821 protein-coding genes, 3 tRNA genes, 1 pseudogene and 3 riboswitches (2 of these 828 cut by a window edge) are annotated in these 904,673 nt (G+C 64.7%); of the genes and pseudogenes, 431 read left to right on the top strand and 394 right to left on the bottom strand.

Annotation, left to right across the window (positions count from 1 at the left end):
- Together AC6H0W_RS00550 and AC6H0W_RS00555 are read left to right on the top strand one after the other, a co-directional pair.
- Nucleotides 1-773, top strand: the 3' portion of a protein-coding gene (locus AC6H0W_RS00550; protein ID WP_497575156.1) for a sulfite reductase subunit alpha. 580 nt of this gene lie to the left of the window's left edge; only the last 773 of its 1,353 coding nucleotides appear in the window; the start codon falls outside the window, past its left edge; the stop codon is at nt 771-773.
- Between the two features lie 25 nt (nt 774-798).
- Entirely contained in the window at nt 799-1,179 is a 381-nt protein-coding gene (locus AC6H0W_RS00555; protein WP_497575157.1) for a DUF6746 family protein, read from the top strand.
- A gap of 6 nt (nt 1,180-1,185) precedes the next feature.
- Here AC6H0W_RS00555 and AC6H0W_RS00560 read toward each other — a convergent pair whose 3' ends face one another.
- Nucleotides 1,186-2,589 (bottom strand): sigma-54-dependent transcriptional regulator, encoded by a 1,404-nt coding sequence (locus AC6H0W_RS00560; RefSeq protein ID WP_497575158.1) that lies wholly within the window; start codon nt 2,587-2,589, stop codon nt 1,186-1,188.
- The gene (locus tag AC6H0W_RS00565; protein WP_497575159.1) at nt 2,582-4,030 is read right to left on the bottom strand and encodes a sensor histidine kinase; all 1,449 of its coding nucleotides are present in this window, start codon (nt 4,028-4,030) and stop codon (nt 2,582-2,584) included. Before AC6H0W_RS00565 ends, AC6H0W_RS00560 begins: the two co-directional genes overlap by 8 nt.
- Nucleotides 4,031-4,227: 197 nt before the next feature.
- Here AC6H0W_RS00565 and AC6H0W_RS00570 point away from each other — a divergent pair, with 197 nt between their 5' ends.
- Entirely contained in the window at nt 4,228-4,608 is a 381-nt protein-coding gene (locus tag AC6H0W_RS00570) for a DUF4168 domain-containing protein (protein WP_497575160.1), read from the top strand.
- Between the two features lie 74 nt (nt 4,609-4,682).
- The gene (locus AC6H0W_RS00575) at nt 4,683-5,792 is read left to right on the top strand and encodes an SLC13 family permease (protein ID WP_497575161.1); all 1,110 of its coding nucleotides are present in this window, start codon (nt 4,683-4,685) and stop codon (nt 5,790-5,792) included.
- A gap of 73 nt (nt 5,793-5,865) precedes the next feature.
- Here the strand turns inward: AC6H0W_RS00575 and AC6H0W_RS00580 are convergent, their stop codons facing one another.
- The 3 genes from AC6H0W_RS00580 to AC6H0W_RS00590 all read right to left on the bottom strand — a co-directional run bounded on the left by AC6H0W_RS00580 (nt 5,866) and on the right by AC6H0W_RS00590 (nt 7,374).
- A complete protein-coding gene (locus AC6H0W_RS00580) occupies nt 5,866-6,126 on the bottom strand; it encodes a hypothetical protein (RefSeq protein ID WP_497575162.1) in 261 nt (86 codons plus the stop codon).
- 2 nt (nt 6,127-6,128) lie between these two features.
- Nucleotides 6,129-6,740, bottom strand: a complete 612-nt coding sequence (rpsD, locus tag AC6H0W_RS00585) for a 30S ribosomal protein S4 (protein ID WP_497575163.1) — start codon at nt 6,738-6,740, stop codon at nt 6,129-6,131.
- Nucleotides 6,741-6,909: 169 nt separating this feature from the next.
- A complete protein-coding gene (locus AC6H0W_RS00590) occupies nt 6,910-7,374 on the bottom strand; it encodes a c-type cytochrome (RefSeq protein ID WP_497575164.1) in 465 nt (154 codons plus the stop codon).
- A gap of 316 nt (nt 7,375-7,690) precedes the next feature.
- Here AC6H0W_RS00590 and AC6H0W_RS00595 point away from each other — a divergent pair, with 316 nt between their 5' ends.
- Nucleotides 7,691-7,984 (top strand): copper-binding protein, encoded by a 294-nt coding sequence (locus AC6H0W_RS00595; protein WP_497575165.1) that lies wholly within the window; start codon nt 7,691-7,693, stop codon nt 7,982-7,984.
- A 16-nt stretch (nt 7,985-8,000) separates the two neighbouring features.
- On the opposite strand, the gene cls (AC6H0W_RS00600) is transcribed toward AC6H0W_RS00595, so the two are convergent.
- The 4 genes from cls (AC6H0W_RS00600) to AC6H0W_RS00615 form a co-directional block, all read right to left on the bottom strand.
- Nucleotides 8,001-9,428 (bottom strand): cardiolipin synthase, encoded by a 1,428-nt coding sequence (gene cls, locus AC6H0W_RS00600; RefSeq protein ID WP_497575166.1) that lies wholly within the window; start codon nt 9,426-9,428, stop codon nt 8,001-8,003.
- A gap of 144 nt (nt 9,429-9,572) precedes the next feature.
- Nucleotides 9,573-10,019, bottom strand: a complete 447-nt coding sequence (locus tag AC6H0W_RS00605; protein ID WP_497575167.1) for a DUF411 domain-containing protein — start codon at nt 10,017-10,019, stop codon at nt 9,573-9,575.
- A gap of 33 nt (nt 10,020-10,052) precedes the next feature.
- Complete coding sequence (locus AC6H0W_RS00610; RefSeq protein WP_497575168.1) at nt 10,053-11,444, bottom strand: heavy metal sensor histidine kinase; 1,392 nt, start codon at nt 11,442-11,444, stop codon at nt 10,053-10,055.
- A complete protein-coding gene (locus AC6H0W_RS00615) occupies nt 11,441-12,121 on the bottom strand; it encodes a heavy metal response regulator transcription factor (RefSeq protein ID WP_497575169.1) in 681 nt (226 codons plus the stop codon). Before AC6H0W_RS00615 ends, AC6H0W_RS00610 begins: the two co-directional genes overlap by 4 nt.
- A gap of 139 nt (nt 12,122-12,260) precedes the next feature.
- Here AC6H0W_RS00615 and AC6H0W_RS00620 point away from each other — a divergent pair, with 139 nt between their 5' ends.
- From AC6H0W_RS00620 to AC6H0W_RS00640, 5 genes are read left to right on the top strand one after another with little or no spacing between them, the layout of a single operon-like run.
- Nucleotides 12,261-12,587, top strand: coding sequence for a hypothetical protein (locus tag AC6H0W_RS00620; protein ID WP_497575170.1), 327 nt, complete (start codon nt 12,261-12,263; stop codon nt 12,585-12,587).
- Between the two features lie 25 nt (nt 12,588-12,612).
- Complete coding sequence (locus AC6H0W_RS00625) at nt 12,613-13,860, top strand: TolC family protein (RefSeq protein WP_497575171.1); 1,248 nt, start codon at nt 12,613-12,615, stop codon at nt 13,858-13,860.
- Nucleotides 13,857-15,248, top strand: a complete 1,392-nt coding sequence (locus AC6H0W_RS00630; RefSeq protein ID WP_497576173.1) for a multicopper oxidase family protein — start codon at nt 13,857-13,859, stop codon at nt 15,246-15,248. Before AC6H0W_RS00625 ends, AC6H0W_RS00630 begins: the two co-directional genes overlap by 4 nt.
- 16 nt (nt 15,249-15,264) lie before the next feature.
- Nucleotides 15,265-15,780: a cupredoxin domain-containing protein gene (locus tag AC6H0W_RS00635; protein ID WP_497575172.1), complete on the top strand. Its 516-nt coding sequence runs from the start codon at nt 15,265-15,267 to the stop codon at nt 15,778-15,780.
- Nucleotides 15,781-15,794: 14 nt separating this feature from the next.
- Nucleotides 15,795-16,175: a copper-binding protein gene (locus AC6H0W_RS00640; RefSeq protein ID WP_497575173.1), complete on the top strand. Its 381-nt coding sequence runs from the start codon at nt 15,795-15,797 to the stop codon at nt 16,173-16,175.
- A gap of 3 nt (nt 16,176-16,178) precedes the next feature.
- Here AC6H0W_RS00640 and AC6H0W_RS00645 read toward each other — a convergent pair whose 3' ends face one another.
- Nucleotides 16,179-19,484, bottom strand: a complete 3,306-nt coding sequence (locus tag AC6H0W_RS00645; RefSeq protein WP_497575174.1) for a transglutaminase family protein — start codon at nt 19,482-19,484, stop codon at nt 16,179-16,181.
- Between the two features lie 284 nt (nt 19,485-19,768).
- Between AC6H0W_RS00645 and AC6H0W_RS00650 the strand changes: the two genes are divergently transcribed.
- The gene (locus AC6H0W_RS00650; protein WP_497575175.1) at nt 19,769-20,233 is read left to right on the top strand and encodes a hypothetical protein; all 465 of its coding nucleotides are present in this window, start codon (nt 19,769-19,771) and stop codon (nt 20,231-20,233) included.
- 37 nt (nt 20,234-20,270) lie between these two features.
- On the opposite strand, the gene cueR is transcribed toward AC6H0W_RS00650, so the two are convergent.
- From cueR to gcvA, 5 genes are all read right to left on the bottom strand, one after another.
- Nucleotides 20,271-20,672, bottom strand: a complete 402-nt coding sequence (cueR, locus tag AC6H0W_RS00655) for a Cu(I)-responsive transcriptional regulator (RefSeq protein WP_497575176.1) — start codon at nt 20,670-20,672, stop codon at nt 20,271-20,273.
- Nucleotides 20,673-20,766: 94 nt separating this feature from the next.
- Nucleotides 20,767-23,220: a heavy metal translocating P-type ATPase gene (locus tag AC6H0W_RS00660; RefSeq protein ID WP_497575177.1), complete on the bottom strand. Its 2,454-nt coding sequence runs from the start codon at nt 23,218-23,220 to the stop codon at nt 20,767-20,769.
- On the bottom strand, nt 23,220-23,429 hold the full coding sequence (locus AC6H0W_RS00665; protein ID WP_497575178.1) for a heavy-metal-associated domain-containing protein: 210 nt from the start codon (nt 23,427-23,429) through the stop codon (nt 23,220-23,222). The genes AC6H0W_RS00660 and AC6H0W_RS00665 overlap by 1 nt, the downstream gene beginning before the upstream one ends.
- Before the next feature lie 1,020 nt (nt 23,430-24,449).
- The gene (locus tag AC6H0W_RS00670) at nt 24,450-25,148 is read right to left on the bottom strand and encodes a protein-L-isoaspartate(D-aspartate) O-methyltransferase (protein ID WP_497575179.1); all 699 of its coding nucleotides are present in this window, start codon (nt 25,146-25,148) and stop codon (nt 24,450-24,452) included.
- Between the two features lie 72 nt (nt 25,149-25,220).
- Complete coding sequence (gene gcvA / locus AC6H0W_RS00675; RefSeq protein ID WP_497575180.1) at nt 25,221-26,219, bottom strand: transcriptional regulator GcvA; 999 nt, start codon at nt 26,217-26,219, stop codon at nt 25,221-25,223.
- 109 nt (nt 26,220-26,328) lie between these two features.
- On the opposite strand from gcvA, the gene AC6H0W_RS00680 reads away from it, so the two are divergent.
- A complete protein-coding gene (locus AC6H0W_RS00680; protein ID WP_497575181.1) occupies nt 26,329-26,484 on the top strand; it encodes an RSP_7527 family protein in 156 nt (51 codons plus the stop codon).
- 301 nt (nt 26,485-26,785) lie between these two features.
- Here the strand turns inward: AC6H0W_RS00680 and AC6H0W_RS00685 are convergent, their stop codons facing one another.
- Together AC6H0W_RS00685 and AC6H0W_RS00690 are read right to left on the bottom strand one after the other, a co-directional pair.
- The gene (locus tag AC6H0W_RS00685) at nt 26,786-27,847 is read right to left on the bottom strand and encodes a redoxin family protein (protein ID WP_497575182.1); all 1,062 of its coding nucleotides are present in this window, start codon (nt 27,845-27,847) and stop codon (nt 26,786-26,788) included.
- Nucleotides 27,848-27,883: 36 nt separating this feature from the next.
- Entirely contained in the window at nt 27,884-30,010 is a 2,127-nt protein-coding gene (locus AC6H0W_RS00690; protein WP_497575183.1) for a YgiQ family radical SAM protein, read from the bottom strand.
- 333 nt (nt 30,011-30,343) lie between these two features.
- On the opposite strand from AC6H0W_RS00690, the gene AC6H0W_RS00695 reads away from it, so the two are divergent.
- Both AC6H0W_RS00695 and AC6H0W_RS00700 read left to right on the top strand, forming a co-directional pair.
- Nucleotides 30,344-31,984: a methyl-accepting chemotaxis protein gene (locus tag AC6H0W_RS00695; RefSeq protein ID WP_497575184.1), complete on the top strand. Its 1,641-nt coding sequence runs from the start codon at nt 30,344-30,346 to the stop codon at nt 31,982-31,984.
- 144 nt (nt 31,985-32,128) lie between these two features.
- Nucleotides 32,129-33,178, top strand: coding sequence for an HD-GYP domain-containing protein (locus AC6H0W_RS00700; protein ID WP_497575185.1), 1,050 nt, complete (start codon nt 32,129-32,131; stop codon nt 33,176-33,178).
- A gap of 18 nt (nt 33,179-33,196) precedes the next feature.
- Here AC6H0W_RS00700 and AC6H0W_RS00705 read toward each other — a convergent pair whose 3' ends face one another.
- Nucleotides 33,197-36,286, bottom strand: coding sequence for an efflux RND transporter permease subunit (locus AC6H0W_RS00705; protein WP_497575186.1), 3,090 nt, complete (start codon nt 36,284-36,286; stop codon nt 33,197-33,199).
- Nucleotides 36,283-37,275: an efflux RND transporter periplasmic adaptor subunit gene (locus AC6H0W_RS00710; RefSeq protein WP_497575187.1), complete on the bottom strand. Its 993-nt coding sequence runs from the start codon at nt 37,273-37,275 to the stop codon at nt 36,283-36,285. The genes AC6H0W_RS00705 and AC6H0W_RS00710 overlap by 4 nt, the downstream gene beginning before the upstream one ends.
- 268 nt (nt 37,276-37,543) lie before the next feature.
- On the opposite strand from AC6H0W_RS00710, the gene AC6H0W_RS00715 reads away from it, so the two are divergent.
- On the top strand, nt 37,544-39,199 hold the full coding sequence (locus tag AC6H0W_RS00715; protein ID WP_497575188.1) for a methyl-accepting chemotaxis protein: 1,656 nt from the start codon (nt 37,544-37,546) through the stop codon (nt 39,197-39,199).
- A gap of 26 nt (nt 39,200-39,225) precedes the next feature.
- Here AC6H0W_RS00715 and AC6H0W_RS00720 read toward each other — a convergent pair whose 3' ends face one another.
- Nucleotides 39,226-40,431, bottom strand: coding sequence for a TraB/GumN family protein (locus AC6H0W_RS00720; protein WP_497575189.1), 1,206 nt, complete (start codon nt 40,429-40,431; stop codon nt 39,226-39,228).
- Between the two features lie 98 nt (nt 40,432-40,529).
- Nucleotides 40,530-42,176 carry a methyl-accepting chemotaxis protein gene (locus tag AC6H0W_RS00725; RefSeq protein ID WP_497575190.1) on the bottom strand — a complete coding sequence of 549 codons (1,647 nt, stop codon included), beginning with the start codon at nt 42,174-42,176 and terminating at the stop codon, nt 40,530-40,532.
- A gap of 733 nt (nt 42,177-42,909) precedes the next feature.
- Between AC6H0W_RS00725 and AC6H0W_RS00730 the strand changes: the two genes are divergently transcribed.
- From AC6H0W_RS00730 to AC6H0W_RS00745, 4 genes are all read left to right on the top strand, one after another.
- Nucleotides 42,910-44,463: an Nramp family divalent metal transporter gene (locus AC6H0W_RS00730; protein WP_497575191.1), complete on the top strand. Its 1,554-nt coding sequence runs from the start codon at nt 42,910-42,912 to the stop codon at nt 44,461-44,463.
- Nucleotides 44,464-44,618: 155 nt separating this feature from the next.
- Complete coding sequence (locus tag AC6H0W_RS00735) at nt 44,619-45,248, top strand: DUF502 domain-containing protein (protein WP_497575192.1); 630 nt, start codon at nt 44,619-44,621, stop codon at nt 45,246-45,248.
- On the top strand, nt 45,245-45,763 hold the full coding sequence (locus AC6H0W_RS00740) for a thioesterase family protein (RefSeq protein WP_497575193.1): 519 nt from the start codon (nt 45,245-45,247) through the stop codon (nt 45,761-45,763). The genes AC6H0W_RS00735 and AC6H0W_RS00740 overlap by 4 nt, the downstream gene beginning before the upstream one ends.
- A gap of 71 nt (nt 45,764-45,834) precedes the next feature.
- Nucleotides 45,835-47,463 (top strand): methyl-accepting chemotaxis protein, encoded by a 1,629-nt coding sequence (locus AC6H0W_RS00745; protein ID WP_497575194.1) that lies wholly within the window; start codon nt 45,835-45,837, stop codon nt 47,461-47,463.
- Here the strand turns inward: AC6H0W_RS00745 and AC6H0W_RS00750 are convergent, their stop codons facing one another.
- Nucleotides 47,464-50,127, bottom strand: a complete 2,664-nt coding sequence (locus AC6H0W_RS00750; RefSeq protein ID WP_497575195.1) for a chemotaxis protein CheW — start codon at nt 50,125-50,127, stop codon at nt 47,464-47,466.
- 273 nt (nt 50,128-50,400) lie between these two features.
- On the opposite strand from AC6H0W_RS00750, the gene AC6H0W_RS00755 reads away from it, so the two are divergent.
- From AC6H0W_RS00755 to AC6H0W_RS00765, 3 genes are read left to right on the top strand one after another with little or no spacing between them, the layout of a single operon-like run.
- On the top strand, nt 50,401-51,189 hold the full coding sequence (locus tag AC6H0W_RS00755; RefSeq protein ID WP_497575196.1) for a (Fe-S)-binding protein: 789 nt from the start codon (nt 50,401-50,403) through the stop codon (nt 51,187-51,189).
- Complete coding sequence (locus AC6H0W_RS00760; protein ID WP_497575197.1) at nt 51,189-52,595, top strand: LutB/LldF family L-lactate oxidation iron-sulfur protein; 1,407 nt, start codon at nt 51,189-51,191, stop codon at nt 52,593-52,595. Before AC6H0W_RS00755 ends, AC6H0W_RS00760 begins: the two co-directional genes overlap by 1 nt.
- Nucleotides 52,592-53,218, top strand: a complete 627-nt coding sequence (locus tag AC6H0W_RS00765; RefSeq protein ID WP_497575198.1) for a LutC/YkgG family protein — start codon at nt 52,592-52,594, stop codon at nt 53,216-53,218. Before AC6H0W_RS00760 ends, AC6H0W_RS00765 begins: the two co-directional genes overlap by 4 nt.
- Nucleotides 53,219-53,333: 115 nt before the next feature.
- On the opposite strand, the gene AC6H0W_RS00770 is transcribed toward AC6H0W_RS00765, so the two are convergent.
- Nucleotides 53,334-53,492 carry a DUF3309 family protein gene (locus AC6H0W_RS00770; RefSeq protein ID WP_497575199.1) on the bottom strand — a complete coding sequence of 53 codons (159 nt, stop codon included), beginning with the start codon at nt 53,490-53,492 and terminating at the stop codon, nt 53,334-53,336.
- 476 nt (nt 53,493-53,968) lie between these two features.
- Nucleotides 53,969-54,174: riboswitch (cobalamin riboswitch) on the top strand.
- A gap of 97 nt (nt 54,175-54,271) precedes the next feature.
- Here AC6H0W_RS00770 and AC6H0W_RS00775 point away from each other — a divergent pair.
- The 4 genes from AC6H0W_RS00775 (at nt 54,272) to AC6H0W_RS00790 (ending at nt 56,497) form a co-directional block, all read left to right on the top strand.
- Nucleotides 54,272-55,027, top strand: coding sequence for an acyl-CoA thioesterase (locus tag AC6H0W_RS00775; RefSeq protein WP_497575200.1), 756 nt, complete (start codon nt 54,272-54,274; stop codon nt 55,025-55,027).
- 293 nt (nt 55,028-55,320) lie between these two features.
- On the top strand, nt 55,321-55,458 hold the full coding sequence (locus AC6H0W_RS00780) for an entericidin A/B family lipoprotein (protein ID WP_497575201.1): 138 nt from the start codon (nt 55,321-55,323) through the stop codon (nt 55,456-55,458).
- Nucleotides 55,459-55,654: 196 nt separating this feature from the next.
- The gene (locus tag AC6H0W_RS00785) at nt 55,655-55,969 is read left to right on the top strand and encodes a hypothetical protein (RefSeq protein WP_497575202.1); all 315 of its coding nucleotides are present in this window, start codon (nt 55,655-55,657) and stop codon (nt 55,967-55,969) included.
- Nucleotides 55,970-56,167: 198 nt separating this feature from the next.
- Complete coding sequence (locus AC6H0W_RS00790; RefSeq protein ID WP_497575203.1) at nt 56,168-56,497, top strand: hypothetical protein; 330 nt, start codon at nt 56,168-56,170, stop codon at nt 56,495-56,497.
- Here AC6H0W_RS00790 and AC6H0W_RS00795 read toward each other — a convergent pair.
- Together AC6H0W_RS00795 and AC6H0W_RS00800 are read right to left on the bottom strand one after the other, a co-directional pair.
- The gene (locus AC6H0W_RS00795) at nt 56,484-57,083 is read right to left on the bottom strand and encodes an acyl carrier protein phosphodiesterase (protein WP_497575204.1); all 600 of its coding nucleotides are present in this window, start codon (nt 57,081-57,083) and stop codon (nt 56,484-56,486) included. The genes AC6H0W_RS00790 and AC6H0W_RS00795 overlap by 14 nt on opposite strands.
- Nucleotides 57,084-57,097: 14 nt before the next feature.
- The gene (locus tag AC6H0W_RS00800) at nt 57,098-57,688 is read right to left on the bottom strand and encodes a DNA-3-methyladenine glycosylase I (protein WP_497575205.1); all 591 of its coding nucleotides are present in this window, start codon (nt 57,686-57,688) and stop codon (nt 57,098-57,100) included.
- Nucleotides 57,689-57,825: 137 nt separating this feature from the next.
- Here AC6H0W_RS00800 and AC6H0W_RS00805 point away from each other — a divergent pair, with 137 nt between their 5' ends.
- The 3 genes from AC6H0W_RS00805 to opgC all read left to right on the top strand — a co-directional run bounded on the left by AC6H0W_RS00805 (nt 57,826) and on the right by opgC (nt 60,554).
- Nucleotides 57,826-58,935 carry a YeeE/YedE family protein gene (locus tag AC6H0W_RS00805; RefSeq protein ID WP_497575206.1) on the top strand — a complete coding sequence of 370 codons (1,110 nt, stop codon included), beginning with the start codon at nt 57,826-57,828 and terminating at the stop codon, nt 58,933-58,935.
- A gap of 89 nt (nt 58,936-59,024) precedes the next feature.
- Nucleotides 59,025-59,100, top strand: a tRNA-Lys gene (locus tag AC6H0W_RS00810).
- 338 nt (nt 59,101-59,438) lie between these two features.
- Entirely contained in the window at nt 59,439-60,554 is a 1,116-nt protein-coding gene (gene opgC / locus AC6H0W_RS00815; RefSeq protein ID WP_497575207.1) for an OpgC domain-containing protein, read from the top strand.
- 36 nt (nt 60,555-60,590) lie between these two features.
- Here the strand turns inward: opgC and AC6H0W_RS00820 are convergent.
- Nucleotides 60,591-61,271, bottom strand: a pseudogene (locus tag AC6H0W_RS00820) (GDSL-type esterase/lipase family protein); the annotation flags it as partial.
- A gap of 151 nt (nt 61,272-61,422) precedes the next feature.
- On the opposite strand from AC6H0W_RS00820, the gene thiL reads away from it, so the two are divergent.
- From thiL to ilvA, 11 genes are all read left to right on the top strand, one after another.
- Nucleotides 61,423-62,373 (top strand): thiamine-phosphate kinase, encoded by a 951-nt coding sequence (gene thiL / locus AC6H0W_RS00825; protein ID WP_497575208.1) that lies wholly within the window; start codon nt 61,423-61,425, stop codon nt 62,371-62,373.
- A gap of 2 nt (nt 62,374-62,375) precedes the next feature.
- Nucleotides 62,376-62,855 (top strand): phosphatidylglycerophosphatase A family protein, encoded by a 480-nt coding sequence (locus tag AC6H0W_RS00830; RefSeq protein WP_497575209.1) that lies wholly within the window; start codon nt 62,376-62,378, stop codon nt 62,853-62,855.
- The gene (gene pncC, locus AC6H0W_RS00835) at nt 62,852-63,361 is read left to right on the top strand and encodes a nicotinamide-nucleotide amidase (protein ID WP_497575210.1); all 510 of its coding nucleotides are present in this window, start codon (nt 62,852-62,854) and stop codon (nt 63,359-63,361) included. The genes AC6H0W_RS00830 and pncC overlap by 4 nt, the downstream gene beginning before the upstream one ends.
- Nucleotides 63,362-63,419: 58 nt before the next feature.
- On the top strand, nt 63,420-64,451 hold the full coding sequence (recA, locus tag AC6H0W_RS00840; RefSeq protein WP_497575211.1) for a recombinase RecA: 1,032 nt from the start codon (nt 63,420-63,422) through the stop codon (nt 64,449-64,451).
- Entirely contained in the window at nt 64,451-64,906 is a 456-nt protein-coding gene (gene recX / locus AC6H0W_RS00845) for a recombination regulator RecX (protein ID WP_497575212.1), read from the top strand. Before recA ends, recX begins: the two co-directional genes overlap by 1 nt.
- A complete protein-coding gene (gene lptB, locus AC6H0W_RS00850; protein WP_497575213.1) occupies nt 64,893-65,615 on the top strand; it encodes an LPS export ABC transporter ATP-binding protein in 723 nt (240 codons plus the stop codon). The genes recX and lptB overlap by 14 nt, the downstream gene beginning before the upstream one ends.
- Before the next feature lie 17 nt (nt 65,616-65,632).
- Entirely contained in the window at nt 65,633-67,102 is a 1,470-nt protein-coding gene (locus AC6H0W_RS00855) for an RNA polymerase factor sigma-54 (RefSeq protein ID WP_497575214.1), read from the top strand.
- Between the two features lie 24 nt (nt 67,103-67,126).
- Nucleotides 67,127-67,456 carry a ribosome hibernation-promoting factor, HPF/YfiA family gene (gene hpf, locus AC6H0W_RS00860; protein ID WP_497575215.1) on the top strand — a complete coding sequence of 110 codons (330 nt, stop codon included), beginning with the start codon at nt 67,127-67,129 and terminating at the stop codon, nt 67,454-67,456.
- 145 nt (nt 67,457-67,601) lie between these two features.
- Nucleotides 67,602-68,087: a PTS IIA-like nitrogen regulatory protein PtsN gene (ptsN, locus tag AC6H0W_RS00865; protein WP_497575216.1), complete on the top strand. Its 486-nt coding sequence runs from the start codon at nt 67,602-67,604 to the stop codon at nt 68,085-68,087.
- Nucleotides 68,056-69,006, top strand: coding sequence for an HPr(Ser) kinase/phosphatase (hprK, locus tag AC6H0W_RS00870; RefSeq protein ID WP_497575217.1), 951 nt, complete (start codon nt 68,056-68,058; stop codon nt 69,004-69,006). Before ptsN ends, hprK begins: the two co-directional genes overlap by 32 nt.
- A gap of 77 nt (nt 69,007-69,083) precedes the next feature.
- Entirely contained in the window at nt 69,084-70,601 is a 1,518-nt protein-coding gene (gene ilvA, locus AC6H0W_RS00875; RefSeq protein ID WP_497575218.1) for a threonine ammonia-lyase, biosynthetic, read from the top strand.
- A 7-nt stretch (nt 70,602-70,608) separates the two neighbouring features.
- Here ilvA and AC6H0W_RS00880 read toward each other — a convergent pair whose 3' ends face one another.
- Complete coding sequence (locus AC6H0W_RS00880; protein ID WP_497575219.1) at nt 70,609-71,211, bottom strand: 5-formyltetrahydrofolate cyclo-ligase; 603 nt, start codon at nt 71,209-71,211, stop codon at nt 70,609-70,611.
- Between the two features lie 47 nt (nt 71,212-71,258).
- Here AC6H0W_RS00880 and AC6H0W_RS00885 point away from each other — a divergent pair, with 47 nt between their 5' ends.
- From AC6H0W_RS00885 to AC6H0W_RS00895, 3 genes are read left to right on the top strand one after another with little or no spacing between them, the layout of a single operon-like run.
- Nucleotides 71,259-73,181 (top strand): lytic transglycosylase domain-containing protein, encoded by a 1,923-nt coding sequence (locus tag AC6H0W_RS00885; RefSeq protein WP_497575220.1) that lies wholly within the window; start codon nt 71,259-71,261, stop codon nt 73,179-73,181.
- Between the two features lie 9 nt (nt 73,182-73,190).
- Complete coding sequence (locus AC6H0W_RS00890) at nt 73,191-74,108, top strand: complex I NDUFA9 subunit family protein (RefSeq protein ID WP_497575221.1); 918 nt, start codon at nt 73,191-73,193, stop codon at nt 74,106-74,108.
- Nucleotides 74,108-75,190: a tRNA nucleotidyltransferase/poly(A) polymerase-related protein gene (locus AC6H0W_RS00895; protein ID WP_497575222.1), complete on the top strand. Its 1,083-nt coding sequence runs from the start codon at nt 74,108-74,110 to the stop codon at nt 75,188-75,190. Before AC6H0W_RS00890 ends, AC6H0W_RS00895 begins: the two co-directional genes overlap by 1 nt.
- A 3-nt stretch (nt 75,191-75,193) precedes the next feature.
- Here AC6H0W_RS00895 and AC6H0W_RS00900 read toward each other — a convergent pair whose 3' ends face one another.
- Nucleotides 75,194-75,391 carry a DUF2905 domain-containing protein gene (locus AC6H0W_RS00900; protein WP_497575223.1) on the bottom strand — a complete coding sequence of 66 codons (198 nt, stop codon included), beginning with the start codon at nt 75,389-75,391 and terminating at the stop codon, nt 75,194-75,196.
- 49 nt (nt 75,392-75,440) lie between these two features.
- Between AC6H0W_RS00900 and AC6H0W_RS00905 the strand changes: the two genes are divergently transcribed.
- The 6 genes from AC6H0W_RS00905 (at nt 75,441) to AC6H0W_RS00930 (ending at nt 83,514) form a co-directional block, all read left to right on the top strand.
- The gene (locus tag AC6H0W_RS00905) at nt 75,441-76,061 is read left to right on the top strand and encodes a glutathione S-transferase family protein (protein ID WP_497575224.1); all 621 of its coding nucleotides are present in this window, start codon (nt 75,441-75,443) and stop codon (nt 76,059-76,061) included.
- A gap of 1 nt (nt 76,062) precedes the next feature.
- The gene (locus tag AC6H0W_RS00910; RefSeq protein WP_497575225.1) at nt 76,063-76,875 is read left to right on the top strand and encodes an alpha/beta hydrolase; all 813 of its coding nucleotides are present in this window, start codon (nt 76,063-76,065) and stop codon (nt 76,873-76,875) included.
- A complete protein-coding gene (locus tag AC6H0W_RS00915; RefSeq protein WP_497575226.1) occupies nt 76,872-77,627 on the top strand; it encodes a pteridine reductase in 756 nt (251 codons plus the stop codon). The genes AC6H0W_RS00910 and AC6H0W_RS00915 overlap by 4 nt, the downstream gene beginning before the upstream one ends.
- 18 nt (nt 77,628-77,645) lie before the next feature.
- The gene (gene ttcA / locus AC6H0W_RS00920) at nt 77,646-78,593 is read left to right on the top strand and encodes a tRNA 2-thiocytidine(32) synthetase TtcA (protein WP_497576174.1); all 948 of its coding nucleotides are present in this window, start codon (nt 77,646-77,648) and stop codon (nt 78,591-78,593) included.
- Nucleotides 78,594-78,655: 62 nt separating this feature from the next.
- The gene (locus tag AC6H0W_RS00925) at nt 78,656-79,480 is read left to right on the top strand and encodes an FHA domain-containing protein (RefSeq protein WP_497575227.1); all 825 of its coding nucleotides are present in this window, start codon (nt 78,656-78,658) and stop codon (nt 79,478-79,480) included.
- Between the two features lie 146 nt (nt 79,481-79,626).
- Entirely contained in the window at nt 79,627-83,514 is a 3,888-nt protein-coding gene (locus AC6H0W_RS00930; protein ID WP_497575228.1) for a DUF3683 domain-containing protein, read from the top strand.
- A 19-nt stretch (nt 83,515-83,533) separates the two neighbouring features.
- On the opposite strand, the gene AC6H0W_RS00935 is transcribed toward AC6H0W_RS00930, so the two are convergent.
- Nucleotides 83,534-84,163 carry a hypothetical protein gene (locus tag AC6H0W_RS00935; protein ID WP_497575229.1) on the bottom strand — a complete coding sequence of 210 codons (630 nt, stop codon included), beginning with the start codon at nt 84,161-84,163 and terminating at the stop codon, nt 83,534-83,536.
- Nucleotides 84,141-84,788 carry an orotate phosphoribosyltransferase gene (gene pyrE / locus AC6H0W_RS00940; protein ID WP_497575230.1) on the bottom strand — a complete coding sequence of 216 codons (648 nt, stop codon included), beginning with the start codon at nt 84,786-84,788 and terminating at the stop codon, nt 84,141-84,143. The genes AC6H0W_RS00935 and pyrE overlap by 23 nt, the downstream gene beginning before the upstream one ends.
- A gap of 30 nt (nt 84,789-84,818) precedes the next feature.
- Between pyrE and AC6H0W_RS00945 the strand changes: the two genes are divergently transcribed.
- Nucleotides 84,819-85,601, top strand: a complete 783-nt coding sequence (locus tag AC6H0W_RS00945; RefSeq protein WP_497575231.1) for an exodeoxyribonuclease III — start codon at nt 84,819-84,821, stop codon at nt 85,599-85,601.
- Between the two features lie 90 nt (nt 85,602-85,691).
- Here the strand turns inward: AC6H0W_RS00945 and AC6H0W_RS00950 are convergent, their stop codons facing one another.
- On the bottom strand, nt 85,692-86,762 hold the full coding sequence (locus tag AC6H0W_RS00950; protein ID WP_497575232.1) for a hypothetical protein: 1,071 nt from the start codon (nt 86,760-86,762) through the stop codon (nt 85,692-85,694).
- 373 nt (nt 86,763-87,135) lie between these two features.
- On the opposite strand from AC6H0W_RS00950, the gene AC6H0W_RS00955 reads away from it, so the two are divergent.
- Together AC6H0W_RS00955 and AC6H0W_RS00960 are read left to right on the top strand one after the other, a co-directional pair.
- Nucleotides 87,136-87,687 (top strand): hypoxanthine-guanine phosphoribosyltransferase, encoded by a 552-nt coding sequence (locus AC6H0W_RS00955; protein WP_497575233.1) that lies wholly within the window; start codon nt 87,136-87,138, stop codon nt 87,685-87,687.
- A 23-nt stretch (nt 87,688-87,710) separates the two neighbouring features.
- Entirely contained in the window at nt 87,711-88,055 is a 345-nt protein-coding gene (locus tag AC6H0W_RS00960; RefSeq protein ID WP_497575234.1) for a DUF1840 domain-containing protein, read from the top strand.
- Between the two features lie 77 nt (nt 88,056-88,132).
- On the opposite strand, the gene AC6H0W_RS00965 is transcribed toward AC6H0W_RS00960, so the two are convergent.
- Entirely contained in the window at nt 88,133-88,435 is a 303-nt protein-coding gene (locus AC6H0W_RS00965) for a putative quinol monooxygenase (protein WP_497575235.1), read from the bottom strand.
- Nucleotides 88,436-88,519: 84 nt separating this feature from the next.
- Here AC6H0W_RS00965 and AC6H0W_RS00970 point away from each other — a divergent pair, with 84 nt between their 5' ends.
- Complete coding sequence (locus AC6H0W_RS00970) at nt 88,520-88,939, top strand: VOC family protein (RefSeq protein WP_497575236.1); 420 nt, start codon at nt 88,520-88,522, stop codon at nt 88,937-88,939.
- 9 nt (nt 88,940-88,948) lie between these two features.
- On the opposite strand, the gene AC6H0W_RS00975 is transcribed toward AC6H0W_RS00970, so the two are convergent.
- On the bottom strand, nt 88,949-89,719 hold the full coding sequence (locus tag AC6H0W_RS00975) for an EAL domain-containing protein (protein WP_497575237.1): 771 nt from the start codon (nt 89,717-89,719) through the stop codon (nt 88,949-88,951).
- A gap of 142 nt (nt 89,720-89,861) precedes the next feature.
- On the opposite strand from AC6H0W_RS00975, the gene AC6H0W_RS00980 reads away from it, so the two are divergent.
- Together AC6H0W_RS00980 and AC6H0W_RS00985 are read left to right on the top strand one after the other, a co-directional pair.
- Nucleotides 89,862-90,050: a hypothetical protein gene (locus AC6H0W_RS00980; RefSeq protein ID WP_497575238.1), complete on the top strand. Its 189-nt coding sequence runs from the start codon at nt 89,862-89,864 to the stop codon at nt 90,048-90,050.
- Nucleotides 90,034-90,744 (top strand): N-acetylmuramoyl-L-alanine amidase family protein, encoded by a 711-nt coding sequence (locus AC6H0W_RS00985; RefSeq protein WP_497575239.1) that lies wholly within the window; start codon nt 90,034-90,036, stop codon nt 90,742-90,744. The genes AC6H0W_RS00980 and AC6H0W_RS00985 overlap by 17 nt, the downstream gene beginning before the upstream one ends.
- Here the strand turns inward: AC6H0W_RS00985 and murB are convergent.
- Together murB and AC6H0W_RS00995 are read right to left on the bottom strand one after the other, a co-directional pair.
- Nucleotides 90,731-91,759 carry a UDP-N-acetylmuramate dehydrogenase gene (gene murB, locus AC6H0W_RS00990; protein ID WP_497576175.1) on the bottom strand — a complete coding sequence of 343 codons (1,029 nt, stop codon included), beginning with the start codon at nt 91,757-91,759 and terminating at the stop codon, nt 90,731-90,733. The two genes, AC6H0W_RS00985 and murB, sit on opposite strands and share 14 nt — an antisense overlap.
- A 4-nt stretch (nt 91,760-91,763) precedes the next feature.
- Nucleotides 91,764-92,225, bottom strand: coding sequence for a PACE efflux transporter (locus tag AC6H0W_RS00995; protein WP_497575240.1), 462 nt, complete (start codon nt 92,223-92,225; stop codon nt 91,764-91,766).
- A 312-nt stretch (nt 92,226-92,537) separates the two neighbouring features.
- On the opposite strand from AC6H0W_RS00995, the gene AC6H0W_RS01000 reads away from it, so the two are divergent.
- The 9 genes from AC6H0W_RS01000 (at nt 92,538) to AC6H0W_RS01040 (ending at nt 102,642) form a co-directional block, all read left to right on the top strand.
- Nucleotides 92,538-93,809, top strand: coding sequence for an MFS transporter (locus AC6H0W_RS01000; protein ID WP_497575241.1), 1,272 nt, complete (start codon nt 92,538-92,540; stop codon nt 93,807-93,809).
- 75 nt (nt 93,810-93,884) lie between these two features.
- Complete coding sequence (locus tag AC6H0W_RS01005; protein ID WP_497575242.1) at nt 93,885-95,477, top strand: sigma-54-dependent Fis family transcriptional regulator; 1,593 nt, start codon at nt 93,885-93,887, stop codon at nt 95,475-95,477.
- A gap of 192 nt (nt 95,478-95,669) precedes the next feature.
- Complete coding sequence (locus AC6H0W_RS01010) at nt 95,670-96,224, top strand: OsmC family protein (protein ID WP_497575243.1); 555 nt, start codon at nt 95,670-95,672, stop codon at nt 96,222-96,224.
- A gap of 50 nt (nt 96,225-96,274) precedes the next feature.
- A complete protein-coding gene (locus tag AC6H0W_RS01015; RefSeq protein WP_497575244.1) occupies nt 96,275-97,414 on the top strand; it encodes an acyl-CoA dehydrogenase family protein in 1,140 nt (379 codons plus the stop codon).
- On the top strand, nt 97,411-98,748 hold the full coding sequence (locus AC6H0W_RS01020) for an FAD-dependent oxidoreductase (protein ID WP_497575245.1): 1,338 nt from the start codon (nt 97,411-97,413) through the stop codon (nt 98,746-98,748). Before AC6H0W_RS01015 ends, AC6H0W_RS01020 begins: the two co-directional genes overlap by 4 nt.
- A gap of 25 nt (nt 98,749-98,773) precedes the next feature.
- Complete coding sequence (locus AC6H0W_RS01025) at nt 98,774-100,105, top strand: CmpA/NrtA family ABC transporter substrate-binding protein (RefSeq protein ID WP_497575246.1); 1,332 nt, start codon at nt 98,774-98,776, stop codon at nt 100,103-100,105.
- Nucleotides 100,106-100,180: 75 nt separating this feature from the next.
- Entirely contained in the window at nt 100,181-101,029 is an 849-nt protein-coding gene (locus AC6H0W_RS01030; protein ID WP_497575247.1) for a sulfurtransferase, read from the top strand.
- Between the two features lie 134 nt (nt 101,030-101,163).
- Entirely contained in the window at nt 101,164-102,021 is an 858-nt protein-coding gene (locus AC6H0W_RS01035) for a sulfurtransferase (protein ID WP_497575248.1), read from the top strand.
- 24 nt (nt 102,022-102,045) lie between these two features.
- Nucleotides 102,046-102,642 (top strand): 2-hydroxychromene-2-carboxylate isomerase, encoded by a 597-nt coding sequence (locus AC6H0W_RS01040; RefSeq protein ID WP_497575249.1) that lies wholly within the window; start codon nt 102,046-102,048, stop codon nt 102,640-102,642.
- A gap of 1,189 nt (nt 102,643-103,831) precedes the next feature.
- On the opposite strand, the gene AC6H0W_RS01045 is transcribed toward AC6H0W_RS01040, so the two are convergent.
- The 8 genes from AC6H0W_RS01045 to alc form a co-directional block, all read right to left on the bottom strand.
- Nucleotides 103,832-104,305: a DinB family protein gene (locus AC6H0W_RS01045; protein ID WP_497575250.1), complete on the bottom strand. Its 474-nt coding sequence runs from the start codon at nt 104,303-104,305 to the stop codon at nt 103,832-103,834.
- 36 nt (nt 104,306-104,341) lie between these two features.
- The gene (locus AC6H0W_RS01050; protein WP_497575251.1) at nt 104,342-105,079 is read right to left on the bottom strand and encodes a GntR family transcriptional regulator; all 738 of its coding nucleotides are present in this window, start codon (nt 105,077-105,079) and stop codon (nt 104,342-104,344) included.
- 81 nt (nt 105,080-105,160) lie between these two features.
- Nucleotides 105,161-106,135, bottom strand: coding sequence for an ABC transporter ATP-binding protein (locus AC6H0W_RS01055; protein WP_497575252.1), 975 nt, complete (start codon nt 106,133-106,135; stop codon nt 105,161-105,163).
- Complete coding sequence (locus AC6H0W_RS01060; protein WP_497575253.1) at nt 106,132-107,160, bottom strand: ABC transporter ATP-binding protein; 1,029 nt, start codon at nt 107,158-107,160, stop codon at nt 106,132-106,134. The genes AC6H0W_RS01055 and AC6H0W_RS01060 overlap by 4 nt, the downstream gene beginning before the upstream one ends.
- Before the next feature lie 5 nt (nt 107,161-107,165).
- Nucleotides 107,166-108,074: an ABC transporter permease gene (locus tag AC6H0W_RS01065; protein ID WP_497575254.1), complete on the bottom strand. Its 909-nt coding sequence runs from the start codon at nt 108,072-108,074 to the stop codon at nt 107,166-107,168.
- A 3-nt stretch (nt 108,075-108,077) separates the two neighbouring features.
- Nucleotides 108,078-109,031 (bottom strand): ABC transporter permease, encoded by a 954-nt coding sequence (locus tag AC6H0W_RS01070; RefSeq protein ID WP_497575255.1) that lies wholly within the window; start codon nt 109,029-109,031, stop codon nt 108,078-108,080.
- A gap of 60 nt (nt 109,032-109,091) precedes the next feature.
- A complete protein-coding gene (locus AC6H0W_RS01075; protein WP_497575256.1) occupies nt 109,092-110,729 on the bottom strand; it encodes an ABC transporter substrate-binding protein in 1,638 nt (545 codons plus the stop codon).
- Nucleotides 110,730-111,066: 337 nt separating this feature from the next.
- Nucleotides 111,067-112,116, bottom strand: coding sequence for an allantoicase (gene alc, locus AC6H0W_RS01080; RefSeq protein WP_497575257.1), 1,050 nt, complete (start codon nt 112,114-112,116; stop codon nt 111,067-111,069).
- A gap of 196 nt (nt 112,117-112,312) precedes the next feature.
- Between alc and AC6H0W_RS01085 the strand changes: the two genes are divergently transcribed.
- From AC6H0W_RS01085 to AC6H0W_RS01100, 4 genes are all read left to right on the top strand, one after another.
- A complete protein-coding gene (locus AC6H0W_RS01085) occupies nt 112,313-113,050 on the top strand; it encodes an aspartate/glutamate racemase family protein (protein ID WP_497575258.1) in 738 nt (245 codons plus the stop codon).
- Nucleotides 113,051-113,240: 190 nt separating this feature from the next.
- Complete coding sequence (locus tag AC6H0W_RS01090; protein WP_497575259.1) at nt 113,241-114,602, top strand: NCS1 family transporter; 1,362 nt, start codon at nt 113,241-113,243, stop codon at nt 114,600-114,602.
- Nucleotides 114,603-114,663: 61 nt separating this feature from the next.
- Nucleotides 114,664-115,632: an allantoinase PuuE gene (gene puuE / locus AC6H0W_RS01095; protein WP_497575260.1), complete on the top strand. Its 969-nt coding sequence runs from the start codon at nt 114,664-114,666 to the stop codon at nt 115,630-115,632.
- Complete coding sequence (locus AC6H0W_RS01100; RefSeq protein ID WP_497575261.1) at nt 115,629-116,144, top strand: ureidoglycolate lyase; 516 nt, start codon at nt 115,629-115,631, stop codon at nt 116,142-116,144. Before puuE ends, AC6H0W_RS01100 begins: the two co-directional genes overlap by 4 nt.
- 10 nt (nt 116,145-116,154) lie before the next feature.
- Here the strand turns inward: AC6H0W_RS01100 and AC6H0W_RS01105 are convergent, their stop codons facing one another.
- Nucleotides 116,155-116,619, bottom strand: a complete 465-nt coding sequence (locus AC6H0W_RS01105) for a nuclear transport factor 2 family protein (protein WP_497575262.1) — start codon at nt 116,617-116,619, stop codon at nt 116,155-116,157.
- Nucleotides 116,620-116,638: 19 nt separating this feature from the next.
- Complete coding sequence (locus tag AC6H0W_RS01110; RefSeq protein WP_497575263.1) at nt 116,639-117,376, bottom strand: SDR family oxidoreductase; 738 nt, start codon at nt 117,374-117,376, stop codon at nt 116,639-116,641.
- Between the two features lie 188 nt (nt 117,377-117,564).
- On the opposite strand from AC6H0W_RS01110, the gene AC6H0W_RS01115 reads away from it, so the two are divergent.
- A complete protein-coding gene (locus AC6H0W_RS01115; protein WP_497575264.1) occupies nt 117,565-118,488 on the top strand; it encodes an AraC family transcriptional regulator in 924 nt (307 codons plus the stop codon).
- 97 nt (nt 118,489-118,585) lie between these two features.
- Here AC6H0W_RS01115 and cynS read toward each other — a convergent pair whose 3' ends face one another.
- The 5 genes from cynS to AC6H0W_RS01140 are packed head-to-tail and all read right to left on the bottom strand — an operon-like array spanning nt 118,586 to nt 122,929.
- Nucleotides 118,586-119,065 carry a cyanase gene (gene cynS, locus AC6H0W_RS01120; protein WP_497575265.1) on the bottom strand — a complete coding sequence of 160 codons (480 nt, stop codon included), beginning with the start codon at nt 119,063-119,065 and terminating at the stop codon, nt 118,586-118,588.
- 25 nt (nt 119,066-119,090) lie between these two features.
- Nucleotides 119,091-119,996: an ABC transporter ATP-binding protein gene (locus tag AC6H0W_RS01125; protein ID WP_497575266.1), complete on the bottom strand. Its 906-nt coding sequence runs from the start codon at nt 119,994-119,996 to the stop codon at nt 119,091-119,093.
- A gap of 5 nt (nt 119,997-120,001) precedes the next feature.
- Complete coding sequence (gene ntrB, locus AC6H0W_RS01130) at nt 120,002-120,844, bottom strand: nitrate ABC transporter permease (protein ID WP_497575267.1); 843 nt, start codon at nt 120,842-120,844, stop codon at nt 120,002-120,004.
- 3 nt (nt 120,845-120,847) lie between these two features.
- Nucleotides 120,848-122,212 (bottom strand): CmpA/NrtA family ABC transporter substrate-binding protein, encoded by a 1,365-nt coding sequence (locus tag AC6H0W_RS01135; RefSeq protein WP_497575268.1) that lies wholly within the window; start codon nt 122,210-122,212, stop codon nt 120,848-120,850.
- 33 nt (nt 122,213-122,245) lie between these two features.
- Nucleotides 122,246-122,929, bottom strand: a complete 684-nt coding sequence (locus AC6H0W_RS01140; protein ID WP_497575269.1) for a DJ-1/PfpI family protein — start codon at nt 122,927-122,929, stop codon at nt 122,246-122,248.
- A 662-nt stretch (nt 122,930-123,591) separates the two neighbouring features.
- On the opposite strand from AC6H0W_RS01140, the gene AC6H0W_RS01145 reads away from it, so the two are divergent.
- Entirely contained in the window at nt 123,592-124,275 is a 684-nt protein-coding gene (locus AC6H0W_RS01145; protein ID WP_497575270.1) for an alpha/beta hydrolase, read from the top strand.
- A gap of 124 nt (nt 124,276-124,399) precedes the next feature.
- Nucleotides 124,400-125,101 carry a flagellar brake protein gene (locus tag AC6H0W_RS01150; protein ID WP_497575271.1) on the top strand — a complete coding sequence of 234 codons (702 nt, stop codon included), beginning with the start codon at nt 124,400-124,402 and terminating at the stop codon, nt 125,099-125,101.
- A 4-nt stretch (nt 125,102-125,105) separates the two neighbouring features.
- Here AC6H0W_RS01150 and AC6H0W_RS01155 read toward each other — a convergent pair whose 3' ends face one another.
- The 5 genes from AC6H0W_RS01155 to AC6H0W_RS01175 form a co-directional block, all read right to left on the bottom strand.
- Complete coding sequence (locus AC6H0W_RS01155; RefSeq protein ID WP_497575272.1) at nt 125,106-125,738, bottom strand: response regulator; 633 nt, start codon at nt 125,736-125,738, stop codon at nt 125,106-125,108.
- On the bottom strand, nt 125,735-126,913 hold the full coding sequence (locus tag AC6H0W_RS01160) for a PAS domain-containing sensor histidine kinase (RefSeq protein WP_497575273.1): 1,179 nt from the start codon (nt 126,911-126,913) through the stop codon (nt 125,735-125,737). The genes AC6H0W_RS01155 and AC6H0W_RS01160 overlap by 4 nt, the downstream gene beginning before the upstream one ends.
- 175 nt (nt 126,914-127,088) lie before the next feature.
- The gene (locus AC6H0W_RS01165; protein ID WP_497575274.1) at nt 127,089-128,357 is read right to left on the bottom strand and encodes a cyclic di-GMP phosphodiesterase; all 1,269 of its coding nucleotides are present in this window, start codon (nt 128,355-128,357) and stop codon (nt 127,089-127,091) included.
- Between the two features lie 40 nt (nt 128,358-128,397).
- Complete coding sequence (locus AC6H0W_RS01170; RefSeq protein ID WP_497575275.1) at nt 128,398-128,913, bottom strand: retropepsin-like aspartic protease family protein; 516 nt, start codon at nt 128,911-128,913, stop codon at nt 128,398-128,400.
- Between the two features lie 74 nt (nt 128,914-128,987).
- Entirely contained in the window at nt 128,988-130,607 is a 1,620-nt protein-coding gene (locus AC6H0W_RS01175; protein WP_497575276.1) for a peptide chain release factor 3, read from the bottom strand.
- A 206-nt stretch (nt 130,608-130,813) separates the two neighbouring features.
- On the opposite strand from AC6H0W_RS01175, the gene pxpB reads away from it, so the two are divergent.
- The 3 genes from pxpB to AC6H0W_RS01190 are packed head-to-tail and all read left to right on the top strand — an operon-like array spanning nt 130,814 to nt 133,326.
- Nucleotides 130,814-131,542, top strand: coding sequence for a 5-oxoprolinase subunit PxpB (gene pxpB, locus AC6H0W_RS01180; RefSeq protein WP_497575277.1), 729 nt, complete (start codon nt 130,814-130,816; stop codon nt 131,540-131,542).
- The gene (locus tag AC6H0W_RS01185; protein ID WP_497575278.1) at nt 131,539-132,528 is read left to right on the top strand and encodes a 5-oxoprolinase subunit C family protein; all 990 of its coding nucleotides are present in this window, start codon (nt 131,539-131,541) and stop codon (nt 132,526-132,528) included. Before pxpB ends, AC6H0W_RS01185 begins: the two co-directional genes overlap by 4 nt.
- A gap of 24 nt (nt 132,529-132,552) precedes the next feature.
- Nucleotides 132,553-133,326 (top strand): LamB/YcsF family protein, encoded by a 774-nt coding sequence (locus AC6H0W_RS01190; RefSeq protein WP_497575279.1) that lies wholly within the window; start codon nt 132,553-132,555, stop codon nt 133,324-133,326.
- Nucleotides 133,327-133,430: 104 nt separating this feature from the next.
- On the opposite strand, the gene AC6H0W_RS01195 is transcribed toward AC6H0W_RS01190, so the two are convergent.
- Nucleotides 133,431-133,649, bottom strand: coding sequence for a YMGG-like glycine zipper-containing protein (locus tag AC6H0W_RS01195; RefSeq protein ID WP_497575280.1), 219 nt, complete (start codon nt 133,647-133,649; stop codon nt 133,431-133,433).
- A 176-nt stretch (nt 133,650-133,825) separates the two neighbouring features.
- Here AC6H0W_RS01195 and AC6H0W_RS01200 point away from each other — a divergent pair, with 176 nt between their 5' ends.
- Entirely contained in the window at nt 133,826-135,040 is a 1,215-nt protein-coding gene (locus AC6H0W_RS01200) for an exo-beta-N-acetylmuramidase NamZ family protein (RefSeq protein WP_497575281.1), read from the top strand.
- Nucleotides 135,041-135,954: 914 nt separating this feature from the next.
- On the opposite strand, the gene AC6H0W_RS01205 is transcribed toward AC6H0W_RS01200, so the two are convergent.
- From AC6H0W_RS01205 to AC6H0W_RS01220, 4 genes are all read right to left on the bottom strand, one after another.
- Nucleotides 135,955-136,395 (bottom strand): PaaI family thioesterase, encoded by a 441-nt coding sequence (locus AC6H0W_RS01205; protein ID WP_497575282.1) that lies wholly within the window; start codon nt 136,393-136,395, stop codon nt 135,955-135,957.
- A gap of 40 nt (nt 136,396-136,435) precedes the next feature.
- Nucleotides 136,436-137,398, bottom strand: coding sequence for a nucleoside recognition domain-containing protein (locus tag AC6H0W_RS01210; RefSeq protein WP_497575283.1), 963 nt, complete (start codon nt 137,396-137,398; stop codon nt 136,436-136,438).
- 86 nt (nt 137,399-137,484) lie between these two features.
- A complete protein-coding gene (eco, locus tag AC6H0W_RS01215; RefSeq protein WP_497575284.1) occupies nt 137,485-137,964 on the bottom strand; it encodes a serine protease inhibitor ecotin in 480 nt (159 codons plus the stop codon).
- Between the two features lie 31 nt (nt 137,965-137,995).
- Nucleotides 137,996-138,577 carry an LOG family protein gene (locus AC6H0W_RS01220; RefSeq protein ID WP_497575285.1) on the bottom strand — a complete coding sequence of 194 codons (582 nt, stop codon included), beginning with the start codon at nt 138,575-138,577 and terminating at the stop codon, nt 137,996-137,998.
- Nucleotides 138,578-138,747: 170 nt separating this feature from the next.
- Here AC6H0W_RS01220 and selD point away from each other — a divergent pair, with 170 nt between their 5' ends.
- Together selD and AC6H0W_RS01230 are read left to right on the top strand one after the other, a co-directional pair.
- The gene (gene selD / locus AC6H0W_RS01225; protein ID WP_497575286.1) at nt 138,748-139,788 is read left to right on the top strand and encodes a selenide, water dikinase SelD; all 1,041 of its coding nucleotides are present in this window, start codon (nt 138,748-138,750) and stop codon (nt 139,786-139,788) included.
- A gap of 125 nt (nt 139,789-139,913) precedes the next feature.
- Nucleotides 139,914-141,131 carry an MFS transporter gene (locus AC6H0W_RS01230; RefSeq protein ID WP_497575287.1) on the top strand — a complete coding sequence of 406 codons (1,218 nt, stop codon included), beginning with the start codon at nt 139,914-139,916 and terminating at the stop codon, nt 141,129-141,131.
- 16 nt (nt 141,132-141,147) lie between these two features.
- On the opposite strand, the gene AC6H0W_RS01235 is transcribed toward AC6H0W_RS01230, so the two are convergent.
- From AC6H0W_RS01235 to trxA, 3 genes are all read right to left on the bottom strand, one after another.
- Nucleotides 141,148-141,735, bottom strand: a complete 588-nt coding sequence (locus AC6H0W_RS01235) for a putative pterin-binding protein (RefSeq protein ID WP_497575288.1) — start codon at nt 141,733-141,735, stop codon at nt 141,148-141,150.
- Between the two features lie 66 nt (nt 141,736-141,801).
- The gene (locus tag AC6H0W_RS01240; RefSeq protein ID WP_497575289.1) at nt 141,802-142,239 is read right to left on the bottom strand and encodes a cupin domain-containing protein; all 438 of its coding nucleotides are present in this window, start codon (nt 142,237-142,239) and stop codon (nt 141,802-141,804) included.
- Nucleotides 142,240-142,534: 295 nt separating this feature from the next.
- Nucleotides 142,535-142,900 (bottom strand): thioredoxin, encoded by a 366-nt coding sequence (gene trxA, locus AC6H0W_RS01245; RefSeq protein WP_497575290.1) that lies wholly within the window; start codon nt 142,898-142,900, stop codon nt 142,535-142,537.
- Between the two features lie 80 nt (nt 142,901-142,980).
- Between trxA and AC6H0W_RS01250 the strand changes: the two genes are divergently transcribed.
- Nucleotides 142,981-143,523 carry a DUF924 family protein gene (locus AC6H0W_RS01250; protein ID WP_497575291.1) on the top strand — a complete coding sequence of 181 codons (543 nt, stop codon included), beginning with the start codon at nt 142,981-142,983 and terminating at the stop codon, nt 143,521-143,523.
- A complete protein-coding gene (locus AC6H0W_RS01255; protein ID WP_497575292.1) occupies nt 143,523-143,900 on the top strand; it encodes a cupin domain-containing protein in 378 nt (125 codons plus the stop codon). Before AC6H0W_RS01250 ends, AC6H0W_RS01255 begins: the two co-directional genes overlap by 1 nt.
- A 99-nt stretch (nt 143,901-143,999) precedes the next feature.
- Here AC6H0W_RS01255 and AC6H0W_RS01260 read toward each other — a convergent pair whose 3' ends face one another.
- Nucleotides 144,000-145,202, bottom strand: a complete 1,203-nt coding sequence (locus tag AC6H0W_RS01260) for an ammonium transporter (RefSeq protein ID WP_497575293.1) — start codon at nt 145,200-145,202, stop codon at nt 144,000-144,002.
- A gap of 482 nt (nt 145,203-145,684) precedes the next feature.
- Between AC6H0W_RS01260 and AC6H0W_RS01265 the strand changes: the two genes are divergently transcribed.
- From AC6H0W_RS01265 to AC6H0W_RS01280, 4 genes are read left to right on the top strand one after another with little or no spacing between them, the layout of a single operon-like run.
- Nucleotides 145,685-147,766, top strand: a complete 2,082-nt coding sequence (locus AC6H0W_RS01265; RefSeq protein ID WP_497575294.1) for a DUF1631 family protein — start codon at nt 145,685-145,687, stop codon at nt 147,764-147,766.
- Nucleotides 147,763-148,698 carry an HDOD domain-containing protein gene (locus AC6H0W_RS01270; RefSeq protein WP_497575295.1) on the top strand — a complete coding sequence of 312 codons (936 nt, stop codon included), beginning with the start codon at nt 147,763-147,765 and terminating at the stop codon, nt 148,696-148,698. Before AC6H0W_RS01265 ends, AC6H0W_RS01270 begins: the two co-directional genes overlap by 4 nt.
- 57 nt (nt 148,699-148,755) lie before the next feature.
- A complete protein-coding gene (locus AC6H0W_RS01275; RefSeq protein WP_497575296.1) occupies nt 148,756-150,177 on the top strand; it encodes an alanine/glycine:cation symporter family protein in 1,422 nt (473 codons plus the stop codon).
- A gap of 19 nt (nt 150,178-150,196) precedes the next feature.
- A complete protein-coding gene (locus AC6H0W_RS01280; RefSeq protein WP_497575297.1) occupies nt 150,197-150,946 on the top strand; it encodes a DUF4197 domain-containing protein in 750 nt (249 codons plus the stop codon).
- Here AC6H0W_RS01280 and AC6H0W_RS01285 read toward each other — a convergent pair.
- Together AC6H0W_RS01285 and blaOXA are read right to left on the bottom strand one after the other, a co-directional pair.
- Nucleotides 150,943-151,173: a hypothetical protein gene (locus tag AC6H0W_RS01285; RefSeq protein ID WP_497575298.1), complete on the bottom strand. Its 231-nt coding sequence runs from the start codon at nt 151,171-151,173 to the stop codon at nt 150,943-150,945. The genes AC6H0W_RS01280 and AC6H0W_RS01285 overlap by 4 nt on opposite strands.
- A gap of 59 nt (nt 151,174-151,232) precedes the next feature.
- Nucleotides 151,233-152,045, bottom strand: coding sequence for a class D beta-lactamase (blaOXA, locus tag AC6H0W_RS01290; protein ID WP_497576176.1), 813 nt, complete (start codon nt 152,043-152,045; stop codon nt 151,233-151,235).
- A gap of 151 nt (nt 152,046-152,196) precedes the next feature.
- Here blaOXA and AC6H0W_RS01295 point away from each other — a divergent pair, with 151 nt between their 5' ends.
- The 3 genes from AC6H0W_RS01295 (at nt 152,197) to AC6H0W_RS01305 (ending at nt 154,947) form a co-directional block, all read left to right on the top strand.
- Nucleotides 152,197-153,342, top strand: coding sequence for a formyltransferase family protein (locus AC6H0W_RS01295; RefSeq protein ID WP_497575299.1), 1,146 nt, complete (start codon nt 152,197-152,199; stop codon nt 153,340-153,342).
- Between the two features lie 205 nt (nt 153,343-153,547).
- A complete protein-coding gene (locus AC6H0W_RS01300; RefSeq protein WP_497575300.1) occupies nt 153,548-154,693 on the top strand; it encodes a WD40/YVTN/BNR-like repeat-containing protein in 1,146 nt (381 codons plus the stop codon).
- Nucleotides 154,690-154,947, top strand: a complete 258-nt coding sequence (locus AC6H0W_RS01305; protein ID WP_497575301.1) for a MoaD/ThiS family protein — start codon at nt 154,690-154,692, stop codon at nt 154,945-154,947. The genes AC6H0W_RS01300 and AC6H0W_RS01305 overlap by 4 nt, the downstream gene beginning before the upstream one ends.
- A gap of 10 nt (nt 154,948-154,957) precedes the next feature.
- On the opposite strand, the gene AC6H0W_RS01310 is transcribed toward AC6H0W_RS01305, so the two are convergent.
- The 4 genes from AC6H0W_RS01310 to AC6H0W_RS01325 form a co-directional block, all read right to left on the bottom strand.
- Nucleotides 154,958-155,464, bottom strand: coding sequence for a hypothetical protein (locus AC6H0W_RS01310; protein WP_497575302.1), 507 nt, complete (start codon nt 155,462-155,464; stop codon nt 154,958-154,960).
- A gap of 142 nt (nt 155,465-155,606) precedes the next feature.
- Nucleotides 155,607-156,104, bottom strand: a complete 498-nt coding sequence (locus AC6H0W_RS01315) for a DUF2059 domain-containing protein (RefSeq protein WP_497575303.1) — start codon at nt 156,102-156,104, stop codon at nt 155,607-155,609.
- 277 nt (nt 156,105-156,381) lie between these two features.
- On the bottom strand, nt 156,382-156,957 hold the full coding sequence (locus AC6H0W_RS01320) for an MOSC domain-containing protein (RefSeq protein WP_497575304.1): 576 nt from the start codon (nt 156,955-156,957) through the stop codon (nt 156,382-156,384).
- Nucleotides 156,954-157,247: a hypothetical protein gene (locus tag AC6H0W_RS01325; protein WP_497575305.1), complete on the bottom strand. Its 294-nt coding sequence runs from the start codon at nt 157,245-157,247 to the stop codon at nt 156,954-156,956. Before AC6H0W_RS01325 ends, AC6H0W_RS01320 begins: the two co-directional genes overlap by 4 nt.
- 134 nt (nt 157,248-157,381) lie before the next feature.
- On the opposite strand from AC6H0W_RS01325, the gene AC6H0W_RS01330 reads away from it, so the two are divergent.
- Both AC6H0W_RS01330 and AC6H0W_RS01335 read left to right on the top strand, forming a co-directional pair.
- Nucleotides 157,382-158,476, top strand: a complete 1,095-nt coding sequence (locus tag AC6H0W_RS01330) for an META domain-containing protein (RefSeq protein ID WP_497575306.1) — start codon at nt 157,382-157,384, stop codon at nt 158,474-158,476.
- Between the two features lie 40 nt (nt 158,477-158,516).
- Entirely contained in the window at nt 158,517-159,521 is a 1,005-nt protein-coding gene (locus tag AC6H0W_RS01335) for an NAD(P)/FAD-dependent oxidoreductase (protein ID WP_497575307.1), read from the top strand.
- Nucleotides 159,522-159,525: 4 nt separating this feature from the next.
- Here the strand turns inward: AC6H0W_RS01335 and AC6H0W_RS01340 are convergent, their stop codons facing one another.
- From AC6H0W_RS01340 to AC6H0W_RS01390, 11 genes are all read right to left on the bottom strand, one after another.
- Complete coding sequence (locus tag AC6H0W_RS01340) at nt 159,526-160,605, bottom strand: hypothetical protein (RefSeq protein ID WP_497575308.1); 1,080 nt, start codon at nt 160,603-160,605, stop codon at nt 159,526-159,528.
- A 245-nt stretch (nt 160,606-160,850) separates the two neighbouring features.
- Complete coding sequence (locus AC6H0W_RS01345; protein ID WP_497575309.1) at nt 160,851-162,314, bottom strand: glutamate synthase subunit beta; 1,464 nt, start codon at nt 162,312-162,314, stop codon at nt 160,851-160,853.
- Nucleotides 162,315-162,317: 3 nt separating this feature from the next.
- Nucleotides 162,318-166,988, bottom strand: coding sequence for a glutamate synthase large subunit (gltB, locus tag AC6H0W_RS01350; protein WP_497575310.1), 4,671 nt, complete (start codon nt 166,986-166,988; stop codon nt 162,318-162,320).
- A gap of 268 nt (nt 166,989-167,256) precedes the next feature.
- Complete coding sequence (locus tag AC6H0W_RS01355; RefSeq protein ID WP_497575311.1) at nt 167,257-168,381, bottom strand: deoxyguanosinetriphosphate triphosphohydrolase; 1,125 nt, start codon at nt 168,379-168,381, stop codon at nt 167,257-167,259.
- Nucleotides 168,378-169,460 (bottom strand): 3-dehydroquinate synthase, encoded by a 1,083-nt coding sequence (gene aroB / locus AC6H0W_RS01360; protein ID WP_497575312.1) that lies wholly within the window; start codon nt 169,458-169,460, stop codon nt 168,378-168,380. The genes AC6H0W_RS01355 and aroB overlap by 4 nt, the downstream gene beginning before the upstream one ends.
- Nucleotides 169,432-169,986, bottom strand: coding sequence for a shikimate kinase (locus AC6H0W_RS01365; RefSeq protein WP_497576177.1), 555 nt, complete (start codon nt 169,984-169,986; stop codon nt 169,432-169,434). Before AC6H0W_RS01365 ends, aroB begins: the two co-directional genes overlap by 29 nt.
- A gap of 44 nt (nt 169,987-170,030) precedes the next feature.
- Nucleotides 170,031-172,160 (bottom strand): type IV pilus secretin PilQ, encoded by a 2,130-nt coding sequence (locus tag AC6H0W_RS01370; protein ID WP_497575313.1) that lies wholly within the window; start codon nt 172,158-172,160, stop codon nt 170,031-170,033.
- 10 nt (nt 172,161-172,170) lie between these two features.
- The gene (locus AC6H0W_RS01375) at nt 172,171-172,677 is read right to left on the bottom strand and encodes a pilus assembly protein PilP (RefSeq protein ID WP_497575314.1); all 507 of its coding nucleotides are present in this window, start codon (nt 172,675-172,677) and stop codon (nt 172,171-172,173) included.
- 5 nt (nt 172,678-172,682) lie between these two features.
- Nucleotides 172,683-173,333 (bottom strand): type IV pilus inner membrane component PilO, encoded by a 651-nt coding sequence (locus AC6H0W_RS01380; RefSeq protein ID WP_497575315.1) that lies wholly within the window; start codon nt 173,331-173,333, stop codon nt 172,683-172,685.
- Nucleotides 173,334-173,335: 2 nt separating this feature from the next.
- Complete coding sequence (locus AC6H0W_RS01385) at nt 173,336-173,908, bottom strand: PilN domain-containing protein (protein WP_497575316.1); 573 nt, start codon at nt 173,906-173,908, stop codon at nt 173,336-173,338.
- Nucleotides 173,905-174,981, bottom strand: coding sequence for a pilus assembly protein PilM (locus tag AC6H0W_RS01390; RefSeq protein ID WP_497575317.1), 1,077 nt, complete (start codon nt 174,979-174,981; stop codon nt 173,905-173,907). The genes AC6H0W_RS01385 and AC6H0W_RS01390 overlap by 4 nt, the downstream gene beginning before the upstream one ends.
- A 188-nt stretch (nt 174,982-175,169) precedes the next feature.
- Between AC6H0W_RS01390 and AC6H0W_RS01395 the strand changes: the two genes are divergently transcribed.
- The gene (locus tag AC6H0W_RS01395; RefSeq protein ID WP_497575318.1) at nt 175,170-177,566 is read left to right on the top strand and encodes a penicillin-binding protein 1A; all 2,397 of its coding nucleotides are present in this window, start codon (nt 175,170-175,172) and stop codon (nt 177,564-177,566) included.
- Nucleotides 177,567-177,573: 7 nt separating this feature from the next.
- On the opposite strand, the gene cyaY is transcribed toward AC6H0W_RS01395, so the two are convergent.
- Nucleotides 177,574-177,900 (bottom strand): iron donor protein CyaY, encoded by a 327-nt coding sequence (gene cyaY / locus AC6H0W_RS01400; RefSeq protein ID WP_497575319.1) that lies wholly within the window; start codon nt 177,898-177,900, stop codon nt 177,574-177,576.
- Between the two features lie 48 nt (nt 177,901-177,948).
- Between cyaY and lptM the strand changes: the two genes are divergently transcribed.
- Together lptM and lysA are read left to right on the top strand one after the other, a co-directional pair.
- Nucleotides 177,949-178,104: an LPS translocon maturation chaperone LptM gene (gene lptM / locus AC6H0W_RS01405; RefSeq protein ID WP_497575320.1), complete on the top strand. Its 156-nt coding sequence runs from the start codon at nt 177,949-177,951 to the stop codon at nt 178,102-178,104.
- The gene (gene lysA, locus AC6H0W_RS01410; RefSeq protein WP_497575321.1) at nt 178,101-179,366 is read left to right on the top strand and encodes a diaminopimelate decarboxylase; all 1,266 of its coding nucleotides are present in this window, start codon (nt 178,101-178,103) and stop codon (nt 179,364-179,366) included. Before lptM ends, lysA begins: the two co-directional genes overlap by 4 nt.
- Here the strand turns inward: lysA and rfbD are convergent.
- Genes rfbD through rfbB form a run of 4 tightly spaced genes read right to left on the bottom strand, consistent with a single transcriptional unit; the run spans nt 179,363 to nt 182,755 of the window.
- Nucleotides 179,363-180,259: a dTDP-4-dehydrorhamnose reductase gene (gene rfbD / locus AC6H0W_RS01415; RefSeq protein ID WP_497575322.1), complete on the bottom strand. Its 897-nt coding sequence runs from the start codon at nt 180,257-180,259 to the stop codon at nt 179,363-179,365. The two genes, lysA and rfbD, sit on opposite strands and share 4 nt — an antisense overlap.
- Entirely contained in the window at nt 180,256-180,801 is a 546-nt protein-coding gene (gene rfbC / locus AC6H0W_RS01420) for a dTDP-4-dehydrorhamnose 3,5-epimerase (protein ID WP_497575323.1), read from the bottom strand. Before rfbC ends, rfbD begins: the two co-directional genes overlap by 4 nt.
- Nucleotides 180,801-181,685, bottom strand: a complete 885-nt coding sequence (rfbA, locus tag AC6H0W_RS01425) for a glucose-1-phosphate thymidylyltransferase RfbA (protein WP_497575324.1) — start codon at nt 181,683-181,685, stop codon at nt 180,801-180,803. Before rfbA ends, rfbC begins: the two co-directional genes overlap by 1 nt.
- A complete protein-coding gene (rfbB, locus tag AC6H0W_RS01430; protein ID WP_497575325.1) occupies nt 181,682-182,755 on the bottom strand; it encodes a dTDP-glucose 4,6-dehydratase in 1,074 nt (357 codons plus the stop codon). The genes rfbA and rfbB overlap by 4 nt, the downstream gene beginning before the upstream one ends.
- Nucleotides 182,756-182,867: 112 nt before the next feature.
- Between rfbB and dacB the strand changes: the two genes are divergently transcribed.
- Nucleotides 182,868-184,292 (top strand): D-alanyl-D-alanine carboxypeptidase/D-alanyl-D-alanine endopeptidase, encoded by a 1,425-nt coding sequence (dacB, locus tag AC6H0W_RS01435; RefSeq protein ID WP_497575326.1) that lies wholly within the window; start codon nt 182,868-182,870, stop codon nt 184,290-184,292.
- A gap of 120 nt (nt 184,293-184,412) precedes the next feature.
- Complete coding sequence (locus AC6H0W_RS01440) at nt 184,413-184,619, top strand: DUF3185 family protein (protein WP_497575327.1); 207 nt, start codon at nt 184,413-184,415, stop codon at nt 184,617-184,619.
- Nucleotides 184,620-185,212: 593 nt separating this feature from the next.
- Here the strand turns inward: AC6H0W_RS01440 and AC6H0W_RS01445 are convergent.
- The 8 genes from AC6H0W_RS01445 to AC6H0W_RS01480 form a co-directional block, all read right to left on the bottom strand.
- Nucleotides 185,213-185,404, bottom strand: a complete 192-nt coding sequence (locus AC6H0W_RS01445; protein ID WP_497575328.1) for a YqaE/Pmp3 family membrane protein — start codon at nt 185,402-185,404, stop codon at nt 185,213-185,215.
- 170 nt (nt 185,405-185,574) lie between these two features.
- On the bottom strand, nt 185,575-186,003 hold the full coding sequence (locus AC6H0W_RS01450; RefSeq protein WP_497575329.1) for a DUF4870 family protein: 429 nt from the start codon (nt 186,001-186,003) through the stop codon (nt 185,575-185,577).
- The gene (ubiD, locus tag AC6H0W_RS01455; RefSeq protein WP_497575330.1) at nt 186,000-187,481 is read right to left on the bottom strand and encodes a 4-hydroxy-3-polyprenylbenzoate decarboxylase; all 1,482 of its coding nucleotides are present in this window, start codon (nt 187,479-187,481) and stop codon (nt 186,000-186,002) included. Before ubiD ends, AC6H0W_RS01450 begins: the two co-directional genes overlap by 4 nt.
- 66 nt (nt 187,482-187,547) lie before the next feature.
- A complete protein-coding gene (pyrF, locus tag AC6H0W_RS01460) occupies nt 187,548-188,360 on the bottom strand; it encodes an orotidine-5'-phosphate decarboxylase (protein WP_497575331.1) in 813 nt (270 codons plus the stop codon).
- A gap of 81 nt (nt 188,361-188,441) precedes the next feature.
- A complete protein-coding gene (gene ubiA / locus AC6H0W_RS01465) occupies nt 188,442-189,323 on the bottom strand; it encodes a 4-hydroxybenzoate octaprenyltransferase (protein WP_497575332.1) in 882 nt (293 codons plus the stop codon).
- Nucleotides 189,320-189,877: a chorismate--pyruvate lyase family protein gene (locus tag AC6H0W_RS01470; protein WP_497575333.1), complete on the bottom strand. Its 558-nt coding sequence runs from the start codon at nt 189,875-189,877 to the stop codon at nt 189,320-189,322. The genes ubiA and AC6H0W_RS01470 overlap by 4 nt, the downstream gene beginning before the upstream one ends.
- Before the next feature lie 66 nt (nt 189,878-189,943).
- Entirely contained in the window at nt 189,944-192,001 is a 2,058-nt protein-coding gene (recG, locus tag AC6H0W_RS01475; RefSeq protein WP_497575334.1) for an ATP-dependent DNA helicase RecG, read from the bottom strand.
- A gap of 20 nt (nt 192,002-192,021) precedes the next feature.
- Entirely contained in the window at nt 192,022-192,402 is a 381-nt protein-coding gene (locus AC6H0W_RS01480) for a RidA family protein (RefSeq protein ID WP_497575335.1), read from the bottom strand.
- Nucleotides 192,403-192,456: 54 nt separating this feature from the next.
- Between AC6H0W_RS01480 and AC6H0W_RS01485 the strand changes: the two genes are divergently transcribed.
- Entirely contained in the window at nt 192,457-192,786 is a 330-nt protein-coding gene (locus AC6H0W_RS01485) for a hypothetical protein (RefSeq protein WP_497575336.1), read from the top strand.
- A 19-nt stretch (nt 192,787-192,805) separates the two neighbouring features.
- On the opposite strand, the gene fliW is transcribed toward AC6H0W_RS01485, so the two are convergent.
- The 3 genes from fliW to AC6H0W_RS01500 are packed head-to-tail and all read right to left on the bottom strand — an operon-like array spanning nt 192,806 to nt 194,593.
- Entirely contained in the window at nt 192,806-193,246 is a 441-nt protein-coding gene (gene fliW / locus AC6H0W_RS01490) for a flagellar assembly protein FliW (protein WP_497575337.1), read from the bottom strand.
- A gap of 44 nt (nt 193,247-193,290) precedes the next feature.
- Nucleotides 193,291-194,124, bottom strand: coding sequence for an SPOR domain-containing protein (locus AC6H0W_RS01495; RefSeq protein ID WP_497575338.1), 834 nt, complete (start codon nt 194,122-194,124; stop codon nt 193,291-193,293).
- Nucleotides 194,108-194,593 carry a DUF2802 domain-containing protein gene (locus tag AC6H0W_RS01500; RefSeq protein WP_497575339.1) on the bottom strand — a complete coding sequence of 162 codons (486 nt, stop codon included), beginning with the start codon at nt 194,591-194,593 and terminating at the stop codon, nt 194,108-194,110. Before AC6H0W_RS01500 ends, AC6H0W_RS01495 begins: the two co-directional genes overlap by 17 nt.
- Nucleotides 194,594-194,796: 203 nt before the next feature.
- On the opposite strand from AC6H0W_RS01500, the gene cutA reads away from it, so the two are divergent.
- Together cutA and dsbD are read left to right on the top strand one after the other, a co-directional pair.
- The gene (gene cutA / locus AC6H0W_RS01505) at nt 194,797-195,135 is read left to right on the top strand and encodes a divalent-cation tolerance protein CutA (protein WP_497575340.1); all 339 of its coding nucleotides are present in this window, start codon (nt 194,797-194,799) and stop codon (nt 195,133-195,135) included.
- Between the two features lie 35 nt (nt 195,136-195,170).
- The gene (dsbD, locus tag AC6H0W_RS01510) at nt 195,171-197,006 is read left to right on the top strand and encodes a protein-disulfide reductase DsbD (protein WP_497575341.1); all 1,836 of its coding nucleotides are present in this window, start codon (nt 195,171-195,173) and stop codon (nt 197,004-197,006) included.
- Between the two features lie 27 nt (nt 197,007-197,033).
- Here the strand turns inward: dsbD and AC6H0W_RS01515 are convergent, their stop codons facing one another.
- Nucleotides 197,034-197,660 carry a pentapeptide repeat-containing protein gene (locus AC6H0W_RS01515; protein WP_497575342.1) on the bottom strand — a complete coding sequence of 209 codons (627 nt, stop codon included), beginning with the start codon at nt 197,658-197,660 and terminating at the stop codon, nt 197,034-197,036.
- A gap of 239 nt (nt 197,661-197,899) precedes the next feature.
- Between AC6H0W_RS01515 and AC6H0W_RS01520 the strand changes: the two genes are divergently transcribed.
- The 3 genes from AC6H0W_RS01520 to AC6H0W_RS01530 are packed head-to-tail and all read left to right on the top strand — an operon-like array spanning nt 197,900 to nt 200,715.
- On the top strand, nt 197,900-198,259 hold the full coding sequence (locus tag AC6H0W_RS01520) for a helix-turn-helix transcriptional regulator (RefSeq protein WP_497575343.1): 360 nt from the start codon (nt 197,900-197,902) through the stop codon (nt 198,257-198,259).
- Nucleotides 198,256-199,374 (top strand): carboxynorspermidine decarboxylase, encoded by a 1,119-nt coding sequence (locus AC6H0W_RS01525; RefSeq protein WP_497575344.1) that lies wholly within the window; start codon nt 198,256-198,258, stop codon nt 199,372-199,374. The genes AC6H0W_RS01520 and AC6H0W_RS01525 overlap by 4 nt, the downstream gene beginning before the upstream one ends.
- Nucleotides 199,375-199,410: 36 nt before the next feature.
- Nucleotides 199,411-200,715 (top strand): saccharopine dehydrogenase family protein, encoded by a 1,305-nt coding sequence (locus AC6H0W_RS01530; RefSeq protein WP_497575345.1) that lies wholly within the window; start codon nt 199,411-199,413, stop codon nt 200,713-200,715.
- Nucleotides 200,716-200,780: 65 nt separating this feature from the next.
- On the opposite strand, the gene AC6H0W_RS01535 is transcribed toward AC6H0W_RS01530, so the two are convergent.
- On the bottom strand, nt 200,781-201,470 hold the full coding sequence (locus AC6H0W_RS01535) for a VIT1/CCC1 transporter family protein (RefSeq protein ID WP_497575346.1): 690 nt from the start codon (nt 201,468-201,470) through the stop codon (nt 200,781-200,783).
- Nucleotides 201,471-201,489: 19 nt separating this feature from the next.
- Nucleotides 201,490-201,750, bottom strand: coding sequence for a KTSC domain-containing protein (locus AC6H0W_RS01540; RefSeq protein WP_497575347.1), 261 nt, complete (start codon nt 201,748-201,750; stop codon nt 201,490-201,492).
- Between the two features lie 207 nt (nt 201,751-201,957).
- Here AC6H0W_RS01540 and AC6H0W_RS01545 point away from each other — a divergent pair, with 207 nt between their 5' ends.
- Nucleotides 201,958-202,986, top strand: a complete 1,029-nt coding sequence (locus AC6H0W_RS01545; RefSeq protein WP_497575348.1) for a hypothetical protein — start codon at nt 201,958-201,960, stop codon at nt 202,984-202,986.
- Nucleotides 202,987-203,048: 62 nt separating this feature from the next.
- On the opposite strand, the gene AC6H0W_RS01550 is transcribed toward AC6H0W_RS01545, so the two are convergent.
- The 7 genes from AC6H0W_RS01550 to AC6H0W_RS01580 form a co-directional block, all read right to left on the bottom strand.
- Entirely contained in the window at nt 203,049-203,489 is a 441-nt protein-coding gene (locus AC6H0W_RS01550) for a YtoQ family protein (protein ID WP_497575349.1), read from the bottom strand.
- 101 nt (nt 203,490-203,590) lie between these two features.
- On the bottom strand, nt 203,591-208,135 hold the full coding sequence (locus AC6H0W_RS01555; protein WP_497575350.1) for an EAL domain-containing protein: 4,545 nt from the start codon (nt 208,133-208,135) through the stop codon (nt 203,591-203,593).
- 197 nt (nt 208,136-208,332) lie between these two features.
- On the bottom strand, nt 208,333-208,737 hold the full coding sequence (locus AC6H0W_RS01560) for a YchJ family protein (RefSeq protein ID WP_497575351.1): 405 nt from the start codon (nt 208,735-208,737) through the stop codon (nt 208,333-208,335).
- 78 nt (nt 208,738-208,815) lie between these two features.
- Complete coding sequence (locus AC6H0W_RS01565; RefSeq protein ID WP_497575352.1) at nt 208,816-210,528, bottom strand: diguanylate cyclase domain-containing protein; 1,713 nt, start codon at nt 210,526-210,528, stop codon at nt 208,816-208,818.
- Nucleotides 210,525-211,514: an extracellular solute-binding protein gene (locus AC6H0W_RS01570; RefSeq protein ID WP_497575353.1), complete on the bottom strand. Its 990-nt coding sequence runs from the start codon at nt 211,512-211,514 to the stop codon at nt 210,525-210,527. Before AC6H0W_RS01570 ends, AC6H0W_RS01565 begins: the two co-directional genes overlap by 4 nt.
- A gap of 149 nt (nt 211,515-211,663) precedes the next feature.
- A complete protein-coding gene (locus AC6H0W_RS01575) occupies nt 211,664-212,371 on the bottom strand; it encodes a flagellar brake protein (RefSeq protein ID WP_497575354.1) in 708 nt (235 codons plus the stop codon).
- An 83-nt stretch (nt 212,372-212,454) separates the two neighbouring features.
- Entirely contained in the window at nt 212,455-212,637 is a 183-nt protein-coding gene (locus tag AC6H0W_RS01580) for a PLDc N-terminal domain-containing protein (RefSeq protein WP_497575355.1), read from the bottom strand.
- 177 nt (nt 212,638-212,814) lie between these two features.
- Between AC6H0W_RS01580 and AC6H0W_RS01585 the strand changes: the two genes are divergently transcribed.
- From AC6H0W_RS01585 to AC6H0W_RS01645, 13 genes are all read left to right on the top strand, one after another.
- Nucleotides 212,815-214,305, top strand: coding sequence for a DUF1538 domain-containing protein (locus tag AC6H0W_RS01585; RefSeq protein WP_497575356.1), 1,491 nt, complete (start codon nt 212,815-212,817; stop codon nt 214,303-214,305).
- The gene (locus AC6H0W_RS01590; RefSeq protein ID WP_497575357.1) at nt 214,302-214,649 is read left to right on the top strand and encodes a P-II family nitrogen regulator; all 348 of its coding nucleotides are present in this window, start codon (nt 214,302-214,304) and stop codon (nt 214,647-214,649) included. The genes AC6H0W_RS01585 and AC6H0W_RS01590 overlap by 4 nt, the downstream gene beginning before the upstream one ends.
- A gap of 23 nt (nt 214,650-214,672) precedes the next feature.
- Nucleotides 214,673-215,062: a CBS domain-containing protein gene (locus AC6H0W_RS01595; protein ID WP_497575358.1), complete on the top strand. Its 390-nt coding sequence runs from the start codon at nt 214,673-214,675 to the stop codon at nt 215,060-215,062.
- A gap of 74 nt (nt 215,063-215,136) precedes the next feature.
- Complete coding sequence (ccmA, locus tag AC6H0W_RS01600; RefSeq protein ID WP_497575359.1) at nt 215,137-215,763, top strand: cytochrome c biogenesis heme-transporting ATPase CcmA; 627 nt, start codon at nt 215,137-215,139, stop codon at nt 215,761-215,763.
- Nucleotides 215,760-216,434 carry a heme exporter protein CcmB gene (ccmB, locus tag AC6H0W_RS01605; protein WP_497575360.1) on the top strand — a complete coding sequence of 225 codons (675 nt, stop codon included), beginning with the start codon at nt 215,760-215,762 and terminating at the stop codon, nt 216,432-216,434. The genes ccmA and ccmB overlap by 4 nt, the downstream gene beginning before the upstream one ends.
- A 13-nt stretch (nt 216,435-216,447) precedes the next feature.
- The gene (ccmC, locus tag AC6H0W_RS01610) at nt 216,448-217,221 is read left to right on the top strand and encodes a heme ABC transporter permease CcmC (RefSeq protein WP_497575361.1); all 774 of its coding nucleotides are present in this window, start codon (nt 216,448-216,450) and stop codon (nt 217,219-217,221) included.
- Complete coding sequence (ccmD, locus tag AC6H0W_RS01615) at nt 217,218-217,433, top strand: heme exporter protein CcmD (protein ID WP_497575362.1); 216 nt, start codon at nt 217,218-217,220, stop codon at nt 217,431-217,433. Before ccmC ends, ccmD begins: the two co-directional genes overlap by 4 nt.
- The gene (gene ccmE / locus AC6H0W_RS01620) at nt 217,430-217,882 is read left to right on the top strand and encodes a cytochrome c maturation protein CcmE (RefSeq protein WP_497575363.1); all 453 of its coding nucleotides are present in this window, start codon (nt 217,430-217,432) and stop codon (nt 217,880-217,882) included. The genes ccmD and ccmE overlap by 4 nt, the downstream gene beginning before the upstream one ends.
- Nucleotides 217,879-219,861 carry a heme lyase CcmF/NrfE family subunit gene (locus tag AC6H0W_RS01625; protein ID WP_497575364.1) on the top strand — a complete coding sequence of 661 codons (1,983 nt, stop codon included), beginning with the start codon at nt 217,879-217,881 and terminating at the stop codon, nt 219,859-219,861. Before ccmE ends, AC6H0W_RS01625 begins: the two co-directional genes overlap by 4 nt.
- The gene (locus tag AC6H0W_RS01630; RefSeq protein WP_497576178.1) at nt 219,861-220,394 is read left to right on the top strand and encodes a DsbE family thiol:disulfide interchange protein; all 534 of its coding nucleotides are present in this window, start codon (nt 219,861-219,863) and stop codon (nt 220,392-220,394) included. The genes AC6H0W_RS01625 and AC6H0W_RS01630 overlap by 1 nt, the downstream gene beginning before the upstream one ends.
- Before the next feature lie 4 nt (nt 220,395-220,398).
- Nucleotides 220,399-220,896 (top strand): cytochrome c-type biogenesis protein, encoded by a 498-nt coding sequence (locus AC6H0W_RS01635; RefSeq protein WP_497575365.1) that lies wholly within the window; start codon nt 220,399-220,401, stop codon nt 220,894-220,896.
- On the top strand, nt 220,893-222,122 hold the full coding sequence (gene ccmI / locus AC6H0W_RS01640) for a c-type cytochrome biogenesis protein CcmI (protein WP_497575366.1): 1,230 nt from the start codon (nt 220,893-220,895) through the stop codon (nt 222,120-222,122). Before AC6H0W_RS01635 ends, ccmI begins: the two co-directional genes overlap by 4 nt.
- A gap of 29 nt (nt 222,123-222,151) precedes the next feature.
- Nucleotides 222,152-222,541: a hypothetical protein gene (locus AC6H0W_RS01645; RefSeq protein ID WP_497575367.1), complete on the top strand. Its 390-nt coding sequence runs from the start codon at nt 222,152-222,154 to the stop codon at nt 222,539-222,541.
- A 3-nt stretch (nt 222,542-222,544) separates the two neighbouring features.
- Here the strand turns inward: AC6H0W_RS01645 and alr are convergent, their stop codons facing one another.
- Together alr and AC6H0W_RS01655 are read right to left on the bottom strand one after the other, a co-directional pair.
- Entirely contained in the window at nt 222,545-223,603 is a 1,059-nt protein-coding gene (gene alr / locus AC6H0W_RS01650) for an alanine racemase (protein WP_497575368.1), read from the bottom strand.
- A gap of 63 nt (nt 223,604-223,666) precedes the next feature.
- Nucleotides 223,667-224,476: an alpha/beta fold hydrolase gene (locus tag AC6H0W_RS01655; protein WP_497575369.1), complete on the bottom strand. Its 810-nt coding sequence runs from the start codon at nt 224,474-224,476 to the stop codon at nt 223,667-223,669.
- Between the two features lie 336 nt (nt 224,477-224,812).
- Between AC6H0W_RS01655 and AC6H0W_RS01660 the strand changes: the two genes are divergently transcribed.
- A complete protein-coding gene (locus AC6H0W_RS01660; RefSeq protein WP_497575370.1) occupies nt 224,813-225,091 on the top strand; it encodes an HU family DNA-binding protein in 279 nt (92 codons plus the stop codon).
- 76 nt (nt 225,092-225,167) lie between these two features.
- Here AC6H0W_RS01660 and nusB read toward each other — a convergent pair whose 3' ends face one another.
- From nusB to AC6H0W_RS01730, 14 genes are all read right to left on the bottom strand, one after another.
- Nucleotides 225,168-225,617: a transcription antitermination factor NusB gene (nusB, locus tag AC6H0W_RS01665; RefSeq protein ID WP_497575371.1), complete on the bottom strand. Its 450-nt coding sequence runs from the start codon at nt 225,615-225,617 to the stop codon at nt 225,168-225,170.
- Nucleotides 225,614-226,084: a 6,7-dimethyl-8-ribityllumazine synthase gene (gene ribH, locus AC6H0W_RS01670; RefSeq protein WP_497575372.1), complete on the bottom strand. Its 471-nt coding sequence runs from the start codon at nt 226,082-226,084 to the stop codon at nt 225,614-225,616. The genes nusB and ribH overlap by 4 nt, the downstream gene beginning before the upstream one ends.
- Nucleotides 226,085-226,105: 21 nt before the next feature.
- On the bottom strand, nt 226,106-227,194 hold the full coding sequence (gene ribBA / locus AC6H0W_RS01675; protein WP_497575373.1) for a bifunctional 3,4-dihydroxy-2-butanone-4-phosphate synthase/GTP cyclohydrolase II: 1,089 nt from the start codon (nt 227,192-227,194) through the stop codon (nt 226,106-226,108).
- Nucleotides 227,191-227,796, bottom strand: coding sequence for a riboflavin synthase (locus tag AC6H0W_RS01680; RefSeq protein ID WP_497575374.1), 606 nt, complete (start codon nt 227,794-227,796; stop codon nt 227,191-227,193). The genes ribBA and AC6H0W_RS01680 overlap by 4 nt, the downstream gene beginning before the upstream one ends.
- Before the next feature lie 95 nt (nt 227,797-227,891).
- A complete protein-coding gene (locus AC6H0W_RS01685) occupies nt 227,892-228,470 on the bottom strand; it encodes a HupE/UreJ family protein (protein WP_497575375.1) in 579 nt (192 codons plus the stop codon).
- Nucleotides 228,471-228,592: 122 nt separating this feature from the next.
- A complete protein-coding gene (ureG, locus tag AC6H0W_RS01690) occupies nt 228,593-229,222 on the bottom strand; it encodes an urease accessory protein UreG (RefSeq protein ID WP_497575376.1) in 630 nt (209 codons plus the stop codon).
- On the bottom strand, nt 229,219-229,899 hold the full coding sequence (locus AC6H0W_RS01695) for an urease accessory protein UreF (RefSeq protein ID WP_497575377.1): 681 nt from the start codon (nt 229,897-229,899) through the stop codon (nt 229,219-229,221). Before AC6H0W_RS01695 ends, ureG begins: the two co-directional genes overlap by 4 nt.
- 1,035 nt (nt 229,900-230,934) lie before the next feature.
- Nucleotides 230,935-231,411: an urease accessory protein UreE gene (ureE, locus tag AC6H0W_RS01700; RefSeq protein ID WP_497575378.1), complete on the bottom strand. Its 477-nt coding sequence runs from the start codon at nt 231,409-231,411 to the stop codon at nt 230,935-230,937.
- Nucleotides 231,412-231,529: 118 nt separating this feature from the next.
- Nucleotides 231,530-233,575 carry an urease subunit alpha gene (gene ureC, locus AC6H0W_RS01705; RefSeq protein ID WP_497575379.1) on the bottom strand — a complete coding sequence of 682 codons (2,046 nt, stop codon included), beginning with the start codon at nt 233,573-233,575 and terminating at the stop codon, nt 231,530-231,532.
- 13 nt (nt 233,576-233,588) lie between these two features.
- Nucleotides 233,589-233,891 (bottom strand): urease subunit gamma, encoded by a 303-nt coding sequence (gene ureA, locus AC6H0W_RS01710; protein ID WP_497575380.1) that lies wholly within the window; start codon nt 233,889-233,891, stop codon nt 233,589-233,591.
- A 27-nt stretch (nt 233,892-233,918) separates the two neighbouring features.
- Nucleotides 233,919-234,752 carry an urease accessory protein UreD gene (locus AC6H0W_RS01715; protein WP_497575381.1) on the bottom strand — a complete coding sequence of 278 codons (834 nt, stop codon included), beginning with the start codon at nt 234,750-234,752 and terminating at the stop codon, nt 233,919-233,921.
- A 253-nt stretch (nt 234,753-235,005) separates the two neighbouring features.
- A complete protein-coding gene (locus AC6H0W_RS01720; RefSeq protein WP_497575382.1) occupies nt 235,006-235,269 on the bottom strand; it encodes a hypothetical protein in 264 nt (87 codons plus the stop codon).
- A 161-nt stretch (nt 235,270-235,430) separates the two neighbouring features.
- Nucleotides 235,431-236,285: a DUF4824 family protein gene (locus AC6H0W_RS01725; RefSeq protein WP_497575383.1), complete on the bottom strand. Its 855-nt coding sequence runs from the start codon at nt 236,283-236,285 to the stop codon at nt 235,431-235,433.
- The gene (locus AC6H0W_RS01730; protein WP_497575384.1) at nt 236,282-237,352 is read right to left on the bottom strand and encodes a DUF2157 domain-containing protein; all 1,071 of its coding nucleotides are present in this window, start codon (nt 237,350-237,352) and stop codon (nt 236,282-236,284) included. Before AC6H0W_RS01730 ends, AC6H0W_RS01725 begins: the two co-directional genes overlap by 4 nt.
- Nucleotides 237,353-237,615: 263 nt before the next feature.
- Here AC6H0W_RS01730 and AC6H0W_RS01735 point away from each other — a divergent pair, with 263 nt between their 5' ends.
- From AC6H0W_RS01735 to AC6H0W_RS01745, 3 genes are all read left to right on the top strand, one after another.
- Nucleotides 237,616-238,464, top strand: a complete 849-nt coding sequence (locus tag AC6H0W_RS01735; protein WP_497575385.1) for a DNA ligase — start codon at nt 237,616-237,618, stop codon at nt 238,462-238,464.
- Nucleotides 238,465-238,640: 176 nt separating this feature from the next.
- Nucleotides 238,641-239,396, top strand: a complete 756-nt coding sequence (locus tag AC6H0W_RS01740; RefSeq protein WP_497575386.1) for an SEL1-like repeat protein — start codon at nt 238,641-238,643, stop codon at nt 239,394-239,396.
- 292 nt (nt 239,397-239,688) lie between these two features.
- Nucleotides 239,689-240,372 (top strand): GntR family transcriptional regulator, encoded by a 684-nt coding sequence (locus AC6H0W_RS01745; protein WP_497575387.1) that lies wholly within the window; start codon nt 239,689-239,691, stop codon nt 240,370-240,372.
- Nucleotides 240,373-240,428: 56 nt separating this feature from the next.
- Here the strand turns inward: AC6H0W_RS01745 and AC6H0W_RS01750 are convergent, their stop codons facing one another.
- From AC6H0W_RS01750 to urtA, 8 genes are all read right to left on the bottom strand, one after another.
- Nucleotides 240,429-240,605, bottom strand: a complete 177-nt coding sequence (locus tag AC6H0W_RS01750; protein ID WP_497575388.1) for a hypothetical protein — start codon at nt 240,603-240,605, stop codon at nt 240,429-240,431.
- A gap of 11 nt (nt 240,606-240,616) precedes the next feature.
- Entirely contained in the window at nt 240,617-242,251 is a 1,635-nt protein-coding gene (locus AC6H0W_RS01755) for an L-lactate permease (protein WP_497575389.1), read from the bottom strand.
- Nucleotides 242,252-242,281: 30 nt separating this feature from the next.
- Nucleotides 242,282-243,880: a gamma-glutamyltransferase gene (ggt, locus tag AC6H0W_RS01760; protein WP_497575390.1), complete on the bottom strand. Its 1,599-nt coding sequence runs from the start codon at nt 243,878-243,880 to the stop codon at nt 242,282-242,284.
- A gap of 404 nt (nt 243,881-244,284) precedes the next feature.
- Nucleotides 244,285-244,977, bottom strand: coding sequence for an urea ABC transporter ATP-binding subunit UrtE (gene urtE, locus AC6H0W_RS01765; RefSeq protein WP_497575391.1), 693 nt, complete (start codon nt 244,975-244,977; stop codon nt 244,285-244,287).
- 165 nt (nt 244,978-245,142) lie between these two features.
- On the bottom strand, nt 245,143-245,991 hold the full coding sequence (gene urtD, locus AC6H0W_RS01770; protein ID WP_497576179.1) for an urea ABC transporter ATP-binding protein UrtD: 849 nt from the start codon (nt 245,989-245,991) through the stop codon (nt 245,143-245,145).
- Nucleotides 245,992-245,993: 2 nt separating this feature from the next.
- Nucleotides 245,994-247,214, bottom strand: coding sequence for an urea ABC transporter permease subunit UrtC (urtC, locus tag AC6H0W_RS01775; protein WP_497575392.1), 1,221 nt, complete (start codon nt 247,212-247,214; stop codon nt 245,994-245,996).
- Nucleotides 247,215-247,369: 155 nt separating this feature from the next.
- Nucleotides 247,370-248,986, bottom strand: coding sequence for an urea ABC transporter permease subunit UrtB (gene urtB, locus AC6H0W_RS01780; RefSeq protein WP_497575393.1), 1,617 nt, complete (start codon nt 248,984-248,986; stop codon nt 247,370-247,372).
- A gap of 69 nt (nt 248,987-249,055) precedes the next feature.
- The gene (gene urtA / locus AC6H0W_RS01785) at nt 249,056-250,309 is read right to left on the bottom strand and encodes an urea ABC transporter substrate-binding protein (RefSeq protein ID WP_497575394.1); all 1,254 of its coding nucleotides are present in this window, start codon (nt 250,307-250,309) and stop codon (nt 249,056-249,058) included.
- A gap of 476 nt (nt 250,310-250,785) precedes the next feature.
- On the opposite strand from urtA, the gene AC6H0W_RS01790 reads away from it, so the two are divergent.
- Nucleotides 250,786-251,244, top strand: a complete 459-nt coding sequence (locus AC6H0W_RS01790) for a hemerythrin domain-containing protein (RefSeq protein WP_497575395.1) — start codon at nt 250,786-250,788, stop codon at nt 251,242-251,244.
- Between the two features lie 123 nt (nt 251,245-251,367).
- On the opposite strand, the gene AC6H0W_RS01795 is transcribed toward AC6H0W_RS01790, so the two are convergent.
- The 14 genes from AC6H0W_RS01795 to AC6H0W_RS01860 all read right to left on the bottom strand — a co-directional run bounded on the left by AC6H0W_RS01795 (nt 251,368) and on the right by AC6H0W_RS01860 (nt 269,210).
- Entirely contained in the window at nt 251,368-253,236 is a 1,869-nt protein-coding gene (locus AC6H0W_RS01795; protein WP_497575396.1) for an ABC transporter ATP-binding protein, read from the bottom strand.
- 381 nt (nt 253,237-253,617) lie between these two features.
- Nucleotides 253,618-254,046, bottom strand: coding sequence for a DUF3293 domain-containing protein (locus AC6H0W_RS01800; protein ID WP_497575397.1), 429 nt, complete (start codon nt 254,044-254,046; stop codon nt 253,618-253,620).
- A gap of 271 nt (nt 254,047-254,317) precedes the next feature.
- Nucleotides 254,318-255,055 carry a hypothetical protein gene (locus AC6H0W_RS01805; protein WP_497575398.1) on the bottom strand — a complete coding sequence of 246 codons (738 nt, stop codon included), beginning with the start codon at nt 255,053-255,055 and terminating at the stop codon, nt 254,318-254,320.
- A 138-nt stretch (nt 255,056-255,193) separates the two neighbouring features.
- Nucleotides 255,194-255,730 (bottom strand): hypothetical protein, encoded by a 537-nt coding sequence (locus AC6H0W_RS01810; RefSeq protein WP_497575399.1) that lies wholly within the window; start codon nt 255,728-255,730, stop codon nt 255,194-255,196.
- Between the two features lie 358 nt (nt 255,731-256,088).
- Nucleotides 256,089-257,276: a DUF8462 domain-containing protein gene (locus tag AC6H0W_RS01815; RefSeq protein WP_497575400.1), complete on the bottom strand. Its 1,188-nt coding sequence runs from the start codon at nt 257,274-257,276 to the stop codon at nt 256,089-256,091.
- A gap of 80 nt (nt 257,277-257,356) precedes the next feature.
- A complete protein-coding gene (locus AC6H0W_RS01820) occupies nt 257,357-258,286 on the bottom strand; it encodes a response regulator (RefSeq protein ID WP_497575401.1) in 930 nt (309 codons plus the stop codon).
- Nucleotides 258,273-261,707, bottom strand: coding sequence for an ATP-binding protein (locus tag AC6H0W_RS01825; protein WP_497575402.1), 3,435 nt, complete (start codon nt 261,705-261,707; stop codon nt 258,273-258,275). The genes AC6H0W_RS01820 and AC6H0W_RS01825 overlap by 14 nt, the downstream gene beginning before the upstream one ends.
- Nucleotides 261,708-261,798: 91 nt before the next feature.
- Nucleotides 261,799-262,812: a cytochrome d ubiquinol oxidase subunit II gene (locus AC6H0W_RS01830; RefSeq protein ID WP_497575403.1), complete on the bottom strand. Its 1,014-nt coding sequence runs from the start codon at nt 262,810-262,812 to the stop codon at nt 261,799-261,801.
- A complete protein-coding gene (locus AC6H0W_RS01835; protein WP_497575404.1) occupies nt 262,812-264,149 on the bottom strand; it encodes a cytochrome ubiquinol oxidase subunit I in 1,338 nt (445 codons plus the stop codon). Before AC6H0W_RS01835 ends, AC6H0W_RS01830 begins: the two co-directional genes overlap by 1 nt.
- Before the next feature lie 2 nt (nt 264,150-264,151).
- Complete coding sequence (locus AC6H0W_RS01840; RefSeq protein WP_497575405.1) at nt 264,152-264,742, bottom strand: GbsR/MarR family transcriptional regulator; 591 nt, start codon at nt 264,740-264,742, stop codon at nt 264,152-264,154.
- Nucleotides 264,743-264,841: 99 nt separating this feature from the next.
- Complete coding sequence (locus AC6H0W_RS01845) at nt 264,842-266,104, bottom strand: DUF5924 family protein (RefSeq protein ID WP_497575406.1); 1,263 nt, start codon at nt 266,102-266,104, stop codon at nt 264,842-264,844.
- Nucleotides 266,101-266,940, bottom strand: coding sequence for a Rossmann-like and DUF2520 domain-containing protein (locus AC6H0W_RS01850; RefSeq protein WP_497575407.1), 840 nt, complete (start codon nt 266,938-266,940; stop codon nt 266,101-266,103). Before AC6H0W_RS01850 ends, AC6H0W_RS01845 begins: the two co-directional genes overlap by 4 nt.
- A 9-nt stretch (nt 266,941-266,949) precedes the next feature.
- A complete protein-coding gene (locus tag AC6H0W_RS01855) occupies nt 266,950-267,732 on the bottom strand; it encodes a 3-oxoacyl-ACP reductase (RefSeq protein ID WP_497575408.1) in 783 nt (260 codons plus the stop codon).
- A gap of 74 nt (nt 267,733-267,806) precedes the next feature.
- Nucleotides 267,807-269,210, bottom strand: coding sequence for an exonuclease domain-containing protein (locus AC6H0W_RS01860; RefSeq protein ID WP_497575409.1), 1,404 nt, complete (start codon nt 269,208-269,210; stop codon nt 267,807-267,809).
- A 102-nt stretch (nt 269,211-269,312) separates the two neighbouring features.
- On the opposite strand from AC6H0W_RS01860, the gene AC6H0W_RS01865 reads away from it, so the two are divergent.
- The 3 genes from AC6H0W_RS01865 (at nt 269,313) to AC6H0W_RS01875 (ending at nt 271,883) form a co-directional block, all read left to right on the top strand.
- Entirely contained in the window at nt 269,313-270,494 is a 1,182-nt protein-coding gene (locus AC6H0W_RS01865) for an MFS transporter (RefSeq protein ID WP_497575410.1), read from the top strand.
- Nucleotides 270,495-270,574: 80 nt separating this feature from the next.
- Nucleotides 270,575-271,018, top strand: coding sequence for a carboxymuconolactone decarboxylase family protein (locus tag AC6H0W_RS01870; RefSeq protein WP_497575411.1), 444 nt, complete (start codon nt 270,575-270,577; stop codon nt 271,016-271,018).
- Nucleotide 271,019: 1 nt separating this feature from the next.
- A complete protein-coding gene (locus AC6H0W_RS01875) occupies nt 271,020-271,883 on the top strand; it encodes a sigma-70 family RNA polymerase sigma factor (RefSeq protein WP_497575412.1) in 864 nt (287 codons plus the stop codon).
- A gap of 9 nt (nt 271,884-271,892) precedes the next feature.
- Here the strand turns inward: AC6H0W_RS01875 and AC6H0W_RS01880 are convergent, their stop codons facing one another.
- Nucleotides 271,893-272,972 carry a CobW family GTP-binding protein gene (locus AC6H0W_RS01880; RefSeq protein ID WP_497575413.1) on the bottom strand — a complete coding sequence of 360 codons (1,080 nt, stop codon included), beginning with the start codon at nt 272,970-272,972 and terminating at the stop codon, nt 271,893-271,895.
- Nucleotides 272,973-273,014: 42 nt separating this feature from the next.
- On the bottom strand, nt 273,015-273,455 hold the full coding sequence (gene dksA, locus AC6H0W_RS01885; RefSeq protein ID WP_497575414.1) for an RNA polymerase-binding protein DksA: 441 nt from the start codon (nt 273,453-273,455) through the stop codon (nt 273,015-273,017).
- Nucleotides 273,456-273,628: 173 nt separating this feature from the next.
- Here dksA (AC6H0W_RS01885) and AC6H0W_RS01890 point away from each other — a divergent pair, with 173 nt between their 5' ends.
- Nucleotides 273,629-274,099, top strand: a complete 471-nt coding sequence (locus tag AC6H0W_RS01890) for a transcriptional repressor (protein ID WP_497575415.1) — start codon at nt 273,629-273,631, stop codon at nt 274,097-274,099.
- 69 nt (nt 274,100-274,168) lie between these two features.
- Here AC6H0W_RS01890 and AC6H0W_RS01895 read toward each other — a convergent pair whose 3' ends face one another.
- The gene (locus AC6H0W_RS01895) at nt 274,169-275,110 is read right to left on the bottom strand and encodes an MBL fold metallo-hydrolase (protein ID WP_497575416.1); all 942 of its coding nucleotides are present in this window, start codon (nt 275,108-275,110) and stop codon (nt 274,169-274,171) included.
- Nucleotides 275,111-275,305: 195 nt separating this feature from the next.
- On the opposite strand from AC6H0W_RS01895, the gene AC6H0W_RS01900 reads away from it, so the two are divergent.
- Complete coding sequence (locus AC6H0W_RS01900; RefSeq protein ID WP_497575417.1) at nt 275,306-275,638, top strand: thiol-disulfide oxidoreductase DCC family protein; 333 nt, start codon at nt 275,306-275,308, stop codon at nt 275,636-275,638.
- A gap of 24 nt (nt 275,639-275,662) precedes the next feature.
- Here AC6H0W_RS01900 and AC6H0W_RS01905 read toward each other — a convergent pair whose 3' ends face one another.
- The 8 genes from AC6H0W_RS01905 to AC6H0W_RS01940 form a co-directional block, all read right to left on the bottom strand.
- Entirely contained in the window at nt 275,663-276,109 is a 447-nt protein-coding gene (locus tag AC6H0W_RS01905) for a YaiI/YqxD family protein (protein WP_497575418.1), read from the bottom strand.
- Nucleotides 276,109-276,324: a cysteine-rich CWC family protein gene (locus AC6H0W_RS01910; RefSeq protein WP_497575419.1), complete on the bottom strand. Its 216-nt coding sequence runs from the start codon at nt 276,322-276,324 to the stop codon at nt 276,109-276,111. Before AC6H0W_RS01910 ends, AC6H0W_RS01905 begins: the two co-directional genes overlap by 1 nt.
- Before the next feature lie 19 nt (nt 276,325-276,343).
- Nucleotides 276,344-277,462 (bottom strand): ribonucleotide-diphosphate reductase subunit beta, encoded by a 1,119-nt coding sequence (locus tag AC6H0W_RS01915; protein ID WP_497575420.1) that lies wholly within the window; start codon nt 277,460-277,462, stop codon nt 276,344-276,346.
- 68 nt (nt 277,463-277,530) lie between these two features.
- The gene (locus AC6H0W_RS01920; protein WP_497575421.1) at nt 277,531-280,311 is read right to left on the bottom strand and encodes a ribonucleoside-diphosphate reductase subunit alpha; all 2,781 of its coding nucleotides are present in this window, start codon (nt 280,309-280,311) and stop codon (nt 277,531-277,533) included.
- A gap of 146 nt (nt 280,312-280,457) precedes the next feature.
- Nucleotides 280,458-280,665: riboswitch (cobalamin riboswitch) on the bottom strand.
- Between the two features lie 70 nt (nt 280,666-280,735).
- Entirely contained in the window at nt 280,736-282,955 is a 2,220-nt protein-coding gene (locus AC6H0W_RS01925; protein WP_497575422.1) for a RelA/SpoT family protein, read from the bottom strand.
- Nucleotides 282,956-283,073: 118 nt separating this feature from the next.
- Nucleotides 283,074-283,289 (bottom strand): DNA-directed RNA polymerase subunit omega, encoded by a 216-nt coding sequence (rpoZ, locus tag AC6H0W_RS01930; protein WP_497575423.1) that lies wholly within the window; start codon nt 283,287-283,289, stop codon nt 283,074-283,076.
- Nucleotides 283,290-283,292: 3 nt separating this feature from the next.
- Nucleotides 283,293-283,907 (bottom strand): guanylate kinase, encoded by a 615-nt coding sequence (gmk, locus tag AC6H0W_RS01935; protein ID WP_497575424.1) that lies wholly within the window; start codon nt 283,905-283,907, stop codon nt 283,293-283,295.
- A 16-nt stretch (nt 283,908-283,923) separates the two neighbouring features.
- Nucleotides 283,924-284,790: a YicC/YloC family endoribonuclease gene (locus AC6H0W_RS01940; RefSeq protein ID WP_497575425.1), complete on the bottom strand. Its 867-nt coding sequence runs from the start codon at nt 284,788-284,790 to the stop codon at nt 283,924-283,926.
- Nucleotides 284,791-284,884: 94 nt separating this feature from the next.
- On the opposite strand from AC6H0W_RS01940, the gene AC6H0W_RS01945 reads away from it, so the two are divergent.
- The 5 genes from AC6H0W_RS01945 to hemW all read left to right on the top strand — a co-directional run bounded on the left by AC6H0W_RS01945 (nt 284,885) and on the right by hemW (nt 289,377).
- Nucleotides 284,885-285,832 carry a serine/threonine protein kinase gene (locus tag AC6H0W_RS01945; RefSeq protein ID WP_497575426.1) on the top strand — a complete coding sequence of 316 codons (948 nt, stop codon included), beginning with the start codon at nt 284,885-284,887 and terminating at the stop codon, nt 285,830-285,832.
- Between the two features lie 10 nt (nt 285,833-285,842).
- The gene (locus AC6H0W_RS01950; RefSeq protein ID WP_497575427.1) at nt 285,843-286,754 is read left to right on the top strand and encodes a PP2C family protein-serine/threonine phosphatase; all 912 of its coding nucleotides are present in this window, start codon (nt 285,843-285,845) and stop codon (nt 286,752-286,754) included.
- An 86-nt stretch (nt 286,755-286,840) separates the two neighbouring features.
- The gene (gene rph, locus AC6H0W_RS01955; RefSeq protein WP_497575428.1) at nt 286,841-287,560 is read left to right on the top strand and encodes a ribonuclease PH; all 720 of its coding nucleotides are present in this window, start codon (nt 286,841-286,843) and stop codon (nt 287,558-287,560) included.
- 6 nt (nt 287,561-287,566) lie between these two features.
- Complete coding sequence (rdgB, locus tag AC6H0W_RS01960; protein ID WP_497575429.1) at nt 287,567-288,163, top strand: RdgB/HAM1 family non-canonical purine NTP pyrophosphatase; 597 nt, start codon at nt 287,567-287,569, stop codon at nt 288,161-288,163.
- Nucleotides 288,160-289,377: a radical SAM family heme chaperone HemW gene (gene hemW / locus AC6H0W_RS01965; protein WP_497575430.1), complete on the top strand. Its 1,218-nt coding sequence runs from the start codon at nt 288,160-288,162 to the stop codon at nt 289,375-289,377. The genes rdgB and hemW overlap by 4 nt, the downstream gene beginning before the upstream one ends.
- Nucleotides 289,378-289,433: 56 nt before the next feature.
- On the opposite strand, the gene sppA is transcribed toward hemW, so the two are convergent.
- The 4 genes from sppA to thiS all read right to left on the bottom strand — a co-directional run bounded on the left by sppA (nt 289,434) and on the right by thiS (nt 293,109).
- Nucleotides 289,434-291,254, bottom strand: a complete 1,821-nt coding sequence (gene sppA / locus AC6H0W_RS01970; protein WP_497575431.1) for a signal peptide peptidase SppA — start codon at nt 291,252-291,254, stop codon at nt 289,434-289,436.
- A gap of 24 nt (nt 291,255-291,278) precedes the next feature.
- Nucleotides 291,279-291,998: a tRNA (guanosine(46)-N7)-methyltransferase TrmB gene (gene trmB, locus AC6H0W_RS01975; RefSeq protein ID WP_497575432.1), complete on the bottom strand. Its 720-nt coding sequence runs from the start codon at nt 291,996-291,998 to the stop codon at nt 291,279-291,281.
- A gap of 72 nt (nt 291,999-292,070) precedes the next feature.
- Nucleotides 292,071-292,856: a thiazole synthase gene (locus tag AC6H0W_RS01980; RefSeq protein WP_497575433.1), complete on the bottom strand. Its 786-nt coding sequence runs from the start codon at nt 292,854-292,856 to the stop codon at nt 292,071-292,073.
- Nucleotides 292,857-292,905: 49 nt separating this feature from the next.
- A complete protein-coding gene (gene thiS, locus AC6H0W_RS01985; protein WP_497575434.1) occupies nt 292,906-293,109 on the bottom strand; it encodes a sulfur carrier protein ThiS in 204 nt (67 codons plus the stop codon).
- 178 nt (nt 293,110-293,287) lie between these two features.
- On the opposite strand from thiS, the gene AC6H0W_RS01990 reads away from it, so the two are divergent.
- A tRNA-Gly gene (locus AC6H0W_RS01990) sits at nt 293,288-293,361 on the top strand.
- Between the two features lie 168 nt (nt 293,362-293,529).
- On the opposite strand, the gene AC6H0W_RS01995 is transcribed toward AC6H0W_RS01990, so the two are convergent.
- Nucleotides 293,530-294,216 carry an MgtC/SapB family protein gene (locus AC6H0W_RS01995; protein WP_497575435.1) on the bottom strand — a complete coding sequence of 229 codons (687 nt, stop codon included), beginning with the start codon at nt 294,214-294,216 and terminating at the stop codon, nt 293,530-293,532.
- A gap of 73 nt (nt 294,217-294,289) precedes the next feature.
- Between AC6H0W_RS01995 and AC6H0W_RS02000 the strand changes: the two genes are divergently transcribed.
- Nucleotides 294,290-294,553, top strand: a complete 264-nt coding sequence (locus AC6H0W_RS02000) for a hypothetical protein (protein WP_497575436.1) — start codon at nt 294,290-294,292, stop codon at nt 294,551-294,553.
- Between the two features lie 332 nt (nt 294,554-294,885).
- Here AC6H0W_RS02000 and AC6H0W_RS02005 read toward each other — a convergent pair whose 3' ends face one another.
- The 3 genes from AC6H0W_RS02005 to AC6H0W_RS02015 form a co-directional block, all read right to left on the bottom strand.
- Nucleotides 294,886-297,846, bottom strand: a complete 2,961-nt coding sequence (locus AC6H0W_RS02005) for a hybrid sensor histidine kinase/response regulator (RefSeq protein ID WP_497575437.1) — start codon at nt 297,844-297,846, stop codon at nt 294,886-294,888.
- Between the two features lie 61 nt (nt 297,847-297,907).
- Entirely contained in the window at nt 297,908-298,195 is a 288-nt protein-coding gene (locus AC6H0W_RS02010) for a hypothetical protein (RefSeq protein ID WP_497575438.1), read from the bottom strand.
- 164 nt (nt 298,196-298,359) lie between these two features.
- Complete coding sequence (locus AC6H0W_RS02015) at nt 298,360-299,760, bottom strand: sigma-54-dependent transcriptional regulator (RefSeq protein ID WP_497575439.1); 1,401 nt, start codon at nt 299,758-299,760, stop codon at nt 298,360-298,362.
- A gap of 746 nt (nt 299,761-300,506) precedes the next feature.
- Here AC6H0W_RS02015 and AC6H0W_RS02020 point away from each other — a divergent pair.
- Nucleotides 300,507-301,475, top strand: coding sequence for a glucokinase (locus AC6H0W_RS02020; protein WP_497575440.1), 969 nt, complete (start codon nt 300,507-300,509; stop codon nt 301,473-301,475).
- A gap of 242 nt (nt 301,476-301,717) precedes the next feature.
- Here the strand turns inward: AC6H0W_RS02020 and AC6H0W_RS02025 are convergent, their stop codons facing one another.
- Nucleotides 301,718-302,239 carry a hypothetical protein gene (locus AC6H0W_RS02025; protein WP_497575441.1) on the bottom strand — a complete coding sequence of 174 codons (522 nt, stop codon included), beginning with the start codon at nt 302,237-302,239 and terminating at the stop codon, nt 301,718-301,720.
- A 388-nt stretch (nt 302,240-302,627) separates the two neighbouring features.
- Between AC6H0W_RS02025 and rpoN the strand changes: the two genes are divergently transcribed.
- From rpoN to AC6H0W_RS02040, 3 genes are read left to right on the top strand one after another with little or no spacing between them, the layout of a single operon-like run.
- On the top strand, nt 302,628-303,998 hold the full coding sequence (rpoN, locus tag AC6H0W_RS02030) for an RNA polymerase factor sigma-54 (protein WP_497575442.1): 1,371 nt from the start codon (nt 302,628-302,630) through the stop codon (nt 303,996-303,998).
- 35 nt (nt 303,999-304,033) lie between these two features.
- Entirely contained in the window at nt 304,034-304,588 is a 555-nt protein-coding gene (locus AC6H0W_RS02035; RefSeq protein ID WP_497575443.1) for a hypothetical protein, read from the top strand.
- Nucleotides 304,585-305,733 carry a glycosyltransferase gene (locus tag AC6H0W_RS02040; RefSeq protein WP_497575444.1) on the top strand — a complete coding sequence of 383 codons (1,149 nt, stop codon included), beginning with the start codon at nt 304,585-304,587 and terminating at the stop codon, nt 305,731-305,733. The genes AC6H0W_RS02035 and AC6H0W_RS02040 overlap by 4 nt, the downstream gene beginning before the upstream one ends.
- Before the next feature lie 98 nt (nt 305,734-305,831).
- Here the strand turns inward: AC6H0W_RS02040 and AC6H0W_RS02045 are convergent, their stop codons facing one another.
- Entirely contained in the window at nt 305,832-306,005 is a 174-nt protein-coding gene (locus AC6H0W_RS02045) for a DUF1328 domain-containing protein (RefSeq protein WP_497575445.1), read from the bottom strand.
- A gap of 120 nt (nt 306,006-306,125) precedes the next feature.
- Nucleotides 306,126-306,533 (bottom strand): BON domain-containing protein, encoded by a 408-nt coding sequence (locus AC6H0W_RS02050; protein WP_497575446.1) that lies wholly within the window; start codon nt 306,531-306,533, stop codon nt 306,126-306,128.
- A gap of 205 nt (nt 306,534-306,738) precedes the next feature.
- On the opposite strand from AC6H0W_RS02050, the gene AC6H0W_RS02055 reads away from it, so the two are divergent.
- Together AC6H0W_RS02055 and AC6H0W_RS02060 are read left to right on the top strand one after the other, a co-directional pair.
- On the top strand, nt 306,739-307,860 hold the full coding sequence (locus AC6H0W_RS02055) for an AI-2E family transporter (protein ID WP_497575447.1): 1,122 nt from the start codon (nt 306,739-306,741) through the stop codon (nt 307,858-307,860).
- Complete coding sequence (locus tag AC6H0W_RS02060) at nt 307,857-311,165, top strand: DUF748 domain-containing protein (RefSeq protein ID WP_497575448.1); 3,309 nt, start codon at nt 307,857-307,859, stop codon at nt 311,163-311,165. Before AC6H0W_RS02055 ends, AC6H0W_RS02060 begins: the two co-directional genes overlap by 4 nt.
- A 7-nt stretch (nt 311,166-311,172) precedes the next feature.
- Here the strand turns inward: AC6H0W_RS02060 and AC6H0W_RS02065 are convergent, their stop codons facing one another.
- From AC6H0W_RS02065 to AC6H0W_RS02080, 4 genes are all read right to left on the bottom strand, one after another.
- Nucleotides 311,173-312,528, bottom strand: a complete 1,356-nt coding sequence (locus tag AC6H0W_RS02065; RefSeq protein WP_497575449.1) for a phospholipase D-like domain-containing protein — start codon at nt 312,526-312,528, stop codon at nt 311,173-311,175.
- 31 nt (nt 312,529-312,559) lie between these two features.
- Nucleotides 312,560-312,883 (bottom strand): BON domain-containing protein, encoded by a 324-nt coding sequence (locus AC6H0W_RS02070; RefSeq protein ID WP_497575450.1) that lies wholly within the window; start codon nt 312,881-312,883, stop codon nt 312,560-312,562.
- Nucleotides 312,884-313,092: 209 nt separating this feature from the next.
- Nucleotides 313,093-313,254, bottom strand: a complete 162-nt coding sequence (locus tag AC6H0W_RS02075) for a DUF1328 domain-containing protein (RefSeq protein WP_497575451.1) — start codon at nt 313,252-313,254, stop codon at nt 313,093-313,095.
- A gap of 131 nt (nt 313,255-313,385) precedes the next feature.
- Nucleotides 313,386-313,838, bottom strand: a complete 453-nt coding sequence (locus tag AC6H0W_RS02080; RefSeq protein ID WP_497575452.1) for a CBS domain-containing protein — start codon at nt 313,836-313,838, stop codon at nt 313,386-313,388.
- Between the two features lie 528 nt (nt 313,839-314,366).
- Between AC6H0W_RS02080 and AC6H0W_RS02085 the strand changes: the two genes are divergently transcribed.
- A complete protein-coding gene (locus tag AC6H0W_RS02085; protein ID WP_497575453.1) occupies nt 314,367-314,954 on the top strand; it encodes a hemerythrin domain-containing protein in 588 nt (195 codons plus the stop codon).
- Between the two features lie 130 nt (nt 314,955-315,084).
- Nucleotides 315,085-315,534, top strand: coding sequence for a hypothetical protein (locus AC6H0W_RS02090; RefSeq protein WP_497575454.1), 450 nt, complete (start codon nt 315,085-315,087; stop codon nt 315,532-315,534).
- Nucleotides 315,535-315,571: 37 nt separating this feature from the next.
- Here AC6H0W_RS02090 and AC6H0W_RS02095 read toward each other — a convergent pair whose 3' ends face one another.
- From AC6H0W_RS02095 to AC6H0W_RS02110, 4 genes are all read right to left on the bottom strand, one after another.
- Nucleotides 315,572-316,441, bottom strand: coding sequence for an SDR family oxidoreductase (locus AC6H0W_RS02095; protein WP_497575455.1), 870 nt, complete (start codon nt 316,439-316,441; stop codon nt 315,572-315,574).
- Complete coding sequence (locus AC6H0W_RS02100; protein WP_497575456.1) at nt 316,438-316,704, bottom strand: hypothetical protein; 267 nt, start codon at nt 316,702-316,704, stop codon at nt 316,438-316,440. Before AC6H0W_RS02100 ends, AC6H0W_RS02095 begins: the two co-directional genes overlap by 4 nt.
- Before the next feature lie 92 nt (nt 316,705-316,796).
- Nucleotides 316,797-318,521 carry a hypothetical protein gene (locus tag AC6H0W_RS02105; protein WP_497575457.1) on the bottom strand — a complete coding sequence of 575 codons (1,725 nt, stop codon included), beginning with the start codon at nt 318,519-318,521 and terminating at the stop codon, nt 316,797-316,799.
- Between the two features lie 153 nt (nt 318,522-318,674).
- A complete protein-coding gene (locus AC6H0W_RS02110; protein WP_497575458.1) occupies nt 318,675-319,025 on the bottom strand; it encodes a hypothetical protein in 351 nt (116 codons plus the stop codon).
- A gap of 165 nt (nt 319,026-319,190) precedes the next feature.
- On the opposite strand from AC6H0W_RS02110, the gene AC6H0W_RS02115 reads away from it, so the two are divergent.
- The gene (locus tag AC6H0W_RS02115) at nt 319,191-319,568 is read left to right on the top strand and encodes a hypothetical protein (RefSeq protein ID WP_497575459.1); all 378 of its coding nucleotides are present in this window, start codon (nt 319,191-319,193) and stop codon (nt 319,566-319,568) included.
- 141 nt (nt 319,569-319,709) lie between these two features.
- The gene (locus AC6H0W_RS02120; RefSeq protein WP_497575460.1) at nt 319,710-320,504 is read left to right on the top strand and encodes an SAM-dependent methyltransferase; all 795 of its coding nucleotides are present in this window, start codon (nt 319,710-319,712) and stop codon (nt 320,502-320,504) included.
- A gap of 40 nt (nt 320,505-320,544) precedes the next feature.
- Here AC6H0W_RS02120 and AC6H0W_RS02125 read toward each other — a convergent pair whose 3' ends face one another.
- Entirely contained in the window at nt 320,545-321,756 is a 1,212-nt protein-coding gene (locus AC6H0W_RS02125) for an MFS transporter (protein ID WP_497575461.1), read from the bottom strand.
- Between the two features lie 178 nt (nt 321,757-321,934).
- Here AC6H0W_RS02125 and AC6H0W_RS02130 point away from each other — a divergent pair, with 178 nt between their 5' ends.
- Genes AC6H0W_RS02130 through AC6H0W_RS02145 form a run of 4 tightly spaced genes read left to right on the top strand, consistent with a single transcriptional unit; the run spans nt 321,935 to nt 328,623 of the window.
- Nucleotides 321,935-323,908 carry a TonB-dependent receptor domain-containing protein gene (locus AC6H0W_RS02130; protein WP_497575462.1) on the top strand — a complete coding sequence of 658 codons (1,974 nt, stop codon included), beginning with the start codon at nt 321,935-321,937 and terminating at the stop codon, nt 323,906-323,908.
- On the top strand, nt 323,908-327,819 hold the full coding sequence (cobN, locus tag AC6H0W_RS02135; protein ID WP_497575463.1) for a cobaltochelatase subunit CobN: 3,912 nt from the start codon (nt 323,908-323,910) through the stop codon (nt 327,817-327,819). The genes AC6H0W_RS02130 and cobN overlap by 1 nt, the downstream gene beginning before the upstream one ends.
- Nucleotide 327,820: 1 nt before the next feature.
- A complete protein-coding gene (locus tag AC6H0W_RS02140) occupies nt 327,821-328,321 on the top strand; it encodes a MotA/TolQ/ExbB proton channel family protein (RefSeq protein ID WP_497575464.1) in 501 nt (166 codons plus the stop codon).
- The gene (locus AC6H0W_RS02145) at nt 328,321-328,623 is read left to right on the top strand and encodes a DUF2149 domain-containing protein (protein ID WP_497575465.1); all 303 of its coding nucleotides are present in this window, start codon (nt 328,321-328,323) and stop codon (nt 328,621-328,623) included. Before AC6H0W_RS02140 ends, AC6H0W_RS02145 begins: the two co-directional genes overlap by 1 nt.
- Nucleotides 328,624-328,695: 72 nt before the next feature.
- On the opposite strand, the gene AC6H0W_RS02150 is transcribed toward AC6H0W_RS02145, so the two are convergent.
- Together AC6H0W_RS02150 and AC6H0W_RS02155 are read right to left on the bottom strand one after the other, a co-directional pair.
- On the bottom strand, nt 328,696-329,688 hold the full coding sequence (locus AC6H0W_RS02150; RefSeq protein ID WP_497575466.1) for an MBL fold metallo-hydrolase: 993 nt from the start codon (nt 329,686-329,688) through the stop codon (nt 328,696-328,698).
- 296 nt (nt 329,689-329,984) lie between these two features.
- Nucleotides 329,985-330,485 (bottom strand): flavin reductase family protein, encoded by a 501-nt coding sequence (locus AC6H0W_RS02155; protein ID WP_497575467.1) that lies wholly within the window; start codon nt 330,483-330,485, stop codon nt 329,985-329,987.
- 102 nt (nt 330,486-330,587) lie between these two features.
- Between AC6H0W_RS02155 and mutY the strand changes: the two genes are divergently transcribed.
- The gene (gene mutY, locus AC6H0W_RS02160; RefSeq protein ID WP_497575468.1) at nt 330,588-331,658 is read left to right on the top strand and encodes an A/G-specific adenine glycosylase; all 1,071 of its coding nucleotides are present in this window, start codon (nt 330,588-330,590) and stop codon (nt 331,656-331,658) included.
- Between the two features lie 120 nt (nt 331,659-331,778).
- Here the strand turns inward: mutY and AC6H0W_RS02165 are convergent, their stop codons facing one another.
- From AC6H0W_RS02165 to AC6H0W_RS02175, 3 genes are all read right to left on the bottom strand, one after another.
- Nucleotides 331,779-332,375: an LON peptidase substrate-binding domain-containing protein gene (locus tag AC6H0W_RS02165; RefSeq protein WP_497575469.1), complete on the bottom strand. Its 597-nt coding sequence runs from the start codon at nt 332,373-332,375 to the stop codon at nt 331,779-331,781.
- The gene (locus AC6H0W_RS02170; protein ID WP_497575470.1) at nt 332,372-332,995 is read right to left on the bottom strand and encodes a flavin prenyltransferase UbiX; all 624 of its coding nucleotides are present in this window, start codon (nt 332,993-332,995) and stop codon (nt 332,372-332,374) included. Before AC6H0W_RS02170 ends, AC6H0W_RS02165 begins: the two co-directional genes overlap by 4 nt.
- 101 nt (nt 332,996-333,096) lie before the next feature.
- Nucleotides 333,097-333,921, bottom strand: coding sequence for an ABC transporter substrate-binding protein (locus AC6H0W_RS02175; protein ID WP_497575471.1), 825 nt, complete (start codon nt 333,919-333,921; stop codon nt 333,097-333,099).
- Between the two features lie 157 nt (nt 333,922-334,078).
- Here AC6H0W_RS02175 and AC6H0W_RS02180 point away from each other — a divergent pair, with 157 nt between their 5' ends.
- Entirely contained in the window at nt 334,079-335,218 is a 1,140-nt protein-coding gene (locus AC6H0W_RS02180; RefSeq protein ID WP_497575472.1) for a substrate-binding domain-containing protein, read from the top strand.
- Here the strand turns inward: AC6H0W_RS02180 and modC are convergent.
- From modC to AC6H0W_RS02200, 4 genes are read right to left on the bottom strand one after another with little or no spacing between them, the layout of a single operon-like run.
- Entirely contained in the window at nt 335,193-336,263 is a 1,071-nt protein-coding gene (gene modC / locus AC6H0W_RS02185; RefSeq protein ID WP_497575473.1) for a molybdenum ABC transporter ATP-binding protein, read from the bottom strand. The genes AC6H0W_RS02180 and modC overlap by 26 nt on opposite strands.
- A complete protein-coding gene (gene modB / locus AC6H0W_RS02190) occupies nt 336,260-336,946 on the bottom strand; it encodes a molybdate ABC transporter permease subunit (protein WP_497575474.1) in 687 nt (228 codons plus the stop codon). Before modB ends, modC begins: the two co-directional genes overlap by 4 nt.
- A 9-nt stretch (nt 336,947-336,955) precedes the next feature.
- Nucleotides 336,956-337,705 carry a molybdate ABC transporter substrate-binding protein gene (gene modA / locus AC6H0W_RS02195; RefSeq protein WP_497575475.1) on the bottom strand — a complete coding sequence of 250 codons (750 nt, stop codon included), beginning with the start codon at nt 337,703-337,705 and terminating at the stop codon, nt 336,956-336,958.
- Between the two features lie 40 nt (nt 337,706-337,745).
- Entirely contained in the window at nt 337,746-338,567 is an 822-nt protein-coding gene (locus AC6H0W_RS02200; protein ID WP_497575476.1) for a TOBE domain-containing protein, read from the bottom strand.
- Between the two features lie 145 nt (nt 338,568-338,712).
- Between AC6H0W_RS02200 and AC6H0W_RS02205 the strand changes: the two genes are divergently transcribed.
- Nucleotides 338,713-339,147, top strand: coding sequence for a TOBE domain-containing protein (locus AC6H0W_RS02205; protein WP_497575477.1), 435 nt, complete (start codon nt 338,713-338,715; stop codon nt 339,145-339,147).
- 12 nt (nt 339,148-339,159) lie between these two features.
- Here the strand turns inward: AC6H0W_RS02205 and AC6H0W_RS02210 are convergent, their stop codons facing one another.
- Together AC6H0W_RS02210 and AC6H0W_RS02215 are read right to left on the bottom strand one after the other, a co-directional pair.
- On the bottom strand, nt 339,160-340,452 hold the full coding sequence (locus AC6H0W_RS02210; RefSeq protein ID WP_497575478.1) for a nucleoside recognition domain-containing protein: 1,293 nt from the start codon (nt 340,450-340,452) through the stop codon (nt 339,160-339,162).
- Nucleotides 340,453-340,611: 159 nt separating this feature from the next.
- On the bottom strand, nt 340,612-341,205 hold the full coding sequence (locus AC6H0W_RS02215) for a CBS domain-containing protein (protein ID WP_497575479.1): 594 nt from the start codon (nt 341,203-341,205) through the stop codon (nt 340,612-340,614).
- Nucleotides 341,206-341,411: 206 nt separating this feature from the next.
- Here AC6H0W_RS02215 and AC6H0W_RS02220 point away from each other — a divergent pair, with 206 nt between their 5' ends.
- Nucleotides 341,412-343,067 carry an ATP-binding domain-containing protein gene (locus AC6H0W_RS02220; RefSeq protein WP_497575480.1) on the top strand — a complete coding sequence of 552 codons (1,656 nt, stop codon included), beginning with the start codon at nt 341,412-341,414 and terminating at the stop codon, nt 343,065-343,067.
- A gap of 132 nt (nt 343,068-343,199) precedes the next feature.
- Here the strand turns inward: AC6H0W_RS02220 and AC6H0W_RS02225 are convergent, their stop codons facing one another.
- Together AC6H0W_RS02225 and AC6H0W_RS02230 are read right to left on the bottom strand one after the other, a co-directional pair.
- Complete coding sequence (locus tag AC6H0W_RS02225; protein WP_497575481.1) at nt 343,200-343,661, bottom strand: ProQ/FINO family protein; 462 nt, start codon at nt 343,659-343,661, stop codon at nt 343,200-343,202.
- 72 nt (nt 343,662-343,733) lie between these two features.
- Nucleotides 343,734-344,813: a substrate-binding domain-containing protein gene (locus tag AC6H0W_RS02230; RefSeq protein WP_497575482.1), complete on the bottom strand. Its 1,080-nt coding sequence runs from the start codon at nt 344,811-344,813 to the stop codon at nt 343,734-343,736.
- Between the two features lie 167 nt (nt 344,814-344,980).
- Between AC6H0W_RS02230 and AC6H0W_RS02235 the strand changes: the two genes are divergently transcribed.
- Genes AC6H0W_RS02235 through AC6H0W_RS02255 form a run of 5 tightly spaced genes read left to right on the top strand, consistent with a single transcriptional unit; the run spans nt 344,981 to nt 351,032 of the window.
- Nucleotides 344,981-345,463, top strand: coding sequence for a formate dehydrogenase subunit gamma (locus AC6H0W_RS02235; protein ID WP_497575483.1), 483 nt, complete (start codon nt 344,981-344,983; stop codon nt 345,461-345,463).
- A complete protein-coding gene (locus AC6H0W_RS02240) occupies nt 345,460-347,016 on the top strand; it encodes a formate dehydrogenase beta subunit (RefSeq protein ID WP_497575484.1) in 1,557 nt (518 codons plus the stop codon). The genes AC6H0W_RS02235 and AC6H0W_RS02240 overlap by 4 nt, the downstream gene beginning before the upstream one ends.
- A gap of 13 nt (nt 347,017-347,029) precedes the next feature.
- The gene (fdhF, locus tag AC6H0W_RS02245) at nt 347,030-349,885 is read left to right on the top strand and encodes a formate dehydrogenase subunit alpha (RefSeq protein WP_497575485.1); all 2,856 of its coding nucleotides are present in this window, start codon (nt 347,030-347,032) and stop codon (nt 349,883-349,885) included.
- On the top strand, nt 349,882-350,736 hold the full coding sequence (gene fdhD / locus AC6H0W_RS02250; RefSeq protein WP_497575486.1) for a formate dehydrogenase accessory sulfurtransferase FdhD: 855 nt from the start codon (nt 349,882-349,884) through the stop codon (nt 350,734-350,736). Before fdhF ends, fdhD begins: the two co-directional genes overlap by 4 nt.
- Nucleotides 350,733-351,032 (top strand): formate dehydrogenase subunit delta, encoded by a 300-nt coding sequence (locus tag AC6H0W_RS02255; RefSeq protein ID WP_497575487.1) that lies wholly within the window; start codon nt 350,733-350,735, stop codon nt 351,030-351,032. The genes fdhD and AC6H0W_RS02255 overlap by 4 nt, the downstream gene beginning before the upstream one ends.
- A gap of 988 nt (nt 351,033-352,020) precedes the next feature.
- On the opposite strand, the gene AC6H0W_RS02260 is transcribed toward AC6H0W_RS02255, so the two are convergent.
- The 5 genes from AC6H0W_RS02260 to AC6H0W_RS02280 all read right to left on the bottom strand — a co-directional run bounded on the left by AC6H0W_RS02260 (nt 352,021) and on the right by AC6H0W_RS02280 (nt 358,598).
- Entirely contained in the window at nt 352,021-354,486 is a 2,466-nt protein-coding gene (locus AC6H0W_RS02260; RefSeq protein WP_497575488.1) for a TIR domain-containing protein, read from the bottom strand.
- A 546-nt stretch (nt 354,487-355,032) separates the two neighbouring features.
- Nucleotides 355,033-355,797, bottom strand: a complete 765-nt coding sequence (locus tag AC6H0W_RS02265; protein ID WP_497575489.1) for an ABC transporter ATP-binding protein — start codon at nt 355,795-355,797, stop codon at nt 355,033-355,035.
- Nucleotides 355,794-356,795 carry a FecCD family ABC transporter permease gene (locus AC6H0W_RS02270; protein ID WP_497575490.1) on the bottom strand — a complete coding sequence of 334 codons (1,002 nt, stop codon included), beginning with the start codon at nt 356,793-356,795 and terminating at the stop codon, nt 355,794-355,796. The genes AC6H0W_RS02265 and AC6H0W_RS02270 overlap by 4 nt, the downstream gene beginning before the upstream one ends.
- Nucleotides 356,795-357,847 carry an iron ABC transporter substrate-binding protein gene (locus AC6H0W_RS02275; protein WP_497575491.1) on the bottom strand — a complete coding sequence of 351 codons (1,053 nt, stop codon included), beginning with the start codon at nt 357,845-357,847 and terminating at the stop codon, nt 356,795-356,797. The genes AC6H0W_RS02270 and AC6H0W_RS02275 overlap by 1 nt, the downstream gene beginning before the upstream one ends.
- Complete coding sequence (locus AC6H0W_RS02280) at nt 357,828-358,598, bottom strand: molybdate ABC transporter substrate-binding protein (RefSeq protein WP_497575492.1); 771 nt, start codon at nt 358,596-358,598, stop codon at nt 357,828-357,830. Before AC6H0W_RS02280 ends, AC6H0W_RS02275 begins: the two co-directional genes overlap by 20 nt.
- A gap of 244 nt (nt 358,599-358,842) precedes the next feature.
- Here AC6H0W_RS02280 and AC6H0W_RS02285 point away from each other — a divergent pair, with 244 nt between their 5' ends.
- From AC6H0W_RS02285 to AC6H0W_RS02305, 5 genes are all read left to right on the top strand, one after another.
- Nucleotides 358,843-359,862 (top strand): sulfate ABC transporter substrate-binding protein, encoded by a 1,020-nt coding sequence (locus AC6H0W_RS02285; RefSeq protein ID WP_497575493.1) that lies wholly within the window; start codon nt 358,843-358,845, stop codon nt 359,860-359,862.
- Between the two features lie 56 nt (nt 359,863-359,918).
- Nucleotides 359,919-360,749 (top strand): sulfate ABC transporter permease subunit CysT, encoded by an 831-nt coding sequence (gene cysT / locus AC6H0W_RS02290; RefSeq protein ID WP_497575494.1) that lies wholly within the window; start codon nt 359,919-359,921, stop codon nt 360,747-360,749.
- Between the two features lie 10 nt (nt 360,750-360,759).
- Entirely contained in the window at nt 360,760-361,677 is a 918-nt protein-coding gene (gene cysW / locus AC6H0W_RS02295) for a sulfate ABC transporter permease subunit CysW (protein WP_497575495.1), read from the top strand.
- Between the two features lie 28 nt (nt 361,678-361,705).
- Nucleotides 361,706-362,788: a sulfate/molybdate ABC transporter ATP-binding protein gene (locus tag AC6H0W_RS02300; RefSeq protein WP_497575496.1), complete on the top strand. Its 1,083-nt coding sequence runs from the start codon at nt 361,706-361,708 to the stop codon at nt 362,786-362,788.
- 160 nt (nt 362,789-362,948) lie between these two features.
- Nucleotides 362,949-363,884 carry a CysB family HTH-type transcriptional regulator gene (locus AC6H0W_RS02305; protein WP_497575497.1) on the top strand — a complete coding sequence of 312 codons (936 nt, stop codon included), beginning with the start codon at nt 362,949-362,951 and terminating at the stop codon, nt 363,882-363,884.
- A gap of 2 nt (nt 363,885-363,886) precedes the next feature.
- On the opposite strand, the gene AC6H0W_RS02310 is transcribed toward AC6H0W_RS02305, so the two are convergent.
- From AC6H0W_RS02310 to AC6H0W_RS02320, 3 genes are all read right to left on the bottom strand, one after another.
- Nucleotides 363,887-364,360 carry an HPP family protein gene (locus AC6H0W_RS02310; RefSeq protein ID WP_497575498.1) on the bottom strand — a complete coding sequence of 158 codons (474 nt, stop codon included), beginning with the start codon at nt 364,358-364,360 and terminating at the stop codon, nt 363,887-363,889.
- Nucleotides 364,361-364,365: 5 nt separating this feature from the next.
- Complete coding sequence (locus tag AC6H0W_RS02315; protein ID WP_497575499.1) at nt 364,366-365,571, bottom strand: NAD-dependent formate dehydrogenase; 1,206 nt, start codon at nt 365,569-365,571, stop codon at nt 364,366-364,368.
- 166 nt (nt 365,572-365,737) lie between these two features.
- On the bottom strand, nt 365,738-366,649 hold the full coding sequence (locus AC6H0W_RS02320) for a LysR family transcriptional regulator (protein WP_497575500.1): 912 nt from the start codon (nt 366,647-366,649) through the stop codon (nt 365,738-365,740).
- A gap of 337 nt (nt 366,650-366,986) precedes the next feature.
- Between AC6H0W_RS02320 and AC6H0W_RS02325 the strand changes: the two genes are divergently transcribed.
- Both AC6H0W_RS02325 and AC6H0W_RS02330 read left to right on the top strand, forming a co-directional pair.
- Nucleotides 366,987-367,586 carry an RBBP9/YdeN family alpha/beta hydrolase gene (locus tag AC6H0W_RS02325; RefSeq protein ID WP_497575501.1) on the top strand — a complete coding sequence of 200 codons (600 nt, stop codon included), beginning with the start codon at nt 366,987-366,989 and terminating at the stop codon, nt 367,584-367,586.
- Nucleotides 367,583-368,236 (top strand): peroxiredoxin, encoded by a 654-nt coding sequence (locus tag AC6H0W_RS02330; RefSeq protein ID WP_497575502.1) that lies wholly within the window; start codon nt 367,583-367,585, stop codon nt 368,234-368,236. The genes AC6H0W_RS02325 and AC6H0W_RS02330 overlap by 4 nt, the downstream gene beginning before the upstream one ends.
- 66 nt (nt 368,237-368,302) lie before the next feature.
- Here AC6H0W_RS02330 and AC6H0W_RS02335 read toward each other — a convergent pair whose 3' ends face one another.
- Both AC6H0W_RS02335 and AC6H0W_RS02340 read right to left on the bottom strand, forming a co-directional pair.
- A complete protein-coding gene (locus AC6H0W_RS02335) occupies nt 368,303-369,916 on the bottom strand; it encodes a PQQ-dependent sugar dehydrogenase (protein WP_497575503.1) in 1,614 nt (537 codons plus the stop codon).
- 159 nt (nt 369,917-370,075) lie between these two features.
- Complete coding sequence (locus tag AC6H0W_RS02340) at nt 370,076-370,390, bottom strand: DMT family transporter (protein WP_497575504.1); 315 nt, start codon at nt 370,388-370,390, stop codon at nt 370,076-370,078.
- A 266-nt stretch (nt 370,391-370,656) separates the two neighbouring features.
- Here AC6H0W_RS02340 and AC6H0W_RS02345 point away from each other — a divergent pair, with 266 nt between their 5' ends.
- On the top strand, nt 370,657-370,971 hold the full coding sequence (locus AC6H0W_RS02345; protein WP_497575505.1) for a c-type cytochrome: 315 nt from the start codon (nt 370,657-370,659) through the stop codon (nt 370,969-370,971).
- A gap of 17 nt (nt 370,972-370,988) precedes the next feature.
- Nucleotides 370,989-372,269 (top strand): FCSD flavin-binding domain-containing protein, encoded by a 1,281-nt coding sequence (locus AC6H0W_RS02350; RefSeq protein ID WP_497575506.1) that lies wholly within the window; start codon nt 370,989-370,991, stop codon nt 372,267-372,269.
- An 80-nt stretch (nt 372,270-372,349) separates the two neighbouring features.
- Here the strand turns inward: AC6H0W_RS02350 and AC6H0W_RS02355 are convergent, their stop codons facing one another.
- The 7 genes from AC6H0W_RS02355 to AC6H0W_RS02385 all read right to left on the bottom strand — a co-directional run bounded on the left by AC6H0W_RS02355 (nt 372,350) and on the right by AC6H0W_RS02385 (nt 379,365).
- Complete coding sequence (locus AC6H0W_RS02355; RefSeq protein WP_497575507.1) at nt 372,350-372,925, bottom strand: cytochrome b; 576 nt, start codon at nt 372,923-372,925, stop codon at nt 372,350-372,352.
- 142 nt (nt 372,926-373,067) lie between these two features.
- A complete protein-coding gene (gene cysW, locus AC6H0W_RS02360) occupies nt 373,068-373,904 on the bottom strand; it encodes a sulfate ABC transporter permease subunit CysW (protein ID WP_497575508.1) in 837 nt (278 codons plus the stop codon).
- Nucleotides 373,901-374,758 (bottom strand): sulfate ABC transporter permease subunit CysT, encoded by an 858-nt coding sequence (gene cysT, locus AC6H0W_RS02365; protein ID WP_497575509.1) that lies wholly within the window; start codon nt 374,756-374,758, stop codon nt 373,901-373,903. Before cysT (AC6H0W_RS02365) ends, cysW (AC6H0W_RS02360) begins: the two co-directional genes overlap by 4 nt.
- A gap of 159 nt (nt 374,759-374,917) precedes the next feature.
- Entirely contained in the window at nt 374,918-375,934 is a 1,017-nt protein-coding gene (gene cysP, locus AC6H0W_RS02370; RefSeq protein ID WP_497575510.1) for a thiosulfate ABC transporter substrate-binding protein CysP, read from the bottom strand.
- A 173-nt stretch (nt 375,935-376,107) separates the two neighbouring features.
- Complete coding sequence (gene pmrG / locus AC6H0W_RS02375) at nt 376,108-376,803, bottom strand: lipopolysaccharide core heptose(II)-phosphate phosphatase PmrG (protein ID WP_497575511.1); 696 nt, start codon at nt 376,801-376,803, stop codon at nt 376,108-376,110.
- Between the two features lie 157 nt (nt 376,804-376,960).
- Nucleotides 376,961-377,947 (bottom strand): methyltransferase, encoded by a 987-nt coding sequence (locus tag AC6H0W_RS02380; RefSeq protein WP_497575512.1) that lies wholly within the window; start codon nt 377,945-377,947, stop codon nt 376,961-376,963.
- Nucleotides 377,944-379,365 carry an iron-containing redox enzyme family protein gene (locus AC6H0W_RS02385; protein WP_497575513.1) on the bottom strand — a complete coding sequence of 474 codons (1,422 nt, stop codon included), beginning with the start codon at nt 379,363-379,365 and terminating at the stop codon, nt 377,944-377,946. Before AC6H0W_RS02385 ends, AC6H0W_RS02380 begins: the two co-directional genes overlap by 4 nt.
- A gap of 449 nt (nt 379,366-379,814) precedes the next feature.
- On the opposite strand from AC6H0W_RS02385, the gene chrA reads away from it, so the two are divergent.
- Nucleotides 379,815-381,176 (top strand): chromate efflux transporter, encoded by a 1,362-nt coding sequence (gene chrA, locus AC6H0W_RS02390; protein WP_497575514.1) that lies wholly within the window; start codon nt 379,815-379,817, stop codon nt 381,174-381,176.
- A 126-nt stretch (nt 381,177-381,302) separates the two neighbouring features.
- Here chrA and AC6H0W_RS02395 read toward each other — a convergent pair whose 3' ends face one another.
- A complete protein-coding gene (locus AC6H0W_RS02395; protein WP_497575515.1) occupies nt 381,303-382,373 on the bottom strand; it encodes a hypothetical protein in 1,071 nt (356 codons plus the stop codon).
- 525 nt (nt 382,374-382,898) lie between these two features.
- Between AC6H0W_RS02395 and trhP the strand changes: the two genes are divergently transcribed.
- Together trhP and AC6H0W_RS02405 are read left to right on the top strand one after the other, a co-directional pair.
- On the top strand, nt 382,899-384,293 hold the full coding sequence (gene trhP / locus AC6H0W_RS02400; protein ID WP_497575516.1) for a prephenate-dependent tRNA uridine(34) hydroxylase TrhP: 1,395 nt from the start codon (nt 382,899-382,901) through the stop codon (nt 384,291-384,293).
- A gap of 334 nt (nt 384,294-384,627) precedes the next feature.
- A complete protein-coding gene (locus tag AC6H0W_RS02405; RefSeq protein WP_497575517.1) occupies nt 384,628-384,936 on the top strand; it encodes a hypothetical protein in 309 nt (102 codons plus the stop codon).
- Between the two features lie 428 nt (nt 384,937-385,364).
- Here the strand turns inward: AC6H0W_RS02405 and AC6H0W_RS02410 are convergent, their stop codons facing one another.
- A complete protein-coding gene (locus AC6H0W_RS02410) occupies nt 385,365-385,991 on the bottom strand; it encodes a DUF2753 family protein (protein WP_497575518.1) in 627 nt (208 codons plus the stop codon).
- Nucleotides 385,992-386,137: 146 nt separating this feature from the next.
- Here AC6H0W_RS02410 and trmA point away from each other — a divergent pair, with 146 nt between their 5' ends.
- Both trmA and AC6H0W_RS02420 read left to right on the top strand, forming a co-directional pair.
- Nucleotides 386,138-387,244, top strand: a complete 1,107-nt coding sequence (trmA, locus tag AC6H0W_RS02415; protein ID WP_497575519.1) for a tRNA (uridine(54)-C5)-methyltransferase TrmA — start codon at nt 386,138-386,140, stop codon at nt 387,242-387,244.
- A 1-nt stretch (nt 387,245) separates the two neighbouring features.
- Nucleotides 387,246-387,734 (top strand): GNAT family N-acetyltransferase, encoded by a 489-nt coding sequence (locus tag AC6H0W_RS02420; RefSeq protein ID WP_497575520.1) that lies wholly within the window; start codon nt 387,246-387,248, stop codon nt 387,732-387,734.
- 4 nt (nt 387,735-387,738) lie between these two features.
- On the opposite strand, the gene AC6H0W_RS02425 is transcribed toward AC6H0W_RS02420, so the two are convergent.
- Nucleotides 387,739-388,323: a PIN domain-containing protein gene (locus tag AC6H0W_RS02425; protein WP_497575521.1), complete on the bottom strand. Its 585-nt coding sequence runs from the start codon at nt 388,321-388,323 to the stop codon at nt 387,739-387,741.
- Nucleotides 388,323-388,790, bottom strand: a complete 468-nt coding sequence (locus AC6H0W_RS02430; protein WP_497575522.1) for an excisionase family DNA-binding protein — start codon at nt 388,788-388,790, stop codon at nt 388,323-388,325. The genes AC6H0W_RS02425 and AC6H0W_RS02430 overlap by 1 nt, the downstream gene beginning before the upstream one ends.
- A gap of 200 nt (nt 388,791-388,990) precedes the next feature.
- Here AC6H0W_RS02430 and AC6H0W_RS02435 point away from each other — a divergent pair, with 200 nt between their 5' ends.
- The 7 genes from AC6H0W_RS02435 to metW all read left to right on the top strand — a co-directional run bounded on the left by AC6H0W_RS02435 (nt 388,991) and on the right by metW (nt 396,388).
- Nucleotides 388,991-390,616 (top strand): ABC-F family ATPase, encoded by a 1,626-nt coding sequence (locus tag AC6H0W_RS02435; protein WP_497575523.1) that lies wholly within the window; start codon nt 388,991-388,993, stop codon nt 390,614-390,616.
- 118 nt (nt 390,617-390,734) lie between these two features.
- Nucleotides 390,735-391,115 carry a PTS sugar transporter subunit IIA gene (locus AC6H0W_RS02440; protein ID WP_497575524.1) on the top strand — a complete coding sequence of 127 codons (381 nt, stop codon included), beginning with the start codon at nt 390,735-390,737 and terminating at the stop codon, nt 391,113-391,115.
- Between the two features lie 13 nt (nt 391,116-391,128).
- The gene (locus AC6H0W_RS02445; RefSeq protein WP_497575525.1) at nt 391,129-391,398 is read left to right on the top strand and encodes an HPr family phosphocarrier protein; all 270 of its coding nucleotides are present in this window, start codon (nt 391,129-391,131) and stop codon (nt 391,396-391,398) included.
- Nucleotides 391,399-391,404: 6 nt separating this feature from the next.
- Nucleotides 391,405-393,141: a phosphoenolpyruvate--protein phosphotransferase gene (gene ptsP / locus AC6H0W_RS02450; protein ID WP_497575526.1), complete on the top strand. Its 1,737-nt coding sequence runs from the start codon at nt 391,405-391,407 to the stop codon at nt 393,139-393,141.
- 278 nt (nt 393,142-393,419) lie between these two features.
- Nucleotides 393,420-393,755, top strand: coding sequence for a hypothetical protein (locus tag AC6H0W_RS02455; RefSeq protein WP_497575527.1), 336 nt, complete (start codon nt 393,420-393,422; stop codon nt 393,753-393,755).
- Nucleotides 393,756-394,649: 894 nt separating this feature from the next.
- Nucleotides 394,650-395,777 carry a homoserine O-succinyltransferase MetX gene (gene metX / locus AC6H0W_RS02460; RefSeq protein ID WP_497575528.1) on the top strand — a complete coding sequence of 376 codons (1,128 nt, stop codon included), beginning with the start codon at nt 394,650-394,652 and terminating at the stop codon, nt 395,775-395,777.
- Nucleotides 395,774-396,388, top strand: coding sequence for a methionine biosynthesis protein MetW (gene metW / locus AC6H0W_RS02465; protein WP_497575529.1), 615 nt, complete (start codon nt 395,774-395,776; stop codon nt 396,386-396,388). Before metX ends, metW begins: the two co-directional genes overlap by 4 nt.
- On the opposite strand, the gene AC6H0W_RS02470 is transcribed toward metW, so the two are convergent.
- Nucleotides 396,364-396,690 (bottom strand): hypothetical protein, encoded by a 327-nt coding sequence (locus AC6H0W_RS02470; RefSeq protein WP_497575530.1) that lies wholly within the window; start codon nt 396,688-396,690, stop codon nt 396,364-396,366. The genes metW and AC6H0W_RS02470 overlap by 25 nt on opposite strands.
- 210 nt (nt 396,691-396,900) lie before the next feature.
- Here AC6H0W_RS02470 and AC6H0W_RS02475 point away from each other — a divergent pair, with 210 nt between their 5' ends.
- The 6 genes from AC6H0W_RS02475 (at nt 396,901) to AC6H0W_RS02500 (ending at nt 403,815) form a co-directional block, all read left to right on the top strand.
- A complete protein-coding gene (locus AC6H0W_RS02475; protein WP_497575531.1) occupies nt 396,901-399,036 on the top strand; it encodes a putative bifunctional diguanylate cyclase/phosphodiesterase in 2,136 nt (711 codons plus the stop codon).
- 62 nt (nt 399,037-399,098) lie between these two features.
- The gene (locus AC6H0W_RS02480; protein WP_497575532.1) at nt 399,099-400,415 is read left to right on the top strand and encodes an AmpG family muropeptide MFS transporter; all 1,317 of its coding nucleotides are present in this window, start codon (nt 399,099-399,101) and stop codon (nt 400,413-400,415) included.
- On the top strand, nt 400,412-401,143 hold the full coding sequence (locus tag AC6H0W_RS02485) for a uracil-DNA glycosylase family protein (RefSeq protein ID WP_497575533.1): 732 nt from the start codon (nt 400,412-400,414) through the stop codon (nt 401,141-401,143). The genes AC6H0W_RS02480 and AC6H0W_RS02485 overlap by 4 nt, the downstream gene beginning before the upstream one ends.
- Before the next feature lie 52 nt (nt 401,144-401,195).
- Nucleotides 401,196-401,879, top strand: coding sequence for a carbonate dehydratase (gene can / locus AC6H0W_RS02490; RefSeq protein ID WP_497575534.1), 684 nt, complete (start codon nt 401,196-401,198; stop codon nt 401,877-401,879).
- On the top strand, nt 401,879-402,787 hold the full coding sequence (locus AC6H0W_RS02495) for an ROK family protein (protein ID WP_497575535.1): 909 nt from the start codon (nt 401,879-401,881) through the stop codon (nt 402,785-402,787). The genes can and AC6H0W_RS02495 overlap by 1 nt, the downstream gene beginning before the upstream one ends.
- Nucleotides 402,784-403,815 (top strand): sensor domain-containing diguanylate cyclase, encoded by a 1,032-nt coding sequence (locus tag AC6H0W_RS02500; protein ID WP_497575536.1) that lies wholly within the window; start codon nt 402,784-402,786, stop codon nt 403,813-403,815. The genes AC6H0W_RS02495 and AC6H0W_RS02500 overlap by 4 nt, the downstream gene beginning before the upstream one ends.
- Here the strand turns inward: AC6H0W_RS02500 and AC6H0W_RS02505 are convergent.
- The 14 genes from AC6H0W_RS02505 to rpmH form a co-directional block, all read right to left on the bottom strand.
- On the bottom strand, nt 403,812-405,998 hold the full coding sequence (locus tag AC6H0W_RS02505) for a primosomal protein N' (protein ID WP_497575537.1): 2,187 nt from the start codon (nt 405,996-405,998) through the stop codon (nt 403,812-403,814). The two genes, AC6H0W_RS02500 and AC6H0W_RS02505, sit on opposite strands and share 4 nt — an antisense overlap.
- A gap of 355 nt (nt 405,999-406,353) precedes the next feature.
- On the bottom strand, nt 406,354-407,424 hold the full coding sequence (gene hemE, locus AC6H0W_RS02510) for a uroporphyrinogen decarboxylase (protein ID WP_497575538.1): 1,071 nt from the start codon (nt 407,422-407,424) through the stop codon (nt 406,354-406,356).
- 105 nt (nt 407,425-407,529) lie between these two features.
- Nucleotides 407,530-408,987, bottom strand: coding sequence for a TrkH family potassium uptake protein (locus AC6H0W_RS02515; protein WP_497575539.1), 1,458 nt, complete (start codon nt 408,985-408,987; stop codon nt 407,530-407,532).
- A 9-nt stretch (nt 408,988-408,996) separates the two neighbouring features.
- Nucleotides 408,997-410,397 carry a Trk system potassium transporter TrkA gene (trkA, locus tag AC6H0W_RS02520; protein WP_497575540.1) on the bottom strand — a complete coding sequence of 467 codons (1,401 nt, stop codon included), beginning with the start codon at nt 410,395-410,397 and terminating at the stop codon, nt 408,997-408,999.
- 82 nt (nt 410,398-410,479) lie between these two features.
- Nucleotides 410,480-411,724 (bottom strand): sigma-54-dependent transcriptional regulator, encoded by a 1,245-nt coding sequence (locus AC6H0W_RS02525; protein WP_497575541.1) that lies wholly within the window; start codon nt 411,722-411,724, stop codon nt 410,480-410,482.
- A 9-nt stretch (nt 411,725-411,733) separates the two neighbouring features.
- Nucleotides 411,734-413,872 (bottom strand): sensor histidine kinase, encoded by a 2,139-nt coding sequence (locus tag AC6H0W_RS02530; protein ID WP_497575542.1) that lies wholly within the window; start codon nt 413,870-413,872, stop codon nt 411,734-411,736.
- Nucleotides 413,869-414,462, bottom strand: coding sequence for a DUF4390 domain-containing protein (locus tag AC6H0W_RS02535; protein ID WP_497575543.1), 594 nt, complete (start codon nt 414,460-414,462; stop codon nt 413,869-413,871). The genes AC6H0W_RS02530 and AC6H0W_RS02535 overlap by 4 nt, the downstream gene beginning before the upstream one ends.
- Nucleotides 414,422-415,672, bottom strand: a complete 1,251-nt coding sequence (gene rsmB / locus AC6H0W_RS02540) for a 16S rRNA (cytosine(967)-C(5))-methyltransferase RsmB (RefSeq protein ID WP_497576180.1) — start codon at nt 415,670-415,672, stop codon at nt 414,422-414,424. Before rsmB ends, AC6H0W_RS02535 begins: the two co-directional genes overlap by 41 nt.
- Nucleotides 415,673-415,780: 108 nt before the next feature.
- Nucleotides 415,781-416,551: a sulfite exporter TauE/SafE family protein gene (locus tag AC6H0W_RS02545; RefSeq protein ID WP_497575544.1), complete on the bottom strand. Its 771-nt coding sequence runs from the start codon at nt 416,549-416,551 to the stop codon at nt 415,781-415,783.
- Between the two features lie 37 nt (nt 416,552-416,588).
- A complete protein-coding gene (mnmE, locus tag AC6H0W_RS02550) occupies nt 416,589-417,950 on the bottom strand; it encodes a tRNA uridine-5-carboxymethylaminomethyl(34) synthesis GTPase MnmE (protein ID WP_497575545.1) in 1,362 nt (453 codons plus the stop codon).
- A gap of 45 nt (nt 417,951-417,995) precedes the next feature.
- Nucleotides 417,996-419,672 (bottom strand): membrane protein insertase YidC, encoded by a 1,677-nt coding sequence (gene yidC / locus AC6H0W_RS02555; protein ID WP_497575546.1) that lies wholly within the window; start codon nt 419,670-419,672, stop codon nt 417,996-417,998.
- 5 nt (nt 419,673-419,677) lie between these two features.
- A complete protein-coding gene (gene yidD / locus AC6H0W_RS02560; protein WP_497576181.1) occupies nt 419,678-419,908 on the bottom strand; it encodes a membrane protein insertion efficiency factor YidD in 231 nt (76 codons plus the stop codon).
- Complete coding sequence (rnpA, locus tag AC6H0W_RS02565) at nt 419,908-420,309, bottom strand: ribonuclease P protein component (protein WP_497575547.1); 402 nt, start codon at nt 420,307-420,309, stop codon at nt 419,908-419,910. Before rnpA ends, yidD begins: the two co-directional genes overlap by 1 nt.
- Nucleotides 420,269-420,403, bottom strand: a complete 135-nt coding sequence (gene rpmH / locus AC6H0W_RS02570; RefSeq protein ID WP_002926183.1) for a 50S ribosomal protein L34 — start codon at nt 420,401-420,403, stop codon at nt 420,269-420,271. The genes rnpA and rpmH overlap by 41 nt, the downstream gene beginning before the upstream one ends.
- A gap of 291 nt (nt 420,404-420,694) precedes the next feature.
- Here rpmH and dnaA point away from each other — a divergent pair, with 291 nt between their 5' ends.
- The 5 genes from dnaA (at nt 420,695) to AC6H0W_RS02595 (ending at nt 427,687) form a co-directional block, all read left to right on the top strand.
- Nucleotides 420,695-422,113, top strand: a complete 1,419-nt coding sequence (gene dnaA / locus AC6H0W_RS02575) for a chromosomal replication initiator protein DnaA (protein ID WP_497575548.1) — start codon at nt 420,695-420,697, stop codon at nt 422,111-422,113.
- A gap of 69 nt (nt 422,114-422,182) precedes the next feature.
- On the top strand, nt 422,183-423,289 hold the full coding sequence (dnaN, locus tag AC6H0W_RS02580) for a DNA polymerase III subunit beta (protein WP_497575549.1): 1,107 nt from the start codon (nt 422,183-422,185) through the stop codon (nt 423,287-423,289).
- 159 nt (nt 423,290-423,448) lie between these two features.
- A complete protein-coding gene (gene gyrB / locus AC6H0W_RS02585; protein ID WP_497575550.1) occupies nt 423,449-425,932 on the top strand; it encodes a DNA topoisomerase (ATP-hydrolyzing) subunit B in 2,484 nt (827 codons plus the stop codon).
- Between the two features lie 284 nt (nt 425,933-426,216).
- A complete protein-coding gene (locus AC6H0W_RS02590) occupies nt 426,217-426,552 on the top strand; it encodes a hypothetical protein (RefSeq protein WP_497575551.1) in 336 nt (111 codons plus the stop codon).
- A gap of 244 nt (nt 426,553-426,796) precedes the next feature.
- A complete protein-coding gene (locus AC6H0W_RS02595) occupies nt 426,797-427,687 on the top strand; it encodes a DMT family transporter (RefSeq protein ID WP_497575552.1) in 891 nt (296 codons plus the stop codon).
- Nucleotides 427,688-427,959: 272 nt separating this feature from the next.
- On the opposite strand, the gene AC6H0W_RS02600 is transcribed toward AC6H0W_RS02595, so the two are convergent.
- The 3 genes from AC6H0W_RS02600 to AC6H0W_RS02610 form a co-directional block, all read right to left on the bottom strand.
- Nucleotides 427,960-429,933: a TonB-dependent receptor domain-containing protein gene (locus tag AC6H0W_RS02600; RefSeq protein ID WP_497575553.1), complete on the bottom strand. Its 1,974-nt coding sequence runs from the start codon at nt 429,931-429,933 to the stop codon at nt 427,960-427,962.
- 78 nt (nt 429,934-430,011) lie between these two features.
- Entirely contained in the window at nt 430,012-431,358 is a 1,347-nt protein-coding gene (locus AC6H0W_RS02605) for a histidine kinase sensor domain-containing protein (protein WP_497575554.1), read from the bottom strand.
- The gene (locus AC6H0W_RS02610) at nt 431,355-432,050 is read right to left on the bottom strand and encodes a response regulator transcription factor (protein WP_497575555.1); all 696 of its coding nucleotides are present in this window, start codon (nt 432,048-432,050) and stop codon (nt 431,355-431,357) included. Before AC6H0W_RS02610 ends, AC6H0W_RS02605 begins: the two co-directional genes overlap by 4 nt.
- 238 nt (nt 432,051-432,288) lie before the next feature.
- On the opposite strand from AC6H0W_RS02610, the gene AC6H0W_RS02615 reads away from it, so the two are divergent.
- Genes AC6H0W_RS02615 through AC6H0W_RS02625 form a run of 3 tightly spaced genes read left to right on the top strand, consistent with a single transcriptional unit; the run spans nt 432,289 to nt 435,751 of the window.
- On the top strand, nt 432,289-434,448 hold the full coding sequence (locus tag AC6H0W_RS02615) for a TonB-dependent receptor (protein WP_497575556.1): 2,160 nt from the start codon (nt 432,289-432,291) through the stop codon (nt 434,446-434,448).
- Entirely contained in the window at nt 434,448-435,599 is a 1,152-nt protein-coding gene (locus AC6H0W_RS02620; protein ID WP_497575557.1) for a PepSY-associated TM helix domain-containing protein, read from the top strand. Before AC6H0W_RS02615 ends, AC6H0W_RS02620 begins: the two co-directional genes overlap by 1 nt.
- On the top strand, nt 435,596-435,751 hold the full coding sequence (locus AC6H0W_RS02625) for a hypothetical protein (protein ID WP_497575558.1): 156 nt from the start codon (nt 435,596-435,598) through the stop codon (nt 435,749-435,751). The genes AC6H0W_RS02620 and AC6H0W_RS02625 overlap by 4 nt, the downstream gene beginning before the upstream one ends.
- On the opposite strand, the gene AC6H0W_RS02630 is transcribed toward AC6H0W_RS02625, so the two are convergent.
- Nucleotides 435,752-436,612: an HDOD domain-containing protein gene (locus tag AC6H0W_RS02630; protein ID WP_497575559.1), complete on the bottom strand. Its 861-nt coding sequence runs from the start codon at nt 436,610-436,612 to the stop codon at nt 435,752-435,754.
- A gap of 159 nt (nt 436,613-436,771) precedes the next feature.
- Between AC6H0W_RS02630 and AC6H0W_RS02635 the strand changes: the two genes are divergently transcribed.
- Both AC6H0W_RS02635 and alkB read left to right on the top strand, forming a co-directional pair.
- Complete coding sequence (locus AC6H0W_RS02635; RefSeq protein WP_497575560.1) at nt 436,772-437,974, top strand: tetratricopeptide repeat protein; 1,203 nt, start codon at nt 436,772-436,774, stop codon at nt 437,972-437,974.
- Nucleotides 437,971-438,618, top strand: a complete 648-nt coding sequence (gene alkB, locus AC6H0W_RS02640) for a DNA oxidative demethylase AlkB (protein ID WP_497575561.1) — start codon at nt 437,971-437,973, stop codon at nt 438,616-438,618. Before AC6H0W_RS02635 ends, alkB begins: the two co-directional genes overlap by 4 nt.
- A gap of 9 nt (nt 438,619-438,627) precedes the next feature.
- Here the strand turns inward: alkB and AC6H0W_RS02645 are convergent, their stop codons facing one another.
- From AC6H0W_RS02645 to AC6H0W_RS02655, 3 genes are read right to left on the bottom strand one after another with little or no spacing between them, the layout of a single operon-like run.
- Nucleotides 438,628-438,927: a hypothetical protein gene (locus tag AC6H0W_RS02645; RefSeq protein WP_497575562.1), complete on the bottom strand. Its 300-nt coding sequence runs from the start codon at nt 438,925-438,927 to the stop codon at nt 438,628-438,630.
- Complete coding sequence (locus AC6H0W_RS02650; RefSeq protein WP_497575563.1) at nt 438,924-439,397, bottom strand: hypothetical protein; 474 nt, start codon at nt 439,395-439,397, stop codon at nt 438,924-438,926. The genes AC6H0W_RS02645 and AC6H0W_RS02650 overlap by 4 nt, the downstream gene beginning before the upstream one ends.
- Nucleotides 439,398-439,405: 8 nt before the next feature.
- Complete coding sequence (locus tag AC6H0W_RS02655; RefSeq protein WP_497575564.1) at nt 439,406-439,705, bottom strand: ElaB/YgaM/YqjD family protein; 300 nt, start codon at nt 439,703-439,705, stop codon at nt 439,406-439,408.
- Between the two features lie 347 nt (nt 439,706-440,052).
- On the opposite strand from AC6H0W_RS02655, the gene AC6H0W_RS02660 reads away from it, so the two are divergent.
- Nucleotides 440,053-441,024, top strand: coding sequence for a succinylglutamate desuccinylase/aspartoacylase family protein (locus tag AC6H0W_RS02660; RefSeq protein WP_497576182.1), 972 nt, complete (start codon nt 440,053-440,055; stop codon nt 441,022-441,024).
- A gap of 67 nt (nt 441,025-441,091) precedes the next feature.
- Nucleotides 441,092-442,279 carry an acyl-CoA dehydrogenase gene (locus AC6H0W_RS02665; protein WP_497575565.1) on the top strand — a complete coding sequence of 396 codons (1,188 nt, stop codon included), beginning with the start codon at nt 441,092-441,094 and terminating at the stop codon, nt 442,277-442,279.
- Between the two features lie 15 nt (nt 442,280-442,294).
- On the opposite strand, the gene AC6H0W_RS02670 is transcribed toward AC6H0W_RS02665, so the two are convergent.
- Nucleotides 442,295-443,269: a recombination-associated protein RdgC gene (locus AC6H0W_RS02670; protein ID WP_497575566.1), complete on the bottom strand. Its 975-nt coding sequence runs from the start codon at nt 443,267-443,269 to the stop codon at nt 442,295-442,297.
- 51 nt (nt 443,270-443,320) lie between these two features.
- The gene (locus tag AC6H0W_RS02675; RefSeq protein ID WP_497575567.1) at nt 443,321-443,788 is read right to left on the bottom strand and encodes an SRPBCC family protein; all 468 of its coding nucleotides are present in this window, start codon (nt 443,786-443,788) and stop codon (nt 443,321-443,323) included.
- A gap of 339 nt (nt 443,789-444,127) precedes the next feature.
- On the opposite strand from AC6H0W_RS02675, the gene AC6H0W_RS02680 reads away from it, so the two are divergent.
- The 8 genes from AC6H0W_RS02680 to ahpF all read left to right on the top strand — a co-directional run bounded on the left by AC6H0W_RS02680 (nt 444,128) and on the right by ahpF (nt 451,699).
- Nucleotides 444,128-444,841, top strand: coding sequence for a pseudouridine synthase (locus tag AC6H0W_RS02680; protein WP_497575568.1), 714 nt, complete (start codon nt 444,128-444,130; stop codon nt 444,839-444,841).
- Between the two features lie 238 nt (nt 444,842-445,079).
- Entirely contained in the window at nt 445,080-446,240 is a 1,161-nt protein-coding gene (gene earP / locus AC6H0W_RS02685; RefSeq protein WP_497575569.1) for an elongation factor P maturation arginine rhamnosyltransferase EarP, read from the top strand.
- Nucleotides 446,241-446,320: 80 nt separating this feature from the next.
- Nucleotides 446,321-446,878 (top strand): elongation factor P, encoded by a 558-nt coding sequence (efp, locus tag AC6H0W_RS02690; protein WP_497575570.1) that lies wholly within the window; start codon nt 446,321-446,323, stop codon nt 446,876-446,878.
- Nucleotides 446,879-447,058: 180 nt separating this feature from the next.
- A complete protein-coding gene (locus AC6H0W_RS02695; RefSeq protein WP_497575571.1) occupies nt 447,059-447,433 on the top strand; it encodes a hypothetical protein in 375 nt (124 codons plus the stop codon).
- A 29-nt stretch (nt 447,434-447,462) separates the two neighbouring features.
- Nucleotides 447,463-448,065, top strand: a complete 603-nt coding sequence (locus AC6H0W_RS02700) for a YcjF family protein (protein WP_497575572.1) — start codon at nt 447,463-447,465, stop codon at nt 448,063-448,065.
- A gap of 90 nt (nt 448,066-448,155) precedes the next feature.
- Entirely contained in the window at nt 448,156-449,085 is a 930-nt protein-coding gene (locus AC6H0W_RS02705; protein WP_497575573.1) for a histone deacetylase family protein, read from the top strand.
- Nucleotides 449,086-449,396: 311 nt separating this feature from the next.
- The gene (gene ahpC / locus AC6H0W_RS02710; protein WP_497575574.1) at nt 449,397-449,960 is read left to right on the top strand and encodes an alkyl hydroperoxide reductase subunit C; all 564 of its coding nucleotides are present in this window, start codon (nt 449,397-449,399) and stop codon (nt 449,958-449,960) included.
- Between the two features lie 143 nt (nt 449,961-450,103).
- Nucleotides 450,104-451,699 carry an alkyl hydroperoxide reductase subunit F gene (gene ahpF, locus AC6H0W_RS02715; protein ID WP_497576183.1) on the top strand — a complete coding sequence of 532 codons (1,596 nt, stop codon included), beginning with the start codon at nt 450,104-450,106 and terminating at the stop codon, nt 451,697-451,699.
- A 59-nt stretch (nt 451,700-451,758) separates the two neighbouring features.
- Here ahpF and AC6H0W_RS02720 read toward each other — a convergent pair whose 3' ends face one another.
- Genes AC6H0W_RS02720 through AC6H0W_RS02760 form a run of 9 tightly spaced genes read right to left on the bottom strand, consistent with a single transcriptional unit; the run spans nt 451,759 to nt 458,778 of the window.
- Nucleotides 451,759-453,465 carry a complex I subunit 5 family protein gene (locus AC6H0W_RS02720; protein ID WP_497575575.1) on the bottom strand — a complete coding sequence of 569 codons (1,707 nt, stop codon included), beginning with the start codon at nt 453,463-453,465 and terminating at the stop codon, nt 451,759-451,761.
- Nucleotides 453,462-454,961, bottom strand: a complete 1,500-nt coding sequence (locus AC6H0W_RS02725; protein ID WP_497575576.1) for a complex I subunit 5 family protein — start codon at nt 454,959-454,961, stop codon at nt 453,462-453,464. The genes AC6H0W_RS02720 and AC6H0W_RS02725 overlap by 4 nt, the downstream gene beginning before the upstream one ends.
- Nucleotides 454,958-456,415, bottom strand: a complete 1,458-nt coding sequence (locus AC6H0W_RS02730; protein ID WP_497575577.1) for a complex I subunit 5 family protein — start codon at nt 456,413-456,415, stop codon at nt 454,958-454,960. Before AC6H0W_RS02730 ends, AC6H0W_RS02725 begins: the two co-directional genes overlap by 4 nt.
- Nucleotides 456,412-456,708, bottom strand: coding sequence for an NADH-quinone oxidoreductase subunit K (locus AC6H0W_RS02735; RefSeq protein ID WP_497575578.1), 297 nt, complete (start codon nt 456,706-456,708; stop codon nt 456,412-456,414). The genes AC6H0W_RS02730 and AC6H0W_RS02735 overlap by 4 nt, the downstream gene beginning before the upstream one ends.
- A complete protein-coding gene (locus AC6H0W_RS02740; protein ID WP_497575579.1) occupies nt 456,705-457,376 on the bottom strand; it encodes a Na(+)/H(+) antiporter subunit B in 672 nt (223 codons plus the stop codon). Before AC6H0W_RS02740 ends, AC6H0W_RS02735 begins: the two co-directional genes overlap by 4 nt.
- Nucleotides 457,376-457,651 (bottom strand): Na(+)/H(+) antiporter subunit B, encoded by a 276-nt coding sequence (locus AC6H0W_RS02745; RefSeq protein ID WP_497575580.1) that lies wholly within the window; start codon nt 457,649-457,651, stop codon nt 457,376-457,378. The genes AC6H0W_RS02740 and AC6H0W_RS02745 overlap by 1 nt, the downstream gene beginning before the upstream one ends.
- Nucleotides 457,651-457,971, bottom strand: a complete 321-nt coding sequence (gene mnhG, locus AC6H0W_RS02750; RefSeq protein WP_497575581.1) for a monovalent cation/H(+) antiporter subunit G — start codon at nt 457,969-457,971, stop codon at nt 457,651-457,653. The genes AC6H0W_RS02745 and mnhG overlap by 1 nt, the downstream gene beginning before the upstream one ends.
- Nucleotides 457,958-458,257, bottom strand: a complete 300-nt coding sequence (locus AC6H0W_RS02755) for an MrpF/PhaF family protein (protein WP_497575582.1) — start codon at nt 458,255-458,257, stop codon at nt 457,958-457,960. The genes mnhG and AC6H0W_RS02755 overlap by 14 nt, the downstream gene beginning before the upstream one ends.
- On the bottom strand, nt 458,254-458,778 hold the full coding sequence (locus AC6H0W_RS02760) for a Na+/H+ antiporter subunit E (protein WP_497575583.1): 525 nt from the start codon (nt 458,776-458,778) through the stop codon (nt 458,254-458,256). The genes AC6H0W_RS02755 and AC6H0W_RS02760 overlap by 4 nt, the downstream gene beginning before the upstream one ends.
- Before the next feature lie 314 nt (nt 458,779-459,092).
- On the opposite strand from AC6H0W_RS02760, the gene AC6H0W_RS02765 reads away from it, so the two are divergent.
- From AC6H0W_RS02765 to nikR, 4 genes are read left to right on the top strand one after another with little or no spacing between them, the layout of a single operon-like run.
- A complete protein-coding gene (locus AC6H0W_RS02765) occupies nt 459,093-461,114 on the top strand; it encodes a TonB-dependent receptor (protein WP_497575584.1) in 2,022 nt (673 codons plus the stop codon).
- Nucleotides 461,115-461,128: 14 nt separating this feature from the next.
- Nucleotides 461,129-461,851: a DUF4198 domain-containing protein gene (locus AC6H0W_RS02770; protein ID WP_497575585.1), complete on the top strand. Its 723-nt coding sequence runs from the start codon at nt 461,129-461,131 to the stop codon at nt 461,849-461,851.
- A complete protein-coding gene (locus AC6H0W_RS02775) occupies nt 461,848-462,315 on the top strand; it encodes an Ig-like domain-containing protein (RefSeq protein WP_497575586.1) in 468 nt (155 codons plus the stop codon). Before AC6H0W_RS02770 ends, AC6H0W_RS02775 begins: the two co-directional genes overlap by 4 nt.
- A 34-nt stretch (nt 462,316-462,349) precedes the next feature.
- On the top strand, nt 462,350-462,835 hold the full coding sequence (nikR, locus tag AC6H0W_RS02780) for a nickel-responsive transcriptional regulator NikR (RefSeq protein WP_497575587.1): 486 nt from the start codon (nt 462,350-462,352) through the stop codon (nt 462,833-462,835).
- Nucleotides 462,836-463,816: 981 nt separating this feature from the next.
- Here nikR and AC6H0W_RS02785 read toward each other — a convergent pair.
- The 7 genes from AC6H0W_RS02785 to AC6H0W_RS02815 form a co-directional block, all read right to left on the bottom strand.
- Nucleotides 463,817-464,779 (bottom strand): PA2778 family cysteine peptidase, encoded by a 963-nt coding sequence (locus AC6H0W_RS02785; protein WP_497575588.1) that lies wholly within the window; start codon nt 464,777-464,779, stop codon nt 463,817-463,819.
- A gap of 1 nt (nt 464,780) precedes the next feature.
- Nucleotides 464,781-465,176 carry a PA2779 family protein gene (locus AC6H0W_RS02790; RefSeq protein ID WP_497575589.1) on the bottom strand — a complete coding sequence of 132 codons (396 nt, stop codon included), beginning with the start codon at nt 465,174-465,176 and terminating at the stop codon, nt 464,781-464,783.
- Nucleotides 465,177-465,313: 137 nt separating this feature from the next.
- Nucleotides 465,314-465,706: a VOC family protein gene (locus tag AC6H0W_RS02795; RefSeq protein WP_497575590.1), complete on the bottom strand. Its 393-nt coding sequence runs from the start codon at nt 465,704-465,706 to the stop codon at nt 465,314-465,316.
- Between the two features lie 74 nt (nt 465,707-465,780).
- Complete coding sequence (locus AC6H0W_RS02800; protein WP_497575591.1) at nt 465,781-466,629, bottom strand: aldo/keto reductase; 849 nt, start codon at nt 466,627-466,629, stop codon at nt 465,781-465,783.
- A 239-nt stretch (nt 466,630-466,868) separates the two neighbouring features.
- Nucleotides 466,869-467,333, bottom strand: a complete 465-nt coding sequence (locus AC6H0W_RS02805) for a hypothetical protein (protein WP_497575592.1) — start codon at nt 467,331-467,333, stop codon at nt 466,869-466,871.
- Between the two features lie 5 nt (nt 467,334-467,338).
- The gene (locus tag AC6H0W_RS02810) at nt 467,339-467,656 is read right to left on the bottom strand and encodes a hypothetical protein (RefSeq protein ID WP_497575593.1); all 318 of its coding nucleotides are present in this window, start codon (nt 467,654-467,656) and stop codon (nt 467,339-467,341) included.
- Nucleotides 467,657-467,816: 160 nt separating this feature from the next.
- Entirely contained in the window at nt 467,817-468,275 is a 459-nt protein-coding gene (locus tag AC6H0W_RS02815) for a PH domain-containing protein (protein ID WP_497575594.1), read from the bottom strand.
- A gap of 172 nt (nt 468,276-468,447) precedes the next feature.
- Between AC6H0W_RS02815 and AC6H0W_RS02820 the strand changes: the two genes are divergently transcribed.
- The 3 genes from AC6H0W_RS02820 to AC6H0W_RS02830 are packed head-to-tail and all read left to right on the top strand — an operon-like array spanning nt 468,448 to nt 473,601.
- Entirely contained in the window at nt 468,448-471,249 is a 2,802-nt protein-coding gene (locus AC6H0W_RS02820; RefSeq protein WP_497575595.1) for a sensor domain-containing protein, read from the top strand.
- Between the two features lie 5 nt (nt 471,250-471,254).
- Nucleotides 471,255-472,043 (top strand): CbbQ/NirQ/NorQ/GpvN family protein, encoded by a 789-nt coding sequence (locus AC6H0W_RS02825; protein WP_497575596.1) that lies wholly within the window; start codon nt 471,255-471,257, stop codon nt 472,041-472,043.
- 7 nt (nt 472,044-472,050) lie between these two features.
- Nucleotides 472,051-473,601: a nitric oxide reductase activation protein NorD gene (locus tag AC6H0W_RS02830; RefSeq protein ID WP_497575597.1), complete on the top strand. Its 1,551-nt coding sequence runs from the start codon at nt 472,051-472,053 to the stop codon at nt 473,599-473,601.
- Nucleotides 473,602-473,759: 158 nt separating this feature from the next.
- On the opposite strand, the gene AC6H0W_RS02835 is transcribed toward AC6H0W_RS02830, so the two are convergent.
- The 4 genes from AC6H0W_RS02835 to AC6H0W_RS02850 form a co-directional block, all read right to left on the bottom strand.
- Nucleotides 473,760-473,885: a hypothetical protein gene (locus tag AC6H0W_RS02835; protein ID WP_497575598.1), complete on the bottom strand. Its 126-nt coding sequence runs from the start codon at nt 473,883-473,885 to the stop codon at nt 473,760-473,762.
- 327 nt (nt 473,886-474,212) lie between these two features.
- Complete coding sequence (locus tag AC6H0W_RS02840; RefSeq protein ID WP_497575599.1) at nt 474,213-475,613, bottom strand: efflux transporter outer membrane subunit; 1,401 nt, start codon at nt 475,611-475,613, stop codon at nt 474,213-474,215.
- A complete protein-coding gene (locus tag AC6H0W_RS02845; protein ID WP_497575600.1) occupies nt 475,610-478,762 on the bottom strand; it encodes an efflux RND transporter permease subunit in 3,153 nt (1,050 codons plus the stop codon). Before AC6H0W_RS02845 ends, AC6H0W_RS02840 begins: the two co-directional genes overlap by 4 nt.
- Nucleotides 478,763-478,772: 10 nt before the next feature.
- Nucleotides 478,773-479,930, bottom strand: a complete 1,158-nt coding sequence (locus AC6H0W_RS02850) for an efflux RND transporter periplasmic adaptor subunit (RefSeq protein ID WP_497575601.1) — start codon at nt 479,928-479,930, stop codon at nt 478,773-478,775.
- A gap of 108 nt (nt 479,931-480,038) precedes the next feature.
- Here AC6H0W_RS02850 and AC6H0W_RS02855 point away from each other — a divergent pair, with 108 nt between their 5' ends.
- The 8 genes from AC6H0W_RS02855 (at nt 480,039) to AC6H0W_RS02890 (ending at nt 487,463) form a co-directional block, all read left to right on the top strand.
- The gene (locus AC6H0W_RS02855; RefSeq protein ID WP_497575602.1) at nt 480,039-480,644 is read left to right on the top strand and encodes a TetR/AcrR family transcriptional regulator; all 606 of its coding nucleotides are present in this window, start codon (nt 480,039-480,041) and stop codon (nt 480,642-480,644) included.
- A 305-nt stretch (nt 480,645-480,949) separates the two neighbouring features.
- Nucleotides 480,950-481,660: a DUF481 domain-containing protein gene (locus tag AC6H0W_RS02860; RefSeq protein WP_497575603.1), complete on the top strand. Its 711-nt coding sequence runs from the start codon at nt 480,950-480,952 to the stop codon at nt 481,658-481,660.
- Nucleotides 481,661-481,901: 241 nt separating this feature from the next.
- The gene (locus tag AC6H0W_RS02865) at nt 481,902-483,533 is read left to right on the top strand and encodes an AAA family ATPase (RefSeq protein WP_497575604.1); all 1,632 of its coding nucleotides are present in this window, start codon (nt 481,902-481,904) and stop codon (nt 483,531-483,533) included.
- Between the two features lie 316 nt (nt 483,534-483,849).
- Nucleotides 483,850-484,548, top strand: a complete 699-nt coding sequence (locus AC6H0W_RS02870; protein ID WP_497575605.1) for a FadR/GntR family transcriptional regulator — start codon at nt 483,850-483,852, stop codon at nt 484,546-484,548.
- A gap of 10 nt (nt 484,549-484,558) precedes the next feature.
- The gene (locus AC6H0W_RS02875; RefSeq protein ID WP_497575606.1) at nt 484,559-485,353 is read left to right on the top strand and encodes a transporter substrate-binding domain-containing protein; all 795 of its coding nucleotides are present in this window, start codon (nt 484,559-484,561) and stop codon (nt 485,351-485,353) included.
- 73 nt (nt 485,354-485,426) lie between these two features.
- Entirely contained in the window at nt 485,427-486,095 is a 669-nt protein-coding gene (locus AC6H0W_RS02880; protein WP_497575607.1) for an amino acid ABC transporter permease, read from the top strand.
- Nucleotides 486,095-486,748: an amino acid ABC transporter permease gene (locus AC6H0W_RS02885; RefSeq protein WP_497575608.1), complete on the top strand. Its 654-nt coding sequence runs from the start codon at nt 486,095-486,097 to the stop codon at nt 486,746-486,748. Before AC6H0W_RS02880 ends, AC6H0W_RS02885 begins: the two co-directional genes overlap by 1 nt.
- Nucleotides 486,735-487,463, top strand: a complete 729-nt coding sequence (locus AC6H0W_RS02890; RefSeq protein ID WP_497575609.1) for an amino acid ABC transporter ATP-binding protein — start codon at nt 486,735-486,737, stop codon at nt 487,461-487,463. Before AC6H0W_RS02885 ends, AC6H0W_RS02890 begins: the two co-directional genes overlap by 14 nt.
- 22 nt (nt 487,464-487,485) lie before the next feature.
- Here the strand turns inward: AC6H0W_RS02890 and AC6H0W_RS02895 are convergent, their stop codons facing one another.
- Nucleotides 487,486-487,854 carry a thiol-disulfide oxidoreductase DCC family protein gene (locus AC6H0W_RS02895; protein WP_497575610.1) on the bottom strand — a complete coding sequence of 123 codons (369 nt, stop codon included), beginning with the start codon at nt 487,852-487,854 and terminating at the stop codon, nt 487,486-487,488.
- Between the two features lie 75 nt (nt 487,855-487,929).
- Here AC6H0W_RS02895 and AC6H0W_RS02900 point away from each other — a divergent pair, with 75 nt between their 5' ends.
- A complete protein-coding gene (locus tag AC6H0W_RS02900; RefSeq protein WP_497575611.1) occupies nt 487,930-488,358 on the top strand; it encodes a GFA family protein in 429 nt (142 codons plus the stop codon).
- Between the two features lie 61 nt (nt 488,359-488,419).
- Here AC6H0W_RS02900 and AC6H0W_RS02905 read toward each other — a convergent pair whose 3' ends face one another.
- Nucleotides 488,420-488,944, bottom strand: a complete 525-nt coding sequence (locus AC6H0W_RS02905) for a hypothetical protein (RefSeq protein ID WP_497575612.1) — start codon at nt 488,942-488,944, stop codon at nt 488,420-488,422.
- Between the two features lie 184 nt (nt 488,945-489,128).
- Between AC6H0W_RS02905 and uvrA the strand changes: the two genes are divergently transcribed.
- Both uvrA and AC6H0W_RS02915 read left to right on the top strand, forming a co-directional pair.
- Nucleotides 489,129-494,696, top strand: coding sequence for an excinuclease ABC subunit UvrA (gene uvrA, locus AC6H0W_RS02910; RefSeq protein ID WP_497575613.1), 5,568 nt, complete (start codon nt 489,129-489,131; stop codon nt 494,694-494,696).
- A complete protein-coding gene (locus AC6H0W_RS02915) occupies nt 494,693-495,382 on the top strand; it encodes a cytochrome b/b6 domain-containing protein (RefSeq protein ID WP_497575614.1) in 690 nt (229 codons plus the stop codon). The genes uvrA and AC6H0W_RS02915 overlap by 4 nt, the downstream gene beginning before the upstream one ends.
- A gap of 63 nt (nt 495,383-495,445) precedes the next feature.
- Here the strand turns inward: AC6H0W_RS02915 and AC6H0W_RS02920 are convergent, their stop codons facing one another.
- On the bottom strand, nt 495,446-495,916 hold the full coding sequence (locus AC6H0W_RS02920) for a c-type cytochrome (RefSeq protein ID WP_497575615.1): 471 nt from the start codon (nt 495,914-495,916) through the stop codon (nt 495,446-495,448).
- A 178-nt stretch (nt 495,917-496,094) separates the two neighbouring features.
- On the bottom strand, nt 496,095-497,573 hold the full coding sequence (locus AC6H0W_RS02925) for a DegQ family serine endoprotease (protein ID WP_497575616.1): 1,479 nt from the start codon (nt 497,571-497,573) through the stop codon (nt 496,095-496,097).
- Nucleotides 497,574-497,756: 183 nt separating this feature from the next.
- Between AC6H0W_RS02925 and AC6H0W_RS02930 the strand changes: the two genes are divergently transcribed.
- Together AC6H0W_RS02930 and AC6H0W_RS02935 are read left to right on the top strand one after the other, a co-directional pair.
- Nucleotides 497,757-498,698, top strand: coding sequence for a LysR substrate-binding domain-containing protein (locus tag AC6H0W_RS02930; RefSeq protein WP_497575617.1), 942 nt, complete (start codon nt 497,757-497,759; stop codon nt 498,696-498,698).
- Between the two features lie 125 nt (nt 498,699-498,823).
- On the top strand, nt 498,824-499,297 hold the full coding sequence (locus AC6H0W_RS02935; RefSeq protein ID WP_497575618.1) for a Dps family protein: 474 nt from the start codon (nt 498,824-498,826) through the stop codon (nt 499,295-499,297).
- A 76-nt stretch (nt 499,298-499,373) separates the two neighbouring features.
- On the opposite strand, the gene AC6H0W_RS02940 is transcribed toward AC6H0W_RS02935, so the two are convergent.
- The 4 genes from AC6H0W_RS02940 to AC6H0W_RS02955 all read right to left on the bottom strand — a co-directional run bounded on the left by AC6H0W_RS02940 (nt 499,374) and on the right by AC6H0W_RS02955 (nt 504,664).
- Nucleotides 499,374-501,920, bottom strand: coding sequence for a DNA topoisomerase III (locus AC6H0W_RS02940; protein WP_497575619.1), 2,547 nt, complete (start codon nt 501,918-501,920; stop codon nt 499,374-499,376).
- 128 nt (nt 501,921-502,048) lie between these two features.
- The gene (locus AC6H0W_RS02945) at nt 502,049-502,513 is read right to left on the bottom strand and encodes a Smg family protein (RefSeq protein WP_497575620.1); all 465 of its coding nucleotides are present in this window, start codon (nt 502,511-502,513) and stop codon (nt 502,049-502,051) included.
- A gap of 16 nt (nt 502,514-502,529) precedes the next feature.
- Nucleotides 502,530-503,615, bottom strand: coding sequence for a DNA-processing protein DprA (gene dprA, locus AC6H0W_RS02950; protein ID WP_497575621.1), 1,086 nt, complete (start codon nt 503,613-503,615; stop codon nt 502,530-502,532).
- Nucleotides 503,615-504,664, bottom strand: a complete 1,050-nt coding sequence (locus AC6H0W_RS02955; protein ID WP_497575622.1) for a LysM peptidoglycan-binding domain-containing protein — start codon at nt 504,662-504,664, stop codon at nt 503,615-503,617. Before AC6H0W_RS02955 ends, dprA begins: the two co-directional genes overlap by 1 nt.
- A gap of 166 nt (nt 504,665-504,830) precedes the next feature.
- On the opposite strand from AC6H0W_RS02955, the gene def (AC6H0W_RS02960) reads away from it, so the two are divergent.
- From def (AC6H0W_RS02960) to AC6H0W_RS02980, 5 genes are all read left to right on the top strand, one after another.
- The gene (def, locus tag AC6H0W_RS02960) at nt 504,831-505,334 is read left to right on the top strand and encodes a peptide deformylase (RefSeq protein WP_497575623.1); all 504 of its coding nucleotides are present in this window, start codon (nt 504,831-504,833) and stop codon (nt 505,332-505,334) included.
- Nucleotides 505,334-506,281, top strand: a complete 948-nt coding sequence (fmt, locus tag AC6H0W_RS02965) for a methionyl-tRNA formyltransferase (RefSeq protein ID WP_497575624.1) — start codon at nt 505,334-505,336, stop codon at nt 506,279-506,281. The genes def (AC6H0W_RS02960) and fmt overlap by 1 nt, the downstream gene beginning before the upstream one ends.
- A gap of 58 nt (nt 506,282-506,339) precedes the next feature.
- The gene (gene htpX, locus AC6H0W_RS02970) at nt 506,340-507,176 is read left to right on the top strand and encodes a zinc metalloprotease HtpX (RefSeq protein ID WP_497575625.1); all 837 of its coding nucleotides are present in this window, start codon (nt 506,340-506,342) and stop codon (nt 507,174-507,176) included.
- A gap of 197 nt (nt 507,177-507,373) precedes the next feature.
- On the top strand, nt 507,374-507,901 hold the full coding sequence (gene mobB / locus AC6H0W_RS02975; RefSeq protein WP_497575626.1) for a molybdopterin-guanine dinucleotide biosynthesis protein B: 528 nt from the start codon (nt 507,374-507,376) through the stop codon (nt 507,899-507,901).
- A gap of 46 nt (nt 507,902-507,947) precedes the next feature.
- Nucleotides 507,948-508,652 (top strand): Rieske (2Fe-2S) protein, encoded by a 705-nt coding sequence (locus AC6H0W_RS02980; RefSeq protein ID WP_497575627.1) that lies wholly within the window; start codon nt 507,948-507,950, stop codon nt 508,650-508,652.
- Between the two features lie 11 nt (nt 508,653-508,663).
- Here AC6H0W_RS02980 and AC6H0W_RS02985 read toward each other — a convergent pair whose 3' ends face one another.
- Nucleotides 508,664-509,329, bottom strand: a complete 666-nt coding sequence (locus AC6H0W_RS02985; RefSeq protein WP_497575628.1) for an ankyrin repeat domain-containing protein — start codon at nt 509,327-509,329, stop codon at nt 508,664-508,666.
- A 98-nt stretch (nt 509,330-509,427) separates the two neighbouring features.
- Between AC6H0W_RS02985 and apbC the strand changes: the two genes are divergently transcribed.
- The 11 genes from apbC to AC6H0W_RS03040 all read left to right on the top strand — a co-directional run bounded on the left by apbC (nt 509,428) and on the right by AC6H0W_RS03040 (nt 520,199).
- Nucleotides 509,428-510,519, top strand: a complete 1,092-nt coding sequence (apbC, locus tag AC6H0W_RS02990; protein WP_497575629.1) for an iron-sulfur cluster carrier protein ApbC — start codon at nt 509,428-509,430, stop codon at nt 510,517-510,519.
- Nucleotides 510,520-510,854: 335 nt separating this feature from the next.
- On the top strand, nt 510,855-511,427 hold the full coding sequence (locus tag AC6H0W_RS02995; protein ID WP_497575630.1) for a DUF3305 domain-containing protein: 573 nt from the start codon (nt 510,855-510,857) through the stop codon (nt 511,425-511,427).
- The gene (locus AC6H0W_RS03000; RefSeq protein ID WP_497575631.1) at nt 511,424-512,080 is read left to right on the top strand and encodes a DUF3306 domain-containing protein; all 657 of its coding nucleotides are present in this window, start codon (nt 511,424-511,426) and stop codon (nt 512,078-512,080) included. The genes AC6H0W_RS02995 and AC6H0W_RS03000 overlap by 4 nt, the downstream gene beginning before the upstream one ends.
- A complete protein-coding gene (locus tag AC6H0W_RS03005; RefSeq protein ID WP_497575632.1) occupies nt 512,077-513,804 on the top strand; it encodes a 4Fe-4S binding protein in 1,728 nt (575 codons plus the stop codon). Before AC6H0W_RS03000 ends, AC6H0W_RS03005 begins: the two co-directional genes overlap by 4 nt.
- A gap of 9 nt (nt 513,805-513,813) precedes the next feature.
- Nucleotides 513,814-514,422, top strand: a complete 609-nt coding sequence (locus AC6H0W_RS03010) for a TorD/DmsD family molecular chaperone (RefSeq protein ID WP_497575633.1) — start codon at nt 513,814-513,816, stop codon at nt 514,420-514,422.
- Nucleotides 514,423-514,483: 61 nt separating this feature from the next.
- Nucleotides 514,484-514,693, top strand: coding sequence for a hypothetical protein (locus tag AC6H0W_RS03015; protein WP_497575634.1), 210 nt, complete (start codon nt 514,484-514,486; stop codon nt 514,691-514,693).
- A 48-nt stretch (nt 514,694-514,741) separates the two neighbouring features.
- Nucleotides 514,742-517,621, top strand: coding sequence for a formate dehydrogenase subunit alpha (locus tag AC6H0W_RS03020; RefSeq protein WP_497575635.1), 2,880 nt, complete (start codon nt 514,742-514,744; stop codon nt 517,619-517,621).
- Between the two features lie 27 nt (nt 517,622-517,648).
- Entirely contained in the window at nt 517,649-518,236 is a 588-nt protein-coding gene (gene fdh3B, locus AC6H0W_RS03025) for a formate dehydrogenase FDH3 subunit beta (RefSeq protein WP_497575636.1), read from the top strand.
- A 68-nt stretch (nt 518,237-518,304) separates the two neighbouring features.
- The gene (locus tag AC6H0W_RS03030; protein ID WP_497575637.1) at nt 518,305-518,496 is read left to right on the top strand and encodes a hypothetical protein; all 192 of its coding nucleotides are present in this window, start codon (nt 518,305-518,307) and stop codon (nt 518,494-518,496) included.
- 11 nt (nt 518,497-518,507) lie between these two features.
- The gene (locus AC6H0W_RS03035; RefSeq protein ID WP_497575638.1) at nt 518,508-519,590 is read left to right on the top strand and encodes a formate dehydrogenase subunit gamma; all 1,083 of its coding nucleotides are present in this window, start codon (nt 518,508-518,510) and stop codon (nt 519,588-519,590) included.
- 93 nt (nt 519,591-519,683) lie between these two features.
- A complete protein-coding gene (locus AC6H0W_RS03040) occupies nt 519,684-520,199 on the top strand; it encodes a DUF6505 family protein (RefSeq protein WP_497575639.1) in 516 nt (171 codons plus the stop codon).
- A gap of 15 nt (nt 520,200-520,214) precedes the next feature.
- Here AC6H0W_RS03040 and mobA read toward each other — a convergent pair whose 3' ends face one another.
- The 3 genes from mobA to AC6H0W_RS03055 are packed head-to-tail and all read right to left on the bottom strand — an operon-like array spanning nt 520,215 to nt 522,850.
- Nucleotides 520,215-520,802, bottom strand: coding sequence for a molybdenum cofactor guanylyltransferase MobA (mobA, locus tag AC6H0W_RS03045; protein ID WP_497575640.1), 588 nt, complete (start codon nt 520,800-520,802; stop codon nt 520,215-520,217).
- Complete coding sequence (locus AC6H0W_RS03050; RefSeq protein WP_497575641.1) at nt 520,799-521,629, bottom strand: formate dehydrogenase accessory sulfurtransferase FdhD; 831 nt, start codon at nt 521,627-521,629, stop codon at nt 520,799-520,801. Before AC6H0W_RS03050 ends, mobA begins: the two co-directional genes overlap by 4 nt.
- Before the next feature lie 36 nt (nt 521,630-521,665).
- The gene (locus tag AC6H0W_RS03055) at nt 521,666-522,850 is read right to left on the bottom strand and encodes an MFS transporter (RefSeq protein ID WP_497575642.1); all 1,185 of its coding nucleotides are present in this window, start codon (nt 522,848-522,850) and stop codon (nt 521,666-521,668) included.
- Nucleotides 522,851-522,993: 143 nt separating this feature from the next.
- Between AC6H0W_RS03055 and tpx the strand changes: the two genes are divergently transcribed.
- The 6 genes from tpx (at nt 522,994) to AC6H0W_RS03085 (ending at nt 529,693) form a co-directional block, all read left to right on the top strand.
- Entirely contained in the window at nt 522,994-523,494 is a 501-nt protein-coding gene (tpx, locus tag AC6H0W_RS03060) for a thiol peroxidase (RefSeq protein WP_497575643.1), read from the top strand.
- Between the two features lie 130 nt (nt 523,495-523,624).
- Nucleotides 523,625-524,629: an adenosine deaminase gene (locus AC6H0W_RS03065; RefSeq protein WP_497575644.1), complete on the top strand. Its 1,005-nt coding sequence runs from the start codon at nt 523,625-523,627 to the stop codon at nt 524,627-524,629.
- A 90-nt stretch (nt 524,630-524,719) separates the two neighbouring features.
- A complete protein-coding gene (locus tag AC6H0W_RS03070) occupies nt 524,720-525,808 on the top strand; it encodes an efflux RND transporter periplasmic adaptor subunit (RefSeq protein WP_497575645.1) in 1,089 nt (362 codons plus the stop codon).
- Nucleotides 525,805-528,909 carry an efflux RND transporter permease subunit gene (locus tag AC6H0W_RS03075; protein WP_497575646.1) on the top strand — a complete coding sequence of 1,035 codons (3,105 nt, stop codon included), beginning with the start codon at nt 525,805-525,807 and terminating at the stop codon, nt 528,907-528,909. The genes AC6H0W_RS03070 and AC6H0W_RS03075 overlap by 4 nt, the downstream gene beginning before the upstream one ends.
- A 17-nt stretch (nt 528,910-528,926) precedes the next feature.
- Complete coding sequence (locus tag AC6H0W_RS03080) at nt 528,927-529,337, top strand: hypothetical protein (protein ID WP_497575647.1); 411 nt, start codon at nt 528,927-528,929, stop codon at nt 529,335-529,337.
- An 80-nt stretch (nt 529,338-529,417) separates the two neighbouring features.
- Complete coding sequence (locus AC6H0W_RS03085; RefSeq protein ID WP_497575648.1) at nt 529,418-529,693, top strand: RnfH family protein; 276 nt, start codon at nt 529,418-529,420, stop codon at nt 529,691-529,693.
- A gap of 18 nt (nt 529,694-529,711) precedes the next feature.
- On the opposite strand, the gene AC6H0W_RS03090 is transcribed toward AC6H0W_RS03085, so the two are convergent.
- The 11 genes from AC6H0W_RS03090 to AC6H0W_RS03140 all read right to left on the bottom strand — a co-directional run bounded on the left by AC6H0W_RS03090 (nt 529,712) and on the right by AC6H0W_RS03140 (nt 539,727).
- On the bottom strand, nt 529,712-530,026 hold the full coding sequence (locus tag AC6H0W_RS03090) for a DUF971 domain-containing protein (protein ID WP_497575649.1): 315 nt from the start codon (nt 530,024-530,026) through the stop codon (nt 529,712-529,714).
- Nucleotides 530,023-530,895, bottom strand: a complete 873-nt coding sequence (locus tag AC6H0W_RS03095) for an ABC transporter ATP-binding protein (protein ID WP_497575650.1) — start codon at nt 530,893-530,895, stop codon at nt 530,023-530,025. The genes AC6H0W_RS03090 and AC6H0W_RS03095 overlap by 4 nt, the downstream gene beginning before the upstream one ends.
- Nucleotides 530,892-531,827 (bottom strand): ABC transporter permease, encoded by a 936-nt coding sequence (locus tag AC6H0W_RS03100; RefSeq protein ID WP_497575651.1) that lies wholly within the window; start codon nt 531,825-531,827, stop codon nt 530,892-530,894. The genes AC6H0W_RS03095 and AC6H0W_RS03100 overlap by 4 nt, the downstream gene beginning before the upstream one ends.
- A 3-nt stretch (nt 531,828-531,830) precedes the next feature.
- Nucleotides 531,831-533,267: an ABC transporter substrate-binding protein gene (locus AC6H0W_RS03105; protein WP_497575652.1), complete on the bottom strand. Its 1,437-nt coding sequence runs from the start codon at nt 533,265-533,267 to the stop codon at nt 531,831-531,833.
- 91 nt (nt 533,268-533,358) lie between these two features.
- On the bottom strand, nt 533,359-533,694 hold the full coding sequence (fdxA, locus tag AC6H0W_RS03110; protein WP_497575653.1) for a ferredoxin FdxA: 336 nt from the start codon (nt 533,692-533,694) through the stop codon (nt 533,359-533,361).
- Nucleotides 533,695-533,703: 9 nt separating this feature from the next.
- Nucleotides 533,704-534,651: a HEAT repeat domain-containing protein gene (locus AC6H0W_RS03115; protein WP_497575654.1), complete on the bottom strand. Its 948-nt coding sequence runs from the start codon at nt 534,649-534,651 to the stop codon at nt 533,704-533,706.
- 10 nt (nt 534,652-534,661) lie between these two features.
- Entirely contained in the window at nt 534,662-534,895 is a 234-nt protein-coding gene (locus AC6H0W_RS03120; RefSeq protein WP_497575655.1) for a 4Fe-4S dicluster domain-containing protein, read from the bottom strand.
- Nucleotides 534,896-534,922: 27 nt separating this feature from the next.
- Nucleotides 534,923-536,653: a fumarate reductase/succinate dehydrogenase flavoprotein subunit gene (locus AC6H0W_RS03125; RefSeq protein ID WP_497575656.1), complete on the bottom strand. Its 1,731-nt coding sequence runs from the start codon at nt 536,651-536,653 to the stop codon at nt 534,923-534,925.
- Nucleotides 536,654-536,745: 92 nt separating this feature from the next.
- Nucleotides 536,746-537,525, bottom strand: a complete 780-nt coding sequence (locus AC6H0W_RS03130) for a GntR family transcriptional regulator (RefSeq protein WP_497575657.1) — start codon at nt 537,523-537,525, stop codon at nt 536,746-536,748.
- A 211-nt stretch (nt 537,526-537,736) separates the two neighbouring features.
- Nucleotides 537,737-538,507: a TSUP family transporter gene (locus tag AC6H0W_RS03135; protein WP_497575658.1), complete on the bottom strand. Its 771-nt coding sequence runs from the start codon at nt 538,505-538,507 to the stop codon at nt 537,737-537,739.
- A gap of 218 nt (nt 538,508-538,725) precedes the next feature.
- On the bottom strand, nt 538,726-539,727 hold the full coding sequence (locus tag AC6H0W_RS03140; protein ID WP_497575659.1) for a YeiH family protein: 1,002 nt from the start codon (nt 539,725-539,727) through the stop codon (nt 538,726-538,728).
- A gap of 99 nt (nt 539,728-539,826) precedes the next feature.
- Here AC6H0W_RS03140 and AC6H0W_RS03145 point away from each other — a divergent pair, with 99 nt between their 5' ends.
- From AC6H0W_RS03145 to AC6H0W_RS03175, 7 genes are all read left to right on the top strand, one after another.
- Nucleotides 539,827-540,717 carry a LysR family transcriptional regulator gene (locus tag AC6H0W_RS03145; protein WP_497575660.1) on the top strand — a complete coding sequence of 297 codons (891 nt, stop codon included), beginning with the start codon at nt 539,827-539,829 and terminating at the stop codon, nt 540,715-540,717.
- Between the two features lie 3 nt (nt 540,718-540,720).
- A complete protein-coding gene (locus AC6H0W_RS03150; protein ID WP_497575661.1) occupies nt 540,721-541,344 on the top strand; it encodes a pyridoxamine 5'-phosphate oxidase family protein in 624 nt (207 codons plus the stop codon).
- A 72-nt stretch (nt 541,345-541,416) separates the two neighbouring features.
- Nucleotides 541,417-541,707, top strand: a complete 291-nt coding sequence (locus AC6H0W_RS03155) for a hypothetical protein (RefSeq protein ID WP_497575662.1) — start codon at nt 541,417-541,419, stop codon at nt 541,705-541,707.
- A 238-nt stretch (nt 541,708-541,945) separates the two neighbouring features.
- Nucleotides 541,946-543,859 (top strand): tRNA uridine-5-carboxymethylaminomethyl(34) synthesis enzyme MnmG, encoded by a 1,914-nt coding sequence (mnmG, locus tag AC6H0W_RS03160; protein ID WP_497575663.1) that lies wholly within the window; start codon nt 541,946-541,948, stop codon nt 543,857-543,859.
- Nucleotides 543,856-544,482: a 16S rRNA (guanine(527)-N(7))-methyltransferase RsmG gene (gene rsmG, locus AC6H0W_RS03165; protein WP_497575664.1), complete on the top strand. Its 627-nt coding sequence runs from the start codon at nt 543,856-543,858 to the stop codon at nt 544,480-544,482. Before mnmG ends, rsmG begins: the two co-directional genes overlap by 4 nt.
- A complete protein-coding gene (locus tag AC6H0W_RS03170; RefSeq protein ID WP_497575665.1) occupies nt 544,482-545,252 on the top strand; it encodes a ParA family protein in 771 nt (256 codons plus the stop codon). The genes rsmG and AC6H0W_RS03170 overlap by 1 nt, the downstream gene beginning before the upstream one ends.
- 31 nt (nt 545,253-545,283) lie before the next feature.
- Complete coding sequence (locus AC6H0W_RS03175) at nt 545,284-546,129, top strand: ParB/RepB/Spo0J family partition protein (protein WP_497575666.1); 846 nt, start codon at nt 545,284-545,286, stop codon at nt 546,127-546,129.
- Nucleotides 546,130-546,134: 5 nt separating this feature from the next.
- Here AC6H0W_RS03175 and AC6H0W_RS03180 read toward each other — a convergent pair whose 3' ends face one another.
- Nucleotides 546,135-547,457, bottom strand: a complete 1,323-nt coding sequence (locus AC6H0W_RS03180; RefSeq protein WP_497575667.1) for an MFS transporter — start codon at nt 547,455-547,457, stop codon at nt 546,135-546,137.
- A 219-nt stretch (nt 547,458-547,676) separates the two neighbouring features.
- Between AC6H0W_RS03180 and AC6H0W_RS03185 the strand changes: the two genes are divergently transcribed.
- From AC6H0W_RS03185 to AC6H0W_RS03225, 9 genes are read left to right on the top strand one after another with little or no spacing between them, the layout of a single operon-like run.
- On the top strand, nt 547,677-548,018 hold the full coding sequence (locus AC6H0W_RS03185; protein WP_497575668.1) for an ATP synthase subunit I: 342 nt from the start codon (nt 547,677-547,679) through the stop codon (nt 548,016-548,018).
- 2 nt (nt 548,019-548,020) lie between these two features.
- The gene (gene atpB / locus AC6H0W_RS03190) at nt 548,021-548,875 is read left to right on the top strand and encodes a F0F1 ATP synthase subunit A (RefSeq protein WP_497575669.1); all 855 of its coding nucleotides are present in this window, start codon (nt 548,021-548,023) and stop codon (nt 548,873-548,875) included.
- A 47-nt stretch (nt 548,876-548,922) separates the two neighbouring features.
- Entirely contained in the window at nt 548,923-549,168 is a 246-nt protein-coding gene (gene atpE, locus AC6H0W_RS03195; protein WP_497575670.1) for a F0F1 ATP synthase subunit C, read from the top strand.
- Between the two features lie 36 nt (nt 549,169-549,204).
- Nucleotides 549,205-549,678, top strand: a complete 474-nt coding sequence (locus AC6H0W_RS03200; protein WP_497575671.1) for a F0F1 ATP synthase subunit B — start codon at nt 549,205-549,207, stop codon at nt 549,676-549,678.
- Between the two features lie 3 nt (nt 549,679-549,681).
- Nucleotides 549,682-550,218 carry a F0F1 ATP synthase subunit delta gene (locus tag AC6H0W_RS03205; protein WP_497575672.1) on the top strand — a complete coding sequence of 179 codons (537 nt, stop codon included), beginning with the start codon at nt 549,682-549,684 and terminating at the stop codon, nt 550,216-550,218.
- Nucleotides 550,219-550,231: 13 nt separating this feature from the next.
- The gene (gene atpA / locus AC6H0W_RS03210; protein ID WP_497575673.1) at nt 550,232-551,770 is read left to right on the top strand and encodes a F0F1 ATP synthase subunit alpha; all 1,539 of its coding nucleotides are present in this window, start codon (nt 550,232-550,234) and stop codon (nt 551,768-551,770) included.
- Between the two features lie 20 nt (nt 551,771-551,790).
- Entirely contained in the window at nt 551,791-552,660 is an 870-nt protein-coding gene (gene atpG / locus AC6H0W_RS03215) for a F0F1 ATP synthase subunit gamma (protein ID WP_497575674.1), read from the top strand.
- A gap of 27 nt (nt 552,661-552,687) precedes the next feature.
- Nucleotides 552,688-554,085: a F0F1 ATP synthase subunit beta gene (gene atpD / locus AC6H0W_RS03220; RefSeq protein WP_497575675.1), complete on the top strand. Its 1,398-nt coding sequence runs from the start codon at nt 552,688-552,690 to the stop codon at nt 554,083-554,085.
- 53 nt (nt 554,086-554,138) lie between these two features.
- The gene (locus AC6H0W_RS03225) at nt 554,139-554,564 is read left to right on the top strand and encodes a F0F1 ATP synthase subunit epsilon (protein ID WP_497575676.1); all 426 of its coding nucleotides are present in this window, start codon (nt 554,139-554,141) and stop codon (nt 554,562-554,564) included.
- A 73-nt stretch (nt 554,565-554,637) separates the two neighbouring features.
- Here the strand turns inward: AC6H0W_RS03225 and AC6H0W_RS03230 are convergent, their stop codons facing one another.
- The 7 genes from AC6H0W_RS03230 to AC6H0W_RS03260 form a co-directional block, all read right to left on the bottom strand.
- Nucleotides 554,638-555,252: a ubiquinone biosynthesis accessory factor UbiJ gene (locus AC6H0W_RS03230; RefSeq protein ID WP_497575677.1), complete on the bottom strand. Its 615-nt coding sequence runs from the start codon at nt 555,250-555,252 to the stop codon at nt 554,638-554,640.
- Between the two features lie 32 nt (nt 555,253-555,284).
- Nucleotides 555,285-556,139 (bottom strand): Tim44 domain-containing protein, encoded by an 855-nt coding sequence (locus tag AC6H0W_RS03235; protein ID WP_497575678.1) that lies wholly within the window; start codon nt 556,137-556,139, stop codon nt 555,285-555,287.
- A gap of 71 nt (nt 556,140-556,210) precedes the next feature.
- Nucleotides 556,211-556,948 carry a bifunctional demethylmenaquinone methyltransferase/2-methoxy-6-polyprenyl-1,4-benzoquinol methylase UbiE gene (ubiE, locus tag AC6H0W_RS03240; protein ID WP_497575679.1) on the bottom strand — a complete coding sequence of 246 codons (738 nt, stop codon included), beginning with the start codon at nt 556,946-556,948 and terminating at the stop codon, nt 556,211-556,213.
- Between the two features lie 4 nt (nt 556,949-556,952).
- The gene (locus tag AC6H0W_RS03245; RefSeq protein ID WP_497576184.1) at nt 556,953-557,414 is read right to left on the bottom strand and encodes a gamma-butyrobetaine hydroxylase family protein; all 462 of its coding nucleotides are present in this window, start codon (nt 557,412-557,414) and stop codon (nt 556,953-556,955) included.
- Between the two features lie 72 nt (nt 557,415-557,486).
- A complete protein-coding gene (locus AC6H0W_RS03250; protein ID WP_497575680.1) occupies nt 557,487-558,212 on the bottom strand; it encodes a SapC family protein in 726 nt (241 codons plus the stop codon).
- A 34-nt stretch (nt 558,213-558,246) separates the two neighbouring features.
- On the bottom strand, nt 558,247-559,911 hold the full coding sequence (locus AC6H0W_RS03255; protein WP_497575681.1) for a ShlB/FhaC/HecB family hemolysin secretion/activation protein: 1,665 nt from the start codon (nt 559,909-559,911) through the stop codon (nt 558,247-558,249).
- 2 nt (nt 559,912-559,913) lie between these two features.
- Nucleotides 559,914-578,237, bottom strand: coding sequence for a leukotoxin LktA family filamentous adhesin (locus tag AC6H0W_RS03260; RefSeq protein ID WP_497575682.1), 18,324 nt, complete (start codon nt 578,235-578,237; stop codon nt 559,914-559,916).
- Between the two features lie 475 nt (nt 578,238-578,712).
- On the opposite strand from AC6H0W_RS03260, the gene phoB reads away from it, so the two are divergent.
- Nucleotides 578,713-579,414 (top strand): phosphate regulon transcriptional regulator PhoB, encoded by a 702-nt coding sequence (gene phoB / locus AC6H0W_RS03265; RefSeq protein WP_497575683.1) that lies wholly within the window; start codon nt 578,713-578,715, stop codon nt 579,412-579,414.
- A gap of 66 nt (nt 579,415-579,480) precedes the next feature.
- Complete coding sequence (gene phoR, locus AC6H0W_RS03270; protein ID WP_497575684.1) at nt 579,481-580,788, top strand: phosphate regulon sensor histidine kinase PhoR; 1,308 nt, start codon at nt 579,481-579,483, stop codon at nt 580,786-580,788.
- Here the strand turns inward: phoR and AC6H0W_RS03275 are convergent.
- The 7 genes from AC6H0W_RS03275 to gatC are packed head-to-tail and all read right to left on the bottom strand — an operon-like array spanning nt 580,778 to nt 587,504.
- Nucleotides 580,778-582,382: a cyclic-di-GMP receptor FimW-related protein gene (locus AC6H0W_RS03275; protein ID WP_497575685.1), complete on the bottom strand. Its 1,605-nt coding sequence runs from the start codon at nt 582,380-582,382 to the stop codon at nt 580,778-580,780. The two genes, phoR and AC6H0W_RS03275, sit on opposite strands and share 11 nt — an antisense overlap.
- A 22-nt stretch (nt 582,383-582,404) precedes the next feature.
- Nucleotides 582,405-582,812, bottom strand: a complete 408-nt coding sequence (locus tag AC6H0W_RS03280) for an HIT family protein (protein WP_497575686.1) — start codon at nt 582,810-582,812, stop codon at nt 582,405-582,407.
- Nucleotides 582,813-582,869: 57 nt separating this feature from the next.
- Nucleotides 582,870-583,670, bottom strand: a complete 801-nt coding sequence (locus AC6H0W_RS03285; RefSeq protein WP_497575687.1) for a class II glutamine amidotransferase — start codon at nt 583,668-583,670, stop codon at nt 582,870-582,872.
- A 25-nt stretch (nt 583,671-583,695) separates the two neighbouring features.
- Nucleotides 583,696-584,235, bottom strand: coding sequence for a DUF3617 domain-containing protein (locus AC6H0W_RS03290; RefSeq protein WP_497575688.1), 540 nt, complete (start codon nt 584,233-584,235; stop codon nt 583,696-583,698).
- 14 nt (nt 584,236-584,249) lie between these two features.
- Nucleotides 584,250-585,707 carry an Asp-tRNA(Asn)/Glu-tRNA(Gln) amidotransferase subunit GatB gene (gatB, locus tag AC6H0W_RS03295; protein WP_497575689.1) on the bottom strand — a complete coding sequence of 486 codons (1,458 nt, stop codon included), beginning with the start codon at nt 585,705-585,707 and terminating at the stop codon, nt 584,250-584,252.
- A gap of 14 nt (nt 585,708-585,721) precedes the next feature.
- Nucleotides 585,722-587,185, bottom strand: a complete 1,464-nt coding sequence (gene gatA / locus AC6H0W_RS03300; RefSeq protein ID WP_497575690.1) for an Asp-tRNA(Asn)/Glu-tRNA(Gln) amidotransferase subunit GatA — start codon at nt 587,183-587,185, stop codon at nt 585,722-585,724.
- 31 nt (nt 587,186-587,216) lie between these two features.
- The gene (gene gatC, locus AC6H0W_RS03305; RefSeq protein ID WP_497575691.1) at nt 587,217-587,504 is read right to left on the bottom strand and encodes an Asp-tRNA(Asn)/Glu-tRNA(Gln) amidotransferase subunit GatC; all 288 of its coding nucleotides are present in this window, start codon (nt 587,502-587,504) and stop codon (nt 587,217-587,219) included.
- A 134-nt stretch (nt 587,505-587,638) separates the two neighbouring features.
- Between gatC and AC6H0W_RS03310 the strand changes: the two genes are divergently transcribed.
- The 12 genes from AC6H0W_RS03310 to AC6H0W_RS03365 all read left to right on the top strand — a co-directional run bounded on the left by AC6H0W_RS03310 (nt 587,639) and on the right by AC6H0W_RS03365 (nt 599,048).
- Nucleotides 587,639-588,682, top strand: a complete 1,044-nt coding sequence (locus tag AC6H0W_RS03310; RefSeq protein WP_497575692.1) for a rod shape-determining protein — start codon at nt 587,639-587,641, stop codon at nt 588,680-588,682.
- 56 nt (nt 588,683-588,738) lie between these two features.
- Nucleotides 588,739-589,644, top strand: a complete 906-nt coding sequence (gene mreC, locus AC6H0W_RS03315; RefSeq protein WP_497575693.1) for a rod shape-determining protein MreC — start codon at nt 588,739-588,741, stop codon at nt 589,642-589,644.
- A gap of 1 nt (nt 589,645) precedes the next feature.
- The gene (gene mreD, locus AC6H0W_RS03320) at nt 589,646-590,167 is read left to right on the top strand and encodes a rod shape-determining protein MreD (RefSeq protein WP_497575694.1); all 522 of its coding nucleotides are present in this window, start codon (nt 589,646-589,648) and stop codon (nt 590,165-590,167) included.
- Between the two features lie 45 nt (nt 590,168-590,212).
- Nucleotides 590,213-592,111, top strand: a complete 1,899-nt coding sequence (gene mrdA, locus AC6H0W_RS03325) for a penicillin-binding protein 2 (protein WP_497575695.1) — start codon at nt 590,213-590,215, stop codon at nt 592,109-592,111.
- A complete protein-coding gene (gene rodA / locus AC6H0W_RS03330) occupies nt 592,108-593,247 on the top strand; it encodes a rod shape-determining protein RodA (protein WP_497575696.1) in 1,140 nt (379 codons plus the stop codon). The genes mrdA and rodA overlap by 4 nt, the downstream gene beginning before the upstream one ends.
- 7 nt (nt 593,248-593,254) lie before the next feature.
- A complete protein-coding gene (locus tag AC6H0W_RS03335) occupies nt 593,255-594,283 on the top strand; it encodes a septal ring lytic transglycosylase RlpA family protein (RefSeq protein ID WP_497575697.1) in 1,029 nt (342 codons plus the stop codon).
- Between the two features lie 103 nt (nt 594,284-594,386).
- Nucleotides 594,387-595,514 (top strand): D-alanyl-D-alanine carboxypeptidase family protein, encoded by a 1,128-nt coding sequence (locus AC6H0W_RS03340; RefSeq protein WP_497575698.1) that lies wholly within the window; start codon nt 594,387-594,389, stop codon nt 595,512-595,514.
- 10 nt (nt 595,515-595,524) lie between these two features.
- Nucleotides 595,525-596,379 carry a D-amino acid aminotransferase gene (locus AC6H0W_RS03345; protein ID WP_497575699.1) on the top strand — a complete coding sequence of 285 codons (855 nt, stop codon included), beginning with the start codon at nt 595,525-595,527 and terminating at the stop codon, nt 596,377-596,379.
- Entirely contained in the window at nt 596,376-596,648 is a 273-nt protein-coding gene (locus AC6H0W_RS03350; protein WP_497575700.1) for a YbeD family protein, read from the top strand. The genes AC6H0W_RS03345 and AC6H0W_RS03350 overlap by 4 nt, the downstream gene beginning before the upstream one ends.
- On the top strand, nt 596,645-597,280 hold the full coding sequence (lipB, locus tag AC6H0W_RS03355; RefSeq protein WP_497575701.1) for a lipoyl(octanoyl) transferase LipB: 636 nt from the start codon (nt 596,645-596,647) through the stop codon (nt 597,278-597,280). Before AC6H0W_RS03350 ends, lipB begins: the two co-directional genes overlap by 4 nt.
- A 79-nt stretch (nt 597,281-597,359) precedes the next feature.
- Nucleotides 597,360-598,307, top strand: coding sequence for a lipoyl synthase (lipA, locus tag AC6H0W_RS03360; protein ID WP_497575702.1), 948 nt, complete (start codon nt 597,360-597,362; stop codon nt 598,305-598,307).
- Between the two features lie 18 nt (nt 598,308-598,325).
- On the top strand, nt 598,326-599,048 hold the full coding sequence (locus AC6H0W_RS03365; protein WP_497575703.1) for an SIMPL domain-containing protein: 723 nt from the start codon (nt 598,326-598,328) through the stop codon (nt 599,046-599,048).
- Between the two features lie 50 nt (nt 599,049-599,098).
- On the opposite strand, the gene dksA (AC6H0W_RS03370) is transcribed toward AC6H0W_RS03365, so the two are convergent.
- Nucleotides 599,099-599,530, bottom strand: a complete 432-nt coding sequence (gene dksA / locus AC6H0W_RS03370) for an RNA polymerase-binding protein DksA (RefSeq protein WP_497575704.1) — start codon at nt 599,528-599,530, stop codon at nt 599,099-599,101.
- Between the two features lie 195 nt (nt 599,531-599,725).
- Here dksA (AC6H0W_RS03370) and AC6H0W_RS03375 point away from each other — a divergent pair, with 195 nt between their 5' ends.
- Entirely contained in the window at nt 599,726-601,714 is a 1,989-nt protein-coding gene (locus AC6H0W_RS03375) for a UvrD-helicase domain-containing protein (protein WP_497575705.1), read from the top strand.
- Between the two features lie 55 nt (nt 601,715-601,769).
- Here AC6H0W_RS03375 and AC6H0W_RS03380 read toward each other — a convergent pair whose 3' ends face one another.
- A complete protein-coding gene (locus AC6H0W_RS03380; protein ID WP_497575706.1) occupies nt 601,770-602,219 on the bottom strand; it encodes a c-type cytochrome in 450 nt (149 codons plus the stop codon).
- Between the two features lie 134 nt (nt 602,220-602,353).
- Between AC6H0W_RS03380 and AC6H0W_RS03385 the strand changes: the two genes are divergently transcribed.
- Nucleotides 602,354-602,430, top strand: a tRNA-Arg gene (locus AC6H0W_RS03385).
- A gap of 78 nt (nt 602,431-602,508) precedes the next feature.
- Here AC6H0W_RS03385 and AC6H0W_RS03390 read toward each other — a convergent pair.
- The 3 genes from AC6H0W_RS03390 to AC6H0W_RS03400 are packed head-to-tail and all read right to left on the bottom strand — an operon-like array spanning nt 602,509 to nt 605,449.
- Complete coding sequence (locus AC6H0W_RS03390; RefSeq protein ID WP_497575707.1) at nt 602,509-603,282, bottom strand: 2-keto-4-pentenoate hydratase; 774 nt, start codon at nt 603,280-603,282, stop codon at nt 602,509-602,511.
- On the bottom strand, nt 603,279-604,718 hold the full coding sequence (gene hydA, locus AC6H0W_RS03395) for a dihydropyrimidinase (protein ID WP_497575708.1): 1,440 nt from the start codon (nt 604,716-604,718) through the stop codon (nt 603,279-603,281). The genes AC6H0W_RS03390 and hydA overlap by 4 nt, the downstream gene beginning before the upstream one ends.
- Entirely contained in the window at nt 604,718-605,449 is a 732-nt protein-coding gene (locus AC6H0W_RS03400) for a maleate cis-trans isomerase family protein (RefSeq protein WP_497575709.1), read from the bottom strand. Before AC6H0W_RS03400 ends, hydA begins: the two co-directional genes overlap by 1 nt.
- 563 nt (nt 605,450-606,012) lie before the next feature.
- Here AC6H0W_RS03400 and AC6H0W_RS03405 point away from each other — a divergent pair.
- The 5 genes from AC6H0W_RS03405 (at nt 606,013) to AC6H0W_RS03425 (ending at nt 611,354) form a co-directional block, all read left to right on the top strand.
- Nucleotides 606,013-607,065 (top strand): TRAP transporter substrate-binding protein, encoded by a 1,053-nt coding sequence (locus tag AC6H0W_RS03405; protein WP_497575710.1) that lies wholly within the window; start codon nt 606,013-606,015, stop codon nt 607,063-607,065.
- Between the two features lie 58 nt (nt 607,066-607,123).
- Entirely contained in the window at nt 607,124-607,723 is a 600-nt protein-coding gene (locus AC6H0W_RS03410) for a TRAP transporter small permease subunit (protein ID WP_497575711.1), read from the top strand.
- Nucleotides 607,720-609,030, top strand: coding sequence for a TRAP transporter large permease (locus tag AC6H0W_RS03415; protein WP_497575712.1), 1,311 nt, complete (start codon nt 607,720-607,722; stop codon nt 609,028-609,030). Before AC6H0W_RS03410 ends, AC6H0W_RS03415 begins: the two co-directional genes overlap by 4 nt.
- Nucleotides 609,027-610,505: an amidohydrolase family protein gene (locus tag AC6H0W_RS03420; protein WP_497575713.1), complete on the top strand. Its 1,479-nt coding sequence runs from the start codon at nt 609,027-609,029 to the stop codon at nt 610,503-610,505. The genes AC6H0W_RS03415 and AC6H0W_RS03420 overlap by 4 nt, the downstream gene beginning before the upstream one ends.
- Before the next feature lie 84 nt (nt 610,506-610,589).
- The gene (locus tag AC6H0W_RS03425; RefSeq protein WP_497575714.1) at nt 610,590-611,354 is read left to right on the top strand and encodes a hypothetical protein; all 765 of its coding nucleotides are present in this window, start codon (nt 610,590-610,592) and stop codon (nt 611,352-611,354) included.
- Between the two features lie 9 nt (nt 611,355-611,363).
- Here the strand turns inward: AC6H0W_RS03425 and AC6H0W_RS03430 are convergent, their stop codons facing one another.
- Together AC6H0W_RS03430 and AC6H0W_RS03435 are read right to left on the bottom strand one after the other, a co-directional pair.
- Complete coding sequence (locus AC6H0W_RS03430) at nt 611,364-612,047, bottom strand: GntR family transcriptional regulator (protein WP_497575715.1); 684 nt, start codon at nt 612,045-612,047, stop codon at nt 611,364-611,366.
- 36 nt (nt 612,048-612,083) lie between these two features.
- Nucleotides 612,084-612,380: a hypothetical protein gene (locus tag AC6H0W_RS03435; protein WP_497575716.1), complete on the bottom strand. Its 297-nt coding sequence runs from the start codon at nt 612,378-612,380 to the stop codon at nt 612,084-612,086.
- Nucleotides 612,381-612,530: 150 nt separating this feature from the next.
- Here AC6H0W_RS03435 and AC6H0W_RS03440 point away from each other — a divergent pair, with 150 nt between their 5' ends.
- The 9 genes from AC6H0W_RS03440 (at nt 612,531) to ilvD (AC6H0W_RS03480) (ending at nt 621,702) form a co-directional block, all read left to right on the top strand.
- Nucleotides 612,531-613,532 (top strand): TRAP transporter substrate-binding protein, encoded by a 1,002-nt coding sequence (locus AC6H0W_RS03440; RefSeq protein WP_497575717.1) that lies wholly within the window; start codon nt 612,531-612,533, stop codon nt 613,530-613,532.
- A gap of 119 nt (nt 613,533-613,651) precedes the next feature.
- Nucleotides 613,652-614,101 carry a TRAP transporter small permease gene (locus tag AC6H0W_RS03445; RefSeq protein ID WP_497575718.1) on the top strand — a complete coding sequence of 150 codons (450 nt, stop codon included), beginning with the start codon at nt 613,652-613,654 and terminating at the stop codon, nt 614,099-614,101.
- A complete protein-coding gene (locus tag AC6H0W_RS03450; RefSeq protein WP_497575719.1) occupies nt 614,098-615,378 on the top strand; it encodes a TRAP transporter large permease in 1,281 nt (426 codons plus the stop codon). Before AC6H0W_RS03445 ends, AC6H0W_RS03450 begins: the two co-directional genes overlap by 4 nt.
- 10 nt (nt 615,379-615,388) lie before the next feature.
- On the top strand, nt 615,389-616,741 hold the full coding sequence (locus tag AC6H0W_RS03455) for an amidohydrolase family protein (RefSeq protein ID WP_497575720.1): 1,353 nt from the start codon (nt 615,389-615,391) through the stop codon (nt 616,739-616,741).
- A gap of 16 nt (nt 616,742-616,757) precedes the next feature.
- The gene (locus AC6H0W_RS03460; RefSeq protein ID WP_497575721.1) at nt 616,758-617,501 is read left to right on the top strand and encodes an aspartate/glutamate racemase family protein; all 744 of its coding nucleotides are present in this window, start codon (nt 616,758-616,760) and stop codon (nt 617,499-617,501) included.
- A 2-nt stretch (nt 617,502-617,503) separates the two neighbouring features.
- Nucleotides 617,504-617,920 (top strand): DUF3830 family protein, encoded by a 417-nt coding sequence (locus tag AC6H0W_RS03465; RefSeq protein WP_497575722.1) that lies wholly within the window; start codon nt 617,504-617,506, stop codon nt 617,918-617,920.
- 89 nt (nt 617,921-618,009) lie between these two features.
- Nucleotides 618,010-619,254, top strand: coding sequence for a zinc metallochaperone GTPase ZigA (gene zigA, locus AC6H0W_RS03470; RefSeq protein WP_497575723.1), 1,245 nt, complete (start codon nt 618,010-618,012; stop codon nt 619,252-619,254).
- 187 nt (nt 619,255-619,441) lie between these two features.
- Nucleotides 619,442-619,870 (top strand): FKBP-type peptidyl-prolyl cis-trans isomerase, encoded by a 429-nt coding sequence (locus tag AC6H0W_RS03475; RefSeq protein WP_497575724.1) that lies wholly within the window; start codon nt 619,442-619,444, stop codon nt 619,868-619,870.
- A gap of 155 nt (nt 619,871-620,025) precedes the next feature.
- Complete coding sequence (ilvD, locus tag AC6H0W_RS03480; protein WP_497575725.1) at nt 620,026-621,702, top strand: dihydroxy-acid dehydratase; 1,677 nt, start codon at nt 620,026-620,028, stop codon at nt 621,700-621,702.
- A gap of 966 nt (nt 621,703-622,668) precedes the next feature.
- Here the strand turns inward: ilvD (AC6H0W_RS03480) and ltaE are convergent.
- The 6 genes from ltaE to AC6H0W_RS03510 all read right to left on the bottom strand — a co-directional run bounded on the left by ltaE (nt 622,669) and on the right by AC6H0W_RS03510 (nt 629,151).
- Nucleotides 622,669-623,748, bottom strand: coding sequence for a low-specificity L-threonine aldolase (ltaE, locus tag AC6H0W_RS03485; protein WP_497575726.1), 1,080 nt, complete (start codon nt 623,746-623,748; stop codon nt 622,669-622,671).
- Nucleotides 623,749-624,123: 375 nt separating this feature from the next.
- On the bottom strand, nt 624,124-624,897 hold the full coding sequence (locus tag AC6H0W_RS03490; protein ID WP_497575727.1) for an enoyl-CoA hydratase/isomerase family protein: 774 nt from the start codon (nt 624,895-624,897) through the stop codon (nt 624,124-624,126).
- A 49-nt stretch (nt 624,898-624,946) separates the two neighbouring features.
- A complete protein-coding gene (locus tag AC6H0W_RS03495) occupies nt 624,947-626,230 on the bottom strand; it encodes a TRAP transporter large permease (protein ID WP_497575728.1) in 1,284 nt (427 codons plus the stop codon).
- Nucleotides 626,227-626,751 carry a TRAP transporter small permease gene (locus AC6H0W_RS03500; RefSeq protein ID WP_497575729.1) on the bottom strand — a complete coding sequence of 175 codons (525 nt, stop codon included), beginning with the start codon at nt 626,749-626,751 and terminating at the stop codon, nt 626,227-626,229. The genes AC6H0W_RS03495 and AC6H0W_RS03500 overlap by 4 nt, the downstream gene beginning before the upstream one ends.
- Nucleotides 626,752-626,831: 80 nt before the next feature.
- Nucleotides 626,832-627,824: a TRAP transporter substrate-binding protein gene (locus AC6H0W_RS03505; RefSeq protein WP_497575730.1), complete on the bottom strand. Its 993-nt coding sequence runs from the start codon at nt 627,822-627,824 to the stop codon at nt 626,832-626,834.
- 88 nt (nt 627,825-627,912) lie between these two features.
- Nucleotides 627,913-629,151 (bottom strand): pyridoxal-phosphate-dependent aminotransferase family protein, encoded by a 1,239-nt coding sequence (locus AC6H0W_RS03510; RefSeq protein ID WP_497575731.1) that lies wholly within the window; start codon nt 629,149-629,151, stop codon nt 627,913-627,915.
- Nucleotides 629,152-629,278: 127 nt separating this feature from the next.
- Here AC6H0W_RS03510 and AC6H0W_RS03515 point away from each other — a divergent pair, with 127 nt between their 5' ends.
- From AC6H0W_RS03515 to AC6H0W_RS03560, 10 genes are all read left to right on the top strand, one after another.
- Nucleotides 629,279-629,971, top strand: coding sequence for a GntR family transcriptional regulator (locus AC6H0W_RS03515; RefSeq protein ID WP_497575732.1), 693 nt, complete (start codon nt 629,279-629,281; stop codon nt 629,969-629,971).
- On the top strand, nt 629,968-633,009 hold the full coding sequence (locus tag AC6H0W_RS03520; protein ID WP_497575733.1) for an FAD-binding and (Fe-S)-binding domain-containing protein: 3,042 nt from the start codon (nt 629,968-629,970) through the stop codon (nt 633,007-633,009). The genes AC6H0W_RS03515 and AC6H0W_RS03520 overlap by 4 nt, the downstream gene beginning before the upstream one ends.
- A gap of 82 nt (nt 633,010-633,091) precedes the next feature.
- Nucleotides 633,092-634,609: a malonate--CoA ligase gene (locus tag AC6H0W_RS03525; RefSeq protein ID WP_497575734.1), complete on the top strand. Its 1,518-nt coding sequence runs from the start codon at nt 633,092-633,094 to the stop codon at nt 634,607-634,609.
- A 94-nt stretch (nt 634,610-634,703) separates the two neighbouring features.
- A complete protein-coding gene (locus AC6H0W_RS03530; protein WP_497575735.1) occupies nt 634,704-635,468 on the top strand; it encodes a 2-keto-4-pentenoate hydratase in 765 nt (254 codons plus the stop codon).
- Nucleotides 635,469-635,583: 115 nt separating this feature from the next.
- Complete coding sequence (gene def / locus AC6H0W_RS03535) at nt 635,584-636,108, top strand: peptide deformylase (protein WP_497575736.1); 525 nt, start codon at nt 635,584-635,586, stop codon at nt 636,106-636,108.
- Between the two features lie 237 nt (nt 636,109-636,345).
- On the top strand, nt 636,346-636,678 hold the full coding sequence (locus tag AC6H0W_RS03540) for a hypothetical protein (protein ID WP_497575737.1): 333 nt from the start codon (nt 636,346-636,348) through the stop codon (nt 636,676-636,678).
- A gap of 260 nt (nt 636,679-636,938) precedes the next feature.
- Nucleotides 636,939-637,640 (top strand): ABC transporter permease, encoded by a 702-nt coding sequence (locus AC6H0W_RS03545; RefSeq protein ID WP_497575738.1) that lies wholly within the window; start codon nt 636,939-636,941, stop codon nt 637,638-637,640.
- Nucleotides 637,633-638,361, top strand: coding sequence for an ABC transporter ATP-binding protein (locus AC6H0W_RS03550; protein ID WP_497575739.1), 729 nt, complete (start codon nt 637,633-637,635; stop codon nt 638,359-638,361). The genes AC6H0W_RS03545 and AC6H0W_RS03550 overlap by 8 nt, the downstream gene beginning before the upstream one ends.
- On the top strand, nt 638,343-639,467 hold the full coding sequence (locus AC6H0W_RS03555; RefSeq protein ID WP_497575740.1) for a putative sulfate/molybdate transporter: 1,125 nt from the start codon (nt 638,343-638,345) through the stop codon (nt 639,465-639,467). Before AC6H0W_RS03550 ends, AC6H0W_RS03555 begins: the two co-directional genes overlap by 19 nt.
- Nucleotides 639,468-639,537: 70 nt before the next feature.
- Complete coding sequence (locus tag AC6H0W_RS03560) at nt 639,538-640,398, top strand: alpha/beta hydrolase (RefSeq protein WP_497575741.1); 861 nt, start codon at nt 639,538-639,540, stop codon at nt 640,396-640,398.
- Nucleotides 640,399-640,404: 6 nt separating this feature from the next.
- Here the strand turns inward: AC6H0W_RS03560 and AC6H0W_RS03565 are convergent, their stop codons facing one another.
- Together AC6H0W_RS03565 and AC6H0W_RS03570 are read right to left on the bottom strand one after the other, a co-directional pair.
- The gene (locus tag AC6H0W_RS03565; RefSeq protein WP_497575742.1) at nt 640,405-641,172 is read right to left on the bottom strand and encodes a nuclease-related domain-containing protein; all 768 of its coding nucleotides are present in this window, start codon (nt 641,170-641,172) and stop codon (nt 640,405-640,407) included.
- A 143-nt stretch (nt 641,173-641,315) separates the two neighbouring features.
- Nucleotides 641,316-642,533, bottom strand: a complete 1,218-nt coding sequence (locus tag AC6H0W_RS03570; protein WP_497575743.1) for an MFS transporter — start codon at nt 642,531-642,533, stop codon at nt 641,316-641,318.
- Between the two features lie 182 nt (nt 642,534-642,715).
- Here AC6H0W_RS03570 and AC6H0W_RS03575 point away from each other — a divergent pair, with 182 nt between their 5' ends.
- From AC6H0W_RS03575 to AC6H0W_RS03610, 8 genes are all read left to right on the top strand, one after another.
- On the top strand, nt 642,716-643,219 hold the full coding sequence (locus AC6H0W_RS03575) for a sigma-70 family RNA polymerase sigma factor (RefSeq protein WP_497575744.1): 504 nt from the start codon (nt 642,716-642,718) through the stop codon (nt 643,217-643,219).
- A 115-nt stretch (nt 643,220-643,334) separates the two neighbouring features.
- A complete protein-coding gene (locus AC6H0W_RS03580; RefSeq protein WP_497575745.1) occupies nt 643,335-644,336 on the top strand; it encodes a FecR family protein in 1,002 nt (333 codons plus the stop codon).
- Between the two features lie 119 nt (nt 644,337-644,455).
- Entirely contained in the window at nt 644,456-646,762 is a 2,307-nt protein-coding gene (locus tag AC6H0W_RS03585; RefSeq protein ID WP_497575746.1) for a TonB-dependent receptor, read from the top strand.
- Between the two features lie 12 nt (nt 646,763-646,774).
- Nucleotides 646,775-647,938 carry a PepSY-associated TM helix domain-containing protein gene (locus AC6H0W_RS03590; protein ID WP_497575747.1) on the top strand — a complete coding sequence of 388 codons (1,164 nt, stop codon included), beginning with the start codon at nt 646,775-646,777 and terminating at the stop codon, nt 647,936-647,938.
- Nucleotides 647,935-648,120: a hypothetical protein gene (locus AC6H0W_RS03595; RefSeq protein ID WP_497575748.1), complete on the top strand. Its 186-nt coding sequence runs from the start codon at nt 647,935-647,937 to the stop codon at nt 648,118-648,120. Before AC6H0W_RS03590 ends, AC6H0W_RS03595 begins: the two co-directional genes overlap by 4 nt.
- A 45-nt stretch (nt 648,121-648,165) precedes the next feature.
- Nucleotides 648,166-649,182 carry an NADPH-dependent aldehyde reductase Ahr gene (ahr, locus tag AC6H0W_RS03600; RefSeq protein ID WP_497575749.1) on the top strand — a complete coding sequence of 339 codons (1,017 nt, stop codon included), beginning with the start codon at nt 648,166-648,168 and terminating at the stop codon, nt 649,180-649,182.
- A 73-nt stretch (nt 649,183-649,255) separates the two neighbouring features.
- Nucleotides 649,256-650,671 (top strand): multicopper oxidase family protein, encoded by a 1,416-nt coding sequence (locus AC6H0W_RS03605; protein ID WP_497575750.1) that lies wholly within the window; start codon nt 649,256-649,258, stop codon nt 650,669-650,671.
- A gap of 152 nt (nt 650,672-650,823) precedes the next feature.
- Complete coding sequence (locus tag AC6H0W_RS03610; RefSeq protein WP_497575751.1) at nt 650,824-651,369, top strand: hypothetical protein; 546 nt, start codon at nt 650,824-650,826, stop codon at nt 651,367-651,369.
- A 58-nt stretch (nt 651,370-651,427) separates the two neighbouring features.
- On the opposite strand, the gene AC6H0W_RS03615 is transcribed toward AC6H0W_RS03610, so the two are convergent.
- From AC6H0W_RS03615 to pgaA, 13 genes are all read right to left on the bottom strand, one after another.
- Nucleotides 651,428-653,479 carry a TonB-dependent receptor gene (locus tag AC6H0W_RS03615; RefSeq protein ID WP_497575752.1) on the bottom strand — a complete coding sequence of 684 codons (2,052 nt, stop codon included), beginning with the start codon at nt 653,477-653,479 and terminating at the stop codon, nt 651,428-651,430.
- A gap of 34 nt (nt 653,480-653,513) precedes the next feature.
- Complete coding sequence (locus tag AC6H0W_RS03620) at nt 653,514-654,656, bottom strand: acetyltransferase domain-containing protein (RefSeq protein WP_497575753.1); 1,143 nt, start codon at nt 654,654-654,656, stop codon at nt 653,514-653,516.
- 272 nt (nt 654,657-654,928) lie between these two features.
- Nucleotides 654,929-656,254 carry a TRAP transporter large permease gene (locus AC6H0W_RS03625; RefSeq protein ID WP_497575754.1) on the bottom strand — a complete coding sequence of 442 codons (1,326 nt, stop codon included), beginning with the start codon at nt 656,252-656,254 and terminating at the stop codon, nt 654,929-654,931.
- Nucleotides 656,251-656,784: a TRAP transporter small permease subunit gene (locus AC6H0W_RS03630; protein WP_497575755.1), complete on the bottom strand. Its 534-nt coding sequence runs from the start codon at nt 656,782-656,784 to the stop codon at nt 656,251-656,253. Before AC6H0W_RS03630 ends, AC6H0W_RS03625 begins: the two co-directional genes overlap by 4 nt.
- A 16-nt stretch (nt 656,785-656,800) precedes the next feature.
- The gene (locus tag AC6H0W_RS03635) at nt 656,801-657,883 is read right to left on the bottom strand and encodes a TRAP transporter substrate-binding protein (RefSeq protein ID WP_497575756.1); all 1,083 of its coding nucleotides are present in this window, start codon (nt 657,881-657,883) and stop codon (nt 656,801-656,803) included.
- 562 nt (nt 657,884-658,445) lie between these two features.
- Nucleotides 658,446-659,129, bottom strand: coding sequence for a gamma-glutamyl-gamma-aminobutyrate hydrolase family protein (locus tag AC6H0W_RS03640; RefSeq protein ID WP_497575757.1), 684 nt, complete (start codon nt 659,127-659,129; stop codon nt 658,446-658,448).
- A complete protein-coding gene (locus tag AC6H0W_RS03645; protein WP_497575758.1) occupies nt 659,114-660,124 on the bottom strand; it encodes an amidoligase family protein in 1,011 nt (336 codons plus the stop codon). Before AC6H0W_RS03645 ends, AC6H0W_RS03640 begins: the two co-directional genes overlap by 16 nt.
- The gene (gene ggt, locus AC6H0W_RS03650; RefSeq protein WP_497575759.1) at nt 660,121-661,881 is read right to left on the bottom strand and encodes a gamma-glutamyltransferase; all 1,761 of its coding nucleotides are present in this window, start codon (nt 661,879-661,881) and stop codon (nt 660,121-660,123) included. Before ggt (AC6H0W_RS03650) ends, AC6H0W_RS03645 begins: the two co-directional genes overlap by 4 nt.
- On the bottom strand, nt 661,878-662,759 hold the full coding sequence (htpX, locus tag AC6H0W_RS03655) for a protease HtpX (protein WP_497575760.1): 882 nt from the start codon (nt 662,757-662,759) through the stop codon (nt 661,878-661,880). The genes ggt (AC6H0W_RS03650) and htpX (AC6H0W_RS03655) overlap by 4 nt, the downstream gene beginning before the upstream one ends.
- Nucleotides 662,760-662,929: 170 nt before the next feature.
- Nucleotides 662,930-663,409, bottom strand: coding sequence for a poly-beta-1,6-N-acetyl-D-glucosamine biosynthesis protein PgaD (pgaD, locus tag AC6H0W_RS03660; RefSeq protein ID WP_497575761.1), 480 nt, complete (start codon nt 663,407-663,409; stop codon nt 662,930-662,932).
- Complete coding sequence (gene pgaC / locus AC6H0W_RS03665) at nt 663,406-664,749, bottom strand: poly-beta-1,6-N-acetyl-D-glucosamine synthase (protein ID WP_497575762.1); 1,344 nt, start codon at nt 664,747-664,749, stop codon at nt 663,406-663,408. Before pgaC ends, pgaD begins: the two co-directional genes overlap by 4 nt.
- A complete protein-coding gene (pgaB, locus tag AC6H0W_RS03670; RefSeq protein WP_497575763.1) occupies nt 664,746-666,749 on the bottom strand; it encodes a poly-beta-1,6-N-acetyl-D-glucosamine N-deacetylase PgaB in 2,004 nt (667 codons plus the stop codon). The genes pgaC and pgaB overlap by 4 nt, the downstream gene beginning before the upstream one ends.
- 8 nt (nt 666,750-666,757) lie before the next feature.
- The gene (gene pgaA / locus AC6H0W_RS03675) at nt 666,758-669,178 is read right to left on the bottom strand and encodes a poly-beta-1,6 N-acetyl-D-glucosamine export porin PgaA (protein ID WP_497575764.1); all 2,421 of its coding nucleotides are present in this window, start codon (nt 669,176-669,178) and stop codon (nt 666,758-666,760) included.
- 404 nt (nt 669,179-669,582) lie between these two features.
- Between pgaA and AC6H0W_RS03680 the strand changes: the two genes are divergently transcribed.
- On the top strand, nt 669,583-670,389 hold the full coding sequence (locus AC6H0W_RS03680; RefSeq protein ID WP_497575765.1) for an amidohydrolase family protein: 807 nt from the start codon (nt 669,583-669,585) through the stop codon (nt 670,387-670,389).
- Here AC6H0W_RS03680 and AC6H0W_RS03685 read toward each other — a convergent pair.
- Nucleotides 670,373-670,843, bottom strand: coding sequence for a FixH family protein (locus tag AC6H0W_RS03685; RefSeq protein WP_497575766.1), 471 nt, complete (start codon nt 670,841-670,843; stop codon nt 670,373-670,375). The genes AC6H0W_RS03680 and AC6H0W_RS03685 overlap by 17 nt on opposite strands.
- A 176-nt stretch (nt 670,844-671,019) precedes the next feature.
- On the opposite strand from AC6H0W_RS03685, the gene AC6H0W_RS03690 reads away from it, so the two are divergent.
- Nucleotides 671,020-672,567: a bifunctional aminoglycoside phosphotransferase/ATP-binding protein gene (locus AC6H0W_RS03690; protein WP_497575767.1), complete on the top strand. Its 1,548-nt coding sequence runs from the start codon at nt 671,020-671,022 to the stop codon at nt 672,565-672,567.
- A 217-nt stretch (nt 672,568-672,784) separates the two neighbouring features.
- Here the strand turns inward: AC6H0W_RS03690 and AC6H0W_RS03695 are convergent, their stop codons facing one another.
- Both AC6H0W_RS03695 and AC6H0W_RS03700 read right to left on the bottom strand, forming a co-directional pair.
- On the bottom strand, nt 672,785-673,486 hold the full coding sequence (locus tag AC6H0W_RS03695) for a DUF6683 family protein (RefSeq protein WP_497575768.1): 702 nt from the start codon (nt 673,484-673,486) through the stop codon (nt 672,785-672,787).
- A gap of 71 nt (nt 673,487-673,557) precedes the next feature.
- A complete protein-coding gene (locus AC6H0W_RS03700; RefSeq protein WP_497575769.1) occupies nt 673,558-674,307 on the bottom strand; it encodes an SDR family NAD(P)-dependent oxidoreductase in 750 nt (249 codons plus the stop codon).
- A 216-nt stretch (nt 674,308-674,523) separates the two neighbouring features.
- On the opposite strand from AC6H0W_RS03700, the gene AC6H0W_RS03705 reads away from it, so the two are divergent.
- The 4 genes from AC6H0W_RS03705 (at nt 674,524) to AC6H0W_RS03720 (ending at nt 679,145) form a co-directional block, all read left to right on the top strand.
- Entirely contained in the window at nt 674,524-675,771 is a 1,248-nt protein-coding gene (locus AC6H0W_RS03705) for an Eco57I restriction-modification methylase domain-containing protein (RefSeq protein ID WP_497575770.1), read from the top strand.
- 68 nt (nt 675,772-675,839) lie between these two features.
- On the top strand, nt 675,840-677,135 hold the full coding sequence (gene gshA, locus AC6H0W_RS03710; RefSeq protein WP_497575771.1) for a glutamate--cysteine ligase: 1,296 nt from the start codon (nt 675,840-675,842) through the stop codon (nt 677,133-677,135).
- A 1-nt stretch (nt 677,136) separates the two neighbouring features.
- Nucleotides 677,137-678,084: a glutathione synthase gene (gene gshB, locus AC6H0W_RS03715; RefSeq protein WP_497575772.1), complete on the top strand. Its 948-nt coding sequence runs from the start codon at nt 677,137-677,139 to the stop codon at nt 678,082-678,084.
- Nucleotides 678,081-679,145: an FAD:protein FMN transferase gene (locus AC6H0W_RS03720; RefSeq protein WP_497575773.1), complete on the top strand. Its 1,065-nt coding sequence runs from the start codon at nt 678,081-678,083 to the stop codon at nt 679,143-679,145. Before gshB ends, AC6H0W_RS03720 begins: the two co-directional genes overlap by 4 nt.
- Nucleotides 679,146-679,151: 6 nt before the next feature.
- Here AC6H0W_RS03720 and AC6H0W_RS03725 read toward each other — a convergent pair whose 3' ends face one another.
- Nucleotides 679,152-679,781, bottom strand: a complete 630-nt coding sequence (locus AC6H0W_RS03725) for a hypothetical protein (RefSeq protein WP_497575774.1) — start codon at nt 679,779-679,781, stop codon at nt 679,152-679,154.
- 111 nt (nt 679,782-679,892) lie between these two features.
- On the opposite strand from AC6H0W_RS03725, the gene AC6H0W_RS03730 reads away from it, so the two are divergent.
- Together AC6H0W_RS03730 and thrH are read left to right on the top strand one after the other, a co-directional pair.
- A complete protein-coding gene (locus tag AC6H0W_RS03730) occupies nt 679,893-681,827 on the top strand; it encodes an ATP-binding cassette domain-containing protein (protein WP_497575775.1) in 1,935 nt (644 codons plus the stop codon).
- An 88-nt stretch (nt 681,828-681,915) separates the two neighbouring features.
- Nucleotides 681,916-682,527, top strand: coding sequence for a bifunctional phosphoserine phosphatase/homoserine phosphotransferase ThrH (gene thrH / locus AC6H0W_RS03735; protein ID WP_497575776.1), 612 nt, complete (start codon nt 681,916-681,918; stop codon nt 682,525-682,527).
- 149 nt (nt 682,528-682,676) lie between these two features.
- Here the strand turns inward: thrH and AC6H0W_RS03740 are convergent, their stop codons facing one another.
- The 3 genes from AC6H0W_RS03740 to glnK form a co-directional block, all read right to left on the bottom strand.
- Complete coding sequence (locus AC6H0W_RS03740; RefSeq protein WP_497575777.1) at nt 682,677-683,354, bottom strand: TorF family putative porin; 678 nt, start codon at nt 683,352-683,354, stop codon at nt 682,677-682,679.
- 285 nt (nt 683,355-683,639) lie between these two features.
- On the bottom strand, nt 683,640-684,998 hold the full coding sequence (locus AC6H0W_RS03745; protein ID WP_497575778.1) for an ammonium transporter: 1,359 nt from the start codon (nt 684,996-684,998) through the stop codon (nt 683,640-683,642).
- A gap of 18 nt (nt 684,999-685,016) precedes the next feature.
- Nucleotides 685,017-685,355 (bottom strand): P-II family nitrogen regulator, encoded by a 339-nt coding sequence (glnK, locus tag AC6H0W_RS03750; RefSeq protein ID WP_497576185.1) that lies wholly within the window; start codon nt 685,353-685,355, stop codon nt 685,017-685,019.
- A 302-nt stretch (nt 685,356-685,657) separates the two neighbouring features.
- Between glnK and AC6H0W_RS03755 the strand changes: the two genes are divergently transcribed.
- Together AC6H0W_RS03755 and AC6H0W_RS03760 are read left to right on the top strand one after the other, a co-directional pair.
- The gene (locus AC6H0W_RS03755; protein ID WP_497575779.1) at nt 685,658-685,915 is read left to right on the top strand and encodes an accessory factor UbiK family protein; all 258 of its coding nucleotides are present in this window, start codon (nt 685,658-685,660) and stop codon (nt 685,913-685,915) included.
- A 28-nt stretch (nt 685,916-685,943) separates the two neighbouring features.
- Nucleotides 685,944-686,411 (top strand): DsrE family protein, encoded by a 468-nt coding sequence (locus AC6H0W_RS03760; RefSeq protein ID WP_497575780.1) that lies wholly within the window; start codon nt 685,944-685,946, stop codon nt 686,409-686,411.
- Nucleotides 686,412-686,430: 19 nt separating this feature from the next.
- On the opposite strand, the gene AC6H0W_RS03765 is transcribed toward AC6H0W_RS03760, so the two are convergent.
- The 5 genes from AC6H0W_RS03765 to AC6H0W_RS03785 all read right to left on the bottom strand — a co-directional run bounded on the left by AC6H0W_RS03765 (nt 686,431) and on the right by AC6H0W_RS03785 (nt 691,657).
- Complete coding sequence (locus AC6H0W_RS03765; protein WP_497575781.1) at nt 686,431-687,123, bottom strand: TetR/AcrR family transcriptional regulator; 693 nt, start codon at nt 687,121-687,123, stop codon at nt 686,431-686,433.
- 34 nt (nt 687,124-687,157) lie between these two features.
- The gene (gene ggt / locus AC6H0W_RS03770; protein WP_497575782.1) at nt 687,158-688,768 is read right to left on the bottom strand and encodes a gamma-glutamyltransferase; all 1,611 of its coding nucleotides are present in this window, start codon (nt 688,766-688,768) and stop codon (nt 687,158-687,160) included.
- Nucleotides 688,769-688,796: 28 nt separating this feature from the next.
- A complete protein-coding gene (locus AC6H0W_RS03775) occupies nt 688,797-690,077 on the bottom strand; it encodes a TRAP transporter large permease (protein WP_497575783.1) in 1,281 nt (426 codons plus the stop codon).
- 4 nt (nt 690,078-690,081) lie between these two features.
- A complete protein-coding gene (locus tag AC6H0W_RS03780) occupies nt 690,082-690,585 on the bottom strand; it encodes a TRAP transporter small permease (protein WP_497575784.1) in 504 nt (167 codons plus the stop codon).
- A gap of 61 nt (nt 690,586-690,646) precedes the next feature.
- The gene (locus AC6H0W_RS03785; protein WP_497575785.1) at nt 690,647-691,657 is read right to left on the bottom strand and encodes a TRAP transporter substrate-binding protein; all 1,011 of its coding nucleotides are present in this window, start codon (nt 691,655-691,657) and stop codon (nt 690,647-690,649) included.
- A 286-nt stretch (nt 691,658-691,943) separates the two neighbouring features.
- Between AC6H0W_RS03785 and AC6H0W_RS03790 the strand changes: the two genes are divergently transcribed.
- Together AC6H0W_RS03790 and AC6H0W_RS03795 are read left to right on the top strand one after the other, a co-directional pair.
- Nucleotides 691,944-693,443 (top strand): YifB family Mg chelatase-like AAA ATPase, encoded by a 1,500-nt coding sequence (locus tag AC6H0W_RS03790; protein WP_497575786.1) that lies wholly within the window; start codon nt 691,944-691,946, stop codon nt 693,441-693,443.
- A gap of 84 nt (nt 693,444-693,527) precedes the next feature.
- On the top strand, nt 693,528-694,709 hold the full coding sequence (locus tag AC6H0W_RS03795) for a multidrug effflux MFS transporter (RefSeq protein ID WP_497575787.1): 1,182 nt from the start codon (nt 693,528-693,530) through the stop codon (nt 694,707-694,709).
- Nucleotides 694,710-694,772: 63 nt separating this feature from the next.
- Here the strand turns inward: AC6H0W_RS03795 and AC6H0W_RS03800 are convergent, their stop codons facing one another.
- The 4 genes from AC6H0W_RS03800 to phnD all read right to left on the bottom strand — a co-directional run bounded on the left by AC6H0W_RS03800 (nt 694,773) and on the right by phnD (nt 698,879).
- Nucleotides 694,773-695,165 (bottom strand): rhodanese-like domain-containing protein, encoded by a 393-nt coding sequence (locus AC6H0W_RS03800; RefSeq protein ID WP_497575788.1) that lies wholly within the window; start codon nt 695,163-695,165, stop codon nt 694,773-694,775.
- A gap of 87 nt (nt 695,166-695,252) precedes the next feature.
- Nucleotides 695,253-697,046 carry a PhnE/PtxC family ABC transporter permease gene (locus AC6H0W_RS03805; RefSeq protein WP_497575789.1) on the bottom strand — a complete coding sequence of 598 codons (1,794 nt, stop codon included), beginning with the start codon at nt 697,044-697,046 and terminating at the stop codon, nt 695,253-695,255.
- Nucleotides 697,043-697,831 carry a phosphonate ABC transporter ATP-binding protein gene (locus AC6H0W_RS03810; protein WP_497575790.1) on the bottom strand — a complete coding sequence of 263 codons (789 nt, stop codon included), beginning with the start codon at nt 697,829-697,831 and terminating at the stop codon, nt 697,043-697,045. Before AC6H0W_RS03810 ends, AC6H0W_RS03805 begins: the two co-directional genes overlap by 4 nt.
- A 130-nt stretch (nt 697,832-697,961) precedes the next feature.
- The gene (phnD, locus tag AC6H0W_RS03815) at nt 697,962-698,879 is read right to left on the bottom strand and encodes a phosphate/phosphite/phosphonate ABC transporter substrate-binding protein (RefSeq protein ID WP_497575791.1); all 918 of its coding nucleotides are present in this window, start codon (nt 698,877-698,879) and stop codon (nt 697,962-697,964) included.
- Nucleotides 698,880-699,146: 267 nt separating this feature from the next.
- Between phnD and pdxH the strand changes: the two genes are divergently transcribed.
- From pdxH to AC6H0W_RS03840, 5 genes are all read left to right on the top strand, one after another.
- Nucleotides 699,147-699,791, top strand: a complete 645-nt coding sequence (gene pdxH, locus AC6H0W_RS03820; RefSeq protein WP_497575792.1) for a pyridoxamine 5'-phosphate oxidase — start codon at nt 699,147-699,149, stop codon at nt 699,789-699,791.
- A gap of 50 nt (nt 699,792-699,841) precedes the next feature.
- Nucleotides 699,842-700,450 carry a hypothetical protein gene (locus AC6H0W_RS03825; RefSeq protein ID WP_497575793.1) on the top strand — a complete coding sequence of 203 codons (609 nt, stop codon included), beginning with the start codon at nt 699,842-699,844 and terminating at the stop codon, nt 700,448-700,450.
- 66 nt (nt 700,451-700,516) lie between these two features.
- Nucleotides 700,517-700,601, top strand: a riboswitch (S-adenosyl-L-homocysteine riboswitch).
- 76 nt (nt 700,602-700,677) lie between these two features.
- Nucleotides 700,678-704,397, top strand: a complete 3,720-nt coding sequence (gene metH, locus AC6H0W_RS03830) for a methionine synthase (RefSeq protein ID WP_497575794.1) — start codon at nt 700,678-700,680, stop codon at nt 704,395-704,397.
- Nucleotides 704,398-704,895: 498 nt separating this feature from the next.
- The gene (locus AC6H0W_RS03835; RefSeq protein WP_497575795.1) at nt 704,896-705,807 is read left to right on the top strand and encodes an AbiTii domain-containing protein; all 912 of its coding nucleotides are present in this window, start codon (nt 704,896-704,898) and stop codon (nt 705,805-705,807) included.
- An 84-nt stretch (nt 705,808-705,891) separates the two neighbouring features.
- The gene (locus AC6H0W_RS03840; protein WP_497575796.1) at nt 705,892-706,962 is read left to right on the top strand and encodes a hypothetical protein; all 1,071 of its coding nucleotides are present in this window, start codon (nt 705,892-705,894) and stop codon (nt 706,960-706,962) included.
- 236 nt (nt 706,963-707,198) lie between these two features.
- On the opposite strand, the gene AC6H0W_RS03845 is transcribed toward AC6H0W_RS03840, so the two are convergent.
- A complete protein-coding gene (locus AC6H0W_RS03845) occupies nt 707,199-707,954 on the bottom strand; it encodes an REP-associated tyrosine transposase (protein WP_497575797.1) in 756 nt (251 codons plus the stop codon).
- Between AC6H0W_RS03845 and AC6H0W_RS03850 the strand changes: the two genes are divergently transcribed.
- From AC6H0W_RS03850 to AC6H0W_RS03875, 6 genes are all read left to right on the top strand, one after another.
- Nucleotides 707,945-708,760 (top strand): methyltransferase domain-containing protein, encoded by an 816-nt coding sequence (locus AC6H0W_RS03850; protein ID WP_497575798.1) that lies wholly within the window; start codon nt 707,945-707,947, stop codon nt 708,758-708,760. The two genes, AC6H0W_RS03845 and AC6H0W_RS03850, sit on opposite strands and share 10 nt — an antisense overlap.
- Before the next feature lie 38 nt (nt 708,761-708,798).
- Complete coding sequence (locus AC6H0W_RS03855; protein WP_497575799.1) at nt 708,799-709,506, top strand: class I SAM-dependent methyltransferase; 708 nt, start codon at nt 708,799-708,801, stop codon at nt 709,504-709,506.
- A 106-nt stretch (nt 709,507-709,612) separates the two neighbouring features.
- On the top strand, nt 709,613-712,405 hold the full coding sequence (locus AC6H0W_RS03860) for an autotransporter family protein (RefSeq protein WP_497575800.1): 2,793 nt from the start codon (nt 709,613-709,615) through the stop codon (nt 712,403-712,405).
- Nucleotides 712,406-712,415: 10 nt separating this feature from the next.
- A complete protein-coding gene (locus AC6H0W_RS03865; RefSeq protein ID WP_497575801.1) occupies nt 712,416-713,273 on the top strand; it encodes an alpha/beta hydrolase in 858 nt (285 codons plus the stop codon).
- A gap of 102 nt (nt 713,274-713,375) precedes the next feature.
- The gene (locus AC6H0W_RS03870; protein WP_497575802.1) at nt 713,376-713,759 is read left to right on the top strand and encodes a VOC family protein; all 384 of its coding nucleotides are present in this window, start codon (nt 713,376-713,378) and stop codon (nt 713,757-713,759) included.
- A 9-nt stretch (nt 713,760-713,768) separates the two neighbouring features.
- Nucleotides 713,769-714,287 (top strand): DUF7482 domain-containing protein, encoded by a 519-nt coding sequence (locus tag AC6H0W_RS03875; RefSeq protein WP_497575803.1) that lies wholly within the window; start codon nt 713,769-713,771, stop codon nt 714,285-714,287.
- A gap of 305 nt (nt 714,288-714,592) precedes the next feature.
- On the opposite strand, the gene AC6H0W_RS03880 is transcribed toward AC6H0W_RS03875, so the two are convergent.
- The 3 genes from AC6H0W_RS03880 to AC6H0W_RS03890 all read right to left on the bottom strand — a co-directional run bounded on the left by AC6H0W_RS03880 (nt 714,593) and on the right by AC6H0W_RS03890 (nt 719,537).
- Complete coding sequence (locus tag AC6H0W_RS03880) at nt 714,593-715,093, bottom strand: phosphate-starvation-inducible PsiE family protein (RefSeq protein ID WP_497575804.1); 501 nt, start codon at nt 715,091-715,093, stop codon at nt 714,593-714,595.
- Between the two features lie 192 nt (nt 715,094-715,285).
- On the bottom strand, nt 715,286-717,979 hold the full coding sequence (locus AC6H0W_RS03885) for an EAL domain-containing protein (protein ID WP_497575805.1): 2,694 nt from the start codon (nt 717,977-717,979) through the stop codon (nt 715,286-715,288).
- A gap of 88 nt (nt 717,980-718,067) precedes the next feature.
- Nucleotides 718,068-719,537: an aminotransferase-like domain-containing protein gene (locus tag AC6H0W_RS03890; RefSeq protein ID WP_497575806.1), complete on the bottom strand. Its 1,470-nt coding sequence runs from the start codon at nt 719,535-719,537 to the stop codon at nt 718,068-718,070.
- Nucleotides 719,538-719,949: 412 nt separating this feature from the next.
- Between AC6H0W_RS03890 and cls (AC6H0W_RS03895) the strand changes: the two genes are divergently transcribed.
- The 4 genes from cls (AC6H0W_RS03895) (at nt 719,950) to AC6H0W_RS03910 (ending at nt 722,914) form a co-directional block, all read left to right on the top strand.
- Nucleotides 719,950-721,422, top strand: a complete 1,473-nt coding sequence (cls, locus tag AC6H0W_RS03895) for a cardiolipin synthase (RefSeq protein WP_497575807.1) — start codon at nt 719,950-719,952, stop codon at nt 721,420-721,422.
- Nucleotides 721,423-721,573: 151 nt separating this feature from the next.
- On the top strand, nt 721,574-721,999 hold the full coding sequence (locus AC6H0W_RS03900) for a GFA family protein (protein ID WP_497575808.1): 426 nt from the start codon (nt 721,574-721,576) through the stop codon (nt 721,997-721,999).
- Between the two features lie 17 nt (nt 722,000-722,016).
- A complete protein-coding gene (locus tag AC6H0W_RS03905) occupies nt 722,017-722,553 on the top strand; it encodes a DUF2127 domain-containing protein (RefSeq protein ID WP_497575809.1) in 537 nt (178 codons plus the stop codon).
- A 31-nt stretch (nt 722,554-722,584) separates the two neighbouring features.
- Nucleotides 722,585-722,914 (top strand): GlpM family protein, encoded by a 330-nt coding sequence (locus tag AC6H0W_RS03910; protein WP_497575810.1) that lies wholly within the window; start codon nt 722,585-722,587, stop codon nt 722,912-722,914.
- A gap of 91 nt (nt 722,915-723,005) precedes the next feature.
- Here AC6H0W_RS03910 and AC6H0W_RS03915 read toward each other — a convergent pair whose 3' ends face one another.
- Both AC6H0W_RS03915 and AC6H0W_RS03920 read right to left on the bottom strand, forming a co-directional pair.
- The gene (locus tag AC6H0W_RS03915; protein ID WP_497575811.1) at nt 723,006-724,334 is read right to left on the bottom strand and encodes an MATE family efflux transporter; all 1,329 of its coding nucleotides are present in this window, start codon (nt 724,332-724,334) and stop codon (nt 723,006-723,008) included.
- Between the two features lie 36 nt (nt 724,335-724,370).
- Nucleotides 724,371-725,018 (bottom strand): DUF1294 domain-containing protein, encoded by a 648-nt coding sequence (locus tag AC6H0W_RS03920; RefSeq protein WP_497575812.1) that lies wholly within the window; start codon nt 725,016-725,018, stop codon nt 724,371-724,373.
- A gap of 194 nt (nt 725,019-725,212) precedes the next feature.
- Here AC6H0W_RS03920 and AC6H0W_RS03925 point away from each other — a divergent pair, with 194 nt between their 5' ends.
- The gene (locus AC6H0W_RS03925; protein ID WP_497575813.1) at nt 725,213-725,563 is read left to right on the top strand and encodes a DUF2200 domain-containing protein; all 351 of its coding nucleotides are present in this window, start codon (nt 725,213-725,215) and stop codon (nt 725,561-725,563) included.
- 79 nt (nt 725,564-725,642) lie between these two features.
- Entirely contained in the window at nt 725,643-726,638 is a 996-nt protein-coding gene (locus AC6H0W_RS03930; protein ID WP_497575814.1) for a lipid A deacylase LpxR family protein, read from the top strand.
- Between the two features lie 193 nt (nt 726,639-726,831).
- Here AC6H0W_RS03930 and AC6H0W_RS03935 read toward each other — a convergent pair whose 3' ends face one another.
- From AC6H0W_RS03935 to AC6H0W_RS03965, 7 genes are all read right to left on the bottom strand, one after another.
- Complete coding sequence (locus tag AC6H0W_RS03935; protein ID WP_497575815.1) at nt 726,832-727,596, bottom strand: DUF6498-containing protein; 765 nt, start codon at nt 727,594-727,596, stop codon at nt 726,832-726,834.
- A gap of 13 nt (nt 727,597-727,609) precedes the next feature.
- Nucleotides 727,610-728,875 (bottom strand): uracil-xanthine permease family protein, encoded by a 1,266-nt coding sequence (locus AC6H0W_RS03940; RefSeq protein WP_497575816.1) that lies wholly within the window; start codon nt 728,873-728,875, stop codon nt 727,610-727,612.
- 112 nt (nt 728,876-728,987) lie between these two features.
- Nucleotides 728,988-729,620: a uracil phosphoribosyltransferase gene (gene upp / locus AC6H0W_RS03945; protein WP_497575817.1), complete on the bottom strand. Its 633-nt coding sequence runs from the start codon at nt 729,618-729,620 to the stop codon at nt 728,988-728,990.
- A gap of 83 nt (nt 729,621-729,703) precedes the next feature.
- A complete protein-coding gene (locus AC6H0W_RS03950; protein ID WP_497575818.1) occupies nt 729,704-732,034 on the bottom strand; it encodes a putative bifunctional diguanylate cyclase/phosphodiesterase in 2,331 nt (776 codons plus the stop codon).
- Between the two features lie 52 nt (nt 732,035-732,086).
- Complete coding sequence (locus AC6H0W_RS03955; RefSeq protein WP_497575819.1) at nt 732,087-732,683, bottom strand: methylamine utilization protein; 597 nt, start codon at nt 732,681-732,683, stop codon at nt 732,087-732,089.
- 8 nt (nt 732,684-732,691) lie between these two features.
- Nucleotides 732,692-733,579 carry a DUF4394 domain-containing protein gene (locus tag AC6H0W_RS03960; protein ID WP_497575820.1) on the bottom strand — a complete coding sequence of 296 codons (888 nt, stop codon included), beginning with the start codon at nt 733,577-733,579 and terminating at the stop codon, nt 732,692-732,694.
- 316 nt (nt 733,580-733,895) lie between these two features.
- Nucleotides 733,896-737,246: a VPA1262 family protein gene (locus tag AC6H0W_RS03965; protein WP_497575821.1), complete on the bottom strand. Its 3,351-nt coding sequence runs from the start codon at nt 737,244-737,246 to the stop codon at nt 733,896-733,898.
- A gap of 336 nt (nt 737,247-737,582) precedes the next feature.
- Here AC6H0W_RS03965 and recC point away from each other — a divergent pair, with 336 nt between their 5' ends.
- The 6 genes from recC (at nt 737,583) to AC6H0W_RS03995 (ending at nt 751,679) form a co-directional block, all read left to right on the top strand.
- On the top strand, nt 737,583-741,050 hold the full coding sequence (recC, locus tag AC6H0W_RS03970) for an exodeoxyribonuclease V subunit gamma (protein WP_497575822.1): 3,468 nt from the start codon (nt 737,583-737,585) through the stop codon (nt 741,048-741,050).
- Nucleotides 741,047-744,664, top strand: a complete 3,618-nt coding sequence (gene recB / locus AC6H0W_RS03975; protein WP_497575823.1) for an exodeoxyribonuclease V subunit beta — start codon at nt 741,047-741,049, stop codon at nt 744,662-744,664. The genes recC and recB overlap by 4 nt, the downstream gene beginning before the upstream one ends.
- Nucleotides 744,661-746,646 carry an exodeoxyribonuclease V subunit alpha gene (gene recD / locus AC6H0W_RS03980; RefSeq protein WP_497575824.1) on the top strand — a complete coding sequence of 662 codons (1,986 nt, stop codon included), beginning with the start codon at nt 744,661-744,663 and terminating at the stop codon, nt 746,644-746,646. Before recB ends, recD begins: the two co-directional genes overlap by 4 nt.
- A gap of 1,093 nt (nt 746,647-747,739) precedes the next feature.
- Nucleotides 747,740-749,017, top strand: a complete 1,278-nt coding sequence (locus AC6H0W_RS03985) for an aspartate aminotransferase family protein (protein ID WP_497575825.1) — start codon at nt 747,740-747,742, stop codon at nt 749,015-749,017.
- Complete coding sequence (doeA, locus tag AC6H0W_RS03990) at nt 749,014-750,306, top strand: ectoine hydrolase (RefSeq protein ID WP_497575826.1); 1,293 nt, start codon at nt 749,014-749,016, stop codon at nt 750,304-750,306. Before AC6H0W_RS03985 ends, doeA begins: the two co-directional genes overlap by 4 nt.
- 2 nt (nt 750,307-750,308) lie before the next feature.
- The gene (locus tag AC6H0W_RS03995; protein ID WP_497575827.1) at nt 750,309-751,679 is read left to right on the top strand and encodes an NAD-dependent succinate-semialdehyde dehydrogenase; all 1,371 of its coding nucleotides are present in this window, start codon (nt 750,309-750,311) and stop codon (nt 751,677-751,679) included.
- 9 nt (nt 751,680-751,688) lie between these two features.
- On the opposite strand, the gene AC6H0W_RS04000 is transcribed toward AC6H0W_RS03995, so the two are convergent.
- The 10 genes from AC6H0W_RS04000 to AC6H0W_RS04045 all read right to left on the bottom strand — a co-directional run bounded on the left by AC6H0W_RS04000 (nt 751,689) and on the right by AC6H0W_RS04045 (nt 763,195).
- Nucleotides 751,689-752,186 carry a PH domain-containing protein gene (locus AC6H0W_RS04000; RefSeq protein WP_497575828.1) on the bottom strand — a complete coding sequence of 166 codons (498 nt, stop codon included), beginning with the start codon at nt 752,184-752,186 and terminating at the stop codon, nt 751,689-751,691.
- 161 nt (nt 752,187-752,347) lie between these two features.
- A complete protein-coding gene (locus AC6H0W_RS04005) occupies nt 752,348-752,965 on the bottom strand; it encodes a DsbA family oxidoreductase (RefSeq protein ID WP_497575829.1) in 618 nt (205 codons plus the stop codon).
- Nucleotides 752,966-753,115: 150 nt separating this feature from the next.
- A complete protein-coding gene (locus AC6H0W_RS04010; RefSeq protein ID WP_497575830.1) occupies nt 753,116-754,132 on the bottom strand; it encodes a patatin-like phospholipase family protein in 1,017 nt (338 codons plus the stop codon).
- 97 nt (nt 754,133-754,229) lie between these two features.
- Nucleotides 754,230-755,729, bottom strand: a complete 1,500-nt coding sequence (locus tag AC6H0W_RS04015; protein WP_497575831.1) for an AMP nucleosidase — start codon at nt 755,727-755,729, stop codon at nt 754,230-754,232.
- A gap of 94 nt (nt 755,730-755,823) precedes the next feature.
- A complete protein-coding gene (locus AC6H0W_RS04020; protein WP_497575832.1) occupies nt 755,824-756,207 on the bottom strand; it encodes a hypothetical protein in 384 nt (127 codons plus the stop codon).
- 54 nt (nt 756,208-756,261) lie between these two features.
- Nucleotides 756,262-758,418 carry a hypothetical protein gene (locus AC6H0W_RS04025; protein WP_497575833.1) on the bottom strand — a complete coding sequence of 719 codons (2,157 nt, stop codon included), beginning with the start codon at nt 758,416-758,418 and terminating at the stop codon, nt 756,262-756,264.
- A gap of 91 nt (nt 758,419-758,509) precedes the next feature.
- Nucleotides 758,510-759,370 (bottom strand): glutathione-dependent disulfide-bond oxidoreductase, encoded by an 861-nt coding sequence (gene yghU, locus AC6H0W_RS04030; protein ID WP_497575834.1) that lies wholly within the window; start codon nt 759,368-759,370, stop codon nt 758,510-758,512.
- A 53-nt stretch (nt 759,371-759,423) separates the two neighbouring features.
- Nucleotides 759,424-760,470, bottom strand: coding sequence for a type I glyceraldehyde-3-phosphate dehydrogenase (locus AC6H0W_RS04035; RefSeq protein ID WP_497575835.1), 1,047 nt, complete (start codon nt 760,468-760,470; stop codon nt 759,424-759,426).
- A 134-nt stretch (nt 760,471-760,604) separates the two neighbouring features.
- Nucleotides 760,605-761,786: an acetate/propionate family kinase gene (locus AC6H0W_RS04040; protein WP_497575836.1), complete on the bottom strand. Its 1,182-nt coding sequence runs from the start codon at nt 761,784-761,786 to the stop codon at nt 760,605-760,607.
- Nucleotides 761,783-763,195 carry a bifunctional enoyl-CoA hydratase/phosphate acetyltransferase gene (locus AC6H0W_RS04045; RefSeq protein ID WP_497575837.1) on the bottom strand — a complete coding sequence of 471 codons (1,413 nt, stop codon included), beginning with the start codon at nt 763,193-763,195 and terminating at the stop codon, nt 761,783-761,785. Before AC6H0W_RS04045 ends, AC6H0W_RS04040 begins: the two co-directional genes overlap by 4 nt.
- Before the next feature lie 205 nt (nt 763,196-763,400).
- Here AC6H0W_RS04045 and glmU point away from each other — a divergent pair, with 205 nt between their 5' ends.
- The 4 genes from glmU to AC6H0W_RS04065 all read left to right on the top strand — a co-directional run bounded on the left by glmU (nt 763,401) and on the right by AC6H0W_RS04065 (nt 768,879).
- Nucleotides 763,401-764,759, top strand: coding sequence for a bifunctional UDP-N-acetylglucosamine diphosphorylase/glucosamine-1-phosphate N-acetyltransferase GlmU (gene glmU / locus AC6H0W_RS04050; protein WP_497576186.1), 1,359 nt, complete (start codon nt 763,401-763,403; stop codon nt 764,757-764,759).
- Between the two features lie 16 nt (nt 764,760-764,775).
- Nucleotides 764,776-766,596, top strand: coding sequence for a glutamine--fructose-6-phosphate transaminase (isomerizing) (gene glmS, locus AC6H0W_RS04055; RefSeq protein ID WP_497575838.1), 1,821 nt, complete (start codon nt 764,776-764,778; stop codon nt 766,594-766,596).
- A gap of 239 nt (nt 766,597-766,835) precedes the next feature.
- On the top strand, nt 766,836-767,429 hold the full coding sequence (locus AC6H0W_RS04060) for an exopolysaccharide biosynthesis protein (protein WP_497575839.1): 594 nt from the start codon (nt 766,836-766,838) through the stop codon (nt 767,427-767,429).
- Nucleotides 767,430-767,499: 70 nt separating this feature from the next.
- Nucleotides 767,500-768,879 (top strand): 3'-5' exonuclease family protein, encoded by a 1,380-nt coding sequence (locus tag AC6H0W_RS04065; RefSeq protein ID WP_497575840.1) that lies wholly within the window; start codon nt 767,500-767,502, stop codon nt 768,877-768,879.
- Nucleotides 768,880-768,900: 21 nt separating this feature from the next.
- Here AC6H0W_RS04065 and AC6H0W_RS04070 read toward each other — a convergent pair whose 3' ends face one another.
- Together AC6H0W_RS04070 and AC6H0W_RS04075 are read right to left on the bottom strand one after the other, a co-directional pair.
- A complete protein-coding gene (locus AC6H0W_RS04070; protein WP_497575841.1) occupies nt 768,901-769,758 on the bottom strand; it encodes a universal stress protein in 858 nt (285 codons plus the stop codon).
- Between the two features lie 11 nt (nt 769,759-769,769).
- Complete coding sequence (locus AC6H0W_RS04075; RefSeq protein WP_497575842.1) at nt 769,770-771,251, bottom strand: SulP family inorganic anion transporter; 1,482 nt, start codon at nt 771,249-771,251, stop codon at nt 769,770-769,772.
- A 330-nt stretch (nt 771,252-771,581) separates the two neighbouring features.
- Here AC6H0W_RS04075 and AC6H0W_RS04080 point away from each other — a divergent pair, with 330 nt between their 5' ends.
- Complete coding sequence (locus tag AC6H0W_RS04080; RefSeq protein WP_497575843.1) at nt 771,582-772,997, top strand: DHA2 family efflux MFS transporter permease subunit; 1,416 nt, start codon at nt 771,582-771,584, stop codon at nt 772,995-772,997.
- 134 nt (nt 772,998-773,131) lie between these two features.
- Here AC6H0W_RS04080 and AC6H0W_RS04085 read toward each other — a convergent pair whose 3' ends face one another.
- Nucleotides 773,132-774,139: a hypothetical protein gene (locus AC6H0W_RS04085; RefSeq protein WP_497575844.1), complete on the bottom strand. Its 1,008-nt coding sequence runs from the start codon at nt 774,137-774,139 to the stop codon at nt 773,132-773,134.
- Between the two features lie 588 nt (nt 774,140-774,727).
- Between AC6H0W_RS04085 and AC6H0W_RS04090 the strand changes: the two genes are divergently transcribed.
- From AC6H0W_RS04090 to AC6H0W_RS04115, 6 genes are all read left to right on the top strand, one after another.
- Complete coding sequence (locus AC6H0W_RS04090) at nt 774,728-775,009, top strand: BON domain-containing protein (RefSeq protein ID WP_497575845.1); 282 nt, start codon at nt 774,728-774,730, stop codon at nt 775,007-775,009.
- A gap of 109 nt (nt 775,010-775,118) precedes the next feature.
- Entirely contained in the window at nt 775,119-777,020 is a 1,902-nt protein-coding gene (locus AC6H0W_RS04095) for a secretin GspD/PilQ domain-containing protein (RefSeq protein ID WP_497575846.1), read from the top strand.
- A 288-nt stretch (nt 777,021-777,308) separates the two neighbouring features.
- Nucleotides 777,309-778,673 (top strand): peptidoglycan DD-metalloendopeptidase family protein, encoded by a 1,365-nt coding sequence (locus AC6H0W_RS04100; RefSeq protein ID WP_497575847.1) that lies wholly within the window; start codon nt 777,309-777,311, stop codon nt 778,671-778,673.
- Nucleotides 778,674-778,853: 180 nt separating this feature from the next.
- Nucleotides 778,854-779,456, top strand: coding sequence for a flavin reductase family protein (locus AC6H0W_RS04105; RefSeq protein WP_497575848.1), 603 nt, complete (start codon nt 778,854-778,856; stop codon nt 779,454-779,456).
- A 311-nt stretch (nt 779,457-779,767) separates the two neighbouring features.
- Nucleotides 779,768-780,412, top strand: a complete 645-nt coding sequence (locus AC6H0W_RS04110; RefSeq protein ID WP_497575849.1) for a PRC-barrel domain-containing protein — start codon at nt 779,768-779,770, stop codon at nt 780,410-780,412.
- Nucleotides 780,413-780,680: 268 nt separating this feature from the next.
- Nucleotides 780,681-781,367: an extensin-like domain-containing protein gene (locus tag AC6H0W_RS04115; protein WP_497575850.1), complete on the top strand. Its 687-nt coding sequence runs from the start codon at nt 780,681-780,683 to the stop codon at nt 781,365-781,367.
- Nucleotides 781,368-781,379: 12 nt separating this feature from the next.
- Here AC6H0W_RS04115 and AC6H0W_RS04120 read toward each other — a convergent pair whose 3' ends face one another.
- Both AC6H0W_RS04120 and AC6H0W_RS04125 read right to left on the bottom strand, forming a co-directional pair.
- Nucleotides 781,380-782,027 carry a cytochrome c oxidase assembly protein gene (locus AC6H0W_RS04120; RefSeq protein ID WP_497575851.1) on the bottom strand — a complete coding sequence of 216 codons (648 nt, stop codon included), beginning with the start codon at nt 782,025-782,027 and terminating at the stop codon, nt 781,380-781,382.
- Nucleotides 782,024-782,629, bottom strand: a complete 606-nt coding sequence (locus AC6H0W_RS04125) for an SCO family protein (RefSeq protein ID WP_497575852.1) — start codon at nt 782,627-782,629, stop codon at nt 782,024-782,026. The genes AC6H0W_RS04120 and AC6H0W_RS04125 overlap by 4 nt, the downstream gene beginning before the upstream one ends.
- 301 nt (nt 782,630-782,930) lie before the next feature.
- On the opposite strand from AC6H0W_RS04125, the gene AC6H0W_RS04130 reads away from it, so the two are divergent.
- Nucleotides 782,931-784,814 (top strand): bifunctional diguanylate cyclase/phosphodiesterase, encoded by a 1,884-nt coding sequence (locus AC6H0W_RS04130; protein ID WP_497575853.1) that lies wholly within the window; start codon nt 782,931-782,933, stop codon nt 784,812-784,814.
- A 235-nt stretch (nt 784,815-785,049) separates the two neighbouring features.
- Nucleotides 785,050-786,246, top strand: a complete 1,197-nt coding sequence (gene hmpA, locus AC6H0W_RS04135; RefSeq protein ID WP_497575854.1) for an NO-inducible flavohemoprotein — start codon at nt 785,050-785,052, stop codon at nt 786,244-786,246.
- 21 nt (nt 786,247-786,267) lie between these two features.
- Here the strand turns inward: hmpA and AC6H0W_RS04140 are convergent, their stop codons facing one another.
- A complete protein-coding gene (locus AC6H0W_RS04140; protein ID WP_497575855.1) occupies nt 786,268-788,265 on the bottom strand; it encodes an alkaline phosphatase D family protein in 1,998 nt (665 codons plus the stop codon).
- Nucleotides 788,266-788,459: 194 nt separating this feature from the next.
- Here AC6H0W_RS04140 and AC6H0W_RS04145 point away from each other — a divergent pair, with 194 nt between their 5' ends.
- Nucleotides 788,460-789,947 carry a DUF4118 domain-containing protein gene (locus AC6H0W_RS04145; RefSeq protein WP_497575856.1) on the top strand — a complete coding sequence of 496 codons (1,488 nt, stop codon included), beginning with the start codon at nt 788,460-788,462 and terminating at the stop codon, nt 789,945-789,947.
- Nucleotides 789,944-790,639 carry a response regulator gene (locus AC6H0W_RS04150; RefSeq protein ID WP_497575857.1) on the top strand — a complete coding sequence of 232 codons (696 nt, stop codon included), beginning with the start codon at nt 789,944-789,946 and terminating at the stop codon, nt 790,637-790,639. Before AC6H0W_RS04145 ends, AC6H0W_RS04150 begins: the two co-directional genes overlap by 4 nt.
- Nucleotides 790,640-791,161: 522 nt before the next feature.
- Here the strand turns inward: AC6H0W_RS04150 and AC6H0W_RS04155 are convergent.
- A complete protein-coding gene (locus AC6H0W_RS04155) occupies nt 791,162-792,613 on the bottom strand; it encodes a TrkH family potassium uptake protein (RefSeq protein ID WP_497575858.1) in 1,452 nt (483 codons plus the stop codon).
- On the bottom strand, nt 792,610-794,013 hold the full coding sequence (trkA, locus tag AC6H0W_RS04160; RefSeq protein WP_497575859.1) for a Trk system potassium transporter TrkA: 1,404 nt from the start codon (nt 794,011-794,013) through the stop codon (nt 792,610-792,612). Before trkA (AC6H0W_RS04160) ends, AC6H0W_RS04155 begins: the two co-directional genes overlap by 4 nt.
- A 524-nt stretch (nt 794,014-794,537) precedes the next feature.
- Here trkA (AC6H0W_RS04160) and AC6H0W_RS04165 point away from each other — a divergent pair.
- The 3 genes from AC6H0W_RS04165 to gdhA all read left to right on the top strand — a co-directional run bounded on the left by AC6H0W_RS04165 (nt 794,538) and on the right by gdhA (nt 797,390).
- Nucleotides 794,538-795,425 (top strand): hypothetical protein, encoded by an 888-nt coding sequence (locus AC6H0W_RS04165; RefSeq protein ID WP_497575860.1) that lies wholly within the window; start codon nt 794,538-794,540, stop codon nt 795,423-795,425.
- Nucleotides 795,426-795,486: 61 nt separating this feature from the next.
- Nucleotides 795,487-796,047, top strand: coding sequence for a hypothetical protein (locus tag AC6H0W_RS04170; RefSeq protein WP_497575861.1), 561 nt, complete (start codon nt 795,487-795,489; stop codon nt 796,045-796,047).
- The gene (gene gdhA / locus AC6H0W_RS04175) at nt 796,044-797,390 is read left to right on the top strand and encodes an NADP-specific glutamate dehydrogenase (RefSeq protein WP_497575862.1); all 1,347 of its coding nucleotides are present in this window, start codon (nt 796,044-796,046) and stop codon (nt 797,388-797,390) included. The genes AC6H0W_RS04170 and gdhA overlap by 4 nt, the downstream gene beginning before the upstream one ends.
- 12 nt (nt 797,391-797,402) lie before the next feature.
- Here gdhA and AC6H0W_RS04180 read toward each other — a convergent pair whose 3' ends face one another.
- The 3 genes from AC6H0W_RS04180 to AC6H0W_RS04190 all read right to left on the bottom strand — a co-directional run bounded on the left by AC6H0W_RS04180 (nt 797,403) and on the right by AC6H0W_RS04190 (nt 799,427).
- Nucleotides 797,403-797,978 (bottom strand): nucleotidyltransferase family protein, encoded by a 576-nt coding sequence (locus tag AC6H0W_RS04180; RefSeq protein WP_497575863.1) that lies wholly within the window; start codon nt 797,976-797,978, stop codon nt 797,403-797,405.
- A gap of 178 nt (nt 797,979-798,156) precedes the next feature.
- Nucleotides 798,157-799,125 carry a helix-turn-helix transcriptional regulator gene (locus tag AC6H0W_RS04185; protein ID WP_497575864.1) on the bottom strand — a complete coding sequence of 323 codons (969 nt, stop codon included), beginning with the start codon at nt 799,123-799,125 and terminating at the stop codon, nt 798,157-798,159.
- Between the two features lie 29 nt (nt 799,126-799,154).
- The gene (locus AC6H0W_RS04190; RefSeq protein WP_497575865.1) at nt 799,155-799,427 is read right to left on the bottom strand and encodes a hypothetical protein; all 273 of its coding nucleotides are present in this window, start codon (nt 799,425-799,427) and stop codon (nt 799,155-799,157) included.
- A gap of 408 nt (nt 799,428-799,835) precedes the next feature.
- Here AC6H0W_RS04190 and AC6H0W_RS04195 point away from each other — a divergent pair, with 408 nt between their 5' ends.
- The 4 genes from AC6H0W_RS04195 (at nt 799,836) to AC6H0W_RS04210 (ending at nt 804,561) form a co-directional block, all read left to right on the top strand.
- Nucleotides 799,836-801,014, top strand: a complete 1,179-nt coding sequence (locus tag AC6H0W_RS04195; protein ID WP_497575866.1) for an ABC transporter substrate-binding protein — start codon at nt 799,836-799,838, stop codon at nt 801,012-801,014.
- A gap of 123 nt (nt 801,015-801,137) precedes the next feature.
- The gene (locus AC6H0W_RS04200; RefSeq protein WP_497575867.1) at nt 801,138-802,013 is read left to right on the top strand and encodes a branched-chain amino acid ABC transporter permease; all 876 of its coding nucleotides are present in this window, start codon (nt 801,138-801,140) and stop codon (nt 802,011-802,013) included.
- The gene (locus tag AC6H0W_RS04205) at nt 802,010-803,836 is read left to right on the top strand and encodes a branched-chain amino acid ABC transporter ATP-binding protein/permease (RefSeq protein WP_497575868.1); all 1,827 of its coding nucleotides are present in this window, start codon (nt 802,010-802,012) and stop codon (nt 803,834-803,836) included. Before AC6H0W_RS04200 ends, AC6H0W_RS04205 begins: the two co-directional genes overlap by 4 nt.
- Nucleotides 803,833-804,561: an ABC transporter ATP-binding protein gene (locus AC6H0W_RS04210; RefSeq protein ID WP_497575869.1), complete on the top strand. Its 729-nt coding sequence runs from the start codon at nt 803,833-803,835 to the stop codon at nt 804,559-804,561. The genes AC6H0W_RS04205 and AC6H0W_RS04210 overlap by 4 nt, the downstream gene beginning before the upstream one ends.
- Nucleotides 804,562-804,602: 41 nt before the next feature.
- Here AC6H0W_RS04210 and AC6H0W_RS04215 read toward each other — a convergent pair whose 3' ends face one another.
- Both AC6H0W_RS04215 and AC6H0W_RS04220 read right to left on the bottom strand, forming a co-directional pair.
- Entirely contained in the window at nt 804,603-805,373 is a 771-nt protein-coding gene (locus AC6H0W_RS04215) for a creatininase family protein (protein ID WP_497575870.1), read from the bottom strand.
- Nucleotides 805,374-805,427: 54 nt separating this feature from the next.
- Nucleotides 805,428-806,189, bottom strand: coding sequence for an SDR family NAD(P)-dependent oxidoreductase (locus AC6H0W_RS04220; RefSeq protein WP_497575871.1), 762 nt, complete (start codon nt 806,187-806,189; stop codon nt 805,428-805,430).
- 212 nt (nt 806,190-806,401) lie between these two features.
- On the opposite strand from AC6H0W_RS04220, the gene AC6H0W_RS04225 reads away from it, so the two are divergent.
- Genes AC6H0W_RS04225 through AC6H0W_RS04235 form a run of 3 tightly spaced genes read left to right on the top strand, consistent with a single transcriptional unit; the run spans nt 806,402 to nt 808,619 of the window.
- A complete protein-coding gene (locus AC6H0W_RS04225) occupies nt 806,402-806,839 on the top strand; it encodes a hypothetical protein (protein WP_497575872.1) in 438 nt (145 codons plus the stop codon).
- 10 nt (nt 806,840-806,849) lie between these two features.
- Nucleotides 806,850-807,794 carry a polysaccharide deacetylase family protein gene (locus tag AC6H0W_RS04230; protein WP_497575873.1) on the top strand — a complete coding sequence of 315 codons (945 nt, stop codon included), beginning with the start codon at nt 806,850-806,852 and terminating at the stop codon, nt 807,792-807,794.
- A 48-nt stretch (nt 807,795-807,842) separates the two neighbouring features.
- The gene (locus AC6H0W_RS04235) at nt 807,843-808,619 is read left to right on the top strand and encodes a GntR family transcriptional regulator (protein ID WP_497575874.1); all 777 of its coding nucleotides are present in this window, start codon (nt 807,843-807,845) and stop codon (nt 808,617-808,619) included.
- Between the two features lie 14 nt (nt 808,620-808,633).
- Here AC6H0W_RS04235 and AC6H0W_RS04240 read toward each other — a convergent pair whose 3' ends face one another.
- Nucleotides 808,634-809,185 (bottom strand): hemerythrin domain-containing protein, encoded by a 552-nt coding sequence (locus AC6H0W_RS04240; protein ID WP_497575875.1) that lies wholly within the window; start codon nt 809,183-809,185, stop codon nt 808,634-808,636.
- A gap of 202 nt (nt 809,186-809,387) precedes the next feature.
- Between AC6H0W_RS04240 and mdcA the strand changes: the two genes are divergently transcribed.
- The 10 genes from mdcA to AC6H0W_RS04290 all read left to right on the top strand — a co-directional run bounded on the left by mdcA (nt 809,388) and on the right by AC6H0W_RS04290 (nt 818,671).
- Nucleotides 809,388-811,070 (top strand): malonate decarboxylase subunit alpha, encoded by a 1,683-nt coding sequence (gene mdcA / locus AC6H0W_RS04245; protein WP_497575876.1) that lies wholly within the window; start codon nt 809,388-809,390, stop codon nt 811,068-811,070.
- A 7-nt stretch (nt 811,071-811,077) separates the two neighbouring features.
- Entirely contained in the window at nt 811,078-811,392 is a 315-nt protein-coding gene (gene mdcC / locus AC6H0W_RS04250; RefSeq protein ID WP_497575877.1) for a malonate decarboxylase acyl carrier protein, read from the top strand.
- A complete protein-coding gene (locus tag AC6H0W_RS04255; RefSeq protein ID WP_497575878.1) occupies nt 811,389-812,285 on the top strand; it encodes a biotin-independent malonate decarboxylase subunit beta in 897 nt (298 codons plus the stop codon). Before mdcC ends, AC6H0W_RS04255 begins: the two co-directional genes overlap by 4 nt.
- Nucleotides 812,282-813,007, top strand: a complete 726-nt coding sequence (locus AC6H0W_RS04260; protein ID WP_497575879.1) for a biotin-independent malonate decarboxylase subunit gamma — start codon at nt 812,282-812,284, stop codon at nt 813,005-813,007. The genes AC6H0W_RS04255 and AC6H0W_RS04260 overlap by 4 nt, the downstream gene beginning before the upstream one ends.
- 1 nt (nt 813,008) lies before the next feature.
- Nucleotides 813,009-813,887: a triphosphoribosyl-dephospho-CoA synthase MdcB gene (gene mdcB, locus AC6H0W_RS04265; protein WP_497575880.1), complete on the top strand. Its 879-nt coding sequence runs from the start codon at nt 813,009-813,011 to the stop codon at nt 813,885-813,887.
- Entirely contained in the window at nt 813,878-814,810 is a 933-nt protein-coding gene (gene mdcH, locus AC6H0W_RS04270; RefSeq protein ID WP_497575881.1) for a malonate decarboxylase subunit epsilon, read from the top strand. Before mdcB ends, mdcH begins: the two co-directional genes overlap by 10 nt.
- Before the next feature lie 177 nt (nt 814,811-814,987).
- On the top strand, nt 814,988-815,953 hold the full coding sequence (locus AC6H0W_RS04275; protein ID WP_497575882.1) for a Bug family tripartite tricarboxylate transporter substrate binding protein: 966 nt from the start codon (nt 814,988-814,990) through the stop codon (nt 815,951-815,953).
- 58 nt (nt 815,954-816,011) lie between these two features.
- Complete coding sequence (locus AC6H0W_RS04280) at nt 816,012-816,512, top strand: tripartite tricarboxylate transporter TctB family protein (RefSeq protein ID WP_497575883.1); 501 nt, start codon at nt 816,012-816,014, stop codon at nt 816,510-816,512.
- Between the two features lie 46 nt (nt 816,513-816,558).
- Nucleotides 816,559-818,070, top strand: a complete 1,512-nt coding sequence (locus AC6H0W_RS04285; protein WP_497575884.1) for a tripartite tricarboxylate transporter permease — start codon at nt 816,559-816,561, stop codon at nt 818,068-818,070.
- Between the two features lie 10 nt (nt 818,071-818,080).
- Nucleotides 818,081-818,671, top strand: coding sequence for a cysteine dioxygenase family protein (locus AC6H0W_RS04290; protein ID WP_497575885.1), 591 nt, complete (start codon nt 818,081-818,083; stop codon nt 818,669-818,671).
- A gap of 13 nt (nt 818,672-818,684) precedes the next feature.
- Here the strand turns inward: AC6H0W_RS04290 and AC6H0W_RS04295 are convergent, their stop codons facing one another.
- On the bottom strand, nt 818,685-819,404 hold the full coding sequence (locus AC6H0W_RS04295; RefSeq protein WP_497575886.1) for a GntR family transcriptional regulator: 720 nt from the start codon (nt 819,402-819,404) through the stop codon (nt 818,685-818,687).
- A 248-nt stretch (nt 819,405-819,652) separates the two neighbouring features.
- Here AC6H0W_RS04295 and dctP point away from each other — a divergent pair, with 248 nt between their 5' ends.
- The 6 genes from dctP (at nt 819,653) to AC6H0W_RS04325 (ending at nt 826,628) form a co-directional block, all read left to right on the top strand.
- A complete protein-coding gene (gene dctP, locus AC6H0W_RS04300; protein WP_497575887.1) occupies nt 819,653-820,741 on the top strand; it encodes a TRAP transporter substrate-binding protein DctP in 1,089 nt (362 codons plus the stop codon).
- A gap of 97 nt (nt 820,742-820,838) precedes the next feature.
- Nucleotides 820,839-821,357, top strand: a complete 519-nt coding sequence (locus AC6H0W_RS04305) for a TRAP transporter small permease subunit (protein ID WP_497575888.1) — start codon at nt 820,839-820,841, stop codon at nt 821,355-821,357.
- Nucleotides 821,357-822,676: a TRAP transporter large permease gene (locus AC6H0W_RS04310; RefSeq protein WP_497575889.1), complete on the top strand. Its 1,320-nt coding sequence runs from the start codon at nt 821,357-821,359 to the stop codon at nt 822,674-822,676. The genes AC6H0W_RS04305 and AC6H0W_RS04310 overlap by 1 nt, the downstream gene beginning before the upstream one ends.
- A 12-nt stretch (nt 822,677-822,688) precedes the next feature.
- Nucleotides 822,689-824,038, top strand: coding sequence for an FAD-dependent oxidoreductase (locus AC6H0W_RS04315; protein ID WP_497575890.1), 1,350 nt, complete (start codon nt 822,689-822,691; stop codon nt 824,036-824,038).
- 53 nt (nt 824,039-824,091) lie between these two features.
- Nucleotides 824,092-825,783, top strand: coding sequence for a dihydroxy-acid dehydratase (gene ilvD, locus AC6H0W_RS04320; protein WP_497575891.1), 1,692 nt, complete (start codon nt 824,092-824,094; stop codon nt 825,781-825,783).
- Nucleotides 825,780-826,628 carry an isocitrate lyase/PEP mutase family protein gene (locus tag AC6H0W_RS04325; protein ID WP_497575892.1) on the top strand — a complete coding sequence of 283 codons (849 nt, stop codon included), beginning with the start codon at nt 825,780-825,782 and terminating at the stop codon, nt 826,626-826,628. The genes ilvD (AC6H0W_RS04320) and AC6H0W_RS04325 overlap by 4 nt, the downstream gene beginning before the upstream one ends.
- Nucleotides 826,629-826,728: 100 nt before the next feature.
- Here AC6H0W_RS04325 and AC6H0W_RS04330 read toward each other — a convergent pair whose 3' ends face one another.
- The 3 genes from AC6H0W_RS04330 to AC6H0W_RS04340 form a co-directional block, all read right to left on the bottom strand.
- Nucleotides 826,729-827,073 carry a VOC family protein gene (locus tag AC6H0W_RS04330; protein ID WP_497575893.1) on the bottom strand — a complete coding sequence of 115 codons (345 nt, stop codon included), beginning with the start codon at nt 827,071-827,073 and terminating at the stop codon, nt 826,729-826,731.
- Between the two features lie 170 nt (nt 827,074-827,243).
- Complete coding sequence (locus AC6H0W_RS04335) at nt 827,244-827,951, bottom strand: hypothetical protein (RefSeq protein ID WP_497575894.1); 708 nt, start codon at nt 827,949-827,951, stop codon at nt 827,244-827,246.
- Between the two features lie 2,080 nt (nt 827,952-830,031).
- Complete coding sequence (locus tag AC6H0W_RS04340; protein WP_497575895.1) at nt 830,032-830,727, bottom strand: GntR family transcriptional regulator; 696 nt, start codon at nt 830,725-830,727, stop codon at nt 830,032-830,034.
- A gap of 111 nt (nt 830,728-830,838) precedes the next feature.
- Here AC6H0W_RS04340 and AC6H0W_RS04345 point away from each other — a divergent pair, with 111 nt between their 5' ends.
- The 8 genes from AC6H0W_RS04345 to AC6H0W_RS04380 all read left to right on the top strand — a co-directional run bounded on the left by AC6H0W_RS04345 (nt 830,839) and on the right by AC6H0W_RS04380 (nt 839,636).
- The gene (locus AC6H0W_RS04345; RefSeq protein WP_497575896.1) at nt 830,839-831,549 is read left to right on the top strand and encodes an alpha/beta fold hydrolase; all 711 of its coding nucleotides are present in this window, start codon (nt 830,839-830,841) and stop codon (nt 831,547-831,549) included.
- Nucleotides 831,550-831,557: 8 nt separating this feature from the next.
- A complete protein-coding gene (locus AC6H0W_RS04350) occupies nt 831,558-832,802 on the top strand; it encodes an iron-containing alcohol dehydrogenase (RefSeq protein WP_497575897.1) in 1,245 nt (414 codons plus the stop codon).
- A gap of 231 nt (nt 832,803-833,033) precedes the next feature.
- Nucleotides 833,034-833,840: a sterol desaturase family protein gene (locus AC6H0W_RS04355; RefSeq protein WP_497575898.1), complete on the top strand. Its 807-nt coding sequence runs from the start codon at nt 833,034-833,036 to the stop codon at nt 833,838-833,840.
- 246 nt (nt 833,841-834,086) lie between these two features.
- Nucleotides 834,087-834,674, top strand: a complete 588-nt coding sequence (locus tag AC6H0W_RS04360; protein WP_497575899.1) for a mechanosensitive ion channel domain-containing protein — start codon at nt 834,087-834,089, stop codon at nt 834,672-834,674.
- A gap of 89 nt (nt 834,675-834,763) precedes the next feature.
- Nucleotides 834,764-835,171 (top strand): hypothetical protein, encoded by a 408-nt coding sequence (locus tag AC6H0W_RS04365; protein ID WP_497575900.1) that lies wholly within the window; start codon nt 834,764-834,766, stop codon nt 835,169-835,171.
- Between the two features lie 18 nt (nt 835,172-835,189).
- Nucleotides 835,190-835,579, top strand: a complete 390-nt coding sequence (locus AC6H0W_RS04370; protein ID WP_497575901.1) for a hypothetical protein — start codon at nt 835,190-835,192, stop codon at nt 835,577-835,579.
- Between the two features lie 477 nt (nt 835,580-836,056).
- Nucleotides 836,057-836,662, top strand: coding sequence for a response regulator transcription factor (locus tag AC6H0W_RS04375; RefSeq protein WP_497575902.1), 606 nt, complete (start codon nt 836,057-836,059; stop codon nt 836,660-836,662).
- A 139-nt stretch (nt 836,663-836,801) separates the two neighbouring features.
- Complete coding sequence (locus tag AC6H0W_RS04380; RefSeq protein WP_497575903.1) at nt 836,802-839,636, top strand: ATP-binding protein; 2,835 nt, start codon at nt 836,802-836,804, stop codon at nt 839,634-839,636.
- A gap of 3 nt (nt 839,637-839,639) precedes the next feature.
- Here AC6H0W_RS04380 and AC6H0W_RS04385 read toward each other — a convergent pair whose 3' ends face one another.
- Complete coding sequence (locus tag AC6H0W_RS04385; protein ID WP_497575904.1) at nt 839,640-841,520, bottom strand: hybrid sensor histidine kinase/response regulator; 1,881 nt, start codon at nt 841,518-841,520, stop codon at nt 839,640-839,642.
- A gap of 142 nt (nt 841,521-841,662) precedes the next feature.
- On the opposite strand from AC6H0W_RS04385, the gene AC6H0W_RS04390 reads away from it, so the two are divergent.
- The 12 genes from AC6H0W_RS04390 to AC6H0W_RS04445 are packed head-to-tail and all read left to right on the top strand — an operon-like array spanning nt 841,663 to nt 855,011.
- Nucleotides 841,663-842,904 (top strand): methyl-accepting chemotaxis protein, encoded by a 1,242-nt coding sequence (locus tag AC6H0W_RS04390; protein ID WP_497575905.1) that lies wholly within the window; start codon nt 841,663-841,665, stop codon nt 842,902-842,904.
- A gap of 8 nt (nt 842,905-842,912) precedes the next feature.
- Nucleotides 842,913-843,281 (top strand): response regulator, encoded by a 369-nt coding sequence (locus AC6H0W_RS04395; protein ID WP_497575906.1) that lies wholly within the window; start codon nt 842,913-842,915, stop codon nt 843,279-843,281.
- A gap of 17 nt (nt 843,282-843,298) precedes the next feature.
- Nucleotides 843,299-843,604 carry an STAS domain-containing protein gene (locus AC6H0W_RS04400; protein WP_497575907.1) on the top strand — a complete coding sequence of 102 codons (306 nt, stop codon included), beginning with the start codon at nt 843,299-843,301 and terminating at the stop codon, nt 843,602-843,604.
- Entirely contained in the window at nt 843,601-845,799 is a 2,199-nt protein-coding gene (locus AC6H0W_RS04405; protein WP_497575908.1) for a chemotaxis protein CheA, read from the top strand. Before AC6H0W_RS04400 ends, AC6H0W_RS04405 begins: the two co-directional genes overlap by 4 nt.
- Nucleotides 845,796-846,389 carry a chemotaxis protein CheW gene (locus AC6H0W_RS04410; RefSeq protein WP_497575909.1) on the top strand — a complete coding sequence of 198 codons (594 nt, stop codon included), beginning with the start codon at nt 845,796-845,798 and terminating at the stop codon, nt 846,387-846,389. Before AC6H0W_RS04405 ends, AC6H0W_RS04410 begins: the two co-directional genes overlap by 4 nt.
- Before the next feature lie 3 nt (nt 846,390-846,392).
- Nucleotides 846,393-848,018, top strand: a complete 1,626-nt coding sequence (locus AC6H0W_RS04415) for a methyl-accepting chemotaxis protein (RefSeq protein WP_497575910.1) — start codon at nt 846,393-846,395, stop codon at nt 848,016-848,018.
- A 6-nt stretch (nt 848,019-848,024) separates the two neighbouring features.
- A complete protein-coding gene (locus AC6H0W_RS04420) occupies nt 848,025-848,573 on the top strand; it encodes a chemotaxis protein CheW (protein ID WP_497575911.1) in 549 nt (182 codons plus the stop codon).
- Between the two features lie 7 nt (nt 848,574-848,580).
- Nucleotides 848,581-849,387, top strand: coding sequence for a CheR family methyltransferase (locus AC6H0W_RS04425; RefSeq protein ID WP_497576187.1), 807 nt, complete (start codon nt 848,581-848,583; stop codon nt 849,385-849,387).
- On the top strand, nt 849,374-849,937 hold the full coding sequence (locus AC6H0W_RS04430; RefSeq protein WP_497575912.1) for a chemotaxis protein CheD: 564 nt from the start codon (nt 849,374-849,376) through the stop codon (nt 849,935-849,937). Before AC6H0W_RS04425 ends, AC6H0W_RS04430 begins: the two co-directional genes overlap by 14 nt.
- The gene (locus AC6H0W_RS04435) at nt 849,934-851,013 is read left to right on the top strand and encodes a protein-glutamate methylesterase/protein-glutamine glutaminase (RefSeq protein WP_497575913.1); all 1,080 of its coding nucleotides are present in this window, start codon (nt 849,934-849,936) and stop codon (nt 851,011-851,013) included. The genes AC6H0W_RS04430 and AC6H0W_RS04435 overlap by 4 nt, the downstream gene beginning before the upstream one ends.
- A complete protein-coding gene (locus AC6H0W_RS04440) occupies nt 851,010-853,163 on the top strand; it encodes an EAL domain-containing protein (RefSeq protein ID WP_497575914.1) in 2,154 nt (717 codons plus the stop codon). The genes AC6H0W_RS04435 and AC6H0W_RS04440 overlap by 4 nt, the downstream gene beginning before the upstream one ends.
- 15 nt (nt 853,164-853,178) lie before the next feature.
- Nucleotides 853,179-855,011, top strand: coding sequence for a hypothetical protein (locus AC6H0W_RS04445; protein WP_497575915.1), 1,833 nt, complete (start codon nt 853,179-853,181; stop codon nt 855,009-855,011).
- Nucleotides 855,012-855,039: 28 nt separating this feature from the next.
- Here the strand turns inward: AC6H0W_RS04445 and soxR are convergent, their stop codons facing one another.
- Together soxR and AC6H0W_RS04455 are read right to left on the bottom strand one after the other, a co-directional pair.
- On the bottom strand, nt 855,040-855,501 hold the full coding sequence (gene soxR / locus AC6H0W_RS04450; RefSeq protein ID WP_497575916.1) for a redox-sensitive transcriptional activator SoxR: 462 nt from the start codon (nt 855,499-855,501) through the stop codon (nt 855,040-855,042).
- 83 nt (nt 855,502-855,584) lie between these two features.
- Nucleotides 855,585-856,145 carry a TetR/AcrR family transcriptional regulator gene (locus tag AC6H0W_RS04455; protein WP_497575917.1) on the bottom strand — a complete coding sequence of 187 codons (561 nt, stop codon included), beginning with the start codon at nt 856,143-856,145 and terminating at the stop codon, nt 855,585-855,587.
- 192 nt (nt 856,146-856,337) lie between these two features.
- Here AC6H0W_RS04455 and AC6H0W_RS04460 point away from each other — a divergent pair, with 192 nt between their 5' ends.
- The 3 genes from AC6H0W_RS04460 to AC6H0W_RS04470 are packed head-to-tail and all read left to right on the top strand — an operon-like array spanning nt 856,338 to nt 862,089.
- The gene (locus tag AC6H0W_RS04460) at nt 856,338-857,480 is read left to right on the top strand and encodes an efflux RND transporter periplasmic adaptor subunit (protein WP_497575918.1); all 1,143 of its coding nucleotides are present in this window, start codon (nt 856,338-856,340) and stop codon (nt 857,478-857,480) included.
- A gap of 35 nt (nt 857,481-857,515) precedes the next feature.
- Nucleotides 857,516-860,656, top strand: coding sequence for a multidrug efflux RND transporter permease subunit (locus tag AC6H0W_RS04465; protein WP_497575919.1), 3,141 nt, complete (start codon nt 857,516-857,518; stop codon nt 860,654-860,656).
- Between the two features lie 5 nt (nt 860,657-860,661).
- Nucleotides 860,662-862,089, top strand: coding sequence for an efflux transporter outer membrane subunit (locus tag AC6H0W_RS04470; RefSeq protein WP_497575920.1), 1,428 nt, complete (start codon nt 860,662-860,664; stop codon nt 862,087-862,089).
- Between the two features lie 24 nt (nt 862,090-862,113).
- Here the strand turns inward: AC6H0W_RS04470 and AC6H0W_RS04475 are convergent, their stop codons facing one another.
- Nucleotides 862,114-863,196, bottom strand: a complete 1,083-nt coding sequence (locus AC6H0W_RS04475; RefSeq protein ID WP_497575921.1) for a metal-dependent hydrolase — start codon at nt 863,194-863,196, stop codon at nt 862,114-862,116.
- 284 nt (nt 863,197-863,480) lie between these two features.
- Here AC6H0W_RS04475 and AC6H0W_RS04480 point away from each other — a divergent pair, with 284 nt between their 5' ends.
- A complete protein-coding gene (locus tag AC6H0W_RS04480; RefSeq protein WP_497575922.1) occupies nt 863,481-863,627 on the top strand; it encodes a hypothetical protein in 147 nt (48 codons plus the stop codon).
- A gap of 70 nt (nt 863,628-863,697) precedes the next feature.
- Here the strand turns inward: AC6H0W_RS04480 and AC6H0W_RS04485 are convergent, their stop codons facing one another.
- From AC6H0W_RS04485 to AC6H0W_RS04540, 12 genes are all read right to left on the bottom strand, one after another.
- Nucleotides 863,698-864,729 (bottom strand): XdhC family protein, encoded by a 1,032-nt coding sequence (locus tag AC6H0W_RS04485; RefSeq protein WP_497575923.1) that lies wholly within the window; start codon nt 864,727-864,729, stop codon nt 863,698-863,700.
- Nucleotides 864,722-865,972, bottom strand: coding sequence for a YlbE family protein (locus AC6H0W_RS04490; protein ID WP_497575924.1), 1,251 nt, complete (start codon nt 865,970-865,972; stop codon nt 864,722-864,724). Before AC6H0W_RS04490 ends, AC6H0W_RS04485 begins: the two co-directional genes overlap by 8 nt.
- A gap of 1 nt (nt 865,973) precedes the next feature.
- A complete protein-coding gene (locus AC6H0W_RS04495; protein WP_497575925.1) occupies nt 865,974-866,741 on the bottom strand; it encodes an ABC transporter ATP-binding protein in 768 nt (255 codons plus the stop codon).
- Nucleotides 866,734-867,507, bottom strand: a complete 774-nt coding sequence (locus tag AC6H0W_RS04500; protein ID WP_497575926.1) for an ABC transporter ATP-binding protein — start codon at nt 867,505-867,507, stop codon at nt 866,734-866,736. Before AC6H0W_RS04500 ends, AC6H0W_RS04495 begins: the two co-directional genes overlap by 8 nt.
- Complete coding sequence (locus AC6H0W_RS04505; RefSeq protein ID WP_497575927.1) at nt 867,504-868,598, bottom strand: branched-chain amino acid ABC transporter permease; 1,095 nt, start codon at nt 868,596-868,598, stop codon at nt 867,504-867,506. The genes AC6H0W_RS04500 and AC6H0W_RS04505 overlap by 4 nt, the downstream gene beginning before the upstream one ends.
- Nucleotides 868,595-869,455 carry a branched-chain amino acid ABC transporter permease gene (locus AC6H0W_RS04510; RefSeq protein WP_497575928.1) on the bottom strand — a complete coding sequence of 287 codons (861 nt, stop codon included), beginning with the start codon at nt 869,453-869,455 and terminating at the stop codon, nt 868,595-868,597. Before AC6H0W_RS04510 ends, AC6H0W_RS04505 begins: the two co-directional genes overlap by 4 nt.
- Nucleotides 869,456-869,528: 73 nt before the next feature.
- Nucleotides 869,529-870,722, bottom strand: a complete 1,194-nt coding sequence (locus AC6H0W_RS04515) for an amino acid ABC transporter substrate-binding protein (protein WP_497575929.1) — start codon at nt 870,720-870,722, stop codon at nt 869,529-869,531.
- Between the two features lie 66 nt (nt 870,723-870,788).
- Nucleotides 870,789-871,445 carry an SRPBCC family protein gene (locus tag AC6H0W_RS04520; protein WP_497575930.1) on the bottom strand — a complete coding sequence of 219 codons (657 nt, stop codon included), beginning with the start codon at nt 871,443-871,445 and terminating at the stop codon, nt 870,789-870,791.
- Nucleotide 871,446: 1 nt separating this feature from the next.
- Complete coding sequence (locus tag AC6H0W_RS04525) at nt 871,447-871,947, bottom strand: (2Fe-2S)-binding protein (protein ID WP_497575931.1); 501 nt, start codon at nt 871,945-871,947, stop codon at nt 871,447-871,449.
- Nucleotides 871,944-872,762: an FAD binding domain-containing protein gene (locus AC6H0W_RS04530; protein ID WP_497575932.1), complete on the bottom strand. Its 819-nt coding sequence runs from the start codon at nt 872,760-872,762 to the stop codon at nt 871,944-871,946. Before AC6H0W_RS04530 ends, AC6H0W_RS04525 begins: the two co-directional genes overlap by 4 nt.
- Nucleotides 872,759-875,128 (bottom strand): xanthine dehydrogenase family protein molybdopterin-binding subunit, encoded by a 2,370-nt coding sequence (locus tag AC6H0W_RS04535; protein WP_497575933.1) that lies wholly within the window; start codon nt 875,126-875,128, stop codon nt 872,759-872,761. The genes AC6H0W_RS04530 and AC6H0W_RS04535 overlap by 4 nt, the downstream gene beginning before the upstream one ends.
- Nucleotides 875,125-876,405, bottom strand: a complete 1,281-nt coding sequence (locus tag AC6H0W_RS04540; protein WP_497575934.1) for an amidohydrolase/deacetylase family metallohydrolase — start codon at nt 876,403-876,405, stop codon at nt 875,125-875,127. The genes AC6H0W_RS04535 and AC6H0W_RS04540 overlap by 4 nt, the downstream gene beginning before the upstream one ends.
- Nucleotides 876,406-876,722: 317 nt before the next feature.
- On the opposite strand from AC6H0W_RS04540, the gene AC6H0W_RS04545 reads away from it, so the two are divergent.
- From AC6H0W_RS04545 to AC6H0W_RS04665, 25 genes are all read left to right on the top strand, one after another.
- Nucleotides 876,723-877,232: a MarR family winged helix-turn-helix transcriptional regulator gene (locus tag AC6H0W_RS04545; RefSeq protein ID WP_497575935.1), complete on the top strand. Its 510-nt coding sequence runs from the start codon at nt 876,723-876,725 to the stop codon at nt 877,230-877,232.
- 275 nt (nt 877,233-877,507) lie between these two features.
- Entirely contained in the window at nt 877,508-879,466 is a 1,959-nt protein-coding gene (locus AC6H0W_RS04550) for a TonB-dependent receptor domain-containing protein (RefSeq protein WP_497575936.1), read from the top strand.
- Between the two features lie 62 nt (nt 879,467-879,528).
- Nucleotides 879,529-879,876: a DUF3649 domain-containing protein gene (locus tag AC6H0W_RS04555; RefSeq protein ID WP_497575937.1), complete on the top strand. Its 348-nt coding sequence runs from the start codon at nt 879,529-879,531 to the stop codon at nt 879,874-879,876.
- Nucleotides 879,873-881,558 (top strand): PepSY-associated TM helix domain-containing protein, encoded by a 1,686-nt coding sequence (locus AC6H0W_RS04560; RefSeq protein ID WP_497575938.1) that lies wholly within the window; start codon nt 879,873-879,875, stop codon nt 881,556-881,558. The genes AC6H0W_RS04555 and AC6H0W_RS04560 overlap by 4 nt, the downstream gene beginning before the upstream one ends.
- A complete protein-coding gene (locus tag AC6H0W_RS04565) occupies nt 881,555-881,896 on the top strand; it encodes a DUF3325 family protein (RefSeq protein ID WP_497575939.1) in 342 nt (113 codons plus the stop codon). The genes AC6H0W_RS04560 and AC6H0W_RS04565 overlap by 4 nt, the downstream gene beginning before the upstream one ends.
- 34 nt (nt 881,897-881,930) lie before the next feature.
- Nucleotides 881,931-882,617 carry a response regulator transcription factor gene (locus tag AC6H0W_RS04570; protein ID WP_497575940.1) on the top strand — a complete coding sequence of 229 codons (687 nt, stop codon included), beginning with the start codon at nt 881,931-881,933 and terminating at the stop codon, nt 882,615-882,617.
- The gene (locus AC6H0W_RS04575; protein ID WP_497575941.1) at nt 882,614-883,939 is read left to right on the top strand and encodes a sensor histidine kinase; all 1,326 of its coding nucleotides are present in this window, start codon (nt 882,614-882,616) and stop codon (nt 883,937-883,939) included. The genes AC6H0W_RS04570 and AC6H0W_RS04575 overlap by 4 nt, the downstream gene beginning before the upstream one ends.
- Nucleotides 883,940-884,000: 61 nt before the next feature.
- On the top strand, nt 884,001-884,342 hold the full coding sequence (locus tag AC6H0W_RS04580; protein WP_497575942.1) for an ArsR/SmtB family transcription factor: 342 nt from the start codon (nt 884,001-884,003) through the stop codon (nt 884,340-884,342).
- 56 nt (nt 884,343-884,398) lie between these two features.
- Entirely contained in the window at nt 884,399-884,896 is a 498-nt protein-coding gene (locus tag AC6H0W_RS04585; protein ID WP_497575943.1) for an arsenate reductase ArsC, read from the top strand.
- 7 nt (nt 884,897-884,903) lie between these two features.
- Nucleotides 884,904-885,959 (top strand): ACR3 family arsenite efflux transporter, encoded by a 1,056-nt coding sequence (arsB, locus tag AC6H0W_RS04590; RefSeq protein WP_497575944.1) that lies wholly within the window; start codon nt 884,904-884,906, stop codon nt 885,957-885,959.
- Entirely contained in the window at nt 885,956-886,378 is a 423-nt protein-coding gene (gene arsC / locus AC6H0W_RS04595; RefSeq protein WP_497575945.1) for an arsenate reductase (glutaredoxin), read from the top strand. The genes arsB and arsC overlap by 4 nt, the downstream gene beginning before the upstream one ends.
- Complete coding sequence (gene arsH, locus AC6H0W_RS04600; RefSeq protein WP_497575946.1) at nt 886,371-887,093, top strand: arsenical resistance protein ArsH; 723 nt, start codon at nt 886,371-886,373, stop codon at nt 887,091-887,093. The genes arsC and arsH overlap by 8 nt, the downstream gene beginning before the upstream one ends.
- A gap of 167 nt (nt 887,094-887,260) precedes the next feature.
- On the top strand, nt 887,261-888,535 hold the full coding sequence (locus AC6H0W_RS04605; RefSeq protein WP_497576188.1) for a Fic family protein: 1,275 nt from the start codon (nt 887,261-887,263) through the stop codon (nt 888,533-888,535).
- A 7-nt stretch (nt 888,536-888,542) separates the two neighbouring features.
- Entirely contained in the window at nt 888,543-889,961 is a 1,419-nt protein-coding gene (locus tag AC6H0W_RS04610; RefSeq protein WP_497575947.1) for an aminotransferase-like domain-containing protein, read from the top strand.
- A 91-nt stretch (nt 889,962-890,052) separates the two neighbouring features.
- Entirely contained in the window at nt 890,053-891,441 is a 1,389-nt protein-coding gene (gene ccoG / locus AC6H0W_RS04615; RefSeq protein WP_497575948.1) for a cytochrome c oxidase accessory protein CcoG, read from the top strand.
- Between the two features lie 126 nt (nt 891,442-891,567).
- Nucleotides 891,568-892,341 carry an SDR family oxidoreductase gene (locus AC6H0W_RS04620; protein WP_497575949.1) on the top strand — a complete coding sequence of 258 codons (774 nt, stop codon included), beginning with the start codon at nt 891,568-891,570 and terminating at the stop codon, nt 892,339-892,341.
- Nucleotides 892,342-892,362: 21 nt separating this feature from the next.
- Nucleotides 892,363-892,611: a hypothetical protein gene (locus AC6H0W_RS04625; RefSeq protein ID WP_497575950.1), complete on the top strand. Its 249-nt coding sequence runs from the start codon at nt 892,363-892,365 to the stop codon at nt 892,609-892,611.
- A gap of 6 nt (nt 892,612-892,617) precedes the next feature.
- Nucleotides 892,618-893,523, top strand: a complete 906-nt coding sequence (locus AC6H0W_RS04630) for a LysR family transcriptional regulator (protein ID WP_497575951.1) — start codon at nt 892,618-892,620, stop codon at nt 893,521-893,523.
- A gap of 91 nt (nt 893,524-893,614) precedes the next feature.
- Nucleotides 893,615-894,082 (top strand): bacterioferritin, encoded by a 468-nt coding sequence (gene bfr / locus AC6H0W_RS04635; protein ID WP_497575952.1) that lies wholly within the window; start codon nt 893,615-893,617, stop codon nt 894,080-894,082.
- Nucleotides 894,083-894,899: 817 nt separating this feature from the next.
- Nucleotides 894,900-898,166, top strand: a complete 3,267-nt coding sequence (locus tag AC6H0W_RS04640) for a bifunctional diguanylate cyclase/phosphodiesterase (protein ID WP_497575953.1) — start codon at nt 894,900-894,902, stop codon at nt 898,164-898,166.
- Nucleotides 898,167-898,772: 606 nt separating this feature from the next.
- Nucleotides 898,773-900,119, top strand: coding sequence for an FAD-dependent oxidoreductase (locus tag AC6H0W_RS04645; RefSeq protein ID WP_497575954.1), 1,347 nt, complete (start codon nt 898,773-898,775; stop codon nt 900,117-900,119).
- 70 nt (nt 900,120-900,189) lie between these two features.
- Nucleotides 900,190-900,882, top strand: coding sequence for a GntR family transcriptional regulator (locus tag AC6H0W_RS04650; RefSeq protein ID WP_497575955.1), 693 nt, complete (start codon nt 900,190-900,192; stop codon nt 900,880-900,882).
- Nucleotides 900,883-900,897: 15 nt separating this feature from the next.
- On the top strand, nt 900,898-901,893 hold the full coding sequence (locus AC6H0W_RS04655) for a TRAP transporter substrate-binding protein (protein ID WP_497575956.1): 996 nt from the start codon (nt 900,898-900,900) through the stop codon (nt 901,891-901,893).
- A gap of 88 nt (nt 901,894-901,981) precedes the next feature.
- Complete coding sequence (locus AC6H0W_RS04660) at nt 901,982-902,440, top strand: TRAP transporter small permease (protein ID WP_497575958.1); 459 nt, start codon at nt 901,982-901,984, stop codon at nt 902,438-902,440.
- Complete coding sequence (locus AC6H0W_RS04665) at nt 902,437-903,717, top strand: TRAP transporter large permease (RefSeq protein WP_497575959.1); 1,281 nt, start codon at nt 902,437-902,439, stop codon at nt 903,715-903,717. Before AC6H0W_RS04660 ends, AC6H0W_RS04665 begins: the two co-directional genes overlap by 4 nt.
- Nucleotides 903,718-903,836: 119 nt before the next feature.
- Here AC6H0W_RS04665 and AC6H0W_RS04670 read toward each other — a convergent pair whose 3' ends face one another.
- Nucleotides 903,837-904,673: the 3' portion of a LysR family transcriptional regulator gene (locus tag AC6H0W_RS04670; protein WP_497575960.1), read on the bottom strand. It continues 69 nt past the right edge of the window; the window shows 837 of its 906 coding nt (coding positions 70-906); the start codon falls outside the window, past its right edge; the stop codon is at nt 903,837-903,839.

Here is a 904,673-nt window from a genome sequence, read left to right on the forward strand (position 1 = left end):
AACCAGCGCCCTCCACCGAGACAAACGGCAGCTGGCGCATTCGTGCGCGACGCCTTCTCAACCCCGGCAGCGTCGGTGCAGCCGCCGTGCATGTCGAGCTGGAGCCGATTGGCAATCCAGCGCGATGGGAAGCCGGTGACCTGCTGCAACTGCTGCCGCCCGGCAACGACGACCGGCCGCGCAGCTATTCGATTGCCTCACTGCCGCAAGACGGCGCGGTGCACTTGCTGGTGCGTGCGGTATTCGACGCCGAAGGCCGACCCGGCCTGATGTCTGCACTGCTGTGTGGCGAAGCGCCAGTGGGCACGGTCCTGCGTGGCCGCACACGGCCACATGTCAACTTCAGGTTGGGCGACAACGCCGCTCGTCCGCTGATCCTGATCGGCAACGGCACCGGCCTGGCCGGGTTGCTGGCGCATCTGCGCTGGCGTGCTCGGGCGGGCGACGGCCGTAACTGGCTGCTGTTCGGCGAACGCAATGCGGCGAACGACGCCTTTCACTATGAAGAACTGCAAGAGTTCGAACGACGCGGCCTGCTGGCGCGCTGCGACCGCGTGTACTCACGCGACGGCGCTGGCGAATACGTGCAGCACCGGCTTGTACGCGCCGCCGACACGCTGCGCGACTGGGTGCACGGCGGCGCGGCGATTTACGTCTGCGGCAACGCCGTGGGCATGGGCCCGGCGGTGCACAAAACACTGCAAGACATTCTCGGCGAGGCACGCCTTGCCCAACTCACCCGCGACGGGCGCTACCGCCGCGACCTGTATTGACCACCTTTTCACCACGGAGCCTTCCATGAAGAAGACCTTCAGCCTGCTCGCGCTTGCCGCGGCAGCCACCTTCTCCACCGCCACCTTCGCCCAGTCGCCGAATGACCGCGTGGCCCACTACCAGGGGAAGCAAGCCTCCGACCTGGCCGAAGCCGTAGTCAACCTGCGTGAAGCCAACGCACGTCTGGCCGAATTGCTGGGCGGCGAGGTTGGCGAGTACGATATCCACGACATTCACAGCCTGTCGTACACGCTCGAGGAATCACTGGCGGCGATCCGCAAGGAGCTGGCCGATCTGCAGGGCGACGTGGAGTCGATGCACTTCTACAGCGAAGGCCTGAACCGCGAAGAGGTCATTCAGTATGGCAACGCCTACCTGGACGGCATCAAGGCCTTCGTTCAGTAAGGCGCCTCAGTCACCTTCGGCCGGCTCGTCGTCGAGCCAGCGATACAGGGTGCGCCGCCCGATGCCCAGCAAGGCTGCGGCACGGCGGCGGTTGCCACCCACTTCATCGAGCACGCGGCGCACGTAGCGCTTCTGCACCTCTTCCAGCGTGGGCAGCACGTTGCCGTCGAGCAGGCCCCCGTCCCCCCGCGCAGTGGCCGGGCCGGTGGCCGCGGCGGCGGCCTCGGGCTTGAGCAAGCGCTCGGGCAGGTGCTCGGGCTCGACCTTTTCGCCCGAGCAGAAGGCCACCGCGCGCTCCACCGCGTTCTGCAATTCACGCACGTTGCCCGGGAACGAGTAGCCGCGCAGCGCGGCCAGCGCGGCGGCCTCGAAACCTCGCGCCGGGCGACCTTGCTCGGCGGCAAAACGCACCAGAAAGCGCTGCGCCAGCAGCTCGACATCTTCCTCGCGCTCGCGCAGCGGCGGTACCGCCAGCGCGAAGGTTTCGAGGCGGTAGTAGAGATCTTCACGAAAGGCGCCATCGGCCACGCGCTGCGCCAGATCGCGGTGTGTCGCGGCGACGATGCGCACATCCACCTGCTCTTCGGTGTCCTGACCGACCGGGCGGATCGAGCCGTCTTGCAGCGCGCGCAGCATCTTGGCCTGCAAGGCCAGCGGCATTTCGCCGATCTCGTCGAGCAGCAAGGTGCCGCCATGGGCCTGTTGCAGCAGGCCGCGACGGGCATTGCGCGCACCGGTGAAGGCGCCCGAGGCATGGCCGAAGAATTCACTTTCCATCAGTTCCTGCGGCACGCCGGCGCAGTTCACCGCGAGAAACGGGCCGTCGGCGCGGTCGCTCTCGGCGTGGATGGCGCGCGCCACCAGCTCTTTGCCAGTACCGCTCTCGCCATTGACCAGCACCGGCCCTTGCGCCCGCGCAACCACGCGAATCTGGTCGAACAGGGTGCGCATGGCAGCGCTGCGACCGAACAGGCCATGAAAAGATTCGGCCGCGCCGCTGATGCGCCGGAAGCGCGTCACCTCGTCGCGCAATTGGCGCGTTTCGAGCACCCGATCCACGCAGATCAGGAAGTGATCGAGATCGAGCGGCTTGGTCAGGAAGTCATCGGCACCCGCCTGCAAGGCCTCGACGGCCTGCGGTACGCTGCCGAACGCCGTCACCACGATGATCGCGGGCCGCTTGCCGTCCGGTTGCGCGACCAGCTCACGCACCAGCTCCATGCCATGCCCGTCAGGCAGGCGCAGGTCGGTCACGACGAGATCGGGAAGGCGCTCGGCCAGACCGTCGCGGGCATCGCTCAAGGTGCTGACCGCCTCGACGCGGCGGCCGGAAGCTTCGAGTTCGTCCACCACCAGACGCTGCAGGGCCGGGTCGTCCTCAACCACCAGAATGCGCGCGCGCTCAGACATTTTTGGCCTCCACGGCATTCAGTACGAACTCGAAACGCGCCCCGCCCAGCGGCGAGCCGGAAATGCGCACCTCAGCGCCATGCTCACGCGCAATGCGCTGCACGATGGCCAGACCAAGGCCAGTGCCCTCACCCGGCAGCCGCGTGGTGTGGAAAGGCTCGAACACCTGAGCACGCTCGGCCGGCGGGATGCCCGGCCCGTTGTCATCCACCTGCAGCACCACCTTGCCCCCCTCACACACCCAAGCCAACTCGACCCGGCCGTCCGGGCACGCCTGACGCGCATTGCGCAGCAGATTGACCATGGCCAGCTCCAAGCCCAGCGCGTCGCCCTGCACGGTGGCGGGCGGCCCCTCGCGCAGTTCGGCCGCAACGCCCTCGCCGGCCGCTAGCACGTAGACCCGGCTGATCAGCGACGGCACATCGATACGTTCGTGCCCGCTGCCAGCGCCGCGCGCATAGGCCAGCAGCTGCTGCACGATCGACGTCATGCGCGCAGCCTGTTCGCGTATCTCGCCCAGCTCACGCACCTCTTCATCACTGCGTGCGGCGCGCTGCAAGCGGCGGGCACGGCCGTCGACGACCGACAGCGGCGCGCCCAACTCATGGGCCACGCCGGCCGAAAGCTGGCCCAGCGCCGCCAGCGTTTCGCTGCGGCGCAGTTGCGCCTCGATGCGGGCGTGCTCCTCGCGCTGCTCGGCCTCGCGCGCCTCCGCACGCGCAATGGCATCCAGCATGCCGTTGATGCGCCGCGAGAGCTGGCGCAACTCACGCGGCCCGCTCTCGTCGGCACGGTGAGCCAGTTCGCCGTCCTCCACGCGTCGCACGCTGCCCAGCAGATCCTCCAGTGGCCGGCCGATGGCACGGCGGTGGCTGAAGCTCAGCACCCCGAACACCAGCACCGCCGCGAGCCCGAATCCGCTCCAGGTGCGCCGCTTGAGCGTTTTGAGTTCGGCCTCCATGTCGCTACGCAAACGCGTGACCTGCAGCAAGCCATCGGGCTGACCACCGGCATCGAACAAGGGAAGGAAGAAGGAATAGACGTTCTCGCCACGAATGGTCGAGTACTGCTCGAACTGGCCTTCAAGCGAGAGTTTCAGCGCATCACCGGCCTGCGCACGGGTAGGGCTGCCGGCGCCGAAACCGAGAATGCGGCGCCCCTCCGCATCGAACAGGTAAGCGCCATACACCTCGGTCATGCCGAACACCGAAGCCAGGCTGGATTGCAGTTGCTCGAAATCGTTGCGGGCCAGCGCCTGCATGACCGGGAAATGCACGGCGCGCGCCACCAGTTGCAAGTCGCGCTGCATGCGTGTCTCGATGAACTGCCCCAGCACCGCCAGAGACACCGCCAGAACCAGGGCGAGGATGGCCAGCAATGGTGCGACGACCTGCAGCGCGAGCACGGTTCGCAAGCTGCTCAGAAAGGCGGGCGGGCGCATGGAATGGCACCTTGTTCAATTGGCACATGCGCCAAAATGACACACTCCCACGTACCAGGTCAAATATTGGCGCGGCCCACCAAGGACCGGGAAGACTGCCTCAACGCATTGTTTTTATGGGATTTCATTAAAAATTCTGAAAACTGGCACGATGTTCGCAACGGTTTGGCTGCAGTCTCACTATTGGAGAAATGACCATGAAAAAACTTACTCCGCTTCTCGCCAGCCTGATGCTCGCCTTCGGAATGTCCTCGGTCGCTGTCGCGCAATCCGCGCCGACCCAGCAGACCGCACCTCCGACGCAGGCACAGCCGCAGTCGGCCGACTTTACTGACCAAGATGTGGAGAAGTTCGCCGAAGTCCAGCCGACCATCGAGACGATTCGCGCCGAATACTCCGAGCGCCTGCTCGACGTGAATGACCCGGAAGAAGCCGCCAAGCTTCAGACCGAAGCCGTGCAGGAAATGGTGAACACGGTGAACGAGATCGGCCTTGAGGTCGAAACCTACAACGGTATTGCGATCGCATTGCAGTCGGATCCCGAACTGCGCATGCGAGTCGAGTCGATGATGAACTGATCCTCCCCATCGACTGACCCGAGGGGGCTGTTCTGGCCCTCCCTGCGGGCGATGGACACGGCACAATACGCGCCATGTCCATCGCCCGTTTTTTTCTGAGCCGCCTTGTCGCCGACCGCTTGTTGCTGGTCTTGCTGGGCGGTTTCGTCATTCTGCTGCTGACCGCGCCGCAACGCGCGACAGCGCTGCACGCGCTGGTCGATTGGCGCACCATCGCCGCGCTGGCGGGTTTGCTGGTGTTGTCACGCGGCCTTGAGAACAGCGGTTTTCTGGCGCGCGCCGGGCACGCACTGCTGACGCAGGCCCACGGCGAACGCCGCCTGGCGGCCTCGCTGGTGCTGTTCTCGGCGGCTCTTTCGGCCGTGGTCACCAATGACGTGGCGCTGTTCATCGTGGTGCCGCTCACTGTCGGCCTGAGTCGCGTGGCGAGCTTGCCTGTGGGGCGACTCGTCATCTTCGAGGCGCTGGCCGTCAATGCCGGCTCCACCGCAAGCCCGATCGGCAACCCGCAAAACCTCTTCCTGTGGCAATCCTCAGACACCGGCTTCGTGGAGTTCACGCTGGCCATGCTGCCTCTGGCGGCGGCCCTGCTGCTGCTGATTCTGATGTTGATTCCGCTCGGCTTCCTGGCCCAACGTATCGAAATCGCCGACACGGCCCCGGCGGCGCCGATAGACCGTCGTTTGATGGGGCTGTCGCTCGCGCTGTATCCGGTATTTCTCATCGCGGCGGAATCAGGCTACACCGTGTGGGCCGCGGCGGCCGTGATCGCGCTGTACCTGTGCGTCGCCCGCCAGGTCGTGCGCGAGGTGGATTGGCTTCTGCTGTTGGTATTCGTGCTGATGTTCATCGACCTCGGACTGCTTGCCGGCTTGCCTTGGGTGGCAGCCCGCGTGCCGGAGCTGCTGGAACTTCCAGGCGGTCTGATGACCACTGGCGCACTGCTGTCGCAGTTCATCTCCAACGTACCGGCGACGATCTTTCTCGCCAACTTCACGGACGATTGGCGGACGTTGGCGTGGGCGGTCGCCGTAGGCGGCTTCGGCACCGCCATCGGATCGCTCGCCAGCCTGATCGCGCTGCGCCTGTCACGCCAGTCAGGCCTGTGGCGGGAGTTTCACCTGTGGTCCATGCCTGTGCTGGTACTGGCTTTCTGCATTGCACAGTGGCTACCGGGCCGCTAACACCCGCACCAAAAGAATATGCCCCACACGAACGAGCCGCGTGAGGCATTCCTGCCATGTCCAACGGAACGATTCAGGAGGGCAAAGCCCCCTTCGGCACGCACGGCATGTCCGCACACAGCGAACGGTAGCCATCCCACTCCGCACACATTTCGCGGGCGCAGGCACGCACCTCGTCAGCCAAGCGCGCATCGGCGGCGATGACTTCAAGGTGCTTGACCACCGCGTCGGCCACCACCGGCGAGCGGCGGGCCGGGAAGCGCGACATCAGTTGCATGACCGCTGCCAGCGCAAGCTCGGGGCGGGCCTCGTAGCGCAGTGCGTCGGAAGCCATGCTTACATCCTCACCGCGTAGTATTCGACGACGTGCTGCACTTCAATGGGGAACGGAACCTCGTCGTGGTGGGGCACACGCGTGATGCTGGCGCTGACGGCCGCGGCGTCGAAGTTGATCCACTCGGGGCGCGCGAGCTCCGGCGTGGCAATGGTCTCGACGGTGGCGGGAATGCGGCGGCCTTTCTCGGTCAGCGTGATGACGTCGCCCGGTTTCACGCGGATCGACGGGATATTCACGGACTTGCCGTTGAGCAGCACATGACGGTGGCTCACCAGCTGGCGTGCGGCGATGCCGGTGGGCGCAAAGCCGGCACGGAACACGGCATTGTCGAGGCGGCGCTCGAGCAATTCGAGCAGCTTCTCGCCGGTCGGCGCGTTGGAATTCTTGGCTTCGGTGAACAGCTTGCGGATCTGGCCTTCGCTCACACCGTAGTTGAAGCGCAGCTTCTGTTTTTCCATCAAACGCAGCGCGAAGTCGGAGCGACGGCGGTTCTTCTGGCCGTGCTGACCCGGCGGGTAATCGCGGTTTTCCGTGGATTTGCGCGACAGCCCCGGCAGGGTAGTGCCCAGCGCGCGCATGACTTTGAGGCGGGGACCGGTAATACGAGCCACATTCTTCTCCTGTACATACCCGGCCGGATCAGGACGCGGCCGTCGGTTGAATCAACAGAAGATGATAGTTATTCGTATTTGTAAACGCAAATCATTCTTGATTGATAGCGTTATTGACCTAATGCCTAATGTGGCGTGGCGCCATTGCCCGGCAACAGGGAATCAGCCCTCAGCGCGGAGCGCGCTGAGCCAGCATGCGTGTGCGGGCCTCGGCAACTTCGGCGGGCCATTTGCTCTGGATGTAGGCGAGCACTGCGCGGATCTCGTCACTGGAGAGAATCTCGCCGAAGGCGGGCATGTCGCTCTGATAACCCGGCGGCGCCAGAGGGGGCACCATGCCGTCGTGGATCATGGCGAAGAGGTCTTCGTCGGAATGGTGCCAGGTGTGCCCACTGGCATCGTGAGGGGGAGCAGGCAAACGCCCGTCGGCACGGCGCTGACGCCAGTTTTCCTGTCCTTCCAGGTTGGCGCCGTGGCACACCGCGCAATGCTCGAGATACACCTCGGCGCCGATTGCCAGCTTGGGCATGTTGGTGGGGTCGATGCCCTCCTCCGGCCATGGCTGACCGCAGCCCGCCAGCATGAGCGAGCACGAAGCGGCGAAGGCATACATCGATAGGGGCGACCGGGTCATTTCATCCTGGGGCTGGAATGAGTAACGACAACTGAAGACAACTGCGAAACAGGTACGACTCAGACTCGCTTGACGTTCCGGCACGCCACGCCGTGCTACGGCTGCAATCGCCTCGGAAGCGATCAGGTCGAAACATTAACTCTTTTTGCAAGCATGCGTCACAGAGTACCGCAGCGCCAGAAAAATTCCCTGCCCGTTTCAACGGCGCTCACGGCGGAAGCGCGCATCCCCTGCAAGGATGCGAAACAGCACGGCATGGAACGCTCCGCAGCCAGCGCGGTCGAGTGCAGACAAGCCTTCAGCTACCAGAACGACCATGCATACGCTGCTCCTGCTGCTCGCACTCGCCCTGCTCCCGGGTTTCGCATCCGCCGAAACGGCGCTCCCGCCCGTGCACGCCGAGGTTCATCAGGTGGATCGATCGGCGGGCACGCTGACCTTGCGCCTCAAGCGCGTCCCGAACCTCGATCTGCCGCCAATGACCATGGTGCTGCATGTCGCCGACCCGGCAATGCTCAAGGGGCTGGCTCCGGAGGACAAGCTCAACGTCACCATCGACAAGGTGGGCAGCGATTACACCGTGATGTCGCTCGAGCGGGCCCGCGATTAGCAGCGCCAACCCGTGCCTACAGCACCGGCGCGGTGAGATAGGCCGCGCGTGAGGCGGCCCGGAACCACCACGGCTTGTCCACCACTTCCTCCAGGCTCATGCTGCGCGAACGGGCGAAATCCTGTTCGAACATGGTCTCCATCTCGTCGGCGAACGCCTGCTGCATCACCCACGCGGTGATCTCGAAATTCAGGCGGAACGAACGATTGTCGAGATTCACCGTGCCTACCGCCGAGGCCTTGTCATCCACCAGCATGGTCTTGCCGTGCAGAAAGCCTTCCTGGTAGCGGTGAATCTGCACGCCGGCTTCCAGCAGCGGAGCCACCAGCGCATACGCCGCAAAATAGGTCAGCAGGTTGTCGGGGCGCTCGGGAATCAGCACGCGTACATCCACGCCGCGCAGCGCGGCGAGCTTGAGTGCCCCCAGCACGCCCTCGTCGGGCACGAAGTACGGGCTGGAAATCCACAAGCGCTCGGTGGCCGAGTGGATGGCGTGCTGCACCATCAGGCTGGCCGTCTCGAAACGGTCGGCCGGGCCACTCGGCAGCACCAGCACGGGCACGCCGCCGCCCTCGGCGGCGCGCGGCGTCCAGTCCAGATCGAGAATCTCCTCCGTGGCCCAATGCCAGTCCTCCACGAACGACAACTGCAGGCACAAGGTCGCCGGGCCGGTCATGCGCAGATGCGTATCGCGCCATGCGCCGTAGCGGTCGTCATGCCCGAGGTATTCGTCGCCCACGTTGGCGCCGCCCACCCAGCCGGTGCGCCCGTCCACCACCACTACCTTGCGATGGTTGCGGAAGTTGAGCTGCAGGCGGTTGCCCGAGCCGCGCGTGGAATGGAAGCGGCTGACATGCACGCCGGCTGCGCTCATTTCCGACAGGTATGAGTTGGGCAGGCGATAACTGCCGATCTCGTCATACAGGAAATGCACGCGCACGCCCTCTTGCGCCTTGCGCATCAGCAGCGCCTGCAATTCACGCCCAAGGGTGTCGTTGCGCACGATGTAGAACTGCACCAGCACGCTCTCGCGTGCGGCTTCGATGCCTTCGAAGATGCTGCGGAAGGTGTCCTCGCCGTCGATCAGCAGCTCCACCTCGTTGCCGGTGAGCATCGGCATCTTGGCCAGTCGCTCGATGGCCTCGACCTTGCGGTCGTCCGCCGGCAGCGCCACGTGAAAGGGCTGCGTCAGGGCCATGCGGTCCTGCAATTCGGTGAACAGTTCGGTGTCTTCCTCACGGCGACCGATCACGTAGCCCTGAAAACGGCTGCGACCGAACACCCAGTAAGTGGGCACCGCGACCACCGGGAAGGTATTGAGGGACACGATCCACGCCACCGAGCCGGGCGCGGTGCGGGTGGACATCAAGGCGTCGAGCGAAGAGAAGAAGCCCACGACGTGCGCCAGTGCCACCGCCGCAAAAATGCTGCGGCGCCTGCGCACTGCGATCCATCGTCCGAGCTTCCTGAACACCCTTCAACCTCCGCACCGAATCACCTGAACAAGCCCGCCCAGCGTGGCCGCCCGGGGCATGGTACCGCGACGAATTGCCACTACAGGCAACCCGTACCCTCCCCACCCAAGGACTCAGTGAGTCGCGAACACCGCCGCATTCCCTTGCTCGTCGAAACTGATCACCTGGAAGCGCTCGACGGGGTCGGGCCCCTCCATCCCGGGAGAACCAAGCGGCATGCCCGGCGCCGAGATGCCGACCAGCCGAGGCCTCTCGGTGAGCAGGCGGCGCACGTCCGCTGCCGGTACGTGTCCCTCGACCACATACCCGCCGACCAGCGCGGTATGGCACGAACCCAACGCGCGCGGAACGCCTGCCTCGCTCTTGACGAGGTCCATATGCTTCGTAGCAATCTCACGCACCTGAAAACCACTTTCGCGCAGATGGTCGGCCCACTTGCCGCAGCAGCCGCAACCGGGATCCTTGTACATCACCACTTCGTCGCTGGCTGCGACCGGAGCCGCAAACAGGGTCAGGGCGCAAATCCCGGCGAGAATATCGGAGGCGTTGAAACGAAACATAGCTGGTCTCCCATGAGTGTGTTACAGACCGATTTACTCGCTCGTCAGTGCTCGCAGGCATGGCAAATGCAGCGTGAAGCACGTGATACCGTCCTGTGAGCTCACCGTGACGCGCCCTCTGTGCGCGTGGGCGATGGAACGCGTGATCGCCAGCCCCAGACCAGCCCCCTCGCCATGGCGGGCGCGTTCGCCCTCGATGCGATGGAAGCGTTCGAACAGTCTGCCCGCACGTTCGGGTGGGATGGTCTCACCGGTGTTGAAGACCGACAAGCTCACCTCCTCTACACCCGCCTCGATCAGGATGTCCACGCAGCTTCCGCGTCGCGCATGGCGCAGGGCATTGGACAGCAGGTTGGACAGCGCACGGCGCAGCATCAGCCGGTCGCCGGCCACCGTCGCGGCCCCACCGAGGCGGATCGTCACACCCTGCTCCTCGGCCAGCGCCTCGTAGAACTCGGCCAGCGCAGCCGCTTCGTCCTCCAGCGCCACCGCCTCGGCAGCGCGTGGCAGGCGGCCGTCGTCGGCCTTGGCGAGGAACAGCATGTCACCGATCATGCGTGCCATGCGCTCGAATTCCTCCAGATTGGAGTGCAAGGTGTCGCGGTATTCGTCGGCGCTGCGCGCACGCGACAAAGCCACTTCGGTGGCCGTCATCAGGTTGGATACCGGCGTGCGCAACTCATGGGCAATGTCGGCCGAATAGGTGTCGAGCCGGCGAAAGGCCGCTTCGAGGCGGTCGAGCATGCCGTTGAAGGCCTCGACCAGCTCCTGCATTTCGGCCGGGGCATCCTCGCGCAGCAGGCGTTCGCCCAGGCGCTCGGCCGACAGGCTGCGCGCCGTTGCGGTGACGCTCCGCAGCGGTGCCAGCCCGCGCCGCGCCGCAAACCACGCCAGCCCCGCCGCCAGCAGCGCCACCAGTGAGATGCCGGCCCACAGACGCGAGCGCACGGCATCCAGGAAGTGGCTGTGGTGCGTGATGTCGAGCGCCACATCGATGCGGATGCTGCGCGGCACCTCCAGCGGCAGTTCCAGCGTCGCCGCGCGACCGATGAACTCGCGCTCGTTCAGTGTCCACTTGCGCAGCTGTCCGGGCTCCGCAACATCGTCCGGGAAAATTTCACCGCGCACTGCATGCAGCACCCGGCCAGCGGCGTCGGTGACCACCAGCGCCACCATCGCATGCCCGCCGAAGAGGTCGTCGATGCGCCCGCCGAGGGCGTCGAACTGCGCCTCCGACGCCGTGTGCGCCAGCAGGTTGCTGACCACCGTGAGCTGCGCGCCCAGATCGTGCTCATCCAGTTCGTCGAAGTGGCTTGCCACCGCACGCTCGATGATCATGCCGGCCACCAGCAGCACGCCGGCCGCGAACACCGCGAAAATCAGCGCCAGTCGGGCCGTCAGCGATAGCGGGCGGCGCACGCTCATGCTTCCTCGTCCGCTTCCAGCACATAGCCCATGCCGCGCACGGTGCGGATCAGCTTGGGCTCGAAGGGGTCATCCACCTTGGCGCGCAGGCGCCGCACCGCGACCTCGATGACGTTGGTGTCGCTGTCGAAATTCATGTCCCACACCTGCGAGGCGATCAGCGAGCGCGGCAGCACCTCGCCCTGGCGGCGCAGCAGCAGCTCCAGCAGTGCGAATTCCTTGGCGGTGAGGTCGATGCGCTGGCCCGCGCGCAGCACGCGCCGGCGCAGCAGGTCCAGTTCCAGATCGGCCGCACGCAGCACGTCGGGCTCCTTGCTGCGCCCGCGCCGCAGCAGGGTGCGCACGCGCGCCAGCAGCTCGGAGAAGGCGAAGGGCTTGACCAGATAGTCGTCGGCACCCAGTTCCAGCCCGCGCACGCGGTCCTCGACCTGGTCGCGCGCGGTCAGGAACAGCACCGGCGTCTCGCGCCCGCCGCGCCGCAGTGTCTCCAGCACGCCCCAGCCGTCGAGCCGCGGCAGCATCACGTCGAGCACGATCAGGTCGTAGTCGCCACTGGTGGCCAGATGCAGGCCGTCAAGCCCGTCGCGCGCCAGATCGACGACGAAGCCCGCCTCCGCCAGCCCCTGGCGCAGGTAGTCACCGGTCTTGGGTTCGTCCTCGACGATCAGGATCTTCATGCGGCCATTCTGCCAGCGTGCCCGCAACCGCCACCAAGATTACGAACTTGTAATCCGCGCGTCAGGCTGTTGACCGCGGTCGCCGCACATCATCGAGAGCGTAAGGACGAAGCCTCGTCCGCCAACCGGGAGACCGATGATGAACACGCTCCGCCCGCTCCACATCTTCGCCCTTGCCGCCGCCTTGCTGCCGCCGCTTGGCGCACTGGCTTCCTCGCACGACGCTCAGGACCACTCCGCCCATCATCCGCCGGCCGCCGAGGCACCCGCTGCCCAGCCGGCTCCGGAACAGGGCTGTCCGATGATGTCCGGTGGCATGAAGCACGACATGCACGGCGACATGGACAAGCACGGGGCAATGCCGATGCAGCACCAGATGATGCAGATGCGTATCGAGGCCCTGGAAAAGCGCGTCGACATGCTGCAGATGATGCTGCAGATGCACGGCGGCATGCACCACCGCTGAGGCAACCCTGAAGGAGGACGAGCCCTTGCCCATCCCGATCCGACCCATCGCGCTGGCCGCAGCGCTGATCGCAGGGGCGGCGATTGCCGCCCCGCCCCAACCGGGCGTGACCTGGCCCGAACACGACCCCGCACTCGGCGAGCGCGACTGGCGCGAAGCCAATGACACCGTCGGCCGCTTCGAGCGTGGCCACATCGACCTGCTGCGCTGGGAAGCCGCCAATTTACCCGAAGCGGTCGAGGCCACCGACACCCGTCCGCAACTGGGCACCGGCGCCGCCGTGCGCGCCGCCTTCGCGCAGCGCCCGACGCTGTTTGCCACCAGCGGCATGAGCGCACAGGAACGCGCGCTGGCTGACGTCGCTGCCGTGGAGCTGGCGCGCGAGGTGCAACAGGCGTGGGTCAGCGCCGTCGCCGCGCAGGCCGCGCTGCGTCACGCCGAGCGCGAGTTCGAGGCCGCCAGCGTGGCCGACGAGCTGGCCGCGCGCATGACCGCCGCCGGCAACTGGGGACGCGACCGGCTGGTGGGCAAGCGCCTTGATCTGGCCGACGCCGCGATTGCGCTGACGCAAGCGCGTCATGCCGCCTTCGCGGCGCGCGAGGCGCTGGTGCGCGTGGCCGGTCTGTCCGGCGAGGCAGCGACCTTCTCGCTGCCGGACGCGCTGGCGCCCTTGCCGCCGCTGCGGCCCGCAGACGGCATCGAAGCCGCCGCCGAGCGCGCCAGCCCACAACTGGCGGTACTCACCGCCGAGGCCGCGCGTGCCGAAGCCGGTCTGCCGCAGGGCGACCGCGCACGCTGGCAGGCCGCCTCGCAGGCGGCGCTGCCGGACGCCGACGCGGCCACCCTGCCCGCTGCCGCGCCCTACATCGACCTGCGCCGCACGCCGCTGTCGCACGACGTACAACGCGCCGTGCGCAGCCGCGCCGACGCGGCACTGATGCGCGTGCGCGTGGGCTCACAGGCGCGCGAGGCCTGGCACGGCTACGCCGCCGCCCACGAGGTCGCCCACGTCCTGACCGCGCGCGTGCTGCCGCTCGCCGCCGAGCGCGAGGACGACATGCTGCTGCGCTACAACGGCATGCTGAAAAGCACCTGGGACCTGATCGACGCCACGGGCGAGCGCGTTGCCGCCGAGACCGCCGCGCTGCAGGCGCAGCGCGATTTCTGGCTCGCCCACATCAACCTGCAGGCCGTGCTGGCCGGGGCCGAACACGTCGGCGGCGGCAGCGGGGTTGCACGCAGCACTCGCGGCGGCGCCGCAGGAGGTCACTGATGGATCGCAGGAAGTTCTTCGGCCACGCCGCATTCGGCGCGGTGGCCGCCACGGCGGTCAGCAAGGCTGCACTGGCAGGGCTGCCCGAGCCGGTCATCCAGACCTCGGCCGCCACCGCACCGCCGCGCATGCCGGACACCGGCCGCCCCTACAACCCGGTGGTGACGCTCAACGGCTGGACCGCGCCGTGGCGCATGAACGCCGGCGTCAAGGAATTCCACCTGGTCGCCGAGCCGGTCGAGCGCGAGATCGCGCCGGGCATGGTGGCGCGCCTGTGGGGCTACAACGGTCAGAGCCCCGGCCCGACCATCGAGGTGGTGGAAGGCGACCGCGTGCGCATCTTCGTCACCAACAAGCTGCCCGAGGCGACCTCCATCCACTGGCACGGCCAGCGCCTGCCCAACGGCATGGACGGCGTGGTGGGGCTCAACCAGAAGTCGATTCCGGTGGGCAAGACCTATGTCTATGAGTTCGTCGCGCGCCGCCCCGGCACCTTCATGTACCACCCGCACGCCGACGAGATGGTGCAGATGGCGATGGGCATGATGGGCTTCTGGGTCACGCATCCGAAGGAAGCCCACCCGGCGATCAGCGAGGTCGACCGCGACTTCTGCTTTCTGCTGAACGCCTACGACATCGACCCCGGCAGCGTGGTACCGAAGATCAACACCATGACCGACTTCAACCTGTGGACCTTCAACAGTCGCGCCTTCCCCGGCATCGACTCGATGAACGTGCGCCACGGCGACCGCGTACGCATCCGCGTCGGTAACCTGACCATGACCAACCACCCGGTGCACATCCACGGTCATGAGTTCGAGGTCACCGGCACCGACGGCGGCCCCACGCCGCCGGGTTCGCGCTGGCCGGAGGTCACGGTGGACATCGCCGTGGGCCAGATGCGGCAGATGGAATTCATCGCCGACGAGGAAGGCGACTGGGCTTTCCACTGCCACAAGAGCCACCACACCATGAACCCCATGGGCCACGACGTGCCGACCATGATCGGCATCGACCACCGCGGCCTGGTCGGCCGGCTGCAGAAGCTGTCGCCCGACTACATGGTAATGGGCGAGCGGGGCATGGCCGACATGAAGGACATGGAGATGCTGATTCCCGAGCAGACCCTGCCGATGATGGCCGGCCACGGCCCGCATGGCCCCATCGGCATGGGCGGCATGTTCACCATGCTCAAGGTGCGCCATGACCAGCCGCACGGGGACTACTCCGACCCGGGCTGGTACGCGCAACCGGCCGGCACCCAGGCCTTCGAATGGACCGGCCCGCTCGCCGAGCCCGCACGTTTCGCGGCGGACCGTCCGGACGCCCCCAAGGTCGAGATGGACGTGCGCAAGCCGCAGGGCGGCCCGGGCCATCACCAACACTGAAGCATAGGAGACACCCATGCAGAGAACACCCCTGATCGCCCTGATCGCCGCGCTGGCTGTGAGCGGCGCCGCCCATGCCCACGGCGAGCGTCATCACGCGAAGCCGGCCGGCCCGGTCGTCAAGGAACAGACGGCCTGGGGCATCGCCGCCGAGGCCGGGGACGCCACCCGCACGCTGGAGGTGGTGATGAGCGACGACATGCGCTTCACCCCCGGCAAAGTCAGCTTCAAGGAGGGTGAAACCGTACACATCGTCGTCAGGAACGCCGGTCAGGTCATGCACGAACTGGTCATCGGCGACCCCGCATCGCTGGTCGAGCACGCCGAGATGATGGTCAGGTTCCCCAAAATGGAACACGACGAACCCTGGATGGCCCACGTACCGCCGGGCGAGACCGCCGAGATCGTGTGGACCTTCAACCGCGCAGGCGAATTCGAGTTCGCCTGCCTGCTGCCGGGTCACTACCAGGCCGGCATGCTGGCCAGCGTGGCAGTCCAGGCCAAGGCCGACAGCGCGCACCATCGTCACTGAACAGGAGTCAGCCCATGCACCCGATCCACCGTATCAGCCTTGCCTGTGTCATCGGGCTGGCGCTGGCCAGCCCCAGCCTGGCCCACAATCACAGCGCAGGCCACGGACATGCTCACGGCCCCGCAAGCGAGGCCGCCACACCGTCCCCCGCCAAGGCAGCTCACGCCGAGCTGCCCCTGGTGGATGCCGAAGTACGCCGCGTGGACACGCGCAACAACAAATTGTCGCTACGCCACCAGCATATCCCTAACCTCGACATGCCGCCGATGACCATGGTCTTCGAGGTGGCTGACCCGGTCCTGCTTGAAGGCCTCAGCAACGGCGACAAGGTGAGCGTCACGGTGGATGAGATCAACGGTAAGTACACCGTGCTGAGCCTCAAAGTGCGGCAATAGCCATCAAGGTTGCCAGCGCAAGTCCAGCGTGAACGGGAAGCTCGGGTTGAGCGGCTCGGCGGCGACTTCCATCGGGCCCGGCGTGTGGCCATGCGGCCAGAAGCGCGCAAAGCGCCGCGCCTCGGCCTCGTTGGCATTGACCGGGAAGGTGCTGTAATTGCGCCCGCCGGGATGCGACACGTGATACGTGCAGCCACCGATGGCTTTGCCCGACCACGTATCGACGATGTCGAAGGTCAGCGGCGCATGCACGCCGATGGTCGGGTGCAGGCCCGACGGCGGCGCCCACGCCCGGAAGCGCACGCCAGCCACGTATTCGCCATGCGTGCCGGTGGGATGCAGCGGCACCGGGCGGCCGTTGCAGGCCACCACGTGGCGGCCGTCGGTGAGCCCGCGCACGCGGATCTGCAGGCGCTCGACCGATGAATCCACATAGCGCGCCGTACCGCCGCCGCTCATCTCCTCGCCCAGCACGTTCCACGGCTCGATGGCCTGGCGCAATTCCAGTTCGATGCCCTCATAGACCACCGTGCCATAGCGCGGAAAGCGGAATTCGATGAAAGGTTCGAACCACGCCTCGTCGAAGGCGTAGCCGGCCTGCTGCAGGTCACGCGCAACGTCGCGGATGTCCTGCGCCACGAAGTGCGGCAGCATCCAGCGGTCGTGCAGTTGCGTGCCCCACTGCACCAGCTTGCCGCGCCACGGCTCGTTCCAGAAACGCGCCACCAGTGCCCGCAGCAACACCATCTGGCACAGGTTCATCTGCGCATGCGGGGGCATCTCGAAGGCGCGGAACTCCACCAGGCCGAGGCGCCCGGTGGGGCCATCCGGGGAATACAGCTTGTCGATGGAGAATTCGGCACGGTGGGTGTTGCCGGTGAGGTCCACCAGCAGGTTGCGCAGCAGACGGTCGACCAGCCACGGGCGCTTGCTCTCTTCCGCGTCAGGCAAGACCTGATCCATCTGCTGGAAGGCAATGGCCAACTCGTACAGGTTGTCGTCGCGCGCCTCATCCACACGCGGCGCCTGACTGGTCGGCCCGATGAAAGTGCCCGAGAACAGGTAGGACAGCGCGGGGTGGTTCTGCCAATACGTGATCAGGCTCTTGAGCACGTCGGGGCGGCGCAGCCACGGGCTGTCGGACGGTGTGGCGCCGCCGAGCGTGACGTGGTTGCCACCACCCGTGCCGGTGTGGCGGCCGTCGAGCATGAATTTTTCGGTGCCCAGACGCGACTGCCGCGCCTCTTCGTACAACACCCAGGTGTTGTCGACCAGTTCGCGCCAGCTCGATGACGGGTGCACGTTGACCTCGATCACGCCGGGGTCCGGCGTTACCGCCAGCAGGCGCACGCGTGGGTCGCGCGGCGGTGTGTAGCCTTCGAGTTGCAGCGGCATTTTCAGCGCGGCGGCGGTGTCTTCGACCGCTGCGACCAGGGCCAGGTAGTCCTCCAGACGCGTCACCGGCGGCAGGAAGACATTCAGGCGGCCCTTGCGCGCCTCGACGCACAGCGCGGTGTGGATGACGTCGCGCGCGGCGGGGTCGTCCGCCGGGGGCGCCGCGGGCGTGCCCTTGCGGTTGGCGGGCGTGCCGAGCTCGCCACGCGGCGCGAAGGGGTCCACCGGAAAATCCGGCTCCATGTCTTCAGGCAACACCCACGGCAGCGAGTTGAGCGGCAGTCGCAAGCCGGCCGGCGAATCGCCCGGCACCAGATACAGCTGCTCGCGGCGCAGCGGCCAGCGGCTGGAGCGCCATGCGCTGGGCGCGGGCGCATCGGCCTGCGCCGGCTCCTCGGGCTTGAGCGGCAGCACGAAGGCCACGGGCTCGCCCAGGCCGTGTTCGAGTTGGCGCGCGAGGCGGCGGCGCTCGTCATACTCCTTCAGCTTGGCCGTGCGCGGGTCGAAGTTGGCCGGAAGGCTTTGTTCCTCATGCAAGGCTACCCACACGTCTTCGTAGGCGGTGATGATGTAGCCCGGATGCACGCCCATCCGTTCGGCCAGTGCAGCGCAAAAGCGCTGTGCGGCGTGCGCATCGAAGCCGTAATCGACCTCTTCGCTGGCGATCAGCGCGGTGTCGCGCCAGATCGGCGTGCCGTCGGGGCGCCAATAGATGCCCAGCGCCCAGCGCGGCAACGGCTCGCCCGGATACCACTTGCCCTGCCCGATATGCAGCATGCCACCGGGCGCGAAGCGCTGCATCAGGCGCAGCGTGAGCTGGCCGGCGAGCTCGCGCTTCTTGGGCGACAACGCGGTGAAGTTCCACTCGGCGCCGTCCATGTCGTCGATCGACACGAAGGTCGGCTCGCCGCCATGGGTGAGACGCACGTCGCGCTCGGTCAGCTCCGCATCCACCTGCTCGCCCAGCGCGTTGATGGCCTGCCACTGCGCCTCGGTGTAGGGCTTGGTGACGCGTGGGTCTTCATGGATGCGCGTCACCGACATCTCGAAGCCGAACTCGCTCTCGGCCTCGCCCACGAACGAGCCGATCACCGGCGCGGCGCTTTGCGGCAACGCCGTGCACGCCAGCGGAATGTGGCCCTCGCCGGCCAGCAGGCCGGAGGTGGGGTCGAGCCCGATCCAGCCGGCGCCGGGCAGATAGACCTCGGCCCAGGCGTGCAGATCGGTGAAATCCTTGTCGGTACCGCTGGGGCCATCCAGCGCCTCGAGGTCGGCCTTGAGCTGGATCAGGTAGCCCGACACGAAGCGCGCAGCCAACCCCAAATGCCGCACGATCTGCACCAGCAGCCAGCCGGTGTCACGGCACGAGCCGCAGGCGCGCTGCAGCGTTTCCTCGGGCGTCTGCACGCCTGGCTCCATGCGCACCAGATACGAGATGTCGCCCTGCAGACGGCGATTCAGGTTGACCAGCAGATCGAGCGTGGTGATGCCCGGCGTCATCTCCTCGCGCTTCACGCGCTCCATCCACTCGGTCAGCAACGGGCCGGCCGGCTCGGGGCGCAGATACGGCGCCAGCTCGAACTGCAGTTGCTCGACGTACTTGAACGGAAAGTGCTGGGCGTATTCCTCGACGAAGAAGTCGAAGGGGTTGATCACCGTCATGTCGGCGATCAGATCCACCGTGAAGGCCAGCTCGGTCACCGGCTCAGGGAAAACGAATCGGCCGATGTAGTTGCCGTAAGGGTCTTGCTGCCAGTTGATGAAATGCTTTTCGGGCTCGACCGTCAACGAATACGACAGGATCGGCGTGCGCGCATGCGGCGCGGGCCGAAGCCGGACCTCTTGGGGCGAGAGCACGACGTGCCGGTCATAGCGATAGGACGTGCGGTGATGCAGGGCGACTCGAATGGCCATTGAGGCAGTCCTTGCAACGTCAGCGGGCAGACCCGACAACGGGGTTCAGGAGGTGAAGCGCGCGCGACCGATACATCCGCCGCATCCGGGGCAGTATCTGCGGCACACCATGTCCCGTCAATGCGCGATGTTGCGCAGCAGCAAGCATGGCGGGTGACGAAACCGCGAGAGGTCACGCCCGCTCATCTGCCTGGCGGTTGACGTTCATCAAGGTGGCGCCCTGAATGAAGCGTAGATTGAGGGCGTTGCAGCGGGCGACATGCCCGCCGGCGAGGAGACGAATGATGAGATTCCATCGGGTGAAGGAAGTCCTGGACTGGGCCACCGCCCTGCATGCGCGGCTCGCCGCGCGCTACCGCACGCTGGCCCACGGCGCAACGGATGAACGCCTGCGCATGGCGCTGCTGTACCTCGCCGAACACGAACATGAAATGCAGGCGGCCCTGGCGCGCTACCTGGCCGATGACGCAGCCCACCGCAACGTGCTCGACACCTGGTTCAGCGACACCGTGGAATTTCCCCGCGCAGAAGAAATCGAGCACGGCATTCAGGTCGGCCCGGCCACCACCACGGCGGACTTGCTCGGCGCCGCACTTGGCATTCACCGCGCACTCGAGGCGGTGTACCGAACACGCCGCGAGACCGCCCCTATCGACGACGAGCGTGAATTGTTCGCGGCCTTGGTTTTGCTGCATGAAACCGAATCGCAGCGGCTGGCGCGCGACATGGCGCGGCTGGAGACGCTCTGACGCCTGAAAATCCGCCAGGTCACTGCATTCGCACAGCTCAAGGCAGCCGCGCCGCCCCCTCCAAGCCGCCCAGAATCGGGCAGTCCGGCCGTGCATCGCCATGGCAGCAGTCCGCCAGCTGACGCAAGGTGTCGGCCATCTCCTGCAGCGCGGCGATGCGCGCCTCAAGCGTGGCGATGTGCCCCAGCGCGATGCGCTTCACGTCACCGCTGGCACGGCGCTTGTCACGCCACAAAGCCAGCAACTCCCGGATCGACTCGATGCTGAAGCCCAGATCTCGCGCGCGGCGGATGAAACGCAGCACGTGTACGTCGTCATCACCGTAGCGACGGTAGTCACCATCGCTGCGCCGCGCGGGCGGGATCAGGCCGATGGATTCGTAGTAGCGAATCATCTTGGCGGACACGCCGGAAGCCACGGCGGCTTTGCCGATGTTCATGGGTTTCGTCTCCTGCTAACGTCAGCGATTGAATCTGGGTCGCGGGTGACTTTTACTCGACTGCCCGCAATACCCAGCCTGACCAAGCCAGCGTTCAAACCGCAACCACCCTCAAACGCAAAGCGTTGCTCAGCACGAACACGCTCGACAACGACATGGCGGCGGCGGCAAAGATCGGCGACAACAGCAGCCCCCACAGCGGGTAAAACACACCTGCCGCGAGCGGAATCAGCGCCGCGTTGTAGGCGAAGGCCCAGAACAGATTCTGGCGGATGTTGCGCATCGTCGCGCGCGACAAGGCGACGGCACGCGGCACGCCAGACAGATCGCCCGACATCAGCACCACGTCGGCGCTCTCGATGGCCACGTCGGTGCCGCTGCCGATGGCAATGCCGACATCCGCTGCGGCCAGCGCCGGTGCATCGTTGATGCCATCGCCGACGAACACCACACGCCGCCCCGCCTCGCCCCGCAGGCGCTGCAAGGCCTCGACCTTGCCTTCGGGCAACACCTCGGCCACCACCTCGTCGATGCCGACCTGACGCGCGATGGCGTGGGCGGTTTGAGCGTTGTCGCCCGTGATCATCGCCACCTTGAGCCCCATGCCGTGCAGCGCGCGCACGGCTTCGAGCGCACCGTCCTTGAGCGTGTCGGCCACCGCGATGATCGCGGCCAGCCGGCCATCGATGGCGGCATACAGCGGGGTCTTGCCGTCGTCGCCGAAGCGCGTCGCCTCGGCGGCGAACACTGCCACATCCAGCCCCAACCGCCGCATCATGCGATCGGCACCAACCTCCACCCGGCGCCCCGCCACCTGCGCACGCACACCGTGGCCGGCATCGGCCTCGAACTGCTCGGCCGGCAACACATCCACGCCGGACTCGCGCGCGGCAGCCATGAGCGCCTCGGCAATCGGATGCTCCGACGCCCACTCGGCCGACACCACCAGTTGCAACACTTCGTGGCGCACAAAGCCGTCGGCGGTCACCAGATCCGTGAGTCGCGGCTTGCCGAGTGTGAGCGTGCCGGTTTTATCAAAAGCCACCACTTCGGCGCGCGAGGCCGTCTGCAATGCGTCCCCCTGGCGGAACAGCACGCCCATGGCCGCAGCACGGCCGGTTGCCACCATGATCGACGTGGGCGTAGCCAGGCCCATGGCGCACGGGCACGCCACGATCAGCACGGCCACCGCATTCACCAGCGCAAAGCTCAGCGCGGCTTCATCACCCAACAGCAGCCACACGACGAAGGTCAGCAGCGCCACGCCCATCACCACCGGCACGAACACCATGGTGACCTTGTCGACCAGCGCCTGGATCGGCAGCTTGGCGCCTTGCGCACGCTCGACCATGCGGATGATGTTCGCCAAAACGGTGTCGGCACCCACACGCGTGGCGCGGAAGGCAAACGCACCACGCGTGTTGAGCGTGCCGCCCACCACCTCGTCGCCGTTGCGTTTTTCCACCGGCACCGGCTCGCCGCTGATCATCGATTCATCGACGAAGGACGTGCCTTCGATGACGTCACCATCCACCGCTACCTTCTCGCCCGGCCGCACTTCAAGCACGTCGCCCACCACCACCTGGGCAATCGGCAACTCGACCACGGCCCCGTCGCGCCGCACGCGCGCCGTGCGCGGCTGAATGCGCATCAACTGCCGAATGGCGTCCGACGTACGGCCACGCGCGCGCGCCTCCAGCCAACGCCCCACCAAAATCAGCGTGACGATCACGGCCGCGGCTTCGAAATAGATGTTGGCCGTGCCCTCCGGCAGCACGCCCGGCGCAATCAGCGCCACCAACGAATACGCCCATGCTGCGCTAGTACCCAGGGCCACCAGCGCATTCATGTCGGGCGCCCCGCGCAGCAGCGCCGGCACACCCTTGCGGAAGAAGCGCAGGCCCGGCCCGAACAGCACGGCCGTGGTCAGCACTGCCTGAATCCAGCCATTGGCAGTCGCGCCGATGGTGGCGAGCACCCATTCACGCATGCCATGGAAAAGGTGCGAGCCCATTTCCAGCATGAACACCGGCAAGGTCAGCACCACGGCAATCCACACGGCTCGCTGCAGATCACGCAACTCGTCGCCGGCCGCGGTCTCGCGCGCGCCGTCACCGCCCTCCTGAGCGAGCCGCGCCTGAAAACCCGCACGCGTCACCGCCGCCACCAGCGCCGCCGCATCGACCCCGCCCGCCGTTTGCACCTGAGCGCGCCGTGATGCCAGATTCACGCTCGCATCCAGCACGCCCGGCACGCGCTTGAGCACCTTCTCCACCCGCCCGACGCAGGCCGCGCAGCTCATGCCCTCGATGTCGAGCATGGTCTCGTCTCGCAGCACCGCATAGCCGGCTTTCTCGACGGCCCCTGCCAAGTCGGCCGTGCTCACATTCGGCGCCGCCACGACCGCAGCCGTGCCAGCCGCCAGATTCACACTGGCACTCGAAACCCCTTCCAGCCTGAGCAAGGCCTTTTCCACATGCGCCACGCACGAAGCGCAATTCATGCCGCCCACGTGCAGCGTGCGCTCGACACCGTCGTGTTCGCTCATCATTCGCTCTCGCTCAAGACTGTGGCCGCATAGCCTGCGTCCTCAATGGCCCGGATGACCTCCCGCGCCTCCAGATCCGCCTGCACACACAACGTACCGGCCGCCTGATCGACCTCGACGAGCGCTTCGTCATCGAGATTGGTCACCGCTGCGATGATGCGACGCACGCAACTCCCACAAGAGATTCCCTCGACCTTGAAGTGCAACATGGCTGTGTTCCGGTTGGATGACTGACAGGCATAGCTTCCACCTTCCAACAATGGGAAGGTCAAGCCACAAATGCAAGGGGTAGTGCAGCGCCGATGACCTTCCCGAAGGCACCGACGGACATCGGACGGCCGCACCCGCCGCTTATTCGGCGCGTGGCGCAATTTGTCAGGCGTTGAGCTTCTGCCTTGAGTCCGGCCCTGCTCGTTCGCTTGCTGCCGGTGCGGTGAGTTCAATACTAGCCGGCAGCATAAGGCTGGCAAGCCCTCCCCGAGCACCTCAGGCTCAGCGACCCAGGGAGATAGAACACATGACTTCCGTTGAGGCAGGGGCGCTCTCAATTCGCGCTGCGCCTCTCCCCGTCATTGCGAGCGCAGCGCGGCAATCTAGTGACTGTGCAATATGGAAAGGCTGCGAGATTGCCGCGTCGCTGCGCTCCTCGCAATGACGGTAGAACCGGTGTGCCCTCGGCACAAACGGCACTCCAACTCCAAGCACCCCGAGCAATCCAATCAAGAAAACGTGCCGCACCGCGCGCACCCATCCTCCCCTCAGAAGCGCCGAGCGCAGGGGGATTTCGACGGAGTTGTCCGGTCCTGCTGTCCGAGCGAAGCGAGTTCAGGACCGGCCGGCGAAATCCCACGGAGCGAGGGAACCCCGAAGGGGCGCGGATGCGGGGCACGTTTCTTTGCCTTCTTTCTTGTCGTGCAACAAGAAAGAAGGTCGCCCGCCGGGGCGAGTCCCGGCCGGTCAAGGCCAACACAACGAACTCACCCCAAAACAACGCACAGCGATAACACCAAAGAAGCCGAGCGCTGGAGCCCGCGCCAAGATGCCGCAAGCCGCAAGCCGCAAGCCGCAAGCCGCAAGCCAAAAATGAAAATGCGTGCCACGCGCGCTCATAGCCGTCATGGCGACAGTTGAGGCTAAGGCTTCGCGGATTCGCTACCGAAACCGCCCTCACCCGAAAACAGAACGCCCCCCCACGCCCAGCTTGCATCGCAGCGCTAACGCCGCACCGCTCACGAATGCAGTTCCGATGATTCCACGCCCTCCATCGGCCCGAAGCCGACGGGCAGAATGTTCTGCACGGCGATGCGCCCGGTCACGTCACGCGTAACCAGCATCAGCATCTGCTCGCCTTCCAAGCCAGCCGGAATCACCATGCGACCGCCCGGTTTGAGCTGGGTCAGCAACATCGGCGGGATCATCTCGGGTGCCGCTGTCACCAGGATGCGGTCATACGGCGCGTGACGCGGCAGTCCGGTCGCGCCGTTGCCGAAGATCACCTCGACATTGGCACAGCCAGTCGACGACAGGCGCTCTTGCGCCTGGGCGGCGAGTTCTTCGACGAACTCCATCGAAAACACCTGCTTCGCAAGCTTCGACACGATGGCCGCGTGGTAGCCCAGGCCGGTGCCGATCTCCAGCACCGTGTGGTGCGACTCGACCTGCAGCAGGTCGGTCATGGCTGCGATGATCAGCGGGTTGGAAATGGTCTTGTCGAAGCCGATCGAAAGCGGTCGCACCTGATATGCATAGGGCTGCAACTCGAGCGGCACGAAGGCGTGGCGCGGGGTGGCGCGCATGGCTGCGAGAACGCGGTCGTCGAAGGCGCTGTGGCCGAGCTGCTCGGACATCAGAAAGGCGCCGAGGGATATCTCGGCAAGCATGGCCTCGTTGAGGGCATCGAAGGGATTGGTCTGCGTCATGCGGTTCATTCTCGAATTCGGCCCGCCGGCAAGCGGGCATGACATGCCCTTACCCTGCCTGATTCGCGGCCATGAGACAACTCAGCGGACAGCATCCTCATGCTGGCTGGCTTCGGCAAATGCCGGGGTCGGACGCGTGGCCGCCTCTTCAATGAGCCATTCGCGGAAAGCCTGCACCTGCGGCTCGTCGGACACGGACTCGGGCGAGACGATGTAGTAGGCAAAGCCGCAGCGGATGGAGACGTCGAAGGGGGCGATGAGGCGCCCTGCGGCAATTTCGCCCTCGACCAGCTGGCGCGCCAGCAGCGCCACGCCCAGGCCGTCGATGGCCGCCGAGATGGCCAGGCCCGAGTCCGAGAAATGCGGCCCGGCCACACGCACGCCGGTCACTTTGGCGGCCCGCAACCACGCCTCCCAACGTGGGCGCAGCGCCGGGTCGGGGATGGTTTCGTCGTGGATCAGCGAGAAATGGCGCAGGTCTTCGAGCCTGGCCAGCGGAATGCGCCGGCGCAGCAACGCAGGGCTGCACACGGCGGTGTATTCGGGCTCGAACAGGCGGTCGACCCGCACGCCGCGATACTCGCCGCGGCCGTAGCGAATCCACACCTGCGGAATGTCGCGGTCGCGGCCGCGGCGGCCGGCGTCGCGATCATTGGTGCGTGAGGTACGGCTGTCGTCGATGGCGCGGATGGAGCCGCGCATGTACAGCTCGACGTTGGGCTCACGATCGTTGAACTGGTGCAGGCGCGGCATGAGCCAGCGCGCCGCGAACGAAGGCGGCGCCACCACGCGCAGGCGCGCACCCGGCTTGAGGCGGCGCACTTGCCCCACGGCTTCGGCAAAGGATTCCAGCCCCTGGCGCACGCCGGGCAACAGGGCTTCGCCTTCGGGCGTCAATTCGAGCGCGCGGGTGAGTCGCCGGAAAAGCTCGACCTCGAGAAAGTCCTCCAGACCACGAATCTGGTGGCTGACGGCCGTCGGCGTGACCGACAACTCTTCGGCGGCGAACTTGAAACTCAGGTGGCGGGCAGCGGCCTCGAAGGTGCGAAGCGCATTCAGCGGTGGCAGGCGGTCTGGCATACGGATGAATTCAACTCATGTGTTGAGTGACAATACATCGTTTGTTGCGTCGCGTCATGCTTTGTACATTTCATACCGTGCTTACACGATGAGCCTCAGGAGAGAAAAAATGTACGACGAAAACATCGACGTGACCCGAATCGTTGCCGCTGCGCACCGGATGCGCAACCAGATCATTGCGGACATGCTCCGCTCTGCCATCACCAAGGTTCGCGACGCGATCCGCCACGCTGCCCCCGGCCTCAAGCATACCCACGCGGCCTGAAGCAGCGGCTTTACTGAACTTACTGCCGGCGCCCGATTTCTCCTCCTCCTTCGTCGGGCGACGGTTTGCAAGTCACAGGTTTTCCCCGCCTGTGAATGTCGTCCCTGCCTTACCCCGGCCTCGCGCGATCAATGGCTTGCTCTTGCGCGATTCGCCGGGGTGATTTTTTTGCATGTGTCCCCGAATTCGAACGATCTCGCTCCGCAGCATGCATGAGCCGAGCATGAAGGCGCGCCTGCTGCCATGAACGCGCCCCGCAAACATACATCCACTACCGACCGCCCCGGCGTAAAGGCCTCGCTCAGCGCGTGACCTTGGGCTGCGCCGACAGACGTTGCACGGCTGCCGGAATATCCGCGTCCGGCCCCAGCACCTCAACCAGGCGCCCCTCGACACTGATCAACGCCACGCTCGGCACGTCGCGCACACCGAAGGCCGCGAAAAGCGCGCCCCCTTCGTCGAGCACCAGCGGCGTGCTCAGCTTGTTCTCGACACCGTAGTCGCGCAGTTCGTCTGCGGTGGTCCACAGATCAGACGCGACCGTGGTCCAGAGCACATCACCCTGTGCATTCAGGGCATCCACCTGCTTGCGCACGCGCTCGCAGGCCTGCGCCGTTTCCGGACGACGCTCGGCCACATACCACTCGCACCACGCCGCCGTGAAGACCACGCCACGCGGCTTGGCGGCACGGGCCGATCCCAGGCGGATGCGCATGCCGTCGAGCGTTTTCAACTCGACACCGCTGACGTCCTCTCCCGGCGCGAAGACCTTCACCTCGGGCAACTCGGACACTTCGCCCGAGCCCCCGGCCACCGACTGCGCGATGGCCTGCTCAAGTGCGGCGTGCAGCGCATCGTCGTCCAGATGGCCGACATGCATGATCCGGCCATCGCGCCCCACCACCACGTGTTGCGGCGTCACGCGCAGGTTCAGGGCGCGCGCCAGCCGGCCGTCGTCGATGACGACGGGCATGCTCATCTTCAATTTCTCGCGAAAACGCTTCACCGCCGCGAGGTCATCGTTGAAGCCGGTGTTGAGCGCGACGACTTCCAGATCCTTGCCCAACTTGGCGTGAATGGCGTTGAAATCCGGCATTTGCGCCAGGCAGGGCGCACACCAGGTGGCCCAGAACTTGAGATACACCGGACGCTTGCCGCGGAAGGCACTGATGTCGATGGCCTCGCCATCAATGGTTTTCAGTGCGATGGCCGGCAAGCGCTTTCCGATCAAGCCTGCACCCGCGGTCACCGCCCTGCGCTCGCCCTCCTGCGCGTAATCCGTTGCCTCCGCCTCGGCAAAAACCGTGGTGGAGGCCGCCAAGGCAATCAAGCCGGCACACAGCAGTTGGACAGGGCCTCTCATGGCAACTCCTTCTGGCGAAATTCGGAACGAGCCGCCTCAGCCCGGCTTGCGGGCACCCGGCCGCTGCCCGGTTCTGCGCGCGCCGTTGGGGCGGGCAGCCGGCTTCCCGGACTGCGGTCGGGATGAACTTTTGTCTTTCGGGTTGCGCGGTGCCGGCGTGGTCAGCGGCCGAGCCCCCACCGGCTGGTGATGCGGCACGAGCTGGTCCGGCCGGTTGCCGATGAGGTCAGCGCGGCCCATGGCCTTGAGGCCTTCGCGAATCAGCGGCCAGTTGTCGGGGTCGTGCCAGCGCAGCAGCGCCTTGTGGAACTTGCGCGTCTTGCCGGCGCGGGCGGTCTCCACTGTTTCGGAATCCGCCGTGACCTTGCGCAGCGGGTTCTTGCGCGAGTGGTACATGGTGGTGGCCATGGCCATTGGCGTGGGCATGAAGGTCTGCACCTGATCCGGGCGGAAGCCGTTTTCCTTCAGCCACAGGGCCAGGTTGAGCATGTCTTCGTCGGTACTGCCGGGGTGCGCGGCGATGAAGTACGGGACCAGATGCTGCTTCTTGCCGGCCTCGGCCGAGTACTTGTCGAACAGCTTGCGGAAGGCCTCGTAGCTGCCGATGCCCGGCTTCATCATTTTGGAGAGCGTGGCTTCTTCGGTGTGCTCGGGCGCGATCTTGAGCAGGCCGCTGACGTGGTGCGTCACCAGCTCTTTCACGTACTCGGGCGAGCGCACAGCCAGGTCGTAACGCAGGCCGGAGCCAATGGTCACACGCTTCACGCCAGGAATCGCCCGCGCCTTGCGGTACAGCGAGATCAGCGGCGCGTGGTCGGTGTTGAGGTTTTCGCAGATGCCCGGATACACACACGACAGGCGGCGACACGACTGCTCGATCTTCTCGTCCTTGCAGGCCATGCGATACATGTTGGCGGTGGGGCCGCCCATGTCGCTGATGTGCCCCTTGAAGTCGGGGATCTTGTCGCGGATCTCCTCGATCTCGTTGAGGATGGACTCTTCCGAGCGGCTCTGGATGATGCGCCCCTCGTGCTCGGTGATCGAGCAAAAGGTACAGCCGCCGAAACAGCCGCGCATGATGTTGATCGAGAACTTGATCATGTCCCACGCCGGAATGCGCGCCTTGCCGTAGGCCGGGTGCGGTGCGCGGGCGTACGGCAGGCCGTAGACGAAATCCATCTCGGGCGTGGTCAGCGGAATCGGCGGCGGGTTGAGCCACACATCGCGCCGGCCCGGCCCCTCGCCGTGCGCCTGCACCATGGCGCGGGCGTTGCCGGGGTTGGACTCGAGGTGGAACACGCGCGAGGCGTGGGCATACATCACCGGATCGGCGGTCACCTGCTCGTACGACGGCAGGCGGATGACGCTCTTCGCGCGCGCGGCACGGCGCGTGGCCACACGCTCGGCCAGCGGCACGATGCGCACCGGCTGCGCCACTGCGCTGCTGCCGCTGTCGGTGGCGCAGGAGGCACCGCTCTTGGGCTCCGGCTCCATCGCGTAGGGGTCGGCGTGCGGCTCGATGCGGCCCGGCCGGTCGAGCGCCAGCGAATCGACTTCCGCCCAGTCATCGCTCGGCAACCAGCCCGGCTTGACCATGAAGGCGGTGCCGCGCAGGTCGCGGATGTCGGCGATGGCGTCGCCGGCGTCGAGCCGGTGTGCCAGATCGACCAACGCGCGCTCGGCGTTGCCGAAAATCAGCAGGTCGGCCTTGGAATCAGGCAGCACCGAACGGCGCACCTTGTCCGACCAGTAGTCGTAATGCGCGATGCGGCGCAGCGAGGCCTCGATGCTGCCGATGACGATGTTGGCGTCCGGAAAGGCTTCGCGCGCGCGCTGCGCATACACCGTGACGGCGCGGTCGGGCCGCTTGCCGGGCTCGGCGTTGGGCGTGTACGCATCATCCGAGCGGATCTTGCGGTCGGCGGTGTAGCGGTTGACCATCGAATCCATGTTGCCGGCGGTCAGCCCGAAGAACAGCCGCGGCTTGCCCAGTGCGCGAAAAGGCTCGGCGCTGGTCCAGTCCGGCTGGCTGATGATGCCGACGCGGAAGCCATGCGCCTCCAGCATGCGCCCGACCAGCGCCATGCCGAAGCTCGGGTGATCCAGGTAGGCGTCGCCGGTGACCACGATGACGTCGCACTGATCCCAGCCAAGGGCGTTCATCTCCTTGCGCGACATCGGCAAAAAGGGCGCGGGCCGGGATGGCGGACGAGCGCGCGAGTGGATCGGCGCCGGAGGACTGCGGTCGGGAAGCACGGGAGAGCCTGCTGCGAAGTTCAAGGCCGTGATTCTACGCGGGTTTTCCATCTCACGCCGACTCGCCCGCCACCGGACGCAGAACATAGGCACGCAATCGACACCAACTGTTGACGCGCATCAAATCGTCGCGTTCGAAACAGCGGAATGATCGCGCCGTGAATCACCCTGACTCCAAAAAGTCCAATTACACCAATATGTTGCGGACCAACTCGATCAATCTGCAACGGGGAGACAGTCATGCGCATCAACCAACCGTGCTCGGATGTGGAAACCCTCGTTCCGGATGGTCGTTTCATCTACAGTCGAACGGACACCTCCGGACGTATCGTCGCGGCCAACGACCTCTTCGTCGAACTGTCCGGATTCAAGCGCGAGGAGCTGATCGGCCAGCCCCACAATGTGGTGCGCCACCCCGACATGCCGCCCGAAGCCTTCGCTGATCTGTGGGCCCAGCTCCGCCGTGGAGAGCCGTGGAGCGGTTTCGTCAAGAATCGGCGCAAGGACGGGGGCTATTACTGGGTGCATGCTTTCACTTCGCCGGTACGCGAGAACGGCGAGGTCGTCGCCTATGAATCCGTGCGGCGCACCCCCTCGCGCGAAGTCGTACGTTCGGTGTCGGAAGGCTACGCGCGCATGCGCAAGCGCCGCGGTTTCACGGTAGAGCGCGGCCGCATCGTGCGCACCGGCCTGCGCGGTGCCCTCGGGGGCATGTCGCTGGCCGCGCGCCTGCAACTTACCCTCACCCTGATCGCCCTGCTGATGCTGGCACTGTTTCTTGAAGGCATTCGCGAGACCGGCGGCAGCATGCTGATGCAAGGGCTGCTGGTCGGCACGTTTGCGCTGGGGTGTATGGCCTTGGGCAGCCTGTCGCTGCTTACGCTGCCGCGCGCCTTGCGCGATCTGCGCACGCTACGCGAGTCGATGCTGGCAACGCAGCGTGACGGCGACCTGCGACGCGTGGTGTTCAATCCGCGGCGCGATGAGATCGGGCAAATTTCGGACGCTTACAATGCCTTGATGGCTAACCTGCAGGCCATTCTGATCAACGTGCAGGGCGCAGCCCGCGACACGCATGCGCAGTCGGGCTCGGTATCCGACTCCATCGGCGACCTTTCCCGCAACGCCGAACACGCCAGCGAGGCTGCGTCATCCACCGCTGCAGCGGTACAGCAGGTGACCGTGGCCATCAACGAAGTGGCCAACAACGTACGCGAAGCCTCCGCTTCGGCGCGCAAGAGCTCGCAGGACGCCAGCGACGGCATCACCACCGCCGAGCGTGCCGCCGCGCAGATTCGCGCGTTGGCCAGCAGCGTGCGCGAGACCACGCAGACGATGGAGCAGCTGTCGGTGTCTTCCAACGAGATCGGCAAGATCGCCGCGGTCATTTCCGACATCGCGGGACAAACCAACCTGCTCGCGCTCAACGCCGCCATCGAAGCGGCCCGCGCCGGCGAACAGGGGCGGGGCTTCGCCGTGGTGGCCGACGAAGTTCGCAAACTGGCAGAGCGGACGGGACAATCCACCACCGAAATCAGCCGCATCATCGACAGTCTGGCGTCGGAGACGCGCACCGCTGTGGAAGCGGTAGACCGCGGTCAGGCACAAGTCGAGCTCAGCGTGGATGAGGTCATGGCCACCGCAAATGCTCTGGCCGAAATCAAGGCTTCAGCCCAGCACACGCTGCACCTGATAGACGGCATTGAAACCGCCACACGCGAACAAGCCGCCGCCGCCAACGAAATTGCGTTGAACGTCGAGCGTATCGCCCAGCGGTCGGAAGAGAGTGCCGACGTGGCGCAGCACATTTCGCTGTCGTCGGCGGCACTGGCACACGTCGCGGCGAGCCTGAACGGCAACCTGGCGCGCGTGTGCGTGTAACATCCGGGCACCTTAGACAATCACTCTGCTCCGCCCCCCGCTCCACCCGGCGGGGCAGAGCCGCCCCCCTGCCCGGGGCAAGACAGAAGCAGCATGCTATTACCACTCATTCAGTCAGGCACGCTACCTGGGCGTCTGTCGCACATGCACCTGCACTTGCTGGAAACCATGCCCGACGTCGACGGCGTCGCGTGCGCGCTGTATGACGGCAAGCCCGACTCGCTCAGAACGCTCGTCACCAACACACGTAGCCACACGGTGCTCCCGCACAGTGAGCGCCCGCTGAGCAACAGTCGGGCACTTCACGCTTTGGTCGGTCGAGGCGCATCCAGCGCGCTGGACGAACTTGATGCCGAAATCCGTTCGGACGCGCGCCACTCGGCCTGGCTGACGGAACAGGGCTACAAGTCCTCTTTCGCCGTACCGGTGTGCGACGAGCGCGAGCTGCTTGGCTTCGTGTTCTTCGACTCGCTGCGCAATGCCGCATTCACGCCAGCCCTGCAACGCGACCTGGTGCATTGCACTGCACGGATCGGCGTGATGATCTCGGCCGAGTTGGCCGCTGTGCGCACGATTCTTGAATCGGCCCACCTCGTGCGGCAACTCACCGAAATGCGCGACTTCGAGACCGGCTTGCACCTCGAGCGCATCGGCCACTATGCAAAGCTTGTGGCCCGAAACATGGCAGCGAAATACGCGCTGAGCGATCAATACATTGAACAACTCGCGCTATACGCCCCGCTCCACGATATCGGCAAGATCGGCATTCCCGATCACATCCTGCTCAAACCAGGCCCGTTCGAGCCGGAAGAGCGAGCCATCATGAACACGCACGTGGGCAAAGGGGTCGAGATCATCGACCGCATTCTCCAACACCAAGGCTCCACCCGGTTTCCGGACGCCGCCATGCTGCGCAACATCGTGTATTGCCACCACGAACTGCTAGACGGTTCGGGCTATCCGCGCGGGCTGACAGGCGCGAGCATTCCGCTGGAGGCGCGCATCGTCACGGTGGCGGACATTTTCGACGCGCTGACAGCCGCCCGCCCCTATCGGACGCCCTGGACGGCCGAACGGGCCATGGCCGAGATCAACCTCATGGCCGCTGACGGAAAGCTTGACCCCGACTGCACAGCGGCACTGGAGGCCGGACTCGACGAAGCTCGCCAGATTCTTGCCAGCTCCCCGGACTGAGCGCTCACGCGTGGGTGATCAATGCCCCACGGCTCCCCGGCGCGTCATCGCCAAACGATAAATCAGCGGAATCGCGAACAGCGTGAGGATGGTCGAGAAGCCCAGCCCCCACACGATGCTGGCCGCCACCGGCCCCCATACCAGCGATTTCCCGCCCAGCCCGACCGCCAGCGAGAAGAGCCCGCCGATGGTGGTGATGGAGGTGATCAGAACCGGCACCACGCGGCGGCGCGCGGCATAGATGGCGGCATGCTGCACGCTCATGCCCGAAGTGCGCCGTTCATTCGCGGCATCGATCAGCACGATGGCGGCATTCACCGAAATGCCCGTCAGGGCGATCACGCCGTACAGGGTGTACAGCGACAGCGGGTTGCCCGACACCAGCAGGCCCAGCACCACCCCGGTAAAGGCCAGCGGCACCGTCACGAGGATCATCAGCGGCTGCCAGTAGCTGCGGAACTGTGTGGCGAGAATCAGGTAGATCAGCCCGATGCCGAACAGGAACAGCTTCGCCATCGCATCCAGGCTCTCCTGGATGTCATCGAGCTCGCCCGAGAAATCGAGCGCCACATTCGGGTAGCGCGGCTGCAATTCGGCCCAGGCCGCCTTGAGCCGGTTGTTGGCCTGCAGGGTGTCGAGCTGCTCGCGGTCGATCTCGGCTTCGACGGTGATCGCGCGCTTGAACTGGTAATGACGGATGTAGCCCTTGGACACTTGCAGTTGAGCATCCACCAGTTCCCCCAACTGCACGCTGCGGCCATCGCCCAAGGGCACCGGGCGCTGCAGGATCTCGGTGACGTCGAGCAGCACTTCCGGCCGAGCGCGCACGATGACCTCCATCTTCTCGCCCTGGTCGCGCGTCACGCCCACCACCTCACCCTCGCCGTACAGACGCAGCAGACGTGACACGTCGCCGGCCGGCACGCCGGCTCGAGCGAGCTTCTCGCGGTTGGGGATCAAACGCAATTCGTTGCGGCCCGCCACATCGTCGTCGATGACATCCCGCGTGCCGGGGATGTTGCGCACCTCGGCCAGCAGCGCATCGGCAGCCGAGCGCAGTTCGTCGTAGTCGTCGCCCTTGATCTTCACGCTGATGGGCTTGGAGGTCGGCGGCCCGCCCTTGAGCTCGAGAAACGCCCATTCGCCCTCGCCGCCCAGCGCCATCACCTCGTCACGCAGGCGCTCGATGATGGCGGCGGCATCGTCCATGTCGCCGTATGCCGGCTCCAGCGAAACGATGATCTGGCCGTAGTGGTCGCCGTACAACGGCTCGGTGTCGGTGAACTTCAGGCCGGCCGAAGCCACCACCCCGCGCAACTCGTCCGGGCCGAGGCGTCGGCGCACCACTTCGGCCGCGCGCTCGGCTTGCGCCAGCGTGCGCTCGAGCGACACTCCGGGCTGCATGTCGACGTGGATGTAGAACAGTCGCACCGAATCGAATGCGAAAAACTGCATCTTCACCACACCACTGGCCACCGCACCCACGGCAGCGAATACCGTCAGCAACACCACCGCCAGCGCGGCCCTGGGGCGGCGCATCACGCCCACCAGCAGACGCGAATATTTCAGGCGCACGACGTGCGTGAAGCGCTCGCGCATGCGCTGCGCGCGGCTCGGCTTGCGTTTGAAATCGGGGCTCACCGCCAGGATGTGCGCCGGCAGAATCCAGAACGCCTCGAACAGGCTGATCAGCAACGCCACCGTGACCACGAACGGCACGACGAACATGAAGTCACCGAGAATTCCCGGTAGCAGCATCAGCGGCAAAAAGGCGGCCATGGTGGTCAGCACTGAGGACAGGACCGGCGCCCCCACTTCCATCAGGCCGCCCATCACCGCATCCAGCGTCGCCTCGCCGCGCTGCAAGCGGTAATAGATGGCCTCGACCACCACCACGGCGTCGTCGACCACCATGCCGAGCACGATGACCACGCCCAGCAGCACGGTGAGGTTGAGCGTGGAACCAACACCATCGACCACCAGAAAGGCACCGGCGAGCGAGAACGGAATGCCGATGGCCACCAGCAGTGCAATGCGGCTGCCCAGAAACAACCAGCACATGCCCAGCACCGCGAAGAAGCCCAGCAGCGCGTTGGATTCCATGATGCCGATGGCGCTGCGCGTCTGGTAGGTCTGGTCATCCACCATCGCCACCTGCAAGCCCTGACCGTACAGCAGCGGATTGCGCTCTTCGGCGTAGGCCTTCAGCCGCGCGACCAGATCAAGCGTGTTGGAGCCGGCCTGCTTGGTGATCGACAGCAGGATGGCGGGATGACCGTTGTAGGCCACCAGTTGCGCAGTGCGGTCGTGACCGCGCGCCACGCGCCCGATCTCGCCCAGCGCCACGCGCCCCTCGGGCGTGACGATGGCCGCATCGGCCAGCACCTGCGGGTCCGTGGTCTTGCCTTCCATGCGCACCAGCCACTCGCCGCCATGCACGCGGATGCGCCCGCCCAGGGTATTGCGGAACCAGCCCGACACCCCATCGGCCACCTGGATGGGCGACAGGCCGGCGGCAGCCACCCGTTCGGGGTCGAAGTCGACGTGCAGCTCGGGCTCGTCCAGCCCCAGCGCCAGCACCTGATCGACCCCGGCGAGTTGCTCGAGGTCTTTCTTCATGGCGAAGGCGGCGCGGCGCAGCGTCTCGCCGCCAGCCGGCGCGTACACGGCGAGCATTGCGGTGGGAAAGCCGTTGGACGAGGTGATCTCGAGCACCGCCGGGTCGGTGGCGTCGAAGGGCAGCTCGTCCGATGCCTTGTTCTGGATCTCGCGGCGCAGGTCGTTGATGCGGCGATCGAACTGGCGCTCGCCGATGTCCTCGAAGCGCACCAGAATCGACGACACGCCTTCGCGGCTCGACGACGAAACGAACTTGATGTCCTTCACCTGCGCCAGCGCGTCTTCGAGCGGGCCGGTGAGCTCTCGCTCGACATCCTCGGCCGAGGCGCCCGGCAAGGCGGTGGTGATGTTGACCCAGTTGAAGTTGATCTCCGGGTCTTGCGCGCGCGGCATGGTCAGATAGCTGAACAGCCCACCCAGAACAACCAATGCAAACGTGATGTTGGCGAGCGGATGATTGGTGATCAAGCGCTCGAACACGCCCCTCACGGTTTGTCTCCGGCGGCCTCACGCGGCGGCAGGTCAAGACTGAAGCGGCCCTCATCGACCAGTTGAACATCCGTCGGCAAGTCCACCGCCACCGGACGGCCCAACTGTGCCTGCGGCAGCGCTTCGAACACCGGGCGCCCCTCGCGCACCAGCCACACCCCGAGTTTTCCGCTGCGTTGCTGCACCCATGCCGGCGGCAGGTGCGGCACCGGGCTGGTCCAGCGCAGCTCGCCCGCCAGACCCGGCGGCAGTTCAGCCTGCGCAGAGAAGATCACCTCACGCGCTTGGCCAGCAGCCGAAACCAAAGGGGAGACGCGCACCAGCTCAAGCTCGGCTTCGACATCGCCCGCCACCAGCCGCCACGCGCGTGCAGCGCGCAAACCTTCGATCTGCGCAGCCGGCACGCGGGCCCGCAGCTCGATGCCATCGCTGGCGGCGAACACCAACAGCACCGTGCCCGGCGCCGCCAGATCACCCACACTGGCCGGACGATCACGCACGGTGCCGTCGAACGGCGCGCGGATGACGGTGCGTGCCAGTTGCAGACGCGCAGCTTCAAGGCTCTGGCGCGCGGCGGCCAATTCGCTTTTCAGCACGGCCACTTCGGTCTGACGTATGCGCAGGCCGTCCGCACTGATGAAACCACGCTCGGCCAAGGTTTCGGATTGCTCCAACTGTGCCTCGGCAAGCTTCACGCGGTTGCCGATCAGATCGACCTGCGCACGCGTTCGCTCCACCTCCACCCGATAGCTCGCGTCATCCAGCCGCGCCAACTCTGCGCCACGCGCCACGCGCTCACCCACGCGCACCGGCAGCGCCTTGATACGCGCCGAGACTTCGGCGGATATACGCGCTTCGTCAGTCGCCATGACTTCCGCCGGCGCACGGAATTCAGGGTAAATCGCCACTTCGGAAAGGGGGCGGGCCGTCCAGCCTTGAGCGAACAGCAGTGAGGGCGAAAGCAGGCACAGAACGAGCAGGATTCTCATGGGGCGTCTTGGCAGTGACGGCGCGTAGGCGGGTCGCCCACCGGATGCGGGCAACGACTGGCGCGATTCTCCGCCGACGCGCAATACGCGTCCAGCTTGGCGCAAAGCCGCAAGATCGGCATTTACGGAGCAGGCGCATTTCGCTGACTCACCAAAAACTATGCAAATAGTCTCAAGTACCTACTGACAAAGTCGTTATCCGTACCAGAATGATTCCAGAAGCATCGAAAAACGCTCCCCACAAAAGCGGGCCGCCCAGGAGACCATCATGCGCATCAACCAGCCGTGCACCACCGTCGAAACGCCGGTACCCGATGGACGCTTCATATACAGCCGAACGGACACCTCGGGCCGCATCGTCGCCGCCAACGACCTGTTCGTGGAACTCTCGGGCTTCAGCCGCGAAGAGCTCATCGGCCAGCCACACAACCTAGTCCGCCATCCCGACATGCCGCCCGAGGCATTCGCCGACTTGTGGGGCAACCTCAAGAACGGCAACCCGTGGAGCGGCTACGTCAAGAACCGCCGCAAGGATGGTGGCTACTACTGGGTGCATGCATTCACGTCGCCCGTGCGGGAGAACGGACAGGTGGTGGCCTACGAATCGGTACGCCGGCAAGCGCCGCGCGAGGTCATCACGGCAGTGGATGCAGGCTACAAACGCATGCGCAAAGGCAAGGGGCATACCGTCGAGCGCGGCCGCATCGTGCGCAGCGGCTTGCTCGGTCGCCTGGGCGGCATTTCGCTGGGCACGCGCCTGCAGTTCATGCTGGGCTTGGTCGCGGTTTTACTGTTGGCGCTATTCGTTGAAGCGCTGGACGGCGCGGGGGGTGCGACTCACGAAGCATCGCAAGTCGAGATGTGGAATCTATCGATTCAGTTCGGGCTTGCGGTGACTGTGCTCGCTTGGGTGGCCCTGCGAACGGTGCCGACCATACTGCGGGATCTGAACGCGCTGAAGGAAACCATGGAGCACACACAGCGCGATGGCGATCTTCGCCGGGTCATTCGCAGCGCCCGCCGTGACGAGATCGGGCAGATGGCCGACGCCTATAACGCGATGATGGCCAACCTTCAGGCCGTCCTGATCAACGTGCAAAGCGCCGCGCGCGACACGCAGGAACAGTCCGAAACCGTCGCTCAGGCCAGCGAACGGCTTTCGCTGGGTGCCAATTCGGCAAGCGAGGCGGCCTCTTCGACTGCCGCAGCGGTCGAGGAGGTTACAGTGGCCATCAACGAGGTGGCGACCAACGTCAAGGAAGCAGCCGAAGCCGCCCGCCAGAGTTCGCGCGACGCCGACGCAGGCATCAGCAAGGCGGAAGAAGCCGCAGCGCAGATTCGCTCGTTGGCGACCAACGTGCGCGAGACCACGCACACCATGGAACAGCTTGCACATTCATCGGCCGAGATCGGCAAGATCGTTTCGGTGATTTCCGACATTGCCGGTCAGACCAACCTGCTCGCGCTGAACGCCGCCATCGAGGCCGCCCGTGCAGGCGAATCGGGGCGGGGCTTCGCGGTGGTGGCCGATGAAGTGCGCAAGCTCGCCGAGCGTACCAGCCAGTCCACGACGGAAATCACCGCCATCATCGACACCCTGCGCGGCGAAACCGCCAGCGCGGTGGCGGCCGTCACCAAAGGCGAAGAACAGGTGGAAATCAGCGTGCAAGAGGTCATGGCCATGGCCGAAGCGCTGACCGCCATCAAAGGGTCAGCGGAGCAGAGCCTGACACTGATCGACGGCATCGCGCTGGCTACGCAGGAACAATCCGGCGCAGCCAATGAAATCTCGCGCAATGTGGAGCAGATCGCCCAGAAATCGGAAGAAAGCGCCGGCTCGCTGGCGCACATCGCGCAGTCGTCGGGCACCTTGGCCAAAGTAGTGACCGAGCTGACCGAAAACCTTTCACGCGTGCGGGTGTGAGCCCGGCATGACCGCCTCGGCGGCGTTCAACCGCCACCGAGCAGGCGACCGAAGATGCGTGCCCCGGCCACATAGGTACCGATGGCCGACCCCAGCGTGGTGAACAGAAACACCAGCAGCACACGCGACACGCGGTTTTGCCACCAGCCTTTCCAGTGCATGACATCACGCCGCAAGGTGGCGAAGTCCCCCACTTGCGGTTTGCGCAGCCAGATTTCGGTGGCGGCCGTGACGAAACCGATGCCGATGGTGGGGTTGAGCGAGGTCAGCGGGGCGCCCACGGCAGCAGCGAGAATGGTCAGCGGATGGCCGAGCGCGATGATGCCGCCCAAAGCCGCGAGCCCACCATTGATGAGCACCCAGTCGACCACCATCTGCATGCCGATTTCGGTGTTGCGCGTGAAGCCGACGATGAAGCCGATCAGAATCACCGCCACGATCACCCACGGCACGACCTTCGGCCAGCGTGCGCGCGGCGGCGCCTGCTCGAGTTCGCCGATGATGGCCTCGGGCGTCGGCTCGGTCTCCGCGAGATGGCGTTCGATGCCGGCCAAGTGCCCCGCCCCCACCACCGCCAACACACGCCCGCCTTCACGCTCGGCCGCCAGACGGCGCAAGTGAGCGGCCATGTAGCGATCACGCTCGGCGATCACCGGCCGATACAGCGCCTCGGATTGCTCGGCGAATTCGCTGAAGGTCGATTCGAGCATGTCGCCCTCTTTCAGGCGCTCGATCTCCGACTCCTCGACCTTGTCGCGTGACAGCACGCTCGCCAGCAAGCCGCCGATCAGCTCGGTACGACGCCACCACGGAATCGAGGCATACGTACGGCGCAGCGTGAGGCCGATGTCGCGGTCGATCAATGCCAGCGGCAGACCCTGATCCAGCGCGCCATCGATGGCCGCGCGGAGCTCAGCACCGGGCTCGATGCCGTACTGCTCGGCAATCCGCATCTGGTAGGCGCCCAGCGCAAGACTGGCGGCCACCATGGAAACCTGGCGATTCTTGATGACGCTGAACAGATCAAGGCGCCCCATGGCGTCGGGATCGAACATCGCGCGCTGTCGGCTCTCGCACAGCTCCACCGCGACGACATCGAACGCACCACTGCCGATCAGCTCCTGGACGGCACGTACGCTGGCGGGGGAGACGTGCGCGGTGCCGAGCACCACGATCTCAACGTCGCCGATGTGGACGATGCGATGCGGCTCGGAGGCGAGGATTTCTTGCATGACGGGCTGAGTCTCATCTGCGCGGCGGAATCGCGCTCAAGCGCGCCATGCTATCAGAGCCGGGCCGGGCTCGACGCAGCAAAGGAGACCCGCCCGGATCACACGCGGAAGCGCCCCACCAGCGTGCGCAACGTCGCCGCGAGGTTCTCGAGGTGATGCGCCGCATCCGAAGTCTCGCGCACCGCTTCGCTGTTGTGCTCAGCCATTTGCGCAATGCTCTCGACGTTACGCGCGATATCGTTGCTCGCGGCCGTCTGCTCTTTCACCGATGAGGTGATTTCACCCACGCCCTCCGATGCCCGCTCGACCGCGTGCGTGGCTTCGGCCAGCAACGAAACCACTTTTCCGACGCGCTCCTGACTGGATGCCAACGACTTCAGGCCTTGATCAATGCTTCTCTCGACGCCTTCCGACTGCTCGCCGAGCGTGCGCGTCACCACATCGATCTCGTTGGCCGCTGCGCCCGATTTCTCCGCCAGCTTGCGCACTTCGTCGGCCACCACGGCGAAGCCGCGGCCATGCTCGCCGGCCCGCGCGGCCTCGATGGCGGCGTTCAGCGCCAGCAGGTTGGTTTGGTCGGCCATGTCCTTGACCTGCTTGGTCATGTTGGTGATGGCCTGGCTGCTGCGCACGAATTCATCCACCGAACTGGCGATGTCCTTCACCGCGTTCTCGACCCGTGCCACTTCATTCAACAACTCGTTAAGGCTCTGGTTGCTGTTCGAGGTGAGCTGCATGCTCTCGCGCGACAGCTTGAGCACTTCTTCCGCGCCTTGCGCCACCGACGAAATCGACACCGTGATCTGCTCGACCGCAGCGGCAGTTGAGGAAGCCGCCTCGCTTTGCGCCTGCGAGCCCGTGGCCACGCCCGAAGCCGTCGCCGACAACTGCGTCGAAGCGGAAGAAACCTGGTCAGAGCACTCCGACACTTGCCGAATCAGCTTCTGCAGGTTGTCCATGAAATTGTTGAAGTGGCGAGCCAGCTCGCCGATTTCATCACTGCGCCCATTGGGCAGGCGCTTGGTGAGGTCGCCATTGCCGCTGGCCAGCTCCGCCAGCGTGCGGCTGACTTCGCGCAGCGGCGTTGCGATGGTACCCGGCAGGAAAGCGCCGAAAACGATACACAAGGCAATGCCTGCGAGCGACACGCCGATCAGCGTCATGCGTGCGCTTGCATACGCCTGATCGGCGTCAACCCGGTATTCACTCAGGCGCGCCTCAAGGCGCCCCTGCTCACCGTCGAGCACACTGCGCATGGCATTGAACTCGGGCTCACCTTTGTAAACAGACATCGCCATTGCCGCCAGGGCATCGGACTGGGTGCCGTTGCGCATGGTTTCGATGACATTGAGAGACGTCTCTTCCCACACTTTCGCCAGCTTCAGAAACTCGGCATGTGCGGCTCGTGCCTGATCATCGTCCATCAACTGGACATACGCCTTCACACCGTCGTATGTCTGATCAAGGTTGAGGCGGTGATCGCTTTCGAAGGTGTTGAAGAAATCCGAGCCGCCCTCGACCGACAGCACGCTGCGCTCCGCCACGAGCGCCTGCTGCAAATCGCGGTCGGCATTGAGCAGATTGCCCTGCGCCTGGATGTAGCGTTGAGAAAGATCATCCACCTGGTCGCTCAACATGGCCAGGCGCGTAACACCAATGATGCTGATCGCGATCAGCATCACCGTGATCAAGCCGAGTGGCACCAATAACTTGACGCGCACCGGCGCGTTATTGACGACGTTCATGTGTGTCTCCCCTGCATTTTTATGGATTACCTACTGCCAAACAGCAGGCCGGAGCATCGGGACTGCTCGGATACCTGCGTTACGACAAAACGGCGTTGAACTTAAACCAAAAAGGCCGTGAATCGCGGGTAAAGCGTCGCCTTCGTGAAGGAATGCCATTAGCTCAGAATATAAACTAGATTTATCTACTCATAATCTGTCCTTTTAAAACAAGGACTTTCATGCACACAGAAGGAACTTTTATGGTTCAATGCGACCCATTGGCTGAATCACGTCGCCAAAACCAGAGCCCGACTCGGGTGCCGTCTTCGCCGTAAATCTGCACGGCCCAGGCCCGCCACGAGTTCAAAACGATTGTTGGTTCGCACCACCCACCCGGTGGGGGTGAACCTTCTGCAGCCGGGGCAATGTGACACCTCCTCCGGGTTTCACAGGCTGCAGTAGAAGCGGGTGGCAACACCACCTGCGCATCGCCGGGAGGCGACAGCGCACCGGGTCTCCCGGAGCAACTACTGTCCTCGACCGCTGAAACGCTTCATACCCGCCTTCGAGCGGGTTGTCGGGTTTCAAGGGTCAGAGTCCAGGGTTACTGAAAAAACATAAAAATGATTTCCCGTGTCACGTCACGCGGGAAGCACGCGGAAGAACTTAATCAACGGCGCACCCTCAGGGACGCCAGATTCTGTGCCCGGCCGGGCGACCGGTCAGGCATTGACGCAAGGAGAGTCATCCAATGTCATCCAACAATCATACCGGCGCGATCGACGCCGGCGCCCAAGGCGGCAGCGCCGCTTCGGGCAACGTCGGCGGCAAGATCGTCAACATCCCGGAAATCGAGAAAATCGAACTGCCGGACATGGCCCCGCTGAGCATGTTCAAGCACTTCGGCCCCGGCATGCTGCTGATGATGACCGGTATCGGTACCAGTCACCTCGTCACGGCTCCGGTTGCCGGCGCCACCTTCAGCTATGCGCTGATGTGGTCCGTTCTGCTGGCCTTCGTCATCAAGTATTACGGCTTCCAGATGTCGTTCCGCTTCACGAACGCCACCGGCAAGTCGGTGATGGACGCCATGTGCACCACCAAGGGCAAATGGGCCATCTGGTACGTGCTGGTGATCACCATTGCGCAGTGCGCAATCGGCCAGGCTTCGCGCGTCGTCGCGGCTGCGGCGGTGATGTACTTCCTGTTCACCGAGCATCTCGGCTGGGGCTTCGCCCTGTGGCAATACGGCATCTTCGTCGGCATCACGAGCTGCGCTCTGGTGCTGTCTGGCCAGTACAAGGCTTTGGAAGGCGCGACCAAGATCCTCGTGATTGCACTCGTGGCCACCACGCTCATCGTGTTCTTCTGGAACCCGCCGAGCATTGACGTGTACAAGTTCTTCGTCGCACCGCATCCGGAATTCGGCTACATGCCGCCGGGCTCGCTGCTGTTCCTCGCCGCATTCCTCGGCCTGCTGCCGACCGGCATGGACGTGGCACTGCAGTCGTCCGAGTGGGGCAAGGCCAAGAAAGCCGGCATGCCGCTGCTGCGCAAGACGCTGGAAGCCAATGGCGTTGCAGGCAAGTTCGACTCCTTCAACCCGCGCAAAGAAGACCTGACGGTTCACATGGACCGTCTGAGCCCGCACGTGCAGGAATACTGCCGCCGCTGGTTCAAGATCGGCAACATCGACTTCGCACTGGGTCACTGGGTGTCGTTCGGTATCGCCTCCATCTTCATGATGCTGGCCGCCATGTACCTGTACCCGACCGAAGTCAAGGGCGCCGCCGTCATGGGCACCCTGGCACGCATGTTCACCGAGTCTGTCGGCCCCGGCATGATGTACGTGTTCATCATCGGTGCGTTCGCTGCGTGCTACTCGACCGCCATCAACTACTTCGATGGCTGGCCGCGTGTCGTCGGTGCTTGCTGCCGCAACCTGTTCCAGAAGACTGCCAACCTTTCCGGCATTGAAGATCCGAGCCCGGAGGCCAAGAAGTCGATGGCCTCGGAGTACAACATCTGGCGCCTGACCATGATGTACTCGCTGATCGGCTCTTCGGTCATCATCTACGGCTTCGAGCGCCCGGTCATGCTGGTGCTGATCGCTTCGGCCATGACCTTGCTGTTCTCGCCGGTGATCTTCTACTACGTCTACAAGTTCTGCCTGGACGTCATTCAGAAGACCGACAAGGTGTACTACCCGAGCAGCCTGGTCCGCGCTGCCACCGTGATCACGCTGGTTCTGTTCACGCTGGCTACCGGCCTGGCGCTGTACTCGCAGCTCGCAAAGTTCCTCTGATGTACCGCTAACCGTCTGGCGGGCTTGGCCCCGCCACGGACTCAGCCCCGGAGCAGTGCTCCGGGGCTTTTTTTTGCATCTCCGGTGCGGCCAAAGTCCTGAATGTGTTAAACAATCAGCGTTCGAACAGCTGCTCACCCACGACAAGGACAGCCATGGGCGTCATCACCCGCAACATCCTGACCGGCTTGATCACCCTCCTGCCGATCACGCTGACGATCTACGTGCTCTACTGGCTGGGCAGCTCAGCCGAGCATCTGCTGGGCGCCCAGCTCATGCAGTTGCTGCCGGAAGGTATCTACCGCCCTGGCTTGGGCGTGATCATCGGGCTGGCGCTGTGCTTCGTCGTCGGCATGCTGATGCAGACCTATGTAGTGCGGCGGCTCTTCGAATACAGCGAGTCATTGGTACTCAAACTGCCGGTGATCCGCAGTGTGTATCCGACCATTCGCGACTTTTTCGAGTACTTCTCGCCGATGCGCAAGAAGGATTTCAGTCAGGTGGTGGCCGTGCGCTTGCCCGAGAATGGTCTGGAAGTGATCGGGCTGGTGACCCAAGCCGATCATGACCGCCTGCCGCAAGGTTTCGGCTACGGCGAGGACGAGCGAGTGCTGGTTTACTTGCCGATGAGCTACATGATCGGTGGCTACACCGCACTGGTACCGCGTGGCAACGTGCGCGAACTGGACATCCCGATGGACGAGGCCATGCGCTTCATTCTGACGGCCGGTGTTACCGGCGTGACCCACAATCGCAAAGCAGATTCATTGCAGGATCACCCGTGACGCACGCGGCAAGCCCAACCGAACCACTCGACCACTTTCCGGCCGAACCCCTGCTGACCGCCGACGGCGAAGTGCTGGACGAGTGGCTGGACCACAACGGCCACATGAACGTGGCCTACTACCTGCTGATCTTCGATCGCGCGACCGACTGCTTCCACGCGTTGCTCGGCAAGAACGCGGAGTACATCCGCCGTACGCAATGCTCCACCTTCGCACTCGAAATGCATCTCACCTATCAGCGTGAGTTGCTGCCGCGCGCACCCTATCTGGTACGCACCCGGCTCATAGACGCCGACCACAAGCGTCTCCACATGCTGCATCGCATGTATCACGCGACTGAAGGCTGGCTGGCGGCCACCAACGAATCGATCAGCATGCACATCGACATGCAGGCGCGCCGATCAACGCCTTTTCCCGACGACATCCTCACCCGCGTGGAAAGGCTGCGCACCGCGCAATCCGCCCTTCCGCCGGACGAACATGCCGGGCGACGCGTAGGCATCCGCAGAAAATAACCCTAAAGCCAGCGGTCTGCCCGCCGTTAAATCACAAACGGCAGACTCGCCGCATCAATGAGAGCAGGACCATGAATACTTTCGACAATCTCGGCATGCGTGCCAAGCTGTTCCTATTTGCGAGCCTGACCAGTGGCGTTTTGCTGCTCGCCATCGTCTTCACGCTGTTCGAGGTGCGGCAGATCGGCTTCGAAACTCGAGCCATTGCCGACGAGGCCCTGCCGGGCGTCGAGGCTGCCGCAGGCCTGAGCCAATTGCGTCTGCGCTATCGTGTGCGTAGCCTCGAATTCCTCTTGCCCGATGACGCTGCCGCCGCAACCCGCATCGAGAATGATCTCGACAATCTGTACGGCACCCTCAACCAGGCCTTCAGCAACTACCGCGCCTTAGCCAATTCGCCCGAGGAGCAGAGCATGCTTGAGGTCGCGGTGGCCGCCGCAGAGCGGTACCACCAGGCCGTCGGCCAAGCTCGGCAACTGGTACGCACTGGCGACATGGAAGGCGCCCAGCAACTGCGCCGCACGGTTTGGGTGCAGGAAGCCAACGCCGTGCGCGACGCCATCGACGCCCTCGTCAAGCAGAACAAGGATGAAGCAGAGGCCGCAGCCTTGAGGGCCGAAGAGGAAGTCGCCCTTGCCTTCAACTGGGGCATCACCGCCACCGTGGTTGCCATTTTGCTGACCATCGTGCTCACGCTGCTCATCGCTGCACGAATTGGCGGCCGGCTGCGCGACACGGTCTTGGCGGTTGAGCAGATTGCCAACGGGAACCTGCAAGCACCGCTGCCGAGCAGCAGCCGCGACGAGATCGGCGCGCTGATCCATGCAGTCGGCACCATGCAGAAATCGCTGCGCCAGACCATCTCGCTGACACGCGACAGCGCACATCAGGTCGCCACATCGGCCAAGGAACTCAAACGCAGCGCCTCCGAAGTACAGGCCAGCACCGCCGCACAAAGCAGCGCTGCGGCCGCCATCGCTGCCAACGTCGAAGAGCTCACGGTATCCATTTCGCACGTGGCCGAACGCACCGGCGACGCCAGCGGCCTCGCCACCGACTCGGACCGTCAGGCACGCAACGGTCGTGAAACCATGGGGCGTCTGGTCGACAACATGAAGCAGGTCGATAGCGTCGTCGGACAGGCGGCCCATCAGATCGCCAGCCTCGAAGCGCAATCCGAGAAGATTTCCCGTATCGTTGCGGTGATTCGTGAAATCGCCGAGCAGACCAACCTGCTCGCCTTGAATGCGGCCATCGAAGCCGCTCGCGCCGGCGAAGCAGGCCGTGGCTTCGCCGTGGTGGCAGACGAGGTGCGCAAGCTTTCCGAGCGCACGGCTCAGTCGACGCAGGAAATCGCCAGCATGGTGGAAGAGGTACAAGGCTCGACGCGCGAAGCGGTGGCAGGTATCGAACGTGGCGTCAGTGCGGTGCAGGCCAGCAGCGAAGAGGCTGGGCGTGCCAGCGACATCATCGGCAAGCTGCAAGGCATCGCACAGGAAGTTGCAGTCATCGTGTCGGAGCTGGATTCCGCCTTGCGTGAGCAATCAATGGCGTCGGCCGAAGTGGCTCGCCGCATCGAGGAGATTGCCCAGCAAGCTGAAGAAACCAACAGCACCATGGAGCAATCGGCCGAGAGCGCGGACGCGCTGGATGCCACCGCCGACCGCATGACCGGCGTGGTCCAGCGCTTCCAGGTCTGATCAGGCCACGGCTCTGGGCAAGGGCGGCAGAATGGCGACTTCGCCGCTGCCGCCCTGATCCTCCCGCTGGTTGGCAGCGGCGGCGGCCAAACGGCGCATGATCGCCTCCAGTGACAGCACTACCAGAATATCCGTGCCCGGATTCGCAGGGTCGGGCCGCACCAGACTCTCCGTCAACGACGTGCCTGACTGCCCCAGCAGCGGCGGCACCGGGTCGATCCGACCCACCGGAATTTCCGGGATATCTCCCAGTTCATCCACCAGGATTGCAAAGCGCACATCCTGATCAGGCATGCCGAGCACCACGAGCTGCCCGTTGCCCTTCAGCCCTGCTTTGCCCGGCAACAGGGGCGTGAGATCGAACACGCTGATGGGCTGCCCCTGATACATGGTGCAGCCACGCACCCACGGCGGCATGCCTGGCACCGGCGTGATGGTGCAGCGGTCAGCCGCTTCCACCACATGCGTGGCCTTCACCCCGTACCAGCTGCCGCCGATGTAGAAGGTGGCAATCTCCAGCGCGTCTTCCGCCCCCGCCGGCCGGGTCATGTACTGACCCGAGGCATTGCGCTGGTCATCGCGGCTGCCCGCCTGAGCCAGGCTGTCGGACAAGGGCACCAACACCAAGGCCACCACCTCGTTACGGTAGGCGTCGTTGGCACTCTTGTATTCGCGGTAACCCGACGACATGCGCGAACCCACTGCGTAGTAGCGCCCGTTGTACTCCACGACGTTCGCGCAGGATTCCCCCGCCGGCAGGTCGAAGAAGGCGCGGCCGATGTTCAACCGCGAGCCGATCGGCAGCGTCTCATCCGTGGTGGCCACGATGCGACCGTCACGCTCTGCGAACACGGCAATCGCACCATCCACGATGCGCCCCTCTTCGGTACGCGGCAGCGCATCACGCAGCATGGCCTCGAACTGCGGAGTCGAGTCGAAGACGATCGCAATACCACCGACCGGCTCGGCCGCAGCATCCGGCGCGCGGATCGCAGAGGTGTACACGTAGGTGGACTGGCCTGCATACAGCGGCGACGGTGCAAAGTCCGACACGCAGTAGCTCTGAGTGTCGGGCAGCGACAGCGTCTCGCGCACCCAGTCCGCGTGCAGCGTTTCGCCGATCATGTCGGCATAGGCCGGGTTCGACACCGCAACGATGCGCGCCTTGGCATCGAACACCAGCAGGTTCGAGTACACGGTGTACAAGCCATTGATGGTGCGCAGGATGCCGGTGAGCTTCTCACGCTCGGCCGGCTCGTGCGCCCGCCCTTCTGCCAGCGACTCACGGAAGGCACTGGTCAGCGCCCACCAACGGCAATCGTTGGCGCGCTCGTAGAGGTTGCGGTCCATGATGTCCATCGCCAGCGCAGCCTGTGCCGAGCAGTCGTACAGTACCGACGACACCACCGTGTCGTACAGGTTGGTGGTCGATTCGCTGAAGACATTGCGCGTTCGCACGCCGGTGCTGCCGATTTCCCACAGCAACACCTTGGCAAACGAGCCATTCAAGGCGTGCGCATCGCGCGTCAGCCATAGCGTGCCGTTCCACACTGCACGGTTGAGTTCATGTTGAATGCTGGTGGCTCGCAGCGGAATGTCCCGCAAGGCTTGCGAGAACAGCGTGGTGGTCTCGAGCACGCCCTGACGCAGGTGCTCGGGCACCGCCTCGAGTTCGTGTGCCACCGCCATCTCGAAAGCGTGATTGAGCGGCGCCAACGCGTGCCCCACCCAGCCCGGCCCTTCGTAGCCTTGGTAACCCTGCGAAGCACGCGTCGTCGCAAGATACTCGCGCCCGGCAAAGCGCACGATGCTGGCTTCGTCGCTTTCGCAACGCTCAAGCCTGGCACCGATCGGAAACTGGTACGGGTCGCTGCTGGAGATCACGCGATCGTCGTCGTCCAGCAGGGTGACGACGGTCCAGTCGTCTTCGGCCAGCAAACCCTCGAAGATGCGCTCGCACTCGTCGTGGAAGCGGAAGCACAGGCACAACACCCCGACCGGATGCGAGCCATCCGCCGACATGACCCGGTAGGCATAGATCAGCGGCGAGGCCTCACCCGGCACCAGGTCGGACTTGCGGAAGACCTCGACATACGCCTCGGAGGTTGTCAGCGCCTGCTTGATCAGGGCGTCCGACGACTCCGTGACGGCGTTGCCGCGATCGAGTTGCGCCAGTACCTTGCCATCGGTGCCGAGCAGGATGATGTTGTGATACACCGAGTACTTCTTGACGTATTCGTCGAAGCGCTCGACCAGCGCTGCGATGCGCGCGCGGTCGCGGGCCACGTGGGCATCCCGCTCGACATCTTCGGCAAACGCGCACACGTCTTCGTCGGTGGCCAGAAAGCCGATGTCGGCAGTGCGTTCGAACAGATTGCGCACCAGAATATCGATGGCCACGCGCGCGTCCGAGCCCAGACTGCGCACCGCCTTCTTGCGCAATTCACGCGCGAGTTGATCGAGCAATTCTGCCGCCAGATCGTTGAAATCCGAGCGCATGCCAGTGATATCGGTGCCCGCGCAGAGCAGTTGCCCGAGCAGCGTGAGGTTGTCGTACACCGATTGGATTTCGCGCAATTTGCGCTGATCTTCATGCAGACCACTCATGAAGCGGGTGAGGTAGGCCAGATCGGCCGCTGAACGTTCCGTTTGACGTTTTTTCATGGTCTTTCTCCCTGCGGACGCCGTTGTCCGCCTTCGCCGGGGCAACCCTGCCTGCGGCCTTCAACCTGGGTTCAGCAAGGTGCATGCCTACGCGCATGGCCCCGGAACCTGCACCCCACGCCGATTGCCGTCCCGATTAAGTGCATCCCCCTATTCTCGAGCACCATTTCGGTGCATCCATGCGGGCGTTGCGGTGCGGAAAATCACGGATTCGCCGAGCACCCGGCCTTGCTACACTGACCGCCAACGCAACCGCCTTCCCGGAGACCCTTCATGTCCGCCACCCCTGCCCCGCGTCCGCGCGTCGGGCTGTTTGCTACCTGTCTGATGAATGTCTTCCGCCCCAACGTCGGCTTTGCCTCGGTAAAGCTGCTCGAAGAGGCTGGCTGCGTCGTCGACGTGCCTGAGGCCCAGACCTGTTGCGGCCAACCCGGCTACAACAGCGGTGATTTCGATGCCGCCCGCGCTCTGGCAAAGCAGGTCATCACCACCTTCGAAGGCTTCGATTACGTGGTCGGCCCGTCCGGTTCGTGCATGGCCACCATCCGCCACGACTACCCTGCTCTGTTCGCCGAAGACGCCGAGTGGAAACCGCGCGCCGAAGCGCTGGCTGCGAAGAGTTTTGAACTGATGTCCTTCCTGCATGACGTGCTCGGCGCCACGCTGCCCGAAGGCGTGCGCTTTGCGCACAGCGCCACGTATCACGACTCCTGTTCGGGCCTGCGCAGTCTGGGCGTCAAAGGCCAGCCACGCGCCTTGCTCGCCAAGATCGAAGGCCTCGCGCTGCGCGAGATGGCCGACACCGAGGTGTGCTGTGGCTTCGGCGGCACGTTTTGCGTCAAATACCCCGAGATCTCGACCAAGATGGTCGACGACAAGATCCGCAACGCGCTCGACACCGGCGCCGAGGTGCTGCTTGGCGGCGACCTCGGCTGCCTGATGAACATCGCCGGCCGCCTGCGCCGCATCAACGCTCCGATGCGCGTCTTCCACACCGCCGAGGTGCTGGCCGGCATGGCCAGCGGCCGCGGCATCGCAGGTGACGGCAAGGAGATCGACTGATGGAAATCCGCTCCCGCGAATTCCCCAAGCGCGCCGTCTTTGCCATTCACGACGCCAACCTGCAGCAGGCTCTGAACCGTGCGCGTGATGGCTTCATCGGCACCCGTGCGGCACGCGCGGCTGAACTGCCCGAGTTCGAGCAGTTGCGTGAAGAGGCCAAGAACCTCAAGAACCACATTCTCGAAAACCTCGACCATTACCTGGAGAAATACGAGGCAGCGGTCACCGCTGCAGGCGGCCATGTGCACTGGGCACGTGACGCCGCCGAGGCACGACGCATCATCCTCGACATCTGCAAGCGCCGTGAAGCCAAGACGGTGTGCAAGGGCAAGTCGATGGTGTCGGAAGAGATCGGCCTCAACGAGGCGCTGATCGACAACGGCATGGAGGTGGTCGAAACCGATCTGGGCGAATACATCATCCAGCTCGCCGGCGAGCCACCCTCGCACATCATTGCTCCGGCCGTGCACAAGACCAAGAAGCAGATCACCGAGCTCTTCGCGGCCTCGCACAACCTGCCGCCCAAGGACACCGTGCCCGACCTCGTCAACGAGGCGCGCGACATCCTGCGCAGCAAGTTCTTCCAGGCCGACATCGGCATCACCGGCGGCAACTTCATCATTGCCGAAACGGGCTCGTCGCTGATCGTTACCAACGAAGGCAACGGCGACCTCACGCAAACGCTCGGCAAGGTGCACATCGTCACCACCGGCATCGAGAAGGTCGTGCCCACGCTCGACGACGCGACGCTGCTGCTGCGCCTGCTGGCGCGCAGCGCCACCGGCCAGGAGACCGAGAGCTACACCACGCTGTCTACCGGCCCGCGCCGCCCGGAAGACATCGACGGCCCCGAGGAATACCACGTGGTGCTGGTCGACAACGGTCGCTCCAAGATGCTGGCCGGCAAGTTCCGCGAGATGCTGCGCTGCATCCGCTGCGGCGCGTGCATGAACCACTGCCCGGTGTATGGCTCGGTCGGTGGTCATGCCTACGGCTGGGTGTATCCCGGCCCGATGGGCTCGGTGCTCACCCCGCTCATCAAGGGCCTCGACAATTCCTACGACCTGCCCAACGCCTGCACCCTCAACGGTCGCTGCGGCTCGGTGTGCCCGGTCAAGATCCCGCTACCCGACCTGTTGCGCGAGCTGCGCCACCAGCAACATCAGCGCCAGATTTCGCCGCCAATGCAGCGCAACGCGCTGAAGCTGTGGCGCTTTGCCGCAACGCGCCCCAAGCTTTATCACTTCGGCGAACGCATCGCAGCGCGTCTGCTGGCCCTCACCGGCAAGCACGACCGCATCCAGAGCCTGCCCATGGCCGGCGGCTGGACGGATTCACGCGATCTGCCTGCACCGCCGGGCAAGACCTTCATTGATCAATGGAAAGCCCGCAGGGGGCAAAAATGACCGCTCGTGAAGCCATCCTGGGCTCGATCCACAGTGCACTCGGCCGGGGCCCGCTGGACGCCATGCAGCGCGCCACGCTCGACGCTCGCGTCCCGACCCACACCCGCCCCGCGCAAGACGAAGACCCCGTCGAGCGCTTCGTACGAAAGTTCGAAAGCCGTGCCGGCACCGTGGTGCGCGTCGCCGGCCGCAACGACGTAACGGCAGCCGTCGAGGCCTACCGAGCGGAGCACGAGCTGGGCAAAAAAGCCGCTGTCGGTGGCGCCTTGCGCGACCTCCGATGGCCAGCTGACTGGCAGGTCCATCACGGCGCCGCCGGCATCGAAGAAGCCCTCTCGGTGACCACCTGCTTCAGCGCCGTCGCCGAAACGGGCAGCCTGATCTTCGCTTCCGGACCGGACAACCCGATCACTCACAACTTCGTGCCAGACGACCACATCGTGGTGCTGGAACGAAGTCAGATCGTGGATTACTTCGAAGACACCTGGACGCTGCTGCGCCAGCGCGGTATGCCGCGTGCCACCAACATCGTCTCCGGGCCTTCACGCACGGCCGACGTCGAGCAGACCATTCAGCTCGGTGCGCACGGACCGCGGCGGGTGCACGTCATTCTGCTTGGCTAGAAGCGGCGGTCTCTTCCGCCATGAACGACAAAGGGCGCAGCGTTTTCCGCTGCGCCCTTTGTGCTTCCGGGCTGCATGCCGATGAATTCGGCATGCAGCCCGCTCAAAGCATCGCTTATATCTTCCCGAGCAACAGCAGGATCAGGATGACCACCACGACCAAGCCGAGGCCACCACTCGGGCCATAGCCCCAACCACGGCTATGCGGCCATGCCGGCAGGGCGCCGAGCAGCATGAGGATGAGGATGATCAGAAGAAGAGTGCCTATGGACATTTTGGGTCTCCAGAGTGAATTTCTTGGCGGCATCCGAGCCGCGGAATTTTCCGAGAGACATGGATAGCGACTCCGTGGGTGCAGGCGTTATCGATGGCAATCGGCACTGACTTGCTACGGATTCACGATGACACAAGGACGCTATTACATGTGCAAGTCGACTCGCCGGACGGGTATGCAAATGTGTCTTCGCCCGAACTTCGGCTGACACGTAAAACGCCCCTGATGCGCTCCGCAGCAGCAGGCGTACCCGCAACGCAGACTTCGCCGAAAGCCCAATAATTCCGGGCTTTTCCTCGTCCACACGACCCCACCTGCATGCCAAATGCCGCCACGCCACGCGTCGCTCCTTTTCCCTCCACGACCGAGGGCCTTGTCACCAACGCAGACAAAGTTAGGAACTTCCGGCTGCAACATCGCGCTGGAATACCCTCCAGCGACAAGCATCGGGCAAGCACTCGCGCGGCAGGACCGGATATCATTCACTCATTCCGAGGTTGCCCGCCGCTCACGCCGGGCATGAAAAGGGAATCCGGGAACAGGCCAGGCGCCTGCAAGCCGGAACTGCCCCCGCAACTGTATTCGGCGAATCGTGCGCCACGCAGCCACTGGTGTATTCCGGGAAGGCGGCGGACGATCAAGACCCGAGAGTCAGGAGACCTGCCCGGAACACTCTTCAATAACGTTCGGGCGGGGTGCCCCTGGCGAGAAGGCTGCGTTGTCACGTTTACGGGCGACGCGCGTTCCGTTTACGACTCCGCTTTTAACCGGAGCCGTTCATGCCTTCTCCTTTGACCCTGTCGCTGACCGATCTCGTGCTGCCGGACCAGTGCAATCATCACGGCACGCTGTTTGGCGGTGCGGCCCTGTCGATGCTCGACAAGTTCGCCTTCATCCTGGGCAGCAAGGCTTTGCGCGGCCCCTTGGTGACGGCATCGCTGCGGGAGTTGCAATTTCACGCTCCGGTGCCAGCAGGCAGTCTGACGGAATGCGTCGGGCACGTTACACGCGTCGGCGAGCGTTCGGTGACGGTGGATGCCCAGCTATTCGCTGAAGATCTGTTGAGCGGGGGACGCGTTTTGTGCCTGTCAGGCCAAGCCGTGATGGTCAGCAAAATCGCCCCGAACCCCGCGCCACCGGTGAAGCCGCAGCAAGACGGCTGCGTGCGCGTTGCCGAGGTGGTCTTTCCAGGCCACACCACGCATCGCGGCATCCTCCACGGCGGCCCGGCGATGGATTGGCTGGCGAAAGCCGGCTTTGCTGCGGCAACACGGCATGCACGTTGCGGTATCGTCATGGCCGCCAGCGAACGACTTGATTTTCTCGCCCCAGCCCACGCAGGCGAAGTCGTGGAGGTCGATGCGCGCGTCGTCAAAACCGGCCGCAGTTCCCTCACTGTCGAGGCACAAATGCATGCGGAAAAACCGGAAACCGGGGAACGACGTCACTGCACCTCTGCCAGCCTCGTTTTCGTTGCGATTGACGAGCAAGGCCGTTCAGTGCCGCTTCAGAACCAGTCCGCTGCTGCGCAGTGAAACGCCAGCGGATTGCGCACGCCGGGCTAGCGCGCCATCGGCCGCGAACTTACAACCTCGAACATTTTGACGACCTTCCAGAACCTCGTATCAGTCGCAGGTTTACTGGCCGCCACCGTGTCGCGGGTGCGACAGGGGTCTAGCGTGGCAACGCGCCACTCACTATAGTCAAACCATCCGACACAGCTGGGGAAAGTGCTTGTCGGCGGTGGCTACCGGTTGTCTCGGGTGGCCGCGTATTCTTCCCCAGGCATTCCAATCGATCGGGCTGCATAGCCCCAAAAGGAGAGATCATGAAGAACAAAACCTGGAAGCTCGTGCTGGCCATGCTGGCTGCTGCATTCGTTGTCGGTGGCTGCAACACCATCGAGGGGGCCGGCAAGGATCTCGAACGCGGCGGTGAAAAGATCCAGAAAGAAGCTCGCAAGTAACCAGGTCAGGCGCGGCACGCAATCTTCCTGCACATAACTCGCCGCACACCCTGCATTCAGGCCCGTGACTCTTCAACGAGCACGGGCCTGAAACATTAAGCAATCAGGCTTTACAGCGCGGACACTTTGCCGAGCCTACTCTTGCCGTCGTCGCCGCACGGCATTGGGCCATGCGCTTCGTATAGGAGGCTTTCGAATGGCCTTTCAACTAAGCACCCTGATTGCCCCGCTCCTGCTGGGCGGAACGCTGATTGCCACGTCTTTGCCCGCACTGGCAGATCACGACCATCGCCGCTACGGCTCACCCAAAGTGGAATACCACTATCACGACCACCGCGGCGGCAAGCACCACTACAACCGCGGCAAGCCCAAACATGTGAAGAAGCACCACAAGCATCACAAATCCGTGCGCGTGGTCGAACATCACCATTATCACTCTCCGCCGCGAGCGCGTTACTACGAACCGGGCGTGGTGGTGACCGTACCGCCGATCATCTTCAAGCTGAATTGATCGGGCCTCGCACCGCGTAAAACCAATAAAATTCACGCGGGAAATGAAAGTGACCCGGCCTTCTCAGGCCGGGTCACTTTCATTTCAACGACGAAACATTCCGTAGCGAGCTCTTACAGCCACGAAACGTGGGCTCCCCTACTGTTCACGACTGGGCAGGCGGCATTCGGCTGCTTTGGCCCGCCAAGGGAGGCTCTCATGAAAGCGATCGATTTTCGCCAAATGTTCGTGCCGCTTTTGCTCGGTGGTTCGCTGCTCGTTGCGTCGTTGCCGGTCATGGCCGAGCGCGGGCAAGGGCATGATGCGCCGCACCGCGACACGCAGCATTACGACCAACGCAAGAACAGTCACCATTACCATCGCAGCACGCCGTACTCGGGCAAGCACGATCATCAGCTGTCATACGGCGTCGTGCACCGGTATTACTTCCCGCCTGCTCCGATGTATGCCCCCCCGCCACGGATCGTGCATTACTACGAACCCGCGGTAGTGGTTCAATCGATGCAGAGCCCGCTCAGCCCTCGCTGAGCGCCCGATTGCGTTGGTGCTCTTCCGCAAAGCGGCGAGCGGCCGGCATGAAGTCGGCAAAGTCCGCTTCGAACCCATCGTATTCTTGAAACAGCACTGATCCGGCCCCGGCGAGCAGCCCGGGCCGGCTTAGCCGTTGCGACATCCGATCAAGCGCGTAGGCGATTGAGTCGGGTTCGCGATACGACGCCAGCCAGTCATCGGCAGTCATCCACGGCAGTATTCTCAGCAGGCGGGGCGGCAGTATCGCTCGGTGCTCCCCCAACAGCCGGTAGGCCTGCGCCGTGAATTCCTCCAGCACGATCTCTTCGAACTGCGGCCAGCGAAGGGCCAGAAAATGATCGAAAACCATATCGACGATGATGCCTGCGGCGCGCCTGCGCTCGGCTGGCACACGCTCGCAGGCGCGCCGAAACGCCGGATGCGTGTCGGCGAATGAGTCGATCGCCCGGTGCAGACGCACGCCTTCAGCGACAGGCTGAGGCAAGCCCGCCGGAAGCGGCCCTTTGACGAAATCGCCAATCAGGCCACCGAGACGGTCTGCCGTTGAATCACCCGCAAGCCATGCATGCGCCAGAAAGTTCACCGAGCGTCTCCCCCTTAATTAGCCTGACGCGCCAGCTTCGCCACTTCGGCGTGACGGAAGCAGCTCACCATGTGGTCGTTCACCATGCCCGTAGCCTGCATGTGGGCGTAACAGATCGTCGAGCCTACAAACTTGAAACCGCGCGCCTTGAGTGCTTTCGACATGGCATCGGACTCCGCGGTCATGGCGGGCACCTGCGACGAGACTTCCCATTGGTTCTGCCGCGGCTCGCCACCGACGAAGCTCCATAACAACTCGACCGGGTCCTCCCCGGCATCGCGTATCGCCAGCCAGCTTCGGGCATTCAGGATGGCCGCATCAACCTTGGCGCGGTTGCGGATGATGCCCGCATCGGAAAGCAGAGCAGCCTTCTTGGCGTCGTCGTAGCGTGCGATGCGCTCGGGGTCGAAGTTGTCGAAAACCTTGCGGTAATGCTCACGCTTGCGCAGCACCGTGATCCACGAAAGCCCTGCCTGCATTCCTTCGAGCAGCAAGAATTCGAACATCGTTCGCTCGTCGCGTACGGGCGCCCCCCACTCTGTATCGTGGTAAGCCAAGTACAGCGGATCGCTTCCAGGCCAACTGCAACGGACGATCTCGGGCATCGGGCGTACTCCATGAGGGACGGACGAAGCTCATTATCCGCCCGCACACACGGCAACGCGAAGCCCGCGCGTCCGGCACAGGTGCAAGCGAATGCACTAGAATTGCCCCCTTCGCTTTGCCATTCGGCGCCTTCATCATGCTCGACGAACCCATCGTTGCCGCCTCCACCATTGCATGGCTGGCCTTCGCCCTCGGGGTGATCTTCGGATACGCCGGCAACCGCTCGAATTTCTGCACCATGGGGGCGGTGTCCGATGTCGTGAACATGGGTGACTGGACACGCATGCGCATGTGGGCGCTGGCCGTCGGCGTGGCCATTCTGGGCACTAGCGCGCTGCAGCTTGGCGGGCTGTTCAATACCGACGATTCGATCTACACCGGCGGCCAGGTGATCTGGTTCTCCAACATTCTCGGCGGCGCACTGTTCGGCATCGGCATGACGCTCGCCTCCGGCTGCGGCTCCAAGACGCTGATCCGGATTGGCGGGGGCAACCTCAAATCGCTTGTCGTTTTCGTGTTTCTGGGCATTTCGGCATACATGACCATGCGCGGCCTGTTCGGTGTCTGGCGCACGCAGTACCTCGACACGGTCTCGTTCGAATTGACCACCATGCAGGATCTGCCTTCGATCCTGGCCGGCACGGGGATCGCGCGCGAGACGGCATTGCTGGCTCTGACCGCCCTGCTTGGCGGCGGTCTGCTGGTGTTTGCATTGATCAGCCGCGAATCCCGACAGATCGACATGCTGCTTGGCGCAGCCGTGATCGGGGCCGTGTGCGTGGCTGGGTGGTACTTGACGGCACACATCGGCTACGTCGATGAACACCCGCGCACCCTTGAGCGGGCCTTCATCGGCACCAACAGCGGCAGCGCCGAATCCTTCACCTTCGTCGCACCGATCGCCTACACGCTTGAGCTGTTCATGCTGTGGAGCGACACCAGCCGCATCTTCACCTTCGGCATCGCCGGCGTGCTGGGAGTGATCGCCGGCTCTACTCTGTATGCGGTCACGTCGGGCAGCTTCCGGCTTGAGTCCTTTCAGCAAACGGGCGATCTCGTGCGCCACATCGTCGGAGCCATCCTGATGGGCTTCGGCGGCGTCACAGCCTATGGTTGCACCATCGGCCAAGGCATCACGGGCTTTTCAACACTGGCCTTAGGCTCGATTCTGACCACTGCAGCCATCATAGCCGGGGCAGCAGTCACCATGAAGGTGCAGTACTGGCTGATGATGCGCGAAGCCTGAAGATCGTCCACATGCATATCGGGTTATTTCACGCAGGTGCTTGACGCCCCTGCGGGGCTTTGGAATAATCGCGGTCTTTCAGCAGTACCGGGTTGTTAGCTCAGTTGGTAGAGCAGCGGACTTTTAATCCGTAGGTCGCAGGTTCGAATCCTGCACAACCCACCAAGATTCATGCAAAACGCCAGCCCTTCCGGGCTGGCGTTTTGCATTCTTGGAAACAATATTTGCAGGAACGGAAGAAAACCCGGGCCGATCCATTTGCACAAGACACGACCGCTTCCCAGCGACTGGGGCGCCCTTGGCGCAAAAATGCTCCAAGAATACCGAAAAGCCCTTAAACCGTTCGTTACACCCCAAGGCGCACCCCACCGGGACGAACGACGAAAATAAGGTATCAAGGCGGTGCGCACATCTTTGCATTGGTTGCGCCTCACCTGACAAGGCTGCACTTGATGCAAACAAGCCTTCCAAGGCTGAGCACTGCTGCTTTCCGGAATCAAAAAATGACAAGACTTGCCGGACTCGACGCACTACGCGGGCTGATGCTCGTACTAATGACCGTCTCGCACATTCCGACTTCCATCGGAAGCGCGTTGGGTCAGCCTTTCGGCTACGTCTCGGCAGCCGAGGGCTTCGTTCTGCTGTCCGGCTTCTTCGCGGGGATGGTGTTTTCGCGCAAGCTCGAACGCCACGGCGCTCCCGCCATGCGCACCGCACTGCAACGTCGCGCGGGGCAAATTTACCTGTGCCACATCGGCCTGCTGATGTTCCTGTTCACGATCATTGCCGCGATGGGGCTGCTGCTCGACCAGCCCGCCATCACCAACCTGCTCGGCTACTACTTCGATCAGCCCGCGCATGCCATGGCAGGCGGCCTGCTTCTGGTGCATCGCCCCCCGCTGCTCGACATCCTTCCGATGTATACGGTGTTTCTGATCATCACGCCGCTGCTGCTCACCTACGGCGCACGGGGTGGCTGGCCAGCCATTCTCACGCTGAGCGGCGCGCTTTGGCTCGGCGCCCAGTTCGGACTGGGCGGGTTGGTGTATGAAGGCCTGAGCACGCTGCTCAACATCCCGGTCCCGCTCAATGCCACCGGCGCGTTTGCCTTGCCGGCGTGGCAACTGCTGTGGGTGGGCGGCCTGTGGCTGGGCGCACGCCACATGGACGAAGACAGCCCGCTGAAACGCGTTCCCACCGGCGTGCTGACGGCCGCCGTGCTGTTCGTGGTGGTGACCTTCGCGTGGCGCCACCTCGTGGGCCAGACTCCCCTGCCCGACTGGCCTGCAGCCAACCATCTGTTCGACAAATGGCAGCTTGGCCCACTGCGCATGCTGAACGTGATTGCCATGGCCATCGTGCTGGCGCATTACGGCTCTGCGCTCATGCGGACATTGCCCTCGATGCGCCATCTCGAAACGCTGGGGTCGGCGTCGCTGCAGGTTTTCTGTGCACACCTGGTGCTCACCTTCCTTGCTCTGGCGCTACTGGGCGACGGTGGGCAGCCCCTGTGGCTTGAGCTCATCGTGCTGGGCGGCTCGCTGCTGGTGCTCTATCGCATCGCCCTCGCCAACGTCTCCCGCCGACCGGCCCCCGCCACCAGAGGGCAACTGGCGTAAGCGCTCTTCGATCACCTCCTCCCAAAGAGCGTAGCCCTCGGCACCGAGATGCAGCTCATCTTCGGCATAGAGCTCTCGGCGCGGCATGCCGTCGGCGCCCAACATCGCATCGTGCAATTCGATGTACTCCACGTCCTGACGGGTGGCGATCCATGATGACACCGCCGTGTTGGCCTGACGGAACTTGTCTTCCAGCGTCCACCGGCTTGGACTCGGCTTGATGGACACCCAGGCGATCGACACGCCAGGCAAGGCAGTGCTCACCCGATCAACGAACAGCCGAAAGGCTTCGAGGATGTTAGCCGCGGGAATGCCCGCTGCGACGTCATTCTCGCCGGCATACACGACAATGCGTCCGGGCTGATAGCGCACGGCCAGCCGGTCTGCGTACAAGGCCAGATCCGCCATGCGCGAGCCGGCGATGCCACGCTGGATGATGACCGGATATTCGCTGAACTCGCCGCGCAAATCCGGCCAGAAGGCGATTGACGAACTCCCCACGAAAAGCACGCCGCCGGGCGGCGGCATCGCTCTGCTGTCGGCCGCGTCGAAGGCCGCAAAGGCGCGCTGCATGTATGTCGCCATGGCAGGCAGCACCTGGTTTGGCGGAGTGATCGGCCCGATAAGCGCAGGCGAACCCTGCGCCAAGCCGGCGGGGATGCCCGCGCCGAGCATCAACAGCACCACCACCCCACGAAGCACAAACACCCTGACCATGAACACCTCTCTCACCGCAGGAAACCGTGCTGCGAACACACTGACATGGCTTGGTGCGCCGGGCAAGGCGCCGCAGCCCGTTTGCTATACTCGGTCGCTGCCCACAGGCAACCATACCCTCCCCTCGAAACCTCCGCCCGCCCTGCTCACCGTGCCCTCAGAATTCGACCTGATCCGCCAGTATTTCACTCGCCCCGGCCGCCATACCGACCTCGGCGTGGGGGACGACGCGGCGTTGTTTGCTCCCGCGCCGGGCATGCAACTGGCGGTCTCGACCGACATGCTGGTATCGGGCACGCATTTTCTGGCCGATACCAACCCGGAAGACCTCGGCTGGAAAACCCTCGCGGTGAACGTTTCCGACATCGCGGCGATGGGCGGTCAACCTCGCTGGGCCTTGCTTTCGCTCGCGCTGCCTGGCGCCGACGAGACCTGGATCGCCGCCTTCGCTCGCGGACTGTTCGACTGCGCAGACACCTTCGGAGTCGATCTAATCGGGGGCGACACCACCCGCGGCCCACTCAACCTTAGCGTCACGATTTTTGGCGAAGTTCCCTCGGGACAGGCTGTGACGCGTAGCCGCGCGCAAGCGGGTGACGATATATGGGTCAGCGGGCAACCCGGTCGCGCCTCACTCGGCCTCGCACACCTGCAAGAGCACATCACGCTGCCTCCCGCCTCCGCCGCCGAATGCATCGCTGCCTTGCAGCGGCCGCAGCCGCGCGTGGCGGCAGGCCTTGCGCTGCGCGGCATGGCAAGCGCCATGCTGGATGTTTCCGACGGCCTTGCGGGCGACTTGAAGCACATCCTGGAGCAATCCGGCCTGGGGGCGGACATCGCGGCAGCGCTCTTGCCAGTCGCCGCGCTTGAGGCACTCGGTGCCGATGCAGCATCCGCCCGCGCAAGCTGCCTTTCGGGCGGCGACGACTATGAGCTTTTATTTACGGCGCCGGCGCAGCGCCGCGACGACATCCAGCGCATCTCGGCCGAACTCGGGCTGCAGATGCATCGCATCGGCCACACCACCCCCACCCTCGGCCTGCGCATCGTCGAAGCAGACGGTCGCATCGGCAGCGCGGGCGGCTACGACCACTTCGCCTGATCATGCGACCTGACCTGCGCTTTCTGCTCGCCCACCCCTCTCATTTCATCGCGCTCGGCTTCGGCTCGGGGCTCGCCCCGAAAGCCCCAGGCACCTTCGGGACGCTACTCGGCTGGCTGCTCTTCCCGGCGTTGTCGTGGAGCATGTCCGACGGCGTGTTGCTCGGAATGCTGGTAGTGCTTTTCATCGGCGGCGTGCTGGCGGCGGACCGCGCCGGCCGCGCGCTGGGCGTACCCGACCACGGCTCCATCGTCTGGGACGAAATGGTCGCCATCTGGCTGGTGCTGGTGTTCACACCCGACACTTTCTTGTGGCAGGCCGTGGCGGTTGCGCTGTTCCGCTTCTTCGACATCGTCAAGCCGCCACCCGTGCGCAACGTGGAAGCGGCCTTCAAGGGCGGCTTCGGCGTGATGATCGACGACATCGTGGCCGCTGCCTACGCGCTGCTGGTTCTGGCCGTGCTGGTAAGGTTGTTCGGATGAGCGAACACGACACCACCCTGGAGGCACTTGCGCGCTCAACGGGCACCTGGCTGAGCAAGCGGGGCTGGATGCTGAGCACCGCCGAATCGTGCACCGGCGGCTGGATCTCCACCGTCGTCACCGACATCGCCGGCAGCTCTGCCTGGTTCGAGCGCGGCTTCGTGACCTATTCGAACGACGCCAAGCACGACATGCTGGGCGTGCAGGCAGCCACGCTTGCCCGTCACGGCGCGGTCAGCGAAGCCACCGTGCGCGAAATGGCGGCAGGCGCCTTGAAGGCCAGCCGCGCTCAGGTTGCGCTGGCGGTCTCCGGCGTGGCGGGCCCCGGAGGCGGCAGCGCCGACAAACCTGTGGGCACCGTTTGTTTCGCCTGGGCCACCGCGAACGGCGTCGTCAGCGAGACACTTCACCTCAATGGCGACCGCCACGCCGTGCGCCTACAGACGGTGCGGCATGCGCTGAGCCAGCTCCCCGACCGTGCAGAGGGGCTCATCCGTAACGGCTGAACCCGCGCACATGCAATCTCTGTGCCATAATTTCCAACACTTTACGCAAGGACACGATATGGACGACAACAAGGCCAAGGCCCTCGCTGCGGCACTCCAGCAGATCGAGCGTCAGTTCGGCAAGGGTTCGATCATGCGCATGGGCGACGACAGCGCCGAGCGCGACATCCAGACCGTTTCCACCGGCTCGCTCGGGCTCGACATCGCCCTCGGCCTGGGTGGCCTGCCGCGTGGTCGCGTGGTCGAAATCTACGGACCGGAATCTTCCGGCAAAACCACGCTGACCCTGCAGGTCATCGCCGAAATGCAGAAGCTCGGCGGCACCGCGGCCTTCATCGATGCCGAACACGCATTGGATGTCGGGTACGCAGAGAAGCTGGGCGTGACCATCCCCGACCTGCTGATCTCGCAGCCGGACACCGGCGAACAAGCGCTGGAAATCGCCGACATGCTGGTGCGCTCGGGCGGCGTCGACATCGTCGTCATCGATTCGGTCGCCGCACTCACGCCCAAGGCCGAAATCGAGGGTGAAATGGGCGACCAGCTCCCCGGCCTGCAGGCCCGTCTGATGAGCCAGGCGCTGCGCAAACTCACCGCCAACATCAAGCGCACCAACACGCTGGTGATCTTCATCAACCAGATCCGCATGAAGATCGGCGTGATGTTCGGCAACCCCGAAACCACCACCGGCGGGAATGCGCTCAAGTTCTACTCCAGCGTGCGCCTGGACATCCGCCGCACCGGCGCCATCAAGCGCGGCGACGAGGTCGTGGGCTCGGAAACGCGCGTCAAGGTCGTCAAGAACAAGGTGGCGCCGCCGTTCCGCGAAGCGCACTTCGATATCCTCTACGGCGAAGGCATTTCGCGCGAAGGCGAAATCATCGATCTGGGCGTGGATCAGAAGTTCGTCGACAAATCCGGCTCTTGGTACGCCTACAACGGCGACAAGATCGGCCAGGGCAAAGACAATGTGCGTGAGTTCCTGCGCTCCAACCCCGCACTGGCCCGCGAAATCGAGAACAAGGTTCGCGTCGCGGTCGGCCTGAAGGAAATGGCGGTCGGCGAGGCCCCTGCACCGAAGGACGCCTGATGTCCGAGCAGACGGACAGGCTGCGTCAGAAGGCCCTCCGTCTGCTCGCAATGCGCGACCACTCGCGCGTTGAACTGGCACGCAAACTGGCTCCGCTCGGCACCCCGGAAGAAGTCGAAGTCACGCTGGACCGCATGGCCGAACTGGGGCTGCAGTCTGACCGACGCTATGCCGAAGCCTGGGTGCGAGGCAAGGCCTCACGTTTCGGCACGTCACGGCTCAAGCAGGAGTTGGCGCGCCGCGGCGTGGATGCCGACACCGTGGCCGATGTACTGAACGAGGGCGAACTGAGCAGCGACATCGACCGCGCGCGCGCCATCTGGACGTCGAAATTCGGCACCCCGGCTACCGACCGCAAGGAGTGGGCGCGTCAGGCCCGCTTCCTTCAAGGTCGCGGCTTTTCCAGCGAAATCATCACCAAGTTGCTCAAAGAGGTTCCGCATGAGTCTTCTTGAAGTATCGGGGCTCCGCAAACGCTACAAATCACGCGAAGTCGTGCGCGACGTCGCGCTCGAAGTCGCCGCCGGCGAGGTCGTCGGCCTGCTCGGCCCGAACGGGGCAGGCAAGACCACCTGCTTCTACATGATCGTCGGTTTGGTTGGCTGCGACGCCGGCGCCATCAAGCTTGATGGCGCCGACCTGACGCATCAGCCGATTCACGCCCGCGCACGCATGGGCATGTCGTATCTGCCGCAGGAAATGAGCGTATTCCGCCGACTCAGCGTGGCCGACAACATTCGCGCCGTGCTCGAGCTGCAGGGGCTGGACAAGCCCGCCGTCGACCGCCGCCTGGCCGAACTGCTCGAAGAGCTGGGCATCTCCCATCTGGCAGACAGCATGGCCGTGGCCCTGTCCGGCGGCGAGCGCCGGCGCTGTGAAATCGCCCGCGCCTTGGCAACCGACCCGCGCCTCATCCTGCTCGACGAGCCTTTTGCCGGTGTCGACCCGATTGCCGTTCTGGATATCCAGAAGATCATCCGCTACCTCAAGGAGCGCGGCATCGGCGTTCTCATCACCGACCACAACGTACGCGAAACCCTGGGCATCTGCGATCACGCCTACATCCTCAGCGACGGCACCGTGCTGGCCGGCGGCAAGCCCGCTGAGATAATCGACGATGCGCGCGTGCGTCAGGTCTATCTAGGGGAGCATTTCCGGCTGTAAGCGAAGCCGACCGCGTCATGAAACAATCCCTCCAGCTCAAGCTCTCGCAGTCACTCACACTGACGCCGCAGTTGCAGCAGTCGATCAAACTGCTGCAACTGTCGACCATCGAGCTGAATCAGGAGATCGAGCGCTTTCTCGCCGAGAACCCTCTGCTCGAACGCGAGGACGGCGACGACGCACCGCCGCCACCGCGCAACGAATCCTCATCATCCGAAAGCTCGAACTCCGGCGACAACAATTCGCCCGAGGGTGAAAGCGCGCACGAACGCGAGCGCGAGCGCGAGTCCGACACCGTCAGCAGCGAAATGCCGGACTTCCCGGATTCCGGCGACTGGGGCTCGGGCAGCGGCAGCCCGCGCAGCCGCGACGACGAAGATGACCGTGACTTCCAGGACATCCAGGCGGCCTCCACCAGCCTGCGTGACCACCTGAACCAGCAGATCAGTCTATCCCCGATGAGCGACCGCGACCGGCTGCTGGCGCGCTTCATCATCGAAGCCCTCGACGACGACGGCTATCTGCACCAATCGCTTGAGGAGCTCATCGAAGTCATCCCGGAAGACTTCGAGATCGAGCTCGACGACCTGCAGATCGCCCTCAATCAGGTCCAGAGCCTGGAGCCCGCCGGCATTGCCGCACGCACTCCGTCGGAGTGCCTCGCGCTGCAACTGCGTGCTCAGCCGGCCAACGCCGTGCGCGATCTGGCGCTGGTGATCGTGCGTGAGCACCTCGAACTGCTGGCCGAACGCAATTTCGTGCGCATCCGCCGCGCCACCGGCTGCAGCGAGGACGCGCTGCGCGATGCCCACGCGCTGATCTGCAGCCTGGATCCACGGCCCGGCCTGCAATATGGCGCCGACGACACCGGCTACATCGTGCCCGACGTGGTGGTGCGCAAGGTGCGCGGCCGCTGGAGCGCCAGCCTCAACGGCGAGGCGATGCCCAAACTACGCGTCAATCAGCTCTACGCCAGCATCCTCCAGCAGAACCGCGGCTCGGGCGGCGCCCTGACCGGACAGCTGCAGGAAGCACGCTGGCTGATCAAGAACGTGCAGCAACGCTTCGACACCATTTTGCGGGTATCTCAGGCAATCGTTGACCAGCAGCGTCAGTTCTTCGAATATGGAGACGTGGCGATGAGGCCGCTGACATTGCGCGAGATTGCGGACGAGCTCGAATTGCACGAATCGACGATTTCCCGCGTAACGACACAGAAGTACATGGCCACTCCGCGTGGCGTGTTTGAACTCAAGTACTTCTTTGGCAGTCACGTCTCTACCGACACAGGCGGGGCCGCCTCTTCAACGGCCATCCGCGCCCTGATACGCCAACTTGTGGAGGCCGAAGACAAGAAGAAGCCGCTTTCGGATTCGCGCATCACGGAATTGCTCGGGCAGCAGGGCATCGTCGTGGCCCGCCGCACGATTGCAAAGTATCGCGAGTCACTGAATATCCCACCCGTCAGTCAACGCAAGTCGATCTGACAACACACGACGCGAGGAGCGATCATGAACCTGAACATTACCGGACATCACGTCGACGTCACCCCGGCCATCCGCGAACACGTTACGGGCAAGATTGACCGCGTGATCCGACACTTCGACAACGTCACCAGCATCAATGTGATCCTCTCGGTGGAGAAACTGGTTCAGAAGGCCGAAGTCACCCTGCACGTGCGCGGCAAGGATCTGTTCGTCGAAGCGGAAGACGCCGATCTGTACGCGGCCATCGACGCCATGACCGATAAACTCGATCGCCAGGTCATCAAGTACAAGCAGAAAAACCTCGAACACGGTCACGATTCGCTGAAGCACCAGGCGACCGTCGAAGAGGAATGATTCGTCGCTGCATTGCACAATAGTTCCTGCATTTCCTGCGGGGAGTGTTTATAATCGGCCCCTTCATCCGGTGCCCGGCGCACTCCCCCGCAATCCACGCCTATCCGCTCATCATCGCTCGCGGTGACCAGCGGCAATCCCCGAAATGAGTCTGATCGCCGAACTCCTACCTACCGAAAACGTCGTCATCGACCTCGAAGCCAGTAGCAAGAAGCGCGTATTCGAGCAGGCCGGCCTGCTGTTCGAAAACCACCAAGGCATCGGTCGCAGTGACGTCTTCGACAGCCTGTTTTCGCGTGAGCGCCTGGGTTCCACCGGCCTCGGCCAAGGCATCGCGATTCCTCACGGTCGCATCAAGGGCCTGAAGAAAGCGGCTGGCGCATTCATCCGCCTGTCGGCTCCGGTGCAGTTCGATGCCCCCGATGGCCGCCCGGTGAACATGTTGTTCGTGCTGCTCGTGCCGGAACAGTGCAACGAGCACCACCTGCAACTGCTGTCCGAGCTTGCGCAGATGTTCAGTGATTCGGATTTCCGCGATCAACTGCTGAATGCACCCGACAGCAACACCATCCATGCACTCTTCTCCGGCTGGGAACCACATGCGGCAGATCAGCGTCGCGCAGCTGTTTGAGTTTCATCGCGAAGCACTGCAACTCACCCACGCCGTCGGCGCGCTGGATCGCGCCATTGCGCTGACCGAAGCCGGCAGCTGGGCCGCCGATCTGGTCGGCCACCTCAACCTGATCCACCCCGAACGCCTGCACGTCATCGGTAGCGCCGAACAAACCTGGGCGCGCAAGCAGCCGCTTGACCGCATCACCCAGCATTTCCAAGACATCGTGACGGCCCGCCCGCCCGCAATCATCGTGGCGGACGGCTGTGAGTTGCCGTCGTTGATTCACAAGCTGTGCAAAGCACATGACGTGGCTTTGTTCACCACCCCGGCGCCCTCGGCGCGCGTCATCGACGTGTTGCGCAGCTATCTGGCGCGCACGCTGGCCGAGCGCGTTTCGCTGCACGGCGTGTTCATGGACGTGCTGGGCATCGGCGTGCTGATCACCGGCGATTCGGGTACCGGCAAATCCGAACTGGCGCTCGAACTCATCACGCGCGGCCACGGGCTCGTAGCCGATGACATCACCGAGTTCTCGCGCATCGCGCCCTCCGTGATCGAAGGCCGCTGCCCTGATTTGCTGCAGGATTTTCTCGAAGTGCGCGGCCTGGGGATTCTCAACATCCGCACCATCTTTGGCGAAACCGCCGCGCGCCGTAAAATGCGCCTGCGCCTGATCGTGCATCTAGAGCGCCGCATCCCCGGCCAGGAAGACCCCGACCGGCTGCCCCTGCACCTCGAAACGCACGATGTACTCGGCGCACCCGTTCCACGCAGCGTGCTGCCAGTGGCGGCAGGCCGCAACCTTGCAGTTCTGCTGGAAGCGGCCGTGCGCTCGACCATCCTCAAGCTGCGCGGCATCGACGCCACCGAAGAATTCATCCAGCGTCATCAATTGCTGATGCTGCGCGAGCCCGGAGCTAGCGGCGCTGACTGACCGCACCGGCTTGCCGCCCGCCCGTCGCGACTGCTACGCTCGTCGGCTTCGCGTCTCACGCCCATACACTGCCGCCCATGAAAAACCCGCCGGACTATCTTGAGAAGATCCTCAACGCGCACGTGTATGACGTGGCCGAGGAAACCCCGCTGGAGCTCGCCGCAAACCTGTCGGCGCGCATCGGCAACCAGGTGTTCCTCAAGCGCGAAGACATGCAGCCGGTGTTCAGCTTCAAGATCCGCGGCGCCTACAACAAGATGGCCAACCTCTCGCCTGCGGCGCTCAAACGCGGCGTGATCTGCGCCTCGGCAGGCAACCACGCCCAGGGCGTGGCGATGTCGGCCGCGAAGCTTGGGGCCCGCGCGGTGATCGTCATGCCGACGTCCACGCCACAGATCAAGATTGATGCGGTGCAGGCGCGCGGCGGTGAAGTGGTGCTCGAAGGGGACTCCTTCACCGAAGCGTTTGCCCACGCCAAACAGCTCGAAAAGCAAGAACGCCTGACCTTCGTGCACCCGTTTGACGACCCCGACGTGATCGCCGGCCAGGGCACCATCGGCATGGAAATCCTGCGCACCCACCCAAAACCGATCCACGCGATTTTCTGCTGTGTCGGCGGCGGCGGGCTGATCTCGGGCGTGGCGGCGTACGTGAAGCGACTGCGCCCTGACACACTGATCATCGGCGTCGAGGCCGAAGACTCCGAGGCCATGACCAAATCGCTGGCGGCGGGCAAACGCATCGAGCTCGACCAGGTCGGTCTGTTTGCCGACGGAGCAGCAGTGAAGCTCGTCGGCGCCGAGACCTTCCGCCTGTGCCAGGAGTACGTCGATGAAATGATCGTGGTCGACAACGACGCGATCTGCGCTGCCATCAAGGATGTCTTCGAAGACACCCGCTCCATCCTCGAACCGGCCGGAGCCCTCGCTTTAGCCGGAGCCAAGGAATACGCCAAGCGTCACAAGCTGCGCGACAAGACGCTGGTGGCCATCGCCTCGGGCGCCAACATGAACTTCGACCGCCTGCGCTTCGTGGCCGAGCGCGCCGAGGTGGGCGAACAGCGCGAAGCCATTCTGGCGGTGACCATCCCCGAGAAACCGGGCTCTTTCCGCAAGTTCTGCAGCCTGCTCGGCAAGCGCAACATCACCGAATTCAACTACCGCTACGACGACGCCTCGCGTGCGCACATCTTCGTCGGCATCAACGTGCACAATCGCGCCGAAGCCGGCCGCATCATCGACATGCTGGCACGCCACGAACTGCCCGCCATCGACCTCACCGACGACGAAATGGCCAAGAGCCACATCCGCTACATGGTGGGTGGGCGCGCGCCGCAGGCCGACAACGAGCAGTTGTACCGTTTCGTTTTCCCGGAGCGCCCGGGGGCGTTGATGAATTTCCTCACGCAACTGCGCTCGGACTGGAACATCAGCCTGTTCCACTATCGCAACCATGGCGCCGACTTCGGCCGCGTGCTGGTCGGCATGCAGGTGCCGCCGGAAGACAAGACCGCTTTCGAGGAATTCCTGCAGCGCCTGGGCTACGACTACACCGACGAAACGGCAAACCCGGCCTACCGCTTGTTCCTCGGTTGAACGCCGCTCAGGCGCACTCCGCAGCCGGCGGGCGGAACACGCCGGCCTCAGTCACCAGCCATTCCATGGCCCGGTCATGCGCCTGCGGCAACACGCTGTCGACGCGGCCAAGTTCGAAGCCGACACCAACGGCGCACACCGGCAGAGCCGCCAGCGTGCGATCGAAATACCCTCCGCCGTAGCCAAGCCGGAAGCCGTTTTCATCGAAAGCGTTGAGCGGGACCAGCACCACGTCGGGAGTGATCTCGTCGCCTGCCGGCGGATGCGGGATGCCGTGCCGATCGGGCACCAATTCCATTCCGGGCACCCAAGGGCGGAACGTCAGCGGCGCTTCGCGGTCCAGCACCACGGGCAAGGCAGCACGACGGGCCGCATCACCGGCCAGCCAGCCCGCCACAAAGTGGCGCAGGTCCGGCTCCGCACGGAACGGCCAGCAGAAGCCCAGTCGCACGGGCGCAAGCTGCTGCAGCAAGTGCGCGAGGTGGCCCTCCAGGCGATGCGTCAAGGCATTGCGCGCAGTCACCGTGAGTGCTTCGCGTGCGCTCAGGGCGCTGCTGCGCAGAGCCCTGCGGCGCGTTACGATGTCATCTGCGGAAGGCGGTTCAGTCATGTGCATGCCCGCGCCTCTGACCACACTCCGGTAGCTCACCCAAATACATGAAATTCATCCTCATCAGCCTGCTCCTTCTGTCCGTCTGCGGCACTTCCAATGCGCAGGCGCTGCCGGGCGACAGCCGCATTCTAGCGGCGCGCGAAGCCCTGCGAACCGGCGACCGCGACACCCTCGAACGCCTCGCCAATCTGCCTGACCTGCAGCATCCGGTCGATCATTACGTCGAATATTGGTTGCTGCTCAACAAACTGGCCCGCCCCGACCCGGCACCCGAGGGCGAGCTCGTGGCTTACCTGGTGAGCTATCCCGACACGGTGCCTGCCATGCGCCTGCGCGCGCAATGGCTGCGGCGGCTCGCCAAGGATGAGGACTGGTCCAGCTACCTACGTATCTTCGCCGACCACCACGACCGCGACGAAGAGCTGCGCTGCCTTGCATGGCATGCGCGCTATCGCTTGGGCGACACCACGGTGTTCAACGATCTGGCCGAGGCCTTCAAGACCGAGACGCAAAGCCATCTTGCCTGCGACGAGGTGTTCCAGGCAGCGGTGGCCGCACGCGAGATCGATGAAGACACCATCTGGTGGCGCTTTCGCCGCCAGGTGGACAGCCGCATGCCGGAGACGGCACGCAAGACCCTGCAGTGGATCAACGTCGATACGCGCAGCTACGGCCAGGCGCTGTCGAACCCCGAGAACTACTTCGACAGTCTGCCGGCCGACTTCGCCAAAACGCGCGCCAACCGCGAGCTGGCGTTGGCCGCGCTGGTGCGCATCGCCCGCAGCGACGCGCCGCTGGCACATGTGCGTCTTCTACGCCGCGCAAATGACTTCACGGCCGAAGAACGCTCCTGGATATATGCCGTGCTGGGGCACATGGGCATCCTCTCGCGCTTGCCGCTGGCCAACGAGTGGTATGCCGAGGCCGGCGATGCACCGTTAAGCGTCGTGCAGCGCGACTGGCGCGTGCGCGCAGCCCTGCGTGCCGAGAACTGGCCGCTGGTCGAACAGACCATCGACCGCCTGCCGGTCGCCGAACAGAACATCGCCGAGTGGATCTACTGGCGCGCCCGCGCCCGCGTCGCACAAGGCGACCCCGCCACGGCCGAGCAGCTGTACCAGCAGATCGCGGACGGACACGGCTTTTACCCGATGCTGGCCGCCGAAGAGCTGGGCCGCTCGTTTGCGCCGCCGCGAAAAGCCGAAGCCGTAAGAGCAGCAGACAAGACCCGCGCTGCGAGCGATCCGGGCATCCGGGCAGCGCTGACCTTCTACCGCCTCGGGCTGGACACCGAAGGTGTGCGCGAATGGATTCAAGCCATGCGCGGCAAGGATCGTGAATTCATCGTTGCCGCCGCACACCTGGCCCTCAAAAATGGCCTGCTAGATCGGGCCATCAACTCGGCCGAACTCGCCGACCCTGGGACCAACTTCGAGATCCGCTTCCTCACGCCGTTCCGCGACGTAATCGAGCCGCAGGCACTCAAGCAGCAGGTCGATCTGGCCTGGATCTACGGCCTGATGCGCCAGGAAAGCCGCTTCAACATCCCGGCACGCTCGGGCGCCGGCGCGCGTGGATTGATGCAGGTGATGCCAGAAACCGGGCGGCTGGTGGCCGGCCAGATCGGCCTCAAGGGCTACAACCCGGGCATGCTCAACGACCCGCACACCAACGTGTTGCTCGGCACGAGCTACATGCGCATGATCCTCGACAACCTTGACCAACATCTGGTGCTCGCCTCCACCGGCTACAACGCCGGGCCGACCCGTGCGCAGCGTTGGCGCGGCGAACGGCCGATCGAAGGGGCGATTTACGTCGCCACCATCCCCATCGACGAAACCCGCGACTACGTGCAGAAAGTGATGGTGAACAAGGTCATCTACTCGGCCATGTTCGAAGGCCGTCCGCAGTCACTGCAGGCGCGCCTGGGCATCATTCCGCCCGCCTCCGTCGCAAACGATCGCTGAGGGCATGCCATGGACACGCGACGCATCCTGATCACCGGCGGCACCGGCTTCATCGGCAGCGCCGTAGCGCGGCGCCTGGCCGGGCCGGACACGCAGCTGGTGATTCCGACGCGCGATGCGGCACGCGCACGCCACCTCGCGAGCCTCCCCGGCGTGGATATCGTCAGCGCCGACATCCACGACCCGCAGGCCCTCGCTCGACTCGCCGAGGGCACGCATGTGGCCATCAACCTCGTCGGCGTGCTGCATTCGAAATCCGGCGACCCGTGGGGCCCTGACTTCGAACGTGCCCACGTGGCCTTGCCGCGCTCGCTGGCCGCAGCCTGCCACCACGCCGGCACTGCGCGGCTGATCCACATCAGCGCGCTCGGTGCCGACCGTTACGGCCCCTCCGAATACCAGCGCTCGAAGGCTGCGGGGGAAGCGGCCATCCACGATGGCGGCACGCCGCCGGAATGGACCATATTGCGGCCGTCCGTGGTGTTCGGGCCGGGCGACAGTTTCCTCAACCTGTTCGCGCAGTTGCTGCGCTTCATTCCCGTGCTGCCGCTAGCCGGGGCGCACACCCGCTTCCAGCCGGTGTTCGTCGAAGACGTGGCGCAAGTCATCGCCCACTGCCTCAACGCACCGGGTTCAGCCGGTCAGACCTTCGAGCTTGCCGGCCCCACGGTCTATACGCTGGGCGAACTGGTGCGCTACGTATGCAGCGTCACCCACCGCAAACGGCTGATCTTCCCGCTGCCCGAGCCGCTGGCGATGCTGCAGGGGATGGCCATGGAACTGCTGCCCAAGCCGCCGATAAGCCGCGACAACGTGCGTTCGCTCAGGCGCGACAACGTCGCCTCCGGCCCGCCGCTGCCATTCGGCATGACGCCGACCGCACTCGAAGACGTGGCCCCCGCTTACCTGAAAGGCACTACAAGCTGATGCAGACCTACGTTGTCGGTGGCGCGGTGCGCGACACCTTGCTCGGCTTGCCGGTACGCGACCACGACTGGGTCGTCGTCGGCGCCACGCCCGAAGAAATGGTGGCTGCGGGCTTCCGCCCGGTGGGCAAGGATTTCCCGGTATTCCTGCATCCGAAGACGCACGAGGAGTACGCGCTGGCGCGCACCGAGCGCAAGACCGCACCGGGCTACAAGGGTTTTGCCTTTCACGCCTCGCCGGACGTCACGCTCGAAGAAGACCTGCTGCGCCGTGACCTCACCATCAACGCCATGGCGCGCGACGAATCAGGCGAGATCACCGACCCCTTCAACGGCCGTGACGATCTTGCCGCGCGCGTGCTTCGCCACGTCAGCCCGGCCTTTGCCGAAGACCCGCTGCGCATCCTGCGCGTGGCGCGTTTTGCCGCGCGCTTCCATGAATTCAGCGTGGCCCCCGAAACCATGGCATTGATGCGCGACATCGTGGCTGCCGGCGAAGTCGAACATCTGGTGGCCGAGCGCGTGTGGCAGGAAATCGCCCGCGGGCTGATGGAAGGCCACCCGCAGCGCATGTTCGCGGTGCTGCACGACAGCGGTGCGCTGGCTCGCCTCGCATCCGAGCTCACCGACCTGCCGCCGGAAGACAAATCGACAAGCCGCACCGCCCTGCAACGCGCCGTCGAACGCAGCGCCACGCTGGAGCAGCGCTGGGCTGTCACGCTGCATCGCCTCGACACTGACACCGCGCGGGCGCTCTCCGAACGCCTCAAGGCGCCCAACGAAGCGCGCGATCTGGCAGTGATGCTGACGCGCGAGCGGGCGGCCTTGGCACACCACGGCAATGCTGAAGAAATGCTCGACACGCTCACGCGCTGCGACGCGCTGCGGCGCCCCGAGCGCTTCACGGCTTTGCTCGAAGCGGCAGGCGATTGCGATGCACGCTTCGACCCGGCCCCCTGGCACGAGGCCTTTGCCGCAGCGACCGGTGTGGATGCCGGCGCCATCGCCAAAGCCTGCACCGACAAGAGCGAGATCCCGCAGCGCGTGCGCGCCGCTCGCGTGGCCGCGATCAGCCGCGCATGAGACTCAGATCGACCAGAGAATCAGCATGGCAACGCCCGACAGCAATACCGTGCTGGTGAAGGGAAAATGGTAGGGTTTGCCGCGGAACTTGATGTGGATGTCACCGGGCAGATGACCCAGGCGCAGATGACGCGCAAGCGTTGCGCGAAAGAGGCCCGTGACCAGCACGATGACCAGAATGACGATCAACCATTTGAGCATGCGGCATTAGACTCTGAAGCCTGCAACTGCGCAAACCCGCCAAGAAGCCATGATTACCCTGCACACCTGGAGCACCCCGAACGGCCGCAAGATCTCGATTGCGCTCGAAGAGTTGGGCCTGCCGTATGCCGTGAAGGCCGTGAACATCACGCGCGACGAGCAGTTCGAACCGGACTTCCTGGCCATCAGCCCGAACAACAAGATTCCCGCGCTGGTCGACAGCGACGGCCCGAACGGCGCCCCCATTGCACTGTTCGAGTCCGGCGCGATCCTCATCTACCTCGCCGAGAAAACCGGCAGGCTGCTGCCCGGCGAGCCGCGCGGTCGCTACGAGGCCCTGCAGTGGCTGATGATGCAGATGGGCTCGGTCGGGCCGATGCTCGGTCAGACGCACCACTTCCTGCGCTTCGCCCCCGAAGACGTGCCCTACGCACGCAAGCGCTACTCGGCCGAAACGCGGCGCATCTATGGCGTGCTCGACACCCACCTGGCACAGCATGAATGGCTCGCCGCCGGGCAGTACAGCATCGCTGACATCGCCACCTTCCCCTGGATTGCTCGCCACGAATGGCAGCAGATCGAGCTCGCCGACTTCCCCAACGTCAAGCGCTGGTACGACATCATCGCCGCACGCCCGGCAGTGGTCCGCGGCATGAACGTGCCCGCCTGACATGGCCCAGAAGCGGCACCTTGAGTACATCGAACGGCAACCTGCGGGTGCAACGCATGCCGTGCCGTTGCTGTTCGTGCATGGGGCCTACACCGGCGCCTGGTGCTGGGATGAACACTTTTTGCCGTTCTTCGCGCGCCATGGCTACGCCGCGCACGCGGTGTCGCTGTCAGGGCATGGCGGCAGCGACGGCCGTGAGGTGCTCGACAGCCTGAAGCTGGACGACTACGTGGCCGACGTAGCGGAAGCCATCCGCCGCCTGCCGACACCGCCGGTGCTGATCGGCCACTCGATGGGCGGTCTGGTGGTGCAGAAATACCTCGAGCAAGCCGCCGTGCCCGCCGCCGCCCTGCTGTGTTCCGTGCCACCGCACGGGCTTGCACCATCCGCCATGCAGATGATGTGGCAAGACCCCAGCCTGCTGCAGACGCTCAACGCCATCCTCACCGGCAGTCAGCCCTCGCGCGCACGGCTGCGCGACGCACTCTTCAACCAGCCGCCCGACAACGCCCGACTGGCGCGCTATGCCCGACACTTCCAGCCCGAGTCGATGCGCGCGCTGTGGGACATGACCGCCTTCAACCTGCCGCAACTGCACCGCATGCACCGCGTGCCGCTGCTCATTCTGGGCGCTGCGCAAGATCGCCTGATCCTCCCCGCCGACGTCGTCGCCACCGGGGTTGCGCTTGGCCAGCCCGCCGAAATCCTGCCCGAGCTGGGCCACGCCGTGATGCTGGAACGCGGCTGGGAGGCGGTAGCCACGCGTATCCTGTCGTGGCTCGAGACCCTGCCCTTGCATGGAGACGCTGCATGAACGAAGCCCCCGTGATGCTCGTGACCGGCGCCGCACGCCGCGTCGGTGCCGCCGTTGCACGCAGTCTGCACGGCGCGGGCGCGCGCATCGTGCTGCACTACCGCAGCGCGGCCGACGAGGCCGAAGCGCTGACACGTGAATTCAACGCAATGCGAGCCGACTCGGCTGCCTGCGTGCGGGGCGATCTGGCCCGCGACGGCGAGCCGGCCTGCATCGCCGCCGATGCATTGGCCTGTTTCGGCCGCCTGGACGGGCTGGTGAACAACGCTTCGAGCTTTTTCCCGACCGCGCTCGGCAGCATCGACGAAGCCGCGTGGAGCGAGTTGATCGGCTCCAATCTGAAAGGTCCGCTATTTCTCACGCAGGCACTCGCCCCGGCGCTGCGCGCAGCCGGCGGTGCCATCGTCAATATCGTCGACATCCATGCCGAACGGCCCTTTCGCGGCTACCTGGTGTATTGCGCCGCCAAGGCCGGCCTGCTGGGCCTGACCCGCGCACTGGCGGTCGAACTGGCGCCGCAGGTGCGCGTGAACGGCGTCTCGCCCGGCCCCATCGCCTGGCCCGAAGACGGCCAGTACGCCCCCGAAGAGCGCAGCGCGATCATCGCCGACACGCTGTTGCAACGTCAGGGCAGCCCCGAGGACATCGCCGTTGCCGTGCGTTTCCTGATGCTCGACGCGCCGTACGTAACAGGCCAGATCCTGGCTGTAGACGGCGGGCGCAGCGCGCACCTGGCAACCCCCGGCGTATAATCCTCCCCTGATGGAGGAATTGCAGTGAATGCACCGGAAAGCGCCCTCGGCGCTGACGAGAACCGATTCTCGAACACCTTTCTGCGATTGAAGAAAAAGCTCGAACGCGGCGTGGGCGAAGCCATTGCCGACTTCGACATGATCCGCGACGGCGACACCGTGATGGTGTGCCTGTCGGGCGGCAAGGATTCCTACACCCTGCTGTCGTGCCTGCTGGCACTGCGCGAACGCGCGCCGGTCGACTTCCGCATCATCGCGATGAACCTCGACCAGAAGCAGCCCGGCTTCCCGGCCCACATCCTGCCCGCCTGGTGCGAGTCGATCGGCGTCGAGTACCGCATCGTCACCGAAGACACCTACTCCATCGTCAAAGAGAAGATTCCCGAGGGCAAGACCACCTGCTCGCTATGTTCACGCCTGCGCCGCGGCATCATCTACCGCACGGCGCGCGAGCTGGGCGCCACCAAGATCGCGCTGGGCCACCACCGCGATGACATCCTCGAAACCTTCTTCCTCAACCTGTTCTTCGGCGGGCACATCAAGGCAATGCCGCCCAAGCTGGTGAGCGACGATGGCGAGCACGTGGTGATCCGCCCGCTAGCCTATTGCACCGAGGCCGACATCGCCCGTTTTGCGCGCACCATGGCCTACCCGATCATCCCGTGCAATCTGTGCGGCTCGCAGGAGAACGCCCAGCGCCGCCAGATCAAGGCCATGCTGCAAGGCTGGTCGCGCGAGCATCCGGGGCGCATCGAATCCATCTTCACTGCCATGCGTCAGGTCGTGCCGTCGCACCTCATGGACGCCGATCTGTTCGATTTCCGCGGGCTCACGCAAGACACCGTGGTGGCGGAAGGCGACACCGCCTTCGATCCGCCCGAACTGCCGCGCTCACCTCTCGGAGGCATCCAGATCGTGTCCGATCTGGCTCAGCCTGCCGACCGCCCGCAATCCGATTGCAGCTGAAATCACATTCGATCATCATCACCGCCACCCGGCTCGCGTGACTCCTTCGATACGGACTTCACATGGCATCCTGCATTCTCATGGCCCAGCTCCTCGGCGGCCCGCCCCTCAGCGCATCGATGAGTGCGGATGCCCGCCATGCCATCGAACGCGCCCATCACCGCATGACGCTGGCCCTTGAAGCACACGGCGGCAAGCTGCAGGGGCCTTCGGGCGACGACATGTATGCGTTGTTCCCCAGCTCGGACGCGGCAGCGTTGGCCGCCTGCGAGATGATCGAACGGGTGTATCAGTTGCCGCCCGCGCACGGCACCCGCTTCGGCGCACGCGCGGCCATCGACTGCGCCTCCGAAGACACCCCACGTCACGACATCAACAGGCTCGCCGAGCATGCCCGCCCGGCCGAAACGCTGGTCAGCGCCAGCGCCGCAGCCCTGCTCACCTCTTCCACCCGCCAGTTCGCGCGTGCCAGCTCAGTGCAGGATGCACTGCTGGGCAGCGACTTGGTCACGCTGCTGCGGCACACCGCCCTGGCCGGTTCGGCTGGCAGTGACGCCCGTCAGGCCCCCCGCCTGCGGGTGCGCCATCAGGGCCATACGCTGTATGTGGATGCCAAGCACCCCAGCCTGATGCTCGGGCGCGAGCCCGACAACGATCTGGTGCTGGACGATCCGCGCGCCTCGCGCCGCCATGCACGCATCGATTTCCGCAACAACCGCTTCTCGCTGGTGGATCACAGCAGCAACGGCTCGTGGGTTGCCGCCGGTGGCGGCAAGCCGATCTTCATCAAGGGCGAAGAGGCAGAACTGCCGCTACAAGGCCGCATCGGCCTGGGCGCACCGTCACTTGACGGCGACGGCAGCGCCGTAGAGTTCGAAGTGCACTGAACCCTGCGCGCGCGCCACGCTCAAACCCCGACTTTTCGTATTTCAAATCAATACCCTGCAAGCTACATGGCTTTGTTAACGGGGTTTGATGCAGCGCAGTACGATACAATTCACACCCAGCATCACCGCTTCACACGGCACACACCATGACTCAGCGCCTGCGCGAAATCCCCTACAACTACACCTCGTTCTCCGACCGCGAGATTGTCATCCGCCTGCTCGGGGCCGAAGCGTGGGATAACCTCGCCAGCCTGCGCGCCGAACGCATCACCGGTCGTTCCGCGCGCATGTTGTACGAAGTGCTGGGCGATATCTGGGTGGTGCAACGCAACCCTTACCTGCAGGACGACCTGCTCGCCAGCCGTGAACGCCGCGAAGCGCTGGTGGGCGCCATGCATCACCGCCTGCGCGAAGTCGAAAAGCGCCGTCTCGAAACCGCCGCCGAAGACCCCGAGCGCTCCGCCCGCGTGGCCATGCTGGTGAAGGCGGCCGAAACGGCCGTCAGCCACTTCGCGCGTTTCTTCGATGAAACCGGCGAACTGCGCAAACGCGTCGAAAAAGTGCTGCTGCGCCACACCCGCCGCGACAACATCTGCTTCGACGGCCACTCGCGCGTCTCGCACGTCACCGATGCCACCGACTGGCGCGTGGAATACCCCTTCGTGGTGCTCTGCCCCGACACCGAAGAGGAAATGGCGCCGCTGGTGCGCGACTGCATCGAACTGGGCCTGACCATCATTCCGCGCGGAGGCGGCACCGGCTACACCGGCGGCGCCATTCCGCTCGACGCCCGCTCGGTGGTCATCAACACCGAGAAGCTCATCGACATCGGTCCGGTCGAAGAGGTCTCGTTGCCGGGCCTCGCCCAGCCGGTGGCCACCATCCGCACCGGCGCCGGCGTGGTGACCGAGCGCGTGGCTGAAGCGGCCACGCTGTCCGGCCGCGTGTTCGCCGTCGACCCGACCTCCGCCAGCGCCTCCTGTATCGGCGGCAACATCGCGATGAACGCCGGCGGCAAGAAGGCCGTGCTGTGGGGCACTGCGCTGGACAACCTGGCGTGGTGGAAGATGGTCACGCCCGATGGCGACTGGCTCGAGGTCGAACGCCTCAACCACAACCTGGGCAAGATCCACGAGCAGGAAACCGTCGAGTTCCGCCTGCGCCGCTTCGATGCGAACGGGCGCAAGCAGTTGTCGGAAGAAATCATCTCCATGCCCGGCGCGGGTTGCCGCAAGACCGGCCTGGGCAAGGACGTCACCGACAAATTCCTCGGCGGTGTGCCGGGCGTGCAGAAGGAAGGCACCGACGGCCTGATCGTGGCGGCGCGTTGGGTGCTGCACAAGATGCCGCCGCACACGCGCACGGTGTGTCTGGAATTCTTCGGCCAGGTGCGCGAAGCCGTGCCGGCCATCGTCGAGATCACCGACTACTTCAAGCCCGGTGGCGCCGGCCATGCCGCAGGCGTGCAGCTCGCCGGCCTCGAGCACCTCGACGAGCGCTACGTGAAGGCCGTTGGCTACGCCACCAAGGCCAAGCGCCACGGCCGGCCCAAGATGGTGCTGGTGGGTGACATCGTCGGCCACGACGAGGCCGCCGTGATGACGGCCGCCTCGGAAGTCGTGCGCATGTGCAACGCGCGCGCCGCCGAAGGCTTCATTGCCGCCTCGGACGAACAGCGCAAACGCTTCTGGCTCGACCGCGCCCGCACCGCGGCCATCTCGAAACACACCAACGCCTTCAAGATCAACGAAGACGTGGTGATTCCGCTCGACCGCATGGGCGACTACTGCGACGGCATCGAGCGCATCAACATCGAGCTGTCCACGCGCAGCAAGCTCACGCTGTGCGACGCGCTGAGCGAATTCATCGCCGGTGAATTGCCGCTCAACGTGGGCGATGCGGACCTCGACAAGAACGAGCTGATCGGCGACTGTCGTCAGGCCGCGCTCGACACCCTGGCCGAGATACGCGCGCGCTGGCAGTGGCTGCTCGACAACCTCGACACGCCGTTGGCCGAGGCCGAGCCGGCGCTGTCGGGGCTGGGCATTCACGCCAGCGAGTTCACCAACCGTGCCGCCAACCCGGTGCTCTTCCACCGCCTGCAGGATTACTCCATCCGCATTTCGTGGAAGACCGAACTCAAGCCGCGTCTCGATCACATCTTCGACGGGGCCGTGTGCGCGCCGGTGCGCGAACGCATCGAGGCCATTCACCGCGAAGTGCTGCGCGGGCGCGTCTTCGTGGCGCTCCACATGCACGCCGGTGACGGCAACGTGCACACCAACATCCCGGTGAACTCCGACCACTACGAGATGCTCACCACCGCCAATCTGACGGTGGATCGCATCATGGCGCTGGCGCGCTCGCTCGACGGCGTGATCTCGGGCGAGCACGGCATCGGCATCACCAAGCTCGACTACCTCACCGACGAAGAGATGGCGAGCTTCTGGGCCTACAAGCAGAAGGTCGACCCGGAAGGCCGCTTCAACCGCGGCAAGCTGATGCGCAACGACAACTTCCGCGCCAACCTCGATCTGGCCTACACGCCCAGCTTCAGCCTGATGGGGCATGAATCGCTGATCATGGAGCAGACCGAGATCGGCGACATCGCACGCGACATCAAGGATTGCCTGCGCTGCGGCAAGTGCAAACCGGTGTGCTCCACCCACGTGCCGCGCGCCAACCTGATGTACAGCCCGCGCAACAAGATCCTCAGCACCTCGCTGCTGATCGAGGCCATCCTGTACGAAGAGCAGACGCGTCGCGGCGTGTCGCTGGCGCACTGGGCCGAGTTCGAGGACGTGGGCGACCACTGCACCGTCTGCCACAAGTGCGAAAAGCCCTGCCCGGTCGACATCGACTTCGGCGACGTGTCGATCAAGATGCGCAACCTGCTGCGCAAGCAGGGCAAGAAGTCGTTCAATCCCGGCACCAAGGCCGCCATGGCCTTCCTCACCGCCAAGGATCCAGCGACCATCAAGCTCATCCGCAAGGGCATGATGGACTGGGGCTACAAGGCGCAGCGGCTTGGCCATCGCATCGGAAAATCGCTGGGGCTGATCCAGGGCCAGGTGAAGCGCCCGCCCGCCACGCTGGGCAAGGCGTCGATTCCGGCGCAGGTGATCCACTTCATCAACAAGCCCATGCCCGGCAACCTGCCCAAGCGCACCAGCCGCGCCTTGCTCGACATCGAAGACGACAAGGTCATCCCGGTGATCCGCAATCCGCAGGTCAAGCGCGACGAATCCGAGGCGGTGTTCTACTTCCCGGGCTGCGGCTCCGAGCGCCTGTTCAGCCAGGTGGGCCTGGCCACGCAGGCCATGCTGTACCACGTCGGCGCCACCACGGTGCTGCCGCCGGGCTACCTGTGCTGCGGCTATCCGCAGACTTCGGCCGGCTTCGAGGACAAGGGCCAGCAGATCACCACCGACAACCGCGTGCTGTTCCACCGCGTCGCCAACACGCTGAACTACCTCGACATCAAGACCGTGATCGTGTCCTGTGGCACCTGCATGGATCAGTTGATGAAGTACCAGTTCGAGCGCATCTTCCCCGGCTGTCGCCTGCTCGACATCCACGAGTACCTGCTCGAGAAGGGCGTGAAGCTCGACGGCATCGAAGGCACGCGCTACATGTACCACGAGCCCTGCCACACGCCGATGAAGCAGTATCAGGGCATCAAGGTGGCCAACGAGCTGATGGGCACGCGCGTCGATCTGAACGACCGCTGCTGCGGTGAATCGGGCACTTTGGCCGCCTCGCGGGCGGACATCTCCACTCAGGTGCGTTTCCGCAAGCAGGAAGAGATCGAAAAGGGCGCGGCCGCCTTGCGTGTCGATGCCCCGCAAGCACCGGTCAAGGTGCTCACCTCCTGCCCGAGCTGCCTGCAGGGTCTGTCACGCTACTCGGACGACGGCAAGATCGAGGCCGACTACATCGTGGTGGAGATTGCCAAGCATCTGCTCGGCGAGGAATGGATGCCGGAATACGTGCAGCGCGCCAATCAGGGCGGTATCGAGCGCGTGCTGCTGTAAACGCAAGCCGGGCGATGGCTCAGCGCGCGCTGCGCTCGGCCATCAGCTCGGCAAAGCGTTTGCGGTCGGCCGCATAGCGCGCCTGCACCGCTTCGCGCTCATTCACCTTGCTCTGCAGCAGCCGACGATAGGTGGCGCGCTCGTTGTCGATGTCGGTGCGTGCCATGCGGTGGCGTTGCGTGATCTGGTCCGGTGACAACGAGGCAATGAGCTGTTCGAGCTTGCTCTCTTCGTCGTCGAGTTCGGCCAGGCGCTTGCGGATGTCGCCGATGACGCTATCGACGTCTTCAAGCGACTGCATTTCGCGTTCGTCGATTTCCTGTGCGCTGCGGTAGGTCTGCAGCAGTGCGGTGTCCTGTCGACGTTGATGTTCGCGCTCCGAGGCTTCACGCGCAGCGCGCCGCCGCTCGGCATCTTCCTGAACCCTTTCTTCAGGGGTGAGCGGCGCGGCCACCACGCGCAACACCGTGCCGCGCGGCGAGATCTCGCGGTACTCGCGCCCGTAACAGGCCTGAGGCAGCAGATCGCCGCAGATGGACTGCCCGCTCTTGCCTTGGCAGCAGAAGATGTTGCCTTTGTTGGCGCTTGCCCAGGTGGGCAGCGCCAGAGCAAGAGCGATGAATGCTTTAGGCAGCCACGTCGACACCATAACGATCCCGATAGGCCTGCACGGCCTCAAGGTTGGCGACCAGATCGGCACTGCCTGCAAGATAGCCGATCAGGTCTTCCAGCGTCGCCACTGCCACCACGGGCATGCCGTAGGTGGCACTGACTTCCTGTACAGCAGACTGATGGGTGCTGCCGCGCTCCATGCGATCGAGCGCAATGACCACGCCCGACGCCTCGGCACCGGCGGCGCGGATGATGTTGACCGATTCGCGCACGGACGTGCCGGCGGAAATCACGTCATCCAGAATCATCACCCGGCCGGCCAGCGGTGCGCCAACCAGCGTACCGCCTTCGCCATGATCCTTGGCTTCCTTGCGGTTGAAGGCAAACGGCATGTTCACGCCCTGCTCCGCCAGACGGATGGCCACGCCGGCAACCAGTGGAATACCCTTGTACGCCGGGCCGAACAGCATGTCGCACGGCACACCGGACTCGATGATGGCGCGCGCATAGAAACCGCACAATTCACGGAAGGATTCGCCATCGTTGAACAGGCCGGCGTTGAAGAAATACGGCGAGTCTCGCCCGGCCTTCGTCACGAAGGAACCAAAACGCAGCACGCCCTTGTCGCAAGCGAGTGCAATGAAATCGCGGCTAAAATCCATGTCCTGCCAATCCGGGAAATAATTCGAAGCATGTTACGCGTCATCACAGCCAACCTCAACGGCATCCGATCGGCTCAACGCAAGGGCTTTTTCGACTGGCTGCCGGCCCAGAACGCAGACTTCGTGTGCCTGCAGGAGCTCAAGGCGCAAGCCCCTGACATGAGCCCCGAGATGCTCACGCCAAATGGATATTACGGCCACTTCCACTATGCCGAGAAGAAGGGCTACAGCGGCGTGGGGATTTATTCACGGCGCAAGCCCGATCAAGTCATCGAAGGCCTCGGCGTACCCGAGATCGACGCCGAGGGGCGTTACCTCGAAGTGGTGCAGGGCAACCTCTCCGTCATCTCGGTGTATGTGCCGTCGGGCTCCAGCGGGGACGTGCGCCAGGAGGCCAAGTTCGCCTTCATGGAGAAGTTCTTCGCCCACCTCGAGCAACTGGCGCGCTGCGGCCGTGAAGTGGTGCTGTGCGGCGACTGGAACATCGCGCACAAAGAGATTGATCTGAAGAACTGGCGCTCGAACCAGAAGAACTCCGGCTTTCTGCCCGAAGAGCGTGCCTGGCTGAGTCGCGTGCTTGATGAGCTGGGCTGGGTCGACGTGTATCGCCGGCTGCATCCCGAAACCACCGGCGACGCCTACACGTGGTGGTCCAATCGCGGGCAGGCCTGGGCCAACAACGTGGGTTGGCGGCTCGACTACCAGCTCACCACGCCGGGCATTGCCGCCAGCGTGAAGACTGCGGCCATCTACAAGGCCGAACGCTTTTCAGACCACGCTCCGCTGAGCATCGATTACGACTGGCCGACCTGAACCCCAGGCCGCAGCCCGCAGCCGCACTGGCCGTAAACGAAAAAACGCCGCACCCGAGGGTGCGGCGTTTTCATTGAAGCGGAAAACCGATCAGGCGGCTTTCTTGCGGTTGGCTTCGAGCCAGCCGTCCACCGTGGCGACGATTTCGTCGACAGCGGCGTTCTTCATGCCTTTCTGAGCAGCCAGCAGCTGCACGACGCGGTCAACACGCTCGATGTTGGTGGCGCCAGCGGCCAGAGCACGAGCGGCCGACGACGGGCTGCCCAGCGACTGAGCGGCGTCAGCGTACTTCTGGAACGGCACGAGGTCGTCGCGGTTGGCGCCCAGAGCGACGCAAACGTCCATCACCCACTCGTAGATGGCGCGCGAGGCTTCGATATCGCCATGCACGGCTTCCTTGATCGGGCGAACGCCGTCTTTAAGCACGCAACGGTAGTTACCGGCGAGCAGCATGGCCCACTTGGCCAGCGGCACGTAGATCGACTCGTTGGCCTTGAGCTTGACCGGCAGTTCCAGCTTCTCGCCGTTGTAGTCCAAACGGGCAGCGGTGATGTCGGCGTCCAGGTCGCGGACGATCTGGGTGTGGGCGTCGTTCTCGAACGGAGCGCACTTGAAGTTCGTCGGCAGACGCACTTGCAGCACGTTGACCTTCTCTTCGGGCGGACGGAAAGCCTGGGGATCCGGGCTGCACAGGGTCATCAGCTTGGGATCGATGACGTCCCACACGGTGGCGTCGGCGAAGCAGTCACGCAGCAGGTTGGCGTCGATGCCCGGGATACGAGCGATGAACGGCAGCGGCGGCATGTTCATGATCGACATGCACGGCACGCCGGCCTTGGCGATCTCACCCAGCAGCTCACGCACGCCCGGCGAACGGTACTGCGGCTCTTGCATGGCCAGACCGACCAGGTCGTACTCGGACGGGTTGATGGCGCTCGGCACGTCGGCAGAGATCTTGCCCGGCAGCTTCTTCGAATCGATTTCGACGAGGCCTTCGCGACCACGCATCGGCATGCGCACGATGGAGCCTTCGGCGTTGATCAGCTCGGCTTCGGCCGGCAGGCAGACCAGCTTGACCGAGTGACCGGCCATGGCCATTTTGACCGCCAGCAGGGAACCGTACGAGGCTCCAAGGATCAGTACGTTGTACTTCTTGCTCATGAGAAAAGCACTCCTCTAAGGTTACAAACGAAAATCACAAAAAAACGTCGCCAGCGTGCGAATGCACGCTGGCTGAATTCGGTGGTCCGGTTCGGGCTCACGGCGCGGGATGGTGGCCGGGGCCGCACGAACAGGGCGCAATGTGCAGGAAGACTGTGCTCTTGTTGAACACCTTGGCAATTCCTGCGCCCCGCAAAACAGTGGGTTTGTGAGGCATGGTACTTATATTTTACGAAGCGGCCAAGGGGGGCGATTATATCGCAATGTGATCAAATGTCACGGGCCCGCCACAGCCTGCGCGAAAGCCATGCGGCGTGCGGGCTGCAACCGGCCTCAGGTAGAATTCGCGGCACCGCATGAAGGAGCCGTCCCGATGGATCTCGACGAAATCCGGCGCATCCGCGCCGAAGCGGATTGCCTCGTCACGCCCGAAGCCATCGACGCCGCCATTGATCGACTTGCCGGCGAAATCACGCAGCAGCTCGCCGACGCCAACCCCATCGTCTTCGTCGTCATGAACGGCGGCGTGATTTTCTCGGGGCGCCTGCTCCCCAAGCTGCCCTTTCCGCTCGAAACCAGCTACCTGCACGCCACCCGTTACGGCGACCGCATCCGCGGCGAGCAACTCGAATGGCGCGCCCAACCCGCCCAAAGCGTGCGCGGGCGCAGCGTATTGGTGCTCGATGACATTCTCGACGAAGGTCGCACGCTGCACGCCATCCTCAACCATCTGCGCGCCGACGGCGCTGCGCAGGTGTACTCTGCAGTGCTGGTGCACAAGCAGCACGAACGCAAAGCCGTACCCGGCCTGCGCGCCGACTTCACCGGCGTGGATGTCGCAGACCGCTTCCTGTTCGGCTGCGGAATGGACTACAAGGGCTACTGGCGCAACGCGCCGGGCATCTACGCCGTTCGCGGCCTCTGAAACACAGCAACACGGAGAACCCCATGGTCGTCACGTTCAAATCCCGCGCCGGAGCCGACGTCATCATGCTCGGCGACAGCGCCCGGCAACTGCTCAAACTCCTCGGCAAAGACCCGGACGAAAAGAAAGGCATCGTCACCGTAGAACAGCTCCCCGCGGCCATCGAAAGCCTGCAACGCGCCATCGATACCGACCGCGAACGCGCCCGCCAGAAAGAGCAGGCCGAAGCCCAGAAGGATGACGACGATGAGGCCGACGTCCCCAAAGGCATGGCTGCCGCCGTCAACTTCCACCAACGCGGCTGGCCCCTGCTCGAGTTGATGACGCAAGCGCAGCGCGACGGCGTACCCGTCACCTGGGGCACCTGACGCGCTACGCACGCCAAGCAAAAGGCCGCCTTACGGCGGCCTTTGTCATTGCACAGCGGTCAATCCCCACGCTGCGACTAACGCGCCGGATTCATCTCGATCACGTCCGCACGCAGCACCGACTGCTCCACCACCAGATCGGCAATCTGCGGGCGACTGCGCAGATAGTGATCCGTCTGCTTATGCACCTGCAGCGCATCCGGGCTGCGATAGATCTCGTACAGATAGAACGTGTTCGGCTCTTCCTTGGCCTCCAGCACGTCGAACACCAGGCAATCGGCCTCCGTCTCCACCGACGCCTTGGCGTTCGGCAGCATCGCCGCCAGATACGCCTCGCGCGCGCCTTCCTTGATCACGTTCTTCACAACGATGCAGTACATCCGACCTCCTCGGTTTGGCTTCAACGGTTGTCGCTGGCACCATAACAAAGCACCCGAACCCAAGCAAAACTAGAGGAACCCACCATGGCGAACCGCCCCGCTCCGTTCAACGGCCTGCGACACTTGGCACTGGTCGTGCCCAACCTTGAGGAATGCGAGCGTTTCTACACCGAAATCATCGGCATGCAGATCCTGCGCCGCGCCAGCCCCAACCTGGTCTATCTCACCCTCGGCAACGACAACCTCTCGCTCGGCCGCAGCCGCCAGGGCGAACGCACCGGCGTGCAATACCTCGACCACTTCGGCTTCATCGTCGACACGCTGGATCAACTGCAGGACTGGTACGAATTCATGCTCGAAGCCGGCGTAAACGTACTCGACACCCCGCACGACCACGGTGACGGCGCCCGCAGCTTCCACTGCACCGACCCCGCCGGCAACGTCATCCAGCCCATTTACCACCCGGCGATTTCGGGGCAACGGTTTTCGGGGCCAGGGGAATAAACCCGCCAATCAGCCCTGCATCACCCCTGCCGCGACTTCGGGCAGTGCCTCGAAGGCCGGGCGGGCGAAGTAGTAGCCCTGGAAGAGCTCCACGCCGAGGTCGCGCAGGGTGAAGAATTCCTCTTTGCGTTCGATTCCTTCGGCAATCACTCGAACACCCAGGTCGTTGCACATCTGCATGATGCCGTGGGCGATGGCGCGGCGGACCTTGTCTTTGTCGATGTCGCGGATGAGGCCCATGTCGAGCTTGACGATGTCGGGCTGGAAGTCGGCAAGCAGGCCGAGGCCGGCGTAGCCGGCGCCGAAGTCGTCGATGGCGGTGCCGAAACCGCGCTCGTGGTAATGCTGGAGGATGTGGCGCAGGTGGCCTTTGTCTTCAACGCGTTCGTCTTCGGTGACTTCGAAGATGATGCGCTCAGCCGGGAAGTTCCATTCTCGGGCAGCTTCGAGGGTGGTGCGGATGCACAGCTCGGGGCGATACACCGCGTTGGGCATGAAGTTGATGCTGAGTCGCGCCTGCATGCCGAGTCGGGCCGCCAACTGGATGGCCTTTACTCGGCAAGACTGGTCGAAGCGGTAACGGTTGGCTTCGGTGACGTGTTTGAACACGTGAGCAGCGCCCTCTCCCGCCGGGCCGCGCGCGAGCGCCTCGTAGGCAAAGACCTCTTTTCGGGTGACATCCACGATGGGCTGGAACGCCATCGAAAACTCGAAACCGAGGTCGGCTCCGTGCAGGCATTCGGAGCAGCCCAGGGGGCGAAAATCGACGGGTTTCTGCATCAAGCGTCCTCAGAGCATTCGGATGGCCCGCCGGAGAACGAGCAGGAACCATTACAACCAAACTGACTCTGCGCAGCAAGCGCCCGAACATGCGACATGTGGCGCATGATACGGCCGGCCCAACAACGATGCAGGTGTCAGCATGACCACCAAGAAAAAATTCCGGGTCTTCATCGACGACGTGAAGATTCGCCACACCAGCCATTGGGACGAGGACTTCATGAGCCGTGAGGAGCTCGAAGCCCTGCACGCCAAGCCCAAGGGCGATGCCGAGGACAAGCCCGACGAGGACGATGAGGCGGCGGACGATGACGATGCGCGCAAGGATTGAATTGCGCGGACTGTGGTTGGCCTTGAGTGCCTGCGTGTCGGGTGCGGTTGCGGCGGCGGATGTGCCTTTGGTGGCGGTGGATGTCGGCCACACGGTGCAGGCGCCGGGCGCCATTTCGGCGCGCGGGCGTCCCGAGCTCGACTTCAATCATGATCTGGCGCGGGCGGTGACGGCGGCGCTGGAGCAACGTGGGCTGCGCACCGTGCTGGTGAACGCGGACGGGCAGATCGAATCGCTCGAAGCCCGCCCGGCCAGCGTGCCGGAGGCGGATTTCTTTCTGTCGATCCACCACGATTCGGTGAATGTCGTCGAGCTCGAAGAATGGGAATGGATGGGCACGCCGCAGACGTATTCAGACCGCTGGGCCGGGCATTCGATGTTCGTATCCACCCGCAACCCCGATCTTGCCACCAGTGTGCGTTGCGGGCGCGCCATCGGGGCGCGGCTGCAGCGTGCGGGCTTCGTGCCGACGGAGAAAAACGCGCGCAGCCGCGACTACATTGACGCCGAGCACGCGGTGCATCAGTTCGACAATCTGATCGTGCTGTACCGCGCGCAGCAACCGGCGCTGCTGTTCGAGGGCGGTGTGATCAAGCACCGTGATGAAGAGCTGCTGCTGCGCGACCCCCAACGTCAGGCGCGCATGGCGGCGGAGATTGCCACCGGGCTGGCGGCCTGTCTCACGACGCGCTGACGAAAATCGGCTCGGGCTCCAGCTCGACGCCGAAGCGTGCGGCGACATCGGCACGAATGGCTTCGGCGATGCGGCGCACGTCGTCGCCATTAGCGCCGCCGCGATTGACCAGCACCAGCGCCTGGCGCTCGTAACTGCCCACCGGGCCCAGATCACGCCCCTTCCAGCCACTGCGCTCGATCAGCCAACCGGCCGCCAGCTTGCTGCGGCCGTCGGGCTGCGCGTAGTGCGGCAGGCCGGGGTGCTCGGCCAGCAGGCCCTGCAAAGTGGGCTGATCCACCACCGGATTCTTGAAGAAGCTGCCGGCATTGCCCAGCGTGGCGGGGTCGGGCAGCTTGCGTTGGCGAATGGCAATGACGGCATCGGAGATGTCCATGGCCGTCGGCTCGGTCACGCCGCGCGCAGCAAGTTCAGCCGCCACGTCGGCGTAACCGGTGACGGGCTGCCAGCGCTTGGGCAGGCGGAAGGTCACGGCGGTGATCAGCCAGCGCCCGACCTCCTCTTGTTTGAACACGCTGTCGCGGTAGCCGAAGCGGCACTCGGCTGCGTCGAAACGTCGCGTGCAGCCATCGACCAGCGACACGGCCTCGAGGTGGTCGAAACGCGCCTCCAGCTCGATGCCGTAGGCGCCGATGTTCTGGATGGGCGCAGCACCTACGGTGCCGGGAATCAGCGAGAGATTTTCGAGCCCGGGCCAACCCTGCGCCAGCGTCCAGCGCACGAAGTCGTGCCAACGCTCACCGGCGCCGGCGCGCACAAACACGTGCGATTCGTCTTCGCCCACCCGCTCGCGCCCCGGCAGCGCCACGTGCAGCACCCAGCCGGGGAAGTCGCCCTGCAGCACCACGTTACTGCCACCGCCGAGCACCAGCCGCGGACGGCTCGCCCAGTCCGGCTGCTGCACCAGCCAGGCCACTTGCTCGGAAGATTCGATCACCGCCAGCCGCGCTGCGCGGGCTGTGAGGCCGAGCGTGTTGAGTGCGGTCAGGTCGGCGTCCGGCACGATGCGCGGCATGAGCTCATTCACCGCCGGAAACCTCCGTCTGCTTGATCGGGAAGATGCGGTCATACGCCAGGTTGAACACGAAAGCGTAAGCCACGTACGACAGCGCCAGCCCGATGTCGGCGATCAGCGCGGTGAGCCAGTCCATGCCGGTCCACCACATGATCACCGGCAGCGACAGCGTGAGCAGCCCGGTCTCGAAGCCGATGGCGTGCAGCACGCGCAGGCGCACCGGGCGCTGGTCGGCCTGCCGGCCCGAAAAGCGCCCGTCGAAGTAGTCGAATACGGTGTTGTAGCACCCGTTCCAGACGGCGGCGATGAGCGCGATGATGGCCAGCAGGCCGATGGACTCCACCAGCGGCATGCCGCTCAGCCACACGAACGGCGGCGTGATCAGGATCAGCCCGCCCAGCTCGAAGAGCAGCACCTGACGGATACGATCGGGAAGCGAGCGGAGAGCGGGGCGGGTTTTGTTCACTGCAGCACGAATTTATAATGAGGTCGCTCGCGCTTGGTTGCGCGGCACCTTCGCTTGCGCCACGGGCACCGCCCGGGCGCTTCTCACGCGCCGCCATCGGAGACCCCGGGGCGGCCCGAACAACCGGCGACCGGCTGGTTCAAGGCGACAGCGCATAGTCTCATGTGCAATGCGGAAAAACGCCCGCCGCAGCGGCCTGCGTTACCGTGTTGCAACTTCCGGGAAGAGGATCAGTCCTCTCAGGAGACCGCGCTTTGACCTGCGAGCCCGCCGGGTCAGCGCGACCGCCATGGTAAATGAGATTACGCCCACATGCTTCCTCAGCTTCTCCCCATCAGCTCCCTCATGCTCGGCACGGCTTTGCTGCTGCTCGGCAACGGCCTGCTGTCCACCCTGATCGCGCTGCGCGGCAGCATCGAAGGCTTCAGCGACCAGATGTTGGGCCTGATGGGTTCAGCGTATTTCGTGGGTTTTCTGCTGGGCACGTACATCGTGCCGCCGATGATCCGGCGCATCGGCCACATCCGCGCCTTCGCCTATTTCGCGGCCACCATCGCGGCGGTGATCCTGCTGCATTCGCTGATCGTTAACGAGTGGGTGTGGCTGCTGCTGCGCCTGATCATAGGCGTGGTGCTGGTGGGTTTCTACACCGTCATCGAGAGCTGGCTGAACAGCCGCAGCGAGCCGGCCACGCGCGGGCTGGTGTTCGCCACCTACATGATGGTCAACCTGTCGGCTCTGGCGGCAGCGCAGCAATTGCTGCACTTCTCGTCGCCCGACAGTTTCGTGCTGTTCTCCATTGCGGCGGTGATGGTGTGCCTGTCGGTGCTGCCGCTGGTGTCTACCCGCCAGCCGCAGCCGGTGGTGCATGACGTGCCGCGCCTCACGGTGCGCCTGATGTGGAAAGCCGCGCCGACGGCGGTGGTGGCTGCCGTGGCCTCGGGCCTGGCGATGGGCGCGTTCTGGAGCCTCGCACCGCTGTATGCCGCGCGGCTCGATTACGACGCCGGTGGCGTGGCCATGCTGATGACCGCCACCATTCTCGGCGGCGCACTGCTGCAACTGCCGCTGGGCCGCCTGTCCGACCGTGGCGACCGGCGTTATGCGCTGGTGCTGGCGGCCAGCGGCGCAGCCGTGGGCGGTGTGCTGATGGCGCTGTTCGGCTCGTCGATGTACGTGCTGATGGCCTCGGCCTTCCTGTTTGGCGGCATGGCCTTTGCACTGTACCCGATCACCATCGCCCACCTGGTCGACCATCTGCCGCAGGAGCAGATCCTGTCGGGCAACGCCGGCATGTTGCTGCTGCACGGCCTTGGCGCCATCGCCGGCCCGACCATTGCCGGGGGCCTGATGGCGCTGGTGGGTGCGCCGGCCCTGCCGCTGTATTTCGCTGCGGTGCTGGCGCCGTTGGCGCTGTACGTGCTGCTCACCTCGCGCGGCCATCGCGACGTCATCGTCGAAGAGCCTGCGCAGTTCGTGCCGATGGTGCGCACCGCCGCCACTGCGGTGGAAATGGCAGCCGCCGTCGAAGAGCACCGTCTGGACACCAGCGCCGACGACCCCGCCCCCGAGCCGGCACGCTGAAGCCCGCGCGCCAGCCACCTTGGCGCGACACTTGCTTGTTTTCCGGCGACCCCTCGCTGCCGGAAAACAAGCCTCATGACACACCCTGCACCCACCGAATCCACCGACGGCCCGCTGTCCGCGTTCTGGCGCGAACAGGAGATGCTGCTTCTGCAGCAGGTCATCGGCCTGATCGGAAAGAGCCTGTCGCCCGACGTGGTGCTGCGCGAGATGCTGCACCTGCTGTCGGAGCTGCTCGGCCTGAACCGCGGCCGCATCGTGCTGCGCGACGACGGCACCGACACCTGCAGCATCCGCTACGCCTACGGCCTCACACGCGACGAAAGCGCGCGCGGGCGCTACCGCCTGGGGGAAGGCGTGACCGGCACCGTGCTGGCGCGCGAGCATCTGGTGATCGTGCAAGACATCGACCGCGAAGAGCTTTTTCTGGCGCGCGCGGTGAAACGCGACAAATTGCCCGCCGGCCCGGTGTCATTCATCGCGCTGCCGGTGCGCATCGAGCAAAAAACCGTCGGTGTGCTGGCCTGCCACCGCATCCGCACGCGCAACCGCAGCATTGCCGACGACGTTTCGATGCTGCGCATTCTGACCACGCTCACCGGCCAGTTGCTGTCGCTGCAATCAATGATGGCGGCGCGCACGCGCGAGTTGCAGCAGCAGAACGACATGCTCACGCGCGCCCTGCGCTCGGGCAACGCGCGCTACGGCATCGTCGGCACCTCGCCCGCGTTGCTGCGTGCCATTGCCGAGCTGGAGCAGGTCTCCGACACCACCGCCAGCGTGCTGCTGCTGGGCGAATCGGGCACCGGCAAAGAGGTGTTCGCGCGTGCGCTGCATCTGGCCAGCCCGCGCCGCGACCAGCCTTTCATCCGCGTGAACTGCGCGGCGATTCCCGAGACCCTGTTCGAATCCGAGCTGTTCGGCTTCGACCGCGGCGCCTTCACCGGCGCCACCGGCACGCGCGAAGGCCTGTTCGAGCAGGCCGACGGCGGCACCTTGTTTCTCGACGAAGTCGGCGAGTTGCCACTGACCCTGCAGGGCAAGCTGCTGCGCACCTTGCAGGAGGGCACCATCACCCGGCTGGGCGGCAAGCGCGAGTTGAAGGTGGACGTGCGCGTGGTCACCGCCACCAACCGCAATCTGGAGCACGAAGTGGCGCGCGGGCAGTTTCGGCAGGATCTGTTCTACCGCCTCAACGTCATCCCCATCCGCCTGCCCTCGCTGGCCGAGCGTGAGGACGACGTGCGCGCGCTGGCGCTGCACTTTCTCAACCGCGCCAATCAGGCCAACCAGCGCAACGTGAACTTCACCACCGACGCCTACGACCGCCTCGAACGCCACCCTTGGCCGGGCAACATCCGCGAGCTCGCCAACCTGATCGAGCGCGTGGTGCTACTGACTGATCGCAGCACGGTCGATGCCGCCACGCTGGAGCGCTTCCTGCCGGCGGCGCGACCGGCTCCGAGCGTGGAGGCCGCGCCAGCCACCCACCACGAGGACGGCCTGGTGCGGCCTTATCTGCCAGCGCAATCGCACTCGGTGAATGCCTTGCGTGAAGCCGTGGCGCGCTGCGGCGGCAACAAATCGCGCGCCGCGCAGATGCTTGGCCTGACGGCCCGGCAGTTCAACTACCGATGGAAAAAGAGCGGGCTGGACGAGCGCGGCTGACCCAGCCTACACAGTGTCAACAATGTAGACATTGTGTAGGCTGGGCAGGAATGAAGTGGCGCCACACGACAGGCAAATTATTTTCAATAAATCATAGACTTACTGATCATTTTAATTTCTGGCACAGCACTTGCGAATTGAGCTTCGAGCCGGCGACGAACGCCGACCTTCAAGACCAATCAGGAGAGTGCAGTGACCACCGCCACCGAAACCCCGACCACCGTCAAAACCTGGCTGCGCCCGATCGACCGCGACGGGCTGATGAAATTTGCCGAGATGGGCCGCAACGACCCGTCGCGCCGCGGCACCAACAAGATCCACACCGTCACCGAAGGCCAGTACCGCACGCTGAGCTACACCGGCCGCAACGATGCCGTGGTGGTCGACGAACCGCTGCACCTGTTCGGCCAGGACACCGCGCCGGCACCGGGCGAGATCGTGCTGTCCGGGCTGGGCGGCTGCCTCGCGGTGGGCATCATCGCCGTGTCCACCTGGAAGCAGGTCAAGCTCAGCAAACTCGAAATCTTCCTCGAAGGCGACATCGGCAACCCGGCCGCGTGGGGTGCCGGCGGTGCCGAAATGCGCCCCGCCCAGATGGGCTTTCAGGATATACGCGTGAAGGTGCTGATCGAGGGCGACGCCCCGCGCGAAGTGCTCGACGAGATCGTGCAGCACGCCAACTTCTACTCGCCGGTGGCCAACACCATGCGCAACCCGATCCCGTTCAGCATCGCCCTCGCCGACTGAGGCGCCCTGCCCGCGCCCCGACAGGCGCGGGCTCTTCGGAGGAACCCGACATGAATCTCGCCGAGGCCCACGCGAATCTGGTTACCCCGCCAGCGGGCAACGCGCTGGTGAGCGCCGTCGAGGCCGTGGCCGACGACGTGGTCGCGAAGGCGGCCAACCGCATCGACCACGAAGGCTACTACCCGCTGGCCGAGATGCACGCGCTGGCGCAGGCCGGCGCCTTCGGCGCGCATCTGGACCGCAACGGCACGGATGTGGGCAGCGCCATCGATGCCATGCGCGCCATCAGCCGGCGCTGCGGCTCCACCGGCTTTCTGGCCTGGTGCCACGACGTGTGCGGCTTGTACATGGAGCAATCCGGCAACCCGGCGCTGACCGGTCAGGTGCTGACCGACCACACGGCGGGCCTCACCTTTGGCGGCACGGCGCTGTCGAACCCCATGAAGTCCTTCGCCGGCATCGAGAGCATGCTGCTCAAGGCCGAGAAAGTGGCCGGCGGCTACCGCGTGTCGGGCGCACTGCCTTGGGTCAGCCACATCGCGCCGGGCCAGTACTGCGGCGCGATTGCGCGCGTCAGCAAGGCCGACGGCAGCCGCTCGCACGAAATCATGTTCCTGCTGCGCTTCACCGACGACGTGGTGCTGCGCCAGTGCCCGGAGTTTTCCGGCATGGAAGGCACCAGCACCTGGGGTGTGCGGCTGGACAACTATTTCGTCGGCGAGGAAAACCTCATCGCCGACCCGGCGCAGCCCTTCATCGCGCGCATTCGCGGCGCGTTCATCCTGCTCCAGTGCGGCATGGCGATGGGCGTGGTGCAAGGCGCCATCGACTCCATGCTCGAAGTCGAGCCGCTGCTCGGCCACGTGAACAAGTTTTTGCACGACCGACCGGACGAGCTGCAAGCGGAGTACGACGAACTTGGCAAACGCATCTTCAAGCTCGCGCAGACGCCGTATGACGGCAGCACCGATTACATCCTCGATGTGCTCGACGCCCGCGCCTCGGGCGCCGAGTTGTCGCTGCGCGCCACGCAGTCGGCCTTGCTGCATCAGGGCGCGCGCGGCTACCTGATGGAATCGGCCCCGCAGCGGCGCATCCGCGAGGCGCACTTCGTGGCCATCGTGACGCCCGCCATCAAGCATCTGCGCTGGGAGATGGACCGCCTGTCGCGTCAGGAGATGCCGGCATGAGCGCCCCCTGGAAGCAATTCATCTGCCGCGCCTGCGGCCTGATCTACGACGAAGAGCAGGGCGACGCCGACAGCGGCCTCGCTCCCGGCACGCGCTTCGAGGACATCCCCGACGACTGGGTGTGTCCGCTGTGCGGCGTCATCAAGGCCGATTTCGAGCCTTATGAGCCGATCACCTGCCTGCCCGCCAGCGGCGCGGCGCCGAAAGTCTCGCGCGAGGCCGGCGTGGTGGTGGTGGGTGGCGGGCACGCCGGCTGGGCGGTGGCGGAGGCCATTCGCGCGCTCGACGCCGAGGTGCCGATCACGCTGGTCAGCGCCTGCGCAGCCGACCGCTATCACAAGCCCGAACTGTCGATTGCGCTGTCGCGCGGCGCCACGCCCGAAGCGCTGGTGCGGGAGGCCGGCCAAGCCGCCGCGCAGCGCCTCAACGTGCGGCTGCTGTGCGACACCTTTGCCACGGGCCTGTCGCCCAACCTGCACAAGCTGCGCACCACACGCGGCACCCTGCCCTTCACCAAACTGGTGCTGGCGCAGGGCGCACGCCCGGCGCTGCCGCCGGTTTTGCCGGCAAAACTGTGCTGGCGCGTGAATGACCTCGCGGGCTGGACGGGGCTGCAGGCGAAGCTCGCCGGCACGCATCGCCACGTGGTCATCGTCGGCGCCGGCATGGTCGGCTGCGAACTGGCGGAAGATTTCATTCACGCCGGCCATCAGGTGACGCTGCTCGACATGGCCGAAGAGCCGCTGGCAGCCCTGCTGCCGCGGAGGGCCGCACGGCGCCTGCATGCGCACTTCGACGCTCTCGGCGTGCGTTTCATCGGTGGGAGCGGCGTGATTTCAGTCGCCGCCAGCGCAGATGGCACACGCAGGTTGGAGCTCGCCAGCGGCGAGACATTGACCTGCGACGAAGTGGTGGCCGCCACGGGCCTCGCCACCGAATCGCGCATCGCGCGCGGCGCTGGTCTGGCCTTCGAGCGCGGCATCGTGGTGTGCCCGGAAACCCTGCAAACCAGCGCGCCGGACGTATTCGCGCTGGGCGATTGCATCAGCGTGGCCGGCGCACCGTGCCGCTTCATCGAGCCCATTGCGCGCCAGGCCGCAACCATCGCGCGCGCCATTACCGGCCGGGCGTTCGAGGCCTATCAGCACGACGCGCCGGTGATTCGCCTCAAGACGCGCTCGATGCCGCTGGTGATCCACGGCCAGCCGTGCAGCGACCTCGAATGGCAGACGGTGACCGACGACGGCGATTACCTCTTCATGCAGCAACTGCACGACGGCGCCCCCGTCGTCCATCTTGAACTCGGCACGCCACCCGCGCGCCGGGCGGCCTGACCCAAACCTTCCAGCGGAGAACCCCATGGCAGCTTTCGACGACCCGTTTCACAGCAAACCCCTGAACCGCTGCTCATGCGGGCAACACGCCAGCCAGGCCGAACACGAGGCGGCGCTGCCGTCGGGCGAAGACAGCGCCATGAGCCGCGCGGTGGAATCCGCCGTGGTGCGCGCGCTGTTCCCGGACGACGTGATGCGCCGCCGCTTCCTGCGCAGCGTGGGCGCGGGCACGGCGTTGGCGGCCATCTCGCAGTTCCTGCCGATGGGGGCGCTCACCGCCATGGCGATGGAAACCGGGCCGCTGGAAAAGAGCACGCTCAACATCGGCTTCCTGCCCATCACCTGCGCCACGCCCATCGTCGCGGCCGACCCGTTGGGCTTCTACGAGAAGCAGGGCCTGAAGGTGAATCTGATGCGCACGGCCGGCTGGGCCGTGGTGCGCGACAAGACCATCGCCGGCGAATTCGACGCCGCCCACATGCTCTCGCCGATGCCGCTGGCGATCAGCATGGGGCTGGGTTCCGACCCGGTGCCGATGGTGATGCCGGCCATCGAGAACGTGAACGGCAACGCCATCACGCTGGCCATGAAGCACAAGGACAAGACCGACCCGAAAGACTGGAAGGGCTTCCGCTTCGCCATCCCGTTCGACTACTCGATGCACAATTTCCTGCTGCGTCACTACCTCGCCGAACACGGGCTCGACCCCGACCGCGACGTGCAATTGCGCGTGATGCCGCCGCCCGACATGATCGCCAACCTGCGCTCGGGCAACATCGACGGCTTCATCGTCGCCGAGCCGTTCAACCAGCGCGCGGTGTTCGACGGCGTAGGCTTCATCCACAAGCTCACCAGCGAGATCTGGGATCGCCATCCGTGCTGCGCTTTCGTGTCCACCGGCAAGTTCGCGCAGGAGATGCCCAACACCTTCTCGGCACTGTTCCGCGCCATCGTCACCTCGACGCTGCACTGCTCGCAGATGGAAAACCGCAAGGCCGTGGCCGACGCCATCGCCGGCCCCAACTACCTCAACCAGCCCAACACCGTGCTCGAGCAGGTGCTGCTGGGCCGCTTCGCAGACGGCCTGGGCAACATTCGCAACGAACCCACGCGCATCGACTTCGACCCCTTCCCGTGGCAGTCGATGGCGGTGTGGATGCTCACGCAGATGAAGCGCTGGGGCTACGTGAAGGGCGACATCAACTACACGCAGATCGCTGAACAGGTCTTCCTCGCCACCGATGCGCGCAAGCGCATGGCCGAGCTGGGCTTCGAAGCGCCAGCCGACAACTACAAGACCCACACCATCATGGGCAAGGTGTTCGACCCTGCCAAACCCGAAACCGCCCTGAGCTGACGGGCTTCTGCGCGGGCGCCGCACTACCCCGGCGGCGCCCGCTTCCATGCTTCACCCTGACTGAGGACGCGCATCATGACCAAGACCCTGGTAACGCCCGCCGAACTCGCCGCCATGAGCGACGTGGTGATCATCGACACCCGCTCCCCCGAGGCTTATGCCGCCGGCCACATTCCCGGCGCCGTGAACCTGCATGACATCTTCACCTTCCTCGCCACCTCCGATTCGGCCGGCATTCAGGAAATGACCGCAAAGTTCGCTGCCGCTTTCGGTGCCGCCGGCCTCGACGGCAAGAAGACCGCCGTGCTGTACGAACAATCCATGAACAGCGGCTTCGGCCAGTCGTGCCGCGGCTTCTTCCTGCTGACCTTCCTCGGCTACCCCAAGGCCGCCGTGCTGCACGGCGGCATGGCTGCCTGGAGCGCCGCCGGCCTGCCGACCACCACCGACGTACCCTCGCCCACCCCGGCCGAATTCCCGGTCGATCCGACTGCCGCCAGCGTGCTGCTCACCAAGGACGACGTGCTGGCCGCGCTGCAAGACCCGTCCATCGCGCTGCTGGACGTGCGCGACGTGGATGAGTGGATCGCCGATTCGTCGTCGCCCTACGGCAAGGATTTCTGCCCGCGCAAGGGCCGCATCCCCGGCGCCAAGTGGGTGGAGTGGTACCGCCTGATGAAGCCCTCGGCCGACGGCCCTGTAATCAAGGCGCCGGCCGAAGTGCTGGCTGAACTGGCCACCGTGGGCATCGGCAAGGACATGCCGGTGTACATCTACTGCTTCAAGGGCGCGCGTGCGTCCAACAGCTTTCTGGCACTGAAACAGGCCGGCGTGAAAGACGTGCGCATCTACTTCGGCTCGTGGAACGAATGGTCGCGCGACCCCGAACTGCCCATCGAAGAAGGCCTGCCGTACGCGGCCTGAGCCGACGCGACGGGGGCTTGTCGCGCCCCCGTCGGTCACCCGCACACGGTAGAGTGGAACGGGTATTGCTTGCCATCGAGCGTCCGGCCGGAGCCCTTCCGGCCACGCCCAACCCGAACCCAGGAAGCCGTTTCATGACCACACCGTTGCTCAGCCCCGCCGACCTGGCCGAACTCATCTCCCGCGATGAGGCCGTGCTGCTTGATGCCCGGCCGCCTGCCGCGTATGCCGCCGGCCATCTGCCCGGCGCCATCAACGTGCCGCAGATCTTCGACTACATGGCCTCATCCGACGCCGACGGCCTGCACGACATGGCACAACAATTCGCCGCACTCTTCGGCGCCGCCGGGCTCGACGGCTGCAAGACCGCCGTGGTGTATGAGCAATCCATGACCGCCGGCCTCGGCCGCTCGTGTCGTGGCTACTTCCTGCTGTGCGCGCTGGGCTACCCAAAGGCCGCCGTGCTGCATGGCGGCCTTGCCGCCTGGAGCGCAGCCGGCCATGCGCTGAGCACCGAGGTGCCGGAGCCGACGCCGGCAGAGTTTCCGCTCGACCTGACTGCCGCTTCGGCCATCGTCGGCAAAGACGAAATCCTCGCTGCCCTCGACGACCCGTCCTTGACGATTCTCGACGTGCGCGACGTCGCCGAGTGGATCGGCGAATCATCATCCCCCGCCGACAAGAACTTCTGCCCGCGCAAGGGCCGCATCCCCGGCGCCCGATGGCTGGAGTGGTATCGCCTGATGAAGCCCTCGCCCGAAGGCCCGGTGATCAAGGCGCCCGGCGAAGTGCTGGCCGAACTCGCCACCGTCGGCATCACGCGTGACACCCCGGTGTACCTGTATTGCTTCAAGGGCTCGCGCGCCTCCAACAGCTTCCTCGCGCTCAAGCAGGCCGGCGTGAAGGATGTGCGCATCTACCTCGGCTCATGGAACGAGTGGTCCCGCGACCCCGCCCTGCCCATCGAGGAAGGCCCGCCCTACTCCGCCTGACCCACAGCCCAATCCGAGACCACGATGACCATCACCATCGACTACTTCTACACCCCGATCTCCGGCTACGCCTACCTCGGCGAGCCACGCCTGCGCGACATCGCCAAGACGGCCGGCGCGACACTGCGCTATCGCCCGATGGACATCGTGCGCGTCTTCGCCGCCACCGACACCGTGCCGCCGTTCAAGCAATCCGACGCACGCCTGAGCTACCGCCGCGAAGACCTCGCACGCAAGGCCCGCATGCTCGGCCTGCCGATCAACGTCGCGCCGCGCCACTGGCCCACCAACGCCGCGCTGGCCAGCCGCGTCATCGCCGCCATCGCCCTCGAAGGCAACGACCCCGGCGCAGCTTCGTTCGCGCTGCTGTCGGCAGTGTGGGCCGACGAACTCGACATCGCCCAACCCGACCACATCACCCACGCGCTGAGCCGCGCAGGCCTCGACGCCACGACGCTGCTCGCCGCCGCCGAAGCCCCGGAAGCCGCCGCTGCCGTCGCCGGCAACACCGAAGCCGCCATCGCCGCCCGCGTCTTCGGCTCACCGACCTACGTGGTGGAGGATGAACGCTTCTGGGGGCAAGACAGGCTGGATGATCTGGCGAGGCGCCTAGGGGTTTGAGGCGCAGCGCCTCGGGTCGCCCCTAGCTCGCCGACGCGGCAATCTCGCAGCATGCGCAATCAGATTGCCGCGCTACGCCCGCAATGACCGTCCGTAGGGCGTCAATACGCGCAGCGCATTGCGCCAAATGAGGCGCGCCAGAGTCACATCCGGCGCAATGCCTTTCAGTTATTGCGCCCTACGAGAGCTAGCTCGCACATGACGTTGTGCGCATAGTCACGGCGATCGCTGCGCACAACCGTTCGTTGGCCGGGATTTCGCCCCGGCGGGCGACCTTCTTTCTTGCTGCGCGGCAAGAAAGTGGGCAAAGAAACGCGCCCTCCAGAATGTCAATGCCATTTTCGTAGGGCGGATTAGCGCAGCGTAATCCGCCGGATGTTCGGTCAATACGGCGCAATGCGTTTCGCTTATTACGCCCTACGGTCAGGTTAGTCGGCGCTGAGCTTATTCCCGTCATTGCGAGCGTAGCGCGGCAATCTAGTGACTCTGCCACCTGCACGCGCTGCGAGATTGCCGCGTCGCTACGCTCCTCGCAATGACGGTAGAGCGGGTGTGCCCTAGGCACCTCTGCGCTTCCGAATGGCACTACGAACAAACCCAAAGCCCAACCCAACTACCCAAAAAAAACGTGCCGCACCGCGCGCACCAATCCTCCCCTCAGCAGCGCCGAGCGCAGGGGGATTTCGACGGAGTTGTCCGGTCCTGCTGTCCGAGCGACAGCGAGTTCAGGACCGGCCGGCGAAATCCCACGGAGCGAGGGAACCCCGACAGGGGCGCGGATGCGGGGCACCTTTCTTTGCCTACTTTCTTGGGGTGAACCAAGAAAGTAGGTCGCCCGCCGGGGCGAGTCCCGGCCGGTCGAGACCAACACAACGAACTCACCCCAAAACAGCCCAAAACAACAACACCAAAGAAACAAAGCGCGGAAACCTGCGCCCGGATGCCGGATGCCGGATGCCGGATGCCGGATGCCGGATGCCGGATGCCGGATGCCGGATGCCGGATGCCGAAAATGAAAACCGGAACCAGCCTTCACCACATCTTTCGCACCCCCCCGGCTCAACACCTCAAACAATGCACGCCGCCGATCCGGCAACCGACGCCGCCCGCCCCCTCGGCAGACCGACAGACGGCAATGCTCCCTGCGCAGCCACGGCATCAGAGATCGCAGGAGCAATGCCCCGCCCCGTCACCCGTCCCGCAAAAACACCGGCAAATCCATCGTCGGCGGCTTCACACCGAAGTCGTACAGCATGTCGGCGATGTAGCCACGGTGATAGGTACGGTGATTGAAAACGTGCAGCAGGATGTCCCCGCCCCGCATGGCCCCGGCCGTGCCATCGACGAAGCGGAAATCCACCACGCGTTCGAGCGCTTCGTCACTCTGCAGATCGGCATGCTGGATGTACCAGGCGTCCAGCTCCTGCTGCATGCGATGCAGCGCCTCGAACGGCGGTACGGGGTCGAAGTTGCGGGTGGTGAAGCCGTGATCGCGGTGCTCGAGGTGGGCCTTCCAGATCAGATCGATGGCGCAGATGTGCGCCAGCACACCGTTGATGCCCTGCGGGCGGCCGGGGCTGGGCTCGACCAGTTGCGAGGGCGGAAGTGCGCTCAGGCTGTCGTACAGGCGCATATTGGCCCAGGCAGAGTGGCGGGCCAGCATTTGCAACGTGCGAGCACACGACATGCGGCAGGCCTGTCAGCTGTTGAGCATGGCTTCGAACACCGACTCGATGTCGAAATGCTCGCCCTCGTCGCCATTGAGCTTGAGCGACTGCTCCACGTGCTGCAGATGCAACACCAGTTGCTTGCGGGCGCCCTCGACGTCGCCGTGGCGAATGCATTCGACGATGTCGTGATGCTCATGGTCCATGCAGGCCTTGGCATCGGGCGAATCGTAGAGCCAGATGATGAGGCTGCTCAGCGCCACCAGCCGGCGCGTGATGTCGTAAAACAGGCTGTTGCCGGTGAGCTCGGCGAGCAGCAGGTGGAAGTCGCCGGTGAGACGCGTCAGGGCGTCCTGGTCGTGCTCGGCGCGCGCCTGCGTTTCGAGCTTGAGGTGCTCGTCCAGACGCGCCAGCGCTTCGGCCGTGGTGCCGCGCGCAAGCTGCTCGATGATGGCGGTTTCGATGGCGCGGCGGGCGGCGAAGACCTCGGTGGTCTCGCGTGTGCTGGGGCTGGCCACGTAGGCGCCGTGGTTGGGCTTGAGCGTGATGATGCGGTCTTGCGCGAGGCGGCAGAAGACTTCGCGCAGACGCGTGCGGCTGACGCCGAAGACGCGGCACAGGCGCTCTTCCGACAGCTTGGTGCCGGGCGGCAGCTTGCGGTGCGCGATGGCATCGAAGGTGAGGTCGTAGATGCGCTGGTTGTCGATCACTGGTCGCGTGGTGGCGGGTTTCGGTGTTGCTGCTTTTCGGGCCGTTCGGGTGGCAGGCATGATGTGCTTCAGGGCTGAGATGCGTTCATTTTCGTGGCCTGAACGTGCCACGTAAACAACTATTGTCGACAACCGTGTCGATCACGCCTCGGCCGGGGTCAGCAGACAACGCACGAAACGCTCGTCGGCCGCATACGGCGCGGGCAGCGGCGCCAGGCAGGCATCGTGGCGATGCGGGCAACGCGGCGCGAAGGCGCATTCCTCGATGCGCCGGTTGAGCTGCGGCGGCGCGCCGGGAATGGCCGTCAGCCGCTCGCTGCGATCCATGCCCGGATGCACGGTGGCCGCCAGCAGGCCTTGCGTGTAGGGGTGCCACGGCGTGCGCATGACGGCGTCGATGGCACCCTGCTCGATGACGCGGCCGGCGTACATCACCGCCGTGCGGTCGGCGATCTCGATGGCCACGCCCACGTCGTGGGTGACGAAAATCATGCTCATGCCCATCTCGCGCTGCAGCTCGCGCAGCAGCAGCAGCACCTGGATCTGCACGGTGGCGTCGAGCGCGGTGGTGGGCTCGTCGGCCAGCAGCACCTTGGGCTTGCACGACAGCGCCAGTGCGATCATGGCGCGTTGGCGCATGCCGCCGCTCATCTCGTGCGGGTAGGCATCGAGACGCTTCTTGGCGGACGGAATCTGCACACGCTCGAGCATCTCCAGTGCGCGCGCCTGGGCGTCGGCCTGACTGCAGCCCTCATGGCGGCGCACTGCCTCACAGATCTGCTGGCCGATGGTGAACACCGGGTCGAAGGCCAGCATCGGCTCCTGGAACACCATCGCCACGGTCTTGCCGCGAAAGCGCGACAGCGCGGCGTTGTTCATGGCCAGCACGTCTTCGCCGGCCACGCGGATACTGCCTTCGATGCGTGTCTTGTGCGACGGGTGCAGGCGCATCAGCGATTTCATGGTCACGCTCTTGCCGCAGCCGGATTCGCCCAGCAGCGCCAGGGTTTCGCCCGCGGCGAGGTCGAGATTCACGCCATTGACGGCGTAGATCGGGCCTTCCTCGCTGCGAAAGGTCACGCTCAGATCGCGTACTTCCACCATGGGCTGGCTCATGCGGCGACCTCCTTGAGTGCGATGACGCGGCTGTGGCCGGAGGCCGGGTCGAGCATGTGACAGGCGGCGGAATGCTCGCCCGCCACCATCTGCAACTGCGGCTCGGCGTTGGCGCAGAGCGCCTCGGCATGCGGGCAGCGCGGGTGGAAACGGCAACCCGACGGCGGCGCGATGGGGTTGGGCGGGTCGCCCTCCAGCACGGCGCGCGTGCGGCGCTCCCCCGGCGTTTGCGCCGGCAGCGAATCGAGCAGCGCCTGCGTGTAGGGGTGCTGCGGGTTGGCATACAGCTGCTCGACCGGGCCGCATTCCACCACCTGGCCGAGGTACATCACCATCACCTCGTCGCTGATGTACTGCACCACGTTGAGGTCGTGCGAGATGAACAGGTAGGTCAGGTCGAACTCGCGCTTGAGGTCGGCCAGCAGGTTGAGCACCTGCGCCTGCACCGACTTGTCGAGCGCCGACACGGCTTCGTCGAGAATCACGATCTCGGGCTGGATGGCCAGCGCACGGGCAATGTTCACGCGCTGGCGCTGGCCGCCTGAAAGCTCGTGCGGGTAGCGGCGCACGTAGATGTCGGGGTTCAAGCCGACGCGGGCGAGCAGGTCACGCGCCAGCGCACGGGCCTGTTTCTGCGATTTGCCGTGCAGTTGCGGGCCGAAGGCGATGCTGTCTTCGATGGTCAGGCGCGGGTTGAGCGAGGCGTAGGAATCCTGGAACACCATCTGCATGTGCTTGCGCAGCTCGGACAGCGGGCGGCGCCCGACGTGGCGGCCGTATTCCTGCCCGCGAATGCGGATGCGGCCCTCGTCCGGATCGATCAGGTGCATCAGCAGGCGCGCGGTGGTGGATTTGCCGCAGCCCGACTCGCCGACGATGCCGAGCGTGCGGCCGCGATGCACGTCGAAGCTCACGCCTTCGACGGCGCGCACCCATTGCTGCGGGCGGCCGAAGAAGTCGCGGCTGGCGGGAAAGTGCTTTTTCAGGTCCTGGACCTGCAACAGAGGGACGTTGTTTTCGCTCATGGGGCTCACCGCTTGATGTCCATGGCGCCGCGCAACCCGTCCGACAACAGGTTGAAGCACAGCGAGGTGATGAAGATCATCAGACCCGGCAGCACGGAGATCCACGGCTGCAGGTAGATGGACTGACGCAGGGTGTTGAGCATCAAGCCCCACTCGGGCACCGGCGGCTTCACGCCAAGGCCCAGAAAGCTCAGGCCGGCGGCGAGAATCATGCACACCGACACCAGGCTGGTGGCGTAAATGAACACCGGCCCCAGCACGTTGCCCAGCACATGCACGCGGATCAGCGTGAGTGAGCCGGCGCCGGAAGCGCGCGCGGCATCGACGAAATCGAGGTTGCGCACCGAGGTGGTGATGCTCTCGGCCACGCGCGCAATCGGCGGAATGAACACCAGCGTCAGCGAGATCATGGCGTTCATGAAGCCGGCCCCCAGCGCGCCGGAGATCGCGATGGCCAACAACACCGCCGGGAAGGCGAAGAACACGTCGGTGGTGCGCATGATCAAGGTGTTGGCCCAGCCGCCGAAGAAGCCGGCGGTGATGCCCATGGTGGTGCCGATGATGAAGGCCACGAACACCGGCAAGAGGCCCATCAGAAGGCTCATGCGCCCGCCGTGCATCAGGCGCGAGAGCATGTCGCGGCCCAGTTCGTCGGTGCCCAGCCAATGGCCCGGCGTGCCGATCGGCAAGAGGCGCATGGACGTGGTGCCATCGGTGGGGTCGTAAGGTGCCAGCCAGGGCGCACACAGCGCGAGCGCGATGAGGGCCAGCAGCACGCCGGCACAGCTCATCGAAACCTTGTCGCGCCGCAGGCGCAGCCACACGGTGGTCCAGTAGCCGCGCGAACTGACCGGCACGCTGAGCGGATCGGGTACGGCCGTGGCCGTCATGCCGGCAGAGGTGGTAGTGGTCATGGCTCAGTTCCTCCGGATGCGGGGGTCAAGCATGGTCTGCAGCACATCGACCAGCAGGTTCAGCGCCACGAAGAACATCGCCAGCACCAGGATGATTCCCTGCAGCAGCGGGATGTCGCGCTGGAAAATCGCCGTGTTGAGCAGGAAACCGGTGCCCGGCCACGAGAACACCGTCTCGACCAGGATCGAGCCGCCCAGCAGGTAGCCGAACTGCAGGCCCATGACCGACAGCACCGTGGGCGCAGCGTTTTTCGCGACGTGGCGGGCCACTGCCAGCGCGCCGAGGCCGCGTGCCTGCAGCGCGCTGACGAACTCCGAGCCGAGAATTTCAGACACCGTGGCGCGCACCGTGCGCGTGACGATGCCCATCGGAATGAAGCACATCGTGACGGCCGGCAGCACCAGAAACTGGATGTGCGCCCAGTCCCACTTCCACTCGCCGGAGCCGTGGGCACCAGCACCCATCGACGGCAGCCAGTCGAGCTGCACCGAGAAAATGATCACCAGCACCAGACCCAGCCAGTAGTGCGGAATCGACACACCGGTGACCGCCACGCCGGTGGCAAGCTTGTCCACCCACGTGCCGTTGTAGAAAGCCGCCAGCGTGCCAAGCAGAATGCCGCCGCCGAAACCGAGCACGGCTGCGGCAAACGCCAGCACCAAGGTGTTGCTGAGCGCCAGACCGATGTCGCCCATCACCGGCCGGCCGGTGGCCACCGACAAGCCCAGGTCGCCTTGCACGGCACGCTGTATCCACGAGCCGAACTGCACGATCAGCGGGCGATCCATGCCGTAGGCTTCCTTGATGGCCACCACCACCTCGGCCGGGGCGTCGGCGGGGATGACCGCCGAGAGCGGGTCGCCGGGCGCCAGATGCACCAGTGAAAAGCACACTGCCGCAACGGCCAGTGCAATCGGAATCGCATACAGGATGCGTTTGAAGATGAAGGCGAACATCGCGAGCCTCGGGCGAGCGTGAGCGGAGCGGCGGGGCACGAGGCCCCGCCGCGCGGGCGCTTACTTCATGAAGGCGGGCGTCAGGTCCTGGAACCAGCTCTTGGCCTGCACGAAGCCCTGCACGTTGGGGCTCATGGCACGCGGCCCGACGTCATGCGCCACGAACAGGAAGGGCGCGTCTTCCACCACCACCTCGTGCAAACGGGTGTAGGTCTTGAGGCTCTCTTCCGGCGTGAAGCTCATCTGCAACTCGCCGATCAGCTTGTCGACCTCGGGGTTGTTGTAATAGCCCCAGTTGAGCGAAGTCGGCGGTGCGCTCTTGCTGTCGAGGAAGCGGATCATCGCGGCGAAGGGGTCGTGCGATGCAAAGGTGATGTTGGTGGCGTGCGCGCCCAGCGAAGCCGGGTCTTTCGCGCCCTGGCGCCAGTTGTTGAACAGCGTCTCCCACACCAGCACCTCGAACTCGATCTCGATTCCGACGTTCTTGAGCTGCTGCTGGATCAGCTCGTTCATAGGCAGCGGCTGCATCTGGCCCGAGCCGGAGGCCGAGATCAGCACCTTGGCGCGCAGCGGCTTGCCCGGGCCGTAGCCGGCATCAGCCAGCAGCTTCTTGGCCGCTTCCGGGTCGTGACGGATCTCGAAGGCGGGTTTGCCGAAGGCCGGGTCATCCGGCAGCAGCAAGCCCTTGGCCGCCACCATGTTGCCGCCCAGCAGTTGCTTGATAGCTTCGCGATCCACCGCCAGGTTGGCGGCCTGACGCACGCGCTTGTCGAGCCACGGCGAGCCCTCTGCAAAGCTGAACTGCCACGGCCACAGGTGCGGATAGCCGTTGCGGGTGATGGCGAAGCCGCGCTTCTCGAGCATCGGCAGCATGTCCGGCGGCGGGTTCTCGACCCAGTCCACCTGACGCGACAGCAGCGCGTTGGCACGCGTGTTGGCTTCGGGGATCGGCACCAGCACGATGCGCTCGGCCTTGGGCTTGCGCTTGGCGTCCCAGTACTCGGTGTTGGGAATGAGCACGGCACGCTCGCGCGGGGTCAGGCTTTCGAGCTTGAAGGGGCCGGTGCCCGAGGGCTGCTTCTCGAAAGCGTTCCAGTCACGACCGAGCTTTTCCCACTGCGCCGGACTGGAGAAGAACATGAACGGAAGCTGGTTGATCAGCATCGCGTTGGGGGTCTTGGTGGTGATCTCGACGGTGTAGTCGTCGATCTTGCGGATGCTGTCGTAGGCCGGCAGGCGGGCCACGACCTGAGCGGCCTGCTTGGCGTCGAACTGCGGTGACTTGTTGTCGAAGACCTTCTGGAAGTTGAACACCACGGCATCGGCGTTGAAGGCCGAGCCATCGTGGAACTTCACGCCCTCGCGCAGCTTGAAGGTCCATTTCTTCGGGTCTTCCTTCGACACGCTCCACTCGGTTGCCAGCTGCGGCACCGGCGGCGCGGTGCGGTCGGCGCTCGACAGATCCCAGCTCACCAGTGCGTCGTACAGCGTCATGCCGGTGAAGCGCACGCCTTCGAAGCCGGAGTTCGGCGCGCCGGAGGTCAACGGAATATCCGAGGCCGTCATGCCGATGCGGATGGTGCCCTGTGCATGAGCGGCGGTGGCCGGCAGCAGGGCGATAAGTGCGGCAGTCGCCAGTGCGCGGGTCAGGGTGCGGGGCGAGAACGAACGGAACGGGCGGGGCATGTGGCGCTTCACGGTGATCTCCTTTGAGAAGGGTGTCACCGTCTAAAGCATGCGCTGTGCCAGTTGTCGAAAATCAGGCGATGCAAAGTTTATACAAGCCTGTATCGAACCTGCAGGGCTGCCGTTTCGAGGCCAATACGCTGTTCGCTCATGGGAACGTGCTGCGTGCGATGAATGCCCTCCGGAGGCTTTGCGGCATGCACCAGATGAGTGTGTGCGCCAATGCAATCCGCACATTTATGGAGCATTTTTATCGACATCATCTGAAAATAAACACGATGTTTGCCGACAAAAATAGATTGGTTTGTATCGAGAAAAGCGGGAGCCACGCCCCCGCTCGCACCACAACTCAAACCGCCTCGGGGCGCCCCCACAACCGCAGGCGCGACACCCCGCCATCCGGGAAGATATTCAGGCGGATGTGGGTGATCGGGCCCAGCGCAGCCAGCTCGGACTCGAATCGATGCACTGCGTCCATGCTCAGCTTCTGCTCGGGCAGCAGCGTTTCCCAGAAGATCGACTGCGTGGTGATGGACGCGTCGGTTCCGCCCTGGGCGTAGGCCGCCTGGATCGAGCAGCGATCGGGGTAATTGCCCTTGAAGTACGCGGTATCCACCTCGATGGCGCGAACCGTGCCGGGAGCAGCGAGTTCGATCACGCACCAGTCGTTGCCGGGCTCGCGCCGACGGCGCGTTTCCCAGCCATCACCCATGTTCATGCCGCGTCCGGGCAGCAACAGCGCGCTGCCCGACGAGCCGAAACTGGCGTCGTTCCACGCCACGGCACGGCCACCGTTCTGCAGCGCGATGAGGTCGACCAGCTCGTCCGGGTTGGCCGGCGCCACCAGGCGCGCGCTGGGTCGGCCATACACGCGCAGGCGGGCAACGCCGCCGTCGGGGTAGATGCGCACGCGCAGATGGCTCCAGCTCTCGTTACTGGTGCTTTCGAGCAGATGGTGGCTGTCGGGACCGAGGGCCGTGGCCGGCAGCACTTCGGTCCACTCCGCAGCCTGCAAGGCATCGAGCTCGTCCGAGTCGCAGCGGCAGGCTTCGATCGAAACGGCTTGCGGGTGGTTGCCCTTGAAGTGGCTGGTGTCCACGTCAAACCCGCGGATGACGCCGGCCACGCCAAGCTTAACCAAGGCATGGTCATGCCCGGCCACGCGCTTGCGCCGGGTTTCCCAGCCGTCCATCCATTTGCCGTTGGTGTCGAATTTGCCAGGCACGAATTGTGCTGGAGCCGGATCGAGCATGCGCTCGAGCGGACCGAAGAATTCGTCCGACGCCCACAACGCGCGCGCGCCCAGCCGAAGATTGGCAAGGTCGGTTGCACGCGCGGCCCATGCGGGCAGTTCTGCGGGTGCTGCGAAGACCGGGGCGCCGGGGATCATGCTGGCCATGAATTTATCCTCAAGTTTTTGTGTGCGAATTCGATTGTAATCGTATGCGATATTTATGCATAAAAATCAATATACTTTTCTGTATTACCCGGCTTCATGAAATGTTTTTATGCCGAATTTCGCGATCTTGCACTAGCATCCAACAAACAGCTGTATCGGATTTAACTGTTATTTTGTCTACTAAATGGTGATGAATATGCACATCCGCGTGATCAACCCCAACACCACGGCGTCCATGACCGAAACGATGGCGGCCTCGGCCGCGCGGGTCGCCGCGGCCGGCACGCGAATCAGCGCCACCCAGCCCGAATCGGGCCCGGTGTCGATCGAGGGCCATTTCGACGAAGCGATTGCCGCCGTCGGCGTGCTGGAAGAGGTGCGGCGCGGCAAGCGTGAGGGCGTCGACGCCTACATCATCGCCTGCTTCGGCGACCCGGGGCTGCTGGCGGCACGCGAACTCACCGCCGCGCCAGTGATCGGCATCGCCGAGGCGGCGTTTCATCTGGCAACGCTCATCAGCACGCGCTTCTCGGTGGTGACCACGCTGGGACGCTCGGTGATCATCGCCGAACACCTGCTGCAGTCATATGGCTTCGCGCATCACTGCCGCAAGGTGCGCGCAGCCGAGATTCCGGTGCTGGACCTGGAAGAGAACAGCGGTGCAGCCTTCGAGCGCATCGTCGAGGAGTGCCTGCGCGCCAAGGCCGAAGACAACATCGGCGCCATCGTGCTCGGCTGCGGCGGCATGGCCGACCTGACCGAGCGCATCTCCGACGCGGTGGGTTTGCCGGTCATCGAGGGGGTGAGCGCAGCGGTCAAGCTTGCCGAATCGCTCGTCAGCCTGCGTCTGGGCACCAGCAAGCACGGCGACCTGGCCTTTCCCCGCGCCAAGACATTCACCGGCCAGTTCGGGCACTGGGGCAGCGACACCTGAACGACGCGCAAGCGACCGGCCGGGCCTCGCAGGCGAGGCCGCTGTCGCGCTGTGGATGGCGAAGTGAATCGGATGGACATGTGGCCCTTGCCGTGCGGCAGGGGCCGTGCAGAAGAACTCGGAGTGTGCGGTACGAAAAAGAACACATAACCATCCGGGCGACAGACCCGGTCATCGGAGGAGACGGGTCATGAGCGTCAATCAGGCATTGGAGCAACAGACGGCAGGCGATGTCGCGGGCGGCAAGGCGATCGGCGAAGAATCGCTGGCGCCGCAGCAGGTCCGCATCATGGACAAGTGGTCGTATCTGCTGGCGTGGTTCGGCGGATGCGTGTCGATCGGCACCTTCGCGATGGGGTCGAGCATTGTCGGCACGCTCAACCTGTTGCAGGCCACCGTCGCCATCGCCATCGGCTGCTTCGTCATCGGCGTGGCACTGGCGGTCAACGGCGCCGCCGGCCACAAATACGGCATTCCCTTCATGGTTCAGGCACGCAGCGCATTCGGCTTTGCCGGAACGCGCTTTCCCGGCCTGGTGCGCGCGGTGCCGGCCATCGTCTGGTACGGTTTCCAGAGCTGGATCGGCGCGGGGGCGCTGAATGCGGTGTCGGCCACGCTGTTCGGCTTCGACAATCTGGTGTTCTACTTCGTCGTCTTCCAGTTCGTGCAGATCGCCTTGTCGGTGCTTGGGTTTCAGGGCATCAAATGGCTGGAGAACATCGGCAGCGGCTTCATCCTGCTGGCGCTCACCTACATGTTCTTCAGCGTGATCAACAAGTACGGCGACGAGATCACCACCAATCTGGTCAACATCGAAGGCACCTGGGGCCTGCCGTTCTGGGGTGCGACGATGCTGTTCCTCGGCATCTACAGCACCATGATGCTCAACGTCAGCGACTATTCGCGCGAGTTGCACCACAACGTACGCCCTCGCCTGCTGACCACCATCTACGCCATGTCCATCCTGCCCTGCACGCTGTTCATGGGCCTGATCGGGCTGATGGTGTCGGGCGCCACGGGCGTCGCCGACCCCATCAAGGTCTTCGCCAGCGCCGTCGACAACACCCCGCTGCTGCTGATCACGCTGCTGTTCATCGCCTTCGCGCAGGTCACCACCAACGTGCTGAACAACGTCGTGCCGCCCACCTACATCCTGATGGATGTCTTCAAGCTGAAATTCCGCACGGCGGCGATCATCGTTGGCCTGCTGGCTTTCTGCACCTTCCCGTGGGAACTGGTGAAAGACGAGTCCGCCGCCGGACTGCAGATGTTCGTGCAGACCTACTCAGCCTTCCTCGGGCCGATCTTCGCCGTGCTGGTGGTGGATTACTACATCCTCCGCCGCCGCACGCTGACGCTGTCCAAGCTGTATGACGAGAACGGGCCGTACCGCGGCATCAACTACGCCGGCATCATCGCTTCGCTGGTCGGCGCGGCCGTGGCGCTGAGCTTCTCCGCGGTGTCGTGGTACGCCAGCCTGATTCCGGCCGGCCTGACCTATTACCTGCTGATGAAGAACTGGTCGGCGAGCCGTCGCTTCCTCGAGAATTGAGCATTGAAACCTGCCCGCTCCGGGAAACCGGGGCGGGCCGCAGCAACACGGAACAAGCACGATGACCCCAGAAGAGATCTACCCGCGCGACCTGATCGGCTACGGCCGCAACCCGCCCTTCGCCGACTGGCCGGGCGGCGCGCGCGTGGCCGTGCAGTTCGTGCTCAACTATGAAGAGGGCGGCGAGAACTGCGTGTTGCACGGCGATGCCGGCAGTGAGCAGTTCCTGTCCGAACTGTTCAACCCGCCGGCCTACCCGGAGCGCCACCTGAGCATGGAGTCGATTTACGAATACGGCTCGCGCGCCGGCGTGTGGCGCATCCTGCGCGAGTTCGAAAAGCGCGGTCTGCCGCTGACGATCTTCGGCGTGGGCATGGCCATGCAGCGTCACCCCGAGGTGACCGCCGCCTTCGTCGAGCTGGGACACGAGATCGCCGGCCACGGCTGGCGCTGGATCCACTATCAGAACGTGCCCGAAGAGCTTGAGCGCGAGCACCTGAAGCTCGCCGTCGAAGCCATCACGCGCATGACCGGTGCCGCGCCGCTGGGCTGGTACACCGGCCGCGATTCGCCCAACACGCGCCGGCTGGTGGCCGACCACGGCGGCTTTGTGTACGACTCCGATTACTACGGCGACGATCTGCCGTTCTGGACCACCGTCACCAAGAGCGACGGCAGCGTGGCGCCGCACCTCATCGTGCCCTACACGCTGGACACCAACGACATGCGCTTCGCCATGCCGCAAGGCTTCCAGAACGGAGAGGCCTTCTTCGAATACCTGCGCGACGCCTTTGACGTGCTGTATGCCGAGGGCGACGAACGCCCGGCGATGATGAGCGTGGGCCTGCACTGCCGCCTCATCGGCCGCCCCGGGCGCTTCCGCGCGCTGCAGCGCTTTCTCGACCACATCGAGCAGCACGACCGTGTCTGGGTCAGCCGCCGCATCGATATCGCGCGCCACTGGATGGAACGCCATCCGTGGCAAGCTGGCGCCTCTGCCTCCACCCCGCTTTCCGGAATTGCCCGATGAACGCCCCCGACCAACCGCTGATCCTCACCGTCCGTCCGCTCACGCGCGAAGCCTTCGCGCCTTTCGGCGACGTCATCGAAGTCAGCGACGCCGTGAAGCACTACCCCATCAATGCCGGCAACACCATGCGCTATCACGACCTCGCCAAGGTCGACGTGGGCACCGACGGCCGCGCCATCATCAGCATCTTCCGCGGCGAGCCGCGCGAACTGCCCTTCCGCATCACCATGATGGAGCGCCACCCACTGGGCTCGCAGGCCTTCGTGCCGATGTCCGGCCGACCGTATCTGGTGGTGGTCGCCGCGCCGTCCGAAACGCCCAGGGCGGATGCGCTGCACGCTTTCCTCGCCAGTGCAGAGCAGGGCGTGAACTACGCCACCGGCGTATGGCATCACCCGCTGCTGGCGCTCGATGGCGTGAGCGACTTCCTCATCGTCGACCGCGCCGGCCCCGGCCACAACTGCGACGAGGTGGACCTTGATCGTGAGGCGGTGATCCTGCCGCTGGAGTAATCCCCGCCGCTCACTGCATCAGCTGTTGCAACGCCCAGGTGTCGAGAAAAGCCGTGACGTGCGTGATGCGTCCGTCGGCCAGTTGCAGATGCCAGGCGTACTGGTTGGTGTAGGCGCTGCCGTCGTGCGCCGTGGCCGTGCCGTCCCACATCACCACCACGTGATCGCCTTGCGCAAGGATGTGGCGCACCTGCGGCACGATGGGCGTCGCCAGACGCTCGGTGATCGGGCGCACCGCCTGATCCATGAATGCCGCACGGCCACGATAGGTGCCGGACGACGGGCTGGTGCCGGCAACGGTCCACTCCGCATCGTCGGCCAGCAGATCGAACAGGCTGCCGCGCCCGGCCTTCCAGTTGTCGAAGGCCTCGGTCACCAGCGCGGTGTTGCGCGCCTCTTCGCTCTCGGCAGAAAACGCAGCGACAGGCAGCGCCAGAGCGACGCACAGCGCTGCGACGGAAATCAATCGGTTCATCAACATGATTTTCCCCAAGTCAGTACGGGCCGGCGGTGGGGCGCACGATGACCTCGCTCACGTCCACGTCCTCTGGCTGCTCGATGGCATAGGCAATGGCGCGGGCGATGGCGTCCGGCTCAATGGCCACCTTGCGGAAAGCCTGCATGGCCTCGCGCGCGGCCGGGTCGGAAATGGAATCGGCAAGCTCGGAGGTGACGACACCGGGGCTGATCACCGTCACGCGGATGCGGTCGGTCTCCTGGCGCAAGCCGTCGGAGATGGCGCGCACCGCGAACTTGGTGGCGCAATACACCGCTGCCGAAGGCACCACGCTGTGCCCGCCGATGGACGACACATTGATCACCTGACCGCTGCCGCGTGCCTGCATGCCCGGCAGCACTGCCGCGATGCCGTGCAGCACACCGCGGATGTTCACGTCGATCATGCGGTTCCACTCATCGACCTTGAGTGCATCAAGCGCGGAAAGCGGCATCACCCCCGCGTTGTTGACGATGACGTCGACCGGCCCGAAGTGCTGCTTGGCAAACGCCACGAACTGCTGCATGTCGTCGAGCTGCGTCACGTCCAGCGTGCGATAGGCACTGTGCAGCCCTTGGCCGCGCAGTTCGGTGTCGAGCGCCGCAAGACGCTCGCCGCGTCGGGCACCGAGCACCACTCGATGCCCGGCCGCCGCCAGACGTCGCGCCACGGCCTCGCCGATGCCGCTGCTGGCACCGGTCACCAGCACTACTTTGGGTTTGCTTGAAGTCGTCATGCGGGTCTCCTGAATCAATGCTTCAGCGCACGCGGCAGGGTGCCGCGCCAGAACCCACAGACTAAGAAACCTGCGAACGGATGCTAAGACCGGATCATCTTGAATGCTTGCCTGATTCTATTGAGGCGGATTGAACGGGGCGCACAATGTGCTTTCATCTAGCCTGATCCTGCACGGAGGACGAATTCATGCACGAGTCTCAGAGCCTTGCCGCCGCACGTCAGGCGCGCATGATCGCGCGCCTGAAACAGCTCGCACCTGAAGAGGGCTACACGCGCTCGTTACTCGACGACGTGACCTTCATGCGCGCCAACCGCGCGCTGGAGAGCACCCCCGCGCTGTACGAGCCGAGCATCGTCATCGTGGTGCAAGGGCGCAAGAGCGGCCTGCACGGCGGCAAGCGCTACGTGTATGACGCCCGGCACTATCTGGCGCTGTCCGTGCCCCTGCCCTTCAGCATCGAAACCGAGGCCAGCGAAACGGAACCTTTGCTCGGGCTGGCGCTGCGCATCGACCCGACCATGACGGCCGAACTCGCCGTGGACATGGCGCCCGACCACCACGCCCGCCCGGTCACGCTGTACGCCACGGCGCTGGACGAGCGCCTCGAAGACGCCGCTGCACGTCTGCTCGACGCCCTGAGCGTGCCCGAAGAGGCGCGCCTGCTGGGGCCGGCCATCTGCCGCGAGATCACCTACCGCGTGCTTACCGGCGAACAGGGCGGCAACCTGCGCGCGGCGCTGCAGCAAGGCGGGCACTTCGGGCGCATCGCGCGCGTGCTGCGCCACATCCACGGCGACTATGCGCGCAGCATCGACGTGCCCGGCCTTGCCTCAGCGGCCGGCATGAGCGTTGCGGTGTTCCATCAGCATTTCAAGGCCATCACCACCACCTCGCCGCTGCAATACGTCAAGGCCATCCGCCTGCATCAGGCACGTCTGATGATGATCCGCAACGGCACTAGCGCAGCGCAGGCCAGTGCTCAGGTCGGCTACGAGAGCCCGTCGCAGTTCAGCCGTGAATTCCGCCGCATGTTCGGGCGCACCCCGACCGACGAGGTGCGCCACCTGAAGGCACTGCTGCGGCTGGCCGAGCCGGTGCAGCGCATGTGACGCGCGGGCACGCTGCGCAAAACAACGGCCACGCGGTTGCCCGCGTGGCCGTTTTCCATGCAGCCGCCCCGACGGCAGCCGACAACAGGAAAAGGGATCAGTACTGCTTGTAGGCCAGGTACTTGCCCGACATGACGATCTGCACGCGGTCGCCGTTGGGGTCGGGCAGGCGCGACAAGTCCATCTTGAAGTCGATGGCGGACATGATGCCGTCGCCGAATTCTTCGTGGATCAGTTCCTTGAAGGTGGTGCCATACACGCTGACCAGCTCGTAAAAGCGGTAGATCAGCGGGTCGGTCGGCACGGCGGTGGGCAGCGAGCCTTTGTACGGAACGACGCACAGCAGGGCGATGGCGGCGTCCGGCAGGTCGAGGATCTCGGCCGCCTTCTTGGCCTGCTCTTCGCTCATCTGCATCTGGCCGAGCAGCGCGGCAGTGGTCCATTCCTTGGACTGGCCGATGTGCTTGGCGATTTCGGCCCAGCTCAGCTTCTTCTGGATGCGTTGGGCGACGACCATTTCGGTGACGTCGTTGCGGGTCATGTACTTGGTGGTGGTGGGGATGTCGCTCAGGTTCATGGTGATTCTCCTCGTTGGGCGGGGGTCAGACTGCGCGTGCCTTGGCGGCTGGTGCGCGGGAAAACTGCGTGGGCAGCTCGACCACCTCGGCGCTCTGATCGAGGCCGGGGCGGACAATAGGGGGGTTCTTCGGATCGTGGGCAACCATGCCGTCGCCGGCGTAATCCTTGGAGCGATTCACCAGGAAATCGACCAGGTGATTGCGGATGCGGTAGTACTGCGGATCGTGGTGCATGGTGCTGCGCGTGCGTTCGCGCGGCATGGTCACTTCCACCACTTCGGCGATGCGGGCGAACGGCCCGTTGCTCATCAGCAGGATCTTGTCGGCAAGCAGGATGGCCTCATCGACGTCGTGCGTGATCATGAACACGGTCTGCTGCGTGGCCTGCACGATGGAGAGCAGCTCGTCCTGGATGGTGCCGCGCGTGAGCGCGTCGAGCGCGCCGAAGGGCTCGTCGAGCAGCAGCATCTTGGGCTGGATGGCGAAGGCGCGGGCGATGCCCACACGCTGCTTCATGCCGCCCGAAAGCTCGGCGGGCTTCTTGTGCAGCGCGGCGCCCAGCCCGACCATTTCCAGGTACTTCGTGCTGTGCTCGGTGATCTGCTTCGAGCTCCAGCCCGGCCAGCGCGAACGCACGCCGAACTCGACGTTCTTGAGAGTGGAAAGCCACGGCAGCAGGGCATGGCCCTGAAACACCACGCCGCGGTCGAGCGACGGGCCGGAGATCTCGCGCCCGTCCATGATGACCACGCCGTCGCTGGCTTCATCGAGCCCGGCCAGCACATTGAGGATGGTGGTCTTGCCGCAGCCGGAGTGGCCGATGATGCAGGCGAACTCGCCCTTCTCGATGCCGAAGTGGATGTTCTCGAACACCGTGACGCCGGGAAACTTCTTGGCGAGGCCTTCGATCTTGAGGAATGGCTGGCTCATATTGATTACTCCCTGTACGTGACGGCGCGAGCCAGGCGCGCCAGCGTGAGGTCGAGCAACATGCCGATCAGGCCGATGAACAAAATGGCGCTGATGATGTTGGCGATGGAAAGGTTGTTCCACTCGTTCCACACGAAGTAGCCGATGCCGGTGCCGCCGACGAGCATCTCGGCCGCGACGATGACGAGCCACGCAATGCCCACCGAGATGCGCATGCCGGTCATGATGGTCGGCGCGGCGGCCGGCAGGATCACCTGGAAGGCGGTGCGCAGGCGGCTCACCTCCAGCGTGCGGGCGACGTTGACCCAGTCCTTGCGCACCGAGGCCACGCCAAAGGCGGTGTTGATCAGCATCGGCCACAGCGAACACACGAAGATCACGAAGATTGCCGAGATGTCGGAATCCTTGATGGTGTAGAGCGCCAGCGGCATCCACGCCAGCGGCGAGATGGGCTTGAGGATCTGGATGAAGGGGTCGAGCGCCTTGTACACCAGCGGCGACATGCCGATGACGAAGCCCAGCGGCACGGCCAGCAACGCCGCCAGCCCGAAGCCGATCGCCACGCGTGCCACCGAATGCGCGAGCTGGATGCCGATGCCCTTGTCGTTGGTGCCGTTGTCGTAGAACGGGTCGGAGACGTGACCCCACATTTTTGCCGCGACCTCGCCCGGCCCCGGCATGGCCGACTGCCCACCAGTGGCCGCAGCCGCACCGATCAGCGCGGCGTACTCGGGGTCCACCGTCACCTCACCGGCAGTCTTCATCGTGGCCAGATGCCACAGCCCGAGGAAGATGCCGAGAAACACCACGGACAGGAACGGCGCGAGCCAGGGACGTGCTGCTTTCATTGCTCAGCCTCTCTTGATTGCGAAGGAGTCGACGTATTCGGCCGGTTTGCTCGGGTCGAAAGGCTTGCCCATGACCGAGAAGGTCTTGCTGGTCGAAGCCGGCGGCTCCATGCCGACTTCCTTCATGAGCTTGGTGGCGTCGGTGGCGAGGAACACTTCCTTGGCCACCTTGGCGTAGTCGACGTCGCCCTTGATCTGGCCCCAGCGCTTCATCTGCGTGAGGATCCACACCGCGAAGGACTCGTACGGGAAGGGATCGAAGTCGATGCGGTTGGGGTCTTTGACGACATTGCCCAGGCCGTCGGCGTAGGTGCCGGTAAGAACCTGCTCGACCACCGTCACCGGCTGGTTGAGGTAGTTGGTGGGGGCGATGGCCGCGGCGATTTCCTTGCGGTTCTCGGGTTTTCGGGCGTAGGCCGTGGCGTCGATGATGGCTTTGAGCAGCGCCTGATAGGTGTTCGGCATTTCGGTGACGAACTTCTTGCTGGCGGCAAAGGCGCAGCACGGGTGGCCGTCCCAGATTTCCTTCGACAGCAGGTGGATGAAGCCCACGCCGTCATACACCGCACGCTGGTTGACCGGGTCGGGGGCGAGGAAGCCGTCGATGTTGCCGGCGCGCAGGTTGGCCACCATCTCCGGCGGCGGCACCGAGCGGATGGTCACGTCACGATCCGGGTCGATGCCGTGCTCGGCCAGGTAATAGCGCAGCAGGTAGTTGTGCATCGAATAGTCGAACGGCACGGCAAAGCGGAAGCCCTTCCAGTCTTTCGGGTCGCGCTTGTCCTTGTGCGCCATCGACAGCGTGATGGCCTGACCGTTGATGTTCTCCACCGCCGGCATGGTCCAGGGAATCGCGTTGGAGCCCACGCCCATCGAGATCGCCAGCGGCATCGGCGACAGCATGTGCGCCGCGTCGTATTCGCCCGCCAGCGACTTGTCACGCACCACCGCCCAGCCGGCCGTCTTCACCACTTCCACATCCAGGCCGTACTTGGCGTAGTAGCCCAGCGGATGCGCCATGATGATCGGCGTGGCGCAGGTGATGGGGATGAAGCCCACCGAAAGCTTGGTCTTCTCCAGCGCGCCGCCGCCAGCCGCGAAAGCCTCTTTCGCCATGGCCATCGGAAAGATGCTGGAAATGGCCGCCAGCGCCGTGCCGCTACCCACCGCGCGCAGGAACTTGCGACGCAGCTCGTCCTGCGGGAACAGCGCCTTCATCACCGCCGTCTCGACCACGCGCTCCTGCATCTCGCGCGCTTCGATGGAGACGGCGTGATCGTGCTCCGACTGGCTGTTGTGGCGGCCACAGCTGCAGCCACCGCGGTGCAGGCGCACATTCGGGTCGAACGGGTTACGGTAGGCGGACATTTGCTGACTCCTTCGTTGGGTTCAGTCCTGGGTTCAAGCAGAAGCGAGACGCGCGGCCGCCGTTGGCCCCGCGTACTCGATGTCATGTTCGTACAGCTCATACGCGCGGTGGTACTCCATGATTCGCGCCACCTCATGGATGAAGCCCTCGTCGTAGCCCGCCCGGCGCAGCAGGTGAAAACCCATCTCCATGCCGGAGCAGATACCGCCAGCGGTGACGATTCGCCCGGCATCGACCACGCGTGCGCGGCTGATGCGGCAGGCCGGCGCAATCTCGGCCAGGCGGTCGATTGGCGTCTTGCCCATGTGCGAGGCTTCGAGGCGGTCGGGTTCCTTGCGGTTGGTGGCCGTCAGGCCGTCGAGCAGCCCCATCGCGCCGTAGATCCACGAGCCGGTGCACACGCTGGTGATCAGGCAGTGCTCGGGCAACGCGTGAATGAAGTGATGCAGGTTGGTGTTGTGCATTTCCTGGCGCGTGCCGAAGCCACCGGGAATCAAAAAGGCATCCATCGCCGGCCGGTCGGCAAAGGAGTAGTTGGGCAGCACGGTGATGCCGGCCTGGGTGGCCACCGGGCGCATGCTCTCGGCAATCAGGAAGACGTCCAGCTCGGGGTCGAGCCGCCGCGCAACGGACAACACGCCGACAGGGGCGGCGTAGTCGACGATCTCGGCGTCTTTGAAGACATACACTCCGAGTCGGAATCCGGCCTTCTTCATGCAGCGCCCCATGTGGGTGGTAGACGCCTTGCATCTTCCGCGCCTGCCTGCGGCGCCGGTATCACGGGTGTAGTGATTGTCTTGTAGTGCTGGCACTACACGAGGGGTGCGGGAGTGCTGCGGCTCGTTCATGCAGAGCGAGGTGTGCTGCGGGTTTGCGGGGGGCGGGGGTGTTTTTTTGCTTGGGGGGTGTTTAGGGGGAGTTCGTAATGATTGGCCTTGACCGGCCGGGACTCGCCCCGGCGGGCGACCTTCTTTCTTGCTGCGCGGCAAGAAAGTAGGCAAAGAAACGCGCCCTCTTCACCGCCCCTTCGGGGTCCCTTCGCTCCGAGCACTCACGGCGGCCCGCCCTGCAAACTCGCGTTTCGCCCAAACAAAAAAGCCGGACATCCCCGCCGTGAGCACTCTACGCTCAGCGGCTCAGAAGGGATGGGTAACCACGACGTGCGGTGGGGCAGCAACTTCTGTAGTTGGCGCTGAGGTTATTTCCGTCATTGCGAGCGAAGCGCGGCAATCCAGTGACTGTGCAATCTGGAAAGGTTGCGAGATTGCCGCGTCGCTGCGCTCCTCGCAATGACCGGAATGAGGCAGTACGCGAACTCACCCCGGCCCCGCACCGCCCCTCTGCCCCACCACCCCGAACCCGCGCTAGAATCGCCGCCATGTTTACTCAGTCACTCATGGGCCGCCTCACCTTCGCGCATGCGAATCCCACCAAGCCGCCGCTGGGCCCCGGCCGCTCTCATATCGGAGTCGCGGAAGAGCGCGACTACGTGCTGTACGTGCCGCCCGGCCTCGATGCTTCGAAGCCGGTGCCGCTGATGGTGTTCTTCCACGGCGCCGGCGGCTTCCCTGAAAAAATCCTGCCCTTCGTCGAAGAGCACGCCGACCGGCACGGCTTCATCGTGCTGGCGCCGCATTCGATGCTGCCCACCTGGGATCTGGTGATCGGCGGTAACGGGCCGGACCTCGAACGGCTGGAGAAAGGGCTGGCCATCGTCGCCGACCACTTCCGCCTCGACCCCGCGCGCGTGGCTTTCACCGGCTTTTCCGACGGCGCCAGCTACGCGCTGTCGATCGGCGTCACCAACGGCGACATCGCCACGCACGTCATCGCCTTCTCGGGCGGCTTCATGTCGATCTTCATGCAGGAAGGCGCGCCGAAGATCTTCATTGCCCACGGCACCATCGACGAGCAACTGCCCATCGACACCAGCGGCCGCTCGAACGCCGCCAAACTGAAGGCTGCAGGCTACGACGTGCGCTTCGTCGAATTCGACGGCCTGCACATCATTCACCCACCGGTGGTTGCCCAGGCCGTGAGCTTCTTCACAGGCACGGACTGAACGTGCCACGAAACGGGCGCGAAAGCGGATTCCTCCGCTGACAATCGCGCCCGCTTCGTGGAAGAATGCCCTCCGCATGCTGACGCGGGTTGTCCCGTTGGTTCGATGATTCCACAGGTGGTACATGGCTAACGAAGCAGCCCGGGATGGCGAGAGTTTGCGCGAGGAAGAACGCCCGCTGGAATCCATTCCGCTGGGCATCGGCGATGCCATTCATCTGCAGTCCCAACGCGACGGCGACCCGGTGCGTCACACCGTGCGTCTCATCGGCCACCTGCGTGGCAAGGGGCTGATCGTCACCACCCCGACGGTGGACGGCAAGGTGCTGATGATCCGCGACGGGCAGAACTACGTGGTACGCCTGTTTGCCGGCCGCAGTGCCTATGCGTTCTCGACCACCGTCTTCAAGGTCGCCAACGTTCCCTACCCACACCTGCATCTGACCTGGCCAAGCCACGTGAAGGGGCTCACGGTGCGCAAGGGCGCGCGCGCCAAGGTCAGCCTGATTGCCTCCATCACCTGCGCCGACGACACGGCGCGCTCGGGCCTGGTCGAAGACCTCAGCGTAGGCGGCTGTTCGCTCACCTCGCGCGAGGCACTGGGCATGGTCGGTGATGTCGTGCGGCTCAAGTTCCGCGTGCTGCTCGGCGGGCTGGAGCAATACTTCGATCTGGCCGGCACGCTGCGCAGCATCACTCCCACCCTGGAAGACGCAACGCCACGCATCGTGCACGGCCTGGCCTTCAACGAGGTCTCGCCCCAGGACACCATGGGGCTGACCGCCTGCGTCTATCACACGCTGTTCGAAGAATCCGAACGCGCCTGAGCCGCTAGCCGAGCAGATCGTGACGCGCGGCGTAGGTCACCAGTTCGGCCACGCTGCGCACCCCGAGCTTTTCGAAGATGCGCGCGCGGTAGGTGGAGATGGTGTTCCCCGACAGCGACAGCTGCTGGGCGATTTCCGACACCGAACGCCCGCGCGCCATGAGCGTGAACACCTGATGCTCGCGGTCGGACAGTTGCTCGTGCGGTGGTTTGCCCTCGCCTTCGCGCACGGTGCGCGCCAGCAGCTCGGCAATCGATGGCGTGATGAACACCCCGCCGTCTGCCACCTTGTGAATGGCCGCCAGCAGCTCTTCCGGCGCGCAGCCCTTGTTGAGATAGGCCCCGGCGCCGCCGCGAATAGCGCGCACCGCGAACTGCGACTCCGGGTACACCGACAGCATCACCACGCCCACCTGCGGGAATTCGCTGCGCAGGGTCTTGAGCACGTCGAGGCCGTCGCGGTCTCCCAGTGCCACGTCGAGCACCACCACCTGCGGCGCGCGACTGCGCAACTCGCGCAAGGCCATGGGCCCGTCGGCCGCCTCGCGGATGTCGCCGATGCGCTCGGCGCCGGTGAGGATCTGGATCAAACCGCGCCGGATGATCATGTGGTCATCGACGATCAGCAGCGAAATCATCTCGGCCGCCCCCGTGCCAGTACACCCGCCAGACGCAGCCGCACCGTGGTGCCGCGCCCCGGCGCGCTGTCGATGGCAAGATCGCCGCCGATGGCATGCGCGCGCTCGCGCATGCCGAGCATGCCGAAACTGGTGGGCGCCGTCGGCAGCATCATGCCGCGTCCGTCGTCCGACACCGTGATGAGCAGATCACGCTCTTCGGCCTTGACTGTCATCACCACGCGCCGCGCGGCCGCATGGCGCTGCGCGTTGGTCAGCACCTCCTGCACGATGCGATAGATGGCAATCTCGGCGTCGCGCCCGAGGCGCACCCGCTCGACCTCTTCCGGGCATTCGAACGCACACAGCAAGCCGCCGCGCGCCTGTATCTCGTCCATCAGGCACTCCAGCGCCGCCCACAAGCCGAGGTGGTCGAGCACGCCGGGGCGCAGGTCATTGAGGATACGCCGCACCGAATCGATGGCGTTCTTGCCGATCTCCAGCGCGGCATCCACATGGTGGCGCAGCATCTCGTGCTCGCCGAGCCGCGAGCGCAGGAAGTTGAGTTCGAGCTGGATGGCGGTGAGTGAAGCGCCCAGATCGTCGTGAATGTCGCGCGCGATGTGGCTGCGTTCGCTCTCGCGCACGCTGTTCATGTGGGCCGACAGGCGCCGCAGGTTTTCGTGGGTTTGCTGCAGTTGCTGGTTGGCGGTGGACAGCTCGGCGGTGCGCTCGGCCACGCGGCGCTCCAGCTCGGCCTGCGCCGCATGCAGTGCCGCCTCGGTGCGCTTGCGCTCGGTAATGTCGGTGTAGGTCACCACGGCGCCCACCACGCGCTCGCCGTCGCGAATCGGATACGAGGCGTATTCGGCCGGAAACGACGAGCCATCGCGCCGCCACAGCACTTCGTCCTCCACCCTCACGCCCTGCCCTTGCTGGAAGGCCTTGAAGATACGGCAGTCATGCACCGGCATGAGCCTGCTATCTGCGTGCGAATGATGGATCAGGTAATGCATGTTTCGGCCGAGCACTTCGTCGGCGCTGTAGCCGAGCATCGCGGCTCCGGTGCCGTTGATGAAGATGCAACGCCCGCGCAGGTCGATGCCGTAGATGCCCTCGCCGGCCGATTCGAGCAACATTTCGAGCTGCCGGCGCCAGGCGGCGTGATTGGAAAGGTGGTGGAGGTCTGCGAACATCGGCCTGCTTCTGGGATGGATGCAGGCAGTTAGCAAGAAGGATTCCTGTTGCGCACCGCGTCTCGCAATGCCGTGTCAGCAGCGGCTCGACACTGGTTGCAGCGCTGAGGCAGCCGCGCATGCGCCGCCGGCAACAGGCTGCGCCGCACCAACTCGGTGCATCAATGGCCGGGGATCAAACCGCCTCTTTCGAGGCTGCCAACCACACGTCGTGCAGGTCGTCGAATTTCCAGTCGGCAGGGTTTTCACTGCCAATCACCCGCTCTTTGCAATGACGGCTGGAAAGGTCCAGCGTCTCGGGCGGAATGCGGCTGTTCGAGCGGGTGGAGTAGAACACCCGCACACGCGGCTCGAGCAGCGAGCGCTTGCCTTGCTCGAGCACGATGGCCAGCCGACCGGAGGTCAAGCGCACCAGCGAGCCGGCAGGGTAGATACCTACACAGCGCACGAACGCGTGAAACAGGCGCTCGTCGAAATGCCCCTTCCATTCGCTCATGCGGCGAATCGACTCGGCCGGATCCCAGCCTGCCTTGTACGGGCGGTTCGAAGTGATGGCGTCGTATACGTCGCAGATGGCGCCCATGCGCGCAATTTCGGAAATCTCGCAACCGCTCTGACGATGCGGATAACCGTTGCCATCCACATGCTCGTGATGGTGCAGGCACACATCGAGCACCCAGGCATCGTCCTCGCCCGCTTCGCGCAGCAACTCGTGACCGCGCTCGGGATGCTGGCGCATCACGGCGTACTCGGCGTCGGTGAGCTTACCGGGCTTGTTGAGCACTTCCAAAGGCATCACCGCCTTGCCGAGGTCGTGCAACAAGCCGGCGCGTCCGGCCTGCTTGACCTGTTCCTCGTCGAAGCCAAGCTCCCGCGCCAGCGCGATCATCAGCGCGCAGACGGCCACCGAATGCATGTAGGAATATTCATCCTGTCGCTTCAGGCGCACCAGACTCACCAGCGCCCCGCGGTGGCGCATGACCGAATCGGATATCTGATTGACCAGCTCGGCCGCCGCCTTGGTGTTAACGGCCTTGCCCATGCGCGCTTCCGAGAACATGGCCACCACCGCTTGCTTTGCCCGCGCGCACACCAGTACAGCGTGCGCCATCTCCTCGCTCATTGGAACCTGCGACTCTGTCGGCTCGGGGGGCTGAGGCACGTACGCGTTCGGCACGATGCCACGCTCGATGTCGTCCAGCGGCGTGGGTTTGGGGGCCACCGGCGGCAACGGGGCAACGTCCTTGCCACGCGAAGTGTCGATCCACACCTCGCGAATCTTGGCTTCGCGGAATTTGGCGATATCGGCCGCGTCGCTGAGCAGGAAAGAGGATCGCCAGAACGGATGCGACGTCCAGTGCGCACAGATTTCATGCACGTACATGCCCGGCTCGAGGCGCTCGATCGGGATGCGCTTCAGCGCCTTGCGTGTGTCACCGGACATGCTCAAGCCTGCAGTGGAGGGGCATCTGCCACACCCGGCCTCAAGGCGTGTGTGGCTTCAGGATCAGCGTATCACCGCGCTGCGTGAATTCAAGATGCTTTAGGACACTCATGCCAAGTAGTACTTCGTCATCACGAAATCCAGGGTTGAGATGACTCTGCACGTTGCGTACACGGAAGGGTCCGAGGCCGAGTTCGTCGATGACGGTAGTGCGCACGGTGACGGCACCGTTGGCGGTCATGACACGCGCTGGCGCGCCGGGTGACAAGCCCAGTTCAGGCCCGAGGTGAGCCGGCACCGACACTTGCGAAGCGCCGGTATCGACCAGAAAGGTGACGGCCTTGCCGTTGATAAAGCCGGGCGCGATGTAATGCCCGGCGCGGTTGCGCTTGAGCACCAGTTCGGCTTCGCCGGATTGCAGCGACAGGTTTCGATTGGGGTTCCAGCTGCGCTCCAGATAACCATCGAAGGCCATCCACAGAATGCCCAGCAGCGCCAGACTGGCCAGCAGGAACATGCCTCGCCCGAGGCGGCGGGTGGTGCGTGTTTCATCCATGTGCGTCTGACCTGCGATGGCCCTTCACGTTCAGCCGCGCGGCATGCTGCAGGCACACCCTGCGCCAAATGCCCTTACAGCACCTCGCCGTGCTCGCGCGTGGCGTGGAAAGCCACCTTCGGCCACTTCTCGCGCGTCACGTCGAGGTTGTAGCGGCTGCTGGCGAGATACACCGGGTTGCCGTCGATATCCTTGCCCAGGCGCATGATCTGTTCGCGCTCGAAGTTGCGGCGCGTGACTTCGTCGGGGAAAGTCAGCCAGCGCGCGGTGTAGATCTCGGCCGATTCGAAGATCGCATCGACCTTGTATTCGTCCTTCAGGCGCTGCTCCACCACCTCGAACTGCAGCTGGCCGACCGCGCCCAGCAGCAGGTTGCCGCCCTCCTGCTCGAACACCTGGATGGCGCCCTCCTCTCCCAGCTCTTTCAGACCCTTTTCGAGCTGCTTGGATTTGAGCGGGTCGCGCAGGCGCGCCACGCGGAACATCTCCGGCGAGAAGTAGGGAATGCCGCGGAAGCCGATGTTCTCGCCCTCGGTCAGCGTGTCGCCGATCTGCAGCTGGCCGTGGTTGTGGATCCCGATGATGTCACCGGCCACGCCGTCTTCCTTCAACACGCGCTCGTTGGCCATGAAGGTCAGCGCGTTGGCGAGCTTCATGTCGCGCCCGGCGCGCACGTGCTTGACCTTCATGCCCGAGCTGTAACGGCCCGAACAGATGCGGAAGAAGGCAATGCGGTCACGGTGGCGCGGGTCCATGTTGGCCTGGATCTTGAACACGAAACCCGAGAACGGCGCCTCGGCCGGCTCGACCATGCGCGTCTCGGCCCCGCTCACGCCCGCCACACGCGGCTGCGGCGGCGGCGCCCAGTCGAGCAGCGCCTGCAGGATCTCCTGCACGCCGAAGTTGTTGATACCCGAGCCGAAGAACACCGGCGTCTGCTTGCCGGCCAGAAAAGCCTCCAGCGAAAACGGGTTGGATGCGCCCTGCAGCAGGTCGACGTCATCACGCAGCTGACCGACTTCCATCGGAAATTCTGCGTCCAGACGCGGGTTGTCGAGGCCTTCGATGACCTCGGCCTCGCTGCGCTTTTCCTCGCCCGGCACGAAACGCAGCAGCTTGTTGGTGAGCAGGTGATATACCCCGCCGAAGCGTTTGCCCATGCCCAGCGGCCAGGTGATCGGCGCGCACTCGATGTTGAGCACCTCCTCGATCTCGGACAGCAGATCGAAGGGCTCCTTCACCTCGCGGTCGAGCTTGTTGATGAAGGTGATGATCGGCGTATTGCGCAGCCGGCACACTTCCAGCAGCTTGATGGTCTGCGCCTCAACGCCGTTACCGGCGTCGATCACCATCACCGCCGCATCCACGGCGGTCAGCACGCGGTAGGTGTCTTCGGAGAAGTCCTGGTGGCCCGGCGTATCCAGCAGGTTGATGGTGTGCCCTTCGTACTCGAACTGCATCACCGAGCTGGTCACCGAAATGCCGCGCTGCTTCTCCACCTCCATCCAGTCGGAGGTGGCGTGGCGTGCGCTCTTGCGCGCCTTCACCGTGCCGGCCAACTGGATCGCGCCGCCGAACAGCAGCAGCTTCTCGGTCAGCGTGGTCTTGCCCGCATCGGGGTGGGAAATGATGCCGAAGGTACGACGCTTCTTGACGTCTTCGACGAGTTCGGGCGGAAACGGAGTGGCGGACATGCGGACCTGCACAAAAAGTGAGCCGCCCGAGGGATGGCCTCGGGCGGCGAAGGCGCAATTCTATCAAGCAATTGCGTGTGGCTCACGCTGCAGCAGGGAAGAACGCAGGTCGCGATGAGCGAAGCGAATTGCGACGCCCGCACCAACTGCGGCCACCGTAACTTGCGATTCGGCGCACTAAACCGCATTCCGGTAGATTCGCCAACATGACTCCCCGCTTCCTCGATCTCGGCGACCGCGCCATCACCATCGAATTCGGCGACGCCATCGACCCGGCCTTGCTGGCGCGCGTGGCCGCACTCGACCACGCCTGCATGCAGGCTGCGTTTGCAGGCGTCGTCGAGACAGTGCCGACCTTTCGCTCGCTGACCGTGATCTTCGACCCACTCGTGACGTCACGCAGCAGGCTGATCCCCGCGCTGCAAGGCTTGCTCGCGGACAGCGGCGCAAGCACCACCGCGCGATCGCGCCGCTGGCGACTGCCGGCGTGCTACGAAGGGACTTTCGGCCCCGATCTGCTCGAAGTGGCGCAGCGCTGCAGCATGAGCACACAGGCCTTGGTGGAGGCGCACACCCGCAGCGAATACGTGGTCTACATGCTCGGCTTCCTGCCGGGCTTCCCCTTCATGGGCGATGTCGCTGCCTCCCTGCAACTGCCGCGCCGGCCCGAGCCGCGCGTGAAGGTGCCGGCCGGCAGTGTCGCCATCGCCAATGGCCTCACCGCCATCTACCCGTGGGAGAGCCCCGGCGGCTGGCATCTTCTGGCGAACTGCCCGGTGCCCTTGTTCAACGCGCAAAGCCGCTCGCCGTCGCTGCTCGCAGCGGGCGACCGCGTGTGCTTCGAGGCCGTCGATGCTGCCGAGCATGCACGCATCGCACGCGCCCTCGCCGAGGGCGAGCTGAGCCCGCAGGCCTTCATGGTGCAACAGGCATGAGCGCCGCGCTGGTCATCACCTCGCCCGGCACGGCCGCGTCGATTCAGGACGCGGGCCGCTTCGGCCATCGCCGTATCGGCGTGCCGTGGTCAGGCACGCTGGCGCCGGACCTGCTGGCCATCGCCAACCGGCTGGTGGGCAACCCCGACGGCACGCCCGGCATCGAATGTTTTTCCGGTGGGCAACTGTTTTCGGCGGCCCACGGCGCCGTGCGCATTGCGGTGGCCGGTGATGTGGAACTGGAAATCGAATCCGCCCACACCCTGCGCCATGTTGCCGCCTGGCAGAGCCACCGCCTGCTGCCCGGCGAAGCCTTGCGTCTGCGTGCGGTGCGGGGTGGCCGGGTAGCCGCGGTCGGCTTGGCAGGCATCGACGTGCCGCAGGTGCTCGGCAGTGCCTCGGCGCACGCGCGCTCGGGCTTGGGCGGCGGCTGGCTCAAGGCGGGTGATCGCATTGCCTGCGACCTCGCCGAGCCCGCCCCCGAGATGCGGCTGGCGGCTCCGCCGCGCCGCTCAACGGCGCCCATCCGCGTCATGGCGGGGCCGCAGCTCGACCACTTCGACGCGGCCGCGTGGGCGCTGTTTCTGGATTCCGAATACCGCATCGGCGCAGCGGCCGACCGCATGGGCATGCGGCTCGAAGGGCCGACGCTGCGGCATCGCGACGCACGCAGCACGGACATCGTGTCCGACGCCATCGTGCCCGGCGCCATTCAGGTGCCCGGCCACGGCCAGCCCATCGTTCTGCTGGCCGACGCGCAAACCGCCGGCGGCTACCCGAAGATCGCCACCGTCATCTCGGCCGACCTGCCGCGACTGGCCACCCGCGAACCGGGCGAAACCGTGCGCTTTACGTGTATCGACTCCGGCACTGGCGAGGCGGCTGCACGGGCGGCACACGCGGCTCTGCAGACTCGGTTGGCAGGCCTGCGTCGGCTCACCGCCGAGGGGATCGACCTCGCCGCGCTATATCCGGAAAATGACTGAAATCACCACGCAGCAGGACATCCGATGCAACTCAACCTGAACGCTGACCTCGGTGAATCCTTCGGCGCCTGGAAGATGGGCGACGACCCGACGATGCTGACCATCGTGAACAGCGCCAGCATCGCCTGCGGCTTTCACGCCGGTGATCCGCAAGTCATGCGGCGCACGCTGCACGCCGCCAGGCGCAACAAGGTGAGCGTTGGCGCGCACCCGGCCTTCCCCGATCTGCAGGGCTTCGGGCGCCGGGCCATGCACATCGCGCCCGACGAGTTGCAAGCCATCGTGCTGTACCAGCTGGGCGCCCTGGCCGGCATGGCACGCGTCGAGGGCTTGCCGATGACACACGTCAAACCGCACGGCGCACTCAGCAACATGGCCAGCGAAGACGCCGGCATGGCGCTCAATGTGGTCAAGGCGGTGAAGGCATTTGACCCGGAACTGATCCTGCTTGCCCCGGCCGGCTCGCAACTCGACACGGCCGGGCGCAGCCTTGGCCTGCGTGTGGCGGGCGAAGTGTTTGCCGACCGCAGTTACACCGATGACGGCCACCTCATACCGCGCAGCCAGCCCGGTGCGGTGCTGGCGAACCCGGCCGAATGTGTGGCGCATGTGCTGCGCATGCTCGACGCCGGCGCCATCGTCTCGCGCAGCGGCAAGAAGCTGGACGTGGCTTTTCACAGCGTGTGTGTGCACGGCGACAGCGCACATGGCGTGGAGACCGCACACGCCGTGCGCGACGCACTCGAAAAGGCCGGCTGTCAGTTGGTGCCTCTGCCCGAGCTGCAAACCCTGCGCTGACCGGGGCACACAAAAAAACAACGCGGCACATGTGCCGCGTTGTCGGGGGCGCGCCATCAAGGCGCGAGAGGAGGGAGTTCAGAAGTCAGATGGCGAGGCGTCGCTTACTTGCCGACCTGGTCACCGATCACGCCGCCGATTGCAGCGCCACCCACGGTACCCAGCACACCGCCACCGGTTACGACCGCGCCGGCCACGCCGCCAACGCCGGCACCTACAGCGGCGCTACGTTCGCGCTTGGACAGACCGTCCCACGTGGAACAACCCGTTGCGAAGAAAACCAGCGCAACCATCGGAATCAGGGATTTCATTTTCTTATGCATGACGTTCTCCTCGTCGGAATACGCCCTAATCGTAGGCCAAGGGCTCGCGGAATTTGCAACCCGCAGCGCATGAACTGTTTCAAGGCGTAGCAAGACGCGCGGCAACGCCTTGTGGCTGCAGCTCGCGCTAAGATGCGCCCTTCACCCTTGCCTTTGCTGCAGGCGCCGATCACACCATGAAACATTTCCTAAAAACCGGCCTCGACCGCCTGCTCACCGACGCCGCGCTGCGCGCACCGCTGGCCGGCCGTCGCGTCGCGCTGCTGGCGCACCCTGCTTCCGTCACCCCCGACCTGACCCACGCCCTGGATGCCCTCGCCGCCCTGCCCGACATCCATCTGACCGCCGCCTTCGGCCCGCAACACGGCCTGCGCGGCGACAAGCAGGACAACATGGTCGAATCCGACGATTTCATCGACCCGCGCCTGGGCATCCCGGTATTCAGCCTGTACGGCGAAGTACGCCGCCCCACGGCGCACATGATGGACAGCTTCGATGTCGTGCTGATCGATCTGCAGGATCTGGGCTGCCGCATCTACACCTTCATCACCACGCTGCGTTACATGCTCGAAGAGGCTGCAAGACTCGGCAAGAGCGTGTGGGTGCTCGACCGCCCCAATCCCGCCGGCCGGCCCACCGAAGGCCTGACCCTGCGCGAAGGCTGGGAGAGTTTCGTCGGCGCCGGCCCGATGCCGATGCGCCACGGCCTGACCATGGCCGAACTGGCGCGCTGGTTTGTCGCCCACCTGCAACTCGACGTCGAGCTGCAGGTGATCGAGATGCACGGCTGGCAGCCCGACAACGCACCCGGTTACGGCTGGCCGCTCGACGAACGCAGCTGGATCAACCCAAGCCCCAACGCGCCAAACCTGTCGATGGCGCGCTGCTACGCCGGCACCGTGATGCTTGAGGGTGCAACGCTGTCCGAAGGCCGCGGCACCACGCGGCCGCTGGAGTTGTTCGGCGCACCCGACATCGACGCCGAGGCCGTCATCGCCCGCATGCACGCGCTCGCCCCCGAGTGGCTCACAGGCTGCACGCTGCGCCCGTGCTGGTTCGAACCCACCTTCCACAAGCACGCCGGTACGCTGTGCAGCGGCGTGCAGATCCATGTCGACCTGCCGGGCTACGATCACGCCACCTTCCGCCCATGGCGCATCCAGGCACTGGCCTTCAAGGCCATCCGCCAGCTCATGCCGGATTACCCGCTGTGGCGCGACTTTCCGTACGAGTATGAACACGACCGCCTGGCCATCGACCTCATCAACGGCAGTCCGCTGCTGCGTGAGTGGGTCGACGACCCGAATTCCTCACCCGCCGATCTTGACCGACTGGCAAGCGCCGACGAGCGCGCTTGGGCGGAGGCGCGGGAGCCGTTCCTGCTGTATTGAGGGCTCGGGTGCTGAATGGGAGGCCTTGGTCCAAGGGCGCTCGCATGAACTGCTCGCTGCCTGACGGCTTTCGTGCTCACGCAGTTGGGGTTGGCTCGTTGTTTTGCTGAGAGTTCGTTTTATTGGCCTTGACCGGCCGGGATTTCGCCCCGGCGGGCGACCTTCTTTCTTGCTGCGCGGCAAGAAAGTAGGCAAAGAAACGCGCCCTCCTCACCGCCCCTACGGGGTCCCTTCGCTTCGAGCACTCACGACGGCCGGCCTTGCGAACTCGCGTTCCGCTCAAACAGCAAGGCCGGAAAGCCCCGCCGTGAGCGCTCTACGCTCAGCGGTTCAGAAGGGATGGGTAATCACGACGTGCGTTGGGGCAGAAGCCTTTTCTGTTGGCGCTGCGCCTCTACCCGTCATTGCGAGCGCAGCGCGGCAATCTGGTGACTGTGCAATATGTAAAGGCGGCGAGATTGCCGCGTCGCTGCGCTCCTCGCAATGACGGTAGAACGGTTGGGCCCCCGTCACCTCTGCGCTTCGGAAGGGGACTGCGAACGACCCCAGAGCCCAACCCGCCCACTCAAAAAAACGTGCCGCACCGCGCGCACCCATCCTCCCCTCAGAAGCGCCGAGCGCAGGGGGATTTCGACGGGGTAGTCCGGTCCTGCTGTCCGAGCGACAGCGAGTTCAGGACCGGCCGGCGAAATCCCACGGAGCGAGGGAACCCCGAAGGGGCGCGGATGCGGGGCACGTTTCTTTGCCTTCTTTCTTGTCGTGAAACAAGAAAGAAGGTCGCCCGCCGGGGCGAGTCCCGGCCGGTCGAGGCCACCCTACGAACTCACCCCAAAACAACGCATAGCGATACCACCAAAGAAACCGAGCGCTGGAGCCTGCACCAAAGTGCCGGATGCCGGATGCCGCCACCAGAATCACCCCTTCGGCCAAAGAATCATCTCGGTACACCGAAACAAGGCAATCCGACGCCCTGTGGCCTCGTCGAACACCTCGGCATCCCATACCTGCGTGGTACGCCCGGCATGCACCGGCCGTGCTTCGCTGCGGATGGCGCCCTCGCGGACGGTGCCGAGGAAATTGCTCTTGAGTTCGATGGTGGTGAAACCCGAGGCGCCCTCAGGCAAATGCGCGATGGTGCCGAAACCGCAGCTGGTGTCGGCCAGCGCGATCACCGTCGCCGCATGCAGATAGCCATTGCTGGCCATCAGCTCTGGACGCACCGCCAGCCGCGCCTTCACCAGACCGGCTTCGAGGTGCGTGAATTCGATGGCGAAGTGACCCGGCAGGTGAGTGCCCTGCGCACGCTGCTGCAGGGTTTCGAGGCTCATACCGGGGGCGAGTTGAGGGGTGCTCATGCGTCGTGACTCCGAAGTGAGAACACCCCAGAGTCTACCGTCAGCCCTGCGTCGGGGCCTCACGCAATCGGCGATCGATGATCGGCAGGCGCGCCAGCACCGCGATGACCAGCAATGCAAACGCTACGCGCGCCCACAAGATGCCGGACAAATCCGCGCCGAGCAGCACGATCAGCAGTGTGTCTTCGATGACGCTGTGGCACAGGCCGAGAAAGCCCATGGTGAGGAACATGTCGCGGCGGCTGAGGATGCCGCTCTTGGCTTCGCGGATGAGCAGACCGGCGCCGAAGCTCAGACCCAGCGTGAAGCCGATCACCGTGATGTGGCCGGCCTCGCGGCTGATGCCGATCAAGCGCAGCACCGGCGCCAGCAGCGCGTGAATCCAGCGCTCGACGCCGATAGCGCGCAGCAGCTTGAGCGACAGCATCAGCGCGGCAATCACCACGAAGATCAGCGCCAGCATCTGCAACTGAGCCAGCCCCCACGCCAGCAGACTGTCGTCCATCGGGCCGGCCGGCTGCCACAGCAAGCGTGCGGGTTCCTGCAAGGTGGCGGTGCTGCTGTACATCAGGTTGAGCAATGCGCCGAGCACCAGCGCGCCGCCCAGGCGAATGGCCAGCGTCGAGCGCCACGACACGCCGGCCGCCTTGGCCACGGCCCCTTCGACCGGCAACGAGTGCGCAATCAGGATCATGGTGCCGAGCACCGTGACCTGCGCCACGCTGAGCCCGAGTTGCGGCGCAACGTCGAAGAACACCACCATGCCGGTGTAGATGTTCACCAGCATGGCCGCGGCCCACACGATGGCGATCTCGTCGGGCAGGCCGACCAGACTCATCACGGGTGAAAGCGCGGCCGCCACCCAGGAGGTGGCGCCGAACAGATCGAGCGCCTTGACCACGACGAGCGCCGGCACCATGACCTTGAGCAACGTGTAATACACGCTGAAAAGATCGGCGCAAAAGCCTTTCACGCCCGCCCCGTTGTGACTGCCGCCTGCCATTGCCGCCTCGAATGCAAAGGGCGCAATTGTACGCGCGCCAAGCGGCCCCACCATACGGGTCAGCCGCAGCGCGCGTCACCACCACCTCAACGGCGCGGTGCGGGCACGCTTTCGGGCGTGGCGGACCACAGCCGATAACGCACTTCGATGTCCTTGGGGGCGTACACCACCACCGGCAGCTTGCTGTTGTAGCGCACCAGCAGCGGCTCGCCGCCGGCCGGAACAAAGGCCTGCCGATTGCTGCCCGGCGGGCAAGCCATCATGGTGCTGATGCCGGGACCGACCTGCTCGAGCCGGTAATAGCTGTAGCCCCAGCCCTGCACGGTCTTCTCTTGCCACACGCCGCCCAGGCTGTGGTGATTGCAGTCGATCTCCATGGTCTTGCCGGCGATCAGCTCGACCTTGAATGCAGCCTCATCGGAGCGCTCGGGCAATTCGATCACATGACGACTGTAGCCTTCGGTGGCCGGCGGAAAAGGCTCGAAGGCCGAGCCGGGAGTTGCGCAGGCGTTGAGCCCGAGACTCAAGGCCGCCACCGCCAGAGCGGTTTGCACGGGGATGTTCATGAGGGTTCTCCTGCGTGACTGAATCACTACTTCAGACTTCGCCGCGCCCCAGCCAGCGATTGACGTTGGGTGGCTGCCAGGTGGCAAAGCGATCGAGCAGCGCGCCGGCATCGTCCGCCACCTGCAGCACGTCACGCACGCTGGGCGCCAGCAGGGCTTCGTCACGCGCGTGGTCGAGGAAGGCCAGCAGCTTGTCGTAATAGCCATCGACGTTGAGGATGCCGCACGGTTTGCGGTGCATGCCGAGCTGCGCCCAGGTCCAGATCTCGAACAGCTCTTCGAAGGTGCCGATGCCGCCGGGCAGTGCCACGAAACCGTCGGAGCGATCGGCCATGGTCATCTTGCGCTGGTGCATCGACTGGGTGACCACCAGTTCGGTCAAACCGGGGTGGGCCAGTTCTTTCTTCATGAGCGTTTCGGGGATCACGCCGGTGACCTCGCCACCGGCTTCCAGCACGGCGTCGGCCACCGCGCCCATCAGACCCACCGAGGCGCCGCCATACACTAGGCGCAGCCCGCGCTCCGCCAGCGCATGGCCCAGCGCACGCGCACCGGCCACATATACGTCGCGGCGGCCCGGGGCCGACCCGCAATACACACAAATGCTCTGCATCCTTCCTCCTCATTGACGCGCCGTGCGGCGGGCATCGCGCCACACGGCAGCTTGATCTTGCCTCACATCGGCAGCCGGGCGAAGTCGTAATCACATGCAGCGGTTTGCGGCGCGGGAATGCGCGCGCTAGCATCGCCGCTTCGCCTCAGGCCCCTGCGAGCAATACGCCCATGACCGACATTCGATTGACCCAGTTTTCTCACGGCGGTGGCTGCGGCTGCAAGATCGCGCCGGCCGTCCTGTCGCGCATGCTCGCAGCGATGCCGCCGGGGCTGGTGCCGCCCGACTTGCTGGTGGGCACCGAACACTCGGACGACGCAGCGGTGTACCGCCTGAACGACCAGCAGGCAATCGTCGCCACCACCGACTTCTTCACGCCGATCGTCGACGACCCTTTCGACTTCGGCCGCATCGCCGCCACCAACGCGCTGTCTGACGTATACGCCATGGGCGCGCAGCCGATCATGGCGCTGGCAATCGTCGGCATGCCGATCGACAAGCTGCCGCCTGAGGTCATCGGCCGCATCCTCGAGGGCGGCGCCAGCGTGTGCCGCGAAGCCGGCATTCCGGTGGCCGGCGGGCATTCCATCGACGTGCTTGAGCCCATTTACGGGCTGGTCGGGCTCGGCGTGGTCGCGCCGGCCGAGCTCAAGCGCAACTCGGATGCACAGGCCGGTGACGTGTTGATTCTGACCAAACCCCTGGGCATCGGCGTGCTGTCGGCTGGCGTCAAGAAAGCCGTACTGAGCGACGACGACTACGCCGAAATGGTGCGCTGGACCACCACGCTTAACCGCGTCGGCGCCGCGCTGGCCAAGCTGCCCGGCGTGCATGCGATGACCGATGTCACCGGCTTCGGGCTGGCCGGCCACCTGCTGGAAATCTGCCGCGGCTCGAAACTGACCGCGCACCTTCAGGCCGAGCGCCTGCCCTTCATCGACGCCGCGTTGGCGCTGGCGAAAACGGGCGTTGCCACCGGCGCCTCCGGCCGCAATCTGGCGAGTTATGGCGAAGCGCTGGAATTGCCGGGCGACGCGCCGGCATGGCTGAGTACCCTGCTGAGCGACCCGCAGACCAGCGGCGGGCTGTTGATCGCCTGCGCGCCCTCGGCGGCCGACGAAGTGTGCGCACTGATACGCGAAACCCAGGGCAACGAAGGCTGGGTGATCGGCGAACTGAGCACCGGTGAAGCCGGCATCACGCTGGCGTGATCCGAGCCGATTGAAACGCGGCTGAGGCGCGGCTGACGCGCGCTTGCACGAAGCGCACCAGATTTCAGTTATCGCATGGCCGAATGCGGGAACACTGGCGCATCCCGCATTCACCGGCGCCCATCATGTTCCGCTCCATTGCCCGCCCCGACCTGCTCGTCATCACGCTGGCCGCAGCCGGCATCCTGATGGTGACGATGGGCACGCGTCAGTCGCTCGGCCTGTACGTCAGCCCGCTCAACACCAGCACGGGGCTGGGCATCGCCAGCATCAGCCTGGCGCTCGCGGTGGGGCAGTTTGCCTGGGGCGCCATCCAGCCACTCGCCGGCGCGGCGGCCGACCGCTGGGGGCCAGGGCCGGTGCTGGTGGCTTCACTGCTGCTGTTGGCGCTGGGCGCGGCGATCACGCCCTTCATGGATTCCACCCTCGGGCTGATTTTCTCGCTCGGGCTGGTGCTGGCCATCGGTTCAGGCACCGGAAGCTTTTCGGTGCTGATCGGCGCGGCGGCGCAACGCCTGCCGGCCGAAGCACGCGGCACGGCCTCGGGCGTGATCAACGCCGGCGGCTCGTTCGGCCAGTTCGTGTTCGCACCGCTGCTGCAAAAACTCATTCAGTTGATGGGGTGGATGGGCTCACTGTGGGCGATGGCGCTGATGACGCTGGCGGCGCTGCCACTGGTGCGCAAGCTCACACGAGCCCCGAAGCTGCCCGCCGGCACTGGCGACAAGGGGGCCGATCTGGGCGTGATGGCGGCCGTCGGCCAGGCAGTGCGCGACCGCAGTTACGCCTTGCTGAACCTGGGGTTTTTCACCTGCGGCTTCCACATTGCCTTTCTGGTCACGCACCTGCCCACCGAGGTGGACCTGTGCGGTCTGCCGCCGACGGTGGCGAGTTGGTCACTGGCCATCATCGGCCTCGCCAACATCTTCGGCAGCCTGTATGCCGGCAGCTGCGTGTCGCGTTATCGCAGCAAGTACGTGCTGAGCTGGATGTACGCCTCGCGCGCGCTGCTGATCGCGCTGTACCTGATGGCGCCGCAGACGCCGCTGACCTTCTATCTCTTCGCCGCCGGGCTGGGCTTCACCTGGTTGGCGACCGTACCGCCCACGGCCGCCATCGTCGGCAAGCTGTTCGGCGTGCGGCACATGGGCACGCTGTTCGGGCTGACGCTGCTGTCACACCAGTTGGGAGGCTTTCTCGGTGCATGGCTGGGCGGGCTGGCGGTGGTGGCCAAAGGCGACTTCAGCTGGATGTGGTACGCCGACATGGCGCTGGCGGCGTTCGCGGCGCTTGTGAACCTGCCGATCCGCGAAGCGCCAATGGCGCGTACGGCGGGCGCCTGAGCACCCGCCCCAGGGCTCACACCTTGGCCAGCGCCACGTCGATGTGATACAGCCCCCAAGGGCATTGGGCAAAGCGTTCGGCGAGCGACTTATCCATCATGCCCGGCACGCCGGCGGGGTCGTACACCGCCCACAACGGCCCCACTCCGCCCATCGCCAGCGGCACACCATCAAGGTGTGTAGCGATGATGAAACGCTGCTGGCGCGCCTCTTCCAGCGTGATCTGGGCGCCATAGCCATCGATGGCACGCAACACCAGCTCGGCGTCGTGCACACCCACGCCGGCCGCCTTGAGCACGGTGGTCAGCAGGGGGCCGGTGACGCGGTGCGGCTTGCCGTCGTACTCGACAATGGGCTCGATGGTCACCGCCGGCAACACCGCCAGCGACGCAAAGTCGAAGCTGTGGGCCTGGCTGAACTCGATGCCGTGTTTGACCATGAGTTGATCCAGCTCCGTGCGCGGGCCACGGTTGCCGCCGGAGAATGCCCCGCTGACCGTCAGCAGCACCTGACCGGAGCGCGTCGAAGCCGTTGCCGCGGGCGTGACAAATGGCGCCACGACAAGGCCTGCAGCCGCCGTGGCGATGAAGGTACGTCTTTGCATGTTTCCACTTCCAGATCTTTGGTTTTTGTCGCGGCCACGCCAGGGGCGCGGCCGGCCTGCTGCGTTCTACTTTCGCTCGGCGAGGGGTAGCCCGCCGATGCCGGCATAGAAGACGACGATTTCGGCGGTCGTGTCGCCGTCGTTGCGCCCGTAATGCCATTTATCCACGAGTTCGATGATGGTATCGCCCTCCTTCATTTCCAGTACTGCCCCCGCTTCGGAGATCACGGTGAGCTGGCCTTGCAGCAACACGCCGGCGTTGATCACGGGATGTTTGTGCAGCGGCAGGGCCGCCCCCGGCGGAATACGGATGCGCAGGATGCTGATCTCCGGCCGGGCGCGCGGGTAGTTCGGCAGATCGCTGCCATCCCAGCTTTGCGTGCTGCGGGCAAGCACCGTGGCTTCGATCTGCGGCGCGCCGTAACCTTCGCCTTGCGCGCAAGCCGCACCCGCCACCAGCAACGCTGACGCCCACAGGCTGCGCAGGCTCGCTGCAGTCTTCATCCACGGTCTCCGATGTGCTTTTGTGGCCCGGCCGAGGCAGCGCTTTCACGCGGCAGACAGCGGCCTGAAACACGCTCTTCCACTCGCGAAAAAGGGATCGAAAAGCGTTGGCGAAGCATACGACAAGCGCGACCCGGAGTTGGTAGTTCTACGTACGAAAGCGGCACTTTTCGACAAACCGAAAGGGGTCGGCCATGCACGAACCCGACCGGCAAAAGCAAACCGCCCGTCGCAAGCGAACGGGCGGTCAGAGGATTTGGGTGGAGCGGCGTTCAGGGCGCGGCCCCGGTGGGGATCAGCCTTGCTTCTCGGCTTCCACTTCAGCGCGCACCTTGTCCATGTCGAGTTCGCGCACGCCGGCGATGACACGGTCGAGCGCGCTGGCCGGCAGCGCCCCCGATTGACGGAATACCATGACGCCATCGCGAATGGCCGCAATGGTGGGAATCGAGCGCACCTGGAAGGCCGCCGCAAGCTCACGCTGGGCTTCGGTATCGATCTTGCCGAATACTACGTCGGGGTGTTGCTCCGAGCTGGCTTCGAAGGTCGGCGCGAAGCTGCGGCAAGGGCCACACCACTCGGCCCAGAAGTCGAGCAGCACGATGCCACCGGCCCCAACGATGTCGTTGAAATTCTCGGCAGTGATTTCGCGAGTCGCCATGTGGGTCTCCTTGTGCATGTGCGGAACCAAAAAATACGCGTTCACAGTCAGACTGTCACCCCACAAGGATGTATCCGACCATGACTTCTTCAGACGATATTCTCGATTACTGGTTTCAACAACTCGAACCACGCGATTGGTGGCGCAAGAGCGAGCATCTGGACCGGCAGCTCGAACAACGCTTCGGCGCCACACTGGAGGCTGCCCGACGAGGTGAGCTGTTCGCGTGGCGCGACACCCCGCGAGGACGACTTGCCGAAATCATCGTGCTCGACCAATTCTCGCGGCAGATCCACCGCGACACGCCGGAAGCCTTTGCCGCCGATGCCATGGCACTGGTGCTGGCTCAAGAGGCCGTGCGCTGCGGCGCTGACCGTGACCTGCACGGCCCCGAAAAGGCCTTCCTGTACATGCCCTACATGCACAGCGAATCGGCCGAGATGCAAGCCATCGCAGTGCAACTCTTCGACCAGCCGGGCTTGGAAGACAACCTCAAGTTCGCGCACGCCCACAAGGACATCATCGACCGCTTCGGGCGTTACCCGCATCGCAACCGCATTCTCGGCCGCAGCAGCTCAGCGGAGGAAGAAGCCTTCTTGCTGCAACCGGGCTCGAGCTTCTGATGACCGCGCGCATCCGGCACGACGACGGCAGCGAATACTTCTTTCGCGAGGGCTGCCACATCGCCGAATGGTGGAACGTGCCCGACGACCCCGCCACATCGGTGGCGCGAGCGCGTGTGGCACCGGGCGTGAGCACGCGCTGGCACCGCTTGCACGAAGTGACCGAGCGCTACGTCATCCTGTCCGGTAGCGGCCGCGTCGAACTGGGCACGGGGGACGCGCGCCTGAGCGAAATCGTGACCGCCGGCAGCGTTGTCTTCATACCGCCTGGCGTACCGCAACGCATCACCAACCTCGCCGGCGAAGATCTGGTGCTGCTGGCGATATGCACGCCGCGCTTCACGCCCGAGTGCTACGAGGATGTCGAAGACAGGTAGTCCGCCTGACCTGCGCACGGTGCAACGCTCGCCCGGGTAAAAAAGGAAAACGGCCGCAGAGCAAGCTCCACGGCCGTTGCAAGCATTCAAGCGGATGCCTCAGAAACTGGTTTCGCGCTCCGGCGTGGCCGACACCTTGTGGATCGACAGATCCGCGCCGTGGAATTCCTCTTCCTGACTCAAGCGCAACCCCACCACGGCCTTGATCATGCCGTACACCAGCAGACCGCCACCGAACGCGAACGCGATACCGGCCAGCGAGCCGATGAGTTGTGACATGAAGCTTACGCCTCCAAGACCACCCAGCGCCTGACTGCCGAAGATGCCGGCAGCGATGCCGCCCCAGGCACCACACAGGCCGTGCAGCGGCCACACACCGAGTACGTCGTCGATCTTCCAGCGGTTCTGCGTCAGTGTAAAAAGCTTCACGAAAAGGAAGCCGGCGACCAGACCGATGACCAATGCACCAATCGGGTGCACGATGTCCGAACCCGCGCAAATCGCCACCAGACCGGCCAGCGGGCCGTTGTGTACGAAGCCCGGGTCGTTGCGGCCCGCCAGCAATGCCGCCAGCGTGCCGCCTACCATGGCCATCACCGAGTTCACCGCCACCAGACCGCTGATGCCTTCGACCGTCTGCGCGCTCATGACGTTGAAGCCGAACCAACCCACCGTGAGGATCCACGCGCCCAGCGCCAGAAACGGAATGCTGGAAGGCGGATGCGCCGCGATGCCGCCGGTCTTGTTGTAGCGGCCATGACGCGCGCCCAGCAACAGCACCGCCGCCAGCGCGATCCAGCCACCCACGGCGTGCACCACGACACTGCCGGCAAAGTCATGGAAACTCGCGCCGAATGTCGCTTCGAGCCACGCCTGGAAGCCGAAATTGCCGTTCCAGACGGTGCCTTCGAACAACGGATAGACCAGCCCCACCAGCAGCGCAGTAGCGGCCAACTGAGGATAAAAACGCGCGCGTTCGGCAATACCGCCGGACACGATGGCGGGAATCGCCGCCGCGAAGGTCAGCAGAAAGAAGAACTTCACGAGGTCGTAACCGCTCTTGTCGGTCAACGCCTCGGCACTGGCAAAGAAGTCGATGCCGTACGACACGGCATAACCGACGAAGAAGTACGCAATGGCCGATACGCAGAAGTCGACGAGGATCTTCACCAGCGCATTCACTTGATTCTTCTTGCGCACGGTGCCGACTTCGAGGAAGGCGAAGCCTGCGTGCATGGCAAGCACCATGATGGCGCCCAGCAGCACAAACAGTACGTCGGCCGATGTCTGGAACTGTTCCATGAGGAAACTCCAATGAGTTCAGTGGGGTGGCGAGCAATTAGCACTTCGCGTGCCAGCGATTCGCCCCCATATGGATCAATCACTTGCGCGCGATGACGGTGCATTTGACACAAAACGCGCATCAAAGAAGTGCAAAAGGAATACAGAGCGCCTCACATCGGTGCATAGCGCACAGCCATAGGGCGTAATCGCCTCATCGCGGTGCGCACGCTCTTGCCGTGCTGCTGGCAGCACTCGCCGCGGCCACGTCACGCGACGGCGCAACGGCCCTGCACGAGCCACCGACACATCCGGAAACTCTTGATTAAAAAGCCGTATTACGAAATGCGGGATGATCAGCGCCTAGACTCAAGCCGCCCCTCGCGCTTGCTCCTCATCCGCCCGTCGGGCCGACCGGAGGCGTGCATCAGCGGGCCTTTCGGCTTGTACCATTTCCACACGGGCGCTCACTGCAACCGTGAATCAGATTTGTGGAGCCCATCGTGAGCATCGCCTCGAATGTGACGACACCTCCGCCGCACGCCCCCCGCAACACGCCACATGCCGGCGCGCTGGCCGAGTGCAGCCGGCTTCTGCGTCAGCATTGCGCGCGCGCCATGCACGCTGCGCATGCCACGCTGGTAGTCGAGATCGATTCACGCTGGCGCACGACCTACGACGCCTCGGAATCCGAAACCCTGCGTGAAGTGCTGCGTGCCCTGGTCCATTCCAGTGACACGCTGCCGCACGAATTCACGCGCGCGCTCGACCGTTTGACCAGCCACACGGCGCTGCCCCCGGAAGTCAGCCGCACGCACCGCGCGCAGCATTTTGCGGATGTGGTGCTCTCGCTGGTCGACGACGTGGTGTTCTCGGAATCGCTGCTGATCGACAACCTTGCTCGCCAATTGCACAACGCCTGCGAAACCGAGTTGCGAGAGCTGATGCCGCGCATCGACGCCCTGCTCGGCTCCGAGGGCGAGCCCACGCCGGCATTCAACCCGATCGCCCCCGAACGGGTGGCCGAGGCGCTCAAGGAGGCCTGCTGGTCCATCGACTGCGGGCTGGCCGCGCGGCAGGCACTGCTGGGCATCGTGGCCGAGCGCATCGCCACGGCCCTGCCCGCAGCCTACCGCGCCATCAACACTTATCTGATCGAGCGCAAGGTGCTGCCTCGCGCGCGCCAGAGCCCGCGCCACCCCGACTCCGGCAAGCACGCGCTGGCGCGCCCGACCTCCGAGGCCGCCTCGCTGTTGCGCCGCCTGGTGAGCGACGAAATCGCGCCGGCCGTCGCCGCGCCGCGCGCGCATGCCGCCAACGACGAAGTCATCGACGCGCTGACGCGCCTGCAACACGGGCAGCGCGATTTCAATCTGCGCGGGCAGTCCTTCAACATCGAAGCGCACACCGACGAGACGATGAACATCATCCGGGCACTGCTCGATGCCGGTGTGAATCGACAGGTGGCCAAGCTGGACGGCGCGATAATCGACATCGTGGCAACCCTGTTCGATTTCATCTTTGACGACGATCGCGTGCCGCCGCTCATGAAAGGCTTGATCGGGCGCTTGCAACTGCCCGTGCTCAAGCTGGCGCTGGCCGATCACGCCTTCTTTTCCGAACGCAAGCACCCGGCACGGCGCCTCATCAACACCCTGGCGCAGGCCTCATCGACCTGGGACGGGGCATTCGACACCGAATCAAGCCTGTATCTGCTTGCTGAACCGCTGGTGGAGCATATCCAGGACTCCGGCGTCACCGACAGCCAGGCCTTCGAGACCAGCCTCGCCGCACTCGACGCATTCCTGAACGAGCAGGAGCGCCTGGCCGACGAGCGCGCCAGGGCACTCACCGATCAGCTCACCGAACGCGAGATCAGCGAAATCGCGCGCAGCGTGGGTGCTGGCGCGGTCGCACCGCATCTGGCCGATGAATCGCTGCCCGCAGTCATCCGCAGCCTGCTCGGCACGCACTGGGCAAGCGTGCTGGCCAATGCCGCACGCGATGGCGGGGAAAACGGCGACGCCTGGATTCGGGCACATGCCGCCATGGAAGAGCTGGTCTGGAGCATCCAGCCCAAGACCACGGCCAAGGAACGTCAGCGGCTGGTGCGTTTGCTGCCCAGCCTCATCGAGCACCTCAAGCGCGGCCTGGAATCCGTCGGCATGCGCGACGCCGAGCGTCATCGATTCTTCTCCGAGCTGGTCAAACTGCATGCACAGGCGGTCAAGAGCGGCATGCAGCACGCATCCGACCCGGCTGCCCCCGCAGGCGCAGCCGCGCCTTCGGCGCCCGAGCTCCTGCCCGATGACGGGCTGGACCAGCTCAAACGCGGCGATTGGATCGAAATGCAGTTGGAAGCGGGGCCCCCGCACGTCGTGCGCCTGACCTGGATCAGCCCGGCCGGCACGATGTTCCTGTTTGCCAATCGGCAGGGCGTTCGTGGGCTGGCGCTGACGCGTGGCGAACTGGCGCGCAAGTTCGAATCCGGCGAGGCCCTGTTGATCGACGACGAGCCGCTGATGGACCGCCTGGTCGCCGACGTACTTGACCACTACCAACCCGCTGAAGGCAACGCACCATGACCCCCGTTGCACACACCCGCCCGCAGCACGAAGTCGTTCGCGACATCCGCAGCTTTCTGGTAGCGGCCGATGCGCTGCCGAGCCCGCAAGGCACGGCCCTGCAAATCGTGGAACTGGCGCGCAGGCCGGAATCGTCTCTCGAAGACATCGTGAACATTGTCAAGACCGATCCCGCCCTGGCGGGCTTCGTGTTACGCGCCGCCTCGTCGGCGCGCTTTCACGCCATGCGCGGCACCGCCAACGTGCAGACCGCCGTGCAGCGGCTGGGGCTCAATGCCGTGCGCAGTCATGCGCTGGTGCTGTCACTACTCTCGCAATCGGCGCGGCTGCGCTGCGAGGGCTTCAACTATCACCACTTCTGGGTCAGCTCGCTGCACACCGGCATCCTCACCGAAGCCTTTGCGCTGGCGGCCCACAACCAGTCCGCGGACGACACCTTCTCGCTCGGGCTGCTCTCCAACATCGGCATGCTGGCTTTCGCCACCGCCGAGCCCGACGAGTACGCGCGACTGCTTGCCTTCGCACGAGCCGCTCGCTCCGACATCGAGGCGCTCGAACGCGAAGTCTTTGGCTTCGATCATCACGAACTCACTGCCGTGCTACTGGTGGACTGGCAGTTGCCAACCTCCACCGCCGACATCGTTTACTGGCAACACGACCCGGAGGGCGGTGGCTTCGCTCCAGGCTCCACGCCGTATGTGCTCACCTGCGCCCTGCGTCTGGCGCGCAGTCTGAGCAGCCACGTGCTCGACCCGGCCAGCGTGGCCGACCACGTCGCGATGGCGCATCTGCGTGCCGCGATTCTCGGGTTGAACGCCAGCGACACGCAGGAGGTGCTGTCAGAATCGATGGTCGCGCTGAGCGAATGGACCCACCTCGTAGGCCTGCCCATGCCGCCCATCGACGCCAGTCGCCTCAACGTGCTGGACTGAGCCGGAGCGCAATGGCGTTATGCTTGCGCAATGAAGACCGTATAACGGAGCGCCGGCATGACCGCCATCATCGACTTCCTCAACGATATCTTCTGGGGCTACGTGCTCATCTACGGCCTGCTCGCCGTGGGTGTGTTCTTCACGTTTCGCCTGGGTTTTCTGCAGATCCGGCATTTCTCGGAAATCCTGCGATCCATCACCCATTCACGTGAGCACGATGCTGGCGGCATCACCCCGTTTCAGGCGCTGTGCACCAGCCTGGCCTCTCGCGTGGGCACCGGCAACCTCGCCGGCGTGGCTGTGGCGATCGCTCTCGGCGGGCCCGGCGCAATCTTCTGGATGTGGGTGGTGGCGGTGCTCGGCATGGCTACCGCCTACGCCGAAAGCACGCTGGCGCAGCTCTACAAGGTGCGCGGTCACAGTGCCGACGGCCTGTATCGCGGCGGCCCGGCGTTCTACATTTCGAAGGGGCTGAAGGCGCCATGGCTGGCGGCACTGTTTTCGCTGTGCCTGATTCTGGCGTTCGGCCTGGTGTTCAACGCCGTTCAGGCCAACTCCATCGCAGATGCCATGGAGGGCGCCTTCGGCGTGCCCAAGCTCGGGGTCGGCGTCGTCGTGGCCGTGCTCGCCGGCATCGTGATTTTCGGCGGCATCCGCAAGATCGCCCGCGTGGCACAGGTGGTCGTGCCGATCATGGCGGCGCTGTATCTGCTGATGGCGCTGGTCATTCTCGTCATGCACATTTCCGAGGTGCCGGCTGCATTGGCACTGATCATAAAAAGCGCCTTCGGCTTCGAACAGGCTTTCGGCGGGGTGGCCGGCGCCATGCTCAACGGCATCAAGCGCGGGCTCTTCTCCAACGAGGCCGGCATGGGCTCGGCGCCCAACATCGCCGCGGTCGCCACGCCTCAACCGCACCACCCGTCATCACAAGGTTTCGTGCAGGCCCTGGGCGTGTTCATCGATACGCTGCTGATCTGCACCGCCACGGCGGTGGTAATCCTGCTGTCGGGGGTATTCACTCCGGGCAGCGAACTCACCGGCATCGCGTTGACGCAGGCCGCCGTGGAATCGCAAATCGGCGTCTTCGGGCGCTACTTCATCGCCATCGCCATCTTCTTCTTTGCCTTTACGTCGATCATCGGCAACTACTCCTACGCAGAAAACGCCCTCGCCTACCTGAAGCTCGACAACCTGGCGGGCATCACCGCGCTGCGCTGCGGGGTGCTGGCCATGGTGCTGTGGGGCGCCTGGGAGGCCGTCACCACGGTGTTCAACGCCGCCGACGCGGCGATGGGGCTGATGGCCACCATCAACCTCATCGCCATCGTGCTGCTGTCCAAGCTGGTGGCCAAGCTCACACGCGATTACTTTGCCCAGAAGGCCGCGGGACGCCGTCCGGAGTTCAATGCCGACGACTACCCCGAACTGGCCGACCAGATCGATGCTTCGATCTGGCGTGCGCGCAAATCCCAATGACCCCGCTGCGGAGAAAGCCTTGAACACCCGAAACCTGTTTTGTCTGGCAGCCGCGCTGAGCCTCCTGGCGGGCAGTGCACATGCCACCGACTGGGGCGGCAAGCTGAAGAGCATCATCCAGTCGCCCGCGGGTGCGCAAAGCGCGAGGACGGCTGGCCTGAGCGAAGCAGAAATGACCAGCGGCCTGAAGGAGGCGCTGGCGGTGGGCACGGAGCGCGCCATCAAGGGCCTGGCACGCCCGGGCGGCTATCTGAACGACCCGGCCGTGCGCATCCCCTTGCCTCCGACCTTGCAACACGCCGAGAAGACGCTGCGCATGCTCGGCCAAGGCAAATCCGTGGATGAATTCATCACCACGGTAAATGGCGCAGCCGAAGCGGCCGTGCCGCAGGGCGCGGCCATCGTTGGCGACGCCATTCGCGCCATGAGCATCGCCGACGCGCAAAAGCTGCTCAGCGGCCCGGACGACGCCGCCACCCAATACTTTCGTGAGAAGACCTGGAGCAAACTCTCCGCCGCCCTGCAACCCATCGTGCAAAACGCCACGGCACGCGCCGGTGTGACCAATGCCTACAAGAGCATGGTGAGCCGCGCCGGGCCGGCCGCCGGGCTGCTCGGCAGTTCGGCCGACCTGGACAGCTACGTCACCAGCAAGACGCTGGAAGGCTTGTTCGTGAAGCTCGCAGATGAAGAGCGCGCCATCCGCCAAAACCCCGTGGCACGTAGCACCGACCTGCTGAAAAAGGTGTTCGGCGCCGCAGCGCGTTAATTCGCCGGGCGCGGTTCGGGGCGGCTGACCGGGTCGCCGGGCCTGCCCGGCTGAGTGCAGTTGAGGTCGCGGTACGGCCCTCGGGCATGCACCCAGCCCGGCCCGGGGCGCGTCTGGGCACACACTTCAACACCGTTGTTCTTGCTGCGCCACTTGTGCCACGGCGCAGGTTGGGCGAGCGCAGGCAGCGCAAGAAGCAGCAGGCCGCCCACCAGCAGCGTTGCCATGACCTTTTTTCGCGCAGCGTGTTGCATCACCGACGCCTCACCGCTTGGGCTGATGTGCGTCACGGCGCGACGGCCTGGGCCGACACCGACGGCAACATGCCGAGTTGTTGCAAGGCAGCCCGCCCGATCTCGATGCGTTTGGGTGCATCCGCGATGGACTGCATGTCCATGTTGAGGGCAAAGGCATAGACGTCATCGTGCTTGCGGATCCAGCCCACCCACCAGCCAATGCCGACACCGCCGGGGTCGCTCCAGCCGGTCTTGCCGTACAACGCCCAGCCCGGACCTTGCTCGATGCGCGCGATTTCCCGCACGCTGCGTTGCGCGGCGGGCGAGACGGGCAATTGCCCTTTCGCCAGACGCGCAAGAAACCGCGTCTGCTCCAGTGCGCTGATCTGCAGCGGGCCATCCAGCCAGAAGCGATCGATCACCGAGCCGATCTCGGCATTGCCGTATTCCAGCCGGGCCACCTCGTTGCGCATGGCTTCCAGCCCGATGCGGCGCGCCAGTTCCTGATACACCGGAACACTCGACACCGGAAAGCCTTCGCGCAGGCTCAGGTCTTTCTCCCACGCGGGAAAGCGCTGCGGTTTGCCGCCGTAGGGCAGCACTTCATCGACATCGCGCACGGCACCGCGCGTGAGCCCGATCAGCGCATTGGCGATCTTGAAGGTGGAGGCCGGCACGTAACGGACTTTGGCGCGCGCCTCGTCATGCCCGATCAGCCTATCCGCCTTGACTTCGTAGGCCACAAAGGTGCCCCGCACACCGGCATCGGAGAACAAGGCAGCGATGCCCGTGTGTTCCTCCCACTGGGCAGCAGCCGCCCCGCACGACCATGCCGCCAGACACGCCAGAAACCACTTTTGCACCATATGCTTCTCCGCAAAAACCGCGACGAACTCACCGCCCGAACGCGGTAACATCGGCCCACTCGATTCGGCGCCATTTTCACATGCGCGCCCATCGCAGCGGAACCTTCTGCACCACGCTGCGGCATCCAAAGGCAAAGAGGAGAAACTCATGAAGTGCACCGTGATCGGCTCGCGTTATTTCGGCGCCGCCGTGCTGGCCAACCTGCTCGAAGACGGCATGCAAGTCGTGCGCGTGGTGGCCCCGGCCACCGATGATCGGCTTGCCATCGCGGCCACCGAGGCCGGCATTCCGCTGTCGATCCTGGCCAGCCCGCGCACCGTGCCGGGCAGCGATCTGCACGAAGACTGCGATGTGATCATCGCGGCCCACACCCACGCCTTCGTCACCAAGGAAGCACTGGCGCGCGCACGCATCGGCGCCTTCGGCTATCACCCGTCGCTGCTGCCGCGTCACCGCGGCATCGCCGCCGTGGAATGGACGCTGCTCGAAGGCGACCCGATCGCCGGCGGCTCGATCTACCACCTGGACGACGGCTGGGACGCCGGCGCCATCGCCGCGCAGGACTGGTGCTTCGTGCAAAAAGGCGAAGGCCCGCGCGAACTGTGGGAGCGCGCCCTCGCCCCGCTCGGCCTCAAGCTCATCCGCCAGGTCGTCCAGCACGCGGCCGAACACGGCACGCTGCCCGCCATGCCGCAGGACGAGCGCTTTGCCACGCGTGCGCCGATGATCAAGCGCACCGTCAAACTGGTGGAGCAGGATCACCCGCTCACCACCTCGCTGGTGGTCACCGTGGTGGGCCCGGACAAGCCCGGCATCGTGCGCAAGATCTCCGACTGCGCGCAGTCGGTGGCGGTGAACTGGGCGGACAGCCACATGACCAACGTCGCCGGTCAATTCGCCGGCATCGTGCACCTGCAGGTCGCACCGGAAGACGCCGACGCTGTCACTGAAACATTGAAGAAGCTCGAAGCCGACGGCCTGCGCGTAACCATCGCGCGCAGCGACGCGCGCCCCGTGCCGGCCGGCCGCCGTGCCGTGAAGCTCGAACTCGCCGGCCCCGACCGCCCCGGCATCGTGCGCCGTCTGTCCACCGTGCTGGCCGAACGCGGCATCAGCATCGAGAACCTCGACACCGAGATCGTCGGAGAAGGCAGCGACCCGCACGTCTTCAAGGTGCACGCCTTGCTGGTGGTGCCGCAAAGCCTGCCGGACGCCACGCTGCGCGAATTGCTCGACAGCCTCGGCAACGAACTGACGCTGGACATCGCGCTGGATACAGCCGAAATCGCCTGACGCACGAGCGAATCTGGCATCTTGAAGGGGGCGGCAACGCCCCCTTCGCACGTGCGTACCCCGGAAAATCTTCGTTGGGTGGGTAAGGTGCAGCCACTGGACTACGCTGAACCAAACGGCTGCGCTGTCGAAATCTGCCGTGCCTGTTCGACTAGCGAGCACAGACGGGTCATTCCGGCCCGCCCTGAACAAAAAGGGGCGCAGCGTGACGACAAGCCAAGGCAACACCCTCGTGCTGGTGGCCACCCGCAAGGGGGCCTGGATCTTTCATGGCGACCGCGAACGGCGCCACTGGCGCGCCGACGAGCCGCACTTTCTCGGCCACATCATCAATCATCTGGTGCTCGATCCGCGCGACGGCCGCACGCTGCTGGCCGCCGCCAGCACCGGCCACCTCGGCCCGACCATCTTCCGTTCAACCGATCTGGGCGCCACGTGGACCGAGGCAAAGCGCCCACCCGCCTTTGCCCTTGCCAACGACGGCAGCGGACGTGCGGTGAGCCAGACCTTCTGGCTCACGCCCTGTCATGCCAACGAGCCCGGCGCCTGGTATGCCGGCACCTCGCCGCAGGGGCTGTTCCGCTCGGAAGACGGCGGCGACACCTGGGCGCCGTTTTCGGTCATCAACGAGAGCCGGGACTACCGGCGCTGGATGGGCACGGTGCAGGACGGCACACCGGACGGGCCCAAGCTGCATTCGATTCTCGTCGATCCGCGCGACCCGCAGCACCTGTACTTCGCCATGTCAGGCGGCGGCGTGCACGAATCCACCGACGGTGGAAAGAGCTTTGCCCCGCTGCTCGACGGCCTGGATGTGGTCGAGGGTTTCGACCCCGCCGACCCCACGTTTCACGACCCGCACTGCCTGCGCATGTGTCCAAGCAACCCGGATCGCATCTATCAGCAGAACCACTGTGGCATCTACCGGCTCGACCGCCCGGCGTCGCGGTGGCAGCGCATCGGACGCAACATGCCGGCCGATGTGGGCGACATCGGCTTTCCGATGGTAGTGCACCCGCGTGGTGCCGACACCGCCTGGGTCTTTCCGATGGACGGCCGCGACGTATGGCCGCGTACCAGCCCGGCGGGGCAGCCGGCGGTGTATGCCACACGTGACGCCGGTGCCAGCTGGCAACGCTGCGACAGCGGCCTGCCGACCGGGCAGGCATGGTGGACGGTGAAGCGGCAAGCCATGTGTGCCGACACGCACGACAGCGTCGGACTGTATTTCGGCACCACCGGCGGGCAATTGTGGATGAGCCGCAATGAAGGCGCCGAGTGGCAGTGCATCACGCGCGACCTGCCGGAAATCTACGCGCTGGAAGCGGCCGAAGTGGATACGCGCGAATGAACGTGCTGATTCCGACGCCGTTGCAGTCCTACACCGGTGCGGCCAAGGTGGAAGCCGACGGGGTAACGTTGAACGCGCTGCTCGACGACCTCGAGCGTCGCTACCCGGGGATCCGCTTCCGCGTGGTGAACGAGCAGATGCGCACGCGGCCGCACATGCGCATCTTCGTGAATGGCGTATCGGAATTCGATCTGCAGCGTGCCCTGGGCGACAACGACGAAGTCGTCATCGTGCAGGCCTTGAGTGGCGGCTAGCCGCCGTGCCTCAGCCGACCAGGGGCGCGAGCGTGTCGCGGAAGCGCTGGGCGCGCTCCCGGCCGACCGCACTTTCCAGCATCGAAGCCAGCTTCTGACACTCTTCGATGAACTGTTCGCGGTCTTTCACGCGCTCGACACGCTCGCAGAACATGTCGCCATCGGGTCCGAGAAAATCGACCAGCATCTGCACCGCCGCACGCTTGGCACTTGCAAGGTCTGCCACCGACTGCCCCGCAGGCGACACGGCAGGCTCGCTGTGCAGGGTGGCAGGTGCCGCTGCGGCGCTGGACGGCGCAGCATCCCCCAAGGCGGCAATCAGACCACCCGAGGCCAGGCTTTCAAGGTATCCGCGCGCCTCATCCGGCGCCGGATGAAACGCCAGCAAATCCCCCACCGAGCGCCGCCCATCCACCATGATCAACATGGCGCGCAGCCTTGCCGATACGTTGCGGGCGCGCGTCGCGATCTCTTCCTGACCGAGCGCGGTCTTGGCATAAACGGTTGTCGCATCCACAGGCTCTCCCCCCTTTGCACCGCTTTTTTTGGCCCATGCTGCGCCAAGCTGGTGCATGCGGCAAGTTGTGGATTTTGCTAGGGGGCGCCGCGAGTGCGGCAAATGCACGCCCAGAGCCGAACATCGCCGGCTCGCATGGCATTCAACGCAGCGGGTAGCCCTCTCGCGCCAGCCTGTCACTGACGCGTCGTTGCACCTCGGGAGCCACGGACTTGCCCCATTGCTGACCGGCGGCCAGGCTCTCATTCATCAGCTGCGGCATGACGCGAACGGCCTTCTGACCAATTTCCGTGCCGTAGAAGCGCAGCAATTCCTTGATCTCGGCCGCACTGAAATTGCGGTGGTACACCGGAACCATCAACGTCGCCATGCCCGGCAGCCTCTCGGCCATCACCGCATTGACCTCCTCCACCAGCGTGTCGAGCACATGCTGCGGGATGTCCGGCCGAGCCTGGCGCAAGACCTTGGTCATCTCCACGATGATGGCACCGCCCATCTGCTGGCCGATCGCCATCGCCCCTGATACGTGCAGAAGTCGCTCGATGTCGGCGCGCTTCTGTGCGCTCAGCTCCTCGGCATGACTGCCCGCACTGAACAACAGGCACGCGGAAAACAACGCAGCGGATAGGCCCTTGCGCATCTACATCCTCTCGATCGATAACGGGCGCCGGATGCGCCCAACAGGCTTTCCCGACACCGGACGGTGCTCAGGGTGAAGGCGCGTGCGGCAGCAACGACAACGTAGGCCACGCGCGGCCGCAATCTTAACCGTTCCGGGTAAGCGCGCATACGGTGGACCGCGTTCGATCTGAGGCAAAAGGCACCGACGATGACGGCGCCAGCGTGAATCTTCCCGCTCCAGCTGTGAGCCCGCATAGGCCCATGAGCGCTTTGCTCGACCCCGTTGAAACCCGCGCTCAGAAAAGCGATTGCTGCGCCACCGGCGCCTGCACGACACAGCGCACTTCGTCCCCCACGCGGATTCGCCCACCCTGCAGCACTCGGGCATTCACCCCGCCATGCCCGCGCATGGCGTTGAAACCTCCGGGGCCAAGCGTCTCTTCCATGCGCGAACAAGGGTCGCAGGTACCGGTGATCTCGAGCACCGTCTCGCCCAACTGCAGCACCAGCGGCCGATCTTTGAACAGGCTGCGGGCAGCGAGCAGATTGAGCCCTGAGATGACGAGATTGCGGCGCAGCTCACTCGCCTGCACCGATTCGCGCCCGGCGAGTGCGGCGATCACTGGCAGGTGCTCGGCCTGAATCAGCGATACCTGCCGCTTGCTGCCCCCCGGCCGGCTCGGCGCGGCAAAGGAGGCGCGGTCACCATCCAGGCCACGTTCAGCCAGCGCCAGCGCTTCGGTCACCGATTGCACTGGCGCCATGCGTGCCGGCCGCAGCAGGATGGCTTCGACGCGACCGGCCCGCGGGAAGCGGCAGGCCAGGTTGCGCATGGAAGGCTCATCCAGGTCGATATCCTCGCTGGTGCTCATGCTGCGCCGCCCTCGGAATCATCGTCAGACACCTTCGGATTACGCGCCTCGCGACGCTGCACGAAGAAGCGATACACGCCGATTCCCAGAAAGCCGACCGTGAACACCCAGCCCAGGAAATGCGTGGTGCGCGCCAGGGCTTCGAGTTCGGGCTTGCCGACAAGCAGCATCGGAATGAGCCACACGAGCAGCACGAAGCCGGCCAATGCGAGCTTGGCGGAGAACGTCCAGTCGGAGCGCAGCGCGATCTCGTGAATGCGTTCGTTACGTTTGAAGCGCGGTCGTATCATCGGCGTACAGGAGAATGACTATCGGAGCGACGAGGCCGCATCTTACCGCCGGGGGTCACCCAGTCAAAGGCGAGGCGGGCACGCGTCATGATTCGACACTCGACAATGCGGCTTCGCGCCGCGGGGAGCCAAGAATGCAGAACATCTTGCGAGGGCTGCTGGCAGCATCGACGGCGTGCTTCATCTACTCGGCGCAGGCTGATCAACGCGTGGTCGGCTCGTATGTGGGGATCTTGCCATGCGCAGACTGCCCGGGCATCGAAATGCGTCTCGACCTGTTCGAAGACGGTGTCTTCTACGAGCGCAGCGCCTATCAAGAGCGCGATGCACGTTTTGACAGCATCGGCCGCTGGACACTGCACGACAACGTGCTCGAGCTGCGCTACCAACCAGACCAGCGCCGCATGCTGCGCCCTGACGACGGCTGGCTGACCCTGCTCGACACCGAAGGCCGGCCGATCGAATCAACGCTCAACTACACGCTGTACCGCTCGTCTCGACTCAGCCCCATCGAGCCCGTCACCACGCTCGAAGGCCACTTCACCTACTTTGCCGACAGCGCCACCCTCGAGGACTGCGCCACCGGCCGGCGCATGCCGGTGGCCATGGAGGGTGACTACCTGCGTCTCGAAAAGGCTGCCACGCCGTCCGGCTCGACCCTGGATCGGCCTCTTCCGGTGACCGTGAAGGCGCGCATCGTCGATCGCGTCAACATGGAAGGGCCAGCCCGTCCGACCGTGATCGTTGAACGCGTCACGCAATCCGGCAGCCCGGTGAGCTGCAAACCAGCCAGCGCGACCGCCGAGACCACGCCGCATGCGGACCATGGCGTTGCTGCGCGTGATGCTACAAACCCCGGCACCGTCCAGGCGCCGCCTTCACCGACGCTCGCCGACACGCACTGGCGCCTCGAGCGCTTGGGCGACGCTGTAGTAACGGCTCGGAGTGACGAGCGTGCGCCGTTCATCACCTTCACCCCCGGCGAGGCCAGCCGCATCAGCGGTTCCACCGGCTGCAACCGCCTCACCGGCAGCGTCGAGCTGGCTGGCGACTCGATGGCATTGCGCAGGATCGCCACCACCAGAATGGCCTGCCTCGACGACCAGGGCGTTGAACAGCGATTCCTGTCAGCACTTGAACGCGTATGCAACTGGCGCATCGACGCCAGCCGTCTCGAACTGCATGATGCACAAGGTGTTCTGGTAGCGCGCTTCAAAGCCGTACCCTGACCGCTCGCTCACGCCGACTCATACTCAGGAGAATCAAGCCATGAACCCTGCCCAGAAGCCGCTCGCGATCATCGGCGCAGGCATCGCGGGACTGTCTTGCGCGGCGCGCTTGCTTGCGGCCGGCCATGCCGTCGAGTTGCTCGACCAAGGGCCCGCACCGGGCGGACGCGTAGCGACCCAGGTGCTGCATGACTGGCAGTGCGATCACGGCGCGCAGTACTTCACCGCGCGAGACCCGGCATTTCTCACCGCCGTGCAGGAATGGCGTGGCGCTGGCGTGGTGGCCGAGTGGCATCCTCGCTTGATTGCCGTGGAGGCAGAAGGTGCTGCTCAGATCGCTCAGGATGCGCTGCGGCTGGTCGGCACGCCCCGCATGTCCGCCTTGAGCGACTATCTTGCCGCCGGCCTGCCGGTGCGTTACGAGACCTGCGTGACTGCGCTGGGTCGCGAAGACGACCACTGGATCTTTGACACAGAAGACGGCGTGCTCGATCAATCGTATTCCGGCGTAATCCTCACGCTTCCCGCACCGCGAGCGTGCGCACTGCTGGTGGAGGCCTCACCGGGCCTCGCAGACCTTGCCGCGCAAACCCCGATGCGTGGCACATGGGCGCTGATGGCGCGCTATTTCGAGGACCCCGAACTGAACTTCGATGCCGCTTTCGTCAATCACGGGGCACTGAGTTGGGTCGCACGCGATTCGTCCAAACCCGGCCGGCCGCCGGGCCACGTGTGGCTCGCCCACGCCCCGGCCGCAGACGACATCGGGGGCGAATCGGAGGAAGAGATGCGCGAAGTGGCGGAAGCCATGATCGAAGAATTCAGCCAACTCGGTGCGCCGCGCCCGGATGAATATACCCTGCACCGTTGGTGCCATGCGGGCAGCCTGGAGCCGGCCAATATCGGCTCGGTGTGGGACCCGGATGACCGCATCGGGCTGGCCGGGGACTGGTTGATGGGCGGGCGTGTGGAAGGTGCCTGGCTGAGCGGCAGACAACTGGCCGACGCCATCATCGCCTCACACCCTGTCGAGCCGCCCTACTGAGCACTCACGACTGGAATTCGACGCCATAACGTGACTTGAGCATGTCCCGCAGGTACTGCAGCACGTCCGGCGACACGGAATCCATCGAGCTTCGGATACGGCGCAACTCGTCTCCATGCAAGACCGGATACTGACCAAGCGCTTCACGCGCGGCCAGATGAAAAGAGGCGTCGTGCACCATCGCGTTCAGGGCGGCCCGAATCTCTGTGCGTGTCTTCGCCGCCAGGGCATTGTGCATCCACAGCGTTGCGCGGGCATCCTGCACCAACGGCACGACCACCTTGAAGGCCTCCCACGAAGGGCCCGATGGCGGGCGGCCGTGCAGGCGCTGATACAGCTCCGGCGCGGTGATGAGGCCCGGCACAGCCGGATCGCGTATCGACTGCCCTCGCTCGTCGATGAATCCGATGGCATACAAGGGGATCACGCGGCGCAGACGCACCAGCGGCTCGAAGCGTGAAAGATAAACCGGCGTGGCCTGGGTGTTGATGCTCAACTCACCACGCTCGAACGCAGCCAGCGTCTCGCCCCGCCCACCGAACCCCGACACGGGGCTGTAATCGAGCCCGAGCATGTCGAGAGCCACCAGCGATTCGAGCTGCCCCACCGGGTCATTGATACCCTTGGTCAGCCGCCCCTTGAATTTCCCGATTTCATGCGGCGCGCCTACGCCCATCTGCGTGGGGATCACGGTCACGTGTCCCATCGGCGAGGCGAGCACCGGCTCCAATTCGGCCTGCTTCATCTGCAGCCCCCGCAGGCCGAGCACGGCCCGCAGGTTCAGATGACCTGAAGCGGCAAGCAGAACCACCTCGCCTTTCCGCGCTCGTTCGACGAATGCATTCGCGCCGAGACTGCCCCCCGCCCCTGGCAGGTTCTCCACCAGCACATCGGGCTTGCCTGGCAGATGCCGTCCAAGATGCGCCGCTACCAGACGCGCGAAGATGTCCGTGCCGCCTTCCGGCGAAAACGGAACGACGATGCGTACGGGCGTGATCTGAGCATTGCTGGCCGAAACCGGCAGTGCGAGGCCTGCACCGAACAGTGCAAGAGCGGTGCACAACAATCGTCGGACGGCACGCATGCAGTCGTCTCCAGCAGTCGCTTCGTGCCTGCATTTATCCACGCATTCGGCATTCATGCAACCGTAGCACCAAAAACAAAACGGACCCTTCCGGGTCCGTTTTCAGACAGCATCTGCCGCTCGACAGGGCAACAGGCTTATACGCCTTGCACGTTCGCTGACAACCGCTCAGCCCCACGACCGTCACACAAGCGCAGGCCATGGCCCGCGCTCCAGACACTCCCCGCCCTTGGGCGATTCGCCGTTCAGCGAGGCAGTACGCTTTCACCCATCAGGAATTCGTCGACGGCACGGGCAGCCTGACGACCTTCGCGAATCGCCCACACCACCAGACTCTGACCACGGCGTACGTCACCCGCAGCGAACACCTTGTCGACGTTGGTCGCATAGCAGCCTTCACCGTCGGTGGTCGCGCTGGCATTGCCACGCTTGTCCTTGGTGACGCCGAAGGCATCTAGCAGACCGCCGACCGGATGGACGAAGCCCATCGCGAACAGCACGAGGTCAGCCTTGAGCTCGAACTCCGAACCCGGCACTTCGACCATGCGACCGTCCTTGAACTCGATACGGCAGGCGCGCAGGCCGGTGACCTTGCCGTCCTTGCCGATGAACTCCTTGGTGGCAACAGCGAAATCACGCTCGCAGCCTTCCTCATGCGAGGACGAGGTGCGCAACTTGACCGGCCAGTACGGCCAGGTCAGCTCACGGTCTTCCTGCTCGGGCGGCATCGGCATCAGTTCGAATTGCGTCACCGAAGCAGCGCCGTGGCGGTTGGAGGTGCCGACACAGTCCGAACCGGTATCGCCGCCGCCGATGACCACAACGTGTTTGCCCTTCGCGGAGATCGGGTTGGCCGGGCCACCACCGACTTCCTTGTTCTGCGGCACGAGGAATTCCATCGCGAAATGCACGCCAGAGAGCTCACGCCCCGGCACCGGCAGATCACGCGGCACTTCCGAGCCACCGGCGAGAATCACGGCGTCGAAATCCTTCTTGAGCTGATCGCCGCTGATGACTTCGGTGGCATCGTTGTTGATGCCGGCCGGCACGGCCTTGTCGCCCACGATGACGCCGGTGCGGAAAGTCACGCCCTCGGCTTCCATCTGCTCGACACGACGGTCGATCAGATGCTTTTCCATCTTGAAGTCGGGAATGCCGTAGCGCAGCAGACCACCCACGGCATTGCTCTTTTCGAACACGGTCACGTCATGACCTGCACGCGCGAGCTGCTGCGCAGCGGCCATGCCGGCCGGGCCGGAGCCGACCACGGCAACTTTCTTGCCGGTCTTGACGCTCGGCGGCAACGGCTTGACCCAGCCCTCTTCCCACGCCTTGTCGATGATGGCGTGCTCGATGGACTTGATGCCCACCGCGTCGTCGTTGATGTGCAGCGTGCACGCGGCTTCGCACGGAGCCGGGCAGATGCGGCCGGTGAACTCCGGGAAGTTGTTGGTCGAGTGCAGCACGGCAATGGCTTCACGCCACTGATTGCGGAACACCAGATCATTCCAGTCGGGAATGATGTTGTTCACGGGACAGCCGTTGTTGCAGAACGGAATGCCGCAGTCCATGCAGCGCGCACCCTGAATCGCCGCTTCTTTGTCATCCAGACGCAAAACGAACTCGCGATAGTTCTTCAGGCGCTCCGGCACCGGCGCATAGGCCTCGGACAGACGCTCGTACTCAAGAAATCCGGTTGGCTTGCCCATTTGTTATGCGGCCTCCAGTTGCTTCTGACGCTCGGCGATTTCGCCCAGCGCACGACGATATTCATTCGGCATGACCTTGACGAACTTCGTCCGGTAATCATCCCAGCTGTCGAGAATCTGCTTCGCACGCGGGCTGTCGGTGAAACGCAGATGGCGCTCGATGAGGCCCTTGAGGATCAGCTCGTCACCCATGCTCAGGTGATCGATCTCGACCCGGCCGTGCGATTCGAGTTCATCGCCGGATTCGGAGCCCTTGCGCGCTTCGATCTCTTCGGGCAACGGCTCGAGTGCCACCTGTGCCATGTTGCAACGCGTCTCGAAATCGCCCATCTCGTCCAGCACGTAGGCGACACCGCCCGACATGCCCGCGGCGAAGTTGCGGCCCGTGGCGCCCAGCACAACGATGGTGCCGCCGGTCATGTATTCGCAGCCGTGGTCACCCACGCCCTCGACCACTGCCGTGGCGCCGGAGTTACGCACCGCGAAACGCTCGCCGCCCACGCCGGCGAAATACACCTCGCCTTCAGTAGCGCCGTACAGCACGGTGTTGCCGACGATGATGTTCTCGGCCGTCGTGCCGCGGAACTCACCCACCGGGCGCACGATGATGCGACCACCCGACAGGCCCTTGCCAACGTAGTCGTTGCCTTCGCCGTTGAGCTCGAAGGTCACGCCACGCGTGAGGAAGGCGCCGAAACTCTGGCCGGCCGTGCCGGTGAGCTTGACGTGAATGGTGTCGGTCGGCAGACCTTCGTGGCCGTACTTCTCGGCCACGCGGCCGGACAGCATGGCGCCGACGGTGCGGTTCACGTTCTTCACCGGCAGATCAATGTTCACACGCTCGCCACGCTCGAGCGCCGGCTTTGCCAGCTCGATGAGTTTGTTGTCGAGCGCCTTCTCGAGGCCGTGATCCTGCTTTTCGGTGTGCAGCACAGCCACGCCATCGGCCACCGCGGGGCGGTAGAAGATGCGGCTGTAATCCAGACCACGCGCTTTCCAGTGCGACAAGCCCGGCTTCATGTCGAGCAGATCGGCACGGCCGATGAGGTCGTCGAACTTGCGCACGCCAAGCTGCGCCATGATCTCGCGCACTTCCTGGGCCACGAAGAAGAAGTAGTTCACCACGTGCTCGGGCTGGCCGGAGAACTTCTGGCGCAGCACCGGATCCTGCGTGGCCACGCCCACCGGGCAGGTGTTGAGGTGGCACTTGCGCATCATGATGCAGCCCTCGACCACCAGCGGAGCGGTCGAGAAACCGAATTCGTCGGCACCCAGCAGCGCGCCGATGACGACGTCTCGGCCGGTCTTCATCTGGCCGTCGACCTGCAGACGGATGCGGCTGCGCAAGCCGTTGAGCACCAGCGTCTGCTGCGTTTCGGCCAAGCCCAGTTCCCACGGCGAACCGGCGTGCTTGATCGACGACAGCGGCGATGCGCCCGTGCCCCCATCGTGGCCGGCGATGACGATGTGGTCGGCCTTGGCCTTGGCAACACCGGCGGCAATCGTGCCGACACCGATCTCGGACACCAGCTTCACCGACACGTCGGCCTTAGAGTTGGCGTTCTTCAGATCATGGATGAGCTGCGCCAGATCTTCGATCGAGTAGATGTCATGGTGCGGCGGGGGCGAAATCAGGCCCACGCCCGGCACCGAATGACGCAGCGCGCCGATGTATTCGGACACCTTGTGACCCGGCAACTGGCCGCCTTCGCCCGGCTTGGCGCCCTGCGCCATCTTGATCTGGATCTGATCAGCATTCACCAGATACTCGGTGGTGACGCCGAAGCGGCCTGAAGCGACCTGCTTGATCGACGAACGCAGGCTGTCACCGGCTGCAAGCGGAATGTCACGCTCGACGCGCGACTCACCGATCACCTTGGCGAGGCTGGTGGCCTGCGTGATGGGCTTGAAGCGCGCCACGTCTTCGCCGCCTTCACCGGTGTTCGACTTGCCGCCGATACGGTTCATGGCGATGGCGAGGGTGGAATGCGCCTCGGTCGAGATCGAGCCGAGCGACATCGCACCGGTGGCGAAGCGCTTGACGATTTCCTTGGCCGGTTCGATCTCGTCGAGCGGGATGGGCTGCGCACAACCACGCAGCTCAAACAGACCGCGCAGCGTCATGTGACGCTGGCTCTGGTCGTTGATGATCGCCGCGTATTCCTTGTACGTCTCGTACTTGTCGGTGCGCGTGGCGTGCTGCAGCTTGGCAATGGCGTCGGGCGTCCACATGTGCTCTTCGCCGCGGATACGGAAAGCGTATTCGCCGCCGGCATCGAGCATATTGGCGAGCACCGGATCATTGCTGAAGGCCTTGCGATGCAGGCGGATGGTCTCTTCCATCACCTCGAACACACCGATGCCTTCGACCTGGCTGGTGGTGCCGGTGAAGTACTTGTCGATGAAGCTCTGCTTGAGACCGATGGCTTCGAAAATCTGCGCGCCGGTGTAGGACATGTAGGTCGAGATGCCCATCTTGGACATGACCTTCATCAGCCCCTTGCCGATGGCCTTCACGAAATGGGCGATCGCCTTGTCGCCGGCTTCGCCTTCGCCGAAGAGCTGCTGCAACGTCTCCATGGCGAGGTACGGGTGCACCGCCTCGGCGCCGTACCCCGCGAGTACGGCGAAGTGATGCACTTCGCGCGCGGTGCCGGTTTCGACGATCAGGCCGGCGCGCGTGCGCAGACCCTTGGTGACCAGATGCTGATGGATCGCCGACAGCGCCAGCAACGCCGGAATGGCGACGTTATCGCGATCAACGCGGCGGTCCGACACGATCAGGATATTGCAGCCGCGCTGCACGGCATCTTCGGCTTCGAAGCACAGCGAGGCCAGACGCGCCTCGACGCCTTCGTTGCCCCACTCGACCGGGTAGCAGATGTCGAGCTCGAACGAGCGGAACTTGTTGTGCGTATAGCGCGAGATGTTGCGGATCTTGGCCATCGCGTCGAAGTCGAGCACGGGCTGGCTGACTTCAAGACGGAACGGGGGGTTGATCTCGTTGATCTCGAGCAGGTTCGGCTTGGGACCTACGAAGGACACCAGCGACATCACCAGTTGCTCGCGGATCGGGTCGATCGGCGGGTTGGTGACCTGCGCGAAGAGCTGCCGGAAGTAGTTGTACAGCGGCTTCTCTCTGGACGACAGCACCGCCAGCGGCGAGTCGTTGCCCATCGAGCCGCTGCCCTCTTCACCAGCCTTGCCCATCGGCTCGAGGATGAACTTGATGTCTTCCTGGGTGTAGCCGAAGACCTGCTGACGGTCGAGCAACTCGACCTTGCTGCTCGGCGGCTGCACGCCCTCCGGCAGGGTCAGACCGTCGAGCTTGATGTTGATGCGCGACAGCCAGTCGCCATACGGCCGAGCATTGGCGAGCGATTCTTTCAACTCGTTGTCGTCGATGATGCGGCCTTGTTCCATATCGATCAGGAACATCTTGCCCGGCTGCAGACGCCATTTCTTGACGATCTTGCTCTCGGGAATCGGCAGCACGCCGGATTCGGAGGCCATCACGACGAGGTCGTCATCGGTGACCAGATAGCGTGCCGGACGCAAGCCGTTACGGTCGAGCGTGGCGCCGATCTGGCGACCATCGGTGAAAGCCACCGCAGCCGGGCCGTCCCACGGCTCCATCATGGCGGCGTGGTATTCGTAGAAGTTGCGGCGCTTCTCTTCCATGTGCGTGTGCGACTCCCAAGCTTCGGGAATCATCATCATCATGGCCTGGGCAAGCGAATAGCCGCTCATCACGAGCAGTTCGAGCGCGTTGTCGAAGGCGGCAGAGTCGGACTGGCCGGGGTAGATCAGCGGCCAGATCTTGTCGAGATCGGCGCCGAGCAGCGGCGAGGAGACGCCCTTCTCACGCGCGCGCATCCAGTTGTAGTTGCCACGCAGCGTGTTGATCTCGCCGTTGTGCGCGATGTAGCGGAACGGGTGGGCGAGGCTCCACTGCGGGAAGGTGTTGGTCGAAAAACGCTGGTGCACCAGCGCCAGCGCCGACACGGCGCGCGGATCAACGAGGTCGGTGTAGTACTGACCGACTTGATCGGCCAACAGCAGACCTTTGTAGTTCACAGTCGTAGCCGACATCGACACGAAATAGAACTCTTTGCCGTGCTGCAGGCTGAGGTTGCGAATGGCGTTGGCGGCGCGGCGACGCGCGATGTAAAGCTTGCGCTCCAGCGCTTCCGGCACCATCACGTCGTCACCACGGCCGACGAAGATCTGGCGGATCATCGGCTCTTGCGCACGCACGGTCGGCGACATCGGCATTTCGGGATCGGTCGGCACATCGCGCCAGCCCAGCACGACCTGGCCTTCGGCGCGCACGGCGCGCTCGATCTCGCCCTCACAGGCCAGACGCGAAGCACGCTCTTTCGGCAGGAACACCATGCCCACACCGTACTCGCCCGAAATGGGCAGGGTCACGCCCTGCTTCGCCATCTCTTCGCGATACAGCTGGTCGGGAATCTGGATCAGGATGCCGGCACCGTCACCCTGCAGGGGGTCTGCGCCCACCGCACCGCGGTGGTCGAGATTCTTGAGGATCTCAAGGCCTTGCAACACGATCTCGTGAGTTCGCTTGCCCTTGATGTGAGCGACAAAGCCGACGCCGCAAGCGTCGTGCTCGTTGGCGGGATCGTACAGGCCCTGCTTGTGGGGGACATCCATCACGTGAATCCTTTAAACGACTAGGTCACCGGCTTTGCCGGGATCAAACGGGCGGCGCGCTGCTCATGCTTCGCCGCACTCAGCACCGCGTTCACGGGGCGCATAAAAACGGCCAGTGTTCTGGCGCCCGGCCTGAGACGACCTGAAGCGCGGACACGGGCCGGAATGGTACTTTAGCGGGTTGGAGACTATACCCCTATCGCCCCCCTGATTCAAGGGCCGGGTTAGCTCTGCAGGCGTCTTGGGCAGACGCCTAATCCATTACGAATCAATGGATTTCGCCGACCGCGAAGAGGCGTCTATGCTCGCGGATGGCGTAGCGGTCGGTCATGCCGGCGATGTAGTCGGCGATGGCGCGGGGCTTGTCCTCGCGCGCACGCTGCTGATACTGCGGTGGCAGCAGACGCGGGTCGGACATGAAGGCGGAGAAGAGGTCGTTGATGATGCGGCGCGCCTTGTCGGTCATGCGCAGCACCTGATAGTGCCAATACAGATTCTCGCGCAGGAAGCGTTTGAGCTCCTGCAGGGTGGCAGCCATTTCGGACGAATAGGCCACCATCCGGCCCGCTTGGCGCACATCTTCCAGGCTTTGCACGCCGGCTGCCGCGATGTTGGCGCGCGTGGTTGCAATCAGATCGATGACCGTATCGTTGATCATGCGCCGAATGGTCTCGTGGATCAGCTTGCGTCCGGTGAGCCCCGGCCAGGCAGCCTCGACCACGCGGCGGCGCTCGGCGAACAAGGCAATGCTCTCGAGCTGCTCCAGCGTGATCAGCCCGGAACGCAGGCCGTCATCGACGTCATGGTTGTTGTAGGCCACTTCATCGGCAAGATTTGTGAGCTGCGCTTCGAGCGAAGGCTGCGTGCCCTCCAGAAACCGCCTGCCGACATCGCCCAGCCGCTCGGCATTCGGGCGCGAGCAATGCTTGAGGATGCCCTCGCGGGTTTCAAACGTGAGGTTCAGGCCGGCGAACGCCGCGTAATGCTCTTCAAGCTCATCGACCGTGCGCAGCGACTGCAGGTTGTGCTCGAAACCGCCGTAGGGCTTCATGCACTCGTTCAGCGCGTCCTGGCCAGCGTGGCCAAACGGCGTATGGCCGAGGTCATGCGCCAGCGCGATGGCTTCGGCAAGATCTTCGTTCAGCGACAGTGCACGCGCGATGTTGCGCGTGATCTGAGCGACTTCAATGCTGTGCGTGAGCCGCGTGCGAAACAGGTCGCCCTCGTGATTGACGAACACCTGCGTCTTGTACTCGAGCCGGCGAAACGCCGTGGAGTGGATGATGCGGTCGCGATCACGCTGAAATTCGTTGCGCTCCGACGGCCCCGGCTCGGCATGACGCCGCCCCGCCGAATTCGTCTCGCAGACGGCCCAGGCTGCCAGCACACTCATGCGCAGCAACTCTCGATGGCCGCCGTGATTTCGGCTATCGGCGCATCGCCGCGAATCACGGCCTTGCCGATGCGTTCCATGAGAATCAAGCGCAGCTTGCCTTCTTCGACCTTCTTGTCATTGGCCATCAAGTCGAGATAGCGCGACACCGGCATGTCCGGCCCCTGCACCGGCAACCTGGCACGCTCGAACAAGCCCACGATGCGCGGGATTTCGGCCGCCGGCAGCATGCCCAGACGCTGCGAAAGCGTAGCGGCCATCACGGTTCCGGCCGCCACACCCTCACCATGCAACCACTCGCCGTAGCCGAGACCGGTCTCGATGGCATGCCCGAAGGTATGACCGAGGTTCAGCAAGGCCCGCTCGCCCTGCTCGGTTTCGTCAGCCGCGACCACTTCTGCCTTGTTCATGCACGACCGCTCAATGGCATGCGCCAATGCCTCGGGCTCACGTGCGAGCAAGCGCTCGATGTTGGCCTCGAGCCACTCGAAAAATTCGGGGTCGCGAATGAGGCCGTACTTGATGATCTCGGCCAGACCGGCCGACAATTCACGATCGGCCAGCGTGTTCAGGCTGTCGATGTCTGCCAGCACCAGACGCGGCTGGTAGAAGGCCCCGATCATGTTCTTGCCAAGGGGATGATTGATCGCCGTCTTGCCGCCCACGGACGAATCGACCTGCGCCAGCAAGGTGGTCGGAATCTGGATGAAGGGCATGCCGCGTTGGTAGGTTGCCGCGGCAAAGCCACCCATGTCACCGACCACCCCACCACCCAAGGCGATAAGGGTGGTCGAGCGCTCGCAGCGGGCGTTGAGCAAGGCGTCGAACACGAGGTTGAGCGTGGCCCAGTCCTTGTGCGCTTCGCCGTCCGGCAGGACGACCTGCTCGACTCGTACGCCGGCACCTTCGAGCGTTGCGCGCAAACGAGCCAGATACAGCGGCGCCACGACATCGTTGGTCACGACGAACGCGCGTTTGGTCTTCAGGTGCGGGGTGATCAAATCGGCCTGATCGAGCAGCCCGCGACCGATGTGTATGGGGTAGGCCCGGTTACCCAGGGCGACATTGAGAGTGCGCATTTTTCTGCTTGAAGAGTTCGATCGCGGCCTCGAGCTGCCGCACCATTCCCGCCGGGCTGCCGCGATTGCCATCGATGACGATGTCTGCAACCTCGCGGTAAAGCGGGTCGCGCTCACGGTAGAGGGTTTCGATGCGTTCGCGCGGGTTAGGCACCTGCAGCAGCGGCCTGCTACGGTCGTGCCGCGTACGTTCCCACAACACCCGAGGCGGAACATTCAGGTAAACAACGATACCACGCCGCTGCAGCGCCAATCGGTTCTCGGCCGCCAGCACCACACCGCCACCAGTGCCAAGCACTGTCCCGCCGCGCTCAAGCAGCTCTTCAATCAACTGGCTTTCGCGGCGCCGGAATCCGGCCTCCCCCTCGATCTCGAAGACCGTTGCGATCTTCACGCCAGTGCGCGCCTCAAGCTCATGATCGCAATCAATGAACTCAAGGCCGTGCCGCTTCGCGTAATCGCGCCCGACCGTACTTTTACCCGCCCCCATCATCCCGATCAGGACGACAGGCTCCTCATATGCAATCACTCAGTCATTCCGCGCTGAACCGGATTTCGTCTTATACCTGATCAACGCAAGGTGAGCGACTCTGTCACGATGCGCGGAGTAATGAACACCAAGAGTTCGGTGCGATTGGAAACTCGCGCCGTGTTGCGGAAAAGCGCTCCAACCACGGGGATTTCCCCAAGGAGAGGCACACGGTTGATGCTTGTCGTCTCTTCCTCTTCGTAGATGCCACCAATCACCACTGTGCCACCGTTGTCCACCAACACCTCCGTCTGAACATTCTGGGTCAGGATCGGCGGAACGTTATTTACTGCATTGGCGAAGTCAGGGCGGTCCTTGTTCACCATCACACTCAGTTGAACACGGCCATCAGGTGTGATTTGAGGCGTCACCCGCAGGCTCAATACGGCTTTTTTGAAGGACACATTGGTGGCACCAGAACTGGTGGACTCTTGGTACGGAACTTCCGTACCTTGTTCAATCACCGCTTCCTTCTGATTGCCCGTCAAAACGCGCGGGCTGGAGATCACCCTGCCCCGTGAATCCGTCTCAAGCGCAGAAAGCTCAAGGTTCAGGAATCTAGTTGCAGAGGAGTTGAACAGCGCCATATTCAAGACCGAAAAGTTAGCCACAGGACTAGTTCCCCCAGTGGAGCCACCCTCTCCAGTCAGTTGACCGTTTTGCCACTGCCCTGGGCGCAGACCGCCCCTGCCTCTAATATCGTCACGGGTGCGGGTGCGAGTATCCCCAAAACTCATGCGCACCCCTAAGTCCCGCGTGAACCCTTTGTTCGCCTCAACGATCCTAGCCTCAATCAATACTTGGCGCGGCGGAACATCGATCTCCTGAATCAACCGGCGCAGCGCATCCAATCGGGACGGCACGTCCGTAACAAACACCTTGTTGCTACGAGCATCGACCACAACACTGCCGCGCTTGGAAAGGACGGTTTGATCCTTGCTCTTCAGGAAGTCAAAAATCTCCTGGCCGCTGTGATAATTGATCTGGAAGCTTTCCGTCACCAGAGGCTCCAGGTCGCCACGCTGAGCAAGCACTTCCAGTTGCTGACGCTCCCGCGCTGCCAGTTCGGTAGTCGGCGCGATCCAGATCACGTTACCGTTCCGACGTTTATCAAGGCCCTTGGCCTGCAAAATAATGTCGAGAGCTTGGTCCCAAGGCACGTCGTTCAAACGCAGCGTGAGATTGCCCGACACGGAGTCACTGGTCACGATATTGAAATCGGTGAAGTCGGCGATGACCTGCAATACCGAGCGAATCTCGACATCCTGGAAGTTCAGCGACAGTTTCTCACCTGCGAACTGCTCTCGCCCGCCGCCTTGTACCAGTCGATTCGGATCTTCGACGAGCCTGCGTACCTCGAGCACGAATTGGTTGTCGGTCTGATACGCACTGTGCTCCCAGAGGCCATTCGGCGTGACCACGATACGCGCGGTGTCACCCTGCATCTGTGCCTGCATCCGAGTAATCGGCGTGCCAAAATCCGTCACGTCGGAGCGACGTTGAAGATGCTCCGGCAAGGAGGTACGTGCGAATTCGACGATGAGGTTGCTGCCTTGCTGAACCACGTTGATGCCGGTATCCGGGCTGGACAACTGCACCACCACGCGACCTTCGCCATTCTCACCACGGCGGAAGACAACGTCGTGGACGCTCTTTCCCGCATATTGACCCTTCGAGGTCGCGGTGAAGTTCGCCAATGCCTGCTGAGGAGCGTCGCCGCTTGATGCGGTCGTGTTCGACGAAGGGGCGACCGCAATCACCAGATCCCCGTTCTCAAGCCGCGCTTCGTACTCGGGGAGTCGCGAAACGTTCAGCACCATGCGCGTACGCGAACCCGACTCGACAATATTGACACTGCGGACATCGCCACGGTTGATCACTTGCTGCACACGCCCCAAGCCGTTACGGGTTTCCGGAAAGTCGAACGCAAGGCGAGCAGGGTTGGAAATACTGAAGCTCTGAGGCAGTTCTGTCAGCGGCTCGGCAAAACTCAACCGCAACAGCAAGGTGCCGCCCAACTCCCCCACCTGAAAATCGCGGATCTGATTTCCGGCAGGCTGGGCAGCCGAGGCAGCAGGAGCCGTTTGCGCATAGGCACCGGACTGGAACAGCAGCGGCAGCACCATTACGCCCACTGCCCCGAACAGCGCCATCATGTTTTCGCGTTTCATCGTATTGCTCCTAGCGCTCTTGCAGCAGCAGACGGCTGGTTCGCTCGACCCAGTCGCCGTTCATGTCTTCAACGATTTCGGTAAGTGTCACCTCGGAATCGGTGACCTTCGTGATCATGCCGTGATCCTGGCCGATGTAATTGCCGACGGCCACTTGATGCACACGTCCCGACACGCCGATCAAGGCGTGCGAGCGATTGTTCTGGATCAAGGCACCGACCATGTGCAGCGACTCGAGCGGATACGCCTCAAGCGGCTCGCGCGGACGCGACATGTCCGGACCATCGCCGGAGCGCGCCTTCAGTTCCAGGCGAATGCGCGAGGCGCTGAAAGGCTCGACGGCATTGCCTTGGTCATAATTCACCACAGGGAATGGCTTGATCTCGGGCAGGGGCTTGATACGCCCCACCATCGTGGCGGCTTCGTTCGTCATCCACATCCGCAGATCGTCGCCCTCTTCGGCGCAGCCGCTGAGCATCAGGCCCAGCATCACAACAGGCAGCAGTGTTTTCTTCATCTTGATCACCGCCTCGGCTTCTGTTGCGCGCGCTTCGCGGCAAGCTCGTTATCGTCGAGATAGCGATAGGTCGTTGCCCGTGCCTTGAAGCTCAGGCTTCCATCTCGACCGCGTTCGAGGTTCATGTCACTCAAGGTGACAATACGCGGCATGCGGGCAACATCCGCGACGAACTCGCCGAGATCGTGGTATGAACCGATGATGTTCACGTTGATCGGCAGCTCCGCGTGGAAGTCGCGCACGACCTCGGTGCCCGGGCGGAACAACTCGAACAGCAGGCCACGCCCGAGGCCAGCCTGGTTGATGTCGGCGAGCAACTGGTCCATTTCCGCCTTGTTCGGCAACTGACGCAGCAAGGCACTGAACTGACGATCGGTCTCTTCAAGCTGACGCCGGTACGCCGCAAGGTTTACAGCCTGACGCTTCTTCTGCTGCCACTCGGTACGCAGCTGCTGCTCCTGCGCTCGTCGCTGCTCGAGAGCCAGCGCCTGATCTTTCCAGTCGAACCACCAGATTGCTGCAACCGTGGCCACCAACAACGCCACGAACACGGTGACGCGCGGCACCGTGGGCCACACGCCGGGGTCATTCGGATCGAGGCCCTTGAAATCGTCCAGAAAGCGATTCAGGTCCAGCTTCTTTGCGCCGAATGCCATGATCAATTCGCTCCCGCGGTCGTTTCAGCCACGGGCGGCTGAACCAGGCCAACACTCAGCGTGAACTCGCTGAGCCTGCGCCCCTCGCTATTGACCGACTTCACTTCGATCAGCACCGGGTCCGCCAAGGTAGGGGATTCGGCCAGACTGCGCATCAGATGCGACACACGAGCGTTCGACTGCGCGTGCCCGTTGATGGTGATCCGGTTACCGACCTGCCGCAGGGAGCGCAGATACACGCCGTCGGGAATGCGCGCAACCAGGTCATTGAACATGTACACCGGCTGCACGCGATTACCCTGCAGCGTCTCGATGACTTGCTTACGGGCAATCAGCGCGTCGATCTGCGCCCGTAGGCCGGCAATTTCCTTGATTTCGGCATCCAGACTGCGAATCTCGGCCTGCAGCAGGCTATTGCGCGACTCCTGGTGCTCGATCTTGCCGGCCATGTACATGTGGCCGGCAAAGCCGATGCCCGCACCGAGCGCAACCATCAGCGCGGATACCGTATAGAACTGGCGCCGCCTTTCCCGTCGGATCAGTTCGCGATACGGAAGCAGGTTGATGCGAATCATGACGCGACCCTCCGCAGGGCAAGGCCACAGGCGACCATCAACGCGGGGGCATCCGTCGCCAGACCCTTGGCTCGGACCTTCGAGGACACGGACATGCCGGCGAGGGGATTGGCGACGGTCGTCGGCACCTGTGTGCGTCCGCTCACGACATCGGCCAGATTGGGCATGATGGCGCAACCACCCGCAAGCACGATGTGGTCCACTTCGTTGAACTGCGTTGAAGTGAAGAAGAACTGCAATGCACGGGACACCTCCAGCGCAACCGAGTCCATGAAAGGCCTCCGCAGATCACGCTCGCACTCGGGCGGCAACTCACCGGAGCGTTTCGCCGCCTCTGCCTCTTCCGGCGTCATGCCGAACTGGCGGGCAATGTCTTGCGTCAAGCGCGCGCCGCCGATGGCCTGCTCGCGTGAGTAGATCTGGACGCCGTCACGCATGACTGACATCTGCAAGCTGTTGGCGCCGATATCGGCGAGGGCGATCGTGCGCCCTTTCATGCCGCCGGGCAGTTGCGAACCGACGAGACTGAACGCAGCCTCGACCGCCAGCGACTCAATGTCCATGATGACCGCCTTGAGCCCGGCCGACTCGGCGACCGCCACACGGTCTTCGACCTTCTCCTTGCGGGATGCCGCAACAAAGACCTCAATGTCGTCCGGGCTCGCAGGGGACGGGCCAAGCACCTGGAAGTCGAGATTGACCTCGTCAAGCGGAAATGGAATGTACTGATTGGCCTCGGACTCCACGTGAAACTCCATTTCGTGCTCACGCAGGCCTTGGGGCAGATAGATTTTCTTGGTGATGACCGACGCGGCGGGAAGCGCCATGGCCACGTTGCGCGTGGCCGCCCCCATGCGTCTGAAGCCTCGCTGCACGGCGTCCGCCACACCATCGAGGTCTATGATATTGCCGTCCTGAACGGCATCTTTTGGCAGGAGCTCCACCGCGTAACCTTCTACGCGATATCCGGATGAAGCATCACCGGATATCTCGATCATCTTTATCGATGACGAGGAAATATCCAGACCGGCAAGTTGTTGCGCCCGCGAACTGAACAGATTGATCTGTTTCACCAAGAAATCCTTAAAATTCCTTACATTAGGCGCACTACCTAATCTAGTGTTTCAAATGCTATCAACAAGTTTCAGGATGTGTAAAGAAAAACCCCCCTCGACGTCAACACCAACTGCAACATTTTCGTCAACTGGTACCCGCCTCTGCCGCCCCGTATAATTCTGGCTGACTCTCTCTGACCATCTTCATGCGCTGGTTTCTCTATCTGCTGGCTGCGGCATTCGCAGGCATCATACTCGCGGCCGCAACGCTCGGTACCGTCGTCGTTTTCGCCTGGCCCAAACTGCCCGATCTCGAAGCACTGACCGACTATCGTCCGCGCATTCCGCTGCGGGTGTTCTCGTCGGACGGCCATCTTCTTGGTGAATTCGGCGAAGAACGGCGCGCCGTCGTCGATATCGAAGATGTTCCGCCCATGCTCAAGCAGGCCATCCTCGCGGCTGAGGACGAGCGCTTCTACGAGCACCTCGGCGTCGACCCCATCGGGATTGCACGCGCCGCATTGGCAAACCTTTCGTCCGGCGGACGCGGCCAGGGCGCGTCGACCATCACCATGCAGGTAGCGCGCAACTTCTACCTCTCGCGAGAGAAGACCTACAACCGTAAGTTGTACGAAATCCTGCTGGCATTCAAGATCGAAAAGAGCGTCAGCAAGGACAAAATTCTCGAGCTGTACATAAATCAGATCTTCCTCGGCCATCGCGCATATGGCTTTGTCGCGGCTGCCCGCACCTATTTCGACAAATCACTCGACGAACTGTCGCTTGCGGAAGCGGCCATGCTGGCCGGCCTGCCCAAGGCTCCTTCAGCGTACAACCCGCTGACCAACCTTCATCGCGCCACCATCCGCCAGCAGTACGTGCTAGGCCGCATGCTTGATGCGGGATTCATCGATCAAGCCGCTTACGACACTGCACGCGAAACCCCGATCAAGGTCGGCTCCCCTCGCGCCTCGCGCCGCGAAAACAGTGGCGATTACATTTCCGAGATGGCGCGGCAGATCGCCGTCGAGCAGTTCGGCGAAGACGCTTATCAAATGGGTCTGCGCATCATCACCACGGTCCGGCTGGACGAGCAGCTCGCAGCCCAGAAGGCCCTGCGCAACGGGGTGCTCGCATTTGATCGCCGTCGCGGCTATCGGGGGCCGGAAGCCTTCGCCGACCTGACCGGCATCCAGGATTCGGACGACGCCAAGCTCGCCGAGGTGCTGCTTGAACACCGCGACTATTCCGAGATGCTCGCCGCCGTGGTGCTATCGGCATCACCGGAAGAAGTGCGCGTGTTCCGCAACGGCGAGATCATCTCGATCAAAGGCAAGGGGCTGGCATTCGTGACCCCGATGCTGGATCAGCGCGCGCCGCAAACCCGTCGCATCCGGCGCGGCGCCATCGTGCGCCTCCACCCGGCAGAGAATTCGAGTTGGGAAATCCTGCAGCTTCCCGAAGTCGAATCGGCACTTATCTCGATCGACGCCCACACGGGTGCCGTGCGTGCACTCGGCGGCGGTTTTGACTTCAACCGCAGCAAATTCAACCACGTCACGCAGGCTTACCGTCAGCCCGGCTCGAGCTTCAAGCCCTTCATTTTCTCGGCGGCCTTGGAAAAAGGCTATTCGCCAGCCACTTACGAGCTCGACGAGCCCTTGTTCTTCCCGGCCGACATCACGGGCAGCAAAGCTTGGGAACCGAAGAACTACGACGACAAATTCGACGGACCGATGACCTTGCGCACCGCGCTTGCACGCTCCAAGAACATGGTTTCGATCCGTATCCTGCAGGCCATCACACCACGCTACGCACAGGATTACATCGGTCGCTTCGGCTTTGAGCCTGCTCGCCACCCGGCATACCTGACCATGGCTTTGGGCGCCGGCTCGGTAACGCCGTGGCAACTGGCTGCCGGGTACGCGGTGTTTGCCAATGGCGGCTTCCGTGTCGAACCGTACATCATCCAGGAAATCACGGACGCCAATGGGCGTACGCTGGCGCGCTTCGAGCCCCCTATCGCGGGCCGCAATGCGCCGCGCGTGCTTGACCCGCGCAACGCCTGGCTGGTCGACTCCATGCTGCAGGACGTCGTGCAGCGGGGCACGGCGCAACGCGTCAAATCACTGGGGCGGAACGATCTGGCGGGCAAGACCGGCACCACTAATGATTATGTGGACGCCTGGTTCGCCGGGTACAACCCGGACGTGGTCGCCATCAGCTGGATGGGTTACGGGCAGCCGCGCAACCTGGGTCGCGGTGAAACCGGGGGCCGTGCCGCGCTGCCGATCTGGATGGAATACATGAAGGTTGCCCTGAAGGACATGCCGGACAGACCGCGCGTGCGTCCGCAGGGCCTGAGTCCGATCCAGCACCCGGGCAGCGCGGTAACCGACTACTACTATTCCGAGAACCCGCCGCCCCAACCCCCGCCGCCGCCGCCCACGGAAGACGGCAATCCGTTCCTGCGTTACTTCATGGACGACCAATCGTGGGGCACCACGCCGCCAGACGAAGCGCCGGCGTCAGACCGTGCTGCGCCGGTTGAACAGCGGGCCCCGGTTTCAGTGCGCGACATCCGCCCACCGCCGCCACGATGAGTTGCGGTCAGACGGGGCGTACAGTCACCGTCTGACCGGACTGCTCGGATACCACGCGCGACAAGGTCGCATAGAGCTCCGCGCCGTCCCGGCCTGCGACCCACTGCCCCGCGTCGCGCGGGGCGAAATGGAAGCCACCGGACTTGGCCGCCACCCAGATTTCCTTCGCAGCCACATGGCGGTTGATGACCACCTTGCTGCCATTTTCGAATTCCACTTCAAGCACGCCACCGGGCATCGTTTCGATGTCCATCTCGGCTCCGCATGCCTCCAGTGCAGCTTCTATGCGCTGTATCTCCGCATCGGCCAGATCGGAGAATGTCGATTCATCCATGATTGTTCCTTCTGCTAGCATTGCCGTTTTTCAGGCGACCCTTTCAAAATGCGCCCCTACTTCGTCAGCCTTCTTCTTGGCGCAGCCTTGCTTCTGAGCGGTTGCGGAATCAAGGGCAGTCTTTACATGCCCGACGTACCGTCTGCCGATCCCGCGCCTCAACAGGCCCCGGATGATACCAAGGCCCCTGCGAACCCCACATGAACGATTCAGCCTTCCCCACTTCCACATTGCAACGTCAGCAAACCGGCCTCGCGCTTGAAGCGGTGAGTCTGCGCGACATCGCGGAGCGCTTCGGCACCCCCACGTACGTGTATTCGCTGGCCGAAATCAAACGCGCCTTCGCCGCCTGGACCGACGCCCTGAGAGGGCGCAATGCCATGGTGTGCTACGCCGTGAAAGCCAACTCCAACCTCGGCGTGCTGTCCGCATTCGCACGCTTGGGGGCCGGCTTTGACATCGTTTCGGGGGGCGAGCTGTCTCGCGTGCTGGCTGCAGGCGGAGACGCCGGCAAGGTGGTGTTCTCGGGCGTTGGCAAGACGGCCGCCGAGATGCGCCAGGCCCTGGAGGCCGGCATCCACTGCTTCAACATCGAGTCACCTTCGGAGGTCGCACGCCTTGATGCGATTGCCGGGGAGCTCGGTGTGCGCGCGCCGGTGGCGCTGCGCGTGAACCCCGACGTCGACCCCAAGACGCACCCCTACATTTCCACCGGCCTGAAGAACAACAAGTTCGGCATCGGCTTCGAAGACGCCCCGGTGCTATACCGCGATGCGGCCAGCCGCAAGAACCTGCGCGTCACCGGCATCGCCTGCCACATCGGCTCGCAACTGCTCGATCCGATGCCGATGGCCGAAGCCACTGCGAAGGTGCTGGGCATGGTCGACCGCCTTGCCGCGGAAGGCATCGTGTTCGATCACATCGACCTGGGTGGCGGCGTGGGCATTCGCTATCAGGACGAAACGCCTCCCACCGTGGCCGAGTACCTTGCCCCGATCCTTGCGCAACTCGAAGGCCGCCGTGAATCGATTCACTTCGAGCCTGGTCGCTCGCTGATCGGCAACGCCGGCCTGCTGCTCACACGCGTCGAATATCTCAAGCACGGAGAAACCAAGAACTTCGCCGTAGTCGATGCCGCGATGAACGACCTGGCGCGCCCGGCGCTGTACGACGCCTGGCACGACGTGGTGGAGGTCGCCCCGCAGAGCACAGCACAGACCTACGAGGTGGTCGGCCCGATCTGCGAAAGCGGCGATTTTCTCGCGCATGACCGGCCGTTGGCGATTACCGAAGGGGCTTTGCTGGCCATACTGTCAGCCGGGGCCTACGGCATGACCATGAGCTCGAACTACAACACCCGTCCGCGTTGTGCGGAAGTCATGGTCGACGGCAACGCCGTGCATCTGATCCGTGCGCGCGAAACCGTCGAGTCGCTGTTCGCGCAGGAAAAGCGCCTGCCCGCTTAAGACCGCTCGCGCATCTCGTCGAGGCAGCGCGCCAGCGCGTCGTGCCAGTGCGGCAGGCGGATGCCGAAACGCTGTTCGAAGGCCGTGCAATCCAGCCTGGAATTGCGCGGCCTTTGCGCCTCGGTCGGCCACTCTTCGGTGGCAATGGCCTGTACCTCCGTCACGCGCAGATCGAACTCCGGCAGACGCATGCGCGCTTCGGTGAAGATGGTGCGGGCGAAGCCGCACCATGAGGTTTCGCCGGCCGAAGCTAGGTGATACAGGCCCGAGGCAAAGACTCCCTTGCTACGCTCGGCCTGGCTCAACCGCACCGCATGTGCGGTGGCGTCTGCCAGATTACGCGCCCAGGTGGGTGAGCCAATCTGGTCATCCACCACACGCAGTTGCTCACGCTCGGCGCCGAGCCGTAGCATGCTGCGCACGAAGTTGCCTCCACGAGCCGCAAACACCCAGGCCGTGCGCAGTATCAGGTAATCGCATTCGCTGGCGATGATGGCCCGCTCGCCCGCCAGCTTGCTGCGGCCGTACGCGCTGACGGGAGCCACTTCGGCTTCCTCGTTGCGCGCGGTGTCGCCGTTGCCGTCGAACACGTAGTCGGTGGAGTAATGCACCAGCAGGGCACCGCAATCCCGTGCGATGCCGGCAAGCTCGCCGGGCGCTTCGGCATTGATGCGGTGCGCCGTCGCCCGCTCGCTCTCGGCGCGATCCACTGCGGTGTAGGCCGCTGCATTGACGATCACGTCGGGCGCCAGGTTACGCAGCGACTCGACCAATTCGGGCTGCGCCAGATCGCAACCGGCGCGGTCCAACGCAATCACCTCACCCAGCGGCATAAGACTGCGCACCAGCTCGAAACCGACCTGCCCGCGGGCACCGGTCACCACCATCCTCACGGGAACACCTCGCATTCATTTAGCGGCAACCCCGCCTGATCTTTCGCCGACAACACAGGCCCGCCTTCGAACGGCCAGTCCACACCCACCGCAGGGTCGTTCCACATCAAGCAACGCTCGTGCTCGGGCGCGTAATAGCGGGTGGTCTTGTACAGAAAATCCGCCGACTCGCTGAGCACCACGAAACCGTGGGCGAAACCTTCGGGCACCCACATCTGGAGATTGTTCTCTTCCGACAGCTCTGCGCCCGTCCACTGGCCGAAGGTCGCAGAGCTGCGACGCAAATCCACCGCCACATCGAATACGCGCCCACGCGTGACGCGTACCAGCTTGCCCTGCGCTTCCCTGATCTGATAATGCAGGCCGCGCAGCACACCGCGGCCAGAGCGTGAATGGTTGTCCTGCACGAACTCCTGGCGCAGCCCGGTCGCGTTTTCGAACGCCCGCGCGTTGAAGCTTTCCATGAAAAACCCGCGGCTATCACCGAACACCCGCGGCTCAAGGATCAGCACACCGGGCAAACCCGTTTCAATCACATGCATCAAAACACTCTCTCTTCCAGCAATCGCAGCAGGTAAACCCCATAGCCACTCTTGGCAAGCGGCCTGGCCAGCTCCCTGACGGCCGTGTCATCAATCCAGCCCGCACGCCACGCCACCTCCTCCGGACAAGCGACCTTGAGGCCTTGGCGCTTTTCGATGGTGTGGATGAATTGCCCGGCTTCCAGCAGGCTCTCGTGCGTGCCGGTGTCCAGCCAGGCATGCCCGCGCCCCATGCGTTGTACGTCGAGTTCGCCCCACTCGAGGTAGGTTCGATTCACGTCGGTGATCTCGAGTTCGCCACGCGGGCTGGGCTTGAGCTGCCGGGCCACGTCCACCACGCGCTCGTCGTAAAAATACAGGCCGGTCACGGCATAGCGACTCTTGGGCTGCGCTGGCTTTTCTTCCAGGCTGATGGCTCGCCCATCGGCATCGAATTCCACCACCCCGTAGCGTTCCGGATCTTGCACCGGATAGGCGAAGACCGTCGCCCCGCTCGAACGCTGCGCAGCGGCGCGCAAGTCGTCCGCCAACTCGTGGCCGTAAAACAGGTTGTCGCCCAGCACCAAGGCGGACGGCCCGCCCGCCAGAAAGTCCTCACCGATCAGGAAAGCCTGTGCGAGGCCATCGGGGCTCGCTTGTACGGCATACGACAGGTTCAACCCCCAGCGCCGCCCGTCGCCCAGCAGTTGCTCGAAGCGAGGCGTGTCCTGCGGCGTGGAGATGATCAGGATGTCCCGAATGCCCGCCAGCATCAGCGTGGTCAGGGGGTAATAGATCATCGGCTTGTCGTACACCGGCAGCAGTTGCTTGGACACGGCGAGGGTGGCCGGATGAAGCCGGGTGCCGGAGCCCCCGGCCAGGATGATGCCGCGGCGTGTCCTCATGCCTGCTCCTGTTGGCGCTCAGCGTAGTTTTGGGCAATCCACTCGCGGTAGGCGCCGCTCTGAACATCGGCCACCCAGGCCTGATGTTCGAGATACCACTGCAAGGTCTTGCGGATGCCGGTCTCGAAGGTTTCGGCCGGTCGCCAACCGAGCTCACGCTCGATCTTGCGTGCATCGATGGCATAGCGCCGGTCATGGCCCGGGCGATCGGTCACGAAGCTCACCAGCCGATCGTACGGGCCGGCTGCGTCGGGGCGCAGTTCATTGAGCAGCGTACACAGCGTCTCGACGATCTCGCGGTTGGGCTTCTCGTTCCAGCCACCGACGTTGTACACCTCGCCCACTCGGCCACGCGCCAGCACCTCACGAATGGCCGAGCAGTGGTCACCCACGTACAGCCAGTCGCGCACGTTCAGGCCATCGCCGTAGATCGGCAACGGCTTGCCAGCCAGCGCGTTGGCAATCATCAGCGGAATCAGTTTTTCGGGAAACTGGAATGGCCCGTAATTGTTCGAGCAGTTGGTGGTCAGCACCGGCAGGCCGTAGGTGTGATGCCAAGCGCGCACCAGGTGATCGGACGCGGCCTTGCTGGCCGAATACGGGCTGTTGGGCGCATAAGGCGTGGTTTCGGTGAAGGCCGGATCATGCGGGCCGAGCGAGCCATACACCTCGTCGGTGGACACGTGCAGAAAGCGGAAGCGCTCGTGCTCTTCGCCCTGCAAGCCCGACCAATAGGCGCGCGCCGCCTCGAGCAGCGTGAAGGTGCCCTCGACGTTCGTACGCACGAACGCTGCAGGGCCGTGGATCGAGCGATCGACATGGCTCTCGGCGGCGAAATGCACGATGGCCCGCGGGCGGTGTTCGGCCAGCAACCGGTCGAGCAATGCCCGCTCGCAGATATCGCCGTGCACGAACACATGCCGCGCATCGCCCTGCAGCGCAGCCAGATTGGCCAGGTTGCCGGCATAGGTCAGCGCATCAAGGTTGAGCACAGGCTCGTCATTGGTAGCGAGCCACTCGATGACGAAGTTCGCACCGATGAACCCCGCCCCCCCGGTTACCAGAATCATGCCGCCTTCCCGTTCAGTCCGGCGCCCGCTTTGCACCGGCGCCCAAAGGCAGCATTGTAGCGCGGACGTAATTCGGCAAAGATGGGCAGCCCACCTCTTGCCCACCGGAAACATGAAGCCGCTGCTCACTCTCCTTCTTCTGCTGGCGACCGTGCCTTTCGCGGTGTTTGCAGGCCCGCTACCCCCATCGGTGTCACAAGCGCTGCAACAGGCGGGAGTTCCCGAAAGCGGCGTCGCGGTATGGGTGCAGGGCGTGGAGGACGAAGCTCCCCGCGTGGCCTTCAATGCCGAGCGTGCGATGAACCCGGCCTCGGTGATGAAGCTCGTCACCGCCTTCGCGGCGCTGGATCGCCTTGGCACCGGCTTCACGTGGAAGACGCGTGTAACGACCGACGGCGAACTGCGCGGTGGTCGGCTCGACGGAAACCTCGCGATCATCGGCAGCGGCGACCCGCTGCTCGACGTTGGTCGCATGTGGAAGCTGCTGGCGCGGGTGCGCGCTTCCGGCATCACGCACATCGCAGGCGACATCGTGCTCGACGGCTCGGCCTTGCGGCTCCCCGCGCACGACCCGGCCGCCTTCGACGGCCGCCCGCTGCGCCCTTACAACAGCGGCCCCAATGGCTTGCTGCTGAACTTCAACACCGTGCAAATCCACCTCACGCCCGCGCTTGCGGCAGGCGCGCCCATTGCGGTTGCCGCTGTTCCGGCGCTGGACGGGCTGCTCATCGACAATCGCTTGGTCACCACGGCGGGGCGCTGCGGCACCTGGTTCCGCGATCTCGACGCAGCCCTCTCGCTGACCGAGCACGGGCCCACGCTGACGCTGCTCGGCTCCATGCCCGCCGACTGCGGCCCGCGTGACTGGAGCGTATCGCCCTATACGTCGCACGACTTCGCCGCCGCGCTGGTGGCCTGGCTGTGGCGAGAATCCGGCGCCACGCTGGGCGGCAAGGTGCGCTGGGGGGCTGCACCGCAAGGCGCCGTCCCGCTGTTCGAGAACATCTCACCGCCGCTGGCCGATGCCGTGCGTGAAATGAACAAATGGTCGAGCAACGTCATCGCCCAGCAACTCCTCGCCACCCTCGCGCTGGAGCAAAGCGACAGCCTCGACATGCTCGCAGCCGGCGCCCGCATCGCAGGCGACAGCCTTGCTGCAGCCGGCATTCCCACTCAAGGCTTGGTCATCGACAACGGCTCCGGCCTGTCACGCACTTCGGCCATCCGCGCCGACGCTTTGGGCGAGCTTCTGATTCAAGCCTGGAAACGCCCGTGGATGCCCGAGTTCATGTCATCCCTGTCGCTCGCCGGCGTGGACGGCACCGCGCGCCGCCGCCTCTCCGACAGCCCCGCCAACGGCCAGGCCCACATCAAGACCGGCACGCTCAACGGCGTGCGCGCAATGGCCGGCTACGTGCTGGACCGGAACGGCCAACGGCAGGCCGTGGTGATGATGGTGAACGACGCCAAGGCGCCGCTCAGCGAGGCTGCGCAGGACGCGCTGATTCAATGGGCGTGGAGCGGAGCACGGCCGTAACTGACAGGGCAGCGCGTGTTGCAGGCGCCTCATGCCACGGGCAAGATGATTCATGCCTGCGGCACACGCCGAAGGTTTCAAAGACGCAGAAACTCTTGAACCCACACAAGGGAGTGTGAAATGGCAGGCAATAAAATACTGGGGCTGGTCTTGCTGGTGGTCGGACTGATTCTGCTGTTCTTTGCGTATCAATCCTCACAGAGTCTGGGCGACCAGGTCTCCGAAGCCATCACGGGCCGATTCACCGAATCCACGACGCTGTACATGCTGCTTGGCGCAGCCGCCACGGCTGCAGGCGCCGGCCTGCTGTTCTTTGGGCGGCGCTGAGCAGCGATGATACGGGACGCGGATCGCTCCCCTGCGTGACAACCCGAAAACTCGGGGCATCTTCGGCGAAGCCCCAACGGACACCGGTTTGGTCGCATGGATTCTCGTGCAAACGCGCCGCCATCCGATGCAGAACACATACCCGCACAGCGCGCAGTGCCGTCATAGGAAAGAGCGTAGCGACGCGGCAATCTCGCAGCACATGCCAGTGGCAACGTCACGAGATTGCCGCGCTACGCTCGCAATGACGGGTAGAGGCGTAGCGCCGACTACAAAAGCCGCTGCCTCAATGCACGTCGTGGTTACCCATCCCTTCTGAGCCGCTGAGCGCAGAGTGCTCACGGCGGGGCCTTCCGGCCTTGCTGTTTGAGCGGAACGCGAGTTTGCAAGGCCGGCCGCCGGGAGTGCTCGAAGCGAAGGGACCCCGAAGGGGCGGTGAGGAGGGCGCGTTTCTTTGCTTCCTTTCTTGCCGCGCAGCAAGAAAGAAGGTCGCCTGCCGGGGCGAAATCCCGGCCGATCAAAGCAGGTAAAACCAACCACCTGACCGAAAGGCGCCGAATATCAGTCAGCCAACACAGGCCAAGCCACCAACGTCAACGCGACGACATCGCGCGCTCGATCTTCTTGTCGGTCTTGTACTGACTCAAGGCATACACCGACCAGATGGCGGCAGGAATCCAGCCGATGATGGTGATCTGAAGGATCAGGCAGATGATCCCGGCAAACGGGCGGCCGATGGTGAAAAACTGGAGCCACGGCAGAAGAAGGGCCAGCAGCAAACGCATGTACGTCTCCTCGAACGGGTAAAAGCAGCTCGCGCTGCGGAACGCCTGAATTATCGCCCTTCCGACAATAGAAAAGGCTGCAAAACGTTACGCCAAGGGCGTTAACGAAAACCGGGGGCCTCGCCCCCGATTGCACATTGCCTGCTGATGGAGCCCGGAGGGCTTTCGCTTCAAAAGCGCGAGGCAGGCATCGGCAGCGTCTCGCCCTGCCCCAGCACCCACCAACCGCGAGCGATGCGATACATCACCCACAGACTTGCAGCGAGGAAGATCACGATGGCGAGCGGGATACCGATCACGGTGAAGATCAGCACCCAGCCACCCACAAACCACAGCAGGGCGAACCAGAAGGTACGGATCTGCCAGCGGAAGTGGCTTTCCAGCCAGGTGCCGCGCGCAGAGGCCTGCTTGTAGTAGTTCAGCACAACCGCGGCAATCGACGGCAAGGTGCCCAGAAAGCTGCCCAGGATGGTGGCCGAACCGAGTATCGCCGTGAGCAGCGCAAAAGCATGCAGGCCATAGACGACGTGCGTGATCAGTCGCAGGTTGTCGATGTCCATGGCGGGGCCGGGGCCGCGCGGTTGCAAGTCTTGATTCATAGTCCCAGTTCGCTCCACACTGCGTCTACGCGCGCCTTCACCGACGCGTCCATGACAATCGGACGCCCCCACTCGCGGTTGGTTTCACCGGCCCACTTGTTGGTGGCGTCGATGCCCATCTTGCTGCCCAGCCCCGCCACCGGGCTGGCGAAGTCGAGATAGTCGATGGGGGTGTTGTCGACCAGGGTGGTGTCGCGCGTAGCATCCACTCGGGTGGTCATGGCCCAGATGACTTCCTTCCAGTCGCGGATATCCACATCCTCATCCACCACGATGATGAACTTGGTGTACATGAACTGGCGCAGGAAACTCCATATGCCGAACATCACGCGCTTGGCGTGGCCGGGGTACTGCTTGCGGATGCTGACCACGGCCAGACGGTACGAGCAGCCTTCGGGCGGCAGGTAGAAGTCGACGATTTCGGTGAACTGGCGCTGCAGCAGCGGCACGAACACCTCGTTCAGCGCCACGCCGAGCATGGCCGGCTCGTCGGGCGGCTTGCCGGTGTAGGTGGAGTGGTAGATCGGGTCTTTCCGCATGGTGATGCGGTTGATGGTGAACACCGGGAAGTCCGAAATCTCGTTGTAGTAGCCGGTGTGATCGCCGTACGGGCCTTCCGGCGCCATGTCGTCGGGGTGGATCACGCCTTCCAACACGATCTCCGCGGACGCGGGCACCTGCAAGTCGGACTCCATGCACTGCACCAGCTCGGTCTTGGAGCCGCGCAGCAGGCCGGCGAACTGATATTCCGATAGCGAATCCGGCACCGGGGTGACGGCGCCGAGGATGGTCGCCGGGTCGCAGCCAAGCACCACCGCCACCGGGAAGGGCTCGCCCGGATGAGCCAACTGATGGTCACGAAAATCCAGCGCGCCGCCACGATGTGCCAGCCAGCGCATGATGACGCGGTTCTTGCCGATGACCTGCTGGCGATAGATGCCCAGGTTCTGGCGCTTCTTGCCCGGCCCGCGCGTCACCACCAGGCCCCAGGTGATCAGCGGCGCAGCGTCTTCCGGCCAGCAGTGCTGAATCGGCAGGCGGGCCAGATCGACCTCGTCGCCCTCCCACACCACTTGCTGGCACGGCGCCGAGCGCACGACCTTGGGCGCCATGTTGAGCACCTGCTTGAACACCGGCAGCTTGTCCCACGCGTCCTTCAGGCCCTTGGGCGGCTCGGGCTCCTTCAGGAAGGCAAGCAGCTTGCCGACTTCGCGCAGCGAGCTCTGCCAGTCGCCCGACTCGCCCATGCCGTAGGCCACGCGTTGCGGCGTGCCGAACAGGTTGGCGAGCACCGGGATGGCTTGCGGCACGCCCTGGGTCACGGGGCGCTCGAACAGCAGCGCCGGGCCGCCGGCACGCAGCACGCGGTCGGCGATCTCGGTCATTTCGAGATGAGTGTCCACCGGCACGGAGATGCGCTTGAGTTCGCCCATCTCTTCGAGGCGGGCAATGAAGTCGCGGAGGTCGTCGTATTTCATTGGCGGGGCCGAGAGAAAGTGGTTGGCACAGGACGCGGCGGCAGCAGCCACCGCGCCGGGCATGCCTTAACGGCAGCGATTGATGGCGGTGCGGGTGGCCTGCGCGGCAAAACGCGCCGCGGCAGCGAAATCTTCACCTTCGCCGGCATACAGAATGGCGCGCGACGAATTGATCATCAGCCCCGTACCCTCGCGGCTGCGCCCGGCCGCCACGGTGGCGGCAATGTCGCCGCCCTGTGCGCCGATGCCGGGCACCAGCAGCGGCATGTCGCCGGTCAGCGTGCGCACGCGGGCGATTTCTTCGGGGAAGGTGGCGCCCACCACCAGGCCGAGATTGCCGCTGGCGTTCCATTCGTTGGCGGCAAGGCGGGCAACGTGCTCGAAAAGCTTCTCGCCACCGACATCGAGAAACTGCAGATCGCTGCCGCCGGCATTCGACGTGCGGCACAGCAGGATCACGCCCTTGTCGGCGTATTCCAGATAGGGCTCGACCGAATCGCGCCCCATGTAGGGATTCACCGTCACCGCGTCGGCACGGTAGCGCTCGAAGGCCTCGCGGGCGTACTGCGTGGCGGTGCTGCCGATGTCGCCGCGCTTGGAGTCGAGCACCACCGGAATGCCCGGGTGCTTGTCGTGAATGTGACGGATCAGGTCTTCGAGCTGATCTTCGGCGCGCTCGGCGGCGAAATAGGCAATCTGCGGCTTGAAGCAGCACACCAGATCGGCCGTGGCATCGACGATGTCGCGGCAGAAGCGAAAGATCGCGTCGGGCTCATCACGCAGATGCGCCGGAATGCGCTTGATGTCGGGGTCGAGGCCAACGCACAGCAGGCTGTCGCGACGCTGCCAGCGCTCGGCAAGAGCGGTCATGAAATGCATGGGGAAATCCTTTTGTCCGGCCCGAATGATACGCGCCCTGCCCCGGCACGGGCAGGTGCGCGCTCGGGCGGCGGCACGCCGTCAGCGGAACAGGGTGTCGAAGACGATGCCGGCAAACACCGTGGCGCCAAACCAGTTGTTGTGCAGGAAAGCGCTGAAGCAGTTGGCGCGCTCGCGCGTCCTGATCATGCCGTAATGCGTCCACGCCACGCCGGCGGCGCCGAGCACGCTGACGAAGAAGAACAGCGGCCCGAGGCCCGCCATCCACCCGGCGATTGCCAGCGTCAGCAGCGTCAAGCCGTAGCACGCCATCACCGCCACCACGTCGAAGCGGCCGAAGGTGATCGCCGCGCTCTTGATGCCGATCTTCAGATCGTCCGGCCGGTCGACCATGGCGTACTCAGTGTCGTAGGCCACCGCCCAGAAGACGTTCGCCAGCAACAACACCCAGGCCACGCACGGCACCTCGCCCTGGATCGCCGCATACGCCATCGGGATGCCGAAACCGAAGGCAATGCCCAGATACGCCTGCGGGATCGCCAGAAAACGCTTGGTGAAAGGGTAGGTGGCAGCCAGCAGCACCGCCGGAATCGACAGCGCAATCACCAGCCCGTCGAGAAACAGCACCAGAAACAGCGCCGAAAAAGCCAGTATGGCCGCCACGCACAGCGCCTCCTTGGGCGCCACGTGGCCGGTCACGATGGGGCGGTCCACCGTGCGCTCGACATGACCATCGAAATCGCGGTCGGCGAAGTCGTTGATGACGCAACCGGCCGAGCGCATCAGCACGGTGCCGGCCAGAAAGATCAGCAGCACATGCCACGGCGGAAATCCGTCCGCCGCCAGCCACAGCCCCCACAGCGTCGGCCACAGCAGCAACAGGATGCCGATGGGGCGGTGCAGGCGCGTGAGCCGGAAGTAATGCGGCAGGCGTTCGGAAAGGTCGAAGCGGGAATCGGTCATGCAGGCAACTTGAGAATATCCGGTAGAAAGATTTCGGTGACCAGCAACGCCCGGCCACGCAGCCGAAAGACCGAGCGACGCCCCCAAAGTTCGAGCGGCGGCTCGTGCGCGCCAATGGCGGCCAGGGCCGCGCGCTGTCGTGCATCGCGCACATCCAGCCGGGCGCAGGTCAATTCACCACGCTCGATGCGCGGGTTGGCAAACAGCAATTCGCCCAGCGGCCGCGAGCCGATGCGCGCAAACAGTCTCGAACCGGCACGCACCGTGGCCAGCGGCATCACCGAGCGCGCGTACACCACCGGCACACCGTCGGCGTGCAACAGCACCTCACGCACGCGGGCCGAGTCGCCCGGCTTCAAGCCCAGCAGCGGAGCCTCGTCCGGCAACACCCGGCCCATGCCCTGGCGCAGCACGCTCACCGCAAAATCATCGCAACGCGCCCGCAGACGCGCCGTCAGCGAGCCCGCATCGCCCAGCCAGCCCTTCATGCCGGCGGGCAGCAAAGCGGGCAGCAGGTGATTTCGCCAGCGGTCGGAGGGAATTCGGGAGCTCATGAAGGCACGCAGTCGGGTCGGCGCACATCTTAACCGATGCGTCATGACACTCCGACCCGGCGCCCCTCAGGCGCGCAGCAAACCCTCGCGCCCGCCCAGCCAGCGCTCCATCAAGCGGTCGGCCGCAGCAGGTGTCTGCGCAAGCATGTGCTCGGCCGCGGCACGGGCCGGCTCCACCAGATCTGCGTCGAGCTCGAGGTCGGCATGACGCAGCAGCGGCACGCCGCTCTGGCGGGCACCGACGAATTCGCCGGGGCCGCGAATGCGCAGGTCTTCGCGCGCGATGGCGAAGCCGTCGGTGTATTCATAGATCACCTTCAGGCGCGCACGTGCGGTCTCCGACAAGGGCTGCTCGGTGGAGAACAGCAGCACGCACACCGACTCCGCCGTGCCGCGCCCCACTCGCCCGCGCAACTGATGCAACTGCGCCAGACCGAAGCGCTCGGCGTGCTCGATCACCATCAGGCTGGAGTTGGGCACGTCCACACCCACCTCGATCACCGTGGTGGCCACCAGCACGTCCAGCTCACCGGCGGCAAAGGCCTGCATGGTGGCGGACTTCTCGGCCGACTTGAGGCGGCCATGCGCCAGGCCCACACGCAAATCGGGCAACTCTTCGGTGAGGCGTTCGAAGGTGTCCTGAGCGGTCTGCAACTGCAGCGCCTCGGATTCTTCGATCAGCGGGCACACCCAGTAGGCTTGCCGACCTTCGGCGCAGGCGTCGGCCACCCGGGCGATGACTTCGTCGCGACGCGCATCCGACACCAGCTTGGTCAGCACCGGCGTACGGCCCGGCGGCAACTCGTCGAGCACCGACACGTCGAGGTCGGCGTAATGCGTCATCGCCAGCGTGCGCGGGATGGGCGTGGCCGACATCATCAGCATGTGCGGGTTGAGGCCACCAGCGGCCTTCTCGCGCAACGCCAGACGCTGGCGCACGCCGAAGCGATGCTGCTCGTCCACCACCGCCAACCCCAGGCGCGGCATGGCCACCGGATCTTCGATCAGCGCGTGGGTGCCGACGGCCAGCATGCTCTCGCCCGCGGCCAGTCGCGCCAGCGCGGCTTCACGTTCTTTCTTGGGCCGGCTGCCAGCCAGCCACTCGACCTCCAGCCCGAGCGGCTCGAGCCAGCCGGCGAGCTTCAGGTAATGCTGCTCGGCAAGGATTTCGGTGGGCGCCATCAATGCGGCCTGGAAGCCGTTCTCGACGGCCTGCAGCATGGCCATGGCGGCGACGATGGTCTTGCCACTGCCCACGTCGCCCTGCAGCAGGCGCTGCATCGGGTGCGGGGTGGCGAGGTCGCGCGCAATCTCGCCCACCGCGCGGCGCTGCGCGCCGGTCAGCGCGAACGGCAGCGCCTCCGTGAGCTTGCGCGTGAGGTCGAGGCGCGCTTTGAGCGCCGGGGCGCGTTTTTCGCGGCGCGCGTTGTAGGCGCGGCGCAGCGAGATCTGCTGCACCAGCAGTTCTTCGAACTTGATGCGCCGCCATGCGGGATGGTCATGCGCCTCCAACGCCGCGATGGACACCGACGGCGCCGGCCGGTGGAGCGCCTCAAGCGCCGCCGAAAAGCTCGGCAAACGCAATTCGCGCAGCACCTCGGCGGGAAGCAGCTCGCGCTCGGCATGCGCGTCGAGCGCGCGCGCCACCAGCTTGCGCAGCGCCGACTGCGCCAAGCCCGCGGTGGTGGGGTACACCGGCGTCAGCGCCTCGGGCAGGGCCTCGCCGGCATCAACGGCGCGAACGCGCGGGTGCACCATCTCGGCGCCGAAAAACCCTTGGCGCAGTTCGCCGAACAGGCGCACGCGGCGGCCTTCGGCCATCTGCTTTTTCTGCGAGGGGTAGAAATTGAGCCAGCGCGCGGCCAGCTCGCCGCTGTCGTCGCGCACGCGTGCCACCAGTTGGCGGCGCGGGCGCAGCATCACTTCACACGAAGTGACCTCCCCTTCGACCTGCACCGCCACGCCTTCACGCGCACTGCGAATCGCCACCACGCGGGTTTCGTCTTCGTAACGCAGCGGCAGGTGCAGCAGCAGATCCTGCTGGCGATGGATGTCAAGCTTGGCGAGGCGTTTGGCCAGCGCGTCGCCCGACTTCGCGGCGGAGGCGCTCGGGCGGGCGCTCATGCGGGATGCGGCGGCGGTGCTTAGTCAAGCACCAGAATGGCGTCGGCCTCGACCACGGCGCCCTTGGGCAATTCCTTGACGCCGACCGCGGCACGCGCCGGATAGGGCTGGTCGAAATAGCGCGCCATGATCTCATTGACCTTGGCGAAGTTGCCCAGATCGGTGAGGTAGATGGTCAGGCGCACGGCCTTGGCCAGCGAGCCACCGGATGCCTCGGCCACGGCCTTGAGGTTTTCGAACACGCGCACCGTCTGCGCTTCGAAACCATCCACGAGCTGCATGGTTTCGGGGTCGAGCCCGATCTGGCCGGACATATACACGGTGTTGCCGGCGCGCACGGCCTGCGAGTAGGTGCCGATGGCAGCCGGGGCGGCGGGGGTGGAAATGATGCTACGGCTCATGTTCGGTATCCTTGAAGGTCCTCAGACAAGCGCGGATTGTACCCGGACGTGCCGATGAACCCGATGATCGAAAAGCTGGAAAAACTGCTCGGTGGGCCGCGCGACGGCGCCTTGCTGCGGCTGTCGCTGGGCAATGCCTGGCTGGCCGACAACGCCGCGCAGGCGGCGGAACACTTTCGCGCCGCGCTGAGCTTTGACGCCACCTATTCGGCGGCATGGAAAGGCCTTGGCAAGGCACTCGAGCAATGCGGCGAAAATGCCGCGGCGCTGAACGCTTACCGCGACGGCATTGCCGCCGCCGCACAACGTGGCGACCGCCAGGCCGAGAAAGAAATGAGCGTGTTCGCGCGCCGCATCGAAAAGCGCCTGGGCGAGGTGCCCTGAAGCCTTGCCCGGTCTGTGCTTACACCGAGCGCAGCGTCACTTCGCAATCGACGCGGCTGAGCACCTTCTGCAAACCGCGGCGGCTGGCCAGATTGAGGATCAGCGGCGCCATGAAGTTGGCACGCAGGCCGGCACCCTCGGGCACGCCCTCGCTGTCGTCGCGGCGCAGGATCACCAGCGTGGCGACATGCGCCGGGTCGTCGAGCTGGATTTCGGCCGACTCCTCATCGGTCAGTTGCAGTTCATAATGCACCGACACCCTGGACGGATCCGTCACCGAAAAAAGCACGTCCGGCGAATCCACCGACAGCAACATGAACAGATCGCTCGCGGCCTCGCCCTCGTCGTGCAGCAAGGCGAAGCGCTTGAGGTTCTCGAACCCCGTCAGGCCGGACGGAAATTCGATGATTTTGTCGTCCGCGGCTTCGACGGTGCCGAGCACCGGGCTGTCGATGATCATGCTGATTTCTCCTCGTTCAATGCATTGAAACGGTGACGGCGCACTCAGCGCACGCTGACGATGACAGCCTCTTTGAGCGCTTCGCCGGATGCCGTACGCACCTCGGCCAGCGCCCTCTCTGCCTCTCCACGACTCGCAAACGGCCCCAGCTCGGCACGGCCATGGACCGCGACCTGCCGACCCGCGCCGGCAAGACTTGCACGCAGGCGCTCGGCGTTGTCCGCATCGGAAAACACCCCGGCCTGCACCCACCAGCTTCCGTTTGCCTGCACCAGCAAGCCTTTTGCGCCGCTTTCGATGGCGCTGCGCGCTGCATCACGCGTGGCGAAGGGGCCGATCAGCACACGATGCATGATGCGCCCCGCGTAGCCAAGCGGAGCCGCCGCGTGCAACTGCCCCTTGGCCACCGGCAAGGGGCCGAAGTCGCCAAGCTGCAGCATGTGCGATGCGCTCGCGGGAGGTGACGCGGCAGCAGGCTTTTTGGCGGCGGGCGCAGGGGCCGGCTTGGGCGCCGGCGCGGATTTAGTCGGCGGAGGTGTGATCGGCTGTTCATCCGAGGGCGGGGGCGAGGCCGGTTCGGGCTGCGCCACCGCTTGATCGGGCGCGGGTTCGGCGAACGTCTCATTGCCAGCTTCCGGCACGGCAATGGCCGTGTCCGCCGGGGCGGGCTCCACCGGGATCGGCTCGGCCAACCCCGGCCGCTGCACCGGCTGCGGTGCCTCGACCACCGGCGGCACAGGCATTTCGGCCTGCTCTTGCTCGCCACCCGACAACACGACAAACAACAACACGACCAGCAGCAGGCCGGCAACGCCCGCGCGTATCAAGGCACCACGCGCACTCTGCGCCGGTTTGAACATCTCAGGGCCGCTGCGCATCGTCACTCCCTTGGCGTTCGCTCATCGAACGCACCAGCTCGGCTTCCGCCACGGAAATGCCGCAGCGCTCGGCAATGGCCTCGACGTCCAGACCGCGCCGCGCGCACACCAGTGCTTCGTTGTACTCGGGGGAAATGCCTTGCGCGGCGCTGATCGACTCGATCTGCTCGCGCAGCGCATCCAGGCTTTGTGACAGGGTGGAAATCGTGGTGCGCTGCTGCTGCACTTCTTCGCGCAAGGCATCCACCTCGCCACGCCAAGCGCTGTTGTCGAGCGCCGTCTCGAAGGCCGGGGCGGACGCTGCGGCAGGCATGGCCTGAGCCGGCTGCGACAGTGACGGCGGCTCGGGTTCGTCGGCGTCGTATCCATCGTAAAAACTCATGCCGGCGCGCAGAATGCGGGCGCGGTTGAGCTGAAGCAGCATGTAGACGAACAGCGCGCCGATGACGATCCACAGTAGTACACGCACACCTGTTCTCCTTGCGACGACTTCCGGCGGCAGGCCGGAACAGCGGTTGGCGCGGGGGATGCGCGGATGATCTGCTGCGCACGACGCCTCGGCAGCGGACGGCCGGATCACGGGATGATAATGGCCCGTTTGCTGCACGACAATGCCGCGCCGCCGCATTTCCCTGATAATGGCGGCCGATTCCGAGCCTCGCGGAGCGACTCATGTCCGAAGTTGTGGTTGTTCTCACCAACGCCCCCGATGAAGCAACCGCGCGCGCACTTGCCCGCGCTCTGGTTGAAGCCGGCGTGGCCGCGTGCGTCAATGCGCTGGCGCCGTGCCGCTCGGTGTATCACTGGAATGGCCACGTGGAAGAGGGCGAGGAATTTCCGTTGATCATCAAGACCACGCGCAGCCGCTACGCCGAGGTGCAACGCCTGATCGTCGAGGCGCACCCGTTTGACGTGCCCGAGATCATCGCGCTGCCGGTCGAAGCCGGACTGCCCGCCTATCTCGCGTGGGTGGTGGCCGAAACCTCCGACGAGAACCGGGCATCGCAATGAAGGTCACACGCCCGCAGCCCACCACGAGAATGTTCATGCCGCGCTTGTTCGCCCTGCTCGCCCTGCTGGCCGCCTTCGTCGCCACCCCGGCTCTGGCCGACCCCGTGCCGCCGGAGCAAGCCTTTCCGCTGAGCGCGCGTGCGCTCAGCGCCGACACCGTCGAGCTGCGCTTCGACACGCGCAAAGCCTACTACCTGTATGACGACAAGCTGGGCTTCACCTCGCTCACCGAAGGCGTCACGCTTGGCACACCCGAGATCCCGCCCGGCCAGACCTACAAGGACGAATTCTTCGGCGACACCGAGATTCACCGCGGGCGCCTGAACATCCTGCTGCCGATCAATGCACCGGCCGACACCGCATCCGTCGAGATCGAGGTGAAGAGTCAGGGCTGCTGGGACGGCGGCATCTGCTACCCGCCCGAGACCCGCACGGTGCGCGTCGAACTCGGCGACGCCACAGCCGGCCAAGCCGGCGGCCTGCTGGATCGTGCGCTGAGCCCGGCCACCCCGGCTCCGCAAGCGTCTGGCGACCCCGCGCCCACGGCGACGGCCACGAGCGCCACCAGCGGTGACGAAAGTGGCCGCGTCGCACGCCTGCTGCGCGAGGCCAGCCTGCCTTTGGTGCTGGCAAGTTTCTTCGGCTTCGGTCTGCTGCTGGCCCTCACGCCGTGCACCTTCCCGATGATCCCGATTCTGTCCGGCATCATCGTCGGGCAAGGCGAACAAGTCAGCCACGCGCGCGCCGGCGTGCTGTCGCTGGCCTACGTGCTGGGCATGGCCGTGACGTATGCGCTGGCCGGCGTCGCGGCCGGGCTGTCCGGCACCATGCTGTCGGCCGCGCTGCAGAACGTCTGGGTGCTGGGCGCATTCGCCGCGGTGTTCGTGGTGCTGGCGCTGTCGATGTTCGGCTTTTTCGAACTGCAATTACCCACGGCCTTGCAAAGCAAACTCACTGCATCCGCCAACCAGCGCAAGGGCGGGCGTTTGGGGAGCGTGGCGCTGATGGGGGCGCTGTCGGCGGTGATCGTCGGCCCCTGCGTGGCCGCACCGCTGGCCGGCGCCCTGCTCTACATCGCCCAGACCGGCGATGCCGTGCTGGGCGGCGCGGCACTGTTCCTGATGGCGCTGGGCATGGGCGTGCCGCTGATCGCCATCGGCGTCGGCACTCGCTCGCTGTTGCCCAAGGTCGGGCCGTGGATGGAGGGCGTGAAGAAGGCCTTCGGCGTGATGCTGCTGGCCGTGGCGCTGTGGCTGATCTCTCCGGTCATCCCGGCAGCTGCGAACATGTTGGGCTGGGCGTTGTTGCTGTTGTTCTCAGGCATCTTCCTGCACGCGCTCGATCCGCTGCCCGCACAGGCCGGCGGCTGGCGCCGCTTCTGGAAAGGGGCTGGTGTGGCACTGCTGTTGGCGGGTGCTGCGATGCTGATCGGCCTGCTGGCCGGCTCGCGCGACCCGCTGCAACCGCTGTCGGTGCTGCGTGGCGGCGTGGCGCAGGCCGCGGTGAATGCGCCGCAGTTCGAGCGCGTGAGCAGCGTGGCCGAACTCGAGGCGCGTCTCGCTGCGGCGAACCGTCCGGTGATGCTCGATTTCTACGCCGACTGGTGCGTGTCGTGCAAGGAAATGGAGCGCTTCACCTTCAGCAACGCTGCGGTGGCCGAACGCATGGGCCAGATGCTGCTGCTCAAGGCCGATGTCACCGCCAACAACGCCGACGACAAGGCGCTGCTGGCCCGCTTCAACCTCTTCGGCCCGCCGGGGATCGTGTTCTTCGACCCTTCAGGTCAGGAGATCGACGGTCTGCGTGTGGTCGGCTTCATGCGTGCCGAGCCCTTCGGCAGCATCCTCGACCGCGCGCTGCGCGGCGGCTGAGGCCCTGCCCGACCACCGGCCACCCGCTTACGGGCAGCCGATGCAGCCTGCGGTCTGCGCGTTCAGGAAGTTGGCCTGATCCAGGTTGGCGTCGGTCAGGTCCGCGTCTGTCAGATCGGCCCGCGACAGGTTCGCTCCGCGCAGGTCGGCCCCCTTCAACGAAGCACCACGCAATTGCGCGGCACGCAAGTTGGCGCGGCTCAGGTCGGCGTTGTCGAGGTTCGCCGCGCCCAAGCGTGCGTTCGGTAGGTCCGCATTGGCCATTCTTGCACCAGTCAGCGTGGCCTCGGTGAAATTGGCATTCTGCAGGATGGCGTTTTCGAGATTGGCGTCCGTCAGGTCGGCCCGGCTGAAGTTGGCGCCGCGGCCGTTGATGCGGCGCAGCGAGGCCTCCACCAGCGTGGCATCGGTCAGCACGGCATTCGACAGATTGGCTTCGTTGAGGGTCGCGCCGGTGAGATTGACCCCCGCCAGACGCGAACGCGTGAACTGCGAGTTGGCCAGATTCACGCCGGGCAGATCGGCGCCATTCAGGTTCATGTTCACGCAGAAGGTGCCGCGGCGGATGTTGCAGCCGTCGACAGTGGTCGTGCTCTGCGCGAACACGGCAGTCGAGGCAAGCAAGGCAAACAGGGCGGCGGTCTTGTGCAGCATGGGTTGGCTATCCGTTCGTGACTGAAGCGGGTTGGACGTCGAGGCGCAAAAATAGTTGATTTCGCCGCTTGGGCCAACCGCAAGCCGCGAAAGTTCGCCGCATTCGGCACGCAGAAGCACACTCATCGCATGCCGTGCGCCTGGGCCGGGCCCGTTTTCATGACACTTTTAATGCACTTTGATCCATATGGCTTTTAAGCCATAATCCAGCCCTTGTTTTGTACCGAAAGGTTCGCCGCATGGGAAAGAAGCACGCCGCCGGCACGTCGCCGCGCCCTGCCACAACGCCCTCATTGCCGCTGGATGCCGGCATGCAGCACGCCAGCCTGAAGCAGCTGCGCAAGCGCGCAGGCCTCACGCAGGATGACCTGGCCACCACGCTGGATGTGGGGCAGGACACTATTTCTCGGCTGGAAAAGCGCAGCGACCTGCTGCTGTCCACCTTGCGTCACTACGTCGAGAGCATCGGCGGTGAGCTTACGCTGGTGGCGAGCTTCCCTGACCAGCCCCCGATGATCATCGACCATCTCGGCGAAACCACGCCGCAGCCCGAAAAACTCGCCCGCAAGCGCGCGGTAACGGCCCACGGCGAACCATGACGATTCCGATGCACGACACCCTCCCCACCCCGTACTACCTCATCGACAAAGCTGCCCTGCTGCGCAACCTGCGCATCATGGATACCGTGCGCGAGCGCTCCGGCGCCAAGGTGCTGCTGGCGCTCAAATGCTTCGCCACCTGGTCGGTATTCGACCTGATGCGCGAGCACATGGACGGCACGACCTCCTCCTCGCTGTATGAGGTGAAGCTGGGCCAGCAGAAGTTCGGCGGCGAGACGCACGCCTACAGCGTGGCCTTTGCCGACCACGAGATCGCCGAGGTCGTCGCGCACTGCGACAAGATCATCTTCAACTCCATCAACCAGCTTGAGCGCTTCGCCGCGCAGGCCGGCGGCAAGCCGGTGGGCCTGCGCCTGAACCCCGGCATCAGTCATGCGGGCTTCGACCTGGCCGACCCCGCGCGCCCCTTCAGCCGGCTGGGCGAGGCCGACCCGGCGCGCATCCGCGCAGTACTCGACCGCATCAGCGGCGTGATGATCCACAACAACTGCGAGAACCGTGATTTCGCGCGCTTCGACGCCCTGCTGGGCGAGGTCGAGCAACGCTACGGCGACATCCTGCAGCGGCTGGATTGGGTGAGTCTGGGTGGCGGCATCAGCTTTACCGCGGCCGATTACCCGCTGGAGGCCTTCTGCGAACGCCTGCGCAGCTTTGCCCAGCGCTGGGGCGTGCAGGTGTATCTGGAGCCCGGGGAAGCCACCGTGCGCCACACCACCACGCTGGAAGTGAGCGTGCTCGACACCGGCTTCAACGGCAAGCAACTGGCGGTGGTGGACAGCTCCACCGAGGCCCACATGCTCGACCTGCTGATCTACCGCGAGACCGCGCCCATCGGCGCCAACCAGGGCGAGCACGTGTATCAGATCTGCGGCAAGACCTGTCTGGCCGGCGACATCTTCGGCGAGGCGCGTTTCGAGCGCCCGCTGCAGGTCGGCGACCGCATCTCCATCGGCGATGCCGGCGGCTACACGATGGTCAAGAAGAACTGGTTCAACGGCGTGCATATGCCGTCCATCGCCATCCGTGAAACGGACGGCAGCGTGCGCCTGGTGCGCGACTTTTCATACGAAGACTACGTGGGCAGCCTGTCCTGAACGCAGGCGGCACAGCCGGATGAGGAGAAACAGACAATGAAGCGCAATGTCCTGATCATCGGTGCGGGTGGCGTGGGCCAGGTGGTGGCCCACAAGTGCGCGCAAAACAACGCCGCGCTGGGCGACATCCACATCGCCTCGCGCACGCTGGCCAAATGCCACGCCATCATCGAATCGGTGCGCGACAAGGACAGCCTGCAAGAGCCCGGCCGGCTGCAGGCCCACGCGCTGGACGCGATGGACGTGGAAGCCACCAAGGCGCTGATTCGCCGCACGGACAGCCAGATCGTCATCAACGTCGGCGCGCCCTTCGTGAACATGTCGGTGCTGCAGGCGTGCATCGAGACTGGCGCGGCCTACCTCGACACGGCCATCCACGAAGACCCCGCCAAGGTCTGCGAGACGCCGCCGTGGTATGCCAATTACGAGTGGAAACGCCGCGAAGCCTGTCGCCAGGCCGGCGTCACCGCCGTGCTGGGGGTGGGCTTCGACCCCGGCGTGGTGAATGCCTACGCGCGCTACGCGGTGGACCACTGCTTCGACCGCGTGGATTCCATCGACATCGTCGACATCAACGCCGGCAGCCACGGCCGCTACTTCGCCACCAATTTCGACCCCGAGACCAACTTCCGCGAATTCACCTCCACCGTGTGGTCGTGGGAGAACAGCGCCTGGAAAGCCAACGCCATGTTCGAGCGGCGCCAGGACTGGGACATGCCGGTGACCGGCAAGGCCACCTGCTACCTCACCGGCCACGACGAACTTCATTCGCTGTCGCAGAACCTCGGCGTGCCCGACATCCGCTTCTGGATGAGCTTCGGCGAGCACTATATCAACGTGTTCACGGTACTGAAGAATCTCGGCTTGCTGTCCGAGCAACCGGTGCGCACGGCGCGCGGCCAAACCGTGGTGCCGCTGGAAGTGGTCAAGGCCGTACTGCCCGACCCGGCCTCGCTCGCGGCCGATTACACCGGCAACACTTTCATCGGCGACGTCATCCGCGGCCACAAGGCCGGCAAAGCCGAAGAAGTGCTGATCTACAACGTCTGCGACCACGCCGCCTGCTTCGAAGAAGTCGGCAGCCAGGCCATCTCCTACACCGCCGGCGTGCCCGTCGTGGCCGCGGCCCTGCTGATTGCCGACGGCACCTGGGACACCCGCGCCATGGCCAACGTCGAAGACCTCGACCCGCGCCCCTTCGTCGCGCGCATGAACCGCATGGGGCTGGTGACGCGTATTCGTGACGCCAAGGGAGATCGCTTGCTCGACCCGGCGCTGCCGGCCACGCGCAAGGCGCCGACCACGACACAGGCCAACGCGGAAAGCGAAGAAACGAGCTGATTCAGGCCTCAGGAGCACCGGTATCGCGCTCGCCCCGCTCAAGCTCGTAGCGGGCCGCGGCGGTCTCAGGCGACCACATCGAACATCGAGCCGATGGCGGTGGTAGCCGCCATGGCCAGACCGCCCCAGAACACCACGCGCGCCACCGATGCGAACGCAGGGGCACCGCCTGCTCGCGCTGCGAGCCAGCCGAGTGCAGCCAGAAAGGTCAGCGAGGCGCCGGACAAGCCCCACATCAGGGCAGACTCCGGCAGCACCACCACCATGGCCAAAGGCAAGGCTGCCCCTGCTGCGAAACTTGCGGCAGAGGCCAGAGCCGCCTGCACCGGGCGCGCCGCCAGCGCATCGGAAATACCCAACTCATCGCGCGCATGCGCACCCAAGGCATCGTGCGCCATCAACTGCGTGGCCACCTGCTCGGCAAGCGCGCGGTCGAGCCCGCGGCCCATGTAGATCAGGGTGAGTTCCTCGTGCTCGTGAGGGGCGTCTTCGGCCAGCTCGCGGCGTTCGCGCGCGAGGTCTGCGCGCTCGGTGTCAGCCTGCGAGCTGACCGACACATACTCGCCTGCCGCCATCGACATGGCCCCCGCCACCAGCGCCGCAAGTCCCGCTACCAGAATGGTGTGAGTGCCCGCGCCGGACGCGGCCACCCCCAACACCAGACTGGCAGTGGAGACGATGCCGTCATTGGCTCCGAGCACCGCGGCGCGAAGCCAGCCGGTGTGCTGCGTGCGGTGACGTTCGCGATGTCCCATCGAATGGCCCTGCCCGCCTCTAGTTGCCGAACAAATCGTCCAGCGGATTTTTCCGCTTGCCTTGGTTGGCCGAGACGCGCCGGCCGGCGAACTCCTCTTCGACATTGTCGCGGTAGTAACTCCAGGCCGACGACGAGCTGGCCAGACGGCGCCAGACCTCTTCGCCGACATTGGCGTAATCGATGAAGACAGCGCCTTCGAGTTCGACCCGCAGCGTTCGCGTGCGGGAGTCGTACCCCACTGCGCGCAACTTGCCCGACTGGATGCGCTTCATGTCCATGGCCCTCTCCTTCACGCTCATTCTAGGCGCTTCGCCGAAGGCAAGACGGATCAGCCAAAAACCGTCTTTAAAACAATCACATAAATCCTGTGAAGAATTAACTAATCCGAGACAGTCTGCGGCTGACGACAGATCCGCACCACCGCATACTCGCGACCGAAATGCTCACGCGGCGTGATGCATTTCGTTCCCATCAAGGAGACAAGCGTGAACATGATTCGCAGCATTGCAGTCGCCATCGTGGTTATGAGCCTCACCGCCTGCGCGGCGGTGACCAGTACCGATGAGGTCAAGAAACCGACCGCGCAACGCTCCGGCTTCATGGGACTGGCCGTAGCCGACGACATCACGGTAGAGCGCGAAGCACCGTTCAAGGGGGCGCAGAAAGTCGCCATCGGCTCCTTCAAGGTCGGCTTCGTGCATGGCAAGATCGAGGCTCGCAAGGCCGGCGGCGGGCTGTTCGGCGGCTTTGGCGGCAACGCAACGGCCGGCATGAAGCTCACCGGTGTGGATGAGGCGCAGATGCAGGCAATCACCGATGCGGCCTATGCCGACTTCGTCACACGCATCACGCAGGCGGGCTACACGATCATCGACCGCAAGGAGCTCAAGGCCCATCCCGATTTCGCCAAGGCCAAGCCGGAAGAGTCGCCGCAACGCAAGAAGGCTTCGTTCTTCGGCGACCAGACCGAAATCACGACGTTTTCACCGACCAGTCACGGTGATCTCTACTGGTTTCTGGGCGAATCCGACAAGACCGGTGGCTTCGGCTTCGCGAACGCCTCGACCGCAGCCATGACGCAGTACGGCAAGACCGGCATCAAGGTGCTGTCGGTGTATTACGTGATCGACTTCGCCGGCTCCGACGGCTACGGCGGCCAGTTCCGCAACACTGCCGCGGTGGAGGTCGGGCAGGCGCTGACACTGGCCCCCGGTGGCGGCATCTCGCTGTTCGGCGGCGATGGCATGTTGGCGTCGAACCATTTCAGCAGCATCAAGCTGGGCCAGCCGATGTATGCCGAGGAACCGTTCGGCAAGGTCATCCAGACCACCTCGGACGCCTCCAAAGGTGCCGAAGTGGCAATCAACGTGATTCGCTCGATCGGCGGCATCGGCACCAATCAACGCCGTGACTTCGAGGTACAGGCCGACGCGGAGCGCTACGGCGCACTGAGCCAGGACCTGATCGACAAGGCCAACGGCCGCCTGGTCGAGCGCATGGCCAACCTGCGCTGACATACCCCTGCATCGAGCAGCAAAAAAAGCCCGCTGCTAAGCGGGCTTTTTTTGCAACGCGCTCAGCCTCGCAGCACGTAGGCCAGAATATCCACCACCTGCTCGGTGGTGGTGGCCCACGCTTGGGCTGCGGCGTCGACTTCCTTCAACGGGTGAATGATGTCTTCGGCATGCAGCGTGACGTACGGCTTGCCGAGCGCGGCACAGTAACCCGCGTCAAAGGCGGCGTTCCACTGCTTGTATTTATCCCCGAAGCGCACCACCACCATATCGGCCTTCTCGATGAGGTTGCGGGTGCGGATGGAATTGACCAGGGATGACTTGTGATCTCGCCAGTAACCGGTGCTCTCGGGGCCAAGCGAATCGCCCGCGGCGTCGCTGGCGTCGTGGTCGGTGACAGCCGAGGTAAAGGTGACGTCGAGGCCGCGCGCGAGGGCGCCGCGACGGATCTCGTCGCGCCAATCGGTGTGGATCTCGCCGGAAAGGTAAACAACGAAGGACATGCTTTTCTCCAGTGCACTGCAGCCGTCGGGACGCCTGCGAAGGGCGCCAAGACTAACAAAGCACGGAGGTGGGCACAAACGCGGGCATCGGAACCAGCGCCTCAATGCCCGGAGCGGAACGTGTTGCGGAGGAATTCGGCGCAGGTTTTACCGTCCATGGGGCGCGCGTACAGATAGCCCTGCCCGGCATCGCAGAACATCGCGCGCAAGTGTTCGGCCTGCCCTTCGGTCTCGATGCCCTCGGCCAGCACGTCCAGCCCGAGGCTGCGCGCCAGGCCGACGATGGCCTGCACGATGGCGGCGCTCTCGCGGTCTTCGGGCAGACCGCGCGTGAAGGACTGGTCCACCTTGAGCCGATCGAGCGGGAACTGCTTGAGATAGCTCAGGCTGGAGTAGCCGGTGCCGAAATCGTCGATGGCGAGTTTCACGCCGAGGCGGTCGAGCGCATCGAGCTTGTCACGCACTTCGTCCACCCCACGCATCACCACGCTTTCAGTCACTTCGATTTCCAGCTTTTCAGGCGGCAAGCCGGTGGATTCAAGCACGCGCGACACGGCGGCGACGAAGTCGTTCTGGCGAAACTGCAGGGCTGACACGTTAACCGCCATGGTGCCTTCGACCAGCCCTGCGGCAAGCCATTCGGCGTGCTGACGGCAGGCGGTTTCCATCGCCCATGCTCCAATCGGCATGATCAAGCCGCTGTCCTCCGCAATCGGGATGAACTGCGCGGGCGACACCAAACCCCGCTGCGGGTGCTGCCAACGCATCAGCGCCTCCAACCCCACGACCTTGCCGTTGATCAGATTGAGCTGCGGCTGATAGGCAAGAAAGAGTTCGCCACGCTCCAGTGCATGACGCAGATCCCCCTCGAGCAGCATGCGCTCGTGGGCGCGGGCGTTCATTTCGGTGGAGTAGAACTGATAGCGGCCCCGCCCCTGGTCTTTGGCGGCATACATGGCCACATCGGCATTGCGCAGCAAGCTCTCGACCTCGCGCCCGTTGTCGGGGTAGCACACGATGCCGATACTGGCGCCAAGCACCACTTCCGTGCCTTGCAACTCATAGGGTTCGAGCACTGCCGCAATGAGTTTTTCGGCCACGCGCGCGGCATCTTCGTCACCGTCAATCTCGGGCAACACCACCAGAAACTCGTCGCCGCCCTGGCGGCTGACGGTGTCGGAGGCACGCACCGCGCCGCGCAACCGCCGCGCGACCTCTTGCAGGATCATGTCGCCGCCGTCGTGGCCGAAGACGTCATTCACGTTCTTGAAACGGTCCAGGTCCATGAACATCAGCGCGAGGCGCTTGCCGCTGCGCTCTGCCTGTGCCAACGCCATGTTCAGGCGGTCGGTCAGCAAGAGGCGGTTGGGCAGGCCGGTGAGCGCGTCGTGCTGCACCATGTAGGTGAGGCGCTCGTTGGCGCGCGCACGCTCGATCGCGGTGTTGAGCGTATTGGCAATGCTCTGCACGAAGCTGATGTCGTCCTGCGAAAAGCGCTCGCTGGAACGCGAGTACGCGCTGAGGATGCCCAGCGGCTTGTCCGGGCGTCCAATCGGCGAATCGATGCCGCTGACGATGCCGTGCATTGCCAGCATGCCCGACTCGGCAAACCGCCCCTCCTGCCGGAAGTCGTCGATGATCACCGGCCCCTGCGCCGCCACCACGAAACTGGCATGCGTGCAGCCCATGCCCGCTTGCACATGGCGCCCCAGCCACTCGGGAGCCCATCCAACGCCGGCGCGCACCTCGAAGGCTTCGTCTTCGGCCGCCAGGAGCAGGCGCCCGAATTCCACGCCCAGCCCCTCGGCAACGGCCGAAGCCGCGGCCTGAAAAACCTCGTCGAGTTCGCTATCCGACAGGGCCAGACGGCCCAGCGTCGCCACCAGCACTTGCTGTCTCGCGCGTGCGCTGAGCGCCAGTTCATCGCGCTTCTGGGCGGTGATGTCCTGCACCGTGCCGAGCATGCTGATGGGTTGCTCGAGTTCATTGCGGTGCGGTACGGCCACTACCTTGACGAAACGCCCCTCGCCGTCGGGGTGGGTGAATTGCAGTTCGCAATCCTGCGCCTGACCGGTCTCCTGCGCATGGGCAAACGCAGTGGCCAGCATCGCCCGGCTGGCTTCGTCGTACAACGCGTCGTTCTCGGCCAGATCACGCGGTGGCCCGAGCGCGGGATCACGCCCGAAGATATCGAACACCTGCGGCGACCAATAGAACGAGCCCTTGGCCAGATCGTATTCCCAATCGCCGATGTGGCCGATGCGCTGAGCGGTGTCCAGACGTTCGACCGTGCGTTTGAGGTCGTCGATGTCAGTGCACGTGCCGAACCATTTGATGGTCTTGCCGGTCTCGTCGCGCAGCGGCAAGGCCCTCCCGAGCATCCAGTGATACACCCCGTCGTGGCGACGCAGGCGGTATTCGATCTCGTACGGCTCACCGGTTTCGATGGCCTGCTGCCACTGCCGGGCGGCACGCTCGCGATCCGCCGGATGAAACTGCCCGTTCCAGCCGAAGCCCATGCTTTGCTCCAGCGTGAGCCCGGTGAAGGCCATCCAGTGGCGGTTGAAATAGATGTGCTGGCCGTCGGGCAAGGTCACCCAGACGATTTGCGGCGTGGCCTCGGCCAGCGTGCGGAATTCGGCTTCGCTGGCTCTCAGTGCCTCTTCGGCCTGTTTGCGCTCGCTCAGGTCGACATCGATGCAGAACAACTCGACCTCGCGCCCCGGCATGCGCACCGCGGCGTGTGACGAAAATACCGTCACCCGCGAGCCGTCCTTGCGCATCAGCGACAACTCGCCCGCCGGAATGACTTCGCCGGTTTGCCCCATGCGGCGCATGGCCTCCCGCACTTCACCGGCCGCCTCGGGAGGAATGATCAGATCGAAAAGGCTTTTCCCTATCGCCTCTTCGGCGCTGTAGCCGTACAGTTTTTCCGAGGCACGGTTCCAGTAGCGCGTGGTGCCATCCATTGCATAGCCCTGCACGGCCACCGAGGGCACGTTCTGCAACAGCACCCGGAAACGCTCTTCACTTTCGCGCAGCGCCTCTTCAGCATGCCGGCTTTCGGTCACGTCTTCGATGGTGGTGACGATGTGGTCGAGCGCCCCGTCGGGCTTGCGCACGGCCTTGACGTCGAGACTGCCGATGAAGACGCTGCCGTCCTTGCGCACGAAGCGCTTTTCAAACGCAAAGCTGTCCAGCTCACCACGCCGCATGCAGGCGAATTCGCTCTGACCACGCTCTGCATCTTCAGGCAGGCCAAGGCTGTCCCAGTTGTGGCGCGCCAGCTCGGCGGTGCTGTAGCCGAACATCGCACACAGATGGTCGTTGAAGCGCAGCCAGCGCTGACTGCCGGCCGATGTAATGGCCATGCCCACGAACGGCAGATCGTAGAAGTGCTTCAGCAGGCGGTCGGCCTGCAACGCCAGTTGCATGCGCTGGGTGGCACGCTGTTGGCGGAACATCTGCACCACCACAAGTATGACGAAGATCACGCCGAGCAAGGCCACGCCAGCCGTCCACCACGCTGTGACCCAGGCCGGGCGCAAGGCCTCATCGCTGTCGATCTTGGCAATCACGCGCCAGCCCGTGCCATTCACCGGACTCCAGGCCGCCATCACGCTTTTGCCTCGATAGTCCGTACCGATCACGGTGCCCGCTGCCTCCGCCGCCAACGCCGCTGAGGCAGCGCGCTGCGGATCATCCAGTGAAAGGCGCAGAGACATGGCCTCGGCATCGCCATGGCGCAGAGGGTTGAGGAACAGCACGAACTCGCCCTCGGCACGCACCAGCAAGGCCTCGCCGGATACGCCCGGCAGGGGCCAGGAACGAATCAGCGGAAACAGGAAATGGCCGGGATCGGAACGCAAAATCACCGTCCCCACAGGTTCCCCGGTACGTTCTGCGTGCAACGGCACAGCGAATGACAGATGCAAGCCTTCAGCGTCGCGGTGCACGTCGCCCATGATCGGCCTGCGGGCCTGCATGGCCGCGGAGATCAATTCGCGGTAACGGCCATCCAGCTCGAAGGACTTCCCCGCCGCAACCATCGGCCTGCCGGCCGCATCCAGCACCGCCACCGCGTCGTAGGCGAAGACCTTCTGCAGCGCGGCCAGACGCTCGATGACGGCCTCGCGCTCGGGCGAAGCACCGTCGCGCTGCAATTCGATGACTTGTCGAATGAAGCCGCGACTGGCCGCCAGCGTCGCAGCATCGCCATGCCGCTCGGCCAGCCAGCCCTCGATCTGCTGGGCCGTCGAGCCGGCAATCGCCTGCAAGCTGTCAGTCGTATCCTGTTCGGCCTGCCGGGCATTGAGGGAAAACACCGCAAAACTGAGCAGCGGCACAGCCAGCGCGATCAACACGAGGGTGATCGCCAACTGACCGGGGTCAGTGATGGCGGGGTCATCCAGAGCGCCCTCGACGGCACCCTCCACCACCTCTCGCCGAGAACGGATCAGGCCATACAGCAAAGCGCTGCTGAACATGACGAAGGCAATGCCCTTGGCGATCTCGAGGCGGCTGTGCAAAACCGGATCGGCGACGGCGATTTCGAGCACGGTGCCCGAGGCAACGATCCACAACACCGCGAACGCGGCGTAGAGCATGGCGATGGTGGCAGGCGCGAAGCGCGGAATCACACGCACGTGATCACCCCTCCGGCAGCCTTGCGGCAGCATGCGCAGAGCTCGCTCCGTGCCGCCCGGCTCGTATGGTCAGCAGCTGCGCCATGTCCTCCGCTCTCTCGACGTGCGTTCGCTCAAAGACCCCGACAATCCGGTCAGCATACTGTATCGGCAACCCTGTAAGCCAGAGGGTTATCCACTATGCAGGGTGAACTAATTCATCCCGAGTGCTGATCGCCATCAACGTAGAACCAGCGCCCGCCTTCTTGCACGAATCGACTGGTCTCGTGCATGCGCTGAGCGCGGCCGCCAACACGGCATCGAGCCACGAATTCCACCTCGGCAGCATGCTCACCAGTCACCGCGTGTCGCTTGACCTCGAGACCGATCCACACCGCTTTGGGCCCGGCATCAAGCTCCAGCGAGGGCGGGCGCGTGTCGGCATGCCAGGTCGCCAGCAGATAGTCCTCCCGTCCCAGCGCAAAAGCGCTGTAGCGCGAACGCATCAACGCTTCGGCATCGGGAGCGGGCTCACCGGCGTGATAGCGACCGCAGCACTGCGCAAGCGACAAGGCTCGGCCGCAGGGGCAGGTGGTCGTGCTGATGGCGTTGCGTTTGCCCATCAGCCCCTCTCTCGGCGGTCTGGACAAGCCGACACGCCGCGCCAAAGCGGAACAGAAACTCGATTGATCATGCAGAACCTACGCCTTGGCAAATGCAACGGTGTCCCGACCGGCCTCTTTGGCCTGATACATGGCTCGATCGGCGTGGCGGGACAAGGCATCCACCTCTTCCCCATGGTCAGGAAACAGGGCGATGCCGATGGAGGCCGTGATAGTGGCAGCATGCCCACCAAGATCAAAGGGCTCGCGCAGCGCCTCACGGATCTTGTCGGCCACGGCGGCGGCATCTTCGGGCTGCTGCACTTCGCGCAGCAACACCACGAACTCGTCACCGCCCAGACGCGCCACCGTATCGGACTCACGCACGCAGGCCGTGAGGCGGCGGGCCACGTCCTGCAGCAATATGTCCCCGGCCTCATGGCCGAGCTGATCGTTGATGGGCTTGAAGTGATCCAGATCGATGAAGAACAAGCCGAGGCGGTCGCCCGAGCGCCTTGCGGCGGAAATTTCCTGTGCTACCCGGTCGGCGAACAACGAGCGATTGGGCAAGCCGGTCAGGGGGTCATGACTGGCAAGATGCGCCAATTCGCTGCGACTTCGCTCCAGCTCCTCGAACTGGCCGGTGATCTCCAGCCGCTGGCGCTCGAAACGACGCGCCAGTTCACCGATTTCGTCCTGCCGCTCGACGGGCAACTGGACTTGGCGTCGCCCGTTATCAAACGGGGCTAACGCGCGCTGAAGCATCTTGATCGGACGCGTCACGGCGCGCGCCATGACGATCGCCACCAGCACGCAGGCCAGACATAGAGCCAGCACCAGTCGCAGCACCACCGCTGCGAGGTGATCGGCCTGCCCCGTCGCTGCGGAATACGGCATCGAGACGCCCAGCGTGAAGCTCGACTCGTCGCTCGAAATATTGATGACTTGCCGCCGCAGAAATGCCACCAGCAAGGGCTTTTCGGCATGCTCACCGGTGCGCGCTTCGGTCACCAGGTCGCCGGCTCCCGCGCCGGATCGGAACAGCGCTTTGGTCTCGGGAAATTCATCTTGCACCAAGTAACGCCGGCCGCGCTCGAAGCCGAAGCTACGGGCAGCATCTGGGTGGATCAGGTAATCGCCGCGGTGGTTGGCGAAGTACAGGCGAAAATGCCCCGGCAGGTCTGCCGAAAGCAGCGTAAACAAGCCTTTCAGGTCGATGTTCAGGACCACCACGCCAAGTGCAGCCCCCGCGCGGTCCATCACCGGAATGGCCAGCACGGCGACCGGCTGCCCGGCCTGCATGACCGAACCCTCTTCCTGATGCGTGGTGATGCGTGACAGCCATGTGTGACCGGCGGGCAATCGCAGCGTCTCGTACACGTAAGGATGATGGCCTTTCTCACGCAGGGCGTCGCCCTCGATGCGGCGCACGCCAACGTCGCTGCGCTCGACGCGGACTCTCTCCAAGCCATGCTCTGCCGCACTGATCAGCCGCAGCTGGAAGTAGGCCGGGTTGGCCTGCATCAGCAAACGGTAGAACTCCGCCACCTGGTCGAGCGCCACGGCATCGCCGCGCAAGGCGGCGCGCACGGCCGGCTGATTGGCCATGACGAGCAAAGTGCGGCTGATTTCCTCGCGCGAAAGCGCCACGCGTCGCGCAATCAGATGCGTGGTATTGAGCAACTGGCTCTCGGCCGCCGCGACCATTGCCGCGCGACTTTCGATATAGCCGTAATAGCCGGTGACTCCGGCGGCCACCACACCGACCACCGCCAGCAATATGGCGAGCTTGTGCGCGATACCAAGTCTCATGGCTGCAACACCCGCTCAAGACGGTCGCCCGACATTACCTTGCGCCAGAGGCGGGTACGGCGTTCGACATCCTCGACCGGGCGTAGCCACAGCAGCCGCGCCTCGTCAGTCGCCTCGGCGGCATGCATGACGGTGTTGGCCAGCCCGTGGCGCGTGGTCAGCGCATCCGAAGCCTGCTGCCCAAGCATGTGCTCGATCCAGGCATGCGCCAACGCCGGCTGTTGCGCCGCCCGCGTCACCACCCAGCAGTCCAGCCAGGCCAGCGCCCCTTCGCGCGGCAGCACGTAGCCGACATCGGCACCCGCCTCGCGCAACATGTGCAGTTGCTGCGTGCCGTAGTTGGCAAACATCAACGCGGCCCCGTGGCGCATGAAACGCTCGACCGAATCGTCCGGCAAGGTGTAGAAGCTCAGCACGTTGCGTCGCAGGTCGATCAAGATGGCCGCGGCCGAGGCCCAATCGCCCTCTTGCAGCGCAAACGGATCGGGCACGTCGAGCATCTGCGCAGCCAGCACGAAATTATGGGAACCGCCGTTGTATGCGAGCACCTTGCCGCGCCAACGCGCGTCCCACAGCGCGGCAATGCTGTCGGGCGATTCGGTGATCTGCTTGCGATCGTAGATCAAACCCATCGCCGACCAGGCATACGGCACGGCATGTGGCCGGCCCTGCCACATTACACCGGGCAAGGCGTCGAGATCGCGAAAGGCCGGAAGCTGCCGAGCCCGCGCGGGCACGGCATCCAGGTTGATCGGTGCGACGAGGTCACGCGCAAGATAACGCTGCAATTCGGCGGTATTGACCGCAAACACATCGAAAGATGCGCCCTCATCCAACGCGATGCGTTGCCACAACGCGTCGTCGGAATCGATGAAGCTGATCTCCACGCGCACGCCGTGACGCTTCTCGAACGCGGCGACCACGTCCGGGTCGGCGTACCCCGGCCACGCCAGCACACGGAGCACATCCGCGGAGAGTGCGAACAATGGCAGACATAGCAGACTGGCCAGGGCCGAATGCCTTACGTACCGCCAGAACCTGCCTCCACCGTGCGCCACAAGAGCCTCCCGCACCTATAGATTGCCATGTCAGTTTATCGCTGCATGGCTGGCTTGAAAGGGCAGAGGAAGCGAATTCAGGTGATGGTTCGTGGATTTTCTATCATTTGCTGGTAAATCAGGCTGCGCAGAATCATGCGCTCGTGCGCAGGAAGGTCGCGAAACTCGACACCGTACTGCAAGACGTCTTCGTCGCCGCAGACGTTGAGGATCGATGCGTCGGTGGCGATTTCGCTGATCACGTCGTGCAGCTCGACCTTGAAGGCCACGCGCACGCTGTCGCCCACTTGCCCGAGATCGGATTGCCCGATCAACAAGGCACCGGTGGCGCTGATGTTGCCAAGCCGCACCGCGGCTGCTTCACCGTCGGCAGTACTGGCGACGGCATCGATCGCCACGCGCACCCGCGTGGATTTGCGGATGATGCTGCCGTCGATGCGGTCGGGGAAGGTCAGATGCATGTAGTCGAGCGGACGCCTACACACGTTGAGCACCGTGCATTTGAAGGCAAATGCACAGTTGCGCGAAAAAGCCTGCACGACGACGACTTCGTTTTCGATGAACTCGGCACGCACGCCACGCGGCGCAGGCACGGTGACGATCAAGCTCGACCCTGGCACATAGCCCACCACCCGCGAGATGTGTCGCGCTTTATCGGGATGAGTCGGGCAATGTATCTGCAGCCGATCACCCGGCTGGAGATACATGTCGGCAAAGGTGTACGCCGCAGGCGTATCCGACCCATCCGCCACGGCGGGGTCGTCAGGGGGCAAGGTTTGCGTCATTTAAAACGAGCTCGATACGAGAATGGCATGCCATTCCCGATTATCCATGATGATGGCGTTGCGGGCACCGCCCGCAACGCGAACTAATTGCCCTTGGGCCCAAGCAACAGCCAAAGAATAAAGCCCAACAACGGCATGAACAGCAGGATCAGGATCCAAAGCAGCTTGGGCAACGGCCCGGCGCTGCTTTTTGCCACCTTGACGATGGCCCAGATGACGACGATCAGCCAGATCAGGCCGAGGATTCCGCCCACTTCGATTCCCATGGCTTACTCCGAGCATATGCAGGAAGCCGCATGGTAACCGGGCGCCCCGGTTGATGCATGTCAATAGCGGCCAACATGGCGCGTGTATGATCCTTCACGCATCTGTTTCGATCCCCAGGCCGGCCATCTTCATGGGCACGTTCGCATGACCACCGCCTCAGCCACCCGCTCTACGACGTGAACGAACTCATCGCCCAGATCCGCGATTCACTGCGCAATCTGCTGCCCATCGTGGCGGTCGTGGCGTTCTTCCAGCTCGCGGTCATCCAGGAAATTCCCGACGGCCTGCCCGAGATCGCCTTCGGCATGGTGCTGGTTGTGTTCGGTCTGGCGCTGTTCCTGCAGGGGCTGGAGCTGAGCATCTTCCCGGTAGCGCGCAATCTCTCCAACGAGTTCGCACGCAAGGGCTCGCTGCCACTGCTGATCTGCTTCGGTTTCTGCCTGGGCTTTGCGGCGGTGATCGCCGAGCCGGCGCTGATCGCCGTGGCACAGCAGGCGCAGGACGTTTCGGGCGGGCGCATCCACGCGCTCACGCTGCGTGTGCTCGTCGCCACTTCGGTGGGCGCGGTGGTGGCGCTGGGGGTGATGCGCACCCTGCTCGGACACAACGTGCACATGTACATGATCGTCGGCTACCTTGCGGTGGTAACGGTGACCTTCTTCGCGCCGCCCGAGATCATCGGCCTGGGCTATGACTCGGGCGGCGTCACCACCAACGTCATCACCGCCCCGCTGATCGTGTCGCTGGGCGTCGGCCTGGCCGCTTCGCTGCGTGGCCGCAACGCGCTGATGCATGGCTTCGGCCTGCTCGGCATGGTAGTGCTGATGCCGATGGTCGCCGTGCAGCTCTATGGCATTTACGTCTACAGCTTTGCCGACAGCGCCGCGCAGGTGTCGACGGCCGTGATCGCACAGGCGGCCTCCGGCGCCGAGGACAGCCCGATCCTCACCGTGGCCTTCGAGATCGCTCGCATGTTTCTCGACGTGCTGCCCATCGTGGCGGTGATCGTCGGCTTCCAGTACCTCGTCATCCAGCGCCACATCACCCACGTGAAGCGCGCCATGGCGGGCTTCGTGATGGTCGTGGCGGGCCTGTACGCCTTCGTGGTCGGGCTCAAGCTCGGGCTGTTTCCCATCGGAGACCGCATGGCCGTGCAGCTTGCCGGCTTCGACACCATGCTGTTCGTGTACCTGTTCGCATTTGCCACCGGCTTGGCCGCCACACTGGCCGAACCAGCGCTGATCGCCATCGGCGAACAGGCCGAGAGCGCCGCACGCGGCCGCCTGAAAGCCACGCACGTGCGGCTCATCGCCGCCACCGGCGTGGCGCTGGGCATCACCGTGGGCGCGCACCGCATCATCGTCGGCGACGACTTTCACCTGTATTTCATCGGCGTGGTGGCCTTGCTGATCCTCACCACGCTGCTCGCGCCCAAGTACATCGTGGCACTGTCCTACGATGTAGGGGGCGCCGGAAGTACGGCGGTGAACGTGCCGCTGGTGACCGCGCTGGGCATGGGGCTGGCCTCGCAGATCGACGGGCGCAGCACGCTCATCGACGGCTTTGGTCTGGTCGCCTTCGCCACCATCGTGCCGGTGGTGACGGTGATGCTGTACTCAATCATCGCGGAGCGCATCGTCCGCACTCAGGAAGGAGGGGAATCGTGAAGTTTTCGGCACTCGTCGCAATCCTCGCGGAAGAGCTCGAGGAACAGGCCATCGACGTGGCCAAGGCATCCGGCGCCGGGGGGGTCACCATCCTCTCTGCGCGCGGCATCGGCGCACAGGAAAAGAAAACCTTTCTGGGCCTGACCTATGAGGGTGGCCAATCGGTGCTGCTGTTCGTGCTGGAGAAAAAACTGTCGCTCACCGTAATGAAGAACATCACGCGCGAGCTGAACCTCAAGACCACCAGCAACGGCGTGCTGTTCACCATTCCGTTGGAGCACATCGCCGGCATCGACACCGGCCAGATCACGCTGTTCGAAGAGAAGATCAAGGACGAAATCTGAGGCCCACGGCCCGAGGAGGAAACATGCTGGTCAAGGACATCATGGTGAAGGAGGTCGTCACGATCTCCGCGCTGGCCACCATCCGTGACGCCATGCGCGTCATGAAGCAGAAGAAACTCAAGGCGCTGGTAGTGCTCAAGCGCCACCCACACGACGCCTTCGGCATCATCACGTACAACAACATCCTCAAGGCCATCGTGGCCGAAGAGGGCGACATCGACCTGCTCAATGTGTACGACATCTGCGCCAAACCGGCGCTGACCATCTCGCGCGAGCTCGACATCAAACACGCTGCGCGCATGATGGTGAACTTCGACATCCGCCGCATTCTGGTCACGGCCGACAACGAGCTGGCCGGCATCGTCACCATGACCGACATCGTCGGCGCCATGCTCGACAGTGCCGACTCCTGAGCCGCCCCATCGTGCGCAGTACAAGGCATGTAAGTTTCCCCTGAATCAGGGCGCCTATGGTTCAATTGCGCCCCATGCTCGCCGCCACTGATCTCGCCTGTCTGAAGGGAGACCGCCTGCTGTTCAGAGGGCTCGGCCTCACTCTCGAGGCCGGCAGCATGCTGCGTGTGGCCGGCCCCAATGGCTATGGCAAGACCAGCCTGCTGCGCATCCTGTGCGGTCTGGCGCAGCCCGAATACGGCGCCGTCAGCTGGCGCGGCCACGACATCCGCCACGTGCGCGACGACTTTCACACCGAACTGCTCTACCTGGGCCACGCACCAGCCCTGAACGACCTGCTCACGCCGCTCGAGAACCTGCGTTTCACCTGTGCTGCCGTCGGCGACGCCGTCAGCGAAGCCGCCTGCACGGATGCGCTCACACGTATCGGCCTGGGCGCGCAACTCGACCTGCCGGCCAAGGTACTGTCGCAAGGCCAACGCCGCCGCGTCGGGCTGGCCCGTCTGTTTCTCTCTGCGCAACGCCCTCTGTGGGTGCTCGACGAGCCCTTCACGGCGCTCGACGTGGCCGCCGTGGCGGATCTGGCCGCCACGCTGGAAGCGCATTGCGGCAACGGTGGCGTGGTGGTGCTGACCACCCATCAGGACGCCCCGTTTGCACGCCCGCCCGCAGTGCTCGACCTTGCCGAGGTAGCCGCGTGAGCAGTCCGGGCGCATTCACTGCCGTGCTGCGGCGCGATCTGATGCTGGCGTGGCGCAGCCGGGCCGATGTCCTTGTTACACTTGCGTTCTTTGTGGTGGTGGTGTGCCTGTTCCCCTTCGGTGTCGGGGCAGAAACCAACCAGCTGCGGGCCATCGGCCCTGGCGTGCTGTGGGTGGCCGCCCTGCTCTCGACGCTGCTTTCGTTGCACCGCCTGTTCGCGCAGGACCACGCCGACGGCACGCTGGAGCAGTTGCTGCTCTCACCGGAGCCGGCCGCGCTGTGGGTCAGCGCCAAGATCGTCGCGCACTGGATCGTCACCGGCTTGCCGCTGGTCATCGTGGCGCCGCTGCTCGCGCTGCTGTTCGACGTGGAGCAGGAGGCCCTCGGCGTGCTGACCCTGTCGCTGGCACTGGGCACGCCGATTCTGGCCTTGCTCGGCGCCATCGGCGCGGCGCTCACGCTCGGGCTTCGTGGTGGAGGCGTGTTGCTGGCGCTGCTGGTGCTGCCGCTTTACGTGCCGGTGCTGATCTTCGGCGCCGGCTCGGTGGATGCGCTGCTCGGCGGTGTCGGCGCGAATGCCCACCTGTTGCTGCTCGGCGGGGGCCTGCTGGGCGCACTTGCGCTGGCGCCGTTCGCATGCGCGGCTGCACTGAGGATTGCTGTGGAATGAAGATGGGGCCGGAATGAGTAACCTCGACAACAAGGATCTGCGCGGCAAAAGCCTGATGCGCTTCGCCTCGCCGCAAGTGTTCTACCCGGTGGCCGGCACGGTGGCGCCGTGGTTCGCCGGCATCGCGGCTGTGCTGACAGTAGTCGGCCTGTATGTGGGCTTTTTCGTCGCCCCCACGGACGCGACGCAAGGCGACGTTTATCGGGTGATCTTCATCCATGTTCCCGCTGCATGGATGTCGATGATGGTGTATCTGCTGATGGCCTTCTGGTCAGCAGTCGGACTGGTCATGAACACACGACTGTCGTTCATGATGGCGCGCGCACTGGCGCCCACCGGCGCGCTGTTCTGTTTTCTCGCGCTGTGGACCGGCGCCCTGTGGGGCAAGCCCACCTGGGGCACCTACTGGGTATGGGATGCGCGCCTCACCTCGCAGTTGCTGCTGCTGTTCCTGTACCTCGGCTACATGGCACTGACCGAAGCCATCGAGGATTCACGCCGGGCGGATCGTGCCGGCGCCATCATCGCGCTGGTCGGCGCGGTGAACGTGCCGATCATCTATTTCTCGGTGCAGTGGTGGAACACCCTGCACCAGGGCGCGTCGGTGAGCCTGACGCGCGCGCCCTCGATGGCCACCACCATGCTCACCGGCATGCTGATCATGGCCTTCGCGGCGTGGGCCTACACCATCGCCGCCGCCCTGTGGCGCGTGCGCCCGATCATCCTCGAGCGCGAGCGCCACACCGACTGGGTCGGGGCCGAACTCGAAACGCAGGGGGGCAAATGATGCAATGGGCGTCATGGAGCGCGTTCTGGGACATGGGCGGCGCGGCCGTTTTCGTGTGGGGCAGCTACGGTGTAACCGCATTTTTCATCGCGCTGGAACTGTTTCTGCTGTTCCGCCGTCGTAGCGACACCGCGCGCCGGCTGCTCAAGCTGCGCCGCGCGGCACCGCCGGGCCGAGTGATGCCCGGCGCGAACGAGGAGACTGTTCAATGAAACCCCGCAGCAAGCGCCTGCTACTGCTCGGCGGCGCCGTATCCCTTCTGGTCGGGGCGGTTGCGCTCGTCCTGACCGCCTTTCAGGAAAACATGGTGTTCTTCCACACACCGAGCGATGTCGCCGCAGGCAAAGCGCCCCATGGGCGCACGTTCCGCGTCGGAGGCATGGTCGAAGAGGGCTCCATCCTGCGCCAGGCGGATGGACTGACCGTGAGCTTCGCCATCACCGACATGGCGCAGACCATTCCCGTGACCTACCGGGGCACGCTGCCCGACCTGTTCCAGGAAGGCAAAGGCGCCGTGGTCCAGGGGTCGATCGGAGAAGACGGCTTGTTCCGCGCCTCCGAGGTGCTCGCCAAACACGACGAAAACTACATGCCAGTCGAGGCGCAATACGCGCTTGACGCGGCTCAGATCAAGAAGGCCGCGGAGAGCGTCGAGCAATGATTGCCGAACTGGGGCACTTCGCCCTGATCCTCGCACTGGTGCTGTCGCTGGTGCAGGCTACGGTGCCGATGATCGGCGCCCACCGCAACCGCATCGCACTGATGGGCGTGGCCCGCCCGGCCGCACACGGGCAATTCATCTTTCTGGTCATTGCTTACCTCTGTCTGACCTGGGCCTTCATCCAGAGTGATTTCTCGGTTCGGCTCGCGGCCGGCAACTCCCACACCGACACGCCGCTGATCTACAAGATCACCGGCGTATGGGGCAACCACGAAGGCTCGCTGCTGCTGTGGGCCCTGTCACTGTCGGGCTGGACGATGGCCGTCACGCTGTTCAGCCGCCATCTTCCCGAAGCCTTCATGGCGCGCGTGGTCGGCGTTCTGGGCTGGATCAGTGCCGGCTTCGTTTCCTTCACGCTGTTCACCTCCAACCCCTTCGAGCGCCTGCTGCCGGCCGCCGCAGAGGGCCGTGACCTGAATCCGCTGCTGCAGGATCCGGGCATGATCATTCACCCGCCGCTGCTCTACATGGGCTATGTGGGTCTGTCGGTGGCGTTCGCCTTTGCCATTGCGGCGCTGCTCACCGGCCGGCTCGACGTGGCCTGGGCGCGCTGGTCACGCCCGTGGACCACCATCGCCTGGGTGTTCCTCACCGCCGGCATCGCACTCGGCTCAGGCTGGGCGTATTACGAACTCGGCTGGGGCGGCTGGTGGTTCTGGGACCCGGTCGAAAACGCTTCATTCATGCCGTGGCTGCTCGCCACCGCACTGATCCACTCGCTGGCCGTGACCGAAAAGCGCGGCGCCTTCCGCAGCTGGACCGTGTTGCTCGCCATCAGCGCCTTCTCGCTGTCGCTGCTGGGCACCTTCCTCGTGCGCTCGGGCGTAATCACCTCGGTGCATGCCTTTGCCACCGACCCCGCACGCGGCCTGTACATCCTCGGCCTGCTGGTGTTCGTCATCGGCGTGTCGCTGGTGCTCTTTGCATGGCGTGCGCCCAAGCTCTCGGGCGGCGGGAGTTTCGAGCTGGTGTCACGCGAATCCGCACTGCTGGGCAATAACGTGCTGCTGGCCGTGGCGTGCAGCGCGGTGCTGCTGGGCACGCTGTATCCGCTGTTCCTCGACGCGCTCAACATGGGCAAGATTTCGGTCGGCCCGCCGTACTTCGAAATGACCTTCGTGCCGCTTATGACGCCCGTCGTAATCCTCATGATGATCGGCCCATTCGTGCGCTGGAAGGGCGACGACGAAGGTCGCATCGGTCGCATCCTGTGGCTGAGCGCGCTGGCCAGCGTGGTGATCGGCGGCGCACTGGCACTATTCATCGATCACGTCACCTGGCGCACCGTGCTGGGCCTGTCACTCGCCGCCTGGGTGGTGCTCACCAGCATCCAGCTGCTCAAGCGCCGCTTGGGCGAACGCCCCGGCACACCGCTAAGCCACCGCCTGCGTGGCATTCCGGCGGCGTGGTGGGGCATGTGGACGGCGCACCTGGGCATCGGCGTGTTCATCATCGGCGTGACCATGGTGGGCAGCCTCGACCAGGATCTCGACGTCAAGATGCGCGAAGGCCAGACGGCTCAACTCGCCGGCTACACCTTCACTTTCAAGGGTGCCTTCGAGCATGACGGCCCCAACTACGACGCCGACCGCGCCATCATCGAAGTCACCCGCGGTGACCGCATGATCGCCACGCTGACCCCCGAAAAACGCCTGTACCGCGCGCAAGGCATGCCGATGACCGAAGCCTCGATCGACGTCGGCCCGCTCCGCGACGTGTATGTGTCGCTCGGCGATCAGGTCGAATCCGGCGCGTGGATCGTCAGCCTGCACTACCGGCCGTTCATCAGCTGGATCTGGCTGGGCTGCATCCTGATGATCCTGGGCGGGCTGTTTGCCGCCATGGACCGGCGTTATCGCAAACTCGCCGAGCGCGACGCCGCAGACCCCTCGTCGGTGGCAGCACAGGCAGGCGCATGATGAAGACGAAATTCCTTGTTCCGCTGGGCCTCTTTCTGCTGCTTGCCGGCTTTCTCGCCTACGGGCTGACGCTCAATCCGAGCGAAATCCCCTCGCCGCTGGTCGGCAAGCCCGCCCCCGAATTCACCGCGCCCAAGCTCGACACCCCCGAGCAGAACTTCAACCTGACTGACATGCGCGGCCAGGTGTTTCTGCTCAATGTATGGGCGTCGTGGTGCGTATCCTGCCGTCAGGAGCATCCGCTGCTGGTGCAGCTTGCCCGTCAAGGTATCGTGCCGGTCGTCGGCCTGAACTACAAGGACGAACGCAAGGCCGCCATCGACTGGCTGCGCGACGGTGGCAATCCCTACGCCATCAACGTCGTCGATGCTGACGGACGCATCGGCATCGAGTACGGCGTGTATGGCACGCCGGAAACCTTCCTCATCGACAAGCAGGGCGTGATTCGCTACAAGCACATCGGCCCGCTGCACCCTGGCGTGCTGCGCGACGTGCTGCTGCCGAAAATCGCGGAGCTCTCCCGTGCCGGCTGACCGCATGCGCAAACTGCTCGCCGCCGCAGCCCTCGTCCTCTCGGGCAGCCTCTTCGCGGCCGGTGAAGCCACGATGGTGGCCGACGACCCAGTGCTCGAGGCGCGCGTCATCAACCTGTCGCGCACGCTGCGTTGCCTCGTGTGCCAGAACGAGACCATTGCCGCATCACGCGCGCCGCTGGCCATCGACCTGCGCAACCAGGTGCGCGAGCAGCTCGCTTCGGGCAAGAGCGAAGATGAAGTCGTCGACTTTCTGGTAAGCCGCTACGGCGACTTCGTGCTGTACACGCCTCCCTTCCGCGCCAGCACCCTCCTGCTGTGGCTCGGTCCCGGTACGCTGGGCATCGTCGGTATTGCCTGGCTGGCTTTCCGGCTGCGCCGCCGCGCGGCCAACGCCAGCGCACCCGAGTTAACCGAAGCCGAGCGCGCCCAGGCGCGCAAGCTGCTCGGCGACGAGCCCCAAGAATCCGCCCCTGAATCGCCCCCGGAGTCCCGTACGTGATCGAGTTCACCCTTCTGTCCGCCCTGCTCGTGGCCGGCGCCTTGCTGCTGCTCGTGCCGCCCCTGCTGGGTCGCGGCGCGCGCAGCCGTGCGCACCATGCCCGACGCGCCCAGGCCGAAGTCGCGCTCGGCGTACTGCGCGAGCAACTGGCTGACTTGAAGGCCGAACACGCCACCGGACGCATCGATGACGCCAGCTTCGAGCGCACACGCAGCGAAATCGAACAGCGCGCCCTGGAAGAAGGCCAGGTGGTCGAAGACGGCACCGATCAGCGCCCGTCCAAAGCCTGGGCGCTGGGGCTGGTGTTGGCCGTGCCGTTGATCGCCATGGGCATCTACGGTGCCATCGGCGAGCCGGCCGCACTCGACCCCGCCACCCATGTCGCACAACAGCCCGATCCGCAAGATGTCACGCCCGAGCAGTTCGCTTTGCTGGTTGCCCAGTTGGCCGAACGGCTCGACAACGACCCCTCCGACGCCACCGGCTGGGTCATGCTCGCCCGCTCGTACATGATGCTCGGCGACATGGACACAGCCGCCCAGACCTGGGCACGACTGCGTGATCGCGCACCGGATACGCCTGAAGTGCTGACGGAATGGGCCGATCTGCTGGTGGCAGCGCAGCAAGGTGACTTCGAGGGCGAGCCCCTGCGCCTGATCGAACGCTCACTGGAGCTCGAGCCCACCCATTTCAAGGCGCTCGCGCTGGCAGGCGCTGCCGCTTTCGAGCGCAGCGATTACCCCACTGCCTCAGCGTACTGGGAGCGCATTCTCGACGAAGTACCGAAAGACGATCCGGCTTACACCTCAGTGGTGAACAGCATCAACGAAGCGCGTAGCCGTGCGGGCATGGAGTTGCTCGAAGCCCCCGCAGCACCCGAGGCCGCCAGCCCGCTCACTGTCCAGGGCACGGTCAAGCTGGCAGAAGGCGTTGTGGATGGCGAAATGCCCGCAAAAGCGACCGTTTTCATCTTCGCTCGCGCGCCCGAGGGCGGCATGCCGTTCGCGGCCATCCGGCTGCCCGCATCGTCGTTGCCTGCAACTTTCGACTTCAGCGACGCTCAACGCATGAGTGACGCCCCCCTGCCCGAAGAAGTCGTGATCGCAGCGCGCATCTCGATGAAAGGCGACGCCGCGCCGCAACCCGGCGACATCGAAAGCCTGACGCTGCGTGTCCCGCCCGGCGCAGCCGGAGTAGAGTTGCTCATTGACCGCGTCCGCGAATGAAACGCGGGGTAGCCCAAAGGAGACCACTCATGAAACGCTTTTCGCTCACCGCTCTCGCCGCCCTCTCGTTGGGCCTTGGCCTGTCTGCCAACGCGCAGGAGCCGGCCGTGGTATTGACCTGTGGCGGCGTCGGCCTGGAAGAGTCCGTCCCGATGCGCCAGGCGCAAAGCACCCACGCACTGGTCATCGTCTTCTCCACCGATCAAGGTGGCTATGTTTCGGGGGTACGCACCCGCATCGAGCCCAAGGGCTCGCAGGCTGTAGCCCAGCACGAGCAGTGCGGCCCGATAGCGCAAGTGGATGTAGCCAAGGCCGGTGAGTACCGTGTACAGGCAGAGCTCGACGGGGTCACCCGTGAGCAGACCGTGCGGCTGTCGCCGCGCGGCGGTGCCAACATGGTGCTGCGCTGGCCTGAGTAAGCCTCAGCCGGCGTACTCGAAGCGCACGCGCTTCACGTTGCACAGCACTTCGTAGGCAATGGTGCCGGCCCCTTCGGCCACCCGATTGACCGGCACCTGCGCGCCCCACAGCTCGACCTGACTGCCCGGTCCGGCGTGGGGAATGCCACTGAGATCGACCGTCAGCATGTCCATCGATACGCGCCCGACCAGGCGCGTCATCACCCCGTCGACCGCCACGGGCGTGCCATCCGGCGCGCTACGCGGGTAACCGTCGGCATAGCCCATCGCCACCAGTCCCACACGCATTGGCCCCTCCGCGCGGAAACGCGCGCCGTAGCCGAGCGCTGCGCCGGCAGGCAATTCGCGCACGGACAGGATGCCGCTTTCCAGCGTCATCACCGCACGCAAATCGTTCGGGGCGCCCGGCATCGGGTCGGCGCCGTACAGCAGAATGCCGGCACGCCCCCAATCCGCATGAGCCGTCGGCCATGCGAGGATGCCCGCCGAATTGGACACGCTTCGCGGCCCCGGCAAGCCGGCTATCGCGTCCTCGAAACAGCTCACCTGCGCCGAGGTCGTCATCACATCGGGCTCGTCGGCACGTGCCAGGTGCGTCATGAATGTGATGTTGCCCACCTTGCCGCTCGCCTTCAGGCGCTGCCACACCGCGGTCACCTCGCCCGGCTCGAAACCGGCACGGTTCATCCCGCTGTTGATCTTCAGCCACGCGTCGACGGGCTTGGGCAAGTCCACTTCGTCGAACATGTCGAGTTGCCCGGCGTGATGCACCACCGGCCACAGATCGAAAGCCGCCGCGCACAGCAGTTCGTCAGCCGAGAACACCCCTTCGAGCAGCACGATGGGCTGCGTGATGCCGGCATCACGCAGCACCATCGCCTCATCGAGAAAAGCCACTGCAAAGCTGTCGGCGTCGGCCAATGCGCGGGCGCACTGCACGGCACCGTGGCCATAGGCGTTGGCCTTGATCACAGCAAGGGTGTGCGCGCCATGACGGCCGCGAGCCAAACGGTAGTTGTGACGCAAGGCGTCAAGGTCGATGAGGGCACGTGCGGGACGCATCTGGGGGGCTCCGGTTGCTGGCGCTACTGTGCCACAGGCGCCGCGTTGGCGGCTGGCGCGCGCTTAGCCTTCCGCAAGAAAGGCGATCATCGCCTCGTAGGCCTGCGGCCCCCCGCCCAACAGCGTGTGGTGAGCGCCCGGCACCACCACAAAGCGTGCATCACGAATGCCCTCGGCAAGATTGCGTGCGAGCTCCGCCGGCGCCTGGCCGTCGTGCTCGCCGGCAATCACCAAGGTGGGGGCTTCGATGCGGTCGAGCCGGTCGAAACAATCGTGCTGCGCACGTGCCGCCAGCTGACGCCGCTTGCCCGCTTCCAGCGCCGCGTCGTCGGCGCGCCGTGCGGCCAGAATCATGCGCTCGCGGATCAAGCGCGCGGCCTCCTTCGGGTTGGCCACCTGCCATTCGGGGGTGAAGCGCGTATCCATCACTTCCAGCCCGCGCCGTGCCCGGGTTTCGGCATCGAGGTCGAGGAATTCGTGAATCGGATACGACGAGCCACCTGCCCCGCCGGAGGTCGTCCCGGCCAGCACCAGCTTGCGCACCTTGGCTGGATGACGAATCGCCAGTTCCTGCGCCACCATGCCGCCAAACGAGAAACCCACCACGTGCGCCGACTCGATCCCGAGCGCATCAAGAATGCCCGCAGCGTCCGCGGCGTAATCGGCCATGCTGTATTCGCACGCAGGCTTGTCCGTCTGGCCCATGCCGCGCTGGTCGAACAGGATCACTTCGAAACGCTTTGCCAGGGGCCCGTCGAGCGGGTTCGGACGGTCGCGCAGATCCCAACCGGTACCTCCCAGAAACAGCACTGGTTCGCCACTGCCGCGACGCTCCAACGCGAAGTCGAGACCGTTTGATCGAATAGTCAACATTACCTACCCCGAGGATTCAATTCGTCAGGCCGGCATGGTAGCAAGCCTGCCCCGTCCCGGCGCCCTCCGGGTTGTCGCAAACGGGCTGCAAACCCGCGCTGTTACGAAAAAAGAGCTTGTATGATGTGACCGCCTTGTGCAGACTGTCCCTGCCTGAATTTCAGTCGCGCGAGATAGCTCCGCGCTGGGTTCGCAGGGAGGCGCGCGGGGCGCTGGTGCTCAATCGGTAACGGCTGTCTCACGGCCACTCCGAACCTCACCGGGGGCTCACCGCGCATTGCCGGAATCCCGGCGGGATAACGGTTTTAAATACTTAAACTCTGATCGAGGAAAAGCATGAATAAAGGTGAATTTGTCGAAGCTCTGGCTGACCGTCTGGAAGTTTCCCGCGCTCAGGCCGATCGTACCCTGTCCGCCGTGCTGGATCTGATCACCGAGAGCGTGGCGAAGGGCGAGAAAGTGGCCTTCACGGGCTTCGGTTCCTTCGAAGTGTCCTCGCGTGCTGCACGCACCGGCCGCAACCCGCAGACCGGCGCCACCATCAAGATCGCTGCCTCCAAAGTGCCGAAGTTCTCGGCCGGCGCTTCGCTGAAGTCCGCCGTCAACGGCAAGTAATTTCGCCGTACCGATCAGCAAAAAGGCCCTGCCATCCGGCAGGGCCTTTTTGTTGTGCTCCAGTCTCGAAGGCGTGTCAGCCTTCGCGTGCCTTGCGCGCGGCCTCCACTTCCACGGAACGGATCTGCGCCGCCAGACGGTCGAGCACGCCGTTCACGAAGCGGTGACCATCGGTGCCGCCGTATTCCTTGGCCATTTCGATGGCTTCGTTGATGACCACGCGGTAAGGCGTTTCGATGTCGTTCTTCAGCTCGTAGGTGGCGATCAGCAGAATCGCGTGTTCGACCGGCGACAGCTCTTCGACACCGCGGTGAATGAAGGGGGCGAAGGCCTCGCGCAGCTCGGCCACGTCGTCCACCGTGCCTCGCAGCACGCGGCGGAAGAACGTGAAATCCGCCTTGTCGAAACCACTCACACTCGACACGTGATCTTCGATCATGGGGACCGAGTTGCCGGACAGCAGCCACTGATACACCCCTTGCAGCGCGAATTCGCGCGCGCGCCGACGCGCTGCCTTGCCGCTCATTTCAGCCCCTTGAGCAAGCGCACCATCTCGATGGCGGCACGGGCGCAGTCTTCGCCCTTATCGCGCATGCGCGCCAGCGCCTGATCGTCGTCTTCGGTGGTGAGCACGCCGTTGGCAATCGGCATGCCGGTGTCGAGGCCGACACGGTTGATGCCGGCAGCCATTTCATTCGACACGATCTCGAAGTGGTAGGTCTCGCCGCGAATCACCGCGCCCAACGCCACCAGCGCATCGAAGCGGCCGCTCTTGGCCATGGTCTGCAGCACCAGCGGAATTTCGAGCGCGCCCGGCACGGTGACGATCTGCATGTGCTCCGACTTGACGCCAAGCTTGATCAGCTCGGCACTGCAGGCAGACAGCAGGCCTTCGCACACGTCCTGGTTGAAGCGGCTCATGACGATGCCGACGCGCAGACCTTGGCCGTCGAGGTTGATTGCGGTTTCGGGGATGTTGTGGAAGCGGGACATGGTCTTTCCGTATGAGGCGGCTCAGTCGTGATCGACGAAACCGGTAATTTCGAGGCCGAAACCGGCCATGCTCGGGATTTTCTGCGGGTTGGCCATCAGGCGCATGCGCCCCACGCCCAGATCACGCAGAATCTGCGCGCCCACGCCGAACAGGCGCGGATCCCAGCGCACCGCCGGGCGTTGCTCGCCCTGCAGGCCGGCCAGCAGATCGCGACCGGTCTGGGCGCGGTACAGCATCACCACCACACCGGCCGGCTCGGCGGCGATGCGGCGCAGGGCGTCGTTGATCGGGAAGCTGTGCTGACCGCTCTGCGGGTCGAGAAAGTCCACCACCGAGATCGGCTCGTGCACACGCACCAGCGTGTCACGATCGGCGCGGATTTCGCCGTGCGTCAGCGCAAAATGCACATCGCCCGAGGTGCGGTCTTCGAATGCCGACAAACGGAACGTGCCCTGCGGCGTGACCACTTCCTTCTCGGTCACGCGGGTGACCAGCGATTCGTTGGCGGCGCGGTATTCGATCAGATCACGGATGGTGCCGATCTTCAGGCCATGTTCCTGCGCGAACGGAATGAGGTCCGGCAGGCGCGCCATGGTGCCGTCGTCTTTGAGGATCTCGCAGATCACCGCGGCGGGCTCCAGCCCGGCGAGCTGGGCCAGATCGCAGCCGGCTTCGGTGTGGCCGGCGCGGATCAGCACGCCGCCCGGCTGCGCGCGCAGCGGGAAGATGTGGCCCGGCTGCACGATGTCGTCGGGGCGTGCGGCGCGCGCCACGGCGGCCTGCACGGTGCGGGCGCGGTCGTGCGCCGAAATGCCGGTGGTCACACCGGTGGCGGCTTCGATCGAGGCGGTGAAGGCCGTGCCGTGCGGCGTGCGGTTGTTGCGCACCATCTGCTCCAGCCCGAGCTGGCGGCAGCGCTCATCGGTCAGCGTCAGGCACACCAGACCACGGCAGTGCTTGACCATGAAGTTCATGGTCTCGGGCGTGATGAACTCGGCCGCGATGACCACGTCACCTTCGTTCTCGCGGTCTTCCTCGTCAACGAGGATGACCATGCGCCCCTGGCGGATGTCTTCGATGATTTCGGTGATGGGGGCGAGTTCGCTCATGCCGAGGTCTCCATGCGCCAGGCCTGCATGCGCTCGACGTAGCGTGCGATCAGGTCGATTTCCAGATTCACTTGGCTGCCTGCCTTGAGGTGTTTGAGGTTGGTCACCGCCACGGTGTGCGGGATCAGGTTGATCGAAAAGTCGGCGCCATCCACGCGGTTCACCGTCAGGCTCACACCATTCACGGTCACCGAACCCTTGCGCGCAATGTAGCCGGCAATCGCCTGCGGCGCGCGGATCACCAGCTCGTGGCTCTCGCCAACAGGCTCGAAGCGCAGCACCTCGCCCACGCCATCGACGTGGCCGGTCACCAGATGGCCGCCCAGCCGGTCGGCCAGACGCAGCGCCTTTTCCAGATTGACCTCGTTGCCCACGGCATCCAGCCCGACGGTGCAGTTGAGCGTCTCGCGCGACACGTCGAAACTCATGCGGCTGCCGTCAAAAGCCACCACGGTGAGGCATACACCGCTGTTGGCGATGCTGTCGCCGATGATGACGTCAGACAGGTCAAGCTCGGGGGCATCGACCACCAGACGCACGCCATCTGCGAGCGGGGTGAGTTCGACGATACGGCCTTGGGCGGCCACGATTCCGGAAAACATGGGATGGGTTCGATCAGGACGAAGGCGCGATTGTAAGCGAAAACAGGGCGTTGGCCGAGTGCCAACGCCCTGTTTTGCCGATCAGAAGCGGTGAATCAGGCCGCCATGAAGAACGCCCCGGCCACTGCAATCAGGCCGCCCAGCGCACGGCGCACCACGCCCGGCTTGCCGTCTTCCGGCATGTTGCGCGCCAGCGCGTAGCCTGCGGCGTGCAGCGCAGCGGTGGCCACCGCAAAGCCGATCGCGAAGGTCAGCAGCGAGCCATGGCCCATCTCGGCGAAGTGAGCATAGCCGTGGAACAGCGCAAAGGCTGCCACCAGACCCCCGGCGACGGCCAGCGGCAGGCGCACCACGAAGGCGACCAGCAGGCCCAGCACCAGCACCGAGAGCGCAATGCCGCCTTCCACCGCCGGCAGCCCGACGCCCAGCGCGCCCAGACCGGCTCCGACCAGCATCGTCACCACGAACACCAGCGGCAGCACCCAGCGCGCCGTGCCCTTCTCGCGCGCGGCCAGCAGGCCGACCGCCAGCATGGCAAGCAGGTGATCCAGGCCCGTCACGGGGTGGGCGATACCGGAAAAGAAGCTGGCCGATTCGTGACCGCCGTGGCCAGGGTGAGCAAGCGCAGCGCCGGCGAACAGCGCCAGCGGAAGTGCGGAAAGGAGTCGTTTCATGGTCGGGTTCCTCGTCGGTTGATACGGTTTTTTCTTCGTAGGTCGCGTTGAGCCGAAGGCGAAATGCGACAGCAGGGGTTGTTTCGGGCGCTGGCGTCGCAATTCGCTACGCTCATCGCGACCTACACATGTCCAGGCGCCACCAGCAGGCCCTGGCGCTCGATGAAGTCGATGATCTCGGCCAGCCCCTGCCCGGTTTTCTGGTTGGAGAAGATGAAGGGGCGCTCGCCGCGCATCTTTTTCGCGTCGCGGTCCATCACCTCCAGCGAGGCGCCCACCAGCGGCGCGAGGTCGATCTTGTTGATCACCAGCAGATCGCTCTTGGTGATGCCGGGCCCGCCCTTGCGCGGGATTTTGTCGCCGGCCGACACGTCGATGACGTAGATCGTCAGGTCCGAGAGCTCGGGCGAAAAGGTCGCCGCCAGGTTGTCGCCGCCCGACTCGACGAAGATGATCTCCAGCCCCGGAAAACGGCGGTTGAGACGATCCACCGCTTCGAGGTTGATCGACGCATCTTCGCGAATCGCCGTGTGCGGGCAGCCGCCGGTCTCGACGCCGATGATGCGGTCGGCCGCCAGCGCCTCGTTGCGCACCAGAAACTGGGCATCTTCCGCGGTGTAGATGTCGTTGGTGACGACAGCAATGTTGTACTTGTCGCGCAACGCGCAGCACAGCGCCAGCGTGAGCGCGGTCTTGCCGGAGCCGACCGGGCCGCCGATGCCGACGCGCAGTGCCTGGGTAGGTGTAGTCATGATCTGAACAGCCTCGTGTATTGCGTTTCATGCCGGCTGCTTGCAATGGCAAGGCCGGGGTTGAAGTTGCTCCATGCGCATTCGGGCAGCGCAATCGCCGCCTCCGCCAGAGCGGGAATCCGTTCGCCCAGCCCGCTCAGCAGGCGCTGCCCGGCGCTTTGGCCCAGCGGCACGGCTTTCACCGCCGCCATCACCTGATTCTCCAGCCATGCCCACAGATACGCGGCGATGGCCTGATCCACCGGCACCTGCCACGCCGCCGCAGCAGCCGTCCAGGCCGTCGGGAAGGCCGGCTCATCCACCGCCAGCAGCCGCTCACGCCAGCCCGGCAACGCCGCGAAGGCGTCGAGATCGCCCAGCAGGCGCACCAGCGAATAGCCCATCTGCACGGTCTCGGCGCGCAGTTCCATGGTTTCACGGCTGGCGTTGAAATCGGCATTGAGCTCGGCCACACGGGCCTCGTCGCCGTCCGCCCAGGCCTGCATCAGCGCGGCCGCCAGCGGCGCCTCGAAGCGCGCCAGATTATGCGTCAGCGCGTCACCGATCCACGTTGCGGCACCTGCTTCGTTGTTCACCGTGCCGCACTCGACGGCCCACTCCAGACCTTGCGAGTAGGTGTAGGCGCCGACCGGCAGGGTCGGGCTGGTGAGTTGCAAAAGGCGGATGAGGGGGAGCATCAGCGGCGCTCCTTGTGCTCGTGTCGCTCGCACGACGCTTGATGGCTCGCAACGTGCCTCGACCGGCCGGGATTTCGCCCCGGCAGGCGACCTACTTTCTTGTCGTGCAACAAGAAAGTAGGCAAAGAAATGCACCCTCCTCGCCGCCCCTTCGGGGTTCCTTCGCTACGAGCACTCTCGGCGGCCGGCCTTGCAAACTCGCTACGCTCAAACAGCAAGGCCGGACACCCCCGCCGTGAGCGCCCTTCGCTCAGCGGCTCAGAAGGGGGGAGGCCCTCCAGAATGGCAGTGCCATTCCTGTAGGGCGGATTAGCGCAGCGTAATCCGCCGGATGGTCGGCCAACACAGCGCAATGCACTGCGCGTGTCCCTCCCTACGGTTGGGCTGGCACCCTCGTCCCCTCTGGCTCGCCGAGTGGAGGGTGGTTTCGCCGGGGCAGTCCGGTCCTGCTGTTTGAGCGCAGCGAGTTCAGGACCGGCCGGTGAAACCACCCGGAGCGAGGGCACCGCCGAAGGCAGCGAGACAGCGGGGCACGTTTCTTTGCTTCCTTTCTTGGCGTGCACCAAGAAAGGAAGTCGCCCGCCGGGGCGAGTCCCGGCCGGTCGAGGCATGACAAATCGACTCGCGTTGAGAACGCCCATACGGCGCAATGCGCTGCGCTTATTGCGCCCTACGGTTGGGCGCGCGTGCCATCCGGAAAGGCTGCGAGATTGCCGCGTCGCTGCGCTCCTCGCAATGACGGTGTTTGCGGTGCCGGTGCCGGAAGCGTTAGTGTTGGGGACGTTAGCGGCACAACGAGCCACATCCGCACGCCCACTTTTACCCGTCATTGCGAGCGAAGCGCGGCAATCCAGTGAGTTGGCCACTTGCACATGCGGCAAGATCAATGGATTGCTGCCCCCCTCGCGACAACGATGCTCACCGATTTGCATCGGCAAAGCCGAGTCACCCCCACGCAGCGGCCACGCGCGACCACCCGACCGGCAAACACCGGCCAGGCGAAGCGTCGGAAGGCGGTCACGCACAAACATCAACTCAGGCACTCATCATGTGAATGCGCGCCCCGCTGCCGTCACCGGGGTGCTGGTGGCCGTGGGCGTAGGCGCCGGCCTCGGGTTCGAAGGGGGCGGAAACGGCACGCACGTCGGCGCCAAGGCCCACCAGCATGCCTTCGAGCACGTGGTCGGCCTGGATGCGCAGCCAACCGTCGCCGATCTCCACGGCCACGTGGCGGTTGCCCAGATGGTAGGCCGCGCGGGCCAGGGCGAAGGCGCCGTCGCAGCGCGCTTCGAGCAGGTCTTCGGGGGCCGAGACGACTTCGACGATGCGGCCGTCTTTGGCCTTGAGCTTCTGACCGCCGCGCAGCACGGTGCCGCGCTCGAGGAACAGGCCAACCTCTTCGCCGCTGGCAAGCTTGGCGCGCAGGCGGCTCTTGGTGCGGTAGCCGAAGTCGAGTTCGAGCTTTTCGGTGGCGGGCTCGGAGCCGTCGTAGAGCGATTCGAGTAACAACATCAAAACACCTTCAAAAGTCGGTCATTGCGAGGAGCACAGCGACGAAGCAATCTCGCCTTTGCGTCAGTGAAGAGATTGCTTCGCTACGCTCGCAGTGACGGGTCTGCATCTTCGGGCCTCAGAACAGGTAGTAACGCTGCGCCAACGGCAGCACCTCGGCCGGCTCGCAGGTGAGCAGTTCGCCGTCAGCGCGCACCACATAGGTTTCCGGGTCCACGTCGATCTGCGGCGTGGCGCCGTTGTGCACCATGTCGCTCTTCTGCACCTTGCGGCAGCCGCCGGCGGCAATCAAGGGCTTCTGCAGGCCCAGCGCAGCAACGGCCGGGTTGTTCAGCGCGGCCTGCGAGACGAAGGTGACCGAGGTCTTCAGCGCCTTGCCGTAGCTGCCGAACATCGGGCGGTAGTGCACCGGCTGCGGCGTGGGAATCGACGCGTTCGGGTCGCCCATGGCCGCCGCAGCGATCATGCCGCCTTTGAGGATCATGCTCGGCTTGGTGCCGAAGAAGGCCGGGCGCCACAGCACCAGATCGGCCAGCTTGCCGACCTCGATGGAGCCGACGGTGTGGGCGATGCCGTGCGTGATGGCGGGGTTGATGGTGTATTTGGCGATATAGCGCTTGATGCGGAAGTTGTCGGCGCCGGGGCGCTCGCCATCCTCGGCCAGCGCGCCGCGCTGCAGCTTCATCTTGTGCGCGGTCTGCCAGGTGCGCGTGACGACTTCGCCAACGCGACCCATGGCCTGCGAGTCGGACGACATCATCGAGAACACGCCGGTGTCGTGCAGGATGTCTTCGGCGGCAATCGTCTCGCGACGGATGCGGCTCTCGGCAAAGGCCACGTCCTCGGCAATGGCGGGGTCAAGGTGGTGGCACACCATGAGCATGTCGAGGTGCTCGTCGATGGTGTTCACCGTGTAGGGCCGTGTCGGGTTGGTGGAAGACGGCAGCACGTTGGGCAGGCTCACCGCCTTGATGATGTCCGGCGCGTGGCCCCCGCCGGCACCTTCGGTGTGGAAGGTGTGGATGGTGCGGCCCTTGAAGGCGTCGATGGTGGCTTCGACGAAACCCGATTCGTTCAGCGTGTCGGTGTGGATGGCCACCTGGATGTCCATCTCGTCGGCCACCGTCAGGCAGTTATCGATGGCCGCCGGCGTGGTGCCCCAGTCTTCGTGCAGCTTGAGGCCGATCACGCCGGCCTCGACCTGCTCGCGCAACGGCTCGGGCAGGCTGGCGTTGCCCTTGCCAAAGAAGCCGAGGTTCATCGGAAAGGCCTCGGCCGCTTCGAGCATGCGGTGGATGTACCACGGGCCCGAGGTGCAGGTGGTGGCCAGCGTGCCGGTGGCCGGCCCGGTGCCGCCGCCCAGCATGGTGGTGACGCCACTCATCAGCGCCTCTTCGATCTGCTGCGGGCAGATCCAGTGGATGTGGCTGTCGATGCCGCCGGCGGTGAGGATCATGCCCTCACCCGCGATCACTTCGGTGCCGGCACCCACGGGAATGGTCACGCCGGGCTGAATGTCCGGGTTGCCGGCCTTGCCGATGGCCGAGATGCGGCCGTCTTTCAGACCGACGTCGGCCTTCACGATGCCAACCACGGCATCCACGATGAGCGCGTTGGTGATGACGGTGTCGGCCACTTCGCTCGCCACGCGCTGGCTCTGGCCCATGCCGTCGCGAATGACCTTGCCGCCGCCGAACTTCACTTCGTCACCGTAGATGGTGAAATCCTTCTCCACCTCGATCCACAACTCGGTGTCGCCCAGGCGTAGGCGGTCGCCGGTGGTGGGGCCGAACATCTCGGCGTAGGCGCGGCGCGAAATGCGGGCGTTGGAGGTTTTCGCGGGCGACGGGTTTGCCGCACCCAGCGGCCCCATCACGTCGCCGGCAAAGCCATACACCTTGCGATCTCCCGCCAGCGCCACCAGCTCCACCGTGCGCGACTGGCCCGGCTCGAAGCGCACCGCCGTGCCGGCCGCGATGTTCAGGCGGAAGCCCTTCGCGGCCGCGCGGTCGAACTCCAGCGCTTTGTTGGTTTCGGCAAAGTGGTAGTGCGAGCCCACCTGCACCGGGCGGTCGCCGGTGTTGGTGACTTTCAGCGTGATCGTCTCGCGGCCGGCGTTGAGCTCGATGTCGCCGTCCAGCGTTTTCATTTCACCGGGGATCATCTCTGCCGCCCTCTTAAATTATGGGGTTATGCACGGTGACGAGCTTCGTCCCGTCCGGGAAGGTGGCTTCCACCTGAATCTCTGGAATCATCTCGGCCACGCCGTCCATGACCTGATCGCGCGACAGGATGGTGGTGCCGAAGTGCATCAGATCGGCCACCGTGCGGCCGTCGCGTGCGCCCTCGAAGATGGCGCAGGTGATCAGCGCCACTGCCTCGGGGTAGTTCAGCTTCACGCCACGCGCCAAACGCCGCTCGGCCACCAGGCCGGCGGTGAAGATCAGCAGCTTGTCCTTCTCGCGGGGGGTCAGTTCCATTCGATCCTCCAGGGGCAGCGCCCCGGTTCAGGTGTTCCAGATACGCGGCGTGGCCGCCGGCTGGCCGGTCAGCACCGGCCGCACAGCCGCCCACAGGCGCGCAAACCATTCACGCCCCGGCTCGCAGGCCGGGCCCATCCAGCGCGCCACCAGCACGCCGGGCAACAAGGTCACCGCGCCGTCGCCCACCGCGGGAGCAATCTCGCGGCAGGCATCGCGCAGCGCTTCATCCACCTCGGGGCCGATCAGCCACAGCGTGCCGCTCACCGGCTGGCCGCCCAGCCCCACCGGCGAATCGAGCAGCGCGCCGCCGCCTTGCACATGGCCGCGCTCCAGCCACACCGGGCGGCCGTCCATGACGATGCGCGTGTGCGTGCCGAAGTGGCCCTGCGTGAAGCGCTCGCCCGAGCCGGTGCGGCCGAAGCACGTCATTTCGGCGCCGATGAAACGCGTGCCGGTTTCAAGTTCGATGCGCGTGCTCAGACTGCCTTCGGCGCCGTCGAACACGATGGATTCCTGCGGCAGCCATTCACAGATGCCGCCGGCAGCGACCTGCACGGTCTGCGCCATGGCAGCCGCCCGCCCGCCGCTGCGATACCACTTGCCCGCGCCCGGCGTGGTCAGCAACGCATGCGCGTCGGGGCCGACCTCGACAGCGATGTCCAGCGAATCACCTCCGACGATGCCGGCCGGCGGGTGCAGCATGATGGCGTGGCAAACGCCGTCGCCTTCCGGGTACAGCGGCTTCTGGATGCGCAGCGGGCCGTAGTGGCGGTTGCGCACCAGCACGGTGCGGCCACCCCGGCGTTCAAACGCCAGGGCGAGCGTGGCCCGCCACCCGGCCGCACCCGGATGGGTCACGGCGCCGGCGGAGAGGAGCTCGCAGGGGGGTGAAACCGCATTCATGCGCGAATACTAGCCAGAGGCGTGCCAGAACGGCACGTGGATGATTCAAGCATATGAAATCAAATGAATTTAAAAACGCACTCATTGCACCGGAAAACCATTCGAGGCGCGACTCTGCGCCTCAGTCGGCTCTCACGCCCCGAATCGGGGCAAAGCTATTCCATACGGGAGCATGCGCACCATTTCCGGGCGCAAACGCCCCGAAGTCTCAACGCTCGGCCAGACAATCCGCGCAGAACACCACGGTCACGTCCAGCGCGAGTCGATCGGGCTCCAGCGCGACGCCGCATTCGCAGCAGGTGCCGAACCGGCCGGTATTGATGCGATCGCGGGTAGCCAGCAGGCGACGACGGCGCAGTTGCATGCGCTCCAAGTTTGACGGATCGGGCTTTGCAGTGTCGGCAATCGACGCATCGAGTGCGGCAATTTCACCGTCGATGCGTGCATGAAAGAGTTGGGGCTGTTGTGTCATGGCGCTGCTCCCGCGGATGAACCGCATCGATAAAGCGTGGTTGGGCACTCCCTTCGTGCAGCCCCCCGACGCGCAGCCTGCCCGGGCAACCCCGGCGTCGGGGCCAACTGTTGTAACACGTTCGCCCGCCCCACTCCCGCCGTGGCCAAAATACTTCTCGCTCACTTGGCGGGCGCCGCGCCCTTCACGGCGCGCAACCACGGCTCCAGCCGCTTGCCGAAGGCCATCTCGGCCGCAAACGCTGGCACCTTGTCCGGCGTGGTGGGATACACATAGCCCGCCGACTCGAACACCTCACGGTAGGCAAACGGCACATGCACAAGGCCTACATGCATGCGGCGGATGAAGCCGTGCGGCCCCTTTACGTCACGCACGTAGCCCATGGGCGCAATATCGGCGCGCACGATGGCGTAGCGGTTGCGGTCCGGGTAGCTCGCGCGCAGCTCGGCCTGCTTGAGGCCCGCATCCACGGCAAACAGGCGGCTGCGCTGGTCTTCGGTCTTGAGGTATTCCCGCGCCCGCGCTGCGCGCTGGGCGAATTCCTTGTTGTCGGGGTCGAGTGCCGGCAGGCCGATTTCGCGCTCGGCCTGTGCCTCCAGGCGTGCGCGGTGCGCCTGGTAAGCCGGGCCGTCGAATTCCAGCACCAGAAACACTTCGCGGCTGTCATCGCGCGATGCACGCGCGGCGCCCGGCTCGGGTGGCGGGGCAAAGCCCAGCGCCTGCATCTTGGCCCGATCAAGCCAAGCTGGCGTGGTGCCACCGTCGGCCCAGCGCCAGGCATCGTAGGCCCACTCGGGGTCTTCGTACCCCACGGCGCGCCACTCCAGCGCCAGCGCGAGGCCGCTGTTTTCGTCACCGGGGCGGCTATCCACGCGCAGCTCGCGCTGGCTCAGTGCCAGCACGCTATCAGGCTCGCCCGAGCGGTTCCACCACACGCCGCCCAGCGCCACGGCGTTGGTCAGCACGACCAGGCCCAGCCCGGCCAGCAAGGTGATTCTGCGAGAAGGCAGCTTCATTGCGCCCCCTCCGCGCTCTGCGCGCCGCGCAGGCGTTTCACCACCAGCAGCGCCAGCACAGACAACAAACCCAGCACCAGGAAAAACAGGTATTTGGGCATTACATCCCACCACCAGTCGAAAAGCTTGGTGTACAGAAAGATCACGAAGAACACGATGCCGCTGTTCACCACCTCGGGCCAGTGCATGCGCAGCCCCAGCCAGATGGCACCGGCGCTGAGCGCGAAGCCGGCAATCTGATACACCGCCTCCACCGTGCCGGGCGACCACGGCAAGTAACTGCTGGCGCCCCAGTTGGACAGCACCAGCACCGGCAACATCAGCGACAACATACCCATCAGGCGATACGTGGGCGGGAAGGTTTCGCGCCCGTGGTGGCTTACCCACTGCGGCAAGGCCAGCAGCGCAAAGGCCAGCGGAATGAAGTTTTCCGGGCGGTAGCCGAAGTGAATCCAATACACCCCGCTCCAGGTGCCCACGCGTGCTGCCACATAGGCCACGATGCACAGCAGGCCAGCCGCCAGCATCAGGCGCAGGTCGCAACAGTAGGCCAGCAACAGCGCCAGTGCCGCCCACGGCAGTAACGCCTTGTCGCTGGGCGTGATGTTGAAGATCTGCCCCAGCATCACGGTGTTGAGCACAAAGCAGGCAAAGGCGGCGAGTGCCGCCAGCTTGGTGAAGTAGCCGCTGCGGTCACGCGCATCCACCCACAGCGTCAGCGCAAAACTGCCCAGCGACGCCGTAACGAGTATCGCCACCTGCGCCACCTCGGGCAGCAAACCCCAGAAGCGGTAGAACAAGAAGAACACGCTGGCCGCAAACGCCAGCGCGCCCAGCAGCGACGCCACGCGCATGCCCCACGACAACTGCTGCGAGCGCATGTCGGCATCCACGTCGAAGTCCGCCACGTAGCCCGCCAGCAGCGCATCGTGGTGCGCCCGCAGCGCCGCCTGCTGCTCGGCCGGCAAAACCAGCACGCCCTCGGCCTGCAAACGATTCAGCTCCGTACGAAACGCCCGGATGTCGTTGGTGCGGCCCTGTGCGGCAACGCGATTCGATTCATTCATCCAGCGTAAAGGCATGCCGGCCATGCCACGGGAAGCAACAGCTGGCGATCATGAGCTTCATTGACGATGGGTTCAAGCTCGCGACCATGGCGTACCGACTCACGGGCACCACCCCCGCCAACCGGCCTCAGATCACCCATCTCCATCGCCCCATCAAAGGCCACCCAGCCCCCCAAAATCAAGTCTCTTGAAATCAATCATGCGGCATATACCAAATGGATTTAAGCTACAACCATTTGGCGCGCACCTCCCGGAGCCCCTGCATGTTCATTCGCCACGCGCTGCGCTTCGCCCTGCTTGCCTGGCTTGCCCTGCTGGTCGCCTGCGAATCGGCAGAGGCTGGCTTAAAGCCAATGCCCGCCGGCCGCTATCACGAGGGCATCGACCCCAGCCAGTACTGGGTCAGCGAAAAGTACGACGGCGTGCGTGCGCGCTGGAATGGCGAGACCCTCACCCTGCGCGGCGGCGGCACCATCGCCGCGCCCGCGTGGTTCACCGCCCCGCTGCCGCCCGGCAAGCTAGATGGCGAATTGTGGATGGGCCGCGGCACCTTCGACCGCCTCTCCGGCCTCGTGCGCCGCAACGCGCCCGACGACCCCGCCTGGCACGACGTGCGCTACATGGTGTTCGACTTGCCCGGCACGCCCGGCACCTTCACCACCCGCGTCGAGCGCATCCGCCACATCGTCGCCACCCGTAACGCCCCGTGGCTCAAAGCCGCCGCACAGCGCCGCGTCGCCAACCACGCCGAACTGCAGCAATGGTTCGACGAAGTCGTGAAGGGCGGGGGCGAAGGCCTGATGCTCCACCACGCCGACGCCTACTGGACCGCCAGCCGCAACACCGCCCTGCTCAAATACACGCCCTGGCTCGACGACGAAGCCCGCGTCGTCGCCCACCTCCCCGGCAAAGGCCGACTGCAAGGCATGACCGGCTCCCTGCTGGTCGAAGCCGCCGACGGCCGCCGCTTCCGCCTCGGCAGCGGCCTCACCGACGCCCAGCGCCGCGAGCCGCCAGCAGTGGGCACGCTGGTGACGTATCGGTACCGCGAGCTCACGCCCAAGGGGATGCCGCGGTTTCCGGTGTTTTTGCGGGTGAGGGAGTTGCCGTAAGCGCCTCACCGCCTGTAATCCGCCGCATGCTCATCTCAAGAACTGCCACTTCACCGCAACAATGTCACGTAAGCAGCACCAATGAGCCGCCAAGGGCTTGAGCCGAGCACGTAGCATGAAGTAATAATTTCCTCTTCGCCGCTTCACGAGAAGCGAATAGATCAAGGGCAAAGAACATGCGGATCTCGATACTTTCCTTGGCTGCACTCGTGTTGCTGAGCGCGCATCCAGTGATGGCGCAAGACAACAAGCCCGCACCCACCGGTAACCGCTGGCTGGACGAATGCAATGGCGGCATGGCCGCAAGCTGCACCAATTACGCCATCTCGCTCGGCCAGAAGAAAGACTATCAAGGGGCGTTGAAGTACTCCGAGAAGGCCTGCCAGATGGGCAGCAAAGCTGGCTGCACCAATGCTGAAAACTACGCGAGCTACCGGCAAGCCGTCGCATCGCAAGTGACATCCAAGTCCAGCGCAGCCGAGCTGCAGAGCGCGTGCAGCAAGGGCAATGGACACGCCTGCTCGATCCACGCCTACAACAAGGGCGTGGCAAAGAACTGGGGCGAAGCCATCACGTACGCCCAAAAGGGCTGCCAACTGGGCGACAAGACCGCCTGCACCAATCTCGAGAAGTTCAACCGCAACAAAGCGCTCGATGACGAACAGGCGCAGCGTCAGGCTCAAGCCCAGGCTCAGCAACAGCAGCAAGCACAACAACAAAAGCGCTCGACGGACTACACCATCCCCGAGAGCGCCTATTCCGACGCCGACGTCAGCGGAAGGCGCAGCAACCATCGCAACAGCACCGGCGGCTATGTCGGCTCGGGCAGCGGCGGTGGCAGCGCCTACAAGCCGCCCCAGCAGGTGTGCACCGAGCGCTATACGTCGGGTAGCGGCAGCAACTCCGGTCAGCGCATCGTCACTTGTCGTTGAGACACTCGGCCGCATCGGCAGGAGTTCTTAGACCCTCAAGGAAGCATGCAAAAGGTGAACTCATGCGCTCGCGGCCCGTACAAAATGCCAAGGCGCAGTTCAGCGAGTTTGTGGATGCCTGCCTGTCTGAAGGCCCGCAGATGGTCTGACTAGCGACGCCCTATGAGCGAGTTATCCTGTACTCCGCAGATCAAGCACGCATTGCGCACTCTCCCGCTTGACCGCCTTCCCGGTGCATCGTAGCGTTCGCCCATTCCACGATGACCCGCGCCGCGCACGAAGGAGAATTCTGTTGACCGAAGCCAACGCCAATGAGGGCGAATCACAGGCGCAGACGGCGCACAGGATCGTGGAAGAGATGATCGTGACGCTGCAGTTGCCGCCCGGCAGCCGCGTGTCGGAGCAGCAACTTTCGGCGCAGTTGGGCATCGGGCGCACGCCGGTGCGGGAGGCGCTGCAGCGCCTGGCTTATGAGCGCACAATTCGCATTCAGCCGCGCTCGGGCGTGGTGGTATCGGATGTGGATGTGTCGGCGCAGTTCAAGCTGATCGAGGTGCGCCGCGAGATCGAGCGCATTCTGGTGTCGCGCTCGGCACGCTTGGCCAGCCCGCATGTGCGGCGAAAGTTTCTGGAGCTGGCCGGGCGCTTTGATGTGGCGGCGCAAGAGAACGACGAGAAGGTCTTCATCGTTTCGGACAGCGCATTCAACCGCCTGCTGGCCGAGACGGCGGACAACGAATACGCCTCTGCCGCCATGGCGCCCATGCAGGCGCAGACGCGGCGGCTTTGGTATCTCTACTTTCAGCATTACGGCGACGTGAGCACGGTGGCGCGCTTGCATGCGGCCATTGCGCGGGCCGTGGCCTCGGGCAAGGAAGACAAGGCGCGCGAGGCCTCGGACGCGCTGATCGACTATGTCGAGGACTACACCTACAAAACGGTGGAAGCCCTGCGCCAGGCAAAAAAGCCCGCCTGACGGATCAGGCGGGCAAAGTCACGCGAAGGACACTGCAAGTGCTTCGGTGAGCGTGGTCAGTTGTCGCGGCGCAAGACCTTCATGATGGGTGTCACCAGCATGCCTGCGGTGAAGAGCACGAAGCCAGTCATCACCAGCGCCTCTCCGCCGTTCTGCAGCCCGATATAGATCATTGGCACGGCCAGCAAGGCCGCGGCACCCGCGATGATCAGCCAGATGGTTTCCTTGGTCATGTCGGTTCTCCTCAGGCGACGAACAGCACGACGATGCCGATGATCAGCGACACCATCACGAACAGCGGAATGGTCACTCGCAGCACCTCGCCCTCACGGCCGAGAATGCCAGCGGTGGTGGTGCCGAGCAGCACGTTGCCCGGGGCAATCATGTTGCCGGCGGCAGCGCCTGCCGTTTGCGCGCCCAGAATGGCGGCGCTCATCAGGCCGGTGGCCTCAGCGGTGGAGAGTTGGAACGTACCGAACAACAGGTTGGAGGCGAGGTTTGAGGTGGTCATGAACGAGCCCAGGCCGCCCACCAGCGGTGCCAGGAAGCCGTAGCCGGTGCCGGTGGCCGCAGCGACACCTTCCGCCAACACGCCCACAGCCCCCGAGCCGGCCATGATGTTGGACATTGCGATGAGCGCAATGACCGCAATCGTGGAGGGGATGGCCTTGTCGATGGTATTGCTGACGATCCGCCCTACGGCCCCATCCCCCATGCGGCCCATGCTGGCGAAAGCGGCATAGCCGATCAACGCGGCCAACAACAGGAACGTACCCGCGTGCGTGAAAGGCGCCATTGAAAGCGTGGTTGCCGCCCGCTCGAAGCCCATGCCGGTGACCGTGGCGGGGAAACTCACCCCGAAAGAGAAGGTGCCCAGCGCCGCTTTGACGGGGGCGATCAACAGTACGCCGAAGGTCACCACCAGCAGGGCATAGTAGGGAATGAACGCCTGGTTGAGCGTCATCTCACGCCCTTCTGCATGAGCCACACCCGGCGCTGCCGAAGCCACCGAGGCCGTAGAACCGACCCCGCGCCCTTCACGCACCGATTGCTCGAAGATGTGGCTATCTGCCGGTTTGGCCTCGCGGTAACGCGGCAACCGTGCGAGGGCAAACAGGGCGATGAAGGCGACGGTCGAGGCGATGAAGCCATTGAGCGTGTCGTTCCATTGCGACAGCGCCAGCGTGAGGCCACCTTGCAGGCCGGACATCACGATGATCACCGGCAGGCCGTTGCGGATGCCGCGCCAGCGGTCATACAGCCAGCACACCAGGAAACCGCCGAGCAGGTTCAGCACCCAGATGAAGATGGCGGCATACAGCGCCGTCTGCATGGCCAGGGTGGCGTCCATCTCGGTGACTTGCTTGAGGCCCAGCCATGCCACTGCCAACGTACCGAAGGTGTTGTTCCACGCGTGACCGATCAGCGGGATGATGACCGCGTACAGCGGGCGCACGCCGATGCCCACCAGCAACGGAGCACACACGGCAATCGGCACGCCGAAGCCCGTCACCCCCTGCAGGAAGGACGCAAACGCCCAACCGAAGGCCAGCACCTGAATCAACGGGTCCGGCATGATGCGTGTGATGCCGCGACGCAGCGGCTCGAAGGCTCCGCCTTCGTGCGTGACCTCGTAGATCAGGATCGACGCCCACACCACGTACAGCACGGTCACCGCACTCCACGTGCCCTTCACGCTCTCGTAACCGATCACATCCATCGGCGTATCAAAGAAGAAGATGGCCATGCCGACGGCCGCCAGCCACGACACCGGCCCGGCTTCCGCCGCACCCCACTTGCGGCCGAGCATGAGCAGCAGCAACAGCGCCAGCGGCAGGAAGGCGATGATCCAGTTGGTCAATGAAACGTTCATTTCCATGATGTTCTCCAGATAGGTGCGCCCGCCGGCTTACCAGCCGACAGCGATGCCTTCACCACGCGGGTCTGCGGCGCCGGACAACACGCCGTTGCGATGGTCGATCTCGATGGCTGCGGCGTGGCCCATGAAGTCGCTCCACTCTTCGGTGATCTCGACTTGATGGCCGCGCGCGCGTAGCGAGGCGAACACCTCTTCACCGAAGCGGTTTTCCACGCGCAGCGCGCGCGTCGCGTCGCCCCACGTACGGCCGTACAGCCAGCGCGGGTTGTCGACCGTGGTCTGCACGTCGTGGTTGAAGTCGACGTAGCGCGTGACGATGGCAGTGCTGGTCTGCGGCTGGCCTTCGCCGCCCATCGTTCCGTACACCAGCTGGGGCTTGCCCTCGCGAAAGAGCATGCCGGGCATCAGGGTATGGAAGCAGCGCTTGCCGGGCTCAAGGCTGTTCACGTGGTCGCCGTCGAGCGAGAAGAATGAGCCGCGGTTGGTAAGCAAAATGCCGGTGTCGCCCGCGACGAATCCCGAGCCGAACTCGTGGTACAGACTCTGGATGACCGATGCTGCGTTGCCGTCTTTGTCCACCACTACGGTGCAGGTTGTGTCTTGCCCCATCGGCTCGGGTTCATGATCGATGGTGTGCTCGAAGCTGATTTCGCGCGCCAGTTCGGCGGCATAAGGCTTGGACAGCAGGCGTTCGAGCGGAATGTCTGAGAAATCCGGGTCGGTCAGGTAGCGATCACGGTCACGGAATGCCAGCTTGGTAGCCTCCACCAACAAGTGGATGTAGGCCGCACGGTCGTTCTTCAGCGCCGCGACGTCGAAGTTTTCGAGAATGTTCAGGATCATCAGGTGCGCAAAGCCCTGACTGTTCGGCGGGTGCTGGTAGCAGGTGTAGCCACGGTAGGTGGTGGCAATGGGCTCGCTCCAGATGCTTTGGCAGTCGACCAGGTCGCTGGCCTTCCAGTCGCCGCCAGCGGCGGTAACGGCCCGCAGGATTTCCTCGGCCACCGGGCCCTCATAGAAACCGGCACGGCCATGCTTGCCGATGGCTTCCATGGTCTCAGCCATGCCGGGGAAGCGCATGATCTGGCCGATGTCGGGCACACGGTCGTCAGGCATGAAAGCACGCTTGGTGGCCTCGTAACGGCCCAGCACTTGCGCGGTGTCACGCGTGAAACGCACCTGCCCGGCCGACACCGGGTAGCCATCACGCGCATACGCAATCGCCTGGTCCAGACACTGCCGCAGCGGCAAACGGCCGAAGCGCTCGTGCGCCTTGCACCACGCATCCACGGTGGCCGGCACGGTGATTGCCGCGTGCGGTCCACGGCGCGGAATCTCGTTCAAGCCAAGGCTGCGATAACGCTCGCGCGTGGCACCGGATACTGCGCGCCCCGAGCCGTTGAGCGCGTGCTGCTTGTTCTCCTTGGCATCGTGAATCAGCCAGAACGAGTCCCCACCCATGCCGCTCATGTGCGGATAGACGATACCCAGCGTGGCATTCACAGCAATTGCCGCATCCACCGCGCTGCCGCCCTCCTGCAGCACGCGCAGGCCGGCAAGGGATGCAAAGTAATGCGGGGATGCCACCATTCCACCGGTTGCCATCGCGACCGGACGCGTCGTTTTCATCGTTTGTCTCCACTCCAGGTTGAAATACTCTAAGCCAATCTGACATATCAGATTGGCTATAGGCATGGCAGTTTAGGAGTGGAAACGGTGATGTCAATGCATCAGGAACGGAGCCGCACCGAAATTCCATGTTCGCGCAACGGACGATTCGGAGAGAGAAATGCGCCGGAAATCCGCTGCCAGAGCGGGTTTTACTTGGTTGATGAAATGCACCAAATTGAGGCGTAAATGCACCTATCAAATTTTTCTATTTGCGGCAGAACTTGGGGGAGGAAGCGTCTCGGCATAGGGTGGAGCAGCCAGCGGTAGGTATGACACCGAAGCGACGTGAAGCCGTAAACGAAAAACCGGGCTGATGAATCAGCCCGGCTGGGTGCGCATTGCAGGATATCTTCGAGCCGCCCCTACACCGCCAACTCCTCCCTCACCCCATCCGCATCCATATCCTCACCCGCCCCGCGCATGACGATTTCGCCGCGCTCCATGAGCAGGTAGTGGTCGGACAGGTCACGCGCGAAGTCGTAGTACTGCTCGACCAGCAGGATGGCCATTTCGCCGGATTCGGCGAGGGTACGGATGGCGTTGCCGATGTCCTTGATGATGGAGGGCTGGATGCCTTCGGTGGGCTCATCCAGGATGAGCAGCTTGGGGCCGAACGCCAGGGCGCGGCCGATGGCGAGTTGCTGTTGCTGGCCGCCGGAGAGGTCGCCGCCGCGGCGGTGCATCATCTGCTTGAGCACCGGGAACATGTCGAACACGCGCTGCGGGATCTTGGTGCTGCCGGGGCAGGTAGCGAGGCCCATGAGCAGGTTTTCTTCCACCGTGAGGCGGGGGAAGATTTCGCGGCCTTGCGGCACGTAGCCTATGCCGGCGGACACGCGCTTGTGCGACGGCGCCTTGGTGATGTCGGCGCCGTTGAGGCTGATGCTGCCTTGTGACGAGGGCACCAGGCCCATGAGCGTTTTGAGCAAGGTGGTTTTGCCCACGCCGTTGCGGCCCAACAAAGTGGTGACTTTACCCACTGGCACTTCAAACGACAGGCCGCGCAGGATGTGGCTGCCGCCGTAGTACTGGTGAAGGTTTTCGACTTTCAGCATTTCAGGGTTCCCGAGGAAAGCGCCGAGAGGTTTTCGATACCAGCGCTGCGACACGTTGCGTTGGTTGCGCGAATGGGCGCTGCGAGATTGCTTTGGCGCTGCGCTTCTCGCGATGAGGGGCGGAGGGGCGCCATCGCTGCAACCGAGGCGGGGCAGGCAAGCATGTCAGCGGCCCAGATAGACTTCGATCACGCGTTCATCCGCCTGCACTTGCGACAGCGGGCCTTCGGCCAGCACCGAGCCTTCGCACAGCACGGTGACTTTGCCGCCAAGGGCTTCGACGAAGCTCATGTCGTGCTCCACCACCACCAGCGAGTGCTGGCCCGCGAGGCTGACGAAGAGCTCGGCGGTGCGTTCGGTTTCGTCGTCGGTCATGCCGGCCACGGGCTCGTCGAGCAGCAGCAGCTTGGGCTCCTGCATGAGCAGCATGCCGATTTCCAGCCACTGTTTTTGCCCGTGCGACAGCAGGCCGGCCACGCGGTCGGCGGCGTCGTTAAGGCGGATGCGCTTGAGCGTGTCGGCGATGCGGTCGCGCTGCTCGTCACTCAGGCGGGCGAACAGCGCGCGGCGCACGCGCTTATCGGTTTTCATGGCGAGTTCGAGGTTTTCGAACACCGTGAGCTGCTCGAACACCGTGGGCTTCTGGAACTTGCGGCCGATGCCCATGTGGGCGATCTGCGGCTCGGTCATCTTGGTGAGGTCGATGGTCTGGCCGAAGTAGGCCTTGCCGGAGTCGGGCCGCGTCTTGCCGGTGATGACGTCCATCATGGTGGTCTTGCCGGCGCCGTTGGGGCCGATGATGCAGCGCAGCTCGCCGGCATCCACGGCCAGCGACAGCTTGTTGAGCGCGCGGAAGCCGTCGAACGACACGGTGATGTCTTCCAGATACAGGATGACGTTGTGCGACAGATCCAGCTCGCCCGGCTTGACCACGTGTCTGGACGGGGCGCCGCGGTGGCTCGGGGCTTCTGCGCCGGAATCGCTCTCGCGCACAAAGGTGTTGGTGGACGTCATGCTCATGCCCCTTTTGCTGCCACGTGGTTGCCCGAGGTGCCCTGCGGCCCTATTTGCTCGACTTCTTCCGGGTGCGCCTTGAGCGGCGAGCCGCTGGCGCCCGGCGCTGCCGGCGTGGGGGCCGGCTTTTCGCCACGCTTGAAGAGCTTGCGCACCAGCCCGACGATGCCCTGCGGCATGAACAGCGTGACGGCAATGAACAGGAAGCCCAGCACAAACGGCCAGTATTCCGGGAAGCTCACGGTGAACCAGGTCTTGGCGAAGTTCACCACGCCCGCGCCCACCACCGCACCGATCAGCGTACCGCGCCCACCCACGGCCACCCATACGGCGATCTCGATGGAGTTGGCCGGGCTCATTTCGCTCGGGTTGATGATGCCCACCTGCGGCACGTACAGCGCACCGGCCAGGCCACACAGCACTGCAGACAGCGTCCAGATGAAGAGCTTGTAGTGCAGCGGGTTGTAGCCGATGAACATCACGCGGCTTTCGGCGTCGCGAATTGCCGCCAGTACGCGGCCCAGGCGCGAGGTCACCAGATAGCGGCCGAGCAGCAGGCAGCCGATGAGCAGCAGCGCCGACAGCGCGAACAGCACCGTGCGCGTCTCCGGCGCGGTGATGGAATGACCCAGCACGGTGCGGAAATCGGTGAAGCCGTTGTTGCCACCAAAGCCGGTTTCGTTGCGGAAGTACAGCAGCATGGCGGCGTAGGTGAGCGCCTGCGTGATGATCGAGAAATACACGCCCTTGATGCGCGAGCGGAAAGCGAACCAGCCAAAGATGAAGGCCACCACGCCCGGCACGGCCATCACCAGAAACAGCGCCCACAAGAAGCTGTCGGTGCCGGCCCAGTACCACGGCAGCTCGTTCCAGCCCAGAAAGCTCATGAAGGCCGGCAGCTCGGCACCCTGCGCAGCGGCCGATTCGCGCATCAGATACATGCCGAAGGCGTAGCCGCCGAGTGCGAAGAACATGCCGTGGCCCAACGACAGAATGCCGGCGTAACCCCAGATCAAGTCCATCGCCACGGCCACCACCATGTAGCACAGGATCTTGCCGAACAGGCTCACCCAGAAGGCCGACAGATGCAGCGCGTGGTCAGCAGGCAGCGCCAGGTGGGCCACCGGCACCCACACGAAGGCGAGCAGTGCGAACACGGCCAAAGCAATACGCGCCGAGGCGGGCATTGAAGCAATCAATCTGAAACTCAGCGGGGTACGCATGAAGATTCCCTTTTCATTTCAAGCACGGTTCCGGCTCGTGAAGACGCCGTCGCGAGCGGCGTGAGGTCGGCGCGAGAAGCGCAGCCGTACATGGGTACGGCGAGCATCACAGGGGCGAGATCGCGCTGCGCAGTAGGCGTATTCATGGGCCGGCCTCAGTTGTCTACAAAGCGGCCCTTGAGGGCAAAGATGCCCTGCGGACGCTTCTGGATGAACATGATGATGAAGACCAGCACCAGAATCTTGGCGATGACCGCGCCGGTCCAGCCCTCCAGCACCTTCGAGAAAATGCCCAGGCCGAAGGCCGCCGACACCGCGCCGGCCAACTGCCCGACACCGCCCAGCACCACGACCATGAAGGAATCGACGATGTAGCCCTGCCCCATGGCCGGGCCGACGTTGGCGATCTGCGACAGCGCGAGGCCGCCCAGGCCAGCCACGCCGGCACCGATGGCGAAGGCCATCATGTCCACCCGCCCGGTGGGCACGCCCACGCAGCCAGCCATCGGGCGGTTTTGCGTGACGGCGCGCACGAACATGCCCAGGCGCGTCTTCTGCATCATGGCCCACAGCAACACCAGCACAAACACCGAGAAACCCAGGATCCAGATGCGGTTCCACGGCAGCGACAGGCCGGCGAACACTTCGACACTGCCGGCCATCCACGACGGGTTGGCGAGCTCGAGGTTTTGCGGGCCGAAGGTGACGCGTGCAAGCTGAATGAGCACCAGCGACAGGCCCCATGTGGCCAGCAGCGATTCGAGCGGGCGGCCGTACAGGAAGCGCAGTACGGTGCGCTCCATGACGATGCCCACGGCCGCAGCCACGAAGAAGGCCACCGGAATCGCCGCCAGCACGTAGTAATCGAAGTACTCCGGGAAGTGCATGCGGAACAGGTTCTGCACCACGAAGGTGGCGTAGGCGCCCACCATCAGCAGCTCGCCATGCGCCATGTTGATGACGCCCATCACGCCGAAAGTGATGGCCAGCCCCAATGCGGCCAACAGCAGGATGGAGCCCAGCGACAAGCCCGAAAACACCATGCCGACGTTTTGCGCGATGGCCACGCGGCGCTCGATGGATTTGATGGAGTCGGCTGCCGCGGCGCGCACGCTGGCGTCGGCCTCTTGCCAGTTGCCGGCGTCGTCCCGCGCCACAAGCGGTGCAAGCAGCGTCAGCACCGCACGCGATGTAGAGCTGCCCAGCGCCTCGGCTGCGGCACGGCGCTCGGCCGGGTCGGCCGAGGCCAGCTGCACGCGCGCCATGGCCTGAATGACCAGATCGCGCACGGCGTCGCTTTCTTCGTTCTCGATGACACGCCCGAACAGCGGCAACAAGGCCTCGGAGGCGTTATCCACTAGGGTGCGGGCGGCGGCGAGGCGTTCGGCCTCGCTGCCGGATTCAAGGGTGAGGCCCGCCTTGGCTGTCGCCACGGCGCGGCGCAGGCGGTTGTTCAGGCGCAGCATGCTCACGTCGTCGGCCGAGGCGTCGAGCACTTCGCCGCTGCCCACGTCGATCACGCTGGTGTCGCGCACGAACACTGCGCGCCCGTCGAGGCTGCCGAACGTGCCGTCCTCGATGGCGGTCACGACTTCGGCGCCGGCATCACCACCGATGGCCAGCGCTTCGATGGCAGTGGTGCGGGTCGCGAAATCGCTCGACCCGAGGCCTTCGAGCACTTCGGGCAACAAGTTGGCATAGGCTGGCGCGGTGACTAGCGCACACGCCAGCACGAGCCGCCGCAACAACGGGCTCAACAGCGTACGGAACATGATGTAGACCTCTGAAAAAACTAAAGCCGCCGGGGGCGGCGGCTTGCGCAACCCCCGGCGATGCGGCCCTTACAGACCTTGCTTGCTCTCGTTGCCCGGCAGGAACGGGCTCCACGGCTGAGCGCGGATGGGCTTGTCCGTCTGCCACACCACGTCGAACTGGCCGTCTTCACGCACTTCGCCGATCAGCACCGGCTTGTGCAAGTGGTGGTTGGTCTTGTCCATGGTGAGGGTGAAGCCCGACGGTGCCTTGAAGGTCTGGCCGCCCATGGCTGCAATGACCTTGTCGGTGTCGGTGGTGCCGGCTTTCTCGACGGCTTGCTTCCACATGTGGATGCCGACGTAGGTGGCTTCCATCGGGTCGTTGGTGACCACGGTGTCGGCGTTGGGCACGTTGTTCTTCTTGGCCCACTCGCGGTACTTGCTGATGAAGGCCTTGTTCTCGGCGTTCTCGACCGACATGAAGTAGTTCCAGGCGGCGAGGTGGCCGAGCAGCGGCTTGGTATCGACACCGCGCAGCTCTTCTTCACCCACCGAGAACGCCACCACCGGCACGTCCGTCGCCTTCAGGCCGGCGTTGCCCAGCTCACGGTAGAACGGCACGTTGGAGTCGCCGTTGATGGTCGAAATCACCGCCGTCTTGCCACCCGCCGAGAACTTCTTGATGTTGGCGATGATGGTCTGGTAATCGCTATGACCGAACGGGGTGTACTCCTCCATGATGTCCTCGTCCTTCACCCCTTTGCTCTTCAGGAAGGCACGCAGAATCTTGTTGGTGGTACGCGGATAGACATAGTCCGTACCCAGCAGCACGAAGCGCTTGGCGCCGCCGCCCTCGGCGCTCATCAGGTACTCGGTGGCCGGAATCGCCTGCTGGTTGGGCGCCGCACCCGTGTAGAACACGTTCTTCTCAAGCTCTTCACCCTCGTACTGCACCGGGTAGAACAGCAGGCTGTTGAGCTCCTTGAACACCGGCAGCACCGACTTGCGGCTCACCGACGTCCAGCAGCCGAACACCACCGAAACCTTGTCCTGCGTGATCAGCTGACGCGCACGCTCGGCAAACAGCGGCCAGTTGGAGGCCGGGTCCACCACCACCGGCTCGAGCTTCTTGCCCAGCACGCCACCACTGGCGTTGATCTCTTCGATGGTCATCAGCGCCACGTTACGCAGCGCGGTCTCGGAGATCGCCATCGTGCCCGACAGCGAATGCAGGATGCCGACCTTGATGGTGTCGGCGGCGGACGCAGCCATCGGCAGGCCAATGGCCGCGATGGAAGCTGACAGTACGAGTGACTTGATGAAGGTACGGCGGTTTTGCATGACGGGCTCCGAGAGGGTAAGTGCGGAAATCGCGTGTTGCAGTGCGATGCCAGAGTAGGCCCGGGCCGATGCAGCAGGAATACGCAACATGGCGTAGGTGGGGTGCACGAGGGTTGGGTGATCGGCCAACCACCTCAAGAATCCAGAGCGCCCTGTCGGTGGACAGAGAGCCCCGTCACTTGGAGACAACCTCCCCAGCCTCGACGCCATTTAGACAGCCCTTACGATTTGTCATGACTCGCGCCCGGCAAAGTCACTAGGATCAAAAGCTTCGGCCTCTGGTGAGGCCGACTTTCTTGAATGAAGCGAAGCCATCCGCTTCACGACAAACCGGTTTCGATGCGTGCAGGAAGGTGGCGGCAGGAATGCTCGCCTCCGAAGTCCGTTGCGGCGGCAAGCCTGTCACTACAGCAGCTTCAGGCATCGAGCATCAACCCAGGGCCCGGTTTTCGCGGGCCGTCACAGAGGAGAGGTACATGGCCAAGACCATCTACGAAGCACTGCGGGAAAGTCACGACGTTCAACGCGCACTCTGTAAGCGGCTGGTGGAGCTCACGCCGGAAAGCGGCGAGCGCGAGAAGACCTTGCGTGAGCTGCGCATCGAGCTGGGCGCGCATGCCGCGGCCGAAGAGCGCTTTCTGTACGCGCCGATCCTGATGGACGACATGGGCCTGAATTCGTCGCGCCACGCGCTGGCCGAGCATCATGAGATCGATGAGTGCATCGAAGACATCTACGATGCGGACTACGAGGGCGGCAGCTGGCTGGCCAAGGCCAAGCAGCTTGCGCATCAGGTGGAGCACCACCTGGAAGAGGAAGAAACCAAGTTCTTCCAGGTGTCGGGCAAGATTCTTTCCGATGCGCAGAAGACCGAACTCGCCAAGCAATACGAGGCCGATTACCACCGCATGAAAGAGAAGCTGTCGAAGTCTTGATGGCGGTTGGATGAAAGGCCGTACTTCCCGTTCGAGGAAGGACGGCCTTTCACGTTGTACCCGCTTGGGGCGCATTCACGCAGCCGTCGATGCGCCCCTTTCACATCCGTGCGCGCTGAGCCTTCAGACGCGCGCCTCGCTCGGCGTGTCGGTATCGGCCTCTTCACCCAGAAAGCCGCCGCTCTGGTGCTCCCACAGCCGGGCGTATAGCCCACCATGCTCCAGCAGACTGCGGTGGTCGCCCTCTTCCACGATGCGGCCGTGGTCGAGCACGATGAGGCGGTCCATGGCGGCGATGGTGGACAGGCGGTGGGCGATGGCGACCACCGTCTTGCCTTCCATCAGGCGGTACAGGCTGCCCTGGATGGCGGCTTCCACTTCCGAATCAAGCGCGCTGGTGGCTTCATCCAATAGCAGGATGGGCGCGTCTTTCAACATCACGCGGGCAATGGCGATGCGCTGACGCTGGCCGCCGGACAGCTTCACGCCGCGCTCACCCACGTGGGCGTCGTAGCCGCGACGACCTTGCGGGTCGGTCAGGGTGAGGATGAAGTCATGCGCCTCGGCACGCTTGGCGGCGGCAATCATCTCGTCGTCGGTGGCGTCGGGGCGGCCATACAGAATGTTGTCGCGCACCGAGCGGTGCAGCAGCGAGGTGTCCTGCGTCACCATGCCGATGTGCTCGCGCAGGCTCACCTGCGTGACGTCCGCGATGTTCTGCCCGTCGATCAGCACCCGCCCCTGCTCCAGGTCATAAAAGCGCAGCAGCAGATTCACGATGGTCGACTTGCCCGCCCCCGAGCGCCCCACCAGGCCAATCTTCTCGCCCGGGCGGATGGTGAGCACCAAATCGTCGATGATGGGCTTGGCCTCCGGCCCTGCGCCGTAGGCAAAGCGCACCTTGTCGAAGCGCACCTCGCCCTGCTCCACCACCAGCGGCTTGGCGTCGGGTTTGTCGAGCACGCGGCGCGGCAGCGACAAGGTGTTGATGCCGTCCTGCACCGTGCCCACCTGCTCGAAGAGCTGCGCCATCTCCCACATGATCCAGTGCGACATGCCGTTCAGGCGCAGCGCCATGGCGCCCGCCGCGGCCAGCGCGCCGACGCCGACTTCACCCTGCGTCCACAGCCACAGCGCCACGCCGGTGATGCCCATGATCAGCGTCATCGACAGCACGTGGTTGACGATCTCGATGCCCGACACCAAGCGCATCTGGGCGTGCACGGTGGTCATGAATTCCTTCATCGCGCCGCGCGCGTAGCCGGCCTCGCGGCCGGCGTGCGAGAAGAGTTTGACGGTGGCGATGTTGGTGTAGGCGTCGGTGATGCGGCCGGTCATCAGCGAGCGGGCATCGGCCTGGGCGCGCGACACCTTGCCAAGCTTGGGCACGAACAACCACAGCGCGCACAGGTACAAGCCCAGCCAGACCATGAAAGGCACCACCAGCCACAGGTCGAAGCCGCCCACCACGAAAATCATGGTGACGAAGTAGATCGTCACGAACACCAGGATGTCGGTGAGGATCAGCACCGTGTCGCGCACCGCGAGCGCGGTCTGCATGACCTTGGCCGACACACGGCCGGCGAATTCATCCTGATAGAAGCTCATGCTCTGCTCGAGCATCATGCGGTGGAAATTCCAGCGCAGCCGCATCGGGAAGTTGCCCGCCAGCACCTGATGCTTGATCGTGGTCTGCAGCGCCACCACAGCGATGCTGGCGACAATGATGCCGCCCAGAATCGCCAGCGTGCCGCCCTCTTCGGCCCACAGATTGGCCGGGTCGACCGTGGCCAGCCAATCCACCACCTTGCCGAGCATGGCAAACAACACGGCCTCGAACGCGCCGATGGCCGCCGTCAGCAGGGTCAGGCCCAGCACGAAGGGCCGCAGCCCCTTGGTGCCCGCCCACAAAAAGGCAAAAAAGCCCTTGGGCGCAGGCGCAGGCGTGGAATCGGGATAGGGGTCGACGCGGTTTTCGAAGAAGCGGAACAAGGTGGGGTCCAGACGAATGACAGCACTACAGTTTGCCGCCTGGACGGAAGAAAACCTACCGCCGGCAGCAACAAAATGCGGGATCCTCTCGGACAGGTGCCGGCGGCGGATGTTCCATCTGGTGCGGCGGTTGGCGCCTGCGACGGCTTACAAGCCGTGTGCTGGCTGAACGGCTCGAGATTGCCGCGCTGCGCTCGCAATGACAGCGTTTGAGGTGGCTGCCGACGGTTGGCTGCGTCGGCTTGGGACGCCCGCCTGAAAACAGGATGCTGCGACTACCCGGCTGTCACCAATGGCCCGAGGGCACCCCAGCCTGTCATTGCGAGGAGCGCAGCGACGCCGCAATCTCGCCTTTCGCTGCGTACATCACGCAAGGTCCGACTACCGCAGCAAAACCAACTTCGGAACCGCATCCTCGCCGCACACCACCACGGCATTCTGCCGGTGACGCCGCCCCAGCGCCTCGACGATGGCCTGCGGGCAGCCCAGGGCGAGAAAGCCCGGCTCGTCCGTCCAGCGCCCGGTCGGGTCCACACCGCGCGCCGTCAGCACCAACGGCGCAAAGCGCTCCAGCTCAGCGCCCAAGGCCGTGGTGCGCGTGATGTTGTCGGCCGCGCCAAGCAACTGGCCGTGCGGGTTGCAGGCAGTGATGAAGGCTGCGGACGGCATCGCCTTCTCGGCCATCAGCGCAGCCAGTTCGGCACTGTGCTGGCCGATGCGCAGCACGAATGGCGCCTCCGGCCGCACGTGGTATTCGGCCGCCTCGTAGGCGGCAATCATCTGCGCCGGCACGGCGCTCTGGGTGGTCATGTCGATCACTTCACCGGAAAGTCGAAGAAGGTTTGCGGGTGTGGCTCGTCGCGCAGCGTGTAATGCCACCACTCTTAAGGCAGATTATTGAAACCGTGGCGGTCCATCAAGGCGGCGAACCACGCACGGTTGTGCCGCACATGCGCCGGCATGTAGGGGTTGGCGGTGTGCGACAGCTAATAGCAAGGGTGGCGCGCAATAAGCAACGCGCATTGCGCCGAATTTTCACCGCGCCGAAGCCGGGCACCCCATCTGGCGCAGTGCCTTTCAGTTATTTCGCTCTATGCGAGCTACCGCCTCTACTCCATGCGAAGTAATCGAAGAGCAAGCGGGAACCACCAAAGTGAGCAGCAAACTGTTCGATCAGGGTTTGACAGAACGCATAAGTGCTCCATGAATGGATATCTCCCATAGATGGCTGTGTTATGGGAAGCGCCATAGAAAGACACTCGTTCAACCTGCCAAGAGTTTGACTGTCAAGTGCGCAATTAGCTCGAAGAACAAGGGACTCAGAAAGTCTTGGCGAGGAAAAGTCGTGAGCACTAAGCCATTTAACAAAGAGATCGACCAGCTTGTGTTGATGTGCGAAGGACAGTGCAGCCCCCTGCTCGCTTTTCCAATCATGCTGAAGCGAACGAGCAAGCGAGCTATGCCAGCCCATGAAGCCCTCGTCAGTTTCCAGTTGCTGCTCCAACCGATGGAAATCAAGTTGGTTGCATATGCGCTGTGCCCATCGGTGATAGATCTTGCTCGGCGGGTTCGACCACCCCCTGTAGGCCCGGAAGGTGTTTCCGCTAACGCCGTAGTTGGAGGCCTGTCGCTCAAAATGGATGACCCCAATCTTTGCGCGCAAACGTGGAATTGCATGTGCGAATGCGGCGCCTTGCTCTAAAGAGAAGTAGTCAGATATTGAATGCATGGCGAGGGGTTCCTTTTTGGCCCGCGCAGGGCGCAATAAGTAAAGCGCATTGCGCCAAAATTTCGCCTCGCCGGCACCCCGGCTACTCATCCGGCGCAATGCCTTTCAGTTATTGCGCCCTATGCGGGCTTAATGCCTTGCTAAGGGGCAACCGAAACGTAGTGTAGGTTGTCCTGCGGGGGCCGCTTCTTTTACGGCCGGAGTGAACTTGAGCAACTTGTTATGAGCTTACGCTCGTTCACCTTTCAACTTTTTACTAGACAAATCCTCCTTAAGGAGAACCGCTAGTTCTGAGTGCTTTTTCCAACACTCAGGCATGTGTTCACCTGCTTTCTTATCACGCTCAACCTCCCATTCTTTCCTCTTTTGAAGTCGCCATTTCTTGTCATGATCTTCTTCAAATTTTGGAATAAACTCTTCTGGCGGCGGAGGCAACTCATCCACCATGAGAGAGATTGAACTTCTTACTCCTTTAAATGCTTTCCGAATTTCTTCTGTTGAATGAAGCCTGAGCTTAATTTCTAGCTTGTAGAATTTCTCTAGTTGATCCTCAGTGTCTCGCCCCTTGTTACGAATAAGGCGGTCACTTATATGAAGAACCTCTTCGTAGAGCGTTGAAAGATCATTTAGCTCTTTTTCAAGAAGTCGCCTAACGTCAGCCTGATTTTGTCGGTCACGTTCATTTTTTGAGGAAATAATTGCATTTAGAAGCATAGCGCCACCAGCAATGAGTGCCCCCAAGACCGTTCCAATTATTGTTTCCATCTACTCAGCACTCACTTAAGCACATAACGTTTGGTTAAGGGGCGGGCTTTAGCCCGTCCCAATGAGCGAAGCGAGCGGTTTGAACCACCTGTTAGGGTTTCCCACCAGTTTCGTGAGGAAAGGCTGATGCCGGTTTGGTACTCAACCCGCGTAGGGCGCAATAAGCAACGCGCATTGCGCCGAATTTTCACCGCGCCGGCACCCGGACACCTCATCCGGCGCAATGCCTTTCAGTTATTGCGCCCTACGCGGGCTGGCAGAAACAGCGCCGCAGACCGCTATAAGGACAAGACAAAGATAGGTCTTCATGAAATGAAAATGTCGTTTTCGGCAGTATCTCAAAGGCTCGCTCACTGCATCAACGTATGGCAAATGGCCCCATTTCGCGCAACATGAATTCATCAAACAGCGGAACGGTGAACGCGATCATTCCGTAGTCGGGGCTGAAGATCATGCCCTTCTTGATCAGGCTGTCGCGCGTCGGGCCGAGCGCCGTGGGTTTGCGCCCAAGCTGACCCGCCACATCCGCACTACGGTGCACGCCCGAACCCAGTGAGGCCAATGAATGCATGTAATCCCGCTCCAGCGGAGTCGTGCGCTCGTAGCGAACCCGGAAAAACGATTGGTCGAGTTTGCGCACCGCCTCGACGGTTGCTGACGCCGCGTCTTCCTCCTGGATGACGTCGCCTGACGCCAGATTCCAGGCGCTGTACCCCCACTCCTGCAGAAAGTAAGGGTAGCCGCGTGTCTGCTCGAAGATGATGCGCAAGGCGTCGTCATTGATATGCGCCCCTTCGTCTGCAACCGGCTCACGAATCGCCCGCCAAGCTTCAGGCTCCTCGATGGCATCCAGTCGCACGAACTCGAACAGGCGTTCGGCATAGCTTTTTGCCTCGCCAGCCTGCCCTGCCAGCTGAGGGAGACCAGCCCCGAAGAACACCAGCGGCAGGCCATCCTGATGCACGGCATGGAGCGCCCGGATCAGGGCGGCCAACTCGGTCTTTCCTACGTACTGCAGTTCATCGAGCAAAATTGCGACCGGCCGGCCGGCATCGCGTGCAGCCTCTCCAAGCGCAACCAGCACATCTCGCAAATCTGATTCGAGATCGCCGCTGTCTCCCAATCCCGCCTCGGGCTCGACGCCCAAAGTCAGGTCAACACCGCCTGCCGAGATCGTGACCGGCCCAATGAAGCTGCGCAGCACGCGCAGACCGCGCTTCACGCCTCCAATGGCTTTCTCCACCCGATCAAGCTGCAGCAGCAGGCGTCGCAGCATCGGAATCAGCAAGACCTTGAGCTGAACGCCGTCTGCGGCTTCTTCCATTGCCGCTTCGTATCCGATGCGGGAAGCGCTTTTTCGCAGCTCGTTCAGCACCACGGTTTTGCCCACCCCACGCAGCCCAAGAAGCATCAACGACTTGGCGTGACGTCCTCGTTGCACGCGCTGAAGAGCAAGCTCACCCATAGCGAGAACTTCAGCCCTCCCGGCGAGTTCCGGAGGGGATACGCCCGCTCCGGGGTTAAACGGGTTGCGATTGGGGTCCATTGCGACGACTCGCTTATAAAGTTATTGGCAGTTATATACATAACCACACATAACTTCAAATATCTGGCTACGACAAGCCCCTACCCCTGCAACCTCTGCATCGCCATCCCCGCCGCCGCCGTGCGGGTCTCCACGCCAAGCTTCTCGAAGACATGCTCCAGATGCTTGTGCACGGTGCGCGGGCTGGTGCCGAGGATGTCGCCGATGTCGCGGTTGGTTTTGCCGCGGATGACCCATTGCAGCACTTCGGCTTCGCGGGCGGTGAGGCCGAAGGCGGCCATGAGGGTTTCGACGGCGCTGGCGTCGTTTTCTTCACGCAGCACGACGAGCCATTCGCCGTCACCGTCGTCGTCACTCTGGTCGTGGAAAGAGCCGAGCAGGCGCTTTTCGCCGTCGGCGGCGATCAGCGGGGGAACTTCGCGGCGCTCGGCGCTGGCACGGCGGGCGGCGGTGAGCCAATCGGCCAGGCGGGCGGGGCATTCTTCGTTTTCGGGGTCGAACCATTCGCGCAGCAGCTTGCGCGCGAGGGGCGTTTGCCACACCAGGCGGCTGTCGCGCGTGCGCACGGCGACGGTGGCCTGGCCGAAGGCGTCGAGTGCGGTGCGGGCCTGCTTCATCTCACGGGCGTTGAGCACGTGGGCGGCGATGCGGGCGATGACCTCGGCCGGGCGGATGGGCTTGGTGACGTAGTCGGCGCCGCCGGCCGCGAAGGCGGCGACGACGTGCTCGGTCTCGGTGAGGCCGGTCATGAAGATCAGCGGAATGGCGCGGGTGGCGAAGTCGGCCTTGAGGCGGCGGGCGACTTCGAAGCCGTCCATGCCGGGCATCATGGCGTCGAGCAGCACCACGTCGGGCAGGCTCTGGCGGGCACGGGCGATGGCGGCCTCGCCGCTGGTGGCGACCAGCACGGTGTAGCCGATTTCGTCGAGCGCGTCGTGCAGCAGCGCGAGGTTGTCGGGCACATCGTCGACGATGAGCACGATGCCTTGCGTGGCGTCATTCCCGATCATCGGCATCCTCCATGTTGGCTGCGTCGTCGCGCAGCATGTCGCGCAGGGCGTCGAAGCGGAAGGCCCGCGCCATTTCACGCGCCACACGCACGAAGGCGGCGCACTCGGGCTCGGTGTTTTCGATTTCGGCCAGACGCGTGAGGATACCGCGCAGGTAGCCAAGCTCGATCACCGCATCAAGCTCGCGCCGCGCGGCGGCCGAGGGCAGCTTCAACGGCTCGTTTGCGCTGCTGGCTGCAACAGCCGGCGGCGGCGCGGCGGGCGCTTCGGCGCACACCCATTCAAGCTCCAGGCGGCGGCCGATCCAGTCGAGCACGTCTTCGACGCGGATGGGTTTGAGCATGAAGTCTTCGGGGCCGATGCCGACGTCGTTCTCCAAGTTCTTGTCGAAGGCGTTGGCCGAGATGATGGCGGCGGGCACGTCGCGATGTTCGCCGGCGCGCAGGCGGCGCAGGGTTTCCCAGCCGTCGATGCCGCCCATGGCCAGATCCATGAACACCAGATGCGGGCGCACGCTGGCGATGCACTCCAGGCATTCCTCGCCCGAGGCGGCCTGCGCCACCTCGAAGCCGAGCGGCTCGAGCACCGACAGCAGCAGCTCGCGGTCGACGCGCTCGTTATCCACCACCAGCACGCGGCGGCGCACGCCCTTGTAGCCCACGCGGCGCACACGCGGCACGGCCTCTTCGGCCTGCCGGCCGTGCAGTTGCGGCAGGAACAGGCGCACGCGGAAGGTGCTGCCGCGCCCCGGCGTGCTTTCCACCGTCAGCTCGCCGCCCATCAGGTCGGTGAGCATGCGGCTGATGGTGAGGCCGAGGCCGGTGCCGGCGGTGGCGCCGGCGCGTGCCGAGCGGCCGCGCTCGAAGGGCTCGAACACGCGTGCCAGCTCTTCGGCCTCGATGCCGGGGCCGGAATCCTCGACCTCCACCGTGGCCATCTCGTGACGCCACGCCAGACGCACGCGCACCGAGCCGCGCGCGGTGAATTTCACGGCGTTGCCGATGATGTTGATGAGGATCTGGCGCAGGCGCTTTTCGTCGGCGCGCACCACCTCGGGCAGGTTGCCCACAGGCTCGTATTCGAAGCGCAGGCCCTTGTCGCGCGCCTGCAGCTCGAACATGCCGACGATCTGCTGCATGAAGGCCGGGAAGGCCAGCGGGCGCGGCTCCAGCGTGAGCTTGCCGCCCTCGATACGGGCGATGTCCAGCGTGCCTTCGATGAGCGACAGGAGGTGGTCGCCACTCTTGCGGATCACCGTCACGGCCTGCCGGCGGTTGGGCGGGATGGCCTCGTCACCGTCGAGAATCTGCGCGTAGCCGAGGATGCTGTTGAGCGGCGTGCGCAGCTCGTGGCTGATGGCGGTCAGATAACGGCTTTTGGCCGAGTTGGCCTGCTCGGCCACACGGCGCGCGTTCTGCAGTTGCTCGTCGGTGCGCTTGTGCGATTCGATCTCGTGCACCAGCAATTGCGTCTGGCGGTTGGATTCCTCCTGCGCCACGTGGCGGCTCTTGTGCGTCAGCACCATCCACCACGCGCCAGTGCCGCTGACGATGAGCAGCGCCACGAAGACCTTGAGGAAAGCGCCATCCAGCACCGTGGCGGCTTCGGGCCCGAGCGCCTGCACCTCGTGGTAGTAGATCAGCCCGAGCAGCAGCAACAGCAGGCTCACCACCCCGGCGGTGAGCAGCAGGTAATGCCCCAGGCCGGCGTCGAGATACGGCAACAGCTTCGAGGGCAGGCTGCGCTTGAGCAGCGCCGACCACTGCGCCGAAATGCGCGCGTGCGGCTTGCACAGATCGCCACAGCGCGCGTCCAGCGTGCAGCACAGCGAGCAGATGGTGCCGCGGTAGGCCGGGCAGTAGCTGGTGTCTTCGACCTCGAAATGCTCGCCGCACACCGTGCATTTGCGCTGCCCCAGCACCGGCGGCTCGGGCGGGCGGGCAAGGTAGTAGCGCCCCTTGGTCCACCACGCGATGAGCGGCGAAACCACCAGCGCCGTGAGCATGGCCACGAACGGCGCAAAGGCCTGCAGCCCCTCACCGAACAAGCCAACGAAGGTGGCAATCGACAAGGCCGAGGCAATCAACATGGCGCCGACGCCCACCGGGTTGATGTCGTACAGGTGGCTGCGCTTGAATTCGATGCCCTTGGGCGACCAACCCATGGGTTTGTTGATGACCAGATCCGCCGCCACCGCGACGATCCACGAGATCGCCACGTTGGAATACAGCCCCAGCACCTGACCCAGCGCCTGGAAGACGTTCATCTCCATCAGCAGCAGCGCGATCAGCACGTTGAACACCACCCACACCACGCGGCCAGGGTGGCTGTGGGTGAGGCGCGAGAAGAAGTTGGACCACGCCAGCGAGCCGGCGTAGGCGTTGGTGACGTTGATCTTGAGCTGCGAGACGATGACGAACAGCGCGGTGACGCCCACCGCCCACGCCGCCGAATCGAACACCAGGCCGAAGCCCAGCAGGTACATCTGGTTGGGGTCGACCGCGCGCTCCACCGACATACCCTGCTCCAGCAGCATCCACGCCAGCAGCGCGCCGCCGAGCATCTTGATGACGCCCATCACCACCCAGCCCGGTCCGCCCAGCACCACGCCGGCCAGCCAACGGTGCTTGTTGGCCTCGGTGCGCTCGGGCATGAAGCGCAGGTAGTCGGCCTGCTCGCCCATCTGCGTGATCAGCGCGATGCCCACCGTCATGGCCGCACCAAACAGGTGCCAGTTGAAGCCGCCATCGCCCCCCGCTGCGCCGGGGTATTGCCACAGGCCGGCGAGCACCGAGGCGTCCTGGTTGAACACGTACACGAAGGGCAGGGCCAGCAGGAACAGCCAGATCGGCTGGGTGAAGGTCTGGATGCGGCTGATGACGGTGATGCCGTGCGTCACCAGCGGAATCACTACCAGCGCACAGATCAGGTAGCCCCACGCCGGAGGAATGCCGAAGGCAAGCTCCAGCGCGTAGGCCATGATGGCCGCTTCGAGCGCGAACAGGATGAAGGTGAAACAGGCGTACACCAGCGACGAAATGGTCGAGCCGATGTAGCCGAAACCCGAGCCGCGCGTGAGCAGATCCATATCCACGCCATGGCGCGCGGCGTACAGGCTGATGGGCAGGCCGACCAGGAAGATGATCAGCCCGATGGCCAGAATGGCCCAGAAACTGTTGATGAAGCCGTAGCCCACCAGCATGGTGGCACCGACGGCTTCGAGCACGAGAAACGAGGCCGAACCGAACGCCGTGTTGCCCACGCGCAATGCCGACCAGCGGCGGAAGCTGCGCGGCGTGAAACGCAGCGCGTAGTCTTCCATGGTCTCGTTGGCGACCCAGTGGTTGTAGTCGCGCCGAACCTTGACGACGCGTTGTACCGGGTCGGTGGCGGGGGGCGTTGCGGCGGAGGGTTCAGACATCGGCATCCGGCGCTGCAAGGCGCCCGCGAAAGTTCACCGACGGATCATAGCAACCACCGTGCCGGACGGGGGCGCACCCCCGTCCGCAGTCTTACGTATAAGTGAGCTCGCGCGTCTTGCCCCAGAACACGCGGTAGGCATACACCGTGTAGCCGAGGATCGTCGGCAGCACCACCGCCGCGCCGATCAGCACCACCCACAGCGCCTGCGGATGTGCGGCGGCGTCCCAGATGGTCATCTCGTCAATGATGACGTCGGGGAACACGCTGTAGGTCAGGCCGTAGAACGAGATCATGAAGATGCCCACGGTGGACACGAACGGCACCCAGCAGTAGCGATCATTGCCCTCGCGCTGGCGCGCGCTCAGGCGCGGCAGGCCGATGGCCAGCACCAAGAAAAGCGCCAGCGTGGCCAGCGGCAGGGGCAGCAACAGCAGGAACTCCGGCATGGTGAACCACTTGGCTGCAATGCTCGCGCTGACCATCGGCGTGACGATGGACACCGCGCCGACGCACACCATTGCACCGATCAGGCAACGCTGCGCCCAACGCCCGGCATCAAGCTGCAAGCCCGTTTCGCTCTTCATCACCAGCCAGGTGGCGCCCAGCAGCGCATACGCCGCCGACAATCCGAAGCCGACCAGAAACGCGAAGGCCCACGCCGCCAGACCCGGCTCGAAACTGGTCAGATAGCGCCCCAGCATCACGCCCTGGGCCATCGACGCCATCCACGAGCCGGCGGCAAAGGCGTGGTTCCACATCTCCTTGTGCTGCGCCCGCGCCTTGACGCGGAAGTCGAAGGCCACGCCACGCAAGATCAACCCGATCAGCAAGAAGGCCACCGGCAGGTACAAGGCGCCGAGAATGATGCCGTGCGCCACCGGAAAGGCCACCAGCAACAAGCCCACGCCCAGCACCAGCCAGGTTTCGTTGGCATCCCAGAAGGGGCCGATGGAGGCGATCATCATGTCCTTGTCGGCATCGCTGCCGGCGAACGGCACCAGCATGCCCACGCCCAGGTCGTAGCCATCGAGTACCACGTAGATCAGCAGCGCCACCGCCATCAGGCCGGCAAAGATCACGGGCAACCAGAACGTCTCATCCATCATGCTTCTCCTGCTTCGGGTTGCGGTGCGACCGGCATGCGGGCGTCGGCCTTGCGCGCGAGGTGGAACACCACGGTCACGTAGGCCACGAGCAGCGCTACATAGGTGGTCAGATACATCATCAGCGAGGTCATGATCATGCCGCCGGTGACATCGCCGGCCGCGTCGGCGGTTTTCAGCACGCCGTGCACCAACCACGGCTGACGGCCGATTTCGGTGACGTACCAGCCGGCCAGCGTGGCGACCCAACCGGAGAACGTCATGCCCACCAGCAGCCGCGCCGTGAAGGGGCTGAAGCGCCCGCGCCACAAGTGATAGGCGGCGAGCCACGACACCAGCAGCATCAACATGCCCACGCCGACCATCACGCGGAAGCTCCAGAACACCTTGGCCACCGGCGGATGCACGCCTTCGAATTCATTCAGGCCGCGCAACTCGCCATCAAGCTCATGGGTGAGGATCAGGCTGGCCAGCTTCGGAATGCCGATGGCGAAATCGTTGCGGCGCTCGGCATCGTTGGGCAGCGCGAAGAGCAGCAGCGGCGCGCCACGCTCGGTCTCCCAGATGCCCTCGATGGCGGCGACCTTCTCGGGCTGATACTTGAGGGTGTTGAGGCCGTGCATGTCGCCCAGCAGGATCTGGCCCGGAATCAGCACGGCGGCGGCGATGACGGCGGTACGCAGCGCCTTCATCACGGCCGGCACGCGGTCGCCACGCAACCAGCGGTATGCGGAAATCCCCGCCACCAGGAACGACGCCGTCAGGCCCGAGGCCACCAGCATGTGGGCGATGCGGTACGGCATCGACGGGTTGAAGATGGCTTCCCACCAACTGGTGATGAAGGCTTGCCCGTCGATCATCTCGAAGCCGGCCGGGGTTTGCATCCACGAGTTCAACACCAGAATCCAGAACGCCGAGGCCGTGGTGCCGAGCGCCACCAGCAACGTGGCGATCGTGTGCATGCGGTCCGACACGCGCTTGCGCCCGAACAGCATGATCCCGAGGAAGGTCGCCTCCAGGAAGAACGCAGTCAGCACCTCGTAGGCCAGCAGCGGCCCGGCGATGTTGCCGACGGTATTCATGTAGCCCGGCCAGTTGGTGCCGAACTGGAAGCTCATGGTGATGCCACTGACCACGCCCATTGCGAAGGTCAGCGCGAAGATCTTCACCCAGAAGGCGTAGGCGTCCATCCACGACTCGTCGCGGGTGGCGTTGAAGCGCAGCTTGAAGAACAGCAGCATCCAGCCCAGCGCGATGGTGATGGTGGGGAACAGGATGTGGAACGAGATGTTGGCGGCAAACTGAATGCGTGCCAGCGTGATCGGATCGAAATCCATCGTTAAGCCTCCGATTCGGGCGGCACGGCATCACCCGCCGCCCCTTTGCCGCCCCGACGCTTGAAGCCCTGAGTCAGTTGCAGCACTTTCTGAACCTGATTACCCAGAGTCATCAAACGGCGCAAGGTTGCATCGTCCATGTTCTGGATTTCGTGAAACCAGCGCATCAGCATTTCGATGAGCTCGTACATCTCGCGCATGCGCGCCTGCGCATGGCGGTCGGACTCGGAGGTGGGCGTCTCCACCATGGCGTCGCGCAGCATGGTCAGCGTGGGGTCGATCTCGCGTCGCGTGCGCTCCTCGGCAAGCGTGCGGAAGATCGCCCACACGTCGTCGGGGGTGGAGAAATATTCGCGCCGGTCACCCGGCACATGCTGCAGCCGCACCAGCCGCCAGGCCGACAGCTCTTTCAGGCCGATGCTGACATTGGAGCGCGAGAAGCCGAGCGCCTCGGCGATTTGATCCGCGTTGAGCGGGCTGTCACTGACGAACAGCAGGGCGTAGATCTGCCCGACGGTGCGGTTGATGCCCCAACGACTGCCCATCTCCCCGAAGTGGAGTACGAAGGACTGGACGAACGGTGACGTGTTCACTTGTTTTCCAATTTTCAGTAATTCTTGAAACTTGGAAAATGCTACGCCGCGATCTGATCCAGGTCAACGCGATTCGGACAGGAGCATGGCTGCGAGCCTTTACCCGAGAGCTTCGGGCGGAGACTCGCTTTGCGGCGTCGTCGGGAGCGCCGGCGCAGGAAGCGGCAGAGGGCCGGTAGAGGGTTGAGCCGGCTCGGGTTTGGGCAAGGTTTGCGGCAAGGCGTCTGACGGCTCTTGCGAAGCGGAACCGGGCACGGCCTCTGATGGATCTTCGCGCAGACTTTCATCCGCCTCGGCCGCTGACTGCGGCACCACCGCGCCCTCCACCACCTCGAAGCGCAGGCGCCCGATCAACTGCCCGGCCTCGGTCACCACCTCGATGCGCCAGCGGCCGGCAGCGTCAGCTCCGAAGTGCTGCTTGTGGGTCCAGGCGCGATAGCCCTGCTCGCGCCCGCCACGAATATCGAGCGGGATGCGGTCGGTCTCGACGCCATTGAGCGACCACACGTGATAAATGCGTTCCTGGAGGCCCAACGGGGCATTGATGGCCGTGTAGGCGTAGAGACCCCGCTGCTGCAACTGCGCGACGCTGACCCGACGCACCGGAGTCTGCGGCGCACGATTCTCTCGGTCGACCTCCAGCGACACCTGCATGTCGGCCAGCCGCAACGTCGAAGGCGGCACCCACGAACGGCCATACCACCCGACCACCCCGAGCGTGCCGATCAACACGACCAGCAGCGCCCCGCGCAAGTAGCTGGGCGCCTTGATCGCCACCGCCAGGCTGGGGAAAGACAGCACTACCGCCGCCAGCAGCGCGTACATGTAGCTGTGCGAGGTCGGCACGTGCAGGATGATCGGCAGCACCGTCAGCAGCACCACGAACAGCGCCAGCGTGTGATAGCCCAGATACAGCCAACGGCGCGGCGCCAGCCACTTGTAGTAGATGGGGTCGATCACCGAGACAAAGGCCGCGAAGATCAAGGCGCCGGTAAACAGCGCCTGAGGGCTGTTCCAGACCGTCGAGATGGCCAGGAAGGGGAGCGCGAAAAACAGGCTTTCCTGGTGAATCAACTGCGTGGCGTAGCGCAGCACCGGCCCCGGTAAACGGAAGCGGAAGCGCACGTCGAGCCAGTGCTGAAACACGTTCTCCATCACCAGCCACAGCCAGCTCACCAACATCACGAGCGCGATCACGCGGGCGAATTCTTCCTGCCGGTCAACGAGCAGGAAGCTCGCCACACCTGACAGGAAACCGAAGATGGCGATGATGCCGCGGTGCCGCCGCAACAACACGGCGAGCCGCAGCATGCGCGTCTTCCATTTCCGGACTACCGGGCGTTTGTGCTGCGCAGCGCTCACGGCTTGCGCTCGGCAGCCAGACGGAAAGCCAACCGCGTGAGCGCCGCGTAGGCCTCGCCGCTGTCGGCGTTCCAGGCACTCACGGCGGCGTTCTGCAGCGCCACCACCTCGCGGTCGCCGCGCGCCGCGGGGCCGGTGAGCGCATCGCGCGCACCCAGCGCGACGACGTTTTCCAGCGCCCCGCGCGAGATCGCCGCCAGCATGCGGTCGGCCACGTCCGGCGGCACCCCCGAATCGACATACGCCTTGCGCGCAACGTCGAGAATCACCACCAGGAAGTTCGAGGCGAACACCGAGCCGGCGTGATACAGCGGTTTCTTGGAGCCATCGAGCGCGAAACACTCGGCGCCGATGGCGGCAAACAAGGCGTGAAGCTCGGCCGCCAACGTGGCTTCGCCCTCGATCCCGCAGGGCGTGCCTACAAACCGCCCGGCCGCCAGCGCCGGGTCGGCAAAGCTCATCACCGGATGCACGCTGGCCACCCGCGCACCGCACTCCGACAGCGGCGCCAGCACCGTCGAGGGCGTGAAACCGGACAAATGGAACACGCCGTCACCGGCACGCACGCATCCGCTCTCAGCCAGCGCAGCCGCCGCCGAGGCGATGTCGCGGTCGGGCACGCCGAGCATCCACAAAGCGGCCGGCTGCATGGCGGACACATCCGCCGCCGCACGCCCCTGCCCGATGAAACCGACCGCGTCGTGCGCACTGGCGGGCGAGCGCGTGCGCACATCGCCGATGATGCACGCCCCGGCGTCCGCCCACAGTTTGGCGAGCGTGCGCGCGGCACGGCCACAGCCGACGATGTTGAGTACCGGGCGATGCATCTGCGACATGAGCGAACCTCAGTTCTTCACCAGCCCGCCATCCACCACCAGATTCTGCCCGGTGACGGCGCGCGACCACGGCGAGGCGAAGAACAGCACGGCGTCGGCGAACTCTTGCGGCGTGGTGACGCGGCGCAGCGGCGTGCTGGCGGCGATCAGGTCGAACACGGCTTCGGGTGTGGCCGCCGATGCATCGGTGGTGCGCAGCAAGCCGCCGGACACCATGTTCACGGTGATGCCGTCGGGACCCAGATCCTGCGAAAGCGTGCGCGTGAGCGACAGCAGCGCGGCCTTGGCGGCGGTGTAGTCGTGGTACGGCACCACCGGGTTCTGGAACAGGTTGGTGCCGATGTTGATGACGCGGCCAAAGCCCGCCTCGCGCATGCCGGGCAGCGCGACTTGCGTGGTATTGAGTGCGCCGCGCACGACGCCCTCCATCTGCTGCTCGACACTCTCCCAACGCAGTGCATCGGCGTGTTCGCGGGCGTCGCCGTTGAAGCTGAAATCCGGCAAGGCGTTGTTGACGATGGTGGTGACGGGCGCGCCGAAATGCGTCTGCGCGCGATCGAACATCGCCTGCACGGTGGCCGGGTCGCACACATCGGCCTGCGCGGCAAAGGCGTGTTCGGGGAATTCCTCGACCAACGCCACGGCGCGTTGCTCGCTGGTCAGGTAATTGATGACCACGCGCGCGCCTTCACGCAGAAAGGCGCGGCTGATGTGTTCACCGAGGCCACGTGCGCCACCGGTAACGAGCACGAGTTGGTCTGCCAGCGCGAGAGACGGGTGCTTGGCCTGCATGCGGATTTCCCTCAAGACAATCGGTCACGAAGCGCGATGAAAACACAGCCCGGCACGCCGGCTCAAACGCGGATTCACACCGTTGCAATCTTCTCTTCGCTGCCGGGCTGAGCCAGCCAGCGCTGCAGCAGCCGGTAGATATCCAGCGCAAAGCTGCGCGCCGGCAGGTCGGCCAGCAGTGCGGCGAGTGACTCCGCGCTGTCGGCGCTACCCAGAAGGCACCACTGATCGAACACCTGATGCGTCACCGCGCCGGTGTGGGCGGAGCGCTCGGTCGCCACGACGGGGCCACTCCACGGCCACGGCTTGAGGCCGAGCGGCGCCAGCGCGCCAAGCAGGCGTTCGTCGTGGGCCTCGGGCGTCTCGCGGTCAGCGCACACGCCGGCGCACTGGTTGGCGCGTCGCGCCGAACATGCGCCGACACCGGCCGGCTCGAACCCCAGCCGGCGCGGGCACAGGCCATACGCGGCGATCAGCTCACGCAGCACGGAATCGGCCTCTTTCTTGCCGCGGAAGGTGCCGAACAGGCCGTCCCACCCGGCCGGGTCGGTGCCGTCGAGTTTCACGCGCTGCAACTGCGGCGCGCTGCGGCGCCGCAGCGTCACGCGGAATGCACACGCCGCCTCACCCGCCGCCGGCACGCGGTTGTGGCGCGGGCGATGGGCCTGCACCAACTCAAGCTCACGCAGGCTGGCGGCCAGATCGCCAGCCATTTCGATCCACTCCAGCCGGCGCACGGCGCGCGCCAGATCACCTTCCTTGCCCTTGCGTTCGAAGGCCGCGAAATGCTCCATCACGCGGGCGCGCAGGCTGACGCTGCGGCCGACGAACAGCACTTCGTCTTCGTCGCCGTAAAACACGTAGACGCCGGGGCCATCGGGCAGGCCTTCGAGAATGCCGGCCGGCAGCTTGGGCGGGCGCGCGGCAAATTTCATGGCCTTGCCCCACGCCGCTTCAAGCACCTCGGCAGAAAAGGTCTTGCCCGCGAGCTGCAAGAACTGCCACAGCACGTCTGCATCGCCCATGGCGCGGTGGCGCGCGTCGCACACGAAGCCGTGGCGTTCGATCAAGGCATCCAGCCCATGGCGGTGATGCTGCGGCTGCAGCGCGCGAGAGAGCTTGACGGTGCACATCACCGGCGCATCGAAGTCGATGCCCAGGCGGCCGAATTCGTTGAGCACGAAGCCGTAATCGAAGCGCGCGTTGTGCGCCACGAACACCGCCCCGTCGAGCAGCTTCTGCATGCGCGGCGCCAAGGCCTCGAAGGCCGGCGCATCGGCCACCATGGCATCGGTGATGCCGATGAGTTGCTGGATGAATTCGGGAATCGGGCGACCCGGATTGACCAGCGTCTCCCAGCGCTCGACGATCTCGCCGCATTCAACGCGAATCGCCGCGATTTCGGTGATGCGGTCAGAAACCGGGTTGGCGCCGGTGGTTTCGAGGTCGATCAGGACGAACGTATCGGGAATGGGCACTGGCAGACCATGGCTGTGGGCAGGGTGAACGGCATGATGGTGTTTTATGCGCCGTCAGGCTCTAATTCTACGGTTCGTCTTCTGGCACACCAAGGCTCACTCATGACCGCCCCGCGCAGCACCTGGACACCCGTGTTTCTTCTGTCGGCCTCGCAGGCTCTGTTCTTCTGCGTGGTGTCCATCGTGTTCACGGTCAGCGCACTGGCCGGCGTGTGGCTCGCGCCCACGCCTGCACTGGCCACGCTGCCGCTGGCACTGGCCGGCGCGGCCACAATGTTGGCAGCGCTCAATGCGGTGCGGGGCTTTGCGCGCTTCGGGCGGCAGAAGGTGTTCATCTTCGGCGCAGTCTGTGGTGTGAGCAGCGGTCTTCTGTCGGCTTGGGCGCTGTACTCCATGAGCTTCGTGGCGTTCTGCCTCACCACAGCGCTGTTCGGCGTGTTTCAGGGCATCGCGCAGTATTACCGCCTGGCCGCGGCCGACGTGGCGCCCAGCGAGGCCGACCGGCCGCGCGCCATCTCGTGGGTGGTGGCCGGCGGGCTGGCCGCGGCCTTCGTCGGCCCTTACCTCGGGGCCTTCGCACGCGATCTGACGCCGACGCCGTTCATGGGTTCGTATTTGATTGCCGCCTGCGTGGGCGTGCTGGCCGTGCTAGTGCTGACGCAATGGCGCGAGCCCGCCGCAGTGCGCGTACCGCCGCTGCCGGCGTGGAAGCCGGCGCTCGACGAGATTGCCGGCTCGGCGGCCGTCAAGCGCGGCATCGCCTTCTGCGCCTGTGGCTTCGCCATGATGGTGCTGGTGATGAACGCCGCGCCGCTGGCCATCGTCGGCTGCGGCCTGTCGCTGGGCGTGGCGGCCAGCGCCATACAGTGGCATCTGGTAGGCATGTTCGCGCCGTCATTCTTCACCGGCGGGCTGATTGCGCGCTTCGGCGCGCAGCGCGTGGCGCTGACCGGCTGCGGCATCGGGCTGGCGGGCTGCGCAGTGGCCACCGCGGGCGAGACGGTCACGCTGTTTCACGCGGCCATGATCGCTGTCGGCATCGGCTGGAATTTCGCCTACATCGGCGGCTCCGCGCTGCTGGTGCAAAGCACCACGCTCACCAACCGCGCGCGCATCCTGAGCTTCAACGAAACCCTCACCTTCGGTGCCGTCACGCTGGCAACGCTGCTCTCGGGCTTCGCACAGGCTTCGCTCGGTTGGGCGGGCGTTGGCATGGTAGGCGGCAGCATTTTGCTGATCGCGTTGGTGGCGTTCTTCGCTCTCGGGGGAAAAAAGCCGGCGTGATTCGCCGGGCGATGTCACATTCGCGAGGGCTCGCTCGTCCTTGCCGTGAAGTCCCTTATAACTGCCAATGGAGCCTCACGATGCAAGCCCGACTCGACCCCTACAAAGCTGCCCCTGAATCCATGCGCGCGATGTTCGCGCTCGAGGAACACGTGCGTGACTGCGGGCTGGAATACAGCCTGATTGAACTGGTGAAAACGCGCGCCTCGCAAATCAACGGCTGCGCCTTCTGCGTGCACATGCACACGCGTGACGCCCGCGCGGCCGGCGAAACCGAAGAGCGCCTGTACCTGCTGTCGGCGTGGCGCGAGTCGCCGCTGTACACCGAACGCGAGCGCGCCGCGCTGGAATGGACCGAATCGCTCACGCTGCTGGCCGACACGCACGCACCGGACGAGGCCTACAGTGCGCTGGAAGCACAATTCAACCCGACCGAACGCGTAAAGCTCACGCTGCTGATCACCACCATCAACGCGTGGAACCGTTTTGCCGTCGGCTTCCGCTCGATTCACCCGACGCGCTGACATGGACCCGGCCGCCAGCTTCCTACCCCTGCGCCGCCGCCTAGTGCGCATTGCCTACCGCATGCTCGGCTCGATGGCCGAGGCGGAAGACGTAGTGCAGGACGCATGGCTGCGCTGGGCCGACACCGACCACGCCACGGTGCGCGACGCCGAAGGATTTCTGGTGCGCATCGTCACGCGCCTGTGCCTGGACGTGCTGAAGTCCGCACGTGTGTCCCGCGCCGACTACATCGGCCCGTGGCTGCCCGAGCCGTTCTTCGATCCCGAAGACGACGACACCGCAGACGCCATGCCGGCGCTGATGATCGCGCTGGAACGCCTGTCGCCGTTGGAGCGCGCGGCCTTTTTGCTGCACGACGTGTTCGGTGCGAGTTTCGACGAGGTGGCCGCCGCCATCGGGCGCGACGCAGCGGCCTGCCGTCAACTTGCGCATCGCGCACGTCAGCATGTGCGCGCCGACCGGCCGCGTTTCAAGGTGCCGGCCGATGACGCCGCGAGAATCTCCGAAGCCTTCTTCCAGGCATCCCGCAGCGGCGACCATGCAACGCTGCAGGCTCTGCTCGCGCAGGACGCGGTGTTTCACTCGGACGGCGGCGGCAAGGTGCGCGCCGCCTTGCGCCCCATACTCGGGCGCGACAAGGTGACGCGCCTGATGTGCGGGTTGGCGCGCAAAACCGGCCATGTGCGTCCGCCGGTGCTGTGGCGCGGCACCCTCGACGGCCTGCCGACCCTGATCACGCTGGAGGCCGGCGGCGTACTGCAGACCACGTCACTGGCCATCGAGAACGACTGCATCGTGGAGATCTACGTGGTGCGCAACCCGGACAAGCTCACCCGCCTGCGCGCGCAGCTTGGGCTGGGATAAGGCCAGCGCTCAACCTTCGAGCGGAGCCTGTCCGGTGAAACTGCCCAGCATCTGCACGATGTCCTCGCGCGGCAGCTTGCGGCCGATGAAAACGAGGCGGCTGCGCCGGTCGGCATACGGCCCATCTTCGGGCCACGCCGCCAGCGACGACGGCGGATACACCGCGTGCTGCACGCATTGCACCACGCGCGGCTGCGGGTCGCCCGCCACGTTGAGCAGGCCTTTGACACGCAGGATGCGCTCGCCGCAGGCGTGCAGCAGCAAGCCCAGCCCGTCGGAAAAACCCAGCCAGTCGAGGGGCTCGTCGAAGGTGAGCACGAAGCTCGACACGTCGCTGTCGTGCTGGGGCGCCACCGAAGCACGCGCGCCCGCCGGCGCATAACTCAGCCGCGTGCGCTGTGCCTGCTGGCGCACCGCCTCCACGCCCAGCCATGCGGCCACATCCGGCGACTTTTTCGCGGGGTCGTACAGGCCACACCCGGCCAGCGCGTCTTGCGGCGCCTGGCCGTTGAACACCTCGATCTGCTGCGCACCGGGGTTGAGCTGCGCCAGACGCTCGGCCAACACGGCACGTTGTTCGCTGCTGGCCAGATCGCATTTGGTAAGCAGCAGGCGGTCGGCCATGGCAACCTGACGTACGGCTTCACGCTCGCTGTCGAGCTGGGATTGGGCGTGCGTGACATCGACCGCCGTGATCACGCCGTCGCATTGGAAGCGCTCGGCGATGAAAGGCTCTTCCATCAGCGTATGCACCACCGGCGCGGGGTCGGCAAGACCGGTGGTCTCGATCAGCACGCGTTGCAAGGCGCCGATTTCACGCCGTGCAGCGCGTTGGAACAAGCCCTTGAGCGCACGCACGAGGTCGCCCTGCACGCTGCAGCAGATGCAGCCCCCGTCGAGCACCACCAAAGTCTCGTCGATCTTCTCGACCAGATGATGATCCACCGCGACCGCACCGAACTCGTTGATGAGCACGGCCGTGTCCGCCAGCGCGGGCGTGCCGAGCAGGTGGTTGAGCACGGTGGTTTTGCCCGCGCCGAGAAAGCCCGTCAGGACGACAACCGGGATGCGGCGCGAGGCGGATTGCATGGCGTAAAACGCAACGGACGGCGTGACGCCGTCCGTGTGCGATCAGGCCTTCTTGGAGACGCGTTCGAGCGCCTCGTGACGCTCCTGTGCTTCCAGGCACAGCGAGGCGGTCGGGCGGGCAAGCAGACGCGGGACGCCGATGGGCTCGCCGGTTTCGTCGCACCAGCCATAGCTGCCGTCGTCGATGCGGCGCAGCGATTGCTCGATTTTCTTGAGCAGCTTGCGCTCACGATCACGCACGCGCAGTTCCAGCGCGTGCTCTTCTTCGACCGTGGCGCGGTCGGTCCAGTCGGCGGCAACTTCACTTTCCTGCTGCAGGTGCTGGGTGGTCTCGCGCGCGGCGTCCACCAGGGCCTGACGCTCAGACTGCAGCAAGGCACGGAAATACTCGAGTTGCGCCTCGGACATGTAGTCGTCTTCGGGCGCGGCAAGCAGTTCTTCCTTAGTCAGCTTGCGAACGGCGTCATTCTGGATCGCATTCATCTTCACTTTCCCTTCGTGCGTGTCCGGCACATGCCGGACGGCTGCTAGAAACCTGTCGGCGAAGGACAATACACGAAGCGGGCGGGGTGTGCACCCCTGATGGCAGGGGGTGGGACACCGCAGGCGTTGGGACTATCATGTGCACCTGCGGCCTGCCGCGCCCGGACAAATCAATGAACCAACACGACCACACCGATTCCTGCTGCGAAGAACTCACACTCGACGACGCGGCCGAGCGCTGTCGTGCGCGCGGAGCGAGCCTGACGCCGATCCGCCGTGCGGTACTGGGCTTGCTGTTGGATGAGCCGGGCGGCATCAAGGCTTACGACCTGCTCGACCGCATGAAGAAGGTGCACCATTCGGCAACCCCGCCCACGGTGTATCGCGCGCTCGACTTCCTGATCGAACAGGGGCTTGCCCACCGCATCGCGCGCACCAACCAGTTCGTGGCCTGTCATCACGACGGGCACGACAAGGCCGTGCTTTTCCTGGTGTGCCCCGACTGCGGCACCATCACCGAGCTGCATGACGACACCGCCTTGGCGGGCTTGATGAAGGGCCTCAAGACCGCCGGCCATACGCTGGCCAGCCCCGAGATCGAACTCAGCGCGGTGTGCGGCGCCTGCGCCGCACGCAAGGCTTGATCGCCACAGGCTCAGCCACCTCGTTAGGCCCGCTGCTTACCTCAGGTTGCACTTTCCGCGCGGCGCCACTCACTTGAGCGATGACTGCTCCATCTGGATGAACACGTTGTAGGCATTCAGCCGGTTGGCCTCGCGGAAGGCCGGCATCTTCTCCCAGGCGCTCCAGTCGATGTCGGCGTAGGCCTCATCGAAGGATTTCATCTCCTCCACGGCTTTGCCCAGCTCGGTGCGCAGGTAGCGCAGATAGTCGCGCGTCATCACCAGATCGGCCTGCGGGTTTTTCGACACCGGGCCATGGCCGGGCACGAGAATCTTCGCGTCGATGGCAATCAGGCGGTCGAGCGCTTCGAGCCAGCGGCGCGTGTTGGCATTGCCCACGAAAGGCACGCGACCGCGGAACAGCAAGTCGCCGGCAAACACCACTTCATCCTCGACCACCTGCAGCACGATGTCGTCGGGCGCGTGGGTGGGGCCGACGTAGATCACGCGGAAGTGCACTCCGCCCAGCGCGAACTCGGCCCCCTCGTCGCCGAGCCAGCGGTCGGCCGGGGTCGGCACGGTGTTTTCATCCACGAAGGGGAAGAGGTCGGCACGCCGCTGCGCCAAGCGTGCTTGGGCGTCATCCGAGCCCAGCACGGCCTCGCCGGCATGGTGGGCCCAGATCTCGATGCCGCGCTTCTTGAAGGCCTGCAAGCCGTAGTAATGATCGGCGTGGTAGTGGCTGACGATGACCCGCACGATGGGTTTATCGGTGACCTTGGCGATCTCTTCGATGAGCTGCTCGCCCAGCACCGGCGTACCGAGTGCGTCGAGCACCACCACGCCTTCATCGGTGACGACAAAGCCGGCATTGGACATGAAGCCCTCGTTGGCAGCAGAGGCCATACCGGCTTTGCCCAACACGTACCACGTGTGCGGTGCGACCTGCACAGGGTTCATGTCGATGGCGTACACCAGCGGTGAAGCGGCGCACAGCACGGCGGCGAGCACACGCGAGACGAAGCGGGTCATGAGGGTGTCTCCGAAGATTATTGTTATATGGTCATATGCTAAATCTCGACTGCCATGGTGTCGAGCCGTCACGTCTCTGGCCACCCGCCTTGAAATTCCGCAAATGCCGTCATCTATAGTGAGGGTAGCCGATGCGCGTTGAGGCGTGCTTTGGTCACCACTTCGTTCCAACCCTACCCTGCGAAGGAGAATTCAATGAGCCCTGCGAAAACTCCGCTGACAGTCGTGTACGACAGCAGCAATCTGTCCAGCAAGATCGAAGTCACCAAACTCAAGGCCAAGGACAAAAACGCATTGATGACGCAGGTGGATATCTCCGCCGGGGGCAAGGCCGAAGACTACGGCTGCAGCACTGACGCGGTGAGGAAGGCCATCCACGTGCAAGACGCAGACGGCAAGGTGTTCGCGGGCATTCAAGCCATTGAGGCCATGCATGATGCGGTCGGGCTCGATGGCTACTTCCGCTTTTGCCGCACGCCGGGGCTGACCTCCGGCCCGTCGGGTTTCTTCAAGGCCAAAGCCGCCTGAGCGTCTCTGGCACTGCAGCGGGCTTCACGAGGCCTGCTGCAGCAAGCGGTCGAGCTGGTTAGCGAATTTCTGGCGGTCCGGCAGGCCGAAGGCCGGCGGCCCGCCCGTCTGCACGCCCGTGCTGCGCAGGGTGTCCATGAAATTGCGCAGATCCAGCAACTCGCGGATGTTCTCCTTGCCGTAGCGCTCGCCGCGCGGACTCAGCGCAATCGCGCCTTTTTCGACAATTTCGGCGGCCAGCGGAATGTCCGCCGTCACCACCAGATCACCCGCCACCGCCCGCTCGGCGATCCAGCCATCGGCAACATCGAAACCGCCCGGCACCTGCACCGCGCGGATGTTGGGCGCGGCCGGCACACGCAGCATCTGGTTGGCTACCAGCGTGAGTTCGCGCCCGGTGCGCTGCGCCGCACGGAAGAGGATTTCCTTCACCACCACCGGGCAGGCGTCTGCATCGACCCAGATATGCATCAGGCGGCCTCGTGCCGGGCTGCGCACACAGCGCAGATGCACGCCGTGCCGCGCACCTCATCCGGCAGGCTGTCGATCAGCTCGAAGGGAATGCGCGCCGCGGTGCACCAGCACGCGACGTCAAAGCTGCCGCTGTTGGCCGGCCCGCAGTCGTTCGGGCCGCCACACAGCGGGCAGTCACTCGCCGGAATGGGAATGGGAATCGGGGCGTTCATGCCCCGAGAGCTTACCCGATCAATCCCACGCCAGCGTGCCGCCGGTCTGGTACTCCGTGACGCGTGTCTCGAAGAAGTTCTTCTCTTTCTTCAGATCGATCATCTCGCTCATCCACGGGAAGGGGTTGTCGGCCCCCGGATAGACCTCGTCCACGCCGATCTGACGGCAGCGGCGGTTGGCCACGAAGCGCAGGTACTCCTTGAACATCGGCGCGTTCAGCCCGAGCACACCGCGCGGCATGGTGTCTTCAGCGTAGCGGTATTCCAGCGCCACGCCCTTCATGATCAGACCACGGATTTCCTCGCGGAATTCGGCCGTCCACAGGTGGGGGTTTTCCTGCTTGATGGTGTTGATCAGGTCGACGCCGAAATTGCAGTGCAGTGACTCGTCACGCAGGATGTACTGGTACTGCTCGGCCGCGCCGGTCATCTTGTTCTGGCGGCCCAGCGCAAGGATCTGCACGAAGCCGACATAGAAGAAAATGCCTTCCATGATGCACGCGAAGACGATCAGCGAGCGCAGCAGTTGCTGATCGGCCTCGGGCGTGCCGGTCTGGAAGTTGGGGTCGGTCAGCGTGTCGATGAACGGAATCAGGAATTCGTCTTTGGCACGGATACTGTCGACCTCGTGATAGGCGTTGAAAATCTCGCCTTCGTCCAGCCCCAGCGACTCCACGATGTACTGGTAGGCGTGGGTGTGGATGGCCTCTTCAAAGGCTTGGCGCAGCAGGTACTGGCGGCACTCGGGCGCGGTGATGTGGCGGTAGGTGCCGAGCACGATGTTGTTGGCCGCCAGCGAATCGGCGGTGACGAAGAAGCCGAGGTTGCGCTTGACGATCAGGCGCTCGTCGGCGGACAGCGCGTTCGGGTCTTTCCACTGCGCGATGTCGCGCTGCATGGAAACCTCTTGCGGCATCCAGTGGTTGGCGCAGCCTGCCAGATACTTCTCCCACGCCCAGTGGTACTTGAACGGCACGAGCTGGTTCACGTCGGTGGCGCCGTTGATGGCGCGCTTGTCGGAGGCCCGCACGCGCTGGCTTTCGGCTGCGGCAGCCGTCGCCTGCGTGTTGGAAGAGGCCGGTTTAGGGGTTTGCGGAGCGGCAGGCGCGGCGGCGATGTTGTCGTCGAAATCGAGCATGTGAATTCCTTGTATTAGGAGCGATGACCCGCAGCGGCAGCATTGGCTGCCGCTGCGGGCACGCGGATTTACTGGCAGGCCTCGCAATCGGGGTCGTCGATGGCGCAGAACTTCGGCTCACCGGCCTGCGCCGTGGCCACGGCCGCGACGGTAGCGGCCACGGCGTTCAGCTCACCGCCGCTGCCGGTGGACTTCTCGGCCGAGGTGGCGCCCAGCGAGCGCAGGTAGTAGGTGGTTTTCAGGCCGCGGTTCCACGCCAGCATGTAGGTGTCGTGCAGCTTCTTGCCCGAGGCTCCGGCCACGTAGATGTTCAGCGACTGGGCCTGGTCGATCCACTTCTGACGACGCGCCGCGGCTTCCACCAGCCATGCCGGGTCAAGCTCGAAGGCGGTGGCGTAGAGGCGCTTGATGTCGTCGGGAATGCGGTCGATTTTGGCCAGCACGCCGTCGTAGTACTTGAGGTCGGAGATCATCACCTCGTCCCACAGGCCGCGCGCCTTGAGCTCGGCCACCAACGACTCGTTCACCACGGTGAATTCGCCCGACAGGTTCGACTTCACGTACAGGTTGCGGTACTCCGGCTCAATGCTGGCCGACACGCCGACGATGTTGGCGATGGTCGCCGTAGGCGCGATGGCGATGCAGTTGGAGTTGCGCATGCCGTGTTGCGCGATGCGCGCACGCAGGCCGTCCCAATCCAGCGTGCTGGAGCGATCCAGCTCGACCGGCACGCCGCGCTCGCGCTCGAGCAGATCGACGGTGTCGAGCGGCAGGATGCCGCGGTCCCACAGACTGCCGCGGAAGGTCGAATACGTGCCGCGCTCGCGCGCCAGCTCGTTCGAAGCGCTATAGGCCTGGTAGGCAATGGCCTCCATGGCGCGGTCGGCGAACTCCACCGCTTCCTGCGAAGCGTAGGCCATGCCGAGTTTGTGCAGGCAATCCTGGAAACCCATGATGCCCATGCCGACGGGGCGGTGACGCAGGTTGGAGTTGCGCGCCTTGCCGACCGCGTAGAAGTTGATGTCGATGACGTTGTCGAGCATGCGCATCGCCGTCTTCACGGTGCGCGCCAGCTTCTCCTGGTCGAGCTGGCCGTCCTTCAAGTGAGCCAGCATGTTCACCGAGCCGAGGTTGCACACGGCGATCTCGGTGTCGGAGGTGTTGAGGGTGATCTCGGTGCACAGGTTGGAGCTATGCACCACGCCCACGTGCTGCTGCGGCGAGCGCAGGTTGCACGGGTCCTTGAAGGTGATCCACGGGTGGCCGGTCTCGAACAGCATCGACAGCATGCGGCGCCACAGTTGCACCGCCGAAAGACGCTTGAACAGACGGATTTCGCCGGCGTCGGCCTTCTTCTCGTAGGCCACGTAGGCCGCTTCGAATTTCTCGCCGAACAGGTCGTGCAGATCGGGCGTGTCGGCCGGCGAGAACAGCGTCCATTCGCCGTCTTCGCGCACGCGCTTCATGAACAGGTCGGGAATCCAGTGCGCGGTGTTCATGTCGTGGGTACGACGGCGGTCGTCCCCGGTGTTCTTGCGCAGGTCGAGGAATTCCTCGATGTCGAGGTGCCAGGTTTCGAGATAACCGCACACCGCGCCCTTGCGCTTGCCGCCCTGGTTCACCGCCACGGCGGTGTCGTTCACCACCTTGAGGAAGGGGATCACGCCCTGGCTCTTGCCGTTGGTGCCCTTGATGCGGCTGCCCAGCGAGCGCACCGGCGTCCAGTCGTTGCCCAGACCGCCGGCAAACTTCTGCAGCATGGCGTTTTCCTTGATGGCCTGGAAGATGCCGTCGAGGTCATCCGACACGGTGGTGAGATAGCACGACGACAGCTGCGAGTGCATGGTGCCGGCGTTGAACAGCGTTGGCGTGGAGCTCATGAAGTCGAAGCGCGACAGCACTTCGTAGAACTCGATGGCGCGCGTTTCACGGTCGATCTCGTTGATCGCCAGACCCATCGCGACGCGCATGAAGAAGCACTGCGGCAGCTCGATGCGGCGCTCGTCGATGTGCAGGAAGTAGCGGTCGTACAGCGTCTGCAGGCCGAGGTAGCCGAACTGCAGATCGCGCGAAGCGTCCAGCGCAGCCGAAATGCGCGCCAGATCGAACTGCGCCAGTCGCGGATCAAGCAAGCCCGCCTCAATGCCGATCTTCACGTACGCCGGGAAGGCATCGGCGTAACGCGCGGCCATGTCGCCCTGAGCCACTTCCTCGCCCAGCACTTCGAGGCGGATCTGGTGCAGTTGCAGGCGCGCAGTAACGTAGTTGTAGCCCGGCTCGCGCTCGATCAGCGCGCGCGCGGCCAGCACCAGCGCCTTGTGCACTTCGCCCAGCGGAATGCCGTCATACAGGTCGCGCATGGCGGCATCCACCACCGGCGCAGCAGCGACATCGGCCAGACCAGTGCAAGCCGCCTCCACGATGTCGACCAGCCGCGCACGCTCCAGCGGTTCACGCCGGCCGTCCACCTCAACATGCAATTCCGGCGCACTGCGCGGCGCTTCGGCCGCACGCTCGGCGGCGCGCTTCTCGCGGTACAGCACATAGGCGCGCGCCACTTCCTGCTCGCCGCCGCGCATCAATGCCAGCTCGACCTGATCCTGAATGTCTTCGATGTGAATGGTGCCGCCCTCGGGCTTGCGGCGCGCCAGCGCGGCCACCACCACCTCGGTGAGCTTGCCGACGACGTCACGCACGCGCGCCGATTCGGCGCCCTGCTGGCCTTTCACGGCCAGGAAGGCCTTGGTCATGGCAACGGCAATCTTGCCGGGATGGAAGTCGACCACCGAACCATTGCGGCGGATGACCTTGAACGGGGGCAGGGAGAGATCTAGCTGAGGGCGGTCCATGAGAGCTCCTGGGAACGTGCGCGGGGAGCTCCGGACAGTCGTGCGCAGACACCCGACCCGACGGCCCGGCTCACGACAAACGGAAAGACAAGTGAAATGGTGGAAACCATGCCTCTCGCCAGGGGCACCCCGCCCCGATTGCGTTAAAGGAAATTGGCAGCACGGCAGGTCTCCTGACTTCCGGGTCCTGATCTGTCGCCGGCCTTCCCGGGGTGCACCGAAATGCAGGGCCCAGTGGCATGGGGAGGCGACAGACTCGCCGGTTACAGTTGCGGGGGCAGTTCCGGAATTGAACCGGATTCCCTTTTCATGCCCGGTCGTGAAACGCGGGCAACCGTGAAGCTGGATTGGATTCTGGTGGGTGGCGGGTAGTAGGTCAAGTGCTTTTACACACTACCCCTAGTAGGTCGTCTGCGAAAACCTACTACATGCTGCGACCAAAGCTGCCGTCGCTGCGGATGCGCCCGATGCGCATCACTTCCGGCACGCGGCGCACCGAACGCATCACAGAGGCAAGCTGCATGCGGTCGTGCACCTGGATGGTGAGGTTGAGGGCGATGTACACGCCCTGCTCGTTGTCCATGGTGACGTTCTGGATGTTGCAGTTCTCTTCCGCGATGGCGCTGGCAACGCGCGCCAGCACGCCACGCCCTTCGCGCGTGATGACCTTGAGTGTGACCTCGAAGGCGCGCTCGTGCGCGGGCTCCCACTCGACATCCACCCAGCGCCCGCGATCGCCGCGCACCTTGGCCACGGCCGTGCAGTCGTGGCGGTGCACTTCCAGGCCCTTGCCTTTGCGGATGACGCCGATGATGGGGTCTCCCGGGATCGGCTGGCAGCAGCTGCCGAACTGCACAGCAAGGCCCTCGCTGCCGCTGATGTGGATCGGCGACATGGACTTGGGCTTGATGACGTCCGGCCGACCGGATTCCTGCTCCTGCGCCTGCACCAGACGGCGCGCCACGATCACCGGCAGGCGCTTGCCCAGACCGATCTCGGAGAACACCTCTTTCTTGCTCTTCACGCCGCGATCTTTCAGGAAGCGGTCCCACGCGAAGGTGCTGATCTGCCCCAGCGCCAGACCATGCGGGCGCAGCGCCTGATTGAGCAGACGCTCGCCCAGCGACACGGACTCTTCGTTCTGCGCGTTCTTGAGGAAGTGGCGAATCTGCGCACGCGCCTTGCCGGTGCGCACATACGACAGCCACGCCGGGTTGGGGTTGGCGTGGGCGGCGGTAATGATCTCGACCTGATCGCCGTTGCGCAGCTCGGTGCGCAGCGGCATCAGGTCGGCGTTGATGCGGCAGGCCACGCAGCGGTTGCCGATGTCGGTGTGCACCGCATAGGCAAAATCGACCGGCGTGGAGCCGCGCGGCATCGACAGGATCTTGCCCTGCGGCGTGAATACATAGACCTCGCTGGGGAACAGGTCGATCTTGACGTGCTCGAGGAACTCCGTGGCCTCGGCGGAGGTGTGCTGCAGTTCGAGCAGCGACTGCACCCAGTTGTGGGTGCGCTGCTCGAGCTCGGTGAGGGTCTTCTCGTCGTCCTTGTACAGCCAGTGCGAGGCCACGCCGGCGTCGGCGATGTGGTGCATCTCGGCCGTGCGCACCTGAATCTCGATCGGCGTGCCGAAGGGGCCGATCAGCGTGGTGTGCAGCGACTGGTAGCCGTTCGCCTTGGGAATGGCGATGTAATCCTTGAACTTGCCCGGCACCGGCTTGTAGAGCGAATGCAGCGCGCCGATGGCGACGTAGCACGTCGGCACGTCGGGCACGATGACGCGGAAGCCGTAGATGTCGAGCACCTGCGAGAACGACAGGCTCTTCTCGACCATCTTGCGGTAGATCGAGAACAGGTTCTTTTCGCGGCCGAAGATGTCGGCGGCGATGCCCCACTGCGGCAGGCGCTCTTCAAGCGCCTTGAGCACCTTGCCCACCACCTCGCGACGGTTGCCGCGGGCGGCCTTGACGGCGCGCGACAGCACGGCGAAACGCAGCGGGTACTTGTGCTCGAACGACAACTCCTGCAACTCGCGGTAAAGCGTGTTGAGGCCCAGGCGGTTGGCGATGGGCGCGTAGATGTCGAGCGTTTCGGTGGCGATGCGGCGACGCTTGTCGGGGCGCACGTGATCGAGCGTGCGCATGTTGTGCAGGCGGTCGGCCAGCTTGATCAGGATCACCCGCAAGTCGTTGGCCATGGCCAGCAGCATCTTGCGGAAATTTTCGGCCTGCGCTTCCTTGCGCGAGCGGAATTCGACCTTGTCGAGCTTGGAAAGCCCGTCCACCAACTCGGCGGAGACCTTGCCGAAACGCTCGGAGATCTCCTGCTTGGAAATGTGGGTGTCCTCCATGACGTCATGGAGGAGCGCGGCGATCAGCGCCTGCGAGTCGAGGCGCCAGTCGGCAATGATGTCGGCAACGGCAACCGGGTGCGAGATATACGGGTCGCCACTGCTGCGGAATTGCCCGTGATGGGCGTCGGCCGAGAAGTGGTAGGCGGTCTCGATGAGACCGATGTCCTCAGGCTTGAGATAGACCTCGAGCTTGGCCTTGAGGCGACCGAAGTCGAGCGACAGCACGCTCGAAGTTGGCGGGCTGAAGGGCTCTTTGGGTGGGGAGTTGGTGTCGGTCGCAATCGCCATGCTGGCTAGCCCTCCGACACCGGCGCCGGGCATGCACACGCCTCCGGCAGTTCGCTCCGGAAGCGCACTCTACAAGCCGTCAGTGCACGCCCTTTCTTCAAACGCCCTCCCCGGCAGTTCAGGCCTGGCCGCGGTTCAGCACCTCAAGCCCGACCTTGCCGTCCGCGATTTCGCGCAGCGCGACAACCGTGGGCTTTTCCTTGCCGTACTTCTCGGCCTCGATCATCGGCGTGGCGCCCACCGTGAGCTGGCGCGCACGGTACGTGGCAGCCAGCGTGAGCTGGAAGCGGTTCGGAATCAGCTTAAGACAATCTTCAACGGTAATGCGGGCCATGGCTCAATCCTGCTCAAGAAATTCAAGGTAATGCGAATGCCGCGCACGCTGCCGCGAATAACGCAGCCGCGAGGCGCGGACGATTGCCACGAGGTCGCCGATGGCGTCCTCCAGCACGTCATTCAGTATAACGTAGTCAAACTCCCCCACATGGCGCATCTCGCCGCGAGCGCCCAGCAAACGGCGCGAAATCACGTCATCGCTGTCAGTACCACGCCCGCGCAGACGCTGCTCCAGCACCTCGAACGATGGCGGCAGCACGAACACCCCCACCGCCTCGGGAAAGCTCTTGCGCACCTGCTGCGCGCCCTGCCAGTCGATCTCCAGCAGGATATCGCTGTCGGCTTCGATCTGCTCGCGAATCCAGACCTTCGAGGTGCCGTAATAATTGCCGTGCACTTCGGCCCATTCCAGAAACTCGCCGCGATCGCGCAGGCTTCGGAAGGTGTCGATATCGACGAAGTGGTAATGGCGACCGTTCTCTTCGCCCTCGCGCGGCGCGCGAGTGGTGTAGGAGACGGACAGCCGTACCTGCGAGTCGCGCGTCAACAAACCGCCGACCAGCGTCGTCTTGCCCGCGCCCGAAGGGGCCGTGATGATGATCAGTGTGCCTGCCATGCGCTGTCTCCCGGCCTCATTCGATGTTCTGGACCTGCTCGCGCATCTGCTCGATCAGCACTTTCATTTCCATCGCGATGCTGCTGATGTCGCCGGCCGCGGATTTGGACGCCAGCGTGTTGGCCTCGCGGTTGAGTTCCTGCATCAGGAAGTCGAGCCGCTTGCCGGCCTGACCGCCGGTATCGAGGATGCGCTCGACCTCGTCGAGGTGGGCCACGAGACGATTGAGTTCTTCATCCACATCCACGCGCTGCGCGAACACCGCGACTTCCTGACGAATGCGATCCTCATCCAGCGCCGCCACCGCATCGCGTAGGCGCGCCGTCAGACGCGCCTGATAATCGGCCACCACTTCGGGAATGCGCGGCTGGGCGCGCGCCACCAGCGCACGCAGGCCATCGACCCGCTCGCGGATCATGCCGGCGAGCTTCTCGCCCTCGCGTGCGCGGCTGGCGATGAAGTCGTCCAAGGCCTTGGTGAGCAACTCGGCCACTTGCGGGCGCAGGCTCTCGGGCTCGACACGGTCTTCGGCCAGCATGCCCGGCCAACGCAGCACCTCGGCCACGGAAAGGCCGGCGGCTTCGGGCATGCGGGTGCGCACGGCAGCTTCGGCGTGACGAAGTTGTTCAAGCAGTGCGGAATTCAGCGCGAGATGCGGGACACCGCCGCCGTCCACCTGCAAACTGAAGCGACATTCGACCTTGCCACGCGACAGGCGGGCAGACATCGTCTCGCGCAACAGCGGCTCGAACAGCCTCAACTCGTCGCCCACACGGAACACGAGATCGAGAAAACGCGAGTTCACGCTGCGCAACTCAAGATGCAGACTCGCACGGCCCACTTCGGATTGCTGGACGGCAAAGCCTGTCATGCTACAAATCATTGGTCATTTCTCCGGAAAGTCGGTGCGATCCATTACACTCCCCCGACGACGCGCCCACCGGGCCCAGAACTGACGCCGCGGACAACCCCGACACATGTCGACCCTAGCGAACGCCGCTCTTCCTGCCGGATTCCAGATCGACCATTACCGCATCGAGCGTCAGCTCTCGCACGGCGGTTTTTCCATCGTGTATCTGGCGCGCGATGCCGCCAACACGCCGGTGGCCATCAAGGAATACCTGCCCAATTCGCTGGCGCTGCGCAAGGAAGGCGAAACCGCGCCCCTCATTGCGGCGTCGCATCAGGCGGCCTTCCGCTACGGCATGAAGTGCTTCTTCGAAGAAGGCCGCTCGCTCGCCAAGCTGATGCACCCCAACGTGATCCGCGTGCTGAACTTCTTCCGCACCAACGGCACGGTGTACATGGTGATGGAATTCGAGAAGGGCCGCACCCTCAACGAGTATATCCAGAAACACCGCGGCAAAGTGCCGGAGCGCTTCATCCGCGCGGTGTTCAGCCGTACCCTCAACGGCCTGCGCGAAGTGCATTCGCACAAGATGCTGCACCTCGACATCAAGCCTTCGAACATCTATCTGCGCACCAACGGCACGCCGGTGCTGCTCGACTTCGGCGCGGCGCGTCAGACGCTGGCTTCCGAGCAGCCCATGCTCAAACCGATGTACACGCCGGGCTTCGCCTCGCCCGAGCAATACACCGACCGCGCCGGACTGGGTCCGTGGAGCGATCTCTACAGTGTAGGCGCCAGCATGTACGCCTGCGTGATCGGCACCGCCCCGCCACGCGCCGACGAACGCGTGCAGATCGAAACCATGATGCCGCTGGCCGAACGACGCCCTGCGGGCTACTCGCCCGAGCTGCTCGAAACCATCGACTGGTGCCTGCAACTCGACCCGCTGAAGCGGCCGCAAAGCGCCTATTCGCTGCAGAAGGCCGTGATGCGCCGTGAAGAGGGCGACGCGCTGCCGCCGGGCCTTTTCGCCGACGCCGGCAGCCGGCTGAAATCCTTCATCCAGCGCGGCTGAGGGCTCGGTCGTGAAGTTCACCATCTTCCAGGACAGCCGCGTAGGTCAGCGCAAGAACAACCAGGACCGCATCGCCTATTCGTATTCACGCGAGGCGCTGCTGATGCTGGTGGCCGACGGCATGGGCGGACACCTGCACGGCGAGATCGCGGCGCAGATCGCCACCGAGATCATCGTCGCTGCCTTCCAGCGCGAGGCACGTCCGCGCCTGGACGATCCGACGCGCTTCCTGCGCAGCGCCATCGACAACGCCCACAGCGCGATTCTCGACTACGCTTTCGACAAGTACCTGCCCGAGGCGCCGCGCACCACCATCGTGGCTTGCGTGGTGCAGCAGGGCTCGGCCTGGTGGGCACACGCCGGCGATTCACGACTGTACGTGCTGCGCGGCGGACAGATCATCGAGCAGACACGCGATCATTCGCGCGTGCAGATGCTGCTCGACCAGGGGCTGATCACGCCCGAGGAGGCCACCCGCCACCCCGAGCGCAACCGCATCTACAGCTGTCTGGGCGGTGACCACACGCCGCAGGTCGAGCTCGCGCCAAGGCTCACGCTGTGGGAAGAGGACGTCATCGCGCTGTGCTCGGACGGTGTCTGGGGCCCGCTCGGCGATCAAGGCATGGTCGACGGCCTGGCCGACGGTGACGTCATGCAACGTGTGCCGGCCCTGCTCGACCGCGCCGAGCAACTTGCCGGCCCGGTATGCGACAACCTTTCCATCGTCGCTGCGCGCTGGCATGGCGGCGGGGCGGGTGCCAACGAGGCCATCGAAACCGAGATGCTGGCACCAGACCACTTCACCACGCACATGGACAGCTTCGACACCAGCACGCTGACCGCCAGCGACACCGAGTTCAGCGACGACGACATCGAACGCGCCATCAGCGAGATCAACTCGACCATCCGCAAGTTCAAGTAGGGCGCGTTCTCCTTTACCATGGCGGTCACGCCGCTGCGGGCAGCACGCTCCGCCGGCGCTCTTGCGAACACGCTCAGGAAATCCCCATGCGACACGACCAGCGACGCCCGGACCAGCTCCGTCCGGTGCGCATCACCCGCCATTTCACCCGTCACGCCGAAGGCTCGGTACTCGTCGAATTCGGCGACACGCGCGTGCTGTGCACGGCCAGCGTCGAAGAATCCGTGCCGGGCTTTTTGCGCGGCAAGGGCCAGGGCTGGCTGACCGCGGAATACGGCATGCTGCCGCGTTCCACCCATACGCGCAGCGGGCGTGAAGCCGCGCGCGGCAAGCAAAGCGGGCGCACGCAGGAAATCCAGCGCTTGATCGGCCGCAGCCTGCGCGCGGTGGTCGACCTCGAGGCGCTCGGCGAGCGCCAGATCATCATTGACTGCGACGTGTTGCAGGCCGACGGCGGCACGCGCACGGCCTCGGTCACCGGCGCCTGCGTGGCGGTGTGCGACGCCCTCAACGGGCTGGTGGCCTCCGGCCTGCTGGCGAAGAGCCCGCTGCGCGACATGGTGGCCGCCATTTCGGTGGGCATCGTGAACGGTCAGCCGGTGCTCGACCTCGACTACGTCGAAGACTCCGACTGCGACACCGACATGAACGTGGTGATGACCGGCTCGGGCGGCATGATCGAAGTGCAGGGCACGGCCGAAGGCGCGCCGTTCTCGCGCGCCGAGCTCGACGCCCTGCTGGCGCTGGCCGAGGGCGGCATTGCCGAGCTGGTCGAAGCGCAGAAGATCGCCCTCGCACAGGAGTAAGCCGCCGTGATCGAGCGCCTCGTTCTCGCCAGCAACAACGCCAAGAAAGCGGCGGAACTCGATGCGCTGCTCGCACCGCTGGGCATCGAAGTGATCTCGCAGGGCTCGCTCGGCATCCCCGAAGCCGAAGAGCCCTACGCCACCTTCGTCGAAAACGCGCTCACCAAGGCGCGCCACGCTGCGGCGCACTCCGGGCTGCCGGCGATTGCCGACGATTCCGGCCTGTGCGTGGCGGCACTGGGCGGCGCACCCGGCGTGCTGTCGGCGCGCTTTGCCGGCGAGCCCAAGTCGGACGAGCGCAACAACGCGCTGCTGCTCGAACGCCTGGCCGGCGTCGAAGATCGGCGCGCACACTTCTACTCGGCCATCGTGCTGGTACGTCACGCCGACGACCCGCAGCCGCTGATTGCCGACGGCGAATGGCACGGCGTCATCCTCGAGGCCGCACGCGGCGCGGCCGGCTTCGGTTACGACCCGCTGTTCTACGTGCCCGAGCTCGAGCAAACCGCCGCGGAGCTCGAACCCAAGCTCAAGAACCTGCTGAGCCATCGTGGCGCGGCCATGCGCCACCTGCTCGACCGGCTGGAGCGCTACGGCACGTGACACACCCCGTGCATCGCCTGGCGGTGCAGCCCCCCCCCCGCCCGCTCGTCACCGACGCACCGGGCCCGGCCACCCCGCCGCCGTTGTCGCTCTACGTGCATTACCCGTGGTGCGTGCGCAAATGCCCGTACTGCGACTTCAACTCGCACACGCTGCACGACGGCGCCGACCCGGTCGCGCTGGAGCAGGCCTACATCGACGCGCTGATTGCCGATCTTGCCAATGCCGCAAGCGGCGTTGCAGGACGCACGATCCACACCGTGTTCTTCGGCGGCGGCACGCCCAGCCTGATGACGCCGCACAGCCTGGGCCGCGTCATCGACGCCATCGCGCAGCACACCGCGCTGGCATCCGACGCCGAAATCACGCTCGAGGCCAACCCCGGCACCTTCGAGATGGAACGCTTTCGCGGCTTTCGCGCCGCCGGCGCCAACCGCCTGTCGATCGGCATCCAGAGTTTCGACAATGCCCAGCTTGCATCGCTGGACCGCATTCATGACAGCAGCGAGGCGCAGCGCGCCATCGGCATTGCGCTGGAGCACTTCGAGCGGGTGAATCTCGACCTGATGTACGCACTTCCCAGCCAGACGCTCGAAGCCGCACTGGCCGATCTGGAAACAGCGCTGTCTTTCGGCACTGAGCATCTGTCGTGCTACCACCTGACGCTCGAGCCCAACACACCGTTCTTCCAGCAGCCCCCGAAGCTGCCCGACGACGACACGGCGGCCGACATGCAGGAGGCCATCGAAGCGCGGCTGGCGCACGCCGGCTTCGAAAACTACGAAACCTCGGCCTTCGCCCGCCCCGGCGCGCGTAGCCGCCACAACCTCGCCTACTGGACGTTTGCCGACTACCTCGGCATCGGTGCCGGCGCGCACGGCAAGCTTTCAACCGCGGAAGGCATCGTGCGCGAAATGCGCCACAAGCACCCGCAGCGCTACCTCGAAGCGGCCGCATCGGGCCGTTTCGTGCAGGACACGCGCGCCGTGTCGCGCGCGGAGTTGCCCTTCGAGTTCATGATGAATGCGCTGCGCCTGACCGGCGGGGTGACGGCGGAATCCTTCGAGGCACGCACCGGCCTCGCGCTGGCCAGCATCGAGCCGCAACTGGCCGAAGCACGCCGGCTCGGCCTGCTGGAAGACGACGCGCAAATGCTGCGACCCACCTTGCGCGGGCAGCGCTTTCTCAACGAGTTGCTGGAAATCTTTCTGTAGGCCGGCACGAGCGCAGCGCCTGATCTGCGCGCTGCGCTCGCAATTCGGCTACGGCCTTACGGCCCCTCGCACAGGCAATGCACGTAGATGTGGCGCGGATCATTCCACGTCAGCAGGGCCTGTGCCTCGCGCTGCAACGACGCGAAGAGCCCCCCGAAACCACCGCTGGGCGCAGGCTGCGTCTCGGCCGAAACGAATTCGCTGACGCTGCGCATCAGTCGCTCGCGCGGCGAAGCAGCCGGCTCCGGCCACACCACCGCATAGTCTTCCAGCCCGGCGCGGCGCGCAGCGGCAGCCACCGCGCCGTGCAGGCCACCCAGCTCATCGACCAACCCCAGCTTCTGCGCGGCCTCGCCCAGCCACACGCGGCCGCCAGCCACAGCATCCACGTCCTTAACAGACATGCCGCGCCCTTCTGAAACCGTCTGCAGGAAGCGGCGGTAGCCGAATTCGAGCGATTGCTGCATCACGTCCTCCGCCTGCGGCGAGAGCGGACGGCGCGGATCAGGCACGCCGGCCAGCGGCCCGGTGGCGACGCCATCGACGCTCACGCCCAGACGCTCGAGCGGTGCGGAGAACTCGGGGTATAGCGCGAAGATGCCGATGGAGCCGGTGAGCGTGAGCGGATGGGCGTGGATTTCGTCGGCTCCGGTGGCGATCCAGTAGCCGCCGGACGCGGCTGTGGAGCTCATCGAGGCGATCACCGGCTTGCCGGCACGGCGCGTGATTTCAAGCTCGCGGCGCACCTGCTCGGAGGCCCAGGCGCTGCCGCCGGGGCTGTCGATGCGCACCACGATGGCGCGCACCGAGGGGTCGTCACGGGTTTCGCGGATCAGGCGGGCGAAGGTGTCGCCGCCCACAGTACCGGGCGTGCCGGCGCCGTCCATGATGGCGCCCTGCGCCACCAGCACCGCCACGCGGTCGGACGCTTCGCTTTGCGGCTGCGTGGCGAGGTAGCGCGACACGCTCACCGCACGGCCACCGAAACGCCGCTCCACCAGCCCGAAGCGCTCGGTCAGCGTGGCGCGCCATTCGTCGGCCGTGCTGAGACGGTCGACCAGGCCGGCATCCAGCGCGGCACGCGCGGGGCTGCCGCCGGCCGTGCGCAGATGGTCATTGAAATGACGCACCCAGCCAGTCAGAGCGGCCGGGCCGAGCTTGCGGCTGGCCAGGATGTCGTTGCCGAGCGCACCCCATACGCCGTTGAGCAGGTCACGCGTGTTTTCGCGGCTCTCGTCCGACATGTAGTTGCGGATGAAGGGCTCGCCGAAGGATTTGTATTCGCCGACGCGGAACAGGTGGATCTTGATGCCGAGCGATTCCAGCGCCTTGCCAAAATAGCTCGAATAGCTCGCCAGACCGCGCAGCAGCAGGAAGCCGTCGGGCGACAGGTGCACCTCTTCGGCCACGCTGGCGAGATAGTACTGGCCTTCGGTGAAGCGCTCGCCGCGCGCCAGCACCGGCTTGCCGGCATCGCGGAAGGCCTGGATCTCGGCACGCAGCTCGGACAGGCGCGCCACGCCGCCACCATCGAGATCATCGGTTTCGATGACCAGCGCGGCAATGCGCTCATCCTCGCGTGCCGCGCGCACGGCGGCGAGCAGGTCGCGCAGCGCGGTCTGCGCCGGGGTATCGCTGCCGGGGCCGATCAGATCGAGCGGTGAGCCCACGCGCGTCTGTTCGACCAGCGCGCCGGCCGGCCGCAACACCAGCACCGAGCCGTCTTCGATACCCGGCGAAGGCGACCACCAGGCAATACCGATGGCCACCAGCACAACGATGAGGATCAGGTTGAGCAACACGCGACGCAGGCCGTCGATGGCTCGAAAGAAGAAGCGGAACACACCGCCGATGAAGCGGAATACGGCCTTGATCACCTTGTCGACCCCTCGCGTGCGGCGTCAGCGACGCCGAAACAGCAAATCCCACACTCCGTGGCCGAGCTTCAGGCCACGATTCTCGAACTTCGTCACCGGGCGCCATTCAGGCCGCTCGGCATAGCCCTCCGCGGTGTTGGCGAGCAAAGGCTCGCCCGACAGCACTTCGAGCATCCACTCGGCGTATTCCTGCCAGTCGGTGGCGCAGTGCAGGTAGCCGCCCGGCGCCAGCCGCGAGGCGATCAAGGCCACGAACTCGGGCTGGATGATGCGCCGCTTGTGGTGGCGCTTCTTGTGCCACGGGTCGGGAAAATACACATGCACGCCGGCCAGCGAGCCGGGGCGGATCATGTCGCGCAGCACCTCCACCGCATCGTGCTGGCATACGCGCAGATTGTCGAGGCCGTTTTCGGCGATGAGCTTGCACAGGTTGCCAACGCCGGGGCCGTGCACCTCCATCGCGAGGTAGTCATTCTCGGGGTGGGCGCCGGCGATGTGGGCGGTGGTTTCGCCCATGCCGAAGCCGATTTCGACGATCTTCGGCGCGGCACGCCCGAACACCGCATCGAGATCGGTCTCGGCGATGCGATAGGGCATGCCGACCTTGGGCAGCATGTCGTCCAGCGCGCGCTGCTGCGCCACCGTCATGCGGCCCTGACGCAGCACGAAGCTGCGGATGCTGCGGCTGGAAAAGCGCGCTTCCGGGTCTTCGGGCAGCGGCGCGCGTTTGGGCGTTTCGTTCATCGGGAAGTCCGGGCGGTGAATGCAAAAACGGGCCCACGCGGGCCCGTCGCTGTTACGTGCGCGGCGACCGGCTCAGGAGCCGATCAGGCCGCTGGTCGGCGAGCTCGGGTCGGCCGAATACAGCTTGCGCGGCATGCGGCCCGACAGATACGCCAGACGACCGGCCTCGATGCCGAGCTTCATGGCACGTGCCATGGTCACCGGCTGCTTGGCCAGCGCGATGGCGGTGTTCATCAACACGCCGTCGCAACCCAGTTCCATCGCAATCGCCGCATCCGACGCGGTGCCGACACCGGCGTCGACGATCACCGGCACCTTGCTCTGGTCGATGATCAGACGCAGGTTCCACGGGTTGAGGATGCCCATGCCCGAGCCGATCAGCGAAGCCAGCGGCATGATGGCGGCGCAGCCGATGTCTTCGAGCATGCGCGCCTGAATGGGGTCGTCCGAGCAATACACCATCACGTCGAAACCATCTTTCACCAGCACTTCGGCGGCTTTCAGGGTTTCCGGCATGTTCGGGAACAGCGTGGTGGGGTCGCCCAGCACTTCGAGCTTCACCAGCGCATGGCCGTCGAGCAACTCGCGCGCCAGGCGCAGCGTGCGCACCGCGTCGTCGGCGGTATAGCAGCCAGCGGTGTTCGGCAGGATGGTGAATTTCTCGGGCGGCAGCACCTCGAGCAGGTTGGGCTCGCCGGGGTTCTGGCCGATGTTGGTGCGACGGATCGCGACGGTGACGATTTCGGAGCCGCTGGCGTCGATGGCTTCGCGCGTCTCGGCGAAATCCTTGTATTTACCGGTGCCGACGAGCAGGCGCGAGCCATAGGACTTGCCGGCGATGACGAGGGAGTCGTTCATTCTGGAGGAAACCTTGAAGGAAATTCGGAAACGCAGGGGCCCGCAGTGCTCAACCGCCGCCGACGGCGACGACGATCTCGAGGCGGTCGCCCACGTTCAGCACGGTTTCGGCGTGACGCCCTTTCGGGACGATCTCACCGTTGCGCTCGACTGCAACACGCTTGCCTGCCAACGCGCGCTGCTCGAGCAGCGCGAGCACGGTCAGACCGTCGCGGTGTTCTTCGGGCTCGCCGTTGATGATGACTTCAGCCATGGCAATAGATGTGCAGGTGCTTGAGAAAGCGACAATTCTACCACGCGCCGGATTGGCAAATCCAAACCTCCGCCACGCGCCACAACGCCCGGCCAGCACCTCGGGCACCGTCACCGAGCCGGTACAGCGATGAACAATTTGGCGGCGCCCAAGCGGTGACGTAGAATCGCGCCCTGTTGCGGGTGTAGTTCAATGGTAGAACGGCAGCTTCCCAAGCTGCATACGTGGGTTCGATTCCCATCACCCGCTCCAGCCCTCCTTTCCGGGCCTGCCGGCCTGTACCCACTCCGCTCGGAAGCTCGCGCTCAAGGTCTCGGCGCCCAGGCTCCACACGCTCCAAATTTCATGCGGCATCCAGACTCCGGGAGGATGGCATGCGCCTTCGCGTCGCCCGCCACCCGAGCGGGCTGAACAGGAAGCTCAGACCGGCTTGTCGCCCCCTTCAGGCACGCGCGGGGGCTTGCGTTGGGGCGAAACCGCCGGGGGGTCGCTGGCGGGGAAGCTCTCTTCCATCGCTTCGTCCAGCAGATCCTCTTCGTGCTGCTCTTGGCGCTTCTTGCGATCCAGGTCGGTAACTGGCGGCTTTTCACTCATGGGTTTGTTCATGGAGCTCTCCTCCTCGTCGTCGGCGAACGCTTTGTCCGCCAGGGGCGCGCCTTGCGGCGCCATGCGGTGCAGCAGCGACAGTACGCACCACGTCAATACGCTGGCCAGCAGTGCCGTGCCGAAATGGCCCAGGCCGGCCGCAATGCCGGTGATCGAAGTCATCCAGATGCCGGCTGCGGTCGTCAGCCCGCTGATATCGCTCTCGGATTGACGCTTGAGGATGGCGCCGGCCCCCAGAAAGCCGATACCCGTCACCAGACCTTGAATGACCCGCGAGACCCCGTCGGGGCCGATATCTGCTTCGAGCGCAGCGATGACTGCGAGACCGGAGCCGGCCGCCACGATGATGTGTGTGCGCAAGCCGGCCGCCTTGCCCATGCGCTCGCGCTCATAACCGATCAATGCGCCACAGGCGATGGCGAACAGCAGCCGCAGCGTGGCGCGGGCCACATCGTATCCGTCGCTGAAACCACCCGAAAGTTCGCGCATCAGGAAATCCATGGCATCACCTCAGCACGTTGATCGCGCTCGCAATGTACGACTTAAAAGGGCGCCCTTGACGGGCGCCCACGAGATGAAACAAATTTTCCGCCGCCGTCACGCCAGCAAGGCGGAACGGGTCAGAACCGGCCCGGTTGCCGATAAACATGCATTTCGTTCGCCCACACTCCACTGCTCATCGACGGCCAATGATCCTTGTGGAACCCGGCGCATTCTTCAAGCGCTCGGCTTCGACGTCGAGACGGAAGCCGTGACGATTGACGTCGAGCGCCAAAGCCTACCGCGCGATGGCGGGCGGACGTATCGCGCTCATCCGGGCACCATGGTGCCCGGATGAGCCGGCGTGGCTGAAAGCTTCACTGCCCTCGCCGAGCCAGCGCTCGGGGGCAGACCATAGCCGGGGTCTCCACCCATGCTTCTGAAGGCGCTGATTTCGTGTATCGGCTCGATCTCCTCGCGACAGGGAGAGAAATGTGGATAGCTCGTTCTCACGATGTGCTCCTCATGATCTCGTCTGATCACTGCTCCGGGCGTGCCGCGCGGAAGGCCTGGCCCCTCAGCGGCCTGCCCGCAATCCACATACCCAACCTTACCGGCCGGGCAGAGGGAGGCGATTTGACGAGGGGCAGGCTTTACAGACACGTGCAGTTCTTCCCGCTGCCTGGAGGATCAGCGGCGCGAGCCGGGAGCTGGTGGGAGCGGCGGCGAGGCGGCGCTCTGACGATGCAGCCCGAGCACATCAAGCAGCACATCCACCAAGCGACCTTCCTCCACGGGCTTGCCCAGACGGGCCTCAAAGCCGGCGGACAGAAAGCGCTCTTCAGCAAGGTGCGTGAAGGCCGTGCAGGCCACCGCCGGAATGCCCTTGCGCCGGTTCGACCTGCGCAGCTGACGCAGCACCTCGAAACCACTGCGACCTGGCATCGCGATGTCCAAGAGCAATACGGAAGGCACGGGGTCGGGCGTATCGCCCTCCCACCACTCCATCAGCGATTTACCGGTTTCGAACTCCAGCACCAGCGCGCCCGCGTGAAGCAGCATCAGCCGGATCACCTCGCGGGCGTTCTGCTCATCATCCGCCAGCAACACGGTAACGCCCTCCAGCGGCCGGCCGGCCGGGCGCTCCAGCTCGTTCGCAGGGCGCGCCGCCACGTCCCCGGTCGCCTGTGGAAGAAGCACGTGGAAGCTCGACCCTTGATGCGCGCCACTGCTGCTGGCGCTCACGCTGCCGCCGTGCAACTCGACCAGATTGCGCACCAGCGCCAAGCCGATCCCCAGCCCGAGATAGTTTCGCGTCATCGAGGTGTCGGCCTGACTGAAGCGGTCGAAGACGTGCGGCAGGAAGTCGGGCTCGATGCCGACCCCGGTGTCCGTGACGCTGAGCGCAATCTGGTCACCGTTGGAGGACAACCTGAGCTCGACAACGCCATGCTCGGGGGTGAATTTGATGGCGTTCGAAAGCAGGTTGCTGACCACTTGCTGCAGGCGATCAAAGTCGCCATCCACCGGCATGGCGGACTCGGGGTAATCGAACTGCAGCGCAATGTTCTTGACCCTGGCGAGGTCGCGCGACACATCGATGGCACCCGCCACCACCTCGGCCAGATTGAGACGATAGCGGTTGAGCTCAAGCTTGCCGCTGATGATGCGCGAGGTATCGAGCAAATCATCGATGAGGCGCGTCTGATGATCGACGTTGCGCTTGATGGCCGCCGCGGCACTGCTCACCAGCATCGGCTCCGGCTCGCTGGCGCCGGCCAACAACTGACTCCAGCCCTTGAGCGCATTGAGCGGGGAGCGCAATTCATGCGAGACGATGGCGAGAAACTCGTCCTTCGCGCGGTTGGCGCGCTCGGCCTCACCGCGCAGGCGATGCTCGACCACCAACAACTGCTCCAGCTTGACCTGGGCACGCTTGCGATCGGTGATGTCGGTGGCCACCCCGACCACGCCGAAGATGTTGCCGTTCTCCTCTCGCAGCGGCGACTTGGTGACCAGATAGGTACGCGTCACGCCTCCCACGGTGCGTCTTTCCTCGGCGGTGGCCGGCTGACCGTTTTCCAGAACGCGGCGGTCATTCGCCACGGACTGGCGGGTTTCCGGCGTATCGCCCAGCACTTCGTCCTCGCGACAGCCGATCACGCGGTCACGACTCAAGCCCATCAAGGCCAGGGCCGCCGAGTTGACCATGATGATGCGGCCATCACGGTTCTTGGCCATGATCAGTTCCGGCGTGGTCGCGGCGATGGTGCCGAGCAACTCGGTACTCTCGCGCAGCACGGTAAGCGTCTGATTAAGCGTCCGCGTGCGCTCGGCGACGCGTTTATCCAGAGCTGCAAAGGCTTCGCGCTCTGCGTGCCACCGAGCCCGAGCCACGCTTGCATCGCGCAGCACCAACACCCCGCCGGCAAGCCGCTCTCGGCCGCGAATCGGCATCGAGGCCACCTCGACGGCGCGCAGGCTGCCGTCGCGACGGCGCAAAGCGGGTTCTCCATCCAGCTCCTGGGCCAATCCCTCTTCCAGGGCCTTATGCCATTGGGAACCGAGGGGAGCGCCGCTCCCCTCATCCACCAACGTCAATATTTCGCTCAGGTCATGCCCGACCGCATCTTTCGCATCACGCTGCAGCAGTTCTTCGGCCGCGGGATTGAGCAAGCTGACCCGCCCCTCGTCGTTGAGGGTGATCACCGCATCGCCGATGCTCGACAACGTGGCTTCCAGCCATTGGCGCTGGGTCGCTTCGCTGCGTTCAGCCAGGGAGCGCCGGTGGTTCATTTCGTCGAGCCGGCCCGAGGTCCACAGGATGAGGACAACACTCGCGGCAATCCCCACCACCGTGAGCGCACCGGCGCTCTCAACACTTTCGAACCAGCCCGCCCGCACCCCTGAGAGCTGCACCCAGGCCGCGAGCAACGGCAAGCAGATAGCCAGCGGCACGAGCCGCCGCACAATCATCGCCCCGGGGGAATCGTGCTCCAGCACCTGCAACAGACGGGAGGACGGCCGCGTCAGCATCAGACCGAAGCTGGTGGCCAGCAGCCCAAAAGCCACCGGCAGCGCCATGCCCAAGGATGGCACGGCGAGGTCCAGACGCAACAGCCGGAAGGTCATGCCGACCAGCGCCACCAGTGCCACACCCCCCAACATGGCCGCCAGGTACTGCGCCCATTCCCAGGCCCGTTTGCCCGGCAGGGTGGCCAGCAAGATCGACACCGCCATCAGCACGTAGCAAGAAGCCGCGCCGATCGACGTGGGAGGCCAATCCAGCCATTGCAAGCGCTGCACCAACTCGAGACTGTGGGCTGAAACCCACCCCTCTTCGAGTGCGATGCCCGGCACCGCCACGAGCAGTATCAGCAAGACACACCCGCGTACCGGCCAACGCAGGCGGTAGGCCTGCGGCCCCTCGAGCATGCGCAACGATGCCGCGGCCGCCAACAACACGACCACGCCAGTGGGCATGATCGGCCGCGAATTGGTGCCGAGGGTGGCCAAGGCCGGAATGCCGGCCAGCCAACCAGCCACCGCGGCGAGCGCCAGCAAGGCGACCACGGCACTGGCAGCCGTTGCACCACAGCGCAAACGCGATGGCCACAGATTGACGCGGTGGGCGGGCGAAGCAGGTGGCACGCCGAGGATCAACGCCGACCCTCGGCATCAAGGTTCGCATCACCTGTGGACTCGGGCGTCCTCAGCGTGAAAAAAAGCGGCTCAGCAACACGCCAGCCCCGACCGCGATGGCCACCGAGGCAATCGGATGATCGCGAATGCAGTCCCGCACCTCTTCTGTCCACTGCTGCTGGTGCTCGTTGATCTGTTTGCCCAGCTTCTGGCCGCGGGCTCCGGTCTCGCGCAGGGCCGAGGAGGCGCCACGTCGGGCACGCTCCGCGGCGTCGCGGGCGCTGGCAGAGAGATGCTCCAGTCTGGCGGCCCCCTCGTCGGCGGCTTCGGCAATACGCTTTGCGGCACTCGTACTCATGGTGTTGATCTCCATCGTTGAATTGCTCGGCACCTGCGTGCCACGGTCGGCATGAGCGGAATACTTCACCGGCAGCCCACATCTGGCTGCAAGCGTCGTGCCCGCTGCTCTGCCGCTGCACGTCGGTCGCCGTGCATGCAAACCTTGCGCAGTGGCGGTAAGCCTTACATGCCACGGCCACCCGCCCCTGCCTCTTCATGCATGGCGTACGCCTCGGCGTCGTCCGGCTCCTTTTGCGTGTTGTACACCGCCAAGCGGTTGTAAAGCGTCTTCAGGCTGATGCCGAGCATCTCGGCCGCCTTGCGCTTGACGTTGCCGCATTCCTGCAAAGTCGCCTCCAGCACGCGACGATTGACCTCTTCCAGTGGCGTGCCGATGCGGATGGTCAGCACTGGGCTGTGCGCCGCCTTGAGGAAGGTTTCCGGTGCAAGGTCGGCTTCGATGACCTCGTCCGCGAGAATGAAGGCGCGATGCACGTAGTTTTTCAACTCGCGCACGTTGCCCGGCCAGGTGTGCGCATACAGCGACGCAATGGCCTCGGGCGTGAAGCGCTTGGACGTGCCTTCCTGCTCGTTGAGCTGCTCCAGAAAGTGCTCTGCCAGCAGTTCGATGTCGGTGCCGCGTTCGCGCAGCGGCGGCAGGTGCACCGGGAAGACATTGAGGCGGTGGTACAGATCCTCGCGCATGCGCCCTTCGGTGACGGCACGCTCGGGCGAACGGTTGGTGGCGGCAATCAGCCGAACATCGGTGGCGATCGGGTCGTTCGTGCCCACGCGCATGAAGCTCTTGGTTTCGAGCACGCGCAACAGCTTGACCTGCAGATCGGGGCGCATCTCGGTGACTTCATCGAGAAACAGCGTGCCGCGGTTGGCTCGTTCGAAGAAGCCCTGGTGCTGACGGTCGGCGCCTGTGAAGCTGCCCTTTTCGTGCCCGAACAGCTCGCTCTCGACCAGTTGCGGCGACACCGCCCCGCAATTGAGCGGCAGAAAGGACTGGCGGCGGCGCCGGCTCAACTCGTGAATGGTCTGCGCCGCAACCTCCTTGCCGGTGCCGCTCTCGCCGACCAGCAGCACCGAGGCCGAGGTGGGTGCGACGCGGGCGATCTGGTCGTACACGCGGCGCATCGCCGGCGAGTTGCCCAGCACATGGCCGAAGCGACCCAGCCGCAGCAACTCGTTGCGCAGTTCGCCAATCTCCTCACGGAGGTGCTCGGCTTTGGGCACACGTTGCAGGATGCCACGCAGACGCTCGACGTCCACTGGCTTCACGAGGTAGTCGGTAGCCCCTTGGCGCAGGGCGTCGATAGCGCTCTCGACCGTGGCGTAGCCGGTGACGACGACCAACTCCGGGGCACTGGGGCCTTCGAACTCACTCAGTAACTCGATGCCCAGCCCATCGGGCAGCATCAAGTCGGTGAGCACCAGTTCGGGCCGCGAACGGGTGAGCTGGATGCGCGCAGAACGAAGCGAAGTGGCTGTGCTTACGGTGTACCCCAGCCCGGTGATGAACTCGCTCATCCATTCGATGGCTTCGAGGTCATCGTCGATCAGAAGTACCTGCGGCATTCAATTCTCCAGACATATTCTTTGGCAAAAACCATGTCTGAATCTTAGACAAGCAATCCGGCGGCCCAAGGAGGCACTTTGTAATATTTTCCATTACATTTTTATGTCCAACCTAAAGCGCGTACGAAATGCACAAGGCGTTTGCCAGCGCTCTCCGGCACACCTGGATTTTCATTTGTCCTTCACGTAACAAGCCCTTCTCCGCTCGTGCTGCAGCCCCCCGCACTCAGGGCGCGGCCAGCGCCATTCCTTTCATGAACTGTCGCCCGCCCCGGGAGCGAAACCGCGCTTTTTCCATGCGCTGACCGCCGATTTCACGGCGCACTGACCGATGCGCCTTGTCCAGCACAAACCCGAAAACCTTGAATACGTGCCGGCCTGCACATCGAGAGGCTTTATGAGCTGAGCACGCTGCGGATCGACGCGCCTGTTTGCAATGCATGCACTCGCGTCGGCTTGTCACCTCGCAAGGCCGGCCGACGACACCTCAAAGGGGGCTTGTGACAAGCACTCACATTTGAAGAAGGATCGGACGGCGCGTGGCTCAGTCACACAGATGTGCCACTCAAGAGATGGCCGGAGCTCCCGAGTGCTCCGCTCCCGCAATGCCGGGGCATCTTTCCAGCCCTGCCGCGCGTATCGCTTTGGCATTTTCGAGGCTGGGAGCGTTTATTGCTCATTGGGGGTGGCCCATCACGGGCCCGCACTGGGCGGGCGTCGGATGAAGGGAGAACAAGGAGAAAAATATGATCCTGTGCGGTGACATCGGTGCCACCAAAAGTCTGCTCGGACTGGCCGAGAAAATGGATGACGGCTTTCGCATCGGATTCGTGCAACGTTACGAAAACCGGGACTGGCCGAACTTTGAAGATTTGATCGACGACTTTCTGAATGCGGCCGGCGCCGCCACTGGTCGCGCCATGCAGCTCGAGGCCGCCGGCTTCGGCGTTGCCGGGCCGAAGGGGCCGACCGGCGTGCGCATGACCAACCTGGACTGGCATCTCAGTTCAGCCTCGCTCAAGGCCGTGCTCGGAGGGGCTCCGGTGTGCCTGCTCAACGACTTCGAAGCCAATGCACACGGCATTGACGATCTCGCCCCCGATGGTTTGCTGACCCTGCAGCGCGGCAAGGACGACCCGGATTTTCCGCAACTTGTGATCGGTGCGGGCTCGGGCCTGGGCGTGGCCTACCGCGTGCGCACAGACGACGGCGCCAAGGTGGTTGCAGGTGAAGGCGGGCACATCGGATTTTCGCCGCGTTCCACACGTCAGGCTGGACTCTGGCTACACCTGCAGGAACACCTCGGACGCGTCAGTGCCGAGCACGTGATCTCGGGCCCGGGTCTGGTACGCGCCTATGAATGGATGAAGCGCGGGCGCGCGGCGGACGATCTGGACGGCGAAGCCGTTTGGGAGCGCGCGCAGGCTGGCGAGGGTGACGCCCGCAAGGCGCTGTCGATTTTCCTGGATGCGTTCGGCGCAGTTGCCGGCGACCATGCACTGAGCGTGCTGGCCCGCGGGGGCGTGTTCGTCACCGGCAGCGTGGCATCGCGTCTGCTGCAGAACTCAGCGGCGCCTTTCCTTGCCGCTTTTCGTGACAAGGGGCCTCACAGCCGCCTCGCTGCCACTCTCCCCATCTATCTCGTCACCGACCGGCATCTGCCGATGCTCGGGGCCGCCCGGGCTGCGTGGAATCACGCCGCAGCGGGAAACTGACCGGGCAGCCCGCAGCCCGCGCGTGCAATGCGACGCGGGCCGCCTCCTCATGGTTGGCCGTAGTCAAAAGCCTGCGTATTGACTGCGTCGTCTCGCGGCGTGAAGGCAACGCGCCCCGACCATCGGCCGATGCCATCACGACAGGAGGCCAGAGCCGGCAGTCGGCGCCCGACAACGCTCCAAACGAGGATCGGGAAGCGCGGCGCCGGATTCATGGCGGCGCCAGCGCCTCTCCGACCTCGTCAGCCGAGCACGGCCACGCCGATGCGCGGGTGCATCAGGGAGGCGTGCACGACACCGGCCCGCTTCGACGCATCCGGCAGACTGACTTCGGATTCGCTGCCGGAAAGCGACGAACCGGGCCCGGGGTTGGCTTCATCGGGGGCAGTGCCGCTGTCCGGCGCGGCGGTGCCGGCATCCGGCCCAGTACCGCTGCCCGCATCGGGCGATGCCGCGGGGGGCGGAGCGGTTTCGGCAGTGCCCGGCGCTGTGCCTTCGGGCATGGCCCCTGACGGTGCCGACGAATCGGCGCCGGCCGGCGGCGTATTGGAGGGGGCTGCACCGCTGGGGCCGCCTGCCGGGCTGTCGGTCGGGGGAGTGGGCGGCGGCATGGCACCTGCCGGCGGAGCGGACGGGCTGGACGGGGGCGCAGGCATGTTTTCCGGTTGCGAGGCGGCGGGCTCGTCCGCCGAGCGATCGCAAGCCACCAGCAAGCCACTCATGGCCAACAAGGCGGCCACATGACGCAGTCGTATCGGTTTCATGGTTGTTCCTCCATAGCGCGGGAGCTTGCGGGCTGCATGCTCCCCCAGATGATCGATACCGCGCCGCGTCAGGCACGGCTGCATGCATCGATGCAAAGGCCCCCAGCATTCTTCGTGCCCGCTCTTTCCCGTGCCAGCCTGACGCCTGAATGTCAGCAGTCACAGGGCACATCGAAGCCCTCGCTCGCTCGCCGCGAACAACCCCGTAAACAAGAACTTCTTACTGAGCGAATGTAAAAGGTGCCGGTTCTACAACGCCTGCGCGGCCCTGCATCCCTCTGATCACGGGAATTCGCGTGGTGGCACGAAGCTTGCGAAAGTGCCTGACTCGCGGCTTCGATGCCGCCATCAACGCCATGCACACCCAAGCTGAAGAAAAGGAGATGTCATGAGCCTCGGAATGGAGATGCGCTTACGCCAACACTTGGCGATAACGCCTCAGATCCGTCAAGCCTTGCGACTCCTGCAGCTGTCTTCTCAGGAATTCACGCAGGAAATCGAGCAAGCCGCGATCAGCAACCCTTTTCTCGAAGAGAACCCGGACGCCCCCGCGCCTGCTGCGCCCACTCCGCCGGCACCGCCGCCATCTGCGGAAATCGCCCCCGTACCCGGTTACGACGGCGGGCGCAGCAGCGGTGACGACACCGACTGGACGGAGTGGACCGAATCCCACGTATCGCTGCGCGAGCATCTGCGCAGTCAGTTAACGATGTCGCCGATGAGCGACCGCGAGCGTGTGCTGACGCACATGATCATCGACGAGTTGAGCGACGCCGGTTACCTCACCACACCGCTGGAAGAACTGGTCGAGCTCATCCCGCCCGAAGACGGCGTCGATGCATGCGAACTGAGCGCCGCCCTCAAGCTGGTGCAGCAGCTCGACCCCGTAGGCATCGCAGCGCGTTCGTTGCAGGAATGCCTGCAACTGCAACTGCACGCACTGCCGCCCGACACGCCGGCGCTGGAACTGGCGCTGCAACTCACCGAAACGCATTTCGAGCTGCTGGCGCGGCGCGAATTCATCCGCCTGCAGCACCAACTAGGCTGCAGCGAGGCCGACCTCCACAGCGCGCGCGCGCTCATCCGCTCGCTCGAACCGCGGCCGGGACGCAGCTTCGCGCCCGACGACACGCGTTACGTGGTGCCCGACATCATCGTCGGCGAACAGCAAGGGCGCTGGGTGGCCACACTCAATCCGGCCGTGCAGCCACGCCTGCGCATCAACCGCGCCTACGCCGACATTGCCGCCGAACGTAACGGCGACGCTTCGTTCTCGCGCCTGCTGCAGGAAGCACGCTGGCTGCTGCGCAACGTCGAGCAGCGCTTCTCCACCATCCAGCGCGTAGCCGACGCCATCGTGGCGCGCCAGCGGCTGTTCTTCATGTACGGCGAGGCGGCGATGAAGCCGATGGCGCTGAAGGACATCTCCGGCGAACTGGGCCTGCACGAATCCACCGTATGCCGCGTCACCAACGGCAAATACATGGCCACGCCGCAGGGACTGTTCGAGTTCAAGTACTTCTTCTCGCGCCAGCTCGCCACCGACGACGGCGGCAGCTGCTCGGCCACCGCCATCCGTGCGCTGATGAAAGAGCTGATCGCCGCCGAAGATCCGCGCACGCCGTTGTCGGACGCCCGACTGGCTCATCTGCTGGCCGAGCAAGGTCTGAAACTGGCTCGACGCACCGTCACCAAATACCGCACGTTGATGCGCGTACCCAGCGTCGAGTTGCGACGCGTAGCGGGGCGCGCAGCCTGATACCTCATTGCGATTCACCTCGGGAGAGACTCACCATGCAAACCATCATCGCCGCGCATTTCGCCGACATGACGCACCTGCACGAGGCCACCGCAGGTCTGGCTGCCCAGGGGGTGGCAAGCCAGGATTACGCCACGTACTACCTCAACCCGCCGGGCCAGCAAGGCCTCTACCGGCTCGGCCGCAATGCCGCCGGGCAAAGCGATGCGCTGGACGCCGCACGCAACGCCTCGGCAGAAGTGGATGCCAGCCGCGCTGCACGCGCCGAAGCCGGCACACCCGACACTGAAGTCGGTGCACTCGCCGCCACCAGCGTCAGTGCGTACGTCGGCGCGCTTACCGAAGCCATGTGGGGCACGCTGGCGCCCGATCACGCCCGCCAAGGGCCGCACGAGGTCGCCCGTGGCGGCCCCACCGTCGCCGTGCGCGTGGACGACACCTCCGACGAGGCGACGGTGGTGAGCATCCTCAAACGCTGCAAGGCACGGCAGATTGACCGCACGCACGGTCACTGGCAGGACGGCCACTGGGCGGACGTCGATCCGCAAGCACCCGGTACGCGGCTGCTCGGTGCCGGGGGTGCACGATGAGCGCCGCCGCCCTGCACATCGCCGACGTCGGCCCGTTCTCGACCGCCAGCGTCGGCGCGCGCCGTTACCTGCAGGAGAAGCGCCTGTGGATGCAGGCGCAGCCCGACTACCATCATTCGCTGGTACTGCCGTGCCGCACCGAAGCCGACGAACTCGATGACGAAGTCGTCGAGCTGCCCGGCCTGCCATTGCCCTTCTCGCGCAGCGGGCGCGTGCCGCTTGGAACCGGTGGTGCCTACCGCACCTTGCTGGAACTGCAGCCGGACATCATCGAAACCGCCGACAACTGGCAACTGGCCTGGGGAGCGCTCGATGCCGGGCAGGAGCTTGGCGTGCCGGTGGTGCACTTCTGCCACAACGATTTCTCGCGCTCCGCCAACCGTATGGGTGGTCAAACCGCCGAGAAACTGGCCGAGGTGTACGCGCGCAATCTGTACACCCGCTTCGACCACGTATTGGCTCCCAGCCAATACCTGGCCGATCGCCTGATCGAGTTGGGCGTGCCGCACGCCCAACATCAGACACTGGGCGTGGATACCATCACGTTTCACCCATCGTCCGCCAGCAAGGGCTGGCGCCTGCGACTAGGGGCCGGGCCGGGTGAACGCCTGCTGGTGTTCGCCGGCCGCTTCGCGACCGAGAAGAATCTGCCCACCTTGTACGCCATGCTCGACCAGCTCGGCCCCGGCTACAAGCTGATTCTGGTGGGCAACGGCACACGCATGCCGGAACACCCGGCCGTGCAGGTGGTGCCGTATTTCGCCGACAGCAGCCGGCTGGCGGCGGTGATCGCCAGTTGCGATGTGTTCGTGCACGCTGGCACGGAGGAAACATCCGGCATCGCCGCGCTGGAGGCCATGGCGTGTGGCGTGCCAGTGGTGGCCGCGCAGGCCGGCGCGCTGGCCGAGGTGGTGGACAGCAACGTGGGCAGCAGCGTGCCGGCGGAAAATCTCGACGCCCTCGCCGAAGGCATGGCCCAGGCCGTGCGCCGGCTGTGTGCCGACGATCTGCAAGCGCTGCGCGATGCCGCCCGACTGCGGGCCGAAGACTACGACTGGGCGCGCATTCTGCCCAACTTGGCCGCGCGCTACTCCGCCCTTGGTCACCACGTCATCGAGCCTTTGACGGTTGCCCAGATGCCCTGAGCAACCGCGGCGGGCAAGCTGATTTCTTGTCGGGCAGGAAGCACTCCCGCCCGATTCACAGAAAATTCGCGTGCCCTGCCAAGGGCTGAGGCGTGGCCCTACGCGAACAAGGCTCCCAGCGCGAGGGCCGTGAGCAGCATCAGCACGAACATGGTGAAGGCAATGAAGAACAACACCCGGGCAATGCGCGAGGCCGCCCCCGCAAGACGGGTGAAGCCGAATACGCCGGCAATCACCGAAATAATGAAGAACACCACTGCCCAGTGAAGCATGCATCCTCCCGCGCGCCCCCTTCTGCAGGGGGAAGCGTTTGATCTGTAATAAATGCAATGCGCCGGCAAACGCTACCGGCGCATTGTTCTTTGCTCAGCGCCCACAGGGCGCTTCAGGTCTTATTTAGCCGGACCGTGGGTAAGTGAGCTGCGCACTTCACGCACACCGTCGATGCCTTTAGCCGCTTGCACGGCGGCCTGCTCTTCCGCTGCCGACTCTACCCGGCCCTGCAGGTGCACCACGCCGTCACGCACTTCGACCTCGATGTTGCGGGCCTTGGTCTGATCATTGCCAATCAGCGCCGTCTTGACGCGCGTTTCAAGCAACTGATCGCCCGCGCGTTCGCGCACGCCGCGCTCCTCGCCCTTGTCGTCCTTGCGGTCGTACATGCGCTCGTCCACCTTGCGCTGCTCTTCCGAGGGTTGATCACGACGATGTTGGTCTGTCTGCGCATGCACTGCCGGAATCATCAGGGCGGCACATGCCAGAGCACCCACCGCGCCGACTGCAAATCTGCTCTTCTTCATGGGGCAATCCTCCTTCAAGCCCGCGTCGTGATGCGGGTCGTGTCGAGCCGCCGAACGACGGCTCCTGTGCACACGCAGCAAACGGCATACCTGCAAGGCACGCTGCTTGCAGCGTGACGCCGCGATTCAATCTGGAAACCTCGTTCATGCCCGCTTTCGCACCATCCGCCCCGCCCCGCACCACCCCGTCGCAGCGGCGGCCGGCATGAGCAAGCACCCTTCGCTGCAACCCCGCCGCCATCGCCCGCGCGCACTTGGCCCGGCCAGTTCGGGCGTGGCAGCCGACGCCCGGCGTGCGGATCGATCCATCGTCATCGCCGCCACGGTGATCCTGCTGGCCGGCTTCGCGCTGTTGATGTGGGCGATTGCCGACGTGGTGTTGCTGATCTTCTCCGGGGTGCTGCTGGCCGTGTTCCTGCGCGGCATCAGCGACACCTTGCGCGATGCCAGCGGCCTGCCCGACCGCCTGGCGCTGGCGACGGTGGTACTGACGGTGGTGACGCTGCTGGGCCTGTCGGCGCTGTTCCTGGGTGCCGAAATCGCCAGCCAGTTCGAGCAACTGGGCCCGCGCATGGCGGAGGCATGGGAGAAGCTGCTCGAGAAAGTGCGCGAATACGAATGGGGCGCCAGCCTGCTGTCCGAGCGCAATCTGCGCCTGATGATGCCGGAAGACCAGGAATGGCGTGCCCATCTGGGCGGCCTGTTCTCCACCACGCTCGGCGCGTTGGCCGGCTTGCTCATCACCGGCTTCATCGGCCTGTACGGCGCAGCCGACCCGCACGTGTATCGGCGCGGGCTGCTGGCGCTTTTCCCGCACGCGCGGCGCGAGCGCGTCGGCGGCATCCTCGACGACCTCAACCTCACCCTGCGCTGGTGGCTGATCGGCACCTTCGTGAAGATGACGGCGGTGGGTCTGGCCGTCGGCCTGGGCTTGTGGATGCTCGACATTCCGCTGGCCATGGCACTCGGGCTGATCGCCTTCATGCTCGACTTCATTCCTTACGTGGGCCCGGTGCTGGCGGCCCTGCCGGCACTGCTGGTGGGCATGGCCCTGGGGCCGGAGGCCGCGCTGCACGTGGCGCTGCTGTACCTCGCGGTGCAAACCGCCGAGAGCTACATCCTGTCGCCGCTGATCGACCAGCGCAGCGTGCATCTTCCGCCGGCCCTCACACTTGCCTCACAAGTGCTGCTGGGCGCCCTGCTGGGAGCCTTGGGTGTGGTGTTCGCGACACCCATCGTCGCCTCGGGTATGGTTCTATTGCGCACACTGTATGTAGAAGACGAGCCCGCTCCCGAAGAGCCGGACGCGGAGGAGCATGACCCATGAACGTCCTCGGTGACACCCCCGCCACACCCCCGCTGAAGCGGCGCTCCGTTCGTATTGCCCTGGCTGCGGGCGGGGTGCTGCTGGTGTATGCGCTGGTCGGTTTCGCCGTGCTGCCGTGGCTGGCGCAACGCCAGTTGCCGCCAATCGTGGCTGAGCAATTCGGGCTCGAACTCGACGCCGAAGCGCTGCGCTTCAATCCCTTCACGCTGCGCAGCGAAGCGCGCCAAGTGAGCCTGAGCCTGCCCGACGGCACGCGCCTCTTCAGCGCCGACCGCCTCGAAGCCAACCTCGAATGGATCGGTCTGTTCACCCGGCGCTGGACTCTCGCCGCCATCGAGATCGAACGCCCCCACCTCGAACTGCTGCGCGAAACCGATGGCCGCTTCGTGCTGCCGCAATTGCGCACACAGGACGAGCCCGCAGCGCCCGCCGAGGGCGAAGAATCAGCGCTGCCCGGGTTACGCCTGGTGCGCTTCGCGCTGACCGACGGGCGTGTCACGGTGCGCACGCGCGACGACGAATACGCACCCGTCACCATCACCGGCATTGCGCTGGAGGGCAGCGAACTCGCCACCGGCACCGACGACGCGGCCGGCAGTTATCGCCTGGGGCTCGAACTGCCGGGCGGCGGCACGCTGGTGGCACAGGGCAGTCTGGCCACAGCCGCGCGCAGCAGCGAAGGCAGCATCGCACTGGCCGACGCCGACGTGAATGGCGTGTGGCCGCTGGTCGCGCGCGACTGGACCATCGCACCACCGCAAGGGCGCCTGTCGGCCAGCGCCGAGTACCGCGCCGCACCGCTGGATGACGGCTTCGACCTGACGCTGGAGCAACTCGCGCTCGGCGCCGAGGGCCTGCATGTCGCGCGCCCCGACAGCAAGACGGCCATGCTCGCATTGCAGGAAGGCTCGACTCGCGGCGGGCGCTTTTCGCTTGCCGAGCGTCAATTGCTGCTGCCCGAACTGCAACTGCGCGAAGGCGAGTTGAGCCTGCAAGTGGATGCCGAAGGGCAGCTCGACTGGGCCGCGCTGCGCCGCGATGATGACGCGCCGCAGGAAGACGAAGACAGCGCTCCGTGGCGCATCGAACTGCCCGACGCGCGCCTCGAGGCGCTGGTGCTGCACTACCGCGAACTCGCAGACGAGCAACGCCGGCTCGACGTGGCACGCGTGGATGCGCACGGCAGTCTGTACATCGATACCGGCGAAGGCGGCGTGCGTCTCGAGGGGCTGGGCGCCACCCTGGCGACACCGCGTTTTGCCGGCGGCGACGCGAGCCCGCTGACGGTCGAGCGCATCGCCCTCGAAGATGGCCGTATCGACACCGCGCGTCGCGCGCTCGAAGCCGAGCGCCTGATGCTGTCGGGCAGCCGCGCCGACCTCACCATCACCCCCGACGGCACGCTGCAACTGCCCGGCGGGCTGGTGCCGCAAGCCGCTCAGGAAGGGCGACCGACCGCCAGCGCCGATGCGGCGGATGAACCCTGGTCGTATGCCCTCGGGCAGCTCGTCATCGAAAACGTGCAGCTCGGTCTGGATGATCAGCGCGCGGCCACCCCGGTCAAGCTGCAAGCCAGGGGTGGCCTGCTGCTGAGCAAGGTGGCAAGCGGGGGCGACGCGCCGATGGGCCTCGAAGCGCAATTCGATCTTGCCTCCGGCGGGCGACTGCGCCTCGACGGGCAAGCCGCGCAGGACGGCAGCACGCTGCAGGCGCGGCTGCGCGTGGACGGCGTCGAGCTTTCGCCGGCACGGGCGCTGGTCGAAGCCCACACCACGCTGCGCCTGGTCAGCGGCAAGCTCGGCGGCGACCTGAAGCTGCATTACGACCGTGCCGGCTCGCCGCAGATGCAGGCTGAGGGCCGCACGCGCGTGGATGACATCCGCTTCGAGGTGGCCGAAAGCGGCGAATCGCTGTTCGCCGCGCGCTCGGTAACGGCCGACGGAGCGCTGCAGCTGGGGCCGGACCGCCTCGCGCTGTCGTCGGTGGTGCTCGACCACCCCGAGGCGCGGCTGCAAGTGAATGCCGACCGCCAGTTCAACCTTGCCCAGATCGCCCGCGAGCGGGAAGCCACCGCGCCCGAGAGCCCGTCCGACCCCGACGCACGCTTTCCGCTGCGCATCGAGAAAATCGAATTCCGCGAGGCCAACGTCGACTTCAGCGACGAAAGCCTGATCCTGCCGTTTTCGACGCAGATCACGCGCCTCAACGGCGCACTGCACGGCGTGGACAACTCCGAACATGGCGAGGCGGTGATCGACGCGCGCGGCTTCATCGAGCCGCATGGCGAAGCCCGCGCAGAAGGCCGCCTGCGCCCCTTCGACCTCAACCAGTTAACCGACGTGAGCGTGAATTTCGACAACGTCGAGATGTCCAGCCTGTCGCCCTACAGCGCCACCTTCGCCGGCCGCAAGATCGCGCGCGGGCGACTGTGGCTGGCCGTGCGCTATCGCGTGTTCGACGAGCAGCTCGACGGCAGCAACGCCGTGACGCTGGAAGAATTCGAACTGGGTGAGCGCGTGGATTCCCCCGGCGCCATGGACTTGCCGCTGGAGCTGGCGCTGGCGCTGCTGCGCGACCCCTCCGGACGCGTGCATCTTGAAGTGCCAGTGCGCGGTGATGTCAGCGATGCGCGCTTCGAGTACGGTGCAGTGGTGCGTTCGGCCATCGGCAACGTGCTCACGCGCGCGGTCACGGCACCCTTCCGCCTGCTTGCCGGGCTGGTCGGCGGGGGCGACGACGACAGCCTGCAGGACATCGGCTTCGAAGCCGGCAGCGACCGCCTGGCGCCACCCCAGCAAGAGAAGCTTCAGCGCCTCGCCGAAGCCCTGCAACAGCGTCCGCAACTACGCCTCACGCTACAAGGCACCTATGTTCCCGAGGGCGACGACCGCGCGCTGCGCACGCAGGCGCTGCGTGGCGACATCTCGCAGAGCACCGGCACCTCGGCCGAGGGCGGCTCAATCGGCCAGCTCGATTTCAGCAACGGCGCAATCCGCCGCGCGGTAGCCGACCGCTACGAGCGCCTGACCGGCCCGAATGCCTTGAGTGAATTCCGCAGGGAGTTTGCGCGCGGGCCGGACGCCGGCAATGAAACCGCACTGCACCGCGCCTTGTTCGACCGACTGCTGCAGAACCAACCGCTGGCGGCCGACGGGCTGAAGCAACTCGCCGAACGCCGCAGCGAAGCCGTGCAGGGCTATCTGACGGAGCACGGTATCGAAGCTTCACGCCTCGAAGTACGGCCGCCCGAGCGCGCCTCGGGCAAAGACGCCGCCGGCGTGAAGCTGGAAGTCAAAACCAACTGAGACCGGCTTAAAGCAGGTATTCCCAGCGCCGCGCAAACCATTCGAGGAAGCGCGGGCGCAGGCCGCGGCGCTTCCACTCGTTGAGCTGCACCTCTTCCGAGGCCTCGACGTCGCGCTTGAACAGGTCTTCCATTTCGCGCGCGAACGTGGCATCGAGCACCAGCACATCGGCCTCGTAGTTGTGCACGAAGCTGCGCCAGTCGAGGTTGGTCGAGCCCACGCTGGACCACACCCCGTCGATCACTGCCGTCTTGGCGTGCAGCAGCGCATCATGGCGCTCGAAAATGCGCACACCGGCGTCCATCAGATCGTCGTAATGCGAGCGCCCGGCATGGAAGGGCGCCCAGAAATCGCTGAAACCGGGCAGCGCCAGGCGCACGTCCACGCCGCGCCGCGCGGCATCGATGAGCGCCTCCACGACGCGTTCGTCCGGCACGAAATAGGCGTAGGTCAGCCAGGCGCGTTCGCTGGCGTTCTCCAGCGCCGACAGCAGCGCCACGTAAAGTTCGCTGCGGCCCTCGGTGGGGTCGGCGGTGACCACGCGCATGGCCATGTCGCCTGCGCGCTCGGGCGGCGGACCGCTGCGCGCCTCTTGCGCCGGCTCACAGGCCTGATCCGTCCAGGTTTCATCGAACAGGCTCTGGAAACCCGCCACGATGGGGCCGCGCACCTCGACGTGGGTGTCGCGCCAACCTTCTTCGGGGTCATCCGATTTGCGCTGGCTGCCGAAGGAGCCGGCACTATAGACGCCGCTGATGTTGATGCCGCCGGTGAAGGCCACTTCGGTGTCCACCACCAGAATCTTGCGATGGTCGCGGTTGTTGATGGTCAGATCCGGGTTGCCCTTCACTTCGAGCGGGTTCACCGGGTTGAACTCGCACACCGCGGCGCCCAGCGCGCGCAGCTTGTCGAAGTATTCGTCCGGGGTATTCATGGAGCCGACGCTGTCGTACATCACGCGCACGGCAACGCCGTCGGGACGGCGCTTTTCGACGACTTCGAGCAGTCGCTCGCCGGAGCCTTCGGGTTCGAGGATATAGGACTGCAGATCGATGCTGCGACGCGCCTTGGCCATGGCGTCGAACATCGCATCCTTGGTGCGCGGGCCGTCGATCAGCAGGTGGGCGTCGTTGCCCAGCACCAGCGGCGCGGCCACGACTTGGTCAACTTGCGCCAGATGGAGTTCGAGCAAGCCCTGCCCGCCGGCTGCGCGGTCGATCTGCTCGACTTTCTTCTGCGCTTGCGGCGCGGGGATGGGGCCACGCTCATCTTCCACCCGCAGTTCGAGCAACTGCGGTACGGCCGGTTTGGGCGGCACCTCACCGGCCGGCTCCATCACGCAGCCGGCCAGCAGGGCGCACACACTCAGGCCACCGAGGCCTGTGAGGCTTCGGTCAATTGTTCGACTTGATCCGTATGTCATTGCGAATGGACTTCACCCCTTTCACTTCGCGAGTAAGCGCCTCGGCCCGACGGGATTCGGCAGCCGTGCCGACGAACCCGCTGAGCTGCACCACGCCCTGATAGGTTTCGACATTCACGTCGCGGGCGCGAACGTCGCGATCTTCCGCAAGTTTAGCCTTTACGCGGGTGGTGATGCTGGCGTCGTCGATGTATTCGCCAGCCGACTGGCGCTTGGAGGAAGGGGCGCAAGCGGCCGCCAGGGGCAGGATCGCGACCGCGGCAGCGGCGCGCAGCATGGAGCGTCGGTTCATCATTTTTGGGTACTCCTCTAGGGTGGATAGTCGATCACTGCCGGCCTGCCGACGCTCGTCGGCGGGCCGGCCATCCAGCCTGGATGTACATCCGTCGCACATCCGGGCTGCTCCCGCGCGGGCGACCGCAACCGCGCGGAAATCACAAACGGCCCGAACGCATCGGGCCGACTTGAACATGCAGCAGCGGCGCCACAAGGGCGCACGCCCCGCTACCCCTGCACCAACCCGAGAACGAGCGATGCGAGGAAGATCACGACGAAGATGTAGAACAGGATCTTGGCGATCCCGGCAGCACCGGAGGCGATGCCACCGAAGCCGAACAGCGCTGCGACGAGTGCGATGACGAGAAACACTACTGAGTAGTACAGCATGGTCATGCTCCTGTGGTTGTGGGGGTCGGCTACGGCACCTGGCCAGCAATCGGCGTGCCCGCAGCAACCCCAGCCCCGCACGCGACCGGCCGGGCCGGCGAAGGCGTGACGGGGCAGGTGGATGGATCGGCTCAGTTGCGGCCGGACGGGCTGGGCGAGGCGGCAGCCTCGCCCGAGCGGGCGGCAATGCCGCGCAGGGCATGACCGGCCGTGTGTTCGTCCTCGCTGTTGACGAGGTCGGCAAGCGCAAGGATGCCGACCAGCTTCTTGTCGTGGTCGAGCACCACCAGCCTGTGCAGCTGGATGTCGCCCATGTTTCCGGCGACGTCGTCGAGGTCGTCGTCCTCGAAGCAGTACTTCACCTCGCGGCTCATCACCTCGCTTACCGGCGCGTTGGCCGACTTGCCGGCAGCAACGCCACGAATGGCAATGTCGCGGTCGGTGACCATTCCCACCAGGCGGTCGTTCTGGCCGACCGGCAGGGAGCCGAGATCGCAATCGGCCATCATGCGGGCGGCCTCGTGCAGGGGTTGTTCGGGATTGACCAGCTTGACGTCCCTGGTCATGGCTTCACGGACTTGCATGGTTTTCCTCCTGATGTATGCGGCGGACGGCGCCCGCCCACCAGCCCGGCTGCAAGCCGCATTCCCGTGCGTGCTGGGCACACCACTTGCGGGAGTACCCACCCGACCGTCAAGGAGAACACCATGCGCACACGAACCACTTACGGTGCACCCCACGCACCCGCGGGCCATCAGCCGATACCGCGCCCCGGTCCGAACCCCGATCCGGCGCCCGTGCCCGATCCGCGACCCGACCCGAGCCCCTCCAACCCGCCTTTGCAGGATCCGTTCGACCCGGAGACCGACGCGCCGCCCCCCACCCGGCATACGGCCCGCAGCGCGCATGGGCGAACGCATCGGATCGGACACAGACGGTGCGCGCCGCAAACGCGTATTTCTTACGTCAGCGGTGTAAATCCTTCCGGCCCAAATACCGCATCAGCAGGCTAGGTGAGGCTGCAGACCCGGCACGTTCCTTGCGGTCACGACTGTGCAGCTGCGGTTAGCTGCGACACGTGTCATTCCGACGCACAGCCGAAAGGAGACGACATGAATACAGCGCACAGCACCGACGCCCTCGAACACCTGCACAACGGGCACGAGGCCCTGCACGACCTGCTGGTCAGCGCGCGCATGGCCGACTATACGGCGGCCGGCAGCAGCATCCCGGCGCGCCTGCCGGAGGATGATCTGGCCCTGCGTGCGGCCTTGCCCGAACTGCGCCGTCGTCTGACGCGCATCACCCGCATGGAGAGCGAGGTTTTCTACCCCGCCCTGCTGAAGGCCGGCGCCGACGAAGCGTGCATCGGACACGCCCGCACCGGCCACGAAATTCTGTATCGATTGCTCGAGCGTGCTGAAAAGCTGGCCCGCTCCGCCCCCGACGTGGATGACGGCGAAGCGCCCAACGGTCACTTCCGAGGCGCCTTCGACAGCTTGGCAGATCACCTGCTGCAGCACATCACGCAGGTCAAGGACACCCTTTTTCCGATGGCGCACGAACTGGACCTCGATATTCAGGCACTGGGCGAGCGCATGCGCGAACAGTTGGCGACGGTGAATGCTCCGGCGGGCCGCCACACCCGCGACGGTCGTCTGGATGTCGGCAGCGCCGAAGACCACGACCCCAACCTGTAACACGTGCCTGCACCCCTGCGTTGCCGCTCATGAAGCAGGCTCGGCAGCGGGGCGCCGGGTGGGCCGTGCCTTCGGCCTGGAACGCCACTTGCTGTCTCGACCGGCGTCGCATCCGCACAGAAGGCAATCCATGCGCAAGAAACGCCTCTACGGCCTTGAAAACCTGTGGCTGCAGAACGGCTACGAAATCCTCGATGGTGAGCCGCACCCGCTCGACCCGGATGGCCTGAGCCGTGCCGTGGCGCTGGAGTTGTGCCACGCACGCCATCTGCTTTCAGCGGACGGCATCCGCTACCTGCGTCAGTTCATCGCACTCGCCCCGGCACAGCTTGATCGCCTGCTCGGTCTCGAAACGGGCACCGTACAGACATGCGAGTGCGGCACCACCCGGCTGCCCGAAACCGGCTCGATGCAGTTGCGCTGCGAGGTACTGAAAGCGCTCGGCGAGCAGCATCGGGTCGAAGCCCAGACACTCGCGCCCGCAAACAAACTGGTGTTTGCACTCCGTGAAGCGGGCTGGCGATGTACCGAACGTGCGGAAGTACCGGCGCTGCTGCAGGCTGCACCACTCGCTTCGTGAAGCCCGCGGCTGTCACGGCGAGGGCGTCATGGCGCCCTCAGCCGTTGATGATTTCGCCGCCGTTGGGATGCAGCACCTGCCCGGTCATGTAACTGGCGCCGGCGCTGGCGAGGAATACGAAGCTCGGCGCAATCTCGTCGGGCTGGCCGGGTCGATCGCCCAGTGGCTGGCCTTCACCGAAATGTGCCACCGTCTCGGCATCGAACGACGCGGGAATCAGCGGCGTCCATACCGGCCCCGGTGCCACGCCATTGACGCGAATGCCGTCGCCTGCCACCGATTGCGCGAGCGAACGCGTGAACGCCACGATGGCGCCCTTGGTGGCGGCGTAGTCGATGAGCTTGGCGCTGCCGCGATAGGCCGTCACCGACGTGGTGTTGATGATGCAACTGCCCGCCTTGAGGTGCGGCAGGGCATGCCGGCACAGGTCGATCATGCCAATGATGTTGGTGCGGAAAGTGCGCTCGACCTGCGCGCGGCTGACCTCCGTCAGGCTGTCCTGCGGATGCTGCTCGGCAGCGTTGTTCACCAGCACGTCCAGCCCGCCGAGTTCGCCCACGGTAGCCTCCACCAGTTCCTTCGTGAACGCCTCGTCCCCGATGTCGCCGGAAAGCAACATGCAGCGTCGGCCTGCGGCCTCCACCTGCGCACGCGTGTGCTCGGCGTCTTCGTGCTCATCCAGATAGGCGATCACCACATCGGCCCCTTCTTTGGCGAAGGCGATCGCCACCGCGCGGCCGATGCCGCTGTCGCCGCCGGTAATCAGCGCGATCTTGCCGGTCAGCTTGCCGCTGCCGACATAGCCACGCATTTCGTCGCGCGGCGGCGGGTTCATCTGGCTCTCGTGGCCGGGCTGACGATCCTGGTGCTGAGGCGGCGGGCTGCGGTCGTGGGTCGATTCACTCATTGCGAGGCCTCCGTATCGCGCGGGACACGGCGCGCATGCTGGCGGGCGCAGCGCCGGCTCGCCGACGCCCCCATCACCAGACCCAGCGCGACGCCTGCACCGAGTGCCAGCCACGGGTGAGCACTCACGCAGCAGCGGCCGGCGGCCAGCAGCATGGCCAGACAATCGGCCGGAGCGCCGCACACGGGCCGGGCTGGATCGCTGGAATGGTTGACCAAGCCGGGCTGCACGTCGGCGCTGTTATCGGGAAGCTCTTGTGTCATGACGGTCTCCTTCAACTGGATGCCTGCCTGCGCAACGTGCAAGCCCCGTTCCCGCATCCACCCCCGACGTCGCCGCCTGCAGCGTGCAGGTCTTACACGTCGCAGGGGGAAGGTTCAGTCGCGTCGGCTTGAGGCTCGTGGCCTGCCGCCCGTTCGGCCAGCGCCGCAAGCGGCAGGCGCAGGTCGTCGGGCCGGTGCGCGAGTGCATGCCGCAATTCGTCGAGCAGCCGGGCAAACTCGAATAGCGCGACGAAACCGGCCGTGCCGGCCGCAGGCGGCAACACGGCGTAGTACGCCTCGAGCAGATTACGGACGCTGCGCTGCTGCCATGCCCGCAAGGTGCCCGAGCACGCCGCGGCCTGCTCCGGCCACTGCTGACGGGCATGCATGTCGACGACGCGCGCGGCGTGATCGAGCGAGCGCAGCACGCTCGCCACATCGCGCAAGGGCACATGCTTTTCGCGCCGCGCAGCGACCTCGCAGAACGCCTCGCTCTCGAAGTCCATGAGCACCTGCCCGTCGCCCAGCAGCAGCACCTGGGCAAGCTGCAGATCCGCATGATGGCGCGTCTTGCTCAGGCCCTGCGGGTCGAGGTCGAGCCCGGCGAGCACATCCCCCAGCGGCGTGCGTGCGGCCAGCACGGCATCCGCCAAGGCCCCGGTCTGACCGCTCAGCATCGCCCGACCGCCCTGCAGACGGTCAAGAACATCCGCCAGATCAGCCATCACCTGGGCACGCCAGCGCGTGGCGTCTTCGTGCGTGATCGGCTGCGGGCTGAAGGCCGCATCGTTGGCGTCACACGCCAGTGCAGTGTGGAGTTCGCCAAGACGCCGCCCGAGGGCCGTCATGTGCGACTGGTACCTGTGCTCCGCTTCATCCTCGACCGCATCACCGCGAAAATGCCGCTCGGGGTCGCAGCGCCGCACCAGATGGGCCAAGGTGTACTCCCAGGCGTTGCCGCGCTGTTCGAACGAAGGCCGGGCCAGCAGGAGCGCGGCACGCGTCCCCGCCGCATCGACATAGTCAGCCGCCCCGACGACCCCGATGTGCTCCGCAAAGCCGGCACGCTCCAGAAAGTGTCCGAGCTCGGCTTCCGGATTGACACCTGCCTGCAGGCACCGGTAGCCCTTGAGATGCAGGCTGTCGCCGAAGAACACGCCAGTGTTGCGTCGCTCCCGCTCGGGCAGCCGCGCCGCATGCGTGACGGCCTGCATCAGCGCGGCGCGATCAACCTTCGCGTCGAAACACACGCGGCCGCTCCCCAACGGCAAGGCCTCACCATCGGCCATGGCCAGCAGCAGAGCGCGGCAGAAGCCGGGGTCGGCAAAGGCGTCGTACAACACCCCGACACGCGCCCGTTCGCGCACATGCGCCAGTGCATGTGCGCCGACATGCTCGGCGGGAAGGTCACCGTGCTCCGCCCACACCACCGCCAGCGGCAGGAAGCAGCGCTGTGGCTCACCTTCGGGAAGGTGCACGTCGAGCACTGTGAGCAACCAGCTCCCCAGCGCGGTACGCCACTCCTGCTCTTCACGCACCTCGACCCCGATTGCGGTGTGACTCACATCACCCAGCCAGCGACGCGCGCGCAGGTACGGAAGCAACACTTCGCTCTGCAACTGGCTACGGCACAAGCGCGGAGCAGCTCGCTCGTGTTCGTTCAGAAAGGCGCTCCAGCCATCGGCCAACATCAGCGTCGGGAGGGAAGCCAAGGTCACGGGCGCGGTCTGCCGCTCGGGCGACAACGCCTGCCAACCGAGCTCGTGACCGGTACCGGGCGTACCCGGCGCCACACGAAGGGCGTATGAAATATCCATGTCATCTCCCTGGAAATTGTCTGCAACTCGCCACCGCAAAGCCGGATCGATCCGGGCACACCTCGCGCCCTGCGAGACCCTCGCGGCGTGCGCCGCGCCTCATGCGGAAACCGTGCAAAGCGTGCACGGCAATGTAAAAAACGCCCGTTGGCGTCAGCTCGCGCGCCCCTGGTTGCACCCTTTGCACTTCACCAGTCGACCATTGCGGGCGAGGTCGAAACAGCGCAATGCGACGTCGCTCTCGAGCACTTCGACGACCGGCTCCGACACCTCGCCGAGCGCGGCCGGCCCACCGCAACACTCGAGAAAACGCTGCGCCGCGGCCGGGGAGCGAAATACCGTGCTGCGCCCCTCTCCATCACGCAAAACGCCACCATGCAGCGACAAGGTCATGCAGTCGTCGCCGCAGTCCCCAACCCGGTGCAGGCCGACTTCATCAACCTGCCCGTGCACGGCCGCCACCGTGAGCTCAAGCCAGGTGGGCATGCGTTCGTGCGAGTTCATAGGGTTTGCTCCTGCCTGTCGGCACGCGTGGGGAAACGGTGAGCCCGTTTTCGGCTCTGCCCTCCTCCAAAGCAAGTTCGAGGCCTATCGGCGGAGACATGACGAATGCTTGGTACGATGCCGTCTCAGCGGCGTGACGCCGAACAATGCGGGAACCCTCATCACATGCGCTCGAACCGAACACTCCGCCTGCTGGCAGCCTGCGCTCTGGCCTTGGCAGGTGGCTGCGCCAGCGTCGCGACGCCGGACGCTACACCGGCACCGACCGACTTCTTCAAGCACACGGGCGCCCGCCAGTGCGAGACGCCATCGTTCAGCGCGGCTCGCCTGCAGGCCGAAGTAGCGGCGTTGAAGCAAGCCGGCATCGGCGTATCCAAGGCGCAATGCGGCACGGACGGCAATGTGTACCCCGCCGTATGCGGCGGCAGCACGGGTGATGTATGGGTACTGACGGTGGCGCCCGAGTCAGCCCCCGGCATGTTGTCGCGGGGATATCGCGCCCTGGATCCGAAGCTGCCGATCGCCACTCAGGCGTGCCGTTGATCCGGCTGCTGCGGAACCAAGCCGCGTGGAAGCCATCATTGGCATTGGCGGCGTGACGTTGTCAGCCAGGTTCACGCCCCCATGACAAACGAACCACCCCGATCGAACGACCCCAACTTTCGGAGAACCACGATGAGATTCATGAGTAAATCCATTGCCGCCGCGACCCTCGGCGCGTTTGCCATCGGCGGTTCCGCCTGGGCACAGACCGGCAACACCATCGAGCCCTACAAACCTTCCGTGGGCCAGGCCGGCAAGGATGTGGTGTGGGTGCCGACAGGTGACAGCCTGGTGGCGCAGATGCTCGACATGGCCGAACTGCGCGAAGGCGATCGGCTGGTGGACCTCGGCTCAGGCGATGGCCGTACGGTGATCGCCGCTGCCCGCCGTGGCATTCCGGCGCGCGGCATCGAGTACAACGGTGATCTCGTCAAACTCTCGAAGGAAGCCGCCAAGGAAGCCGGCGTCACCAATCTGGCCACCTTCGAAGAAGGCGACATCTTCGAATCGGATTTCTCCGAAGCCACCGTCGTCACGCTGTTCCTGCTGCCGTCGCTGAACCTGCGCCTGCGTCCCATCCTGCTCGACATGCCGCCGGGCACGCGCGTGTTGTCCAACTCTTTCCACATGGATGATTGGCAATCCGACGACATGGTCGAGATCGAAGGTGACTGCAGCAGCTGGTGCCGTGCCTACAAATGGGTGGTGCCGGCCAAGGTCGAAGGCAACTGGAAGGTGAGTGGTCAGCCGCTTGAGCTCAAGCAGACCTTCCAGATGCTGGAAGGTACGCTGGGCAATACGACCATCAGCGATGCACGCCTGAACGGCGCGCAGATCATGTTCACCGCCGGCCGCGACAAATACGTGGGCCAGGTCGATGGCAACACCATCAAGGGCACCATCAACGGCAAGACGGCGTGGACGGCTTCGCGCTAAGCCGGGCAGCCGGCACGGCGATGACGCCGTGCCGGCACCTTCACACTGCGCGCTGACGACGCGCGATCAATGCCGCGAAGACCACGCCGATCAACGGCAGGGCCACTGCTGGCAACATGAACACGGCCGTGTAGCCGTAGCCGTCCACCAGCAAGGCATTGAGCGAAACCCCCGCGGCCTGCCCCAGGAACAGCGACGAAGCGAACAAGGCCACCGCCGTGCCGCGATGCTCCGGCACCATCTGCGTGGCATTGAGCTGGAAGGTGTTGTGCAGCATGTAGAAGCCGATGCCGGCGAGCCATGCCGCGGCCATGGCACCGATCCAGTTCGGCGTGAAGATCAGCAGCGCAAACGCCAGCCCCAGCGATACCCCGCCCGACGCCGCCAGGCCGCGCTCACCCAAACGCCCGACGAAATGGCGCGCGAATACCGCGTAGGCCAGTCCGCCCGCGCCAAACATGCCCATCAGCGCGCCGGCCTGCGTCAGTGACAGGCCGAAGCGGTCGTGCAGATAGGTCGGCACAAAGGTCAAACCACCGAACACCAGCGCGCCTTCCAGACACACGCCGAGCAGAATCAACCGCGCCCAGCCCACCCTGCCCACCGCCACGAAACGTTGGATGAAGCTGAAATTGCGCGTGGAATCGGGCACCGCTGCATCGATGCCCGGCCGGCGCCACACCTCGCGCACCAGCAGCACGCCGGCCAGCGCGAACACCGCCAGCATGAACCAGAAGGCGCCACGCCAGCCGGTCAGATCGGCAAACAGTCCGCCGAACAACTGGCCGCCGATGACACCGAAAATCTGCCCGATGAGGAAATAGGCCAGCACCGGCTGGCGGCGCTCGTACGGCACGTTGTCGGCAATCCACGCCATCGCCAGCGGTATGGCCGCGGCACAGGTCATGCCGCTCATCGCACGGAACAGCACCAGCCACGAGAAGTCAGTGGCCAGCGCCGAGCCGAGCACCCCGACGGTGCTTGCCAGCACCGCCCAGGCAATCACGCGGTACTTGCCGAAACGGTCGCCCAGCGGGCCGTACAGCAACTGGAAGAAGCCATACGCAAGCGCGAACAGTGACACCGCATGCGCCGCCTGCCCGGCGCTCACCAGAAATTCGTCCATCAACTGCGGCAGCAGCGGGTCGGCAATACGTGCCGCGCCGCTGCTGGCGAAAGCGGCGAGCGAGAGCAGTGCAATGCGGCGAATCAAGTCGCTGTCGTGGCCAGCGGCGGCAGAAGGGGTGTGCATCACCCGAGCGTAGCGCACTTTGGGCGATGGAATGCATACCGTGCCTCCCGCGCGGCACGCACCCGGCGACAACATTTTGCTGCGCAATGTTGCAATGTTATAACATTTTACTTTCTGTTCGATCTGCACTCAGCTCGAACCACCGCCAAGCAACATCCAGACGATCAAGGTAAAACCGATGAAAAACCGAAACATTGCCCGCGCCTGCCTGAGCGCAGTGGCCGTCTTGGGGGTCGGCCATGCGTCGGCGCAGACCAGCCATGCTGCGGCGCAACCGAACGCACCGCAGCACGTCGCCAGCCTGCCCTCGGTGGTGGTCACCGCCACCACCGGCGAACGCAGCGAGGCCGACGCACCCGCCAGCGTGGCGGTGATCGACGGCAATGGGCTGCGCAAACGGCCGGTGAATGATCTGGCCGATGCAGTGCGCAATGCGGTCGGCCTCAACATCGACGACGTGGGCCTCGGCCGCCGCGGCATCTCGATTCGCGGCATGAGCTCGGAACACACGCTGATGCTGGTGGACGGCCAGCGCATCAACTCGTCGGCCGGCGCCATCGCCCACTCGGACTTCGAACTCGGCTGGGTGCCCACCGAAGCGCTGGAGCGTGTCGAAATCGTGCGCGGGCCGATGTCCTCGCTGTACGGCTCCGAGGCGCTGGGCGGGGTGGTGAACATGATCACGCGCTCGTCCACCGACCGCTGGCGCGGGTCGCTCAGCTCACAGATCATGGTCAGCGACCACGGTCTGGGCGGCGATCAGCACAAGACCGGCTTTTACCTCGGCGGCCCGCTGGTGCCGGGTACGCTGGGCCTGAATGCGTGGGGCGAATACCGCCATCGCGATGCGCTGCGCTCGGCCGACAACCCCGACCTCACCGCGCTCGACAAGCAGCGCGCACGCATGGGGCACATCGGCCTGACACTGACGCCCGACGCACGACAACGCATCGACGCATCGGTGACCGCTGGCGACGAGGATCAGGAAGGCGTACGCGGCGGCCCCCCACGTCCGCTATACACGGCCGAAAACGAGGTGCAGCGCCGCCGCTATGCCTTGTCGCACTCCGGCGACTGGGATTGGGGCACCAGCCAGTTGCGCCTGTACCGCAGCACGCTCGACCGCATCACACGACGCAGCGACGGCGCCGACGCAACCGGCCCCAACCGCTTCACCGACACCGTGCTCGATGGCCGCGTCGGCTTCTCCGCCGGCGCAGCGCACCGCATCACATTGGGCGCCGAAACCCGTCGCGAACGCCTCGAAGACCCCAGCTTCACCCGCTCCGGCAAACAGAACCAGACCCATTACGCGCTGTTCGCACAGGACGAAATCGTGCTTGGCGAACAGTGGGAGCTGGTGCTGGGCGGGCGCTTCGACCACCACGAAGACTTCGGTTGGGAGGCCAGCCCGCGTGCCTACGTGTTGTTCCACGCCAGCGAGGAGCTGATCATCAAGGGTGGCGGGGGCCGCGGCTTCAAGGCCCCCACACTCAAACAGCTTTCGCCGGAGTTCGAATCGCGCGCGGCCATCGGCGGGCGCGGCATCGTGCGCGGCAACCCCGACCTCGAGCCGGAAACCAACCGCTCGCTGGAACTGGGCGCCACCTTTAACCGCGGCACCTTGTCGACCAGCGCCACGCTGTTCCGCAACGACGTGCGCAACCTCATCGAAACCGTGCGCCGGCCGGTGTGCGACGTGCCGCCGCTGATCTGCCTCGACTACGAGAACATTGCGCGCGTGCGCCTGCAGGGACTGGAGCTGACCGCCGGGCTCGACCTCACGCACAAGTGGCGCCTCGAGACCAACTACACCTACCTCGACGCGCGCGACATCGGCAATGACGAACGCCTCGCCGACCGCTCGCGCCATCGCGCCAACGTCGGCCTTGCGTGGGCCGCCAGCGACCGTTTCACCACCCGCGTGCAGGCCGAGTACACCAGCTCGCAGTACCGTTCGGCCACACTGCGCGACCGCCCCGGCTACACCCAACTGCACTGGTATGCCGACTACGCGGTGGGCAAACACTTGAGCCTGCAGGCTGGCATCGAGAACCTCACCGACAAGCGCCTCGCCAACGACGACGCCGCGCTGTACGGCCGTGCGGACGAAGGGCGCCGCTACTTCGCCGGCCTGACGGCGAGCTTCTGATGCGCGGGGCAAATGTATTGCGGCTGCTGGGCGGCGCGCTGCTCGGCAGCCTGTGGCTGTCGGCGCAGGCCGCGCCGGTGGTGCAGGTGCTGCACAACAGCTTCGTGTCGGCCGAGAAATTCCAGCGCCTGCTGCCCTTGGCCAGTGAAGCCGGCGTGCGCCTCGAGCATCTGAATGTCGAGCGCGCGTCCCCGACCGACATACGCGCTGCCACCTCCGGTGCCGCGCTGCTGGTGATCGACGGCCCGCGCCCGAGTGACCGCGAGCTTGTCGAACGGCGCGTGGAGGAAGCCGAAGCCGACACCACGCGGCCACGCCTGACGCTCGGCGGCGGGCGCCCGCTGTGGCACAACATTCCGCCACAATACGGTGGCGTGCTGGCCACGCACTACGCCGCGGGCGGTGAACAAGGTTTTCGCCGTTTTTTTGCGCTGGCGCGCGCGCTAAGCGACGGCACCCAGCCCGACCCCGCGCTGCTCGAAGCCGTGCAGCGCCTGCCCGCCACCGGCTTCTACCACCCGCAGGCGCCGCAGGTGTTCACCACGCTCGACGCCTATCTGGCGTGGTACGCCAGCCGCCCCGATGCCCCACCCGGCACCGGCCGCGTGGCCTTTCTGACGCATCCGGGCAACGTCGCCGACCTGCTGACACGCGACATCGACGAGTTGATCGCACGCAGCGAAGCCGCCGGCATGACGCCGGTGGTGTTCTGGCTCGACAGCGCCGCAGCCGATGGTCTGGTCGGCGCGCTGCAAGGCGGCAACATCGACGCACTGGTCAATCTCACCCACATGCAGAACGGCGCGGCGCGCAGCCGCGACTTCCTCGCGCTCGACGTGCCGGTGATCCAGTCCCTGCGCTTTCGCGAAGGCGAAGCCGCCGACTGGCCCGATGCGGTGAGCGGCGTTGCCGCGCGTACAACGGCGGTGTTCCTCGCCGGGCCGGAGGGCTGGGGCGTGAGCGATCCGACGGTGCTGTCGGCCGCCACCAACGGCGTCGAAGACCTGCTGCCGGAACAAGCCGACGCGCTGATCGGCAAGCTGCAGCACCTCGTCGCGCTGCGCCACACGCCGCCTGCCGAGAAGAAGCTGGCGCTGATGTTCTGGAACTACCCCGCTGGCGAAAAGAACCTGGGCGCGTCGAACCTCAACGTGCCGCGCAGCATCGTGTCGATCCAGTCGGCGCTGGCGGCAGAGGGCTACGACGTCAGCACGCCGGTGAGCGAGGACGAAGTCATCACCACCGGCCAGCGCCTGCTCGGTGCGCTGTACGGCAGCGTCAGCCTGGACGAGCTGCTTGCCGCAAACCTGGCCGGGCTGCTGCCGGTGGTCGAGTATCAGCGCTGGCTGGCCGGCCTGCCGGCAAAGCGTCGTGCCCAACTGCGCGAGCTCGGCCCGGCCGCGCGCCACCACGCGGTGCGTCAGATCGACGGCCGCGCGTATTTCGTCATCCCGCGCTGGCAGCTCGGCAAGCTGGTGGTGATGCCGCAAATGCCGCGCAGCGGGAACGGCCATGGCAGCTATCACGATACCGCCGCTGCACCCGATCACCTCTACATGGCGGCCTATCTCTACCTGCGCGGCCAGCAGAACAGCCACGCGCTGATCCACCTCGGCACCCACGGCACGCAGGAATGGCTGCCCGGCAAGGATCGCGGCCTGTCCGCACACGATTACCCGTGGCTGGCAGTGGGCGATGTGCCGGTGTTCTACCCCTACATCCAGGACAACGTGGGCGAGGCCATCCAGGCCAAGCGGCGCGGCCGTGCCGTCACGGTCAGCCACCAGACGCCGCCCTTCGCACCCGCCGGGCTGTACGACCAATTGCGCGACATCCATCACCTGATCCACGAGTACGAGCAGCTCGACGAAGGCATGGTGCGCGAGCGCGTCGCAGGTGACATTCGCGAAGCGGCCATTGCCGCTGATCTGCACGCCGATCTGGGCTGGAGTGCCGAACAGGCCGAGGCGGGTTTCGCAGGCTTCCTGCAGGCCGTGCACGATCAACTGCACGAGCTTGCCCGCGTGGCCATGCCGCTGGGGCTGCACAGCTTTGGCGTAGCGGCGGATGAGGGCCACCGCATCAGTACCATCGTGCAGCAACTGGGCGAGCCCTTCTACGCCACCCTCGGCGTCGAGGAGGAAGAGCTGTTCGTGGCCGATTTCAGCACGCTGCAAGACAATCCGGCCTACCAGGCTGTACAGCACATGCTGGATGAGGAAGCCGCGAAAACCTTACCGACAGCCGTTGCCGCCTTCACCGAACGCGCCCGTGAGCTGGACCGCCGCCTGCGCGACACACGGGAAAACGAAGCCCTGCTGGCGGGGCTGGCCGGGCGTTTCGTGCAGCCCGGCTCGGGCGGCGACCCGGTGCGCAACCCCGAAGTGGAGAGCGGTCGCAATCTGTACGCCTTCGAAGCCGACAAGATCCCGGCGCGTGCAGCCTACGAATCAGCCGCCACCGCCTGGGCACAACTGGTGGAAGCCTTTCGCGCAGAGAACGACGGCGCATGGCCTGCGAAGATCGCCTTCAGCCTGTGGTCGTCGGAAGCGATTCGCCACCTCGGTGTAACCGAGGCACAAGTGCTGCACGCACTGGGCCTGCGCCCGGTGTGGGATGCCGGCGGCCGCGTGACCGAACTGGAGATCATCCCTGCCGCCGAACTCGGCCGCCCGCGCACCGACGCAGTAGTACAGGTGACGGGCGTGTACCGCGACCAGTTCGACCACTTCATGCGCCTGCTCGACGACGCGCTGGCCCGTCTGGCTGAACTGGACGAAGCCGACAACCTCATCGCCACCAACAATCGCCGCATCGCCCAAACGCTTGAGCAGAGCGGGATGGCGCCGGACGAGGCGGCGGCCACGGCGCGCCTGCGCATCTTCAGCAATGCCCCCGGCGAATACGGCACAGGCGTACCCGACCTCGCCCTCGCCTCGACCGAATGGGAAGACGATGCCGTGCTCGGCCAGCAATTCCTGCAAAGCAGCCGCCATGCCTACGGCGGCGGGCAATGGGGCGAGGCCGCTGGTGAGGCCAACCTGCTGGCCGAGCAACTGCGCGGCACGCAGGTGGCGATCATGTCGCGCTCGTCCAACGTACATGGCGTGCTGTCCACCGACCACCCCTTCGAATTCCTCGGTGGGCTGTCGGCGGCCGTCCGCCATCTGGACGGCAAGGCGCCACAGCTGTTGATCTCCGATCTGCGCAGCCGCGAGGTGAAGACCACCGGGCTGGCGCGCTTTCTCTCGGACGAATTGCGCGCGCGCTACCTCAACCCGCAGTGGATCGGCGCCATGCAGCAAGAGGGCTACGCCGGCACGCTGGAGGTGCTGAACGTCACCAACAACCTGTTCGGCTGGCAAGCAGTGGACGCCTCCACGGTGCGCGACGACCAGTGGCAGGCGCTGTTCGACACCTACGTGAACGACACGCGCGAGCTCGGCACCAACGAGTGGTTCGAGCAGCACAACCCCACCGCGCAGGCGCAGATGCTCGAGCGCATGGCCGAAGCCATCCGCAAGGACTACTGGGACGCCTCCGAGGAAACCCGCCGCGCGCTGGTCGAGCGCTGGCAGCAACTGGAGGACGAGTTCGACGTCGATACCGGCGCCGCGCTCACGCGCCAGTTCATCGCCGACATGGCGCAGGGCTTTGGCCTGAGCGCCGCGCCCGCGCCGGAAGCCGCTTCGCCCGCCGACTCCGCGGAAGCACCCGAGTCACCGGAATCCGCAACCACCGCCACTCAGGCGCTGGAAAGCGTGCAAGGCCAGGTGCTCGAAGCCGTCGACACCGTCCCCCCCGACGACCGCCAGCAGCGCTGGGTGCTTGCCCTGATGCTGCTGCTGATCTCCGCTGGCGCGCTGTGGCAAGCCGCCGGCCACCGTCTGAAACCCCGTAACCGAGACTGAAATGACTGCCTTTTCCGCAATCGAAACCCTGCTGTACGACGTATCGCGCGTGTTCCTCGCGCCGGTAATGCTGCTGATTGCCGCCGCGCTGGCCTACGCGCTGATCATGCTCGGCGCATTCGCCGTCGAAGCCTGGCAGCGCCGCAGCGGCAAGCACCCGCGCGCACTGCATGCCTACGCCCACGCCGCCGGCCGCATCGAGGCCAGCGATGATCTGGAACTGTGGATCCTGCGCCGGCTGGAGTGGCTGCGCATCGTGTCGCGCACTGCGCCGATGCTGGGCCTGATCGCCACCATGATCCCGATGGGGCCGGCGCTGCTGGCGCTCGGCAGTGGTGACGCGGGTGAAGTCGGCCGCAACATGGTGGCGGCGTTTTCGGCGGTGATTCTGGCGCTGCTCGCCGCCAGCATCTGCTATTTCATTCTCACTGTGCGCCGTCGCTGGCTGCTGCAGGACCTGCGCGAGATCGAACGCGCCCGCCCGCTGGCCGAGGCCGCCTGATGCGCTTTCTGAACGAGGAAGACACCGACCCGATGCTGTCGGTGGTGAATCTGATCGACGTATTCCTGGTGATCATCGGCGTGCTGATGATCGTCATCGCCCAGAACCCACTCAACCCCTTCTCCCAGGAGAAAGTAGTGGTGATCGAGAACCCCGGCGAGGCCGACATGCGCATCACCATCAAGGAAGGGCAAGAACTCACGCGCTACGAATCGAGCGGCGAGATGGGCGAAGGCCAGGGCGCGCGCGCCGGCGTCACCTACCGGCTGGACGACGGGCGCATGATCTACGTGCCGGAATGACGCCACGCCCATGCGAAATTGAAGCCCCGCCGGAGCCACATTCGGGCTCCGGCGGGCCTCGGAAGCGAATGCTTACGGCCGCTCCATTTCACCCTTGATGACACGCGCACTGGTCTCCAGCGTCTCTTCGCCGCCCAGATCGGGGTAGCGCTCTTTCATCGCCGCGATCAGTTCATCGGCGGTTTCGGCGCGGCCTGCTTCTTCTTCGAAGGTGCGCAGGTAGTTGGCGGTGAATTCGACGGCTTCGACGCCCTCCTCGCTGCCCGGCGCCATGCGCCCCGGCACGACCACGTCCGGCTCCAGCGCAATGATCTGGGCCAGCATGGCGAGCCAGTGCTGGCGCGCCACCGTGGTGGGCGTATCGGCAATCCACACGTGCTCGCCGCTCACCACCGGGATGCCGCCAGCCACGGTACGGATCGACGGAATCCACACCACCGTGCGATCGGGCGTGGGGCCATCCAGGCCGAACACTTTCAGCTCCTGCCCTTCGAGCATCAGCGTGTCGCCCTCGAGCACTTCCGGCACCATCAGGTCCGCCGGGGCGTTCTCCGCCAGTTGCGGGCCCCATACCTCGAGCTGGCTGTCCTTGGTGGCTTCGATGGTCTCCACCGTCTGCGCAGTGGCGACGATGCGCGCGTCGGGGAATTCATTACGCAGCGTGTCGAGGCCGAAGTAGTACTCCGGCTCACTGTGGCTGATGTAGATGGTGGTCAGACGCTTGCCCGAAGCCTGCACACGCTCGGCCAACTGGCGTGCATCGGCAGAAGAGAACTGCGCGTCGATCAGCACTGCCTCTTCCTCGCCGCTGACGATCACCGACGAGACCCCGAAGATGGCTTCGTCGCCTGCCCTGAACACCTCAACCTCCAGCGCCTGGGCAACAGGTGTCTGCGCACCGGGCGCTTCGGCCGCAGGCGCTGCCGGCGCTGCCGGCGCGGCAGGCGCGGCAGGCGGCGGAGGCGCTTCGACCTGATTGCTCGTCTCCGGCGAGTCCGAACATCCGGCGAGTGTCAAAAGCGATGCAAGTACCGCCGCACTGCACAGCAATTGGGGCTTACGCATGGGCAAATTCTCCTCTGTGAGTCGCCGGCTCAGGCACCAAGGCGTCGGCAATGCCGCCGTGGGCGCCGAGCGCGGCTCCGTGAAATGGCGTTGGCCTAGTCCGACGCGACACCGGCGCACAAGTTCGCACGCATCGCAGACGAAGCGAAACGGGCGGGCCATCCGCGCGGGGGATTTGAGGAGAACGAAGGCACTTGCGCAACGGCGAAAGCGCCACGGAAAGCGCCCCTCAGGAAGGGGCGCAGAGGGTCATTCAACGGGCAGGCACACCGGGCAGGCGCCCGCTTGATGCGCCGTCAGGGCGCCAGGCGCTGGTAGGAACCGCCCCAGTAGAGCAGCGGCGGGCGGGCCTCGTCGCGGTCGAAACGCACCACTTCGGAGACGAACAGCACGTGATCACCGCCGGGGTGACGCATCGTGTTGCGGCACTCGAAGCGCGCGCAGCAGCCACGCAGCAGCGGCACGCCGTACAGACCTTCGTCGAATTCGAGCCCGGCGAATTTGTCATCCGAGCGCGAGGCGAAGAGGTTGGAAATCTCGTCCTGGTCGGCAGCCAGCACGTTCACCGCGTAGTATTCGCAGGATTCGAAAATCGGCACTGACGGCAGATTGGACGACAGGCTCCACACGATCAGCGGCGGGTCGAGCGAGACTGAGTTGAACGAGTTGACGGTCAGCCCGATCGGCTGGCCATCGGGCGAGCGGGTGGTCACCACGGTGATGCCGGTGGCAAACATGCCCAGGGCGTCGCGAAACTCGCGGGTGAAGGATGCGTGTGAAATCGGGGTTTGGGACATGTTGAAGACCGGTCGGAGATCGGAAGAGGTACGCAGACCGGTGGGCAAAATCAAAGGTTCCGCGATTATCCCCGCGTTGTGCGCTGCGGTCGAGGACGGCCGGTGAAACTGCTCGGGCCCGCATTTGCCGAACGCCTGCTGCAATGGCACGCGCAGCATGGCCGCCACGACCTGCCATGGCAGGCCACGCGCGACCCCTATCGCGTGTGGTTGTCGGAAATCATGCTGCAGCAGACCCGCGTGGAAACGGTGATTCCGTACTACGCGCGCTTTCTGGCGCGTTTCCCCGACATCGCCAGTCTGGCCGCTGCGCCGGTGGATGACGTGCTCACGCTGTGGAGCGGGCTGGGCTACTACGCCCGCGCACGCAATCTGCACAAAGCAGCACAGGCGGTCGTCGAACAGCACGACGGGCGCTTTCCGCAGTGCGCAATCGACATCGCCACGCTGCCGGGCGTCGGCCGCTCGACAGCGTCCGCGATTGCCAGCTTCTGCTTCGGCGAGCGCGCGGCAATTCTCGACGGAAACGTCAAACGCGTACTGTGCCGGGTGTTCGGCATTGACGGTTTTCCCGGCGAGCGCGCAGTCGAAGAACGCCTGTGGGCACTGGCCGACACGCTGATGCCGGCCGAGCATGGCGGCGATTACATCCAGGCGCAGATGGATCTGGGGGCCACGCTGTGCACGCGCCCCCGCCCGGCCTGTGTGCGCTGCCCGCTGGCCACCGACTGCGTGGCACTGGCCACCGGACGCGTCGGCGAGCTGCCCCAACCCCGCCCGAAGAAAGCCATTCCCCAGCGTCACGTGAGCGTTGCGGTGATCGTGCAAGGCGGCCACGTGCTGATGGAACGCCGCCCACCCACCGGCATCTGGGGCGGCCTGCTGGCACTGCCGGAGATCCCCGAAGGCGAGCGCCCCGCCGACTGGCTGCAGCGCCGTTTCAGCACACGCGCCGAATCAAGCAGCCCGCTCGGCACGGTGCGCCACGTGTTCTCGCATTTCCGTCTGGACATCGCGCCGACGCTGCTGCGTATGGCCGGTGACGCCCCCCGTGCAGCCGAACCCGGCCTCGAATGGCTCGCCCTCATCGCCCTCGACCAGGCCGGCCTGCCCGCACCGGTGCGACGCATTCTGGATGCCGTGGCTCAGCCGGATTTGCTCGATCAGGTTTGAGTCAGGGCGCTGCGCCCCCGACCTGTCATTGCGAGGCGCGCATCAACGAAGCAATCTCGTGAGTCAGCCACTCGCACGCGCAGCCAAAGCGGGCAGCGTGGCAGCCGAGGCCAAAGACCATCAATCCGGCTTCAGCCCCTGCTGCGACAGATAGCGCTGGATGATCTGCAAGCGGTCGATCGGCAGTTCCAGCTCGAGCAGCGCCTGACGTGCGCGCAGCGGAATCGGCAACACGCCGGCCAGCCGCATGCCGACCCAATCGGCGTCATCGAAGGCGTGCGGCGGCGGAAAATGCTCTTCGCCCAGGTCGTTCATGATGGCGCGCAGCACCGACAACAAGATGGCCTGCTCGGGCGGCACGGCCTGTGCCGGCCGTTCGGCCAGCCATTGCACCTCGGCGATCAGCAAACCGTTGGGGCCGACCTCGGTGTCGACGATGCGGTAACGCCGCTCGCCCATCACCGACACATGCATCAGCCCCGCCTGGGGGATGTCGCACGATACGATGCGCGCGCTGGTGCCGGTGGCATGCGGATGCGCGGGCGCGCCGACCTCTTTGCCTTCGGCGATCAGATTCACGCCAAACACCGACTCTTCGCGCAGGCATTGCGACACCAGATCGACGTAGCGCGCCTCGAACACCCGCAGCGGCAGCAAGCCACCGGGGAACAGCACAGTCTGCAGCGGAAAGAGCGGGAGCCGTGTGCGCTCGATCATTCGCCCGCCTCGGCGCCCCAGCGCTGCATCAGCGTGTGCGGCACGCCCAACTGGTCGAGCACCCGCGCGACGACGAAATCCACCATGTCATCGACGCTTTGCGGGTGTGTGTAAAAGCCCGGATTGGGCGGCAGAATCACCACGCCCAGGCGGGCCAGCTTGAGCATGTTCTCGAGATGGATAGCCGAAAACGGCGTCTCGCGCGGCACCAGCACGAGCTTGCGGCCTTCCTTGATGGCCACGTCGGCGGCACGCTCGATGAGGTTCTGCGACAGCCCGGCGGCAATCGCTGCCAGCGTGCCCATGGTGCACGGGCACACCACCATGGCGTCGGCCGGGTTGGAGCCCGAGGCCAGCGGCGCAAACCATTCCTCACGCCCGAACACGCGCAATTGCCCCGGTGCAGTCTTGAAACGTGCCGACAGCGCCGCTTCGACTTCAGCCGGGCGTGACGGCAGATCAAGATCCATCTCTTGCCGCGCGACGATCTGCGCCACCTGCGAATACAACAGCCACACTGTTGTGCCGGCACCCAGCAGGGTTTCGACCAGTCGCATGCCGTAGGGCATGCCGGAAGCTCCGGTGAAGGCAACGGCAACGGTGCGGGGCGGCGTAGTCATGGGCGGACGAACAGGCTGCGAAGGGATGCCGATGACTGTAGCACGAGCCCGCAAACGACAACGGGGCGCCCGCAGGCGCCCCGTTGTCGTGAATGCCGCGATTACTTGTCGGCGTTCGGGAAGAACAGTTGCTCGCCACCGATCTGGTAGGCGGCGATGGCTTTCTGGCCTTCGGCCGACACCAGCCAGTCGATGAACTTCTGGCCTTCGGCCTTCTTCACGTGAGCGTGCTTCTCCGGGTTCACCAGAATCACGCCGTATTGGTTGAAGAGCTTGTTGTCGCCTTCCACCAGCACTGCCAGATCGCCACGGTTCTTGAAGTTCAGCCAGGTGCCGCGGTCGGACATGATGTATGCGCCGGACGAGGCTGCAATGTTCAGCGCCGGGCCCATGCCGCAACCGCATTCCTTGTAGTTGCTGCCGGTTTCAACGCCAGCCTGCTTCCAGAAACGCAGTTCGGCCGAATGGGTGCCGCTCTTGTCACCGCGCGAGACGAACTCGGCGTTGGAGCTGGAAATTTTCTTCAGTGCCGCGACGATGTCCTTGCCCGCCACACCAGCCGGGTCGGCTTTCGGGCCGATCAGCACGAAGTCGTTGTACATCACCGGGTAGCGCTTGACGCCGAACCCCTCGGCAACGAATTTCTCTTCGGCAACCATGTCATGCACGAACACCACGTCGGCGTCGCCACGGCGGCCGGTTTCCAGCGCCTGACCGGTGCCTTGAGCAACCACGCGCACATCGATGCCGCTGGCCTTCTTGAACTCCGGCAGGATGTAACCGAACAGGCCGGATTGCTCGGTCGAAGTCGTCGAGGCGACTACAATAGACTGGGCATGCGCGGCGCCGACGGTGAAGGCTGCCACGGCAAAAACGGCGCAAGCTTGGCGCATCGACGCCGAAATGGAACGGATGTACGGTTTCATGGGGACTCCTTGAGATGCATTCGGCCGCAATCGCGGCGGTTGATCCGACCGGTTTCACGAGGTCGGGAACGCGGCAAAGGTCCGCCTGCATCGACGCCCCATGGCCGGGTTGGGCGTAATCTAGTGATCGCCACTTCATAGGGCAATATGAACACGTATGCATAGGGTGCAACTCAATTACACGCTCGCAGATCAGCGTGGCTCTTCACTCATTCGCAACCCACTGCTTGATCTTCTGCACGCCGTCGAAGACAACGGCTCGATCTCGGCCGCAGCCCGTCAGCTCGGCTACTCCTACCGTCACGTGTGGGGCGAGCTCAAACGCTGGGAAGTCGAACTCGAACACGCGCTGATCATCTGGGAGAAGGGTCAAGCCGCACGCCTGACCGAGTTCGGCACCAAGTTGCTGTGGGCCGAGCGCCAAGCGCAGGCGCGCCTGCAGGCGCAGATCGAGGGACTGCGCGCCGACCTCGAACGCGCCTTCGCCATCGCATTCGACGAGTCCACCCACGTACTGAGCTTCTACGCCAGCCACGACGATGCGCTGACCGCGCTGCGCGAGCAGGCACGCGGCGACAACCTGCACCTCGACATCCGCTTCACCGGCAGTGTCGATGCCATCCGCGCGCTGAACGAGGGGCGCTGCATGCTGGCCGGCTTCCACACGCGCATCCAGCCGCCACGCGGATCGCTCGCTTTCCGCACCTACAAGCCGATGTTCAAGCCCGGCCAGCACAAGATCATCGGCTTCGCGCGACGCTCGCAGGGGCTCATCGTGGCACCGGGCAACCCGCTCAAGCTGACCGGTCTCAAGAGTCTGGCGAACGGGCAGGTAAAGCTGGCCAACCGCGCGCTGGGTGCCGGCACGCGGTTGCTGCTTGATGAGCTACTGAACGAAGAGGGCATCGACCCGCAAAGCATCAAGGGCTACGACAGCGCCGAGCCGTCCCACGCTGCGGTGGCGCAAGCCGTGGCGGCCGGTCAGGCCGATGTAGGCATGGGCATCGAAGCCGCCGCGCATGCCCGCGGCCTCGACTTCATCCCGATCATCGAAGAGCAATACCACCTGGCGTGCCTGAAATCGGCACTCGACGAGCCGGGTGTGCTGGCCCTGCGCACGCTGCTGCAAACCGCCGAATGGCAGCGCTCGCTGGGGCGGTTGGCGGGTTACACGCCGGATCACTGCGGAGAAGTGCTGGCCTTGAGCCGCGTGCTGCCGTGGTGGAACTACCGCACCAAGAAGCACGCCGGCAAGGCCGGTGCGCGCTCACTCAACCAAGCAGCGCCACCGATTTGACCTGCGCCCACACGGCGCCCCCGGCCACCAGCCCAAGCTGGTCGCAAGAGCGCCGTGTGATGCCGGCCAACAGCGGCACCCCGCCGGCGTCGAGCCGCAACAGCACATGCGCGGGGTTGCCGACCGGCACGATGGCCGAGACCACCACCGGCAGCAGGTTGTTGATACTGGTGCCTTCCGAACGCGTGAGCGTCAGGCTCACGTCGCGCGCAAGAATACGCACCCGCACCGGCTCGCCCACCGCCTGACGGCAGCGCGCCACCAGCAGCGAGCCACCAGCGAACTCCAGCCGCGACAGGTGGTAAGCATCATCGTGCGCGCCCACCGTGGTCTCGATCATCACCCCGGTTTCGGGCGTCATGGCCAGCGGCAGATCCGTGCGCGCCAGCATCTCGCCCAGCGGCCCTGAAGCCAGCGCCTTTCCTTGTTCGAGCAGCACCATGTGGTCCGCCAGGCGAATCACTTCGTCGTGCGCATGGCTGACGTACAGCATCGGAATGTCGAGCTGATCACGCAGGCGCTCCAGATACGGCAGGATCTCGTGCTTGCGTGCGGCATCCAGCGCCGACAGCGGCTCGTCGAGCAGCAGCAGGCGGGGGCTGGTGAGCAGTGCGCGCGCCAACCCGACGCGCTGGCGCTCACCACCGGAAAGCTGATCGGGGTGGCGATCCAGCAGGTGCCCAAGGTCAAGCAGCGCCACCATTTCATCCCAGCCGATGCGCCGCTGCGACGGGTCGATGCGGCTCAGGCCGTATTGCATGTTCTTGCGCGCCGTCAGGTGCGGAAAGAGGTTGGCCTCCTGAAACACGTAGCCGATGCTGCGCTGATGCGTCGGCACGAAGTGCTTGCCGTCCTGCCACACCTCGCCGTCGAAATCGACGTGACCACCATCGATCCGCTCCAGCCCGGCGATGCAGCGCAGCACCGTGGTCTTGCCGGCACCGGAGCGCCCGAACAGCGCCGTAACGCCGCGTGAGGGCAGCTTCAGGTCGACATCCAGCGTGAAGTTGCCGCGATCTACGTTGAAACGTGCAGAAATCGTCACGACGCCACCCCCACCACCTTGAAGCGTTTGTTGATGGCATACACCGCCAGCAGCAGCGAGAACGACATCACCACCAGCACCAGCGCAAGGCTGTGTGCGGCCGCGAAATCCATCGATTCCACATGGTTGTAGATGGCGATGGAAGCCACCTGAGTGCGGCCGGGAATATTGCCGCCGAGCATGATGATCACGCCGAACTCACCCAGCGTATGCGCAAACGACAGCACCGAAGCCGTGAGAAAGCCACGCCGCGCCAGCGGCAGGGAAATCGTCAGGAAACGGTCGAGCGGGCGCGCACGCAGTGTTGCAGCGGCCTCCAGCACACGCGTGCCGGTGGCCTGAAAGGCGTTCTGCAGCGGCTGCACCACGAAGGGCAGCGAATAGATCATCGAACCGATCACCAGGCCAGCGAAGCTGAAGGCCAGATGCCCGATGCCGATGTCTTCCAGAAAACTGCCGATGGCACCCCGCGGCCCGAGCAACAGCAGCAGGTAGAACCCCACCACCGTCGGCGGCAGCACCAGCGGCAGTGACACCAGTGCCTCGACGAAGGTCTTGCAGCGGGATTTCGTGTGCGCGAGCCACCACGCGAGCGGAACGCACAGCACGATGAGGATGGCCGTGCTGATCACCGCCAGTTTCAGCGTGATCCACAGCGCGGTGAGGTCTTGCGGTGAAAGCATGCAACAGCCTTATTCGAAACCGTAACCCGCTGCCTCAATGACCTTGCGCGCCTCGGGGCCGCGCAGCCATTCCAGGAATGCCGCGGCAGCCGCCACATCGTCGGCGCGTTTGAGCACCACGGCCGCCTGAGCGATGGGCGTGTATTCAGCAGCCGGCGGAATCCAGTGTGAGCCCGGAATACCGGCTTCGGTCTTGACCTGCGCCAGCGCGACGAAACCCAGGTCAGCCGCGCCACTGGCGATCTGGCTGTGGGTCTGGCCGATCGACTGCCCGCGCACGATCTTGCGCGCACCGTCGAGCGTATCGAACACGCCACGCTTGCGCATCACTTCTTCCGCCGCCACACCGTACGGTGCCACTTTCGGGTCGGCGATGGCGAGGTGACGGAAGCTGTTGCTCGCAAGCACCTTGCCTTCCGCATCCACCACGCCTTCACGGGCGCTCCACAACACCGGCACACCGTAGGCGTACACGAAACGTGTGCCCTTAACGGTCAGCCCCTCGGTTTCCAGCCGCTCGGGACGCGCGGCATCAGCCGACAGGAACACGTCGAACGGCGCGCCATTGACGATCTGCGTGTAGAACGCGCCGGACGCACCGGAACTGATGACCAGATCGTTACCCGAGGCCTTCTTGTACAACGGGGCCAGCGTCTGCAGCGTGCCGTAGAAGTTGGCGGCCACCGCCACCTTCACTTCGGCCGCCCACGCGGGCACGACAACCAGCAGCGCAAGCCCCGCCAAGCACTTCTTCAACATGTGATTCTCCTTGCAGGAACAGATGAATGCCTTGCGGCAGTCAGTCGTAGGTGGCCAGCATCACGCTGGATGCCTTGAAGATGGCGCACGCCCGCTTGCCGGGAACGAGGCCGAGGGATTCCGTGCTGTCATGCGTCAGCACGGCCGCCAGACTGCGGCCCGAAGGCAGCGTCAGCGTCACTTCGTCATTCACCGAGCCGTGATGCACTTCGGTGATTTCGCCCCACAACTGGTTGCGCGCCGTGACACGCAACTCGGGGTCGGTGGAGATCAGCACCGAGGGCGCCTTGACGAAGGCGAACACCTCGCGGCCAATCGCCAGATCGAGGTTCTCGGCACTGGTGCGGGTGATGATGGCCGCCAGTTCGGTGTCACCGTCGATGCGCAGGCGCACTTCGAAGTCCACCTCGCCATCTCGCAGCGCCACGACCGGGCCGGAGAACTGGTTGCGCGCACTGCTGCGCATCTTCATGCGATGCATCAGGCGGCGAAAGCCTTCCACGTCGATCGGCGCATCCTGCCCGAGCCGCTCGCCCACACGTTCGAGCGCGGCCTGGGTTTCGATCTCCAGCGCGCGATACAAGGCCACCACACGCCGGCCGTATTCGGTCAGCGCCGTGCCGCCGCCCTGCCGCCCGCCCGATACGCGCATCACCAGGGCCTCGGGGGCGAGGTTGTTCATGGTATCGATGGCATCCCAGGCGGCCTTGTACGACAAGGGCACCGCCTTGGCCGCTTGGTTGATCGAGCCCAGTCGATCAATGGCCTCGAGCAGGCGGATGCGGGTATCGGAGTACGCAAAGCCGGCTTCGGCCTCGATGGATACACGGCTGAGGATGCGATCCGAAGTACGCTGATTCATGTATGTGTAGTGGCCTGTTTATAAATACGGGCTGATTTCAGCCATACTTTCGATTTCAAGGCGGTGCATGATGAATCGCACCGCCATTTTTTTATTTAGTTGACTATATAACGCAGTCTGCTCGAAAGACAAGGGATCTTCATTCATGACCGGAATCAGTGCACGCAACGTGCTGCCCGCACGCATCGTGTCGATGCACGACGACGGCACCACCTCTCAGCTCGAGCTGGCCCTTCCGGGGGACGAACGCCTCATCGCCACCGTCGCGCGCGCCAGCACCAGTGAGCTCGGGCTGCGCACCGGAAGCGAGGTGCTGGCAATGGTGAAAGCGCCGTGGCTGACGATAGCCGCGGGCAGTGGAGTGCATGCCTTGTCGTCACCCAATCAGTTGATCGGCGAGGTCACGCAGATCGTGGCAGGCAAAGTGAATGCCGAACTGTGGCTGCGCACGCGCGGCGGCAACGCGCTGGTGGCCGTGCTGCCGCGCGACACCGTGGCGGAATGCGCATTGATGGTAGGCGACACGGCCACCGCCATCATCAGCCCTTCGGACGTGGTGATCGGCGTACGCGGCGGCTGAGCCGCCACGCCTTTACAAGAACAGGAAGCTGCAGATCACCACGGCGGCAATCACCGCCACTACGTCGGCCGTCAGCGCGGCGGCCAGCGCGTGGCGGATGCGCCGGATCTGCACCGCGCCGAAATACACCGCCAGCACGTAGAAGGTGGTTTCGGTGGAGCCCTGCAGCGTCGTCACCAGCATGCCGACGTAGCTGTCGGGCCCGATATTCGGGTCGTTGATGATCGACGCCATGATGCCGTAGGCCCCTGAGCCGGACAGCGGGCGCAACAAGGCCATCGGCAGCGCCTCGGCCGGCAGGCCGAACTTGCCGGTGATGGCGCCCAGCGTCGTGACCATGTAGTCCATCGCCCCGCTGGCGCGGAACATGCCCACGGCTACCAGAATCGCCACCAGATACGGGATGATGCGCAGCGCCACCTGGAAGCCGTCCTTGGCGCCTTCGACGAACACCTCGTAGATGCGCACGCCGCGAAAGACGCCAAACAACAAGAAGCCCACCATCAGCCCCGGCACGATCCATGGCGAGATCGCACGGCCATACACGATGGTGAGCGGAATCAGCGCGAAAAGCCCGGCAAACGCCACAATCGACACCCACGCCGGATACGCCCCGCCATCGTCGGGCAACTGCTCCTTGGCCTCTTCGGTGACCCACGGGCGGTCGAGCGGCGCAGCATTCGGGTCGAGCGGCCCGACCGGGAAGAAGCGCTTGTAGAACCACACGGCCGTGATCGCGGCAATCGTCGAGCAAAGCGTGGCAAACAGGGTGGTGGGCAGAATCGCCGCCGGGTCCATCGAGCCCGCGGCAGCGCGGATGGCGATCACGCCGGTGGGCAGCAAGGTGACGCCCGAGGTGTTGATGGCGAGAAACAGCGCCATCGAGTTGGTAGCCGTACCGGGTCGCGTGTTGAGCTTGTCGAGCTCCTGCATGGCACGGATGCCGAAGGGCGTGGCGGCGTTACCAAGGCCCAGCGCATTGGCCGACATGTTGAGGATCATCGCGCCCATGGCCGGGTGGTTGGGCGGCACTTCTGGGAACAGCCGCGTCATCAGCGGCCGGATGATCTTGGCGATGATGATCAGCAGGCCGCCCGCCTCGGCCACCTTCATCAGGCCGAGAAACAGCGTCATCACGCCGACCAACCCCAGCGCCAGCTCCACCGCGCCGCTGGCCGACTGGATCATGCCGGTGGACAGCGCCTCCATCGGCGACGGCGTACCCTCGACCGGCACGTGCGAAAGCTCGCGCCAGGCTGCAGCCGCGAACGCGACCAGGACAATGCCGAGGAAAATGCCGTTCACCGCAGAGCCTCCGGGCGAAGGATTCGCGGAAGGGCTGCGGAGATGTACGGGGTGATCAAGGTACGGCGACTCCTGCGGTGCGGGGCGACAGACGGCAAACAGCCGCCATCAGATCATGTCACCCCGCGTCACACAAGCCGCGGGCGGTAACGCCGGGCTTCAGGCGTTGACCAAGGTCTCTTCGATTTCCGCAAAGGTACGCGCAGCGGTCATCGGCACCACCGGCAAGCCGAGCTTGCGCGACAGGTCGGCCGCGGAGAACACGCCGCACACCTGGGGCGCGCCGGCAGCATCACTGCGCATCACCAGCGCATGCTGGCGGCCATGCGCGCGCATGGTCTCGACCACGTCACCGACGCGGGCAGACTTCAACTCGGAGACGTTGATGGCCTCGACCTCGTCGGCCGGCGTCATGATGTCCTGCACGCGCACCTCGTCATGGCGGATGCCGCGATCACGCACGATCTGCATCGGCTTCTCGCCGAGGATGTCGTTGCTGGTGATGAGCCCCACCACGAAGCCGGCGTGATCGACCACGAACAGCATGCGCACGCGGCGTTCGAGCATACGCTCGTGTGCGGCATCGACCGTCTCGTCGGCATGCACGGTGGCAGCCGCCACACGCGTCAGATCGGTCATTGCGCTCAGCGCCGGCTCAGCCAGCATCTGCTCGAGCGGCTGCGTTACGGGTTGCTCGACGAGACGAGCCTTGTCGGCCAGCGCCGTTGCGGAAATCACATGAAAACGAGCCATAGCAATACCTCCTGTTCGGGCTGCGGCCAGACGGTCACCGGGTTGCCGCAGCGGCAGCACCTCACGCTTGTCGCCGGACCGTCAGTTTCACTATGGTCCCGCACTGCAACATGCGCAAGCAGCGGTAAACCCTGATGCAAGCGCGTCACGCATGGCCTTGAACGCTTGGCGTACCATGCACATTTTGCCACCCACCCGGCCTCGTCATGCCTCGCATTCACCCCGAAGGATGGCGCCAGATTCCCGCCAGCGGAGCGCTGGCGCGCAAGCTCGAAACCCTTGCCGAGCTGGAAGAGGGGCTGCCTGACGGCTTCACCGTGTTCCACGGCATCCACTGGACGCGCGCCGAACACGAGCACCTGCTGTTCGGCTCGGTGGATTTCGCGGTCGTTGGCCCCTCGGGCCGCGTGCTGCTGATCGAACAAGTGGCCGGCTTTCTCGACGAAACGCCCGAAGGGCTGGTCAAGCGCCACATTCGCACACGGCGCAACATCAGCGTTGAACTGGCACGCACCACCGAACATCTGCGCACCCGCCTCAAGGCCAGCCTCGACGGCATGGAGCCCGAGCTCGACCTGCTGCTGTACTGCCCCGATTTTCACGTGCGCGACCCCGGCAGTGCCGGCATCGACCCCAGCCGCATCGTCGATGCCAACCGGCGCGAACAACTGGTACCCAAACTGCAGGCCTTGCTCACGCGCGACGAGACCGTGGCCGACGAACCGGCCGTGCTGGGCCGCATCACGCGCTTTTTCGCCGACGAGCTCGAACTCGCACCCGACACCAGCGCCTTGGTCGGGCAGGCTACTACGCTGTACACACGGCTGGCCGGCGGCCTCGCCGAGTGGGGTCGGCGCATCGAAATGCAGCCGCACCGTTTGCGCGTCACCGGCACCGCCGGCAGTGGCAAGACGCAACTCGCGCTGGCCGTGCTGAACGACGCCGTGGACACCGGGCGGCGCGCGCTGTACGTGTGCTACAACCGCCCGCTGGCCGATCACATCTCGCGCATTGCCCCGCCCGGCAACGACGTCACCACCTACCACCAGTTGTGCGACCGCATGCTGAGTGCCGCCGGCAAGCGCCCGAGCTTTGGCGGGCGCGATGCCTTCAAGCGGCTGGAACGCGATTTCGCGGCGCTCGACGTGGCCGCTCAGTACGACGAACTGATCGTCGATGAAGGTCAGGACTTCACCGAAGAATGGCGCGACGCGCTGCTGCGCCTGCTGACGCCCGAGGGCCGCGCCTGGTGGCTCGAAGACCCGATGCAGAACCTGTACGACCGCCCGGAAGTAGATCTGCCGGGCTGGGTGCGGCTCACCAGCGAGCGCAACTTCCGCAGCCCCTCGGACATCGTCAGCCTGCTCAACCGCAAGCTCTCGGCCGAACGCCCGATGGAGGCCGGCAGCCCACTGGCGGGCTCGGAAGTAGAGATTTCGCTGTGGAACACTGAAGAAGAAATGATGGAGCGCACCCGCCGCGCCATCACGCGCGCCATCGGGCTGGGGTTCAAGCGTGAGCACATCGCGCTGATCACCTTCCGCGGGCGCGAGCATTCACGCTTCACGGGGCTGGAGCGCCTCGGCCAACATACCCTGCGCGCCTCCACCGGCCGCTACGACCTGCTCGGCTCACCGGAATACACGGCGGGTGATTTCCTGATCGATTCGGTGCACCGCTTCAAGGGCCAGGCCGCACCCTGCGTGATTCTCACCGAGATCGACTTCGCCACGCTGGACGTGCGCAACCAGCGCAAACTCTTCGTCGGCGCCACGCGTGCGGGGATGAAATTGATGCTGGTGATGTCGCAGCGGGCCGCGCAAATGCTGGAACTGACCGCCAGCGAAGGCCCGATAACGTAGGTCGGGGTGATTGCCGCGAATTGCGAGGCTACCGGCACCTCAGGCGCCGTCGCATTTCGCCTCTGAAGGCCCCTCACCGACGCCGGTCATCCGACGTAGGGCGCAATAAGCGAAGCGCATTGCGCCGGATGTTCAGCGCTTGGAAAACTTCCCGACCAGCTGATTGAGCCGTTCAGCCTTGCGCTGTTCGGCCTGCTCTGCGCGTTCGCGCTCTTGCTGCTCCTTCTGCTCGTCGCGCTTGCGCTTGGCCGCGGCGGCAAAACGCTCTTTCAGCGTCTGGGCAGCGTGGCTGCGGTGCTCTTCGGTAATCTCGCCATCCGCCTTGCCATCGAGGTCGAAACGCTCGGTGGCCTTCTCGACGGCCTTCAGATAGCGCGTGGACGACACGTGCATGCGCATCGCTGTACGTACCGTCTTGCGGTCGAACTCGGGGAAGCGCGCATGAATGGCCTTGTCGATGCCAAGCGCCAGCGGCTTGCAGTCGCGAAAGGTCGGCGACACCTCTTGCAGGCGGCGCAGCACTTCACGCGGTTCGATGCTGACTTTCTGAGCGGTGGGCTCTGCAGACGTGTCTTGGGGGCTCTCGGATGCCATCAACGGAAAAAGCGGGTTCGGATGGGCGGCAATGATCGCACGAATCCACGCAGCAGACTCATCCGATGGCGATCATTGTGACGCCATCACCTCATCCAACGTCATCACCGTGCCGGTGCCGGTGCCGTCGTAGCCGGGCAGGCCCGATACCGCGGCACGGAATTTCTCGCCCTGCATGATCTCGATCATCTGGCGGATCGACGGCGATTTGAGCGCCGAGGCATTACAGGCAAAGAAATAACGCTCGCGCGCGAGCGGAATGAAATCGAGCTTGAAGCGCGCCGCCGCCGTCTGCACCCCCAACCCGACATCGGCCATACCGCTGGCGATGTAGGCCGCCACCGCCGCGTGGGTGAGTTCAGCATTCTGAAAGCCGCGAATGCGGCCGGGGTCGATGCCGCGGCTCTCGAGCAGCAAATCCAGCAGGATGCGCGTGCCCGAGCGCGGCTGGCGGTTCACGAAGCGCACGTCGTCGCGCGTGAGGTCTTCTAGGCTCTGGATGTTCTTGGGGTTGCCCGGCAGCACGAACAGCCCTTGCTTGCGCTCGGCCAGGAAGATCAGGCGGTGCTTTCGCGGCTTGAGCCACTTGCGATAAAGGTTCCACGCCTCGGCCTCGAACTCGCCCAGCGGCACATGGAAGCTCGCCAGATCGCAGTCACCGCCGCGCACCAGCGACGCCACCGAGTCGAGGCTGCCGCGGTATTTGAGATCGACCGGAATATTGTCGGCCACCAGAAAGTTGCGCAGCGTCTCCACCGCAAAGCCGTGGCTGGCGTTGATGCGCAGGATGCGCTCTTTCTGCTCGATGTTCTCCAGCAGCTCGGCTTCGAGCTCCGAGGCGAGGCTGTCGAGGGTCGGTGCCAGACGGGCCGCGATGCGCTTGTCGGCCCACAGCAGCTTCTTGCCTAGCGCCGTCAGCACGGTACCCCGGCCACGCTCCTTGCTGACCAGCGGCGAGCCGAATACGTCTTCTGCCGCACGCAGCAAACCCCAGCCGTGGCGATACGAAACCTTCAGATTGGCGCAGGCCTGCTCGATCTGGCCCACCTCGTCCACCGCCGACAACAGAGCCAACAGGCCGGGCAAGGCAACCTGCACATCGCCATCCCGCGAAACCTGCCACGTCGGTTTGATCGTCACGCTGATCTTCATGTGCAAATCATCTCATATTGAGAGGTTTTTTTTCGTCTGCTAGCGTACCGATACGCAAGCATGGGCTGAATGTCGACTCATATGTTTTAAGTTGCATATGTGAAAAAGCAGCGGCGAAACCAGCTTATTCGAAAACGAACGCGTTTCAAGTTTTTCAGAGGACGAAGATGAACACCGCAAGCTCGACCTGGGACCGCGACAAGGTCCAGAGCATCATCACCGCGCTCAAGGACATGCCCGGCGCACTGATGCCCATCCTGCACGGCATCCAGGACGAAATCGGCTATGTGCCGGAAGAAGCCGTGCCGCTCATGGCAGAGGCCCTGAACCTGTCGCGCGCCGAAGTACACGGCACGCTGACGTTCTACCACCACTTCCGCACCACCCCGCCGGGCCGTCATCGCGTCGAGATCTGCCGCGCAGAAGCCTGCCAGGCCATGGGCGCCAACGCGCTCATCAAACACGCCAAGCAAACCCTGGGCGTCGACTTCCACGAAACCACCGCCGACGGGGCCATCTCGCTCGACCAAGTGTTCTGTCTGGGCAACTGCGCCTGTTCGCCCTCGATCATGGTCGACGGCGAGCTAATCGCCGAGGTCTCCACGGAATCCTTCGACGCCATCGTCGATTCGCTGAGGACCAAGCAATGACCGTTACCGTTTACGTTTCCCGCGACTCCACCGCCATCTCCAAGGGCGCCGACAAGGTCGCCCGCGCCATCGCCTTCGAGGCTGCCAAACGTGGCGCCACCATCAATCTCGTGCGCAACGGCTCGCGCGGCATGTTCTGGCTCGAGCCGCTGGTTGAAGTCAGCACGCCGCAAGGCCGCGTGGCCTACGGCCCGGTCAAGCCCGAAGACGTCGCCGAGCTGTTCGAAGGCAACTTCCTGTACGGCGGCCAGCACCACCTGTCGCTCGGCCTGACCGAAGAAATCCCGTACTTCGCCAAACAGCAGCGCCTGACTTTCGCCCGCGTCGGCATCACCGACCCGGTGTCGCTCGACGACTACATCGCCCACGACGGCTACCGTGGTCTGGCCAACGCGCTGAAGATGAGCGGCAAGGACATCGTCGAAGAAGTCGCCACCTCGGGCCTGCGCGGCCGCGGCGGTGCAGCCTTCCCGACCGGCATCAAGTGGCGCACCGTGCTGGGCGCCCAGGCCGATCAGAAATACATCGTCTGCAATGCTGACGAAGGCGACTCGGGCACGTTCTCCGACCGCATGATCATGGAAGGCGACCCCTTCGTGCTGATCGAAGGCATGACCATCGCCGGTCTCGCCGTGGGCGCGACCATGGGCTACATCTACCTGCGCTCCGAGTACCCTTACGCGGAAGTCGCGCTGAACGAAGCCATCGAAGTGGCCAACAAACGCGGCTACCTCGGTGAAGACATCCTCGGCTCCGGCAAGACCTTCCACCTCGAAGTGCGTCGCGGCGCCGGTGCCTACATCTGCGGCGAAGAAACCTCGCTGCTCGAGAGCCTCGAAGGCAAACGCGGCATGGTGCGCTTCAAGCCGCCCCTGCCCGCCCTCGAAGGTCTGTTCGGCAAGCCCACCGTCGTCAACAACGTCATCTCGCTGGCCAGCGTGCCGGTGATTCTCGACAAGGGCGGCGCCAACTACCAGGAATACGGCGTCGGTCGCTCGCGCGGCACGCTGCCGTTCCAGCTCGCCGGCAACATCAAATACGGCGGTCTGGTGGAAGTCGGCTTCGGCATGACCATCCGCGAAATGCTGTACGACTTCGGCGGCGGCTCGGCCACTGGCCGCCCGATTCGCGCCGTGCAGATCGGCGGCCCGCTCGGCGCCTATGTGCCCGAATCCAACTTCGATCTGCCGCTCGACTACGAAGCCCTCGCCGCCAAGGATGCAATGCTTGGTCACGGTGGTTTCGTGGTGTTCGACGACACCGTCGACATGGCCGAAATGGCCCGTTTCGCGATGGAGTTCTGCGCACTCGAATCCTGCGGCAAATGCACCCCCTGCCGTATCGGCTCGACGCGCGGCGTCGAAGTCATCGACAAGATCGTCGAAGGCAAGGACCGTCCCAAGCAAGTCATCCTGCTGCGCGAGCTCTGCGACACCATGCTCGGCGGCTCTCTGTGTGCACTTGGCGGCATGGCGCCGTTCCCGGTTCTGAGTGCGCTCAATCATTTCCCCGCGGATTTCGGCATCGCCGAACCCGCAGGCAAAGCAGCCTGACCAGGAGGCCAACATGATCTACCAACTCAACGACATCGATTACGGCACCCCCGCCAGCGTCTCCGAGACTCTCGTGACGCTGACCATCGACGGCGTGTCGATTTCCGTGCCTCAAGGCACCTCGGTCATGCGCGCAGCAGCCGAAGCCGGCATCAACATTCCGAAGCTGTGCGCCACCGACAGCCTCGAGCCGTTCGGTTCGTGCCGTCTGTGCCTCGTCGAAATCGCCGGCCGTCGCGGCACGCCCGCCTCGTGTACCACTCCGGTGGACGAAGGCATGGTCGTCAACACGCAGACCCCGAAGCTGGCCGACATGCGCCGCAACGTGATGGAGCTGTACATCTCCGATCACCCGCTCGACTGCCTGACCTGCTCGGCCAACGGCAACTGCGAACTGCAAGACATGGCCGGTACCGTAGGCCTGCGCGAAGTGCGCTACGGCTACGATGGTGAGAACCACCTGAACGACACCAAAGACGAGTCCAACCCGTACTTCTCGTACGACCCGTCCAAGTGCATCGTCTGCAACCGCTGCGTGCGTGCTTGCGAGGAAACCCAGGGCACCTTCGCGCTGACCGTGGATAGCCGCGGCTTCGCCTCGCGCATCTCGCCGTCACAGTTCGATTCGTTCATGGATTCCGAGTGCGTGTCCTGCGGCGCCTGCGTGCAGGCCTGCCCGACCGCCACGCTGATGGAAAAATCGGTCATCGAGCTCGGCCAGGCCGAGCACGCCGTGATCACCACCTGCGCCTACTGCGGCGTTGGCTGCTCGTTCAAGGCAGAGGTCAAGGGCGAGACCGTGGTGCGCATGGTTCCGGACAAGAACGGCAAGGCCAACATGGGCCACTCGTGCGTCAAGGGCCGCTTCGCCTGGGGCTACGCCACCCACGCCGACCGCATCACCAAGCCGATGATCCGCAAGAAGATCACCGATCCGTGGCAGGAAGTGTCGTGGGAAGAAGCCATGACCTACGCCGCTTCCGAAATGAAGCGCATCCAGGCCAAATACGGCCGTGGCGCCGTCGGCGGCATCACCTCGTCGCGCTGCACCAATGAAGAAGCCTACCTCGTGCAGAAACTGGTGCGTACGGCCTTCGGCAACAACAACGTCGATACCTGCGCCCGCGTCTGCCACTCGCCCACCGGCTACGGCCTGAAGGTCACCATGGGTGAATCGGCCGGCACGCAGACCTTCGAATCGGTCATGCACTCCGACGTGATCTTCGTCATCGGTGCCAACCCGACCGACGGTCACCCGGTGTTCGGCTCGATGATGAAGCGCCGCCTGCGCGCTGGCGCCAAGCTGATCGTTGCCGACCCGCGTCAGATCGATCTGGTGAAGTCCGCCCACATCAAGGCCGACTACCACCTCAAGCTGCGCCCGGGCACCAACGTCGCGCTGGTCACGTCGATGGCCCACGTCATCGTCACCGAAGGCCTGCTCAACGAATCCTTCATCGAAGAGCGTTGCGACCTCGAGTCCTACGAGACCTGGAAGCGCTTCGCTGCACGTGAAGAAAACAGCCCGGAAGCCATGGAATCGGTTACCGGTGTTCCCGCCCAGCTGATCCGTGAATCGGCCCGCCTGTTCGCCACCGGCGGCAACGCGGCCATCTACTACGGCCTCGGCGTCACCGAGCACGCTCAGGGTTCGACCACCGTCATCGGTATCGCCAACCTCGCCATGGCCACCGGCAACATCGGTCGCAAGGGCGTCGGTGTGAACCCGCTGCGCGGTCAGAACAACGTGCAGGGCTCGTGCGACATGGGCTCGTTCCCGCACGAACTGCCGGGCTATCGTCACGTTTCCGACAGCGTCGCACGTGCTGAATTCGAAGCCGTGTGGGGCGTTCCGCTCGACGGCGAGCCGGGTCTGCGCATTCCCAACATGTTCGACGCTGCCCTCGACGGCACCTACAAGGGCATGTACGTGGAAGGCGAGGACATCGTTCAGTCCGATCCGAACACCCAGCACACCACGGCCGCTCTGGAGCAGCTCGAGTGCCTGATCGTGCAGGATCTGTTCCTGAACGAAACCGCCAAGTACGCGCACATCTTCTTCCCGGGCGCGTCCTTCCTCGAGAAAGACGGCACCTTCACCAACGCCGAACGCCGCATCTCGCGCGTCACGAAGGTCATGACCCCGCTGGCCGGCTACGCCGACTGGGAAGTCACGCAGATGTTCTCGAACGCGCTGGGCTACCCGATGAACTACAGCCACGCGTCCGAAATCATGGACGAGATCGCTGCCCTGACGCCGACCTTCCACAACGTGTCGTTCAAGCGCATCGAAGAGCTGGGCTCCATCCAGTGGCCGTGCAACGCCGACGCACCGGAAGGTACGCCGACCATGCACATCGACCAGTTCGTGATCGGCAAGGGCAAGTTCGCCCCGACGCGTTACGTCGCCACCGACGAGAAGGTGACGCAGCGCTTCCCGCTGATCCTGACCACCGGCCGCATCCTGTCGCAGTACAACGTCGGTGCGCAGACTCGCCGTACCCACAACTCCATGTGGCACAGCGAAGACCGTCTGGAAATCCACCCGCACGACGCCGAAGATCGCGGCATCAAGACGGGCGACTGGGTCGGCGTACAAAGCCGTGCGGGCGAAACCGTGCTGCGCGCAGTGATCACCGACAAGGTGCAGCCGGGCGTGGTCTACACCACGTTCCACTTCCCCGAGTCGGGCGCCAACGTCATCACCACCGACAACTCGGACTGGGCCACCAACTGCCCCGAGTACAAGGTCACTGCGGTGCAGGTCATGCCGGTATCGCAGCCGTCGGAATGGCAGAAGGGCTTCCAGCGCTTCACCGAAGAGCAGCTTGCGCTGCTCGATGAAGCCCGCGAGCCCAGCGCGCAATGACCATCTGCGCTGCACCGGCTCGGGAAACCGGGCCGGTGCAAACCTGGAGCACCTGTAGCGTCGATCGCTGGAAAGGTGGCAACACCACCACCAGCATCGACAAGGTGGCCGAGGAAGTCCCGGTCGCGCTGGTGTTCAACGGCATCTCCCACGCGGTGATGCTGGCGACGCCGGCCGACCTGGAAGACTTCGCGCTGGGCTTCAGCCTGTCCGAAGGCATCCTGCACGATCGCAGCGAGCTCTACGACATTGAAGTCGCGCAGGTCGGAAACGGCATCCAGGTGGACATGCAGATCGCCACCGAACGCTTCGTATTGCTGAAAGAGCGCCGTCGCAACCTGACCGGGCGTACCGGTTGTGGGCTGTGCGGTGTCGAAACGCTCGAACAGGCCGTGCGCCACCCCGCGCCGGTCTCGGTCGAGTTGAATGTGCGCAGTGAAGCGGTGCATCGCGCCATGGCTGCCCTCTCCGGCGGTCAGGCCCTGAACCAGCTGACCGGCGCCGTTCACGCCGCCGCCTGGGCTCAGCCCGACGGCAGTGTGTCGCTGGTACGTGAGGACGTCGGTCGCCACAACGCGCTCGACAAGCTGCTTGGCGCCATGGCCAGCGCAGGCATCGATCACGACAAGGGTTTCGTCGTCATCACCAGCCGCGCCAGCTACGAGATCGTGCAAAAAGCCGCCACCCGCGGCATCGGCATGGTCGCCGCCATCTCCGCACCAACCGGCCTGGCCATTCGCATCGCAGACGAAGCAGGTGTAACGCTACTGGGATTCACAAGGGGAGAAGGGCACGTCGTCTATGCCCACCCGGAACGACTTATCGCTACGCATTCAGGAACCTCCGCATGAGCACGAACCACTACGCAACGCTGATCAAGATGGCCAACCAGATCGGCTCCTTCTTCGAGCCCGAAGTCGCCATCGAAGTGGCCGCCGACGACACCGCCGGCCACATCAAACGCTTCTGGGACCCCCGCATGCGCAAGCAGCTCATCGGGTACATCGACGAGCACGGCGACACCGAGCTGCTGCCGGTCGTCGCCACCGCCCTCAAGCGCAACCGCAACGCCCTGCTGGGCGGCAAGCAAGAGATCCACGAAGAAGAACGCTGGGTCGGCCCCCCGGGGGCCGGCGACGCGGGCTGAAAAGCTGTGTGATCGAGCAAAAGAAAGCCGGCGGAAACGCCGGCTTTTTCGTTCACGTCTGCGTGCGGTTCAGACCGAATAGGCCGCATGACAACCACCGTCAGGACCCGGCTGTGTGGTAATTACAGTCGTCACATGTACGAGTTCCTCAAGTCCAGCACCTTCTATGCTTGCTAGCTAGCTGCGCGACCACCGTCGCTGTCACTCATATTCAGGCACGGTTGGAGCGCGTCGCTGCTGGCAACCACGGCGTCGCAAAACTCGGGGGCTTAGGCACCTTTGAACTGCGAATCAACCATGGGTAGGGCCTACCACGCAGCGCGGTCCGGTAGTCATCATCTTGCTGTGCGATGGTGACTAATCGTCGCAGTCACTGCGACATCGAGAAGGCCAAGGCCTGTCGCCGCACTTTGGACGGGTTGAACCATTAGAAACTTTCAGCCGTAATGAAAGCGCCGATTAACTCAAGATGCGTGGCTCCAAGCAGTGATGAAAGACGATGGCGACGCCCCCCTTTTTTGCCGTCCGTGTGCTAAGTGTTACTGCACGAGACCGCAATCTCCCCCAACTCACACGCGATGTCGGCATGCTCGAAAGAGAGCTAGCGAACCCGTGAGAGCCACAGAAGATTGTAAATCCGAGATCTGACCCCAAAAATTCTTTGACCCTAAGAACGCTTCTGCGAAAAGTACCTGCACCACTACAATAATGAGCACCCGCATCCGGGACGGATGATCGAAGGGAGAACGCTTGCTCAAATGTTCGAAGCGGGCACTACTGACCAACCCGACGATATGATTCCGGACGCTACCGCTCGGGGCCGGTGTAAGGTGAATACTTGACCAGTAGTGCGCACCGCCTTGACCTTGAACTTTGCCGTGTTGCACACACGCGCCTTGTTGGTTTCCATTAACACCTCCATCTGCGTCTTATTCTGAGGCGCAAAAGTGTCTAGAAAACCTGGAGGGATTCAAGGTATTTTGAATTGTCACATCCTAGACATCGAGTCGAGTCGCTCATTCAGCCGTAGCAACGCTGATGGAATGAGCCCCTTGAGCTCTGTCCTGACTAACCGATCAGCTAGTTCACGCTTCCCGTCCATCGCCAACAACATCGCTTTGAAGCGCACAAACGTGCGATAGCTTTGTGCGTTTGGCGCGATGTTGTGTTCTAACGCCGTAACCGCTTCGCGCAACTTTTCCGCATTTGTGAAACGAACCGCCAAGTCAGCCTTTGTCAGAAGCGGGTAATCTATCTTTGGATGGCGAATGATCGCATCTTCGATCAATCGCATGCTCTCCTCCTCATCCTCATCGTAATAAGCTACGATCCGCGCCCTCATGGAATCTGTCATTTCACGTGCGCGCTCAGAGGAGTCGATCGCCAACCTCTCAATTATTCCCTCTAGAGTTTTGCGGTTAGATTCGCTACGCGGCTTCATAATCAAGCAGGCGAAATAGTTATTTGCATTAATCGGGTTTGATGGGCGATTTTCGTAATTTTCCCTAGCAAGTTCTAACGCCTTTTCATACTCATCGCTTTGCATGTAAACCAACACGAGCTCCCCTACAACGCGCGGGTCCTTTCTTCCGGCATTGCGCTGTAGCACTCTCGTTAGATTCTCTTCCGCCCTCGCATAGTCACCCGACAATCGATAATAGAATCCATAAAGGAAGGATCTGTCGGGATCGTGGACTTTGCGAACCTCATCGAAAAACCGCGATGATTTTAGTCTGGCTAAGGATTGGCATTGAATGAATCGAACATGATTCACGGTATTGATGTGGAGGTATCGCTCTCTAGCAAGCACCCGATCTGCTAGCTCTACTGAATCTGAGTAGTTTCGCTCTTCGTCGTAAATTCGTTTAATGGTTTTTACAAATACAGACGGGAGCAGCATGTCTTCAGGAAGTTCGTTTCCCGCCCTGAGCGCCTCTTGCGCCGAAAACAGATAGTCAGAAACATCGTGACCATCATCGTCATACTGCTCAACGAAGCGACTTACATGGCGTTTAATGGACTCCTCAAACTCTACTGGGACGCCAAATCTGTTTCTACTGACATAATCGCGTATGACTTCGTTCACACGAATATAGTCAGAAGATGTGCCTAAACGCTCACACACTGAAGAGGCAAGCAAAGAATTCAATGCTGACGCATATTCGGCCTCAGGGACAATGTCAAAAAGGACGTCGTAGCTAAGAAATTCAAATCGACTGAGGAGGTAAATCAGGTCGCGCTCAGTTTTACGATCTTGATACCGTTCTAGAACGATTTGGGCTTTATCAGAAGCGTACTGTTGAATTGTGTGCGAGTTCCTCTTGGCCTGGAACAAACCGTCGTCTTTTATCATGTCGACAGCAAACAGAACCTGTTCCGGCAAGCCCGTAAGTAGGTCTGAAAAGAACGCTAATTCCTCTCTAGGAAGATCCAGCGATTCGAAGCGAGCGTATCGGTTCAGCAAACCGTTACGCTCGGGCATGTCCATTTCCCTTACTGCAACGGCAAAAACCGAGGGATTGGTTCGGTTTAGCGACGCTTTAGGCCTGAACTGACTTGCAATGCAGAACGCAAGATGTGAGTGGGGTCTAAGATAGTCCAGCAACTCCGAGAACCAATCCACCAGATCGCCCGTTCCTTGAATAAGCACGCCATGATCTTCAATCAGTATCCTCTCACGCTCTCTCACGATCACAGAAGCGGCACTCTTTGCCAAACCTACCTTCTCGGATACTTCTAGTCTCGCTAATGAAGGAAGATCATCGTCAAGAAATCCCAAATCCGCGATTTTAATTAGGAAATCTTCAATGTTGTCTAGTGGAGCTAGCGTAATTTGAGGGAATTCGTACGAATCTCGAACAATAGAGGATTTTTTTACTGCTTTTTGCAATAAGGTTTTTCTGCCTATTGAAGGTAGTCCGGAAGCAATCAGAGCTACTGGGGTATCCCGATTGAAGTCGTCAAGGCGCTCCTCGATTTGCTCTATTAGGTCGTTTCGGCCAACGAATATTTCGCGGCGCTCGCGGAGTCGAGGATGACTCTGCCAAGAAAGTTCGAGGAGTCGAGCATTTATTTTTCGAGCTGCGATTGTGGGTTTAAAAATAGGTTGAATATTCAACGACTCGCGCATCCATTCTGGAATGCGCTCATCGTCATGACGCACATTTCTGTCGATGATAATGGGGTATATCCGTTGGATTTGCCCTGCGTCAAATCGCGTTTTTGCACTTGCAAGCTCTTCTCTAACCCATCTTGACTCCAAAGCAGCAGATGAGATGAATATTACGAATAGTGTGCTTTCGTCTAGTCCATGAGAGATCTCAGCGGCAGTCTGCATGCCAGCCTCAAAAGTTTCTTCGTCAAATACTTTAACCTCTGTCCTAATTCGTTCAGCGATTTGGCGAACATAGGATTGTTTGTCGCGAGAGCTGTGTGATAGAAAGCATTTGATCAAGACATTCTCCAAAATCGAGTTCTTTTTCGTAAGGCAGCGGTGAGATGGAATCTATTCTCCGGCTGGATTAGACCCGCTTATGTTAGTTAATTTTTTGCTTGATTTTAGATCTTGATCTAATACCGGTTCAGAATTTTTCTTCTTATGCCGTCAGGCGCAGTTCTGTAGAGCACCGACGCGACAATGCGATTTGAGCTTGTGCCGCCTTCCTCCGCAGCTTCAGCAACGATCTGCGCGCTCACGATATTCATCGTCAATTCCCTTAAGCAATCATCTCCAGTTCATCCAGCTTCGATTCCGGCTTCATCAACGCACCATCCCCTTAGACCGAAAACACGCTCTTCTGTCTAGCCTCCCACCCGTATACATCACTTACGCCTTTCGGGATGGTGACTTGGAGTCGTTGTGACAGCGTGCTAGTGAAATTCATCTCCGAACTCACGGCTGCGTCTTGTCTTCACAAGAATATGCCGTTTTGCTGCTCGTTTCCACGGCAGCACAATCCACATCAATCGTCGGCATGCGCTAGCCTTCACGTGCAGGTGCTCACTCCGCCACAAAGAACGCCCTCTCATGCGCCGCATCCCGCAGCGCGGCGACCTCCGTCCCATACATTCCCGCCAACGCTTCAGCCGTCAGCACCTCTGCCGCCACTCCATCCGCCAGCACCCGCCCGTTGCGCATCAGCATGGCGTGGTCGGCGTAGCGCAGCGCGTGGTTGGGGTCGTGGGTGGTGAAGATTACGCCGAGGCCCTCGCTGGCGAGGCGGCGCATTTCGCGCAGGACGCGGCCCTGGTTGCCGAAGTCGAGGCTGGCGGTGGGTTCGTCGAGGAGGATGAGAGCCGGCTCTTGCGCGAGGGCGCGGGCGATGAGGGCGAGTTGGCGTTCGCCGCCGGAGACGCGGTGCAGGGGCTGGTCGGCGAGGTGCGCGACGCCCATGCGGGTGAGGCAAGCGTCGGCCACTTCGCGGTCGTGACGCGACGGCGGTGACCACAAACGGCCGTGGGCGGTGCGGCCGAGCAGGACGATCTCGCGCACCGAGAAGCCGAAGGTGGAGGATGCGTGCTGCGGCACGTAGGCCATGCGGCGGGCACGGTGGGTGACGCTGAGTTGCGCCAGCGGCACGTCGTCCAGCCGCACTTCGCCGCTCAATGGCTCGATGAGGCCGAGCAGGGTTTTGAGCAAGGTGCTCTTGCCGCAGCCGTTGGGGCCGAGCAGGGCGACGACCTCGCCGGGGCGGATGGCGAAGTCGAAGCCGGCGCCGACCACGCGGCGGCCGTAGCCGATGGACAGCGCGTGCGCGGCGATCATGCCCAGCTCCGGTGCGCGTGGCGTAGCAGCCAGATGAAGAAGGGCGTGCCGATCACGGCGGTGAGCAGGCCGAGCGGGATTTCCACCGGCGCCATGGTGCGCGCCAAGGTGTCGATGAGCAGCAGGAAGCCGCCACCCAGCACGGCGCTGGCGGGCAGCAAGCGGCTGAACGACGGGCCGACCAGAAAGCGTGCGATGTGCGGCACCACCAGCCCCACCCAGCCAACCACACCGGCCAGCGCCACGCCGGCGGCGGTGACCAGCGTGGCCGCAGCCACCAGCACGATGCGCAGCCGCGTGGTGGGCGCGCCCAAGGCACGGGCTTCCTCTTCGGGGAGCGACATCACATCGATGCGGTGGCGCAGCAGCATGAGCAGCGCGCCGCCGGCCAGCACCGGCCACAGCAGCGCGGCCAGATCGCCCGCCGTGGTGCCGGCCAGGCTGCCGAGCAGCCAGAAGGTGATGGCGGGCAACTGGTTGTAGGGGTCGGCCAGATATTTGACCAGCCCGATGCCGGCACCGAGCAGCGAGCCGATGACCACGCCAGCCAGAATCAACACCAGCACCGGGTCACCCTGGCGCAGCGAACTGCCCACGGCATACACCACGCCCACGGCCAGCAGGCCGCCGGCAAAGGCTGCGGCCTGGATGCCGAACACGCCGAACGAGAAGAAGATGCCCAGCACCGCACCAAGCGCGGCCCCCGCGGACGCACCGAGAATGTCGGGCGACACCAGCGGATTGCGGAACAAGCCCTGGAACGTGGCGCCGGCCACGGCCAGCCCGGCGCCCACCGACAACGCCGCGATGATGCGCGGGCCGCGGATCTGCAACAGCACGGTTTCCGCGGTGCCGGGCGGCACGTCGTCGGGGCGGGTGAGCCAGTCGCTCACGGCCTGAAGGATGTCGCCGGCGCCCAGCCCGTAACGGCCCACCGACAACGCCACCACCACGCCCAGCGCCAGCACACCCCACGCCGCGAGCGCGCCGCCGCGCATCAGCCGCGCCCTTCGAGCACGGCGGCGATCTGCGCCTCACTGGGCTCGACCTGATAGAACAGCGTGTAGAACTCGCGCGTGAGCGCGGCCAGGTCTTCGGGGAAACGCTCGGGATGCACCTTCTGGCCAAGCCAGAACAGCCCCGGCAGGCGATTGACGCTGGGCGGGAAATCCACCCAGCCGAAGGGCAACTTGGGTGACAGATGCACGCGGCCGTTGCGCACCGCACTGACGCCGGCCCACACCGAGTCACGCCGCACGGCTGCAGCGAAGTCACGGTCGATGGTGATGATGACTTCAGGGTCCCACCACAGCACTTCTTCCAGCGGCACGTTGGCGAGCCCGCCGGGCATGCGCATGCCGAAATGCGTGAAGCCCATGAAGTCCAGCGCTTCGACGTTGATCGAGCCGGACAGCCCGGTCTCCAGCCCGCGCGGGCCGCGGGCGTAATACACGCGGGGGCGTTCGCTGGCGCCGGCAAGGCGTTCGCGCACGGTGGCCATGGCACGCTCAGCCCACGTGGCGAGTTGCTCGGCGCGTTGTTCGCGGCCGGTCAGACGGCCCAGAGCACGGTAGGTGTCGGGAATGGCTTCGAGGCGGCCATCGAACAGCGCATAGGGGATGCCGGTCTGGCGTTGCACGCGTTCGGCCAGGTCGATGTAGGTGCCGCGTACCGAACCGGAGTCGATGATGAGGTCGGGCTTCAGCGCCAGCACGCTCTCAAGGTTGGCCGTGCCGCCCCGGCCGGTGAGGCGCCCCACTTCCGGCCGCTCGCCAATGCCGGGCAGCAGGTAGGCCAGCTCCTCGGCACGGTTGGCACGCGGCCAGCCGGCGAGCAGGTCGGGGGCCAGCGTGTACAGCAGAATGGCGGCCGGGCCGCCGGCCGGAAACACCAGGCGCACCGGGCCCTTGCGTGTCACCGTGCGGCGCGCGCCATCCAGCACCTCGACGGGCGCAGCCAGGCACCACGGCGCAAGCGCTGCCGCGCCCAGGCCCGCCAGCACGCGGCGGCGAGCCGGGCTCAACGGCCGATCAAATGGCTCCGAAACCATGACGCTTGAACACCTCCTGTGCCTCCGGCGACAGGATGTATTCTGCCAGCGCCGTGGCGGCGGCAGGCGCGCCATCGCGCACCGTCATGCCGTAGGCCGCACCCACTGCCAGCTCGGCCGGAATCTCGACGATGCGCAGCTTGGGCGACTCTTGCTGCGCGGCGACGGCATTGGTGCAGTAGGTCAGGAAGACATCGGCCTTGCCCTCGTCCATCACCCACGCGTAGGGGTTGCGGCCTTCCGGCGCCTTGGCCGAATCCGGCCCGCCAGTGAGCTTGAGCGCCTTGGCGTCGAGCGCCTTGAAGGCACCCGCGCGCACCTTGTCGGCTTTCTCGAACAGCGCCCAGGCGTAATCACCGGAGGGGTCGGCCTTGGGTGTGGAGGCACCCAGCTTGATGGCCGGGTCGAGCATGGCGTCCAGCAAGCTGGCGCTGTCGGCCTTAACGGCGGCCTGCGTGAGTGCGCACAGGTTGTTGCGCGTGAACACCACCGGCTCCGCCCAACCGCCGGCCTTGGCGAGCTGCGCCGGGTGCGAGGTGTTGGCCGAGGCGAACACCTGCGCCGGCTCACCCTTTTCGATGCGCTCGCGCAGCAGACCCGAAGGACCGAAGGTGCCGGCCACGGCTTGGCCGGTCTTGGCGGTGTAGTTCTTCGAGACCTCGGTGAGTACGGCGCGCAGGCTGCCCGCGGCGTACAGGCTGACGTCGGACGATTGCGCCAATGCGGCACCGGAATACGCACAGACAGCCATCGCGCAGCTCAGATATTTAAGGTTCATGGGAGTCGGCCCCGAGGAAGATGAAGTCTGGATGCTAGGCAGAGCTGTGCATACCAACCATAAGGACAACTACGAAATGAAGTGATTTGCATAGCGCGGCGGCTAATCACTTTTTGTGCATAGCTAGCGAGTTTTGCTTGGTTCCTAACTTTATAACCGGAACTTACAGTTCTCCCCACACGAAATGCTTTCAATCGCATATCACTTGGAGAACATCATGGCAGCACCTCGCTTCCGCACCCTGATCACCGCAGCACTGGCCGCCGCAACCTTGGGCACCGCCGCGCTGGCCAGCGCACAGACCATCCTCAACGTGTCGTACGACCCGACGCGTGAGTTCTATCGCGAATTCAACGCCTCGTTCCAAAAGGTCTGGCAGGAGAAGAAAGGCAGCTCGCCGACCATCCGCCAGTCGCATGGCGGCTCGGGCAGCCAGTCCAACTCGGTCATCAACGGCCTCGACGCCGACGTGGTGACGCTGGCGCTGGCCTATGACATCGACGTGCTGCACGACAAGGGCGAGTTGATTCCGAGAGACTGGCAGGCGCGCCTGCCGAAGAACAGCTCGCCCTACACCTCCACCATCGTGCTGCTAGTGCGCAAGGGCAACCCCAAGAACATCAAAGATTGGGACGACCTCGCGCGTGACGGCGTGCAGGTGATCACGCCCAACCCGAAGACCTCCGGCGGTGCGCGCTGGAACTACCTGGCAGCGTGGGGCTACGCGCTGGAGAAGTACGGCTCCGAAGAGAAAGCCTACGACTTCGTGAAGCAGATCTTCAAGAACGTGCCGGTGCTTGATCCGGGTGCGCGTGGCGCCACCAACACCTTCGTTCAGCGCAAGCTCGGCGACGTGTTCATCGCCTGGGAGAACGAAGCCATTCTGTCGGTCGAGCAACTCGGCAAGGACGGCGAATTCGAGCTGGTCGTGCCCTCGACCTCGATCCTCACCGAGCCGCCGGTAACCATCGTCGACAAGAACGTCGACCGCAAAGGCACCCGTGAAGTCGCGCAGGCCTACCTCGAGCATCTGTATTCGGAAGAAGCCCAGCGTCTGGCCGGCAAGCACTACTACCGCCCGACCAACGAGAAGATCGCAGCCGAGTTTGCCGACCAGTTCCCGAAGGTGAAGCTATTCACCATCGATGATGTGTTCGGTGGCTGGCGCACCGCCCAGCAGAAGCACTTCAACGACGGCGGCGTGTTCGACCGCATCCTGCGCGAAATCAACAAGTAATCCGCTGAACCGACCGGGCGGCCCCACGAGGGCCGCTTCGGCGTTGGAGTCTTTCGATGGCCATTGCACTACGACAACACAGCGTGCTCCCCGGCTTCGGCATCACCATGGGGCTGACGCTGTTCTATCTCGGCCTGCTGCTGGTGGTTCCGGTGGCGGCGCTGCTTCTCTACACGGCCAGCATGAGCTGGGATGATTTCTGGCGCGCGGTCAGCGACCGGCAGGTGGTGGCTTCGTACAAGCTGTCGTTCGGCGCCTCGTTCGTGGCGGCACTGATCAATCTGGTGTTCGGTGCGCTGGTGGCGTGGGTGCTGGTGCGCTACCGCTTTCCGGGCAAGAAGATCGTCGATGCGCTGGTCGACCTGCCGTTCGCCATGCCCACGGCGGTGGCCGGCATTGCGCTGGTGACGCTGTATGCGCCCACCGGCTGGGTCGGGCAATACCTGACGGTGTTCGGCGTGCAGATTGCCTACACCTGGCTGGGCGTGGTGGTGGCGCTGACCTACATCGGCCTGCCCTTCGTGGTGCGCACGGTGCAGCCGGTGCTCGAAGACATCGACAAGGAAGTCGAAGAGGCCTCGGCCATCATGGGCGCGAGCCGCCTCACCACGCTGCGCCGCGTGATCATCCCCACGCTGCTGCCGGCACTGCTCACCGGTTTTGCGCTGGCCTTTGCGCGCGCGGTGGGCGAATACGGCTCGGTGATCTTCATCTCCGGCAACCTGCCCTTCCGCACCGAAATCACCCCGCTGCTGATCGTCGCCAAGGCCGAGCAGTTCGACTACCACGGCGCCGCGGCCATCGGCTCGGTGATGCTCATCGCCGCCTTCCTGCTTCTGCTGCTGATCAACAGCCTGCAGTGGTGGGCGTCGCGCCGCAGCCGCTGAGAGGAACCCCATGAGTATCGTGATTTCCGAAAACCCCTTCGACGACCGCACACAGCTGGGCGCGACCAACCCGCAGCCCTACGTGCCGGCGTGGCGCAAGGCCACTGAAGAGCCGGCCTGGGTGCGCCGCGTGCTGATCGGCGTGGCACTGAGCTTTCTGGCGTTGTTTCTGGTGCTGCCGCTGTCGGTGGTGCTGTGGAGCGCGTTCGAACAGGGCCTGAGAGTGTGGGCCGATGCCATCACCGAGGCTGACGCGGCGGCGTCCATCCGCCTGACGCTGCTGGTGGTGGCCATCGTGGTGCCGATCAACGTGGTGTTCGGCGTAGTGGCGGCATGGGCGATTGCCAAGTTCGAGTTTCGCGGCAAGTCCTTCCTGATCACCATGATCGACATGCCGTTCGCCATCTCGCCGGTGGTGGTCGGCCTGATCTTCGTGATCCTGCTCGGCTCGCAGGGCTGGCTCGGGCCGGCGCTGGCCGAACACGGCATCCGCATCATCTTTGCGGTGCCGGCCATCATCATCGTCATTGCCTTCGGCACCATGCCCTTCGTGGCGCGCGAGCTGATTCCGCTGATGCAGCAACAAGGCAAGGACGAAGAGGAATCTTCCCTGACGCTGGGCGCCAACGGCTGGCAGACCTTCTGGCGCGTGACGCTGCCCAACATCAAATGGGGCCTGCTGTACGGCGTGATTCTGTGCAACGCCCGCGCCATGGGTGAATTCGGCGCGGTAGCGGTGGTGTCTGGCCGTATCCGCGGTGAGACCAACACCATGCCGCTGCACATCGAGGTGCTCTATAACGAGTATCTCTACACCGCCGCCTTTGCCGTGTCGTCGCTGCTGGCCGCACTCGCCATCGTCACCATCGTGCTCAAGAGCCTGATCGAGTGGCGGGACGAGAAGCAGGGCCGCAAGCACGTCGCGTAAAATACCGAATCCTCAAGGAAAACAAGCAATGAGCATCCTGATCGAGAATGTGAACAAGCGCTTCGGCGATTTCGTGGCGGTCGACAACGTCAATCTGGCGCTGGCCGAAGGCGAGCTGACCGCGCTGCTGGGCCCCTCGGGCTCGGGCAAGACCACGCTACTGCGCATCATCGCCGGCCTGGAGCAACCCGATTCCGGCCGCATCCATTTCCACGGCGAAGACACCACCGACGTGCATGTCAGCCACCGCGGCGTGGGCTTCGTGTTTCAGCATTACGCGCTGTTCAAGCACATGAGCGTGTTCGACAACGTGGCCTACGGCCTCACCGTGCGCCCGCGCCGCTTCCGCCCCGACAAGGAAGAGATCAAGCGCCGCGTCATGAAACTGCTCGAACTGGTGCAGCTCGACTGGACGGCGCATCGCCTGCCCTCGCAGCTGTCGGGCGGCCAACGTCAACGCATTGCGCTGGCGCGCGCACTGGCGGTCGAGCCCAAAGTGCTGCTGCTCGACGAGCCCTTCGGCGCGCTGGATGCGAAGGTGCGCACAGAGCTGCGCCGCTGGCTGCGCCGCCTGCACGACGAGATTCACGTCACCAGCGTGTTCGTCACGCACGACCAGGAAGAAGCGCTGGAAGTCTCCGACCGCGTGGTGGTCATGAACAAGGGCAAGGTCGAGCAGGAAGGCTCGCCGGAAGAGGTGTACGATCACCCGGCCAACCCCTTCGTGTACAAGTTTCTCGGCAACGTGAACCTGTTCCACGCGCGTGTGAAAGACGGCCAGGCACGCATCGGCGAGCTCACGCTGCCGGTGCCCGAGCACGGCGAGCAGCGCGAGGGCGAAGGCTTTGCCTACGTGCGCCCGCACGAGATCGAGATTCTGCCCAACGGCGATTCGGGCGGCCTGCCGGCGGTGATCGAACTGGTGTCGGTGGTCGGCCCCACGGTGCGCCTGGAATTGCGCGTCGAAGGCGGCGAAGACCTGGTGCATGCCGAAGTGCCTAAGGAGCAGTTCCGCAGCCTCGGGCTGGTACAGGGCGGCGGCACGTGGATTCGCCCGCTGCGCACCCGCGTGTTTCTAGAGTCCGAGACGCTGCCGGGCATCGAGCGCTGACGACCGCCAGCCAGAAGCCAAAGAAAAAGCGCGGGTGCTCCACCTGCGCTTTTTTGTTTTTGTTCTAACGAAAGCAGTTTTTATACGTTTTAAAGCATTAAACCGCGGCGCATTATTCGATTTCGTGCAAACAAGGCACTGATTACGCAGGTTTAACGCTATGAACTTCCAGCAGCTTCGCATCGTCCGCGAAACCGCGCGCCGCAACTTCAACCTCACCGAAGTCGCCAACGCGCTGTACACCGCCCAGTCCGGCGTCTCCAAGCACATCAAGGATCTCGAGGACGAAATGGGCGTGGAACTGTTCGTGCGCCGCGGCAAGCGCCTGCTCGGCCTCACCGAGCCCGGCAAAGAGCTGCTGCCGATCGTCGAGCGCATCCTGCTCGACACGCAGAACATCAAGCGTCTGGGCGATCACTTCGCACAGCGCGACCAAGGCCAGTTGGCCATCGCCACCACCCACACGCAGGCACGCTACGCGCTGCCGCAGGTGGTCACGCGCTTCAAGCAGGAATTCCCCAAGGTGCATCTCGAGCTGCACCAGGGCGGGCCGGACGAAATCGTCGCCATGCTGCGCTCGGGTGAGGCCGACATCGGCGTGGCCACCGAAGCGCTCGGCGCCGAGGAAGACCTCGTGGCCTTCCCCTTCTACCAATGGCATCACGCCATCATCGTGCCCGACGGCCACTCGCTCACCCAGGCCGGCCCGCTCACGCTGCAGGCGCTGGCCGAGTGGCCGCTCATCACCTACCACGAGGGCTACACCGGGCGCTCGCGCGTGGATGCCGCCTTTGCCGCCGCCGGGCTGGCGCCCAACATCGTCATCACCGCACTCGACGCCGACGTGATCAAGTCCTACGTGGAGCTGGGGCTGGGTGTCGGCATCATCGCCGCGATGGCCTTCCACCCCGTGCGCGACGCCGGGCTGACGCTGATCGAGGCGCCCGAACTGTTCGAGCGCAACACCACGCTGATCGCCCTGCGCCGCGGCCATTACCTGCGCGACTACACGTACCGTTTTCTCGAATACTGCAGCGCGGAGCTGGCCGCCCCGCGCGTGAAGGATGCGCTGTTCCCGCGCGCGCTCGACGCCTGAGCTCACACGCGTACAAGCCGTTCGGAGAGCCAGCGATGTCCGCGCGCCAGCAGCACCAGCGCGCAGACACCGACCAGCGTCGGGAACAGCAAAAATTCCCAGCCCGGCTGAGCCAGGCCAATGATGATCGGGTTACTTCCCGCCGGCGGATGCACGGTTTTTGTCAGCGTCATCACGACGAAGGCCAGCGCCCCGGCAATCGCAATGGCCACCCACATCGGCAACGGCAGGTACAGACACAGCAGGCCCACCAGCGACGACAGGACATGCCCGCCAATCACGTTGCGTGGGGCGGAAAACGGGCTGGCGGGATGCCCGAACAGCAGCACGCAACTGGCCCCGAACGAGCCGAGCACCAGCGGAATTCCGCTCCAGTGCCCCAACCCGGCCACAATCAACAGCGCCATGAGAACGCCAAGGCCGGCGACAACTGCGCCGGCCCAGACGTTTGGCGCGAGCTTGGAAAGCTGCGCCATGTTGCTTACTTGTTGGCCTTGTACTTGGCGGCCTCGGCAGAGCCACCCGTAGCGTTACCGTCGCTGTAGGAGTGGGCGCCGACACCGGCCAGCTTGCCACCCTGAACGATCAGGTATTCGTCACGGATCGGACGGCCTTCGAAGTAGCACTCGAGGATTTCACGCGTGCCGGCGGCATAACGCGCCTGAGCCGACAGGCTGGTGCCCGAGATGTGCGGCGTCATGGCGTTGTGCGGCATGTGACGCCACGGATGGTCGTTGGGTGCCGGCTGCGGGAACCACACGTCACCGGCGTAGCCTGCGAGCTGACCGTTTTCCAGCGCTTCGACGATGGCGTCGCGGTCGCACAGCTTGCCGCGTGCGGTGTTGATCAGGTAGGCGCCGCGCTTGAAGTGCTTGAGCGACTCGCGGTTCACCATGTGCTCGGTTTCCGGGTGCAGCGGGCAGTTGAGCGTGACCACGTCGCACACCTTGGAGAGGCTTTCGAGCGTGCTGTGATAGGTCAGACCCAGCTCTTTCTCGACCGCTTCCGGCAGGCGGTGGCGATCCATGTAGTGCAGCTTGGTGCCGAACGGGTGCATCAGGCGCAGCACGCGCAGGCCGATGCGGCCGGCGGCGACGGTGCCGATGTTCATGGCTTCGACGTCATACGAGCGCGACACGCAGTCGGCGATGTTCCAGCCGCCTTTGAGCACCCAGTTGTGCGACGGCACGAAGTTGCGCACCAGCATCAGGATGGACATCACCACGTGCTCGGCCACGGCGTTGCTGTTGCAGTACGTGACTTCGGCCACGGTGATGTTGCGCTTGTTGGCGGCCTGAAGGTCGGTGTGATCGGAGCCGATACCGGCGGTCACGATCATCTTCAGCTTCGGTGCCTTGGCCATGCGCTCTTCGGTCATGTACGCCGGCCAGAACGGCTGCGAGATGACGATCTCGGCATCATGCAGTTCGCGGTCGAGAATGCTGTCTGCGCCGTCCTTGCTGGAAGTCACCACCAGTTCATGGCCGAGCGACTTGAGCCACTTGCGCAGGCCCAGCGCGCCCGACACCGAGCCGAGCAATTCACCGGGTTGGAAGTCGATGGCCTTGGGCGTCGGCAGGGTCTGGCCGTCGGGATACACCTCGGGTTGCGGGCAATCGTCGCGGGCGTACTTCGGGGGGTAACCGGTAACGGGGTCGTCGTACAGAACTACGATGATTTTTGCCATTTCTACACACTCCTTCGATTGAATTCGGGCGGGCACTGCCGCGTGCCGTATGGCAGCGAGGCAGTGCCGGAGGCGGCGGATGTGTCCGCTGCCTTCAATTCATCTTGGGAGTGATGGCGGTTGTGCGGCCAATCGTTTGATCTGACCTGCTGATCGGGTTGGCTTATCAAACCGCCAGCAAGGCATCGACCCGCGCCTGCAGGTCAAGCTCGCGAAATACGCTCACTGCGGCGTCGATGAGCGGGGTGCGGGGCTCACGCCGCATCAGCACCAGGCCGATCTCGCGGTGCAGTTCGGGGCGGATCGGAAGGGCGGTGAGTTCCTCGCGCATTTCGACCATGCACAAAGCGCTGTGTGGCACCACGCTGTACAAACCGGCGCACCGCACATGGGCGTAGATCGCCATCATCGAATCGGTTTCCACACGCGGCACGATTTCCAGACCGTGTCGCGCGAATGCGGCATCCACGCCGTGCCGGCACTGCATGTCGGAGGTCAGCAGGCACAGCGGCAGCTTCGCTACATCCTTCCAGCCGATGTGCGAACCACGCGGCATGTTGCAGCCGTCGCGCCCGATCAGCACGTAGCGCTCGCGGAACATGGGCACCGCCACCACCTCTTGCGGCAATTCATGCTCGAGATAGAGCAGACCCGCGTCGAGCTCGAAATTGGCCACGCGTCGGCACACGTCGGCAGCGGACAGGGTGCGCACCTGATAGCGCATGTTGGGGAAGCGTTCGAGGCAGGCGTCGGTCATCAGCGGCACCAAGGGCACCGTGGTGGGAATGGCGCCAAGGCGCAGCACGCCCACCGGGCCGTCGCCGCTTTGAGTGGCCGCCTGACGCAGCCCTTCGCAATCGGCCACCACGCGCCGGGCCCACGCCAGCACCCGTTCTCCATCCGGCGTGAAGCCTTCGAAGCGCCGCCCACGTCGCACGATCGACATGCCCAGCTCACGCTCGATGCTGCGTATCGCGCCGGACAGCGCTGGCTGGGAGACATTGCACGCCTCAGCCGCGCGACCGAAATGGCGCTCGCGCGAGAGCATGACGAGGTAGCCGAGTTGCCGGATGAACATGAACAATCCTCCACTGATCTTTCGCGAACCCAACGGTGCAAGCCCCGCCCAGCGCCCGGAAAGACGACTTTCATCAAACGCCGTGCAAGGACCGCGAAACCGCTTCACGAAGCTGCAGCAATCAACGCGCCCGGCAAGTGCTTGTATTCACGGGCAGGGCGGATGCCAACACCGCACCAACAATAAATCATACTTTGATATAAATGGCGCGATTTGCCTTCTTCGTCACGCAGACGGCAGCAACGCAGAGAAGCTGACAAGCAAGTCAGATTTACTTGGTTCGAGGGCGTGCACAGGGGCCGGAGACTGGGCACCTCGAACCATTTTCGGCACGGCTATGGCAACCACACTCATCGTTCCGGGGCTGCACGGCAGCGGGCCGGATCACTGGCAGACGTGGCTCGAGGCGCGCATTCCCCGGGCACGCCGTGTGCTGCAGGACGATTGGGCCACGCCCGACCTGCCGCGCTGGGCGGCGCAGGTGGAAAAGGTCATTGAGGCTTCGTCCGGGCGCATCGTCATTGTGGCGCACAGCTTCGGCTGCCTGGCCGCCAGCGTGGCCTGCGCCGCCCACCGCGACCGCATTGCCGGCGCGCTGCTGGTGGCGCCGGCCGACCCGGCGAAGTTCGGCGTGGGCAAGCTGCTGCCGGCCGAGCATCTGGGCTATCCGTGCGTGGTGGTGGCCAGCCGCAACGATCCGTGGGTGGCGTTGTCCACGGCACGAGCCTGGGCTGGCCGCTGGGGCTGCCGTTTCGTCGATGCCGGCGAAAAGGGTCACATCAATGCCGAGAGCGGTTTCGGCGCGTGGTTTGAAGGGCACGCGCTGTGGGCACAACTGGTTGCAGCGGATGCCCGCCCGATCCGCCCCTTCCTGCGCAGCGGCTCACCGTCTGCGCAGCCGTTTTCTGCAGTACGCATAAAGGAGGAACACGCATGAGCATCCATCTTGGCGATATCGCCCCCGATTTCGAGCAGGATTCCACCGAAGGCACCATCCGCTTTCACGAGTGGCTGGGTGACAGCTGGGCCGTGCTGTTTTCGCACCCGGCCGATTTCACGCCGGTCTGCACCACCGAGCTGGGCCAGACGGCCAAGCTGCGCGACGAGTTCAAGCGCCGCGGCGTGAAGGCCATCGCACTGTCGGTGGATCCGGTGGAATCGCACCGCAACTGGATCGGCGACATCAACGACACTCAGGGCACCGAGGTCAACTTCCCGATCATCGCGGATGCCGACCGCAAGGTGTCGCAGCTGTATGACTTCATCCACCCCAACGCCAGCGCCACGCTGACGGTGCGCTCCTTGCTGATCATCGACCCTGCCAAGAAGGTGCGCCTGATCATCACCTACCCGGCCAGCACCGGCCGCAATTTCGACGAGATCCTGCGCGTCATCGATTCGCTGCAACTCACCGACAACCACGCCGCCGCCACGCCGGCCAACTGGAAGCCGGGTGACGATGTGGTGATCGTGCCGTCACTGAAAGACGAAGACGAGATTAAGCGCCGCTTCCCGAAAGGCTACAAGGCGCTGCGCCCGTATCTGCGCCTGACGCCCGACCCGCGCGGCGGCGTCACCGGGCGCTGAGCACGCCACGGCACATGCAGCAAATGAAAAGCGCCCGGCGCATGCCGGGCGCTTTTTTCGTGCTGCTCAGTCGGCGGGTTGTGCCGGCACCAAGCGCAGCAGGCGCGCATTTTCACCGTCGGTGAGCACGTGGATCGAACCATCCGGTGCCACCTTTACGTCACGGATGCGCTCATCCAACTCGCCCAGCATGCGCTGCTCGCCGACGATGCGGCCGTTGTCACGCAGCACGCGGCGCACCTCGCGCGACACCAGCGCCGGCACCAGCAGATCTCCCTGCCAACCTTCAAACAGATCGCCGTCGTAAATCGCCAGCCCGGAGGGTGCAATGGAGGGCGTCCATTCAAATTCCGGAGGGGCGTAGCCGTCGAGCGCGCGGAACGGCGTGACGTGGGCGAAGGAGTAATCAATGCCGCCGGTGACCCACGGCCAGCCGTAGTTCTGCCCGGCGTGGATGCGGTTGAGCTCGTCGCCGCCACGCGGGCCGTGCTCGCTCACCAGCAATTGACCGTTGGACGGGTCGAACGCAATACCCTGCGGGTTGCGGTGGCCGAAGCTGTAGATCTCCGGCGCAGCATCGGCTCGATTCACGAAAGGGTTGTCGTCCGGCACCTGGCCATCGCGGTGCAGGCGCACCAGCGTGCCCAGATGGGTGGCGAGGTTCTGCGCCTCTTCACGCCACACGTTGCCGTCACCCACCGTCAGCACCAGCGTGCCATCGGGCAGAAAGGCCAGCCGGCCACCGTTGTTGCCGTTGCTGGCCTTGGGCGTGCCGTCGAAGAGAATGCGCACGTCGCTCAGCCGGTCGCCGTCGAGCCGCGTGCGCAGCAGCCGCGTGCCGTTGGCCTCGGCCGTGCCGTAGCTGGTAGTGAAATACAGCAGCGCGTTACTGGCGAAATCCGGGTCGACGGCCACTTCCATGAAACCGGTCATGCCGCCGGGGTGATACACGGGGGGCAGCCCGGATGTGTCGATCTCCGACACCGCGCCGTCGGCCCCGAGCGCCAGCACGCGCCCGGCCATTTCGGTCACCAGCCGTCGCCCGTCCGGCAAGAAGGCCACCGACCACGGCCGCGTCAGCCCTTCGGCCACGGTTTCCACGCTGTAGCGGGCGGGGTCTATGGCCGGCACCGGCTCCGCCTTGCCCGGCGCCGTGAGCACGAAGGACACCGCCGGCACAGCCAGCAACGCCACCCCGGCACCCAACCACACGCCGTTACCACCGCCGCGCAACGCGCCATGCGGCGGCGCGAGCCGCGCGAACACGAGGGCGCCCACGATGCCGGTAAGGCTCATCAAGGCCAGACCGCCCATTCCGCGCGTGGCTGATACCAGAGCCGGCATGGGCGTCACCTGCCCCAGAGCGGCAAATGCGGCCCACATTCCCGAAACCGCCAGCACGCTCGAGACCAGCGCACGCGCGCTCAGGCTGCGCCCTCGCATCAACAGATGCGCAAGCAGCAACGCCGGAATCAAGCCCCCCGCAGCGATGCCGGTCATCACCGGGCCGAAACGCGCGAGGTCCTCCAGCGTGACCGCCAGCCGCATCCCCCAAGACACCGGCAGGCCCGGCAAGATCAGCCCTGCGAAATTCACCTGCGACTGCACCAGCGTGGCCACCACGCCGGTCGCCAGCACGGCGGCCAGTAACGCCACCCCGATCCGGATCACGGCACTCATCGACACCCCTCGCTCATTCACGCACCCACGGCCCTGCCGGCCGGGCGTCCGTTCCAAGACAGCCTGTACGCGGCCATGTTCAATGCATGTGGTGCCGCAGCCCTGCCGAATGCACCCGGCCTCACGGCCGGATGCGAGCCTCTCAGCGCTGCGCGAAGCTCACGACGACAGCTTCATCAGCACGATGCCACTGACGATCAGCGCCGCCGCCAGCAACCGCAAGCCGTTGACCGGCTCACCCAGCACGAGGATGCCCACGCTGAATGCACCGACCGCACCGATGCCGGTCCAGATCGTATAAGCCGTACCCAAGGGAAGTGATTTCATCGACATCGCCAGCAGCACGAAGCTCGCGACCATGGTCACGAGCGTGACCACCGCGGGGCCGGGCCGGCTGAAGCCATCTGAAAGCTTCATCGAATACGCCCACACCACCTCCAGCACACCGGCAAACAACAACAGCATCCAGGCCATTTTGGCTCTCCTTTGCAAAGAGCCGGGCCGTCCCGGAATGTTGCCCACGGTGGGAGGGGTCGTCCCCTGGCGGCTACTTTACCCCACCCCGCTACAGGGGTGAAGCCCGGCCGTATCCGCCCGACGCCACTCACCCACAACGCATATCACCAAGAGTGCTATGTATCAAAGCATTACTTCGTTCCACGCATAAGCGGACCCACCTAGCATCGCGCACTGGACTCCCGTGCCGGAGCCGCTCGATTTCACCCAAGGAGCTTCAACCGATGAATGCAAACACGCACGCTTTCCGTGCCGTGCTGAGCGCCGCGCTGCTGCTTGGCGGCAGTGCCGCGCTGGCCGCCGAAGACCTGCAGGCGCGCGCCTGGGCCGCCACCTGCGCCGCCTGTCATGGCACCACCGGCAACGCCAACACCGGCATTCCGCCGATCGCCGGGCAGGATGCCCAACGCCTGTACACCGCACTGAAAGAGTTCAAGGAAGACAAGCGCGCGGCCACTGTGATGCACCAGCACGCCAAGGGCTACACCGACGACGAACTCCAGCGCCTGGCGAACCACTTCGCCCGCCAGAAACCCTGACCGGAGGCCATGGAATCATGAGCGCTTTCAATCGCCGCACCTTCCTCAAGGCCTCGGCCGCCACCGCAGCACTGTCGCTGACCGCCTGCGCCAGCACCTATTCCGGCAAGCCCAAGGGCCGCGTCGTCGTCATCGGCGGCGGCTTCGGTGGCGCCACGGCTGCCAAGTACATCCGCCTGTGGGCGCCGCAGATCGAAGTCGTGCTGGTCGAGCCCAACCCGGCTTTCATCTCGTGCCCGCTGAGCAACCTGGTGCTGGGCGGCACGCGCAGCATCGAAGACCTCACCACTTCGTACGACCAATTGCAGAAACGCCACGGCGTGAAGCTGGTGCGCGACTACGCCATTGCCATCGACCCGGACAAACGCGTGGTGCGCCTGCAGAACGGCGACCCGCTGAGCTACGACCGTCTGGTGGTGTCGCCCGGCATCGAGTTTCTGTTCGACAGCGTGCCCGGCCTGGGCTCGCCGCAAGCGCGCGAGACGGTGCTGCACGCCTGGAAAGCCGGCCCGCAGACCGTTGCCCTGCGCCGCCAGCTCGAAGCCATGCCCGACGGCGGCGTGTATGCGCTGCACATCCCCAAGGCACCGTACCGCTGCCCGCCGGGGCCCTACGAGCGTGCCGCGCAGGTGGCCTTCTACTTCAAGCAGCACAAGCCGAAGTCGAAGATTCTGGTGCTCGACGCCAACCCCGACATCACCTCCAAGAAGGGCCTGTTCCTGAAGGCCTGGACCGAGCGCTACCCCGGCCTGATCGAGTACGTGCCCAACAGCACGCTGGTCAATGTGGACGCCGGCAACCGCAGGCTGCAGTTTGAATTCGGTGACGACGTGCGCGCCGACGTGCTCAACGTGGTGCCGCCGCAGCGCGCCGGCAACATCGCCAAGCAGGCCGGCCTGATCACCGCCAACGACCGCTGGTGCGAGGTCGATTGGCTCACCACCGAGTCGATTGCCGCCAAGGGCATCCACGTGCTCGGCGATGCTACGCTGTCGGCCCCCGCCATGCCGAAGTCAGGCTTCATGGCCAACAGCCACGCCAAGATCGCTGCCGAGGCCATCACTGCCGCGCTCACCGGCCGCGAACCCAACCCGCATCCGATCATCGCCAACACCTGCTACAGCTTCGTATCCGACACCGATGTGGTGCACGTCGCCTCGGTGCATAAGTACGACGCCGAGAAGAAAACGCTGGTGGCCGTGCAAGGCGCCGGCGGCCTGTCTGCCGCCGCCAATGCACTGGAAGGGCGTTACGCGGATTCGTGGGCGAAGAACATCTGGGCCGACGCCCTGCTGTAATACTTCACGCCCCGTAATGCAAAACGGGACGGCCATGCCGTCCCGTTTTTTTGCGGCCGGGGAAAATCGCCCGGATGCCATCAAAGCATGCGCGGCAAGACGTCAGCGTCGCGACCCTTGTCAAAGAAACGGTGCTTCAACACACCGGCAAGGTGCAGCACCAGCAGCGCCAGCAAGGTGTAGGCCGAGAGCTCATGCAGCTCCTTGAAGATCTCGAAGGCACTGTCGTTCTTGCCGATCAGTTCGGGCAGCTTGTCGATGAAGAAGAAGGGCACGCCGCTGCTCTGCGTGTAGCTGCTCGACATCAGGTAACCGAACATCGGCACCAGCAAGGTCAACAGGATCAGCAGGCGGTGCGTGGCGTGCGACAGCGCGCGCTCCCACCCTGCCAACGCCATCGGCGCATGCGGCAACACGGCGCGGCTGCGCCAGCGGATCACCAGATGCACCAGCGCAACCAACCACACCAGCACGCCGAACTGCTTATGGTTGGGGTAGAACAGCGCGAACGTGGATTCCGGTGCGTCGTCCGGCAAGCCGGCCATGTACCAGCCCGACCAGATCAGTCCGATGATCAGCACGGCGCGCAGCCAGTGCAGCAACCTTAGCGAGAGCGGGTATTTCACCGCCGGGCCGGTGTAGGGGATGGACGTCATGGCTGTTGCGTTCCTTTGCGGGGTGCAAAACAACATTCGAAGGGCGCACATTCTTGCCGCAGCGCCCACGCCACTCAATTAGGGAAAACCATCCAAAGCGCTGCTGTGAAGCCCCGCCTTCTCATTCCATTTATCCGGCCGGTCACGCCTCGCGCGCAATCGGCGCAAGCTCCTCGCGCTGCTGCGCACGCCATTCCATGAAACTCTTGAGCACCAGCGTGACCAGCGCCATGCACGCCAGCAGCGCAGCGGCCGTGAAGGCAGCAGCGGTCTTGTAGTCGTTGTTGAGCTGGTCCACCAGCAACGGCAGGGTGAGGGTCTGGTTCATGATGGTGCCGGACACCACCGCCACCGCGCCGAATTCGCCCACCGCGCGGGCGTTGGTGAGCACAACGCCGTTGAGCAGCGCCCACTTGATGTTGGGGAGCGTGATGCGGGTGAAGATCTGCCAGCCGTTGGCGCCCAGCGTGAGGGCGGCGTATTCCTCGTCGCTGCCCTGCGTCTGCATCAGCGGAATGAGCACACGCGCCACGTAGGGCGAGGTGACGAAGATGGTCACCAGCACGATGCCGGGCCAAGCGAAAATCACCTGCAGCCCCTGCTGCGACAGCCAGCCGCCGACGGCGCTTTCGACGCTGTACACCACCAGGTAGCACAGGCCCGCCACCACCGGCGACACCGCGTAGGGAATCTCGACCAGCGTGATGAGCAGCTTGCGCCCGCGGAAATCGTAGTGCGTGACGCACCACGCCAGCAGGATGCCGAACACCAGATTGATCGGCACAGTCAGCACCGCCGCCAGCAGTGTGAGACTGATGGCGTGCTGCATGTAGCGCTCATTCAGGTTGGAAACCAGCAGATCCCACCCGCCCGACAGCGCCTGCGCGAAGATGAGTGCCAGCGGCAACACCAGCAGCACCACGGCGGCAGCGATTCCGAGGCCGATCAACAGCCATTGATGCCAACGTGTCGGTTTCATCGCGCCACCTTCTGCCACGGGAACATGCGCCCTTGCACCACCTGCAGCCCGAACAGCAACAGCAGCGAGGCAAGCAGGATGACCGACGCAATGGCCGACGCCGCCGGGTATTCGAATTCCTGCAGACGCACGAAGATCATCAGCGACGACACCTCGGTGCGGAACGGCATGTTGCCGGCGATCATGATCACCGCGCCGAATTCACCCAGGCTGCGGATGAACGCCTGCGACGTGCCGGTGATCATCGCCGGCACGATGGTGGGCAGCGTGATGCGCCAGAAAGTCTGGAACTCGCTGGCGCCGAGCGTGCGCGAAGCCTCTTCGCACTCCACGTCCACGTCTTGCAGCACCGGCTGCACGGTGCGCACCACAAAGGGCAGGCTGGTGAACATCATGGCGATCAGCAGGCCCGGAAAGTCGTAGGCAATGCGAATGCCGAACGGCGCGAAGAATTGCCCGAGCCAGCCACCCGGCGCGAACAGCACGGCCAGCGTGAGGCCAGCCACCGCGGTGGGCAATGCAAACGGCAGATCCACCAGGGCATCGAGCAGGCGCCGGCCGGGGAAACGATAGCGCGCAATGATCCACGCCAGCAGCAGGCCGACCAGTGCCGCGCCGATGGACGCATAGAACGCCCCCAGCAAAGTCACGCGGTAACTCGCCACCACGCGCGGGTCGGTGATGGCGCGCCAGTACTGCGCCAGACTCATGTCCGACACGTAGATGAACAGCGCCGAGATCGGGAACAGGATGATCAGCGAGATGTACAGCGTGCTGAAACCGAAACTCAGCCCGAAGCCCGGCATGACCGGGTTCTGCAGAAAGAACCAGCGGCGCCGGGTGGGAGGAGCCACGGACGGCGAAACGGAAGAACTCGAAGAAGGCATCGGGGAGTAAGGCGGAACGGGCAAAACCGTAAGCTTAAGCCGTGCAGGCGCTCAGGCGCACTGCACGGCCTCAATCAGGTACGCGGTCAAACACGCGGCCGCGTCGTGTGCGGCCGCTTCAGGGGCTCAGCGACGCTTGGCGAGGATCTCGTCCAGCGTGGCGCCCGAGGCGAAGTGCTTGGCCGTGATATCGGCCCACGAGCCGAGCACGTCGTTGGGGTTGATCAGGCGCGTTTTCTGGAACTGCTTCTCGGTCGCCTTGACCACTTCCGGGTGATGCACGCGGTAGTTGAAGGTGGTCAGCAGCTGCTGGATGTCCTTGGTGTATTGGTATTCCAGGTAAGCCGTGGCGAGCTTGCGCGTGCCTTTTTCTTCGACCACGCGGTCCACCACCGCCACAGGGAATTCGGCCAGCACGCTCACCGGCGGAATGACGATCTCGAATTCGTGCGACTTGAATTCGTCGCCGTTGGCGATGTTAATCACTTCCGATTCGAAGGTCAGCAGCGCATCGCCCTGGCCGTTCTGCGCGAAGGCCACGGTGGCGCCACGGCCGCCGGTGGGGAAGTTCTCGACGTTGTGCAGGATCTTGCCGACAAATTCGCGAATCTTGGCTTCATCGCCGTTGAATTTCTCGTTGGCGTACAGCCACGCGCCAAGGTAGCTGTAGCGCGCATTGCCCGAGGTTTTCGGGTTGGGGAACACCAGCTTCACATCGGAGCGGGCCAGATCTTCCCAGGTCTTGATGTTCTTCGGGTTGCCCTTGCGCACCAGGAAGCCGATGGTGCTGTAGTAGGGCGAGGCGTTGTTGGGCAGGCGAGCCTGCCAATCCTTGGCGACGAAACCGCGGTCGGCCAGGATGTTCACGTCGGTCACCTGGTTGAAGGTGACGGTGTCGACCTTCTTGCCCTGAAGAATGTCCTGCGCCTGACGCGAGCTGCCGGCAAACGACTGGTCGATCTGCAGCGTCTCGCCGGTCTCTTTCTTCCAGTGCTCGACGAATTTCGGGTTGATGGCGGCGAACAGCTCACGAGCGATGTCGTACGAAGCGTTGAGCAGCGGCGGGTTGCTCTGCGCGGAAACGTTGGCGGAGCCCAGCACGGTGAGGCCCAGTGCAGCACTCAGGACAAGCTTTTTCAACATGGTCTTCGGTTCCTTGTGAATCAGTAGAACAAGTCAGGAAGTCGAAGCCAGGTACCTCTACGGCCCATCTCTACCTCGACGATGGGACGGAGTTTGCCGCAGTCTTAGTTCAAAACAACAAACATATAGCGATTTGTTATGCCTTTTTGGTTATAAAGGCTCAATGCATTGCTTCACTGCCCCAGCGCGGCATCCCAATCTTCAATGTCCAGAAAGCCCAACAACTCGGGCGTCTCGCCGCTGCTTCGGGCCGACAGGAACAGCGCCGTGCCGTAGTCGGGGGTGTCGTCGCCATAGCCGAGTTCGATCTGCAGCGCCTGCATGCAGCCACTGTGGGTGACCAGCACGAGGTTGCGCTCGGCGGCCTTGCGCTGCGTCACGCTGTCGAGCATTGCGTCATCGCAGTCGTACAGCCAGTCTTGCCCCTCCTCGACACGCTTGAACACCACTTGCGCGGTCTGCACGGTGCGCGTGAGCGGACTGTTGGAGATTTCGGCGTTATGCAGGCCCAACTGCTCGAAGCGCGCACCCAGTGCGTCGCCTTGCGGCACGGCGCGCGCGGTGATGCCGCCTTCTTCGCCGTCCAGGCACGGTGCATCGACGCGGTCGCAGCGCTCCAGGTGGCGCAACAGCACGATCACTTCGCCGTCTTCCCAGGCGCTCATCAACTCGGCCACGGTGACGGCCTTTTTGTTCTTCGACAGATCATCCACCGCCGGCGGCTGGGCCAGGATCACGCCACCGTAAATCACCATGGCTGCGGGAAGCAGCCACACGGCCTTGCGGCACCACGCGGCCATGCGCCGGCGACGCGAAAGGCCAAGGTTCGTCGAGGTAGTTGGGGAAGGGTTGCGGGGCTCGTCGTGCACGTGCTCATCCTTTGTCCAGGTTGCCGCCACCCCGCACACGCGGGGGCGTGACGCCGCCCGGTCGTGCCTGAAGCCGACCGGGCGATCTTGCGCAGGATGAAAGCGCGGAGTTACACCGGCGTTACGGCGCCGGCGCAGGAAGCGTCACGCGCGCCCGTCAGGCACGCGTGCGGGGGCGGGTGACTTTCAGCAGGACTGCAGCGATGCGTTCAACGCCGGCATAGGTGGAGCCTTCCAGCTCTTCGCCGAACACGTCGGGGTCGAGCTCGCGGTATTCCCACTCCATGCCGCGCAGCGCCAGGCGTTCGTGCAGGGCGGCGGCGAATGGGTCGTCGGCACCGGGCATGGCCACGCCGGTGTACAGCAGCAGGCTGCCGCCCGGCGCCAGACGCGGCACGGCCGCATCGACGATGGCCAGCGACAGGCCCGCGCCCAGCTCGCCCCCGCCATGGCGATAACCGCGCGCCTCGGGGTCGAGCATGTACGGCGGGTTGGCCACGATCAGGTCGAACTGGCCCGCCACCTCGTTCATCAGGTCGCTGTAGCGCAAGCCGACATTGCCGGCGCCGGCAAACACCGCATTCACGCTGGCCAGACGCAGCGCACCGAGGTTGATGTCGGTGCCGGTCACCTCGGCCGTCGGGCTCAGGCGGGCGATGGTGAGCGCGCCGGGGCCGGCACCGCAACCGATGTCGAGCGCACGCCGCACCGGGTCGCCACGCTGCTGCAGATGCGCCTCGATGGCGGCGGCAAAGCGGTAGCTGTCCGGGCCGAAGAACACCGCGTCGGCCTGTTTGGTGGGGTAGGCCGAGTGCAGCAGCAGGCTGTCGGCCAGGGTCGACACGCGCACCGTGCTGCGCCAGCCGCCTACGCAGGGCATCACTACCGCCGCATTGCGCAGCGCCTCGAACACCTCGGGCGGCAGCAGATCGGAGGCAAACGGGCGGCTCCAGCCAAAGGCGTCGCGCAGATCGGCACGTGCCGACGCCGGGCGGTTCAACACACGCTGGTGGGTAGCGGGCGTGGGCGTGACGAAGCGGTAGTCGGCGTGCCGCAACGTGGCCAGCAAACCGAGCAGCGCCGGAGCGGCGTACGAGAAAGCGGCGCCCTCGGGCGCCTGGATTGCGGGGTCACGCATATTCATGGCCGAGCCACTCCCAGTGTGTCGCTGAACATTCGGGTTGCAAACAGCCCGGCCGCCGTGTGGTGGCGGCTGGGCGACATCATGCGCGGCAAGGTGTCGAGCAGCCCGCCGCAATCCATGACCTCGGCCAGCCGCGCAGCCAGCTCGGGGTCGTCTTCGGCCGCTGCCTGCACGGCGCGGTCATCCGCCTCGGCCCGGGCGCGCCGCAGGCGCTCGGTCTGACGGAAGCTGCGGCGCGGCGCGGAGGCGGCATTGGCTGCATCACCGGCAATCCAGTCTTCCAGCACCTGCACCTCGTACGGCGAAAACACGCCGAACATCTCGGCGCGCTCTCCGCAGATCAATTGCCAGAAGCGGCTCTGCTCTGGCGACTCGCCTCGCCTGACCCAGCCGTGCTGCTGAAGCGCGGCCAGAAACCCCGGCATGTCTTCGTCATCGCCCAGCCACTCGCTGACGCTGCGCCCACCGATGCGGCAGTAGTCGGAATGCACCCAACGCCCCACCGCGCTCTTGGCGCGCAGCACGCGCAGCAACTCGCGCTCGAGGTCGAAGCTGGCGATCACCGATTCGGTGCTGGCGCCGAGGTCGTTCAGCCGGTAGCCCATGCGCACACGCTGCAGAAAGGCCTCGCGCCCGGCACCGCTCGGGGCAATGTCCATCACCGCCTGCGCCGCCTTGTGCGCATGGCCGGTGGCGGCGTTGTCGATGGTCACGTGCAGGGTGAAGTAGTAGGGATCGATGCCCAGCTCGTCGAGCTCGTAGGCGGTGATCAGCAAATGCAGCGGCAATTGCTCGTAGCCCAGGTTGAAGCCGATCACCTCGGGCAGAAATTCGTCGGCATGGTGCGCCAGACAAAGCTGGATGGCGCCCTGCATGTATTCGGCATCAGTACGCCCCTGCGCCCAGTCGTCGCAGCCCACGCCAGCCAGCAGCTTGCGGTACAGCACCACATGGTTGAGGTCGGCACTGCCGTCGCCCAACTCCTCGAGGTAGGTGCGGATCAACGGCAGGTAATCGGCATCGCGCCACCGGCGCAGCAAGCCGTACAGCCAGGCGCCATCCACCAGCTTGGTGGGCGCCACGCCGCGCAGAAAATGCAGCGCATGGCTGCGGCATGAAAAGTAGCGACGTGGACCACCGGCCTTGCGCGTCGCCACATACGCCCGATACGCCTCGCCCACCTCGACAAGCCGCCGGCTCATCCATTCCGGCGTGGGCACGCCGTCGGCAGGCAGCTTGTCTTCGCAGTGCTCGGCCTCGCGCAAGCGCGCAGTCAAAAAAAGCCGCGCATGCGGCAGGGCGGCTTCACGCTGGCGCTCGTCCAGCAGGCGGACGTACAAAGATTGAGCCGCGCCGGACGCACTGGCCGGGCGGTCGAGAAGGGAATCGGTGTTGTGGTACGGATCGCGAAACATCATGACGGCAGACTCGACTTCAACCACAGGGAGTCAGGTTTTCATGAATTACGCATGCGCACGGCGCGCGGGTGTTACGCAGTGTGTCGGCGCCAGCGCGGCCTTTTTAACCATCAGCGCACCGGTCAATTTCCGTGCCTGTGCCGTTCCGGGGGGTCACCAGCCAATTTGGAAAAATGTTCCGTATCGTGCACCTCACCTAAGCACTCTCGTTACACCGACCTAAGCAACGAATCGAAACGGCTCATGCGCCTTCCGGTCGATCCACCCACGCCTTTTCATGCAGCGGCGTTGCGGTTCAACAGTGAAAGCTGAGGCGGTGGAATACGTTGAACACATGCAACCAGCGCCGACGCCGTGCGCGGATGACCTGACCGCCCCATCCTGCAACAATCGCAACACGCCCACGGCAAGCTTGTGGGTGGCACGGCTCCAACTCAACGATGATGGCGATGACCCCTATTCCCAACCCCGACAATTCCGCCCGGCCACCCGGCCCGCCCGCTCCTCCGAGCTTCTGCGAGGCCTTTCTGTGGTGGCTCAAGCTCGGCTTCATCAGCTTCGGCGGGCCGGCAGGGCAGATTTCGATGATGCATCAGGAGCTGGTCGAGAAACGCCGCTGGATCTCAGAGCGGCGCTTTCTGCATGCGCTGAACTACTGCATGGTGCTGCCCGGCCCCGAGGCGCAGCAGCTCGCCATCTACATCGGCTGGCTGCTGCACCGCACGTGGGGCGGCATCGTGGCGGGGGTGCTGTTCGTGCTGCCGTCGCTGTTCATTCTGGCGGGGCTCACCTGGGTGTATCTGGCCTATGGCGACGTGCCGCTGGTGCAGGGCCTGTTTGCCGGCATCAAGCCGGCGGTGGTGGCCATCGTGTTGTTCGCGGCGTGGCGCATTGGCGCGCGAGCGCTCAAGAACGAGGTGATGTGGGCCATTGCAGCGCTGTCGTTCGTCGCCATCTTCGTGTTCCGCGTGCCCTTTCCGCTCATTGTGGTGGGCGCTGCTCTGCTCGGCATGGCCGGCGGCAAATGGCTGCCCGCCAAGTTCGCGGTGGGCGGCGGCCACGGCGCGGCCGACAAGACTTGGGGCGCCGCCGTGATCGACGACGCCACGCGCCTGCCACACACTCTGTTCAACAAGGCTTATCTGGCCAAGCTGCTGGCTGCCGGGCTGGCGCTGTGGGGCATCGCCATGTGGCTGATGCCGGCCGGCACGCTGAGCGACATCGGCGTGTTCTTCAGCAAGGCCGCCATGGTTACCTTCGGCGGCGCCTACGCCGTGCTGCCCTACGTGTATCAGGGCGGCGTGGATACCTACGGCTGGCTTACCGGCGCGCAGATGATCGACGGCCTCGCATTGGGCGAATCCACCCCCGGCCCGCTGATCATGATCGTCGCCTTCGTCGGCTTCGTCGGCGCCTGGACACACCAGATCTTCGGCTCCGAAAACCTCTTCCTCGCCGGCTTCGTCGGCGCCAGCGTAGCCACCTTCTTCACCTTCCTGCCGTCCTTCCTTTTCATTTTGGCGGGCGGGCCACTGATGGAATCCACACACGGCGATCTGAAATTCACCGCGCCGCTCTCCGCCATCACGGCGGCCGTAGTGGGCGTAATCCTCAACCTCGCACTGTTCTTCGCATGGCACGTGCTGTGGCCGCGCGCCTCAGCGGAAGCGCCCTTTGCGGGCGGTTTCGAGGTCTTCCCTGCGGTGGTGGCTGTTGCTGCCTTCATAGCGCTGTGGAAGTTCAAGCAGGACATCCTGTGGGTGTTGGGGGTTTGTGCGGTGGTGGGGTTGGGGTGGGGATTACTTCACTAGAGCGCACACAAGACAAGGTCAGGTGAGCTTTGCCACTTTGTCACCTATGCATGCTGGACTTGGCCATAGTTTCGAAGACAAGAATGAGGGACCGATCCACAACAACTTCATCGCGCTATAGAAATTTCATGATTTAACAGATTTGATAAGGCTGCCTATTTTTTCAACCCCATCAAACGTCGACGGAACATTTCCATCTTCAGAGACTATTGAAGAAAATATTATCCTCTCGAATTTTTCTAAAGACCCAGAATCATTTTTTTTCATATTAGCTGAGTACTCAGAATAATGCTGTATGAATCTACACAACGTCTTTCTCAATTCGATTTGCAGAATTTGCGATTTCACAGATCTGTAACTTGAAAGAAGAACTTTAAAATAATAAACAGAAATTGCAATAAAAGAGATTACTGGAATCAGAGAAATTAGAAAAACTTCTTTAATAGTTTGAATTTCTCTAAAATTAAAGTAAATAAATGCCAACTCAGCCAAAATGGGCAAAAAAACAAGAATTGAGACAACTCTTAGCCAGAATAGTATAGATTCTTTTTCTTTATTTTTATCTTGAGAAAGCTCATCAAATCCTTGATATAAACCAACGAAATTAAATGCGGTTTTGTACTTTTCCAATGAAACCTTTAATTTATCAGCCGCAGCTTCTTTCTCGCTTAAAATACGCTCCCAGTCACTTTCTAATCTTTCCGCTCTTTCTACAACAGACCCCAAATTCTTAACGCTTAAAATCTCCTGACTATTTGCTATATTCTTAAATATAGAAATAGGCATATCGTAAATAGCATACTCAATATCACATTTTGCATTCGGCTCGAATTGATTTATATTTTTTAGAATGAACTGCCTTGCCAGTTCAAATTCTCTCGAAAGTTCATTTTTCGTCGAGAGGTACATTTCAAGAAGAAGCCTGAAGCAGATCGAACAAATGTCATCTAAGAGATGCTTTGTGTAATCCCTTTGATCCTCTGAAATTCTGCTTATAAAAGCTTTTCCAATCCAGTCGATAGTAAGCTCACATGACTCGTCCCACCTCCGTGGGTTCGACTCAATTGAACTCACAACCAGTCGAATGAAATTATTTCGGCTTTTCTCAAAATCACTTTCTGGCGACATAGATTCAATTACTTTTTTGAAACTTGAAAGCGCCGTTTTATTATGATCATATTCAAAAAAAGTTGTCATTTATATGATTGTGGTATTACCACTCTCCAAATTAGAAACTCGCTTAAAAATACGAATTCACGAACCTGCGTAAAATGCATTAAGCAAAGGGAATTCGCTAAAACAGGCACACAATCGACGGAATAAGCGGCGTCAATCGCCTCTACGAAGCGGCTCACTCGGACGAAACAGCGATATTTTCGATTCAAGCACAAATGCATTAATCACTGCGCGATTCATGGCATCCGTATTGTGACTTTCTGACCGTTCAGCCGCACATCCTTAGCCAGCGTAGGGCGCAATAACCGAAGGGCATTGCGCCGAATGGGCCACTCATCCGGCGGATTACGCTGCGCTAATCCGCCCTACGGAAAGACTTACGCTGACGATGCAGCAACACTTTCGATTCAAGCACAAATGCATGGACTTCCGAACAAACCATGGCATCCGCATGTGTGACTTTCTGACCATTCGGCGGCACATCCCCAAGCCACCTTCCGCCTTCCGGTAGAATCACGCCCCTCTCCCCGCCCCACCGAGTACCCCATGCCTTCCCGCCACAACCCCGAATTGCTCGCCCCCGCCGGCTCGCTCGACATGATGCGCACGGCCTTTGCCTATGGCGCCGACGCCGTGTATGCGGGCCAGCCGCGTTACTCGCTGCGCGTGCGCAACAACAGCTTCGACAAGCTGGAGGCGCTGGCGACGGGTATCAACGAGGCGCATGCGCTGGGCAAGGCGTTTCATTTGGTGGCGAACATCAGCCCGCACAACAGCAAGGTGCGCACGTATTTGCGTGACATGGAGGATGTGATTGCGCTGGGGCCGGACGCGCTGATCATGGCGGACCCGGGGTTGATCATGATGACGCGCGAGCGCTGGCCGGACATGCCGATTCACCTTTCGGTGCAGGCCAACACCACCAATTACGCGAGCGTGCGCTTCTGGCAGTCGATGGGTGTGAAACGCATCATCCTGTCGCGCGAGCTGTCGCTCGACGAGGTGGCGGAGATTCGGCAGGAATGCCCGGACATGGAGCTGGAGGTGTTCGTGCACGGCGCGCTGTGCATTGCGTATTCGGGCCGCTGTCTGCTGTCGGGCTATTTCAACCACCGCGACCCCAACCAGGGCAGTTGCACCAACTCGTGCCGCTGGGATTACCGCATGCACGAGGGCACGGAGAACGGCGCGGGCGATGTGGTGGCGAGCAACGCGGCGCCCATCGGCAACCCAAAGGATGCCGGCGCGGTGGGCACGGCGACGCGGCCGATGGCCAATACCGTGGCGCTGGGCGGCGGGCCGCGCCACATCGGCGGCAGCAAGACCTGGCTGCTGGAAGAGGGCACGCGCCCCGGCGAGCTGATGCCCATTGAGGAAGACGAACACGGCACCTACATCCTCAACTCCAAGGATCTCCGCGCCATCGAGCACATTGGCCGGCTGGTGGAGATCGGCGTGGATTCGCTGAAGATCGAGGGCCGCACCAAGAGCCCGTATTACGTGGCGCGTGCCGCGCAAAGCTACCGCCGCGCGATTGACGATGCAGTGGGCGGCCGGCCCTTCGACCCGAGCCTGCTTGGCGCACTCGAAGGCCTGGCCAACCGTGGCTACACCGACGGCTTCTACCAGCGCCACAGCACGCCCGACCACCAGAACTACCTGCGCGGCCACTCGGAATCCGGTCGCAGCCTGCTGGTGGGCGAGGTCACTGGCTTTGACGCAGCGCGCGGCATGGCGGAAATGCAGGTGAAGAACGGCTTCGGGCTGGGCGACCGGCTGGAGTTCGTAACGCCGGCCGGCAACTTCGAAGTGGTGGCCGAGCGCATCGAGAACGCCGCAGGCGAGACACAAGAGCGCATCCCCGGCAGCGGGCGCACGGTGTGGGTGCCGCTGCCCGAAGGCGCGCCGCAGGGCGAGTGCTTTGTGGCGCGCTTCGTGTAAGCGCCGCTAGGCGATCCAAGGCCTGCGCACATAGCCGCTCACCAGAATTACTTCGTCGCTGAGCTTCCCGCAATGACGGGTGATCAGGCGGTGGAGCGGCTGAATACCGCGTTGCGCGTGTCTGATCTGCATGCCGCTGCAAGGTGAATAGGCGCGATTTCCTACAAAAATGCGTTCAGGAACCCTGATTCCCCACGTCTGTCCCGTTGGGGTCGGCAGCCGTTAGAGCCACCGTCAGGACGGGGAAAAACCTCGCACTTCGAAACTTCGCAAGACTCGCTTGCGCCGCACTCTCAATTCCGCGGCATGGCCCTTGCGCAACTAAGAGGTACGCATGAAGAAATTGATTATCGCCACCACGCTTTCGCTCGGCGCCACCATGGCCCACGCCAGCCCCGGCGTGATGTTCGGCCTGAACTACAACGCCAGCCAGGGCGTCGGCCTTTCGGTCAACCTGCTGTCGTCGGACCGCCAGGACCGCTTCGTCGGCACGATCGGCACCAGCTACTACCCGCGCACCAACCGCTTCGGCGTGGATGTGGGCGCCGGCCACACCTTCAAAGACGGCGCAGCCACCGTCAGCTACGACTTCATCAACAACTCGCCGAAGTTTGGTGTCGGTTACGTGGATACCAAGCGATAAGCTTCGAGAGGCACTGCCGGCAAAGCGCGTAAGCGCACGGTCGGCAGCGGGCTGAAGGCGCAAGCGCCACCGCTCGATAGTGCGCCACAGGGCAATTGCCTTGTGGCGCGCTTTTTGTTCACGGGCCTGGGTTCTTGAAGACGCAGCGTATCGTTGCTCGCCGCTGACGTTTCATTAGCAAAACAGCGGTGTTGCTGACCACCCGCGCTGCGAGATTGCCGCGTCGCTACGCTCCTCGCAATGACGGTAGAACGGTTGTGCCGTCGTCACGGCTTGGTCATCGCCTCAGCGGCGTGTTTGCGCTTGGAGCGCATCGGCTGGCGCAGCACATTTACCCGTCATTGCGAGCGAAGCGCGGCAATCTGGTGAGCTTGCTGCCTGCACATGCGATGAGATCGCCGCGAACCGCGATGACGGCTGCAGAGCAATCAGGCTTTGCGCGGGAGGGATGAATCCGAGGTCGAGCCATCCGGGGCGTGTTCACCACGCTCCTGTCTGGCCGAGGGGGCGGGCTTGCCCGCGTCGCTGCGGGCGGAGATGGCATCGAGCTCGGCAGAGCCGCCGCGCTGGCGACGGCGCTCGCAGTTGGTGAGCGTGGAGGCGGCCTCGAAACTCGGCGGCGGCTGGTGGAAGACGCGCTGCTGCGGTTGCAGCAGCGGCCCGAGCACGCGGTCGACTTCGGGCAAGGCGCCGTAGGCACGATGCGCGCGGGTGACCGCCGCGAGCACTTCCTGCAGGTGGTCATTGGCGGCGTCATGCAGCGCAACGGGCGTGGTGACGTCCGCACACAGGGCACGCAGGTGGTCGTGCATGTCGAGCAACGTGCGGCAGGCGTCGCCAATGCGGTCGCTGCCAAGCTGGGCTTCGGCCAGGTTCAGCGCGCTGAAAACGCGCGCGGCCAGCGCATGGCTGGCACTGATCCACGCCGTGGGGCGCTGCACGGCGTACTCAAGTGCGCGTGCGTGGGCATGGACGGCAGCGGGCAGATCACCTTTCTGAAAGTGGTCGCAGCCTGCTTGGGTGAAGGATTTCCAGAAGTCCGGTGTCGGAGTCATGTGACGTCACTCGACGTTTAATGAGAATGATTCTACGCTCTGTGGGCCGGTGAGCGAAAGAGCGCCCCACTCGAAACGGGGCGCTACGCCGGTGCACCTGCGGTGCTGTACAGTCTTGCCCTTCGCACCAAACCCGGCACCTGCCCATGTCTGCCCCTGCCTCCGAAAGCCCCATTCAGCACCTTTCCTACGACGACCAGTTGGCCCTCAAGCTGCAGCGCTTCAAGGCCGACTTTGCGCCGCTGGGGCTGCCGGAGCCGGCGGTGTTTCGCTCGACACCCACGGAATACCGCCTGCGCGCGGAGTTTCGCCTGTGGCACCACGACGGGCGCGTGGATTACGCCATGTTCGACGCGGCCAACCCCAAGCAGCCGGTGCTGCTGGAGGACTTCCCGGCCGCGGCAGCGCCCATCCGCGCCGCCATGCCGCGCCTGCGCGATGCCTTGATTGCCAATGACACGCTGCGCCGCCGCATCTTTCAGGTGGAATTTCTCGCCACGCTGTCGGGCGAACTGCTGATCAGTCTGGTGTACCACCGCAAGCTCGACGAAGCGTGGGAAGCCGAGGCGCGCCCGCTGGCCACCCGGCTGAACGCGCAGATCATCGGCCGCAGCAAGGGCCAGAAAGTGGTGCTGGAGCGCGACTGGCTGCTCGAAGAGCTTGAAGTGGATGGCCTGCGCCTGCGCTACCAACAGATCGAAGGCAGCTTCACCCAACCCAACGGCGGCGTGAACCAGCAGATGCTCGGCTGGGCGCGCGCGCAGTGTGCCGAGGCTGGTGGCGATCTGCTGGAGCTGTATTGCGGCAACGGCAACTTCACCTTCGCGCTGGCACCGCTGTTCGAGCGCGTGCTGGCCACCGAGCTGTCGAAATCCTCGGTGCGCGCCGCGCTGTACAACAGCGAAGCCAACGCCACGCACAACATCACGCTGGTGCGCATGTCGAGCGAAGAGCTGAGCGACGCGCTGGCCGGTGGCCGCGAATACCGCCGCCTGCAGGGCATCGACCTGGCCTCGTACCGTTTCTCGACGCTGTTCGTAGACCCGCCGCGCAGCGGGCTGGACCCGGCCACGCTAGCCCTGGCGGCGCAGTTCGACCGCGTGCTGTACATCTCATGCAACCCGACCACCCTGCGCGACAACGCCGAGGCACTGAGCGCCACGCACGAGATCGCCGCCTCGGCTGCCTTCGACCAGTTCCCCTTTACTCACCACCTGGAATGCGGCCTGCTACTGACACGGCGGGCAGCCTGACATGAACGAGGCCGTGCGCATCGTCGCCACCGATCTGGCCGACCCGGCGCATGCCACAGCCTTCGTGGCGCTGCTCGACGCCTACGCACGCGACCCGATGGGCGGCGGCACCGGCCTACCCGAGGCCGTGCGCACGGCGCTGCCGCAACGGCTCGCTGGGCGCACGGGCTTCGTGTCGTTTCTGGCCTTCGCGGGGGACGAGGCCGTGGGCCTGATCAACTGCTTCGAAGGCTTCTCCACCTTCGCCGCGCAGCCCCTGCTGAACGTGCACGACATCGCCGTGCTGCCGTCGCACCGCCGTCGCGGCATCGCCCGCGCTCTGCTCGCCGCGGCCGAAGACGCTGCCCGCCAGCGGGGCTGCTGCAAGCTCACGCTGGAGGTGCTGTCGAGCAACCACGCGGCCATGACGGCCTACGCACAGCACGGCTTCGCGCCGTACGAGCTGGACCCGGCGGCGGGGCAGGCGGTGTTTTTGCAGAAGTGGTTGTAGCGGGTCAGATCAAGTCGCGCACTTCGCGCAGACGCTCCGCAACCAAAGTGAGTTCGACTCTGGCGAACGCGTCGGCAAACTCATCAGGCGTCATTGCGGGGCCGCGCAAACGGGCGCGCATCCTCTTCAGCGCACTGATCGTTTGATAGGGACTCAAGTCCCATTGGCATACGATGAAACGGTCGGGGTGAATGGCTTCGACGCCGAAGTCCGCAAGAACGTCCTGCGGGAAGTCCTTGAGGTTGCGCGTGACGATGCAATCGGCGTGGCCTGCTATTGCAGCAGCCAACACGTGCCGATCGTTCGCATCGGGCAATGCCAAACCCGGCAACAACTGTGCGATCACACGCTCGGAAACCTCCCAGTCGGGGACCGCTGCCCGCATGGCATCTCGGCGCCGCCGGAGCTTGTCATCGGCCAGATCGGGGCGACTGCGCTTTACGGAGCGCATCCATTCATCCTCGATGCGCTCCGACCATTTGGCAGCAAACAGCTCTGCTGTCGCGAGAGACATCAAAACATCGGAATGCAGATTCCCATGCAGTACGCACGCATCCAGGACTGCCGTGTAGCGTGCGACCCCGGCCATCAGTCGTTCAAACCCAGCTCGTGATTGAGTTCGGCGAGGTCTTGCAGCGCTTGCTCTTGCTGCTCACGCATGCGCTTGCGGTACTCGATCAGACTGGAGAACTCGATTCGCCGGTGTGTGCCGACCATGCGGAAGGGAAGTCGGCCAGCTTCGATCTCCTTGATCACGAAGGGGCGTGAAACATTCAGGAAGTTGGCCGCTTCAACCGTGGTCAATTCCTGATCCATCGGCATCACGGTCACCGCCTTACCTTCACTCAACGCTGCGAAGAGTTGCCCGATGAGGCGGAGCGCTGTCGGGGGCACCTCAACGGGTGGCTGGCCGTCGTCGTCACACACCAAGCTGATGCTGACCGCCTTCGAGCGATCCAGCGCCTCGACGATGCATTGCTGCGCCAATCGCGCCATTTCCATGTCCCGCGGGGTCACAGGGGGCGGGACTTTTCCCTGAACCGCATCGGTTTTCATGTCGCTCTCCTCAATGTCTGATTCCCATGGAACATGGGGCTCTAACAGTCGAATTAAACGCAATAAGTGCAATAAATGCAACATCTGTGATGTGTGAAGACCGATCCGATGGGGCCTCCCATGGGCACCGCTCATGGCGTTAAAGGCCCTGCCTGAGCTATAATTCCGCCCTTTCTTTTGCTTCAAAAACAGGATCTTCCGTGCTCGTTGCAGCCAACATCACCATGCAGTTCGGGGCCAAGCCCCTTTTCGAGAACGTCTCCGTCAAATTCGGCGAGGGCAACCGTTACGGCCTGATCGGCGCCAACGGGGCGGGCAAGTCGACGTTCATGAAGATTCTGTGCGGCGTGCTCGAGCCGTCCGGCGGCAACGTGTCGAAGGAGCCGATGGAGCGCATGGCCTACCTGCGTCAGGATCAGTTCGCGTATGAAGACAAGCGCGTGCTGGACGTGGTGATGATGGGTCACGAAGAGCTGTGGGCGGCCATCCAGGAGCGCGACGCGATCTACGCCAACCCGGAAGCCACGGAAGACGAGTACATGCGCGCCGCCGAGCTGGAAGGCAAGGTCGGCGAGTACGACGGCTACACGGCCGAGGCGCGCGCCGGCGAGCTGCTGCTGGGCGTTGGCATCGGCACCGACCTGCACAACGGCCCGATGAGCGAAGTGGCGCCGGGCTGGAAGCTGCGCGTGCTGCTGTGCCAGGCGCTGTTCGCCAACCCGGACATCCTGCTGCTCGACGAACCCACCAACAACCTCGACATCAACACCATCCGTTGGCTCGAAGACGTGCTGAACAACCGGGACTGCACGATGGTGATCATTTCGCACGACCGCCACTTCCTGAACCAGGTGTGCACGCACATGGCCGACCTGGACTACGGCACCATCACCATCTACGCCGGCAACTACGACGACTACATGGAAGCCTCGGTGATGGCACGCCAGCGCCAGTCGGCCGCCAACGCCCGCGCCAAAGAGAAAATCGCCGACCTGCAGGACTTCGTGCGCCGCTTCTCGGCCAACAAGTCCAAGGCCAAGCAGGCCACCAGCCGCCTCAAGCTGATCGACAAGCTCAAGCCGGAAGACGTGAAGCCGTCGAGCCGTCAGTACCCGTTCATCCGCTTCGAGTACGACGACAAAGACAAACTGCACCGTCTGGCCTGCGAGATCGAAAACGTCAGCTTCGCGTACGACGGCATGGATGCGCCGCTGATCAAGAACCTGACGATGCCCATCGAGGCGGGCGAGAAGATCGCCATCATCGGTGAGAACGGCGTGGGCAAAACGACGCTGCTCAAGCTGCTGCTGGGTGAGCTGACGCCGCAGAAGGGCACCATCAAGTGGGCCGAGAAGGCCAAGCCCGGCTACTACGCACAGGATCACTCGGCCGACTTCGCCGAAGACGTAAACCTGACCGACTGGATTGCCGAGTACTCGCGCATCACGGCGGCCGCCACCGGCGAAGACAACGAAACCCTGATGCGCGGCACGCTGGGCCGGCTGCTGTTCTCGGGCGACGACGTCAAGAAGTCGGTGAAGGTGATCTCCGGTGGCGAACAAGGCCGCATGCTGTTCGGCAAGCTGATGCTGTCGCGCCCCAACGTGCTGGTGATGGACGAACCCACCAACCACCTCGACATGGAATCGATCGAGTCGCTCAACACCTCGCTCGACAAATTCGCCGGCACCTTCATCTTCGTTTCGCATGACCGCGAATTCGTGTCGTCGCTGGCCACGCGCATCATCGAGATCAAGCTCGATCGCACCATCATCGATTACCGCGGCACCTACGAGGAATACCTGTCGAGCCAGGGGCTGGATTGATTTTTTCACGGCAGGCGCACGCTACAGCGCAGCACCTGCCGGATTGAGCAGCGTTCAGGCCAACCTGTGAGCGTTGCCTACGCGCTAGAATCCGCTCACTCCCGTCCGGAAACTGCACATGATCGGCATCCTTCTGGTTACGCATGGCACGCTCGGCGAATCGCTGGTGCAGTGCGTGAGCCACGTGCTCAACAAGCGCCCACCGCAACTGGCGCAACTCGGCGTGAGCGGGCAGGACGACCCGCTCGATCTGCTTCCCACCGCACAACGCATGCTCGAATGGGTCGATTCCGGCCAGGGCGTGCTGGTGCTCACCGACATCTTCGGTGCCACCCCCTCCAACATCGCCATCAAACTGCTCAAACCGGGCTACGTGGAAGGCATCGCCGGGGTCAACCTGCCGATGCTGCTGCGCAGCCTCACCTACCGTGAACGCGACATGAAAACGCTGATCCAGCGCGCCATCAGTGGCGGCTGTGACGGCGTGCTGCACATCTGACGAGAAACCTCCGATGCCACGCAAAGAACTCGAAATCATCAACAAACTCGGCCTGCATGCACGCGCTTCGGCCAAGCTCACGCAAACCGCCAGCCGCTTCCAGAGCGAGGTGTGGATGGAGCGCAACGGCCGCCGCGTGAACGCCAAGAGCATCATGGGCGTGATGATGCTGGCCGCCGCCAAGGGCACCAGCGTCATCGTGGAAACCGAAGGTGCGGACGCCGACGAGGCGCTGCACAGCATCGAAGAGCTCATCGCCGACCGCTTCGGCGAAGAGGAGTAAACGCGCATGACCTTCACCGTCCACGGTCTGCCGGTCTCGCAAGGCATCGCCATCGGCCATGCCCACCTCGTCTCGCGCGCACTGCTTGAAGTGAATCACTACCACGTGGCCGAAAAGCACGTGGATGACGAGGTGAAGCGGCTGGACGATTCCGTGGCGGCGGTGAAGAAAGAGCTCAACGCGCTCAAGCTCAAGGCAACATCCTCAAGCTCGCAGGCGCATGGCGAAGTCGGCGCCTTCGTAGACCTGCAGCTCATCATGCTGGCCGACCCGCTGCTGGTGGACGCTGCGCGCACCGTCATCCAGGAGCGCCGCTGCAACGCCGAATGGGCGATGGTGCAGCAGATGGACCACCTGGTGGCGCAGTTCGAGCAGATCGAAGACGCCTACCTGCGCGAGCGCAAGGCCGACGTGGTGCAGGTGGTCGAGCGCGTGGTGAAGGATCTGGTGGGCCACCCCGGCCACCTCCCGCCCAAGCGCCGCGACGGCCTGGGCACCATCATCGTGGCGCACGACCTGTCGCCGGCCGACACTATCGGCTTTCGCGACCACAACATCGCCGGCTTCCTGACCGACATCGGCGGCCCCACCAGCCACACCGCCATCGTGGCGCGCACGCTGTCCATCCCGGCCGTGGTCGGCCTGCACCGCATCCGCGATCTGGTCGAAGAGAATGAGCTGATCATCATCGACGGCACGCTGGGCATAGTCATCGTCGACCCCGACGAGTCCATCGTCGAAGAGTACCGCCTGCGCCGCACCGAACTTGAGGTGAAGCGCTCGCGCCTCAAGCTGCTGCGCGACACGCCGTCCAACACGCTGGACGGCGTGAACATCTCTCTGCTGGCCAACATCGAAGGCCCCGGCGACGTGGCGCAGATCAAGTCGGTGAACGCCGACGGCGTCGGGCTGTACCGCACCGAATTCCTCTTCATGGGCCGCGAAGACCTGCCCGGCGAAGACGAGCAGTTCGAGGCCTACCGCAGCGTGGTCAAGGCACTGGCCGGCAAGCCGGTGACCATCCGCACCTTCGACATCGGCGCCGACAAGATGCTGTCGTTCGGCCAGCAACGCGAAGAACCCAACCCGGCGCTGGGCCTGCGCGCGGTGCGCTTCTCGCTGTCCGAGCCGCAGATGTTCCGCACGCAACTGCGCGCCCTGCTCCGCGCCTCGGCCTACGGCCGCCTGCGCATCATGATCCCGATGATCTCGCACGTGCAGGAGCTCGAGCAGGCGCTGGTCATGCTGGCGCTGGCACGCGAAGAGCTCAAGGCCAACAAGCAGAAGTTCGACGAAAACCTGCAGATCGGCGCCATGATCGAAGTGCCCGCCGCCGCGCTGGCCATCGGCATGTTCAAGAAGCGCGTGTCCTTCCTGTCGCTGGGCACCAACGATTTGATCCAATACACCCTGGCCATCGACCGCGCCGACGACGCGGTGGTGCACCTGTACGACCCGCTGCACCCGGCCGTGCTCAAACTCATCTCGGGCACCATCCAGGCCGGCGCACGCTTCGGCATGTCGGTGTCGGTGTGTGGCGAAATGGCCGGCGATTTCAAATACACCCGCCTGCTACTGGGCATGGGCCTGCGCGAGTTCTCGATGCACCCGGCCAACGTGCTGGAGATCAAGCAGCAACTGCTGCATGCCGATTACTCGGAGCTTGCGCCGCGCGTGCAGCGCATCCTGCGCATGGACGAGCCGGCGCGGGTGCATGAGGCCGTGTTGAAGCTGGCGGGTTGAGGCTGACGGGCGGGCAGCTTCGCTAGGCGTTGGCCGTGCAGCCAGCCACTTTTTAAGAACCGCTCTCAGTTGTGCGGCGGAGAGTTCATTGTGCTGGCCTTGACCGGCCGGGATTTCGCCCCGGCGGGCGACCTTCTTTCTTGTAGTGCAACAAGAAAGAAGGCAAAGAAGTGCACCCTCTTCATCGCCCCTTCGGGGTCCCCTCGCTTCGAGCACTCCCGGCGGCCGGCCTTGCAAACTCGCGTTCCGCTCAAACAGCAAGGCCGGAAGGCCCCGCCGTGAGCACTCTGCGCTCAGCGGCTCAGAAGGGGGATGCCCTCCAGACTGGCCGCGCCGCGGATTACAACCAGTCCCATATGATTGCCCACACACTGCCTCGAGACTCGAACATGTATCTGACAATATTTTTTCTTGGGGTCCTCTTAATGATTTCAGGCGGCATTCTCAAGTTCGTTGTCGAAAGAGATTTTTTGTCAGATGTCGGCCGCCGCCTCGACTACATCTCTTTCCAAGAAGAGATGAAAAAAAGCAAATTCAACTCCAAACACAAAACAGCGAAATCGCTAGTGGCGCTCGGACTGTTAGCAGCCCTTGTTGGGGCTTTCAACTTATAGGCAAGAACAGGCCAGTACGCCGCAATGCGCTTGTACCCGTCATTGCGAGCGCAGCGCGGCAATCTACTGACAGTGCAATCTGCAAACGCTGCGAGATTGCCTCGTCGCTGCGCTCCTCGCAATGACGGTAGAGCGGTTGTGCCTTAGGCACCTCTGCGCTGCCAAATGGCACTGAGAACGAACCCAAAACCCAACTAACCTACTCAAAGAAAACGGGCCGCTCCGCGCGCACCCATCCTCCCCTCAGAAGCGCCGAGCGCAGGGGGATTTCACCGGGGAAGTCCGGTCCTGCTGTCCGAGCGAAGCGAGTTCAGGACCGGCCGGCGAAATCCCCCGGAGCGAGGGAACCCCGAAGGGGCGCGGATGCGGGGCACGTTTCTTTGCCTACTTTCTTGGGGTGTACCAAGAAAGAAGGTCGCCCGCCGGGGCGAGTCCCGGCCAGTCAAGACCTACACAACGAACTCATCGCAACACCTTCTAGAGCCGAAAGGCCCAGAACAGCAGCGAGGACGCAGCGGCAAGCGCAAGCTCAGCCTTGCGAACAACGCCAATCAAGAAACCGAAAGCCCCCCACACGCACCCCAACCCCAATCAAAACAAACACCAAACCACCCCAGAAATTGACTTTCCGCCCCCGCCGGGATAACTTCGCGGCCTATCAGCGCTGATTTGAGCTACAGCTTGCGGGCGCTTAATAAATACGGCTAAAGCGAGGGCGACCCTGTCCGCGTTCGAGCCGACAGGGTTTTTTGTTTTTGTCGCCCGGCGGTTTCAAGACAAAACAGCCCTCTGGATGAAGTGCAGTCACATGCCACATCCGAGGAACGTGTGAAGCCGGCACCGCTGCCACCTGCGCAGCGGTTTGCATGGGGGACAAACTTGATTTCAGACACCATGGTCCAGCCTCAATCGGTCGGTATCGTCACCCCGCAGCGGGCGGTTTTCGATGAACCGCTGCAGCTCAAAAGCGGCGCAGTGCTGCCGGCCTACGAACTCGTCTATGAAACCTACGGCGAACTCAACGCCGACCGCAGCAATGCCGTGCTGGTGTGTCATGCGCTGTCGGGTTCGCATCACGTAGCCGGCCAGTACGCCGACGATCCCGGCAACATCGGCTGGTGGGACAACTTGGTGGGGCCGGGCAAACCGCTCGATACGCGGCACTTCTTCGTGATTGGCGTGAACAACCTGGGCGGCTGTTTCGGCAGCACCGGGCCGGCGTCGATCAACCCCGCCACAGGGCGCCATTGGGGCGCGGATTTCCCGTTCATCACGGTGGAAGACTGGGTCACCACGCAGGCGCGGCTGGCCGATCATCTGGGCATCGAGCGCTTTGCCGCCATAGTGGGTGGCAGCCTGGGTGGCATGCAGGCCATTTCGTGGGCGCTGCAATACCCCGAGCGCGTGGCCAACGTGGCAGCCATTGCCTCGGCGCCAAAGCTCACGGCGCAGAACATCGCTTTCAACGAGGTGGCGCGTCAGGCCATCCTGACCGACCCGGACTTCCACGGCGGGCATTTCTACGAGCACGCCACGGTGCCGGCGCGCGGGCTGCGGCTGGCGCGCATGATCGGCCACATCACGTATCTGTCGGATGATTCGCTGGCCGAGAAATTCGGCCGCAGCCTGCGCCATGGCAAGGCCATCTACAGCTACGACGTGGAATTCGAGATCGAGTCCTACCTGCGCTATCAGGGCGACAAGTTCTCGAAGGTGTTCGATGCCAACACCTATCTGCTGACCACCAAGGCGCTCGACTACTTCGACCCGGCCTTCGACCACGGCGGCAATCTGGCAGCGGCGATGGCCAGCAGCACGGCGGACTTTCTGGTGGTGTCGTTTTCCACCGACTGGCGTTTCTCGCCGGAGCGCTCGCGCGAGATCGTCTATTCGCTGCTGCACAACGGGCGCAACGTGAGCTATGCCGAGATCGAGAGCGGCGCCGGCCACGACGCCTTCCTGCTCGACGACGCGCACTACCACGCGGTGCTGCGCAGCTATTTCGAACGGATGCGCAAATGAGCCCGACCATTCGCTACGACTACGACGTGATCAGCGCCTGGATCGCTCCGGGCGAAAAGGTGCTGGATCTGGGCTGCGGCGATGGCAGCCTGCTGCGTCACCTGATGAACCTGCGCAGCGTGCAGGGCTACGGCGTGGAGAACGACCCGACCAATCTGGTGGCGTGCCTCGACAACGGCATCAACGTGATCCAGAGCGACCTCGAGAAGGGCCTGGCCGGCTTCGAGGACGGCTTTTTCGACCACGTCATCATGAGCCTGTCGCTGCAGACCATCCACAACACCGAGGGCATTCTCGACGAGATGCTGCGCGTGGGGCACGAGGCGGTGGTGAGCTTTCCGAACTTCGGCCATCGCAGCCACCGCGAGAGCATCGCCAAGGGGCGCATGCCGGTGTCCGAGAGCCTGCCGCACCAGTGGTTCAACACGCCCAACGTGCGCTTCTTCACGATTGCCGATTTCGATGCGCTGTGCGCACGGCGCGGCATCGTGGTGCATGAATGCGTGGCTTTCGACGACGGCGTACGGGTCGAAGACGACCCAAATCTGAATGCCACCGTGGCGGTGTATCGGCTGGGGCGCGCGGCTCAGGCGAGCGCGCGCACCTCGTAAGCGGCGACATCGACGAAAAGCGCTTCCGCCTCACGCACCTGCAGCGCCGCCACCGCGTAGCGGGTGCGCCACGGCGAGGCCTTGGCAAAGGCTTGGGCACCGCCCGCACGCGCCACACCCAGCAGCAGATCGCCCGACAATAGCTTGCCCATGGGGTTGGAAGGCTCGCAGCCGGCGGCTTCGAAACCGTCCGCCAGCCAGGCGCGCGCCTCGTCGGCGCTGAGCGCCGCAAGATCCTTCTCGCCCACCTGCAACTCGAAGCTCTGTCCGTCTCCGAACGACACCACCACTTTGCGCACCATCGCCTTGCACCTGCTTTTGCTTCGGGAGGGCGGATTGTCGGCCGCAGCGCGTGCGGGAGCAAGTGTGCACATCAACACGAATACCTGCGGCAAAAGCTTGTATTCAATACACATGACGACGAAAATCGCGGGCTACGCCCAAGCCCATGCAACAGACATGGGCAAGCCCGCACCGCATGCAGCGGTTCACGGCTTCCCCAGGAGCAACGCATGCACCGAGTTCCGGCCGGCCCCGATCACGCACCCGCAGACGGCATGACGCTGACGGGCGCGGCTGCGCGCATCGTTTCCGACCACCTGGAATGGCTGCATGCGCCGGTGATCCTCGGCAGCTGGACGCACGATCTGCGCAGCGGCGAACTGACGTGGTCCGAGGCCTTCCGCGAGCTCATGGGCATCCCGCCCGACGAAGCACCGAGCTTCGAGGGCTTCATCGACCGCGTGGATGTCGACTACCGCAACAGCGTGCTCAGCGTGTTGCAGCAATTGTGCGAAACCGGCGGCAGCGCGAGTTTCGGCTTTTGCATCACGCGCCTCGGCGAGCACGCCTGTTTCGAAGCACACATGACGGTGGACCTGGACGACAGTGACCACCCCACGCTGTCGCACGGCAGCATTCGCGATGTCACCGAACGCGACCGCAGTGCCGACGCCATGCGCCGCCGCAGCGCTTACCTCAATGCCATTCTCGACCAACTGCCGCAGGCCATCAGCGTCTTCGACGAGAAGCTGCGCCTGCAATGCTGGAACGCCCGCTACGCCGAAGTGATCGGCGTGCCGCGCGAGATGCTGCATTCGGGCGCGCGCTTCGAAGACATCTACCGCGTGCCGGCCGAGCGCGGCGACTTCGGCCCGGGCGAACCAGCCGATCTGGTCGAGCAACGGCGCAGTCTGGCGCTGCATTTCGAGCCGCTGCTGTTCGAGCGCACGCGGCCCGACGGGCGCACGCTGCTGATCGCACGCGAGCCGCTGTACCTCGACGGCCGCATTGCCGGCCTGGTCACGACTTACACCGACATCACCGAGCGCAAGCTGATCGAGGCCGAAATCCGGCACCTCGCGCATCACGACGCCCTCACCGGGCTGGCCAACCGCAGCCTGCTCGATGCACGCCTGCAGCAGTCCATCGCCGATGCGCGCCGCAGCGGCAAGAGCCTGGCGGTGCTGTTCATCGATCTCGACCGCTTCAAGACCATCAACGATTCGCTGGGCCACCACGTGGGCGACGAACTTCTGATGCAGGTGGCCGAGCGGCTGCGCGCCGAAGTGCGCGAGTCCGACACCGTGGCACGCCTGGGCGGCGACGAATTCGTCATCGTGCTGCAAGGCGTGGGCGGCGCCAGCGATGCCGCGCGCGTCACCGAAGGCATTCTCGCCGCGCTGTCGGCCCCCTACGTGGTGGGCGGCGTGGAGTTGCACGCCACGCCGTCGATCGGCATCAGCCTGTTCCCCGACGATGCAGGCGATGCCAATACGCTGCTGCGCAATGCCGACACGGCCATGTATCACGCCAAGGCCGAAGGGCGCGCCAATTACCAGTTCTTCACCGAAGGGCTGAACCAGAGCACCACCATGCGCCTGGAGCTGGAAAACAGCCTGCGGCGTGCCATCGGGCGCAAGGAATTCGAGCTGTGGTACCAGCCGCTGCACGACGCACGCGGCGCCACCTTGAGCGGCTTCGAGGCGCTGGTGCGTTGGCGTCGCGACGACAACCTGCTGGTGATGCCCGACAGTTTCATCCCCATTGCCGAAGACACCGGCATGATCGTCGAGCTTGGCCAGTGGGTGCTGCGCGAAGCCTGTCATCAAGCCAAGCGTTGGTCCGACCTGGGGGCCATGCGCCCGCGCGTGTCGGTAAACCTGTCGGCACGCCAACTGCGCGACGCGCGCTTTGCCGATCTGGTGGCCGAGATCCTCGCCGAAACCGGGCTGGAGCCCTCCATGCTCGAGCTCGAGATCACCGAAAGCTCGGTCATGGACCGTCCCGACGAGGCCGTAACGCTGCTCTACAAGCTCAAGGCATTGGGCGTGAGCATCGCCATCGATGACTTCGGCACGGGCTATTCGTCGCTGTCCTACCTGAAGATGTTCCCGCTCGACCGCCTCAAGATCGACAGCTCCTTCGTGTGCGACATCCACAACGACCCGAATGATTCGGCCATCGTTTCCGCTGCCGTGTCACTGGCGCACAACCTCGGTCTGCCGGTGGTCGCCGAGGGCGTGGAGACTGCGGCGCAGGCCCAGCATCTGGCGCGCCTCGGGTGCGACGAACTGCAGGGCTATCATTTCAACCGCCCCATGCCGGCCAACGAAGCCGATTGCCTGCTGCGCGGGCTGAACGCCTGAGCCCCACTCCACCGCATCTGCAATAATCCGGGTCTGGCCCTCAACCCTCAGACGGAACCCGCGTGCCCGAAACCGAACGCCCGAGCTGGCGCCAAGCCTTGCTCAACCGCCGCATGCTGGTGTGCATCTTCACCGGCTTCAGTTCCGGCCTGCCGCTGTTCCTGCTGTTTTCCCTGCTGCCCGCGTGGCTCAAGACCGAGGGCCTGAGCCTGAAGGTGATCGGCGCCTTCGCGCTGATCCAGTTCCCCTACACCTGGAAGTTTCTGTGGGCACCGCTGCTCGACCGCTACGGCATCCTGCCGTGGCTGGGCCGGCGGCGCAGCTGGATGCTGGTGTCGCAGATCGGCCTGCTCTGCTCGATCGCCTGGCTCGGCCAGTTGTCGCCGGTGGATAACCTGCAATTGGTGGTCATCCTGACCACGCTGCTGGCCTTTCTGTCGGCCACTCAGGACATCGCGCTGGACGCCTTCCGGCGGGAAATCCTGCCCGACGCCGAGCTGGGTCTGGGCAACGCCATGCACGTCAATGCCTACCGCATCGCAGGCTTCGTGCCGGGCTCGCTGGCGCTGATTCTGGCCGACCACCTGCCGTGGTCGCAGGTCTTCCTGATCACCGCGCTGTTCATGGTGCCCGGCCTGCTGATGACCCTCTCGGTGAAAGAGCCGAAGGCATCGGTACAGGCGCCACGCACGCTGCGCGCGGCGGTGGTCGAACCCTTCAAGGAATTCTTCGGCCGCCACGGCGTGAAGTCGGCACTGCTGGTGCTGGTGTTCATCTTTCTCTACAAGGTCGGCGATTCGCTGGCCTCGGCACTGGCCACACCGTTCTACCTCGACATGGGCTTCAGCATGTCTGAGATCGGCGTGGTGGCCAAGAATGCCGGGCTGTGGCCGATGATCATCGGCGTGCTGCTGGGCGGGCTGTGGATGCTCAAGCTCGGCATCAACCGCGCGCTGTGGGTGTTCGGCGTGGCCCAGGTGGTGTCTACCGCCGGCTTCGTGTGGCTGGCGTGGATGGGGCCGGGGGATTCCGACGCCGGCCGGCTGGCCGCACTGGCCGTGGTGATTTCCTTTGAAGCGCTGGGCTCGGGCCTGGGTACGGCGGCCTTCGTGGCCTTCATCTCGCGCACCACCAACCCGGCCTACACGGCCACCCAGTTCGCGCTGTTCACCAGCCTGATGGCCGTGCCGCGCACCTTCATCAACGCCACCTCGGGCTGGTTGGTGGAGCACATGGGCTGGATGGATTTCTTCGCGCTGTGCGTAGTCATCGCCATTCCGGGCATGCTGCTGCTCTTCAAGGTGGCCCCGTGGAACGGCGAGCAGCAAGCCATCGACGACATGCCGGCGCGCGCCGGCGAAAAACAGGCATCACCATGACCCCTTCCGATACTGCCCGCGCGGCCATCAATGCCGCACGCACGCTTTCCGACACCCTCGCGCCGATGCGCTTCGCACCGCCGGTGAGTCACGCCTACGATCCGCTGACCTACGCCTGGCCGGTGCATGAGGCCTACCTGACGCGCTTTGCCGCCACGCACAAACGCGTGGTGTTTCTGGGCATGAACCCCGGCCCCTTCGGCATGGCGCAAACCGGCGTGCCCTTCGGCGAGATCGAAATCGTGCGCGACTGGCTGGGCCTGTCAGGCACGGTGAGCAAACCGCCGGTCGAAAACCCCAAGCGCCCGGTCGAGGGCTTCGCATGCACGCGCTCGGAAGTCTCCGGCCGCCGCCTGTGGGGGCTGTTCCGCGAGCGCTTCGGCAGCGCCGAAGCCTTTGCGCAGGAGCACTTCGTGGCCAATTACTGCCCGCTGGCCTTCTTCGACGGCGGCCGCAACCTCACGCCCGACAAGCTGCCGGTGGCCGAATCCGGCCCGCTGATGGCCGCTTGTGATGAGCACCTGCGCGCCCTCATCGACGCCTTGCAACCAGAATGGGTGGTGGGCGTGGGTGCCTGGGCCGAACAACGCGCCGCACAGGCGCTGGCCGGGCGGAACTTACGTATCGGTCGCGTGCTCCATCCCAGCCCGGCCAGCCCGGCCGCCAACCGTGGTTGGTCGCCGGCCGCCACTCGACAGTTGGTCGATTTAGGCATCTGGCCGGCCTGAGCCGTTTCCGCCACGTTAAAATTCACCGCAGACTCACAGCAGGCAGACCACCGTGACCGAAATCGAAAACCTCTTCGAAAACAACCGCGCCTGGGCGGCTCGCCGCCTGCAGGAAGACCCCGACTTCTTCTCGCGCCTGGCGCGCCAGCAATCGCCCGAATATCTGTGGATCGGGTGCTCCGACAGCCGCGTGCCGGCCAACCAGATCATCGATCTGGACCCGGGCGAAGTCTTCGTACACCGCAACGTGGCCAACGTGGTGGGCCACACCGATCTCAACGCGCTGTCAGTGATCCAGTTCGCTGTCGACGTGCTCAAGGTCAAGCATGTGCTGATCGTCGGGCACTACGGTTGCGGCGGCGTCGCGGCCGCACTGCACAACCGCAGCATGGGCCTGATCGATAACTGGCTGCGCAACGTGCAGGACGTGCGCGACCGCAACATCATCCTGCTCGATTCGCTCACCGCCGACCGCGACCGCCAGAACCGCCTGTGCGAACTCAACGTGATGCAGCAGGTGGTCAACGTGAGCAGCACCACGGTGATGCGCGAAGCCTGGGCGCGCGGCCAGAACGTCACGCTGCACGGCTGGTGCTATTCGCTGGAGGACGGTTTGGTGCGCGATCTGGGCATGAGCTCGCGCAGCGGCGACGAGGCCTACCGCAACTTCCACGACAGCACGCGCAAGATGCTGGGCAGCAAAACCACGTTGGCGGATAGCTTCCAGGCCCGCTGATGCGCATCGGCGTCGATCTCGGGGGCACCAAGATCGAGCTCGTCGCCTTCGACCCTGCCGGCCGCGCCCTGTATCGCGAACGGGTGGCCACGCCGGCAGGCGATTACGCCGCCACGCTCGATGTCATCGCCACGCTGGTGATGCGCTGCGAAGCCGCTACCGGGCTGCGTGGCAGCGTCGGCGTCGGCACGCCGGGTTCGCTGTCTCCCGCCGACGGCCGCATCCGCAACGCCAACTCCACCTGCCTCAACGGTCATACGCTGGATCGTGACCTCTCCGAGCGACTGCAGCGCCCGGTGCGCATCGCCAACGACGCCAACTGCTTTGCCATCTCGGAAGCCACCGATGGGGCTGGAGCCGGTGCGCGCTCGGTGTTCGGCGTGATTCTGGGCACCGGAGTGGGTGGTGGCATCGTCATCAACGGGCAATTGTTGATCGGTGCCAACGGGATCGGTGGTGAATGGGGGCACACCCCTTTGCCGCTGCCAGGGCCAGACGACCTGCCGCTACCGGCCTGTTACTGCGGTCGCTCTGGCTGCCTGGAAACCTATCTGTCCGGCCCCGGCATGGCGGCCGAGCATGCGCGACGCACGGGTGTCTTGATGGATGCATCCGGCATTTCGGCAAACGCGGAGCGCGGGGATGCGTGCAGCGAAGCCACGATGGCGCGCTACGAAACCCGCCTGGCTCGTTCATTGGCAGGCATCATCAACGTACTCGACCCCGAGGTGATCGTGCTGGGCGGAGGCCTGTCGCACATCGCGCGTCTGTACCGCACCGTCCCCCGACTGTGGGGCGAGCATGTGTTCTCCGATGTTGTTTCCACCCGGCTCGTGCCGGCCGTGCATGGCGACGCCTCGGGCGTGCGCGGCGCGGCCTGGCTATGGCCTTTACCGGCGCAGTCATGAAATCCATCAACGATCCGCAACGCATCGCCGCCCTGCACGCTTACGGCATTCTAGACACTCCACGCGAGGCCAGTTTCGACGCATTGACACGCATCGCTGCCTACGTTTGCGGCGCCCCGATCGCCGTCATCAACTTCATCGACCAAGACCGCCAGTGGTTCAAGTCGGAGATTGGCCTGGGGGTGCAGCAAACCCCTCTGGACACCTCGATCTGTGCCCACGTGATCCTGCAGCCGGGCTTGTGCGTGGTGCCGGACACCCGCCAAGACCCACGCTTCATCGAGAACCCATTGGTACAAGAGGAGCCGAATCTTCGCTTCTATGCCGGCGCCGTGCTGGAGAATGAAGAGGGCAACACGCTGGGCACGCTATGCGTGCTTGATCATGCCCCACGGCACGAAGGCCTGACCCCGGAGCAGGGCGAGATCCTGCTGGCTTTGGCCGGGCAGGTCATGCAATTGCTCAAGCTCTATCGCCAGAACCGCCAGCAGGCCGAGATGCTTGCAGAGATCGACGCCGCCCGCCGCCAGATGGCACATCTGGCCTCGACCGATGCACTCACGGGGCTGGCCAATCGGCGCTCGTTCAGCGAACGGCTGTTGCAGGAAATCGCGCAACTCTCGCGCAGCGGACGACGCAGTTGTTTGATCCTGGCCGACCTTGATCACTTCAAACAGATCAACGACGAACACGGCCACAACAGCGGCGACGAAGCGCTGACGGTTTTCGCAGCCGCCTGTAAAAGCGTTTTCCGCGCAGCGGACGTGATTGGTCGTTGGGGCGGCGAGGAGTTCGTCATGTTGCTTCCCGATACCACCGTGGACGACGCGCTAAGCGTCACACAGCGTCTGCACGATGCGCTGGCACGTACGCCGATCAACGGCAATGGCACGTCATTTCGCCTGTCGGTCAGTCTCGGCCTTGTGGAAATGGACGGGTCGCGCAGCATGGACGCCTTGCTGCATGATGCCGATGAGGCGCTCTACGCTGCCAAAGAGCGCGGGCGCGCCCGCACGGTGACCGCTTAAACCTCCAGCGGGTCGATGTCGAGCTGCCAGCGCAGGGTGCGCGGTGCGCGCAGCCTGCGTAGCTGATTGAGCCATGCCGCCACGAAGCCCTGCAACACGCCGCGCTGATCCGCCTCGATGAGCAATTGCGCACGCTCACGGCGCGCCAGACGCGTCATGCGCATCGGCACGGCATCGAACACGCGTAGGCCTTCGGGCGCCATGTCTTGCGCGATCTCGCGTGCCTCCGCCAGGAAGTTCAGCGCCGCCTCCAGCTCGGGCGCGTCGGCTCGTAGCATCACTTGGTAGCTGAATGGCGGGAAGCCGGCCATGCGGCGCTCTTCGAGCTCGCGTGCGGCAAAGCCGTCGAAGTCGTGGCGTGCCAGATGGCGGTACAGCGGATGCTCGGGGAATTCGGTCTGGATCAGCACTTCACCCGCCAGATGCGCCCGCCCGGCGCGGCCACCCACCTGCATGAGTTGCTGGAACAGACGCTCGGGAGCACGGAAATCGGCGGCATGCAGCGACGAATCCGCGCCGATCACACCCACCAGCGTCAGCTTGGGGAAATCATGCCCCTTGGCCATCATCTGCGTGCCTACCAGGATGTCGGCCTCACCGCTGGCAATGCGTGCCAGCAGGGCTTCCCACTGCGGCCGCGTGCGCGCCGCATCGCGATCCACACGCAACACCCTGGCCTGCGGAAACAAGGCGTTCAGGCGCTCTTCGATGCGCTGCGTGCCGCGCCCGAAGGGCTGGATATCCTGGTTGCCGCAGCTCGGGCAGGCTGGAGGGATCGGCGTCTCGGTGCCGCAATGGTGACAGCGCATGCGCCGGTCGGTGAGGTGCACCACCAGCTTGGCCGAGCAATGCGGGCAACCGCTGACCCAGCCGCAGGACGTGCACGACAGCACCGGCGCGTAACCACGCCGGTTGAGAAACACCAGACTCTGCTCGCCGCGCTCCAGACGCTGCGCGATGGCGCTGCGCAAGGGCGGGCTGAGTCCTTCGTCAAGGCGGATGTTGCGCGTATCGACGTAACGCACGGTGGGCATGGCCGCCGACACCGCGCGTGCATCCAGCCGCAATGGGCGATAACGGCCCAGACGCGCGTGCTGCCAGGTTTCCAGCGACGGCGTGGCCGAACCGAGCACGATGGGAACACCGCGGTCATGCGCTCGCCACACGGCCACGTCCCGCGCCGAATAACGCACGCCTTCTTGCTGCTTGTATGAAGCGTCGTGTTCTTCGTCGAGCAGGATCAGGCCTAATCTGGGCAGTGGCGTGAACACCGACAGCCGCGTACCCAGCACGATGTCGGCGCGGCCCTCCATGGCCTGCACGAAACCGCGCGAGCGCGCCCCATCGGCCTGCGCCGAATGCAGGCTGACGATGTTGGCGTAGGGAAAACGCGACGCGACGCGCTCTTCCAGCTGCGGCGTGAGCGCAATCTCGGGCACCAGCATCAACACCTGCCGCCCGGCCGCCAGCACGCGTTCGGTGAGCCGCAGATAGACCTCGGTCTTGCCGCTGCCGGTAACCCCTTGCAGCAGCCAACTGCCGAATGCTTCGAGCTGGGCACCCACCGCATCGATGGCAGCCTGCTGATCGGCCGTGGGCTGGGGAGCAGACGAGATGGTGTGCGGCGGATGAGGCGCGGGCGTGGCCTCCAGCCAGCCGCGTCGCATGGCATCCGCCACGGCGCCGCCCTCGGGGTGGGCCCGCGCCACGCTGCGCCGCATCGGCCCGAGTGGCAGCAGAGCCTCCAGCAAGGATCTGGCACGCGAGGCCCGACCACCGCCTTGCAGCGTATCCCGGCCTGCCGCAGACACCGCGACGAAAGGGTCATCCGCGTCGGAATCGACCGCATCGGATCGACGCAGCCCCGGCGGCAAGGCCAGTGCGATCACTTCGCCCAGGGGCTCGTGGTAATAACGCGCCACGAAACCCGCCAGGGCCAGCCAGTCGGCGGGCAACGGCGGAATCTCGTGCAGCACCCGCGTGACCGGCTTCAAACGCGCCGGGTCGACTTCGGCGACGGGCACCACGGCGACAATGACGCCGTTCTTTTCGGAATTACCGAACGGCACACGCACACACCGGCCGATGTCGCCTGTGGATATGTTTTCACACGCGTAATCAAACAGTTGCGGGATCGGAACGGCAATCGCAACACGTGCGGCAAGCGGCTCCGACTGAGTCATTTGACTGCATTTCCTTTACTAAACAATGCTTTGAAGCATAAAGCTGAGTGTGAAGATTGAAAAATTCGCTAAGACCTTGCTCTTCAACCCTTAGAGCCGTTGTCCACAAAATCTGTGGATAACTTTGTGCGAAACCAGGGAAGAACCCTGCCAATGTGGCGGAACTACGGCCTTTCTGTCACATTGCCTTAACAATGCGCAACATAAAAACCGTTTAAAATCATTGCCTTAATAACTCGATCGAAAAAGGACACATTCCTGCCAAACAACTGCTCACGCACACCTGAACGTGTGCATAAGTCAAGCATCAATTCACTCTTTTTTCGAGTTTCCGACCTGCGGTCGATCCTTCGGATCAGCCTTGTGCACGCAAGCTGCGACTGTGCTCATGCACGGTATCCACCAGCACCGAGACCGACTCCGGCGGCGTGAATTGCGAGATGCCATGGCCGAGGTTGAACACGTGGCCGGCATGCGGCCCGTAGGCGTCCAGCACGCGCCGAGCTTCGTTGGCCACCACCTCGGGCGGCGCGAACAGCACGTTCGGGTCGATGTTGCCCTGCAGCGCGACGCGATCCCCCACCAGCTTGCGGGCACGACCGATGTCCATCGTCCAGTCGAGGCCGACCGCATCGCAACCGATGTCGGCGATGCTCTCGATCCACAGACCACCACCTTTGGTAAACACGATGCTCGGCACCCGCTCGCCGTCGCGCTCGCGCGTGAGGCCGGCCACCACGCGACGCAGGTAGGCCAGCGAGAACTCCTGATACGCCGCTTCGGACAGCACACCGCCCCACGAATCGAACACCATCACGGCCTGCGCGCCGGCCTCGATCTGGGCATTCAGGTAGGCCACCACTGCGTCGGCGGTGACGGACAGGATGTGATGCATCAGATCCGGCCGGCTGTAGGCCAGGCTCTTGACCTTGCGATAGTCCGACGATCCTTGCCCCTCGACCATGTAGCAGGCCAGCGTCCACGGGCTGCCGGAGAAGCCGATCAGCGGTACCGAGCCATCCAGCGCACGGCGAATCTCCGAAACCGCATCCATGACGTAGCGCAACTCCACGTTGGGGTCGGGGGCGGTGAGGTTGCGGATCTCCCACTCCTCGCGCAACGGGCGCTCGAAGCGCGGGCCTTCGCCTTCCGCGAAGTACAGGCCGAGGCCCATGGCGTCGGGCACGGTGAGGATGTCGGAAAACAGGATGGCGGCGTCGAGCTTGTAGCGCGCCAGCGGCTGCAAGGTGACTTCGCAGGCCAGATTCTTGTTCTTGCACAGGTCGAGAAAGCTGCCCGCACGGCGACGTGTTTCGCAGTATTCCGGCAGGTAGCGGCCGGCTTGGCGCATCAGCCAGACGGGTGTGTACTCGGTGGGCTGGCGCAGCAGCGCGCGGAGGAAGGTGTCGTTGCGAAGACGGCTCACGGGTCGGTCCTTTGGGGCCGCGAACAACGCGGCCGGATGCGGTCGTAAAGGCCGGATTATCCCGGTTTTACGCGCCGCTGCCGACCCTTGCGAGTCTCTAGCGCCTCAGCGGCGCCAGAACACCGGTGTGAGCACCACCAGCAAGGTGAGCAGTTCCAGCCGCCCGAGGATCATCGCGAACGACAGCACCCACATCTGCAATTCGTTGAGCCCGGCGTAATTGGTGGCCGGGCCGACGAGCGCCAGACCGGGGCCGGTGTTGTTGATGCAGGCCACGACGGCCGAGAAAGCAGTGATGTAGTCGGCCCCCAGCGCAGTCATGATCAAGGTCAGCGTGACGATGGACACCATGTACAGAAAGCTGAACGCCAGCACCGCGTGCAGGATGTTCTCCGACACCCGTTGGTGGCCCAGCCGCACCGGATACACGGCATTCGGATGCAGCGAACGCACGATCTCGCGGTAGGCCTGCTTGTACAGGATGATGGCGCGCATCATCTTGATACCGCCACCGGTCGAGCCCGAGCATGCGATGAAGCTGCCCAGGAACAGCAGCCACAACTGCAGGAAGCCCGGCCACATGGTGAAGTCGTGCGTCACCAGACCCAGCGAGGTCGATATCGACACCACCTGGAAAGCCACCTGCCGCAGCGTGGTGGCCAGATCGGCCGAACTGTCGAAGTACATCAGATAGGCCGTCATCATCACGATGCTGGTCGTCAGCGCCATGAAGTAGAACGGAATCTCGGGGTCATTGAGGTACGGTCGCGGCGTGCGGCGCACCAGTGCGAGGTAATGCGTGGCGTAGTTGAGGCCGGCGAGCAGCGCGAAACCGATGACCACCAGTTCGATCGGCAGGCTCTGGAAGTAGCCGATGGATTCGTCCTTGCTCGAAAAACCACCCAGCCCCGCCACCGAGAACGCATGAATGACCGCATCCCACGGCTCCATGCCCACCGCCCACAGGCTGATGCCGCAGGCCACGGTGAGCAACACGTAGGTCATCCACAAGCCCTTGGCCGTTTCGGCGATGCGCGGAGTCAGACTGGACTCCTTCATCGGCGTCGGCACCTCGGCCTTGAACAACTGCCGGCCCCCGATGCCCAGCAGCGGCAGGATGGCCACCACCAGCACGATCACGCCCATGCCGCCGATCCAGTGCATGAAGGTGCGCCACAGGTTGATCGCCACCGGCAGCTCGTCCACCTTGTAGAGGATGGTCGCACCGGTAGCAGTCAGACCCGACACGGCCTCGAAGAAGGCTTTGGTAACGCCGATATCCGGCATGAAGCCGTACAGGGGCATGGCGCCGAAGATCGGCAGGATCAGCCAGGTCAGCACCACCAGCAGAAAGCCGTCGCTCGGCCGCAAGTCGCGCTTCTTGCCGCGACTGAAGTACCAGACCAGCGCGCCCGTCACGAAGGTGATGAGCATCGAACGATCAAAAGCCTGGACGGCGCCGTCGGCATGCAGATGTGAGACGGTCAGCGGCACGCTCATCAGCAGGCCAAAGATCATGATGATCAGGCCGAGCGCGTTGAAGACGGGAAAGTAGCTGCGCATGTACCGGGGCTACAGGAAGGTGAACCCGACCTGGAACAGCTTCTCGACCTGCCGCACCAGCTTCTTGTGCGTGCAGAAGACAATGACGTGATCGTCCTGCTCGATCACCGTGTCATGGTGCGGCATGATCACTTCGCGGCGGATCACCCGCTCGTCGCGCATCTCATTGCGGACGATGGCCCCGATGGTGACCCCGCGCGGCAGCGGAATGGCTTCGATGGGCTTGCCCACCACCTTGGACTCGGCCGCCGAACCGTGCGCAACGATCTCAAGCGCCTCGGCTGCCCCGCGCCGCAGACTGTGTACCGCCACCACATCGCCGCGCCGCACGTGGGCGAGCAGCGAACCGATGGAAATCTGCGCCGGAGACACGGCGATATCGATGGGCCCACCCTGCACCAGATCGACGTAGCTCTTGCGGTTGATGAGCGCCAGCGTGCGGCGCGCGCCCATGCGCTTGGCGAGCGAGGCCGACATGATGTTGTCTTCCTCGTCGTTGGTGAGCGCCACGAACAGGTCGATCTCGTCGATGCCCTCGTTCTCGAGCAACTTCTCGTCGGTGGAGTCGCCCTTGAGCACCAAGGTGCGGTCGAGCTGGATGGCCAGCATTTCGGTACGGCGTTTGCTGACGTCGAGCAGCTTGACGTTGTAATCCTGCTCGATCGAGCGCGCCAGACGGAAGCCGATGTTGCCACCGCCTGCGATCATGATGCGCCGCATCGGCTGATCGCTGCGGCGCAGCTCGCGCATGACCTGGCGGATATGCACCGTGGCCGCCAGGCAGAACACTTCATCGCCCGGCACGATGATGCTGTCACCTTCCGGGATCAGCGCCTCGCCGTTGCGGTAGATCGCCGCAATGCGCACCTCGATGTTGGGCAGGTGGTACTTGAGCGCCTTCAACGGATGACCGACCAGCGGCCCGCCCTCGAAGGCACGCACGCCGATCAGGCTAAGCGTGCCTTCGGCGAACTCCAGTACCTGCAGCGCCTCGGGGAAGGAAATCAGGCGCTTGATGTAGTCGGTGACGATCTGCTCGGGGCAGATCGAGAAGTCGACCGCGAAATTCTCGGTCGACAGCAGTTCCGGGTAATCCACGAACTCGCCCGAGCGCAGGCGGGCGATGCGGGTAGGCAGATTGAACAGCGTGCGTGCCACCTTGCACGCGCACAGGTTGCTCTCGTCGGACTGGGTGACGGCGATCAGCAGATCTGCGTCATCGGCACCGGCATCGGCCAGAACCGAAGGGGAGGCACCATTGCCGCAGACGGTTCGGACCTCGAAACGGTCACGCAGAGAATCCAGCAGTTCGGCGTTGGAATCGACCAACGTGATGTCATTGGCTTCGGATACGAGGTTCTCGGCCACCGAGGTACCGACCTGACCCGCGCCCAGGATGATGATCTTCACTCGCGAACCAACCTTGTCCGGAAAGCGCGGATTGTACGCCTGCGTTGGAGCTCATGACACGGAGCACGCAGTGCCATGAGAATCAGTTCTCGGCGTTCTTGCGGCCGGGTTGCAGGCCGAGTTGCTTGAGCTTGCGATACAGGTGCGTGCGCTCCAGACCGCATTTCTCGGCGATGCGCGTCATGTTGTTGCCTTCGGCGCGCAGGTAGTGCTCGAAATACAGCCGCTCGAAGGCTTCGCGTGCCTCCCTGAGCGGCTGATCGAAGGATATGGAATGCACGCTGTCGGCCGGAGCCGGCAGTACGCGGCGCACGTCGGCCAGGCTGATTTCTTCATCCAGCGTACCCAGCGCCAGCGACTTCACTGCAGCCCGCAGTTCGCCAAAGCCGCCCGGCCAGGGGTGGGTGCGCAGCGCGTTGAGGGCGGCCGTGGAGAACACCCGTCGCGGCACTTCGCCCGCCTCGACAAGATGCACCAGCAACTGCGAGGCCAGCTCGGGCACATCGTCCTGCACGTCGGAAATGGTCGGCGGTACCAGTGTGACTTCGAACAGGCGCGTCACCAGACGCTCTTCCCACCCGTCAGCCGTCAGAGCCTCGGGGCCCGACTCGGCCGCCACCACCACATGCAGATTGAAGCGGTCGAGCCGCTCCAGCGCAAAGGCGAGATTCTTTTGCTGAGTGCGCGTGAGCTTGCACGGCTCACCGACATACACCACACCGCCGCTGCAGTTCTGCAGCTGCGTGAGGTCGATGGGATGGCTTACGGTAGCGAAATCGAGCCACGGAGAGCCGCTGGGCTTGAGGCTGCGGGCAGCCAGCTCGGCCAGACTGCCGGCCCCGGCACGCAAGGCAAGCACGCGCGATTTGTCAGCGATCTGCTGCAGCCGCTTGCGCAGCTCGCGCAGCGGGGCCGAGCGGGGAAAAGCCGCCAGCGTCAGGGGTGCGGGCTGGCCGTTGGCGCTGGGGCGCTGCAAGCCGCGTTTGACGGCGGTCAGCAGCTTCTGCAGCGCGATGGGCTTTTCGAGGTAATCGATGGCGCCGATACGCGTGGCCTCGACCGCGGTGTCGATGGTGCCGTGGCCCGACATCATCACCACCGGCATGGTCAGCTGCCCCCCGGCCGCCCACTCCTTGAGCAGTGTGATGCCGTCGGTGTCGGGCATCCAGATGTCGAGCAGCACGAGGTCGGGCCGTTTGGCATTGCGTGCCGCGCGTGCCGCACCGGCGTTCTCGGCCAAAACGATGTCATGCCCCTCGTCGCTGAGGATTTCAGAGAGAAGCTCGCGGATGCCGACTTCGTCGTCGACGATGAGAATGTTCGCCATCTGTACTCTTTACCACGTTTCTGCGTTGTGTTCAGGAACCACTTCACGGGCGACCGGAATCTTCACCGTCACCACCGCTCCACCACTCGCGCCGTTCGAAAGCTGAACTTCGCCTCCATGTTCATCGACGATCTTCTTCATGATCGCCAATCCCAGACCCGTGCCCCGCTCCTTGGTCGTGAAGTACGGCTCGAAGGGCCGATTCAACACTTCAATCGGGAAGCCCGGCCCGTTGTCGCTCCACACCAGTTCGATGCGCTCGCCCACCATGCGGGTGGTGACGCGAACTTCCGCCTGATCAATGCCGCTCAGCGCGTCTTCCGAATTCTGGAACAGATTATGAATGATCTGCCGGATCTGCGCCGGGTCTCCTCTGGCATGCGGAATCTCCGGGGAAAACTCGCAGCGCACCTTGAGCGGCGAGCTCTCGTACAAGCCCAACACCTCGCTGATCAGCGCATGCAGGTTGAGCGACACCAGCCCGGGGCTTTGCGGACGCGCGTAATCCCGGAAGGCATTGACGAGGTTCTTCATGGCCTCGACCTGATTGACGATGGTACGCGTGGCACGTTGCAGTATTGCCTGCCCGTCGTCATCCAGCCGGCTCTCGAGCTTGTAGGCCAGACGCTCGGCCGACAGCTGGATGGGGGTCAGCGGGTTCTTGATCTCATGCGCCAGACGCCGCGCCACTTCGCCCCACGCGGCGGTGCGCTGGGCACGCACCAGCTCGGAAATGTCATCGAACACCACCACCATGCCGCCGCCGCTCGACTTGGGCAGCCGGGCGCCGTGGATGCGCAGCGTCTGCGGCTCATGGCCACTGCGCACGATCTCGACCTGCTCGTGCCATTCCGCCTGGTTACGCGCGAAACCGTCGAACAGAGCGTCACGGAAAGCATGCTGACGCGGCCACTCGGCGAGCGGAATGTCCTCGAAGCCTTCGAGCTCATCTCCGAGGATGTCCACCGCGCCGTGGTTGGACGCACGCAGGTGGCCGTCCTCGCCGAACGCCAGCACACCGGCAGAAAGGTTGGCGAGCACGCTCTCGAGATAGATGCGTGCCGTTTCGACCGCATGGCGGCTCTTCTCGGCCTGACCGCGCGCCTCTTCGAGCTGACGCGTCATCTGGTTGAAGGACTGCGTCAGCACGCCCAGCTCGTCGCGTGCCGGCAGCGCGCGGCGTGGGCTGAAATCACCCTGGGCGACGGCCCGCGTGCCCTCGGCCAGAATCAGCAATGGCGCCACCAGACGGCGGGTCAACACGAAGGCCACCGCAATGGCGCCCAGCAAGGCAAGGAACAAGGTCAGGGTCAGCGTGAGCAGGTAAATCTGGCTCAAGCCGTCGCGCCCGATTACGATCTGCTGGTAATCACGGTGCGCTTCCTGCACCGCCTCGACGTTGCGCGTCAGCGCGGTCGGAACCGGCTCGGTGAGCTGCAGGAAGTAGGACTCGCCGAAGGCATTTCGGTCTTGCACCGGCACGACGACACGAATCATCAGGCTGCCATCGTCACGCGTTTCCACCTGCGCATAACGGCGGATCTGACGTGCCTGCCGCAGCTGGAACGCTGTCGGTAGATCAGGCAGAAAACTCTCCACACCGCTGCCCACGGTGGTGATCACCTGCCCGGTAGGGCTTAGCAAAGTGAGGGTTGCAATGCCGGTGCGCTCGCGTAGCGCATTGAGTCGGATGGACGACATGCTGACGTTACCGTCGATCTCCAGCGCAACGTCGCGTCCACGCTCCACCACCTGACTGACCAGGTGATCGAGCGCCGTCTGACCGAGCACGATGCCGCCATCCAACGCCCGCTCGACGCGCACGTCAAACCAGGCATCAATGCTGCGCACCACGAAAAACACTGACACGGCATACAGAATCAACCCCGGTACCAAGGCCATCAGGGCGAACATCAGCATCAATCGGTATTTGATGCGGGACCCGAAACTGCGCGCCCGGTATTCGCGCCACAGCCGCACCAATTGCACCATCACCACCGACGCCAGCACGACAGCGGCAACAGCATTGATCACCAGAAGCTGGGGAAAAAGCCCACCCAGCCGATCCAGATTGGCGCTGACGGAAGCCAGCAGGAACAACGACCCGGCGGCGATCGCAGAGATGATGATGATGCCAAGGCGCTTCATTCGGCGCCCTCGCCGCTGAAGTCCCAGCGTACCCAATCGGTAGCCAGACTCCACTCCCGCCCGCCGCTCGCCGTCACCGTGAGGGGCGGCGGAAGCAGTTCGGTCTGGTGGCGCATGCGTAATTCGGCGTGGTAGTTCACGTTCTCGGACAGCGCGGAGTGGGGCATGACATACCAATTGCGCACGCGTGTCATGGCGCGCAGGGCGCCGTCGAGCGAATCGAAGGTGCGATGCAGCCCGCCGACGGAAAGGCGGTAGCTTCGCGTGATGGCATGGTAGGTCAGTCGGTACTGCAGCTTGCGATCGACGACTACGCGGTCGAACCAGTACCAACGCGGCTGTTCGACTTGAAGTTCGACACTGAAATACAGCGACACTCCGCGCTGCAGAGCGTCGACCAGCCGGGGATTCAATTCGAAGTCGAAGTCAGCATTAATGACATAGCCATCTTCGGTGGCAATCATCGCGGCCGAGCGCACGCTTGCATTGGCGTGTGCCAACAGCGGTGCGCACGCCAGAACCCATGCCAGCAGCCACACGCGCCAGACCTCAGACAGCCTTGCGAAGCAGCGCATAATAGAAGCCGTCATGCTCGGCATTCGGCAAGAGTTGTAGATCCATCCGACCATGCAGCGGCAGCCTTTGCGCATCAGGGTGGCGGTCGCAGAAACCTGCGACTTGGGCAGCGTTCTCGTCTTCGAAGACCGAGCAGGTTGCGTACAACATTGTGCCACCTGGGGCGAGGCTTGGCCAAAGCGCGTCGAGAATCTCCCGCTGTTGTGCGGCAAACCCGGCGATGTCTTCATCACGACGGTGCCACTTTATGTCCGGGTGACGGCGGGCCACGCCGGATGCGCTGCAGGGAACATCGGCCAGAATCCGATCGAACGGTCGTCCGTTCCACCATTTCTCGGGGTGGCGGGCATCCCCACACACCGTGTCGGCCTGCAAGCCGAGACGTTCGAGGTTGGCTCGTACTCCCGCCAGACGCTTTCGATCCACGTCCAAGGCCGTCATGTGTACTGCGGCGCGCTCCAGGATATGCGCGGTTTTGCCACCCGGTGCGGCGCATGCATCGAGCACACGCTCCCCGTCTCGCGCGTCGAGCAGAATGGCAGCCTGCTGGGCACCTGCATCCTGCACGGATACGCGCCCACCGGAGAATCCCGGCAGATCCGATACCGCCATCGGTCGCTCGAGCTGTATGCCGTCTTCAGCGATTTCTCGCGCGGCAATGCCAGCTTGGCGCAACAGTCCGAGATAATCATCACGCCCAGCCAACCTGCGATTCACACGTAGGCTCATCGGCGGGTGCATATTGCCGGCCTCCAGTGCAGCCACGTAGTCGTCGGGCTCGCTGTGCTTCAAGCGTGCCAACCACCAGTCGGGGTGCTGCAGGCGGACGTGAGCCTCCCGCCTCATGGCAACCTGAAACTCGGCTTGGCGTCGCAGGTAGTTACGCAACACGCCATTCACGACGCCTTTCAAGCCCGGCGCGAAGGATGCAACAGCCTCAACGGCCTGATCGACGACCACATGGGACTGCTCTGGCCGCTCACTCAAACGGTGAATGGCGATGAGCAGCACGGCATGCACTTCATCCGGAAGCGGCTTCGTAAGCAGCCGATCAAGAACGAAGTCACCCACGCCGTAGGCCCGCAAGGTCGACCATGCGAGGTCACGTACGGCGCCTCGCGTGGCCGCTGGCCATGCCGGATTGGCGGCGAGCTTGCCTTCCCATGCTTCGGTAAGGTTGCGACCCTCAAGCACTGCAGTCACCAAATCTCCAGCCTCACACATGGAATAGGCCATGCTATCCGGTGCAAGCCTCACGGCTTTACTGCGGTTGGGAGGTCGATGTTGTTTATTTTGAGTAGTTGAGTGTTTCACGTGAAACCAGATGCGGAGTCATCCGCGTACAAGATCAAGCGCCATCTTCAAAATGAGCGCGATCACGACAAAGAGAAAAATCTTACGTACGAACGCTGCGCCGTGCTTGATCGCGAGCCCTGAGCCCAGGATGGCGCCAACCAGGTTGCAGCCTGCCATCAGCAAACCAAGCTTCCAGAACAGCTCCACACTGCCTGCGAAGAACGCCAGCGCGGCGAAGTTAGTGGCGACATTCAAGACCTTGGCAGTTGCCGAAGCGTGCAGAAAATCGAGCGCTACGAACCTTACCAACAGAAAGATCAGAAAGCTTCCCGTGCCTGGACCAAAGAAGCCATCGTAGAACCCAATCGCCAAGGCAATGCCTACCGTGGCATAAACATCGCGGCGACCAAGCACCGAAGCACTTTCACCGGTACCGAAGTCCTTCTTCGCGAAGGTGTACGCCGCCACCAGCACCAACAACACCAGGATCAACGGTCTCAGATACTCCGCAGGCATCCAGGTAACTGCACGCGCTCCAAACCATGCGCCGGCAAGCGCAGCAACGGCGCCGGGAAGAGCGATCTTCCACGGAATACGCACGCGACGCGAGTACTGGATGGCCGCGCTGGTCGTGCCAACGATGCTGGCGATCTTGTTGGTGCCAAACAGTGTTGCTGGGGTTGCCGAGGGAAACGCAGAAAACAACGCTGGGATCTGGACCAAACCCCCACCACCCACCACAGCATCCACGAACCCAGCCATGAAGGCCGCGACCCCAAGGAGCAAGACGAGGCTATTCAACTCCATGCTTACACCCGCTGCGCGTGTTTCACGTGAAACACGACTACTTCCCGATGCAGAAGCGAGAGAAGATCACACCCAACAAGTCATCCGGTGTGAACTCGCCCGTGATCTCAGCCAAGGCATCGTGGGCCAGTCGCAACTCTTCTGCAAACAGGTCCAGAGATTCGCCAAGGGATTGAGCCGTGTCGATGTGCGAGGCGGCACTGCGCAGTGCATCAAGGTGACGCTCGCGCGCCATGAACACATCTTCGCCAGATTGATGCCAGCCCGCGACGCGCAGCAACTCCTGCCGAAACAACTCGACCCCTTCGCCGCTTCGGGCCGACAACCAGATCACCGGCCCGGACTCCCGAGCTTCGCGCCCGGGTTGACCACCGGAGAGGTCAATCTTGTTGATCACGCGAATGCGCGGCAGCGAAGCCGGCGCACACGTCGACACCTCGCTGTCGCCGGAAGAATGCCCGTCGTCTGACAGCAACACCAGCACATCGGCGTTGGCAATCTCGCGCCAACTGCGCTCAACACCGATGCGCTCAACAGGATCATCCGATTCACGCAGTCCCGCGGTATCGATGATGTGCAGCGGCACGCCTTCGATCTGTATGGTCTCGCGCAACACGTCACGCGTTGTCCCTGCGATGTCGGTGACGATGGCTCGCTCGTCGCCAGCCAATGCGTTCAACAGACTGGACTTTCCGACGTTCGGACGCCCGGCGAGAACAACGCGCAAGCCATCGCGCAGCAGGGCCCCCTGACGGGCGGTGCTCAATACCCCCGCCAGATGACCGCGGATCGATTCAAGGCGTTCGAAAGCGCGCGCACGCTGGAGAAAGTCGATCTCCTCTTCCGGGAAATCCAGCGTCGCCTCGACGAGCATGCGCAGGTCGATCAGCTCATCACGCAAGGAGCCGATACGTCGCGAAAATTCGCCGCCGAGCGAGCGCACCGCAGAACGCGCAGCCTGCTCCGTCGACGCCTCGATCAGATCGGCCACCGCCTCGGCCTGCGCAAGGTCCATGCGCCCGTTGAGGAATGCGCGCCGCGAGAACTCGCCCGGCTCGGCCATGCGCGCGCCCAACTCGAGGCAGCGCGCCAGCATTAAGCGCATGACCACCGGGCCGCCGTGCCCCTGGAGTTCGAGCACGTCCTCACCGGTGAACGAGTTGGGCGCCGGAAAATACAGCAGCAGGCCTTCGTCCAGCACACTGCCGTCGGCCGCGCGAAAGCGCGTGAAACGCGCGCGGCGCGGCTCAGGCACCGCGCCACACAATGATTCTGCGAAAGAGAGAAGATTCCGCCCGGAGACCCGGACTACACCGATACCCCCACGGCCGGGGGCGGTAGCAACTGCGGCGATGACATCGCCATAGTCGCGGGAAGGCTGATCAAGCTGCGTATCCATCACCTTCCCGCTCCATGCGGCGGCGCCGGCTGGCGCTGCCCGGCATCAGACCGGCTTGCCGGCCTTCTTGTTGGCTTCGATCATGCGCGTGATCTGCCACTGCTGCGCGATCGACAGGATGTTGTTCACCACCCAGTACAGCACCAGACCGGACGGGAACCACAGGAACATGACGGTGAACACGAAGGGCAGCGCCATCATGACCTTGGCCTGGATCGGGTCAGGCGGGGCCGGGTTGAGCTTCATCTGGATGAACATCGATGCGCCCATCAGAACCGGCAGGATGAAATACGGATCCTTGTCGGACAAATCGGTAATCCAGCCCAGCCACGGCGCGTGACGCATCTCGACGCTGCCCAGCAGCACCCAGTACAACGCGATGAAGACCGGAATCTGCACCAGGATCGGCAGGCAGCCGCCCAGCGGATTGATCTTCTCGTTGCGGTACATGGCCATGACCTCCTGCTGCATCTTCGGCTTGTCATGACCGTACAACTCTTTGATGCGCTGCATGCGCGGGCCCAGCACGCGCATCTTGGCCATCGACTTGTAGCTCGTAGCCGAAAGCGGGAAGAACACCAGCTTGATGGCAACCGTCACCAGAATGATCGCCCAACCCCAGTTTCCGGTCAGGTCATGGAACCACGACAGCACCCAGAACAGCGGCGCCGCGATGACCGTCAGCCAACCATAGTCGACCACCAGACCCAGACCTTCAGCGATGCCGTCGAGGTGGTCCTGCTCCTGCGGGCCGGCGTATAGACTGGTCGACACCGAGCCGGTTTCCTGCGGCGCGATGGCGGCCACCGGCATGATCACCCCGGCGGTGTATTGATCCGGGCCGACCTTGCGCATGTAGTTCTCGCGCTGCGCGCCCTGCGCGGGCAGCCAGGCCGCCACGAAGTAATGCTGCACCATGGCCAGCCAGCCATCGGTGGAGCGAGGCACGAATTTGGCCTTGCCGTCGTCGATGTCTTCGAACTGCACCTTCTGGAACTTGGATTCGGTGGTGTACACCGCCGGGCCGGTAAAGGTACTGACACCGAACACTTCCACCGCTTCGGCCGGACGACCGTCACGCGCGAACTGGAAGTAGGCATGCGCCGACAGCGGGCTTTCGCTGCGGTTGGTGATCTCGTAGCTGACGTCGATGACGTAGCTGCCGCGGCGGAAGGTCATCACCTTGGTAACCTCCGCAGCGCCGCCTTCCTGCGCGCGCAGACGCAGCACCAGCGTGTCCTGACCATCGGCCAGCACCTGATCGCCTTCCGGCAGCGCAAACAGCGTACGGTGGTTCGGCAGGCCTTCACCGATCAGACCGCCCTGGGCCGAGTAGGTGTGGCGCATGCCGTCGTCAAACAGCACGAAGTTGCGCGAGCGGTCGTCGCCCGAAGCAGCGTGCTGCTTGAGCTCCATGCGCACGATCTGACCACCCTGGGCGGAAATCTCGGCCTTCACCATGTCGGTTTCGACGATTACGCGGCGCTGCGAAAGATTCTCGCTGGGCGCGGTGGCTTGCGGCACGGCCGTTGGGTCTGCGCTCTGCGACAGATCCGCACTGGGCGTGGGAATCGCACCGTCCGCAGCCGGCGCACCGGGCGCCACCTGCGCAGTGGGTTGGGTGCCTTCCACCGCGCCACGCTGATCGGACTGCCACGAGTCCCACAGCATGACCAGGGCAAAGGAAAGAAGAAGAAAGGCTATAAGGCGGCGCTGATCCATCGGATTTAGTCTTGGCTGTGCGAAGGTTTGGAGACGGGATCATACCCGCCCGGATGGAAGGGGTGGCATCGACCGAGCCTGCGCAGGGTCATCCACGTGCCACGCAGGGCGCCATGCGTCTCGATGGCTTCACGGGCATACTCGGAACACGTCGGGTAGAAACGGCAGTTGCTCCCGAGCAGCGGGCTGATCAGATAGCGGTACGCAGCAATGAGGCCGATCAGCAACCGGGTCATCATCTTGGCAGGCGTTCCAGCAAACGGACCACGTCTTCGTTGAGCATGCGCCGCGTCGCGGTATCGACCGGGGCCGAAAGACGCATCACGATGTCCACCGGCGGCAAGTCTGCACGGCGCTTGCGAAACTGCTCGCGCACGATGCGCTTGACCAGGTTGCGCACGCTAGCCCGCTTGGCCAAGCGCTTGGCAACCACCACGCCAAGCCGCGCTTCGGACGTTTCGTTGGGCCGGTAATGCAGCATCAGGTAGCGCCCTTTGAGCGCACGCCGAAAAGCAAAAACGGATGAATACTCATCCGTTTTTCGCAGTCTGCAGACGCCGGGGAAACCTTGTCCGGCGTCTGGTGTGTCAATCACCTCAGACGGCGAGACGGTGACGACCCTTGGCGCGGCGGGCACGGATCACCGCGCGGCCACCACGGGTCTTCATGCGGACCAGAAAGCCATGGGTGCGCTTGCGGCGGACGACGGAGGGCTGATAAGTGCGTTTCATTTTGGTTCTGCCGGTTTTGGGTCAAACGCGGTATTTGATTCGATAGAGCCATGTTTGTCAAGCACATTTTTTGGCCCATGCTGTGGATAAGTCTGGCCTCACAGGGGTAGAATCCACAGGTCGTACCCCGAAGCCGCGCCGGCCCTTGTGCTTTGACTTGCCGGCCTCATCCGCAGAGGGGAATTCCAGCATGCCTGGCGTATGGTGGCACGATCCGGCAGCGCCGCTGCGCTTTCCGGACTGAGCCCCTGCTTTGCATGGAACCAAGCAAGAGCCCAGACCGTTTATTCCGTGACCCAAGATTTCTGGTCCTTCTGCCTGTCCCGACTCGAGAGCGAACTGCCACCGCAGCAGTTCAGCACCTGGATCAAGGCACTCAAGGCAGACGGCGACCACGCCGCTGACACGCCCTCGCTGCGCCTGTTCGCACCCAACCGCTTCGTGCTGCAATGGGTTCGCGAGCGCTACCTGCGCCGCATCGGTGAGTTGGGCGAAGAGTTCCACGGCGAGCCCATCGACCTGCAACTGGTATTGCCTGCGAACGGTGCAGCCGCCGCTGCGCCGCCGGGGGCCAACGGTTCGGCCCGGTCGGCAAGCGCCCCTGCTTCGCCTGTTGCCCCTGAGCAGCCTCCCATCGCCACCCCGGCAGCCGAAGCACCGCGCCGTCGCGTGGCCGAGTCCGGCTACGACAAGACGCGCCTGAACGGCGACTTCAGTTTCGACAACCTCGTCACCGGCCGCGCCAACGACCTTGCGCGCGCTGCCGCCATGCAGGTGGCCGAGAACCCCGGCACCGGTTACAACCCGCTGTTCATCTACGGTGGCGTCGGCCTCGGCAAGACCCACTTGGTACACGCCATCGGAAACTCGGTGTACCGCAACAACCCGGCGGCGGTGATCCGCTACGTACACGCCGAGGATTACTACGCCGACGTGGTGCGCGCCTATCAGCAACAGAGCTTCGAGCAGTTCAAGCTGTATTACCGCTCGCTCGACCTGCTGATCATCGACGATATCCAGTTCTTCAACCGCAAGACGCGCACGCAGGAAGAGTTCTTCCATGCGTTCAACGCGCTGACCGAGGCGAAGAAGCAGATCATCATCACCTGCGACACCTACCCCAAGGACATCCAGGGGCTGGAAGACCGCCTGATCTCGCGCTTCGACTGGGGCCTGACGGTACAGATCGAGCCGCCCGAGCTCGAAATGCGCGTGGCCATCCTGAAGAAGAAAGCCGAGGCGCTGCGTGCGCAGATCTGCGACGACGTGGCCTTCCTGATCGCCAAGAACCTACGCTCCAACGTGCGCGAGCTCGAAGGCGCGCTGAACAAGGTCGTCGCCTACGCCAACTTCCAGAATCAGCCGATCACGCTGGAGCTGGCCAAGGCCGCGCTGAAAGACCTGCTCAACGCGCATAACCGCCAGCTCACCATCGAGCACATCCAGAAGACGGTGTCCGACTTCTACAAGATCAAGGTGGCCGACATGCACTCGCGCAAGCGTACCCGTGTCATCGCGCGGCCGCGTCAGGTGGCAATGTGGCTGGCCAAGGAACTCACGCCGATGTCGCTGCCGGCCATCGGCGAAGCCTTCGGCGGGCGCGATCACACCACGGTGTTACACGCCTGTCGCACCATTACCGAGCTGCGTCTCGGCGACCCGCAGTTGAATCATGATGTACACGTTCTGACCCAGGTACTTCGGGGATGAGTGCCAAACCAGCCCGCACCCGGCAAGACGCCGGAAAGATCAACAATCAAGACGGACGAATCTGACGCCATGCATCTGCTCACCACCACGCGCGACGCGCTGCTCGCCCCGCTTCAGTCGGTGTCGAACATTGTCGAAAAACGCCACACGCTGCCCATTCTGTCGAACGTGCTGATCGAGAAGCGCGGCGAGCAGCTCACCATGCTCGCCACCGACATCGAGATCCAGATCCGCACCACCACCGCCGGCGACCTCGGCGGTGAAGACGCCAACCTCACCGTGTCCGCGCGCAAGCTGCAGGACATCCTGCGTGCGCTGCCCGACGGCACCGACGTGAATCTCACGCTCGACGACAAGCGCCTGACGGTGAAGGCCGGCAAGAGCCGCTTCGCGCTGCAGACACTGCCCGCCGCCGACTACCCGCGCATGAACCCGCCCGAAGAGGGTGGCGCGCGCTTCTCGGTGTCGCAGAAGGCCTTCAAGCGTCAGCTCGCGCAGGTGGCCTACTCGATGGCCCAGCAGGACATCCGCTACTACCTCAACGGCCTGCTGCTGATCGTCGATGGCAACGAGCTGCGCATGGTCGCCACCGACGGTCACCGCCTGGCCTTTGCATCGAGTCCGATCGAATCCACGCTCGAGCGCACCGAAGTGATCCTGCCGCGCAAGACCGTCACCGAGCTGTCGCGCCAACTGGCCGACACCGACGACGTGCTGGAAATCGTCTTCGCCGGCAACCAGGCGCAGTTCCGCTTCGGCCCAACCGAGCTGGTGTCCAAGCTCATCGACGGCAAGTTCCCCGATTACGAGCGCGTGATTCCGCAGAATCACCCCAAACTCGTCACCTTCGACCGCGCACCGCTGCTGTCGGCCCTGCAGCGCGTGGCCATTCTCACCAACGAGAAATTCCGCGGCGTGCGCCTGGTGATCAGTGACGGCGTATTGCGCATCAGCAGCTCCAACACCGAGCAGGAAGAGGCCGTCGAAGAAATCGAAATCGATTTCCACGGCGAAGGTGCCGACATCGGCTTCAACGTCAGCTACCTGCTCGATGTGCTCGGCAATGTCTCCAGCGACACCATCGAATGGCGCTTCAACGACGGCAACTCGTCGGCTCTGCTGACGCTGCCGGGCGACGAAAGCTTCAAGTATGTCGTGATGCCGATGCGCATTTGATCGTGTCCGCCGGGCAACCGGCGGCACATCGCCCCTCCCGTTCAAAGGGAGGTCGAGGGGGGATGGGGTGCATCAAGCGGCTTGCATGGCGCGGCACCCCGATCCCACCTTCCCCGTAAGGGAAGGAATCCTGCTCTTTAGGAATTACCAGAGAAAACCATGTCCGAATTCCAGAACCGTCCGATCAACGAAGACTACGACGAATCCAGCATCCAGCAGCTCGAAGGGCTGGAGGCCGTGCGCAAGCGCCCCGGCATGTACATCGGCGACACGTCCGATGGCACGGGCCTGCACCACATGGTCTTCGAAGTGGTCGATAACGCCATCGACGAGGCTCTGGCCGGGCATTGTGACGACATCACCGTCACCATCCACGCCGACAACTCCATCTCCGTCACCGACAACGGCCGCGGCATTCCGGTCGGCGTGAAGATGGACGACAAGAACGAGCCCAAGCGCTCGGCCGCTGAAATCGTCATGTGCGTGCTGCACGCCGGCGGCAAGTTCAACCAGAACAGCTACAAGGTGTCCGGCGGCCTGCACGGCGTCGGCGTGTCGTGCGTCAACGCGTTGTCCAAATGGCTGCGCCTGTCGATCCGCCGCGACGGCAAGAAGCACCTGCTCGAATTCCACCGCGGCGTGCCGCAGGATCGCGTCATCGAAGTGGTCGACGGCGTCGAGACCAGCCCCATGCGCGTGGTCGGCGAGACCACCAAGCGCGGCACCGAAGTGCACTTCCTGGCCGACGAAGAGATCTTCGGCGACATCGAATTCCACTACGAAATCCTCGCCAAGCGTCTGCGCGAGCTGTCTTTCCTGAACAACGGCGTAGCCATCCGCCTGGTCGACCAGCGCAACGGCAAAGAAGAAAACTTCGCCTTCGCCGGCGGCGTGAAGGGCTTCGTCGAGTTCATCAACCGCAGCAAAAGCGTGCTGCACCCCGGCATCTTCCATGCCGAAGGCACCACCATGATCCCGACGCCCACCGGCGAGGCCGAGCTGTCGGTGGAAGTGGCCATGCAGTGGAACGACTCCTACGCCGAGCAGGTGCTGTGCTTCACCAACAACATCCCGCAAGCGGATGGCGGCACCCACCTCACCGGCCTGCGCGCAGCGATGACGCGCATCATGAACAAGTACATCGAAGAACACGAAATCGCCAAGAAGGCCAAAGTCGACATCTCCGGCGACGACATGCGCGAGGGCCTGGCCTGCGTGCTGTCGGTGAAAATGCCCGACCCCAAGTTCGCCAGCCAGACCAAGATGAAGCTGGTTTCGAGCGAAGCCCGCCCGGCAGTGGAAGAAGTGGTGGCCAACAAGCTGGCTGACTTCCTGCTCGAAAACCCCATCGACGCCCGTACCATCTGCGGCAAGATCGTCGAAGCCGCGCGTGCGCGCGACGCCGCCCGCAAGGCGCGCGAAATGACCCGCCGCAAGGGCCTGCTGGATGGCGTCGGCCTGCCCGGCAAGCTCGCCGACTGCCAGGAGAAAGACCCCGCGCAGTGCGAAATCTACCTGGTCGAGGGTGACTCCGCCGGCGGCTCCGCCAAGCAGGGCCGCGACCGCAAGTTCCAGGCCATCCTGCCGCTCAAGGGCAAGATCCTCAACGTCGAAAAGGCCCGCTTCGACAAGCTGCTGCAGAGCCAGGAGATCGCCACCATGATCACCGCGCTCGGCACCGGCATCGGCAAGGACGACTACAAGCCCGAGAAGCTGCGTTACCACCGCATCATCATCATGACCGACGCCGACGTCGACGGCGCCCACATCCGCACGCTGCTGCTGACCTTCTTCTACCGTCAGATGCCCGAGCTGGTCGAGCGCGGCCACATCTACATCGCCCAGCCGCCGCTTTACAAGATCAAGCACGGCAAGACCGAGCACTACATCAAGGACGACAACGAGCTCAACCAGCACTTGCTCAAGCTCGCCCTCGACAACGCCTCACTGCTGCCGCGCAGCGATGCCACCCCGATCGTCGACGAAGCCCTCGCCGGCCTCGCCCGCAGCTACCTGCTGGCCGAAGCCGTCATCAACCGCCTCGCCGCCTATATCGACCCGGCCGTGCTGCACGCCATGCTCGCGCGCAACGTCGCCGTCAGCCTCGAATCCGAAGAGGCTGCCAAGGCCTCGGCAGCCGCCATCGCCCCGCACGTGTCGGACGACATCCGCGTCTTCGCCGAATACGACGAAGAACGCGAAACCTGGCGTCTGGCCATCGAGCGCATGTACCACGGTAACCGCCGCGTCACCGCCATCGAGGAAGACTTCCTGCTCTCGGGCGACTACCGCAGCATCCGCACCGCCTCGGAATCCATCGCCGACCTCATCGGCTCCGGCGCCGAAATCCGCCGCGGCGAGAAGAGCCAGCCCGTCACCCGCTTCGCCGACGCCATCCGCTGGCTGCTGAACGAAGTCGAGCGCAACCTCAGCAAGCAGCGCTACAAGGGTCTGGGCGAAATGAACCCCGAGCAGTTGTGGGAAACCACCATGGACCCCGCCGTGCGCCGCCTGCTGCGCGTGCAGATCGAAGACGCCATCTCGGCCGACGAGATCTTCACCACCCTCATGGGCGACAACGTCGAACCACGCCGCGCCTTCATCGAAGGTAATGCGGTGTATGCACGCAACATCGACGTTTGAGCGACATGCATCGCTCAAGTAGCCGCTGAGTCCAGCGGCTACGCCTCACTAAAACGCCTGGAGTCTCCAGGCGTTTTTTTTCACTAAGGGGTGCCTGATCTGTGTCACACGGCGAGGCCATTCAGCACCTAACCTCGCGCGGACACGCTTCATCTGAGGCACGCCGGTTTCAACCGAGCCACTCCTGAAGCTCACCGGCGAAACAGCAACTCACGTCTAATGGCTCTGGCGTAGGGGGACGGGGCACCGGTAGAGTCCACCGTGCATTCAACACATCGCCGCCCATGAAGCTCGCCGCCATCGCCGCCGTTAGCCTGATGACCCTCGCCAGTTGCGGCAGCAACTCCCCAACCGATGTGGCTGTCGCTGAACTCTCCGCACATCCCCACGCCTACGACGGCAAGACCGTACGCGCCCGCGGCATGGTCCGCAGCTTCAATCAGCCGCTGCACTACTGGCTCGAAGATGAGCGGGTAAATCGCATCGGATTGAGCCCGAACGAACTGATCTCGCCCCACCTGGACCGCGAAGTGAGCATCGTCGGCACATTCAGCTTCAGCCGTGAACGCGGGCGTCGCATCGAGATCACGCGCATTGAGCCGTTCGACGCCGTCCGCTGACGGTGAGCTCGGCTGCCGCAGCCTCTTCTCGGGCTCGCTATGCTGAACAGCATCACCCCGCACGCCGTTTGAAGGCACCGCAGCGAATACGCTGTGCGCCGCCAGGGCAGCTCACGCAAATTCAGGTCCGTCAGGCGCAAGCAGCTTTCAGGCGTTCAAAAGGGCCGTGCAAGGCAGAATGCGTGCTTCTCGTGATCGCTCGTTTTGCATGTAAACGGTCGCGATTCACCCACCGGAGCATGCTTTGTCACTCGCCGATCAAGACCAAGACGGTCTCTCTACCCACACCAAAGGCCTGCTCGCGGCCGGGGTGGTGGTGCTGTGCTGGTCGGGCTTCAACATCGTTTCGCGCGCTGGCACGACCGGATCGCTGACGCCATACGACATTGCCGCGCTGCGCTTCGGGGTGTCGGGTCTGCTGGCGCTGCCGTTCTTTCTGCGCATGGTGCCGTTGGCGCAGTACCCACGCTATTTCGTGCTGGCCATGCTGGCCGGGGTGAGCTACTCGGTGCTGGCCTACGTGGGGTTCTCCTATGCGCCCACGGCGCATGCCGGGGTATTCATCAACGGCGGCATTCCGTTCTGGACGGTGATCATCATCGCGGCGACGACCGGCTTCCAGCTGTCCGGCCGCAGTTTCCTCCCCCTCGCCTTCAGTGCCGCCGGCCTGCTGTTGATTGCCGGGCGTAGCCTGACCGACGTAGGCGCATCCAGCGTGTGGATCGGTGATGTGCTGTTTCTCAGCGCCGCGCTGGTGTGGGCCGTCTTCGGAGTGTTGGCGCGGCGTTGGCAGGTGCCGCCAAGCAGCGCCATCGCGGGCATCGCAGTGTTTTCATTGCTGACGTACATGCCGGTGTATCTGCTGTGGTTGCCGCAGAACATCACCATGGCACCGACCAACGAGATTCTGTTGCAGGCTGGATACCAAGGGGTGGTTGCGGCGTTGGTGGCCGGCGCGATGTACACCTATGCCTGTCAGACCATCGGCGTGTATCGCGCCTCGATGACGCTGGCCATCGTGCCGGGCGCATCGGCACTCGGCGCGTGGTTGCTGCTGGATGAGCCGCTCACGGTGATGGTGGTGGCCGGGCTGGTGCTGGTGTCGCTTGGCGCGATGTTGTCGGCCCGACGGTGATCGACCGAGTCGGCCGCATACCTGGCACGCACCTGCCGGAAACCTGCAAATGCGGCTTTCATTTCACAGTAACCGAGCCGCCTTAGATTCACTCCTTGACCAACCCTGGAGCGAATCGCCCATGCAGAGCATCTGCGCGCACTGCTACCGCAAGCTGGAGCGACGACGCAAACATGCCGGCGCGTTCTTGTGCGGCCACTGTGAATCGCGCTGGCAGGGCGGGTTGACGGCGCCGGGTCCCGATCGACGCGGCGGCCCTCTCCGCCCGGCACTCAGAAGCGGTACGCCACGCTGACTCTCAGCTCGCGACCGGCCTCTTTCGACCCCACGATGCCTTCGTAACCCGGAATGCCCTCGAAGTTTTCGTTGGTGGCATGGTCAAGGTAGTTCTTGTCGAGAAGGTTCTTGACCGTAAGCGACAGGCTCAGATCGCGCAGATTGGCCGGACTCCAGCGCGCATACACGTCATGCACCGCGTAGCCCGGCTTGTCGATCGTACCGACCCCGGTACGCAAGCCATCCAGACCGCGCACGAAACGCCCCTGCCAACCCAACTGCATGCCGCTGAGCATCGTGTAATCGGCATGCAGCGTGAGACTGTCACCGATGCTGGTGCCGAGGCCGTTGTGCTCGTAGACGTTCAGGCGCTCGCCATCCAGGCGCGAATCGTTGTGATGAAAGCTCGCGCCGACCGCCAATTGCGTCCATTGATAGGCGGCGTTGAGCACATACCCGCGTGAGCGCACATCCCCGACGTTGACGTACAGCCGCGGGTTGCCGATCGGGTCGGAGATGGCATCGGCAATCACCGTGCGGTAGGCCTTCGCCCCCAGCGTCAGCCCGCCGCGCTGGAAATCGAGGCCGATCTCGGTGCTGCGCGCTTTCTCGGAATCCAGATCGGGCGCATTGGAGAAGCCGTCGAGCTTGAAGGCGTCACGAATCTCCACGCCTCGCAGCGCACGCGTATGGCCGGCAAACAAGGTCAGCTCAGGCGTGGCTGCAAAGCTCAGATTGGCGTTGGGGCTGAAGCCGCTGTCGGAAAAATTCTGGCCGTCGCCGTCCTTGAGTCCGTAGCGGTCGTAGCGCACCCCCAGGCCCAGGTTCAGCCGCGAACTGAGATCGATGCTGTCCTGAACGTACAAGCCGGTGACCGTGCCGCGCTCTTTCCTTTCCGACGGATCGCCCGCCGGCCCCGCGAGAACACGATCGCGCCGATGATCAACACCGTAAGTCAGTTTGTGCGAGCCGATACGGCTGGTGTTGCGCAGGTCGAAACCCACCGAATTGACTGCACCGTTGTACACGCCCCAGCGGTCGAAAACGTCCTGCTCCAACGAGATTTCGGTGTGATACAGCGTGGCGTCGATATCCACGAGGTTGTTGTCCGCCGGGCGCCAGGCGTAGTTCGCCGTCCACGTTTCGCGCACGCTCTCGAGCGGATAAGCCAGGTTGAAACTGCTCGGCACCCACTGCGGACGGTGTGTGCGCACGCCGCGATCTTCGCGACGCTCGTAGCTCAGACGCAGAGTCTGATCGTCGGTGAGCTGACCCACGAGCTTGAGAAAGCCCAGATCCTGGCGTGAGCGTGTGGTGGGCACGGTGTCGCCGCCGCCATCCTTGTAGTCATTACGATCCTGATGCGTGGCCGAAACCATCGCCGACCACTGATTGCCGAGCCGGCCAAAGACGTTGGAACTGAGCTTGAAACCCTCGCCATTGCTGAAATAGGTGGCCTTCAACAGTGCCCCGATGCGTTCATCGGGGCGCAGCAGATCGGTCGGATCCTTGGTGACGAAGCGCACGACGCCCCCGAGCGCCCCCGGCCCGCCCAACGCGTCGCCAGCGCCGGATTGCACCGTCACCCGCTTGATCAGCTCCGGCTCGATGCTGATGCGACCGGTGTGGTGAAAGACCTGACCGGCCTGCACCGCGCCATCGATGGAAACGTTGAACAGGGTGTCTTCGACACCGCGCACATATACCTTCTGGGCAACGCCGTGGCCCCCGCCAACGGACACCTCGGGCTGGCCCGAGAACACGTCTTCAAGGTCGGTCGCCTGATAGCGTTCGAGTTCATCGGCCTGCGCCACCCCCACGACATTGCGCCCGCTCTGAGCCACCACATTCACGGTGGCGAGTTGCTTCGCCTCGTCGGACGTGTCAGCCGCCAGCGAATGCGACAAAGGGGCCAGTCCTGCCACGGCAAGAGCGACGACCAGTGGGCGGGGCGAAAACAGAGCGTGCATGAATTCCTCTCGGTCAGGTAACAAATTGAGAAAGATTCTCATTACATGGCCGGTACGGAACGAGCGCTTTTACATCTGTTACGCAGTTTCTGCTGAACGCAACGGGAGTTTCATCGTCATGCGCAATCCACCTTCCGGGCGGTTCGTCGCCACGATGCTGCCCCCCACAGCGCCCAACTGGCGGCGGGCCAGCGCGAGGCCCAGGCCGAAACCGTTGCGCTCCCCGGCTTGCTCGGGCACCCGGAAGAACGGCTCGAAGATTCGCTCCAACAGTGCCGCAGGCACTCCCGGCCCCTGGTCTTCAACAGTGATGATGAAGCCATCCGCCACTTCTTCCAGCCGAAGCCTCACGCCGCCGCCGACGGGTGTGTGAGCCAAGGCGTTTCGAATCACGTTTTCCAGCGCTTGAGCAAGCAGACGGTGGTCCGAAGCTTGTGCGGTGGCCTCGTCCGGAAGCTCGGCCATCACCTGCCGGTCGGGGTATTCGAAACGCGCGTCCTCAAGCAGGCTGTCGAGCAAGGAAGTGAGATCGACGGATTCGTCGCGCACCTGCGGCGTTTCGTTCTCCAGCCAACTCAGGGTCAGTGCGTCTTCCACCAAGCGCCGCATGGCCAAACTGTCGTCGCGAATGCGCGTGAGCAGAGCATCTTCGCCTTGCTGCTGCATGGCCAGCTCGGTAGCCATCTCGATGCGCGTCAGCGGTGTCCGCAATTCGTGAGAGAGGTCAGCCAGACGCTGCCGTTGCGAGGCAATCAATTGCGCAGTGCGCTGGGCCATGTCATCAAAAGCCCTGGCCACGCGCGACAACTCATCGCGCGCCGCGCCATCGGAAGCGCGCACATCATAGTGTCCGGCACTGAAGGCATGCGCTGCGTGTTCCAATCGGCTCAGAGGGCGCATCAACTGGCGATAGAGCCAGATGCACACCGCCAGCAGCAGCAACGACGGCAACACTAGGTGAATCGTCAGCCGCAGCGCGGTCCACCCGGCACCCGGCCGCATGCGCTGTGGCAACTGGATCAGGAAGCGCGTGCGGCCATCCGAGAACGCGACCTCCATGATCGGGTTTTCGGCAAAGTACAGGTGAATCTTCCACGCCACATCTCGCCCCAGCACAAAGCCTTGCTCGAAGCGGTCCGTGAGTACACTACCCGCCACGGGATGCGCCTCGGCCCGCACGATGGCTGCCCAGGTCTGCTCACGCGCCTGCAACTCAGTCAGCCAACGCTCAAGCGCTTGTTCGTCCCCTGCCGCGAGCAGGGCTTCAGCCTGAGCGCCGTATTGCAGCAACGCGCGCTGGTGCTCGGGCGCAATGTGGCTCATCACCTCCTCGGTGTGCGTGGCGACATGCGTGATCCCCCAGAACAGGGCCACCGTACCGACAGCCACCGTCATCCAAAGCCGCCAGAAAAGAGGACGCTTCATTCGAAAACGTAGCCGCGACCGTGCACCGTGCTCAGTCGATCGAGACGCATGCCAGCCTCCGTCAGCCTCCTGCGGATGCGACTGATGTGCATGTCGAGACTGCGGTCATACCGGCTGAAGTTGCGCTCCAGCACGGCGCGATACAAATACGGCTTGGTCAGTGCCTCGCCCCGATGCGTGACCAGATGCCAGAGCAGGCGAAACTGCAAGGGCGTGAGTTGGACAACCCGCCCGCTGACACTGACCCGCTGCGGAGCACGCTCAAGCTGAAGTTCATCCAGCTGCAACAAGGCAGGCTGTGCCACCGGCGCCACGCTGATCTGCGTACGACGCAATACCGCATCAATGCGCAACTGCAGCTCGATGAGGTTGAACGGCTTTGACAGGTAGTCATCTGCGCCGTGGCGTAAACCACGGATCCGTTCTTCTTCAGCCCCGCAGGCGGTCAACATGATCACCGGCGTTTGACGACACAGCCGCAGGCGGCGCAGCACATCGAAACCGCTGGTGTCCGGCAAGCGCACATCGAGCAACACGAGGGCAAAGTCTTCCTGCAGGGCACGCTGCAGCCCGACTTCACCGCAATTCGCGGTCTCGGCACACAGACCGTGTTGGATCAACAAACTGCGTAACTGATCAAGCAGCGTCGGATCATCTTCCACGATCAGGATTCGGGGGGAGCGGGGCAGCACGCAATGAGCTCAGCTTGAATCGACAGAGCCGCATAATAACGCGAACAGTTATCATTTACTAAATAACTGATGCGATAAGTCGACACTCCGGGGCACGGCCTGATCCCTCCCCGAACCCCTTGCTATACTGCTTATCTATTGCGAATCATTATTATTATCGTATTTATTCTTTGCTCATGTCCGGGAGATTGTCTTGATGCGCCCCTATTCATTCCCACTGCGCGGACTCCGCCCGAGCGTGTTTGCCATCACCCTCGCTCTGAGTCATGCGGTCCTGGCTCAGTCGCCTCAAGAAGTCAGTAGCGACGCGCCTGCCGTGCTGGACACCGTTACGGTAGGCGCCAGTGCCGATGCCTCGGCCGAGGGGCTACCGGCCCCCTATGCGGGCGGTCAGGTGGCGCGTGGCGGACGCGTCGGTTTGCTCGGCAACCGGGACACCATGGAAACACCGTTCAATGCCAACGCCTACACCAGCGAACTGATACAGGATCAGCAGGCGCGCAACGTGTCGGACGTGATGCAGAACGATGCCTCCGTGCGCACCGCGCGCGGCTTCGGCAACTTCCAGGAGCTGTACGTCATCCGCGGTTTCCCGGTGTTCTCCGACGACATGTCGTACAACGGCCTGTACGGACTGCTGCCACGTCAGTACGTGGCCACCGAACTGCTCGAGCGCGTTGAAGTGCTGCGTGGTGCGAATGCTTTCATCAACGGTGCCGCACCCGGCGGCAGCGGTATCGGCGGCTCGGTCAATCTGCTGCCCAAACGCGCGCCAAACGAGCCGCTGACGCGCCTCACCACGGGTATCGAGAGTGGTGGCCAAGGCTATGTGGCGGCCGACGTCGGCCGACGCTTCGGGCCCGACGACGCCAACGGGATCCGAATCAACGTTGCGCGCCGCGATGGCAATACAGCCATCGACGACGAGAAACGACGACTTGATGTGGTCGCCATCGGCCTCGATCACCGCGGCGCCAACTATCGCCTGTCCGCTGACATCGGCTATCAGGATCACGATATCGACCAACCTCGCCCGAGCGTCACCCCGACCGGTCGTGCGCCCAAAGCGCCGGATGCCGACAGCAACTTTGCCCAACCGTGGACGTACTCCAAAGAGCGACAGACCTTCGCCACCTTCCGCGGCGAATTCGATCTGAATGACGACGTGACCACATGGGCAGCCGCCGGCATGCGCCGCGGCGACGAAAAGAACCGGCTCTCCAACCCCCGAGCTGCGCCAGACGGAACCACGACGGCCAATCGCTTCGACAACGTCCGTGAAGATGATGTTCGCACTGGTGAAGTCGGCATACGCGGCCGCCTGACGACGGGCAGCGTCTCGCATCAATGGGTAGCATCCGCCAACGTCTTCAGCATGAGCTCGCGAAATGCCTATGCAAGCTCCGCGGGCGGCACCGTCGTCAGCGACCTGTATGACCCGATCGATGTCGTCCCGATGCCTGTCACCACGTCCTTCGGTGGATCGATGTCTTCGCCCCACGTTACCGAACGCATCAACACCCGCAGCGTTGCCATTGCCGACACCCTCGGATTCATGGACGACCGCCTGCTCATCACGCTTGGTGCCCGTCACCAGACCTTGATCGCGCGTGGTTACAACTACACCAGCGGGGCAAGAACCTCGAAATACGACGAATCCAAAGTCACGCCAATGGCTGCGGTGCTGTTCAAGCTCAACCCGCAGGTTTCGCTCTACGCGAACTACGCTGAAGCCTTGGTCAAAGGTGACATTGCCCCGGCCACCAGTAACTCGCTGCCAGTGACAAACGCCGGTGAAGTCTTCGCACCGTACGTCTCCAAACAAAAGGAAGTCGGCGCCAAATACGATGGTGGCCGCATTGGTGGCAGCCTTGCGTACTTCACCACCGACAGACCGTTCTCCAAAATTGAAAACCTTGTCTTTTCCCAAGACGGCGAGCAACGCAACCAAGGCCTGGAACTCACCATGTATGGCCAAGCCACCGAACGCTTGCGCGTACTCGGTGGCGTGACACTGCTCGATGCCAAACTGCGCAAGACCGCCGGCGGCGCCCAAGACGGCAATGACGCCGTCGGCATCCCGGATCTCCAGGCCAACCTCGGCCTTGAGTGGGACGTGCCCGGTGCCCCCGGCCTGACCCTGACCGGCCGCGCCATCCACACCTCCAGCCAGTACATCAACGCCGACAATGCTCACAGCATCCCGGCATGGACACGCTTCGATGTCGGCGCACGCTACATCACCGACATCGGCGGACAGGTCATGACGCTGCGCGCGCGCATCGACAACCTCACCAACCGTGATTACTGGGCCTCGGCAGGCGGCTTTCCGGGTGCGAACTATCTCGTGCTGGGCGCTCCGCGCACCGTCAGTCTCACCGCGAGCTTCGACTTCTGATGGAGGCGGTCACCCTGCGTCGCTGGAGTTGGGTGCACAAGTGGTCGAGCCTGGTGTGCACCGTGTTCATGCTGTTGCTGTGCCTCACCGGGCTGCCGTTGATCTTTTCGCACGAGATCGACCACCTGACCGGTGCGGAAGTGGAAATGCCGCAGTTGGCCGATGGCTCATCGCAGGCCGCCATCGACGACGTGGTCGCCGCCGCAACGGCACATCACCCCGGCCTGGTGCCGCTGTACCTGTTTGCCGGAGACGACGAGCCCGATCTGTGGCTGGCCAAGCTCGACACGCGCGTGGATACCGACGAGCGCCTCGCCCGCTTCGCCTACGTCGATGGACGCACGGCCGAAGTGCTGGGCGAGCCGAACTTCGGCGAAGGCTTCATGAGCTTCATGTATCGCCTGCATGTCGACATGTACGCCGGGCTGCCGGGCAAGCTGTTTCTGGGCGCAATGGGCCTGCTGCTGATCGTTGCGCTGGTGTCCGGCGCGGTGTTGTACGCCCCGTTCATGCGGCGTCTCGACTTCGGCACGGTACGCACGCAACGCCGGCAAACGCGCTGGCTGGACCTGCACAACCTGATCGGCATCGTGACGCTGGTGTGGGCGCTGGTGGTGGGCTTCACGGGGGTGGTGAACACCTGGGCCGACCTCATCCTGCAAGCCTGGCAGCGCGACCAGATCGCCATTCTGCAATCGGGCAACGCCCAGACGCTGATGCCACCTGACTCGCGCATCGCCCCGGCCGCCGACGGCAGCCTGCAGAGCGCACTCACGCGCGTGCTTGCTGCAGCGCCCGGCATGGAAGTGGACATGATCGCCTTCCCCGGAACCCTGCGCGCCACACCGGAGCACTACGCCATGATGCTGCGCGGTGACACGCCGCTGACCTCACGCATGACACGTGCGCTGCTGGTGGACATCGAACGCGGAGAAGTGCTCGAAGCCTCGGCACGCCCGTGGTACGTCACCGCCTTCATGCTGTCCGAGCCGCTGCACTTCGGCGATTACGGCGGATTGCCGTTGAAGATCCTGTGGGCCCTGCTCGATCTGCTGACCATCATCGTCCTGGGCAGCGGGCTGTACCTGTGGTGGAAGAAACACGCCACACGAAACACCGAGGCCGCATTTTCGAACCGGGTGCGCGCATGAAGACACTCTGGTTGTGGCCCGCGGTCCTCGGAGCCCTGACGGCGGCAGGCCTTGTCATCGGCTTGGTGTTCGACGGCATCGGCGATGTGGCGGCGTGGGTCGGGCTGGGCGCCCCGGTGGCCGTGGCGGCCTGGTTCAGCCTGCGCCGCTGATCAGTTGGCGTACTCGCGCTTGAGCTCGGCCAGACGTTCCTCAATGCGCGGGGCGAGTGCCAGCAAAGGCTCACCGAGCACGCGTTCCGTGCCGTCGTCTGCCCACTCCATGCTGCCGCCTGCGAGCACGTTGGCGGCATACACCACCTCCTGCAGGTTGCGCGGTGCATCCAGCATGGGCTCACGTGGCTGGTCATGGTCACGTACCGAGACAACCACATGCTCGGGCAACTGCAGCGCATGCAGCAAGGATTCACCGATGCTCTCGTGCCACTGCACGATGAGATGGCGCACGGTGTCGGGCCGCTCGCGAAGCTCTTCATATTGAGCCGCACGGTAGAGCATGTAAAACGCACCCAGATCATGGACGAGGCCGGCAAACATGGCCTCCTCCGCTTGCACTCGTGGTGCCAGCTCGCGCGCCAGCACCTCGGCCGCGGCAGCGGCGTGCAGGGAATGCAGCCACAACTGGCGCGACAGATCCTTGAAGCGCACCAGCTCTTTCGCGCGTACGAGCTGGTTCATGGCGATGGTCAGTGCCACGTTGCGCACTGCATTGATGCCCAGACGCTTGATGGCCCCGGAGACTTCCGCCACCGGGCGGTTGGCCCCTTCGGCAGCGGAGTTGGCCTGATGCATCAGGCGGGCGCAGATGAGTGGTTCGGTGGTGATCAGACCGACGATTCGATCGACTGAAACATCGGGGTCGCGCAAGGCGTCGCGCAGCTTCAGTACCGCATCGAATGCGGTCGGAAACACGATGTCATCACCGGAAATTTCATTGGCGATGTCTTCCAGCATCTTGAAGCGTTGCTGCTTCAAGGCATCGCCTTTCTTGTCGGGATGACTGGCCGTGCTCATGTTCGCTTCCGTATAGAGAATCTGAGGCAATTCTATGCGATGCCTCCATTGCGCGGCGCAGCAAATCACCTCGAAAACGCCACTATTCCACCACCGGGCTTGCTTCGATCCGGCCCGCTGCAGCATGCTGCACGACGCCATGTCTTTCAGGACGATTCGATGACCGACACCCTCGAACGCGCCCGGGAATACTTTCTTGCCGGTATTGCCGACTACGAATCCGGGCGTCTGCAGCAAGCCTGTGCCAACTTCGACGCAGCTCTGGAGCTCGCGCCAGGGCGGCCATCGGTGTTGGGCAACCTCGGCATCACGCTGTTCAAGCTCGGCAACTGGCCGCGCGCCATTGAAGTGCTGCAAAAAGCGCTCGATGCCGATCCGGCGCATCACGAAGCACGCGTCTGCCTCGGCTTGTCGCACGAATGCCTCGGCAACTGGGAAGCCGCCGCAGAGGCGCTGGAACGGGGTCTGGTGGAATTCGACGGTGGTGCCTCCGCATGGCTCGCCCTGGGGCGTTCGCTCGGCCGCACAGGGCGCCTGCCGGATGCATTGCTGGCGCTCGATCGCGCCTTGGCGGAAGAAGAATATCTGGCAGAGGCGTGGAGCGTGCGAGGCAACGTGCTGCGAGACCTCGGCCGGCTTGAAGAAGCGGCTGAAAGCTTCCGGCGAGCCATCGATGGGGGTGCTGACCCGGACCTGCATCAGTATTACCTTGCCGCGGCCAGCGGAAAAACGCTTGCGGCACCCCCGCGCGTGTTCGTCGAATCACTCTTCGACGAATACTCCAGTGATTTCGATCATCACCTGGTGGAACAACTCGGCTACCGCGGTCATGAACGCCTGTTGCAGCCCCTCATCCAAGCCGGTCGGCGATATCGGCGCGTGCTCGACCTCGGCTGTGGCACCGGCCTGTGTGGCGAGCTGATTGCCCCGCACGCCGAGGCATTGGATGGCGTTGATCTTTCCGCAGCCATGCTTGAACAAGCCCGCAAGCGCGGCGCGTACCGCACGCTGGCGCACGACGATCTGACGGGCTTCCTGCGCGCGCAAGAGCAACCCGCCGACTTGGTGATTGCCGCCGATGTGTTCATCTACGTTGGCGATCTAGCCGAAACCTTCTCGCACGTAAAACGCATCCTCGCTCCCGACGGAGTGTTCGCCTTCACACTCGAGCGTGCAACCAGCGACCACAGCTTCGTACTGTTGCCAACGCTGCGCTATGCGCACTCGGAAACCTACATCCGGCAACTTGCCGGGCAGCATGGCTTCGTCGTCGAGGACATCGTCACCGCTGGGCTGAGAGCTGATCAAGCCCAGACATTGCCCGCGCTGTACGTGTATCTGAAACACGCTGGCTCGACATGAGCAACCTGGGCCTGTTCGACGACATCCCCGCCGAGCCCATATGGTTCGCTGAGGGCGCAGTGCTGTTGCCGGGCTTCGCCGCACGGCATGCCAAAGCGCTGCTGCAAGCGATCACCCATGTCACTGCACAGGCACCGTTTCGCCACATGCACACACCCGGTGGCCACCGCATGTCGGTGGCCATGAGCAACTGCGGGGCTCTCGGCTGGGTCACCGACGCGTCGGGTTACCGTTATTCATCCATTGATCCACTGGGCGGCAAACACTGGCCGCCCATGCCCGGCGTATTCGAACACCTGGCGCGCGATGCGGCTGCCCAGGCGGGATTCACGCAGTTCGTGCCCGACGCGTGCCTGATCAACCGCTACGAACCAGGCGCGCGCATGTCGCTGCATCAAGATCGCAACGAACGCGACTTGCGCTGGCCGATCGTTTCGGTGTCGCTCGGATTGCCGGCCGTATTCCTGTTCGGCGGGCGTGAACGAAGCGAGCCCACTCAACGAGTGGGCTTGAATCATGGGGATGTGGTGGTGTGGGGCGGTGGCGAGCGACTACATCATCACGGTGTGCTGCCGCTGAAACAGGGAGTACATCCGCAAACGGGTGAGTGCCGACTCAACCTGACCTTCCGTCGAGCCGGTTGATTCTAAAGCTTATTCTAAGTCAGTGTAGTTCGCACCGAAAGCTTGCCACGCCAGTTGGAAAAGCGGAATGAGCTTGATCACGGTCAGGCCCAGACCGCCGCCGGAGCGAATGCCCCGCCAATGTGGGCGCAGACGGTCAAACATGAAACCGGTCGCAAAACCACCGATCAACAGCTTCGGCGTACCAAAGCACTTGTAAACATCATCCCCGAAAGCATGAATGTCGCGGCGAAGGCGCAGTTGTCGAAGGGCCACGTCCTCGCTGCGGGCCGACACTTCACGAATCAGCTTGAGGTGTGCAGAGATCATGATTCTCCTCCTGCCGCATCCGGGCCATCACTACCGCTCAAACGCGCCAGCAAGCGACGACTTTCGATGAATCGCAGATGCTGCTTCAAGCGACGAACACCAAAGAAACATCCCACTGCCACGCCGAAAAGCGTGATCGAGGCGAGCAAGGCGGCAAGCGCAGGGTCCAACCCGGCGTGCACGATCAGCGACAGTACGATCGCCCCGACAAGAAACAGCAGCGCCCCTGCAACCACGAAGCCTGCCGTCACCGCCAGAATGACGATCAACAGCAGCGACGAGGCAAACAAACGGCTTTCGGCGCCCAACAGACGGGCGCCTTCAGCCACCCAACCGGCGAACTCATCACGGAGTTCGCCGAGCCGGGCTATCAGCTCGCGTTCGGACGGCGCTCCGTCAGGAGCGGAAGCGGCCGGGGGCGGAAGCCCGGGCTGCTCCGGACCGACGGGATCGTGATCGGCGCGATCCATCCGGCCGATCAGCGACGACGATTGAGCGCGGAGAAGATGCTGCCAGCGACGAATGCAATACCCAGCGACGTCAGCGGGTTCTCTCGCACGTACTCGGTCACCTTGCCGACGAGCTCTTGGCTCTGCGAGCAGGCGTATTCCTTGCCTTCACGCACTCGCTCACGAGCCACTTTGGCTTCGCTGCGTACGCGCTCTTCGGCAGTACCCAGATTCTCGGCGGCCTTGTCGACGACCTCATGAAGCTTGCCGGCGACTTGATCTACGGTGCCATGTACGTTTTCAGCTTGTTTCTTGGTGGTGGTGGGCATTTCGAGCTACCTCCGAGTTGTTTGCGAAACATCCGCAGAAAAGGTTTGGACTGGAACTTCAAGCCCAGAATACCGAGATCATGGAATCATGCCTAACTGCTGTGTTGCATACTATGTCTTCACCAAATGCTCGTGATTCAAACGAAATCCGGCAGCATGGCGTCCAGCGTACGACTCTGAAGGGCTTTGGTGCAATCAAGCCGACAGACGCCTGATTGCGGCGCGGGCCGGGCAAATCCGCAGCACGGCAGCGTGCGGCCACCATCGCATCATTGCGTCACCTTCAGTATGGCTCCCTGCACAGCTGTGATGTGCAACAAAACTACATCCGGTAACAACACTTGGATATGACTTCGCCAGCCACATATCACCTGCAGCTAACCGATTTCGAGCTCAAGGCTCACCGCTTCAGCGGCGTTCATTCCGGCCCCCGCTTGATCATACTCGGCGCAGTTCACGGTAACGAGGTCTGCGGTAGCGTTGCCATCGAGCAAATACTCAGCGCCCTTAACGCCAACGATCTGATGATTCGCAAAGGGCACCTCACGCTCGTGCCCGTGACCAACCCGCTGGCGTGGCATCAACGCACACGCGAGGGTCAACGCAACCTCAACCGCAAGTTGCAGCCCACCGATCATCCGGCGGAATTCGAAGACCATATTGCCAACTGGCTGTGCCCGCTGTTGGCGAATCACGATGTGTTGCTAGACCTGCATTCGTTTCATACGCCGGGCGAACCCTTCGTGATGCTGGGCCCCGATGACAACGACGGCGAGCTCGAGCCCTTTGCACACTCGCAAAAAGAGCACGCCTTTGCACGACATCTGGGCATTCAACGCTTCGTGGACGGGTGGCTCGACACCTACGCGCGCGGCGTTGAGCGTCGCAAGGCAACGGATGCAGGTGGCGACCCAGGCTACGGCATCGGCACAACCGAATACATGCGTACTCAAGGAGGCTACGGCGTCACCGTGGAATGCGGCCAGCATGACGACCCTGCTGCCATCGCGGTGGCCCGCCACTGCATCCTCAACACCTTGGCATTCTTCGGCATGATCGATGAACCGATGCCTCGGGAAGTGCGCAGACCTCAACACATCCGCATGGTCGATGTGGTCGATTTATCGAACGAAGACGACACATTCTCGCGTGATTGGCACAGTTTCGACGCGGTTAGTCGAGGGGAAGTCATTGGACACCGAGCCGACGGAACCTCTGTGTTGGCCAAGCGAGACGGCTTCATCCTGTTCCCCAACCCGGCTGCCGCAGTTGGACGCGAATGGTTTTATCTGGCCGAAAGCATGGATCGCAGTGCGTGATTTCCGTGGCTTGACGCTGCCTTGAGCCAGCGTGATCCTGCGCATTCCACCGCACAGGAGCTCGACCATGGCCACCCAACGTGCCATCTTCGATGGCGATGACCCGCTTCGGCTCGAAGATCAACTCGACGAGACCGAACGCATGGTCCGCGACGCCGCCGAGACCTACTGCCAGGAAAAGCTTCTGCCACGGGTACAGCAGGCGTTCCGGCTAGAGCGCTGCGACCGCGAGATCTTCAGCGAAATGGGTGAGTTGGGGTTGCTCGGCGCCACCATCCCTGAAGAATTCGGTGGTTCCGGCCTCGGTTACGTCGCCTACGGGTTGATTGCGCGTGAAGTCGAACGCGTCGACTCCGGCTTCCGGTCGATGATGAGTGTGCAATCGTCGCTAGTCACGCTGCCGATTCACCGCTTCGGTTCCGACGCCCTCAAGCACAGATATCTTCCGAAACTGGCCAGCGGGGAATGGATCGGCTGCTTCGGCCTGACCGAACCCGATCACGGCTCAGACCCCTCCAGCATGGTCACCCGCGCCCGCCGCACCGACGGAGGGTGGCTGCTCTCGGGGGCCAAGACCTGGATCACCAATAGCCCGATTGCCGATGTATTCGTGGTGTGGGCCAAGGATGACGACAACGACATCCGCGGCTTCGTGCTTGAAAAAGGCTGGAAAGGCCTCTCGGCACCCGTGCTCCACGGCAAGATGGGGCTGCGCACGTCTGTCACCGGCGAAATCGTGCTGGATGAAGTTTTTTGCCCGGATGAAAACGTTTTAGCAGACGTTCGCGGCTTGAAAGGCCCATTTACCTGCTTGAACTCTGCGCGCTACGGGATCGCTTGGGGTGCTCTCGGCGCCGCCGAGACGTGCTACCGCACGGCGCGCGAATACGTCCTGGAACGTCACCAGTTCGGCCGCCCACTGGCGGCCAATCAACTGGTTCAGAAAAAACTCGCCGACATGCTCACCGAAATCAGCCTCGGTTTGCAGGCTTGCCTGCGGCTCGGCCGCATGCGCGAGCAAGGCACGGCCAGCGTCGAACTGACATCGATGATGAAACGCAATTCGTGCGGCAAAGCGCTGGAGATCGCACGTACGGCACGAGACATGCTCGGCGGCAACGGCATCTCGGACGAATACCCGGTGATCCGCCACATGCTCAACCTGGAAGTCGTGAACACCTACGAAGGGACGCACGACATCCATGCCTTGATTCTGGGCCGGGCAATCACCGGCATACAGGCGTTCAGCGCCTGAATACCGCGTGCTAGATCAAGCAGCCACTTCCCACGGCGGGACACCGGAGGAGCCGGGCTGACTCGTGTTCGCCTCACCCGAGGGCTGATCCGCTTCGAGCTCGCCACCCAAGGCACCCATCAGTTCGGGCAGCAGGCGTGCGAGTTCGCCCGTCATCAGCGCAAACGAGGCATCAAACATTGCCTGTGCATCTTCAGCGCCTGATTCCTCGACCTTTTCCTTCACCACATCCAGGAAATCGACACGCTTGATCTCGAGCTTGTCAGTCAGCACGAAACTGATGCGGTCATCAAAGGTGAGTGCCAGACGCGTGGGCATCTTGCCGGCTGCCAGATGGCCACGGATTTCTTCGCCATCCAGTACGTGATTGACGTAGCGCACCACGGCCTTGCTTTCAGTGATCGAGCGCAGCTCGCAATCAAGGTCGATGCTGAAGCCAGTCGGCGCTTCACCGCCGGCCAACCAATCGGCCATGGCTGAGCCGGGCGAGCGCTCGGTGCGCACCAGTGCCAACGGCAGGGCATCGAGCGAATCGCGCAATGCACCCAGCACGTCTTCAGCACGCGTCTGACTCGGCGCATCGATGCCCATCCAGCCGTTCACCGGGTCGATCCATGCATACACCTTTCTGCGGCGCGTGAAGGCCCGCGGCAGAAACTCTTGCAGGATCTGCTCGCGCAGCTCCTTCATCTGCTTACGCCCCGGCTTGTAACCCTGCTCTGCCGCGATATGCTCGGCGCGCTCTTCGGCTTCCTGCTTGACCACGGCAGAGGGCAACAGGCGCTGCTCGAAACCCAGCGCAATCAACCAATGCGTGCCTACCCTGTGCACCAGAACGTCGTCACCGCACGGGGCGACCCAGCCGCGGCTTTCCTGATCCTGGCTACCGCAGGGCTGAAAACGGCGACGGGCGAGTTGTTCCTGCAAGACGTCGGCGTCGATGTTCCACGGCGCCGGCAGGCGATAAAGCTGAAGGTTCCTGAACCACATGGGGAGAATTCCGCGAATTGAAAACACCCGCCGTCTGGCGGGTGGTTGATGTTACTGCATCCGGCCGGCGGCAACGATCTCGCGGATCACTCGCACGGTATCGATATCCGACTGCTCATAGGCCGATTTCACCAGATCGGCGTACATCGTGTTGCCATCTTCGCTGTCTGCCTGCGTAGTGCGATAGATGAAGCGCAACACCAACTGGCTGACCACGGGCTCTTCGATGCGGATGGTGAGTGTACCGCCTGCATGCTGATCAGTCTGCTCGGCCTCGAACACCACCGAGTCCATCGGCGCCAAGGTGACCCGGTCACGAATCCGCAACTGGCCGAAATCCAGTTCGCGCCGAACACCATCGTCGAAGCGTTCGATCACCGTACACGCTTCAAGCCCTGGCAGGAATGGTGACGGATTTTCCACCCTGCAAAGCAAACCGAACCACAGTTGTTCCCGGGTCAGATCCTCGATCAGAGGGTTATCCGGGTCATTGACGATTACAAGGTGTTCGAACTTCAAGCTGACACTCCAGAGCAGACGCTGTTCAGTCTAACAGGCTGTCGTGGGTGTGTTGTTTGCGGTTTTCCGGCTGCCAACATGCTTCAACTGTCTTGTTGTTAACAATCTTCTTTTAAAAACAATAGTAATAATGGTGTACGACGTGTTTCTGTGGATAACAGGTTTTTATCCATTTAAATCATGGCTTTGAACATCTTGTAAACCCGTTAGCAAACGGTGGCCCTGCTGTGTGGGGATTGTGGCCCGATTCCCGCCCTCTCACATTTCGTGCACTTGTCCACATCCCGCGCACAGCGGATACAGAAGTTATTAAAGCCGTGCCGCGATAAACTGCGCGCCATGAAACTTGAACGCATCCTGCAGTCCCAGGGTTTCGGCAGCCGACGTGAGTGCCGATCCATCATCCGTGCCGGTCTGGTCGAGATCCAAGGTGAAGTCGTCGAAGACCCTTTTGCCGAGATCGATACCGACGGGCTCGAGTTCGTCGTGGATGGCGAAGTGTGGCCGTGGCATGAGCACGTGTATCTGATGCTGCACAAGCCGTTGGACTACGAATGCTCGCGTCAGCCCCAGCACCACCGATCGATTTTCGAGTTGCTGCCGCCGCAGTTTGCGCTGCGCAACGTGCAGCCGGTCGGGCGTCTGGATGTGGACACCACCGGCCTGCTGTTGATGTCCGACGATGGTCAGTTCATCCACACTTGGAGTTCCGGCAAGAAACGCATTCCCAAGCTTTACCACGTCGGTTTGCGGCATGCGGTCAATGATGAGTTGCTGCAAGCCTTGCGTGACGGCGTGCAGTTGCATGATGAGCCTGCTCCGATTCAAGCCTACCGCTGTGATGCAACGGGAGAGTCGAGCATCGATCTGGTGGTTACCGAAGGCAAGTACCACCAGGTTCGACGCATGATCGGTGCGGCGGGCAATCGCGTTGAGACCCTGCATCGCTCGGCGGTGGGTGGGCTGCAGTTGCCGGACGATCTGGTGGCGGGCGACTGGCGGTGGATGAGCGCTGCGGATTTTGCCGAATTGGCCCGGTTCGATACCGATTGAGGTGCGCACGCTCATCTTTCGTGCATGAAATGGGGAGCGAACGCACTGTTTTGCGGCGTTTTCCAGTCTGTGGACAATTCTGTTGACTTCCTTACGCGCGAAGGGTCGAAGAATCCCGTTTTTGGTGCGGCGAGATTGAAAGTATTACTTTCGGTGCGTATTTCAGAATTCGGTGATGCCGTGAAATCCCAATCAGGATAAGGGTTTCAGAGGTCACATCGAATGGATCGGAACCTTCATGACGACGCTGGGTCACCGGCCTGCTGATCGCTGGAGCATCTTCTGCCGGGTTGTGGATAACTTCGGGGATATCGGCGTCTGTTGGCGTCTTGCGCGGTCTCTTGCATCGCACCATGGCCGTCATGTGACGTTGTGGGTCGATGAGCTCGCAGCGTTGCAGCGACTTCATCCGGCTACATCGACCGAGCTTGGTGCGCAGCAACTTGAAGGGGTCATGGTGCGGCGTTGGCAAGCGCCTTTCCACAGCGTGGCCAACGACGATGTGGTGATTGAGGCCTTCGCGTGCGAGCTGCCTGAAGAAGCCCTGCTGGCCATGGCCAGCCGCGCGGCAGCGCCGGTGTGGATCAATCTCGAATACCTCAGCGCGGAATCGTGGGTCGAGGCATGTCACCGAATGCCGTCTCCGCACCCTCGCCTGCCTCTCCAGCGCCACTTCTTCTTCCCCGGTTTCACTCCGGCCACGGGTGGCTTGCTGCGCGAGCCATCGCTTCTGGCGCTGCGTGATGATTTTCTGCATGAGGTTGCGGACAAGCGCCGCATGTTGAGCGAGCTCCTGGGGCACGAGTTACCTCCTGACGCCCTCTGCATTTCACTGTTCAGCTACGAGCAACCGGGGTTGAGCCACCTTCTGCGTGCATGGTCTGGCAGTGATCGGCCAGTGGTGGTGCTGGTGCCGGAAGGGCGCGTCGTACCCGATGTGGCGCGATATTTCGGGCGTTCGCGGCTTGAACTGGGGAAAATCGTGCGTCAGGGCAATCTGCAAGCGGGTTTGATCCCGTTTTGCCCGCAGAATGATTACGACCGCTTGCTGTGGGCGTGTGATCTCAACTTCGTGCGCGGTGAAGATTCCCTGGTCCGGGCCAACTGGGCCGCTCGACCCTTCGTGTGGCACATCTATCGGCAAGAGGATGAAGCGCATCTGCTCAAACTCGATGCGTTTCTGCAGCGCTTCCTGGCGGACGCCGATTCGAGCATGGCCGACGCCGTGGTTCGATTCTGGCGAGCATGGAACGCCAATGGCGACATTGTTTCGGCCTGGGGAGCTTTTTCCCGCGTACTGCCGGTGTTTGCGCAGCACTGCAGGCAGTGGAGTACTCACCTTGCCGAACAAGACGATCTGGCGACGGCCTTGGTGAACTTTTCGGAAACGGGCGTATAATCAACGGTTTTTGAAAAATCGCGGCCCGCCCCGATCTAGCGTCGTTGCCGTCCCGCACCTGTCCAGGAAATCTAGCAAGCATGAAAACCGCTCAGGAACTCCGCTCCGGCAACGTCATCATGGTGGGTAGCGACCCGCTGGTCGTGCAGAAGGCCGAGTACAACAAATCCGGCCGCAACTCCGCCGTGGTCAAGATGAAGCTCAAGAACCTGCTCAACGGTTCGGCTTCTGAATCGGTGTACAAGGCTGACGACAAATTCGACATCGTCGTGCTCGATCGCAAGGAAGTGACCTACTCCTACTTTGCCGACCCGATGTACGTCTTCATGGATGAAGAGTACAACCAGTTCGAAGTCGAAGCCGAGAACATGACCGACGCGCTCAAGTACCTCGAAGACGGTCTGCAGTGCGAAGTGGTGTTCTACAACGGCAAGGCCATTTCCGTTGAACTACCGAACTCGGTGGTGCGGGAAGTCACCTATACCGAGCCCGCCGTCAAGGGCGATACTTCGGGCAAGGTGCTCAAGCCGGCCAAGATCAACACCGGCTTCGAGCTGATGGTGCCGGCCTTCGTCGAGATCGGCGACAAGATCGAGATCGATACCCGCACGGACGAGTACAAGAACCGCGTGAAGTAATTTCGGGCGCACGCTCGAAGTGGTTCGAAAAGGCCCGCCTAGCGGGCCTTTTTCATGCGGTATGAATTTATTTGTTGGTTAAATGCAACGCTTTGTTGCATCAAGGCCAATTCACCTTGATTTTCTGAACAAAAAGCATAGGTTTGATTCTGTGCAAATTCAGTTTCAAGGAAAGTAAAGATGAAAAACGTAGCGGCACTTCTGGCCGCCTCGTTTCTGATGTTGCTGGTCGCATGTGCACCTGATCGTCCAGTGACGTCACAGGCGGCTGAAGCAGCCTCATCCACTGCTGAAACCGGCGTCGGCCGAGTATTCCCGTCTCACACCACGGCAGCCGACGGCGAGATCCGTGATGCCAAGGAGGCTGCGGAAGACGCAGCCCGCAAGATCTTCGATGTCACTCGTTCGGCAGCCTCGCGCATTCGCGATGTCGGCGTGGGCGCCGTTCAGGCCGTTCAATCGGGCGGTGCTGCCGAGAACGAAGAAACTCCTCCCAAAGAAGTTGCTGATGCGAACCCTGCGGCTGCCGCGGAGTCCGTTCCTGCACGCAACTGAAAACGGCGTTTGAAACGCCGCGTCTCTTCATGGAAATCCCCGGCCGCGATCGCCTAATCGCCTATCGCGAACGCCTCCTGCAGGCTCTGCTTGATCCGCTTCCTGAACAGGAGCAGGCGGTCGATGTGCCCGACGCCGTGCGTTTTCCGGTCACCGCGGATGCTTCCGCAAGCGCGCGCGCAGGACTTGCCGAGCGTGAAGTGCTGGGCCACTGCCGCGCGGCCGCGGCGCTGGGCGTTTTGCCTGTGGTCGATCTGATCGCCGTCACCAGCGTGCAGGCGCGCATGCTGCGCCGAATGGCCGAGCTGCACGGCATTGCCTGGAGTACCGAACTGGCGCGTGAATTCGTTGCGCTGCTCGGGCCGGGTATTGCCAGCGGTATGGTGGGCCACACTGTGGGGCGCACCGTGTGCAAGATGATTCCGTTCATCGGGCAGACTGCCGGCGTTGCCTGGAGCGCACGTTCCAGCGCCATCGCGACGTATGCCATCGGTAAGTCTGCAGACTACTACCTGGGCCTGCGTGCAGTGGGCCAGTCAGCCTCTGCGGCGGGTTTGCGGCAAGTGCATGAAGCCGCCGGCCGCAGTGCCAGCCGCGAGGTCAAGCGTCTGATCGACCCCGACGCATCCTGACGCATCCTGGTGGCGTTTTCCCCGCCCTTCGGGGGCGCCGTATAATGATTTGTCAGCCGCCTATGCGCGGCTCCCCGGTATGAGGAAACCATGAGCACCTTGATCTACTCTCACCCCGCCTGTTTTGAACATCGCCCCGGCGCCGGTCATCCCGAGTCGCCCGAGCGTCTGAAAGCCGTCCTCGCGGCCCTGCAGAAGCCCGAGTTTTCTGAGCTGCAATGGGCCGAAGCGCCGCTCGGTACGCGCGAGCAGGTGTTGATGGTTCACACCGAGGGCTACGTGTCGGATGTCGAGGAAATCTCCCCGCGCCACGGCACGATGCCGCTGGACGGTGGTGACACGGTGATGTCGCCGGGCTCGCTCGAAGCTGTCATGCGTTGCGTTGGTGCCGCGTGTGCCGGTGTGGACAAGGTCATGAGCAAGGAAGTCGACAACGTCTTCTGCGCCACCCGCCCCTGCGGTCACCACGCCACGCCGAACCGCGCTATGGGTTTCTGCATCTACAACCAGGCAGCCATCGCTGCGGTGTACGCCAAAGAGCGCCACCTGCTCGAACGCGTGGCCGTCATCGACTTCGACGTGCACCACGGCAATGGCACGCAAGACGCCTTCTACAACGATCCGGCGCTGTTTTACGGCTCCACGCACCAATCGCCGCTGTATCCGGGCACCGGTTCGCGTGCGGAAACTGGCGTCTCCGGCAACATCGTCAACGTGCCGCTGCCGCCGGGCTGCACGTCCGATGTGTTCCGCAGTCAGGTCACGGCCGAGTTGCTGCCGAAGCTGCGCGAGTTCAACCCCGAGCTGGTCATCATCTCGGCCGGTTTTGACGCCCACATGCTCGATCCGCTCGCCGGCCTCAACTTCAAGGACGAGGATTACCGCTGGATCACCGAAGAGCTCAAGGCATTGGCCGAAGAGTGCTGCGAAGGGCGCATCGTGTCGATTCTCGAAGGTGGCTACAGCCTCGACGGGCTGGCCAGCGGCACCGAGGCACACGTCAAGGCGCTGATGAGTTGATCACTGCGGTCTGCCGTAGGTTGTTTTGACCAGGCAGACACCGTGACAATGCATCGGAATCTGTTAAAACGGCTCGGGGGCCTCCCGGGCCGTTGTGTTTTCAAGCGGCCCGTTTGCCCTTGAAATCCGCCGAACCGCCACGACATGTCCCGCGTGGCTGTACATGATGTTGGTTGATAATCGATTACTATCGTATGAATACGATCAATTCATTTAACCAATATCGTGCGCTGCAATAAACTTCATCCTGTCGGTCGAAACTGACCACGAAAGATTTCAACCAACCGAGTAACCTCGAAAAGGAGATTCTCATGAGCTTGATCAACACCAAGGTCCAGCCGTTCAAGGCCGAAGCGTTCCACAACGGTAAATTCGTCACCGTTACCGAAGAGAGCCTGAAGGGCAAGTGGTCTGTGCTGATCTTCATGCCGGCTGCCTTCACGTTCAACTGCCCGACCGAAATCGAAGACGCTGCGGACAACTACGCCGAGTTCCAGAAGGCTGGTGCCGAGGTCTACATCGTGACCACCGACACCCACTTCTCGCACAAGGTGTGGCATGAAACCTCGCCGGCCGTCGGCAAGGCGAAGTTCCCGCTGGTTGGCGACCCGACGCACCAGCTGACCAACGCCTTCGGCGTGCACATTCCGGAAGCCGGTCTGGCGCTGCGCGGCACCTTCGTGATCGATCCCGAAGGCACCATCAAGACCCTCGAAATCCACGACAACGCCATCGCTCGTGACGTGACCGAGACCCTGCGCAAGCTGAAAGCTGCCCAGTACGTCGCTGCTCACCCGAACGAAGTGTGCCCGGCCAAGTGGAAAGAAGGCGAGAAGACCCTGGCTCCGTCGCTGGACCTGGTCGGCAAGATCTAAGTACCACTCGATGCTGCCCGGCACCGAGGGTGCCGGGCATGCCTCCGAGCCGCCTCGCGGCGGCTCATTCAGGAGCGCCGGTACGACGTTGCTGAATGAGCCGGGGAAACCAACCCATCCAGAAGAATTTCAAGGAGCCCACCATGCTGGACGCCAACATGAAAGCCCAGCTCAAGACTCTGCTTGAGCGCATCAACGAAAACGTAGAACTCGTCGCCTTCGTCGACGACAGCAGCACCTCCGCCGAAGTGCTTGAGCTGGTCGAGGAAATCGCCGAGCTGTCCGACCATGTCAGCGCCCGTCGTGCCGACAGCAACGATGGCGAGCGTGTGCCGTCCTTCTCGGTCAGCGCTGCCGGCACCGACATGGGCGTGCGCTTTGCCGGGCTGCCGATGGGCCATGAGTTCACCTCGCTGGTGCTCGCGCTGCTGCAATCGGGCGGTTACCCGGCCAAGGTCGACGCCGACACAATCGAAGCCATCAAGGCGCTGGATGCCGAGCTCGAGTTCGTCACCTACATCTCGCTGTCGTGCCACAACTGCCCGGACGTGGTTCAGGCCCTCAACCTGATGGCCATCCTCAACCCGAAGATCCGCCACAGCATGGTGGATGGCGGCGTGTTCCGCGAAGAGGTCGAGTCGAAGAACATCATGGCCGTGCCCACCACGCTGCTCAACGGCGAAGAGTTCAGCGCCGGCCGCGTTACGCTGGAAGAGATTCTCGCCAAGGTGGATACCGGCGCGGCGGCACGCGATGCAGCCAAGCTGTCCGAGAAAGAACCGTACGACGTGCTCATCGTCGGCGGTGGTCCGGCCGGTGCGTCGGCTGCCATCTACGCCGCACGCAAGGGCATTCGCACCGGCATCGTGGCCGAGCGCTTCGGTGGCCAGGTCATGGACACGATGGCCATCGAGAACTTCATCTCGGTCAAAGCCACCGAAGGCCCCAAGCTGGTCGCTGCGCTGGAAGAGCACGTCAAGGAATATGACGTCGACGTCATGAACTTGCAGCGCGCCGACAAACTGGTGCCTGCTGACAAGGTGGGTGGTTACGCTGAAATCACCTTGTCCAACGGTGCCGTGCTGAAAAGCCGCAGCGTCATTCTTGCCACCGGCGCACGCTGGAAAGAGCTGGGCGTGACGGGCGAGCGTGAATACCGCGGCCGCGGCGTGGCTTACTGCCCGCACTGCGACGGCCCGCTGTTCAAGGGCAAGCACGTGGCCGTGATCGGCGGCGGCAACTCGGGTGTCGAAGCCGCCATCGACCTCGCCGGCATCGTCGGCAAAGTCACCCTGCTCGAGTACGACAGCAAGCTGCGCGCCGACGCCGTGCTGCAGGCCAAGCTCAAGAGCCTGCCGAACGTTACCGTGATCCTCAGTGCTCAGACCACCGAGGTGACCGGCGACGGCAACCGCGTGACCGGTCTGGTGTACACCGATCGCGTCTCCGGTGAGTCGAAAAACATCGAGCTGGCCGGCGCCTTTGTGCAGATCGGTTTGCTGCCCAACACCGACTTCCTCAAGGGCACGATCGAGTTGTCGCGCTTTGGTGAAGTCGAGGTGAATGCCCGCGGCGAAACCTCCGCCCACGGCATCTTCGCCGCCGGCGACTGCACTACCGTGCCGTACAAGCAGATCGTCATCGCCATGGGCGAAGGCAGCAAGGCCGCGCTGTCGGCCTTCGACCACCTGATCCGCAGTTCGGTGGAAGTGCCGGCGGAAGAAACCGCTACCGCCTGACCTCTCAGCGGTTCATGGCACTCACAGACGGCCGGGCAATGCCCGGCCGTTTGCATTTCTCATGTCAGCGTGAGCAGCATCAGAAGCAGCGCGAACAGGATCGCCGCTTCGCGCAAGCAAAGGCCCTCAGTCTTGATGCGCATTCCGCGCTCACGAAATAGGCGCCGGGCACTCGTGTTCAAGCCAGTGAGATAACGAGTGCCGCGAGTGCGCAAACACGTGCCGAATCGGCGAGCCATCGTATCGATGTAGGCTGCCGCGGATTCGAGCCGGATCAGCACGTCGCCGGCCGGCACCGGCCACGCCCGCGCGAAGCGCCATGCCATCACACTCAGCGCAACACCCGCCAGCACCGGCCACGCCAGGTCGAACACATCGCCGGCACTCTCTGGCCAGCTTCCGCCCCAATCCTGCACCGGCAACAGCAGCACGGCCACTGCACTCGCCGTAAGTACGAGCCCCCAGCCTGCCCATCCCGAGGGGCTCGCTTTGTCCCCGGTTTCCCTTCCGTGCAACAAGTACAGATAGCGCGCGATCAGCGTGGTGGTGCCGATGGCCGCGAGGCTCAGGGCAAGTGGCAGCCATGACCACCACTCGGGCATGTCGTTGGCGCCATACAGCACGCCTTTGAGACCGAGCTTGGAGACTGCGCCGCTGCTCATCAGGCCGGCCAAGCTCAGGCCCGGCAGGGCGAGCAGCACCCACAACCACGGGCGGATGCAGCGGCCGCAGTGTTGGGCGATGCCGGTGCCGAGGAAGAGCGCGCCTTTGGCGAGGCCGTGGTGCAACGCGTAGAGGGCAATCACGGGTGCCAGCAGTGGCCACAGATGGGCGCTGTAGAGCGCGGCGCCGATGGCTACGGTGATGAGGCCCATTTGGCTGATGCTCGAGTAGGCGAGCACGGTTTTCGGGGTGCGCTGGTTCACGCCAATCAGTGCTGCGCCGAAGGCAGCGGCAAAGCCGGTGACGATCACCACCGCACCGAAGGTTTCGAGATTGGCCACGCCCAGCGGCAAGGTGTTCATCCAGCCGAGCAGGCCGGCTTTGATCATGGCGCCGCTGAGCACGGCGCTGGCGGGCACGGGCGCCACGGGGTGCGCCAGCGGCAGCCACATGTGCAGCAGCGGCAGGCCGGCTTTGATGCCGAAGCCGAGCCACAGGCAGGTGATGATCAGCGTGCGGTGTTCCGACAAGGTGATCGCCGCCGGTACATCGGCCAGGAGCGGCAACAACAGTGGGCTGGCGGTGAGTTGGACGGCCAGCAGCAGGCCGGTGAGGATCAGGCCTTCGCCGATGATGGCCATCACCATGTACACGCGCCCGGCGCGCAGGGCTTCTGCGCTGCGGTCGTGGATCACCAGGCCGTAGGCGGCGAAGGTCATCAGCGCGAAGAAGAAATAAAAGCCCGGCACATCGCGCGCCAGGATCAAGCCGAAGTTGCCCACCATGGTGAGCAGCCACAGCAGTTCGAAGGCCCAACGTCGGGCATCGCCGGCCATGTAGCCGCGGGCATGCAGGCCGCTGCCCAGCCACAGCACGGCAGCCGCGCCAAGAAAGATGCGCGAGAGTTCATCCAGCCCGAACACCATGCCGAGCATCAACCACTCGATGCGCATCTCGCCTTCGCCGCCGAACAGCGCCAGCAGCAGCGCCGGCAAGGCGGCCCAGGGTGTAAGCGTGCCCGCCGCGGTGCGCAGTCGCGGCAGCAACTGGCACAGAGCCAGTCCGAGCGGAATCAGCAGCACGTTCACCAAGGCGGCGTTCATTGCAGGTACTCCCGTGCAACCACCACTTCGGCCCAGTACAGCGGGCTGAACGGCACGCCGGCGAGCAAGCCGGCGCCGACGCTGAACACTGCCGTCGCCACGGCCGGGCCGAGCAGCCACGGCGAGGTGTCGCGCCAGCGGGTGAAGTGCTCGACCGGCCACGGCTCGCTGCGCGTGCGGAACCAGATGCGATGCAGCAGCGGCAGGAAGTACGCGGCATTGAGCATGCTGCTGATCACGAGTACGCCCAAGACCCAGCCCATGCCCGCGTCGAGCGCGCCGATGCCCAGATACCACTTGCTGATGAACCCGGCCACCGGCGGCAGGCCGATCATGCCGAAGGCGCCGATGGTGAAGCAGGCGCTGGTGATGGGCATACGTTGGCCGATGCCGTCGAGCTGGTCGATGCGGCTCACGCCCAGGGTTTCGGCGTAGTTGCCGGCGCAGAAGAACAAAGTGATCTTCATCAAGCCCTGATGCAGCAGATGCACCAGCCCGCCGACCGTGCCGACGGGGCCGAACAGCGTCATGCCGAGCACGATGTACGACACCTGACTCACGGTGGAAAAGGCCAGCCGGCGCTTCAGATCGACCTGCGCCAGCGCGCGCATCGAGCCGTACAGAATGGTGATGGCCGCCACCACCGCGATGGGCTCGAGCAGCCCCAGGCGCCAGGTGAACTCCATGCCGAAGACGTCGTACACCACACGCACGATGCCGAAGGCGCCTGCCTTCACCACCGCCACGGCATGCAGCAGGGCGCTGACTGGGGCCGGCGCCACCATGGCCATCGGCAGCCACCCGTGCAGCGGCACCAGCGCGGCCTTCACGCCCAGACCGATGATCAGCAGCGCAAAGATCGCCTTCAGCAGCGGGTACAGCTCATCGTCGATCTCGAACATCGCTGCCCCGGCCGAGAATTCGACGTTGCCGACCAGCGGATACAGCGCCGCCACCCCCAACAGCAGCACGACCCCGCCACCCAGCGTGTACATGAGGTAAGTGCGCCCGGCCCGCAGCGCCTTGTCGGTGCCGCGATGCACTACCAGCGGATAGGTCGAGAGCGTGAGGAATTCGTAGAACAGCAGGAAGGTGAACAGGTTTCCGGCGAGCGAGATGCCTACCGTCGAAGCCACGCACAGGCTGAAGAAGCCGAAGAAACGACTGCGGTTGGGTGAGCCTTCGAGGTAGCCGATGGCGTAGATTGTGGTGCACAGCCACAGCAGCGACGACAGGCCGGTGAACATGATGCCCAGCGCATCCGCCCGCAGCGCGAAGTCGATGCCGTCGACGATGGTGAAGCGGAATTCGTACGGCACTTCATCGAGCACGCCGATGACCATCCACGCCACCAGCCCCAGCTTGAACACGGCGGCGGACAGGTTGAGCGTGCTGCGCAAGGTGTGGCGCTCTTCGGGCAGCGCGAAGATCAGCGTCGCCACCACCAGCGAAATGCCCAGCACGATGAGCGGCAGAAGGGTGTTGAGCGTGCTCATGGCATCACCTCGAAGCCGATGCGCAACCACGCCAGCGGTGCCTGTGCGAACAGCCCGAGGGCAATGCTGCCGAGTGCCAGCGCCAGCGCGCACAGTTCGAGAATGCCCGGAGGCGTGTGGAAGCGTTCCGGCTCCGGCCCATCCAGATACGCCTGGCGGAACACCTTGAAAACATACGCCGCACTGAGCAGGCTGCCGCCCAGCAACACCACCAGCCAGCCCCACTGCGCGCTGGCCAGCACGCTCTGCAGCAGCAGCCATTTGGCCGTGAAGCCGCCGCTCGGCGGCAAGCCCATCAGGCTCACGCCGGCAATGCCGAAGGCCACCAGCGACACCAGGCGGATGCGGTGAATGCCCGCCAGATCGACGATGCGGTTGCCGCGCATGGCCAGCACCAGATTGCCCGCGGCGAGGAACATGCCGGCCTTGGCCAGCGCGTGCGAGAACAACATCAGCAGCATGCCGTCACGCGCCAGTCCGGTGGCCTCGGCCGAGGTGCCGGTGGCAAGCGGAAAGAACAGGAACAGATAGCCGATCTGCGCCACGGTGGAGTACGCCACGAGTTGCTTCAGCTCGGTCTGGTTCCACGCCATCCAGCCACCCCACATCACTGCGCCGGCGCCCAGCAGGCCGAGCAGCATGGCGAAGGATTCGGGCGTCACCTCGGCGCCCAATGTGCCCCAAACCCGCAGCACGATGTAGAACGATGCCTTGATCACCAGCGCCGACAGCAGTGCGCTCACCGGTGTCAGTGCGCCGCCGTGTGCCGGCGGCAGCCAGGCGTGCAGCGGGAACAGCGCCGTCTTGAGCAGCAGGCCGACCACCATCAGCGCCAGCGCAAGGTGGGTGGTGGCTTGCGGGCTGGCGGCCGCGCCGATGTCGGCGAGGCTCAGCGTGCCGTAGGCGCCGTACAGCAAGGCCACGCCCAGCAGATAGGCCAGCGAACCGAGCAGTGCGGCCAGCAGATAACGCAAGGCCGCGGCCAGCGCCTGCTCGTTGCCCTTCAGGGCCACCAGCCCCACCGCGGCAAGGCCCAGCAACTCGAGGCCGACATACAGGTTGAACACATCACCCGACAGCCAGATGGTGTTGAGCGCCGCCATCAGGAACCAGAACAGCGGCCAGAACCATGCATTGGCGATGGCTTCGTCGCGCAGGTAACGCGCGGCGTGAATGGCGCACAGCGTGCCGACCACCGTGGTCAGCATCACCATGCCCACCGCCAGACCGTCGGCGGCCAGCGCGATGCCCAGAGGCGCATCCCAACCGGCCATGGCGTACAGGCTTGCGCCCTGATCGATGAGCGCGCGCAGCACGCCGAGCGAGAGCAGCCACTGCACGGCGCCCACCGGCACTGCCGCCACCGCACGCAGGCGCGCTGGCAGCACGAGCGACAGTAGCGCCCCGATCAAGGGCACCATCACCAGCCACGGCAGTGCGCCGCTGCCGCTCACGCGTCCTCCGGCAAGGTCTCGCGCCCGCTCAGGCGATGCCAGCGGCGAAAGATCACCAGCGCCAGTGCGGTGGCGGCCACCGCCACGACGATGCCGGTGAGCACCAGCGCCTGCGGCACGGCATCCGGCCCGCGGCCGTCCTGCGCCAAGCCCACGAGCAGCAGGAAACAGCCGCTGCCCATGATGTTGAAGGCCAGCAACCGGCGCAGCACATGACGATTCACGATGAAGCCGTAAAGACCCAGCGAGCACAGGCCCGCCCCCACCCAGGCGTACACCAGCGCCGTGCTCATGGCGTGTCCTCGCCGTGGGCGTGTGGCGGTGCCAGGCGGAACAGGCTCAGCAGTGCGGCGGCGATCGACAGCGTCAGCACGCATTCCACGCTGAAGATCATGGCTTTCGCCCAGCCGTCGGGCCAGGCCAGAAAGGCATTGCCAGTGAGCACCGGCACCGTGCCGGCCGTGATGAACACGGCGAGCCCGCTCACCAGCAGGCCACGCATGATCCAGCGGCGTTCGGCGCTGCCCAGTGATACCCCGGCCAGATGCAGCAGCACGCCCACTGCCGCCATCACCGCGCCGGCCTGAAATGCGCCGCCGGGGCGCGTGCTGCCGGCCCACAGCAGGTATCCCGCCACCAGCAGCATCAGCGGCAGCAGCCACGACATCACCGCGCGCAGCAGCGGGTTGGCCAGACCCATGCGGTCAGGGCGGTCGGTCTGCGAGTCGTACAGTGCTAGCGCCACCACGGCGGCCAGCAGCAATACGGCGATCTCGAGCAAGGTGTCGAAGCTGCGGAAGTTGAGCAGCACGGCGGTGGTGGGGTGGTCCACCCCGCTGTCGGGCAAGCGTGCCGCTACCTGCGCAGGCAGATCGACGCCGGGCGCAGGGCGTTCCCATAGCGCCAGGGCCAGCGCCGCAAAGAGGCCCGCACAGGGCACGATGGCGAGCAGGCGCAGCATTATGGGCGTTCCTCCGTCGCGTTGCTGCTTGCATCCGCGCTGCGCCGCCCGCGCAGGAAGCCCAGCGTGTCGAGCAGCAGCACGCCGGTGAGGCCGGCGCCAATGGCGGCTTCGGCCAGTGCGATGTCGGGCGCCTGCAAGCGTACCCACGCCAGCGCCATCATCAGGCCGAACACGATGAACATCACGACCGCGCGAAACAGGCGGGCCGATGCCAGCGTCAGCGCGGCGGTGACCAGCAGGGTCAGGCTGAGGAGCAGGTCGAGCCAAGGCATCAGTCGCTGCGGCTCCCGTCGTCGGCGGTCCATGGCTCGATGCCGCGGCGGCGCGCGGCGCGAGCGACCAGATAGGCGGCCGTCGCACTCGCAATCAGCGCCAGTACCCAGATCAGCAGCAGCTTCAGCCCTGCCGCCACCGAGCCGGCGCCGGGCAGCAGGCCCAGCACGATCAAGCCCAGCCCGAGGTTGTCGGCCTTGGTCAGCGCGTGAATGCGCGAATACACGTCGGGAAAGCGCAGCAGGCCCAGCGTGCCCACCACGAAGAACGCGGCACCGGCGAGCAACAAGCCTGCCTGCACGAATTCAAGCGGGGTCATCTTCCACCTCCGCTGCACTTTGCGTCTGCCGCTTGGCGTGCCAGACGCGTGCCACGAAGGCCAACACGGCCAGCGCCGCCAGCAGGGCCAGCACCAGCGCCACGTCGCGGATGGCCGGCATGCGTTGCAGCTCGGCCAGCACCAGCAGCAGGCCCACGCCGGTGGTGCCGAAAAGCTGCGCGGCCAGCATGCGCTCGGCGATTCCCGGCCCGCGCCAGATGCGAATGAGCCCAAGCGCCAGCGACAGCAGCAGCATGGCGCAGATGATTTCGAGCAATGTGGTCAATCGCCTCCTCCGGCGGTCTCGTCCGTTGCGACGAACAGGCGGGCCAAGCGGTCTTCGGCCTGCGCGACGCTGGAGTGAATGTCCTGACGCACGTCGAGACAGTGCAATTCCAGCGTGCGTCCGTCGAGGCGCACGTTGAGCGTGCCGGGCAGCAGGTTGAGCGTGAGCATCAGCCACCAGGTGGGCGCGCCGGTGGGCAGTGTCAGCGGCACGCGCACGAAGCCCGGCTCCAGGCGCATGTCGGGTTTCAGCGTGCGCCGCGCCACGTCCCAGCCCGAGCTCAGTGACTGAATAAGGAAGAAGAGCACGAAACCCGGCAACTGCAGCAGACGGATGCGGAAACGCGAGACGGGGTGCAGCCACAGGCTGACGGCGGTGACCGCAGCGCACAGCACTAGGCCCACCGTCCAGCCGCCAGAGCCGTCCGTGAGAATCCACCAGCCCCCGGCGAGCAGCGCAAAGCGCACTGCGCCGGCCTTGAGCAAAGGTCCGTCGAAGATACCTGCCGGTGTGGTGCTCACTGGGTGCGGCGCTCCCCGGATGGGTCGAGTTTCATGCTGCCATTGGTGGTTGGGTGGGGCAAGCCGCGCCGCGCGCGCGGCCAAGGCGACAGCGTGCGTAACAGAGCGAGGCATACGCAGTTCGGCGTATGTATGAAATTTATCTTTATCTTCATACTTCAGTGAATTTCCATGTACGGGGAGCCTCGCCTGGAGCGAGTGCTCGTGTTCTGACGTGTCACGCAGGTTTGAGTTCGATGCAATCCAGGTGAGCGCAGGTCCGTGGATATGAAGAATCCTTGATTCATCTTACTTTCATTGCCTTGGAGTTCCGGATGTCCGCTCTGCCCGCTACTGCCTCTTTGACCGTGAGGCGCTTGCTGCCTGCCGTGCTGCTGGGGTGCGCCCTGCCGGCCCTGGCCGCCTCCGAAGAGGTGTTGCTCAACACCGTGGAGGTAAAGGGGCAGACGCTGAACACGCGGGATGCCAGCTATTCCGTCGATGTCATGGACGGCGAAGAGATCCGCGCCAAACGCGTGTCGCGCGTGCAAGAGCTATACCGTCACGTGCCGGGCATGGACATTCGCGGCCTGGGGCTCGACGGCGTGGCCGACAACATCGTGCTGCGCGGCTTCAGTGGCGGTGGCCACGGCGGCGACATTGCCTTCAGCGTGGATGGCATTCCGCTCAACGAGGCCATGTCGCATGCCGACGGCTATGCCGACTTGAATGTCATCGTGCCGTTGGAAGTGCGCGGCATGACGGTGCACAAGGGGCCGGTGTCGGCCCTCTTCGGCAACTTCAACCGCGCCGGCAGCGTGGCGCTGGAAACCCGCAAGGGCGGTGAATACCGCGAAGCCGATTTGTCGGTCGGCAGCTACGGTACGCTCGACGCGCAAGTGGCGCTCGGCCTGAAGCTGCGGGATGACCAGCACCTGAACCTGGCGGCGCAGGCCCTCCGCAGCGATGGCTTCCGAGATCAGTCGAAGTCGTGGCGCGGCACGCTGGCCGGGCGTTGGACGATGGATGTCTCCGCGCAGACGCGCATTGCCGTGTCGGGCCGCCTGCATGCCGCCGATGCCGACAACCCCGGTTACCTCAGCCGTGCGCGCTTTGCCAGCGACCCTTATGGCGTGGAGCCGGGCATCCAGAATGACGGTGCGGAAAAACACTTCGGCACGCTGCGCTTCGATCTGCAGCATTCGCTCAATGACGACCTGCGCCTGCTCGCCTTCGCGTACGGGACGAAGCAGGATTTCAGCCGTTGGTTCACCCGACCGTCGGGCGGCATCATGCGTCAGCGCGAGGAGAGCTATGACCGCGATGTGCTGGGTGCCGGCATGAGCCTCAATGGCCGCCACCGTGGTGCCGTGCCGCTCAACTGGGTGGCCGGGCTGGAGACCTTCCGCGAATCCACCGACTACGAATACTTCGAAGATCTCGATCAGCGTCGCCGTACGACCCCGGCCGTGAACGACCGCACTTCGGTGCTCAAAAGCCTCTCGGCCTTCACCGAAATCGAGGCGCCGTTGCATGCCTTGTTCACGCCCACCGTCGGTTTGCGCTGGGATCGCTTCACCGGCAACTGCCGGGTGAATGGGCCGGAGACGTCCACCGCGCCATGTGGCGGCATGGCCCGCCAGTCGCATGTATCGCCGAAGATCGGGCTGCGCTCGGAAGTGCTGCCGGGGCTGGAGCTGCGCGCCAGCCGATCCGAAGGCTTCGCCTTGCCGTCCAACTTCGCGAAGTACGCTCTGGGCGCTGGCGATCTGGATCCGAACATCTTCCGCCAGACTGAAATCGGGGCACGTTGGCAGGTGATGCCCTCGCTGCTGCTCGACGTCGCGCGTTACCGCATCAAATCGTCCAACGAAATCCGTACGGTTGCCCCCGGCGTGTATGAAAACTTCGGCTCGACCCGTCGTGACGGCACCGAGGTGAGTGTCACCTGGCTCCCGCTCGACGCGCTTGATTTCCAGCTCGCCTGGACCCACACCGACTCGAAGATCACCAAAAACGCGGACGCTGCCTTGATCGGCAACCGTGTCACCGCCGTGCCGCGCAACACCGTCACGCTCGAAACCAACTGGCGTCCGCTGCTCGACTGGCAGGCCACGCTGGTGTGGCAGAAAGTCGGCCGTTACGCCGTGGATGCCGCCAACACGCAGAGCTACTCGGGCTACTCCCTGATCGATCTGCGTCTGGAACACTCCACTGCAGTCGCAGGCCAGCCCACCACGGTGTATGCCGCCATCGACAACCTTACCGACCGCCGTTATGCCACTGCCGTCAATACCATCGGCTACGCTACCGGCGCCCCGCGCATGTTGCGCGTGGGGGCAAGCTTCAGCTTCTGAACGGAGAACCCCGCATGACCACCGCCCGCATTTCTGCCCGCATGCCGCGTGCCCTGTTGGCCGCCTTGTTGTTCATCACCGCGCCGGGCGCGTTCGCACACACGGCCTGGCTCGATTCCACGGGCCCGGGTGCCTACCGAGTGCTGTTCGGTGGCCACGGTGGCCCGCAGGATGTCGAGGACTATCCGGCCGAGAAGCTCGGTCACGTGCAGGCTTTTGATGCCGACGGCAAGGCGCTCACGGTAGAGCGTGGCACCTCTGCCCCGGTGCAGATCAAGGCCCCCGGGGCAGCCGTGCTTTTGCTGCACTTCGACAACGGCTTTTGGAGTCGCGCAGCCGAAGGCTCGGTGAACCGTCCGATGAACGAGGTAGACGGCGCCACCAGCGCCGTGCATGCCGTGAAATACGGCAAGACCGTGCATGAGTGGGCGGCTGGCACAAGCGTGTTCGACCAGCCCTTTGAGGTCGTGCCCTTGGGCGAAGCAGCGCCTGCCGGAGGAGCGCCGCTGCGCCTGCAGGTACGCATTCACGGCAAGCCCGCCGCCGGAATCGCCGTGATGCACGACGGTGAAGCCCCCGGCATGAAGAGCGACGCCGACGGTGTGGTCGAGCTGCTCATGAAGTCCGGCATCAACCGCATCTGGGCGGGGCAGCGCACTTCGATCACGGACGACGCGCGCTACACCACGCTGTCCATCGAATACATGCTGGTGCTCGATCTCGGGGCCTCGCGGTGAGTGGGCTGCGCAGCTGGCTGGTGGCTACGGCGCTCGCACTGCTGGCGCCGCAGGTTTTTGCTCACGCGTTGCAGGTGGTGGTTCAGGCCGAAGACGACGCGGTGATCGGCGAAGCGCTGTACGCCGACCTCAGCCCGGCCGTAGGCGGTGCAGTCAGCGTGTTCGATGCGGCCGGTGCGCCCGTGGGGCGTGGCACCACCGATGACGACGGCGCGTTCCGCATCGAAGTGCCCATGCAGGCAGGCCTGCGGGTGGTGGTCGAAGATGACGAAGGCCACCATACCGAAGCCGTGCTGCAAGCCGTTGTCGGCAGCGACCTCGCGCAGCAGCGCGACTCGATCGCCGCCGGACACGCACACGCCACGCGGCAGGAAACCACCGGCCGCATCGTGTTCGGTGTGTTGGTGGTCGTGGCACTGGTGTGGGGAGCATTGAGGCTGCGCCGACGCCGCAAGGGCGCGTGATAAGCTCGCGGCACAACCTGCCGGAGCCTTTAGCGTGATCGAACGCTTCACCATCTCGCTCGACCAGAGCCTTGCCGATGCCTTTGACGCGCTGATCGCCGAGCGCGGCTACCGCAACCGTTCCGAAGCCGTGCGTGACCTCGTGCGCCGCGAACTTGAGAGCTCACGCGCCCGCGATGAACACGATGGGCAGTGCGTGGCTACGCTGAGCTATCTGTACAACCATCACGAGCGCTCGCTGGCCGAGCGCCTGGCCACGTTGCAGCACGATCATCACGATCTCACCGTGTCGTCGATGCATGTGCATCTGGATCACGACCACTGCATCGAATGCGTGATGTTGCGCGGGCCGGTGGCGGCGGTGCGTGGTTTCGCCGACCGCCTGATCGCCGAGCCGGGCGTGCGTCACGGGCAGCTCAATCTCATCAGTGCCGATGTGCAGCAATCGCCGCACGGCCATGGCGGCGATCACGCGCATCCGCATTCTGCGCAGCACGTGCATTACCGGCCGCGTAGCTGAGCGGGATTTGCTGATGCAGGTGCCGCTGGGGCGTAGCGCCAGTTTTTGCTGTGCGGTGGTTTTCTTACCCCCCTCGGTTTCGGATTTCTGGGATTGATTCATTCCCTGAGCTGATGCTGAGCTTGCCCCCTCGGCGCTTCTTTCTCGCTGCTGTTTGGGACTTTCGGTTTTTGAAAGTCTTTGGGGGAGTTCGTTGTGTTGGTCTCGACTGGCCGGGACTCGCCCCGGCGGGCGACCTTCTTTCTTGTTTCACGACAAGAAAGAAGGCAAAGAAACGTGCCCCGCATCCGCGCCCCTTCGGGGTTCCCTCGCTCCGTGGGATTTCGCCGGCCGGTCCTGAACTCGCTGTCGCTCGGACAGCAGGACCGGACTACCCCGTCGAAATCCCCCTGCGCTCGGCGCTTCTGAGGGGAGGGTGGGTGCGCGCGGTGCGGCACGTTTTTTTTGAGTGAGTGGGTTGGGCTTTGGGTTCGTTCGCAGTGCTATTCGGAAGCGCAAAGGTGCCGAGGGCACAACCGCTCTACCGTCATTGCGAGGAGCGCAGCGACGCGGCAATCTCGCAGCGTGTGCTGGGGGCGACGTCAGTAGATTGCCGCGCTGCGCTCGCAATGACGGGTAGAGGCGCGGCGCCAACAGAGAAGGCTTCAGCCCCAACGCACGTCGTGATTACCCATCCCTTCTGAGCCGCTGAGCGTAGAGCGCTCACGGCGGGGCTTTCCGGCCTTGCTGTTTGAGCGGAACGCGAGTTTGCAAGGCCGGCCGCCGGGAGTGCTCGAAGCGAAGGGACCCCGTAGGGGCGGTGAGGAGGGCGCGTTTCTTTGCCTACTTTCTTGCCGCGCAGCAAGAAAGAAGGTCGCCCGCCGGGGCGAAATCCCGGCCAGTCAAGGCCAGCCAAACGAACTCCCTGCAGCACAACAAGGAGCGGCTCATGCCAAGCAGCAAGACTGCCCGCTGCACACCAAGCGAGGGGCCCGCGCGCAATCAGCGTTGCATCAACCGTTCCAAGGTCGCACGCGGCCCCTGGTCTTCCGGACCGGCAAGCTCGACGGCTTTGCGGGCGGCGGTGATGGCGTCGTTGCGGCGGCCTTGCTCGTCGAGCACAACCGCGAGGTTGTTCCACGCTGCAGACGACGAATGACGCTCCGCGGCCATGCGGAAAGCACGTTCGGCGCCGGGCAGGTCGCCTGCGGCATAGCTGGCGTTGCCGAGACCGATGGCCAGCACCAGATTGTTCGGCCAGCGCTGCAGGCCCGCCTCGTAGGCTTTGGCGGCCTGATCGGGGGGCGCGCTGCGCTCGAAGGCCACCAACGCGCGCACGGCGTCGCTCTCGCGCGCCGTAGCGGGCAACTGGCCCGGCGGCAAGGCCACGAAGGCCCAGTGATTGGCGCGCGACCAAGTGTGTTCGAAGGTACGCAGCGCCATCTGCTGACGCTTCATCGGGCCGGAGCGCAGCAGCATTTCGCCGGCATCCAGGTCGTAGCCGACCGCCACGGCGTAATGCCACGACGGCGCCCACGACAGGCCTAGGTTGGACAGCGTCACCACCGGGTGGCCGGCGGCGATTTCGCGCAGCAACGCTTCCAGATTGCCGGGCAGCAGCGTTGCTACGGCGCCGCCACGTCGTGCGGCGACCAGCATCTCGATCTGCAGCGAGCCCTCACGGCCGGGCACGAACACCTGGCCCGATACCTTTTCAGGAGTGGTCGGAAAGCCGGCAGCCGTCAGCACGGTGGCCAGCGCGGCGGGGCCGCAGTAGAAGGTCTCGTCGGGGAAGAACGGCGTTTCGGTGAGTTCGAAGCGCGCCGGCAAATCGGCGGGGCGTGTGGAGCGCAGGCTGGAAGTTTGTGTGGCGCAACCGCTTAGGGCGCCGACCAGCGGCAGCGAAAGTACGGCCGCCGACAGGAAACGTCGGCGGCCGCGGAGGCGTTGCTCTGTGTGCTTCAACTTACTTCACGGAGCGCGTGAAGGGGAAGACTTTGGTGAAGCCGAGGATGTCGGTGATCAGCAGCACGAAGAACACCAGCAGGATGGCGCCGATGATGCCGCCGGCCGGGGCGTTTTCGATCTGATCGGCGAGGTGCATGGCTTCTTCGTCGGTCAGGGCGGCAACGCGCTCTTGGGCGTCCGTCGGGCTGACACCGAGGTTTTCGAGCTGGGCGACAACGTCGGCGCGCGACATCAGTTCAGCCAGACGTTCATGCTGGGATTCGCCGTTGGCGGAGGCCACCGAGCGGGCGACTTGATCGGTCGGAATCATCGCCGCTTGGGCGGTCTGCAGCACCATGAAGTTGGCCATACAGATGATCAACAGCGACGAGAAAAAGCGCTTTACGGATTTCATGGATGTTCTCCTGCCAGAGCAACGGGTTGCAGCGGCCGCGATTGACCGCCAAATTCATTGTGGCACTCGCGCCTTCAAACTGAGAACCGGCCGGCCCCTAGTCATACGTTACGAAGTGTGTAGCTTGGCAGAAACAGTCAGGCGCTTGGCCCGACCTGCATGAAGGGGTTCCAGGCGACCTCCCAGAGGTGGCCGTCGGGGTCGGAAAAATAACCGGAGTACCCGCCCCAGAAAACGTCTTGTGCGGCCTTCACCAGCGTGCCGCCTGCGGCCACGGCCTGCGCCAGCGTAGCGTCTACGGCTTCTCGTGAACCCACATTGTGGGCCAATGAGATGCCGGAAAATCCAGCGCCTTCGGCCGTTACCCCCGCGTCGGCGGCGAGCGCATCGCGGCCGAACAGACTCAGCCACGCCCCGGCCAGCGGAAAGAACGCGACGGCCTCATTGTCCAGTGCCAGCCGCGGCAGACCGAGGCCCTCTTCGTAGAAGCGCACGGCACGGGCGAGATCACGCACACCGAGTGTGACCATTGAAAGATGTGCTTGCATTTAGGCAGTACTCCCAACTTTGGAAGGAGCGCGCGGTTTCGGCGCTGTGCGGAAAATCAGCGCATGTCGAGCGGGGTCGGCTCGAATGGCGGCGGAAACGCTTCGTCGATCTCCGCCAGATCCTGCGAACTGAGTTCGATATGCGCAGCGGCCGCGTTCTCGCGTACGTGCTCGGGCCGCCCTGCCTTGGGGATCACGATTACGTCCTGCTGGTGCAGCAGCCAGGCGATGGCGATCTGCGCCGGGGTGGCGTCGTGGCGTTGGGCGATGGCTTCGAGCGTGGGGTCGTCGAGAAAGCCGAATTGCTCGTTGGGCGAGTGCTCGATGGGGGAATAGGCCATCACCGGCATGCCCTGCTGGCGTTGCCACGGCAGTAGATCCCACTCCACTCCGCGGCGCATGAGATTGTAGAGGATCTGGTTCGTGGCAAGTTGGTCACCACCGCTGGCGGCGGCGCAGCGCTTCATGCCGCGCGTGTCGAAGTTGCTTACGCCGTAGTCGAGGATCTTGCCGTCGGCCTTGAGCTTCTGGAAGGCTTCGAAGGTTTCGTCGAGCGGGGTGGAGCCCGGCCAGTGCAGCAGATAGAGGTCGATGCGGTCGGTGCCGAGGCGCTGCAGGCTTTGCTCGCAGGCTTGCACCACGCCGCGCCGGCTGGCGTTGAAGGGGTACACCTTGCTGACGTAGTAGGCCTCGTTGCGGCGGTGGCCGATGGCCTCTCCGATAAGTTCTTCGGCTTCGCCGTCGCCGTACATTTCGGCGGTGTCGATGAGCGTCAGGCCCAGATCCATGCCGAGTTGCAGCGCTTCGATCTCCTCGCTGCGCAGTGATGGGATCTCACCCATTTTCCAGGTGCCCTGGCCGAGCGCAGAAACGGTTTTTCCGGAGGGCAGGCGGATGGTTTTCATGTCGGTTTCCCTGCAGAGGCAAAGCGCCATTGTCTTGTGCACCGCCCGGCGGGTGCAAACCGGGGTCCAATCGTGGCCTGCGCGGAGGTGCGGTGCGGGGCACGTCACGCGCATGTCGCGGACTACCGAGGTCCGGAGGTGAGAGCCCTGGAAGCGGGCTGTCCGCAGTGCTTTGAGGGGAAAATCGGGACGGCTTCGCAGCCCTTCACCGTCAAGGGCCGAATGCCGGACTGGGTTGCTCAGTAAGGCTGGCCGCGATACATGCGCACGCCTTTGGCGGGCGCCAGAGTGGTGGGCTCTTCGGCTCCCGCGGGCGCGGCTTCGGGTGGGTTTTCGGGGATGTCCTGCGGCGTGAGGCCGCTGATGGCTTCCGGCGACAGATTGCGCACGAGGATGTTGGTGACCATGCGCACCGCCACCAGGCTCGAGGCGTCGCGCATCAGCACGGCCAGCACGAAGGCGCCGGCGCGGCGCAGCAGCAGGCAGCGCTCGTCATAGCGCAGCACGCAATCGTCGGCCCCGGCCGGGCCGGCGTCGATGGCGGCGTACAGCGCTCGGATGTGGGTGCGCGCGTTTTCGAGGGGATCGCGCGCCAGATCGGGCGGCAGGCGGTGCACATGCGCAACGCCTTCGGCATCAAGCAACCACACGCCTTCCACACCGGCAAGGGCGGTGACGTTGTCGAAGAGCTTGCCTACATCCACGACGTTCAGGCCATGGCCGCGTGCAGTTGCACGGAAACATCGGAAATGGCTGCGCGCGAGCCGGTTTCGACCGACACCGCACCGCCCTCGCAGGGCATGCACAGCGCGTGCAGACTGCCGTGCAATTCGGCCTCACGCAATGCACCCAGGCCGAGGTCGTTACCGAGCTCGGAAGCCAGGCCGAGAATTTTCACGGCGGCACCGCCCAACGTGGCGCCCGTTTCACCACCGCTGAACAGCACGGCGCCTTGTGCGTCGCAGTGTGCGAATCCGCGCACGCCAGGGATGCCGGCGAGGCTTTGCTGGAGATGAAGGGCTGTCATAGCGCGAGACTCCTGAGTTAGGCGTCTCTCACCATGCATCATGCGTGCCAGATCGCTGCAACGCCGTAGCACGCCTCCAAACCGTCGAATTCAAGTGCTGCAGCGGCTTTCGGCGCACCGCGAGGATGCGCCGAAAGAGTGCGATGCACCGATTGCGGGCTCAGCGACTTTTGGCGTTGAGCCGCTTGCGCGCTTGTTCGATGGCCTTGGCCAGACCGTCGGCGTCGCGCACGAAGCTCACGTTGCGCAGTACGCCGCCGGCGATGTCGATGCGCACCGTGCCGCTCCCCATCATGCCGCGAGCGGTATCCACGCTGACGATCTTGTGCAACAGCACTTCGTTCATCTGCCCGCGCAGCGGGCCGGTGCGCAGCAGCACGCGGCGGTTGGTCACGGCGATGTCGCCCAGCATGCTGGCCGATGCCACCAGGATGGCATACGGCACGCAGACCACCACCAGTGCGGCCGAGATGATCGGCACGAACTCGTCCGGCAGCACGTTGGCCAGCACCACGGCGCAGATCGCGACGATCACCGGCTTGATGAACACCATGGGGTGCAGCCGTGTGCGGAAGACGATTTCCTCGCCGGGTTGGAGCAGCCGGTTGACGTAGTTCATGAGTGTTGATGAATGCCGGTTCGTGTCAGGACGGGCAATGATGCCGTCGCGGGCGCGCCATTACAATCACTGCATAACCGAGGCCGCAAATCCCCCGGTTTTTTGCGGCATACTCCGTAGTGATACGGATACGCGACGTACGCCGTTAGTCATAGATCACAACGGGATCAGCATGAGTGTGGACAGCGCACCGGGAGCGGGGCGAATTCCAGGGCCGCAGGCATTCGGCAGCACGGATGACGCCATGCGGCTGGCGCAGTTCTCGGTCGAGCATGCCTCGGACGCCGTGTTCTGGATACGCGAGGACGCGACCGTGTTCTACGCCAATCTGGCGGCATGCCGATCGTTGGGACGCACGCGCGAAGAAATTCTCAACATGTCGGTGGGCGATATCGACCCAGCCTACGATGCGTCGCTGTGGCCTGCGCATTGGGCGGCACTGTGCGCCGCAGGCTCCCTGACGTTCGAGAGCGAGCACCTGGCGCGCGATGGTCATCGCATTGCGGTCGAGATCAGCGCCAACCACATCACCTGCGGCGATCAGTCGTTCAACTGCGCGTTTGCGCGGGACATTTCCGAGCGAAAGCGTGTCGAGGCCGTGTTGCAGGACAGCAGCCGGCGCTTCATGGATCTGGTGAACAACGTTGAGGGCGTGGTGTGGGAGGCCGACGCGCAGACCACCACCTTCAACTACGTCAGCGATCAGGCCGTGCGCATGTTCGGTTATCCGGTCGAGCGCTGGTACGAGCCTGGTTTCTGGGCCAGCCGTATTCATCCCGACGATCGCTCGTGGGCCGTGACCTACTGCCTGGAGCGCTCGCTCAAGCTCGAAACGCATGCCTTCGACTACCGCTTCGAATGTGCCGATGGGCGCATCGTGTGGCTGCATGACGTGGTCAGCGTGGTGGCCGACGAGCACGGCGCGCCGGCTTTGCTGCGCGGCATTCTGGTGGATGTTACCGCAAGCCATGAGGCACGCGAGAAGTTGCGGCTGCTGGCGGGGGTGTTCGAGCACGCCCACGAGGGCATCATGATCACCGACACTACGCCGGTCATTCTCGACGTGAACCCGGCGTTCAGCGCCATCACCGGCTACCCGCGCGAAGATGTCATCGGGCGCGATCCGGAAATGCTGCTGCCTGCCCGGCGCGGCGTGGATGCGCTTGCCCGTGCAGCCAATGCGGCGGGCGACGTGTGGCGTGGCGAAACCTGGGGCCGCCGCCGCAACGGCGAGGTGTACCCCGAGCTGCGCAGCGTCAGCGCCGTGCGCGGGCCTGATGGTGAAATCAGCCACTATGTGACGGTGTTCTCCGACATCAGCCAGATCAAGGAGCACCAGAAACGCCTCGAGAAGCTCGCCCACTACGACGCCCTCACCCACCTGCCCAACCGCGTGTTGCTGGCCGAGCGGCTGCAACGCGCCATCGAGCACGCCAAGCACGACGGCAGCCTGCTGGCGGTCTGTTACATGGACCTCGACGGCTTCAAGCCGGTGAATGACCGCTACGGCCACGCCGCCGGCGACCGCCTGCTGGTCGAGCTCGGCCACCGTCTGCGCAACGCGCTACGCGATGTCGATACCGTGGCCCGCCTGGGCGGCGACGAATTCGCCATGCTGCTCGGCGATCTCGATGACGAAGGCGCAAGCGATCAGGTGCTGCGGCGCCTGCTCGAGACGGTGGCGCAGCCTTTCCACATCGGTGGTGGCGACAAGGTGACGCTGTCGGCCAGCATCGGCGTCACGCTCTATCCGCACGATCTCAGCGACGCCGACACCCTGGTGCGCCACGCCGACCAGGCTTTGTATGTGGCCAAGCAACAAGGGCGTAACCGTTTCCACGTATTCGATTTCGAGCACGATCGTCGTGCCCGCGCACACCAGGAAACCCTGCTTGGCATCGAGCAGGCACTGCTCGCGCAGCAATTCGAGATGTATTACCAGCCGCGCGTGAACATGCGCACCGGCCGCGTTGCCGGAATGGAGGCGCTGATCCGCTGGAATCATGCTGAGCGTGGCCTGCTCGCGCCGGGCGCTTTCCTGCCGATGATCGAAGACACTCCGCTCGCACAGCGATTGGGTGACTGGGTGTTGACCGAGGTTTTGGGGCAGATGCAACGCTGGTGGAAAGCCGGGCTCAAGCTCGGCATCAGCATCAACATTGCCGTCAGCCACCTCTCGCGCGCAGGTTTCGCATGTGATCTTGCCAAGCTGTTGGCCGAGCATCCCGGCATTCCGCCGCACAGCGTCGAGCTGGAAGTGCTCGAAACGGCTGCGCTTGACGACATCGCCCACGTTTCATCGCTTATCCGCGAGTGTCAGGCGTTGGGCGTGCGCTTCTCGCTCGACGATTTCGGCGCCGGCTATTCGTCGCTCACCTATCTGCGCCGCTTGCCGGCCGAAACGCTCAAGATCGACCAGTCCTTCGTGCGCGATCTGCTTGGTGATCCGGGTGATCTGGCGATCGTGGACGGCGTCATCGGCCTCACCCGCGCCTTTGGACGCGACGTTGTGGCCGAAGGCGTCGAAGGGGCCGAGCACGGCGTGGTGCTGATGCAGCTCGGGGCCGAAATGGCACAGGGCTATGGAATCGCCCGCCCGATGCCGGCCAAGGACGTGCCCGGCTGGGTGGCGGGCTGGAAGCCCGACCCCTTGTGGGCACAATGGGGCACCGACGAATGGCCGCGCGAGCATCTTCGCCTGCTCGTCGCCGCCATGCAGCTGTACCAAGAGGCACGCGGTGCGGGCGCCCCGCGTCAGGAGTCGCCATGTGACTTTGACGCTTGGTGTACCCTTCACGGCCTTGAACGCTATCGTTCGGAAGCCTTGTTCGCCCGCGTGGCCGAAGCCCATGCCGCCCTGTGCGCGCTTGAGCACGAGCCCCACGGCCCCGGCCTGACGCGGCGCATGATGCAACTCTGCGACGAAATCCTCGAACACATGGCAGCCATTGCGCGCCAGCCACGAACCGCCTGAACCCCATGAGCACCGAAAACGAACTCCCCTATTACGAACCCGTCGGCAACGAGATCGAGCTTTTCGAGCGCGCCTGGCGCAACCACTTGCCGCTGCTCATCAAAGGCCCCACCGGCGTCGGCAAGACGCGCTTTGTCGTGCACATGGCGGCTCGCCTCGGCCTGCCGCTGTACACCATCGCCTGCCACGACGACCTCACCGCCGCCGATCTGGTCGGCCGCCACCTCATCGGCGAGGGTGAAACCTACTGGAATGACGGCCCGCTCACGCGTGCCGTGCGCGAAGGCGGTATCTGCTACCTCGATGAAGTGGTCGAGGCCCGCAAGGACACCACCGTGGTGCTGCACCCGCTGGCGGACGACCGCCGCGTGCTGCCCATCGACCGCACCGGTGAGCTGCTCGAAGCTCCGCCCAACTTCATGCTGGTGGTGTCGTACAACCCCGGCTACCAGAATTTCCTGAAGGGCATGAAGCCCTCGACGCGCCAGCGCTTCGTGTCGCTGCGCTTCGACTTCCCCTCCGCCGAGGCCGAGCGCACCATCCTCACCGGCGAAACCGGCTGCAGCGACGAGGTGGCCAGCAAGCTGGTCGAAATCGGCCGCCAGATCCGCGTGCTGAAGAACGTCGACCTGGAAGAAGTCGCCTCCACCCGTCTGCTGGTGTATGCGGCTCGCCTCATCCACGATGGCATGGAGCCGGTGGAAGCCTGCAGCGCCGTGCTGGTGGAAGCCCTCACCGACGACGAAGACGTGGCCGCCGCGCTGCTGGAAGTCATCCGCTCCGTGTTCGGCTGACGCAGCCATGGAGTTTTCCTCCAGCACGGTGATGCTGCGCGACATCGAGCGCACCACTGCCACCCTGTTTCGCGCGCTGGGCCGTGACCCCATTCTGCGCGTGGCGGCCGGCCGCGCCGAGCTCGGCGCCTGGCGCGATGGTGACGTGCTGTGCCTGCCGCAGTGGCTCGATGCCTGTGGTGACGCCCGCCTGAATCGCGAGCTGTACCTGTGGTTCGTTGCGCTGGCCGTGCATTTCGACGAGCCTGAACAGCTGTCTGACTGGCCGGCTGCCAACGCTGCCGCCATCGAAACGGTGCTGGCACGTTACCCCGGTTTTGCGCGGCGTCATGCCCGTTTGCTGGCAGCGCTGGGCGACCCCGTTCGTCTGCATTTGCAGCCGCCTCCGCGCCGCGCCGACGGCGGCCCGCGCGGCACGCTGCGCCTGCGTGAAGACAGCGACGAGGAGCGCGAAAACCTCAAGCGCAAGGCCGAGAGCATCACGCACACCATCAAGATGGACAAGCCGGCCGCCATGGCCGAGTTCATCCGCGTCACGCGTGACCGCAACGAGCTCTCCGACGAGCCCGCCGCCCCGCCCACCGCCGGCGCCGAAGGCACCACGGCCAGCGCCCGTCTGCGTTTCGATGTCGAGACTGCCAACCAGCCGCATGAAGACCTGCCGCTGGGCGACGGCATGCCCGCCGACGAGTGGGACTACCGCAAACGCATTCTGCTGCCCGGCCACTGCATGGTGCAGGAGCTGCTGGGCCGCAGCAGCGGTGGTCAGGCGTTGCCTGAGCGCCTGCGCAAGCACGCCATGCGCCTGCGTCACCAGTTCGCTTCGCTGGTGCCGCAACGCCAGTGGATTCGCGGCCAGCCCGACGGCGCCGAGCCGGATCTGGATGCCTACGTGCGCCTGCACGCCGATCGCATCGCCGGCGGTCAGGCGCGCGAGCAAAACCTCTACATCGCCCAGCGCAACCGCGAGCGCGACCTGTCGTGCATGGTGCTGGCCGATCTGTCGCTGTCCACCGAGGCCCGCGTGTCGCAGTCGCAATGCGTCATCGACGTCATCCGCGACAGCCTCATGCTGTTTGCCGAGGCCTTGTCGGCCACCGGAGATCGTTTCGGGTTGTACGGCTTCTCGTCGCAAACCCGAGCGCAGGTGCGCTTCCACCGCCTGAAAGAGTTTGCTTCACCTTGGGATGACGCCGCCCGCGGTCGCGTCGCCGGCCTCAAGCCCGGCTTCTATACCCGCATCGGCCCGGCCATTCGCCATGCGGTGCGCACGCTGGAGCGGCAAGACACGTCCTTGCGCGTGCTGCTCATCCTCACCGACGGCAAGCCGCACGATATCGATTACTACGAAGAGCGCTACGGCATCGAAGACACCCGCATGGCCGTCATCGAAGCCCGCCGCAAGCGCATCAAACCCTTCTGCATCACCATCGACCGCGAAGGCTCAAGCTATTTGCCGCATCTGTTCGGGGTGAATGGCTACACGGTGCTGCGTCGGCCGGAAGACCTGACGGCGAGGTTGCCGATGCTGTACGCGCAGCTCACCGGGCAGAACTGAACGCCGGCGCTGTTTTGCGGCGCAGCGTGCAGGCAGTGGGGTGGGTGTCGGAAGGACCCCGGTAACGGAGATGGAAATGAAAAGGGCGCCCTTTTGAGGCGCCCTTCAATGCTCGGCTCTGCGGGTTTGTGCCCGGCAGACAACCGGCAATTTCAACTTCATGCGACGAAACGGCCGATCAGCGAACCGATCGCGAAAGCCGAAACTACAGCGGTAACGATCCAGGTCGCCATGACTTCACGGCGGGACGGCTCGTAGCCAATGTTCGAAATGTGGCTGGACATATCAACTCCTTTGTTACGTGGTTTAGGAGTTGTCAGTATATGAACCGCTTGACATCGATGCCAATCGAATGTTAACTCACTGGCATAAGAAAAACTTATTCAAGTTCCTCAAATGAATCAGTTGCTTGCGAGCAGATTGTCCATAAAGTAAACGCATGCGCCCATAGAGCCGATGATCGCGCCGTGCGTCTGCGACGGACTCAAAAAATGCTTAAAGCATTTCATCGGGCTTCAGCCTGAAGCCTGCGCTACGCTGCCGGGCGTGCTCCAAGATGAAAGAAGGGGCGCCGCGGCGCCCCTTCTTGATTCGCGGCATTCGTCGGCGATTTACTTCCAGCCGCCCCCGAGCACCTTGTACAAGGTTACGAGGCTGTTTGCATCGGCCAGCTCCACCGCCACCAGTTCTTGCTGCGCGGCGTACAGCTGGCGCTGCGCGTCGAGCACGCCGAGGTAGGAATCCACCCCGCCCTTGTAGCGGGCTTCCGACAAACGGAAGCTCTCCGACGTGGCGTCGAGCAGGGCGCGCAAGGCGGTGAGGCGCTCGTCGAGCGTGGCGCGCTCGGCGAGTACATCCGCCACTTCGCGGAAAGCCCCTTGGATGGCGCGTTCATACTGCGCCACGGCAATTTCGCGATCGATGCGGCTGACCTCGACCTGGGACGACAGGCGCCCCGAGTTGAAGATGGGCACCGAGATCATCGGCATGAACGCCCAGGTGCGCGTGCCGGACTCGAACAGACCTGACAGGCTGCTGCTGGCAGAGCCAGCCGAGGCGGTGAGCGAAATGCGCGGGAACATGGCCGCGCGTGCCGCGCCGATGTTGGCGTTGGCGGCGAGCAGGCGGTATTCGGCTTCGAGGATGTCCGGGCGGCGCACCAGCACGGTGGAGGGTACGCCAGACGGCAGACTCGGCAGCGTAGCGTAGCCGTCGAGATTGTCGGGCAACAGGCTCTCGTCGAAGCTGCCGCCGACAACCAGCATCAAGGCGTTGCGGCCTTGTGCGACGAGCGCCTCGAAGCGCGCCGCATCGGCGCGCGCGCGCTCAAGGCTCGTGCGTACCTGGTTGAGTTCCAGTGCAGACGCCACGCCCAATTCTTCGCTGCGTTGTGTGAGCTCGAAGGACTCGCCCTGCGCGCGCAGGGTGTCGCGTGCAATGGCGAGCAGGCGTTGGTCGGCAGAGAGCGACAGCCAGGTGCCGGCCACCTCGGCCACGAGGCTGATCTGGGCGGCACGGCGGGCCTCGGTGGTGCCGAGGAATTCTTCAAGCGCGGCTTGGTTGAGGTTGCGCACGCGACCGAAAAAATCCAGCTCGAAGCCGGTGAAGCCGATGTCGGCGGCGTATTGGCGCACGACCGTAGAGTCACCGGTTTGCGACACGTCCGCTGAGACGCGCTGGGCGGTCTGGCTGGCCCCGATGTCGATGGTGGGGAAGCTGTCGGCGCGGCGGATGCGGTACTGGGCGCGTGCGCGCTCGATGTTGAGCGAGGCCACGCGCAGGTCGCGATTGTTGGCCAGTGCCTGCTCGATCAGCGCCTGCAGGCGTGGCTCGGTGAAGAACTCGCGCCATTCGATCTGATCGGCGGGGACGGTGTTGGCGTCCTCGGCGCTCTCGGCGGCTTGATTCCATTCGGTCGGTATCGGCGCTGCGGGGCGCTCGTAGTCCGGCGCGAGATTCATGCAGCCGGACAGCACCAGCACGGTCAGCAGGGAAAGTGCAGGGGCTTTCATTTCAGGGTCTCCTGCGGCGTGGCAGCGTCATCGCGCTTCTTGCGGCTGAAGAGACGCAGGATCACGACGTAGAACAGCGGAATGAAGAAGATGCCCAGCGCGGTGGCAGACAGCGTGCCACCGAGCACGCCGGTGCCGATGGCGTTCTGCGCGCCGGAGCCTGCGCCGGTGGCGATGGTCAGCGGCACCACGCCAAGGCCGAAGGCCAGCGAGGTCATCAGAATGGGGCGCAGGCGTTGGCGTACGGCGATCAGCGTGGCTTCGATCATGTCCTTGCCTTCGGCCATCTGCGCCTTGGCGAACTCGACGATCAGAATCGCGTTCTTGGACGATAGCCCGATGATCGCCAGCAAACCCACCTGGAAGAACACGTCATTCGACATGCCGCGCCCGGTGGCGGCCAGCAATGCGCCGAGCACGCCCAGCGGGATCACCAGCATCACCGCGAACGGGATCGACCAACTCTCGTACAGCGCCGCGAGACACAGGAACACCACCAGCACCGACAACGCGTACAGCGCCGGCGCTTGTGAGCCGGAACGGCGTTCCTCATACGAGGTGCCGCTCCATTCATAGCCGAAGCCTTGTGGTAGTTTCGCCATGATCTCTTCGACCGCCTGCATGGCATCGCCCGACGACAGGCCCGGCGCCGCCTGACCGAGAATCTCCACGGCCGGCTGGCCGTTGAAGCGTTCCAGGCGCGGCGGGCCATACGTCCAGTGCGATGTGGCAAACGCCGAGAACGGAACCATCTCGCCGGCGGTATTGCGCACGTACCATTTGTCGAGGTCTTCCGGCAGCATGCGTGCCGAGGCGTCACCCTGCAGGTACACCCGCTTGATGCGCCCGCGGTCGATGAAGTCGTTCACGTAATCGCCGCCCCAGGCCGTGGACAGCGTGTCGTTGATCTGCGCTACCGTCACGCCCAGCGCGCCGGCACGGGCGTGGTCGATGTCGAGCTGGTATTCGGGCATGTCCTCTTGCCCGTTCGGACGAACGCCGACCAGACGCGGGTCTTGCGCGGCCATGCCGAGGAACTGGTTGCGTGCATTCATCAGTGCGTCGTGGCCCTGGCCGAGGCGGTCCTGCAACTGCACGTTGAAGCCGCCGGAGGTGCCGAGCTCGAGCACCGCGGGGGGCACGAAGGCGAACACCATGGCCTCGCGGATCTGCGAGAAAGCGCCCATCGCTCGCCCTGCCACCGCCTGAATGCCTTGCTCTTCGCGCGTTCGCTGATCCCACGGGTGCATGTTCACGAAGCCGATACCCACGTTCTGGCCCTGACCACCGAAGCTGAAGCCGGCCACGGTGAACAGTGCGCGGACGTTTTCCTTTTCGTCTTCGAGGAAGTGCTTTTCGACCTTGCGCAGTACGTCGAGTGTGCGCTCCTGCGTGGCGCCCGCGGGCAGTTGAACCTGGGTGAACATCACGCCCTGGTCTTCGTCCGGCAGGAACGAGGTGGGCATGCGCACGAACAGCAGGCCGAGCACCACGACAATGGCGAGGTAGATCGCCAGGAAGCGTGCCGAGCGGCGCAGGATGTAGCTGACCGAAGATTCGTAGCGCTGCTGATTGCGCTCGAACGTGCGGTTGAACCAGCCGAAGAAGCCGCTGAACCAGCCGCCGCTGCTATGACCGTGACCCTGTGGCACCTGCTTGAGCATCGTCGCGCACAGCGCAGGCGTGAAGATGATGGCGACCAGTACGGACAGGCCCATCGCCGACACGATGGTGATCGAGAACTGTCGGTAGATCACGCCGGTGGAGCCACCGAAGAAGGCCATCGGCACGAACACCGCCGACAGCACCAGGCCGATTCCGATCAGCGCGCCGGTGATCTGGTCCATCGATTTTCGTGTGGCTTCGCGGGGCGACAGCCCCTCCTCGGTCATGATGCGCTCGACGTTTTCCACCACCACGATGGCGTCATCCACCAGCAAGCCGATGGCCAGCACCATGCCGAACATGGTCAGCATGTTGATCGAGAAGCCGAAGGCCGCCATCAGGCCGAAGGTGCCGAGCAGCACGACCGGAATCGCGAAGGTCGGAATCAGCGTGGCGCGGATGTTCTGCAGGAACAGGAACATCACCAGGAACACCAGCACCACCGCTTCCAGCATGGTCATGACGACCTTCTGGATCGAGATGCGCACGAACGGCGTGGTGTCATACGGCACCACCGCCTCTACACCCGGTGGGAAGAACTGCTCCATTTCCGCGAGAGACGCGCGGATGGCGTTAGCTGTTTCGAGCGCGTTGGCGCCTGCGGCCAGGCGCACGCCGATGCCCGCTGCCGGTTGGCCGTTGAAGCGCGCCACCGTGCCATAGTTTTCTGCGCCGATTTCGACGCGCGCAACGTCACGCAGGCGCACCTCGCCACCCGAGGCAGCGCTGCGCAACAGGATGTTCTCGAACTCTTCGGCAGATTGCAGGCGGCTTTGTGCCGTGATCGTGGCGGTGAAACCCTGACCCGGAACGGCGGGCGTGCCACCCAGTTGGCCGGCAGTAACCTGCGTGTTCTGCGCCTCGATGGCGCTGCGTACATCGCCCGGCGTGAGCTTGAAATTCACCAGCTTGGCCGGGTCGAGCCACACTCGCATGGCGTACTGCGAGCCGAAGATCACCACCTCGCCCACGCCGGAGACGCGCGACAGCGGATCCTGCACGCTTGCCACAAGGAAGTCGGCCAGATCGACGTTGGTCTGCGACCCGTCGTTCGACACGAAGCCGATCACCATCAGGAAGTTGCGTGCCGATTTGGCGACCTGAACACCTTGTTGCTGCACCGCCTGCGGCAGCAACGGCATGGCCAGCTGCAGTTTGTTCTGCACCTGCACCTGCGCGGTGTCGGGGTTGGTGTCGGCGCTGAAGGTCAGCGTGATGGTGGAGCGCCCGAAGGAGTCGCTCGACGAGTTGAAGTACAGCAGGCCGTCGAGGCCGGTCATGCGTTGTTCGATGACCTGCGTGACGGAGTCTTCCACTGCCTGGGCAGAGGCGCCCGGGTAGGTGGCGTTGATGGCGATGGCGGGCGGCGCGATGGCCGGATACTGCGACACCGGCAGGTTGAGGATCGAAAGCGTGCCCGCCAGCATGATGACGATGGCGATGACCCACGCGAAGATGGGTCGGTCGATGAAGAACTTGGCCATGGTTGCGTCCTCAGCGCGCTTCGTCGGCGCTGACGACGCTTACTTTCGCGCCGGGCCGGATGCGTTGCAGCCCTTCTACAACGACGCGATCACCCGGCTCCAGGCCCGAAGAAACCACCCATTTCTCACCCGTGGCGCGCGCCACCGTCAGCGTGCGCTGCTCGATCGTGTCGTCTTCCTTCACCACCATGGCGATGGCGTTGCCGCGCGGATCGCGCTGGACGGCAGCGTGCGGCAGTTGGATGGCGTTCTCGTTCACGCCCTGATCGATGCGGGCGCGCACATACATGCCGGGCAGCAGGCGCTGATCGGGGTTGGGTACCAGAGCACGCATGGTGACGGTGCCGGTGCCGGGGTCCACCGTGACTTCGGAGAAGGCCAGCTTGCCCTCGTGTTCGTACTCCGAGCCGTCTTCGAGAATCAGCTTCACGGGGGTTTCACCCTCGCTGTTGCGGTGGATGCGGCCGGCTTCGATGGCGCGGCGCATCTGCATCAACTCGGTGCCCGACTGGGTCAGATCGACATAGATCGGGTCGAGCTGCTGCACGGTGGCCAGCGCATGATCCTGATTGGCGGTGACCAGCGCGCCGGCGGTGACGGTGGAGCGGCCGATGCGCCCGGCAATCGGGGCGCTCACGCGGGTGCGCTCCAGATCGATGCGAGCGCGCGACATGTTTGCACGTGCAGAAGCGATTTCTGCCTGGCCCTGTTTGTTGGTTGCCACGGCATCGTCATAGGCCTGCGTGCTGACGGCCTTGATTTTCACCAGTTCGGCGAAGCGCTCGGCGCGCACGCGTGCCGCCTCGGCGTTTGCCTCGGCGCGTGCCAGGGCAGCTTTGGCGCTTTCGAGTTCGGCCGCGTAGGTGTCGGGGTCGATGCGGTAGAGCAGTTCGCCGGCCTTCACTTCAGCGCCTTCGGTAAACAAGCGCTCCTGGATGATTCCGCCCACCTGCGGCCGGATTTCGGCGACCTGGAACGGCGTCGTGCGGCCGGGCAGTTCGGAGGTCACGGGGGCGGCTTCTCCGTGCACCTCGATCACCGCCACCTTTGGCGCCTGTTGCGGTGGTGCGGCGGCTTGATCTTTGCCGCCGCAGGCAGAAAGCAGGAGGAGGGAGGCTGCCGCTGTGGCCAGCAGACCGGAGGGGCGGAATCGGGGAAGGGAGGGCATGGGGATCTCGGAAGGGGTCCGGAAGACGCAGTATTTTAGAGTGATTGTTCTAGTTCGAGCGCTCATTCTATGTTACGGTGCACTGCATGACAAGCTCGGATTCCCCGCATGACCGCCGTACACAGCGCCGTTGAAACCCCAGCCAGCCCTCGGGCCGAAGCCCGCCGCGCGCAGATCCTGAACGCTGCGCGGGCCTGTTTTAGAGAACACGGTTTCCACGGTGCGAGCATCGCCCGCATCTGTCAGGCCTCGGGGATGAGTCCTGGCCATGTGTATCACTACTTCCGCAACAAGGAAGACATCATTGCCGCCATTGTCGAATATGACGTGGTGCGCATCCTCGCGTTCCATGAACAAATGCGTACCTCTACCGATATCCGTAGCACCGTGCGCGAGTGTGTGGCGGAGGGGGTGGCCAGCAAGCTTGACCCGGGCGAGGCCGCATTGAAGCTCGAGATCGTCGCAGAAGCGGCACGCAATCCGCGCGTCGCCGAACTCGTGCGTGCGGTTGATCGCCGTCTGCAGGACAGCTTGGCGGAAACCATGCGCGCCGTCGGTCTGTTCAAGTCGGAAGAAGCGCAGGAAGAGTGCATCGAGATGCTGTGCATTCTGTTCGACGGGCTGCTGGCGCGTGGGGTGCGCAACCCCGGCATGGATGTGGCCGTAGTCACGGAGCGGTATCAGCGCCGCGTGCTCGAATTGATGGGGTTGTGACGGGCTCCCTACATTCTTTTACGAAATGTGGTTCGAGCCGGCGTTGGCGTTTCCCGATTTTTGATGTCGACGGTGTGCTTTTCTCGCTAAGTCGCTGTGTTTTAGGCGAAGTTGTGGCATTTACGCGCCGCTGCTGAGAGTTGCTCTCAGCCATTCGCATGGCATCGACGAAATGCCGCCAAGCGCCCCCTGCCTTTGAAATGCCTTGGCTTGACTGCTAAGTTCGGGCAATTCCCGGGCTGGCCAGTCTCCTGAGGAACCTCCGGTTCGGGTCATCCCAAAGCCCGAACAGGAGAACCAACAAGATGAAGAAACACGCCCTGGCTGTCGCGGTCGCGATGGCTGCTGTTCTGCCCGCGCATGCCGACGAGTGGACCGGCGGTCTCGAGCTTGGCTTCTCGAACACGGCTGGCAATAGCCGTGACACGACGCTCAATACCCGCTTCGATCTCAAGTACGAAAATGAAGTCTGGCATCACGAATTCTTCGGTGACGCCTACTACGCCCGTGCCGACGGCGAGAAGAGCGCCGAGCGCTACACCCTGGGCTACAAGCCGCGCAAACTGCTGTCCGACCGCGATTATCTGTTCGGCACCCTGCGCTACGAGCGTGATCGCTTCTCGGACATCCTGTCACGCTGGACAGGTCTGGGCGGCTACGGGCGTACGCTGTATCGCACCCAGGCCACCGAGCTTGAGGCTGAGGTCGGTGCCGGTGTGCGACGCACGCGCTACGACCTGAACCCCGACAACCTCAATGGCAGCGAGCCGATTCTCTACGTCGGTGGCCGCTTTGCGCATGAGATCTCCGATACCGCCAAGTTCGTACAGACCTTGCGACTGGAATTCGGCAACGACAACAACTGGACCGAGTCGATCAGTTCGCTCACCTTGCGGGTGACCGATTCCATCTCGGCCAAGCTCAGCCACACCATTCGCCACAACAGTGCCATCGAAGGCGCGCGGGGCAAGCGAACCGATCAGATCACCGGTGTGAACATGGTCTACAGCTTCTGATTCCGCCACATCGCCGCGGCTTCCAAACCCTTGCACGTTGATCTATAGTGGCCCCGCCGCTGAGGCGGCAGGTGGCTGGCTTCGCATGGGCGTTCGCGCTCGCGAAGGGCTTTGCCAGAGCGCGGAAACAGCGTGACTGGCCAGGATTGGCGGCTTCCGGGCACGGAAGCCGTTTTCATTTGAGGGGGTCGCGAGGGCTCCCGTGGGCCGCGCGAACCGACGCCGCGGCGATGGAGTGGCAATGGATCTCGAGATTTCCGAAACCCTGCTCAACCGTCTGCTCGGCAGCATCGACCGTGACAGTGATCTGGGCAAGCGGCTGGCCGAGAGCGCCGTGTATCACGGCCGCAGCGTGGTGCCGAGCCGGCTCTTCGACGTGCCGGCGCTGGATACCTTCCACGGCCTGTGCGAGGCGGTTGGCGACCGCACCACCATGCTGCAGATTGCCGCGCTGCGCCGCATTCGCAGCGAGCCGGGCGGCATCGGCGTGGACAACCTCGAGGTGTTCATCCCGGCGCTGGTTGCCTACCTCTTCAAGGACATCGAAGACGGCTGGCTGTACCGCCGCAACAAGGATGGCGTGCTGCTGCCGTGGCTGGTCAGCTACGTGCGCATGGTGAACCCTGATCACGGCTCGCCCTATGTCATCGTCGGGCTGATGGCCAACACCATCTGGTCGGCGCACAACGAAGTCTCCGAAGACCCGATGCGCCGCCACGGCGGCATGACCAATGCCATCGTGTTCTACCGCTACGACCTCGACGGCAAGACCATTCCCGACCTGCTCGCCGAGCGCGGGTATTTCAAGGAAACCGCCGAGCTCAAAGAGGAATACCTGCAGCACGAGCGCCGCTTCCTCGAGCTGCAGCCGCGCTTCGGCATGCAGTTCTCGTGCCGCAATGCGATGTTCCTGTCCAAGGGCCCGCAAGACACCGAGTTCATGAAGCTGCCGCGCGGCGTGGTGGCCAAGTGCGTGAACGACGAAGGCGTGCTCGAACGCAGTTTCGACTTCAATGCCGACACCACCTTCTGGCGTGAGCTGGGCATCCCCTGTGGGTTCGAGCGTGTGCCGCTGCACTGCTACCTGAACCTGTTTCATCTGGAGCTGCACCGCAACGTGTGGGTGCACGTGCAGAACCTCGAGCCCTACGAATACAAGCCCGAGCTGCGCGACAAGCTGGTGTTGCCCGACTCGCACCGCGACCTCATCGACATCCTCACCTCCGACATGGACGTGCTGGTGGACGACATCGTCGAAGGCAAATCCGGCGGCACCATCATCCTGTGCCAGGGCGCACCGGGCCTGGGCAAGACGCTCACCGCCGAGGTGTATTCCGAAGTCGTCGGCAAGCCGTTGTACCGCGTGCATTCGGGCCAGCTCGGCATCACCGCCGAGTCGGTCGAGGCCAACCTGTCGACGGTGCTGCAACGCGCCGCGCGCTGGGACGCCATCATGCTGCTCGACGAGGCCGATGTGTACATCCGCTGCCGCGACAACGACCTGCAGCACAACGCCATCGTCGCCGAGTTCCTGCGCACGCTGGAGTACTTCAGCGGCTTGCTGTTCATGACCACCAACCGCATCGACGACGTGGACGACGCCATCCTGTCGCGCTGCATCGCCACCATCAAGTACGACATTCCGCCGCGCGACGCGGCGCTGCGCCTGTGGCACACGCTGGCGCGGCAGTTCAACGTCAGTCTGGATGACGCCCTGATCGAGACGCTGGTGGATACCTACGGCGAGGCCAGCGGGCGCGACATCAAGGAGCTGCTCAAGCTCACCGCACGTTTCTGCAGCAGCAAGAACATCCCGCTGTCGGCCGAGGCCTTTGCGCAGTGCGCGGTGTTCCGCGGCCTGGGCCGCAACTGAGGCCGCTGCACGTCGGGTCTTAGCAGAAGGCCATGCCGGCTTCCGGCATGGCCTTCTGCTCATTCTGCGCGGCTTCGAGCCGGCCGCTCGGCGCGTGATTCCTCTCTTCTGATTCCCTCTGCACCATCCGTGGGCAAAGCGCACTCAGCCGCTTGCCGCGTTGGTGCGTGCGCCCCCTCTCGTGTTTCTTCCGATCAGTACCGACATCGCAGGTTTGCCCGTCCCGAAAGGGAAAACCGCCTTCTGGCACGCCTGATGCTTTAACTGGCCTGACTGGTCTGACCAGACCTTAACCCAGCCACTTAAAAGCAGGCCCATGCCCAGTATTGCCAGCATCGCCGCGCAAGCGCTTCAACGCCGCATCGTCTCGGGCGAGTTCGCCCAGGGCGCCCCTTTGCCGTCCCAGCGCGATCTGGCCGAAAGCCTGAGCATCAGCCGCGCCTCGCTGCGCGAGGCGGTGTCGATGCTCGAGGCGCTCGGCCTGGTGCGCTCGCAGGCCGGCAAAGGCGTGTTCGTGACCTGGGGCAGCAAGGCCGGGCTGGCGCACTTGCCCGCCGGCCCGTCGGCCACACCGCCGCATGCGCTGTTCGAATTCCGCCATGCCATGGAGCCGGTGTGGGCCGGCCTTGCCGCGCTGCGGGCTTCGCCGGCAGATGTGGCCGCGCTGTGGGCCATCCAGCACGACATGGAAGACGCGCTGCGCGCGGGCGACCTGGTGCAGGCCTCGGAGCTGGATCTGCACTTTCACCTGCAGCTGGCCGAGCTGTCGGGCAACCCGCTGATGCGCGCCGTGGCTGCCCAGTTCAGCGCGCAGATCGCCCACAGCCTGCGCCTGCCGTTCAACGACGTCGGCAGCATGTGGTCGCCTGCCGACGAACACCGCGTCATCCTCGCCGCCATCGAGGCGGGTGATGGCGCATTGGCCACGCAGGCCATGCGCGCGCACCTCGACAGTGCCGCCCATCGCGCCGGAATCGAGTTTGTCCGTTGTGAACCTTCCCTCACCCGTTCGTAGGAGTCTCGCCATGCAGATTCATCGTCGCAGCTTCATCCAGAACCTTCTCGCCGGCGCGGCGCTGTTCGCCTGCGTCGCCCTGCCTGCCCACGCCGATGCACTCGAAAGTGTGCAGAAGAACGGCACCTTGCGCGTTGCCGTGCCGCAGGATTTCCCGCCCTTCGGCAGTGTCGGCACCGATCTCAAGCCGCGCGGCTACGACATCGACATGGCCAACCTCATCGGCAAGGAGCTGGGTGTGAAGGTCGAGCTGGTGCCGGTGACCAGCACCAACCGCATTCCCTACCTGACCACCGGCCGCGTCGATCTGGTGATCTCCAGCCTCGGCAAGAACGCCGAGCGCGAGAAGGTCATCGACTTCTCCGACGCCTACGCGCCCTTCTTCAACGGCGTGTTCGGCCCCAGCGATGTCGAGCTCAAGGATGCCGCCGCCCTCGACGGCAAGACCGTGGGCGTGACGCGCGGTGCGGTGGAAGATCTGGAGCTCACCAAGATCATTTCCGACAAGGTCACGGTGCGCCGCTTCGAGGACAACAACTCCACCATCTCGGCCTACCTCACTGGCCAGGTGCAGTTCATTGCCACCGGCAACGTGGTGGCCGCGGCGGTGGGCGACATGACCAAGCGTCGCAGCATCGAGCCCAAGTTCCTCATCAAGAACTCGCCGTGCTACGTGGCGGCGAACAAGGGTGAGGCAGCCCTGCTGGCCAAGGTGAATGAAATCATCGCCAAGGCCAAGACCGACGGCTCGCTGGAAGAAATCAGCCAGCGCTGGCTCAACGCACCGCTGCCGAAAGACCTGTGATCAACCCCTTGCGGGCGCGGCGCTGAGGGTGCCCGCAAGCCGTCTGATCTGATCACCCCGACCCGGAGCCGCCATGGCGTATCAGTTCGATTTCCAACCGGTGTTCGCCAACAGCGACATGTTGCTGCAGGGCGCCGCTGCCACGCTGGGCCTGACCGCCGTGGGCACGCTGCTGGGCATCAGCCTCGGCATCGTCGGGGCGATCTGCCGCGCCTGGCGCATCCAGCCGTTCTCGACGCTCTTCGGGGTGTATGTGGAGGCCATCCGCAACACACCGTTCCTGGTGCAGTTGTTCTTCATCTTCTTCGGCCTGCCGTCGCTGGGCGTGAAGCTCAGCGGCTGGGAGGCGTCGATTCTGGCGATGGTCATCAACCTCGGTGCTTATTCCACCGAGATCATCCGCGCCGGCATCATCGCCACCCCGCGCGGGCAGATCGAAGCCGCAGCGTCACTGGCACTCAACCGTGCGCAGATCTTCATTCACGTGGTGCTGCGCCCGTCGCTGGCGCGGGTGTGGCCGGCGCTGGTGAGCCAGGTCATTATCGTCATGCTGGGTTCGGCGGTTTGCTCGCAGATCGCGGCAGAAGAGCTCACGTTCGCTGCCAACTACATCCAGTCGCGCAACTTTCGCGCGTTCGAGACCTTCTTTGTCGCCACCGCCATGTACTTCGTGCTGTCGGTGTTCGTGCGCTGGTTGCTGATGCGGTTCGGTCAGTGGGTGATCGTCGGGAGGGCGCGCTGATGTTCGTCGAATTCACCACTGCGGACATCCTCCGCAACCTCCTTGCCGGCGGCAAATGGACGCTGCTGCTGTCGCTTGTGGCCTTCGTGCTGGGCGGCACGGTGGGGCTCGTCATCCTGTTCCTGCGCATCGCCAAGAACCGTGCGTTGCAGTGGCTTACCAAGGCCTACATCGAGGTCTTCCAGGGCACGCCGCTGCTGATGCAGCTCTTCATCGTGTTCTTCGGTCTGCCGCTGCTCGGCGTGAACGTGTCGCCGTGGATTGCGGCTTCGGTCGGGCTGACGTTGTTCACCAGCGCATACCTGGCGGAAATCTGGCGGGGCTGCGTCGAAGCCGTGCCGCGCGGCCAGTGGGAGGCTTCCTCCAGTCTGGCGCTGGGCTTCACCCAACAGATGCGCTACGTGATCCTGCCGCAGGCGCTGCGGCTCGCCATTCCCCCGACCGTCGGCTTTTCGGTGCAGGTGGTGAAGGGCACCGCCGTGGCGTCGATCATCGGCTTCACCGAACTCACGCGCACGGGCTCCATGCTGGCCAATGCCACCTTCCAGCCCTTCATGGTGTTCGGGCTGGTGGCGGTCGGCTACTTCGCGCTGTGCTACCCGCTTTCGCTGTACGCCAAGCATCTGGAAAGGAAATTCCATGTCGCTCGTTAAGATCTCCGGCCTCCACAAGCATTTCGGCAGCAACCATGTGCTCAAGGGCATCGACCTGAGCGTCGAGCAGGGCGACGTGGTGGCCCTCATCGGCCGCAGCGGTTCGGGCAAGAGCACGCTGCTGCGTACCATCAACGGCCTCGAAGCCATCGACGACGGCGAACTCATCGTCGACGGCACTGCCCTGCACGGCGGCAAGGGCGACTTGCGTGCGCTGCGCCAGAAGGTCGGCATGGTGTTCCAGCAGTTCAACCTGTTTCCGCACCTCACCGCTGGCGAAAACGTGATGCTCGCGCCCACCGTGGTGAAGAAGCTTAAAAAGCCAGAAGTGGAAGCCATCGCCCGCGAAATGATGGATAAAGTGGGGCTATCGGACAAATTCGACAGCTACCCCGATCAGCTCTCCGGCGGGCAGCAGCAGCGCGTGGCGATTGCTCGCGCGCTGGCCATGAACCCCAAGGTGCTGCTGTGCGATGAAATCACCTCGGCGCTCGACCCCGAACTGGTCAGCGAGGTGCTGGCGGTGGTGCGTCAGCTTGCTGCTGAAGGCATGACGCTGATCATGGTCACCCACGAAATGCGCTTTGCGCGCGACGTCGGAAACAAGCTGATCTTCATGCACCAGGGCCGCATCCACGAAAGCGGCGACCCCAAGGTGATCCTCAGCGACCCGCAAACCCCCGAGCTCGCCAACTTCACCCGCTCTGTGATGTAGCCCGCGTTGGGTCGCGCGAGGGTCAGCCCCGCCCCTCGCGCCGCAGCCGTCGATCCACCATCACGCGATACGCCCGCGAACACAGCCCGCGCACGCCCGGCAACCCGATCAGCCACGCCACGGGCTTGAGCACCCACACCCGCGACATCAGCAGAATGTAGGCATCCATCTCGCGCCGCACCGTGCCGTCCGGCGCCCGCACGTGCAGTTCGCGCAGTGCCGCATCGGGCTCGATGCCTTCCGCGCGCAACTCGTCATCGCGCCCGGTGATGTCACACCACTCCACGTCCCGCCCGCCTTCGCCGGCAAGGCGTTCGTAGTTGGCTCGGTCGCGCCTGCAGGTCGTGCAGGCGCCGTCGTAGAAGACGGTGATGGGGTTTTCTTCAGGCATGGCTCTCCTCCCCAGTGAGTGTGGCATGCAGGGGCTTGTTATGCTGTGACAAGCGTTTGAGTGGAGGTTCGGACGATGTCGGAAAAAGAGGTTTCGGGTGCATGTCTGTGCGGCAGCGTGAAGCTGCGCGCCACGGTGAAAGACGCGGTGTATGGCGTGTGCCATTGCAGCATCTGCCGCAAATGGGGCAGTGGGCCGATGTTTGCGGTGGAGTGTTCCGAGGTGCCGGAGATCGAGGGGGCGGAGCACATCCGCACCTATGCCTCTTCGGAGTGGGCTGAGCGGGGTTTCTGCGGTGAGTGCGGCACGCATCTGTTCTACCGTTTGAGACAGCAGGATTTCTATGCCCTGCCGCTGGGCTTGCTGGAAGAAGGCGACTGGCGTTTCGACCACCAGGTGTTCATCGACGAGAAGCCGGCGCATTACGCGTTTGCCAACAAGACGCACGACCTGACCGGGGCCGAGGTGTTCGCGCAGTTCGGCGCGGCGGACGATCAAGCGTAGGTCGGCATGAGCGCAGCGAATTCCGACGATGCTGCGGTTGCAGCCAGCGACGTCGCCAGCGCTATGAGGGCGTGTCGGCCTCGCTGCTGAAAGCCTCGATGGCGGCGGCCATGGCGGTGTCCCACGGCTCGGGCACGGTGTCGCGCAGTTGCAGGGCGAGTTTGCGGGCGTAGCGTGGGCCGGATACGCCAGCGATGAAGTGCAGCGCATCGTGGATGGCGTGCATCACGCCGGCTTCCGAGACGGCGGCGTTGATCTCGGCGGCCATGGCGTCGGCGGCCTCGCTGCGCATCAGGGTGAGCATGTCGAGCATGTAGATCTTGGCGACTGCGGGCGAGCGACGCGGGCGTGGAAGTGGTGCCGGGGCGGGCGGCACGGGCTCGGGCGCGAGCGCCGGCATGGCGATGAAGCCGGCGGTGGCGAGCTGTTGCAGCCGTTCGGCGGTCTGCGGGCCGAGCAAGGCGGCGAGTTCGTCGAGCGGGCGTTTGCCGTCGCACAGGATCAGCAGGCGACGTTCCGCCGGGCCCAGCGCGGGGTCGCGCGCAGCCAGTGCGGTGCGGGCAAGTTCGGTTTTGGCCGGATGCATGGATAGACGCCAGTCGGGTCGCGGGAGCCCAACGCTGCCGCAGGCAGGTTACGTGGCGATGAAGGGCGCGCCGGGCACGTTCAGCGGCCGCGTGGCGGCACTGCACAGTCGCATTACGACACAGCGGGAACCGCTCGCCGGGCGATAGAATCAGAATCCGCTTCCCACCCCTTCCGGCCCCCTCATGTCCGACTCCATCCGCATCCGCGGTGCCCGCCAGAACAATCTGCGCGACCTCTCGCTCGACATTCCGCTCAACGAGCTGACGGTGGTCACGGGGGTGTCCGGCTCGGGCAAATCCTCGCTGGTGTTCGACACCCTCTACGCCGAGGGCCAGCGGCGCTATGTCGAGACCTTCTCGCCCTACGCGCGGCAGTTTCTCGACCGGCAGGACAAGCCGCAGGTGGACCGCATCGAGGGCGTGCCGCCGGCGATTGCCATCGACCAGACCAACCCGGTGCGCAGTTCGCGCTCGACGGTCGGCACCATGACCGAGCTGTCGGACCACTTCAAGCTGCTGTACGCCCGCGCGGCGCATCTGCACTGCCGCGGCTGTGGCTGCGTGGTGCGGCGTGACGACCCCGAGAGTGTTTCGCGCGCGCTGGCCGAGCGCAGCAAGGCCGATGACCCGCGGCTGGTGCTGAGCTTCCCCGTGCCGGTACCGAAGAACTTCAGCGAAGCCGAAGTGGAAGGCCTGCTGGCGGCGCAGGGCTACACCCGCATCCAGGCACGCGAAGAGGGCGCCGACGGCGACGTGTTGCACGTGGTGCAGGACCGCTTCCGTTTCTCCAACGCCGAGCCTTCGCGCGTGGCCGAAGCCATCGAAACCGCCTTGTCGCGCGGCAAGGGCCGCATGAGCGTGCATGCCGGCGAGGCCGATGTGTGGCGCTTCTCCACCGATCTGCACTGCGCCGATTGCGACATCCACTATTCCGACCCCACTCCGGGGCTGTTCTCGTTCAACTCGCCGATTGGTGCGTGCGAGGTGTGTCGCGGCTTCGGCCGCGTCATCGGGGTGGATTTCGGCCTGGTGGTGCCGGACGAATCGAAGACGCTGCGCGAAGGCGCGGTGAAGCCCTGGCAATCCAAGAGCTACGCCGAAAGCCAGACCGACATGGAGAAGATGGCGCCCAAATACGGCGTGCCGCTGGACGTGCCCTTTCGCGAGCTGTCGGCCGAGCACCGCCGCTGGGTGCTGGAGGGCGACGACACCTGGAAGAGCTGGCAATCATCCTGGCCGAAGAAGTGGTACGGCGTGCGCCACTTCTTCGATTGGCTCGAGACCAAGGCCTACAAGATGCATATCCGCGTGTTGCTGTCGCGTTATCGCAGCTACACGCAGTGCCCGGCCTGCCACGGCGCGCGCCTGAAACCCGAGGCGCTGTTGTGGCGGCTGGGCGGGCACGCCGATCAGAGCGGCGCGGCGATTCACGAATTGATGAGCAAGCCAGTGGCGCGCGTGCGCGAGTTCGTCGACGGGCTGGAACTGCCCAAGCCGCTGGACGAAGCCACCGAGCTGCTGCTGGGCGAGGTGCGCGGCCGGCTCGATTACCTCGACCGCGTCGGCTTGAGCTACCTCACGCTGGATCGCCAGTCGCGCACGCTGTCGGGCGGCGAAGTGCAGCGCATCAACCTCACCACCGCGCTGGGCACTTCGCTGGTGAACACGCTGTTCGTACTCGACGAACCGAGCATTGGCCTGCACCCGCGCGACATCGACCGCATTCTGGGCGTGATGACGCGCCTGCGCGACGCCGGCAACACGCTGGTGGTGGTCGAGCACGACCCGCAGATCATGTTCGCCGCCGACCGCCTGCTGGACATCGGCCCCGGCCCTGGTGAGCGCGGCGGCCACATCGTCGCCTACGCCCCGCCGGCCGAAGTGGCGGCGGACAAGGATTCACTCACCGGCGCCTATCTGGCCGGCCGCAAGCGTGTGGACATCGGCCGCGTGGCCCGCCCGGTCACGCGCGATACGCCGCGGCTGACGCTGCGCAGTGCGCGCCTGCACAACCTGCGCGGCATCGACGTGGCCTTTCCGCTGGGCAACTTGGTGTGCGTTTCGGGCGTGTCCGGCTCGGGTAAATCCACCTTGATGCAGGACGTGCTGCACCCGGTGCTGGCTCGCCACTTCGGCGAAAGCGTGTCGTCCGAACTGCCGCCGGACGCCTGCGCCGGCCTGGATGGTGTCGAGCATCTGGCCGGTGTGGTGCTGGTCGATCAGTCGCCCATCGGCAAGAGCGCGCGCTCCATGCCGGTGAGCCACGTCGGCGCGTGGGACGCCATCCGCAAGCGCTACGCCGCGCTGCCCGAGGCCAAGGCGCGCGGCTACACGCCCGGCACCTTCAGCTTCAACACCGGCACCGGGCGCTGCCCGACCTGCAACGGCTCGGGCTTCGAGCATGTCGAGATGCAGTTCTTGTCCGACGTCTATCTGCGTTGCCCGGACTGCGACGGCAAGCGTTACCGCCCTGAAGTGCTGGAGCTGGAATGGCGCGGCAAGTCGGTGTCCGACGTGCTGGAGATGACGGTTTCCGAAGCTCTGGTTTTCTTCGAAGGCGAGAAGGATGCCCTCGCCGCGCTGGCGCCGCTGGCCGACGTGGGGCTGGAGTACGTGCGGCTGGGTCAGCCCGTGCCGACCCTGTCGGGCGGTGAGGCGCAGCGCCTGAAACTCGCCGCCCACTTAGCGGAAGCCGCTGCCAAGGCTGGCAAGAAGGCCCGCGCCGGCAAGAACGAGCGCCTGCTGTTCCTGTTCGACGAGCCCACCACCGGGCTGCATTTCTCCGACGTGGCGACATTGCTGGGTGCTTTCGACAAGCTGCTCGACGCTGGCCACGCGGTGGTGGTGATCGAGCACAACCTTGACGTGCTGCTGGCGGCTGACTGGCTGATCGACCTCGGCCCGGAAGGCGGCGAAGACGGCGGCGCATTGGTGGCCGAAGGCACGCCGCAACAGGTGATGAAGGTGGCCGCCTCGCATACCGGCCGTGCCATGCAGGAGTACCTCGCCGCGCTTGATACGCTGGCCACCACGCCCAAGGCGGCCGAGGCCACGCCGCGCTACCGCGCCCTGCCCGCGCCGGCCATCGGCATCCGCCACGCACGCGAGCACAACCTCAAGAACGTTAGCCTGGACATCCCGCGCGACAAGCTCACGGTGATCACCGGGCTGTCCGGCTCGGGCAAATCGACGCTGGCCTTCGACATCGTGTTCGGCGAGGGGCAGCGCCGTTATCTGGAGTCGCTCAACGCCTACGCGCGCCAGTTCGTGCAGCCGGCGGCGCGGCCGGATGTCGAGCGCCTCACCGGCATCCCGCCCACGGTGGCCATCGAGCAGCGCACCAGCCGTGGCGGGCGCAAGAGCACGGTCGGCACGCTGACCGAAATCCAGCCCTTCCTGCGCCTGCTCTACGTCAAGCTCGGCACGCAGTACTGCCCCACCTGCGAGGTGCCGGTGGTGCCGCAGAGCTTCGACGCCATTGCCGCGCAGGTGGCCAAGGACTTCGCCGGCAAGTCGGTGGAGGTGCTGGCGCCGCTGATCGTCAACCGCAAGGGCTTGTACACCGATCTCGCCAAGTGGGCGCGCGGCAAGGGCTTCGAGCAATTGCGCGTGGATGGCGAATACCTGCCCACCACCAAATGGCCGCGCCTCGACCGCTACAAGGAACACGTCATCGACCTGCCGGTGGGCATGGTGGTGGCACAGAGCAAGAACGAAGGGCGCCTGCGCGAACTGCTGCAGACCGCGCTGGAGCACGGCAAGGGCGTGGTGAAGGTGCTCGAGCTTGGCGCGCTGGGCGCCCAGCCGGCCACCTTCTCGACGCTGCGCGCCTGCCCGTGCTGCGGCACCAGCTTCCCAGAGCCGGACCCGCGCCTGTTCTCGTACAACGCCAAGCATGGCTGGTGCCCGAGTTGCTTCGGCACGGGGCTCAAGGTGAGCGGCCGCGTCGAAGACCCGAATGCGCTCGATCTGGCCGACGACGAGCACGTGGCCGATGAAACCTGCCCGGCGTGCGATGGCGCACGCCTCAACCCGGTGGCGCGCGCCGTGCGCTTCCGCGACCTGGGCATTCACGAGCTGTCGTCGTTCGCGGTGGACAAGGTGTCGGGCTTCTTCGAGGCTATTTCGCTGGCCGGGCGCGAGGCCGACATCGGCCGTGATCTGGTGAGCGAAATCAAAGGCCGTCTGGAATTCCTGCACAAGGTGGGCTTGGGCTATCTCGCGCTCGACCGCGCCGCACCCACGCTGTCGGGCGGCGAGGCGCAGCGCATCCGCCTGGCCGCGCAGCTCGGCTCCAATCTGCGCGGCGTGTGCTACATCCTCGACGAGCCCACCATCGGCCTGCACCCGCGCGACAACCGCCTGCTGCTCGACACGCTCGAAGCTCTGCGTGATCGCGGCAACACGCTGCTGGTGGTGGAGCACGACGAAGACACCATTCGCCGTGCCGACCACGTCATCGACCTCGGCCCCGGCGCGGGCGTGCGCGGCGGGCAGGTCACCGCCTCGGGCACGCTGGAAGACCTCAAAGCCGCGCCGGCTTCGGCCACCGGCGCCTGCCTGCGTGCGCCGCTGGTGCATCCGCTGCATCCGCGCCGCGGGGTGGCAGACGATCACCCCTCGATCACGGTGAAGGGCGCCACGCTGCACAACCTCAAGGGCGTGGCTGCACGCGTGCCACTCGGGCGGCTGACGGTGGTCACCGGCGTCTCCGGCTCGGGCAAATCGACACTGGCGCGCGACGTGCTGCTGGCCAACCTGCAGCGCGAAGTGCTGGCGGCCGGCAAGTCGGGCCGCAAGGCTGCGGCGGCGCCGACCAATGCTGAAGCCGGCAAGCTCGTCGGCTGCGAGGCCATCGACGGCTGGCGGCAAGTGGGCCGCGTACTCGAGGTGGACCAGACCCCCATCGGCAAGACGCCGCGCTCGTGCCCGGCCACCTACGTGGGCTTCTGGGACACCATCCGCAAGCTGTTCGCGGAAACCTTCGACGCCAAGACGCGTGGCTGGAACGCCTCGCGCTTCTCGTTCAACACCGGCGGCGGGCGCTGCCCGGTGTGCGACGGCCAGGGCCAGGTCACCGTCGAGATGAACTTCCTACCCGACGTGAAGCTGCCGTGTGAAGCCTGCGGCGGTAAACGCTTCAACGCCGAGACGCTGGCGGTGGAATGGCGCGGCAAGTCGGCGGCGGACGTGCTGAACATGCCGGTGGAAGACGCGGTGGAGTTCTTCGCCGCGCATCCGTCCATCGCCCACCCGCTGAAGCTGCTGCAGGACGTCGGGCTGGGCTACCTCACGCTGGGCCAGCCCAGCCCCACCTTGTCGGGCGGCGAGGCGCAGCGCATCAAGTTGGTGACCGAGCTCTCCAAGGTACGCGGCCGCGCCGGCGAATCCGAAGCCACCGGCGGTCGCCCGCTGCCGCCCGAGAAGCACACGCTGTATGTGCTGGATGAGCCCACCGTGGGCCTGCACATGGCCGACGTGGAGAAGCTCATCCACGTGCTGCACCGGCTGGCGGATGCGGGCCATACCGTGCTGGTGATCGAACATGATCTGGACGTGATGGCCGAAGCCGATTGGCTCATCGACTTGGGCCCGGAAGGTGGCGATGGCGGCGGCGAGATCGTCGCGCAAGGGCCAGTGGAAACTGTTTGTGCCTCGAAACGGTCGCATACGGCACGTATCCTCGGCGAATTTCTTGCACAGCGTCGCGCCGGGGCGACCAAATCGAACTCCAAGGAGTCTTCTGCATGAGCGAACGCCTGATCCGCGTGTGGGACCTGCCGGTCCGGATGTTCCATTGGCTGCTGATGGCGCTGGTGGCGGGGTCCATCATCACCGTCAAGACGGGCGGCCTGATGGTGTGGCACGGGCGCTTCGGCCAGGCCATTCTCGGCCTGATCGTGTTCCGCATCGTGTGGGGGCTGATTGGCTCACGTACCGCGCGTTTCGCCAGTTTCGTGCGCGGCCCGGGCGCCATCCGCGAGTATCTGGCGGGGCGTTGGGCGGGCATCGGCCACAATCCCATCGGCGCTCTTTCGGTGCTGGCGCTCCTGGGGCTGATCGGCTTTCAGGCGGTGAGCGGTTTGTTCACCGATGACGCGGTGTCGTTCCGCGGGCCGATGGCGGCGGCGGTGTCGAATGCCACGGTGTCGCAGATGAGCGACTGGCACAAGCTCACCGAGTGGTACATCTACGGCCTGATCGCGCTGCATGTGGCGGCCGTGCTTTGGTACACCCAAGTGCACAAGGAGGTGTTGGTCAAACCGATGATCACCGGGCGCAAGGCCGTGCCGGTGGATGCGCGCTATGTAGAAAACACCGGTGGTGGCGCGCTGCGCTTTGCCGTGGCGCTGGCCATTGCGCTGGCCGTGGTGTGGGTTACCAGCGGCGTGTTCAACCCGCCTCCGCCTCCGCCGGCGCCCGACCTAGGCTGGTAATGACCGGAATCGCCATGAAAAACGGCCACCCGTGGGTGGCCGTTTTCGCTTTGCAGGTGGGCTTCAGCGTGCCGGGCCGCGGAAGTTGTCGTGACAGGCTTTGCACGACTTGCCGACTTCGGCGAATTGTGCAGCCACTGCAGCTTTGTCACCATTGGCGGCGACTTCCTGCAGTTTGTTCGCTTGTTGCACGAAGTTGGTTGCTACTTCACGTACTTTCTCTTGCTCGGTGAAGAACTCGGGCTTCAGGCGGGTTTCGGCCCAGCCGGTGCCCTTTTCGGTGCCAGGAGCGAACAGGGCGCCCATGCCGGAGTTGGCCACGGAGGCGATGACGTTGGCGGCTGCCACGACGCGAGCCTGGTCATATTGCTCGGCTTCGAGCTGAGCCTTGATGTTGCCCATGTTCCAGCCCATGAAGGCATAGCCCGACTGGCGGTACTTGATCATGTCCGAGGTGGATACCTGAGCCATGGCGGTGGCGCTGACGGCAATGGCAGTCAGGCCGAGGGCCGCTGCAAGCAGGGATTTCTTCATGTTATTGCTCCTGTGAGTTGTCGAGAGGTGGCCGCCGCGGTGCAGCAACGGCGAAAAGACCATGCCGTATGGCTTTGGTTCGAATCTATCCGAACTGCTCGTACGCTCGCAATCGTCATTTGGAGGTGGGCACAAGAAAACGGCCGGCATGCAGCCGGCCGCTTTCGGTGACGAGCACTTAGTCCAGCGTGACGGCGAGGAAGATCCGCCCGTCATCGCGCTGCACCAGCAGGGCGAAACGTTTTCCGGCGCTGTCCACCCGCGCGTGCAGTTCAGCAACGTTGGCGACGCCTTGGTTGTTCAGGGCCAGTACGATGTCGCCGCTGCGCAGGCCGGCCTTGGCGGCCGGGCCGGACACGTTCTCGACCAGCACGCCGCCCGGAATGCCCAGACGCCCCGCTTCGGTCGGGTCGATGTTGCGCCCGCGCAGGCCGAGCTTGCCGACCTCCTGATCGGGCTGCGGCTGCGGCGTGGCATTCGGTGCGGCTGCGCCCTCTTCGCTGGGCATTTCGTCGAGGGTAGCGGTGATGCGCTTGCTCGACTTGTCACGCCACACGTCCATGCGCACACGCGTGCCGGGGCGTTTCTCGCCGATGATGCGTGGCAGATCGGCCGAATCGGCCACTCGCGTGCCATCCACGCCGGTGATGATGTCACCCGGCTGCAAGCCGGCCTTGGCGGCCGCGGAGTCGGGCTCGATGCGCGCCACCAGCGCGCCATGCGGCTCGGACAGACCGAAGTTCTGTGCCAGCTCCTTGTCGACCGGCTGAATCAGCACGCCGAGGCGGCCACGCTGCACGCGGCCGAACTCCACCAACTGATCCTTGACGTTGAGCGCCACGTCGATGGGAATCGCGAAGGAGATGCCCATGAAGCCGCCCGAGCGCGAGTAGATCTGGGCGTTGATGCCGATCACTTCACCTGTCAGGTTGAACAGCGGCCCGCCCGAGTTGCCGGGGTTGATGGCGACGTCGGTCTGGATGAACGGCACGTAGGTTTCGCTCGGCAGGCGGCGTGCCTTGGCCGAGATGATGCCGGCGGTGACGGTGGAATCGAAGCCAAAGGGCGAGCCCACGGCCACCACCCATTCACCCACGCGGGATTGCTCCGGGTTGCCGAGCTTCACGGTGGGGAGATCCTTGGCGTCGATTTTCAGCACCGCAATGTCGGTGCGCGGGTCGGCACCGATGACCTTGGCCGTGAACTCGCGGCGATCAAGCAGACGCACGGTGACTTCGGTGTCGGTGCCGCGCTCGCTCACCACGTGGGCATTGGTCAGCACGTAACCGTCCGCACTGATGATGAAACCCGAGCCGATGCCACGGCTGATCTGAGGGCTGGGGGCCTGCCCGCCCGGGCCGCCCTGGCCCGGCATGTTCGGCATGGGCACGCCGAAGCGCCGCAGCAAATCGAACATCGGATCTTCGGCGAAGGGGTTGGAGGCGCTGGCGGCACGGGTATGCACCACGCTGATGTTCACCACCGCCGGCGACACCTCGGCGACCAGATCGCCGAAATCGGGCAGCCCGAAGCGATTGGGCTTGACCAGTTGCTGGCTCTCCGCCGGGGCTGCGAACGCGTGCGGCGCGACGCTGCCGAACGTCATGCCGGCGACGATGCAAAAGGTGACGAGGCTCTTGAAACTCGGGGTGCGCATGGATGTTGATCCTTTAAGAGTGTTGCGAACGCGAGGCAGTAGACGCACGCGCTTGAAGAGCGTTCCCGCAGCGCCACAGCACTTCGTGCGTGCAGCGGCGCGGCAAGCTGGCGTATGCTTCAAACGATGGCCTTTTGGCGTCGCCCATGCCTTTGGCGCGATGCCGCGACAGGAGCTTTGCCCATGACCTTAACCGACCTGCGCTACCTCGTTGCCCTGGCACGCGAGCGCCATTTCGGCCGCGCGGCCGAAAGTTGTCACGTCAGTCAGCCTACGCTTTCGGTCGCCATCAAGAAGGTCGAAGACGAACTCGGTGTGCAATTGTTCGAGCGCAGTGCCACCGAGGTCAAGATCACCGCCGTCGGTCAGCGCATCGTCAATCAGGCCGAAAAAGTGCTGGTCGAGGCCGCGCTCATCCCGGAAATCGCGGCGGCCGGCAAGGATCCGTTGTCCGGCCCGCTGCGCATCGGCGCCATCTACACCATCGGCCCTTATTTGCTGCCGCGCCTGATTCCGCTGATGCGCAAGCATGCGCCGCGCATGCCGCTGGTGATCCAGGAAAACTTCACCCACGTGCTGGTCGAGCAGCTCAAGCGGGGCGAGCTGGATGTGGTGATCCTGTCGTTGCCGTTCGAGGAAGCCGGCGTGGTGGCGCAGCCGCTGTACGACGAGCCCTTCCGCGTGCTGCTGCCGGCCGGGCACGCCTGGGCCAGCGAGCAGCACATCGAGGCCGACAAGCTGGCGGATGATCAGCTGTTGCTGCTGGGCGCCGGCAATTGCTTTCGCGATCAGGTTCTGGAAGTCTGCCCGCAGTGTCGCAACGTCGGCGGCTTGCAGCGCACGCTGGAGGGCAGCTCGCTCGAAACCATCCGCTACATGGTGGCCACCGGCCTAGGGGTCACCATCCTGCCCAGCTCCGCCGCCGACGGTCTGCAAGAGAACAACGCGCTGGTGGCCGTGCGCCCGTTTGCCGACCCGGAGCCGACGCGGCGGGTCGCGCTGGCGTGGCGCGTCACTTACCCGCGCAGTGGCGCCATCGACGTGGTACGCCAAGCCATTCTGGAATGCGGTTTGCCGGGTGTGCGCCCGATCGGACGCATGCACGTCGAAGAAGCTGCGGCCTGAGCGCTGCGATAGCGGCCCGCGATGGGCCCTGTCAGTGCGTTCAATTGGTGAGCCGTCGGTGTGTTGAGTAAGATGATTTCAAGGTCGCCTGTGCAACGGGCGGCGATTTCTTCACGGAGGAATGTATGGATATCGATATCGGAATCGGCAAGAAAGATCGTGCGCAAATTGCCGACGGCCTGTCGCGCCTGCTCGCCGACAGCTACACGCTGTACCTGACCACCCACAACTTCCACTGGAACGTCACCGGCCCGATGTTCAACACCCTGCACCTGATGTTCGAGGGGCAGTACACCGAGCTTGCGCTGGCCGTCGATTCGATTGCCGAGCGGATTCGTGCCCTGGGCTTCCCGGCGCCGGGCACCTACGCCGAGTTCGTCAAGCTCAGCAGTCTGAAGGAGCCCAAGGGCGTGCCGTCGGCTGAAGACATGATCCGTCATCTGGTTAAGGGCCATGAAACGGTGATCAAGACCGCGCGCAGCCTGATGCCGGTGGTGGATGCCGCCAGCGACGAGCCCAGCGCCGATCTGCTGACGCAGCGCATGCAGTTGCACGAGAAAACCGCGTGGATGCTGCGTAGCCTGCTCGAAACCAAATAAAGCCGCTGCACTCGCCTTGAAAACAAGAAGGCCCTGCCGGTGACGGCAGGGCCTTCTTTATTGGGTGAGCCAAGCTTCAGGTTTTGGCTTTGGCGACACGCTTTTTCTTCGGAGCCTCGGCAGCGTCGCCCGCTGCCTTGTCCCTCTCTTTTGCGCCTTCCTTGGCACCGGCTTTGGGCTTGCGCGGCTCGAATTCGAAGCCGACCTTGCCGTCCTTGCCGCGCACCAGAAACGCCGAGAACTTGCGGCGCGTGCGGCTCGAGACGAAGCCCTTGAGCAACTCGGTCTTGCCGTCGGTGAGCAGTTTCACCATCTGCTCGCGCTCGATCGGCTGCTGCAGGATGATCTTGCCGGAGCGGAAGTCGCAGTTCTTTTCGGGGCCGACGGATTTCTCGCACACGTAGGCCATGCCGTGCTCGAAGACGCGGCTCTGACATTTCGGGCACGGCCCGAGGGGCTGCTGATCCGAGAAATCCGGTGCCTCAGCCTCTTCACCCTCTTTCGGCTGACCGAAATCGAACTCGGGCTGCTGCTCGTCGTTGAGCTTGATCTCGGCGTTGAAGGCGCGGCCCATCTTGCTGCGGAAGCCCATCAGCGGGCCGACGCGGCGCTCGGTCAGCAGGGTTTCGATCTCTTCGATCTCGAACTGGCGGCTGGCGACGATCTTCCAGGCGCTCCAGTCGCACTTCTGGCAGGCGAACTTCTTGTAGTTTTCTTTCACCACGCCGCCGCATTTCGGGCACGGTGCCTTCAGCGTGGCGAAGTCGCCGGGAATGGTGTCGGATTCATAACGCTTGGCCTTCTCGACGATCTCGCGCGCCATCTCGGCGATTTCGCCCATGAAGGCTTCGCGCGACAGCTCGCCGCGCTCCATGCGGGCAAGCTTGTGCTCCCAGCCACCAGTCAGTTCCGGCGAGGTCAGCGAGCTCACGCCCAGGCCCTTGAGCAGCGTGATGAGCGAGAAGGCCTTGGCGGTGGGGATCAGCTCGCGGCCTTCGCGCAGGATGTACTGCTCGGTGATCAGCCCTTCGATGGTCTGCGCGCGCGTGGCTGGCGTGCCGAGGCCGCGTTCGCTCATGGCGGCGCGCAGCTCCTCGTCATCCACCATCTTGCCGGCGCCTTCCATGGCCGACAGTAGCGTGGCTTCGTTGTAGCGCGCGGGCGGCTTGGTCTGCAGTGACTTCACGGCGATGTCGTCGGTGCTGACTTTCTCGCGCTGATCGACGGCCACCAGTTGGTCGCCGCCGCCTTCTTCCGACACGGCTTCCTTGCCGTAGATGGCGAGCCAGCCCGGCTTCACCAGCACCTTGCCCTCGGTCTTGAAGGCATGGCCTTCGACGCGGGTGATGCGCGTGGTGACGCGGAACTCCGCCGCCGGGAAGAACACCGCGAGAAAGCGCTTCACGACCAGGTCGTACAGCTTCTGCTCGGGTTCGGACAGGCTCTTCGGCGCCACGCCGGTGGGGATGATGGCGAAGTGATCGGAGATCTTGGCGTTGTTGAAGATGCGCTTGTTCGGCTTGACCCAGTCGTTCTTGACGATCTCGTTGGCGAACGGGGCGTAGGCCTGCGGCAGCTCGCGCAGCACGTCCTTGACGGTGGCGACGTAGTCTTCTGGCAGCGCACGCGCATCGGTACGCGGATAGGTCAGCACCTTGTGGCGCTCGTACAGCGCCTGCGCCAGCTGCAGCGTGGCGCGCGCCGAGAAGCCGAAGCGGCCGTTGGCTTCGCGCTGCAGGCTGGTGAGGTCGAACAGCAGCGGCGACATCTGCGTCGACGGCTTGGCCTCTTCGGTGACTTCGCCCGGCTTGCCTTCGCATTTGGCGCGGATGCCTTCGGCGGTGTCCTTCTCCCACAGGCGGAAAGCGGTGGCGTGTTCGTCGCCCTCGGGTTTCTTGAAACCTTCGTCGAACCAGCGGCCGACATACGTGCCGGCCTTGCAGCCGAATTCGGCTTCGATTTCCCAGTAATCGCGGGACTTGAACTTGCGGATGCGGTTTTCGCGCTCCACCACGATGGCCAGCGTCGGCGTCTGCACGCGCCCGACGGTGGTCAGGTGGAAGCCGCCGCTCTTCGAGTTGAAGGCGGTCATGGCGCGCGTGCCGTTGATGCCCACCAGCCAGTCGGACTCGGCGCGGCACACCGCAGCTGAGCGCAGGCCTTCGACCTCTGCCGCGCTGCGCAGGCTGGCAAAGCCGTCGCGGATCGCGGCCGGCGTCATCGATTGCAGCCACAGGCGCTGGATCGGCTTCTTGGTCTTGGAGTGCTCGACGATGAAGTTGAAGATCAACTCGCCTTCACGTCCCGCGTCACATGCATTGATGAGGCCTTCGACGTCCTTGCGCTTGATCAGCCGGGTGAGCAGCTTAAGGCGGTCGTCGGTTTTCTCGATGGGTTTGAGCGCGAAGTGCGGCGGGATCATCGGCAGATGGGCGAAGGTCCATTTGCCGCGTTTGACTTCGAATTCTTCGGGCACGGCCAGCTCGAGCAGGTGGCCGACCGCCGAGGACAGGACGTAGTGCTCCGACTCGAAGTAGTCCTTTTCCTTGGTGAAACCGCCCAGTGCGCGGGCGATGTCCTGCGCGACCGAGGGTTTTTCCGCGATGATCAGTTGCTTGCTCATGCCAGTGGGCTAGCCTTGCGGGAGCCTGCGGCCCCCTTCAATTGATTGAGGCTGGCGAAATCGCCAGCCGTACGCGGCGCATGATAAGCAGGCCGCTTCGGCGCGTGCAAGCGCGCTACCGGAATTGTTTACTGCAGCAGCGCGTCGTCGGCGTCTTCCGCGCCGGTCAGCAACTCGTCGAGAATCAGCACGTCGAGGGGGCGTTCCTGCTGCCACAGAACCATCAGCACGATGACCTTGAGGCGGTGGATGTCCAGCCGGAAGCCTTCGAGTGCAAGGGCGCGGCCGATGACGAACTCGCGTGTGGCAGCGTCTAGGGCGCCGCTGTTCTCGAGAAACGCCAGAAAACCGCGGCATTCGACATCCAGACGTGCCTCTTCGTCGGCCGTGAAGATGCGCATCGAATCGGCTTGGGGTTCCAGCGCCATCGGTTCGGTGGCGACATCGCGCAGTTCGGAAAGCCAGCTCAGCGCTTCGGAAATCTCTTCATCGTCGAAACCGGCGTCGGACAGCGTGCCGACGAGCTCTTCGTCGGCCTGGACGGATTCGGGATGCAGATCGTTTTCGAAGAGATAGACGAGGATGTCGAACATGGAAATGGGAGCGGAATCAGAGGCGCTGGAAGCGGGAGCCGGGAAGACTGCCGACGCGGCCTTCGAGTTCCAGCGCGAGCAGGATGGCGTACAGCGCATCCAGCGTCAAGCCGCAACGCTCGACGAGCGCCTCCGGGGTGACCGGGTCAAAGCCCATCGCTTCAAGCACTGCGGCAGCCTGAGGGTCCGCCGGCGGCGGCGCTGTTTGCGTTGGCGCAGTGGCGGCGCGCGGGGTACTCCAGCGCAGTTCGTCCAGCACGTCGGCGGCGGTCTCGACCAGCTTTGCGCCATCGCGAATCAGGCGGTGGCTGCCGCGCGACAGGGGTGAATGGATGGAGCCGGGGATGGCCATCACCTCGCGCCCGTTCTCGCCGGCCAGGCGCGCGGTGATAAGCGAGCCGCTGTCGGTGGCCGCCTCCACCACCAGCACGCCGCGCGCCAGCCCGGCAATGATGCGGTTGCGGCGCGGAAAGTTGTGCGCAACGGGCGGGGTGCCGAGTGGGAATTCACTGACGATGGCGCCGCGTGCGGCGATCTGATGCGCCAGATCGCGATTGCGTGCTGGATAGACGCGGTCGGCCCCGGTGCCGATGACCGCCACCGTCTTGCCTTGTGGGGCTTCCAGCGCCCCGCGGTGCGCGGCGGTGTCGATGCCCATGGCGAGGCCGCTGACGATGGTGAGGCCGGCGTCAGCAAGGCTGCGCGCGAACGCGCGGGCGTTGTCCATGCCTTGTGGCGTGGCGGAGCGGGCGCCGACCATGGCCAGCATGGGTTGATCGAACAGCGTTGCATCGCCCACCACGTAGAGCACGCTGGGCGGGTCGGAGATTTCGAGCAGTGCCGAGGGGTAGTTGGCGTCTGCCAGGGTGATCAGGTGATGATGCGGCTCGGACAACCAGGCCAGCGTGGTTTCGAGCAGCGCGGCATCCGGGCCGGCCAGCAGCCGGTCTGCCGCGGTTTGGCCGGCAACGCTGACCAGATTGGTGCGAGCGGTGTCGAGAACCTGTTCAGGCGGCCCGAAGGCCGCCAGCAAGGCGCGTTGCGTGGCGGCACTGACGCCCGGCACCAAGGTCAGGCGCAGCCACGCCGAGTGATCGCTCATCAAGGGCGACGCACGAGGTCTCCCACGGAGACATGGCCGTCGGTATCCATCACCAGAGCGTAGGCGACGCGGTTGAAGACGCGGAAGACGAAGGCGGCGCCGTAGCGCTGGTTCGGCAGTTCGAAGCTTTCCTTGGTCGTGGAATCGCCTTTGTAGGTGATTGCGCCGCGCACGCGGTGCAGGGCCACTACATGACCCACTTCGAGATTGTCGTCGGCGCCGAGGTTCAGCGTCACGACGTGGTGACGGCCGGTTTCGGCAACGCCGCGATAGATGCCGATTACGCGCCCGTCGATCTCGTGCGTCGTGGCGTGCGGCACGTAAGACAGGATGCGCGGCTGATCGATGCGCAGCAGGCGGTCGTTGGGGCCGATTTCTTCGACCGCCGTGACCACTTTCAAGGTGGCGGGAACGTTGTTGCCGTTTGCAGAGACGCGGGCGGCTTCGGTGACGCGGGCCTCACCCAGGTAATGCGCCTCGTAAGCGAGCACTTCGTTGGTGACCGGATCGACAAGCGGACGGGCTGGGCGGAAGATCTGCCAGGCCTCGACGCCGGGCTCAATGTCCTTGGCGAAGATGGTGTCGCCCTCGCCCGTATACACGCGCTGATTTTCGGCGGCGATGACGGTGCCCGCGCCGGCCAGGTCCGCATCGTCGACGATCAGCTGGCGTGCCAGGAACGGTTCGATATCGGCCAGCGGAATGCTCGGGATGGCCCGCGCTACCGGCTCGGAGTGAACTTGCGGCGAAAGGCGCTGGTCGGTGAGTACGCGCCCGATCGACAGGCGCCCGCTGGCGCGGTCGAGCACGATGACCTGGCCCGGGTAGATCAGGTGCGGGTTCTTAACCTCGTCGCGGTTCATCTGCCACACTTCGGGCCAGCGCCACGGCTGTTGCAGGAAGCGCTTCGAGATGTCCCACAGCGTGTCGCCGCGCTTGACCGTGTAGGTGTCGGGGGCGTTGGGGTGGATCGCCTCGGCTTGGGCGAAGGCCGGGCTCGCGAAGAGGGTCGCGGCGGCGCACAGAAGAGGGAATATAATGCGGGTCATCATCCGATTCCGTAACAGGCAAGTGAGCTGCGAGGCCGGAACCCCGGCACCGTCAAAAGCATCCAACCCGCGGGCTCATTCCTGTGCCCGGTAAGGCTACGCGGCTGGCATGCCGCGAGCGAAACCGATTCTGCACGTAAAAACCACCAACCGGCAAGCATTCAAAATGGCGCTTCTTCCCATCCTGCGATATCCCGATCCGAGGCTGCATAAAAAGGCCGCTCCGGTTGCCGTCGTTGATGATGGCATCCGCAAGCTGGTGGCCGACATGGCCGAGACCATGTACGAGGCGCCGGGCATCGGTCTGGCTGCCACGCAAGTCAATGTACACAAGCGTGTGGTGGTCATCGACGTCACCGAGGATCACACCGGCCTGATGGCCTTCATCAACCCTGAAATTCTCGAAAAATCGGGCGAACAGGTGTGCGAGGAAGGATGCCTGTCGGTGCCGGGCATCTACGAGAAAGTCACGCGCGCGGCCGAGGTACGGGTGGCGGCACTCAACGAGAAGGGCGAGCGCTTCGAGCTGGAAGCCGATGGCCTGCTCGCAGTGTGCATCCAGCACGAAATCGATCACCTTGATGGCAAGGTCTTCGTCGAGCACCTGTCGCAGCTCAAGCAGACGCGCATCAAGGGCAAGCTCGTCAAGCGGTCGCGGATCACTGCCTGATGGCGCGCGATTTGCGCGTCGCGTTCGCCGGCACGCCGGAGTTCGCAGCGGTGACGCTGCGCGCCATTCTGGCTGCCGGCTTCGAAGTGCCGCTGGTGCTCACCCAGCCGGACCGCCCCGCCGGTCGCGGCATGAAGCTCACCCCGAGCCCGGTCAAGCGCGTTGCGCTGGACGCCGGCATTGCCGTCGATCAGCCTGAAAAGCTGCGCACGCCCGAGCAGCGCATGGCGCTTGCCGATTGCGCGCCGGATGTGCTGGTGGTGGCGGCCTACGGCATCATTCTGCCGCCCGAGGCGCTGAGCATTCCGCGCCTGGGATGCCTCAACATCCACGCCTCGCTGCTGCCGCGCTGGCGCGGCGCGGCGCCCATTCACCGTGCCATCGAAGCCGGCGACGCGCAGACGGGCATCACCATCATGCAGATGGATGAAGGCCTCGATACTGGCGCAATGCTGCTCGAGCGCGCCCTTGTCATCGCCCCGCACGACACCACCGGCAGTCTGCACGACCGTCTGGCGGTGCTGGGTGGCGAGATGATCGTCGAAGCGCTGCACGCCCTGTCTGCCGGGCCTCTGCTCGCCACGCCGCAACCCGAAGCGGGCGTGACCTACGCCGCCAAGATCGCCAAGGCCGAGAGCGCCATCGACTGGCGCGAGCCCGCCGAGGTGCTGGATCGGCGCGTGCGCGCGTTCGACCCCTTCCCTGGTGCCGTGTCGGATCTGCGCGGTACGCCGGTCAAAATCTGGCGCGCCAGCGTGGTGGCCAGCCGAGGGGCTCCCGGTGAAGTGCTGGCGGCGGATGCCGAGGGTGTGGTGATTGCGTGCGGCGACGGTGCCTTGTGCGTCACCGAGCTGCAGAGGCCGGGCAGCCGGCGCATGGGGGCCGAGGAGTTTCTGCGTGGTTTCGCACTGACGGCCGGCGAGCGCTTCGTTTCCGCGAGCAATTGAAACCGGCCGGCGGGCGCCCCATCTAAGAGCCGTTACCCCACTCGCGAAGGAAACGCTGATGTTCGGAAACTGGATCAAGACTTCGATGCTGATGGCCGGCATCGTCGCGCTGTTCGGCGCCGTGGGCGCGATGATCGGCGGTCAGCAGGGCATGCTGCTGGCGCTGCTGTTTGGCGGCGCGACCAATCTGTGGGCGTACTGGTTCTCGGACAAGATGGTGCTGCGCATGTACAAGGCGCGCGAAGTGGATGAGACCAATTCGCCCTACCTGTACAACATGGTGCGCGAGCTTGCGCAGCGGGCTGATCTGCCGATGCCCAAGGTGTACATCATCGACGAGCAGCAGCCCAATGCCTTCGCCACCGGGCGCAATCCAGACAACGCCGCCGTGGCAGCCACCACCGGCATCATCCGCATGCTTTCCGAGCGCGAGCTGCGGGGTGTGATGGCGCATGAGCTGGCGCACGTGAAGAACCGCGACATCCTGATTTCGACCATGTCGGCCACTGTGGCCGGTGCCATTTCGGTGTTGGCGCAGTTCGGCATGTTCTTCGGCGGCCGCGGCGAAGATCGCCCTCATCCGGCGCTGGCGATTCTGGTGATGATTCTCGCCCCGATTGCGGCGATGATCATCCAGATGGCGATTTCACGCACCCGTGAATTCGGTGCCGACCGCGGCGGTGCCGAGATTTCCGGCGACCCGCTGGCGCTCGCCAGTGCGCTCGCCAAGATCGACTCCTACGCCCGGGGCATCCCCATGGAAACCGCCGAGCGCCACCCCGAGACGGGCCAGATGATGATCATGAACCCGCTCTCCGGCGGCATGCGCGGCCTGTTCTCCACCCACCCCGATACGCGCGAGCGAATCGTCCGCCTGGAAGCGATGGCGCGTTGATCGCCGTTGGCGATGTGCCGGGCGGTCGCGGCCGGTAATGAGTGATCGGCGGTGGCTCGGGTATCATTCGCGGATTCCACCGCCGCCCCTGGCCGGCCGCCGTTCGGCGAGGCAGAGTCGGACGCACGCTGCTATACATCAAGGATCCACATGAAGCTCCAGCCCTTTACCGTTTGTTTGCCCGCAGGAGTCGTGCCGTGCAGGTAATGGGTTTTGCGGGTTGGTCCGGCAGCGGCAAGACCACGCTCATCGAGCGCGTCGTGCGCGAACTGACCGCGCGCGGGGTGGTGACCTCGCTGATCAAACACGCGCACCATGAATTCGACGTCGATCAGCCCGGCAAGGATTCATGGCGCCACCGTCAGGCCGGTTGCAAGGAAGTGGTCGTAAGCTCGAGCAATCGCTGGGTGTTGATGCACGAACTGCGCAATGCCGAGCCGGAAATGTCGCTCGACGCCCTGCTGGGCAAGCTGTCGGACTGCGACATCGCGCTGATCGAGGGCTTCAAGCGTGCTTCAATCGACAAGATCGAGATCTATCGTGAAGAGGCGTGCGAGTCCTTGATGTTCCCCGACGACCCGAACATCGTCGCAGTGGCGACGGATTCGCCTGACCTGGACACCGGCGGCTTGCCGCGTCTTGATCTGAATGATCCGGCGGCCGTGGCTGCGTTCATTGAAGGCCATTGTCTCGGCCGCCGTGAGGCCGTAAGCCGCGCAGGGTGAGCACGGCGCGCGACGAGCGCGTCACCGGCGCCTGTGGAGTGAAGCCATGGACCGTCGCGCTTTCGTCAAAGGGTGTTCGATCAGTGCCGGCCTGTTTGCCGGCGGGGCGCTCAGCCTGCCGGCCACCGCGTCGCTGCAGAATTACGGCCGCGTGCAACTGCTGGACGACCAGGGACTGCCACTCAAGGCTGCGGCCGTGATCGCCGGCGAGCAGTACGTCTTCAATTATCCTTTCCCCGCCACCCCGTGTTTCCTGATCAACCTTGGCCGCCCGGTCGAGGCGCGCAAGACCTTGCAGACCGTCTCCGGAACACGCTACGACTGGCCCGGCGGCGTGGGGCCGCAGCGCTCGCTGGTGGCATATTCGGCAATCTGCGCACACAAGATGACGCACCCCACCCCCGCCATCACCCATATTTCGTTCCGCCCGGCGCGCACGGATGCCGAGCCGATGGCGGGTGTCATCAGTTGTTGCTCCGAGAACAGCCGCTACGACCCGGCCACCGGCGCAGCGGTGCTTGACGGGCCGGCGGATCAGCCCTTGGCGGCCATCGTGCTGGAGCACGATGCGGGTAGCGATGGCCTGTATGCCGTGGGCACACTCGGGGGCGAGATGTTCCAGCGTTTCTTCAAGGCCTTTGGTGCGCGGCTGAGCCTGCAGTACCCGAGGGGCAACGCGGCCCAGCCGCTGGCTGGCGAGGTGCGTGTGCAGCGGCTGGAGGAATTCTGCGCGAACGTCGTGACGTGCTGATGCGGGCCGCGTCAGCGGGTGGGCAACGCATTCTTCAGCAGCGCGAGCAGCTCCGGGCGATTGCTGCGCTCGGCGAGCGTCATGGCGGTGTTGCCGGCGTCGTCGGTGGCCTGCGGATCGAGGCCGAGTTCCAGCAGGGCGCGCATCATGTCGACGTCTGCGCGGTCGGTGGCGTGCATCAGCAGGTTCCAGCCGTACACGTCGCGTGTTTGTGGGTCCGCGCCCAGGCGCACGAGGGCCTGCACGCTCGCCACGTGGCCTTTCGCGGTGGCCAGCAGAAGCGGGCTCCAGCCGTGGCGCACGCGATGATCGGGGTCGGCCCCGGCCTGCACCAGTGTCTGGATGATGTCGGTCTGACCGGCCACGGCCGCGTACATTAACGCGGTGCCGCCTTTCGGGTTGCCGCGATCGACGACGGCGCCGTATTGCAGCAACATGCGGACGATGTCGAGTTGGCCGGTTTCGGCGGCATGCATCAATGCCGTCTTGCCGCGTGATTCGCCGTCTTCGCTGACCGCTTCGGGCGAAACGCCTTGATCGAGCAGAATGGCCACGCGGGCGGGTTGATGGTCGAGGATGGCGCGCAGCAGCACCTGCCCGGACGAGGCCAGCGCAATCGAGGCGCTTGCGCACAGACACAGCAGCAGCAAGGCCGAACGGCCGGATTTGAAATGCATCGCCCCCTCCGAAGCGCTTCGGCAGGGTTTGATTATAGGAGCCGCAGGCGCGCCGCCAAGGCCACCGCCCTGCGCGCTGGAAGTGACAAGGAGTTTTTATGAGCGAGCTCAATCGCCAGGCTGTCGAGGCAGCCCTCGCAGGCATCATCGAACCCCATCTGCAGCGCGATCTCGTGTCGGCTGGCTGCGTCGAGGCCATTCATCTGGATGGTGATTGCGTGCGCATCGCGCTGGTGCTGGGCTTCCCCGTGCGGCGTATGGCCATGGCGCTGCGCGATACGGTGCGCGCGGCCGTGATGCCGCTGCCGGGGGTGCGCAGCGTGGACGTGGATATCACCAGCCGCATCGGCCCGCGTGAGGCGGCCGACGATCCGAGCGCGATTCCGGGCGTGCGCAACATCATCGCCGTGTCTTCCGGCAAGGGCGGGGTGGGTAAATCGACCACCGCGGTGAACCTTGCCCTGGCGCTTTCGGACGAAGGCGCACGTGTCGGCATGCTTGATGCCGACATCTACGGCCCCAGCCTGCCGCGCATGCTCGGCATTTCCGGCCGTCCGTCGTCGAAGGACGGCAAGCGTTTCCAGCCGCTCACGCAGTACGGCGTGCAGACCATGTCCGCGGGCTTCCTCATCGACGAGGAAGAGCCCATGGTGTGGCGCGGTGCGATGGCCACACAGGCACTCGACCAGCTTCTGCGCGACACCGAGTGGCACGATCTCGATTACCTGATCGTCGACATGCCGCCCGGCACCGGAGACATCCAGCTGTCGCTGGCGCAGCGCGTCAAGGTAGCCGGTGCGGTGGTCGTCACCACGCCGCAGGATATCGCCTTGCTCGACGCCAACCGCGGCTACCGCATGTTTGCCAAGGTGGGCGTGCCGGTGCTGGGCGTGATCGAGAACATGGGGATGCACTGCTGCAGCGAGTGCGGCCACGAAGAGCACATCTTCGGCGCAGGCGGCGGCGAAAAGCTCGCACGCAAGCACGGGCTCGATCTGCTGGGCTCGCTGCCGCTCGACATCCGCATCCGCGAGCAAGCCGACAGTGGCAAGCCCACTGTCGTCGCCGACCCGGACGGCACTCTGGCAGAGGCCTACCGCGAAGTGGCTCGCAGTATGGCTGCGCGTCTGGCACTGCGACAGGCAGGCAGCGCGCTGGGCTTCCCGAAAATTTCGATCGAAAACACCTGAACGCGGGCGGTACGGGAACTTGCCGTTGTTGCGGCAGCTCCCTTGACCACCCACGTTCGGGAACCGAGGCGACAGGGCCGGTACGCCAGCTGGGGTGCCGTGCGCGCAATTGAACATGTCATTCCGGAATGACGATCAGATTTTCTGGAGCGGTGAGGCGTGAGTGAAGGGGTTTGATCAAGCCGCTGTATAAAAAGAATAAATATCATCCAATGAGGTTTTTACGGGTCGCGTGCTCCGCTGTGTGAACACGTATTAACCCGTATGCCCTTATTGGCATGTCAGTCGCTATCATCTATAAAAACGATAGGCACATCGCTGCATAGGAGGTGCTCATGGAGACTGATCTGCATCCGGCGGAAACCACCGCCGACATGTGGGCCCACGACGCGGTTCTGCCCGTGGCGGTGATGCTTGCCTCGCCCGGCCGCGAGCGGGCGGCAGATTCAATGCTCTGGCACGTGACCGGCATCGTGGTGGGCGAACATTTCGCAGCGGCCGAGCGCTCTGGCGTGTGCGTGCGCTCCACGCCGTCCGCCGAGCTTTTTCTGTGGCGTGGCTTTTCGATTCGCCTGCACCCTGCGCAAGCAGAGGATTACGCCCTCAACCTCGGCGGTGACCGTCCCGAGGTGTATGTCATCGCGCGCTTCAGCCCCGAGCACGGCATGCAGCCGTTCGAGGTGACGGTGAGCCTGGACCGCGCCCAGAACCTCGATTGCACCAACCTGCGTTCGTCCGACGAGATCGTGCTGTCGGCGGAGATGCCGCCGGAAGTCTACCGCTGGCTGGAGCAGTTCGTGACGGCGCACTACGAGCCCAAACGCAAAGGCGGCAAAGGTCGTGGCAAGCAACGCAGCAAGGCCTTGTACGACGCGGCAGTCGGCGATTTCGCGGAGGACGGCACATGAACGAGGCGAAGATGCCTGCCGAGCGGGCTGAGTCGGGCAATTTTCTGTCGCGCTGGTCGCGCCGCAAACGCGGGCTGCAGACCTCCGAGGCCGTGGTCGAGCCGGTTGCCGTTGCGCCCCTGCAAGCCGAGGCGCCCGAGGTCGATGACGACCCCATCGACCCACGTACCGGCAAGCGCAAATCCGAACTGACCGACGCCGACATGCCCGACGTCGAGAGCCTCACGGCCGATTCGGATGTCTCGATGTTCATGGCCAAGAACATCTCGGCGGCGCTGCGCATGCGTGCGCTCAACAAGATCTTCATGAGCCCGAAGTACAACGTGTATTGCCTGTGTGCCGAGTACGCCGAGGATTACACCAACTTCACTCCGATGGGCGACATGGTGCCGCATGACCTCAAATCGGCCATCGCACGCGAGGCCGGCAAGCTCTACGAGCGCCTGCTGGGCCAGGGCGTGACAGTGTCGCAGGAAGAGCTCGAAGCCCGTGTGGCTGCCCAGTTCCGGGGTGAAAAGACGCCCGATCTGGAAGCCGAATACCTTGCCCGCGCCGAAGCCGATGGCACGCTGCAGCGCCGTTTGCAGTCCGGCGAAGCGTCGGGCCGACCCACCGTGGCGGCTCGCGTTGCCACTGATCCCGAGGCCACATGACCGATCTGTCCAGCCTGTACGACGATCCCGTATTCCGTTCTGGCGAGCCGGAGTCTGCCCCGCGCCTGGCTGCCTTGCAGGCCGCGTATTCCGTCGACGTCGAAGCCACTTCGCTGGTGGCCTACCGCTCGACTGGCTATGCGCTGATCGTCGGCCCCGAGCACGAAGCGCTGGAATGCGCAGACGCGCTGCGTGAACACCTGCACTGTACGGTGCTGCCGACCGCGGCAGCCAGCGCCAGCCTTTCGGATGCAGCCCGCGCCGCCAAGGCCGATGATGCGCGCGTGATGGTGGTGCGTGGCGAGCCGGCTGACATCAGCGGCCACCTGGGCAAGTTCTCCTGTACGGTCACGCTCCCCAACGGCCAGGCGGTGTCGCCGGCCGGCCTGTCGCGCCCCGAGCAGCCGTGGTTCGATCTGGTGCTCGACCTGCGCCGCGAGCCGGCCATCGAGCATGAAGTTTCGCCCTTTGGCTACTACGCACCGCGTGGCGACGCAGCGCGCCTGAGCCACATGCTGGCGGAAATGCCGGAGATGACCGGCGAGTTCGAGAAGCCGCGTTTCTTCGCCTACAACGCTGACATCTGTGCGCATGGCGATTCCGGTCTGACCGGCTGTACGCGCTGTCTCGACGCCTGTCCGACCGGCGCGATCCGTTCGCTCGGTGATCTGGTCGACGTTGACCCCTATCTCTGCCAAGGCGCCGGCACCTGTACCAGCGTGTGCCCGACCGGGGCGATGACCTACGCCTACCCCGGACCGCGCGACCAGATTTCGCGCATCAAGCGCATGCTCTTCGCCTACCGTGACGCCGGTGGCGAAAAGCCCGTGCTGGTGCTTCACGACGAAGAAGACGGCCTCGAGCGTCTGCGCGCCCTCGGCCCGCAGCTGCCGGCGCGCGCGCTGCCGGTGCAGTTGTCCGAGATCGGCGCGGCCGGCATGGACACCTGGTTTGCCGCATTCGCCTACGGTGCGGCGGAAATCGTGCTGCTCGACACCGCCAGCGTGCCGCCCACCGTGCGTGCCGCAATGGCCGAACAGATCCGCTTTGCCGCGCCGATTCTCGACGCCATGGGACTCGACAGCAGTCGTCTGGTGTGGCTTGGGGTGGAAGACGATGCGGCCGCCGTGTTCGAGCGCGCGCTTCAGCCCGCCGTGCGCAAACCGGCCACGTTCGACACCTTCAACGAGAAGCGCGGCAGCCTGCGTCTGGCGCTCGATCACCTCTACGACCAGTCACCCGAGAACCCGCGCACGGTCGCTTTGCCGGCAGGTGCGCCGTTCGGGCAGATCGAGGTCAACAAGCAGGCCTGTACGCTGTGCATGTCGTGTTCGCAGGTGTGCCCCACGCGGGCCATTACCGATGCCGGTGACAAGCCGCAGCTGTCCTTCACCGAAGACTTGTGCGTGCAGTGCGGCCTGTGTGCCAAGGCCTGCCCCGAAGACGCCATCACGCTCGAAGCGCGTTTCACCTTCGACTGGGAAGAGCGTCGCAAGCCGCGTGTGCTGAACGAGGAAGAGCCCTTCTGCTGCGTGCGCTGCGGCAAGCCCTTCGCCACCCAGAGCGTGATTGGCCGCATGACCGAGAAGCTTTCCGGCCACCACATGTTCCAGTCCGAAGAGGCGTTGCGCCGTCTCAAGATGTGCGGTGATTGCCGTGTGGTGGACATGTTTGCAGACGACCTCAAGGGCGGCTCCAAGCCGCGCTGGTTCGGTCCCAGATAAGGCACAGCGATGCTCGAAAACACCGTCGAAACCCCTCGCGATACCGATGTCGACGCCTTGCGTTCCGGCACCTGGACGCTGCTTGGCCGCCTGCTGATGGGGCCGCCGACGCCGGAGCTGCGCCAGCGCATGATCGCCATCGGCTCGGAGACCCGTCACGGCGATGCCATCAGCGAAGCCTGGGCGCAGCTTGCCGAAGCCGCACGTACGGCCGATGACGCAGCGCTGGCGGACGAGTATCAGGCGCTCTTCATCGGCGTCGGGTGTGGGGAGATCACGCCGTATTCATCGTGGTACCTCGATCAGTCGATCGCCTCGCGCCCGCTGGTGCTGCTGCGCGAAGACCTCGAGCGGCTGGGCATCGGGCTGCGCGAAGGCAGCTGCGAAACCGAGGATCACGCCGGGGCGGTGTGCGAAATCATGGGTTTCGTGGTGCACGACGAAGATGTGGATCTCGACTGGCAGAAAGAGGTTTTCCAGCGCCACGTCGACAACTGGATGGGGCAGCTTTTCGAGGACATCGACAAGGCGCCCAGCGCGGATTTCTACCGCGCGGTAGCAGCGCTCGGTTCAGCGTTTCTGACGCTGGAGCGGCGGTTCTATGCAATGTCGGCGTAAGCCGGCCTGAAGAGTCGCGGCGACGACATTGCCGCATGGGTTACGACAGGAGGAGTCGGAAATGAACAGCAAAGACGACGTGGCCGGGGTTGAATCCCGCCGCAAGTTCATGAAGTCGATGGCCATGACCGGGGGTGGTGTGGCGGTGGTGGCCGGCATGGGCCCGGCCACGGCAGCGCCGCTCGAAGTCGAGGCGCCTGCCGAGGAGGCCGCAAGCGGCTATCACGAGACGCAGCACATCCGCGACTACTACGCCAAGGCGCAATTCTAGGCTGGGTGCGGCGCAGTGCCGCTGTAGCCAACCGTGAGGAGACACACCATGAAGCTGGTCAAGAAAAACGGCACGGCATCCGCCCCGTTGGGCGCCGGGCTGCTCGGCAAGACCGTGAGCCGCCGCGCATTCTTGCGCGGCTCCGGCCTGGCCGTCGGGGGCGCAGCGGTGGCCGGCATCCTGCCGGGCACCATGGTCAAGAAAGCCAAGGCGGCGCGCAGCATCGACCCCAAGGCCGAGATCAAGAAAGTGAAAACCATCTGCGGTCACTGTTCGGTGGGCTGTTCCACCGTGGCCGAAGTGCAGAACGGCGTGTGGATCGGCCAGGAGCCGGCCTTCGAAAGCCCCATCAACCTCGGCGCCCACTGCGCCAAGGGCGCGGCCTTGCGCAATCATGGCCACAGTCAGCGTCGGGTGAAGTACCCGATGAAGATGGTGGACGGCAAATGGACGCGCATCAGCTGGGATCAGGCCATCAACGAGATCGGTGACAAGCTGCTGGCGCTGCGCGAAGAGTCCGGCCCCGATTCGCTGTGGTTTGCCGGCTCGTCCAAGGCCAACAACGAGGGTGCCTACCTGCAGCGCAAGTTCGCCGCCTTCTGGGGCTCGAATAACTGCGACCACCAGGCGCGTATCTGCCACTCCACCACGGTGGCCGGTGTGGCCAACACCTGGGGCTACGGCGCGCAGACCAACTCGTACAACGATATCAACAAGTCCAAGTGCATCATCATGTGCGGCTCCAACGCCGCCGAGGCCCACCCGGTGGCGATGCAGATGATCCTGCGTTCCAAGGAAGGCGGCGCCAAGCTGATCGTCATGGACCCGCGCTTCACGCGCACCGCCGCGCATTCCGACGTCTACGTGCGCTTCCGCTCCGGCACCGACGTGGCGCTGATGTGGGGCATTCTGTGGCACGTCTTCGAGAACGAGTGGGAAGACAAGGAATACATTGCCCAGCGCGTCTATGGCATGGACAAGGTGCGCGAAGAGGTCAAGAAATGGAACCCGCAGGAAGTCGAGCGGGTGACCGGCGTAGGCCGTGATGCGCTGTACGAGGTCGCCAAGACCATGGCCGACAACCGGCCGGGCACCTTCGTGTGGTGCATGGGCGGCACGCAGCACACCATCGGCAGCAACTACGTGCGTGCCTACAACTGTCTGCAGCTTGCCCTCGGCAACATCGGCAAGGAAGGCGGCGGCGCCAACATCTTCCGTGGTCACGACAACGTGCAGGGCGCCACCGACGTCGGCCCCAACCCCGACAACCTGCCGGGCTACTACCCGTTGGCCGAAGGCGGCTGGAAGCATTGGTCGCGCGTATGGGGAGTCGATTTCGAATACTTGCAGGCGCGCTTCGATCAGACCGATTTCGATGACGGCAAGGGTGGCACGGTCAAGCCGATGTATACCAGCGGCATCACGGTTTCGCGCTGGATCGACGGCGTGCTCGAAGACAAGGCCAACATCCAGCAGCGCGACAACATCCGCGCCGCCATGTTCTGGGGGCACGCGCCGAACTCGCAGACGCGCCAGCCCGAGATGAAGCGCGCTTTCGAGAAGCTCGACCTGCTGGTGGTGATCGACCCGTATCCGACGGTGTCGGCGGTGCTGCACGACCGCAAGGACAACACCTACCTGCTTCCGGCGGCCACGCAGTTCGAGCAGGCGGGCTCCTGTACCGCATCGAACCGCTCGATCCAGTGGCGCGAGAAGGTCATCGAGCCGCTCTACGAGCACAAGCCCGATGCCGAGATCGCCTACCTGTTCGCCAAGAAGCTCGGTTTTGCCGACGAGATGTTCAAGAACTACGAGATCGTGAACAACATGCCGACCCCCGAGTCGGTGCTACGCGAGATCAACCGCGGGGCGTGGTCGATCGGTTACACCGGCCAGAGCCCGGAGCGCCTCAAGGCGCACATGGCCAACCAGCACACTTTCGACGTGGTGACGCTGAAGGCCAAGGGCGGCCCCCTCGACGGCGAGACGTATTGCCTGCCCTGGCCGTGCTATGGCACGCCGGAGTTGAAGCATCCCGGCACACACATTCTCTACGACACCAGCAAGCACGTGATGGAGGGCGGCGGCAACTTCCGCAACTCCTTCGGAAACGAATACCAGGGTGCCAACCTGCTGGCCGAGGGTTCGTTCTCCAAGGGGGCGGAAATCGAGAACGGTTATCCGCAATTTACTGCCGATCTGCTCAAGCAGTTGGGCTGGTGGGATGACCTGACGCCAGAGGAAAAAGCCGAGGCCGATGGCAAGACCTGGACCACCGACCTTTCGGGCGGCATCCAGCGCGTCGCCATGAAACACGGTTGCCATCCTTTCGGCAATGCCAAGGCGCGTGCCCACGTGTGGAACTTCCCCGACCCCATCCCGATTCACCGCGAGCCGCTGTATACGCCGCGTTACGACCTGGTCGGTGAGTTTCCGACGTATGACGATCGCAAGACCTTCTACCGGCTGCCTACGCGCTGGAAGTCGGTGCAGGCCAAGGACTACTCCAAGGAATTCCCGCTGGTGCACACCTCCGGGCGTCTGGTCGAGTACGAGGGCGGTGGCGACGAGACGCGCTCCAACCCGTGGCTGGCCGAGCTGCAGCAGGAGATGTTCGTCGAGATCAACCCGGCCGACGCCAACAACGCCGGCGTTCGCGATGGCCAGACGGTGTGGCTCGAAGGCCCGGAAGGCGGTCGCATCCGCATCAAGGCATTGGTGACCGACCGCGTAGGGCGCGGCACGGTATTCACGCCATTCCACTTCGGCGGTCACTTCCAGGGGCAGGATCTGTTGGCGAAGTACCCCGAGGGGGCTGCACCGTATGTGCGGGGTGAATCGACCAACACCACGACCACCTACGGCTATGACGCCGTCACGATGATGCAGGAAACCAAGACCACGCTGTGTCGTGTGGTCGCCGCTTGAGCGCGGAACAGATAGAGGAGAGCCAACATGGCCAGAATGAAGTTTCTCTGTGACGCCGAGCGCTGCATCGAATGCCAGGCGTGTGTCACGGCATGCAAGAACGAGCACGAGGTGCCCTGGGGCGTGAACCGCCGTCGCGTCATCGTCATGGACGATGGCGTGCCCGGCGAGAAGTCGGTGTCGGTGGCGTGCATGCACTGCACCGACGCGCCCTGTGCGGCAGTGTGTCCGGTGGATTGCTTCTACACCACCGCTGACGGCATCGTGCTGCACGACAAGGATCTGTGCATCGGTTGCGGGTACTGCTTCTACGCCTGTCCGTTCGGCGCGCCGCAGTATCCCAAGCAGACCGCCTTCGGCGTGCGCGGCAAGATGGACAAATGCACCTTCTGTGCAGGCGGCCCGGACCCCGCGCATTCCGACGCCGAGCTGACCAAGTACGGCACCAACCGGATTGCCGAAGGCAAGCTGCCGTTGTGCGCAGAAATGTGCTCGACCAAGGCACTGCTCGCCGGTGATGGCGACGTTGTGGCAGACATCTACCGCAAGCGCGTGATGCGCCGCGGTGGTCGTCCGCAGACCTGGGGCTGGCAGGCTGCGTACGGCGCGGCCTGATCGACCCGAGCAGACATGCGCGTGCCTGTGCCCGCGCATGTCTGGCCACAATCACGAGGAGCGAGACCATGCCTTTCAAAGCAATGCTTGCAGCGCTGGCGGTTGCCGCACTGTTCCTGACCGCCTGCGATTCGGGCGTCACGGTGCATGAGCCCGGTGTTTACAAGGGCCAGAACGATGATTCCGCCACCAAAGAGGCGGCTGACCGGCGTGCCGAGCCACTGCGCCAACGCGCATTGACCGCCATGACCGACCGTTAGGAGTCCACGTCATGAACGAATCGAAAACAGCCAGTTCGCAGCGTCGTCGGTGGCGCTCGATGCTGTGGGGCCTGCTGGCCATCCTGACGCTGGCCATGGCCCTGCCGAGCATCGGCTACGTCATGGCCCAGTCCAGCCCCGGCCCGACGACCTTCGGAGACCACAGCGAAAACCCGCGCTCCACCACGTGGCGCGAGGCGCGCGAGGGCATGCCGGGCTTCACGGTGCAAAGCGGGCCGTACGTCACCAACAAGCTGATCAACAACAGCGGCGAGACCTGGCGCCAGTTCCGCACCGGGCCGCTGGTTACCTATGGCGGCTGGTTCGTGGCCGCCGTGCCGGTGTTGATCCTGCTGTTCTTCCTCGTGGTCGGGCGCAACAAGATCGAGCACGGCCGTTCCGGCATGACCATCGAGCGTTGGAAGGCCTATGAGCGTCTGCTGCATTGGGCCGTTGCAATCTCGTTCATTCTGCTCGCCATCACCGGTCTTTCGATGCTCTTCGGTCGCTATGTGCTGATTCCGCTGATGGGGCCTGAGGGCTTTGCGTGGTGGGCGGCGATTGCCATGAACATCCACAACTATCTCGGCCCGGCCTTCTCGGTTGGCCTGTTGCTGATGATCGTGCTGTGGATGCGTCACAACATTCCCAACCGCACTGACGTCGAGTGGTTCAAGAAAGGCGGCGGCATCGTGGGGAACGAGCATCCCTCGGCAGGCAAGGCAAACGGCGGCGAAAAAGCCTGGTTCTGGCTCGGCGTTTTCGTGTTCGGCATCGTGGTGAGTGCGACGGGCTTCGTGCTCGACTTCCCGATCTGGGGGCAGTCGCGTGCTGACATGGCTCTTGCGCAGGGCATCCATGCCATCGTCGCCATTCTCTGGATCGGCATGTTCTTCGGCCACGCGTACATCGGCACCTTGGGCACCGAGGGCGTGCTCGAAGGCATGACCACCGGCCGCGTCGATGTGAACTGGGCGCGTCAGCACCATGACTTGTGGCTTGAGGAAGAGCTTGCCAAGGGCGTGCGGCCCGAGCCGGCGGGAACAGGCGGCTCGCACGGCAGCCCTGGCGCGGTGGTTCGGCCGACGCACTGACCTTCGTCCGCACGGGCGGCCGGGGAATTCGGCCGCCCGCACTCAGCTCCGGCCGCGGCGCGTGTTGCCGACGGAGCGCACTTTGGAGCAAGCATGAAATTTCTGCAGGTAGCGCGCCTGGATGACACGGACGACCGCGTGTATTCCACGGCCGCCCAGCTCGACGAGCCGGCCGTTACCGGCTCGTTCGTCTTCGCCTTCGCCGAGGAAGACCCCGCGACCCTCACCGGTAAGGCCGCGCAGGCCTTTCGTCACGGCTTTCTGGGGCTGGACAGCTTCGGCTGGGCCACCGTGGTGCGCATCGTCGAAGTGAGCGAGGCCGAGTACGAGGCGCACATCGGCAAGCTTGCGCAGTTTCTGGTCGAGCGTTTCGGTGCGCCGTCGCTGGATGAAGCGCTGCCGGTGGCGCATCAGGAGGTGGAGTACGCCTCGGGCCTGTGCGAGCACCCGGTAGGCACCCTGCTGACGGTGGAGCGCGAGATGGGCGAGGAAGGCATCCTCGAATCGTTCAAGCGTGTGCAGCAGCGCGCGCAAACGGCCGACTGGCAGGGCAACAACGGCATGGTGCGCATCTGGGACATGTTCCCGGAGAGCGACAAGACTTACTGAACGCCGCGGCTGCGCTTACGCGCCGTCGAATTCGTCGAGTTCGGCGCGCGTGTTGATGTTGCGAAAAGCGGCTTCCTCGTCGTCAAAGTTCACTTCGACCACGCTCAGGGTTTCGTACCAGCGGTCGATCTTGCGCCCGCCCGACGACAGAAAGGCGGTGAGGTGCGGCAGCACCTCGCGCCGGCACAGGCAGAACACCGGGTGGGCCTGGTCGAAGGTCTTGGCCACGGCCAGATCGGCGCCGGCCGCGTACAGCCCCGACAACAGTCGGGCGACCAGGTCTTCGGGCAGAAAGGGCGAATCGCATGGCGCAGTCACCACCAACGGGTGGTGCGCCTGCGACAGCGCGGCGTGCACGCCGGCGAGCGGGCCCGCAAAGCCGTCGATCTCGTCGGGGAACACCGCGTGGCCGAAGGCCGCGTAACGCTCGGCGTTCTGGTTGGCGTTGATCAGCAGCTCATCCACCTGCGGGGCGAGGCGCTCGAGCACCCAGGCCGCCATCGGCCGCCCGCGCAGTTCCACCAGACCCTTGTCTACACCGCCCATGCGACGCCCCTGGCCGCCGGCCAGCAGCACGCCGGTGATCTTCACTTCGCGGTTCATCGCGTAAACCTCTCTTCGCCGGTGAACAGCAGGTAATGCTTGCCCTGCGCGCGGCCGATCATGGTGAGGCCGACCTGCTTGGCAATCTCCCAGCCCATGCGCGTCAGGCCCGAACGCGACACCAGCACCGGAATGCCCATCTGCGCGGTCTTGATGACCATCTCGGAGGTCAGGCGGCCAGTGGTGTAGAAGATCTTGTCGCCGCCGTCGAGCCCGTCGAGCCACATCTGGCCGGCGATGGCATCCACCGCGTTGTGGCGGCCGACGTCTTCGAAAAACATCAGGATCTCGCAGCCATCGCCCTTGGTCTGCGCCAGCGCGCAGCCATGCACCGCGCCGGCCTGCTTGTAGATCGAGTCGTACTGGCGCACCGCGGCCATCAACGCATAGAGCTGATCCTGCGAGAAGTGGCGTGTGGCGGGCAATTCGATGGAGTCGATTTCGTCCATCAGGTCACCGAACATCGTGCCCTGGCCGCAGCCGGTGGTGACGGTGCGGGTGGAGAGTTTTTCTTCGGCGTTCTTGAGGCCATGGTGCGTGGTGACGGATACCGCATCGACGTCCCAGTCGACCTGCACCGAGGCGATTTCGTCGAGGCTGTCGACCAGGCGCTGATTGCGCAGCCAGCCGATGGTCAGCGCTTCAGGCGCGGCGCCCAGCGTCATCAGCGTGACCAGTTCGCACTTGTCGACGTAGATGGTCAGCGGGTTCTCACCGGCGATGTCGGTGGGCACCTCTTCGCCGTGCTCGTTCGTTGCCGGGATGGTGACCGTCAGCGGCCGGCTGGCCTGGCTGAGCAGGGGGCGTCGTGCGGGGGCGGTGCTCATGGGCGTTACCTGCGGCAAGTGCTATGAACCGCCATTCTAACGTTCACCGTCCGGGACCTCGTGCGCGGGCGGGGTGGGCGGCAGCCACGCCACGGTGAACAGCGTGCAGCAGGCGATCGCCGCCATCACTAGCAACAGTGCGGAAAAGCCGGCTTCGCGCACCAGCGGACCGAGCATCCACACCGCCGCTGAGCTGGCGCTGAACGACACCGCCAGCCGCATGCCGGCTACGCGCGAGCGCATGCTGTCATCCACATAGCGCACGATCATCGCCTCGGTGAAGGGAATCGCACCGAAGATGGCGATCATGAACAGCAACTGCAGTGCGTACAGCCACCAGCTTTCGGCAAAAGCCGCCAAGGCCAGCAGCGGAATTTGCACCGCGATCACCGCGAGATAGAGCGGCTTGAGCGGGAAGCGGTCGATCAGCCAGCCGAGCGCCAGCTGCGCGACGGAGGCCACGGCATACACCGCCGCCAGCAGCAGGCCCAGCGTGGCCGGGTCTGCGGTGACGGCGACGAGGCGCTCGCGCAGCAACTCGTAATTGCCGTTGGTCGAGAAATTGAACAACAGGCTGCCGCTGGTGGCGGCCAGCGTCATCACCAGAAAAAGCCTCAGGAACAGGTGCCGCGGCACGTCGGCCTGCACGCGTTTGCGGCGCGAAGGTGGTAGTGCGTCGTCGCGCGCCAGCAGCGCGAAGGCGATGCCGCAGCCGACGGCGATCAGGCCGGGTATCGCAAATGCCGCGCGCCAGCCCAGATGCTTGACCAGAAAGCCGGTGACCACCGCGGCCAGCGCCACACCGAGGTTGCCGGCCAGGCCGTTCACGCCCAAGGTCCAGCCCGGCCGCAGGCTGGTGCGCACCAGCATCGGAATGCCCACCGGGTGGTAGATGGCGGCGAAGGCACCGAGCAGCCCCAGCGCCACGGCGATCTCCAGCGGCGAACGCGCCAGGCTCACCAGCATCGCGGCCACGCCGATGCCGATGAAAAACACGATCATCATCGGCCGGCGCCCCCACAGATCGCCTAGCCGCCCGGCCGGCAACGCGCCCAGGCCAAACAGCAGGAAGGCCAGCGTGCCCCACGGCATCAGATCTTCCCAGCGGGCCAGCCCGAAGTCGGCCGCGATCGACGTCACCGCGGTGGCGAAGATCAGCAGGAACATGTGGTCGATGGCGTGGCCGGCGTTGAGCAGCCAGGTGGTGGCCTTGCCGTGCATGGGCCGGCTCCGAAGGGTTTCAGGGTGTTCCCGCGGCCTCTTGCCGTCGGGTGCGAAGTGCTACACTCTGCGGCAGTTTAGCGCGGCACAGCAGTGCAAAATCACAGCCGCGATCCACCCCCCTCAGAAATGGAGAATTCCACATGAGCCAAGTTACCCTCGCGGGCAACCCCGTCGAAGTCGCCGGCAACTTCCCCAAAGTCGGTGATACCGCCCCCGCTTTCTCGCTGGTCGACGGCAAGCTCGGCGATGTCACGCTCGACAGCTACGCCGGCAAGCGCAAGGTGCTGAACATCGTCCCGAGCCTGGACACCCCGACCTGCGCCACTTCGGCCCGCAAGTTCAACGAAGAAGCTTCCAAGCTGGCCGACACCGTCGTGCTGGTGATCTCCGCCGACCTGCCGTTCGCTGCCAAGCGTTTCTGCTCGGCCGAAGGCCTGTCCAACGTCGTGCCGCTGTCCACCATGCGTGGCGGTGAATTCAAGAAAGCTTACGGTGTTGACGTCACCTCGGGCCCGCTGGCTGGCGTGTGCGCCCGTGGCGTGGTCGTGCTCGATGCCAACAACAAGGTCGTGCACTCCGAGCTGGTCTCCGAGATCAAGAACGAGCCGGACTACGCTGCTGCGCTGGCCGCTCTGAAGTAATCCGCCTCGAAGCGGATACCCTCAACGGCGGGCTGCGGCCCGCCGTTGTTTTTTGTGCCGGGCCGCCTCTCGTGACATGGCTGTGCCCTATTCTTTCAGTGTCTGCACGGGCTGATTGCAAGGAGCCGCCATGGACCTCGACACCTACGTACGTGCCTTGCCGAAGGCTGAACTGCATGTGCACATCGAAGGCACGCTGGAGCCCGAGTTGATGTTCGAGTTGGCACGCCGCAACGGTGTACCGCTGCCCTGGGTGAGTGTCGAGGAAACCCGCAAGGCCTACGATTTCTCCGATCTGCAGAGCTTTCTCGACCTGTATTACGCCGGCGCCGCGGCGCTGGTGACGGAGCAGGATTTCTTCGATCTGGCGGCTGCATATTTCGAGCGTGCACAGGCCGACGGTGTGGTGCACGCCGAGTTTTTTTTCGACCCGCAAACCCATACCGAACGTGGTGTGGCCTTCGAAACCGTGCTTGATGGCCTGGAGCGCGCCTGCCGTGAAGCCGAGCGGCGCTTCGGCATCACCTCGCGCTTGATCCTGTGCTTTCTGCGCCATCTCAGTGAAGACGAAGGCTTTGCCACGCTGGAGCAGGCGCTGCCGCATCGTGCGCGCATTCACGGTGTGGGCCTGGACTCGTCCGAAATGGGCCACCCGCCGGCCAAGTTTGCGCGGCTGTTCGCGCGCTGCCGTGAGTTGGGTTTGCATGTCGTGGCGCATGCCGGCGAGGAAGGGCCGCCTGAGTACATCTACGAGGCGCTGGACGTGCTCAAGGCCGAGCGTATCGACCACGGCGTGCGCTGCGAAGCCGATGCCGCGCTGGTCGGGCGGCTGGCGCGCGACCAGATCGCGCTCACCGTGTGCCCCTTGTCGAACATCAAGCTGTGCGTGTTCGAACGGCTGGAAGACCACAACTTCAAACGCCTGCTCGATGCCGGTTTGAAGCTCACGATCAACTCTGATGATCCGGCGTATTTCGGTGGCTACATCGCGCAGAATTACGTTGAAACCGCACGTGCGCTGGGATTGAGCCGTACCGAATTGGCGCGTGTGGCGCGCAACAGTCTCGAGGCCAGCTTCGTGCCGCCCGCCGTGCGTGACCCGTGGCTGGCGCGACTCGATGCGTTGATGGCGTGACAAGATTGCTTACAGTACGGAACCACCCGCGGCCTGCCCTGTCTGCAAGCCGTTTGCCGGAGTTTCGGCACACTTTCACGGCGGTCTTCGATGCACCCTTCGCGTAAATTCTTTCTGCCGGCCCTGCTGGCGCTGAGCTTGTCGTTTCCGGCGCTGGCGCAAGTGGCGGGGGGGCTGCAGATCATCGTCTCGCCGGTGCGTCAGATGCGCCTGGCTGACTCCATCGAGGCCATCGGCACGCTGCGCGCCAACGAGTCGGCCCAGCTTACGGCCAGCACCACCGACACCATCACCGAGATCCGCTTCAACGACGGCCAGCGCGTGAAGGCCGGCGATGTGCTGGTGGTGATGAACAGCGGCGAGCAATTCGCCGAGCGTTCGGAGGCCCGTGCGGCGGTGGCCGAGGCGCGTCGCCAGTACGAGCGGGTGCAGGATCTGGCCAAGCGCGGTACGGCTTCAGCATCGCTGCTCGATCAGCGCAAGCGTGAGCTGGACACCGCGCAGGCGCGCTTGGACGCCACGCAGGCGCGCGTGCGCGACCGTCAGATCGTGGCGCCGTTCGACGGGATCGTCGGCTTGCGCAACGTGTCGGTGGGCTCGCTGCTCACGCCCGGTGCGGTGGTGACGAGCATTCACGATGATTCGGTGATGAAGCTCGATTTCACCGTGCCGGAGGTGTTCCTCGCCACGGTGGCCACCGGTCAGCGCATCGAGGCGGCCAGCCGCGCCTTTCCCGGCGAAGTGTTCACCGGCGAGGTGGCGAGCATCTCGAACGAGGTAGACCCTGTGACGCGTGCCTTCCGTGTGCGCGCGCAGGTGGCCAACCCCGAGCGCAAGCTGCGCCCCGGCATGCTGATGACGCTGGTGATCCGCGCGGTGGAGCGCGATGCGCTGATGGTGCCCGAAGAGGCCTTGGTGACGCGTGGACGCGAGCATTCGGTGTTCGTGGTGCGCGGTGGGGATGATGCGAAGGTGGCCGAGCGCGTCGAGGTGCATATCGGCACGCGCGTGAAGGGCGCGGTCGAGATCGTCGAGGGGCTTGCGGGCGATGAACAGGTCGTCACCCACGGCGCTTTCCGTTTGGCGCATGGCGACCGCGTGCACGTGCTGGGGGTGGATGACGGCAGCCGGCCGTTATCAGAGCTGCTCACGCGAGATGCCGGGAGCGCCGACAAATGATCCTCTCCGATGTCTCGGTCAAGCGCCCGGTCTTTGCATCGGTGATGGCCATCCTGCTGGTGATCTTCGGACTCGTGTCCTTCCAGCAATTGCCTTTGCGCGAATACCCCGACATCGACCCGCCGGTGGTGTCCATCCGCACGCTGTATCCGGGCGCGGCAGCCGGCGTGATCGAGACGCAGGTCACCGAACGTCTGGAAGACAGCATCGCCGGTATCGAGGGCATCGAGTACATCGAGTCGCGCAGCCGCGACGGTGAATCCAACATCACCATGCGTTTTCGCATCAGCCGCGACATCGAGGCCGCCGCCAACGACGTGCGCGATGCCGTGTCGCGCGTGCTCAACCAGTTGCCCGACGAGATCGAAGCCCCGCGTATCGAGCGTGTGGATGCCAACGCCGACGTGATCGTGTGGTGGAACCTCGCCAGCACGCAGCACAGCGTGCCCGAGCTCACCGACTACGCCGAGCGCTATCTGGTGGACCGCCTGTCGGTCATCGAGGGCGTGGCCAGCATCCGCTTGGGTGGCGCGCGCAGCTACGCCATGCGTGTGTGGCTGGATCGCAATGCCCTGGCTGCGCGGCAGCTTACGGTGGCCGATGTGGAGCGCGCTTTGCGCGCCGAAAACGTCGAGCTGCCGGCCGGAAGCATCGAGTCCGACACGCGTCAGTTTTCGGTGCGCGTGCAGCGTGAATTCATGACCGACCGCGATTTTGCCGGCCTGGTGCTGGCGCGCGGCGATGATGGTCACCTCGTGCGGCTGGGTGATGTGGCGCGGGTGTTGCGTGGCACGGTCGAGGATCGCACGCTGTTCCGCGGCAACGGCGAGCCTATGATCGGCCTCGGCGTGATCAAGCAGTCCACCGCCAACACGCTGGAGGTGGCCAACTCCGTGCGGGCCGATATCGAGGCCATCAACAAGACCTTGCCCGAGGGCATGTCCATCCTGCCGAGTTTCGATTCATCGGTCTTCATCGATGGCGCGGTGAAAGAGGTGTACAGCACGCTGGCGATCGCCACGGTGCTGGTGATCCTCACCATTTTCCTGTTCCTCGGCAGCGTGCGCGCCATTCTGGTGCCCGCGGTGGCCGTGCCGGTGTCGCTCGTGGCCACGTTCTCGGCGCTTGCGTTGTTCGGCTTTTCGGTCAATTTGCTCACCCTGTTGGCCTTGGTGCTGGCCATCGGTCTGGTGGTGGATGACGGCATCATCGTGCTCGAGAACATCCGAAGGCGCATGGACGACTACGGTGAATCGGCGTTGGTGGCGGCCTTTCGCGGCACGCGTCAGGTGGCCTTTGCGGTGATTTCCACCACGCTGGTGCTGATCTCGGTGTTCGTGCCCATCACCTTCCTGCAAGGCGACATCGGCCGCCTGTTCTCCGAGTTCGCGCTGACCATGGCGGCGGCCGTGGCGTTTTCCAGCTTCGTGGCACTGTCGGTGTCGGCGATGCTGGCGTCCAAACTGCTGCGCCCGCGCGACGACCGCAGCCGTCTCGTGGTGACCGTGGATCGTACGGTGAACGCCATGCGGCGCGGGTATGCGCGTGCGCTGCGCGGGGTAATGCGCGCGCGCTGGCTTGCGCTGGGCGTGTTCGTTGTGTTGTTCGGTCTGGTGGGCTTGATCTACACCCAGCTCGATTCAGAGTACGCGCCGCGCGAAGACCGCGGCACCTTCTTCGTACTGGTGAATGGCCCCGAAGGGGCAAGCTACTCGGTCATGGAAAGCTACATGAACGAGGTCGAAAAGCGCTTGCTGCCCTACACCGAGAGCGGCGAAATCACCCGTCTTCTGGTGCGCTCGCCGCGAGAACGGGAGGCCTTGCCGATCTTCAACAGCGGTCTTGCAGTGGTGGTGCTGGACGACTGGAGCCGCCGACGCCCGGCCAATGAGATCATGGCCGACATCCGCGCCGACCTGGCCGACCTGACCGGCATCCGTTTCGTGACGGTGATGCGTCAGGGCTTCGGCAGTGCCACGCAGGCGCCGGTGCAATTCGTCATCGGCGGCGCCGGCACCTACCAAGAGCTTGCGCAGTGGCGTGATCTGCTGCTCGAACGTCTCGAGGCCGACAACCCCGGCCTGATCGGCATCGACTGGGATTACAAGGAGACCCAGCCGCAGCTCGAAGTGCTCATCGACTATGCGCGCGCTGCCGAGCTGGGGGTGACCGTCAGCAACATCGGGCGCACGCTCGAAACCATGCTCGGCTCGCGCCGCATCACCACCTACATCGACAACGGTCGCGAGTACGACGTGATCGTCGAAGGTGAGCGCGACAGCCAGCGCAGCCCCGACGCGCTGGAGAACCTCTACGTGCGCTCCGACCGCACGGGCGAATTGATTCCGCTGTCCAACGTCGTGCAGTTTGAGAATTTCGCCGATTCGACCTCGCTCAATCGCTACAACCGCGTGCGTGCCATCACCATCTCGGCCTCGCTCGCTGACGATCTGGCGCTCGGGCCGGCACTCGAACACCTCGAAACCCTCGCCCGTCAGGTGCTGCCCGAAACCGCCGTGATCGACTACAAGGGCCAGTCGCGCGACTACATGACGGCCAGCGGCTCGATGGGGTTCATCTTCGTGCTGGGTTTGGTGGTGGTGTTCCTGGTGCTCGCGGCGCAGTTCGAAAGCTGGGTGCATCCGCTGGTCATCATCCTCGGCGTGCCTGTGGCGGTGGGTGGCGGCTTGCTGGGGCTGTGGCTCACCGGCATGACGCTCAACCTGTACAGCCAGATCGGCTTGGTGATGCTGATCGGGCTGGCGGCCAAGAACGGCATTCTCATCGTCGAGTTCGCCAACCAGTTGCGAGACGAAGGCAAGCCCTTCGATGATGCGCTGATTGAGGCCTCAGTGATCCGCCTGCGGCCCATCGTGATGACTGGCATCACCACCGTCGCTGGCTCGATCCCGCTGATCCTGGCCTCCGGTGCCGGCGCAGAGACGCGGCAGGTGATCGGCGTGGTGGTGTTGTTCGGTGTCGCGGTGTCCACCGTGCTGACGCTGTTCGTCATTCCGCTCTTCTACAGTCTGCTGGCCCGCAATACCGGCTCGCCGGACGACGTCAAACATCGGCTTGAGGCCGAAATGGCGCCTCACTGAACGGAGCCGCGACCAGCATGCGTGCCCTGTTCTCACATGTCTGGTTGCTGCTTACCCTCCGCCATCCCGCGACCGGTCTGCCCACCCGATGGCCGCCGGTGCTGGCGCTCATCGTGCTGGCCTCGGCCACCGCCGCCGTGCGCTGGGAAGTGCTCTACGAGCCGGTGATGTTCGCGCGTGCCATCGAACTGTTCTCGGTGGCGCTGGCGATGTTCGTTTGGCTGCTGCTGATTTCGTGGATCAGCCCGCGCTTCGCCTCGGCCTACGCGCTGATCTCTGTCGGCGTGGATTGCATCAGCATGCTGCTCGGGCCACCCGGCCTGCTCGGAGAGGGCGTCGGGGCGGCCTTGCTGTTTCTCCAGGTGCTGGCGTTGTCGCGTGTCGGCACCTTGCTGTGGCGTCGCTCACGCTTGAAAGGTCGCTTCTGATCGCGTCTAAAAATGTCGATAAATTAAATAAGTATTTGTTTATAATGAACTTATATGAGTTTTCGACCGTGGAGAAGAAGATGGATCTGATCGACGTGGAAGTCATGTATGCCCACCCGCATCGCCATGAGCGCGTCAGCCTGCGTGTGACCGAGGGCAGTTGCGTGCGCGACGCCATCGAGGCTTCTGGCATTCTCGAGCGCCACCCCGAGCTTGATCTCGGCGTGAGCAACCGGGTGGGCATCCACGCCCGTCTGGTCGATCTCGACAGCCGTGTGCGTGCCCGTGACCGCATCGAAATCTACCGAGCCCTCAAGGCGGACCCCAAGGCCGCGCGCAAACGCAAGGCGGCGTAGGCGGAGAGCTGCAGCGGGTCAGATGCCTGCTGCAGAAACGCTGCTTTCGCCCAGCTCCCGCAGATAGGCCCACGGATAGATGCCGCGCCCGTGGCCGTCGCTGAACACGAAGTTCAGGCCACGCTCGCCGATGGGGGCAATGGCGGCGATGCGCAGATCTGCGGTGGCCTCGACGGGCGTGCCGCTGCGCAGGGCTTGGGTGCATGCAGCGCAGCGGCAGCGGCGGCGCAGCAGGCTGTGGGGCAGGTCGGCCTGCAGGCCGTCGCTCCAGCGCACGCGCAATACGCCTGAGTTGCGCAGGTCGGTGATTTCGATGGGAGCCTCGTTTGTCATGCCGCCCCCACGCCTTCGGTGCCGAGGTGCCAGTTATGCTGGCCGAGCCCGCCCTCTTTCAGCTCGCCACCCATGGCGGCCAGGCTTTCTTCGCGGATGAGCTCTTTCAATTGGCGGTGCAGCGCCAGAAACTCGGGGGACGAGGTCATCGCGGCGGTGCGCGGTCGCGGCAGGTTGATCGGAATCTCCGCCTTGATGCGGCCCGGCCGTGCGGTCATCACATAGACCTTGTCCGACAGGAAGATCGACTCTTCGATGTCGTGGGTGATGAACATCACCGACAGCTTGAGCTGCTCCCACATGTTGGTGAGGATCTCCTGCATCACCACGCGGGTCTGCGAATCGAGCGCGCCGAAGGGCTCGTCCATCAGCAGCACCTGCGGGCTGGTGGCCAGCGCTCGCACGATGCCCACACGCTGTTTCATGCCGCCGGAGAGTTGATCGGGGTAGTGGTTCTCGAAGGCCAGCAGGCCGGCCAGCCCCAGCAGGGTACGCGCGCGGGATTCACGCGCGCGGCGGCTCACGCCCTGCATCTTCAGCCCGAATTCGACGTTCTGGCGCACCGACAGCCACGGGAACAGCGAGTACTGCTGGAACACCACGCCGCGATCGGCGCTGGGGCCACGAATCGCCTGCCCGTCGACGCGGGCCGAGCCTTCGGTGGGCTCGAGGAAGCCGGCGACAATGTTGAGTAGCGTGGATTTGCCGCAGCCCGACGGACCGACAATGCACACGAATTCGCCCGGTTTGACGTCGATCGACACGCCGCTGACGGCGTCGAGCGGCTTGCCGTTCTGCGTGAAGCGCACCACGCAGTCGTCGATCTGGATGTGGCCCCGGGTGCCCCCGGAGTGTTTGGGTGCGTTCATTTTCCGCTCTCCTTGCCGCCGATGGCCTGCCACGGCATCAGCAGGCGCGCGAGCATGCGGATGGCGCCGCTGCACACCAGGCCGAGCACGCCGATGACGATCATGCCGATGACGATGTTGGGATACTCGATGAGGGAGTAGGCCTCCCACGTGAAGTAGCCGACGCCGAACTGGCCCGAGATCATTTCCGCCGCGATCAGCGAAACCCAGGCCACGCCCATGCCGACCGCCAGCCCGGTGAAGACGTGCGGCAGCGCGGCGGGCAGGATCACCTGACCGAGCAGCGCCCGTTCGCCCGCGCCCAGGCAGCGCGCCGCGCGCACCAGCACCGGGTCCACCGAGGTCACGCCGTGGATGGTGTTGAGCAGGATCGGGAAGAACGAGCCGAGGAAGGTGATGAAGATGATGCTCGACTCGGTGGTGGGCCACAGCATGATCGACATCGGCACCCAGGCGATTGCCGGAATCGGCCGGATGACTTCCATGGCGGGAAACAACAGGCCGCGCAGCAGTGCGTAGCGCCCGATCAGCAGGCCGAGCGCGACCCCGACGACGGTGGCGAAGGCAAAGCCGATGAGGATGCGGCGCAGGCTGGTGGTGATGTTGGTGAAAAAGCGCGGGTCCCCCGACAGGCGCAGGGCTTCGTGGTACACCTCACCGGGGCTGGGGATGTTGGTGAAGCGGATGTAGAAGTCCCAGCGGTATTCGGTGGCGAGATACCACAGCCCGACCAGCAGCAGGATGGACGTCAGGCCCAGCACCGTGCTGCCCAGCCGGCTGCCGGTGAGCGAGGGGCGCCGCAGGGTTGCCACCGGCCGTGCTGGCGGAAATTCGAGTACGGTTGCGCGCGTCGGCTTAGCACCGACGGGCGGGGCGGGAACCGCCCCATCCGCCTGAGCGTCCGTGTCGCGCATGGACAGTGCGGTTCCCATGGTTCAGCCTCCGGCCTTCGCCGCCGCCAGCGCTTCTTCGTAGCTCGCCAGCTTGCCGCCGTTCTTGGCGGCGTGGGCTTCGGCATCCTTCTTCAGCAGGAAGGGCACGATCTCGTCGCCTTTCACCGAGTAAAACGCCTTATCGGCAAACAGCTTGATCTCGAGCGCTTCGTCGAAAACGTAGGCCACGCCGACTTTCTTGCCGTCGCTGCCGGCCTTTTTGACAGCGGCCAGCGTGCAGGCCACCGACTTGTAGGCGCTTACGCCGTCTCCGGAAATCCAGACCTCGCCGCCTTTGCGTGGTGCCTCGATGGCGCCACCGCAAAGGGGGTCGGTGCCCGCAATCTCGTAGTTCTCGAAGCTCGCCTTGCGCTGGTCGTAGTCCATGCCCATCTCGGAAAAGGCCTTGCGGATGTAGCTCTCGTCGGCCCAGGCGTCGGCGTCGAACTCTTTCACGCGGCCCATGCGCTCGAGCACACCGTGGTTGTATTTGGTGGCCTCGATCCATTTCGGCTTGATGGTGGCGTCAAGCGTGTGGATGCCGCCCGGTCCGAGGAAGATGTAAGCCACCTCTTTCTCGATGCGTGTCCATTCCTCGATCTTGGCAGCGGCCGCGACCGGGTCTCTCTGCACCCAGGCGTTGGCTTCGAGCAGCGCCTTCAGGTAGGCGACGACGACCTCCGGGTATTCCTTGGCGAAGTCTTCGCGCACCACCACGCCGTGGAAGGTCGGCTGGTTGGTTTCCACGCCGTCGAACACCTTGCGCGCGAAACCGCGGTAGGGCAGAAGCTCGGCGAAGGGCACGAAATCGGCGTGCGCGTCGATGCGTTTTTCTTGCAGGCTGGAGGTGCCCACTTCCGGACTCTGGCTGGAGAGCTGGAAATCGTCGGCCGTCCAGCCGTGATCTTCCAGTGCCTTGAGCAGCATGCCGTGCGCGGCGGAGCCGAAGGGCACCGACACCTTCTTGCCCTTGAGGTCGGACAGCTCGTAGTACGGCGAGTCCTCATGCACCACCACGCCGTTGCCGGCACCGTCGGCGTTGTAGGCGATGAGCGCGATGAGGCGGCTCCTGGTCTCGCGCGAATGCTGGAAGGTGGCGCCATTCACCAGCAGCGGGTAGTCGCCCATCATGCCGATCTGCAGCGTGTTGGCGACCATGCCGTTGGTCACCGGCGGGCCGGAGGTGAAGTTCTGCCACTCCAGCTTGAACTGGATGTCCTTGTACTTGCCGTCTTTCGGCAGGTGCTTCTCGAGCAGGCCGAGCTGCTGGATGACGATGCCGCCAGTGACGGTGTTGGTGGTGGTGTTCTGCGTGCCGATGCCGATGGTCACGACCTTCTGCGCGAAGGCCGGCAGGGCACAGCCGGCGATGGCGATGGCCATGGCGAAGTGCCGCAGTCGTGAGCGAACGGGGGTTTCCGACTTCCTTGCTGACTTCATGATGTGCATCCTTTTCCGTTGGGGTTTGGGCTTTCGGGATGACTCGGGTGCTGCTGATGCCTGCGTGATCGCCTTTTTGGGGCGGGCCGCGTCAGGCGGTTTCTCCGGATTCGAGGTACTGTCGCTTGTCTTTCACCTCGGCCCACTCCTCGGCATCGGGCAGGGGCTCCTGCTGCTCCTCGATGAGCGGCCATTCGAGGCTGAGGCGGGCGTTGATCTCGATGAAATCCTGCTGGTCGTCCGGCACGTCGGCTTCGGCGTAGATGGCGCCGATCGGGCACTCCGGCACGCACAGCCCGCAGTCGATGCATACCTCGGGGTTGATGACCAGAAAGTTGGGGCCTTCGTGGAAGCACTCGACCGGACAGACGGCGACACAGTCGGTGTATTTGCAGCGCACGCAGGCTTCGGTAACGACGAATGTCATGACATCACCTCACTTGGCGGTGACCGCGATGGCGGTCAGCGCAAGCCGCGAGAGCTTGCGCACATCCGGGTCGGAATCGTTGGCGGCAGCCTCCAGCGCGGGCACGGCGCGCGGGTCGGCGATTTCGCCGAGCGCGATGGCCGATTCCTTGCGCAGGTTGCTGATCGAGTGGCCGAGCGACTCGATGAGCGCTGGCACACCGGCCTCGGCCTTGAGCCAGCCCAGGCTGCGTGCGGCTTTCACGCGCACTTGCCAGTACTCGTCGGCCATCACGCGCACCAGCTCGGGGATGGCGATGGCCAGGCGCAGCTTGCCCAGGGTTTGAGCGGCTTCCTCGCGCACCATCCACGAGGTGTCGGCCAGCGCGCGGGTGAGCGAGGGCATCACGCTGACGGCGCTGGAGTAGCCCATCGCGCCGATGGCGATGCGGCGTACTTCGGGGTCGGCATCGCGTGCGGCCACTTCGGCTAGCGCGCCCACGGCTTCGTCACGACGCAGGTAGCCAAGCACGCCGACGGCTTCGCGGCGCACGCTGGCATCGACGTCGTGCAATGCCGTCATGGCCGGCTCAAAGGCTTCCGGCACGCGCAGGGCACGCACCGCGCGCAGCGCCAGCATGCGCACTTCGGCGTCTGCGTGGCCGAGCAGCGGAATCAGCGGCGGGGCCGAGTCGGCTTCTTTCCACTCGGCCATCACTTCGCCGGCGGCGGCACGCACGTCGGCATCGGCGTCGAGCAGCATGGGCGCCAGCGCGGTGACCACTTCCGGCTCTTCGTAACCTTCCAGCGCGCGGATGGCTTCGGTGCGCACCGAGGCGTCGTTGTCGGCCAGGCGCGGCAGCAGCAGCGGCACGATGTCGTCTTCGTCGGAATACGGCAGGTCGATCACCGCCAGCCGGCGCACTTCAGCGTCGGCGTGGGTGAGGCGCTCTGCGATGGAGAGGGCGAGTATGTCCATGGTCGTCCTCTCAGCGCAGCAGGTAGGGGATGTCGACCTTCACCGCGCCGGTGGGGCAGTCGGTCTCGCACGGCAGGCAGTACCAGCATTCATCGAACTGCATGAAGGCCTTCTTCCTGACCAGATCGATGGCGAGCACGTCGAGCGGACAGACGTCGACGCATACGGTGCAGCCCTTCTCGGCGATGCATTTGCCTTCGTCGACCGAGACCGGGGTCTGCGTGATGGTGGTTGCGAGTGTCATTTCGGTTTCCTCTGTCGCGGGGTGGGGTCAGGCGGCCTGCGGCGTCGGGGCGACGCGCAGACGTTCGTAGGCGGAGCGTTCTTCCTCGTCGATCTGCACGACGTAGGGCTCGATCGCCTTCTTGCGCATGGCCATCTCGCCGTTGTCGCCCTTGCTCAGCAGTGCGTGGCAGAACCAGTTGTCGTCGTCGCGCTGCGGGTGGTCGAGGTTGAGGTGGTACAGGCCCCAGCGGCTCTCGGTGCGGAACAGCGAGGCGCGTGCCGCCATCTCGGCGCAGTCGATGATCGAGTGTGCTTCCATCGCGCGCATCAGCTCGTGCGGGTTGGCCGCGTGCATGACTTCGGCGTCCTCGCGGATCTCGTCGAAGCGGCGCAGCGCGATCTCGTACTTGCGCGTGATCTTGGGCGGCTGCAGGTAGTCGTTCACCAGGCGGCGCGTCTTGTATTCGATCTGGAACGGCGTCAGGCCGTCGCTGCGCAGCAGCGGTGCCTCGATGCGTGCGGCTTCCTTCGCCACCGCGTCTTCGTTGAGTGCGCCTTCACCGGTGCCGCTGCAGTATTCGGCGGCGTTGATGCCGCACAGCCGCCCATACACGAAGGCGCCGAGCATGTAGTTGTGCGGCACGCTGGCGCAGTCGCCGGCGGCGTACAGGCCTTTCACCGAGGTCTCGCCGCGCGCGTTGATGTGGATGCCCGAGGCGCTGTGGCCGCTGCAGAATCCGATCTCGGAGATGTGCATCTCGATCATCTGCTTGCGGTAGTCGTTGCCGCGCTTCTCGTGGAAGCGGCCGCGGCTGGGGCGCTCGTTGGTGTGCAGGATGTGCTCGATCTCGCCGATGGTCTCTTCGGCAAGGTGGTCGAGCTTGAGAAACACCGGGCCGTTGCCGCTCTGCAGTTCGTTGTAGAACTCGAGCATCATCTGGCCGCTCCAGTAATCGCACTCGATGAAGCGCTCGCCCTTGGCGTTGGAGGTGAAGCCGCCGAAGGGGCCGGTCACGTAGGCACAGGCCGGGCCGTTGTAATCCTTGATCAGCGGGTTGATCTGGAAGCACTCGAGGTTCGCGAGGTCAGCGCCGGCGTGGTACGCCATGGCGTGGCCGTCACCGCAGTTGGTGGGGTTCTCGTAGGTGCCCATCAGATAGCCCGAGGCCGGCAGGCCGATGCGCCCGGCGGCGCCGGTGCTGATCACCGCCGCCTTGCAGCGGATGACATACAAATCGGCGGTGCGGCAGTCGAAGCCCATCACGCCGGTGACTTCACCGTTGGCGCCGGTGAGCACGCGGGTGACCACCACGCGGTTGGTGATCTCGACGCGGTGGCGTTTGAGCTGGCGGTACAGGATGCGCTTCATGTGGTGGCCTTCCGGCATCGGCAGCACGTAGCTGCCGAGGTGGTGCACCTTGCGCACGGCATAGTCGCCGGTTTCATCCTTCTCGAACTTCACGCCCCAGCGGTCGAGCTCGTTGATCATGTCGAAGCTGCCGGTGGCGTAGGCCATCACCGCCTCCTGGTCCACGATGCCGTCGTTGGCGATGGTGATCTCCTTGACGTACTGCTCGGGCGTGGCGTGGCCGGGGATGACGGCGTTGTTGAGGCCGTCCATGCCCATCGAGATCGCGCCGCTGCGTTTGACGTTGGCCTTGTCGATGAGCAGCACGCGCAGCTTGGGGTCGCGCTCCTTGGCCTTGACTGCGGCCATCGGGCCGCCCGTGCCGCCGCCGATGACGACGAGGTCGAATTCCAGATCGATACGTTTCATGACTTCTCCTTCAGGGTTGCGGCGCCCGGCAGTCTGGCGGGCGAGGTGTCGTGCGGGAACCAAGGCTTTGTGCTTTGCATATCTGCAGTCGCTCAGCTTCGGTCGATGCGCAGGCGGTACTGGAAGGCGTCACCGCGGTAGTACAGAAACTCGAAATCGATGGGCACGTCGCCGGCCCAGGTCATGCGCTCGATGCGCAGCAGCGGCGAGGCTTCTTCCACGTCGAGATGGCGGGCCAGCGACTCGTCGGCGGCAATCGCCTCGATCTGCACGTCGGCGTGCGTCAGGTTGTGGCCGAGGTCGTTTTCGAGGATGGCGAAGATGTCGCGGGTGGCGAGGTCTTCCTGCGCCAGCCGGCGGCCGAGTTCGAGCGGGAAGTACGAGACATCCACCGAGATCGGCTCGCGGTTGAGGTAACGCAGGCGCTGGATCTCGAACACGGTGGTGCCCGGCTTGACGTGCAGGCGCTGCGCCACCACCAGGCTGGCATCCACCTCGCGGGAGGAAAGCAGCATGGAGTAGGTCTCGTAGCCCGAGGGCGTCATGGCCTCGCCGAAGCCCTGCAGGCGAGACAGGTTCTGAAAGGCCTTGGGCTTGGCGACGAAGCTGCCCTTGCCCATCACCTTGAAGATCAGCCCCTCTTTCTGCAGGTCGCCCAGCGCCTGGCGGATGGTGATGCGACTGACGCTGAAGCTCGCCATCATCTGGCTCTCCGAAGGCATCTGCGAATGCGGTGCGTAGCTGCCATCCAGGATGCGGCGGCGCAGGATTTCGCGAATCTGCGCATGCAGCGGCACCGGTGAAAGCGGCGCGATGAGATCACTGCCTGCGGGTGCATTCGGTGCGACGACAAGCTTGCCTTGTGGGGCCATGAGTACGTTCCCGTTAAAACCTGTTATGACGAGTTCTATCTAGCAAAGACGGTGCCAGTTATGGCGCGATGCAGCACGTCTATTGAGTTCATTGTTTACAAACGAAAATATTGACTTATGAAAGTCAGTCGAAAGACGAGTGGAAAAAATTGCTGCACTGCGGATGTGCGCTGCACTGCGCCGATGCGCGCTTCGTGTGCATCGCCGGCGCTCAGTTCTGTGGCCACGCGGCCAGTGCGCCCGAGGTGAACAGCAGCACCAGCACCAGCGGGCGGAAGAGACGTTTGTTCATGCGTCCGAACACGCCCGCGCCCAGCAGACACCCCGCGTGGAACAGTGGCGCCAGCAGCAAGCCGAGCAACAGCAAGGGCAGCGTCAGCACGCCGAGCAGTGCCAGCACCGCAAAGGCCATCGGATACAGGCAGGCGAAATACACGATGAAATTGGCGCGGATGCGCACCGGGTCCCGCTCCACCCCCAGCACATACAGAATGGCTGGCGGCCCGCCGATGCCCCCGAAGGCGGTCATCACGCCGCTCAGCACACCCACCCCCAGCGAGGCCGCAGAACTGGCGCGGCGCGGAAAGCGCAGCCCCGCAAGCAAGGCAAAGGCACTGACGATCACCGATACGCCCACCAGCGTGCGAAAAGCCTGTGCCGGCAGCAGGCTGATCAACCAGATGCCGGCCGGCAGCCCGAGCATGGCGGCCAGTAACATCGGCCGCAGCACGCTGCCATCCGCCGTCCAGATGGCGCGGCGTGACAGCGTCGGCCCCAGCGGCAGCGCGCACAGCACGGTCACCAGCGCCAGTGTTTCGTGGGGCGAGAGCACGCGTGCGAGCAAGGGCGCCATGGCCAGCGCCGCGCCGAATCCGGTCAGCCCGCGCAGCACGCCACCCAGCGCGGCCGCCAAAGAGATCACCAGCCAGGTCCAGGCATCGAGCGCCGCAAAGGCGTGTGAAACGGCCGACAGTTCGAACATTGGAATCCTCCCGCAGACGGTCGGCGGCCCGCAGCAGGGCGCCACCTGTCATGACAGGTTTATTCGAGCAAGGAATGCGCCACGTTGCGCGTGGGTCGGAATACATGGTGGATCTCGCTAGTGGCGGGCGATGCGCGGCGTGGCCGCGCGACACGTGCCGGTCGGAGCGCCCCGCTGGCGTGCGTGCAATGGAAGGCGAGCACTGCTGCGGGGCATAGTCATGGCGCCAGCCACATGATCAGCAGCAGGCTGCCGAGCAGCAGATGCACCCACAGCGCGGCGGCCAGCAGCCATACCCGCGCACCGGCACGGCGCACATCGCCGAAGCGCGTGTTGGCGCCCAGTGCCGCCAGCCCGATGGCCAGCAGCGCCTGCGCGGCAAAGGCGCCGGCTTGATGCACGGCCGGCGGCAGCACGCTACTGGCATTCAAGGCGATGGCGGCGATGAAGCCCCACATGAACGGCGGCACACACAGCCCGCGGCGCCCGTCACGGCGCCCCGCATACAGCGCAACGCCCACCACGGCCGGGGCCAGCAGCATCACGCGCAGCATTTTTTCGACGAGGGCGGTGGAAGTGGCCTGCTCGCCGATGGCCGCAGCGGCGGCCACGACATGGCCCAGTTCATGTACAGACAGGCCGATCCACAAGCCGAAGCCGGCCTCGGACAGCCAGTTCAGCGGATACAGCAGCGGCAGCAGCACCATGCCCAGCGTGCCGAAGACCACGATGGCTGCTATGGCTGCGGCGACGTGTTGGGCAGGTGCTTCAAGCACTGAATCGGTGGCGGCAATGGCGGCCGCCCCGCAGATCGCGCTGCCCGAGCCGAGCAGCAGCGCGAGGTCACGATGAATGCCGAGCAGGCGCCCGCCAATTACGGCCAGCGTGAGCGTCGAGGCCACGATCAGCAGGGCCATCAGCGGCCCGCTCCAGCCCACCGAAGCCAGCGCGTCGGCGCCCACGTGCAGACCGTACAGCGCAATGCCCCAGCGCATCAGCCGACCGCGCGCCACTGCAATGCCGGCCGCGCCGCGCAGCGGCAGCGTCGGCCACAGATTGCCCACCGCAATGCCCAGTGCCAGTGCCAGCGGCAACCAGCCCAGCCCGCTGGCGGCCATACCGGGCAGGCCGGCCAGCACTGCGGCGGCCAGACTGATGGCAAGGCTGCCGACGAGCCCGAGGCGGACTCCATGCTGCGGCAGGGTGGCGTTTATGCTCATTGGCGCATATTGATATGACTGAAAGTTCAATCACGATAGGCGCCTCGTTTGCATGCACAAATATGATGTAAGTTACGTGCGCATTACCTGAGGTTATGTATGAACCTGAATCTGTTGCGCGTCTATGTGGCGGTGGTCGAGGCGCAAGGCTTCTCGCGCGCGGCCGAAGCGCTCGACATCAGCCAGCCCGCCACGTCCAAGGCCGTGCGCGAGCTGGAGAACCAGCTCGACACCGTGTTGCTGGAGCGCCAGGGGCGCTCGTTCACGCTCACCGAGCCGGGCCGCATGCTTTACGACTACGGGCGCAGCATCTTCGCGCTCGAACGCGAGGCCGACGAGGCCATTCGCTCGTTCGGCGCGCTCGACCGCGGCCAGCTCACCATCGGCGCCAGCACCACCATCGCCACCTACTGGCTGCCGCCGTATGTGGCGAAATTCCACGAGCGCTACCCCGGCATCGCGCTGCGCGTGGTCAGCGCCAACACCGCCCACATCGTGGAAGACCTGCTCGAATGCGGCATCGACGTGGCGCTGGTCGAAGGGCCGGTGCCCGATGCGCGTTTCGAGACGCGGCCGTGGCGCGAGGAAGAGATGGTGGTGATCGCATCGCGCGAGCACCCGCTACCGGACGACGACGTGATCGCCCCGGCCGCGCTCGCCGAACAACTCTGGATCGTGCGCGAACAAGGCTCGGGCAGCCGCGAGGCGACCGATTCCATCCTCGCCGGCCTGGGCATCACCGCGCCGCGCATCATCGAAGTCGGCAGCAACGAGGCCATCGTGCAGACCGTGGCGGCTGGCGGCGGGCTGGGTCTGGTGCCGCGCATCTGCGCGCGCGATCAACTGGCGCTCGGGCGCGTGCGCCGCATCCTGCCGCAAAAGGGCATGCTGCAACGCCAGCTCTACCGCATGCGCTTGCCGCAGCGCCCGGTGAGCCACGCCGCCGTGGCCTTCGAAGCCTTGTTGATGGAACCGGTGACCGGACGCTGAGCCATGACCGCCGACCCGCACATCCTCACCACCGCCGCCGAGCTCGACGCACTGTTCGGCGACGCCGCCGCGCCCTCGTTGAACAAGGAAATCGACTACATCCACCCGCTGTACCGGCAGATGATCGAAGCCTCCCCCTTCGTGGTGCTGGCCACCTCGGGGCCGGACGGGCTGGACGTGTCCCCGCGCGGCGACCCGGCCGGCTTCGTCGCAGTGGAGGACGAACGCACGCTACTGCTGCCCGAACGCCGCGGCAACAACCGCGTGGACAGCCTGCGCAATCTAGTCGGGGACCCGCGCATCTCGCTGCTCTTCCTCATCCCCGGCGTGGGCGAGACGCTGCGCGTGAATGGTCAGGCGCGCATCTCGGTGGAGCCGGCGCTGCTCGAGCGCTTCGCCGTAGCGGGTAAGCCGCCGCGTTGCGTGCTGGTGATCAAGGTCGAGCGCATCTACTTCCAGTGCGCCCGCGCCATGCTGCGCTCCGGCTTGTGGGGCCCGCCCGACCCCGAGGTGAAGTCCCGCGTGCCCAGCGCCGGCTGCATTCACGCAGCGCTGACCGGCCCGTCGGTGGACGCCGAGGCCTACGACCGCGCCCAGCCGCAGCGTATGCGCGACAGCTTGTACTGAGGCAAGGAACTTGCCGAGTCTCCACGCGTCGGACGTACAATTGCATCCATTGCCCGCCATGAGGTTTGCAGTATGAAAACCCAGCCGAAACAAATCGATCTGCGCAAACGCCGCCTGAAGCTGCTGAATCACTTCTTCCTGCTCACGGCGGTGATGTTCGTGGTGTACCAGAACGTGCTGCGCCCCGCGCCGCCGCCTGTTGAAGTGCCCATCGCGGCCCAGGCCATCCAGTTCCAGCCGCAGACGCCGCCGCCGGGCATCGATCCTGAAGACGCCGGGGGCGAAGAGATCGACCTGTCGGTGCGTCCGGAAGAGCGCCTGTATTCGCCGCGTGTCGAGCGCGTTGCGCCGATCCGCGAATAAGCGGGGTACCTCTCGGTTTTGCCAGACAGCCGGCCAAGCGCCGGCTGTTTTGCTTTCGGCCCGGCCCGTTGGTGGTCGTGTCGAGCGCTTGGAAACGCTCCACCTTGTTTCCCGCGCGAATCGGGTTGCGATGCAAGTAACTGTTTGAACATGATTTTCGCTAGGGCGAGCCTAGGCTTTTGCACGCTGCAAGCGTAGAATCGCGCGCTTCGCCGAATTCAACGCGCCGGGGTGCGCCATGCGATATCCAGAGTCTTTCGATGTGATTGTTGTTGGGGGTGGCCATGCCGGCACCGAGGCCGCGCTTGCGTCTGCGCGCATGGGCGCCAGGACGCTGCTGCTCACGCACAACATCGAAACGTTGGGGCAGATGAGCTGCAATCCCTCCATCGGCGGCATCGGCAAGGGCCATCTGGTCAAGGAAGTGGACGCCCTCGGCGGCGCCATGGCCGAAGCCACCGACGAAGGCGGCATCCAGTTCCGCATCCTCAACGCCTCCAAGGGCCCCGCCGTTCGCGCCACCCGCGCGCAGGCCGACCGCGTGCTGTACAAGGCGGCGATCCGCCGCCGGCTGGAAAACCAGCCCAATCTGACGCTGTTCCAGCAGGCCGTGGACGACATCACGGTGGAAGGTGAGCGCGTTACTGGCGTGGTGACGCAGATCGGCCTGCGTTTCGAGGCCCGCGCAGTGGTGCTGACCGCCGGCACCTTCTTGAACGGCCTGATCCACGTCGGTCTGCAGAACCACGTCGGTGGCCGAGCGGGTGACCCGCCGGCCATCTCGCTGGGCCAGCGCCTGAAGGAAATGCAGCTGCCGCAAGGGCGCCTCAAGACCGGCACGCCGCCGCGGCTCGACGCGCGTAGCATCGACTTCGCGGTGATGCAGGAGCAGCCCGGTGACGATCCGGTGCCGGTATTCAGCTTCTTGGGTAATGCTGCTCAGCATCCGCGCCAATTGCCGTGCTGGATCACGCACACCAACGAGCGCACGCACCAGATCATCGCCGCCAACCTCGACCGCTCGCCGATGTATTCCGGCGTGATCGAGGGCGTCGGCCCGCGCTACTGCCCCTCCATCGAAGACAAGATCCACCGCTTCGCCGACAAGGACAGCCACAACGTCTTTCTCGAGCCCGAAGGCTTGGATACGCACGAGATCTACCCCAACGGGATCTCCACGTCACTGCCCTTCGATGTGCAGCTGGCGGTGGTGCGCTCGATCCACGGCATGGAGAACGCGCACATCCTGCGCCCCGGCTACGCCATCGAGTACGACTACTTCGACCCGCGCAACCTCAAGTCCAGCCTGGAAACCAAGAGCTTCAACGGCCTGTTCTTCGCCGGCCAGATCAACGGCACTACAGGTTACGAAGAGGCCGCCGCGCAGGGTCTGCTGGCCGGCGCCAACGCCGCGCTGCAGGTGCAGGGCCGCGAGGCTTGGTGCCCGCGCCGCGACGAGGCCTATCTGGGCGTGCTGGTGGACGACCTGATCACGCGCGGTGTGTCCGAGCCCTACCGCATGTTTACTTCGCGCGCCGAGTACCGCCTGCAGCTGCGCGAAGACAACGCTGACCTGCGCCTGACCGAGAAGGGCCGCGAGCTGGGTCTGGTGAGCGACGCGCGTTGGGATGCCTTCTGCCGCAAACGTGACGCCATCGAGCGCGAAACCGCGCGTTTGAAGGCCGCTTGGGCGCATCCTGCGAGCATCCCTGCTGCCGACGCCGAGCGTGTGCTCGGCAAGGCGCTGGAACGCGAATACCGTTTTTTCGAACTGCTGCGCCGCCCCGAAGCCACCTACGCCGGCCTGATGACGCTGCCGAGCGCACCGGAAGCCGTCGACATCGACCCGGCGGTGGTCGAGCAGGTCGAGATCGCCGCCAAGTACCAGGGCTACATCGATCGCCAGCAAGACGAAGTGGCGCGCCAACTGCAGGCCGAATCCAGGCGGTTGCCGGCCGATATCGACTATTCCACCGTGCGCGGCCTGTCCAAGGAAGTGCAGCAGAAGCTTACCCAGCACCGCCCTGAAACCATTGGGCAGGCGGGTCGCATCCAGGGCGTGACGCCGGCGGCGGTTTCGCTGCTGCTGGTATGGCTCAAGCGCAACGACTTGCAGCAAGCGGCCGATTCGGCACAGCAAAAGAGCGCATGAGCGAGTCCGCCCTGCTCGACCGCGGCCTCGCGGAACTCGGATTCGATCTGCCCCCTGAGGCGCGCACGCGGCTGTTGGCCTTCGCTGCGCTGCTCGGCAAATGGAACCGCGTCTACAACCTTACGGCCATCCGCTCGCCCGAGCAGGCCATCACTCACCATCTGCTCGATTCGCTGGTGGTGCTGCCGCATCTGGCGGGCGTTGCGCGCTTGGCCGACATCGGCTCCGGCGGCGGGCTGCCGGGCATTCCGCTGGCCATCGCGCGGCCGGACCTGGCGATCACTTCGGTCGAGACGGTGGGCAAGAAATCCAGCTTCCAGCAGCAGGCGCGCATCGAGCTGCAGCTTGGCAACTTCACGCCGGTGCACGCCCGTGTGGAGGATGTGACGCCGGATGCGCCGTTCGACGCAGTGATTTCACGCGCCTTTTCCGATATTGCCGATTTCGTGCAACTCACCCGTCATCTGCTCGGCGCGGGCGGGCGTTTCCTGGCGATGAAAGGCGTGTATCCTCGGGACGAACTCGCGTCCTTGCCTGCGGGCGTGCGCCTCGTTGAAAGCGTGCCGTTGACGGTGCCGGGGCTGGACGCGGAACGGCATCTGATCATCCTGGAACGGGACTGATGGCAAGAATCTTCTGCGTCGCCAACCAGAAAGGTGGCGTCGGCAAGACCACCACGTGCGTGAACCTCGCGGCTGCGCTACACGAGGCCGGCCAGCGCACCTTGTTGATCGACCTCGATCCGCAGGGCAATGCGACGATGGGCAGTGGCATCGAAAAGCGCAGCCTCGGCCACTCCATCTACCACGCGCTGGTCGGCATCGCGGCCTTGCCCGAGGTGCGCGTGACCTCGCCCACCGGCGGCTTCGACGTGCTGCCCGCCAACCGCGATCTGGCCGGTGCCGAAGTCGAGATGGTGGATCTTGAACGCCGCGAAACGCGTCTGCGCGATTTGCTGGCGCCCTATCTCGACACCTACGACTTTGTTCTCATCGACTGCCCGCCTTCGCTGTCGATGCTCACGCTCAACGGCTTGTGCACGGCGCACGGCGTGATCATCCCGATGCAGTGCGAGTATTACGCGCTGGAAGGGCTGACCGATCTGGTGAACAGCATCAAGAAGGTGCACGCCAACCTCAACCGCGATCTCAAGATCATCGGCCTGCTGCGCGTCATGTACGATTCCCGCATGACGCTGCAGCAGCAGGTTTCCGACCAGCTCGAAGGGCACTTCGGCGACAAGGTCTTCAAAGCCATCGTGCCGCGTAACGTGCGACTGGCCGAGGCGCCGAGCCACGGCATTCCCGGTGTGCTTTTCGACCGCAGTGCCAAGGGCGCGCAGGCTTACATGGCTTTCGCACAGGAAATGATCGAACGGGTGAAGACGCTGTGAAGCGCTTCCCTGCATATCTCCGGACACACGCATGACCCCACCGAAACCGAAAGGCCTGGGCCGCGGGCTGGATGCCCTGCTGGCGGGTAACCGAGACGAAGAAAAAGGCGAGTTGCAGACGCTGGCCATCGACCGCCTGCAACCCGGCAAGTACCAGCCGCGCACGCGCATGGACCCCGGCTCGCTCGACGAGCTGGCTGCGTCGATCCGTGCCCAGGGGTTGATGCAGCCGATTCTGGTGCGCCCGGTCGGGCCGGACCGCTACGAGATCATCGCTGGCGAGCGGCGCTGGCGCGCTTCGCGTCTGGCCGAGCTGGAATACGTGCCGTGCCTGGTGCGCGAGATTCCCGACGAAGCTGCGCTGGCGATGTCGCTCATCGAGAACATCCAGCGCGAAGACCTCAACCCGCTCGAAGAGGCGGCCGGCATCCAGCGTCTGGTGGATGAATTCGGCATGACGCACCAGCAGGCTGCCGATGCGGTGGGGCGCTCGCGCTCGGCGGCGTCCAATCTGCTGCGCCTGATGAACCTCGCGGCGCAAGTGCAGGAGCTGCTGATGGCGGGCGACATCGACATGGGGCACGCGCGCGCCTTGTTGCCGTTGGATGAGGCCAGCCAGATTCAGGTCGCCAACCAGGTGGCCGCACGCGGCTACTCGGTGCGCGAGACCGAGCAAATGGTGTATCGCCTGCTCAACCCGCGCGCTCAGAAGGCTGCTGCCGCGCTGGATCGTGACCTGCTGCGTCTGCAGGAAGAACTCGCCGATACCCTCGGCGCGACCGTGAAGATTCGCGCCAACCGCAAGGGCGCCGGTGAGCTGTCGATCCGCTTTGGCGACCTCGATCAACTCGACGGCCTGCTCGGCCGCCTGAAATAAGGCTCTCAGTCTTGGTGCCGCGCGGCGGTCACGCCGCGCGCTTCATCGACGCCGGCCAGCGGAATCAGGGCCGCGACGAACAGCACGATGCAGAACAGCACCGCCCCCTGCAGCCCGAGTACAAGCTGCAGCAGGCCCACCCCGACGATCCCGAAGATTGCAGCGAGCTTCGAGAACAAGCCCCAGAAACCGAACAACTCGGCGGCACGCTCTGCCGGTGCGAAGGCGCCGACCAGCGCGCGTCCCACCGACTGGCTCGAACCCAGGCTCAGCCCCGACAGCAGGCCCGCGAACAGGAACACCTGCTCGGTCAGCAGCGCGGTACCCAGCACGGCATTGATCACGTCGGTGATTTCGGCCACGAAGTAGATCGCCAGAATGGCGGCGATCCACAGTAAAAGTGTCATGGCGTAAGTCGGCTTGCCGCCGAGGTGATCCTGCAGCCAGCCGAACACCAGTGCGCCACCCAGCGCGGTGAGCTGCACCACGATGAACATCAGCGTGCGTGTGCTTTCGCTCCAGCCGATGATCTGGGCGCCATAGATGAACGAAAAGGCCACGATCACATACACGCCGGCCATCGCGAACAGGATCGAAATGAACACCCGCCGCAAGTCGGGGTACTGCGCGGCCGTGCGCAGCGTTTCGCGCAGGCGGCCGTAGCCTGCGGCAAGCACGCCGCCGGTCAACGGGCGGCGCGTGCCGATGTCGGGCTCGCGCAGCCACAGGAAGGTGGGAATCGCCGCGGCCAGAAAGAATGCCGCCGCGAATGGCCCGACCCAGCGGATGGTGTCGAAATTCTCGCGGCTCACCTCGCCCAGAAACAGCAGCGCGAAGATGGCTGCCACCAAGCCGCCGGCGTAACCCAGCGCCCAGCCGAAGCCCGAAACCTTGCCAAGCTCGCCGGGGCGGCCGAGAAAGGGCAGGAAGCTGGCAATGAAGGATTCGCCGATCGAATATGCGGCATTGGAGAAAACGATCAGCGCAAAGCCGAGCCAGATCCAGCCGGGTGCCACGAAGTAGAGCATCGCGGTGGTGACGACGGTGGCCACGTAACTGATGAACAGCAGCCGCTTCTTGGCGCGGGCGTGGTCCATGATGGTGCCGAACAGCGGCGCCGTGAGCACCACCAGCAGGTAGGACAACGACAGCGCCAGGCTCCACAACAGGTTGCCGAGCCGATAGTCGGGGGCGTCGCCCACCACCACCCGCGTATATAGATCACCGAAGATCACCGTGATGATCAGCAGCGTATACGCCTGGTTCGCGAAGTCGAACATGCCCCAGCCGAAAATCTCGCGGCGGCCGGCGCGGGAGGTGCGGATCATTCAGTGCTTCCCCGACAAAGCGAAAGCAGCAGTCTGCCGGGCATCCGGGCCGCGTGCAAACACACACGGGCCTTCGGCGGGCATCGATATGGGGGGCGGAACGGGTTTGACTTGATTGAGGTTAACCCCTACCATTGCCCGGATTTTCAGTCGCCGGCACCCGCAAGCGGGGACAAAAAGCCGTCGGCGCCCCCAAGGGGGGGAGAAAAGGCAGCGTCCATGCTGAAAGTCGTTTTTCTGCAGATGTGCGCGACCCTTGTTGCGACGGCCCTGGCGGCCGTTTTTTTCGGGGTTCATGGCGCAGTTTCCGCAGCTCTTGCCGGGCTTGCATGCACGGTGCCGAACGGATTGTTTGCTCTCCGTCTGGCGCTTGTGGCGCGGCGGTTGGGGTCACCCCCGGCCAGCACGTTTCTCGTTGGCGAGCTGATCAAGCTCGCGGCGATCGTAGGATTACTGGTGCTGATTCGTGCCTTGTACGAAGACCTCCATTGGGGTGGGCTCTTTGTCGGCTTGATTCTGGTGCTCAAAGCGAATTTGTTTGGATTTTTGGTGAAGACTTAAAAATGGCCACAGCGTACGAACCGACCGCAAAAGAGTATGTTGTTCATCACCTCACCAACCTGAACCAGACCGGGCATGGGCAAAAGGACATCATCGACTGGACGCTGATCAACCTTGATTCGGTGTTCTGGGCGCTGATGTTGGGCATGCTGACGGTGTTCATTCTGTGGCGTGCCGCGCGCGCTGCCACTTCGGGTGTGCCGGGCCGCTTCCAGGGTTTCATCGAAATGATGGTCGAAATGGTCGACACCCAGGCAAAGGACATCATTCACAGCGCCGAATCGCGCAAGTTCGTGGCACCGATGGCACTCACCGTGTTCGTCTGGATCTTCCTGATGAACTTCATGGATTTGATCCCGGTGGATCTGATCCCGATGGCCTGGGGTCACTCGATGGTTGCGCTGGGCTTTGTCGAGAATGCCGGTGACGCCTACATGCGCGTCGTGCCGACTGCCGACGTTAACGTGCCGGTGGGTCTGGCCATCGCCGTGTTGCTGATGTGCTTCTACTACAACCTCAAGATCAAGGGTGTCGGTGGCTGGATTCACGAGCTGGTTTCGGCTCCGTTCGGCAACCACCCGCTGCTGTGGCCGGTGAACTTCGTCATGCAGATGATCGAGTTCTTCGCCAAAACCGTCTCGCATGGCTTGCGTCTGTTCGGCAACCTGTTTGCCGGCGAGCTGCTCTTCGTCCTGATCGCGCTGCTTGGTGGCACCGCGACCGTGTTCGGCTTCTTCGGACACATCATCGCCGGCTCGATCTGGGCGATCTTCCACGTACTGATCATCGTGCTTCAGGCCTTCATCTTCATGATGCTGACCCTGGTGTATATCGGTCAGGCACACGAAGGTCACTAAACCGTTTTTCTTCTTTTCTTGGTTGTTCTACACATTAGGGAGTTGTCATGGAATTTACTCTGGGTCTCGTCGCGCTGTCCGCTGGTCTGATCGTTGGTCTGGGTGCTATCGGCGCCTGCCTCGGTATCGCCATCATGGGTAGCAAGTACCTCGAAGCATCGGCTCGTCAGCCTGAACTGATGAACGCCCTGCAAACCAAAATGTTCCTGCTGGCTGGTCTGATCGACGCTGCATTCCTGATCGGTGTCGGTATCGCGATGATGTTCGCTTTCGCCAACCCGTTCGTCGCCTAAGTCGTCTGACCTCCAACAAAAAGAGGGCCTAAGACAGTGAATTTGAACGCAACTCTGATCGCCCAGATCATTGTGTTCTTCATCCTCGCGTGGTTCACGATGAAATTCGTGTGGCCGCCGATCATGAAGGCACTTGACGAGCGCGCAGCGAAGATCGCTGACGGGCTGGCAGCTGCGGACAAGGCCAAATCAGATCTGGCGCTGACCGAAAAGAAGGTCGTTGAAGAACTGAAGAAAGCCCGTGAATCCGCCGGCGACGTGCGCGCCGCCGCGGACAAGCAGGCTGCCAAGTTCCTTGAAGATGCCCGTGCTGAAGCCAGCCGCATCGTCGAGGCAGCGCGTGCCGCTGCCGAAACCGAAGCCGCCAACGCCATGCAGCGTGCCAAAGAGCAATTGCGTGATGAGGTCGCTACGCTGGCAGTGTCCGGCGCCGAGCGCATCCTGCGTCGCGAGATTGACGCCAAGGCACACAGCGATCTGCTCGCCAATCTGAAACAGGAACTGCAATAAGTCATGGCCGAGAACCTCACCATCGCGCGCCCCTATGCTGACGCCGCGTTCGAGCAGGCGAAGGGGAGCCAGGCGCTTGGGGCATGGTCGGACGCCCTGGACAGCCTTGCCGCTATCGTTTCCGACGCGACGATCAAGGAGGCCACCCGTAATCCGGCTCTCACGGACGACAAGGTGTACTCCCTGCTGACGGGTGTCGCGGGAGAGGGCCTCTCCGCCGATCAGCAGAACTTCGTTCGCATCCTCATCGAGAACGATCGTCTGCAGGTACTGCCGGAAATCCGCGACCTGTTCGTTGCAAAGAAAAACAAACACGAAGGTGTGCTGGAAGCCGACGTCAGCTCGGCTTTCCCCATCGACGACGCAACGCTGGCCAACCTCAAGAAAGATCTCGAGGCTCATTTCAAGGCCAAGCTGAACGTCTCCGTGCGTCTGGACCCCGAGCTCATCGGTGGTGTCCGGATTGCCGTTGGCGACGACGTCATCGACACCTCGGTTCGCGGCAAGCTCGCGAACATGGCCGCTGCGCTCAAGAACTAGGAGTTATCGCAAAATGCAACTCAACCCCTCTGAAATCAGTGAGCTGATCAAGAGCCGGATCCAGGACCTGCAGCTTGGCGCATCGTCGCGCAGCGAAGGCACCGTGGTTTCGGTTACTGACGGCATCACCCGCATCCACGGTCTCGCCGACGTCATGCAGGGCGAGATGCTGGAGTTCCCGGGCAACACTTTCGGCCTCGCGCTGAACCTCGAGCGCGACTCCGTCGGCGCCGTCATCCTGGGCGACTACGAGCACATCTCCGAAGGCTCCACGGTCAAGGCCACCGGCCGCATCCTGGAAGTGCCGGTCGGTCCGGAACTGCTCGGCCGCGTCGTGAACGCGCTGGGTCAGCCGATCGACGGCAAAGGCCCGATCAACGCCAAGATCACCGACAAGATCGAGAAGGTCGCTCCCGGCGTTATCGCTCGTGAAGGCGTTTCGCAGCCGGTCCAGACCGGTGTGAAAGCCATCGACTCGATGGTGCCGATCGGCCGTGGTCAGCGCGAGTTGATCATTGGTGACCGCCAGACCGGCAAGACCGCTGTTGCCGTCGATGCGATCATCAACCAGAAAGGGCAGAACATGCTCTGCGTCTACGTTGCGATCGGTCAGAAAGCCTCGACCATTGCCAACGTGGTCCGCCAGCTCGAAGAGCACGGCGCTCTGGAATACACCATCATCGTTGCGGCTTCGGCTTCCGAATCTGCCGCCATGCAGTACCTGTCGGCCTACGCCGGCTGCACCATGGGCGAGTACTTCCGTGACCGTGGTCAGGACGCGCTGATCGTTTATGACGATCTGACCAAGCAAGCCTGGGCGTATCGTCAGATCTCCCTGCTGCTGCGCCGTCCGCCGGGCCGCGAAGCCTATCCGGGTGACGTGTTCTACCTGCACTCCCGCCTGCTTGAGCGTGCTGCCCGCGTGAACGCCGACTACGTCGAGAAGTTCACCAACGGTGAAGTCAAAGGCAAGACCGGTTCGCTGACCGCACTGCCGATCATCGAAACGCAGGCAGGCGACGTTTCCGCCTTCGTGCCGACCAACGTGATCTCGATCACCGACGGCCAGATCTTCCTGGAAACCGACCTGTTCAACGCCGGTGTCCGCCCCGCCATCAACGCCGGTATCTCGGTGTCGCGCGTCGGTGGTGCTGCTCAGACCAAAGTGGTCAAGAAGCTCTCCGGCGGTATCCGTACCGACTTGGCGCAGTACCGCGAACTGGCGGCCTTCGCGCAGTTTGCTTCGGATCTGGACGCGGCCACCCGTCGTCAGCTTGAGCGCGGTCGCCGCGTGACCGAACTGATGAAGCAGGCGCAGTTCGCTCCGCTGTCGGTTGCCAAGCTGGGCATCACGCTGTTCGCGATCAACAAGGGTTATTTCGACGATGTCGAAGTGTCCCGCGTGCTCGCCCTCGAGACGGCTCTGCACAAGTACGTTGAAGCTCAGCACCCCGCGCTGTACAGCACCATTCAGGCCAAGGCCGAGCTGGACGCCGACGGTGAGAAGGAACTCGCTGGAGCCATCGAAGCGTTCAAGAAGACCTGGTCCTGAGACCGCTGAGGGAGGCGTAAATGGCAAGCGGTAAGGAAATCCGGACCAAGATCAAGAGCGTGCAAAACACGCGCAAGATCACCAAGGCGATGGAGATGGTCGCTGCATCCAAAATGCGCAAGGCGCAGGAACGGATGCGGCAGGCCCGCCCCTACGCCGAGAAGATCCGTCAGCTCGCCGCCAATCTGTCGCAGGCGAGCGTGTCGGACTATCCGCACCCGTTCGTCGTCCGCAAGGCCGAAGGCAAGAAGATCGGCCTGATCATCGTGACGTCCGACAAGGGGCTGTGTGGTGGCTTGAACACCAACATCCAGCGCATCGTCGTGAATGCGATGAAAGAGTGGGAAGGCAGCGGCGCGAGCGACATCCGGGTGTGCTGCATCGGCAACAAGGGCTTCGGCTTCATGCAGCGAATCGGCGCGCAGGTTGTGTCGCACGTCGTTCAACTCGGCGATACGCCTCACCTCGACAAGATCATCGGCCCGATCAAGGTCGTGCTGGATGCGTTCCGTGACGAGGAGCTCGACACCGTCTTCATCGCATACACCCGCTTCGTGAACACCATGAAGCAGGAGCCGGTGCTGGAACAGCTTCTGCCGGTCACCGGCGACAAGCTCGGCACGCCGGAAGCTTCGTGGGATTACCTCTACGAGCCCGCGCCGGAAGTGGTGGTCGACGAGCTTTTGCTGCGTTACGTCGAAACCCTGATCTATCAGGGCGTGGTCGAGAACATGGCGTCCGAACAGAGTGCGCGGATGGTGGCGATGAAGGCCGCCTCCGACAACGCCAAGAACGTGATCGGCGAACTGCAACTGGTCTACAACAAGACCCGTCAGGCAGCGATCACCAAGGAACTGTCGGAAATCGTCGGCGGCGCAGCCGCGGTCTAACGGAATATTGCTTTTAAGGAAATGACGATGAGTCAAGGTACGATTGTTCAGTGTATCGGCGCCGTGGTGGATATTCAGTTCCCGCGCGAGTCGATGCCCAAGGTTTACAACGCGCTCAAGCTCGAAGACACCAGCAACCCGGTGGTGGAAGCGGGCCTGACCTTCGAAGTGCAGCAGCAGATCGGTGACGGCGTGGTGCGTACCATTGCCCTCGGCTCCACGGACGGTCTGCGCCGCGGCATGGCCGTGTCGGACACCGGTAGCCAGATTTCGGTGCCGGTCGGTGAAGGCACGCTGGGTCGCATCATGGACGTGCTCGGCCGTCCGATCGACGAAGCTGGCGAGATCCAGGCCGATGAGCGCCGCCCGATCCACGCCAAGGCCCCGAAGTTCGACGAGCTGTCCCCGTCGGTCGAATTGCTCGAAACCGGCATCAAGGTTATCGATCTGATCTGCCCGTTCGCCAAGGGCGGCAAGGTCGGCCTGTTCGGTGGCGCCGGTGTCGGCAAGACCGTCAACATGATGGAACTGATCAACAACATCGCCAAGCAGCACTCGGGCCTGTCGGTGTTTGCCGGTGTGGGCGAGCGTACCCGTGAGGGCAACGACTTCTACCACGAGATGAAGGACTCCAACGTTCTCGACAAAGTCGCGATGGTGTTCGGTCAGATGAACGAGCCCCCGGGCAACCGTCTGCGCGTGGCGCTGACCGGCCTGACCATGGCCGAGCGTTTCCGTGACGATGGCCGCGACATCCTGTTCTTCGTCGACAACATCTACCGCTACACGCTGGCCGGTACCGAAGTATCCGCACTGCTCGGCCGTATGCCTTCGGCAGTGGGCTACCAGCCGACGCTGGCTGACGAAATGGGCCGTCTGCAGGAGCGCATCACCTCGACCAAGGTGGGCTCGATCACCTCGATCCAGGCGGTGTATGTTCCCGCGGATGACTTGACCGACCCGTCGCCGGCAACCACCTTCCTCCACCTCGACTCCACCGTCGTGCTGTCGCGTGACATCGCCGCTCTGGGTATCTACCCGGCCGTCGATCCGCTCGATTCCACCAGCCGTCAGCTGGATCCGCTGGTCGTGGGCGAAGAGCATTACGGCGTTGCCCGTCAGGTTCAGCAGACCCTGCAGCGCTACAAGGAACTGCGCGACATCATCGCAATTCTGGGCATGGACGAGCTGTCGCCGGAAGACAAGCTGGCCGTTGGCCGTGCGCGCAAAATCCAGCGCTTCCTGTCGCAGCCCTTCCACGTGGCCGAAGTCTTTACCGGTTCGCCGGGCAAGTACGTGCCGCTGAAAGACACGATCGCGGGCTTCAAGATGATCGTGAGCGGCGAGTGCGATCACCTGCCGGAGCAGGCTTTCTACATGGTCGGCAGTATCGAAGAGGCCATGGAAAAAGCCAAGAAACTCTGATGTGCGATGCGGCGGGGAGCCCCCGCCGCACTGCCGGAACATAAGGACAACCCATGGCCATGACTGTTCACGTCGACGTCGTCAGCGCTGAAGAGCAACTCTTCTCCGGTTTGGCGGAGTTCGTTGCCCTGCCTGGCGAAGATGGCGAGCTTGGCATCCTGCCGGGTCACATGCCCCTGCTGACTCGCATCCGTCCGGGTGCGGTCCGCGTCAAGCTGCCGAACCAGGAAGGCGAAGAGCTGATTTTCGTTGCCGGTGGTCTGCTTGAGGTTCAGCCGGGTCTGGTGACCGTGCTGGCTGACACGGCGATTCGTGGCGCTGATCTCGACGAAGCGAAAGCCGTCGAAGCCAAGCGCCTTGCCGAAGAAGCATTGCAGAACCGTACCGGTCAAGTCGATTACGCCAAGGCTCAGGCCGAGCTGATGGAAGCAATCGCCCAGATCGCAGCGATCCAGCGTATGAAAAAGCGCGGTCACTGAGATCGGTGCAAATCATGAAAAGGGCAACCGCTTGCGGTTGCCCTTTTTGTTTGCTCCTACCCTTCGGCCGTATTCAGTGCTTTCTGGAGTATGGCTTCTTTGCGATCGTGCCTGCACCGATGCGCTGAGTGCGTTTCTCGAGGCGCGCGAGCTGATCGCGCAATTGGCTGACTTCTTGGGAGAAGGCATCGTGCTCGGGGCGCGCAAGAACCCAGCCACTCTCTTCACGCAGGTACTCGGAGAGATTGCCGGTCAGGCCTTCGAGCGCGCGGCTCTGTGCCTGGTGAAGATCGCGTGCGCCGCTCGCCAGGCGATGGGCCGGGATGTCGCCGATCACGCGGGCCAGATCGTCTTCCACGTCCCATGAAAGGTTGCGGAAAACGAACCCGATGACTTCCGCGAACTCGGCATTGCCCGAAATACGCACGCGGTTCATCAGCTTGTCCATTCCGCCGGCAAGCATCAACGGCAGCTCGGTCAGCGCAAGACTCAAGACCACAGCTGGTTCAGCGTCGTTCTCGAGGCTCGTCAGCAGCCCCTGGTCATCGATTGTCAGATCGAGCTTGAGGGGCGAGGCTTCGATACGAAACGACTGGCCCGCAAACGCCTGGAAGCGCTCCGTCGCCCAAGGCGAGCGGGCCAGTACGTGATTGACGGTAGCGGAGAAGCCTTGTGCGATGAGATTCATGGCCGATGGCGTGTCCGCTTACCCGTTGAAGATCAATGCGCCTGCTGAACGCCGGCGATGAGCCAGCCGCGCGAGCCGCTCTTGTCCTTCACGAGATACCAGATCTCGTCGAAGGCAATCGGCGCTGCGCCGCTTTCTTCACGGATCAAGCCGTTGAAGCGAACGCTGACGATGTAGCGACCGTCTTCCTCGGCCACTTCAAGCACCTCGCCGTCCAGATCCAGCACGTCCGTGCGTTGGCCCGCAGCAGGCGGGAAATCGCTGTGTTGCATGCGGATTTCGGCGAACACCTCAGGCGTCGTGAACTCGCGAATGTCGTCCAGGTTGCCCTCATCGTTGGCCGTTTGCAGGCGGATGAAGTTGAGCTTGGCCTGCCGCATGAAGCTGGCTTCATCGAGTTCCGAGCGGAGGTCGTTGCCTGCCGCGTTGGGCGCCGTTGCGCCGCCGCCGACTTCCGACATGGATGCCGGCGCACCAAAGGCGCCCGGCGCGTTGCCGGCGTACTGCATGCTCTGTGCGCTGGCGTTGCTGCCGGCGGAAGAGCGACGCGTCAGCATGCGGAACAACATGATGCCGGCAAAGGCGAGCAAGGCCAGCATCACGAACGATGCGAAGCCTTCACCCAGGCCGAGGTGCGAGAACAGGGCTACCAGACCGATCCCTGCAGCCAGACCGGCAATGGGGCCCAACCACGAGCGCGAGGGGGCTGCTGCAGCTGGTGCTTGACGGGCAGGTGTGCTGGCGGCCTGGCGAGGCGCTTGCGGGGGAGCGGCCTGACGTTGCATGCCAAAGCTGCTGCCACCGCCGAAGCGACGCGCTTCAGCGTCCGGCACCATTACGCCGAACGTGAATACGGCTGCAATCAGTGTGATGAAAAGGTGCTTCATGTGAGTGTGTGCTCCTCTTGTAAGTGCCGGTCTTCGCCGGCCTGTCGTGGCGCGCCGTGAGGGCGCGCTGCTCAAATCTTGAAACCGCGGTGCAACGCGACCACGCCGCCGGTCATGTTGTAGTAGTCGACCCGACTCAGGCCAGCTTGTTCCATCATGGCCTTCAGTTCGTCCTGGCCTGGGTGCATGCGGATGGATTCGGCGAGGTAGCGGTAGCTGTCGGCGTCCTTCGCCACCTTCTCCCCCATCCACGGGAGAATCTTGAACGAATAGAAATCGTAGACCGGCGCGAGCGGCTTCCAGACCTTGGAGAACTCGAGCACAAGCAGGCGACCGCCAGGGCGCAGCACGCGGGTCATCTCGGCCAGCGCAACATCCTTGTGGGTCATGTTGCGCAGACCGAAGGCCACCGTGACGCAGTCGAAATGGTTCGAGGGAAACGGCAGTTTTTCGGCGTCGCACTGCGCAACCGGCAGCACCAAGCCCTTGTCGACGACGCGGTCCCGGCCGACCGACAACATGGCGTGGTTGATATCGGTCAGCCACACTTGGCCACTCTTGCCGACGCGCTTGGCGAAAGCGAGGGACAGATCCGCGGTGCCGCCGGCTACATCAAGCACACGCGAGCCTTCACGAACACCGGCAAGCTGGATGGCGAATGTTTTCCATAGACGGTGCAGGCCCATCGACATCAGATCGTTCATGACGTCGTAGCGGCTTGCCACCGACGAGAACACCTGGGCGACCTTATGGCGTTTTTCGCCTTCGGCTACGGTCTCGAAGCCGAAGTGTGTGTTGGGTTCACTCATGGCTTCAGTGCTTGTGCGAGCCGCAGCCACCGCCACCCGACGAGCCGCATCCGCCTGAACCACAGCTGCCGCCGGCAGCAGGGGGCTGGGCTGCGGGGTCACGGCTGCCACCGGCCTCGTCGAGCTTGTCGAGGTATTCCTGCCACAGTTCGTCATGGCGGATACCCAACTCATAGAGGTAGTCCCACGAATACAGGCCGCTGTCGTGACCATCCGAAAAGCGCGGGCGGATGGCGTAGTTGCCGACGGGGTCGATGGCGGTTACGTCGACATCGCGTTTGCCAAGCTGAAGGACTTCCTGCCCGGGGCCGTGGCCGCGTACTTCCGCAGAGGGCGAATAGACGCGCAAGAATTCGAAGGGCAACTGGAAGGTGCGCCCGTCTTCAAAGCCGATTTCGAGCTTTTTCGACTGGCGATGCACGGTGATGCCGGTGGGCATCGGGGTATGGGTATCGAGGCCGGCCATGATGTTGATCTCGCAAAAGACGCTGCTCAAACACCAATCATACCCGACCGGCGTGAGAGCAGCGCCCGAGGATCAAGCCAGCGCGGCGACCCGGTTTTGCAGTTGCGAGAGATTGCCAAGCGCGAGCAGGTGCGCATATACCCACGGCCAGTACCCTGCGCGGTGGAACTCGAGCACCGTTTCGTCGCTCAGGCCGGCCAGTCTGGACTCGTCGATGATGCGAAAGCCCTTGAGCAGGAAGCTGCGCCCTTGAGCGTCGGTGAGTTGCATGTCACGCGCGATCAGCAGCTCAAGCTCTTCGAGACGCTTGGTGAATGCCGCGGTGCGTTCCATTTCCTTGAGGAAACCCTGCAGGAAGGCAATGGCATCCTTCAGCAGGCCGGTTTCCTTGCCCTCTTCGTCAAACAGCGCTTCACCTTCCTTCTTGCCGAAGCCGGCGTATTTGTCGTCGATGCAGACGGTGTAGTCGCCTTCGCTGGAGGTGCGTGCCAACACGAACGGGTAGCGGCGGACGAATGCCGGTACGTACGTGCCAGCGGCCCACTGGCCCTTGTCATCCACGAACAGGTTCGATGCCGGCGCCAGGCCCAGCAGCGCTACCGGCGCCGGATCGCCCTCCGAGCCGGAGAAGAGGATCGGGTAGGTGGCGGAGGCTTGCGCGAATTCGACGGCAGCCAGGGGTACGAAGCTGGCTTCTTTCGCGAACGAGCAATCGCCACCGGTTTGCTTCAGGCGCAGCGCGCGATGCTTCTCGCGGTTCAGCGGGGTCACGTTCTCGTAGAACATCAGTTGCGACATGAATACTCCTTGATTGTGCTGCAAAGGCTCAGCGTCAGAAGCTGGCCATCAGTTGGAAGTGCACCTGGTGACGGCGCGATTCGTTGTCCACGCGGTTGAAACCATAACCGAAGGTCAGCCGCGAAGAGATGTGCTCACCCAGCGAGGCATTGACGCCGAAGCCGGCGCTTGCGAGCCGGTCGTGCTTCGACAGCGTCGAGCCGGGCGGGCGGTACGGCGTAACCTGGCCGTGGTCGGCAAACACGAAGCCCGACAGCGACAGCGGCGGAACGCCGGGCTGGATGTGCAGCGTTTGCACCGGCTGATGGAGTTCGAGGTTGGCGACGAAACCACGGTCGCCCGCGTAGCTGCCCATGGGGTAGCCACGCACGGTGTACTCGCCGCCGATCATGAATTGCTCGCTGGACGGCACAAGACGGTTCGGCGAATGCTGCACGTTCAGTCCGCCTCGCAGGGACCAGCCATCGGCCAGATTCTGGAAGCGGCGCAGGGAGCCGCGGCCGACCGTGTAATTGTTGCGGGGTGCGCCCTTGGCCCGACCGGACGTGATGATGTAGCTGCCCAACCAGAAGCCGCTGTCGTCGGCCGACTGAAATTCGAGGCCGGCGCTGGCGTCGCTGGTGCGGGTGGTCTGCAGAAAGACGCCGCTGATCCAGTTGGATGACTTGCGTTTCTTGGCGCCGAGCACCATATCGACGCGCGAACGCTCGCCGAAGTGGATGGGCTGACGCAGGTTCAGCACCGTGCCGTCGGAGCGGCCGGTGAGGTCGAGCGAGGCCAGTTCGCCTCGTTTCACGGCAATGCGATCCTTGTAGTGCGTGAGGCTCAAGCGCCCGCCCGAATGGTTGACCGGAATGCTGTAGCCAACGGAGTAGCTCTCCTGACCGACCGAGCGGCTGCCGGACAGCGACAGCTCGTCACGAAAGCCCAGCAGGCTGCGGTTCTGGTACATCAGGCCGGTACGCCATTTCCCCGTGCTTTCGCTACCGCTGTTGTCGTAGGTCATGCGCAAGGCGTGACGCGGCGGCTCTTGCACGGCGAGCAGCAGATCGGTGGTGGCGAAGGCGTTGCCGGGTTTAAGTTCGGCACGCAATTGCACGTCGTTGCTGCGGTTGAAGCGAATCAGGTCTTGCTCAAGCAACGGCAGGTCGACCAGGTCACCGGGTTGCTGGGCAAGGCGGCCGGTTATGTAGCCCGGGCGGGTCGAGTCGTTGCCGTCAAGGCGGATCTCGCCCAGTCGGCCCTCGACCAGCCGGATCACCACCACGCCGCCGGACACGTCTTGCGCGGGCAACACGGCCTGGGCAGTGACTACGCGCTTGGCCTGATAGAGCGCATTGATGCGCTGGACCAACTCCTGCAGATCGCCGAAGCGCAACTGCCGGCCTTCATACGGCGCCGCCAGCTCGGCCAACTCCTGCGCCGAGAGGATTTCGGACGGCGTGAAGCGAATTTCCCGGACCATGAACAACGGGCCCTGATCTTCGCCGCTCTGCACCGCAGGTGCTTCGGGCGCCTGATCACCCAGCGGGTTGGTGATCGGCGTGCGTTGCAGCTGTTCCAGCTGGCGTTGCCGTTCGGCTTCGTCGATGCGTTGTTGCTGGAGCGCACCGGGGTCGACCGAGGGAGGAACGACAAACTGGGCCAAGGCCGGAGTGGCCGCGAACGCCGCGGCCAGCGTCAGAAGCGATGCTTTCATCTTTACTCGCAGGAGGTTTCCGAGGATGCCTCCTCGCATGTTTCAGCATCTTCATCGAGCGACACCGGGCTGCCGCTGAAGGCGACCAGCTCGGGGAACGACGGTGCTTCCGGCGGCGGGCCGGACGGGGCGCTTGCCAACAACACGGACAAGGCACGTTCCGTCGACTCGACGCTGCTCAGGTTGAAGCGGTCCGGCGTCACCGTCTGGTGGTCCGGGCTGCGTCCGATCACGAAGCTGTCGGTGTCGATCAGGTTGCGGCTCAGCCCCAGCGTGAAGCTGCGCCCTTCCGGGTACAGCTGCACGTCGTAGCCCTGCAGCGTGCGGCTGTCCTGATCAACCAGCATGCGTGTCTGCGCGTTGGTGATGGTGGCGCGGTTGCCCACGAACAGACTGTCGATCCACAGATCACCCAGCAACATGTCGATGGAACCGCGGCGCATGCGCACGGCGTCGAAACTGAAGCCGGAAGTCGAGGAGAGATCAACGTCGATGTTGGAAGCCACGGCTCCGCCGTAGCCCGTCATCGATCCGCCGATTGGCGCCAGGCCCGTGCCCCAGATGGTGGCATTGATCTGGTTCGCGTGCAGGAAGGCATCCGTTGCGACCGTGACGTTTGCAACATGCAGATTGCCGGCGATGCTGTGCAGCTCGACCTTGTCGGTGCGGCTGGTGATCGAATTGCCGGTGATGTCGCGCCCTGCGGTGATCTCAACAGCTTCCTGCGCATCGATGGTGCCGATATCGATCGAGTCGGCCACGAACAAATTGAGGCCACCGCCGGTTGAGGCGTTCAGGTGCAGAACATCGATGTCCAGCGCGTTGCCGGTGCCGATGGAGCCGCCAGCGTCCAGCGTCAGGGTGGCCTCAGGTGCGGCTTTGGCGACGATGTCCATGCGCGTGTCACCACCGTCCAGAATGTCACCACCACTGGTGATGTGCACCGCATCCAGCGTGCCGTTGCCGGTTTCGATGCCGGTGATGGTGGCATCGCCGTCGGTTTCGATCGCAATGGTGCCGGTGTCGGAACGCAGGCGCGCCGCGTCGGTGCCGTCGTCCTGCATCAGCAGTTCGTTGGCGCGCAGTTGCACGCCGCCGACAACCGAATGTACGTCGGCGAATTGCGACAGCGTCATCTGGCCGCCGGCCGCCAGGCTGATCGGCCCGGGCCCGGAAACCACACCGTTGATCAGCATCGATGTGGCGGAACTGAGCCCTACGGCATCGCCCGACTGTACCGAGGCAATATTGAAATGCTCGCCCGTCGGGCCGTTCAGATACACGCCCTGGCCGACCGCCTGCGTGGTGGCGGTGATGGCGCCGTCGGCATTCACGCCCACTTCAAGGGCGTTGGTGGCGGTGCCGATCGAGCCATTGGTGGAGCTCAGATAGACGTTGCGGGCGCGGATGTTGTTTTCCGCCAGAACGGTCGAGCCATCGTTCTGGAAGTCGAGGATCGAGCCGCTTGCATCCAGACGGATGTCATGGCGCGAGTACATGGTGTCCACGTTCAGGTCGCTGTCGGCCTCGATCCAGATGTCGCCGGCCGCACGCGCGATGATTCCCTTGTTTGAGGTGATGTTCACCTTCAGGGCCTTCTCGACTTCGCCGTCTTCATCCGGCGTGCTACCGATGCCGCCATTGGCCGCTTCGAGAATGAGACTGTTGGCTGTGACGTTCGCGCCAGACGGGTCGGACGCTGCGTTGATCAGCGAGCCAGAGGTCTTGATGCGGCTATCGCCCGTGGCGTTGATCTGGTCGATGCGGATATCGTGCTCCGAGCCGAGGAAGACCAGCCCGCCTGAGCTGGCGTTGATGGCGCCCGTGCCGACGGTGACGTTGACCGGGCGCGGCTGAACCAGACGGATGATGTTGCCGTCCAGTGTCGCATCGCCGCGCTCAGCGGCTGCCAGGGCGGCACGTTGCGCCGCCGTCAGTGTGTCGAGCCCGGCGGACAGGTCGATCTCCAGCTCGGGGTTGTACGAACCGATGTCACCTCCGGCAATCAGCTCGATATTGCGGCCGACGATGTTCGCATCCTTGATGGTCGTGACGGTGTCGGTGATGTTCTTGAGCAGACCGGCGCCCACCGACAGGATCAGTTGCGCGTCGGACCACGAGGCGCCCTTGCGGATGGCGGCCTCTTCGTCGCCGCTGGCTGCGTAGCGGAAGCCCTCCTGGTAGCCATCGGTGAAGCTTCCGACCTCGCCGTGCAGCTGGTGGTACTGCGCCGTACGGTTGGCTTCGAAGTCGCTGATGTTGTCGGCGGTCATGCCCGCGGCGGTCAGTGCAGCCCGTTCGGCCGTCGAGGCGTTGTACGCGAAGCCTTCGTCGTAGGCGACGCCACCGTCTTCCTGCAGCGCGCGCAGTTGCCAGTACAACGCGTAGTTGTTGGATTTGCCGTTCTCGAAGGCTTCGACGGCCTCGTCGGCTTTTTCGACTGCACCATCGCCACGCAGACGCAGCGAATCCCACAGATCGGCCAGCTCTGCTTCGGTACGGGTGTCGGTGGTCTCGAACGGGTTGTTGTCGATGGCGCTGCCGCTGGTCTGGATGCGCACATCACCAGCCTGCGACTCCACTGCAACCAGCAACAGATCGCCTGTAAAGACGCCGCCCTTGTCGACGTTCTGCAGGTCAATGTCACCTCGGGCGGTCGCTTTCAGGCCGTACTTGTGCCAGTCGGCCTGATTCACGCTGTAGCCGGTGCTGACCTGAAGCGGCGAATCGCCGGCGAGGTCGCCGATCTTGCCGTTCTCGGCCAGCAGCTGCACGCGGTGGCCCTGGATCAGCGAATTGCCATCCGCTGCCAGCAGGTCGCGCGCGCTGGTGACGATGGCCTGCGACACACCGGCGCCGCCGATGGTACCGACCCTCAGATCGCCCACCATTTGCTGAACATTCACGATGTCGCTGGCCGATACCGCGTCGAGCACGCCCTTTGCATTCACCTGCAGCGACTGGTTGGCGGTACCGATGCCGCTGGAGGCGTTCAGCGCGATGTCCTGGCCACTGACGATCGCCAGATCGTCACTGCGCGTGATCGAGCCACCGCTGGAGGTGATCGTGGTGTCGCCTTCGCGGTTGGTCACCGAGCCGTTGATGACTACGTTGCCGACCGAGCTGACATCGATCTTGCCTTGGTCGAATCCGATGTACTCGATGCCGATGGCGTAATCGGCGCGCACGGTGTCGGTGGTGGTGGTCTTGCTGCCTTCGGCGATGGTGAATTCCTGGTAGTGCGTGGCCTGTGCGCACAGCGTCCACCAGTTGCAGTTTTTCCAGCTGCGACCTTTGGTCAGCACCGAGTCGGTGACCGTGGTTTGCGTGTTGCTGGTGTAGTGATTGGTGGAGTCGCTGTCACGCACGAGGAATTCGCCCGCCAGCAGCGGGTTGTTGCTCTGCGACAGCGATGCGATACGGTGTTCATCAAGATTGATGCTGCCCATCAGGGATTCGAGACCGAACCAGCCTTTGCGTGAGTAGCGGTAGAAGTCGACTTTTTCCTGGTTGTAGCCCACCGAGACCGAATAACGCATGCCGGCTTCGGGGTTGTAGAAGTAGCCGTCACGGGCAGCGCCTTCGCCACGTGTGAAGGTCTGCGTCTGAATGGCGGCTGAACCATCGGCCTGGATAACGATGTTCGAGATGTTGATCTCGCCCTGCACCCCCCGGCCGCTGTCCAGCGCATTGACCCACAGCGTGCGGTCGGTCTGGTTGTCGATCTTGATCTGACCATAGCCATCGAGCACGCGCAGCTTGGCACCGCCCTGATTGTTGGTGTTGAAGATTTCGCCGAACAGCTCGATGTAACCGCCCTGCACCTGCACGCCGGACAGCTCCAGGCGATCTTCCTTGGCGTTGTAGCGCACGCCCACCTGTTCCCAGTTGCCCTGCACGTTGCCGGCCAGACCGTCGACCGTGGCGCCGGAGACCGCGTAGTACTCGGCGCCTTGGGCGGACTGTTCCAGCGCCGACAGGCTGTTGTAGTGCGCCCGTGCCGCCTCGAAGGAGCTGCCGCCGCCCGGTACCTGCACGGTGGCGGTGTCGGGGATGCGCACGCCCCATTCCGAGATGCCGCTCTGGATGGTGCCGTTGATGTTCAGGTAACGCGCCGCGATGATCACGCTGCCGTTGGCGACGATGCCGGACGTGGCGGTTTCCGCTGAATAATCGATGCTCGACACGTTGTCGGGGAACGCCAGCTCGGTATCCCCCGGCGTGACCGGCAGCGGCGTGCCGGCTGTGTGGAAGAAGGAGTCCGTGTAGCTCTGCACGAAGTCGCCGTTGCTGGCCTTGATGCGGATTTCGTCGGCGCGAATGTTGGCCGTCTCGGGCAGGATGTTGCCGTTGGCATCCCGCTTCTGTTCAAGGCGGATGCTGCCTGCGGCGCTGTCGATGTTCACCAGGCCGCGCAGGTTGCTGATATCGCCTTGCAGGATGATGTCCGGTGCCGCGATGTTGGCGCCGGCCGAGCCCAGGTCGAGCGGGTTGAAGTGGCTCTTGACGACGATCTGCGGGCGGTCGTCGGCGTTCGGTTGATCGGCGGCGGTGAAGAGGTCGAACGCAGCGCCGCCATTGCGGTTGATGGTGTTGATGTCGGCGTTGTTCTCGACATCGATGCTGTTGAAGTACACCCGGCCGCCGACATCCGGCGGAATCGTCAGGCTGTTCAGCACCAGGAAGTTGCTGCTGTAGTTCTCGATGCGAATCTCGGCATCGCCCGGTGCATTCAGTTCGCCGCTGCCGGACAGGTTGTCCGCACGCACGTAGATGTTGCCGAGGCGTGCCACGGCATCATCCACCGTCATGAAGGTCGCTGTCGGGCCGGCCATCGGGTTGCGGTCGAGGTCGTCCAGCTCGGCGGTGAGTTCGTTGATCCGGTCGTTCAGGCGGGTGCTGTTGCCGTTGAGTTCGGCGATTTCGCTTTCGTTCGCCGAAATGACTGTGTTGTTGCTGGAAATCAGCTGGTTGTTCGACGAGATATGACCGTTGGCAGTGCTGATCAGGCCATTCAGACGTGCCACTTCGGAGTCGTAGTTGTCCGCCTCGTCATCCAGGTCAGCAATTTCGCCTTCCCAGCCGGTGATTTGGTTGCGGTAGCCGGTGTTGCTGTTCTCGTACTGCGTGTTCTGGTTTTCAAGCGTCGTGTTCGCGCTCGAGAGCTGCGAGCTTTGCTCGTCGTAGCCGTCACGCGTGCTCCCCATGGCCGTGAGTGCGTCCATGGCGGCATCGTATTCGCTGATGCCGGGCACGCCCGAGAAGCCGAACGTGCCGTCTTCCCCGCGCGGGAAGCCCAGCCCTTCCAGCTTGCGCTCGAGGAAGCGGATTTCCGAACGGTAGGCCGCGACGGCAATCGAGGCGTCGGTGTTGTCGTGCCCCGCACCTAGGTTGTAGTTCTGGATCAGCTCTTCCAGTTCGGCAATGCGCTTGAGGATGTCTTCCGCGATGGCGCGGAATTCGGTCTTGATGACCGCCATGCCATCGGAGCTGGTGACGTTGCCGTTGCTGTCGATTTCCAGCCATTGCTTGCGATGGATGCCGACGCTGACGTCGCCATTCACCACCACGTCGGCGTTCTGGTTGGTGATCGAGCGGCCGGTGCGCGTCTCGAAGGAAACGTCACCGCCACCGAAGGCGTTGCTGATGGCGCTGGCGGCTGCGGCCAGCGCTTCACGCCACAGATCCTTGCCGATGCCCACGCCCGATGCCGTGGCCGAGCCCTTCTCGGCGTACAGCATGACGTGGCGCACCGCGCCGACGTCCGCGCCGTCGGCGATGTTGATGCGGCTCTGCGTGTTGATGATGGCATCGGCCACCGGGTCGCGGTTCACCGGGATGGCCGTGTTGTTGAACACGTCGGAGCGGGCAGTGCTGGAGATGACATTGCCTGCGCCGTCCGAGTTGGCCCCGGCAGACAGGCGAATGTCATTCAGCGACGTGATGTTCGCGCTGCCGATCTCCACGCCATTGTTCGCGTTGAAGCGCGCGACGCTCTCGCCGTACGGTGCCACGCCTACCGCGCCCCAGACGTCGACCGCAGTCTGCGCATGCAGCGTGGCCAGCGAGCGGGCACCCATGCGGATGTCGCCGACGCCGTACAACTCTGCGCCATTGCCGACCTGAATGGTGGCGTTGTTGGTATCCGCCTTGATCAACGACGCGCCAGTCGCTGCTGACACCGCGCCGCCCGAGGCCATCTTGACCTTGTCGCTGGCTTCGACACGGTTCGAGGCGTCGAGCTTGAAGTTGCCGGGGTTGAAGCGGTCGCCGGATTGCGTCAGGTGCGCATTCGCGCCGACGCGGGTCAGGGCGTGCGTGGTGATGGTGGTCGAGCTTTCTGCCGCCGGCACGTCGATCAGGCCGCCGGAGCTGGAGTTCACGTTCCATTCCGGCACATCGATGTTCGAGCCGGCGAGCTTGGCACCTGCCGGATTGCGTTTGTACATCGCGTTGGCCGCGTTGATCACGATGTTGTCGGCTTCGGCACGGGCTGAGGCGCCCAGGTGTGCCTCCGTGTGGGCCGAGGCAAAGTTGCTTGCCTTGGCACCGCTCACGCCCACCAGCGATGCGTTGGTGTTGCGCATCCAGCTGTTGAATTCGCTGGTCTGCTGGGCATTGATCAGCAGCGTGCCGACATCGATGTTGCGTGTGCTGTTGCCACTGCCGATGCGTGCGTAAGTGCGGCTCGTGGTGGAGGTCGAAGCTTCCGAGAACGGTGCCGACACCAGGCCGCCGCTGCCGGCGATGCCGTGGGCGTGGTTGGTGCTGTTGCCCGAGGCAGAAACTTCCAGGCTGCCGGCGGTTACCTTCACCAGATTGCCCAGTTCGGCTTCGGTCAGCGTGTCCGACTCGGCATGTGCGAAGTTGGCACCGATAGCCACCAGGCCACCGGAGAAGCCCGCTACGTCCGACAACTGCGAATTGAGGTTGAGCGCGGCGACCTTCACCGCGCCGGCCGTATTGAGGGTGCTGCCATTGCCGATCATTGCCTTGACGATGCCGGTGTTCCTGGCTTCCGACCACGTGGCGTTGGCGCCCAGCAGCAGACCGCCGGAAGCGCCGGTGGCCGAGGCAAACGCCGAGCGGCCACTGCCGGGCAGAGACTGCTTGGCCTGCACGGTGATGTTGCCGGCGTCGATGCTGGTGTTCGAGCCGACAGATGCCGTGACCACAGGGGCAACCTCTGCCTCGGCAATTGAAGCGCCGAGGCCGACCCCGGCGCTGACGTTGATGCCCAGCGACTCCGCACGTGCTGCAACGGCGGCGTCGGCCTGCACCGTAAGCGCATTGCTGACGTCGATGTCGCCGCCCGTACCGATGCTGGCGGTGACCGTGGGCTTGATGGTGGCTGTGGCCACGGTGCCGCTGGCCGCCAGACCCAGGCCGCCTTTGGCGGCGCGCGCCTGGGCGGTTGCGGCGTGATTGGCGGACGCATCCACCGTGACGCCGCCCACGACATCGGCTCCCGCGCCGATCTCCGCGTTGTTGCCGATGGAGGCCTGCGTGGTGCCGCTGATGGTCGTCGTCGAAACCGATGCGCCGGCCGCAACCGCACCGACGCTGACCCCCGTGGTTTCGGCGTGTAGGGTGCGATCATCGTCCGCCGTGACGGTGACGAGCTGCGCGCGCTCCACGCTTGCATCGTCCTGGATTTCGGCGATGACCGAACCGTTCGAATGCAGCACGGCCACGGCCGCATCGATTGCGACGATGCCGCCGGTGCCGGCGATGCTCAGTGCATTGATGTTCTCGACCAGTTGGGCATTCACGCCAAAGGTGCCGGCGTTGCCGGCCGACACCGTGACGCCGTCATGCACGCTGGCGAGGTTGTTGTTCATGAAGTTGGCCACGCCAACCCCTGCGCCCAAGCCCACCGCGCCGATGGCCAGCGCGCCCGTGGTCATGTCGAAATCGACGAATTCGCGGGCATTGACGGTGACGTTGCGGCCGGCACTGAGGGTCGCGTTCTCGCCGACGAATGCGGCGTTGCCCGAAGGCAGGTCGCGGCTTTCGTTGGCCGTGAAGCGGCTGCTTACGCCAGTGCCGTCACGCGCCGTGCGCACCTTGGCGCTGGCATTGCGAACGTTGTCGTCGTCGTAGTCGGCCAGGAAGCTGTCGGTGATGCTCGAGTCGGTGGCTTGCTGGTCGGCGTAAGCGCCGGCAGAGTCGCCATCATCGGTATCCAGTCGGCCGCGCGAATCGCCATCCAGTGCGCCGCCAACCGAATACACACCGATGCCGGCGGCAATCGCGGCGACACCGCCTGCAGCGCTCACCACATAGGTTTCGATGTCCTTGTTCGACAAGGCGCTGACATCGACATCACGCGCGGCATTGATCACGGCGTTGTCGCCGATGAAGGCGGTGCTGTCGTTGCGGATCACGCCGACATCCACTGCACCGGCGATGCCCGCTGCGCCGACGCCCAAGGCACCGGTCACGTTGAACAGGCTCAGATCATTGCGCGCGGTGACGTTGACGTCCTGTGCGGCATTGGCGCTGCCACCGTTGGTATTCACGCGTACGCCGTTGCCCAGATACGCCAGGGTGTCGGAATCGATGGTGGCCACCGAAACCGCGCCCGCCAGCCCCACGTACAACCCGGCACCGCCGGCCGCAGCAGCGGTGAAAAGATCTTCGCTCGACAATGCCTGCACGCGCAGGCCACGCAGGCTCTCGGTGGCATTGAAGCCGGTGCCGGAGAAGCCCGTGAGGTTGGAGGTGTTCTGGCCGCGTGCATCGACAGTGGCGTTGTTGCCCACCCACGCGCGGGTGTCCTTGTCGATGATGGTCACGCCTACGCCGGCACCTGCTCCGCCCCCGGCGATGCCGACGCCCACGCCGCCCACGATCAGCGTGGTGGCAGTGTCGTCACTTGCATTGACGGCCACGTTGCCGTCGGCATTCACCGTGGCGCCGTTGCCGATCCACGCCCAGGTTTCATTGTCGAAGTGCAGCACCGAGACGCTGCCGGCCACGCCCACCGTGCCCGAGGCGCCAAGGCTGGTACTGACCGACACCACTTCCTGAGCGGAGGAGGCCTGGACGCTTACGTCCTTGCGAGCATTGACCGTCGAGCTGTTGCCGATTGAGGCATGCGTGTCATGGCTCATCACCGACACGTCCGCACCCACGCCAACACCGACCGTACCGGCCACGGACAAAGCGCCCGCCACGCCGAGGTGGAAGGAATCGTTACCGGCCGCGACCAGCACCGATTGCCCGGCGCCCGCGCCGGTGTTGTCTTCGTTGACTTTGGTGTTATTGCCGATGGAAGCCGATGTGGTGGTGTTGTGTATCCCCACTTCGCCGGACAGCGTCACGGCGGCAGTGCCGGCTGCCGCGCCGGTGACGGCGAAGCCTTTGACGGAATCCTGGTTGACCGCGGTCACCGCCAGGCCCTGCAGGCTGGTGGTCTGGCTCGTGGCGCCGCGAGATTTCTGCAGTGCTTCGCTGCCGCCGCTGAGGTCGTCTTCACCGTTGCTCGGCGTCACGCCTGGCGCGGCGACTTCGCCTTCACCGGCTGCCGCGTTGGTGTAGTTCACGGTGAACTCGCCGGTCTCTACCGTCGCGGCGGTGGCGTTGCCGAGTGCCGTCACGCTGGCGTTGTCGCCGATCCAGGCGAGCGTGGTCTTGTCGATCACGGCCACTGCTGCGCCTGCGCCGACCGCTGCGGTGCCGCCTGCAGTTGCCGCGCCGGCGACCAGATTGAGGTCACTGGAGCCGCCCGCCGCGATGACGATGTTGCCGTTCGAATGCAGTTCGGTACCGTCGTCTGCCCACGCTTGCGTGTCCGTGGTCAGCACCACCACCGAGGCCGAGCCCTGTACGCCGGCCGTGCCGCCTGCCGCGAAGCCTACGCCGTTGGAGCGGATGGTTTCGTGCGAATCGGCCAGCACGCCGATGTTCTGCGCGGCGCGCACGACGCTGTCCTGCCCGATCCACGCCTTGGTGTTCTTGTCGACAACGACGATGTCGGCTGCGCCACCTACACCGGCCGTGCCGCCGACGCTCACTGTGCCGACGATGGAGAACAGGTCGGTGGTCGAGTCGGCGCTCACGCGCACGGACTGCGCTGCCAGCGGCGCGGTGGCGTTGAAGAGGGTGTTGTCGCCGATGGAGGCTTCGGTGACGGGCGTGAAGATGTTGGTGGCGGCCGAGGCGGCCACACCGACCTTGCCGCCGCCGGCACCGCCGACGACCACCGACAACACGTCGACCGACGATTCGGCGTCGATGCTCGCCGCGCCGGCCACCGAGATAGTGCCGTCGTCACCGATGGAAGCACGTGTCTCATTGTCGACGATGTTCACGCCGGCCGAGACGCCCACACCCGCAGTGCCGCCCACGCCGGCCACGCCGGCTACGTTGAGGGCCTCAAAGGCGTTTGAGGCCGAGAGCGTCAGCGTGCCATTGGAATTCAGCGCGACGTTGTTGCCAATGCTTGCTTCCACCAGATTCTGCGAGTGGATGACGTTGGCCACCCCGGCGATGCCGGCTTTGCCTGCCAGCCCGGCACTGGCGCCGATGACGGCCAGATCCATGCTGGACAGCGCATTCAGCGAGACACTGCCGGCCTGCAGCACCTGCACGTCGTCGGCCAGCCACGCTCGTGTGACGCCGTCGTTGGCGATGCTGGCGCTGGCCAGACCCACGCCGACTTTCTTGGATGCGGCGACCCCGCCGGCGAAGGCCTTGGCGGTGGTTTCATTGGAAGCCGTCAGGTCCAGCGCGCCAGTGGTGCGCAGCGTGGAGCCTTCACCTACCCAGGCTTGCGTGGTGTCGTCGAAAATATTCACCGAGAACGCGCCGCTCAGGGCCACGTTGCCGGCTGCCGCGCCGGCGATGGCCTCGGTGTAGTAGTTGTTCTGGCCCAGCAGAACCTGCAGGTTGGCCTCAGTGAAGCGGTTCTGCAGGCCGTCGAGCTCCCAGTTGAAGCTGACCGGGCCATTGATTTCGTGGTTGCGTGCCGCCACCGCCAGACTGTTGGCGGTCACGTCGGCGCCACGACCGAGCGAAGCCTGATATTCGTTTTCGGCAACCAGCACCGCCACCGAAGCACCCACGCCGACCTTGCCGGACGTCGCTACGCTCCAGGCCTTGGCCGAGAGTTTGCTGGTGTTGTCGGCGGTGATGCGGATGTCGCCCGCATCGGAAACCGTCACGTTGTCGCCGACTGAGGCCTGCGTGCTGCCGTCGGACAGCACCAGCGCCAAGGCGCCGGCCACGCTGACTTTCTCGGAGCCGGCACCGGCCACGCCTTCTGCCGCCAGCTTGTTGGCGAAGCCCGCAGCGGTGTTCTGCTTGGATTCGGCCTGCACGGCAATGTCGCCGGCCTTGACGATCGTCGTGCCGTTGCCGATGGACGCTTCCGTGTCGTTGTTGAGGATGGCGATGCCGACCCCCACGCCGATGCCGACGGCCGCGCCGCTGGTGAGCTTGGTGATGTCGATGGCGTCGCCCAGGCCGCGCGCGCTGAAGTCGCTGCTGTTGGTGGCGCTGACCGTCAGATCGCCACCCACGTCGAGCGTGCGGTTGGCAGCAATGCTGGCGCTGGCATCGTCGTCGATGACCAGCACGCCGGCTGCCGCTGCGGCATTGAGTTTGCCGCCACCGCCGCCGGCACTGCCGCCCGCGCTGTCGTTCTCTGCCTTGGAGGCGACGTCCGTGCCGCGCTGCTGTTGAGCTTCGGTTTTCTTCAGGGTGCTGGTCGACGAGGCCTTGTCCTTCTCGGACTGGCTCATTTCGTCTTCGGACTTGCTGCCCCCTGCGCTGGCTTTGGCCACCGCTTCGTAAGTGCGCGTGGCGCCGGCACGTACGGTGAGATCGCCGCCAGCCGTCAGGTTGCTGTCGAGCGCGGCGCGCGTGCTGGTGTTGCTGAGGATGATGGCGGCCGATGCGCCGATGCCGACCTTGTCGGATTTGACGTCGCCGGTGGCGGTCGCGGTATGCGTGCCCGATGAGACGGCCGAAATTTCGACATCGCCGTCGGCGGTGATGCTGCTGCCCGATGCGATGACGGCCTCGGTCTGCAGTTTCAGGTCGGACATGGCGACCACTGCATCGATGGCCACGCTGCCGGCAGCACCGGCCTCTGCGGTGGCGGTGGTGTCGCTCTGGGCCGCGGCACTCACGCGCAGGTCGTTGGCGTCGCCCAGCGTCACGCCGGAGCCGATGCGGGCGCGAGTGATTTCCTCGCCGAAGAGGTTCAGCGCCACCGAGGCGCCGACACCCACTTTACCGCCGGTGGCCGGTTGGTCCGGCAGGGCGCTGGCGGTGGTCTTGGTGGCCGTATCGGCACTTACCACGACGTTGCCGCCGTCGGCGTCGATCGTCACGCCGTCACAGATCTCGGCGGTGTTGCGCACATCCACCAGGTTCAGCGCCAGCGCACCGGCGATGCCCACTTTGCCACCGGCCGCGCCGGCCTTGGCCGAGGCGTCGATGGTATTGACCTTGTCGCCGGCCACTTCGGTCATGAAGCTGCGCACCGTTAGGCCATTGGCGGTGATGTTGGCGTTGTTGCCGATCCACGCGTGCGTGTCGGCATTGATGCTGTTGATGGCCACGCCCGCGCCCACGCCGACCATGGCGGTGCTGCCGGCCGAACTGCCGTCGGCGCTGGTCTTGGCGTCGGTGTTGCCGGAGGCTTCAACCGTCAGGCCCTGGTCGGCGGTGATGGTCAGACCGTCGCCGATGGAGGCTTCGCTGCGCACGTCGGCCGCCGTCACACCCACCGCTGCCGCCACGCTGACCTTGCCTTCGCTGGTCTGAGCCGAGCCCGGCTTCTGTGTCTTGGTGGAACTGTCGGTGCGCTGCTTCGATTGGCCGAAGCTGGCTTGTTTATCGACTTCCTGATCGACACCGTCATCCGGCGTGTCGTCGGCGGCGCCGGTTTTCTTCTCGGCCTTGCCACCCTTGGCGCTGGCGGTGGCTTTGGTGTCGGACGACTGCGAGGTGTAGGCGGCGAAACGCACGCTGCCGTCGGCCTCGAGGCTGCGCGCGGTGGTGGCCAGCGCGCTGTCGTTGGTGACCGCAACGGCCACGGCGATGCCGATGGCGGCGGTCTCGCCCTTGCTGGAGCCTTTGGCTTCGGTGATGTTGGTACTGCTGTGAGTGGCTTCGACGATGACATTGCCGGACACGTCGAGCGCATTGCCGCTGCCCAGACGTGCAATCGTCTGGTTGTCGACAACGCTGACCGCAGCCACTGGCGTGAGCGAAATGCCGCCCGCCGAGCCGGCTTCGGCCTTGGTCGTGGCGGCGTACTTGCCGGAGGCCTGGACAGTGAGATCGTTGCCGCCCGTCAATGTGGCGCCGTCACGCAGTTCGGCACGGGTTTCGTTGGAAACCACGTTGACCGCCACCGATGCGCCGATGCCCACTTTCCCGTTGCTTGCGGAACCCGCGTCTTCGGCCGGCAGCGCCTGTGCGGTGCTGGCGGTGTCGCTGGCTGCGCTGAGCACCACATCGCCGTTGCCGGCGTTGATGTTCGCGCCGGAAGACACTTCCGCGATGCTGCGCTGGTCGATGATGTTCAGCGCCACCGAGCCGGCGATGCCGATCTTGCCCGAGCCACCACCCGACTTCGCTTCGGACTCGAAGGTGTTGGTGGTGTCACCGCCCTTGTCGGTCATGGAGGTTTGCACCGTCACGCCGTTGGAGGTGATGGTGGCATTGCCGATCCAGGCATGCGTATCGGCGTTGATGCTGTTGATCGCCACGCCCGCGCCGATGCCGACCATCGCCGTGCTGCCTGCTGCGCTGCCGTCTGCAGTCGTCTTGGCGTCGGTGTTGCCCGAGGCTTCAACCGTCACGGCCTGGCCGGCCACGATGGTCACGCCGTCGGCGATGTAGGCCTCGCTCGAAACGTCCGAAGCCGTGACGCCCACGGCAGCCGCCACGCTGACCTTGCCTTCGCTGGTCTGGGCGGATTCCGGCGTCTTGCTCTTGGTGGTGCTGGTGTCGCGCTGTTTGGTCTGGCCGAAGCTCGCCTGCTTGCTGATTTCCTTGTCCACGCCGTCATCCGGCGTGTCGTCGGCCGCGCCGCTTTCCTTCTCTTCCTTGCCGCCCTTGGCGCTGGCGGTGGCACTGGTGGTCGAGCTTTGCGACATCAGCGAGGCAAAGCGCATGCTGCCGTCGGCGGTGATGTCGCGCTCAGTGGTGGCCAGTGCGCTGTCGTTGGCCACCGAGACCGCCACGGCGATGCCGACGGCGGCCTTTTCGCCCTTGCTGGAGCCCTTGGCGGTGGTGGTGTTCTGGCTGTCGTGCGTGGCCTGGACGGTCACGTTGCCGTCCAGATTCAGGCCGTCGCCGGTGCCCAGGCGGGCGATGGTCAGGTTGTCGATCACGCTCACGGCGGCCACTGGCGTAACCGATACGCCACCTTCCGAGCCGGCTTCGGCCTCGGTGGTCGAAGCGTAGTCGCCCGCAGCCGTGACGACGAGATGATTGCCGCCGGTCAGTTTGGCGCCGTCGGTCAGCTCGGCACGGCTTTCGTTGGACACCACATTGACAGCCACCGAAGCGCCGATGCCGAGTGTGGAGCCGACCGTGGTGACGTCTTCGGCCGGCAGCGCGCGTACGGTGCTGGTGGTGGCGTTGTCGGCGCTCAGAGTCACGTCGCCTTGGCCGGCGTCCACCTCGGCGGTTTCCGACAGCGAAGCCACGCTGCGCGTATCGATGACGTTCAGCGCCAGCGAGCCGGCTACGCCGACCTTGCCCGAACCGGCGCCGGAGCTGGCCTGCGATGCGAAGGTGTTGGTGGTGTCCCCGCCCTTGTCGGTCATGCCGGCTTCAAGGCTGAGGCCTTGCACAGCATGCGTGCCGGCGCCCAGATAGGCGACGGTATTTGCAGTGGCCGTGTTGATGGCCACGGCTGCGCCGATGCCCACGGCCGAGTCGCCCACTGCGCTGCCGTCGGCGGTGGCAGAGGCGTCGGTGTTGTTCGTGGCGGACAGCGTCAGCGCACCGCTGTTGGCCTGGATGTTCGCGCCGTCGAGCACGGCTGCGTGCGCTTCGGACTCGGCCACGTTGACCGCCACGGCGGCCGCTACGCTGACCTTGCTGGTGCTGCCGTTTTCGCCGGCGGTTTCGGCCGAGGCGGGAGCCTGACCATCGTTCTTGCCGGAAGCTTGGCGACCCTTGCCGACGGCGAGTTGCTTGCCGACTTCCTGGTCGACCCCATCGTTCTGCGTGTCGCCGCTGGTGTCGTTCTTGCCGCCTTTGGCGCTGGCCTTGGCGTAGCTCGACGACGTGGCGTCGCCGTGGGCGGCGAACCCGATGTTGCCCCCGGCGGTGATGCTGCGCGCGGTCGTGGCGCTGACGGCGTCGCTGACTACGGTGACGGCTACGGCCGCGCCGATGGCCGCCTTCTCACCGGCTACATCGGCCGTGGCGGACGTGCTGGTGGTGCCGGAATGCGTGGCGTTGAGCGAAACGTTGCCGCCGGCCTCAAGCACGGCACCGCTGCCGATGCGTGCTGCCGTGGCGTTATCCACCACGGCCACCGCGACGACCGGCGTCAGCCCGATGCCGCCTGCCGCGCCGGCTTCGGCGCTGACCGCGGTGGCATGCTTGCCGGTGCTTTGCAGCGTGATGTTGCCGGCATCGTTCAAAACCGCCCCGTCGGCGATTTCAGCCAGGGTGTCGTTGGTGGCGGTGTGTACGGCGACCGATGCCCCGATGCCGACCTTGTCACCCGTGGCGCCGCCGTTGAGCGGCGCAGCCGTGGTTTCCGTGTCGCTTTCGTTGCGTGCCGACACGCGCAGCGGGCCGAGTGCAATCGAGCCGCCCGGTGCCGAGCCGCCGAAGCCATAGCGGGCCGTGCTGCGGTTCTCGATGACGGTAACGGCCAACGAGCCGGCTACGCCGACGTTGCTTGCGCCGGCACCCGAGCGGGCCTCGGTGTGGAAGCGGTTGATGTCGCTGCCTGCGGGCAGGTCGGCCTCAATGTTCAGGGACGCGGCGCTGACGCGTTGATACACGCCGGCCTGATTGAGCGAATCGACCAGATTGATGGCCACGCCGGCGCCCACGCCGGTGCCGCCATCGACGCTGCTGCCGTCAGCCAGCACGTCGGCTTGATTGAGCGAATGGCTGCGCACATCGACCGCACCCGAAGAAGTCAGTGTCTCACTGGAAGACAGCGAGGCTTCGGTGCGGCTGGTGAGGTCGCTGACTGCGACGGCGGCGGCGACGGTGACGCCACCGTCTGAGGTCGAGGCTTCGTTCTGGTAATCGGCCAGGGCTTCTTCGGTTTTGCTGGTGCCGGCGCCCTTGCCGTTGGCACCCGCGGCCGAGGCGGTGGCGCTGACCACGACGCGGTTGATCGATTCGGCAAAGACATTCACCGAGGCAGCCGAGGTCACGCGGGCGTTCTCGCTGATGGCTGCGCGCGTGGTGGTGTCGACTACGGCAACCGAAACGGTACCGCCGACGGCGGTCGAGCCGCCGGCCGAAGCGTTGGTGACGGCTTCGACATCCACCGTGTTGGTGGCGGTCACATCCAATGCGCCGGTGGCGCTCGCCGTGCTCTGGCCGCGCAGGTCCGAGGTGGCGCGACTGTCGACGACCACCACTGCTACGCCGGCATCGCCCGCGTGCGTGCCGAAGTCCGGCAGGCCGGGTTTGACGGTGGCCTTCACCGTCGAACTGGCGGCCAGGCGCGTGTCGCCACCGCTGCTGAGGTTCGACGTGCCGCGCACATCCACGCCCGCCACGGATTCAACATCCACCGTGCCCAGCGGCACGTTGGTGGGGGTGGTGACATCGACGTTCGTCTGAGCGCTCAGCGTCAGGTCTTCGCTGGCTTCCAGCGTGCTGGAGACCACGTCGATCTGTGCCGAGACGGTTTTGGTGACCAGCGGGGACACGCTGCTGACGTGACTGGAGCTGGCTTCGAGCGTGACGTTGCGGCCACGCACGGTGGCGTTGTTCAGGCTGATCGATGTGCGCGTGCCGGAGAGCACATCCAGTTCGCCGCCGTTCTTTTTGGCCGTGAGCAGCACGTCGCCGCCGGCATGGCCGTCGGTGCCGTGCGCGAGGATGGCCGAACCGGAATTCAGGATGATCTCGGGCGCTTCGATGGTGATGTTGCCCGAAGCGCCGGTCGAGGCGTCGTTGCGGTGCGCGGCAGCGGTGGAGTCGGCCACGCTGCGGCTGGAGATCGTGACGCCCTCGGCGACGGTGATGCGGTCGTCGGCCAGCAGGTGCAGGTTGGCGGTGTTGGCCGTGCCGCCGGCCGGCAGGGTGCCGTAGCCGCCCGCGCCGCGCAGGATGTCGGCGCTGACGATGATGTGGCTGGGGTCGATCAGGATGTTGCCGGCCGCGCCGTTGTGACCGTCGGCGCGGAATTCGCCACCGGCCAGTTCGACCGTGTCCTTGGCGCTGAACTCGATGAAACCGCCGTTGCCCGAATCGCCGGCGGAGGCATCCACGAGGGCGCCGGCATGCGCTACCGCGATGCCATCGGCCCACATGTCCACCACGCCGCCGGACGAGGCCGCGCCGACGCCACGGGCGCTGACCTGGGCGCCGTCGAGCAACTCGATGTTGCCGCCGGCCACGACGGAAACCAGGCCGCCCTTGATGCCGGCCGAGCCGTCGGCCGACACGGTGCCGGAAATACGCACATCGTGATCGGCGACGATTTCGATGCGGCCCTCGCGTTCGACTACGCGCGTGGCCGAGGCGAGGCCGTTGGCATTGACGACATCGGTGAACGCCGGCTCGGTGTTCACGAAACGCGAGCCGCTGAAGATGGCACCGCCGACGTTGATCGCGCCGGCCGAAAGGGCCACGTCGCCGATCGCATTCACCTTGCCGTCGATGGTGATCACGCCCAGGGCGTTGCGCGGCGCCTTGCCGCCCAGCAGCAGCGCGGTCGAAGCGTCATCGGGGTTGCCGAGGCCATCGAAGAAGTTGTCGATGAAGCTGTGGGTGGGCGTCGACACGTGCAGGCTGCCGACGTTGACCACGCCACCGGCGCTGACGATGAAGCCGTGCGGGTTGGCAAAGTAAACGTTGCCACCGATCTTGCCGTCACGGATGGCATTGAGCATGCCATCGATGGTGGTGCGTCCGTCACGCACCAGGTTGATCAGGTTGGTGGTGTTGTTCGCCAGATGAAGGTTGGCGACCTGACCGCTGCCGACGTTGAAGTGGCTGAAGGAGTTGAAGCCGTTCGCGCCACGCACCGTCGAGGTGTGGATGTCCACGACGCCGGGCGCGCTATGGATCACCTGGGTTTGCGTGCGGCCGTCGGTGACGATGCCCGGGTTGGCCAGCGCGTTGCCACCGGCCATGCCAAAGGCGATCAGCACCGACCACGTCAGATGCGTGGGGCGAGAGCGCAGACGCCGGAATGGCGCCCTTCTGGGTTGTGCGTGAGTGCGTTGCTGGGCGCGGAGCCCACTGGATGATCGCTTGGTCATTGCACAGCCCCTGGGCTCTAAGGCGCCTGGCGTGCAACACTCCGAGTAGCCGGAGTTTCCCCAGACGCAAACGCGCCCCCCAATCGATGCTGGGCGGCGCGGCGTAAAATGTAAGTGAAATTTGCCACTGCGATCATGCCATAAGGGTTATCCCGGCTTGATCGCTAAGTGCGAACAGGGCGGTCATAAGTCACACTCGCATTTAGGATGCACTTGCACGAGCGTGCGCTCGGCGATCTTTCTTGCGCCGCACAATTTCCGCACGGCGTGCCTGCTGCGCGGGCTCATGCAGCCACTCTGCGTGACCTGTCACAAAACCGTCAAAGTACTGAAATAGACTGCGCCCGAACGAATGGAGCGAACCATGGCTGCAAACATCCTGCTGGTCGAAGACGAGCCGGCAATTCAGGAACTCATCGCCGTCAATCTGACCCGTGCGGGGCACAACGTGATCCGCGTGGCGGATGCCGAAGCCGCGCAGCGGCTGGTGCGTGATGCCCTGCCGGATCTGATTCTGCTCGACTGGATGCTGCCCGGCATGTCGGGCGTGGAGCTGGCACGCCGACTGCGTGCCGACGAGCGCACGCGTGCCACGCCGATCATCATGCTGACAGCTCGAGGGGAGGAGCAGGACAAGGTCACCGGCCTCGAAACCGGAGCGGACGATTACATCACCAAGCCCTTCAGCCCGCGTGAGCTGGTGGCGCGCATCAAGGCGGTGTTGCGCCGCCGCGTGCCGCAGGCGACGGATGATCCGGTGGAAGCGGGCGGCCTGCGCCTCGATCCGGTGGCGCATCGTGTCACCGCCGGAGATCAGGGCCTGGCGCTCGGGCCGACCGAATTTCGTTTGCTGCACTTCCTGATGACCCACCCCGAGCGGGTGCACTCGCGCACGCAGTTGCTCGACCAAGTGTGGGGTGATCACGTCTTCGTCGAAGAGCGCACCGTGGATGTACACATCCGCCGCCTGCGTTCGGCACTCGAGCCGACCGGCCACGAGGTGCTGATCCAGACCGTGCGCGGCAGTGGCTATCGCTTCTCCACCCAGCTCGACGCCGCGGCCTGATCGCGGGGGCGTGTCATAATCGCGCGGCGCGCCACGGGCGTGCTTCTCACTCTTTTCCGGTCGCTCATGTACAAGATCTGGACGGGCTCGCTGATCTTCATCGCAGTCTGCGCGGCCGTGTCCGCGCTGGTTGGCTACGCCTTCGGCCTGTGGTTCGGCATCGGTCTGTTCGTACTGGTGCTGCTCGGCCTGCTCGATCACCATCTCAGCAATCTGCAGCGTCTGGCGCAGTGGGCGCGCCGGCGTGACGATGCTCCCGCGCCGGAGGGGTTGGGTGCTTGGCGCCCGGTGTTTCACGAGCTGGAATCACGTGCTCGCGACGGACGGGAAGAGCGCGTGCGCCACACCGCCACGCTCGAGCGCTTTCGCGCGGCGAGCGAAGCCATGCCGGACGGTATCGTGTATCTGTCGGCAAGCGATTCCATCGAGTGGCTCAACCGCCGCGCCGAGATGCACCTCGGCCTGTCGCAGGACGAGGATGTAGGCGTTTCGCTGGTGGGCATCGTGCGCGTGCCGGAGCTGGTCGCCTACATGCAGGCTGAACGCCGCGATGAGCCACTGCTGATCCATTCCCCGCGCAAGCCGGGCATTCGCCTGCAGGTGCAGGTTGTGCCGTTCGGTGGCGGTCAGAAGATGCTGATTTCGCGCGACATCACACAGCTCGAGAAGCTCGAGACCATGCGGCAGGATTTCATCGCCAACGTGTCGCATGAGTTGCGCACCCCGCTGACCGTGGTGGGCGGCTTTCTGGAAACCGTGCATGACGGGCTGGATGATCTCGACCGCGCCGATGTGGAGCGCTTCCTGCAGATGGCGCTCGATCAGTCCACGCGCATGCAGCGGCTGATCGAGGATCTGCTCACTTTGTCGGCACTGGAAACCGATGCGCCGGCGCCGCATGAAGAGCGCGTGGATGTATGTGCGCTGGTGCGCACCATCTCGCAGGAGGCCATCGTGCTGTCGGGGGGGCGGCACCAGATCGAAGTCGAGCTTGATGAGCGGGACGATGGCGACATCGTGCTCGGCAGCCAGAAGGAGCTGCACTCGGCCTTCGCCAACCTCGCCAGCAACGCGGTGCGCTATACGCCGGCGGGTGGGCGGATCGTCATCAGTTGGCGCAGGGCGGCGGGGTGCGGCGAGTTTTCGGTGTCGGACAACGGCATCGGTATCGACCCCAAACACATTTCGCGTCTGACCGAGCGCTTCTTCCGCGTCGACAAGGGGCGTTCGCGCGAGACCGGTGGCACGGGCCTCGGCCTGGCCATCGTCAAGCACATCGTGTCGCGCCACATGGCCGAGCTTCGCATCGAGAGCGAGCCGGGCAAGGGCAGCCGCTTTGCGGTGTGCTTCCCCGACAGCCGCATCACCCGCTGAGAGTGACCCGTTCGAAGGTCGCCTGATCGAAGTCGGCTCCGCGATTCACCAACTCCAGCAGCCGATAGCCACGCAGCTTGTCGTCGAACAGTTCGACCACCCGGAACGGCTGGAAGTAGCCTGCCGGCAGCACCAGCGTGGCCGGTGTATCGAGGGCGGGCGTGGCCGTCAGGTGGAAGGACTCCTGAAAGTTGATGTCGTGCTTGTTCTTGCCGATTCCCACCGAGCGTACGCCGACGGATGTGGGGATGCCCTCCAGCACTTTCACGCCGGCCTCCAGCGTGCCGTCCTCGCGGTACATCACCCAATTGACCATGCCGAGCAGGAAGCTCTTCATGTCGCCGGGGCGAACGGCAATCAGTTCGCGATGCTCCAGCCGGTCGGCGCTGTGCGTGCAGCGCAGGCGAAAACCGCCCGGCGACTGGTCGAGGATTTCCCAGCGACTGCAGATATAGCCACGATGCTGCGCGGCGCGCTGGACCTCCAGGGTCTTGTTGTTGGCCGCCTCGGCAACGCGTTCGCCCAGCGTGAGCATGTGGAGATCGTTGGTGACACTGCGCGCCATGCCGAACAGCTTGGGCTGCGTGAAGGCCTTGCCGGCGATGTAGAAGCCGATGGCCTTCCAGTTGCCGGTAAGGTCGACATGCCCGCGCCCCGGCCGTCGCGTGAAGCGTCGCCCGGACGAGCCGCGCGCCCACGGACGATACAGCGACAGCAGCAGGCGCACCGCTTCATCCACCCCCACCGAAGGATCCAGGGTGAGTTCGGCCACGCTGTGCTGTTTGCGAATGTGCTTGTTGAGCTGACGGAATTGCTCCGGAAGCTGAACGCTCTCGAAACGACGGATGTTGTCAGAGGGCGCTGCTGACTTGAGCGGGCGCAGGCCGTGGTTGCCGGCAAGGTCCAGCCCGTAGGCGGTGCGGCGCCCGTCATCGTCTGCGCTGCCCGTGGGCAGCAGGTGACAGTACGGGGCGAAATAGCGTGCGCAATGCCAGATCTGCCCGAGCTCGCGTGGCACGCGGCTGAACGGGTTGGCGAGGTCCATCAGCAGCGCCACGGTGTGCGCTTCGGAAGCGCTTTGCGCTTGCCAGGGGTTGAGCGGGTCTGGCGCGCGCACCCGTGCCAGGCCGCGGGCTTCTGCGTCGATCAGGCTTTCGTGTACTGCGGCCCATTGGCTGGACGGCACGGCCCGGTGAGCACGCATGTACTCGACGAGGGCGCGCACCAGACTATCGGTGCGGCGCTGCACGAGCAGGGTATGGGTTTCGGCCGAATTGCCCAGGACGGTGTCTTGCAGGATGGCCGAATAGGCGTCGGCCATCCTGCGCCACGTGGCACACACCGCGAGGAGGGCTTCGTTTTCGGGGGTGTTGGGCGCGACCGGGCGATCGGAGTAGTTCAGCGAGCAAGCGGTCAGCGCCTGCGCCAGCGGCCCTCGCATGGCTTCGAGCACTTCGAGGTGACGTCGCGACGGTGGCGTGGCATGCAGCAGGGCCTCCAGAATGGCGTCGCATTCGCGTTGCAACGTGGGGGCGTCGTCGCTGCGCAGGCTCTGCAGCGTGGTGAGGCATTCGACGGCAGTGGGGTAGCTCATCGTGTCCTCCGGGTGTCCGGGATCAGCGGTCTAGAAGTCTGGCAAGGGCTGCGGAGAGTGTCGCGTCGTCCGGCGCCGGGCGGCTGACGCTTGTGCGCTCGGGTGCGGCCCACACCGGCTGCGGAAAATGGCGGTCATCGGTGAAGCGCGCAATGACGTGCCAGTGCAGGTGCGGCACCATGTTTCCGAGGCTGGCTAGATTGATCTTATGCGGCTGGAGAACGTCGCGCAGCACCTGTTCGGTGGCGTACACCACATTCATCACATGATGGCGCTGCTCGGGCTCGAGATCGGTCATTTCGGCGACATGCGCGTGCCAGATCACGCGGCAGAAACCGGGGTAGTCGGCGTCGTCGACACGGATGACGCGGCATACGTCGTCCTGCCAGAGAATGGACTCGTCGTGGCGGGTGCACAGGGAGCAGGTCATGATGCCGTCGTCAACAATGGGTGCCTGAATTATAGCGATGCGCAGGTGTTGTCCAGCTCAGTTTGCATGCGCCCGCGTGCGCGTTTCGCCGAGCGTTTCGGGCGCGCCGTGAATGAACGGCAGCAAGGTGCCCGGCTCGATGATGGTCCAGGTTTCGTTGTCGGTGAGCGGCAGCGTGGCGATCACGGCAACGCGGTCGTCGGGTGTTGTGACGTGGTTGAAGTCCACGCTTACGTCCTGATCCGACAGGTGCGCGGTGGCGAACGGGGCCTTGCGGATGATGTAGGCCAGACGTGTCGAGCAGTGCGCGAACAGGCGGTCGCCATTCGACAGCAGGAAGTTGAATTCGCCGTGGGCGCCGATCTCCATGCACAGCTCGCGCAACGCGGCGTGCAACTGGAAGGCTTCCGGTGCTCCGTCAGGAAAGCGTTCCGCCAGGGTCTGCAGGATGTGGCAAAAGGCGCGCTCGGAGTCGGTGCTGCCGACCGGCTGGAAACGACCGCTCAGCGGCGGGTCGTAGTCGAGCAGGTTGCCGTTGTGCGCGAAGATCCAGTACTGGCCCCACAGCTCGCGCTGGAACGGGTGGGTGTTGTCGAGCCGGATGTCGCCCTGCGTGGCTTTGCGGATGTGGGCGATGACGTTGAGCGAGCGGATCGGATACTGGTGCACCAGCTCGGCTACCGGCGAATCCACGCTCGGCCGCGGGTCGAGAAACAGGCGCACACCGCGCCCTTCGAAGAAAGCGATGCCCCAGCCGTCGCGATGGTGGTCGGTCAGCCCGCCGCGTGCGCGAAAGCCGGTGAACGAGAAGCAGATGTCCGTCGGGACATTGCAGTTCATGCCGAGCAACTGGCACACGACGTACGCCTCCTTGAAGTCGGCCTTAACGGCCGAAGTTCGGCAGGTTCTTCATCATCTCGTTGAGATCGATGTTCCCCACGCCCGGTACGGTCACGCCGCTTTTCATGCGCGAATCGCCCGGCTTCTGTCCCGGCAGGCAATTCGGCGCGACCCAGCGTCCGTCGACCTTCGCGGTGGTCTTTTGCAGGCCTTGCAGCGGCGGAGAATAGGTCGAGTGGATGGTGCCGCTGTACGACTGTTTGAAGTCGCCGGTGAAGTCCGAAACCATGTCCGCACGCGAACCTTCGATGGTGCAGACGGCGCGCGCGGTGAGGCGGTTGCCCTGGTGATCGACCTGCATGTCCTGGCAGTTGGCGTCGGCCACTTCGGGGCGGCGCAGCAACTCTTCCACGCTGCCGCCCATGCAGCTTTCGAAGGTCATGATCATGCCGCCCATTTCGGCGACCGAGGTCTTCATCTCCCACAGCCCGGCCTGCGGCGTGGGCAGGGTGGAGGGCAATGGGGTTACGGCCAGGGCCGAGCCCGCGGCAGCGGCCAGCGACAGGGCGAGAATGCGGTGCATGACGTGTCTCCTGCTCAGGCGCTCAGCTTGCGCCTCAGAATTTCATTGACCTGCGCCGGGTTGGCTTTGCCGCGGCTGGCCTTCATGACCTGGCCCACGAGCGCATTGAAAGCCTTTTCCTTGCCGGCGCGGAATTCCTCTACGGACTTCTGGTTGGCGGCGAGCACCTCGTCGACGATGGCCTCGATGGCGCCCGAATCGGTGACCTGCTTGAGACCCTGCGCTTCGATGATTTCGTCGGCAGAACTGCCCTCGCCGTTCCACAGCGTATCGAAGACCTTCTTGCCGATGCTGTTAGAAATCGTGTTGTCGGCGATGCGCTGCACCAGCCCGGCGAGCTGCGCGGCGGACACCGGCGAGGCGGTGATGTCGAGGTCGGCCTTGTTGAGGCGCGCTGCCAGATCGCCCATCACCCAGTTGGCGCAGGTCTTGGCGTTGGCGGCGCCCGCGGCATCGACCGCGGCCTGGAAAAAGGCTGCCATTTCGCGCGAGGCGGTGAGCGTAGCGGCGTCGTAGGCCGACAGGCCGAATTCGCTCATGAAGCGGGCCTTCATCGCCTCGGGCAACTCCGGCATGGTCGCGCCGACTTCGTCCATCCACTGCTGCGAGATGAGCAGCGGCAGCAGATCGGGGTCGGGGAAGTAGCGGTAGTCGTGCGCGTCTTCCTTGGTACGCATCACGCGTGTCTCGCCCGTGTCGGGATCGAACAGCACGGTGGCCTGCTGGATGCGCCCGCCGTCTTCCAGCGTGTCGATCTGCCACTGCACTTCGTAGTCGATGGCCTGCTGCAGGAAGCGGAAGGAGTTCAGGTTCTTGATCTCTCGCCGTGTGCCGAGCGGGCTGCCGGGGCGGCGCACCGACACGTTGGCGTCGCAGCGGAACGAGCCCTCCTGCATGTTGCCGTCGCAGATGTCGATCCAGCGCACCAGTGCGTGCAGCGTGCGGGCGTAGGCCACGGCCTCCGCCGAAGAGCTCATGTCCGGTTCGGAGACGATCTCCAGCAGCGGCGTGCCGGCGCGGTTGAGGTCGATGCCGCTCATGCCCTGAAAGTCTTCGTGCAGGCTCTTGCCGGCGTCTTCTTCAAGGTGTGCGCGGGTCAGCTTGACCGTTTTTTCGTAGGCTTTGTCACCCTCGCCGACGCGGATGGTGATCGTGCCGCCCTGCACCACCGGAAAATCCATCTGGCTGATCTGGTAGCCCTTGGGAAGGTCCGGGTAGAAGTAGTTCTTGCGTGCGAACACGCTCTTGGGCGCAACGTGCGCGCCGATGGCGAGGCCGAAGCGGATGGCGCGCTCGACGGCGCCACGGTTGAGCACCGGCAGCACACCGGGCAGGGCGATGTCCACCGCGCTGGCCTGGCGGTTGGGCTCGGCGCCGAAGGCGGTCGAGGCGCCGGAGAAAATCTTGGAGGCGGTGGTGAGCTGGGCATGGACTTCCAGTCCGATGACCACTTCCCATTCAGTGCGGCTCATGGCGTGTGACTCGTTCATTCTGCCAGCGCCGGGCGGCGCTGATGCCAGTCGGTGGCCTGCTGGTAGCGGTGCGCCACGTTCAGCAGGCGGGCTTCGTCGAAATGGTTGCCGATCAGCTGCAGGCCGACCGGCAGATTGCCGTTGCCGAAGCCGCAGGGCAGCGAAAGCCCGGGCAGGCCGGCGAGGTTGACCGCCAGCGTGAAGATGTCCGACAGGTACATCTGCACCGGGTCGTCGGTTTTCTCGCCGATCTTCCATGCGGTGGTCGGGCTGACCGGGCCGGCGATGACGTCGCAGGCCTCGAAGGCCGCGGCGAAATCGTTGGCGATCAGGCGGCGCAGCTTTTGCGCTTTCAGGTAGTAGGCGTCGTAGTAGCCGTGCGACAGCACGTAGGCGCCGACCAGGATGCGGCGCTTGACCTCGTCGCCGAAGCCCTCGGCGCGGCTCTTGCGGTACATGTCGTCGAGGTCGCCGTATTCGGCCGCGCGATGGCCGTAGCGCACGCCGTCGAAGCGCGACAGGTTGCTCGAAGCTTCGGCCGGGGCCAGCACGTAATAAGCCGGAATCGACAGCCGCGCGTTGGGCAGCGCCACTTCGACGGTGGTCGCGCCGAGCTGGCGGTAGTGTTCGATGGCGGCTTCCACGGCGGCGCGCACGTCGTCGGCCATGCCCTCGCCAAAGAATTCCTTGGGCAGACCGATGCGCAGGCCGGTAAGCGGCTTGTCACTGCGAATGTCGCGCGAGTAATCCTCGGCCGGGCGCTCGGCGCTGGTGGAATCGCGCTCGTCGAAGCCGGCCATGGCGCTGAGCACCAGCGCGCAGTCTTCAGCCGAGGCCGCGAACACGCCGGCCTGATCGAAGGACGAAGCGTAGGCGATCATGCCGTAGCGGCTGCAGGTGCCGTAGGTGGGCTTGATGCCGGTGACGCCGGTCATCGCGGCGGGCTGGCGTACCGAACCGCCGGTGTCGGTGCCGGTGGCGAAAGGCGCCAGACGCGCCGCCACGGCTGCGGCCGAGCCGCCCGAAGAGCCGCCGGGAATGCGCGTTGTGTCCCACGGGTTTCTGGTGGCGCCGAAGTGCGAGTTCTCGTTGGACGAACCCATCGCGAATTCGTCCATGTTGGTCTTGCCCAGCATCACTACGCCGGCCTCGCGCAGCTTGGCGACCACGTGCGCGTCGTAGGGGCTGACGAAGTTGGCGAGCATCTTCGAGGCGCAGGTGGTCAGCACGCCTTCGGTGCAGAACACGTCCTTGTGCGCCATCGGGATGCCGGTGAGCGGGCCGGCCGTGCCGGCAGCAATCGTGGCATCGGCGGCGGCGGCATCGCGCAGGGCGCCTTCACGGTCGATGGTGATGAAGGCGTTCAGTTCGCCGTCGAGGCGTTCGATGCGGTCGAGAAACTGCGTCGTGAGTTCGACGCTGGAGATCGTGCGCGCATCGAGTGCAGCGCGCAGTTCGGCAAGGCTGGCGTGAATCATGAGGGTCGGGAGCGGGCGTGCAGGACGCGGGTTATTCGATGACCTTGGGCACGAGGTACAGCCCGGCTTCGGTCTGCGGCGCAACGCGCTGGAAGGCGTCGCGGCGGTCGGTTTCGGTGACGCGGTCTTCGCGCAGGCGCTGGCCGCAGTCCTGCGGGTGGCTCATCGGCTCCACACCATCGGTATCCACTGCCTGCATTTCCTCGATCAGCCCGAAAATGCCGTTGAGCTTGCCGAGGGTGAGTTCGGCATCGCCCTGATGCAATTCGATGCGGGCGAGCGAAGCGATTTGGTGGATATCTTCGAGCGAAAGAGACATGAGATGAAATGGATAAGCTGTTCAAACCGCGAGAAGTTGTAGAGTATCATATTGGTTTGCGCCCTTATCCCGCGTGAAGTGGCGTTGTCTGGCGTGTTAGTCGCGTCTTTTTGTACCCGGTTACGGAACCCTCAATGTTCGGTCTTCTGCGTTCCTATCTTTCCAGCGATCTCGCGATCGACCTCGGCACGGCAAACACGCTGATTTATGTAAGAGGCAAGGGCATCGTCCTTGATGAACCCTCGGTGGTGGCGATCCGCACCGAAGGTGGCCCGAATGCCAAGCGCACCATCCAGGCCGTCGGCGCGGCTGCCAAGCAGATGCTGGGCAAGACGCCGGGCAACATCACCGCCATTCGCCCGATGAAAGACGGCGTGATCGCCGACTTCGTCGTCACCGAGCAGATGATCAAGCAATTCATCAAGAAGGTGCACGAGTCGCGCATGTTCTCGCCGAGCCCGCGCATCATCATCTGCGTGCCCTGCGGCTCCACCCAGGTCGAGCGTCGCGCCATTCGCGATGCGGCCCTGGCTGCCGGCGCCAGTCAGGTGTTCCTCATCGAAGAGCCGATGGCTGCGGCCATCGGTGCCGGCATGCCGGTGTCCGAAGCCACCGGCTCGATGGTGGTGGATATCGGCGGCGGCACCACCGAAGTGGGCGTGATCTCGCTCGGCGGCATGGTGTACAGCGGTTCGGTGCGGGTCGGTGGCGACAAGTTCGACGAAGCCATCATCAACTACATCCGTCGCAACTACGGCATGTTGATCGGCGATACCACGGCCGAAAACATCAAGAAAACCATCGGTTCGGCCTTCCCGGGTTCCGAGGTGCGCGAGATGGAAGTCAAGGGCCGCAACCTCGCCGAAGGCATTCCGCGCAGCTTCACGGTGTCGAGCAATGAAGTGCTCGAAGCCGTTACCGAGCCGCTCAACAACATCGTTTCCGCCGTCAAGATCGCCCTCGAGCAGACCCCGCCCGAGCTGGGCGCCGACATCGCCGAGCGCGGTCTGGTGCTGACCGGCGGTGGCGCGCTGCTGACCGACCTTGACCGCCTGCTGATGGAAGAGACCGGCTTGCCGGTGATCATCGCCGAAGAGCCGCTGACCTGCGTTGCACGCGGTTGCGGCATGGCGCTGGAGAAGATGGATACGCTCGGTTCCATCTTCTCTTCCGAATAATGCGTACGGAGCCGAGGGCCGCCCGGTCATCGGCTCCGTCGCACGTGTGCTGACTCATGTCACTGGCTGGACACTCTCCTCCGCCTATCTTCCACCGCGGTCTTGCGCCGCGGCTTCGCTTGTTCATCTTTTCGGCAATCTGCATTGCGATGCTGGTGGCCGATCTGCGCTTCGGCTATCTGGAACTCGTGCGTCAGGTGGCTACGGTGGTGATCCACCCCCTGCAGCGCGCGGCTGCCGCGCCCGCGGACCTGGCCCGCAATGCGGCGGTGTATTTCGCCACCTTGGTCGATGTGCAGCTCGAGAACGCCGAACTGCGTCGTAGTCAGGTCGAAGCGGCGCAACGTCTGCTGCGTTTCGAGCAGCTCGAGCATGAAAATGCCGAATTGCGCGAGCTCGCCGGGCTGGCGCAGGCCAGAAGTCTGCGCGGCGTCGGCGCCGAGGTGCTTTACGACGCGCCTGATCCGTTTTCGCGCAAGGTGATTCTCGACAAGGGTGACCGTCAGGGCGTGCGCTCCGGTCAGGCCGTGGTGGATGCTCGTGGCCTGATCGGGCAGGTGAGCCGGGTGTACCCGGTGCAGTCCGAAGTCACCTTGCTCACCGACCGCGAGCAGGTGGTGCCGGTGGTGGTGGAGCGTACCGGCATGCGCGGCATCATCGCGGGCTCGGGCGACGGCAGGCTCGAGATGCGTTTCGTGCAGGTCGGGGTGGATATCCAAGTGGGCGACCGCCTGGTGACGTCCGGGTTGGATGGCCTTTTCGTCGCCGGCTTGCCGGTTGCGGTGGTGTCCGAGGTGAGCAGTCAGAGCGGGCCTCATCTGAACGTGATGTGCGAGCCGGTGTCACGTGTGGAACGTGCCGTGCAGGTGCTCGTGCTGGGCCCGGAAGAGGCGCCGGAGCCGCGCCCGAACCCGGCCCATGCGCTGCCCGAGACATTGCCCGTGCCGCCGCGGGAGAACTGACATGCATCCGACCAACCGCTCAAACCGCATCCTGCAGCCGGTCCGCCCGTGGTTCATCTACCTCAGCCTGGTCGTGGCGCTGGTATTCACCTACGTGCCGACAGGGCGCTTTCCGGGGGTGCCCGACGTGATCGCGCTGGTGCTGACCTTCTGGTGCATTCGCGAGCCGCGCCACGTGGGCATGACTACGGCCTTCATCCTCGGCCTGCTGGTTGATGTCGGGCAGGGTGCGGCGATGGGCCAGCATGCGCTGGCGTATGTGGTGCTGGCCTATCTGGCCGGAGCCCTGTCGCGCCGCATGCTGTGGTTCCCTTACATGCAGCAGGCCCTGCATGTGTTGCCGCTGCTGCTGGTGGCGCAGGTCATCATGGTGGTCGTGCGCGTCATGGCGGGCGCCGAATTCCCGGGCTGGACGTATTTCATATCGAGCCTGACCGGGGCGCTGCTGTGGGGGCCGCTGGGCTTTCTGCTGCTGCTGCCGCAGTACCAACCGGTGGATCGTGACGATAACCGTCCGATCTGATGGTCGTTGTTTGCATTGCGTGCAGACGAAGGGTTGCTTCAAGGCATGAGTGAGTTCCACCATCCCGAACAGGTCAGACTCCGCTTTCGACGCCGTGCCGTCGTGGCGGCGCTGTTCGTGCTGGGCTGCTTTGCCGTGCTGGTTTTCCGTTTGCACCATCTGCAGGTGCAGCAATACGAGTACTTCCATTCGCGCGCCGAGGGTAACCGCATCGCGGTGTTGCCGGTGCCGCCCAAACGCGGGGTGATCCACGACCGCAATGGCGAGGAAATCGCGCGCAACTATTCCGCCTGGACGGTGGAGATCAACCCGGCGCAAGTGCGCAGCATGGAGCGCACTCTCGATGCGTTGTCGGAAGTCTTGCCGTTCGACGAGCGCGATCGCCGACGTTTCCGGCGTTTGCTCACTGAATCGAAGTACTTCGACAGCGTGCCGGTGCGCACGCACCTGAGTGACGAGGAAGTGGCGCGAGTGGCCGCGCGGCTCTATCGTTTGCCGGGGGTGGAGGTGCGCGCGCGCCTGTATCGCAACTACCCCCACGGCCCGACTGCGGCGCACGCCATCGGCTACATCGGGCAGATCAACGAGCGCGACATCCAGCGCATCGAGGAACGCGGGGATCTGGCCAATTATCGTGGCTCGGAATACATCGGCAAGAGCGGGCTGGAGCTCAGTTACGAGCGCGAACTGCATGGTGTGACCGGCGTGGAGCAGGTCGAGATCAACGCCGGCGGACGCGCCGTGCGCTTGTTGTCGAGCACTCCGGCGATAAACGGCAGTGACCTGCAGCTCACGCTGGACATGAATTTGCAGCGCGCTGCCGAGAATGCGCTGGGATCACGGCGCGGGGCGGTGGTAGCCATCGAGCCGGCCACCGGCGAGATCCTCGCGCTGGCCTCGATGCCGAGCTTCGACCCCAACCTCTTCATCGACGGCATTTCGGTGACCGACTGGCGCGCCTTGTCCGATTCGCCGGACCACCCGCTGCTCAACCGTGCCATCTACAGCGCCTACCCGCCGGGCTCGACCTTCAAGCCGTTCATGGCGCTGGCGGGGCTGGCCGCCGGGCGGCGCACGCTTGGTCAGCGCTTCGACAACCAGGGCGTATTCACCTACTTCGGTCAGCGCATGGTGGATCGCAAGTCGCGCTGTCAGCACGGCGTCGATCTGCACGCCACGCTGGTGCACTCCTGCAACACCTATTACTACGAGCTCGCCAACGAGCTGGGCATCCAGAACATCGCCGATTTCATGGCGCCGTTCGGCTTCGGCAAGCGCACCGGCATCGACATCCCCGGCGAGGCGCACGGCGTGTTGCCGTCGCCGCAGTGGAAGCGCGAGCGTTTTCGCACGCGCGAGCAGCAGCAGTGGTACGGCGGCGAGACGATTTCGGTCGGCATCGGGCAGGGCTACAACGCCTACACCCCGCTGCAATTGGCGCATGCGCTGTCGGTGATGCTGACCGGGGGTGAGGTGCGCCCGCCGCATTTGCTGCGCACCATCGTCGACGGTCGAAGCGGTGAGGTCGTGGATGCCGCCCCGGCGGCGCGGGAGCCGGTGCGCCTGCGTCAGGAGCATGTCGACGCGGTGCGCAAGGCCATGGTCGATGTCACCAAGGTCGGTACCGCACGCACCGTGTTTGCCGGTGCCCCGTACGACGCGGGTGGCAAGACCGGAACGGCACAGGTGTTTTCGTTGCGTGGCCAGAAGTATGTGGCGGATGAGGTGGCCGAGCGCCTGCGCGATCACGCCTGGTTCATCGGCTTCGCCCCCGCTGAAAATCCCACCATTGCGATTGCGGTGTTGGTCGAGAACGGCGGTTTCGGTTCGCAGTCGGCCGCGCCGGTGGCACGCCAGGTGTTCGATGCTCACCTGCTCGGTCGCGAGGTGGAGGAGGAAGCCGCCGAGGCCGAAGCCCTGTCGCCCGAGGAGCTCGAACGATGACCGGCCGCCTCCATCCGCTCGCTGTGCTGCGTGCCGCGCTGCGCGCGCTTGACCCGACGCTGTGCGTCGTGCTGGCCATCTTGTTCGCCTACACCTGGGTGCTGATGATCAGCGCCTCGCCCGAGCGTTTGCCGGCCTTGCGCATGCACATGTTGATTGCCGTGGCGGTGATGTGGGTGGTGGCCGCAGTGCCGGTCAAACGCATCCTGATGTTCGCCGGCCCGCTTTATCTGGCCGGGGTGGTGCTGTTGCTCGGGGTGCTGTTTTTCGGCGAAACATCGAAGGGGGCCCAGCGCTGGCTCGACCTCGGGTTCATCCGCTTGCAACCGTCGGAGATCATGAAAATCGCGGTCCCGCTGATGCTCGCCTGGTACTTCCACATGCGCGAAGGGTCGATCAATTTCATCGACTATCTGGTGGCTGCACTGCTGCTGGCGATTCCTCTCGGCTTGATCGTGGTGCAGCCGGATCTGGGTACCAGCTTGCTGGTCGGTGCAGCCGGCTTGTATGTCATCTTCTTCGCCGGCTTGTCGTGGCGGCTGATCATCCCGGTATTCGTGGTGGGTGTGGTCGGTATCGCCGCACTGGTCGGCTTCGGGGATCAGCTGTGCCAGCCCGGCGTGGACTGGGAGCTTCTGCGCGAGTATCAGAAGCAGCGTGTGTGCACCCTGCTTGATCCGACGCAGGATCCGCTCGGGCGTGGCTTCCACACCATCCAGTCCACCATTGCCATCGGTTCGGGCGGATTGTGGGGTAAGGGCTGGCTGGACGGAACGCAGACGCACCTTGCCTTCATCCCCGAGCGTCACACCGATTTCATCTTCGCGGTCCTTGCTGAGGAGTTCGGGCTGATCGGCGCTTTGGTGCTGCTGGGGCTATACACCGTGCTGCTGCTGCGCGGCTTCAGTATTGCCGCCGGGGCTTCGATGTTTGGCGCGCGGCTACTGGCTGGGGCGGTGACGTTGATCGTTTTTACGTATGTTTTTGTGAATATCGGGATGGTCAGCGGTATCCTTCCGGTCGTTGGCGTTCCCCTGCCATTCGTCAGTTACGGGGGCACCGCGCTCGTGACACTCTGTATCGGCATGGGGATGCTCATGAGCGTCGCGCGCAGTCGCAACACGCTCAAGGATTGAACCCCGCATGACCCGCACCCGCCCCTCCCTGTCGCTGTTCCGTTGGCTTCTTCCCGTCGTTTCGTCTTGCCTGCTCGCGGCGTGCAGCTCAAGCCCGGTGCAACAGGCCGAAGAGCCGGCTGCCAGCAAACCGGCAGCCGGGAAATCGACCGCAGCGAAACCCGCAGGCCAGACGGTCAAGGTGCCGGCGCAGTGGGGCGGTGGCTACTACCTTGACGACGGCCCCCACGCGCTGGTGCCCTCGAACCTCGACGGCCTGCCCGATGCCGTGCCGCGTATCGACCCGATTCACCCGCCCTCCCTGCGCCCATACACCGTCATGGGGCAGCGGTTCGTGCCGATGACCAGCATGAAGCCGTACCGCGAGCGGGGCCACGCCAGTTGGTACGGTCGCCGCTTCCATGGCAATTCCACGGCCATCGGCGAGGTGTACGACATGTACGAGATGACGGCCGCGCACCCGACGCTGCCGCTGCCGAGCTATGCGCGGGTCACCAACATCGAGAACGGGCGTTCGGTGATCGTGCGCGTGAATGATCGCGGCCCGTTCCTGCGCGGCCGCCTGATCGATCTGTCGTATGCCGCAGCGCATCGTCTGGGCTACATCAATGCCGGCAGTGCCGAGGTCGAGGTCGAACTGCTCACCCACGACGCCATCACCGAGATGAACCGTGAACGCGAGGCGCAGCCCACTCTGGTGGCTCAGGCTCCAGCGCTTGCGTCAGCCGGTGGCGGCGCTGAACCCGGCCTGGCTGCCGTACCTCCGGCGACGGTAACGGTGCAGGACACGCCCGCGCCGGGTCAGACTGCGGCCTACCTGCAACTGGGCGCCTTCGAAACGCCCGCCAACGCCGCGCGCTTGATGGCGCGCGTGCGCGAAGAGCTCAGCCTGCTGGCCGATCAGATGCATCTGCTGGATCAGGATGGCCGGTATCGGCTGCAGATCGGGCCTTTCGCTTCGGTTACCGAGGCGCGCAACACGGCCAGCCGCATCAGCATGCTGCTGGAGGTGCAGCCGTATCTCGTGATGCGTTGAACCCGCCGCGCCGCGCGCGGTCATGTTCATCGCTCGTCGCCATGCGCGACCCGGTACTTTCTTTTTTCACTTGCCCCGAACGGGTTCAACCATACAGGTCGTCATGCGTTACCTCATTGCCCTGCTCTGCTTCATCCTCCCGCTGACTGTTTCCGCCCAGGTTCCGCCGCCGCCCACGCTTGCTGCCAACGCGTGGCTGCTGATCGATCATGGCACCGGCCAGGCCCTGGTTTCGCACAAACCGGATGAGCGCATCGAGCCGGCGTCGCTGACCAAGCTGATGACCGCCTACATCACCTTCTCCGCAATCAAGGCCGGCAACCTGACGCTCGAGGAGACGGTGCAGGTGTCCGAGAAAGCCTGGCGCATGACGGGCTCGCGCATGTTCATCGAGCCGAATCGCCCGGTCACCGTGGAAGAGCTCATTCGCGGCATGATCATCCAGTCCGGCAACGACGCCTGCGTGGCCCTGGCCGAACGCGTTGCCGGCTCCGAAGAGGGCTTCGTGCACATGATGAACAGCGAGGCGCAGCGCCTCGGCATGAAGAACACCCGCTTTGCCAACTCGTCGGGCTTGCCCGATCCGGACCTGTACACCACCGCCAACGATCTGGCGTTGCTGGCCTCTGCGCTGATCCGTGACTTCCCCGAGTTCTATCGCATTTACTCGGAGCGCGATTACACCTACAACGGCATTACCCAGCCCAACCGCAACCGCCTGCTGTGGCTCGACACCACGGTGGATGGCATGAAGACCGGCTACACCAATGCCGCGGGTTACTGCCTGGTTTCGTCGGCCGTACGCGGCCCGAGCCGCCTGATTTCGATCGTGCTGGGCGCGGAGTCCGAGGCCGGGCGTGCGCAGGAGTCGCTCAAGCTGCTCAACTACGGCTTCCAGTTCTTCGACACCGTGCGTCTGTATCAGGCCGGGCAAGAGCTGTCGCGCTTCCGCGTGTGGAAGGGTGCGACCGATGAGGTGGGTGTCGGTTTCAGCGACGACTTTGTCATGACCATGCCCAAGGGCCAGTCGGAGCGTTTGCAGATTTCGCTCGAAAGCAGTCAGCCGGTGCTGGCGCCGATCGAGCGCGGGCAGAACATCGGCACGCTGACCCTGAGCGCCGACGGCAAGGAAATCGGCAAGTATCCGGTGGTCGCGCTGGAAGCAGTCGAAGTGGGCGGTTTCTTCAGCCGTTTGTGGGACGCCCTGGTGTTGTGGATCAAGAGCCTGTGAGGGTGGTCGGATGAGCATTTGCTTTCTGAACGGCGGCTTCATGCCGCGCGCCGAGGCGCGCATTTCGCCGATGGACCGTGGCTTCCTGTTCGGTGACGGGGTGTATGAAGTCATCCCGGTGTACGGGCGTCGCCCGTTTCAGTTGGCTCCGCACATCGCCCGCCTGCAGAAGTCGCTCGACGGCATTCGTCTGGTCAATCCGTATTCCGCGGCGGAATGGGCCGATCTGGTAACGCGTTTGATCGATGCCCACCCGTGGGCGGATCAGGCCATTTACCTGCAGGTCACGCGTGGCACCGACACGGTGCGCAACCACGCTTTCCCGAAAGACCTGCCGCCCACCGTGTTCATGATGGCCGATGAGTTGGCCGCGGTGCCGCGCGAGCAGATGCAGAACGGTGTGTCGGCGGTCACCGCGGTCGATTTCCGCTGGTTGCATTGCGACCTCAAGACCACCGCTTTGCTTGCCAACTGCTTGCTGCGCCAGCTGGCGGTGGAGCGCGGCTGTGCCGAAACGGTGCTGTTCCGCGACGGCTACCTCACCGAGGGCAGCGCCTCCAACGTGTTCGTGGTGAAGAACGGCGTGCTGCTGGCGCCGCCCAAGAGTCATTTGATCCTGCCGGGCATCACCTACGACGTGGTGCTCGATCTGGCGCGTCGCCATGGGCAGCCCCTGGAGGTACGTGAGATTTCCGAGGATGAAGTCGCCTCCGCAGACGAGCTTTGGCTCACCTCGTCCACCAAGGAAGTGCTGCCGATCACGCAGCTCGACGGCAAGCCGGTGGGCACGGGCCGACCCGGCCCGGTCACGCTGCAACTGCACGCCTGGTATCAGCAGGCCAAAAGTGCCGGAGAACTGGCATGAGCGAAGCAGAACGTGAATCGCTGATCGAGTTTCCGTGTGACTTCCCGATCAAGATCATGGGCGCGCGCGTCGAAGGTTTCGCGCAGGCCATCGTCGAAGTCGTCGTGCGTCACGACCCCGGCTTCGATGCCGCCACGGTCGAGATGCGCCCCTCCAGCAAGGGCAACTACCTGGCCCTGACCTGCACCGTGCGGGCGACCTCGCAAGGTCACCTCGACGGCATCTACCGCGAGCTGTCGTCGCATCCCATGGTCAAGGTCGTGCTGTGAGCGTTGTCGCCGAGCGTGCGACGCTGGTCGTCAAGCAGCCGGGGCGGGTCGACTACGAAGCCGCCTGGGAGGCCATGCGCGCGTTCACGGCCGGGCGTGACGACGACACGCCCGACGAGATCTGGCTGGTCGAACACCCGCCGGTATATACCCTCGGCCAGGCCGGCAAGCCCGAGCACCTGCTGCACGCTACCGACATCCCGTTGGTCAAGACCGACCGTGGCGGGCAGATCACCTATCACGGCCCTGGCCAACTCGTGGCGTATCTGCTGATCGATCTCGCGCGGCGCGGGCTCAAGGTGCGGCAGTTGGTCTCCATCATGGAGCAGGCCCTGATCGATTGCCTCGCCGAGTACGGCATCACTGCTGAGCGCCAGGCCGGCGCGCCGGGCGTGTATGTGGACGGCGCCAAGATCGCCGCCCTCGGGCTTCGCGTGCGCCAAGGGCGCAGCTATCATGGCCTGTCGCTCAACGTGAACATGGATCAGACGCCGTTTGCGTGGATCAATCCCTGCGGCTACGAGGGCTTGAAGACCACCCAGCTCGCCGACTTCGGCGTGCAAGACGGTCTGGACGCGGTGGGCGCGCGGCTGCTCGGGCATCTGCAGCGCTTGTTGCCCAAGCCGACGTAAAATCGCGGCAACCCGCCGCCACCACACGGCCAGCCCTACCCGGGCAGCGCCGCAGCAACGGAAACCACGAGAGACCCCGATGGAAACCACCACCCGCAAGCAGCGCGGCGCAGATAAGACCGCCCGCATCCCCATCAAGATCGTGCCGGCCGAGCGCCTGAAAAAACCCGACTGGATCCGCATCCGCCTGGGTTCCGGCGCCGAGGCCGAGCGCTTCAACGAGATCAAGGCCACGCTGCGCGAGCACAAGCTGCACACCGTATGCGAAGAGGCCTCGTGCCCGAACATCCACGAGTGTTTCGGCAAGGGCACCGCCACCTTCATGATCATGGGCGATATCTGCACGCGGCGCTGCCCGTTCTGCGACGTCGGCCACGGGCGGCCTGAAGCGCTCAACGCTGACGAGCCGCGTGATCTGGCCAAAACCATTGCGGCGATGCGCCTGAACTACGTGGTGATCACCTCGGTGGACCGCGACGATCTGCGCGACGGTGGCGCGGCGCACTTTGTCGAATGCATCCGCGCCACGCGCGAAGCCTCGCCCAAGACCACCATCGAAGTGCTGGTGCCGGACTTTCGTGGCCGCATGGATGTCGCCCTCGACATCTTCGATCAGGCGCCGCCCGACGTCATGAACCACAACCTCGAAACCGTGCCGCGCCTGTACAAACAGGCCCGCCCCGGCTCCGACTACGCGCATTCGCTGCTGCTGCTCAAGGAGTTCAAGGCGCGCAAGCCCGAGGTGCTGACCAAGTCCGGCCTGATGGTCGGCCTGGGCGAGACCGACGAAGAGATTCTCGATGTCATGCGCGACATGCGCGCCCACGACGTCGACATGCTCACCATCGGCCAGTACCTGCAGCCCTCGGCTGGTCACCTGCCGGTGCTGCGCTACGTACACCCCGACACCTTCGCCATGTTCGAGCGCGAAGCATTGGCCATGGGCTTTCGCAATGCGGCGTGTGGCCCGATGGTGCGTTCGAGCTACTGGGCCGACCAGCAGGCGCACGGCGCCGGCGTGGCCTGATCGAAACAGGAGAACAACATGGCGGTGGCCCGAATCGGATTCCTTCCTGCTGTGGTGTTGGCTGCGGCCGTGGCGTTTGCTGGCTGGTCGGTGGGCAACGGCATCGAGCGTTTCCGCGCGGCCGACCGTACGGTCACGGTAAAGGGCCTGGCCGAACGTGACGTGCAGAGCGACTTCGCCGTGTGGACGTTGTCCTTCCGGCGCGCCGGGCAGGATTTCACCGATGTGCAGCGCTCGCTCAGCGCTGACCGGGAGCGCGTTGCCGGCTTCCTGCGTGAGCGTGGTTTCAGCGACGACGAGATCGAAGTGCGCCCGCTGCAGGTGCGCGATCTGCTGGCGCGTGAGTGGGGTGCGGACAACGTGCCGATGCGCTTCAACGGTCAGGGGCAGGTGGTGGTGCGTTCGACGCAGGTCGAGCGCATTGCGCAGGCCGCCAAGGCGGTTGATCCGCTGATCGAAGCGGGCATTCAGTTGGGTAGCGGGGATAGTCCGGAAGGGCCGCGTTATCAGCTGCGTGGCTTCAACCAGATCAAGCCCGAGTTGCTCGAAGAGGCCACCGTCAATGCGCGCGAGCAGGCGCGCAAGTTTGCTGCCGACGCGGGTGCCGAACTGGGCCGTCTGAAGAGCGCCAATCAGGGCGCCATCCGCATTCTGGACGACGACGGTACCGACATGGATACCTCGACCACCATCGGCAAGCGCCTGAGGGTAGTCAGCACCTTCGAATTTGCGTTGAAGTGACGGAGCAACTCACGCGCGGTCGCGCGTGAGCGAGGCGGGCATGCAGGGAATCAGCGGAACACGCGCTCTTCGCGCTCGTGGCGTTCCTGCTCTTCGATGGTGAGCGTGGCGGTCGGTCGGGCCAGCAGGCGGCGCAGGCCGATGGGCTCGCCGGAGGCTTCGCAGTAGCCGTAGGTGCGGTTGGAAATGCGGTCGAGCGCGCCGTCGATCTTGCGCAGCTGTTTGCGTTCGCGGTCGCGGATGCGCTGTTCCAGCACGTGCTCTTCTTCCTGCGTGGCGCGGTCTGCCTCGTCCGGGGTGGCTTCGGTTTCGCGCATGTGCGAGATCGTGGCCTGCCCGTTGTCGAAGATTTCCTGCCGCATGTTTTCCAGCAAGGCACGGAAGAAGTCGAGCTGTTGCGTGTTCATGTAATCGTCTTCCGACATCGCAAGAAGCTCTTGCTCGGTCAGCGGGCGATCGGCGGATGGGGCATTGGTTTTCATGTCGACTGCTCCTGCGTGGTGCACACGTCTTAGCTGCATCATACGGGCAGTTTGCATGGCACGGGGGTTTTGTGTATGCCATGCCACACACTTGGCATCGGGTAGAATCAAAACGCTGTCGCCTGCGGGCGGCAGCGTCATTTCGAGGGCGTGGCCCGGCGGCCACAATCATCCTCCCGGCTTCTTCTGGAAACCATGTCTGCCAACCTGAACGCTCCTCAGCGAGAAGCCATTCACTACCTCGACGGCCCGTGCCTGGTGCTGGCGGGCGCGGGCAGCGGCAAGACGCGCGTCATCACCCACAAGATCGCCTGGCTGATCGAGGAATGCGGCATCAGCCCTGCCAACATCGCCGCCATCACCTTCACCAACAAGGCCGCCAAGGAAATGCAGGAGCGCGTCGCCCATCTGATGGGTGGGCGCACGCCGAAGGGGCTGACGGTGTGCACCTTCCACGCGCTGGGCGTGCGCATCATCCGGCAAGAGGCCATCCATTGCGGGCTGAAGCCGCAGTTCTCGATTCTCGACGCGTCGGACACCGTGCAGATCGTGTCCGAGATTGCCAAGGACGCCGACAAGGCCATCGCCAAGCAGATCCAGTGGCAGATATCTTCGTGGAAGAACGCCATGATTCCGCCGGAGGATGCCGCGCAGCTCGCCGACAACGAGATTGCCGCCGCCGCTGCCGTGGCCTACGCCGAGTACGAACGCACGCTGCGCGCCTATCAGGCGGTGGATTTCGACGACCTCATCTCGTTGCCGGTGCGCCTGTTCGAAGACAACGAAGAGGTGCGCACGCGCTGGCAGAACCGCCTGCGCTACCTGCTGGTGGACGAGTATCAGGACACCAACCGTGCGCAATACCGCCTGCTGCGGCAACTGTCGGCCGAGCGCGGTGCCTTCACTGCCGTGGGTGACGACGATCAGGCCATCTACGCCTGGCGTGGTGCCGACGTCGAGAACCTGCGGCAGTTGCAGGTGGATTACCCCAAGCTGCGGGTGGTCAAGCTTGAGCAGAACTACCGCTCGTCGGCGCGTATCCTGCACGCTGCCAACACGCTGATCGCCCACAACGAGAAGCTCTTCGAAAAGCGGCTGTGGTCGGAGCACGGGCCTGGCGATCAGATCGTGGCGCTGTCCTGCCGTGATGCCGAGCACGAAGCCGAGTCGGTGGCGATGAAAATCTCCGCCCACCGCTTCCAGCACAACACGCGCTTTGCCGACTATGCCGTGCTGTACCGTGGCAACCACCAGGCGCGCGTGATCGAGCAGCAACTGCGCAACCACAAGATTCCCTACGTCATCTCGGGCGGTCAGTCGTTCTTCGACAAAGCCGAGATCCGCGACCTCATCTCGTGGCTGCGCCTGCTGGTGAATGAAGATGACGACCTCGCTTTCATTCGCGCCATCACCACGCCCCGCCGTGGCGTGGGTGCCGCCACCCTCGAGGCGCTCGGCGGCTATGCCGGGCAGCGTCACGTGAGCCTGTTCGCCGCGGTGTTCGAAGAGGGTGTGGCCGAGCATCTGAACACCCGTCAGCTCGAACTGGTGCGCGAATTCGCCGGCTTCATCAACACGCTGCGCCAGCGCGCCTCGCGTGAGCCGGCCGGGCCGCTGCTGGAAGAGATGCTGGCCACCATCCGCTACGAAGTCTGGATGTTCGAGCACCATGACTCGCGCGAGGCCGAGAGCAAGTGGAGCAATGTGCGCGACTTCGTCGAATGGCTGGCGCGCAAGGGCGACGAAGACGACAAGGATCTGATCGAGCTGACGCAGACCATCGCGTTGATTTCGATGCTCGACAAGGATGACCCCGATTTCGACGGCGTGCAGCTCGCCACGCTGCACGCATCCAAGGGGCTGGAATTCCCGCACGTGTTCCTGATCGGCGTCGAGGAAGGCATGCTGCCGCACCAGTCGAGCATCGACGAGGACAAGGTCGATGAAGAGCGCCGTCTGATGTACGTGGGCATCACGCGCGCGCAGCGCAGCCTCACCATCAGCTGGGCCGAGCGGCGCAAGGCCGGCAAGGAGTGGCGCGCCTGCGAGCCATCGCGCTTCATCGACGAGATGGGCGACGACGTCAAAGTGGGCGGGCGCAAGTCCACCGAGCCCGTAGCGCGCGAGGAAGGCCGCGCCCGCGCCGCTGCGCTGCAAGCCATTTTCAAGAACCGCAAGACCTGAGCGCCCAACAAAAAAGGGTGGCCAAGGCCACCCTTTTTGCTGCGTCGGTGCGCGATTACTCGCTGAACTTGCCGCCGGCCTGGTTGGCCATGTGAATCACGGCGCGACGCACTTCGTCGTCGGTCAGGCTCGGGTTGCCGCCACGCGCCGGCATGGCGCCGATACCGTCGATGGCCGAGGTCACGAGCGTATCCAGCCCCTTGGCGATACGCGGAGCCCACGAAGCGTTATCACCCGACTTCGGAGCACCGGCCACACCGGCACCATGGCAGGCCGAGCACACCGACTTGTACACCGTTTCGCCGTCGCGATCACCGGCGGACTCTTCGGCCGCTGCCACTTTCAGCTCGACACGCGCGACGGGCTGGATCAGGTTGGCGGTCTCTTCGTAGTCCACCTGCGGCTTGTCGCTACAGGCTGCGAGCACCAGCGCCAGCAATGCGGCGGCAGGCAGTGCGAAACGGCGTTGCTGCGGCGCGGCAGCCGGAGTGCGGGTGTTCGACATGCTGAATCCTTTTTGCGGGAGGGCCAAAGGGCGGATTATAGCGATTCGGCTGTGCTTTGTGGCCGGTGCAGATGGACGCCCCACTGCTTCGGGTATATGCTTGCGGCCCTTGCGTCGAGTACACTCGTCGCCAAGCGCCTGTAGCTCAGCTGGATAGAGTACTGCCCTCCGAAGGCAGGGGTCGTGCGTTCGAATCGCGCCAGGCGCGCCAATGAATCATCAGTACGGGTCAGCCCTTTGGGCTGACCCGTACTGCGTTTACGGCCGGCATTTTGCTGCGAGCAGGCGTTCAGCTTGCGGCGATGTCGACGGAGACTTCGCCGATGCCGGCGAAGCTGGCGTGGATGGAGTCGCCCGGTTTGGCTTCGTAAAGGCCTGTCCAGGTGCCGGAGGCGATCAGGTCGCCGGCGCGCAGGCCTTCGCTGCGGGCGCTGACGTGGTTGGCGAGCCACGGCAGGATAGCCAGCGGGCTGCCCAGGGCGTGGCCGCCGCGACGACGCAGGGTTTCGCTGCCGTTTACGCGCAGGCATACCTCGGTGTCGGCAAACTCGGGGCGCCAGCCGTCGCGCACGCCGCTGCCCAGGATCAGGCGGCCGTGCATTTGCTGATCGGCCAGCAAGAAGGTGCGCGGCAGGGCGCGCCAATCTTCGGCGCGGACGTCGAAGATTTCGATGGCGGCAAACACGCCGCCAATCGCTTCTGCGGCGGCGTGTTCATCGGAGCCGGCCGGCAGCGGGTGGGCGAGCTGCAGCACAAGCTCGACCTCGATGCCGATCAGCGTGTGGAATTCGCCGCGCTTGAGCTTTTGCGGGCCATCGAGCACGAAGGCGTCGGGCACCGGGGCCGCGGTGGGCGGCACCGAGGCGATCTTCCACGCGCGGGGCTGGCCGTCGGGGAACCAGCCGAGTGCCGTGCCCACCGCGTCCTGTACGGCAATGGCTTCAGCGTCGTCCGGTGGTGCGAGGTGGGCTGCGTGATGGGCCGGCAGCGGCCGGCCGCTGCGCCATGCCGCGATCAGGCGCTCCGCAAGTTCGACGCTGCGCGCACCGGCCGGGGGGCTCATGCTGCGTCTCCGCGCACCTTCGGCCGGGCCGGGGTCGGCAGCTCGCAGTGCAGGTACTGGCCGTGGCCGGCTTCACCCAGGTATTCACCGTCACGCCACACGGTGCGGCCGCGCGAAAGGGTCACGGCGGGCCAGGCGCTGACGGGAATGCCTTCGTACGGCGTGTAATCCACCTCGTGATGCAGGTCGTCGTTGTGGATGCGGCGCTTGAGGCCGGTGTCCCAGATCGTCAGGTCGGCATCGGCGCCGATGGCGATGGAGCCTTTCTTCGGATACAGGCCGTACATCTTGGCGACGTTGGTGGAGGTGAGCGCCACGAACTGGTTGATGTCCAGCCGGCCGGACAGCACGCCGTGCGTGAACAGCAGCGGCAAACGGGTTTCGAGGCCCGGAATGCCGTTGGGAATCTGGTCGAAGCTGGCGTTCTGGCCGGCGGCCATCTTGCCGGTGGGGCCGTGCAGCTTGAAGGGCGCGTGATCGGACGAAAACACCTGGAACACGCCGGACTCGAGCCCGTCCCACACCACCTGCTGGTTGGCCTTGTCGCGCGGCGGCGGGCTGCAGATGCAGCCGGCGCCATGCTTGTGATCGTCGCCTTCAAGGCCGAGATCGTCGGCGGTGAGGAAAAGGTATTGCGGGCAGGTTTCACCGTAGATGCGCAGGCCGTTGTTCTGCGCCCACTGGATCTGCTGGATGGCTTCGCGGCCCGACACATGCACGATCAGGATGGGCACATCCACCAGTTCGGCAAACGAGATGGCGCGGTGCGTGGCTTCGCGCTCGACCAGCATCGGGCGTGACTGCGCGTGGAAGCGCGGCGCGGTCTTGCCGGCCTTGAGCAGGCGTTCGGTCAGCCAGGCGATGCAATCGGTGTTCTCGGCATGCACCATCACCATGGCACCTTCGTCGCGCGCCACGGCCAGCACGTCGATGATCTCGCGGTCGGACAGCTTGAGATCGTCGTAGGTCATGTAGATCTTGAACGAGGTGTAGCCCTCGCGGATCAGCTCGGGCAGCTCGCGGTTGAGCACGTCCGGCGTGGGGTCGGAGACGATCAGGTGGAAGGCGTAATCGATGCTCGCCTTGTTACCGGCGCGGCGGTGGTAATCCTCCACCGCGTCGCGCAGGCTCTGGCCCTTGAACTGGCAGGCGAACGGCAGGATGGTGGTGGTGCCGCCGCAGGCCGCCGAGCGCGTGCCGGAGAGGAAGTCGTCGGCCATCTGCGAGCCGTCACTCATCGGCTGGTCGAGGTGGCAATGCCCGTCGATGCCGCCCGGCAGCACCCAGCGGCCGGCCGCGTCGATCTCTTCGCGCCCGGCGGGCAGGCCGGTGGCGAGCGCCGCGATGCGGCCGTCGATGATACCGATGTCGGCGTTGAACACGTCGGCTGCGGTGGCGCAGCGCGCGTTGCGGATCACAAGGTCGAACTCAGCCATTACTTCACCTCCTGGAACATCCGGCCCCAGCCGGTGATAAGCGCCGGGTCTTGCCCGGCCATGCGCAACATCGACCACACGACGGTGGCGGTGGTATCGAACACCGGGATGCCGAACTCGGCTTCCCACTGCGGCACCAGCTGCGCCGAGCGCAGATTGGTGCAATACGGGACGATGACATCGGGTTTGGCGGCGGCGACTTCGCGCACCTGCCGCGTGAGGGTGTCGGCATCCACTTCCGAGAAGGCGAAGTTCTCGGAGATGTCGAGGTGGCTTTCAGCCACGCACTCGAAGCCGGCACGTGCGTAATTGGCGACGATGCGCTGCTGCACGTCTGCGGTGTAGGGCGACACCAGCGCGAAGCGCTTGCGCCCGGAGTGCTCCATCAATTCATTGAGCGCCAGGATCGACGTGGTGGCACGCACGCCGGTGGCCTCTTCGATGCGCTGGCACAGCCGTCGATCCTGTTCGAAGCCCATCCAGCCGGCGGCGGTGCCGCTCCAGCCAATGATGTTTACGCGCGCGTCGGCCAGCAGGCGCGCGGCTTCGAGAATTTTCGAATCATCAAACTGGCCCAGCGCCTGGTCATCCAGCGAAATGCGCGTGACGGTGAAGCGCGAGAAGTGGGCGCTGACGCCGGCAAGGCCCGAAACCATCGCGGAAGTGAGCGGTTCGAGGGCGGTGTTGGAAGACGGCGTCAGTACGCCGAGCAGGGTTCTTGTATCGGACATCGGTTGAGCTCTCTGTGCAATCGGCGGTGAACGGTCCGCCGCCGGATGACCGTCAGCTACGCAAGAAGCGGACCAAGACGGGTCGGTCGGGGCTTTCGCTGCGACGTGTCTGCGCTATCAACTGTATGCAAAAAAATGAACAAAATAAAGAAGTGAAGGTGTTCGAGCGCACTCTTTGTGCTGTGCAGAGTCGTGGGTGTGAGCGCCCTTGAGTTCGAATTGATGAGCCTTCAAGTGACGGAAATCGCTCAGGATCAGGCTTTTTAGCCTGTAGTCATGCGGCGTCATGCACCAACAAGGGGATTTCTCGTAGGCGGATTGCACGCATGTAGTGCAATTAGTGCGTCCACGATTGTGTGCAAAATAATCGACATAAGGAGCCCGTTTGGGCGCCTTGAACCGAATCACCCTGCTTTCAAGGGGCTGGTGCGCGCGGAGGTCTCGTATTTCATCGTGTATGCACAAGTTGGCACGGAGCTTGCGGTAGCCATGTTGCAGGCAGGCCGTATCCAGAAGGTTCGGCCTGCAGAACATGTGGTCATCAACCATTCAGGAGAAGCTTCATGAGCCGCAGCAACCGTTTGACCCGTCTTGTCGCCGCCCTGGCGTGTGGCGCTGCCCTTGTCGGCACCGCGCATGCCTCCCAGAGCCTGCGCGTGACCGGCAACTTCACGCAGAACGTCAAGCATGTGGCGGTCGAGCAGGAGTTCTTCGAGAACCTGAAGTCGCACTCGGGCGTGGATGTGGCGGTCAACTTCAACCCGATGGACGTGGTGGGCGTGCGTGCGCCGGATGCCTTCCGCATGCTGCGCTCGGGTGCCTTTGACGTGATGTCGGTGCAGATCGGCATGGCCTCGCGCGATGATCCGTTCTTCGAAGGCATCGACGTGGTGGGTGTCGCCACCGACATGGAAACGCTGGAGAAGGCCGTCGATGCCTATCGCGGTGTGCTCGATCAGCGCCTGCAGTCGCGCTTCAACGCCAAGGTGCTGACCCTGTGGCCGTTCGGCCCGCAGGTGTTCTTCTGCAACAAGGACATCGCTTCGCTGGACGACCTGAAAGGCCTGCGCGTGCGCAGCTTCACCCCGACCATGTCGGCGCTGCTCGACCACTTCGGCGCCACCCCGGTGACGCTGCAGTTCAGCGAGGTGTATACGGCGCTGCAACGCGGCGTGGCCTCGTGCGGTGTGACTTCGCCGACGTCGGCCAACTCGGGCAGCTGGCCGGAAGTGACCACGCATTACCTGCCGGTGGCGGTTTCGGGCTCGGTGCAGGGCCACTTCATCAACCTCGACGCGTGGAACCGCTTTTCGAAAGAAGAGCAGGAGTCGCTCGAGAAGGCCTTCGGCAAACTTGAAGCGGCCATGTGGGACGTCGCCCGCGAAGCCAACGGCGACGCCACCAACTGCAACATCGGCGCGGAGCCGTGCGCCGATCACAAGAAATTCAACATGAAGCTGGTGGAAGTCAGCGATGCCGACCGCGAACGCATCCGTGAAGTGGCGCGCACCGTGACGCTGCCGATCTGGGCGAAGTCGTGCAACGCCGTCGAGAAGACCTGCTCGGCCACCTGGAACGACACCATCGGCAAGGCCCTGGGCATCGTCATCGAGTAACGCCTCGTCCTCCATCCAGGCAGCGGTGGCCACGGCCGCCGCTGCGGGAGTCTGATTCATGCAAAGAAATCCTGTCGAACGCTGGTGCGGCCCGCTGGTGAGGTTCTTCTCGCTGCTGGCCGGCTACGCGCTGCTGCTGATCACCTTGGCCATCGGGGTCGAGATTCTGCTGCGGCGATTCTTCAACGTGTCGCTGCAGGGCGCAGACGAATACGGCGGCTACATGCTGGCGGCGCTGACCGCCATCGGCGCTGCGTATGCGCTGCTGGAACGGGCGCACACGCGCATCGAGATACTGATCGATCGCTTTCCGGCGGGCCTGCGCGCGGTGGTGAACACCGTGTCGGCGCTGGTGATGGCTGTTCTGGCCTGCTTTCTGGCGTGGCGCGCACTGCACGCCATGCTTGAGAGCGTGGAGTTCGGCAGCCTGTCGGGCACGCCGTTGATGACGCCGTTGTGGATTCCGCAGGCCGTCTGGGTCACCGGCATGGCGCTGTTCGCGCTGGTGGCGGTGGCCATTGCCCTGCATTGCCTGCGCCTTGCGGTGGGTGACTGGCGCGCCATCAACCGCTGGTATGGCGTGCGTTCGCTGAGCGAGGAAATCCAGGAAGCCAAGCAGGCGCATGGCGCCGCGGGTGTGGGCGAGGTGGGCAAATGATCACCATCGCAGAGGCATTCATCGGCTTCGGCATCATGCTGAGCTTGATGCTGATCGGCCTGCCGGTGGCCGGGGCGCTGTTCGCCGTGGCCATTCTCGGTGCATACCTGTATCTGGGCGTGCCCACGCTGGGCATGTTCGGCAACCAGATGTGGAGCATCCTCGACGACTTTGTGCTGACCTCGGTGCCGATGTTCATCCTGCTCGGCGAAATCCTGGTGCAAAGCGGCATCACGGCACGCATGTACGCCGCCCTGTCGGACTGGATCCGGCGCTGGCCGGGTGGCCTGCTGCACACCAACATCGGCGCCTGCGGCTTGTTCTCCGCGGTGTCCGGCTCGTCGGTGGCCACCGCCGCCACCATCGGCACGGTGGCGCTGCCGTCGATGAAGCAGAACGGCTATTCGGAGCGGCTCGCGCTGGGCACCATCGCGGCCGGCGCGACGCTCGGCATCCTGATCCCGCCGTCGATCAACATGATCATCTACGGCTCGATGTCGAACACCTCGATCGGCCAGCTGTTTCTAGCTGCCGTCATTCCGGGCTTGCTGCTGATGGTGCTGTTCATGATCTTCGTGGCACTGGCCTGCACCTTCTGGCCCACGCTCGGCGGGAAGGCGCTGCCGCCGGTTCCGATGTGCGAGCGTCTGTCGCGCCTGAAGGATCTGCTGCCTCCGTTGATGATCTTTGCGGTGGTGATGGGCGCCATCTACACCGGTTGGGCGACGCCCACCGAATCTGCTGCAGTGGGCGTGATTGCCGCGCTGGTGCTGGTGGCGGCGCGCGGGCGGCTGACGCTGCGCATGCTCAACGAATCGCTGCTGACCGTGGTGCGGGTGACGGCCATGATCATGTTGATCGTGCTGGCCGCGCAGTTGCTGTCCTTCGTCATGGGTGTGCTGCGCATTCCGCAGGCCATCACCGGCATGGTTGCCGAAACCGGCGCGACGCAGCTGCAGGTATTGCTGTTGCTGGTGTTGTTCTACCTGATCCTCGGTTGCTTCCTCGAGACGCTGTCGATGATGATCATGACCATTCCCATCGTGATGCCGGTGGTGCTGTTCTTCGGCATTGATCCGGTGTGGTTCGGCGTGTTCCTGGTGCTGATGATGGAGGTCTCGCTGATCACGCCGCCGTTGGGGATGAACCTGTTCGTGGTGCAGGGCGTGCGGCCTGGCGGGGGGTCGGTCATGGATGTGGTGTGGGGCGTCATGCCCTTCACGCTGATCATGTTGTTGATGGTCGCCATCCTGATCGCCTTCCCGCAGGTGGCGCTGTTCCTGCCTGGTGTGATGTTCGGGCAGTGACCGAACCGGTACTGCTTTGCCCCGCGTACCTCCTCGCCGACACGGCGGGCGAGGTGCAGGCGGGATGGGCGGTGCGGGTGCGGAACGGGAGGATCGATGCCGTCGGTCCGGTCGCGGGGCTTGCGGCCGACGGCATCGACACCCTTCATCTGCCCGATGCCCTGCTGTTGCCGGGGCTGATCAATGCCCACCAGCACGGGCGTGGCATCAGTCAGGTGCTGCTGGGCTATCCCGATGACGCGCTGGAGCCGTGGATCGCCCGGCGCCGTGCGCGTGGCGCGCCCGATGCCGGCGCACTGACCCGGCTGGCCGCGCTGGAGATGCTGAAGAACGGCGTCACCTGTGCGGTGCACGCCAATTACAGCTACGGCAGCGGCAATTACGAAGCCGAAGTGCGCGCGGCCCTCGACGCCTATATCGAGTGCGGTTTGCGCGTGACCTTCTGTGTGGGCGCGATGGACCGAGGGGAGCTCGTCTATCCCGGTCACGAAGCTGCCGCCTTTCTGGATACGCTGAGCCCGGCTGCGGCACATGCCGTGCGGGCGCCGCGCCCGCCAGCCTATGCCGGCGACGCTGCGGCCACCATTGCGTTGATGCGCCGACTGCAGGCCGATTACGGCGCACATCCGCTGGTCACGCTGGCCTACGGCCCGGCCGGGCCGCAATGGGTGTCTCACGAACTGCTCACCGCGTTGGCGCGTGATGCGGCCGAACACGGCCTGGGTGTGCACCTGCATGCGCTGGAATCGCCCACGCAGCGCACGGTGGCCACACGTTTGTACCCCGAAGGCGCAATGCGGGCACTGCGCCAGATGGGCGCGTTGGGGCCGCGCACGACGTTGGCGCATTGCGTGCACGCGCATGCGCACGACATCGACGAGATCGCCCGTGCCGGCGCCTCGGTGGTGCATAACCCCGGCTCCAATCTGCGCCTCGGCAACGGCCTGGCGCCCGTCGCTGCGTTGCAGGCGGCCGGCGTGCCGGTGGCGTTGGGCACCGACAACTGCGCGCTTTCCGATGACGAAGATTTGCTCACGGAACTGCATCTGGCCGATCTGCTGGCGCGCCGTGACGGTTTCGCCGCCTCGCGTCGTCATGCCCCGGATCTGCTGCGCATGGTCACCACCGATGCGGCCCGCGCGGCATTCGTCGAAGATTGCACCGGCCGTATCGCCGTCGGCATGGCCGCCGACATGATGGCGCTGAATCTGGCGCGCATCGAAGGGCCGTATCGCGATGCCGACATGCCGCTGCTCGACGCCGTGATGCAGCGCGCCCGCGGGGCCGATGTGGCGCTGACCATGGTGGCGGGCAAGGTGCTTGGTCGCGCGCGGTGCCTGACGTTTGGAGGCGAGGCCGCAGCGCGTGCAGCCGCAGCGGCGACGGCGCGTGCGCATCGCCGCTCGACGGCGGAGGACGTGCAGGCTGCGTTCGAGGTGCGCGAGGGACTGCGTGCGTTGTATCGTCTGCGCTGAGCGGATTGCCTGCGTGACTGGCCTGCCTCAATTCGGTGTCGGCGTTCTGCCGGCGCCGGCCTTCTTCTGCCGTGGGGTTCTGCCGTGTTGCTGTTGCTGAAACTGGGGCTGGTGCCGTTGATCGTGTTGTTGGTCAGTCTGGCAGGTCGCCGTTGGGGCGCCACGGTGGCCGGGCGCCTGTCGTCCTTTCCGGTGGTGGCGGGGCCGATCCTCATCTTCCTGTCCATCGAACGCTCGCCGGTGTTTGCCGCCGAGGCTGCAGCCGCCACCGTGGCCGGCATTGGCGCACTGGCGGCCTACGTGCTGACGTACGCGTGGATGGCCGTGCGCCACGACTGGCCGTTGAGTCTGGCGGTGGCCTATCTGGTGTACGGCAGCTGTGCGTGGCTCGCCACCTTGTGGGCGGGGCCGGTGTGGCTGCATGCGCTAGTGAGCGCCGGCATTTTGCTGCTTGTAGTGCGCTTTTTGCCGCAGGCGCCGCCAGCCGGAGCGCCGCCGCGTGCGGTGCGTTTCGAATTGCCGCTGCGCATGGTGTGCGGCGCGGCACTGGTGTTGTTCATCACGTGGTTGGCCGAAGTCATCGGGCCGCGCGGCTCGGGTGTGCTGGCGGCGTTTCCGATGCTGGCGACGGTGTTGGCGGTGTTCTCGCACCGCAATGCGGGCGCGGCATTCGTGGTGGTGCTGCTGCGAGGCATCGCGTGGGGATGCTTCTCGATGATGGCGTTCTGCCTTACGGTGGCGCTGATGCTGCCGCAGTTCTCCGCGTGGCTGACGTTTCCGCTGGCGGTGCTGGCCGCCTTGGCCATGACGGCGCTGGTGCAGTTGCTGCTGCAGCGCCGCGCAGGCTGAGCCGGGCGCTCAGCCGAACATCTGATCCCAGTCGATATCCTGCTTGTCGGTCTGGCCCAGGCGCAGTTCTTTCTGCACGTGCTCCAGGTGGTGCGTCATCAGCCGGGTGGCCTCGGCGACATCCTTGCGCTCGATGGCGTCGATGATCGCCACGTGCTCGCTTTCCGGGCAGGCGGGGGTTTGCGGTGCGTCGTACAGCGCGATGATCAGGCAGGTCAGCGGGCACAGTTCGGCCATCAGCTTTTCGATGAAGCTGTTGCCACCCACTTCGGCCAGCAGCATGTGGAATTCGCCGGATAGCTTGATGATGGCGCGGCGGTCGCCGCTCTGGCGGGCTTCTTCCTCGGCCGCGGTGTGGGCACGCAGACGCTTGATGTCGGCCTTGTTGGCACGGGCGATGACGTTGCGCAGGATTTCCGGCTCAACCAGTCGACGCGTGGCGAAGAGGTCGATGGCTTCCTGCACCGACGGGCTGGCCACGAAGGCGCCGCGGTTGGGGTGCAGCTTCACCAGCCCTTCGCGCGACAGCATGGTCAGTGCCTGGCGCACCTTGGTGCGGCTGACGTGGAACGCCGTGGCCAGTCGCTCTTCCGCCAGTTTGATGCCGGGGGGCAGGCGGTGCTCCATGATCGCGGTGGTGATGCGCTCGGCGATGTCCTCGACGTCGGGTTTGTCCTGAGGTTCGGCTTGCATTCTGTGTGCTCTGCGCAGGTTCTGAGTGTGGAGAGTTTACGCAGTTTGTACGCAGGAGGATACGGATTTTTCTGTATGCGTTCGATGTGCCTGAAATTGTTCTCTCAAGGCTTTTTTCCTTCCGGGAAAAGGGGATTCGCGCGGCGCGAACAGCGCCTTGCATGGCTGCCCGGATGCACCAAGATAAAGATTTACACCCGCAATATGCACGTCTATAGTGCGTAAACTGTTCAGCGTTTTGGATACAAAGTATTCAAAAAGACGTGCTGCCAATCCGCCGGGTGAATTTGAATACCCATCGATTTCAGAGGCTTCGGCAGGGGTTTGCGTCATTGGACGGTTGTGGAGGAGGTTCTGGCACCATGCTTGCTAAGCAAGTACTTACGGCAGGTTTTCCAGAAACATGGATCACGTGTCGGCTGCATCAAATATTGCATACACTCTTGCTGTGCAAGAGTGCGTCAGTCTGAAGAGGAGAGACTCATGTTCGGAAAAACCAAACTCGTAGCCTTGGCTGCCGCGCTGGCGGCGGGCGTGATGGTGTCATCGACCGCAAGCGCTCAGGAGCGTCTGCGGGTGGCCGGCAACTTCCCGCTGGATCACAGCGTGTCGCGCGCCATGGAAGTGTTCAAGGAGAAGGTCGAGAAGGATTCGGCCGGCAAGATCCAGGTGGATCTGTTCCCCGCCATGCAGTTGGGTGGCGCCACCGAGAACGTCGATCAGGTGCGCTCGGGTACGATCTTCGCGGTGTTCACGTCGATCGCCTACTTCACGCGCACCGTGCCGGAATACGAGGCGGTGAGCCTGCCCTTCCTGTTCGACAGCCGTGAGCAGGCCTTCAAGGTGATGGACGGTGAAGTCGGCAAGATCTTCGACGAGAAGATGGCCAAGCTGGGCTTCGTGAACCTCGGTTACGGTGAGCTGGGCTTCCGCCACGTCACCAACAACCTGCGCCCGATCACTTCGGCCGCCGACTTCAAGGGCATGCGCATCCGTCTGCAACCCAACGAAGTGCACCTGGCCACGTTCCGTGCGCTGGGCGCCAACCCGCAGTCGATGGACGTGTCGGAACTGTACTCGGCGCTGCAGCAAGGCGTGCTCGACGCGCAGGAGAACCCGTACAACATCATCGCCAGCCGTCGCTTCAACGAAGTGCAGAAGCACCTCTCCGACACCGGCCATTTCTACGACTTCATCAACGTCGCGGCCAACAAGCGTCGTTATGAGCGTCTGTCCGCCGAGCACCGCGAGATCGTCGATGCCGCCATGGCCGAAGCCATGCAGTGGCAGCGCAAGCAGGCGGCTGTCGAAGAGGCTGAGTGGAAAGAGAAGCTGATTTCTTCGGGCATGACCTTCACGCCCATCAATGCCGCCACGCGTGAAGAACTGCGCGAAGCCACGTCCAGCATCGTCGAAGATCTGAAGAAGCGCGTCGATCCGTCCGTGATTGATCTCGTCATCAAAGAAGCGAAGGCCGCCAAGTGATTGATCAACCCGACTCCGCCCCTGTGGCCCCGCCCCCGGGCGGGGTTGCGGTTGTCCCGCCGCCTCCCGGCGGCGGGGCATTTCAACTGTTCAAGCGTATTGTTCGCGGCATCGACGCCGTGACGTACTGGGGCATCGTCGCTGCGATGGCCGGCATGGCTACGCTGGTGTCGCTTCAAGTGGTGATGCGCTATTTCTTCAGCTCGTCGATCGACTCTGCCGACGAGCTCTCTCGCCTGTTCTTCGTGTGGGCGATCTTCCTGGCCATTCCGCATGGGGTGAAGCACGGCGTGCATGTGGGCATCGACCTGTTCGTGCGCATGATGCCCCTCATGACGCAAGAGAAGCTCTTCCGCATCATGGCTGGATTGGGCTCCTTGCTGATGGTCATGGTGATGTTCGGCGGTTGGGTGGCGACCGTGGATCGCTGGCCTGAGCTGATGCCGACCTTGCCGATTTCCTCGGGTATTTATTATCTGGCGGTGCTGGTGACGGGCGCGCATTCACTGCTGCATCTGGCGTTGCTGGCTTGGGGTGGCTCGCGCACCTGGGAAGGAGAAGTCTCATGACGTGGGTTGCCATCGGATTGTTTCTCGCGCTGGCGGTGTTCGGCATGCCGCTGGCCTTTGCGCTCGGCTTCGGCTCGCTGGCGGCGCTGTACCTGCTCGACTTCGAGCTGGTGGTGATGCCGCAGCGCATGATGCATGCGGTCAACAGCTTCCCGCTGATGGCCATCCCGCTGTTCATGCTGGCGGGTGAGCTGATGGTGCGCGCCGGCATCATGGACCGCCTGATCGGCTTTGCGAACAGCCTGATCGGCCGCGTGCATGGTGGCCTGGCCCACGTCACCATCGTGTCGGGCACCATTCTGGCGTCGGTGTCGGGTGCCGCCGTGGCGAGCGCCTCGGCAATGGGCAGCACGCTGGTGCCGTCGCTGCGCAAGTATTATCCGGACGCTTACGCCGGCGCGGTGATCGCCTCGGCGGCCAACCTTGGCCCGGTGATTCCGCCGTCGAACGCGATGATCGTCTATGCGCTGATGGCCGGCTCCACGGTGTCGGTGGGCGGGTTGTTCATGGCCGGCATCGTGCCGGGCGTGCTGCTGGCCATCGGTTTCATGCTGATCGCCAGCTACATCTCGTGGAAGCGCGGATACGCGCTGACCGGTGATGCCTTCTGCATCCGCAATGTGCTCACGCAGGCGCGCCGCGCCATCGTCATCATCCTGATGCCGGTGATCGTGGTGGGCGGTATCGTCGGCGGCATCTTCACCGCCACCGAGGGTGCGGCGATTGCGGTGCTGTACTCGGCTGTCATCGGCTTCGTGGTCACGCGTCGTCTGAAACTGAGCGATCTGCCGGGTTGCCTGTATCGCGCGGCCGTCACTTCGGCCATGGTCGGTGCGCTGATCGCCTTCGCCGCCTCGGTGACCTTCGTGTTCACCATCGAGATGGTGCCGATGATGCTGTCGGACTGGATCCAGGCCATGACCTCGGATCCGATGGTGTATGTGCTGCTGACCATGTTGCTGCTGATTTTCGTCGGCATGCTGATCGAGTCCAACGCTGCCTACATCATGCTGGTGCCGCTGTTCGCGCCGGTGGCCGTGGCCTACGGCATCGATCCGCTGTGGTTCGGCTTCCTGTTCATGTTCAACCTGGTGATCGGCATGATGACGCCGCCGGTGGGCGTGCTGTACTTCGTCATGAGCGGCATCACCAAGGTGCCGATGATGACGCTGGTGCGCGAGTCGATGCCGTTCGTGATCTTCCAGTTCGTCGTGCTCGGCCTGTGCATCGTGTATCCGCCGCTGGTGACCTGGTTGCCGAAGGCGCTGGGCTTCTGAGGACTACGCCATGACCGCAGCACTTGCCGATCTGGTGATTCATGGCGCGCGCGTGGTCACGGTCGACTCCGCGCTGGGCGAGATCGCCGACGCGCTGATCGTGGTGCGCGACGGCCGCTTTGCCGAGGTCGCCGCGCGCGACCCGGCCAAGCCGCTGCCGCCGGCACGGCGCACGCTGGACCTCACTGGCCACGTCATCACGCCGGGCTTCGTCAACGTGCACACCCACACCATCCTCACCATGGTGCGCGGTGTGGCCGAAGACATGGGCTTCGCGCCTGCCTACACGCCCGGCGTGCCGCACGGCCACGAAGTCACTGAACAAGAAGCCGTGGCGCTGGCGCGCCTTGGCGCCGCCGAGTGCCTGCTGTTCGGCTCCACGTTGATCAATGACAGCTACGTGCATGCCGACCTTACCCTGCCGGCAATGGGCGAGCTGGGCATGCGCGTGATCACCTGCGGGCGCATTCACGACGTGGATTTCTCGCGCGTGCATGAAGGCGTGTGGGAGCACCGCGACGAGATCGGCGACAAGACGCTGGGTGAGGCCGTGGCGCTGTGCGAGCGCTGGCGTGGCAAGTTCGACGGCCGGTTGGGCTTCGAATTCGCCGCGCATGCGCCGGACACCTGCTCGCGCACGCTGCTCAAGAAAGTTGCGGCCGAGCGCGACCGCCTCGGCGTGAACGTGAACGGCCACCTGTCGCAAAGCCGCAAGGAAAATGCCCGCGTGCAGGAGCGTGACGGCATGACGCCGACCGAGCTCATCGAGGACGTGGGCCTGCTCGACCACCGCTACACCGCCGCGCACTGCATGTACGTGTCGGACAGCGATCTCGAGCGCATCGGCCGGGCGCACATCAACGTCGCCCACGTGCCGCGCGGCAACGCGCAGGGCGGGCGTATCGCCCCCACCAGCCGGCTGCGCCGCGCCGGTGCCAACATCGCGCTGGCCACCGACAACATGCATGGCGACATGATCGAGGTGATGCGCTGGGCGCTGATGGTCGGCCGCATCCAGGAAGAGCGCATCGACGACTTCTGGCAGCCGCATCACGTACTCGAAATGGCCACCATCAACGGTGCCCGCGCGCTCGGCCTGCAAGACCAGATCGGCTCGATCACGCTCGGCAAAAAGGCCGATCTGGTGGCCTTCGATTTCCGCCGCCCGCATCTCGTGCCGCACATCGAAACGCTCGGAAATCTGGTGCACTGTGCGCAGGGCCGCGACGTGGCGCTGGTGGTGTGCGATGGTGATGTGGTGGTCGAAGGCGGGCGCTTGGTGCACGCCGATCAGGACGCCATCCTCGTCGACGCGCAGGCCGCCTCGGAAGCGCTGTGGGCACGTGCCCGCGCGCAAGTCTGAAAGGAAACCACGCAACATGAAGCTCCTCATCATCAACCCCAACATCTCGCAAAGCGTCACCGACCTGATTGAGGCTGAAGCGCGTCGTACCATCGCCGCCAACACCGAGCTGACGATGCGCACCGCGCCCTTCGGCGTGGCCTACATCGAGACGCGTGCCGAAGCCGCAGTGGGCGGCTTTGCCGTGCTCAACGAACTGGCCGAGCACTACGCGGGCCACGATGCCGCCATCGTCGCCGCGTTCGGTGACCCTGGCCTCGCGGCCGCGCGCGAGATGCTGCCGATTCCCGTGGTGGGCATGACCGAGGCCGCGCTGATGAGCGCCTCCATGCTCGGCGGGCGTTTTTCGATTGTCGCCATCTCGCGCCGCATCCGCGCCTGGTATCAGGAGACGGTCGACATGCACGGTCTGTCGAGCCGGCTTGCCAGCATCCGTTGCCTGGATGAGGCGCTGCCCAATATCGGCACCGTGCAGGCCGACATGGGTCCGCAGTTGCTGGCGCTGTGCGAGGCCGCCATCCGCGAGGACGGCGCCGACGTCATCATCATCGCCGGTGCACCGCTGGCCGGTCTGGCGCGCACCATTGCCGACCGCATTCCGGTGCCGGTGGTCGATGGCGTTTCCAGCGCCGTGCGTCATGCCGAATCACTCGCCGCGCTGGCGCCGCGTGGCGGTTCGGCCGGCAGTTACGCGCCGCCGCCGGTGAAAGACTGGAAAGGCCTGTCGCCCGCTCTGGGCAAGCTCATCGGGCGCAAGTGAGCATGGCGCGCATCCGCATCACCGCAGGCGAGCAGGTTTTCGTGGCCGAGACGGTGGCTGCAGCGCCGAAGACCGTCGCGGCCTTTCTCGGTCTGCTGCCGTGGCGCACGCAATTGATTCACGTGCGCTGGAGCGGCGAGGGCTGCTGGGTGCCGCTGGGTGATTTCGAGCCGGGCTTTGGCTTCGAGAACGCCACCGCCCATCCGGCTCCGGGCGAGGTGCTGTTCTACCCCGGCGGCTACAGCGAAACCGAGGTCATCCTGGCCTACGGCGCCTGCAGCTTCGCCAGCAAGCTCGGCCCGCTGGCGGGCAACCACTTCCTGACCATCGTCGAAGGGCGCGAACACCTGCGTGCGCTGGGCGAAAAGGTGCTGTGGCAGGGCGCGCAGGACGTGCTGTTCGAACGCCTCGACGACTGAGCCGCGAGGCTTCTTCCCCGCTCCGGGGTCGTATTCATGAATGCAACAATATATCATCGCATTTGTGACGACTTTTCCCGGAGCCTTTCATGACGACTACTGCCCCTGATTCCGCCCTCCGCCGCCTGCCGGTGACCGTGCTGTCCGGCTTTCTCGGTGCCGGCAAGACCACGCTGCTCAACCATGTGCTGAACAACCGCGAAGGCCGCAAGGTGGCGGTCATCGTCAATGACATGTCGGACGTGAACATCGATGCGCGGCTGGTGCGCGACGGCGGTGCGGCGTTGTCGCGAGCCGAAGAAAAGCTGGTCGAGATGTCTAACGGCTGTATCTGCTGCACGCTGCGGGAAGACCTGCTGGTGGAGATCCGCCGCCTCGCCGACGAAGGGCGTTTCGACTACCTGCTGATCGAATCCACCGGCATCTCCGAGCCACTGCCGGTGGCCGAGACCTTCACCTTCCGCGACGAAGACGGCCGCAGTCTGTCCGACATCGCGCGCCTCGACACCATGGTGACGGTGGTCGACGCCTGTAACTTCCTGCGCGACTACGGCTCGCACGACTTTCTGGCCGACCGCGGCGAAAGCCTGGGTGAAGAGGACAACCGCGCGGTGGTCGACCTGCTGGTCGAGCAGATCGAGTTCTGCGACGTGCTGGTGCTGAACAAGATCGATCAGGTCAGCGATGAACAGCGCGAGCGCCTGGCGGCCATGCTGCGTGGTCTCAACCCGCGCGCCGACATCGTGTATTCCGAATTCGGCCGTGTGCCGCTCGAGCGCGTGCTCGACACCGGCCGCTTCGACTTCGAGCAGGCCGCCAACGCGCCGGGCTGGCTGCGCGAGCTGCGGGGCGAGCACACGCCGGAAACCGAGGAATACGGCATCGCGAGCTTCGTGTACCGCGCGCGCCGCCCCTTCCACCCACAGCGCTTCTTCCGGTGGATCAACGAAGACTGGCCCGGCGTGGTGCGCTCCAAAGGCTACTTCTGGCTCGCCAGCCGGCTTGATCTGGTGGGCAGTTGGTCGCAGGCGGGTGCGCTCACGCGCCATGAGCTGGGCGGCCTGTGGTGGGCCGGCGTGCCGCGCGAGCACTGGCCGCAGGATGATGACAGCCTGGCCAACGTCCGCGCGCGATGGGTCGAGCCCTTTGGTGACCGCCAGCAGGAGCTGGTGATGATCGGCATGGGCATGGACGAAGCGGCGCTGCGTGCCGGCTTTGATGCCTGCCTGCTGAGCGACGCGGAGATGGCCGCCGGGCCGGGTGCGTGGGAGCACTTCGACGACCCCTTTCCGCGCTGGATGATGCGTGAAGAGGAGGCGCAGGAGGCCGTCTGAGCGGCGTGCATGCAGCAGACGATTTCTGCCGCGATGTACGTCGAAAACGAGTGATCATGCCGTCATCTGACCGCCCGCGGGTTAGCCATGTGGGGGCGGTTGCTGTATGGTATTGCCCTTACGTGCTTCACCCGCCGCATGCGCAAACGGTGGAGTTTCGGCTCACGCACGCATACAGGAGGTGCTCATGGCACAAGTCAAAGACGGCGATACCATCCGCGTTCATTACACCGGCAAGCTTGATGACGGCACGGTGTTTGATTCCTCGGTCGGCAAAGATCCGCTCGAGTTCAAGGTTGGCTCCGGCCAGCTGATCCCCGGCTTCGAGAAGGCCGTCACCGGCCTCGCCGCGGGCGAGAAGACCACCGCCCAGATTCCGTCGGGCGAAGCTTACGGCCCGCACAGCGCCGAAGGCGTGATCGAAGTGCCGCGCGGCAACATCCCGGCCGAGATCCAGCTCGAAATCGGTCAGCAACTGCAGATGCAGACGCACGATGGCCGTCCGGTGCCGGTGCGCGTGATCGGCATCGAAGAAGCGTCGATCACCGTTGACGCCAACCACCCGCTGGCCGGCAAGGACCTGACCTTCGAGATCGAAGTCGTCTCGATTGCCTGAGGCATTCGCCGCCGCATGACGAAAGGCCGGGACGTGAGCCCGGCCTTTTGCGTTAACGGCTGCAATTCACGGCTCGAAGCCGACTCTTTCGGTAAAATCCGGTGTTTTGTCGCGGCAGGCCTGCGGCAATCGATCAACCCGTTCAGGAACACGCCATGACCACCGACAAACGCCGCAAGTATTCCGCCGAAGTCGTCGACGGCATCAGCAAGGCGCCCGGCCGCGCGATGCTGCGCGCCGTGGGCTTCACCGACGAGGATTTCAAGAAGCCGCAGATCGGCATCGCCTCGACCTGGAGCAACGTCACGCCGTGCAACATGCACATCAACGGCCTCGCCGAAGAAGCTGCGCGCGGCGCTGATGCGGCCGGCGGCAAGGGCGTGATCTTCAACACCATCACCATCTCCGACGGTATCGCCAACGGCACCGAGGGCATGAAGTACTCGCTGGTGTCGCGCGAGATCATCGCCGACTCCATCGAAGCGGTAGCCGGCTGTGAGGGCTTTGACGGCCTGGTCACCATCGGTGGCTGCGACAAGAACATGCCGGGCTGCATCATGGGCATCGCCCGCCTGAACCGCCCGTCGGTGTTTGTGTACGGCGGCACCATCAAGCCGGGCAAGAACCACACCGACATCATCTCGGTGTTCGAGGCAGTCGGCGCCCACGCGCGCGGCACCATGACGCTGAAGGAAGTGAAGGACGTCGAAGACACCGCCATCCCCGGCCCCGGCTCCTGTGGCGGCATGTACACCGCCAACACCATGGCCTCGGCCATCGAGGCGCTGGGCATGAGCCTGCCGGGCTCGTCGGCGCAGAACGCCGTGTCGAGCAACAAGATGGAAGACTGCCGCCGCGCGTCCGAAGCCGTCATGAAGCTGCTCGACCTCGACATCAAGCCGCGCGACATCATGACGCGCAAGGCCTTCGAAAACGCCATCACCGTAATCATCACGCTGGGCGGCTCGACCAACGCCGTGCTGCACCTGATCGCCATGGCGCATTCGTGCGACGTGGATCTGTCGCTGGATGACTTCACCGAAATCGGTAAGCGCACCCCGCTGCTGGCCGACCTGCGCCCGTCAGGCCGCTTCATGATGAGCGAGCTGGTGGAGATCGGCGGTATTCAGCCGCTGATGAAGATTCTGCTCGATGCCGGCATGCTGCACGGTGACTGCATGACCGTCACCGGCAAGACCCTGGCCGAGAACCTCGCCAGCGTCGCGCCATACCCGGCCGGTCAGGAAATCATTCGCCCGCTCGACAAGCCGATCAAGAAAGACAGCCACCTGCGCATCCTTTACGGCAACCTCGCCCCCGGTGGCGCGGTGGCCAAGATCACCGGCAAGGAAGGCACGCAGTTCACCGGCAACGCGCGCGTGTTCCACTCCGAAGAGGAAGCGCTTGACCGCATCCTCGACGGCACGGTGGTGGCGCACGACGTGCTGGTGATCCGCTACGAAGGCCCCAAGGGCGGCCCCGGCATGCGCGAAATGCTCAGCCCGACCTCGGCCATCATGGGCAAGGGCCTGGGCAAGGACGTGGCACTGATCACCGACGGCCGCTTCTCGGGCGGCAGCCACGGCTTCGTGGTCGGCCACATCACGCCGGAAGCGGCGGAGGGTGGCCCGATCGCGCTGGTTGAGACCGGCGACAAGATCACCATCGATGCTGACAACGATGTGATCACGGTGCACATCGACGACGCCGAAATGGAGCGCCGCCGCGCCAACTGGAAGCCGATGCCGCCGCGTTACACGCGTGGCGCCTTGGCCAAGTTCGCCAAGACGGCCTGCTCTGCTTCCGAAGGGGCTGTGACGGACAAGTTCTGATCGCGGTTGCGATGAATAGGAAAACGCCACGGGAGACCGTGGCGTTTTTTTGTGCTCGTGAGTATGGGCCGGGCTGGTTTGGCTGCTTTGTGGTTTTGGGCTGTTTTTGGGGGAGTTCGTTGTGTAGGGCTTGACTGGCCGGGACTCGCCCCGGCGGGCGACCTACTTTCTTGTGATGCAACAAGAAAGTAGGCATTGAGTGCACCCCGCATCCGCGCCCCTTCGGGGTTCCCTCGCTTCGTGGGATTTCGCCGGCCGGTCCTGAACTCGCTTCGCTCAAGCAGCAGGACCGGACAACTCCGTCGAAATCCCCCTGCGCTCGGCGCTTCTGAGGGGAGGATGGGTGCGCGCGGTGCGGCACGTTTTTTTTTGGGTAGTTGGGTTGGGCTTTGGGTTTGTTCGTAGTGCCATTCGGAAGCGCAGAGGTGCCGAGTGCACAACCGCTCTACCGTCATTGCGAGGAGCGCAGCGACGCGGCAATCTCGCAGCGCGTGCAAGTGGCAGAGTCACTGGATTGCCGCGCTGCGCTCGCAATGACGGGTAGAGGCGCAGCGCCAAAGAAAATGGCTTCCGCCTCAGCGCACGTCGTGTGTACCCATCCCTTCTGAGCCGCTGAGCGCAGAGTGCTCACGGCGGGGCTCTCCGGCCTTGCTGTTTGAGCGGCACGCGAGTTTGCAAGGCCGGCCGCCGGGAGTGCTCGAAGCGAAGGGACCCCGAAGGGGCGGCGAGGAGGGCGCGTTTCTTTGCCTACTTTCTTGTCGCGCGACAAGAAAGTGGGTCGCCCGCCGGGGCGAACTCCCGGCCGGTCAAGCTCAAAGCAACGAACTCCCCTAGCACAGCAAATCCCCGTTGGACTTGGCTCAAAAAATGAGCGCGCGCTCAAGGGGCTGGGCTGGGCTGGGCTGGGCTGGGCTGGGCTGGGCGGGAGCGAGCCGTGCCGCCCAGCCGTGCTCACCGCGAGCACCCTCAAAACGCAGCCACCACCTCGACGGCGCGCTCGACATCCTCCCGCGTGACATCCAGGTGCGTGATCCAGCGCACGCGCTGCACCTTCTTCGTGCTCGACTGATACGGCCCGCCCGAGACCTTGATGCGGTGCTTGCCCAGGTGGGCAAGAAGGGCGTCGGAAATTTCCGGCGAGACGTCGATGAACAGAATGTTGGTGTTGGCGTCCGGCACCTCGACCTTGCCGGCGAGCTTGGTGTTGCCAGCCACGGCCTGGCGCAGGCCATCGGCCAGATGGCGTGCGTTGGCGTGGTCGTCGGCCATGCGGCGCACGTTGTTCTCCAGTGCGTAGATGCCCGCGGCGGCCAGCATGCCGGCCTGGCGCATCGAGCCGCCGAGCATCTTGCGCACGCGCTTGGCTTCGGCGATGAAGGGCTTGCTGCCCAGCACCAGCGAGCCGACCGGCGCGCCGAGGCCTTTCGACAGGCACAGCGACAGTGAATCCCAGCCGGCGCAGATTTCGTGCGCACGGTCCATCGGGTGTCCGCCATCCTGCTCGACGCGCGCCACCGCAGCGTTGAACAGACGCGCGCCGTCGATGTGGGTGACCAGCCCGCGGCGTTTGGCCAGCGCCAGCACCTCGCGCATGTAGGCGGGCGGGAGCACTTTGCCACCGGTGGTGTTCTCGAGCACGACGAGGCGCGTGCGTGCGAAGTGCGGGTCGTCGATCTTGATGGCGCCTTCGATGTCGCCGAGTGCGATGGTGCCGTCGGGCTGGTTTTCCAATGGCTGCGGCTGGATCGAGCCGAGCACGGCCATGCCGCCGGTTTCCCAGCGGTAGGTGTGCCAGTGCTGGCCGACGATGGCTTCGTCGCCCCGTGCGCAGTGGCACATCATGGCGATGGTGTTGGTCTGCGTGCCGCTCGGGGCGAACAGCGCGGCCTCGAATCCGAGCAGTTCGGCGGCCATGTCCTGCAGGCGATTGACGGTGGGGTCGTCGCCCAGCACGTCGTCGCCGAGCGGGGCATCGATCATGGCCTGCTTCATTTCGCGCGAGGGCTGGGTGACGGTGTCGCTGCGGAAATCGAGAGTCTTGTTCATTGTCGTGATGGGGTTGGGTGGATCAAATAGGCACATGCCGTCTCGCGGGGCTTGTGCTGCTGAATGCCTCGACCGGTCGGGATTTCGCCTCGGCGGGCGACTTCCTTTCTTGCTGCGCGGCAAGAAAGGAAGCATCGAGCCCGCCCTCTTCACCGCCCCTTCGGGGTTCCTTCGCTGCGAGCACTCTACGCTCAGCGGCTCAGAAGGGGGGCGCCTTCCAGAATGGCAATGCCATTCCCGTAGGGCGGATTAGCGCAGCGTAATCCGCCGGATGATTGGCCAATACGGCGCAATGCACTTCGCTTATTGCGCCCTACGGTCTGCGCCTCTACCCGTCGCTGCGCTCCTCGCAATGACGACAGGGCGGCTGTGTGCTCAGCGACCTTTCCACTGCGGGCTGCGTTTGCCTACGAAGGCGTCGACGCCTTCGCGGAAGTCTTCGCTGCCGTAGCAGGCGTGGATGAGGTCTTCGCCGTTGGGCAGGCTGTGGTTGGTGAGGCGGCGCATGCCTTCTTTCACCGTGCGCTGCGTGATTGGGGCCAGCGCGGCAAGGCGCGACACCAGTTTGGCGGCCACTGCGTCGAGTTCGGCGGCCTCGCTTACCTGCTGCAGGTAGCCGCATGCCAGTGCCTCGGCCGCGTCGGGCATTTCGGCCAGCATCAGCATGCGCTTGAGGCGTTGCTGGCCGAAGGCTTCGGTCAGGCGTGCCAGGTTGGGAATCGACAGGGTGTTGCCCAGCGTGCGGGCAATCGGCAGGCCGAAGCGTGCGTTGGGTGTGGCCACGCGGAAGTCGCAGGCGGTGGCAATCGCCAGCCCGCCGCCGACGCACCAGCCTTCGACGATGGCCACGGTGGGCATCGGTAGGCCTTCGAGCAGGCCGATGCAGGCGTCGATCTTGCGTTCGTAATCCACGCCGGCGTCGCCGTCGAAATCGCGGAATTGTTCGATGTCGGTGCCGGCCACGAAGGCTTCGCCGCCGGCGCCGCGGAAGGTGACCACGCGAACGGACGTGTCGTCACGCAGGCGTTCGCACAGTTCGCCGAGTTGGGCATACATGGCCCAGGTCATGGCGTTGCGCGCCTGCGGGCGGTCGAATGTCACCGCGGCCACACCGGCCTCGATGGCGAAATGAACAGTGCCGTCACTCATGGGGAATCTCGTGAAAACGGCCCCGGGGCGTGCCCGGGGCCGGGTTGCATCAACGGTAGAAGGTTTCCACCAGGTACATCGGGATGGCCGGAACGTAGGTGACCATCATTAGCAGGAAGAACAGCACGCCGATGAAGGGCAGGTTCACCTTGGTCACCTTCCACATGTCGGCCTTGGCGATGGAGCACGAGGCGGCCAGCACCGAAGCCACCGGCGGGGTCTGCTGACCGATGCCGAGGTTGAGGGTGACGATCAGGCCGAAATGCACCGGATCAATGCCCACCGCATTCACCAGCGGCATGACGATGGGTACCACCAGGATAATGGCTGCTGCGGAGTGCAGGAACAGCCCGCACACCAGGAAGAACACGTTCAGCATCATCAGGACGTAGTACTTGTTGTCCGTCAGCGAGGTCATCCATGCGGCGATCTGTTGCGGCATCTGCAGCTCGGTGAGGACGTGGCCGAGTACGGCCGACGAGGCCACCAGCAACATCACCACCGCGGTCTGGATGCCGCCGTCGAGCATCGACTCGTACAGGTGGCGCCAATTGAGTTCGCGGTAGATCACGCCGCCGATGAAGAGCGCCGCTAGCACTGCCAGCGCTGCGCCTTCGGTGGCCGTCACCCAGCCGCCGAAGATGCCGCCAAGGATGATCAGCGGCAGCAGGAAGGCCCAGCCGGCGTCCTTGCCAGTCTGCTTCAAGCGCTGCCAGCTGAACACCTCTTCGACCGGGTAGTTGTAGCGCACCGCGTACCAGTAGGCGAGGCCGAACATCATGGCGCCGCCGAGCACGCCCGGCACGATGCCGGCCACGAAGATCTGCACCACCGAGGCGTCGGCCATGACGGCATACAGAATCATCGGGATCGACGGCGGAATGATCACCGCCAGCGTTGCCGAGGACGACGTCACGGCCGCGGCGAACTCTTTCGGGTAGCCGTTCTTCTTCATCGCCGGGATGAGGATCGAACCCATCGCGGCCACGTCGGCCACCGCCGAGCCGGAGATTTCGGCGAAGAACAGCGAAGTGCCGATGTTCACCATCGCCAGGCCGCCCTTGATGCAGCCGAAGATGGCCGAAGCAAAGGCGATCAGGCGGCGTGACAGGCTCGACGAGTTCATGATGGCCCCGGCCAGGATAAACAGCGGAATCGCCAGCAGCGGGAAGTTGGTGGCGCCCGAGAACATGGTGATGGCCGCCGACAGCAGCGAATCGCTGCCATGTGCCAGCACCATGGTGACGGTGGCGGTCACGCCCAATGCCACGCCGATGGGCACGTTGATCAGAATCAGGGCCAGCAGGCCCAGGAGCATCAGGATGCCGGTCATTTTTTCAGTGCCTCCTCGAGTTCCCGTTCTTCGGCATCGACGATGCCCTTGCCGCGTGCCTGGGCAAGCACGTCAGGCAGGCTGAGCAACTGCGCGATGACGAACAGCACACACCCGATGGGGATGACCGACTGCGTGAGCTGCACCGGAATGCTGGGCAGGCTCACCATGGTGTCGCCCTGAAGGATCACGAGCACCTGGTAGCCGTACCAGGCCATCACCGCGAAGAACACGATGATGATGACTTCGGCAAGCAGCACAACGGGGACACGCAAGGAAGGCTGGAACGAATTGACCAGACCGGGGAAGCCGATGTGGGCGCGTTTGAGTGCGGCCAGCGCGGCGCCGTAGTAGGTCAGCCAGGCCAGCAGAATGGAGGCCCCCTCGTCGTACCAGACGAGCGACCAGCCCATTTTTCGGTAGAAAACGCCCATCAGCACGATGACTGCGAGCGAACCGAGGAGGGTAATGACGATGGTCGTCATCACCCGGTCGAACAGGGTTCGTAGCGTAGTGAGCACGATTCGTGAATCCTGGAGAATGAGGCGGTGAAACCTTGCGGCCCTGCCGGCTGCACGCCGACAGGGCTCGCAGCGAGCGCTTACATGCCGGCGCCGAGCTCGATGGCCTTATCGACCAGCTTGGAACCGTCCGGGACGGCTTTGCCGAACTCTTCATACACGCCTTTGCTGGCTGCGATGAAGGCGTCCTTGTCGGCTTCATTCACCTTGGTGCCTGCCTGAGCGATCTTCTCCAGCAGCTCTTCGTCGAGGCGGGCAGCCGTCTCATACACGAAGGGCTGAACGTCTTTGGCGGTTTTCGCCAGGATTTCCTGCACTTCTTTCGGCAGCGACTCGAACTTGCGCTTGCCCGCCGTCAGATAGGCCGGGGTATACACGTGGCCGGTCAGCGAGATGAACTTCTGCACCTCCTGCAGCTTCGACGAGTAGATCTGCGTGAACGGGTTCTCCTGCCCGTCCATCACGCCCGTCTGCAGCGCCACGAAGACTTCCGACAGCGCCATCGGTGACGGGTTGGCGCCGTAGGCCTGGAACATCTTCACGCGCCAGATGCCCTGCGGCACGCGCAGTTTCAGGCCTTTCATGTCTTCCGGCTTGACGATCGGGCGCACGTTGTTGGTGACGTGGCGGAAGCCGTTTTCCCACACGCCGAGAATCTTGTAGCCCTTGTCCTCGACCATCGGGGCGAGGGTCGGCCACAGCACCTCGTTCTCGATCTTCTTCATGTGCTCGCGGTTCTTCACCAGATACGGCATTTCGAACATGCCGAAGGCTTCGACCGTGGACGTCATGACCGTCGAAGGCAGCGCCAGCTCGAGTGTGCCGAGGCGCAGCTTCTGCATCATTTCGGCGTCCGAGCCTTGCTGGCTGGAGCCGAACACCACGACCTTGCCGCGATTGCCGAGGCGCTCGTTGGCCACGCGGGCGAATTCATTGGCAGATTGCTCGAACAGCGAGCCCGGCCCGCCGACGTGACCGAGTTTGACCTCGACCTGGGCATGTGCGGTGGCAGTCAGACCGCCCGCTGCCATCGCGAAAACCCCTGCGGCGATGATTCTCTTCATCTTGAACATGCTTGTGTCTCCTCTCTTTGTTGTTACGTCGATATCTTTCGACTGCCCCGCCGGGGTGGTCCCCGGCGGAGGTGCTGCAAATGCCTGCTCAGGCCGCGACCTTCAGTCCGGATTGTTGCGGGTGGGCCATGAAGTACTCCATGGCGGCTTGAACACCACTGCCCGCCAGCTTCACGCCGGCCAGCTTGAGGCCCATCTCGACGCCTGACAGCGTGGCCATCAGCGTCAGGTCGTTGCAGTCACCCAGGTGGCCGATGCGGAACATGCGGCCCTTGACCTTGCCCAGACCGGTGCCCAGCGACATGTCGAAGCGTTCGTAGATCAGACGGCGGATGGCATCGGCATCCACGCCTTGCGGCGTGATCACGCCGGTCAGCACCGGGGAATACACGGCTGCGTCAGCGCACTGCACCGGCAGGCCCCAGGTCTCGACTGCCTTGCGCACGCCTGCGCCCCAGCGTTGATGACGCGCGAAGACGTTGTCCAGCCCTTCGCCCAGCAGCATCTCGACCGCTTCGTGCAGGCCGTACAGCAGGTTAGTGTTGGGGGTGTACGGCCAGTAGCCCGTCTTGTTGCCTTCGAGGATTTCGTCCCACGCCCAGTAGGCCTTGGGCATGGTGGCCTTCTTGCTGACCTCGATGGCCTTGGGCGAGATGGCGTTGAAGCTGATGCCCGGCGGCAGCATCAGGCCCTTCTGCGAGCCGGAGACGGTGACGTCAACGCCCCATTCGTCGTGGCGGAAGTCCGCGCAGGCCAGGCCCGAGATGGTGTCGACCATCAGCAGCGCCGGGTGCTTGGCCGCGTCGATGGCGCGGCGCACGGCGGCGATGTCCGAGGTGACGCCGGTCGAGGTTTCGTTGTGCACCACGCACACGGCCTTGATCTGATGGCTGCTGTCTTCGCGCAGGCGCTTTTCGATCAGGTCAGCCTGCACGCCGTTGCGCCACGTTACCGGCAGGCCGGTGTCGTCGGTGCCCGGCAGGGACAGAAACTCGGTCTTAACACCCAGGCGCGAAGCCATCTTGTGCCACAGCGACGAGAAGTGGCCGGTTTCGTACATCAGCACGAGGTCGCCGGGGTTGGTGACGTTCACCAGCGCGGCTTCCCACGCGCCGGTGCCGGACGCCGGGTAGATGATGACCGGGTGCTTGGTCTTGAAGATCTTCTGGATGCCGGCCAGCACCTGCAGGCCGAGCACGCCGAATTCGGGGCCACGATGGTCGATCGTCGGCAGGCTCATCGCCCGCAGGATGCGGTCGGGTACGGGGCTCGGGCCGGGGATCTGCAGAAAGTGCCGGCCGCTGGGATGTGCATCAAGGTTCAACATTCAGGTTTCCTCCAAACGGTACGCTCAGTTTTGCATACAAAATACGTTTGTCAACCAAACTCTGTTTATCAGCGGCTATAATGGCCTCGCGTACCCACGCCAATTTGCATACAAAATTAAGAAGACCATGAACAACATCGTCTCTATCCCGCGCCAGTCGCTGCATCAAGAAGTGGCGAACCGGCTGCGCCAACGCATCATCGAGGGCGACATGGCCCCCGGTGTCAAACTCAACGAACGCGAGCTGTGCGAGGTCATGAACGTTTCGCGCACGCCGCTGCGCGAGGCCATCAAGATGCTCGCCGCCGAAGGGCTGGTCGAACTGCTGCCGAACCGCGGCGCGGTGGTTGCCCAGCTCGACGAGCAGGACGTGTTCGATACCTTCGAGGTGATCGCCGGCCTTGAAGGCCTGTCCGGCGAACTGGCGGCGCGACGCATCACCGACCAGGAGCTGGCCGAGATCCGCGCGCTGCATTTCGAGATGTGCGCCGCCCACGCGCGACGCGATCTGCCCACCTACTACCGGCTCAACGCTGCCATTCATGAACGCATCAATGCCGCCGCCCGCAACCCGGTGCTGGCGCAGACCTGGCGCACGGTGAATGCGCGCCTGCAGGTGCTGCGCTTTCGTTCCAACCTTGATGGCGGCAAGTGGGATCAAGCTCTCGACGAGCACGAAAAAATGGTCGAGATGCTCGCCACGCGCGATGCCGAAGGCCTGCGTGCGCTGCTCATCACTCACCTGCTGGTCAAGCGCGACACGGTCATCGACCTGATGCGCTCGGGCCGGCTGCACCCGGCGAAAAAGGAAAGCGAATGAACAAGCCGTTGCCGCTCGAAATCACCCGTGACAACGCGCATACCGCAACGAGTGAACTCGCGCGTCGCGGCACGCCCGAAGCGGCCGATCTGGCGCGGCGGCTGGCGGCAGAAACCACCGGTGAGGTGTTGTTCGACCCCGCTTCGCGCGGGCGCTACGCTACCGATGCTTCGATCTACCAGATCATCCCCACCGGCGTGTTCGTGCCGAAAACGCCGCAGGACGTGGCCACCGCCATCGACATCGCGCGCGATCTCAAGGTGCCGATCACCTCGCGCGGCGGCGGCACCTCGCAGTGCGGTCAGACCATCGGCGCCGGGCTGGTCATCGACAACACCAAGTACTTGCGCAAGGTGCTGGATTTCGACGTCGAGGCTGGCACGGTCGAGGTCGAGCCGGGCATCGTGCTCGACCACCTCAACGCGCAATTGAAGCCGCACGGCCTGTGGTACCCGGTGGATGTGTCCACTTCGGCACAGGCGACGCTGGGCGGCATGGCCGGCAACAACTCCTGCGGCAGCCGTTCGATTGCCTACGGCAACATGGTGCACAACGTGCTGGGCGTGAATGCCTGGCTGGCGGACGGCTCGGAACTGGCGCTCGGCCCGGTCGATGGCCTGGGCGACAAGGAGCGCGTGCTCGCCGACTATGTGCGCGGCCTGGTCGACACCCTGCACCCGGAAATCGAAGCCATGTGGCCGCGCGTGATGCGCCGCGTGGCGGGCTACAACCTCGACGTCTTCCATCCGATGAGCGAGAAGCCCTACACCACCGACGGCAGCGTGAACCTCGCGCACCTGCTGATCGGCTCGGAAGGCACGCTGTCGGTCACGAAGAGCCTCAAGCTCAAGCTCTCGCCGCTGGCTAAGTCCAAGGTGCTGGGGGTGGTGAACTTCCCGACCTTCCCCAAAGCCATGGATTCGGCCCAGCACATCGTCAAGCTGGGGCCGACCGCCGTGGAACTGGTCGACCGCACGATGATCGAGCTGTCGATGAACAACCCGGCCTTCCGCCCGGTGATCGAGACCGCGCTGATCGGCAAGCCCGCGGCCATTTTGCTGGTGGAGTTTTCCGGTGATGACCGCGCCGCGCTGCTGCGCCAGTTGCAGCAACTGGTCGAGCTGATGGGCGATCTGGGCCTGCACGGCAGCGTCGTCGAAATGCCCGACGAAACGGCCCAGAAGGCGCTGTGGGAAGTGCGCAAGGCCGGCCTCAACATCATGATGAGCCTCAAGGGCGACGGCAAACCGGTGTCTTTCATTGAGGACTGTGCCGTACCGCTGGAGCACCTGGCCGAATACACCGACGGCCTCACCGAAGTCTTCGCCAAATACGGCTCGCGCGGCACCTGGTATGCCCACGCCTCGGTCGGCACGCTGCACGTGCGGCCGATTCTCGACATGCGCCGCGACGGTGCCAGCAAGATGCGCGCGATTGCCGAAGAGGCCGCCGCACTGGTGCGCAAGTACAAGGGCGCCTACAGCGGCGAGCACGGCGACGGCCTGTGCCGCGGGGAGTGGATCGAGTGGCAGTTCGGCCCGAAAATCAACGACGCCTTCCGCGCGCTGAAGAACCACCTCGACCCCGCCAACCTGCTCAATCCCGGCAAGATCATCGACCCGCCGAAGATGACCGACGACAGTCTCTTCCGCTATCCGCCCACCTATCGCACCATCGACCTCAAGCCGGTGTTCGACTGGTCGGCGTGGGATGTGCAGAACGATCCGGTGACGGAGGAAACCACTGCCCCCGGCACCGGCGGCGACACCACGCACGGCTTCGCCAAGGCCGTCGAGATGTGCAACAACAACGGCCACTGCCGCAAGTTCGACGCCGGCACCATGTGCCCGAGCTACCGCGTCACGCGCGACGAAATGCACCTCACGCGCGGCCGCGCCAACACCTTGCGCATGGCGCTGTCGGGCAAGCTGGGTGACGACGCGCTGACCGGTGATCTGGTCAAGGAAGCCATGGACCTGTGCGTCGGTTGCAAGGGCTGCAAGCGCGACTGCCCCACCGGCGTGGACATGGCCAAGATGAAGTACGAGGTGCAGGCCCACCGCGCGCGCCGCTTCGGCGTATCGTTGAAAGACAAACTCATCGCCCACGTGCCGGCCTACGCCGGCATCGCCAGCAAGCTGCCGTGGTTGTTCAACCTGCGCGACACGATTCCCGGCTTCGCCGCACTCAGCGAAAAGATGCTCGGCCTGTCGGCGCAGCGCAGTCTGCCCAAGTGGCGCAGCGACACCTTCTGGCGTGAGGCGCGCAAGCTGCGTCTGGCCAGTCGCGAAGAGGTGCTGGCCGCTGACAAAGGCGTGGTGCTGTTCGTCGATACCTTCAACGGCTTCCTCGATTCCGAGAATGCCGTGGCCGCCGTGCGCGTGCTGCAGGCGGCCGGGTACTCCGTGCATGCGGCGCAGGGCAAGAGCGGCGGCAATCTGTGCTGCGGCCGCACCTACCTTGCCGCCGGCATGATGGATGAGGCGCGCGACAATGCCTCCAAGCTGCTTGCCGCGATGCTGCCGTTCGCCGAAAAGGGGCTGGCGATCGTCGGGCTGGAGCCGTCCTGTCTGCTCAGTCTGCGTGACGAGATGCTGGTGATGGGCTTTGGCGATACGGCAAAGAAAGTGGCTGCGCGCGCGCAGCTCTTCGAGGAGTTCATCGCCGCCGAAGCAAAGGCTGGGCGTTTCCAGCTCAAGCTGCGCGCCGCCGGCAAGCCCATCAAGGTGCACGGTCATTGCCACCAGAAGGCCTTTGCCGCGGTGGCGCCGGTGCTCGACGTACTGCGCATGATCCCAGATGCCAAACCCGAGTTGATCGAATCCTCATGCTGCGGCATGGCCGGCGCATTCGGCTACGAGGCTTCGCACTACGAGGCGTCGATGAAGATGGCCGAGCTTTCGCTGTTGCCCGCCGTGCGCAGCGCGCCGGATGCCATCATCGTGGCCGACGGCACGAGCTGCCGGCATCAGATCGCCGACGGTGCCCAGCGCAAGGCGTTGCACGTGGCGGTGGTGCTGGCCGAGCATTTGAACTGATTTCCGCGCGCTGGCGGTGTTTGACCCCGGCAGCGCGCGCGAACCATACTTCGAACCCCGGAAACTCGCGAACTTCGACGAAATGCAAAACAAAAACCTGTATCTGACGCTGAAAAGCGGTTTTCCCGAATCCCCCGACGCTCCGGCGCTGGAGACCGAATCGGGTGCCGTCCACACCTACGGCGAGCTGGATCGCGTCAGCGCGCGTTACGCCAACCTGATCGCCTCGCTCGGCGTGCTGCCGGGCGACCGCATCGTGGTGCAGATCGACAAGTCACCCGAAGCGCTGTTTTTGTACCTCGCCTGCCTGCGCGCCGGCGCCATCTTCGTGCCGCTCAACTCGGCCTACCAGCGCAAGGAACTGGCCTACTTCCTGGCCGATGCCGAGCCGCGCCTGGTGGTGTGCAGCCCGTCGCACGAAGACCTGTTCCTCGACCTCGCCGCCGAGGCCGGCAACCCCGGCGTGCTGACGCTGGGCGACCACGGTAACGGCACCGCGCCCGAGCGTGCGTCGACCATGTCGAACCACTTCGACACGGTGCAACGCGCTGACGATGACCTCGCCTGCATCCTGTACACCTCGGGCACCACCGGGCGCTCCAAGGGTGCGATGCTGACGCATCTGAACCTCGCCTCCAACGCGCAAACCCTGCACAAATACTGGGGCTTCGTGCCGGGCGATGTGGTGTTGCACGTCCTGCCCATCTTCCACGCCCACGGTCTGTTCGTGGCCTGCCACTGTGCGCTGCTCAACGGCAGCCTGATGCTGTGGCAGCCGCGCTTCGACGCCGACAAGGTGCTCAAGCTGCTGCCGCGCGCCACCGTGTTCATGGGCGTGCCGACACTGTACACACGCCTGCTCGAGCAGGAGGGTTTCAACCGCGAGCTGTGCGCTCACATGCGCCTCTTCGTGTCCGGTTCGGCACCGCTGCTGGCGGAAACCCACCGCGAATTCGAGCAGCGCACCGGGCAGGCCATTCTCGAGCGCTACGGCATGACCGAGACGGTCATGCTCACCTCCAACCCGTATGACGGCGAGCGTCGCGCCGGCACGGTGGGCTTCCCGTTGCCGGGCGTCGAGCTGCGCATCGTCGACGGCGCTGGCAAGCTGCTCGGGCGTGACGAAACCGGCCACGTTCAGGTGCGTGGCCCGAACATCTTCCCCGGTTACTGGCGCATGCCGGAGAAAACCGCGGAGGAGTTCACCGAAGACGGCTACTTCCGCACCGGCGATCTGGGGCTGGTCGATCAGCGCGGCTACGTGCATCTGGTGGGCCGCTCGAAAGACCTCATCATCACCGGCGGCTACAACGTCTATCCGAAAGAGATCGAAGGCTGGATCGACGAAATCGAAGGCGTGCGCGAGTCGGCCGTGATCGGCTTGCCGCACCCCGATTTCGGCGAGTCGGTGACGGCCGTGATCGTGCCCGAGCCGGGCGCGCAGATCGACGAAGCAGCCGTGGTGGCGCGTCTGAAGGGCGAGCTTGCGAATTTCAAGGTTCCCAAGCGTGTGTTCTTCCTTCCCGAGCTGCCGAGGAATACGATGGGCAAAGTGCAGAAGAATGTTCTGCGCGACACCTTTGCACGACAGGTTGATTAACAGGCGCCCAAGGTCGCCCGAACCTGCCGCTCCGGCGGTCGGCAACAGGTAACTGGCAGCGCCACAATGCCGGACCACCGGCAGGAGAGGAGCCATGGACAAGCAAGCCATTCAACGCGCCGCCGAGGCGCTGCTCGACGCTCGTGAGCGTGTCGTGTTGCTGAAGGCCTTGCCGCCCGGTTGTGAGCCGGCCGACTTTGCCGAAGCCTATGCCATCCAGGATGCCGTCTCCACCGCCCTGGGCCCCGTCGGGGGCTGGAAAGTGGGCGCCAAGGAGCCGGGCGCAGAGCCCACCTGCGCACCGATGCCGGCGGGCGCCATCTACGCCTCCGGTCACCGCATGCCGGCTTACCGTGCGGGGCAGTGCGGCATCGAGTGCGAAATCGCCGTACGCATGAAAGCCGACCTGCCGCCCATCGGCCGCCCGTACACGCATGAAGAGGTGATGGCGGCCATCGGCACGGTGCATCCGGCCTTCGAGATCGTCACCTATCGCCTCGCCACGCACGCCCACCAGAGCCGCGTGATCCTCGCTGCCGATGCCTTCGGCAACGGAGCCTTCGTGTATGGCGACGGCCGGGCCGACCTCGTCGGCATGGATCAGACCCAGCAACGCGCCATCCTCGATGCCGATGGCGAACATTGGGTGGACAAGGTTGGTGGCAACCCGGCGGGTGACATCTTCCGTCTCGTCACCTGGTTGGCCAACCACGTGGCGGTGCGTGCCGGCGGCCTGAAGGCTGGGCAGTTCGTCACCACCGGCAGCTGCACCGGCATGCTCTTCGTTGATGGTGGCGAAGCGCTGCGCGCCGATTTCCCCGGTCTGGGGGTCGTCGAAATGGACATCACCGCCAAGTAAATCCGGCGCAAGCCGGTTGAAAGCTCCGGGCCAGGTGCTGCGCGCCTTGCCCGGTTTTTTTTCGTGCGTGTAGTCTTCACGCCCTGCACCTCACGTGCGTACCGGAGATTTCAGCATGGCCGTCCGACCGATTCTCAAGATGGGTGACCCGCGCCTGCTGGTGCCGGCCGAGCCGGTCACCGAGTTCGATACGCCCGAACTGCACGCGCTGATCGACGACATGTTCGACACCATGGCCGCGGCGGGTGGCGTCGGTTTGGCGGCGCCGCAAATCGGCGTCGGCCTGCAGCTCGTGATCATGGGTTTCGAGCGCAGCGAGCGTTACCCCGACGCTGCGCCGGTGCCGCAGACCATATTGCTCAACCCGGTGATCACGCCCTTGTCGGACGAAATGGAAGATGGCTGGGAGGGCTGCCTGTCGGTGCCCGGCATGCGTGGTCTGGTGCCGCGCCACACGCGCATCCGCTACACCGGCTTCACGCCGCAGGGCGAGCCGGTCGACCGCATGGTGGATGGCTTTCACGCGCGTGTCGTGCAGCATGAATGTGATCACCTGTTCGGCATGCTGTACCCCATGCGTATTCGGGACATGAGCAAGTTCGGCTTCACCGAGGAATTGTTTCCGGCGGTTAAGCCCTGAGCCCTTGCCAGCAGTGGCGCACGGGCCGTCCGCATGCCGGCCGCCGGTGCGTTCAACGCGGTCGGGGCGCTGCGCGCAGCAATTTTTCGGCAGCGGCTGCATCGAGTTGCGGCCGGGGCTTTTGCTTGCTGTAGCCTGCCTGCCTCCAGTTCGCGCTTACGTCCTTGCACATTTGCGATCCCGCCGCGTGCCTCCTGCGTGGCCTAATGGGGGTGCCGAATTTCAGGAGATCAGCGAATGACCAAACGTGATTCCGAAACCACGGATAACCGTCTCGAACAGGGCCCGGCCACGGCGGCCCCCAGAACCGAGGACCGCTCGGAGCTGGTGAAATCCAGCAAGCCGGGCTCCCCGCCTGCCGAAAAGAGCGAGGCGGAGATGTACGAACCCGCCACCAAGAAGATTCTGGAAGGCGATGCCTACGGTGCGGTGGGCAACGATGAACCGCACGCGGGTAACGCCGAGCGCCAGGAGCCAGCCACCGGCGTGGGCAAGAACAACCCCGAAGAGGGCAGTACCTCGCGCGGCCGGAAAGACGGCGGCATTGACCGCAAGCGCCCGAAGGACTGAAGTCGGGCGCGGCAGGGCAGGCATATGCCAGCCCCCGCCATCTGAAAAAGGCCAGCGAGATGCTGGCCTTTTTCATGCGCATTTCCAGGGTGTGAGGTGGCTGTGCGGCGCGCCGTGGCGTGTTCTTTGCCGCGGGCGAGGCTTTCCGCCTCGTCCTATGCAATGGATTACATATTGTCCCTATGAACGACGCCTCTTAGAGTACGGCGCCGGGCTGGGTTGAAGCTGCCCGCATTCTTCCTGCCCACGGCTGAGCGTACATGTCCGTTTTCTCCACGTTTTCAGACGCCTTCGCGTTGCTGATGACCTTCGATGCCCGCGTGGCGGAAATCGTCTGGTTGTCGGTGCGCGTCAGCGGCGGCGCGGTGATTCTCGGTACGCTCATCGGCCTGCCGCTCGGCGCCTGTCTCGCCATCGGTCGCTGGCCCGGCCAGCAGGTGGCCTCGGTCTTCATCAACGGCATGATGGGCGCGCCCTCGGTGGTCATTGGCGTCGTCGTCTATCTGCTGTTGTCGCGCTCCGGTCCGTTCGGTCAGTTCGGCCTGCTGTTCAGCCCCAGCGCAATGATCATCGCACAGACCATTCTGGTGGTGCCGCTGATGGCCGCCATCGCACGCCAGGTGATCGAGGACGTGTGGCTGCGTTACGCCGAAGAGCTGCGCGTCATGCGCTTCAACTGGTGGCATTGCCTCACCACGCTGATCTACGACTGCCGCTACTCGCTGCTGGTGGCGGTGCTGGCTGGTCTGGGCCGCGCCATGAGCGAAGTGGGCGCGGTGATGATCGTCGGTGGCAACATCGACGGCCTCACCCGCGTCATGACCACCGCCATTGCGCTCGAAACCAGCAAGGGCGATCTGCCGTTGGCGATTGCGCTGGGCATGGTGCTGATCACCGTCATCCTGGTACTCAATGCCATCGCCTTTGCGATGCGTTCATGGGCGATGAAGCGCTATGGCTGATTCAGCGATGTTCCGCGTGCGCCTGTCGGGCGTGAGCTTCCGGCCCAATGGGCGGCAGGTGCTCGACGGCGTCGACCTGGAGCTGGGTGGCGAGGGCATCACGCTGGTGCTCGGCCCCAATGGTGCCGGCAAGAGCGTGTTGCTGCGCACCCTGTGCGGCTTGCTTGAGCCCTCCGCCGGTACGCTCGAATGGGCCGGCGGCCCGCGCCCCAAGGCCGGCGTGATGATGGTCTTCCAGCATCCGATGATGATCCGTGCATCGGTGCTCGAGAACGTCGCGCTGGGGCTCAAGCCGCTGGGCGTGCCGCGCGCCGAGCGCCACCGGCGCGCACGTGAAATCCTTCAGCGCGTGGCCTTGGCGGACCGCGAACAGGACAGCGCACGCCACCTTTCCGGCGGTGAGCAGCAGCGCCTCGCGTTGGCGCGTGCCTGGCTGACCAAGCCGCGGCTGCTGCTGCTCGACGAGCCCACAGCCAGCCTCGACCCCTCGGCCACCGCCGAGGTCGAGCGCATCATCCGCGAGATCCGTACCGACGGTACGCGCATCGTCATGACCACCCACAACCTTGGGCAGGCCACGCGGCTGGGCGACGACGTGGTGTTCCTCAGTGCCGGCAAAGTGCGCGAGCACACGCCGATGCAGCGCTTCTTCGCCCGCCCGGCCTCGGAAGAGGCGCGCCTCTTCATTCAGGGCGAACTGCCATGGCGCATGCCCCTGTAAGCCGCCCGCTGCGCGAGATCAACGGCGCCTGTGGCGACATCGGCACCTTCCTGCCATACGCCGTCGGCGCCGTCACGGTCGGGGGCTTAAGTGCCGTCGGAGTGTTCTTCGGCTTCGGCGTCGCGCTGATCGCCGCCGGTCTGTTCTATGGCCTGCCGATGGCGGTGCAGCCGATGAAAGCCGTCTCGGCGGTGCTGCTCACCTCGGGTCTGACGCCCGGTGAGGTGGCGTTGTCGGGCCTCATCATCGGCGCCACGTTCTTGTTGCTCGGACTTACCGGTGGGCTGAGCTGGCTGGCCCGTCACATCCCGCGTTCGGTCACGCTGGGGCTGGTGCTGGGTCTCGGCCTCGCCATGATGTGGCTGGGCGTCACGCTGATGTTCGGATTGCCGTGGCTGGGGCTGGCGGCACTGGCCTTCGGGCTGGCTGCGGCGTTTGTCACGCGCCTGCCCTTGCTGGCATTGGGTGTGCTGGCGGTGCTCGCTGCGCCGTGGCTGATTCCGGGTCTGGAGGCGCCCACGCTCGGTGGGCTGGGCTTGGCGCTGCCGCAACTCGTGATGCCTGCATGGTCCGACCTGCCGCGTGCCCTCGAGTACGGTGTGCTGCCGCAGATTCCGCTGACGGTTTCCAACGCCATCGTGGTGACCGCTGCCGTCAGTGCGTCGCTCTATCAGGAGCGTGCTGCACGGGCTACCGAGCGCAACCTTTCGGTCACCACGGGCCTGGGCAACCTCGTATTGGCGCCGCTGGGTGCTTTGCCCATGTGTCATGGCGCGGGCGGCGTCGTAGCCCAGCATCGCTTCGGTGCTCGCACGGCGGCGGCTCCGTTGCTGCTTGGCGGTGTGCTGCTCGCCGCCGCGGTGTTTGCCGGCGATTCGGCCGCGGCCTTACTTGCGGCCTTCCCGCTCCCGATCGCTGGCGCTTTGCTGGTGATTGCAGGCGCCGATCTGGCGTTCTCCAAACGCTTGCTTGAGATCCGTGCCGACTGTTGGCCGGTAGTGATCCTCACTGCCGCCATTGCCTTCGCCTTCAACCCCGCATGGGCGTTGGTGGCGGGCATCTGCATGGACACCGTGCGGGGTTGGCGAGCGCGCCAGATACATTGAGCATCAACCCGCTGGGAACGGTTCTCGTACAGTGTCTCTCTGAACCTGCTCTCGAAGCCTAGGAACCACCATGCTGAAACTGCTCGGCGCCGGCGCTGCTGGCTTGTTGCTCATGCTCCTCACGGCCTGTTCGCCGCTGCGCCTGATCAATGCGCTGGGCACCGGCGAAGATGCGCGTGAAACGCGCGGCATTGCGTACGGCGAGGGCGACCGGCGCATGCTCGACGTGTATGCACCGTTTGATGCAAGCGAAGCGCCCGTGGTGGTGTTCTTCTACGGTGGCAGTTGGCGAGGCGGTTCGCGTGCCGATTACGCTTTCGTCGGTCATGCGCTGGCGGCGCGCGGCATCGTCACGGTGATTCCCGACTACCGCGTGTATCCCGAAGTGAGCTACCCCGATTTTCTTGTGGACAGCGCGCAAGCCGTGGCCTGGGCCTTGCGCGAGGTCGGCGCCTACGGCGGAGACACGCAGCGCGTCTTCGTGATGGGCCACAGCGCCGGTGGTTACAACGCGGCCATGATGGCGCTCGATGCACGCTGGCTCGAAGCCGCCGGCAGCCGCCCGCAGGCGCTGGCCGGCTGGATCGGCCTGGCCGGGCCGTACGAATTCCTCCCCATCATCAACCCGCGCGTGAAGCCGGTGTTCCATCACCCCGACACTCCGCCCGATTCGCAGCCCATAGTGCATGTCACCAGCGCTTCACCGCCTGCGCTGCTGATCGCTGCCGCCAAAGACGTTCTCGTCGAGCCCGAGCGCAACACCGGCGCCATGGCCGAAAAGCTGCGTGCCGCGGGGGTGCCCGTGAGCGAGCACTATTTCAAGCGGGTGGGGCATTCGACACTGATCGGATCACTCTCGCCGCCGCTGCGCCGTTTTGCGCCGACGCTGGATGAGATTGATGCTTTCGTGAACCGCACCGGGCGTAACTGACCGGCGTCAGGCGCCCCGCATGTAGCGACACGCCGGAAACGTCGAGCAGCCATAAAACGCTTTGCCGGCGTTGGTGCCGGACTTGGCTGTGCGCAAGGCCAGCGCGTTGCCGCAGCGCGGGCAGGTGGTTGTGCTTTCGTGGCGCGCCTTGAGTGAGGCCACGTGTTCGCGATGCGTTGCGCGCGTTTTCGGCAGCATGCCGGATTCAACCGCGCTCACGATGGCTTGTACTTCTTCATCCGAAAACAACACGGCTTGCTTGGCCTTGATGTAGCTCACGTAGCCACGCGTCAGCACATTGTCGGGCAGCGGCGTCTTCAACTCGGCATCGCCCCAGAACATCACCACGGAATGGAAGCGCTCATCCGGCAATTGCAGAAACTCGGCCAGCGCGCGGATGTGCCGGTAGTTCTGATGCAGCGGGTTCTGGAAGCGGTATTTGCGGCCGAACACGCTCTGAGTCCATTGAGCGGCCTTTTCGTCCCCGAAAATCCAGCCTTTCATGTTCTTGGTCTCGATCACGAAGATGCCGTGGCGCGACACCACGATGTGGTCGATCTGCGTCGTGCCGTTCGACGTGGGAATCGTGATGTTGTTGAGCGCGGTGTAGATCGCTTTGTCGAGCAGAAGGTGCTTGGCCAGCGCCCCCTGCGCTTCGCCGAACCAGCCTTTCACCAGCGGGGTGCGGAAGATGCCGATGATCACCGACAGCACGAAAAACAGCAGGCCGACCTTGAAGAGAGGGGCGAGTATTTCGCCAAGCGGCAGATTCATGGTGTGGCGTCGATTATGCGGAATGCAAACCATAGCAGCTTGCTGGCATACGCGCCTGAGCCATCAACGCAGATCGTCTTGAGCCGCAGGCGAAACGTGACGACCGAGGTCGAGTCCACCACGGCAGTTGCAACTCGCTGCGCTCATTCCTTTTCGGCTTTCGCGCGCATCCACAAGGCCAGCCCCAGTGCCACGCTCAGGCAGCCGCCCACTGCCAGCGTCAGGCCGATCCAGCCGCCGCCGTCCCAAGCCAGGCCCGAGAAGGTGCCCACCAGACTGCTGCCCAGGTAGTAGGCAGACAGGTACAGCGCCGAGGCCAATGCGCGGCGCTCGCCGGCGCGGCGACCGACCCAGCCACTGGCGGTGCTGTGGGCGCCGAAGTAGCCGAAGGTGTACAGCGCAATGCCGAGAATGATCACCGCCAGGTGGTCGAACAGGGTAGTCGCCAAGCCGAGCAGCGCCACCACGATCATTGCCCACAGCACATTGCCCCGCCCGAAGCGGTCGGACAGCCGCCCCGCCCAGGCGGACGACAGACTGCCGAGCAGGTACAGCAGAAAGATCGCACCGATGATGCTTTGCGCGAGATTAAAGGGCGGTGCCTCCAGCCGGAAGCCCGCGTAGTTGTACAGCCCGAAGAACGCGCCCATCAGTAGGAAGCCGCTGGCGAACAGCCACGGCAGGTGGCTGTCGGCGAAGATCACTCGAGCGTCGGCCAGAATCGCGCGCGGTGACACCGAGCGCACGCGGAACTGGTGCGAGGCCGGCAGCGCACGCCAGAAGGCAATCGCCGCGCCCACGCCGATGATGCCCAGCACCGTCAGCGCCACCCGCCACGATCCGAAATCCGCCAACAGCCCGCCCAGCACGCGTCCGCTCATGCCGCCGAGTGCGTTGCCGGCGATGAACAAGCCCATGGCACGCCCCTGCGCGTTGGGCGAGATCTCTTCACCCAGATAGGCCATGGCCGCGGCCGGCAGCCCGGCGAGCGCCGCGCCGAGCAGGGCGCGCAGCACCACCATCTGCGTGAAATCGGTGACGAACGCGCCGGCCAGCGCAATCACGGCAGCCAGCACCAGCGACCACTTCATCAGCCGCACGCGGCCGAAGCGGTCCGACAGCAGGCTGGCCGGGATCAACATCAGCGCCATGGCGCCGGTACCTGCCGACACCGCGAGGCTTGCAAGCGCCGCCCCCACGCCGAACTCGCGCGCCAGTTCGGGCAGCAGCGGCTGCGTGGCATACAGCAAGGCGAAGGTGGCGAAGCCGCCGATGAACAGCGCCAGATTGGCACGGCGAAAGGCCGGCGTGTCGGCTTCGATCAGGGGGGCGCGGTCAGGGGCGGGAGAAGGTTCGGACATGCGGGTGCGTGCGGCAGATGGCAGCACGCATTGTCGCGTCATGGATGCGGCGCACAAGTGTGGATATCCGACAACGGAGCGGTCGACAGTGGCCTGTGAGTCAACAATAATAAGAACCATTATCTTATGGTCATGCGCTTGATTCTTCTGCCCTTGGGCGGGCGGCGCCACTGCAGGGCAACGTGTTCGAGCGCTATTACCGAGAACTGCTGAACTTCATCTCCCGCTCCGTCGGCGATCGCGACGAGGCGGCCGATGTCGTGCAGGAAACCTTCGTGCGCGTGCTCTCGGTGCCTGGCCGTGCCACCCCCGAAGCAGCCGTGAGCGATCCCCGCGCCTTGCTCTACCGCACCGCTCGCAACATTCTCGTCGACCGCCATCGCCGCGCCCGGCTTCGTGATCACGATGACGTCGACGCACTCGAACTCCTTGCGCCGTCGTCCTCCGAGCCGGACACTGCGTTGCTCAACCGCCGCCGTACCGATGCCCTGCTGGCGGCCATCGACCATCTCCCGCCGCGCTGCAAGGAGGCTTTCGTGCTGCATCGTTTCGAGGGCATGTCACATGCTGACATTGCTCAGCGCATGGGCATCTCGCGCAACATGGTTGAGAAACACGTCATCAATGCCGTGCTGATCTGCAAGCGGTGTCTGGACGCCTTTGAGCAGGGGGATGCGGCTCGATGACGTTCAGGTTTTGCGCGCTTCGTGCGTCTTCACTGCAAGGGGCCCGGCGTTTGCGTCGCACCTCGCAGCGGAGAGCGCTATGAATCGCACATCAGCGGAATCAGACTGTCTGCCCATGCAAGACCAGGTCGCCTTGCAGCGGCAGATCGAGCAGCAGGCCGCCGAGTGGTGGTTGCGCAGCGCACGCGCGATGAACTCGGATGAAGCTGCCGAGCTGCAGAGCTGGCTCGATGCTGCGTCGGCTCATCGGGCTGAATTTGAGCGTTTCGGGCAGGTTTCGCGTCTGCTGGCTGACCTGCCCGAGCAACGGATTGATGCTTTGCGCGGCGAGGCTCAGGCCGTGCATGAGGCGCGCAAAGCGTCGGCGGCAGAGCGTTTCGGCTGGTGGCGTCGTGGGGTGTTGATGGCCGTGACGGCAGCACTCATGGGTGCCGTATGGACGGTAGTCGATCACTTGTCACCGCAGCCTACCTTCAGCCAGCAGTTTGCCGCTGCTCCCGGTGAGGCTTCGCGCTTCATGCTGCCCGATGGCAGCGAGCTGCATCTCGATGTCGCCAGCGTCGCGCACGTGCGGATGTACTCCGATCACCGCGAAGTCGAGCTTATCAACGGGCAGGGCATGTTCTCGGTTCAACGTGATGTGCAACGGCCCTTTCATGTGCTGGCGGGCAATGCCCGTGTGATGGTGATCGGCACGCGTTTCTCTGTGCGCAACATTGATGCAGAGGTCAGCGTAGCGGTGGAAGAGGGTAAGGTGCGTGTCGCTGGCAACGGCAGCAAGACCGATGCCGCAGCCATCGTGCTCGGCGCCGGTCAGAGCGTGCGGGCGAGTGCGTCCGGCACGCTCAGTGCGGTGTCCCCGATTGCGGTCAGCGCGGTTGCACCGTGGCGTGAAGGGCGCGTGATGTTCGACAACACACCGCTCGAGAGTGCTCTCGCCGAATTCGCCCGATACGGGAGAGTGTCGGTGGTGGTGCGCGATCCCGCTGTGAGAGCAATGCGGGTGACCGGCAGCTTCGAGTTGGCCAAAGCAGAACACTTTGCCGAGGCTCTGCCTTTAATTTTACCGGTGCGTTTGGTTGCCCGAAAAGGCGTGACGGAAGTGCTGGCACGCTGACGTCTTCTGTCGCGCCGAAAGCGGTCCCGAAAAATAATTCTCAGCACACGTCAGGATCGGTTCCGGTCATGCGTCTTCACACAGGAATGCTTCTCATTTTCTGAACGGACCTGACGCCCATGCACCGCTCCTGCCGTCTTGCACCCCTGCGACCGCTCGCCGTCGCACTCGCCTTGGCCTGCGCCTTCCCCACCCTTTCACATGCCCAGCAGACCGTACCGGTGCGTATCGCTGCGCAGCCCTTGGGCGCTGCACTCAATCAACTGGCGAGCCAGGCCGGGCTACAACTGCTCGTAGCACCGGAACTGGTGGCCAATCGCACGGCGCCGGCCGTGGCCGGGGATTTAACGCCTGAAGCGGCGCTCTCAAGGCTGCTCGCTGGCAGCGGGCTGGTGTCGCGCGTGGATGCTTCCGGCACCGTGGTGATCGTCGCCGCCCCGGCGGTGCAGACACAGGCAGCACCTACACGTCTGTCCGATGTGGTGGTAACCGGCGAGAAAACGGCTCGTTCGCTGGAGCGCACTGCCGCCAGCGTGTCGGTGGTCGATTCACGCACGTTGATGGAAAGCCCGCGCTTGGATGTGGTGAGCAGCGCCTTGGACGGCATTGCCAACGTCATCTCTACCGGCACGAGCAGTGTTGCATCCGCCGTGCGAGGCGTGGATGGCACCGGACCGGCTCAGGGCTCGGATGCCTTTCTGGCCGGCACCCGGCCGCGCCTGAACATTCAGATCGACGGGCGGGCGGCCAATTACAACGAAGTGGTGTTTGGCGACTTCTCGCTGTGGGATGTCGAGCAGGTCGAAGTCTTTCGCGGGGCGCAGAGCCAGATCCAGGGGCGCAATGCCATCGCCGGCACCGTCGTGGTGAAATCCAACGACCCGAGTTTCGAGCGCGAGCTGGGTGTGCGTGCCATCATGGGCGGCAATGGCCTGCGGCAGTACTCGGGCGTGTTGAACGTACCGCTGGTGGAAGAAGAGGTTGCGTTTCGTCTGGCGGTCGACCGCCAAGTGCGCGACAGCTACGTCGGGGGATACCAATCCTATGCCGGAGTGAGTGAGCCGGGTCGTTTCGAGACCAGCACGGCGCGCGCGAAGCTGCTGATTGCGCCGAAGGAGTCGGCCGACTTTTCGACCTTGGTGACCCTGACACACTCCGAGTCGCGTCAGCCGCAGAACGAGACGGTGCGCCGTCCCTTCGGCGACGAGCAGAGCAGTTACCCGGCCATGCCGGTGTTCATTCCGCGCACGACCAGCGCGGTGGTCGACACGGGGTGGAACTTGACGGAACGCATGCGCTTCGAGAACCGCCTGTCGTTCTCCGACTCATCAATTACAAGAAAAGCCGTGCCCGGCGATGGCAACGTCAAAATCGACGCGCGTGACCTCGTGCTCGAGCCGCGCATCCGCTTCTCCGGTGGTGAGGGCGCGGGCAGCGGTCTGGCCGGCCTGCATATCTACCTCGCCAAGCAGGACGAGTACATCGACATGCTTGGTGGCGGCAACTTCGACGACCGTACTGCCACCGCAGCCGTCTACGGGGAGGCGACGCTGCCCCTGCGCGCCGATCTCGACCTGACCATCGGTGCGCGCTACGAAGAGGAGCGCCGCCGCCGCGACGGCGCGATGAACGTTTTCGCCATTGCGCTCGATGAAAAATACCGAGCTTTCATGCCCAAGTTAAACCTGGCTTGGCATGCAACCGACGAACTGACCCTGGGTGGAGGCGTATCTCGCGGCTACAACGGTGGCGGGGCGGGGTTTACCTTTGATGCGCCCTTCACCAGCTATACCTTTGATCCCGAATACGTGTGGAACTACGAAGCCTTCGCGCGCGCCAATCTGCTGGACGGCAAGCTGCGCCTCACCGGCAACCTGTTCTACAGCGACTACAAGGACATGCAGCTTCCCTTCGACCTGAACCCCGATCCGGCCGTGTGGGCCTACGTCGTGCGCAACGCAGACCGCGCGGAAACCTACGGGGTGGAGATCGGTGCGGAATGGCTGCCCATTCCGCAACTGCGTCTGAGTGCCGAGCTGGGGCTGCTCAAGACGCGCATCAAGGAATTCACCGGTTCCGAACTCGAAGGCAATCGCCTGCCGCGCGCTCCGGCCCTGAATGCCAGCTTCGGCGCGAGCTATCGCTTCGCCAACGGTTTCGAGGTGGGGGGTGATGCTCGCTACTCCGAAAGCTACTACTCCGACGTGATGAACACCGCGCGCGGCAAGACCGACCCGTACTGGATCTTCAACGCACGGGCCAGCCAGAGCTTCGACAGCTTCCGTGTGTTCGCCTTTGCAAACAACCTGTTCGATACGCGCAAACCGCTGATGATTACCGCTGACCCCGGCGGAACGGCAGCCACGGATGTCGCCACCTTGCCGCAGCCGCGCACCTTCGGCGTGGGCGTCGAAGCCTGGTTCTGAGGGGGCGCATCAATGACTTCTTCCAAGCTGCGCACCTGGGCCTGGGTGCATAAATGGTCGAGTCTGGTGTGCACGGCGTTCATGCTGCTGCTGTGCATTACAGGCCTGCCCTTGATCTTCCACCATGAGATCGAGCACCTGACAGGCGCCGAGATTGAAGCTCCGACCATGTCGGCCGACACCCCGCTGGCGAGCTTCGATGAGGTCGTGGCGGCCGCGCAGGCGGTGCATCCCGACCGCAAGATGCAGTTCGTCTTCCGCGATGCCGACACCGAAAATCTGTGGATGGTATCGCTGGGCGAGCGGGCTGATTCCGGGCCCGAGCAGAGTCGCACCGTGGCCATCGACGCACGTACCACGGAGGTGCTGGCTCAGCCGCGTTTCGACGAAGGCTTCATGTACGTCATGTACAAGCTGCACGTCGACCTCTACGCCGGGCTCGCCGGCAAGCTCTTCCTCGGCGCCATGGGCATGCTGCTGCTGGTGGCGATTGTCTCGGGGGTGGTGCTGTATGCGCCGTTCATGCGCCGGCTCGATTTCGGTACCGTGCGCCGTGAGCGCTCTACCCGCATCAAGTGGCTCGACCTGCACAACCTGCTGGGCATGGTCACGTTGATGTGGTTGCTGGTGGTCGGCGCCACCGGTGTCATCAATACCTGGACCGATCTGGTGGTGCGCTATTGGCAGGCCGACCAGATGGCCGAGATGATTGCACCGTACAAGGGGCAAGCAGCACCGGAGCAACTCGGCTCGCTCGACGAAGCGATTGCCGCCGCGCGCCGCATGGAGCCCGGCATGGAGCTGGCCTTCGTGTCGTATCCGGGCTCGGAACTGTCCAGCCCGCACCATTACGCCGTCTTCATGCGCGGCACCGAGCCGCTCACGTCCCGCTTGTTCAAGCCCGTGCTGATCGACGCGCAGACCGCTACCGTGACCGACAGCCGCGAGCTACCGTGGTACGTCAATACGCTGCTGGTTTCTCAGCCACTGCACTTCGGTGACTATGGCGGCATGCCGCTCAAGGTTCTATGGGCGTTGCTCGACATCGTATCCATCGTGGTGCTGTGGAGCGGGCTGGTGCTTTGGTGGCGTCGCCGCAAGCAGCCGGTCGAGTCGGTGCTGCACGAGGCCGCACCCGACGAGGCCGGCATCGCGCTGGCGCGGGAGGCCCCATGAGTCAGGCCCGCAACGCATGGCAGATTTTTCGTTGGCCGCTGCTTATCGCGCTGGTCAGCCTGATTGGGCTTCTCGCCGCACTGGTGGGCGACGGCGGGTGGGATGCCGTCTCGTGGGTATTGCTGGGAGTGCCGCTGTGCGTCGGCGTGTATCTGTCACAGCGGCGCAGCAAGCGCGGCTGAAGGCTGTGGCATGATTTGCCGTGTGTCTTCACGGGAGATCCTCACATGTCACGCATTCGCGCATGGGCCGCGTTCAAGAGCGGCGAACACCTGATTCCCTTCGAGTACGACGCCGGCCCGCTGGCGGCCGATGATGTGGAAGTGGCCGTGGAGAACTGCGGCATCTGCCACTCCGATTTGTCGGTCATCAACAACGAGTGGATGAACTCCATTTACCCCGTGGTGCCTGGGCATGAGATCGTCGGGCGCATCACCGCGGTGGGCTCGCATGTACGCCATCTCAAGGTCGGCCAACGCGTGGGCGTGGGCTGGGCGTCGGACAGTTGCATGCACTGTCACTCGTGCATGAGCGGCGACCACAATCTGTGCAACCACACCCAGCCGGTGATGATCGGCCACCACGGCGGTTTCGCCGAGCGCGTGCGTGCCAGCGCGGCATGGACCATTCCGCTGCCTGAAGACCTCGACCCGGCCAGCGCCGGCCCGCTGCTGTGTGGTGGCGTCACGGTGTTCACACCCTTCGTGCAGTTCGGCGTGAAGCCTACCGACCGTGTCGGCGTGGTCGGCATCGGCGGGCTTGGTCACATGGCGGTCAAGTTCGCGCGCGCCTGGGGCTGCGAAGTCACCGCCTTCACCTCCAGCCCGTCCAAGTTCGACGAAGCGCGCGAGTTCGGCGCCCATCATGTGGTGTCGAGCCGCGACCCGGCCGACCTGGCGCGCATGGCCGGCACGCTGGATTTCCTGCTCGTCACCGTGAATGTGCCGATGAACTGGGATGCGCTGATCGCCACGCTCGCCCCCAAGGGCCGGCTGCACGTGGTGGGCGCCGTGCTTGAGCCCATTCCGGTCAACGCCTTCGACCTCATCGGCGGCCAGCGCAGCATCTCGGGCTCGCCCATCGGCTCGCCCGCCACCATCGCCACCATGCTCGACTTTGCTGCGCGACACGGCATCGCCCCGCAGGTCGAGCGTTTCCCGATGAGTCGGGTGAATGAGGCGTTGGCTCATCTGGAATCGGGCAAGGCGCGCTATCGCATCGTGCTGGATGCGGATTTTGCTTGATTAGGCGAACCAATCGGCGATTGCCGCCTCCGTGTCGGGTAGTACTCAACAGTGCATCGTCTGGAGATCAAGCATGCCTTCGCCCTTCAACCCGACCCGCCGCCACTTCCTCGCAGCCTCCGGCGCCACGCTCGCTTGGGTAGCGCTGCCGCCCGTAGAGGCGTGGGCGCGGAGAGAAGAGGCCCTGCGGCTGGCAGCCGGCAAGGCCTCCTTCTCGTTGGCACCGCACGGCCCGGACGAGGTGCGCGGTTGTTGGGGGTACAACGGCACGGTGCCGGGGCCGGTGATTCGCGTGAAGCAGGGCGGCCGCTTGCGCACGGTGCTGGAAAACGGCTTACACGAAGACACCACCATTCATTGGCATGGCATCCGCCTGCCCAACGGCATGGACGGTGTGCCGCATCTGACGCAGCCGCCGGTGCCGCCGGGTGGGCGCTTCGAGTACGACTTCACGTTGCCGGATGCCGGCACCTACTGGTATCACCCGCACGCAAATGCGCCCGAGCAACTCGGGCGAGGTCTTTCGGGCGCGCTGATCGTCGAAGAGGCTGAGCCCTACCCGGCTGATCGCGAGATTGTCTGGCTGCTCGACGACTGGATGCTCAATAGAAATGCCGAAGTCGTCGGCGGTTTCGACGACTATCACGCGCGCAGCCACGACGGCCGCATCGGCAACACCGTCACCATCAACGGCAGCCTGAACGATGTGGAGCCGGTACGCCCCTTCGAGCGTATCCGACTGCGCCTCATCAACGCCGCCAACGGGCGTATCTTCCGACTCAATTTTGGCAGTCTGCCGGCTTGGGTGATTGCGCTCGACGGTCAGCCGGTCACGCCGTTCGAAGCCTCCCGCGTGGCTTTGGGCCCCGGCATGCGGGCCGACGTGGTGCTCGACATCGACGCGCAGGCGGGCACGGCAGTGGAGTTGGTCGATGATTTCTATGCCTCGGCGGCCTATCGCTTCATCACGCTGCAGGTGGCGGGGGAGCCGATGCGTACGGCCGCGCACTCTGTCGCCCCACCGGCTTTGCCCGCCAACCCCGTACCTGAGCCCGATGAGGCCAAGGCGGTGCGCCACGAAATCGTCTTCAAGGGCGGCATGATGGGCACCCTCCCGCGCGAAGAGATGCTCCGGATGATGCACTCCGGCATGGCGTGGACGGTGAATGGCGAGTCGCATGCCGCCGATGCCCATCACCGTCACGCCCCGCTGTTCACGCTCGAGCGCGACGCCACCTGCCGCCTCACCCTCATCAACGACACACGGTGGTTCCACCCCATTCACCTGCACGGCCACCACTTTCGCGTGCTTGCCCGCAATGGCCAAGCGGAGCCGCATCAACCCTTGCACGACACTGTGCTGATGCAGCCGCAAGACACGCTGGAAATCGCCTTCAAGGCGGACAACCCGGGCGACTGGATGCTGCATTGCCACGTGCTGGAGCATCACGCCGGCGGCATGGGTGGGGTATTCCGCGTGATGGCGTGAATTAGCCTATCCGGTCGCTGCGGGACGGCCGGGGCAGCCTGCGCCGCCACGTTCGATTCACAAACGCTCTCGCTTTGTTGCATTGCTGCCAAGCGCGGGTGCAGCGCAGTGTCTAGCATTACGGTTCGCCTAATCGGCTCAAGGAACCCATGATGTTGCGCTCCGTACTCGTTGCCTCGGCGCTGGTCGTTCTTCTGGCTGGCTGCGTCACGCAAAGTCCGCCCCAGCCGCCGAAAGCTGCATTTGAAGGGGCTCAGGCGCCTGAAGCCGGTCAGACGCGGCTGTACGTATTCCGTCCGCGTTCCGAAGACCCCGAGCTGCAGCATGAGGAGCCCACTTTGGTCATCAACGACCAGCCCGTTGCCTCACTCGCGGAGGGCTCCTACGCCGACCTGCAGCTTCCGCCGGGCCGTCATACCCTTGCGCTTGTTCCTCCTCCCGGCGGATCTGATCTGTGGCGCACCAACATGACCTTGCTGCTGCGCGGCGATTCCATCAACTATGTGTCGGTGGCGATGACGCCGGGCATGGAGCGCAAACCGGCCAGCACCGGCGCGGACGAAACCGTGTTGCTGGTGCTGCCTGTCGGCGATCCGGCAGGCACTGCCGCGCATTTGAGGGTTGACCGCCCTCAAGGTGCAGTGGCCGAGCCGGCATTGCGGCAATGCTGCCAACGGGTTCATCCGCAGGCTCGTTAGGCTGCCTGAGGCCTCATCACGTTGGCCGTGTTCAGCGTACGGCGCGTTCGCGGCTGCCCTACATGCGGATGTTCAATGAAAGGTACGCCGCGCGGCCAGCCGCCGGGGAGAACATCGGCTGATTGGCGCCGCCCCAGAAGAATTCGTCGTACCAGACGTATTCGTATTCGCGATCGGTCACGTTCTTGAGTTGGAAGTCGAGGCTGGCGGTCGGCGACAGGGTGTAGCGCACGCTGGCGTCCAGCACGGCAAAGCCGCCGTACTTCCCTTGCTCGTTGAGGTTGTCGATGTAGTAATCGCCTTGGGCGCGGGCTTGCATGCCGAAACGCCACTGGTCGTTGGCGCGGTATTCGGCGCCGAGGTTGGTGATGTAGCGCGGCGTCGAGATCACTTCCTTGCCGGCCAGCGAAGCGCCGGCGTCGGTGAATGCCTGCTTCACCTTGGCCTCCTGCAGGGCGTGCGAGAGCCACAGCGTGAGTTTGTCGTTGATGCGGCTCGAGAGTTGGAAGTCGACACCCCTGCGGCGGGTCTCGCCGAGCCCGACCGTGGTGCCGGTGCTGGGCATGTTGGCAACTTCGTCGGTGGCGTCCTGTTGCCAGATGGCAACGCGGGCCTCGGTGCCGGGGGCGGGCTGAAACTTGATGCCGACCTCTTTGCCGGTGTTGATCGACGGCTTGTAGTCCGGCGTTCCGGGCAGCATGTAGGCCGGCGTGCCGGAGCCGGTCAGCACCTGGAAACTGCGACCCCAGTTGGCATAGACATGCGTGCGGTCGGTGAGGTCGTACACCACGCTGAGCTTGGGTTGCTTGATCCAGCCGTAGTCCTGCAGCCTGGCCGAGGTGCCGGTAAGGCGCTGATGACTGCGCCCGCTGAAGGTGTCGACGCGCAGAGCGGGGATGATCTTGAGGGACTCGGTGGGCCGCAGGATGGCCTGCACATACGCGCCGAAGTTGTTGAGGCTGTAGTCCTCGTCGTTCTGCACGCGGGCGGGCGGGGCCGAGAAGTCGGTAGGTACGCCGTAGTCGTAACGGTAGCGGCGGTACTCGTTGTCCTGGCGCTCCACGTTGATGCCGCCGTCGAGCGTCACGCGTTCGTTGGCCTGCCAGGTCAGCGTGCTGAGCAAGCCGGTCTGCGTTTCGTCCCACATGCGGCGCTGGCGCGGGGCGTTGCCCACCGCGTAGTCGGTGAAGGTGATCTTGCGGTCATCCTTGTAGCGATTGAAGTACATCCGGTTGGAGAACAACAGATCGTCGCGTACTTGCCAATCGGCATGCAGCGCTACCTGCTGCATGTCGCGCCGGCTGTTGTCGTTTGCGTTCTTGGCGGGTGACTGGCTGCGGCTGGCGGCCAGTTCGGCGGCGGTGAGGTAGCCGGGTTCGTCGGCGTCCTGCATCGAAGCGCGGGCCGTCAGGCCCACTTTCAGGCGTTGATCGTCGGTGGTGTAGAACCATTTGCCGCCGAGCGAATACTTTTCGGCGTCGGAATGGTCGCGGTGGCCGTCGGAAGCGTTCGCACCGAAGAAGTAGTTCTGCGCGAAGCCCCCGGATTCTCGCCCCGCCGCAAGCTGCACCTCGCGAGTGTTGAAGCTGCCGTACGTCACCCGGCCCTCGGTGTATCGGCCGCCCTGGCGCGTGCCGAGGTTGAAGTTGCCGCCGATGTTGTGCAGGCCGTAGCGCGGATCGTTGGTGCCACGCACGACTTCGATGTAATCGATCTCAAGCGGAAAGATCATGTCGATGAAGCGCTGATTGCCGCTGTTGACGTTGCTCGGAATGCCGTCGATCAAGACCTTGATGCCGTTGATGTAGCCCTCGCCGTTGAAAGCGCGGAAGGTGAGTTTGCCGGATTCTGCGCCCATGCGTGTTTCGGTGAGCTGGATGCCCGGCATCTGACCCAGCAGTTCCCAGCTGTTGGTGACCTGCTTGTCTTCGATGCGGTCACTGGCCATGACGTCCACCGAGGTCAGAATGCTCGACGGCAACAACGGTCCGGTGGCTGTGGGGCGCACGGTGATGTCGCCCAAGGTGATGGTGGATTCGCCCGTGGACTGAGCGTGGCAGAGACTGGAGAACAGGGCCGCGAGGGTCAGCGGCAGGGCTTTGGTGTGCATGATAGGCAGCGGCGTGGAAAGGGTTTGGGCGAGCTCAGAAGTAACTGGTCCAGCGGGCGTTGCTGGTCTGTCGGTACTGCGCAAAGGCCTGGCACGGCCAATACAGCGCCAACAGGACGGCCGCGGCGACGGCCCAGATCTGCCATACGGCATCGAAGCCGAAGCGTGTGCCCTGGTTGAGGCCGTAGTGCGCCGCAAGCAGCAGATACAGGATGTGCAGCAAGTACAGGTGAGCGAGGTAAAAGAACATCGGTGCGCCGCCGATGCGACAGAGCATGCCGGCGGTGCGCAGGCGTTCGAAAGCGGCCAGCAGTGGCAAACCTACGCCCAGCGTCAACAGCACGAAGTGCAGGGAAGGCGGATACTTGGTGACGTTGAGAAACGCCATGCTGGTCTCCAGCAATGTGCTTCCGGTCACCCAGGCCTGATCGCCATACACATTGAGCAGGCGCATGGCCACGAAAGCACCCAGCGCCAGAGCTCCGATGAGGCAAAGCGTGCGTTGGCGCCGCACTGCCGTCACGCCGTGTGCATACAGCGGGCCGAGCAGGTAGCCCGCCAACACGATGCCGATCCACGGCAGAACAGGATAGGACGTACGGGCCTGCAGTCCGCCGAAGAGCTCGATGACGCTGCGGTCATGCAAGATGGCCCAAGGTACGAAGCCGGCTTCGCCGCGCGCGAAGTGGATGCCGTCGAGTGCGTTGTGCCCGCACACGATCACGAGCATCACCAGGACCTGCGGTGCGCGCGGTAGCCACAGCAGAGCGGCGAGCGCCAACATCGACAGACCGATCGCCCAGATCACCTGCAGGTAGATCATCGGAGGCGGGAAGCTGAAGCTCCACGCGAAGTTCACCACCGTGACTTCCAGCACGATGAGCAGCAGCCCGCGCGTGGCGAGGAAGGTGGCCGTATCCTGACGACTGCGCCCCGGGCGGTGGCCATACAGCCACGCACTGAGGCCGGTGAGCAGCACGAACAGGGGTGCGCAGAAATGGCTGGTCAGACGGGTGAAGAAGAGTTCCGGCGAGACCGCCGCGAGGTCCATCGGATCGCTCACCTGTTGATGCAGGTAGAAGAACTCGCGTGCGTGATCCACCAGCATCAACGCCATGATTGCGCCGCGCAACTGATCGATGCTGGTGATACGAGTGCGCGTCGTGCTGGGCTGCATGCGGGTTTCAAAAGCATAAAAAGACAATCGCAATAATATATTATCGCAATCATGAAAAGGGAGACTGTTTCCCTGAGCGTGTGCTGCAGCTTCGTGGAGTCAATGCGGTGATGTCGTATCAGGTGCGCAGTGGTCGTGCCGCAGTGCAGCGCGTTTTGCGCAAACGGGTACTGCCTGTCAAGCCGGTATTGCGGGCGGCAGGTTTGCCCAAAGAAAAACCGGGTGCAGTCTTCGACTGCACCCGGGCGTCTGTGCCAGCAGACGGGTCTGCGCTACCAGCCGATGGCTTTGGGAAGCCAGGTGGCAACCGACGGGAAAAAGAACAGCAGTGTCACCGCCACCATCTGCAAGCCCACGAATGGCAAGGCGCCCAGATAGATGTCCTTGGTGGTGATGCCGGGCGGAGCGACCCCTTTGAGGAAGAACAGCGCCCACCCGAATGGAGGTGTCAGGAAGGACATCTGCAGGTTGAGCGCCACCAGCGTTGCCAGCCACACCATGTCGGTGCCGTACATGTGGAACACCGGCAGGAACATGGGCAGGGCGATGTAGGAGATCTCGATCCACTCCAGGAAAAAGCCCAGGATGAACAGCAGCAACATCAGGAAGATCACTGCACCGACTTCGCCACCCGGAATCAGGTTGAACAGGTCGTGCACCATGTTCTCGCCACCCAGGCCACGGAAGGCAAGTGCGAAGGGCTGAGCGCACAGCAGGATGAAGAACACCATGGCCGAGATGGTGAGCGTGCCGTGCAGGGTTTCGAGCAGCAGCTTGGTGTTGAAGCGGCGGGCGGCGATGGCGATCAACACGCTGCCCAGTGCGCCCATCGAGGCGGCCTCGGTCGGCGCGGCGATGCCGCCGATGATCGAGCCCAGCACCGCGAAAACCAGCAGCAACGGAGGCACGACGGTGCGCAGGATGTCGCGCAGCAGCGTGCCTTTGGGCATCAGCGCGCGCTCTTCCTCGGGAATCGCCGGCACCCAGTCGGGCTTGAGCTTGCCGAGCACGATCAGGTAGATGACGTAGGTGGCCGCCAGCATCATGCCGGGCATGAAGGCGGCGGCGAACAGCGTGCCGACCGACTCACCGACGATTTCCGAAAGCAGGATCAGCACCAGACTGGGCGGGATGATCTGCCCCAGCGTTCCGGAGGCGCAGATGGTGCCGCAGGCGATGCTCGGTTTGTAGCCGCGGCGCATCAGCGTGGGCAGGGTGAGCATGGCCACGGTGACCACGGTGGCACCGACGATGCCGGTGGACGCGCCCATCAGCACGCCGACCAGCACGATGGCGATGCCCATGCCGCCATTCAGGCCGCCCATGGCGCGCCCGATGGTCTCCAGCATGTCTTCTGCCACCCGGGATTTTTCGAGCATCACCCCCATGAACACGAACAGCGGTATCGCCATCATGGTGTAGTTGGTGACCACACCGAACATGCGCGCCGGCAGCAGCGCGAAGAGCATCGAGCCGAAGCCCAGATAACCGAACACGAAACCGGAAACGGCCAGCGCGATGGCGACCGGGATGCCGACCATCATCAACGCCAGAAAACCCCCGATGAGGCCGAGGGCGAGCCATTCGTTCGGGCTCATGTGCGGGCCTCCAGTGAGTCATGGGGCACGGGCGGTGCGCCGCTGATGAGAGTGGCGAGCGAGCGCAGCGAATCGACCAGGCCTTGAATGGCCAGCAGCGAAAAGCCCAGCGGGATGAAGATCTTGAGCAGATAGCGATACGGCAGGCCGCCGGGGTCGGGCGAGCTTTCACCGATGTTGTAGGACTGCATGACGTAGGAGACGGCCAGCCACGCGATGATCACCCCGAGGGCGAGCGTGAGCAGACCGCTGACAAGATTGACGATGGTCTGATTGCGCGGCGTGAACTTGTCGTAGAGAAAGTCCACGCGCACGTCGGCACGGTGATACATGGCATACGACATGCCGAGCAGAGCGATCGGCGAAATCAGATGCCATTCCATTTCCTGAAGCCCGACGGGGCTCCAGGAAAACGCGTAACGCAGCAGTACGTTGGTCGCCACCAGCAACACCAGCGCCAGTACCGCAGCGCGAGCCAGCCAGCCGAAGGCGACGATCAGGTACTCGAGCGGTTTGATCAGCGTATTCATTGGAGCCCCAACCTGGTTACAGCGACAGGAACGTCTTCTCGCTGACCGCAGCCCACGAGGCGTGCTTCTCGCGGAAGGCCATGAAGGCGTCGTGCACCTTGCGCGTGGCCGGGTCGGCCTTGGCCAGCGCTTCCAGCGTGTCGGCGGTGACCTCTTTCAGCTTGGCGACGATGTCGTCGGGCAGCGGCTGCGCAATCACGCCCTGGTTCTCGACGAGATCCTTCAGCGCATCGGCGTTGACTGCCTCGCACCACGCCAGACTTTCGTTGTTGCACGCCTGAGCCGCGGCGCGCACGATGGCCTGCAGGTCTTTCGGCAGGCTGTCCCATGCCTTCTTGTTGATCAGCAGTTCGGTGACGTTGGTCGGCTCGTGCCAGCCGGTCATGTAGTAGTACTTGGCGGCTTTCTGCAGGCCCAGACGACGATCCTGATACGGGCCGACGAACTCGGCGGCATCGATCACGCCACGCTCCAGCGCAGGGAAGATCTCGCCGCCCGGCAGCAGGCGCACGGCAACGCCCAGTTCGGCATACACGCGGCCGGCAAGGCCCGGAATGCGCATCTTCAGGCCCTTGAGATCGTCGATGCTCTTGAGCGGGTTGCGGAACCAGCCGGTCATCTGCACGCCGGTGTTGCCCATCGGCATGCCCATCACGCCATGCGGGGCGTACAGCTCGTCCCACAGCGCCTGACCGCCGCCGTGGTAGATCCAGGCGTTCATGCCCTGCGTGTTCATGCCGAACGGCACGGTGGTGAAGTACTGCGCGGCCGGTACGCGGCCCGCCCAGAAGTAGGCGTTGGCGGCGTTCATCTCGACCATGCCCTTAGACACGGCATCGAAGCCTTCCAGCGCCGGAATCAGTTCGCCCGCAGCGAAGTGCTGGATCTTCAGGCGGCCACCTGACATCTCTTCGACCTTCTTGCAGAAGTCGGTCGGGCTGCCCGGGCCCTGCACGTAAAACGGCGACCCGGGCCCGTAGGCGTTGGTCATTTTCCAGTTGAAGGTCTTGGTCTGTGCGCTGACGATGGCTGGCGCGCCGAACACGGCGGCACCGGTGGCAGCCGCGCCGGACAGGAACTTGCGGCGATTCAGAGTCATGCTGATAACTCCTGTGGAGAGAGAGGTGACAACATCCCGAAGCGGGAAACTTAGGTGATACGCCTCATGGTTCTAGCAATGCTCGTGCCAGTGCCTGAAAATACTGACATGTCAGAATAGTTCAGGCTTTCGGGATTGCCAGCGTAATTGCACGGCGCCCTGAAGAAATTCACGAAAGAGGCTCTGATGAGCGCTTTGGGTGCCTGATAACTACTTATTTATCAGATGCTTGGTTCGTAATGGGAATGTCTTTTCAAAGACTGCGGCGTGACGGAGAGACGAACAGGGTTTGCCCCATAGTGGCGCACGGGGCACCAGAATGGGGCGTTATTTCTGCTTGATCTGAGGGTGCTTTCGATTTTCTGACATGTCAGAGTAGAGCATGTCGCGGAGGGGCATGTCGCGGAGGGGCATGTCGCCGTTCAGAAGCTGCACTCGAGTGTTTGAGAAGCGCGTTCGGACAGCGCGACACTGGCGGTCATGTGCGAGGCAGGCCGCACCAAGGCCTAACCATAGGCGCCGCGAGCCGATGTGACAAGGCCCGCGCGTCGCGGGCTTTCATTCAGTGCGGCGTCTGTTCGGCACGTGCGCTGTGCACCAATGCGCGGAAAAGCGCGCGTTGCCGCTTCATGAAAATCAGGAACTCCGGGTGCCACTGCACGCCGAGCAACAGCGGCCCGTACTCGGGGTTTTCGACGGCCTGGGTGATGTTGTCCAGGTCCGTGCCGGACACGTCAAGTGCGCTGCCGCAGCGGTCGATCCCCTGGTTATGCAGGCTGTTGATGCGTGCCGGGCCCTCGCCCATGAGTTGCGCCAGCACGGTGCCGGGGCGAATGCACAGGTGTTTGAGCGGCAGCACCGTCCAGCGGTTGGAGGTGTTGCGGCGGCGCGATTTGAGCTCCTGGAACAGCGAGCCGCCCCGCCGCACGTTGAGCAACTGGGCCCCGCGGCAGATGCCCAGGATGGGGCGGCGGCGTGCCAGCGCATCGTCGATGATGGCCGTCTCCAGCGCGTCGCGCGCTTCGTCGTAGCACGGCTCCACCTCTGGTGCCGCGGCGTACAGCACGGGGTTAACATCGTGACCGCCGGTGATGATGACGCCGTCGAAATCCAGCTTGCGGTCAATGTCGTCGGGGCGCACCTGCAACGGTATGCCGCCATACAGCCGCACGGCCATGGCGACCAGCAGGCGTGGGCCGAAGGCACCGCGCTGCGGGCCGGTGATGGCGATTACGGGACGAGCCATTGAGTCTCCACGTCGTGTGCCCAGTCGCCCAGCCAGCGTTCCAGCGAGGGGCGATTCAGATAGGCGTGAAAGGCGGCGCAGCAGCCGGTGAGGCGCTCGGCGTCGGCGGCGAGGCGCTCGACCTGCAGCCAGTCGTTCCAGGCCAGATGCAGCCCCCAGCCGGGGCGGTGGATTTCGCAATCGGGCAGGCGGTAATGAAACGCCGGGCGCGGTTTGATGAGCGGATCGTTGGTGACGGCCGCGACACGCTCACGGTCGAGGTGCGCAAACAGCGGCAGCAGGTCGAGCGCGCGGTTGCGCGTGGGGCTGTAGCGCAGGTAGTCGTCGATCAGGCCGGGCAGATCGGGCGCGTAGTCGGCGGCAGTGGCCAGGCGCACGTATTCGAGTGGAAACGGATCGACGTACGACGTGAGGCGCCGCGTGAGGTTGATGTCGGCCCGCGCAAAGAGCCAGTCGTACAGGCACAGGAAGGCGCGCACGTAGGCCGTGAGCGTGGCCGCGTCGTCCGCCGGAATCTCGGGGTTGAACTGCATCCCGAAGGCGTTCAGTGGGTGGTCCGAAGTGCCCTTCGCGCCCGCTGAGCGCAGGCGCGCAATCAGTGCCTCGACTTCCCCCAGACGTCGCATTGGCAGGGGCGGGCTGACGATCTCGACCGGCACCATGGTTTGCGCCACCGCGTGCAGCGCGTCTTCGGCCGATTGCAGCAGATCATCACCGAAGGCTCCTGGCGTGCGCTCGGTCTGGCCGATGCGCCGCAGAAACTGGAAGTCGAGCTCCACCACCCAGTCGCCGGCCTCATCGCCGTGCAGCACGCGGCCGTAGCGGCCGTCGGGCACCACATTGGTGCCGAGAAATTCCGAGGTGACGTGAGCCAGCTCGTCGAGCGACAGGCCGCTCATCTCGAGCTCCACGCCGATGCGGCGCGGCTCGCCTTCTGGGTTGAGGCGCAGTGGCGGCAGGGGCAGTTCGGGCATGTCGTCGGGCATGGTGCTCATTCTCCTCTCGCAACGCCGTCCAGGCGAGGGTCGGCGCCGCCGCGCCATGCCACACCGATGCGCTCGATGCCGTGCAGGCCGCTGGTCATGCGTGGTGTGGTCACCGTATGGCCGAGGCCTTCGAGTGCGTCACGATGGGCTTCCAGGCGGCTGCCGCGCTCGAGTTCGAGTACTTCGCCGCGATGCACGAAGTTCGGCAGGGCAATGGCGTCCTGCACGTCGAGCTGCCAGTCAAGCACGCCGATCAGCGCCTTGACCACGTAACCGATGATGCGCGCGCCGCCGCGCGAGCCGATCACCAGGCGCACATTGCCATCTGCGTCGAACACCATCACCGGCGACATCGAACTGCGCGGGCGCTTGCCCGGAGCCACCGCGTTGGGGTGCGGGCTGCCGTCTTCGAGCACGGGGTCGAAGGTGAAATCGGTGAGCTGGTTGTTGAGCAAAAAACCCCGCGTGAGCATGCGTGCGCCGAACGGGGCTTCGACCGAACTGGTGAGCGCCACCAGATTGCCCGCCGCATCGACGATGGTGAAGTGCGAGGTGCCGAGCGTTTCGTCTTCGTCCGCGGGTTCGGCTTCAGGAATGGTGGCGCGTTGGCCGGGCTCGCCGGGCGCAGCATTGGCGAGTGCGCGCTGCGGGTTTATGAGCGCCGAGCGGCCGGCGAGGTAGCCGCGGTCGATGAGCCCATCCAGCGGGACATCGACGAAGGCCGGATCGCCCAGATAACGGTAGCGGTCGGCAAAGGCGAGGCGGCTGGCTTCGGCAATCAGGTGAATGGCGAGCGGCGAATCCGGCCCGAGTTCGCGCAGCGAAAAGCGCTCGAGTATGCCGAGAATCTGCAGCACGGCAATGCCGCCGGAAGACGGCGGTGGCGCGCCGCAGATCGTCCATTCGCGGTAGCGGCCGCACACCGGCTCACGTTCTTCGGGCGAGTAGCCCGCAAGATCGTCGAGGCTCAGATCGCCGCGCCACGGCCAGCGGGCGTGTGCCCGTTCGACAATGGCTGCGGCCAGGTCGCCGCCGTAAAGAGCCTGCGGGCCGTCCTGCGCCAGCGTGCGCAGCGTGTCTGCCAGCGCCGGGTTCGACAGCGTGGGCGTGTCGCCAAGCGCAGGCAGGGCGAAGTGGCGGCGCGTGTCGTCGAGCAGCCACAACGACGGGTCTTCGGCAATCTGCTGGCGCAGACGTTCGGGCATCGGAATGCCTGCATCGGCCAGCGTGATGGCCGGTTGCAGCAGATCGGCCCAAGGCTGGGTGCCGTGTGCGGCATGTGCCTGCCCGAGCATGGCAACCAGCCCCGGCACGCCCACTGCGCGGCCGGTGGGAATGGCGGCCCACAGCGGCACGGCATGGCCAAAGGCCCGGAAGCGCTCGGCATCGGCCGCAGCCGGGGCGGTTTCGCGTCCGTCGTAAAAGCGTGTCTGCCCGCTGGCGGCATCGTGGTGCAGCAGAAAGCCGCCGCCGCCGATGCCGGTTTCCGGCGGCTCGACAAAGGCCAGCACCATCTGCACGGCCACGGCGGCATCCACCGCCGTGCCGCCGGCACGCAGCACATCAAGGCCGGCTTCGGTAGCCAGGGGGTGTGCGGTGGACACCATGAAGGCCGGCGAGCTGCGCTGGGCTTCGGTCTGGCGGGCGGTGAGGTTGTCGGGCTCGGACGAAGTGCAGCCGGCGAGTGCACCGGTCGCGATCAGAAGCAGCGCCCGAAGAGGCGCTGCGGATACGAGACGAGGGCTGAGGCGCGGGCCGCCGATCAACGACCTGCCTTGAGTGCTTCGATGCGCTCTTCGAGCGGCGGGTGCGTCATGAACAGGCGCTTGAGGCCCGAGCCCTTCATGCCGGAGATGCCGAAGGCGGCCATCTTGTCGGGCAGCGGCTCGGTGCGCGAGCCGGCCAGACGCTGCAGCGCGGCGATCATCTTCTGGCGACCGGCCAGATTGGCGGCGCCGGCATCGGCGCGGAACTCGCGGCGGCGCGAGAACCACATCACGATGATGCTGGCGAGAATGCCCAGCAGCAGCTCGGCAATGATGGCGGTGACCCAGAAGGCCGGGCCGTGGCCGCGTTCGGTCTTGAACACGACGCGGTCGACCAGGTGACCGATGACGCGCGACAGGAAGATCACGAAGGTGTTCACCACGCCTTGAATCAGCGCCAGCGTGACCATGTCGCCGTTGGCAACGTGCGAGACCTCGTGCGCCAGCACGGCTTCGACCTCGTCCGGCTGCATGGCGCGCAGCAGGCCGGTGCTGACCGCCACCAGTGCGTTGTTGCGGTTGGCGCCGGTGGCGAAGGCGTTGGGTTCGGGTGCGTCATACACAGCCACTTCGGGCATGCCGATGCCGGCGCGCTCGGCCTGACGGCGCACGGTATCGACCAGCCAGCGTTCTACGTCATTGCGCGGCTGCGTGATGACGTGCGCGCCGGTCATGCGCTTGGCGCTCCACTTCGACATGGCCAGCGAAATGAACGAGCCGCCGAAGCCGAACACCGCAGCAAACAACAGCAGCGAATTGATGTCGAGATTCACCCCCTGCTCGTCGAGAATGCGCTCGAAACCGAGCAGGCGCAGCGTGATGCTGAGCACCAGGATGATTGCGAGGTTGGTGGCTAGGAAAAGGGCGATGCGTTTCATGTTGTTGTTCCGCTTCCGAGGGGCGCTGAGCGCGCAACGCCGCAATGATGCCGCGTTGCGCGCAAATTGGGTATGCCGTGCTTTGTCCATCGGCGAGCGGCTTCGTTCCGCGCGGGGCGCGAGAGGCGAAGAGCCCGGATGCACCGAAGGTGAGCTCCGGTGCGAAGGGGTTATTGCGGTGAGGCTTCGTGCCGTGCCGGGATGGGCTCGCGGACGTTGATGGTGTCGCCGAGTCCAGGCAGATGCGCGCGTTCGAGATCGCCGTTGTGATCGTTGTGGAAGACCAAACGTGACTCGCCGCGCATGGCCTGAACCACGCTCGGATGCACGCCGAAGCTTACTGACAGCCGGCTGTCGCACATGTCGGGGATCCGCGCGCGGCGGGTGTAACGGCCTGCGCGAATCTGGTTGTACTTGGCCCACACCAGGAGCAGTACGGTCAAAGCGACGCCCATCGCCGTATAGGTGAGTACGTTGAGGGCCGTTGCCAGCAGTTGCGGCGGAAGGTTGGCGAAGGTGATGCGGACATCCTGCTCCAGCATGTTGCCAATGCCGCCAGCCATCAGCCAGAGAAAGACGTACCACGCCAAGAGCGTCAGGACGACGTCGAGGGCCTTCGGGAGCCAGTGTTGTTGGGTCTGGACGATCATGATTGCTTCCTTGCGATACCCCGGTCAGGGCTGACCCAGCGCGCGCGACGACGCTGGCTGCGCAGCATGACCTTGGGCAGGCTGATCAGAGTGGTGAACAGCGTGATCATCCAGAACACCAATGGATACCAGATGACCCAGAACAACCACTTGTGCAGGTCGGGCTCATAGCGCCGCTCAATCAGCAGCGCAACGACGAACTGCGCGAGGCAGACGCAGGCGAGCAGCAGTCCGGTGAAGCCGGGCGGCACGATCTGCAGCACTTGAAGGTTTTCCGGCATCACGAAGACCTGGCCGGCCGCCCACAGGACGATGGTCAGTGCGAAAGTGAAGGCCCAGATGGCGGACAGGCTGAATTCGAACAGCAGCGGCCACATGTAGCGCAGACGCCATTTCCAGATCGAGTGGGCGTTGTTGGCGAGCACTTCGGCGCCGCCCTGGGCCCAACGCAAGCGCTGCTTCCACAGGCCACGCAGGGTTTCAGGCATGAGGATCCAGCACAGCGCACGCGGCTCGTAGAAGATCGCCCAGTGGTCGAGCTGCAGCTTCCAGCTGATGTCGATGTCCTCGGTGATCATGTCCGGGCTCCAATAGCCCACACGATCAAGCGCGCTGCGCCGGAAGGCGGCCACCACGCCGGACACCGTGAAAACGCGGCCATACACGCGCTGCGTGCGCTTGATGAGGCCGATGATCGACGAGAACTCGCCCACCTGGATGCGCCCGATCAGCGTCGAGCGCGTGCGCACGCGCGGGTTGCCGGTGACGGCGCCGCAGCGCGGGTTGTTGATCAGCGGCGCCACAAGATAGGGCACGGCGTCGTAGTCGAGCTGGGCGTCGCCGTCGATGCACACCAGGTATTCGCTGCGCGCGGCCAGCGCGCCCATGCGCAGGGCGATGGCCTTGCCCTGGTTCTGCGCAAGGTGGATGACGCGCAGGCGCGGCTCCTGTGCGGCCAGTTCGTCCAGCACGTCGGCGGTGTTGTCGCGCGAGCCGTCGTTGATGGCGATGACTTCGATGTTGGTGTAGCGCTGCGCCAGTGCGGCCAGCAGGGTCTCGCGTGCGTTGTCGCCTTCGTTGAAGCAGGGCACGAGGATCGATACCAGCGGCTCACCCGCAAGTTGCGGCGGCTCGACATCGTGGTCCTTGGTACGCCACGGCCAATGTCGTTCCCAGTGCAGCCAGAAGTAGACGCCCCCGGCGATCCACAGTGCCGACATCAGCAGCGGGTAGAGGAACACGAAGTTGAGCAGCAGTTCGCCGGTCATGGCCAGGGCGAACGCGACGGGGCCGGCCAGCACGGCCAGCAGGATGAAGAGGGCAACCAGTCTGTCCTTCATGGCAGCGGACTCCAGGAGTTGGCGATGGCCGGCCGGATGGTTTTGAGCGGCGGCTGATCGTTGTGGAAATCGTCCGGGTAGTAGCCGTAGTGGCGTACGCCGTGCCATTGCAGGGTGCGGATCCAGCTTCGCAGTTGCTCGCCACTGACGGGCTGGTTGGGGGCGCTGCTCCAGTCACGTGCCTGCAGCTCGAACAGCGTGCGATCAAGGGCGCCCGGACGTTCGGCGATCTTGGCCACTAGTGCAGCCAGCCAGGCGTCGGACTCCTTCAGCGGCACGCCTTCCATCAGCGGCATGGCCATCGGTGCGGTCCAGTCGTAGGCGCCGAGGAAGTCGTCGAGGTTCTGGGCGAACCAGGTTTCGCTGTACGGCTCGAGGATGGGCAGGGCGAAGATATTGCGCGCGGTCTTCACCTGCGGGCCGCGCACGGCGCGCACGCGTTGGGCGAGCTCCAGCGTGAAGTCGGTGAGGTAGCGGCTCTTGAAGCGCGTCCATTTCCACAGCGTGTCGTCGTTGGCGCGCAGTTCGCTGATGCTGCCTCCCAGGCCGGCCTTGGCATAGGCCTCAAGGGCGGCGGGGCCGGCGTCTTCGAAGTCGGACATCACCGCATCGTCGTGGAACAGCACGCCGACGAAGTTGGCCTGCGCCGACAGGTCTTCGTAGATTTCGGTGATGACCTGGCGCACGCGCGGGTCGAACGGTGACAGGCGCTGATACTGGTCGGGGCTGACCGCCGTGGTGCCGGATTCCGGGTCGTAGCGCAGCACGCGCGGCAGCCCCGGAATGTCGTAGCTCAGCACCGGCATCCAGGCGTAGATGTCGGTGTTGGCGCGGGTACGCAGTTGCCACGCCACACGGTTGAACAGATCGGCGCGCATCGGCAGGTGACGGTTGGGGAAGTACAGCTCGTGTACCGTGCCGTCGCCTTTCGGGTCGGCATAGGCCTGCAGGAAGACGGTGCTGGGGCGCAGGTCGGCGATGCGCTGCACCAGCAGGCCGACGTTGCGTTCCTGCTGCACCGGGTCAGGGTCATACACGTAGTCGAGATCGACGTGCACCACGCGGTGCGGCGCTTTCTCTTCGATGTTGGCGACGAGGCGGGCGAACTGGTCGATGGCCGGGTCGGCGTCGATCAGCAGGCGCGCGCCGTCTTCCAGCGTGGACATGTCGCTCAGGCCCGGTTGCAGGGTCAGGGCGATCTGGTAGCCCTCGTCCTCGATGATCGACAGTGCCATGCCGCTGGCAGCGCCGTACGGCCACACCCACACCCGCGGGTCGCGGCCCGATACCGAGCGGATCAGCGCGCTGATCTGCTGTACGTCGGCACGGATGCGCGTGCGGAATTCATCCACCGTTTCATAGCGCTGTTGGTCTTCGAGGTAGCGCAGCGAGGCGGCCGTCGGTTGCGTGTTGCCTTGCGGGTTGGCCAATTGACCGTAGTGCATGTTGTCGGTATGCACCGCCAGTTCGACCAGGCCGGAGGCCGCCACTTCACGCAGTTGCTCGACGGTGAGGAAGTGCTCGCGCGGGGCGTTGTAGCCGCCGAAATCCACGGGCTGGTCGACGGGGGTGCGCAGCCATTGCCCCACCGGAGCCAGTACGGCGGGCCACTGATAGGCGCGCAGAATGGGCAGCACGCGTTCGGTAAAGCTGGTGAAGCCGTCGTCGAAGCTCAGCAGCACGGCTTTTTCGGGCAAGGGCGTGCCGCCGTCGTGGGCCGTCAGGATCTGGTCGATGGAAACCGGGTGGTAGCCGTTCTCGCGCAGCCAGTTGAACTGCAGGATGAGGTTGGCCGTGCGCACCGACAGGTAGCGATTGTCGGGGTCGCGGTCTTGCACGGAGTGGTAGCCGATGCCCAGCACGTGGTTGGTCGGCCACTCGACCTCGGCGACCGGTTGTGGTCGTTGGTCGGGCGCGAGATACGGCGGTGCTGCATAGCGTGCGCAGGCCGTCAGCATCAGCAGGGCGGCCAGCACGAGGAAAGTGCGGAATGCGGTCATGATTGGCCTCAGAAGCGATAGCTGATGTCGAAGTTCAGGCGCAGTTCGCGCTCGCGCTCACCGTCATACGGACGGCTGCCGAGCGACAGCGAGAAGCCTGCATCCAGCCGGTCGTCGCGTTCGACGCGTTGCCCGTAGGAAATCGTGCCCATGCCGCCAGCGCTGTATCCGCTCTGGTTGTAGCTGCCCACACCGACCTGGACGAACTGACGCCAGACGTTTTCGTAGCGGCGGTGAATGACGTGGTTGAGGGTCAGCGTGCTCATCGCGGTGAAATCGGACTTCGGGCTGAAGTAGGGGCCCGATTCCGGTCGGCTGTTGCGCGATGCCGCCAGGCCAAGGCCCAGATCGAGGTTCAGGCGTGCCCGGGTGAACAGGCGTTCGCGTCCGTCCAGCGCCAGCATGCTGCGGTCGTTGTCGTCGCTGAACTGCATGGTGGTGGCGGTGAGGCGCCAGTCGCGTTGCTCGTTGCCCCGCCATTGCACGTACAGGCGTTGGAGGTTGGCATCGACGTCACTGTTCAGGGCGCGCAACGGCGTTTCCATCGAACGTTTGGCGGCTTCCCAGCCAATTTGCCAGTGATCGTCGAGGTCATGCTCGCCGGCAAGGTGCAGGCCGGCACGTACACCGTGGCCGTAGCTGTGGCGTGATACCGAGGCCTCGACGCGATGGTCGCGGCGCGACCATTCCACGCCGGCAAGCTGCCAGTTGTGCGAGGCATCGCCCTCTTCGTAGCTGCCGCGGGCGTAGCCCGTGCCGCCAAACACGCGCCAGGCCTGAGCCAGCGGCTGGCTGTACAGACGCGCCTCGATGGACAGGTCGTTCTTGCCGATTGCGTTGCCGCCACGGTTGCGTCCAGTGCCGCCTTCGATGCGCAGCTCGCGCATGTGGCGCACCTGCCGCAGCTTTTGCAGACGTTGGGTCTGCAGCGATTCGGGGTAATGGTCTTCAAGGTAGGCGGTGAGCTCTTCGAAGCGCTCCCACTCGCGCAACTCCAGCGCATTGTTGGCTTGTGCCGCGAGCACCGAGAGGCTCAGCGGGGTGGAAGTTTCGGCGACCTTGAGCTCGCCTTCGGCCTCGCGCGGCCAGCCACGGTTCTGATAGACCAAGGCGCGGCTGACGCGGAAGTTGGTGTTCTCCGGCGCGCGGTCGGAGAGCTCTTCGAAGGCAGCCTGAGCGGCCGGCATGCGGTCGTTGAACAACAAGGCGTTGGCATACAGCGTGCGTGCCTCGATCCACGTGGCGTTCGGCAGGGTCTGGCCGGAGCCGGGCACCACGTTGTACATCGGTTGTTGCGCCTGCAGCCGGTCGGCCAGAGCGAGCGCCTCGTCGAGCCGCTCGGCTTCGACCAGCGCATAGAACAGGCCTTGATGGTCAGCGAGCCAGAACTGGTCGCGTTCGTTGCTCTTGCTGATCAGGTCGGCGTAGATGTCCGCAGCCTGTTCCGGCTCGCGCAGGTACAGCAGGGCTCCGGCGTACCAGCGGCGCGCGTAGTCGGGCAGTACGACGCCTTCGGCCATCAGTTGCTCGGCTTCGCTGCGCAACTGGCGCATGTACACCCGGGCGTGCAGCGCGCCAAGGCGGTCGATGCGCACGCGTTGGCGCTCAGCCGCCGCCTCCGGTACCCCCTCCCAGCCCTTGATCAGCAATTCGGACTGATGCAGTGCGCGGTCAGCCACCACAAAGCGCTCGGATTCGCGCCGCGCTGCCGTGTCGGCAATCATCACCCGATCGGAAAGCGTGTCCGCAATCATGCTGCGTTGGTCGGCTTCGCTGAGACGGGCCATGGCGTCGGTATGCGCAACGACGGATGCCGACAGACCGGCACGCTGCAGGCCCCGCAGGTACTCAAGGCGTGCCCATTCATGCTGCGGCGCGAGTTGCATGGCCAGATCGAACTCACGCAGTGCGGCGTACTGCTCGCCCGCCCGCATCAGTGCATAGGCCCGCGTGTACCGAGCCTCGAACTGTTTCGGAGACTGTTTGACCCATTGCTCGCTCTCTGCCAGAGCTTCGGGCAGACGCAGGGCATCGGCCAGCGTCATGATCCATTGCTGGCGCAGATCGGCACGCTGCGGCGACTGACGCAACATGGCCTCGTAGTGCTGCAAGGCCTCGTCCCAGCGCTGGAGGTTGCGCAGCGAGCGCGCCACCGCCTCGCGGGCAGGTTGCGAGCGGCTGAGGGTGGTTTCATGGCGCTGGTAAAGCGTCAGCACTTCTTCGTCGAGCCCGGCCCAGGAACTGATCAGCAAGAGATCGAGTTGTTGAGTGGGGGACAGCACGGGCTGCTGGCGCAGCCAGGTGAGTGCCGGCGCATGTTCGCCCGCGCGTGCTCGATGAATGAGCGAATCGTAGAAGTTGTCCGCTGCCACCACCTGTGTGGTCAGCAGCGATGCGCTAAGCGCGAAAATCAGTTGTGGCCGCCGCATACGTGCGCTCCATGCATGTCACCTGGCAGAGCCGGGCAGATACAGGGCGCTTTGCTAAAGTGGGGTCGGCATCTCGGGCCACGGGATCGGGCAGGGGAGGTCGGCGTGCATGCGCCACTGTATACGGTGCCTGGATGCCGATTCGTTACCCCGAATGGGTGGCTGGTACTCGTTTACGGGGGTGAGCATATGCCCAGCTTTGGGGCGTCGCAACGATTTCACAGTGTGAAGCGTGACGTTTGATGCACCTGCGCAACGTTTTTGCTGAAGAGCGTGAGTAAAACGAGACATATGTCTCTGAACTCATTGTTTCTCACGAGGTTTTGGGGGGGCGGAGCATGCATTGGCGGGAACGTGATTGCGTCATGGCGATGGATTTTTGCAGACACGCAAGCACCTTTTTGGTGCTCTCCTTTTTCGTCGCGCCTGCGTTCGCCGTGCCGCCGATGATCGACGCGCACTCCCATTACACTGCGGGCGATGCCGCGGCGCTTGCGCCGGAGCACGTGCTGCAGCGCGTGGAAGCCGCCGGGGTGTCGCATGTGGTGGTGTCGGGCACGCCGTGGCAGCACGCGCTGGATTTGCAGGCGAGCGATGACCGGCGGGTGATTCCGCTGCTCGGGGTGTATGCCTCTCACCTTGGCAAAGCCATGTGGATGCATGATCGCGGCCTCCCGCAGCGCGTTGTGGAGCATCTGCAAAAGGGCGAGTGGGCCGGCATCGGCGAACTGCATCTGTTCGCGCGCGATGCGCACAGCCCGGTGTTCGAGGCGCTGGTGCGTCTGGCTGACGAGCATGGGCTGATGCTGCTGATCCACGGTGACCCGGCGGTGATCGACCGGGCGTTCGAACTGGCACCGGAGGTGCGCATTCTGTGGGCGCATCTGGGCACGGTGCCAGTGCCCGGTACGGTGCGCCGCATGCTGGAGCGCCACGCGGAGCGTTCGCTGTGGGTTGATACCTCGGTGCGTGACGAGCGCATTGCACCCGAGGGCGTATTGTTGCCGGAGTGGCGTGAGCTGTTCGAGGACTACCCCGAGCGCTTCGTGGTGGCGGTGGATACCTTCAGTACCAACCGCTGGAACGAATACGAAGCCGTGGTGGCGCGCATTCGCGCGTGGTTGGCGCCGCTGCCGCCTGCGCTGCAGCAGCGCTTGCTGCGTACCAATGCCGAGGCGCTGTTCGCGCCGTGGTTCAAGGGTCGACAGTGAAGTTCAGCACGCCCGTGATTTCGGGCACGGCAATGTGCAGTTGCCACGACCCGTCTCCGGGCAGGGGTGCGCTGCCGGTGTAGACGCCGCGGCCGACGCGATCCAGTGCCACCGCAATCGGTGCCGCATCGCTGTCCGGCCGAACGAAGCGGGCGCTCAGAGGCAGGCCGGCATCGGGCGGTTGGCCGGTGGGGCCGCGCAGATTGAGTTCAAGCTGGGCCTGGCCTGTGTTGTCCGTACCGACACTGCCGACCACTTCCCATACATGTACCGTGCCGGAAAAACGCACTCCGCCGCGTTCCACGCCCGGCGCCTTGCCGAGCGGGCCGATGGCGTTGATGCGCACCTCGTCGCGCGAAATCATTGCCATCGTGACGAAGGCGCCGATCAGCGCAAAGAAGGTCAGACCGAGAATCAGCGCGACGATGCGCGGGGTGTTGTGGCTGCCAGCCAAGGGCGTGCTCCGTAAGTCTGCGGGCGCGATGCGCACGGAGACGCAAGTATACGTGCCTCGCCCGAAGGTGGCGGGTGCGCGAGATTGCCTGCGCCCGGCTGACGGGTCGCCCTGCATTCGTTGCGGGGCGCTTCCGACCGGTAGAATCCCGGCTTTCCCCCATTCAACGAATTCGCATGACCGACTCCGTTTCCATCGCGGCTGCCTTGGCGCAGGGCGGCCGCTTCCCGCACCCGGCCGACGCCGTCGAGTGCATCGAAACCCACGCTTCGTGGGTGATTCTGGCCGGCGACTACGCCTACAAGATCAAGAAGCCGCTTGATCTGGGCTTTCTCGATTATTCGACACCCGAGCGTCGGCGCCTGATGTGCGCCGAAGAAGTGCGCCTGAACGGCCGCACCGCGCCGGAGATCTATCAGGACGTGGTGGGCGTGTATGGCGGCGGCGATCCGCACATCGGGCCGGCTGACGGCGCACCCGAGTTTGCGGTGCGCATGCAGCGCTTCGACCAGTCGGGACTTTTCGCGCACCTGCTGGCTGCTGGCCAACTGACCTACGAGCACATGGACGCGCTGGCCCGGCACGTGGCCGACTTCCATGCCGATGCGGCTGTGGCGCAGATCGGTGACGGCTTCGGTACGGCCGAAGCGGCCATCTTCCCCGTGCAGCAGAATTTCGACCAGATGCGTGAGCTGGTTTCCGATCCGACGTTGCTGCAACGCATCGGCCAGTTGGAGACGTGGAGCGCGGCCGAATCGAAGCGCCTTGCCGCCACTTTCGACGCGCGGCTTGCAGCCGGCTTCGTGCGCGAGTGCCACGGAGATCTGCACGTGGCCAACATCGTCATGCTCGACGGCAAGGCGCGCTTGTTCGACGGCATCGAATTCAACCCGAATCTGCGCTGGAACGACGTCATGGCCGACATCGCCTTTCTGGTGATGGATTGCGAAGCGCGCGGTCGTGCCGACCTGGCCAATCGCTTTCTCGACGCCTGGCTGGCGGCCAGCGGGGACTATGAAGGCCTCGCGCTGCTGACCTACTACGTCATCTATCGCGCCATGGTGCGCGCCAAGGTGGCGGCCATCCGCATGCAGCAGGCGGATGGCTCCGAAGCGGCGGCGTGCCGTAACGAACTGGTGATGTATCTGGAATACGCGCTTGCACGCATCGTGCCGGCCGGCACCGGAGTGTGGATTGCCAGCGGCCCGTCGGGGTCGGGCAAGAGCGTGGGCGCTTTGGCGCTAGTCGAGCGTCGTGGTGCCATCCGCATCCGCTCGGACGTCGAGCGTAAGCGTCTGGCCGGTCTCAAGCCCGCCGAGCGCGCCACGGCTGCGGTGGGCGAGGGCCTGTATGGCGAGGAGATGACGCAGCGCACGTACGCGCGTTTGCAGGAAATCGTGCGCCTGACAGTCGCGGCCGGCCGCCCGGCGCTGGTGGATGCGACCTTCCTGCAGCGCACGCAGCGTGAGGCGTTCCGTGAGTTGGCGGAGAGCTTGGGGGTGCCGTTTGCGATCCTCGCCTTCGATGCGCCGCCGCAGGTGTTGCGTGAGCGTGTCATGCAGCGCAGTGCTGACGGCACCGACGCGGCGGATGCCGACGTGGTGGTGTTGGAGCATCAACTCGCTCACCGCGAACCGCTCGCAGACGATGAGCGAACCATGGCGATCGAGCTCGATACCGCTGGCGCGGTGGATTGGGACGCCGTGGTGCAGCGCCTGGGCTAAAGCCAGGCGCTGCAGCTTGCTGGATCAGGGCAGGCACACGGGCACTTGTACCGTGCTCATGGTGCCGCCGAACGGGTTGGCGATCCAGCGCGCCTGATAGCCGATGGTCTTGCAGGGCTGAGTCGTTCGGGGGCGTGTGTCTGCGCTCTGTCGGGGCCCATCGCGAGAACGCAAGAACCGCAAGGAACTGCGCTGGGCCCTCGGGCATTGGCGCGCATCAGCGTTTCACCAGACCGCCGTCGCCCAGTTCGAGTTGCAGCAGGTCGATGCCGTTGGCTTGCAGGCCCTGCCGTGTGCCGGAGGCCAACTCGCGCAATGCGTCGCGGTTGCCTTGGCGCTTGAGGGTTTGATAGCTGAACGCATGCACCATGGTGAGGTAAGCCGTGCGCTCGGCTTGCGCTTGCTTGTCCGCATCGCTCATGGCCGCCACTTGCGGCACGGCGGCCAGCGGGGCGATCAGTTGGCGCCGTACTGCGCGTTGCCCTTGTGGAGAGCTCTTGGAGTCGCGGTCATTGGCCACTTCCCACGAGATCAGAAGGTGGGCAGCCAGCACGTCGCCAAGGTTGCCGGGGTCGTAGCCATAGCGCTTCAGGATGCTGTCGAACTCTCGCAGCATCTTGCCCGAGCCGATGAGCTCTTCCAGCCCGGCTAGTTGTTCGGGATTGCGACCGAAGGCCTCAATGGCTTCACGCTGAACACGCGCCGTCACTTGCGCGTCGCGTTCAAACGACAGCGCTTCGACGGCTGCTGCGTCGACGCGATCCGGCGCGGGTTGCGACAGCGCCTGCTGCAGCGCGCGCTGCACGCCGGCTTCTCCGTTCTGGGCGGACGTCGCCGTGGCAGACAGCAGGCAGACAATGCCAATCAGGGCCGCGTAGCTCAAACGCCATACCGACCTGCGAGGAACCATCGAACTCATGCGTACTTTCTCCTGTGTCGCGAGCAAATCAGGGCGACGAGGAGACCGGCTGCCGTGCGGCCCAAGCGAGCCTAGCCGCGCCACAGGCCGGTGAATTCCTCATCGCGAATGTCGCGCTCGGCCTCCGAAAATTGCTGGGCGTTGGCGTCGAGCAGCATCCACGTCAGAAAACGCCCCACCGTGTCGGGCGCGAGCAACGCGCCCTCGGCTTTCATTTGCTGAAAGGCGGCTACGCGCGGGAACACCGCGGGTGCAAGACTGCGGATGGTGCTCTGCATGGGGGTGTCGACGACGCCCGGCCGTGCGCTGCCGACCAAAATACCGCGCTCGCCGAGTTCGGCATTCCAGCTTTGTGTAAGCATGTGCAGTGCGGCTTTCGAGACGCAGTACGGCCCCCAGCCCTGAAGGGCATGATGCGCAGCGCCGGACGAGATGTGCAGCACGCGTGCGCCTTCGCGCATCGCCGGCAGCAAGGCCTGCGTGATGAACAGCGGGGCACTCAGGTTGGTGTCGAGGTGCGCTTGAAAGGCCGCGCGATCAAGCGTTGCCAGGGGGCCGGCCGGTTCCAGAGTGGCCGCGTTGTGCACGACAAAGCGTAACGGGCGCTCGGCGACGGCGGCGCGCAGGGCCGCCGGGGCCTCCGGCGTGGCGATGTCGAGCGGCACGGGCGTCACCCGGCCGGGGTGGGCCTCGGCAAGTGCCTGCAGCGGCGCTACGCGGCGGCCCACGGCGAGGATGTCGCAACCACGGCTGATCAGGTGGGTGGAAAGCGCATGGCCGATGCCGGTGCCGGCGCCGGTGATGAGGGCGAGAGGTCGCATGGCGGTGTCCCGGAGGTAGGCTGAAGCCGCCATTCTAGGGAAAGCCCATGGTGCATGTGGCTGCGCAGGGAACGTTGGGGAACGAGTCCGTGCGCTGGACGCTCACAGGCGAACCTGCATCGAGCCGATGCGGCCTGCAGCCGGTGGCAGTGGATGGGATACACTTTGCCGCCATGTGAGCCCTTACCCGGCAGGCCGAGCCCGGCGCCCCATTTGATGAATCTTCCGCTTCCCCCGCGTGTGTTCGACGTTGCTTCGCTCGGCCAGGTGTTCACGCCGGAAGCGGTGGTGCGCGCCATGCTGGCCTTGCGGCGCAACCACGGCCGGGTGCTGGAGCCGGCGTGCGGGGACGGCGCCTTTCTGCGGCATCTCGACGGCGCAGTGGGTATCGAGCTGGATGCCACGCATTGCCCGGCCGGTGCGATCAACGCCGACTTTTTCGCCTATCCCGATGCCGAGCAGTTCGACACCATCATCGGCAACCCGCCGTATGTGCGCTTTCGTGACGTGCCGGCGGCCACTCGGGCGTGGCTGGAGGGCGAAGGGCTGGATGCGCGGGCGAATCTGTTCCTGTATTTCATCTCCAAGTGCCTGCGCCATCTGGTGCCGGGCGGCGAGCTGATCTTCATCACGCCGCGCGATTTCCTCAAATCGACCTCGGCCGTCGAGCTCAACAAGCGCCTGTTCGAGCAGGGCTCGATCACCGACGCCATCGAACTGGGCGATTCGCGCGTATTCGACGGCGCGGTGCCGAATTGCCTGATCTGGCGTTTCGAGAAGGGCTGCTTCGACCGGCGCATGCGCTTTGCCGATGTCGGCGCACGCGCCGGGCCGGGCGAGCTGGCCGCGCCGCGCTGGGAGGCGCGCCATCTGGTGGAGTGCGCCGGGCATCTGATGTTTGCACGCGAGGAGTATCCGCTGCGGCTGTCGGATGTGGCGGCGGTCAAGGTGGGCGCGGTGTCCGGGCTGGACAGCGTGTTTGCCGATGCGCGCCACGGCAACCGTGATTTCGTGTGTTCCGAGACCGCCCGCAGCGGCAACACCCGCCGCATGATCTGGTGCGAGCCGGGCGAGCCTCCGCCCAGCGTGTTGCTGCCCCAGCGCAAGCGTTTGCTGGCGCGCCGCATCCGTAAATTCGATGAATCCAACTGGTGGCAGTGGGGGCGCAGCTACCACCGCTCCGAGCGCCCGCGCGTGTATGTGAACAGCCGTACACGCGGTGCCAGCCCGTTCTTCCTGCACCCCTGCAATGCCTACGACGGCGCCGTGCTGGCGGTGTTTCCGCACGCGCCGGAGGTCGATATCGCCGCCTTTGCCGCGGCCCTCAACGCGGTCGACTGGGCCTCGCTGGGCTTCGTGTGCGACGGACGCTTTCTGTTCACCCAGCGCAGTTTGGAAAACGCGCCGTTGCCGGCTTCGTTCGCGGCCTTCGTGCCGCTGCAATCAGAGCGTTCAGGGCGCTGATGTACAATCCGCAGCATCTTCCGGCACGCCTCGCGGCGTCGCTGCTTTCACCGTAGAGAGTCCCCCTCATGGTTCCTCATCTCACCACCGCGTTGTCCGGCCCCCTGTTGGAGTTGGAGTCGCGTTTTCTCGACCACGCCACCGAGATCGAGCAATGGATGCGCGTGCAGTGGCGGGATCATGCGCCCCCGTTCTACGCCTCCACCGATTTGCGTAACTCGGGCTTCAAGCTTGCGCCGGTTGACCTGAACCTGTTCCCGGGCGGCTTCAACAACCTCAACGAAGCCTTCATGCCGCTGTGCGTGCAGGCTACGCAGTCGGCGGTCGAGCGCATCTGCTGCGACGCCAAGAACCTGCTGCTGATCCCCGAGAACCACACGCGCAACCAGTTCTATCTGCAGAACGTCGCGCGTCTGGCGTCCATCCTGTCGCTGGCGGGGCTGAATGTGCGCATCGGCAGTCTGCTGCCCGAGATCACCGCACCCACCGTGCTGGAGCTCAACAACGGCGCCACGCTGACGCTGGAGCCGCTCGAGCGGCGCGGCAGCCGCGTGGGCGTGGCCGGTTTCGACCCGTGCGCGGTGCTGCTCAACAACGACCTGTCCGCCGGCGTGCCCGAGGCCCTCAAGGGGCTCGACGAGCAATGGCTGATTCCGCCGCTGCACGCGGGCTGGTACACGCGTCGCAAATCCATCCATGCCGGCGCCTACGACCGTGTGGCCCGAGAGTTCGCCGACGTGATCGGCATTGACCCGTGGCGCATCAACCCCGAGTTCCGCACCTGCGGCAAGATCAACTTCCAGGAGCGCACTGGCGAAGAGTGCCTGGCCACGCAAGTGGATGAACTGCTCACCCGCATCCGCGCCAAGTACAAGGAATACGGCGTGGAAGAGACGCCTTTCGTGGTGGTCAAGGCCGATGCCGGCACCTACGGCATGGGCGTGATGACGGTCAAGGATGCGTCCGAAGTGGTCGGCCTGAATCGCCGTCAGCGCAACAAGATGTCGGTCATCAAGGAAGGCATGCAGGTTCAGGAGGTCATCATTCAAGAAGGCGTGCACACCTTCGAAACGCTCGATGGCGCTGTTGCCGAGCCGGTGGTGTACATGATGGATCACTACGTGGTGGGCGGCTTCTACCGCGTGCATACGGAGCGCGGCCGCGACGAGAACCTCAACGCGCCGGGCATGCACTTCGAGCCGCTGGCCTTCGACACCTGCTGCAGCCTGCCGGACGCCGGTCAGGCGCCCGACGCACCGCCCAACCGCTTCTACGCCTACGGCGTGGTGGCGCGACTGGCGCTGCTGGCGGCCTCGGTCGAGATCGAAGAGACCGAGCCGGCGGACGCGGCCGAGGCGGCCTGACATGGCGCTGAAGATTGCCTTCATCCTCGATCCGCTGGAGCTGCTCAAGCCCTACAAGGATTCGAGCATTGCCATGATGCGCGAGGCCGCCCGGCGCGGCCATGCGGTGTATGCGATCCAGCGTGAAGCGCTGATGTGGTGCGACGGCGCCGTGGCGGCGCGCACCACGGCGCTGCAGGTGAGCGACGACGACGCACGGTGGTACGTGCCCGGTGCCGAGGGCGTGCAGGCGCTCACCGACTTCGACGCCGTGATCATGCGGCAAGACCCGCCCTTCGATTTCGAATACGTCACCGCCACTTGGCTGCTCGAACGCGCTCAGGCGGCCGGCGCGCGCATCTTCAACGACCCGCGTGCCATCCGTGACCACTCCGAGAAAATCGCCATCACCGAATTCCCGCAGTTCGTTGCCACCACGCTGGTGGCGCGCGACCCGCGCGACGTGCAGGCTTTCATCGACGAACTGGGCGATGTCATCCTCAAGCCGCTCGACGGCATGGGCGGCAGCCAGATCTTCCGCGTGCGTGCCGACGACCCCAACCGCAACGTGATTCTCGAGACGCTCACGCACGAAGGCACGCGCACCATCATGGCGCAGCGCTACCTGCCGCAGATTCTCGAAGGCGACAAGCGCGTTCTGATCATCGGCGGCGAAGTCGTGCCGTATTCGCTGGCGCGCATTCCCAAGGCCGGCGAGACGCGCGGCAACCTTGCCGCCGGCGGGCGTGGCGTGGCCATGCCGCTGACCGCGCGCGAGCGCGAGATCGCCGAATACCTCGCCCCGATCCTGTGGAAGCGCGGCCTGCTGGTGGTCGGGCTCGACGTCATCGGCGGCCACCTCACCGAGATCAACGTCACCAGCCCGACCTGCTTCGTCGAGATCGCCGCGCAAAGCGGTTTTTCGGTAGCCGGGCTGTTCGTCGATCGACTCGAACAGATTTGCGCATGAATTTTCAGTTCTGCTTCAAGCGTGCTGCCTGGGTACGCACGCTGGCCGCGTGCGTACTGGCGGCCGGCGTGTTGGTCGGCTGCAGCCAGCCGCAGCTGTTCCATCAGGAAGCCTATGTTTTCGGCACGCGTGTCGACCTGACGGTGTATGGCGAGTCGCAGGAAGAGGCCGAGAAGGCCATGTCCGCCGTGCTGCAGGAATTCGACCGCCTGCACCACATGCTGCACGCGTGGAAGCCGTCTGAAGTCACGCAGCTGAACGAAGGGCTGGAGCGCGGCGAGACGGTCGAGGTGACTCCGGAATTGGCCGAGTTGCTGGGTGACGCGCAGAAGATCGCCGAGGCTGGCGACGAGCTTTTCGACCCGGCACTGGGGCGTTTGATCGCGCTGTGGGGCTTTCACGACGATGAGTTCGAGCCGGTCATGCCGGACCCTGACAAGCTCGCGGCTGTGCTTTCGGCGCGCCCGCGCATGGCCGATCTGACCATCGACGGCACACGCGTGTCGAGCCGCAACCCGGCTGTGCAGATCGATCTGGGAGGTTACGCCAAGGGCTACGCGCTGGATCGCGCGGCCGGCATTTTGCGCGGCATGGGCGTCAACGATGCGCTGGTGAATATCGGTGGCAACGTGCTGGCGCTTGGCTCCAAAGGCAAGACGCCGTGGCGTCTGGGCATTCAGCACCCGCGCGAGCCACGTCCGCTGGCCATCCTGCCGCTTTACGACGGTGAGGCCATCGGCACCTCTGGTGACTACCAGCGCTTCTTCGAAATTGACGGCAAACGCTATTCGCATCTGCTCGATCCGCGCACCGGCTACCCGGCCGAAGGCACGCAGTCGCTGACCGTGTTGGCGATGCCGGGTGAGCACGCCGGTGTATGGTCCGATGCAGCCAGCAAGGCGCCGTTCATTGCGGGCGACGACTGGCTCAAATACGCCCGCGCATACGGCATCGGCCACGCATTGCGCGTGGCCGATGATGGTCGTATCGAGGTGACGCGCGAATTGCGCGCCCGCCTGCAGATCCCGTCCGGCGTCGGGCCGGTTACGGTAGTCGACTGACCCGGCTTACTGCGGCGCCGGGGCACCCAGCGGTGTCAGCGGCCCGGATTCTTGCGTGCCGTCCGACATGCCGGACAGCGGGATGACCTCGGCGCGCGAACGTGCGGGAGCGGCGGCGTTCTGGCCGGCTGTCACTGGCTGAGGCTGCAGGTCGACGACCGGTGGGCCGTCGGAGCGAGATTGCGGTGCGACCGGTTTCGGGCGCTGGGCCGGTGCGGGTGCCGAGGCGGGCGGGGTGGCAGCCTCGCGTTCGGCCGGGGCAGGGCTGTCCTGCAGCCCCGGCACCGCCATCGGCTCAGGCACATCCCGCCCCGAGCGCATGTCGATCGATGTCTGGCGCTGTTCTGCCACACGGCGGCGTTCGGCCAATTCCATGCGTTTGCCGCCGATTTCGAGCTCACGCGCTTTGCTGATCTCTTCGTTGCGGTCTTTGCGGGCACGGTCGAGGCAGTAATTCACCAGGAACTTGTCGTAGCAGGCGATTTCAGTCTGACGAAAACGGGTCTCGGCGGCCTCGCGCAGCTTTTCGCCTTCGGAAATCATGGCGCGGGCACGGTCGAGGACATCGTCTGATTCGGCTGCGCCGACAAACAGCGCTTGAGACAGCAATACGGCAAGAAGTAAGTGTTTGGGCATCTTCGATGCGTCTTTCTGTGAGGCCAAGGTACGTGGATTGCACCCCGGACAGGGTTGCGAGCGTCCAAGGCCGATAGAATACCGTCTTTGAAAGCAATTCAATGCGGCCAAGTGATCCAGTTTCGCAAGTTGCGCCTCGCCCGAGGTGCCAGAACCCTTTTTGAAGACGCGTCCCTGCAAGTCCATCCGGGCTGGCGGGTCGGCCTGACCGGCGCCAACGGCAGTGGCAAGTCCAGCCTGTTTGCATTGCTGCGCGGCGAGGTGCATCAGGACCAGGGCGATCTGGAGATTCCGCCGGCCTGGGTGATCGCCCACGTCGCGCAGGAAACTCCCGCCCTCGCGCGTTCGTCGCTCGACTACGCGTTGGATGGCGATGTCGAGTTGCGTGCGGTTGAAGCCGAGCTGGCTGAGGCTGAAGCCGCGCATGACGGCACGCGTATCGGCGAACTGCACGCGCGCCTGGGTGAAATCGGTGGTTACGCCGCGCCGGCACGTGCAGCCGCGTTGCTCGACGGGCTGGGCTTCACCCAGGCTGATCTCGCGCGCCCGGTGTCGGATTTCTCCGGCGGCTGGCGCATGCGGCTCAACCTGGCGCAGGCGCTGATGTGCCGCTCCGACCTGCTGCTGCTCGATGAGCCCACCAACCACCTTGATCTCGATGCGGTGATCTGGCTCGAGCAGTGGCTGGCGGCGTACCCCGGTACGCTGGTGCTGATTTCGCACGACCGCGATTTCCTCGATGCCTGCGTCAGTCACGTGCTGCACATCGAACAGCAGCGCGTCACCTTGTACTCCGGCGGCTATTCCGATTTCGAGCGCCAGCGCGCCGAGCGGCTGTCGCAGCAGCAGTCGATGTTCGAGCGCCAGCAGCGCGAGATCGCGCACATGGAAGACTACGTGCGCCGCTTCCGCGCCAAAGCCACCAAGGCGCGGCAGGCGCAAAGCCGCATCAAGGCGCTCGAACGCATGGAGCGCATTGCCGCTGCACACGTCGATTCGCCCTTCACCTTCGCGTTCCGTGATGCGCCCCCGGCGCCCGATCCGCTGCTGCAGATCGAAGACGGCGCGGCGGGCTATGGCGACAAAACGGTGCTGTCCGGCCTCAAACTGCAGCTGCGCCCCGGCGAACGCGTGGGCTTGCTGGGTCGCAACGGCGCGGGGAAATCCACGCTCATCAAACTGCTGGCCGACCAACTCAAGCTTGGCGCCGGCACACGCAGCGAGGGCAAGGGGCTGGTCACCGGCTACTTCGCCCAGCACCAGCTCGAAACCTTGCGTCCCGATGAATCCGCTCTGCAGCACATGATGCGGCTTGACCCCGGCGTGCGTGAGCAGGATCTGCGTGATTACCTCGGCGGCTTCGACTTCCGTGGTGACGGAGTGGGTGGCACCTCGACGCCCGCCACCGCGCCGTGTGAGCCGTTCTCCGGCGGCGAGAAAACGCGTCTCGCGCTGGCCATCCTGATCTGGCAGCGGCCCAATCTGCTGCTGCTCGACGAGCCCACCAACCACCTTGACCTCGAGATGCGCCATGCGCTGACGCTGGCCTTGCAGGATTTCGACGGGGCGATGGTGCTGGTCTCGCACGACCGCGCCTTGCTGCGCGCCACCTGCGACCGCTTCGTGCTGGTCGATGACGGCGTGGCGCGCGAGTTCGACGGTGATCTGGATGATTACCGTGAGTGGCTGGCGGCCAAGCGCGCAGAGTCGGTGGCCGCTGAAAAGTGCCCCGATCAAGCGGCCGACAAGGCCAGCCGCAAGGCCGACCGCGCGCAGGCCGCGGCCGAGCGGCAGGCCCGCATCGCCGCGCGGCGGCCGCTCAACAAGGAAATCGAAAAGCTCGACCGCGACATGGCCGAGTGGAACCGCGAAAAGACTGCGTTGGATGCGCGCTTGGCCGATCCGGCTCTGTACGACGGCCCGCAGGCGTCCGAGGTGCCCGAGCTGGGTCGCCGTCAGGCTGAACTCAGCGCGAGTCTTGAAGAGGCCGAGTTGCGTTGGCTGGAATTGGCTGAAGCGCTGGAGGCGCTGGCCGACCCTGACTGAGTCGCCCGGCCCGCCCTGCGCGGGTCGGGTCAAGGTGCGGTGCTACAATCGCGCGCTGCATTTTCCACGCATTCAAAAGGCTCTCATCGTGCAAATCGTCTGTCTCGACCTCGAAGGTGTCCTGGTTCCCGAAATCTGGATCGAATTCGCCGAACGCACGGGTATTCCCGCCCTGCGTCGCACCACGCGCGACGAGCCGAACTACGACACGCTGATGAAGTACCGCCTCGACATCATCGCCCAGCACAAGCTGGGGCTGCCGCAGATTCAGGAGGTGATCGCGTCGATGGGGCCGATGGAGGGCGCACGCGCTTTTCTGGATCAATTGCGCGAGGACTACCAGGTGGTGATCCTGTCGGACACCTTCTACGAATTCGCCCATCCGCTGATGCGCCAGCTCGGCTGGCCGACGCTGTTTTGCCACAGCCTCGAGGCCGACGACACGGGGCGTCTGGTGAATTACCACCTGCGCATGCCGGATCAGAAGCGCGAGGCGGTGCGTCGTTTCAAAGAGCTCAATTTCACCGTGGTCGCGGCCGGTGATTCGTACAACGACACGGCGATGCTCGGCGAGGCGCACGGCGGCATCCTGTTCCACCCGCCGGAAAACGTGATCCGCGAGTTCCCGCAGTATCCGGTGACCAACGACTACGATGCGTTGCGCGCCGAGATCGACAAGGCATTTGCGCGCGTGGCCTGACGTTCAGGCGGGCTACACGTTTCAAGCACAACGGGCACCTTCGGGTGCCCGTTGTGCTTTCTTCGCGCATAAAAAACGGGCACCCGAAGGTGCCCGCAGAGTCAGCATGACGAGGAGGGGATCATGCTGACGGCGCTGTATTGCGTGAATCAGAAAACCTTGCCGATCGACAGCACGACGCGGGCGTCGGCTTGGTTGTTGTTGCTGATGTCGGTATCGACATAGTGCAGGCCGAAGTCCATACCACCGTAAGACTTGGTGGCGCCGAGGCTCCAGTCTTTGTAGTTGTCGTTGCCGGCACCCTTGATGCGGGAATAACCGTAGTGAGCATCCAGCGTCAGGCCTTCCATGATTTCGTAGGAAGCCGACAGATCGTAGTAGCCCGAGCCTTTCGAGTCGTTGGCGCCGAACAGATCGGTGGTGGCATGCGAGTACTTGAAGGACAGGAACTCCCACGAGATGCCAGCGTAGATCTCGGTGGTGTTACCAGCGGACCAGTCTTCGCCCGGGTAGTAATAGCGCAGAGCGCCGACATCAAAACCGAAGGGGCCGGCTTCGAAGGTGTAGCCGCCGTAAAGGTTGGTTTCGAGGCCGGCGGAACCGTCGCTGATGCTGCTGGCCCAGGTGCCGATGTACAGGCCGCTGTCGTGCGCGTAGTCAAAGCCGCCTTGGATGGCCGGGCGTTGGTTGGACTGGCTCACGCCGCGGAAGGCGTAGTCAGACACGACACTGAAGTTGCCTTCGATCGGCAGATCTTCGGCCATGGCATTGCTGCCCAGGAACGGGGTGGCTGCAAGTACTGCTGCGGCGATGATGCGTTTTTGCATGGTGCTTCTCCTGTTAAAGATTCGGTGTTTCTGGAATTGAATTAAGCAGTTAGCGTGCCAATTCTTTAGTTGTAATAAAAATTACATAAGAAACATGTAGTTGCAGCTTGTGACTCATCCGCTCTGTTCGAGGAGCCGGGTGAAGTGCCCGAAGCGCGGCAGTTCTGAACCATGTGCGCACCACAATGGTGCTTCGCACGTTTTGTGGGCACTCATCTGGTCAGCCACCTGTTTCGGGCAAGAAAGAGGCGCCCTGGGGCGCCTCTTTCCACTGCTGCGCGATGCTTACTTGTTCACAAACTCGGGGTAGGCTTCCTGACCGCATTCGGCCAGATCCACGCCTTCGTACTCTTCCTCTTCGGAGACACGGATGCCCATGACTGCTTTGAGGATGCCCCACACGATCAGGCTGCAACCGAAGACCCACACGAAGATGGTGAGGCCGCCAACGATCTGACCGAAGAAGGTCGAGTCGGAGTTGGTTACCGGCACCAGCAACAGACCGAGGATGCCGCACACGCCGTGCACCGAGATGGCGCCGACCGGATCATCGATCTTGAAGACGCGGTCCAGCGTGGTGATGGACAGCACAACCAGGACACCACCGGCAGCGCCGAACAGCGTGGCGAGCAGCGGGGTCGGGGTGGAGGGCTCGGCGGTGATGGTCACCAGGCCAGCCAGCGCGCCGTTCAGCAGCATGGTCAAGTCGGCTTTGCCGAACATCATCTTCGAGACGATGATCGCGGCGACGGCACCACCGGCAGCAGCGGCGTTGGTATTGAGGAAGACCATGGCCACGGCGTTGGCGTTGGCGATGTCACCAAGCTTGAGCACCGAACCACCGTTGAAGCCGAACCAGCCCATCCACAGGATCAGCGTGCCGAGCGTGGCGAGCGGCAGGTTGGCGCCGGGGATGGCGCGCGGTTCGCCGTTCGGGCCGTATTTGCCTTTACGCGCACCCAGCAGGATCACGCCAGCCAGGGCGGCGGCAGCGCCGGCCATGTGGACGATGCCGGAACCAGCGAAGTCGGAGAAGCCGAGGTCGCCCAGGTTGTACATGCCGAAGACGTCGTCACCGTTCCACGTCCAGGCGCCTTCCATCGGGTAGATGAAGCCGGTCATGACCACTGCGAAGGCCAGGAAGGCCCACAGCTTCATGCGCTCGGCCACTGCGCCGGAGACGATCGACATGGCGGTTGCCACGAACACGACCTGGAAGAAGAAGTCCGAAGCGCCCGAATAGACCGAATCGCCGGTGAAATCGCCTTGCTCGGCGAAGGCGCCCAAGGCGTCTTCAACCAGCGTTTCGCCGCCGTCGATGCCGGACAGGAAGATGCCGCCGCCGTACATGATGGCGTAGCCGCAGATCAGGTACATGATGCAGCTGATGGAGAACAGCGCGACGTTCTTGGTCAGGATTTCAGCGGTGTTCTTGCTGCGCACCAGACCGGCTTCGAGCATCGAGAAGCCGGCGGCCATCCACATCACCAGCACGCCGCCGATGAGGAAGTAAAAGGTGTCGAGTGCGTACTGCAGGTGGTAGACGTTGGTCATCACCTCGACAGCGGTGACTTCCTGGGCCATCGCGGGGGCGGCAAGGCCGGCCGCGGCAACCGCCAGAAGGGTCTTGAATGATGTTTTCATGAGTTGGGGCTCCCTTGCTTACAGTGCGTCGGTGCCGGTTTCGCCGGTCCGGATGCGAATGACTTGTTCGATGTCGAAAACGAAGATCTTCCCGTCGCCGATCTTGCCGGTGGCGGCGGACTTCTCGATGGTCTCGATCACTTGTTCAGCCATGTCCGAACGGATGGCGACTTCGATCTTTACCTTCGGGAGGAAGTCCACGACGTACTCGGCGCCGCGGTACAGCTCGGTGTGGCCTTTCTGGCGGCCGAAGCCTTTGACTTCGGTCACGGTGATGCCCTGCACGCCGATGGCCGAGAGGGCCTCGCGTACTTCGTCGAGCTTGAAGGGCTTGATGATGGCTGTGACGAACTTCATGGTCATGGGAATCTCCTGTCATCGGATACGTTGGGTGTTGTCGGGGCTTGCATGTAGCTTCCTCACGCAGTCGTTAGCTGGCAGAGCCCCTTTCGCACGTTCCATGCCAGTTTTATAAAATCCTTGGAAATCAGTGGATTGATCAGGAAGGCAGGGCCTATGCGGCCATCCCCTGTGCATTGCAGATGCGCTTCGGGGTGTCGATGCACCAAGGTGGTGCGTTATGTTGCAAGGTATTACCCGGAAGTGCGCATGGGGCGGTGGTAGACTCGTGCGTCTGACGAAACCAAGCGGAGTCCGCAATGAATCAGCCCCTGCGTTTTCTCGACGAAATCGGCGCCAAGCTCGCCGAACTGGCCGCCCACAGCCCGGTGGGGGATATCGAAAAGAACGCCAGAGCCTTGCTCGGCAGTGCATTCAGCAAGCTCGATCTGGTCAGCCGTGAAGAATTTGAAGTGCAGCGTGAAGTGCTCATGCAGACGCGCGAACGTTTGATCCTGCTGGAGCAACGCGTGGCGCAACTCGAAGCCGCCTCGAAGACCACGCCGGCCGGCGAGTGACGCTTCACCACAGCAATCAGGAGTCGAAATGAGTTATTTCAAGAAGGCATTCGCCGTGCTGTTGTTTGCCTTGCTGGCTGGCGTCGCCAGCGCCAGCGCCGGCGAGAAGCAGAAGGTGGTCTATCACATCAACGGTGGCGAGGCCGAGCAGCAGTACGCCGCCTTGGGCAACGTGATCAATCACATCAATGCGGTGGGGCAAGAGAACATAGACGTGAAGGTGGTCATGCACGGTGACGGTCTGTCGATGCTGCTGTTTCCCGAAGACCGCGAGCTCACCAAGATGAAGACCGCCAATGCCGACGAGCGCATGCAGGGACGCGTCACTGTACTGAAGCAGCGCGGGGTTGAGTTCCAGGTGTGCGCCAATACGCTTGAGGCGCGTGGCATTGAGATGGAGCACCTGTACGACGTGCGTGAGAGCGACGTGGTGCCGTCCGGCGTTGCGCAGCTCAGCACGCTGCAGATGCAGGGCTACACCTATATCAAACCCTGATCGGCTCGGTGTCTGCGCTTCAAACGGCTCCGCGAGGGGCCGTTTTCATTTGCAGGTAGGAAAGAATCACCTCGACGGCATGCTCGCGCCGCTCGGCCAGCCAGGCCGGATCGCCCAGGTCGCGTTCGAAGATGATCGAAAGCGTGTGGCGGTTGGAAATGTGCGTCAGCGACAGCGACAGGATCGACACATACAGCTGCAGCGGATCGACCCCGTCGCGAAACAGCCCGGCCTGTACGCCGCGCATCAGCGTGTCGCGGATCATGCCGACCAGTGGCGTAGTCTGCTGTGCCACCTTGTCCGACTTCTTCAGCATGCGTCCGGCGAGCAGGTTTTCGTTACGCACCAAGGCGATGAACTCGGGATGCTGGGCCAGGTGGTCGAAGGTGAATTCGACCAGCGCGCGCATGCCCGCAACGGGCTCCAGGTGTGTGAAATTGAGTTCGCGCTCCTTGGCGCGCAGCTCTTCGTAGGTCTCCTCCAGCACCATCAGGTACAGGCCTTCCTTGTCGCCGAAGTAGTGGTACGCCATGCGGATATTGCAGCCGGCATTGCGCACGATGCGCTCCATGCGCGCGCCGTCATAGCCGTATTCGCAGAATTCCTCGGTGGCTGCGCGCAGCAGCAGTTCGCGCGTTTCCCCGGCATTGCGGCGTGCTCGTGGCGCAGCGCGTTTGCTGGAGGGTTTCGGCGAAGAGCTGTGCTTGTGCATGCGCGGTTTCCGTGAAGTCGCCCGATTCTAGCCCTTACAGCGCCAATGCGATGCCGTCGCTGCGCGGGTCGTGTGCGCCGAGAAAGCCGTCGGCACCGATGGTGATTGCACCCGGATGACCGGCAAGCGGGCTTTGCGCCGGCAACGGGCTGATCTCGTGGCCACGCCGGGCGAGTTCGTCAAAGACCGCCGTGCTGGCGTCCTCTTCGAGCTTGAGGGTGTCTCGGCTGTCCGAGAAGGTGCGTCCCAGCAGAAAGCGCGGTCGCGCCAACGCGCTGAGCGGGTCCAGCCCGTAGTCGATCAGGCGCGTCAGAATGGCAGCCAGCGTCTGCGGCTGGCCATCTGCCCCCTGGGTGCCGTACAGCAGTCGCGGCTTGCCCTCTTTCAGGTACATGCCGGGGTTGAGCGTATGGAACGGCCGCTTGCCCGGCGCCAGCACGTTTGGATGACCTGCCTCCAGACTGAAGGCCGCACCACGGTTGTGCCACAGCATGCCGGTGTCACCCACTTCCACGCCGCTGCCCCAGTCGTAATACACCGTCTGCAACATCGACACCGCGTTGCCGAAGCGATCCGCCGCCGCGAGAAACACCGTGTCGCCGTGGCGGAAGGCATGCGGCCAGGCGCGCGCGCGGAGGGGGTCGAGCGATGCCGCGCAGGCATCCAGATGCTCGGCCGAGAGCAATTGTTGCGCCGGCACTGGCACGAAATCCGGGTCGGCCAGATGGCGGTTGCGGTCGATGAAGGCGAGCTTCACCGCCTCCACCAGCAGGTGATAGTGGTCCGCACTGCCCTCGGGCACGGCGGCCAGATCGAAGCGCTCGAGAATGCCCATGATCTCCAGCGTGGTCATGCCCTGCGTGGGTGGTTGATGCGCGATCAGCTCACCGCCGCGGTAGGCGACGCGCAGCGGCTCTTCGATACGTGCTGCAGTGGCCGCCAGGTCGGCGGCCGTCAGCGGCGAGCCGGCGGCCGCCAGCCCTGCGGCGATGCGCTCGGCCAATCGCCCTTCGTAGAAATCGCGATGGCCGTGGGTCGCGATCGATTCCAGCGAGGCTGCGAGCTCCGCCTGACGGATGTGGCGGCCGGTCTCGGGCGCTTTACCGTGCGGCATGAAGCGGTTTGCCACGCCCGGCATGCTGGCCATCTCCTCGGCGCGAAACTCCAGCCAGAAGCGCTGAGAAGGCGTCATCGCAAAGCCCTCGCGTGCCAAGCGAATGGCAGGCTGCAGAAGATCCGCCCAGCCCATGCGCCCGCCGCAGTCGGCCTGCGATAGCGCGTGGGCCTTGCCCCAGGTATCCACCGTGGCCGCCGTGGTGAGCATCGAGCCCGCGCCACGCACCGGAATGGCGCCCTCGTACGCGGGCGGTTTCGCCGCCGCCTGGCCGATGCCCGACAGCGTGCGCACCCGCCCTGAAGCGTCCGCAATGATCATGAAGGCATCGCCGCCAAGACCGGTGAAGTGCGGGTACGTCACCGTCAGGCAGGCGCCCATTGCGATGGCCGCCTCGATGGCATTGCCACCCGCCCGCAGAACACCGATGCCGGCCTCAGTGGCCAGTGTGTGGGGACTGGTAGCGATGCCGTCGCGTGAGCGGGCGAGAGCGCCCCGCGAAGGGCTTTGGCATTCAATAGCGGAATCCATGCTGTTCCTCGTGTCCATGTTCGGTGGCTCAGCTGCCATACACAGCGTTTGGCAGCCACATGCTGATTGCCGGCACATACGTAAGCAGGAGCAATGCCAGAATCGCGATGCCGATGAACGGCAAGGAGCCTCGCACCGCCTGCGTGTAGGTCACGCCGCCAAGCGAGCTGGCTACGAACAGGTTCAGGCCGAACGGCGGCGTGAACATGCCGATGGCGCCGTTCACCGTGAGTACCGCACCGAGGTGCACCGGATCGATGCCCACCTGGATGCCGATGGTGTAGAAGAGCGGCGCCAGAATGACCATGATCGAGGCGGCATCGAGGAACATGCCGACGATCAGCACGGTGACGTTGATCAGCAGGAAGATGTGATACGGGTTGTCCGACAGCGACAGCACTGCATTTGCCACCGCGACCGCCAGGCCGTTGCTGGTCAGGAACCACGCCAGCACCGATGCCGCTGCCAGGATGATCATCACCTGCGCCGTGGTGGTGGCTGAATCCACCATGGTGCGGAACAACTCGCCAAGGGTTTTCTCGCGATATACCAGCACCGATACCAGCAGCGCGTACACCACAGAAACGGCCGCGGCTTCGGTTGGCGTGAAGACCCCGCCATAGATGCCGCCCAGCACCACCACCGGAACGCCCAGACCCCAGGAGGCATCTTTCAGACCCACCCACAATTGGTGCAGCGTGGGCGGCGTCATGGGCTTCACGCCGTCGCGCCTGGCACGCCAAACGCAATACGGCAAAAAACAGGCGGCGTAGAGCAGCCCGGCGCCGATGCCCGCCATGAACAGTGCACCCACCGAAACTCCGGTGACAGCGGCATAGACGATCATCACGATCGACGGCGGGATGATGATGCCGAGCGAGCCCGAGGCGATGATCACGCCGATCGAGAACGGGCTCGAATACCCGTCGCGGCGCATGGCCGGATACAGCAGGCCGCCGACTGCCACCACGGTGGCTGGGCTGGAGCCCGAGATCGCGCCGAAGAACATGCTCGATGACACCGCCGTGATGCTCAGCCCGCCGGTGAAGCGCCCGACCAACAGATTGGCGAAATGCACGATGCGTTGCGACAGTCCGCCCACGCTCATCAGACTGCCGGTGAGGATGAAGAAGGGGATGGCCATCAGCGAAAATTTGTCCAGCCCGGCGAACAGGCGTTCGATGACGATGGCCAGCGGAACATGGCTGCCGCTGCCCATCGCGGCCATTACCGAACCAGACAGCGCAATGAATATCGGCGCGCCGAGAATCAGCAGTACCGCCAGCAGAATCATAAAAGTCGTGACCATGGTTTCACCCGATCTGTTCGAGGTGGGCCGTGTTGGTGCCACGGCCCAGCGCGGTGCGGAAGAACTGCTGCGTGAAGCGCACGGCCATCAGCGCGGCACCCACCGGAATGGCCAATTGCACCAGCCACATCGGAAGCTGCATGGCCGGGCTGACCTGCCCGAATGCGCGGGTCTGCATGATCAGTTCTGCGCCGTAAAACACCAGAAAACCGCAGAACACGATGGCAATGGCATGCACCAGCAGTTCGATGACGCGCGCGATGGCGGGCGGCGTCGATTTGATCAGCAGATCGACGCCGATGTGGATGCCTTGGCGTGCCGCCACGCTGGCGCCCAGGAACACCATCCACACGATCTGGTAACGCACCAGCTCCTCGGCCCACGGGAAGCCGGCATTGAATACGTAACGTGCGACGACGTTGGCGAAGAGGATCACCGAGGCGGCCAGAATCAGCATGCCGATCAGCACCTCCTCGGAACGCGACACAAAAAGGTCGAGTTTCCGCATTGGAGTACTCCGGAAGGGAAGCAGTGAGGTGCGGGGCCGCAGGTTGCGCCCCCGCGGATGATCAGCGTTCGGCCGCGACCGCCTGTTGGAATGCGGTCATGAGATCGGTGCCGATCTGCTTGGCGAACTTGTCATGCACCGGTGCCGTGGCTTTGCTGAAGGCTTCGAGCTGTGCCTTGTCCAAGGTGCTTACGCGGGTGCCGCTGGCCTTGATAGTCTCGAGGTAGCCAGCCTCGCGGCGCTCGGTCTCTTCGCGCTGGAAGGCGGTCATCTCCTTCGCCGCTTCGGTCAGCAGCTTCTGGTGCTCCGGCTTCTGCGCTTCGAACCAGCGCTTGCTGAACAGAAAGGCATAGGCCAGATACGCGTGGTTGCTTACGATGACATCCGACTGAACCTCGTAGAAGCGCATCTTGGTGATCGACACCAGCGGGTTCTCCTGGCAATCGACAACGCGCTGCTGCAGCGCGTTGTACGTCTCGCCAAAGGCGATCGGCACCGGGTTCGCACCCAGTGCGCGGAACTGCTCCATGATGATCGGGCTTTGCATCACTCGCACCTTGCGGCCCTTGAAGTCATCCGGCCCATTCACCGCCCGGTCGCACGAGAACTGCTTGAAGCCGCTCTCCCAGAACGTCACGCCTTTGAGTCCGACGCGATCCAGCGTGGCCAGCAATTGGTCACCTGCCTTGCCGTCGAGCACCTTGTGGGCCACCGCGGGGCTGGGAAAGAGGAACGGTAGATCCACGATCTGCATTGCCGGCACGAAGTTCGACAGCTTGGCGGTCGGGATGATGGCCGACTCCAGCGCGCCGAACTGCATCTGTTGTGTCGCCTCGACGTCATCGCCAAGCGCGTTGTTCGGGAATATTCGTACCGTGATCGCGCCTTGGCTGCGCGTCTCCACCGCATCCTTGAATTTCTCGGCGGCAAGGTGCTGGGCGCTGTCTTCCGGTAAATCATGGTGGAACTTCATGGTCACCTGCGCCACGGCGCTGCCTGAGTGCATGAGGGCGGCCAGAGCGAAACTGCCGAGCAGAGCCTTGACGGTGTAATGGTTGAGCTGCGGTTTCATCGATGTCTCCTTGACTGGATATCAGGGTGCGAGCGCCTTTTGCAGGTCTTGTGTGAATTAAAGTAAATAGTTACTTACCTTGTTTGGCAAGTCAACGAGAAGCTGCCCTGGTGCGTCTTTCTGGGGTCGCACTGTGGTGTGACGCCGGTTGTAGCGAGGAGCATGCTCCACTTGCCGCTGCGTAACCGAGAGGCGCTCTGGCCGCAGCGTGGAGCACACTCCCGTAAAAGTTCTTTGTCATTTATGTGTGGCCGTACAATGCCTTCGTCATTGAAAGGAGGCTTGCATGTCACTGGCTCTGTTGAAAACGCGCGCTTTGTCCGGCCTGCAGGCGCCATCGGTTACGGTGGAAGTGCATCTGGCCAACGGGCTGCCGGCCTTCAATCTGGTGGGTTTGCCCGACGCCGAGGTGCGCGAGGCGCGTGACCGCGTGCGTGCGGCGCTGACGGTTTCGCAGTTCGAATTCCCGCAGCGGCGCATCACCGTCAATCTGGCGCCGGCGGATCTGCCGAAAGAGGGCGGCCTGTTCGATCTGCCGATTGCGCTGGGCATTCTGGCGGCGTCGGGGCAGGTGGATGCGGCGGCGCTGTATGAGTACGAGTTCGTTGGCGAGCTGTCGCTCAACGGCAGCCTGCGCCCGGTGCGCGGCGCGCTGGCGATTGCGCTCGCGGCCTCCGTGGATGGGCGCACGCTGGTGTTGCCGGCCGACAATGCCGATGAGGCTGCGCTGGCCAGCGGTGTGCGCGTGCTGGCGGCAAGCGATCTGCTGTCGGTATGCGCGCATCTGAACGGCCACACCACGCTGGCGCCGCATGTGCGCACCACCGAGCTCAAACCCATGACGGTGCCCGATCTGGCCGATGTCAAAGGGCAGTTGCGCGCACGCCGTGCGCTGGAGGTGGCGGCGGCTGGCGGGCATTCGATGTTGCTGTTCGGCCCGCCGGGTACCGGCAAATCCATGCTGGCGCAGCGCCTGCCCGGCCTGCTGCCGCCTCTGGACGAGGCGCAGGCGGTGGCGACCGCCGCCGTGCAGTCCATCGAAGGCAGCTTCGATGCCGCGCGTTGGCGCCAGCGTCCGTTCCGCGCCCCGCATCACTCGGCATCCGTGCCGGCGCTGGTGGGTGGGGGCACGGTGCCGCGTCCCGGCGAAATCAGCCTGGCCCACCACGGCGTGTTGTTTCTGGACGAGTTGCCCGAGTTCGACCGCCGCGTGCTCGAAGCGCTGCGCGAGCCGCTGGAAACCGGTGCCATCACCGTTTCGCGCGCGCTGCGGCGTGCCGAGTTCCCGGCGCGCTTCCAGTTGGTGGCGGCGATGAACCCGTGCCCCTGCGGCCTGCGTGGCTCGCCCGGCGGGCGCTGCCGCTGCACGCCCGAGCAGGTGGCGCGCTACATGGGCAAGCTGTCCGGCCCGCTGCTCGATCGCATGGATGTGGTCATCGAGGTGCCGGCGCTCGACCCGAGTGAGCTGGCCACGCAAACCCCGGGCGAATCCTCGGCCGAGGTGGCGGCACGCGTGGCCGCCGCGCGCGAGCGTCAGATTGCGCGCCAGGGCTGCGCCAATGCCGATCTGGCGCCGCCGGGCGTCGACGCTCACTGCACACCCGACGCGGCCGGGCGAGAGTTGCTGGCGCGCGCGGTCGAGCGCCTTGGCCTTTCGGCGCGTGGCTATCACCGTGTGCTCAAGGTGGCGCGCAGCATCGCCGATCTGGCCGGCGCTTCCGAAGTGGCGCCTGCCCACATCGCCGAAGCGGTGCACTATCGGCGCACGCTCGACGCGCGGCAGTAAGCGAAACTATCGCCGGCCCGGAGGGGTCGTTATGCTGTCCCCCTTGCGCGGTCTTTTCCGACCGCGCATCACTCCGGAATCTGCATGACGCTCTCTCCCGCAGGTCTGGCCGCGCTGCTTGCCGCGCTGGCCGCCATCGGCCCGTTCTCGATCGATACCTATCTCCCGGCCTTTCACGAGATGGGCGACGCGCTGGGCGCAACCCAGCTCGAAGTCCAGCAGACGCTCACCGCCTACATGGTCACTTTCGCGGTGATGGCCTTGTGGCACGGCGCGCTGTCCGATGCCTTCGGCCGCCGGCGCGTCATCATCATCTCCACCACGCTGTTCGGCGCGGCCTCGTTGCTGTGTGCGCTGGCGACTTCCATCGAATGGCTGTGGGTCGGGCGTGCGCTGCAAGGCATGAGCGCCGGTGCCGGCATGGTGGTGGGGCGTGCGGTGATTCGTGATCTATATGACGGCGCGACGGCGCAGCGCCTGATGTCGCGCGTGATGATGATCTTCGGCATCGCCCCGGCGGTGGCGCCGATGGTCGGCGGCGTGTTGCTGCTGTTGGCCGGCTGGCGCTCAATCTTCCTGTTTCTGGCGGCCTTCGCCGGTGTGCTCGCGTGGTGCAGCTGGCGTTATCTGCCCGAGACGCTGCAGCCCGAGGCGCGCCAATCGATGCAGCCGGCGAGCCTCGCGCGCGGCTATGCCAGCGTGCTCGGCAGCGGCGCCTTCCTGCTGCTGGCGGGGGCGCTGGCCTTCAATTTCAACGGTTTCTTCGTGTACGTGCTGTCGGCGCCGGTGTTCGTCATGGAGCACCTCGGTCTTGGGCCGGGCGCGTTCGGCTGGCTGTTCGTGCCCTCGGTGATCGGCATGATCGGTGGTGCGTGGCTTTCGGGGCGTATTGCCGGGCACTGGAGCTGGCGGCGCACCATCGGGGTGGGCTTCGTGGTGATGATTGCGGCGGTGTCGTTCAACGTCGCGCACGCTGCATTCTTTGCGCCGTCGTTGCCGTGGTCGGTGTTGCCGGTGGGGTTGTACACCTTCGGCATGGCGCTGGCGATGCCCAGCCTGAGTTTGCTGGTGCTCGACATGTTCCCGGCGCGGCGTGGCCTGGCGTCGAGTTGCCAGAGCTTCACCCAGGTCGGCTTGAATGCGGTGACGGCCGGAGTGGCTGCGCCCTTGCTGTGGGCGTCGCCGCTGACGCTCGGGGCGGGCGCCAGCGTGTTCGTTGCGGTGGGTTTGCTGTGCTTCGTGGTGTGGATGGCCCGAACGCGTTAAGGCGACGGCGAATGTGGCGGTGACGGTGTTTGCGGTTGCACGCAGTGCAGCCGCGCTAGCCCGTCAGCACTGTTCCCAGGGCAATCCGTCATGGCGCCAGCCATTCACCGTGCCGCGGTGGTGCTGCTCGTCAAGCTCGCCCTCGAAACCGTGCAGCACGTTGTACACGCTCTTGAAGCCGGCTTTAACGAGTGCTTCGCCGGCAACCACCGAGCGGCTGCCACTGCGGCAGATCAAGACTACCGGCCGCTCGCCGCCGTGACCCGCCAGCTTTTTCACCTCGCCCACGAAGTGCGGGTTGATGTCCCAGTCCGGCCCGTCGTTCCATGAGACATGAATGGCGCCCTTGGGGTGGCCGACAAACAGAAACTCGATCTCGCTGCGTACATCGATCAGCAGCGCCTCGGGGTTGGCGGCGAGAAAGGCGTGGGCTTCCTTGGGGGTCAGGTGCTTCATTCGGGCAGGCTCCGTGAGGGCCATGAGTATATCAGTGCATTCTGGATGTGTGATGTACGCTCCCGCCCGTCATGGCCCGGGTGTTGCTCAGCGCGCCACCCGCGACAGCTTCAGCAGGCGTGACGCGCGGTCGATCAGTACGGTCAGTGCGATCATCGCAATCAGGTAGGTGCCTGCCCGTTCGAAGCGGAACCACTCGAAGTTGAAGCTGAACTGGAAGCCCAGCCCGCCCACGCCGATCAGCCCCAGCACCACTGCCGCGCGCACGTTGCTCTCGAACTGGAAGAAGGTGTAGGTCATCCAGTCGCGCCAGGCCACCGGCACGGCCACGGCGCCCCACGTCACCGTGCGCGAGGCGCCGCCCACGGCCTCGAAGCGCGACAGCGGCAGGTTGTCCACCGTCTCGCCAAACACGCGCGCCAGCACGCCCAAAGTATGCACCGCGATGGCCAGCGTGCCGGCCACCAGCCCCGGCCCGAAAAAGGCGATGAACAGAAATGCCCACATCACCTCCGGCACGCCGCGCGACACCATCGCCGTGCCGCGTGCCAGCACCAGCTCGGTGCTGCGCCACAGCCGGCGCAGCGGCCCCGGCGTTTCGCCGCTGAAGCGCGGCGCATGCCATTGGAAGCTCGCCGAGTGCGCGCGGTTGATGGCGATTGCTCCGGCCGTGCCCAGTACCGTGCCGACCACCGCGATGGCCAGCGGGATCAGCGCGGATTCCGCTACGCGCAGCACGAATTCCGCGTCGAGCTGCGGTGACAGCAAGCGCTGGAAAAAGGCCAGCCGCTCCCACGCCTCGCCGGTGAATAGTTCGGCCAACGGTGCAAGGTGGTTGCGCGCGGCACCGTCGGCGTCGCGATTGCCCCAGCCCATGAACCACACCGACCACGCCACAACTGCCGAGACAAAGCCCGCCGCCCACCACGGCGCGTTGGGTGCGCGCACTGGCGACGTGTTCTCCACCACCCCGGCCACCAGGCACGAGGCGGCCGGCGCGGCGCGGTTGGGGTCGCCGCGCAGTTGGCGGCGAATGTAGTTGCTGGCCAGATCCGCCGTGAGTGTGAGCAGCAGGGTGAACAGAATCAGCGTGCCCACCTTGTCCCACGCGCCGAAGCGGATCTGATACCAGATCTCGGCACCCAGCCCGCCACCGCCCACCGCGCCGATCACCGCCGCGTTGCGGATGGCGCACTCGGCGCGCATCAACGTGAACGACAGCACGTTGCGCGAGGCCAGCGGGCGTATGCCGTACAGAAAGGTGGCGATGCGCCCGCCGCCCAGCCCGCGCACCTGCGCGTAGCGCTCTTCGGGCACGCTGTCCCACAGCTCGCTGTACACCTTGGCGAGAATGCCGGTGATGTTGAGTGCCAGCGCCAGCGCTCCCGTGGTGGGCCCGAGGCCGATCATCGCCACCAGAATGATGGCCCACACGAAGTCCGGCACCGCGCGCAGCACGTCCTGAATCAGCCGGCACAGCGCGCACAGCAAGGCCGCCGGCGAGCGCAGCGGAACGTGGCGCCACGCGCCGCGGGCGCGCTCTTCGCCCACGCACACGGCGCGGCTCGCGCCCATCGCCAACGGCACGGCCAGCACCACCGCCAGCGCGGTGCCGAAGGTGGCGGCGGCCAGCGTCTGCAGCGTCAATTCCCACGCACGGGCGAGAAATTCGGAAGAGAGGTCGGGCGCAGCCAGCGCCGTCAGCCACGCGCCGATGCGCCCGGCCGCGGCGGCACGACGCTCAGGGTCGGTCAGCGCGGCGAAGTCCCATTCGGTGGCGACGAACGACGCGCCCACGGCCAGCAACACGGCCAACAGCGCCACGAAATGGCTCCACGGGCGTTGCCGTGTGTGCGCGCCCGGCAGCGCCAGTGCGCTCATGCCGGCAGGCTCATTTCGTCGAGATGCAGCGCGCGGTATTCGGCGCCGTACAGCTCGCGCAGCAGATCCTGCGTGAGCGCTTCGGGGCGCCCTTGCCAGAAGAGTTGCCCGTTGCGCAGCGCCACCACGCGGTCGAAATTGCCCTGCAGCAAGTCCAGTGTGTGCAGGTTGACGACCAGCGTCACACCTTCCTGCGTGGCGAGCCCGCACAGCAGGCCGATGATCTCGCGCCCCAGGCGCAGGTCGAGTGCGCTCACCGGCTCGTCGGCCAGCACCAGCCGGGGTTGCTGCACCATCAGCCGTGCCACGGCCACGCGTTGTTGCTGCCCGCCGGACAACTCATCGGGCAGCGACCACAGCCGGTCGGCCAGCTCCACGCGTGCCAGCGCGGCGCGGGCGAGATCGATCTGCTGCGGCCACAGCAGCGACAGCAGCGCGCGCGGCAGCCACCAGTGGCCCAGCCGACCCATCAGCACGTTGTGCACCACGCGCAGTTGCGGGATGAGGTTGTCCTGTTGCTGCAGAAAGCCTAACTCGCGGCGCAGTCCGGCCAGCGTGCCGCCGCTCAGGTGGCGGGTGTCGCGGCCCAGCGTGTGCACTTCGCCGGTCGCCGGTTTGACCAACCCGGCGATGAGTCGGAACAGCGTGGTCTTGCCGGCACCCGACGGGCCGATGACGGCCACGCGCTCGCCCGGCGCCACGTCCAGCGTTATGCCGTCCAGCACGGTGCGGCCGGCATAGGCTACGGATGCGTCCGCGAGGCGGACGGGGAGTGGGCTTGTCATGCGACGTGTCCTGAAGGTGATGTCTCGTAGGGCGCAATAACCGAAGGGCATTGCGCCGCATTGAGGGCACATACGGCGGAGTACGCTTCGCGAATTCGCCCTACGAGAGCCAAGCAGCTTGCCGGTGCGATCAGCCGCCGATGTCGATGCCCGACTGCAGCAGATCGACATAGCCCTGCCATTCGGAGATATCGGCCTCGATGAATTTGCCGGCCTTCAGGTAGCCGAGCACCTTGGCGCCGTTCGGGTCTTTGGCGTCGAGTGCCAGCAGGGCGGTGCGCAGCTTGCCGAGCAGCTCCGGGCCGAGGTCGGCACGGGCGGTCAGCGCGTAGTTGGTGTATTCCGGCGTCACATACACGATAGGCGCCTTGGCCTTGAGGTCGTCCGCGGCCTTGTCCCACGACGCGTAGTTGAGTGCGCCGACCTGGTGCGTGCCGTCGGCCACCATGCGCATGGTCACGTCGTGGCTGCCCGAATACGCCACGGTGCGGAACACCTTCTCGGGCGTGGTGCCGGATTGATCCTGGAAGTAGCTGCGCGGCATCAGGTGGCCCGATGTGCTGCTCTTGCTGCCGAATGTGAAGCTCCAGCCCTTGCCAGAGGCGGCCTTGGCCAGTTCGCCGAGGTTCGACACCTTGTTCAGGCCGGTAGAGGGGTTGGCGATGAAATAGCTGACGAAGCCCTTGTCGATGTCGCGGCAGCCCAGAATGGTGATGCCGTCACGCATCTGCATGCGCGCCTGCGCCGTGGTGACCGCGCCCAGCCAGGCGATGTGCGCGCGGCCAGTGGCCAGTGCGGTCACGCTGGCGGCGTAGTTTTCGACGTGCATGTACTCGACGGGAATGCCCACCGCTTCGCCCAGGTACTTTGCCAGCGCGCCGAAGTTCTCGCGCATGCGGTCGGCGTCGCCGTCGTCGGGAATGGCGGTGATGATCAGTTTGGCCGGGGCCTTCTGCGCGAAGGCGGGCGCGGCGCCGAATACGCTGAGGGTGGCCAGCGCGATGGCGGACAGCATGAAACCTCTGCGCGAGGCAGATCGAATGGACATTTGAAGCTCCCGAATTCAAGACCGGCCACGCGGCCGGTCAGCCGCCCCGGTGCGGGATGCGCCGGGGCTTACAGTCCGCCGAAGCGGTGGGTTTGGCAGTCACGCCGCCAACGGGCGGCCGATACGCAGATCGGCCGGAGTTTCCCGCAGTGAAGACGCGATTCTTCCCGTTCGTGGCGGCGGGGGCAAGCCGGCTGGCTTATCATTCTGTGATTGAAACGCCGTGCGCGCTTGCCTGTCCACGGCGCTACCTGTCTGGAGTGCACCATGTCCCAACCCCCGCTGTCCGACCTGCGCAAGAGCTACGAGCTGGGTCAGCTCGAAGACCATGAAGTGCGTGACGACCCCTTCGTCCACTTCGAAGAGTGGTTCGCCGAGGCCATGGAAAAAGGCTTGCCCGAGCCCAACGCCATGACGGTGGCCACCGTCGGGCCCGACGGCCGCCCGTCGTCGCGCATCGTGCTGATCAAGGGCTTCGACCGCCGCGGCGTGGTCTGGTACACCAACTACAACAGCCGCAAGGGCCGTGAGCTCGAAGCCAACCCGTTTGCCGCACTGCAGTTTCACTGGGTTGAACTGGAGCGCGTCGTGCGCATCGAAGGCAGAGTGGAGAAAGTGTCGGCAGAAGAGTCCGATGCCTACTTCGAGAGCCGCCCGCTTACGCATCGCATCGGCGCCTGGGCCTCGAACCAGAGCGAGGCGATTGCCGACCGCGGCGTCATCGTGGCGCGTGCGGCCGAGTACGGATTGAAGTTCGGCCTCAAGCCGCCGCGCCCGCCGCATTGGGGTGGCTACCGGCTGGTGCCGGACTACTGGGAATTCTGGCAGGGTCGCTCGTCCCGTCTGCATGACCGCTTCGCGTGGTCGCTGGGCGAAGACGGCAACTGGTCACGCGCCAGATTGTCGCCGTAAGGGCCCGGCGGGGTGCACCTGCCGGCCGCTTCGGAATTGCGAGGTACATCATGAAAACAAGACTGTTTCCCTGGCTCATCCTGTTGCTGGCGGCCGTCGTACTGGGTGGCTGCGCGAGCTTTCAGACCCGCTTTGACTACGAAAACGATCTGCTCACCAAGCGCGGTCAGCCCACGCGCATCTGGAAGAACGACGACGGCACCCGTACGCTCGAATACGCGACCCAGCCGCGCGGCGAAACCTGCTGGATGTACACCGTGGATGCCAACGGCCGCATCGTCGAGCAGTACGACGCGCTCGAATCGCGCAACCATGGCCGCGTGAAAGTGGGCATGACGGTGGAAGAGGTGCAGCGCACGCTCGGCACCGAGCGCAGCATCCAGCGCTTCGAACGCATGAAGGAAGAGGTTTGGGACTGGAACGTGCCTAACCCCTATCCGGGCATCATGGCCACGTACTTCAACGTGCATTTCATCGACGGCAAGGTCGACCGCACCAGCTACACCTACGAGTATTACAACGACCCCGGCGATTTCGGCTGGTTCGGCCCCGGATTTCACTACGGCCTGGGCTACGGATACGGCTACCGGCCGTATCCGTTCAGTTATTACGGCTACGGCTCACCGCGGTTCGGTTGGCGCGGACATTATGGTTGGTGAGCGGCTGCGGCATGGCGGGTAAGCGCTTGTTTTGCATGAAGGCGCAGCACCCGGTAAACTGCGCGGCTTGCTGAGGAGCGCTGCGACCCGCCGCTGACGAAACCACGTCGCCGGGCCAGGCTCGGCAACCGAACAACGGCGCTCGCAAATCCCCTGCCGGATTTGTCGCGCCGTTTGCTTTTGCAGCGCGCCTTCCGGCCTATCACCCGCCGCAGGTAAGAAGACGCATGCAACCCGACCGTACCGAAGAACTCCGCGCCTTGATGGCTGAACGCATTCTCGTGCTCGATGGCGGCACGGGCACGATGATTCAGCAATACAAGCTCACCGAGCGGCAGTACCGCGGCGAGGGCGTCACCGACCGCTTCATGGCGCACCCGCGCGACCTCAAGGGCAACAACGACCTGCTGGTCATCACGCGCCCCGAAGTCATCACCGAAATCCACCGCGGCTACCTCGATGCCGGCGCTGACATCATCGAGACCAACACCTTCAACGGCACGCGCGTGTCGCAGGCCGAATACGGTCTGGAAGACCTCGCCTGGGAAATCAACTTCGAAGGCACGCGTCTGGCGCGCGAAATCGCCGACGAATACACCGCCAAAGACCCCGCCAAGCCGCGCTTCGTGGCCGCCGTGCTGGGCCCCACCTCGCGCACGCTGTCGATCTCCCCGGACGTGAACGACCCCGGCTTCCGCAACATCAGTTTCGAAGCGCTGCTCGACGATTACTACGATTCGGCCAAGGCGCTGGTCGAGGGCGGGGCCGACATCATCCTCATCGAGACGGTGTTCGACACCCTCAATGCCAAGGTCGCCATCTTCGCGGTGGAAAAGCTTTTCGCCGACCTCGGGCAGCGCCTGCCGGTGATGATCTCCGGCACCATCACGGATGCCTCCGGCCGCACGCTGTCGGGCCAGACCGCCGAAGCGTTCTGGAACTCGCTGTCGCACGCGCGGCCGATTTCCATGGGCCTCAACTGCGCGCTGGGCGCCAAAGAGCTGCGTCAGTATGTCGAAGAGCTTTCCAACATCTGCGACACCTACGTGTCGGCCCATCCCAACGCCGGCCTGCCCAATCCGCTGGCGCCCACCGGCTACGACGAAACGCCCGAAGAGCTGGCCGAAGCCATCGGCGAATGGGCGCGTGCCGGCCTGTTGAACATCGTCGGCGGGTGCTGTGGCACCACGCCCGCGCACATCCAGGCGGTGGCGGATGCCGTGGCAGGTGTTACGCCGCGCCGCGTGCCGGAAATCGAGAAGAAGCTGCGCCTGTCAGGCCTGGAGCCGTTCAACGTCGGGCCGGACACCCTGTACGTCAACGTGGGTGAGCGCACCAACGTCACCGGCTCGCGTGCCTTCGCGCGCATGATTCTGGAAGGCCGTTTCGACGATGCGCTGGCCGTGGCCCGCCAGCAGGTGGAGAACGGTGCGCAGGTCATCGACATCAACATGGACGAGGCCATGCTGGACTCCATGGCGGCCATGGAGCGTTTCCTCAAGCTCATCGCCACTGAGCCCGACATCTCGCGCGTGCCGATCATGATCGATTCGTCCAAGTGGGACGTGATCGAGGCCGGCCTGAAATGCATCCAGGGCAAGGGCATCGTCAACTCCATCTCGATGAAAGAGGGCGTGGACGAGTTCCTGCGCCAGGCGCGCCTGTGCCGTCAGTACGGCGCGGCCGCCATCGTCATGGCCTTCGACGAGAAAGGCCAGGCCGACACGTTCGCGCGCAAGACCGAAATCTGCGAGCGCGCTTACAAGCTGCTGGTCGCGCCTGTTGAAGAGGGTGGGGCGGGCTTCCCGCCCGAAGACATCATCTTCGACGCCAACATCTTCGCCATTGCCACCGGCATCGAAGAGCACGACAACTACGCCGTGGATTTCATCCAGGCCGTGGAGTGGATTCACACCAACCTGCCGTACGCCAAGACCAGCGGCGGCGTGTCCAACGTGTCGTTCAGCTTCCGCGGCAACGAGCCCGTGCGCGAGGCCATCCACACCGTGTTTCTGTATCACGCCGTCCGGGCCGGCATGACCATGGGCATCGTCAACGCCGGCATGCTCGGCGTGTATGACGACCTCGACCCCGCGCTGCGCGAAGTGGTCGAAGACGTGGTGCTCAACCGCCGCCCCGGCGCGGGTGATGATCTGGTGGAAATGGCCCAGTCCGTGAAGGGCAAGGCCAAGGAATCCGGCCCCGATCTGGCGTGGCGCGAATGGCCGGTGGAGCAGCGTCTCAGCCACGCGCTGGTCAAAGGCATTACCGAATTCGTCGTGGGCGACACCGAAGAAGTGCGCGCCCGCCTGGAAGCCGAAGGCAAGCCGCCGCTGGCGGTCATCGAAGGCCCGCTGATGGACGGCATGGGCGTGGTCGGTGACCTCTTCGGCGCGGGCAAGATGTTCCTGCCGCAGGTGGTGAAATCCGCTCGCGTCATGAAGACGGCTGTGGCCCACCTCATCCCCTACATCGAGGCCGAAAAGCTGCGCACCGGCTCCACCAGCAAGGGCCGCATCATCATGGCCACGGTGAAGGGCGACGTGCACGACATCGGCAAGAACATTGTCGGCGTGGTGCTGGGCTGCAACGGCTATGAGGTCATCGACCTCGGCGTGATGGTGCCGTGCGAAAAGATTCTGTCCGCAGCCAAAGAGCACGGCGCCCAGGCCATCGGCCTGTCCGGCCTCATCACCCCGTCGCTGGAAGAAATGAGCCACGTCGCGGCCGAGATGAAGCGCCAAGGCTTCGACCTGCCGCTGCTCATCGGCGGCGCCACCACCAGCCGCGCCCACACCGCCATCAAGATCGCTCCGCACTACGACAACGCCGTGGTGTATGTGCCGGATGCATCACGCGCCGTCGGCGTCGTCACCACCTTGTTGTCGCAAGGGCAGAGCGCCGCCTACAAGGCCGAGCTTGCCGCTGACTACGAGAAAATCCGCGAGCAGCACGCCAACAAAAAAGGCCTCGCGCTCGTCAAGCTCGAAGCCGCCCGCGCCAACCGCTACCGCTGGAACAGCGTCGAGGGCTACGTGCCGCCCAAGCCCGCGCAACTTGGCATCCAGTCCATCGACGTGCCGCTCGAAGCGCTGGTCGATTACATCGACTGGGCGCCGTTCTTCCAGACCTGGGATCTCGCCGGCAGCTACCCCAAGATTCTCGACGACGAGATCGTCGGCGAAACCGCACGCAACGTGCTCAAAGACGGCCAAGCCATGCTCGACCAGATCGTGCAGGGCAAATGGCTGCAGGCCCGCGCCGTATTCGGCCTCTTCCCCGCCAACACCGTGGGCTTTGATGACATCGAAATCTACGAGACCGAAGCGCGCGACAAACCGCTGATGACCTGGCACGGCCTGCGCCAGCAGCACGAGCGCCCGGAAGGCAAACCGCACTGGTGCCTGTCCGACTTCATCGCCGATAAAGATTCCGGCGTGCCTGATTACATCGGCGCCTTCGCCTGCACCGGCGGCATCGGTATCGAACCGCATCTGGAAAAGTTTGAAGCCGAGCACGACGACTACCACGCCATCATGCTCAAGGCCATCGCCGACCGCCTCGCCGAAGCCTGCGCCGAATGGCTGCACGAGCGCGTGCGCAAAGAGCATTGGGCCTACGTCCCCGACGAAGCTCTGCCCAACGAAGACCTCATCAAGGAAGCCTACCGCGGCATCCGCCCCGCGCCCGGCTACCCCGCCTGCCCGGACCACACCGTCAAAGGCGACCTCTTCAAACTGCTCGACGCTCCCCACAACGCCGGCATGACGCTGACTGAGAGCTTTGCCATGCTGCCCACCGCAGCCGTGTCGGGCTTCTACTTCGCCCACCCGGAAAGCCACTACTTCGCCGTGCCGAAGATCGCCGGGGATCAACTGGATGACTGGGCGGCGCGCACGGGCATGACCGGGCAGGAAGCGCAGCGGTGGTTGGCGCCGTTGTTGTAATCCTCTGCACCCAAAGCGCGTAACGCGCCTCGTCGTCATTGCGAGGCCGAAGGCCGCGGCAATCTCAAATTGGTGAGGTTGCCGCGGCTTTTTTGTTAGATTCATGACGATTGCTTGTTGTGGCGTGTGGGTCGACATGCCAATATCCAGCCGGAACATGCGGCGCCATACGCGTTGCTTATTGAACCCTACGCGGACTGAAGCCCATGGTGACGAATAAACGAACGTGCCCAATGGACATAAGCTTGCTCGGTTCTTATGCTGTAGTGCTTTCAGCGGATGCGTTCGCGAAGCTGGTCGAGCAAGCGGGGTGGGTGAGTCGCTGCGTTGTCGAACGGCGTGGTGGCTTTGGCCGCTGTGTATGTATTGTTCATAATAAAAGCATAGCGGGGAAGTCGGTAATACAATGACAAATGAGCATGACGAGTCGCTGGTTTTATTTGTCAGCTGTCCCGCATACGCAGCAGCGCTGCTGTCTAGAACACGTTAGGTGCCAAGATGAAGTTACTCGAGGACCTGATTGACCTACTCGGTGACGACAACGCGAGTCTGAAATCTGCACTAATCAAGGCGCAGATACTTGCACATCGTCTTGGAGACGAACAACTCGGCCGCTGGGTTGAGCATGAGCTTCGGGGCTATCCGAATGGCGCGGAAGTGCCGCCCTACCGCGTCCTTCATCTGACACTCGTTGGCCACGTAACCAATGGCTACTATCACTACAACAACCAGACGCTTCCTACCCACCATCTTGACCCAGATATTCGTGAAAAGCTGACAACGAATCGGGTAACGGATAGCGTATCCGCAATCGAAGATTGGGCTCAGAAAGACAATATCGCGGTCACAATCCCGTCTGAGGCTATGGGGCTGCTATCCAAGCCTCTCTCCGACACATACTACGTTCAACAGGCATGGGGAAGATTCGGGATCGGCGCCGGCCAGGGCATCTTAACGGAGGTTCGTTCGCGCCTCCTAGAGTTCTGCCTAAAGATATCTGACAAGATCCCGGCAGACACCCCGGAGAAAGATGTGCGCAACAAAGCAGAAAGCGTTGGGGCGAATGACATTTTCAGAAATGCGGTTTTCGGCGACAACGCAACGATCGTAGTTGGCAGCGGGTCAATCCGCGACATCACGAATTCAGTCAACAGAGGCGATGTCCAATCGTTGCTGCGGGAGCTCCGCAACGTTGGCGTGCAGCAAGCAGACTTATCGGATTTGGAGAGCGCAATAGAGAGTGACTCCTCCTCTGCGGAGCTGACTAAGCGCCAGTGGGGACCAAAGGTGAGCGGTTGGGTTGGGTCAATGATGGGTAAGGCCGGAACGACCGCATGGGAAGTAACGAAAGCCGCCGCGGGCAATATTCTTGCCGCAGCAATCTGCGCGTTCTACGGCTTTAGCACCTAACAATTCATTCAAGCCGACGCCACTTCGTGGCGCGGCTTAATTCAGGCGTTATGCCCCTTAACCATCGCACTGACCCCCACTTCCGTGGCTGAACTTAACCCAAGAACTTACTTCTTCCGACCGAGCCGCTCAGAGGATGCAGAACCAGTTCTCAATCCGGTTCTCGTCGCAGTTAATGCATCTCTCGGTATCGAGACGACATTGGTTCTTGATACGAATGTCCTGATTTCGATGGAGCGAGTCGTGAAGGGTGGAAATAAGAATTCGCTACTCAAGCAGTATGGCCTGCACAATCTCGTTGACCTCCTTGGCCGCTGCCCCCCCAAGAGTATTTGTTTATCGCCAGGAAGGGCCTTTGACGAAATGCCTCCCGCGCTTGCCGAAAAATCCCGCTGGAACTTCGAGGCATTCTGCGCTAAGCACTTGCCGTCCTTTACTGATACCCCCAATTGCATTCATACGACTTTTGTTGGGAAAGATAGCGACTACGGCTATCTTGATCTCGATCCGGTCGCTCAAGCATTTCTAGCAATCCCGTTCGCCGCCCTTCTTTACTTGAACGTTATCGACAAGAGTTTTTCCGGGAAACCAATCCAAAAGTTCAAAGAGTTTCTCCGTCGACTTAGTGACGACCTCGATATGTTGAGCGTCAAGGAAATTGAAATCGCCAAATACTGTTTCGCTGAACCGCCTTCCGCCGCTATAGAGACAATTCGGCTGAGAAGGCTGCTTCGCGCAAACTTCCTTAAGACGAAAGATAACAAGGCCGTTCATACCTACGATGAGGCGATGGCAGTGGCATTTAATGGCGCCTGCGATCTAACGCTCATCAACTTTGCCAATGTGGCGCAAACCAAAGGGCTCGACGGAGTACCCCAAGATTGCTGGATTGCCACTCGTGACAAAAAGCTTTTCGAGTTTTCGAAGGTCACCCACTATCTTAATGTCGATGGAGAGGCTGGAAAGTTCGCTGTAGCCGCCATATTGCCTGAGCATGGAAACGACAAATATTGGCAAGAGGCAGCCGATGCACAGCAGTCACTTGCGCTAAGTCGGATGCCCCATCATCTTGCGAGAGAAATCGACGTTCTCTCTTATCCGGCAATTGCAAGAGCTGCAATTGATGAGACGGCCCGTGTTTTCCGCGAGGCATAACCCGGCAGTCGAGCGGATCTGCGCGAAAAGCGGCGCTGGCCGCTCACTTCTACGTTAGGGATCAATGGGGTCAGAGTCACTGATTTCTTACTCACAACAACAAGGTCTAGCCCGCGTAGGGCGCAATAACCGCAGGGCATTGCGCCGGATGAAGTGTTGGCGCGAACGGTGATGCTGCCCATGCGGCGCAATGCGCGTTGCTTATTGCGCCCTACGGGGTGGGTGGTGCTCAGGCGTCAATCCAGCTTTTCCAACGTGTCGGCTTCTCTGCTGCCGGCCCAATCTGCGGGATACACACCCCTCTTCACCAGCCTGTGAAACGTAGAGTACGGCCAGTCAGCGACCTGTTCGACGTGACCGTGCTTGACCGGGTTGAAATGCAGGTAATCCATGTGTGCTTGATAGTCTGCTGCGTCGCGAATCAGGTGTTCCCAGAAACGTCGTTGCCAAATGCCGCGTTCGCCGCGCGCGGTGCGCACGGCTGAGCGGCGCTCGACGATTGGCAGTCGCTTTGAGAAGCCGGCTTTGATGAGCCGCCAGCGGGTTGCAAAGTCGGTGTCGCCCGGTGGGAGTTCGATGATGCAGTGCATGTGCTCCGGCAGCACGACCCAGCCATGGATGATGAACGGGTGGCGTTGGCGCACCGCGCGGACTTCTTCACGCAGAATGTCGATGTGGCGGGTGAGCACGTTGTTGTTGTGCCGTTGAAGGGCATTGACGGTGAAGAACCATGTGCCGCCGGGGTGCCAGGCGCGTCGGTAGTCGGGCATGAGAGCCTTCGAGAATGACGTTTGGTTTTTTGGGAGATTGTACATACGGCGCAATGCGCGTTGCTTATTGCGCCCTACGTGAAGTATGTCGTGCTGGCTTTGCGCGGAGGTTGAGGGTGGTTGCTGCTTGGCTTGGGGTTCATACTTGGCTTCTTTCGGGGTCGGGTTGAATCCCGAGCCTTTCTTTTTTGATAACGCTCCCTTCAAAACGCATGAACTCATCTAGTCACGGCCGTTACACCCACGGCCACGAAGTCAGCACCCTGGCCTCGCATGGCGCGCGCACGGCGGCGAACTCTGCGGCGTATTTGCTGAAGCATCTGTCGGCGGGCATGAGCGTGCTGGATGTGGGCTGTGGGCCGGGCACGATCACGCTTGATCTGGCGCGCATCGTTGCGCCGGGAAAGGTCGTGGGTATCGAGAACGTCGAGGCACCGTTGCAGGTGGCGCGGGCCGAGGCCGCGGCGCGCGGTGATGCCGCCACGGAATTTCAGTTGGCGGATGTGATGGCGCTGCCGTTCGAGGATGCGTCGTTCGACGTGGTGCATGCGCACCAGGTGTTGCAGCATCTGACCGACCCGGTGGCGGCGCTCAGGGAAATGGCGCGGGTGTGCAAGCCGGGTGGGTGGGTTGCTGCGCGTGATGCCGATTACGCGGGCATGAGCTGGTACCCGGAGTTGCCGGGGCTGGAGTTATGGCGGCGCACTCATCGTGCGGTTGCCCGCGCCAACGGGGCCGAGCCGGATGCGGGGCGCCGCTTGCGCGCCTGGGCGCAGGCGGCGGGCATGGAGTCTGCGCGCATCACGGCATCCGTCTGGAGCTATGCAGACGCTGAAGCATGCAGTTGGTGGGGCAACGGACAGGCGAATCGGTGTGCGGGTGAGGTGTTCGCCCGGCAAGCCAAAGAGCAGGGGCTGGGCGATGCCGACATTGCCGCGATCATCAGCGCATGGCGGCAATGGGGCGCTGAGCCGGATGCCTGCTTCATCATGTGCCACGGCGAATTGCTTGCGCAGATCGCCCCCTGAGTCTCCGTCCGTCGGCCGTTATTTCAGTAAGGTGTCTTGTGCAAAACGACGAAATCAAAACCCTCTTCGACCAGCAAGCGGCTGTTTATGACCAGCGGTGGGAGCGCACCGCGCCCATTCGAGAAGGGCTGCATTTCTTGCTGGAGTCGGTGTTTGCCGTATTGCCGGCCGATGCGCGGGTGCTGTGCGTTGGAGCGGGCACCGGGGCGGAAATGCTGCATCTCGCCCGCCGCTTTCCGGATTGGACGTTTACGGCCGTGGAGCCGTCTGGCGCAATGCTGGCGGTGTGCCGGGCCAAGGCCGAAGCGGCGGGGATTGCGCATCGCTGCGCGTTTCACGAAGGCTTTCTGGATTCGCTGACGGACACTCGGCCATTCGATGCGGCCACCTGCTTTCTGGTGTCGCAGTTCATTCTGGATCGTGATGCACGCATCGACTTCTTCGGGCAGATCGCCGCGCGCTTGAAGCCGGGCGGCGTGCTGGCCAGTTCCGATCTGTCGGCGGATATCCATTCAGCGGAGTACGACGATCAGTTGGCGGTGTGGTGTCGAATGATGTCTGGCGCGGGAATCGCACCTGAGGCCGTTGAGCAGATGCGCACCGCTTATCAAAAGGATGTGGCCGTACTTCCGCCGGCCGAGACCACGGCGCTGATTGCGGCGGGCGGTTTTGATGCGCCGGTGCCCTTCTATCGGGCGGGGTTGATACAGGCGTGGTTTGCCCGGGTGACAGGCGGGGCGGCGTGAACATTGCCGCGCTTTGCCGTGCGTAATGCATGACAAGCCTTTTCGCCTTTGTCATGATCCGCGTGCTTCGCTCCCCGCCGAATGAAACGACCGCCAGGATGTCCCCATGAACCGCACCGTCAGCACCCCTTTCCCGATGCGACGCCTTAGCCTGCATGTCGCTCAAGCCCTTTTCGTGCTGAGTTGTGGCGCAGCCGTGGCCGCTCCGAACTGCACGACGTCCGGCAATGTGTCGTCAATCCATTGCACCGCCAACGATATTCAGATGCTTGGGGGGAGCGGAGCATCTTCGCTGACGGTGACGGATACCACGGCAGATTCGGTTTCGGTGCTGAGCTCCCCTTCCGCCGACGGCCCATTCGCGCAAAGCCTGATCATCAACGGCAGCACGGTGCTGAACCGCAGCGATTACCCGGCGGTGTTCATGTACTCTTCTCAGCCCGGCTGGGACGCCCATCTGCAGATCGGCTCAGGGGTGAGCCTCACCTCTGCCGGGCCTTTCGGCGCGGTCTGGTTGCGGTCGGAGAGCAACGACACGAGCACCAGCAATAGCATTGTGGTGGACAGCGCAGCCAGCATATTCAGCCTCGGCGCCAGTGCCGACGGCATCACCGCCACTTCCAACAATGGCCCTGTTTCAGTCACCAACCGAGGCTCGGTGACTGTCAGCTCTGGCCGAGGCCTGTATGCCGACGGCGGCACGAGCAGCCTGACACCGGTGGCTGTGAGCATCACCAACTTGGGGGCGGTGGATGCGTACCAGGCCGGCGCGCGGGCCATCAACTATCACGGTACCGCCGTGATCGACAACCAAGGCAACGTTCGTTCGACCACTCGCCAGGGCCTGGTTGCCTGGTCCGCCAATGGTGGCGCCCAGATCACCAACAGCGGCACCGTGGTGGCCGACCACTTTGATGCCGTGGTTGCCAGCGGCAGCAGCGGCGACGTTACGGTCACCAACAGCGGCAGCATCACGGCAACCCGCGATCCCGACCTCGCCCAGGCCAGCCCGGATTTCCACGGCATCAGTGCTTTCACCACAGGTGGCGGCAACGTGACGACCACCAACACTTCAAACGGCGTCATCAGTGCTGGCTGGGATGCCGGCATGGCCGCAGCCAGCGTCCAAGGTGAGATCAGCATTCTCAATGCCGGGCGCATCGATGCGCTCACAGGGTTGTTGGCCGAGTCCAGCAGCGGGGTCGTGGACATCATCAACAGCGGCACCCTGAACACCAGCAGTGTGGGCATCCGCGTCAACTCTGCCGGCGCCGGCAGCGTCATCAACAGCGGCACCATTGCCAGCTCAGGCACTTCATTCCTGGTGGCGAGCGGGACTGCCGTAGATGTTGAAAACCGCTCAGGTGGCTTGGCGATCGGCAACCTGCAATTGGGCAACCTGGCGAACTTCAGCAACGCCGGCCAGCTCGTCCTGAAACAGGGCGCGAGCTTGAGCAACCACGCCGGCACGGGCTCGGTGGTGGCCAGCAGCGTGGGGGGCAATTTCGAGCAAAGCGCCAGCGGCTCGATGGACATCGCCGTGGCCAGCGCCGCCAGTTACAGCACGCTTGCGGTGGGCGGCACGGCCGGCCTGGCCGGTACTTTGAACGTGGACCTCAAATCCACCTACGCCGGCGGCGAACTCACGGATGTGATCACTGCCGTTGGCGGCGTCACCGACAACGGTCTGCGCGTGACGGACAACTCGTTGCGTTACGCCTTCTCTACGCTGTTCCACGCCAACGGGGTGGATCTGGTGGTGCGGGATACGGGCATGAGCACGATTCGCGCCGCCATGTCTTCGCACTATTCCGGTGCCGCGGGCGCTGCTGCGGTGTGGGACGATCTGCTGACCAACGGCACTCAGTCTGCGGAGCTCAATCAGGCGCTGCAGGCGATCATCAGCAGCGAAAGTGCGGGCGAGGTGGTCAGCAGTGTGCAGCAGACCCTGCCAATGCTCAGCAGTAACTCCATGGGCCTCGCAAACGCCACCTTGAGCAGCGTGAATTCGGTGGTGCAATCGCGCGTGGATAGCACCCGTGGGCTCTCGTCGGGCGACGCCTTTCTGGGGGATCGCCACGTCTGGTTGAAGCCTTTCACCACGCATTCGCGTCAGGATAACCGTGGCGGGTCGGTGGGCTACAGCGCCGACACGCATGGTTTCGTCGCGGGGGTCGATGCCGCGGTGTCGTCGCAGACCGATCTGGGTGTGGCGCTGGCGTATGCCAGCACCGATGTTTCGAGCAACTCCGCCGGGCCGCGTCAGCGTGCTGACATCGACACCTATCAGCTCATCGCTTATGGCCGCCATGCCTTGAGCGCCGACACCGATCTGCTGTTTCAGGCTGATGCGGGTCGAATGCGCAGCGACGGCTCGCGCCACATCGCGCTGGCTGGAGTGGATGCCAAGTCCTCTTATGACAGCAAGACCGCTCATGTTGGTGTGGGCGTCGACCGGCGTTTCGAGCTGAGCGAGCGCACCACGTTCAAGCCCTCGATCCGTCTTGATTACACGTGGGTGAAGGATGAGTCCTACCGCGAGAAGGGTGCCGGGGGGCTTAACCTCCATGTCAAATCGCGTAGTACGGATGCATTGGTGCTGGGCATCGACGGCTTGTTCAGCCATGAACTGAGCGAACAACTGGCGGTAACCGCCAATGTGGGTGCCGGCTACGATTTCTACAACCGCGATGCCGCGATTACCGCCGCGTATGCCGGAGCACCCCAAGCGGCGTTCGTGACCGAGGGCAGCAAACCTTCGGCGTGGTCGCAGCGTGCCGGGGCGGGCCTGACCTATACCGCGGCCAATGGCACCCAGATCACTGGCCGCTACGACGCCATGAACCGCCGTGGTTTCCTGAGCCAGACGGCTTCGGTGCAAGCACGCTGGGCGTTCTGATCAATCGGGCATGAGGCCATTTGCCAGGCTGACTGTCGGGGCGCTGTGCGCGTTGTTGGCCGCTTGCGCCTCGATTCCCACGCCTTTGGAGCGGGCGCATGGGGCGGATACCCTGGCGGCGCAGCAGGGGTGGCAGGCACATACCCTGGAGGGCGGGCGCTTTCAGCTGCGCGCTTACCTTCCTTCTGCCACAACGGCAGACACGCTGAGCATTTACCTCGAAGGGGACGGTCTGGCGTGGCTGTCGCGGAGCCGCCCCTCCAGCGATCCGACCCCGTTGCATGCGTTGGGGCTGCAACTGGCGCTGGCCCAGCCGGAAGGCTCAGCGGCTTATGTGGCTCGCCCGTGCCAGTTCGTTGCGGATCAAGCAGCGTGCTCGCGCCGTTATTGGACAGATGCGCGCTTCGCACCGGAAGTGGTGGCCAGCCTGAACGACGCCGTCAGTCAGCTCAAAGCGCGTTTTCGTGCCAAGCAGCTGGTTTTGGTCGGGTATTCGGGAGGCGGGGCAATTGCCTTGCTGTTGGCTGCGCGGCGTGATGATGTGCAGCGCGTGATCACGGTGGCCGGCAATCTGGATCCGCACGCCTGGGCCACGCATCACCGCCTGACGGCGCTGAGCGCATCGCTTACCCCAGCTGATCAGCGTCAGGCTCTAGCGAACGTGCCGCAGCAGCATCTGGTGGGTGAGCGAGACACCATCGTGCCACCTGAGTTGGCGCAACGCTTCGTGGAAGGGTATGCCCCCGGCAGCCCGTTCAGCCTGCGTGTGTTGCCGCGCCATGACCACGCGTGCTGCTGGGCCGATGAGTGGCCCACGCTGTGGCTTTCAATGAAAGCTGAGGCGGAAAACCGCCTGCGCAGGCCGTAGCCGGACGTGCTCGCGTGGGTGGCGCGAGCCGCAGCCTGAGAAGGCTGGTTTCCGTAAGGGAACAAGGCATCATGTGCGCGTTTCCCCACAGTGAAGTGAATCATGCACATCGACCGCCTTGACCACCTCGTCCTCACCGTGAAAAGCATCGAGCGCACGTGTGCCTTCTATGCGCGCGCCTTCGGCATGGAGGTGGTGACCTTCGGCGAGGGGCGCAAGGCGCTGGCTTTTGGCGCGCAGAAGTTCAACCTGCACGAACTGGGCAAGGAGTTCGAGCCCAAGGCTGCGGTGCCCATGCCGGGCTCTATCGACCTGTGCCTGATCACGCGCACACCCATCCAAGAGGTCATGCGCCATCTGGCTGAGGCCGGGGTGGTGGTGACGGACGGCCCGATTCGCCGCACCGGCGCCACGGGGCCGATTCTCTCGGTGTATGTACGAGACCCCGACGAAAACCTCATCGAGATCTCCAACTACCTGGATTGAGCGACGACCATGCAACGACCTCTGTTCGTGACGATGGCTGTGGTGTTGCTCACCGCCTGTGCCGGGCCGCGCTTCGATGCGGGTGGCCGCGAGGTGGTGTTGCCGCTGCAGCGGGCGTGGTTCGAGGGGCAGGTGGTGGAGTACGTGACCACCGACGTGTCCGACCGTGTCATGGCCCGGGCGCAGGGCGTCAACTACGTGCCCCGGTTGGCCGAGGCGGCGGCGTTGCGCGGCCCGCATGCGCTGACATCGCGGATCTACAAGTTTGCCGCCGGCGAGCAGATCACGGTGTTCCAGTCGGCCCCGGAGCCGGCCGGCGGCGACAATGCCGACCGCGCCTACAGCCCCTTCTGGCGGGTGGTGAAAGTGCGCTGGCTGCAGCCCCGGGCCGTCACCGAGCTGACGTCCGAGGAGGCGGTGCTGGCGGCTGAGGAGCGCGGCGAGCTGGCGCTTGAGGTCACCGATATCGTGATCAATTGCCCGGTGACGCGCTCGGCCGACGGCACGGCGCTGCGGGGCGTGCGCTGACAGGCTGAAAAATCAATGGGGTCAGGTCTAGATTTATATCCACTCTCTCAACCGCATTGAAATGCAAGGAAGCCAAGTAGCAAGGGAAAAGGGGGCAGTGTCGCCTTGGGCGGAAACGTCGGCCCAACTGCCGGTGCGTGTTTGTCCGCCCTTTCAGCGCTTCGCGCTCCCGTAACCGGCTACCTCAGACCTTGAGCACCTCATTTGGGGGCTCTGGATGGATAGCGATCAGAAGGTCGAAGGCCCGGTGTTGTGCTTTCCCTCGGTCGAGAAGGCCTGCGCGAGGATCGACCAGGGCATTCGTCTTATTCTTCCTGCCCCTCGCCGCGGGTCGCCAGCTGATCCTCGCGCTCGCGAAGCAGCCAGTAGACGACGCCCAGAACCAGCGTGGCAAGCGCCAAGGCGGCGATGGTCTCCGCGTCGGTGGTCTTGCTGTCCAGAATGATGAACTTTCTTGACAGGGCCAACAATGCGATCAGCACCACTGTCTTGACCTGCACGATGCTCTCGCGGCGCAGCGCCACGCGAATTATTGAATGCTTGAATTCGAGCGCGATCAACAAGGTCATGATCATCCCGAACAAGCTTTGGAAAACGTTCTGGTCGAGCGGATCGATCGCGCCACTCAGCAGTATTGGCACCAAGCGCGCGAGCAACTGAAGCATGGCGAGCGCGATGACTACCGCGATGATCAGGGCCAAGATGAACGCGACCACATGCTCGAAGCGCTCGTAGTAGTTCATCAGCGGCCAATGCTCGCGTGTTTCCTGGAGCAACAGGCCTGGGGTTCGACGAAGTGACCGCATGGCACTCTCCCTGCCGGAGGTGGGCGTGCATTCTGCGCCAGGGCAAGGGCCGCCGACTGTGCCTATGCGCCGAAGGAAATCAACACTCGGGCACTGCGGGCTCTACGATTGGGCGCACCAATCGTTTGCATGAAGATTAATTTGGCTTACATGAGGCTTCGATTTTAGTCAAGTTAAATAAATCGATCCGTTTCAGAATCGGTCGGATGGGGCATCGCGTTTACGATCGTCAGCGCTTGCGCATGCAGGCGACGGCTCCAGCAGTTCCTGAGCTGCCTCGCGACTGCCGGCCTCGTGCTGGTTCTGCTCGCGCTGGGCACTCAGCAGCGTCTGCAGCCGCCGGTTCAGCTCGGCCAGCTCCCGGTTGGCATTCTGCACCTCCTGGTCGAGTCTGCGGTTCTGGTCGGCCATCTCCTTCAATGCGAAAGCCTCGCGCAGGTTGGCGCGTAGCTGCTCGTCATCCCAGGGCTTGGCGAGAAACTTGTAGATCGCCCCCTCGTTGATCGCGTCGGTGATCGACTGCAGCTCGGTGTAGCCCGACAGCACCAGCCGGATCGTCTCCGGGTACAGCTGCCTGGCTCGGCGCAGCAGTTCGACGCCGGTCATGCCCGGCATGCGTTGGTCGGACAGGATCACGTCAATCTCGTGCAGCGCCATCAGCTGCAGCGCCTGCTCGCCGCTGGTGGCGCTGAGCACCAGCCAGCCTTCGGCGCGCAGCAGCCGGCGCAGCGCCGCGACGATGTTCTCCTCGTCGTCGACCAGCAGCAGGGTGCGCTGTCGGGAGCGCCGGCCAAAGTGCGTCGGATCGATTTTCCGACCGTCGCGCAGCATGGTTTCGACCGCTGCCGCCGGCACGGCGGTGCTGAACCAGTAGCCCTGCATCTGGTCGCATTGATTGGCGGCCAGCAACACCGCCTGGCCTTCGTTTTCGACACCTTCGGCGAGCACCTTCATCTGCAACTGGTGGGCCATCGTGATGATGGCGCGCGTGATCGACACGTCTTCTGCCGGCGCGCTGACGTCGGGCACCAGCGAGCGGTCGATCTTGACCACATCGACCGGCAGCCGGCGCAGGTAGCTCAGGCTCGAGTAGCCGGTGCCGAAGTCGTCGAGCGAGACCTCGACGCCGAGCGCACGCAGCGCTTGCAGGTGTTGCACCGCCTGGTCGAAGTTGGTGATCAGCATGCTTTCGGTGACCTCGACACCGAAGCGCTGCGGGTCGAGTCCGGTCGCGGCGAGCAGGCCCTCGATGCGCCGCGCCAGGTCGGGCTGCAGCAGTTGACGCGCCGACAGGTTGACGGCCATGCGCAGCGGCGGCAGCCCGGCGCGCTGCCAGGCTGCGGCCTGCTCAATGGCGCGGCGCAGCACCCAGTCACCAATGGGAACGATCAGGCCGGTCTCTTCAGCGATCGGGATGAAGCGGTCCGGCGCGATGCGGCCTAGCGTCGGGTGCTGCCAGCGCAGCAAGGCCTCGACGCCGACAATGTGGCCCTGCACCAGGTCGACCTGCGGCTGGTAGTGCAGTTCGAGCTGATCGTCGCGCAGCGCCCGGCGCAGCGCGGTCTCCAGCGCCAACCGTTCGGGGTCGTCGTCCTGCGGCGCGCCGGCATAGACGCTGACCTGGTTGCGGCCCAGCAGCTTGGCCTGGTGCAGTGAGGCGTTGGCGCGTCGCAGCAGGGTCTCAGCGAGGTCGCCGTCGGCAGGCGCCGCTGCGATGCCGATGCTGCAGGTCAGGTGGATCTCATGCCCCTCGATCAGCATCGGCCGGGCGATGCTGTCGAGCAGCGCTTGTGCCGTGTGCAATGCCTCCGCCGGAGTGGCTCCCATCACGACCACGAACTCGTCGCCGCCGCGGCGCGCCACCAGATCGACGTTGCGCACCGTGGCGACGATGCGCTGCGCCACCTCGCGCAGCGCCGCATCACCGATGTGCTGGCCGAGACCGTCGTTGATGCGCTTGAAACGGTCGAGTTCCAGCAGCAGCACCGCGGTGGGGGTGCCTGCCTGCAGGGTCGCACCCAGCCGCTCGACGAGCAGTTGGCGGTTCGGCAGCCCGGTCAGTTCATCGAACTGCAGCAGTTGCCGGATGCGACGTTCCGCAGCGCGGCGCTCGCGCAGGTCGTCGATACACACATGGGCGAAGGACGTGTCCCCGCTCGTCACCAGGCTGACGGAAACGTCGACCGGAATCTCATGGCCCTCGTGGTGGTGCAAGCGGGTCTCGAAACGCAGGGAACCACGATCAGACAATTCTTGCCAGCGCTGCGGCCACAGCGTCTCGTCGACCTCGGGGTCGATGTCGGGCACCCGCAGTCGCAGCAGTTCACCGCGCTCCAGGCCCAGCAGCCGGCAGGCCGCCGCATTGGCATCGTGCACGGCCCCGTCGGGCCCGACCTGGAGCAGCGCGTGATTGGCCTGTTCGACGGCTTGGCGGGTCAGCAGCAGTTGGTGCTGTGCCTGCTCCCGTTCGCTCACGTCGCACGCAGAAGGGATCAGCCAGACCACGCGGCCGTCGGGCCCGTAGAGTGGCAGCAGCGAAAAATCCATGGTCAGCGTCCCGCCGCTGCTGGTGGCCACACGTACATCGAAACGCGACGCTTCACCGCGCGCTGCGCTTGCCAACGCCTGTTGCAGCTGCTTTCGCGACAGCTCGCAGCCCTGCCACCACGGGGTGGCGTCGAAGCGCTGGCCGAGCACCTGCTCCGGCACGCAGCCTATGGCCTGCAACGCGGCCTGGTTGGCATAGCGCAAGGTGCCGTCGACGTCGAGCAGGCCGGCAAAGACCGAAGGGCCCAATCGGTCCAGCACCTCGTACAAGGAGAATTCAGGACCGGGAGGCTGGTGGTCGGTCGCCACCAGCGCCAGCGCGGCATCACGGTGCGGCATGGTTTATGCAGGGCGGGTTGAACATGCCCTCACTCTGCCCGGCAGACTGCTCCTGTGGTGTGAGCAGTTGGGCGTGCCGATGACCGTATCAGATCAACACATGCGAAGCGGCGTCGGCGCGCGGGGCATCATCGATCAACCGCGCCAGCGTGCGCATGGCGCGCTCAAGCGCCTCGCCCCAGGGTTGGCCGCAGGTCAGCCGGATGTGGTGCTGGAACTCGGCGCGCGCCGAGAACATCGGTCCCGGGGCCAGACTGATGCGTTGTGCCAGTGCGGCACGGTGAAGCGCCATTGCGTCGACTCCGACGGGCAGTTCGACCCACACGAAATAGCCGCCGGCCGGCCGCACCACCCGCGTTCCGTCGGGGAAGAGTCTGTTAACGGCGTCGAACAGACTGTCGCGCTGTGCCTGCAAGGACGAGCGCAGGCTGCGCAGGTGGCGATCGTAGCCGCCTTCCTGCAGGTATTCGGCCAGCGCCGCCTGTACCGGGATCGACCCGGACAGACTCGTCATCAGCTTCAGCCGTTCGACTTCGCGCGCCAGCCGGCCGGGTGCGGCCCAGCCAACGCGGTAACCCGGTGCCAGGCACTTCGAGAACGACGAGCAGTGCAGCACCAGACCGCGGCGGTCGTAGGCCTTGGCCGGCAGTGGCGCCACCTTGCCCTCGTAGAGTTCGGAGTAGACGTCGTCTTCGATCAGCGGCACGTCGTAGCGGGAGAGCAGGTCGACGAGGTCGCGCTTTTTCGTCTCGGGCATCAGGCTGCCCAGCGGGTTCTGGAAGCTCGTCGTCAGCCAGCAGGCCTTCGGGCGGTAGAGCTCGATTACCTGCGCGAGACGTCCCAGATCGATACCCTCGCGCACATGGGTTGGCACTTCGATGGCACGCAGGCCCATGCGCTGCAATGCCTGCAGCGCCACGTAGAAGGTCGGGGACTCGACCACCACCGCATCTCCCGGCCTTGCCACCGCGTTCAGGCACAGGTTAAGCGCTTCCATCGCGCCGTGGGTCAGCACGATCTCATCGGTGGGCACGACCAGGCCCTGACGCAGATAGCGCTTGGCTATCTCGCGTTTGAGCGGCAGGTTGCCCGGCGGCAGGTCGTCAACCATGCTCCACGGGTCGAGCCGCCGCGTGCTCGAGACCAGCGCGCGGCGCAGTCGATCGAGAGGGAACAAGGTCGGGCTCGGGAACGCAGAACCGAAGGGAACGATGTCGCGCGCGCGCGCGGCACCGAGACACACGTAGATCAGGTCGTTTACCTCTACGGGCTGCGATCCGGAGCGGGGGTTGGAGGTTTTCGGCTCGTCGAGCAGAACGCCGCCCGCGCATGCGGCAACAAAGTAGCCCGAACGTGGCGCAGCGCGCACAAGACCTTGGGATTCGAGCAGGTAGTAGGCTTTGAACACCGTGCTGGGGCTCACGCCCCGACTGGCGCAAGCCTGGCGCACGGAAGGCAAGCGATCTCCCGGGCGCAGTACCCCGCCAGCGATCTGTTGCTCAAGTTCTCGAGCAAGCAGTTCGAACCTTGTGGATGTGGCTCTAGGGCGATCACGCATGGTGTCGGCACCGCGCCTCGGTCGACTGCTGGCTGGTTGGGTGGGGTGGCTTTATTGCAGTATAGGGATCGTGCAGAGCGATACAAGTATCGGCAACGGGCCGCGTGGATCCGGGACGGCTGCTGCAGGGCAGGCACCCGGGGGAAATGGGGTCAGTATCATTTTTATTGCGCCTTACGTGGCCGTGGCGCACCCCCCGCTGGTTGGAGACGGCGGCGCTGATTGCAGCGGGCGGGTTCAACGCGCCGGTGCCGTTCTACCACGCGGGGTTGATACAAGCGTGGTTTGCAGAGCGCGCATCGGCCTTGCAGGGCGGCGCTGCCGCATGACGTTACCTTAGGGTTCTGGCACGGCACGGGCCCGTCTGTCACGATGCGGACTCTGTTCATTTGTTGCTTTCCGGCGGCCATCCATGGACAACCTGCTGAATCTTGCCTTTGCGATTGCCATGTTTGCTGCCCACGCGGCGGTGGTGGTGCGCGTGGTCACGCGGCCCAACCGCGCGCCGGCGTCGCGCATCGCTTGGATTGCGGTGATCGTGGTGGTGCCATTGGTGGGCATGGTGGCGTATCTGTTGCTGGGTGAGGCTAGCGTGGGGCGCGCCCACATCCGCCGCGTGCGGCAGGCAGAAAAGGCGCTGCCGGCGCTGGATGAAACCACCTGCGAGCCGCAAGGGTTGCCGCCGCAGGCGGCGGCGCTGTTTGATCTGGGGCGCTCGATCAACGGGTTTCGCGAGGCGAGCGGCAACCGCATCACGCTGCTGGGCGATGCCGAGGCGTCGCCCGACGAGCCCATGCGCGATTCGCGCGCCGCGGTGGCGGCGCTGCTGCGCGACATCGACGCGGCCGAGCACCACGTTCACGTGGCGGTCTATATCTGGCTCGAAGACAACGCCGGCCGCCTGATTGCCACGGCCATCGCCAATGCCGCGCAACGCGGTGTGCAGTGCCGGGTGATGGTGGATGCGCTGGGCTCGCGCAACTTCGCGCGCAGCGTCACCTGGAAGCGGTTGCGCGCCGCCGGCGTGCGTGTGCACACCACCCTGAGCGATGTCTCGCGCCTGCTGCATGTCACCTTCAGCCGCGTGGATCTGCGCGATCACCGCAAGATGGTGGTGATCGACAACCGCGTGGCCTATTGCGGCAGCCAGAATTTTGCCGACCCCGAATTCCGAGTGAAGGCGCGGCAGGCGCCGTGGGTCGATCTGATGCTGCGCTGCGAGGGGCCCATCGTGCAGCAGATGCAGAGCCTGTTCCTGCGCGGCTGGATTCCCGAAACCGGCGAGGCCCAGCTTGAGCATTTGCCGGCTCACGCACCTGCCCAATGCTTCGAGTCGGGCTGCGTGGCGCAGGCCTTCGAGAGCGGGCCGACCTCGCGCCCCAACGCCATGTCCGACATGTTCGTGGCGTGCATCTACGCTGCGCGCGAAGAGCTGGTGATCACCACACCGTATTTCGTGCCGGATGAATCCATCTTGCGTGCCCTGTGTGCGGCGCCGCGGCGTGGCGTGCGCACCACCATCATCTTCCCGGCGCGCAATGACTCGTGGCTGGTGGCCAACGCCTGCCGCAGCACCTACTTCGATCTGCTCAGCAACGGCGTGGAAGTGTACGAATACCCGCTGGGCCTGCTGCACACCAAGTCGATGACCATCGACGGCGAGCTGGCGCTGGTGGGTTCGGCCAACATGGACCGCCGCAGCCTCGAGCTCAACTACGAAAACAGTCTGCTGATTGCCGACTGTGTCACGGCCGAAGCCGTGCGACATCGGCAGTTGGTCTACCTTTCGGTGTCGCGTCGCGTGGCGCTGGAGACCGTGCAGGCCTGGCCGTTTCACGCGCGGTTGGTGCAGAACGTGGTGGGCATGATGTCGCCGGTGTTGTGAGCTTGCGCCAGCCTTGCCGGCATACGCCGCGCGTGGCCGCAAGACGCTGGCGGCCCCGCGCGTGAGCGATTACTCTGCGGCTTTGCCGTCATGAGCGCAGACCGGCCGTTGGCGCCGGGCGCTTGTCGGCTTGTCTTTCGGAGTCATGCCGATGCTTGATCGAAGTGGTGGCTGTCTGTGCGGACACGTCCGCTACCGCCTGACGGCGGATCCCGTGGCTTCCAGAATATGCTGGTGCCGTGATTGCCAGCGCATCGCCAGCAACGGCACGGCCAATGCGCTGGTGGCCAGCGAGGCCATCGAGGTCACCGGGCAAACCAGCGAGTTTCTCAGCACTGCGGCCAGCGGCAATCAGGTGACGCGCCGGTTCTGCCCCGCCTGCGGCACGCACCTGTTTGCCGATTCATCGGGCCGGCCGGGGTTTACGGTGGTGCGTCTGGGCACTTTGGACGAGCCCTCGTCGGTGCGCCCCTCGGCCAGCATCTGGTGTGCCAGCGCACCGGCCTGGGCGTGCGTGGATACGCGTATCGAGCGTGTCGAGAAGCAGCCCGTGCCGCCCTCGCAGCCGAACCGTTGACCGTTTCGGAAGCCAAAATGCTCAGCAACGAAGCCGCCGCAGCACAACAAGGTGTCGATAGGGCGCACCACAACGCCGCCATACGCGCCGTGGCCTTTCTCGAAGCCGCCAAAGGTCTGCTGGCCTTGCTCGCAGCGTCGGGCCTGATGGCGCTGCTGCACCGCGACGTATACGCACTCGGCCTGATGCTGATCGAGCACGCCCACCTCAACCCGGCGGCCAAATATCCGCACATCTTTCTCGATTTCGCCGCCAACACCTCGGACCAGCGCCTGATGCTGCTGGCGCTAGGGGCTCTGGCGTATGCGGCGCTGCGTTTCGTCGAAGCCTGGGGCCTGTTCTTCGAGCGCGCCTGGGCCGAAGTGCTGGCCGCCGTCAGCGGCGCCATCTACGTGCCGTTCGAGGTCATGAACGTGATCGAGGATCCGGGCTGGCACGCCTGGGTGTTGCTGGCGCTCAACCTTGCAGTGGTGGTGCTGATGCTGCGTGCCTTGCTGCAGCGGCGCACGCGCGAGGTGGCTGATTTGAGTCCAGACCCGGCCGGCAAGGGCTGAACCGGGGTTTCTCTTTCACAGGCGGTGGGTCATGGCGTTGGCGTTCAAATGTCTGCTCGGTGCGCTTACGGTGCTGATCATCGCGCTGTTGTCGCGCACCAAGAATTTCTACATCGCCGGTCTGGTGCCGCTGTTTCCCACTTTCGCGCTGATCGCCCATTACATTGTCGCCACCGAGCGCAACGCCCTCGACCTGCGCGCCACCGCGTTGTTCGGGCTGGTGTCGTTGCTGCCGTATGCGGTGTATCTGGGCGTGGTGTATTGGCTGGCGGTGCGCGCCTCGCTCACCGTCACGCTGGTGTCGGCAACGGCGGCGTGGTGTGTGGTGGCCTTGATCATGGTGTTGTTGTGGCCGCGCTGAGTCCGCGGGGTGGTGTCCGTAGGTCGGGATGAGCCACAGGCGAATTCCGACACTCACCTTCGCACAGGCACAGCCTTCGACGTGCATCGGTTCAAGAGTTCGAGTTCAGTGCCCGCGCCAGCCGCGGGTAATACCAGCCCAGCGTAACCGCCCGCGCCACGTAGCTCACGTGCAGCGCAGCCCACAGGCCGTGATTGCCCCAGCCCTGCAGCGCCCACCACGCGGCCAGAAAGATCGCCACCGAGGCCAGCATGGCGTTGCGCATCTCCACCGAGCGCGTTGCGCCGATGAAGATGCCGTCGAGCTGATAGGCCCACACGCTCACCAGCGGGGCGAACGCCGCCCACGGCAGGTATTCGCGCGCGGTGGCGCGGGTGGCGGCATCCACCGTCAGCGCGTCGATCACGAACGGCCCCACCAGCAAGAACAGCAGCGCCAGCACCCCGGCCACCAGCACCGCCCACAGCGTGCTGACGAACACCGCCGCGTCGAGCATGCTGCGCTTCACTGCACCCACCGCCCGGCCCACCAGTGCCTCGGCCGCGAAGGCCAGGCCGTCCAGAAAATATGCGGCCGTGGATACGAAGTGCATCAGCACGGCATTGGCGGCCAGCACCACCTCCCCCTGCTCGGCCCCGCGCGACACGAACCACAGCAGCACGCTGATCAGCGCCAGCGAGCGGATCATGATGTCGCGATTCACCGCCAGCGTGCGCTTGAGCCGCGCCGCATCCAGCAGCCGTGCACGCGACCAGCGCCCGTCCATGTCCTTTACGTGCGCCCACGCCACGGCCAGCCCCACGCCTGCTGCAATCATTTCAGCCAGCAGCGTGCCCAGTGCCACGCCAGCCACGCCCATGCCGAAGCCGAGCACGAACAGCACATCCAGCGCCACGTTCGATAGGTTCAGCGTGAGTTGCAGCATCAACGCCGTGCCCGCCCGCCCACGCCCGATGAACCAGCCCAGCAGCGCATAGTTGGCCAGCGTCGCCGGGGCCGCCCAGATGCGGATGTCGAAGTATTCGCGCGCCAACCCCTCCACCCGCGCGCCGCCATCAAGCAGCCCGAATGCCAACTCGCGAATCGGCCATTGCAGCGCAATCAGCGCCACGCCAACACCGCCCGCAATCAGCAGCGAACGCCCGATGCAGGCGAGTAACTCATCGCTGTCGCGCGCCCCCAGGGCCTGTGCCGTCAGTCCGGTCGTGCCCATGCGCAGAAAGCCGAAGGCCCAGAACACGAAGGTGAACACCAACGCAGAAACCGCTACCGCGCCAATCTGCGCAGGGTCGGGAATCTGTCCGACCACTGCCGTATCCACGATGCCGATCAGCGGTGTGGAGACATTCGACAGCATCACCGGCACCGCCAGCGCGAGCACGCTGCGGTGGGTGATGCGGGGGTGGTCGGTGGGGTTCATGAGCGGATGATAGTGGCCTTGCCGCTCGCCGGGCGGCTAGCCAACTTGCTGCCAGAGCACGTCGAGCAGGTTCTGCAGCAGCGTGCGGCCGTCTGATGTCAGCAGCCACGCCAGCACGCCGCAATTGAGCGCCACGGTGATCCAGAACATGGTCAGAAAAGACTGCTTGCTCGATTTGTGGCGTAGCCGGCGTTGCGCGGTCAGCGCGCCGGGCCAGCCGCCTGCCAGCGATAGCAGGTGCAGCGTGCTTTCCTGAGTGCGCCATGCGCCGCTTTGCGCGGCCGATTTGTCGCTGGCGTACATCGCGAAAGTCAGCAGGCTGAGCACCGCGTACCACCCGCCGATCTCGATGGGCAGCCAATTTGCCGCGATTGCGGCAATCAGCAAGGTCACGAAGAACGTCACAAACAGCACCGGCCCGTTTCCTCGCGCAGCCGGTTTGGCGTCGCGCTGGCGCGGAGGTGCCGCGTAGCGCTCGCCTTCCAGCGCAATTTTCACCGCACACGGCCGGCCTCGGCTGTCGGTACCGGCGAGATAGGTCACGTGCGTACCGTCTTGGGGCCGGCGCTGCGGGTTGGCGAACGCCTTGATGTGCGCGAACACCCGTGCCCCTCCACCCTCGGGCTCGATGAAGCCGAAGCCTTGGTCGTCGCGCCAGTCGCGGATACAGCCTTTGAGTCGCATTAGGGTTCGGATAGAGACGAGATTGATGCGAATGGTATCGCGAGAGCCCCCGCAGCGGCGCGTTTCTCCGCCGTAGAGGAGCTGCCACACAAAGGGTGCGCGCTGATCCGGGCATACTGCACTGACGTGTTGCGCCAGCGCTTCAGGCCGCTCGCAGCGCAACCCTTCTTCTACCGCTTGCCGCCGGAGTCGTCATGGAGACCAAACACCGCATCTTCGCCACCGCGTTCGCCAAGGTTTATCCGCTTTACGTCCAGAAAGCCGAGCGCAAAGGTCGCAGCAAGGAAGAGGTCGATCTGGTCATTCGCTGGCTGACCGGCTACACCCAGGCCGAGTTGGAGCGTCAGCTCGAGCAGCATTGCGACTTCGAGACATTCTTCGCCGAGGCGCCCTTGATGCACCCCAACGTGGTGCTCATCACAGGCGTGGTGTGCGGGGTACGGGTGGAGGATGTGGAAGATCCGCTGATGCGCAAGATCCGTTATCTCGACAAACTCGTGGATGAGCTGGCGAAAGGCAAGGCCGTGGAGAAGGTGCTGCGCTGAAGGCCAACCTTCCGTTACGAATGCCTGCCTAAGCGCCCGGTACAATTGCGCTTTCTTCCCTGCACCCGCGTGAGGTCGCATGGTTTCCCGAATCCCCCGCTTGCTTCCGTTGCTGCTCGCCCTGAGTTCGCCCCTTGCCTTGGCGCAAGAGGAGGAGCGGCCGGCCGGCACCTTCAGCATCAACATCGAGAACGACCTGTTCTACGAGGCCGACCGGCATTACACCAACGGTGTGCGTTTTGCGTGGGTGCCGGATCAGCGCCGGCCGGTGCCGCGCTGGGCGCGCGAGGTGGCGGAGCTGATGCCGTGGTTTCCGCGCGACAGCACAATCCGTTACGGCTACGCCTTCGGCCAGAGCATGTTCACCCCCAGCGACATCGAGTTGCGCGACCCGCCGCGTGGCGAGCGGCCCTACGCGGGCTGGCTGTATGGCTCGATTGGCTTGGGCATTGAAGCCGGGCGGCGCGTGGATCAATTCGGGCTGACAGTGGGCATGGTGGGGCCGGCGTCGCTGGCCAAGAAGACGCAGCAGTGGGTGCACGACCGCATCAACTCGCCGCGCCCGCTGGGCTGGGATACGCAGTTGAAGAACGAGCTGGGCGTGGTGGCCACGTGGGAGCGCACCTGGCTGGGTCTGGCCAAGGGCCGCGTGCTGGGTAACCAGATCGACCTTGGTGGCCACGTGGGCGGTGCGCTGGGCAATGTGTTCACCTACGCCAATACCGGCGTGATGATGCGCTTCGGCCCGCACTTGCCGAACGACTACGGCCCGTCGCGCATCCAGCCGGGCCTGCCGGGCTCGGCCGATTTCGCACCGCCGCGTGATTTCCGTTGGTATACCTTTGCAGGCATCGAAGGGCGCGCGGTGGCCCGCAACATCTTTCTGGACGGCAACACCTTCCGCGACAGCCGCAGCGTGGACAAGCGCAATCTGGTGTGGGATGCGCAGTTCGGCATCGTGCTCGACTGGACCGATGTGCGCGTGAGCTACACGCACGTGTTGCGCAGCAAGGAATTCCACGGGCAGGACAAGAACGATGTATTCGGAGCGCTGACGCTTTCGTTCCGCATCTGAAGCTCGTCCCAGCGTCATTGCAGGGGGCGAGGGCTCCGAATTCAAAGGCGAGATTGCCGCGCTTCGCTCGCAATGACGGCCAAAGCCACTGTGCTGTGTGACGGTGAGGCAATGCCGTCAGTACCGTCATTGCGAGAAGCGCAGCGACGAAGCAATCTCGCTTTGCACCGCGGCACACCCACCCCGCAGCGGCTCAGTCTCCGTCTTTTGCGGCGCCATCTTCGGCGCCGTTTTCATTGCGTGCGCGACGGCGTTTGCGGTGGGCACTGCGGTGCTGGTGGATGTCGATGCCGGTCTTGAGGGCCACGAGCAGCAGCAGGGCCGGTGCGACGGTTTCGGCGCCGGTCGCGAGGATGGCCATGGCGCCGAGCAGGATGGCGATGTGCAGCATGACGATGCGCTTGTACGGATCGAACATGATGTCGTCGGCGTCACGCCGGGCGTCTTCGCGGCCGATGAAGTGGTGATACACCGTCGATACGCCGTGGCTGATGACGAAGGCCAGCAGCGGAATGCCGAGCAGTGCCGGCATTTCCTGCGCGATCCAGGCGAATTCGCCGCGCAGCATGTTGAGCGGCAGCATCAGCGGAAAGCCGTCTTCTGCCGAGTCATCCACGCTGCCGCCGATCAGTTCGATGATGAACATGCCGTGGCCGGCGCAGAAGAACGAGTAGTGGAAGCTGAAGAACGCCGCCTGCGGCAGCACGCGATAGCCGCCTGCGCTGAGCATGCGCAGCAGCGTCCAGCCGCCGATGACGAGGTTCTCCAGCCAGTAGAGTAGCAGCAGATAGCGCGCGTCCCAGCCAAAGAACAGCACACCCACGGCGGGCGCGAGGTTGGCCAGCACCAGCGCCGCAAGCGGAATGCGATCCAGCGCGCTTTCGGGCGGTGGAATGGGCGCTTTGGCGCCGTCCCCGCCTTGTGCGCGTTGCCTGCGCAGTCGCATCAGGTGCTTCATGCGCGCCGCCGCGTCAGGCCTTTTTCTCGGCCGGCAGGATCAGGTTCAGCAGCACTGCCAGCACGCCGCACAAGCCCACGCCCTGCAAGGTGAGGCCGTCGAAGTTGAGCGCCAGCCCGCCCACGCCGAAAACCAGAATCGACGACACGATGACCAGATTGCGCGGCGCGTCCATATTCACGCGGGCGTTGATCAGCGCCTTCAGGCCCACGCTGGCGACCGAGCCGAACAGCAGCATCATGATGCCGCCCATCACCGGTACCGGAATGCTCGCCAGCAAGGCGTTGAACTTGCCGACGAAGGCCATGGCGATGGCGAAGATGGCGGCCCAGGTCATGACCGCCGGGTTGAAGTTGCGCGTCAGCGTGACCGCACCAGTGACTTCGGAGTAGGTGGTGATCGGCGGCCCGCCGACCGAGCCGGCGAACAGCACGCCCAGGCCGTCGCCGGCCAGCGTGCGGTGCAGGCCGGGGTTCTTGGTGTAATCCTTGCCGGTGACGCCGCCAATCGCGACCACGTCGCCCACATGCTCGATGGCCGGCGCCAACGCCACCGGAATCATGAACAGGATGGCTGCAAGCTCGAAGGTGGGCGCGGTGAAATTGGGCAGGGCAACCCACGGTGCCGCCGCCACGGTGGAGAAATCCACCAGCCCGAACAGCACGGCGGCGGCGTAGCCCGCCACCACGCCGGCCAGAATCGGCAGCAGCTTGAGCAGCCCGCGTGCGAAGATCGCCACCGCCACGGTGGTGCCGAATGAAATGGCTGCTACGGCAATGGCGGTGGAGTACGGCACCAGCTCTGCCGACCCGTCACCCGTGCGCCCCATGGCCATGTTCACCGCCACGGCGGCCAGCGACAGGCCGATGATCATGATGATCGGCCCGATCACCACCGGCGGCAGAAAGCGATGCACGATCTCCGCGCCATGCCGCCACACCACGCCGGCCAGCGCGAAATACACCAGGCTCACGCAGGCCAGCGCACCCATGGTGGCGGACAGCCCCCAGGTCTGCATGCTGTAGATGATGGGCGCGATGAAGGCGAAGCTCGAGCCCAGAAAGATCGGCACCTGCCGTTTGGTGACCGATTGGAACAGCAAGGTGCCCACGCCCGCGCCGAGCAGCGCCATGCTCGGGTCCAGCCCGGTGAGCAGCGGCACCAGCACCAGTGCGCCGAAGGCCACGAACAGGATCTGCCCGCCGGCAAGCGCCTGGCGCCACGCGGGCTCCGGGCGCGGGACGGCCGTGGCCTCGGGCTGAATGGGGGATTCACTCATGCAGATTCTCCGCAGGCCCGCGCGGGGCGATAAGGGGTGTCGGTTGGTTCAAAACGGGTGTGCGGTGGCATGCGCCGAGGTTGTTCGCGCATGACCCGCCATGTCACAGCCGTCAGCCGAGCTTGGTGCCGAAGATCTTGTCGCCCGCATCGCCCAGGCCGGGAATGATGTAGCCGTGCTGGTCGAGGTGGCTGTCGATGCTGGCGGTGAAGATTTCAACATCGGGGTGGTGTTGCTGCATCAGCGCGATGCCCTCGGGCGCGGCCACCAGCACCAGCGCGCGAATCTGCCCGCAGCCATTGCGCTTGAGCATGTCGCAGGTGGCGACCAGCGAGCCGCCGGTGGCCAGCATGGGGTCGATGATGAGCGCCATGCGTTCGCCCAAGTGGCCGACGAATCGCTCGAAATACGGGGCGGGCTGCAGCGTCTCTTCGTTGCGCGCAATGCCCACCACGCTGACCTTGGCACTCGGGATCATGTCGAGCACGCCGTCGAGCATGCCCAGCCCGGCACGCAGAATCGGCACCACCGTGACCTTCTTGCCCTTGATCTGCTCCACCTCCACCGGCCCGGCCCAGCCCTGCAACGTGACCGTTTCCAGCGCGAAATCCTTGCACGCCTCGTAGGCCAGCAGGCGCCCGAGTTCGGCGGTAAGTTCGCGGAATTTCTTGGTGCTGATATCCGCTTCCCGCATCAGGCCGATCTTGTGGCGGACGAGCGGATGGGCGATTTCGTGGATGGGCATGGCTGCGTCGTCAAAGTGGGGGCGGGCGCCAGTGTACTACCGCGCGGCGCGCTGTCGGCGAGGGCGGATGCGTCGGAGTGGCTTCAGCCGCGCGATGCGCGCCAGTCGGCAAAGGCCTCGGCCGGCAGCGGGCGACTGATGTGATAGCCCTGCGCCTCATCGCAATCTAGCGCACGCAGGGCGCTCAGCGCGGCATCGTTCTCGACGCCTTCAGCCACCACGGTCAGGCCCAGGTTGTGTGCCAGATCAATGGTCGAGCGCACGATGGTGGCGTCCGACTCGTCGCTTTCCATGGCCATCACGAAGCTGCGGTCGATCTTCAGCTCATTCACTGGCAGGCGTTTGAGGTAGGCCAGCGATGAGTAGCCGGTACCGAAGTCGTCGATGGAGAGCTTGAAGCCGAGCGCCGACAGGTGGTTGAGCGTAGCCTCTGCGCGCTGCGGGTCGTCCATGATCGCGCTCTCGGTGATTTCCAGGCAGAAGCCTTCGGTGGGGGCATCGTGACGAGCACACAGTGCCGCGATGCGCGCGGGAAACTCGAGGTCGAGCAAGTCGCGCGTGGACAGATTCACCGCGATGCGCAGGCTGCCCTCGGCGGGCTGCAGGGCGCGCCATTGGCGGGCAGCCTGTTCGATCATCCACAGCGTGATGTGGCGGATGAAGCCGGTCTGCTCGGCGAAGGGGATGAATTCCATCGGCGGCACCAGGCCGCGTTCCGGGTGTTGCCAGCGCACCAGCGCCTCTGCCGCGACGACCTTGCCACCGGCCACGTCGATCTTGGGTTGCAGGTACAGACGCAGCTCATCGCGCTCCATCGCATGACGCAAGTCGGTCAGCAGCGACAGGGTCTGCGTGCTGGATGAATCCAGCGAGGCGTGGTAGCGCATGGCCTCGGTTGCACGCGATTTGGCCGCATGCATGGCGATTTCGGCGCGATTGAGCAGCAGGTCCGGCCCGTCGCCGTCGTGCGGCCAGCAAGCGATGCCGATGCCGGCACTGATATCCACCGTCTGCCCCGACAGCGCCAGAGGCAAGGCGAAGGCGAGCATGATTTCCGCGGCCTTGTCGGCGGCGGCAGCATCCCCCGCGCCGGCCAGAAGAATGGCGAATTCGTCGCCCGCGATGCGCGCAATGTGGTCTTGCCCGGAGACGATGCGTTCGGACAGGCGTTCGGCCACCGCGCACAGCAAGGCGTCACCGAAGTCGTATCCCAACACGTCATTGACGTGCTTGAACCGGTCCAGGTTGAGCACCAGCACGGAAAACGGCTGCCCTTGGGTGATGGCTTGGCCGAGCGACTCGCGGAACATCTCGCGGTTGGGCAGGCCGGTCAGGCGGTCCCAATAAGCCAGTCGGCGAATCTCGTTTTGCTGGCGCGCGATGCTCTCGCGCATGTGCTCGAACGATCGCCCCAACCGGCCTATCTCGTCATCACCCTTGCGCTTCAGGCTTGGCGTGGAGCTGTAGTCGCCGCGTTGCACTTGCTCGGTGAACGCAATCAGTTGGCGCAGCGGCAGGGTAACGTGCCGTGCCGTGATGGTGCTGCCGAAGGCGAACAGAAGAACACCCAGTGCGGTGATGGCCGCTAGCGTTACCTGCAGTTGCTTGTAAGGTTCGGTGACCTCGCTGATCGACCGCAAAAGAATGGCGTCGACGAAGTCTGGCGGGGCGTGCAGGTTCACCCGGCGTGCGAGCAGCACGTCGCCCTGTTCGTCGACGATCGTGCCTTTGCTCATGCCAACCAATGCTTGGGTGGTTTGCTCCTGCAGGGTACTCACGACCACGCGGGTCTGCCCCTTAATCGAGCTTTCGATGACCAAGTGCTGGGCGAGCAGCGCGTACATGTCATCGGCCAACGTACTGTCGATCGCAAATGCCATCATGATCCAGCCGATCAGCACGGGCGCGCGCACCGGCACGAGTACGAAGGTGTAGGGTTGCCCGTTTATCTGCTCGATGTGATACGCGGAGCCTTCCATTTGCAGAGACTCGAAAAGCTCTTCGCTGATGAGCGCGAAGGTCGCCGTAAGCTGCTCGGTCTCCATCGATTCACTGGTGGCCACCAGCTGCAGCCTGGGGTCGAACAGCGCGGTGATCTTCGCCCCGATCCGGTTGCCGTGATTCTCGAGGGCCGATCGAATCGTTTCCTGATCTGCGGAGGCGATGGCGGATCGGAAGCCGAAATCCGCCGCGAGTACGGACGTGCCTTGTCGCAAACGATCAGCATTTTGCTCGAGCACGCGTCGCAGTACCCGCTCGCCCACCTCAAGCTCGTGCGCCACTTGGCTTTGTGCGTTGTTGGTGATGGCTCCGCGCACCAGCGTGAAGCTGGCAAGTTGCAACAGCAACAGCAACACCAGCGACATGCCGACGATGCGCATCGCCAGCCCCATGTCGTGCCACGCCCGTTTCATTGCAAGACCCCGCGCGCGCAGTCTGCCCGGCCGAAACTGCGCAGCGGCACCCTCACGGGCGCACTCCTGCGAGATTGATGGTTGCCCGCGAGCCGCTTGCGGCGATCTGCACCGGCTGACTCACTGCAGGTGTGCCCGGCAGCATGCCGCGATGCCAGGCGCGCAGCGTGTAGGCTCCGGGTGGCACGTTGCGCAGTACCGCCGCACCGCCCGGATCTGCTTCCGTGTAGTAAGGCGTGTCGACGATGACCACCCACGCCACCATTTCGTCGTGGATGTTGCAGCCCAGTACGGCAACGCCGGCCGTATCGAACACCACCGGCTCGGTCGGCGTGCCGATATAGAGCTTCAACTCGAAGCGTTTGGCCGGCGAAAACGAATACACGTGGTGGCGCACGGTATCGCGGTTGGGGAAGTTCACCGCGGTGCCGCGCGTGATGATCAGTTGATCAGGCATGAACGTCTTGTTCTCCTGCCCGATTTCACTCTGTGTCAGCGGTTTTGCCGCGGCAGCCGCGCTCTTGGATTCCAGAAACACCACAGCGCCGGGGAGAACGACGTTACCCGCGCCCGTGACCGTCACGGCAAGCTCCGCCGCCGCGCTGGGCAGCGCCAGCGCGGCAAGCAGGGCCAGTAGCGCGCGGCGCACGTTCAGGCTCAGGGCTCGATGGCCATGCCCAGCAGCGGTGCTCCGCTGCCGATGGGGCCGATCGAGGTGGCTTTGCCGGTCTTCAGGTCGACGCGGTACAACTGCGTCACGCCGCTTTCGGACGGAATCGCCGCAAGCGCGGTGTTGCTCACGTCGGAGATGTCGAAATGCGCATCCTTGAACGGGCCGATACCCAGCCCGCCAATCGTCCTGAGCGTACCTGTGTTGGGAGACACCACCGGCTGTTGGCCTTCGATGGAGCCCTGGATCACCAGCGTGCCGTGTTTGGCATCGATCGCATAGTTGGTGGTGAGCTTGGCGTCGTTGGCGTTGTAGGTGTAGCCGGCGGCCACGATGTCGGGCGTTTGACCCGCATGGCCGTCATCGGCGGCGTAGGTGAGGGTGCCGTCCGCCTGGAAGCCGGCTTTGTCGCCTGAGGCGTCTACCGCTGCGCCGGTGTCCGGGTGCAGGCGCAGGTTGAAGCTCCCCGACACCACGCGAATGCGGTCGGCCGCCGGGTTGAAGTCAAAGCCATACTTGCCGGCCGGCAAGGCCACCGGCAGCTTGCCGTCACCCACCGGGCTCAGCGCGCCGCTGGTGGTATTGACGGTGTACAACTGCCCGCCGCTGCCCAGCGCGTACAGCACGCCACGCGCTACACGGTAATCAATGCCCAGCAGCGTCTCGCCAGCCGCCAGGCCGGTGAGTGGCGTGCTGTGTTGGACTGCTACCGGGTTGGCCGGGTCGAAGTGAATCAGCGAATGGTCTGCCGTCACCGCGAACACGCTGGTGGGCGCCTTGGACAATGCGCCGGGCGCAGCCACGGCGGCAGAGGCCGCGCAGAGGGCGACCGCACTGCAAGCGGCAACCGAGATGGAGCGAAGATTCAGGGTCATCAGGCTTCTCCTTTAGGTTCCACGTCCGATATTAGCATTCGGCGATTGATAAACTGCTTACGCCGGCTGCAGTTGGAAGCAGCTTCCCAATTCCCCGGCAATGCCCGGTATTCCCTGTGCATGAGCACCCCCGCAGGCTCCCCGTGTACCCCAGTAGAGCCGCCGCCTGGGCGGATGCCCGCGCCCGGAGTGTACCGAGGCGCTGCGCCACGTCCTCGTTGCGCGGATGAAACACCGCCTTATGGCGCCGCCCGAAGACGAGGTGCCATTGGCTAAAGCAGTTTGACTTTGCTGAAACAAAGTAGCCAGTCGTTGCTCATTCGCCAGATGCCAGAACGTCGCCAGTGCCAGTAATATTTTTGGCTAGGAGCTCCTCAATCTGGCCGACAAACTCAGCTAGTGCTCCCTGCTTGCCCGCGCTCTCCGACCGCCAATCGTCCATCGACCTAGCCATGGCCAGTTCACTGGCATCCCGCACCAATTGATCCAGTTCGCAATTCGTGATGCTGCGCTCGATCAGGTAGTACTGCGCCCACTTTGCGAACGCCAATAACCACATAGAGACCGTTAGTGCCCGGTCCCAACGTGTCCAGTTGGAGGTGCTGGCAAGGGGCTGTTGCACGATCTGCCTCTGTCGCTTCAGAATCGCTTGCATCGATTTCAGGCTGGTCTGTTGCCGCTCGGAACTGCCGTATGCGAAGAGATATGCGGCGATGTTGGTCGTCTGGCCCTCGCGCGCTGGGTCAAACATTAGCGGCTGGTCTTTCGGCTTGGAGTTGAGCATGCCGACCAGCTCCAAAATCCATATGTCGTGTGCGTCATCGGTGTTGGCGCGATCATTTCGCAACATGGGCAATACAACATCGCGAAAAAGCCACGGCTCGGCCCATGCCAGCTTCCCCATGTGTCCGCGCATGGAGTCGACCAGACGTTTCAGTTCGTTCGTGGAGATCTTTGCCGGCAGTGATTCGTGTATTGCCGTGATTAGCCCCCGACAGACTTCGGTGTTCTCTGGATTCCGTGCTGCGCGCTGAATCATCCACCCCAGAGCGCGCACTCGGTCCGGATCGGTGAAGGCTGCAACCAACTGCTGCACTGTGCCGAGGCCTCCCGGCTTCTCCAGCAGCTTCTCAATCGCATTCAGTCCCATCCATTGCAGAAGACCATTGCTGCTGCGAACGAGCCGGTTTTGCTGCTCCCTGCTGATGTCGAATTCCACTGACAGCGAAATCTCGCTGACGATTTGGCTCAACAAGGACAGCCGCACCACATCCTGGCTTTGAGGTTCCGCTGGTACGCGGACCATTTGGCTTTCGATGGTCGTAAGCAGGGCATCTGGGGCATGCCACCACAAAAACTTGATGGCGAAATACTCCGACCAAGTCAGGGCAGCGAATTTTGTCGTATGGAATAAGTGATGCGGTTGATAGGGGCTGTGTAGCAGCGTCTCGACCGATTCCCTAAAAAGTCGGGCGTCCGTCACGGCCAACTCCCTATCTAACTCGTTGTGCGCCCGATTGAACGATGTCTCGAGGAACCACGCAAGGAATTCCAGAAAGGCAGGGTTGGATTCGACCTCGTCAAAGCGGCTGTCCCCGGCAGGTGAGTGTGCAAGTACTTCGCCGAGAACCTCCCATGTGTCCTTGAAGTCTGTGAATTCGGCTGGTTGCTGGGCAAGACAGTTGCGCAGGCCGGGAGTCTCTGGAAGCGCTAGCGAGTCGTCTTTGAGCAGGTTAAGCGCAGCCATCTGCGCTTTCAAAGGGCCACCGCTCAAACGCCGCAGCGACGACTCGCCGGTCCATACACTCAGCACGTCGCCTGCCAGGGCTCTCTCAAGGAAGCGTAGTGGCTCGTAGCGTCGCTTCGCCTTCGGCAGCTCCGTGGAGTCGAACAGAGGCCGCATGGAGTGATTCTCGGCGTCATCTTTGTGCTGAGCGGACTTTGCCTCAAGCAGTAGCCCAACTTTGTATTTCTCGACTTCGAGCAGGACATCCGATGGGATCGGGGTGACTAACAATGGATGTTTTTGGGCCGCACTCTGAAACGAGTTGGACAGATTGAAACCTGCGATCGGCAACTTGTCTGGCCCCATGATGAGTATGTACCGATCATGTAATCGCCGTTCCTTCATACCGTAGATGCGCAGCTTGATACGTTGCAGTAGGTGGCGGCTCTGCTCACAGTTCGCCAGGAGATTATTGCTCTGGTCCGGGGTGGGCTTTTCCGATTCGCCCGGCAAGGCTTCGTCCGCCTTGGATGGATTGGGTAGGGATGTGAAGACGATATAGTCGGCCTTCGGTGCCGCACAGAGAGACAGCAGACGCAAGCCGACGGTATCGAAGTAGGGATCGAAAATGACAACTTGGTGTTGCTGGTGCCTGGCCAGCAGCGCTCTGAACCATTCCACGAATTGCAACCGCCCCTCGCCGTCGCCCTGGCCCCAACGTAGGAAAAATCGCCCCTCCGATTTCGGTGGATGGAGGCGTGCAAAAAGGGATATGAGCCCCCGGTTGGCCGGAACCCAAGGATCCGAATCACGCCCACCTATGCGGCTGGCAAGTCCCATGTCGCCGCGATTGATCGTCAGCGCTGCCTTCGCACGCGTCGAGAGAGCTGGCTTAACGGTCTTTTCAAGCCAATCAAATTTGACTGAGCTAGTGCCATGCCCCACCCCATGCCCCTGAAAGTGGATCTCACGAACGTATCCGATCCGCCATCGGCAACACAACGTGCCTTCGTAGGCAGTGTCGCCACGGAATCCGAATATCTCTAGCTCGGTGCTGTCAGCTATATCACGCAGTGGTTTGCCCAATTCGAACTTGCACTCGAACACGTTGTTCTCATCGGGCTTTGCTGTGTTGATGCCCGAGTAGACGATTTGACCGTCGTTTGTAATGCACAGGCGAAACTGGAAGCTACTGAAATTCGGCATCTGCATTGGATTGAACCGGGCGACCAGGGTGCGCGGCGCATCGATCCAGCTTGTGCTCAGCAGGGGCCGTTCCTGATCGTCTAGCGCAGGAAAAACCAGCAGCTCTAGGTCGCCGAAGCGGACGGTGTCCGCGCCACCGAAGTCCAGACCTGTATCAGCGTTGAGGTGCTTGACCAGCGATTCGGTCAAGGCGACGTCGTAGTCCTGCCCCACGCGGAACAGCGCCCCCTTGTCGGGCTGGCTGATAGAAGCGCTGAAGGCTCCTGCTCCGCCATGCGGGCTGGAGGGCGAATGCCGCTCATACGCATCGCGGTTGAGTAGGTAAGCGACTGGGCGGTAGATCAAGTTATCAGCGGCAAGTGCGGTCGATCCGAAGCGCGTTTTCAGGTTCTCCGAGAGCTCAATTTCTAGGTCGTCACTGATGGCGGAAATGGTCCTTCCGTTGCTTAGGTGCCGCAGAAGTTCTGAGCAGCCGGCACTTTTGATATACAAATTGAGGCGGATAACTTGCGTCTGGACTTGTCCGGTGGTTTGGAAGCTGTCTCGGTCTGGCGCCGACCAGCGATCGTTTGAGTGGGAGTAGGGGAGTAGGCGACCGTAGACGATGCGATTTTCAATAGATTGCTCGGATTTGATCTGAAGGATCCACAACTGCAGCGCGCAGTGGCGTGCTTCCTTCGAGAACAGCCGCGTTAGCCTGCCGTCGTTGAGTAGGTCATCTAGTACAGGAGCCATCCTTTTCCTTGCGCGTGCTGTTCTGCTTACTTCGCGGTGCTCAACATAGCGTACCTTTTTAGCATTTAGCCTGACGCTTTGTGGCGTTCACAAAACCAGTGTTGAGAGGCCTCATTTCGTAGTTCGTTGGAAATTTTGGGTCTATTTAGGCCCTATGCGGGGGCTGAATCTCCCGTCCGCTGCATTTATTCGACACCACGCTGTTCATGATTTGGCTGCCGGCGAGGCGGTGGTTGCCGGCATGACGAATGTCCGCCATGGATGGCGCGCGCCAAGTTGCTCCTTGTCGGCAGGCGTGCGACACGGCCTGTCGTGTATGTCCGGTATCCTTCACGAATGTCCCCTTCGTCCCACCTTTCGCCCGGCTTGATCCTCGTGCACGGCAACCGTGCCGAGGCGCTGCGCGACGTGCTGGTGGCGTGGATGAAGCACCACCCGCTGGCGCCGCTGGAAGACGAGGTGGTGCTGGTGCAGAGCAACGGCATTGCGCAGTGGTTGCGGTTGGCGCTTGCGGATGAGCGGGAAGGCGGGTGCGGAATTGCGGCGGCGATGCGTTTTGATCTACCGTCGCGCTTTTTCTGGCGTGTGTATCGCGCGGTGCTGGGCCGGGATGCGGTTCCGGAGGTTTCCCCGCTGGATGAATCGCGGCTGGTGTGGCGCCTGATGCGTTTGCTGCCGGAGTTGCTGCGTGATCCGGTGTATGCGCCGCTGGCGCGTTTTCTGGCCGACGATACCGACGTGCGCAAGCGCTTTCAGCTGGCTGGTCGTCTGGCCGACTTGTTCGATCAATATCAGGTGTACCGCGCGGATTGGCTCGCCGCCTGGGCGGCGGGTGATGACGTGTTGCCCGCCTTGCGCGGTCAGCCAGCGGCCTTGCCCGCAGACCAGTTGTGGCAGCCCGCGCTGTGGCGCGCCTTGTGTGGTGATCTGAGCGAGGCCGGCTTGCCAACTACCGGCGGGCGCGCGGCGGTGCATGAGCGCTTCATGGAGGCGGTGGAAGCGCTGGGCGATGCCCGGCCGGCGGGCATGCCGCGCCGTGTGCTGGTGTTCGGCATCTCGTCGCTGCCGCAGCAGTCGCTCGAAGTGCTGGCCGAGATGGCGCGTTGGTCGCAGGTGCTGATGTGTGTGCACAACCCCTGTGAGCATCACTGGGCCGACATCGTGCAGGGGCGCGAATTGCTGCGCCGCGAGCGCGCCAGCCGCCAGAGCCGGCGCGCCGGCTTTCCGGACGACCCGGCTGAAGACGCCTTGCACATCCACGCCCACCCGTTGCTGGCGGCGTGGGGGCGGCAGGGGCGCGACTTCATCGCGCTGCTCGATACGCACGACGATGCCACGGCGCGCAGTGCGCATGCCGAGGCGCTCGGCCACATCGGCCAGCGCATCGACCATTTCGTGCCGACCGGCGGCGACACCGTGCTGGCGCAGTTGCAGGACGACATCCGCGACCTGCGCCCCCTGGCCGAAACCCGCGAGCGCTGGCCGGCGGTCGCGCCGGATGACGGCTCCGTGGTGTTCCACGTGGCGCACGGCCCGCAGCGCGAGGTCGAGATTCTGCATGACCGCCTGCTGGCGGCGTTCGATGCCGACCCGACTTTGCGCCCGCGCGACATCATCGTGATGGTGCCGGACATCGACGCCTACGCGCCGCACGTGCGTGCGGTGTTCGGCCTGCATGACAAGGACGACCCGCGGCGCATTCCGTTCTGCCTGGCCGACCAGGGGCGCCGTGCAATCGACCCGCTGGTGCAGGGGCTGGAACTGCTGCTCGGCCTGCCCAATGCGCGCGTCACCGCCAGCGACGTGCTCGATTTGCTCGACGTGCCCGCGCTGCGCCGCCGCTTTGGTCTGGACGAGGCCGATCTGCCCACGCTGGCACGCTGGATTCGCGGCGCCAACGTGCGTTGGGGTCTGCACGCCGAGCATCGCGAAAGCCTCGGCTTGCCGGCCGGCAGCGACGCAGCCGATCACTCGTGGTTGTTCGGCCTGCGGCGCATGTTGCTGGGCTATGCCGCAGGCGGCGAGGTGGCGTGGCAGGGCATCGAATCGCACGGCGAAATCGGCGGGCTGGATGCCGCATTGCTTGGCCCGCTGGCGCAGCTCGTGGCGCGCCTGGATGCCGCATGGCATAGCCTGCGCACGCCGGCCTCGCCGGATGAGTGGGCGGCGCGCCTGTCGCAACTCATGGCGGATTTTTTTGACACGCAGGATGACGCCGAAGCCGCGCTGACGGTCGAGCGCCTCGACACGGCGCTGGCCGAATGGCGCGCAGCCTGCGCTGAAGCTGGCCTCACCGAGGCCTTGCCGCTGGCGGTGGTGGCCGAGCAATGGATGAGCGCGCTCGATTCCGGTGGCCTCACGCAGCGTTTTTTTGCCGGCGCGGTGACCTTCGCCACGCTGATGCCGATGCGCGCCATCCCGTTCCGCCACGTGTGCCTGCTCGGCATGAACGACGGCGATTACCCGCGCACCCGCACGCCGCTGGATTTCGACCTGATGGGCCGCGCCGGCCAATACCGACCCGGCGACCGCTCGCGCCGTGAGGACGACCGCTACCTGTTTCTCGAAGCGCTGCTGTCGGCGCGCGACGTGCTGTACGTGTCGTGGGTGGGGCGCGGCATCACCGACAACGCCGAGTTGCCGCCGTCGGTGCTGGTTGGCCAATTGCGTGACCACCTCGCCGCTGGCTGGGGCTGGCGCGAGGGGGATGCGCTGCTTGCGCGGCTCACCGTCGAACACCCGCTGCAGCCCTTCAGTGCGCGCTATTTCGGGGGTGACGCGGGCTTGTTCACCTACGCTCGCGAGTGGCGCGCGGCGGCGCCCAAGGCGCCCGCACATGGCGTGCTCGCGCCCGTGGAGCGTGATGCACCGCTGACGCTCGACGAGTTGCAAGGCTTTCTGCGCGACCCGGTGGCGGCGTTCTTCCGCGACCGCCTGGGGGTAAGTTTTGGTGAGGCCGACATGGTCGGCGAAGACGTCGAGCCGTTCAGTGCCGACGGCTTGGCGCGCTGGCGCTTCGAGGATGCCCTGATCACCGCGCAGGTGCGTGCCGTGGCCGCTGGCGAAGACCCGGTGCGCGCCCGCGAGGACGTGCTGGCGCGTCTGGGCCGGCGCGGCGAATTCGCACCCGGCGCCTTCGGCGCGCTGTTTGCCGAAGAGCTGGTGGCGCCGATGGACGAGCTGGTGGCGCGCTACCGCGCGGCGCTGGCCGAGTGGCCCGAGGTGCTTGAAGACATGGCAGTGGATGTTGCCACCGACATCGACGGCCGTCGCATCGAATTGGCCGACCGTCTGGGCGGCCTGCGCTGCGACGCTGAGGGCGCGCGCGGGCGCATCGTGGTCGAACGCAGCGCGCTGGTCGAGACCAAGCGCCGTGGCTACCGCCCGCACGTGGTGTGGCGCCATTGGGTTGCCCATCTGGCGGCGCAGCTTGCCGCCCCCACCGAAACCCTGCTGCTGGCCGCGCGCGGCGAAGTGCGGCTGGCGCCGCTGGATGCCCACACCGCCGAGTCGCGGCTGGCCGCGCTGCTGCGCGCGTGGGACGCAGGCCTGCGCCTCCCCTTGCCGTTGGCCGTGCGCAGCGGTTTTGCCTGGCTCGGTGCGAAGCAGGAAGTCCGCGACGTCCGCGCGCGCGATGCCTACGAAGGCGGCTTCCAGCATGCCGGTGAGCGCGGTCAGAGCCCTCATCTGGCGCGCGCCTGGCCGGATTTTGACGCGCTGCAGGCGGGGGGCTTCGAAGACTGCGTGGCCGCCTTGCTGGCGCCGCTGCACGTTGCCATGCCCGGCCACAAGGAGGAAGCATGAGCGACACCGCGATTGCCCTCGACCCCTTCCATTTTCCGCTGTTCGGCAGCCGCTTGATCGAGGCCGGCGCCGGCACCGGCAAGACCTGGACGATTGCCGCCTTGTACGTGCGGTTGGTGCTGGGCCACGGCGGCGAGGCCGCGTTTGCGCGCGAGCTCGACCCGCCCGACATCCTCGTGGTGAGCTTCACAGAGGCGGCCACCGCCGAGCTGCGCGACCGCATTCGCCGCCGCCTGACCGAAGCCGCCACGGCCTTCGAATGGCCAGACAGCCCGGCCGACGACTTTCTCGCGACCTTGCGCGCGTCGTACCCGCCTGAGATGCTGCCGGGCCGTGCGCGCCGGCTGCGGTTGGCCGCCGAATGGATGGACGAGGCGCCGGTATCCACCATTCACGCGTGGTGCCGCCGTGTGCTGGCCGAGCACGCTTTTGACAGCGGCAGCCCCTTCACCCTCACGCTCGAAGCCGACGGGCGCGAGCTCAGGCAAGAGGCCGTGCGCGACTGGTGGCGCTGTCACATGGTGCCGCTCGACGCCGCCGCCGCGGCTGAAAGCCGGCTGTGGTGGCCCACGCCGGAAGCCATCGCGAGCGACCTGAAAGACCTGCTCAAGCACGCCGATGCCTTGCCGCCGGCAGAGTCGCCGGCCATCACCATCGCTGCCGCGCAGAGCGAGCGTGCGCAGCGCCTGACTGCGCTCAAGGCGCCGTGGCCGGCGTGGGTGGCCGAGTTGCGCGAGTTGCTCGACAGCGCACGTGTGGCCAAGGCCATCGACGGCACCCAACTCAAAAAAAACAACTACGACGCTTGGTTGGCTGCCTTGGAAGCCTGGGCCAATGATCCCTCCGTGGTGTGGCCGCAAATATCCGATAAGGCGTGGCACAGGCTGTCCGCCGCTGGCATCGCTGAGATATGGAAAAGCGGCGAGCCGCCCGCCCATCCGGCGTTTGAGGCTATCGCGGGCTTGATCGAAGCGCTCGCAGCGCTGCCCAGTGCGCGCCTTGATGTGCTGCGCCACGCCGCCCGCTGGGTGGCGGCGCGCTTCGACGCCGAAAAGCGTCGCCGTGCCGAGATTGGGTTCGACGACCTGCTGGCGCGGCTCGACGAAGCGCTGGCTGGGCCCAACGGCGAGCGGCTGGCGGCGCGCATCCGCGAGAAATTCCCGGCCGCGCTGATCGACGAATTCCAGGACACCGACCCGGTGCAGTACCGCATCTTCGATGCCGTGTACCGCGTTGCGCGCTCCGAGCCCGACAGCGTGCTGGTGCTCATCGGCGACCCCAAGCAGGCCATCTACGCCTTCCGCGGCGCCGACATCCACACCTATCTGGTGGCGCGGCGCGACTGCGCCGGGCGGCTATATACGCTCAACCGCAACTTCCGCTCGGCCGCCGGCATGGTGGCGGCGGTGAATCGCTGCTTCGAGCACGCCGAGCGCACTGCGCCGGAAGGCGCCTTCCTGTTCCGCGGCGCAAGCGGTAACCCGGTGCCGTTCACCCCGGCGGAGTCGCAGGGGCGGGGCGAGGTGTTGGAGTGCCACGGCCAGCCCGAAGCCGGGCTGCGGCTATGGACCTTGCCGCGTGAAGACGACGCGCGGCCCGCCGCCAAGGCCGGTGATCTGGCCGACATGGCCGCGGCCTGCGCCACGCGCATCCGTGCCTTGCTTGCCGCCGGGCGCGACGGCAGCGCCGGCTTCCGCTCATCGCAGGGCTTTGCGGCGCTGCGCCCGGAGCACATCGCGGTGCTGGTGAATGACCGCATCGAAGCCGCCGCCGTGCGTGCCGCACTGGACGTGCGCAGCGTGCGCAGCGTGTATCTGTCGGCCAACGATTCGGTGTTCGCCACCGCCCAGGCGGCCGAGGTGCAGCACTGGCTCGAAGCCTGCGCCGAGCCCGATTCGCCGCGCGGCGTGCGCACCGCGCTGGCCACTGCCACCTTGGGCCGCGACTGGGCCGCGCTGGATGCACTGGACCGCGACGAGCAGGCGTGGGAAGACTGCGTGCTGCGCTTTCGCGGCTACCGCGACGTGTGGCGCCGCGAGGGCGTGCTGCCGATGCTGCGCCGCCTGCTCGGCGACCACGACGTGCCGGCGCGCCTGCTGGCCGTACCGGGCGGCGAGCGTGTGCTGACCGACGTGCTGCACCTGGCCGAACTGCTGCAACAGGCCAGCCACACGCTGGACGGCGAACACGCGCTGATCCGCCATCTGGCCGTCGAGCGTGACGACGCCGCGCGCGGCGCCAACGACGACACGCGCCAGATGCGGCTCGAAAGCGATGCCGATCTGGTGCGCGTGATCACCGTGCACAAATCCAAGGGGCTGGAGTACCCGCTGGTGTTCCTGCCCTTCGGCTGCGCGGCACGGCCGGTGGATGGCAAGCACCTGCCGCTGGTGTGGCACGACGATGCCGGCCGCCGCCACGTCTCGCTCGAATCCGAACCCACCGCCCGCATGCGCGCCGACCGCGCGCGGCGTGCCGAAGACGTGCGCAAGCTGTACGTGGCACTCACGCGTGCGCGCCACGTCACGTGGGTGGGCGTCACACCCGAGCGCAGCTTGGCTGACAGCGCCTTTGCGCATCTGCTGGGCGCGCCCGAGGCGCCGCTGCACGAGCGCCTGATTGCGCTGCGCGGTGGTTGCGAGCACATCCTCGTCGAGCCCGCGCCGCCACCCGACGCCGAGCGCCTGCCGCCCGAGCAGGATGGCTTCGAGGCGCGCGCCGCGCGCGTGCCGGCGGCGCATCCGCGCGAGCCGTGGTGGATAGCCAGCTATTCGGCGCTGCGCACCACCGGCGGTACGCCTGATACGCCCTCCGAAGACGTTTTCCGGGAGGCGCTGGCGGAGGCTGCGGTGGAGCTTGCGCCGGCCCGGCCCGCGCCGGGCAGCGTGCATGCCTTCCCGCGCGGTGCGGCGGCGGGCACCTTTCTGCACGATCTGCTCGAGTGGGCGGCGCGCGAAGGCTTTGCCGACATCGCTGCGGATGCGCCGCGCCTGCGTGCCGAGGTCGAACGCCGCACCGCGCCGCGCGGCTGGAGTGAGTGGGTGGCGCCGCTCACCAACTGGCTGCAGGCGCTGATGCGCACGCCGCTGCCCTTGCCGGGTGGCGCCGCCTGCGCCCTCGTCGAGCCGCGCACGCTCAGCCCCGAGCTGGAGTTCTGGCTGTCGGCCGGCCGCGTGGATACGCGTGCGCTCGACCGCCTGGTGTGCCAGCACACGCTGGACGGGGCAGCGCGCCCGGCGCTGGAGCCGGCGCAGCTTTCGGGCATGCTCAAGGGCTTCATCGACCTCGTGTTCGAGCACGACGGGCGCTATTACGTCATCGACTACAAATCCAACTGGCTCGGTCCGGATGACGCGGCCTACACGCCGCAGGCCATGCGCGCCGCAGTGCTGGATGCGCGCTACGAATTGCAATACGTGCTGTACCTGTTCGCCTTGCATCGCCAACTGCGCGTGCGCCTGCCGGGCTACGACTATGACCGCCACATTGGCGGCGCGGCGTATGTGTTTCTGCGCGGCATCGACGCCGAATCGCGCGGCGTGCATGTCGAGCGCCCGCCGCGCGCGCTGATCGAGGCGCTCGATGCCTTGTTTTCTACCGAGGTGCCGGCATGATTCCGTGCCTGTCTGCCGCGCCGCTGCCGCAGCGCCCGGCCACCGAAATCGCCGCCCGCATCGAAGCCTGGGCCGAGCGCGGCTGGCTGCGCCCGCTCGACGCGGCGTTTGCCGGCTTTCTGTGGCGCGAGGTGCCCGAGGCGCCGGGCTTGTTGCTGCTTGCCGCCGCGCTGGCCAGCCATCAGCTTGGGCGCGGCCATGCCTGCCTTGATCTTGACGCCACGTTGCGCGACCCCGACTTTGCGCTGTCGCTGCCGCCCGACGGCGCCGCGTTGGACGACGGTACCCCGCGCGATGTGCTGGCCGGCGTGGATGTCGCCGCCTGGCGTGCGGCATTGGCGCACCCGCAACTGGTTGGCGCCGCCGAGGGTGAAACCCCGCTGGTGCTCACCGGCAACCGTCTGTACCTGCGCCGTTACTGGCGCTTCGAGCAGGCCGTGATGGCCGCCATCAGCGCGCGCATCCAGCGCCCGCCGGCCTTGCCGGCGGCCAGTGTGCGCCAGGTGCTCGATACGCTGTTTCCGCCGTCCGAGGGCATCGATTGGCAGAAGCTCGCGTGTGCGCTGGCGGCGCGCAGCGCATTCTCGGTGATCACCGGCGGCCCCGGCACCGGCAAGACCACCACCGTCGTGCGCCTGCTGGCCGTGCTGCAATCGCTCGCGCTGCAGGCCGACCCGCTGCGGCCGCTGCGCATCCGTCTTGCCGCGCCCACCGGCAAGGCCGCGGCGCGGCTGAATGCGTCCATCGGCGGCGCGCGGGCCATGCTGCAGCTCGAAGATGAAGCCGTGCGTGAGCACATCCCCACCACCGTCACCACGCTGCACCGCCTGCTCGGCGCACGGTCGGATTCGCGCGCCTTCCGCCACGACGCCGACCACCCGCTGGCGCTCGACGTGCTGGTGGTGGATGAAGCCTCGATGATCGACCTCGAAATGATGGCCGCCGTACTGGCCGCACTGCCTCTCACGGCGCGGCTGGTGCTGCTGGGCGACCGTGATCAGCTCGCCTCGGTCGAGGCCGGTGCGGTGCTGGGCGTGTTGGCGGCACAGGCGCGCGAGGCGCGTTATCTGCCGGACACCGCCACGTGGCTGATGGAGGCCAGCGGGCAGAGGTTGCCCGCCGAGTTCATCGACATCGCCGGCACGCCGCTCGACCAGAGCATCGCCATGCTGCGCCAGTCGCGCCGCTTCGACGCCGACAGCGGAATCGGCCGCCTTGCCGATGCGGTGAATGCCGGCGACGTGGCCGCCGTGCGCGCGGAACTGGCCAGCACGCGTGACGACCTTGCCGCCCACACCGGCGCGGGGGCGGAGTCCGCGCTGCGCCGTCTGGTGCTCGACGCTTGCCGGCCGTGGCTGGGGTTGGTGCATGAAGGTGCCCCGGTGGCCGGTGACGAGGCATTCGACGCGTGGGCGCGCAGTGTGCTCGACGCCCACGCCGGCTTTCAGGTGCTGTGCGCCGTTCGGCGCGGCGAGTGGGGCGTTGAAGGGCTCAACCGCCGCATCGCGCGCTGGCTTTCGGAGGGCGGGCTGCTGGCTTCCGGCCCGGAATGGGTCGCCGGCCGACCAGTGCTGGTCACGCACAACGACTACGGCCTGGGGCTGATGAACGGCGACATCGGCGTGACGTTGCCGCGTCGCGACGCCGACGGCCGCGAAACCTTGCGCGTGGCCTTCGTGGCCGGCGACGGATCGGGCCGCGTGCGCTGGGTGCTGCCGAGCCGCTTGCGCGCGGTCGAGACGGTGTTCGCGATGACGGTGCACAAGTCGCAGGGCTCGGAGTTCGGGTCGGTGGCACTGGTGTTGCCGGATACGGTCAGCCCGATCCTGACGCGCGAATTGCTGTACACCGGTATCACGCGGGCACGCACGCACCTGGCCTTGATCGATCCGGGTGATCGGCGGGTGCTGGATGCCGCCGTCACACGGCGGGTGCTGCGGGCGAGTGGTTTGGATGCATTGCATTCGGGCGAGGGTTTTTGACTGCCACAGCCACAGCCACAGCCACAGCAACCGCAGCCGCAGCCGCAAATCCGGGCGTTTGAAGGTCAGCGTTCTTCAGTCTGCTTCGGCTTTGGTGTGATCGCTTTTCGTTGTTTTGGGGTGAGTTCGTTGTGTTGGTCTCGACCGGCCGGGACTCGCCCCGGCGGGCGACCTACTTTCTTGGTGCACCCCAAGAAAGTAGGCAAAGAAGGGTGCCCCGCATCCGCGCCCCTTCGGGGTTCCCTCGCTTCGAGGGATTTCGCCGGCCGGTCCTGAACTCGCTTCGCTCGAACAGCAGGACCGGACTTCCCCGTCGAAATCCCCCTGCGCTCGGCGCTTCTGAGGGGAGGATGGGTGCGCGCGGTGCGGCTCGTTTCTTGGTTTGGATTCCTCGGGTGCGTCGTGTCGGAGTGCCGGGCGTGCCGCGGGCACTCCGGTTCTACCGTCATTGCGAGGAGCGCAGCGACGCGGCAATCTCGCAGCGCTTGCCGATGGCACAGTCTCCGGGTTGCCGCGCGCAGGTGACGCGCCGTGGCGAAGTGCCTCAGCGTTTGCGGCGTGATTGCACGGGCGAGGCTGTCGCTGTGTTGCGCATGGGCGCCGTGCGGGGCGTGGCGGGTGAGTAACCGGATGTTCCGCGTGTGGAACCAACTTGATCGTGTCCACTCGGACTGGACATGCAGAGGCCAGTTTTCTTCGGGTCGTGCTACGTGCCGCAGTGTGCGGGGCGGGCGATTCGGGGGGTTGTCATCGGTGCCGGGGTGGTGTGTCGCGCAAGGCGGCACGGGCTGACCGGCGGGGTGGTTCGGCGTGGGTGTGCGTGTCGGAGGCAATCCGGGACGCGCCGCCGTCGGGCTGACGATGACGTGTGGCTGGCTGATTTTCCCAAGCGTCTGGCCCGACGCGTTTCATTCGATCTGATCTCCGCTGCCGGCGCGTCGCGCTCGGCGGCGTCTTTCCGCGTGGCGCGCGCGGCCGATTCAACTCGTCGCAAAGGAGCCTACATGCCGATCACCGGGTGAGTTCGCTCGCCTTTGCGCGGGCTGCGGCCCGTTCCACACCTCACATCCGATCCAGCACAGGAGGAACCGACATGAATGTATTCGAGCAATGGGAATCCGAAGTTCGTGGGTACTGCCGCCTTTATCCGACGGTGTTTGCGTCAGCGTCGAACGCGCGGCAGGTGGATGAATCCGGGCGCTCGTTCGTGGATTTCTTCGCCGGCGCAGGTGTGCTCAATTTCGGGCACAACAACCCGCGCATGAAGAAGGCGCTGATCGAATTCATCGAGAGTGACGGCGTGGCGCACAGCCTGGACATGTACACCGTGCCCAAACGCGCCTTCATGCAGAAATTCATCGACACCATCCTGACGCCGCGCGGCATGAAATACCGCATGCAGTTCACCGGCCCGACCGGCACGAATGCCGTCGAGGCGGCGCTGAAGCTGGCGCGGCGGGTGACCGGGCGCTCCACCGTGGTGGCGTGCGCGCATGGCTTCCATGGCATGACGTTGGGCTCGCTGGCGTGCACGGCCAACAGTTATTTCCGCGACGCAGCGGGCGTGCCGCTGGAGCACGTGGTGCGTATGCCGTTCGGCGCAGACGGCGACCCTCAAGGCGCGATGGAGGCACTCAACGCCATGCGCAAGCTGTTCGAAGACCCCTCGGGCGGCTTGCCCAAGCCGGCGGCGATTCTGGTCGAGCCGTTGCAGGCCGAGGGCGGTGTCTTCGTGGCCGGCAAGGAATGGCTGCAGGGCCTGCGCACGCTGGCCGACGAGTTGGGTGCGCTGCTGATCTTCGATGACATCCAGGCGGCATGCGGCCGCACCGGCAACTATTTCAGCTTCGACGGCATGGGCGTGGAGCCGGACATCATTTGTCTGGCCAAAGGCATCGGCGGCTTCGGCACGCCGCTGGCGATGAATCTGGTGAAGCCCGAGCACGACAAGCACTGGTCGCCGGGCGAGCACACCGGCACCTTCCGCGGGCAAGGTTTGTCATTCGTCGCGGGCAAGGAGGCGCTGACGTATTTCGACGATGACGAACTCATGAACGAGGTGCGTCGCAAGGGCAAGCTGATGCGCGAGCATCTGCTGGCGCTGGCGGAGGAATTCCCTGACCGTGACATGCAGGTGCGCGGCAAGGGCATGATGCAGGCCATCGATCTGGCCGACGGGGCGCTCGCCAAGATGGTGTCGGCGCGCTGCTTCGACAACGGCTTGTTGATCGGCGCATGCGGTTCGGGCGGCAAAGTGCTCAAGCTGATTCCGCCGCTGACCATTCCCGATGAAGATCTGGCCGAAGGGCTGCAATTGCTGTCGCAATCGGTGCGCCAGGCCGCACGTCAGGCCGAAGAGGTGGCGGCATGAGAGAGCGCGATGACATGACCTTCCCGTTCGAGGAGTACATGCGCCGGCTCTCGGAGTTGCGCGAGCGCATGGAAAAGCGCCTTCTCGACGCGGTGGTGATCTCCGACCCGGAGAACCTCGTCTATCTCACCGATTACCAGACCACCGGTTACTCGTTCTTCCAGGCGCTGGTGGTGCCGCTCGAAGGTGAGCCGTTCATGATCACGCGGCGACTGGAAGAATCCAATGTGCATGCACGCACTTGGGTCGAGGCCACGCGGCGCTACCCCGACACCGGCGACCCCATCCAGGCGCTGGTCGAGGCGCTGCGCGAGTTCGGCCTGTCGGGCAAGTGCATCGGCTACGAGCGCAACAGCTACTTCTTTCCGGCCTATCACCAGGACACCATCCACACCTCGTTCACCGACGGCCGCCTGCTCGACTGCTTCGGCATCGTCGAGGAAGGCCGCGTGTGCAAGTCGGATGTCGAGATCGAGATCATGCGCAAGGCGGCGGTGGCCACCGAGGCCGGCATGCGCGCCGGTATCGAGGCCTGCGAACCGGGCGTGACCGAAAACGAAATCGGTGCCGCCATTTCGGCGGCAATGTTCCGCGCCGGCGGGGAGACGCCGGCCGTGATGCCTTACGTCACCTCCGGCCCGCGCACCATGATCGGCCACGCCACGTGGGAGGGGCGCAAGGTGCAGGCGGGCGAGCACGTGTTCATGGAGGTCGGCGGCTGCTATCGCCGTTATCACACCGCCATGATGCGCACCGTGCTGCTCGGGGAAATGTCCAATTCGATGCTGATGGCGCAGACGCGCATGAAGCATGCGCTGCGCGAGATCAAGCAGTTGCTGCGCCCCGGTGTGACGGTGTCGGACGCCGACAATCTGGTGCGCAACATCATCACCGACAACGAGGTGGGCGCGCAGCTCGTCACGCGCTCGGGTTACTCGATTGGCATCGCCTTTCCGCCCAGTTGGGACGAGGGCTACATCATGAGTCTGAAACAAGGCAACCACGCCGTGCTGCAAAAGGGCATGACCTTCCACATCATTCCGTGGATGTGGGGGGTGGATGGCGACAAGACCGTGGGCATCAGCGACACGCTGTTCATCACCGAGCGGGGTTGCGAGAGCTTTTTCACGCTGGACGAGGATTTCACCGTCAAGCCGGATAAAGCCGCGCAGAAGGCCGAAAAGAAAGAGGCCGAGCAAGTGCACCCCCTCATCCCCCCCGAGAGCGACGAAGAAGACAGCAAAGACAGCAAAGACACGAAACGCAACGCCAAACGCAAGGGAGCCTGAACATGCTGCAAGCCATCGACCCCACCAACGGTCAGCTCGTTCGCGAATTCACGCCGTCCAGCGCGGCTGAAGTCGAACGTGTGCTGGCCGCGGCAGAAGGTGCATGGCGCAGTTGGCGCGATGCCGGCTTTGCCACGCGTGCCGAGTTGTTGCGCAAGGTCGCCCAGCGCATGCGTGACGATGTCGACCGTCTGGCCTTCCTGATGACCGAAGAGATGGGCAAGCCGCGCAAGGAGGCCGTCGGCGAAGTGATGAAGTCGGCCTGGGCGGCCGAGCACTATGCCGAACATGCCGAAGCCTATCTGGCCGCGCAGACGCTCAAGTCCGACGCCACTCACAGCTACGTGCGCTACGAGCCGTTGGGCGCCATTCTCGGCATCCTGCCGTGGAACGCACCGTTCTGGCTGGCCTTCCGCTTTGCCGCGCCGGCGCTGATGGCGGGGAATGCCTGCGTGATGAAGCACGATTCGCACGTGCCGGGCTGCGCCATGGCGATTGCCGAACTGTTCGAGCAGGCCGGCGCGCCTGACGGCGTGTTCGCCAATCTGATGCTCGAAACGCCGGACGTCGAAGCGGTGATTCGCGACGAGCGTATTCAGGCCGTGTCATTCACCGGCTCCGAACGCGGCGGGGCCGCCGTGGCGTCCATTGCGGCCTCCGAGATCAAGCACGCAGTGCTTGAACTGGGCGGCTCCGACCCCTCCATCGTGCTGGCCGATGCCAACCTCGAGCAGGCAGCCGACGTGCTCACTCTGTCGCGCATCATCAATGCCGGCCAGAGCTGCATTGCCGCCAAGCGCATCATCGTCGAGGCGCCGGTGTATGACCGCTTCACCGAATTGCTGCGCGAACGCCTCGCCCGCCTAAAGCTGGGCGACCCGCGTGAAGAGAGCACCGATGTAGGCCCCATTGCCCGCGCCGATCTGCGCGACAACCTGCACCGCCAGGTGCGCAAGACGGTGGAAGCCGGTGCGCGCTGCCTGCTCGGCGGGAAACTGCCGGATGGGCCGGGCAACTTCTACCCGGTGACCTTGCTGGCCGATGTCACCAACGACCAGTGTGCCGCCCGCGAGGAGACCTTCGGCCCGGTGGCGGTGGTGATGCGCGCCGAGGACGAGGAACACGCCGTCCGCATCGCCAACGACACGCGCTACGGCTTGGCAGCCAGTGTGTGGACCACCGCAGAGCGCGGCGAGGCCATCGCCACGCGTCTGGAAACCGGTCAGGTGGCGGTCAACGGCATCGTCAAGACCGACCCGCGCCTGCCCAGCGGCGGAATCAAACGCTCGGGCTTCGGCCGCGAGCTGGGGCCGCACGGCATCCACGAATTCGTGAATGCCAAGCAGGTGTGGGTGGGGCCGAAGGTGGAGTGACGGCCGCGCTCAGGCGTCTGGGCCCGGCGGCGCGTCGGACGCTGCGCCGTTGCGCTGTTCCCATTGCAGCAGGCAGTCGTCGATGTGGCGCAGCACGGTTTCGAGCGGCGCATCGAATATGTTGGGAATGAAGTAGTCGCGTTCCACATAGCGCGCGGTGGCTAGCTTGAACGGCCGCCCGCCCTGCCAGCGGCCGCGGCATTTGACGATGATCAGCTTGTTCTGCAGCACGCGCCGCAGGCGCAGTGACTCGACATCACGCCAGCGGATGCGTGTGGTGCGAAAGGGCGTCTCGACCGACAGGCCGTCGTCGTCGAGCATCATGCGGCGCGGGCTCAGTGCGATCTTGGCCGCGCCCATCAACAGCCCGATCAGGCCGAGGAACACGCACAGCCAGCGCGCAAACGGATCGGGCAGAAAAAGCCCGATGAGCAGCACCACGGCCGAGCCGGCAAACGCCAGCAGGTGACGGGTGGGTGGCGCGTGAAACACTTCCGCTTCACTCATGACAGCCCTGCGCGCATCCGAGATCGGTGGGAACGCCGCAAGCGTACAACGTGGCACGCGAGTTGTGGTTTCAGCACGGCGTGTAAGTAAAGCCGTAAACGTAAAAACGGCAGCCTGAGCCGCCGTTCCTGTGCTGTGCCTGACACCGTCGTAGGCCGATGTCAGGCCGCCTGAAGCATGCCTTCGAGCGCTTCGCGCAAGGCTTGGATGGGCTGTGCGCCGGTGATGATGCGTTGCTGACCATCCGGCGAACGCAACAACATGCCCGGGACACCGCGGATGCCGAGGCGCTCGGCCTCTTTGCGGTCGGCACGCACGGCGTCGGTGTAGTCGCTGTTCTCGAGTGCAAAGCGCAGGCGCGTGGCGTTGAGGCCAATTGCGCGGCCGATGCTGGTGAGCACGCTGATCTTGCCGATGTCGCGGCCATGCTCGAAGAAGGCTTGGAACAGCGACTGATGCATCTTGTCACCCAAGCCGTGCTCGCGGGCGAAGCGCTCGGCTTCGAAGGCGAGGCGGCTGCGCGGCTGCACCGGCGGCAGACGCAGCTTCATGCCGCGCTCTTCGGCCATCGGGTACACATGTGCCGCCCAGGCGTTGCGCAAGTACTCGCCCTTGGGGTCAAGTGTGGCGACGGGCTCGGGGCGCAGCTCGAAGGCGCGCCACTCGACATTCAGATGGACGCCGTACTCCGACTTGAGCGCCTCGATGACAGGCAGCTCCAGGTAGCAGAAGGGGCAGACGTAATCGCTCCAGATGTGGAGCGTGTAGGCTCGGGTCATGATGCTGTCGGCGTTGTGCGCCGGGGTTGTCCATGGGTGCTGGAATGGATCGGATTATCCGCCGTCAGTTCCGTTTCAGGATACAAAACTTACAAAATACTTACATCGACGACGTGGAAAAGCCACGCGCTGTAGGCCAGGCGTTTCGGGCTAACTGAACAGCGCGCAAATGTCCGCGGAAGAGCGTTTTCCGAAGCTCGTATGGTGCGCATCAAGCCAGGCCCGAGCGCTCTCACGGCCGCGTTCGTGCAAGGTGCGCAGCATCGACAGGCTGGGGATCAGGCGGGTTTCCGAAGCCAGCTCGCGGGTGTGCTCTTCGGCCTGAATGAGGTGGAAGCGTGTGCGCCGCAGGCGGCGTTCGAGCCGGCCGGGCAGAAGCGATCGTGAGGCGCGTTCCGACGCGCGCGCGTAGCGCCGCATCTCGCGCAGAAAGGTGGCGTTGAAGGCGAGGTCCAGCGTGCGGATGCGAATTTCTTCGGCACTGCTCGGAGTGGTGGCGTGCTGCAGCGGTGCGAGCAGCACCAGCAGGATGTCTCTGGCGTCGCAATCGTTGAACAGCGGAAACACCGCCGGGTTGGCCGAGAAGCCGCCATCCCAGTAAGGCTCGCCGTCGATCTCGATGGCGCGCGATACGGTCGGCAGGCAGGCCGAAGCCAGCAGCGCGTCGGCGCTGAGTTCGTGGGTTTCGAACAGGCGCAATTTGCCGCTGTTGGCGTGCGTGGCCGCCACGAACAGCTTGAGCGGCGATTCAGCGCGCAGGCGCTCGAAATCGATCTGTGCGTCCAGCACGTCGCGCAGCGGATTGACGTCGAACGGGTTGATCTGTTGCGGTGAGAAGTTGCGCCACCAGTGCAGCATCATGCGTGTGGTTGGCGAGATGCCACTGGCGTCGGTGCCGGCATCGGCGAATTCGAATGGCGAGCGGTGGGCGATGCTTTCCCAGAAACCGCTCAACGCGGCCCGCGCGCCCTCGCGGCCGTTGTCGAGCAGCCCATGCGCGAGCACGGCCGCATTGATGGCGCCTGCGCTGGTGCCGCTGATGCCCTCGAAGTCGATGCGTTCGTCTTCGAGCAGCGCATCCAGCACGCCCCAGGTGAAGGCGCCGTGAGCGCCACCCCCTTGCAGGGCCAGATTGAGACGCGTCGGTTTAGCCGTTGAAAAACCCATGTGCCACCTGAAATGCTGCTATGCAACATACTCTCAGGTTATCACTGTATTGGCTCTGCGTGAAATTGTGGTTTTGTGACGTTGCACTGCGGCAGATTCACTGGAAAGCCACCTCGGCGAAGCTGCGCAGCTTGCGGCTGTGCAGGCGGTCGATGCCCTGGGCGCGCAATAACTCGATGGTGCGCAGCCCGATGCGCAGGTGTTGATCCACGCGCTGGCGGTAAAACGTGTCGGCCATGCCGGGCAGCTTGATCTCGCCGTGCAGGGGTTTGTCGCTGACGCACAGCAGCGTGCCGTAGGGCACGCGGAAGCGGAAGCCGTTGGCGGCAACGGTGGCCGATTCCATGTCGAGCGCTACGGCGCGGCTCTGGCTGAAGCGGCGCTCCGGGGCGGAGGCGGCGCCGTGTGAAGGCAGCAACTCCCAGTTGCGGTTGTCGGTGCTGGCCACGGTGCCGGTGCGCATGATGCGTTTGAGCTCGTAACCGGAAAGCTTGGTCACTTCGGCCACTGCTGCCTCCAGCGCGAGCTGGATCTCGGCCAGCGGCGGAATCGGCACCCACGGTGGCAGCTCTTCATCCAGCACGTGGTCTTCGCGCACGTAGCCGTGGGCCAGCACGTAGTCGCCGAGTTGCTGGGTGGTACGCAGGCCGGCGCAGTGGCCGAGCATGATCCAGGCGTGCGGGCGCAGCACGGCGATGTGGTCGGAGATGGTCTTGGCGTTGGACGGGCCGACGCCGATATTCACCATGGTGATGCCCGCGCTGTCACCGCGCATCAGGTGATAGGCCGGCATCTGCGGCATGCGCGGCAGCGGCGCGCCGCGCTCGTCACCGGCTTGCGCGGGCAGGCCGGCGCGGCGGGTGATGACGTTGCCGGGCTCGACGAAGGCTTCGTAGCCGTGTTCGCCCGAGGCGTCGGCCATCAACTCATGGCCGAGCTGGATGAACTGGTCGATGTAGAACTGGTAGTTGGTGAACAGCACGAAATTCTGGAAGTGCTCGGCGTCGCTGCCGGCGTAGTGGCGCAGGCGCTGCAGCGAGTAATCCACGCGCGGGGCGGTGAACAGTGCCAGCGGTTGAGGGTGGCCCGGCGGCGGCTCGAAGGTGCCGTTGGCGATGCCGTCGTCCATCACCGTGAGGTCGGGCAGGTCGAACAGGTCACGCAGACGACGGCGCCGCTCGGCGTCCAGGCGCCCTTCGAAGTGGTCCATGCCGGCCAGTGCGAAGTGGATCGGAATCGGCTGCGTGCTGGTGCCGATTTCGATTTCCACGTTGTGGTTGGTCATCAGCAACTGGAACTGCTCGCGGTAGTAGTTGGCGAACAGGTCGGGCCGCGTCAGTGTCGTCTCGAAGGTGCCGTGGCCGGCCACGAAGCCGTACGCCAGCCGCGAATCCGGCCGTGCGGTGGTGTCTACGCGCACTCGGGCAAAGGGGTAGCAGGCGCGCAGCTTGCGGTCGAAATCCTCGCCCGCCACGAAGCGGCGCAGTGAATCGCGCAGCCATTCGGTGCTGGCGGCGTAGATCTCCTGTACGCGGGCCAGCGCGGCGTCGGGGTCGTTGTAACGGGCGGGGGCGATGAAAGGCGGTTCGGTGTGCATGAAGTCGGCGCGCGCAGATAAGGTGCGGCCATCTTAGCGTGGCGACGGCCGCATTTTGTCGTGCCGATGCGAGACTGGCCGAACTCCGCCCTTGTCAGGAGTCGTCCATCGGCCATTGGTGGCCGCATTGTTTGCAGCGCACGCGTACCCACGCGCCGTGGCGGTTTTCGGTGATGACTTCGAGGCGCCCGAAGGTGTCGCACTCGGTGCAGCGCGCCTGAGCGCTGGCGCGTTGGGCGCCAACCAAGTGGCCGAGAAAGCGGCGCAGGGTGGCTACCGTCACGCCACCCAGCAACAGGCTGGCCGCGAGGTTGCCGAGGCGCACGGAGGTGGTGTCGTGGGTGAGGACGGTTTCGAGCGCCGCGAAGGCGGCGACGGCGGTGATCAAGGCGATGGCCAGCCAGCCGTGGGCGATCAGAAGCTGGCGCTCATGCCAGGTGCGGAAGCCGTGTTTGCGGATGCCGTTTGCCAGCTTCATCACTGTCTCCAGCAGGCGCGGCATATGCCGTGCTCTGCTGGAGTATAGGACGCATCAGAAGTTGATGAAGCCGTTCTGCCACAAGGTGAACGCGCCGATGGCGACCAGTATCAGCGCCAGCCAGAACGGCCATGAACTGCGCTTGTCGGCGTACGGGTCATTCACCGAGCGCGATGCGCCGGGCGGCAGTTGCGGCACGCCGGTGAGCGAGCCACCGAACGGGATGTTGATACGTGCGCGGGCGTTCACTGCCCAGCCGTTGGCGTCGAGCAGCGGGCCGAGGTTGCGGCGGCGCAGCTTGAGGGCGGCCAGCAGCATGGACGGCCCGGACACCAGCAGCATTACGGCCACCACTACCACTGGCAGTTGCCACAGCGGCAGCGACAGCAGTCCGGCGACGACCGCGGTCAGTGCCGTGCCGATGGCGCCGATGGCCAAGCCGATGGCGGCGAAGATGCCGGCGAACTTGGCGATGTCGAAGGCCTGCGAAGAGGGGCTCTGGGCTGTGCCGGCCTCTGCCTTTGCAGCCGAATCGGCGATGTTGGCCTGCGCTTTCGATTCCACCGCCTTGTCGCGCGAGGCGGCGAATTTCTCCACTTGCGTGCTGATCATGCGCGCGATGCGCTTGTAGGGTGACCAGAACGCCTGGCGGATGCTGATCGGGGCTTCGATCACCTTGACGACGCTGGCGTTCCAGTCGCGCCCCTGGCGGTCGTAGAACACGCCGTTGCGGCCTGCCACCATCATGTCGTCCGAATCGCCACCGGTGATGGCGGCGACGATGGTCATCGGCGCCTCGCCCTTGCGGACGCAATTGCAATAGACCAGATAGGCGTCGGACAGCGGTGCCAGCGTGGCGTGCTTGGCCATGTTCGGCACGCTCAGCACCAACTCGCAACTGCGCTGGTCGATATACAGCGTGCCGGCCTGGAAGATGGCTTTCTTCGTGCCGTCGTAAAAGTCGGCAAAGTTCACGAAGTTGCGCAGCAGCGTGACCAGGTCGCGTCGATAGCGCGTGAGGCGTTCCAGGGCGTCGATGGGGCCGGCGGCGCCGTCGGCAGCCAGGTCGTCGGCGATCAACTGCGCCAGCCGTTCACGCGTGTCGTCGGCCAGCAGGGCGCGCAGACGGGCGACATCGACGCTGGCGAGGGGCGAATCGGGGCGTGCGGCGAGCCAACTGCGATAGGCCGCAAAGCGTGCCGAGAGATCGGCCCAGTCGTCTTCGCTCAGTGCATCGCGTTTGCCCAGAATCGGCGTGATCACCTTGTCGCGCAGTTGTGCCACGCGTTCGGCCCAGGCCGGGTTCAATCCTTCGTCGAGCGGCAGTGGCTTGTTGGCCTCGGCCAGTGCCAAGGGCAGCGCTGCGAGGTCGGCATTCGCCGCGTTGAGTGCTTGCGCGCCGAGGTTGCCGTAGAAGCTTTCGGTCGGGTTCAGGGCGTTGGCAGCACGTTCGTCGAAAGCGGCAAGCCGGCAGCGTGTGAAGTAGTCGTCGATGCGGGCGCGCAGGCTGTCGAAGATCGCTGCAGCCGTGTCGGTATCGTCACCGAGTGGGAGCACATCGGTGGCGTTGTCCTCGGCGGCCTTGCGCCAGTCAGACACTTGCTGCGCCTGTTCGAAAAAGGCTTTGAGTCTGGCTTCGTTGATGCCTGCCGTGCCGCTCAGATCAGCTTCGCCGCCAAGCGTGTCGACGATCAGCTTGATGCTGGCGCCCAGCGCTTCGTCGCCCGCCAGTTCTGCCGGCACTACGCCGTCGCCGTTGAAGTGGTCGGCCGAAAACAGCCTGGTTTTGTCCGCCACGTCGGCCAGGGCGACAGCGTCGGCCTCGGGTTTTCCGAGGATCGACAGCACATCGCGCGCCGCGGCGAGCAGCTTGGCCCCCTCGGCGTCAGCCTCATTGATTGCAGCCAGCGGTACCGAGTCGCCCGCTTCAAAGACGATGTCAGGCGCTTTCAGCACACGACACACCCACGCCACGGCGGCGAGTATTTCGGGTTGGCGGATCTGGCTGTCGTTGTTCTGGTCTATCAGGGCCAGCGTGCGCTCGTCGAACTCCAGATTGGAGGTGGGGCAGGCCAGTGCCGACCACAGTTTCTGATCAAGCGTGGCGAGGTTGCGCAGGTCGTCGGCGTTGTCGATGCGGACCTGGTCGAAACCGCCGACGCGGAAGAAGCGCCAGCGATGCGGTGTCGGGGTGTCGGGCGTGGCGCTCATGGGGGCCTCCGAGAGGGTTTCCTGAATGCTCGCGATCTTAGCGTGCTTCACCGACGCGGAGGGTGTTGCAACGCCAAGTGTGAGCCGAATGTCAGGGAGCGTGCGGTGCGGGCAGGTCGAGGTCGCTGGCGTCATGCCGTTCGGGCACGCGCGTTTCTTCCGGCCCCCAGGTGCGATTGACGCGTTGCCCGCGCTGCACGGCCGGCCGCTGGGCGATCTCGTCGGCCCAGCGCAGCACGTGGGTGTAGCGCTGCGCGTCGAGAAACTCGGCCGCGCCATACACCTCGTTGCGCACCACGGCGCCGTACCACGGCCAGATCGCCATGTCGACGATGGTGTAGTCGGCGCCTGCCACGTAGCGCTGCTCGGCCAGACGGCGGTCGAGCACGTCGAGCTGACGCTTCACTTCCATGGTGTAGCGGTTGATCGGGTATTCGTACTTCTCGGGCGCGTAGGCGTAGAAGTGACCGAAGCCGCCGCCCAGAATCGGTGCGCTGCCCATCTGCCAGAACAGCCACGACAGGCATTCCGTGCGCGCGTGGACGTCTTTTGGGATGAATTCGCCGAACTTGTCCGCCAGATACAGCAGGATGGCGCCCGATTCGAACACGCGCAGCGGCGGGTCCATGCTGCGGTCGAGCAGCACCGGAATCTTGGAGTTGGGGTTGAGCTCGACGAAGCCGCTGCCGAACTGATCGCCCTGGTTGATGCGGATGAGGTGCGCGTCGTATTCGGCGCCGGCGTGGCCGCGCGCCAGCAACTCTTCGAGCATCACCGTCACTTTCACGCCGTTGGGCGTGGCCAGCGAATACAGCTGCAGCGGGTGCTTACCCACTGGAAGCACCTTGTCATGCGTGGGGCCGGCCACCGGGCGGTTGATGTTGGCGAAGGCGCCGCCGCTGGGTTTTTCCTGCGTCCAGACCTTGGGCGGGGTGTAGGTGTTTTCGCTCATGCGGGCTCCTTGATGGTCAGGGAATGTATGCGTCAGGACGCCGCTGGGCGACCTCAGTTGCGGGTGCGCTCCAGCCAGTGGCGGGCCACATCCACCATGCGGTTGGCAAAGCCCCATTCGTTGTCGAACCACACCAGCAGATTGACCATGCGCCCGCCGATGACGCGCGTTTGGCTGCCATCGATGATGGCCGAATGGACGTCGTGGTTGAAGTCGATGGAGGCGTGCGGGTCTTCGGAGTACGCCATGCGCCCGGCCTGCGGCCCTTCGGCGGCGGCGCGCAGCAGCGCGTTGATGTCTTCCACCGTGACGCTGCGCTCGGTTTCGATGACCACGTCTATGGCCGACACGTTGTGCGTGGGCACGCGAATGGCCTTGGCCTGCACGCGGCCGGCAAGCTGAGGCAGCAGCCGCTCGACACCGCGCGCCAGCCCGGTGGACACCGGAATGATCGACTGCATGGCCGAGCGCGTGCGGCGCAGGTCGCTGTGGTGGTAGCCGTCGATCAGCGGCTGGTCGTTCATGGCGGCGTGCAGCGTGGTGAGCAGCACCTGCTCGATGCCGATCTCGCGCTGCACCAGCTCCAGCACCGGCACCACGGCATTGGTGGTGCACGAGGCGTTCGACACGATGCGCTCACGCCCGGTGAGTGTGCTTTCGTTGCTGCCATAGACGATGGTGGCATCCACATCTTCGGCGCTGTTGGCCGGGTGCGACACCAGCACGCGCGAGCAGCCGGCGTCGAGAAAGCGCGTTAGGGCGGTGCGGCTGCCGTATTCGCCTGAGCATTCCACCAGCAGGTCGATATCCTGCGCGCGCCAGTCGACCGCTTCGGGCGTGGAGGCGTGGCTCACGGCAATTTCGCAGCCGTCGATCAGCAGCGCGTTTTCGCCGGCCTCGACCTTGCCGGGAAAGCGCCCGTGGGTGGAGTCGAAACGCGTCAGATAGACGATGCCGCGAAAGTCCGCCGGCTCGTTGATGGCCACCACCTCCAGCTCGTCCTTCAACCCGGCTTCGGTCAGCGCGCGCAGAAAGCAGCGTCCGATGCGGCCGTAGCCATTGATCGCGAGGCGGAGGGGGCGTTTTGCGGAAGTGGTCACGACGGGCTCGTTGTGCGGTGCAAGGCGTGATTGTAGCGGTTGGTTCGTCCGTGCGTCGGCATGCGGATTGTCGTGGGCCGCAATAACCGAAGAGCATTGCGCCGCATTGAGCTAACCCCCGCGATTGCCGTAGCTCAGGCACCTTCCAGCACGCAGCGCGTGTAGCGCGCAATCATGCCTTCTTCGTCGGTGGGCACCACGGCCACGGCAATGGCCGAGCCGGCGGCGTCGATGCGCGTGGCGTGGGTGGCATTGAGTGCAGCGTCCAGCGCCACGCCGGCCCAGCCCATCAGCGCGCAGATGCGTGCGCGCACCGGAGCCGAGTGCTCGCCCACGCCGGCGGTGAATACCAGCGCGTCCAGCCCGCCCAGCGCGCTCATCAGCGAGCCGATTTCGCGTACCACGCGGTAGCAATACAACTCCACCGCTTCCGCCGCTTCGGGGGCGGGGCTGTCGAGCAGCACGCGCATGTCGGGCGAAATGCCCGAGACGCCGAGCAGGCCGCTGCGGTGGTACAGCAGTCTGGTGATGGCGGCGGCGTCGAGACCTTTGTGCTCCATCAGGTACAGCAGCACGCCGGGGTCGAGGTTGCCGGGACGGGTGGCCATCATCAGGCCGTCGAGTGCGGTGAAGCCCATGGTGGTGGCGACGCTGCGTCGCGCGCGCAGCGCACACAGCGAGGCGCCGGCCCCCAGGTGGGCGACCACCACGCGGCCTTGCGCGCGTTCGCCCAGCACCTTCGGCAACTGCGTGCAGATGTAGTCGTACGACAGGCCGTGAAAGCCGTAACGGCGCACGCCCTCGTCGCTGAGCGCGCGCGGCAGCGCAAAGGTGGCTGCGCGCGGGTCTTGCGTGTGGTGAAAGGCGGTGTCGAAGCACGCCACCTGCGGCAGTTCGGGCAATTGCGCAGCCAGTGCGCGGATGCCGCGCAGGTTGTGCGGCTGGTGCAGCGGGGCGAGCGGAATCAGCGCTTCGAGCTCGGTGAGTACGGTGTCGTCGATGCGCACGGGCGCCGAAAAGCGCGTGCCGCCATGCACCACGCGGTGCCCGGCGGCCACCAGGTGCAGGGCGGTGAGGTGCGCGTCGAGCCAGCCGAGCAGCCAGACCAAAGCGTTTTCGTGCGCCTCGGCCCCCGCATCGGCAGCGGGCAGGGCTTCTTCGAAGCGGGTTTCGCCCTTCCTGGCGCGCAGGCAAGGTGTGAGGCCGATGGCATCGATCTGGCCGCTGAGCAGCGGCGCGGCTTCGGCGTCAGCGGCGGGAAAAACGCCGAACTTCAGGCTGCTGGAGCCGGCGTTGAGAACCAGCAGCGCCTTCATGCCTTGCCGGCCTCGCGCTTGCGATGCGCCAGCAACTGCGCAATGGCGCACGAGGCGGTGCGCGTGCGCGCGGTGTCGGCGCGGCTGGTGAGCACGATGGGCACGCGTGCGCCCAGCACGATGCCGCACAGCAGCGCGTCGGCGAGGTATTCGAGCTGCTTGGCCACCATGTTGCCGGATTCGATGTCGGGCACGATCAGGATGTCGGCTTGCCCCGCCACCGCCGAGACGATGCCCTTGGTCTGCGCGGCCATCAGCGACACCGCATTGTCGAAGGCCAGCGGGCCGTCGAGCAGGCCGCCCTTGATCTGGCCGCGGTCGGCCATCTTGCACAGGCAGGCGGCGTCGATGGTCGATTGCAGTTTCGGGGTGACCGTTTCCACCGCCGACAGGATTGCCACCTTGGGCTGCGGCACGCCCATGGCGTGGGCAAGGTCGATGGCGTTCTGCACGATGTCGGCCTTTTCCTCCAGCGTGGGCTCGATGTTGACTGCCGCGTCGCTGATCATCAGCGGGTGCGGGTAGCTCGGCACGTCGGCAACGAACACATGGCTGATGCGGCGGCCGGTGCGCAGGCCGGTGGCTTTGCTGACCACTGCGGCGAGCAGTTCGTCGGTGTGCAGCGAGCCCTTCATCATGGCCTCGCAGCGGCCCTCACGGCACAGCTCCACGGCCTTTTCGGCGGCAGCGTGGCTGTGTTCGACATCGACGATTTCAGCGCCTGCGAGGTCAATGCCGTGCTCTTCGGCCACCGCGCGGATGCGCCACTCCGGCCCGACCAGAATCGCCGCCGCGATACCGGACTGCATCGCCAGCATGGCGCCGCCAAGCGATTCGCCGTCGCACGGGTGCACCACGGCGAGCTTCACCGGCGGCAGATCGGCCGACACGGCCAGCAACTTGCGGTAGCGCGATTCACGGTCGGAGAACGTGACGGCCGGCAGGTCGACGCGCGGGCGGCGGATCTTTTCGGTGGGGGCAACGACCTCCACCGAGCCCTCGATCACCACGCTGGCGTCCTGCGTGGTGGCGCGGCAATCGAACACGATGTGGTGGTTGTGCGCGAATTTCTCGCGGCAGGTGAGCGTGATGGTGAGCGTGTCGCCGATCATCACCGGGCGCAGAAAGCGCAGGTTCTGCTCGACATACACCGTGCCGGGGCCGGGGAATTCGGTGCCCAGTACTGCCGAAATCAGTGCGCCGCCCCACATGCTGTGGCCGACGATCTCGCGAAACTGGCCCGAGCGGGCGAACTCGGCATCCACGTGCGTGGGGTTCACGTCGCCTGACATGGCTGCGAAGAGCTGGATGTCCTGCGGGCGCAGCGTGCGCGACAGCTCGGCATGATCGCCAGGTGCGATTTCGTCGAAGGTGCGGTTTTCGATGAAACGGGGGGCGGGCGTGTGCATGGGCGGGAGTCCGGTTGAGGCCGTATGACGATTGTACGTACACCGTGGCGGCGGGTTCTGATGCAGCGCAAGAAGCGGCGCCGCAGCGCATCGAGGGGGGCGTGAAAAGCGTCTCGAATGCCGTGTCGTCAGCCGCGCTGGCGCCGGAAGTGGCATGGCGTGCGTGCTAGAATTCAAGCCGTTTTCCGGCATATGCGGAGTGTTGATGGAAGTCGTGATTCTCGCTGCGGGCAAGGGCACCCGCATGCGCTCGAAGCTCCCCAAAGTGCTTCAGCCGCTGGCCGGACGGCCGCTGCTGGCACATGTGCTGGATACCGCCCGCGCGCTCGACCCCGCGCGCATCTGCGTGGTCGCCGGCCACGGTGCCGACGACGTGCGCGCCGCGCTCGATGCCCCCGGCCTGCGTTGGGCGCTGCAAAGCCCGCAACTGGGCACCGGCCATGCGGTGCAACAGGCACTGCCCGAGTTGTCCGACCATGGCGTGGTGCTGGTGCTGTACGGCGACGTGCCGATGATCGGGCGCGACACGCTGGCGCGGCTGATTGCCGCCGCCGGCACCGACCACCTGGCGTTGCTCACCGTCTCCATGCCCGACCCGACCGGCTACGGCCGCATCGTGCGCGATGGCGTCGGCCGCGTGAAGCGCATCGTCGAACACAAAGACGCTTCCGACCTCGAGCGCGCCATCCACGAAGTGAACACCGGCATTCTCGCCGCGCCAGCCGCCAAGCTGCGCGACTGGCTGGGTCGCGTGGGCAACGACAACGCCCAGAAAGAGTACTACCTCACCGACATCGTCAGCCTGGCGGTGGCCGACGGGGTGGATGTGGTTACCGCATCACCCTCGGCCGAGTGGGAAACCTTGGGCGTGAATGACCGCCGCCAGCTCGCGGCGCTTGAACGCACGCTGCAACGCAACGTCGCCCACGCGCTGCTCGACGCCGGCGTGACGCTGGCCGACCCCGAGCGTATCGACGTGCGCGGCCGGCTGGCCTGCGGCACGGATGTCGAGATCGACGTCAATTGCGTGTTCGAAGGCCGCGTGGTGCTCGGCGACGGTGTGAAGATCGGCGCCAACTGCGTGCTGCGCGATGCCGTCATCGGTGCCGGAACGCGCATCGCGCCGTTCTCGCACATCGAATCCACCACCACCGGCGAAGCCTGCGTGATCGGCCCGTACGCGCGCACGCGCCCCGGCACCGTGCTGGCAGACGACGTGCATCTGGGCAACTTCGTCGAGGTCAAGAACAGCCACATCGCCGCCGGCAGCAAGGCCAACCACTTGGCCTACGTGGGCGACAGCGACGTGGGCAGCGGCGTGAACATCGGCGCGGGCGTGATCACCTGCAACTACGACGGCGCCAACAAGCACCGCACCATCATCGAAGACGACGCCTTCGTCGGCTCCGACGTGCAGCTCGTGGCGCCGGTGCGCGTCGGCCGTGGCGCCACCATCGCCGCCGGCACCACGCTCACGCGCGACGCGCCGCCCGAACAGCTCACCATCTCGCGTGTGAAGCAGACCAGCTTGCGCTGGAAACGCCCCGTCAAGAAAACCACCTGAACCGGAGAGTGCCCACATGTGTGGCATCGTTACCGCTGTCGCCAACCGCGACGTCGTTCCCGTCCTGATCGAGGGGCTGCGCAAGCTCGAATACCGCGGCTATGACTCCGCCGGGCTCGCCGTGCTCAACGGCGGCCTGCGCCGCGTGCGCTCCACCGGCCGCGTCTCGGAGCTGGCCGAAGCCTCTGCCAACGTGAGCGCCCCGGTGGGCATCGCCCACACGCGTTGGGCTACGCACGGCGCGCCGAGCGAGCGCAACGCCCACCCGCATGTGTCAGCCGGGCTGGCGGTGGTGCATAACGGCATCATCGAAAACTTTGAAGCCATCCGCGAGCGCCTGACGGCCGCCGGCTATGTCTTCGAATCCGAAACCGACACCGAAGCCATCGCCCACCTCGTACATAGCAAACTGCAGAGTGCCGGCAGCCTGTTCGAGGCCGTGCGCCTGGCCACCGCCGAGCTGATGGGCGCCTACGCCATCGGCGTGCTGCATGAAGCCGAGCCCGAGCGCGCCGTGGTGGCCCGCCGTGGTTCGCCGCTGCTGCTGGGGCTGGCCGACGACGGCGTGTATGCCGCTTCTGACACCGCTGCGCTGCTGCAGGTCACGCGCAACATCGTCTATCTCGAAGACGGTGACATTGCCGAGCTTACGCGTGAGGGCGCACGCATCACCGACAGCGACGGCCAGCCGGTCGAGCGCGCCACGCATGTATCCAGCCTGTCGGCCGATGCTGTGGAGCTGGGGCAGTTCCGCCACTACATGCAGAAGGAAATCTTCGAGCAGCCGCAGGCGCTGGCCAACACGCTGGAGATCATCGGCGGTGGCGGCTCGCCCACGCCGCAACTGTTCGGCGCCGATGCGCCGGCGCTGCTGGCCGGTGTGCGGCAGGTGCTGATCCTTGCGTGTGGCACCAGCTACCACTCGGGGCTGGTGGCGCGCTACTGGCTCGAATCGATCGCCGGCATTCCGTGTACGGTCGAGATCGCCAGCGAATACCGCTATCGCACCTCGGTGCCCGACCCGGCCACGCTGGTCATCGCCATCTCGCAGTCGGGTGAAACGGCAGACACGCTGGCTGCACTCAAGCATGCCAAGCTGCTCGGCATGACGCGCACGCTGGCCATCTGCAACGTGCCCGAATCGGCCATCGTGCGCGAAGCCGCCCTACGCTTCATCACCCGCGCGGGGCCGGAAATCGGCGTCGCTTCGACCAAGGCGTTCACCACCCAGCTGGCCGCGCTGGCGCTGCTCACGCTCACGCTGGCACGCATGGCCGGCCGGCTCGCGGAAGACGTCGAGGCCCGCCACCTGGCCGGCCTGCGTCACCTTCCGGTGGCCGTGCAGAAGGTGCTCGAACTCGAGCCGGAGATCGCCAAATGGGCGCAGCGCTTCGCCATGAAGCAGCACGCGCTGTTCCTCGGCCGCGGCCGCCATTGGCCCATCGCCATGGAAGGCGCGCTCAAGCTCAAGGAAATCTCCTACATCCACGCCGAGGCCTACGCCGCCGGCGAACTCAAGCACGGCCCGCTGGCGCTGGTGGACAAGGACATGCCCGTCATCGCCGTCGCACCGGCCGACGAGTTGCTCGAAAAGCTCAAGTCCAACCTGCAGGAAGTGCGTGCCCGTGGCGGCGAACTGTATGTGTTTGCCGATGCCGGCAGCGAGATCGCCGAGTCCGAAGGCGTGCACATTCTCTACATGCCCGAGCACTACGGCATGCTCTCGCCGGTATTGCACGTCATCCCGCTGCAACTGCTTTCGTACCACGCTGCGCTGGTGAAGGGCACTGACGTGGACAAGCCGAGGAACCTCGCCAAGAGTGTGACGGTGGAGTGAGCACTTTCGAGAAGCGGCCCTTGCGGGCCGTTTCCTTTTTGCGGGCGGTGCGGCCGAGTTTCGTGACGTTGGCCAGGCATGGAGAGTGCTGTTTCGAGCGGGGCGTGCCGCCGCCTGGTCCGCGCAGGCGTTTCAAACAATCGCTTGCAGGCTCCGATCGAGCCTGAAGGTAGTCTTGAGCGGGCTGCAACAGGCGGCCTTGGCCTGAACGCCATGAAACCCTTCCACGGAATGCCCGCATGAATCAGCCCCTGCAAAATCTCCAGCAGATGATCGAATGCATCAGCGCGCTGGCCAGTGATAAAGAGAACGACCGTGTGTCGATGGAGATGGTGGTCGAGGCCATCGGCAATCGCTCGTTCGGGCCGATGCTGATGCTTATTGGCATGACGCTGTTTTCACCCTTGAGCGGCGTGCCGGGCATGTCGTTCTTCATGGCGGCATTCGTATTGCTGGTAGCGGTGCAGATGCTGATCGGGCGCAAGACGTTCTGGCTGCCGGCCTTCATCCTCGACCGTTCGGTCGAGCGCCAGAAGCTGCAGAAGGCTCTCACGTGGCTTGAAAAGCCCGCGCGCGGCATCGACAAGGTGCTCAAGCCGCGCCTGACCTTTCTGGTGCGCCGCAAGGGCAGCTATGCGGTGGCCGCATTGTGCGTGGTGGTGGGGCTGGTGATGCCGTTCATGGAGTTGCTGCCGTTTTCGTCCTCCGTGGCCGGTCTGGCTTTGCTTGCGCTGGGCGTGGCGCTGGTGGTGCAGGACGGGTTGTTGGTGCTGTTTGCGCTGCTGCTGTTCGGCGGCGTTTTCAGTGTGCTCGGCATGCGGCTGCTCGGTTAGCGCCATCCGCGCAGATGGAACTGAACGGGCCGTGGCCCGTCCGAAACGTCTCGTCCAACACGGCTCGTTCATGACGCCCCTCACCCTGCCCGGCGAAGGCCTGGCCTTCGTCGATATCGAAACCACCGGCGGTCCGGCCCAGCGCGCCTCGATCACCGAGATTGCGGTGGTCGAGGTGGATGAGTCCGGCGTGCACGAGTGGGCCACGCTGGTTCGCCCCGAGATGCGCATTCCCGAGCACATCGAGCGGCTCACCGGCATCAGCAACGCCATGGTGGCGAACGCCCCGCGTTTCGAAGAGGTGGCGGACGAGTTGTTCGACCGGCTCGACGGGCGCATCTTCGTGGCGCACAACGCGCGCTTCGACCACGGCCACATCAAGGCGGCGTTTCGCCGCATGGGCGTCACCATTCGCCCGCGCGTGCTGTGCACCGTGAAACTCTCGCGCCGGCTGTTTCCGCAAGAGCGGCGACACAGCCTCGACCACCTGATCGCCCGCCACGGCTTGACGGTGGGCGCACGCCACCGGGCGCTGGGCGACGCGCAGGCGCTGTGGCAGTTCTGGCAGCATGCGCACACGTTGCTGCCGCCTGGCCATATCCATGAGGTGGCGCGCGAACTCATCGGCCGCCCGGCGTTGCCACCGTTTCTTGATCCGGCAGAAGTCGACGCGCTGCCCGAGGCGCCCGGCGTGTATCTGTTCTATGGCGACAACGATCTGCCGCTGTACGTGGGCAAAAGCATGCACCTGCGCACGCGCGTGCTGTCGCATTTCAGTGCCGACCACGAAAGCACGCGCGGGCTCAGCCTGAGCCAGCAGATCCGCCGCATCGAGCACATTCGCTGCGAGGGCGAGTTGGGTGCGCTGCTCGAAGAGGCGCGCCTCATCAAGGCCCTGCAGCCCACCCTCAACCGACAACTTCGTCGCAACCGCGATCTGTGCGCTTGGCGGCTGGAGCGTGATCTGGTGGGCGAGGCCGGATTGAAACTGGTGCGTGCGGGCGACGTGGATTTCAGCGCCCCCGGCCGGTTGTACGGCTTCTTCCGCAGCAAACGCGCCGCCACCGAGCGGCTGCGCACGCTGTGCGCCGAACACGCGCTGTGCCCACCGCTGCTGGGGCTGGAGAAACGTACGCCCGGCCGCTGCTTCAACCATCAGCTCAAACGCTGTCACGGCGCCTGCCTCGGGCTGGAGCCGCACGACGCGCACGTGACGCGCACCGAAGCGGCATTGGACGCCCTCAAGGTGGAGTCCTGGCCGTATCCCGGCGCCGTCGGCATCCGCGAAGGTGCCGACCTGCACGTGGTCAGCCACTGGTGTTACTTCGGCCGCGTGCGCAGCGAGGCAGACGCCGCCGCGCTCATCGCGCTGGGGCGCCCGGCTTTCGATCTGGATGTGTACAAGTTGCTGGTGAAGCTGATGCACCGGCACGGGGTGGTGGCGCTGTAGCCACGTCCGTGCCGGCCGGGTTCAGCGCAGTACCAGCACGGGCACCGTCAGACTGCGCAGCAGATTGGTGGTGGTGCTGCCGATCATCAGTTGGCGAATGCGCGAGTGGCCATAGGCCCCGATCACCACCAGATCGATGGCATGGGCGTCGGCGTAGCCGCCCAGTGCTTTCTCGGGCTCGCCGTCTTCGCAGGCGAGTGTGACGTCGAAGCCGCGCCCGGCCAGTTCGGCCTCGGCCCACGCCTGCGCGTCGCGTATCGCAGCGCCGCCGCCCACGCTCACCACGTGACACGGCAGCCCGGCCAACAGCGGGCTGGCGGCCACGCGTTCCACGGTTTTGCGCCCGGTGGGGCTGCCGTCAAAGGCAATCATGAAGCGCTCGGGCGTCTTGTACTGGGCCGCGGTGGCCAGAATCGGCTTGTGAATGGCGCGTATCACCCGCTCCAGGCGGTGGTTTTGCACCGGCTGGTCGGTTGCGCTTTGGCCGACATGGCGGCGGCCGAGCACGATCAGGCGGGCGCTTTCGTCCGTCTCCGTCAGGGTCTCCACCAAGGTGCCGTGACGCTGGCGGCCATCGGGCGCTTTCACGCCCAGCTCGGCGGCACGGCTGCGTGCGGCATCGATCAACATGCGCCCGTGCTCTTGAGCGACCTTGCTGCGCTGGGCGTCCAGCTCGGCAAGCTGGCGCAGCAACTCTTCCTGGGCGCCAAAGTGCAGGTTGCCCGAGAGGTCGCTGACCGGAGCTGCGTCTTGATGGCGGTCGAGCACGTGCAGGAATTCCAGCGGGGCGTTCATGCGCAGCGCCGACCAGGTGGCGTATTCGCATACCGTGGCGGAGGTTTCCGTGCCGTCAATGCAGCCAATGACTTTGGTGTTCATGCTGATTCTCCTTAGTGCCCGCTCGACATCCGCGCGTCGGCGTCGGGTTTGTCGTGGATGGCGAAACGATCAATCAATGTCTTGCTGGCCTGATCCAGACCAATGATCTCCACCTCGGTGCCATCACGGCGAAACTTCATCACCACCCGGTCCAGCGCGTCGATGGCGGTGATGTCCCAGAAGTGTGCGCGCGTCACGTCAATGCGCACGCGCTCAATCACTTCCTTGAAATCAAAGCTGGCGTTGAAGGTGCCGGCTGAAGCAAAGAAGACTTCGCCCGTCACCTGATAGCTGCGCACGCGGCCGTGATCGTCGGTGCGCGAGCTGACGCTCAGCACGCGGCCCACCTTGTGAGCGAAGAAGATGCCCGACAGCAGCACGCCCACCAGCACGCCCTTGGCGAGGTCATGCGTGGCAACCACCACCACCACGGTGGCCACCATGACGATGCTGGAGCTGGGCGGGTGATTACGCAGGTTGCGGATGGAGGACCAGCTGAAGGTGCCGATGGAGACCATGATCATCACGGCCACCAGCGCGGCCATCGGGATCTGCCCGACCAGATCGCCGAGGAACACCACCATGATCAGCAGCACCACGCCGGCAATCAGCGTCGATAACCGGCCGCGCCCGCCGGATTTCACGTTGATCACAGACTGACCGATCATTGCGCAGCCGGCCATGCCGCCGATGAAGCCGGTGGCGATGTTGGCCGTGCCCTGACCGACGCACTCGCGGCGCTTGTCGCTGGGCGTATCGGTCAGGTCATCGACGATGGTCGCCGTCATCATCGATTCGAGCAGGCCCACCACCATCAGCGTCAGCGAATACGGGAAGATGATCGCCAGCGTCTCGAAGTTGAGCGGGATATCCGGGATCAGGAACATCGGTAGGCTGTCGGGCAACTCGCCCATGTCGCCCACCGTGCGCACATCCAGGTTCAGCCACATGGCGATGGCCGTGAGCACCACGATGGTCACCAGCGGCGACGGAATGGCCTTGGTCACCATTGGCAGCAGATAGATGATGGCCAGGCCGCCGGCCGTCATCGCATACACCACCCACGTAACGTTGGTCAGCTCGGGCAACTGCGCCATGAAGATCAGAATCGCCAGCGCATTCACGAAACCCGTCACCACCGAGCGCGACACAAAGCGCATCAGCAAGTCGAGCCGGATCATGCCGGCAATGATCTGCAGCACACCGGTCAGCACCGTCGCTGCCAGCAGATATTGCAGCCCGTGCTCCTTCACCAGCGTCACCATCAATAAGGCCATTGCCCCGGTGGCGGCCGAAATCATACCGGGCCGCCCGCCCGTAAAGGCAATCACCACCGCCATGCTGAACGAGGCATACAAGCCCACCTTGGGGTCGACCCCGGCGATGATCGAAAACGCAATGGCCTCGGGAATCAACGCCAGCGCAACGACCAGCCCTGCAAGCGTGTCGCCGCGGATATTGGAAAACCACTCTTTCTGAATTGTCTGGATCATCGGTAAAACTTCACAAAACGGCATCGCGCCCAGGCCGGCAAACGGCAGGGCTAACGCGGCTGCATGCGCAGATGCCGCGGATCAATCGGGAGATGAGGGTGGTGCAGACGGACTTCCGGCAGTCACCGAGCGGTGCATGCAAGAGGCAGTCACCGAGCGGTGCATGCAAGAGTATGGAAGTCGTGAGGCGTGCGAATTACAACGGAGTGGCTCCGGGGTGCTGCAGTGTGAAGGGGCGGATGATACGCGGTGGGGCTGGGGTGGGCAACGAAGGCGGTCTCGGCATCCATTTCTGCGGCATCATGATCTGACTCGATTTCGTGCGAATTCATGCGTTTTCCAGCCCCTTCCCTAGACGTTCTTACCCAGCGCCTCGGCGACCGCTTCAAGTGGTACGCCCTGTGCGTGGTTGCGCTCGGGATCATGGCGGCGGTGTTGTCGGCGACGAGTTTCAACGTGGCCATTCCTGCCCTGATGCAGGAATTCGGGCTGGGGCAGGAGAGGGTGCAGTGGGCGGTGACGGGGTTCATGGGGGCGATGACGCTGGCGATGCTGCCCACACCGTGGCTGCTGGACCGCTTCGGTTTCCGTAATTGCTTTCTGACGGCGCTGGGGGTGTTGCTGGCGGCAAGTGTGGCGGGGAGTTTGTCGCCGTCGTTCGGGTTTCTGGTGGCGATGCGGGTGGTGCAGGGGGCGGCGGCGGGCTTGTTGCAGCCGCTCGGGGTGCTGGCGGTGTTGCGCTTGATTCCGCCCCATGCGCAGGGGCGGGCGTCGGGGATGATGGGTTTCGGCATCGTGCTGGCCCCGGCTGTGGCGCCGGCGCTGGGTGGTTTGTTGCTGGATCACTTCGGCTGGAAGGCGGTGTTCTGGTTGAACATGCCGTTCTGCGTGGCGGCCGGGGTGGCGGCTTTGTTCCTGTTGCCGGTGGCGGGCGAGCGGGTGAAGAAGCCGTTCGACTGGCGCGGGGTGTTGCTGCTGGCGGTGGCCACCGTGGGCGCCATCGAGGCGGTGGCCGCGCTGCAGCACAGCGGTTTGTGGAGCGTGTGGACGCTGTTGCCGGGGGCGGCCACGCTGCTTGGCTTTGCCGGCTTCGTGGTGCACGGGCGGCGCGCGGCGGCGCCGATCATCCACCCGGCGCTGTTCGGCGCACGCGCCTTCGCCATGGGCAGCGTGGTGTCCTTCGTGTATGGCTTCGGGCTGTATGCCTCGACCTACCTGATTCCGGTGTTCATGCTCACTGCGCTGGGCTATTCGGCCACGGATGCGGGCATGACGCTGTTACCAGGCGGCATCGCGCTGGCGCTGTGCATTCCGCTGGCCGGACGTATGGCGGATTGGCTGTCGCCGCAGTGGGTGACGGTGGCCGGGCTGGTCGTGTTCGGGGCCTCGTTCGTGCTGCTGGCGGTGTATGGCGGGCACATTTCGCATGCCGAGTTGATCGCCATCACCATCGTCGGGCGCATCGGCCTCGGCATGATTCTGCCGTCGCTGAGTCTGGCAGCGCTGCGCGGGCAGGCGCCGCATCAGTTGGGGCAGTCGTCCACCGTGATCACCTATGCGCGTCAGCTTGGTGGGGTGTTGGGCGTGGCGATTTGTGCGGTATTCGTGGAATGGCGGCTCACGGTGTTTTCGGCCGACGAGGCGGCGCAGGCGTTTGCGCAGACCTTCATGCTGCTGGCAGGGGTGTTCGGTGTTGCGTTGTTGGCATCGCTGTGGATGCGGCCACCAGCACGCTCGGCGGATTGATGTCGGTGCGAGGCCTGCCGATTGGGCAGCGGCTTCTCGGCGTCAAAAAAACACCGGCTCGGGGCCGGTGTCGGGTGTTCGCTTGAGCGTATGCGCTGACCGTTGGTCAGCGATCGTCAGCGCTTGTGCGCAGCTTATTTGATCTTCTGGATCAGGGCGATCATCTGCTGGTTGGCCCCGATCATCGAGACGACCTTGTCCTTGGCCTGATCTTTCAGCTTGGCTTTGGCGCTGTCTTTCATCTGCTCGAGCTCGTACAGGTAGCCAAACGGTGCTTCCATGGTGACATTCGGGAAGGCGTGCGTCTTGTGGGTACCGTTGTAAACCGCCTTCATGCAGTTCTTGATGGTGATCTTGGTGGACGTGACGTTGACGACGTCGAGGTACATGTAAGCCTTTACCGACCCGCCATTGATGATCTGAATCGAAATGCCATCACAGCTGCCTGCCTTGCTGTTCTGCATCTCGCGGATCCTCTTGATGAGGTTCAGGTTGGTGGGCTTGTCATCGCTCCATTTGATCCAGCTGTTGTACTGGAAGGTCTGATCCGGGTGGATGCCGTTTTGCATGGTGCCGGCAATATCGGGTTTGTACACCAGATCAATGCCGCCGCCGAAGGTGCGATGACGATCCTTGAAGTCGTGGCCCTGGCTCTTCGAGCGCTTGAGCAGGACGACGCCATTGGTCTTGATTGACTGGTATTTGTCGTAGCGGTGCTTGAGTTCGGCAGAGGCATGCACGAGCTTGCAGAACTTGTCACGGGTGCTGTTGAACTTACCCTGATCGAGCTTCACACCTTTGGCAACGAGCTGATCGTACGTCGTATGGCTGGCGCACTGATCGCCCGCGTACCCGATCAACTGGGATGCGCTCAGGTCGGAGTAGGACATCTTGGTCCAGGTCGCGTCCGAGTTGTCGGAGGTCGGGGGCACGGGGGACGCGGCCGTGTAGGTCTGGCCGAGCTTCATGGCGTTGAAGCTGTTGAGCAGGCTGTCGATTTCGTTGGTTACGTTGGCGGACAGGTAATTGTCGACTTGAGTTTGCAGGGCGGCCAGATCATCTGCATGAGCAGGTGCGTGGAGCGGGGCAAGGGCGAGAAATCCAAATGCAAGAAACAGCTTCGTCCGATTGAGGGGACGCATATAAGGCCCTTTAGGGTATGTGTAAATGCAGAGTTGCGGCCCGAGTCTAACAGTTAGTTAGGATGACTTTCCGATGCCTGCCCATGAAAAATGCGTACTGTGCGGCTGGAGGCAGTATGTGCGGCCGCCGTAGTCCCATATGGGTTGCCAGATTCGGCACACCCGGTAGCACGACGCGGTGGGCGCGGCGCCGCTGTGCTGGAAGCCTTGATCGGCTCAGAGGCTGCGCGCGTTCCTGTTGATCTGTCGCTGCAAGCGCTGCGAAGAGAGTGTGGCGGGGCGGCATCGTGTGCCGAGGTGTAGGGCATGCGCAACACCGAAGGCGCTGTTTGCCAAGTAAGCGGGCGACATGTGCCGCCCGATGCCTGTCGAGCGTCGCCTATGCCCCACAATGCGCGATGAGCTAGCAAAGTCTTCCTACGGATCTGCGGTCCGTTTTCGCGGCATGCGCACGAGTGTTTTCGTTCCGCAAACGTCGTGCAGCCAGAGTCGGGCAGTTTGCGCACTGTGGTGCGCTGGCGAATTCCCCCCGGGCTCACTTTGTAGAGAGTTTCAATGAACATGCGAGCAAGCGTCATCGCAGTCGGCATGGCTTTTGTCGTGCTGACGGCCTCAGGTTGCGCCGTCACGCCCGACCGGAAAGCTGTTGGTGACAATGTGGGTGATAAAGCCATCACGTCGGTGATCAAGGCTCGTCATGCCGAGAGCGCAGATATGTCCATGGCGGATGTGTCGGTCGAGACGCTGTATGGCGTTGTGCTGTTGTCCGGCTCTGCGGGCAGCGCACAGGAAAAAATGGCGGCTCAGACCCTTGCCGGAGAGGTGGAAGGCGTCAAGGCCGTGCACAACGAGATTCTGATCCGCCCCTGACGCCTGCTGATCAGGGCGCCGCCGCGCGCGGCCCATAGGCGCCCTGCCGGGGGCGCTCTCCTCTTGATAAGCACCACCCAATCATTTCCCTTTTCACAGGATCTCCGCGATGAAAGCACTCTCCCATTCCCTGCGTCGAGGTCGGGTCGCGGCCGCCGTGGCGCTGACGCTGTGTGCTCTGCCCGGCGCGTGGGCGGACGAGCCCTCCAGATCGTTCGCCCACATGGTGGAGACGGTGGCGCTGGTGCCGGCCGACGCGCATGATTCCGAGATGTTGGCCAAGGTCACCACGGCGGTCGGTTTCATCAAGCGCATGGAATTGCCGCGCGCCCAGTTGGCGTTGAATGAGGCCCTGCAACTCGATCCACGCAATTCACACCTGCATTTCCTGAACGGCTTCGTCTATCACCTGCAGGCTCGCCAGGGGGATACGCAGAAGACCGAGCTGGCGCTGGAGGGGTACCAGCAGGCGTTGCGCCTGGACCGAAGCAACTGGATCGCGCAGGAGTTTCTGGCACTGGCGTACATGGACCTGCAGCGCTTTGAGAGCGCCAAATTGGCGTTCTCCGAGGTGCTGATGCTGACGCCGGACAGCGCGCGATCGATCTACGGCCTGATGGTGGCAGCGTACCTGACAGGTGACGCCAGAACGGCCTGTGCCATGGCCGACGAGTTCCTCAAGGTGTCCGCCCGGCCCGAGCCGGGCTTCCTGCGCTCCAGCATCCCGGTGTATGCCTCGTGCGGTCAGTTCGCCCGCGCCGACTGGGTGCGCGCGGCACTGATCGAGCATCTCGGGGACGGGGCCGACGTGGCGCGCATCGATCGCCGGCTCGCGCAATGGAAGGCCTTCTACAGCAAACCGGGCAACGCCGGTGCCATCAAGACCGGCCTGAGCTCCGGGATGGCTGGCGAAAGCCCTTTGATGCTGGCGCAGGCCTACGCCACGAAGGATTCCGATGACGCGGAGTCGTCGGAAGAGGGTCGCCCCGATGACACGTCGGACAGCGCGGACAATGGCGCGCCCGAAATGCAGATGGAGCAAGCCGGCCCAGCCGAGCCGAAAATGCTGCTGGTGGATGTAGTGCTGCTTTCCACGCAGGAGCTCATGTCGACCTCCAAGGGCGTCAACCTGCTGGGCGCACTGACCTTGCAACTCGGTTCATTGGCGGACAATCTGCCGGCGTACTCGCGCGTCACCAGCTCGACCGACGGTGCTTCGACGACGACCATCACGCGCGCCGTGACCATTCCCGCATTGTCGTATTCGCTGAACATCGCCAACGCCAACAATTCGGTCAACGAAGTACTGGCGCGTCCGACGCTTGCGGCCATCGAGGGGCTTCCTTCGGAGTTCTTCTCCGGTACCAACCTGAGTGCGGGCGTGGTGTCCACCAGTGAGCAGGGTGGTACCACCATCGTGCCGCTGGAGAAGAGCTTCGGCATCAAACTCTCGGTGACCCCCGCTTTCCTGCCGCAAGGCCGGGTGCAACTCAAGGTCGAGGCGCAGCGAACCTCCTTGAATGCCAGTTCGGAAAATCCGCGCGTGGCCTATCAGATCGAGATCGGCGAGACCACCGCGAACGCCAATGTGGTGATGAATCTGGGCGATACGCTGGTGCTGAGCGGCTTGAGCGAGAAGTCCTCTTCCACCACGCGTGATGGCGTTCCGGGCCTGCAGGATGTACCGGGGCTTCAATACTTGTTCTCGAATCGCCGCACCAACGACCTGCAGCGTTCGGTGCTCATTCTCGTCACACCGAGAGCGCCGGTGCAGGTTTCCGAAGCTGCTGCCAGTGAAAGCGTGCCGATGGCCGAGCGCATGCAGCAGTTGCGCGAGCGTTTCGGCTTTGCCGAGCGCATCGCTCCCAACATGGAGGCGGTCATGACGCAGCTCAACAGCAACGACTATTTCCGTGAGTTTCGTCAGGGGGATGTGGCGCTGGAGCGCTGGGATCGCATGCGCACCACCGGTGATCGGCTCAAGGAAGCTCTGGGCTTCCTCTACTACTGAATGCGCCGCACCGGCAGCCTTGGCGACTCATGCACGCCCGGCCGCACTTTTACATTTTCAAGGCGAGCGCAGGCCGAACCGCGTTAGGTCGAAAACACGAAGCGGCCTGAGCTCTGTGCTGGCGAGGAATTACCTCGGACGGCCGCTGATGACGAATGAGTTCTTGCGTCTTGCCGCGTGCATGCACTGCAGTTTGAGGGTGAAATCGGCGGAACGATTTTGGAGTCACTCGCTCTTTCTGTCAGCCCGCGGGCGCCTGCGCGGGAGGGAAATGGAAAGGACGTGTTGGTGAAGAGTACGAAGCAGGCCGTCGTTTTCCCGACGGCACGAGGTAAAGGAAGCTGGCGCTTCCTGGTGTTTGGACTGGGTGTTCTGGCCGTTGGAGTCAGCTACGCATTCAAGCCGGATTGGCCACCGGAACCCGAAGCAACGACCGTTACCGCCCCTTCCGTGGGCGACCTGACCTTGCCTGAACTGCCCGCGGTGTCGTCGTGCGTGATGCCGCTTGAGGCGGTGATGCAGTCGAAAAGCGGCGTACAGCCGGTCACCACGCGCGAACACCGTATCCGCTCGGGTGATACCCTGGGTGCGCTGTTCTCCAGATTCGGCGTAGGGCACGAAGCCATGCAGGCCGTGTTGAGTGCTGATGAAGACTTGCTGGCGCTGGATCTGCTGTATCCCGGCCACGTGCTGAAGTTCGATCTGGATTCCGCCACCTCGCAACTCGTCAGCCTGACGCTCGAACAAGGCCCGGGGCGCCGTATTCAATATTGCGCCACCGACGAGGGCCATTTCGTCGCCGAAGAGCATGAAGCCCCTACCGAGTGGCGCCCGCGCGTGCTCAGCGGCAGCATCCACGGCAGCTTCGCCCGCTCGGCCTCGCGTGTGGGCCTGAGCAATGCCGATATAGCGCGCATTCAGCAGATTCTCGAAGGGCGCATCGATTTCCGTCGCCAGATTCGTGCGAATGACCGCTTCGAAATCGTGTTGGGCGATGAGTGGACCGATACCCTGGCCACCGGCAAGACCCGTGTCGAGGCGGTGCGCCTGCACACCGCCCGCGGCCCGGAGGCCGCCTTTCTGCACGACGATGGCAATTATTACGATGCCGACGGAGAAAGCCTGACGCGAGCCTTTCTGCGTCATCCTGTGGCGCAGCGCTTCCGCATCAGTTCAAGCTTCAACCCGCGCCGCCTGCACCCGGTAACGCGACGCGTATCACCGCACAATGGCACCGACTTCGCCACCCCCATCGGCACGCCGGTGCTCACCACCGGCGACGGCGTGGTGACGCGTGTCGGCAATCACCCCTTTGCAGGCCGGTATGTCGAGATCGACCACCACGGCCAGTTCAAGACGCGTTATCTGCATCTGAGCCGCATACAGGTAAAACGCGGGCAGAACGTGTCGCGCGGTGACCGTATCGCGCTGTCCGGCAACACTGGTCGCAGCACGGGGCCGCACCTTCACTACGAGTTGCACGTCGGCGGTCGGCCCGTCGATCCCATGAAGGCCGACCTACCCACCGCTACCGTGATGGCTGAAGAGGAAAAAGCGCGCTTCTTCGCACAGGTCGCACGTCTTGAGTCCGACATGGCTCGCGCGGGCGCGCCGATTGCCCAACTGCCGCGCCTTTTGCCCAGCCGCCTGTGACCGGGGGCTGGCGAGTCCGCGCGACGGTCGCTCCACGGCCGTATGGACAGGAATCGGCACGGGCGAGTGAGTCGGTCATTGCGCGGTGCGCAGCAAAGAAGCAATCTGTCGGGCCTGGAAGGGGCTCCATCAGCGCACTGACGAGCGCGGCCCGTCCCGACTTCTTGACTGAGACTTTCCATGAGTCGTTCGATTGCTCGGGTGCCGCTCGACAAAGCCTACCGCCTCATCAACCACGGTCCGGTGGTGCTGGTGTCGGCACATCATGACGGCGTGAGCAATGCGATGGCGGCCTCATGGGCATGCGCGCTCGACTTCGCGCCGCCCAAGGTCACCGTGGTGATCGACAAGGCTACGCGCACGCGCGCCCTTGTGGAGGGCAGCGGGCGCTTCGTGCTGCAGGTGCCCACCGCCGCGCAGGCGCGGCTTGCATATGCGCTGGGCAATCACAGCCAGATCGACGAGCCCGACAAACTCAGCCGCTACGGCGCTGCGCTGTTCGACATCGACGGCCTGGGCCTGCCGCTGGTGGCCGGTTGCTCGGCATGGTTGGCGTGCCGGGTAGTGCCCGAGCCGCACAACCAGCACACCTATGATCTGTTCATCGGCGAGGTGGAGCACGCATGGGCCGACCCGCGCGTGTTCAGTGACGGGCACTGGCACTTCGAGCACGCCGATGCCGCGCTGCGCAGCCTGCACTACATCGCCGGCGGGCAGTTTTACGTAACCGGTGATGCGTTGCCGGTGACCGACAGCCCGGCTGACGGGCAATCCGCGGTCTGAGTCACCCCGCTCGCCCCATCTCCCCCGCCTTGTTGGCCTGATTTTGGCCGTTTCGTGTAACCCGATGTTTGTCTTGATGCCGCCACCATGGCCGCTTTCAGCCGTGGCGATGGAAGTCTTTCGGCTGTCAGGTGGTGGGCGTGAATCGCGCTCATGGCGCGGGCTCGAGCGTGTAAGCGGGCATGCGAAAAGAGTGGCGGGTGGCGTGTTCCACATGGCTCACACCCCGAAACAGTCACGCCGCACATCCGTGGCGGGTATCGCCATACTGGATTCACGGTTTCGAGAGGACGGCCCGAAAACGCATTGGCATGTCGCAGATATTCTTTTGGAATATCAATTTCGTACCGTTGTTCGACCATACAACAACCCAGGAGTATGTGATGAATACCAATCTTCGTAAAACCATTGTTGCTGGTTCCGTTGCTGCACTGATCGCTTTCCCTGCCTGGGCCGCCGCTGATACGGCGCAGGAGCGTTCGGGCACTTCCCCGTACCCGACTTCGCAAGCGGCTCCGGCTGGCCAGACCGGCGGTGCTGCAGGTCAAACCGGCGGCGCCGCACCGACTGCAGGTGCCGCTGCATCGGCCAATAATCCGCTGCACGCCCGCACTGCCGACGACGTGAGCGACATGGACATCGTCAACGTTGCTGGCGACAAGATCGGTTCGATCGACGCCATCGTCCTGAGCCAGGACGGCTCGGAAGCCCACGCCGTCGTTAAAGTCGGTGGCGTGATGGGTGTTGGCGCCCGCTCGGTGCTGGTCTCGCTCGACGAGTTGGCCCCGGCCGCTGATGAAGAACTGCGTATCCAGGCGACCGAGGAAGAGCTGAAAGCTCGCCCGGAATTCGACAAGGATCAATACACCGAGATCGAGGGTGACCAGTTGATCGGCGAGTCGATCACCCAGGCCGACAGCGGCGCGGCTGGTGGTGCTGGCAGCCGTAACATGTAACCGCATCCCGTGACGCGAACCGGCCCGGCCGGTTCGCCGTCGCTCGCACAATCCCCGGTTTGCGGCTCGCCGCGCCGGGGATTGTGCTTTTGGTCGTGCGCTGTGGCCCATTTTTCAGCTGACATACTCGCTCAGCTTGAACTTGCTGCTCGCGCGTACCTCGAACCTGCGCCGAGATTCGAGATGTGTTGCCGATGATTCCCTGTCCTGCATTCAAACCGCCCCGTAACCTGCAAAGCCCCCACTTGGGTTGGCGGGGTGAAGCGCGGTGAAGCTACTCATTTGCTTGCTGCTTGCGGCCGGTTTGCTGGCGTGGAGTCACGGCGAGTACTGGCAGTTGCCGGATCGTCACAACCCGTGGGCGCCGCTGGTGATCGAGGAGGAGCCGGGGTGGCTGACGCGCTTCAAGTTGTCGCGGCTCGACGATGAGCCGGAGCAGTGTCAGGCGGTGCTCGAGACCGCGCAGATGAGCTTCACGGCGCTGGATGATCGCGAGACGGGGCAGGGGTGTGGTTTCAGCAATGCGGTGAGGGTGAGTCGCACGCAGGCCGACATCGGTGCGCCGTTTTCGCTGACGTGTCGTGCGGCGGTGTCACTGGCGTTGTGGGAGCAGCACGTGATGCAGCCGGAGGCCGAGCGTGTGCTGGGCGTGCCGGTGCGGCGGCTGGAGCACTACGGCAGTTATGCCTGCCGCAATGTGTACGGCCGCGAGGCCGGGCGGCGCAGCCAGCATGCCACGGCGAACGCGCTCGATATTGCCGGCTTCGTGCTGGCCGACGGGCGGCGCGTGAGCGTGCTGCGCGACTGGCCGCGCGAGAATGACGAGAGCGAGTTCTTGCGGGCGGTGCAGAAAGGCGCGTGCCGTTTCTTCAATGGCGTGTTGGGGCCGGAATACAACCAGGCGCACGCCGACCACCTGCATTTCGACCGTGGGCCGTATCGCATCTGCCGCTGAGCCGTGCAGCGCTCAGGGCGGTGTTTCAGCCGCCTCGGTGCTGTTCGCCAACAGCCGCATGCCCAGCGCCACGGTGCCGGCGAAATAGACGAGGCCGCTCCAGGCCGCCATCAGGATGCCGCCCAGGCGTTGATCATCCAGTTGCGTGAAGCCGAAGGCGCCCAGACACAGTTCCGGTGGATAGATGAGCTTGGGCGCCATGATGAGGATCATGCCCAGCATGGTCATGTGCGCGAAGGTGAGGAAAAAGCCGAGCAGTGCCAGCGCCATGCCCTGGCGTGAAAGCGTGGCGAAGCCGAGCAGCCAGATCGCCACGCCTGCCGCAAGAAAGCTGAACTGCTGCAGCACGAACGCCCCTGCGTGCAGCGCGGCCGCCTCATGCAGCGCGGGCACGTGCCAGCCCCACACCACCAGCATCTCGGCGGCAAACGCCAGCACCGTCCAGCGTTGAACGTGCGCCAGCTTGTCGAGACGCAAGCCGGTTTGCGCGAGGCCCAGCGCGAGCAGCGGTGCGGCCAGCGCGACGACGCCCAGATGCAGCAGCATGTGCGCGGAGAACGCGGTGCGGCTCATCGCCGGCAGCGGGCCGAGCCACAGTGCGGCGAGCAGGGCGAAGCCGAGCAGCAGCAGGCCGTGGCTGCGCAAGATGGGGCGCCTCATGATTGCCCGGCCTCGGCTCCACTCACCCATGTTGCGATGTCGCGCGCCATGGTGTCGACGGATGCACCTTGCGCGAACACCTGTGCCAGACCGCCGTCCGGGCGCATGAGAAACATCGACGCGGTGTGGTCGAGCGTGTAGCTGGCACCCGTCGGCACCTTGCGGAAGTACACGTTGTAGGCGTCCGCAGCCTGCCGGATCTGCTCGGCCGAGCCGGTGAGGGCGGTGATGCGCGGGTCGAAGGCAGCGGTGTAGGCGTCCAGCACTTCTGGCGTGTCACGTGCGGGGTCCAGCGTGATGAACAGCACCTCTATCTGCGCGCTGTCGCCATCAAGGCGGCTCAATACGGCGGCGGCGTCGGACAGTGCAGACGGGCAAATGTCAGGGCAATGCGTGAATCCGAAGAACACCAGCCTCCAACGGTCGTCAAAGCCTCGCTCGGTGACGCGATGCCCCCGTGTGTCGCGCAACTCGAAAGCACCGCCGATGCGCGCGTCGCTGGCCATCACCGGAACGGGCGCGGGCCAGCTCAGGTAGGCCACGGGCAGGCCGGCAAGCAGCAGGGCCACGCCCGCGCAGCAGGCGAGCAGCGTGTTCTTCACGTTATTCATCCAAGGACAAATGCTGAAAACCTACTGTACACCACGTGTTGGCGAGCGCCGCGCGGGCGGGTCGCGCCGTCGTGTGTGGAACAGTTTGCCGATGTCGCGTGAATGCTCGGTTCGGGAGCGAAATCGTCGGCATACTTGGCGTTGTCGGCCGTGACCGTTCAGGGCGACGAAGGAGATCTATGACTTACCGGGCCCACGACGTGCGCGCCACGCCTGCCGCAATACCATTGAGCCGCTTGAACGCCCTGCGCAGGCGCTCGGGCACGGGGCATGCACGATGAGGCTGTCGCCCATGCCGCACGCTGCCGCGGGCCGAGCACCCTCGCGCATTCTCGCGGGGTCTGGCTTGACGCTGCTGATCTGCCTGGTGTGTGCAGTGACGATTACCGGCATCTGGCTGGCCACGCTGCAGCGTATTGCGTCGGAGCGGGAGCAGGCCGTGGCAGCGGCCATGAAGTCGAACTCGAATCTCGCCATTGCCTTTGAACAGCAGGTGTATCGCACCCTAAAGGCTGCGGAGCAGGTGGCGGCATTCGTGCGTGAGCAGTACCTGCAGAAGGGGGCCGACATCGATCTGCAGGATTGGGTGGAACACGGCGTCATCCGCGAGAGCATGTTCACGATCGTCAGCGTGGTGGATGAGCACGGCACCATCGTTCGCAGCACCGGGCCACACACGGGCGCGGTGAATTATGTTGATCGCGCGTTCTTCTTGGAGCAGCGCGAATCGGCTGAAGACGCATTGTTCGTGAGCCAGCCGGTGCTCGGGCGGGTGAGCGGACGCTGGCAGATTCCGATGTCCCTGCGCATCACGCGACCCGATGGCAGTTTTGCGGGCGTAGTGGTGATGTCCGTGGATCCGGCAAGCTTCACCGATTTCTATACGCAAGCCGATCTGGGGGCGCTGGGTTTGCTGGAGCTTTCCGGCCTTGATGGAACGGTGCGCGGACGCAAGATCGGCAATCAGAACAGTTTCGGCTTCGATGCCGCAGGGCTCTCCTGGTACCAGCGACGTTCGGAGGCGCCCGACGGGCATTTCGTCGATGACGGCACCACCGCCGACGGCGTGGCCCGCATCATCAGCTATCGCACGATGGCAGGCTATGCGCTGATGGTCACCGCAGGCACGGCCTATGAAGACGAACTCGCTCCGGTCATGCAGCGGCGCAACAATTACCGGATGGTGGTGAGCGCGGCGACGCTGGTGCTGATGCTGTTTGCCGGCTTGTTGATTTCGGTGCTCAGACGTCAGCGTCTCGCCGCCGAAGCCTTGCGCGCCAGCGAAGCGGTATTCCGTGCGACCTTTCACCAGGCAGCGATGGGCATCGCCCACATCAAGCCGGATGGTCGCATCCTCGATGCCAACGACAAGTTCTGCCAGATGCTCGGCTACGGCATCGACGAGCTGCGCAGCCGCTCCGTGTTCGACCTGAGTGACGCCGATGCACGCGAAGAGGCGCAGCGCTTTCTGGAGAGTCGGCTGTCGCAGCAGGCGTCCGACGCATCGCCCGAGATCGAGAAGACCTATCGCCGCAAGGATGGCACTAAGTTGTGGGTGTGCGAGGCCTTGAGTGCAGTAGGCGGCGAGTTCGGCACGCCTGAATTTCTGGTGGCGGTGTCACAGGACGTCACGGCTCGCAAGGAGCTCGAGGCGCGCCTGTCGCACGATGCCTTGCACGATGCGCTCACCGGGCTGCCCAACCGCGTGATGTTCCATGACCGTCTTGTGCGCGTGATCGAATCGGCGCGTCGCCATGGGGATCTGGGCGCCGTGCTGTTCATCGATCTCGATGGTTTCAAGGAGATCAACGATACCTATGGTCACGCAGCCGGAGATGCGCTGCTGCAGCAGGTGGCGCGTCGTCTTGAGGCGTGCGTGCGTGCCGAGGATACGGTGTCGCGCTTTGGTGGGGACGAGTTCGGCATCGTGCTGGCAGCGCTGGGCGACGCCCATGACTGCGAGATCGTCGGGCAAAAGGTGGTGGATGTGCTGGCGCAGCCTTTCGATCTGGAGGGCGCCGCGCCGCGCGTGTCGGCCAGCGTGGGGGCGGCGGTTTTTCCCTTGCAGGGCGACGATGCCACGAGCTTGATGGCGCGTGCCGATGCGGCCATGTACACCGCCAAAAACGCCGGCAAGAACCTCTTTCACTGGGACGCACCGCGCGCCGCTCGCTGAGTTTCACCGGCCCCTGCGGCGGCTTCTCGCCTGCTGTCGTCCTTGTCTGCACCGTTTGTTCGACCCCGCCGCAATGTGGGCTTATCCCGACGTGCGCGAGCGTTGATGTGCCTTGCTTCAGGCTGTGCGCGTTTATTGTGGTATTTTAAATGCGTTAATTTCGTGGCGAGTGGCCCTGTCTTCGGCGGCACTCGCCGCGTTCCGCCCACTGCCTGACCTAATCAACGGAGTCGAAATGCTGAATGCTGCTTCCCTGGAATTGATCCACGCTTCCGTGCCGGTGCTGCGTGAGCACGGCGAGACCATCACGCGCCGTTTCTATGCTCGATTGTTCGAGCGTCACCCCGAGCTCAAGAACATCTTCAACATGGGCAACCAGCAGTCCGGCGCGCAGCAGCAGTCGCTCGCCAGCGCGCTGTATGCCTACGCCGCCAACATCGAGAATCAGGCCGCGCTGGCGCCGGTGGTGGGGCGCATCGTGCAGAAGCACGTCAGCTTGGGCGTGCGTGCCGAGCATTACCCCATCGTGGGCGAGAACCTGCTGGCCGCCATTGGCGAAACGCTGGGCGAGGCGGCCACGCCCGAGTTGATCGCCGCGTGGGCCGAGGCCTACGGCGTGCTGGCGGGTGCCTTGATTGCCGAAGAGGCGCGCTGGTACCGAGAACATGGTGTGCAGCCGGGGCAATTCATGCCGCTGCGCGTGGCGCGCAAGGTGCAGGAAAGCGCCACCGTGATGTCGTTGTACCTGGAGGCCGGCGACGGCGGAGAGTTGCCGGAGTTTCAGCCGGGGCAGTACATCAGCGTGGCTTTGCACGTGGATGCGCTCGGCCTGCGGCAGGCGCGCCAGTACAGCCTGTCGACCGGTTCAACGCGGCAGGGCTGGCGCATTGGCGTGAAGCGTGAGCCTGAAGGTTCGGTTTCCAACCTGCTGCATGATCAGGTCAAGGTGGGTGACTTCGTGGAAGTGAGCCTGCCGTGTGGCGACTTCGTGCTGGATGAGCAGGCCAGCGAGCCGCTGGTGCTGATCGGCGCGGGCATCGGCATCACGCCCCTGCTTTCGATGCTGCGCGGCAGCCTTGAGCGCGCGCCGCAGCGCCCGGTGACGCTGCTGTACGCCACCACCGATGGCCACCATCACCCGATGAAGGATGAGGTCGCAGCGCTGACGGCACAACACCCGAAGCTTGCGCTTCACGTGAGCTACGAAACGCCGCAGGCCACCGACGTGGCGGGGCGCGATTACGACAGCCGTGGCCGCCTCGACCTCGCTGCGCTGGACGCTGCCAGCGTGCCGGCGGACGGGCGTTACTACGTGTGTGGCCCGGATGCCTTCATGCAGCAGCAGCGTGATGCGCTGCGCCAGCGTGGCGTGGCGCCCGAGCAGATGCAGTTCGAGGTCTTCGGCCCGGCGCTGATCGGCCATCTGAACTGAGCGCTGAGGGGGCGGTGGGCATCACACCGATGTCCACATCGACTCCTTTTCGCGCGGGGTGAACGCCACGGCGCGCCCGTCGGTCAGCAACTGACGGATGCGCCATGGCACGCCTTCATCGTCGATTTCGACCAAGCCGATGCCTTCGCCATTGAGCAGCCGTCGGCCCGAGGGTGCACCTTCGGGCCGACGCGGAATCACGCGCATGTGCCGACGGCGCGTGAACCAGTTGAGTGGCGAGCGCGGCGAATACAGCCAGCGGTTGCCGCGGTCGAGTTTGTCGAGCAGATCCGGCGGGAAGGTGTTGCGTAGCCCGCTGCTGCAGATCTGCCAGATGCGCGGGCCGTGATCCTGACTGCGCGCTCGCTGGCGCAGCTCGACGTCATACACGAAGGAATAGTGCACGTCGCCCGACAGCACCACGAAGTTCTGTGGCGTGTTGGGGTGGCGGAAGATGTTGAGCATGGTGTGGGCGGCCCCGCGGTGGGCCATCCAGTTCTCGGCGTCGACCGTGAGCGGGTGGCCAAACCACGTGACGATGCGCTGCAGCGTCTCGATCAGCTTCACGCCGAACATGGGTGCGGCCGACACCAACAACACGGCGGGAAGCCCGCGCAGAAGGGTTTGCAGGTCGATCAGCGATTCCCAGTCCATCAGGCCTGAGGGGTGGCGTGCGCGTGTCTCTGAATGCCAGCGGTTGGTGCGCGTGTCGATCACCACCAGCGGCGGGGTGGTGGGCCACACGTAGTGCCACTGGCGGAAGCGGTGAAGCTGTTTGATGCACGCCTTGTGCGCCTCGTTTCCGGGGCTGTCGAGTGTCTTGGCCACGCAGTCGAGCAGTTTGGCGTCGAAGGCATCCGGCCGATTGCCCCAAGCCTGGTTGATGACGTAGCTCAGCATCGCGTTGCCGAGCACGCGGCGCGAGAACGGGTGGCCGTAGGCGATTTCTTCCCATTCACGCGAGAGGTTCCAGTCGTCGGTGACGTCGTGATCGTCGAAGATCATCGCCACCGGGATGTGCGCGAACAGTCGCCGCACGGCGGGCAGTGCGGCGCGGAAGGGGGCGATGAGCTCGCACTCGTGCGCGTAGAGCTCGCGATCTTTGTCTTCGAGCGTCTGCGGTGGCGTCAGGTCGAGCCCTTCCCAGCAGGCTGGCGACCAAGCCAGCAAATACATGCTCAACACTTCACCCAGCGTGATCAGGTGGTTGTGTGCGCTGTCGGTGGTGAAAACGGGCTTTTCGACACCGCCGAACAAGACTTCGACCAGCTTCGGGTTGCCCTTCTCGCGGCGCGGCAGCAGGGTTTCGCGCTTGTAATAGCCGGACGGATGGGCGTACAGCTCGGTGGAGTCGGCAACACCGCATTCCTCGGTGCCTTCGAGCGTCTCCACTGGCAGGCCGAGCTTGTCGATCAGCGAGTGGATGGCGCGCAGCATCGGCCCTGCGACGTCGTCGGCGTAGACCTGATCGCCGCTCAGTACCAGGGCTGTCGGCCACGCAGGCAGATCATCCCGCGCCTCGGCGAACGGTCCGCCGGCTTCGAGCAGGCGGGCGAGCAGCCGGTCGGCTTCGGCCAAGCCGTCGTCGCCGTCGAAGTGCGGCTTGCGGCAGGAGCCGTGCAGCAGCGAGCCCACTTTGGGCGCGAACACGAAGCCGGGCGTCTCGTGGCCGGGGTAGCACAGATCAGGCGCCCAGTCGTGCCAGTCCAGCCACTTGGCGTCGGTGGTGTCAGTCGCCTGCAGGGCGGGGTTCCAGGCAATCCAGCGGTTTTCCGGCAAGGCTTCGTCAAGCGCCAGATCCACCAGCAGGTAATGCAGCCGTTTGCCGGCCTTGAGGTGCAGGCAGCTCGGAGTGCCAGGTTCGCAGACATGTTCGATCGGCCCGTTGCCGGTATCGAGCGTGATGCGCACGCGCGCGGCTTCACGGGTGGCCAGCCACAGCACGATGCGGCGCGCTTCGATGCGGCGCAGGATCGGGCCGGCCAGCACCAAGGGTAGTTCGGAGTCTTCTGGGCTCAATTGGGCTTCCGCAGGGTTGATCGGAGTCTGCGTACCGTACCGCGTTTTGATTGCGATCATGCGGTCACGTGGCCGGCGAGTGGTTTCAGAGTGTGGTCTGCGCCGTGGTTGCGAGGGATTCGTTGGCGCGCGCTTTTCATGCGTGATCCTTCACAATGGCGTTTCCGAATTCTCGGTCATTTTGTCGATTCGCCATGCGATACCCGCCCCGGCTGCTCGAACCCGTGCTTGATCGCCCCGCGCTGCGCAGCTATGTCTATGCGGCGGCAGGGGTGATGGGTGTGGCCGTGCCGGGGGCGCTGCTGCTGGGGCGCCTGGATCCGGCCAATATCGTCATGCTGTTCCCGTTGGCGGTGCTGTTTGCCGCAATTCGCTTGGGGCGAGGGCCGGCGGTGTTCTCGGCGGTGCTGTCGGTGCTGGTCTTCGACGTGTTGTTCGTACCGCCACGCTTCGCCCTCAGTGTGAATGATCTGCAGTACGTGCTGACTTTTGCCGTGTTGCTGGTGGTCGCGCTGATCACGGCAGAGTTGGCGGCGCGCTTGCGGCGCGAGCGCGACATCGCCGAGGCAAAGGGCCGGCAGAGCGAGGCGCTGTATTCCATCGCGCGGGACTTGTCGGCAGCGTTCACGGTGGAGCAGATCGCCGAGGTTGCGGCGCGTTACGCGGGCGAGTCGTTCGGCGCACGGTTGCGCGTGTGGGCGGCCGATGACGATGCGGTGCTGCAACCGGCGGACGAGGTGCCCGACGAGGCCCGCCATGCGTTCGAGTGTGGCCAAAGCCTGGTTGGGGCGGATGGCACGCAGCATGTACCGCTGTCGGGGCCGATGCGCGTGCGCGGGGTGTTGTCGCTGGGTCGCCCTGTCTCGACGGCGATGCCCGCTGCGTCGATGCTGGGCGCGCTGGCCGGTCTGCTGGGCATCGCGCTGGAGCGGGTTCACTTCGTCAGCGTGGCACAGCGCAGCGGCATCGAGATCGAGACCGAGCGGCTGCGCAACGCCTTGCTGTCGGCGCTGTCGCACGACTTGCGCACGCCGTTGACGGCGATGGCCGGGCTGGCCGACACGGTCGCAATGACACCGCCGGCGCTGTCGCCAGCGCAGGCAGAGATGGTCAGCGCCATCCGCATCGAAGCACTGCGCACCGGTGCGTTGGTACATAACCTCCTCGACATGGCGCGCTTCGAGTCCGGCGGCGTGCGCCTGCGCAGGGAATGGCATCCGTTGGAAGAAATCGTCGGAGCCTCGTTGCAACTGTGTGCGTCGTCGCTGGCGCGCCATCAGTTGCGTCTGGATTTTCCCGAGGACCTGCCGATGGTCGAAGTCGATGCAGTGTTGATGGAGCGCGCAGTGTGCAACCTGGTGGAAAACGCCACCAAGCACACGCCGGCCGGCTCGACCATCGACATCGCTGCGCGGGTGGTGGATGACCGCCTGGAGCTGCATGTCAGCGATGACGGCCCTGGTCTCCCGGATGGGCCCGCCGAAGACCTGTTCGCCCGCTTCGTGCGCGGGCGCAGCACCTCCGAGGCGTCGGGCGTCGGGCTGGGGCTGGCGATTGTCGATGCGGTCGCCAAGGCCCACGGTGGTACGTTGCGCGCACACAATCGTGCGCCCGGTGGCGCCTGTTTCACGTTGTCGCTGCCGCTGGGCGAGCCGCCCGCGTTCGAGATGCCTGAAGCATGAGCCGTCCTGCGTGTCCCGTCGTGGTGCTGGTCGAAGATGAGCAGCAGATTCGCCGCTTCATCAGCAGTGCGCTGCAGGCGGGTGACTGTCACGTTGTCGAGGCCGAAACCGTGGCACGTGGTCAGATCGAGACACAGTCGCGTAAGCCCGATTTGCTGATCGTCGATCTTGGCCTCCCCGACGGCGACGGCCTGACGCTGATCGGGCGTATCCGCGAATGGTCGGCAGTGCCGATTCTGGTGTTGTCGGCGCGAGCCGGTGAGGGCGACAAGGTCGCCGCGCTGGATGCCGGGGCCGACGATTACCTGACCAAACCCTTTGGCGTGGCGGAGTTGATGGCGCGTGTGCGCGCGTTGCTGCGTCGCACGGCGCTGGCGCGGGGTGCCGAGTCCGCGGTGGTGCGTTTCGGTGCGGTGGAGGTGGATCTGGCGCGACGCAAGGTCACGCGCGATGGCCAGACGGTGCATCTCACGCCCATCGAATACAAGTTGCTGGCCCATCTGGTGGCCAATGCCGGCAGCGTCATCACGCACCGCCGTTTGCTGGCTGAAGTGTGGGGGCCGAACCATGTCGAGCACGTGCACTACTTGCGTGTGCACATGACCAGCTTGCGCCGCAAACTGGAGGTGACGCCGGCGTTTCCGGCGCATATCCGCACGGAGACGGGGGTAGGGTACAGGTTGGTGTTGTAGAGGTTTGGTCGGGCGTTCCAGGGTGTTTTGGGTCGAGTTCGTTGGTTTGAGTTTGTCGGGCCGGGACTCGCCCCGGCGGGTGACTTCCTTTCTTGCTTCGCGGCCAGAAAGGAAGCATCGAGCCGCGCCCCGCATCCGCGTTCCTTCGGGGTTCCCTCGCTTCTGAGGAGAGCGTGCGGTGCGGCCCTTTTTTTGGTTTGGGTTGCCAGGTGGACTTCGTGTGGTCGTGCCGGGTGTGCCGAGGGCACTACGGTTCTGCCGTCATTGCGAGGAGCGCAGCGACGCGGCAATCTCGCAGCGTTGCCAGATCGCATGGTCAGCAGATTGCCGCGCTGCGCTCGCAATGACGGAAATGACCCCGGCGCCAACTTTGGAAGGTGCTGCCTTGGCGCGCGTCGCATGTTCCAAACTTTTCTGAACCGCTGAGCGCAAAGCGCTCACTGCGGGGCAAACTGCTGCCGGCTCGGCCACGCCAACGAACTCCCTGAACGTAGGCACAGCTCCCCGAGACTCGGCAACGCATCACCGCCGCCAGAACCCGGCCGTGAACAACACCAGCACCGACAACACCTCCAGTCGTCCGACCAGCATCGTGGCCACGCATACCCATTTCTGAAAGTCGGTCAGGCCGGCGTAGTTCGAAGCCACGTCGCCTAAACCCGGGCCCATGTTGTTGATGCATGCCACGGTGGCACTCAGTGCGGTGATGAAGTCCAGGCCCGAAGCCATCAGCAGAAAGCTCGAAGCCACTACCGTCATGAAGTACAGAAAGATGAAGCCCAGCATCGCCTGGATGACGCTGACCGGCAGTTGCAAATCGCCGATGCGCATCGGATTGACGACGGCCGGGTGGATCATGCGCGTCAGTTCGCGGTGGCCCTGTTTGGCCAGCGTGAGTGTGCGGATCATCTTGATGCCGCCGCCGGTCGAGCCGGAGCTGGCGGTGACGCACGACAGATAGAACATCCAGAAGGTGGCGAAGGGCGGCCAGGCGCTGAAATCCTGGCTGGCGTAGCCGGAGTCGGTGGCGAGCGACACCAGGTTGAAGCTGGCGTGACGCAGCGCCGTGAGGTAATCGGGGTACACGTCGGTGGCCACCAGATACGCGGCCACACCCAGCGACGACAGCGCCAGCACGGTAACCACGCTGCGCGCTTCCATGTCACGCCACAGCGGGCGCAGACTGCGCGCCTGAAAGGCCGCAAAGTGCGATACGAAGTTGAGCGCAGCGGCCACCATGAAGGCGATCAGGATGGCTTCGATGACCGGGTCGTTCCACGCGCCCACGCTGGCGTCGCGCGTCGAGAAGCCGCCCAGGCTGAGTGCCGAGAAGGCATGGCAGATCGCGTCGAGCCAGCTCATGCCAGCCAGTCGCAGCGCCACCGCACAGGCGACCGTGAAGGCGCAGTAGATCAGCCACAGTGCCTTGGCCGTGTCGGCAATGCGGGCGGTCAGGCGCGCATCCTTCAGCGGCCCCGGCACCTCGGCCTTGTACAACTCGCGCCCGCCCACGCCGAGCAGCGGCAGGATGGCGACGGCCAGCACGATGATGCCCATGCCGCCCAGCCACTGCAGTGCGTGGCGCCACAGGTTGATCGACGGAGGTGCGTGGTCGAGCCCGGTCATTACCGTGGCGCCGGTGGTGGTCATCGCCGACATGGTTTCGAAGAAGGCATCGGTGAACGACATCTCGCCATACACCAGCAACAGCGGAATGGTGGCGATGGCCGCCATCTGTATCCACGCCGCCACCACCAGCACGAAGCCGTCACGTGCGCGCAGCTCGCGGTAGTGGCGGCGCGTGGCGAGGTAGATGGTCAGCCCCAGCCCTACCGTGAGTGCCATGGCATACACGTAGTCGATCACCAGGCCGTCGTCGAACACCAGCGAGCCGAGAATCGGGATCACATACACCACGCCGAAGAAGGCCATCAGGCGCCCCAGCACGTTGAGTACAGGCAGGGCGTTGTTCATCCGAAGAACCCCGGCGTGACCTGAAACAGCTTCTCGACGGCGCGCACCAGCTTCTTGTGCGTACAGAAGACGATGATGTGGTCGTCCTGCGCGATCACCGTGTCGTGGTGCGGCATGATGACTTCGCGGCGGATCACCCGACCGTCGCGCAGTTCGTCGCGCACGATGGCGCCGATGGTGGCGCCGTTGGGCAGCGCGATTTCATCGATGCGACGATCCACCACGCGCGAGTGGCGGCGGTCGCCGCGCGCGATGATTTCCAGCGCTTCGGCCGCGCCGCGGCGCAGGCTGTGCACGGCCACCACGTCGCCGCGCCGCACATGCGCGAGCAGCGAGCCGATGGAAATCTGCGCCGGCGAAATGGCGATGTCGATCGGCCCGCCCTGCACCAGGTCGACGTAGCTCCTGCGGTTGATCAGCGCCAGCGTGCGGCGCGCGCCCATGCGCTTGGCCAGCGAGGCCGACATGATGTTGTCTTCGTCATCGTTGGTCAGCGCGGCGAAGAGGTCCATCCCCTCGATGTTCTCGTTGGTGAGCATGTCCTCGTCGGTGGCATCGCTGCGCAGCACCAGCGTGTGTTCCAGCTCGGCCGCCAGGAACTGCGCGCGGCGCTTGTCGAGTTCGAGCAGTTTTACGTTGCACTCGCGCTCGATGGAGCGTGCCAGCCGCAGGCCGATGTTGCCGCCGCCGGCGATCATGATGTGGCGCATCCGCTGGTCGCCGCGGCGCAGTTCGCGCATCACATGGCGGATATGCACCGTGGCTGCCAGGCAGAAGACTTCGTCGCCCGGCACGATGATGGTGTCGCCCTCGGGAATCAGCGCCTCGCCGTTGCGGTAGATGGCCGCAATGCGCGCGTCGATGTTGGGCAGGTGGTAGCGCAAGGTCTTGAGCGGATGGCCCACCAGCGGCCCGCCCTCGAAGGCCTGCACCCCGATCAGGCTGACCGCGCCGTCGGCGAATTCGAGCACCTGCAGGGCCTCGGGAAACGCGATCAGGCGTTTGATGTAGTCGGTGACGATCTGCTCGGGGCAGATCGAGAAATCCACCGCGAAATTGTCGGGCGCAAGCAGTTCCGGGTGGTCCACCAACTCCCCCGAGCGCAGCCGCGCAATGCGCGTCGGCACGTTGAACACCGTCTTTGCCACGCGACATGCACACAGGTTGATCTGGTCGGATTGCGTCACGGCCACCAGAAGGTCGGCGTCTTTAGCGCCCGCCTCGGCGAGCACCGACGGCGACGCACCGTTGCCGCAGATTGTGCGCACCTCGAAGCGGTCGCGCAGGCTGTCGAGCAGCTCGGCACTGATGTCGATGAGCGTGATGTCGTTGGATTCGGAGACCAGATTTTCGGCCACCGAGGTGCCGACCTGCCCGGCACCGAGGATGATGATTTTCACTGCTGGCGTCCTGTGAAACCCGGATTGCGATGGACGCATGCTAGGAAGGCGGGGATTAAGATGGTGTAAATAGTGTGCGCTGCAGCAAAGCGCTTGCGTCGCGTGCTCCGGCGGTGCCCTATGAAAATAAAACCTGGCAGGTACAATCCCGCGCTTGTGCCTTTTGTCGACTTGCGGATGAACCACCCTGCCTTTGCCCCTCTGCACACGGATCGAGCGCCCGCTCGAGGTGTTGCGGTGCGCTGCGCTTTGGCCTCGGTACGTCCTGCAGTGGCCCTCACTCCCCAGTTCCAAAGGTGGTTCGCCGTACTTTCCTTCGCCGTGCGACAGGAAAGGTCCGGCAACTGATCACCCCTCTCGCACGGCGTAACGGCTCAACCGCCTGAAACGTCTTCCGCACGACCTCGATACGGCCTCCCGCCTGCAGCGGAGCGCATGCGCACAGGTCCGTCCGGATTCCGATGATTCCATTCGCTGCTGCGCCTTTTCAGGCGGGCGGCGGGTTTTCGTCCATGGGAGTGGAAATGGATCTCAACAAGAAAACACTTCGCGCCAAGCAACCGTGTGCCAGCGGTTTTCGCTGGTTCATGAAGCACAGCCCCGAGGGCGCCGACTACCAGAACCTGATCGATGCGCTGTTGGTAGAAGGGCGCGTCACCGATGCCTGCTGGCTGGTCGACACCTTCGGTCCGGTCAGCAGCCGTTTGTGCATCGACGGCCTCGACAGCGATGCGGTGGTGGCCGCCGGTGACCTGGAGGTGGCCGGTAACCTGCACAGCGAGACGGTGCTGCGCACGGCAGGCTCGCTGCACGTGCGTGGGAGCGTGCGCGTAGGCGCAGACATGCGTGTTGCCGGTGACCTCGTGGTGGAGGGCAATCTGAGTTGCAACGGCACCTTGCGCGTCGGAGGGTCGATTCGCGTCGGATGGGGGCTCGACGTGAAAGGCGCGTTGAGCTGCGAAGGCAACGTGCGCACTGGCTGGAGTCTGACAGCGGGTGAGGGCGTCGACGTCGGTGGCCAGATCACGGCAGGCAGCGACGTGATCGCCAACGAGCGCCTGGATTGCCGCAAGGGCCTGCGAGCCGGCGGCAGCATCCTGACCGTCGATACCCTCAGTGTCGGGCACGGGATGATGGCCGGCGGCTGGATACAGAGCGGGCTGCACATCGAGGCCGGATGGGGGCTGCAGGCGGGGGGCGGCATTACCGCCAAGGGCTCCATCGTGGCCGGTGAAAGCATCGTGGCGCAGGAGTCGATCCGCTGTGGCGAGGGGTACGGCGTGTTCGCGGGTACCAATGTGATGCGTGATTTCTGGCCGGACAACGCGGTGGTGTCGGCTGCACGCTGCCCGGATGAACTGCGCAGCGGCCACTGGGTGGCGCCGCGGCCGCTGATGCACGAAGGGGCCTGAGCATGATCATGATGATGACCACCGCATGGGCGAGTCGCCAGTGCGCAGGAGGGCCCCGGCCATGAGATTCGATGTGCGGGTGAGCAATGAGGAGATCGAGCGAGATCTGGCCGAGATGCAGGCACGCATGGCGTGCGGCCCCCATGCGCTGTTCAGTCTGCCGAGGCTGGACCTGCGTTTTCCGGGCGTGGAGTTTCGCGTGCGTACGCTCGGGCATGAGCAGCGCGTGTACTCGATCGACACACGCGATGGCCGGCTGGTGGGCTACTCGGTGTTCGACGTGTTGCCCGAGGGATCACGCCGTCTGCACGCCAGCGTACGCAGCGTGCATTCGCGCTACGCCGAGGGTTATCAGGGGCGTGGCATCGCCACGGCAATCTACAGCCGCGTGCTGGCACAGGGCTTCGTGCTGGTCAGCGGAGCGCGCCAGTCGCGTGCGGCCTATGCGCTGTGGAAATCGCTCGGGCGCCGCACGCGCTTTGAAATCGTGCGTGTTTCGAGGGAACTGATCGAGCCGCTGGCCATCTCGGAGAAGGACGAACGCTTTCATGACCTGGACGTACGGCTGCGGCTCGGGGCCCTGCGTGCTACTACAAAAACCAATCACCAGAGGTATTCATGAAGTATTCAAGTTGCGATGAGTTCATGCGCTACGTGCGCGAACGGAACCCCGGGCAATCCGAATTCATCCAGGCGGTCGGCAGCTTCATGCGCAGTTTGTGGCCGTTTCTGCAGGAGAACCCCCATTACCGTGACGGTGGCCTGCTGGAACGTCTCGTCGAGCCCGAGCGCACCATCAGCTTCCGCGTGGCGTGGATGGACGATGCCGGGGAGGTGCATGTGAATCGGGGTTATCGCGTGCAGCACAACTCGGCCATCGGCCCCTACAAGGGCGGGCTGCGTTTTCACCCCGCGGTGGATCTCTCCACCCTGAAGTTTCTCGCCTTCGAACAGACCTTCAAGAACGCTCTAACCACGCTGCCGATGGGTGGTGGCAAAGGCGGCGCCGATTTCGACCCCAAGGGGCGCAGTCCGTCGGAGATCATGCGTTTCTGCCAGGCCTTTGCCATCGAGCTGGCACGCCATGTCGGCCCGGACACCGACGTGCCGGCCGGCGACATCGGCGTTGGCGCGCGTGAGGTCGGCTACCTCGCCGGCATGGTGAAGAAGCTGCGCAATCAGGCCGATTGCGTGTTCACCGGCAAAGCCCCGAGCTTTGGCGGTTCCGAGCTGCGGCCCGAGGCCACCGGTTACGGTGCGGTGTATTTCGTCGAGGCCATGCTCGAGCATTCCGGGCGCAGTCTGGAAGGCATGCGCGTGGCGGTGTCCGGTTCGGGCAACGTGGCGCAGTACGCGGTGGAGCAGGCGGTGGCGAAAGGCGCGTGCGTGGTGACCATGTCCGATTCATCCGGGGTGGTGATCGACGACGAAGGCTTCGACGCCGACAAGCTGGCGGTGATGATGGAGATCAAGCGCAACCGCTCGGGCCGCGTCTCGGAATACGCCGAGCGCGTCGAGAGCGCGCGCTTCGAGGCTGACCAGAAGCCGTGGTCGGTGAAGGTCGATGTGGCGCTGCCGTGCGCCACGCAGAACGAGCTGGATGCCGATGACGCGGCCGAGCTTATTCGCAACGGTGTGGTGTGCGTGGGCGAAGGCGCCAACATGCCGTGCTCTACCGAAGCCGTACGCTGTTTCGAGGAGGCCGAGGTGTTGTTCGCACCGAGCAAGGCGTGCAACGCCGGTGGGGTGGCCGTGTCAGGGCTCGAGATGGCGCAAAACGCCACGCGCACGGCGTGGTCGCGTGAAGAGGTGGATACGCGCCTGCGCGAGTTGATGTGCAGCGTCCACGCCGCGTGCCTGAAGCACGGCAATGCATCGGATGGATGCATCAGCTACGTGGATGGCGCGAACATTGCGGGTTTCGTGCGAGTGGCCGACGCCATGCTGGCGCAAGGGGTGACCTGAGGCCGAAGCCCCTCAGCGTGGCGGCGCGAGGTCGGCGGGCGTGTCGACATCGCGCAGCACGCCCGCGTCGCTAACGTCGATGCGCGTCAGCGTGCCGGCCGCCAGTACGCTACGAGCGCCGGTGTCGGCATCCAGCGCCCTGAGTTGCTGCAGCCACGCCGCGCCGAATCCCACCGGATGGCCGCGCTGCCCCTGGATGAATGGCGCAGCCATGGCCTCGGGCCCATCGAGCGCGGCGGCAATCTGCGCAATCACGCTGGGGGCTATCCACGGCATGTCGGCCAGCGCGATGACCCAGCCGCTGGCGGCGCCGCGCTCGCGCACCGCCGCGGCCAGCGCGGCACCTTGGCCGCGCTCGGCCTGCGGGGTTTCCAACACCTCGCACCCGGCCTTGCGCAGCCAGTGGGCGCGCTCGTCGTGTCCGGGGCGCACCACGGCCAGACTGCCCGGCAGTGCCGCGCACAAGGCGTGCGCGCTGTGCCACAGCACCGGCCGCCCGTCGTGCAGCGGCGCGAGCAGCTTGTCGTGCTGCCCGCTCGGGTCGAAGCGTCTGCCGTAGCCGGCTGCAAGCAGAATGCCGCTGATCATGTTGGAGGGCCGTTGCATGCGTGGCGTGTTGGTTGGTGGATTGGCATGAGGTGTCGGGCTTCGGCGATGCCGCCTCTTCCTCGGAAAACCGTAGCACAGTGCAAGAATTCGTCATTGCGAGGCGCGCAGCAACGGAGCGATCCGGTGAGTCTAGTGGGGTGGCACGGCACTCTGCACCTCAAATGCGCTGAAGCGCCTCTTCCAGGCGCCGCCGTACGTGCAGTCGCAAGGTCTCCGGCGCCAGCACGCGCACCTCCGGTGCATGGCGCAACACGTCCATTGCCAGTTCGGTGGGGTCGCTGAAGGGCACGCGCAGGCGGTAGCTGCCGTCGGGCTGGAAGTGGCCTTGCTGGTCCTTGTGCCACACCTCGTGGCTCACCCAGCGCGCCCGCTCGGGCGTGAACTCGAGTTCGGCCCAGTCGATGCCGCCCCCCGAAAAAATGCCGTAGCCGGCATCCAGTTCGCGGCGCAGTGCTTCGTCCGCAACCTCGTGCGCGGCGCTGTCGCCGCGCCGCACCGCCAGAATGGCGTCCAGCGCGAAGCTGCGCAGACCTTTGCGCAGATGGCACCAGGCATCCACGTACCACGCCTCGCGGTAGAAGGTGAGGCGCTGCGGAGAGATTTCGCGCTGCGTGGTTTCGTCGCGCGAGCGCGCGTAGTGGTCGATGACCAGGCGCCGCCGCTGCAACACCGCCGTGGCAATCGGCGTGAAGTGCTGGGCGTCGTGATTGCGCGCGGCGTGGCGGTGAAAGCGGATGCGGCGTTCGATGTCGTCGATGCTGAACTCGCCCTGGCTGCCCAGAATGGCGCGCAGCCGCGTCAGCAGCGGCTCGACGTGCCCGGCCAGCAGGCCGGGTTCGAGATTCTTCAGCAACTGCTGCATGGTCAGCAGCGCAAACACCTCGGAGGCGTTGAACCACATGCCCGGAAGCTCGTAGCGCGGGCCGTGCGACGGCGCATCGAAGCGGTAACCGCCCGCATCGCGGTCCCAAACGATGGGCGCGTTGAAGCGGTCGCGCAGGTATTCCAGATCGCGTTTGAACGTGGCGCGCGAGACTTCAAGCTCGCGCAGGAAGTCATCCAGCGGCACCACGCCACGCTCGTTGAGCAGGCGGTCGATGTTGTAGAAGCGCTCGGTGCGGTCCATGTAGAGCCTTTGCGACGGAAGCCGGCAGATTACATCGACGACGGCCAGTTGCAGCGCTGTAGCGCACGGGCCCGCGCCGCGAGGCTGATGCCGAGTTGGTCGCGCGTGGTGAATTCGGGGTGGATCAGCGTGCGGCGCAGCGCTTTCGGCCGCAGCAACAACACCGGCCACAGCAGCAGCGTCAGCCCGAAGTGCAGCCACGGCTCGCCGTACTGCCAGTCGAAGCGATCCAGCCGCGTGGCCATGTGCCAGCCGAGGCGTACAGCGATGAGGGCGGTGAGGGTCAGGTAGAGCGTGAACATGTGCGTACTCCTTGGTGGGTAGGCACATGCTGAGGGCAGGGTGGCTCATGGCGTGAGCCAGGTCGGGCCTTTCGTTTTTTCTGTGTGGCCTCGGACGGCCGCGCAGGCCTGTCGTCCGGCCACGAATCGGATGCACGCACCATAAGAGAGCCGGCGTGCGGCGAGCTGCACACATTTTGTGATGCGTTGTGGCCAACATCGTGTATCCAGAATTGCTGAATCTAGCCTGCCCCCTGCCACCACTGGGGAATCCACGGTAAATCGTTGGCCGCAATCAAACTGGAACAGCGCTTGCTTAAATGTGTCTGCAAGCCTGAAATCAAACTGTCTGCACTTTGTTGGTTGAGGAAGGGCTCTGTCCACCCACGGTCGCTCAAGAGGCGATTTCGTTTAAGGAGATTCAGTGAGATGACTTCCCGCAATGTTCGTAGCCTGCTTGGGGCTGCTCTTCTTTCGACTGGCGCGCTTTCCGTTTCCGCTCATGCAGCCGAACCCTGTATCGGCGCTTCGCTGCCGATCACCGGCCCCACCGCCTGGGCGGCGGAGTCCATTCGCATGGGGGCCCAGGTCGCGATTGACGAAATCAACGCAGCCGGTGGCGTGCTGGGCAAGCCGCTGCGCTTCGTGCAATACGATGATGGCGGTCAGCCGCCGCGAGGTGTCGACAACGCACGCCGCATCGCCGAGGCCGACAACTGCATCGCCATGTTCGGTGGTTGGCATTCGGGCGTGGCGCTGGCCGTGGTCGAGCCGGTGCACGATGCCAAGATGCCCTACATCGCCGTGATCTCGGCCGGTACCCGCATCACCGAGAATGAGCGTGATCCCAACTATGTTTTCCGCGTGTCGATGTTCGACCGCTGGCAGGCGCTCGCGCTGGTGCGCAAGAGCAAGGAAGTCACCAAGGGCGGCACCATCGGCGTGATGTACGAAGACACCGGCTGGGGCCAGGGCGCCGTGCCCGACCTCGAAAGCAGTGCCGCAGCCGAAGGCGTGAAGCTGGGCGGCATGGAGTCGTTCAAGTGGGAAGACCGCGACATGACGGCGCAACTGATGCGCCTGCGCAATGCCAAGGTCGACACCGTCATCCTGTACTCGCGTGACCTCGAAGCCAACCAGATCCTGCGTTCAATGCAGCGCATCGGCTACAAGCCGACCATCGTTTCGGCCTGGGGCAACACCGGCACGTTGGGCGAGCTCGCCGGCAATCTGGCCGACGGCATGATCGTGCTGCAGACCTATTCGTGGGTGGGTGACCTCGAAGAGCGTCCGAAAGCGGTTCTCGACGCGATGATGAAGAACAACAACCTCAAGTCGCCGGAAGAAATCCGCCACGGTTCGGGTGCGGCCAACACCTACGACGCGGTGTACATCCTTGCCGAAGCCATCAAGAAGGCGGGTGAATACGACCGCAGCAAGGTGCGTGATGCGCTGTACGAAGTGAATTACCAGGGCATCGTGCAGAACTATGCGCCGGCCTTCACGCCCGAGCGCCATAACGCGATCCTGCCGGAAAACTACCAATGGACCGCATGGCACCAGGGCAAGATCCAGCCGATCGAGCAGACCCCCTACGCACCGAAGTAATTCGCGCAGGGCGAGGGGCGGCCTCTGGTGCTCGCCCCTCGGTAACTCATCACGAACCAACGTTTCGGCTCGGCTGCTCCTGCGCAAGGGAGCGGCCGCTGTCGGACTCGATTGCGAGTCACCATGTCCGCTTATATTCAGTACCTGCTCTCCGGAATGGTCATTGGCGCAATCTATGCGATTGTGGCCCTCGGCTTTTACATCATGTGGTCGGCCGTTCGGGCGGTGAACTTCGCCCATGGCGACACCCTGATGATCGGCGCGGTCATCTCGGTTGCCTTGATGTGGTCGGGCATTCCGCTGTATTTCGGCATACCCATTGCGATCGCCGTATCCGCGCTGTTTGGCGTGATCATCGAACGCGTTGCGGTGCGCCCGCTCAACCACGGTCCATCGTCGATCGGATGGATGCTGTCGACCATCGCCATCGGGCTGATGCTCGAGGCCTTTGTCACCATCACCTTCGGTTCCGACCCGCGCTCGCTGCCATCACCGCTGATGAACGAGCCGATCATCTTCATGGGCGCAGGCGTGTTCATGCACGAGCTGCTCGTCCCGGTGGCCGCCATTGCGCTGCTGTTCGCGCTCGACGGCTTCTACAAGCACACCATGCTCGGCCGCGCCATGCGTGCGGTTGCGCTCAACCCGATGGCCGCCGGGCTGATGGGCATCGACGTCAAGCGCGTTGCTTCCATCTCGTTCGCCGTTGCCGCCGCGCTCGGCGCGGTGGCCGGCATTCTGGCTGCGCCCATCGTGCAGGTGTCCGCGACCATGGGTTTGCTGTTGGGCCTGAAGGGCTTTCTGGTGGCCATCATCGCCGGCATGTCGAATGCGCGCGGCGTGGTCATCGTCGGATTCTGCTACGGCATTCTCGAGCGTTTCGTCGAGGGCTTTGGCTCTACCGCTGCGCGTGAGGTCGTCGGCTTCAGCGTAATGATCATTCTGTTGCTGATCTTCCCGAAAGGCATCTTCGCTCCGAAAGAGGTGCAAAAGGTATGAAATCCCTCCTCTCGAAAAATGCCTTCCCGGTCATTGCACTGCTGTTTGGCGCGTTTCTGATCCTGGCACCGTTCCTGGTTTCCAACAGCTTCCAGTTGCGCGTGGTGATGTTGTTCATGGTGTATGCGCTGGTGGCCATGGGCCTGAACATTCTGGTCGGCCTGGCCGGGCTGGTCTCACTGGGGCAGGCGGGTCTGTATGCCCTGGGGGCCTACACCGCGGCCGTGCTGGCAACCAACTTTGGTTGGGGTTTCATCCCGGCGATGGGAGCGGCAATTGCCCTCAGCGCGATTTTCGGTGTTGCGCTGGCCTACCCGACGGTGCGTGTGCGGGGTGTGTACCTTGCCGTAGTGACAATTGCCTTCGGCCTCATCGTGCAGAACGTGGTGGTCGACTGGCGCACTGTCACCGGCGGCACGCTGGGCATCTCGAATGTGCCGCGCATCGACTTCGGCTTTGGCGAGCTTGGCACCGAAGGCCTGTACGCCTTGATCGCGGTGATCCTGTTCGTGTGCTTCCTGATCCACCACAACGTCATGTACTCGCGCTTCGGGCGCTCGATGCGAGCCGTGGCGCAGTCCGAAGTGGCGGCGCGTTCGCTGGGCCTCGACCCGACCGCGCGGCGGGTATTCGCCTTCGTCATCGCGGCCGTGTATGCCGGCATTGCCGGGGGCCTCTATGCCTACCTCAACCGCTACGTGAATCCCGATACCTTCACCTTTGCGGACTCTATCCGCTTCCTGCTGATGGTGATCCTGGGCGGCTCCGGCACCACGCTCGGCCCCATCATCGGTGCCGGTGTGCTGACCTGGATTCCCAACGCACTGCAGGCCTTCGGCAAGTGGCAACTGTTTGCCTACGGCGCATTGCTCGCCGTCGTGATCTTCTTCCTACCGCGCGGCATCGTCGGCACCGTCAAGCACTGGTTTGAATTGCTGCGCAACCGCTCGTCGCAGCGCGAGCGCAGTCCCGAGGCGTGGCCCAAACCGTCGGACGAGGCGTCCGCTCTGTTGCGCATCGACGCGGCGAGCGACGGGCCGGTGTTGTCCACCAAAGATCTGACCATCCGCTTCGGTGGCCTGGCCGCGGTCTCCAGTGTGAATGTGTCGATCCAGCGTGCCACCGTCCACGCCATCATCGGCCCCAACGGTGCCGGCAAGACGACCTTGCTCAATGCTCTGTCGGGCTTCTACAAGCCGACCGAAGGCGAGGTCTCCCTGCGCGGCAAGAGCATCAATGCGACGCGCAGTGACCGCATCGCGCGCAACGGCCTGACGCGGACTTTCCAGAACACCGAGCTGTTCGCCGACATGACCTTGGAAGAGAACGTGCTGGTGGCCTTCGATTCGCGCTACAGCGCAGGTTTTGCGAGCACCGTGGCGCGTCTGCCCGGCTACTTCAGCGAGGAGCGCAGCATGCGCGCCAATGCCCGCATGCTGCTCGACTACGTGGGTCTGGCGGACTTCGCCGACGAGACCGCCAAGAACCTGGCCTTCGGTCACCAGCGCAGGCTGGAAATCGCGCGCGCGCTGGCCTTGTCGCCCGAAGTGCTGTTGCTCGACGAACCGGCCGCCGGGCTCACGCACGCCGAGATCGACGACCTCATCGCGCTCATTCGCAACCTCAAATCCCTCGGCATCACGGTGGTGCTGGTCGAGCACCACGTCGACATGATCATGGCCGTGTCCGACCACGTGACGGTGCTCGATTACGGGCAGGTCATCGCATCGGGTTCGCCCGAAAAAGTGCAGGACGATCCGCGCGTGATCGAGGCCTACTTCGGCACTGCCGCCATCAACCCGGAACAGCAGGTGGACCAATGAGCAAGGAATTGCTGCGTATCTCCGACCTCCAGGTCGCGTATGGCCATGTCCAGGCGGTGAAGGGGGTTTCCATCCAGGTCGGAGAGGGCGATTTCGTTGCCGTCATCGGCTCCAACGGTGCCGGCAAGTCGTCGATGATGAAGGCCATCTCCGGTGTCGTCGCGCCCTCGGCGGGCTCCATCGAATTTGCCGGTGAGGATGTCACGCGTCTGCCCGCGCATGCGATGGTCAAGCGTGGTCTGGCGATGGTGCCGGAAGGTCGTCACGTTTTCGGTGACCAGTCGGTGGAAGACAACCTGCGCGTGGGGGCCTACGTGTTCTCGCGTTCGCCGGAAAAAATCCAGCAGGCCATCGATCACGCTTTCGAGCTATTCCCGCGGCTCGCCGAGCGCCGCACCCAGCTCGCCGGGTCATTGTCCGGCGGCGAACAGCAGATGCTCGCCATCGCCCGCGGTCTGGCCTCCAACCCGCGCTTGTTGGTGATCGATGAGCTGTCGTTGGGCTTGGCACCGAAGATTCTCGACATGCTGTTCCCGGTGCTGGTCGAGCTGAACAAGGCCGGTCTGGCGGTGCTGCTGGTCGAGCAGCTCGCCAATCAGGCGCTGGCGGTGTCGCGCCGCGCCTACGTGATGGAAAACGGGGTGGTGGCCATCGAAGGCCCCTCGAAGCAACTGGCTTCCGATTCGCGGGTGATGGAAGCCTATCTGGGGCGCCGCAGCGCCTGAGCGCGCCGGCGGGACGGCGAGTGCGCCCTCCCGCCGGTTATTCAATCGTGATAGTCGTCGGAGTCCACCGGGTGATATTGCAGGCCTTCGGCCTCGAAGCGGAGCATGTACTCGGTCATGTAGCGTGTGACCGCGTCCACGATCATCTTGCCCTTCTCGTCGGTGGCCCGATTGGCTGCGCCGGTCGCCCCGTACGCGGTGAGCTCGTCGAAGGTCCAGATCTCCTTCACGAAGGGGTCGAGTCGAGTGGGTATCTGCCCGCGGGCGTGCTCCATGTGCATCCACTGCGGAAACAGCGCCAGCCCGATCGAGCTTTCCGCCTCGCCGGCGTGCCCCCAGCCTTGCCAGGTGTCGAAAGTGTCGGGCGGCAGCATCTCGCCGAGGATGGTCCACCAGTCGAACACCGCCAGCGACAGCTCGGGGTGCCGCACTTTCATGTCGCGCGCGGCCACTTCGGCACAGGGAATGTTCCCGTCGTGCCCGTTGAGGATCAGGATCTTGCGGATGCCCCAGTGGTGGAGCGATTCGATGATGTCCGACAGCACGCGGACCTGCGTGTCGTTGCTCACCGAAATGCACATTGGCTTGTGCCGGTAGTGCTGACTCATGCCGTAGAAGTAGGGCGGAAGCACGAAGGTGCGCGTGCAGTTCTCGGCAATCTTCACGGCCAGCGCGTGCGCGGTGAGACCGTCGGTGCCGAAGGGCATGTGGTCACCGTGACTCTCGCAGGCACCGATCGGGATGATCGCCGTGTCATAGCCGTTTTCGCTGAAGCTTCGGGTGTTCATCTGCTCCATCTGAACAGTGCGCATGGGTGTCCTCCTGTAACGGTGAAAGGCTTGAGGTGGGCCGTCGGGCCAGTGGCCTCAACGGCCGGCAACGACGAGTCCGCCGTCGACAACGATGATCTGGCCGGTGATGTAGCGCGAGGCGGGCGAAGCCAGAAAGAGAATCACGTCTGCAATTTCGTCGGGGATGCCCACGCGGCCCAGCGGGATGAAACCCGCGGCCTGACGAATGCCCTCACGGCCGAGCGAATGCTCTTCGGACGCAAGCTGCGCGGTATCGACGAAGCCGGGCGAGACGCCGTTCACGCGCACGCCGTCGCCGGCCACTTCCATCGCCAGCCCGCGCACCAGCCCGATCACGCCGGACTTTGCGGCCGAGTAATGCGCGTGCTCGCGCCAGCCCCAGGCCAGCCCCATCAACGACGTCAGGCACACCACCGCGCCGCTGCGGCGCGTGCGCATCTTCGGCAAGGCGGCACGCGCTACGCGAAACATGCCTTTCAGATCGATGTCGAGTGTGAAATCCCACTTCTCGTCGGTCAGCTGCTCAAGCGGCACGCGATGCGCGATGCCGGCATTGAGCACCAGCGTGTCGATGTGACCGTGCGCCGCTTCAACGGCCTGAACCACGGCATCGACCTCGGCCGTGGAGCGCACGTCCAGGTGTTTGAATTCGGCACTGCCGCCGGCGGCATGAATTTGTTGCACGACCTCCGCACCCTCGCGATCGAGCACGTCGGTGACGACAACGTGAGCACCGTTGGCGGCAAAGGCGATGGCCGTGGCGCGCCCGATGCCGATCGCCCCGCCGGTGACGAGCATGGTTTTCTTTGCTTGCATGAGAGTTCCGTGGTTGAGGCGGGTGGGGAAAAGGTGTTCGGCAGGCATGCGATCTGGCGCAGGTGCGTTGCCAAGTCAGACAATTCCCGGCCCGTGGTTTCAAAAGTTTGTGTACAAGAGTTTCAGCAAGAATCGCGCCAAGTGGTAACACCTGTTTTGCGGTTCGCGGCCCATGATGAACGCACTCTTTAAGTGCAGAACGAGGAAATCCCATGAGTAACGCACAAATCATGATCATCGCCGATACCGACTACGCTCACGAGATGGTCGAAGTTGTCGACACTTATCTTCGGACGATCATGATTCCCGATCCGGTCGGCGCGCGTCAGTTCGTCTCTCCGGACATGCGCATCCGCTTCACCGGCGGGCGCGAGATGAAAGACCCGACCGAATGCACCGCCTTCAACAAGGGCCGCTACATCAAGGTGCAGAAGAAGTACGAGCGTTACGAAGTGGTGGCTGGCGCCAGCCCGGAAGAGACCATCGTGTATTCGCTCGGCACGCTGTTCGGCGAGTGGCCCGATGGCACGCCGTTCGAGGGCAACCGTTATGTCGACCGTTACGTGCTGCGGGGCGGCAAGATCGTGCAGATGGATGTCTGGAACGACAGCGCCGAATGGCTGCTGACTCGCGCCGGCATCCAGGCCTGAGGACGCGTCGATGAGCAAGCACGATGCATTTGCGCCGGTGGCGGGCCACGGGCGCTTCGGCTACAGCGCCATCACCGAACGCCCGCAGTACGACTGGCCGAACGGCGCGCGCCTGGCGGTGTACCTCGGTTTCAACATCGAGCACTTCGCCTTCGGCGAGGGCATGGGCGCCAAGATCGGCCCGGCCATGCCCGAGCCCGACGTGCTCAATTACAGCTGGCGCGAGTACGGCAACCGCGTGGGCGCGTGGCGTTGTCTGGAGTTGTTCGATGCGCTCGGCCTGCCCACGGCGACCATTCTGAACACCGCTTTGTACGAGCATTGCCCTGAGCTGGTGGCGGCCTTTGCCGCGCGTGGTGACGAGCTGGTGGGTCACGGCCACACCAATGCCGTACGGCAAGGGGACTACGACGAAGCCACCGAGCGCGCCCTGCTGGCGGGGTGCCGCGAGCGCATCGCGCAGCGCAGTGGCCGCGCGCCCGATGGCTGGCTGTCACCGTGGATTTCGGAAAGCCGCGTCACGCCCGATCTGCTGGCCGAAACCGGCTACCGCTACACCCTCAACTGGTGCCACGACGACCAACCGGTGCGCATGGCAACGCGTGACGGCGGCGCGATCTGGTCGATTCCCTATCCGCAGGAGCTCAACGACATTCCCATGCTGGTCGCGCGCCAGATGGAAGCGCCGGCCTTCTTCGACATGGTGCTCGACAACCTCGACGAGATGCTGGAGCAGTCCGCCTCGCAGCCGCTGGTGATGGGGCTGGCGCTGCATCCCTACCTTGTAGGCCAGCCGCACCGCCTGCGTCACATGCGGCGCGCACTGGAGCGTCTTGCGGCATTGCGTGACGACGGCCTGATCTGGATGACCACGCCGGGGGCCATCTGCCGGCATGTCGATGCGCTTGGAATTCAGCCCGCAACAGCGAACGCGGCCGAAATGCCTCCGGGTTGATAAGATTCGAACCTTGGCCGACCGCCCACTGAACCGCACGACACGAGCATGCCACGCACTTCACGTACCTCACGCACTCCTGCCGCAAAGCCGGCCGCACGGCAGCGCACGCCGGTGCGCGAAGCCACCTCGACCAGCTCGCGCGGCAACGGCGATGCCGAGCGGCGCATCTACAGCTCGATCTTCGATGCCGTGATGGATCGCCGGCTGATCCCCGGCACGCGTTTGCCCGAGGCCTCATTGGCCAAGCTCTACAAGGTCAGCCGTGCGGTGGTGCGCAAGGCGCTGCAGGCGCTCGCCAACGATCACATCGTGAGCCTGCGCCCCAATCAGAGTGCCGTGGTTGCGGTACCCACGCCGGACGAGATCCGTGCCGTGTTCGAGGCGCGGCGTGCGGTCGAGGCGGCACTGGTGGCGCTGGCCACCGAGCGCGCCAGCCCGGCCGACATCGCACGTTTGCGCACCCATCTGCGCAGCGAGCACGAAGCCATGCACCGCTTCGACCAGCCGGCGTGGGCACGTCTGGCGAGCTCCTTCCACAGTCAGGTGGCGGCGCTGGCGTGCAATCCGGTACTCGAAGGCTATCTGGCCGAACTGATCTCGCGCTGCGCGCTGGTGGTGTCGCTGTACGAGCCGCCGGGCAACGCCAGTTGCGAGCACGACGAACACGAACACATCGTCGATTGCATTGAGCGCCGCGACGCGGCCGGTGCCACCAGACTGATGCAGGCCCACCTGGAAGCGCTCGAACGCAGCATCTGCTTCGACCGCCGCGAAGAGGCCCCCACGCTGGCCAGCCTGCTCGGGCTCAACGAACCCGCCTGAGGGCGGTGCGCCGCTCAGGTGAAGGTCGGGGTGGTTTTCATCGCACGCCGGATGTGCAGGGCATGGCCCAGTTGTGCCAGCTCGGGGTCGGCCCGGCCCAGCACGCGGCTGGCCAGGGGCAGAAAGCGCGTTTCCTCGAAATGGGCGTGGGTCTGATATCCGGTTACCAGCCGCAGCACGGCCTCGAGATCGAGTGCTTCCGTGCCACCTGCCGCAATCCGCTCCAGCCCCGGCCGGACGGCTTTCCAGTGCGCTTCGAGCCGTCGATGATCTGTGCTAAGGCGCTCGGTCAGCGCCACCACCTCTTCACGCTCCCGTCCCGCGGCGGCGGCTTTGCACACCGCCTGAAAGAGCTCGCGCTCTTCCTCTTCGTGGTGATTCACGATCAAGTCTTCGAACACTTCAAGGGTAGTGGCTGCGCGTTCGCGCGCTCGGCGCGCAGCAGCCAGCAGCTGGTTCAGCTCGCCCAGCGTGTCGAGGTGTCCGACAATGCTGGCGTGGCAGCCGATGAAGTCCGCCAGCGAGCGCGGTGGCGGCGGCTGTGCGGGGTTTTCGGGATGGGTCATGTTGCGGTCCTCGTGAGCGTGCGCGGCAAATGCGTGAGGACATGCTGAGGGATGATCCTGGTATGTCAGTTGATCTGAATCAATGGCTGTTCATCTGCATGGATGGCTTGCGTGATCGTCTCTCCCGCGACACAATACAAGTAATATATTAGAAGTATCCCACTTGAAGCTCCGCCCGGGGCCAGCTGAAGGCAGGTGAGGCATGACGCAAGAGACAGGGACGGCGCCGGCATCGGCCGACGTCGCAGAGCGAGACTGGTCGGTGCTGCGCAAGCGCTACGAGGCCCGCATGGCGCGCGCTGCTGCGATCGCCAACGGCAAGCTGGTGGCGGCGGCCGACGTGGTGGCGCTGATGGAGGCCGTCATCGAGCCCGGCGACCGGCTGTGCATCGAGGGCAACAATCAGAAGCACGCCGATTTTCTGGCCGAGTGCCTGGCGAGTGCCTCGCCCGAGAAGCTGCACGGCCTGCACATCGTGCAGTCCAACATTGCGCTGGCGCCGCACCTGGACGTGTTCGAGCGCGGCATCGCCGAACGGCTGGACTTCTGTTATTCCGGCCCGCAAGGGCTGCGCCTGTCGCGGCTGGTGAAGGAGGGCCGCATCAAGGTCGGCGCCATCCACACCTACCTGGAACTCTACAGCCGCTACTTCTGCGACCTCACGCCGCACGTGAGCTTTGTCGCCGCCGATGCCGCCGACCGTGACGGCAATCTATACACCGGCCCCAACACCGAAGACACGCCGGCCATCGTCGAGGCCACAGCCTTCAAGTCGGGCATCCTGATCGCGCAGGTGAATCGCATCGTCGACAAGGTCCCGCGCGTGGATGTGCCCGGCGACTGGGTCAGCTTCGTGGTCGAGGCGCCGCGCCCGTATTACATCGAACCCATCTTCACGCGCGACCCGGCGGCCATCACCGAAGTGCAGATCCGCATGGCGATGATGGTCATCCGCGGCATCTACGAGAAATACGGCGTGGCGCGGCTCAATCACGGCATCGGGTTCGACACCGCCGCCATCGAGCTGATCCTGCCGACCTATGCCGAATCGCTGGGCCTGCGCGGCAAGATCTGTCGCTACATGTCGGTGAACCCGTGCCCCACGCTGATTCCGGCCATCGAGTCGGGCTTCGTCGAAGGCATCCACTGTGCCGGTTCGGAGATGGGTATGGAGCGCTACGTCTCCGAGCGCTCCGACGTGTTCTTCACCGGCCGCGACGGCTCGATGCGTTCGAACCGCATCTTCTGCCAGCTCGCCGGGCACTACTCCGACCTGTTCATCGGCTCGACCCTGCAGATCGATCTCGAAGGCAATTCATCGACCGCCACGCTGGCGCGCATCACCGGCTTTGGCGGCGCGCCCAACTTCGGCTCCGAATCGCGCGGGCGGCGTCATGGCAGCGAGCCGTGGCTGAAGGCCGGCGCCGAGGCGCAGCGTGGCAATCACATGCCGCGTGGGCGCAAGCTGGTGGTGCAGATCGTCGAGACCTTCCGCGAGGGGCTCAGCCCGACCTTTGTCGAGCGGCTTGACGCCTGGGCGCTGCAGGAATCCTTCGGCCTGCCCCTGCCGCCGGTGATGGTGTATGGCGACGATCTGACCCACATCGTCACTGAAGAGGGCATTGCCAACCTGCTGCTGTGCGATGGCCCCGAAGAGCGCGAGCAAGCGATTCGCGGCGTGGCGGGCTACACCGAAGTGGGCATGGCGCGCGACCGCGCGATGGTCGAGCGGCTGCGTGCGAAGGGCGCTGTGGCCTACCCGGAAGACCTCGGGGTGGATGCACGACTGGCCACGCGCGACTTGCTGGCCGCGCGTTCGATCAAGGATCTGGTGCGCTGGTCGGAGGGCCTGTACGACCCGCCCGCCCGCTTCCGCAACTGGTGAGGTAGCCATGGAACATCTGGAATTCACGCTCGGTGACGGCGGCACGCCTCCGCCGGGCGACTTCGCTCACGCCGGTGTCGTCGGCTCCGGCAACCTGGAAGTGATGCTTGAGCGCGAAGCGCTGGGCGGGCACTGCGTGGCGGTGGTGGATACCGCCATTCGCGGTTTCGAGCGCACCTGGAATCAGGTGCTGACTGACTTCGTCACGCGCCAGCAACTCGCCGACGTGCGCATCTCGATCAATGACGGCGGGGCCACGCCGGCCGTGGTCGGCTTGCGCCTCGACCAGGCGGCGGCCGACTTGAAGCGGGGTGCGGCATGAGAGGGGTAGCGCGTCACAGTTTTCTCGAGGCCGGTGCGCGTGCGCGCGTGTCGGGCGTGCTCGATGCCGGGAGCTTTCGCGAGTTCTGCGGGCCGCGCGCGCGCTGCGTCAGCCCGCATCTGCCGATGCTCGACATGCCGGTGGCCTTCGACGACGGCGTGGTGGTGGGCGAAGGCCGGCTGGCCGGTCGTGCGGTGCTGATCGCCGCGCAGGAAGGCAGCTTCATGGGCGGCTCGGTGGGTGAGGTGCACGGCGCCAAGATCACCGGGCTGGTCGAGCGCGCGCTCGATACCCGACCGGACGGGGTGATTCTCTTGGTCGATTCGGGCGGCGTGCGCCTGCAGGAGGCCAATGCCGGCCTGATCGCCATGGGCGAAATCCAGCGTGCGGTGCTGGCGGTGCGCGCGGCCGGTATTCCGGTGATCGTCGGCATCGGCGGCAAGAACGGCTGCTACGGCGGCATGTCAATCATCGCCCGCTCGTGCGACTGGATCGTCGCCAGCGAAGAAGGGCGGCTGTCGATCTCCGGCCCGGAGGTCATCGAGGCGGTGGAGGGCATCGAAGAGTTCGACTCGCGCGATCGCGCCTTGGTGTGGCGCACCATGGGCGCCAAGCATCGGCGCCTGCTCGGCGAAATCGACGCGCTGGTGGCGGACGACATGGATGCTTTTCGTGCCGCGCTGGCGGATGTGCTGGGCAAGTCACGCCGGCTCGACATCAATGCGCTGGAGGCCGAGCAGGCACGCCTCGAAGCACGCATTGCGCGCTTTGCCGATTGCCGTGACGGCACCGAAGTGTGGGCCGAACTCGGCGTGGCCGAGCCGCAGCGCGTGCCCGAGCTCGACGCGCCCGCGTTCGACCGCGTGGTGCGCTCGGTGGAGGGGGTGCAATGACTGAAGCCACAGTGCATCCGGCTGACGCCTTGCTGCGCGAGCTTTTCGGCGAGTTCCACGGGGTTCGGCGCGAGGGCAAGCTGCTGGCCGGGCCGGCCCGCGTGGGTGAGCAGGCGGTGTCGGTCATCGGCACCACCGAGCAGGCCCACATCGGCGCCGATCTGGCGCTGGCGATGGCACGCCACGTGCTCGACACCTTGCGCAACGCGCCGGGCCGGCCCTTGGTGCTGATCGTCGACAACTCCGGTCAGCGTCTGAGCCTGTGGGACGAGCTGATGGGCAACAACGGCTGCATCGCCCACCTCACCAAATGTCTGGATGTCGCACGGCGCAGCGGTCACAAGGTGATTGGCCTGGTGCATACGCTGGCCATCAGCGGCGGCTTCATGGCCACCGGCATGGCTACCGGCGCCTGCTACGCCATGCCCGGTGCCGAGCTGCGCCTGATGGCGCCGAGCGCCATGTCGCGCGTCACGAAAATCCCTGAAGAGCGCTTGGCCGAGTTGTCGCGCACCCAGCCGGTGCTCGGGCCGGGCGTGGACAACTTCGTGCGCATCGGTGGCCTGCACGGCGTGTTTGAAGGCGACGCCCGCGCGGCCTTGCTGGCGGCGCTCGAAGCCGAAGAGGGTGCCGATGACCCGCGCCGCCGTCTGGGCGCCGAGCGCGGCGGCCGCCCACATGCGCAGGAGATCGCGGCGCGCGTGCGTGCCGGGATGGCCTGACATGAGCCTTGCGCGTGCGCCGCGTCCGTTGCATTCAAGTGCGCGGCGTGCGCGTTTTGCGCGCATCGATGCACTGGCGCTGACCGCGCTGGCGCAAGAGTTGGCCTGCCCGCTCAAGCCGGGTCTGGTCTCGCCGCAGGATTGCGGTGCTCACCCCGACATGGATGCCGCCACCTTCGTGCGCAGCATCGCGGCCCTGCGCGGGTGTTTCGCCGAACTGGCCGAAGCCGGCGCCGACGGCGCACGCTTTGCCGATCTGGCGGCCATCGGCCGTGCTGCCGAAGTGCGCATGCTGAGCGCCACCGACGGGCGCAACACGCATCGCGGCGCCATCTTTTCTCTGGGTCTGCTGGCGGCCGCGGCGGGGCGTCTGCATGCCGCCAATCGTCCGTCCGCTCGCATGTTATGCGCCACGGTGGGCGGTGAATGGGGCGCAGAGATCATGCGCGCCGCGCCCGCCGGCCCGGCGCGCACGCATGGCGACTTCGTGCGCTTTCGCTACCAGGCGCCGGGTGCGCGCGAGCAGGCCGCGGCGGGTTTTCCGGTGGTGCTCGAACACGCGCTGCCGGCGCTGCGGGCAGCACGCCCGGCCGGCCTCAAACGCGCCAGCCTGCAAGCCTTGTACGCGATTGCCCTAGTACTGGACGATAACAACCTGCTGTACCGTGGCGGTGAAGCCGGCTTGGCCTTCGCACGTGCCGAGGCACGGCGTTTCATGGAAGCGGGCGGCATGTTGCAGCCGCAGGCGTGGGTGCGTGCCGCTGAGGTGCATGAGCGCTTCGTGGAGCGAAACCTCAGCCCCGGTGGCGCGGCCGATCTGCTGGCGGCGACCTTGTTCGTCGCAGCCTGCGAGCGACAGGGATGGGAGCCATGCGAATAGCCTTGCTGTGCGCCGGACAAGGCGGCCAGCACCCCGCGATGTTCGAGCGTCTGGCTCACATGCCTGCCGCCACGCAGGTGCTTGAACTCGCCTCGGCGCAGGCTGGCTTCGACGTCGCCACGCTGGCCACGCGCGACCCCGACACCTTCAGCGACAACCGTCTGGCCCAGATTCTGGTGGTGGCGCATGCGCTCGCCGCCACCGCCGCCTTGCGCGCCGAGGGCGTCGAGCCGGTGCTGTTTGCCGGTTACAGCGTCGGCGAGATGGCCGCACATGGCGCGGCCGGCGTGTGGGACGTCGCCACCACGCTGGCGCTCACCGCGCGCCGTGCCGCATGCATGGACGAAGCCGCGGCCTGTTGCCCCGAGCCACTCGGCATGACCGCCGTGCTGGGGCTCACCGAAGCCGAGGTGGCGCGACTCGCCGCCGCGGCTGGGGTGGCGATCGCCATCCTCAATAGCCCGCGTCATCTGGTGGTCGGCGGCCCGCTGCCGGCCTTGCAGGAGTTCGAGGAGGCGGCCCGGCGCAGCGGTGCCAGCCACCTGCGCCGGCTGGATGTACGCATCGCCTCCCATACCCCGTTCATTGCACAGGCCGCCGCGCCGTTTGCCAGCGCGCTGGCGCAGGCGCCGTGGCGCGCCCCGGCCGGTGTGCTGCTGTCGGGCCTGGATGGCCGTGCCATTGCACGGCACGACGATTCGGTGGCGCAGCTGTCGCGCCAGATCCATGCGCCGCTGCGCTGGCACGACTGTCTGGAGGCGATGCTGGAATACGGCGTCGATGCCGTGCTGGAAATCGGCCCCGGGCGGGCGTTGGCAAAGATGGTGGAAGAAGCCTTTCCCGCCGTGCCGGTGCATGCCTTCGACGAATTCCGCAGCGCCTCCGGCGCAGCGCGTTGGCTGGCACGAGCGGGGGCAGCGTGATGCCCATCACGAACCCGTGCGATGGGGCGAAAGAAAGCTTGACCCTCGCCTTGCATGTTCATACTATGCAACTGGTACATATCTAATATATTAGTTCTAGGGCGCATTCATAGCAGAACGTTCCAACGGATGCGCCGTGTGCACCGCATAACGACGATAACGACCAAGGAGACGACGATGCAGACCAGAATCACGAAGTTCGTGGCGCTGTTGGCGCTCAGCCTGGGGGTGGCCGCGCCGGCAGTGGCCGCAGATGTGAAGGGCTATCCCGCACGCAACGTGGAGGCCATCAACCAGTTCGGGCCCGGCGGTGGCACCGATCTGTTCATCCGCGCCATCGGCCAGCCCTTTGCCGACATCACCGGCAAGTCGCTGGTGGGCCTGTCCGTGACCGGCGGCGGTGGCATTCCGGCGGCCACGCAGTTCTTCTCGGGTCGCGCCGACGGTCATACCTTGATGGCCATCGGCCCTGAAGAGGTCATCAACCACGCCAAGGGTCGTATCGACGCTACCAAGTTCATGCCGGTGGCGCGCGTGCAGTACGACCAGGGTCTGTTCTACGTAAACGCCGACAGCCCGATCAAGACCGTGCAGGATCTGGTCGAGCAGGCGCGCAAGAACCCCGGCAAGCTGAGCATCTCGATGACCGGTGCAGCCGGTTTCGACGAAACCCTGATTGGTCTGTGGAACGCCCGTTCGGGTGCCGAACTGAACGCCGTGCCGTTCGATTCGGGGGCTGAGTCCGTGTCCGCCGTGCTGGGTGGTCACACCGATCTGATGTACGAGGAATACGGCCCGTCGCGTGCGCTGATCGAAGCCGGTCGCCTGCGCCCGCTGGTGGTGTTCTCGGAAGAGCGCCTGCCGGTGCTGCCGGATGTGCCGACGGCGCGCGAAGTCGGCATCGACGTGACGCTCGGCCGCTGGCGTGGCTTTGCCCTGAAGCAGGGTGACGACAAGGCGCATGCCGGCGCGTTGTTCAGCATCTTCCAGAAGGCCGTGCAGGACCCGCGCTACAAGTCGGTCGAAGAGAAGAACGGCCTGCAGTACCGCTCGGTGCTTCTCGGGCCGGACGAGTTCAAGGCCTTCCTCGACAGCGAAATCGAAACCTACCGCGCCGTGCTGAAGAGCCTGGGGCACATCTGACCCGTCGGGGGGCGAGCCGTGAAGCGGCCGCCCCCCGAATGCGTTTCGGGAGGTTTGAATGAAAAAGCTGCTTGCAGACACCGCCTTTGCGGTGGTCTTGCTGGTCGGTTCGGCGTATCTGTGGTTCGTTGCGGACGGATTCCAGCGGTTCCCGCGCTACAAGGGCATCGACATGGACTTCTGGGCGAAGATCCTGCTCGTCATCGTTGCGGTGCTGGCGCTGGCCTTGATCTGGCAGAACGTGGTGAACATCCGCACGCGCCTGGCTGCGGGCAAGACCGGAAGCACGGGTGAGCCTTTGAATTGGGCCAAGCTCGGGGCCTCGGCCCTGCTGGTGGTGGCGTATTTCGTCGGCCTGCAGACCGTGGGCTTCATGATCGCCACGGTGATCTTCCTGTTCCTCGCCATCCGGCTGATCGGCTACGGCAATCGCCTGCTTGGAACGATCTACCCCTTCGCTTTCACGGCGCTCGTCACCCTGGCCTTCGTCAAGGTGCTGGAGCTTCCGCTGCCGCGTGGCATGGGGCCATTCGAAAGCCTGAGCCGGATGTTCTATTGAACGGCAATGCGGCCGGCGCGGCGTGCCGGCCCCGAGGAGATGTCTCGTGATTGACGGTTTTCTGACCGCCTCGCAATACATGCTGAGCCACCCGATGACCTTCCTGTTCATCGTCATCGGCATGATGTGGGGCATTGCATTCGGCGCGCTGCCGGGCCTGACCGGTGTGGTCGGCGTGGCCTTGCTGATTCCATTTACCTTCGGCTTCGGCCCCATAGAGGGTTTGCTGCTGCTCGGCTCGGTGTATGTGGGCTCGACCTTCGGCGGCTCGATTTCGGCCATCCTGTTCAACACGCCGGGGAGCCCCGAGGCGGCCTGTACGGGTTTGGACGGTTACCCCATGGCCAAGCGCGGCGAGGCCGGCAAGGCGTTGGGCATCGCGCTTGCGGCGTCCGCCATCGGTGGCGTGTTCGGCAGCATCGTGCTGATGCTGGCGGCCCCGCCGTTGGCCAAGATTGCGCTGAGTTTTGGCCCGGCGGAGTACTTCGCGCTGGCCGTGCTGGGCATTACGGCGATTGCCTCCATCGGCTCCAGTTCGGTGTTCAAGGCTCTGCTGGCCGGCATGCTCGGGCTGATCATCGCCACCGTGGGCATCGATCCGCTGACCGGCGGCAGCCGCTTCACCTTCGGCAACAACATGCTGTTGTCGGGCATCGGTTTCATCCCGGCCATCATCGGCATGTTCGCGCTGTCCGAAGTGCTGGTGCGCTTCAGCGAGCGGGTGAAGGAGGGCGACCGCATCACCAAGGTATCCACCGCATTGCCCAAGGTCAGCGAGATGGTGGCGATGAAAGGCACGCTGGCGCGGTCCTCGATTCTGGGCACCATCATCGGCGTGTTGCCGGGCGTGGGCGCCACCACGGCGGCGTTCATGAGCTACAGCGAAGCCGTGCGCTGGTCGAAGAATCCGAGCAAGTTCGGCACCGGCGCGCCCGAAGGCATCGCCGCGCCCGAGGCCGCCAACAATGCGGCCGTAGGCGGCTCGATGGTGCCGCTGCTGGCGCTGGGCATTCCGGGCAGCGCCGCCACCGCGGTGATGATCGGCGGCCTGACCATCCACGGCATCGTGCCGGGCCCGATGATGCTGGTGCAGAACAAGGAGCTGGTCTATTCCGTGTTCATCGGCATGCTGGTGGCCAACCTGCTGATGATCTTCTTCGGCCTGAAGGCCTCGCGCTACTTCGCCAAGATTCTCGACGCGCCGTACGCGCTGGTGGGCCCTGGCATCGTGGTGCTGTGCATGACCGGAGTCTATGCGCTGCGCAACAACGTCATGGACGTGGTGGTGATGATGGTGTTCGGTGCCTTCGGCTTTCTGCTGCGCAAGCTTGATTACCCGATCGCGCCGCTGATCATCGGCCTGGTGCTCGGACCGGTGGCCGAGATCAGTCTGCGGCGCGCGCTGATGCTGAGCAACTTCGACTGGGTCGGCATCTTCACGCGGCCGATCGCCGGTACCTTGCTGGCGCTCAGCCTGCTGTCGCTGGTGTATGGCCTGTACGGTCAGTTCAAACGACAACGTGCGGCACGTCGAGCCTTGCTCGAAGCGGCTGCCTGAGGAGAACTGCATGCATGCCCATGAACATGTGCGCCACTTCATCCGCGAGATGACCGACTGCGTGGCTCAGCCGCTGGATGACGCAGCGCGCCTGGCACGCGCGCACGCGCTGCTGAAGCAATTGATCTCGCGTGACGACTGGTTGCCCGACGAATTCGCCGTGCCCGATCCCCAGTTCTACCGGCAATACCTGCTGTATTGCGATCCGCTCGAGCGCTTTTCGCTGGCGAGCTTTATCTGGGGACCGGGCCAGACCACTCCGGTGCATAACCACACGGTGTGGGGCTTGATCGGAATGCTGCGCGGCGCCGAGATGTGCCATCGCTACGAGCCCGATGGCGACGGCCGGCCGATGAGGCTGGTGGAAGAGAGGCGGCTCGAACCCGGCGACATCGACATCCTGTCGCCCGATCACGGTGACATTCACAACGTGGGCAATGCCTATGCTGACCGTGTCAGCGTGAGCATCCATCTTTACGGCGCCAACATCGCCGCGCTCAAGCGCCAGGTGTTCGACCCCGCGACCGGTGAAACCAAACCCTTCAGGTCGGGCTATGCGAGCACGCGTCTGCCCAATTTCTGGGATCACTCGCGCGAGTGATTGCCCGCGCCGCTCACAGATCGGACAGCACCGTGGCCTTGGTAAAGGCCTCGATGCTGTCGAGGAGCTTGTCGAGTGCCTGCGCCGCGCCATTGCCATCGCCGGCCGCAATCGCGTCGGCAATGGCGGCGTGCAAGCGGGCGGTTTCGGGCAGGTCGGCAGCCTGCTTGTAATGCACATACCAGAAGCGGCGTGACAGGCCGTGCATCAGGCGCATGGCGCCTTCGGCGAACTCGTTGCGCGCGGCGGCCAGACACAGCTCGTTGAACTCGCGGTCGGTGCGCACGAAGTGGGTGTCGTCGTTGGCGTCGGCTTCGCTGCGAAAGTCGGCGGCAAGTTCGGCAAAGCGTTTGCGCTCCGCTTCGTTGGCGCGGCGTGCGGCGCTGCGGCAGATCAGGCGTTCGACTTCGCGGCGGGTTTCGAGCAGGCGCAATTGCTTGCGCACGTCCATCTCGGCGATCAGCAGGCCGCGCTGCGGCAGCACCACGATGAGGCCTTCCTGGGCGAGGCGCTGGATGGCCTCGCGGATGGGCGTGCGGCCGATGCCGGTCATTTCGCTCATGGCCAGTTCCGACACTACGGCGCCAGGTGCCAGCTTGAGGGTGACGATGGCCTCTTCGAGCTGCGCGTACGCAACGTCCTTGAGTGTGGTGCGCGGTTCGCCGGGGCTGCCCGCGGCTGGCTTTTCGGTGGCGCCGGCAGAGCGTTTCGGGCTGGAGGTTTTCCTGGGCATCGTGTGCTCCGCAAATCGTATGCGCCGATTATAGGTGCAAGCCCCTGTCATCGTTGCCAACGCCAATGCGCAGAGCCGCTTTTGATGCTTGACGATGTAAAGCCATACAACTAGTATATTACACATATACGTGTGTGATCAGAGGCTTCGCGCGCCTTTCGCATGCGGATAAAAACAATAAAGAAGTGGCCTTTCCGCCCCCGGCGGGAGCGACTCGAAAGCAGTGAAAACAACTGGAGGAGACTGAAATGAGAAAGAAATGTGGCGTGGTGCTGGCCTCGTTGACGCTGGCAATCGGTTCGCTGTTCGGAGCCTCGTCGGCCATGGCGCAGGAGACGTCGTGTCCGAAAGTCGGCTCGTGCAAATGGAAGATGGCGACGGGCTGGGCCGGTGGCCCGCTGATGGACATCGGCGCCAAGGCGTTTGCCGACCGTCTCAAGCAGCTTTCCGGTGGTCGCATGGAAGTGCAGGTGTTTCCCGGCGGCGCGTTGGGGAACGCGCTGAAGGTCAGCGAAACCGTCAAGAACGGCATCGCCGACATGGGCCATCTGTGGATGGGCTACGACTGGGGCAAGGACAACACCACGGTGCTGTTCGGCGGCTACGCCGGCACCTTCGACACCGAGCGCATGCTGCACTGGCTGTACGAAGGCGGCGGCGTGGAGCTGCAGCGCGAATTCCGTCTGAAAGAGTTCGGCGTGGTGTCGATGCCGCTGTTCATCCGCACGGCCGAGGTCTTCCTGCACTCGCGTAAGCCGGTCAAGACCCTGGCGGATCTGCAAGGCCTGAAACTGCGCACCGCCGGTGCGTGGATCGAGATGTCGGCCGCCATGGGCGCGGCGCCGGTGACCACGCCGGGCGGTGAAATCTACGCGGCGCTCGAGCGTGGCGTGATCGATGCCACCGAGTGGGGCACGCTGTGGGAGAACATCTCGCCGGGCTTCTCCAAGGTCGCCAAGTACCTGATCATTCCGGGCGTGCATCAACCTACCGCGCCGTTCGAGATGGTCATCAACCAGCGCGTCTGGGACAAGCTCACCAAGGCCGACCAGGAGCTGATCGAGCTCACCGCCAAGCTGGTGACGTATGAATCCTGGCTGAAGATCGGTCAGGAAGATGCCAAGGCGCTGGAGTTCTATCGCCAGCAAGGCAACGAGATCGTCGATCTCGACCCCGAGGTGCAATACCTCGCCCGCCGCACCGGCCTGGAATGGGCTGACAAGCAGGCGCAGACCAACCAGTGGTTCGCTCGCGTGCTCAAGAGCCAGCAAGAGTTCGAAAAGCTCTGGGCCGACGCCGGTCGCTACCGCAACGTGAAGGTCGAAGGCGCCAAGTAAGCGCCGTTTCTCGCAACGTACCCGCCCCTGCGTCACGCCGTGATCCGGCTGGCCTTGGGGGCGGTGCGTGCCGACCCTGCATCCCGGGAAGAAAATCATGCAAAAGGTGTTGAGCCTTATTGACCGCATCACCGGCTGTGTCGGTGTGATTGCGGCCTGGCTGGTGGTGCCTCTGGTGCTGGCCACCGCCTACGAAGTATTCACGCGTTATGCGCTGAATGCGCCCACGGTGTGGGCCTTCGAAATCGGCTACATGATGATGGGCTCGCATTTCCTGCTCGGCGCGGCCTACACGCTGCGCGAAGGCTCGCATGTCCGTGTCGATCTGATCGACAACTTCGTTTCGCCCAAAGTCACGGCCGGCATCCGCACGGCCGGCTACCTGTTTCTGTTGCTGCCCTGCCTGCTGTGGTTGAGCTGGGGGCTGTGGGGCTATTTCGACACCGCATGGGTGGATAACGAAACCTCCGGCCACTCCTCGTGGAACCCGGTGGTGTGGCCCTACCGGCTGGTGTTCCTGATCAGTTTCGTGGTGCTGACGCTGCAAGTCGTCGGCGAAATCATCAAAGGCTTCCAGATCGTTTCGGGCAAGTCCGCTGAGTTGGAGAACGCGTGATGTCCGAATACCTTGCCCTGTTGATGTTCCCGATGCTGCTGATGCTGATCTTCGTCGGCTTCCCGGTGGCCTTCTCGCTGATGGCGACCACGCTGGTGTTCGGCCTGCTGACCTTCGGCGACAACCTGATTTTCCTGCTCATCGACAAGGTCGAAGAGGTCGCCTCCAACTTCGTGCTGGCGGCGGTGCCCTTGTTCGTTTTCATGGGCTCGATGCTGGAGCGATCCGGCATTGCCGACCGGCTGTTCGAAGCCATCCACCTGTGGACCAAGCGTCTGCCCGGTGGCCTGGCGCTCGGCACCATCCTGATGAGCATCCTGTTCGCCGCTTCGACCGGCGTCATCGGCGCGGCCGAGGCGGTGATCGGCCTGTTGGCCATTCCGCCGATGCTCAAGCACCGCTACAACAAGGCGCTGATCAGCGGCACCATCTGTGCCGGCGGCTCGCTCGGCACCATCATTCCGCCGTCGGTGGTGGCCGTGGTGCTCGGCCCGCTGGCCAACGTGTCGATTGGCGACCTGTTCATGGGCATGGTCTTCCCCGGCCTGCTGCTGGCCGGCAGCTACGCGGCCTACGTGGTGGGCATCTGCATCCTCAAGCCCGAGTACGGCCCGCGCAGCGAACCCTCGCCCGACGACCCCGGCTTCTGGGAGAAGGTGCGCATCACGGTGTATGCCCTGCTGCCGCCGATGATCATGATCTTCTCGGTGCTCGGCTCGCTGATCATGGGCTGGGCCGCGCCCACCGAGGCGGCTGCGCTGGGTGCGCTGTGCTCGGTCGGCCTGACCATCTTCTACCGCCGCTTCACCATGGCCATCTTCATGAATGCGCTGATGGCGACGCTGCGCATCACCTCGATGATCATGATGATCCTGCTCGCCGGGAACATGTTCACCGGTGTGTTCGCGGGCACCGGCGGCATGGCGGTGGTGCAGAACCTGATCGACGCGCTGGGCCTCGGCCCGTGGGGTCTGCTGTTCCTGGTGCTGTTCCTGACGCTGATTGCCGGCTTCTTCCTGGAATGGGCGTCGGTCACGCTGATCTTCATCCCGATCTTCGCGCCGCTGATCGCTGCGGCCGGCTTCGACGTGGCGTGGTTCTGCATCCTCTTCATGCTGATGCTGCAGACCGGCTACCTGACGCCGCCGATGGCCCCGGCCATCTTCTACCTGCGTGGGGTGAGTCCACCGGAGATCACCTTGCCCGACATGTACCGCGGCGTGATTCCGTTCATCCTGCTGCAACTGGCGGTGGCGGGCATCGTGATGATCTTCCCGCAACTGGTGTTGTGGCTGCCATCGCAAGTGCTGGGCTTCTAGGGAGGATGAGCCATGTCCAATGAAACCCTGAAGGATGCCCGCACGGTGGGCCACATCGACGCCGACCTGCTGGTGGTCGGTGGCGGGGCGGCGGGTGTGGCGGCGGCAGTGAGTGCCGCCCGGCGCGGGCTCGACGTGGTGGTGCTGGAGCGTTACGGCTTCTGCGGCGGCGGCGCCGTCGCGGGGCTGTCCGGCACCGTGTGCGGGCTGTACGAGGCGGCCGAATCCGACAGTGCGCCGCCGCGCCAGGTGGTGTTCGGCTTTGCCGACGAGTTCGTGCAGGCCATGACGGCGCGCCACGGCCTGACCGGCCCGGTGCGTTACGGCCGCACCTTCACGCATGTGCATGACCCGCTGGTGTGGCGCGAAACCGCCGACGATCTGCTGCAGGCAGCCGGTGTGCGCGTGCTGCTGCACACACAGGTCACCGACGTGCTGATGGACGGCGGCGAGCGCGTGGCCGGCGTGATGGCCTGGACCAAGCAAGGCCGTATCGAAGTGCGCGCCAAGCTCACCATCGACGCCAGCGGCGACGCCGACGTGGTCGCCATGGCCGGCTTGCCCTTCACCGTCGGCCATGAAGGCAAGGTGCAGAACCCGACCATGATCTTCCGCCTGATGGGCGTGGACGTGGAGCGCTTCGTCGCCACCTACGGGCCGGATTCGATTCTCGGCGACAGCGTGGCCAAGGCCATTTCCGAAGCCAACGCGGCGGGGCGCTACCGCCTGCCGCGCGCCAAGGTCTTCCTGTTCGAGACGCCGCGCCCCGGCGAGTTGCTGTGCAATGCCACACGCATCGTCGGGCGTGACGGGCGCGAGCTCAACCCCATCCAGGTGGCCGACATCACCGAGGCCGAGATCGAAGGCCGCCGCCAGGTGCGCGAGTACGAGCGCTTCTTCCGCGACCACCTCGCCGGCTGCGAACACGCCTTCGTGAACGACACCGGCGTGCAGGTGGGCGTGCGCCAGACGCGCCAGGTGGCCGGCATCGCCACGCTGGCCAACACCGACGTGGTGGCCGGCACCAAGCGTGCCGACGGCATCGCGCGCAGCCCGTGGCCCATCGAACTGCACTCGGGCGAGAAGCCGCGCCTGTCGTGGCTGTTCGAGGACACCTACGAGGTGCCGTACGGCTGCTTCGTGCCGCAGCGTGGTGAATCGCTGCTGGTGGCCGGGCGTTGCCTTTCGGCCGAGCACGAGGCCATGGCCTCGGCCCGCGTCACCGCGCAGTGCTTTGCCTACGGCCAGGCCATTGGTCTGGCCGCGGCCATTGCGGTGCGCGAGGGCGTGGCCCCGCGGGCCATTCGCGGCGATGAACTGCGCGCGGCGCTCAACCGCGACGGCGCGCGCCTCGACGACTGAAGCCGCTTTCGACGTTTTCGTTTTACCCACCCGACACAGGTACGGAGCCACACATGGCGGATACGCTGCGCAGTAATTTCGAACCCGGTACCACGCGCTGGGCAGTACGCCGTGCGCAATGGCTGGCAATGGGCATTCCAGAGGAAGACTTCCACAAGCCCAAGATCGCCATCGTCAACTCGTCGAGCAAGCTGTCGGTGTGCTACGCCCACCTCGACGACGTGGCCAAGGCGGTGGAAAAGGCCATCCGCGCCGCCGGCGGCGTGCCCTTCGAGATCCGCACCGTGGCGCCGTCTGACTTCGTCACCAGCGCCGGCAAGCAGGGCCGCTATCTGATGCCCACGCGCGACCTGCTGGTGAACGACGTCGAAGTGCAGGTGGAAGGCGCCGAGCTGGACGGCATGATCCTGCTGGCCTCGTGTGACAAGACCACGCCGGGCCAGCTCATGGCCTGCGGCCGCCTCAACATCCCCGCGCTGATCTTGCCGTGTGGCTACCAACTGGGCGGCGAGTGCGGCGGCAAGCACGTGGACATCGAAGAGGTCTACAAGGCCGTTGGCACCGTGAAGGCCGGCAAGATGACGCTGATCGAGCTCGAAGACATGACGCGTCACGCGATCAAGGGGCCGGGCGTGTGTGCCGGCCTTGCCACTGCCAACACCATGCAATGTCTGGCCGAAGCGCTGGGCATGGCGCTGCCGCACAGCGCGCCCATCCGCGCCAACTCCGACCGCCTGTACACGCAGGCCGAGAAGGCCGGGCAGAAGATCGTCGAACTGGTGGAAAAGAACATCCGCCCGCGCGACATCCTCACCCCCGCGGCCTTCCGCAATGCCGTCACGGTGGCGGTGGCCACCGGCTGTTCGGTGAACTGTGTGCGCCACCTCATCGCCACCGCCATCGAGGCCGAATGCCCGGTGGACGTGCTGGCCGAATTCGAGCGCGCCGCCGACGTCGACCAGATCACCCTGGTGCGCCCCAACGGCCCGCACCGCATCGAAGACATGGACGCCGCCGGTGGCTGCGCGGGCGTGATGCTGCGCCTGCGCGACCGGCTCGACCTCACGGTGCAAACCGTCACCGGCCAGACGCTGGAGGCCAACCTGGCCGCAGTGCCGGAGCCGGACGCGGCCTTCATCCGCCCGGTGTCCGAGCCCTTCCGCCGCGAGCCGGGGCTGATCGTCATCCGCGGCAACCTCGCGCCGGACGGCGCCGTGGTCAAACTCTCCGCCGTGCCCGAGTCGGTGCGCCGCTTTGTCGGCACCGCCAAGGTCTTCGAAGACGAGAGCCTTGCCATTGCCGGCCTGCAAGATGGCAGCGTGAAATCCGGCGACGTCATCGTGCTGCGCATGATGGGCGCCAAAGGCGGGCCGGGCACCGTGTTCGCCGCAAGCTTCATGGCCGCGCTGGTGGGGGCCGGGCTGGGCGACAAGGTGGCGGTGGTCACCGACGGCGAGCTGTCGGGCCTCAACAGCGGCATCACCATTGGCCAAGTCATGCCCGAAGCGGCCGAAGGCGGCCCGCTGGCGGTGGTGCAGAACGGCGACGAAGTCGAAATCGACCTCACCCGCCGCGTGCTACGGTTCAACGTCAGCGACACCGAGCTGGCCGCCCGCCTGTCGCGCTTCGACCCGCCGGGCGACTACGCCAAACCGGGCTGGCTCGCCATGTACCGCACGCTCGTGCAGCCCATGTCCATGGGCGCCGTGCTGGGCAAACGCACACTGCCGGAGATCAAGGGATGAACACCAGCGACCAACACCAGCGCGCCGAAACCTTCACCGCGCTGCACCACACCGGTGAAACGCTGGTGTTGGCCAACGCCTGGGACGCCGCCAGCGCCCGCCTGTTCGAACTCGCCGGCGCCAAGGCCATCGGCAGCACCAGCGCCGGCATTGCCTTCTCGCGCGGCTACGCCGACGGCGAAAACATCCCGCTCGCCGAGATGATCGACGTCGTGCGCCGCATGGTGGCCTCGGTGAATCTGCCCGTGTCGGTCGACATCGAAGCCGGCTACGGCAACACGCGTGAGGCCGTGCTAAACACCGTGCGCGCCGTGCTCGACGCCGGCGGCATCGGCGTCAACCTCGAAGACGCCCCCACCGACCGCCCCGGCGAACTGCGCGACATCACCGAGCAAGCGAAGCTGGTCGAGGCCGTGCGCGATCTCGCGGAAAAGTCCGGCATCAAACTCTTCCTCAACGCCCGCACCGACGTCTTCTGGCTCAAGCTCGGTGAGCCAGAGACGCGCCTCGAAGCCACCCTCCAACGCCTCCGCGCTTACCGCGACGCCGGCGCCACCGGCGTCTTCGCCCCCGGCGTCCTCGACGCCCCCACCATCCAGGCCCTCGTCCAAGGCACCGCCTGCCCCCTCAACGTCCTCGCCGGGCCGGGCGGGCTGAATGCTGCTGAGTTGTCGGCTTTGGGCGTTGCTCGAGTGAGCGTCGGGTCGGCCCCCATGCGGGCCATCATGGCGGCGTCACAGAAAGTGGGGGAGGGGTTGGCGAAGGGAGATTTCGGGGCGTTGTTTGCGGAGACGGTGCCGTATGCGGAGGCGAATGGGTTGTTTTGGGGGAGTGCTAACGCTTGAATTAAGCCGCGCCGCGCCGCGCCGCGGAGCGGCGTCGGCTTGAATGAATTGTTAGGCGTCTACTACGCAAGAGTCACTTCTGATGAGGACACACAAGCTCCTAAAGATGCCCGTCTGGATCAGTGATATATCCAATGTATCCTCCGGACTCTGGGTCGATTGCCGCTGGCCCTGCGTTGGCGCCTCCGCACATTTCAGCCTTGCGTAGCGCTTGATCTACATCTTCTTTGGTCTCGACTGCGTAGCTTATGACCGCGGGCGCGGATGATCCAAGCATGAGAGCGTCACGGCTCGCCTTTTTGGTATATGACTCATAACTCTCCCTTGTCATAAGAAAGATGAAGAGATTAGGAATATCAAGCGCGATTATGCCACCGTCAATCTGTGCATCACAAGGCTCGAAAATACCTTTATAGAAGTCAAGCGTCTTGTGAAGATCAGCCACGGGAAGGAAAAGTACCGTTATTTAAAATTTCACGACACCTACTCAATGGATCATAACTCTAGGCGGAGTGAGTGTTGACGCATAACGTTTGACGTGAGGGGCCGCCGTAGCGGCGAAGCCGCGAAGGGAACCCACAAGCGCAGCTCGTGGGTTCCCTCTCGACGGAGTAGTTAGATTTCACGGACCGCAAAGCTCTCAGCCTTGAGGTATCCTGTGGCCACCGCGGATGGAAGAAGCCCTAGTATCGAAGCCTTGAAAGTCTGTTTTGCTGCAGCCATACCGGCTGAGTCACTAAACTCAAATGCCCCTCTGCCATCCTTTTCCTTAGCAAATCTTATGACCTTCTCGAATAGCGACCTAGCTGAGGTGATTGCTTGATCTTTTTGCATTGTTTCCATATTGAGAACAACTGCAGATTCAATCGCAAGATCTGTTTTTGTTGTTTTTGATTTGTTTATGTCTAGAAGTAACAGCTCCGTTTCTCCAGAGTACCTCCACTTTGTACGCTCTTCAAAAGAAGTGACGACTTGGGCAAAGGACTGCTGGCTAAACAGCCAATCCACACCTCCGATGGAGGTTACTACCTTCTGATCGGAATACTGATTTTCTGGCCAGTACGCGCCGTAGCCGCAACAGTAAAAATCAAAATTTTCCCCAGACCTGTGGTGAAAGTATTCAAGACTAGGAAGGATTTCGTTCTTAACATAAGGGACGTGAGGGTTAGCGAACAATGCCCCGACGAAGCTTTTTTGGTCGCGACTGTTTAGCCGTGCCATTAACTCCCCGGCACTAGGGTGCGCTGAATCCAGCGTAAAAATTCGTTTTGGCTTGTGCTTAACGCTATCGACAATGCTGGAGAAGGTAGTGGCTTCAATCATGGCTGAAATCTAACGCCTGAATTAAGCCGCGCCGCGAAGCGGCGTCGGCTTGAATGAATTCTTAGGTGATCAACCAACCTTTTGATGAGCGATTGCAAACATAGTAGGAATTCCTCCTTCGCCATCATAGATTTGTGTCGTTCTTTCGTCGTATGAGAAGTTATTGAAAAGGCCAGTCGCAACGCGAGTCGGCAAATTTGTGCCTCTGGCTTTCCCCGCGGCAGCGCTGACTATCCCTACATGAAGAAGGTCATCAGAAATAATGTCCCACCGAGTAGTTGAGGCTCCGTTACTTAATGCGATACCGTCAGTTCCAGACACCAGACCATCCAGGAAAGTCGACCAACGCTGTTGGTAGTTATGGTTCCAAGGTGAGAACCGTGATCGAACATCTGTCACAGGGTCATTGGGATTCAGGATTAAGTAGCGCAACCCCCTCGCTCGGCCTTCCGAGGCTAAGGGCATCTCTCTAATTTTGTTCGGAGGGGTCAGCCTTTGCTCAAGATACCTTGGGACTTCAAAGGTGTCGTCGCAGTCGTAAAGGCACCGCTGGCTTTTTGAGTCCAATTTCGGCTCAAGCTTAGCTTGAAACAATGCCGAAGATGCATAGATGCACACTCCTGCGCTATCCAAAAGAACAAATACCACATATAGGTCACCCAGCTCGCAGGAAGGAGTGTCCCCAGTACAGGTAGTAATAGATGCAGATGTTCTAGTTACACGTGGCTTCTGATGGCAGAACAATCCGGCAAACTTGAAGTCGTAGACTGCATTGGAGATGACAGGTGCAACGGTCCTGTTCAATTCACTAATTCCGACATTGGGATCTATAAGATAGGATCGAATCGCGCTTACTTCGGCAGATCGATTTATTCCAGACCAAGAATTCTCATACGCACGCCGAAAGTTATTCGCTGCATTCAGATCCGTGTAATGCTTTAGAAATTTCAAGTAGCTATCAGCTGACATTGATCACCGAACTTGTTGTAGACCGCAAAACTGCGGACTCATGTGCATATCTGCGGTATATCCAGATAGATACAGAGCTTCATGAACCTTGAAGTGTCATGGGTTATGCAGCCCATGACTGTGCTTGTGTGCAGAAATATACGCTGCCGGAAACACCGCAACACGTTTGCTGCGAAAGCGGGGCCGGTGTTCCAGTCCGTATATTGGCTTGATCGGATTCCACAGCGTATTCAGCGCAAGCATCGCAGCGACCGAGGTGACCAACAATACGGTTATTGCGTTCGCATGTTAATCCCATTCTATGACGTTCGATACCCCTGTGATATGGATGTTGCGTATGCGGGGAGGGGTGTCATTGCGTCGAATGCGTGCAGCCCTCTGCATCGCCTCCATAGGATCGCCGCTCACCATGTGACTCCGGCACTCTGGGCTGTCATTGCGAGGAGCGTAGCGACGCGGCAATCTTGCAGCGGGTGCAGGTGGCAATCTCACCAGATTGCCGCGCTTCGCTCGCAATGACGGGTAGAGGCGCAGCGCCAACTACAGGATTTGCTGCCTCAACGCACGTCGTGGTTACCCCTCCCTTCTGAGCCGCTGAGCGTAGAGTGCTCACGGCGGGGATGTCCGGCCTTGCTGTTTGAGCGGAACGCGAGTTTGCAAGGCCGGCCGCCGGGAGTGCTCGGAGCGAAGGGACCCCGAAGGGGCGGCGAGGAGGGCGCGTTTCTTTGCCTACTTTCTTGCCGCGAAGCAAGAAAGTGGGTCGCCCGCCGGGGCGAGTCCCGGCCAATGGAGGGTGTTTGCGGCGATTGCCGTGATAGCCATCACGGCGGGATGTGCGAGCGAGCCTTGGTTCCGTAAAGCAGCGCTACTGATTCGCGTAAGGCGCAACTCGAGTAAGGCGCAATAACTGAAAGGCGTGGCGCCGGAGGAAGATGCGGGCGCCGGTCATTCGGCGCAATGCGCTGCGCTTATTGACGCCCTACGGGGCAGTCATTGCGAGGCGCGCAGCGAGGCGGCAATCTCGCAGCGTATGCGAGCGGCAACCGCCGCAGATTGCCGCGCTGCGCTCGCAATGACAGGCTCCAAGCGGTGTGCCCGATGCCAGCCGCGCTCAGAAATCCGACAACACCGTCGCCCGCGTGAAGTCTTCCATCTGATCCACCAACTGATCCAGCGCGATCCCCGCGCGATTCACATCGCCTGCCGCAATGGCATCGGCGATGGCCGCATGCAGGCGTGCCGTTTCAGGCAGGTCGGCAGCCTGTTTGTAATGCACATACCAGAAGCGGCGTGACAAGCCGTGCATCAGGCGCATGGCGCCTTCGGCGAATTCGTTGCGGGCGGCGGCGAGGTTGAGTTCGTTGAACTCACGGTCGGTACGCACGAAGTTGGCGTCGTCGTTGGTTTCGGCCTCGGCCAGGAAGTCGCGGGCGAGTTGGGCGAAGCGCTCGCGCTCGGCGTCGCTGGCGCGGCGGGCGGCGCTGCGGCAGATCAGGCGCTCCACTTCACGGCGCGTTTCGAGCAGGCGCAATTGCTTGCGCACATCCATTTCAGCCACTAGCAGGCCGCGTTGGGCCAGCACCACGATGAGGTTCTCTTGCGCGAGGCGCTGGATGGCCTCGCGAATGGGGGTGCGGCCGATGCCGGTCATTTCGCTCATGGCCAGTTCGGACACCACGGCGCCGGGTGGCAGCTTGAGGGTGACGATGGCCTCTTCGATCTGCTCGTAGGCCTGCTCCTTCAGTGTCGGACGAATACGTGTGCCGGCGGGGGATTTGGCGTCGCCTGAAAGGGTCGGGGCAGTCACAGGGCCTCCTCTTGCTCCGTGTTGTCGTGTTCTGCGTGCATAGCGACCAGCGCATTGCACGGGTGTTAGTATATCAGTAATATACAACAAATAGTCATGACAGGCATGTACATGGATACGATTGAAAGCGGTCACGGGCCGGTGCGCATCGTTGCGGTGCACGGCATTCAGGGCACCCGTGCTTCATGGCAGGGGCTGGCGGATCGGATGGCGGATGAGGCGCGCTTCGTGCTGCCGAACCTGCGCGGTCGGGCGCAGGCGGCGCGTGGGCAAAGGCCGCAGGACTACCGGCTGGAATGCCTGGCCGACGACCTGGCCGAAGTGATTGCGGCGCACGTGGGCGATGAGCCGTATTACCTCGCGGGCTGGAGCATGGGCGTGTCGGTGTCGCTGGAGTATCTGTCGCGCCGCGGCGTGCATCGCCCGCGTGGCGTGGTGCTGATGAGCGGCACGCCGATGCTCGACCGCGCGCAGTGGTTCACCCAGCGCGGCGAGGCGCTGATGGCGGAGATTGCCGAGCGCGAGACCAAGCTTGGCCTGATCAACCCGGCCGACCGCGACGCCGTGGCGTGGACGTGGGAGGCCATCTCGCCCACCAACCAGCTCGATGTGCTGCCCGGCGTGAAAGAGCCGGTGCTGATCGTGCACGGCGAGGCCGACGACGATTCGCCGTGGAGCCATGCGCAGCGGCTGGCGCAGGGCTTGCCCGACGCCACGCTGCACGGCCTGCCGGGCGTGGGCCATTCCATTCTCAAAGACGCCACCGACGATGTGGCGCGCCACCTGCGGGCCTTCATCGCCCGTGTTGAACGCAACGCCTGAGGAATCCGATGCGAACTCAAGACCAGATCCATTTCTGCGCCCCGGCGCGCACCGTGTTCGGCTGTGGCAGCCGTGCCCAGCTCCCCGCGCTGGCGCAGCGCATGGGCTACCGCTGCGGCGTGCTGGTGACCGACACCTTCTTCACGCAGAACACGCCGTGGGTGCGTGAGTATGTGGAGGCCGCTGCCGCGCTGGGCATCGAGACGGTGGTGTACGACGGCGGCCTGCCCGACCCGACCATTCCGCTGTGTGACGAAGCCACCGCAGCCATCCGCACGGCGCTGGCCGGCAAACAGGCGGACCACGTAATTTCGCTGGGCGGTGGCAGCAACATCGACCTCGCCAAGGCGCTGTGCCTGACGCTGCCGGAAGGCCGCCCGGTGCGCGATTTTGCCGGTGCGCTGGCCGAGCAGCCGTTTGCGCTGCCGCACGTGTGCTTGCCGACTACGGCCGGCACGGGTTCGGAAGCCACGCCGGGCGCGATTCTGCTCGACCCGCAGAACGCAACCAAGATCGCCGTGATGGACAACGTGCTGCGCCCGGTGATTGCGCTGATCGACCCCGAATTCACCTACACCTGCCCGCCGCGCGTGACGGCGGACGCCGGCATCGACGCGCTTACGCACGCCGTGGAGTCGTACCTGACCATCGACTCGTGGCACTTCGACCGCGGCGGCAACCCCGACCCCGGCTACAGCGGCCGCTCGGCGCTGACCATGAGCTTTGCGCACGAAGCCATTCGCCTGTGCGCCGACTACCTCGAGCGCAGCTACCGCAATGGCGCCGATCACGAGGCGCGCATTGGCATGGCCTACGCCAGTTATTACGCCGCACTGTCGTACGGCAGCGCCGGCCTGAACGCCGTGCATGGCATCGCATACGCCGTGGCGGGGCAGACCCACAAGTCGCACGGCAGCACCAACGCCGTGATGCTGCCCTACGTGCTCGACGCCATGCGCGAAGTGCGTCGCGACGAGCTGATCGAAGTCGGTCGGCTGTTCGGTATCGAAGGCGACGACGAGCGGGTGTTGCTGGAGACGCCGCGCCGCTTCCGCGCCATCGTGGCCGGGCTGGGGATTCCGGACAGCCTTGAGCGCTTCGGCATCGCGCGCGAAGACGTGGCCGCGCTGGTGGACGATGCGCTGGGTGTGGTGCGCCTGGCCAAGGCCTTTCCGGTGGCCGACGTGCCCGCCGCGTACGCGCAGATCGTCGATGCCGCATGGCACGGGCGGCTGGCTGCAGACGCCTGCTGATTGCCTGGTGGCCCGCAGGCGGGTGGCCGGACTCCTCCCCGGCGACACTCGTTTGGCCTGCGAGCCCGAAGCCCTTGCCGGGCTGCTTGCCCCGATCCGTACAGGTCGGGGCTTTTTTATATGCGTGACTGGAAGACGAGGCGCAGCGAAAAGCCATGAAAAGCCTTGACCGGGTACAGATCGACTACTAATATATTAGTTATATATACGCACAAGGAGAGGTGCCCGATCATGATGTCCGAGAAGCAACGCAAATTCCGGGAGGCCTACAAAGCCGACATCAGCCCGATGTACAACGGGCTGCTTCATATCACCGTGATGTACGGCGTGGGCATTGCCGCCCTTTGGTACTGTGCCGGCCAGATCGAGAACCTCGGTTGGGAGTGGCTGATTGCCGTACCGGTGTTCATCGCCGGCAACTTCGTCGAGTGGTTCATGCATTCGCAGGTGATGCACAAGCGCATCAACGTTTTCGGCCTGCGTGAAATCTATGCGCGCCACACGCGCCAGCATCATCAGTACTTCACCGACAACGAAGCCACCATCGACACCACGCGCGAATTCCGCATCGTGTTCTTCCCGTGGCGCGTGCTGCTCACGCTGGGGGTCTTCGGCGCGCCGCTGGCCTACGTCACCAGCCTGATCATCAACCCCAACGCCGGTTACGTGCTGTTCATGACGATGGTGGGGCAGTACCTGATCTACGAGACCTTCCACTACTGCTGCCACTGCCACGAGAACTGGTTCGTGCGCAACATGCCGTTCATCAACACCATCCGCCGCCACCACACGGCCCACCACAACCAGGGGATCATGATGAAGTACAACATGAACCTCACCTTCCCGATTGCCGACTGGTTCATGGGCACCAGCGACCTCAAGCGCGGCCTGCTCGGCACGCTGTTCAACGGCTACAGCGAAGAGCATGTGAAGGACGAGCTCAAGCCGGTGATCCAGCGCTTCCGCATCGACGACTCGCGCGTCACGCTCGACGGCCCCGAACTCACGCCCGAAGAAGAGAAAGCGCTGGCCGGCTGATTCGCAACGTCCTCCTGGCGTCCTGCGGGCCACGAGCCCGGCCGGACGTGCAAACGCCCCCGCATCGGAATGGATGCGGGGGCGTTTGCGTTTTGGCCAAGCGGGCGGAATGTGGATTCGATTGCAAGGCCGGGGGGTGGCGCCTACGATTTGCTACCGAAGGCCGACACCGTTTCGCCTGCCAGTCGGTAAAGTGACGCACTTCGGTAAAGTGACGCACTTCGCACACCCACACGACGCTTGATCATGAAAGACTTCTTGCCCGAATGGGTCGACCCCTGGCTGGAAACCATCACCCTCGGTCTGCAGGTGGTGCTCATCCTGATCGTCGCGTGGTTGTTGAGCCTGTTTCTGCGGCGCCTGACCCGCCGCCTCGGTCAGAACTACAATCTGCCGGCCGAGTTTCTGATCGGCGCCAAGCGCGGTATTCGTTTCTTCATCTATGCCTGCGCGCTGCTGCTGGTGCTCGACCGCTTCGGTGTATCGGGCACCGTGTTGTGGACGGCCTTCACCGGTTTCGCCGCGGTGGCGGCCGTGGCCTTCTTCGCTGCATGGAGCGTGCTGTCGAACATCTTCTGCACCTTGCTCATCCTCACCACACGGCCGTTTCGCCTGTACGACCATATCGAGATGCTCGAAAACGGTGAAAAGCCTGGCTTGAAGGGGCGGGTGATCGACATCAACCTCATCCACACGACCTTGCAGGAAACCCTGCCCGACGGCAGCGACACGGTGCTGCAAATCCCCAACAGCCTGTTCTTCCAGCGTGCGGTACGCCGCTGGCGCGGGGCGCCGCCGCAGCCCTCGAGCAACGAGGACGAGTCGCGCGTGTGAGCGCTGGGGCTGCTCTCCGCAAGCTTGCGAAGGGCGGTGTTAGCTTGTATGTTGAATAATCCAACTCACTGATCTGACGGGAGTTCGTCATGGATGGCGTGAATTTCAGCAACCCCACGGTGGCGTCTTCCCGCGAAGTGTCCTCCGTTTCGCCGCGGGCACGTGAAGAGCAGAGTGCAGTGCAGCCCGCCGTACAGCAGACACCGCGCGTTAACGAAGGCCCCAGCACGGTCACCACGCTCAGCTCGCAGGGTGTCGAACTGGCGCAGCGCGATGCCGCTGCCGTGACTCCGTCTTCGGCTGCCGCCTCGGGTAGCGCTGCACTCAATGCTACGCAACAGCCGGTGTCGGCCACTGCCGAGACCGCCGCTTCAGCCCGAGCTTCCGAGGCGCGATCCGCCGACGCGGCCGAGGTGAGGCAGGACACGGCACAGCAGGGGGCGAGCGGCCGTCTGATTGACGACACTTCGCCCAACGACGAAATCCTGCGCAGCTAAGTCTTCAGGGCCACCCGCATGATTGCCGGCACCTCGGGCGCGATCTCGGCGGCGTTTGCGCAAATGCAGCAACGCCAGGCCGAGCGCAGTGCCGAACTCGCAGAGCAACGTGCCCGGAGCCTGCAGACCGAGACACGTCAGGCCAGGGTTGAAGCCGAGCGCGCTCAGGAGCGGGCGCGCACGCTCGAAGTCGAAACCGATCAAGCCGTAGACGAGGCCGGCCGTGCCCGTAGCGGCGTTTCAGCCACTGAAACATTGCAGGCGCTCGATACGAGCCTCGATGCTTTGCGCTCTTCCATCGATACCGCTTTCCCGCCCTCCGGCGAGCCTCCGGGAGCATCAACTGCCCGCCCTGTACTGAACACGCAGGGCGAAGTCACCGGGACGGTCATCAACGTCTCCGCCTGAGCGCCCCGAGGGCGCTTTTCTTTTTGCTGCGGTGGCGATCAGCCCTCAAGTTTGCGAGCTCCGTCGCCGCTAAGCTCATGCCGGCTCAGTGTATGGCCAGCGGGTATCCGCGGCTGTGGGTTGGTGAGAACCTGAGCCGTGTTGTATTCGAGCGACATGTGACTTTTGTGGCAAATCGAATGGCCCGGCGCGGGCGCGGTGGCCTGTTACGCCATGTAACATTCAGCCACAAACAGGAGGAAGCTTGTGTGTGGTCAAAGTGCTCCGATGCGCGCTGAGCCGTGCGATGGAGAAGGCGGGAGCGTGCGCGATGCCTGATTCGGTTCAGTGCTCGCGCGCGGCGTCGGGCGTCTTCCGGCAGCCTGCTTTGCGTGCCTGGCGGACCCTGCTGGGGCTTCAGGGGCTCGGATGAGGGGCAATGGCTTTTCGTCGGCCAGCGTGTGCTCCGTCCGGGAGTGCATTCCTCATGCGGTCATCGTGGATGATGACGATGCCCTGCGAGCCATGCTCGCCAAAGCCTTCGAGGCTTCCGGTTTCGAGGTCACCACCTTCGGCAATGCGGTCGAGTTTTTCGCTGCACTTGATGAACGGCATCTGCCTGACGACACCTGCCTGATCCTGGATGTGCGCATGCCGCTGATCAGCGGTTTGGACGTACAGCAGCAGTTGATCCAGCGAGGGGTCGAAGCACCGGTGATTTTCTACACCGGCGCGGCCGATGTGGGGGTGGCCGTGCGGGCCATGGCCGCTGGGGCATACAGCCTGTTCGAGAAGCCCATGAGCAATCAGGTGCTGATCGACAAGGCGCTTGAGGCGATTGCCAATAATCGCCTCGTGCAAGATCATCGCAAACGCATACGCAAGGCGTCCCAGTCGCTCATGCAGCTCAGCGTGCGCGAACGGCAGATCGTCGATTTGCTGGCGCAAGGTCTTTCGGCGAAGGAAATCGGCAGCACCCTGCACATCAGCGCCCGAACCGTCGAAACCCACCGCAATCACATCGTCGAGAAGCTCGGCGTGAAATCGGTCGCAGGGCTGGCTCAACTGGTGATTCTGGCCGAGATGGCTCGTATGTCAGCATAGGGCTGGAGGCGCGGCGCAGGCTGGTGCTTTGGCGTGAGAGCTGGCCTGCCCAAGCCGTGGCGGCCTGAATGGAAGTCAGTCACTTGAGGTGTCGATGATGGGCCGCGCAGGCAGGCTTGCTCCCCAAGTGGCCACCAGCATGTGGCAAAGCACATATGCACGATGGGCGCTTCTCGCAAATGCGGGCCTGCTGATCGTCGTGGTCGCCACCATGGCGACACTGATTCATCGTGACTACAAGGAAACCGGGCGTCTTGCCTCGCTGCAGGCCCAGAGTTTCGGTGATGTGCTGGCTGAGCATACGCATCAGAAGCTCGCGGCTCTGGATGCGACGACGTTTGCGATCGTGCAGAGCGTGACGAGCCGCCCGGCCTTGCTGAGCGCCCCGTCGTTGCTGAACAGCGTGCTGGAGCAACAGCATGCTGCCTTGCCATCTTCCTCCCTGCATTACGTTCTCGACGCTTCAGGGCGCTTGATCGCCAGTTCCGAAGCCGTACCTCCGGCGCAACATGACTTCTCGACGCTCGCCGAATTCCAGGCGCACGTCACAGGCGCCGGGCCCGGGCTGGTTGTCGCGCCCTCGCGGCAAGGGCTGGATGGCTGGTACTTCGACGTGACCCGCCGGATTGATGGCCCGGATGGTGCGCTGGCCGGTGTGGTCGGTGCTCGTGTGCCGATGAGCTATCTGCTGGCGCTTTACGACACGCTGCAACTGCCGGACGGGGTGGTGGCCTTGCTCAGTCGTGAAGGGGTGTTGATTGCTCGCAGCCCCTTCGAGGCAGACCGGATCGGCTTGAGCTTCATCGACAAGCCTTTGTTTCGGAAGTACCTCCCTGCCGCCGAGCGCGGTTTGTACACCGGCACGTATCGCAGTGATGGCGTTCGGCGCATCGTGGCGTTCAACCGCGTTCCCGAGTTTCGCGTAGTGCTCACGGTGGGCATCGGCGAGTGTGCCGTGATGGCGGAATGGCGCGAGCGATCGACACTCACCGCAGGCCTGTCATTGGCCGTGCTCGTGCTTTTCGGGATGCTGTCGTATCGCTTCGCGCTGTCCATGTGGTTGCGCAGGCGGCAGGAAGAGCGCAAACGCCAGCGGGCCGAATTCGTTGCGCGGGCCACGGGAGAGATGGTTCGGGCGAAGGACGCCCCGGCTCTTTTGCTGATTGCCGCGGACACTAGCCGTCAGTTGGCTGAAGCGCGTTTTGCCGCGGTCAGTGTGCGGACGGCCATCGATGACAAACCCCTGCAAGCCTGTAGCCCGGATGTCGGCGGGGAGGCGGCCGCTCGCGAAGATGTGGTCGGTGAAGAGATTGAGCTTCGATTGCCGGGCGGGGAGGAGGGCGACATCGGCTCTTTGCGCCTGCTTGGCTCGCAACGGGAGGACCACGCCGAAACCGTGTCCGATCTGGTGCAGTTCGCCACGGTCGTCAGTGCGGTATATCTCGAATTGCAGCAGCGCCAGGACCTGGCTTTGGCGCTGCGCAGTTCGGAGCAGGCGCGAGCCGAGATCGACACCGTGCTGGCTTCGATTTCCGATGGCATGTACGCCCTGAATTGCGACTGGGAGTTCACCTACGTCAACGCCGCGGCGGAGCGGATGCTGCGGCGCAGCCGCGATACCCTGCTCGGACGCACCATCTGGGATGCTTTTCCGGCCGTGTCGGGCACCGAGCTGGAGCACCATTACCGGGCATGTCGACTGCAACGCACGGCCGTGAGCTTCGAGTTCTATTACCCGCCGCTCAGCACATGGTTCAGCGTGCGGGCGTTTCCAAGTGACATGGGGCTCACGAGTTACTTTCAGGACGTGACGTTGCGCGTCGAGGCCGAGGCGCGATTGCGCCACGCGCAGAAGATGGAGTCGATTGGCAAGCTCACCGGCGGCATTGCGCACGACTTCAACAACCTCATGACGGTGGTGCTCGGCAATGCCGAGGATCTGCTCGACGAGTTACCCGCCGAATGGGCAAGCGCACGCGAGAGCGTCGAGCAGATTGAACTGGCGGGGAGGCGTGCATCCGAACTGACACACAGCCTGCTCGCGTTCGCGCGCAAGCAGCCGCTCTCTCCCGAGCCGCTTGAACTGGGGCGCGAAGTGCAGGGAATGCGCCCATTGTTGCTGCGCACTTTGGGCGAGCAAATCGTGCTGGAAGTCGAATTGATGGCGCCTCAAGTGACGGTCGAGGCCGACCGCGCGGAGTTGCAGCACGCCATCCTGAATCTGGTCATCAACGCGCGCGAGGCGATGCCGGACGGAGGTGTGCTGCTGTTGCGCGTCACGCGAGTCGAGCTGACAGCGAGTGCTGCCGTCGATCTGGACCTCGCTCCGGGCAGCTATGCCGTGCTGACGGTGGCGGATGATGGTTGCGGTATGTGCCGGGAGGAGGTCGAACGCGCGTTTGACCCCTTCTTCACGACCAAGCCGGGTGGCCAGGGAGCCGGCCTGGGACTGTCCATGGTGTATGGCTTCGTGCGTCAGTCCGGCGGCACGGCGCAGATTTCAAGCACGCCGTGCAAGGGAACGGCGGTGACCCTGTATCTGCCGTGTTCGGCTTTGGCTCCGGTGTTGCCTCTGAACGGAGAGAGAGAGCACGTTGCCGGCGGAGGGGAGTGCATTCTGGTCATCGAGGATGATGCCGCCTTGCGTCATTACGTGGCGAAAGGTCTAAGCACCCTCGGATACTCGGTCAGGGCGTGTGCCAACGGTGACGAGGCCTTGGTAGAGCTTGCCCGCGCGGTGCCTGACCTCGTGCTGACCGATGTCATGCTGCGTGGGCGGCTCTCAGGGAGCGACGTGGCGGTTGCCATCCGGCATATGCAGCCCGAGATGCCGGTTCTGTTCATGTCCGGCTACAGCGACGAGGTGCTGATCGAGCAAGGCAGGTTGGTCGCTGGGGTCAATTTGCTGGCCAAGCCGTTCCGCATGCACGATCTGGCCGCCGCCGTGCGCCGCCTGCTGGCCGCGCGGCATTGAGCCTCAGACTGTCGGGCTGTCGAGCAGACGTCGCAGCATGTCGGCCAACTCGCCGCGGCGGTATGGTTTGCGGATGAGGGCTTGGTCCGAGCCAAGGTGGTTGACGTCGCGGTCGGTGTAGCCGGTGGTGAACAGCACCTTGAGCTTGCGACGCACCCGCGTCACGGATTGAGCGAGCTGACAGCCGTCGATGCCGCCGGGCATGACGATGTCGGTAAACAGCAGGTCGATGTCGGGCTGGCTGGCGATCAGGTCGAGCGCCTCCGTGCCGTTGCTCGCCGTGCTGATCCGGTAGCCGAGCTTGCGCAGTTGCCGGCAGGTGTACGTGCGCACGAGGTCGTCATCCTCGACCACCAGCACGTGCTCGGTACCCAGGCGCGGGCTGCTTTCGGGATCGACCTCTTCCACCTCTTTCATGCGTTCGGCACTGCTGCTGGCCAGCGGCAGGTAACAACGGATCACGGTGCCGGCGCCGGGTGAGGATTGAATGTCGATGCAGCCGCCTGACTGCCGCACGAAGCCGTACACCATGGTGAGCCCCAGGCCGCTGCCCTGGCCGGCCGGCTTGGTGGTGAAGAACGGATCGAAGACCTTTTCAAGCGTTTCGGGCGCCATGCCTTCGCCCGTGTCATGCACCGTGATGCACAGGTAGCTGCAGCCCGAGATCGCCTCTGGGGGTTGCTTCGGCAGCGTTTCGAGCAGGCCGTGCTCACAGCTGATAGTCAGCGTTCCGCCGGCCGGCATGGCGTCGCGGGCGTTCAGGGCCAGATTCAGCATGGCCACCTCGAGTTGCCCGGAGTCGACTTGCACGGGCCACGCGCCGGGGCGGTTGCCGGTGCGGATGACGATCTCGATGTCCTCGCGCAGCGAGCGCCGCAACAATTCTTCCATGCCGCGCAGCACGTGGCCGGCATCCACGGTTTTGGGCAGGGGCGATTCCTTGCGCGCGAAGGTCAGCAGCCGGCGCGTCAGGTGGGCGCCGCGCGTGCCCGCCGAAAGCACGGAATCGGCCACTTCGCACAGCTCGGTGTCGGCGGTCAGACTTGCGCTGAGAATTTCCGCGTTGCCGAGGATGACCGTCAGCAGGTTGTTGAAGTCATGCGCGATGCCCCCCGTCAGTTGCCCCAGCGTCTGCAGCTTTTCGGACTGCTGCAGGCGTTCGCGGCATTCGACCTGGTCGGTCACGTCCTGCACCACGCCGATGGCCATGTCCGCGCCCAGGGTCGTGGCATAGCGCCCCACGCCTCGCAGATAGCGGATCTTGCCGTCGCTGCGCACGATGCGATGGACGATGTCGAAGGGCTGCTGGTGCGCACGCAGGCGATGAAACGCGTGTTTGACCGACAGTACGTCGTCGATGTGTACCGCTTGCAGGTACCTGTTGAAATCGTTGCCGAAATCTTCCGATTCCAACGCGAACATCCGCAGCACCTGTTCCGACCAGGCGAACACCCCGCTGCCGGTGTTGAGTTCCCAATGGCCGAAGTGACCGATGCGCTGCAGTGTCTGCAGCCGCTCTTCGTAAAGCTTGAGCGTGCTCTCGAGAGCGATGCGCCGGGAAGCGTCGGTGAGCACCGCGAGCATCGCCGGTGTGCCTTCGAAGCTCAGTGGTTGCAGCCGCATGTCGATGTGCACGATCTCACCGCTGCGGATGCGGTGTCGCCAGATGCCGGCCGCCGCGGGGCGATGCCCTGCCGTGCTGAGCGCGCGTGCGAAGGCGCTCGCGTCTTCGGGCGGCAGAAGATCGGTGGCGCGCATTTCGAGAAGTTCGGCCAAGTCGTATTTGTACAACTTGAGCGCGGCCGGATTCACCGCCAGGAAACGCAGCGTTTCAGTGTCATGAACCCACATGGGGTCCGGGTGGCAGGCGAATAGGTCGTTCATCGGAACTCGTCCACGGCTACGTAATTTTACGGATCAAATCACGCAGTTTTGCGGATTTCATACATTGCCCAGCCCGCCTAATGTTCGCTCCGTGGTGACGTGATCAAAACGGGGCGGCGTACGAAAGATGCGGCAGATCAGCATGAATACCTTGCATGCGCAAGTCTCTATTAGTGACGAGCACATGGACATACAGGCTCGCACTGCCGCGATTTCGAGCAATCGCGCGGTGCCCAGGGCGTTCGCGGCAAGCGCTGCGGTGCTGGCGGTGTTTGCCGTAGCCGCCATCGTCATGGCCGGTAACGGGCAGGCCGGAGTGTGGGCTGCCGCCGCGGCATTCGCAGTATTCACCATTGCCGTCGGGCTTGTGCTCGGACGTGCCGTCCACCGTCAGCTGGTTGCTGCCCGGTTAGAGGAAATGATGCAGGAACCCCCCAAGACGCCCCCGCGCACCGATCTCGAAGAATTCGGTCTGGAGTTGCTGCCGGTGTGGCAGCGCCACATCGAAGGCGCACGCAGCCACACCGAGCAGTCCATCCAGTCGCTGAGCGCACGCTTCGGCGAACTGGCGCAAGGCATTCGCGAAAGCGTTGGCGCGGATGCGCGCACGTCCAGTGGCCAAGGGCTGCTCGACATGCTGGCCGAGGCCGACCGCGAACTGCACGAAATCATCGACGGGCTGCGCCGCACCATCGAAGGGCGCGAAACCGTGCTGGGCGAAGTGCGGCACCTGGCCTCGCTGACCGATTCGCTGCGCAGCATGGCCTCGGAAGTGGGTGAGGTCGCCAAGCAGACCAACCTGCTGGCACTCAATGCCGCCATCGAGGCGGCCCGTGCGGGTGAGATCGGGCGCGGGTTTGCGGTGGTGGCGGACGAGGTGCGCAAGCTCTCGACGGTTTCCGGCGAAGCGGGTGCGCGCATCACCACCACGGTGGGCACCGTCAGTACGGCCATTCAGCGTGCGCTCGACGTTTCGGTGTCGTTGGCCGAGCAGGAGCAGCGCACCTTGTCCGGTGCGGGCGAAACCATCGAGCGCATCGTCGGGCAGTTCCGCACCGGCGCGCAAGAACTCTCCGAGACCAACGAGCGGCTCAACGAGCACAGCGGTGAAGTGGTGCAGGCGCTCGAGCAGGTGGTGGTCGACCTGCAGTTCCAGGATCGGGTGGACCAGATGCTGTGCCACGTCGGGAACGACTTGCAGCGTCTGGAAGGCGTGCTGCAAGAGCGCGTCACCGCCTTTGCGACGGCTCAGGAAGTGGCTGCGCTCGATTCAACCGAGTGGCTGGATGCCCTGGCGCGCACGTATTCCATGCCCGAGCAGCATGACCTTCACGCGGGGCGGCAGAGCGCGGCCTCGAACAATTCCGACATCACATTTTTCTGAGGTGGCGCATGGCGAAAACGGTACTCATTGTCGATGACTCGGCATCCATCCGGCAGGTGGTGGGCATGACGCTCAAGGGCGCAGGCTACGACGTGGTCGAGGGCGTGGACGGCAAGGACGCCCTCACCAAGCTCGACGGCCGCAAGGTGCACCTGATCATCAGCGACGTGAACATGCCCAACATGGACGGCATCAGCTTCGTGAAACAGGTCAAGCAGATGCCGGCCTACAAATTCACGCCGGTGATCATGCTCACCACCGAAGGCTCCGATACCAAGAAGCAGGAAGGCCAGCTCGCCGGAGCCAAGGCGTGGATGGTCAAGCCCTTCCAGCCGGCCCAGATGCTCAACGCCGTTTCCAAGCTGGTACTGCCCTGAGCGGGGCCGGAGCGAGCATGCATACGCAAACACTCGAAGGCCCGCTGACGATCTTCACCGCGGCCGGGCTGCGTGAAGACTTCGGCCGCTGGCTGCTCGAAGACGGGCCCCTGGAGATCGATCTGGCCGCTGTGGACGAGGTCGATTGCGCGGGGCTGCAATTGCTGGTGATGCTGAAGCGCAGTTGCAACGCCTCCAAGCGTGAGGTGCGCCTCATCAACCACAGTCAGGCGATGGTCGACGCCCTCGAATTGAGCGGGCTGATCGGCTACTTCGGTGACGCATTGCTGACTCGTCCGGGCGGCGTTGGAGCGCTGTCATGAATCTCGACGAAGCCCTGCAAACCCTCATCGCCGAAGGGCGCGAATTGCTCGAAGCCATGGAGCAGGCGCTGCTGGTGATCGAGCAGCAGCCCGACGACGAAGACACCATCAACGCCATCTTCCGCGCGGCGCACACCATCAAGGGCTCGGCCGGTCTGTTCGGCCTGGACGTGATGGTCAAGGTCACGCATGTGGCCGAAAGCGTGCTCGAACGTGTGCGCAACGGCCACCTGCGCGTCGATTCCGATCTGGCCGGCTTGTTCCTTGCGCTGGCGGATCACTTGTCGGCGCAGTTCGACCTGCTCGACGCCGGCGATCCGGTCGAAGGCCTGCCTGCCGAGCTGGATATCCGTCAGGCCGAATTGATCGGGCGCTTCGAGGCCGTTCTGGGCAGTGAGTCACGGCCTGCCGCCGACCTGGTGGTCGAGCGTGGCCCGGTGGAGCGCATCGGTGCCGACAGCGTGGCTTCGGACTGCTGGCACCTGTCGCTGCGCTTCGGCCCGGACACCTTGCGCAACGGCATGGATCCGTTGGCTTTCTTCCGTTACCTGAACACCTTCGGCACCATCCGCCACGTCGAGCCGGTGCTCGAAGCCTTGCCCTATTGGGCCGGTTTCGATGCCGAGAGCTGCTACATCGGTTTCGAGTTGAGCTTCGATACCACGGCCGACAAGAAGGCCGTCGAAGACGCCTTCGAGTTCGTGCGCGAAGACAGCCTGGTGCGCATCCTGCCGCCGCACAGCCGCTCGCTGCACTACCTCGAACTGATCCAGGCCTTGCCCGAGGACGACTACCGGCTGGGCGAAATCCTGGTGCGCTGCGGCTCGCTGACCGACGTCGAGTTGGCGGAGATGTTGCGCCTGCAGCGTGAATCGGATCAGACGAACACGCCCATCGGGCAGATGCTGATCGACGAGAACCTGGTGCACCCCCCGGTGGTGGCCGCAGCCTTGCAACGCCAGAAAGACGGCCAGGCGCAGGCGCGCTCGGCCGAAGCCAGCCTGATTCGCGTGGACGCCGGCAAGCTCGACCAACTCATCAACCTGGTGGGTGAACTGATCATCGCCGGGGCTGGCGCCACGGTGGTGGCCGAGCGCTGCGGCAATGCCGAAGTGGTCGAGGCCAATGGGCTGCTGGCGCGGCTGGTGCAGGAGGTGCGCGATTCCGCGCTCAACCTGCGCATGGTGCAGATCGGCTCCACCTTCAACCGTTTCCAGCGCGTGGTGCGCGACGTGGCGCGCGAGCTCGACAAGGACATCCGGCTGGAGATCAGCGGCGCCGAAACCGAACTCGACAAGACCGTGGTGGAGAAGATCGGCGACCCGCTCACCCACCTTGTGCGCAATGCCGTCGACCACGGCATCGAATCGGCCGCGCTGCGCGTGCAACGCGGCAAACCGGCGCAAGGCACGGTAGAGTTGGACGCCTATCACGAGGCCAGCAGCATCGTCATCGAAGTCGGTGACGACGGTGGCGGACTCGACCCGCAGCGCATCCTGGCCAAGGCCATCGAGCGCGGCATCGTGGCCGAAGGCGCCGCGCTCAGCGAGCCGGAAATCTTCAACCTGATCTTCGAGCCCGGCTTCTCCACCGCCGCCACGGTGAGCAACATCTCCGGCCGCGGCGTCGGCATGGATGTGGTCAAGCGCAACATCACCGCGCTGCGCGGCACGGTCGAGATCGAAAGCGTGCTCGGTCAGGGCACCACCATCCGCATCCGCCTGCCGCTGACGCTGGCGATCATCGACGGCTTCCAGGTGGCCTCGGGCAAGAACGCCTACGTGATTCCGCTGGAAATGGTCGAGGAATGCATCGAACTCGACGGCGTGTCGACTTCCAGCGAGGCCGGGCAGGACTACCTCAACCTGCGTGGCGACGTGCTGCCCTTCGTGCGCCTGCGCAATCTCTTCGAGGAGCCCGGCGAACCGCCGCGGCGCGAGAACGTGGTGGTGGTGAGCTACGCCGGCACGCGTGCCGGGCTGGTGGTCGATCACCTGCTGGGTGAATTCCAGACCGTCATCAAGCCGCTCGGCCGCTTGTTCCACGGTGTGCAGGGCTTGGGCGGCTTCACCATTCTGGGCAGTGGCGAAGTGGCGCTGATTCTGGATGTGGCCGGCCTGCTGCGCATGCTGACCCGAGTCGATTCACATGCCGCGCGTCAGGACAGCCGCGCCCTGCTGGAGGCCTTCTCATGAGCGACGTGATCGAAACCCCGGCGCCGGGTACGGCGCTGGCCACTGTCAGCGCGGCCGACGACGGCCTGCTGCATTACCTCACCTTTTCGCTGGGCGGTCGCCCCTACGCAGTCGAGACCCGGTGCGTGCGCGAGATTCTCGAGCACGGCGGGCTCACGCGCGTGCCGATGATGCCGCCGGTGGTGCGCGGCGTGATGAACCTGCGCGGCGCCGTAGTGCCGGTGATCGATCTGCAGTACCGCCTCGGTGCCGGTGTCACCGCGCTGCATCCGCGTAGCTGCACGGTGATCCTCGAATACACCGATGCGGACGAGAACACCCAGGTGATGGGCGTCATCGTCGATGAAGTGAATGAAGTGCTTGATGTGGCCGCCGAGCAGATTCGCCCGGCTCCGGCCTTCGGCAGCCACGTACGCCCGGAATTCATGCGCGGCATGGCCCGTCTCGGCGAGAGCTTCGTGATGCTCCTGATCGTCGATCAGGTGCTCGACATCCAGGCCTTGGCCCCTCAAGGCCACGAATTTCAGTCCGGCAGCGAAAGCGCCGATCAGCCGGGCCGACCGGTCATCGAATTACCCAAGGAGCAGTGACCCATGTTCAAGAATATGCGAGTGGCGACCAAGCTTGGCCTCGGCTTTGGCTCGGTGGTGGCCCTGTTGGTGCTGGCAACCGTGCTGGGGATCATGCGCATGAGCGCGATCAACGATGCCAGCGATTACATCGTGGGAGACCGCTACCCCACGGTTCAGCAAGCCAACATCCTCAAGGAAGAAACCTTGAATCAGGCGCGCTTCGTGCGCGATCTGATCGTGCGGGAGGATTCCGCATCGCGTCAGACCAACCGAGAATTGATCCAGGCCAGCAGTGAACGCCGCCGGAATGCCGCGGAGGAATTGCAGAACAGGATCACCTCGGCGCGTGGCCGTGAGCTGCTGGCTCGCGTGAATGCCGGTCGCGCGGTACTGAACCAGCGTTACGAAGAGCTCTTCACTCTGGTCAACGATCGGCAGCAGGCGAACGCGTATCTCTATGCGCAGATCATCCCGGCCAACAACGAATTGCTCGCTGCTGCACAGGCAATCGCCGATTTTCAGAGCTCGCTGATGGATCAGGCTTCGGCAGATGCGACGGTCTTGTACGAGAGTGCCCGCATGCAACTGATCATCATCGGCGCTATCGCTGCGCTGGTTTCCATGCTGCTCGCATGGCTGATCACGCACACCTTGCTGCGTCAGCTCGGTGGCGAGCCGTCCTATGCAGCAGAGGTGGTCACGCGCATCGCCGAGGGTGACCTCACGGTGCAGGTGAATACCCGCCCGGGCGATACCGGCAGCATGCTGCTGGCCATCAAGAGCATGTCCGAGCGCCTCGCGCAGATCATCTCCGAGGTGCGCAGTTCGGCCGATTCGCTGGGCAGCGCGTCGGAAGAAATTTCCGCCACCGCCCAGAGCATGAGCCAGTCGGCCTCCGAACAGGCCGCGTCGGTGGAGGAAACCTCGGCTTCGATGGAGCAGATGTCCGCCTCCATCGCGCAGAACACCGAGAACGCCAAGGTCACCGACGGCATGGCCTCCAAGGCCGCACGTGAAGCAGGCGAGGGTGGCGAGGCGGTGTCCGAAACCGTCAAAGCCATGAAGACCATCGCCGACAAGATCAGCATCGTCGATGACATTGCCTACCAGACCAACCTGCTGGCGCTCAACGCGGCCATCGAAGCGGCCCGCGCCGGCGAGCACGGCAAGGGCTTCGCGGTGGTGGCCGCCGAGGTGCGCAAGCTGGCCGAGCGCAGCCAGGTGGCGGCGCAGGAGATCGGCGAAGTGGCCGCTTCCAGCGTGTCGCTGGCCGAACGCGCTGGCACCCTGCTGCAGGAGATCGTGCCGTCGATCGCCAAGACTTCCGATCTGGTGCAGGAGATTGCGGCCGGTTCGGAAGAGCAGAGCAGTGGCGTGAGCCAGATCAACACCGCCATGAGCCAACTCAGCCAGATCACCCAGCAGAGCGCCTCGGCCTCCGAAGAGCTGGCCGCCACGGCTGAAGAGATGAGCGGTCAGGCCGAGCAGTTGCAGCAACTGATGGAGTTCTTCCGCCTGCGCAATGCCGCCGCAGCACGCCCGGTGGCTGCCGAGGCACGCAACACCATCCGTGCCACAGCACCGGCGCGCGAGACGGCGGCCGCTTCGGGCGGCGCCGTGACAGGGTTCGTGCGCTTCCAGGAGTAAGCCGTCATGAGGGCATTGAAGGTCACCCAGCAGCGCAAGGCCGGGGGCGAGGCCAACCAGCAATACCTCACCTTCCGGCTGGGCGAGGACACCTTTGCCGTGCCCACCGTGTGCGTACGCGAGATCATCGAGCTCGGTCGGCTGACGCAGGTGCCGCGCCTGCCGCCGAGTATCCGCGGGGTCATCAACCTGCGAGGCCGCGTGGTGCCGGTGATCGAGCTGCGCCGTCGGCTCGATCTGGCCGCCGTCGAGGTCGGCCGGCGCGCCTGCATCGTGATCATGGAGATCGCCGCGGGCGCAAGCCGCGAGCCGGCGGTGGTCGGCTTCATCGTCGATACCGTCAGCGCCGTGCTGGAGATTCCGGCCGGGGCCATCGATGCCTCGCCCGAATTCGGCGCCGGGGTGGATGCCGAGTTCGTGCTCGGCATGGCCAAGCTCGACGAAGGGCTGGTGATCCTGCTCGACATCTCGAAGGTGCTCGATACCCGCGAAGTCGAGCGCCTGGTCGAAGTGGCGCGCCGCGAGGCCGTGCCGGCCGAGCAGGCGGGGAGCTGAAGTCGTGATGATCCAGCTTTCCGATCAGGAGTTCGGCGGCTTTCGCAGCTTCATTCACCGCGAGGCCGGCATTCATCTGCAGCCGACCAAAAAGCCGCTGGTGGCCGGGCGTCTGCTCAAGCGCGTGCGCGAGCTGTCAATGCCCAGCTATGGCGATTACCTCAAGCACATCGAGCGTGATGCGGCGGAGCGCCAGTTGGCGGTCGATCTGCTGACCACCAACGAAACCTATTTCTTCCGCGAGCCCAAGCACTTCGACTTCCTGCGCGAAGTGCTCGGCGGGCCGTGGGCGCAGCGCCCCAGCCTGCGTATCTGGAGCGCAGCGTGCTCCAGCGGGCAGGAGCCCTACACGCTGGCCATGGTGCTCGACGAGATGCGCGGCAGCCGCGGCTGGGAAGTGCTGGCCACCGACATCAGCACGCGCGTGCTGGAGAAGGCGCGTACCGGCATCTACCCCATCGCCGCCGCCGAGTCGGTGCCGGTGGCGTATCGCAAGCGCTACTGCCTGCGTGGCGAGGGCAAGAACATTTCGCTGTGCATGGTCGATCCGGCGCTGGCGAAAAGGGTCGAATTCCGTCAGCTCAACCTCAACGAGCGCTTGCCCGCAGTGGGCCAGTTCGCGGTGATCTTCCTGCGCAACGTGATGATCTACTTCGATGCCGACACCAAGCGACGCATCGTCGAGCGGCTGGTCGAGCATCTCGAGCCGGGCGGCTATCTGGTCATCAGCCACTCCGAGAGCCTGCACGGCCTGGTCGATTGCGTGCAGCCGGTGCGCCCGTCGATCTACCGCAAGCCCGATGTCGCACGCTGATGCCAACACCGCGTTGAAGGCCCCTGCGGAGCATGAGCCGCCGGGCGTGCTCGACGTGTTCCTGCGACCCGGCGACCTGTACTTCGGTGACCGGGCCACGCGCATGCGCACGCTGTTGGGTTCGTGCGTGTCGATGGTGATCTGGCACCCCACACGCCTGCTCGGCGGCATGACGCATTTCATGCTGCCGGGGCGCCGTCCGCCGCGGCCGGAAGGCCATCCCTACGATGGCCGTTACGCAGATGAAGCCATGGAGATGCTGCTGGATGAAGTACGCCGCAGCGGTGCGCAGCCGCGCGAGTTCCGTGTCGGATTGTATGGCGGCGGCCGCATGTTCGTGGTGCCGCAGGGCGGGCGCATGGCCCGCATCGGCGAAGACAACGTGCGCATTGCACGCGAGTTGCTGAAGCGGCACGCCTTGATGCCGCACGAGGAGCATCTGGGCGGTGACGGACACCGCACGGTGCTGTTTGAGGTCTGGAACGGCAGGGTGATGATGCGCAAGCCGCCGTCACGGTTGCTCGACGCTGCGGTGCGAGGCATCCAATGAAGCAGGTGAAGGTAATGATCGTCGACGATTCGGCGGTCGTGCGGCAGGTGTTGTCGGGGCTGCTTGAGCAGGACCCGCAGATCCACGTCATCGGCACCGCGTCCGACCCGCTGTTCGCGCTGTCGAAGATGGAGCGCGAGTGGCCGGACGTGATCGTGCTGGATGTCGAGATGCCGCGCATGGACGGCATCACCTTCCTGCGCAAGCTGATGGCCGAACGCCCCACGCCGGTGGTGATTTGCTCGACGCTCACCGCCGAGGGCGCGGCCACCACGCTGCAGGCCTTGTCGGCCGGTGCGGTGAGCATCGTTTGCAAGCCGCAGGTGGAACTGCGCCGCTTCCTGACCGACGCGGGGGATGAGCTGCGCCACGAGGTGAAAGCCGCCGCGCGCGCCAACCTGCGCCATATCGCTCCGCCGCCGGCGCAGGCTGTTGCCGCTCTGCAAGCGGTGCGTTCGCCCGCCGAGCCGGTGGCCATGTCGCGCACCACCGACCGGGTGGTGGCCATCGGCACCTCGACCGGCGGCACGCAAGCGCTCGAACACATCCTGCGCGCCTTGCCCGAGGTGTCGCCCGGCATGGTGATCGTGCAGCACATGCCCGAGAAATTCACCGCGGCATTCGCCGAGCGGCTCGACCGCGTGTGCCGCATCACCGTCAAGGAAGCCGCCAACGGCGACCGAGTGCGCTCCGGCATCGCGTTGATCGCACCCGGCGGCCGCCACATGCGGCTGGTGCGCAATGGCGCGCAGTATCACGTCGAGGTTTTCGATGGCCCGCTGGTGAGCCGCCACCGTCCGTCGGTGGATGTGCTGTTCCGCTCTGTTGCCAAGACGGCCGGGCGAAATTCCGTCGGCATCATCATGACCGGTATGGGCGACGACGGCGCGCGTGGCCTGCTGGAGATGCGTCAGGCCGGCGCCCGCACCTTCGGCCAGGACGAGGCCACCTGCGTGGTGTACGGCATGCCGCGTGAGGCCTTCAAGCTTGGCGCAGTTGAGGCCGAGGTGCCCCTCGCCGGCCTGTCGCGGGTGATTCTCGACAACGGATTCGATAGCGGGAGACGTGCCGGATGACGACGAACGGGCGGCTGCGCTTGCTGGTGCTGGAAAGGGACGCGGCTCAAGTCGAGTTGGTGTCACGTGCCGCTTCGGTGGCGGACTGGGAGGCCCGCACGGTTGGCGACAGCGCCCGCTTCTTCGAACAGCTCGACAACTGGCAGCCGCACTGCGTGCTGCTCGACCTGGTCATGCCGGCCGGCGACGGCGTGCACATCATGCAGGATCTGTCACGCCGGCTGTTCGACATGCCGCTGATCCTGACCAGCGCGTCCGGCAAACACATGCTCGAAGCGGCCGGACGTTCGGCGCGCGAGCAAGGGCTGGCGGTGGTGGGGCTGCTGCCCAAACCCTTCATGCCCAATCTGTTGCTGGGCCTGCTCGGGCGAGTGGCGGCCGGTGGCGTGCGGCGTCGGCCGCGCGCGGCCGTGTGCTCGCCCGAGCGTGCCGACCTCGAAAAGGCCATCCGCGACGGCGAGCTGTATGCGGTGTATCAGCCCAAGATCTCCGCACGCACCGGCGCTTTGACTGGCTTCGAGGCCTTGGCGCGCTGGCGTCACCCGGAGCGTGGCGAGGTCGGGCCGGATGTGTTCATTCCGGCAGCCGAGGCCTATGGCCTCATCGACGTATTGACCGAGTACATCTTCGACGAGGCGCTGACCTGGTTCGGTGGCCTGTGCGGCAGTCTGCCCGGGGCCGGCCTGTTGCTGGGCGGGCTGCGGCCGGCGGAGCTCACCCTGTCGATCAACCTGTCTGCCATCAGCCTGACGGCGGAAGGAGCGCTGCGCGGGCTTGAGCCGCGTTGCCGTGCGGCCGGCGTGTCGCCCTCGCAGGTGGCGCTGGAGATCACCGAAAGCAGCGCCACCAGCCGTCCGCTGGAGTCGCTCGAACTGCTCGCGCGGCTGCGTGCGCAGGGCTTCCGCCTGTCCATCGACGATTTCGGTATCGGCTATTCGTCGATGTCGCAACTGGTGCGTCTGCCCTTTTCCGAGATCAAGATCGATAAATCATTCGTCATGAATGCGGCGGATTCCGAGACCTCGCGCAGCGTCTGCCACGCGCTGGTGATGCTCGGTCACAGCCTGGGCATGCGCGTCACCGCAGAAGGCGTCGAAGATGCCGAAACGCAGGAATACCTCGTCGATCTGGGCTGCGACTTCCTGCAGGGCTACTTCATCTCGCGCCCGCTGCAGGCGGCGATGGTGATGGACTGGATTCGCTCGCTGGCGGTCAGAAACGAGCAACGTCGCCTCGCCGCCCTGCGACGCCTGGTCTTTCTCGAGAGCGATGCGTCGGATCAACGCTTTGCGCGCATCGTCTCGCTTGCGCGCACCTTGCTGGGCGTGAAGGTCGCCGCCATCCAGATCGTCGATCACAACACCGTGTGGCCGCGTGTGACCGAAGGTGCAGAGCTGCTGCCGCAGTCGCGCGCCAAGGCCTTGTGTGCGCGCTGCGTGGCGGATGGGGTGCCGGTGATCGTCGGAGATCTGCGCCGGCATCCTGGTGATGCCGGTCAGCCGCCATCACTGGCTTCACGGACCATGCGGTTTTACGCGGCGGTGCCCTTGCATGCACCCGAGGGTGAAGTGGTGGCTACCTTATGCGTGCTCGACGATCGGCCGCGCGTGCTTGGCGAAGAGGCGCACTTCATGCTTAATGAACTGGGGCTGATGGCCGAGCTGGAACTGGCCGGCAGCGCCGATGCCGCCCCACCGACACCGGCTGTGCCAATGGATGAGCGTGCATTCTGGGTGCGTGCGCGTGCCTTGCTGTCGCTGGCCGAGCGTGCCGGACGGTGCGCAACGCTGTTGCTGCTCGACGGGCTCTGCCCCGCGGAGCTCGATCCACAGGACCGCGGGCGGGCCGAGCGGGTGGTGGCCGTGTGGTCGCAAGCTGATCTGATCGGAACGCTTTCCGACGGCCGTTTCTGCGTGCTGACCATCGATGCCGAGGATGCGATTGATGCTCGTCTGGCCGCATTGGCCGAGGCGATACGCGACGATGACGGGCTTGCTGCGCCCGGATTCAAGCTCGGGCGGGTGTGCTCGCGCGAGTTGGACGAGGGAGATGTCGACCGCCTGCACCGCATGCGCATGGCCGCCGAGCTTGGTCTGCTGCGGGCCGGCGGAGTGGCGCACCCGCGCCGTCTCGGCATGCGTAGCGCCTGATCGTTGGAGCATTGAATGCCTGCCCATTGTCGGGTCTTGCTGTGCGCTCGCCCCGGTGTCGACACCGAGGCGCTGCAGGATCTGGTCGGCGCTTCGACCGGAGTGCCGGCGGATCTGGTCTGCGACGCTGAAAGCCTCGCGGCCGTGTTGCCGGCGGTCGAGCCGGATCACCTGATCTTTGACGCATCCCTGCCGGCCTGCACGCTGGAGGCCATGCTGTGCACCCTCGACCCCAGCACGTCCGGCGCATGTTGCCATTTCTTCGGCGCGCCTTCCGTGCGTGGCCTTGGCGCCATCGTCGCGGCGCTCGCTCGTGGGGTGGCAGTGGGCCTCATCGTGCCCGCTCTGCCTTCGGTGGGCGAAGTCGGCCGCATGATCGGCTCCGTCACCGGCGGCCGTGAATGGCGCGGTCCCGCCGAAGCCCTGCGCTTGCTGCCGGAGGTGCAAGTGGGTACGGGCCGCCTTACCGGTTTCGTGGTCACGGCCGGGCGCATGCAGCAGGGGGAAGACCCGGCCGCCGAAGCGCAGCGCCGCGTGCTGCAGGCCATCGAGTGGCTGGCCGAAAGGGGAGTGGATCGGCGCGTGGGCGCCACGCATCGGCTTGATTTGCTGTTGCCCGTGCAATCGGATGCCGTGGATGGCAGTTGGTGGCCATCGCGTGCGCGCGATTACGCCATCGCCTTCGGTCTCATGCCACGGCAACTGGTGTTCGAGGTGCATGTCGGCGAGACGCCTGCGGAAAGCCGACCGGCGGCCGTGGCGACGCTGCTCGATCAGGGCTTTCGGGTGGATGTGGTGTGCCGCGGTGTGCGTGGCGAACAGCGCACCCGGCTGGAGCGCACCGAGGTGGCGCTCGACCGCCCGGGCAGACGCAAGCGCAAGGGCACGCCGCTACCTGGCCCGGGCTTGCCCGGCTCTGCTCAGTCGTTGCACCCCTCTGCTCGCGCCGACAGCGCGTTCGGGCGCTGGATGTCGGCAGACGATGCCGGCGCATGGACGGCATTGAGACTGGAGCTTGCCGAGCGGCGGCGCGTGGCCGAATTGTCCGCATTGCTGGCAGACGGCGTGAAGGACGACGTGGATCGCATGCTGCGTCTCGCCCAGCGGGCCTTCAATGTGCCGTGTGCAATGGTGAGCCTGTTCGACGGCGAGCGGCGTTGGTCGGTCTACGCCACCACCACCGAAGACCACACTCTGCCGGACGAATTGTGCGCTCTGCACGACAAGGTGCTGATCGACGGTGGCGCGCTGCAACTGTCGGATGCGTGCGACCCTGAGCATGGCGGTGAATGGTGTTTTTACGCCGGGGCGCCGCTGCACCTGCGCAGCGGCGAGGTGTTCGGGGTGCTTGCCGTTGCCGGGCCGAACCCGCGACCGTACGGCGAGAAAGACCGCCTGCTGTTTGCCGAGGTGGTACGCATGGTCGAGAGCGAGCTGCTGGCGCGCCTGCGCGATGCAGGCGGCACGAGCCTTCCTTCGGCTGAACCGCAGCGTGCCATGCTTGAACGTGTCAGCGAGGTGCTCGGCACTGCAGCACTGTTCAGGCTCGACGTGGGCGTGCTCTACGTGCAGGGCGCAACAGCCAGCGAGGCGTACGCCGTGCAGACGGCGCTGCGTGAATCCTGCGGCACGCCGGAGCTGGTCGAGCGCTTGCCCAATGGAGACTGGCTGTGCGTGCTGGTGGGGGCCGATGAGGCCGGGATGCGCTTTGCCGAGTTGGGGCTGTGCGGGCGGCTCGCGTCTGCCCGAAAGGATGGCGAGGCACAGCCGTTGCTGTGTCAGTGGCGTCGTGTGGTACCGGGGCAGATCGACGACGTGCTGCAGTGGATTGTCTCGGGCGAGCACTGAGTACATGGCGCCCGGCAGGGGCCGATGTTCAGGGCCGTTCGAGCACGCGGGCGCCAGGGCCCTCGTTGGCGAGAATGTCTTGCGGGTTGCGCAAGGGGCAGTCGTCGAGCGACAGGCAACCGCAGCCGATGCAGCGGTCCAGCTCATCACGCAGGCGCGTGAGTTTCTGAATGCGTTCGTCCAGCATCGCGTGCCAGCGCGATGACATCTCCTGCCATTGCGCAGCACTCAGTTTGGTGTCGGCCGGGTAACGGCTCAGCGCCTGTCCGATCTCCTCCAGCGGAATGCCGGTGCGCTGCGCCACCTTGATGATGGCCACATGGCGCAGCACGGCCGGCGCAAAGCGGCGCTGGTTGCCGTGGCTGCGTGTGCTGTGAATCAAGCCTTTCGACTCGTAGAAGTGCAGCGTGGAGACGGGCACGCCGCTGCGTCGCGCCACCTCGCCCACTGTCAGCGAGCGGCTGGCCTCGTGAATGTCCCTCTTCGGCATGAGCTTGACCTCAACTTAAGTTGAGGTTTTATAGTGCGCCGCGATTCGTGCTGCAAGCTTTTCGCGCGTTGCTGCAACGCGCCTCAGTTCCGGGTGCGGGTGCCGTCGAGCAGGGCGCTTTCGATCAGTTCTGCCAGACCCACGCGTGCGATGCGCCCGCGACGCTCGGCGTCGAACAGGCCGATCAGCAGATTGATGAAGATTTCCGCGAGTGCGGGCGCACTGATGTCGATGCGGAACACCCCGGCTTGCTGGCCGCGCAGGAAGAAGGCGTCCAGCGCTTTGTCCCACTCGACATCCAGGCCGGCTGTCGTGTTGGCGTCTTTCCAGTAGTGCATCAGGAAGACGGTCAGCTCGCGGTTCTCCAGATGGCCGGCGATGAGTTTGCGCAGGGCGTCGAGTGGCGGTGTGGTGTCGAGGTGAGCGGCGGCGATGACTTCGGAGACGACGTGACCACTGTGCGTTGTGAGACGGTCGATCAACGCCTGCCGCGTTCGACAGTAACGGTAGAGGGTGGCTTTGCTGATGCCGATGGCGCGAGCGAGCTCCTGCAGCGAGGCGCGCGGCTGATTCACCAGCGCCATGGCCAGTGAAATCAGGATGCGGTTGTCTTCTACCTCAGTGACAGGTTGGGAAGTTGGCATGTCATTTCCACGTTCAGTGTGCCGACGAATCGTACTGGATTCGGTTTCCGGTGCGCAGCAGTGGTGCGTCAAAAGCTGCGGGTTTTGTTCAAAAAGATTAACAGTCGATTCTTGTGAATCAAAATCGATTCAAATGAGCCTTTATGTTAGCATTCGCTCCGTTTTAGGCTCAAACACATATGGGTGTCGAAAATGAGAACAGCAGGGAAGCTGCGCTTGGCGCTGTCGGTCGGTGCATTGGTTCTGGTGGCCGGTTGCGGTCGCAGCGGAGACGGCACACCGCCGCCGCAGGACGCCAAGCCGGTCGAGGTGGTCGAAGTGCGCCCGCGTGCGCTTGAACTGGTGAGCGAACTGCCGGGCCGCATTGAGCCCGTGCGGGTGGCCGAAGTGCGCGCGCGCGTTCCCGGCATCGTGCTGAGCCGTAAATTCGAGGAAGGGGCTGAAGTGAAGGCGGGCGATCTGCTGTTCGAGATCGACCCGGCACGCTTCAAGGCCGAGTTGTCGCGCGCTCAAGGCGAGTTGGCACGCGCCGAAGCCACGTTGCAGGAGACGCAGGCGGTGGCCAGGCGCTATGGCCCGTTGGTGGAGATCGAAGCCATCAGCCCGCAGGATTTCGAGGCCGCCGAGGCGGCCTTCAAGAGTGCCCAGGCAGCGCGTCAGGTGGCGCAGGCCAGTGTCGAGGCGGCCAAACTCGATCTGCAATACGCCAGTGTGCGCGCCCCCATCTCCGGGCGCATTGGCCGCGCCTTGGTGACCGAGGGCGCGCTGGTGGGGCAAAACGAAGCCACCCCGTTGGCGGTGATCCAGCAGCTTGACCCGGTGTATGCCGACTTCAAGCAACCGGTGGCCGAGGTATTGCGCCTGCGCGAGGCCATCGAAGACGGCCGTCTGGCGCAGAACGACGGCGCCGTGCCGATTTCGGTGGCCGTGGAGGGCACGCGTCACACGCGTGAGGGTTCGCTGCTGTTCTCCGACGTGACGGTGGATCGCTCGACCGGTCAGGTGTCGCTGCGCGGCGAAGTGGCCAACGCTGACGGTCTGCTGCTGCCCGGCATGTATGTGCGTGTTCGCGTGGCGCAAGGCACCGACCCGCAGGCCATCGTGGTGACGCAGCGCGCAGTGCAGCGCGGCCCGGACGGCAATGGCCGGGTGCGCGTCGTCGGTGCGGATGACGTGGTCGAAGACCGCGAAGTGCACACCGGCGTGATGGTTGGTTCCGAGTGGCACATCGTCGATGGGCTGAAGGCAGGTGACCGGGTGATCGTCGGCGGCAGTGCTGCGGCCGGCGAAACCGTGCGCATTGCCAACCCGCCCGCTGAAGCGGCTGCGCGCTGAGCCTAAGGGCACGGCGTTTTACCAAGGATCACGAAATGTCCCGATTTTTCATCGATCGCCCCAACTTTGCGTGGGTGATCGCCATTTTCATCACGCTGGCCGGCGTGCTGGCGATTCCGTCGCTGCCGGTGTCGCAGTACCCGGTGGTGGCGCCGCCGCAGATCACCATTGCCGCCACCTACCCCGGCGCTTCGGCGACCACAGTGGTCGACTCGGTGGTGAACGTCATCGAAGAAGAGCTCAACGGTGCCAAGGGGATGCTGTATTACGAATCCTCCAGCAGCTCGGCCGGCAGTGGCGAGATCACCGTTACCTTCGCACCGGGCACCAATCCCGATCTGGCACAGGTGGACGTGCAGAACCGCATCAAGCAGGCGGAGGCACGCTTGCCGCAGTCGGTGATCCAGCAAGGCCTGCAGGTCGAGCAGGCGAGTGCCGGCTTCCTGCTGATCTACACGCTGCGTTTTGCGGATGGGCACAACGGCGGCGATGTGGTCGAGCTGGCCGACTTCGCAGTGCGCAACGTCAACAACGAAATCCGCCGTGTGCCGGGTGTTGGCAAGGTGATGTTCTTTGCCTCCGAGCCCGCCATGCGTGTATGGCTGGACCCGCAGAAGCTCGTCGGATACGGCCTGTCGGTGAATGACGTGAACGCCGCGATTTCCGCGCAGAACGTGCAGGTGCCGGCAGGCAGCTTTGGCGGCCGGCCCGGCAGCGGTGAGCAGGAGCTGACCGCCACCATTGCGGTGAAAGGCATGCTGGATACGCCCGAAGAGTTCGGCCGCATCGTGCTGCGCGCCAATCCGGACGGCTCGCGCGTGCGGCTGTCGGACGTGGCGCGCCTGGAAATCGACCGGCAGGATTTCCAGTTCGATATCCGCGACGGCGGGCGCAAAGCCGTGGGCGCGGCCGTGCAGCTCAGCCCCGGTGCCAACGCCCTGGCTACCGCCGAAGCCGTGCGTGCGCGGCTCGATGAGCTGTCGGTCGGGTTCCCGAGCAATATCGAATATGCCGTGCCCTACGACACCTCGGGCTTCGTCGATGCCGCCATCAACAAGGTGGTGATGACGCTGCTGGAGGCCGTGGTGCTGGTGTTTCTGGTGATGCTTCTGTTCCTGCAGAACCTGCGCTACACGCTGATTCCGACGCTGGTGGTGCCGGTGTGTCTGGCTGGCACGCTGGCGGTGATGTATGGCCTGGGCTTTTCGGTGAACATGATGACCATGTTCGGCATGGTGCTGGCCATCGGCATTCTGGTGGATGACGCCATCGTGGTGGTCGAGAACGTCGAGCGCATCATGGCGGAAGAAGGCCTGCCGCCGCGCGAGGCCACCATCAAGGCGATGAAGCAGGTGTCCGGCGCCATCGTCGGCATCACCATGGTGCTGACAGCGGTGTTCCTGCCGCTGGCGTTCATGAGCGGTTCGGTGGGGGTGATTTACCAGCAGTTCTCGTTGTCGCTGGCGGTGTCCATCCTGTTCTCGGGCTTCCTCGCCTTGACCTTCACGCCGGCCCTGTGCGCCACGCTGCTCAAGCCGATCCCGCAGGGGCATCACGACGAAAAGCGCGGCTTCTTCGGCTGGTTCAACCGCTGGTTCGCCCGTCTCACGCAACGCTTCGAGTGGCTCAGCTCAGTGCTGGTGCGGCGCACCGGCCGCTACATGCTGATCTACGCGGTGATCGCGGCGATCCTGAGCTTCTTCTATCTGCGCCTGCCCGAATCCTTCGTGCCGGTGGAGGACCAGGGTTATTACATCGTCGACGTGCAATTGCCGCCGGGCGCCACGTACAGCCGCACCGAGAAGGTGGCCGATCAGCTCGACGAGTACCTGCTGGGCCGCGAGGCCACGGCCGCCAACGTCATCGTGATGGGCTGGAGCTTCTCCGGCATGGGGCAGAACTCGGCCATCGCCTTTCCGACGCTTACCGACTGGTCCGACCGCAAGCAGTCGGCCAGCGATGAGGTGCGGGCTTTCAGTGCGCACTTTGCAAACTTCACCGATGCGCAGTTGATGGCGGTGGAGGCACCGCCCATCGAAGGCCTGGGCAACGCCGGCGGTTTCGCACTGCGCTTGCAGGACCGTGGTGGCGTAGGTCAGAAGGTGCTGACCGAAGCGCGCAACCAGTTGCTGCAAAAGGCCAACACCTCGCCGATGTTCGCCTACGCGGCGATGGAAGGGCTGGAGGATGCGCCGCAGTTGCGCCTGAACATCGACCGTGACCAGGCCGAAGCGCTGGGCGTGGGCTTCGGCACCGTCAGCTCGGCCCTGTCGACGGCGTTCGGCTCGGCCGTGCCGGCCGACTTCGCCAATGCTGGCCGCCTGCAACGCGTGGTGGTACAGGCCGATGCAGGCGAGCGCATGACGCCCGAGGCCATCCTGCGTCTGCAGGTGCCCAACATGCAGGGCGAACTGGTGCCGCTGTCGTCGTTCGCCACGGCCACGTGGGAAAGCGGGGCGGTGCAGATCTCGCGCTACAACGGTTATCCGGCGTACAAGATTTCGGGCGACGCCGCGCCGGGCTACAGCACCGGGCAGGCCATGGCAGAGCTGGAGCGCATCATCGCCGAGCTGCCGGAAGGCATCGGCTACGAGTGGACGGCGCTGTCCTACCAGGAGCGTCAGGCCGGCACGCAGGCGCCGTTCCTGTTCAGTATCGCCATTCTGGTGGTGTTTCTGCTGCTGGTGGCTTTGTACGAGAGCTGGGCCATCCCTGCCTCGGTGATGCTGATCGTACCGATCGGTGCATTGGGTTCGGTGCTGGCGGTGACGGTGTTGGGCATGCCCAACGATGTGTACTTCAAGGTCGGCCTGATCGCCATCATCGGCCTGTCGGCGAAGAACGCCATCCTGATCGTCGAATTCGCCCGCAGCTTGTACCAACAGGAAGGGCGCCCGCTGCTGGAGTCGGCAGTGGAGGCGGCACGCCTGCGCTTCCGCCCGATCATCATGACCTCGATGGCCTTCACCTGCGGCGTGATCCCGCTGGCAATCGCCTCCGGCGCGGGCGCGGCAAGCCAGCAGGCCATCGGTATCGGCGTCATCGGTGGCATGCTCAGCGCCACGCTGCTGGGGGTGTTCTTCGTGCCCGTCTTCTTCGTCTGGGTGTTGTCGCTGTTCAAGCGCGGCAAGCCGCAAGACACATCTGCGCAAACCGCGCGCACGGCGGAGGAATGAACACCATGCAAACCACAAAGCAAACTTCGCCGTGCCGCACTGCGCTGAGCGCGCTGGCTTTAGCCCTCGTGCTGGCCGGCTGCTCGATGGCGCCGAAGTACGAGCAACCGGCCGCGCCGATCCCCATGCAATGGGGCGAGTCACAAGTTGACGACGCGCGGGCGTCCGCCGCCGCCACGCTCGACTGGCAGGATTTCGTCGTCGACCCGCAACTGCGCGGGCTGGTCGAAACCGCACTGGCCAACAACCGCGACCTGCGCCAGACCTTGCTCAACGTGGAGGTTGCGCGCGCGCAGTACCGCGTGCAGCGCGCCGACCGCCTGCCCGGCTTCGAGGCGCAGGGCAGCGGCACGCGCCAGCGCGTACCCGCGGACATGGGCAGCACTGGCCGCTCCGAGGTGCAAAGCCAGTGGCAGGCCGGCGTGGGGCTGGCGGCATTCGAGCTTGATCTGTTCGGCCGCGTGCGCAGCCTGTCGGACGCGGCACTGCAGGAATACCTGGCCACCGAAGAGGCGGCGCGCGGTGCGCGTATCAGTCTGGTGGCGGAAGTCATTCAGGCCTATCTGGTGCGTGACGGCGCATTGCGCCGGCAGCAGCTCACGCAGCAGACGCTGGAATCACGCGAGGCCTCGCTGCGCCTGATCGAGCGTCGGCGCGAAGCTGGAGCCTCGACCGCACTGGAGGCTCAGGAAGCCGTGGGGCTCACCGAGCAGGCGCGCGCGGAATTCGAGCGTGCCGAGCGCGAAGTGCGTCAGGCCGGCAATGCCTTGCGGCTGCTGACCGGCGTAGCGGATGTACCGCTGCCGCGAACGCCGGGGCCGGATCTCGTGCTGGTGCAGGACATCGCTGCCGGCGCACCGTCCGAGTTGCTGGTGCATCGTCCCGACATCGCCGCGGCCGAGCATCAACTGCGCAGCCGCAATGCCAGCATTGGTGCGGCGCGTGCGGCGTTCTTCCCGCGCATCACGCTCACCGGGCTGTTCGGCAGCGCCAGTGCTGAGCTTTCCGACCTGTTCTCATCCGGGCAGCACGCGTGGTCGTTCATGCCGCAGATCACGCTGCCGATCTTCGACGCTGGCCGCAACCGCGCCAACCTCGACATCGCCAGCCTGCGCCGCGACATGGCGGTGGCCGGGTATGAGCAGACCATCCAGAGCGCATTCCGCGATGTGGCCGACGCACTGGCCGCCACCGAAACGCTGTACCGCGAGGAGGCCGCGCGCGACAAGCTGGCGACCTCCAGCAGCGAGGTGTTGCGCCTGTCCGAAGCGCGTTACCGCGCCGGAGTGGATAGCCATTTGCGCTATCTGGATGCACAGCGCAACGCCTTCGCCAACCAGATGAGCCTCATCGATGTGGCAACGCAGCGTCAGTTGGCGCTGGCGGGCTTGTTCCGGGCACTCGGAGGCGGCTGGCGCGGGGCGGACTCGTAACGCGCAGCGGACGAGGCGGCGCGCTCACTGCAGCAGGCGCACCCCTTCGTCCGTGCGTTCGAACAGCGTCCATTTGTCGTCGCCTTCGCACAGACCGAAGCGGAACGGGATGCCGTCACGGCCGGGGGTTTCGAAGCGCAGGTCGCGGAAGTTGGCGCACACGCCGTGTTCTTCGCTGGCCGGCTCCATGTGGTCGAACACCGGAAACATGGCGAACCAGCGGAAGAATTCGAAGGCTTCGGCGCTCCACACGCGGCGTGCCGCGTCGGACGCTTCCGGGGTGCCGAACATCGGTACGACTTCCCATTCGGCCATCCCGATCGGCAGATAGGGTGCCGAGTAACGCCGCAGGAAATTGTCATCGGGGCTGGCTTCCAGCGCCTCGCTGCGGCGCGTGTTGAGGTGCGCGTAGTGGTAGTTGTCGCCATCGAAGACGATGGCCGTCCAGTTGAAGGGCGAGGCCGGGCGCGGCGCTGCATCCACCGCCACCACCGTGATGCCTTCGCGCTGGGCGTAGGCCTCGGCGGCGTCGATGGCTTCCAGGCGCGCATGCGCGCTGTTCCCCACCCAGGCCACCAACGCGATGCTGGCGACCGCCGCCGGCACGCGGCTCTTGCGCCACACCGCGCTGGCAATGAGGCCTGCCAGCACGATGCCGCTGATGCCCAGGTCGATGATGAAGGTGGTGCCGAAGCCGAAGCGCCAGTCGGTCAGCGGCGAGAACATCATCGTGCCGAACTGGGTGATGAGGTCGCCGACGATGTGGATCAGCAGCGACACGCAGGCGAACGAATACAGGTTCTTCCAGCCCGGTTGCGGCTGGCCTGGCCGGTGCACCAGCCGGAATACGCCCGCCATCACCCACGCAATCAGCAAACCCCACAGCGGCAACAGCAGCAGTGAATGCGTCACCCCGCGGTGACCGCGCAGATAGGCCATTTCCGAAATGAAACCGAGCACGAAATCGCTGTCGGGAAAGGCCGCCGCAATGGTGCCGACCGTGACGGCCTGCCAGATGGCCGGCCGGTTGGGATGGTTGGTGTCGGCCGGGCGGGCGCGCAGGCGCGCGACGAGCGCGCCGGAAAGGGCGTGGGTGATGGTATCCATGGCGGTTTCGGACGTTGCGGCGGTGAATTCGTTCCGGTCGTGGCCGGCAAATGATAGCGGCGCTTCGTTGCATGCGATGTGACAGCGCGCCTTGGCGTGGCGCGAAACCTGCTTGAGAAGGCAAGTGTCCCTCGACGCTGCGAGCCGTTTCCCGCTCCATGCCTGGCGAAACCCCTTGCTGAAGCGTCGAGGTGGCCGTTTTCACGCACCCGCACGGGGCGCGCCAGCCACGGGTTTCACGCCCATGGTGCGCCGCGCCACGTGATCTTTTGGAGGCCTCTGCGATGAAGCTCAAAGTCTTGGTGCCCGATGTGCTGGCGGCGCTGCGCCGCTGGATTTCCGACAAGTCGGTGGCGACCCCGAAGCACCGCGAAAAGAGTCGTCCGCTCGATCAGAACTCCGAGCTGGTTCCGCCTTTTCCGCCGTTCTGAAAAGTGCTGCTCAGAAACTAAAAGGCCCGCATTCAGATGCGGGCCTTTTCATGCATGACTGCGCGCAGCTTCAGTCATTCAATGCAGGGCAGGTGGGTGCTTCGGCGGTGGGCACGCCGAGCCGGCGCTTGACGTCGGCTACCGCCATGGCACCGAGCGCATGTTCCGCGCCGTTGCGGACGGCCACCAGTTCGGCGGCAATCGACACCGCAATTTCGGCCGGCGTGCGGCTGCCGATGTAGAGCCCCACTGGACCGCGCAGTGCGGCCACTTGAGCGCCATCCAGATCGAACAACTGCAGCCGCTCGCGGCGCGCCTCGTTGTTGCGGCGCGAGCCCAAAGCGCCGACATAGAAGGCGGGCGAGCGCAGCGCTTCCATCAGTGCCAGATCGTCGAGCTTGGGATCGTGCGTCAGGGCCACGACGGCCGTGCGCGCATCCGGCTGCATGGCCATCACCACGTCGTCCGGCATGTCGCGCGTGAGTGTGGTGCCGGGCACGTTCCACTCTTCGTTCCATTCCTCACGCGGGTCGCACACGGTGACGGCGAAGTCGAGCGATTGCGCGATGCGCGCAAGGCTCGCCGACAAGGCGCCGGCGCCGATCAGCAGCAGGCGGTAGCGCGGGCCGAATACGCTGGTGAGCGTGTGTTCGTCGAAGGCCAGCCCGTCGGGCGCTCCGCCCTCATTCAGCTTCCAGCGCCCGCTGGCGAGGTCGAGCGTGCGCGACAGCGTGCGTCCGGCGCGCAGGGCGCCGAGCAAGGTCGTCAGCGGTGCGAGGTCGGCCAGCGGCTCAAGCACGAGCTCCATCGTGCCGCCGCAGGGTAGCCCGAAGCGGCGAGCCTCTTCGGCGCCGACGCCGTAGCGCACGACTTGCGGTGCTGCGGGCAGGCCTTCGCTGCGCAGGCGGTCGATCAGGTCGTCTTCGATGCAGCCGCCGGACACCGAGCCGACGGCGCGGCCGTCGTCGCGCAGCGCCAGGAGCGAGCCGGGCGGGCGCGGCGACGAGCCCCAGGTGCGCACCACGGTGGCGAGCACCACGCGGCGGCCGGCGGCGAGCCAGCCGTGGGCGCGTTCGAGCACTTCGAGGTCGAGGCTATCCATGGGCGGAGACTCCTGCGTTGAGCACCCACGCGGCTTCCTGGAAGAGGGATGTGGGGGCGGTGAACACGCCGCGGCCGAGCAGGCCTTGACGGGCGTCGCGGTCGAGCATGGCAATCAGGGCGCGTGCGGGGTGCGGACTGGCGGCGATGGCGGTGGCGTCGAGGGCGGCCCAGCTCACGCCAGTCGCCTCCGACCTGCCAGAGGGCAGTTGATGCGAGCGTGCCTGTTCCGGCCACTGCGCAGGCAGCCATGGTTGCAGTGCGGCGCGCAGTTCCGGCACGGCGCTGCCCAGCGCATAGGCGCCGAATCCGGCAGCGTCGATGGCGCCGCTGTCGCCGGCCATGGGCGCGGGCAGGGCGAGGTTTTCGGGGTCGATGAAGGGGCCGGCGGGCGGCGTGGCCGGGGCGGTCCACCAGCGTTGCGGATCGCCCGCGAGGCGAATGCCGCAGTCGCGACCGTTGCCGGAGAAGCCGACCACCAGGGTCGATAGTGGGTCGCTGCCGTCGTTGGCGGCGGTGTCGAGGGCCAGATGGCAGGCGGCCATCCACAGGGTCAGGAAGAACAGCGGGGTTGCCCCGAGCATGGCGTCGATGGCTGCGCCTTGCGGCAAGGCCGGCAGACGCGGCGCAAGCTCGGCATGCAGCGCGGCGTTGGCGCCGTTGCAGCGGGCGTGCAGTTCATCACCGGCGGCGAGGCCGATGGCGGCGAGGCGGCCGAGGTCGATGGGGCCTTGCGCCAATGCCAGGGCAAGTTGCGGGCCGAGCACGTCGTCACGCCAGGCGAGTCGCTCCAGCACCGCCGCCTGACGCGTGCCGAAGCGGATCTGCGGGCCGGCACCGCTGCCCAGTGGCGACCACGCCCGACGGCGGTTGCCGGGGGTTCGGTCGCACACTTCGACGAGCATGGTGGCAGGCGAAATGACGGCGGCCAGCGGCGTGACGGCACCGAACTCCTGCGCCGGGTGCAAGGTGACGCTGCCGGAGCGGATCAGCGCCTCGGCAGCGGCCTCGTCGGCGGCCCAGCCTTCGTGCAGGCAGCACAGCACGGCCGAGGCCAGAATCGGTGCCGGTAAGCGCAGAGGGTCTCCCAGCGGCGGGCCGGCGTGCAGCAGCGCGCGGCCGGTAAGGCCCAGCGCTTCGCGCGCCGGTCGCACGCCGCACCACGCCGGGCGCACCGCAGCCATGCGGGCGAGGGCTGCGGCGTTGGCACTGCCGCCGGAGGGGGTAGTGTCCGAGCCGTCCATGTCAGATGCCCATGTAGGCGCGGCGTACGCGCGGGTCGGCGGCCAACGTCTCGGTGCTGCCCGACAATGACACACGGCCCGTTTCGATGACGTAGCCGTAGCTGGCCAGATCGAAGGCGGTGAGCACGTCCTGCTCGACGAGCACGATGGTGAGCCCCTTGCGGTTGATCTCGACCAGCGCCTGCCCGAGCAGGTCGACCGCGCGCGGCGCGAGGCCGAGCGACAGTTCATCCACCAGCAGCAGTTGCGGGCGCGACATGATGCCGCGGCCGATGGCGCACATCTGCTGTTCGCCACCGGACAGCGTGGTGGCGTCCTGCTTCTGGCGCTCCTTGAGGATGGGGAACATCGAGTAGACGAATTCCAAGTCGTGCTCGATATCGGCGCGGCTGTCGTTGCGCAGATAGGCGCCGAGCAGCAGGTTGTCGCGGATCGACAGGCCCTTGAACAGGCGACGCCCTTCCGGCACGTGGGCGATGCCCGCGCCCAGCATGCGGTCCGGCCCCAGGCCGGTCATGTCCTGGCCGGCGAACTCGATGCGCCCGGCACGCGGCGGCACCATGCCCGAGATGGTGCGCATCAGCGTGGATTTACCCGCGCCGTTGGAGCCGACGATGCAGGTGATGGCGCCGTTGCGGATTTCGAGATCGATGCCCCACAGCACTTGCACGTCGCCGTAACCGGCTTCGAGCCCCTGGATGCTGAGAAGCGGGCGGGTGACCTCTGCGGACGTGCCGGCGGGAAGGTCGAGAACGGCTTGCTCAGACATGAGCCTGCTCCTTTTCGGATTTTTCGGCGGCCAGACGTGCGGCGAACTTGCTGCCCAGATAGGCCTCGATCACGCGCGGGTCTTCCATCACGGCGGATGGGTCGCCCTGGCTGATCAGTTCGCCGTGATGCAGCACGAGGATGCGGGTCGATAGCGAGGTAACGACCTTCATCAGATGCTCGATCAACAGGATCGTGATGCCGCGCGAGGCGATGGTGCGCATCAGCTCCAGTGCCTTGTCGATCTCGGCGGTGTTCAGACCCGCATTGACCTCGTCGAGCAGCAGCAGCTTGGGCTTCATCGCGAGGCTCTTGGCCAGCTCCAGGCGCTTGCGCGAGGGCAGCGTGAGCGCCGTGGCCGGGCGGTGCGCCTGGTCGATCAGGCCGACGAACTCCAGATGCTCGAGCGCTTCTTCTTCGGCCTGGCGACGTGTCGAAGCCTGGCCGGCGAACAGCGCGCCGGCCGCGACGTTGTCGAGCACCGTCATCTGCGGGAAGGGCTGCACGATCTGGAAGGTGCGTGCCAGACCACTGCGTGCGGCCTGCCACGGGCGCTGGCTGGTGACGTCGCGGCCGTTGAAGACGATCTTGCCGGCGCTCGGGCTGAGCACGCCGGTGATGAGGTTCACCAGCGTGGTCTTGCCCGCGCCGTTGGGGCCGATCAGGCCGACGATCTCGCCTTCGTCCAGCGTGAAGCTGACGTCTTGCGTGGCCTTCAGGCCGCCGAAGGATTTCGACAGGTTGGTGACTTCAAGAAGGTGGCTCATGAGCGTGCCTCCTGCGTGCGGGCGAAGGCCGCCTTGTCACTTTCCGGCTTGGCTCCGGCGACGGGTTTGGCCGGCGCCGGCGGTGGCGTGGGGGTGGCCGCAGGCGGCGGGGTTTCGCTGCCCGGCTTGCCGCCGAACACGCGACGGAACATGCCGCGGTAATCGATCTTGATGAAGCCGCCCGGCAGGAACAGCAGCAGCAACACGATGACCGCGCCGAGAATCGCCTGGTTGTAGTTGAGGAAGTGCACCCAGATGGTTTCTTCCATCAGCACGAAGGCGGCGGCGCCAATGACCGGGCCATACACCGTGCCGATGCCGCCCAGCATCACCATGGCCGGCACTTTCAGCGTCAGCAGGATGCTGAAGGCGTCCGGCGGGGCGATGTACGACACCCACGAGGCGTAGATGGCACCCACCGTGCCGCAGAACACTGCGGACAGCGTGAAGGCGATGGTCTTGTAGCGGTTCACCTGTACGCCGACCATGTCGGCGGCATCTTCGTTCTGGCTGATGCAGCGCAGGCCGAAGCCCAGGCGCGAGCGGTCCACCCACAGCGTGACCAGCCACACCAGCACCATGGTGACGAGCATCGAGTACAGGAACACGCGGCCGGCAAAGTCCGGGCCGCCGGCCAGGATCGGCACGTTGAGGCCTTCGCCACCGCCGGTGACGCTGCGCCACAGCGAAGCGATCTGGTGCAGCACTTCGATCAGCGCGATCGAGCCCACCGCAAAGTAGTGCCCCTTCATGCGCAGGATGCCGGCGCCGATGGCCATGGCGCACAGCGCCGTCACCACCGTGGCGCACACCCACGCCAGCACCATCGGCATGCCGGCGTTCTGCAGCACGGCGCCGGTATAGCTGCCCAGGCCGACGAAGGCCGCGGTGGCGAAGGACGGGTAGCCGGTGAAGCCGCCGATGAAGTTCCACGACAACGCCAGCGCCGTGTACATCGCCACGAAGGTGGCCAGCCGCACGAAATAGTTGTCACCCAGGAAAGGCATGGCGGCGAGCAGCACCACCCATGCGACGAAGACAGTGTGGGCAGGGCGGATGCCGCTGCGTTTAGTGGTTTGCGCGCTCATCATTCGTACCCCTTCTTGCCGAGCAGGCCGGTGGGGCGAACCATCAGCAGCGTGAGCATCACCAGTGCGCCGATCAGGATGGCGTACTGCGCGCCGAGCCAACTGGCACTGAAGCTCTCGATCAGGCCCAGTGCCAGGCCACCGACCAGCGCGCCGGGCACGCTGCCCAGACCGCCGATGACGCACACCACGAACGCTTTGCCGAGCAGCAGCCCGGTGACGTTGGTGGTGATCGGGAACACGAAGGACAGCAGCGCGCCACAGGCACCGGCCATCATCGCGGAGATGCCGAAGGTGATGGCATATACGCGGTTGACCTTGATGCCCATCAGCGAGGCGGCATCGCGATCCATGCGCACGGCGACGATGGCGCGGCCGATGCGCGAGGTGCGCAGCACGTAGAACAGCAGGCCCGTCATGGTCAATGCCAGAAGCATGGCCAGAACGCGGTCCCACGGCAGGATGATGCCGCCGATGGCGATGCTGCCCATGTCGAGGATGACGCTGCGCGGCGTGGCCTCGAAGAACACGTTCATGTAGTTGTACAGGATCATGTCGAGGCCGAAGGTCAGCGTCAGCGTGATGAGCACGGGTTTCGTGACCACGCGGTTGATCGCGAAGTACTGGATCAGGAAGCCGATCACGAACAGCAGTGCCGCCACGAAGAACAGCGTCACGAAGGGGCTGGCGCCGAGCAGCGACCAGGCGAAGAAGGTGAGGTAGCCGCCCAGCACGATGAACGAGCCGTGCAGCATGTTGATGACGTTGAGCACGCCCCACACCAGCGAGAAGCCTACGGCGATGCAGGCGTAGAGCGCGCCCAGCATCAAGCCGTTGACGATTGTTTGCAGGATATCCATGTCCTTTCCCGGAATTTGAGACTCAGTGCCCGCCGCCGCGCGGGGCGCGCCCGGCGGCGGGTGAAGCGCGAGATCAGTTGAACGGCTTCAGGTCGGCCTGTTTGATGGCCGCCGGGTAGAGCAGCACCACGTCGCCGCCCTGTACCTGGATCACCGGCATGTCACGGCCGGCGTTCATGCCGTTGGGGCCGAACTTGATCGGGCCGTAGAAGGTTTCGATGTCGAGTTTGGCGAGCTCGTCGCGCACCTTGTTCTTGTCGATGCTGCCGGCCTTTTCGATGGCCTTCTGCAGGGCCACCAGCGCGGCGGCCGACGATGCCCCGACGTAATCCGGCTCGGCCTTGGCACGCTCGGTGAACTCCTCGAAGAAGGCCTTGGTGGAGCCGAAGATGTCGTCGGTCTCGTACTGCGTGGCCTGATGCCACCACGTCACGCTGGTGACGTTCTCGGCGAGCTTGCCGAGGTTGTGGCGGAACTCGGGATAGGCCGGGCCGGTGATCATGGTGACGATGGGGGCGCTCACACGCAGGTCTTCCATCTGCTTGCGCGCCAGGATCAGATCCTTGTCGTAGCCGGTGACGTAGATCCAGTCCGGCTTGGCGGCGCGGATGCGCGACAGCGACGACGAGAAGTCGAGGTTGCCGATGGGGTACAGCTCTTTGTGTACGATTTCCAGACCGCGCGCCTTGGCGATCTTCTCCATCTCGCTGGCCATGGCGTTGGGAAACACGTCTTCGCGCCCGAGGATGGCGATGGTCTTGGTTTCCGGGCGCTGCTCCAGGAACAGGCCGGCCATGGCTTCGATCAGGCCACCGTTGGGGGCCAGCGTGCCGAAGAGGTACTTGTAGTTCTGGTCGAACACCGATTCCGACGACGCCGACGGCGCGATCACCGGCACGCCGTAGCGCTCGGCGACGCCCGCCACCACCTTGGTGTGGCCCGAGCCGAAGGGCGACAGCAGGAAGTCGACCTTGTCCTGGCTGATCATGCGCTCGGCCATCTGCTGGGCGCGCTGGGCGTTGGACTGGTAATCGCTCTCGATCACCTCGACCTTCATCATCTTGCCGCCGACGTTGATGCCGCCGGCCGCATTCACGCGGTCACGCCACATGGCGTAGGCCACCTGCTGTTTCTTGGCCTCGTCGGCCAGCGTGCCGGTCAGGGCCAGCGGGGCGCCGATCTTGATGACGTCCTGCGCAAAGGCCAGGGTGCTGAAGGCAACCAGGGCAATGGGCAGGGCTTTGGCGAGAAGCTTTCTGATTTTCATGATCCGGACTCTCTATGTGAGGGGGCTGGGGGTGGTTTCGCTCTTGCTGGCGTTATTGGGTAGGAATCAATGGGCTCCGCCGTTGCTGCGGCGGAAGAAACTCTTGATGCGGTCGATCAGCACGCGCCAGAACAGGTTGCCGACGTCGAGCGGGGCGTTCTGTGCGGGTGCGGGTCTGGGCGTTTCGGCGGTGACGGTTGCCGGCGGGCTTTGTGGACCCTCGGTCGTCGCGACCGGCTCCGTCGCGGAGGCGGTGAGCACGGCGGGCGCGGGCGCTTCGGCTTCGAGGCGCGCCTTGAGGTTGTCGGCGAAGGCCTCGGTCAGGCGCGTGGCCAGCTCGCGCACGATGCCGCCGCGCGAGAACTGCGCCAGGCTGCCGGCTATGGAGTAATCCACCTTTACGTCCACGCGGGTGGCGTCGCCCTCTTCATGCAGCGAGAAGGCGGCCGAGCCCTTCACGCGCGAGCCGCTCTTGCGGTCGGCGCCGACACCGCTCACGGCGCCGCTGTGGCTGGCGTCGTCGAGCGTCATCTCGCCGTCGCCAGCAAAGCTCGCCACGATGGGGCCGAGCTTGACCGTCATGGCGAGCTTGAGCTGGCCATTGTCCGGCGGCGCGCTGAGCGAAGCGCCCGGCAGGCAGCCGACGATGCCTTCGATGTCGTGAAAGCTTGCCCACACCTGCTCACGCGGAAAGGGCACGCTGAAGCTTTGTTCGATTTCCATTTCAGATTTCCTCGGTAGCGGGGCTGCGCTGCGCGTCGAGCACGCGGCGGATCGCGCGCACCAGGCCGACATAGCCAGTGCAGCGACACAGGTTTCCGGACAGTTCCAGGCGGATGCGCGCGTCGTCGGCGTCGGGCAGGCGGGTGACGATGTCGCGCGCGGTGGCGAGCATTCCCGGTGTGCAGTAGCCGCATTGCAGGGCGTGCTCGGTGTTGAAGGCGGCGCGCAGTCGGGTCATGACTTCGTCATCGTCGAAGTCTTCGATGCTGCGCACCTCGGCGCCCTCGCAGGCCACCGCGAAGGTGATGCACGAGCGTGTCGGCACGCCGTCCACCATCAGCGTGCAGGCCCCGCACACGCCTTGTTCGCAGCCGATGTTGGTGCCGGTGCAGTGGTGGTGTTCGCGCACGTAGTCGGCCAGATGCGTGCGCGGCTCGACCACGGCGCTCACTTGGCGGCCGTTCAGGGAGAGCGTCACGGGGGTTTTCGGGTTGGCGTTCATCGGGCGGGGAACTCCTCGATCAGGCGCGCGGCGCGCTGCAGCGCCACGTCGTGAATGCGCGTTTCGTAGTCGTCACCGGCGAGGCCCGCGTCAGCGAGCACGGCGGCGGTGTCGGCCGGGTTGGCGAGCAGGGCGCGGGCGTCTTCGATGACCAGCGGCGCGCCGTCGAGCGCGCCGAGCACGGCCCGGCACACGCCGCGTGCCGGGTCGACCAGAAAGGCCGCGATGGCTTCGGCAAACTCGCCCGTCTTGCGGTTGAACTTGAAGTAGCTCCAGCGCGCGTCAGGCGAGAGTCGGGCGATGCGCACGCCGACCAGCAGTTCATCCTCGGCCAGCGCCGTGGTGAAGGCGCCCAGCATCCAGTCGGTGGCGGGCACGTTGCGGCGCCCGGCCGGGCCGGCCACGATCAGCTCTGCGCCGAGCAGCGGCATCAGGTTGATCCAGTCGGCTGCCGGGTCGGCGTGCGCCAGGCTGCCGCCGAGCGTGCCGCGGTTGCGCACGGCGCGGTAAGCGATGCCGCGCGCGACATAAGGCAACAAGCCCTGCGTGGGGTCGCTGATGCGGCCGTCTTCAATCTCGGCGTGCGTGACACAGGCGCCGATCACTACGTGATCGCCTTCCGCACGGCATTCGCGCAGTTCGGCGATGCCGGACAGCGCCACGAGCTGGTCGGGCTGGGCCAGACGCAGGTTGAGCATGGGCCCGAGCGACTGCGTGCCGCCCACCGGCTTGGCCATGCCCTGGCCTGCGGCCAGCAGTGCCACGGCCTCGTCGCAGGTGGCGGGGCGGGCGTATTCGAATGCAGCGGCCTTCATGCCGACACCTCCGCAGCTTGGCGCGCGCTGCGCAGGGCTTCGAGAATCACGCGCGGCGTGATCGGCAATTGCGTGACCTCGGCGCCGAGCGGGCGCAGCGCGTCATTCACGGCGTTGGCGATGGCCGCGGGCGAGCCGATGGCACCGCTCTCGCCGATGCCCTTCTGGCCGAAGGCGGTGTAGGGCGCGGGGGTTTCCATGTGTTCGATGCGGATATTCGGCACCTCGGTGGCGCCGGGCAGGATGTAGTCGGCCAGGGTGGAGGCCAGCGGCTGGCCGTCTTCGCTGTAGCGCATCTCTTCATACAGCGCGGTGCCGATGCCCTGTGCGGTGCCGCCATACACCTGGCCGTCCACCACCATCGGGTTGATCAGCACGCCACCGTCTTCGACGATGACGTAATCGAGCAGCTCGACCTTGCCCAGGCCCGTATCCACCGCCACCACCACGGCGTGGCAGGCGTAGCTGAAGGTGCCGGTGTCGCGTACCGCCTGATAGGTGGTGGTGACTTCCAGCCCGCGCGGGTCGACATCCGGAGGCAGCAGTTGCGGTTGCAGGTACCACACGCGGGCGATGTCGCTGATGCGCTTCCAGCCCTTGGCGGACACCACGGCGTCGTTCTCCCAGCGCACGTTGGCGGGGTTTTCGCCGAGCAGCCAGGCGCCGATGTGCAGCAGGCGCTGCTTGAGTTCCTTGCACGCCATGCCCACCGCGCTGCCGGCCATGACGATGGAGCGCGAGCCCCAGGTGCCGGTGGAGTAGGGCGTTACGCCGGTGTCGCCGAGCACGATGCGCACGCGGTCGGTGTCGATGCCGAGCATTTCGTGGGCGATCTGTGCCAGCGTGGTTTCCATGCTCTGACCGTGCGAATGCACGCCGGCGCGCACTTCAAGCACGCCGTCGGGCGTCAGACGCACCACCGCGGGCTCACGCCCCGGCACCATCGGGATGCCCCAGCCGTGATACACGGACGTGCCGTGCGCACCCTGTTCGCAGAAGATCGCCAGGCCGACGCCGATGCGGCGGCCGTCGGCTTCGCCGCGCTGCTGGCGCGCACGCACGGCAGGTAGGTCGATGGCGGCGACGGCGCGGCGCAGTGCTTCGGGGTAGTCGCCGCTGTCGAAGTGCTTGTTGGTGATGTTGTCGTAGGGCATCTCGTCGGCCTGCACGAGGTTGCGCAGGCGCACTTCCCACGGCTCCAGCCCGGCCTCGACGGCAATCGCGTCCATGATGCTTTCGATGGCGTAGCACACGCCGGTGCGCGCCACGCCGCGGTACGGCAGGATCGGCGGCTTGTTGGTGGCCACCGACCAGGTGCGGCAGCGGTACTTGTCCATCTTGTACGGGCCGGGCAGGATGCTGCCGACCTGCGCTGCTTCCAGACAGGCCGAGAAGGGGTAGGACGAATACGCGCCGGAGTCGACATGCGCTTCGCACTCGATGGCCAGCAGGCGGCCATCGGCATCGGCGTAGCCGGTGATGTCGTAATCGTGCTCGCGGCAGTTGGCGTTGGCGACGAGTTGCTCGCGGCGGTCTTCGAGCCAGCGCACTGGGCGCTGCAGCTTCATGGCCAGCCACGCCACGCAGATCTCTTCGGGCAGCAAAATGCCCTTGTAGCCAAAGCCGCCGCCCACGTCGGGTGCGATCACGCGCACCTGGCCTTCATCCAGCCCCAGGCAGCCGGCGATGCCGGTGCGGTTGATGTGCGGCATTTGCGCCGAGGTGTAGACAACCAACTGGCCGAGGCGGCGGTCCCAGTGGGCGACCACGCCGCGGCCTTCCATCGGCGCCATGCTCTGGCGCGCGGTACGCAGTTTCTTGCGCACCTGAATGGGCGCGCTGGCGCGGATGTCAGACAGGTCGGCGTCGACGAAGGTCTCGAGGAACAGGTTGTCGCCCCACTCCTCGTGCACCAGCGCGTCGGGCGACTTATGCGCGGCGATCATGTCGACCACCGCCGGCAGTTCTTCGAAGTCGACGAACACCTGTGCGGCGATGTCTTCGGCCTCGGCACGCGAGGGCGCCACGCACATGGCGATCATCTCGCCCACCTGGCGCACCTTGTCTTTGGCCAGCACATGCTGCGCGGACGACTTGAAGCCGGGCAGGGCGGAGTTGGCGACGATGGGCGACACGCCGTCGAGCTCGTCGATGGTGTAGACGTCGCGCTCGAAGCCCTCGGGCTTCTCGATGCCGACGATGCGGCCATGCGCCACCGGGCTGCGCACGAAAGCCACGTCGAGCATGCCGACCATGCGGATGTTGCCCACGTACTCGCCGCGACCGCGCATGAAGCGGTCGTCTTCCTTGCGCTTGAGCGGGGCGCCGATGCCCTGAGCTTCGGCGGGTTTGGCCGTTAGGCTCATGCCAGCGCCTCTTCGGCTTTGCGCGGCACCGGCAGAATCGGTGCGTCAGCCTCGAAGCGGCGACCGGCGCGCAGGCAGAACAGCGGCTGCAGCCAGCGGTCGGAAACGGCTTCGTTGCCTTCGTTGTCACGCAGCACCCAGCGGCCGGGCAGGTCGTCGAGCACGGATACGTCGGCCACACCGCCGATGCGCAGGCTGCCCAGCTCGTCCTGCATGCCGATCATCTTTGCGGCGTTGCAGGTGGCCATCGCCACCACGTGATTCAGCGGCAGGCCCAGCGCCAGCATGCTGGTCATGGCCGACACCAGGCCGAAGCGCACGCGGCCGGTGAACAGGTGATCTTCTTCGTCCGGGTGGCTGTCCGGCGTGCCGGCCGGGGCGGGGACCGTGGTGTTGTAGCCGTGCATGTCGGCACCCAGCGTGTCGGGAATGACGCCGGCGTCGAGCACCTGACGCGCCACGCGGAAGCTGAAGTGCGAGCCGTGGCCCACGTCTACCTTCAGGCCGCGCGCCAAGGCTTCCTTCACCATCGGGTGCAGCGAACCATCCACGTGGGTGAAGCCGCCGGGGTGACGGCTGAACGGATGGGCCAGCACGTCGCCCGGCTGCAGCAGGTCCACCACCTGGTTGAAGATGGTGTCGGGGTCGACCGGCAAGCCACCTTCCTCGGGCTCCGGCCACAACTGGCCAAAATGGATGTACAGCGGCAGGCCCGCTTCACGGGCGATCTGCGCTGACTTCTGCATCACGCCGGTGCCCCAGCGTGCGAAGCCGCCGATCTCGGCGTGCGCCTTGAAGCCCTTCACCAGATCACGGTTGGCATTGGCGGATTTCACCGTGGCGGCTACGTCGAGGCATTCGGGCTGATACAGCTCGGGGTAGAAATGCCCTTCGAGACCGCCCACCAGATAGGCCGACAGAAAGGCCAGCATGCGGGTGTGCGATTTCTCGACCAGGAAGTGGCGGTAGCCGGCCAGCGTGATGCAGCTCGGGCCGCCTTGATCCACCAGCGTGGTGACCCCGGAGCGCACGCCGCACAGGTCGGGCTCAAGGCCGAAGCGGCCGGTCACGTACTGGTAATTGTGGCCGTGGGTGTCGATGAGGCCCGGAAGCACCAGCTTGCCGTGACAGTCGATGATCTCTGCGCCGCCGGTGAGGGTGTTGTCCAGCGCTTCACCGATGGCGGCGATGCGGTCGTCTTCGATGAGCACGTCGAGGACTGCGTCGCGTCCGGCGGCGGGGTCGATGACGCGTCCGCCCTTGAGTAGTGTCTTCATGTTCTGTGTACGCTGCGTCGTGAAAGATAGGTGGCATACCGCAAGTTCCGGGCCAGCTTTTCAAATCAGACGCGCGTTGGCGGATTTCGCCTTTCACAGCAAGGATTGCAGCGTATTGATCGGCATCAATGAAAGAGTGGTATGCCCCTTTTGTGGCGCACCAAAGTGGTGTTCAAGTGTTCTCGATTGCACCATATACGGGCCATACCACTCTTTTTTGAAAATGAAGTGGTATGCCACATTTGAAGCGGGTATTGTGGAAGCATGTGACATAATCGGCAGCTATCGCCTGGCCGACGTGCGGAGACGCTGCATTGATGAAAACCGACACCCGACAAGATGAGCCGAGTGCAGCGCTGGAGGCTGCGCAGGTGCGCTCTTTGTTATTCAGCCGCCCGGGCTTCCTGATCCGCCGTCTGCATCAGATCCACTGCTCGCAGTTTCTGGAAGAGACGCGCGAGTTCAACGTCACGCCGGTGCAGTACAGCCTGCTCACCACACTGGTGCAGTTCGGCGAAATGGAGCAGGGGCGTCTGGCGCTGGAGATCGGGCTGGAGCGCACCAGCGTGGCCGAAGTCATCCCCCGTCTGGTCGAGCGCGGCGTGATCGAGCGCCGCATTGCCCCTGAAGACAAACGCGTCAAGCGCGTGCGCATCACGCGCAAGGGCCGCAACCTGCTCGCGCGCATGGCCGAGCATGCCCAGCGCGCGCACGACCGCACCATCGCGTGTCTGGCTCCTGCCGAGCGCGATGCGCTGGTCGGCATGCTCATCCGGCTGGTCGAAGCCAACAACGACGAAAGCGCCGTGCCGTTGCGCCTGCGCTGAGGCGCCTGCCCGCTTCGGCCCGGTCGATTGGCGGCCTGCGCAATGCAGGCTGCGTTCCGGCGTTTCGTCGCGCCTCAGAGTCCGCATTCCCCTCTTTTCCGCTACCGCAGCCCTGGACGGGCTTTCTTTACGGCACGTCAGCTTCCGATCAGGATTCGTCTAGAAAATGATTATGATTCGCATTTATAAGATAATCCGGCGGCCGGCACATGCGTATCCAGCGGGGAAGCCCCCTGTTCGATGCCTGCACGCCAGTCAATCAGGGAGTTGGTTTCATGCATTCATTCCGCACGACGCGCTGCCATCGGGCCGTCGCGTTGGCCGTGCTCGTCTTCGGTTCCGGCGCGGCTTGGGCTCAACAAGAGAGCGAGCGGCAATTGTCGGATGTGGTGGTCACCGCATCGGGCTTCGAGCAGGCTGTTGCCGATGCACCCGCCACGATCACCGTCATCACCAGTGAGCAACTCGAAGGCAAGTACTACCGCGACATCACCGATGCGTTGCAGGACATTCCCGGCGTCAGCATCGAGGGTGGCTCGGGTGGCAAGATCGAAAGCACCTCGGTGAACATCCGCGGCATGAGCGAGAGCTACGTGCTGTTCCTGGTGGATGGCAAGCCGCTGGGGGCATCGTCCGAGGCCTACTACAACGGCTTTGGCGGCGGCGCGCAGGTCGGTTGGTTGCCGCCGGTGTCGGCCATCGAGCGCATCGAGGTGGTGCGCGGGCCGATGTCTTCGCTGTACGGCTCGAGCGCGCTGGGTGGCGTCATCAACGTCATCACCAAGAAAGTCGCCGACCGCTGGAGCGGCAGCGTCACGCTGGACACCGTGATCCAGGAAAACCGCGATGCAGGCGAGACGTATCAGGGGCGCTTCTACCTCAACGGCCCGCTCATTGACGACAGGTTGTCGCTGGCGCTGTACGGCTCCAAATACAAGCGCAACGAAGACGACTTCACCGGTGGCTATGCCTACAAGGGGCGCGAGGACATCACCGGCAAGCTGCGCTGGAAACTCAGCGAGCGCCAGAGCCTGGAGCTCGAAACCGGCGTGGCCGAGCACGACAACGTGCGCACCGCGCGCACCGGCGCAGCCGGCGATATGGCTAACGAGCGCCGCCATTACAGCGTGCTGCACGACATCGAGTGGAATGATCGCCTCAGCACCAAATCCTTCGTGTTGCACGAGAACGTCGACATCGAGAACAGCGACAACCTGTCCACCTATCGCGCCACCACGTACAACAGCAAGACGGTGATCGGGCTGGATCGGCAGATGATCACCGCCGGGGTTGAGTACAAGGAAGAAGAGGTCGATCACGACGCCGACCGCTTCCCCGGCTCGACCTCGCTCAAACTGTCGCGCTGGCAAGGCGCGCTGTTCCTCGAAGACGAATTCTTCGTGACGGACAAGCTGGCCATCACCGGCGGCCTGCGCTTCGACCGCAACCAGCGCTTCGGCAACGAGACCACGCCGCGTCTGTACGCCGTGTATCACATCAACCCGAAACTGGTGCTCAAGGGCGGCGTCAGTGGCGGCTACAAGACGCCGACGCTCAAGCAGACCGACGACAAGATCGTCGAGAACGCGGGGCGTGGTCGCGGCTGGGACATCGGCAACCCCAACCTCAAGCCCGAGCGCAGCACCAACTACGAAATCGGCATGAACTGGACCGACCCCGAGCGCTACAACGCCGGCGTGACGCTCTATCACACCAAGTTTGAAGACAAGATCGACCGCATCCGGATTTGCGCGCTGCCTCAGGTTTGCACGGGGCCCGATGGATCGATTCGCGAGTACATCGCCCAATACACCAATATCGATTCCGCGACGCTGCAGGGCATGGAGCTGAGCTACAGCAAACCGCTCGGCCACAGCGCGCGTTTCAACGCCAACTACACCTGGTCGGACAGCGAGATCACCAGCGGTGCAAACAAGGGCAACCCGCTCAACAACCTGCCCAAGCACATGCTCAACCTCGGTGTGGACTGGAAGCTGAACGACCGCAGCAACGTCTGGGCCAAGGCGCGTTACAAGGGCAAGACCATCGACGACGGCACCTCGCAACTGCCGGCCTACACGCTGGTGGACGTCGGCGGCTCCTACAAGGTGCAGAAGAACCTGACGGCGTTTGCGGGCCTGTACAACCTGTTCGACAAAGACGTGACGACCGAGGACTACGGCAAGACGCTGGACGGCCGCCGCCTCTACGTCGGCGTTACGGCGGACTTCTGATCCAACCCTGCGCGAGGGGGCGGAATGCCCGGCCCCTCGCGCACTTCTGTGCGCACACCATCGTGAATCGAACCCTTACTTCTCCAGGCACTCCGGGCGTCCGTCGCGACGCCCCGTTGCCCTTGCGCTACCGCCTGGCGGTGCTGTCGCGCGCGCTTGCGGCCATCGCCGGCGGCTACGCGCTGGCCGCGGCGACGGCCGCCGCCGTCGGCCTGTTGCTGGCCGCGACCGGCACGCCCCGCGTGCATGCCGTGATGGCCGGCACTCTGTTGTCCTTCATCAGCTACGCCTGCGCAGCCTTGTGGGCGTTCGGCTGTGCCAGCGCGCGGCGGGCGTGGTTGGGCATTCTCGTGCCGTCGGCCGCCTTGGCGCTGATCGCGTGGCTGCTGACCCCGGAGGTGGCGCCATGAGGCCCGACGGCAAACCCGAGACCGTGCGCCGCTCGATGTCATGGCTGCACACCTGGACAGGGCTGGTGCTTGGCTGGCTGCTGTATGCGGTGTTCTTCACCGGCACGCTGAGTTATTTCCTCGACGAGATCAACGTCTGGATGAAGCCGGAAACGCATCGCTCGATGCCCGGCCCGGCGATGGTCGACAACACGCTGCGCACGCTGCAGGGCGTCGCGCCGCATTCCGACAGTTGGAGCCTGAGCTTGCCCGGCGAGCGCCAGACCACCGTCACCGCGTCGTGGCGCAAGCCGGTTGCGCCGGGCGAAGAGGCACCGCAGGGGCGAGCGGCGTTCGACCGTGCCGAATTTGACGCCACCACCGGCGAGCGCATCGAAACGCGTGCGACCGCTGGCGCCAACTTCCTCTACCGCTTCCATTTCGAGCTGCACGGCATGGATCGCACGTGGGGGCGCTGGATCGTCGGCATCGCCACGATGTTCATGTTCGTCGCGATCCTCAGCGGCGTGATCACGCACAAGAAAATCTTCGCCGACTTCTTCACCTTCCGGCCCGGCAAGGGCGCGCGCTCGTGGCTCGACGCACACAACGCCACCGCCGTGCTGGCCTTGCCCTTCCACATCATGATCACCTTCAGCGGCTTGCTGCTGCTGATGTTCATGCTGATGCCGTGGGGCATCGACGCGGTGTACAGCGGCGATACCCAGGCCTATGCCTCCGAGCGCCGCGCCATGGGTGGTGGTGGCGGGGGAGGTCGGGGCGGGCGCGAAGCACCGGTGCGCGATGCCGCCGGCCCCTTCGTGCCGCTCGCCGACGTGGCCCCCATGCTGGCTGCGGCGCACGCGCGCTGGCCCGAGCGCGGGGTCGGCAGCCTCACCGTGACGGCGCCGGGCACGCCCCGCGCCACGGTGGAGCTGCGTGAGCAGGGCGGGCGCAGTCTGGTCGATCGCGGCGCGAGCGAGCGCATGAGCTTCGACGGTGTCACCGGAGAATTCACCTCGGTGTCCGACCCGTCGCGCGAGGTGCCCTTTGCCTCGCAGACCTACAACGTGCTGACCGCTGCGCACCTCGGGCGTTTTGCCGACCCCGCATTGCGCTGGCTGCTGTTCCTGTCCGGCGTACTCGGCACCTTGATGGTGGCGACCGGGCTGGTGCTGTGGGTGGTCAAGCGTCAGGCTGACCGCAAGCGCCTCGGCCGCACGCCCTTCGGTCATCGTCTGGTGGAGGTGCTCAACGTCGGTGGCATCGCCGGGCTGTCGCTGGCCACGGCGGCGCTGTTCTGGCTCAACCGCACGTTGCCGCTTGATCTGGCGGCACGTGCGGACTGGGAGATTCGTGGTTTCTTCATCGTCTGGGCGGTGGCTGCGGTGCATGCCGCGCTGCGTCCGCATCGGCGTGCCTGGGTGGAGCAACTGGCGTTGGCCGCCGTGCTGTTCGCCCTGTTGCCGTGGCTCAACGCGCTCACCGGTGGCGTGCCGCTCACCTGGAGCCTTGCGCACGGGCAATGGCCGGTCGCCGGTTTCGATCTTGCCGCGCTGTTTTTGGCTGCTCTGCACGGGGTCGCGATGTGGCGGGTCATGCGCCGCCCTCCGACCGAACCCGCGACGCGTAGCACTGCGCGGGTTGGCGTGCCGTCGGCCGACACCGAAGCGCCGCTCAACGATGTGGTGACAAGCTCATGATGTCCTTGCTGTTCGCGTATTCATTGGCCCTGCTGGGCAGCGCTTTGTTGGCGCTCGGCATGGATCGGCACCAGCCGCAGTTGGTCGGATGCAGCCTGTCCGCCGGCGGCTCGCGGCTTGCGCAGCTGGCCGGTTCGGCGTTGTTGCTGCTATCGCTCTGGGCATGCGTGACGCACTGGCAGGCCTCGGTGGGCGCGGCGGCATGGCTGGGCGTGGTGACGTTTGCTGCGCTGACGCTTGGCGTCGGCTTCAGTTACGCACCGCGGCGCGGCGTGCAGGGTGCGCTGGTCGTCGCAGCCATCGCGGCCACCGCATGCTGGATGGTAGGTGGCGCTTGAGCCCGTCACGTGCCCGGAGAGACGGACGAATGCAATGAAGATACTGGTTGTCGAAGATCATCACGAACTGCGCGAGCTGCTGGTGAGCCACCTTCAGCAAGCCGGCTTCGCGGTGGATGCAGTGGCCACCGGCGGGCAGGCGCTCACCGCGGTGCGCCTGCATCGCTATGAAGTGGCACTGCTTGATCTGGGTTTGCCGGACATCGACGGCATGCAGGTGCTGCGCGAGATCGCCGCACGTCCCGGCCCGCGTCTGCCGTGCATCGCGCTGACCGCGCGCGATGCGCTGGAAAGCAGGGTCGCCGGGTTGAATGCCGGTGCCGACGACTACGTGCTCAAACCCTTCGACATGAGCGAACTGGGCGCGCGGCTGCGCGCCGTGTTGCGCCGTGCCGGTGGCAGCGGCAGCACGCTGCTGGCGGTGGGCAACGTGGTGTATGACCCGGCATGCATGCAGCTTGGCATTGCTGGCGAAACACTCGATCTGCCGCGCCGCGAAGCCATGCTGCTGGAGGAGCTGATGCGTGCTGCGCCGCGCATCGCCGTCAAGGACCGGCTTGAGCAGTGCATCTACTCAAGTCACGAATCGACGTCGCTCAACGCCGTCGAGGCACTGGTGTCGCGGCTGCGCAAGAAGCTGCAGCAACTGCATGCCGACGTGCGTATCGACACGGTGCGTGGCGTGGGCTACCGCATCGTCTCCGAGAGCAGCCAGGCATGAGGGCCTTCAGCCTGCGGCGGCGCCTGCTGTTGTCGATGTGCGTCATCATCGTGGTGTGCGTGGCCGGCATGACGCTGTACCTGCATGGCACGCGCGACGTGGTGCGGCGCGGGTTGGTGTTCATCCAGGCACAGGAGGTCGCCGCCGACTTCATCGCTTCCGGTGACACGGCGCGCCTGCCGGCCTTCTACGCCGGCGGCGAGATGTCGTACACCCTGTATTCGGCCGAACGCGACGTGCTGTGGGTGTCTTCCGACCGCAGCCGTCCCCTGCGCCTGCGCGAAGATTCGCTGGAAGCGCTCGCGCAGCGCTTCTGGTACCGCAACGACATCGGCTATGTCATCAACGTACCGGTGCGTCTCGGCGACGGTCGCATCCTGATGGTGGCGCGGCGTGACCGCAACGAGCGAGCCGCCATCGAATCCCTGCTCGATGCCCGCCTGCGTCACAGTCTGGTGTTGCTGGCCCCGTTGCTGCTGCTGTTTGGCGCACTCATCTGGGCGCTGCTGGCGTGGACGCTGGCGCCCGTGCGCCGGGCGGCGCGGTTGGCAGAGAAAATCGGCCCCGAGCACGCTGAGCCCATCCCCGAAGACACCTTGCCCGGCGAAATCCGCCCGCTCGTCCGCGCGCTCAATCAGGCAGTCGGCCGTCTGGGCCACGCATTGGAAGCGGAGCGCCAGATTCTGGCCGACGGCGCGCACGAACTGCGCACGCCGGTGACCGTGGTGGATCTGCGCCTGCAGAAGTTCGAGCAGGATGGTCGGGTCGACTGGCCCGTCCTGCGCAAGGATCTGCAGCATCTGCGCCGTGTCACCGAGCAGCTATTGCTGCTGTCGCGACAGGATCACGCGGCGCATTCGTCCAGCCATCAATCGTGTCGCCTGGCAGCCGTGGTGCGCGAAGTGCTGGCCGACCTGTATCCGTTGTTCGAACGCAGCGGGCGCACCCTGGTACTGGAGGCGAGCGGCTGCGAGCCAGCCGTGTGCGGGCAGCAAGGTTTGCTGCGCGAGGTGGCCATCAACGCGCTCGAGAACGCCCTGGCGCACGGTGCGGGCACCGTCACCGTGCGTCTCGGCCCGGCGCCGGACGGTCAGAGCGTGTGGCTCGAAGTGGAGGACGAAGGCGCGGGCGTGCCGCTGGCGCGTCAGCACGAGTACTTCGTGCGATTCCGCAAGGGACGCAGTGACTCGGCCGGCGCCGGTCTGGGGCTGGCCATCGTGCGGCGCATCGTCGGCAATCTCGGCGGTGACGTGCGCTTCGTGTCCTCTACGCCGTGCGTGCTGCGCGTGGCGCTTCGGCCCGCTGACCCGCGCGAGGCGTGAACGCTCACCGTGTCACGAAAGCTTCACAAAATAATTCAACGATAGTTGTACTATTGAATCCATGAACGAGACCGAAACCGTTTCTGCCCTGGCGGCACTTGCCCATCCCCAGCGCCTGCGTGTGTTCCGTGCCCTGGTGGTGGCCGGGCAGAGCGGGCTGGTGCCAAGTGTGCTGGCCGAGCGGCTGGGCGTGGCGCGCAACGCCTTGTCCTTCCACCTGAAGGAGCTCGCACACGCCGGGCTGGTGTCCGCCGAGCCGCAGGGGCGCAACCTGATTTATCGGGCCGACTACGCGCGCATGAATGGTCTGCTGGGCTATCTCACCGAGCATTGTTGCGAAGGGCAGGGCTGCGAAGTGGCGGTGGGAAGCCTGGCGTGCGATGAGTGCCCGCCGGGTTCATGAGGCACGCGCCGTCGAGGCGCATTTGAACATTCGATCAATGACTTGAGGTATCGGCAATGTCCGAAGACAAGATCTACAACGCGCTGTTTCTATGTACCGGCAACTCCGCTCGTTCGGTGCTGGCCGAGAGCCTTCTGGGCGAGCTTGGGCGGGGGCGCTTTCGTGCCTTTTCGGCCGGCAGCTTCCCGCGTGGCGAGGTGCATCCGATGACGCTCGAGGTGCTGCGCCAGTTGCACCTTCCGGCGGAGGGCTTTCGCAGCAAGAGTTGGGACGAGTTCACCGGCGCCGATGCGCCGCAGATGGATTTCATCTTCACCGTGTGCGACAGCGCAGCGGGCGAGGCCTGTCCGGTGTGGCCGGGCCACCCCGCCACGGCACATTGGGGTGTGCCGGACCCGGCTGCCGTCGAGACCAGCGTGGAGGATCAGCGCAAGGCTTTCCAGGAGGCGGCGCTGGTGCTCAAGCGGCGCATCGAGCTGTTCCTGAATCTGCCGCTGGCCAAGCTCGATACGCTGTCGCTGCGCCAGGAACTGTCTGCCATCGGCAAGCGGTGATACGGCGATGAATGTTTTCGAGCGGTTTCTGACGTTATGGGTACTGGCCTGCATTGTCGTTGGCGTAGCGCTGGGTCAGCTCGCGCCCGACGTGTTCCAGGCCATCGGCGCCATGGAAGTGGCCCGGGTGAACCTGCCGGTGGGCGTGCTGATCTGGGTGATGATCGTGCCCATGCTGCTGCGCGTGGACTTTGCGGCAATGGGGCAGGTGCGCCAGCACTGGCGCGGCATCGGCGTGACGCTGTTCGTGAACTGGGCGGTCAAGCCATTCTCGATGGCGCTGCTGGCGTGGCTGTTCATCCGCCACGTGTTTGCCGACTGGTTGCCGGCCGATCAGCTCGACAGCTATGTGGCCGGGCTGATCCTGCTGGCGGCGGCTCCATGCACCGCCATGGTGTTTGTATGGAGTCGGCTCACCGGGGGCGATCCCGCGTTCACGCTGTCGCAGGTGGCGCTCAACGACACCATCATGATCTTCGCCTTCGCACCCATCGTCGGCTTGCTGTTGGGCTTATCGGCGATCACCGTGCCGTGGGACACCTTGTTGGTATCGGTGATGTTCTACATCGTGGTGCCGGTGATCATTGCGCAAATGTGGCGCAAGCGTTTGCTGGCGCGCGGGCAGGCTGCGTTCGAGCAGGCCTTGGCGCGCATCGGCCCATGGTCCATCGCCGCTCTGCTGCTTACGCTGGTGCTGTTGTTCGCCTTCCAGGGGCAGGCCATTCTGGCGCAGCCGCTGATCATCGCGATGCTCGCCGTGCCCATCCTGATTCAGGTGCTGTTCAACTCCGGTCTGGCCTACTGGCTCAATCGCCGCGTGGGCGAGCAGCACTGCGTGGCCGGCCCGTCGGCGCTGATCGGCGCCAGCAACTTCTTCGAACTGGCGGTGGCCGCGGCCATCAGCCTGTTCGGTTTTCACTCCGGCGCGGCGCTGGCCACCGTGGTCGGCGTGTTGATCGAGGTGCCACTGATGCTGCTGGTGGTGCGGGTGGTCAACCGCTCGCGCGGCTGGTACGAGCGCTGCCCGGCCGTGGCGCAAAATTCTTCAGGAGTCTCGCGATGAGCGACATCACCATCTATCACAACCCCGCCTGCGGCACCTCGCGCAACACGCTGGGCCTGATCCGCAACAGCGGCGTCGATCCGAGCATCGTCGAATACCTCAAGACGCCGCCAGACCGCGCCACGCTGGAAGGCATGATCGCTGCCTGCGGGCTGTCGGTGCGCGAAGTGCTGCGCGTGAAAGGCACGCCGCATGACGAGCTCGGCCTGGCCGACCCGAAGTGGAGCGACGCCGAGTTGATCGACTTCATGCTGCAGCACCCGGTGCTGATCAACCGGCCCTTCGTCGTCACGCCGCTCGGCACGCGTTTGTGCCGCCCGTCGGAGTTGGTGCTCGACATCCTGCCCGATGCCCAGCGCGGCGCCTTCAGCAAGGAAGACGGCGAGCAAGTCGTCGATGCGGAGGGGCGCCGTGTCTGAGCCGCTCGACGATCTGCCTCAACTGACTGCGGAGCACTTCCGCCGCCCCGATCCGGCCGCCTTGTTCAACGCACTGCGCGCCACTCACGCACCGCGCTTTTTGCTGCTGTATGGCTCGCTGCGCGAGCGTTCATACAGCCGGCTGGTGACCGAAGAAGCCGCGCGCATGCTGCGCGCCATGGGCGGCGAGACCCTGCTGTTCAACCCGTCCGGCCTGCCGCTGGTGGATGACGCCAGCGATGACCACCCCAAGGTGCGAGAGCTGCGCGAGCTGGCGCAATGGGCCGAAGGCATGGTGTGGTGCTCGCCCGAGCGCCATGGCGCCATGACCGGCTTGATGAAGACGCAGATCGACTGGATTCCGCTGTCGGTCGGGGCGGTGCGCCCCACGCAGGGCAAGACGCTGGCGGTGATGCAGGTCTCGGGTGGCTCGCAGTCGTTCAACGCGGTCAACCAGATGCGCGTGCTGGGCCGCTGGATGCGCATGCTCACCATCCCCAACCAGTCGTCGGTGGCCAAGGCCTTTGCCGAGTTCGACGAGGCGGGGCGCATGAAACCCTCGGCCTACTACGACCGCGTGGTGGACGTGATGGAAGAACTCTTCAAGTTCACACTGCTCACGCGCGACGTGGCGCCGTATCTGGTGGACCGCTACAGCGAACGCAAGGAAAGCGCAGCCGAACTGTCGCAGCGCGTGAATCAGCGCTCAATCTGAAACTTCAAATAATTACTAGTTTGATATCAGATTAGTAGACTTTGGCGAGGCGGCCGTCCTATATTGATTACTAATTCACTGCTGAATTAGTAATCATGCGCTTGCCCCTGTTGCCTCCCGACGCTTCGCGGTTGCTCCAGCACGTGCGCGGAAATACCTTGACCGAGGTGTTTGCGCATGCCTCCGCGCTGCCTGCGGGGCGTTACCTGCATTGGGATGAACTGCGCCATCGTCCGCCTCCTGCAAACCTGACCTCTGAGCAGTGGTGGCTTGCAGTGTGGTTCGGGCGTCAGTCATTGCTGAAGGACTTGCCGCTGCTGGATCGAAATGGGCGCGCCTTCCGGTTTGCCACGCCCGAGCCGATACTCATCGATCTGCATCACATCGATCGCGACGCTGCCGGCCACATCCGAAGCCCCGAAGCCACTCCGATTCACGAAAGCCGTGAGCGCTACCTGCTGCATTCGCTGATTGAGGAGTCGATCACCTCCAGCCAGCTCGAAGGCGCTGCGACGACCCGTCGCGTGGCCGAAGCCATGCTGCGTGAGCAGCGTCGGCCGCGGGATGTCGGGGAATCCATGATCTTCAACAACTATCAGGCGATGGAGCATGTCCGTGCCCTGGGAGATCAGCCGATCACGCCCGACGGCATTCTCGAGCTGCATCGCATCATCACCCTCGACACACTGGAAGATGCTTCTCATGCCGGTCGCCTGCGGCGCAGTGATGATGTGAATGTGGTGGATCGGCGTGATGGCACGGTGTTGCACGAGCCCCCCCAGCATGCCGAGCTGCCCGAACGCCTGGAGCGGCTGTGCGCTTTCGCCAATGCGGGCATCGATGAAGCTCCCTTCGTGCATCCGGTGCTGCGCGCCATCCTGCTGCATTTCATGGTGGGCTACGACCACCCCTTCGTCGATGGCAACGGGCGTACGGCCCGAGCGTTGTTCTATTGGTCGATGGCGCGCAGCGGCTACTGGCTGACCGAATTCCTGTCGATCTCGCAGTTTCTGCGCCGGGCGCCGCGTCAGTACATGCAGGCCTATCTGCACACCGAGTCCGACGGCAACGACACAACCTATTTCCTGCTGCATCAGTTGACCACGGTGCGTCGCGCCATTGATGCGCTGTACGGCTATTTGGCGCGGAAAACCGAGGAACAGCGTGACGGCATGGCCGTGCTGCGCAGCGTCGGCGGAGGCCGTCTCAACCACCGCCAGGTGGCTCTGCTCGCGCACGCTCTGCGCAAACCCGAGCAGGCATACCGCGTGGCTGAGCATCGGGCGGTGCACGATGTGGTGTATCAGACGGCGCGCTCTGATCTGCTTGGGCTCGAAGCGTTGGGGCTGCTTGAGCGCATGAAGCAGGGCCCGGCCTTTGTGTTCTTTGCACCGTCGAACCTGCGCCAGCGTCTGCAAGCCTTGGCGAAAGGGGCCGCGTGAGCCGTACATGACGCTCTACCTCGACCTCGCCGACCGCACCGAAGCGCTGATTCGCGACGGCGTGTTGCGCACCGGCGACCGTTTGCCTTCGGTGCGTCACGCGTGCCGCACGCACGGCGTCAGCCCGGTGACGGTGACGCAGGCCTATCATCTTCTGGAGAGCCGCGGCCTGGTGGAGGCGCGGCCCAAGTCGGGCTACTTCGTGAAACCGCGCTTTGGCGCACGCCTGCCCGAGCCGGCCATGACGCAGCCGGGTGGTGGCGCAACGGCGCTGGAGGTGAGCGACTTCATCTTCCAGATCCTCGACAGCGTGCGAGACCCGTCGGTGGTGCCGTTGGGGTCGAGCTTTCCCAGCCCCTACCTGTTCCCGCTCGACCGGCTCGGGCGATTTCTTGCCTCCGCTGCGCGCAAGCTCGATCCGCTCGCCACCGCAACCGATCTGCCGCCGGGCAATGACGAGCTGCGCCGGCAGATCGCGCTGCGCTATCTCGCGCAGGGCGCGCAGGTCTCTCCGCACGAGATCGTGGTCACTTCGGGCGCCATGGAAGCGCTGAGCCTGTGCTTGCAGGCCGTGACGCGCCCCGGCGATTTGATCGCGGTCGAGTCGCCCACGTTCTACGCCGCGCTGCAGGCGAGCGAGCGCCTGGGCCTGCGCGTGATCGAGATTCCCAGCCATCCGAGCGATGGCGTCTGTGTGCCGGCGCTGGCCGAGGTGCTGCAGCGCCACCCGGTGAAGGCCTGCCTCTTCATGCTCAACTTTTCCAACCCCAGCGGCGCCTGCGTGCCGGATGAGGCGCGGCGCGAGTTGGTGCGCCTGCTGGCGCAGCACGAGGTGCCGCTGATCGAAGATGACGTGTACGCCGAGCTTTATTTCGGCGGCAAGGCACCGCTGTGCAGCAAGGTGGCGGACGACGGTGGCTGGGTGATGCACGTGTCGTCCTTCTCCAAGTGTCTGGCACCGGGCTATCGCATCGGGTGGGTGGCGGCGGGGCGCTTTGCCGAGCGTATCCGCCGCCAGAAGCTGGCCACCAGCCTGGCCACCACCGTGCCGGTGCAGATCGCGCTGGCGGCGTATCTGAAACAGGGCGGCTACGACACCCACCTGCGCGGCCTGCGTCAGCGGCTGGAGGCGCAGGCCGCGCAGATGATCGGCGCGGTCGAGCGCCATTTCCCGGCCGGCACGCGGCTGGTGCGGCCGCAGGGTGGCTATTTCGTCTGGCTCGAGTTGCCGGCGGGTGTCGATGCCTTGCGCTTGCACCAGCATGCCCGCGAGTGCGGCATCAGCGTGGCGCCGGGGCCGATCTTCTCGGCGCGACGCGGCTTTGCGAACTACCTGCGGCTCAATTTCGGTCACGCTGATCAGGGGAATCTGGGCGATGCCATGCGCACGCTGGGCGGATTGGCGGCCTCGGCGTTGCACGCCTGAAATCTGTGCCTATCAAAAATCCAGTGTTCTGAATCTGTTCCGGTTTGCGGTGGAGTGATGTACTCGGGCTCCGACCGGAATGGAGCAGAGGATGGGCATCGCGCGCGGCAGGATTCACGAGGCAAAGCTGACGCTGTATCGCAACAAGGGCAGCATTCATGCACGGGCCGTGTCCGGCCGTTTCAATACCCTGCGCTGGGCCATGGTGTGGATCACGCAGACGATCTTCTACGGCGCGTGCTGGCTGCAGTGGGACGCCGGCGACGGTTTGCGTCAGGCGCTTTGGTTCGACATTCCCGGGCGCAAGCTGCACCTGTTTAGCCTGGTGCTGTGGCCGCAGGATGCGCTGTTGTTCGCCTTCGCGCTGATCATTGCCGGCGTGGGGCTGTTCTTCGCCACCGCGCTGGCCGGGCGGGTGTTTTGCGGCTTCGCCTGTCCGCAGACCGTCTATACGCAAATCTTCACGTGGATCGAAGCCAGGGTGGAGGGCGATCATCTGGCCCGCCTGCGTCTGGACAGCGCGCCGATGAGCCCCCGCAAGTTCGCCGTCAAAACGCTCAAGCACTCGCTGTGGGCGGGGGTGGCGCTATGGACGGCGATCACCTTTGTCGGCTACTTCACGCCCATCCGCGAGTTACTGCCAGCGGTGGCGAGCCTGGCCACCGGGCCGTGGGAGAGCTTCTGGATTCTCTTCTACGCGGCCTTCACCTACGCGCTGGCCGGCCTCGCGCGTGAAGCGGTGTGCCAGCACATGTGCCCGTACTCGCGCATTCAGGGCGTGATGGTGGATGCCGCGACGCGCGTGGTGGGCTACTACGCGCTGCGTGGCGAGCCGCGCGGGTCGCTGCGCTCCAGCACGCCCAAGGGCGACTGCGTGGATTGCAGCCTGTGCGTGCAGGTGTGCCCCACCGGCATCGACATCCGCGATGGTCAGCAGTACGCGTGCATCAACTGTGGCCTGTGCATCGACGCGTGTGATTCGGTGATGACGCGCATCGGTGCCCCCATCGGGCTGATCCGCTATGCCTCCGAGAACGAACTCGCCGGCCGGCCCGAGCCACGTCGCTGGCGTCAGCCACGCGTGCTGGCCTACATGGCGGTGCTGCTCACCTGCGGCGTGGTGTCGCTGTGGATGCTGGCCGAGCGCGTGCCGATGGAGGTGTACGTGCTGCGCGACCGCAATGCGCTGATGCGCGAAACCGCCGATGGTCACATCGAGAACGTCTACATGCTCAAGCTCGCCAACCTCGAAGAGCGGCCGCACACCTACCGCATCGAAGTGCGCGGCCTGCCGGGCGCGCGCATCGATGGCACGCAGGAATTCCCGGCCGGGCCGGGCAGTGTGGCGTCGGTGCCGGTACGCGTGTCGGCCAGCCCCGACGAGGTCTCCGGCGGCATCCATGCCATCGAGTTCGCGGTTAACGAGTTGGGCAGAGCCGGGCGAGTGGTGCTGCAGCAAAGCAGTTTCGTGATGCCGTGAAAGCTGCGCGGCGCCGGCGTGGATTGGTCGACTTTTATGGATAGTCCATCCTGCCCGAGGTGGCTGATCCGGCGGATGTGGGCTCCTACACTGGACCTCTGTTCATGAGAGAAGTGGGAGGTTCATATGTCCGATCATTCCATTCGCGGCAAGGTCGTACTGATTGCCGGTGGCGCCAAGAACCTGGGTGGCTTGCTCGCGCGTGATTTCGCCGAGCACGGCGCCAAGGCGGTGGTCATTCATTACAACCGTGCCAGCGCGCAACCTGAAGCCGAAGAGACGGCCCGGGCCGTGCGCGCGGCCGGGGCCCAGGCCGTGGTGCTGCATGGCGATCTGACCACGGCGCGGGCGGTGGCCACGTTGTTTGCCGACACCGTGGCGGTGGTCGGGCGGCCGGACATCGCCATCAACACCGTCGGCAAGGTGTTGAAAAAGCCGATTCTGGACATCACTGAAGCCGAGTACGACGAAATGTCGGCGGTGAATGCTAAATCCGCCTTCTTTTTCCTGCAAGAGGCCGGCCGCCACGTCAACGACCATGGCAAGATCTGCACACTGGTCACCTCGCTGCTGGGCGCATTCACGCCGTTCTACGCGGCTTACGCCGGCACCAAGGCACCGGTCGAGCACTTCACCCGCGCTGCCGCCAAGGAGTTCGGCAGCCGTGGCATTTCGGTAACGGCGGTGGGGCCCGGACCAATGGATACTCCGTTCTTCTATCCTGCCGAGAGCGACGATGCCGTGGCGTATCACCGCACGGCCGCCGCGCTGTCGGGCAGCACCCGTACCGGGCTGACCGACATCGAGGACGTAGTGCCCTTCATCCGTCATCTGGTCAGTGACGGCTGGTGGGTGACGGGCCAGACCATTCTGATCAACGGCGGCTACACCACCAAGTGAGCACGCCCGCCAGGAGAACGCATGCGTACGCTGATTCTGATCATCGCAGGTTTGCTGCTCGCCGCAGCCACCCTGCGTTTCGTGCCGCCGCATCTGCGCATGCCGGGCCTGGTGGCGTTCTCGCTGGTGTGGCTCGGGGCGTGTGCGGTGAACCTGCGCATCGGTTTGTCGCACGGCTATACGCTGGCTCAAGAGCTGCCGATTCACGCCGGGCTGTTCGGCGTGCCGGTGTTGGCGGCATGGGCCGTCGGCTGGTGGTTGCGGCGCTGACGCAGCATGGACCGCCTGGAGCAGTACCGCGTCTTCGTGCAGGTGGCCGAGATGGGCAGTTTCATCCGCGCAGCCAACGTGCTGGAGTTGCCTCGTGCCACCGTCTCCGCCGCCATTCAGCAGCTTGAGGCGCAACTGGGTGTGCGTGTGTTGCACCGCACCACGCGCCGTGTTCAGCTCACCCCGGACGGCGAGCAATTGCTGTTGCGGGTGCGCGAACTGCTGAGCTCGGCGGAGGAAATCGATGCGCACTTTCGTGCCGCCGGCACACAGGTGAGCGGGCGCCTGAATGTGGACATGCCCAGCCGCATTGCGCGGCGCCTCGTGGTGCCTGCGCTGCCGGCCCTGCTGCGCCGCTATCCGCGCCTGCAATTGGGCCTGAGCTCGACCGACCGCCTCATCGATCCGGTGCTCGACGGGGTCGATTGCGTGCTCCGCGTGGGTGAGTTGCTGGACAGCAGCCTGGCGCTGCGCAACATCGGCCACCTGGCCATGATCAACTGCGCCAGTGCCGCTTATCTGCGCGAACACGGCGTGCCGCGCAACCCCGATGCGCTCGCTTCGCATCGCATCATCGGGTACGCCTCGCCCGCGTCCGGTCGCGAATCCCCCTGGGAATATCGCGCCACGGACGGGGCTCTGCGGTCGCTCAGCGTTCCGGGGCAGGTGGTGGTGAACAACGTCGAGAACTACGTGGCAGCCTGCGTGGCCGGCCTTGGGCTGATACAGATTCCGCGGTTCGATGTGCAGCATTTGCTTGATGCCGGTGAGCTGGTCGAGGTGCTCCCGGCCTTCCGCCCGCCGTCGCTGCCCATCGGTTTGCTGTACCCGCACCGCCGTCAGCGGTCGCGGCGTCTGGCGGTTGTGGCGGATTGGTTGGCCGATCTGATGGCGCCGCATCTGGAAGACTGAGGCATCCGGAGTTTTACCGTACCGCCGTATGCGCGATACTGGGCGACCCGAGCGAGCCCTCGCTCCAAGAATCATCAAGGATGAATCCAGCATGCAAGGCGACCCCAAAGTCATCGAATGCCTCAAAGACCTGTTGCGCGGGGAGCTCACCGCGCGCGATCAGTATTTCGTGCATTCGCGCACCTACGAAGACCAGGGCTTCACACGGCTGTACGAGCGCCTGAACCACGAGATGGAAGAGGAAACCCAGCACGCCGACGCACTGCTGCGTCGCATCCTGATGCTGGGCGGCCGCCCCGACATGACGCCCAAGCCCTTCACGCCCGGCGAAACGGTGCCCGACATGCTGAAAAAGGACCTCGACACCGAATACGAAGTGCGCGCGGGCCTGCAGGCCGGCATGCAACTGTGCGAGGACGCGCGCGATTACGTCAGCCGCGACATCCTGCTGGCCCAGTTGCGTGATACCGAAGAAGACCACGCCTACTGGCTCGAAAAGCAGCTCGGCCTGATCGAAAAGGTCGGCCTCGCCAACTACCTGCAGACGCAGGCCAGCTAATGCTCGGTTGCGGCGTGCCGGCCCAAGCCGGTTCGCCGCCCCGTGATTCAATGCTTCTGCGAAGCCAGTCGTGGGCGTTGGGCATCGTCCTGCGCACGCAGCGCACCCGGTCCGGCCTCACCGAAATCTTCGGCCTCGTACGCGACGCATTTCGATCTCCGCATTCCGTCGTGGCCTCGGGTTGGGACTGAGTCGGCTCCGTTCGATGGCCGCTCGAGCGCGTTGAGCGGCCGCATCCAGATGCTCGCAGTGCCTTCCGCAGTCTCAATGAACAGCCAGTCCGCCACGTGTGTCCGCCGCTCGCCAATCGTGCGCGCTTGCCTGGCTTGGGCGAATCGCCACTGGCATCGTCCTCCCCGCATTGTTCAGCGCCATTGGTCAGGCGCCCATGACCCCTGTCCGTTCGACGCCGGGCGGCTCGCCGGCCTGCGAGTCGGCCGTGGCCTTGATGGGACTCATGAACCGCACGGCAGTCTTCCTCGTAGAGTGGATGGCCCCGGTTGGCCGAGCGGCCGGTCGCGGGATCGGACGATGGTCTACGCTTCATGGGCAAAGCTCTTGCCTGGTTCGAGTGTGTGAGCGAGCGTCACCGCGACGGGCTTTCGGGATCAAGCGCGCGGTGGATGCCGGTGCCGTTGCGGTGCGCCAGGGGCGCACACGCATGGCATGGCGACACGCCAACGTCTTGCGTGTAATCTCATATGCATGGCGTTCTATGCGATGTCCATGCGCGGATCGGCCTGACGTGTCTGTGCTGGAGTAAAGGCAGGACGCACAACTGTTCGTACCCGACGGCATCTTTAGAAACGAGGGAATCATGCCCGGATTTCATCGAAGCTTTCGTTTCCGGCTGGCACTTTCCGGCGGGGGCATGGCCTTGCTGCTGGCCGTGGCGGCCACCCTTTACGTCCAGCACTTCGCATCCATCCGGATCACCCATTCGAGCGGCGAGCGTCTGGTGGGTGTAGCGTTCTCCGTGTCGAATACGCTAGCAGAAGGTCTGATTCAGCGGACCCGTGAAATCGAATTGCTCAGCCGTTCTCCGGTGCTCGTGAAGGGAGACTGGCGTGGCGATGACGTGCGGGATCTTTTTGACGCCGTAAAGAGCACCTACCGCCCCTACGCGTGGTTGGGGCTGGCCGATGCCGAGGGGGTGGTTGTCACGGCGGCAGACGGGTTGCTGGAGGGCGTGCGTGTGGCCGAGCGGCCATGGTTCCGCGGCGGGATGCACAACACCTTCGTCGGGGATGTGCACGAAGCCAAATTGCTCGCAGACAAGCTTCGGGCGCCCGGCGGCGAGCCGTTGAGGTTTGTCGACTTTGCGGCGCCGGTGCGCACGTCGGACGGCACGGTGATGGGTGTCGTCGCGACGCATCTGGACTGGAACTGGGTGGCTGCGGTGGTTGCCGATGTTCATTCCGGCATCGACGTCGAGCGCGGTGTCGAAGTGTTCGTGAGCGGTCGGGACGCGCAGGTGCTTTATCCGCACGGATATTTCGGTGAAACCGGTATTGCGCCTGAGCTGCTGCCGGGCGGCGAGCATGGGGTGGTGACCTGGGATGACGGCGAAACCTATCTGGTCGCGCGGTCACCGGTGGATGGGCCGTACGTCAGCGATCTCCAGTGGGAGATCGTCGTGCGCCAGCCGGTCAGCCATGCACTGGCCGCGGTGGACGACTTGCGTTGGCGGCTGTTTCTGCTGAGCGTGCCGGTGGTGCTGTTGTTCATGTTGGTTGCGTGGCATTTCGCGACGCGCTTCAGCCGGCCGGTGGAAGAGCTCGCCCGTGTCGCCCAGGCCATTGATGCCGGTTCCGAGGACGCGCGCTTCTCGCAGCGGAGCGGTATTAGCGAGTTGAGCCACCTCGCCGCTTCGCTGAGCGGGATGACCGCAACGCTGATGCGTCGGCGCGAGGACTTGCTGCAGGCCAATGAGATGCTGGAGAGCAAGGTGGCCGACCGCACCGCGGCGCTTGAGGAGGCCACCCGCAAGCTGGAGGCGCGTTTCGAGCGCAGTCTCGAGTTCGCGCGGGCGGGGGCGTGGGAGTGGGATGTCGATCAGGGCACAGTGCGCTGCTCACGCCAGGTGGCGGATCTGCTGGGGTGGGACATCGTGCCGATCTCGGTCGAGCAGGCCAGCTTCTACGCGTCGATCCATCCCGACGATCTGCATCTGGTCATGGCGGCGCTGGAGCGTTGCGTTGCGGATGAAGGGCCGTTCGACGTGGAGTATCGAGTTAGCCACTCGGGGGGCGGCAAGGCCCGCTGGGTGCACGCGTTCGGCGACCGGCAGCCGTCCGATGAAGCCCCGGGTGTGCGGATCTTCGGCATCCTGCATGACGTCACCGAACGTGTGAGCATCGAAAAGGCGCTGTGGGAGTCCGCCAACCGGACGCGTGCAGTGCTGGACAACGTGGTCGACGCCATCATCACCATCGATGAGGCAGGCAGCATCCTGAGCTTCAATCCGGCCGCGACCCGCGTGTTCGGCTATGGGCCCAGCGAGGTGATCGGACGCAACGTCAAGATGCTGATGCCGGAGCCCTACCGCAGTGAGCATGATGGCTATATTCGTGCGCACCGCCATACGGGGGTGAACAAGATCATCGGCATCGGTCGCGAGGTGGTCGGCCTGCGCAGCAACGGAGTCGAATTTCCGCTGAACCTTGCGGTGTCGAAGGTCGAGCTCGATGAAGGCTGCATGTACATCGGCTTGATCCGCGACATTTCCGCCCAGCGAGAAGCCGAAGAAGAGATCCGCCGGCTGGCGTTCTTCGACCCGCTGACCGGCCTGCCCAATCGCCGCAACCTGCTCGATCAGGTGAGCGATGCGATGCGGCACTGTGAAAGCCGCGGCCAACGCGGCGGTGTGATCCTGCTCGACATCGACGACTTCAAGACCTTGAACGACACCCTCGGTCATCGCCTGGGGGATGAATTGCTGGTGCAGATCGCCCATCGGCTTCAGGACGTGGTTGCGGGGCACGGCGTTGTCGCCCGTCTGAGTGCGGACGAGTTCGTTCTGCTCCTCCACGGCGTCGGACCGGATTGCGCTGCCGCACACGACGCGCTGTGCACGATCGTCAAAGCCGCGTTCGCAGCCATTCGTAAGCCCTTTGCGCTGAGCAGCAAGGACTATCTCGCCTCGGTGTGCGCGGGTGTCACGGACTTCGGCGGTGCCGAGGAGGCTTCTGCCGAGTCGGTACTCGGGCGAGCCGATATCGCGCTGCATCAGGCCAAGCTTCGGGGGCGCGGCCACTTCCGTTTCTTCGACCTGGAACTGGAGCAGGCCCTGCACGAGCGCGCCTCCCTGGCGGAAGATCTGAGCGCTGCGTTGGGAAGCGACGAACTGCGGGTGGCCTACCAGCCGCAGGTGGACCCGGAGGGGCGGGTTTTCGGCTGCGAAGCGCTGTTGCGCTGGCGGCATCCAGTGCGTGGCGAGGTTTCCCCGGCGCTGTTCGTGCCCTTGGCGGAGGAATCCGGCCGCATCCTGGAGTTAGGGCATTGGGTGTTGCGTCAGGCTTGTCTGCTGTTGGCTGAGTGGGCCACCGATCCGTTGCGTGCCGGCATCAAGATTTCCGTGAATGTCAGTGCACGCCAATTCCGCAGCCAGGATTTTGTTGCGGAGGTGCTCGGAGTGTTGCAGGCCACCGGGGCGCCGGCGAATTGTCTGAAGCTCGAGCTGACCGAATCGGCCTTCGTCGAGGACGTGCCTGATCTGGTCGGCAAGATGAATGCGTTGAAGGAAGTCGGCGTGACCTTTTCGCTGGACGACTTCGGCACCGGATATTCGTCCCTCAGCTACGTGCGCAAGCTACCGCTCGATCAGCTCAAGATCGATCAGTCTTTCGTGCGCGACGTCGTGTCCAATCCGGATGATCAGGCCATCGTGCAGACCATCATCTCGCTCGGCCAGGCCTTGCAGTTGCCGGTGATCGCCGAAGGCGTCGAAACCGGCGAGGAGCGCGACTTCCTGCTGCAGGCCGGGTGTAGCCGGTATCAGGGGTACTTCTACGCCAAGCCGATGTTCCGGGACGCACTCGAAGCCTATCTTGACCAGGCCCCGCACGAAGCGAAGGAAGCCTGACCGGGCCGCGGCTTGGCGCCAATCTGTTCGCGCTGAAGCCGTCCGTAAACGGGGAATCGTACCCAATGCTCCTTCAGCACCGCGAAACGGGTCGCGAGAAGTTCGATTGGAGCCCGCGCTGCCATTGGCTGACTACGCCGCGACGCGCACGATGAGGATGATCTCGCGTCGCCGCTCCCGGTCCGGCAGTAGCTGCAGCAATGCGCCGGCCGCAAGTTCTTCGCGCAACATCGGCTGCGGGTGACCATTCGCGGTGGGGAGGCACCTCGGCCTCTGCGCCGGTTATGCCGGACAGCGTCCAGGCATGCCGGGCCTGTGGCGGGCTGCGTGACATGCTTGGTCACGGGCTAGGTCGGCGGCGTGTGGCGTGTCGCAGCGGGCGATGAAATTCCGGCTTCCGACCAGGCACTGGTGGCGCTCGCACAACGTGCGCAGCACCAAGTCACTGTCGGCCGCCGAATGGCTGATCGAGTTTCCCCGCCCGACTTCTGAACGCTGTGGACACGCAGGAAAACGTTGACTCCCTCACTTAAATATACTTGTATACAGGCATGCAAGAATCCAATCCGAGGATCTTGCGTGCAACCGAATACAAGAGGAGGGGAGATGAACGATCTGGAATGTGATGTGCTGGTGGTCGGTGGCGGCGTCACCGGTGTGGCTGCCGCAACGGCTGCGGCACGCGCCGGGGCGCGCACGCTGTTGTTGGAAGCGCGCCCGTTCGTTGGGGGCAACGCCACCACGGGGCTGTGCCTGCACAACTATGTGAGCAAGCAGGGCAAGCAAGTGGTGTTCGGCATCGCGCAGGAGGTGGTCGATCGCATGATCGACATGGGCGGTGCCGTAGGGCACATCCCGTTCCCGGACGGGTTCTGCCATTCGATCACGCCGGTCGACGGCGAGTACTTCCGCATCATGTCGACTGAAATGTTGGCCGACGCCGGTGTGCAGATCCTGTATGGCGTAAACGTGGTCGGCGTGCAGACGGACGGGCGCGAGATCACCAGCGTGCAGGCGGCGGTGAAAGGCGGTATCCGCAACATCCGCGCCAAAACCTATCTGGATGCCAGCGGAGATGCCGACCTCGTGAGTTATGCCGGGGGTGGGGTACGCCTTGGCGATCAGGCCACTGGCAAGATGCAGCCGGTTTCGATGCTGCTGCATTTCCATGGTGTCGATACGCGCCGCATCGCTCAGGCGATCGGCGTGTCCGAGCCGGCCATGGCCACCCGCAAGGATTCCGACGAGCCGATCCCGGTGTACTTCCGCGGCTCCTTCAGCCGCTGGAACGACGTGATCAGCGAACAGGGCATTTTTCCGAACAAGGATCACATGGTGTTCTTCAACACCGTCTGGCCGGATCAGATCAACGTCAATACGTCGGCCGTGTTCGGCATCGACGGTACCGACCCGGTCGCGCTGTCGCGCGCTTCGGTGGAGCTGACCAAGCAGGCGGCAAAGATCGGCGGCTTCCTGAAGGAAAACGTGCCGGGCTTCGAGAACGGCTATCTGGTGCCGGCTTCCTTCGCGCAAGTGCGCCAGACCCGCGTGATCGAGGCCTTGTACGAGATCAGCGACGAGGATGCGCTGGAGGGGCGCAAGTTCGACGACACCATCGGTCAGGTGTGCTTCCCGATCGACATCCACGATCCGGACACCGGTCAGGCGAGCTTCTACCCCATCGGGGACGACGGCACCTTCGACATCCCGTTCCGCTCGATGGTGCCGACGGCGCTGGACAACGTGATCGTTGCCGGCCGCTGCATCGCGGCCACACACATGGCCTATGGCGCAACCCGCAACATGGCGCCGTGCCTGGTCACCGGTGAAGCCGCCGGGGTGGCCGCTGCGCAGGCCGCAGCCGCCGGAGTGAGCATTCCCGACCTCGATGTTGGCGCGCTGCAGCGCACGCTGCGCGCCAACGGGGTGTACCTCGGCGAAGCCTTCGCCTGAGAGGAGGGCGGGATGTTGGGTATCCTTCGTTCCGCCCGGACAACCTCCCACGACTGACGAGGACACACGCATGAGCCACGACACAACTGCCGAAGAGACACTGAACCTTGCTCCGCTGGAGGATTTCAATGCCTATGTGCCGTTGCGCGTGGCCGTGCTGACGCGCCTCAAGCAGGCGATTCTCGACGGCGTGCTCAAGCCGGGTGAACTGCTCAGTGAAAACCGCATTGCCAGCCAGCTGTCGGTCAGCCGGACGCCGGTACGCGAAGCCTTGCGGGTGCTCGAGCAGGAGAACCTCGTGACCATGCTGCCGGGGCGCAAGGTCATCGTGTCGGTGCCCAGCCCGGAAGATATCGACGAGATCTACGACATCCGTTTCATCGTCGAATCCGAAGCGCTGCGGCGCATCACGCCGGACCGCACCGACCTGATCGAACGCCTGGAGGCCTGCATCGCGCGTCAGGAAGCAGCCCTCGAACGTCGTGACCCCCGTGCTCTGCGGGAAATCAACACCGAGTTCCACATGATCTTCGTATCCGTGCTCGATAACCGCCGCCTGCGGCAGTTCATCGACTCGGTGTACGACTCGATCACCCGTTTCCGGTTGTACTCGCTGGAAAACCCGGAATGGGCGGAGCACGGTTCGCAGGAACATCGCCGGTTGGTCGAATTGCTCAAGGCCGGCGAGCGAGAAGCGGCCGTCGAGATGCTGAAGAAGCATCTGGACGCCGCCAGAAACATCGTCACGAAGATGTTCACATGAGAGGAGACAGAGACAATGAAAACCAGGGGATCCATCAAGACCCTAGTCGCCTGCCTGGCTACGGCCGCGCTGGCGTTCGGCGGCAACGCTCAGGCCAAGCCTGATGTAGTGCTCAAGCTGGCCCACGTTCAGCCCGAAACCCATGCGTTTCACAAAGGCTCGGTGAAGTTTGCCGAGACCCTCAAGGAAGTTTCCGGCGGCACGATGGAGGTGCAACTGTTCCCGAACGGCGTCATGGGCAACGAACGGGACCTTCTCGAAGCGCTGCAGATCGGATCGATCGATGTGGTGACGGTCACCTCGGCGCTGACGAGCAAGTTCAGCGCCAATTATCAAGTGTTCTCGCTGCCGTTCCTGTTCGACAGCTACGAGGACGCCTTCCGCGTCATGGATGACGAATCCATCCGCGAGAAGCTGGGCGGAGGATTGATCAAGAAAGGGATCCGCCCGATTGCCTACTGGATCGGCGGTGCGCGCAGTTACTACGGCCGCACGGGGGTCGAGGCCCTGCCTGACTTCAAAGGCAAGAAGGTCCGCACGATGGAAGACCCGTATTACCTCAGCACCTGGCAGTCGCTGGGTGCCATCCCCACGCCCTTGCCGTTCGGCGAGGTCTACACCGCCTTGCAGACCGGCCTGGTCGACGGCGCCGAAGGTGCCATCAACACCTATGTGTCGAAGAAATTCTACGAATCGGCCCCCAACGTCGCGATGGTCAACTACGTGTACTCGGTGCAGCCGTTGCACATTGCCGAGTCGCGCTGGCGCAAGCTCAGCGACGAGCAGAAGGGCTGGGTGATGCAGGCGGTAAAAGCGTCGGCAACGCACGAGCGCCAGATCATTCTCGACGAAGATCAGGCCATGGTGGCGACGCTCGAGCGCCATGACGTCAAGGTGACGCGTCCCGACATCAAGCCGATGCGTCAGGCGGTGGCTCCGGTCTACGAGAAGTTCCGACGCGAGTTCGGCGAAGAGGCCTATGGCCTCGTCGAGCAGATTCGCAAGGACTGATCTTCCTCTCGTCATTGCCATCCGCGGTGCAGCCCGTCGCGGATGGCTGAGCACTCCTCCGACGCGGGGGCTGCAAGGAGTCTTCAAGATGCTGAAACGGATGTTCTCCGTCGAGGCGGTGTGCGCCGTATTGCTGGTGCTGATCGCGCTGTTGATGTCTGCGCAGGTCTTCACGCGCTACGTGCTGCATCACCCCCTGACCTGGAGCGACGAGGTCGTGTCGCTCGCCTTTACCTGGCTTTGCTTTCTCGGTGCTGCGGTGGCGCTGAAATACCGAGGTCATATCGGACTGAGTTTTCTGGTCGACATGTGCCCGCCCGGGCCGCGACGCATCTGGATTGCCCTGATCGGGTTGGTCGTTTCGGGCTTTCTGGCCCTGCTGGTGTTTGCCGGCTCGCAGATGACGCTGATCGTGCATGACCAGTTGTCGGCAGCCATGGAAATTCCCATGAGCGTGTTCTATGCGGCCCTTCCGGTCAGCGCAGCGTGGATGATCGTGCACGAGCTGCTGCATGTCCGAGCTGTCTGGAAGGAGTCGGAACAATGACGCTCGCCCTGTTCCTGACCTTCTTCATCTGCATTCTCATCGGTGTCCCGATTACCTTCAGCCTCGGCATTGCCTCGCTCACCGCCATCATGATGAGTGATCTGCCCATGGTGGTGCTCGCCCAGCGCGTCCTGCCCGCCATCGTCGACGCGTCTGTGCTGGTGTGCATTCCACTCTTCATCCTGGCCGGCAACGTGCTCAGCTACGGCGGCATGGGGGATCGTCTGGTCAATGTCGCCAACATGCTTGTCGGGCGAAGTCGCGGCGGGCTGGGTTCGGCGAACGTACTCGCCAGCATGCTCTTCGGCGGCATTTCCGGGTCGGCTGCGGCGGATACCTCGGCCGTGGGCAGCGTGATGATTCCGTCGATGGAGCGGCAGGGGTACGACCGTTCCTTCGCCACCGCGATCACCGTCATCTCGTCGCCGCTCGGGGCCATCATCCCGCCCAGCATCATCATGATCGTGTTCTGCTGGGTGACCGAAACCTCGATCGCCAGCATTTTCGCGGCCGGGTATTTGCCCGGGTTGTTGCTCGGCGGGGTGCTCATCGCCGTCAGCTGGGTGATCTCGGTACGGCGAGGCTACCCGGTGGCGCCCGCCACCACATGGTCGGCGCGGGTACGCGTGGTGGTGGACGCGCTGCCGGCGCTGGCCATGCCGGTGATGATCATCGGCGGCATCGTCGGCGGCGTGGCCACGGCCACCGAGACGGCGGCCTTGGCCTCGGTCTACGGTTTCGTGGTGTCCATGTATTACTACCGCGACCTGCGCTGGTCGGCGGTGCCGGCGCTCTTGCTGGATACCATCAAGCTGACCGGCGTGGTGCTGCTGATCATCGCCATGGCGGCGGTCTATGGCTGGTTGATGGCTTACGACAGAGTGCCTTTCCAGGTGGCCGAAGCCTTGGGCGCGATGGGGCTGAGTCCGTTCGCTTTCCTCGCGGTGTATGTTGCCCTGATGATCTTCCTCGGCTGCTTTCTGGCGCCTACGGAGGCTCTCATCATTGCCGTGCCCATCCTGTTTCCGGTGGCCATGCAGCTGGGCATAGACCCGCTGCATTTCGGCATCGTGTCGGTCACGGCGCTGGCCTTCGGGCACGTCTCGCCGCCTGTCGGCGTGTGCCTGTTCGTCGGTTCCGCGATCAGCGGCTTGTCGCTCGGGCACATCATCCGTTCGTTGTTGCCGTTCTACTTGGCGGTATTTGCGACGCTGATGTTGATCGCCTTCTACGCGCCGCTCAGCCTCTTCGTGCCGCAGCTCCTCGGCATGCGTTAGCGGCTATCGGGGAGGGGCGGCAGGGTCCGCCCCTCCGGTCTGTCGCAGCCGTGACGATACCGGCCTGGCCGGTGCAGGCATGTGGGTCACCGGGCGGCAACGGTGGCCGCGCCTCTCCTTCAGTCCTCGATCAGACGTGCAAAGCGATCAGCCAGGTAGTCGATCAGTGTGCGCACTGCCGGCAGCAGGCAACGGCGCGAGGGGTACACCGCATGGATGATCTCGCGGCGCGGTGACCAATCCGGCAAAAGGCGGATCAGGCGACCGCTGGCGAGGTCTTCGCGCAGCATCAGGCCGGGCAACTGGACGATGCCCACGCCTGCGCATGCCGCGCTGCGCAAGGCCACCATGTCACCTGTGATCAGCCGGGGGCGATGGTGCACCTGCGCTTCGGCGCCGTCCGGGCCGAACAGCGACCACATGTGTTCCTCCTGCGGCGGGCCCAGTGACAGGCTCGGCAACGTTGCCAAATCCGACGGGCCGTCAGGCGGGCCGAGAGTGGTGATCAGCGCCGGGCTGGCGACCAGGCATTGCGCGCTGTCGGCCAGTACGCGCATCACCAGATCGCTGTCGGCCAAGGGTGGAGGGCGGACCCGGATCGCCAGATCAATGCCTTCGCTCACCGGTGAGACCCGGCGATTGGTGGCCTCCAGCTGCAGTGACACGCGCGGGTAAGCCGCCAGAAAGTCCGCCAGCATCCCGCCTACGTGCACGTGCAGCAGCGTGATCGGACAACTGATGCGCACCGTTCCGGCCGGTTCCGCGCGGGTGGCCTCGACGGCCTCGCGTGCCGCCTCGGCTTCCACCAGCATCGCGCGACAGTGTTCATAAAAAGTCTGCCCCAGTTCGGTTACCGAGAAATGGCGGGTCGAGCGCTGCAGCAGACGCGCGCCCAGACGATCTTCAAGCAGCGTGATACGGCGACTGAGTTTGGACTTCGGGATGCCGGTGGCGCG

It is taken from the genome of Pseudazoarcus sp. NS20 (assembly GCF_059703745.1).

What these genes read in the sequence shown, in the direction of transcription:
- AC6H0W_RS00555 (WP_497575157.1), top strand. Translation starts at nt 799, where the DNA reads ATGAAGAAGACCTTCAGCCTGCTCGCGCTTGCCGCGGCAGCCACCTTC.
- AC6H0W_RS00560 (WP_497575158.1), bottom strand. Translation starts at nt 2,589, where the DNA reads ATGTCTGAGCGCGCGCGCATTCTGGTGGTTGAGGACGACCCGGCCCTG.
- AC6H0W_RS00565 (WP_497575159.1), bottom strand. Translation starts at nt 4,030, where the DNA reads ATGCGCCCGCCCGCCTTTCTGAGCAGCTTGCGAACCGTGCTCGCGCTG.
- AC6H0W_RS00570 (WP_497575160.1), top strand. Translation starts at nt 4,228, where the DNA reads ATGAAAAAACTTACTCCGCTTCTCGCCAGCCTGATGCTCGCCTTCGGA.
- AC6H0W_RS00575 (WP_497575161.1), top strand. Translation starts at nt 4,683, where the DNA reads ATGTCCATCGCCCGTTTTTTTCTGAGCCGCCTTGTCGCCGACCGCTTG.
- AC6H0W_RS00580 (WP_497575162.1), bottom strand. Translation starts at nt 6,126, where the DNA reads ATGGCTTCCGACGCACTGCGCTACGAGGCCCGCCCCGAGCTTGCGCTG.
- AC6H0W_RS00590 (WP_497575164.1), bottom strand. Translation starts at nt 7,374, where the DNA reads ATGACCCGGTCGCCCCTATCGATGTATGCCTTCGCCGCTTCGTGCTCG.
- AC6H0W_RS00595 (WP_497575165.1), top strand. Translation starts at nt 7,691, where the DNA reads ATGCATACGCTGCTCCTGCTGCTCGCACTCGCCCTGCTCCCGGGTTTC.
- AC6H0W_RS00605 (WP_497575167.1), bottom strand. Translation starts at nt 10,019, where the DNA reads ATGTTTCGTTTCAACGCCTCCGATATTCTCGCCGGGATTTGCGCCCTG.
- AC6H0W_RS00610 (WP_497575168.1), bottom strand. Translation starts at nt 11,444, where the DNA reads ATGAGCGTGCGCCGCCCGCTATCGCTGACGGCCCGACTGGCGCTGATT.
- AC6H0W_RS00615 (WP_497575169.1), bottom strand. Translation starts at nt 12,121, where the DNA reads ATGAAGATCCTGATCGTCGAGGACGAACCCAAGACCGGTGACTACCTG.
- AC6H0W_RS00620 (WP_497575170.1), top strand. Translation starts at nt 12,261, where the DNA reads ATGAACACGCTCCGCCCGCTCCACATCTTCGCCCTTGCCGCCGCCTTG.
- AC6H0W_RS00635 (WP_497575172.1), top strand. Translation starts at nt 15,265, where the DNA reads ATGCAGAGAACACCCCTGATCGCCCTGATCGCCGCGCTGGCTGTGAGC.
- AC6H0W_RS00640 (WP_497575173.1), top strand. Translation starts at nt 15,795, where the DNA reads ATGCACCCGATCCACCGTATCAGCCTTGCCTGTGTCATCGGGCTGGCG.
- AC6H0W_RS00645 (WP_497575174.1), bottom strand. Translation starts at nt 19,484, where the DNA reads ATGGCCATTCGAGTCGCCCTGCATCACCGCACGTCCTATCGCTATGAC.
- AC6H0W_RS00650 (WP_497575175.1), top strand. Translation starts at nt 19,769, where the DNA reads ATGAGATTCCATCGGGTGAAGGAAGTCCTGGACTGGGCCACCGCCCTG.
- cueR (WP_497575176.1), bottom strand. Translation starts at nt 20,672, where the DNA reads ATGAACATCGGCAAAGCCGCCGTGGCTTCCGGCGTGTCCGCCAAGATG.
- AC6H0W_RS00660 (WP_497575177.1), bottom strand. Translation starts at nt 23,220, where the DNA reads ATGAGCGAACACGACGGTGTCGAGCGCACGCTGCACGTGGGCGGCATG.
- AC6H0W_RS00665 (WP_497575178.1), bottom strand. Translation starts at nt 23,429, where the DNA reads ATGTTGCACTTCAAGGTCGAGGGAATCTCTTGTGGGAGTTGCGTGCGT.
- AC6H0W_RS00670 (WP_497575179.1), bottom strand. Translation starts at nt 25,148, where the DNA reads ATGAACCGCATGACGCAGACCAATCCCTTCGATGCCCTCAACGAGGCC.
- gcvA (WP_497575180.1), bottom strand. Translation starts at nt 26,219, where the DNA reads ATGCCAGACCGCCTGCCACCGCTGAATGCGCTTCGCACCTTCGAGGCC.
- AC6H0W_RS00680 (WP_497575181.1), top strand. Translation starts at nt 26,329, where the DNA reads ATGTACGACGAAAACATCGACGTGACCCGAATCGTTGCCGCTGCGCAC.
- AC6H0W_RS00685 (WP_497575182.1), bottom strand. Translation starts at nt 27,847, where the DNA reads ATGAGAGGCCCTGTCCAACTGCTGTGTGCCGGCTTGATTGCCTTGGCG.
- AC6H0W_RS00690 (WP_497575183.1), bottom strand. Translation starts at nt 30,010, where the DNA reads ATGAACGCCCTTGGCTGGGATCAGTGCGACGTCATCGTGGTCACCGGC.
- AC6H0W_RS00695 (WP_497575184.1), top strand. Translation starts at nt 30,344, where the DNA reads ATGCGCATCAACCAACCGTGCTCGGATGTGGAAACCCTCGTTCCGGAT.
- AC6H0W_RS00700 (WP_497575185.1), top strand. Translation starts at nt 32,129, where the DNA reads ATGCACCTGCACTTGCTGGAAACCATGCCCGACGTCGACGGCGTCGCG.
- AC6H0W_RS00710 (WP_497575187.1), bottom strand. Translation starts at nt 37,275, where the DNA reads ATGAGAATCCTGCTCGTTCTGTGCCTGCTTTCGCCCTCACTGCTGTTC.
- AC6H0W_RS00715 (WP_497575188.1), top strand. Translation starts at nt 37,544, where the DNA reads ATGCGCATCAACCAGCCGTGCACCACCGTCGAAACGCCGGTACCCGAT.
- AC6H0W_RS00720 (WP_497575189.1), bottom strand. Translation starts at nt 40,431, where the DNA reads ATGCAAGAAATCCTCGCCTCCGAGCCGCATCGCATCGTCCACATCGGC.
- AC6H0W_RS00725 (WP_497575190.1), bottom strand. Translation starts at nt 42,176, where the DNA reads ATGAACGTCGTCAATAACGCGCCGGTGCGCGTCAAGTTATTGGTGCCA.
- AC6H0W_RS00730 (WP_497575191.1), top strand. Translation starts at nt 42,910, where the DNA reads ATGTCATCCAACAATCATACCGGCGCGATCGACGCCGGCGCCCAAGGC.
- AC6H0W_RS00735 (WP_497575192.1), top strand. Translation starts at nt 44,619, where the DNA reads ATGGGCGTCATCACCCGCAACATCCTGACCGGCTTGATCACCCTCCTG.
- AC6H0W_RS00745 (WP_497575194.1), top strand. Translation starts at nt 45,835, where the DNA reads ATGAATACTTTCGACAATCTCGGCATGCGTGCCAAGCTGTTCCTATTT.
- AC6H0W_RS00750 (WP_497575195.1), bottom strand. Translation starts at nt 50,127, where the DNA reads ATGAAAAAACGTCAAACGGAACGTTCAGCGGCCGATCTGGCCTACCTC.
- AC6H0W_RS00755 (WP_497575196.1), top strand. Translation starts at nt 50,401, where the DNA reads ATGTCCGCCACCCCTGCCCCGCGTCCGCGCGTCGGGCTGTTTGCTACC.
- AC6H0W_RS00760 (WP_497575197.1), top strand. Translation starts at nt 51,189, where the DNA reads ATGGAAATCCGCTCCCGCGAATTCCCCAAGCGCGCCGTCTTTGCCATT.
- AC6H0W_RS00765 (WP_497575198.1), top strand. Translation starts at nt 52,592, where the DNA reads ATGACCGCTCGTGAAGCCATCCTGGGCTCGATCCACAGTGCACTCGGC.
- AC6H0W_RS00770 (WP_497575199.1), bottom strand. Translation starts at nt 53,492, where the DNA reads ATGTCCATAGGCACTCTTCTTCTGATCATCCTCATCCTCATGCTGCTC.
- AC6H0W_RS00775 (WP_497575200.1), top strand. Translation starts at nt 54,272, where the DNA reads ATGCCTTCTCCTTTGACCCTGTCGCTGACCGATCTCGTGCTGCCGGAC.
- AC6H0W_RS00780 (WP_497575201.1), top strand. Translation starts at nt 55,321, where the DNA reads ATGAAGAACAAAACCTGGAAGCTCGTGCTGGCCATGCTGGCTGCTGCA.
- AC6H0W_RS00785 (WP_497575202.1), top strand. Translation starts at nt 55,655, where the DNA reads ATGGCCTTTCAACTAAGCACCCTGATTGCCCCGCTCCTGCTGGGCGGA.
- AC6H0W_RS00790 (WP_497575203.1), top strand. Translation starts at nt 56,168, where the DNA reads ATGAAAGCGATCGATTTTCGCCAAATGTTCGTGCCGCTTTTGCTCGGT.
- AC6H0W_RS00800 (WP_497575205.1), bottom strand. Translation starts at nt 57,688, where the DNA reads ATGCCCGAGATCGTCCGTTGCAGTTGGCCTGGAAGCGATCCGCTGTAC.
- AC6H0W_RS00805 (WP_497575206.1), top strand. Translation starts at nt 57,826, where the DNA reads ATGCTCGACGAACCCATCGTTGCCGCCTCCACCATTGCATGGCTGGCC.
- opgC (WP_497575207.1), top strand. Translation starts at nt 59,439, where the DNA reads ATGACAAGACTTGCCGGACTCGACGCACTACGCGGGCTGATGCTCGTA.
- AC6H0W_RS00830 (WP_497575209.1), top strand. Translation starts at nt 62,376, where the DNA reads ATGCGACCTGACCTGCGCTTTCTGCTCGCCCACCCCTCTCATTTCATC.
- pncC (WP_497575210.1), top strand. Translation starts at nt 62,852, where the DNA reads ATGAGCGAACACGACACCACCCTGGAGGCACTTGCGCGCTCAACGGGC.
- recA (WP_497575211.1), top strand. Translation starts at nt 63,420, where the DNA reads ATGGACGACAACAAGGCCAAGGCCCTCGCTGCGGCACTCCAGCAGATC.
- recX (WP_497575212.1), top strand. Translation starts at nt 64,451, where the DNA reads ATGTCCGAGCAGACGGACAGGCTGCGTCAGAAGGCCCTCCGTCTGCTC.
- lptB (WP_497575213.1), top strand. Translation starts at nt 64,893, where the DNA reads ATGAGTCTTCTTGAAGTATCGGGGCTCCGCAAACGCTACAAATCACGC.
- AC6H0W_RS00855 (WP_497575214.1), top strand. Translation starts at nt 65,633, where the DNA reads ATGAAACAATCCCTCCAGCTCAAGCTCTCGCAGTCACTCACACTGACG.
- hpf (WP_497575215.1), top strand. Translation starts at nt 67,127, where the DNA reads ATGAACCTGAACATTACCGGACATCACGTCGACGTCACCCCGGCCATC.
- ptsN (WP_497575216.1), top strand. Translation starts at nt 67,602, where the DNA reads ATGAGTCTGATCGCCGAACTCCTACCTACCGAAAACGTCGTCATCGAC.
- hprK (WP_497575217.1), top strand. Translation starts at nt 68,056, where the DNA reads ATGCGGCAGATCAGCGTCGCGCAGCTGTTTGAGTTTCATCGCGAAGCA.
- ilvA (WP_497575218.1), top strand. Translation starts at nt 69,084, where the DNA reads ATGAAAAACCCGCCGGACTATCTTGAGAAGATCCTCAACGCGCACGTG.
- AC6H0W_RS00880 (WP_497575219.1), bottom strand. Translation starts at nt 71,211, where the DNA reads ATGACTGAACCGCCTTCCGCAGATGACATCGTAACGCGCCGCAGGGCT.
- AC6H0W_RS00885 (WP_497575220.1), top strand. Translation starts at nt 71,259, where the DNA reads ATGAAATTCATCCTCATCAGCCTGCTCCTTCTGTCCGTCTGCGGCACT.
- AC6H0W_RS00890 (WP_497575221.1), top strand. Translation starts at nt 73,191, where the DNA reads ATGGACACGCGACGCATCCTGATCACCGGCGGCACCGGCTTCATCGGC.
- AC6H0W_RS00895 (WP_497575222.1), top strand. Translation starts at nt 74,108, where the DNA reads ATGCAGACCTACGTTGTCGGTGGCGCGGTGCGCGACACCTTGCTCGGC.
- AC6H0W_RS00900 (WP_497575223.1), bottom strand. Translation starts at nt 75,391, where the DNA reads ATGCTCAAATGGTTGATCGTCATTCTGGTCATCGTGCTGGTCACGGGC.
- AC6H0W_RS00905 (WP_497575224.1), top strand. Translation starts at nt 75,441, where the DNA reads ATGATTACCCTGCACACCTGGAGCACCCCGAACGGCCGCAAGATCTCG.
- AC6H0W_RS00910 (WP_497575225.1), top strand. Translation starts at nt 76,063, where the DNA reads ATGGCCCAGAAGCGGCACCTTGAGTACATCGAACGGCAACCTGCGGGT.
- AC6H0W_RS00915 (WP_497575226.1), top strand. Translation starts at nt 76,872, where the DNA reads ATGAACGAAGCCCCCGTGATGCTCGTGACCGGCGCCGCACGCCGCGTC.
- AC6H0W_RS00925 (WP_497575227.1), top strand. Translation starts at nt 78,656, where the DNA reads ATGGCATCCTGCATTCTCATGGCCCAGCTCCTCGGCGGCCCGCCCCTC.
- AC6H0W_RS00930 (WP_497575228.1), top strand. Translation starts at nt 79,627, where the DNA reads ATGACTCAGCGCCTGCGCGAAATCCCCTACAACTACACCTCGTTCTCC.
- AC6H0W_RS00935 (WP_497575229.1), bottom strand. Translation starts at nt 84,163, where the DNA reads ATGGTGTCGACGTGGCTGCCTAAAGCATTCATCGCTCTTGCTCTGGCG.
- pyrE (WP_497575230.1), bottom strand. Translation starts at nt 84,788, where the DNA reads ATGGATTTTAGCCGCGATTTCATTGCACTCGCTTGCGACAAGGGCGTG.
- AC6H0W_RS00945 (WP_497575231.1), top strand. Translation starts at nt 84,819, where the DNA reads ATGTTACGCGTCATCACAGCCAACCTCAACGGCATCCGATCGGCTCAA.
- AC6H0W_RS00950 (WP_497575232.1), bottom strand. Translation starts at nt 86,762, where the DNA reads ATGAGCAAGAAGTACAACGTACTGATCCTTGGAGCCTCGTACGGTTCC.
- AC6H0W_RS00955 (WP_497575233.1), top strand. Translation starts at nt 87,136, where the DNA reads ATGGATCTCGACGAAATCCGGCGCATCCGCGCCGAAGCGGATTGCCTC.
- AC6H0W_RS00960 (WP_497575234.1), top strand. Translation starts at nt 87,711, where the DNA reads ATGGTCGTCACGTTCAAATCCCGCGCCGGAGCCGACGTCATCATGCTC.
- AC6H0W_RS00965 (WP_497575235.1), bottom strand. Translation starts at nt 88,435, where the DNA reads ATGTACTGCATCGTTGTGAAGAACGTGATCAAGGAAGGCGCGCGCGAG.
- AC6H0W_RS00970 (WP_497575236.1), top strand. Translation starts at nt 88,520, where the DNA reads ATGGCGAACCGCCCCGCTCCGTTCAACGGCCTGCGACACTTGGCACTG.
- AC6H0W_RS00975 (WP_497575237.1), bottom strand. Translation starts at nt 89,719, where the DNA reads ATGCAGAAACCCGTCGATTTTCGCCCCCTGGGCTGCTCCGAATGCCTG.
- AC6H0W_RS00980 (WP_497575238.1), top strand. Translation starts at nt 89,862, where the DNA reads ATGACCACCAAGAAAAAATTCCGGGTCTTCATCGACGACGTGAAGATT.
- AC6H0W_RS00985 (WP_497575239.1), top strand. Translation starts at nt 90,034, where the DNA reads ATGCGCGCAAGGATTGAATTGCGCGGACTGTGGTTGGCCTTGAGTGCC.
- murB (WP_497576175.1), bottom strand. Translation starts at nt 91,759, where the DNA reads ATGCCGCGCATCGTGCCGGACGCCGACCTGACCGCACTCAACACGCTC.
- AC6H0W_RS01000 (WP_497575241.1), top strand. Translation starts at nt 92,538, where the DNA reads ATGCTTCCTCAGCTTCTCCCCATCAGCTCCCTCATGCTCGGCACGGCT.
- AC6H0W_RS01005 (WP_497575242.1), top strand. Translation starts at nt 93,885, where the DNA reads ATGACACACCCTGCACCCACCGAATCCACCGACGGCCCGCTGTCCGCG.
- AC6H0W_RS01015 (WP_497575244.1), top strand. Translation starts at nt 96,275, where the DNA reads ATGAATCTCGCCGAGGCCCACGCGAATCTGGTTACCCCGCCAGCGGGC.
- AC6H0W_RS01020 (WP_497575245.1), top strand. Translation starts at nt 97,411, where the DNA reads ATGAGCGCCCCCTGGAAGCAATTCATCTGCCGCGCCTGCGGCCTGATC.
- AC6H0W_RS01025 (WP_497575246.1), top strand. Translation starts at nt 98,774, where the DNA reads ATGGCAGCTTTCGACGACCCGTTTCACAGCAAACCCCTGAACCGCTGC.
- AC6H0W_RS01030 (WP_497575247.1), top strand. Translation starts at nt 100,181, where the DNA reads ATGACCAAGACCCTGGTAACGCCCGCCGAACTCGCCGCCATGAGCGAC.
- AC6H0W_RS01035 (WP_497575248.1), top strand. Translation starts at nt 101,164, where the DNA reads ATGACCACACCGTTGCTCAGCCCCGCCGACCTGGCCGAACTCATCTCC.
- AC6H0W_RS01040 (WP_497575249.1), top strand. Translation starts at nt 102,046, where the DNA reads ATGACCATCACCATCGACTACTTCTACACCCCGATCTCCGGCTACGCC.
- AC6H0W_RS01045 (WP_497575250.1), bottom strand. Translation starts at nt 104,305, where the DNA reads ATGCTGGCCCGCCACTCTGCCTGGGCCAATATGCGCCTGTACGACAGC.
- AC6H0W_RS01050 (WP_497575251.1), bottom strand. Translation starts at nt 105,079, where the DNA reads ATGCCTGCCACCCGAACGGCCCGAAAAGCAGCAACACCGAAACCCGCC.
- AC6H0W_RS01055 (WP_497575252.1), bottom strand. Translation starts at nt 106,135, where the DNA reads ATGAGCCAGCCCATGGTGGAAGTACGCGATCTGAGCGTGACCTTTCGC.
- AC6H0W_RS01060 (WP_497575253.1), bottom strand. Translation starts at nt 107,160, where the DNA reads ATGAGCGAAAACAACGTCCCTCTGTTGCAGGTCCAGGACCTGAAAAAG.
- AC6H0W_RS01065 (WP_497575254.1), bottom strand. Translation starts at nt 108,074, where the DNA reads ATGACCACTACCACCTCTGCCGGCATGACGGCCACGGCCGTACCCGAT.
- AC6H0W_RS01070 (WP_497575255.1), bottom strand. Translation starts at nt 109,031, where the DNA reads ATGTTCGCCTTCATCTTCAAACGCATCCTGTATGCGATTCCGATTGCA.
- alc (WP_497575257.1), bottom strand. Translation starts at nt 112,116, where the DNA reads ATGGCCAGCATGATCCCCGGCGCCCCGGTCTTCGCAGCACCCGCAGAA.
- AC6H0W_RS01085 (WP_497575258.1), top strand. Translation starts at nt 112,313, where the DNA reads ATGCACATCCGCGTGATCAACCCCAACACCACGGCGTCCATGACCGAA.
- AC6H0W_RS01090 (WP_497575259.1), top strand. Translation starts at nt 113,241, where the DNA reads ATGAGCGTCAATCAGGCATTGGAGCAACAGACGGCAGGCGATGTCGCG.
- puuE (WP_497575260.1), top strand. Translation starts at nt 114,664, where the DNA reads ATGACCCCAGAAGAGATCTACCCGCGCGACCTGATCGGCTACGGCCGC.
- AC6H0W_RS01100 (WP_497575261.1), top strand. Translation starts at nt 115,629, where the DNA reads ATGAACGCCCCCGACCAACCGCTGATCCTCACCGTCCGTCCGCTCACG.
- AC6H0W_RS01105 (WP_497575262.1), bottom strand. Translation starts at nt 116,619, where the DNA reads ATGAACCGATTGATTTCCGTCGCAGCGCTGTGCGTCGCTCTGGCGCTG.
- AC6H0W_RS01110 (WP_497575263.1), bottom strand. Translation starts at nt 117,376, where the DNA reads ATGACGACTTCAAGCAAACCCAAAGTAGTGCTGGTGACCGGTGCCAGC.
- AC6H0W_RS01115 (WP_497575264.1), top strand. Translation starts at nt 117,565, where the DNA reads ATGCACGAGTCTCAGAGCCTTGCCGCCGCACGTCAGGCGCGCATGATC.
- cynS (WP_497575265.1), bottom strand. Translation starts at nt 119,065, where the DNA reads ATGAACCTGAGCGACATCCCCACCACCACCAAGTACATGACCCGCAAC.
- AC6H0W_RS01125 (WP_497575266.1), bottom strand. Translation starts at nt 119,996, where the DNA reads ATGAGCCAGCCATTCCTCAAGATCGAAGGCCTCGCCAAGAAGTTTCCC.
- ntrB (WP_497575267.1), bottom strand. Translation starts at nt 120,844, where the DNA reads ATGAAAGCAGCACGTCCCTGGCTCGCGCCGTTCCTGTCCGTGGTGTTT.
- AC6H0W_RS01135 (WP_497575268.1), bottom strand. Translation starts at nt 122,212, where the DNA reads ATGTCCGCCTACCGTAACCCGTTCGACCCGAATGTGCGCCTGCACCGC.
- AC6H0W_RS01140 (WP_497575269.1), bottom strand. Translation starts at nt 122,929, where the DNA reads ATGAAGAAGGCCGGATTCCGACTCGGAGTGTATGTCTTCAAAGACGCC.
- AC6H0W_RS01145 (WP_497575270.1), top strand. Translation starts at nt 123,592, where the DNA reads ATGTTTACTCAGTCACTCATGGGCCGCCTCACCTTCGCGCATGCGAAT.
- AC6H0W_RS01150 (WP_497575271.1), top strand. Translation starts at nt 124,400, where the DNA reads ATGGCTAACGAAGCAGCCCGGGATGGCGAGAGTTTGCGCGAGGAAGAA.
- AC6H0W_RS01155 (WP_497575272.1), bottom strand. Translation starts at nt 125,738, where the DNA reads ATGATTTCGCTGCTGATCGTCGATGACCACATGATCATCCGGCGCGGT.
- AC6H0W_RS01160 (WP_497575273.1), bottom strand. Translation starts at nt 126,913, where the DNA reads ATGTTCGCAGACCTCCACCACCTTTCCAATCACGCCGCCTGGCGCCGG.
- AC6H0W_RS01165 (WP_497575274.1), bottom strand. Translation starts at nt 128,357, where the DNA reads ATGTCCGGTGACACACGCAAGGCGCTGAAGCGCATCCCGATCGAGCGC.
- AC6H0W_RS01170 (WP_497575275.1), bottom strand. Translation starts at nt 128,913, where the DNA reads ATGGATGAAACACGCACCACCCGCCGCCTCGGGCGAGGCATGTTCCTG.
- AC6H0W_RS01175 (WP_497575276.1), bottom strand. Translation starts at nt 130,607, where the DNA reads ATGTCCGCCACTCCGTTTCCGCCCGAACTCGTCGAAGACGTCAAGAAG.
- pxpB (WP_497575277.1), top strand. Translation starts at nt 130,814, where the DNA reads ATGACTCCCCGCTTCCTCGATCTCGGCGACCGCGCCATCACCATCGAA.
- AC6H0W_RS01185 (WP_497575278.1), top strand. Translation starts at nt 131,539, where the DNA reads ATGAGCGCCGCGCTGGTCATCACCTCGCCCGGCACGGCCGCGTCGATT.
- AC6H0W_RS01190 (WP_497575279.1), top strand. Translation starts at nt 132,553, where the DNA reads ATGCAACTCAACCTGAACGCTGACCTCGGTGAATCCTTCGGCGCCTGG.
- AC6H0W_RS01195 (WP_497575280.1), bottom strand. Translation starts at nt 133,649, where the DNA reads ATGCATAAGAAAATGAAATCCCTGATTCCGATGGTTGCGCTGGTTTTC.
- AC6H0W_RS01200 (WP_497575281.1), top strand. Translation starts at nt 133,826, where the DNA reads ATGAAACATTTCCTAAAAACCGGCCTCGACCGCCTGCTCACCGACGCC.
- AC6H0W_RS01205 (WP_497575282.1), bottom strand. Translation starts at nt 136,395, where the DNA reads ATGAGCACCCCTCAACTCGCCCCCGGTATGAGCCTCGAAACCCTGCAG.
- AC6H0W_RS01210 (WP_497575283.1), bottom strand. Translation starts at nt 137,398, where the DNA reads ATGGCAGGCGGCAGTCACAACGGGGCGGGCGTGAAAGGCTTTTGCGCC.
- eco (WP_497575284.1), bottom strand. Translation starts at nt 137,964, where the DNA reads ATGAACATCCCCGTGCAAACCGCTCTGGCGGTGGCGGCCTTGAGTCTC.
- AC6H0W_RS01220 (WP_497575285.1), bottom strand. Translation starts at nt 138,577, where the DNA reads ATGCAGAGCATTTGTGTGTATTGCGGGTCGGCCCCGGGCCGCCGCGAC.
- selD (WP_497575286.1), top strand. Translation starts at nt 138,748, where the DNA reads ATGACCGACATTCGATTGACCCAGTTTTCTCACGGCGGTGGCTGCGGC.
- AC6H0W_RS01230 (WP_497575287.1), top strand. Translation starts at nt 139,914, where the DNA reads ATGTTCCGCTCCATTGCCCGCCCCGACCTGCTCGTCATCACGCTGGCC.
- AC6H0W_RS01235 (WP_497575288.1), bottom strand. Translation starts at nt 141,735, where the DNA reads ATGCAAAGACGTACCTTCATCGCCACGGCGGCTGCAGGCCTTGTCGTG.
- AC6H0W_RS01240 (WP_497575289.1), bottom strand. Translation starts at nt 142,239, where the DNA reads ATGAAGACTGCAGCGAGCCTGCGCAGCCTGTGGGCGTCAGCGTTGCTG.
- trxA (WP_497575290.1), bottom strand. Translation starts at nt 142,900, where the DNA reads ATGGCGACTCGCGAAATCACTGCCGAGAATTTCAACGACATCGTTGGG.
- AC6H0W_RS01250 (WP_497575291.1), top strand. Translation starts at nt 142,981, where the DNA reads ATGACTTCTTCAGACGATATTCTCGATTACTGGTTTCAACAACTCGAA.
- AC6H0W_RS01255 (WP_497575292.1), top strand. Translation starts at nt 143,523, where the DNA reads ATGACCGCGCGCATCCGGCACGACGACGGCAGCGAATACTTCTTTCGC.
- AC6H0W_RS01260 (WP_497575293.1), bottom strand. Translation starts at nt 145,202, where the DNA reads ATGGAACAGTTCCAGACATCGGCCGACGTACTGTTTGTGCTGCTGGGC.
- AC6H0W_RS01270 (WP_497575295.1), top strand. Translation starts at nt 147,763, where the DNA reads ATGACCCCCGTTGCACACACCCGCCCGCAGCACGAAGTCGTTCGCGAC.
- AC6H0W_RS01275 (WP_497575296.1), top strand. Translation starts at nt 148,756, where the DNA reads ATGACCGCCATCATCGACTTCCTCAACGATATCTTCTGGGGCTACGTG.
- AC6H0W_RS01285 (WP_497575298.1), bottom strand. Translation starts at nt 151,173, where the DNA reads ATGGCAACGCTGCTGGTGGGCGGCCTGCTGCTTCTTGCGCTGCCTGCG.
- AC6H0W_RS01295 (WP_497575299.1), top strand. Translation starts at nt 152,197, where the DNA reads ATGAAGTGCACCGTGATCGGCTCGCGTTATTTCGGCGCCGCCGTGCTG.
- AC6H0W_RS01305 (WP_497575301.1), top strand. Translation starts at nt 154,690, where the DNA reads ATGAACGTGCTGATTCCGACGCCGTTGCAGTCCTACACCGGTGCGGCC.
- AC6H0W_RS01315 (WP_497575303.1), bottom strand. Translation starts at nt 156,104, where the DNA reads ATGCGCAAGGGCCTATCCGCTGCGTTGTTTTCCGCGTGCCTGTTGTTC.
- AC6H0W_RS01320 (WP_497575304.1), bottom strand. Translation starts at nt 156,957, where the DNA reads ATGAGCACCAGCGAGGATATCGACCTGGATGAGCCTTCCATGCGCAAC.
- AC6H0W_RS01325 (WP_497575305.1), bottom strand. Translation starts at nt 157,247, where the DNA reads ATGATACGACCGCGCTTCAAACGTAACGAACGCATTCACGAGATCGCG.
- AC6H0W_RS01330 (WP_497575306.1), top strand. Translation starts at nt 157,382, where the DNA reads ATGCAGAACATCTTGCGAGGGCTGCTGGCAGCATCGACGGCGTGCTTC.
- AC6H0W_RS01335 (WP_497575307.1), top strand. Translation starts at nt 158,517, where the DNA reads ATGAACCCTGCCCAGAAGCCGCTCGCGATCATCGGCGCAGGCATCGCG.
- AC6H0W_RS01340 (WP_497575308.1), bottom strand. Translation starts at nt 160,605, where the DNA reads ATGCGTGCCGTCCGACGATTGTTGTGCACCGCTCTTGCACTGTTCGGT.
- AC6H0W_RS01345 (WP_497575309.1), bottom strand. Translation starts at nt 162,314, where the DNA reads ATGGGCAAGCCAACCGGATTTCTTGAGTACGAGCGTCTGTCCGAGGCC.
- gltB (WP_497575310.1), bottom strand. Translation starts at nt 166,988, where the DNA reads ATGGATGTCCCCCACAAGCAGGGCCTGTACGATCCCGCCAACGAGCAC.
- AC6H0W_RS01355 (WP_497575311.1), bottom strand. Translation starts at nt 168,381, where the DNA reads ATGAGTGTGCTGGCAGCCTGGGCCGTCTGCGAGACGAATTCGGCGGGG.
- aroB (WP_497575312.1), bottom strand. Translation starts at nt 169,460, where the DNA reads ATGCGCACTCTCAATGTCGCCCTGGGTAACCGGGCCTACCCCATACAC.
- AC6H0W_RS01370 (WP_497575313.1), bottom strand. Translation starts at nt 172,160, where the DNA reads ATGAAACGCGAAAACATGATGGCGCTGTTCGGGGCAGTGGGCGTAATG.
- AC6H0W_RS01375 (WP_497575314.1), bottom strand. Translation starts at nt 172,677, where the DNA reads ATGAAGAAAACACTGCTGCCTGTTGTGATGCTGGGCCTGATGCTCAGC.
- AC6H0W_RS01380 (WP_497575315.1), bottom strand. Translation starts at nt 173,333, where the DNA reads ATGGCATTCGGCGCAAAGAAGCTGGACCTGAATCGCTTTCTGGACGAT.
- AC6H0W_RS01385 (WP_497575316.1), bottom strand. Translation starts at nt 173,908, where the DNA reads ATGATTCGCATCAACCTGCTTCCGTATCGCGAACTGATCCGACGGGAA.
- AC6H0W_RS01395 (WP_497575318.1), top strand. Translation starts at nt 175,170, where the DNA reads ATGCGCTGGTTTCTCTATCTGCTGGCTGCGGCATTCGCAGGCATCATA.
- cyaY (WP_497575319.1), bottom strand. Translation starts at nt 177,900, where the DNA reads ATGGATGAATCGACATTCTCCGATCTGGCCGATGCGGAGATACAGCGC.
- lptM (WP_497575320.1), top strand. Translation starts at nt 177,949, where the DNA reads ATGCGCCCCTACTTCGTCAGCCTTCTTCTTGGCGCAGCCTTGCTTCTG.
- lysA (WP_497575321.1), top strand. Translation starts at nt 178,101, where the DNA reads ATGAACGATTCAGCCTTCCCCACTTCCACATTGCAACGTCAGCAAACC.
- rfbC (WP_497575323.1), bottom strand. Translation starts at nt 180,801, where the DNA reads ATGCATGTGATTGAAACGGGTTTGCCCGGTGTGCTGATCCTTGAGCCG.
- rfbA (WP_497575324.1), bottom strand. Translation starts at nt 181,685, where the DNA reads ATGAGGACACGCCGCGGCATCATCCTGGCCGGGGGCTCCGGCACCCGG.
- rfbB (WP_497575325.1), bottom strand. Translation starts at nt 182,755, where the DNA reads ATGATTCTGGTAACCGGGGGGGCGGGGTTCATCGGTGCGAACTTCGTC.
- dacB (WP_497575326.1), top strand. Translation starts at nt 182,868, where the DNA reads ATGAAGCCGCTGCTCACTCTCCTTCTTCTGCTGGCGACCGTGCCTTTC.
- AC6H0W_RS01440 (WP_497575327.1), top strand. Translation starts at nt 184,413, where the DNA reads ATGGCAGGCAATAAAATACTGGGGCTGGTCTTGCTGGTGGTCGGACTG.
- AC6H0W_RS01445 (WP_497575328.1), bottom strand. Translation starts at nt 185,404, where the DNA reads ATGCGTTTGCTGCTGGCCCTTCTTCTGCCGTGGCTCCAGTTTTTCACC.
- AC6H0W_RS01450 (WP_497575329.1), bottom strand. Translation starts at nt 186,003, where the DNA reads ATGAATCAAGACTTGCAACCGCGCGGCCCCGGCCCCGCCATGGACATC.
- ubiD (WP_497575330.1), bottom strand. Translation starts at nt 187,481, where the DNA reads ATGAAATACGACGACCTCCGCGACTTCATTGCCCGCCTCGAAGAGATG.
- pyrF (WP_497575331.1), bottom strand. Translation starts at nt 188,360, where the DNA reads ATGCATTTCATGACCGCTCTTGCCGAGCGCTGGCAGCGTCGCGACAGC.
- ubiA (WP_497575332.1), bottom strand. Translation starts at nt 189,323, where the DNA reads ATGACCGATTCCCGCTTCGACCTTTCCGAACGCCTGCCGCATTACTTC.
- AC6H0W_RS01470 (WP_497575333.1), bottom strand. Translation starts at nt 189,877, where the DNA reads ATGAGCTCCCGAATTCCCTCCGACCGCTGGCGAAATCACCTGCTGCCC.
- recG (WP_497575334.1), bottom strand. Translation starts at nt 192,001, where the DNA reads ATGAGCGCCCGCCCGAGCGCCTCCGCCGCGAAGTCGGGCGACGCGCTG.
- AC6H0W_RS01480 (WP_497575335.1), bottom strand. Translation starts at nt 192,402, where the DNA reads ATGAGCCGTAGCATCATTTCCACCCCCGCCGCCCCGGCTGCCATCGGC.
- AC6H0W_RS01485 (WP_497575336.1), top strand. Translation starts at nt 192,457, where the DNA reads ATGAACCCGATGATCGAAAAGCTGGAAAAACTGCTCGGTGGGCCGCGC.
- fliW (WP_497575337.1), bottom strand. Translation starts at nt 193,246, where the DNA reads ATGATCATCGACAGCCCGGTGCTCGGCACCGTCGAAGCCGCGGACGAC.
- AC6H0W_RS01495 (WP_497575338.1), bottom strand. Translation starts at nt 194,124, where the DNA reads ATGCGCAGCGGCCCTGAGATGTTCAAACCGGCGCAGAGTGCGCGTGGT.
- cutA (WP_497575340.1), top strand. Translation starts at nt 194,797, where the DNA reads ATGTCCGAAGTTGTGGTTGTTCTCACCAACGCCCCCGATGAAGCAACC.
- dsbD (WP_497575341.1), top strand. Translation starts at nt 195,171, where the DNA reads ATGCCGCGCTTGTTCGCCCTGCTCGCCCTGCTGGCCGCCTTCGTCGCC.
- AC6H0W_RS01515 (WP_497575342.1), bottom strand. Translation starts at nt 197,660, where the DNA reads ATGCTGCACAAGACCGCCGCCCTGTTTGCCTTGCTTGCCTCGACTGCC.
- AC6H0W_RS01520 (WP_497575343.1), top strand. Translation starts at nt 197,900, where the DNA reads ATGGGAAAGAAGCACGCCGCCGGCACGTCGCCGCGCCCTGCCACAACG.
- AC6H0W_RS01525 (WP_497575344.1), top strand. Translation starts at nt 198,256, where the DNA reads ATGACGATTCCGATGCACGACACCCTCCCCACCCCGTACTACCTCATC.
- AC6H0W_RS01530 (WP_497575345.1), top strand. Translation starts at nt 199,411, where the DNA reads ATGAAGCGCAATGTCCTGATCATCGGTGCGGGTGGCGTGGGCCAGGTG.
- AC6H0W_RS01535 (WP_497575346.1), bottom strand. Translation starts at nt 201,470, where the DNA reads ATGGGACATCGCGAACGTCACCGCACGCAGCACACCGGCTGGCTTCGC.
- AC6H0W_RS01540 (WP_497575347.1), bottom strand. Translation starts at nt 201,750, where the DNA reads ATGGACATGAAGCGCATCCAGTCGGGCAAGTTGCGCGCAGTGGGGTAC.
- AC6H0W_RS01550 (WP_497575349.1), bottom strand. Translation starts at nt 203,489, where the DNA reads ATGTCCTTCGTTGTTTACCTTTCCGGCGAGATCCACACCGATTGGCGC.
- AC6H0W_RS01560 (WP_497575351.1), bottom strand. Translation starts at nt 208,737, where the DNA reads ATGGGCAAACGCAACGCCATCAGCACGACCACCTGCCCCTGCGGCCGA.
- AC6H0W_RS01565 (WP_497575352.1), bottom strand. Translation starts at nt 210,528, where the DNA reads ATGAGACTTGGTATCGCGCACAAGCTCGCCATATTGCTGGCGGTGGTC.
- AC6H0W_RS01575 (WP_497575354.1), bottom strand. Translation starts at nt 212,371, where the DNA reads ATGACGCAAACCTTGCCCCCTGACGACCCCGCCGTGGCGGATGGGTCG.
- AC6H0W_RS01580 (WP_497575355.1), bottom strand. Translation starts at nt 212,637, where the DNA reads ATGGGAATCGAAGTGGGCGGAATCCTCGGCCTGATCTGGCTGATCGTC.
- AC6H0W_RS01595 (WP_497575358.1), top strand. Translation starts at nt 214,673, where the DNA reads ATGCTGGTCAAGGACATCATGGTGAAGGAGGTCGTCACGATCTCCGCG.
- ccmA (WP_497575359.1), top strand. Translation starts at nt 215,137, where the DNA reads ATGCTCGCCGCCACTGATCTCGCCTGTCTGAAGGGAGACCGCCTGCTG.
- ccmC (WP_497575361.1), top strand. Translation starts at nt 216,448, where the DNA reads ATGAGTAACCTCGACAACAAGGATCTGCGCGGCAAAAGCCTGATGCGC.
- ccmD (WP_497575362.1), top strand. Translation starts at nt 217,218, where the DNA reads ATGATGCAATGGGCGTCATGGAGCGCGTTCTGGGACATGGGCGGCGCG.
- ccmE (WP_497575363.1), top strand. Translation starts at nt 217,430, where the DNA reads ATGAAACCCCGCAGCAAGCGCCTGCTACTGCTCGGCGGCGCCGTATCC.
- AC6H0W_RS01625 (WP_497575364.1), top strand. Translation starts at nt 217,879, where the DNA reads ATGATTGCCGAACTGGGGCACTTCGCCCTGATCCTCGCACTGGTGCTG.
- AC6H0W_RS01630 (WP_497576178.1), top strand. Translation starts at nt 219,861, where the DNA reads ATGAAGACGAAATTCCTTGTTCCGCTGGGCCTCTTTCTGCTGCTTGCC.
- AC6H0W_RS01635 (WP_497575365.1), top strand. Translation starts at nt 220,399, where the DNA reads ATGCGCAAACTGCTCGCCGCCGCAGCCCTCGTCCTCTCGGGCAGCCTC.
- AC6H0W_RS01645 (WP_497575367.1), top strand. Translation starts at nt 222,152, where the DNA reads ATGAAACGCTTTTCGCTCACCGCTCTCGCCGCCCTCTCGTTGGGCCTT.
- alr (WP_497575368.1), bottom strand. Translation starts at nt 223,603, where the DNA reads ATGCGTCCCGCACGTGCCCTCATCGACCTTGACGCCTTGCGTCACAAC.
- AC6H0W_RS01655 (WP_497575369.1), bottom strand. Translation starts at nt 224,476, where the DNA reads ATGTTGACTATTCGATCAAACGGTCTCGACTTCGCGTTGGAGCGTCGC.
- AC6H0W_RS01660 (WP_497575370.1), top strand. Translation starts at nt 224,813, where the DNA reads ATGAATAAAGGTGAATTTGTCGAAGCTCTGGCTGACCGTCTGGAAGTT.
- nusB (WP_497575371.1), bottom strand. Translation starts at nt 225,617, where the DNA reads ATGAGCGGCAAGGCAGCGCGTCGGCGCGCGCGCGAATTCGCGCTGCAA.
- ribH (WP_497575372.1), bottom strand. Translation starts at nt 226,084, where the DNA reads ATGTCCCGCTTCCACAACATCCCCGAAACCGCAATCAACCTCGACGGC.
- ribBA (WP_497575373.1), bottom strand. Translation starts at nt 227,194, where the DNA reads ATGAGCGAACTCGCCCCCATCACCGAAATCATCGAAGACATCCGCCAG.
- AC6H0W_RS01680 (WP_497575374.1), bottom strand. Translation starts at nt 227,796, where the DNA reads ATGTTTTCCGGAATCGTGGCCGCCCAAGGCCGTATCGTCGAACTCACC.
- AC6H0W_RS01685 (WP_497575375.1), bottom strand. Translation starts at nt 228,470, where the DNA reads ATGAAACGACTCCTTTCCGCACTTCCGCTGGCGCTGTTCGCCGGCGCT.
- ureG (WP_497575376.1), bottom strand. Translation starts at nt 229,222, where the DNA reads ATGACTACACCTACCCAGGCACTGCGCGTCGGCATCGGCGGCCCGGTC.
- AC6H0W_RS01695 (WP_497575377.1), bottom strand. Translation starts at nt 229,899, where the DNA reads ATGCTCCCCCTCATCCGCCTTTTGCAACTCACCAGCCCGACCCTGCCG.
- ureE (WP_497575378.1), bottom strand. Translation starts at nt 231,411, where the DNA reads ATGTTGTTACTCGAATCGCTCTACGACGGCTCCGAGCCCGCCACCGAA.
- ureC (WP_497575379.1), bottom strand. Translation starts at nt 233,575, where the DNA reads ATGATCCCCGGTGAAATGAAAACGCTGGACGGCGACATCGAGCTCAAC.
- ureA (WP_497575380.1), bottom strand. Translation starts at nt 233,891, where the DNA reads ATGGAACTGACCCCCCGCGAGAAGGACAAGCTGCTGATCTTCACCGCC.
- AC6H0W_RS01720 (WP_497575382.1), bottom strand. Translation starts at nt 235,269, where the DNA reads ATGACACAACAGCCCCAACTCTTTCATGCACGCATCGACGGTGAAATT.
- AC6H0W_RS01725 (WP_497575383.1), bottom strand. Translation starts at nt 236,285, where the DNA reads ATGAAGCTGCCTTCTCGCAGAATCACCTTGCTGGCCGGGCTGGGCCTG.
- AC6H0W_RS01730 (WP_497575384.1), bottom strand. Translation starts at nt 237,352, where the DNA reads ATGAATGAATCGAATCGCGTTGCCGCACAGGGCCGCACCAACGACATC.
- AC6H0W_RS01735 (WP_497575385.1), top strand. Translation starts at nt 237,616, where the DNA reads ATGTTCATTCGCCACGCGCTGCGCTTCGCCCTGCTTGCCTGGCTTGCC.
- AC6H0W_RS01740 (WP_497575386.1), top strand. Translation starts at nt 238,641, where the DNA reads ATGCGGATCTCGATACTTTCCTTGGCTGCACTCGTGTTGCTGAGCGCG.
- AC6H0W_RS01750 (WP_497575388.1), bottom strand. Translation starts at nt 240,605, where the DNA reads ATGACCAAGGAAACCATCTGGCTGATCATCGCGGGTGCCGCGGCCTTG.
- AC6H0W_RS01755 (WP_497575389.1), bottom strand. Translation starts at nt 242,251, where the DNA reads ATGGAAATGAACGTTTCATTGACCAACTGGATCATCGCCTTCCTGCCG.
- ggt (WP_497575390.1), bottom strand. Translation starts at nt 243,880, where the DNA reads ATGAAAACGACGCGTCCGGTCGCGATGGCAACCGGTGGAATGGTGGCA.
- urtE (WP_497575391.1), bottom strand. Translation starts at nt 244,977, where the DNA reads ATGCTGAAAGTCGAAAACCTTCACCAGTACTACGGCGGCAGCCACATC.
- urtD (WP_497576179.1), bottom strand. Translation starts at nt 245,991, where the DNA reads ATGACGTCCACCAACACCTTTGTGCGCGAGAGCGATTCCGGCGCAGAA.
- urtC (WP_497575392.1), bottom strand. Translation starts at nt 247,214, where the DNA reads ATGCGTACCCCGCTGAGTTTCAGATTGATTGCTTCAATGCCCGCCTCG.
- urtB (WP_497575393.1), bottom strand. Translation starts at nt 248,986, where the DNA reads ATGTTCCGTACGCTGTTGAGCCCGTTGTTGCGGCGGCTCGTGCTGGCG.
- urtA (WP_497575394.1), bottom strand. Translation starts at nt 250,309, where the DNA reads ATGCAAAACCGCCGTACCTTCATCAAGTCACTCGTACTGTCAGCTTCC.
- AC6H0W_RS01790 (WP_497575395.1), top strand. Translation starts at nt 250,786, where the DNA reads ATGGCCAAGACCATCTACGAAGCACTGCGGGAAAGTCACGACGTTCAA.
- AC6H0W_RS01800 (WP_497575397.1), bottom strand. Translation starts at nt 254,046, where the DNA reads ATGACCACCCAGAGCGCCGTGCCGGCGCAGATGATTGCCGCCTACGAG.
- AC6H0W_RS01805 (WP_497575398.1), bottom strand. Translation starts at nt 255,055, where the DNA reads ATGAGTAGCCGGGGTGCCGGCGAGGCGAAATTTTGGCGCAATGCGCTT.
- AC6H0W_RS01810 (WP_497575399.1), bottom strand. Translation starts at nt 255,730, where the DNA reads ATGGAAACAATAATTGGAACGGTCTTGGGGGCACTCATTGCTGGTGGC.
- AC6H0W_RS01815 (WP_497575400.1), bottom strand. Translation starts at nt 257,276, where the DNA reads ATGGACCCCAATCGCAACCCGTTTAACCCCGGAGCGGGCGTATCCCCT.
- AC6H0W_RS01820 (WP_497575401.1), bottom strand. Translation starts at nt 258,286, where the DNA reads ATGATCGGGAATGACGCCACGCAAGGCATCGTGCTCATCGTCGACGAT.
- AC6H0W_RS01825 (WP_497575402.1), bottom strand. Translation starts at nt 261,707, where the DNA reads ATGTCTGAACCCTCCGCCGCAACGCCCCCCGCCACCGACCCGGTACAA.
- AC6H0W_RS01830 (WP_497575403.1), bottom strand. Translation starts at nt 262,812, where the DNA reads ATGGATGAGACGTTCTGGTTGCCCGTGATCTTTGCCGGCCTGATGGCG.
- AC6H0W_RS01835 (WP_497575404.1), bottom strand. Translation starts at nt 264,149, where the DNA reads ATGGATTTCGATCCGATCACGCTGGCACGCATTCAGTTTGCCGCCAAC.
- AC6H0W_RS01850 (WP_497575407.1), bottom strand. Translation starts at nt 266,940, where the DNA reads ATGTCGCAGATGCATCGCCCGGTACTCAACATCGTCGGCTGTGGCCGT.
- AC6H0W_RS01855 (WP_497575408.1), bottom strand. Translation starts at nt 267,732, where the DNA reads ATGCAGGCCAAGCACCCGTCTCTCGCGCTGGCAGACCAACTCGTGCTC.
- AC6H0W_RS01865 (WP_497575410.1), top strand. Translation starts at nt 269,313, where the DNA reads ATGACCGCCCCGCGCAGCACCTGGACACCCGTGTTTCTTCTGTCGGCC.
- AC6H0W_RS01870 (WP_497575411.1), top strand. Translation starts at nt 270,575, where the DNA reads ATGCAAGCCCGACTCGACCCCTACAAAGCTGCCCCTGAATCCATGCGC.
- AC6H0W_RS01875 (WP_497575412.1), top strand. Translation starts at nt 271,020, where the DNA reads ATGGACCCGGCCGCCAGCTTCCTACCCCTGCGCCGCCGCCTAGTGCGC.
- AC6H0W_RS01880 (WP_497575413.1), bottom strand. Translation starts at nt 272,972, where the DNA reads ATGCAATCCGCCTCGCGCCGCATCCCGGTTGTCGTCCTGACGGGCTTT.
- dksA (WP_497575414.1), bottom strand. Translation starts at nt 273,455, where the DNA reads ATGAATGCGATCCAGAATGACGCCGTTCGCAAGCTGACTAAGGAAGAA.
- AC6H0W_RS01890 (WP_497575415.1), top strand. Translation starts at nt 273,629, where the DNA reads ATGAACCAACACGACCACACCGATTCCTGCTGCGAAGAACTCACACTC.
- AC6H0W_RS01895 (WP_497575416.1), bottom strand. Translation starts at nt 275,110, where the DNA reads ATGACCCGCTTCGTCTCGCGTGTGCTCGCCGCCGTGCTGTGCGCCGCT.
- AC6H0W_RS01900 (WP_497575417.1), top strand. Translation starts at nt 275,306, where the DNA reads ATGAGCCCTGCGAAAACTCCGCTGACAGTCGTGTACGACAGCAGCAAT.
- AC6H0W_RS01905 (WP_497575418.1), bottom strand. Translation starts at nt 276,109, where the DNA reads ATGCATATCTGGGTCGATGCAGACGCCTGCCCGGTGGTGGTGAAGGAA.
- AC6H0W_RS01910 (WP_497575419.1), bottom strand. Translation starts at nt 276,324, where the DNA reads ATGAACGCCCCGATTCCCATTCCCATTCCGGCGAGTGACTGCCCGCTG.
- AC6H0W_RS01915 (WP_497575420.1), bottom strand. Translation starts at nt 277,462, where the DNA reads ATGCTCGATTTCGACGACAACATCGCCGCCGCGCCTGCCGCTCCGCAA.
- AC6H0W_RS01920 (WP_497575421.1), bottom strand. Translation starts at nt 280,311, where the DNA reads ATGGACCGCCCTCAGCTAGATCTCTCCCTGCCCCCGTTCAAGGTCATC.
- AC6H0W_RS01925 (WP_497575422.1), bottom strand. Translation starts at nt 282,955, where the DNA reads ATGGCGATTGCGACCGACACCAACTCCCCACCCAAAGAGCCCTTCAGC.
- rpoZ (WP_497575423.1), bottom strand. Translation starts at nt 283,289, where the DNA reads ATGGCCCGCATTACCGTTGAAGATTGTCTTAAGCTGATTCCGAACCGC.
- gmk (WP_497575424.1), bottom strand. Translation starts at nt 283,907, where the DNA reads ATGGCAGGCACACTGATCATCATCACGGCCCCTTCGGGCGCGGGCAAG.
- AC6H0W_RS01940 (WP_497575425.1), bottom strand. Translation starts at nt 284,790, where the DNA reads ATGATTTGTAGCATGACAGGCTTTGCCGTCCAGCAATCCGAAGTGGGC.
- AC6H0W_RS01945 (WP_497575426.1), top strand. Translation starts at nt 284,885, where the DNA reads ATGTCGACCCTAGCGAACGCCGCTCTTCCTGCCGGATTCCAGATCGAC.
- rph (WP_497575428.1), top strand. Translation starts at nt 286,841, where the DNA reads ATGCGACACGACCAGCGACGCCCGGACCAGCTCCGTCCGGTGCGCATC.
- trmB (WP_497575432.1), bottom strand. Translation starts at nt 291,998, where the DNA reads ATGAACGAAACGCCCAAACGCGCGCCGCTGCCCGAAGACCCGGAAGCG.
- AC6H0W_RS01980 (WP_497575433.1), bottom strand. Translation starts at nt 292,856, where the DNA reads ATGAACGACTCCCTCGTCATCGCCGGCAAGTCCTATGGCTCGCGCCTG.
- thiS (WP_497575434.1), bottom strand. Translation starts at nt 293,109, where the DNA reads ATGGCTGAAGTCATCATCAACGGCGAGCCCGAAGAACACCGCGACGGT.
- AC6H0W_RS01995 (WP_497575435.1), bottom strand. Translation starts at nt 294,216, where the DNA reads ATGGATTTCCTGATGCGCGAACTTTCGGGTGGTTTCAGCGACGGATAC.
- AC6H0W_RS02000 (WP_497575436.1), top strand. Translation starts at nt 294,290, where the DNA reads ATGAAACAAATTTTCCGCCGCCGTCACGCCAGCAAGGCGGAACGGGTC.
- AC6H0W_RS02010 (WP_497575438.1), bottom strand. Translation starts at nt 298,195, where the DNA reads ATGAGTACGAGTGCCGCAAAGCGTATTGCCGAAGCCGCCGACGAGGGG.
- AC6H0W_RS02015 (WP_497575439.1), bottom strand. Translation starts at nt 299,760, where the DNA reads ATGCCGCAGGTACTTCTGATCGACGATGACCTCGAAGCCATCGAATGG.
- AC6H0W_RS02020 (WP_497575440.1), top strand. Translation starts at nt 300,507, where the DNA reads ATGATCCTGTGCGGTGACATCGGTGCCACCAAAAGTCTGCTCGGACTG.
- AC6H0W_RS02025 (WP_497575441.1), bottom strand. Translation starts at nt 302,239, where the DNA reads ATGAAACCGATACGACTGCGTCATGTGGCCGCCTTGTTGGCCATGAGT.
- rpoN (WP_497575442.1), top strand. Translation starts at nt 302,628, where the DNA reads ATGAGCCTCGGAATGGAGATGCGCTTACGCCAACACTTGGCGATAACG.
- AC6H0W_RS02035 (WP_497575443.1), top strand. Translation starts at nt 304,034, where the DNA reads ATGCAAACCATCATCGCCGCGCATTTCGCCGACATGACGCACCTGCAC.
- AC6H0W_RS02040 (WP_497575444.1), top strand. Translation starts at nt 304,585, where the DNA reads ATGAGCGCCGCCGCCCTGCACATCGCCGACGTCGGCCCGTTCTCGACC.
- AC6H0W_RS02045 (WP_497575445.1), bottom strand. Translation starts at nt 306,005, where the DNA reads ATGCTTCACTGGGCAGTGGTGTTCTTCATTATTTCGGTGATTGCCGGC.
- AC6H0W_RS02050 (WP_497575446.1), bottom strand. Translation starts at nt 306,533, where the DNA reads ATGAAGAAGAGCAGATTTGCAGTCGGCGCGGTGGGTGCTCTGGCATGT.
- AC6H0W_RS02055 (WP_497575447.1), top strand. Translation starts at nt 306,739, where the DNA reads ATGAGCAAGCACCCTTCGCTGCAACCCCGCCGCCATCGCCCGCGCGCA.
- AC6H0W_RS02060 (WP_497575448.1), top strand. Translation starts at nt 307,857, where the DNA reads ATGAACGTCCTCGGTGACACCCCCGCCACACCCCCGCTGAAGCGGCGC.
- AC6H0W_RS02070 (WP_497575450.1), bottom strand. Translation starts at nt 312,883, where the DNA reads ATGATGAACCGACGCTCCATGCTGCGCGCCGCTGCCGCGGTCGCGATC.
- AC6H0W_RS02075 (WP_497575451.1), bottom strand. Translation starts at nt 313,254, where the DNA reads ATGCTGTACTACTCAGTAGTGTTTCTCGTCATCGCACTCGTCGCAGCG.
- AC6H0W_RS02080 (WP_497575452.1), bottom strand. Translation starts at nt 313,838, where the DNA reads ATGCAAGTCCGTGAAGCCATGACCAGGGACGTCAAGCTGGTCAATCCC.
- AC6H0W_RS02085 (WP_497575453.1), top strand. Translation starts at nt 314,367, where the DNA reads ATGAATACAGCGCACAGCACCGACGCCCTCGAACACCTGCACAACGGG.
- AC6H0W_RS02090 (WP_497575454.1), top strand. Translation starts at nt 315,085, where the DNA reads ATGCGCAAGAAACGCCTCTACGGCCTTGAAAACCTGTGGCTGCAGAAC.
- AC6H0W_RS02095 (WP_497575455.1), bottom strand. Translation starts at nt 316,441, where the DNA reads ATGAGTGAATCGACCCACGACCGCAGCCCGCCGCCTCAGCACCAGGAT.
- AC6H0W_RS02100 (WP_497575456.1), bottom strand. Translation starts at nt 316,704, where the DNA reads ATGACACAAGAGCTTCCCGATAACAGCGCCGACGTGCAGCCCGGCTTG.
- AC6H0W_RS02105 (WP_497575457.1), bottom strand. Translation starts at nt 318,521, where the DNA reads ATGGATATTTCATACGCCCTTCGTGTGGCGCCGGGTACGCCCGGTACC.
- AC6H0W_RS02110 (WP_497575458.1), bottom strand. Translation starts at nt 319,025, where the DNA reads ATGAACTCGCACGAACGCATGCCCACCTGGCTTGAGCTCACGGTGGCG.
- AC6H0W_RS02115 (WP_497575459.1), top strand. Translation starts at nt 319,191, where the DNA reads ATGCGCTCGAACCGAACACTCCGCCTGCTGGCAGCCTGCGCTCTGGCC.
- AC6H0W_RS02120 (WP_497575460.1), top strand. Translation starts at nt 319,710, where the DNA reads ATGAGTAAATCCATTGCCGCCGCGACCCTCGGCGCGTTTGCCATCGGC.
- AC6H0W_RS02125 (WP_497575461.1), bottom strand. Translation starts at nt 321,756, where the DNA reads ATGCACACCCCTTCTGCCGCCGCTGGCCACGACAGCGACTTGATTCGC.
- AC6H0W_RS02130 (WP_497575462.1), top strand. Translation starts at nt 321,935, where the DNA reads ATGAAAAACCGAAACATTGCCCGCGCCTGCCTGAGCGCAGTGGCCGTC.
- cobN (WP_497575463.1), top strand. Translation starts at nt 323,908, where the DNA reads ATGCGCGGGGCAAATGTATTGCGGCTGCTGGGCGGCGCGCTGCTCGGC.
- AC6H0W_RS02140 (WP_497575464.1), top strand. Translation starts at nt 327,821, where the DNA reads ATGACTGCCTTTTCCGCAATCGAAACCCTGCTGTACGACGTATCGCGC.
- AC6H0W_RS02145 (WP_497575465.1), top strand. Translation starts at nt 328,321, where the DNA reads ATGCGCTTTCTGAACGAGGAAGACACCGACCCGATGCTGTCGGTGGTG.
- AC6H0W_RS02150 (WP_497575466.1), bottom strand. Translation starts at nt 329,688, where the DNA reads ATGCGTAAGCCCCAATTGCTGTGCAGTGCGGCGGTACTTGCATCGCTT.
- AC6H0W_RS02155 (WP_497575467.1), bottom strand. Translation starts at nt 330,485, where the DNA reads ATGTCCCAAACCCCGATTTCACACGCATCCTTCACCCGCGAGTTTCGC.
- AC6H0W_RS02165 (WP_497575469.1), bottom strand. Translation starts at nt 332,375, where the DNA reads ATGATCGAGCGCACACGGCTCCCGCTCTTTCCGCTGCAGACTGTGCTG.
- AC6H0W_RS02170 (WP_497575470.1), bottom strand. Translation starts at nt 332,995, where the DNA reads ATGACTACGCCGCCCCGCACCGTTGCCGTTGCCTTCACCGGAGCTTCC.
- AC6H0W_RS02175 (WP_497575471.1), bottom strand. Translation starts at nt 333,921, where the DNA reads ATGAAACCGTACATCCGTTCCATTTCGGCGTCGATGCGCCAAGCTTGC.
- AC6H0W_RS02180 (WP_497575472.1), top strand. Translation starts at nt 334,079, where the DNA reads ATGCATAGGGTGCAACTCAATTACACGCTCGCAGATCAGCGTGGCTCT.
- modB (WP_497575474.1), bottom strand. Translation starts at nt 336,946, where the DNA reads ATGCTTTCACCGCAAGACCTCACCGCGCTGTGGATCACGCTGAAACTG.
- modA (WP_497575475.1), bottom strand. Translation starts at nt 337,705, where the DNA reads ATGTTGAAGAAGTGCTTGGCGGGGCTTGCGCTGCTGGTTGTCGTGCCC.
- AC6H0W_RS02200 (WP_497575476.1), bottom strand. Translation starts at nt 338,567, where the DNA reads ATGAATCAGCGTACTTCGGATCGCATCCTCAGCCGTGTATCCATCGAG.
- AC6H0W_RS02205 (WP_497575477.1), top strand. Translation starts at nt 338,713, where the DNA reads ATGACCGGAATCAGTGCACGCAACGTGCTGCCCGCACGCATCGTGTCG.
- AC6H0W_RS02215 (WP_497575479.1), bottom strand. Translation starts at nt 341,205, where the DNA reads ATGGCTCGTTTTCATGTGATTTCCGCAACGGCGCTGGCCGACAAGGCT.
- AC6H0W_RS02220 (WP_497575480.1), top strand. Translation starts at nt 341,412, where the DNA reads ATGCCTCGCATTCACCCCGAAGGATGGCGCCAGATTCCCGCCAGCGGA.
- AC6H0W_RS02225 (WP_497575481.1), bottom strand. Translation starts at nt 343,661, where the DNA reads ATGGCATCCGAGAGCCCCCAAGACACGTCTGCAGAGCCCACCGCTCAG.
- AC6H0W_RS02230 (WP_497575482.1), bottom strand. Translation starts at nt 344,813, where the DNA reads ATGAAGATCAGCGTGACGATCAAACCGACGTGGCAGGTTTCGCGGGAT.
- AC6H0W_RS02235 (WP_497575483.1), top strand. Translation starts at nt 344,981, where the DNA reads ATGAACACCGCAAGCTCGACCTGGGACCGCGACAAGGTCCAGAGCATC.
- AC6H0W_RS02240 (WP_497575484.1), top strand. Translation starts at nt 345,460, where the DNA reads ATGACCGTTACCGTTTACGTTTCCCGCGACTCCACCGCCATCTCCAAG.
- fdhF (WP_497575485.1), top strand. Translation starts at nt 347,030, where the DNA reads ATGATCTACCAACTCAACGACATCGATTACGGCACCCCCGCCAGCGTC.
- fdhD (WP_497575486.1), top strand. Translation starts at nt 349,882, where the DNA reads ATGACCATCTGCGCTGCACCGGCTCGGGAAACCGGGCCGGTGCAAACC.
- AC6H0W_RS02255 (WP_497575487.1), top strand. Translation starts at nt 350,733, where the DNA reads ATGAGCACGAACCACTACGCAACGCTGATCAAGATGGCCAACCAGATC.
- AC6H0W_RS02265 (WP_497575489.1), bottom strand. Translation starts at nt 355,797, where the DNA reads ATGATCGCCGCGCACGCGCTGTCCATCGGCTACGGCCGCCGCGTGGTC.
- AC6H0W_RS02270 (WP_497575490.1), bottom strand. Translation starts at nt 356,795, where the DNA reads ATGCGCGGCGGCGCGCTCGCGGCGTGGGGTGTGCTGGCGCTGGGCGTG.
- AC6H0W_RS02275 (WP_497575491.1), bottom strand. Translation starts at nt 357,847, where the DNA reads ATGGTTTCGGAGCCATTTGATCGGCCGTTGAGCCCGGCTCGCCGCCGC.
- AC6H0W_RS02280 (WP_497575492.1), bottom strand. Translation starts at nt 358,598, where the DNA reads ATGGCTGTCTGTGCGTATTCCGGTGCCGCATTGGCGCAATCGTCCGAC.
- AC6H0W_RS02285 (WP_497575493.1), top strand. Translation starts at nt 358,843, where the DNA reads ATGGCAGCACCTCGCTTCCGCACCCTGATCACCGCAGCACTGGCCGCC.
- cysT (WP_497575494.1), top strand. Translation starts at nt 359,919, where the DNA reads ATGGCCATTGCACTACGACAACACAGCGTGCTCCCCGGCTTCGGCATC.
- cysW (WP_497575495.1), top strand. Translation starts at nt 360,760, where the DNA reads ATGAGTATCGTGATTTCCGAAAACCCCTTCGACGACCGCACACAGCTG.
- AC6H0W_RS02300 (WP_497575496.1), top strand. Translation starts at nt 361,706, where the DNA reads ATGAGCATCCTGATCGAGAATGTGAACAAGCGCTTCGGCGATTTCGTG.
- AC6H0W_RS02305 (WP_497575497.1), top strand. Translation starts at nt 362,949, where the DNA reads ATGAACTTCCAGCAGCTTCGCATCGTCCGCGAAACCGCGCGCCGCAAC.
- AC6H0W_RS02310 (WP_497575498.1), bottom strand. Translation starts at nt 364,360, where the DNA reads ATGGCGCAGCTTTCCAAGCTCGCGCCAAACGTCTGGGCCGGCGCAGTT.
- AC6H0W_RS02315 (WP_497575499.1), bottom strand. Translation starts at nt 365,571, where the DNA reads ATGGCAAAAATCATCGTAGTTCTGTACGACGACCCCGTTACCGGTTAC.
- AC6H0W_RS02320 (WP_497575500.1), bottom strand. Translation starts at nt 366,649, where the DNA reads ATGTTCATCCGGCAACTCGGCTACCTCGTCATGCTCTCGCGCGAGCGC.
- AC6H0W_RS02325 (WP_497575501.1), top strand. Translation starts at nt 366,987, where the DNA reads ATGGCAACCACACTCATCGTTCCGGGGCTGCACGGCAGCGGGCCGGAT.
- AC6H0W_RS02330 (WP_497575502.1), top strand. Translation starts at nt 367,583, where the DNA reads ATGAGCATCCATCTTGGCGATATCGCCCCCGATTTCGAGCAGGATTCC.
- AC6H0W_RS02335 (WP_497575503.1), bottom strand. Translation starts at nt 369,916, where the DNA reads ATGAGTGCCGTGATCCGGATCGGGGTGGCGTTACTGGCCGCCGTGCTG.
- AC6H0W_RS02340 (WP_497575504.1), bottom strand. Translation starts at nt 370,390, where the DNA reads ATGGCCTGGATGCTGTTGTTGTTTGCCGGTGTGCTGGAGGTGGTGTGG.
- AC6H0W_RS02345 (WP_497575505.1), top strand. Translation starts at nt 370,657, where the DNA reads ATGAATGCAAACACGCACGCTTTCCGTGCCGTGCTGAGCGCCGCGCTG.
- AC6H0W_RS02350 (WP_497575506.1), top strand. Translation starts at nt 370,989, where the DNA reads ATGAGCGCTTTCAATCGCCGCACCTTCCTCAAGGCCTCGGCCGCCACC.
- AC6H0W_RS02355 (WP_497575507.1), bottom strand. Translation starts at nt 372,925, where the DNA reads ATGACGTCCATCCCCTACACCGGCCCGGCGGTGAAATACCCGCTCTCG.
- cysW (WP_497575508.1), bottom strand. Translation starts at nt 373,904, where the DNA reads ATGAAACCGACACGTTGGCATCAATGGCTGTTGATCGGCCTCGGAATC.
- cysP (WP_497575510.1), bottom strand. Translation starts at nt 375,934, where the DNA reads ATGTTGAAAAAGCTTGTCCTGAGTGCTGCACTGGGCCTCACCGTGCTG.
- AC6H0W_RS02380 (WP_497575512.1), bottom strand. Translation starts at nt 377,947, where the DNA reads ATGAATATGCGTGACCCCGCAATCCAGGCGCCCGAGGGCGCCGCTTTC.
- AC6H0W_RS02385 (WP_497575513.1), bottom strand. Translation starts at nt 379,365, where the DNA reads ATGATGTTTCGCGATCCGTACCACAACACCGATTCCCTTCTCGACCGC.
- chrA (WP_497575514.1), top strand. Translation starts at nt 379,815, where the DNA reads ATGACCCCTATTCCCAACCCCGACAATTCCGCCCGGCCACCCGGCCCG.
- AC6H0W_RS02395 (WP_497575515.1), bottom strand. Translation starts at nt 382,373, where the DNA reads ATGACAACTTTTTTTGAATATGATCATAATAAAACGGCGCTTTCAAGT.
- trhP (WP_497575516.1), top strand. Translation starts at nt 382,899, where the DNA reads ATGCCTTCCCGCCACAACCCCGAATTGCTCGCCCCCGCCGGCTCGCTC.
- AC6H0W_RS02405 (WP_497575517.1), top strand. Translation starts at nt 384,628, where the DNA reads ATGAAGAAATTGATTATCGCCACCACGCTTTCGCTCGGCGCCACCATG.
- AC6H0W_RS02410 (WP_497575518.1), bottom strand. Translation starts at nt 385,991, where the DNA reads ATGACTCCGACACCGGACTTCTGGAAATCCTTCACCCAAGCAGGCTGC.
- trmA (WP_497575519.1), top strand. Translation starts at nt 386,138, where the DNA reads ATGTCTGCCCCTGCCTCCGAAAGCCCCATTCAGCACCTTTCCTACGAC.
- AC6H0W_RS02420 (WP_497575520.1), top strand. Translation starts at nt 387,246, where the DNA reads ATGAACGAGGCCGTGCGCATCGTCGCCACCGATCTGGCCGACCCGGCG.
- AC6H0W_RS02425 (WP_497575521.1), bottom strand. Translation starts at nt 388,323, where the DNA reads ATGGCCGGGGTCGCACGCTACACGGCAGTCCTGGATGCGTGCGTACTG.
- AC6H0W_RS02430 (WP_497575522.1), bottom strand. Translation starts at nt 388,790, where the DNA reads ATGAAAACCGATGCGGTTCAGGGAAAAGTCCCGCCCCCTGTGACCCCG.
- AC6H0W_RS02440 (WP_497575524.1), top strand. Translation starts at nt 390,735, where the DNA reads ATGATCGGCATCCTTCTGGTTACGCATGGCACGCTCGGCGAATCGCTG.
- AC6H0W_RS02445 (WP_497575525.1), top strand. Translation starts at nt 391,129, where the DNA reads ATGCCACGCAAAGAACTCGAAATCATCAACAAACTCGGCCTGCATGCA.
- ptsP (WP_497575526.1), top strand. Translation starts at nt 391,405, where the DNA reads ATGACCTTCACCGTCCACGGTCTGCCGGTCTCGCAAGGCATCGCCATC.
- metX (WP_497575528.1), top strand. Translation starts at nt 394,650, where the DNA reads ATGGTCCAGCCTCAATCGGTCGGTATCGTCACCCCGCAGCGGGCGGTT.
- metW (WP_497575529.1), top strand. Translation starts at nt 395,774, where the DNA reads ATGAGCCCGACCATTCGCTACGACTACGACGTGATCAGCGCCTGGATC.
- AC6H0W_RS02470 (WP_497575530.1), bottom strand. Translation starts at nt 396,690, where the DNA reads ATGGTGCGCAAAGTGGTGGTGTCGTTCGGAGACGGACAGAGCTTCGAG.
- AC6H0W_RS02475 (WP_497575531.1), top strand. Translation starts at nt 396,901, where the DNA reads ATGCACCGAGTTCCGGCCGGCCCCGATCACGCACCCGCAGACGGCATG.
- AC6H0W_RS02485 (WP_497575533.1), top strand. Translation starts at nt 400,412, where the DNA reads ATGACCCCTTCCGATACTGCCCGCGCGGCCATCAATGCCGCACGCACG.
- AC6H0W_RS02495 (WP_497575535.1), top strand. Translation starts at nt 401,879, where the DNA reads ATGCGCATCGGCGTCGATCTCGGGGGCACCAAGATCGAGCTCGTCGCC.
- AC6H0W_RS02500 (WP_497575536.1), top strand. Translation starts at nt 402,784, where the DNA reads ATGAAATCCATCAACGATCCGCAACGCATCGCCGCCCTGCACGCTTAC.
- AC6H0W_RS02505 (WP_497575537.1), bottom strand. Translation starts at nt 405,998, where the DNA reads ATGACTCAGTCGGAGCCGCTTGCCGCACGTGTTGCGATTGCCGTTCCG.
- AC6H0W_RS02515 (WP_497575539.1), bottom strand. Translation starts at nt 408,987, where the DNA reads ATGCGCAGCTACTTTCCCGTCTTCAACGCGCTCGGCCTGATCATCATG.
- AC6H0W_RS02525 (WP_497575541.1), bottom strand. Translation starts at nt 411,724, where the DNA reads ATGGCGAACATTCTCATCGTCGACGACGAAGTCGGCATCCGCGAGCTT.
- AC6H0W_RS02530 (WP_497575542.1), bottom strand. Translation starts at nt 413,872, where the DNA reads ATGAAGCGCCTTGGCATCATCATCATCTCTGCGATCGCCGCCGGGTCG.
- AC6H0W_RS02535 (WP_497575543.1), bottom strand. Translation starts at nt 414,462, where the DNA reads ATGACGGCTTCTATTATGCGCTGCTTCGCAAGGCTGTCTGAGGTCTGG.
- rsmB (WP_497576180.1), bottom strand. Translation starts at nt 415,672, where the DNA reads ATGTGTGAGGCTGGAGATTTGGTGACTGCAGTGCTTGAGGGTCGCAAC.
- AC6H0W_RS02545 (WP_497575544.1), bottom strand. Translation starts at nt 416,551, where the DNA reads ATGGAGTTGAATAGCCTCGTCTTGCTCCTTGGGGTCGCGGCCTTCATG.
- mnmE (WP_497575545.1), bottom strand. Translation starts at nt 417,950, where the DNA reads ATGGATACGCAGCTTGATCAGCCTTCCCGCGACTATGGCGATGTCATC.
- yidC (WP_497575546.1), bottom strand. Translation starts at nt 419,672, where the DNA reads ATGGATCAGCGCCGCCTTATAGCCTTTCTTCTTCTTTCCTTTGCCCTG.
- yidD (WP_497576181.1), bottom strand. Translation starts at nt 419,908, where the DNA reads ATGACCCGGTTGCTGATCGGCCTCATTGCTGCGTACCGCTATCTGATC.
- rpmH (WP_002926183.1), bottom strand. Translation starts at nt 420,403, where the DNA reads ATGAAACGCACTTATCAGCCCTCCGTCGTCCGCCGCAAGCGCACCCAT.
- dnaN (WP_497575549.1), top strand. Translation starts at nt 422,183, where the DNA reads ATGCATCTGCTCACCACCACGCGCGACGCGCTGCTCGCCCCGCTTCAG.
- gyrB (WP_497575550.1), top strand. Translation starts at nt 423,449, where the DNA reads ATGTCCGAATTCCAGAACCGTCCGATCAACGAAGACTACGACGAATCC.
- AC6H0W_RS02590 (WP_497575551.1), top strand. Translation starts at nt 426,217, where the DNA reads ATGAAGCTCGCCGCCATCGCCGCCGTTAGCCTGATGACCCTCGCCAGT.
- AC6H0W_RS02600 (WP_497575553.1), bottom strand. Translation starts at nt 429,933, where the DNA reads ATGCACGCTCTGTTTTCGCCCCGCCCACTGGTCGTCGCTCTTGCCGTG.
- AC6H0W_RS02605 (WP_497575554.1), bottom strand. Translation starts at nt 431,358, where the DNA reads ATGAAGCGTCCTCTTTTCTGGCGGCTTTGGATGACGGTGGCTGTCGGT.
- AC6H0W_RS02620 (WP_497575557.1), top strand. Translation starts at nt 434,448, where the DNA reads ATGGAGGCGGTCACCCTGCGTCGCTGGAGTTGGGTGCACAAGTGGTCG.
- AC6H0W_RS02625 (WP_497575558.1), top strand. Translation starts at nt 435,596, where the DNA reads ATGAAGACACTCTGGTTGTGGCCCGCGGTCCTCGGAGCCCTGACGGCG.
- AC6H0W_RS02630 (WP_497575559.1), bottom strand. Translation starts at nt 436,612, where the DNA reads ATGAGCACGGCCAGTCATCCCGACAAGAAAGGCGATGCCTTGAAGCAG.
- AC6H0W_RS02635 (WP_497575560.1), top strand. Translation starts at nt 436,772, where the DNA reads ATGACCGACACCCTCGAACGCGCCCGGGAATACTTTCTTGCCGGTATT.
- alkB (WP_497575561.1), top strand. Translation starts at nt 437,971, where the DNA reads ATGAGCAACCTGGGCCTGTTCGACGACATCCCCGCCGAGCCCATATGG.
- AC6H0W_RS02645 (WP_497575562.1), bottom strand. Translation starts at nt 438,927, where the DNA reads ATGATCTCTGCACACCTCAAGCTGATTCGTGAAGTGTCGGCCCGCAGC.
- AC6H0W_RS02650 (WP_497575563.1), bottom strand. Translation starts at nt 439,397, where the DNA reads ATGGATCGCGCCGATCACGATCCCGTCGGTCCGGAGCAGCCCGGGCTT.
- AC6H0W_RS02655 (WP_497575564.1), bottom strand. Translation starts at nt 439,705, where the DNA reads ATGCCCACCACCACCAAGAAACAAGCTGAAAACGTACATGGCACCGTA.
- AC6H0W_RS02660 (WP_497576182.1), top strand. Translation starts at nt 440,053, where the DNA reads ATGACTTCGCCAGCCACATATCACCTGCAGCTAACCGATTTCGAGCTC.
- AC6H0W_RS02665 (WP_497575565.1), top strand. Translation starts at nt 441,092, where the DNA reads ATGGCCACCCAACGTGCCATCTTCGATGGCGATGACCCGCTTCGGCTC.
- AC6H0W_RS02670 (WP_497575566.1), bottom strand. Translation starts at nt 443,269, where the DNA reads ATGTGGTTCAGGAACCTTCAGCTTTATCGCCTGCCGGCGCCGTGGAAC.
- AC6H0W_RS02680 (WP_497575568.1), top strand. Translation starts at nt 444,128, where the DNA reads ATGAAACTTGAACGCATCCTGCAGTCCCAGGGTTTCGGCAGCCGACGT.
- earP (WP_497575569.1), top strand. Translation starts at nt 445,080, where the DNA reads ATGACGACGCTGGGTCACCGGCCTGCTGATCGCTGGAGCATCTTCTGC.
- efp (WP_497575570.1), top strand. Translation starts at nt 446,321, where the DNA reads ATGAAAACCGCTCAGGAACTCCGCTCCGGCAACGTCATCATGGTGGGT.
- AC6H0W_RS02695 (WP_497575571.1), top strand. Translation starts at nt 447,059, where the DNA reads ATGAAAAACGTAGCGGCACTTCTGGCCGCCTCGTTTCTGATGTTGCTG.
- AC6H0W_RS02700 (WP_497575572.1), top strand. Translation starts at nt 447,463, where the DNA reads ATGGAAATCCCCGGCCGCGATCGCCTAATCGCCTATCGCGAACGCCTC.
- AC6H0W_RS02705 (WP_497575573.1), top strand. Translation starts at nt 448,156, where the DNA reads ATGAGCACCTTGATCTACTCTCACCCCGCCTGTTTTGAACATCGCCCC.
- ahpC (WP_497575574.1), top strand. Translation starts at nt 449,397, where the DNA reads ATGAGCTTGATCAACACCAAGGTCCAGCCGTTCAAGGCCGAAGCGTTC.
- ahpF (WP_497576183.1), top strand. Translation starts at nt 450,104, where the DNA reads ATGCTGGACGCCAACATGAAAGCCCAGCTCAAGACTCTGCTTGAGCGC.
- AC6H0W_RS02720 (WP_497575575.1), bottom strand. Translation starts at nt 453,465, where the DNA reads ATGAACGCCGCCTTGGTGAACGTGCTGCTGATTCCGCTCGGACTGGCT.
- AC6H0W_RS02725 (WP_497575576.1), bottom strand. Translation starts at nt 454,961, where the DNA reads ATGAGCACGCTCAACACCCTTCTGCCGCTCATCGTGCTGGGCATTTCG.
- AC6H0W_RS02735 (WP_497575578.1), bottom strand. Translation starts at nt 456,708, where the DNA reads ATGAGCACGGCGCTGGTGTACGCCTGGGTGGGGGCGGGCCTGTGCTCG.
- AC6H0W_RS02740 (WP_497575579.1), bottom strand. Translation starts at nt 457,376, where the DNA reads ATGCTGCGCCTGCTCGCCATCGTGCCCTGTGCGGGCCTCTTTGCGGCG.
- AC6H0W_RS02745 (WP_497575580.1), bottom strand. Translation starts at nt 457,651, where the DNA reads ATGCCTTGGCTCGACCTGCTCCTCAGCCTGACCCTGCTGGTCACCGCC.
- mnhG (WP_497575581.1), bottom strand. Translation starts at nt 457,971, where the DNA reads ATGACCCCGCTTGAATTCGTGCAGGCAGGCTTGTTGCTCGCCGGTGCC.
- AC6H0W_RS02765 (WP_497575584.1), top strand. Translation starts at nt 459,093, where the DNA reads ATGTCCGCTCTGCCCGCTACTGCCTCTTTGACCGTGAGGCGCTTGCTG.
- AC6H0W_RS02770 (WP_497575585.1), top strand. Translation starts at nt 461,129, where the DNA reads ATGACCACCGCCCGCATTTCTGCCCGCATGCCGCGTGCCCTGTTGGCC.
- AC6H0W_RS02790 (WP_497575589.1), bottom strand. Translation starts at nt 465,176, where the DNA reads ATGAAATCCGTAAAGCGCTTTTTCTCGTCGCTGTTGATCATCTGTATG.
- AC6H0W_RS02795 (WP_497575590.1), bottom strand. Translation starts at nt 465,706, where the DNA reads ATGGTCACACTCGGTGTGCGTGATCTCGCCCGTGCCGTGCGCTTCTAC.
- AC6H0W_RS02800 (WP_497575591.1), bottom strand. Translation starts at nt 466,629, where the DNA reads ATGAAAACCATCCGCCTGCCCTCCGGAAAAACCGTTTCTGCGCTCGGC.
- AC6H0W_RS02810 (WP_497575593.1), bottom strand. Translation starts at nt 467,656, where the DNA reads ATGACAGCCCTTCATCTCCAGCAAAGCCTCGCCGGCATCCCTGGCGTG.
- AC6H0W_RS02815 (WP_497575594.1), bottom strand. Translation starts at nt 468,275, where the DNA reads ATGAACTACGTCAACCGGCTGCTCCAACCCGGCGAGGAAATCGTCTTC.
- AC6H0W_RS02820 (WP_497575595.1), top strand. Translation starts at nt 468,448, where the DNA reads ATGAGTGTGGACAGCGCACCGGGAGCGGGGCGAATTCCAGGGCCGCAG.
- AC6H0W_RS02825 (WP_497575596.1), top strand. Translation starts at nt 471,255, where the DNA reads ATGAGCACCGAAAACGAACTCCCCTATTACGAACCCGTCGGCAACGAG.
- AC6H0W_RS02830 (WP_497575597.1), top strand. Translation starts at nt 472,051, where the DNA reads ATGGAGTTTTCCTCCAGCACGGTGATGCTGCGCGACATCGAGCGCACC.
- AC6H0W_RS02835 (WP_497575598.1), bottom strand. Translation starts at nt 473,885, where the DNA reads ATGTCCAGCCACATTTCGAACATTGGCTACGAGCCGTCCCGCCGTGAA.
- AC6H0W_RS02840 (WP_497575599.1), bottom strand. Translation starts at nt 475,613, where the DNA reads ATGAAAGCCCCTGCACTTTCCCTGCTGACCGTGCTGGTGCTGTCCGGC.
- AC6H0W_RS02845 (WP_497575600.1), bottom strand. Translation starts at nt 478,762, where the DNA reads ATGGCCAAGTTCTTCATCGACCGACCCATCTTCGCGTGGGTCATCGCC.
- AC6H0W_RS02850 (WP_497575601.1), bottom strand. Translation starts at nt 479,930, where the DNA reads ATGCCCTCCCTTCCCCGATTCCGCCCCTCCGGTCTGCTGGCCACAGCG.
- AC6H0W_RS02855 (WP_497575602.1), top strand. Translation starts at nt 480,039, where the DNA reads ATGACCGCCGTACACAGCGCCGTTGAAACCCCAGCCAGCCCTCGGGCC.
- AC6H0W_RS02860 (WP_497575603.1), top strand. Translation starts at nt 480,950, where the DNA reads ATGAAGAAACACGCCCTGGCTGTCGCGGTCGCGATGGCTGCTGTTCTG.
- AC6H0W_RS02865 (WP_497575604.1), top strand. Translation starts at nt 481,902, where the DNA reads ATGGATCTCGAGATTTCCGAAACCCTGCTCAACCGTCTGCTCGGCAGC.
- AC6H0W_RS02870 (WP_497575605.1), top strand. Translation starts at nt 483,850, where the DNA reads ATGCCCAGTATTGCCAGCATCGCCGCGCAAGCGCTTCAACGCCGCATC.
- AC6H0W_RS02875 (WP_497575606.1), top strand. Translation starts at nt 484,559, where the DNA reads ATGCAGATTCATCGTCGCAGCTTCATCCAGAACCTTCTCGCCGGCGCG.
- AC6H0W_RS02880 (WP_497575607.1), top strand. Translation starts at nt 485,427, where the DNA reads ATGGCGTATCAGTTCGATTTCCAACCGGTGTTCGCCAACAGCGACATG.
- AC6H0W_RS02885 (WP_497575608.1), top strand. Translation starts at nt 486,095, where the DNA reads ATGTTCGTCGAATTCACCACTGCGGACATCCTCCGCAACCTCCTTGCC.
- AC6H0W_RS02890 (WP_497575609.1), top strand. Translation starts at nt 486,735, where the DNA reads ATGTCGCTCGTTAAGATCTCCGGCCTCCACAAGCATTTCGGCAGCAAC.
- AC6H0W_RS02895 (WP_497575610.1), bottom strand. Translation starts at nt 487,854, where the DNA reads ATGCCTGAAGAAAACCCCATCACCGTCTTCTACGACGGCGCCTGCACG.
- AC6H0W_RS02900 (WP_497575611.1), top strand. Translation starts at nt 487,930, where the DNA reads ATGTCGGAAAAAGAGGTTTCGGGTGCATGTCTGTGCGGCAGCGTGAAG.
- AC6H0W_RS02905 (WP_497575612.1), bottom strand. Translation starts at nt 488,944, where the DNA reads ATGCATCCGGCCAAAACCGAACTTGCCCGCACCGCACTGGCTGCGCGC.
- uvrA (WP_497575613.1), top strand. Translation starts at nt 489,129, where the DNA reads ATGTCCGACTCCATCCGCATCCGCGGTGCCCGCCAGAACAATCTGCGC.
- AC6H0W_RS02915 (WP_497575614.1), top strand. Translation starts at nt 494,693, where the DNA reads ATGAGCGAACGCCTGATCCGCGTGTGGGACCTGCCGGTCCGGATGTTC.
- AC6H0W_RS02920 (WP_497575615.1), bottom strand. Translation starts at nt 495,916, where the DNA reads ATGAAGAAATCCCTGCTTGCAGCGGCCCTCGGCCTGACTGCCATTGCC.
- AC6H0W_RS02925 (WP_497575616.1), bottom strand. Translation starts at nt 497,573, where the DNA reads ATGCGCACCCCGAGTTTCAAGAGCCTCGTCACCTTTTGCATCGTCGCC.
- AC6H0W_RS02930 (WP_497575617.1), top strand. Translation starts at nt 497,757, where the DNA reads ATGACCTTAACCGACCTGCGCTACCTCGTTGCCCTGGCACGCGAGCGC.
- AC6H0W_RS02935 (WP_497575618.1), top strand. Translation starts at nt 498,824, where the DNA reads ATGGATATCGATATCGGAATCGGCAAGAAAGATCGTGCGCAAATTGCC.
- AC6H0W_RS02940 (WP_497575619.1), bottom strand. Translation starts at nt 501,920, where the DNA reads ATGAGCAAGCAACTGATCATCGCGGAAAAACCCTCGGTCGCGCAGGAC.
- AC6H0W_RS02945 (WP_497575620.1), bottom strand. Translation starts at nt 502,513, where the DNA reads ATGTTCGACATCCTCGTCTATCTCTTCGAAAACGATCTGCATCCCGAA.
- dprA (WP_497575621.1), bottom strand. Translation starts at nt 503,615, where the DNA reads ATGAGCGATCACTCGGCGTGGCTGCGCCTGACCTTGGTGCCGGGCGTC.
- AC6H0W_RS02955 (WP_497575622.1), bottom strand. Translation starts at nt 504,664, where the DNA reads ATGACCCGCATTATATTCCCTCTTCTGTGCGCCGCCGCGACCCTCTTC.
- def (WP_497575623.1), top strand. Translation starts at nt 504,831, where the DNA reads ATGGCGCTTCTTCCCATCCTGCGATATCCCGATCCGAGGCTGCATAAA.
- fmt (WP_497575624.1), top strand. Translation starts at nt 505,334, where the DNA reads ATGGCGCGCGATTTGCGCGTCGCGTTCGCCGGCACGCCGGAGTTCGCA.
- htpX (WP_497575625.1), top strand. Translation starts at nt 506,340, where the DNA reads ATGTTCGGAAACTGGATCAAGACTTCGATGCTGATGGCCGGCATCGTC.
- AC6H0W_RS02980 (WP_497575627.1), top strand. Translation starts at nt 507,948, where the DNA reads ATGGACCGTCGCGCTTTCGTCAAAGGGTGTTCGATCAGTGCCGGCCTG.
- AC6H0W_RS02985 (WP_497575628.1), bottom strand. Translation starts at nt 509,329, where the DNA reads ATGCATTTCAAATCCGGCCGTTCGGCCTTGCTGCTGCTGTGTCTGTGC.
- apbC (WP_497575629.1), top strand. Translation starts at nt 509,428, where the DNA reads ATGAGCGAGCTCAATCGCCAGGCTGTCGAGGCAGCCCTCGCAGGCATC.
- AC6H0W_RS02995 (WP_497575630.1), top strand. Translation starts at nt 510,855, where the DNA reads ATGGAGACTGATCTGCATCCGGCGGAAACCACCGCCGACATGTGGGCC.
- AC6H0W_RS03000 (WP_497575631.1), top strand. Translation starts at nt 511,424, where the DNA reads ATGAACGAGGCGAAGATGCCTGCCGAGCGGGCTGAGTCGGGCAATTTT.
- AC6H0W_RS03005 (WP_497575632.1), top strand. Translation starts at nt 512,077, where the DNA reads ATGACCGATCTGTCCAGCCTGTACGACGATCCCGTATTCCGTTCTGGC.
- AC6H0W_RS03010 (WP_497575633.1), top strand. Translation starts at nt 513,814, where the DNA reads ATGCTCGAAAACACCGTCGAAACCCCTCGCGATACCGATGTCGACGCC.
- AC6H0W_RS03015 (WP_497575634.1), top strand. Translation starts at nt 514,484, where the DNA reads ATGAACAGCAAAGACGACGTGGCCGGGGTTGAATCCCGCCGCAAGTTC.
- AC6H0W_RS03020 (WP_497575635.1), top strand. Translation starts at nt 514,742, where the DNA reads ATGAAGCTGGTCAAGAAAAACGGCACGGCATCCGCCCCGTTGGGCGCC.
- fdh3B (WP_497575636.1), top strand. Translation starts at nt 517,649, where the DNA reads ATGGCCAGAATGAAGTTTCTCTGTGACGCCGAGCGCTGCATCGAATGC.
- AC6H0W_RS03030 (WP_497575637.1), top strand. Translation starts at nt 518,305, where the DNA reads ATGCCTTTCAAAGCAATGCTTGCAGCGCTGGCGGTTGCCGCACTGTTC.
- AC6H0W_RS03035 (WP_497575638.1), top strand. Translation starts at nt 518,508, where the DNA reads ATGAACGAATCGAAAACAGCCAGTTCGCAGCGTCGTCGGTGGCGCTCG.
- AC6H0W_RS03040 (WP_497575639.1), top strand. Translation starts at nt 519,684, where the DNA reads ATGAAATTTCTGCAGGTAGCGCGCCTGGATGACACGGACGACCGCGTG.
- mobA (WP_497575640.1), bottom strand. Translation starts at nt 520,802, where the DNA reads ATGAACCGCGAAGTGAAGATCACCGGCGTGCTGCTGGCCGGCGGCCAG.
- AC6H0W_RS03050 (WP_497575641.1), bottom strand. Translation starts at nt 521,629, where the DNA reads ATGAGCACCGCCCCCGCACGACGCCCCCTGCTCAGCCAGGCCAGCCGG.
- AC6H0W_RS03055 (WP_497575642.1), bottom strand. Translation starts at nt 522,850, where the DNA reads ATGCACGGCAAGGCCACCACCTGGCTGCTCAACGCCGGCCACGCCATC.
- tpx (WP_497575643.1), top strand. Translation starts at nt 522,994, where the DNA reads ATGAGCCAAGTTACCCTCGCGGGCAACCCCGTCGAAGTCGCCGGCAAC.
- AC6H0W_RS03065 (WP_497575644.1), top strand. Translation starts at nt 523,625, where the DNA reads ATGGACCTCGACACCTACGTACGTGCCTTGCCGAAGGCTGAACTGCAT.
- AC6H0W_RS03070 (WP_497575645.1), top strand. Translation starts at nt 524,720, where the DNA reads ATGCACCCTTCGCGTAAATTCTTTCTGCCGGCCCTGCTGGCGCTGAGC.
- AC6H0W_RS03075 (WP_497575646.1), top strand. Translation starts at nt 525,805, where the DNA reads ATGATCCTCTCCGATGTCTCGGTCAAGCGCCCGGTCTTTGCATCGGTG.
- AC6H0W_RS03080 (WP_497575647.1), top strand. Translation starts at nt 528,927, where the DNA reads ATGCGTGCCCTGTTCTCACATGTCTGGTTGCTGCTTACCCTCCGCCAT.
- AC6H0W_RS03085 (WP_497575648.1), top strand. Translation starts at nt 529,418, where the DNA reads ATGGATCTGATCGACGTGGAAGTCATGTATGCCCACCCGCATCGCCAT.
- AC6H0W_RS03090 (WP_497575649.1), bottom strand. Translation starts at nt 530,026, where the DNA reads ATGACAAACGAGGCTCCCATCGAAATCACCGACCTGCGCAACTCAGGC.
- AC6H0W_RS03095 (WP_497575650.1), bottom strand. Translation starts at nt 530,895, where the DNA reads ATGAACGCACCCAAACACTCCGGGGGCACCCGGGGCCACATCCAGATC.
- AC6H0W_RS03100 (WP_497575651.1), bottom strand. Translation starts at nt 531,827, where the DNA reads ATGGGAACCGCACTGTCCATGCGCGACACGGACGCTCAGGCGGATGGG.
- AC6H0W_RS03105 (WP_497575652.1), bottom strand. Translation starts at nt 533,267, where the DNA reads ATGAAGTCAGCAAGGAAGTCGGAAACCCCCGTTCGCTCACGACTGCGG.
- fdxA (WP_497575653.1), bottom strand. Translation starts at nt 533,694, where the DNA reads ATGACATTCGTCGTTACCGAAGCCTGCGTGCGCTGCAAATACACCGAC.
- AC6H0W_RS03115 (WP_497575654.1), bottom strand. Translation starts at nt 534,651, where the DNA reads ATGGACATACTCGCCCTCTCCATCGCAGAGCGCCTCACCCACGCCGAC.
- AC6H0W_RS03120 (WP_497575655.1), bottom strand. Translation starts at nt 534,895, where the DNA reads ATGACACTCGCAACCACCATCACGCAGACCCCGGTCTCGGTCGACGAA.
- AC6H0W_RS03125 (WP_497575656.1), bottom strand. Translation starts at nt 536,653, where the DNA reads ATGAAACGTATCGATCTGGAATTCGACCTCGTCGTCATCGGCGGCGGC.
- AC6H0W_RS03130 (WP_497575657.1), bottom strand. Translation starts at nt 537,525, where the DNA reads ATGGCCCCACAAGGCAAGCTTGTCGTCGCACCGAATGCACCCGCAGGC.
- AC6H0W_RS03135 (WP_497575658.1), bottom strand. Translation starts at nt 538,507, where the DNA reads ATGTTCGAACTGTCGGCCGTTTCACACGCCTTTGCGGCGCTCGATGCC.
- AC6H0W_RS03140 (WP_497575659.1), bottom strand. Translation starts at nt 539,727, where the DNA reads ATGAGCATAAACGCCACCCTGCCGCAGCATGGAGTCCGCCTCGGGCTC.
- AC6H0W_RS03145 (WP_497575660.1), top strand. Translation starts at nt 539,827, where the DNA reads ATGAACCTGAATCTGTTGCGCGTCTATGTGGCGGTGGTCGAGGCGCAA.
- AC6H0W_RS03150 (WP_497575661.1), top strand. Translation starts at nt 540,721, where the DNA reads ATGACCGCCGACCCGCACATCCTCACCACCGCCGCCGAGCTCGACGCA.
- AC6H0W_RS03155 (WP_497575662.1), top strand. Translation starts at nt 541,417, where the DNA reads ATGAAAACCCAGCCGAAACAAATCGATCTGCGCAAACGCCGCCTGAAG.
- mnmG (WP_497575663.1), top strand. Translation starts at nt 541,946, where the DNA reads ATGCGATATCCAGAGTCTTTCGATGTGATTGTTGTTGGGGGTGGCCAT.
- rsmG (WP_497575664.1), top strand. Translation starts at nt 543,856, where the DNA reads ATGAGCGAGTCCGCCCTGCTCGACCGCGGCCTCGCGGAACTCGGATTC.
- AC6H0W_RS03170 (WP_497575665.1), top strand. Translation starts at nt 544,482, where the DNA reads ATGGCAAGAATCTTCTGCGTCGCCAACCAGAAAGGTGGCGTCGGCAAG.
- AC6H0W_RS03175 (WP_497575666.1), top strand. Translation starts at nt 545,284, where the DNA reads ATGACCCCACCGAAACCGAAAGGCCTGGGCCGCGGGCTGGATGCCCTG.
- AC6H0W_RS03180 (WP_497575667.1), bottom strand. Translation starts at nt 547,457, where the DNA reads ATGATCCGCACCTCCCGCGCCGGCCGCCGCGAGATTTTCGGCTGGGGC.
- AC6H0W_RS03185 (WP_497575668.1), top strand. Translation starts at nt 547,677, where the DNA reads ATGCTGAAAGTCGTTTTTCTGCAGATGTGCGCGACCCTTGTTGCGACG.
- atpB (WP_497575669.1), top strand. Translation starts at nt 548,021, where the DNA reads ATGGCCACAGCGTACGAACCGACCGCAAAAGAGTATGTTGTTCATCAC.
- atpE (WP_497575670.1), top strand. Translation starts at nt 548,923, where the DNA reads ATGGAATTTACTCTGGGTCTCGTCGCGCTGTCCGCTGGTCTGATCGTT.
- AC6H0W_RS03205 (WP_497575672.1), top strand. Translation starts at nt 549,682, where the DNA reads ATGGCCGAGAACCTCACCATCGCGCGCCCCTATGCTGACGCCGCGTTC.
- atpA (WP_497575673.1), top strand. Translation starts at nt 550,232, where the DNA reads ATGCAACTCAACCCCTCTGAAATCAGTGAGCTGATCAAGAGCCGGATC.
- atpG (WP_497575674.1), top strand. Translation starts at nt 551,791, where the DNA reads ATGGCAAGCGGTAAGGAAATCCGGACCAAGATCAAGAGCGTGCAAAAC.
- atpD (WP_497575675.1), top strand. Translation starts at nt 552,688, where the DNA reads ATGAGTCAAGGTACGATTGTTCAGTGTATCGGCGCCGTGGTGGATATT.
- AC6H0W_RS03225 (WP_497575676.1), top strand. Translation starts at nt 554,139, where the DNA reads ATGGCCATGACTGTTCACGTCGACGTCGTCAGCGCTGAAGAGCAACTC.
- AC6H0W_RS03230 (WP_497575677.1), bottom strand. Translation starts at nt 555,252, where the DNA reads ATGAATCTCATCGCACAAGGCTTCTCCGCTACCGTCAATCACGTACTG.
- AC6H0W_RS03235 (WP_497575678.1), bottom strand. Translation starts at nt 556,139, where the DNA reads ATGAAGCACCTTTTCATCACACTGATTGCAGCCGTATTCACGTTCGGC.
- ubiE (WP_497575679.1), bottom strand. Translation starts at nt 556,948, where the DNA reads ATGAGTGAACCCAACACACACTTCGGCTTCGAGACCGTAGCCGAAGGC.
- AC6H0W_RS03245 (WP_497576184.1), bottom strand. Translation starts at nt 557,414, where the DNA reads ATGGCCGGCCTCGATACCCATACCCCGATGCCCACCGGCATCACCGTG.
- AC6H0W_RS03250 (WP_497575680.1), bottom strand. Translation starts at nt 558,212, where the DNA reads ATGTCGCAACTGATGTTCTACGAGAACGTGACCCCGCTGAACCGCGAG.
- AC6H0W_RS03255 (WP_497575681.1), bottom strand. Translation starts at nt 559,911, where the DNA reads ATGAAAGCATCGCTTCTGACGCTGGCCGCGGCGTTCGCGGCCACTCCG.
- phoB (WP_497575683.1), top strand. Translation starts at nt 578,713, where the DNA reads ATGGCTGCAAACATCCTGCTGGTCGAAGACGAGCCGGCAATTCAGGAA.
- phoR (WP_497575684.1), top strand. Translation starts at nt 579,481, where the DNA reads ATGTACAAGATCTGGACGGGCTCGCTGATCTTCATCGCAGTCTGCGCG.
- AC6H0W_RS03275 (WP_497575685.1), bottom strand. Translation starts at nt 582,382, where the DNA reads ATGAGCTACCCCACTGCCGTCGAATGCCTCACCACGCTGCAGAGCCTG.
- AC6H0W_RS03280 (WP_497575686.1), bottom strand. Translation starts at nt 582,812, where the DNA reads ATGACCTGCTCCCTGTGCACCCGCCACGACGAGTCCATTCTCTGGCAG.
- AC6H0W_RS03290 (WP_497575688.1), bottom strand. Translation starts at nt 584,235, where the DNA reads ATGCACCGCATTCTCGCCCTGTCGCTGGCCGCTGCCGCGGGCTCGGCC.
- gatB (WP_497575689.1), bottom strand. Translation starts at nt 585,707, where the DNA reads ATGAGCCGCACTGAATGGGAAGTGGTCATCGGACTGGAAGTCCATGCC.
- gatA (WP_497575690.1), bottom strand. Translation starts at nt 587,185, where the DNA reads ATGATTCACGCCAGCCTTGCCGAACTGCGCGCTGCACTCGATGCGCGC.
- gatC (WP_497575691.1), bottom strand. Translation starts at nt 587,504, where the DNA reads ATGTCTCTTTCGCTCGAAGATATCCACCAAATCGCTTCGCTCGCCCGC.
- AC6H0W_RS03310 (WP_497575692.1), top strand. Translation starts at nt 587,639, where the DNA reads ATGTTCGGTCTTCTGCGTTCCTATCTTTCCAGCGATCTCGCGATCGAC.
- mreC (WP_497575693.1), top strand. Translation starts at nt 588,739, where the DNA reads ATGTCACTGGCTGGACACTCTCCTCCGCCTATCTTCCACCGCGGTCTT.
- mreD (WP_497575694.1), top strand. Translation starts at nt 589,646, where the DNA reads ATGCATCCGACCAACCGCTCAAACCGCATCCTGCAGCCGGTCCGCCCG.
- mrdA (WP_497575695.1), top strand. Translation starts at nt 590,213, where the DNA reads ATGAGTGAGTTCCACCATCCCGAACAGGTCAGACTCCGCTTTCGACGC.
- rodA (WP_497575696.1), top strand. Translation starts at nt 592,108, where the DNA reads ATGACCGGCCGCCTCCATCCGCTCGCTGTGCTGCGTGCCGCGCTGCGC.
- AC6H0W_RS03335 (WP_497575697.1), top strand. Translation starts at nt 593,255, where the DNA reads ATGACCCGCACCCGCCCCTCCCTGTCGCTGTTCCGTTGGCTTCTTCCC.
- AC6H0W_RS03340 (WP_497575698.1), top strand. Translation starts at nt 594,387, where the DNA reads ATGCGTTACCTCATTGCCCTGCTCTGCTTCATCCTCCCGCTGACTGTT.
- AC6H0W_RS03345 (WP_497575699.1), top strand. Translation starts at nt 595,525, where the DNA reads ATGAGCATTTGCTTTCTGAACGGCGGCTTCATGCCGCGCGCCGAGGCG.
- AC6H0W_RS03350 (WP_497575700.1), top strand. Translation starts at nt 596,376, where the DNA reads ATGAGCGAAGCAGAACGTGAATCGCTGATCGAGTTTCCGTGTGACTTC.
- lipA (WP_497575702.1), top strand. Translation starts at nt 597,360, where the DNA reads ATGGAAACCACCACCCGCAAGCAGCGCGGCGCAGATAAGACCGCCCGC.
- AC6H0W_RS03365 (WP_497575703.1), top strand. Translation starts at nt 598,326, where the DNA reads ATGGCGGTGGCCCGAATCGGATTCCTTCCTGCTGTGGTGTTGGCTGCG.
- dksA (WP_497575704.1), bottom strand. Translation starts at nt 599,530, where the DNA reads ATGAAAACCAATGCCCCATCCGCCGATCGCCCGCTGACCGAGCAAGAG.
- AC6H0W_RS03375 (WP_497575705.1), top strand. Translation starts at nt 599,726, where the DNA reads ATGTCTGCCAACCTGAACGCTCCTCAGCGAGAAGCCATTCACTACCTC.
- AC6H0W_RS03380 (WP_497575706.1), bottom strand. Translation starts at nt 602,219, where the DNA reads ATGTCGAACACCCGCACTCCGGCTGCCGCGCCGCAGCAACGCCGTTTC.
- AC6H0W_RS03390 (WP_497575707.1), bottom strand. Translation starts at nt 603,282, where the DNA reads ATGAGCCCCCCGGCCGGTGCGCGCAGCGTCGAACTTGCGGAGCGCCTG.
- hydA (WP_497575708.1), bottom strand. Translation starts at nt 604,718, where the DNA reads ATGGCTGAGTTCGACCTTGTGATCCGCAACGCGCGCTGCGCCACCGCA.
- AC6H0W_RS03400 (WP_497575709.1), bottom strand. Translation starts at nt 605,449, where the DNA reads ATGTCCGATACAAGAACCCTGCTCGGCGTACTGACGCCGTCTTCCAAC.
- AC6H0W_RS03405 (WP_497575710.1), top strand. Translation starts at nt 606,013, where the DNA reads ATGAGCCGCAGCAACCGTTTGACCCGTCTTGTCGCCGCCCTGGCGTGT.
- AC6H0W_RS03410 (WP_497575711.1), top strand. Translation starts at nt 607,124, where the DNA reads ATGCAAAGAAATCCTGTCGAACGCTGGTGCGGCCCGCTGGTGAGGTTC.
- AC6H0W_RS03415 (WP_497575712.1), top strand. Translation starts at nt 607,720, where the DNA reads ATGATCACCATCGCAGAGGCATTCATCGGCTTCGGCATCATGCTGAGC.
- AC6H0W_RS03430 (WP_497575715.1), bottom strand. Translation starts at nt 612,047, where the DNA reads ATGCAAGCCGAACCTCAGGACAAACCCGACGTCGAGGACATCGCCGAG.
- AC6H0W_RS03435 (WP_497575716.1), bottom strand. Translation starts at nt 612,380, where the DNA reads ATGACGCAAACCCCTGCCGAAGCCTCTGAAATCGATGGGTATTCAAAT.
- AC6H0W_RS03440 (WP_497575717.1), top strand. Translation starts at nt 612,531, where the DNA reads ATGTTCGGAAAAACCAAACTCGTAGCCTTGGCTGCCGCGCTGGCGGCG.
- AC6H0W_RS03450 (WP_497575719.1), top strand. Translation starts at nt 614,098, where the DNA reads ATGACGTGGGTTGCCATCGGATTGTTTCTCGCGCTGGCGGTGTTCGGC.
- AC6H0W_RS03455 (WP_497575720.1), top strand. Translation starts at nt 615,389, where the DNA reads ATGACCGCAGCACTTGCCGATCTGGTGATTCATGGCGCGCGCGTGGTC.
- AC6H0W_RS03460 (WP_497575721.1), top strand. Translation starts at nt 616,758, where the DNA reads ATGAAGCTCCTCATCATCAACCCCAACATCTCGCAAAGCGTCACCGAC.
- AC6H0W_RS03465 (WP_497575722.1), top strand. Translation starts at nt 617,504, where the DNA reads ATGGCGCGCATCCGCATCACCGCAGGCGAGCAGGTTTTCGTGGCCGAG.
- zigA (WP_497575723.1), top strand. Translation starts at nt 618,010, where the DNA reads ATGACGACTACTGCCCCTGATTCCGCCCTCCGCCGCCTGCCGGTGACC.
- AC6H0W_RS03475 (WP_497575724.1), top strand. Translation starts at nt 619,442, where the DNA reads ATGGCACAAGTCAAAGACGGCGATACCATCCGCGTTCATTACACCGGC.
- ilvD (WP_497575725.1), top strand. Translation starts at nt 620,026, where the DNA reads ATGACCACCGACAAACGCCGCAAGTATTCCGCCGAAGTCGTCGACGGC.
- ltaE (WP_497575726.1), bottom strand. Translation starts at nt 623,748, where the DNA reads ATGAACAAGACTCTCGATTTCCGCAGCGACACCGTCACCCAGCCCTCG.
- AC6H0W_RS03490 (WP_497575727.1), bottom strand. Translation starts at nt 624,897, where the DNA reads ATGAGTGACGGCACTGTTCATTTCGCCATCGAGGCCGGTGTGGCCGCG.
- AC6H0W_RS03495 (WP_497575728.1), bottom strand. Translation starts at nt 626,230, where the DNA reads ATGACCGGCATCCTGATGCTCCTGGGCCTGCTGGCCCTGATTCTGATC.
- AC6H0W_RS03505 (WP_497575730.1), bottom strand. Translation starts at nt 627,824, where the DNA reads ATGTTCAAGATGAAGAGAATCATCGCCGCAGGGGTTTTCGCGATGGCA.
- AC6H0W_RS03510 (WP_497575731.1), bottom strand. Translation starts at nt 629,151, where the DNA reads ATGTTGAACCTTGATGCACATCCCAGCGGCCGGCACTTTCTGCAGATC.
- AC6H0W_RS03515 (WP_497575732.1), top strand. Translation starts at nt 629,279, where the DNA reads ATGAACAACATCGTCTCTATCCCGCGCCAGTCGCTGCATCAAGAAGTG.
- AC6H0W_RS03520 (WP_497575733.1), top strand. Translation starts at nt 629,968, where the DNA reads ATGAACAAGCCGTTGCCGCTCGAAATCACCCGTGACAACGCGCATACC.
- AC6H0W_RS03525 (WP_497575734.1), top strand. Translation starts at nt 633,092, where the DNA reads ATGCAAAACAAAAACCTGTATCTGACGCTGAAAAGCGGTTTTCCCGAA.
- AC6H0W_RS03530 (WP_497575735.1), top strand. Translation starts at nt 634,704, where the DNA reads ATGGACAAGCAAGCCATTCAACGCGCCGCCGAGGCGCTGCTCGACGCT.
- def (WP_497575736.1), top strand. Translation starts at nt 635,584, where the DNA reads ATGGCCGTCCGACCGATTCTCAAGATGGGTGACCCGCGCCTGCTGGTG.
- AC6H0W_RS03540 (WP_497575737.1), top strand. Translation starts at nt 636,346, where the DNA reads ATGACCAAACGTGATTCCGAAACCACGGATAACCGTCTCGAACAGGGC.
- AC6H0W_RS03545 (WP_497575738.1), top strand. Translation starts at nt 636,939, where the DNA reads ATGTCCGTTTTCTCCACGTTTTCAGACGCCTTCGCGTTGCTGATGACC.
- AC6H0W_RS03550 (WP_497575739.1), top strand. Translation starts at nt 637,633, where the DNA reads ATGGCTGATTCAGCGATGTTCCGCGTGCGCCTGTCGGGCGTGAGCTTC.
- AC6H0W_RS03555 (WP_497575740.1), top strand. Translation starts at nt 638,343, where the DNA reads ATGGCGCATGCCCCTGTAAGCCGCCCGCTGCGCGAGATCAACGGCGCC.
- AC6H0W_RS03560 (WP_497575741.1), top strand. Translation starts at nt 639,538, where the DNA reads ATGCTGAAACTGCTCGGCGCCGGCGCTGCTGGCTTGTTGCTCATGCTC.
- AC6H0W_RS03565 (WP_497575742.1), bottom strand. Translation starts at nt 641,172, where the DNA reads ATGAATCTGCCGCTTGGCGAAATACTCGCCCCTCTCTTCAAGGTCGGC.
- AC6H0W_RS03570 (WP_497575743.1), bottom strand. Translation starts at nt 642,533, where the DNA reads ATGTCCGAACCTTCTCCCGCCCCTGACCGCGCCCCCCTGATCGAAGCC.
- AC6H0W_RS03580 (WP_497575745.1), top strand. Translation starts at nt 643,335, where the DNA reads ATGCAAGACCAGGTCGCCTTGCAGCGGCAGATCGAGCAGCAGGCCGCC.
- AC6H0W_RS03585 (WP_497575746.1), top strand. Translation starts at nt 644,456, where the DNA reads ATGCACCGCTCCTGCCGTCTTGCACCCCTGCGACCGCTCGCCGTCGCA.
- AC6H0W_RS03590 (WP_497575747.1), top strand. Translation starts at nt 646,775, where the DNA reads ATGACTTCTTCCAAGCTGCGCACCTGGGCCTGGGTGCATAAATGGTCG.
- AC6H0W_RS03595 (WP_497575748.1), top strand. Translation starts at nt 647,935, where the DNA reads ATGAGTCAGGCCCGCAACGCATGGCAGATTTTTCGTTGGCCGCTGCTT.
- ahr (WP_497575749.1), top strand. Translation starts at nt 648,166, where the DNA reads ATGTCACGCATTCGCGCATGGGCCGCGTTCAAGAGCGGCGAACACCTG.
- AC6H0W_RS03605 (WP_497575750.1), top strand. Translation starts at nt 649,256, where the DNA reads ATGCCTTCGCCCTTCAACCCGACCCGCCGCCACTTCCTCGCAGCCTCC.
- AC6H0W_RS03610 (WP_497575751.1), top strand. Translation starts at nt 650,824, where the DNA reads ATGTTGCGCTCCGTACTCGTTGCCTCGGCGCTGGTCGTTCTTCTGGCT.
- AC6H0W_RS03615 (WP_497575752.1), bottom strand. Translation starts at nt 653,479, where the DNA reads ATGCACACCAAAGCCCTGCCGCTGACCCTCGCGGCCCTGTTCTCCAGT.
- AC6H0W_RS03620 (WP_497575753.1), bottom strand. Translation starts at nt 654,656, where the DNA reads ATGCAGCCCAGCACGACGCGCACTCGTATCACCAGCATCGATCAGTTG.
- AC6H0W_RS03625 (WP_497575754.1), bottom strand. Translation starts at nt 656,254, where the DNA reads ATGAGCCCGAACGAATGGCTCGCCCTCGGCCTCATCGGGGGTTTTCTG.
- AC6H0W_RS03630 (WP_497575755.1), bottom strand. Translation starts at nt 656,784, where the DNA reads ATGAATACGCTGATCAAACCGCTCGAGTACCTGATCGTCGCCTTCGGC.
- AC6H0W_RS03635 (WP_497575756.1), bottom strand. Translation starts at nt 657,883, where the DNA reads ATGACTCTGAATCGCCGCAAGTTCCTGTCCGGCGCGGCTGCCACCGGT.
- AC6H0W_RS03640 (WP_497575757.1), bottom strand. Translation starts at nt 659,129, where the DNA reads ATGGCTCGTCCCGTAATCGCCATCACCGGCCCGCAGCGCGGTGCCTTC.
- AC6H0W_RS03645 (WP_497575758.1), bottom strand. Translation starts at nt 660,124, where the DNA reads ATGAGCACCATGCCCGACGACATGCCCGAACTGCCCCTGCCGCCACTG.
- htpX (WP_497575760.1), bottom strand. Translation starts at nt 662,759, where the DNA reads ATGAAACGCATCGCCCTTTTCCTAGCCACCAACCTCGCAATCATCCTG.
- pgaD (WP_497575761.1), bottom strand. Translation starts at nt 663,409, where the DNA reads ATGATCGTCCAGACCCAACAACACTGGCTCCCGAAGGCCCTCGACGTC.
- pgaC (WP_497575762.1), bottom strand. Translation starts at nt 664,749, where the DNA reads ATGAAGGACAGACTGGTTGCCCTCTTCATCCTGCTGGCCGTGCTGGCC.
- pgaB (WP_497575763.1), bottom strand. Translation starts at nt 666,749, where the DNA reads ATGACCGCATTCCGCACTTTCCTCGTGCTGGCCGCCCTGCTGATGCTG.
- pgaA (WP_497575764.1), bottom strand. Translation starts at nt 669,178, where the DNA reads ATGCGGCGGCCACAACTGATTTTCGCGCTTAGCGCATCGCTGCTGACC.
- AC6H0W_RS03690 (WP_497575767.1), top strand. Translation starts at nt 671,020, where the DNA reads ATGACCGACTCCGTTTCCATCGCGGCTGCCTTGGCGCAGGGCGGCCGC.
- AC6H0W_RS03695 (WP_497575768.1), bottom strand. Translation starts at nt 673,486, where the DNA reads ATGAGTTCGATGGTTCCTCGCAGGTCGGTATGGCGTTTGAGCTACGCG.
- AC6H0W_RS03700 (WP_497575769.1), bottom strand. Translation starts at nt 674,307, where the DNA reads ATGCGACCTCTCGCCCTCATCACCGGCGCCGGCACCGGCATCGGCCAT.
- AC6H0W_RS03705 (WP_497575770.1), top strand. Translation starts at nt 674,524, where the DNA reads ATGAATCTTCCGCTTCCCCCGCGTGTGTTCGACGTTGCTTCGCTCGGC.
- gshA (WP_497575771.1), top strand. Translation starts at nt 675,840, where the DNA reads ATGGTTCCTCATCTCACCACCGCGTTGTCCGGCCCCCTGTTGGAGTTG.
- gshB (WP_497575772.1), top strand. Translation starts at nt 677,137, where the DNA reads ATGGCGCTGAAGATTGCCTTCATCCTCGATCCGCTGGAGCTGCTCAAG.
- AC6H0W_RS03720 (WP_497575773.1), top strand. Translation starts at nt 678,081, where the DNA reads ATGAATTTTCAGTTCTGCTTCAAGCGTGCTGCCTGGGTACGCACGCTG.
- AC6H0W_RS03725 (WP_497575774.1), bottom strand. Translation starts at nt 679,781, where the DNA reads ATGCCCAAACACTTACTTCTTGCCGTATTGCTGTCTCAAGCGCTGTTT.
- AC6H0W_RS03740 (WP_497575777.1), bottom strand. Translation starts at nt 683,354, where the DNA reads ATGCAAAAACGCATCATCGCCGCAGCAGTACTTGCAGCCACCCCGTTC.
- AC6H0W_RS03745 (WP_497575778.1), bottom strand. Translation starts at nt 684,998, where the DNA reads ATGAAAACATCATTCAAGACCCTTCTGGCGGTTGCCGCGGCCGGCCTT.
- glnK (WP_497576185.1), bottom strand. Translation starts at nt 685,355, where the DNA reads ATGAAGTTCGTCACAGCCATCATCAAGCCCTTCAAGCTCGACGAAGTA.
- AC6H0W_RS03755 (WP_497575779.1), top strand. Translation starts at nt 685,658, where the DNA reads ATGAATCAGCCCCTGCGTTTTCTCGACGAAATCGGCGCCAAGCTCGCC.
- AC6H0W_RS03760 (WP_497575780.1), top strand. Translation starts at nt 685,944, where the DNA reads ATGAGTTATTTCAAGAAGGCATTCGCCGTGCTGTTGTTTGCCTTGCTG.
- AC6H0W_RS03765 (WP_497575781.1), bottom strand. Translation starts at nt 687,123, where the DNA reads ATGCACAAGCACAGCTCTTCGCCGAAACCCTCCAGCAAACGCGCTGCG.
- ggt (WP_497575782.1), bottom strand. Translation starts at nt 688,768, where the DNA reads ATGGATTCCGCTATTGAATGCCAAAGCCCTTCGCGGGGCGCTCTCGCC.
- AC6H0W_RS03775 (WP_497575783.1), bottom strand. Translation starts at nt 690,077, where the DNA reads ATGGTCACGACTTTTATGATTCTGCTGGCGGTACTGCTGATTCTCGGC.
- AC6H0W_RS03780 (WP_497575784.1), bottom strand. Translation starts at nt 690,585, where the DNA reads ATGCGGAAACTCGACCTTTTTGTGTCGCGTTCCGAGGAGGTGCTGATC.
- AC6H0W_RS03785 (WP_497575785.1), bottom strand. Translation starts at nt 691,657, where the DNA reads ATGAAACCGCAGCTCAACCATTACACCGTCAAGGCTCTGCTCGGCAGT.
- AC6H0W_RS03790 (WP_497575786.1), top strand. Translation starts at nt 691,944, where the DNA reads ATGTCACTGGCTCTGTTGAAAACGCGCGCTTTGTCCGGCCTGCAGGCG.
- AC6H0W_RS03795 (WP_497575787.1), top strand. Translation starts at nt 693,528, where the DNA reads ATGACGCTCTCTCCCGCAGGTCTGGCCGCGCTGCTTGCCGCGCTGGCC.
- AC6H0W_RS03800 (WP_497575788.1), bottom strand. Translation starts at nt 695,165, where the DNA reads ATGAAGCACCTGACCCCCAAGGAAGCCCACGCCTTTCTCGCCGCCAAC.
- AC6H0W_RS03805 (WP_497575789.1), bottom strand. Translation starts at nt 697,046, where the DNA reads ATGAGCGCACTGGCGCTGCCGGGCGCGCACACACGGCAACGCCCGTGG.
- AC6H0W_RS03810 (WP_497575790.1), bottom strand. Translation starts at nt 697,831, where the DNA reads ATGACAAGCCCACTCCCCGTCCGCCTCGCGGACGCATCCGTAGCCTAT.
- phnD (WP_497575791.1), bottom strand. Translation starts at nt 698,879, where the DNA reads ATGTCCATTCGATCTGCCTCGCGCAGAGGTTTCATGCTGTCCGCCATC.
- pdxH (WP_497575792.1), top strand. Translation starts at nt 699,147, where the DNA reads ATGTCCCAACCCCCGCTGTCCGACCTGCGCAAGAGCTACGAGCTGGGT.
- AC6H0W_RS03825 (WP_497575793.1), top strand. Translation starts at nt 699,842, where the DNA reads ATGAAAACAAGACTGTTTCCCTGGCTCATCCTGTTGCTGGCGGCCGTC.
- metH (WP_497575794.1), top strand. Translation starts at nt 700,678, where the DNA reads ATGCAACCCGACCGTACCGAAGAACTCCGCGCCTTGATGGCTGAACGC.
- AC6H0W_RS03835 (WP_497575795.1), top strand. Translation starts at nt 704,896, where the DNA reads ATGAAGTTACTCGAGGACCTGATTGACCTACTCGGTGACGACAACGCG.
- AC6H0W_RS03850 (WP_497575798.1), top strand. Translation starts at nt 707,945, where the DNA reads ATGAACTCATCTAGTCACGGCCGTTACACCCACGGCCACGAAGTCAGC.
- AC6H0W_RS03845 (WP_497575797.1), bottom strand. Translation starts at nt 707,954, where the DNA reads ATGAGTTCATGCGTTTTGAAGGGAGCGTTATCAAAAAAGAAAGGCTCG.
- AC6H0W_RS03860 (WP_497575800.1), top strand. Translation starts at nt 709,613, where the DNA reads ATGAACCGCACCGTCAGCACCCCTTTCCCGATGCGACGCCTTAGCCTG.
- AC6H0W_RS03865 (WP_497575801.1), top strand. Translation starts at nt 712,416, where the DNA reads ATGAGGCCATTTGCCAGGCTGACTGTCGGGGCGCTGTGCGCGTTGTTG.
- AC6H0W_RS03870 (WP_497575802.1), top strand. Translation starts at nt 713,376, where the DNA reads ATGCACATCGACCGCCTTGACCACCTCGTCCTCACCGTGAAAAGCATC.
- AC6H0W_RS03875 (WP_497575803.1), top strand. Translation starts at nt 713,769, where the DNA reads ATGCAACGACCTCTGTTCGTGACGATGGCTGTGGTGTTGCTCACCGCC.
- AC6H0W_RS03880 (WP_497575804.1), bottom strand. Translation starts at nt 715,093, where the DNA reads ATGCGGTCACTTCGTCGAACCCCAGGCCTGTTGCTCCAGGAAACACGC.
- AC6H0W_RS03885 (WP_497575805.1), bottom strand. Translation starts at nt 717,979, where the DNA reads ATGCCGCACCGTGATGCCGCGCTGGCGCTGGTGGCGACCGACCACCAG.
- AC6H0W_RS03890 (WP_497575806.1), bottom strand. Translation starts at nt 719,537, where the DNA reads ATGCGTGATCGCCCTAGAGCCACATCCACAAGGTTCGAACTGCTTGCT.
- cls (WP_497575807.1), top strand. Translation starts at nt 719,950, where the DNA reads ATGGACAACCTGCTGAATCTTGCCTTTGCGATTGCCATGTTTGCTGCC.
- AC6H0W_RS03900 (WP_497575808.1), top strand. Translation starts at nt 721,574, where the DNA reads ATGCTTGATCGAAGTGGTGGCTGTCTGTGCGGACACGTCCGCTACCGC.
- AC6H0W_RS03905 (WP_497575809.1), top strand. Translation starts at nt 722,017, where the DNA reads ATGCTCAGCAACGAAGCCGCCGCAGCACAACAAGGTGTCGATAGGGCG.
- AC6H0W_RS03910 (WP_497575810.1), top strand. Translation starts at nt 722,585, where the DNA reads ATGGCGTTGGCGTTCAAATGTCTGCTCGGTGCGCTTACGGTGCTGATC.
- AC6H0W_RS03915 (WP_497575811.1), bottom strand. Translation starts at nt 724,334, where the DNA reads ATGAACCCCACCGACCACCCCCGCATCACCCACCGCAGCGTGCTCGCG.
- AC6H0W_RS03920 (WP_497575812.1), bottom strand. Translation starts at nt 725,018, where the DNA reads ATGCGACTCAAAGGCTGTATCCGCGACTGGCGCGACGACCAAGGCTTC.
- AC6H0W_RS03925 (WP_497575813.1), top strand. Translation starts at nt 725,213, where the DNA reads ATGGAGACCAAACACCGCATCTTCGCCACCGCGTTCGCCAAGGTTTAT.
- AC6H0W_RS03930 (WP_497575814.1), top strand. Translation starts at nt 725,643, where the DNA reads ATGGTTTCCCGAATCCCCCGCTTGCTTCCGTTGCTGCTCGCCCTGAGT.
- AC6H0W_RS03935 (WP_497575815.1), bottom strand. Translation starts at nt 727,596, where the DNA reads ATGAAGCACCTGATGCGACTGCGCAGGCAACGCGCACAAGGCGGGGAC.
- AC6H0W_RS03940 (WP_497575816.1), bottom strand. Translation starts at nt 728,875, where the DNA reads ATGAGTGAATCCCCCATTCAGCCCGAGGCCACGGCCGTCCCGCGCCCG.
- upp (WP_497575817.1), bottom strand. Translation starts at nt 729,620, where the DNA reads ATGCCCATCCACGAAATCGCCCATCCGCTCGTCCGCCACAAGATCGGC.
- AC6H0W_RS03950 (WP_497575818.1), bottom strand. Translation starts at nt 732,034, where the DNA reads ATGAAACGGGCGTGGCACGACATGGGGCTGGCGATGCGCATCGTCGGC.
- AC6H0W_RS03960 (WP_497575820.1), bottom strand. Translation starts at nt 733,579, where the DNA reads ATGACCCTGAATCTTCGCTCCATCTCGGTTGCCGCTTGCAGTGCGGTC.
- AC6H0W_RS03965 (WP_497575821.1), bottom strand. Translation starts at nt 737,246, where the DNA reads ATGGCTCCTGTACTAGATGACCTACTCAACGACGGCAGGCTAACGCGG.
- recC (WP_497575822.1), top strand. Translation starts at nt 737,583, where the DNA reads ATGTCCCCTTCGTCCCACCTTTCGCCCGGCTTGATCCTCGTGCACGGC.
- recB (WP_497575823.1), top strand. Translation starts at nt 741,047, where the DNA reads ATGAGCGACACCGCGATTGCCCTCGACCCCTTCCATTTTCCGCTGTTC.
- recD (WP_497575824.1), top strand. Translation starts at nt 744,661, where the DNA reads ATGATTCCGTGCCTGTCTGCCGCGCCGCTGCCGCAGCGCCCGGCCACC.
- AC6H0W_RS03985 (WP_497575825.1), top strand. Translation starts at nt 747,740, where the DNA reads ATGAATGTATTCGAGCAATGGGAATCCGAAGTTCGTGGGTACTGCCGC.
- doeA (WP_497575826.1), top strand. Translation starts at nt 749,014, where the DNA reads ATGAGAGAGCGCGATGACATGACCTTCCCGTTCGAGGAGTACATGCGC.
- AC6H0W_RS03995 (WP_497575827.1), top strand. Translation starts at nt 750,309, where the DNA reads ATGCTGCAAGCCATCGACCCCACCAACGGTCAGCTCGTTCGCGAATTC.
- AC6H0W_RS04000 (WP_497575828.1), bottom strand. Translation starts at nt 752,186, where the DNA reads ATGAGTGAAGCGGAAGTGTTTCACGCGCCACCCACCCGTCACCTGCTG.
- AC6H0W_RS04005 (WP_497575829.1), bottom strand. Translation starts at nt 752,965, where the DNA reads ATGACCCGAGCCTACACGCTCCACATCTGGAGCGATTACGTCTGCCCC.
- AC6H0W_RS04010 (WP_497575830.1), bottom strand. Translation starts at nt 754,132, where the DNA reads ATGGGTTTTTCAACGGCTAAACCGACGCGTCTCAATCTGGCCCTGCAA.
- AC6H0W_RS04015 (WP_497575831.1), bottom strand. Translation starts at nt 755,729, where the DNA reads ATGCACACCGAACCGCCTTTCATCGCCCCCGCCCGTTACAACGACCCC.
- AC6H0W_RS04020 (WP_497575832.1), bottom strand. Translation starts at nt 756,207, where the DNA reads ATGAAGCTGGCAAACGGCATCCGCAAACACGGCTTCCGCACCTGGCAT.
- AC6H0W_RS04025 (WP_497575833.1), bottom strand. Translation starts at nt 758,418, where the DNA reads ATGAGCGCCACGCCCGACACCCCGACACCGCATCGCTGGCGCTTCTTC.
- yghU (WP_497575834.1), bottom strand. Translation starts at nt 759,370, where the DNA reads ATGAGCGAAAACACCTACACCCCGCCCAAGGTCTGGACGCAGGAAAAA.
- AC6H0W_RS04040 (WP_497575836.1), bottom strand. Translation starts at nt 761,786, where the DNA reads ATGAAGGCGCTGCTGGTTCTCAACGCCGGCTCCAGCAGCCTGAAGTTC.
- AC6H0W_RS04045 (WP_497575837.1), bottom strand. Translation starts at nt 763,195, where the DNA reads ATGCACACGCCCGCCCCCCGTTTCATCGAAAACCGCACCTTCGACGAA.
- glmU (WP_497576186.1), top strand. Translation starts at nt 763,401, where the DNA reads ATGGAAGTCGTGATTCTCGCTGCGGGCAAGGGCACCCGCATGCGCTCG.
- glmS (WP_497575838.1), top strand. Translation starts at nt 764,776, where the DNA reads ATGTGTGGCATCGTTACCGCTGTCGCCAACCGCGACGTCGTTCCCGTC.
- AC6H0W_RS04060 (WP_497575839.1), top strand. Translation starts at nt 766,836, where the DNA reads ATGAATCAGCCCCTGCAAAATCTCCAGCAGATGATCGAATGCATCAGC.
- AC6H0W_RS04065 (WP_497575840.1), top strand. Translation starts at nt 767,500, where the DNA reads ATGACGCCCCTCACCCTGCCCGGCGAAGGCCTGGCCTTCGTCGATATC.
- AC6H0W_RS04070 (WP_497575841.1), bottom strand. Translation starts at nt 769,758, where the DNA reads ATGAACACCAAAGTCATTGGCTGCATTGACGGCACGGAAACCTCCGCC.
- AC6H0W_RS04075 (WP_497575842.1), bottom strand. Translation starts at nt 771,251, where the DNA reads ATGATCCAGACAATTCAGAAAGAGTGGTTTTCCAATATCCGCGGCGAC.
- AC6H0W_RS04080 (WP_497575843.1), top strand. Translation starts at nt 771,582, where the DNA reads ATGCGTTTTCCAGCCCCTTCCCTAGACGTTCTTACCCAGCGCCTCGGC.
- AC6H0W_RS04085 (WP_497575844.1), bottom strand. Translation starts at nt 774,139, where the DNA reads ATGCGTCCCCTCAATCGGACGAAGCTGTTTCTTGCATTTGGATTTCTC.
- AC6H0W_RS04090 (WP_497575845.1), top strand. Translation starts at nt 774,728, where the DNA reads ATGGCTTTTGTCGTGCTGACGGCCTCAGGTTGCGCCGTCACGCCCGAC.
- AC6H0W_RS04095 (WP_497575846.1), top strand. Translation starts at nt 775,119, where the DNA reads ATGAAAGCACTCTCCCATTCCCTGCGTCGAGGTCGGGTCGCGGCCGCC.
- AC6H0W_RS04105 (WP_497575848.1), top strand. Translation starts at nt 778,854, where the DNA reads ATGAGTCGTTCGATTGCTCGGGTGCCGCTCGACAAAGCCTACCGCCTC.
- AC6H0W_RS04110 (WP_497575849.1), top strand. Translation starts at nt 779,768, where the DNA reads ATGTCGCAGATATTCTTTTGGAATATCAATTTCGTACCGTTGTTCGAC.
- AC6H0W_RS04120 (WP_497575851.1), bottom strand. Translation starts at nt 782,027, where the DNA reads ATGAGGCGCCCCATCTTGCGCAGCCACGGCCTGCTGCTGCTCGGCTTC.
- AC6H0W_RS04130 (WP_497575853.1), top strand. Translation starts at nt 782,931, where the DNA reads ATGCCGCACGCTGCCGCGGGCCGAGCACCCTCGCGCATTCTCGCGGGG.
- hmpA (WP_497575854.1), top strand. Translation starts at nt 785,050, where the DNA reads ATGCTGAATGCTGCTTCCCTGGAATTGATCCACGCTTCCGTGCCGGTG.
- AC6H0W_RS04145 (WP_497575856.1), top strand. Translation starts at nt 788,460, where the DNA reads ATGCGATACCCGCCCCGGCTGCTCGAACCCGTGCTTGATCGCCCCGCG.
- AC6H0W_RS04150 (WP_497575857.1), top strand. Translation starts at nt 789,944, where the DNA reads ATGAGCCGTCCTGCGTGTCCCGTCGTGGTGCTGGTCGAAGATGAGCAG.
- AC6H0W_RS04155 (WP_497575858.1), bottom strand. Translation starts at nt 792,613, where the DNA reads ATGAACAACGCCCTGCCTGTACTCAACGTGCTGGGGCGCCTGATGGCC.
- AC6H0W_RS04165 (WP_497575860.1), top strand. Translation starts at nt 794,538, where the DNA reads ATGGATCTCAACAAGAAAACACTTCGCGCCAAGCAACCGTGTGCCAGC.
- AC6H0W_RS04170 (WP_497575861.1), top strand. Translation starts at nt 795,487, where the DNA reads ATGAGATTCGATGTGCGGGTGAGCAATGAGGAGATCGAGCGAGATCTG.
- gdhA (WP_497575862.1), top strand. Translation starts at nt 796,044, where the DNA reads ATGAAGTATTCAAGTTGCGATGAGTTCATGCGCTACGTGCGCGAACGG.
- AC6H0W_RS04180 (WP_497575863.1), bottom strand. Translation starts at nt 797,978, where the DNA reads ATGATCAGCGGCATTCTGCTTGCAGCCGGCTACGGCAGACGCTTCGAC.
- AC6H0W_RS04185 (WP_497575864.1), bottom strand. Translation starts at nt 799,125, where the DNA reads ATGGACCGCACCGAGCGCTTCTACAACATCGACCGCCTGCTCAACGAG.
- AC6H0W_RS04190 (WP_497575865.1), bottom strand. Translation starts at nt 799,427, where the DNA reads ATGTTCACGCTCTACCTGACCCTCACCGCCCTCATCGCTGTACGCCTC.
- AC6H0W_RS04195 (WP_497575866.1), top strand. Translation starts at nt 799,836, where the DNA reads ATGACTTCCCGCAATGTTCGTAGCCTGCTTGGGGCTGCTCTTCTTTCG.
- AC6H0W_RS04200 (WP_497575867.1), top strand. Translation starts at nt 801,138, where the DNA reads ATGTCCGCTTATATTCAGTACCTGCTCTCCGGAATGGTCATTGGCGCA.
- AC6H0W_RS04205 (WP_497575868.1), top strand. Translation starts at nt 802,010, where the DNA reads ATGAAATCCCTCCTCTCGAAAAATGCCTTCCCGGTCATTGCACTGCTG.
- AC6H0W_RS04210 (WP_497575869.1), top strand. Translation starts at nt 803,833, where the DNA reads ATGAGCAAGGAATTGCTGCGTATCTCCGACCTCCAGGTCGCGTATGGC.
- AC6H0W_RS04215 (WP_497575870.1), bottom strand. Translation starts at nt 805,373, where the DNA reads ATGCGCACTGTTCAGATGGAGCAGATGAACACCCGAAGCTTCAGCGAA.
- AC6H0W_RS04220 (WP_497575871.1), bottom strand. Translation starts at nt 806,189, where the DNA reads ATGCAAGCAAAGAAAACCATGCTCGTCACCGGCGGGGCGATCGGCATC.
- AC6H0W_RS04225 (WP_497575872.1), top strand. Translation starts at nt 806,402, where the DNA reads ATGAGTAACGCACAAATCATGATCATCGCCGATACCGACTACGCTCAC.
- AC6H0W_RS04230 (WP_497575873.1), top strand. Translation starts at nt 806,850, where the DNA reads ATGAGCAAGCACGATGCATTTGCGCCGGTGGCGGGCCACGGGCGCTTC.
- AC6H0W_RS04235 (WP_497575874.1), top strand. Translation starts at nt 807,843, where the DNA reads ATGCCACGCACTTCACGTACCTCACGCACTCCTGCCGCAAAGCCGGCC.
- AC6H0W_RS04240 (WP_497575875.1), bottom strand. Translation starts at nt 809,185, where the DNA reads ATGACCCATCCCGAAAACCCCGCACAGCCGCCGCCACCGCGCTCGCTG.
- mdcA (WP_497575876.1), top strand. Translation starts at nt 809,388, where the DNA reads ATGACGCAAGAGACAGGGACGGCGCCGGCATCGGCCGACGTCGCAGAG.
- mdcC (WP_497575877.1), top strand. Translation starts at nt 811,078, where the DNA reads ATGGAACATCTGGAATTCACGCTCGGTGACGGCGGCACGCCTCCGCCG.
- AC6H0W_RS04255 (WP_497575878.1), top strand. Translation starts at nt 811,389, where the DNA reads ATGAGAGGGGTAGCGCGTCACAGTTTTCTCGAGGCCGGTGCGCGTGCG.
- AC6H0W_RS04260 (WP_497575879.1), top strand. Translation starts at nt 812,282, where the DNA reads ATGACTGAAGCCACAGTGCATCCGGCTGACGCCTTGCTGCGCGAGCTT.
- mdcB (WP_497575880.1), top strand. Translation starts at nt 813,009, where the DNA reads ATGAGCCTTGCGCGTGCGCCGCGTCCGTTGCATTCAAGTGCGCGGCGT.
- mdcH (WP_497575881.1), top strand. Translation starts at nt 813,878, where the DNA reads ATGCGAATAGCCTTGCTGTGCGCCGGACAAGGCGGCCAGCACCCCGCG.
- AC6H0W_RS04275 (WP_497575882.1), top strand. Translation starts at nt 814,988, where the DNA reads ATGCAGACCAGAATCACGAAGTTCGTGGCGCTGTTGGCGCTCAGCCTG.
- AC6H0W_RS04280 (WP_497575883.1), top strand. Translation starts at nt 816,012, where the DNA reads ATGAAAAAGCTGCTTGCAGACACCGCCTTTGCGGTGGTCTTGCTGGTC.
- AC6H0W_RS04290 (WP_497575885.1), top strand. Translation starts at nt 818,081, where the DNA reads ATGCATGCCCATGAACATGTGCGCCACTTCATCCGCGAGATGACCGAC.
- AC6H0W_RS04295 (WP_497575886.1), bottom strand. Translation starts at nt 819,404, where the DNA reads ATGCCCAGGAAAACCTCCAGCCCGAAACGCTCTGCCGGCGCCACCGAA.
- dctP (WP_497575887.1), top strand. Translation starts at nt 819,653, where the DNA reads ATGAGAAAGAAATGTGGCGTGGTGCTGGCCTCGTTGACGCTGGCAATC.
- AC6H0W_RS04305 (WP_497575888.1), top strand. Translation starts at nt 820,839, where the DNA reads ATGCAAAAGGTGTTGAGCCTTATTGACCGCATCACCGGCTGTGTCGGT.
- AC6H0W_RS04310 (WP_497575889.1), top strand. Translation starts at nt 821,357, where the DNA reads ATGTCCGAATACCTTGCCCTGTTGATGTTCCCGATGCTGCTGATGCTG.
- AC6H0W_RS04315 (WP_497575890.1), top strand. Translation starts at nt 822,689, where the DNA reads ATGTCCAATGAAACCCTGAAGGATGCCCGCACGGTGGGCCACATCGAC.
- ilvD (WP_497575891.1), top strand. Translation starts at nt 824,092, where the DNA reads ATGGCGGATACGCTGCGCAGTAATTTCGAACCCGGTACCACGCGCTGG.
- AC6H0W_RS04325 (WP_497575892.1), top strand. Translation starts at nt 825,780, where the DNA reads ATGAACACCAGCGACCAACACCAGCGCGCCGAAACCTTCACCGCGCTG.
- AC6H0W_RS04335 (WP_497575894.1), bottom strand. Translation starts at nt 827,951, where the DNA reads ATGATTGAAGCCACTACCTTCTCCAGCATTGTCGATAGCGTTAAGCAC.
- AC6H0W_RS04345 (WP_497575896.1), top strand. Translation starts at nt 830,839, where the DNA reads ATGGATACGATTGAAAGCGGTCACGGGCCGGTGCGCATCGTTGCGGTG.
- AC6H0W_RS04350 (WP_497575897.1), top strand. Translation starts at nt 831,558, where the DNA reads ATGCGAACTCAAGACCAGATCCATTTCTGCGCCCCGGCGCGCACCGTG.
- AC6H0W_RS04355 (WP_497575898.1), top strand. Translation starts at nt 833,034, where the DNA reads ATGATGTCCGAGAAGCAACGCAAATTCCGGGAGGCCTACAAAGCCGAC.
- AC6H0W_RS04360 (WP_497575899.1), top strand. Translation starts at nt 834,087, where the DNA reads ATGAAAGACTTCTTGCCCGAATGGGTCGACCCCTGGCTGGAAACCATC.
- AC6H0W_RS04365 (WP_497575900.1), top strand. Translation starts at nt 834,764, where the DNA reads ATGGATGGCGTGAATTTCAGCAACCCCACGGTGGCGTCTTCCCGCGAA.
- AC6H0W_RS04370 (WP_497575901.1), top strand. Translation starts at nt 835,190, where the DNA reads ATGATTGCCGGCACCTCGGGCGCGATCTCGGCGGCGTTTGCGCAAATG.
- AC6H0W_RS04380 (WP_497575903.1), top strand. Translation starts at nt 836,802, where the DNA reads ATGTGGCAAAGCACATATGCACGATGGGCGCTTCTCGCAAATGCGGGC.
- AC6H0W_RS04385 (WP_497575904.1), bottom strand. Translation starts at nt 841,520, where the DNA reads ATGAACGACCTATTCGCCTGCCACCCGGACCCCATGTGGGTTCATGAC.
- AC6H0W_RS04390 (WP_497575905.1), top strand. Translation starts at nt 841,663, where the DNA reads ATGAATACCTTGCATGCGCAAGTCTCTATTAGTGACGAGCACATGGAC.
- AC6H0W_RS04395 (WP_497575906.1), top strand. Translation starts at nt 842,913, where the DNA reads ATGGCGAAAACGGTACTCATTGTCGATGACTCGGCATCCATCCGGCAG.
- AC6H0W_RS04400 (WP_497575907.1), top strand. Translation starts at nt 843,299, where the DNA reads ATGCATACGCAAACACTCGAAGGCCCGCTGACGATCTTCACCGCGGCC.
- AC6H0W_RS04405 (WP_497575908.1), top strand. Translation starts at nt 843,601, where the DNA reads ATGAATCTCGACGAAGCCCTGCAAACCCTCATCGCCGAAGGGCGCGAA.
- AC6H0W_RS04410 (WP_497575909.1), top strand. Translation starts at nt 845,796, where the DNA reads ATGAGCGACGTGATCGAAACCCCGGCGCCGGGTACGGCGCTGGCCACT.
- AC6H0W_RS04415 (WP_497575910.1), top strand. Translation starts at nt 846,393, where the DNA reads ATGTTCAAGAATATGCGAGTGGCGACCAAGCTTGGCCTCGGCTTTGGC.
- AC6H0W_RS04420 (WP_497575911.1), top strand. Translation starts at nt 848,025, where the DNA reads ATGAGGGCATTGAAGGTCACCCAGCAGCGCAAGGCCGGGGGCGAGGCC.
- AC6H0W_RS04425 (WP_497576187.1), top strand. Translation starts at nt 848,581, where the DNA reads ATGATCCAGCTTTCCGATCAGGAGTTCGGCGGCTTTCGCAGCTTCATT.
- AC6H0W_RS04430 (WP_497575912.1), top strand. Translation starts at nt 849,374, where the DNA reads ATGTCGCACGCTGATGCCAACACCGCGTTGAAGGCCCCTGCGGAGCAT.
- AC6H0W_RS04435 (WP_497575913.1), top strand. Translation starts at nt 849,934, where the DNA reads ATGAAGCAGGTGAAGGTAATGATCGTCGACGATTCGGCGGTCGTGCGG.
- AC6H0W_RS04440 (WP_497575914.1), top strand. Translation starts at nt 851,010, where the DNA reads ATGACGACGAACGGGCGGCTGCGCTTGCTGGTGCTGGAAAGGGACGCG.
- AC6H0W_RS04445 (WP_497575915.1), top strand. Translation starts at nt 853,179, where the DNA reads ATGCCTGCCCATTGTCGGGTCTTGCTGTGCGCTCGCCCCGGTGTCGAC.
- soxR (WP_497575916.1), bottom strand. Translation starts at nt 855,501, where the DNA reads ATGCCGAAGAGGGACATTCACGAGGCCAGCCGCTCGCTGACAGTGGGC.
- AC6H0W_RS04455 (WP_497575917.1), bottom strand. Translation starts at nt 856,145, where the DNA reads ATGCCAACTTCCCAACCTGTCACTGAGGTAGAAGACAACCGCATCCTG.
- AC6H0W_RS04460 (WP_497575918.1), top strand. Translation starts at nt 856,338, where the DNA reads ATGAGAACAGCAGGGAAGCTGCGCTTGGCGCTGTCGGTCGGTGCATTG.
- AC6H0W_RS04465 (WP_497575919.1), top strand. Translation starts at nt 857,516, where the DNA reads ATGTCCCGATTTTTCATCGATCGCCCCAACTTTGCGTGGGTGATCGCC.
- AC6H0W_RS04470 (WP_497575920.1), top strand. Translation starts at nt 860,662, where the DNA reads ATGCAAACCACAAAGCAAACTTCGCCGTGCCGCACTGCGCTGAGCGCG.
- AC6H0W_RS04475 (WP_497575921.1), bottom strand. Translation starts at nt 863,196, where the DNA reads ATGGATACCATCACCCACGCCCTTTCCGGCGCGCTCGTCGCGCGCCTG.
- AC6H0W_RS04480 (WP_497575922.1), top strand. Translation starts at nt 863,481, where the DNA reads ATGAAGCTCAAAGTCTTGGTGCCCGATGTGCTGGCGGCGCTGCGCCGC.
- AC6H0W_RS04485 (WP_497575923.1), bottom strand. Translation starts at nt 864,729, where the DNA reads ATGGATAGCCTCGACCTCGAAGTGCTCGAACGCGCCCACGGCTGGCTC.
- AC6H0W_RS04490 (WP_497575924.1), bottom strand. Translation starts at nt 865,972, where the DNA reads ATGGACGGCTCGGACACTACCCCCTCCGGCGGCAGTGCCAACGCCGCA.
- AC6H0W_RS04495 (WP_497575925.1), bottom strand. Translation starts at nt 866,741, where the DNA reads ATGTCTGAGCAAGCCGTTCTCGACCTTCCCGCCGGCACGTCCGCAGAG.
- AC6H0W_RS04500 (WP_497575926.1), bottom strand. Translation starts at nt 867,507, where the DNA reads ATGAGCCACCTTCTTGAAGTCACCAACCTGTCGAAATCCTTCGGCGGC.
- AC6H0W_RS04505 (WP_497575927.1), bottom strand. Translation starts at nt 868,598, where the DNA reads ATGATGAGCGCGCAAACCACTAAACGCAGCGGCATCCGCCCTGCCCAC.
- AC6H0W_RS04510 (WP_497575928.1), bottom strand. Translation starts at nt 869,455, where the DNA reads ATGGATATCCTGCAAACAATCGTCAACGGCTTGATGCTGGGCGCGCTC.
- AC6H0W_RS04515 (WP_497575929.1), bottom strand. Translation starts at nt 870,722, where the DNA reads ATGAAAATCAGAAAGCTTCTCGCCAAAGCCCTGCCCATTGCCCTGGTT.
- AC6H0W_RS04520 (WP_497575930.1), bottom strand. Translation starts at nt 871,445, where the DNA reads ATGGAAATCGAACAAAGCTTCAGCGTGCCCTTTCCGCGTGAGCAGGTG.
- AC6H0W_RS04525 (WP_497575931.1), bottom strand. Translation starts at nt 871,947, where the DNA reads ATGAACGCCAACCCGAAAACCCCCGTGACGCTCTCCCTGAACGGCCGC.
- AC6H0W_RS04530 (WP_497575932.1), bottom strand. Translation starts at nt 872,762, where the DNA reads ATGAAGGCCGCTGCATTCGAATACGCCCGCCCCGCCACCTGCGACGAG.
- AC6H0W_RS04535 (WP_497575933.1), bottom strand. Translation starts at nt 875,128, where the DNA reads ATGAGCCTAACGGCCAAACCCGCCGAAGCTCAGGGCATCGGCGCCCCG.
- AC6H0W_RS04540 (WP_497575934.1), bottom strand. Translation starts at nt 876,405, where the DNA reads ATGAAGACACTACTCAAGGGCGGACGCGTCATCGACCCCGCCGCCGGA.
- AC6H0W_RS04545 (WP_497575935.1), top strand. Translation starts at nt 876,723, where the DNA reads ATGAAAACCGACACCCGACAAGATGAGCCGAGTGCAGCGCTGGAGGCT.
- AC6H0W_RS04550 (WP_497575936.1), top strand. Translation starts at nt 877,508, where the DNA reads ATGCATTCATTCCGCACGACGCGCTGCCATCGGGCCGTCGCGTTGGCC.
- AC6H0W_RS04560 (WP_497575938.1), top strand. Translation starts at nt 879,873, where the DNA reads ATGAGGCCCGACGGCAAACCCGAGACCGTGCGCCGCTCGATGTCATGG.
- AC6H0W_RS04565 (WP_497575939.1), top strand. Translation starts at nt 881,555, where the DNA reads ATGATGTCCTTGCTGTTCGCGTATTCATTGGCCCTGCTGGGCAGCGCT.
- AC6H0W_RS04570 (WP_497575940.1), top strand. Translation starts at nt 881,931, where the DNA reads ATGAAGATACTGGTTGTCGAAGATCATCACGAACTGCGCGAGCTGCTG.
- AC6H0W_RS04575 (WP_497575941.1), top strand. Translation starts at nt 882,614, where the DNA reads ATGAGGGCCTTCAGCCTGCGGCGGCGCCTGCTGTTGTCGATGTGCGTC.
- AC6H0W_RS04580 (WP_497575942.1), top strand. Translation starts at nt 884,001, where the DNA reads ATGAACGAGACCGAAACCGTTTCTGCCCTGGCGGCACTTGCCCATCCC.
- AC6H0W_RS04585 (WP_497575943.1), top strand. Translation starts at nt 884,399, where the DNA reads ATGTCCGAAGACAAGATCTACAACGCGCTGTTTCTATGTACCGGCAAC.
- arsB (WP_497575944.1), top strand. Translation starts at nt 884,904, where the DNA reads ATGAATGTTTTCGAGCGGTTTCTGACGTTATGGGTACTGGCCTGCATT.
- arsC (WP_497575945.1), top strand. Translation starts at nt 885,956, where the DNA reads ATGAGCGACATCACCATCTATCACAACCCCGCCTGCGGCACCTCGCGC.
- AC6H0W_RS04610 (WP_497575947.1), top strand. Translation starts at nt 888,543, where the DNA reads ATGACGCTCTACCTCGACCTCGCCGACCGCACCGAAGCGCTGATTCGC.
- ccoG (WP_497575948.1), top strand. Translation starts at nt 890,053, where the DNA reads ATGGGCATCGCGCGCGGCAGGATTCACGAGGCAAAGCTGACGCTGTAT.
- AC6H0W_RS04620 (WP_497575949.1), top strand. Translation starts at nt 891,568, where the DNA reads ATGTCCGATCATTCCATTCGCGGCAAGGTCGTACTGATTGCCGGTGGC.
- AC6H0W_RS04625 (WP_497575950.1), top strand. Translation starts at nt 892,363, where the DNA reads ATGCGTACGCTGATTCTGATCATCGCAGGTTTGCTGCTCGCCGCAGCC.
- AC6H0W_RS04630 (WP_497575951.1), top strand. Translation starts at nt 892,618, where the DNA reads ATGGACCGCCTGGAGCAGTACCGCGTCTTCGTGCAGGTGGCCGAGATG.
- bfr (WP_497575952.1), top strand. Translation starts at nt 893,615, where the DNA reads ATGCAAGGCGACCCCAAAGTCATCGAATGCCTCAAAGACCTGTTGCGC.
- AC6H0W_RS04640 (WP_497575953.1), top strand. Translation starts at nt 894,900, where the DNA reads ATGCCCGGATTTCATCGAAGCTTTCGTTTCCGGCTGGCACTTTCCGGC.
- AC6H0W_RS04645 (WP_497575954.1), top strand. Translation starts at nt 898,773, where the DNA reads ATGAACGATCTGGAATGTGATGTGCTGGTGGTCGGTGGCGGCGTCACC.
- AC6H0W_RS04650 (WP_497575955.1), top strand. Translation starts at nt 900,190, where the DNA reads ATGAGCCACGACACAACTGCCGAAGAGACACTGAACCTTGCTCCGCTG.
- AC6H0W_RS04655 (WP_497575956.1), top strand. Translation starts at nt 900,898, where the DNA reads ATGAAAACCAGGGGATCCATCAAGACCCTAGTCGCCTGCCTGGCTACG.
- AC6H0W_RS04660 (WP_497575958.1), top strand. Translation starts at nt 901,982, where the DNA reads ATGCTGAAACGGATGTTCTCCGTCGAGGCGGTGTGCGCCGTATTGCTG.
- AC6H0W_RS04665 (WP_497575959.1), top strand. Translation starts at nt 902,437, where the DNA reads ATGACGCTCGCCCTGTTCCTGACCTTCTTCATCTGCATTCTCATCGGT.